Genomic DNA, 899,177 nt, shown 5'->3' on the forward strand with positions numbered 1-899,177 from the left:
AGGCCAAGGTGGCCCATCACGGGAATCTCGCAATCGACAAGGGCACGCACCATGTCGATTCTCTTGCCGCCGCCCTCGAGTTTCACCGCAGCCGCACCTCGCTGCAGAAATCCCCCGGCGTTGCGTATGGTTTCCCCGACACTGACGTGATAGCTAAGGAAAGGCATATCGGCGACGAGCAGAGCACGAGGCTTACTGCGTACTACGGCTTCCAGATGATGATTCATCATCGCAACGCTCACTGGAAGCGTGTTTTCGAAGCCAAGGCAAACGTTACCTACACTGTCACCGACGAGAATAATATCTACTGTAGGGTCCGCGATACGCGCCGCAACCGCGTCGTAGGCCGTTGTCATGACGATACGCCGGCCGTCTTGCTTCCACCGCTGCAGAAAGGGAATTGTAATTCGGTCGATCAGCTGCTCCGAAACGTGGCTCATTTGGACCTCAGTTTGATTTTGCTCTTCGGCCTCAACTCAGTTCGCCCAAAGGACGAACAGCAAACAATGATTTGGTCACGGGCTTGTCGGGTTGAGCCATTGAGAACACAACGACGCGGCCTGCGTGTGCCGAGACTGACCTTGGCCGAAATCGGCGCCCCGGAGTTCTTGTTCCGGATCTTCACGAATCTCATTGGTGGAATGGCCGCTGAAATCGGGCTGTGGATCGAGGGTGATCGCGCCGCGACATTGAAGGTTGGCTTCCCTCTCATGGTTGGCAGCGAATACTTTTCTCATTTGAAGAACGTTGAGGTTCCGCGCAGCTCGGTACCTTCCTACGGAGCGTGGAAGAAAATTGTCAAGATCGGCAAGAGGAAAAGAAATTGACGTCTCGAAAAAGGCTTGCTGATGGATAAAAATGCCATTTGGTTGCGCCATCAAGGCCAGAAGACTTTCTTGGCTTGCAGGTTTTCAGGCGGCCGTGTTCCGCTTCGACCGACTCGCTGGCCGGCCGTCCAAAGTCGGCGACCACTCGGGTCTGCATCGATAATTTGCGTGCTGACGTCGGTTGCGATTTATTTTCCAGTATGGCCCCTTGTGACACTCGTCAGCGCGTGTGGCAGGCAGGATTTGGCTTTGTGTTGATCAATCGCAATCCATCCACCCGTTCCTTGTGGGAACGCTCGGCTGCACGATGTTGGCCGGGATTTTAAATTGCAGCGCGGCTGCATCCTCTCAGGCCACTTACGATCGCGCTCGGCACAATAGCCTCTCCCTCGGGCTTCGGGATCAGAAGCCAATTTGTTTAGGTGTCCATTTGATCCTGCCTGCGTGAGGTAAAGCTTCGATTCTCTTTCATGATCTGCTGGCCGACCTGCGAAAGCCCACATCTGGTCTCAAAGACATCCTACCCGAACTGGCTTCCGCCGGTGCGGCCCCTCTACACCGCGCGTATGCGCGAAGCGATCTGTCGTGCTTCCTTCGGCCGCAGGTTGTGTTTCACGCAATCGAGTATGGCGAGCATCGCCTGAACTTCTTCGATGTTGAATGTGGTGACTTGGCGGTCTGATGACCCACAGACTGATCGACGGCACGAGCCTGATTAGCTGCAAGTACCGCAAGCGCTTGCGACCGCAGGGAGGCGATATGCCGCTGGAACATATGCATCTCTCGGCCTATAGCTGCCCTGTGGCTCATGTCGCAAGCGCTGGTGGCCAACCCAGTCACGAAGATCGGGGCTGGCCACCTTTGCTCCCATGAGGCTCAAATTCTCAGGGCCACAAAGTAGTAACTTGGAGAAGTATCGAAGGGCACCTACCAAAATTGGTTGATCCTATCCTCGTCGGCGGCCTCCTAGGTGGGTCTCTGTCTTTGAACAAATTGGCACCGCATGTCCAGACACGGGGGCGTTGCATTGAAGAGAATGACAGGCCAAGCGCATGAGCAAAAGTTGGCGGAGTAAATCCAGTCCGAGCGCGATGGAAGAAGTTCGTTGGTATGATTGTCCGAGAGTTCGGAAGCCCGAGAGGGACTACCGATTGAAGTATGGCGGCGCTGTCGGTCAAGTCTCCCAATGGTGGACATAATTGCACCAAGACAACAGCAACGCATTCAGCCAGGCCTGCTCCTTCTCTTCCAGAAGGTTATTGATGATTCATCGGAGGCAGTGCAGGCGCGGGCCGGCGCCCCCGTGGTTGCTTTGGAGAAGAGGCAGTCCCTGCCCGCCCGGACCGTCAGCTCAACTTGGCGGAACTTAATTCGGTGTTTATCCCCCAAGCATACACAGGGGCAGCGCTCTGTCCCTGCCACTCAGCTAAGCACAAAATTCAGCCTCACGCGGCGGCAACAACCAGATCGGGCGCGCATCGCTCGGAGAACGAGCGAAATAGCCAGAATTAGACCTAACCCGTGAGTTGGAAGCAGTGCGAACGCGGCTCGGCGCCTGGAGGCCTGGGGGCATCATGAGGCGCTATCCCTGCCGCGTCCGCACTGCAATGAGCTTAACGGAAGCGTAACTCGGCACATGGTGGTCCTTCAGCTCATGCGCTGTCCCTGCCACGCCCCCGCTAAACCCAGCCATTCTTTATCGAAGCTGGCTTACCGAAAGCTGACAGACTTGAACTGCAACTTTACAAACAAAAGCGGCCCATCGGCGCCACTTGCCGAGGAGAGTAATTCGACGTTTTCGCTTAGACGATAGCCCATTGGCGCACTTGCAATCACCGGCAGCCGCAGGGGCCTCCGCCCCGAATTGGCGCTCAGCCAGTCCACTGCACGTTCAAGACTGATCGCCGCTATGACTTCAAGCTTCGGCCGGTGCGGCTCTTCGGCGGAGCAGGATTGGCCAATCGGATCGCGCATGAGTTGCTTTCGACCCAAAAACCTCCCGCCGTTCACCGGGGGCGCGCTCCACGCTGGTTTTTCGTATCGAAGAAGGTGCGTTCGATCCTCAATATGAGGTTGTCAGGGTGTATCACGCCAATCAACCGGTAGGCGCTAAAACTAGTCAATCGGCGCGTTCGAGAAGGCAGCGCGGATGCGACTCAGCACGTTTTTCCACCGGGGGAGGATGGTTAAAGGCGCCATCTCTGCCGCATCCGCTTCGCCGGATACTTAGGGCGACATGACTTGGCGCCGCCATCCGAGGTGGAAAGGCGCTGTTCCTATCACGTGCCGCCGGCTCAGTAGGCAGCCTCGGGGGATCACAAGGCTAGCCTACCCCGCTTCCCGTGAGGCTCGTAGCCTCAGGGTACAGTGCGACTTTAGCGAGAAAGCGGCCTTGGGTGACCTACCAACATTGATGGTCATGCACACCAATCGAGAAATTGGTGGCCAAACTTGACGACCGAGCGAATTCACGCCGCTTAGTCCTCCAGAGCGATCAGATGACGCCTGAGCGCCACTATATTCCCTATCTCCGTTTCAGTTGCCGTAAGTAAAAGAGACCGAGCGCACCCTAAAGCAACGGCTAAACTCAGCATCTCGTCACAACGCGGATGGCGCTAACTGGGATGTCCTGCCATCGTGAAGCCGTCCAAGTGAGGAACGGCAACAAAGATCGTTTGTTAGCGATGCAAACCGCTCTTCGCTCGCAGCGCGTTTGTGTAAGCCGTTGAGGATCCGAGTGCTCGGCCAAATCTTAGCCGTGGATCATGTTTGACAATGGCTTTATTCTTCTTCGACTAGTTCAACGCGGTATGCGCGTTCATTTAAGCGGCCGTTGTCATACCAGAACCGCACTCGCGCCCCAACCAAAAGCGGGACATCGCAGTTTATTACGCTTCGGTCGGTGAAATAATAATCGCGCGTCTCGCCATCCGCATGAAGGAAGCCATAGTAGCCGCGATCGTTCGGCTTGACCTTGACGACTCGGCCGAGCGTTTCAGGCATTGGCAGAAGCCGGACATGACGCGCGCGCGGGTTTCGACCGACACCTCGTATGCCGTACTCAAAGCCAACCCTCGTATGCGGCGCGTCGATTTGGCTCGGGTCGCAGCCGACAAGATCGCGCTCGTCAAAGTACACGGTTAGCTCACGGTCGCACCCCTGCCCAAGCGCTGCGTCGACGATATAGCCGTAGTGCCGGCTCCGATTGTTGCGGTCTTCCCGGAAAACGATAATTCGACCCTCAGCCATGAGAGAAACTCGCGACCTTTCACGGAACCGGAGATCGCGCGATTAAGCGAAACTCGCTCCTCGCTTTTCGCACCTGCCGCTCGGCCGCGAACGAAATCATTTTCTTCGGGTTCGTCGGGATGTCGCCTGCCCTACCACTCGCTCGGTCGAGGCCGGGTGAGGGGCGACACAGTGCACGACACGCCGTTGCGTCGCGCCATCGGGTTTTCGTGGTCACCTCAGCAGGGTTCTCCTCAGCTCAGCTCATAAACCAATGTCTCAAGTTCGAGCGCCAGAAACCCCGTTCTCGCCGTCCAGCCGTGAGCTTCTGAGCTTGCATGGTGGCAGCACTGTTCATGCCGAGATCTGGTTCGGGCGCTGCAGAGCGCCGTTAATCAGAGCATCTTTACATACAAGCGTAGGACACTGCTCATTACATCGCGGCCTTTGTCGCGGATATACCTCCCGGCGCTTTGGCGATTCTGGCGGTTTATCGGTTCCCGAGACCAATGTGCAATCGAGTACGGACTGCGGCAGCGACCGTTGGATCGGAGCATTTATTACTCGGGCCGAAGTTTGTGGCAAGCTTGAGCGCAGTTGCGCGACGGAGTTCGCAGCGAGCAGTTCGATTTCATGCAGAGCCGTTGGGTTGCAGAGAGGCGCAAGCGTCCGCGTCCTCCTCTTGCCATTGAGCATCGGTCATCTCCTTCTCTCGCAGGCGACAAACGGCTTGCGCTCCCGAAACGAAGTTGCGAGAGCAACGCAATGACTGCTATGCGTGGCTCATTGCAAGGGGGCCTTTTGCTTTGGTCCGCGCGACGCTTTGAATTCCGCAGATCTTTCGCGATGGATTTCAAGATTTCGCGCAGGCGGAGGCTGCGAGGCGATCTGTCTTGGTGTTATCCGTCTTCGGTGTAGCGTTGAATTCGCGTCTGCGGGATCGTCAAAGCGTGCCACCATTTACCTTCGTAGGGAACCGGCATAACAATCAGTATAATCGCAAAGTGCGTACTTGCGCTGCGCACTGCTGCGATAGAGTATTTTGACGTACGAGTTTCCCCTTGGCTCTCGCCAAAGATCTCGTCTCATCTGTGATATTTGCTCTCGCTGCATCCTGAAGCATTTCGAGCCCGGAAGGTTTAGGGCGAGCGTGGCAGCGCGGGCCGGCTCTCCACGCTGTTCAAAGCGGCTCTGAAAACTACCGGCTCCGCGCTGTGAGCGAAGTTTACTGACGATGTGACTCGGCGCCCGTGGAGAGGCCCTTGGAAAGCGCTGTCCCTATCACTTACGCCGCTAAATTCGTTCGCCAGCGTCACGGTACCACAACGCTGCCACCTCGCACCCTTGGGCGGCTGCTCAAGGATGCTCTGCCTTTTAACGCCGAGAGGCCCGCAAGGCACCTGCCAGATTTGAGTGGTTGAGATGATTCAGCCAAAGACATCAACTTCCTTCACGCCAATTCAGCGAAGTGGCTTGCGGCGTGAAGCTCAAGGAAACTCCTTCCGCCATTCGGTTGGCGCTGGAGATGATGCAGGGTAAGCCGGGAGGGCAGTTCGCGCCTTATCTTCCGGCAAGAAAACGATAACACACACTCATCTGTGCCGCCGGAGATACCTGCGGCACCAGAAGGCAGATATATACGGGCTACGCGCCCCGCCGTCGACCAAACTGGACGGGACTATCCCCGGCCCGGTCCGTTCAATCTGTAGGCCCTTACTTGGTCTTGAAGTACCGCAAGAGAAAGCTTCGGTAATCGTCGCAGGCTTCGTCCAAGTTGATGCCGAAGGTCTCCAGTAGCTCTGCGACCTCAGCCCTGACGTGGCCTACGTCCGCCTTTGCGAAGGCGTCTTGGGCGAGGTCCAGTATCTCACCAACCTCAAACTCATCTGACGAATGACCGTCGAGATCGAAGCTGTTGAGTGACGCGCTGCCTTCATTGCTCAACGCCCGAGGCCCTCTTTGCCGGTCCAAGTCATCGCCTTGGAGAACGCTGGGCATTAGAACCCGGTCATTCTCCTGATTTCGATGGCGCTGAGGCTCTCGCGAACTGGCTTAGCGGTCAGCGCGCTCAAGTGTGCGATCAAAATCCATCTGGACGGGCTTGGCACGCACGTTTGCTTCGTTGCGAACCTTCGTCGCCAGCGATCTCTTCAGGAAACGAGGCACGGCTTGTGCAGTTTGAGGACGCGGGCCACAGCCTCTTGCAGCCGGTCGGGCACTCGCTGTTGAGCGTAGAACGTCCCATCTCTATCTTTGACTAGTCCCATCACGCGCATCAAATGCTACGGGCTCGTGCTGCCACCTGACAGCAGACAAAGCCATAGTTTGCGTGATGATTTTGATTTAGCAGGGCTTCTGGAGCCGCTGGCGGTCCCTACGGGAATCGGACCCCTGTTTCAGCCTTGAGAGGGCCAATTTGACGGCCAACGCCTGTCCGCTGGCGTCCACCAACATCCAATTAGATCAATAGGTTGAATAAAAGTAGTTCACTATTGTCCGCCGTCATGCACCGCTGCATATTTGACGAATATTCAACGTTCATCAGGGCGAAGCGACATGTCAAAGACGCTCACCGAGGCTCAGGTTACGACGGCAAAGGCCCGGGACAGGCTTGAGCTTGGCGTGCATTGGCGCCGTCTCGATGCCGAGGCGCATCTGGGCTATCGCAAGGGCAAACAAAGCGGCGTCCGGTTCGTCCGCTGGCGGAATCACTACGAAGGCGGCAACTACAAGCAGGCTCCCCTGGGCGTTGCTAACGACCTCAACGACAAGCCAAGGGATGGCACCCTAACCTTCGAACAGGCCATGAAGGCCGCGCGCGAAGCCGTCGACCAGGCCAGAACGGAAGGGGCGGCCCAGGCAGCCGGCCCTGCGCCGACGGTGCGGACGGCCGTCGAGGTCTACATCAAGGAACGCGACGAGCGAGAAAAGCGGCGCACAGGCCGCGAGATCCGATCCGATGCCAGCATTAAGCTGCGGCGATACGTTCTCGGCCAAGAAAAGCGCGGCAATCAGGAAGCGATCGAGCCCGCTCCTCTGGCAGCGGTGGCTCTGCATGCGCTCACAGAGGATCACTTGTGGACGTGGCGCGAGGGCCTGCCGACAGACCTGAAGGTCACGACCAAGCAGCGGTTTGCGAACGATTTGAAGGCCGCGCTCAATGCTGCATGGCCAAGGCTTTCGACCGATCGAAAAATGCTCAACCCGACGTTTCTGGCCATCGTGAAAGCGGGTTTCAAAGCCGAGCGGGTCGACGATGATGATGAGGTGTCGGTTGCTCGAGATAATCAGGTCCTTACGGACGAGCAAATTGGCGCCATCCTCAAAGCTGCGCGGGAGATCGATGAGGAACAAGGCTTCGATTTGGATCTGTACCTCGTCGTTGTCTGTCTAGCTGCCACGGGAGCCCGCTACGCCCAGGTCAGAAGAATGCGGGTTCGTGACGTGCAGGTCGCGGAACGGCGCCTGATGGTGCCCGGCTCCTACAAGGGCCGTGGCGGCAACGGCGGATCCGTCCCCGTTCCGGTCGGCGACGACGTGATCGCGGTGCTGCTGCCCGCGATCGTCGAACGAGCCGGCGATGCAATCCTGTTCGAGCGGTGGTTCCACGAACAGGAGCCGGGTAGCATCGCGTGGAAGAAGTCCGAGCGGAGCGCGTGGAAACGGGGCGAACTCGTCCGTCCTTGGAGCGCCATTCGCGATCGCGCCGACATGCCAGAAGTTATTCCGTACGCCTTCCGGCACTCCAGCATCGTGCGCGGCCTCCGCAAGGGCCTTCCCATCCAGCAGGTCGCGAAGCTGCACAACACTTCGGTCAAAATGATCGAGCGGCACTATGCCAAATACATTGCAACGGCTCTCGAAGACCTCGCCAGGGCAGCAGTTGTGCCGCTTGTGCCGCGGGACGGAGGGAATGTGGCACCAATGAAAAGGCGGGCGTGACGAGTGCTTAAAGGATCGCAGGTCAAGCGCGAGCGTCAGTACCTGGACAGCGAGTGCATCAAGGTCGTTTCGCCGGACCGGGGCAACATCAAAGATCACGGTTGACAAAAACGCCATTTTTTCGGATAAGGTTGCGCACGTCAGGGGGCAACCAGATTCGAGGAAAAACGTGGATTGCGCAGAAGCCTTTCTCCGAGACCAGATCCCGCTGGCGTTGCGGTCCTTCATTCCCGCCACACTTAAAACTGCCTATGAGGCCGCCGCTCTTCTCATCGCGGATGAGCCGATCCTGAACGTCACCAGCGCGCAGGACAACCGAGGCCGCATCATCCAATGGGCCGTCGATCTCGGCTTCGAGCGACTTTGCAGGAGCGGGCAGTGGCCATTTGATCTCCGCTGGCGCTGGTTCGAACGCCCGACCGGCCGGTATCTGGAAATCCTTCCTTCACATTCCGCGGTGACAATCAGCCAGGTTTCTGACCCTTCGAAACAGCCTCGCGACGTTGCATTCCGAGCGAACAAACGCTTGAACGGCCAGGGCTGGTTGGCAGGGCTGAAGCCGGATGGCGAAGAAGCGGGAGGCACCCCGCACATCTTGCTGTTTCACGGCTACCAGACTTTGAACTTCGCCCATCTTGGGCTCCCGCGGGAGGATCAGCAGAAGGGGTATCACTACAGGACCCCCAACCTGATGCTGATGCCTCACGTTGTAACTTCACCCGAACCGCCGCCCGAAGACACCGACATCGAAGCCGTGGTGACCCTCAAAGAAGAAATCGACAAGTGGCGTAGAGACAATGGGGACCGATAGAGTAGTCCAGTTTCCCGCTCCTGCCGCCCGCGCACACCAAGCCGGGCGGCTTTTGATTCCATCCAAGCTGCGCGATGCGCGGAAGGTCGCAAGGATGTCGCAAGGCGATCTCGGCGATCGCATCGGCGTGTCTCGGCAGGCGGTTTCCGCCTACGAGCGCGGCGACAAATCGCCGGAGCCATCCACCTTCCAAAAAATGTCAGATGTCCTGGGCCAGCCCGTCAACTTTTTCACTAGTCCAGACGGCCCCCCATTCGGATCCGCGGGAGCGCGGTTCTATCGCAAATTCGGACCTGAAACGCTCCGTCGCAACGAGGCAGCCGCGGTGCTAGGCGATTGGTTTGTTCAAACGGCAAAATACTTCGACGGATTTGTCAATTACCCGCCTCCCTCACTCCCGGAATGTGCGCCTGCGAACTCGTCCGGCCGCTATGAATTTGAAGAGATCGATGAGATCGCGCTCAATCTCCGGAAGCTATGGGGTCTTGGGCCTGGTCCGATCTCAAACGTGCTCGCTCTGCTGGAAGCAAAGGGCATCGTGATTTGCCGATACGAAATGCAGGGAGAGAACGTCGAAGCATTCTCGTTCTGGAATGGCGCTCGTCCATTTATTTTCATGGCCTCCGAGAAGGAGGCCGGCGTCCGGAGGCGCTATGACCTAGCCCACGAGCTTGGTCACCTCGTTTTACATCGATGGGTCGAGCAATCGGACCTGGAGGACAAAGCCACGCTGAAAGCAATAGAAGCCGAGGCTGATAAATTCGCTGGTGCTTTCTTGTTGCCGAGCAACTCGTTCCCCAATGAGGTTTACACCACTCGGCTTGACGCGTTCGTGCCGCTTAAGGAGCGCTGGAAGGTGTCGATACAGGCCATGGTGTATCGATGCCGCGATCTGGAAGTGATCGACGCCGACCAAGCCCTCAATCTCTACAAGCAGATATCCTTCCGACGCTGGCGCAAAAAAGAGCCGCTCGACGATCCTCGCAAGATCCCGGTCGAGCAACCGCGTCTGTTGAAGCGCGCGGTAGAACTTGTGCTTGAGAGCGGAAAAAAACATCCAGAAGACATCCTGAATGAGCTCGCGCTCAGCGCCGGGTGGATTGAAATCTTCTGCGCTCTTACGCCGGGAACTCTTGCAGGCCCCGGCCAATCTCCGGTCGAGCCGACACTCAAGTAGATCGCATGAGGAGCGCATCGGCGCGTTGCCTGCGTATGCCTCAATTAGCGGCCTCTTTCCAACCCACGACGGGCAGTACTTCACCGCCGATCCATGCCACCACGAATCGATAATTTGCGCGCCGCTGCCGGCGTCGCTTTCATGGCGGCATGCCCGCCCTCACCCGCCGCCGCAGCAAGGACGTTCCCCACCGCGAAACGTGGCTGATCTATTGTCTGGAGTTTTACGAACGGGTTCTCAGACGAGCCGCGCCTTCAATCCAGAAGCAGCATTAGTCACGCCCTCACGCTGCATCGTAGCGGAGCCTCGCGAAGGCCGCTCCGACGTGCCGTTTGGATCCCACGACCGCGCCCTCCTCGCAGTGCGCGGACATTTCTGCCCCGGCGTCAAATTTTCCTTGCACCGCATTCTCGAATAGCATGTAGCCGCTAAGAGAGAATGTTCTGTCTTGATCCGACAAGAAGCCAGAAGCGGTGGGATGAGGGCTATTATAGCAACTGCTAATTAGACAATCAAAAAGGCCCGCCGCCGTCAATGCAAACACCCGTCGGCCCCCGCGTCGCCATCGGATGCGGAGGCCGATCGAACGCTTTAGCGCGCCTATAAGGGAAAGAAGATCGCGTTTAGGTGCCGCGGATTCAGTTCAGCAGTTCGAGGTGCTTAAAAGCAGAAAATGGGATGAAATGAGTCTTGTTACTTACATCCTGGCTTAACACGATCCAACTAGGACCGACAGCAGTTACGACTCCTTGCTCGGCAAGCCAGTAACCGCCGCCAGAAGCGCCGGAATTCCATTGCCACTCGTACCTCACGATTACTCGGGTAACTCCCGCCTTCAAAAACTGATTTGCATCCGAGGTTGACGAAACGGCAGCCGGTTGAACTGTCTGTCCGAAAGCTATGTTCGTCATCCCAACGAGGATGAGCAATGCTGCATAGAGTGGGTGCGTACGCATAATTACCTCCGTCATCTAAGGACTGATCTGGTAAAATAGACGTGCGCTAAAGCGCACTGATACTACCTCTCCGCTTGCAACCTGTAAACGTTGAATTGAAGTCGCACTCGCTGGGTCCGTGCTGGGCGGACGATGGCGGTCGCCATACTGCCGGCATTGTTGTCGAGTGCTCGGTGCCGGGCCTGAACGCAAGTTCGCGACGATAACGCGCCGAGTAGGCCATACCGGCCGATTATCGCGGCTTCGTCGAGGAAGCCGATCAAGGTCTGATCGTTTTTTCTTCGGTCCGGTGCAGACGTTGCTCTTTCGGGCTACCACCACATGGCGTGCTTGCGCTCCGAGACCCTTACTCGACTCTTGGGTGTGCGCGCGACATCATAGCTACATGAAAAAGCGCACCATCCTTCTGCCAATGGTCGCCGTCATTGTGGGCATGATGTGCGCCGTGGTTGGCTTGCTCTGGATGGCCGATGCCTGGGGTCCCCTAAAGGCCGGCGAGAGTGAGCGTTGCGACACTCAACTCCCGCAGTGGCTTGGCTGCGTTTTGAGCAGACACGGCGAGCTTGCCGGTGGCCTCATCGGAGCCGCTGGGGCAATCATAGCGGGAATGATGGCGTGGCTCGCGGCGATGAAAACAATCGACGACAACCGCGCAAGGGAATTGCGCGCCTTGGAAGTTGCTCACCTGCGAATTGGTACTATCGCTGACTGCTTCAACGAAGTTTGGCGCGTTGAGGAAAAAATGCAGCAGGGTGGCGACCGTGAGCGAGGGACACGGTTGATCTTCAGTCTTCTTCCGCTCGACGATTCCCGTGTGTGGGATGAGTGGATCAAACAGCTTAAAGACCTGTCGATGTCAGATGAGTTCGACGCCAAGCGCAAAATCGACCTCAAAGAGTTGGCCGAAACAGTGGAGACGGTCAGAAGCTATATTCCTATCGGACGGAATCCATTAATCGTTGACCCCGCATGGCGCAGGCGCCTTTCGGCTACTCTCAACTACTTCAAACACACTTGTGACAAATTCGATCCCGCCGGCCCCGACTACTTCAAAGGCCGAAAATCGAGTCCCTTGGACGAGCGCGAGGATTGGCAGCACATCGCTGGCCTAGTGAACTCGTTTGTGAAGGAGTAGCGGCGTCGCTCCCGTGTAGCGTTTGCCAAGACCGGCCGCGTGACGGAGGTCTCCAACCGGCGCGATCATCGGACCGCCTCACGTTGAGCCGGAAGATTTCGCAAGTTGCTCCAATCGCTGGAGCAGCATCTTGCCATCGATCAACTCGAGCCTCGACGGCATATGACAAGCAATCAACGGATCCTGTCGTAGACGAGGCGCAAAGTCAGAGGTGGTCGTGAGAAAGCCTTTCGAAGCGGTATCCCCCTGAAGCACGCCATGAGCGCTCGCACATCCTCGGCTGTAACCAAATGATCCGGCTTATAGGCCTTAACCTGGTCAATGACCCGGATACTGCCCAACCCCTTCTTAACGGCAATGATGTCTCGACCATAATCACCCGAATGCGGGGTCAGAGTTACCTCGTCAAACCCAGCCTTCTTGTACGCGCCAGCGATGATTTCTTCCCATTTTCGAGGAGGAATCTGAAAAGCCGCATTCGGATCGGCCCCCAACAATTTGACGATATCGAGCCAGGGCACAGTAACCGCTTCGATCAAGAGCCCTTCTTTGGTCTTGTCGCCGGTGATGACAACCGCCTGCATCACCAGACTGGCGCTCGCTGTTACTGCCCGAACCTCTTCGAGCGTGACGGTCGCGATTGCGGTGGAGACCGCCATAGAGGAGGCTACCGCGTGTACCGTTCTCACCGTCGACCCGCAGCGCGGACAGGGATATCTTGACGGGCGATCGAGATCGTCGGGGACGCCCTCGCCACAACTCGAACAGGTGACTGGAGAACTCATGGGTTCGTGCTTGTCCGGTTTTTCGAAGTTAGGCGGCTTGCTTGATGCGCTTCGCGATCTTCGCCACTGTCGCGCGGCTGCAGCCGGTCATGTTCTGGATTGATCCCCACGATTGGCCAGCGGCAAGCATGTTGGCGATGCCGTCATTTCGGTCCGTATCTTCCGGGCGGCCCTTGTAGCGGCCCTCTGCCTTCGCCTTCGCTTGGCCCTGTTCCTGCCGTCGACGCCGATCAACATAGTCCTTCCGCGCCACGGCCGCGAGCATGTCGAGCAGCATGCCGTTGATCGCCTCAAACATGCGGCCAGTGAACTCGTCACCTGCGTTGGTCGCCATCATCCATGACGTCGGCAGGTCCAGCGCCACGACGCGCACGCGACGCGCGGTCATCTCCGCTTTGAGGCGCTCCCAGTTCTCAGCGGTCAAGCGCGATAGACGGTCGACCTGTTCGACAAGGAGAATGTCGCCCGGGTGTGCATCCGCGAGCAGGCGGAACAGCTCCGGCCGGGCGAGCTTGGCGCCGCTCTCGTTCTCGGCGTACCACGCGGCGATCGTGAGTCCGCGCTCGGTGGCGAAGGACTTAAGCTGGCTCCGCGCTCGGTTCGCATCTTGCTCCGAGGTCGACGCTCTGAGGTAAGCCCGAACGAACATCTCGACCCCTCCGGTTCACTTTGGATGGTTCATATAATATTGGTTCATTTTGAATTTTCAAACTGAATTAGTGAACCAGCGCGGAAATCGAACCACCGGTGCAGCGCTCGGTACTGTCGTAGGACACCGGGAAAATCGATTCAGAACACTGTGAAATTTGCGGGTGCATGAAGCAAAAACGCCGCCCGCTTAAATGTCGCGCGAGCGGCGGCTTTCCAGCCCCCGGGAGGGGGGAAATGGGCAATTCCCCGGTGACGATTAGTCTGCATGACCCATGCCAAGGTTTTGTGTGATGCGGCTCCGCGTCAAGTATTTCAGAGAGACCGGCCCCTAGGCGCGTTTCTGCCGACGAGAGCGGTCGTTCGCAGGCTGGGTTCGGCTCTGCGCTTTAGCCTGCGGGTTCAGCCGCTGCATCCGGACTTGCTCCGAAAACCGGCCTTTCTCATCTTGTCAGCCTCGGCGGAAGACATACAGCTCTTGCCGGAGGGCACGGCGGTCGCGTTTTCCTATTGGGTGAAGTTCTGCAAAGCCACCGCGCTGAAAAGCGCGGCTTCCTGGATACGGAAGCCCAAAACCGTCGACGGCAAGCCGCTCGTTGCTGCCACTGTAGTTCAGCCTGATGGTGAAGCCGAGTTCTTGATGCTAGAGCGTTTCACGTTTTGATGGAAGCGTATCCGGCGTTTTCGAAGTAGTTGCTGCATTCGTTGGGCTGGATGGTTGTGATGAGGCCGCCGATATGGCGGCAAATGTCGTCGATCGTGCGCTTCTGGGCGGAGCGCATCCAGTGCTTGATCTTGGCGAAGGTTTGTTCGATCGGATTGAGGTCGGGGGAGTATGGCGGTAGGTACCAGAGCCTGGCGCCGGCGGCTTTGATCAGGCTGCGCAGGGCAGCCGATTTATGGCTGCCGAGATTGTCCAAGATGACGATGTCACCCGGCTGAAGCTGCGGGACGAGAACCTGCTGGACATAGGCGCGGAAGCATTCGCCGTTGATCGGGCCATCGAACAGGCAGGGTGCGGTGAGACGGTCACAGCGCAATGCGCCAAGGAATGTCAGCGTCCGCCAGTGACCATGTGGCGTGAAGCTGCGCACCCGCTCGCCTTTTGGTCCCCATCCGCGCAGTGGGGCCATATTGGTTTTGATCCAGGTCTCGTCGATAAAGACCAGGCGCCGGGGATCGAGTTTGGCCTGCCATGAGCGCCAGCGCTGGCGTCTACGCGCGATGTCGGAGCGAGCTCGCTCGAGGGCGAGCAGCGTTTTTTTTGAACCGCAGTCCCTCGCGCCGTAGAAACAGCCAAACCGCATTGTGGGAGACCTTGACCCCGCGCGCGAAAAGCTCGTCCTTGAGGGCGTGAAGCGTCAATGCGGCGTCTGACTGATCCGCTCCTTGCTGAAGGCGCGATGTGGCTCAAGCACGGGCTTGCGATGGCCGCCCATCTTTCCGGGCGCTACCGAGCCGCTCGTCCGATAACGCTGCGACCACTTCACAACCGACGAAACCGCAACCCCAAACCGTGTTGCTACCGAGCGGCAGCTCTCGCCCTTTACAACCGCCGCAACCGCACGCTTACGCAGATCATTGGAAATTGGTCGGACCATCGGATGCTGGCCTCCATCCCAGCCAGCATCTTGAATCATATTCGTCTCTGATCCGGAATCCCTTCCGATTCAATAAATTCGTGAACCGCTCTAGCGACACTCGCAATAGCCGTTTGGATCACAATAAAAGTTATCGGGGTTTTGGCACCAGGTCTCGCAATACTGCGGGTTGTCGCATCGACAGTAAGGCGCGAGTGGTGCCTCGTGACACAAATAGTCATCGTCGGACTTATGGAATTTCGGCTTCTTATGTTTGTGAATTGCAACTTTTCCTACCGGCGAAGCATTCGAAATTGAGTAGTCCGCGGCGATTGTTGCTGAAGGGTAGAGAAATGAGAGAAAGGTTAGGGCAACAGCAATTTGCCTCTTCATAAAAGTAGATCTCCCTCTGAACATGATTCGACGTGCACAGGATCGGTCGATCGACATCTTTGCAATTCGTTCGCGCCGGGCGCTACGCCCGTTTACCGATTGGCACAACTTTCCCACCGTCCCGTATCACGAGAGGGACGACAGCGGCCCTGGCGAGGTCGTCCTGGGCCGTTGCTCGCAAGCTCCTGGACGAGCACGACAACAAGCGCAAGGAAGCGGAAGAGGCCTACGTCAAGGCGACCGTGAAGAGCGCGCGCGAACCGCTACATCCGCGTCGTGCCCCGCTGCCTCGCGCTCATCGAGCGCGTGCCCAGCGTTCTGTGCGTCGGACCTCACGCGATCTTTGCCGAGGCTGTCAAAGAGGACCGGAAAGCGCCCGCGACACGCGCTGGCTGATCAGTCCTCCTACGCCACCGCTGGTTTCGCCCGATGAGTAATTCAAACCCTCAGAAAATCGGGCTACTCACGCAACTGTGACTTTTTATTTCAAAGTCCTTCTTCGTCTCAGGGTTCGGCTCTGGCGCGTACTCGACGAAGGGGTGGCCGGCACCAAACAGCGGTTCTCAGGCTTGAGCCAGCGTGCCGGTGCGGCGAGCTGGTGTTGCGGGTGTTGGTGACCGGCGGCCCATCCGTGCGCGGTGGAGGCGGCATGCCAACGCATGAACGCCATATCGCACCCGGCGTTGGAATTGCGCATCACTAGACCGGGACAATCAGAAACACGCCGGGCATCGGCGCGAGATTACCGACCTAGCCGCTGATCACCCGCAACAGGCTGATGATCGCGGCTTGGTTGGTGGTGATGCTGTGAGATTGCACATCAGGACGCTGACTAGTCAGGTCTTGTATGGCGTCGGCCTATATGTCTTGTGGTCGGGATGGGGACTTCCGCTTAGATAAAGGACGGACCCACAGTCGTTGCAAACCATCACGTCACATCTACCGGGGTTCCAAGTCTGGCTCTGCAATATCCCGATGTGCCGGTCACCGAAGCAACTGACGCACACCTCAACGGATGATCCATTTTCCGCCTCTGCTTGCTTGGTGCGGTAAACCCGGATGCCTGGCTCCAGTTCAACAAGCTCGTAATTCGTTTTTTGTGCCTCCCAATCCTCGAAGGTCTTAAGCTTCGCTTCCAGCTCCTGAATTTTTTCTGCCGCTTCGGCGTATCTTGTCTGGGCAGTAAAGATGTGTTCCCAAAGCTCAGATACAGCTTTATTGCGAACGTTTTCATCGTTCATGTCCTTCATTGACTTCGCAATGTTGAACATCGAATTAAACGCGCTCAGACCTGCGAAAACCTCGGCCACCATCCTTTTTCCACCCCTGCTTGTTTGGACCGGTCCGGTATGGACCACTGCCGAAAAATACCACGTCTTCTGCCAAAAGGACTGATGGAAGGCAGCCGATCCACAAAGTTGCAGTGATCAGGGGCTCGTCCTATCGTTCACCCGGCCATCACGTCGACGGCGGATCGCTCGCCGAAAGCTTGTTCGGTCGCATGGCACCAGATGGCTGCGCTTGTACCGATGCCGCGCACCTCTGAGCAGTCCTTGCAGCACATGTGGTTCTCTAGCTCGTAAGCCGGCGTTGAGTTCGGTCGCCGCATCGATGTGCGAATTGCCCAAGGCTTCACGCTCGCACCTTGCACAGCGGTCGCGCAACTGGCATCAATTTGTTTTTGAGGATTTCCGATGCGATTTGCTTTTCTGGTTCCGCTCGCTTTGCTGTCGACCATGCCTTCCCTGGCGAGCGCCGATCCCAACGAAGACTGCTTCAAGACGAAAGCCGACGTGCGCGACCCGCTGATCGACACTTCGCAGGCGCTGTTGAACATGACGGCAGCCATCCGCAAGGTTCTCATTGTTAATGGCTTTCAGGATCTGGCTAGGCCTCATCGCAGGGATCAAGAATGCCGGCAGTGCCTTGTCGGCAGTGGCCTACTTGAACGTGGCGGTGAAGGCGAAACAAAATCCGGGTTACTGTTCCGGATTGACCGAGGATCAGTGCTACGAGCGTTCATTCAAAGAGCTCCAAAACGCTCCAGATGCCGCGAAGTTCTTAACTCAGTTGGACCGGCTGCCCCCAGATGGCCGACGAGTACATCGTCGTTACCGGGAGCACGGCTGTCCAGCACGACCCGAATTTGAGGCGCACGATCTGTCAGGCAGACTACACTTTAAACCTTGCCGCGTTTAGCATGCTTGGAGTTGAGATGAGCCAAAAAGACCTCAAGGTCTTAGAGGATATTCAAAGAGTGCAAGGGGGCGCGGGACTGGTTTCCGGCCAGAAGGTCTACTCGCGCAGATCCTATAGCGTGCAGCCTGACGGCAATGGCGGAATGACCATTTCGCTCATAAGCGATCAGCGCTGATCACTGTTCCTAATAAATGGGGGGACAGACGAATAGGCCGCAGGGCAGCTCGGCATCAGACGCGCACGGCTCTTCGGAATCTCGTTATCGCGCGTACTCGTACAATTCAGGCTCACCAGAGGGCTCCAGCCCCAAGTCAAGATGTGCGTTGAACTGAGGAGCCGCCCCCGATGCCTGACAGGAAGCGTCTTGGATTGAATAGCCCAACGGACTTGTTGGCGAAACTTCATTGGGAAATCGGTCAACTTGGTCTTCCTATAGACGAGGAGGCTATCGCGTCCTACCGGGCGTTCAATTGCGCAGTGACGGCCTGGAGCATTGCGACTGGGTCTGGAGTGTGGCTGCCCCTGACTTACGCGAGCGATTTCGAACGGAAAGTCCAAACTCGAGTGCCATGGTTCGGAGCCTCTTGCCTCCCTGCTGAGAAAGCAAAGCCGTGAACTCGCCATTTGTCAGCAGTGAGCAAACGGGTCGAAGCACTTTGTCCTCGACAAACACATCGACGAGGCTGTTTCCTCCTACAGGACCGCCAGCGTATCGCTCTATCTTTCAGACGACGGAAGGGGACGTTCGGTAACCTCCTTGAGAGGGTAAGGTCGATCCGCTGATGGTCATGCGATGGGATACCTTGCGGAGGTCGGCCCGGCTCGTCTGCATGAGCAGCCCTCACAGCACCAGTTTCGCAGCAGAAACGATCGGGGCGAGGCGGAACGAACGAGACCACAGTCGTTATCCGCCGCTCATAACGGTCTAGTTGCAGGTTAATTCGGGTCGAACTAGCAACGAGGTCGCACTCTGTTAGTGACGGCTGAAACAGGGGTTCGATTCCCCTAGGGAGCGCCAGTGATTTCAACAACTTACTGACGCGCCCGGTGGTGCCGGTTTGTCGGCCCACCATCTGCTACGTGCCAGAGAGCTGATGTAGTCCTGCTTAGCAGCACGCACTCGGCGGTGAGGGCCTTCTGAACTCTATCTCATTTTCGTCGCCGCGGTATCCAATTACACGACGAGCTCATAGCGGCCATTCGGTTTATGCACCGCACAAGTATGATGCTCTGGATGAACACGGACTGGCGCCAGCGCAGGTGCGTGCACCTCGTTGGGCTGGCAAATCACCTAGAATTCGACCGTGCGTGAAGCGCCTCGCGAATTGTCCTTGCAGACGAAACCAGACAAGGCGATCTTACGCCTTGCACGCGTACTTGCTCGTCTGGCGGCAAGGGAAGATCATGAAAGAGAGCTTGCCGATCGAAGAGACAAGGAAGAGAGCGACGATCTACGCTCGATTTTCAACCGATCTTCAGAACGAGCGTTCGATTGAAGATCAACTTTCACTTTGTCAAAGCTATGCAGAGCGCGAAGGCTTAACGGTTGTCAGCACCCATGAAGATCGGGCTCGCTCAGGTGGCTCTGTCATGGGCCGCGAAGGCCTTCTGCGGATGTTAGACCGAGCGCGGGAGAGATCATTTGACGTAGTAATCGTCGAAGCGCTCGATCGCCTCTCTCGCGACATGGAAGATCTCGCAGGTATTCACAAACGATTATCTTTTCTCGGCATCGAGATCCGGGCAGTCCACGAAGGCGTCGTGAACACCGTGCTAGTCGGTCTTCGCGGCCTGGTCGGACAACTCTATCGCGAGGACAACGCGCACAAGGTGCGGCGTGGCCAAGCAGGTCGGGTCAGGCAGGGTTTGGCGGGAGGTGGTCTAACATACGGATACGCTGCGGTCGCTGGAAAGAGTGGCGAACGAGTCATCGTCGAGGCCGAGGCACAAGTGATCCGGCGCATCTTCCAGGAATACGTGGACGGTCGGACACCTCGCGAAATCGCGCACGATCTCAACAAGGAGAGGGTATCACCTCCGCGAGGGCGGACATGGAATGCCTCAACTATCAATGGCAATCTCGAGAGGGGAGCCGGCATTCTGCAAAACGAGCTTTATGTAGGGCGCCTCGTTTGGAACAAAGTCAGGATGGTGAAAGATCCCGACTCGGGAAAGCGCCTTTCACGACCAAATCCAAAGACTGACTGGCAGGTGGCTGAAGTGCCGCATCTTGCAATTGTCAATCGAGAGCTATTCCGATCTGCTCAGCAGCGCAAAGCGGATCGCGGTCACACCCACCCCAGCCATCAACGCCGGCCTCGTCGGATGCTATCTGGCCTGCTCCGTTGCGGCTCGTGCGGCTCGGGCATGGCGACCAATGGTCGCGACAAATCAGGGCGCGTTCGCGTTCGCTGCTCGACGGCGACTGAGAGCGGCACGTGTCCAGACGCCAAGACTTTTTATTTGGACGCCGTCGAGAGCGCGGTCCTCAACGGTCTAAAGGCCGAATTGCGTGCGCCGAAGGTTATCTCGGAATACGTACGCACGTATCTTGAGGAGCGGAAGCGCCTCGCGGCCACCTCACATGCGAAACGGCAGCGCCTTGAGCAGCAGCTTGGGCAACTAAACCGGGAAATCGAACGACTGGTGGATGCGATCGCGAAAGGACATGGCGATCCATCCGTTCTCGGACCGCGATCGACTGCCTTAGATGCCGAACGAAAGCGGATATCTGAGGAGTTGCAGAGTGAACCACCCGCCGTGAAGGAAGTCGCGCTGCATCCGGCCATCCTCAAACGATATGAGGAGCAACTCGGTCGGCTTGAAGAAGCACTGGGTAAAGGTGTCAGTGCGGGCGACGCAGAGGCCGCAGAAGCCATTAGGGACTTGGTCGAGACGATCACTGTGTTCCGCGATCCAGGCCGCCCAGGTGGTGTAGCCGTGGAGATAGCAGGCCGGCTAAACGCCCTGCTCGGGGAAAAGGACTATCCAAACCAAGTCAAAGGAGTGTGGGGAAAGGTGGTAGCGGGGGAGGGACTCGAACCCCCGACCCCAGGATTATGATTCCCGTGCTCTAACCAGCTGAGCTACCCCGCCACAGGGTCGCGAACGGCTGAACAGCCGATCTCGCGAACGCGCGGCATATAAGGAAGGGGGCGGTGGGAAGTCAATCCGCCTTCGCTAAAGCTTTGGCGGGACAAGGCGGTTGAGGGTGGAAAAGGGCCGATTTCGGCGGCGGACTCGCCCGTTTTCGGACGCCGGACCCGCGGGGAGGCCCCTCACCCGACATTCGCGCTGCGCGCGGATTCCGGCCGCTCCCCGGCGGGGAGAGGCGAAGCAGGGCGACGAACTACGCTATTTCGGCTTGATCGTGGGGTCGCCGCCGGGGCTGCCGGGGGGCGGGATGACAGGCATGCTGCCGTCGGTGCTCGGCGCGGGGGCGTGCATTTCGGGGTCGACGCCGGATGGCGGGCAGAGCACGCCGTCGGATTTGGCCAGCTTGTCGCCGAGCGGTTCCCGGGCTTGACCCGTCGTGGTGCCGTCAGGCGCGGTGGCGCGGTTCGGGCGGTCCTGCGGAGCGCAGTCCGCCGTGTGCTGCGGGGATGGCGGCGCGGTCGCTTGCGGCGGCGTCGCCGGGGCGGGCGGGGCCTGCGCGATCGCCGCGCCGGAGGCTGCGATCACGAGGCTGGCCAGGATGATTGATGATGTCGTGCGCATGGGAAGGAAACGCGCGGAACCCGCGCCCCGTTCCCCCGGCCGAACATTACGATTTATGGTAGCGGATCAGCGAGAAATGGCCCATCGGCGGCATGGGGCGGCGCTCGGCGAGCGTAATGCCGCCGTGCTTGGCGGCCCAGTTGACGAGACGGGCCCACGGGAATTCCGGACGCCAGCCGAGACGGCGCGCCAAGGGCGCAAAGGCGAGCTCGGAGAGTTTGCGCAGCCCTTTTTCGGCGCCGATGTGGTTGACCAGGATCAGTTCTCCGCCCGGCTTGAGCACGCGCACGAACTCGTCGAGCGTGCCTTCGGGATCGGGCACCGCAGTGATGACATATTGCGCGACCACCGCGTCGAAGGAGGCGTCGGGGAAGGCGAGGTTCTTCGCGTCCATCACCGAGAGCACTTCGACATTGGAGAGGCGAAGCGCGCGCACGCGTTGTTGCGCCTTGCGCAGCATGGGCTCGGAAATATCGACGCCGCAGATTTTCGTGGTGCGCGAATAATCCGACAGCGACAAGCCGGTGCCGACGCCGACGTCGAGGACGCGGCCGCCGATGCGGTCGGCCTCGGCGATGGTCGACTGCCTGCCAGCATCGAACACCTTGCCGAACACGAGATCATAGACCGGCGCCCAGCGGCCATAGGCCTTCTCGACCCCGGCCCGCGAGATGTCTGCTGCCATGCCCCTGCCCCGGAAATTTCCTAGCCGCGGACCGCCTCGACGAGCGGCCTCGCCGTGCTCGTAGCCACCTTCGCGGCGGCGCTCTGAATGAACCCGCCGCCGAGCACGCGCGCCTGCCCTGACGGTGCGTCGTAGAACACGCAGGCCTGGCCGGGCGAGACGCCCTCTTCGCCGGCGACAAGCTCGACCTCGTAATGGCCGTCAGCGCCGCGCAGCCAGGCTGGCTGGGGCGCACGCGTGGAACGCACGCGCACGAACAGCTCGAGACCAGACCCGATGGCGCGGTCGATGTCGCCGCCGCCAATCCAGTTGACGTCGCGCAAAGCGATGCGGTGCATCTTCAGCGCATCGCGCGGGCCGACCATGACGCGGCGGTTGGCCGCGTCGAGCCGCACCACGAAAAGCGGCGCGGCGGCCGCGATGCCGAGACCGCGGCGCTGGCCGATGGTGAAATTGGCGATGCCGTGATGCTGGCCGAGCACGCGGCCGTCGAGATCGACGATGTCGCCGCTTTCCATCGCGTTCGGACGCAGACGGGTGATGATGTCGGTGTAGCGCCCCGTCGGCACGAAGCAGATGTCCTGGCTGTCGTGCTTGTCGGCGACGCTAAGGCCGAAGCGGCGCGCGAGCTCGCGCGTCTCCGGCTTGGTCATGTCGCCGAGCGGGAAGCGCAGGAAGTCGAGCTGCTCCTGCGTGGTCGCGAACAGGAAATAGCTCTGGTCGCGGTCGCTGTCGGCGGCGCAGACCAGCGCGCGCGACCCATCGTCGCAGCGCCGCGAGGCGACGTAATGACCGGTGGCGAGTGCCTGCGCGCCAAGCTCGCGCGCGGTCTTCAGGAGATCGCGGAACTTGACCGAGCGGTTGCACTCGATGCAGGGCACCGGCGTCTCGCCGAGCGCGTAAGAATCGGCAAAGTTGTCGATGACGGACTCGCGGAAGCGATCCTCGTAATCGAGCACGTAATGGGGAATGCCGAGCTTGGCCGCGACGTCGCGGGCGTCGTGAATGTCCTGGCCGGCGCAGCAGGCACCCTTGCGGTGAGTGGCCGCGCCGTGGTCATAGAGCTGCAGCGTGATGCCGACGACATCGTAGCCCTCGGCCTTCAACAGCGCAGCCGTCGTCGAGGAGTCGACGCCGCCCGACATGGCAACGACGACCCTGGTATCCTCAGGACGGCCTTCGAGATCCAGACTGTTGAGCATGGGCCTAAGCTGACGTGACGGCGGCGTTTGCCGCGATTGCTGATGCTCTGGACCGGGACGTCAGCGGTCCCCGGGAACCCTTGTTCCCTCGGGGGCACTGGCTTGCCCGGTCGAAAGCGGCTGAGAGCTATCCTTTAATATAGGCGGCATTCCGGTGAAGCAATCATGCCCGCCCGGACGTGAGGGCAATTCTTGCCGGGGGCGGCAGAAATGACGGGGCTGAAAGCCGGCCGGCGGGTCGGCGACTTCCAATCAAGACGTTGATTTTACATCATAAAATCGGAAGCTCCCGGACTGGCCCGCTCCTTGCTGACCTTCTGGTCCGAAGCTGTTTTCAAGGGGTCGCCTGTGGTTGGTGTCACGTCAGACGTAGCGGCAAGTGCGCAGGTGTCGAGCGCGCAGCAGAAGCCTGTCCGGCCGCAGAACACCCAGGACACCACGCCCGGCGATTCCTTCGGTTCGCTGATCGATAGCAACACCCAGGCCATCAGCAACAGCGCGCCGCCGTCCTCGAGCCAGGACAACGCGCCGCGGCGCAGTGATTCGTCGTCATCCTCCGCGCCGTCGTCATCCTCCTCCTCGCCGAACCGAAACAACACCGCCTCGAGCGATCAATCCTCGCAGAGCAAGCCGAGCGACGCCGCGGATTCCGCGCCGCCGGCTAGCAACGCACCGCCCGCGCCGGCCAAGGCTGACGAGATATCCAAGGGCAAGACCGACGCCACCATCCTCAAGGCCGACAAATCCGACGGCACGAAGGATGCCAAGACCGACGGCACCGACGGTCGCGCCGCCGCGGTGGACGCCACGGCCGCGGCACAGACTGCAACGCCGGCAGCGACGCCTGATCCGACCGCCGTTCCCGTTGCCGTACCCGTCGTTGCCGTTGATCCAAATGCCGCGGCGGCCCAGGCTAATGGCACGGCGTCCTCGCCGCTGACGATCGCGGCTGCCGGCATCGCCGCCAGCACCTCGACCGCAGCGCAGATATCCGGCCTCAAGCTGGATGCGACCGGCAAGGCCACGAAGACCGATGGCAAGACCACGACTGATGGCAAGGCCGCGCTCACCGATGCGGCCGCTACGACGACCCCCGCGAGCGCGACCGATGCGACTGTCAACGCCGTGCAGCTGACCGCGGTCGACCAGGGCACGCCAAAAACCTCGTTCAAGGCCGCCGCGACAGCGCAAGGTCAGACCGACGTCTCCAATATCGGCCAGGACACCGGCAAGACCGCGCAGGCGACAACGCCTGCACAAAATCCGGCGGCCGCGCCGACGACCATCGCCGCCCATCCGCAAACCGCCAAGCCGCAGCTTGATACGACGACTGCCGATGGCAAGCCCGCCGCCGCCGACAGCAAGGCGGATGCCACCCCGGCCGCATCGATCACGCACGTCCATGCCGATACGCAAGCGGTTGCTGCCACGACCGATGCCAGCACACAGGCCGCCAACGCCGTGCAGGCGCCGCTGACCACCACGACGTCGGCCGCCACCGCATCGACCGCGACACTCACCGCGACCGCGGCCAATGCGAATGCCGTGCCGATCAGCGGCATCCCGGTCGAGATCGCGGCCGCCGCGCGCTCCGGAAAAACCCGCTTCGACATCAGCCTCGATCCGGTCGATCTCGGCCGTATCGACGTCCGCATCAATGTCGACCGCAACGGCCAGGTCACCTCGCATCTCACGGTCGAGAAGCCGGAGACGCTTCAGATGCTGCGGCAGGACGCACCACAATTGCAGCGCGCGCTCGACGATGCAGGCCTCAAGACCGGCAGCAGCGGGCTCTCCTTCAGCCTGCGCGACCAGAATTCATCGGGCCAGAACACCGGCCAGAACAACGACAACTCTGGCAATTCCCGCCGGCTGATCATCAGCGAGGATGACCAGGCGCCAGCCGCGCCCGTCAGCCGCAGTTATGGCCGCATGCTCGGATCGAGCAGTGGCGTCGATATCAGAGTGTGAGGAGTATCAGGCCATGACCACCACGAATGCCGCCACCGCGCCATCAGTCGTCTCCGGCACGACGCAGACCTCGTCATCCTCCTCGTCCTCGTCGAGCGCGAGCCTGAGCTCGTCCACGGGCGCGACGCTCGCCGGCAACTTCCAGACCTTCCTGACGCTGCTGACCACGCAGCTGCAGAACCAGAACCCGCTCGATCCGCTCGACACCAACCAGTTCACCCAGCAACTGGTGCAGTTCGCCGGCGTCGAGCAACAGCTCAAGACCAATGATTCGCTGTCGCAGCTCGTGACCCTGCAGCAGACAACGCAGGCAACCCAGGCACTGGATTTTGTCGGCAAGAGCGCGGTGGTCGACGGCACCACCGCGACCTTGTCGCAGTCCTCGGCGACCTGGCATCTCAACGTGCCCTCCAGCGCCACGGTCAGTATCTCCATCGCCAATTCCACCGGCCAGACCGTCTTCAACGGCCAATATTCCGCCGGTGCCGGCGCAGACATTCCCTTCACCTGGAACGGCCAGGGCAACGACGGCACGCAATGGCCCGATGGCAAGTACACGATCACGGCGACCGGCAAGGACGCCTCCGGCAACACTGTCGGCGTCGCCGCCCAGGTGCAGGGCACGGTGTCATCAGTCGACCTGACCCAGTCGCCGCCTTTGCTCACCATCGACGGCAACAGCTATACGCTGAGCCAGGTGAAGAGCGTCGTCGCGAGCACGAGCACCAGCAACTAAGCCGGCGCCCGCGCATTGAAGTACGGTCCGTGGCGTTCGCCGGGACCACATTTGAAGGCCTCTGCGACGTCCACGCAGCTCTCGTCAGTTAGTAAAGTATTTACCCAGACCCCGCCCGGCCGGTTGAGATCTTGTTTTCAGCCCGCCGGGCCAGCGTCGTTCCAGCCAGTTTCAACGAGAATTGTATTGAAGCCTTAGGCTTAGCGGATTTTTAAGCCGGCCGGCGTAGGGTTCCTGAGTGAGTTCAGTGGTTGAGAGTTTGTGAGTACGCCATGACAGAACCCCATCGCCCGAGGGTAAAATACGTCATCGGGCCGGACGGCAGTCCGCTGACGATTGCAGATCTGCCCGCACCCGGCACCAAACGCTGGGTCATCCGCCGCAAGGCCGAAGTCGTAGCCGCAGTTCGCGGCGGACTTCTCTCGCTGGAGGAGGCCTGCAGCCGTTACACCCTGACGGTCGACGAATTCCTATCCTGGCAGTTTTCCATCGACCAGCATGGTCTGGCGGGGCTTCGCACCACCCGCATTCAGCAATATCGCCAGTAAGCAATACGGAAATCTGCTGCCTTTGACGAAAATCGGCCCCGCTTTGCGAGGCCGATTTTTTTCATGTTTGCTTCTGGCGCGACTTTTGTCCGAGCTCTTAATGTTCGTTAACCATATCGAAACCATCACCTAGGCAATAATTGCCCAGTCGGCCGCTCTTGGGTTGCGGGTCGAATCTGTCGGGGCGGTTGCTTGCAGGGTCTTGCGGACTTTTTAAAAGGTATCGGCGCCGCCCGCTTCGGGGCGATGATCGCGGTCACCGCCGCCCTCATCGGCTTCTTTGCATTCGTCATCATGCGGGTCACCACGCCGCAGATGACGACGCTGTTCACCGACCTCAGCATGGAGGATTCCTCCAGCATTATCAAAGACCTGGAACGCCAGGGCATTCACTACGAGCTGCGCAATGACGGCACCATCATCATGGTGCCCAAGGACAAGGTCACGCGTCTGCGCATGAAGCTCGCCGAGGGCGGCCTGCCCAAGGGCGGCGGCGTCGGCTACGAGGTCTTCGACAAGTCGGACGCGCTCGGCACGACCTCTTTCGTCCAAAACATCAATCATCTGCGCGCGCTGGAGGGCGAACTCGCCCGCACCATCAGGGCCATCGACCGGATCCAGGCCGCCCGCGTCCACCTCGTGCTGCCCGAGCGCCCGCTCTTCGCGCGCGACGCGCCGGAGCCGTCGGCCTCGATCGTGGTCCGGGTTCGCGGCGCGCTCGAAGCCCAGCAGATCCGCGCCATCCGCCACCTCGTCGCATCCGCTGTCAACGGTCTGAAGCCGCAGCGGGTCTCGATCGTCGATGAAGCCGGCCAGCTGCTCGCCGACGGCGCCGCGACCGATCCGGAGCAGGCCGCAGGCGACGACCGGCGCATCGCCTTCGAGAAGCGGCTGCGCAAGGAGGTCGAGGACATCGTCTCCTCCGTAGTCGGCTCCGGCCGCGCCCGGGTCCAGCTCTCCGCCGATTTCGACTTCAACAAGATTACCCAGACCTCGGACAAGTACGATCCTGAAGGCCGCGTGCTGCGCTCGACCCAGACCCGCGAAGAGCAGAGCATGACGGCCGACAATAACGGCCAGGTCACGGTCAACAACGAGCTTCCCGGTCAGCAGCAGAACAGCGGCCCGGCCGCCAAGGACCAGAGCAAGAAGACCGAAGAGACCAACAATTACGAGATCTCCCGCACCACCAAGACCGAAGTGACCGAGGCCGGCCGGGTCAACCGCATCTCGGTCGCGGTGCTGGTCGACGGCATCTACACCAAGAACGACAAGGGCGAACTCACCTACACCGACCGCACCAAGGAGCAGCTCGACCGCATCGCCACCCTGGTGCGCTCGGCGATCGGCTTCGACCAGAAGCGCGGCGACCAGGTCGAGGTCGTCAATCTGCGCTTTGCCGACGCCCCCTCCACCGCCCCGATCGTCGAGCCCTCCGGCTTTCTCGGCATGCTGCAATTCACCAAGGACGACGTCATGTACTTCGTCGAGCTCGGCGTGATGATGCTGCTCGGCCTGGTCGTGATGTTCATGGTGATCCGCCCGCTGGTGAAGCGCATCCTCGCCTCCGACGAAGTCGCCGCCGCCATCTCCGGCGTGCTCTCGGGCCCCGCAGCTTCCGAAGAGGCCGCCCCGCCCTCCGGCCAGCCGCTGCTGCCGGGCGGCGCCGCCAGCGCCATCGACGTCGCCACCATCCAGGGCCAGGTCCACGCCCAGTCCGTTCATCGCGTCGGCGAGCTCGCCGAACGCAATCCCAACGAAACCGTCGCCATCATCCGGCAATGGCTGACCGAACCCGCGAAATGATCGAGTGAACTGACATGGCCGCATCCCTGCAAAACGCCAACTCGAACGACATCACCAGCGTGATCTCAACGCTCGGCCAGCGAGCCGGCAACCGCGCCAACGGCAAGGGGGCCGAGCAACTGACCGGCCCGCGCCGCGCCGCGATCCTGATGCTGGCGCTGGGTGAGCAATATGGCGGCAAGATCTGGTCGCTGCTCGACGACGACGAGGTGCGGCAGCTCTCGCTGGAAATGTCGACGCTCGGCACCGTCGAGGTCGACACGGTCGAGGACATGCTGCTCGAATTCGTCTCGCGCATGTCGGCTTCCGGCGCGCTGATGGGCAATTTCGACGCCACCGAGCGGCTACTGCAGCAATACCTGCCGCCGGAGCGAGTCAACGGCATCATGGACGAGATCCGCGGCCCTGCGGGGCGCAACATGTGGGAGAAGCTCTCCAACGTGCAGGAAGAGGTTCTCGCCAACTACCTCAAGAACGAATATCCGCAGACCATCGCGGTGGTGCTGTCGAAGCTGAAGCCGGAACATGCCGCCCGCGTGCTCGGCATCTTCCCCGAGGACCTCGCGCTCGATGTCGTCAACCGCATGCTGAAGATGGAGGCGGTGCAGAAGGAGGTGATCGAGAGCGTGGAGAAGACGCTGCGCACCGAATTCATGTCGAACCTGTCGCAGACCCGCCGCCGCGACGCCCACGAGGTGATGGCGGAAATCTTCAACAATTTCGACCGTCAGACCGAAACCCGCTTCATCACCTCGCTCGAAGAGGACAACCGGGAATCGGCCGAGCGCATCAAGGCGCTGATGTTCACCTTCGACGATCTCGTGAAGCTCGATTCCGGATCGGCCCAGACGCTGATGCGCAACGTCGACAAGGACAAGCTCGGCGTGGCGCTGAAGAGCGCCAACGAGGATGTCCGCAGCTTCTTCTTCGGCAACATGTCCTCCCGCGCGGCCAAGATGCTGCAGGACGACATGGCGGCGATGGGCCCCGTGCGCCTGCGCGACGTCGATGAGGCCCAGGCGCTGCTCGTCAACCTCGCCAAGGATCTCGCCGCCAAGGGCGAGATCATGCTGACCAAGAACCGCGCTGACGACGAACTGGTGTATTGATGGGCGCTCCGGCCAAATTCCTGTTCGATACCGACTTCGCCGCGCCCGACCGGACGCGCGAGAAGGCCACGACGGCGGCCGAGATCGCGCAGAAGGTCGCGGAAGCCGAAGCCCGTGCCTATCAGGACGGCTTTGCCGCAGGCCAGCGCGAGGCCAAGGCCGAGAGCGACCGCCGCGTCGCCCTCGCGATGGAAGAGATCAGTATCGGCATCAGGGGCGTCGCGTCCGGCATCGGCAACATCGAAACCAAGATGGAGACCGAGGCGGTCGAGGTCGCCATCGCCGTCGCCCGCAAGCTGTGCGCCGACCTCATCGCCGCCGAGCCGCTCGGCGAGATCATGGCGCTGGTCAAGGACTGTTTTTCGCATCTGGTGGCGACGCCGCATCTCGTCGTCCGCATCAACGACGCGCTCTACGACAGCGCGCGCGAGAAGATCGAGCGGCTTGCCAAGCAGAGCGGTTTCGAAGGACGGCTGGTGATCCTGGCCGAACCCGAAATTGCCGCCGGCGACTGCCGGATCGAATGGGCCGACGGCGGCGTCGTGCTGGAGCGCAGCGCCATCGCGGCCAGGATCGACGAGATGGTCGGACGCTATATCGCGTCCCGCAGGGGGAGTTAAGCCATGAGCGACAATGACGGACAGGTCCCGCTGCCCGACCTCAACGGACCGCTGCCGCCTGCCGGCGCCGACGTCGGCTACAACGAGGACGAATATGCCTCGCGCGTCGCCGCCGACCTGGAAGCGGTCTTCGACGTGCCGGTGCAGGTTTCGGCCGTGCTCGGCCGCTCCAAGATGGATGTCGGCGAGCTGCTGAAGCTCGGACCCGGCACCGTGCTCGAGCTCGACCGCCGCGTCGGCGAGGCCATCGACATCTACGTCAACAACAAGCTCGTCGCTCGCGGCGAGGTCGTGCTGGTCGAGGACAAGCTCGGCGTCACCATGACGGAAATCATCAGGACCGAACGCGGCTAAGGCACGCATAAAGAATGACGCGCGGCAGCGCGAACAGACGGACAGGAGACTGACATGCGGCTTCTCATCGTTGGCACATTGAAGGGCCAGCTCACCACCGCCACCAAGATAGCGATGGAGAACGGCGCCACCGTGACCCACGCCGAGGATCACGAGCAGGCGATGCGCGTGTTGCGCGGCGGCAAGGGCGCCGACCTCCTGCTGGTCGACGTCGCCCTCGATATCCGGGACCTCGTCATGCGGCTCGAGGCCGAGCACATCCACGCGCCGATCGTCGCCTGCGGCATCACCAACGACGCCCGCGCGGCGGTCGCCGCGATCCACGCCGGCGCAAAGGAGTATATCCCGCTGCCGCCGGAGCCGGAGCTGATCGCAGCCGTGCTGGCGGCCGTCGCCAATGATTCTCGCGAGCTGGTCTATCGCGACGAAGCCATGGCGCGGGTCATCAAGCTCGCCCAGCAGATCGCAGGTTCCGACGCCTCGGTGATGATCACCGGCGAATCCGGAACGGGTAAGGAAGTGCTGGCCCGCTATGTCCACGCTCGTTCGGCGCGCGCCAAGCGGCCTTTCATCTCGATCAACTGCGCCGCCATCCCCGAGCACCTTCTGGAATCCGAGCTGTTCGGCCATGAGAAGGGTGCCTTCACCGGCGCGATCGCCCGCCGCATCGGCAAGTTCGAGGAGGCGACCGGCGGCACGCTGCTGCTGGACGAAATCTCCGAGATGGATGTGCGCCTGCAGTCGAAGCTCTTGCGTGCCATCCAGGAGCGGGTGATCGACCGCGTCGGCGGCACCAGGCCGGTGCCGGTCGACATTCGGATCATCGCGACCTCGAACCGCAATCTGGCGGATGCCGTGCGCGAAGGTACGTTCCGCGAGGACCTGCTGTTCCGGCTCAACGTCGTCAACCTGAAGATCCCGCCGCTGCGCGAGCGGCCCGCCGACGTCATGGAACTGGCCCAGCATTTCGTGAGGAAATATGCCGAGGCCAACGGCGTGCCGATGCGCCCCATCTCGAGTGAGGCCAAACGCGTGCTCTCCGCCAACCGCTGGCAGGGCAACGTCCGCGAGCTCGAAAACACCATGCACCGCTCCGTGCTGATGGCGCAGGGCGACGAGATCGGACCCGATGCGATCCTGACGCCTGACGGCGACCGCCTCGACCTCGCCAGGACGGCACCGGCGGTGGCGCATGCCACCATGGCCGCCGAACAGGTAACGCGCGCGCTCGTCGGGCGCACCGTCGCCGACGTCGAGCGCGACCTGATCCTGGAGACGCTCAAACACTGCCTCGGCAACCGGACCCATGCCGCCAACATCCTGGGCATCTCGATCCGCACGCTGCGCAACAAGCTCAACGAATATGCCGACGGCGGCATTCCGATCACCCCGGCGGGCGCGCCGGGCGAGTATCCGCGGATACCGATGGGGGCGTAATCGGCTGTCATATTGATCGAGAGAATGCGAATGCCCGGGCTCAGTCCCGGGCATTTTTGTTTCGGAGGCCACGCTGCCAACCTCTGCGAGCGCAGCGAAGCAATCCAGACTGCCACCGCAGCTACGCTCTGGATTGCTTCGCTGCGCTCGCAATGAAGGGTTGGGAGAGCTTGCCGCATAACGGGAGCGCGTTACGTGACTAGGCCATGACGACACCCGGCCCTATAACCGCTCGCGAGAACCCACGCGAGGAAACACATGTCTGAGGCTCAAATCACGGAATGGCTGGCATCGCAGCGGCAGGCCATGATCGATCTGCTACGCGACGTCGTGAACATCGATTCCGGCTCCTATGACAAGGAAGGCGTCGATGCGGTCGGTGCGCGGTTCGAGCAGCATTTCTCCGAGCACGGCATTCCGTTCCGACGCGAGAGCCACGATCGTTTCGGCGATGCCATCCATGCCGAGGTAGCAAAACCCGGCAGCAACGAGAAGCCGGTACTGTTGATGGGGCATCGCGACACCGTCTTCTCCAAGGGCGAGGCCGGACGCCGCCCGTTCACGATTCACGACAAGCGCGCCTACGGGCCCGGCGTCGCCGACATGAAGGCCGGCGTCGTGATGAACGTCTTCGTCGCCACCGCCTTCCACAAATTCGGCGGCAACCCGCATCCGATCAAGCTGCTGATCACCTCGGACGAGGAGATCGGATCGCCCTCGTCGCGGCCGGTGATCGAACGCGAGGGGCGCTCTGCACGCGCCGTGTTCAATTCCGAGCCGGGCCGCCCGACGGGTAACGTCGTCACCAGCCGCAAGGGCGGGATCTTCATGCATATGGCCGTCAGCGGCAAGGCGGCGCATTCCGGTGCCAATTTCGCCGCGGGCATCAGTGCGATCGGCGAGCTCGCACACAAGATCATCCAGATCCATGCGCTGACCGACCTCACCAAGGGTATCACGCTCAATGTCGGCCTGATCTCGGGCGGCCAGTCGGTCAACACGACCGCGCCTTACGCGGAGGGCCAGATCGACATGCGCTATGTCGATCCGAAGGATCGCGCCACCGTCATGGCCGAGATCGACAGGATCATCGCGACGCCTTACGTGCCGGGCACCAGCGCGACGCTGACGATCAGGGGCGAGTTCGTGCCGGTCGTGCAGAGCGAGAGCTCGAAGGCGCTGTTCGAGACTTATCAGGCCGCGGCCAGGCAGGCCGGCCTCACCACGCTGCAAGGCGAATTCTCCGGCGGCTGCGCCGATTCCGGCTTCACCGCCGCGGTGGGAACGCCGACCATCTGCGGAGTCGGACCGGTGGGCGGGCTTGCGCATTCGCCGGAGGAATATCTCGAGCTTGACAGCATCGTGCCGCGCGCCCAGGCGCTGGCGCTCGCGATTTTGAAGGGATAGTCAGCCCTGCACTCCGTCATGCCCGGGCTTGTCCCGGGCATCCATGTCTCTCTCCAATCGCGGTTGCGCGTGGACGGCCGGGTCAAGCCCGGCCATGACGAGGATAGACCCTACGAATAACTCGGCGCGTCCGGCTTCCGGAAAATGTGGATGGGATCGCCGGGCACGAACGGCTGGCCGCGGAACATCGCATAGGCATAGAGCGCGAGATAGACGATCGCCAGCGCGCCGACGGCATAGAAAGCCCAGGTCCCGACGCGCTTCATCTTTCCGCTCCATTGCTTCCCGCGGGAAAGCTCAGGGGCGGTTCTAGAGCGATGGGGAAGAAAAGACCAGCCTGAGCGCGGCGATCAAACGCCGCGGCGGCTGCGTGCGGGAACGCTGACCTCGGCGAGCCTCGCGACGTCCTCGTCCTGATCCACCGCCACATACTGGCCGTGCCAATAAGCGAGCGCGGCGCTGCGCACCGAGTTCTTGATAATCCTGACGCGACCGATGACGATGCCGTGCGAATGTCGCTCGATGATGTCCTCGACCTCGCAATCGACCGATGACAATGCGCCGACCAGCAGCGGCACGCCGGAAACGGCCGTGATCCATTGGCTGCCTGCAAATCGATCCGCACCCTTCAGGCCACCCTTCCCCGCGAAGCGCTCGGCGACATCGAGCTGATCGGCGGCGAGGATGTTCACGCCGAAGGCGCCGTAGCGGCGGATCAGCGGGAAGGACGAGGCATCGCGATTGATGCTGACCAGCAGCGTCGGCGGATCAATCGAGAGCGAGGTCACCGAGGTGACCGTCATGCCCGTGATGTCCTTGCCCCGCCCGGCCGTGATGACGCTGACGCCGCCGGTGAGGCGGCGCATGGCGCCGCGGAAATCGGCGGACGAGGGGATTTCGGTCATGAGCTCGCGAGGGACTACATTCATGGCATGCTGCCCAAGTGGGGCTTCCCCCTCTATCTAGGTACGATCATCCGCGGACAAAAGGTGGCTCAGGATCGAGCCTTCGAGACCTGCGAGCTCGGCCGAACCCCGCACCCTCGGCCTGCTGGCATTAACCATGACGTCGTGGGCGATCCGGCCCTCCTCGATCACCAGCACCCGGTCGGCCAGCGCGACGGCTTCGCAGACATCGTGGGTCACCAGGATCGCCGTAAAGCCCTGTTCGCGCCAGACGCGCTCCAGAAGCCGCTGCATCGAGATGCGGGTAAGTGCATCCAGCGCGCCGAGCGGCTCGTCGAAAGCAAGCACGCGCGGACGGGAGACCAGCGCGCGCGCGAGCGCGACGCGCTGCTTCTGGCCGCCCGACAGCACTGATGGCCACTGCTCGCGCTTGTCGACGAGCCCCACCTCGGTGAGCGCCTTCTCCGCGCGCGACTGCGCGTCATCGGAGGCGCGATCGCGGCCGAGACCGACCTCGACATTGGAGAGCACGCGTGCCCAGGGCAGCAGCCGCGGCTCCTGGAACATCACGCGGATGTCTGCGGCCCGCACGTCGGCGCCAAAACTGATGCTGCCGGCGTCGATCTTCTCCAGGCCGGCGATGAGGCGCAGCAGCGTGCTCTTGCCGCAGCCGCTCTTGCCGACGATCGCGACGAATTGGCCCGCCGGGATGTGCAGATCGATGCCGCGCAGCACCTCGTTGTTGCCGAAGGATTTGCGCAAGCCCCGGATGCTCAGCGGCAGGCCGCTTGCCTGAACTCGGCGTTCTTCTTGCCGCTCCTCGCGCGCCACGCGGGCGTGAGGCGCGAATTTGGCAGCAATGGCGAGCTCGGTCTCGGGAAGGATCGTACGAAACGCTGTCTGCATGTGAGTCCCAATATTTCTGCTCAATTTCTCTGGAAGCCGGGATGCCAGGCGAGCGTCGCCCGCTCCAGCACACGGGAGGCGCTGTCGGCGAGCTTGCCGAGCAGGGCGTAGATCAGGATCGAGAGCACGACGACGTCGATCAGCATGAACTCGCGCGCCTGCATCGCCATGTAGCCGAGGCCCGAGGACGCCGCGATGGTCTCGGCGACGATCAGCGTCAGCCACATGATGCCGAGCGCGAAACGGATGCCGACGAAGATCGACGGCAGCGCGCCCGGGAAGATCACGCGGCGGAAAAGCTCGCTGTCGGTCATGCCGTAGACGCGCCCCATCTCGATCAGTTGTGGATCGACGGTGCGGATGCCGTGCAGCGTGTTGAGATAGATCGGGAAGAACACGCCGAGTGCGACGAGAAACAGCTTGGCGCTCTCGTCGATGCCGAACCACAGGATGACCAGCGGGATCAGCGCCAGGTGCGGCACGTTGCGTACCATCTGCAGCGTGGTGTCGGTGAGCTTCGCCGAGAGCTGCGACAGGCCGTTGGCGAGCCCGAAAGCGAAGCCGATGCCGCCGCCGATCAGGAAGCCGATAGAGGCGCGCCAAAACGAGACCCAGATGTTGCGGCCTAGCTCACCCGACAGCAGCAGCTTCCAGCCGGCGAGCGCAACATCGCTTGGTGCCGGCAAGACGCGCACCGGCACCAAGCCGGTGACGCTCGCCATTTGCCAGAGCACGATGATCGCAAGCGGCACGATCCACTGGACCACGCCGTCGATCCCGGGCAGGCGGAAATTGCGCGGGCGAGAATCGCTGGCGATGAGGCTCATGATTGCGACACCCGATGCTGAGGGCGGTAATCGCTGCCGACCGTTTCGCCGAAGGGACCGCCGTTGAAGTGCAACCTAGTCACGTTGCTCGGTTGCTCCAGCGAGAGCAGCGGGAAGACCAGCTCGGCGAACCGATAGGCTTCCTCCAGGTGCGGGTAGCCCGACAGGATGAAGGTATCGATACCGATGTCCTGATACTCCCTGATGCGGGCGGCCACGGTCTCGGCATCCCCGACCAGCGCCGTGCCGGCGCCCCCGCGCACAAGGCCGACGCCGGCCCACAGGTTCGGCGCGATCTCGAGCTTGTCGCGTTTGCCGCCATGAAGCTGCGCCATGCGCTGCTGACCGACCGAGTCCATCCGCGCGAAATTCTTCTGCGCGGCCGCGATGGTGTCGTCGCTGACATGCTTGATCAGCTCGTCCGCCGCGCGCCAGGCCTCTTCGTTGGTCTCGCGCACGATCACGTGGAGCCTGATGCCGAAGGAGAGCCTGCGGCCACGCGCGGCCGCGATGTCCCGGACCTTCGCGACCTTCTCGGCGACCAGTGCCGGCGGCTCGCCCCAGGTGAGATATTTGTCGACGGCGTCGACGGCAACGTCGATGCCGGCATCCGACGAACCGCCGAAATAGAGTGGCGGCCGCGGTGACTGCAGGGGATGGAACAACAGCTTGCCGTCCTCGATGCGGATGTGCTTGCCCGCGACATTGACGGTATTGCCCGCGAGCAGTCCGCTGTAGACGTTGAGGAACTCGCGGGTGACCTCGTAGCGCTCGTCATGACCAAGGAAGATGCCGTCGCCCCTGTTCTCGACGGGATCGCCGCCGGTGACGACGTTGACGAGTAATCGACCATTGGTGACGCGATCGAGCGTCGCAGTCATGCGCGCGGCAACGGTCGGCGATTGCAGGCCGGGGCGGACGGCGACGAGATAGCGCAGCCGCTCGGTGAACGGCGCCACTGAAGAGGCGACGATCCAGGAATCTTCGCAGGAGCGCCCGGTCGGCAACAGCACGCCGTAATAGCCGAGCTGATCGGCCGCCTGCGCGACCTGGCGCAGATAGTTGAAGTTGACTTCGCGGCCGCCGATGCCGGTGCCGAGATAGCGGCCATCGCCGTGCGTCGGCAGGAACCAGAGGATATTGCTCTTGCTCATGGACAGGCTCCTAGCCGTAGGTCGTGCCGACGGCGGCAGCGACAATGCCGATCGACTGCGCGATGGCTGCGATAACGCGTTGAGCGATGCGTCTCATGTGGGGCCTCCATGAACGGGGAGATTGTGGCAGGATCAGATCACCTTGCGGGAATGATGGTGCGCCCTTTCGGAGCTGTCGAGACATCGGGAAAAATAGCGATGCCAGCACTGCGCGTGCGGCGACGCGCATGATTAATCTTTCAAAGGGCGAAGCGAATGAGGATGGAATTTTTCTGCACGCGGATGTGAAGACCGCGCGCTCTTGACCTCAGACGCGTGGCGCGGAGCGAAAATGCGAAAACAACCCCATGCACAGTAGCCGGCCGTCCGACGACGATCACTTACGAATTATCCGAAATGAATTTGACCCGTCGGGCAAAACAGGAGTAGGATGGCATTGTGGAGGCGTGCAGCTGGAAGGCGCTGCCCGACTATTGCAGCCATGTCACCGGCAGATTCTGCAGGCCGCGGAACGCCCAGCCGCCGATCCGCACCGGCTCGTCATCGGCGAGCTCGATCTGCCTGGCGCGCGCGAACAGCGTCGGCAGCGCGACGTCCGCGATCATCGCGCGCGACGCCCAGGCACCGGCGCAGAAATGCGGTCCGGCGCCGAAGGCGACGCTCTTCGAGGTATCACGCCGCACGTCGAATTCGTCGGCGCGCTCGAAATGCTTCTCGTCGCGGTTGGCGGAGCCGAACATCAGGAACACGCGCTCGTCGAGCTCGAACGAAATGTCGCGGATGATCCACGGCTTTGCGATGCGCCGCGGCGACATGCCGATCGGCGAAATCCAGCGGGCGTACTCTTCGAACGCCTGCAGCCATGTCACCTCGCCCTCGCGCACGAGATCGAGCTGCGCGGGATGCGTCAGCAACGCCCACACCGTGCCGGCGATCGCCTTGCGCGGTTCGTTCTGGCCGCCCGAGATCGCGAGCTTGACATTCGCGCGCACGCTCTCCATCGGCATGCCGGAGGCGAGGAGAACGCCAAGGATGCTCTGGTCGGGATGTTTGCGCGTCACCGGCAGGATATCGTCGATCGCGGCATCGATTGCCGATGTCGCGGCGCGGCAGCGCGCCTCGACCGCGGCATCGCCGCCGTAATTGGCGATGCCCTCGATCATGGCCTGCGACCAGGCATCCATGTCGGCAAAGCCGATATTGGTGAGGCCGGTGATCGACTTCAGGCATTCGCCTGAAAACGGCAGCGCGAAGTCGTGCATGAGGTCGATGCGCCCAGGCGCGATCGCATCGATGATGCGGTCGGCATGGGCCTGGAACAGCGCGGTCCAGTCCGCCTTCACCGTCTTGGGCGACACCGCCGGAAACATCGCGCGCCGCTCGACCTGATGCGCCTCGCCGTCCTTGCGCATCATGTTGTGGCCCATCAGCCGGTTCATCAGGCCGGCCGGCTGATGCGAGGAGAACACATCGACTTGCTTCTCTGAAATCGAGATATCGTCTCGGCCGGTCAAAAGCGTCGAGCCGAGCTGCGGCACGAACGCGATCGGCGCTTCCTTGCGCATTTTCGCAAGCATCGGATAGGGGTCGGCCCAGAACGCGACGGGGTCGATGTCGATGCGCGGCGCAGTGCTCAAGGCGGTCTCCCCTGGATGGCTTTGGGGCGAGATTAGCGAACTCAGCCGCCCGCGTCTGTCCCTGGCGATCGGGACTGACGACAGTCACGACGAAATTACTGGTTTGTCGCCGCAGCGGCGGTCGCCACGTATTTCGTGTAGAATTCGGCGACCCGGCTGCGCCACATGCCGACGAACGCCTCTGAAGTCACGTTGTCCACCGATTTCCAGGTGCGCTTGAATGCCGGAAGTGCGTTGCCCCAGATCGCACGCTTGCACCACCTCTCGCCCTTCTCCTTGCCTTCGCTGGTGGCGCACATCGATTTCCAGGCGGTGCGAGCGGGCCGGCTGATGTGCTCAGCGGCGCCTTCCCAGCCCTGCTGATGGATCAGGTAAAGATCGCTCATGTCCGGCTTCCGGTGCGTGATCCACTCGAACTGGATGCCTTCGGTAATGATCTTGTAGGCGGCAGCAACGGCGTTGTCCCGCGGGCTGCGAATCTGCCCGAAGCCGAACTTCCCGAACTCGTATTGGCTCAGCTGAAACAGGCCGATATACGAGCCGGTGCGTTGATTGGGGTTGAAGCCGGATTCGATCTTGGCAACCGCCATCATGAAATTGACGTCGAGACCAAACGCGTCGGAAGCGCGCTTGATCTCTTCGGCGGGCGTTCCGACCGGAATGTCCTTGAACGCACGCAACACGATCTCCGCCGGCTTCTCGGCGGGCGGTAGTTCGGACCAGACGTAGTAGATCAGATAACGGAAATCCTGCGTCGACGCCGGTTTCGGAGCAGCGTCGGATCCATCGCGTGCTGCCGGCAGCGGCTGGACGATATCCTGTCCCAGCGACGCCAATTTCGGCGCGACGGCATTATCGGCGCTTTCGGCTCCGGCGCTCGACGGCGTTGAACCAGCCGGGGTCACCGAGCCAAGCTCTGCTCTTTCTGCCCGAAGCGCTGCTGCAAGTCTTTGCGATGCCTCGGCGTACAACGCAGGCGTCACCATCTCCGCCGGGGCCGCCATGCTCGCGGGAGCCGTCACGTTCGCTGCCGCTTCCGGCATGACTTCAGGCACTGTCGCGGCCGGTCTGTTTCCGCCGGCCAGATAAAGTCCCACGGATGCGATAACAGCCATGATGCAGCCGGTCTGCCAAACCTTCATTGCCCGAAGTCCACGGATGGCTTCTGTATGAAGGCTATTCGCATGTCCTGCGGCCTGTGGTTGAGTCCTCTTCGTAGAACCTTATGGTTTAAATGTGGTGAACGTGAGAACGCTTTCGGGCTCCCCAATCATCGGACATGTCCCGCCTTGGGTCTCCCGGCCCCATCTCCCACCTCCTTAGGTTCAGGACGTACGGATGGGCCAACAGGCCGGCTCAGTTCTGCGGGGCGATGCCGAGCCGGGTTGGGGCTTTCGATGTTCGATCTTCCCGCGAGCGGCGAGGTGCGCCTCAGCGCGGATTCGGCGGCAACGTCTTGTGAATGTGAGTGGCTGCGATGGCCGCGTGACCGGTCCCGACCGCAATCTGGTGCAGGTCCGACACGACATCGCCTGCCGCATAGATGCCCGGCACAGTCGTCTGCTGATGCGCGTCGACGTCGAGACATCCCGCATCATTGCTCTGCGCCCCGAGCCGGGTTGCGAGGATCGAGCCCGCCTTGCAGCCGAGCGCCGGATAAAGAACGTCAACCGCAACGTCGCCGTCGTCGCAAGAGACGACGATGCCCCGCTGTTCGATGCGCAATCCGGAACCAGCGCAGACCAGCTTGATCCCTGATGCGCGCAGATCATGCTCATCGAGAGCGTCGTCAGCCGAAGGCACGAAAGCAACTTCGCGCGAGTAGCTACGCAGGAACTTGGCCTTGTTCACGGCGCCGCTGCCGGCACCATAAACGCCGATGCGCTTGTCGGCAGCCTCGAACCCGTCGCAAACGGGGCAATAGCGGATCAGTCCCAGATGCACCGCTTCGTCGTGCCCTTCGATCGCCGGCTCGAGATCGACGATGCCCGTGGCCAGCAGAACGGTCCGCGCCCTTGCCGTGCCACCCTCGAAGCTGGCCTCGAAGAACTCGCCGTTCCGGTCGAGACCGTCCACGCGGGCATTGATGAGGGAGATGCTGTAGGAGGAAGCCTGCTTCCTCAGCAAAACCAGGAGTTCATGGCCGGAGACGCCTGAGGGAAATCCGGGGTAGTTGCGGCTCCTCGGTATCCATTCCGCCCGGCTGCGGCCGGCATCGAAGACCGTGACGGACCTGTTGTAGCGCGCCAGATAAAGCGCGGCTGTCAGCCCGGCCGGCCCGCCTCCGATGACGAGGCAATCGAGAACGTCTGGTTTGCAAGAGGGCGTCATGGGCACCTTAGTTCCGGGCTAGGGCTCACGACGCCAAGGCCGCGCTCACCTCGCTATCAAACGTTCAGCGCTTTGCTCGTTCCTCGGACCAGGTGTGACCGAAGGGCCGTCTGCGAGGTCGCGGACGTCGAAGGAGCCTAGTTCAGGCAAGGGGATTTGGCTGGAAGTCAGCAATGACGGGGCGGCTCCCCGAGACCCTGGGTCGACGCAGCAGCGCAGCGTGACACGGTGCGCTTCCGAGCCTGTGGCCCCCATGTCGGCGCAGCGGAAGCGCCCTACCCCGCCGCGGCCTTCACCGGCGCAACGTTGATCGCGAGCTTGCCGTAGCGGTCGGTAAAGGCGTCGGTGTCGATCTCTTCCAGCTCGATCTCGCCGCTCATCACGCTTCTCTTCCAGGCCGCCTGGTCGGGATCGTTCTGGAACTCCGGCATCACCTCGCGGCCGAACAGCTCCAGCGATTCGCAGATGTGCTCGTGGCTGTTCTTGCCCGCTTGATTGAGCAGGATGACCTGGTCGATATGCGACGATTGAAAGCGCTTCAGCTTCCTGCGGATCGTTTCGGGCGAGCCGATCAGACCACCGCGCAAGGCCGCCTCCTGCGCCTCCGGATTGTCGCGCTTCCATTTGTTGTATTCGTCCCACATGTTGACGGTGTAGGGCGCGGGACGCTGGCGGTTCTGCGAGGCGCCGTAGAAACGCAGCGCGAACTGGAAGAAGGTGGCGCCGTCGGCACGCGCACGCGCCTCTTCATCCGTCCTGGCGCACATGAAGAACGACACCAGCGCCATGTTCGGATTGATCTCGTAATCGGCGAGCTTGGTGAGCCGCTTCGTCATTGCGTTGTAGTAGGCATGCACCCAGGCATGGGCGGCATCGGCGCTGACGAACTGGAAGCCGAGCGCGCCGAAACCGTGGCGACCCGCCCGCTCGATGGTCGGCAGCTGCGAGCAGGCCATCCACAGCGGCGGATGCGGCTTCTGCACCGGCTTCGGCACGACATTGCGCAAGGGGATGTCGAAATATTTGCCGTGATGCTCGCTTCCCGCGTCCTTGAACATCGGGAAGATCGCGGCGACGGCCTCCTCGAACACTTCCTTCTTGGTTTCCATGTCCCGGCCGAACGGCGTCAGCTCGGTGATCGAGGCGCTCTCGCCCATGCCGAATTCGCAGCGGCCGTTGGAGAGCAGATCGAGCACCGCGACACGCTCGGCGACGCGCGCGGGATGGTTGGTCGTGAGCTGGAGGATGCCGTGGCCGAGCCGGATGTTTTTGGTGCGCTGGCTCGCGGCGGCGAGGAAGGATTCCGGCGAGGGCGAATGCGAATATTCCTCGAGGAAGTGATGTTCGACGACCCAGGCGTGGTCGTAGCCGAGACGGTCTGCGAGTTCCATCTGCGAGAGCGCATTCTGGTAAAGGGCGAGTTCGTCGCCGGCGACCCAGGGCCGCGGCAACTGCAGCTCGTAGAAGATGCCGAACTTCATGGCGCCACTCCCCGCTTGTTCGTTTCTCGTCGCGGGCATCTTAATGCGCCGGACGCCACTGTCCACGCGGCCACAATTCCGCCATGCGGGAGAAAGGCGCCGTGTGCCGAGCGGCAGCCATCATGACAACCTGGACGATTGATCCAGATCAACGCGTCAGCCGGTCTGCTGCATTTAATGTGCGGCAAGGCAGCGGCCCGGATGCCGTCCCGATTCCCCAGACCATTTCGAAGAGACCGAATATGTCGGGCCCTGACGACACGACCCCGCGCGTACGCCGCAAGCGCATGGAGATTTTTGCGTTCCTGTTCCTGACCGCGGTCGTGATGCCCGTCCTCGCGGTCGGAACCGTCGGCTCTTACGGCTTGGGCGTCTGGATCTACCAGATGTTCGCCGGTCCTCCCGGTCCGCCGAGCGCCCCGCATTGATCCCGCGAAGCGAAAGACAGGCGTCATGACTCCAGCCACACTCAACCGCCGCGCATTGATCACAGGCCGGGTGCTCAGCGCCGACCGCGTCGTCGGCCCTCCGGGTTACGAGATCGCCAGCATCATCGTGCAGGCCCGCCCCGAGCGCCTCACCGAAGTCGAGGCCGAGATCAGCGCGCTGCCGACGACTTCGTCGACATCGACACGCTGCTGTCGCGCGCAAGCCCGGGTGGCCGGCGATGACGACGACCGCCGACGAGCCCAATGAAAAACTGAAGGAAAAGCTGGGGCCCAAGCGCGGCTTCATCGCGCGAGCCTGGGATTTCGCGCTCGAGCTGTGGAGCGTGCTGTCGCGGCCGAGCACCGTGTTCGCGCTCGGCACGCTCGTGCTGGCGGGCTTCGCCGCCGGCGTGATCTTCTGGGGTGGCTTCAACACCGCGCTGGAACTGACCAACACCGAAAAATTTGCACCAGCTGTCACGAGATGAAGGACAATGTCTTCGCCGAGCTGAAATCGACCATCCACTTCACCAACCGCTCCGGCGTGCGCGCGACCTGCCCGGATTGCCATGTGCCGCACAACTGGACCGACAAGATCGCGCGCAAGATGCAGGCCTCCAAGGAGGTCTGGGGCAAGATCTTCGGCACGATCGACACCCGCGAGAAATTCCTCGATCATCGGCTCGAGCTCGCCGCGCATGAATGGGCGCGCTTCAAGGCCAATGATTCCCTGGAATGCCGCAACTGCCACAGCGCCGATTCCATGGACATCACCAAGCAGTCGCCGCGGGCCTCGGTGGCGCATCAGCGCTTCCTGTTCACGGGCGAGAAGACCTGCATCGACTGCCACAAGGGCATCGCGCACCATTTGCCCGACATGCGTGGCGTTCCGGGCTGGCAGTAGGACCGATCCGGGCCGCTTGAACCGGCGGGGCGAATGGTTAGTTTTGGGGGATGCGAATCGCATCGTTTCGCCCCTCCTCAAGACAGACATGACAAACTTCTCTCCGCATCAGGATGCCGCGCTCAAGGCCGTTGGCGACTGGCTCAAGGCCAAGCCCGGCCGCAACGGCACGCCGCCGATTTTCCGCCTGTTCGGCTTTGCCGGCACCGGCAAGACCACGCTTGCGCGGCATATCGCCGAGGGCGTCGATGGCGAGGTGAAATTTGCCGCCTTCACCGGCAAGGCCGCGCTGGTCATGCGCAACAAGGGTTGCGACGAGGCTTCCACCATCCACTCGCTGATCTACCGCGCCCGCGAGTCCGGCGAGGAGCAGCCGAGCTTCGAATTGTGGGACGACGCGCCCGCCTCCAAGGCCAAGCTGATCGTGATCGACGAATGTTCGATGGTCGATGCCGAGCTGGGCCGCGACCTGATGTCGTTCGATTGCCCGCTGCTGGTGCTGGGCGATCCCGCGCAGCTGCCGCCGATCCAGGGCGGTGGATTCTTCACCAACACCGAGCCCGATGCGATGCTGACCGAGGTGCACCGCCAGGCGCAGGACGATCCGATCGTTCGGATGTCGATGGACGTGCGCGAGGGCCGCGAGCTCGACATCGGCCGCTACGGCGAGAGCGAGGTCGTATCGCGCAAAGAGCTCGATCCTGATCGCGTCATGGGCGCCGACCAGGTGCTGGTCGGCCGCAACAACACGCGACGCGCCTACAACATGCGGGTGCGGCAGCGCCAGAACATCGAGGATGTCTTCCCTGTCGCCGGCGACAAGCTGGTGTGCCTGCGCAACAACCGCAAGAAAGGCCTGTTCAACGGCGGACTGTGGCGCGTGAAGTCGCGCAACACCTCGCGCTCGAAGTCGCGCATCCTCTCCATGCGGCTGTCGCCCGATGAAGACTTTGGCCACAAGGTCACGAAAGTCTCGGTGCGCGCCGACTGCTTCGAGGGCGGCATCGAGCAGATCGCCTGGGAGCAGCGCAAGCCCTACGATGAATTCGATTACGGCTACGTGCTGACCGTGCACAAGTCGCAGGGCTCGCAATGGGACGACGTCGTGCTGTTCGACGAGAGCTTTGCGTTTCAGGACTCGCGAGCGCGGTGGCTGTACACGGGCATCACGCGCGCGGCGAGAAGGTTGAGTATCGTCGTCTAGAGCGGAAATCCCCTACTTCCCCGCCACGAAATCAAAATCCGGCGCGATCAAATGGCCAGGTCGTCGCCGGCTTGCGGTTCGGGCTCGGCCATCGCGACGCCGGCGACAAGGTGGCCGATATCAGGGAGACCATGCGCAGCATGCTGTCAGGTACCCCGGAGTTCCCAGTGTCGCCAAGCCGGACCGGCGGCAGCGGCTTTTTTCACGGACTCGTGTCGTAACATTCGCCGGGTCGGCCCGTATCTCCAGGTGTCTGAAAACGCCAGGCAGGCTGTTCGCCCGCCCCCAACCGCCCTAAACTGTCAGGCCTTCCGAAAGAGGATCCGCCATGCGCCGCTCCGTCCTGTCCCTGCTCGCCGCCACCACCGCCTTGACGCTGGCCTTCGCCGCACCGACCCGGGCCGCGGAAGACGCCGTGGTCATTCCCGCCCCTGCACTGGACGCAACCTCGGCAAGCGGCGTCCAGACCGCGGTGGTCGCCGGCGGCTGCTTCTGGGGCGTGCAGGGCGTGTTCCAGCACACCGCCGGTGTCGTCAACGCCGTGTCCGGCTATGCCGGCGGCAGCAAGGCGACGGCCGACTACGAGACGGTCTCGACCGGCCGGACCGGTCATGCCGAGTCGGTCGAGATCAAGTTTGATCCGAAGAAGATCTCTTACGGCAAGATCCTGCAGATCTACTTCTCGGTGGCGCACGACCCGACCCAGCTCAACCGCCAGGGGCCCGACACCGGCACGCAATATCGCTCGGCGATCTTCACCACCTCGGACGAGCAGAAGAAGGTCGCGGAGGCCTATATCGCCCAGCTCAACGGCGCCAAGGTCTTCAGCAAGCCGATCGTGACGAAGGTCGGCGCGCTGGAGGCGTTCTACCCGGCCGAGGCCTATCACCAGGACTATCTGACGCTGCACCCGACCCAGCCCTACATCGCCTACAACGACATCCCGAAGGTCGAGAACCTGAAAAAGCTGTTCGCGGATAACTACATTGAGAAGCCGACGCTGGTGAATGCCAGCAAGGCCACCAATTGATCCCAGAGATCACCAGACAAAACGGGAGACCCATGCCCGACACCAAGATGAAAACCACCGACGACAAGGTCATCAAGAGCGAAGAGCAGTGGCGGCGCGAATTGTCGCCGATGCAGTACGCGGTGCTGCGCGAGAAGGCGACCGAACGCCCCTTCTCCGGCGAGTATGAGCACGACCACCGTGCCGGCACCTATGTCTGCGCCGGCTGCGGCAACGTGCTGTTCGAATCCGACGCGAAGTTCGATTCCGGCTGCGGCTGGCCAAGCTTCACCGCGCCTGCCGTCGAGAGCCATATCGACGAGGAGCGGGATACGACGCACGGCATGATCCGCACCGAGGTGCTCTGCTCCAAATGCAGCGGTCATCTTGGCCATGTCTTCCCCGATGGACCGGGACCGACCGGCCTGCGCTACTGCATCAATTCAGCGGCGCTGAAGCTCGAGCCGAAATAAAGGTTGCGCGCCGCCGGGTTGCCCCGATGGAACCCGGCCGCGCGATATGCTTTTCTCGTCCGGCGGTGCAGCCGATGAGCGCTTTCGGGCGGCCGCCGGGAAGGATGCAAAGGAGGGCGCCAAGGAGGACACCGTGACACTCGGGACCATCCTGATCATCCTGGTGATCATCTATCTCTTGGGCGGCTGGTCCGGCCGGATCGGCGGATATGGCTACGGCATGGGCCATTCCGGCATGGGGATCGGCGGCGTCATTCTGGCGGTGCTGCTCGTCCTGGTGCTTCTTGGGAAGATATAAACCATATAAACTACTGAAATCGCTCGATTTTTTTGCTCTGCGGAGCTGCCATGCGTGGATTCATCATCTCGCATCGCAGGGGTCGCATTTTTGTCAAAACGGCCTATATTAGAGGACGAAAATGACATGCGGCGGGCCCGCTTGACTGCAGCCTCCGCCCTCCCAAACCCCACGCGCTTAAAGCCCCAGACAAGATCACGAGGTCTTTGACCATGCGTCCACTGCGTCCGTTCAACTTCAACACTTCCGCCGAGCTCTTCCCCGCTGCCATCCGCAAGAAGAAGCGCGCGGGCTTCACCTATCGCCGGTTCGGCACTGCTGCCGAGGCCGTGCAGTTCGCGATGGAGCAGCTGCCGACGGATTCGCTGAATGGCGCCTATCTCCAGGTCGAGGAAGCCCGTTTCGACCAGAACGGCATCCGCTCGCTGTATGAGAGCGAGGCATTCCCGCTGCCGCGCCACCGCAAGCCGGAGCCGGTGGCCGAGACCGACGCCGACGCGGCGTAAATTTTCCGAAAAACCCCGATGTGCGCGGACAGCGCGATGGCTGAAAGGTCATCGCGCTTTTTGCGTTTTGGTTCAGAAGCAAGACCAAGACTCTCGTGCCCCGGACACGAGAGAAGGAAGGCCGAGGAAGCAAGGAGCCCTACATCCGGGGCTGCTTGTCGAGCCAGCGGCGCAGCAGGCGGACGTTGCGCATATTGGCGCGGAACATGACGTCGAAGGCGTCGCCGGCGAAGGGCACGATCCCGACAACGCCGTCGACTGCGACATTGCCCAGCATGCGCGCGGTGATGTACCAGGGCGCGCCAAGCGCGCGGGCCTCACGCACGAGCCACAGCGAGATCGCGGTGCTGATGATGTCGCCGACGACAGGGATCAGACCGATCAGCCCGTCGATGCCGTAGCGGATATTGGTGCCGGGCAGGACGAACGCGACGTCGAGCAGCTTTGCGATCGCCTCGAACCGCGCGATCCGCTGCTCGCGCGTCAGATTGCCGAATGGATTGGCGTTGCCGAATCCTTGGCTAAATCCTCGGCCAGATCCTTCCCCGAACTCGAAACGAAATTCGCGAAACCCCTGCTCCAGGGTCTCGGGGCGGATCTCATGGCCCTCCTGGTCGATGATCGGCGCGCGCGTCTGGCGGCCCGAGAAGTCGGCGCGCGGATGCGTCCCGGAACGGGGCTTGCGCGGTGCGAGAATGTCGTCATCAGGCATGGTCATGGCCATTGGAGAACGCAGTGACGCAGCAGAGGTTGCTGCGTCGCGTCAGGAAGTCGCGCTCAGCTTGCCGCCGCTGCCGGTTGCGGCTCCTCGACATAGTGATGCACGATCCAGGATGACAGCACCGACGGCACGAAACCGACCAGGCCGTACAGGATGAACTGCACCGCGCCGGAATCCGGCCCGCGCGAGCCATAGGTGAACGCAGCCAGGATGAAAGCGAACAGGCCGACCAGCAGCATCCGCAGCCCCGGCCGGACCCGCCTGACGTGGATCAGGATGTCGTCGACCGCGCCGATCATCAGCGAGGGCAGCAAGCCGAACAGATAGCTGTATTGCAGGCTCTTGAAGAACACGGCGAACAGCTTGCCGACCTCGTCGAGACTCGTCTGCGTCCAGTAGCCGGACTGGTAGGTCGTCGTCAGCAGCAGCAGGAATCCGCCCACGAACGGACCAACGAGCGCAAACACCAGATAGCGTTTCATCGAGGACTCCTCATCCGCCGACGGATTTTATAGCAGCGCGCCGGGAACCTTGGATAGCGGGTTACCGCGGCTCGAAGGAGGAACAAGTGGCAAGGCGACGAGTTCAGACAGGACCTTGAAATTCACCGTCAGATCTGGAGCCGCCGATGCCTCGTAAATTGTTGTTGCTGGCGACGATCACGCTCTCGGCCCTCGGCGGCCTGTCGAACACGCCCGTGCTCGCCCAAGGCCATATGGGCTCACCGCAGGAACAGAATGCCTGCTCGCGTGATGCCTCGCGGCTGTGCCGCAAGGATCTCGGCAATGACGGTGCAGTGCAAGGCTGCCTGCAGGCCCATCGTGCGAAGCTGTCGCGATCCTGCAGCAAGGTGTTCGAGAGCCACGGCATGTGAGGGTCCGCCGACCCGGGCGAACGGAGAACGACGTGATGTTGCGGGAGGAACAGCTTTCGATCCTCAGGGACATCAGCCAGTCCGTCGCCTTCGCCGACGATCGGAACGGCAAGGTCGGCGAGCTGATCGCGGACGGCTACGTGACGAAGGATGGCGACCTGTTCGAACTGACCGCCAAGGGGATCACGGCTGTCGAGGAGCACGCCGCCCTCGCGGCGAGCGACGGACCGACGAGCGCATCGTCCGATCAATCGACCTGAGCGCGTAACCCCATATTGCGTGACGGACGCGCAACATCTGCGAATTCCTTCGCGCCTCCCATTGAAGCTTCGCGACTTTGGCGCATACTTCGCTCGGGCGGCGCAGCACTTTTCGATTCGAACATCAAGAAATCGAGCGACCACATGCGGGGGCTGGAGTCCCCGGCGTGAAGGCTGTGACATGCGACATTTCAAGCCGCGTGCGGCGCCCCAAAACCAAGTGGTTCAATCCACGGAACTCGGGGACGCATCCTTCATGACACGCAACCAGACCATCGCTTCGCCACTCAAGACCACAGCTTCGCTGTTGGCCGTCGCCGCCACCGCCCTCACCCTTCAGGCATCACCCAGCCTCGCCTTCTCGTCCGAAGCGCAGCAGATGTGCTCGGGCGATGCGATGCGGCTATGCTCCTATGAAATCCCTGACATCCGGCGCATCACCGCCTGCATGGTGCATAAAAAGGCCCAGCTCAGCCCCGGCTGCCGCGCCGTGATGGACCGCGAGCACGCAGCCGCCACCGCAGCCCGCAAGCGGGAGGCGGCCGCGGAGTAAGGCCGGCAAATTTCAGGTAGCAGCAGCTGCCCGCTGGAGGTCTCACCTCTCCCCTGGGGGAGGTGAGAAGCCTCAGTCACCCCACTGGGCGAAGGCGTCGTTGAAGGCGCGCTCGCCGGGGGCGCCCTTCTCGATCGCGATGATGGCGCGGCGCTGGTTGGCGTAGACCAGCGGCACATCGAACCACGAACGCTCCTTCAGGAGCTGGACGTTGCGGGCACGGTCGGCATCGACGTTGGAGAGGCCGACGAGGAAGAAACCGTCGGTGACCTTGACCGCGAGGCCCGCGAGCGGCGTGCCGCGCGCCTGCTCATTCGACTTCATCAGGATGCCCGGCACGTTGGAGACGCTGCCGCCAGGAAAGTCCGGCGGCAGGATGAAGGTCAGCTCGGCCGTGTGGCTCGCCGGCAGCGACGAGTCGGTGTTGCGACGGAACGACATCGTCATCTTGAACTTGCGCTCGGGGATCTCGATGTCGGCACGCACGGCGACGTCGGCCTTCTGGTTGCCCGACGCCTTGATCGGTTCGAGCCGCCACACCACCGAGCCGACATATTGCTTGCCCTTCGGGTCGGACGGATCCTCGTCATAGAGCACGACCTTCTGCGCCACCGGCGCGGCAGGCTGGTCGCTGGCCGAGGGCTGGCCGACGCGATCCGGAATCTTGGGCTTGCTCTGCGGCTGCGAACTATCCTTCGGCGCCTCCACCACCTGGGTAGGGGACGACTTGAACATATTGGTCGCGGTCTGGACCAGCTGTTTGCCCCAAAGGATACCGGCGCCGACCAGGATCAGCACGATGCCGATGGCGATCGCGCTCTTGAACGGGAACACGGAGCCTCTGCCGGCGCGCTTCTTGGCGTCCTGATTGGGCGCGATGCGCGGACGCGGCGACGGCGGCGTGTAGCGTTCGGCCTCCTCCATCGACTCGTCATAGGAATAGGGCGCATCGGGCTCGGCGGCGCGATTTTCCAGGCTCGGCTCCAGCCGGTCGAATTCCGGCGTGGGCGAGGGCACGTTGGCGTAGGTCCGGCGCGCCGCGCGATTGGCCTGCGCGGCGGCTCCGCCGAGATCGTTGACGTCGGCCGTGATGTCGCGGAACCCGCGCACGCCCGGTGCCGGCGGCAGCGGAGGCGGTCCGCCGTCCTGTGGACGGCGCGGAGGCGAGCGATCGCGCCCGGCCGGCGGTTCCGGCGGAGACGGCTGGCGTGGCGCATCGAAACGCGGAGCGCGCGGCGGACGCGGAGCCTCGCCCTGGTCGTCGCTGCCGAGCGGCGGACGGTCGTTGCGCGGCGCCGCAGTTCGGGCCCGCGGCGGCGCGGACGGCTGAGGGGGTGCGGACGGGTTGGTCTCGGCGGCACGGGCGCTGGCGCGGCGGAACGCATCGCCGCTCCCGCCCCCACTGCGGGCGCCGCCGCCCGGGCGCGAGGCCTCGCGGGCGCGCAGGGCGGCCTCGGATTCGACCTTGCGGACGGCCTCTTCCAGCGACAGCCGCTCGCGGGTGATCTCGGATTCGGACAGCGGCGGCTGCACGCTGCGCAACTGGGCGATCAGGGCCGTGCGCGCACGCTCATAGAGCGCGCGCCGGCTTTCGCCGGGAGCGTTAGGGTCCAGGGCGGCAATAGCGCGGGCGATCAGCGGATAGTAATCAGCCATTTCTACTCAACTATATCCGCGTCCTGGTAAGAGATCGTTAAGCCTCAAACGGGTTTTGCACCAGGATAGTATCCTCGCGTTCGGGGCTGGTGGAAAGCAGCGCGACCGGGCACCCCACCAATTCCTCGATCCGGCGGACATATTTGATGGCCTGGGCCGGCAGCTGGGCCCAGGAGCGGGCGTTGGCCGTCGGCTCCTTCCAGCCCTCGATGGTCTCCCAGATCGGCTCGACCCGGGCCTGGGCGCCCTCGCCGGCCGGCAGATGGTCGATCTCCTTGCCGTCGAGCTTGTAGCCGACGCAGACGTCGATCGAATCGAAGCCGTCGAGAATGTCGAGCTTGGTCAGCGCCAGCCCGTTGATGCCGCAGGTCCGCACCGTCTGGCGGACCAGGACGGCATCGAACCAGCCGCAGCGGCGGGGCCGGCCGGTGTTGGTGCCAAATTCGCGGCCGCGCTCGCCGATCTTGCGGCCGACCGCGTTGTCCTGCTCGGTCGGGAACGGGCCCTGGCCGACGCGGGTCGTGTAGGCCTTGCACAGGCCGAGCACATAACCGACTGCGGTCGGTCCCAGGCCGGCGCCGGTCGCGGCCTGCGCCGCCACCGTGTTGGACGAGGTGACATAAGGATAAGTGCCGTGGTCGACATCGAGCAGCGCGCCTTGCGCACCCTCGAACAACATGCGCTTGCCGGCACGCCGCTCGATGTCGAGCAGGCGCCACACGGTTTCCGCGTAGGGCAACAGTTGCGGCGCCAGCGCGCTCAGCTCCTTCAGGATCTCCTTGCCGTCGAACTCCGGCAGGTTGAGGCCGCGACGGAGCGCGTTGTGGTGCGCAAGCAGCCGGTCGATCTTGTGCGGGAGCGTATCGAGATCGGCGAGGTCCATCAGGCGGATGGCGCGGCGACCGACCTTGTCCTCATAGGCGGGTCCGATGCCGCGGCGGGTGGTGCCGATCGCGGTCGCGGCATTGGAGGATTCGCGTAAGGCGTCGAGCTCACGGTGCAGCGGCAGGATCAGGGTGACGTTCTCGGCGACGCGCAGGTTTTCCGGCGAAACCGCAACGCCCTGCGCCCTGAGCTTGGTCACCTCGTCGAGGAAGGCCGCGGGATCGAACACCACGCCGTTGCCGATCACGGAGAGCTTGCCCTCGCGCAGCACACCGGAGGGCAGCAGCGCGAGCTTATAGGTCGCGCCGTTGATGACCAACGTATGGCCGGCGTTATGCCCACCCTGGAAGCGAACGACGATGTCCGCCTGCTCCGACAACCAGTCGACGATCTTGCCCTTTCCTTCGTCGCCCCACTGGGCGCCGACGACGACAACATTGGCCATTCGCGGGTAATCCTTCGAAGAATGCTCTCTAAGTGGCATGATCCAATCGGAAAACCGGTACCCACTTTTCCGGGATCATGCCTGCGCCCAGCCCAATTCCCGGCCTGGTGCCGTTCGTACGCGGGGCAGCCCCACCGGATAAAGGAAGCGGCCTTCCTAAGCAAGCAAGAACGGGGCTTTTTGAGGATCCTATGCCCGATCCAAGCCTTTGATATCCCCCGAAAATCCGGAAATCTTCGCCGGCCATGCGCAGATCTCGACCAAAGCGCTAGGCGCAGCACCTGCCGCTGCATGGTCGCGTTGCACCTGCCGCCGTTGATGCAACCTCGATTTCCATGTCTTTGAACGGTGCCGGCTCTCAACCGGTCCGGACGAAGCCGGGCCGCAGGCCTTGGCGTTCTTCTTGGTGCATTCCACCGCGGGGCCATAACAATCACGATGTCCGCCACCGGCCAGACCACGAGCGCCGAAACATCCGGCCAGCACTGGATTGCCAACCAGCCTTATCTCCTGCTCGGCATCACCGCGCTGTGCTGGGCCGGCAACGCGATTGTGGGACGGATGGCCGCCGGACACATCCCGCCGGTGACGCTGTCCTTCCTGCGCTGGACCTTCGCCTTCCTGCTGGTGCTGCCGTTTGCCTGGAAGCACCTCGCCCAGGACTGGCCGGCGATCCGCAGCAAATTCGGCCTGATGATCGCGCTCTCGATCACCGGAATCGGCGCTTTCAACACACTGCAATATTGGGCGCTGGAACATACCCAGGCGCTCAACACCCTGCTGCTGCAGTCGGCCGCGCCTCTCGTCGTGGCGCTGTGGTCGCTCGCCATCCTCGGCATCCGTCTGACTGCGGCGCAGGCCTTCGGCGTGGCTCTCTCCATGTGCGGCGTGCTGATCATCCTGCTGCATGGCGATCTCACCACGCTGTCGAACATCGCCTTCAACAAGGGCGACCTGATCTTCATGGTCGCGCTGATCATCTTCGCGCTTTATTCCGTGCTAACCCTGAAGCGGCCGCCGATCCACGGCCTGTCGTTCCTTGCTTTCACCTTCGGCGCCGGCGCGGCGTGCCTCGTTCCGCTGGAGATCTGGGAGCTATCGGCGCGCCCCGTCATGAAGCTGGACGAGCCGAATCTGCTCACCCTGTTCTATGTCGCGGTGTTTCCATCGACGCTCGCTTATCTCTGCTTCAACCGTGGCGTCCGGCTGATCGGCGCTAACCGCGCCGCGCCGTTCTTCCACGTCGTGCCGGTGTTCGGCTCGATCATGGCGATGGCCTTCCTGGGCGAGCGGCCGCAGGCCTTCCACTTCATCGGATTCGCGCTGGTGCTGTCGGGCGTGTTCGTGGCGTCACGCAAGCAGGCGACCTAGTTTCGCTGTTCAATATATTGACCGCCAATGGCACCTCTCGGGTCGCAGCTGCATCGTAGCATTGCGGCGGTGTGACTTGTGTCGTGACGGCGAACCGGCGCAAGCTCGCGCTCGACGCCAATGACGATCGCCTCGCCCGCGCCCCCCGCATCAAATCCCGCCAGCTGGCTCAACGACCAGCCCTATTTGCTGTTGAGCCTGAGCTCGTTGTTCTGGGCCGGCAACATCGTGATCGCGCGCCATGTCGGCGCGCATGTGCCGCCGCTCACGGTGACCACGATCCGCTGGTTCGGCGTGTTCCTGATCCTGCTGCCGTTCTCGTGGCCGCACCTGAAGCGCGACTGGCCCGCATTGCGGAACAGCCTGCCGCTGATGCTGTTCCTGTCGCTCGTCGGCTTCGCCTTCAACAATGCGATTTCTTACTGGGCCCTGCAATATACCGAGGCGCTGAACGCGCTGCTGATCCAGTCGGCAGGTCCGCTGTTCGTGGCGCTGTGGTCGCTGGTGCTGTTCGGCGTGCGGCTCACCGGCGGGCAGCTTGCCGGGATCGCGATATCGTTGATCGGCGTGCTGATCATCATCCTGCGCGGTGATCTCGCTGCGCTGGCGAGCATCTCGTTCAACAGGGGCGACATCATGTTCGCCTCCTCGCTGGTCGCGTTCGGAATCTACTCCGCCTTCATCCCGCGGCGGCCGAAGGTTCATCAGCTGTCGTTTCTGTCCTTCACCACATGCTGTGGCGCCATGATGCTGCTGCCCACGGCGGTCTGGGAAGGATGGAGCGGCCGGGCGCTGCATTTCGACACCGAGACTCTGATGACGCTCGGCTACATCCTGATCTTTCCCTCGACCCTCGCCTATCTCTTCTTCAACCGCGGCGTCGCGCTGATCGGGCCGAACCGCGCCGCGCCGTTCTTCCATCTGGTGCCGGTGTTCGGCTCGGCGATGGCGATCCTGCTGCTCGGGGAGAAGCTCCAGCCGTTTCACCTGATCGGCTACGCGCTGGTGCTCGCCGGCGTCGTCATCGCGTCACGACAGGGGTCTGCGGTGAGATAAATCGCGACTGCTCAAAAAAAGGAAAAGGTGGGCGCGGCGCTTGCGCGTCATCGCCCACCGACCGAATTCAGCGCCAGGAATCAGGCCGCGCGAACCTTGGCGAGGAAGCCGTCCACCGCACTGCGCAGCGCGCCGGACTGGTGATCCAGCTCGCGCGCGTTGGTCAGCACGTCGCCGGCCGCAGCGCCGGTCGCTTGCGCGGCCGACGTGACGCTGCCGATATGGGCGTTGATCTCGCTCGAGCCGGCCGCAACCGACTGGATGTTGCGGGCGATCTCGCGGGTGGCCTCGCCCTGCTGCTCGATCGAGGCCGAAATGCCGGCGGTGATCTCGCTCATCTCGGCGATGGTCTGCGTGATGCCGCCGATCGCTGCGACGGCATCGCTGGTGGAAGTCTGCATCGCCGCGACCTGGGCGGAGATTTCCTCGGTCGCCTTGGCGGTCTGGTTGGCCAGCGCCTTGACCTCGGAGGCGACGACGGCGAAGCCGCGACCGGATTCACCGGCACGCGCGGCCTCGATGGTGGCGTTGAGCGCGAGCAGGTTGGTCTGCGCCGCGATCGAATGAATGAGCTTGACCACCTCGCCGATCTTCTCGGCGCCGGTGGAAAGCTCCTGCACCGTGGCGTTGGTACGTTCGGCGTCGCTGACGGCACGGCTCGCCACTTCGGTCGAGCGCGTCACCTGGCGGGAGATTTCCGCAACCGAGCTCGAGAGCTCTTCGGCGGCGGCGGCGACCGTGCCGACATTGCCGGAGGCTTTCTGCGAGGCCGCGCCGACCGTTGCTGCCCGCGAGGAGGCATCGCTGGCGGTCGCGGTCATCGACTGCGCCGTCGACTGCATGCCGGCCGCGGCCGAGGACACCGAGCGGACGATGCCGTTGACACTGCGTTCGAAGTCGCTCGCGATGTCTTGCATCGCGCTGCGACGTTCCGCCGCCGCACGCTCCATCGCCGCCGTTTCGGTCTTCTCGAGGTCGCGGATGCGAAGCGCATTGTCCTTGAAGATCTGGACGGTCGCAGCCATCGCGCCGACCTCGTCGCCGCGGCCGACGCCGGGGATGTCGCCCTCCAGCTTGCCGTCGGCGAGGTCCTTCATGCGGGCGCCGAGCAGGGCCAGCGGGCGGCTGATGCTGCGGCCGAGCATCCAGGCGACGCTGCCGGCGATAACGACGATGACGAGCATCGCGAGGCCAAGCAACCAGTAGATCGGAACCATCTTGGCATCGATATCTTCAAGATAGCCGCCGGTGCCGAGATACATGTCGAAGCCGGGAACGGCCGCCGAATAGCCGACCTTGCGGATCGGCTTTTCCTGGCCGGGCTTCATGTACTCGTAGAACAGCAGCATCGAGCCGTTGGCCTTGACGCCGTCCATCCAATCCCTGGAGAGATTGCGGCCATTGGTCAGAATGTCCATGCGGTTCTGGCCAACCTGCTTCGGATCAGGCGCGAGCTGGGTGATGCCGTCATAGGACGTGCCGAACAGATAGCCCGTGCCGTTGTCGTAGGTCATCGCGTTGCCGTAGCGACGAAGCTCGGCCATGGCCGCATCCTTGGTCAGCTCACCGGCATCGACGCGCTTCTTCAGATTGCCCGCGAAGCTGAGCGCCACTTCCACGATGGACTTGGTCTGGTCGATGCGCGCATTCACCATCTCGCGCTTCATCAGATATCCGGCGAGAACCCCGGAGATACACAAACCGAACAGGGTGACGCCGACGAGGATGCCAAGCTTGGGGGCGATCTTCAGATTGCTCAACTTCACGGGATGGACTCCGGAGAAACGGGATACGGGCACGCGAGTGAATCGATCGAAATTGACTCAGCATTTAGTATGAGACCCCTTAGCAAGTTACTTACAGGCCTCCGTAGAAGCCCCTAGGCCGCCGGGAACAACGGTGAACAATCGCGGCGGCGTCAACCGGGAATTGTACGCACTCGCGCCGATTTCGCGTAAAAGACGCAAAGGCCCCACGAGGCCGAGCCGCAACAAGAACCGACAAACCAAATCGGGAGCAGGACATGCCGAAATACAGGGTGGTGACGCCGAAGGGCGCGAGCTTCACGGTCGCGGGCAGCGATTATTCCTACGAGCGCGAGGCGCTCGATCCGATCGATGCCGAGATCGTCGAGGCGCCGGCCAACGAGGCGGAGTTCATCGCCGCCGCCAGACATGCCGACGCGATCTACGCCAAGGCCATCCCGATCACCAAGAACATCATCGACTCGCTGGAGAACTGCAAGGTGATCACGCTCGGCTCGGTCGGCGTCGACAGCGTCGACATCAAGGCCGCGACCGCGCGCGGCATTCCCGTCACCAACATCCCCGATACCTTCATCGAGGAAGTCGCCGACCACGCCATGATGCTGCTGCTGGCAGGCTTCCGCCGGCTGATCGAGCAGGACAAGATGGTGCGCACGGGCCGCTGGTCCGAGGGCCGGCCCGCGCTGCTGAAGATCCCGCGATTGATGGGTCAGACGCTCGGCTTCATCTCGTTCGGCCGCGTCGCGCGTGCGGTTGCGAAGCGCGCCGCTCCCTTCGGACTGCGCATGATGGCCTACGATCCCTTCATCCAGGAAACGCTGATGTACGACCACGGCGTGATGCCGGCAACGCTCAACGAGGTGCTGTCGCAGTCCGACTTCGTGTCAATGCACGCCCCCGCCCGGCCCGAAGTGCATCACATGCTGACCGAGAAGCATTTTCGGCAGATGAAGAAGGGCTCGGTCTTCATCAATACGGGGCGCGGCGCCACGGTCGACGAGGAGAGCCTGATCAAGGCGCTGCAGGAGGGCTGGATCGCGCACGCCGCGCTCGACGTGCTGGAAAAGGAACCGCCGTCGCACAACAACCCGATCCTGAGCATGGAGAACGTGACCCTGACCGCCCATGTCGCCTCGGCCTCGGCACGGTTCGACGAAGCGCGCAAGCGCCGGGTGGGCTACGAATTGTCACTGGTGCTTCAGGGCATGTGGCCGGTAAGCTGTGTCAATCCGTCGGTGCTGCAAGACACCGCGCTCCGCCGCTGGCAGCCCGTCAGCATGGATCGCGGGCCCAACAGCTGAGGCGGCCGGCGCAACGCGCGCCGCGGGACGGCAAAAGACCGAGACGGCCCTTCACCGGCGATCAACGCCGGGAAGGGAGACATCACAGGGAGGAACGGATGAGGAACGACATCACACGTCGTGATGCCTTGGCGTTGGGCCTGTCCGCTGCGGCTGTAGCGGCATCAGGCGCGCCGGCGAATGCTCAATCGACGATCAAGGCAGCGGACGTGCCCGCCCCGAAACTGCCGATCGAGAAGGGCGCGACGCTTCGCATGCTGCGGCCAGTGCGCTTCGTCCAGGCCGACGAAGACGTGTTCCGCGCCAATACGGCCAAGTTCACCAAGGACACCGGGGTCGAGGTCAAGGTCGATTTCGTCGGCTGGGAGGACATCAACCAGCAGACCGCGGTCACCGCCAATTCCGGCGCCGGCCCCGACATCATCATCGGCTTCTCCGATGCGCCGCACATCTATATCGACAAGCTGATCGAGCTGACCGATGTCGCCGACTATGTCGGCAAGCGTTACGGCGGCTGGCTGCCGCTGGCCCAGCGCTACGGCAAGAAGAACAAGAGCGACACCTGGATCGGGTTGCCGTTCGGCGCCACCGCGGGCCCTCTGGTCTACCGCAAATCGATCCTGCAGTCGGTCGGCTTCGATAAGGTGCCGGAAGATCACGCGGGCATTCTCGACCTCTGCCAGAAGCTGCAAAAGGCCGGCAAGCCGGCGGGCTTTGCGCTCGGCAACGCCAAGGGAGACGGCAACGGCTTTGCCAGCTGGGCGCTGTGGTCGCACAATGCTGCCTTGCTCGACGAAGACGGCAACGTCACCATCAACAGCAAGGAGACGATCGCCGCGCTGAACTGGGTGAAGGCACTCTACCCGACCTTCATCGCCGGCACGACCTCGTGGAACGACGTCAGCAACAACCGCGCCTATGCTGCGCAGGAGATCTCGCTGACCGCCAACGGCGTCTCGCTGTATTTCTCGCTGAAGAACGATCCGGCAACCAAGCCGATCGCCGACGATACCGAGCATCAATTGTTGCCGAAGGGCGTTGCCAAGATCTCGCCGATGGCCGGCCTGACGCTGAACGCCATGGTGTTCAAGCACAGCCAGTACCCCAACGCGGCAAAGGCCTTCCTGCAATTCATGCTCGAAAAGGACCAGTACGAGCCGTGGCTCAACGCCAACTCCGGCTACTGGGCCCAACCGCTCGCCGCCTACGCGGACGCCGCCGTGTGGTCGCAGGATCCCAAGGTGAAGATATTCAAGGACACCATGAACAGCACCTATTATGACGGCTATGCGGGTCCAATCTCGACGGCGACGGGCGCCGTCAGCGCCGATTACGTGCTGATCCAGATGTTCGCATCCGTGGCAACCGGCGCGGCCACGCCGGAAGCCGCGGCCGCCGAAGCCGAGCAGCGCTGCAAGCGGTACTTCCGGCGACAGAGGTAACTGCCGACGACGAGCAACCGTTATTGCGAGGAGCGAAGCGACGAAGCAATCCAGACTGTAACCGCGGAGACAGACTGGATTGCTTCGCTTCGCTCGCAATGACGATGCGGTGACACTTCAGACAAGACGACGCCCCGATGTCCGTTACCACCCTCTCCTCCCCTGCACTGGCCAAGCGGCAACCGAACTGGCTCGTGCGCCTGTTCGACTACAAGCCGTTCCTGATCGTGATGTGTCTCGCGCCTGCGATCGGACTGCTCGCGGTGTTTCTGACCTATCCGCTCGGGCTCGGCATCTGGCTCGCCTTTACCGACACCACGATCGGCCAGAAGGGCATCTTCGTCGGCCTCGACAATTTCCAGTATCTGCTCAGCGATCCGCTGTGGTGGAACGCGGTGTTCTACAGCGTCGTCTACACTGGTATCGCGACCTTCGGGAAGTTTGCGCTCGGCTTCTGGCTCGCGCTGCTGCTCAACAACCATTTTCCGTTCAAGAGCGTGCTGCGCGCGATCATCCTGCTGCCCTGGATCGTGCCGACGGTGCTGTCGGCCCTGGCGTTCTGGTGGATCTACGATCCGCAATTCTCGATCATCTCCTACCTGCTGGTCGACGTGCTGCATTGGCGCGGCAGCAATATCGACTTCCTCGGCTCGCCGTGGCCGGCGCGGTTCTCGCTGATCGCCGCCAACATCTGGCGCGGCATTCCGTTCGTGGCGATCTCGCTGCTGGCGGGGCTGCAGACCATCTCGCCCTCGCTCTACGAGGCTGCGATGCTCGACGGCGCCAGTTCCTGGCAGCGTTTCCGCTACATCACCTTCCCGATGATGATGCCGATCCTTGCGATCGTCATGACCTTCTCGATCATCTTCACCTTCACCGACTTCCAGCTGGTCTACGCAATCACCCGGGGCGGTCCCGGCAACTCGACGCATTTGCTGGCCACACTCGCGTTCCAGCGCGGCATCGCCGGCGGCGAGCTCGGCGAAGGCGCGGCCATCGCGGTGTCGATGATCCCCTTCCTGGTGTTCGCGACGCTGTTTTCCTATTTCGGCCTGGCGCGCCGCAAATGGCAGCAGGGAGAGGCCAATGACTGACACCGTCGCGCAACGCGCCGCCGTCGCTGACGCCAAAGCCGCACCCGACACCATGGCGTGGGATTCCGGGCTGCGCCGACTGATGATGATCTATCTGCCCCTCGGCTGCTTCGTCCTGATCCTGCTGTTTCCGTTCTACTGGATGGCGATCACTTCGTTCAAGCCGAACGCGGAGCTGCTGAACTACCGGGAGCATAATCCGTTCTGGATCTCCTCCCCGACGCTGGCGCATATCAAGCACCTGCTGTTCGACACGTCCTATCCGCGCTGGCTGTGGACGACGATGCTGGTGGCGATCGGGGCGACCACGCTGTCGCTGGTCGCGAGCACGCTTGCCGCCTACGCCATCGAGCGCCTGCGCTTCCGCGGCAGCGCTTATGTCGGGCTCGGCATCTATCTCGCTTACCTCGTGCCGCCGTCGATCCTGTTCATCCCTCTCGCCACGGTGGTGGTGCAGTTCGGCCTGTTCGACTCGCCGCTGGCCCTGATCCTGGTCTACCCGACTTTCCTGGTGCCGTTCTGCACCTGGCTGCTGATCGGCTATTTCAAGTCGATACCGTACGAGCTCGAGGAATGCGCGCTGGTCGACGGCGCGACGCGGCTGCAGATACTGCGGCGGATCACGCTGCCGCTCGCGGTGCCGGGCCTGATCTCGGCTGGCATCTTTTCTTTCACGCTATCCTGGAACGAGTTCATCTACGCGCTCGCCTTCATCCAGAGCGGCGCCAACAAGACGGTGCCGGTCGCGATCCTGACCGAGCTCGTCACCGGCGACGTCTACCAATGGGGCGCGCTGATGGCGGGCTCGCTGCTCGGCTCGCTGCCGGTCGCGATCTTCTACTCGCTGTTCGTGGACTACTACGTGTCTTCGCTCACCGGCGCGGTGAAGGAATAGCCTGCGCTCCCGTCCACCTCTCCCCGTTCCTCCGGGGCGAGGTGAACAAGCGCCGCTCAACGGTGACAACCTAGCCCGAGGGGACGAGCACCACGTTCTTGTCCTTCGGCCAGCGGACGCGCCAGGCGAAGTTGATGTCGCGGACCTCGCCGGGCTTGGCGTCGAACGACCATTCCAGCACGCCGCGCTTGTCGCGGATATCCTTTGCCGTGGGCGGCGTGGTCGCGGGCAGCATCTCGACGACGATGTCCTCGTTCTCGCTGACCGGCAGCTGGTCCTCGATCGCGACGTGGATCGGGAAGTCGTGGCCGTTGCGGACAGTGGTCTTGAACGCGCGCTCGTCGGTTTTCGAGGTCGTGACCAGGAGGCCGGCCGAGCCCTCGTTGCGCCTGAGCACCGCGCGTTCGATCTTGACCTTGTCGTCGGCGCCGAAGCCGAGCCGGACGACGTCGTCCCTGGCCGATGCCGAGAGCTTGCCGCGGCCGACGAAGATGCCGTCGCGGTAGATCGCGACCTTGCCAGGCAACAACGCGGTGTCTTCGGTCGGCCTGAAGCTGGCTTCGAGGAAGGCGGTGGGGTCCTGCACCGGTGCGGCGCGTACCGCGAGATCAGCAGGCACGCTCATCGAGGCGATGCGCAGGCTCTTCGCGCCCTCGGCAGCACCAAGACTGACGCGGCCGGGAATCCTGAAGGTGGCCTGGAAATCGCCGATCTCGGCAATGGCTTGCTGTTCATCGGCACGCTGGGCCGGCAGATCAAATTCCTCCCTGCTTCGTGCCGCCTCCATCTTTCGCGATGCCGGCGCAGATGCAGGCGCCGGCATGGCCGTATCCGCGGCCGAGCCCAGCGCGCGCGGCTTCGGCAGTTGCGGATATTGCGCGACCAGCGAGCCCAGCTCTGGCGCGCTGCCAGCACGGGCGATACGGACCGTGGAAACGCCGAGCGCAACATTCGACCAGTCCTCGCCGGTCGATTGCGTGACCTCGGCGCGGCGGACCAGCTCGAGCTGCGGCTTGCGGTCCTTGGCGCCGGTGTCGAGCCGGGCATCGTAAAGCGGAATCCAACGCGCATTGCGCACGGCGTAAGTCACCCGCAGCGTCGCCTTGGTCGCAGCTACGGAGGCGACATCGATGCGAACTTCGAGCTTGCTCGGCGGCTTGGCCGAACGATCGGCTTCGAGTTGCGCGATCTGGCGATCGATCTCGCGCTGCTTTCGCGCGGCATCACGGATCGTGGTGTCTGCGGCCGCGACTTCGTCAGCCACGGCGGTAAAGGCCGCACGCCATTCGGTGATCGGGCGCGCCTCGCCCTTGTCGCCGAGACCGGCGGGAGAGGCTTCGGCGAAGCGTTGCGCGAATTTGCGCCGGGCTGTGGCCGCATCGATCGCGCCTTGCAGATCCGCGCGCTCGTCCTTCAGCGCCTCGATGCGCTTGTCGAGCTCGGGGACGTTGACCGGCGGCGCCGCGCGCGGCGGCCGCGCATCGACGGTACCGATGGTGAGCTTCGCGCCGGCCTCACCTTCGACGCGGAGCGAGGACGGATCGAGCGAGAGAGGAAAATCCTTCGCGACCAGCGTCGAGTCGCCGGACGCGAGGTCGATCGCGATCACGCGGGTGACGGTGGCACCGTCGGGATAGACGGTGACGGTGTCGATGGCCGATGTGGCGTCCACATCGGCAGCCCATGAGGGCGAGGCGAGCGCGGTGGCCATCAGAACCAGGCTCGTCGTCGTCAGACATTTTGCGATCGTGCGCATCCAATTTCTCCCTGCCGATGTCGTCGCGCAGCCAACTGGGCGCGCGAAAACACGCCGCGCCATCGTGGTAAGACGCGGCAGCGAAGGAACCGGTTCGATTGGGGTTTCCGTTGGGCGCAGCTGCGGCAGCATGATGGCCGCGGAACGCGTCATCACGCCGCGCCACAACTCGCTTGGACATTAACTTTCAGACCTTGGTGGGCGAACCCTGGCCGAAGATGCGGCGAAGCAGATCGGTCACGTTCTTGGCGCCGGCCTTCTTCAAGATGCTGGCGCGATAGCCCTCGACCGTGCGTGCGCTCAGATGCATGCGCCGGGCGACCTCCTTGTTGGTCAGGCCGGCGGCCAGATGCGCCAGCACGTCGCCTTCGCGCGCGGTCAGGGGTTCGCAATCGGGCGGCCAGCGTCGCCGGTTTGAATCCGGCTGCACGGATTCGTCGATCGCGGCATCGATCCGATCGACCACCTCGTGGGTGCGAAACGGCTTCTCGATGAAATCGGCTGCACCGCTCTTGATGGCATCGACCGCCATCGCGATGCTGCCGTTCGCCGACGTCACCAGCACCGGCGCCATGCAATTTTCCTCGCGCAGGCGCTTGAGCACATCGAGCGCGGAGCGATCCGGCGGCATCTCGAGCACAACGCAGGCCGGCATCCGCGCCTTGGCTTCCGACAACAGCGATGCGCCGTCGGCAAAGCAGATCACGTTATAGGCGCTTCGCTGGAGCGCGTCGGACAATTGTTCGCGGGAGGCGGCGTCGGTTTCGATGACGAATACCTCACCCTTGGAAAACATATTCCCCGGCATAATCCCGATCCAGCAATGTCTTGGTCAAATGAAGCGAGACGGCCGAGGGCTTCATCGCGCCCCGCCGTCATCCGCACCGCATTCGCGCCGGTGCTTCGCTTTCCCCCTATGTATGTTCCAGCCCATTCCCGGATTTGACGGATCGGGACAGAAACTTTACATTTCGGGACATCTGCGGGAATGGCTGACAGGAACGTGTCGCATGACCGACCTCATTCGCAGCGCAGGGTTGAGCTATTACCCGGACGTCGCCCGGTCGGTCGGGCTCGACCCCAAATACATGATGCGCAAGGCCAGGCTGCCGCTGGCCGTTCTCGACAAGCCGGATACCCCGATCGCCGTCGCAAGTCTGCGTCGCCTGCTCGAAATGTCGGCAGAAGCCTCCGGTGCTGAAGATTTCGGCCTGCGGCTCGCTGAGCACGGCGGACTGACCAATTTCGGCGCAGTCGGCCTGATCGTACGCGAACAGGCCACCGTCGGCGAGGCCATCGAAGCTTTCTCCCGCTTCATCCATGTCCACCACGACGGCATGAAGCTCGACGTCGCCAGGGACAAGCAGACCGTGACGCTGACGCTGCATCTGCGCGGCCGGCAGCCGACCGCGCCGCGGCAGTCGATCGACATGGCGCTCGGCAGCATCCATCGCATCATCCGGTCGTCGTTCAGCAGCGACTGGCGGCCGCTGGAGGTGCGCCTGCATTATCCGCCGCCGCGCGATCGCAAGCGCTACCACGAGTTTTTCGGCGGCCGCGTGATCTTCAACGCGGAGGAGGATGCGATCCTGCTGTCGGCGCACGACATGGAGCGGCGGATTCCGAGCGCGCATCCCCTGATCGCGAGCTATCTGCGCAAGCGGATCGAGGCGATCGAAAGCCGGCCGGCAAGTTGGGAGGAGAAGGTCGACGAGGTCGTGCGCATCCTGCTCGCGAGCGGCGACTGCACCGTCGAGCGCGTGGCTGAGCATCTCGCCTGCACCCGCCGCACCATCCACCGTCACCTCGCAGAAGCCGGCACCAGCTTCTCCGCGATTCTCGAGGCGCAGCGCGCCGATCTCGTGACCCAGCTGATCGAGGATCCCGACCGGCCGCTGGCTGACATCGCCGCACAGCTCGGCTTCTCTGCCCAGAGCGCCATGGCCCGCTGGTTCCGCAGCCACTTCGCTTGCACGATCACGGAATGGCGCAAGGGCATGCGGCCGCGGGCCAGGCCGGCCGACGTGCCGTCAACCTCCGCGGCCTAGCTGTGGTCTCTCAGGAGGTTGTCCATCTGGTCTGAACCGAGGAAGCTGAGGTTGCGAAGCTTCAGTGTTCCAGGGAGAGACCAGATGAACGTCCACAAGAATGCGCCTTTGACGCCCAAAGGTCGAGAGGCGATGGTGCGAAGCGTGGTCGCGAAACCAACCTCTTCAATCGCGCGCCAGGCCAAAATCCCGGTGTTCGCCGCAGGCACGGCGCACAGCGCCGCGACCGGCTTTCCGTCAATCTCCGCGACCAGGAACTGCGAGACGTGCCACATCGATATCGCGCGCGCCGTGGCAAGGCGCGCGATGAAATCGAGGCAATTGGGTTCAGGCCAGCCGAGCGCAATGTCGAATCAGCCGCGCGACCGGTAGCCGCGCATCGATGACAGGATAATTCTTGCGATGAAATCGGCGTCTTGCGGACGCGCAGACCGTATCGTCATGCGCGCCCCCTTCGCGAAGACCTTACGTGTTCTTCAACGCGACGCGGAATTCGGCTTCGGTCTTGGCCTTGACCTCGTCGAGCGTGACGCCGTCGGCGAGCTCGATCAGGGCCATGCCACCGTCGCCGTGCTTGTCGATGGTGAAGACCGCGAGATCGGTGACGACCATGTCGACGACGCGCTCGCCGGTCAGCGGCAGACTGCACTTCTTCAGGAGTTTGGGGCCGTCCTTCGCGGAATGCTCCATCACCACGACGACGCGCTTGACGCCGGCGACGAGGTCCATCGCGCCGCCCATGCCCTTGACCATCTTGCCCGGGATCATCCAGTTGGCGAGATCGCCGTTCTGGGCCACCTGCATGGCGCCGAGGATCGACAGATCCATGTGGCCGCCGCGGATCATGCCGAAGGAATCCGCGCTCGAGAAATAGGAGGTCGAGGGCAGCTCGCTCACGGTCTGCTTGCCGGCATTGATCAGATCGGCATCCTCTTCGCCCTCATAGGGGAACGGGCCCATGCCGAGCATGCCGTTCTCGCTCTGCAGGCTGACGTCGACGCCTTCAGGGATGTAGTTCGAGACCAGCGTCGGGATGCCGATGCCGAGATTGACGTAGTAGCCGTCACGCAATTCCTTCGCGGCGCGCGCAGCCATCTGTTCACGGGTCCAGGCCATGTGACTCTCCTTAGGCGGCAGTACGCGGGCGGGTGTTGCGGAATTCGATGCGCTTCTTGGCCGTGCCGACCTCGACGATGCGCTTCACGAAAATGCCGGGCGTATGGATGTGATCGGGATTGAGTTCACCGGCCGGAACCAGATGCTCGACCTCGGCCACGGTGACCTTGGCCGCGGTCGCCATCATCGGGTTGAAGTTGCGCGCGGTCTTGCGATAGATCAGGTTGCCGGCGGTGTCGCCCTTCCAGGCGTGCACGATGGCGAGGTCGGCGAACAGGCCGCGCTCCATCAGATACTTCTCGCCGTCGAACTCCTTCACCTCCTTGCCTTCGGCGATCAGCGTGCCGACGCCCGTCTTGGTGTAGAAGGCCGGGATGCCGGCGCCGCCGGCGCGAATGCGCTCGGCCAGCGTGCCCTGCGGATTGAATTCGAGCTCCAGCTCGCCGGCCAGGAATTGCTGGGCGAACAGCTTGTTCTCGCCGACATAGGACGAGATCATCTTCTTGATCTGGCGGGTCTCCAGCAGGCGGCTGAGCCCGATGCCGTCGACGCCGGCATTGTTCGAGACCACAGTCAGACCCTTGACGCCGGAGTCGCGGATCGCATCCGACAGCGACTCGGCGATGCCGCAGAGGCCGAAGCCGCCCGACATGATCATCATGTTGTCCTTGAGAACACCCTCGAGCGCCGACTTGGCGTCGGGATAGACCTTATTCATGCAAAAACCCTCGACTGAAATCTGCGGCAGGCGTCGCGCCTTGTCGGCGGCGATTATTAGGCGAATTCCTCCAAAGCCGTCAATGATACGGGGTTCTCCATTCCGAGGGCCGGTGCTAGAAGCTGCCCACGCCGTGGGCAGGCCCGTCCCCGGCCTTGAAAGCGACAAGAAAACCCATCAAGTTGCGGCACTTAACATAACAGGCATTGGGCGTGGCGACGCGCAGGTTTCCCGACCCCGCCCTTCTGGCTCCAACGTCCAACCCGATCAGGACACGCCATTGACCATGGCCCAAGGAATGAAGCGCCTCGGGACGCCGATCGCGGCGCTGCTCGGCGTCGTGCTGATCGCGCTGATCGCGACCTCCTGGCTCATCAACCGCGATGCGCTGCGCAAGGCCGTGGAAGCACAGATCCGCGACGTCACCGGACTCGAGCTCAGCGTGGCGGGCAACATCGACATCTCGGTGCTGCCGGCGAGCTACATCTCATTCCATGACGTCGGCCTCAAGGGTGGCGGCACCAGCGACCCTGCGCTCCATGTCGACGTGCTCACGGCCAATCTCAGGCTTTTGCCGCTGCTGCTGCAACGGTTCGAGATCGCCGACCTGACGCTACTGCGGCCACACATCCATGTCAGCCTGAAGCCGGATGGCGAGAGCAATTGGACCCCCTTCATCCAGACCATCGCGCGGACGATGAAGCCCGGCGCCGACAACCCCGTGTCGTTTTCCGAGATCCGCATCCAGGACGGCGTGCTCGACTACGAGGACGTGGCGACGAACGCCACCGAGAAACTCGAGGACATCGACCTGTCGCTGGCGTGGCCTTCGATCTCGCGCTCCTTTGCCGCAACCGGGCAGTTCGACTGGCGCGGCGAGCGCGTCGACGGCTCGATCAGCTTCGCCGATTTCGTCGCGGCCCTCTCGGGCGATCGCTCGGGCCTGAAGGCGCGGATCGCCAGCGCGCCGCTCAAGCTCGCTTTCGACGGCAGCGTCGCCAACCGCACCAGCCCGATGATGGAAGGCACGCTCACCATCGACAGCCCGTCCTTGCGCAACGCGCTGCGCTGGACCGGCCAGCCGCAGCCAGGCAGCGGCGGCTTCGGCCGCTTCGCGCTGAAGGCGCGTGCCAATGTCGTCGGCGCCTCCATTGCGCTGACCAACGTCAATGTCGAGCTCGACGGCAACACCGCCGAGGGCGTGATCACCTATGCCAATAACGGCCGGCAGACGCTGCAAGCGACGCTTGCCGCCGACGCGCTCGACCTGACGCCCTATATCTCCACCTTCCGCCTGCTCGCGAGCGGCGCGCGCGACTGGAACAGGCAGCTGTTCGATCTCAACGGATTGTCGAGCACCGACCTCGACATGCGCCTGTCGGCAGCCAGGCTGACGGTCGGTCCTTCGAAGCTCGGCCGCACCGCGATCGGTGCCAATTTGCGCAACGGCACGCTGGCGCTCTCGGTCGGCGAGGCTCAGGTCTATGGCGGTATCGCCAAGGGCTCGTTCGGCATCTCGCGCGCCGATACGGTCGCCGACATCAAGGCGCAACTCCAGTTCACTGACGTCGACCTCCAGGCCTGCGCCTCCGAATTGTTCGGCGTCAACAAGCTGTCCGGCCGCGGCAACATCAACGTGTCGCTCGTCGCCTCCGGCTCGAGCCCGTTCGGCCTGGTGCAGTCGCTCGACGGCACCGCCACCGTGACAGGCCATGACGGCGCGATCGCGGGCTTCAATGCCGAGCAGCTGCTGAAGCGGCTCGAGCGCCGGCCGCTGTCGGGCGGCGGCAACTTTCGCAACGGCTCGACGCCCTACGACAATCTCACCATCGCGGTGAAATTCGCTGATGGGATAGCCACCGCCGAGGACATCCGCATCGAAGGGCCGGCCGCGAAGATCACGCTGACAGGCACCGCATCAGTGCCGACGCGCGAATACGACATGAAGGGTGTGGCGAGCCTCAATACAACCTCTGGCTTCCAATTGCCGTTCATGGTGCAGGGTCCCTGGGACGACCCGCTGATCTTCCCGGATCCGGAAGCCCTGATCCGCCAGTCGCCCGCGGCGTCTCCTTTCCTCGACCTGCTGAAACAGCGCATCACCGGCGGAAAGGGACAGGCTCCGGAGGGATCGCCGACGGCGGAAAACGCCAAAGAAGGCGCCAAATCAAACTGAGGTATCCAACTGGGGATCGAGTCCGCCGATCACGCGAATTGATCGGGGCGAATTGATGCGGTGATTGGATCGATGCGCGCGTTAAGCATCTCCGAGCGCCCGATACACCTCGACCTATGTCTGACAACATGCCGCTAGATCGGATAGCGGCCATGGGCTAGTGTTTTATCCGACCGGTTAAAACACCGGCGGCTTGAGGGAGAAAAACGTGAAATCCAAGGTTATTGGCGCAATCTCAATCGCGGTCGCTGCAGCTGGGCTGTTTGCAGCCGCTGCACCCGCATTTGCGCAGCAAAAGACGATTACGGTCTGGTGGAGCAAGGGCTTCTATCGCTCCGAAGACGACGCGCTGATCGAGACGATCAAGAAGTTCGAAGCCAAGACCGGCATCAAGGTCGAATTGTCGCAGTACGCGATCCAGGACATGATTCCGAAGACGGTCGCAGCACTCGATGCCGGCACCGTGCCTGATGTCGCCTATTCCGATTCCTACGACGTGCAGGCGCAGGGCAAGTGGGCCTACGAGGGCAAGCTCGAGGATCTCACCGACGTCATGGATCCGATCAAGGACCGGTTCGTCCAGAATACGCTGGAGGCCTCGATCCTCTATAACGACGTGGCCAAGAAGAAGGCTTATTACGGCTTCCCGCTGAAGCAGCAGAGCATGCACGTCCAGATCTGGAACGACATGCTGGAGAAGGCCGGCTTCAAGCAGAGCGACATCCCGAATGATTGGAACGGCTACTGGTCGTTCTGGTGCGACAAGGTGCAGCCTGCGATCCGCAAGGCCACCGGCCAGCGCATCTATGCCGTCGGCCAGCCGATGGGCGTCGAATCCACCGACGCATTCCAGTCGTTCTACACCTTCATGGACGCCTATCACGTCAAGCTGGTCGACGATGACGGCAAGCTCACGGTCGACGATCCCAACGTCCGCGACAACCTGATCAAGGCGATGAAGGACTACACCGATACCTACATCAAGGGCTGCACCCCGCCGTCCTCGACGACCTGGAAGGATCCGGACAACAACGTCGCCTTCCACAACAAGACGATCGTGATGACCCACAATTTCACGATCTCGATCGCGGCGAAGTGGTACGAGGACTCGCAGAACCAGGCCCTCACGCAGGAACAGCGCGACGCCGGCAAGAAGGCCTATGAGCAGGACATCATCACCGCGTCGTTCCCGAAGGCCCCCGACGGTTCGACCATCCGCTACCGCTCCGACGTCAAGACCGGGCTGATCTTCACGGCGGCCAAGAACAAGCCCGAGGCCAAGCAGTTCATCAGCTTCCTGCTCCAGGAAGAGAATGTCCGTCCCTACATCGAAGGCGCGCTCGGCCGCTGGTTCCCGGTGACGAAGGAAAGCCAGGAAAGCCCGTTCTGGCAGGCTGACAAGCACCGCCGGGCCGTGTACGCGCAGTTCAAGGGCGGCACCGCGCCGTTCGACTTCACCAAGAACTGGAAGTTCACCATCCTCAACAACGAGAACGTGTGGGCGAAGGCCATGAACCGGATCGTGAGCGAGAAGGTCCCGGTCGACAAGGCCGTCGACGAGCTGATCGCCCGCGTCAAGCAGGTTGCAGGCTAGTTGCTCTTTTCTTCCTCTCCCCGCTGGTGCGGGGAGAGGTGAAACGCTAATACCGGCCGCCTCGTGCGGCCGGAAGTCCTTTCAAAGAGTCCCGAAGAATGGCGATTACGCTCTCTGGCGATCAGGCGATCCCCGCTCCACCCCTGTCGGCGCGGCTGACCACGGCGCAGGTCTGGGGCATCGTCCTGCTCGTGCCCTATCTGCTCGTTTTCCTCGCCTTCGTGGTTTATCCCGTCTGCTACGGGCTGTGGCTGGCGCGATCTCCGTCGAACTACGTCGCGCTCTACAACGACCCGATCTTCGCGCGCGCCGCGGTCAACACGCTGATCTTCCTGGTCATCGGCATCAACATCAAGATGCTGATCGCGCTGTTCCTGTCCGGCTTCTTCGCGCAGCAGCGCACCTGGATCAAATGGCTCTCCGTGATCTTCATCCTGCCCTGGGCGGTGCCGTCGATCCCGACCATCCTGTCGGTGCGCTTCATGCTCAACCCCGAATGGGGCGTGATCAACCACCTCATCTTCTCTTTCACCGGCGATGACGGCCCGAACTGGCTGAACGACCCGACGGTGGCGCTGACCATGGCGATCGCCGTGCACATCTGGAAGTCGCTGCCGTTCTGGACGCTCATCCTGATCACCGGCCGCCTTGCGATCGCGCAGGACCTGTTCGAGGCCGCCGAAGTCGACGGCGCCAACTGGTGGCAGAAATTCCGCTTCATCACCTGGCCGTCGATGCAGACGCTCTACGTCACCTGCACGCTGCTCTCGATGATCTGGACGCTCGGCGATTTCAACAGCGTCTATCTGCTCACCGGCGGCGGCCCCGCCGACCTCACGCACGTGCTGTCGACGCTCGGCATTCGCTATCTGCGGCTCGACCAGCTCTCGCTCGCGATGGCCTCCATCGTCTGCGCGATGCCGTTCGTCCTGCCGCTCGTGTACTTCATGATGAAACGGTTGTCGCGATGAAGCTTCCTGGCGTAAGCGAGTTTTCCTGGCGCGACGTCGCGACCGAAGCGCGATTGCTGTTGATCGGAATTCCCGTCTTCCTGTGGACGATGATTCCGATCTATCACATGTTCCTGTTCGCGATTTCCCCGAAGGAAGACGCCTTCTCGGGCAAGCTGTGGCCGGATCATCCGACCCTCCACAATTTCGAGATCGTGTTCAAGCAGCAGCATTACTTCCTGCGCGACTTCTACGTACAGTTCTGGAATTCGCTGGTGATCGCCGCCGCGGTCGGCGTGATGACGCTGGTCGTCGCGACGGCCGCGGCGTTCTCGATCTCGCGGCTGAAGGTGCCGGGTGGACGCATGGTGTTGAATCTCGCGCTCTTCACCTACTTCATTCCGGCGGCGTTCCTCGCCGTGCCGATGTACCGCACCATGGGCAATTACGGCCTGCTCAACAATCGCTGGTCGCTGATCCTGGCGATGGTGACGATCGCCAGCCCTTACGCGATCTGGGTGCTGAAGCAGGCCTCCGACAAGCTGCCGGTCGAGCTCGACGAGGCCGCGGTGATGGACGGCGCCACGACGCTGCAGATCTTCCGTCTGGTTTATTTGCCGCTGATGATGCCCTCGCTGGTCGCGATCGGCACCTATGCGGTGCTGCTCGCCTGGAACGAATATCTCTATGCGTTCCTGCTGCTGTCGAACGACCAGGACATCACGCTTCCCGTCGCACTCGGCAACTTCCTCGCCGCCGACGACTCGCCGTGGGAGCTGCTGATGACCACAGGCTTCATCTATGCGCTGCCGCCGGCCGCGGTCTATTACGCCTTCCGCCGCTACATGGTGGGCGGGCTCACGGCGGGTGCGGTGAAGTCCTAAAAATCTTCAGCGCGCTTCCTGCGATACGCAATCAGCAGCGCGATCATCGAGCCGAAGAAATAGCCGGCGGTCGCGCCCGAAATGGCGCGGCCGACGATGATTGCGAGCGCTCGATCGCCTGCGTCGATGGCGGAGATCACGCTCACCGTATACTGCAGGGTGAACACGACGAGATTGCGAATCAGGGCGAATGCGCTGCCTGGGCGGATGATCTCTCCTGTCTTGTGATCGACATCGAAGGGCCGCGGCGTCAGCATGCCGAGCGGCAGCAGCATCAGCGCCGCGACGATCCAGGCGACAAGCGGCCATTGGCTGTCCTGATGTCCGAAGCCGATCCTCGAAACGCCTAAGGCGATGAAAACGACCGGTACGATCAGCGCACGCCAGATCGGCGCCTTGCGCGGCCGCATCGACTTGATGCCCTGCCAAACCAGGTAAGCGAGCAGTATCCAGACCCAGGGCGGTGTATGGACCAGTATCTGAGAGGCGAACATCTCGAACTATTCCCATCTAGAGAGGTGCCGCGCTTTCGCCCTGCGAGCTCGACAGTTTCGAAGCCAGCGAAGCCATGACGATCACGACTGCGATCAGGGCGATCACGAGCGTGCAGATCGCGTTGATCTCCGGCTTCACACCGAGGCGCACCTCGGAATAGATCCGGATCGGCAGGGTCGCCGTGCCCGGGCCCGTGGTGAAGCTCGCGATCACGAGATCGTCGAGCGAGAGCGTGAAGGCGAGCATCCATCCGGCGACGATCGCCGGGGTGATCAGCGGCAGCGTCACGGACAGAAAGGCATGGGCAGGGTCGCAACCGAGGTCCATTGCCGCCTCCTCCAGCGACCGATCGAGCGAGCCGAGGCGCGACTGTACGACGACGGCGACGAAGCACATCGTCAGCGTGGTATGGGCAATCGTCACCGTCCAGAAGCCGCGCTCCGCGTTCAGCGCCACGAACAGCAGCAGCAGCGACAAGCCCGTGATCACCTCCGGCATCACCAGCGGCGCATAGAGCATCCCGGAGAACAAGGTGCGGCCGCGAAAGCGCTCGCCACGCGAAAGCGCGATCGCGGCCAGCGTACCGATCAGCGTGGCGACGGTTGCGGACGCGACCGCCACGCGCAGGCTCATCCAGGCTGCCTCGATCATGGCGCGATCGGCAAAGAATTCGTGATACCAGCGCAGCGACCAGCCGCCCCACACCGTCACCAGCCGCGAGGCGTTGAAGGAATAGATCACGAGGATGAGGATCGGCAAATAGAGGAAGGCGAGGCCCAGCGCCAGCGACGCGATGTTGAAGCGGGACAGACGTGAGGACTTGCGCATCTCACCGCTCCTCCAACTGCCGGCGCTGCAGCCGCTCGTAGAGCAGCAGCGGCAAGAGCAGCACGAGGAGCAGCACGATCGCCGCAGCTGAGGCGACCGGCCAATCCTTGTTGGTGAAGAACTCCAGCCACAGCGTCTGGCCGATCATCAGCGAATTGGAGCCGGCGAGAAGATCCGGAATCACAAACTCGCCGACAACAGGGATGAAGCAAAGAAGAACGCCAGCGCCGACACCCGGCAGCGACAGCGGGAAAGTCACCAGCCAGAACACCTGCCAGGGCGGCGCGCCGAGATCGCCGGCCGCCTCCTCCAGCACCGGCTCCATCTTGGAAAGCGTGGCGTAGAGCGGCAGGATCATGAACGGCAAATAGGAATAGACGATGCCGATATACATCGCAGTGTCGGTGGACAGCCAGACGACCGGCTCGCCGACCAGGTGCAGCCCCAGCAGGATCCGATTGAGCAGGCCGTCATGCTGGAGGATGTTGATCCAGGCATAGATGCGGATCAGGAACGACGTCCAGAACGGCACGATCACCAGCACCATCGCCACGGCCTGCCAGCGCTTCGGCAGCCGCGCCATGCCATAGGCGATGGGGTAGCCAATCAACAGCAACAGTCCGGTCGCGGTGATGGCAACGGTCAAACTGCGCAGATAGGCGAACACATAGAGGTCGTCGGAAACGATCAGCTTGAAATTGTCGATCGACAACGCGGCAAAGGCTGCCCGGATCGCCGTCCAACCCGCCGTCAGGTCGAACACCGGCTCGTAAGGCGGCTGCGCGATCACCGTCTGCGACAGGCTGATCTTCAGCACGAAGCCGAACGGCACCAGGAAGAACAGCACCATCCAGACATAGGGCGCGATGGCGGCGAAGCGCGCCGGTCGCGCGAAAATCCGGCGCGCGCTCATGACGGCAGCACCACGCAATCGTCGGGCGTGAACCAGGCGACGACGCGCTGATGCAGGCTATAGGCATCGACATCGAGACGCGCAGTGTTGGCGACCGACGCCTGCAGCATTCCGCCGGTATCGAGCTTCACCTTGTAGATGGTGGTGCCGCCGAGATAACAGACATCGGCGATCACGCCGTCGAGAGCGTTGATCGCAGTTTCACGACCGGCCTCGCTCGCGGGGCCGCGGCGCGACAGCTTGACCTTCTCGGGGCGGATCGCGACCGAGAATTTCACCTCGCCGACCGGCTGGCGCGGCTCGGCCACCACCAGCGTGCCCGCATCGTGTGTGCCGACGACGAGACGGTGACCGTCGCGCAAATTGGTCTCGGCGTCGAACAGATTGATGTCACCGACGAACTGCGCGATCCAGCGCGAGCGCGGCGCCTCGTAAAGTTCGCGCGGGGGCGCGACCTGGGCGAGCTTGCCTGATTTCATCACGCCGATCCGGCTGGCCATCGTCATCGCCTCTTCCTGGTCGTGGGTGACGATGATGAAGGTCATGCCGAGCCGCCGCTGCAGCTCCATCAGCTCGCCTTGGGTGCTCTCGCGCAGCTTCTTGTCCAGCGCCGCGAGCGGCTCGTCGAGCAGCAGCAATTGTGGCCGGCGCGCCAGCGCTCGGGCCAGAGCGACGCGCTGTCGTTGCCCGCCGGAGAGCTGGTCGGGCTTGCGCTTCTCCAGCCCCTCGAGCTTCACCAGCGCGACCATCTCAGCGACGCGCGCCGCGATATCGCCACGCGCCATGCCGCCGCGCTTGAGACCAAAGGCGATGTTGTCGCGGACCGAAAGATGCGGGAACAGCGCGTAATTCTGAAACATCATGTTGATCGGGCGCTCATGCGGCAGTGCCCGCGCGATATCCTTGCCGCCGAGCAGAATCCGCCCCTCGTCCGGCGCCTCGAAGCCGGCAAGCATGCGCAGCAACGTGGTCTTGCCGCATCCGCTCGGACCCAAAAGCGCAAAGAACTCCCCGGCCTTGATATCGAGCGATACGCCGTCGACCGCACGGAACGTCCCGAACGTCTTGGCCACGCCGTCGATGCGCAGCAGCGGCTCGCCCGCCGCCGGATGTGCGTCTCCAGCCGCACGGGCCGCGGCATCCATTCTCGGCAATTCGTCAGTCATGGTCCCTGCCAACCCCAATGCCGCCGCACGCTAGCGGCGGATCGGCCTTTGCTCAACCGGTTCGAGGCTGGTTCGTCATGAACGCAGCCAGCGCGTCACGGCCCGCCGCGGGCATGGTCAGGCCGAGCTTGGAGCGGCGCCACAGGATGTCCTCGGGGAAGCGCGCCCATTCGCGCCTCATGAGATAGCCCACCTCGGCGCCGGTCAGGTCGGGACCGAAGGCGGGGCCAAGCTCGTCACGGGTCTTCGCCTCGCCGAGCACATCAGCCAGGCGTGAGCCATAGGCCGCAACCAGGCGGCGGGCTTGCGGCTCATCCAGAAAGCGCCAGCGGTGGCGCGCGAGGTCGATCTCGGTCTCGAAACGATCCCAGGCGAAATCTCCGCCAGGCAAGGCCGCGCCCGAAGTCCAGGGCCGCGACATCGGATAGAACGGCGTCAAACGCGTCACCGCCCGCTCCGCGCGCAAGCGCGAGGTCGTGACATCGCCGCCGAACATCGTCAGCAGGGGTGCCTTGCGCCGGCGCGCGTGGAACAGCGTCGTGCCGTCACGTCGCCGCGCGGCCGCGGGCATCAAATTGACGCCGGAGACCGTGCGCACGACGTCGGTGGGAGCGACGCGCGCGCGGAAATAGCGGCTCGCGGCATCGCAGAGATAGCTGACGTCCGCGCTCGGCATCGCGACGATTGCGGGATCGCCGGTGAAATCGCGCGTGACCGTGCCGAGCAGCGTGAAATCGCGCTCGAACGGGCTGGCAAAGATCAGGCGTCCGTCATTATTCTGGAACACATAGACATTGTCGGATTCAAAGAGTTTTGGCACGACGATCTGGCTCATCTGCATGGCGGCCATGGGCGGTTGCGGCTGCCGCAGCACGGTTTCGGCGACCATCGACGTCCACCCGCCGGTGGCATTGGCCAGCGCACGCGCCGTGACCGCCCGGCGATGGCCGCGGTCGACCAAAACGAGCCGCCAGATGTCGGTCCTGTCCGCACGCACGCAGCGCGCACCGGTCAGGATCGCAGCGCCGCGTTCGGCCGCATCCAGCGCCGTGAGCACCACCAGGCGGGAATCGTCAACGACGCAGTCGGCATACTCGAAGGCCATGCCGAACGGACGCCTGAGCGCGTTGCCGACCGGATGATGCGTGATGTCGAGGGTGGTCGATCGTGGCAGCCCACCACGGTTCGTCAGCGTGTCATAAACATAGAGTCCAGCCCGCAGCAGCCATGGCGGTCGCTCGTCGGAATGGGCGGGGATCACAAAATTCATCGGCCGCACCAGATGCGGCGCGATCCGCAGCCACGTCCGGCGCTCGACCAGTGCCCGGCGCACCCGCCAGAAGCCGCGCCGCTCCAGCACCGATAGATCGCCATGGATCAGTCGCGGTGTCGCCGACGAGGCCGCGCTGCCGAGATCGCCCTGCTCGATCAGGATCACCCGCAGGCCGCGGCCGGCGGCATCGCGCGCGAGGCTGACACCATTCAGGCCGCCGCCGATGATCGCAAGATCGTAATCCGCCATGAAACCGTGGAGAGGGAGCGAGTGTGCGCCCGCACACCACTAGCCGGTCTTGAGCGCAAGCTCCATAGCCTCGCCGCGGCCGACGAGATCGGCATATTTCCCGATCGGCAGCGGCTTCCCGAGCAGATAGCCCTGCACGCCGTCGCAACCTTCCCTGGCCAGGAAGGCGAGCTGGTCGATGGTCTCGACGCCTTCGGCGATGATCGACATTTCGAGGCCGTGGCCGAGATCGATCACGGCCCGGACGATCGCGGCCGACTGCGGATTGCGGCCGAGATTGATGATGAAGGCGCGATCGATCTTGATCTTGTCGAACGGGAACGCCTGGAGATAGCTCAGCGAGGAATAGCCGCTGCCGAAATCGTCCATCGAGATGCGCACCCCAAGCGCCTTCAGGCGGCGCAGAAGCGCGAGGCCGCGATCGAAATCCTCGATCAGCACGCCCTCGGTGATCTCGAGCTCGAGCCGGCCGGGCGCAAGGCCCGTCTCGATCAGGATCGAATGGACGAGCCCGACCACGTCGCCGTGCATGAACTGCGCCGGCGACAGGTTGACCGCAACCTGAAGCGGCTTCGGCCACGACGCCGCCTCGCGGCAGGCCTCGCGCAGGATCCATTCGCCCATCTCGACGATCAGGCCGCTTTCCTCCGCGATGGGGATGAATTCGGCGGGCGAGACCTGGCCGCGTACCGGATGCTGCCAGCGCGCCAACGCCTCGAAGCCGATGATCTCGCTTTCGACGATGCTGTTGCGCGCGATGCCTTGCGGCTGGAAGGCCAGCGACAGCTCGCCGTTCTTGATCGCCATCGACAGGTCCTGGTGCAGCACGCGGCGGTCGCGGATCTGCTGGTCCATCTCGGGCTGGTAGAGGCTGATCGTGCCGCGCGATTTCTGCTTGGCGCGGAAAAGTGCGGCGCCGGCATTGGCGAGCAGCGAGGCACCGTCGGGGCCATTGTGCGGAAACACCGACATGCCGGAGGTGATGCCGGCACGCACCGCGCGGCCGTCAATGTGGAACTCCGGCGCGAGCGCCTGGCCAAGCTGCTGCGCCAATGCGAGGCCCGCGTCAGGCTGCTTGCCGTCGATGATCAAACCAAATTCGTCGCCGGACAGACGCGCGACCAGGCCGCCGCGTGCCGCATCCTGGAGCCGCTGGGCCACCTCGACCAGCAGCTTGTCGCCAAGCGCATGGCCGAACACGTCGTTGACTTCCTTGAGGCCGTCGAGATCGACGCAAAGGACGGCGAATTCCTCGTCGGTCCCCTCGCAGGCCTCGATCATCTGGGTCAAGGCCTGAAGGAAGGCGGCGCGGTTCGGCAGGTCGGTGAGACCGTCATGGTAGGCCATGTGCGCCATGCGCGATTCGGTCTGCCTGCGGTTGGTGACGTCTTCGTGGGTTTTGATCAGGTATTGCGGCTCGCCGGAATCGTTGAGCACCGTGGCACGCCGGGTCAGGAACAGGCGCAGGCCGTCTTTGGTGGAGATCGGATGCTCCTCGGTAATCATCCCGCGCTTCTTGATCGCGGCCTCGTCGCGCGCGATGATCAGCTTGGCTTCCTTGGCATTGAAGATGTCGGAAGCAGTCAGGCCCGTGGCTTCCTCGCGCCTGCGATTGAGGATCGTCTCGGCGCTGCGGTTGGCGAGCAGGTAGCGGCCATCCCTGACCTGCTCGACGATCAGCGCGACCGGAATGTTGTCGACCACGAGCTCGAGGAACTTCTTGGTGCTCTCCAGCTCCATCGACAGCGATTGCCGATCGGTGATGTCCTCGAACACCAGCAGCAGGAATTCCGGCTTGTTGCTCTCGTTGCGGACCACGATCCGGATCGAGGCCACCTTGCGCGGGGCATGGTCGCGTTCGACCTCGACCTCGAACTCGTTGCGATATTGTCCCTCGGGGGCCAGCAGGGCAGCGCGGTCGGTCGCCTCGATGCTCTCGGCCGATTTTGGACCGAACAGCTCGCGCGCGTTCTTGCCGACGACGTGGTCGCGCGAAAAGCCCCAGAACCGCTCATAGGCCCTGTTGGCAAAGATGTAGCGACCGTCCTCGATGTTCTTCGCGGCCACGCAGGCCGGCACGTTGTCCAGCACCGTCTCGAGGAATTGCTTGGTCGAGGCGAGCTGCCGCGACAGCTTGCGTTGCTCGCTGACATCGAGATGGGTCGCCACCGATCCGCCATTGGGCAGGATGAAATATTTGACCAGGATGGCGCGGCCGTCAGGCAGTTCGGTGATGAGGCCGTTGGGGCTTGCCGCCTTCTCGTAGAAGTCCTCGTCGGAGATGCCAAGGACGCCGCGCTTGCGCCTGAGCTCGAGAATGTCGTAGCCGGTCATGCCGGTCCACAGGTCCGAGCGCGTAAGACCGTAGATGTCGAGATAGCGGTCATTGCAGAAGATGATGCGCCGCTGCGCATCCGTCATCACCACGCCCTGATTGAGATTGTTCATGGCGGAGGACACGAAGGCGTTGCGCCGCAACTGCGAACGCCTGCTTCGGCGCAGCGCCGAATGGATCCAGAGCGCGATCGCGACCAGGAACGCGCAGATGACAATGCCGCCGATGAGGGCTTCCCAGATCAGATTGGGGTCGAGATCGCCAAAATGGCTCGGCGCCGCGAAACTGTCCGCGAGGGCACGCGAAGGCGCCACCGCGCTGGTCAGGCACACGACGGCCTGCACAGCAATCGGAAGCATGCTGCCTTCCTGCCAGTTCTTCTCAGCCATCAGCCACCCGCGATTTCAACTGCGGATTGTCTGGCTTCAGCGGTTTGGATCGGGTAAACGCCTGTACGCCCAACAGAAAAATGTGACGCGAAATACGGCAATTGCCCTGACATGATAAATGCTTTCTTAACGGAAAATGCCCGCCCGGCGCGTTTCCCAGGCAATCCGACGTCGTCGGCACCCTCAGCAGGACTTCTGCATCACCATGGATAGGGTCGAGTGCGTCGTCATCGGAGCCGGCGTGATCGGGCTCGCGGTGGCCCGGAAGCTGGCCCAGGCCGGGCGCGAGGTGATCGTGCTCGAAGAAGCCGAGGCCATCGGCACCATCACCTCTTCACGCAACAGCGAGGTGATCCATGCCGGGATCTACTACCGTGCCGGAAGCTGGATGGCCCGCATGTGCGTCGCCGGCAAGCAAGCGCTCTATCGCTACTGCGGCGAGCGCGGTATCCCGCACAAGAATTGCGGCAAGCTGATCGTCGCGACCAATGCCAAGGAAACCGAGAAGCTGCAGTCGATCAAGGCCCATGCCGAGGCCAACGGCGTCCTCGACTTGCAGCTGCTATCGGGCGAGGCGGCGCGCGCGCTGGAGCCGGCGCTGGCCTGCGATGCCGCACTGCTCTCGCCATCGACCGGAATCATCGACAGCCATTCCTACATGCTCTCGCTGCGCGGCGAGGCCGAGGAAGCAGGCGCGGCCTTTGCGTTTCACACGCCGCTGATCCGCGCCAAGGCGGAGGCCGGAATGATCGAGATCGAAGCCGGCGGCGAAGCGCCGATGACGTTGCAATGCGGCCTGCTCGTCAACGCCGCCGGGCTCTCGGCGACATCAGTGGCGCGCCACATCGACGGCATGCCGGTCGATCGGATTCCGCCTGCTTATCTCGCCAAAGGAAATTACTTCAGCTGCAATGCGCGCGCACCGTTCTCGCATCTGATCTATCCGGTGCCCGAGCCCGGCGGGCTTGGCGTACATCTGACGCTGGACATGGCAGGACAGGCGCGCTTCGGCCCCGACGTCGAATGGATCGAGACGATCGACTATGAAGTCGATCCGTCGCGCGCCGAGCGCTTCTATCCGGCAATCCGCAAATATTGGCCGACGCTTCCCGATGGCGCGCTGATGCCGAGCTATTCGGGCATCCGCCCGAAGATCGTGCCGCCGGCGGTCGCTACGCAGGATTTCCTGATGCAGGGTCCGCGCGACCACGGGGTCGCAGGCCTGGTCAATCTGTTCGGCATCGAATCGCCGGGACTGACGTCGTCGCTCGCGATCGCGGACCACGTCGCCGAGCTGACGGACATCTAGGCTGACGGACATCTAGGGAGCATTTTCGAGCGAAGCGCGGACCGGGTCGCGTCACGAAAACGCGTCCAAACAAAAAAGCTGCGCGACGATCATCGCGCAGCGCGCGCATCCTGCCGCAGGGATGAGCACAAACGCGCTGATCCCTGCGTGAAAGGATGCGATTAAACTCTACACTGTTACAGGGGTTACTAGTGAAGCGTATCGCCAGTGTTCTTCAGACGTTCGATCTGGTCCTTGACCAGCAACTTCCGGCGCTTCAACTCAACAATTTGCAGGTCGTCTGTTGAAAGGTGCACGAGAGCCTCGTGCAATTCGTTCTCGAGAATTTTATGCTTCCGTTCCAATTCAACCAGATGTGCCTGAATTGTCATTCGAAACCTCCTCGGTAGGGGTGAACCTTGGATTCGATCCGGACGAGGGACTCTACATCACCGATTCGTTCTGTCGATGGGTATCCGTCGTCGCGCCGTCATTTTTGAAAATTCATATGTAACGAACCGTGAGTACGGAACCACGCGACGAAAAATCCATGATATCAATGTGCTCGCGCGACACTGCTTCCGAATCGTTGAAATATCTTGCGATGGAGCGGTGCGTGGAGGTGCAGATCGCTTGCGATCGCGCCGCGCAAGGACGATAATTTCCACAGGGCATCCACAGCCTTGATCTCAAGCCTATCGGTTTTCGGCCACCGCAGACATGACCCATGAAGACGAGCGTGAGCTCGAAACCGAGCTCACCCGGTTGCAGCAGGAACACCGAGATCTCGATGCGGCGATCGATGCACTGCATCAATCGCCCGCCCCCGACCTGTTGCGGTTACAGCGGTTGAAGAAGCGCAAACTGTTGTTGCGCGACCGTATCGCCTTCATCGAAGACCAGATCACGCCGGACATCATCGCCTGATCCACAGCGGCTGCGGAAGTGCGGAGTCGAATCCGCTTGACTCAAAAAGAACAAAATAAGAACATTTGTCCCGGCCCCAATATGCCGGAAACACCCAAGGACAACCCGCAAGGACACCGCAGATGCCAGTCCCCGCCCCTCTCGACAACGGCCACTATGAACAAGCCTGTGATCAGGCGATCGCGATGTGCGACGGCAATCTGCGCAGCACCATCAAGGCGCTGATCATGGCCAACGAATATCTGGAAGCCGAGCTGGAGGAATTGCAGGCAGCGATTTCGGCCGGCTGCATTCCGGAATCCTCACGTAGCAGAAGCAGCGCGGCCTGAACCTCGAGGCGCACCATTGGAGCAACGCCATGTCTGATGTGACCTACTACGTTGCAATGCCGTTCCTGATTGATGCCGACGGATCGCCTGTCGCGGGCGCCGCCGAGGAATGCCAGAGCCCGACGGCCGCCTTACGGCGCGCAGAGGCTCTGGCGCACGGTCCCGGCCATATCGGCGCGGTCGCGTTCAGTCGCAGCGGCGATCCGATGACCGGTGAATTCGGTGACGCCACGCTGCTGCGCAAATTCGGCAACGTGCCGGAAGATCTCGCGACCCTTTAATTTAGCTGTTGACGAGCCTGATCCGCGGCTCGTGACGCCGGTGCGCCTTGCGCACATACATGGCGGCATCGGCCTCCTCCAGCGCGCGGGTGGCATCGGACTGCGCACCGAGCAGCGCGACACCGGCAGAAGCGCCGGCCATCACCTGCTGACCACGAAAGGTGAATGACAAACCGTCGATCGCCTGTTCGAGGATAACAGCTTTCGCCTTCGCATCGGCCTCGCCGAGATTCCACAACAGCAGGGCAAACTCGTCGCCACCAAGGCGGCCGACCACGTCGGAGGCGCGGATCTGCCGGGTCAGCGTCGTGGCGATCGCCTTCAGCACCTCGTCGCCGGCGGCATGGCCGAAGGAATCGTTGATCGGCTTCAGCCGGTCGACGTCGAGCACGATCAGCGCGCCGCTGGCGCGGTAGCGCCTCATGTAGGCGACGGCGCGTTGGAGCTCGCGCTCAAAGCCGCGCCGGTTGGGAATATCGAGCAGGAAGTCGGTGTCGGCCGCAGCTTCGAGTTCGGCGACGCGGCGCAGCGCCTGCGTCAGCTTGATCCGCAGGCCGCGGATGGTCGCCTTGCTGATGTCCGCGCCGGCTGTGGCCGCGCGAGACGGCGCGGAGGGCCTGGCCCGCTTGGGAGCAGTTTTGGTTCGGCTCCCGCCGGTTTTCCGGCCCTTTTTGGCCTTCGCAGCGGTCGCCCTTTTTGGTTTCTTCATGGGCTTCCTGCTCAATGAAGGCTTGCGGGGATTCACCAAGTCAGGATAGTGCATTCCCTTCTCCTTGCCACCGCCTTGCGAGCCGCCGGCCGGAACCGTTAATCTGGCCTATCTTTCTGTTTTCCGAGCATAATTGACGTCATGACCGCGCCGATCGCCATCATCATGGGAAGCCAGTCGGACTGGGAGACGATGCGGCACGCCGCCGACACGCTCGCCGCGCTTGGCGTCGCCTCCGACAATCGCATCGTTTCGGCACACCGCACCCCCGACCGGCTGTTCGGCTTTGCCAAAGGCGCCAAGGCTGCAGGTTTCAAGGTCATCATCGCCGGCGCCGGGGGCGCCGCGCATCTGCCGGGCATGACCGCGGCGCTGACGGAACTGCCGGTGTTCGGCGTTCCCGTGGAGTCCAGGACGCTCAAGGGTGTCGATTCGCTCTATTCGATCGTCCAAATGCCCGCCGGCATTCCGGTCGGCACGCTCGCGATCGGCAAGGCCGGCGCGATCAACGCGGCGCTGCTCGCGGCATCCGTGCTGGCACTGTCCGATCCGGCCCTGTCCGATCGCCTCGCCGCCTGGCGCAAGGCGCAGACCGAGGCGATCGCCGAGCGCCCGGAGGACAAGGCGTGACTGACGCAAAGCAGGTGAAGCTGAACCCCGGCGACACCATCGGAATCCTTGGCGGGGGACAACTCGGTCGCATGCTGGCCATGGCCGCGGCACGCCTCGGCCTGCGCTGCCAGGTGTTCTCGCCCGATCCTGATTCGCCGGCCTTCGACGTCGTGCTGAACGCAACCTGCGCCGAATATGCCGACGTCGAGGCACTCGAGCTGTTCGCTCACGACGTCGACGTCATCACCTATGAATTCGAGAACGTACCGGCTGCGGCCGCCATGGTGCTGGACGCGCGCCGCCCCGTGCTGCCCAACCGCAAGATCCTCGAGACGACGCAGGACCGTCTGGCCGAAAAGGATTTCGTGACGCGGCTCGGCATCGGCACCGCTGCCTACGCGGACGTCACCTCGGTCGCGTCGTTGCGCGAGGCGATCGCGAAGATCGGCCTGCCCGCCGTGCTGAAGACCCGCCGCTTCGGCTATGACGGCAAAGGCCAGGCCATCATCCGCGAGGGCGATGACATCGCCAAGGTCTGGACCAGTCTCGCCACCAAATCGGCTATCCTGGAAGCCTTCATACCTTACGAGCGCGAGATTTCGGTGATTGCCGCGCGCTCGGCCACAGGCCAGGTCGAGTGCTTCGACGTCACCGAGAACGAGCACCGCGACCACATTCTGAAGATTTCCCGCGCGCCTGCGCTGATTCCGGATGCGCTCGCCGAAGAGGCGCGCAGCATCGCCGGCAAGATCGCGACCGCGCTCGACTATGTCGGCGTGCTCGCCGTGGAGATGTTCGTGCTCGGCAACGGTTCCGGGCCCAGAGTGCTGGTGAACGAGATCGCCCCGCGCGTGCACAATTCCGGCCACTGGACGCTCGACGGCGCATCGGTCTCTCAGTTCGAGCAGCACATCCGCGCCATCGCCGGCTGGCCGCTCGGCAAGCCGGTGCGGCACGGTGAGGTCGTCACCATGACCAACTTGATCGGCGACGAGATCAACGATTACGAGAAGTGGCTGGGCGTGCCTGGCGCGACCGTGCACATTTACGGCAAGGGCGCCCCGCGCCCCGGCCGCAAGATGGGCCACGTCACCGAGGTCAGGCCTTCAAACCGCAAGTGAGCGGACCGCAGCAGAGCTGCGATCCCATTTTTGGTGTTGTTTCGACGCGTTTTTTCTTTGCGCGTACCGGCATCCACTTCGCTCGAAAACGCGCTACGCCGTCTTCACGCCGGCGACGACACCGGCGGGCTCCTCACTGAGCCAGCGATAGATCACCCCGCCCAGCGCGCCGCCGATCAACGGTGCGACCCAGAACAGCCAAAGCTGCGACAGCGCCCAGCCGCCGACGAACAGCGCAGGACCCGTGCTACGTGCCGGGTTCACCGAAGTGTTGGTGACGGGGATGGAGACGAGATGGATCATGACCAGCGCGAGCCCGATCGCGAGCGGGGCAAAACCCGCCGGCGCACGGCCGTGGGTCGCCCCCATGATGACGAACAGGAACATCATGGTCATCACCACCTCGGTGACGAAGCAGGCCACCAAGCTGTACTGGCCGGGCGAATGCGCAGCATAGCCGTTGGAGGCAAAGCCCTTGGCGAGGTCGAAGCCGGGCGCACCGCTGGCGATCACGTAGAGCAGTTCTGCCGCGACGATCGCGCCGCAGACCTGCGCGATCACGTACGGCAGGATCTGGCCTGCCGGAAAGCGACCGCCCGCGGCGAGGCCAACCGTGACGGCCGGGTTGAGGTGGCAGCCCGAGATATGGCCGATAGCATAGGCCATGGTGACAACGCTCAAGCCGAAGGCCAGCGACACACCGACCAGGCCGATGCCGACCTGCGGAAAGCCGGCCGCGATCACGGCGCTGCCACAGCCTGCAAATGTGAGCCAGAACGTGCCGATGGCCTCGGCCGCGTATTTCTTCATGTCCATGAGATGTCTCCCCTGATTTCAAAGACGCTGGAACAATGTCCGCAGCGGCCGTTCTTACCGCCGATTCTCCCCAATCGGGGCCACACGGGAGCATTTTCGCCGCATTTAGTGGCTGAACTTGGCCCGAAATACCGCTTGGCAGGTGGACATCCCAGGTTTTGTCTGATACATCCGCGCCCTCAAGGTTAAGGGCTTGCGCTTTTTGCCATCCCCTTTGACTTACCAGAATTCAAATCCGATCCACTGAAGAGGATGCCGCGTGCAGGTTCTCGTTCGCGATAACAATGTCGACCAAGCCCTCAAGGCGCTGAAGAAGAAGATGCAGCGCGAGGGCATTTTCCGCGAGATGAAGCTCCGCGGTCACTACGAGAAGCCCTCCGAGAAGAAGGCCCGCGAAAAGGCCGAAGCCGTGCGCCGCGCGCGCAAGCTGGCCCGCAAGAAGCTGCAGCGCGAAGGCCTGCTGCCGATGAAGCCGAAGCCGGTGTTCGGCGCTGGCCCTGGTGGTGATCGTGGCGGCCGCGGCGGCCCCGGCGCAGGTGCAGGCCCGCGCGGACCCCGCTGATCTTGCCGATAGTGTGAAGGACTGAGTTTTCAATGACGCGGGCCCAGGCCCGCGTCATTAGTTTGTAAAGCAGTGCCTTTTCTGGGACGGGGCACTACAGATGCGGCACCAGCGCGAGCGAACCGTAGATGGCCTCCCCTTTCCCCGAGCCCGGCTTGGCGCGGCTACGCCAAATCTGGCGCCAACCGCTCGCGCTGACCTTGCTGGGGATCGCACTGTGCGGCTGCTCCTTCGATCTCGGATCGCTGATGCCGGAGAAGGACAAGCCGCAGGAAGCGCCCCATGCGGCGGCGACCCCGGATAGCAGCGCGGTCAGTCCGGGCAACGTCGCCGAGGCCCAGACCCACACGGCAAAAGCGCAAGGCTTGGCCAAGTCGGGCGAGACGCAGGCCGCGCTGGACGAGTTCAATCGCGCCGTCGCACTCGATCCCTACAACGCGCAGGCGCTCTACGGCCGCGCGCTGCTCTACCAGGCCAATAACGAGCACGACTTCGCGATCGCCGATTTCGGCGCAGCCAGCGGGCTCAATCCGCAGAAGGCCGAACCGCTGCTCGGCCGCGCCGTCAGCTATCTCGCCATCGGCAAGGTCAAGGAGGCGGCGGCCGACCTCGACGAGGCCTCCGAAGCCGATCCGCACAACGCCCAGATCTGGACGATTCGGGGCCAGGCCTATGAACGGCTGGGCGACAAGGCCAAGGCCGCGGCATCCTACAACAAGGCCGTCGCGTTGCGCCCACGCGATGACGCCGCCCGCAGCGGCCTGGCCCGCGTCGGCGGCTAACGGTCTCTCTCAGCCTTGGCTGACGGATTTTCTGAACGCGAACGGGGGCCGCGTCGCGCGAAAACGCTTTGGGAGGGCGGAGACGCCGATTTAGTCGGGAGCGGCGCTCTTCGGCAGAACTGCGTGGAACATCGACTTCATGCCTGACAGCATCTCGTCGGCGACATTGGTTTTGGGCCGTGGCGCAGGCATGGTTGCGCCCGCATCAGCGCGCAGGTCGAGCGGCGGTGCGATCACCGGCACCGGAATATCGGCCGGCGGTGTCAGCCGATTCGGATCATCATTGCCGACGGAGGCCGTGTAGGGGGGATACGCCTGCGACGCGCCGCCATTGCCATAGGCTTCCGGGGACGGCGTCGACACATTGATCGGCGGCGGCAATGGGCGCACCGTCGACGGCACCGTTGTTACGACACGGGGAGCCTCGGGCACGCGGGAGGCTTCCTGCACCGAAGGCTCGGGCGCCCTCTCAACCGGTTTGGCCTCGACAGGCTTGATTTCGGCAGATTTGGCCTCGGCAGCCTTCTCAGCTGCCTTGCCCTCAGGGGACTTGCGCAGGCGCTCGATGGCGGCCCGCGCCAGGTCGTTGGCGTCGGGGCCCACAGCCGGAGCAGCCGGCGACGAATTGGCCTCAACCACGGGCGCAGCGCCGGGCGCTGCCGGGGAGGCCGGGGACGATTTGGCAACTGCCTTCTCATGCGCTGGGGCGTGGCCGTGCGAATTGGCCTCGCCGGCGCCGGTCTCGGCAGCCTTGGTTTCGACAGGCGCGCCCTTCTCGGAAACGCTCTTCTCGGAAACGCTCTTCTCGGAGACGCCCTTGGCCTTGACGCCGGGGGCCGGCAGGTTGGCGACATCGGCCGGCTTGCCGTTCTTGGCGGCTTCGGCAGGCGCCAACACGGCGGCCGGTGCATCCGCTGCCGGCCTCGCGTTGATGTAGTGGTTAACGATGTAGGCCCCGATGATCGTCGCGAGCACCGAGGGGAAAATATCCATCGAAATTTTAGCGAGGTATTTCAGCATTTCTCGGCCACTCCCCGCGACCTGATGCGGGAACTTTGGGGCATTGTAAGGGATCAACTGCGACGGATCGATGGCAAAGGTGACGCGTGTCTTACGCCTTCAACTCAATCTCAAGGAACACGATCTCGGTTGAGGTTTCGTTAAGTACGTCATGTTGGACGCCGGCCTTGCGGAAATAGGATTTTCCCGCCGCGAGCCGCGCCTTGGAACGCTCCCCGCCCGGAGCAACGATGGTCATTTCGCCCGGTGTGACGGGAACGATCACGTAGTCCATCCCATGGGTGTGATGCCCGGTGGCACTGCCCGGGGCGAGCCGCCATTCCGTCACCCGGACCTCGTCATTGTCGACCTGAATCTCGGACCTGGCGGCAAGCATCCGGAGTGTCTTTCGCGGAATCGGTTCAGGGCACGAATACCATGAACGCGTAGACAGCAAATACCACCATGTGTACCAGTCCGAACAGGACATTGGTCCTGCCCGTGCCGAAGGTCAGCATGCTCAGCAAGAATGTCAGGAACAGCAGCGCCGTGTTCTGGGGATTAAGCCCCAGCACCAGCGGCTGGTCGATCACGTAGGTGGCGAGCCCGACTGCCGGGATGGTGAGGCCGATGGTGGCCAGCGAGGACCCGAGCGCGAGGTTGATGCTTTTCTGAAGATCGTTCTTGCGGGCCGCGGTGATCGCCGAGACGCCTTCCGGCATCAGGATCAGGAGCGCGACCAGGAGGCCTGCAAAGGCCGGCGGGGCGCCGATTCGGTCGGCGACGGCGTCCACCACGAGCGAGAACTTCTTGGCGAGCAGCACGACGGCCAGGAGCGAGATCAGGAGCAGCGCGATGCTGAGTGCCAGCATCGTGCCCGACAGGTGGGCCTTCCCGCTCTCGCCCTCCGCCCCCTCATGGACGAAATAGTCCTTGTGCAGGACGGTCTGGGTGTAGAGGAACACGCCGTAGAGCACGATGGTCACGAGGTCGACGAAGCCGAGTTGAAGTGTCGAGTAGATCGGCCCCGGCGTCGTCAGCGTGTAGTTGGGCATGATCAGCGTCAGCGTCGCGAGCGCAATCAGCACGCTGAGATAGACGTTGGCGCCGGAGAGCTGAAAACCCTGCTCGCGGTAGCGCAGCCCGCCGATGAAGACGCAAAGGCCGACGAGGCCGTTGCAGACGATCATCACCACCGCGAACACGGTGTCGCGCGCAAGCTCCGGCGCCGGCTTGTCGCCGAGCATGATCGTGGTGATCAGCGCGACCTCGATGATGGTCACCGCGAGCGTGAGCAGCAGCGTGCCGAAGGGCTCGCCGATCCGTTCCGCGATCACCTCGGAATGATGCACGGCCGCGAAGACGGTGCCGAACAGGATGACCAGCAGAACGATCGCGAACAGGCCGCCGCCGGCGGACAGGGTGAAGCCGTAGCCGGTCACGGTGACGATCAGGAACAGCAGCACCGCCAAAGCGGGGAAGATCCAGGACGACCGCGGCATCGGTCCGTGTGCACTCATGCAGGCGATTCCTTCGTTGGGCAGAGCGATTATGCGCGAGAAGATCGCGCACGTCAGCACTCAGGAACCGTCGATGAATTGCCGCGCGGTCTCCAACGCTCCGAAATCATCCAGATTTTCGTGTCCGCCGCCGGGAAACCTCACCAGCTTCTTCGGCTCGTGTGCGAGCTCAAATAGCCGCTCGCCGAACGTGATGGGAATCGCCTGATCGTTCGTGCCGTGCATGATCAACAGCGGCACAGTGACGCCCCCGATCCGTTCGTCGGAGTGGAACTGGTCGCGCATCAGCAGGCGAATCGGAACGAAACGAAAGAGCGAGGCCGCAACGTCGACCGTCGACGTGTAAGGCGCCTCCAGAATCAATTTCCCGACCGGATGCCCGGAGGCGATGGCGACCGCAACACCGGTCCCGAGCGAGAATCCCCAGGCTACGACACGCGCCGCATCGTAGCGTTGCGTTGCGAAGGCGTAGGCGGCTGCGGCGTCCTGCAACAGGCCCTGCTCGCTCGGCGCGCCGGTCGAGCCTGCATAGCCGCGGTAGGATAGCGCGACGAGGCCGGTGCCGTCGGCCGTGATACCCCTGAAGCGGCTCACGCGCCCCGCGAGAAAATCGCCATTGCCGTGGAAGAACAGCACCACGGCATGGCCGGGCTTTGGCGGCACGTGCCAGACGATGACCTTCGCGCCGTCGGACGTGGTGAGAACGTGCTCCTCCGCTTCCGGAAACCCCGCGGAAGCCGGCGCGGTGCGCTCGGCAGTCGGAATCGGAAACAGCATTGTGCGCTGCTTGACGAAAAGCAGCATGAGACCCGCGAGATAGCCGGCGACAACGATGATGGCGATCCATTTCAGGACTGTCATCGCTGCGCCGGCTTCCCGGCGTTACATCGCCTTGACGATGTTCTCGGTGACCTTCTTGGCGTCGCCGAGCAGCATCATGGTGTTGTCGCGGTAGAACAGCGGATTGTCGATACCGGCATAACCGGACGCCAATGACCGCTTGATGAACATCACCGTGCCTGCCTTCCAGACCTGCAGCACCGGCATGCCGTAGATCGGGGAGGTCTTGTCCTCTTCGGCCGCGGGGTTGGTGACGTCGTTGGCACCGATCACGAAGGCGATGTCGGCTTGCGCGAATTCGGAGTTGATGTCCTCGAGCTCGAACACCTCGTCGTAGGGCACATTGGCCTCGGCGAGCAGCACGTTCATGTGGCCGGGCATGCGGCCTGCGACCGGATGAATGGCGTATTTCACCTCGACGCCTTCCTTCTTCAGCATGTCGGCCATTTCGCGCAGCGCGTGCTGGGCCTGCGCCACCGCCATGCCGTAGCCGGGCACGATGATGACCTTGGAAGCGTTCTTCATGATGAAGGCTGCGTCGTCAGCCGAGCCGAGCTTGGCCGGCTTCTGTTCACCCGTCCCGCCGGCGGCCGCCGCGGTTTCGCCCCCGAAGCCGCCGAGGATGACCGAGATGAAGGACCGGTTCATCGCGTGGCACATGATGTAGGACAGGATCGCGCCGGAGGAGCCGACCAGCGCGCCGGTGATGATCAGCGCCGAATTGCCCAGCGTGAAACCGATGCCGGCCGCAGCCCAGCCGGAGTAGGAGTTCAGCATCGAGATCACGACCGGCATGTCGGCGCCGCCGATCGGGATGATCATCAGCACACCGAGCGCCAGCGCCAGGATGACGATCAGCCAGAAGTCGAGCGCGCCGCCAGTGATGACCAGGCGGACGATGAAGAACACCAGCGCCACGGCAATCGCGATGTTGACGACGTGACGGGCGGGCAGAATGATCGGCGCGCCGCTCATGCGCGCGGACAGCTTCAGGAACGCGATCACCGAGCCGGTGAAGGTCAGCGCGCCGATGGCGACGCCGAGCGACATTTCGACCAGGCTTTGCGAATGGATGTTGCCGGAAGTCCCGATGTCGAAGGCCTCAGGCGCGTAGAACGCACCGGCGGCAACCAGCACCGCGGCCATGCCGACCAGCGAGTGGAACGCGGCGACCAGTTCCGGCATCGACGTCATCGGCACGCGGCGGGCGATCACCGCACCGATGCCGCCACCGATCGCGATGGCGACGATCACGAGCAGCCAGGCCACACCATCCGCCGGCGGATGGTTTGCCAGCGTCGTGGCGACCGCGATCGCCATACCGATCATGCCGAACAGATTGCCCTGGCGCGACGAAGCCGGGCTCGAAAGTCCGCGCAGCGACAGGATGAACAGCACCCCCGCCACGAGATACAAAAATGCAGAGAGGTTAGCGCTCATCTCAGGTCCCCATTGATCCCATCAGCCCGAGGTGGCCGCTTACTTCGACTTCTTCTTGTACATCGCCAGCATGCGCTGGGTGACAAGGAAGCCGCCAAAGATGTTCACGCAGGCGAAGATCAGCGCGACGAAGCCGAAGCCGCGCGCCCAGCCCGAACCGCTCGAGGCGCTTGCGACGCCGACCGCGAGCAGCGCGCCGACCACGATCACCGACGAGATCGCGTTGGTCACGCTCATCAGCGGCGTATGCAGCGCCGGGGTCACCGACCACACCACGAAATAACCGACGAAGACGGCGAGGACGAAAATCGACAGCCGGAAGATGAAGGGGTCGACGACCTGCGCAGCATGTTCCATGACAGCTCTCCTTAAACCTTCGGCTGGAAGTTCGGGTGGATGACGGCGCCGTCCTTTGTCAGCGCGGTCGCCTTGACGAGCTCGTCGTCCCAGTTCACGGCGAGCCTCTTCTCCTTCTTGTCGAACATGGTCTCGATGAAGGAGAACAGATTGCGTGCATAGAGGCTGGAGGCCGAGGCTGCGACGCGGCCGGCGACGTTGGTATAGCCGACGATCTTGATACCATCCGTCTCGACGACCTCGCCGGCCCTGGCGCCCTCGACATTGCCGCCGCGCTCGACGGCGAGATCGACCAGCACCGAGCCCGGCTTCATCGACCTGACCATCTCGCCCGACACGAGCTTCGGCGCGGGCCGTCCCGGGATCAGCGCCGTGGTGATGACGATGTCCTGCTTCTTGATGTGCTCGGCGGTGAGCGCGGCCTGCTTGGCCTGATACTCTTTGGACATTTCCTTGGCGTAGCCGCCGGCGGTCTGTGCGTTCTTGAACTCCTCGTCCTCGACGGCGAGGAACTTCGCACCGAGCGATTCCACCTGTTCCTTGGTCGCCGGCCGCACGTCGGTTGCAGTGACGACGGCGCCGAGGCGGCGCGCGGTCGCGATCGCCTGGAGGCCGGCGACGCCGACGCCCATCACGAACACCTTCGCAGCGGGCACCGTGCCGGCTGCGGTCATCATCATCGGGAAGGCGCGGCCGAAGGCTTCGGCGCCCTCGATCACGGCGCGGTAGCCGGCGAGGTTCGCCTGCGAGGACAGCACGTCCATCACCTGCGCGCGCGTGATGCGCGGCATCAATTCCATCGCGAAGGCGGAGATTCCGGCATCGGCCATCGCCTTCAGCGCGGCCTCGTTGCCGTAGGGATCCATGATGGCGATGACCAGTGCACCGCGCTTGTACTGCGACAGCTCGGAAGCCTCGGGACGCTTCACCTTGATGATGATGTCGGCGTCCTTCAGCGCATCGGCGCTGACGGTGGCGCCCACCGCGGTGAATTCGGAATCGGGGAGGCCCGACTTGATGCCGGCGCCCGGCTCGATGGCGATCTCGGCGCCCAACGCCTTAAACTTCTTCACCGTATCAGGCGAAGCCGCGACCCGCGGCTCTGACGGATCGATTTCCTTGGCAACGGCGATCTTCATAGGTCCTCCGGCGGCGCGGGACAGCGCATGCGCAAAAAAGTAGCGTTACTCCCGCAGCGTTGCATACCGGCTTTGCCACCGGCTTGTTTGCAGATTTTGTGAGCAGCTGCCGCCGCAAGCGCGGGCAGCTGCCGAGGTCGATTTAGGTCAGGAAGATCGCCATCAGGATCACGATCAGCGCGACCGTCGCCGTGCCATACTTCACCAGCTTGATGAAGCCCTCGTAGGTCTGCTCGTGGGCAACGTAGTCGTTGCCGTCGGCGGTGCTGTATGCAACTTCGCTATGATCTGCCATGGATGTCCCCAGTCGAAAGTCGAATTCCTCGGCTGGGATACCTTAAAGCTTCGGGCAGGGCAACGGCACGGAGGCGCGGTTTTCCAGCAAATAGGCTCATTTGGAATTCCGATTATCGCGGATCCAAAGCGCCCAATTGCGTCTACTGAACCGCGGTTCATCGGATACCCGGCGCCGCCCTGCTGTAAATTCGGGCACAAGCGGTCTTCAGCCCATCGCCTCCAGCTCATCGATCATGCCGGCGATGACGCTGAGCCCGCCATCCCAGAACTTGGGGTCTTTGGCGTCGAGGCCGAACGGCCGCAGCAGCTCGGAATAATGCTTGGTGCCGCCGGCGGCGAGCATGTCGAGATAGCGCTCGGCGAAGCCCTCGGCCGCTTTCTCGTAGACGGCATAGAGCGAGTTCACGAGGCAGTCGCCGAAGGCATAGGCGTAGACGTAGAACGGCGAGTGGATGAAGTGCGGGATGTACATCCAGTAGTTCTCGTAGCCTGCCTTGATCTCGATCGCCGGTCCCAGGCTTTCGCCCTGCACCGACAGCCAGAGCTCCCCGAGTCGCGTCGCCGTGAGCTCGCCGTTCTTGCGCTCGGTGTGGACCGCACGCTCGAACGAATAGAACGCGATTTGTCGCACCACGGTATTGATCATGTCCTCGACCTTGCCGGCGAGCAGCGCCTGGCGCTGCTTGGCGCTCTTGGTCTGCGCCAGCAGCCGCCGGAAGGTCAGCATCTCGCCGAACACGCTTGCGGTCTCAGCCAGTGTCAGCGGCGTCGGCGCCATCAGCGCACCGTTCTTCGCGGCCAGCACCTGGTGCACGCCGTGACCGAGCTCATGCGCGAGCGTCATCACGTCGCGCGGCTTACCCTGGTAGTTCATGAGCACATAGGGGTGCGCTGACGGCGTGGTCGGATGCGAGAACGCCCCCGGGGCCTTGCCCGGGCGCACGGGCGCATCGATCCAGCGATCTGTGAAGAAACGCTCGGCGATGTCGGCCATTTCAGGCGAGAAGCCGCGATAGGCCGACAGCACCATGTTGCGCGCATCGGGCCAGCCGATGACGTCAGTCGCAGCGAAGGGCAGTGGCGCGTTGCGGTCCCAATAGGCGAGCCGTTTCTTGCCGAACCACCGCGCCTTCAGCGCGTAATAACGATGCGACAGTTTGGGATAGGCCGCGCGCACCGACGCGACCAGCGCATCCACCACCTCGCGCTCGACGCGGTTGTTCAGATGGCGGGAATCCGCGACATCCTTGAAGCCGCGCCAGCTGTCGGAGATATCCTTGTCCTTGGCGAGCGTGTTGGTGATCAGCGCAAAGGTGCGCTCATTGGCCTTGAAGGTTTTCGCCAGTGCTTCCGCCGCCGCCTTGCGCTTGGCGCCGTCACGGTCCTGCAGGAAATTGAGCGTCGGTTCGATCGCGAGTTCTTTTCCGCCGACCTTGAAGCGCAGGCCGGAGATTGTCTGGTCGAACAGCCGGTTGAAGGCGGAGTAGCCGGTCTGCGCCTTCTCCAGGAACAGCTGCTCGAGCTTGTCGTCGAGCTGGTAAGGCTTCTCCTTGCGCAGATCCTCGATCCACGGACGGTAATGCGCAAGCTCCGGCGCCTGCATGGCACGGTTCAAAATATCGTCATCGATGCGATTGAGCTCGAGCGCGAAAAACAACAAATGCGTCGACGCCGCGGTCAGCCGCTCGGAAACGTCGCCGTAAAACTTTGAAATCGCAGGGTCCACGCTGTCGCCGGCATGAACGAGACCGGCGTAGGAGCCGAGACGGCCGGCGAGATCGTCGATCGCCTCGAAGCGTCGCACGGCTTCCGCGAGCCATTTTCCGCCATCTTCGTTTGCTGTGCCTGTTGCGAGCTTGCCCTTGTAGTCCGTCTCGAACGCGACGCAATCGGCAGCCATCGTTTCGAGATCGCGCGCCACTTCCGGCGCATCGATCCCGGAATAGAGATCGGCGAGGTTCCACTCCGGAAGCTTGCCTGTCTTGCTTGCAGGCTTCGCGGAGGGCTTTGCCTTGGCGACGGATCTCGTGACGGGGGACTTCTTGGCGGCGGGCTTGCGAAGGGCGTTCTTTGCGAGAGCGTTCTTGGAGCGCGAAGTCATTGTGTGGGAAACCTGTGTTCAACAATCGCTGCGGCGGGCGGGGGCATCAAGGTTTAAGAGTGCGTTAAGCGGCTTCGGCCAGAGTGACCCGATTCGAGACAGATATTAGTAGCGTGCGGGGAGCACCATGGCTGCCAGTATTTTGATTGCCGATGACGACGCCGTGGCACGCCGCCTGGTCGAGAACATGGTGCAGAAATGCGGCTATGAGACGATCGTCGTCGAGTCCGGCGACGCTGCAATATCAGCCCTGACCGCCCCCGACGCACCTGCCATCGACGCCGTGATCCTGGACCTCGTGATGCCCGGCCTCGACGGCATGGGCGTGCTGACGAAAATCCGCGAAGCAGGCCTGAGCGTGCCTGTGATCGTGCAGACCGCTCATGGCGGCATCGACAATGTGATCTCGGCCATGCGCGCCGGCGCGGCCGATTTCGTGGTCAAGCCGGTCGGCGTGGAGCGGCTTCAGGTCTCCTTGCGCAACGCGCTCAACGCCTCCGCGCTCAAGGGCGAATTGCAGCGCATTCGTCACAGCCGCGAGGGCCGGCTGACTTTCGCCGACATCATCACGCGCTCCGAAGCGATGACGGGCGTGATGCGCGCGGCGCAGAAGGCCGCCAATTCATCAATTCCCGTGCTGATCGAAGGCGAGTCCGGCGTCGGCAAGGAGATGTTCGCGCGCGCCATCCATGGCAGCGGCGAGCGCAAGGCAAAGCCCTTCGTCGCGGTCAATTGCGGCGCGATTCCCGACAATCTCGTCGAGTCCATTCTGTTCGGCCACGAGAAAGGCGCCTTCACCGGCGCGACCGAGCGGCATGCGGGCAAGTTCGTCGAGGCCCATGGCGGCACGCTGTTTCTGGACGAAGTCAGCGAGCTGCCACTGACCGCGCAGGTGAAGCTGCTCCGCGCGCTCCAGGAGGGCGCAGTGGAGGCCGTGGGCGGTCGCAAGCCCGTGAAGGTCGACGTCCGCATCATCTCCGCGACCAATCGCAAGCTGCTGGAACGGGTCAAGCAGGGCCACTTCCGCGAAGATCTTTTCTATCGCCTGCACGTGCTGCCGTTGACCATCCCCTCACTGAAGGCCCGGCGCGAGGACATCCCGCATCTTCTCAGGCATTTCCTGGCGCGCTTCGCTGCGGAGGAAAACCGTCCGATCTCCGGCGTCACTGGCGAGGCCGTCGCGCATCTCGCCCAGCTCGACTGGCCAGGCAATATCCGCCAGCTCGAGAATGCTGTTTACCGCGCGGTGGTGATGAGCGAAGGCGACCAGCTCGGTCTGGACGATTTCCCGCTGCTGGCGTCGCATCCGCATTCCGAAACGGAGATTCCGACCGCGCCGCTGATGATCGACCCGATCGCTGCCCCCACCGTCGTGTCCGGTGGCGAAATACCGATCGTACCGCTTCCCATGGCGGGCTCGCTCTCGATGTTGACCTCCACTGGCGATGTCCGGCCGCTCGAGGACATGGAGAACGAGATCATCCGCTTTGCGATCTCGCATTATCGCGGACAGATGTCCGAGGTCGCCCGCCGCCTCAAAATTGGCAGGTCCACCCTGTACCGCAAACTCGACGAAGCCGGGGTTCCCGGCCATGGCGGCAAAAGCGGCGAGGAGACGCACTGAACCTCATCCGAACAGAGCCTCGCGCGGCCCGACGATGCACACGCAAGCCGTTGAATTACGGCAAAATTCGGCTCCGGCCGAAACCGTGACTTGGAAGTGACAGACACCGGGAAAAGCGCGCGGTAAAGCCGCACAATCCGTTGCAAAAGGGGCTGTGTTGAGGTCAGTTTGTCGTGAGTTTCCCGGGTAGCGCTAGCTGCGAAAACGGGGCCTGTATATCGTCTGCGTAGGAATCGGTTGCGTGCAGGCGTTCGACTTTCGAGAGGCCGGCGCGATCGAGCCGAATCTCAATTAGGCGATAACGAAAGCTGTTCCACGGGGGACAGTTCACCCGAGGGGTGCCACACAATGCGTGACTGTTTGAACCACCGTGCGGGCTTTGACCGTGTCTTGATGACGGTCGCAGCGACCTTCCTCACGGTATCGGCCGGCTCGGCGCTGGCGCAGGATCAGGCGCGCAGCAGCGCCGCCGAGCTTGCGATCGAAGCCGCGATCCCGCGCCCCGAGCCTGCAAACGTCCCGCCCCCCACCGCCTCCGACATCAAGCCCGACACCACCGCCACCATCCAGGACACGCCGAAGGAAGCCGCAACTGAGCCGGCGAAGGCCGGGGTAGCTCCGGCTGCGGAGAAGGTCGAGACCAAGCCGTCCGACGTCGCCACGACGCCCGCAGCCGACGCGCCGAAGAGCGAGACGGCCACCACCGAGCCTGCGAAGACCGAGCCCGCCAAATCCGAAGCCGCCAAATCCGAACCGGCCGAATCTGAAGCTGCGAAGGCCGACGCCGCCGCAGCCCCGGCGGCTGCTCCCGCCGCACCTGCAGCCGCAGCAGCAACGCCGGCCGCAGAGCCGGTGAAGGCCGCGAGCAACGTGCCCGCCGCCGACCAGCCGGTCGCCGAGAAGCTCAAGGACCTGATCAACGCCAAGACCTCGCGCCATTTCGAGCGCAAGAATGAGCGCGCCGCGATCGAGAAGTTTTACGGCGCCCGTGACTACGCGCCGGTCTGGACCCAAGCCGGCAGCCTGACGACTGCTGCCAAGGGCGTGATCGCTCGGCTGAAGGATGCCGCGTCCGACGGTCTCAATCCCGCCGATTATCCGGTGCCCGACTTCGCCGCCGCCACGACGCCCGATGCGCTCGCCGACGCCGAGCTGAAGCTCACTGCCAGCATGTTCGACTATGCACGGCAGGCGCAGAGCGGCCGCATGCACTGGTCCCAGGTCAGCGCCGACATCCAGTATCCCGAGCACCCGGTCGACCCTAACGAGGTGCTCGCCAAGGTCACGACCGCAGCCGACGCCTCAGCCGCGCTCGACAGCTACAACCCGCCGCAGAAGCTCTACAAGGAGCTGAAGGCAAAGCTCGCACAGCTCCGCGGCCAGGGCGACGGTCCGGCGATCGAGATTGCCGAGGGTCCCGCGCTGAAATACACGCCTGCCAGGGGCAAGAAGCAGGCTGAGATCGTCGTGCAGGATCCGCGCGTGCCGCAGCTCCGCGCCAAGCTCGGCATCTCCGAGAACGCCAGCGACGACCATTACGACGTAACGGTCGCCGAGGCCGTGCGCAAATTCCAGGACGGCGCCGAGATCAAGGCGACCGGCGTGCTCGACGCCCAGACTGTCAGGGCGATGAACAGCCCGAAGCGGGACAAGCAGATCGACACCGTGGTGGTGAACATGGAGCGCTGGCGCTGGCTGCCGCGCGACCTCGGCGCCCCCTCGTTGGGCGATGCCTATGTCATCCTCAACATTCCCGACTATACGCTGAAGGTGATGCAGCGCGGCCAGCAGGTCTGGACCACCCGCGTCGTCACCGGCAAGCCCGGTCAGCACGCCACACCGCTGCTGACCGAGACGATGAAGTACATCACGGTCAACCCGACCTGGAACGTGCCGCCATCGATCGTCTATGGCGAATATCTGCCGGCGCTCCAGCAGGACCCGACCGTGCTTCAGCGCATGGGCCTGAAGCTGGAGCAGAACCGCGACGGCTCGGTGCACATCTCGCAGCCGCCCGGCGAGGCCAACGCGCTCGGCCGCATCCGCTTCAACTTCCCGAACAAGTTCCTGGTCTATCAGCACGACACGCCGGACAAGTATTTGTTCGCCAAGGACGAGCGCGCCTTCAGCCATGGCTGCATGCGCGTGCAATATCCGGATCAGTACGCATCGGTGCTGCTCAACATCGCCATGCCGAACGAGCACTACACGCCGGAACGCGTGCGCGGCATGTACGGTTCGGGTGAGATCGATCTGAAATTCCCGACGCCGATCCCGGTCAACATCACCTACCAGACCGCGTTCGTGGACGACGGCGGCAAGCTGCAATTCCGCAAGGACGTCTACGGCCGCGACGCTACCATGATCAACATCCTGAAGAACAGCCGCGGCAAGGATCTCGAGAGCGTCGTTGCGCACTCGCAGCCGAGCTATTCGCGCCCGGCGACGACGCTGCCATCGGGCGTGGCGGTCGCCAACAATGGCGGCTCGTCCGGGCTGAACTTCTTCGAGCGCCTGTTCGGCGGTGGCGCCCCGGCCCAGCCGCCGGCTCCAATCGGCCGCCGGCGGGTGTTCACCCGCTGAGGCCAGGCCCGCTCCTCCTGAGATTCTTCAATGAAATCAGCGACCCCGTCCCATGGATGGGGTCGCTTAACTTTAACCATTCGTCATCCGTGTTCGGGCAGCGGGCGTTTTTTCGCCACACTCAGCCGCTTAGGATTGTGGTCTGGCTTGGTTTGGGGGCGGGAAGGTCAACCTCGGATTAACCTTCTCGCTTTAACAAAGCGTTCATCCTCTTTCGCGCGCTAACGGGGTTGGCGGGAGAGTTCATTTTGAACGCTCGTCGACTGGGTGGGCTCATACGTGCTGGCTGGTTTCGCACGCCAATTCGCTGCGTTGTCGTTGTCCCATGCGGGAGTGAAGGTCGGATCTCGGATCGGCCTCGCCTCGCTGCTGCTGCTCGCGGCTGCCGGTTCGGTTCACAACGCTGCCGCGTTGAACGAAACCAAGACGCTCTCCTTCCACCACACCCATTCCGGCGAAGACCTCACGGTCACCTTCAAGCGCGATGGCCGCTACGATGAAGCCGCGCTGAAGACGCTCAACCACTTCCTGCGCGACTGGCGCACCCAGGACGAGACGGTCATGGACCGTCACCTGTTCGACATTCTCTGGGAAGTCTATCGCGACGTCGACGGCAAGCAGCCGATCCAGATCATCTCCTCCTATCGCTCCCCCGCGACCAACGCGATGCTCCGCCGCCGTTCCGCCCATACCGGCGTGGCGCGCTTCAGCCAGCACATGCTGGGCCATGCGATGGACTTCTACATTCCCGGCGTGCCGCTGGAGCAGATCCGCTTCGCCGGCCTGCGCCTCCAGCGCGGCGGCGTCGGCTTCTACCCGACATCAGGCTCGCCCTTCGTGCATCTCGATACCGGCAACGTCAGGCACTGGCCGCGGATGACGCATGACCAGCTCGTCCGCGTCTTCCCGGACGGACGCACGGTCCATATCCCGAGCGACGGCACCCCGTTGAAGGGCTATGAGCTCGCCAAGGCGGACATCGAGCGCCGCGGCGGCGACGATGGCGCTGCGACCATCGGCAAGCCGAGCTTCTTCGCCGCCCTCTTCAGGGGAAAACAGGCCCCGGCGGCCAGCGCTGACGAGGACGACGAGGGCGCGCCCGCAATCACCGAGAAGCCGGCAGCACCGACCGGCGTCGCAGCCGCCACGAAGCCGGCCGATCCGGTGCCGACGCCCCGGGCCAAGCCGCACATCGCCGCCGCGATCCAGCTCGCCTCGGCGGACGCCCAACTCGCCGCTCCGCCCAAGCCGAAGCCCGAGCCGGTGGCTGACATGCCGGCAGGCAAGTTCGAGTCCCCTGCCGACATCATCAACGCCCGCGGCTTCTGGGATACCCCGCCCGCGCCGCAGCAGGCGACGCCAGCGCAGATCGCAGCCCTGAAGGCGCGCCAGGCGCTTGCCGCCGCCACTGATCCGCAGGCCACCGCAAGCGTCTCCAATGCCGCATACGAGGCGTTGGCGTTTGCACCGGCTTCCGCCTCGCCAGTCGACCGCGCTCGCGTCGTCGCCGCCTCGGCGCCGATCCCGCGCGGCGCACGACCCCTGTCCTTAGCCCGCAACGCCGCGCCGGCCACCGAGATCAATAGCGTCGTCGGCAAGAGCACCGACGGCATGATCGCCACCGCAACCCGGCTCTCCGCAGCCAAGGGCGAGAGCATCTGGCTCAAGATCGTGATGCTGTCGCCCAGCGCCAGCCGCGCGATGTCGGTGACGCTGATGGGTGAGCTCGATATGGCGGCGATGCGCGCCTATTTCGTCAAGCCGCAAGCTGTCATCGCGATGGGCTTTACCGACGATCCCATGCAGGGCCTGTCGTGCGACAGTTTCTCCGGTAGCGCCACCACCAAGCTCCCGACGACTTCGTTCATGATGCGCACCGCCTCGCTGCGCTGAGGCGTGAGGCGGATCACCTACCGCACCTTCCTGGCCCGCCGATCCAAATGATAGGTCAGCGCCAGCGACAGGCAGATCGATAGCTCCTGCTTCGGCAACTTGCCCGCAACGGGCAGCAACAGTGCCCTCGTCTGCCGAAATTCGAACTGACCGGGAAAGCGCTCGCGAAATGTGTCGACCAGCGTCGTCCTGCAATTGAAGAAAATGGCGGCGTGCTCGGAATCCTTCAGGCGGCCGAGCCGGATCGTCGAGCCGCTGCCGGACTCATCGGTCAGGTAAGCCGGCTCGCCCCATTTCAGCGTTTCGGTGAGTTGGCCGACTTCGTCATGCTTCGCCGCGGTCGCAAAGATCAAGTCGCGCACCTGAAGCAGCCGCTTGCTGATCGGCGCCGGAAAGGCGTCGAAGGCACGGTTGACCTCTCGCGGTAGCGGCGGCGCAGTCACTGGCGTCTCCGTTCACAAACGAAGTGCAACAAGCCCTGTTGCAACAGGGACAATGCTGTCGCTTCCCGGGGCTACGGCAGCAGTGAGTGAGGCGCAAAACGCCTCAGAGCATCCCCAGCGCCTGCATATAGGTCTCGAGAATGGTCTCGGCCTCGGCGCGTTCGTTAGGATCCTGCTTGCGCATACGCACGATCGTGCGCAATGCCTTGACGTCGTAGCCGTTGCCCTTGCTCTCGGCATAGACGTCGCGGATGTCGTCGGAGATGGCCTTCTTCTCTTCCTCCAGCCGCTCGATGCGCTCGATGATGGATTTGAGCTGGTCCTTGGCAAATTTCGTCGCGGGCTCATCGTCGCGGACGGCGGCGGAGGTGGCCATCTTGGTACTCCCAATGGAACTGGCAAAACGAGGTGACGCCGGCATCCTCACCGCGCGTGCTGGCTAGACCCTTAGGGTTCGGACCTGTCACGTTCAAGCAAGCATCGCGCTCGTCCACAGCGCGCCCACACCTTCCTGCGGGGGCGCAGAGAAAGCTGTTGTGTGGTGCGACTCAAGCCGCTTCTCGGACAGTCCCTCAATGATTGTGGGGATGGACCTTCTTCATCGCCTCAAGCTGCCCGGGCGTTGCCGTGCCCTGGTACTTCGACTTCCAGGTCTCGTAGGGCATGCCGTAGACGGCTTCCCGGCTCTCGTCCTTGCTCAGCACGACGCCTCGTGCGTCGGCGGCGTCCTTGAACCAGTTGGACAGGCAGTTGCGGCAGAAGCCGGCCAGATTCATCAGATCGATGTTCTGGACGTCGGTTCGCGTCTTGAGATGGTCCACAAGGCGACGGAAAGCGGCCGCCTCGAGCTCAGTTCTGGTTTTGTCGTCGATTGCCATGGCTGGACCTCGCGGCTTGCCCTCGATGATGGTTACCCTTACGGGATCAGGTAGGGTCCTGTCACAGATTTTGCCATATCGCGGCGCAAACGGCCGGCTGAGCCATCGTAGGGCAGTTGCCCTGCCCCTACGCCAAATCGTCAATCATCTGGTATACGTTCCGCGACAATGATCGCCGAATCTCCTCGCCCCCTCCTTCGCCTGCTCGCCCGGTTGGTCCCGGTGCTGGTCGTTGCCTTGCTGTGCTTCTGGACCAGCCCGGCTTCGGCCGACTTCCGGCTCTGCAACAACACCTCAAGCCGGGTCGGTATCGCGCTCGGCTACAAGGACGCCGAGGGCTGGACCACCGAGGGCTGGTGGAACATCTCGTCCCGCGCGTGCGAGACCCTGCTCAGGGGGACGCTCGTCGCCCGGTACTACTACATCTACGGGATCGACTATGACCGCGGCGGCGAATGGTCGGGGCAGGCCTTCATGTGCTCGCGCGACAAGGAATTCACCATCCGCGGCACCGAGGACTGCCTGGCGCGCGGCTACGACCGGACCGGCTTTTTCGAGGTCGATACGGGCGAGCAGCGGGCCTGGACGGTTCAACTCACCGACGCCAACGAGCAGCCTGCGCAACCCCGCGTACCCGGCATGCCCGGCCCTGTCGGCCCTGGTGGCGGCGTGCCCGGTTTGCCCAATAGTCCGCCCGGTGGTACGCCCCCCGCCGCACCTGGGCTCCCGCCAGCCCCCTCGCCACCGTCTGGGAATAAGCCATGAGGCGTCTTCGTCGTATCAAGATTCTCGCAACCCTCGGACCTGCCTCTTCGGATCTCGCAATGATCCGCCGCCTGTTCGAGGCCGGCGCCGACGTGTTCCGCATCAATATGAGCCACACCCCGCATGACAAGATGCGGGAGCTGGTGGCGACGATCCGCAATGTCGAGAGCAGCTACGGCCGCCCGATCGGCATCCTCGTCGACCTCCAGGGCCCGAAGCTCCGGCTCGGTGCATTTGCTGAAGGCGCGGTCCAGCTCCAGAACGGGCAGACCTTCACGCTCGATTCCGACAAGACACCGGGCGACGCCACGCGCGTCAATCTTCCCCACCCGGAGATCCTGGCTGCGCTGCGGCCCGGCCACGCGCTGCTGCTCGACGACGGCAAGGTGCGCCTGATCGCCGAGGAGACCACGAAGGAGCACGCGGTGACCCGCGTTGTGGTCGGCGGCAAGATGAGTGACCGCAAGGGCGTCAGCCTTCCGGATACCGACCTGCCGGTCTCGGCGATGACCCCGAAGGACCGTGCCGACCTCGAGGCCGCGTTGGCTACCGGCGTCGACTGGATCGCGCTGTCCTTCGTGCAGCGCGCCGACGACGTGCTGGAGGCCAAGAAGATGATCCGCGGCCGCGCCGCGGTGATGGCCAAGATCGAGAAGCCGCAGGCAATCGACCGCCTTGCCGACATCATCGAGGCCTCCGACGCGCTGATGGTGGCGCGCGGCGACCTCGGCGTCGAGCTGCCGCTGGAGCGCGTGCCGAGCCTGCAGAAGCAGATGACGCGCATGGCGCGCCGCGCCGGCAAGCCGGTGGTGGTCGCAACCCAGATGCTGGAATCGATGATCCAGGCGCCGGTGCCGACCCGCGCCGAAGTCTCCGACGTCGCCACCGCCGTCTATGAGGGCGCCGACGCCATCATGCTGTCGGCGGAATCGGCGGCCGGCAAATTCCCGGTCGAGGCGGTCTCGACCATGAACCGCATCGGCGAGGAGGTCGAGCGCGACCCGACTTACCGGTCCGTGATCACCGCCCAGCGCCCCGCGCCGGAATCAACGGCGGGCGACGCCATCGCCGACGCCGCGCGGCAGATCGCCGAGACACTCGACCTGCCGGCCCTGATCTGCTGGACCAGCTCCGGCTCGACCGCGACGCGCGTGGCGCGCGAGCGGCCGAAGCCGCCGGTCGTGGCGATCACGCCGAACATCACCGCCGGCCGCCGGCTCGCCGTCGTCTGGGGCGTGCATTGCGTGGTGGCCGAGGATGCGCGCGATCAGGACGACATGGTGAGCCGCGCCGGCCAGATCGCCTTCCGCGACGGCTTCGTCCGCGCCGGCCAGCGCGTGATCATCGTCGCCGGCGTGCCCCTCGGCATTCCCGGCACCACCAACATGGTGCGTATCGCTTCCGTCGGCCCCGAGGGCGACGCCAATATTTGAGGCGGCCGGCACCCTGCCGATCAAAATGCGAAAACAACCCCATGCACCGTAGCCCGCCGGTGCGACCTAGCGCTTCGGCTTGTGGATCACCATCCGGCCCTGTGAAGCAATGCCGCCCCATTCGGCGGACCAGCTGACTTCCAAGGGGGAGGATGATCCCTCGACGCCCCCGCGATCCCACCCGCCTTGCAGCGCGAACAGGGCGCCTTGGGGGTCGACGCATCGCACGATCCAGCCGCCATCGGGCAACGCGATGGGATGCTGAAGTACCCGGCCTCCGCCATCATGGACCCGCCGGGCCGCCGCGCCGATGTCCTCGACATTGAAATAATGAAGCCAACACGCCTGCGGTACGCTCGGCAGCTTGGTGAGCATGCCGCCGATCGTCTCCCCGGCCACCGAAAACAATTCGTACACGCTTGCCGGGTCCGCTTCAGCGGAGGCCTGCTGCCAGCCGAGAAGCTTGCGGTAAAACGGGAAGACCTTGCTTCGATCTTCGGCCAGCAACTCGTGCCAGCCTACGCGCCCGGGCTGTTCCAACGCGCTATGTTGCGATTGGCGATATGTCAGCCCGGTGACCAGCGCGAACGTCGCTCCTTGCGGATCGGCGACCACCGCGATACGGCCGATATTGCTGTCGGTCGCCGAGACCAGAATCGCGCCCCCGAGCCGGCGGATTTGTGCGACACGCGCATCCATGTCGTCGACCGCGACGTAGCCGAGCCATCTCGGCGTTGCTCCCATGCGCACCCCTTCTTCGGGGAGATCCATGAGGCCCACGGTCGGAGTGCCGCCTGCAGTCAGCAGCGTGTAGGCCAGTTCAGGGCTCGAGGCATCTTTCTCCGCCCAGCCGACCACGCCGGCGTAAAAAGCAGATGCCGACCGCATATCCGTCGTCAGGAGCTCATACCAAACGAAGCATCCGAGTTGATCGACCACGCTAGTGTTCCCGTTCGGAGGGACGGACGCTTGCGCACTGCATCATGCGTCACTGCCCACTGGCATCGACAGGAATTTGCAGCAATGCCATTCATGAAGATGAATGCAATCTGAACGAGCCCCATTCCGTTTCGTGTTCACGTCAATCTTGCCCGCTCTGATTGCTCGGCGTACGATCATTGCAGAAGATCGTTCTTCGGATCATGGAGGATGCGGCCATGCAACGAACGAAGCAAGCTTCGAAAAACAAGCGAATGACCAAAGCCGCAGTACCGGCGCTCGGATTCGCCGGACTGACTTTTTCGATGGCCGGAAGCGCGATGGCATCCGCGGTGCCGGCGGACGAGCCGCAACAACGATTGAATTTTACGCCCGGCCAGTTCAGTGCGCTCAGCGAGGAAGAACTCGCCGACGTCAATCTCGCGACCTTCCATCTTGCCTTTGACGAAAAAACCGTCAGCGGCGTGCTGCTTGCGCGCGGATGCGGTGGTTGTCGCGGCTGCGGAGGCTGCAGAGGGTGTGGCGGCTGCCGAGGCTGTGCAGGTTGCCGAGCCTGTCGCTGCGGCGTCGGTTGCGGCGGCTGTGGCGGCTGCGGTGTTGGCTGGATCGGCGTCCCGTTGCCAGTAGCCTGCACGGGGTGCTGCGCCTCGTGGGGCCGTTGCCGCTGGTGCTAGGCTTGAGCATCTGACTCGACATCGACATCGCGCAATTGCGTTGGCCGGGCTCGCACGCGACCCGGCCAATTTGCTGTCCCGGCCTCCGCGTTCGCTTCGCCTCCCTGCTCGGCTTGCCGACGGCGAACGAGTGTGTTCCAACTCATATCGAGCAATCCGGTAGTGCTCGACACAAGTCGGGCCGGCAAGGCGTTCGTCGTACACCAACGATCGCAGAAGACGCAAACAGGATCAGCGTGCGACCCCGATGACTGTCAAGCGAAAGAGCCGCACCGCCAAGCCGACCCGCAAGAACGTTCTGCGTTTCGCGCCAAACTTCACGGCCTACCTGCTGCCCCCCAATGTGGTCTGTCTCTATTCTGAGAACCGCAAGTTCTTCCTGCACGGTGATCTCTATTGCGCCGTGGCGAACGTAATCGGGAGGAACGGCACGACTGCGCCGGAGATCGTCCGCCAGCTCTCGAAGAGTTTTTCCGTCCCCGAGATCGAGGAAGCGATCCGGCGGCTGCTCGAGCGCCGCTACGTCATCAGCGGAGCACCGCACGCCTACGCAGGCGCCGTTGATGGTTATTGGGCGAGCCTCGGCCTGCCTCCGGAGGTCGCCGAAGAGCACCTGCGAAATTGGCCTGTGCGCGTCGAATCGATCGATGTCAAAGGCGCGCGTGAACTGAGCGCGGCATTGGGCAAGCTCGGGGTTCACATCGCCAAGCGGGCCCCCAGGCTCGTCGTCACGCTGGTGAACGACTACCTCGAACCGCGACTCGCCGAACTGAACGGGGAGCGCGTCACCGCCGGGACGCCCTGGGTGCTGGTCCAGCCCTCCGGCGTCTTTCCATTGGTGGGGCCGGTGTTCAAGCCGGGCGAGAGCGCCTGCTGGACCTGCCTGCACGATCGCATGATCCGCAATCGCGAGATCAAGGGATTTCTCGACCGCAGGGCGGCGCGAGCGCTTGCAATATCACCACTGGTCAGCGACGCCGTCGGCGAGACCGCGATCCACTTCGCTGCTGTTGAGATCGCGAAGGCAATTGCCTCCGGATTTCGTACTGATCTGAGCGATCACCTCGCAAGCTTCGACATGACCGGGGCTGCCATCGCCAAGCACTACGTCGCGAAGCGCCCGCAGTGCTCGACATGCGGCAGCAAGAAGCTCCGGAATCCGCGGCGTGCAGCGGTGCCGATCGAGCTTGCCGAGGGCAGAAAGCTCATCATGACCAGCGGCGGGTACCGCACCGTGACGTCTCGAGCGACCGTGGCGCGATTTCGCAAACACGTCAGCCCGCTGACCGGGGTGGTGTCGCGGCTCGAGCGGATCGAGGCGGATCTACCGATGAACACCAATTTTTTTGCGCACCACAATTTCTCTGCGCCGGCCTGGAACGTCGATCAGCTCAGGTCCGGCCTGAGCGGCGGCAGCTTCGGCAAGGGCTCCACGGCCGAGCAGGGCGAGGCCAGTGCGCTGATGGAGGCGATCGAGCGCTATTCGGGCATCTTCCAGGGCGACGAGATCAGGACGACGCGCCGCTTTGCCGATTTTGCTACCGGTGACGCTCTTCTTCCCAACGACATCCAGTTCTTCAGCAACACGCAGTTTCAAAACAGGCACGTCCCTCAGCCGGACGATTCACATCCGGTTCCCGAACCGTTCGATCCCGCGACCAAGACCGAGTGGTCGCCGGTCTGGTCGCTGCGCGACAAGCGTTTCAAATATCTTCCGACCGGCCTGCTGTATTTCTTCTATGGCGGCTTCCACACGGATTCCAACGGATGCGCGGCCGGCAATACCCGCGAGGAGGCCATCGTTCAAGGCTTCCTCGAACTGGTCGAACGCGACGCCTACGCGATCTGGTGGTACAACCGCGTTCGACGTGCGGAAGTCGATCTCACACAATTCGAAGATTCCTACGTTCGCGATCTGCAGCGCCAGTTTGCCGACGCGGGGCGCCGGCTGTGGGTGCTGGACATCACCAGTGATCTCGGCATTCCTTCCTATGTTGCGATCATGCACTGGATACAAAACGGGCACGAGAACATCGAGTTTGGCTCAGGCTCGCATTTCGATCGCCGCATAGCCCTGCTGCGTTCTCTCACCGAGCTGACCCAGTTCATGTCGATTGGCATGATGGGCGGCGGCAGCGGCGAGAAGCCGTCCCTGGATGGCGTCACGCCGCTGCGACTGGACGATTATCCTTTCCTGACTCCCAGCGAAAATCCGGTCGTCCCGCCGGCGCCTGACATCAAGCTTCACGACAATACGCGTGACCAGGTCAATGCCTGCGTCGACACCGCAGTCCGAGCCGGATACGATTTTCTCGTGCTCGACCAGACGCGGCCCGACGTCGAGGTCCCCGTCGTGAGAGTGCTCGTCCCGGGCTTGCGGCATTTCTATCGCCGCTTCGGACCCGGCCGGCTTTACGATGTGCCGGTGAAGCTTGGGCTGCTGGAGCGCCCGCGCCTGGAAAGCGAACTGACGCCGTTCCTGCCGCACACTTGAAGGCTGCTTGCGTGCGCATTCCCCGGAAAAAACCGCCCAGGAAAGTCATACCCATCATCGCCGCCCGGCTGAACGGCCGTTTCTCCCTTCACATGCAGGCCGACGGAAGCATTGCCGCGGTGTCCGGCAATTATTCGCTCAACCTCGGACAATTCAGCGTCGCCGCGATCGAGCGCGCAGGCCCCCTCGCCACTGGGTTTCCGCTCGCCTCCCTTGCCGGCAAGAGTGTCCTCACGAGGCAGGTTGATGCTCTTGTGCGGCGATTGGCGCGTCACGGGCTGCTAGACTATCGCCTGTTCTCGTCCAGTAATGCCCAGGACGTGGTTGTCATCGAGCCACAGGTCGCCGAATACTGGCCGGAGCCCACAAAGCTATCGAACGACGACACCCTCGCGTTGTCGCGCTTCGCCTATCTGAGACGGCGCGGCAACGAAATGGTACTGGAATCGCCGCGCGCTGGCGCGCTGTTCCGGATTTGCGATCCCGCCGTCGCCGCCACGCTGGCGACCCTGTCGCAGCCACAAAAGATCAGCAGGCTTCGCAGGCAATGGGCTTCCCTGAACGTCCACTTGCTCGGGTTGCTGCTCGACAGCGGGATGCTGATCAAGCTCGATGCGACAAACGGAGGCGGCCATCGAGCGAACGAAGGCGACCGCGATCTGGCTCTCTGGGATTTCCACGATCTTGTGTTCCATACGCGGAGCACGGAGGGCCGGCATACCAATCCGCTCGGTGGCACATACCCGCATGCGGGGGCTGTTCCGCCACTGCCCGCCGTGCGTCCGCCCTGGCCAGGCAAGAGGATCGCCCTCGGCAAATTCGCCTCGCCGGAACTGGCGTCGCCCTTCGCGAAACTGCTACGCGCGCGCCGTTCAGTACGGGATTTCGACGATCAGCATCCGGTCACGCGCGACGAGCTCTCGCGGTTTCTCGACACCACGGCCCACGTGCTGTCGGAATGGAAGAGCGGCGCAGATGTCGAGGGTATCCCGGAGGTCACGTACACCTCGAGGCCGTATCCGGCCGCAGGCAGTGCGTATGAGCTGGAGTTGTATCTGGCGGTCTCAAACTGCGAAGGTCTGGCACGCGGATTTTACCACTACGACGCGGGAGGCCACGCGCTCGTCGCGCTCGACGCTTCCGCCGAGCAACTCCGGGCGCTTGTGACGGCGGCCGAATTTTCCATGGACGCATCCGCGCCGCCGCAGATCCTGATCACGATCGCCGCACGGTTCGGCAGGGTTTCCTGGAAATACAGCTCGATCGCCTATTCGCTGATCCTGAAGGATGTCGGCTGCATGATCCAGACGTTCTACCTGGCGGCGGCCGACATGGGCCTTGGTGGCTGCGCCATCGGCACCAGCAATATTGAACTGTTTGCAAGAATGACGGGACTCGAATTCCACATCGAGAGCCCGGTTGGCCAGTTCGCGCTTGGACGGAGCGCGAAGCGGCCAATCCCGACCTAGAGCCTTTTGATCCATCGGCTCAGCCCACAGCCCTGATCGCAGCGGCGTTTTCAGGCCCCAACCAGCGCTTTGGTCGTCGGCAGCAGCGTCTGCTGCACCACCAGACCCCTGGCGCGGGCGTCCATGACGCCGACGGCGCGCAGCGCCAGCAGCGTCACGGTCTGGACCGCGTCGCGCATCTTGGCGGGATCCTCGAGATTGTCGGGCGCCAGCGGCCCGACCAGCGCTTCGTGCAGGGCGCCGAGCAGAGCGGTCGCGGCAAGCGACGTGTCCTGGGCGGGCAGATGGCCGGCCCGGACCGCCGCATCGATCCGGGCGGCGATCTCCCCGGCGATCTCGCGGCGGCTGGCCAGCCTGGAGGCACTCACGTCCACATCGACGGGTTCAGCCAGAATTCCCCAGGCCAACCGGCGCTGCGAGAGCGTGTGGACCGCCACGGTGGTCACGGCCGCCGCCAGCGCAGAGGACGGCCCTGGCGCGGCATCGGCCGCGCGCCGGATCGCCGCCAGCTCGTCGCGGGAGACCTCGGAAATCAGTTCCGAGATCAGCTCGGCTTTGGAGGGGAAGTAGCGATAGACGGTTCCGGCGGCCACATTGGCCCTGATAGCTACCGGCGCGATCTGCACCGCCGCCATGCCACCTTCGGCTGCGGCTTCCCTTGCCGCCGCCAGGATGGCGCTGCGCCGAGCCGCAAGGCGCTTAACCACTTGATGCGTCCGCCTATAAACCATGGCGCGCTTCCCATCCCACACGCCTGCCGCACGCCGCGGCCGAGCGCTTCGTCACTGCAATCGAGCAAATCGTCCCTGAAGGACTGAACAACTATTCAGGAGGGATGACAAGAAGCAAATGCATCGGCGTGCATTGCATCATCGAGGTCGCTGGCGGAGGCGCTACATCAGCGCAATCTGGACACTGAGCGCCGCACCTCTGAAGGGACGATCTTCAGGGCCACCTTGTCCGTGACCGATCCCCCAGCGCTCGGGCCACGACAGACCTTCCACCCCGCGCGCCGTCGCCGCGTTGAAGGACGACCACCTGGCATCCTCGTGGTGACGATACAAGAGACCGCCCGGCCCCATGTCCGGATAGATCCTGACGTGGATATCAAACGGCGCATCCACGGCAAGGTCGGGGCCGATCCAATACGCCGGACTGCGCCCTGGATCGCGACCGACAATCACGGTCAGGGTTTGCGCAGGCCCGCGAAGTCCAAGCCAGATGGGTGCAATCGCGCCGGGCCCGAAAGCCGTGAAGATCGTCTGCGCCGATGCGGCATCGATCGTCGCGCTCTGCCCGGTCAGTCTCAGCTCGATGCTGGCTCCGCTCCGGACAGGTCCGCTGAACAGCGCCTCGGCTTCGCCGGACGGCAGCGCCGCCCACCGGTTCGGATCAGGATCAGGTACCGGCCATTCCAGCCTTTCTCTGACCGCACCATTGGTATCGAGCACCTGATAGCGCAGGCCGTGCGTATCGAGCGCGGCCTGCACACAATGGAGATATTCGACATCCTCGGGCATTCGGTGTGCCGTTCCGGCACCCGCAGTGCAGATCTGCAGGACGCCACGATGCGCCTGCACATCGAAGGCCAGGATGTGGCTGCACAGATAGGCCAGCACGTTTTCGTTCACGAGGATATCCCAGAACGGCCGCGCGTATTCGTGGCCGATCTCGCGTTGATATGCGCCGGAAAAGCCGTTGACGGGAAACACCGGGTGATGACCGATGACGAGCTTGTGCCTGATATCGCCGTGCTGCTTCAGCGTCGCCTCGAGCCATTCGATTTCGACATGTCCCTCGCCGCCGAGGCCGCTCCACAGCGTGTTGACGAACACCATCAGAAGGTCGCCGCGCTGCACGAAGTAGGAGAGACCTGATTGCCCTGACGGTCCGTTGTCGGGCAGATCGAGAACGCTGCGAAACACGGTTTCGCTCATCACATCGTAGGTCGTGTGATTGCCGGACGTGTGCCACATGGGAATGGCGACACGGTCCAGCCATGCCATTTCCGTATCCAGCCAATATCGCCACTGCGCGCGAAGAGCGTCCGCATCCGGCGTCAGGCCGATGATTTCATCGCCCGGAAAGACGATGAACTCAGGCTGCGGTCGCAGGCGTTGGACGACGGCGTTGACCGCGGCGAAGGTCTTTTCGTGCAATGCGCCAGGCACGCCCGAGCAGGAGTCACCATACAGCAGAAACTGGTGGCCCTCGCCGCGCGGCAACAGCGCGGAGATGGAATCTTTCACCGATCAGCGACCTTCCATTGCAAACGTCCGATGGAAGAATGGCAATTTCCGAAAGCGGGAGCAACGCGCAAAAATCGATCGAAGCCGCAACTCCCGCAGATGCGTTCTCTGCCGAGATGCACGCCCCAAACAAGAAGAGCCCCATCCGAGGACGGGGCTCTTTGAACTCAGAGATCGTCTCAGCTTACTTGAGGCTGGACGAGATCGAACCGAACTTGGTGTTCAGCGAGGTGCCGAGCTGGTTGACGACGGTGATGATCGCGAGAGCGATACCAGCGGCGATCAGGCCGTATTCGATGGCGGTAGCGCCGGATTCGTCCTTCACGAAACGCGAAACGAGGTTCTTCATAGACTGCTCCAAAGGATTCACGTGGCTTCAACTGGTCCGGTCTTTTCGGCTTCCCAGCGCCGCCCGACCATGGAACCGAACGTAGAGGCAAAGACTTGCACCGCAGTTAATTCGACTGCGCAAACATGGAACGGATTGCATGTATTCGTCGATGGTAAACCGAAATCTAAAACAACCGGTTAAATTGCGCGGACACACGGAAGGGTCCCGTCCGGACGCGTTTGCTTGACGCGCACCGGTATCCGCTTCGCTCGCAAACGCTTTGGGTAGCCCCGCTGATTTACTGGAAGTTATGACCGCCGTGGTCCAATGCCGCCCGCGCGATCAACCCGATAAGAACACCACGAGGCGGCATGTCTCTTTCCTTCACCAACAGCATCGCAGTGCAGAGCCGCGCTCGCGCGCTGGTGCCGCTGTGTGTCGGCGCAGGCGCCTATCTGTTCTTCCTTTATATCGGCGACACGCTGCTTCAGGATTCCGACTCGTTCTGGCAGATCAAGATCGGTCAGTGGATTCTCGACCATCACGCCCTGCCCTATACCGACATCTATTCGTTCACACGGTTTGGCGAGCCCTGGATCTCGACGTCGTGGCTGTCGCAAATCCTGTTCTCGATCTCCTACACGCAATGGGATTGGGCGGGGCCGGTGATCCTCACCGCGCTCGGGATCGCCGCATCCGCAGCGATCCTGGTTCATCTGCTCGATGCGCATCTCGAGATCCCGCGCTCGGTGCTGTTTGCGATGCTCGCGGTGCTGCTGTCGCTGCATCACGTCCTGGCGCGGCCGCATATCCTGGCACTGCCGGTGATGATCGCCTGGGTCGGCGTGCTGATGAATGCGGCCGACCGCAAGGCCACGCCGTCCTGGGTCTGGCTGCCGCTGATGTCGCTGTGGGCGAATTTGCATGGCGGCTTCGTGCTCGGCCTCGCGCTGATCGGCCCGATCGCGCTGGAGGCGATCTGGACGCTGGATTCCGGCAAGCAGATCCGGCTGCTCGCGCGCTGGTTCCTGTTCGGTGTCGCCGCCACGGCGGCTGCCTGCGTCACTCCCTATGGCTGGCGCACGCTGCTGGGCGCGACCAACATCCTCAATCTCGGCGAGCTGCTGTCCGTCATCTCGGAATGGATGCCGGCGAATTTCGCCTCGTTCTCCGCATTCGAGGCCGCGATCCTCGGACTGATCGCACTCGGCCTGTTTCGCGGCCTCACGCTGTCGCCGCCACGCATTCTGCTGATCGTGCTCTTCACCTGGATGGGGCTCACGCATGTCAGGAGCATCGAGGCCTTTGCCTTCCTGGTGCCGCTGGCGCTGGCCAAGCCTCTCGGCGAAAGACCGCCGCTGCCGCAAACGGACGCACAAGGTCGTGAGAAGGCCGCCGAGAGCTGGGCGGCGCGCTACGTCACAATCACTGCCGCGCTGATGATCGCGGCTGCGGCCTGGACCTCGACCTCGATCTACATGTCGCATCACCGGTTCACCTTCACGATGGACCAGACGCCCGTCGCTGCCGTCGACCTGCTCCAGCAACGCAAGGCGCAGCGCATCTTCAACGCCTACCAGTTCGGCGGCTATCTGATCTCGCGCGACATGCCCGTGTTCATCGACGGCCGCGCCGAACTCTATGGCGAGACCTTCGTGATGGATTTCTTCAAGGGGGTCGAGGTCAAGAAGCTCGACAATCTGACGCGGCTGCTCGATGAGTACAAGATCGACGCCACGCTGATGGTGGCCGACAGCCCGGCCGCCCAGGTGCTCGATCACATCAAGGGCTGGAAGCGGCTCTATGGCGACAACATCGCCGTGATCCATGTGCGTGATGGCGCAACGGGCGCGGGCAACACGCCCGTGCCGACCCAATCGAACTGAGACGCCCGACAATGCCGCCGCTCGCCCCATCGACCGTGCAACGATCGACCGCGGAGCCGAAGCCTGCGATCGTGCTCGCGATAATCTGGGCGGCAATCGTGGCTGTGCTCGCACTTCCGGCGATCAAAACCGGCGTGTTCGACACGCTGTCGACCGACGACGCCATGCGTCTGGTCGAAGTGCGCGATCTTCTCTCCGGCCAGGGCTGGTTCGACCTGACTCAATACCGGCTCGACCCGCCCGGAATCGCCATGCACTGGTCCCGCATCGTCGATGCGCCCCTGGCCATTCTGATCCTCTTGTTCCGCCCGCTCCTCGGCCAGCATCATGCCGAAGCACTCACGCTGGTGCTGTGGCCGTCGCTATTGCTGGCCGCCGCGCTATGGCTCGCGGCGAGGATCGCAAGTCAGGCAAGCGCTCCGGCGGACAAGCCGCGGGCGCAGCTCGCGGCGATTCTGCTTGCGGCGCTGTCGATCCCTGCCCTCATCCACTTCCGCGCCGGCGCGATCGACCATCACAATCTGCAGATCGTGCTGCTGCTCGGCTTCGTGCTCCACATCCGCGACCTGGAATACCGTGCAGCCAAGGCGGCTTTGGCAGGATTCCTCGCAGCGCTTTCGCTATCGGTCGGATTGGAAATGCTCCCTGCCATCGCTGCGGCGAGCGCGGCCGTCGTGGCACTCCTGGTGTGGAAAGGCGCTGAAGCCCTGCGCCCAGCCTGCGCCTTCGGTGCAGGCCTTGCCGGGTCGTCGCTGCTGCTGGCGCTGCTTCTGCTCCCGATGAACAGTCTCCTCACGCCGGTCTGCGATGCCTTCGGCGGACCCATCCTGCTCCTGGCCGCAGGGGGCGGCATCGCGCTGCTTGTGATCGCCGGTGCTAGCCGGCTGCGCGAGGGCTTGTGGGTGCGGTTGACGGCGAGCGCTCTCGCCGGTGCTCTCCTGCTCGGCGCATTCTTCAGGTCATACCCGAGCTGCGTTGCATCGCCCTATGCGCAGGTTGACCCCCTGCTCGTCAGCTTCTGGCTTGGCCGCGTCATCGAGACCATGCCGGTGACGGAATTGGCCCAGCTGCAGCCGCAAAAGCTGCTTGGCTATTACGCTTTTCCATTGCTGACGCTCGGCCCGTGTGTGGCTGCCATGATTGGCTGCACGCCGCAAACGCGCTTTCGCTGGATCGTCTCGACCATCACGCTCGCAACGCTGTTCGGCGAGAGCCTGTGGGAATTGCGCGGCGCCGCTGCCGCGAACATCGTGGCGGCCCCGCTATGCGTCGCGGGAATCACCCGGCTTCGCACCAAGGTCGTGGCCGGTTGGCGGCTGGTACGTGCGGCGCTACTGGTGTCGCCCGCCACACTCGGCGGCATGGGTTTTGCGGTCTGGCCGGCACTCGCTGCCGGCACGGGCGGACAAAAGATCGCGATGCCAGATCCCGCCGAATCCTGCCAGACCATCTCAAGCGCCGCACCGCTCGCCTTCCTGCCGGCCGGGCGGGTGATGGCGCCGATCGATTCGGGTCCTGCGATCCTGGCCGCGACGGAACATTCCGTCTTCGCTGCTCCCTACCACCGCAACAATGACGGCAACCTCGTCATGGTCCACAGCATGACGGAAACACCGGAAGCCGCGCGCGACATGTTCCGCGCACGGCAGGTCGACTACATCCTGACGTGCAACGGCTCCATCGATCAGGAGGATCTTGTCCGCATCGCGCCGGAGGGCCTCGCCGCGCATCTCGGCCGCGGCGAAGCTCCGGACTATCTGGAGCCGGTGCGGGCCGTGTCGAAACCCGGCTGGACTGTTTGGCGCGTGCGCCGGTAAGAGCTCGTCCGGGCCTTCCGCACATGCTCGACGATGACCCCACCGGCCCAGCGACAAGGGAGGCCGCAGCCCGGATGGAGCGTAGCGCAATCCGGGGCCTTCTCTAAAGTAGCGATCCCGGATTACGCTGACGCTCCATCCGGGCTACGTCAGCTTCGTGCCTGACGCGGCTCAATGCAGTCAGATCGGGCTATGCAAATGGCCTGAAGCAAACCGTGTCATGAAAAATCCGGACGCCATTGCCGTCATCGTCTCAGCGCTCCGCCAGGTCCATGGCGACGACATCGCGCGCATGATGCTGGTCGAAGGCATGAGCCTCGCCAATCTGATCGATGCGATGTTTTCGGCGCCGCTGACGCACCGGGAGGCGGTTCGAGCGATCACCGATGGACTCGATGATTTCATCATCACGCCGGACCTCGGGCTGATCTGGCACCTGAAATATGTCTACGGAGACCACTCCCTGCACGTCGTAGACCTGGAGATCGCCACGCCCGACGGTACGCTGGCGAGCAACGACGTCTGGCTTCGGCTGGCGTCGTGAATGCGGAGCCGGCGCTGAATGGCTCCTGTTCGTGTCCGGGGGACGAGCGCTCAGTCTGAGCGCAACTTCATCCACGTCGTCATTGCTTCGCTGCGCTCGCAATGACGCAGTGTGGAGCGATGACGTGCCTTCCTGATACGCCGCGAGGCGTGCCCGCCACCTGCCGCGATGGGCGAGAGATCGTGGACACGGCGCAAGGGCGCCTGTGCCCACCCGACGGGACCGGAGCTATTTGGCGGCTTTCGCGCGATCCTTCAGGGGGATCACGAGCTTGAGGCCGGACCAGACATCGTTGACCGCGCAGATCTTGATATCGACGAGGCCGTTCGCGAGCGCGGTCTCGCGCACCAGGGCTTCGGTCACGTCAGTCGGGACGCCCGATGCCTGCTTCGGCCACGATGCCCAGATCATCCCGTCGGGCGCGATCGCCTTGCGGGAGCTGCGCAGTTTTGCGGCGAGGCCTTTGGCTTCGGCTGCGAAGAGATGCACCATGTCGAGCGGAGGCCTGATCGCCTTCGCGATGGTCACACCGTCAGGCAATTCACCGACGACGTCGCGATAGGGCGTGGCGAGGCCGTCCACGAAAATGCAAAAGCCCGGCTTGACACCGAGCTTTTGCACAATGGGTTTGCCGGAATATCCGGCCATGGCAGGCGAGATTTACGCCTGCGGCTGCGGCTCCAGGCCGGGATCCGGATCGGGCCGCGGGCGCGGCGACTTGCCGGCCGGGGGCACCGCGGAGGCGCGCGGCGTGGTCGGCTCGAGCACCGACTCGCGGTTCGGCTTCTTGCCCTTGAGGAGATCGACGATCTCATCTCCCGTCAGCGTCTCGAACTCGAGCAGGCCCTTGGCCAGGGTCTCGAGGTCGGCATGCTTCTCGGTGAGAATGCGGGTCGCCTCCTTGTAGCCTTCCTCGACCAGGCGCTTGATCTCGGAGTCGATCTTCTGGACCGTTGCCTCGGAGGCGTTCTGCGTCCGCGACACCGACATGCCCAGGAACACCTCGTCCTGGTTCTCGCCGTAGGACACGGTGCCGAGTTCTTCCGACAGGCCCCAGCGCGTCACCATCATGCGGGCCAGGCGCGTGGCCTGCTCGATGTCGGAGGCGGCACCCGAGGTGACCTTCTCGCGGCCGAAGATCAGCTCTTCGGCGACACGGCCGCCCATCATGATGGCGAGGCGCGAGGTCATCTGTTCCAGCGACATCGACAGCTTGTCGCGTTCGGGCAGCTGCATGACCATGCCGAGCGCGCGACCGCGCGGAATGATGGTCGCCTTGTGGATCGGATCGGTCGCGGGCACGTTGAGGCCGACGATGGCGTGGCCGCCCTCGTGATAGGCCGTCAGCAGCTTCTCTTCCTCGGTCATGACGAGCGACTTGCGCTCGGCCCCCATCATCACCTTGTCCTTGGCCTCTTCGAACTCGGCCTGGGTGACCATGCGCTTGTTGCGACGCGCAGCGGTCAGGGCAGCTTCGTTGACGAGGTTCATCAAATCGGCGCCGGAGAAGCCCGGCGTACCGCGCGCGATGGTCTTGAGGTTGATATCGGGCGCCAGCGGCACCTTGCGGACGTGGACCTTGAGGATCTGCTCGCGGCCGACGACGTCGGGGTTCGGCACCACGACCTGACGGTCGAAGCGGCCCGGACGCAGCAGCGCGGGATCGAGCACGTCGGGACGGTTGGTCGCGGCGATCAGGATCACGCCCTCGTTCGCCTCGAAGCCGTCCATCTCGACCAGCAGCTGGTTCAGCGTCTGCTCGCGCTCGTCATTGCCGCCGCCGAGACCGGCGCCGCGATGACGTCCGACCGCATCGATTTCGTCGATGAAGATGATGCAGGGCGCGTTCTTCTTGGCCTGCTCGAACATGTCACGCACGCGAGAGGCGCCGACGCCCACGAACATCTCGACGAAGTCCGAACCCGAGATGGTGAAGAACGGCACGTTGGCTTCGCCCGCCACCGCACGCGCGATCAGGGTCTTGCCGGTGCCGGGAGGGCCGACCAGCAGCACGCCGCGCGGAATGCGGCCGCCGAGGCGCTGGAATTTGCCGGGGTCACGCAGGAATTCGACGATCTCCTGCAGGTCCTGCTTGGCTTCGTCGACGCCGGCGACGTCCTCGAAGGTGACGCGGCCATGCGCTTCGGTCAGCATCTTCGCGCGCGACTTGCCGAAGCCCATCGCCTTGCCGGCGCCGCCCTGCATCTGCCGCGACAGGAAGATCCAGACGCCGATCAGCGCGATGAACGGGAGCCAGGAGACCAGCAGCGAGACGAACCACGGCACGTTGTCGCCGGGCGGCTTGGCGGTGATCTGGACCTTGCTGTCATAGAGGCGCTTCACCAGCGTCGGGTCGTTCGGCGCATAGGTCTGGAAGCTCTGGCCGGTGGTGAAGGTGCCGTGGATTTCAGGCCCCTGGATCACGACGTCGCGGACACGGCCCTGGTCAACTTCGCTGAGGAGCTGCGAGAAGGCGATGTCCTGCGAGGAGGCCCGCTGACCCGGATTCTGGAAGAGCGTGAACAACGCCAACAGCAGCAAAACAATGATGACCCAGAGGGCGAAATTGCGCAGATTGGCGTTCATCGATCTTCCTTCGTGGTCGCGCGGATCGCGGCCTCATCCTTGGGCAAGCTAGAGAAAATCCCCAAGGAATCCTCTCGGTTAGATGGATACAATCTAGGTGCCGCCCGGGTTGCTGCCAAGGGAACGAGATGGGACTATTTATCCCATCTTAGAGCGATTCCCGCTGAAATAATGGCGTCAAAGCCGGGCTTTTTCCTGCCTGGTTAAGGTGTCCTGACGGCATCCGGGGCAAACGGCCGGTGTCATGGTCCGCCCCTCGCCGCCTTGCCGTCCCCTTTCGACCGCCGGGCCGGCGCAGGCGCGATGTGGATACGCCCGCCCGCTAGGCTGATCAAGGCGCCCGCCAAGGTCTGCTTCAGAATCGGACGGCCATTTGCGGGGGCGCGGGCGGCCGTCGCGACCGCCTGGCCGTGGACGGCCTGGTCGAGCGCCGCCAGAAGGGTTTCGACCTTGCCGAGTTCCGCGGGCCCTTCATGCCCGAGCGCATCGATGGCCCGCAGCAACAGCCGCAGCCGGACTTCCTCCGGCAGGGCTGCAAAGGCCGCGGCCTCAAAGCTGCGAACGCCCCGATGCGGCGCACCGCCGCGATCCCGCAAGGCGAGGAAGCGCTCGGCGCCGTCGGTCAGCACCTCGACCGCCGCATTGGCGCGGGCAAGCCGCGCCGACAGCCGCACCAGCGTGCGGGCATCGCCGCCCTCGGCGGCAAGCTGCGGCAACAGCGCCCGCAATCGCGGTCGTGTGAAGGTGGCATCGCGGTTGGTGGGATCGTCGGCGAAACCGATCCCGGCCCGTTTCAGGGTCGCGATGAGCTGCGATTTCGAAACATCGAGCAGCGGACGCGCGAGCACGATGCCGTCGCGCGCGGTCAGGCGCGCCATCGCCGACAGCCCGGCGATGCCGCTGCCGCGGACGAGCCGCATCAGCAGGGTCTCGGCCTGGTCGTCGCGGGTATGGGCGGTCAGCACATGGCTCGCGCCGGCTGAGTGCGCGGCCTTCGCGAGCAGGCGGTAGCGGGCCTCACGCGCGGCGGCAGGCAATCCCGTCTTTGGCTTGGCGCCGCGCCAATGCAGAGTCCGGTGCGCAAGGCCAAGCTCAGCGGCCAGCCGTTTGACCTCACGCGCCTCACGCGCGGCCTCGCTCCGCAGGCCGTGATCGACGGTGACGGCCGTGAGCTCAGGTCCGCGGGTAAAACTGCGCCGCCAGCGCGCCGCGAGCCACATCAGCGCGACCGAATCGGGGCCGCCAGACACCGCCAGCACCAGCGCCGGCGCAGCTTCCAGCCCGGCGAAGAGCTGCTTCGCCGCGCGCGCCGAAATCGGTGAATCGTCGTCGTCTGACATGACGCTGCAATCGTCCGCGGATGGATCGACTGTTTAGCGCAACACCATCCGCTTTGTCAGCGGATCAGCACTTCACCCGCTTCTGCTCGCGGTCGACGGCGGCTTTGACGCCGGCGGAGGCGCGCGGATATTTGCGACCGACCTCGCCGAAGGCGGCACAGGCGGCTTCCTTTTCCTTCAGCGCGGCGAGCGACTGGCCGAGCCGCAGCAGCGCATCCGGCGCCTTCGCCGATTTGTCGTATTTGGTGGTGACGGCGAGGAACGCTTCGGCGGAATCGCGATATTGCTGGCGCTGGTAGTAGCTCTCGCCGAGCCAGTATTGCGCATCGCCGAGCAGCGGGTCGTTCGGGTATTTCGCCGCAAAATTCTTCATGGTCTGCTCGGCCAGCGCATAGTCCTTGCGTTGCATGTAGCCGATGCCGAGGTCGAACTCGTCCCGTGGCGTGGCCGAGGGCGGCAGGGTCGCGAGAGCCGGAGCACCGGCCTGCGGCGGGTAAGCCTGCTGGGCGGGCGGATAGCCGGGCTGGACCGCCTGGGGCGCGGTCGCCTGCGGATAGGCTTGCTGGGGCGGCGCTGCGGCCTGCGGATAGCGGCCGCCATTGGCGCTGAGATCGAGCGGCTGCTGACCGCCGCCGAGCGCGCGCGGCGCGCCGGGAGCGTTCGGAGCCTGGCTCGGGTCGAACGCATCGCCACGGCGACGACTGCCGGGCGCGCCGGGGCCAGGCTGCTCCTGAACGATCGGCGCGGGAGCGGCGACCTGCGGCTGCTCGTAATTCGGCTGCATGCCCTGCTGCTGCGGCGGTTGCTGGCGATAGCCAGGGGCGACCTGGGCCGGCGGCACGGCTGCGACGTTGGGCTGCAGCGGCGCCTGGCCGGGTGTCGCGCCCTCGAGCTGATGGATGCGATCCTCGAGCTGGCGGTTGCGATATTGCAGCTCTTCGTTCTGGCCGGTGAGTTGGCGCAGCTGGTTTTCCAGCCGCTCGATCCGCATCTCGGGGTCGCCATCGTCCGACTGGGCGAAGGCCGGCGAACACAAGGAGAGCAGCGCGGCGGCGGCCGCGGTGCCGGTTAAGACCTTAAATCTGGATGACATCTTGCCCTGACGACGAAAGCGAAATGGCCTGCGACGGAACATGCGACGCGCCACACATTGAAGGGGAGTACGCCAAAACTGTGACTACCACCAAGGGGTTTTCAGTCACAGGTCGCTGAAACGAAACCGGCGCCCGTGAGGGCGCCGGCATCATCGGTTCCTGAAGATGAACAGCGGCTGACCAGAGATCAGGAGCTCGCGTTCAGCACGGTCACGGCACGACGGTTCTGTGACCAGCAGGAGATGTCGTTACACACGGCCACCGGGCGCTCCTTGCCGTAGGAGATGGTGCGCATGCGGTTCGCATCGATGCCGCGCGAGACCAGGAACGAACGCACCGACTGGGCGCGGCGGGCGCCGAGGGCGATGTTGTATTCGCGGGTGCCGCGTTCGTCGGCGTGACCTTCGATGGTGAAGGAGTAGCGCGGATAGGTCTGCAGCCACTGGGCCTGCTTCTCCAGGGTCACGATCGCCTGCGGGGTCAGATCGGTCTGGTCGCTCTCGAAGAACACGCGGTCGCCCACGTTCACCACGAAATCCTGCTGGCTGCCCGGCGTCGCCGCGCTCGCATTCGCGTCCATACCCATGTTCTTGTTGGCGCAGGCGCCCATCGACAGGGCAATGGCAAGCACCGCGGCCAGCTTCAATCCCTGGAGGATACGCATAGGATATTTCATTCCGGAGCCTCCACGCTCACGTTCGTCCACTGCTGTCCGGTCTACAGGGGGTTGGTTAAGCGAACGTTCCGTCAACCTTGACGGAACCTTGCCTCAGCCGGTCAAATGCCCCCAACCAGCGAAAAGCACCCATCATGGTTAATGGGTTGTAAATGTGGCGCGAGGGTGAAGGCAAGCCGGGGGGCCGGGCAAAAACGCTGGATATCGCCGGAATTTTGGCCCCGATATGGCTGACGACGCGAACTCCCCCTGCCCGGAGGCCGCTCCGGCCGTCACAGGGCCGCCGCAGAATCAGGCGTGAGCGGCCTCGGCCACCAGCACCGGCCGCTGCGGAACCTGGCGCTGGCCGCCGCGCCCGAACAGCATGCGCCGCTCGAACGCCGTCGAGCGCATGATCGGATAGCGCTCGAACACCTTCTTGCGGAAGGTCGGGAAATCGGCCGCCATCAACCCGAACGCCTTGGTGAGGCCAGGCACCTGCCGCGGCTCGGCAATCGGCGCGTGCAGGAACACCCGGCGATAGAACGCGTGATGCTCGGGACGCACGATCGCAAGGCCGAGATCGGCATTGAAATGCTCGCACGCCATGTAGGCGAGACGCGTCGTCAGATAAGGCAGCTCGGGGACGCGCTTGGCCATATCAGGATCGGCGACGAACCGCGTCGGATCGATCATGACCTCGCCGCGATCGAGCCGCGGCAGCACGACGTCGGGAAAAACGTCGGCCGAGGTCGATGAGCGCCATTCCGAGGTCAGCACGCTGATGCGCACCGAGCTGCAGAGCTCGCCGCGCAGATAGACACCGAAGGTCCACGCGTTCGGCAGCTCGTCATACTTATCGGTGACGCGTGCCTCGGCAGATTCCTTGACGGCACCTTCGCGCAAATACGCGCGGTAGCGGAGGTTGTAGATCTCCTCCTTCTCCTCGACCGTCTCGGCAAGATGATAGTCGACGTCGGTCAGGAGCTCTGCACCCCGTCCAACAGCCGAAATGATCGCTCTGGCTGAGGACTGCATCCCTACTCCTGACCCACCACCGCATACGCGCAGGACAACCTCCACGCGTGACCAATTATTAACAGCTTCTTAACAACGAAGCAAAGCAATCGAACTGTTAGGGTTAACCGACCGTAGGACTACGGAGCTGCCGCAACAGCGTGAAACGGCGGGCAATTCGGGGAAGCAGCGGCTAGGCGAACGAGCGCGCGCCGACAACCTGGAGCAGGTTCTCGCCGCGCCGTCCATGCGAGGCGTTCAGGAGCTGGCGCATCCGCACCGCGGGCACCGGGCGGCTGAACAGATAGCCTTGCGCCTCGGACACGGTGCCGTCGGCACTGATCAACTCGAGCTGCTCGTTGGTCTCGATGCCTTCGACCACGACCGACATGCCGAGATCGGCCGACAGCCGTGCCACGCCGCGCAGCAGCGTCAGCGGGCGATCGGTGTCGATGCCCTCGAGGAAGGAGCGGTCGATCTTGACCTTCTGCATCGGGAAATTGTGCAGATAGCTGAGGCTCGAATAGCCGGTGCCGAAATCGTCGAGTGAAATGCGCACGCCGAGCGCATGCAGCTGCGACAGGATGTCGTGGGTGAGTTGGGTGTTGCGCAGCAACGAGGATTCGGTGATCTCGATCTCGAGGCGATGGGCCGGCAGGCCCGACACTTCGAGCGCGTAGCGGATCTCGCTCAGCACGTCGCGCTGATGGAATTGCTGCGGCGAGAAATTGACCGCGACACTGACGCCCTCGGGCCACTTCATGCATTCCATGCAGGCGCGGCGCAGGATCCAGCGGCCGAGATCGACGATCAGGCCCATGTCCTCGGCAACCGGGATGATGTCGATCGGCGAGACCGTGCCGCGCACCGGATGATTCCAGCGCAGCAGCGCCTCGCAGGTGGTGATCTTGCCGGACTTGAGGTTGACGAGCGGCTGGTAGAACAGCTCGAACTCCTCATTGGCGAGCGCCTTGCGCAGGTCCAGCTCGAGGATGCGGCGAGCCTCGACGGTCGCCGCCATCTCGTCGCGGAAGAAGCAGAAAGTGCCGCGGCCGTCGGCCTTGGCGCGGTAGAGCGCCATATCGGCGTTCTTGAGCAGCGTGTCGGCGCTGGTGCCCTTGGGCGAGGTCAGCGCGATGCCGACGCTGGCGCCGATCTCGACCAGATGATTGTCGATACGGTAGCGCTCGCTCAGGCGCTCGACGATGCGGCGGGCGAGGCTCGCGGCATCCTCGGGCGAATTGATGTTCTGCTGGTACACGACGAACTCGTCGCCGCCGAAGCGGGCGACGAAATCCTCCGGCCGCAGCATCTCGCGCAAGCGGTTGGCGACCGCGCAAAGGAGCTGGTCACCGCAGGGGTGGCCGAGCGTGTCGTTGACCTGCTTGAACTGGTCGAGGTCGATGAACAGCAACGCGGAGAGCCGTTCGGAATGGTGCGAATGGGCGAGGAGCCGCTCGATCTCATCGCGGAAAGAGACCCGGTTCGGCAGCGCCGTCAGTTCGTCATATCTGGCAAGATGGCTGATGCGGGCTTCCGCATTGGTGCGTTCGGTGATGTCTTCCAGCAGCACCACGGTGCCGCCACGGGCCATCGGCTGGAACGTCCAGGCCAGCGCGCGGCCGCGCGTCGTATCCGGGTCGGCGCTGACAATCTCGCGGATCCGCGCCTGCTCGATCTCGGCGATGACCTGATTGCCGCTCTCGACCGAGATGGTGCCCGCCGCGACGCAGGCCGATACGATGTCGACGGCGGTAGCCCCGCGCTTGACCAGGTCCTCGGGCAATTGCATCAGCTCGCCGAAGCGGTGGTTCATCACCGCCAGGCGCCCGTCGGCACGGAACATGCACAGGCCGTGCGGCATGTTGTTGAGGGCGGTATCGAACTGGCTCGCCAGCGCGGATTCGCGGAAGCTCGAGGTCAATGCCTTCACGAAGATCGCGTGCAGGCTGAGGTTGATGTTCTTCAGCCCGACGAAGAAGAACGCGAGCAGGATGGCGAGTCCGATGTGGTAGAGGCCGCCATGCATCAGCAGCGCGAGCGACATCGGTCCGCAGGCGAGCACGACGTGCCACTGGACCACCCGGGGCTGGCCGTAATTGCGGGCCGCGCCGCCCGCCGTATAGCCGATGCCGATCGCGACACAGAGCATGTCGGCAACGGGATCCTCGTTGAGATAGATCACGACGAAGGCCCACAGGCCGAGCACCGCGGCATAGCTGAGCGCGCCGGCCCAGTAACGCGGCGCCAGATGCGTGGCCTCCTCGAATGACAGCGCCTCTGTTCGGTTCTCGTAGCTGCGCATCTGGAACGCGCGCGCGGTACCGATGGCGATCAGCAGGAACGCGATCGGCCAAAGCCTGGCGTCGCCGGTCTTCAGCGCAGTCATGACCGCGGCCACGGCGGCGGAGGCCGAGCCGAGGAAGATCGCCCAGAAATTCTGAACCATGGAGTTGATGAGAGCGGCGTAGAGTATGGGCTCCAGCTCGTCTCGATCACTCTGCTTCTGGTCGGCCAGCTGCATCGGCTTGTTACGCGTCCTGTTTAGCGCGTACTTTTACCCGGACCAGATGAAGCCTTTCTGAGGGAACATCGTTAAAGTCGAGTTGTTTTTCGGCAATAGCGAATCTATTTCCGCTGCAAAATCAAGCAACTAGGCAAGCCTTGCCGGGTACAAGGTGAAGGAAGGATTGCCGCGCGCGCGCAAACCCGAAAAATCTGGCGCTTTCGTTTGAAAAGATCGCGCGTCGCAGCCGCGATCTCTTCTACTGACCCGCGGTCGCGGACAACAGCGGCGACCATGCCGGATCGGAGGCGAAGCCCGGCGTCGGCACCTTCAGCTCGTTGCGGCCGGAGATGTCGACCGAAAACAGCGATGGTCCGCTGTTGCCACCGGGGTCGCGGAAGAACATCAGCACACGGCCGTTCGGCGAGAAGGTCGGGCCTTCATTGTGGAAGCCTGAGGTGAGCAGCCGCTCGCCGCTGCCATCGGGTTTCATGACGCCGATCGAGAACTGCCCGCCGCCCTGCCGGGTGAAGGCGATGTAGTCGCCGCGCGGCGACCACACCGGCGTCGAATAGGTGGCGTTGTTGTCGTCCTTGGAGAACGAGATGCGCTGCGCCTGGCCGCCGCCGGCCGCCATCACATAGATCTGCGATCGGCCGCCGCGATCGGATTCGAAGCAGATGCGGGTGCCGTCAGGCGAGTAGGACGGCGACGTGTCGATTGCCGGCGTGTCGGTGAGACGCGTCGTCGAACGCGAGCGCAGATCCATCACGAACAGGTTGGAATTGCCGCCCTGCTGCAGGCTCATGATGACGCGCTGGCCATCCGGAGAGAAGCGCGGCGCGAAGGTCATGCCGGGGAAATTGCCGACGATCTCGCGCTGGCCGGTCTCGATGTTGAAGAGATAGACCTTCGGATCGCCCTGGCCGAACTCCATGTAGGTGATCTCTTGCGAGTTCGGCGAGAAACGCGGCGTCAGCACGAGGTCGGCGCCTCGGGTGAGATAGCGCACATTGGCGCCGTCCTGGTCCATCATCGCCAGGCGCTTGACGCGGCGCTCCTTCGGCCCTGATTCGTCGACGAACACGACGCGGCTGTCGAAATAACCCTTCTCGCCGGTCAACTTTTCGTAGATCTGATCGGAGATGATGTGGGCGATCCGTCGCCAATATTCCGGCGAGGTGAAATATTGCTGGCCGGCGAGCTGCTGGCCGGTGACCACGTCCCACAGGCGGAATTCGGCCTTGAGGCGACCGTCCGGCTGCCGCGTCATGCGGCCGGTGACGAGGGCCTGGGCGTTGAGGGTTTTCCAATTATCGAATTGCGGCGCGACGTCGATGTTGCTGATGCGCTCGATGAAGGCGGCCTGATCGATCGGGGAAAACAAGCCCGAGCGTTTCAGATTGTTGGTGATGACCTGGGTGACGCCGTTGCCGACGTCGCCGTCGGCGGGCGAGCCCGGCACGAAATTGGTGATCGCGATCGGGATCGGACGAAATTCGGTGGGATCGATGCGGAGCCGCGGCTGCCCCTGCGCCAAAGCCTGTCCGCCCCCGAGCAACGCGAGGGTCGATCCGGTCAGGGTCATGAAGCGGCGGCGGTTCATCGATCGAACGTCATTCATTGCAAAATTCTTTTGTTCGGATGTCACAACATGTCTTTCAGTCCGAAGCGCATCGGAATGGTCTTCCAGGTGTCATACTGCTGCTTCGGCAGGAATGAATAGACCTGACACTGCACGATGGCTCGCTTGCCACTCTCCGCCACCGCCTCAGCGATCGACCGCGATGGTCCTCTCGCCGCAACGACGACTGGTTCGGATGCCAGCGTTCCATCGATCTTCATGGAAATATCGATGTCGACTTCATATTGATCGGCATCCTGTCCGTTGTAGGTCGGCGTGAAACAGCGCCTGACCGCGGACATGAATGCCCCTTGCCAAGTCGCGACGTTGCTGGCGGACGTCCCCGATGTCGAACCCAACGACGCCGACGCGTTCAGCGCCGCTCCCGTGAGCTCGTGCCGGGTCGCAGCGCGCTTGTCGAGGTCGCGGGCAATCTGCGCGGGGTCGAAAGTGCGCTCCTTCGGTTTCGGCTGCTGCTGCGGCTGCACCGCCGCGACCTTCTGCTCCACCGGCTTGGGCGGCGGCTTCTTGCTCTCCAGCTTCTTCTGCAGCTCCGCGATCGGATCTTCCTTGGCCGGATCAGGCTTCTTCTCCTGCGGCTTCGGCTCTTCCTTCGGCTTGGTCTCGGCGACCGGCTTCGGCGGATCGAACTTCTTCTCGACCGGCTTTTCGACGGGCTTCGGCGGCGGCGTGTCGGGGGTCGAGTTGGTCTTGATCAGCTCTTTCTTCTCGGTGACCTTGCCGACGGAATCTTCCTCGGGCTTGGCCTCGGCGATCTTCTCGACCTTCGGCTTGGGCTCTTTCTTATCGCCGGTCTTCTGCCCCGACATCATCTGGGCCAGTTGATCGGTGGAGATGATGTCGACCGGAAGCGACTCTTCCGGCGCGATGAAGGCCTTGCTGCTGAAGGTGAGCAGCCCCCATCCAATCACGAGGACGTGGAGGGCGATCGACGCAACCAGTGTCTTGTCGACGTTCACCTTCACGATCTTAAGACCCCTGATCCGCTTCGGTGACGAGCGCCAGCTTCTTGAAGCCCGCGCCCGACAGCAGGCCCATCACCTTGGCCACCGTGCCGTAATCCGCCTTCTTGTCGGCGCGCAGATAGATGCGCTCCTCGAGGCCACCGCGCGCATCCGTGATCGCCTTCAGCTTCGGAATCAGCTCGTTGATCGCGATCTCGGCATCGGCGATGAACACCTTGCCGTTGATGTCGACCGACATCTGGATCGGCTTTTGGTCGCTCTGATCGAGGCTCTTGGCCTGGGTCTGCGGCAGGTCGAGCGGCACGCCCACGGTGAGCAGCGGCGCCGACACCATGAAGATGATGAGCAGCACCAGCATCACGTCGACCATCGGCGTGACGTTGATCTCGGCCATGACCGGCTTGCGCCGGCTGCGACGGCCGCCGCCTCCGGACGAACTGGCTACGTTCATGCCCATGGCTTGATGCCCAATCCCGCCTTCACGCTATCCATCCACTCCGTCAGCCCCGCTCATCGATCTGCCGGGACAGGATGGCTGAAAATTCGTCAGCGAAGCCCTCGAGCCGCTGGGCCTGCCGATTCACCTCGGAGGTGAACTTATTGTAGAAAATAGTGGCAGGTATGGCGGCGATAAGGCCGACGGCGGTCGCAAACAGCGCCTCCGCGATGCCGGGCGCCACCACCGCCAGGGAGGTATTTTTCGACGCCGCGATCGACTGGAAGCTCGACATGATGCCCCAAACCGTGCCGAACAGGCCGACAAAGGGGCCGGCCGAGCCGACGGTCGCGAGCACCAGGAGGCGGCGTTCCAGCCGCTCGACCTCACGGGCGATCGAGACATTCATGACCTTGTCGATCCGCATCTGGAGGCCGGCGACCGAGCGGGCGTGGCTCTCGAAAGAGCGCTTCCATTCGCGCATCGCCGCTACGAAACAGGCCGCCATGGAATGGGTCGGCTTGGCCGAGAGCGTGCGATAGAGCTCCTCGATGGACTCGCCGGACCAGAATGCCTGCTCGAACCGGTCCATCGAGCGGCGGGTGCGGGCGTAAAGGAAGATCTTGTCGATCGCGATGGCCCAGACCCAGACCGAGCAGGACAACAGGCCTAGCATGACGCATTTCACGATCCAGTGAGCCTGCCAGAACAGCGCGATCAGCGACACGTCGGCGGAAGCGGCAACCGGAAGGGCGGACTGAGCCACGTCGGCCGGATTCATCAGCAATATCCTCTCAAGACGACCGTTTTCTGGCGATCGTTACCTTTGTCCCGTCCCGCAAATGGCGGCCGGTTTCCTAACAGCCGCGGTAGAACCGCCGCAGCCGGCAAGCCTGTTCAAAGCCTTGTCTTTCTGGGGTACAGGGGCTGGTCCAAAGCCGCCGCCTGCATTCCCTGCCAAGATGTCAAAACTAAGGGCCTCGACGACAGCTCCGGGCGCGATTGTCCATAATTACCAGTGCCCGGCGATGGTTAATGCCGGGTTACCACCCGCGAATTTGGCTGCGGGAAAGGCAGGCGGCGCAGGGGGATGGGACATCAGGGTGCCAGGCCGGTATTTGCGGGGCGCGTGGATCGTCTGGCATCACCCGACGCGCCACGAATGTCCGGAGCAACCGGCCTGCCCCGGTCAATTGTCCCGAAAATCACTTTTGGCGAGGATTTGCCATGAGCATCAACCCAAGACGACCGCCGCCCCTCGGGGATCACCCGCTCCACCCATGATCATCCCGTTCCCGGTTGCGGGCATCGTGATGGCGCTCGTTGCTGCCGCGGCCGGCTTTACCGACTTCTTCAGTGAACCGCGCATTCGCCGCCTCAATGATGCCTGGTACCACATGGTCGGCAACCTCGCAGCGGTCGTGCTGGCGTTGATCAATTTCCATCTCGCTACGCGCAAGGCGCTGAGGTCGCGATCAAGCCCTGGGGCGTGGTGCTTTCCCTGGTCGTCGTCGCATGGCGAGAGCCACCGCCGCGCCGCCTAAGGCTCACGCTGCAGAAGCAGGCTCGGTGCAGTTGGTCAGCCGGCGCGGGATTACCGAGGGCCGTGCAGCCGGCGTAGACCCTGCGTGTTGGACGGCCGATGCTCACACGAACGCAGCGAAGCGTTCACGTCGGCGGCGCTGCCGCCAAGCCGGCCTCCGATCAGATCGGCGATCATCATGCGCAAGAATCACACCGGTGCTGGCCTTGCCAAATCGGATCGGCGGCGGCGGCGCGCTGCGCCTCGTCGCGAAGTTGCCCATCGTCGCCTCCGGTATTTGGATGCTTCCGCGTGTCGAATATTAGGCGACGCCGCGCCGGCGGCACCCGCGCACCATGCCGCAGCCCCCGTGAGGCTACGAGCTTGCATGCGCGGCATCCACGACCATATAGTCCGTCGAAATTTCAAGCCCGCGGTGGTCCGCCATCCGCGGGTTTTTCGTACCCGGCGGCGCTGTTGCCGTCACACGCCCCCTCGCGGTCACGCCAAGAAAGGTCACGCCAGGACATGTCGCCCAACGCGCCCGCCGACGACCAGCACGACGACATCATGTACCCCTCGGCCGTGCCGTTCCTGTTGGTCCATCTCGGCTGTGTTGCGGCGATCTGGTCGGGCATCACGTGGCAGGCCCTCACGATTTGCGCGTCGTTGTATGTCGTGCGCATGTTCGGAGTCACGGCGGGCTACCACCGTTATTTCTCGCACAAGGCTTATGCGACAAGCCGGGTGTTTCAGTTCATCCTGGCCTTCATTGCGCAAAGTAGTGCGCAGAAGAGCGTGCTGTGGTGGGCGGCCAAGCATCGGCACCATCATCTGCATTCCGACACTGAGCACGACACGCACTCGCCGCGGCATCGCGGCTTCCTGTACAGCCATCTCGGCTGGATCTTTTACCGGCAGCACGACACGACCGATCTCGTGAAGGTCGGCGATCTTGCAGCTTATCCGGAGCTGATCTGGCTGCATCGGCTGGAGCTGCTGCCGGCCGTGACGCTCGCGGTGCTCTGCTTCCTCGTCGCGGGATGGTCGGGTCTGGTCGTCGGCTTCCTGTGGAGCACGGTGCTGGTCTATCACGCCACCTTCTGCATCAACTCGCTCGCCCATGTACATGGGCGCAAGCGCTACGTGACGGGCGACGATTCCCGCAACAACTGGCTGCTGGCGTTGTTCACCATGGGTGAAGGCTGGCACAACAACCACCACGCCTACCAGAGCAGCGTGCGACAGGGCTTTTACTGGTGGGAGATCGACCCGACCTACTACGTTCTGAAGGCCCTGTCCTGGTTCGGTATCGTCTGGAACATGAAGGCGCCGCCCGAACTGGTGCTGCGCAACGAGCAGCCGCTCGGTGCACGCGTCATCAAGCGTGCGGCCCGCGAGCTTGCCGGTCGCTTCGACGCGCACGCGCTGGCGCACGCGATTTCGTCGGCGCTGCACCGGGCCGATCTCGCCCAGCTGCACCTGCCGACGCTGCATGACATCCTCGATCGGGCCCATGACGGCGTCGATGCGCTGACGCATCTGCACCTGCCGAAGATTCCGACCCGCGAGGAGTTTCTCGCCGAGGCTCGCGCGATGTTTGCGCGAACGCGATCACTCAACGAGATCGTCGATCACGCCTACGAATACTTCCTGACGTCGGTTCGCGCGCAGCTCGTGACGGTGCGCTGAATCTCGCCACCCGACCGGGTTCGCTTGCGCAGGGTCATTTCGCGAGGCCGAGCGCGAAGCCACCCCACAAACCAAACCGCCCGCCTGCGGCGTGCGCAGGCGGGCGGCTCGGGGCCATCAGGACTTTGGGGGCATGCGCCTGAAGGCTTTGAGGGGCATCAGGCCGTTTTTTGGATCAGCCCTGCTGCTGGTCGGTCGGCGGCGGGGTCGGGCGCGTCTTGTGCTGGGCCATGAACTGGTCGAACTCTTCCTTGTCCTTGGCGTGGCGCAGACGATCGAGGAAGTTCTTGAACTCGACCTGCTCTTCCTCGAGCCGGCGCAGCGTTTCGGAGCGGTACTCGTCGAATGCGCGGTTGCCAGAGGACGGCGGGCCGAAACCGAAGCCGAAGCCGCGGCGCTCCATGCGGTCACGCATGCGGTCCATCTTGTACTGCATCCGCTCCATCTTGTTCTGCCAGCGATCCTGGTTGCTCCAGCACGACATTCTTCTGCTCCCGAGTGTGAAAAAGAGAAGGGCTAAACCGATCGGCCACCAGATGATGAAGCCGAGAATGGTCACGGCAATCCAGCCAGGATGCCAGGGCGTATCGAGCATGTGGGGCCGCGCGTACTGTTGCTGTTGGTCCGAGGGGCCGCGCCAGCGATTGACATCAGCGGTGTAGGCCATTTCCCTTCTCCATCACGGCATCAGCGCCGTTGTGAATGTAAATAACATTTACATAGCTAGACCATCCCGCGATTTTGTCAAGCTGGCGGCCTGACACGCCCGCGTGATTATTTGCGCGATTTATTTCGGCCTGCCCCAGGGGCCGCCGGGCGGCACGCCGGAACCGGAGGATGCCTCCGGTGGCACCGGCGGAGGCTCGGCGCTTGTCGCGGGCGACCGCCGATCGGTGGGGAAGCCGAGGCCGCGCAGATAGATCAGCACCTCGGCCTCAAGCAGCTCGTCCGGCGACATCGGCAGTTTTCGTCGCGCGGCATCGCCACGCGAGAACAGCGAGGCGACGCCGTGCGCCATCGACCAGATGTGCAGGGCCATCATCATCGCCGGCGGCCGCGGCGCGCCGGGCGGCGCGAGCGCGGCAAGACGCTCGGCTGCAGCACGAATGACGTTGAAAGCGCGCTCGCTGGCGGCCTGGAGCGCCGCGTTGGCGTCGACCGGCAGGCCCGATTCGAACATCGCGTTGTAGAAGGCGGGCTCCTCGCCGGCGAAGGCGAGATAGGCCCGGCCGACGCGTTCGAACGCGGTGACGGTGTCGGGGCGTCCGTCGTCCCAGGCTGCGGTGAGCCGCTGCTCGAACTGTTCGAAGCCGCGCTGGGCGATCGAGGACAACAGCTCGTCGCGGTCGCGAAAATGCCGGTAAGGCGCCGCCGCGCTGACGCCGGCCATGCGCGCAGCATCGGCGAAGGTGAACCCGGCCGCACCTTTCTCGGCGATCAACCCGAGGGCGGCCTGCAACAGGGCTTCCTTCAGATTGCCGTGGTGATAGCCGCGCTCGGCGCGGCGCTGCTCCTTGCGCCAGCTCATGTGAACGAGCTTTACATGAGCCGGGCACGAAGGTCACTAGCGGCAACCGGGTTTGGTGAACCCGGACTTCCACGGATCCGACGTTCCGATCGGCCCTAGCCGCCCGGGATCGGCAGCACCGGCATGATCTCGACCCGCTCGCCGGGGAAGATCGCAAAATGCGGGTGGTTCTCGAACATTTTGGCGGCAGCCTCGTGCGAGGCGGCGCGGACGACGGTGAAGGCGCCCATCTCGTTGGCGATGTCTGCGATGCCGTTGGCATCGACCTTCTTGGTCTTGCCGAGCGGACCGCCCATGGCCTGGATCGCGCCTTGGTGCTTCTCGACCCAGCCCTTCCAGGCCGCCATGCCCTCCATCTCCTTGGCCTTGCGCTCTGCGTCGGGCATCGCAGTCCACGCCGCCCACTTCGGACTGCTCTTGCTGCCGAGGAAGACGGCAAGATAGGTGTCAGTGCTCATCGGTCGTTTCTCCCTTGTCTACTGCTTCAGATCGTCAAAACCGGCGGCTGCGGCCTGCACGTCAGGCGGAAAGTCGGACATTTCCTGCACCTGGCGAATCTCGATGATCTCGTTGACCGAGGCCGGACATTTCTTCGCCCAGGCGATCGCCTCCTCGCGCGAGCCGACCTCGATCATCCAGTAGCCGCCCAGCACTTCCCTGGATTCCGCGAAGGGGCCATCGGTCACGACCGGTGCGCCGGTGGCGAACGAGACGCGGGCGCCCGTCGACGGCGGATGCAGGCCGTCCAACGTGATCAGCACGCCCGCATCCTTCAGCGCCTCGTTATAGCGCATCATCGCGGCGACACGTTCGGGATCGAGTTGCTCGTCCGCCGGCGCAGTCTCGTAGCCGAGCGGGATCATCAGCATCATGAATCGCATGCGGTTCCTTGCGACGCGGTTGTAGCCCCCGCGCTCACTTCCAAGACGAACGAGCTCTTGCCAGGCCGACACGGCCCGAGAAATTTTTCGGCAGATCATTGTGGCTCCCCGGCGGCGCCCTCTGTCCGAAATGAGCGCCTTGCACGGGACCAACGAAACTGTCATGCCGCGCGGGCTCCAGCAAAGGACCGCGCCATGACCTCCTCCCCTGCCAAAGTAGCCCTCGTCACCGGTGCCGCACGCGGGATCGGCCTGGCCACGGCGAAGCGCTTCCTCGCCGACGGCTGGCGCGTGGCACTGCTCGATGTCGAGGGCGAGCTGCAGACCAGCGCGGCTGCTGCGCTGAAAAATCCCGACAACACGCTGGCTATCACCTGCGACGTGTCCGACGCGGTCGCCGTGGGCGCTGCAATGGCGGCGGTGATGAGCCGCTTCGGCCGGCTCGATGCGCTCGTCAACAATGCCGGCGTCGCCGTGTTCGCGCCCGTGCTGGAGACCAGCGACGCCGACTGGAACAGGATCATGGCGGTCAATCTCACTGGTCCGTTCCTCTGCACCAAGGCCGCGGTGCCCTTGATGCGCGACGGCAATGGCGGCGCGATCGTCAATGTCACCTCCATCTCGGCGGTGCGCGCCTCGACGTTGCGCTCGGCCTACGGCACCAGCAAAGCGGGGCTCGCGCACCTCACCAAGCAGCTCGCGGTCGAGCTCGCCTCGCTCAACATCCGCGTCAACGCGGTCGCACCGGGTCCGGTCGACACCGCGATGGCGAAGCAGGTGCACACCAAGGAGATTCGCGCCGACTATCACGATGCCATCCCGCTCAACCGCTACGGCCTGGAGGAGGAACTCGCCGCAGCGATCTATTTCCTGTGCTCCGACAACGCGAGCTACATCACCGGTCAAATTTTGGCCGTCGATGGCGGCTTCGATGCTGCGGGTATCGGTCTGCCGACGCTGCGCGGCGAGCGGCGCAACGGGTAGAGCCTTGTAACCGGGTTCGCGATTTCGTGGAGTGCTCGATGCGGCGCATCACCGTCCTCAAAGCCCTGATGCTCGCAGCCGCGCTGCTCGTCTCCGCAACCGCCGAAGCCGAGATCCGCATCATCCAAAGCCCCGGCGGACAGGTCGGACCATTCCTCGACCTTTTCGAGAAGGTGCGCGAAAGCGGGGAACGCGTGGTGATCGACGGCCCCTGCCTCTCCGCCTGCACGCTGGTGCTCAGCATCGTGCCGGGCGATCGCATTTGCACCACGAAGCGCGCCGTTCTGGGTTTCCATGCCGCGCGCTCGGTCGACCGGCGCGGACGCTTTTATGCCGAGCCGGAAGCATCCGAAGCCGTGCTTGCAGCCTATCCCGGCCCGGTCCGCGACTGGATCAGCCGCCACGGCGGTCTCACCTCACGACTGATCTTGCTGAAGGGGCGCGACCTCGCCGCGATCTACCCGCGCTGTCGATGACACCTCGACGACAGTCTGCCGGCTCTACATGCTCGTACAGGGAGCGGTCGTCGTCACAAACATTGCCGTCACGACCTGGCTGTTCCCTAGTGGAACATGATCTGCACCATCGGCGCGAGCTTCACGCTGGCGCAGATGAGCATTCCCCATAGAGCAAAATTGATTTGTAGCGCCGCCGCCATCGGTCGCTCCCTTCCCCGTCACGTCCACCCTGATTTGTAGGTATTATGACCCAAACTAGCGATTCCGGCACGTAGTTTACAGCCCAATCTTTCGCCAATTCTTGTGCGATGCAGTTCCGCCTCATGTCACGAAGCCGCTCGCACTGCCCTCGCAGAAATGGGAGGGGAAGGAATCTCCATTCGGCCATGCCGTCGACGCGGATTTCCCTCAAGTGCCGCGTAAGCGTTGCGACGCAACGTTTTCCATTTCGTACGGCAGGTCCGGCATGGCTCGGCACGTTATCGTCTTGCTCAGTTTTTGCGCAGCGCTCGCGGGGTGTGCTGCCGCGGCGGCAGCGGAGCGTCGTCCGATCGCATGGGACGGGCTCGGTCAGGATCCCAATCGACCCGTTGTCACAAAACGTCGGCTTGCCAATCATGCTCCGCCGGACAGCGATTCCAATCTGGATCGGCAAAGAGTGCTTTCCACATTGCGTCCCTATTCCGACGCATGGTGGGCCGTCCACGACGAGATCGAAGCCGAGAACGACAAGCAGCTTGGTTCGAAGCTCGTGATCTGTCCCAGCTGCGTGGCGAAGCCGCCGAGCGAGGACGTCACCGGATCGATCCGCTGACGAGGTGCCCCTCTCTCGCGATATCGGAGAGAGGGACATCCTGGCAAATCAGGCGATCGCGCCTGTCACATACCCTCGGCCGGACAGTTCACCATCCAGGGAATGCCGAATTTGTCGACGCACATGCCAAAGCCCTTGGCCCAGAACGTCTTGCTGAAGGGCATGGTGACGGTGCCGCCGTCGGCGAGTGCGTTGAACTTGCGTTCGCCCTCCGCGGGGTCCACGACCGTGAGCGAGATCGAAAAGCCCTGCGGCTTGTGATAATGCTCAGGCGGCGTGTCGGAGGCCATCAGCACGGCGCCGCCTGGCAACGTCATCCGCGCATGCATGATGGTCTTCTCGCGCCCGGGCGGCCCTGGGGGCATATCCGATGGCGGGGTATCCGAGAGACGCATCATGGCGTCGATCGTGCCGCCGAGGACCTTGGCGTAATAGTTGAACGCTGCTTCGCAGGTGTCCTGATAGAACAGATAGGCACTGAGCATCGTCTCTCTCCTTCTTCTCTTCGCTAACCGTTTCCCGGCAGTTCTTCGGGCGGCCGCCGGCGTTACTTCTCGGTGAGCTTCTTCAGGCTGGCGAGGCCAATCTCGAAATCCTTGCCGATCATGGTGTCCATGTTGACGAACACCTGCATCACCTTGGACAGGAAGGGAGCCGGACCGGACATCGCCCATGTGACCAGTGTGGCATCGCCTTGCGGCACAAAAGTGAACTCTGCGGTGTTGTGGCCTTCGAAGGGCCGTTCGAAGTCGAGCTTGATGCGCAGTTTCGACGACGGGTTCGCCTCGATAATCTCCATATGGCCGGCGCCGACATCGTTGTTGCCGTCCCATGCATAGGTCGCGCCCTTCCCGGCCGCCGTTCCGCCGTAGGTGCGCTTCATCGCGGGATCGCGATCCTCATAGGGCGACCAGCCCGTCCAGAAGTGGAAATCGGAGACAAGCGGATAGATCGCGCCGGCCGGCGCGTTCAGCACGAGCGAGCGCTCGACACGGAACGTGTCGGGTTTTGTCAATGCGACGGCGAGGACGCCCGCGATCCCGACCGCGATCGCGACAGCGATGATGGTAATGGCTTTCAGCATGAATGGCTCCCTTGATACGGGAATAAGACGAAGCGGATTGGCGCGCGCCGACATGTGATAGAACGAATTTTCGGCGGTCACTTCGCTTTCGTACCCTGCCGGGCACTGCCACTCTTCGGCTGGCTGTCCCGGATCAGGCGGTCAATGTGCATGCGGATATGGGCGGCTTCCGCGGAAGTGTTGGCGAGCGCGATGGCCCGGTCGAAGGCGATGCGGGCTTCGTCGTTGCGGCCGAGCTGCATCAGGAACGCGCCGCGCACGCCGAAAAAATGGAAATAATTGGCGAGCTTCGGCGCCAGCGGCTCGATCAGGTCGAGCGCGGCCTGTGGTCCGCGTACCTTGGCAACCGCGACTGCGCGGTTGAGCGTCACCACCGGCGAAGGCTGCACCACCTCGAGCGCGCCATAGAGGAGATCGATCTGGGTCCAGTCGGTCTCATCAGGCGTCGCCGCCCGCGCGTGAAGCGCAGCGATCGCGGCCTGGATCTGGTAGGGACCGCTGCGACGATGGCGCATAGCCTTGTCGATCAACGCCAACCCCTCCGCGATCATGGTGCGATTCCACAGCGCGCGGTCCTGGTCGTCCAGCAGGATCAGCGAACCATCGGCGGCAATGCGCGCTGCGCTGCGGGCGTGCTGCAGCAGGATCAGCGCCGTCAGCCCCATGATCTCCGGCTCGCTCTGGAACAAGCGCAACAACAACCGCGCCAGCCGGATCGCCTCCTCGCAGAGCGGCTTCCTGATCTCGACGGTATCGCCGCTCGCCGAATAGCCCTCGTTGAAGATCAGGTAGATCATCGCGGCCACCCCGGCCAGCCGCTCCGACCGTTCGATCGCGCCGGGCGCCTCGAACGGCGTCCCGGCTTGCGCGACCTTGGCCTTGGCGCGGGTGATGCGCTGCTCCATCGCGGCTTCCGAAACCAGGAAGGCGCGCGCGATCTGCTTCACCGTCAGACCCGAGACGATGCGCAGCGCCAGCGCGATCTGCTGGGTCGCCGGCAGCTGCGGGTGGCAGCAGATGAACATCAGCCGCAAGATGTCGTCGCGGTAGTGCGAGCCGTCGAGCCGCTCGGCAAGCGCGCCTTCGGCGTCGTCGATATCCGAGATCGCCTGATCGTCGTCCGGCAACGGCTGCTGCTTGCGACTGCGGCGAACCTCGTCGATCGCGACGTTGCGGCCGACCATGATCAGCCAGGCCGCGGGATCGCGCGGAGGCCCGTTCTGCGGCCAGGTTTTCAGCGCGCGCAGGCACGCGTTCTGGAAGGCTTCCTCAGCCGTGTCGAGATCGCGGAAATAGCGCAGCAGCGCGCCGACCGCCTGGGGCCGCGCCGAGGTCAGCGCAGTCTCGATCCAGGCGGTATCAGTGTCGCTCACGCCGAAATGCCTCCGGGCCTGAACACGCCGACCGGGCGCACCTCATAGGCGCCGCCGGGATTGGCGGCGCCAAGGTCGCGCGCCACGTCGAGCGCATCGTCCAAATTCTTGCAGTCGACGATGTAGAAACCGAGCAGCTGCTCCTTGGTCTCGGCATAGGGGCCGTCGAGCACCAGCGGCGGGTCTTCCTTGCGCAGCGTCGCCGCCGCAGTGGTCGGCAGCAGCCGTGCCACCGGGCCGAGGCGCCCCTGCCGGGTAAGTTTCTCCTGCACCACGGCGAGCTTCTTCATCACGGCCTCGTCCTGGTCCTTGCTCCAGGAGCCGACGAAGTCCTCGTCATGATAGCAAAGGATCGCATAGAGCATGGGCAGCACCTTCCTGGACGCTTGTTTCGAAGACGATCCACTATGCCCCGCCCCGACAGGGCTGCGGAAAAAATCTGCGAGAAAATTGCGTCGGATCGTGCCAAGGAGAGGCACCAAAAGCGGAACCTTGTGAGGCACTTCGAATGACCGCAGGTACACTGGCCGTCCTGATCAACAGCATGCAGCAGAACTGGTCGCCGGAGCGCTGGAAGGCCCGGTTCGATGCGGTCTGCGGCGGTCGCCCCGTGGCGCTGCTGCCGGATGACTCGCCCGATCCGGCTGACGTGCACTATGCCGCCGTGTGGAAGCCGGCACCCGGTGATCTCAAGACGTTCCCGAACCTGCGCGCGATCTTCAATCTGGGGGCCGGCGTCGACGCGCTGATGGCGGACAACAGTCTGCCTGACGTGCCGCTGGTGCGCGTCGCAGTGCCTGATCTCACCAACCGCATGACCGAATATGTCGTGCTGCATGTGCTGATGCACCACCGTCAGGAGCTGTATTTGCGGGACTCCCAGCGCGCGAAGCGCTGGGAGCCGCTCTATCAATGGCCGGCGAGCGCCGTTACGGTGGGCGTGATGGGTCTGGGTACGTTGGGTGCTGATGCCGCCGATGTGCTGCGGCGGCTCGGCTTCCGCGTTGCCGGCTGGAGCCGCAGCCCGCGGGCCCTCCCCGGCGTCGAGTGCTTCCATGGCAGCGCCGGAATAGATGCCTTCCTGCGCAAGACCGACATCCTGGTGTCGCTGCTGCCGTTGACGCCGGATACGCAAGGCATTCTCAACCGAGAGGTCTTCACCAAGCTCAACCGCAAGAGCCCGCTCGGCGCGCCCGTACTGATCAATGCCGGCCGCGGCGGCTTGCAGAACGAGGCCGACATCCTGGCCTGCCTCGACGACGGCACGCTGGGCGCCGCCTCGCTCGACGTCTTCGTGCAGGAACCGCAGCCGGCGAACAGCCGGTTCTGGACCCACCCCAAGGTGGTGCTGACGCCGCACAACGCCGCCGACACCGATGCAGACGCAATCTCGGCCTATGTCGCCGAGCAGATCGCAAGGTTCGAGGCGGGTGGAGCACTGGAGAATGTGGTGGATCGCGGCAGGGGCTATTAAGGCCAGCGCTTCCGTTCACCGTCTCTTAGCGAGAAGTTGATAGGCGTTGTTAATCAACGCTCAACGAACGAGTCGGACATGCGGACGAGCCTCGGCCTCAGGATGCGGATCACGGTGGCGCTGGCCGTGACGGCGGCAGCGACTGCGCTGATTGCCGTGCTCGGCGCGATGTGGATCATCGCAGGGATCATCGACCGCGCCGATCAGCGGGAATTGCGCAGCCATTATGACGCGCTGCTGTCACGAATCGCCGAGGAGTCCCACCGCGCCGCCGCCATGAGCACGGTCGTGGCGGCAATGCCCGCGACACAGGAGGCGATGGCCAAACAGGACCGCGACGCCCTGATCGCTCTGTTCGGTCCTGTCTTTAACGCGACCAAATCCGACTACGGCGTCGAGCAGTTCCAGTTCCACACGCCGCCGGCCACCTCCTTCCTGCGCGTGCACCAGCCGGCCAAGTTCGGCGACGACCTCTCGAGCTTCCGCAAGACCGTCGTCGACGCCAATCAGGAGCACAAGGTCGTGGTCGGCCTCGAGGGCGGCGTCGCCGGGCTCGGCATCCGCGGCGTGGTGCCGATCGCGCAAGGCGCCAAGCATCTCGGCTCCGTGGAATTCGGCCTGACCTTCGGTCAGTCCTTCCTCGACGATTTCAAGCTCAACCGCCATGTCGACATTGCCTTCCATCTCGCCGACGGCGTGGGCTTCAGGCTGTTCGGCGGCACACTGAAGGGCAAAAGCTTCTTCGAAGCGGCCGATTACAGCCGCGCCGCCGGTGGCGACTTCACCGTGCGCCAGGCAAAGCTCGACGGCGCGCCGATTGCCGCGCTGCTCGGACCGATCAAGGACTTCTCCGGAAAACCGCTCGGCGCCGTCGAGCTGGTGATGGACAACACCGATTACGTGGCCTCCGCCGATCGCGCCTGGTGGCTGTCGATCGGGATCGCCGCCCTCGGATTGATCCTCGCGGCGATCGTCGGTTATCTCATCGCTCGCGGAATCTCGCGTCCGATCCTGGCCATCACGAACGTGATGCGTGAGCTCGCGGACGGCCGTCTCGACGTCGCCATTCCGGCGAGCCGGGCCCATGACGAGGTCGGCGCGATGGTGAAGGCGGTCGCGGTGTTCCGGGACAATGCGGTGAATTTCAGCAAACTTCAGGCCGATCAGCTGGAGGCCAAGGCCCAATCGGAAGCGGAAAAGCGGCGCGCTTTCGCCGCGCTCGCCGACAATTTCGAAGCCTCCATCCGCGACGTCGTCACCACGGTGTCCTCGGCCGCGGTCGAGATGGAGCACACCGCGCGCTCGATGTCCGATATCGTCGACCAGTCGCGCCATCAGACCCGTGCGGTGTCGTCGGCTTCCGCGCTCGCCTCGGAGAACGTGCAGACGGTGGCCGCCGCGGCGGAAGAATTGTCCTCCTCGATGACCGAAATCAGCCGCCGCCTTGCGCATGCGACCGAGGTGGTTGGCAAGGCCGCGAGCGACGGACGCCGGTCCAACGAACGGGTGCAGAGTCTCGCCGACGCCGCGCAGAAAATCGGCGACGTCGTCTCCTTCATCAACGGCATTGCCGGACAGACCAATCTGCTGGCGCTGAATGCGACGATCGAGGCGGCCCGTGCGGGCGAGGCCGGCCGCGGCTTTGCGGTGGTCGCCTCCGAGGTCAAGGCGCTCGCGACCCAGACCGCGAAGGCGACGGAAGAAATCGGCGCACAGGTCACGGCGGTTCAAGGCGAGACGTCAGGCGCAGTTGAAGGCATCCAGTCGATCTGCGCGACGATCCGCGAAGTCGACGAAATTTCCGCCGCGATCGCCGCGGCGGTCGGCCAGCAGGGCACGGCTACGCAGGAAATCGCGCAGAACGTCCAGCAGGCCGCCGCGCGCACCGGCGAGGTCTCGCAGAACATCGCAGGCGTCACCGAGGGTATCGCAGCGACCGGCACGGCCGCAGAAGAGGTGCTGGTTTCCGCGATCGAACTGTCGAAGCAGTCGCAGCGGCTGCGCGACGAGGTCGATCGTTTCCTCGCGCAGATTCGCGCGGCGTAGTCAGACTAGGATTTAGCCCCCAGCATCACGTCGATCGCGCCTTTCACGATCGCCTCCAGCTCCTTGCGCGGCACGCGTGCCCGGGAGCGGATGGCGATGGTGTGGATGGTGGCGGAGGCGAGTTGCGCCAGCGCGGCCGGATCGGCACTCGCGGGCAGCTCGCCCTTCTCCTTGGCGCGGCGGAAGCAATTGGCGAAAGCCTTGTCGAGATCGGTGAGTCCCTCCAGCACCATGGCACGGATCTCGGGATCGCCGACCGCTTCCGACGCCGCCGTCACCACCGTGAAGCAGCCGCGCGGGCCAGTGTCGCCCGAGAGATAGATGTTCAGCGCCGCTGCATAGATGCGCTCCAGCCGCTGGCGCACCGGCATCTCCTGACGAAAGATCTCGACCATCGATCCGCGCGCGTCCTCACGGTAGCGCTGGTAGCTCTTGATGTAGAGCTCGCGCTTGTCGCCGAAGGCGCCGTAAAGGCTCGGCCGGTTCATCCCGGTGGCTTCGCTGAGATCGTCGAGCGAGGTCGCGGCAAAGCCCTGCCTGCGGAACAGATCGAGCGCCTTGCCGAGCGCGATGTCGGGTTCATAGGCACGCGGACGGCCGCGGCGCCTGGGGCGGTCGGGCTCACTGGCAGCAGCTGGCGGTTTCGATTTTTGTACCATTTCGCACATTAATCCTTGACCCGCTCCATATTATGCAACACAGTACAAAAATCAATCTGGCCGGGTTGAGCGACACTGATCACGAGAATTGCCCAAGGAGGCCCACGATGGATCTTTATTTCTCGCCGCTCGCCTGCTCCATGGCGACGCGCGTCGCGCTGTACGAAGCCGGTGCAGAGGCGAACTACCTCGAGGTCGATTCCCCGACCAAGACGGTGCTGAAGGACGGCTCCGACTTCCGCGCCATCAACCCGATCGGCCTGGTGCCGACGCTGCGCACCGACGAGGGCGTGGTGCTGACGGAGAACGCGGCGATCCTGCAATATGTCGCCGACCGTTTCCCGAAATCCGGACTCGGCGCGGCTGAGGGGATCGATCGCACGCGACTGCATCAATGGCTCTGCTTCATCGGCACCGAGTTGCACAAGGGCCTCTTCATTCCCGTGCTCGACCGCAAGGCGCCGCAGGAGGTCAAAGCCTACGCACTGGAGAAGAACCTGTCGCGGCTCGACTATCTCGATAATTACCTCGGGGGACGCGAGTTCCTGCTCGACCATTTCAGCGTGGCCGATGCCTATCTCGTCACGGTCATCAACTGGACGATGGCGACACCACCGATCGAGCTTTCGAAGTGGCCTGATGTGAAGGCCTATTACGAGCGCCTGCGTCAGCGCCCGTCGGTTGCGAAGGCGGTCGCGGAAGAGTTCGAGCTGTACAAGGCCGAGCAGGCGCGGAAGAAAGCGGCGGCGTAGGCCACGCTCGACAAGACATCGTCCCGGCCGGCAAGGCCGGGACGAGTTTTTTCGTCAGCGCGTATAGCCATAGAGCGCGGTCGCGTTGCCGGCGGAGACAAGCCCGCTCTCGACATCATCCTTGACCGCCATGCGATCGCGCTCACCCGGTGCGCCGATGCCGGCGCCGCCCGGGGTCATCACCACCAGCCGGTCGTCAGGCGGAATGGTCTGAAAGCCCTTGCCGCGCATCTTCTGTCCGGACTTGAGGCCGACATAGCCGGCTTCGCCGTTCTGGCCGCCATCGCGCCCGCGCGGCGGATGATCGATGCGGTCGAACGCCGCAAGAATGTCGAAGGGCGCATCGATGCCGGTACCGACCTCGATGATCTGGCCGAGACCGCCGCGGGTGCGCCCCGCGCCGCCGGAATCCGGACGCAGCTCCTTGCGCCAGAAGATCAATGGGGTCTGCGTCTCCGCGATCTCGACCGGCGTGCCGCGCACGCCGCTGGGATAGGCGGTCGCCGAAAGCCCGTCCTTCGCAAAGCGCGCGCCGGTGCCGCCATTGGACGTCACCGCCATCGAGAACCCGTAATTGCCGCCGACGCCGGAACGCGTCTGGCCGCGCACGTTGAGATTCCACAAACACGAGGTGCCTTCCGCCGGCACGCGCTCGGGAATGATCTGGCGCAGACAGCCGAACACCACGTCGGGCAGCATCTGGCCGATGATGTGGCGCGAGGCGACTGGCGCCGGCTTCGGCGCATTGAGGATCGCGCCCGCAGGCGCCGACACCGTCAACGGCGAGAGCGAGCCGGCATTGTTCGGGATCTGCGAGGCGACGACGCAGCCGAGGCCGAACACGGTATAGGCCGTGGTGTAGGAGAGCGGCACGTTGATGCCGAACTTGGACGCGGCCGAGGTGCCGTCGAAATCGACGTGGATGCCTTCGTTCGAGATTGTGAGCGTCGCCGCGAGCGTCACCGGTGCGTCGTAGCCGTCGACGACCATGCTGTTGCGCCAGGTCCCCTTCGGCAGTTTTGCGATCTCGGCGAGAACGGCCTCGCGCGAGCGGTCGCAGATGTAGTCGCCGAGTTCGTCGAGCGTATCGATGCCGAACTCGGTCATCATCTCGACCAGGCGCTCGCAGCCGACGTCGTTGCAGCCGGCGAGCGAATAGGTGTCGCCCTCGGTGTCGATGGGGAGGCGCGTGTTGGTGCGGATCATCGCCATCAGCGTCTCGTTGACGACGCCCCGGTCGATCAGCTTCAGCATGGGGATGTAGAGCCCCTCCATGAACACGTCGGTCGCATCAGGGCCGAAGCCGATGCCGCCGATGTCCATGAGATGGCTGGTGCAAGAGAACAGCGCGACGAGCCTGCCATCCTTGAAGCAGGGCGTGGTGACGACGAAGTCGTTGAGATGCCCGGTGCCCATCCAGGGATCGTTGGTGATGTAGGCATCGCCCTCCTTCATCGTCTCGAGCGGGAAGTGGTTGATGAAGTGCTTGACCGATTCCGCCATCGAGTTGACGTGACCGGGCGTACCAGTGACGGCCTGCGCCAGCATCCGCCCCTTGAGGTCGAACACGCCGGCCGAAAGGTCGCCGCATTCGCGCACGATCGGGCTGAACGCGGTGCGGAGCAGCACCTGCGCCTGCTCCTCGACCACCGCGATCAGCCGGTGCCACATGATCTGAAGGTCGATCAGGCTCGCGCCATTTGCCTTGCTCATGATCAGGCTGCCTTCCGTTCCATGACGATGCTGCCGGCACCGTCGATATGGGCATCAAAACTGGTGGAGACGAAGGTGGAGGTCTCGTCCTCTGCGATCACGGCAGGACCTGCGATGGTCGCACCGGGTGCCATGTCCTCGCGGCGATAGAGCGGGATCTCGATGACCTCGCCTGCCCTGCCGTCGAAGAATTTGCGACTGCCCGAGGCTTTTGCCGCAGGCTTGCGCGTCACGGCTGACACGGTCGACGGATTGCGCGCCTCGGTGGTCGCAAGCACAGACCAGCTCAACACCTCGATCGCAGCACCCGGGATCGGGCGTTCGAACATCGCCGAGTAATCCGCCTCGAACTTCTGGCGCAGGCCCGGAAGATCAGCCGAATTCAGCGGCCGGTTCGGCAGCTCGACGGTGATTTCGTGGCCCTGACCGACATAGCGCATGAAGGCGGCGCGGCGTTCGCGCACCGGCGCGCCGGCAGCACCTGGCTCGACCAGCGCGCGCGTTTCGGCCACCATCTCCTGCAAGAGGTCTGAGACCGCGCCCGTGTCGAAATCATCGAGCCGGACATGACGGCTGCGCACCAGTTCATAGGCGATGGGCGCCGCGAGGAAGCCCACCGCCGACCCGACTCCGGCATTCGACGGCACGATCACCCTGGAAACGCCGATCTTCTCGGCAACGCGGGCCGCATGTAAAGGTGCGGCGCCGCCAAAGGCAATCAGCGTGTGCTGGCCGACGATCTCGCCGCGCTCGACGGCGTGCACACGCGCCGCGCTTGCCATGTTCTCGCAGACGACTTCGTGGACGGCATAGGCCGCAGTCTCCGCCGACAGGCCCAGCGGCTCGCCGACGTTACTCAGCAGCGCTTTCTTCGAAAGCTCCGGGTCGAGCTTGATCGTACCGCCGGCAAAGGCATCGGGATCGATCATGCCGAGCGCCACATCGGCGTCCGTCACCGCGGGACGCTGCCCGCCCCGGCCGTAGCAGGCCGGTCCCGGTTCGGAGGAAGCGCTCTCGGGGCCGACGGTAACGCGCTTCATCGCATCGACATGGGCGATCGAGCCGCCGCCGGCGCCGATCTCGACCATCTCGATCACGGGAATGCGCACCGGCAGGCCGGAGCCTTTCAGGAAGCGCGCGGCGCGATCGACCTCGAACACGCGCGAGGTCTCGGGCTGGAATTTCTCGATCAGGCAGATCTTTGCCGTGGTGCCGCCCATGTCGAAGGACAGCACCTTGTTCTCACCGAGTCGCGCTGCGATCTGCGCCGCGAAGATCGCGCCGCCGGCGGGGCCGGACTCGACCAGGCGCACCGGAAAGCGCCGCGCCGTCTCGATCGAGGTGACGCCGCCGCCGGAGGTGACGAGATAGATGGCGCCGCGGAATTGCTCGACCTGCAAAGCGTCCGCCATGCGGGCGAGATAGCCGTCGATCAGCGGCTGCACATAGGCATTGGCGACCGCCGTCGAGGTGCGCTCATATTCGCGTATCTCAGGGCACACGGCGGAGGACAAGGTGATGGAGATGCCGGGCATCGCTTCGCCGAGGATCGCAGCGGCGCGCCGCTCGTGCTCGGGATTGGCATAGGAATGCAGGAAGGCGATTGCGACGCTCTCGATGTTCAGCTCACGCAATTTCGGCGCAAGCGCGCGCACCGCGGCTTCGTCCAGCGGGAGGCGAACCACGCCGTGAGCGTCGATCCGTTCGGGCACGGTGAAGCGCAGGGATCGCGGCGCCAGCGGCTTCGGCTTGTCGATCGAGAGATCATACTGGTCGTAGCGGCTCTCGGTGCCGATATCGAGCACATCGCGAAAACCCTCGGTCGCAATCAGCGCGGTTTTGGCGCCGCGCCGTTCGATGATGGCGTTGGTCGCGAGCGTCGTGCCGTGAATGAATACATCGATATCGCTGACATGCGCGTGCGCGTCGGTGAGGATGAGGCGCATGCCATCCAGCACTGCCTGCTCGGGCCGCTGCGGCGTGGTCAGCACCTTGCGCGTCTTGCGCACCTCACCCACGTCAAGCACGATGTCGGTGAACGTGCCGCCAATATCCACGGCAAGCCTCACCTCGGCTCCCTCAAGCATTCCTGAACACTCCGTGCTGATCGTCAACCCGCGGTCGAAACCACAGCAATTTTCATATCAGCGACCACGCAAATGGTGAAGTCTCGGGCGTCCTTTGCGTGGCACCTATGCGACGGGAGAGTGCACGCCGCACGGCACCTTCAGAGCAGGAAAGCCAGTGCTGCCTCGCAGCGCTCCTCGACCTTCAGCGTCAGGAGATCGTCAGCGCGGGTGCGGCCGAGATTGACCGCGGCAATCGGGATTTGCCTCGCGGCCGCAGCCTGCACGAAGCGGAAGCCGGAATAGACCATCAGCGACGAGCCGACGATCAGCATGGCGTCGGCCTGCGCCAGATGGTCCTGCGCGGCGGCAACGACGTCGCGCGGGACATTCTCGCCGAAGAACACGACATCGGGCTTGAGGATGCCGCCACAGGCTTTGCAAGCCGGCACCTCGAATGAGGAAAAATCCGTGCGCTCCAGATCGGCATCGCCGTCGGGTGCGTCGGCGGCGTCGAGCTGCATCCATTCCGCATTGAGACGACCAAGCCTATCCTGGAATTCATCGCGCGAGGTCTTGCGGCCGCAGCCCATGCAACGGACGAGGTCGAGCCGTCCGTGCAGATCGATCACTTGCCGGTGGCCGGCGGATTGATGCAGGCGGTCGACGTTCTGGGTCAGCAGCATCGCGCAGCGACCGCCCGCCTCGAGCCGGGCGAGCGCATGATGCGCATCGTTCGGCCTGGCCTGTCCGAACCGCCGCCAGCCGATCAGGCTGCGCGCCCAATAGCGCTGGCGCGTCCGCTCTTCGGACATGAAGGCCTGGAAATTGACCGGTTGGGTGCGCTTCCAGTTGCCGTTACTGTCGCGGTAGTCGGGAATGCCCGAATTGGTGCTGCAGCCGGCGCCGGTCAGAACGAACAGCTTTTCGTGCCGGCCGACGAAATCCTGGAGCCGAGAGTCTGCCAGCGGAGCGTTTGTCATGGCGCAGATGTAGTCTCCGCCGCGGCATTTTGCCAGATCACCCCGCTAGCTCGCCCAATTCTCGCGAAATTCCGGAAAGAGCGTCAGCCCTCCACAGGCATAGATGGTCTGTCCGGTGATGTAGGCGGCATCATCGGAGGCGAGGAAGGCGAACACGGCGGCGATCTCTTCCGGGGTGCCGACGCGGCCAAGCGGAATGTGGCTGGTGACGACGCCACGCGCTTTTGGATCACCGGTCCAGGCCGCATTGATCGGCGTGTCGATCGCGCCCGGGCCGACGGCATTGACGCGGATGCCGCGTCCGGCAAATTCCAGCGCCAGTGTGCGGGTCAGATTGGCCATGCCGCCCTTGCTGATCGAGTACGCGAGATAGCCGGGCTTGGGGATGATCTGGTGGACACTGGAGCAGTTGATGATGGAGCCAGCCCCGCCACGCGCGACGAAATGCGCCAGCGCCTTTTGCGCACAGAGCACGGCGCCGTTGAGATTGACGTCGATGATGCGGCGATAAGCATCGATATCGAGGGCCTCGCTCGGCGATTCCCGCTGGAAACCGGCGTTGTTGACGAGACAGTCCAGACGCTTCCAGCGCGCGAGCACCGTCTCGAACATCGCAGCGACCTCCTGCTCGCTGCTGACGTCGGCCTTGACGATGAGATGATCGAGCTTGCCGTGCCCCCGATCGTTCGATCCCGTTCGCACCAACGCGAGCGACTCTTCGGCCCTTTCGGGATGATCGACATAATTGATGGCGACGGTCGCGCCTTCCTGGGCGAGCCTGACGGCGACGGCGCGGCCGATGCCCTGGGAGGCACCGGTCACCAGCGCGTACTGGCCGACGAGGCGCGAGGGAAATGGGGTCGAACGATCGGTTTGCGGCATGGGTTCTCTCCGGGATGCCTCATCATCGATGGAACGGGGATTTTGTTCCATCCCCTGGCGCATCGCCGGGATTCATTCCGCGCGTCGCGCCAGTGGCGAGGTCAGGATCTGATACAGGATAATGGCACCGAAAGTCGCGGTGCCGATCCCCCCCATGGTGAATGCACCGAATTTGATCGTGAGATCACCAGCGCCGGCCGTCAGCGCCACGGCAACGGTGATCAGATTGGCAGGATTGGCGAAGTCGACCTTGTTCTCGACCCAGATCCGGCCCGCCATGGCGGCGATCAAGCCGAACAGCACGATCGAGAGACCGCCGATGACGGGACCGGGGATCGACAGGATGAGCGCACCGAATTTCGGTGAGAAGCCGAGCAGGATCGAGACCGTGGCCGCGAAGGCAAACAGCAGCGTCGAATAGACCTTCGTTGCTGCCATGACACCGATGTTCTCGGCATAGGTGGTGACGCCGGTCCCGCCGCCGCAGGCGGCCACGATCGTCGCCAGGCTGTCGGCGAACAGAGCGCGGCCGAGATAGGCATCGAGACTCCGGCCCGTCATGGCGCCGACCGCCTTGATGTGACCGAGGTTCTCGGCGACGAGAATGACCGCAACCGGCGCGATCAGGAAGATCGCATCGGCGTGGAAGGTCGGTGTGGTGAAGTTCGGCAGGCCGAACCACGGCGCAGCCGAGAGCTGCGTGAAGTCGATCGGCTTGCCGAAGCCGAGGCCGTTGGCGAGCAGCAGGTACAAAACATACCCGCCGATCGCGCCGAGGATGATGGGCAGGCGACGCCACAGGCCGGGGGCCGCGACGGCGACCACGCCGATGATGAGTACGGTCGCAAGTCCGATCCAGGTGTCGAACGCATTCGCGCTCACCGCCTTGACCGCCACCGGCGCGAGGTTGAGGCCGATCGCCGCGACCACGGCACCGGTCACAGCCGGCGGCATCAGCCGCTCGACCCAGCCGACACCAGACCACATCACGATCAGCGCGATCACGCCGTACAGCACGCCGGCGCCGACGATGCCGCCGAGCGCAACCGGCAGGTTCGGGTTCGGCCCATGCCCTGCATAGCCGGTGGCGGCCAGGACGACGGCGATAAACGCGAAACTCGAGCCGAGATAGCTCGGCACGCGACCCGCGACGATGACGAAAAAGATCAGCGTGCCGATGCCCGAGAACAGCACCGCGACATTGGGATCGAACCCCATCAGCAAGGGCGCGATGATCGTCGAACCCGACATTGCAACGCAATGCTGAAGACCGGAGACGATCGTCTGGCCCCATGGCAACCGTTCCTCCGGCATGACCACGCCGGAGGTCTTCAGCTTCCAACGCGGAAAATAGCCCTGCGTCTGCCCGTCCGAGCCCGTTGCCTTCGACATCTTCCCCCCCTTGCGGTGCAGCGATTGATCTTCGTGCGATCCGACAAAAATGTGATTGTTGCTTATACAGACATCATCACATGATGTGAATCAGGCGAGACCAATGCGTTCCCGGGCTCAGGATATGACACAAGTCGCGTTCCAGCCAGCCGTCCACCGCCGGCACCAGCCCTGGTACAAGATCCTCTATGTCCAGGTACTGATCGCGATCGCACTTGGGGTGCTGATCGGCTATTTCTATCCCGATCTCGGCAAGGCCCTGAAGCCGCTCGGCGACGGCTTCATCGCCCTGATCAAGATGATGATCGCGCCTGTGATCTTCTGCACCGTGGTGCACGGCATCTCCTCGATGGGCGATCTCAAGCGCGTCGGCCGGGTCGGGCTGAAGGCGCTGGTCTATTTCGAGACGGTGTCGACCGTGGCGCTCGCTGTCGGCCTTTTGGTCGGCGAGGTGCTTCAGCCCGGGCATGGCTTCAACATCGACCCTGCCTCGATCGACCCGAAGTCGGTCGCGACCTACGTCACCAAGGCGAAGGAAGAGGGCATCGTGGCCCATCTCATGGGCATCATCCCCCCGACAGCTATTTTGGCGCCATCGCGCGCGGCGACCTGCTCCAGGTGCTGCTGGTCTCGATCCTCTCGGGATTCGCCATCGCATTTCTCGGCAAGGCCGGAGAGCCGATCGCGGAGGCGGTCGACAAGGCCGCAAAGATGTTCTTCGGCATCATCCGCATCATCGTGCGCGTGGCGCCGATCGGCGCCTTCGGTGCGATGGCGTTCACCGTCGGCGCCTATGGTCTCGGCTCGCTGCTCAATCTCGCCGCCCTGATCGGCACGTTCTACCTCACCAGCATCCTGTTCGTGCTGATCGTGCTGGGCGCGATCGCCAGGGTTGCGGGCTTCTCGATCCTGCGCTTCATCGCCTACATCAAGGACGAGCTCTTGATCGTGCTCGGCACCTCGTCGTCGGAGACGGTGCTGCCGCAGATGATCCAGAAGATGGAGCATCTCGGCGCCTCGCGCTCGGTGGTCGGCCTCGTGATCCCGACCGGCTACAGCTTCAACCTCGACGGCACCAACATCTACATGACGCTGGCGACGCTGTTCCTGGCGCAGGCGACCAATACCCATCTGACGATCTGGCAGGAGCTCGGCATCCTCGGGATTGCCATGATCACCTCGAAGGGCGCCTCCGGCGTGACCGGCGCCGGCTTCATCACGCTTGCCGCAACGCTCTCGATTGTGCCCGACATCCCGATCCAGTCGATCGCGATCCTGGTCGGCATCGACAAGTTCATGAGCGAGTGCCGCGCGCTGACCAATCTGATCGGCAACGGCATCGCCTGCGTCGTCATCAGCATCTCCGAAGGCGAGCTCGACCGCGAGGCGCTGCGCCAGACCATGACGCATCCGCTGGAGATGGGCGAGGCCCTGGAGCCTGGCGGAACCGCGTAGAAGCGCCGCGCGAAAATCGAGGGCATGCGCCACCCGCGATTCTCCCTGCGGTATTTTCCCGGAGTAGAAAATTGGTACGACCGGAGTCACAACAACGGCGTTGGGATCACGGACTGATACTTATCCATTCCACCCGACGCGCTGGGGGCAGAGCGTCGGGTTTTTGATTAATTGTCACCAAGATCTGCCGGGCGGATCAGATGATCCCGCCATCGGCGCGCGCAGCACCGGCGAAATCAAAACGACGCGTGACTTCGATCGCTTCCAGGAACGCCTCGTCATGGCTGACGACGAGTAACGCTCCATCGTAGGCGCGCAAGCCCGCTTCGACTGCGGCGATGGACTCCAGATCCAGATGGTTGGTCGGCTCGTCCAGGATCAGCAGCGACGGCGGCGTCGATCCGCCCAGCACGCAGGCGAGGCCCGCTCGAAACAGCTGTCCGCCGCTCAGGCTGCCGACTTCTTGCATGGCGGCATCCGCGCGAAACATGAAGCGCGCCAAAGCGGCGTGGCATTCGTTGGCGCCCGCCTTCGGATTGAGCCGCGCGAAATTGTCGAGGATCGAGATCGCGGGATCGAGCAGGCTGACCATTTGGTCGAACAGCGCGAAGTCCGGCCTGACCCGCACAGTGCCCGAGACAGGATGTAGCTCACCGGCAATCAACTTCAGCAGCGTCGTCTTCCCGGAGCCATTGGGCCCGGCAATCGCGACACGCTCCGGCCCGACGATCGCAAGCGATAGATCGCGCAGGATGGGCCGGTCCGGCCGATAGCCCGCACTGACGCGATCGAGCCAGACCACTTCCCTCCCCGCGGGGAGCTGCGTCGACGGCAGCTTGACGGACAGCGGCTGAAGAATCTCCACGCGCCGACGCGCAGTTTCGACCGCATCGACGGCCTCCGCGCGCCGCCGCTCGGCAATCTGCGCGAACTTGCCGCCGCTGTCCTCGCTGCGATCCCTGCGCGCGCCGGCGAGGATCCGCGGCATGTCGCCTTTGGCACGCTTCGCCCTTCCGTCGCTGTCCTTGCGCGCTTTTCGTTCGGCTGCTTGCTGCGTCTTGCCATCGATCTCGGAGAGATGCCTTTCGGCATGGGCGAGGTCGTGCCTGACGGCGGCGAGCTCGAGGGCCTTCTGCGCGCGGTAGCTGCTCCAGTTGCCGCCATAGCGCGTAGCGCCGAGCGAGCTCAGCTCGACGATGGCGTCCATGGTCTCGAGCAGTGCGCGGTCATGGCTGACGACGATCGCGCCGCCACGCCAGCCGGCGAGGAGCTCGATCACGGCCTGGCGCCCGTTCCGGTCGAGATTGTTGGTGGGCTCGTCCAGCAGCAGGAAGTCGGGCTCCGTAAAGAGCAGTGCGGCAACTCGCACGCGCGTGACCTGCCCGCCCGACAAACGATCCAGTTCCGTGTCCGGCGAGAGATCGAAGCCAACGCGGGCAAGAGCGGACGCGAGCCGCGTCTCGAGAGTCCAGTCGGCCGCAGCGACATCCTCGGCCGAAGCATTACCGAGCTCCGCCCGGCGCAGCAGGTCAAGCGCGTCGCGCACGCCGAAGAGGTCGGCGACCGTCACGCCGGCGCGCAGTTGGGCGTCCTGGCGCAGGAGCCCGACGGTTCCGTTGACGATGGCGCGACCGGACTGCGGAACGAGTTGGCCCGTGATCGCAGCGAGCAGGGTCGTCTTGCCGACACCATTGCGGCCGACGAGACCGGCACGCTCCGCGCCGAAGGTCAGATCGATATTGGAGAGAAGCGAGCGGCCGTCAGGCGTGGACAGCGACAGCCGCGACAGGATGATGGAAGCAGGCATGGAATTCCCCGTGAGCAATGCGGATGGGCGTTGCGGTCGGGGTCAAATCCATGGTGCTGATATCCTTGATGTGAGAATTGCTAATTAGTCCTGCGGTGGCTGGAGATCAAGCTACACCTGGCGCAGATGGCGGTTAAGCGGCCAGCCTGTCGAACTGAACCTTGCCTGCCTTCATCACGAGCGGAATGTGCTCGCCCTGGCCGAGCAGGCAGGTCACGTCGTGCAACGGGTTGCCGTCGACCACCAGCAGATCCGCGAGCGCGTCGGGCGCGATCCGGCCGAGTTTTCCCTCCATGCCGAGCACCTCGGCACCAATCAACGTCGCGCTGGCGATGACCTCGCGCGCGCCCTGAATTTCGGCGCGGATGCGGAACTCGTCACTCTGCAGGCGCTGCGACGGCCCGAGCAGGTCGCTGCCGTAGCCGATCTTCACGCCGGCTTTGCGATAGATTTCGAGCGAGCGGAGGCCGGCATCGCGCACGTCGGCGATCTTGGCGACGCTCTCCGGCGGCAGGCCGTACTGCGCGCCTTCATTGGCGAGCGCCTCATAGGTAACCAGCGTCGGCACCACATAGGCACCCTTCTCGGCCATCAGGCGCGCCGCCTGATCATCGACGAGATTGCCGTGCTCGATGGTGCGGACGCCGCAGCGCACCGCGCGCGCGATCGCCTCGGCGGTATAGGCATGGGCGAGCACGTAGGTCTGGCGGCCCCGCGCCTCCTCGACGATGGCGCGGATCTCGTCCTCGGAGTAGCCGAAGGCTCCGACCGGATCGGTCGGAGAGGCGACGCCGCCGGATGCCATGATCTTGATCTGGTCGGCGCCCATCTGGAGTTCCTCGCGCACCGCCCTGCGCACGCCGTCAACGCCGTCGGCAACGCGCGCCAGCGCACCGACGCGCACGCAGCAAGGACAGACCGCGTCGCTGGCGAGATAATCCGAACGCGCCCGCATGTCGCCGTGCCCGCCGGTCTGGCTGAGCGCACGACCGGACACGAACAGCCGCGGACCGTCGGTCAGGCCGGTCTCGATCGCCTGCTTCATCGCATGGCCGGCGCCACCGGCATCGCGGACGGTCGTAAAGCCTCGCCGAAGCATGCCGCGCAACAGCAATGTCGAGCGCAGCGTCACCAGCACGTTCGGCATGTGGACCTGCTGCGCCAGGTTGAGCTCGATCGCGATGGTGTGCACGTGAAGATCAATCAGGCCGGGCATCAGCGTCTTGCCCGTCAGATCGATGGTTCGATCGGCGGTGACCTTGATCGGCCGGTCCGACACCTCCTTGATCAAGGTACCCTCGACCAGCACGTCATGGCCCGTCAGCAACTCCGGCTGGAGCGGGTCGAGCAGAGCGGCGTTCTTGAAGAGAATGCTGGGCATGATGATGTCCTGTCAGGGCGCCGGCGCAAGCAGCGCCGGCAAAGTGAGCTGGGCAAAGGGGAGACACGCGTCGACGTCGTCCTCGTCATACCAGCCGGCTTCATGCAGCAGATTGAGCGAGCCGAGCGTATGACCGCGCCAGCGCACCGGCATGTTGAGCACGCTGGCGCAGCCGAGCGAGGCGATCAACTCGTGGTCGGAGAAGACGTCGCGCAAATCATCCTGCGTGCGGCCGATATAGGCCTCGCCGCGGTCGAGCACGGCTTCGGTCCACAGCCCCGGCGCCAGCCGCTTGCGGCCGCCGGTGGGATAGGGTCCGGGAAGGTTGGAATAGATCCGCGCGGCTTCGCCGGTGACCTCGTCGTAGGTCAGGATCGTGAACAGCTTGTGCCCGATCGCCGAGTTCAGCGCGTCGTCCAGCGCCGCAAATAGCGTGCCCGGCTGATCCGCCCCGCCCTGTGCCGCCGCAACGGCCCTGAGCCAGGGATCGGCCTGCGGTCTGATCCGGCTCATGCAACCTCGCCCGCCGCGATCTCTTCCAGCGAACGGCCACGCGTCGGCACGCCCATCAGCACGACGGTGACCGCTCCCAGCAGCAGGACGGTCGTGGTGACGCCGAACACCCCGGCGAAGCCGAAATTGGGATAGAGGTAACCGACCAGGATCGGCGAGACGATCGCGCCGATGCGGCCGATGGCGGAGGCTAGCCCTGCGCCGGTGGTCCTGACCGGCGTCGGGAAGACTTCGGCGGTGTAGGCATAAACCCCCGCATAGGTGCCGTTCATGAAGAGGGACAGGAGAATTCCCGCCAATATGATGTGCTGGTCGGTCTGCGCGAAAGCGAGGCCGAGCGCACTGACGCCGCCAAGCACCATGTAGCTCGCGATCGTCGCCTGCCGGCCGATGCGCTCGTTGAAATACGCGGCGCTGAAATAACCGGGAATCTGTGCGCAATAGATCGCGATCGAATAGCCAAAGCTCTTGGTGATGCTCATGCCGTTCTGGACCAGAAGGCCGGGGATCCAGACGAAGAAGGAATAATAGCTGAAGGTGATCGCAAGCCACATGATCCAGGTCATGACGGTGATGCGCGCCTGGCGGGCGGCGACGAGTGCCGTGAAATTGGCGAGCAGCGTTCCACCGGTGGTCGGCGCCGCGGCTTCGACGACCGGCGGCGGCAGCACACGACCCTCGCGCGCAAATCCCGCCTCGATCCTGTCGAGCACGGCTGCGGCTTCCTTCTCCCGGCCGCGGGCTTCCAACCAGCGCGGCGATTCCGGCAGGGCCCGCCGCCACCACAGCAGCATGACAACGGGCAGCGCCGTCATCACCAGCACGATGCGCCAGCCATTGTCGTAGGCGGGCACGATGAAATAGCCGAGCAAGGCTGCGGCAACGAAGCCAAAGGAAAAGAAGCCGGCCAATGCGCCGGTGAAGCTGCCGCGGTAGCGCCGCGCCACGAACTCCGCAAGATATGGCGCGATGATCGCACTCTCCGCGCCGGTACCCATGCCGGCGACAATCCGCGCAACGAAGAAGGCCGTCCAGCTATCGACCATCGCACTGACGATGGACGCCACGCAGTAGAGCGCCAAGGCCGACATCATCACCGCACGGCGGCCGATCAGATCACCGAGCGTGCCGGCAAGCAGCGCGCCAAAGAGGAAGCCGATATAGGTGCTGCTGCCGAGCACGCCGATCTCGACGCTGGAGAAATTCCACGCCGTGCGCAGCACCGGCAGGATGAACGCCAGCACCGCCGCGTCCATCGCATCGAACATGTAGCCGAGGCCGCCCATCAGGAGCAGGAGTGCGTGGAAGCGTGCGAACGGAAGGCGCTCGATTCGCGCCGATATCATTGACATGGAAGTCCCCCTCGATTGCGGCCCGGCACACCGCGCGTCGTTCGGGAAGGAACCATAGACAAAGTGACATTATCGTCATAATTTATAATCTTGATCTAAGACATCACCACGGTGAATGTGTGTCGTTCCGTGCGCTCGACCTCAACCTGCTGAAAGTCTTCGAGGCGCTGATGACCGAGGGCAGCGTCACGCGCGCCGCGAGCGTGTTGACGATGACGCAGCCTGCCGTCAGCAATGCACTCGCGCGCCTGCGCGATGCGCTCGGTGATCCCCTGTTCGTACGGTCAGGCACCGGGATCCGTCCGACGCAACGCGCCGTGGTGTTGTGGGAGCCGATCGGCGAAGCGCTGGAGCGCGTGCGCGGGGCGCTCGACGAGCAGGTGTTCGATCCGGGCCGCGCCCAGACCCAGTTCACGCTTTCGATGTCGGACTATGTGGCTTCGCTGGTCATGCCGGACCTGCTGAACCATCTCGGCCAGGTCGCACCGAAGGCGCGCATCCACACCGTCCCCAACACCGTCGTGGAGATCGCCGACCAGCTCGAGGACAACAGGGTCGACTGCGTCTTGAGCGTCTATGTCAACGAGGCGCAGCAACCGGCTGCCATCCGCTCGCGCTCGCTGTGGACCGTGGAATATGCCTGCTTCATGCGGCGCGGCCATCCGCTGGCCGCAGGCAAGCGGCTCGGCTCGCGCGCCTTTCTCAACGCCCGTCACATCGATGTGAGCCTCGCAGGAAAGACGCAGCCGTCTTACGATCTCTTCCTTGCCTCACGCGGGCTGTCGCGCAATCTGGTGGCGACCGTCAACCATTACAGCGCGGCCTACGAGATCGTGCGGCAGTCCGATCTCATCGCCGTGCTGCCGCGCGATCTCCGCTCGGAGTCCCGCCATGCGCCGTTCCTGCACGCGATGCCGCTTCCGCTCCAGGCGCCGCCGCGCATCGTCAGCCTGTTCTGGCATCAGCGCAACGACACTGTCCCCGCGCAGCGCTGGCTGCGCGAGACCCTGGTCTTGATGTTCGCGAGGTCGGAGTGAGCGATCAGCGCTTCAGCGGAGCCGGGGCATGGAATCGGTCGATGCCGAGATCCGTGATTCGAGTCTGGGTGCCGCCATTGACGATCAGCTCCGCCATCACCGCCCCGGCGCCGGGGCCGAGCTGGAAGCCATGCAGCGAGAAGCCGAACTGGTGATAGAGGCCCTTGTGGCGGCAGCTCGGCCCGAACACGGGAATGTCGTCCTTCATCCTGGCCTCGATGCCGGCCCACGCACGCACGATGGTGGCGCTGCGCATCACCGGAAACAGCTCGAACACCGTGCGTGCACTGATCGCGAGCCCCTTCCAGTCCAGCACCGTCTCGTTGCGGTCCTGGTAAGGCGTTGCCAGATGGCCGCCGCCGATCAGCACCGTGCCGTTGGAGAACTGCTTGAACGAGAGCTTGCGCCCCCGCAGGATCACGACGGGATCGATGAAATGCGGCACGCGCGACGTGATCATCAGCATCGGCGCCACCGTCTCGACCGGCACCGCCTCGCCGAGCGCGGCCGCGATCTTTCCGGCCCAGGCTCCGGCGGCATTGACCAGTACCGGCGCGGCAAAGGCCTCGGTGCCGACGTCGACGTGCCAGAGCCCCCCGCTGTACCTGATGTTGCTGGCCGCAATGCCCTCGCGCACGGTCGCGCCGAGCCGCTCGGCCTTGCGCCGGAACGCCGTCGTTGTCTGCGCCGGATTGGCCGCGCCGTCGCGCCGCGAGACGACGCCGCCGGGACAGGTCTCGGCCACGGCCGGTACGAGGCGCCGCAGTTCGGCCGCGTCGATCAGCTCTTCATGGGTGAAGCCGAGCGCATTGAGTTCGGCGACGCGGGCGCGGCAGACCGCGAGCTCCTCCGCGTTCTCCGCGACCAGAACCTGGCCATGGCTCTCAAAACTGCAATCGTCGTCGAGGAGCTCGGTGATCTTTTCCCAGATCCCCATCGAGCGGATCGAGAGCGGGATTTCGGGGACATGGCGCGCAAGCTGGCGGACCCCGCCGGCATTGACGCCCGAAGCGTGGCGGCCGGCATAATCCTTCTCGATCAGCACCGGCTTCAGGCCGGCGAGACACAGGTGCAGCGCGGTCGAGCATCCGTGAATGCCGCCACCGACGACGATCGCATCCACGTTTGCAGTCATCCGCGCACCACGGCCTTGATGTCGTCCTCCGTTTTAGGAACGGCGGCGAGCTCGGCGAGCGTGATCGGCTTGACCGGCGCGCGCAGCCGGTAATAGCCGATCTCCTGCGGGGTTTTTCCGCGCGCCTGCGCCATCAGCTCGGTCACGGTGAGGCCGCACAGCCGGCCCTGGCACGGCCCCATGCCGGTGCGACGATAGGCCTTGAGCTGGTTCGGTCCGGTCGCGCCGATCGCAACGGAATCGAGAACCTCCTTTGCTGTGACCTCCTCGCAGCGGCAAACGATGGTATCGCCCGAAGGAATGCGAAACTGCGGCGCCGGGCGGAACAACGTGTCGAGGAACACGCGACCGCGCTCGGCCTTGGCGAGATCCGAACGGAGCGCCGCCATTGCGGGGAGCTTCGCAGCGGACGCAGGCACCAGGGCCTCCGCGGCGGCGCGTGCCGCGATGAGGCCGCGCACGACCGCGGCATTGGCGCCGCCGATGCCAGCGCCATCACCGGCGATCGCGATGCCGGCCACCGACGAATTGCCGTTCGTGTCCAACACGGGCGACCAGCACAATTGCAGATCGTCCCAGCGATGCTCGACGCCTGCGGACATCGCCAGGTTGACGTTGGGCACAACGCCCTGATGCAGCAGCAGCAGATCGGCCGGAACAGTCTCGCGCTTGCCGCCCGCGACGTAGCTCACGCTGGCGAGCTGGCCATCACCGGCCCCTGCAAGCTCCGTGATGCCGGAGATGACCTGCACCTTGGCTTTCACCTCGCGCATCATCGACAGGCCCTTGCTGAAATAGGGCGAGGTCAGGAAGGCCAAGGCGTGAGGCAGCGCGGCAAAGTAATTGCCGCGCTCGGTGGTCTCGAGAATGCGGTCGATGCGGCCGCCGAGGCGCAGGATCTGTGCGGCGAGTAGCCACAGCAGCGGCCCCTGCCCCGCGATCACGGTGCGCCCGTCAGGTACCAGGGCCGACGATTTCAACATCGTCTGCGCGGCACCCGCCGTCATCACACCCGGCAATGTCCAGCCGGGGATCGGAAACGGCCGCTCCAGCGCGCCGGTTGCAAGGATCACGCGCTTGGCCTTGACGAAGGCGGACGTGCCCCCAATCGAAACGGCGATATCGAGATTACGATCGAGGCTCCAGACGGTAGCCCGATGGATGACCTCGGCATTGGTCGCGCGCAATGACTGCACGAGATCCGTACCGGCCCAATAGTCGGCGCCGAGTTGATCGCGCGCGGTCACGGGCGTGGAGTCGATGGCACGAAACACCTGGCCGCCGGGGCCGGCGTTCTCGTCGAGCAGCAGCGTGGACAGTCCAGCCTGGGCCGATGTCGCAGCCGCGGCGAGGCCGGCAGGCCCGGCGCCGATCACCACGACGTCGTAGGTTTCGCGCTTGGGAGCGACGCTCATCTTCCGATCTCCCGCTTGCCCTTCTGGATCTCGATCTGCATGCCCTCGCCGACGGGCACGAGGCAGCCCTGGCGATTGCCGACACCGTCGATGGTGACGAGGCAGTCGAAGCACACGCCCATCATGCAATAGGGCAGACGCGGTGCGCCGCTCACCGCGGTCGAGCGGCGCACGTCGCGGTCGGATGCCAGCAGCGCGGCGGAGACGGTGTCGCCCTGGCGCGCCGTGACGGCAACACCGTCAACGAAGATCTGTACCGGCGGCCGCTCGTCCTGTTCGGATCGTCGAAACATCTTGGTTCCTTCAATAGTTCTAGTAGCCGCTGTTGTTCAGCGCGCCCGCGCCACCGAAGCGGCTTGCCGAAAATGCGCCGACCAGCTCCGGTTCGAGCGCGCCTTGCGCAACCATGCGCGCGACCTCGAAGGCGTGGTTGGAGGCCAGCGTCACGCCGGAATGGCAGCAGGCGACGAAGGCCCCGGGATGCGTCTCCGACTGGTCGTAGATCGGAAAACCATCCTGCGGCATGACGCGGATGCCGGCCCAGCTCCTGACCACGTTGAGCCGCGACAGATGCGGGAACATGCGCTGGGCGCGATCGGCCATCACGCCACTGATCGACGGCTTCAACGTGCGATCATCCAGCTCGTCCTCCTTGCTGTCGCCGATCATCACCGTGCCTTCATCGGTCTGGCGGATCGTGGTCAGCGGATGCGGCAGGAACGGCATGGTGCGTTCGGTCACCACGACCTGGCCGCGGGTCGGCCCCATCGGCGCCGAGAGGCCGACCATCGGCGCCAGCGTCTGGTTGGCATTGCCGGCGGCGAGCACGACCTTGGCAGCGCGCAGCTCGCCCTTCGGGGTGGTCAGGCGGAATTCGCCGCCGCTCTTGCTGATCGCCGAAACCGGCTGCTCCGGGAAATAGTCAAGGCCGAATTCCCTGAAGCCGGTATGGAAGGCGCGGAACGTGCGCAGCGAATTGACGTGGCCATCGAGCGGACAATAGCTGCCGCCGGAAACTTCGGGGCCGATCAGCGGCAGCGACTTCTTCACCTCGGAGGCCGACAGCATCTCCATCTTGTAGTCGGCCGCGCCCGTCTGGTTGTGCATGCGCTTGACGAGCTCGGTGCGCTGGCCGAATTCGTCATCGCCGAGCGTGAGATGAAAGCCGCCATTCTGCTGGAGCGAGACATCGAGTCCCGTCTGCTGCTTCAGCTCCGACGCAAGCCGACCCCAAGCTTGCGAAGCCTGAACGGTCCAGACCGTGTAGGCCGGCATGCCGAGGCCCTTGCTCTGCACCCAGACCAGCGCAAAATTCGCGCGTGAGGCGCGCTTGGCGACGTCGCCCTCGTCGAGCACGGCCACGCTCTTGCCGAGCCGGCCGAGGCCCCAGGCAATAGCGGAGCCGAGCAATCCGCCGCCGACCACGGCGACGTCGTATTCAGTTCGCATAGGTTCTCCTATCGTCCCGTGTCGCCCTTGCCGGCGAGCACGCGGTCGAGCCCGTAGAAGCGGTCGAGCAGAATCAGGGCGGTCATGGTCACAGCGATCACGCAAGCCGAGACCGACGTCACCAGCGGATCGATGTTGTCCTGAATATAAAGGAACATGCGCACGGGCAATGTCTCGGTGCCGGGCGCCGCAAGAAAGACGGTCATGGTGAGATCGTCGAACGACTGGATGAAGGCGAGCGCCCAGCCGCTGATCACGCCGGGCAGGATCAGCGGCAGCGTGACCCGCCGGAACAGCGTCCAGCCACCGGCGCCAAGCGAGACCGCGGCCATCTCGACGGTGCGGTCCATACCGGTCGCGGCCGCCAGCGTCAGCCGCAGCGCGAACGGAAACACGATGATGACATGCGCGATGATCAGCGCAGCGAAGCTGCCACCCAATCCAGCCGACGTGAAGAAGCGCAGGAACGCGATGCCGAGCACGACATGCGGAATCATCAGCGGTGATAGAAACAGCGCCGCAAGCGCGTCACGTCCGCGAAAACGATAGCGCGCGATTGCGAGCGCCGCAGGTACCGCGAACGACAGGGCCACGAAAGACGACAGCGCGCCGAGGCCGAGACTGATCCAGAAGGCATGGATGAATTCCGGATAGTCCGCAATCGCCCTGAACCAGCGCAGCGAAAAGCCGCTGGTCGGCAGCGACAGGAAGCCTTCGGGGGTGAAGGCGACGAGGCAGACCACCAGAATCGGCGCCACCATCACGATGACGAAGACGGTGTGGAAGATCAGCGCCAGCGGGCCGTTCCGCCTCATCGGAACACCTCCGCATAGCGGCGCTCGATCAGCGCATTGCTACCGACCACGATCAACACCAGCGCGACCAGCAGGAGTGTCGCGACCGCTGCGCCCAGAGGCCAGTTCAACGTATTGAGGAATTCGTCATAGGCGAGCGTCGCCGCGACCTTGAGGCGGCGGCCGCCGATGATCGCAGGTGTCGCGAAGGCGCTGGCCGAAAGCGAGAACACGATGATCGCGCCCGACAGCACGCCCGGCATGATCTGCGGCATGATGATGCGGCGGATGATCGTGACGGGGCCGGCGCCGAGCGACATCGCCGCATTCTCGATCTGCGGGTCGAGCCGCTGCAGCGCGGCCCACACCGAGAGCACCATGAACGGCATCATGACATGCGCGAGCGCGACGACCATACCGGTTTCGGTGAACATGAAGGGAATGGGGGAGCGGATTGCGCCGAGCGACATCAGGAGCTTGTTGACGAGGCCGTTGTTGCCGCCGAACAGCAGCGCCCAGCCGAGCGTGCGTGCCACCACGGAGATCAGCAGGGGTCCGAGAATCACGAGCAGGAAAAAGCTCTTCCAGCGGCCGCTCATGCGGTTGAGGATGTAGGCCTCGGGCGCGCCGAGCAATGCGGTCAGGAGCGTAGTCAGGACCGCGACCCGAAACGTCCGCCAGAACATCTCGGCGTAGTAGGGGTCGGTCGCTATCTCTTTCCAGTTCTTGAGGATGAAGACGGGTTCGATACCTTTGTACTGGCCCCAATCGTGGAATGACAAGATGACGGTCATGGCCAGCGGGATCAGCAACACGCCGACGAACAGCATCAGAGCAGGCGCAGTCAACGCCCAAGGCGCTCGCGCATGTCGCTCCTGGGCGGACGCGCTCATGCGAGGCTTCTCGCACGCACGCTCATGTCCTCCGGACGCCAGACGAGACGGACCGCCTCCCCCTCGTTCGGCTGCGGCTTGCCGTCATTCTGGCGGATCACGATCGCGGGACCGCATTCGCCGTCGCACTGGAACAGCCAATGATTGCCCTGGAAGATGCGCGTGATGATTTTTGCGCTGAGGCCGGCATCGCCAAAGCCAATCCTTTCAGGGCGAATGCTGACGGTGACAGGCCCGTTGAGCCCAACCGGCGCCGGTGCGCTCCAGGAGCCCGCGACCACCTTTGCTGGCGTCGCCGTCCGATCGATCGTCGCAGCAAAATCGTTGGTCTTGCCGAGGAATTGCGACACGAAGGCCGAAGCAGGCCTCTCATAGGTCTCCTGCGGCGTGCCGATCTGCGCTATCTTGCCCTGGCTCATCACCACGATGCGGTCGGACAGCGACATCGCCTCGTTCTGATCATGGGTGACGAGGATCGTCGTGGTGCCGATGGTGCGCTGGATCTGGCGCAGCTCGATCTGCATCTCCTCGCGCAGTTTTGCGTCGAGGTTCGACAGCGGCTCGTCGAGCAGCAGCACGCTCGGCTTGATCACCAGCGCACGCGCCAGCGCCACGCGCTGCTGCTGGCCGCCGGACATGCGGCGGGGATGACGATCCTCGTAGCCGCCAAGTCCGACCATGGCCAGCGCGGCGCGAACGCGCTCGGCCTTTTCGGCGCGCGGCACGTTGCGCATCTCGAGGCCGAAGGCGACGTTCTCCGCCGCCGTCATGTGCGGAAACAGCGCGTAGCTCTGGAACACGATGCCGAGCCCGCGCCTGGCCGGATGGATGGCGGCGAGATCCTTGTCTTCCAGGCGGATCGCGCCGCGCGTGGGATCGAGAAAGCCAGCGATCATCTGTAGCGTCGTGGTCTTGCCGCAGCCGGAGGGGCCAAGGAAGGAGATGAACTCCCCCTTGCCCACGGTCAGACTGAAGTCATCGACCACAGTCATCGCACCGAACTGTTTTGCGACCCGGTCGAGCTCGAGATAGACCTTGAGCTGTCTCCGCTTCGGACGATCAGATCAGCGCTCGACCTCGCGATTCCAGCGCTTGGTCCATTCCTCGCGCTTCTCGTTGATGACAGTCCAGTCCGGATTATAGAGCTTTGCCGCCCGCTCGCCGATCGGCGCCATCTTGCCGAGCTCCGGTGGCACCTTCAGCGATTTCAGCACCGGGCCGTAGCCGTAATCCTTGAGCATCACCAGCTGGATTTTGGGATCGAGCAGCATTTTCACGAAGCTCGACGCCAACGGCGAGGCGCTCGGCTTGGCGATCGGGCACGCCGTCGTCAGCAGCGTCGCAGCACCTTCCTTCGGGTAGACGAAGTCGACGGGGAAACCGGTATTGGCAAAACTCTGAACGCGGCCGGTGCCCCACACCGCGATGACCGCCTGGCCGGACTGGAACAGTTCGGTCATCTTGCCCGGCGACGGCTCATAGGCGAGCACATTGGGGTTGATTTGTTCCTTGAAGATCTTGAAGCCGGACTCGACGTTGCTCTCGCCGCCACCGTTCATCTTCGACAGCATCACCAGCGCTTCGAGACCATAGGTGTTGTTGATCGGCGGGATCACGAGCTGTTTGGCGTATTTCGTGTCCTTGAGGTCATTCCACGACGTCGGCGGCGCCCAGCCTTTCTCGGCGAACACCTTGGTGTTGTACATCAGCCCGGTCGCGACGATGCCGACCGCGACCGCACGATCATCCTTGAAGCGCGCGGTGTCGTAGAGATCGGCGGCCGGCAGGCCCTCGAGCTTGCCGCAGAAGCCGAGCTGGATTGCCTGATACATCGGACCATCGTCGACGATGGCCACGTCGATCTGCTGGTTACCCTTCTGCGCCTGAAGCTTGGCCAGCGTGTCGGTGGAGTTGCCGGCGACGTACTCGACCTTGACGTTGTTCTCCTTCTCGAAGGTCGGGATCACCTCATCGCGGATGGTCTTCTCGAATGAGCCGCCATAGCCGGCGACATAGAGCGTCTTTTGTTGGGCGGAGACGGCCGACGGGAAGACGATGAGCGCTGCGAGGCTGACCGCGGTCAGAAGGCTGGAAGTCTTCATGGGGACCGATCTCCAATACCGGAATGAGGTGACGTGCCGAAAAATCCCTGGCTGAAGCGGGTGGCCGTGTTTCCTTCTGCGCCCTCCCGCAGCAGGGCTCCTGCGTTGCGGGTTGGGGCGCGATCTGGAGGTTGGAACGCCTCCAAGCTGCCGAAAAAGCGGGCCGTCTCCAGTCCTGATGAAAAAGATCGCAAACCACGACTTCCATCGTCCAATGAATAATGGCAACCTTTGCATGCCTGAATGTTATGAATGGATTTTTGGGATGGCGCGGATCAATTCGCGGCAGGTGGAAGCGTTTCGGGCGACGATGCTGACCGGCAGCGTGACCGAGGCGGCGGCACTGATGACGGTGACACAACCAGCGGTGAGCCGGTTGCTGCGCGACCTCCAGGCGCTGTTGAAAATGGAGCTGTTCGAGCGGCGCGGCACGGGTCTGGTGCCCACCGCTGCGGCGATGGCCCTTTATACGGAGGTCGAGCGGTCCTTCGTCGGCCTCGAACGCATCAGCGCAGCAGCGGAGGAAATCCGCAGCCGTCGCACCGGCTCGCTGCGGATCGCGGCCCTGCCGGCGCTGTCGAACGGCTATCTGCCGCGGCTGACAGGTCATTTCCTAAAGGAACGGCCGAATCTCAACCTCGCCTTCTTCGGCGTGATCTCGCCGATCGTGGTCGACTGGGTGCTGAACAATCAGTGCGATGTCGGCTTTGCCGAGGTGCCGATCGCGCATTCCGGCTTGCCGAGCCAGAAGCTTCCGGCACCCGCACGTGTCGCGGTGCTGCCCACAGGACATCGCCTCGCCGAGAAGCAAGTGCTGGAGCCGCGGGACTTCGAGGGCGAGACCTTCATCTCGCTGTCATCAGGCTCGTCGAGCCGGCACCTCGTCGACCAGGTCTTCCATCGTCACGACGTCCGCCGCGTGCTGCGCGTGGAGACGGCGCTGTCCGAGATCATGTGCGGCCTGGTGTCGTCAGGTCTTGGCGTCGCGATCTGCGATCCCTTCACCGCGCAGGAGTTCTCCACGCGCGGCGTCGTCGTGCGCCGCTTCCTGCCGCGCATCGACTTCGAGTTTTCAGCCGTGTTTCCCGCGCAGCGCAGCCCCTCGCCGGTGGCGCTCGATCTGGTCGAGACGATGCGCAAGTCGCTCGCGGAGTTCGACGCCCGACCCGCGTCGGGATGATCGAACGCTTGCAGAGAGAAAGCCGATCTCCTACCTGAGGACACATGGCACGCATCACCATCATCGAGACCGGGCAGGTCCCGCCAAAATATCGTGAGCGACACGGCTCATTCCCGGACATGTTCGAGCGCATGGTTCGCGCCGAGGATCCATCAGCCGCGGTCGACATCGTCAGCATCCCGAACGGCGATGCGCTGCCCGATCCGGGCAAGCTCGAGGCCGTGCTGATCACCGGTGCCGCCGCCGGCGTCTATGACGGCCTCGACTGGATCGCACCGCTGGAAGATTTCGTACGCAGCGCCTACGCCAGCAGAACGCCGATGGTCGGCGTCTGCTTCGGTCACCAGCTGATCGCGCAGGCACTCGGCGGGACCGTACGCAAATCGGACAAGGGCTGGGGCATCGGCCGGCACGTCTATCGCGTGCTACCGGACAACGGCGTCGTCGATGGCGAAGCGGTTGCCATTGCCTGCTCGCATCAGGACCAGGTGATCGAATCGCCCGCCGGTGCGCTGACTATCCTCTCGTCGGAATTCACCCCGCATGCCGGCCTGCTCTACGCCAACGGCGCGACGCTGACGGTGCAGCCGCATCCGGAGTTCGATGTGGCGTTCGCGGAAGTATGCTGCGAACTGCGCGAGGGCAAGGCGCCGGATGATGTTGTTGCCAAGGCAAGGGCGTCGCTGGCAGAGCCGATGGACAGCGCGAAGCTCGGCGGCGCGATTACGAGGTTTTTGGCGAGGCGCTGATTTCACCTCGCCCCCGCTTGCGGGAGAGGGAGAGGCGCAATTCAGAACGGATCCGTCCCCAGCCCCGGCACATCAGCCGGCCGCGGCCCCGGCGCTGCCCAGTGAAAGCGGCGGTCCGTCTTGGAAATCGCGATGTCGTTGATCGAGGCCTCGCGCCGCCGCATCAGGCCGTGCTCGTCGAACTCCCACTGCTCGTTGCCGTAGGAGCGATACCACTGGCCACTGGCGTCGTGCCATTCATACTGGAAGCGCACCGCGATGCGGTTTTGGTCGAAGGCCCAGAGATCCTTGATCAGGCGATAGTCCTGCTCCTTCTCCCATTTTCGGGTAAGGAAGGCGACGATGGCCTCGCGGCCCTGAAACACTTCCGAGCGATTGCGCCAGCGGCTGTCCTCGGTATAGGCGAGCGAGACCCGCACCGGATCGCGTGAATTCCAGGCATCTTCGGCCATCCGCGCCTTTTGCGCAGCAGTTTCTCGGGTGAAGGGCGGAAGCGGCGGGCGCGACATTGTGGCCTCATCGGTTGATCGGGACCGCAATCTATTCCTGCTTGCGACGGAGTCGATAGGGCATCCCCTATCAGGCGATCACGAAATCAGATCGGCCTTCATCAGCCTGCGGATCGATTTCGGGATCGGCTGCGCCCGGCCGCCGCTGATGAAGGCGACGCGCACCTCAGCCTTGACCAGCAGCTCCTCACCGCGCCGCACCTCCTGCGCCAGCATGATCGACGCGCCCTTCACCGCAACCGGCCAGGTCACGACATCGAGCACATCGTCCATCCGCGCCGGCTTGAGGAAATCGAGATGCATCGAGCGCACGACGAAAGCGAAGCCTGCGCCTTCGGTTTCGACCTGCTCGAACAGCGCCTGCTGCTCGGCGCCCATCAACCTGAGATGATTGGTGCGCCCACGCTCCATGTAGCGCAGGTAATTGGCGTGATACACGATGCCTGAGAAATCCGTGTCCTCGTAATAGACGCGGACCTGCATGTGGTGGCGGCCGTCGCGGATCTCGCCGTCGAGATGGGCTGTCACGTCGCGAGCCTCTTCGCTTGTAGCTACCGGCCCGTTGTGCGCAAAAACGCCCGGCCGCGCAAGCGCGGCTAGGACACAATTGCGGCCGGCGCCCGTCCCAAGGTCACCTCGACGATCTCGGGCGGCACGCCGACGCGGACCGGCACGATGCTGCAACCGAGACCGCCGGAAACGACGACGTCGCATTTCAGCCGAAAGTGGCCGTAAACGAGTTGCGCGGCATATTCCGGCGGAAGCGCGGGCGACCAGCCGAACAGGCGGACCTGGCCGCCATGGGTGTGGCCGGACAGCTGCAGCGCGACGCGCGCGGGCACGCGCCAGGCGATGTTGGGCTCGTGCGCGAGCAGGATCACGGGCGCATCGTCGGTGATCCTCGCGAGCGTCGCCATGAGATCGTCGGCGCCAAAGCTCCGCGCGCGACCGTAGCGTTGGGCCGGCGCGTAGGCGAGCTGATCGCCGAGACCGGCGAGCCAGAACGAGCGGCCGTCCTTGGTGAGGCGCACGGCGTCGTTTTCATAGACGGGAATGCCGGCCGCCTGCAGCGCGCGTCGGGCAACCGGCACGCCCTGCCCGGCGCGCTGGACGACCTTGTCGTCCCAATAATCGTGATTGCCCAGGACGGCATGAATGCCGAGTGGCGCCTTGAGGCCGGTCAGCACCCTGGCCCATTCATCGGCCGCAATGAGCCGCGTGACATAATGGTGGCCGGCCACATAGTCGCCGAGCAGAACGACGAGATCGGGCTTGAGCGCGTTGGCCTGATCGACGATGGCCTCGATCCGCTCGAGCGACATCCAGGGCTCGCAGGCATGGATATCGGCGATCACGGCGATCCTGAGCGGAAAATCGGCGGGCCATTGCCGCGGAGCCGGGCGATAGCGGGTGATCCGTGGCCGCAGCTCCGGCTCAACGCCGACGCCATAGGCGGCCGTCGAGAAGCCGAGCGCTGACAGGCCGCCGACAGAACGGATGAGATGACGTCGAGAAATCATGGAAGCTTGCTCGTGATGCGCTTCCGTGATGCAGCTCGAATGGAGCGGAATTGGGGTGCGCTTGTGCAAATCATCTGCACAGAGATTACAGAAATTTCATGACGTCAGGAGCACCGCGCGAGCGCGCAGATCACTCGTCGGTTTCGTCCGAGCCGAACAGGCCGAACTGCGCCGCCGCATCCCGCGACGGTTCGGCGATGCCGAGATGGCGGAAGGCGTGCGAGGTGAGCAGGCGGCCGCGCGGGGTACGCTGCAGATAGCCGCACTGAATGAGATACGGCTCGATGATGTCCTCGATCGCATCGCGCGGCTCTGACAATGCCGCCGCCATCGTCTCGACGCCCACTGGGCCGCCGCCATAGTTCATCGCGATCGTCGTGAGATAGCGGCGGTCCATGGCATCGAGGCCGGCGGCGTCGACTTCGAGCGCACTCAGCGCGTGGTCGGCGATCTTGCGGTCGATCTTGTCGGCATCGGCCGCGGAGGCAAAATCGCGAACGCGGCGGAGCAGGCGGCCGGCGATGCGCGGCGTGCCGCGGGCGCGGCGCGCGATTTCGTTGGCGCCATCCGCGCTCATACCCACCTTGAGCACGCGCGCACCACGGCTGACGATGCTCTCCAGCTCCTCGATCGTATAGAAGTTGAGGCGGACGGGAATGCCGAAGCGGTCGCGCAGGGGATTGGTAAGCAGGCCGGCGCGCGTGGTGGCGCCGACGAGGGTGAATTTCGACAGCTCGATCTTGACCGAGCGAGCCGCCGGCCCCTCGCCGATGATGAGGTCGAGCTGAAAGTCCTCCATCGCCGGATAGAGCACCTCCTCCACCGCCGGACTGAGGCGATGGATCTCGTCGATGAAGAGCACGTCGCGCTCTTCGAGATTGGTCAAGAGCGCGGCGAGATCGCCGGCCTTGGCGATGACGGGACCCGACGTGGCGCGAAAGCCGACCCCCAGTTCCTTGGCGACGATCTGCGCCAGTGTGGTCTTGCCGAGACCGGGCGGGCCGACGAACAGCACATGATCCAGCGCCTCGCCGCGCTTGCGCGCCGCCTCGATGAAGATCGAGAGATTTTGGCGCGCCTGTTGTTGGCCGACGAAGTCGGACAAGGATTGCGGACGCAGTGCAGTGTCGCCGACATCGTCGCTGCGGCGCTCGGGCGAGACCATGCGGTTGGGCTTGGGATCGCTCACTTCGCGAGCTCCTTCAGGCCGAGGCGGATGAGCTGCGCCGTCTCGGCATTCTCACCCGCGCTGCGCGACGCGGATGCAATGGCCGCAGCGGCCTGCGGCTGGCCGTAGCCGAGATTGACCAGCGCGGAGATCGCGTCCGTCACCGGTCGTGGCGCGCGCTGCTCGTCGACTGCGCCGGCGAGATGCACGACCGCCGGATCGACATTGGCGAAGGCCGGCGCCTTGTCCTTCAACTCGGTGACGATACGCTCGGCCACCTTGGGCCCGACGCCGGGCGTGCGCGCGACAGCCGCCTTGTCACGGAGGGCAATCGCATTGGCGAGATCGGCCGGCGCCAGCGTGCCGAGCACGGCGAGCGCGACCTTGGCGCCGACGCCCTGCACGGTCTGGAGCAGGCGAAACCATTCGCGCTCGTGATCCGTGCGGAAGCCGAACAGTTTTATCTGATCCTCGCGGACATAGGTCTCGATCGACAATACGGCCGCTTCGCCCGGTGAGGGCAGATGCTGCAGCGTGCGTGCCGAGCAATGCACCTGATAGCCGACGCCGCCGACGTCGAGGAGAACGTAGTCCTCGCCGTAGGAATCGATCAGGGCCCTTGAGCTTGCCGATCATAGTCCCGCGACCTTCAGCCGAAGCGCCGTGCTCTGGCGGTGATGGGCGTGCGTGATGGCGATGGCGAGCGCATCCGCGGCGTCCGCCGACGGCGGCTCGGCCTTGGGCAGCAAGATCTTCAGCATCATTGCGATCTGTTGCTTGTCGGCATGGCCGGCGCCGACCACGGTCTTCTTCACCTGGTTCGGCGCGTATTCGGCGACAGCGATGCCGAACATCGCGGGCGCGAGCATGGCGACGCCGCGAGCCTGGCCAAGTTTCAGCGTCGCGACGCCGTCCTTATTGACGAAGGTCTGCTCGACCGCGGCTTCCGTCGGCTGGTGACTGGAGAGAACGGCCGCAAGCCCCTCATGGATCGACAGCAGCCGGCTCGACAGCGGCAAATCGTGCGGCGGTTCCACTGAACCGCAGGCGACGTAGATGAGGCGGTTGCCCTCAGCCTCGATCACGCCCCAGCCGGTGCGGCGCAGGCCGGGGTCGATGCCGATGATGCGAACGGGTTGGCGAATCGGGAGCGCGGTCATGGGCCAGTGATAGCGGTTGGCCCATGATAGCGAAACACAAACAGAACAGAAGTAAACAGGGGAAAGGAGTTTCGCGTTCCTAGCCGCCCATCTTCGCGACTAGCGTGTCCGACACCTCGAAATTGGCGTAGACGTTCTGGACGTCGTCATGCTCGTTGAGCAGGTCCATCAGCTTCAACAGCTTCTCGCCGGTCTCATCGTCGACGGCGACCGTGTTCTGCGGTTTCCAGATCAACGCGGCCTTGCGCGGCTCGCCGAACTTGGCTTCCAGTGCCTTGGCGACGTCGCGATAACCTTCGGTCGAGGCGTAGATTTCGTGACCGCTCTCGCTCGAGACCACGTCGTCGGCGCCGGCCTCGATCGCGGCATCCAGCACCGAATCGTCGTCAGCGACGCTGCGGTCATATTCGATGATGCCGGTGCGATCGAACATGAAGGAGACCGAGCCGGTTTCGCCGAGATTGCCGCCGGACTTCGTGAAGAACGAACGGATGTCGGATGCGGCCCGGTTGCGATTGTCGGTCAGCGCCTCGACGATGACCGCGACGCCGCCGGGGCCATAGCCCTCGTAGCGGATCTCGTCATAGTTCTCGCCTTCGTTGCCAAGCGCCTTCTTGACCGCACGCTCGATATTGTCCTTCGGCATGTTTTCCTGACGCGCCGCGATGATGGCCGCACGCAGGCGCGGGTTCATGTTGGGGTCGGGCGTGCCCAGCTTGGCCGCGACGGTGATTTCGCGCGCCAGCTTGCCGAACAGTTTTGACTTCTGCGCATCCTGCCGCCCCTTGCGGTGCATGATGTTCTTGAATTGGGAATGTCCGGCCATGCGTGATCTTCTCTAGGGAATCGTGCGCCAAAGGTGAGCGTGGGGAAGCGCGGGCCTTATAGGCCGCCAACCCACCGGAATGAAAGGGCCTCTCATGCCTTAAGGTATCGACGTAGTGCACGATGCCCAAGAAACAGGCACCGTTAACCCTGATTTCACTCTGGTCTGGGAAAATAGCGTCCGCCCGTTCCCCGACAAGAGTAGAGCCGATGGCGTTCGCATTATTTCGGAAGCGTCTGCCCGACATGGCCGCGCCCGCGGTCGCTTCGCCGGCCGCCCAGCCGGCAGCCGAGCCCGCCCCGGCCGCCGAGGTCGATACGGCCCGCGAAATCCTGGAACTGCTGGAACTCGAGCTCGGCGCCATGATCCGCCAACTCGAGCGCGCCGCCAATTCGGTCGCAGGTGGTGCCGAAGCGACCGCGGCGACGCTCGCCGATATCCGCCGGCGCACCGATGCTCTGACCGGCCGGACCAACGCCGCACAATCGAACGCCTCGGGCTTTGCTCGGGCCGCCGACAAGTTCACCCAATCCGCGCAAGGCATCGGCGCGCAGGTCCGCGAGGCCGGCAAGCTCGCCGACCAGGCCAGCGCCGCCGCCCAGGAAGCGCGCGAAAATGTCGATCGCCTGCGCGAATCCTCCGCCGCGATCGGCAACGTCGTCAATCTGATCGCCCAGATCGCGCGGCAGACCACGCTGCTCGCGCTCAACTCGACCATCGAAGCCGCGCGCGCCGGGGCCGCCGGCAAGGGCTTTGCGGTCGTCGCGACCGAGGTGAAGGCGCTTGCGGTGCAGACGCAAGGAGCGACGGAGGAGATTTCCAAGAAGATCGACGCGCTGCAGCGAGACGCCGCAGGCTCCGCCGACGCCGTGCACCGCATCTCGCAGGCCATCGAGGCGATCCGTCCCGTGTTCGACACCGTCAATGGCGCGGTGGCCGAGCAGAATGCCACCACCAGCGAGGTCTCCGGCAGCGCGAGCAGCGCATCGCAATTCATCATCTCGGTCGGCGAGAGCGCGGCCGAGATCGACGCCGCGACCAAGGCGGCCGAGACCCATGGCGAGAACGTCGCCAGCGCCGGCAAGGCGGTGACGACATTCGCGCAGAAGCTGAAATCGCGATGCGCCGTGCTGCTCAAGCAGAACGAGCACGACGACCGTCGCAAGACCGAGCGGCTGCCCTGCCAGCTCAAATTCGAGAGCGGGCGCGGCGTGCTGCCGGTCTACGAGATCGCGATGGACGGCGTGCTGATCGGCGGCGCGGACGCAAGCCGGCTCGCGCCGCAGGCGATCCTCGACGGCATCCTCGAAGACGTCGGCGCCTGCCGCCTCCGCGTGGTCGAGCAGTCCAAGGCCGGCGCGCGCACGCAATTCGTCAACGCCAATGCCGCGCTGCGCGAAAGGATCGAAGACAAGCTCTGGTCGATCCACGAGGAGAATACGGAGTTCGTCACCCGCGCGATGGAGGCCGGCAACGCGCTGACGCGGATATTCGAACAGGCAGTCGCGCGCGGCGAGGTCAGGATGGACGACCTCTTCGACACCGACTACGCCGCGATATCAGGCACCAATCCGCAGCAGTACCGTACGAGATATCTTGATTGGGCCGATCGCGCGCTGCCGCCATTCCAGGAAGCCTTTCTGGCCAAGGAGCCCCGCATGGCGTTCTGCGCCATGGTCGACCGCAACGGCTTCCTGCCGGTCCACAACAAGATCTATTCGCATCCGCAGCGACCGGGCGATGCCGCCTGGAACACGGCCAATTGCCGCAACCGCCGCATCTTCAACGATCCGGCGGGGCTGGCGGCGGCGCACAACCAGCGCTCGTACCTGATCCAGAGCTATGCGCGCGACATGGGCAACGGCAACATGGTGATGATGCGGGAAATCGACGTCCCGATCCGCGTGCAGGGCCGGCACTGGGGCGGATTTCGCACGGCCTACAAGCTGTAGTGCACGCTCAGGCCAACACGCCGGGCGCGAATCATCCTTAAAGATCGAACGCGGGATGGGAATGCCGCGCGGAGCCAATGGTCGGCCCCGAGTCGAGGCCCCGGGGTTATGGGTCCCGCCCCCGTGCGCAATTGCGCAACTGGGCCGGGACCACACGAACTGTGCAGTACTCGCCCTCAACTCAACCAGAACTTCGGCGTCGCCGGCTCCAGCCTTCCGCCTGCGCGCACCGGTGCAATCCGCAGCGCGAGGCCCGTTGCGTCATCCGTCTCGACCGCCACGCCACTCAGCGTCGCAACGCCCGCGGCCGGCTCGAAGCGCCCCGACGGAATCCCGGACGTGAATCGCCGCAGCGGCTCCTCCTTCTGCATGCCGATGATGGAGTCGTAATCGCCGGTCATGCCGGCGTCGGTCATGTAGGCAGTGCCGCCTGACAGGATCTGGTGATCGGCGGTCGGGACATGGGTGTGGGTGCCGACGACCAGGCTGGCGCGGCCATCGCAGAAGAAGCCGACGCCCTGCTTCTCGCTACTCGCCTCGCAATGGAAGTCGACGACGATAGCGTCGGCCGCGACGCCGAGCGGACAGGCACCCAACTCGCGCTCGAGCGCTGCGAAGGGATCGTCGAACGGGGTCATGAAGACGCGCCCCAACGCGTTGACGACGAGGGCATGCTTGCCGTTCTTGGTCTCGACCAGAGCGGCGCCGCGGCCGGGCGTGCCGCGCGGATAGTTCGCGGGACGCACCAGGCGCTCGGCGCGCTCGATGAAGACGAGCGCCTCGCGCTGGTCCCAGGAGTGATTGCCAAGCGTCACCGCATCGGCGCCGGCGTCGAGAAACTCCTGATAGATGGCTTCCGTGATGCCGAAGCCGCCGGCCGAATTCTCGCCGTTGACGACGACGAAATCGAGGGACCAGTCCTTGACCATGCCGGGCAGAAATTCGGCGATGGCGTTGCGCCCGCTACGGCCGACGACATCACCCACGAAGAGAATGCGCAACTTCAGAACTCCGGAAATCGAACACGTCGGATTCCGTTAGCACATAATCCAGCGCCACGTCGTGCGATAGTGCCGGAACCGCCTTGATCTCCTGCGCTGCAAAAGCGAGCCCGATGCCGAGGATGTTCTTGGCTTTGCGCAAGTGCGCAAAGGTGAAATCATAATGCCCCGCACCATAGCCGATGCGGTGGCCCAGACGGTCGAAGGCCGCAAGCGGCGTCAACATAACGTCGGGAATGACTTCGCTCGCCGCAGGCGACGGCTCCGGGATGCCGAGCGGGCCGAGCATGAGGCGATCATTTGGATGGAAGATGCGGAAGATCAGCGACTGGCCGCGCGCGGTCACGCAGGGCAGCGCCAGCCTGGCGCCCTCCTCCGCGAGCTTCTTCATCAACGGCATCGGATCGATCTCGCTGCGGATCGGCGAGTAACCGGAGACGACGCTGCCGGGCAGCAGCTTGAACGGCAGCCCACGCTTGGCGAGCTTTGCCGCGGCGGTGCTGCGCTTCTTCTCGCTGAGTGCGTCGCGCGCGGCGAGGGCTTTGGCGCGGAGTTCGGATTTGGAGTTGGACATGCGCAGGGTCCCCACGGTCATCACCCGCTTGTGCACCCTTGCGCACCGGGGCGGGTGATCCAGCATTCCAGAGGCGGTGGCGATTCACACAAGAGCCGCGGCGTACTGGATTCCCCGCTTTCGCGGGGAATGACACCTGCCGAATTGGCCGCACTCGTTTCGACAGGCACGAACCAAGCAAACAAAAGTGCGAAGCCGCGGACGCCGTTGAAGCACTCGATCCCGGAGTTCCCTACGAAAGTAGGTGGGCACCATATGTCCGGGCCCACGGGCCCGGCCAGGGACAGTTCCCTAAAGGATCGATAAGGCCCCGGGGATATATGGCTCCTGACGCACGTCGCAGCCTCGCTCGCGCAATGTAACAACGATACTGACGAATCGCCAGCCCAACCGGTGGTTACTCACTTCTCCCGCTTGCGGGAGAGGTCGCGCCGCAGGCGCGGGTGCGGTTCTCTCCTCTTGGGGGTCCTTTCCCAGCGGAGAGGGAGAGGAGACCATCACCCGATCGCAATTCCATTCCCGACGGTCCGGTTCAACACCTGCGTCGACTTCTCGATACGCTCCGCCGCTGCGTTCAGCGCGTTGACCACGGCGGTCTGCGTGATCCGGGCGCGCTCGACGGCGGCGTTGCGGAAATCGCGGAGCTCGACCAGCTCCTGCTCCATGGTGCGGATGCGATTGCCGGCGTCGACCAGCTCGTCGCAGACGGTCAGCGCCGCCATCACGGTAAGTCGCGCATCGCCGATCTCACCGAATTTCCCACGCAGCGACTGGATCCGCGTCTCCAGGCTTTCGGCGAGCTTCAACAGCCGCACCTCCTGGCCTTCCTCGCAGGCCATGCGGTATTGCCGGGCGTTGATGGTGACGTTGATGTGGCTCATCCGTCCTCTCCGGTATCGAGCACCGAGCGTATCGTCACGATCGCGGAGTCCAGCCGGTCGGAGATCTCGCGGTTGGTGCGCTCGAGCTTGCGCGCCTTCATCAGCGCACCATCGAGCTCGTCGGCTAAGCGCGAGCGGTCTGCGCCCAGCGCCTGGATTCGCGTCGCAAGCTCGTTCTCATCGCGGTCGGCGTCGCGCCGCCGCTCGACCGCGCTTTCGAGCGCGTCGAGTGCCGCCGTGAGTCTACGGGTCGCGATCTCGATCTCGACGGCGGAGGACTCCGTCATGGCAGAGCTTTTGGAAACGCGATCGTTCATGCAGTCAGCGGCGGAACCTGTGGGCTTGCGTAACCTTTACCTCGGGGGCCTGCCGCCCGGCAAAAGACTCGGTTCGGCAAGCGGTTAGAAGCAGAAATTTACGTGGCAAGCTAGCCAAGCGCAACGTCGCCGCGAAACTATGCACCGATAAGCAGCTTTTCGGGTCGTGGCGCGTTTGATTGCCTTGGCCTGCCGGAACCGAGATGCTATCCCAGCCCCGACCTTCCGAGGCCGAAAGGCTCCTTTCCGCGCGGGCGAACCGCCGCCAAGCGCTTCATTTCAGACGGATTTCAGACATGACGCAGGTCGACCACAACCGCATGGCCAACGCAATCCGCGGCCTCGCAATGGATGCCGTCGAGAAGGCGAAGTCGGGCCATCCCGGCCTGCCGATGGGCGCCGCCGACATGGCCACGGTGCTGTTCACGCAATTCCTGAAATACGATGCGGCTGCAACCGACTGGCCCGACCGCGACCGGTTCGTGCTGTCGGCCGGCCACGGCTCGATGCTGCTCTACGCGTTGCTGTACTTGACCGGCAACGAAGCGATGACGCTGGACCAGCTCAAGAACTTCCGCCAGCTCGGCTCGCTGACACCGGGGCATCCCGAGAATTTCCACACCAAGGGCATCGAGACCACCACCGGCCCGCTCGGCCAGGGCATCTCGACCGCGGTCGGCATGGCGCTCGCCGAGAAGATGCTCGCCGCCGAGTTCGGCAGGAAGATCGTCGATCACCACACCTATGTGATCGCCTCCGACGGCGACCTGATGGAAGGCGTGTCGCAGGAAGCGATCGCGATGGCCGGCCACTGGAAGCTCGGCAAGCTGATCGTGCTCTACGACGATAACGGCATCTCGATCGACGGCCCGACCTCGATCTCCGACTCGGTCGACCAGGTGAAGCGCTTCAAGTCGGCCGGCTGGGCCGCCGAGAAGATCGACGGTCATGATCAGGCCGCCATCGCGGCTGCGATCACCCGCGCGCAAAAGTCCAACAAGCCGACGCTGATCGCCTGCCGCACCACCATCGGTTTCGGCGCGCCGCACAAGGCCGGCACCGCGAAGGCGCATGGCGAAGCGCTCGGCGCCGACGAGCTCAAGGCCGCCAAGGAAAATCTCGGCATCTCGCTCGAGCCGTTCTCCGTGCCCGACGACGTGCTGAAGGCCTGGCGCGCAGCCGGCAGCCGCGGCGCAGCCGCTCGGCAGGAATGGGAAGGGCGGCTCGGCGAACTCGGCAGCCGCAAGCGCGCCGAGTTCGAGCGCCGCCTGCGTCATGAGCGACCGGCCTCGCTCGCCAAGGCATTCCGCACCTACAAGAAGGAGCTTTTGGAAAAACCGATGACTGCGGCCACCCGCAAATCGTCGGAAGCCGTCATCGAGGTGATCGCCGGCGCGATGCCGATGGAATTCCTCGCCGGCTCCGCCGACCTCACCGGCTCCAACAACAACAAGGCGAAGTCGGCGACCGCCTTCTCCGCCAAGACGCCGAAGGGCCGCTTCATCCATTACGGCATCCGCGAGCACGGCATGGCGGCTGCGATGAACGGCATCTTCCTGCACGGCGGCTTCGCGCCGAACGGCGCGACCTTCCTCGTCTTCACCGACTACGCGCGCCCTGCGATGCGGCTGGCCGCGCTGATGGGCGCCGGCGTCGTCTACGTCATGACGCACGATTCCATCGGCCTTGGTGAAGACGGTCCGACCCATCAGCCGGTCGAGCATCTCGCAGCGCTGCGTGCGATTCCGAACATGCGCGTGTTCCGCCCCTGCGACGCCATCGAGGTCGCCGAGTGCTGGGAGCTTGCCCTGAACCGGATCGATGGCCCGACCGTGCTGGCGCTGACGCGGCAGAACCTGCCGCAGCTCCGCACCACCGCCAACGAGAACGCCTGCCAATCAGGCGCCTACGAACTGGTTGCAGCCCAGGGTGAAGCCAAGGCGACGCTGTTCGCCTCCGGCTCCGAGGTCGAGATCGCGGTGGCCGCCCAGAAGCAGCTCGCCGAGCGCGGCATCGCGTCGCGGGTGGTCTCGGTGCCCTCGCTCGAGCTGTTGTTAGCGCAACCAGAGGCCAAGCGTGCCGCCATCATCGGCCATGCGCCGGTGAAGGTCGCGATCGAGGCGGCCGTGCGCTGGGGCTGGGACGCCGTGATCGGCCAGGATGGCGAATTCGTGGGCATGCATTCCTTTGGCGCCAGCGCGCCGGCAAAGGACCTTTTCAAACACTTTGGCATTACCGCCGAGGCTGCGGTTAACGCCGTCGTGAAGCGCGTTTCCTGAGAGTTGAGCTTGCCCGAAAAAAGGACTACGTAGTCTTCCATATGATCAAGCACCGCCCGGCCGAACCGGGCGTCCGCCCCTAAAAAACCCTCGCCGGCGCGTTAGAAGCGCGCTGTGCGGGATGACAACGGTCATTGAAGGAGACGAAACATGGCAGTCCGCGTGGCAATCAACGGTTTTGGCCGCATCGGCCGCAACGTCCTGCGGGCGATCGCGGAGTCGGGGCGCAAGGACATCGAGGTCGTCGGCATCAACGACCTCGGCCCGGTCGAGACCAACGCTCATCTCCTTCGTTACGACAGCGTCCATGGCCGCTTCCCCGGCACGGTGACGGTCGAGGGTGACTCGATCAGCCTCGGCAATGGCAAGATCAAGGTGAGCGCCGAGCGCGATCCCTCGAAGCTGCCGTGGAAGGATCTCGGCGTCGACATCGCGCTGGAGTGTACCGGCATCTTCACCTCGAAGGACAAGGCCTCCGCGCATCTGACCGCCGGCGCCAAGCGCGTGCTGGTCTCCGCGCCCGCTGACGGCGCCGACGCCACCATCGTCTACGGCGTCAACCACGAGACGCTGACCAAAGATCACATGGTCGTCTCCAACGGCTCCTGCACCACCAACTGCCTCGCGCCGATCGCCAAGGTGCTGAACGACCTCGTCGGCATCGAGACCGGCTTCATGACCACGATCCACGCCTACACGGGCGACCAGCCGACCCTGGACACGCTGCACAAGGATCTCTACCGCGGCCGTGCGGCTGCGATGTCGATGATCCCGACCTCGACCGGCGCCGCCAAGGCCATCGGCCTCGTGCTGCCCGAGTTGAAGGGCAAGCTCGACGGCGTTGCGATCCGCGTGCCGACCCCGAACGTCTCGGTCGTCGACCTCAAGATCGTCGCCAAGCGCGCCACCGACGCCAAGGAAATCAACGCGGCGATGAAGCGCGCCTCGGAGCAGCAGCTCAAGGGCGTGCTCGGCTACACCAACGCGCCGAACGTCTCGATCGACTTCAACCACGATCCGCACTCCTCGACCTTTCACGAGGACCAGACCAAGGTGCAGAACGGCACGCTGGTGCGCGTGATGTCCTGGTACGACAACGAGTGGGGTTTTTCGAACCGCATGGCGGACACCGCCGTTGCGATGTCGAAGGTGATCTAACTCCGCTCTCGTGTCCCGGACGCGACGCAGCGTGAAACGCTGCTTCGCAGATCCGGGACCCATGTTCCTCCAGCGTAGGTCCCGGTTCTGCACAGCGGCGCTTCGTGCCGCAATGCGCCCGGGACAAGAGAGTCAGAGATGACCAACAAATTCCGCACCCTCGACGACGTCGACGTGAAGGGCAAGCGCGTGCTGCTGCGCGTCGATCTCAACGTGCCGATGGACAACGGCCGCGTCACGGACGCGACCCGGCTCGAGCGCGTCGCGCCGACCATCACCGAAATCTCGGACAAGGGCGGCAAGGTCATCCTGCTCGCGCATTTCGGCCGGCCCAAGGGCCGCGACGCCAAGGATTCGCTTCTGCCGGTCGCGCAGGCGCTGGCGCAGGTCGTGAAGAAGCCTGTCGCGTTCGCCGACGACTGCATCGGCGAGCCCGCCGCCAAGGCGGTTGCAGCCCTGAAGGACGGCGAGATCCTCTGCCTGGAAAACACCCGCTTCCATAAAGAAGAAGAGAAGAACGATCCGGCCTTCGTCGCAGAATTGGCAAAGCTCGGCGACATCTGGGTCAGCGACGCGTTCTCGGCCGCGCACCGCGCCCATGCCTCGACCGAAGGCCTCGGCCACAAGCTGCCGGCCTATGCCGGCCGCACCATGCAGGCCGAGCTCGATGCGCTCGAGAAGGCGCTGGGCTCGCCGACCAAGCCCGTCATCGCCATCATCGGCGGCGCCAAGGTCTCGACCAAGATCGATCTCCTGGAAAACCTCGTCACCAAGGTCGACGCGCTCGTGATCGGCGGCGGCATGGCCAACACCTTCCTGCACGCCCAGGGCGTCGGCGTCGGCAAGTCGCTGGCCGAGAAGGACCTCGCGCCGACCGCACTGCGGATCATGGAGAAGGCGGACGCCGCCAACTGCGCCATCATCCTGCCGGTCGACGCCACTGTCGCCTATCACTTCGCGGCGAATGCGCCCTCGCACGCCTACGGCCTCGATGCGATCCCGGCCGACGGCATGATCCTGGACGTCGGCCCGCAGTCGATCGCGCGCATCCACGCGGCCATCGACGATGCTGCGACGCTGGTCTGGAACGGGCCGCTCGGCGCCTTCGAAATGCAGCCGTTCGACCGCGGCACGGTCGCTGCGGCCAAGCACGCCGCGGAGCGCACCAAGGCCAAGAAGCTGGTTTCGATCGCGGGCGGCGGCGACACTGTGGCTGCCCTCAACCAGGCCCAGGTTGCCGGCCGGTTCACCTATGTCTCGACCGCCGGCGGCGCATTCCTTGAATGGATGGAGGGCAAGCCTCTGCCCGGCGTCGAAGTTCTGCGCACCAAGTAATTCGCCGACGAGAAGCAAGCGGCCCTGAGGGCCCAAAGGGAGAAATGACAGATGGCTCGGATCACGTTGCGTCAATTGCTCGACCATGCGGCTGAGAACGATTACGGCGTACCGGCCTTCAACATCAACAACATGGAGCAGGCGCTGGCGATCATGGACGCGGCCAACCAGGTCGACGCGCCCGTCATCATCCAGGCCTCGCGCGGCGCCCGCTCATACGCCAACGACGTCATGCTCAAGCACATGATGGACGCGGTCACCGAAATCTATCCGCACATTCCGGTCTGCGTGCATCTCGATCACGGCAACGAGGCCGCGACCTGCATGACCGCGATCCAGGCCGGCTTCACCTCGGTGATGATGGACGGCTCGCTGAAGGCCGACGGCAAGACCCCGGGCGACTGGAATTACAATGTCGGCGTCACCAAGACCGTGACCGACATGGCCCATCTCGGCGGCATCTCGGTCGAGGGTGAACTCGGCGTCCTCGGCTCGCTCGAAACAGGCATGGGTGACAAGGAAGACGGCCACGGCGCCGAAGGCAAGCTCAGCCACGACCAGCTGCTGACCAATCCGGACGAGGCCGTGAAGTTCGTGCAGGAGACCAAGGTCGACGCGCTCGCGATCGCCATGGGGACTTCTCACGGCGCCTACAAATTCACCCGCAAGCCTGACGGCGACATCCTCGCCATGAACGTGATCGAGGAGATCCACCGCAAGCTGCCGAACACCCATCTCGTCATGCACGGCTCCTCCTCAGTGCCGCAGGACCTGCAGGACATCATCAACGCCTATGGCGGCAAGATGAAGCCGACCTGGGGCGTGCCTGTTGCCGAGATCCAGCGCGGCATCAAGAACGGCGTGCGCAAGATCAACATCGACACCGACAACCGGATGGCCATGACGGGCCAGATCCGGAAAGTGCTCAAGGACAATCCGGAAGAGTTCGATCCGCGCAAGTATCTGAAGCCGGCGATGGAGGCCATGACCAAGCTGTGCAAGCAGCGGCTCCAGGAGTTCAATACCGCGGGGCAAGCCGCCAAGTTCAAGAAGATCCTGACCCCCGCCGAGATGGCCAAGCGCTACGCCAAGGGCGAGCTGGATCCCAAGGTCGCGTAAGCGATCGCGAAGGTGGCGTAAGCTTGAACCGCTCTATCCTCCCCCTCTCCCCGCTTGCGGGGAGAGGTGGGTCTTCCCAGGGGCGCTGGCAGTGGACTCGCGAAGAGAGTCCCCCTCACCCGGAATCCGCGCTGATCGCGCGCATTCCGGCCTCTCCCCGCAAGCGGGGAGAGCCGAACAACCCCGGCCTCCCCCCGTTACCCTGCGACCAACGTTAACTCGGCAATAGCCCGAGAACGGTCTAACTTCACAGGCAAGGGCAGAATCGTTTTGGGAGGACCTCTCGATGAATCTGACTGAGCTCAACAGGGTTGCGACCGCCATGGTCGCGCCGGGCAAGGGCATCCTTGCCGCCGACGAATCCTCCGGCACCATCAAGAAGCGGTTCGACGCCATCGGCGTGGAATCGACCGAAGCCAACCGTCGCGACTATCGCGAGATGCTGTTCCGCGCGAGGGAGGCCATGAGCCAGTACATCTCCGGCGTGATCCTCTATGACGAGACGATCTGGCAGGATGCAAAGGACGGCACGCCGCTCGTCAAGCTGATCGAGAGTAGCGGCGCCATTCCCGGCATCAAGGTCGACGAGGGCACGCAAGCCCTGCCGATGTGCCCGGGCGAACTCGTCACCGTGGGGCTCGACAAGCTCGCCGAACGCTTGAAGAAATATTACGAGCGCGGCGCGCGTTTCGCCAAATGGCGCGCCGTGATCGATATTGCGAGCGGCATCCCCTCGATGACCGCGATCAGCGTCAATGCCCACGCACTGGCACGTTACGCCGCGCTGTGCCAGGCCGCGCAGATCGTGCCGATCGTCGAGCCTGAAGTGCTGATGGATGGCGATCACGACATCGATCGCTGCTATGATGTGACGACACGCGTGCTCAACAAGACCTTCCAGGAGCTGCGCCTGCAGCGCGTCGCGCTCGAGGGCATGGTGCTGAAGCCGAACATGGCGATCTCGGGCAAGAAATGCGCAAAGCAGGCCTCCGTCGAGGAGGTCGCCGAGAAGACGATCCGGCTGCTGAAGGCTTGCGTGCCCGCGGCGGTGCCCGGCATCGCCTTCCTCTCCGGCGGCCAGTCGGACGAAGAGGCGACCGCGCATCTCAACGCCATGCACAAGCTCGGTCCGCTGCCCTGGGGCCTGACCTTCTCCTACGGCCGGGCGCTGCAGGCCGCGCCGCAGAAGGCCTGGTCGGGTCGGCCTGAGAATGTTACGGCCGGGCAGAACGCATTCAGCCATCGCGCCCGCATGAACGGCCTCGCCTCCCGGGGCGAATGGCAAAGCAGCCTGGAACAGAAGGCAGCCTAGATCTTGTCGAACAAACCGCCTCCGCCGCGCCCGGCGCCGCGCCTCTATCTCTCGACGCCCGTGGTCGATGATCCCGCCGCGCTCCTCGCCGGCTTGCCTGACCTGCTCGCGGCAGCCGATGTCGCGGCCGTGCTGGTGCGGCTGAAGGAGACCGACCAGCGCACCATGATCTCGCGGATCAAGGCGCTGGCGCCGGTCGTGCAGAATGCGGGCGCGGCCCTGCTCGTCGACGGCCATCCTGAAATCGTCGCGCGCGGCGGCGCCGATGGCGCGCATCTGCCCGGTATCGCCGCGCTGAAAGAGGCGCTGCCATCGCTCAAACCCGATCGCATCGCCGGCGTCGGCGGGCTGACGACGCGACACCATTCCATGGATGCAGGCGAGATCGGCGCGGATTATTTGCTGTTCGGCGAGCCGGACGCGAAGGGACAGCGGCCGTCGTCACAGGCGATCGCGGAGCGGCTGGACTGGTGGGCCGAGCTGTTCGAGCCGCCCTGCGTCGGCTACGCCATTTCGTTGGAAGAGGCTCACGACTTCGCCGCCAGCGGCGCCGATTTCGTGCTGGTCGGCGATTTCATCTGGGCCGATCCGCGCGGGCCCAAGGCCGCCCTGATCGAGGCCGACGGCGCGATCAAGAAGGCCTTCACGGCTGTTGCGGCGGGTCAGAGCCAGCGCCCGGCATGACGCTCCCGCGCATCACCCTTCTGACCACGCTGCTGCTGGCGACACCCGCGCTCGCGCAGCTCCAGATCACGCCGCCGGCCACCATCCCGAGCGCTCCGGCTGAGAAGCCGAAGCCTAAAGAGCCGGCCAAGGACAAGCCCAAGGTCGCGCCGCACACGATCACCAAGAAGAAGGAAGCCGCGCCAGCGCCAAAGCCGTCGGCGTCGCCGACCCCGGCGCTGCCTGCGACGGTGATCCCCGCACCAGCCCCCGACAATCCCAACGTCGATCTGGTGTTCGGCGCCTATCAGCGCGGCCAGTACAAGACCGCCTTCGAACTCGCCAGCGCGCGCGCCAAGACCGGCGACGCCAAGGCGATGACCATGCTGGGCGAGCTCTATTCCAATGCGATGGGGATCAGGCGCGACTACGCCAAGGCGATCGAGTGGTACAAGCGCGCGTCCGATGCCGGCGACCGCGAGGCGATGTTCGCGCTCGCCATGCTGCGCATCGCCGGCCGCGGCGGCCCGGTCGACAAGGGGGAGGCGGTCAAGCTGATGGCTTCCGCCGCCAAGCTCGGCGAGCCCAAGGCGGCCTATAACCTCGCTTTGCTTTATCTCGACGGACAAACCCTGCCGCAGGACGTCAATCGCTCCGCCGAGCTGTTGCGCCAGGCGGCCGATGCCGGCTTGCCGGAGGCGCAATACGCGCTTGCGACCTTCTACAAGGAAGGCACCGGAGTGCCGAAGGACCTCGAACGGTCGGTGCGGCTGCTCCAGGCCGCCTCGCTGGCCGACAATGTGGATGCCGAGGTCGAATATGCCATAGCCCTGTTCAACGGCACCGGCACGCCCCAGAACCAGCCCGCAGCCGTCGCGTTGCTGCGCAAGGCGTCCCGCCAGGGCAGCGCGATTGCCCAGAACCGCCTCGCCTGGGTCCTGATCAACGGAATGGGCACATCGGTGGACAAGGTCGAGGGATTCAAATGGCATCTGGTCGCCAAAACCGCCGGCAAGGGCGACCCGGAGCTCGACAAGCAGTTTTCCGAGCTGCCGGCCGACGACCGCGCCAAGGCGGAGGCCGCGGCCAAAAAATGGCTTGGGGCACGATGACCTGAGGCAATGACTTGACGCAATGACTTGACGTTTGCCCCCTCGCGAGGCACCCCATCTCCTCAAATGGCGTGGTTCCGCGCCCCTCCCCCGTCAAAGACTGATCTCATGCTGTATTCCGCCACTATCAACGTCATGGTCAAAGCCGCGCGCCGGGCCGGCCGCAGCCTCAAGCGCGATCTCGGCGAGATCGAGCATCTCCAGGTCTCGCTCAAGGGCCCGGCCAATTTCGTCACCCTCGCGGACAAGCGCGCCGAGGAGATCCTCTACCAGGACCTCTCCAAGGCGCGGCCCGGCTACGGCTTCATCGGCGAGGAAGGCGGCACTCGCGAGGGCAGCGACAAGAGCCACACCTGGGTCGTCGATCCCCTTGATGGCACCACCAACTTTCTGCACGGGATCCCGCAATTCGCGATCTCGATCGGGCTCGTGCGCGAGGGCACCATCATCGCGGGCGTGATCTACAACCCCGCCAATGACGAGCTCTACATCGCCGAGCGGGGCAAGGGCGTCTTCCTCAACGACCAGCGCCTGCGCGTGGCCGGCCGGCGCCAGCTCCACGAATGCGTCGTGGCCTGCGGCCTGCCCCACATCGGCCGCGGCGACCACGAGGAATTCCGCCGCGAGATGGCCGCGATCCAGGACCGTGTCGCAGGCCTGCGCCGCTTCGGCGCCGCCTCACTCGACCTGGCCTTCGTCGCCGCCGGCCGCCTCGACGGCTATTGGGAGCGCAACCTGCAATCCTGGGACATCGCCGCCGGCGTGCTGATGGTGCGCGAAGCCGGTGGCACCGTGAGCGATATCGCGACCCCAGGCGATCCACTGGTGACCGGGCATGTGGTGTGCGGGAATGAATTCGTGCACGGGGAGCTGGTGAAGATTTTGCGGAAGTAGGAGGCCGCGCAATTGCGGCCTGCAGACTCACATCGCGCAGCCTCTTACCACGCCACCCATTTGCGGCCGTGCCAATAGCCGCGGCCCTCGTGCTCGCGGAAGGCAAACTTTTCGCGCGGACCCCAGTGCCAATTGTCCTCATGGACGACGACACCCGCTTCGTGCGGAAACTCGTAGGCCTCATGCGTATGCCAGCAGGTGTGGCCCCGGCAGACCATCGCCGCCGACGCGGTGAAGCTCGACATCACAAGCACGCCGGTGCCGACGGCGGCAGCGGCAAGCATCTTCTGCAACATTCGGACGATTTCTCCGTGGAACCCCGAACCCCGCGTGCAAGCAGATTGCTCGGCGTTCGGTTCCCTCGGAGAAAGATGAAGCTTTCGTAAGGATACGGGCGACGGCTCGATCTGCAGAACTCAAGAATCGTCGTCTTCCGATTCCTCCTCGCGATATTCACCGCCGAGGGTCAGGCCCTCGATCGTCGTGGCGCCTTTCGCCTTGATCACCCGGCGAAGCGGGACCGAGCTCTCGCTTCGCAACGCCTCCATCAGTTGCTCCGAATGGGTGACGATCCAGATGTCGGCGCGGCGTGAGGCCCTGACGATCAACCGGGCCAATGGCGCCAGCAGCGACGGATGCAGGCTGGTCTCGGGTTCGTTCAGTGCAATGAACGGCGGCAATCGATAGCCCATGAACACCGCGAGCAGGCAAATGTATTTCAGCGTCCCGTCGGACAATTCGTGAGCCCTGAACGGCCGCGGCATATCCGTCAGTTGCAGGTCAAAATCACACAGGCCGCCTTCCTCCCAGGCGCGGAGCTCAGCGCCCGGAAATGCATCCTCGACTGCGTCCTGCAGGTCGGTGGCATCTCCCCTGATTGTATAAAGTGTCGCCAGCGCCGCGGCCAAATCGGTGCCATCGGCGCTGAGCGAAGGCGTCGTGATCGCCAGACAGGGCTTACGTATCGGTGAGGCCGGATCAGTACGGAAGTCATGATAGAACCGCCAGCCCAGCATCGCGGCTCTGACCAATTGGATTTCAGGGCATTCCTGGCCATCGGAAAAGCCCGCAAGCGCCGTCTCTGACGGCAACACCGCATCCTTGTGGTTTATCCATGCGCCGCTGTCGCCGCGGACGCTGACGAGCGAATTCTTTCGTTCCATCATTTGAACGGTGCGCTTGCCCCGCGTCGCCTCGATGCTTTCGCTCTTGATCATCGGCTCGCCGGAAAACGCCGCCTCGAGCGGGGCGGGAAATCCGAGCTCAATGGAATATCTGATGCTGTCGAATCTGGCTGATAACCGCAGCCGTCCGTCTTCACCGCGTTTGCGGAGCCCGGACCAGCACACCGAATTCAATCCGCCTTCGTCGGCGATCGTGCGCGTGATCCGCCCGGTCGCCGCGTCGCGCAACAGCGACAGGGACTTGTAGAGGTTGGATTTGCCGACGCCATTCTCGCCGACAAAGACGGACAGCGGGTGGATTGGTATGGAGAGCCGCCTAATAGAGCGATAGTTCGAGATCGCAATGTCGGTCAGACGCATCACACGCTCTCAATGGGCAGGCTCTACGTGCATTCGCGGTGGTGCGCGAGTGCACATCCTTTCAATCCAGGGATGCAGTCTGGATCGACGCCTCAGGGAAAGCAAGCCGAAGGCCTGTTGGACCTTAGTGGCCGGCTCCCGCCGGCGCAGGCGGTCCATACGTCTCAGCCTTTTTCTCTTCCTTCTCCCTGTCCCCCGCCAGCACACGCTGCACGGAGACGAAGAACACCGGCACCATCAGCAGCGCCAGGATCACGACGGCGATCATGCCGCCCATCACGACGGAGCCGAGCGCTTGCTGGCTGGCGCCGCCGGCGCCGTGGGCGATGGCCATCGGCAGCACGCCGCAGATGAAGGCAAGACCCGTCATCAGGATCGGGCGGAAGCGCAGGCGGCAGGCTTCGATCGTCGCTTCCACCAGCGGCTTGCCTTCTTTGCGCAGATCCTTGGCGAACTCGATGATCAGGATCGCATCCTTGGCGGCGAGGCCGATGATGGTGATCAGGCCGACGGTGAAATAGACGTCGTTGGGCAGGCCGCGCAACATGGCCGCGACCACGGCGCCGACGATGCCAAGCGGCACGGTGAGCAGCACCGCGAGCGGGATGGTCCAGCTCTCGTACAGTGCCGCGAGACACAGAAACACTACGAAAACGGAGAGTGCCAGCAGGAACGGCGCCTGCGAGCCCGACAGCTTCTCCTGGAGGGACTGTCCGGTCCATTCATAGCCGAAGCCGCGCGGCAGCTTGCCGGCGAGCCTCTCCATCTCGGCGATGGCATCGCCCGAGGTGAAGCCGGGCTTCGCCTCGCCCGAGATGCGCACCGCCGGATAATAGTTGAAGCCGGCGATCTGGGTCGGGCCGCGCGACCATTCGACGGTGGCGAAGGAGGAGAACGGCACCAGCTGGCCGCGGCTGTTCTTGACGTTGTAGTTGAGGATGTCCTCGGTCTTCATGCGGTCGCGGCTGTCGGCCTGCACCACGACGCGCTGCATGCGGCCGCGGTTCGGGAAATCGTTGATGTAGTTCGAGCCGAGATTGGTCGAGATCGTATTGTTGATGTCCTCGAAGGTGACGCCGAAGGCGCCGGCTTTCTCGCGGTCGATCACGAGATTGACCACGCCGGCCTCGGGCAGGCCTTCGACATAGACCTTCTGAAGCACCGGGCTGGCATTGGCCTCCGCGACCAACCGGTCGGCGGCCTTCATCAGCGCCGGATAGCCCTTCTGGCCGCGATCCTGCAGGCGGAACGAGAAGCCGGAGGAGTTGCCGAGATTGTCGATCGGCGGCGGCTGCAGCGCCGAGATCTTGGCGTCGCGGATCGAGGCGGACAGATCGCGGTTGATGTCATTGACAACAGCCGCCGCTGAATCCTTCGGCCCGCGCTCCGACCAGTCCTTCAAGGTGATGAAGGCCTGCGCAGTGTTCATGCCCTGGCCGGAAAAGCTGAAGCCGGTAAGAAAGGTGACGTTATCGACACCCGGCCGTTGCGCCAAATATTTTTCCACCTTCTCGATCACGGCCTCGGTGCGGCCGTAGGAGGAGTCGGACGGCGCCTGCACGTCGGTGGTGACAAAGCCCTGGTCATCGACGGGCAGGAAGCCGCCGGGCAGGCTGACGAAGGCCCAGGACAGGCCAACCAGCAGCGCAGCATAGACCAGCATCAGGCGGCCGGTGCGCTTGAGCGAGAAACCGACCGTGCGGGAATAACCTTCCTTGCCGCCTTCGAGCATGCGATTGAACCAACCGAACACGCCGCGCCTCGCATGGCCGTGGCCGGCCGCGACAGGCTTGAGCAAGGTCGCACACAGCGCCGGCGTCAGCGAGAGCGCCAGGAAGGCGGAGAAGCCGATCGCTGCAATCATCGTCACCGAGAACTGGCGATAGATGATGCCGACCGAGCCAGGAAAAAACGCCATCGGCACGAACACCGCCATCAGCACCAGCGTAATGCCGATGATCGCGCCTGATATCTGCGACATGGCTTTCCGCGTCGCGTCCTTCGGCGACAGGCCTTCCTCCGCCATGATGCGCTCGACGTTCTCCACCACGACGATGGCGTCGTCGACGAGGATGCCGACCGCGAGCACCATGCCGAACATGCCGAGCATGTTGATGGAGTAGCCGGCGAGCAGCAGCGTGGTGCAGGCGCCGAGCAACGCCACCGGCACCACGATGGTCGGGATGATGGTGTAACGGATGTTCTGCAAGAAAAGGAACATCACCACGAATACCAGCACCACGGCCTCTAACAGCGTCGACAGCACCTTCTTGATCGAGGCCTCGACCACGGGCGTGATGTTGTAGGGGATCTCGTAGGAGATGTTGGCCGGGAAGAAGCGCGACAGCTCCTTCATCTTCGCCTCGACCGCGCTCGCGGTCGCCAGCGCGTTGCCGGTCGGCGACATCAGCACGGATAGACCCGCGGTCGGCTTGCCGTCAAGGCGAGTGTTGAACTGGTAGCTGAGACCGCCGACCTCGATCCGGGCGACGTCACGCAACCGCACGGTCGAACCGTCCGCGTTGGCGCGCAGGATGATGGCGCCGAATTCATCCGGCGAGGCCAACTGGCCCTTGACCAACACCAAAGCCGAGGTGCGCTGGGTCGCGGCCGACGGCTCGGCGCCGATGCTGCCAGAGGCAACTTGTGCATTCTGAGCGGATATCGCCTTGTTGACGTCGTCAGCGGTCAGCCCATAGCCGACGAGTTTTGCCGGATCGACCCAGACGCGAAGGCTGCGTTCGGTCGAATAGAGCGTGGCACGGCCGACGCCGGGGATACGGCGGATTTCACCGAGCACGTTGCGGATCATGAAGTCGCCGAGACCGACTTCGTCGAGACTGCCGTCCGTCGAATTCAATGTAATGATCTGAAGCACCGCACTCGAGGCTTCCTCGATCAGGATGCCTTGCTGGATCACCGCGCGTGGCAGGCGCGCCTCGACGCGCTTGATGCGGTTCTGCACCTCGACCGAGGCCGCGCTGGTATCGGTACCCGGCTGGAAATTGGCTGTAATCTCGACCTGGCCGAGCGAGTCGCTGGTGGATTCGAAGTTGAGGATGCCGGAGGCGCCGTTCAGTTCCTCCTCGATCAGCCGCGTGACGCTGTTGTAGAGGTTTTCCGGCGACGCGCCCGGGTAGCTCGTCGAGATCGAGATCGAGGGCGGCGCGATGATCGGATATTGCGCGATCGGCAGCAGCGGGATCGAGATCGCGCCCATCAGACAGATGAACAGCGCGACGACCCAGGCGAAAATCGGCCTGTCGATGAAGAAGCTCGGCATGCGGCGTTACCGCGTGGCCTGCTGCGTGTGCCTGACGTCCGCGCCCGCCTCGGCCTCGGACCAGGACTGCGGCTTGACCTTGTCGCCGGCTGCGAACTTCTGGAAGCCTTCGACCACGACCTTGTCGCCGGCCTTCAGGCCCTCGGTGACGAACCAGACGCCGTCCTGCACCGAACCGGTGCGAATCGGCTGCACCGCGACGCGATTGTCGCCCTTGACGACGAACACCTGGCTGCCGCCGCCGCCGTTGCGCTGGACGGCCTGCTGCGGCACTGCGATGGCGTCGCTATCGAGGCCCTGCTCGGTGCGGACGCGGACATACATGCCGGGCAGCAGTTCGCCCCTGGGATTGCGGAACTCGCCGCGCAAGGTCACCTGGCCGGTATGGGCATCGACCTTGGCATCGGAGAACAGCAATTTGCCGTCCAGCCCATAGGTGGTGTTGTCGTCGAGCACGAGGCGAACCTTGGCAGCATCGGCCGCGATGCGATCGAGATCGCCGCTCTCGAAAGCGCGGCGCAGCTGATTGAGCTCCGTCACCGACTGGGTGAAGTCGGCATAGACGGGATCGAGTTGCTGCACGGTGGCGAGATTGGTCTCGTTCTGCACGACCAGCGCGCCTTCGCTGACCAGCGCCGCGCCGACCACGCCGTCGATCGGCGCGCGCACGGTCGCATAATCGAGGTTGAGCTTTGCCCGCGCGAGCTCGGCTTTGCGCCCTTCCACTTCGGCCTTGGCCTGTAGCTCGGCGGCGATGGTCTTTTCGTTCTCGGCTTCGGGCGCGGCGCGCTGGCTGGTCAACGTCGCGATGCGGCGCGCCTGCTGCTGCGCCTGCTTCAACGCAGCATCGGCCTTGGCGAGCGCCGCCTCGTTGGCCATCACCTCGACCTCGAAGGGACGCGGATCGATGCGATAGAGCGGATCGCCCGCCTTCACCTCGCCGCCCTGGCGAAACAACCGCTCGACCACGATGCCTGACACACGCGGCCGCACCTCGGCAACGCGCGTCGGCGAGATCCGACCCGGCAGCTCACGAACCACGGCGCGCGGTTGCGGCTTGACCGTGACGATGCTGACATCGGGTTCGACAGGCTGCGCGGCAGAGACGGCGGACGAAGATTCGTCGCAAGCCGATAGCAGCGGCGCAAAGGCCGCGAGCATCATTGCAACGCATGCCGATCGCGCTCGAAGTCCTGACATGAAGTAGCGTGCCCCAAGATTGTTGAAACCGATCGAGCGTCGCGCGAGCCCGTTCTGGACTATCGCGACTGGTGCCGCCAAAATAGAATGGACGCGCCGCGACGCAACGGATCGCGCGGGCGGCTCAATGTCACACGCCGCTATGGCGCTGACTTCAGGCTGATTTTTTGGATTCACCGGATTGTGAGTCAGGTTCCGTCACGGCCCGCTGCGACAGAACATCGCGTTCAGTTGACCGCCGCCTTCATCCTGTAGTGGCTGACGCCCCACTCCGTTCCGTCGGCATAACCAAACAGGCCTGCGGTGGCGAGAAAGAACCAGCGCCAGCGCCGCATCCACGACGCGATGTCATCACCGTAGATCTTGCGCAAGGAGGATTCGATCGCGTCGCGATGAGCGTCGAAATTGGCGAGCCAGTCGTTCGCCGTTCGCTGATAATGAGCGCCGCTCCAGCGCCATTCCTTCTCGACCCGGAAGATATCATCATATTGCCTGACGAGCTGATGGCTCGGCATTACGCTGCCGGTGAAGAAATGCTGCGCGATCCAGTCTTCGCGATTGGTGCGGTCGAAGACATAGGAGCCGGCGCGATGGGTGAAGATGTGGATGAAGAAGCGCCCGTCGGGCGCCAGCCATGATCGCACGCGCGTCATCAGCTTGCGCCAGTTCATCATGTGCTCGAACATCTCGACCGAGACGATGCGGTCGTACTGGCCCTCCGGCGCGAACACGTTCATGTCTGATGTGACGACGCGCAGGTTCAGCAGGCCGCGCTGGCGCGCGATCTCCTCGACATAGGCGCGCTGCGATCGCGAGCTCGACACCGCCGTCACCTTGGCATGCGGAAACTGCCGCGCGATCCACAGCGACAGCGAGCCCCAGCCGCAGCCGAGTTCGAGGATGGTCTGCCCGTCGGCGAGGCCGGCATGCGCGACGGTCTGGCGCAATGCCTCCTCCTCAGCTTCCTGGAGCGGCGTTGCATCGGTCTTGTAGAAGCAGGAGGAGTATTTGCGGTTCGGGCCCAGCACCTGCGCAAAGAAGGACGCAGGCAATTCGACATTCCTCATCTCAATGCCAGCGCCGTCTCCGGTGATCGGCCGCAACATCATCCGGCCGGCGAACGCGGCATCGTCGACCGCATCAAGCGCCGCGAGGCGGGTTGCGGTGCGGGAGCACAGGCCCTGGATTGCGGCGCGGACCACCACGTCGGGCAAGGGCACGCGTTCGGCAGTCCCCATGATCGCGGAAACAACGCTCACGCAGCCCCTCCCCTGGCCAGGTCCCGGCGGCCGGAAGCAGCACGATCGCCGCGCAAAAGCCGAGGCCAGCCTACGGGATGCCGAAGTTTTGCAGCCTATGTGGCGTATCAAAGCCCGGTTTCAGCTTTGGGTTCCGCGGCTCCTTCCCGAAATCCGCACATCCGGCGCTTTTTTTGGACGGGCGCTGTGCCATAGTGTGGGATGCAAGCAAGCTTTCGTAACGGATGATACCGGCCATGCCGCCAGGCGCCTCGCCCCGCTCCTCCCTCAACATCGAGTACACGAAACTGTCCTCCCCCAGCGTCTTCCTGGTGCGGATGCTGGTTTTCCTGGTGCTGTGCGCGCTGGTGGGCGTGGTGCTCTACAAGCAGATCATCCAGGCCTTTTTCGCCAATCCCGGGCTGAACGCCCTGATCGGGGCGGTGCTGTTCATCGGCATCGTGCTGGCCTTCCGCCAGGTCATCCGGCTCTATCCTGAGGTCTCCTGGGTCAACAATTTCCGCATCGCCGATCCCGGCCTGGCACCGGCCCGGCATCCCAAGCTGCTGGCGCCGATGGCGATGATCCTGGGCGGTGAACGCACCGGGCGGATGTCGATCACGCAAACGACGATGCGTCATCTGCTCGATTCGATCGCGACCCGCCTGGACGAGGCCCGCGACATCTCCCGCTACATGACCGGCCTGTTGGTGTTCCTCGGCCTGCTCGGCACCTTCTGGGGCCTGATCGAGACGGTCGGCTCGGTCGGCAAGGTGATCGACGGGCTCAAGGTCGGCGGCGATGCCGGCGCGCTGTTCGACACGCTGAAGGAGGGCCTGGCCGCCCCGCTCGGCGGCATGGGCATTTCGTTCTCGAGCTCGCTGTTCGGTCTCGCGGGCTCCCTGATCCTCGGCTTCCTCGATCTGCAATCGAGCCAGGCGCAGAACCGCTTCTACACCGACCTCGAAGACTGGCTCGCCACCACCGTGCGCGAATACGGCAGCGGCGAAGTCGCCGCCGTCGCGAGCAGTGGCGGCGGCGTTGCCAGCGGCGAGCTTCAGGCGGCCGTCGAGCGCCTGCGCTCCGTGCTCGAGGAAGGCAGCGCCAGCCGCGGCACCACGGCGGCCATGGCGAGCCTCGCCGAAGCGATCCAGGCGCTGGTCTCGCATATGCGCACCGAGCAGCAGATGATCCGCGAATGGGCCGACGGCCAGGGCGAGCAGAACCGCGAGATCCGCCGCCTGCTGGAGCGCATCGCGCGCCAGCCCGAGAAGAGTTAAGCAATCAGCATTTGAGAGGCGAGCATGGCTCTAGCCCGCGGCCGCCGCAGCGAAGGCGCCTTCAACTACTGGCCCGGATTCGTCGACGCTCTGTCGACGCTGGTGCTCTCCATCGTGTTCCTGCTCTCGGTGTTTCTGGTCGTGCAGTTCTTCCTGTCGCAGGAGGTGACCGGCAAGGACAAGGCGCTGGAGCAGCTCAACGCCAAGATCGCCCAGCTCACCGAACTGCTGTCGCTGGAGAAGCTCGGCAAGCTCTCGCTCGACGACCAGGTGTCGCAGCTCAAGGCCGGCCTCGCCTCGGCCGAGAGCGAACGCGACCGCATGAAGGGCCTCTATGAGGGCCTGGCCAATGCCGGTAACGACGCGCAAGGAAAGACCGCCGAGCTCGGCAAGGCGCTGGACTCGGAGAAGGCGGTCTCGGCGCGGGCGCTGGCGCAGATCGAGGTTTTGAACCAGCAGATCAGCGCGCTGCGCCGGCAATTGGCTGCGCTCGAAGAGGCGTTGGATGCTAGCGAGAAGCGCGACAAGGAATCGCAGAACCGCATTGCCGATCTCGGCTCACGGCTGAACGTGGCGCTGGCACAGCGCGTGCAGGAATTGTCGCGCTACCGCTCGGAGTTCTTCGGGCGCTTACGCGCCATTCTCGGCAACCGTCCTGACATCCGCGTTGTCGGCGACCGCTTCGTGTTCCAGTCCGAAGTGTTCTTCGACACCGGACAGGCAACGCTGCTGCCGGAGGGCAAGGCCGAGCTCGACACGGTGGCGGCCGCGCTGATCGAGCTCGACAAGAAGATTCCGAGCGAGATCGCTTGGGTGCTGCGCGTCGACGGCCACACCGACGTGCGGCCGGTCAACGGCCCGAACTTCAAGTCGAATTGGGACCTGTCGTCGGCGCGCGCGATCTCGGTGGTGCAATATCTGATCTCGCTCGGCGTCCCTGCCCAGCGCCTGGTAGCCGCCGGCTTCGCCGAATTCCAGCCGCTCGACACAGGCAACACCGAAGAGGCCTACAAGCGCAACCGCCGCATCGAGCTGAAGCTGACGGAGCGGTAGTGAGCGCGCTTCGCCTTCGCCCCTATGTGGACTCCGACGAAGCGGCGACGATCGAGCTGTGGCTTCGCACCTGGCAGCAGGCCTATCCGCAGATCGACTTCACTGCGCGCCTGGGCTGGTGGCGCGCGCGCTGGCGCAACGAGCTGGTGCCGAAGGCCCAAATCGTGGTCTCGGAACAAGATGGCGCACTGACCGGTTTCGTGACCATCGATGGTGAAGGTTATCTCGACCAGCTTGTGGTTGACCCCAATCACTGGGGGTCGGATGCGGCGCATCTGCTGGTCGACGAAGCAAAACGCCTGTCATCCTCAGGCGTCACGCTGCTCGTCAACAAGGACAACGCCCGGGCCATCCGCTTCTACGAGCGCAACGGCTTTGCCCATGCCGGCGAGGATGTGAACCCGACATCGGGCCGGCCGGTGCTGAAGATGGTGTGGCGGCCGTGACGGCAAGCAGATGGAGGGGATCGATGCGGCTGAGCGATCTGGCCAAGGGGTCTTCGGTGTTTCTCGGCGTCATCGTCGCCGGCTATGTGTCGACGGTTTACGTTGATCAGCGGCTTGCGGCGCCGTCCGAGGCGACGAATGGGGCGGCAAGTGAGACGACTGGTCCGTCTGCACCAACGAGCACTCCTGCTCCGACCGACAGCCCGGCTCCGGCCAACGGCGGCTCGGCCTGCATCGGCGAGGGCGGCAGCTGGAAGAACTGGCCGTGGCCGAACGTGCCGATGGGCTCGCCGAAGTGCCCGTGAGGTGTGAAACCTCACACCCCCTCGAACTGTAACCTCGCCAGCCGCGCATAGAGCCCGTTCGCCGCCACGAGCTCGGCATGTGTGCCGTGCTCGACGATCTTGCCCTGGTCCATCACCAGGATGCGGTCGCAGGAGAGAACGGTGGCGAGGCGATGCGCGATCACCAGCGTGGTGCGATGGGCCATCAGCTCCTCGAGCGCGGTCTGCACCAGCGTCTCGCTTTCTGCGTCCAGCGCGGAAGTCGCTTCATCCAGCAGCAACAGCGGCGCATCGCGCAGGATGGCGCGCGCGATCGCGATGCGCTGGCGCTGGCCGCCAGACAGCGTCACACCGCGCTCGCCGAGTGGGGTGTCAAAGCCTTCGGGCAGGCGGCGGATGAACTCGCTGGCATGCGCGAGATCGGCGGCACGCTCGACCTCGGCGTCATCGGCATCGGGCCGGCCGAAGCGGATGTTCTCGCGGGCGCTGGCGGCGAACACGTTGGACTCCTGCGGCACCAAAGCGATGCGGGCCCGGAAATCGCGCGGATCGGCTGATTTCACCGGGACACCATCGAGCGAGATCGCGCCGCTGCGCGGATCGTAGAAGCGCAGCAGCAGATGAAAGATCGTGCTCTTGCCGGCACCGGACGGGCCGACGATCGCGACCTTCTCGCCGGGCCGCACCGTGAACGACACGGCATCCAGCACTTTCACGTCGGGCCGCGCCGGATAGGCGAAGCTGACGTGATCGAAACCGACCTCGCCGCGCCCCGGCACGGGCAATGCGCGCGGCGATGCGGGTGCCGCGATCTCCGGCTTCACGTGCAGGATCTCGAACAAGCGTTCGGCGGCGCCCGATGCCGCCGACACCTCGCCCCAGACCTCGCTGAGCTGGCCGAGGCCTGCGGCCGCGAAGGCCGCGTAGAGCACGAACTGGCCGAGCCGGCCGGGCGTGATCGCGCCTGTCAGCACGTCATGCGAGCCGATCCAGAGAATCGCGACCACGCTAGCGAACACGATGAAGATGACAATGGCGGTGAGAACCGCGCGAGCCTGGGTCGAAGTGCGGGCGGCCTCATAGGCCTGCTCGACCTCGCCGCCGAACCGCTTCGCGGCGAGCCCTTCGCTGGTATAGGCCTGCACGGTGCGGATCGCGCCGACCAGTTCGCCGGCATAGGCGGAGGCATCGGCGAGCGTGTCCTGCGCGTTGCGCGACAGCCGCCGCACCCAGCGCCCGAACGCGACCAGCGGCAGCACGATCACGGGAATCGCCAGCAGCACGAAGCCTGACAGCCGCGGGCTGGTAATGACCATCATGGCTGCCGCGCCCAAAAACATCATCAGGTTGCGCAGCGCTATCGACACGGAGGCCCCGACCGCGGATTTGATCTGCGTCGTGTCGGCGGTGAGCCGCGACACCAGTTCGCCGCTGCGCGCGGAATCGAAGAAGGATGGCGACAGCGACAGCAGGTGCCCGAACACGTCGCGCCGGAGATCGGCGACGATGCGCTCGCCGATCGTCATCACAAGGTAGTAGCGCGAGGCGCTCGCGAGCGCGAGCACGGCGACGACCGCGATCATCACCGAGAAATAGCTGTTGATCAGCGCGATGCCCTCAGGCGTCAGGCCGAAATCGATCATCCGGCGCACCGCGACCGGCACCAGCAGCGTGGTCAGCGCGGCGATCGTCAGCGCGACCAAAGCAAGCGCTGCGCGGCCGCGATAGCGGGCTACGTAAGGCGCGAGCGCCATCAGCGGTCGCAGCCTGGCGCGGCCTTTCGCAGGCTGCTCGATCAGTTCCACCTCGATCGACGGGGCTTCTGCGGGCCTGGTTTCAAGCCGTTCAACTGCGCTCATTGGAATCCGACCAAAAGAGAGACTTCGCTCCACATAGGCCCCGGGAGGAGGCGAGGCAAATCCGGGTTGTCCCTTAGGGGAGGACCCGGTTCTGCTGTTCCGACAATGGCTTGTTTTAGGGGCCTCCGTGCGGTATAGACCGCCGCAAATCCGTCATCGATAGTCACTCAAGCAAGGCGCCGGGCGCCCCAGGAATTGCCATGAAAGCCGAAATTCATCCGGATTATCATACGATTAAGGTCGTGATGACCGACGGAACCGAGTACCTGACCCGCTCCACCTGGGGCAAGGAAGGCGACACGCTGAACCTCGACATCGACCCGAAGTCGCACCCGGCCTGGACCGGCGGCAACGCCCAGATCATGGACCGCGGCGGTCGCGTTTCGCGCTTCCAGAAGAAGTTTTCGGGCTTCCTCAAAAAGGATTGATCCGGCCGCAGGGCTGGAGACGAAAACGCCCCCGGGAGACCGGGGGCGTTTTTGTTTGGCTTCATTCCGGGGCGACTGGCAGAGCCGAAACCGGAACCTCCAGATTCCGGGTTCGCGCTTCGCGCGCTCCGGAACGATTGCGAACAATCTTACCGCTCGAACGCGGCCTTCAGCGCGTTGAGCTGCGGCACCAGCGGATTGCCGATCGCGATGTGGTCGGCCGGAGGGGTGTGGATGGTGGTGTCGAGCCGGCGCACGCGGGTCTGCAGGCTCATCGAGCGATCGATCAGGTCCTGGAGCTGCGTCGGCAGCTTCTCGAGGGTGTCGGCGGGCCCGGGATCGGCGGCGCTGAGCTTGACCTTGGTCTTCTCGCGATTGGCCTGAACCAGCGTCATCTCGCCTTCCTTCACGGCGCGGTGCAGCAACAGCCACGAGGCGAGCTGCATCAGGCGCGTGGTCAGGCGCATGCTCTCAGTCGCATAGGTGAGGCTGACGGCGCGGTCGAGCGCCTTGGCCTCGGTCCGGCCGGCGCCGTCGAGATAGGCGGCGGTCTCTTCGACGAGATCCATGCCCTCGCGGAACAGGAGGCCGAATGCTGCGGAATTGGTGAACCGCTCGCTGAGTTGAACGAGAGCACCTTCGGCTTGCAAACGTTCCATGGTTAACGCCCCTTACGCAACTGTTTACCTGTCCGGCTTTGGCGCCGGCTTATGATGAACAAATCATTGCGCGAGCGAACCGCGGAGTCCAGCGGCAAGCGCGGATATGGTTTCCGGGGGTCATTCCGGGAAATTCAATCAGGAATAGACGCAAAAAAGAGCCGCCGGAGACCGGCGGCTTTGAAAGTTGATAACAGGGAGGCGTCAAACAGAGTGGACAGGAGCCACTCGGTGTCCAAACGAGGACAGTTCCAGTCATAAACTCGAAAGCTTAATGGCGTGTAAACGAACGAATTTTTTGAGGGTTCGTTAGCCATGTCGGTCACTGGCCGAGCGGGGTGCGCTCCGCCGGCAGAAAGGGAGTTTCTCGGCCTACGACTTGAAAAAACTGTTCGCCGCATCGCGCGAGGCGCGCTTCTTGGTGGCAGCTTCCTCCAGCCTGCCGATCTCGGTCTTCAGCAGAGCAACGCGCTCGGTCAGTTCCTCGACCGACAACAGTGAGAGATCCTGTCCGATCTCATGGGTGACTTTCTTCCGCGGGCGGTCATCGTCTTCCGTCGGCATCGTCGTTCCTCCTGCGTTCGCGGATCATCACACGGGTGAGGCGGTTGCCAGCCCGGACTGCGCTGGCTAATCAAAGGCCTCGTTCCTCCTCGCACCTTTGCTCAAGGACACATCATGGACAAGCTGCCCGCGCAAATGACCGTGGTCGCCATCTCCCAACCCGGTGGACCCGAAGTGCTGGTGCCGGAACAACGGGCCCTGCCGCAGCCCGGTCCTGACGAAATCCTGGTGAAGGTGCAGGCCGCGGGCGTGAACCGGCCCGACGTGGCGCAGCGTTCCGGTGCTTACCCGCCCCCGCCCGGCGCCAGCGATCTGCCCGGCCTCGAGATCGCAGGTGAAGTGGTCGCCGTCGGCAGCAACGCCAAGCGGCACAAGATCGGCGACATCGTGATGTCGCTCGTCGCAGGCGGCGGCTATGCGCAGTACTGCATCGCGCAGGACGCCCAGGCCATGAGCGTGCCGCCGGCACTCTCGATCAAGGAAGCCGGTGCGCTGCCGGAAACCCTGATGACGGTCTGGCACAACGTGTTCGAGCGCGGCGGCCTGAAGGCCGGCGAGACGCTCCTGATCCATGGCGGCTCCTCCGGCATCGGAACGATGGCGATCCAGCTCGCCAAGGCGTTCGGCGCAAAAGTGTTCGTCACCGTGGGATCGCAGGACAAGATCGATGCGTGCCTGAAGCTCGGTGCCGATCGCGCCATCAACTACAAAACCGAAGACTTCGTCGCCGTGGTGAAGGAAGAGACCGACAAGGTCGGCGTCAATTTGATCCTCGACATGGTCGCCGGCGACTATGTCGACCGCAACTATGATGCCGCCGCGGTCGATGGGCGAATCGTGCAGATCGCAACCCTCAACGGCCCCAAGGTCAGCGTCAACATCGCCAAGGTGATGGTGAAGCGATTGACCCATACCGGCTCGACCTTGCGCCCCCGTAGTAATGCGGACAAGGCGGCGATGGTGGCTGCCATTGAAGCGAAAGTGATGCCGCTGTTGCGGGAGGGCCGGATCAAGCCGCTGATGGACAGCGCTTTCCCGCTGGAAAAGGCCTCCGACGCACATCGGCGCATGGAGACCTCCGCACATATTGGCAAAATTGTGTTGGAGGTCTAGGCCGTTGACCCACCAAGCGGGGCGGAAACCCTTTGATTCTCCTCGCTTTCGTGGCATCTATCGCCAACTGCCGAACCACTTCCGTCCGGTCTGAAATCGCATTTACGTGCCAGCCTTCCTGCACGCAGAGTTTGCGTCGAACGCGGAGAACTGACCTTGCGTCTGATCAGGTGCCTCGCGCCCATCGCGCTGGGCCTCATGATTCTTGTCGCCGCGTCGCCTGCACGCGCGCTTGACGCTGTCAGCGTCCGCAGCGATGCGCCCGCGATCGACCTCACCGGCGTGCTCGAGCATCAGCGCAGCGATTCCGACCGCATCCAGGTCTCCACCGCGCCCGGCACCGACGGCATCGTCCGCCGCATCGAGGTGCGCGCCCGCGAAGGCGGCCAGAACTGGGTGGTGTTCGCGCTCGCCAACAACACCGACGACCAGCTCGACCGCCTGATCGTCGCCCCGCATTACCGCATCGTGTCGTCAGGCCTGTTGTGGCCCGACCTCGGCCTGTCGCGCATCGCGACCATCACGCCGTCCATCGGCGACCGGCCGGAACGCCAGGAGAGCGCGACCGCCGACGTGTTCCGCATCACGCTCGACCCCGGTGCCGTCGTCACCTTCGTCGCGGAGCTGCGCACCGACAAGCTGCCGCAGCTCTATCTGTGGGAGCCGGAAGCTTACAAGGACAAGGTCAACTCGTTCACGCTGTACCAGGGCATCGTGATCGGCATCTCGGGCCTGCTGGCACTGGTGCTGACCATTTTGTTCGTGGTGAAGGGCAGCATCATGTTCCCCGCTGCGGCGGCGCTGGCCTGGGCGGTGCTGGTCTATATCGGCGTCGACTTCGGCTTCTGGGGCAAGGTGCTCGACATGTCGAACAACGCCGAGCGCATCTGGCGCGCGGCGGGTGAAGCGATATTGGCGGCGACGCTGCTGGTGTTCCTGTTCGCCTATCTCAATCTCAGTCGATGGCATGTGCGCTACTCGCACATCACGGTGGGCTGGCTGGCCTTCCTGGGCTCGCTGGTCGCGCTCGCCTTGTTCGATCCGGCCGTCGCGTCCGGCATCGCGCGAATCTCACTGGTGCTGATCGCCTTCGCCGGCTTCGCGTTGATCGTCTATCTTTCCACCCACGGCTTCGACCGCGCGGTGCTGTTGATCCCGACCTGGTTCCTCCTGGTGGTCTGGGTGGTCGCGGCCGGCATGACGGTCGCGGGCTCCGTCACCAACGATATCGTCGGCCCGGCGCTGCTCGGCGGCCTCGTGCTGATCGTGATGCTGATCGGCTTCACGGTGATGCAGCACGCCTTCGCCGGCGGCGGCGCCACCACCGGCGTCGTCTCCGACATCGAGCGCCGTGCGCTGGCGCTGGCCGGTTCCGGCGATCTGATCTGGGATTGGGACGTGTCCGCCGACAAGGTTTTTACGAGCCCCGAGACGGAAGCATTGCTCGGATTGAAGCGCGGCACGCTGGAAGGGCCCGCAGCCTCGTGGCTGGAAGTGCTGCATCCGCTCGACCAGGATCGTTTCCGCGCCGCGCTCGACAGCGTGCTCGACCAGCGCCGTGGCCGCCTGGTGCAGGATTTCCGCCTGCGCACCCCGGACGGTCACTTCATGTGGTTCGCGCTGAAGGCGCGCCCGGTGGTCGGCTCCGACGGCGAGGTCTCGCGTGTGGTCGGCACACTCACCGACGTCACTGACCTGCGCAACGCCGAAGAACGCATGCTGCACGATTCCGTGCATGACAACCTCACCGGCCTGCCCAACCGCAAGCTGTTCATGGATCGGCTCGGCGCCGTCGCGCATTTCGCCAAGTCGATGCCGACGCTGCGGCCGACGCTGATGGTGATCGACCTCGACCGCTTCAAGCAGGTTAACGATTCAGTCGGCATCGCGGTCGGCGATTCCATCCTGCTGACGCTGGCCCGCCGCCTCACCCGCATCCTGAAGCCGCAGGACACGCTGGCGCGCCTCGCCGGCGACCAGTTCGGCCTGATCCTGCTGTCCGAGCAGGACCCGGCCCGCATCACCGCCTTTGCCGAAACCATCCGCAAGACCATTCGCGCGCCGATCGCCTTCAACGATCGCGAGATTTTCCTGACGGCGTCGATAGGCCTCGCCTTGTCTGATCCGCAGACGCAACTGACCGACGAGATTATCAAGGACGCCGAGCTTGCGATGTATCACTCCAAGCGCATCGGCGGCGACCGCATCGACGTCTACAAGCCCGCGATGCGCGCGCGAAAGACCGACCGCCTGACGCTGGAGAGCGAGTTGCGCCGCGCCATCGAGCGGCAGGAGCTCACCATCCTGTACCAGCCGATCGTCCGGCTGGAGGATCGTTCGGTTGCCGGCTTCGAAGCCCTGGCGCGCTGGGACCATCCGAAACTCGGGCGCATGGCGCCGTCGGAATTCATCACCATCGCGGAAGAGACCGGCCTGATCGTCGACCTCGGCATGTTCGTGCTCGACCAGACCGCCAAGCAGCTCTCGATCTGGCAGCGCGCGATGCGCTCGCGCGAGCCGATCTTCGCGAGCGTCAACGTGTCGTCCCGTCAGCTGCTGCGCCATGACCTCATCCACGATATCCGCACCGTGCTGTCACGCTCCTCGGTGGCGCGCGGCACGCTGAAGCTGGAGCTGACGGAATCGCTGGTGATGGAGAATCCGGAGCATGCCGCGCAAATGCTGGCGCGGATCCGCGAACTCGGCACCGGACTGTCGCTCGACGATTTCGGCACCGGCCATTCCTCGCTGGCTTACCTTCAGCGCTTCCCGTTCGACACCATCAAGATCGACCAGTCCTTCGTCCGCACCACCAATCGCGGCACCCGGCCGGTGATCCTGAAGTCGATCATCGCGCTCGCGCACGATCTCGGCATGGACGTGGTGGCCGAAGGCGCCGAGACCGATTCGGACGCGGTCGAGCTGTATCAACTGGGCTGCGAATACGCGCAGGGCTTTGCCTTCGGCGAGCCCATGGACGCGGACGCGGCGATGCGCCTGCTGACGGAAGTGCGCCTGGAAGCGGCGAGTTGATCTCGCCCCGCGTCGTGGTCTCGTAGGGCGGGCGATACTGCGCGCGCCCCCTACCCCGGCCTGCGCCCATCCTTCTTCATCTTCGTGAACCGCACGCTCTGGCCATCAGGCATCCGGACCGCCTTGAAGCCCGCGGCGAGGCAGGCTTCGCGCTGGGGCATCTGGATGTCCGGACTGCGCAGGCTATCCCACCATGAGGCACGGTTGGCCGCCCGCGGCAGCGCCGCGCCGATGATCTCCTCGATCTGCTCAAAGGTCAGCACGAATTCCATCTGCTTTTGCCGCATGAGGTAATCGCGTAGCGCGTCGTAGTCGTTCACTGTCGTCCTCTGCATTTGTCCGCGGCGGTTTGCGCAAAACCGATACCGGCGGAAACCAGTTCTTAACTCATCGGCGCAGCGCCGTCGCGTTTTAAACACTACGCAAGCTTTCAGGCCCATCCGTTAAGGTCGGGAGCAAAAGGATGCTGTCTGGATGGCGTGAAGCCACGGCCCGCCGGCCCTGGCGTATTTCGGCGAAGCTGCTGATCATCTCGTCCGTCGTGACGGTGATCGGCTTTTCCGCCATTTGCGTCAACGTCATGCTGGACATGCGCCGCGGCGAAGAGGCGCTGGCCCGCCAAACCCTGGAAAACCTGGCGACCTCGATCGACGCCGACATCAGCCGCAACATCGACATCTATGATCTGTCCCTGAAGGCGGTCGCCAGCAACATGCTGCTGCCGGAGATCAACGCGGTCTCGCGGTCGATCCGCCACCTCATCCTGTTCGACCACTCCACCACCGCGAAGCATTTCGGCGCCATTCAGGTGTTCGACGCGGATGGCCGCTTGACCATCGACGCCTCGACCCTCGATCCGCAGCCGGAGAACCGCGCCGACGAAGAGTACTTCAGGATTCACCGCGACAGCCCCGACGCTGGTCTCTACATCAGCCGGCCGATGCTGTTCCGCGGCGCCTATTCGATCGTTCTGAGCCGACGCGTCAGCGACACCGACGGCGGCTTCATGGGCGTGGTCGCCGGCTCCATCCGCTTCAGCTATTTCCACGAACTGTTCGAGCGTCTGAACCTCGATCCCGAGGACACCATCACCGTGCTCAAGCGCGACCGCACCATCATGATGCGGCGGCCATTCGATCTCGACGTCATCGGCAAGAATCTGGAAACGCAGCAGGCGTGGAAGCCCGACAATCTCAAGGCTGGCGGATCCTTCGCCGGAAAGGGGCCGGTGGACGCAACGCCGCGCCTCTACGTGCGCAGCAGCGGCTCTGGTCCGTTGTTCGTCGTGGCGGGCAAACCGCTCGGTGCCGTGTTCGAACTCTGGCAGAGGGAGGCCTTTCGCATCGGCGCGGTGGTGCTGGCGCTGATCCTCTTCGTGCTGGCGTCGACGCTGGTCCTCGCCCGCGAGATCAGCCGGCGCGCGGACGCCGAGAGCAGGCTCGAGGAGATGGCGACGACCGACGCGCTCACGGGCCTGCGCAACCGCCGCAAGTTCGACCAGGTCATCGACAGCGAATGGCGGCGCGCCGCGCGGCAGAAGACACAGCTCGCGCTTCTGATGATCGATGCCGATCATTTCAAGGCATACAACGACACGTTCGGCCACCAGGCCGGCGACCAGTTGCTGGTCGGCATCGCCATCTGCATCTCCGATTCGCTGCGCCGCGCCGGCGACTGCGCCGCGCGCTATGGTGGCGAGGAATTCGCGGTGCTGCTGCCGAACACGTCGGCCGCCGACGCCTTCAAGATCGCCGAGATCATCCGCGCCAAGGTGCTGGGCTGGTCTGATGGCGGGGCGGGATCGACCGTCTCCTGCGGCATCGCCAGCCTCGCGCCGACCAGCGGCATGGACTGGTCCGTGCTGGTCGCCGCGGCCGACAAGGCGCTCTATGCCGCGAAAGCCGGTGGGCGGAATCAGTCGGTGGTGGCGAGCCTGCCGAAGCTTTCGCTGGTGGCGTGAGCTACGCTATCGTCGTCAAGTGCCGAGCATCCGCCACATGCTCGGTGTCGTGCCAGCGAAGGCCGGGACCCAGCACAGGCCGTGGTTTGGCGAAGACTCGTCGTTCGGTACTTCGACCGTTCGCAAGCGGTAGATCACGCGCTCCGGGTCCCGGCCTTCGCCGGGACGTCGCAGGGAAACTACTGCCCCAGATACTTCTTCATCTCCGCGATCAGCCCCTCGCGCAATTCCGGCCGCTTGAGGCCGTAGGCGATGTTGGCGCGGAGGAAACCGGGCTTCGAGCCGCAATCATGGCGCTCGCCCTCGAACTCGACGCCGTAGAACTTTTGCGATCTGGCGAGGCCGATCATGGCGTCGGTGAGCTGAATCTCGCCGCCGGCGCCGCGCTCCTGGGTCTCCAGGATCTTGAAGATCTCCGGCTGCAGGATGTAGCGGCCGGTGATCGAGAGGTTGGAGGGCGCGGTGCCCTTGGCCGGCTTCTCGACCATGCCGTCGACCTCGAACATCTTGCCGGTGCGCTTTCCGACGCCGCAGATGCCGTATTGGTGCGTGAGATGATCGGGCACGGCCTCGACCGCGATCAGGTTGGATTTCTCGCCGAGGGTGGCAGCGGTCTCGATCATCTGCTTCAGGCAGCCGGGTGAATTGAGCACGAGCTCGTCGGGCAGCAGCACCGCGAACGGCTCGTCACCGACGATGTCGCGCGCGCACCAGACCGCATGACCGAGGCCGAGCGGCGCCTGCTGGCGCGTGAAGCTGACGGCGCCGGCGTCCGGCTGGTTCTGCGCCAAAATCTCCTGCTCGGCCTTCTTGCCACGTGCGGCGAGCGTCGTGTCGAGCTCGAACATCCTGTCGAAATGATCTTCGATGACATTCTTGTTGCGGCCGGTGACGAAGACGAAGTGCTCGATGCCGGCTTCCCTCGCCTCGTCATAGACGTACTGGATCAGCGGCTTGTCGACGATGGTGAGCATTTCCTTCGGCATTGCCTTGGTGGCGGGCAAGACGCGGGTGCCGAGGCCGGCGACGGGAAATACGGCTTTGCGGATTTTCATGTGATCGATCGAATACCCTTGAGCGTTCGTGAAAGAAGCAATGGCATCTTGCTAGCTGGGTTGCAGCCGGTAACAAAGGCGGATGTTGGGCCCGCCCCGTCGAATTGAGAAAAGGCCGGCAGCGAAATTTCACTTTTCTTAAGATATTGGCAACCGTAACGAGGCCTCCTGATGGCTGATTTTTGGCTGGACGGGTGGGACATGGTGCGATCGCAGGCAGGATTGGCAAAACGGGGGGGATCTCTTGCCGGCGCAACAATGATTGCGGCCGCGCTGCTGTTCCCCGTGTCCGCGCATGCTCAGGGACAAAACGGCCTGTCGGGCCTGTTCGGCGGTATTTTCTCAGGGTCGAACCCGTCGCAACCCGCACCCGGCCAAGGCGGCATCCAAGCCGGACCTCAGCCCTGGAGCGGCGAGGACGGTGCCTCCGGCCATCCGCTGATGACGGCGGCTGCGATCCGCGAGGCGGCCGGCAATTTCGACAATTGCGTCGCTGGCATGTGGCCCGATGCCGCACGCCGCGGCATCACGCAGGAGAATTTTCAGCGCTTCACCGCCGGGCTTGCGCCCGACCTGCGCATCATGGATCTCATGGATTCGCAGCCGGAATTCTCCAAGTCGATCTGGGACTATCTCGACATCCTCGTGAACGACAACCGCCTCGCCAAGGGCAAGGAAGTTCTCGCCACGTACAAGCCGCAGTTCGATGCCACCGAGAAGGCCTATGGCGTCGACCGCTATATCATCGCCGCGATCTGGGGCATCGAGTCCAATTATTCGACGCAGATGGGCGACCGCAGCGTGCTGCAATCGACCGCGACGCTCGCCTGCATCGGCCGCCGCCAGGCTTATTTCAAGGACGAGTTCCTCTCCGCGGTGGAGATCCTCAACCGCGGCGACTTGCGCCCTGAGCAGATGCGCGGCTCCTGGGCCGGCGCGTTCGGGCCGACCCAGTTCATGCCGACGGCGTTCAAGCGCTATGCCGTGGACGGGGATGGAGATGGACGGCGCGACGTCGTCGACGATCCAACCGACCTGATCGCCTCCACGGCCAACAATCTGAAGAAGGACGGCTGGCAGGCCGGCGAGACCTGGGGCTACGAGGTCGTGGTGCCCCAGGGCTTCAACTACATGCTGGCCGACCGCGCCAAGATGATGACGATTGCGCAATGGGAGAAGCTCGGGCTCAAGCGGGCGACCAACCAGCCCTTCCCGCATCCGGCCGAGAAAGCCTATCTGCTGGCGCCCGCCGGCGCGCAAGGACCAGGCTTCCTGATGCTGCAGAATTTCCGGGTCATCATGAAATACAACCCGGCCGAGGCCTATGCGATGGCGATCGGCCATTTCGCCGACCGCCTGCGCGGCGGTCAGCCCTTCGTACAGCCCTGGCCCCGCCAGGAGCGAGAGCTATCGCGGACCGAACGGCTGGAACTGCAGCAGCTTCTGGCCGAGCGCGGCTTCTACAAGGGCACTCCGGACGGCCAGTTCGGCGCCCAGACCCGGGACGCCCTGCGTAACTTCCAGGTCTCGATCGGGCTGCCTGCTGACGGATTTGCCACCTCCGACGTGCTGGACCGGCTGCGCGGGCGGTAAAAACGCGCCGAAACTAACCCTGATCAGGGATTTTGGCCGCTCGGCGGTATTTTCCCTGGGAATCCGCAAGAGAACTTGCCCGTTTGGCGCCCGATTCCGTTATTATATCGATCTATCTCCAGACCCTTGCGCGCGCCCGAGATCGCATGTCGAAGCCAAAATCCTTTTTCAAGGCGCTGACCGAGACCGGCCCGCTGATCGCGCTGGGGACCGCGCTTGCGATCATGATCGGGGTCGCGGGACCGGCTTCCGCACAGTTCTTCAGCTTCCCCGGCTTCGGCAGGCCGCCGCCGCAGCGGTCGGCACCGCCGCCACAACGTGGTGGCGGCTGGTTCGGCGGCGACTTTTTCGCGCCATTCCAGCAGCAGCAGCAGCCACAGGCCCCGCGCCAGGATTTTTCGCGCGCCCCGGCTCCGGCCAAGCGCGAGACGGTTGCCGACAAGAACGTGCTGGTGATCGGCGACGCCATGGCCGACTGGCTCGCCTATGGCTTAGAGGACGCCTACGCCGAGCAGCCCGACATGGGCGTGATCCGCAAGCACAGGACAACGTCAGGCCTGATCAAGTACCAGCCGAAGGGTGAACCCTCGGACTGGGCGGCGGCCGCGAAGGGCATCCTCGAAACCGAGAAGCCTGACGTCATCGTTGTCATGCTCGGCCTCAACGACCGCATCGCGATCCGCGAAACGGTCGACAAATCCGACAAGCCTGCCGACAAGAAGAACGACAAAGGCGCGCGTGGCAAGCCGCAAGGAAAGGGTGACGCAAAACCGGGCGACGCCAAGTCCGATGTCGCCAAGTCCGATACCGCCAAGTCCGATACCACAGCAGCCGATGACAAGGCGGCAGCAGACCCCGACCTGCCGCAGGACGACGCCGACAACGCCGACGCGCCGGTCGCCGCGCCCGAAAAGACCGCACGCAACCCGAACGGCGTCTACGAATTCCGCGACGACCACTGGGTCGAGCTCTACAGCAAGAAGATCGAGGAGCTTGCGAACGTCCTCAAGGCCAAGGGCGTACCGGTGCTCTGGGTCGGCCTGCCTGCGATTCGCGGGCCGAAGGGCACCGCCGACATGCTGTTCCTGGATTCGCTCTACCGCGAGGGCGCGGCCAAGGCCGGCATCACCTATGTCGACGTCTGGGACGGCTTCGTCGACGAAGCCGGCCGCTTCCTGCAGAAGGGCCCCGACTTCGAAGGCCAGATCCGCCAGCTGCGCAGCTATGATGGCGTCTACTTCACCAAGCCGGGCGCGCGAAAACTTGCCCATTACGTCGAGCGCGAAATCACGCGCCTCTTGGCCGGACGTTCCGGCCCGATCGCGCTGCCGAGCGAGCCCGCAACGCCCGATACCAACGCCGAGCCCGGCAAGCCCGCGCCGCGGCCGCTGGCCGGGCCGATCGTGCCCCTGGTCGCAGCCTCGATCTCGACCGATCAATTGCTGGGCGGACCGGGCACGCGCCCCGCCGCCGTCGATGCGCTCGCCGCAAGAACGCTGGTCAAGGGCGAGCCGCTGGCCGCGCCCGCCGGCCGTGCTGACGATTATGCCTGGCCGCGCCGCGAAGTCGGCCGCGAACAGGCCAAGGGCGACACACCAATGGCGGCAACGACGCCTGATGGCGGCGCTGCGGCCGGCGTCGCGCCCGGCACGCCCGCCGCGATCGCCCCGCCCAAGCCTCCCGCAGCGAAGAAGCCCGCGCCGCCGCAACAGCCGGCACAGGCCGCGCCATCCTTGCGCGATTTCTTCGGCTTCGGCTCGCCACAGCCCGCGCCGCGTCAACTGGCGCCTGCGCCGCGGAACCCGAATCCTGCGATCCCGCGTCCCCCGGGCAATGTCGGGCGGGCGGCGGAAGTGATTCGGTAATCGGCTCCGTGTCCCCGACGCGGCGCAGCACCTCTTGGTGATGCGACACAGCCGGGGCCCAGCCTCTCACAACATCACAAAAGAACGGGCCCCGGCTCAGCGCAGCAGCGCTTTGGCGCTGCAGCGCGTGCCGGGGCACGAGAGCAGTGTTTATCGTTCAGCGGTAATAGGGCCAGCGCGGTGGCGGTCGACGGGCGGGGCGCGACATCAGGAGCGCGAGCGCGAAGCCGATGCCGCCCGCAACGAGCAGCGCGCCGAGCGGGTTGTCCTGCACCTTCTGCGCGATGGCCTTGGAGCCATCCCGGAAGGTCTCGCCGCTGTTGTCATAGGCATCCTTGGCGTAACTGGTGGCCGTGTCCGCCGCATCACGCACGGCGTCCTTGGCCTGGCCGTAGAGATTCTGCACGGTGCCGGCCGCTTCGCGGGCCTTGCCCGACGCCTGGGTCTGCCCATCGCCAGCGAGATCACCGACCGCGCCTTCTGCGCGTCCAGCGAATTCCTTGGCCGATCCGACGATCCTGTCCTTGTCCATGATGCTCCTCCTCGGGGGTCTGCCCATGTAACCGATCAGGAGGAGCGCAGTTCCACGGCCACCGAGAGTTTGGCTCAGAGAATGAGCCCGCCGTCGACCACGAGCGTCTGTCCGATCATGTACGACGACAGCGGCGAGGCCAGGAACAGCGCGGCGCCCGCCATGTCGGCGGGCGTGCCCAATCGCCGCAGCGGAATGCGTGACAATGCGGCTTCGAGCCGCTTCGGATTGTCGGTCGTCACCTTCGTCATCTTGGTGTCGACAAGGCCGGGCGCGATGCCGTTGACGCGGATGCCGTCCTCGGCCCACGCCTCGCCCAAGGTCCGCGTCAATCCAACCGCGCCGGTCTTCGACGCATTGTAGGCGGGATTGCCCATGGTGGAATGGTACGCCGCAGTCGAGGACACCATGATCAGCGCGCCCCCGGAATGCCGCAGCATGGAATGAAAGCGCGTCGCACACGCCATCAGACTCATCAGATTGACCTCGACGACCCTGCGGAAGCCCGTCATCTCGAATTCGCCACGGCGATAGAGCACCGCGCCCTGCGCGAGCACCAGGATATCGAGCTTCTCGAATGACGGCTTGAATGCTTCGACCGCACCGGGGTCGCTGACGTCGAGCTGCGTATAGGCAAGACCCGTGAGATCGGAGCCCTCCTCCTCCTGGTAGTCGGCTGCGCGAGCGCGCGTGCCGCACACCGCGACATCGGCGCCCCTCGCGCGAAAGGCCTGCGCGATGCCGTTGCCGATACCGCTGGAACCACCGACGACCAGCAGTTGCTTGCCAGAGAAATCGAGCTCGTTCGCCATCGCCGCCTCTCCTTTTGTTGTGCTTGTTTGACTGTTTTGCGTGTTTGACCTGTCTGGGGATCGATGCCAGCCTCGTCAATCTCATAACAAGAAGCAAGAGATTGCGAGGAAACAGCATGTCCGGATTCAAAGAGCTCAGCCGCTCAGTGAAAGGCCTGACCGTACTCGTCACCGGCGCGGCAAGCGGCATGGGACGCGCGACCGCGCGCGTGTTTGCGGCTGAAGGCGCCAACGTTGCCGTCACCGACTATGACGAGCAAGGGGCACATGCGGTTGCGAAGGAGATCGCGGCGAGCGGTGGTTCGGCGCAACCGTGGAAGCTCGACGTCGCCGATGGTGGCGAGATCAAGCGCGTGGTCAAGGATGTCGCGGCGCATTTCGGCGGCCTCGATGTCCTCGTCAACAATGCCGGCATCTCCGTGCGCGTCGCGATCGATGATGAAGGTTACGAAGATGCCTGGGCCAAGGGCATCGCTGTGATGCTGACGGCGCATCCGCGCATCATCCGCGCCGCGCTGCCGCACTTGCGCAAGTCGAAGTCCCCGCGCATCGTCAACATCGCCTCGACCGAGGCGCTCGGCGCCACCGCGCTGCACAGCCCCTATTCGGCCGCGAAGGGCGGTGTCGCGAGCCTCACCCGGTCGCTCGCGGTCGAGCTTGGCCGCGAGGGCATCACCGTGAACTGCATCTGCCCGGGCCCGATCCGCACCGCGATTACCGACCGCATCTCCGAGGAGCACAAGACCATCTACGCCAAGCGCCGCACCGCACTCGGACGTTATGGCGATCCCGAGGAAGTCGCGCATATGACACTGAGCCTGTGTCTTCCGGCGGCGGCGTTTCTGACCGGTGCGGTCATTCCTGTCGATGGTGGCCTGATGGCCCGAAACGCGTGAGAGCCATGCGCAGGGAGCGTTGACATCATCAAGCGCAGGAGTAGCTTTTTTCGACAGCAGAGCGGGCCCAACCGCTCGCGGTTCGCGGGAGAGACACCATGACGATCGCCATCCGGCAGCTTCAGAAGCATTTTGTCGGCGAGGTTTCCGGCCTCGACCTGCGAAAGCCTCTCACACCGGATGAGGCGCGCGACGTCGAGGCCGCCATGGACAAATATGCGGTGCTCGTCTTCCACGACCAGGACATCACCGACGAACAGCAGATGGCTTTTGCGCTGAATTTCGGTCAGCGCGAGGACGCGCGCGGCGGCACCGTGACCAAGGAGAAGGACTACCGGCTCCAGTCCGGCCTCAACGACGTCTCCAATCTCGGCAAGGACGGCAAGCCACTGGCGAAGGACAGCCGCGCGCATCTGTTCAATCTCGGCAATTGCCTGTGGCATTCCGACAGCTCGTTCCGCCCAATCCCGGCAAAATTCTCGCTGCTGTCGGCGCGCGTGGTGAACCCGAAGGGCGGCAACACCGAGTTCGCCGATATGCGAGCGGCCTATGATGCGCTCGACGACGAGACCCGGGTCGAGATCGAAGACCTCGTCTGCGAGCACTCACTGATGTATTCGCGCGGATCGCTCGGCTTCACCGAATATACCGACGAGGAAAAGATCATGTTCAAGCCGGTGCTGCAGCGGCTGGTGCGGACCCATCCCGTGCATCGGCGCAAGTCGCTGTATCTGTCATCGCATGCCGGCAAGATTGTCGGCATGAGCGTGCCGGAGGGACGGCTGTTGCTGCGCGACCTCAACGAACACGCAACTCAGCCTGAATTCGTCTATGTCCACAAATGGAGGCTGCATGATCTCGTGATGTGGGACAACCGCCAGACCATGCACCGCGTCCGCCGCTACGACCAATCGCAACCGCGCGACATGCGAAGGGCGACGGTGGCGGGAACCGAGCCGACGGTGCAGCAACAGGCGGCAGAGTAGCAAGGCGCACCAGACCCCGCTGTCGTCCCTGACAAGCGCAGCGAAGCGGAGCGCCGATCCGGAGGACAGCGCTGTGTTTACCGCACCAACTACGCGTGCCCGGCCTCGTTCGACAACATTCCGGGATCGATGCCGATCTTGCGCAAGGCGCGACCGTATTTCTCGTCGACGTCGTCGCCGAAGATCAGATCCGCATCGGCGTCGCAATGCAGCCAGCCATTGCTCTGGATCTCGGTCTCGAGCTGGCCGGGCGCCCAGCCGGCATAGCCGAGCGCTAGGATGGCGTGCTTGGGGCCGGAGCCGTTGGCGATCGCGCGCAGGATGTCGACGGTCGCGGTGAGGCAGACGCCGTCGTCGATCCGCAGTGTCGCGTGCTCGATGTAGAAATCGCTGGAATGCAGCACGAAGCCTCGGCCGGTGTCGACCGGGCCGCCGGCCAGCACCTTCATGCTTTCGGCATTTTGCGGCAGCTTGATGTGCTCGCCCTTCTTGATGATACCGAGCTGCTCCAACAGCTCCGGGAAATCGATGCTGCCGGCCGGATGGTTGACGATGATGCCCATCGCGCCCTCAGCCGAATGGGCGCAGAGATAGATCACCGAGCGCTCGAAGCGGGAGTCGCCCATCACGGGCATCGCGATCAGGAGCCGGCCGTCGAGATAACCGGCCGAATTGGGGAGCGCGCGGCCTGCCCTGCGGGAGCTTTCGCCCGCCCGTTTACCTGTGGGAGCCATCGGTGAAGCACTCCGGTTTCAATTCCTATCCTGATGTCGGGCCGATCCCGTGTCAAATCAAGGCTTGCAGAGACTTGAATCGAGTGCATCCATCACAAGCAATTCAATGGTTTGGCCCGGGGCGACCTTGTAAAGACGTGCCATGTTGACAAGAGTTCCCTTGCATGCGGCGATCGGCGTCGCGACAACCTTGCTTGCGTCGTCATTGGCGATGGGTGCCCATGCCGACGACGCGTCGCCGTGGCTGCGCGACGGACATTCCGCGGTGCGGTTGCTGGCGGGATCGCGGACCGGCGCAGTGCTGATCGGCGGTATCGCTTTCCAGCTCCAGCCCGGCTGGAAAACCTACTGGCGCATGCCCGGCGACTCCGGTGTTCCGCCGCGGTTCGACTTCTCGAAGTCGGACAATGTCGAAGCAGTGACCGTGATGTGGCCGGCACCGCTGAAATTCGACGACGGCGCAGGCGGCCATTCGATCGGCTATCACGACCAGATCGTGCTGCCCTTGCGCATCGTCGCCAAGGCCGCGGACAAGACTGTGACGCTGCGTGCCGAGATCAATTACGCCGTCTGCGAAAAGCTCTGCATTCCCGTCGAGGCCAATATCGAGCTCGGCTTCAACAATGTTGCGTCGACCGAAGACGCCAATCTGCGCGCGGCGCTCGACACCGTGCCGAAGCCCGCCAATATCGGCGATCCCAATCCGCTGACCATCCGCGATGTCAAGCGCGACGGCCCGAAGAACGTGGTGGTCGATGTCGTCGCGCCCGAGAACAGCAAGGTCAATCTGTTCGTCGAAGGACCGAGTCCCGAATGGTCTTTGCCCATTCCTGACGCGGTCGAGCATAGCCCGCCCGGCGTGAAGCGATTTTCGTTCGAACTCGACGGCCTGCCGCCGGGCGTCAAGCCCGACGGCGCAGCACTGAAGTTCACGCTGGTCGGGCCGGAGAAATCGTACGAGTTCAATACGAATTTGGACTAGGTATCGTCCTGGCTTTCGCCACGACGGCGCTGGTAACACCCAACCGAATCTTAAGGAATGGTTGCTAATCCTTGGGGTACCGCAAGACGCGGGACGCCTGGGGATTTCGACTTGGCCGTGATGGATGCAGACCCCGCTACGACCGGACCATCAGGGCTGATCGCGCGGTTGCGTGCCAGGTTGAACGGCGGCTCGAGCGAAGCCTCGCTGACGCGGCGGCTGGCCGGCACCATCTTCATCATTCGCGTCATCAGCGCGGGGCTTGCCTATTTTTCGCAGGTGCTGCTCGCACGCTGGATGGGAACGTCGGACTACGGCATCTATGTCTATGTCTGGACCTGGGTGCTGCTGCTCGGCAGCATGATGGACTTCGGCATCTCCGCCTCCGCGCAAAAGATCATTCCGGAATATCGCACCAGTGGCGACCATGCGCTGCTGCGCGGCTTTCTCTCCGGCAGCCGCTGGCTCACCCTCGCCGTCTCGACGCTGGTGTCGCTCGGCCTTGCCGGCATCGTCAAGCTGCTGTCGTCCTGGATCGATCCGGGCGAGGAATTGCCGCTCTATATCGGCTGCATGACCCTGCCGGCCTTCGTCGTCGCCAACACCCAGGACGGCATCGCGCGCTCGCATGACTGGATGCAACTCGGCCTGATGCCGCAGTTCATCATCCGCCAGGCGCTGATCATCGGCATCACGGCCGGCGCCTTCCTGCTCGGCTATCATCTCGGCGCTGTTGCCGCGATGGCCGCGAGCGCGGGCGCCGTGTGGATCGCCATGACCGGGCAGATGGTCGTGCTGAACCGCAAGCTCGCCGACGGCATCGCGCCGGGCCCCAAGGCTTACGACATCAGGGGGTGGCTCGCAGTGTCGCTGCCGATCCTGCTGGTCGAGAGCTTTTACCTGCTCTTGTCTTACACCGACGTGCTGGTGCTCCAGCAATTCCGCCCCTCCGACGAGGTCGGCGTCTACTTCGCCGTGGTGAAGACGCTGGCGCTGGTTTCGTTCATCCACTACGCAATGTCGGCGACGACGGCGCATCGCTTCGCCGAATACAACGCACTCGGCGACAAGGCGCGCCTGTCGGCCTATGTCGCGCACGCCATTGCCTGGACGTTCTGGCCCTCGCTCGCCGCGACCGCCGCGCTGCTTGCGCTCGGCAAGCCGCTGCTCTGGCTGTTCGGACCGCAATTCGTTGTCGGCTACGACATCATGTTTGTCGCCGCTGTCGGATTGGTCGTCCGCTCTGCGATCGGGCCGGTCGAGCGGCTGCTCAACATGCTCGGGCAGCAGAAGATCTGCGCGCTGGCCTACGCGTTGGCGTTCGTGATGAACGTCGTGCTCTGCATCGCGCTGGTGCCGCGCTTCGGCGGCCACGGCGCCGCGGCCGCGACGTCGATCTCGCTCACCTTCGAGACGGCGCTGCTGTTCTGGATCGTGCGGCAGCGGCTCGGGCTGCACGTGCTGGCGTTTGGTAAATAGGTCCTGCGCCCCGTCCCCGGTCGCTGACGCGGGGAAGGACTATTTCGCGCCAAGCCGCAGAACAAAGCGAAACTTCTGCCAATCTCCGGATTGTAGCACGATTTTTCTTATTCCACCCAACAGGTTGCGCCCCGGGGAAAGTTTATTCTACGTCATATTGCCCAACTGACGAGATAAACCTAGATTTCCCCAGCCATGATTGATCCGCTTTACGTCGCCTCGGGTTTTGGCGTCGGCCTGCTCGTCGGGCTGACCGGCGTGGGAGGCGGCTCGTTGATGACGCCGCTCCTGATCCTGCTGTTCGGTATCCACCCGACCACGGCCGTCGGCACCGACCTGCTCTATGCCGCAGCCACCAAGTCCGGCGGCAGCGTGGTGCATGGCTGGTCGCGTAGCGTGCACTGGCCGGCGGTGCTGCGGCTGGCCTGCGGCAGCATTCCGGCCAGCGCTTTGACGCTGCTGGTGCTGTGGAAGCTCGATCTTCGAGGCGATACCGAACGCAATCTGGTCAACCTCGTGCTGTGCTTTGCGCTGTTGCTGACCGCGACGTCGCTGATCTTCCGCAATTCGATCATAGAGCGCTATCGCCGCCGCATGGAGCAGGTCGGCGAGCGCACCACGATGATTGCGACCATCATTACCGGCATCGTGCTCGGCGTGCTGGTCTCGATTTCGTCGGTGGGCGCCGGTGCGGTCGGCGTAACCGTGCTGCTGCTGCTCTACCCGCGGCTGCCGATGGCGACCATCGTCGGCTCCGACATCGCGCACGCCGTGCCGCTGACGCTGGTGGCCGGCATTGGCCACTGGGTGCTCGGCTCCGTCGACTGGGGTCTCATGGGCGTGCTGCTGCTGGGCTCGCTGCCCGGCATCGTCATCGGCAGCTACAGCGCGACGCGCGTGCCGGAGACGGTGCTGCGCGTGGCGCTCGCCAGCGTCCTCGTGGTGGTCGCGAGCAAGATCATGTTCACCGAGCTGAACGTGCAATCCGCCATCGTGACGGCGCTGGCCTGGAGCCATTGAGGCGTGGGGCTGCCGCCTCGTCCTCGGTATGGTAGGGTGGATTAGCCGAAGGCGTAATCCACCACTCCTGTCTCTGTGGAAATAGACGAGGTGGGTTACGGCTTCGCCTAACCCACCCCACGATAACGGCGCCCTTACTCCGCGGTCCAGCCGCCGTCGATCGACAAATTGGTACCCGTGATCTGCGCGGCATCGTCGCTGCACAGGAACAACGCGAGCGCTGCGACCTGCTCGGAGGTCACGAACTCCTTGGTCGGTTGCGCATCGAGCAGCACGTCGTTGATGACCTGCTCGCGCGTGAGGTTGCGGGCCTTCATCGTATCCGGGATCTGCTTCTCGACCAGCGGCGTCCAGACATAGCCAGGGCTGATGCAGTTGCAGGTGATCTTGCTGGTCGCAACCTCAAGCGCCACGGTCTTGGTCAGGCCGGCGATGCCATGCTTGGCCGACACATAGGCCGACTTGAAGGGCGAGGCGACCAGTGAATGCGCCGAGGCGGTGTTGATGATGCGGCCCCAGCCCTTCTTCTTCATGCCGGGGACGGCGGCGCGGATGGCATGGAAGGCCGAGGACAGGTTGATCGCGATGATCTGGTCCCACTTCTCCGGCGGGAATTCCTCGATCGGCGAGACGAACTGGATGCCGGCATTGTTGACGAGGATGTCGACCGAGCCGAACGATTTTTCGCCAAGCGCGATCATCCCGGCGATCTCGGCCGGCTTGGTCATGTCGGCGGGCGAGTAGACCGCCTTCACGCCGAAATCGGACTCGATCTTCGAGCGCTCCTTCTCGATATCCTCGGGCGAGCCGAAGCCATTGATGACGACATTGGCGCCGGCGGCGGCGAAAGCGCGCGCATACGCAAGCCCGATGCCGCTGGTGGATCCTGTCACGACGGCATTCTTGCCTGAGAGTGTACCCATGTTATTCGCTCCTTTGTGGCGGGGGCGCAGTGACGTCCCCCGTGAGATCGTAAGTGACCATGGTCTCGCCGGACTGCGGCCTCTCGAGCCAATCTTTGTGGCGCATCGACAGATGCACGTCGCGCACCCCGCTTTCCCAATGCTCGATCATCGCGACATGCGAGAAGTCGTAGTCCTTGGACGAGGATTCATAATTCTTGCTGCGATAGATCAGGTGCACCACCGTGATCGTGCTCTCGCGGGCCGCCTTGTTGAGGATCTCGACCGAGGGATCGTTCTTCAGAAAATCGGGCAGCTTGTCGATCAGCGCGCGCAGCGCCTTGCGGGTGTTGTGCACCTGCTTGTTCTTGTCGGTGTTCATCCGCGTGCGGCTGGAGAAGCGGATGTCCTTCTCGCGCTCGGTCGCCTCGAGCAGCGAGGTCGGGAGGTCGCCGCGGGCGCTGAACAGGTCGACCTGGAAGATCAGGAGGTCGCGGTCGATCTCGGCGTCGAGCACGAAGTCGAGCGGCGTGTTGGAGGCGATGCCGCCATCCCAATAATGCTCGCCGTCGATCACCACGGACGGAAAGCCCGGTGGCAGCGCACCGGACGCCATGATGTGCTCTGGGCCGATCTTCTTGCCGAGCTTCTTGAACTCGTAATTGTCGAAATATTTGAAATTGCCGGAGGTGACACCGACGGCGCCGACCGACAGGCGGGTCTTGAGATCATTGATACGGTCGAAGTCGACGAGCCGCTCCAGCGTCTTCTTCAGCGGCGCGGTATCGTAATAGCTCTCGGCCTGCTTGCTCCCCGGCGGCCAGAGCGGCGCGGGCGGCAAACGCGGGACGAAGAAGCCGGGCACGCCGAAGGTCGCGATCAGCGCTGCGCTGGTGGAATTGAACAGCTCGCGGCCGTGGTCGCTCTTCCCGATCGGCTTCCACGGCACCGGCGCGGACACCATCTCCCAGAATTCCTTGAGCCGCTTGACGCGGGTTTGGCCCTCATTGCCGGCGATGATGGCGGCATTGACCGCGCCGATCGAGATGCCGGCCACCCATTCCGGCTCGAAATCGAAATGGCAGAGCGCCTGATAGGCACCGGCCTGATAGGAGCCGAGCGCACCGCCGCCCTGGAGAACCAGGACGCGCTGCGCCTTCGCGGGGACTGTTGCGACTTCCGGGCTGTGATCTGTCATGTGGGACTAATAGCAAAAGGCGAGCCACCGTGGCGACAGTTTCGCCGCGGCGTCAATGCATCCCGGGATCAAGTCTGGCTTATCTGGGGTCGGTCGAGGCCAGGATCATGGTCCAGAACACCTTGTACTTGGTGCCTGGAGCATAGCTCGCCGCTATGCCCAATTTTGTGACACCGCTCTTGAGCATGTTGGCGCGATGGGGCGGCGAGTCGCGCCAGCCGGAAAAGGCTTCCGCCAGCGTATGATAGCCGGCCGAAATGTTCTCGACCGCCACGGTCGCGGGATAGCCGCCGGCGGCAAGGCGCTTGCCCAGGGGCGCACGGACGTCATGGTCCATCTTGTTGGCGGCGGCCATGGCGTTGGACTGGGATTCGGCGAGCCGCATCAATTCAGGGTCGACCTCGACGGTGCCGAGGCCGTTGTTCTGGCGGTATTGCGAGATCATGATCGCGGCGGCCGGCGCATCGAGCTTGGCGCCCGGCACCGACATGTCGGCATACATCGACGGCTGCTGGACCGGCGCTTCGTTGCCGGCACAGCCGGCGAGAAGCAAAATGATGAGAATTGCGGCCGCAGCGCGCATGTTCAGGGGCCCCCAAATGAGGGGCCGTTGTTGCATACCAACCGTGGCTGAAAGGTGAATTTTGAGGAAAATTCGAGCCTTTGAGACGGCTCAGGCGCCCGCAAATATCCGGTAGCGGCGAGGGTTTAGACCGATCGTGTCGCCAGCGCGCAGTTCCCGGTCGCGGGGTACATCGATCTCGATGGTCTCGCCACCCGACAGTGCGACCTCGGCCCGTTGCACCGGGCCGAAATTGCGGACATGTTGAACCGCGCCCTCGAAGTCGCCCGAGCCGGGCGGGCCGACCAGCATGTCATGTCGCCTCACGAACAGTTTTGACGCGCCAGGCGCAAGCCCGTCCGCCGCAAGATTGAGCGGGCGGTCGCCGAGCCGCACCGCGCCCTCGGCCACATGGACCGGCAGCTCGATGGATTCGCCGATGAAGCCATGCACGAAGGCGGTCGCCGGCCTCTCGTAGACGTCGTCGGGCGAGCCGATCTGCTCGATCCTGCCCTTGTCCATGACCACGACGCGGTTGGCGACTTCCAGCGCTTCTTCCTGGTCGTGAGTGACGAAGATCGAGGTGACGTTGATCTCGTGATGCAGCGAGCGCAGCCATTTGCGCAGCTCCTTGCGCACCTTGGCATCGAGCGCGCCGAACGGCTCGTCGAGCAGCAGGATTCGCGGCTCGATTGCGAGCGCGCGGGCAAGCGCAATGCGCTGGCGCTGACCGCCGGAGAGCTGGCTCGGATAGCGGTCGGCGAGCCAGTCGAGTTGTACGAGATCCAGCAGCTCCTTGACGCGCGTGCGGATCGTCGCTTCGTCCTTGCGGATCGCGCGCGGCTGCACGCGCAGGCCGAATGCGACGTTCTCGAACACGCTCATATGACGGAACAGCGCGTAATGCTGAAACACGAAGCCGACGTGGCGCTCGCGCGCGCCCTGCGCCAGCGCGTCCTCGCCATTGAAAGCGACCTCGCCGGAATCAGGCCAGTCGAGGCCGGCGATGATCCGCAGCAGCGTGGTCTTGCCGGAGCCGGACGGGCCGAGCAGGGCGAGCAGCTCGCCGTCGGCGACCTTGAGATCGACGCCGTCAAGCGCGGCAAAGCTGCCGAACTTCTTGACGAGATTTTTGACTTCAATGGTCATTGACGTCGTGCCCTTCGTCGAGGTGGCGTTCGAGAATGGATTTGGCGACCAGCGTGATCAGGGCCAGCATCGCGAGCAGCGAGGCGATCGCGAAGGCCGCGACGAACTGATACTCGTTGTAAAGGATCTCGACCAGCAGCGGCATGGTGTTGGTCTCGCCGCGGATATGACCTGAGACGACCGAGACCGCGCCGAACTCGCCCATCGCGCGGGCGTTGCAGAGCAACACGCCATAGAGCACGCCCCATTTGATGTTGGGCAGCGTGACGCGGAAGAAGGTTTGCAGGCCGGAGGCGCCGAGCGAGATCGCAGCCTCTTCCTCCTGCGTGCCCTGCTCCTGCATCAAGGGGAGCAGTGCGCGCGCCACGAACGGGAACGTCACGAAGGTGGTGGCGAGCGCGATGCCGGGCACCGCAAACAGGATCTGGATGTCGTGGTCGCGCAGCCAGCCGCCGAAATAGCCCTGCGCGCCGAACAGCAGCACGAAGACGAGGCCGGAGATGACGGGGCTCACCGAGAACGGCAGGTCGATCAGCGTGATCAGGAAGGTCTTGCCCGTGAATTCGAACTTGGCGATCGCCCAGGCGGCGACCAGACCGAAGACGAGATTGAGGCTGACCGAGATCGCCGCCACCACGAGCGTCAGCTTGATCGCCGCCAGCGCCTCGGGCTCGGCGAGCGCGGCGAAATAGGCGAGGATGCCCTTCGAGAAGGCCTGCGCGAACACCAGGACCAGCGGCAGTACGACGAAGACGGAGAGGAATAATACCGCCAGCGTGATGATGGCGATGCGCACCGCCTTCGGCTCGGTGCGGAGATTGTTGCGCGCGGCTGCCGCATGCGCACGGGTCCTGGCATTGGGGGCGGAGAGCGGGACAGAATCTGCGATCTGCATCGTCATCGCATCCACCTCAACGCACCGGGACCCGGTCCTGCGCCCAGCGCTGCAACCGGTTCACCGCGAAGATGATGACGAAGGAGACGACGAGCATGACCACGGCGATCGCAGTCGCGTCGGCATAGCGGAATTCGGAGAGACGGATCACGATCAAGAGCGGCGCGATCTCGGAGACGTTGGGCAGATTTCCGGCGATGAAGATCACCGAGCCGTATTCGCCGACCGCGCGCGCGAAGGCCAGCGCAAGTCCCGTAAGCAGCGCGGGCGCGAGCGACGGCAGGATCACGCGAATGATGGTCTGCCAGCGGCTGGCGCCAAGGCTGCCAGCGGCTTCCTCGATTTCGGCGTCGATATCCTGGAGCACCGGCTGCACGGTGCGGACAACGAAGGGAATGCCGATGAAGATCATGGCGACGAAGATGCCGAGCGGCGTGAACGCCACCTTGATGCCGAGCGCGGCGAGCGGCGCACCCAGCCAACCCTTCTCGGCGAACAGCGAGGTCAGCGCGACGCCGGCCACCGCCGTCGGCAATGCGAAGGGTACGTCAACGATGGCATCGAAGATTCGCCGACCGGGGAAACGATAACGCACCAGCGCCCAGACGATGATACTGCCCATCACGAGGTTGACGCAGGCGGCAGCAAAAGCCAGACCGAAGGAGACGCGCAACGCATTCAGGGTGCGACGGCTGGAGACGATCGCCCAGAACTGATCAAGGCTGAGTTCGGTGGATTTCAGGAACAGCCCGGCGAGCGGAATCAGGATAACGACAGAGAGCCAGGTCAGCGTCAGTCCCATCGTGAGACCGAAGCCCGGCAATGTCCGGCGTCGTGCTGCGATTGCGCTCACCAGGCCCCCTGCTAAAGCCGCTCCGACAGCGCCCGATCAGTTCTTGTAGATCTGATCGAAGATGCCGCCGTCGGCAAAATGGTCTTTCTGCGCCTTGGTCCAACCACCAAAAACGTCATCGATGGTGAATAGCTCGACCTTGGCGAAGGAATTTTCATACTTCTTGGCGGTTTCCGCACCGCGCGGACGGTAGAAATTGCGCGCGGCGATCTCCTGACCTTCCTTCGTGTACCAATACTGGAGATAGGCGTCGGCGACGTTCCGGGTGCCCTTCTTGTCCGCGACCTTGTCGACGATGGCGACCGGCGGCTCCGCCAAGATCGACAGCGGCGGCGCCACGATCTCGAATTTCTCCGGGCCGAATTCCTTCAGCGCAAGATAAGCTTCGTTCTCCCAGGCGAGCAGCACGTCGCCGACGCCGCGCTCGACGAAGGTCACCGTGGCGCCCCGCGCGCCGGTGTCGAGCACCGGTACCTGCTGATAGAGCTTGCCGATGAACTCCTTGGCCTTGTCGGCGGAGCCGTATTTCTTCTGCGCGAAGCCCCAGGCCGCGAGATAGTTCCAGCGCGCGCCGCCTGACGTCTTCGGGTTCGGCGTGATCACGGCAACACCTGATTTGAGCAGGTCGTCCCAGTCCTTGATGCCCTTCGGATTTCCCTTGCGCACCAGGAACACAATGGTCGACGTGTAGGGCGATGAATTCTGCGGCAGCCGCTTCTGCCAGTCGGCCGCGATGAGGCCCTTGCCGGCGATGGCGTCGATGTCGTAGGCGAGTGCGAGCGTCACCACGTCGGCCTGCAAGCCATCGATCACGGCGCGCGCCTGTGAGCCGCTGCCGCCATGCGACTGCTTGATCTCGACGCTCTTGCCGGTCTCCTTCTGGTAGGCGTTGGCGAACGCCTTGTTGAATTCGGCATAGAGCTCGCGCGTCGGATCGTACGACACGTTCAACAGGTTGATATCAGCAGCGAGAGCCGAGCTTGCCCAGAGAAGTCCTGCAGCGAGCGGAGCGATACGGCGCATCATGTCCATCTCCATTCACTTCGACGACATCGATGTCGACGAAGGCATGCAGGCGAAACTCGTGGCGAAACGCTCTCAAGTCAACGGAAGCGGATTTTCTTGTTCGCAGGCTCGCAGCGCGACTGTGCTACGAACCCTTCATCGTATGAATGCCGCATTCTGTCTTGGCACGGCCGCGCCAGCGCCCCGCGCGCTCGTCCTCGCCTTCGGCTGTTCTGCTCGTGCAAGGCATACACCCGACCGAGCGAAAACCGGATACGACAAGCGGGTGACGCGGCAATTTGGCGCGGACGAAAATCGCCTCGAGTTCCTCGCGCGAGACATTGGCGAACGGATTGAACTTCAACCGTGCGCCATCGTCCTCGACGACCGGAATGTCGGCGCGCGCATTGCCCTGGAAGCGCTTGCGGCCATTGAGCCAGGCATCGAACGGCTTCAGCGCACGCGCCAGTGGCTCCACCTTGCGGATGCGGCAGCAGGCATCGGGATCGGAAAACCAGAGCTCGCGGTCGGGATCCTCGCGCGACAGCGCCTCCTCGGCTGGCTTGATCGAGCGCACGTCCTTCAAGCCCAGCATCGCGATCAGCGTATCGCGATAGGCCAGCGTCTCCTCGAACAGCCAGCCGGTGTCGAGGAAGATCACCGGGATCGCCGGATCGACATCCGCCATCACCTTCAACAGCGTCGCCGATTCCGTGCCGAACGACGACACCAGCGCGAGCTTGTCACGACCAACCGCCTTCAGCGCGGCAGCGATGACTTCGGCAGGCGAAGCATCGCGCAAGGCACGATCGAGCTCCGCCGCCGAAGGCAGCGTTGAAACGGACGCGACCTGGGGCGCGATGGCGTTCATGTGCCGACTCCTTCGGAGTGGCGCAGCTGCATGCGCCGGTGCAGCGCCGTAATCCGGCCGTCTCCGGTCGGCTGGTAGAACACCGAATAGCGTTTCGCGGTCTGCATGAAGGCTTCCGCGTCGGCCTGCTTCTTCACCTCGAAGGAATCGAAGCCGGCGCGCAGCATGAAAACGAACTGGTCGCGCAGGATCTGGCCCGTGGCGCGCAAGTCGCCACGATAATTGTGCCGCTCGCGCAGCAGCCGCGCCTGGCTGTAGGCGCGCCCGTCGCGGAAGGTCGGAAACACCAGCGCGACGGTCGCGACCTTGCCGAGATAGGGCACGAGCTCGTCGATGTCGCGGTTGTTCGGCCAGATCACGCCGACCTTGCCCGGACGCTCGAGCAGCGCGTCGGCCTCGCCGATGAAACGTTCGGCCGGCACCAGGATGTCGCCGCTCACGGGCAGCGGCGTATCGACGGCGAGCTTGACGAAGCTGTCGTCGACGATTTTTCCGCCGTTAACGAGTGGCATAGACGCGCTCCTTGAAGGGCTCGACGCCGAGGCGCTTCACCGTGTCCATGAACAGTTCTTCGGGCCGCTCGCGCAGCGCCAGATAGGCCTCCACGACGTCCTCGATCACGTCCGCGACCTCGTCGAATTTCACGCCGGGACCGATCAGCGTTCCGAGCACAGCCCCTTCGTCAGCGCGGCCGCCGATGGTGATCTGGTAGACCTCCTCGCCGTTCTTCTCGACGCCGAGAATGCCGATATGGCCGACATGGTGATGGCCGCAGGCGTTGATGCAGCCGGAGATATTGATGTGCAGACGCCCGATCAGATTGGCAAGCTCGTGGTTCGCGAAACGCCGCGTCAGCTCCTGCGCGATCGGGATCGAGCGCGCGTTCGCCAGCGAGCAATAGTCGAGACCCGGGCACGCGATGATGTCGGTGATCAGATTGACGTTCGGCGTCGCCAGCCCAAGCTTGTCGAGCGCCTTCCACAGCGCCGGCAGGTCGCGCTTGGCGACGTGCGGCAGCGCCAAATTCTGCTCATGGCCGACGCGGATCTCGCCGAAGGAATATCTGTCGGCGAGATCGGCCAGCGCATCCATCTGCTCGGCCGTGGCATCGCCCGGAGGCTTGCCGATCGGCTTCAGCGAAATGGTGACGATGGAGTAACCCTGGGCCTTGTGCGGCGCCACCGAGTTCTTGCGCCAAGCCTCGAAGTCGGGATCGGCCGCGGCCTGACGCAGCTCGTCCGGCATGTGCGGCAGCTTCTCGTAAGCGGGATAAGTGAAGCGCGAGCGGATGTCCTCGATCACCTCGTCGTCGATCTGCAGCGAGGAATTGCGGATGTGCTGCCACTCCTCCTCGACCTCGCGCGAGAATTTCTCGATGCCGAGCTCGTGCACCAGGATCTTGATGCGTGCCTTGTAGATATTGTCGCGGCGGCCGTACTGATTGTAGACGCGCAGGATCGCCTCGATATAGCTGAGGATATCGCGGCCATGGACGAAGTGCTTGATGGTCTTGGCGATGAACGGCGTGCGGCCGAGACCGCCGCCAACCAGCACCTCGAAGCCGGTCTCGCCCTTCTCGTTCTTGATCAGCTTGAGCCCGATGTCGTGAATCTTGATCGCGGCGCGGTCATGCTCCGAGGCGGTGATCGCGATCTTGAACTTGCGCGGCAGGAACGAGAATTCCGGATGCAGGGTCGTGTGCTGGCGGATCAGCTCCGACCAGATCCGTGGATCCTCGATCTCGCCGGGTGCAACGCCAGCCCACTGGTCCGAGGTGACATTGCGCATGTTGTTGCCGGAGGTCTGCATCGCATGGATACCGACCTTGGCAAGATCGGCCAGCGCATCCGGCAGCTCGGCGAGCTTGATCCAGTTGAACTGGATGTTCTGCCGTGTGGTGAAATGGCCGTAGCCGCGGTCGTATTTGCGCGCGACATGGGCGAGTGCCCGCAACTGGTTCGTCGACAGCGTCCCGTAGGGAATCGCGACGCGGAACATGTAGGCGTGCAGTTGCAGATAGACGCCGTTCTGGAGGCGCAGGATCTTGAACTCGTCCTCGGTGAGCTCGCCGGAGAGGCGGCGCTTCACCTGGTCGCGGAACTCCGAGACGCGCTCGTTGACGAGCGTGCGATCGATTTCGTCGTAAGCGTACATAAGAAAATGCCTTAAGCCTGGGCCTGCTGTCCGATGGTCACACCGGTGCGGCGGATCTGTTCGCGCAGATTGCCCGGTTCGATCTTGCCGTCCGCGCCAACCTGCACCGGAGCGATATAGGGGCCAACGGCGCCGAGGTCATCAGCGACGGATTCGGCGAGCAAGGCTTTCGCTTCATCGGAGTTGCGCACGATCGCAGCTTCCGAGAGCTCCGCGGACCAGCCCTTGGCGGCGGTGCGGTACACCACGATGCCGTCCCAGGTGCGGTTGGCGGTCACCACCGAGGGGCCGGCGATCTTGATCTTCTTCTGTTCGAGCGGGGAGGTCATTCGGCTGCATCCAATAGGTCAGAGATGATTTGCTTTGGGGATTGACGGCGAAGCGAGCCGGCATGCCGGACCACGTCGCCGATGATGAGGATGGCAGGACCGCCACTGGTCTGCCGCACGAGTTCGGGCAAGTCGCGTAGCGTGCCGATCGCGCCTTGCGCATCGGGTCGGGTGACGCGGGCAAACACGCCGACCGGCGTCTCCGGCGAACGGCCGGCGGCGAACAGGCCGGCACGAATAGCGGGCGCGGCTGTCATGCCCATGTAGACAACGACGGTCATTTTCGTGTCGGTCAGCGTCGACCAGTCGACGGTCTCCGCGTCGCGCGCCTTGTGCGCGGTGAGGAAGGTGATGCGGGTGGCTTCATGACGGTAGGTCAGCGGCACCTCGAAATCGGCGGCGCCGCCGAGCCCGGCGGTGATGCCCGGAATGATCGAATAGGCGATGCCGGCGGCGCGCAGCGCCTCCACCTCTTCGCCACCGCGGCCGAACACGAAGGGATCACCGCCCTTCAGCCGCACCACGCGCTGCCCCGCTTGCGCGGCCTCGATCATGCGCTTGTTGATGGCATCCTGGCCGATGCCGGGCTTGCCGACGCGGCGGCCGACCGCAACGCGCGCGGTGTCGCGCCGGATGCGGTCGAGAATTTCCGCGGAGACCAGCTCGTCGTGGAAGACGATGTCGGCATCCTGCAACGCGCGCAGCGCCTTGATGGTGAGAAGATCGGGATCGCCGGGGCCGGCGCCAACCAGCGCGACCGAACCTTCAGGCTTGTCGGCGCGCGCGAAGGCCGAGGGATCGGAGATCGCCTTGAGTGCCGTATCGGCCTCACCGTTGCGGCCGGCCAGCACGGCGGCGCCGATCGGGCCGTCGATCACGCGCTCCCAGAAGCGACGGCGCAGCGGAAACTCGGCGATGCGCTCGTTGATGGATCTGCGGAAGCCACCGATGAACTCGGCCAGCTCGCCGATGCGCGAGGGCAGCAGCGCCTCGATCTTCTCGCGCACGCGCCGCGCCACCACCGGCGACGTTCCGCCGGTGCCGACCGCGACCACGACATCGCCGCGATCGACGATCGCCGGAAAGATGAAGCTGGAATGGTCGAGATCGTCCATGACGTTGACGGGCAGGCCGAGCGATTTTGCGCGGGCCGACATCGCAACGCCGACATCGCCTGCACCCGCGCAGACGATCGCGATGACACCGGCAAGATCAGATGTGAGCGGATCGCCGGTCGCGATCTCGATACGCGCACTGTCGCCTGAATTCAGACCCAGGTCCCGATTGCCATCGATCGCATGCACGCGGACGCGCGCACCGGCAGAAGCGAGCACGCGCAATTTTGCGCGCAAAAGCTCACCCGCGCCGATGAGGACCACTGGACCGCTACTGAGATCGAGGAACACCGGCAAGAACCGCATTCGATACTCGCTTGCCCCACATACGGGGTTGACTGGAATTATTTTCTATATATGTGTCGTTTCGAGCGCGCAAAGAGAAAATTTTTTCTTCTCTTCTGCGGTGCAACTATAGAATTTTCGCCTCCAAACGCAAAGTGGCAGAGATGCATCTTCTCAAGGACAATTCCGCTGCGGACAGGCTGGACAACCCGGCTCTCGTCGAGCGCGTGAACGCGCAAGATTTTTCTGCTGATGCCGCACCCAGCATGGACCATCTCGATCAGCTTGAGGCGCAGAGCATCTACATCTTCCGCGAGGCCTTCGGCCGTCTGAAGAAGATCGCCCTGCTGTGGTCGCTCGGCAAGGACTCCAACGTCATGATCTGGCTGGCGCGCAAGGCGTTCTTCGGGCGCCTGCCATTCCCGGCCCTTCATGTCGACACCGGCAAGAAATTTCCGGAGATGTATCGCTTTCGCGATCATTACGGCAAGGAGTGGGAGCTCGACCTGCGCGTCGAGCCCTGCCCGCCCATCGATGCCGTCGACCCCACGCTGCCCCCGGCCGCCCGTTCCGCCGCGCGCAAGACCGAAGGTCTCAAGATGGCGCTGGCGAAATACGGCTTCGACGGCCTGATTGCCGGCATTCGACGCGACGAGGAAGCCACCCGCGCCAAGGAGCGCGTGTTCTCGCCGCGCGGCCTCGAAGGCAATTGGGACGTCCGCGATCAGCCGCCGGAGTTCTGGGATCATTTCAACGCATCGCCGCCGCAGGGGGCGCATTTGCGCATTCACCCGATCCTGCATTGGACCGAGGCGGACATCTGGGCCTATACCAAGCGTGAGAACATCCCGATCATCCCGCTGTATCTCGCCAAGGACGGCAAGCGCTATCGCTCGCTGGGTGATCAGGACATCACCAATCCGGTTGCTTCAACAGCATCCAGCATCGACGAGATCCTGGCCGAACTCGAGCAGACCAAGGTGCCGGAGCGTGCCGGCCGTGCGCTCGACCACGAGACCGAGGATGCTTTCGAGCGCCTGCGCGTCGCCGGCTATCTCTGATTCAAGGACGCATCACGGCCATGAACATGATCGTCACCCCCTCTTCGTCCGCTACGCCCAACGGGACCACGCGTCCGCAGGTCCGCATCGTCATCGTCGGCCATGTCGACCACGGCAAGTCGACGCTGGTCGGCCGCCTCCTGCATGAGACCGGCAGCCTGCCGGACGGCAAGCTGGAAATGCTGAAGGCCGTCAGCGCGCGGCGCGGCATGCCGTTCGAATGGTCGTTCCTGCTCGATGCGCTCCAGACCGAGCGCGACCAGGGCATCACCATCGACACCACGCAGATCCGCTTTCGCACCAATTCGCGCGACATCGTGCTGATCGACGCGCCCGGCCACGCCGAATTCCTGCGCAACATGATCACCGGTGCGTCGCAGGCCGACGGCGCGGTGCTGATCATCGACGCACTCGAAGGCGTGCGCGACCAGACCCGGCGTCACGGCTATCTCCTGCATCTGCTCGGTGTGAAGCAGGTCGCTGTCGTGGTCAACAAGATGGACCGCGTCGATTTCAGCGCCGATCGCTTCAAGGAGATCAGCGACGAGATTTCGGCGCATCTCAACGGCCTCGGCGTGACGCCGGCCGCCGTGATCCCGATCTCCGCGCGCGACGGCGACGGCGTCGCCGAGCGCACCGACCGCATCGGCTGGTACAAGGGACCGACCGTGGTTGAAGCGCTCGATCGGCTCGAGCCGGCGCGACCGCTGGAAGCCTTGGCGCTGCGGCTGCCGGTGCAGGCGATCTACAAGTTCGACGATCGCCGCATCGTCGCCGGCCGCATCGAATCCGGCAGCCTGATTGCCGGCGACGAGATCGTGATCATGCCGGCCGGCAAGATCGCCAAGATCAAGACGGTCGAGAGCTGGCCGGTGACGCCGGTCGCAACGCGCCAGGGCGCCGGCCGGTCGGTCGGCATCACGCTCGACCGGGAATTGTTCATCGAGCGCGGCGACATCATCGCACACACCGACGCTGCCCCGCGCGAGACGCGGCGGCTCCGCGCGCGCATCTTCTGGCTGCACGACAAGCCGCTCGCCAAGGGCGACCAGATCCTGGTCCGCTCGGGGCCGAAGGAAAGCCGGGCCACCGTGGTGGCCATCGAAAAGGCCGTCGATCCCGGCGAGCTCGAGAGCCGCGAGAACAAGGCGATCGGCCGTAATCATGTCGGCGAGATCGATATCTCCCTGTCCAATCCGATTGCAGCCGATCCCTATACCGAGAATCCGCGCACCGGCCGCCTCGTGATCGAGGTGTCAGGGCGCATCGCCGGCGGCGGCCTGGTGCTGTCGGTCGATGCCGGGCAGCGCGCCGTGCCGGTCGACATCGTTCCGGTAGAATCCGCACTCCGTCCCGACGAACGCTCCGCGCGCTATCAACACAACGGCGCGGTCGTCTGGCTCACCGGCCTGCCGGCCTCCGGCAAGTCGACCCTGGCGAAGGCGCTGGAGCGGCGGCTGTTCACCAATGGCGGCTCGCCGATCCTGCTCGACGGCGACACGCTGCGGGCCGGGCTCAACGGCGATCTCGGCTTCTCTGCCGCCGATCGCAGTGAGAACATCCGCCGTCTCGCCGAGGTCGCGACGCATCTGGCGCGGAACGGCCATATCGCCATCGTCGCCGCGGTTTCCCCGGCGCGCGAGGATCGCGCCACCGCGCGCCGCATCGCCGACGCCGCGTTCCGCGAGATCCATGTCGCGACGCCGGCCGAGATCTGCGAGGAGCGCGACCCCAAGGGCCACTACAAGAAAGCCCGCGCGGGTGCACTGGCGTCGTTCACCGGTATCGGCAACGACTACGAGGCGCCGGAAGCGGCCGAGCTCGTGATCGATACGTCGACACGGACAGTCGCCGAAGCGGCGGATGAGATCGAACAGATGCTGAAGACATCGGGCGTACTGTTCGACGAAGTCGTGGACCTCGCCGCGAATATTTGAGGCGGTCCTACCCCAGCGGTCGTCGCCCGGCTTGACCGGGCGACCCAACGTTCCAGAGACAGCATTGGGATACGGGGATGCCGTGCCGTGCTGGATTCCCCGCTTTCGCGGGGAATGACAGGTTGCGCGGCACTCCACCTCTCCTTGACATTTTGACAATCCGCCGGGGGTCTTCTCACCGCCCCGATTTTGGGGCTAATAGGTCCCGAAAGCCGCCTCTCGCGGGCGCATTTTGCTGCTGGCGGTCAAAAGCAGCCAAAAACAGCCATTTCCAACAAGAAAGACCATCATGAAACGCGTTGACGCCCACGGATTGAAGATCGCCCCCGTCCTTTTCGATTTCATCGCCAAGGAAGCCGCCCCGAAAACCGGGATCGCGCCGGATGCGTTCTGGGCCGGGGTGGCGGGCCTCATCAGGGAGTTGGGGCCGAAGAACCGGTCGCTGCTCGCTGTCCGTGATCAGCTGCAGGCCAAGATCGACGACTGGCACCGGGCCTACAAGGGCAAGGCATTCGACCTCAACGCCTACACCGCCTTCCTGAAGGAGATCGGCTATCTCGTTCCGGAGCCGGCGACACAGAAGGTCGAGACCGCCAATGTCGATGAGGAGATCGGCAAGATCTGCGGCCCGCAGCTCGTCGTGCCGCTCACCAATGCACGTTATGCGCTGAACGCGGCAAATGCGCGCTGGGGCTCGCTCTATGACGCCTTCTACGGCACCGACGCGATCCCGCATGACCCATCCGAGGGTGGCAAGGGCTACAACAAGGCCCGCGGCGACAAGGTGATCGCGAAAGCAAAAGCGTTCCTCGACGCCGCCGTGCCGCTGGCGACCGGCAGCCACACCGACGTCACCGCCTATAGCGTCGTCGCGGGCCAGCTCGCCGTGAAGCTGAAGAGCGGCAACGCCACCGCGCTGAAGAGCGCCGCGCAATTCGCCGGTTTCCAGGGCGATGCGGCCGCGCCGAGCGCCGTGCTGCTCGTCAACAACGGCTTGCATGTCGAAGTGAAGATCGACCGCAGCAGCGCGATCGGCAAGGACGACCCGGCCGGCGTCGCCGACATGATCATGGAATCAGCCGTGTCGACCATCCTCGACATGGAAGACTCGGTCGCCGCCGTCGATGCCGAGGACAAGGTGCTGGTCTATCGCAATACACTCGGCCTGATGAACGGCACGCTGTCGGCCGACTTCGAAAAAGGCGGCAAGACGCTGACGCGATCGCTCAACGCCGACCGCAGCTACAAGACGCCTGACGGCAAGGGCGAAGTGAAGCTGCACGGCCGCAGCCTGCTGTTGATGCGCAATTGCGGTCACCACATGTTCACCGACGCGGTGCTCGACGAGAACGGCGAGGAAGTGCCGGAAGGGCTACTCGACGCCGCCGTCTCCGGCCTGCTCGCGATCCACGACCTCAAGGGCAACTCCAAGGTCAAGAACAGCCGCACCGGCTCGGCCTATATCGTCAAGCCGAAGATGCACGGCCCGGACGAGGTCTCGTTCACCTGCGAGATCTTCGATGGCGTCGAGAAGATGCTGGGCCTGCCTGAGAACACGCTCAAGGTCGGCATCATGGACGAGGAGCGGCGCACCACCGTCAACCTCAAGGCCTGCATCCAGCGCGCCTCGAAGCGCATCATGTTCATCAACACCGGCTTCCTCGACCGCACCGGCGACGAGATCCACACCTCGATGGAAGCGGGTCCGATGATCCGCAAGAACGAGATGAAGGCGCAGGCCTGGATCAAGGCCTATGAGGACTGGAACGTCGACATGGGCCTGATCGACGGCCTTCCCGGCCATGCCCAGATCGGCAAGGGCATGTGGGCTGCCCCCGACAAGATGGCCGACATGCTGCAGCAGAAGCTTAGCCATCCGCAGGCCGGCGCCACAACCGCCTGGGTCCCCTCGCCGACCGCGGCGACGCTGCACGCGCTGCACTACCACCAGGTCAACGTCATCGCACGCCAGCAGGAGCTGACCAAGGGCGGGCCGCGCGCAAAGCTCTCGGACATTCTCACCATTCCGGTGTCGAAGTCGAACTGGGCGCCCGATGACGTCAAGCAGGAGATCGACAACAACTGCCAGGGCATTCTGGGCTACGTCGTGCGCTGGATCGACCAGGGCGTCGGCTGCTCCAAGGTGCCTGACATTCACGATGTCGGCCTGATGGAAGACCGCGCGACATTGCGCATCTCCAGTCAGCACCTCGCCAACTGGCTGCATCAGGGCGTCATCACCGAGGCGCAGGTGATGGAATCGCTCAAGCGCATGGCTGTCGTCGTCGACAAGCAGAACGCCGGCGATCCGATCTACAAGCCGATGGCGCCGGCCTTCGACGGCGTCGCCTTCAAGGCCGCCTGCGACCTCGTCTTCAAAGGCCGCGAGCAGCCGAACGGCTATACCGAATACATCCTCACCGCGCGCCGCCGCGAGGCGAAAGCGGCGGGCTGAGGCCCCTGTTCGAACATCAGAAGCCCCGGCTCAGGCCGGGGCTTTTTTGTCGGCAATCGTAGCTAGAACACCGCGAGATATTTCAGCAGGGACACGATGCCGATGATGATGACGATGACGCGCGCGATCTGCTTGGCGCGGCCGTCCATCGGCAGCATGTTAATGAGATAAAGAACGAGAATGACGACCAGGAATGTGACGAGGACGCCGACCAGCATTTGTAACCCCCTTCAGGCCAGTTGGTAACGTGGCTTAACGTCGAGGCTTCGCGTCGGGTTCCATTTTTGAAACCGGACGCGAAGCCGTAATCCTCCGGTCGCGACCAAGTTTTTTACTCTTTTGTGGCCAAATGCCCCGGAGACTGCCGCCGAGCGACGCGCAAATGCCCGCTTTGCGCGTCCCGTTCGAACTCGGGGCGCTGGTGGAGTTCATGATTGCTGGGGATGGGCGCCATGTTGAACCGCTTGACGGTATCCGCACTGCTGAGAAGCGTGATCCTGACCACCTCCTGCTGCGTGGTCGTCGGAGCCTTGCTCATCGCCTGGGATTCCTGGCAACGTCTCCAGATCGCCAACCGCATTGCCGTCATCGCTGACGCATCCGCCGACATGTTCAAGGCGATGGATCGGATGCGCGCCGACCGCTCCACCTCGAACCGCGTGATTCACAACGACCAATCGCTGGATCCGGCGATCGAAAAATACCTGCGCGATCTGCACGACGTCGAGATGCCCGCAATGGTCAGGGCACGCGATCTGCTCGGCAGCATCGAATTTGCCGAGAAGCCGGCGCTGCTCTCCGAATTCGACCGACTGTTCCGCGCTCTCGTGAGCATGCAGAAGCAATTCTGGCAGGAGATTGCGAAACCCAAGGCCGCGCGCCGCGTCGCTCTCGGCAAGGAATACATGGATACCGAAACCGGACTGGTGGTATTGCTCGACAAGTTGTCTGGAATTCTCGCCGCCTCCATCAACCATCAGGACGCAGCGGTCGATCAGTTGCTGATCATCAAGCAGGCAGCATGGCTGCTTCGCAACACTGCGGGCGACGCTTCAATTCTCGTTTCCAACGGTCTCGGTACGGGAAAGGTCACCCCGGAAATACGACTATCCTACATCAGGCTGGTCGGAGGCGTAGAGGCCGCCTGGCATGCGCTGGAGGTCACCACCGGCGGCATGCAGTTGCCGGCGGCGCTATCGGACGCAATCACCAAGAACAAGAGCGCATATTTCGACCCGCAATATGTGGACCTGCGCGATCGCCTGATGAACGCACTGGCATCGGGCGAAAAGCCCGAGATGGTAGCCAACGAATGGAGCCCGTTCAGCGTCGCGCGGCTGGTCGCCGCGGTCGGTGTGGCCGAGGCAGCGCTTGATGCGGCCCGCGAACACATCTCCGCCCAGCGCGCTTCGGCTCTGCACGCCCTGATCCTGCAATTGGCGCTGGTTCTCCTCGCCATCTGCCTCGCCGTTGGTCCGATGCTGGCCGTGAGCCGGCGCGTCATCAAGCCGTTGCACGACATGCGCGACGCCATGTTGAAGGTTGCGGGTGGCGACCTTTCCGTCGAGACGGGATACGAAGACAGGATGGATGAGATCGGCGCGCTGGCAGGCGCGCTGGAGACGTTCAAGCAGCAGGCCGCCGACAAGCTGAAGATCGAAGCCAAGGAGCGCGAGCGCAATGCCGCGGCCGCGAGCCGTCAGCGTGCCATGGAGATCCACATCGGCGAATTCGAGGGGCTCGTGCGCAAGGCACTCGAGGAGCTGAGTGAAGCCTCCGGCGAAATGCGGAAAACCTCATCCGATCTCTCGGCAGTGTCGCGGCAGACCAATGATCGGGTTCGGTCCGCTGAAAAGGCGGCCGGAGACGCCTCCCTGAGCGTCGACAGCGTCGCTGCTGCGTCCGAGGAGCTGAGCTGCTCCATCAGCGACATCAGCCAACAGGCGGCACATGCCGCGGGCATCGCCCGCCGGGCCGTGGCTCAGGCGGAGCAGACCGATGGCACGGTGCAAGGACTTGCCCGATCCGCCGGTCGCATCGGCGAGGTCGTCGGCCTCATCAACACCATCGCGGCACAGACCAATCTGCTCGCGCTCAACGCGACGATCGAGGCCGCCCGCGCCGGCGAAGCGGGCCGCGGTTTTGCGGTCGTCGCCTCCGAGGTCAAAACGCTGGCCAGCCAGACCGCGAAGGCGACCGAGGATATCTCGGAGCAGATCGCCGACATCCAGAAGGTTGCCGGCGACGCCATCGACGCGATCCAGGCGATTGGGGGCATCATCGGCGAAGTCAACGAGGTCGCCACCGCGATTGCGGCCGCCGTGCAGGAGCAGGGCGCAGCCACGCAGGAGATCACCCGCAGCACGCAATACGCGGCGCAGGGCACGAAGAAAGTTTCCGACAACATCACCGGCGTGAAGACCGACGCCGACACCGCAGCCGGCGCCGCCGACAATGTCAAGCAGGCCGCCGAAATGCTGGAGACCCAGAGCCTTCAGCTCGGCAATCAGGTCAGCGATTTTCTCGGCAAGATCCGCGCGGCGTAAAATTCCTACTCCTTCGCCACCACCGGCACCTGGTGGAATTTGGCGCGCATCCTGTCCGGCAATGGCGAGAAATTCATTGCGACGCCGCGGCGATCATTGGCGTTGCGATTGGCTACGACGAGGCCGTTGGCACCTGCAACGATGTCGCCTTTGCGCAGGGTCGGATCGTCCTCGATCTTGACCTGGGCGAGCCCGACCGGGTCCCTGCCGTTGCACGTGCAGCCCGCGACGATCTCATTGCGATAGCGGAAGGCGTTGGGCAGGTCGGAATAGGATTTGCCCTTGTCCGTCGTGGCATCGTCGATATCGCTGCCGTAGACCAGCGAGGTCTCTGACGCGGGGCAGAAGCTCTTGCAGGATTGCGCCTTGCTCTCGGCGTCGTTGCCTTGCGCGGGGAAGTAACGGCCGTCGCAGCCGCGTACGCAATAAGCGGTGCCGCCGCCATAGGACGCGCGCTGGCGCGGCGCTTCGTAGCGTGGCATGTCGTCGTTCTGGAACGGCACGCGGATCTCAGGCGGCGGCCGCATGTGGAAGCCACCGAACAGCGCCGAGAAGAAATCCTCTGCATGCGCAGAAGGCGTCAGAGCAAGGCCCAGGGAAGCGACCGCGACGAACGCGGCCGTCGCGCAAGCCGACTTGCTGGTCGAACGTTTCATCATCTGACCTCACGCAACCCTTAGTCCACCGACGACGCCGGGATGTTCAGCGCCTGGCGCCCCGCGTGCAGCGTCGACACCGCCGGCCGCTTGCGGGCGGGATCGGCCCCGCGCGCCATCAGTGGTGCGTTCTTCGGCAACACGACAACCTTCGTGCCGACGCCGACGCGGTTGAAGAGATCGCTGACGTCCTCATTGGTGAGGCGGATGCAACCGGAGGAGACGAACTTGCCGATCGTCGTGGGATCGTTGGTGCCGTGGATGCGGTATTCGCTGGAGCCGAGATACATCGCGCGCGCGCCAAGCGGGTTGCCGGGGCCGCCGGCGACGAAGCGGGGCAGATAAGGCTGGCGCGCGATCATCTCGGCCGGCGGATGCCAATCCGGCCACTCCGCCTTGCGGCTGATGCTCTGCACGCCCGACCAGGTGAACCCCTCGCGCCCTACACCGACGCCGTAGCGCATCGCGCGGCCGTTGCCGAGGACGAAATAGAGATAGGTGTTGGCGGTATCGATGACGATGGTGCCGGCCGGCTCGTTACGGTCGAAGCTTACGATCTGCCGCCGGAGCCGATCCGGCAGCGCCGCATCCTCGTCCGCAGGCTGCGGCGCCTCGTTCGTGGAGCCCTGCGAATAGATCTGGTCCTGCGAATATGTCTGCGGCTGCATCGGCGCATAGCCGAGCGTTTGCGCCTGAGCCGCGAACGGCACCGTCAGCAAAGCTGTCGTAAAAGCGGTGATGATTCGCGGCGAAAAGCTGCGACGGACGACAGAGAACTTTGTCATGTGCTGCCCCGTTGGATGTATGCATCTGGGTGATGCTGCTGTCCCGTAAACGCAGCAGCGCTGATGCAAGTTCCGCCGCCGCGTGAGGCAGCCGCGTCACGGTCAAGCGAGCACGGCTTCACGAAGGCGCGATGGAACCGCGGCACTCCTCACGCGTTTTCTCGTCGTCAATGGGCGCCCGGAAGCCTTCCGTGCGGGGAGAGATATTGTGCGCGTCCTTCCCAGTGAACGACTGATTTCCGGCGACGGCGAAGGTGCCCCGCTTCCCGAGAGCCATAGCGAACTCCCACCGGTGATCCGGCGTACCGAGTTCGTCGCGTTTGCGCTTGCCGGTTTGCTTCTGATCGCCGTCGTCGCGGTGCTCTATGTCGCCAAGGCGTTCTTCCTGCCGGTCGTAATGGCCGTGGTCGCCGGTACCATGCTGTCGCCGGCCGCGACCTTCCTGGAAAAGCAAAGGGTACCGCGCGCCCTCGGGGCGGTACTCATCGTGGTCGCTGTGACCGCGATGGTCGCTTTCGTCGTCGCGCTGATTGCGGCACCGGTCATGGAATGGAGCTCGCGCTTGCCTGAACTCGCTGCGCAGCTCAAGGACAAGCTGCACGTGTTCGATCGCCCGCTCGCGCTCTGGCGTGAGCTCCAAAGCATGGTCGGCGGCTCCGAGGGCTTGCCGAGCCTGCAGATTCCCAAGTTCGATTGGGTGCAGCCGACGCTCGAATTCCTGTCCCCGACTTTCGCCGAATTCCTGCTGTTCTTCGCCACCCTGATCCTGTTCATCGCGAGTTGGCGCGACCTGCGGCGGGCCTTGATCATGACCTTCGGCGAACGCGACGCGCGGCTGCGCACGTTGCGGATCCTCAACGAGATCGAAGTCCATCTCGGCAATTATCTGCTGACGGTGACGATCATCAATATCGGCGTGGGCATTGCGGCAGGCCTGGTCTGCGCAGTGACCCGCATGCCAAATCCGGCCGGCCTCGGCGCGCTTGCGGCCACCCTCAACTTCATCCCTATCATCGGGCCGGTTGCAATGTTCGCCGTGCTGGTCGTGGTAGGGCTGGTCGCCTTCCCAACCATCGGCGGCGGCCTGGCCGCGGCGATCGCCTTCGCCGGCATCACTTTCCTGGAAGGGCACTTCGTTACGCCCACCATCATCGGCCGGAGGCTGGCCCTGAATGCGCTCGCGGTGTTCATCGCACTCGCCTTCTGGACCTGGCTATGGGGCCCGATGGGCTCGTTCCTGTCATCTCCGCTGCTGATCGTCGGGCTGATCCTGAAGGAGCATCTGTTGCCCGAGAATTCGCCGCAGCTTCCGGAGGCGTGATGGCTGGTGCGAAGGGAACTTCCCCGAAGACGGGGCGTTTTCCGGCTATCTTCGCCGATGCGAGTTTTGGAGCCCCTCTATGACCAATGGCGAAACCGGGATGCGAGACTGGACCGACAAAGCCACCGCAGAACGTCTCGAGAAGGATGTAGCAGCCGTGAAAAGCGATATCGCCGCCCTCACCGACCAGATCACCGACGCACTCAACACGTTCGCCAACGCTTCGGGCAAGCAAGCCCGCCGCGGGTACAAGCAGGCGCGCGAGAACATGGATTCGACGCTCGACGACTTCTCGGAGCGCGGCAGTGCGATGATGGACGCGGCGCAGGATGCCTACGGCTCGATCGAGGAGACGCTGGAAGAGGCCATCACGCAACGGCCACTCGCGACCGTCGGTGTTGCGCTCGGCATCGGCTTCCTGATCGGGTTCGCCTGGCGCCGGTAACGCGCGGCGATGGGTTTTACGGTCACGACGGCCTGTGCCGCCGTGACCTGCCGGTGATGAATTGGCTGTGGGGATCTGAGGAGTAAGGCCGTGTTTCAGCGCATCATCGACGGCATCAGCGCATCGACGGGCACGACCGTTCGGCTGGCCTCGCTGGCGGCGGGTGCAGCGCTCGCGCTCTTCGTCACCACTTGCTTCCTTTGCGCGGCAGCCTTCATCTCGGTTCTCGAAAAATACGGCCCCGTGCAGGCCTGCCTCGCGGGGGCGGGCGTCTTCTTCCTGCTGACGATCGCCGCAGCGGGAAGCTATTGGGGCTACAAGCGGGAGGTGCGGGCTCGCGCGCGCATCGCTGCCGAACGCGCCGCCAAGGCGGCTCCGAGCATGCTTGCCGATCCCATGCTGCTGGCCACCGGCTTGCAGATCGTGCGCGCCATCGGAGTCAAGCGGCTGTTGCCGATCCTGGCAGTCGGCGGGGTCGCGCTTGGAATCATGGCAAGCCGCGCCGGAGCGGCAGACGAGCCTTCGGCCGAGCCGGCCGAGTGAGGCCAGGTCCGCGTTAATAAAGTTGCGCCCCTGACCTCAACCAGCGGCCGGCTGGAATTCCATTGCGCTGTTCTGCGCAATTCTTCATCAAGCCTGGCCAATCCGCCTTGCTTCACGCAAACGCTACTCGGACAAGCAGGTGGTTGCCGCTAAAAGCATCGCCCCTGATTCTAGAAGCTATTTTCCGCAATGAAACCGTCCGTCAAGGCGAACCTTGCCGCATTTCAGCACGACGCCAGGCTCTATTTGACGCTCGGCATTGCCAACTGGTCGGTATTCGTCGACCACATCCCGAACAATGTCGTGAACCTGCTGACGCTGCGCAACTTCGGCTTTAGCGGCGCAGCCGACCTGTTCGTGTTCGTGGTAGGCTACGGGGTTGCCATCATCCACGGCAGGATGGCGCTGGAGCGCGGTTATGTCGTCGCGGCGACGCGCGTCTTCCGCCGCGTCTGGCGGCTCTATGCCGCCTATGTCGTGCTGTTCGTGATCTACATCGACACCATCGCCTATGTCGCTTCGCAATCGATGGCACCGGAGATCATCAGCGATTACAACATCTCCGGCATTCTCGAGCATCCGCTCCGGACCCTGGTCCAGGGACTGGTGCTTCAGGAAGAACCGCTCAATCTCGACCTGCTTCAGCTGATGATTCCGCTGATGGCGTTCTTCCCGTTCGTGCTGTGGGGACTGCTGCGCGGCCCTAACCTCACCCTCGCAGCATCGGTCGCGCTATATCTCGCCGCACGCTGGTTCGGCTGGAATTTTCACGCCTATCCCGACCTGGAATGGACCTTCAACCCGCTGTGCTGGCAAATGCTGATGGTGCTGGGTGGCTGGTTCGCCGTCACCGGCGTCTCAGGCCAGAGCCTCCACAAAATGTCCTGGCTCCGCATCGCGGCCGGCGCCTATCTCGTGCTGGCGATGGCCATCACCCTGATGCGCCATTCGCCGGCGCTATCAGCCTATTTGCCGGAAATCGTGCGCAATGGCATCTCTGCGACCGACAAGGAATACCTCGCACCCTATCGCGTGATCCATTTCCTTGCGCTGGCCTTCATCGCAACCCATCTCGTTCCGCCCGACCATCCGTGGCTGCAACGGAAGTCACTCCAGATGGTGACCAAATGCGGCGAGGAATGGCTCGCGGTGTTCTGCATCGGCGTTTTCCTGTCCTTCGCCGGCCACCTCATCCTGATCACCGGTGCCAATCTGGTCGTGATGCAGATCGGGGTGAGCCTTGCCGGATTCGCGGCGATGACGGCGGTGGCTTACTATATTTCCTGGTCGAAGCGGCAGGACGAACCGGCGGCCTTGCGCCAGCGGGCCTAGGCGCGGCGGCGACGCGATTTCGCTAGGCCGGGCGCCGCAGCTGCGCTATGCGGGACGGAGCGGCCGCGGGAACGGCGGTTCGTTGCAAGGAGACCGGCTTGGTCATGGCGAAAGGCACGTCTGAAGCAGCCGAGGGTGCGCCCCGGCGCGGCCGGCCACGCTCGATCGAGACCGCCAACGCCATCCTCGAAAGCGCATACGCCCTGATGGCCGCGACCGGCCTTGCCGCAACCACGATCGATGCGGTCGCACGCCACTCCAACGTCTCCAAGATGACGATCTACAAATGGTGGCCGTCGCGAGAGGCGCTCCTGATCGACGCCTTCCTGCATCACGCCGCCCAGATGCTTCCGCTGCCGCCGGTGAGCGCAGGCACGGCAGCGGCGCGCGCGCGTCGCCACGCCGCGGCCTATGCCGAAGCTTTGCAAGGTGAATTCGGCAAGGTCCAGCTCGCGGTCATATCCGAATGCATTTCCAAGACGGGCTCGGCCGAACTGTTCTATGCCCGGTATCTGCAATTCCGCCGCGGCGCACTGGTCGAGATGATCGGCGCCGGCCAGCGCGACGGCAGCATTCTGGCCGAGGCTCCGCCAGAAGATCTCTACGACGCGATCTATGGCAGCTTGTTCTACCGTTACATCTTCGGCATCGCGCCGATCACCCCGGCCTACGCGCGTCATCTGGTCGATCTTGTGTTGCGGCCCAAGGCCTAGGCCTGGTGCTCGACGCGACCCTATCTCATGCCACATTCGACAGGAGCATCGTTGTCATCATGATCAAGCGCATCTTGCCGTACGAAGGTTTACTCCACGAAGTGGTCGAGCATGGAGGCGTGCTCTATATCGGCGGCATCGTCCCCGAGGACACCAGCCTGGACATGTCGGGTCAGGCGAACGATGTGCTTGGCCAGCTATCGCGTTTGCTCCAGGCTCTCGGATCCGACCTGGCCAACGTGTTGCAAGTGACCATCTTCATGACCGATCTCAGCGAGAAGGCTGCGTTCAATGCGGCCTGGAAGGCGCACTTTGCGGAAGTTCATTTGCCGGCGCGTGCCGCCGTCGGCGTGGCCGATCTCGGTCCAAACGTCAAACTCGAGATTACCGCCATCGCCGCGCGATCGACCCCGAGCTGAGCGGCATGGTCTACCGCACCGGCTGCACCGGCTGCGAGAGCTTTTCCGTGCGGTCGCGTTCGGTCATGTCGACGACCGTCTCCATCGGCGCGGTCAGCTCGTAGACATAGGAGACGTCGGTGAAATAGCGCTTGGCGGTGCCGCCGAGCGCTTCGGGCGCGACGCGATCGAGCAGGATCAAGCCGAAATCCGAATCCGGCCGCCGCGTCGCCTCGCTGGTGTTGAACTCCTCCCAGCGGAAATGAAACACCGCCTCGGGCTCCTCACCCGTCACCGTCCAGTTCGCGGTGATGTGCGGATGCTTGCCGACCAACGACAGGCCTTCGTCCGAGTGCGAGGCAAGCTCGAAGAACAGCAGCGACAGGCTCTGCGCGGCGCGCGCGCTGACCGCGATGTCAGGGCCGCTGACGGCGATACGCTCGGCATGCGGGATGGCGCGAGCTTCGAACAGGCCTTTCAGTTTGACGCCTTGCCATTGGCTCTCGCTGAGCAGCGACACCACGTTGGACATGGCGTGGATACGGCCGATCAGGAGCTCACGCGCGACGTCGATGTCCGAGCCGTGGCGCAGCGTGCGCGTCACGATCGACTGGATCACCGCAAGGATGTTCTTGACGCGGTGATTCAGCTCGTCGATGACGGCCGTCAGCCGCCGCTCGAAGCCGATCCGCACCTGGATTTCGCGGCTGAGCCGCAGATTGTTGTAGGCGACGTAACCGAACAGGCCACACACCATCGCGGTGATGGCGAAGCCGATCGCCGCCACGATGATCGCGGTCTGCTCGGCCCGCCGCGCCGAATTGGTCTTGGCGTAATAGCCGAGCTGCCAGTCGCGGCCGCCGAAGCTGACGTTGCGTATCGCGGACGGCGCCGGCCCGTCAGGCGTCGTCATGCGGGTGGAGACGACACCCTGGTCGTTGGCAACCAGCTCGCTGCCCTCCTTGCGCGGATCCTTCAGTGCGACCGAGAATAGCGACAGGTCATCATTGGTCAGCATCAGCGAGGCGAGCTCGTAGGAAAACGTGATGAAGCCGACCGGCTCGGTGGCACCTTCAGGAATGACCGGGGCAGCTACGATCACGCCGATCGGTCCGTTGTCGCGCAAGAGCGGCACGGGGTCGGAGGCGACCGACCGCTTCTCGACCCTGGCGCGCGCGAGCATTGCATTGCGAACCGGGTCGTCATCATAACTGCGCCCAGGCAGCGCTTTGGTCTCGTCGCTGCGTGGCTCCAGGTCCATCAGCACGTCGATCGGCTGCGTCAGGCTTGCCGGATCGATCGGCTTGTCGCTGTAGTCGCGTATCTCGGGATTCGGGAAGCCGGCGGCCGCAATAGCAGCTCGTGCCGCGGCGAGCTCGCTGGGCCGCAGCCGGGCGACCCAGCCGGCCACCACGAAATCGGTCTTGAAGGCGTAGATCGCCGAGCGCAGCGGCTCCAGCATATTTGGCTTCAGCACCGATGGCGCGCGGAACAGGCCTGAGGCGACACGTGCCAGCAGCTCTCGTTCCGTTGACCGGTCCTGGACGAGGCTGGCATGAACGTCGATCGCACGCGCGAGCGCAATCCGATCCAGCGCCAGCTCCTGGTCGTGGACGCGATAGGCTGCAAGCCCGGAGAGCAGAGCTCCGAGCAGAGCGATAAAGCCGATGATGAAACCCAACCGGACCACGCGACTACTCAGGCGAAGGCAGGAGGTCGGCAATAAACACGGAGCATATCAACGCCGTTCGAACGGCCATGTGCCGAAACAGGGTGAGCCCAGTGGCGGAGATAATGACGGAGGAGGCATCTGTACGCAACTTGGGTCGCCCAAAAAGCTTAATCCGCCCGGCCGATGATCCGGCCAATAGCGGCTTTTCTCCGGGCACCGAAGGTAGACAATCGCCGTGTCGGAAATTGGTTCCGTCCGGCCCGCTTTGCCTCATAGGTTAACGGCGGAATAGACCTGCGCGACGTCGCCGCGGCCCGTCAGCCCGCCCGTTTCAACCCACCCTTGGTTTCGATGAAGCCGACGATCCGGTCGAGACCCTCGCTCTTCTTCAGATTGGTCATGACGAAGGGGCGCTCGCCGCGCATGCGCCTGGCGTCGGTGTCCATCTTCTCGAGGGAGGCACCGACATGGGGCGCGAGGTCGGTCTTGTTGATGACCAGGAGATCGGAACGGGTGATGCCTGGGCCGCCTTTGGACGGGATCTTGTCGCCGGCGGCAACGTCGATCACGTAGATCGTGAGGTCGGCAAGCTCTGGGGAAAAAGTGGCAGCGAGGTTATCGCCGCCGGATTCGATCAGTACGAGATCCAGCCCCGGAAACTTGGCGCGCATGTCCGCGACCGCTGCGAGATTCATCGATGCATCTTCGCGGATCGCGGTATGCGGGCAGCCGCCGGTCTCGACGCCGGCGATGCGGTCCGGCGTCAGCGAGCCTGAGCGCACCAGGAATTCCGCATCCCATTTGGTGTAGATGTCGTTGGTGATCGCGGCGATGTCGTAGCGCTCACGCATGGTCTTGCAAAGCAGGTCCATCAGCGCGGTCTTGCCCGATCCAACGGGGCCGCCGACGCCGACACGCAGGGGGCCGTGAGATTTCGACATATGGCTTGCTCTCTCTTGGTCAGTGAAGGCCGCACCGCTCACGAGCGAAACAGCCGTGTATATTGCGTCTCGTGCCGCAGGCTGGCGAGATCGGCGCGGAAGGTTGCGCTGCCGAGATCGTCCAGCGTCGCGTTCAGCGCCCGATTGGCGGTCGCTGCCACAGCGGCTTCCAACTTCACCAGCACACGCTGGCTGTCAGTCTGGCCGAGCGGAACGAGCCTGCTCGCCGCGGAAATCCAGTTCGAGACCAGCGCATGCAGGAAGGCGTGCAACGTCGGCGCCAGCGGCACGCCATGCAGCGCCGCGACGACCCCCACGGCGACGGGATAGACCGGTGGCGTGCGGCATGCCGCGACCATGGCGGCAAGGCCCTCGGCATCCCACGCGGACCGGGAGATGTCGATGAAGGCGCGCCCTTGCGAGGTCGTCTCGAGCTGGCGCTCGCGCGACGGCACGAAAGCGGCGGCGAGCTCGGCGACGTCGCTCAGAGCCGCGTCTTCGCCGGCCTCTGCGGCACGATAGGCTTGAACCAGGAACGTCGCATCGCAAAAGCCCGAGCCGTCCCCCAGCATGGCATCGAGCCAGTCGGCGAGTGTTGCGAGATCGGTGATATCACCTGCTTCGACCGCCCACTCGATACCGCTCGAATAGGAAAAACCGCCGACGGGAAACGCCGGCGACAACCATGTCATAAGCCGATATAGCGCCGCCGCCTCGCGCTCTGCGAGGTCGGCGGCACTGACGGGCTCATTTGTCGTCATGAGCATGCTTGTGGCCGTGGTGATGGTCGGGATGGTCGCAATGCCCGTCGTGGTGATGGTGGTGATCATGCCCATGGTCATGCGCGGCGCGATCATGATGATGATCATGGCGATGATGGCCGTGATCGTCGTGTGCATGGTGGTCGTGACCGTGCACATGGCTGGCCTCGGCGTAGGCGCCCCCTTCGGGATCGAACGGCGCCTCGATCTCGACGACGCGGGCACCAAGGCCCTTCACCATCGCCTCAATGACGTGGTCGCGGCGGATGCGCAGGCTCTTGGCCATGATCTGCGTCGGCAGATGACGGTTGCCGAGATGCCAGCCGACACGGATGAGATGGTGCGGGTCGTGGCCGCGGATCTCCAGCAGCGGCTCAGGCGCCGCGACCACTTCGACCAACCTTCCGTCCTCCAGCACCAGCGCATCGCCGCCGCGCAGCGCGACCGCATTCTCCAGGTCAAGCAGGAATTCGAGCCCCCGTGTGCCCGTCATGGCCATGCGACGGCGGTGCCGATCGTCGAAATCGAGCACGACCGTATCCGCCGGCGTTTCCGTGAAGCGGTGCTGTCCCCTAACCTGCGTCGCCCGGATCATGCGTTGTTACCTCGTCTCGACCTTCTCTGGCGTGATCACCTCGATCTTCGGCGGCGCCGTAAAGCACTTCACCGCGACACGGCCGAACGTCTTCATGTGCTCCTGGCCGCGATGCGGCACCAGCGCCTCCGCGCTTTCCCACTGCTCGACGAACACCATCTTGGCGGGATCGGTGACGCTCTCATGCAGATCGTAGGCGATATTGCCCGGCTCTTTCCGCGTCTCCCTGATGCAGGCGGTGGCGGCTGCAATGAATTCGGCGCGCGTTTCGGGCTTGATGGTCAGGGTGGCGACGACGTAGATCACGAGAAATCCTCCCGGCTTTTCTTCTGGGTTACGATAACCGGGCGGGACATTAGACCAGCCGGGATCGAACGCAAAACCGGAAAAGCCGCCCCCGGACACGCAGTGCGACATGCGCCGGGGACATGCGTTGAGCGCTATTTCAGTACATGAAATATCGCTGCGCCATCGGCAGCACCTCGGCGGGTGGACAGGTGAGCAGCTCGCCGTCGGCGCGCACCTCGTAGGTCTCCGGATCGACCTCGATGTCAGGCGTGGCGTCGTTGTGGATCATGCTCTTCTTGGAGATCTTGCGGGTGTTCTGGACCGCATAGAGCTTCTTCTCGATGCCGAGCTTTCGCGCGAGACCGCCGGTGATCGCGGCCTTCGAGGTGAACACCACGGAGGACGCCGTGCGCGCCTTGCCGAAGGCGCCGAACATCGGCTGGTAATGCACCGGCTGTGGCGTCGGGATCGAGGCGTTGGGATCGCCCATGGGTGCCGCGACGATCGTGCCGCCCTTGACGATGCAGTCAGGCTTGACGCCGAAGAAGGCGGGCGACCACAGCACGAGGTCGGCAAGCTTGCCCTTTTCCACCGAGCCGATCAGCTTTGATACGCCGTGCGCGATCGCCGGGTTGATCGTGTACTTGGCGATGTAGCGCTTGACGCGGAAATTGTCGTTGTCCTTGCCCTTGTCCTGCGGCAGCGATCCGCGCTGCTTCTTCATCTTGTCGGCAGTCTGCCAGGTCCGGATGATGACCTCGCCGAGCCGGCCCATCGCCTGGGAGTCCGACGACATCATCGAGAGCGCGCCGAGATCATGCAGGATGTCCTCGGCCGCGATGGTCTCCTTGCGGATGCGGCTTTCGGCGAACGCCAGATCTTCCGCGATCGAGGGATCGAGGTGGTGGCACACCATCAGCATGTCGAGATGCTCATCGATGGTGTTGCGTGTGAACGGCCGCGTCGGATTGGTCGAGGATGGCAGCACGTTCTTCAGACCGGCGACCTTGATGATGTCAGGGGCGTGCCCGCCGCCGGCGCCTTCGGTGTGGAACGCATGAATGGTGCGTCCCTTGAACGCCTTGATGGTGTCCTCGACGAAGCCGGATTCGTTCAGCGTGTCGGAATGCAGCATGACCTGAATGTCGTGGTCATCAGCCACCGACAGGCAGTTGTCGATCGCGGCCGGCGTGGTACCCCAATCCTCGTGCAGCTTCAACGCACAGGCGCCGGCCTTGATCATCTCGACCAGGGCTGCGGGCCGCGAGGCATTGCCCTTGCCGGAGATGCCGAGATTGACCGGGAAGGCGTCGAACGACTGGATCATCCGCGCGATATGCCATGGCCCGGGCGTGCAGGTGGTGGCGAAGGTGCCGTGCGAGGGGCCGGTGCCGCCTCCGAGCATCGAGGTGACGCCGGACATCAGCGCATGCTCGATCTGCTGCGGGCAGATGAAATGGATGTGGCTGTCGAAGCCGCCGGCGGTGAGTATCTTTCCCTCGCCCGCGATCACATCGGTACCAGGGCCGATGATGATCGTCACGCCCGGCTGGATGTCGGGATTGCCGGCCTTTCCGATCGCGGAGATCATGCCATCCTTGATGGCGACGTCGGCTTTGACGATGCCCCAGTGGTCGACGATCAGCGCATTGGTGATGACGGTGTCGGCAGCACCCTGCTTGTTGGTCACCTGCGACTGCCCCATGCCGTCGCGGATCACCTTGCCGCCGCCGAACTTCACCTCCTCGCCGTAGGTGGTGAAATCCTTCTCCACCTCGATGATGAGATCGGTGTCGGCGAGACGCACCCTGTCGCCGATGGTCGGGCCGAACATGTCGGCATAGACGGAACGCTTCATTTTGACGGACATCACAAGCCCCGTTTGCGATTGAACTGTTGGCTGGTCACAGCAAAGCCCTCGCTGCTTTCACAGCATCGTCGAATTTCGTATCGAGCCAGGCGTTACCGCCGCGGCAGCCGGCGACAACCTGCTCGGCCCAACCGGTGTAGTCGGCAAGGTCGTCGCGCTCATCGGCGCTCGGATCGGACCGAATGCGGGAGCCGATATTGCTGATCTTGTCGGCAATCTTGATGAGCTTTGCGCCGGAAGATTTGTGCGGAGCGTCCTCGATCTGCTTCCGCCGCCGTTCGGCCTTCGGCAGGCTCATGTCGTCGGTGCACTCGACGACAAGCGAAGCGACGCGCTCAGAGAACGTCTGCGCAAGCTCCGCGCGCGTGGTATCGGTATCCTCGATCGAGTCGTGCAGCCAACCCGCCGCGACGATCTCGGCGTCGACACCATCGGTCGCGGTGGCGAGTAGGTTGGCCACCTCGGCAAGATGGTTGATATAGGGCTCACTGCCGCGTCCCTTCCGCGCCATGCCATTGTGGCGATGCGCAGCAAGTTCGGCAGCTTCGGAGACAAGGCGGACCGGTGAGAGCATGGTTCAACTCTCCTCCATGCGATGCGCTTTGAGGTGACGCTCCAGCAACGTCTCGGCGCGCGTCATCTCCCGGCGCAATTGCTTGGCGCGGGTTCTTCGAAACCGAGGGATTTTGTCGTGCGGCATAGCCCTCTCGCCAACCCTCCCCCGCAAGGGGGGAGGGAGCCCGACCGACGTGCTCACCTCGCTGCAGATCACGGCACTCATCTCGGCTTACGTCACAGCTTCCCCATGACCTCACCACGGAAACCGTAGATCGTCTTCTTGCCGGCGAGCGCGACGAGCTGGACGTCGCGGGTCTGGCCGGGTTCGAAGCGGACGGCGGTGCCGGCGGCGATGTCGAGGCGCATGCCGCGGGACTTCTTGCGATCGAATTTCAGCGCGGGATTGGTCTCGAAGAAGTGGTAATGCGAGCCGACCTGGATCGGACGATCACCGGTGTTGGCCACCGTCAACGTCACGGTTTTGCGACCGGCATTGAGCTCGATCTCGCCGTCCTGGATGAAGAGTTCGCCGGGAATCATGCTTCGCTCCTATCGGATCGGTTCGTGCACGGTGACGAGCTTCGTCCCGTCAGGGAACGTCGCCTCGACCTGGATGTCGTGGATCATCTCGGGGACGCCGGGCATCACCTGGTCGCGGGTCAGCACCTGGGCGCCTGACTGCATCAGCTCGGCGACCGTGCGGCCGTCGCGCGCACCTTCGAGGATGAAGTCGGAGATAATCGCGATCGCCTCGGGATGGTTGAGCTTGACTCCGCGGTCCAGCCTGCGGCGTGCCACGATGGCCGCCATCGAGATCAGAAGCTTGTCCTTTTCGCGGGGAGACAGGTTCATGAAGAATCTCTTCCGTTCAACACTTCAATTCAGCCACAACCGCGGCAGCGCGGCACCGGTGCGCGCCAGCACGGCCATCATGTCGGCGCGCAAACGCGCCGCATCTTGGGCACAGAACCGCGCCAATGCAAAGCCATTCCAGGCCGATATCCCGACCTCCCCGGAGAAGGAGTCCGACGCTTCGCGGATGCGCCCGATCAGCGCCTCGTCGCCGGGAGCGATCAACGCGGTGCCTATTGCAGCACCACCCTTGGCGACCGCGGATCGAACCAGTTTTGCGCCGATATCGCCGTCGAGCCTGATGGTCTCGGCGAACACCAGCCTGCCGCCGCGGCGCAACCGCCAGCGATCGACGAACTCGCCGTGCTCCATGCGCTCGCCCATGGCGGTGCGGCCGAATACGACGATTTCACAAAGCAGCAGCGAGGCGGCCTCATCGAGCTCGATCTCGAAGCGGCGATGAACCCGGGCACGGTTGAACAGGATGGTCTCCTGGGGCAGCCAGCCGAGGTGCGCGCCTGCAGCGACCTTCAAGGAAATGTTGAGCTGCGCCGCCGCCCCCGGCGCGCGATAGACCTTTTCCGCGGCCGCCGTCGTCAGCGTCAAGCGCGCGGCGTCAGTGGCCGCGATCTCGATGTCGAAGCGGTCGCCGCCGGCAACGCCGCCGGCCGTGTTGACGAACACGCCAGACAGGCCATCGTCCTCGGGCGAGGGAAAGCGCACGCGGAGCGAGCCGGATTCATGCAACGCGCCGCGCCGCGTCACGCCGTCGCGGGCGTACACGTCGAAGTGGACCGCGCCGCGCGCACGGTTGGCTTCGAACACCGAAGATGTCGCCAAAGAACTCACCAAGGCGTCGCTGCGCATCCGTCTCCCCCAGCCGGCCGCGGCAGGGTTTTTCCAGCCTACAATGTCCCGGCTTACAGCGCCATCTGGCGGCTGATCTCGCTTCGGTCGAGATTGGAGCGGTCGCAGGTGAATTTCACCGCGCCGCGATCCATCACCGCGAAACTGTCACCGAGTTCGCAGGCAAAGTCGAGATATTGTTCGACCAGCACGATGGCGATGTTGCCGAGATTGCGCAAGTATGAGATGGCGCGGCCGATGTCCTTGATGATGGAGGGCTGGATGCCCTCGGTCGGCTCGTCGAGGAGCAACAATTTCGGCCGCATCACCAGCGCGCGCCCGATCGCCAGCTGCTGCTGCTGGCCGCCCGACAGATCGCCGCCGCGACGGCCGAGCATGGATTCCAGCACCGGGAACAGCGAGAACACGTCGTCCGGGATGTGCTTGTCCTGGCGCTTGAGCGGGCCGAAACCGGTCTTGAGGTTTTCCTCGACCGTCAGCAACGGAAAGATCTCGCGGCCCTGCGGCACGAATCCGATGCCCTTGCGCGCCCGCTCATAGGGCTTGAGGCCGGTGATATCGCCGCCGTCGAACACGATGGCGCCCGATGAGATCGGGTATTGCCCGACCATGGCGCGGAGCAGCGAGGTCTTGCCGACGCCGTTCCGCCCGAGCACGCAAGTCACCTTGCCGGGCTCAGCCGCAATCGAGACGCCGCGCAGCGCCTGCGCCGCGCCGTAGAACAGGTTGATGTCTTTAACTTCGAGCATCGGAAACACCTTTGCGGGCGAATGGCGAATGGCCCGTAGCAAATACGAGGAACAGCCCGTTCATTCGGCACTCCTATTCGCCATTCGCTATCTACCCAGATAGACTTCGATGACCCGCTCGTTGGACGAGACCTGGTCGATGGTTCCTTCGGCGAGCACCGTGCCTTCATGCAGGCACGTCACCTTGACCCCGAGTTCGCGCACGAAGGTCATGTCGTGCTCGACCACCATGACGGTGTGGGTCTTGTTGATTTCTTTCAGTAGCTCGGCGGTGAGATGCGTTTCGACGTCGGTCATCCCCGCGACGGGCTCGTCGACCAGCAGCAGCTTCGGATCCTGCGCCAACAGCATGCCGATCTCGAGCCATTGCTTCTGGCCATGGCTGAGGCTGCCGGCGAGGCGATTGCGGGAATCGGTGAGACGGATCGTCTCCAGCACCTTGTCGATGCGCTCCGACTCCGCCCTGCTGCCGCGCCAGAACAACGTGCTGCGGACCGAGTGATCAACATTGAGCGCGAGCAAGAGATTGTCCTGTACGGTCTGGCTCTCGAACACCGTCGGCTTCTGGAATTTGCGGCCGATGCCGAGCTCGGCGATGCGGGTCTCGTCGAGGCGCGTCAGGTCCGTGACGCCGTCGAACAGCACCGTGCCCTCGTCCGGCTTGGTCTTGCCGGTGATGATGTCCATCATCGTGGTCTTGCCGGCGCCGTTGGGGCCGATGATGGCGCGCATCTCGCCGGGCTCGAGCGTCAGCGACAGATTGTTGATGGCGTGGAAACCGTCGAACGAGACGTGCACGCCGTCGAGATAGAGCATCGCGGAGGTCGCGCGGGTATCCATGACGTTCATGACCGCTACTCCGCCATCTTTGGTTCGGTCATGCCGTCTTCGGCCGCCGCACTCGCCGCAGCAGGGCGCCTCTCTCTCAACGCCTCACGCCAGGCGCTGAAAGTGCCGACGATGCCCTTGGGCAGCAGCAGTGTCACCAGAATGAACAGCGCACCCAGCATGAACAGCCAGTACGGCGCCAGCACGCCCGAGGTGAAGAACGTCTTGGCGTAGTTGACGACGATCGCGCCAAGCGCCGCACCGATCAGCGTGCCGCGGCCGCCGACCGCGACCCAGATCACCGCCTCGATCGAATTGCCCGGTGCGAATTCGGACGGATTGATGATGCCGACCTGCGGCACATAGAGCGCGCCGGCGACGCCGGCCATGCAGGCCGACAGCGTGAACACGAACAACTTGTAGGATTCAACACGGTAGCCGAGGAAGCGGCTGCGCGATTCCGCGTCCCGAATCGCGATCAGCACCTTGCCGAGCTTGGAGGACACAACCGAGCGGCAGATCAGAAAGCTGAGGATCAGTGCCAGGCAGCTGAGCGCGAACAGCGCGGCGCGCGTGCCCTCGGCCTGGACGTTGAAGCCGAGAATGTCCTTGAAGTCGGTCAGGCCGTTGTTGCCGCCGAAACCGAAATCGTTGCGGAAGAAGGCGAGCAGCAGCGCATAGGTCATCGCCTGCGTGATGATCGACAGATACACGCCGGTGACGCGGGAGCGGAAGGCGAGCCAGCCGAAGCAGAAGGCCAGCAGGCCCGGCACGAACAGCACCATCAGCGCCGCGAACCAGAACATGTCGAAGCCGTGCCAGTACCACGGCAGCTTCTGCCAGTTCAGGAACACCATGAAGTCGGGCAGAACGGGATTGCCGTAGACGCCGCGGGTACCGATCTGCCGCATCAAATACATGCCCATCGCATAGCCGCCGAGCGCGAAGAAGGCGCCGTGGCCGAGCGAGAGGATACCGCAATAGCCCCAGATCAGGTCGATCGAGAGCGCCAGGATGGCGTAGCAGACATATTTGCCCCAGAGCGCGACAAGATAGGTCGGCACTTGCAGGACCGAGCCTGCCGGCAGCAGCAAATTGGAGAGCGGGATGAGGACGCCGCAGGCGGCGACGACCAACAGGAAGATCGTCGCGCCGCGGTCCAGTGATCGCGTCAGCATGTGAGGGGTCATGCTTCCACCGCACGGCCCTTGAGCGCGAACAGGCCGCGCGGCCGCTTTTGAATGAACAGGATGATCAGGACCAGGATCGCGATCTTGCCGAGCACGGCGCCGGCGACCGGCTCCAAGAACTTGTTGGCGATACCGAGCGTGAAGGCGCCGACGAGGGTGCCCCAGAGATTGCCGACCCCGCCGAACACCACGACCATGAAACTGTCGATGATGTAGCTCTGGCCGAGATTGGGGCTGACATTGTCGATTTGCGACAGCGCCACGCCGGCGATGCCGGCGATGCCCGAACCGAGGCCGAAGGTCAAGGCGTCGACGCGCGAGGTGGCGATGCCCATCGACGCCGCCATGCGGCGGTTCTGCGTCACGGCGCGCATCTCGAGGCCGAGCGCCGTGTAGCGCAACATGGCGAGCAGGATCACGAAGACCGCAAGGGTGAAGCAGAGGATCCAGAGCCGGTTGTAGGTGATGGTGATCTGACCGAGCTCGAACGCGCCGCTCATCCAGGAGGGATTGCCGACCTCGCGATTGGTTGGACCGAACATGGTGCGCACCGCCTGCTGCAGCACCAGCGACAGGCCCCAGGTGGCAAGCAGGGTCTCCAGCGGCCGGCCGTAGAGGAAGCGGATGATGCTGCGTTCGATCAGCACGCCGATCGCGCCTGCGACGAGAAAGGCGAGCGGCACGGCGATGAGCAGCGAATAGTCGAACAGGGCGGGATAGCGGGTGCGGATCACCTCCTGCACCACGAAGGTGGTGTAGGCGCCGATCATCACCATTTCGCCATGCGCCATGTTGATGACGCCCATCACGCCGAAGGTGATGGCAAGGCCGATCGCGGCGAGCAGAAGCACCGAGCCGAGCGAGAGGCCGTACCAGGCATTCTGCACCGCGGACCAGACCGCGAGCGAGTTCTGGATCGAGCTGATGGCGCTCGTCGCGGCTTTGGCCACCGAGGCGGGCTGGTCGGTCCCGATGTCGGAGAGCAGCGCCAGCGCCTCCTGATCGCCGCGCGCCTTGATGGTGGCGACGGCCTCGAGCTTCTGCACTTCGGTGGCGTCGGATTTGAACAGCAGGATCGCGGCGCGCGCCTCGCCGAGCGCGGCCTTGACCGATCGGTTGGGTTCCTTGGCGAGCGCGGTCTCGACCGGCTCGAGCGCAGTCTCTTCATGCGACTTGAAGACGGACTGCGCAGCCTGGAGCCGCGTGCCGAGATCGGGCGACTGCAGCGTCAGGCTACCGAGCGCAGCGTCGACACTGCGGCGCAGGCGGTTGTTGAGGCGGACGGCGCTGGCACTGTCAGGCACGCTGGCAACGGACTCACCGGTCGCGGCATCGATCGACTTGCCGTCGGTGCCGGTGACGTAAACCTTCTTGGTGTCAGGATCGGCCATGAGACGGCCGTCCTGGAGTGCATTGATGATCGGAAAAGCCAGCTTGTTGCCGCTGCTTGCGACGACGCCGATCGCTTCATCCGTGTCGGAAAAATCGTCGTTGGCGAATTTGGCGACCGCGTCCTCGAACGGACCGGCAAAGGCCGGCAGCGCGAACGCGATCAGGAACAGCGAGAGGACAAAGGTAGAGAGACGAGCGGTCAGATTGGTTGGCACTTTGGTTCACCCCGGCAGAAGTGGGGAGAAGACGGCGGAATAGCCGTCTTCTCCCGTCGTGCAGTCGAATGTCAGGTCCGGATCAGGAGCCGGAGCCGAGGCACTTGTTGGTCTTGGTGTTGAAGTTGCCGCACTTCTTGCCGACCCAGTCGCCGATCAGGTCCTTGGAGCCGTCGAGCTCCTTCGACCAGGCGTCGCCAGCCACGAGACCCGGGGTCTTCCAGACCACGTCGAACTGGCCGTTGCCCTTGATCTCGCCGATGAACACCGGCTTGGTGATGTGGTGGTTCGGCAGCATCTTCGAGGTGCCACCGGTCAGGTTCGCAGCCTCGATGCCGGGCAGCGCGTCGATCACCTTGTCCGGATCCGTCGACTTCACCTTCTCGACGGCCTTCACCCACATGTTAAAGCCGATCACGTGGGCTTCCATAGGGTCGTTGGTCGTACGCTTCGGGTTCTTGGTGTAGGCCTGCCAATCCTTGATGAACTTCTCGTTCGCCGGGGTCTTGATGGACTCGAAGTAGTTCCAAGCGGCGAGATGACCCACCAGCGGCTTGGTGTCGATGCCGGCGAGTTCTTCCTCACCCACCGAGAACGCGACCACCGGGATGTCCTTCGCCTTGATGCCCTGGTTGCCGAGCTCCTTGTAGAAGGGGACGTTGGCGTCGCCGTTGATGGTCGAGACCACCGCCGTCTTCTTGCCGGCCGAGCCGAACTTCTTGATGTCGGCCACGATCGTCTGCCAGTCGGAGTGACCGAACGGCGTGTAGTTGATCATGATGTCTTCCTGGGCGACACCCTTGGACTTCAGATAGGCTTCCAGGATTTTGTTGGTGGTGCGCGGATAGACGTAGTCGGTGCCCGCGAGCACCCAGCGCTTCACCTTCTCTTCCTTCATCAGATAGTCGACGGCGGGGATCGCCTGCTGGTTCGGCGCGGCACCCGTGTAGAACACGTTGCGCTCGGACTCCTCGCCCTCGTACTGGACAGGGTAGAACAGGATGTTGTTGAGCTCCTTGAACACCGGGAGCACCGATTTGCGCGACACCGAGGTCCAGCAGCCGAACACCACGGCGACCTTGTCCTTGGTGATCAGCTCGCGCGCCTTTTCAGCGAACAGCGGCCAGTTCGAGGCGGGGTCGACGACGACGGCCTCGAGCTTCTTGCCGAGCACGCCACCCTTCTTGTTCTGCTCGTCGATGAGGAAGAGGATGGTGTCCTTCAGCGTGGTTTCGCTGATGGCCATGGTGCCGGAGAGGGAGTGCAGGACGCCGACCTTGATGGTGTCGTCGGCGGCCTTCGCGCCGGAAATGGACGCCAGACCAAGCATCAGTCCGGTGGTCGCGGCGAGCACGCCGCGGCGGCTAAATGACGCCGCTATATCGTGAATGGATTTGGTAGGCATGGATGTATCATCTCCCTGACGCAGACGTGAAAACGCTGCGAAACGGCCCCACGGCCGCCTGCGATTAACGGAATCGCAAGAACCGTGCCATGGGCTGGGCGCCTGCCAAGTGGTTGGTCAGTCTTGATAATTTTGCCGCAAACAAACTTTCGCCGCAGTCCGGCCGCCCAAATATTGGGCGGGTAAATTGTATGCTTATGCGCCAATCAGATTATTTTATGAGCAAAATCCATCTGCTGGCTAAATTTCCGGCACCACTATTTTTGCACCGCAAATCGAAGGCTGATGAGGGCGTGCCTTGAAAGCGCCCCCTCAATGTTCCATATAGTGGTGGAGATCGTTCGCGAATCGAGCGGTCGTAGCGAGCCGCGTGTTCTTAAGCCCGTACGGGCCTCTGGCTTGCCCCATATCTCCCAAGCCATCCGACACCCCAAACACGCAGGTGTCTTCTCGACACCCTTTTGCGCGCGCCCCGCCGATTGCGTAGGGCCGATCGCATTTGACATGGAAAGAACCCATCTTTTGACTTCGTTTCAGGACTTCGGCCTCGCCGAACCGATCGCACGTGCTCTCGCCGAAGAGAATTACGTCACCCCTACCCCCATCCAGGCCCAAACGATCCCCACGGCGCTGACCGGCCGTGACGTCGTCGGCATCGCCCAGACCGGCACCGGCAAGACAGCGTCCTTTGCGCTGCCGATTCTGCACCGCCTGCTCGAGAACCGCATCAAGCCGCAGCCCAAGACGGCCCGCGTCCTGGTGCTGTCGCCGACCCGCGAGCTTTCGGGGCAGATCCTCGACAGCTTCAATGCCTATGGTCGCCACATCCGTCTGTCCTCGACGCTCGCCATCGGCGGCGTGCCGATGGGCCGCCAGGTCCGTGCCCTGATGCAGGGCGTCGATGTGCTGGTCGCCACCCCCGGCCGCCTGCTCGACCTCGTGCAGAGCAACGGACTGAAGCTCAGCAGCGTCGAATTCCTCGTGCTCGACGAGGCCGACCGCATGCTCGACATGGGTTTCATCAACGACATCCGCAAAATCGTCGCGAAACTCCCGATCAAGCGGCAGACGCTGTTCTTCTCGGCTACCATGCCGAAGGACATCGCCGAACTCGCCGACGCCATGCTGCGCGATCCGGCCCGGGTCGCGGTAACGCCGGTCTCCTCGACCGCCGAGCGTATCAACCAGCGCATCATCCAGGTCGATTTCTCGGCCAAGGCCACCTTCCTGACCAAGCTCCTGAAGGACGAGCCGATCAATCGCGCGCTGGTCTTCACCCGCACCAAGCACGGCGCCGACAAGGTCGTGAAGACGCTCGAGAGGACGGGCATCGCCGCTAGCGCCATTCACGGCAACAAGTCGCAGAACCATCGCGAGCGGACGCTCGCGCAGTTCCGCTCCGGCGAGATCCGCACCCTGGTCGCCACCGACATCGCCGCCCGCGGCATCGATGTCGACGGGATCACCCACGTCATCAACTACGACCTGCCCAATGTGCCCGAGACCTACGTGCATCGCATAGGCCGCACCGCGCGCGCGGGCGCCGACGGCACCGCGATCTCGCTGGTGGCCGGCGGCGAGGAGCTCGGCTATCTGCGCGACATCGAGAAGCTGATCCGCGTGGCGCTGCCGCGCGAGGACCTCCGCACCGATGCCGGCCGTCGCGATGCCGGTGCTCCCCCACCGCAGCAACGGCAGGGCCGGCCGGCCGCCCGCCCGGGCCAGCGTCCGCAAGGCGCACGCCACGGCGACGGACGGCGTAACGATGAACGGCACGGCGACGGACGCCACCACAGCGCCGGCAAGCCGAGCGACGGACGGGCCGGTGAGGGCCGCCACGGCGAGGCGCGACACGTCGACGGACGGCCCGGCAGCAATGCGAAGGGGTCGCGCCGTCGTCGCTCCGGTGGAAAGATGCATTCTTCGGCAAACGACCGCCCGGAACAGCGCTCGACGCATAGCGCCGGAGCGCCCGATGGGATACAAGGCGTGGCCTTTTTGCGCCGTGAGAGTCGGCCGAACGGCCACCCGAACCGCAAACCCCATTCGCACTAGCCGTCCACGACCTGGAGAAATTCATGGCTAAGGAAGAGCTGATCCAGTTCGAAGGACTGGTCACCGAAATCCTCCCCGACGCGCGCTACCGCGTGCAGCTCGACGCCGGGCACGAAATCGTCGCCTACACCGCCGGCAAGATGAAGAAGAACCGCATCAAGACGCTGGCGGGAGACCGCGTGACGGTGGAGATGTCGCCCTACGACCTCGAAAAGGGCCGGCTGATTTTCCGCCACAAGGACGAACGGCCGAGCGGGGTGGGCGGACCTCCCCGTCCCGGACAGCGCGGCGGCCAATTCCGTCGCCGTTAATGGTTCCCGCGCGCAAGCGTGGAATAAAGGTGCTGACTTGAAGCTGATCCGCCGTGGAGAACACGGTGGATCAAAAAATCGTGCGCGTCAGGATTGTTTTGGCGCCTTGATTCCAATAAAATGAACACATCGATTTTCGGCCGGACGATATTAGCATCCACCGGTACAGCCGGTTCAGACACGCTGACGACCCTTCCAAAATTCGATCTAACCGGCCTGCGCGAGCGGGCTCTTACATTGTGTATCTGAGAAGGGACTACCCCCGTGAGCATGGGAACCGTGAAGTGGTTTAACGCAACCAAGGGCTATGGCTTCATCCAGCCCGATGATGGCGGCAGCGACGTGTTCGTTCACATCAGCGCCGTCGAGCGCGCCGGCCTCGGCTCGCTGCGCGAAGGCCAGAAGATTTCCTACGAGATCGTCGCCGATCGCCGGTCCGGTAAGTCGGCCGCCGACAACCTCCGCGACGCCGGCTGATTCCAGCGCGCATCCTCGCGGGACACGCAAGGATCAGCGCCGGCCCTCGGAACAATGGAAAAGGCCGTGCGGGACGTACGGCCTTTTTCGTAGCTGCAGAACGGATAGGTTTCAGTCCGGAGTGTGAACCGGCGGCGGCGATCATCCGGGCCCGATCAGGACCGGAAACTGGTTATTTTGCTGATTGGACAATTCGAACTCGCCCTAGCGAACCGTTAAGGCCTGTTAACCACGCTGGCTGCTGCGCGGTCACCGACGCGCCAGCGCCCGCGAGGGACCAGAGGTCCCACGCGGCTGCATTGGCCGTTGATTTGCCTTGCTAGTTCGTCTTGGCGGCCGCCGCGCCGCCGGTGCCGCTGGCATTGCTGTTCAGCGCACCAGCCTGACTCATCGTGGTGTTGAAGTAGGTGTCGCTGTCGCCGAGCGTAACCCGGCGCTGGCAGAGCGGCATGCAGCTGTAGGACTCCCGATCGACCCCGCGGTAGACGGTGACGAGCCGGTCGCTGGGGCCCTCGACCTGGATCTGCCGGTCGACCAGGATCTCTCCGCCGCGATCGAGCGCGATGAAGTTGGTGGCGCCGTAGCCTTTGCCGGTGACGACGATCATCCCGCCAGGCTGGAGGGTGACATCGGCGATCAAGGGATTACCGACCACGATCGTCGCCACCTTGCCGGGCAGCCGAACGAGCTTGGCCTGGTCGACATTCACGGCGATGGTATCGATGGTGGGCTCGGCAAGGCCAATGGACGGCGAAGCCAGTACACTTGCCGTAACCAGCAGACAGATGCGCGCACGACGGCGCAGGAACACTTTACGCATACTCTTACCCCGGGACGTCACAAACCGGCAGAATCGATCAGGAAGCGGAGCCGGCGCCCGACCCGGTTAACCTGCCTGTAATTCGTGAACGTTCCCCAAATTCGCCGACTATTGTTCTAACGGACTGACGTTTTGTGGCCCGCCTATTGCCGGAACGGATAGGCAAGCTGGCCGGCGATCTCCTTCGGCATGGTCGCTTCGTCCTTGCCATAATCCTTCGGCAGCTCGCCGGTCGGCATGCGGAACGTCCCGAACAGCACGTCCCAGATCGGAAAGGTGCCGGCGAAATTGGTGTCGCCGCCCTCTTCGAGCGCAGTGTGGTGCCAGCGATGGAACACCGGCGTCGCCAGCACATATCTGAACGGCCCGAAGGTCCAGTTCAAGTTGGCGTGCACGAAGGCCGAATGGAAGGTCGTGAACGGGCCGACCCAGATCATCACGTTCGGCGAAATGCCGGCCATCAGCAGTACGACGTCGACGCCGATCGTGCCGAGCATCAGATTGACCGGATGGAAGCGGGCCGCCGAGATCCAGCTGATCTCCTCCGAGGAGTGATGGATCGCATGGTATTTCCAGAACTCGCCGCCATGAAACAGCCGGTGCAGCCAGTACAGCATGAAGTCGGCGAGTACCAGGAACAGAACACCCTGTAGCCAGAGCGGCAGCTGCGACAGCGGGCCGTGCCCGTTGTCGTAGAAGGCGATCAGTTCGTCGGCGTCGTGGATGTTGAAGAAGAAGCCGGCGGTAACGATCAGGAGTCCGATCCGCATCGTGCGGGCGAACACCGGAACGAAGAACCAGTAGCAGATATCGGTTACGATCTCGCGCTTGCGCCACCAGGACGGACCGGGATTGCAGGCCCAGAAATGCTCGAGCACCGTGAACAGGACTGCGAGCATGAAGGTGACGGGAACCACCTTCTCGATGGTCTCGCCGAGCATCAGGGCGACTTGCATGGGCAGGCTCGACATCATCGCTTCTCTTCCTGGCTGCTGATCTCTCTACGCCTACTCCGCTAAATTTAAGGGAGGATGAAGTTGACGCCCCGTTCCGAACCGAACGAATTGCGATGATCGCCTTAAGGTGAAATTCACTTTGGCCAAAAGCATCGCGCGAGACGCGGGTTTGACCGATCCAATTAACTCCACCGAAAGAGCTCGGCTCACATGGTCGTCGCGTCAATGCAGCGCCGAACGAGGCGACCACACCCAGATGGAGTTTAGTCCATGAAGAACCTGATTGCGCGTTTCGCCAAAGACGAATCCGGCGCCACGGCCATCGAATACGGTCTGATTGCCGCCGGCATCGCGCTGGCCATCATCACCGTCGTCAACCAGCTCGGCACCTCGCTGAACACGAAGTTCGGCTCGATCAGCTCCTCGCTGAAGTAGGCGAACCGCAAAAGCCCCGGGATCTCCGGGGCCTTTGTTTTTTGGACGGGGCGAGTTCCAGTGGCGTTGCGTAAACACAGGACCGCTGCCGCGGTTGCGGCGAGCGAGGCGGACACGGCGCGCATCGACGCGTCGGCGTGTTGGGTCTGCCTTGCACTGCTGCTCGCCGTAGCCACGCTCGCAATGCGCATCGCCAGCATGTGGTGAGGCCGCCGGCACCGTTGTCGGTTTGTTTAGCACTGCCTTCTAGCATGCGCCGACGCCCCGATCCGGCAATAGACCCAGGCCCAAGACGCAGCCAATGATCCTCGACCTCGCGCGCCTTCTGCTCTTCCCGGCCCTGATGGCGTTCGCAGCCGCGAGCGATCTCTTCACCATGACCATCTCGAACCGCGTCTCGCTGGCGCTGATCGCCGGCTTCTTCGTGCTGGCCTTTGCCGGTGGCATGGCACCATACGAGGTGCTCGGCCACCTCGGCGCCGGCGCGCTGATCCTCGTCGTGGCCTTCACCTGCTTTGCGATGGGCTGGATGGGCGGCGGCGACGCCAAGGTCGCGGCCGCGGTGGCGCTCTGGTTCGGCTTCGCGCAATTGACGGACTTCCTGCTCTACGCTTCACTGTTCGGCGGAGCGCTGACGCTGCTCCTGCTCCAGTTCCGGCAATGGCCGTTGCCTTACGGGCTTGCCGGCCAGGCCTGGCTCGCACGGCTGCACGACAAGCAGACCGGCATTCCCTATGGCATCGCGCTCGCGCTCGGCGCGCTGCTGATCTACCCGGAAACCGGATGGGTGAAGGCGATCGATCTCGCTCACCTCGCGCTGCGCTAAACGCCGCGATAACCAGGCGTTAAGGCGATTTAGATACGCCTCATTAACCATGCTTTGACGAATAGCTGGTCAACTGCCGAATACGGCGGCGGCAGCGTCGCGGCGTTCTGTGGAAAGTGAAGCGTATGAATAGGGCACGCATAGTCGTCCTGACGGTCGCCATCTGCGCCGGCGGCGTCGCCGCGTATCTGGCGAGCGGCTCGGACTCTGCGCCGCCTCCAGCAGCTCCCGCCGCGCAGCTTCCCACCACCGACGTTCTGGTCGCCAAGAACGACATCGGTCTCGGCCAGACCGTGAAGCCGGAAGACGTGCAGTGGCAGACCTGGCCGACCGCGACTGCCAGCTCCAGCTTCATTCGCCGCAACGAGCGCCCCGACGGCGCGACCCAGGTCACCGGGTCGATCGCGCGTGCCCCCTTCATCCAGGGTGAACCGATCCGCGACCAGAAGCTTGTCAGGGCCGATGGGTCCGGATTCATGGCCGCGATCCTGCCGTCAGGCATGCGCGCGATCTCGACCGAAATCTCGCCGGAAACGGGCGCCGGCGGCTTCATCCTGCCGAACGATCGGGTCGACGTGCTGCTGACGCGCCGCCTCAAGAACCCCGATCAGGCCGCCGGTGGCCAGGACATCATCAACACCGAAGTCATTTTGGTCAACGTCCGCGTGCTCGCCATCGATCAGGCTCCGAAGGAGAAGGACGGCCAGAACACGGTGCTCGGCAAGACCGTGACGCTGGAACTCAATCCCGCGCAGGCCCAGCAGCTTGCCTCGTCCCGCCAGGCGGGAACGCTGTCGCTGGCGCTGCGCAGCATTGCCGACGTCAAGTCGACCGAGATCACGCTCGATGAATCCGCGCAGAAGCGCGACGGCATTTCGATCATTCGCTACGGCGTCGCAACCCAGGCGGCGAAGGCACGATGAGGACAGTCGATATGACATGCAGGGCAAATCCGACGACGATGCGGACCACGATGGTTCGCGCCCTGTCGTTCTCGGCCGCTGTCGCGCTGACGCTCAACCCCGTGCTGACGCCCGTGATCGCCGCTGATTACCGTCCCGCAGCGCCGGTTGCGGCCGACGGCCAGATGAACGCGCGCTTCCTCTCGCTCGGCGTCGGCAAGTCGATCGTGATCGACCTGCCGCGCGACATCAAGGATGTGCTGGTCGCTGATCCCAAGATCGCCAATGCGGTGGTCCGCTCCGCCCAGCGCGCCTACATCATCGGCGCCTCGGTCGGCCAAACCAACATCGTGTTCTTCGATTCCGCCGGCCAGCAGATCGCGGCTTATGACATCGCGGTCAAGCGCGACCTCAACGGTGCACGCGCCGCGCTGAAGCAGATCCTGCCCAATTCCGACATCCAGATCGACGGCCTCGGCGACGGCATCATCCTGACCGGGACGGCGGCCAATCCTGTGGAAGCGCAGCAGGCCAACGATCTTGCCGCACGCCTTGCCGGTGGGCCCGACAAGGTGGTGAATTCGATCGTGGTCCGCGGCCGCGACCAGGTCATGCTGAAGGTGACGGTTGCCGAAGTCGCGCGCAACATCGTCAAGCAGCTCGGCATCGACCTTTCCGCAAACCTCAACTACGGCACGTCGGTGGTGAGCTTCAACAACTCCAATCCGTTCACCGCACTCGGCCACAATCTCGTGGACGGCAATAGTCTGACCACGAAGTTCGGCGCAACCCCGTCGGTGCAGGCGACGCTCCGCGCGATGGAAACCGCGGGCGTGATCCGCACGCTGGCCGAACCGAACCTGACCGCAATCTCGGGCGAATCGGCGACCTTCATCGCCGGCGGCGAGTTCCCGGTGCCGGCAGGCTATGCCTGCGATCCCACCACGCATGTCTGCACAACCCAGATCAGCTTCAAGAAGTTCGGCATCTCGCTCAACTTCACGCCTGTCGTGCTGACCGAGGGCAAGATCAGCCTGCGGGTGATGACCGAAGTGTCGGAACTCTCCAACGACAATGCGATCACACTGTCGCAGGCCGTGACCTCGTCGTCGGTCAACTCGTTGACGGTACCTTCGATCAGGACCCGCCGCGCGGAAACCTCGCTCGAAATTCCCTCCGGCGGCGCGATGGCGATGGCCGGGCTGATCCAGCAGCAGACCAAGCAGGCTGTCAGCGGATTGCCAGGCCTGATGCAGCTGCCGATTCTCGGCACGCTGTTCCGCAGCCGCGACTTCGTCAACAACACGACCGAGCTGGTCGTGATCGTCACGCCTTATATCGTTCGCGCAGCGTCGCCGAAGGACTTGTCGCGGCCGGATGACGGCTTCGCGGCACCCTCGGATCCGCAGGCCGAACTGATCGGCAACATCAACCGCATCTATGGCGTGCCGGGCCGGACTGAACCGGCAAAGAACTACCGCGGCACCTACGGCTTCATCACCGACTGACGCGGAACGGGGACCTAGTTATGATCACACCACGACCCCAGACCCGCCACCGCGCCGCCGGCCTCGGTGGCGTGCTCGTCGGTATCGCGCTCGCGCTCGGCGGCTGCCAGCACGACGAGGTGGCCACCGGCTCCATTCCCGACGACTACAAGCAACGTCATCCGATCGCGATTGAGGAGCAGAACCGCTCGACCGTCGTTTTCGTCGGCCACGCCCGCGGCGGTTTGACCGCCGCCCAGCGCGCCGACGTGATGGGCCTGGCGTCGACCTGGATGCACGAGGGCACCGGCGCAATCCACATCGATGTGCCCACGGGAACGCCCAATGCGCGTCCGGTGGCGGAATCCATGCGCGAGATTCAGGCCATGCTGGCGGCGGCTGGCGTTCCCCCGCGCGGCATCATCGCCCGCCCCTATCAGCCGGAAGACAAGCACTTCCTGCCGCCGATCCGCCTGACCTATTCGAAGATCGCGGCGGTCGCAGGCCCCTGCGGCCTCTGGCCGGAGGATGTCGGCCCCTCCATGAAGAACAAGAGCTGGTTCGAGAACAAGGACTATTACAATTTCGGCTGCTCTTATCAGCGGAACATGGCGGCCATGATCGACAATCCGTCGGACCTCGAGCAGCCGCGGCCTGAGACCCCCGCCTACACGGCGCGGCGCATCACCGCGTTCGAGAAGTACCGCAAGGGCACGACGACGACGACCACCTATCCCGAGGCCGAGAAGGCCAAACTCAGCGACTCCGGCAAATGATCAGCTACGCGCGCCAGACTCAGGAAGAGCAGCCGGAGGCCCCGTCGCCGGCCGAGGAGCATATTGCGCCCGCACCGCGTGTCTCGGTCCAGGCATTCTGCGAAACCGTGGAGACCGCCGCGGCCATACAATCGGCCGGCGAGGATCGCCGTCTCGGCAAGGCCCATCTGAAAATCCAGATGGGCGGCATGACAGCTGCAATCGAAGCTTATCGCTCGGCGCCGACGCCGAACGTGATCGTGCTCGAGAGCGATGCGCGCAACGATTTGTTGGCCGGGCTCGACCAACTCGCCACCGTGTGCGACGCCGGTACCCGCGTGGTCGTGATCGGCCGCATCAACGATGTCATGCTCTATCGAGAGCTGGTGCGCCGCGGCGTCAGCGATTACGTGCTTGCACCGGTCGGCGCCATCGACGTCGTGCGCTCGATCTGCAACCTGTTCTCGGCGCCGGAAGCCAAGGCGGTCGGCCGTATCATCGCCGTGGTCGGCGCCAAGGGTGGCGTCGGCGCCTCCACCGTCTCCCACAACGTCGCCTGGGCGATCGCACGGGATCTCGCCATGGACGCGGTGGTCGCCGATCTCGACCTCGCCTTCGGGACCGCCGGGCTCGATTACAACCAGGACCCGCCGCAGGGTATCGCGGATGCGGTGTTTTCGCCCGACCGGGTCGATACCGCCTTCATCGACCGCCTGCTGTCGAAATGCACGGACCATCTCAGCCTGCTGGCAGCACCTGCGACGCTTGACCGGGTCTATGATTTCGGCACGGACGCCTTCGATGCCGTGTTCGACACGCTGCGCTCGACCATGCCCTGCATCGTGCTCGACATCCCGCATCAATGGTCGGGCTGGACCAAGCGCGCCCTGATCGGCGCCGACGACATTCTGATCGTGGCGGCACCTGATCTTGCCAATTTGCGCAACACCAAGAACCTGTTCGATCTGCTGAAGGCCGCGCGTCCGAACGACCGCCCGCCGCTGTACTGCCTGAACCAGGTCGGCATTCCCAAGCGGCCCGAGATCGCCGCCACCGAATTCGCCAAGGCGATCGAGAGCCAACCGGTGGTCTCGATCCCGTTCGAGCCGCAGATCTTCGGCGCGGCTGCCAACAACGGCCAGATGATCGCGGAGATCTCCGCCAATCACAAGTCGATCGAAATGTTCCTCCAGATCGCCCAACGCCTGACCGGCCGGAGCGAGACGAAGAAACAAAAGTCGTCCCTGCTTTCACCGCTGATTGAGAAGTTGCGGGGAAAATAGGCCGCCGCATGGAGTTGTTAAGTGTTCGGTAAGCGTAGCGGAACAGACACCGACTTTCGGGCTCCCAAGCCCGGCGCCGTGTCGTCAGAGCCTGCCACGGCTCCGGCGCCGACGGTGTCGCGCGCGCCGCCCCCGCCGGCCGTCGCCTCCCCGCCGCTCGCCCCGTCCCGGCCCGCGCCGGCCATGGAAAGCCGCCGCTCGGACAATTATTACGAGGTCAAGGCGACCATCTTCGGTGCGCTGATCGAGGCCATCGACCTCGCCCAGCTCGCCAAGCTCGATTCCGAGTCCGCGCGCGAGGAAATCCGCGACATCGTCAACGAGATCATCGCGATCAAGAACATCGTGATGTCGATCGCCGAGCAGGAAGAGCTGCTCGACGATATCTGCAACGACGTGCTGGGCTATGGTCCGCTCGAGCCGCTGCTCGCCCGCGACGACATCGCCGACATCATGGTGAACGGGGCCGGCACCGTCTTCATCGAAGTCGGAGGCAAGATCCAGCGCACCGGAATCCGGTTCCGCGACAACCAGCAGCTCCTCAACATCTGCCAACGCATCGTCAGCCAGGTCGGCCGGCGCGTCGACGAATCCTCACCGATCTGCGACGCCCGCCTCGCCGACGGCTCCCGCGTCAACGCCATCGTGCCGCCGCTCGCGATCGACGGTCCTGCGCTCACCATCCGCAAATTCAAAAAGGACAAGCTGACGCTCGATCAGCTGGTCAAGTTCGGCGCGATCTCGCCGGAGGGCGCGGAAATCCTCCAGATCATCGGACGTGTCCGCTGCAACGTGCTGATCTCCGGCGGCACCGGCTCTGGCAAGACCACGCTGCTCAACTGCCTGACCAACTACATCGAACATGACGAGCGCGTCATCACCTGCGAGGACGCAGCCGAACTTCAGCTCCAGCAGCCCCACGTGGTCCGGCTCGAAACCCGTCCCCCCAACATCGAGGGCGAAGGCCAGGTCACCATGCGCGAGCTGGTGCGCAACTGCCTGCGTATGCGTCCCGAGCGCATCATCGTCGGCGAAGTCCGCGGCCCGGAAGCATTCGATCTGCTCCAGGCCATGAACACCGGCCACGACGGCTCGATGGGAACGCTGCACGCCAACAATCCCCGCGAAGCGCTGTCGCGCTGCGAATCGATGATCACGATGGGCGGCTTCTCCCTGCCCTCCCGCACCATTCGCGAGATGATCTGCGCCTCGATCGATGTCATCGTGCAGGCCGCGCGTCTGCGCGACGGCTCGCGCCGCATCACCCACATTACCGAGGTGATGGGCATGGAAGGCGATACCATCATCACCCAGGACGTCTTCCTCTACGACCTGATCGGCGAAGACGCCAACGGCAAGATCATTGGCAAGCATCGTTCGACCGGCATCGGGCGCCCCAAATTCTGGGAACGTGCGCGCTATTACGGTGAAGAGAAGCGGCTGGCCGCGGCGCTCGACGCCGCGGAAACGGGACCGAAGTCGTGAGCAGGTCGGCACAGCGATGAACATGCAGGTCCTTGCCCTCGCTTTCCTCGCCACCGCCGCCGTCGGCGGCATCGCCTGGGTTTTCCTCTACCCGATGCTGTCGGGCGAACGGAAGGCCGAAAGTCGCCGCGCTTCGATCGGGCGGGCCGATGCGCCCGCAGCCAAGCAGGCCGAAAAAAGCCAGCGATCGCGCCGTGAGCAAGTCGAAAGTTCGCTCAAGGATCTCGAGGCGAGGCGCGCACAGGAGAAGAGCGTTCCGCTCAACATCCGCCTGTCGCAGGCCGGCCTCGACTGGACGACGCAGAAATTCTGGATCGTGTCCGGCGTCGTGGCGGGTGTGTTTTTCTTCGGCGCGCTGTTCGGCGGCGGCGGCCTGCTCGGCGCTGCCGGTCTGGCCTTTGCCGGCGGCTTCGGCCTGCCGCGCTGGGCGCTGGGTTTCCTGAAGAAGCGTCGCGAAGACAAATTCCTGAAAGCACTGCCGGACGCCGTCGACGTCATCGTCCGCGGCATCAAGGCCGGCTTGCCACTGTTCGAGTCCATCAAGGTCGTCGCGGCCGACGCGCCGGAACCGCTGCGCAGCGAGTTCCTGGCCATCATCGAGACGCAGGCCATCGGCATGCCGCTCGGCGACGCCTGCTCGCGGCTCTACGACCGCATGCCGCTGCCGGAGGCCAATTTCTTCGGCATCGTGGTGTCGATCCAGCAGAAGTCGGGCGGCAATCTCTCCGAAGCGCTCGGCAATCTCTCCAAGGTGCTGCGCGACCGCAAGAAGATGAAGGAAAAGATCCAGGCGATGTCGATGGAGGCCAAGGCCTCGGCCGGCATCATCGGCTCGCTGCCGCCGATCGTGATGTTCCTCGTCTATCTCACCACGCCTGGCTACATCTCGCTGCTCTGGACCCATCCCACCGGCCAGCTGATGCTGGTCGGCTGCGTCGTCTGGATGTCGATCGGCATCATGGTGATGAAGAAGATGATCAACTTCGATTTTTGATGGTGCCGTATGGTCGATTTGCTCGTCACGAAGCTGCACGACGTCCACTTCATGACCATGTTGCTGGCGGCCATCGCGGCCAGCGCCACGGTGTATACCTTGGTCATGCCGATGTTCGCCGGCGAAGGGCTCGCCAAGCGGATGAAGGCAGTGGCGAGCGAGCGCGAGAGAATCCGGCAGCGCGAGCGCGAACGCCTCCACAAGAGCGAGAAGGTCTCGCTGCGCCAGACGCCCAAGCAGCTCGTCTCCAAGGTCGTCGAGGACTTCAACCTCACCAAATGGCTGGCGCAGGAGGCTGCGCGCGACAAGCTGATCATGGCGGGCTATCGCGGCCAGGCACCCTACATCACCTTCCTGTTCGCACGCATGGTGACGCCGCTCGTGCTGTTCATCGGTTCGGTCCTCTACGTGTTCCTGATCGCCCACATGGATCGCCCGATGCCGATCAAGATCGGCATCTGCGTCGGCGCGGCTTATCTCGGCCTGCAGGCGCCGATGCTGTTCCTGAAGAACGCGATCTCCAAGCGTCAGCTCTCGATCAAGCGCGCCTTTCCCGATGCACTCGATTTGCTGCTGATCTGTATCGAGTCCGGCATGTCGGTGGAAATGGCGTTCCGCAAGGTCGCCACCGAAATCGTGGGACAGTCGATCGCGCTGTCGGAAGAATTCACCCTGACTACCGCCGAGCTGTCCTATCTGCAGGACCGCAAGGTGGCGTACGAAAACCTGGCGAAGCGCACGGGGCTCGAAGGCGTCAAATCGGTGTGTCTTGCGCTTCAGCAAGCCGAACGCTACGGCACCCCGCTCGGGCAATCCCTGCGCGTCATGGCGCAGGAAAACCGCGACATGCGCATGAACGAAGCCGAGAAGAAAGCTGCCGCGCTGCCGCCGAAGCTGACAGTGCCGATGATCCTGTTCTTCCTGCCGGTGCTGTTCGTCGTCATTCTCGGACCGACGGGTATCAAGATCTCCGAGCTACACTGACTCCGGACCAAAAGCGCGAAAACAACCCCATGCACAGTAGCCGGCCACCGCCGGCGCCATGCCCATCTGGATCGCGGCAAACCCTCGAACCGTCGGGCGAAATTCACTTCATCGCGCCACAGGCGGCGGATCAGTCGGGCTGGCTGAGCGAGGCGACCGGCGTCCGCTTCGATGCGCCGCGCGGGCCGTCGTGGCGGTTCAGCATGTCCTTGAGATAGGCGACATTCGCCGCCGCCTCGTCCGGCGGCAGGTCCGCCTTCACGATGCTCTCGGCTTCAGCGAAGCGACCCTGGAGGCCGACCACCAGGCCGAGATTCTGCCGCACCCGCGAGCTCGCACGCGGCGAAGCGTAAGCCTGCCGCAGCGTCTCTTCCGCCTTGGGCAGATCGCGCGACAGCATGTAGGACAGGCCGAGATTGGACAGCACGCCGGGATCACCGGGCGCGATCTTCAGGGCGCTCGTATAATAGGCACGCGCCTCGTCGTGGCGCCCCATCTGGTCGAGGCAGGTGCCCTGCACCGAGAGCAGGCGCCAGTCCGGATTGTCGGGCGAATGCGCCTTCGACAGCACGTCGTAGGCCTGCTGGAAATTGCCGTTGTCGGCGAGCGCGCGGCCATATTGGGCCAGCAACGGCTTGTTGCCGGGGTTGGCGATGGTCGCCTGCTCGAGCACGGCGGCAGCCTGTGCGCGCTGCCCGTTGGCACGCAAGGCCTGCCCATAGGCCAACCCCGTTTCGGGATCCTTGGGGTTGGCGCGGTAGCGCTCGCCATAGACTTCGACGGCGCGCGCCGGATCGGCAGGCGCCGCTTCCGCCCTCGGCCCGATCGATCCGGTGACATCGGAGAGCTTCGACGTTGCCGTGCAGCCGCCGAGGCTCGCGGCCACCAGCGCGATCAGCGAAGCGGAGGCGAGAAGCCGGGCTGGGCGGAACCGTTGACGCATGACGCTTTTGACTCTCGAGCCTGATGATCGAGCCGAACGCGTCAGCAATAGACTGTTAACCCTAATGGCCGGTTAACGCAGGGAGCCGCCGCTCTCCGGCGGCCATATCTGGTGGGGTTGCGCCGCCCAGGCCGGGATCGAGACCGAGCACCTTCACCTCATCATTCAGGTTTCGCAGCAGATGCTGCCCGCAAGCTCGACGCCCAGCCGGGGCGTGACCATCCCATGATGGGCGCGTTCATCCGGGACGTCCTCAGCTGTTTCATGAGGCGCGATCAATATTCGATGGCAAGACGCTTCCGGATTTCGTCGATGCGCTTGTCGAGTGCATCGAACCGCGCGTGAATCGAACGGTCATGCAGATAGAAGACGTAACCGCCTGCGAGGAACGCGAACACCCAGTGGTGATGCTCGACATAGCCAAACACCACCTCGACAACCTGGCCAACGAATGTGATCCCGCTCCACACAAATTCCATGGCTATTCCTCCCGGCACGCTTCGTCTTCGGTTGCCGGCGTTCTCTGCGCAGCGAACAACCACCGCCGGAACCTAGCATGGCTGCTTCTCCGCGAGTAGCGGCTCACCCGGCGGTGACCGCAAAGCCGATTGCAGCCGCGGCCAAACTCTGCGAAGTCTGCTGCAACCGAATGACCTCCGAGCCCGCCAATGCCTTCCGTTTTCGCGACATCGACCACGGCCACCCCGATCACCTTCGTCACCAGGTCGAGCTGGGAGGCCGTGCGCGAGGCGCTGCCGCCAGCGCAGCGCCAATACGCCACGGCGAACGCCTTCGCCGCCAAGCCGGGCGGCTATCTCGCGCTGCCCGCGCCCGACGGCGCGATCGCGCAGGTGCTGTTCGGCCTCGAGGACGACGGCACCAGATCGCGCGATCCGTTCCGGCCGGGCGCGCTACCCGGCCTGCTGCCGCCGGGCACCTATCGTTTTGCCAATGCACCGCATGATACACGGCTGGCCGCGCTGGCCTTTGCATTGGGGTGCTACCGCTTCGCCCGCTACCGCAAGGCCGAGAGGCCCGACGTCCGGCTGGTCGCGCCTGACGGCGTCGACGTCGCCGAGATCGACCGTATGGCGGGCGCCGCGATGCTGGCGCGCGATCTCATCAACACGCCGTCCAACGACATGGGGCCGGAGGAGCTTGCCGCAGCCGCGCAAGCGCTCGCGGAGGAATTCGGCGCGAGCTATTCCTGCACTATCGGCGAGGAGCTGGAAAAGAACTTTCCGCTGATCCACGCCGTCGGCATGGCCTCGAGCCGCGCCCCGCGGCTGATCGACATCGGCTGGGGTGACCCCGCCCATCCCAAGGTGACGCTGGTCGGCAAGGGTGTCTGCTTCGACACCGGCGGGCTCGATCTGAAACCGTCGAGCGGCATGCTGATCATGAAGAAGGACATGGGCGGCGCCGCCAATGTGCTGGCGCTGGCGCGCATGGTGATGGATGCGAAGCTGAAGGTGCGGCTGCGCGTGCTGATCCCGGCGGTGGAGAATGCGGTCGCCGGGAACGCCTTCCGCCCGCTCGACATCTTTGCCTCCCGCAAGGGCATCACGGTCGAGATCGGCAACACCGACGCGGAAGGACGGCTGGTGCTCGCCGACGCGCTGGCGCTGGCCGACGAGGAAAAACCGGAGCTGCTGATCGATCTGGGCACGCTGACGGGTGCCGCGCGCGTCGCGCTGGGGCCGGATTTACCGCCCTTTTATACCGATGATGAGACGCTGGCGGCCGACGTCGCGCGTTGCGCGGCGAAGGAGAACGATCCGTTGTGGCGCATGCCGCTGTGGCCGCCTTACGATGCGTGGCTGGACTCCAAGACCGCCACCATCACCAACGCACCGTCGGGCGGCTTTGCCGGTTCGATCACCTGCGCGCTGTTCCTGCAACGCTTCGTCGAGCACGCCAAGAGCTGGCTGCACGTTGATATCTATGGCTGGACGCCGACGGCCAAGCCGGCGCGGCCTGAGGGCGGCGAATGCCAGGCCGCCCGCGCGATCTACAAGGTGCTGAGCGAGCGCTATGCGTGATGTCAGGCTGACACCGGCGCGCGGCGATCTCGCCGCCAAATACCTCGAAGGCCAAGTGCAGGCCGATCGCTTCGTGACCGGCGAGGAATTCGAGGTGATCGCACCGATCGCGCCGGTTCGCGAACAGGCGTCATCGAACGCCATGCTGATGACGGAAGCTCTGCGCGGCGAGCGCGTCACGGTCTATGATCACAACGGCGAGGGCTGGGCGTGGGGCCAGCTCGGCGGTGACGGCTATGTCGGCTGGCTGCCCGACGCCGCGCTGATGAAGCCGGCGGCCGCACCGACACACAAGGTGAGCGCGCTGCGCACGCTCGCCTTCCCCGGACCCTCGATCAAGCTGCCGCCGGCCGATGCGCTAGTGCTGGGATCGAAGCTCACGATCGCGCGCGAGGATGGCCCTTTCGCGGTCACGCGCGAGGGCACGTTCGTTCCAAAAAACCATCTCGCGCCGCTCGACCATCGCGAGGGCGACTTCGTCGCGGTCGCCGAGCGCTTCGTCGGAACGCCCTATCTCTGGGGCGGCAAGAGCAGCCTCGGCATCGATTGCTCGGGCCTGGTCCAGGTCTCGCTGAGCGCAGCCGGCATCGGCTGCCCGCGCGACAGCGACATGCAGCAGGCCGGTCTCGGCCGTGCACTGGAGCCGCATGAGCGGAATACGCTACAACGCGGCGATCTGATCTTCTGGAAGGGCCACGTCGCCATCGTGCGCGATGGCGGTACGATGGCGCACGCCAACGCGCACCACATGGCAACGGTGATCGAGCCGATCGCGCCGGCCATTGCGCGGATCAAGGCGGCGGGTAGTGAGGTCGTGGAGATCAAACGTCTGTAGCGCGCCTGGTCGTAAATCGGGCGCGTCCGCTTTGCTCTCGGAAGGCGACATGTTGGAGGATCTGGGTTTCTCCTTCACCTAGGCGAATGCGCCTCCTCTCTTGGTCTGCCACTATCGGCAAAGCTCCAGAACGGTGGCAATGATGGACCCAGCCAAACGAGTATTTGTCGGTATTGTCGTAGCAGGCTTTGCGAGTTTACTTGTGTTAAGTCCCTATGCCGATGATGCGGGGCAATTAGGAACGTTTGGTCCAAACGCGTCTTTCGCTGATTTTGGCGTCTATAACGCAGATCAAGCAATTGAGTTGGAGCGGCAGCTTCGTCAGCACCAGTAGGAACGCGGCGAGATGGGAGAGGTTGGCTCTACAATTGATGCGTCCCTCCCAGACTTGGCCCCCACCCGGGGGCCTTTTTCTTCGGGACAAACACGCCGCTGATCCCAGGGTCGGCTCACTCATTTGGTGGCCGATTTCTTTGATAGCCAGCTCCGCCGGCGCAAGTGCAATAGTCACGCCGCGCTTAGCCGCCTAGGGCGCCATGCAATTCTCGGACGATCCGATCACGGTGCGCAACGAATTGCAGTTGCGTGGATGGAAACGTTTCTAGCACCGTGCGGGCTAAGATCGTTTCCTGGCCGGCCCGTTCGAGCACTTCCATGCGCTCTTCCTGGTGTGAGGCGAGCCGGCATATTGGCCGCCTCGATCGCGAGCCCCTGCATTGCTGATCAAGACAACTGCTAGGATGCCGAAGGCAAACCGGCGGCCGCTCAATTTCATCTCACCTTAGCCAAACCACGCAAGTTCCAAGCAACCTACATCGCAGCGGCGAAAGTGCAATCCCGCGCGCTCGCTGCTCGTATCGTTTCCGATCTGCGAAAGGCGCCCTCTAGGGCAGCAGACCTGCCTTTGCTTCGGGCAAGTTGATCGACATTGTTCCGACCAATTTCTCACTGGCGAGCCAAGACACGTCGAACCGGCGCCCCGGCGCGCCGCACCAACAAGCTGAGCTCCATGGCACACCGGCTCACTTGGCAAGTTCGCCCGGGGCCGACGCTCGCAGTGTCTAAGTCCTAGCTGGCTCTCGCCCTGCTCCATTCACTCCGCTTTAGGGCTTTCCGCAACGTCAGGATGGTTGATGCGAGTTCGGTAGCTGGGACCGGACGGCTGAATAGGAACCCTTGCGCCTCGTTGCATCCTTCCGCCTTCATTTCGTTCAGCTGCTCAACCGTCTCGACGCCCTCTGCGGTTGTTGTCATGCCGAGGCTTCTTGCGAGGCTGGTGATGGCTCTCACGATCAATTTCGATCCCTTTGTTGCCGTTGCGTCACGGACAAAGGACTGATCAATCTTGATCTTGTCAAAGGGGAAACTGCGGAGATAACTCAGAGACGAATAGCCCGTCCCGAAATCGTCCAGGGCGATGCGCAGCCCACGCGCCTTCAGCTCGTGCAGCATCGCGATAGTTTCAGAGTTGTTGCCGAGCAGAACCGATTCGGTGATTTCAAGTTCGAGCCGGTGCGGCGCCAGCCCCGACGTGGCTAATGCGTCGGCGATGACGTTCGTCAAACCCGGGTCCCGAAATTGGGTCGGCGAGACGTTGACCGCAACTTTGAACTCGTTCGGCCAACTGGCCGCCTGCTCGCAGGCTCGATTCAGCACCCACTCCCCCAATGGAGCGATCAGACCAATTTCTTCCGCGAGCGGGATGAATTGGTCAGGAGGGACCAGTCCGCGCGTCGGATGCTGCCAGCGCAACAATGCCTCGAAGCCGCTGATCCGGTCCGTGCGCAGGTTATAAACCGGCTGGTAGAACAGAACGAACTCATCCTTCTCCATTGCCTCGCGAAGGTCGATTTCGAGCGCTCGGCGGTTTTGCGCAGTGACGTCCATCGCGGGCTCGAAGAAGCGCCATCTTCCCCTGCCGTCCATCTTGGACCGGTACAGCGCCAGATCTGCGTTCTTCAGTAGCGTCTCGCGTGTCGTGCCGTCACATGGCGCCAGGCAGATTCCGATGCTGCAGCCGACATTAACGCGATGGCCCTTCAAGTCATACGGAGCGCCGACGCGCTCCACGATCCGCTGGGCAAGGCGCTCGGTTTCTTCCGCTGTCCGAACTTCCGCCTGGATGATCGCGAACTCGTCGCCTCCCAAGCGCGCTACGGTATCAACCTCTCGGACGCAGGCCTCCAATCGTTCTGCGACCGCGCACAGCAGCCCATCGCCGACCGGGTGTCCCAACGTATCATTGATCTGTTTGAAGTTATCCAGATCGATGCAGAACACGGCGAAGTCGCCGCCCGGACCGGTGTCTGCGAGGGCCTGCTCGATCCGCTCGGCAAACAGAGACCGGTTTTGGCAGCCTGGTCAAAGCATCATGCCGCGCCATGAACGCGATTTGCGATTGAGCCCTGTGCTGTTCGGTCACGTCTTCACAGCTGATCAGCCAGCCGCCGTCGGGTGTAGAGCGGCGGGCGATCGAGACGACACGTCCATCGCTGAGGTTCTGGAGGTAATTGCCGCTCTTGCGCCGAGCCAGGAACTCCTCGCACTCAGCCAGAAGATCGGCCACCGTTTGGCTGCCATGATTGCCGGCGGCAACACTCAAACGGAGGACGTCTTCGAACGTCATTCCCGGTCGCACGAGCTCGGGCGAAATATCGAAGATCTCACAGAAGCGGCGGTTGACGACCTGCAGCCGTCCCTCCTTGCCATAGAGGCAGAGCCCTTGCGACATATGGGTGAGCGCCGCGTCCAGTCTCAGATTCGTGGCGTGCAGTTCGGCCTTCTGCTGCTTTAACCCGGTGATATCGCTGTAGACGAGCATGACGCCGCCTTCTTGCGTCAAGCTGCGGCTGACCCGGAGCCACCTCCCGTCCGGAAGCTGCGCTTCGGCTTCCATGCCCTCACTATCACCTGGGATCTCCCTGTGAACGAGGCTCAATGAGCTGCTGTCCCCAGTCGACATGCGGCTCCGCCAGGGATCCGGATGAACCAGTTGAGGCGAGCAGCGAATGAATTCACTGGCCCTGGAGTTGGCTAAGGCGATCTCGCCATCCCCGTCCAGGAGCACAACCCCCTCACGGGAGTTCTCGAGTGCATCGGACAGCCGCGCCTGGGCCGAACGTCGCTGGGCCACCTCTCGATCGACCATCGATCTGATATTGTCCCGCATCCTTCCCATTGCGCTCAGGAGAGTACCCAGCTCATCCCCGCCGCCTTTCGGAATGTCCGTGTTCAAATCGCCATCGGCAATGCTCGTTGCAGCTTTAGAGGCGATCGCCACTGGGCCGATGATCCGGCGTACCAAAATCCACGAAAACAGCGCGGACAGCAAAAGCGCAAGCGCCAGCCCCGCGATATTGACCTCGAGATCCCGTTTGATGGCGGCCAGGGCACGCTGACGAAATAGAAAGCCATCACCGGCGGTGTAGTTGACAAGCAGTTCGATCTGCTGATTCACAGTCTTCGAGTACTGGTCGAGTTCGACATCCTGCGCATTGCTCGACGCGCGCTCGTCTATTGTTGATTGGATTGGCCGATGAAGCGCGATCCAGGCGCTAGCCGCCTCCTGGACCTTGGCGGCTGCCTTTTCAGCTCGCGCCGATTGCGAGCGTTCCGCGGCGATCGTGACATCTTCCGAAAGCGACTTCGCAAGCTCGCCGATCTCCGCGTCAAGTCGAGCACGGATCGAGGGATCTTTTGTGAGCAGGCGTTGTGCCGATGCCACACGCATTGCCGCGAAGTCAGCGCCAGCCGCGCGCGCATAGTTGATCGACATCAGCGACTCGTCGAACGTTCTGGTAACAAGGTCGCCGGCATGCCGAATGCCAAGCGTGGCATAGCCTCCCAGGGCTGCGGCTACCGCGCTCATCGCGAGACAAAAGGACAGGATTCCAACTCGGATCGAACCTCGCAAGGCGAGGAGATTCGACAGGCAGCCGACCATGGACCGAAGCGTCCCGGGGACCGCTCGCGTTTGACGCGCAATTCTGTCGATGAAAAGACTCATCGCCATGTCTTTCGCTGCAAACAACTTATCGCAAACACGCCGCGCGGACGCAGCCTCGCTGCCTCCGCCTCAAATTTCCCTAGTAATGACCGGAAGGGATGCGGAAATCGTTAAGATCAAGCTGTAATAAGTACAGGAGTAGTTGCGCGGCCGGGAATCCGAGCCGGTTCGATTTTTTGGTAAACTTGAGGTTTTCAGCGGGGCTTAATTGATGGCAAGGCTGGTACCATTCCGCGCGGGGAAGTTCGGTCTCGGGGTCACAGCCGCCATCCTTGGCGGGCTCATCACCGGAGTTGCGCTAGGCGCAAATCCCTACACGATCTCGCAAAGGGACCGCGAGTTCAGGCCGCGAGAGATCATCGTCAAGCGTGGTGAGACCTTGCGGTTTGTTAACGACGACGGCGAGCTCTTGCATCACGCCTATTTGAGCTCGGAGACCTTTAACTTCGACAGCGGTGATCAGCAGCCGGGCAGCCAATTCGATGTCGTATTTTCCGTGCCCGGTGACTACACGGTGCTGTGCGGAATTCATCCCAAGATGAAACTCGGCGTGCACGTCACAAAGTAGGCCTAAAGGATCGTAGTGTTGAAGATCGCGGCGTGGCCGACGTAGTACGTGAACAGTGTAATCGTCAGTGCAGCACATAGGCCGGCAGGAGCGAGCCACGGAGCACGATAGTCGGCCGCGATCGGCCGATTGTCGGAAAGAATTGCGACGAGAACGACGATAATCGCCGAGTGACCAATCACATCCAGCTTGCCGAATTCGAAGCATGCGCTGATAAACATTCCAAGCAGCATGGCCGCCGCGACACGCCGGACCAACGGCGTCCAAGCCAGCGCAAAGGCGAGCGTGAATTCGACCATTCCCGCGGCCCGCATGTAGAACTCATTATTGAAGCCGAGTGTGATGCCGGGGTGCTCGATCAGGAGCGGAAAGCTCCACTCCGGATAAGCCCACTTCTCCACAGATGCCCACATCAAGGTGACAGCGGTCGCATAACGCACGACGTCCAGGGGCGGAATGCCCAACAGATTCTTTTGCAAGCCGGTGAGAGCCAAATAGCCGGCAAGGCCGAGAAAAATCGGATAATCGGCCAGATGGAACGTGCCGTAGTCGCGCACAGCCAGCCCGAACAACACCACGATTCCGGCGGCCGAGAGCGGCAGCGTGCGGCGCGATAGCATTCCGGCTGCGATGGCGAGTTGCAAAATCCCCACGTCGGGCGATGTGGTTTTCAACTCGGGAGTCAGGATGATACCGCCGATCGCCCAGAGCGAGATAAAGAAAAAGCCACAGACCGCACGAATCATCACTTCGGTGTGCAGCCGCAGGCCTTCCGTGAAACGGTTAAGGGGGCGGACCATCAGTTCCCCCAACGACGTGCGCTCCGCGACGCAGCCGGAAAAGAACCAGAGCAGGGCAACTCCGAGGAGCAGCTCGAAATCTTGACACAGCACGTTCTCGAGGCCCCGCGGCTGGCCGGCGGCATCATACGCGCAGAACCATTTGACGTGGGCGCTCGCAGCACCGGTCCCGAGAATCCAGATGGCAAATCCAACGACCGACTTCGACAGCAAGGAAACGGCTCGCGACGCCGCTAGGGCGTCTCGTCCCTGAGAACTGAACATTTCAAAAATCCGCCCACTTGGGAGGGGACAGCTTTAACGATTTATTCACCTTACCATAAATTTTAAGCTTTGGGATCTCCGTGGCAGCCCCTGGTGGTTTGGTGGTTAATGAGGCGCAGCCGGCCCGATCAGAGTCCTGAACTCCCGCCAGTCCTTTCAAATTTTACAGGTTTCGAGGACGAGCCCTCAATTCCGCTGCCGTATTAACGCACCAGACAAATGGCTGGATGGAGCAGTCCATGTTCAGAGAACCAGGACCGGCGCGTGCGACATTAGCCTCGCTGCTTGTCCGTGGCGCAAAGCGCTTTGCGGTGCGCAGCGAAACTCTGGAAGTCGTGACGGGCGCCGTTCTGGTCCTCGGCTTTGGCCTACTCGGATCGGCACTGCCGCACCTTTACTGAGCCCTCCGCGCAAACGCGATCAGAGGCCCCTCAGCGCGGAGGTCGGTCACAGGCCTCGACGGGGCGCCGCAGTAAGCGTCTGAAGAAAGGCGAGCAAGTCCGCCTTTTCGCTCGTCGTTAGAAACAAAGGCCTGATCGACGGCGATCTGCTTGGACGGTCGATGCCACCCCGGTCATACAACTCGATGACTTCTTCGAGCGTCGCGACAGATCCGTCATGCATGTACGGCGCGCGCTGCGCGACATTGCGCAAAGTCGGCGTCTTGAACGCATATCGCAGCTTTTGCGAGCTCGGAAATAGCCGGCCGCGGCCAATATCGCTGTCTCTCGCTGTGCCGATATCCTGAAACGATCCATCCGTAAAAGACGGCCCGCTGTGGCAGTTTGCGCAACGCGCTTTGCCGTTGAAGATCTCAAACCCACGCTTGGCCCCGGCGCTGATCGCGATTTCGTCGCCCATGATCCAGCGATCAAACGGGGACTCCCCGGCGACGATCGTACGTTGAAAGGTCGCCAAGGCAGCTTCGATCCTGGAACGCGTGATCGCACCATCGCCGTACGCACTCGCGAACGCCTCTGCATAGCCCGTCGTGGCAGAGAGCCGGTCGATCAGTTCCGATTCGGTCAGATTCATGTTGGCTCGCCCCGTGATCGGACCAAACGTGACGGATTCGAGATCCTTGAACTTTCCGTCCCAACCCAGCGGCTCGGTGAACGCCACATCGATCAGAGTGGGTGCGCGAAGCGGCAGGCCTTTCGGGTCCTCCCCAACTGCGCGCGCGAGGCCATCTCCCCAAGACAGCGAGGGATTGTGGCAAGTCGCGCATGACACGGTGCGAGACCTCGACAGCAGCGGATCGAAGAACAACATCTTCCCAAGAGCCGCTTTTTGCGCCGAGTAAGGATTGCCGTCAGGAAAGGGAATCGCCACCGGCCGACGGTAGCTGGCGCGGATCTCCGCCGCTTCGCTTGATGTCTCCGCCGCCGTCGAGCCAAAGCGCTGCCCCAGCGGTACGAACGCCGCAAGCAAAGCCAGGCTGGCCCAGACTTTCATCGGCTTCCTCAGGAAAATAGCCGCTCATGATATGAACAAGTTGGTCAAGGAAGCCTTAATGGCCGGTTGGCGTCGAAACGCGAGCCTATCGGGAGACCGCCTTCGGGTCATTTGCGTCGATTTAGCATGCCAGCAACTACGTCCGGTCCTCCTGCGACAGCCGAGAAGGCAAAAGTCACGGTTCGACGCTGTGGCCTACATCGCAACCGCCTGCACTTTCGTCCGGCAATATCGGACGCACATCGGCCGCTCTTTGGAACTGCTGCGAACCCCCGCACTTGTCGGCGTAGCACAAGGAAGGTCTCACCATGAGAGTTCGGGTTGGACTGGTCGCACTATGCGTCAGCGCATTTAGCACCCTCGCCTATGCACAGAGCAGCGGTGGCGCCGGCGCCGGCGGTGGTGCCGGTTCGGCAGCGGGGGCCGGCTCGGGCAGCACGGCTGCTGGGTCAATGTCTAATCCTGGATCGGTAAACGGGACCGGGGGGTCGCCGGGACCAAACACGAGCAACGCCCTCAGTCACGGAACGACAGGAAGTCGGCTCGGCAATACCGCTAACGAACGAAAAAATTCTGGCTCATCATCGGCGGCCAGTGGCTTTGTCAACGACAGTACAATGAACAACGCCGTTCAGGATCTGGGCAACGCAAAAACCGGCATCATACCCGGCCACTGATTTGAGCGCGCAGGACCTCTATTCCCATCATTCCGGGCAGCGCATCGCCCGCGAACACGGCTGTCGCATGCCTGATCGAAATTCCGGCGCGTCTGCTTTGCTCTCTCGGAAGCCGACATTGAAGCGGCAGTGGCCAATGTCTGTTGGGAGCCGGAAACGACCAATCAACAAGACCTAGAATTCCGACCTTGTACCCGCCGCTGCGGTGGCAGCCGCAGGTCAGGTTTGATCTACGTCAAGAAGCTCGTTTCACCAGATACTTAGCCTCCGAACATGCGGAGCAAGGAGCGAACGCCTGCTCCGGATCTTTCCCCTTCGCTAGGAAAGAACAAGAAGATGCTGAAGCGCCTTCTGATTCCCCTGATTTTGCTGGCATTTCTGCCGACCCTTCGGTCCCCGGCCCTGGCGGAAGACGTTGCTGGATCGCGAAGAATCCAAGAGGAAATTTGGGCATTGCCATTCCCACTACCGGTGCTTGCCTTCGTGGTGAAGCCGGTTGGCGAAGGCCCGTTTCCCCTCGTGATCATGAACCATGGAATTAGTTTGGGTGCTCAGGAACGAACGATGTTCCCGACCGTCGAATACCGGGAAGCCGCACGGTGGTTTGCAAACCAGGGATATTTCGTCATCTCGCCCGTACGATATGGCGCCAGCAGCCTCGATAACAAAGATCGAGGGATTTATGGCTCCGTATTTGCTCATGTCGGCAGCTGCGATAACCCGAACTTCCGTGGTCCAGGCCTTGCCATCGCCACTCTGAACCAGTGGATCATCGACAATATCAGCAGGAGAAAATACATTCAGCCCGGCAAGGTCGTCGTCGTGGGGCAGTCCGGCGGCGGATGGGGATCAATCGCCCTTGCCAGCCTCAATCCCTCACCTGTTCAGGCAATCATTACCTTCGCGGCGGGACGCGGAGGTAGAGTGGACGGTAAGCCAAACAACAATTGTGCCCCCGACAAACTCGTCGATGCCACAGCTGAATTCGGTCGAACGGCGCGAATTCCGATGCTGTGGATCTACACGGAAAACGACACTTATTTCGGGCCGGCGCTGACGAAGCGGATGTATGACGCATTCGTAGCGGCCGGTGGAAATGTGGAGTATCGCATGCTGCCGGCGTTCGGAAACGACGGTCATTTCATGATCGATTCGCCCGACGCGGTGCCGATTTGGTCTCCGCTCGTCGTCCAGTTTCTCGACAAGCATTCAGCCACCAGCGACGTCCAACCCCGGACGAGCAGCGATACTTCGGCTGAGGGGCCGGCCAAGCCTCCTAGCGTGCGCATCCCTCAGACAATTGAGTATTCGGAGTGGCAAAAGCTTTGCTTTGACTCGTCTGATGGCACTTCGATCTGTCGAACGACAAAGACCGGAACCGACGAGGACAATCAAGTCGTGGTGCGCGTCGACCTCATTCAGCGGGCTGACGGTCCGGCCCGCTTGCAGTTGTTCGTTCCACAAGGAGCGAACCTGCAGCGCGGAGTCGACGTGGCGGTAGATCAGGGACGAGCCAGCCAAATTCCGTTCACTTGGTGCCTCACCAACATCTGTATCGCAGCCGATGCGGTGAAACCGGATCTGATAGCGGAGCTGGAATCCGGCAAGAACCTGATGCTCGGACTTACCGACCTGAACTCTTCAACCGTTGCGTTGACGCTATCGCTCGATCAATTTGCAACCGCGCGCAAGGGAGCGCCGACGCAAACTTTCGACTTCGGCATGGATGAAGAGTGAGGGGCAACACGCCATCACGGCAGCATCGGGCACATGAGCCGACTCATGCGCCGCAACAAAGCAGCGCCTCCATCGAGATGCGGCAGTGTCGCTGTCGCTTGCGAAGCTTGAACCAAACTCAATCTGGCAAGACAAATCTTGATCGAGATTGCATTGAGGCTCGCTCCTCAAGGTCAGCTCGTACATGCCTCTTGGACATTTCACACAATGATGGAGGTAGCCAATGCCGATCGTTCAATTCACTCGCTTCAAGACCGAGAAGCCCGAGGACATGACCCGGGTCGTCAGGCAGGCGAAGAAAATCTTCGAGAAACACGGCGCGGAATTTCTTCGGCTGTCCCGCTTCCACACCGGCCCGTGGGCTGGAGAGTTGCTGGTGACGACGCGCTACGCCAATTGGGAAGTTTACGGTAAAGTGCAGGAGGCCGTGTCAAAGGACGCGGAGTTCGCGCAGGTGTATGCGGATGGACTGAAGATTGCGGAACTAACGGGCCGTAATATCGCTGTCAGCATCGATCTGTAGTCGGAGCGCCGCTCGGCGAACCACGTCAAGCGAGGAGGCCGCCGGACACATTGCCGGCGGCCTTCTTTCTGGTCCGATGAATTGCACTGCATTACGCCGCGCCTCGGCAACCAAGACTCAGGCTGATTCGCGTCCGTCGGGACGCATGCCAGCCCCTTCCGGTCGCCCTCGAAAACACGGGCCCGACTTCTTCCAGTTCGGCGATCCGGAGGATACGAAGGCCGCGCTTGCGCAAGCGGGCTTCTCCGATGTCGCTGCAACGACTGTGGCTCAAACGCTGCTGCTGAAAACTGCGACCGGATTGGTCAATTTGACGTTGCAGGGAGGAGTAGGGATAAGGGCCCTCTTGCTTGCACAAGGTTGGCTCCGCTAAGCGGACGCTTCTCGGCCTGCTGGAACGTCGGCATGGCTTTGGCCTGCCAACTCTGCCGGTTGCGGTCCTGCAGGTGCAGCGGCTGCGTCGCGCGCTGGGTGGCAAGGAGCTTCAGAGCATCAGAGGCATCGTGGCCATCGCGGTCCAGCTCCGCGATCAGAGCCTCTTGCCTCTTCACCGAGGACGGCGTGTTGCCGGGCCATCGCGAGGTTGCAGCATGGTGCGGTCCATGGCCGCTCGTACCGCGCGGCGGAGCGGCCGGTGATCTACGTCACAGCAAACGCAAATCAGGCCCGGCAGTCGCACCCCTACGACCGCCGGGCCTGAGCGCCAGCCAATATGATTACGGCATCAAACGTCGTCAGTGTCGCTGCAGTGCGTGCGCGGCTCTGTCCACTTCCCGACGTTAGACGACCCGGAAGACTACGGTGTTCCTGTAGCGGAACGCTCGCATGCGCAGGATATCCGCATACCGCGCTCCCATGGTTTTGCAGGCCGGAGCGCTGTCGGCGTCTCAGCCACCGGCGCCCGAGAGCCTGGCCGGTGATGGCCGGGGAATGGTTGCACCACCCATGGGCAACAGGGAAGATAGAGACCCCTGGGCTAAACCCTGAGACACGCGGTCCTATTGAGCCCGGCGGAGTTGACGCTCCAGATCGATTGCTTGATCTGCGTTATACGCGCGTTTCAACAGCGCGGATCGTTCCTCGCCCGGAGGCGTCCGCACGGCCTGCTCGTGCAACTCCAGCGCGAATTGATGCAGGCGAGTTTCCAGCGAGTCTGTTTGCTTGAACCGTCTTCGCTTCTTTCCCATCCCATGCTCCATGTCATTCAGAGGGAACGGAAAAGTGTATCTGCGTCATCATGCCCCGACGCCCACATAGGTTAATTGCGCGTTGAACTATCGTATTACGATATCATCTCGGCCTAAAGCCGGATGAAGCGGATCTCCGCCATGGCTCGCCAGCGGCGGTCGGGCAAGCCGTAGCCCCGGTCAAACTATGTTTTCCTGTCGAAGCCGTTGGACGACATGCGTCATGCCGGTAGCCCGCCGCGCATCGCCGGGAGCAAATCGACCTTTCCCTTCGGGAGAGGTGAAGGAAGAACTACGTCGCCACCTCGCCGCCGCCTGACGTCTCCAGCCGGAACGCCGCCGCGAACAGCGCGCGGGTGTAATCCGTCTTCGGATTCCTGAACAGCTCGGCGGCCTGGCCTTCCTCGACCACCTTGCCGCCGCGCATCACGATGAGATGGCTGGCAAGCGAGGCGACGACGCGCAGATCGTGCGAGATGAACATGTAGGTGAGATCGCGCCTGCGCTGCAGCTCGCGCAAGAGATCGACCATCTGCGCCTGGATCAGCATGTCGAGCGCGCTGGTCGGCTCGTCGAGCACGATGAAGTCAGGCTCCAGAACCACCGCGCGCGCGATCGAGATGCGCTGGCGCTGGCCGCCGGAAAATTCGTGCGGATAGCGATAGCGCGTGTCCGGCTGCAGGCCGACGTCCTCGAGCGCCTTGACGACGCGCGCCTCGCGCTCCTCGCGCGACAGCTTCGGCTGATGCACGGAGAGGCCTTCGGCGATGATGTCGGCGATCGACATGCGCGGGCTGAGCGAGCCGAACGGATCCTGGAACACGATCTGCATGTCGCGCCGGAAGGGGCGCATCTCCTTGAAGCGCAAGCCCTGGATGTCCTTGCCGAGGAAGACGATGCGTCCGTTCGAGGAGATCAGTCGCAGCAAGGCGAGACCCAGGGTGGTCTTGCCCGAGCCCGACTCGCCGACGACGCCGAGCGTCTCGCCCTTGCGCACGGCGACGCTGACGCCGTCGACCGCCTTGATGTGGCCGACCGTCTTGCGCATCAAGCCGCGCTTGATCGGAAACCACACCTTGAGATCATCCGCCGACATCACCACCGGCGCATTGGGCTGCGGCGGCGCCGGATCAGGCTTCGGCTCCGCCGCGAGCAGGTCGCGCGTATAGGGATGTTTCGGCGTCTTGAAAACCTGCTCCACCGGCCCCTGCTCGACGATCACGCCGCCCTTCATCACACAGACGGTATCGGCGATGCGGCGCACGATGCCGAGATCGTGGGTGATGAAGAGCAGGCTCATGCCGAGACGCGAACGGATCTCGGCGAGCAGCGACAGGATCTGCGCCTGCACGGTGACGTCGAGCGCGGTGGTCGGCTCGTCCGCAATCAAGAGATCCGGCTCGTTGGCGAGCGCCATCGCAATCATGACGCGCTGGCGCTGGCCGCCGGAGAGCTGGTGCGGATAGCTCTTGAGCCGCGTCTCGGGCTCGGGGATTCCGACCTGCGTCAGCAACTCCAGCGTCCGCTTGCGTGCCTCGGCATTGCTGACCGGATTGTGCAGCTGGATGATCTCGCCGATCTGCGCCTCGATCGTGTGCAGCGGATTGAGCGAGGTCATCGGCTCCTGGAAGATGATGGAGATGTCGCTGCCGCGGATCTCCCGCATCTGCCGCTCGGACCGGTCGATCAGCTCCTGTCCCTTGAAGCGGATGCTGCCCGAGGGATGCGAGGCGCTGGGATACGGCAGCAGCTTGAGGATCGACAGCGCGCTGACCGACTTGCCGGAGCCGGATTCGCCGACCAGCGCGACGCATTCGCCGCGCTTGATCTGGAACGAGATCCTGTCGACGGCGATCGTGGTGGCGCCGCCCTGGTGGAAAGCCACCGAGAGGTCGCGTACGGCAAGCAGGGGCTGGTTGATCGCGTCCATCACGCCCTCACTTGAACGTCTTGCGCGGATCGAAGGCGTCGCGCACGGCCTCGCCGGTGAAGAGCAGGAGCGACAGCATGCTCGCAACCGAGAAGAAGCCGGCGAAGCCGAGCCACGGCGCCTGCACGTTCGCCTTCGCCTGCGACAACAATTCGCCGAGCGATGGCGAGCCGGGCGGCAGGCCGAAACCCAGGAAATCGAGAGCCGTCAGCGTCATCACCGAGGATGAGACGATGAACGGCAGGAACGTCATGGTCGCGACCATGGCGTTCGGCAACAGGTGCCGGAACATGATGACCTTATCCGACACACCCAGTGCGCGCGCCGCCTGGATATATTCGAAATTGCGTCCGCGCAGAAATTCCGCGCGCACCAGGCCGACCAGCGACACCCAGTGAAACAACACCATGATGCCGAGCAGGATGAAGAAGCCCGGCGGAAGCACGGCCGCGACGATCAGCAGCAGATAGAGATAGGGTATGGCGTTCCATATCTCGATGAAGCGCTGGAACAACAGATCCGTCCAGCCGCCGAAATAGCCCTGCACGCCCCCGGCGATGATGCCGATGACCGACGAGCAGATCGTCAACGCCAGTCCGAACAGCACCGAGATGCGGAAACCGTAGATCATCCGCGCCACGACGTCGCGGCCCTGATCGTCGGTGCCGAGCCAGTTGTATTCGAGGTCGCGGCAGCTCTTCAGGCCCTTCTTCTCCACCACCGGCTTGCACTGGGCTTCCGTCAACAGCCAGGTCGGCGGCGATGGCGCCGGCGTCGGCAGATCGAGATTGTGGGTGTCGTAGGAGTAGCGGATCAGCGGCCAGACGATGGTGCCGCCCTTGTCCTTGATCAGCTTCTGCAGGTAGGGGTCGCGATAGTCGGCCGCGGTCTCGAAATCGCCGCCGAACGTCGTTTCCGAATAGGTGACGAAGGCGGGCCAGTAGAGATGGCCGTCATATTTGATCAGGAAGGGACGGTCGTTGGCGATCAGCTCGGCGAACAGCGAGACCACGAACATGACCATGAAGATCCAGAAGGACCAGTAGCCGCGGCGGTTAGCCTTGAAGTTCTGCCAGCGCCGCTTGTTGAGCGGCGACGGTGCGAACGACTTGCGCGTGATCGGCACGGCTTCGCCGAACGGCGACCTCGTGGTGGTCTCGACCGGGGTGGGCGCGGTGACTGCCATCAGACCTCCCGCGCCTCGAAATCGATCCGTGGATCGATCCACATATAGGTCAGGTCGGAGATCAGACCGACCACGAGACCAATGAGCGAAAAGATGTAGAGAGTGCCGAACACGACGGGATAGTCGCGGTTGAGAACGCTCTCAAAACCGAGCAGCCCGATCCCATCGAGCGAGAAGATGGTCTCGATCAGCAGCGAGCCCGAGAAGAAGGCGCTGATGAAGGCCCCGGGGAAGCCCGCGATCACGATCAGCATCGCATTGCGGAAGATGTGGCCGTAGAGCACCTGGCGCTCGCTGCAGCCCTTCGCCCGTGCCGTCATGACATATTGCTTGCGGATCTCGTCCAGGAACGAGTTCTTGGTGAGAAATGTCATGGTCGCAAAGGCGCCGAGTCCCATCGCGATGATCGGCAGCGTCAGATGCCAGAAATAGTCGATGATCTTCCAGTACCAGGGAAACTGCGACCAGCCGTCGGATGTCAACCCGCGCAGCGGGAACCAATTGAAGAATGAGCCGCCGGCGAACAGGATGATCAGAAGGATCGCAAACAGGAAGCCTGGAATCGCGTAACCGAGCACGATCACGCTCGATGTCCACGTGTCGAAGCGCGTGCCATCCTTCACCGCCTTGCGGATGCCGAGGGGAATCGAGATCAGGTAGGTCAGCAGCGTGAGCCACAGGCCCAGCGAGATCGAGACCGGCAGCTTCTCCTTGATGAGCTGGATGACGCTGACGTCGCGGAAATAGCTCTTGCCGAAATCGAAGCGCGCGTAGTTCCAGACCATCAACGCGAACCGCTCCGGCGCCGGCTTGTCGAAGCCGAACTGCTTTTCCAGCTTCTTGATGAAATCGGGGTCGAGGCCCTGCGCGCCGCGGTATTTCGAATTGATGGCATCACTGCCAGCTCCGCCCTGGCCCGGCGCACGCTGCGCGAAGTCGCCGCCGCCGGAGATCCGCGAGGTGCCGCCGGTATCGGCGCCCGACAACTGCGCGATCACGCGCTCCACCGGACCGCCCGGCGCGAATTGCACGACCACGAACGAAATGAAGAGGATCCCGAGCAGCGTCGGAATCATCAGGAGGAGGCGGCGTGCGATATAGGCGCTCATGAGCTACTTCGCCTGATCGAGCTTGGCGGCCTTGGCGGCATCGTACCACCACAGCGTCCGCTCCCCTACGCCGCTCGTATAGTCGGTGAGCGCGTAACGCGGCAGGTTCGCGGGATGGTCGAACTCGTCCCAATACGCCAGCCGGTGGCTGGTATTGTACCATTGCGGCACCCAGTAGCGGCCGGCGCGGAAGACGCGATCGATCGCGCGGCAGGCAACCGTCAGATCCTGGCGCGTCTCGGCGGCCATCGCCTTCTCGACCAGCGCGTCGAGCGCAGGGCTGGATACGCCGGCCAGATTGTAGGAGCCCTTGGTCATCGCCGCTTGCGAGGTGAAGTAGGTTCGCAAGCTGTCGCCGGGCGTGGCCGACATGGTGATGCGGTTGATGGCTACGTCGAAATCGAAGGATTCGACGCGGGCGCGGTACTGGACGGCATCGACCAGGCGCAGATTTGCGTCGATGCCAAGGATGTTCAGGTTCTTGAGGAATGAGGCGTGGTGCGGTTGGAACGAGGCCTCGTCGGTCAGGAACTCGATGGCGAAGACTTCGCCGCTCGGCAACAGCCGCTTGCCCTCCTTGACCGGAAGCTGCGCCTCCTGGAGCAATTGCTGCGCCTTGCGCAGCAGCGCGCGGTCCTGCCCCGAACCGTCCGACACCGGCGGCACGAAGGGCTCACCGAAGACTTCGTCGGGCACCTGGCCGCGGAACGGCTCGAGCAGCTTCAGCTCCTCCGGCGAGGGCATCCCTTCGGCGACGAGATCGGAATTCTGGAACGGCGAGCGGGCGCGCGCGTAGGCGCCGTACATGATGGTCTTGTTGGTCCACTCGAAGTCGAACGCGTAGTTCAATGCTTCGCGTACCTTGGGGTTCTTGAACTTGTCCCGCCGCGTGTTCAGGAACCAGCCTTGTCCGCCCGAAGGCGTCTGATCGGGCACCTCCTCTCGCTTGACCCGTCCCTCCCTGATCGCGGGAAAGTCGTAGCGCGTCGCCCAGATGCGCGAGGTGAACTCCTCGCGATAGAGATAGTTCTTGCCGGTGAAGCCTTCGAACGCGACGTCGCGGTCGCGGTAGAATTCGTAGCGGACCACGTCGAAATTATTGCTGCCGCGACAGACCGGCAAGTCCGCGCCCCACCAATCCCTGACGCGCTCGAACTCGATGAAGCGGTTGATCTCGAACCTGCCGACCTTGTAGGCCCCCGAGCCCAGCGGCGCGTCGGTCGTGGTCTCGTCGAACGTCCGGTTCGCGTAATAGGCCTTGGAGAAGATCGGAAGGCTCGCCACATAAAGCGGCACGTCGCGCGCGCGCTTCGCGGCGAAGGTCACGATCACGGCGGCGTCGTCGATGGCCTCAGCGCCCTTGACGTCGCGCATCTGGATCTGGATCAGCGGATGGCCCTTGTCCTTCAGGACGTTGATCGAGAACGCGACGTCGTGCGCGGTCAGCTTGGTGCCGTCGTGAAACGTCGCCTCGGGCCGCATCGTGAAGCGATAGGCGAGCTTGTCCGGAGAGATCTGCACCGACTTTGCGGCAAAGCCGTACATGGCGTCGGGCTCGTCGCCGGCATGCGCCATCAGCGTGGCGAAGGTCAGGTCCATGCCTTGTGCACCCTCGCCCTTGAGGATGAAGGCGTTGAGCGAGTTGAAGGTGAAGAAGGACTGGTTGTAGCCCCTCGTCGACGGAATCAGCGAGAACGTGCCGCCCTTCGGGGCGTCGACATTGACATAGTCGAAATGGTGGAAATCGGCGGGATATTTCAGATCGCCGAACGCCGACATGCCGTGGGCCTCGCTGGGCCCCTCCGATGCCGCCGCGCTGCGCAATGCGGCAGCGCTGACCATGCCGCCGGCACCGAGGACCAGCACATGCCGGCGTGAAAGCTGCGCCATGCGAGAAATGTCCTTCACGACTTCTTCGCGATCCGTGCCGCCTTGTCTGCGTCGTACCACCAGATGAAGGGGAAGGCCGACTGGCCGTATTTCGGCATTTCGGCCGGCCTGCCGAAGCGATCCCATCGCGCCGTGCGCAGTTTTGGATAATTCCATTGCGGCACCACATAATGGTTCCACAGAAGCACGCGGTCCAGCGCCTTGGTCGCGGCCACGAGCTCCGCTCGATCCTTCGCGAAGATGACCCGGTCGATCAGCTTGTCAATCGCCGGATTCTTGATACCGACGACGTTGCGCGAACCGCTCATGTCCGCAGCTTTCGAGCCCCAGGATTCGCGCTGCTCGTTGCCCGGGGACAAGGACTCTCCCCAGGAGGCAACGACGATGTCGAAATCCCATTCGCGCAGCCGGTTTTCATATTGCGTCGGATCGATCGTTCGGACGCTGACTGCAATGCCGAGCCTCTCCAGGGAGGGCTTGTAGAACAACATGACCCTTTCGAAGGCCGGGTCCTGAGCCAGCAATTCGAGAGAGAGCTGGGTACCTGTCTTGACTTCGATCAGCTTACGATCGCGCACCTCATAGCCGGCTTCCTTCAGCAGGCGCAGCGCCTCTCTCAGATTTTCGCGTACGGCTTCCGGACTACCGCCGACAGGGTTTGTGTAGGGCGTCGTAAACACCTCGGGCGGAATCTCAGCACGGAGGCCCTCCAGAATCTCGAGCTCTTTTCCTTCCGGCACGCCGGTCGCCATCAGATCTTCGATTCCGTCGAAATAGCTGCCGATGCGCTTGTACTGACCAAAGAAGATCTGCTTGTTCATCTCCTCGAAGTCGAACGCATAGTTGAGGGCCCGGCGCACCCTCGCATCCGCGAACTTGGCGCGACGCAAGTTCGGGGCAAAGGCCTGCATCACGCCCGAGCTGCGATTTGGAAACTCCTCCAGAACAACGCGTTTCTCGGCAACAGCCGGGAAATCGTAGGCCGTCGCCCAGTTCTTCGCGCTGTTTTCGGCGCGCCAGTCAACCTGATCGGCCTTGAAAGCCTCGATCGCGACGGTGGCATCCCTGAAATATTCGTACCGCAGCTCGTCGAAATTATTTCGCCCGATGTTAACGTTGACCTCGCTCCCCCAGTAATCCTTGACTCGTTCCAGCACGATGCTGCGGCCGGCGACATAATCCTTGATTCGATATGGCCCCCCGCCGAGCGGAATTTCGAGCGTGGTCACCGTTACGTCGCGTTTCTTGCCCTGGGCATCCGTCCCCTCCCACCAGTGCTTGGGCAGAACCACGAGTTGACCGACGATTTGCGGAAGCTCTCGGTTTCCCGGCGCATCGAACGTAAACTTGACATCGCGGTCGCCGACCTTCTCGGCGCCGACCACATGTCGATAGTACGCCGCATAAAACGGATGATTCTTCTTCAGCACGTCCAGTGAGTAGATCACATCCTCGGCGGTGACCGGCTTTCCGTCGTGCCATTTGGCCTGTGCGCGCAGACGATAGATCACAAAGGAGGAATCGTCGGGACGGCTGACCGCTTCGGCCAGCAAGCCGTATTCCGTCGAAACCTCATCCAGAGCGGCGGTCGTCAGGGTGTCGTAAATCAAGGGGACCGGCGCGGCGAGATTGCCCTTCACGCCGGAAACAACATAGTTGAAATTATCGAACGTCCCGATCGCGATCTGCCGTACCGCGCCGCCCTTGGGCGCATCAGGATTGACGTAGTCGAACCGTTTGAAGTCGGCCGGGTACTTGACGTCGCCGAACAGCGACAGCGCATGCCGCCAAGGCAGCTCACCGCCCGATTGCGCCGCCGCCGTGCGGACGATGGGAACACCGGCTGCAGAGCCGAGGGCGGGAAGCGCGGCTACGGCCGCGCCGGTGAGCAGGAGATCGCGTCGGGTAATGGCCAAATCAACATCCCTGTCTTGAAGGAGGCTACTCCTTTAAGTTCCCAATATAGGCGAGGTTTCGACGGAATATGTTGCTTTTTCCTCATCTTGGCGGGCCAGGCGGCCAGTCCGCTGCGGCCAAACGCCCCGGTAACGACAGTGCGAGGCTCCAGACAAGGAAACGGCCAGGCTTGGGGGCCTGGCCGCACAGTCCAAGGTCGGTCCGACAGGCTTATTTCGCCGCGGTGGGCAGCGGCTTCGGGCTGTCCGACAGGCTGTTGAGATAGGCGATGACGTCGGCGCGCTCCGAGTCCTTCGGGATGCCGGCGAAGCCCATCGCGGTGCCGGGAATGAAGCCCTTCGGATTCGCGATGAACTTGTTGAGATCGTCGATCGTCCAGGTGCCACCCTTGGCCTTCATGGCGGCTGAGAAATTGAAACCGCCGCGGTCCTCGCCGCGATTGTCGCCGACGATGCCGTAGAGGTTCGGACCGACACGGTTCGGGCCGCCCTTCTCGAAGGTGTGGCAGGCGCCGCACTTCTTCGCGGCAGCCGCGCCCTTCTCGACGGAGGCGGTCTGGAGCAGCTTCTCGATCGGCTCGGACGGGGCTGCGGCCGCGGGAGCGCCGCCCTTGTCACCAGCTTCTTCCTTCACGGCGATCTCGAAGCCCGGCTTCTCCGGCATCTTGGGCGAGAACAGCGCGTTCGCGGTGAAGCTCGTCACCAGCAGAACGAGACAGGTACCGAGCACGGCACCAAGAATCTTGTTGAGTTCGAAAGAGTCCATTTCCGGCCAGGCCCCACACCGCAAGAAGGAACAAGCGGCCGGGCGGCCGCCAGGACGAGCCTCGGGAGAATCACACGTTCCTTATTGTTTCCCCGAGTTTTGCCATTCAGATATCGGTTTGCCCGGGGTCTGGCAACCCGTATAAGCGATGCGGCTTTCAGCCGATCCCCACCCCATTTCCCGGTGCGGAAATCGCCCCGTTTCCAGGCTCTTGAACCGATGACCAATCCCCGCATTCTGGTGCTGATCCCGGCCCGCATGGCGTCGACCCGCCTGCCTGGCAAGCCGCTGAAGGACATCGTGGGCCTGCCGATGATCATCCATGTGCTGCGCCGGGCGCAGGAAGCGGCAGTCGGTCGGGTCGCGGTCGCGACCGATACGCAGGAGATCGCCGACGCCGTCACAGCGGATGGCGGCGTGGCGGTCATGACCAGCCCCAACCATCTCAACGGCTCGGCCCGCATCCACGAGGCCATGCAGAAGCTCGATCCGGGCGGACAGGCCGAGATCGTGATCAATCTCCAGGGCGACTTCCCGACGATCACGACCGACAATATCCGCGACGTGCTGCCGCCGCTGGAGGACCCGGCCGTCGACATCGCCACGCTGGCATCGCAGATCCACACCGAGGAGGAGGACCTCGCCCCCAGCGTCGTGAAGGCGATCGGAACTTCGCTCGGCGGCCGGCGCATGCGCGCACTTTATTTCACCCGCGCCACCGCGCCGGCCGGCAACGGACCGCGCTACCATCATATCGGCCTCTACGCCTATCGCCGCGCGGCGCTGGAGCGCTATGTCTCGTTGCCGCCCTCTCCACTGGAGTTGCAGGAAAGTCTGGAGCAACTGAGGGCCCTCGAGGCCGGCATGCGGATCGACTTCACCATCGTCGACACCGTGCCCCGCGGGGTCGACACGCTGGCGGACCTGGAGACCGCCCGCAGAATCCTTTCCAAATCCTGAGCCGCTGCTACAAGGCCCGCCATGAGCAAGATGAAGATCGCATTCCAGGGCGAACCTGGCGCCAATTCCCACATCGCCATCGTCGAAGCCTATCCCGACGCGGAGCCGATGCCCTGCGCCACCTTCGAGGACGCGCTGTCGGCGATCTCCTCGGGCGAGGCCGATCTCGGCATGATCCCGATCGAAAATTCGGTCGCGGGCCGCGTCGCGGACATCCACCATCTGCTGCCGGCCTCCGGCCTCTTCATCATCGGTGAATGGTTCTTGCCGGTCCGCCATCAGCTGATGGCGGTCAAGGGCACCAATATTTCCGACATCAAGAGTGTCGAGAGCCATGTGCATGCGCTCGGCCAGTGCCGGCGCGTCATTCGGAAGCTCGGCATCAAGCCCATCGTGCATGCGGATACGGCCGGTAGCGCCCGTGACATTTCCGAGCGCAAGGACAAGACTGTCGCTGCGATCGCCTCGCGCCTCGCCGCGAAGATTTACGGCCTCGACATTCTCGCCGAGGACATCGAGGACGAGGCCCACAACACCACCCGCTTCGTCGTGCTGGCGCGCGAGCCGAAATGGGCCACGCAGGGTTCGGGCCCGCTGGTCACCACATTCGTCTTCCGGGTGCGCAACTTGCCGGCCGCGCTCTACAAGGCGCTCGGCGGCTTTGCCACCAATGGCGTGAACATGACCAAGCTCGAAAGCTACATGGTCGACGGGAATTTCTTCGCCACGCAGTTTTACGCCGATGTCGACGGCCACCCTGAAGACAAGGGTCTCGCGTTTGCGATCGAGGAGCTGAAATTCTTCTCGCGCGAATTCCGCATCGTCGGCGTCTATCCGGGCCACCCGTTCCGCGCGACCTTCAGCGAGACGCTGCAGGATTGATCTGCCACCCTCCCTGGAGGGGGAGGGTAACAGCGGCTCATGCTGCCTGCTTCGTCAGCCCGAACGCCTGCGCCAACAGCGAATACGACCTCTTGCGCGCCTCGTGGTCGTACACGGCGGTGATCACCATCAATTCGTCCGGCTTGCTCGCATCCATCAGCGGCCGAAGCTTCTTCTGCACCGTCGCGGGGCTGCCGACGAACAGGCGCGAGCGGTTACGCGCAATCGAGACGCGCTCGGAATCCGTATAAGGATAGGCCAGCGCCTCCTCGACGCTCGGCAGTGGCAGATATTGTCCACGGTCGCGGCGCAGGCGATTGAGATCGAACGATGCCGCGAGCTTCTCCGCCTCCTCGTCGGTATCGGCGACAATGACGGCAACGGCGAGGATCGCATGCGGTGTCGCGCGCCAGGCCGAGGGCTGGAAGCGGTTACGATAATGCACCATCGCATCGATGGCATCGTGGGATGCAAAATGGTGCGCGAAGGCGAAGCCCATGCCGACCTGGGCTGCAAGCTCAGAGGAATAATCGCTGGAGCCGAGCAGCCAGATCGGCGGCAGCGGGGTGTCGTCAGGCATCGCGACGACGTTGTGATAGGGATGGCCTGCGGGGAATTCGCGCGTCTCCCACAGGATCAATTCGTGCAGCCGCTCCAGAAAATCATCGCCCTCGCGCCGGTCGAGCCGGCTGCGCAGTGCATAGGCCGTGGCCCCATCCGTGCCTGGCGCGCGGCCCAGGCCAAGATCAATACGGCCGGGAAACAAGGCCTCCAGCATCTTGAATCGCTCCGCCACCACCAGCGGCGCGTGGTTGGGCAGCATCACGCCGCCGGAGCCAACGCGGATGTGCTTCGTCACCGCCGCGATCTGCCCAATCATCACGTCGGGCGCGGGGCTCGCGACTGAAGCGAGGTTGTGGTGCTCGGCAAGCCAATAGCGAACATAGCCGAGCCCATCGACATGGCGCGCCAGGTCAATGCTGTTGCGCAGCGCCGCAGCGGGCTTCGTGGCCGTGGTGACGACCGAGAGGTCGAGGACTGAGAGCGGGATCATCGCGCGCTAACGTAGTGGAGGGCGGCGCGGCGACAACGGGTGCATAGCGCAGATCTGGCGTGTGCGGCCGGGAGGCGGACGCCCGGAATTGCCGTTCCGTTGGGCCAAGCACTAGGCTTGCAACACAGAATTCACCATGCCCACCGCCAAACCTGGCTGCAAAAATCACCCTGCTCATATATAAACGACTGATATTAATGCGATAAATAGAACTTCTCATTATCCCACTCACACCGTCAGAAACGCCAATTTCAGGGATACATTCGCAGGAAGTGGGCAATTTCCCATATGCGATGGGCTGTTGAGCCCAGCCGCATTGCTCTATGTTACCCCTCCCAAGCTTGACCCGGCCGCCAGATACCTGGCTGAGCCCTGGAGTGAGTGGTGCCATGACCGACTTGACGACGCCTGCGGCAGCCGACGGGCACCTCGCCGTGAAGCGGCCTGCGATCTCGTTCGAATTCTTTCCGCCCAAGACCGAAGATATGGAGCGGAATCTCTGGGAGACCATCAACCGGCTCGCGCCCCTCGATCCGAAATTCGTCTCGGTGACCTACGGCGCCGGCGGCTCGACTCGCGAACGCACCCACTCCACCATCTCCCGCATCCTCAAGGAGACCGCGCTGCTGCCGGCGGCGCACCTGACCTGCGTCGGGGCCTCGCGCGGCGAAATCGACGAGATCGTCGACCGCTATCACGAGGTCGGCGTCCGCCACATCGTCGGCCTGCGCGGCGATCCCCCAGGCGGGATCGGCACGCCCTATGCGAGCCATCCCGACGGCTATCAGACGTCGGATGCGCTTGTCGCCGGGATCAAGAAGCGGCATGCCGACATCGAAGTGAGTGTCTCTGCTTATCCCGAGAAGCACCCCGAAGCGCGGGACTTTGACGCCGACATCGATACGCTCAAGGCAAAAGTCGATGCCGGCGCGACGCGCGCGATCACCCAGGTGTTCTTCGACAACGACCTCTACTTCCGCTATCTCGACCGCGTCCATGCGCGAGGCATCAACATCCCGATCGTGCCGGGCATCATGCCCATGCACAATTTCAAGCAGGCCCGCAATTTCGTCACGCGCGCCGGCACCACCGTGCCGGACTGGTTCGCCGCGAAATTCGAAGGCCTCGACGACGACGCCGAGACCCGCAAGCTCGTCGCCGCCACGGTGGCAGCCGGCCAGGTGCAGAAACTGGCAAAACACGGCGTCGACACCTTCCATTTCTACACCATGAACCGCGCCGATCTCGTGTTCGCAATCAGCCATTTGCTCGGCATTCGCGCCAAGAGCACGCAGAAGGCGGCTTAAAGCACCATGTCTGTATCCACCTCGCCGAAACGAACCGCCCTCATCAACGCCGCGCGCGAGCGCATCCTCGTGCTCGACGGCGCCATGGGCACGATGATTCAGAACCTGCAGTTCGACGAGGCCGCCTTCCGCGGCACGCGCTTCAAGAACTTTCATCGCGACCTGCGCGGCAACAACGATCTCCTGATCCTGACCCAGCCGCAGGCGATCGAGGACATCCACGCCGCGTATTTGCGCGCCGGCGCCGACATCGTGGCGACCAATACCTTCTCGACCACTTCAATCGCGCAGGCCGATTACGACCTCACCGACATTGTGTATGAAATGGCGCGCGATGGTGCCCGCCTTGCCGGCAATGCCGCCCGGCGCGTCGCCGCCGAAGACGGCAAGCCGCGCTTCGTTGCGGGTGCCATCGGGCCGACCAACCGTACCGCCTCAATCTCGCCTGATGTGGCCAATCCCGGCTACCGCGCCGTCACCTTCGACGATTTGCGCAAGTCCTATGGCGAGCAGATCCGCGGCCTGATCGACGGCGGCGTCGACCTGCTACTGGTCGAGACGATCTTCGATACGCTCAACGCCAAGGCGGCGCTCTACGCCATCGCCGAGATCACCGAAGAACTCGGCATCGACATGCCCGTGATGGTGTCGGGCACCATCACCGACAAGTCCGGCCGCCTGCTCTCGGGCCAGATGCCGGAGGCGTTCTGGAATTCGGTGCGGCACGCCAAGCCCGTTACCATCGGCTTCAACTGCGCGCTCGGTGCGGAAGATTTGCGCGCGCATATCGCCGACATCGGCCGCGTCGCAGACACGCTGGTCTGCGCCTATCCGAACGCCGGTCTGCCCAACGAATTCGGCCAGTATGACGAAACGCCGGACTACATGGCCCGCCTGGTCGGCGAATTCGCGCGCGACGGCCTCGTCAACATCGTCGGAGGCTGCTGCGGCACCACGCCAGATCATATCGCGGCGATTGCTCACGCCGTCGCCCCGCACAAGCCGCGGATCGTTCCCGAGATCGCGCCACGCTTAAGGCTTTCCGGCCTCGAGCCCTTCGTGCTGACGGATGCGATTCCGTTCGTCAACGTCGGCGAGCGAACAAACGTCACCGGCTCCGCCCGCTTCCGTAAGCTGATCACCGCCGGCGACTACACCGCCGCGCTCCAGGTGGCGCGCGACCAGGTCGAGAACGGCGCGCAGATCATCGACGTCAACATGGACGAGGGTCTTCTGGATTCGGAGGCCGCGATGGTGACGTTCCTGAACCTCGTCGCCGCCGAACCAGACATCGCCCGCGTTCCTGTGATGGTCGACTCCTCGAAGTTCTCGGTGATCGAGGCCGGCTTGAAATGCGTGCAGGGCAAGCCGGTGGTCAATTCGATCTCGATGAAGGAAGGCGAAGCGAAGTTCATCCACGAAGCAAAAATCGCCCGCCGCCATGGCGCGGCTGTCGTGGTGATGGCGTTCGACGAAGTCGGCCAGGCCGACACGTTCGCGCGCAAGACCGATATCTGCAAGCGTGCCTACGACATCCTGGTGAACAAGGTCGGCTTCCCGCCCGAGGACATCATCTTCGATCCCAATATCTTCGCGATCGCGACCGGCATCGAGGAGCACAACAACTACGGCGTCGACTTCATCGAGGCGACGCGCTGGATCCGGCAGAACCTGCCGGGCGCGCACATCTCTGGCGGCGTCTCGAACCTGTCGTTCTCGTTCCGCGGCAACGAGCCGGTGCGCGAGGCGATGCACTCGGTGTTCCTGTATCACGCCATCAAGGCCGGGATGGACATGGGCATCGTCAATGCCGGGCAGATGATCGTCTATGACGACATCGACCCTGAATTGCGCCAGGTCTGCGAGGACGTCATCCTCAACCGCGACGCGGGCGCGTCCGAGCGCCTCCTGGCACTGGCCGAGAAATTCCGCGGAAAGAAGACCGAGGCCAAGGAAGCCGATCTCGCCTGGCGCGAATGGCCGGTGGAGAAGCGGCTGTCGCACTCGCTGGTGCATGGCATCACCGAGTTCATCGAGCAGGATACCGAGGAAGCCCGCAAGAACGCGTCACGCCCGCTCGACGTGATCGAGGGACCGCTGATGGCCGGCATGAACGTGGTCGGCGATCTCTTCGGCGACGGCAAGATGTTCCTGCCGCAGGTGGTGAAATCGGCGCGCGTGATGAAGCAGGCGGTGGCCTGGCTGATGCCGTTCATGGAAGAGGAGAAGGCGCGCAATCTCGCCAACGGCATCGGCGCCGAAGGCTCCTCCTCCGCCGGCAAGATCGTGCTCGCGACCGTCAAGGGCGACGTACACGACATCGGCAAGAACATCGTCGGCATCGTGCTCCAGTGCAACAATTACGAAGTCATCGACCTCGGCGTGATGGTGCCGGCATCCAAGATCGTCGAGACGGTGAAGGCTGAGAACGCCGACATCGTGGGTCTCTCGGGCCTGATCACGCCCTCGCTCGACGAGATGGCGTTTTTCGCCGGCGAGCTGCAGCGCGAGGGCCTGAAGCTGCCGCTGCTGATCGGCGGCGCCACCACGAGCCGCGTGCATACGGCCGTGAAGATCGATCCGAGCTATCGCGCCGGCCCCGTCGTCCACGTCAACGACGCCAGCCGCGCGGTCGGCGTGGCCTCCTCGCTGCTCTCGCCTGAGAAGCGCGAGGCCTATGCTGCCGAGGTGCGCGCCGAATACGCCAAGATCTCCGAGGCGCATCTGCGTGCGCAGGCCGACAAGAAGCGGCTGAAATTGGCCGACGCGCGCAAGAACCGCGTGCCGGTCGACTTCGCCGCCAGCAAGCCGGTGAAGCCGACCTTCCTCGGCACCAAGAGCTTCGACGACTACGACCTCGCCGAGCTGGTGCCCTATATCGACTGGACGCCATTCTTCCAGACCTGGGAGCTCGCCGGGCGCTTCCCCGCCATCCTCGACGATGCCAAGGTCGGCGAAGTCGCGCGCTCGCTCTACGACGATGCGCGCAGGATGCTCGACAGCATCGTGAAGGAGAAATGGTTCCGGGCGCGCGCCACCGTCGGCTTCTGGCCGGCGAACGCTGATGGCGACGACATCGTGCTCTATGCCGATGAGAGCCGCACCAAGAAGGTCGCGACGCTGCACACGCTGCGCCAACAGCTCGAAAAGCGCGAGGGGCGTTTCAACGCGGCGCTGGCCGACTTCGTCGCGCCTGCGGGCGTGCCCGACTATGTCGGCGGCTTCGTCGTCACCGCCGGGATCGGCGAGGACGCGGTCGCGGAGCGCTTCAAGATGGCCAATGACGATTACTCCTCGATCCTGTGCAAGGCGCTGGCCGACCGCCTCGCCGAAGCCTTTGCCGAGCGCATGCATGCCCGCGTCCGCCGCGAGTTCTGGGCCTACGCGCCTGACGAGACGCTATCGAACGAGGATCTGATCCTGGAAAAATATCAGGGCATCCGCCCGGCGCCCGGTTATCCCGCGCAGCCCGATCACACCGAAAAGGCGACGCTGTTCGCGCTGCTGGATGCGGAAGCGACCGCCGGCGTGAAGCTGACCGAGAGCTTTGCGATGTGGCCGGGCAGCAGCGTATCCGGGCTCTATTTCGCGAACCCCGAGAGCTATTATTTCGGCGTCGGCAAGATCGAACGCGACCAGGTCGAGGACTATGCCGCGCGCAAGGAGATGAGCGTCTCCGAGGTCGAACGCTGGCTGGCGCCGATCCTCAACTACATCCCGGCGCAACAGACTTCGGCCGCCAGGGACGTGAATGCCTCGTTCGCGGCTACACCGGCGAACGACGTCACGTCCAACGACCTCGCCGCGCACCCCCCCGGCTGCACCTGCGCCGTGCATCTGGCCTGGCAGAAAAAGCGCGTCGGGGCGGGTTAGGCTCTTGCCGCACATCCGGTGTCGTCCTGGCGAAAGCCATGACCCATACCGCGTGATCTATCGTGGGAATGATGCTGCAAGTAGCGCAACGCAACATCACAGCGGATGTGCATTCACCCCTGCGGCAGAGCGAGAGGCTGGACGATCTTCTTGAACGGTGCCAGTGCCTCGCAGCGCCCGATTGCGCCGCAGCATCGAAAGCAACGGGGCAGGCCGATTGAAACATCGTTCCTTGGGCGCTACCTTCCGGTGTTTTGAATGCTTCTGCGAAGGGAGTCTCCATGACAAGGTTTGCGTTCTCATGGCTGGCATCGTGCGCGTTCCTGCTTTCTGCAGGCGAAGCTGGTGCGCAGAGCCTCGCGTTGACCAGCCCGGACATCGCCGAAGGCGCAACGATCGCCAACGAGCAGGTATTCAAGGGATTCGGCTGTACGGGCAACAACGTTTCGCCGGCCTTGAGCTGGAGCGGTGCACCGGCAGGCACCAAGAGCTTCGCCGTGACGATGTATGATCCTGACGCGCCGACCGGCAGCGGCTGGTGGCATTGGGTCGTTTTCAATGTTCCAGCTTCCGTCGCTTCGCTTCCAAAGGGGGCAGGCGATCCGAAGAAGAACTTGCTGCCGAAGGGAGCGGTCCAGAGCCGCACCGACTTCGGCAGCGATGGCTATGGCGGACCGTGCCCACCGACCGGCGACAAGCCGCATCACTATCAGATCACCGTCTTCGCCGTAGATGTCGCAAAACTACCGGACGCCAAGGATCATTCGGCGTCGGCAGCGCTGGTTGGTTTCGATCTGCACTTTCACACGCTTGCGAAAGCGACACTGACCGGTCTCTACGGCCGATGAGGTGACCTGGCGACGCTCACGCTTTCGGCGGGGCGAGCGGTTGGACGATCTCCTTGAACGGCGCCAGCGCCTCGCAGCGCTCGGCATGGGCCGCAAGCGCCGGATAGCGTGCGGGATCGAAGAGCTGTGGGTGCGCCTCGCGGGTGAAGCGCACGACGCAGGCGACCGCGACATCGGCGTGGCCGATGCGGTCCCCCAGCCAGTACGGCGTCTTCACCTTGGCGCGCTCGGCTTCCAGTACCTTCAGCACGTCGCCGATCTGTGCCTGGCAGCGCTCGACCCACAGCGCGAGCTGCTCCTTCCGCAGCACCCGCTCGTAGAGCAGGCTGACCGCCTTGTCGCCGAGGCCGGTCGCGAGTGCGCAGATGCGCAGGTGCCGGCGACGCTCAGCGCCGCTTCGCGGCAGCATCGCCTTGTCGGCACCGACAAGCTCGTCGAGATAGTCCAGAATGATCGTGCTCTCGATCAGCGCCTCGCCATCATCACACACCAGCGTCGGCACGCGGCGCAGCGGATTGTACGGCGCGATCTTGTCGGCATCGCCGAAGGTCGACCACGGCTTGTGCTCGAAGGTGATCCCGTAAAGCCGCAGCGCAATCGCGACGCGGCGGACGAAGGGGGAATCATATTGGCCTACCAGGAACATGGTGCACCTCTTGTTATTCTCGGGGCCTGACCCGCCTGCCCACGCCAGAACCGCTCGATTGGTTTAAGACGTCGCTCGCAATATCGCCTGCCGGTTCTTCGCCGACAACCGTCGAACGGATGACGAGACCATGTTCTGCGACGCCCTCATGAACTGGCGGCACGGGGGATTCATCTGCCGCGACTGCGCCGACTCACTTCAACGCCGTCCGGCGCGGACCTTTGCCGCGAGCGGTTGGCAGAGGACGACAACGTCCATAAATGGCCGCGGGGCCCGCATGCTATTCGATGATCGGCACGTGCTTCGCCGCATCACGCGGTGCCGTTCCGTCGAGGCGCGGATCATCCGCGACCTCGACCTGCCGTCGGAACGGACGAAATCCCGAGCGCTGATAGAAGGCGACGGCCGAGGGATGATCGAACGTGCAGGTGTGGACCCAGACGCGATGCACGCCGTTTGACCATGCACGCTCCAGTGCGCGGTTCATCAGGAAGCGGCCGGCGCCGGTGCCGATCAAGCTGTCGGTGACGCCGAAATAGACCAGCTCGCATTGGCCCGGTTCGTGGAAATCCAGCTCGAGCATGCCTTCCTCGCGGCCGTCAACGACGAGGGCGTAGATCTCGATACCTGCAGCGTGGATGATCGCGGCAAGCTCGGTGTCGTTCATGCGGGCTCGTGAGAACCACAGCCAGTTCTCACCGACGCGCCGGAAGAGATCGCGGTACCAGGCAAGTGCGGGCGCTTCGACCCTGCGCAGCAACCATTTGCCGGGCGGATCGTCGCGGCGCGGGGGCGGTGCGGTCATCTCAAGATGCGTGACGACTGCGGCGATCTTGCCGGCGGGGATGTCGGAATAGCCGTCGCGGAGGATCATGGAATGGCTCGTTCAGTTTAGGTCAGCGCGACGTCACCTCGGCGTCAGCGTGATTGCCTCCGCGGTCGCAGCCTCCACTGCGCTGCGGCTGTAGAGCAGCGGCACGTATTGCCCCGTCGCCCACAGCGGCGCGAGGTCGCGGTAGTGGCCGCTGAAGGGATCGCCGGATTGCCCTGGCGTGTTGATGGTGCGGCTGGCGTCCCAATTGCCGACGTCGAGCACCATGCGGAACGAGGCGCCCGACAGGAGCCGGTAATCCGAGCGGCGATAGGTGGCGGCGCGCGGCACGTTGCCCGCGCCACCGAAGGCGAGCGGACCGACAGACATCTGCGTCGCGGTGGCCTTGTCGGCGAGCGGTATCAGCGCGTGGTCGAACTGTGCGACATGCAGGCGGCCCCAGCGCCAGGTGGAGGGATCAGGGCCGAGCTTGCTGATGACATCGGCCACCGCCGCACCGAGGCTGTCGCGCAGGATCTGGTCGCGCGTCACAGCGGGATCGGCGCCAAACGATGCATCCGGAGATTCCAGCGCGGCCACGAGCGCCGAAATGCTGGAGGCCTCAGGCGCGATCAGGCCGGCGGCCTTGGGCGCCGTGATCTTCAACAGCACCGGTCCGAGATGATTGGCGATCCAGACCTCGAACACGGCCGCCGCGGCGCTGTCGGCGGCGTCGCGCGCATCCCAGCGCTTCAACAGATCGAGACCCTGCCTCACCTTGGCATCGTCAGAGGTGAGGGGCTGCAACAGCTTGACCAGCCGCCGTCCCATCATGGCGGTGTCGTCGTTCTGCAGATCCATGGCGTCGGCGAGCGTCACCTTGTTGTTGGCCGCGAGCACCTCGGTGATGCGCTGCCAGCGCGCGCTGTCGGACCATTCGAAGCCGACCCTGCGCTCGTTGACCGGATAATCGGCCGGCAGGTTCATGTGGTTGGCGGTGGCGAAATAGCCCTGCTTCGGCTGATAGGATTTCGGCAGCTCGTCCAGCGAGAGAAATCCCTGCCATTCATAGCGGCCATCGCCGGGCACCGGCATCAGGCCGTCGAAATTGAGGCGGCGCGGCGTCTTGCCGGCAGCGACCCACCCGATATTGCCCCTGGTGTCGGCATAGACCTGGTTCTCCGACGGGGCGCCCCAGCGCCGCATGGCGGCGAGGAAACCGCTCCAGTCCTTTGCGGTCATGTAGTCCGACGAGCCGAAATAGGCCGAGGTGCCCGGCTCGAACCAGATCGAACGCACGGCAAAGGCGTGCTTCTTGTCCTCGTCGACGAAGATCACGGGCCCGTGGCGCGTGAATTTCAGCTCAATCTCGCGATTGCCCTCGCCCTTCACCTCCTCCGTCTCGTGAACGATGCGCATGTCCTCCCAGCCATTGCCATAGCGATACTGGTTGGGATCTTGCGGATTGAGTTCGTAGACGTAGAGATCTTCCTGGTCGACGTTGAAGATGGTGAGGCCGAAGGCGATGGTGCCGTTGTGGCCGATCGAGATGCCTGGGAGCGCGGGCTCGCCGGCGCCGATCACGGAGAGACCGGGTGCATTGAGTCCGACGATATAGCGCAGCGAGGGCACGCTGTGCTCGCGATGCGGATCATTGGCGAGGATCGGGCGGCCCGTCGCGGTGCGCGAGGCCGCGATCACCCAATTGTTGGAGCCGATGGTGTCGCGCTGCTGGTCGGCCTCGGTGAGATATTTGTCGGGATCGTGCGCGAGCGCCGCCTTCTGGTCCTTGGGCGCGGCAAAGGCGACGGGGCGCGTCGCGAGATCGTAGGCCGCGAGCACGGCCTTCGGCACGGCGCAGGGATCGAGGCCGTCAGGCACCTTCGTCGTCCAGGCCGGCTCCAGCTTCACGCGGAAACGATCGGCATCGAGGCCGGCGGCGCAAGCGACCAGCGAGCGCTTGACCTCGGAGGAGACGTTGCGCGTCAGGCCGTGGCTGCGAATGCGAACGACATCGTCTGCCGTCCAGGTGTCGGGCATGGTGCCGGCGATCCTGAACTCGATCGGCAGCGGGCGCTTGCCCGCGCGCACGTCGGCGACATAGGCGTTGATGCCGGCGACGAACGCGTCCGCATAGGTCTTCGCCTTGGGACCGTAGGAGGTCCATTCCGCCTTCATGTCGCCGCGATAGAGAAACAGCCGCAGCGCCTTGTCCTGCTCGACATAGGCCTGGCCGAAATCCTTCGCGAGCAGGCCGAGGCCGCGCTTGCGCCAGAGATCGATCTGCCAGAGCCGGTCCCGCGCGGCGTTGAAGCCCTGCAGGAAGAACAGGTCGTGCTCGTTTCCGGCATAGATGTGCGGGATGCCCCAGACATCGACCAGGATCTGGCCGGGCGCGTCGAGGCCCTCGACGTCGGTCTTGACCTGGCGCGCGCTGAGCAGCGGGTTCGGTTGTTCGCGCGCGATGACGGTGGACGTGAGCAGCGCGGCGGAGATCGCCGCGATGCCGAACTTTTGGATGACCCGGTTGAAATCCGTGTTCATTCTCTCTCCCGTTGTTGTTCTTTTTGCGTGCCGCTAATTTTGGCCCGGTAGCCCGTACAAGAACCCGCCTATTCCTCGCCCTCGTCGCTTGCCAGTACACCCCTCACCGCGCGGGCCCAGCCGGCGAGCTTTCGATCGCGCGTGGCCTGGCTCATGTTCGGCCTGAACCGGTGCTCGAGGCGCCAATTGTCGGCGAATTTCGTCGGCTCGGGATAGACGCCCGCATTGAGGCCGGCGAGATAGGCCGCCCCGAGCGCCGTGGTCTCCTGGATCACGGGACGGTCGACCGGGGCGTCCAGGAGATCGGCGAGGCGCTGCATGGTCCAGTCGGACGCCGTCATGCCGCCATCGACGCGAAGCACGACACTCGCCGTTTCCGAGCTCGGCCAGTCCGCGCGCATCGCGGCCCACAGATCGAAGGTCTGGTAGCAGACGCTCTCGAGCGCGGCGTGCGCAAGCTCGGCCGGGCCGGAGTTGCGGGTGAGGCCGAACAGCGCGCCGCGGACCCGCGGATTCCAGTAGGGCGCGCCCATGCCGACGAAGGCCGGGACGAGATAAACGCTCTGCATGGAGTCGGACTGATCAGCAAGAGGGCCGGTCTCGGCCGCGTGCTTGATGATGCCGAGACCATCGCGCAGCCATTGCACCGCCGAGCCTGCGACGAAGATCGAGCCTTCGAGCGCGTAGGTGCGCTTGCCGTCGAGCTGGTAGGCGATGGTGGTGAGCAGCTTGTTCTTGGAGACCACGGGCGTGGAGCCGGTGTTGAGCAGCGCAAAACAGCCGGTGCCGTAGGTCGACTTCATCATGCCGGGGCGGAAACAGGCTTGCCCGATCGTCGCGGCCTGCTGGTCGCCGGCAATGCCTGCGATCGCGATCGGGCCGCCGAACAAATCAGGCGTGCTCTCGCCGAAGCGGGCGGAGGAATCCTTCACCTCCGGCAGCATCGAGCGCGGCACGCCGATGATCTCGAGCAGTTCGTCGTCCCACTGGCCGGTGTGGATGTTGAACAGCAGCGTACGCGAGGCGTTGGTGGCGTCGGTGGCGTGTACCTTGCCGCCGGTGAGGCGCCAGAGCAGGTAGCAATCGACCGTGCCGAACATCAGCTCGCCACGGGCGGCACGCGCGCGCGCGCCGGGGACGTGGTCGAGGATCCAGGCGACCTTGGTGCCGGAGAAATAGGGGTCGATGATCAGGCCTGTTTTCCGCGAGATCAGCGGCTCGCGGCCATCTGCTTTCAATTTGGCGCAGATGCCGGCGGTGCGGCGGTCCTGCCAGACGATGGCGCGGTGCACGGCCTGGCCCGTGGTGCGGTCCCACACCACGGTGGTCTCGCGCTGATTGGTGATGCCGATCGCCGCGATGTCCTTGGCCGTGATGCCGGCCTGCTCGATCGCGTCGCGGCAGACCATCACGGTCGAGGTCCAGATGTCCTCAGGCTCGTGCTCGACCCAGCCCGAGGCCGGAAAATGCTGCTGAAACTCCTGCTGCGCGCGGGCCGCGATCGAAATGTCGCTCCGGAAGACGATTGCGCGCGAGGAGGTGGTGCCCTGGTCGATGGCGAGGACGAAAGACATGGAAGCTTACCTTGGCGTTTTCTTGCGCTCACCCCGGGAGGGGTCATTGTGTCGCGCCAAAGAAACGGGATTGCCGCGGAGAGGTCAAGCTGGCTCTCGCTTACCCTCCCCTGGAGGGGTCCGGGACCAGCGTAGCTCGACCCGCCCCCTCAAGAAGAGGGTAAGCGAAGCGGCGCTGAGATACAATCGCAAGTGGCGCGAAGCCTACACCGCCGCCGTGGTGACGCCGCCGTCGATCACGATCGTCTGGCCGGTCATGAAGCTCGAGGCATCCGAGGCGAGATAGGCGACGGCGCCGGCGATTTCGTCGGGCTCGCCGATGCGGCGCAGCGGCGTGGTCGCGGTGCGGCGCTTGAGGTTGGCTTCGTCTTCCCACAGCGCGCGGGCGAAATCGGTCTTGACGAGGCCCGGCGCGATGCAGTTGACGCGGACGCCCTTCGGGCCCCATTCGCCGGCAAGCGAGCGGCACAGCGCGAAATCGGCCGCCTTGGAGATGCCGTAGGCACCGATCACGGTCGAGCCGCGCAAGCCGCCGATCGAGGAGATGATGACGACCGAGCCGTTGCCGCGTGCCGCCATCTGCGGGATTGCGAGCGCGGAGAGCCAGATGTTGCTCTTGACGTTCGAGCCCATGATCTTGTCGAAGGCCTCGTCCGTGATGTCGAGCAGCGGGCCGTAATACGGGTTCACCGCGGCGTTGCAGACCAGGATGTCGATCTTGCCGTAGTGCTGGGTCGCACCCGAGATCAGCGCCTCGACCTCGGCCTTGCGCGCGATGTTGCAGGGGATGACGGTGGCGTCGCCGCCTGAGGCATTGATGCCGTCGGCGACTTCCTTGCACGCGTCCGCCTTGCGCGAGGACACCACGACCTTGGCCCCTAACTTGGCGAGCAGCTCGGCGGAGGAGCGGCCAATGCCGCGGCTGGAGCCGGTGACGACTGCGACTCTTCCGGTGAGATCGAACGGGGTGTTTTTCATTGTCGTTGCTCCGCTGATGCCGCTTGTTCCGTCATTGCAAGGACCGACGCGAGAAGCAATCCAGACTATCTCCGCGGATAGATTCTGGATTGCTTCGCTCCGCTCCAATGACGAAGCAGAGATCTAGATCAACCCACCCGAATCCGCGACGCGGCGCTGGTGGTGGTCGGTGTCGCCGAAGGTGTTCTCGATCATGGTCAGGCGCTTGAAGTAGTGGCCGATCTTCGCCTCCATGGTCATGCCGATGCCGCCGTGGAGCTGGATCGACTGCTGGCCGACGAATTTCAGCGACTTGCCGATCTGCGCCTTGGCCGCAGCGATCGCGTTGGAGCGCTCGTGTGCGTCCTCGAAATCGCTCGCCATGGTCGCGAACATCGACATCGAGCGCGCCTGCTCGGCGGCGACGAACATGTCGGAGGCGCGGTGCTGCAGCGACTGGAACGAGCCGATCGCGACGCCAAACTGCTTGCGGGTCTTGATGTACTCGACCGTGGTCTTGAGCGATTCGTCCATCAGGCCGACCGCTTCCGCGCAGAGCGCGACGCGGGCTTCGTCCACCACGCGCTCGATCAGGGCCAGCGAGTCATCGGGATTGCCGATCGCCGCATCCGCGCCGACCTCGACACCGGTGAAGGTGATGTCGGCGGCGTGGAGGCCGTCCTGGGTCGGGTAGGACTTTTTGGTGACGCCCTTGGCATCCGCGGGGACCAGGAACACGCCGATGCCTGACGTGTCGCGGCGGCTGCCCCTGGTGCGCGCAGTGACGACAAGCGTGTCGGCATTCTCGCCGTTGAGCACGACGAATTTTTCGCCGTCGATGACCCAGCCGTCGCCCTTCTTCTTCGCCGTGGTGGCGACGTCGAACAGATCGTAGCGCGAGTTCTTCTCGAGTTGGGCAAACGCCAGCGTCTTGCTGCCGTCGACGATGCCGGGGACATGCGCGGCCTTCTGCGCGTCGGTGCCGGCGTGGCGCAGGAAGCCGCCGCCGATCACGACGGTCGCGAGATAAGGCTCGAGCACCAGAGCCTTGCCGAGCGCTTCCATCACGATCATGGTCTCGACACCGCCGCCGCCGAAGCCGCCATCGGCCTCGCTGAAGGGCAGACCAAGCAGGCCCTGCTCGGCGAGCTTGCCCCAGACGGCTCTGCTCCAGCCGCCCTTCTCCTTCATGTACTTCTTGCGGCTCTCGAAATCGTAGCAATCGGTCAGCAGGCCGTCGATGCTGTCCTTCAGGAGCCGCTGCTCCTCGGTCAAATCAAAATCCATCTCTGTTTCCCTAGGTCATAAATCTCGCACGGAGAGAGGCCCCTCACCCCTACCCTCTCCGTAAGAACGGGGAGAGGGCGAGGAGAGAGCGTCACAATCCCAGCACCGCCTTGGCGATGATGTTGCGCTGGATCTCGTTGGAGCCGCCGTAGATCGAGACCTTGCGGTTGTTGAAGTAGCTCGGCGCGATCTGGGCGGTCCAGTCCATGGCTTCGTTCGAGCCGTCGTCTCCGTGCACATCGTAGGGCGCGGCGAACGGGCCGATCACTTCCATCAGCAGCTCGGTGGTGGTCTGCTGGATCTCGGAGCCCTTGATCTTCAGCACCGAGGACGCCGGATTGGGCTTGCCCTTGCCGTGCTTGCCTTCATCGGCGACGACGCGCAGCTGCGTCAGCTCGAGCGCCTTCAGCTCGATCTCGCAGGCCGCCAGCTTCTCGCGGAACGCCGCGTCCTGGATGATCGGCTTGCCTGACGATTCGACCTTGCCGGCGAGGTCGCGGATACGGCGCAGCCGCTCCTTGGAGACGCCGACGCGCGCAATGCCGGTGCGCTCGTTGCCGAGCAGGAATTTGGCGTAATCCCAGCCCTTGTTTCTCTTCGCCGATCAGGTTTTCGTAGGGAACCTCGACGTCGTCGAAGAACACTTCGTTGACCTCGTGGCCGCCGTCGATGGTCTGGATCGGGCGCACGGTGACGCCCTTCGACTTCATCGGGAATACGATGAAGGAGATGCCCATCTGCTTCTTGGCGGACGCATCGGTGCGGCAGAGGCAGAAGATCATGTCGGCGTGCTGGGCCAGCGTGGTCCAGGTCTTCTGGCCGTTGATGATCCACTTGTCGCCCTTGCGCTCCGCTTTCGTCTTGAGCGAGGCGAGGTCCGAACCGGAGCCGGGCTCGGAGAAGCCTTGGCACCACCAATCGTCGACATTGGCGATGCGCGGCAGATACTTCTGCTTCTGCTCTTCATTGCCGAAGGTGTAGATGACGGGGCCGACCATGCTGACGCCGAAGGCGAGCGGCTGCGGCGCCGGATAGGACTGCAGCTCTTCGTTGAAGATGTAGTGCTGCACCGAGGTCCAACCCGTGCCGCCATACTGCTTGGGCCAATGGCTGACGCCCCAGCCCTTCTTGTTGAGGATGCGCCACCACGTCACCATCTCGTCCTTCGAGAGGTGACGGCCTTCGACCAGCTTGCGCCGCGTATCCGGCGGCACGTTCTCGCGGAAGAATGAACGCACTTCCTCGCGAAACGCCTGCTCTTCTTTCGTGAATGCGAGATCCATCGGATCCTCCTATGAATTACTGCAAAATTTCGAACAGACCAGCCGCGCCCATGCCGCCGCCGACGCACATGGTGACGACCGCGTACTTGGCCTTGCGACGGCGGCCTTCGATCAGGGCGTGGCCGGTCAGGCGTGCGCCGGACATGCCGTAGGGATGGCCAACCGAGATCGCGCCGCCATCGACGTTGATCTTGTCAGGATCGATGCCGAGCTTGTCGCGGCAATAGAGCACCTGCACCGCGAAGGCTTCGTTCAGCTCCCAGAGGCCGATATCGTCGACCTTGAGGCCATGGCGCTTGAGCAGGCGCGGCACGGCAAACACCGGGCCGATGCCCATCTCATCGGGCTCGCAGCCGGCCGAGACGAAGCCGCGGAAGATGCCGAGCGGCTTGAGACCGCGTTTCGCCGCCTCCTTGTCGCTCATGATCACCGAGGCGCTGGCGCCGTCGGAGAGCTGGCTGGCATTGCCGGCGGTGATGGAGAAGCCGTCGCCGCGCACGGGCTTGAGGCCGGCAAGGCCTTCGAGCGTCGTCTCGGGGCGTGGACCTTCGTCCTGGGATAGCGTCACTTCCTTCATCGAGACCGTGCCGGTCGCCTTGTCGGTAACCGCCATCTGCGTGGTGATCGGCGCGAGCTCGTCCTTGAACTTGCCGCCCTGCTGCGCGGCTGCGGTGCGGCGCTGGCTCTCCAGCGAATATTCGTCCTGGCGTTCGCGCGAAATTCCGTAGCGCTTGGCGACGATTTCGGCGGTGTCGATCATGGGCATGTAGACCTCGCCCTTGATCTTGAGCAGCGCCGGATCCTGGGCGTGGAAGCCGTTCATCTTGTCGTTCTGCACCAGCGAGATCGACTCGCCGCCACCGCCGACCGCGATCTCGACGCCGTCGAAGATCACCGAACGCGCGGCCAGCGCGATCGCCTGCAGGCCCGAGGCGCACTGTCGGTCGATCGTGGTGCCGGCGACCGTCACGGGAAGGCCGGCACGGAGCAACGCCTTGCGCGCGATGTTGCCGCCGGTCGCGCCCTGCTGGAGGGCGGCGCCCATCACGACGTCCTCGATCTCCTTCGGATCGACTTTTGCGCGCGCGACGGCTTCGCTGATGGCGTGACCGAGCAGCGTCGCGCCCTCGGTGGCGTTGAGCATGCCGCGATAGGCCTTGCCGATCGGCGTGCGGGCGGTGGAAACGATGACGGCGTCGGTCAAGAGCGACCTCCTGGTTGCGTGGATTGTGATGTTTTCTGCTGCTGGCGCAGTTCGTGGCGCGACAATTTTCCGACCGGCGTGCGCGGCAGGTCGTCGACGAATTCGACCGCCGCCGGCATTTCGTGCTTGCCGACCTTGCCGGCAAGCTGCGCACGCAGCTCGTCGAGCGAGAACGGCTTGGCGCCCGGCTTCAGCTTGATGAAGGCCTTCGCGGCCTCGCCGCGATAGGGGTCGGGAATGCCGAGCACGATCACTTCATGCACGCCAGGAACGGTGTAGATCGCCTGCTCGATCATCTGCGGATAGACGTTGAAGCCGCCCGAGATGATCATGTCCTTCTTGCGGTCGACCAGGAAGAAATAGCCGTCGGTGTCGACATAGCCGATATCCCCCGTGAGGAAGCGGCCGTCGACGAAAGCCTCCGCGGATCCGGCGGGTCTATTCCAGTAGCCTCTGGTGACGTTCGGGCCCTTGATGCGGATCTCGCCGACTTCGCCCGGCGGCAACACCTTGGTGGGATCTTCGAGCGAGACGACGTCAAGCTCGATACCGGGCAGCATCAACCCGATCGAGCCGGGCTTGTCGGGTCCGACGGGCGGATGGCCGGTGCCGGGCGAGCAGGTCTCGGTCATGCCCCAGCCGCTCTTCAGCTTCTTGCCGACCTTGCGCTCGAAGAAGCTCGCGACCTCGACCGGCAGCGGTGCGCCGCCGGAGCCGATCGCGGTGAGCGAGGAGAAGTCGCGCTTGTCGAGATCGGGCAGTGCCGCGATCGCGATCCACATCGTCGGCACGCCGGGGAAATAGGTCGCACGCTTGACCTCGATGTCGCGCATCACGGCTTCGACGTCGAAGCGCTGGTGGAGCGAGATCAGATTGCCGCGGCGGAGCGACGACAGCAACACCACGGTGAGCGCATAGATGTGGAACAGCGGCAGCACGCAGATCACGCGCTCGACGACGTCGCCACGCGCCTCACGGGCCGGCTTGCCCCAGATGTCGTAGATGGACACCGCCGAGGTGAGATTTCCATGCGTAAGCATCGCGCCTTTCGGCAGGCCGGTGGTGCCGCCGGTATATTGCAGCAAGGCGACGTCATCGACCGAAACTGCGGGCCATTGTGCCGGCAGCGGCGCGCCCTCGACGAAGGCCTTGAAGGTGACGATGCGGGGATCATCGGGGATCGCCGCCTGCGGCGTGCCGGCCTTGCCCCAGCTGTCGTCCTCGCAGACGACCAGGCGATCGATCAGCCCCTTCTCCAGAAATTTCAGAGCGGTCGGCAACAAGGCCTGGAGGTTCGAGGTGACGAGCAGGCGCGAGCCGGAATCGGAGACCTTGTGCGTCAGCGCGATCTCGCCGTCGAGCGGCGACAGATGAGCGACGCGGGCGCCTGCCTTCAGCGCGCCGAAGAAATTGACGGGATGGTCCGGCGTATTGCCGAGGAACAGCGCGACGGAGCTGTTCTTGCCGCAGCCGGCGCGCAGGAACGCGGCCGCCGCGCGCTCGGCCTGAGCGGCCAGCTCGGCATAGGTGATCGGACGATCGCGAAATTCAACCGCGATGCGCGGGCCGTAAGTTGCGGCGGCCGTCGAGAGCAGGTCGGGCAGCGTGCCCTGGACGATGCTGTCGTCCCAATGCACGCCCTCAGGGTAAAACTGTTCGCCGGGATGGGTCATGGGCGATCGATACTCTGCAAAGCGGTAGTAGCCGGGCCGTGTGAGGTGGGCACCGGCGGATGGGCTCCCCTCCCCCTTGTGGGGAAGGGTTGAGCAAGGGGGTGGCCACAAGCGCCGACCTCGCCCGGGGCTTCCCCCCTCCCCGCCCCTCCCCCACGAGGGGGGACGGAACGGAGAGAGCGCTGCCCTGGAAAGGCATTCGTGATCACCGAGCCCAACCTGTTCACGCCGCCTTCGACTCGGCCGCCAGCGACGCGAACGTCTTGCCTTCGGCAGCCAACTTCTTCAGCAGCGGGGCGGGCTCGAGGCTGGGGTCGTTGGTTTCCTTGGCGTAGTAGGAAAGACGGTCGGCGATATGCTTGAGGCCGACGCTGTCGGCCCAGAACATCGGGCCACCGCGATAGATCGGCCAGCCATAGCCGTAGAGCCAGACCACGTCGATGTCGGAGGGGCGTGCCGCGATGCCCTCTTCGAGGATCTTCGCGCCTTCGTTGATCATCGGATACATCATGCGCTCGAGGATCTCGTCGTCGCTGACGACGCGCTTCTTGCGGCCGAGACGCAGCAGCGTCTCGTCGATCAGCTTCTCGACCTCGGGATCTGGCATCGGCGCGCGCGAGCCCTGCTCATACTTGTAGTAGCCCTTGCCGGTCTTCTGGCCGAAGCGGCCGGCTTCGCACAGCGCGTCGGCGATTTCCGACTTGATGCCGCGGTCCTTACGCGAGCGCCAGCCGATGTCGAGGCCGGCGAGGTCGCCCATCGCGAACGGGCCCATCGGCATGCCGAATTTTGTGACGACAGCGTCCACCTGCTGCGGCAGCGCGCCCTCGAACAACAGCTTCTCGGACTGCTTGCCACGCTGCGCCAGCATGCGGTTGCCGACGAAACCGTCGCAGACGCCGACCACGGCCGGCACCTTCGCGATCTTGCGGGCGATGCTCACGGCGGTAACCAGCGCATCCGGTGCGGTCTTGTCGGCGCGCACGATCTCGCACAGCTTCATGACGTTGGCCGGCGAGAAGAAGTGCATGCCGAGCACGTCCTGTGGACGCTTGGTCGCCTTCGCGATCTCGTCGATGTTCAGGTACGAGGTGTTGGACGCGAGCACGGCGCCTTGCTTGGCGTATTTGTCGAGCTTGCCGAACACTTCCTGCTTCACCGCCATGGTCTCGAACACCGCTTCGATGACGAGGTCGGCATCGCCGACATTCTCGATTCCGACGACGCCGTTGATCAGCGCCATGCGCTTGGCGGGCGCATCGGCCGGAATGCCGCCGCGGGCGGCGGTCGCTTCCCAGTTCTTCTGCATGATCCCCATGCCGCGCTTGAGCTGCTCCTCGCCTGTTTCGATCAGGGTGACGGGGATGCCGGCATTGGCAAAGGACATCGCGATGCCGCCGCCCATCGTGCCGGCGCCGAGAATGGCAACACGGTTGACCGGGCGCGACTTGGTGCCTTCGGGCACGCCTGCGATCTTGGCGGCTTCGCGCTCGGCGAAGAAGGCGTAACGCTGCGCCTTGGACTGGTCGCTGGCGACGAGCTTGAGGAAACCCTCGCGCTCCTTCTTCAGACCTTCGTCGAACGGGAGGTCGATGGCGTAGCCGACCGCGTCGGCAGCGGCGAACGGCGCTTCCAGGCCGCGCGCCTTCTTGGTCATGGCCGCGACCGCATTGGTGAAGATCGAGCGATCGGCCTTCGCTGCCGCGATCTTTGAATCATCGTCGCGCAGCCGGCGCAGCGGGCGCTTCTCGGCCAGCAGCTTGCGCACGAAGGCTTCTCCGCCGGAGGCCGGGCCTTCGACGATCTCCTCGATCAAGCCGGTCTTGAGCGCTTCAGCCGCACCGATGGGATCCCCACCGACGATCATCTTGACCGCGAGCTCGGGACCGACCGCGCGCGGCAGGCGCTGGGTGCCGCCGGCGCCCGGTAACAGGCCGAGCTTCACCTCGGGCAGGCCGAGCTTGGCTTCCTTCACGGCCACGCGGAAATGACAGGCAAGCGCCACTTCGAGGCCACCGCCGAGCGCGGTGCCGTGAATTGCGGCCACGACCGGCTTGGGCGAGTTCTCGATCTCCGCCAGCACGTCGTTGAGCGCGGGGGCCTTCGGCGGCTTGCCGAACTCGGTGATGTCGGCGCCCGCGATGAAGGTACGGCCGGCGCAGGTCAGCACGATGCCCTTGATGGCGGGATCTGCGATCGCGGCCTTCATGCACTCCAGGATACCGCCACGAACTGCGGCACTCAGCGCATTGACTGGAGGGCTATTGACCGTGACGATCCCGACTTCGTCATGACGCTCAAGCTTGACCACTTCGCTCACGGCTTCCCTCCTTGGTGGGGATTTACTTTTGTTCGATTTCGCGGTGCGGAATTTAATTCCGCATCTTGACGGCAGGGTTATTTTGAAGCACGTGGCTTGTCAACGACTCCGCGCAAGAAGCAGATCAGGGATGAAGCGTACAGGAAAGAAGACCGCGACCGATCGGAATTTCGTCGTCGCGCTTTCCCGCGGGCTTGATGTATTGCGAGCATTCCAACCGAGCGACGGACTTCTCGGCAATCAGGAGATTGCCTCCCGCACCAACCTGCCGAAGCCGACGGTGTCGCGGCTGACCTACACGCTGACAAAGCTCGGCTATCTGACACCGGTTCCCCGTTTCGAAAAGTATCAGCTGGCGCCCGCCGCAATGGCGCTCGGTTACGCCGCGCTGGCCAATCTCGGCGTTCGGCATTTGTCGGAACCGTTTCGCGAGGACGTGATGCGCGCGACGGGGGGCGCCGTCGCAATCGGCGGCCGCGATCGCCAAAGCATGATCTATTTCGGGCAGAGCCGCGGCACCGAGACGGTCGGAGTTCAACTTGACGTCGGATCGCGCGTGCCGATTGCAACCACCGCGATGGGGCGCGCCTATTTCTGGGCGCTGAACGATGACGAGCGCACCGAATTGCTGCGCGAACTGCGCGAGCATTACGGCAGCCGGTGGCCCAAGATGCGCGACGGCCTGGAGCGTTCCGGCGAGACGGTTGCCAAGCATGGCTTCGCGATCTCCGTCGGCGACTGGCACGACGACATCGGCGCAGCCGGCGTTGCGCTCAAGCTCAACGACGGAACCGGTCCCTACGCGTTCAATTGCGGCGCCCCCGCATTCCGCTTCACGGAAGAGCGATTGATCAACGACATTGGACCGCGCTTGCTGGCGATGGTAAGGAACATCGAAGCGGCGCTTGGGGGTCTGATGCCGCAATCCAAAAATGAAGTCAGCAAAAAGCTGAAATCAGGAGGAAAAGTTGCGCGTGTGGCCGAGGGGTTCAGATAGCCTTTGTCGTGTCAGGGAGCGACTCGCGTCGCCCGTTCGCCCACTGATGTCTGTGGGCGAGACGACATGACGCAGGCACAGCTCGCGCAGGGGACATCGCCCCTGCTTGCCGTTCGCGGCGTCAGCGTCGTGTTCGGCGGCATCGTCGCGCTCAACGGCGTGTCCTTTGACATGCATAAGGGCCAGATCCTCGGACTGATCGGCCCCAATGGCGCCGGCAAGACCACGCTCTTCAACTGCCTCTCACGCCTCTACCAGCCGTCATCCGGCGACATCCTGATGGAAGGTGTGAGCATCCTGAATCGACCGCCGCACCGGATCGCCGAGATCGGCATCGGCCGCACCTTCCAGAACGTGGCGCTGTTCCCGAACCTGTCGGTGATGGACAATGTCCGCGTCGGCACCCACGCCCGTACCTCCAGCGACATCATCAGCGACTCGCTGCGCCTGGCCTGGATTCGCCGCAGCGAAACCGGCGTGAACAACAAGGTGCGCGAGATCCTCGCCTATCTCGACCTCGAGGAGGTCGCCCACACCACCGTCTCCGGCCTGCCCTTCGGCACGCAGAAGCGCGTCGAGCTGGCGCGGGCACTCGCGGCCGATCCGAAGATCCTGCTGCTCGACGAGCCCGCCGGCGGTCTCAACCATGAAGAGGTCTACGTGCTCGGCGACCTCATCCGCAAAATCCGTGACGAGCGCCACATGACGGTGCTGCTGGTCGAGCATCACATGGGCCTCGTGATGTCGATCGCGGACCACGTCGTCGCGCTGAATTTCGGCAAGAAGCTCGCGGAAGGCACGCCCGCCCAGGTGCAGGCGGACCCCGACGTCATCAAGGCCTATCTCGGGAGCAAGGACCAATGACTGTTCTGCTCAACGTCAAGGACCTGCGCGCCTATTACGGCCAGGTCCAGGCGCTCCATGGCCTCACCTTCTCGCTCAACGAGGGCTCGCTGACGACGCTGCTGGGCGCCAATGGCGCCGGCAAGACCACCACGCTGCGCGCGATCTGCAACATGGTGCGCTCCACCGGCGGCATCGAGTTCGACGGCAAGCCGCTGAACAACAAATCCACCGAAAGCATCGTGCGCTTCGGCATCGCCCATGTGCCGCAGGGCCGCGGCACCTTCACCACCATGACGGTGGAGGAGAACCTCCAGCTCGGGGCCATCACCCGCAAGGACAATGCCGGCATCGTCTCCGACATCGAGCGCATGTACGCGCATTTCCCGGTTCTGAAGCAGCGGCATACCCAGCAGGCCGGCACGCTCTCGGGCGGCGAGCAGCAGATGCTCGCGGTTGCGCGTGCGCTGATGCTGCGGCCGCGGCTGATGCTGCTCGATGAGCCGTCGTTTGGGCTTGCGCCGCTCGTCGTGCGCGACCTGTTCGGCATCCTCGGCAAGATCAACCGCGAGGACAAGGTGTCGATCCTGGTGGTCGAGCAGAACGCCCAGCTTGCGCTCGAACTCGCCGACCAGGCCTATGTGATCGAGACCGGCCGTATCGTGATGTCGGGCAATGCCAAGGACATCGCGAACAACGAAGAAATCCGCAAATCCTATCTGGGTTACTGAGGAGCCGGCACGATGGAACTGTTTACCAACCAGGTCCTGGCCGGCATTGCCACGGGCGCGATCTACGCCTGCATGGCGCTCGCGGTCGTCATGATCTACCAGGCCATCGACCATCTCAACTTCGCGCAAGGCGAGATGGCGATGTTCTCCACCTTCATCTCCTGGCAGCTGATGCAGTGGGGCGTGCCCTATTGGGGCGCCTTCCTGATCACGCTGCTCTTCTCCTTCGTCGCCGGCATCGCCATCGAGCGCATCCTGTTCAAGCCGCTGGCGAAAGCGCCTGTCTTGACCAACGTCGCCGGCTTCATCGCGCTGTTCGCGATCATCAACTCGTCGGCCGGCCTGATCTGGGACTTCACCATCAAGCAATATCCGACCCCGTTCGGCTCCGCGCCGTTCCTGGGCAGCCAGCTGATCTCGACCCACCAGGCCGGCATGATCGGCGTCACCGTGCTGCTGCTGCTCGGTCTGTATTTCTTCTTCCAGTACACCAGGATCGGCCTTGCGATGCGCGCGGCCGCCTCCGTGCCTGAATCGGCCCGCCTCGTCGGCATCAACACGAGCTGGATGATCGCGCTCGGCTGGGGCATGGCCACCGCGATCGGCGCGATCGCCGGCATGCTGATTGCGCCTGTCGTGTTCCTCGAGCCCAACATGATGGGCGGCGTGCTGATCTACGGCTTCGCCGCAGCCGTGCTCGGCGGACTGACCAGCCCCTTCGGCGCCGTGGTCGGCGGCTTCCTGGTCGGCATCTTCGAGAACCTCGCCGGCACCTATATCCCCGGCGTCGGCAATGAGCTGAAGCTCCCGATCGCGCTCGCGCTGATCATCTCCGTCCTGGTCGTCAAACCCGCTGGCCTGTTCGGCCGGCACATCGTCAAGCGAGTTTGATCATGAGCGCCGCAGAAGAAGTCGCCGCCCAAGGCAACGAGGCAGTCGAGGCTGTTCCGAAACGGGCCATGACGCTGGGCACGGGCACCTCCGTGGTGGTGCTGCTGCTGCTCCTCGTCGTTCCCGTGTTTGCGAAGAACTTCGTGATCTTCCAGCTGACCCAGCTGCTCTATCTCGGCCTCGCCGTGCTGGCGTTGAACATCCTGACCGGCGGAAGCGGCCAGTTCTCGCTCGGCCAAAGCGCGTTCTACGGCATCGGCGCCTACATCACCGCGGTCATGATGGAGCAATTCAACATCCCGTACTTCCTGTGCCTGCCGGTCGCTGGCGTGCTGTGCTTTGGCGCGGGTTTCCTGTTCGGCCAGCCGGCGCTGCGGCTTTCCGGCGTGTATCTCGCGCTTGCCACCTTCGCGCTCGCCACTGCGATGCCGCAGCTCCTCAAGCTGAACTTCCTCGAGCCCTGGACCGGCGGCGTGCAAGGCCTCGTCGTCACCAAGCCCGACGCGCCGTTCGGCCTGAAGATGTCGCAGGACATGTGGCTGTACTATTTTACGCTCGTCGTCGTGCTCGCGATCTACATTTTCTCGGTCAACCTGCTGCGCTCCCGCTCGGGCCGCGCCTTCATGGCGATCCGCGACAACGAGATCGCGGCCTCGGCCATGGGCGTCAACGTCGCGCTGTACAAGACGCTCGCCTTCGGCGTCTCGGCCGGCATCACCGGCGTCGCCGGTGGCCTCAGCGCGATCGCGGTGCAGTTCGTCGCGCCCGACAGCTTCACCATCACGCTCGCGATCCAGCTGTTCCTGGGCATGGTCGTCGGCGGCGTCGGCTGGCTGCCCGGCTCGATCATCGGCGCCGCCTTCATCATCTTCGTGCCCAACATCGCGGAGGGCATTTCCAAGGGCCTCTCCGGCGCCGTGTTCGGCGTGCTCCTGTTCCTCGTCATCTACCTCGTGCCGCACGGGGCAAGGCAACTCGCGATCATGGGCCAGCAACTCGCCGGACGGCTCAGAAAAAGCTGAAAACGCTCGTCAACACTGTTTGTCTAACCAAGGAGACCCAATTGCCTTTCGGAAGAACACTGCGAACCGCCGCACTTGCAACGGCGCTCGCGACCCTCACCTCCGGCGCAGCATTCGCTCAGAAGACCTACGACACCGGCGCGAGCGATACCGAGATCAAGATCGGCAACATCATGCCGTACAGCGGTCCGGCGTCGGCCTACGGCATCATCGGCAAGACCGAAGAAGCCTATTTCAAGATGATCAACGACAAGGGCGGCATCAACGGCCGCAAGATCGTCTACGTCACCTATGATGACGGCTATTCACCGCCGAAGGCGGTCGAGCAGGTCCGCAAGCTGGTCGAAAGCGACGAGGTACTCGCCGTGTTCAACCCGCTGGGCACGCCCTCCAACACCGCGATCCAGAAATATCTGAACGCCAAGAAGGTGCCGCAGCTGTTCGTCGCCACCGGCGCGACCAAGTGGAACGACCCGAAGCACTTTCCCTGGACCATGGGCTGGCAGCCGTCCTACCAGAGCGAAGCGCAGATCTACGCGAAGTGGCTGATGAAGGAGAAGCCCGACGCCAAGGTCGCGATCCTCTATCAGAACGACGATTTCGGCAAAGACTACCTCAAGGGCACCAAGGACGGCTTTGGCGCCAAAGCCTCGTCCATGATCATCATGGAAGAGAGCTATGAGGTCTCCGAGCCGTCGATCGACGGCCACATTGTCAAGATCAAGGCCGCCAATCCCGACGTGCTCTTGATCTACACGACGCCGAAGTTCGGCGCCCAGACCATCAAGAAGACCGCCGAGCTCGGCTGGAAGCCGCTCCAGATCATCACCAACGTGTCGGCTTCGGTCGGCAGCGTGATGAAGCCTGCGGGCTTCGAAGCCTCGCAGGACGTGCTGTCGGCGGCTTACGCCAAGGACGGCGCCGATCCGCGCTGGGCCGACGATGCCGGCATGAAGAAGTGGGTCGAGTTCCTCGACAAGTACATGCCCGGCGCCGACAAGACCGACTCCAGCGTCGTCTATGGCTACGGCGCCGCTCAGACGCTGGTCAAGGCATTGGAACAGTGCGGGGACGATCTCACCCGCGCCAATCTGATGAAGCAGGCGGCGAGCCTGAAGGACTTCACGCCGGACACGCTCCTGCCCGGGGTCAAGATCAACACCGGTCCGAACGACTTCGCCCCGATCAGCCAGCTGCAGATGCAGCGTTTCAAGGGCGAGAAGTGGGAACAGTTCGGCGACATCATGAACGGCGACGTCGCTCCGGAATAACGCGTCGTCGCAATGGTCCAAACTGACGAGGCCCCCACGAGCGATCGTGGGGGCTTCTTGTTGACGTCACGGATCAATCTTGTTCAATGCGGCGCCGATCCAGGTGAGGTGGGAGAGCGATGACCGTCGTTCGATTTCAGGTTGCGGCGTTTTCGGCCGCATTCGCGTTGTGCACTGCGATGGGCAATCCCGCCCTGGCGCAGAAAGCCTACGACAACGGCGCCTCGGATACCGAGATCAAGATCGGCAACATCATGCCCTATAGCGGACCAGCCTCCGCTTACGGCGCGATCGGCAAGGCCGAGGAAGCCTATTTCAACAAGATCAATGCCGAGGGCGGCATCAACGGCCGCAAGGTCAAATTTATCTCGTACGATGATGGGTACTCGCCGCCGAAGACGGTGGAGCAGGCCCGCAAGCTGGTCGAGAGCGACAATGTGCTCTTGATCTTCGGCTCGCTCGGCACCTCGACCAACGGCGCCATCCGCAAATACATGAACGAGAAGAAGGTGCCGCAATTGTTCGTGGCGAGCGGCGCCTCGAAGTGGAACGACCCGAAGCAATATCCCTGGACGATGGGGTGGCAGCCGAGCTACGCGAGCGAGGCGAAGGTCTACGCCAAGTACATCATGACGGAGAAGCCGGACGCAAAGATCGGCGTGCTCTACCAGAACGATGATTTCGGCAAGGACTATCTGAGCGGGCTGAAGGACGGCCTCGGCGCCAAGGCCTCGATGATCGTGATCGAGGAGGCTTACGACACATCGGAGCCCGCGATCGACGAGCACATCGTGAAGCTGAAGGCCGCGGGCGCCGACGTGTTCATCAGCGTCACCACGCCGAAATTCGCCGCGCAGGCGATCAAGAAGGCGGCCGAGATCAACTGGCACCCGGTCCACATCATCTCGAACGTGTCTGCGTCGGTCGGGGGAGTGATCGAGCCCGCGGGCTTCGAGATCTCGCAGGGCATCTTGTCGGCGAGCTACATCAAGGACGGCTCCGACCCGCAATGGAATGCGGATGACGGCATGAGGAAGTTCTACGACTTCGTCGCGCAGTACGATCCGAAGGCCAACAAGCTCGACGCCGGCGTGGTGTTCGGTTACGCCGCCGCACAGACCATGGTGAAGGTGCTGCAGATGTGCGGCGACAATCTGACCCGCGACAACGTCATGAAGCAGGCTGCGAGCCTGCACGATTTCGCGCCAGACACGCTGCTTCCCGGCATCAAGATCAACACCGCGCCCGACGATTTCGCGCCGATCGAGCAGCTTCAGATGATGCGGTTCAAGGGCAAGGCCTGGGAATTGTTCGGCGACGTCATTTCGAGCGAGCCCGCTCGTTAACGGCAACTCAGAATGGCTCGATGGATGTGAAGCAACCAGGAAGGTCCCCACCCTTCTCGCAGTTGCACAGGCGCTCCTGACTACTAAAGACGCAACCCCTGCGACGACCTCGCGGGGGGCTTTCTGTTGAAGGCCCAAGCCAAATCGTATTGAATTGGCCTCGCGCGGCTCAAGAACAATGAAGCCAAGAAAAGGAGCGCACACACCAAGGAAAAAGGGAGATTGGAATGCCCGCTGTCACCGGCAAGCTTGCGGCCGCGTCACTGGCGCTCGCGCTCATTGCGGCCTCGACCTCCATCGCGTCCGCCCAGAAGAAATACGATACCGGCGCGACCGATAGCGAGATCAAGATCGGCAACATCATGCCCTACAGCGGACCGGCCTCCGCCTACGGCATCATCGGACGGACCGAAGCCGCCTATTTCAAGAAGATCAACGACGAGGGCGGCATCAACGGCCGCAAGATCAACTTCATCTCCTACGATGACGCCTACTCGCCGCCGAAGGCAGTCGAGCAAGCGCGCAAGCTGGTCGAAAGCGACGAAGTGCTGTTGATCTTCAATTCGCTCGGCACGCCGTCGAACTCGGCGATCCACAAATACATGAACACCAAGAAGGTACCGCAACTGTTCGTCGCCACCGGCGCCACCAAGTGGAACGATCCGCAGAACTTCCCTTGGACGATGGGCTGGCAACCCAATTACCAGAGCGAGACGCAGATCTACGCGAAATGGCTTTTGAAGAACAAGCCCGACGCCAAGATCGCCGTGCTCTACCAGAACGACGATTACGGCAAGGACTATCTCAAGGGCCTGAAAGACGGCCTCGGCTCCAAGGCGTCCTCGATGATCGTTGCGGAGGAAAGCTACGAGACCACCGAGCCGACCATCGACAGCCACATCGTCAAGCTGAAGTCGACCGGCGCCGACGTGTTCATGAACATCACGACGCCGAAATTCGCGGCGCAGGCGATCAAGAAGGTGGCGGAGGTCGGCTGGAAGCCGCTGCATTTCCTCAACAACGTCTCCGGCTCCGTCGGCAGCGTGCTCAAGCCCGCGGGCTTCGAGAATGCGCAGGACATCATCTCCGCCGACTATCTGAAAGACGTCTCGGATCCGCAGTGGAACAACGACCCCGGCATGAAGGAATTTCTCGCTTTCATGACCAAATACTTCCCCGAAGGCGACAAGCTCGACCACGGCACCATCGTCGGCTACGGCGTGGCGCAGACCCTGGTCCAGGTGTTGAAGCAGTGCGGCGACGATCTCACCCGCGCGAACGTCATGAAACAGGCCGCCAGCCTGAAGAACTTCCGCACCGAGGTGCTGCTGCCCGGTATCCAGATCAACACCTCGCCGACCGACTTTGCGCCGATCAGCCAGCTTCAGCTCGAGAAGTTCAAGGGCGAGAAGTGGGATCTGTTCGGCGACGTGATCAGCGCCGACGTCGGCGGCTAGCCGCTCCGACGCGGAGAGAAGCAGCCCCCCTGCGAGACGATCGCAGGGGGTTTTGCTGCATGCCGATTATCATCACGCGATTGCACAACCGAATGATGGTAAAGCAAGCTTACCCTTTCGCGTCCGATGCGCTAGGCAGGGGAATGGCGACGTTCTCGCCACAGCTCTAGTCTGCTCACGAGTTTGCCGAAGGCCATCGTCATGACCGACCGACGTCCCTTGCTCCGCGCGCTCTACGACGCCGCCGTTGCCGCGGCCCATCCGAATACGATCCTGGCGCCGCATCTGCGCCCCGCTCCGAAGGGCCGGGTGATCTGCCTTGCCGCCGGCAAGGGCGCCGCCGCGATGGCCGCCGCCGCGGAACGGCACTATCTCGATGCCCTCAAGCTGGCTCCGGAGCGCCTCGTCGGCATCGCCACCACGCGCCACGGCTACGGCGCGCCGACCCGCCGCATCCGAATCGTCGAAGCCGGCCATCCGGTGCCCGATGAGGCCGGCCTGAAGGGTGCGGCCGACACGCTCGCGCTCGCAGGCGAAGCCGGTCCTGACGATCTGCTGCTGGTGCTGCTCACCGGGGGCGGCTCGGCGAACTGGATCGCGCCGGTCGATGGGATCAGCTTTGCGCAGAAGCAGGCGGTCAACAAGGCGCTGCTGCGCTCGGGCGCGCCGATCGGCGAGATGAATGTCGTGCGAAAGCATCTCTCGCGCATCAAGGGCGGCCGACTGGCGCGCGCCGGCAAGAATGCCGCCGAGATCGTGACGCTGGCGATCTCCGATGTGCCGCACGACGATCCCTCCGCGATTGCCTCGGGTCCCACCGTGCCCGATCCGACCTCGCTGGCCGACGCACGCGCGATCGTTGCAAAGTACAAGCTCGCCATCGACGATGCCGTACGGCGCGCGCTCGACGATCCCGCCAATGAAAGCTGCAAGCCCGGCGACGCCGCCTTTGCCCGCGCGCATTTCGAATTGATCGCGCGGCCCAAGCAATCGCTCGACGCTGCGGTGAAGCTCGCCAAGGACGCGGGCTATGAGACCATCGATCTCGGCGCCGATCTCGAGGGCGAGGCCCGCGAGGTCGCCGCCGATCACGCCAGGCTCGCGCTTGCCGCCCGGGCGCAGGGCAAGCGCGTCGCGATCCTGTCCGGCGGCGAGCTCACGGTGACCGTGCGAGGCAATGGCCGCGGCGGCCCAAACCAGGAATACGCGCTGGCGCTGGCCTCACTGTTGAAGAATACGCCCGACATCTCGGCGCTTGCCGGCGACACCGACGGCGCGGACGGCGGCGCGGGCAACCCCACCGATCCCGCCGGTGCGCTGATCGACGCGGCGACCTTCGCCAGGATGGAGGCGGAGGGACTTCAGCCACAAGCCTATCTCGACAACAACGACGCGACGACGTTCTTCGAGGTGACCGGCGATCTGCTGATGCCCGGCCCGACGCTGACCAATGTGAACGACATCAGGGTGATCCTGGTCGACTGATACCTGCCGCCTGCCCCGGTTGAGTCCCAGGCGTCGCCATGGTGAGCGATCTCTGAATCCACGCCGCAGGCCGCGGATTTGGCGGCTGGCCGCGCCGCCTGTAAGCTCGCGCGGCAAGCCCGGTGTTTGGACAAATGATTGGGCTCATTTCACCGTCGCCTGCCCTAATGCGCGTTCGGGGACACCGCGCATGGCTGAGAGCGACCAGGACGTGGCAGACCTCGATCCGCTCGCGCTCGGCGAGCTGCTCGCGTGCGCCGCTTCCTCTCCGCGGAGACGCCTGCACTGGCCGACCGGTTCGCAGCGGCGTAACCCTCAAAATTCGTTGGCGATCTTCGACAGCATGTGCAGCAGCGCTTCGCGGTTGGCTTGCCCGAGCAGCTCGTTGAGCCGCGACTCGTGCTTGGTGGCGACGAGCTTCTTGGCGCGCGTCAGGACCGCCTTGCCCTTATCGGTCAGCACCAGGATGTGCGAACGCCGGTCGTTGGTGGAGCGGATCCGGGCGCAGAGGTCGCGGCTCTCGAGATTGTCGAGCATGGCGACGAAATTCGGCCTGAGGATACCGAGGGTGGAGGCGATCTCGGTCTGGTTCCGGCCCGGGTTCTTCTCGACCAGCAACAGCACCGAGAATTGCGCCGGCGTGAGCTGGAGCGAGGCCATGCAGCGCAGGAAATTCTCGAATACCTTGAGCTGCGCCCGTTTCAGCACGTAGCCGAGCTGTTCGGACAGCTCGCCGAGCTGGAGGGCTTCGGGCAGGCCCTCGGGCGCATCCTTGCGGCCTTTGGTGGCCTCGCCGGGTTTTTCGGAGGACTTCTCAGCGCTTTTCGAAACGGTCATCGCCTCATGCTCGCAATCCCGCTAAATTCGGGACGGGTCGTTTCCCACCCTTGATGTTATATTTGATAATTGTTATGGATCATATCAAATATCGTCAGCGTATTTCAATGGCTGTGAGGGACCATCCACCGCAAGCGCGGAGACGGGTCCCCAATCTTCGAGGGGGAGCGTCCGGTCTTGAACACCACCATCATGCTGTTCCTGCTACAGGACGGCATCACCAATGGCGCGATCTATGCGCTGCTCGGCCTGGCGCTGGTGCTCGTGTTCGCCGTCACCCGCGTCATCCTCATCCCCCAGGGCGAGTTCGTCACCTATGGCGCGCTGACCTATGCCTCGCTGGCGTCGGGCCAGATGCCGGGCACGGCCAAGCTGGCGCTGGCCATGGGCATAGGTGCCTGCGCCTTCGACCTGTTCGTCGCGCGCAAGGCGCTACATGGCCGGCTGATCCTGCGCAGCGTGCTCGCCAACATCGTGCTGCCGGCGATCGTGTTGGCGCTGACGATCTACTTCGCCGCCCAGAAGCCGCCGGTCGCGGTCTGCATCGCACTGTCGCTGGTGATCGTGGCGATGATCGGCCTCTATCTCTACCGCATCGCGTTCCAGCCGCTGGCGCACACTTCGGTGCTGGTGCTGCTGATCGCCTCGGTCGGCGTCCATCTGGCGATGCAAGGGCTGGGGCTCTTGTTCTTCGGCGCCGAGGGCCAGCGCGGACCGGCCGTGCTCTCCGGCGCCTTCACCGCGGGCTCGCTGCGCTTCACCGGCCAGAGCATCACGGTCTACGGCATCACCGTCGCCTTCATCGTCGGCCTCTGGCTGTTCTTCGGCCTGACGCTTTACGGCAAGGCGCTGCGCGCCACCGCCGTCAACCGGTTAGGGGCGCGGCTGGCCGGCATCCGCACCACGCTATCGGGCCAGATCGCCTTCCTTCTGGCGTCCGTCATCGGCGCGCTGTCCGGCATCATGATCGTGCCGATTACGACGCTCTACTATGACAGCGGCTTCCTGATCGGGTTGAAGGGCTTTGTGGCCGCGATCATCGGCGGTCTCGTCAGCTATCCGCTGACTGCCGTCGCGGCGCTGTTCGTCGGCATCGTCGAGGCATTCTCGTCCTTCTATGCTTCCAACTACAAGGAGGTGATCGTGTTCATGCTCCTGATCCCCGTGCTGCTGCTGCGCTCGCTCGCGGCGCCTGCGGTCGAGGAAGAGAAGGACTGACACCAACATGCAGAGCCGGCTTCCCATCCTCGTCTTCGCACTCGTTATGGCGGCGATTCCGTTCGTTCCGGGCATGCCACCGTTCTGGATCGTGCTGCTCGACAATATCGGTCTTTCCGCGCTGGTCGCGATGGGCCTCGTGCTGCTCACCGGCGTCGGTGGCCTCACCTCGTTCGGCCAGGCGGCTTTTGTCGGCTTCGGCGCCTACACCACGGCGCTGCTCACGACCGCTTACGGGCTGTCGCCCTGGCTGACGCTGCCGCTGTCGCTCGTGGTCAGCGGGCTGCTCGCGGTGCTGCTCGGTCTGATCACGGTGCGCCTCTCCGGGCATTATCTGCCGCTCGGCACGCTGGCCTGGGGGCTTGGCCTGTTCTACCTCTTCAGCAAACTCGGATTCCTGGGACGCAACGACGGAATCTCGGCGATCCCGCCGCTGTCGATCGGCTCGTTCAGGATGCTCGATCCCGCCTCGATCTACTTTGCGATCTGGGTCGCGGTGATCCTCTCGGCGCTGGTCACCATGAACCTGCTGGACTCCCGCACCGGCCGCGCCATTCGCGCGCTGCGGCGCGGGCATGTCGCGGCGGAAGCGTTCGGCGTGCAGACCCCGCGCGCAAAAATGCTGGTGTTCATCCACGCCGCCGTGCTCGCCGGCCTCTCCGGCTGGCTCTATGCGCACCTCCAGCGCGCGGTGAACCCGACGCCGTTCGGCGCGCAGGCCGGCATTGAATATCTGTTCATCGCGGTCGTCGGCGGCGCCGGCTATGTCTGGGGCGGCGTGCTGGGCGCAGCGATCGTGGTCATCCTGAAAGAGGTGCTGCAGAGCTATCTGCCCCTGATCCTGCCCGGCTCCGGCCAAGTCGAGACCATCGTGTTCGGCATCATGCTGGTGGCCCTGCTCCAGCTCGCGCCCGGCGGGGTGTGGCCGTGGCTGATGTCGCTGCTGCCCGAACGCAGGGGCGGCAAGAAGCCTGACACCTCGCTGAAACTCGAACAGCGCACCCGCTCGCGGGCCGAGGGCAGCGTGTTGCTCCAAGTCGAAAAAGCGCGGAAACAGTTCGGCGGCGTGGTCGCGGTCAACAATGTTTCGTTCGACGTCCAGGCCCGCGAGATCGTCGCCCTGATCGGACCGAACGGTGCCGGCAAGAGCACGACCTTCAACCTGATCACCGGCGTGCTGTCGGCGACCTCGGGCTCGATCTCGGTGCTCGGCAAAAGGGTGGACCGCGCGCCACCGCAGGAGATCGTCAAGCTCGGCATCAGCAGGACCTTCCAGCACGTCAAGCTCGTGCCCGACATGACCGTGCTGGAGAATGTCGCGATCGGTGCGCATCTTCGCGGTCATTCCGGGCCGCTCGCCGCGATGCTGCGGCTCGACCGCGCCGATGAAGCCAAACTGCTGGCGGAGGCCGCCCGCCAGATCGAGCGCGTGGGCCTCGCGGAGCAGATGCATCAGCTTGCAGGCAGCCTTTCGCTCGGCCAGCAGCGCATCGTCGAGATCGCGCGCGCGTTGTGCGTCGACCCGATGCTGCTGCTGCTCGACGAGCCGGCAGCCGGCCTGCGTCACATGGAGAAGCAACAGCTTGCGAAGCTGCTGCGCGATCTGCGCGACGGCGGCATGAGCGTCCTTTTGGTCGAGCACGACATGGGCTTCGTGATGAATCTCGCCGACCGCATCGTGGTGCTGGATTTCGGCACCAAGATAGCGGAAGGAACGCCCGCCACGATCAAGACCAATCCCGAAGTGATCAAGGCCTATCTCGGAGTGGCGGCATGAGCGCGCTGTTATCGGTCACCGACGCGCATGTCGCCTACGGCAAGGTCGAAGCGGTGCGCTCGGTTGCGCTCGAAGTCGGCGCGAGAGAGATCGTCACCATCGTCGGCGCCAACGGCGCGGGCAAGACCACGCTGCTATCGGCCATCATGGGCATCCTCCCGCTCAAGGGTCGCGTCAACTTTGCCGGCCAGGATTTGGCCCGGCTCGACATCGAGGATCGCGTCGCGATGGGCCTCGGCCTGGTCCCTGAGCACCGCGAATTGTTCGTGACCATGAATGTCGAGGACAATCTCGAGTTAGGTGCTTTCCGCATCGAGCGGAGCAGGGCGCGGGGCTCGATCGAGCGGATCTACACGCTGTTTCCGCGCCTCAAGGAGCGCCGCAAACAGCTCGCCGGCACCTTGTCCGGCGGCGAGCAGCAGATGCTTGCGATGGGCCGCGCGCTGATGGGCGAACCGAAGCTGCTGATGCTGGATGAGCCGAGCCTCGGCCTCGCGCCGATCATCGTCGCCGACATTTTCCGCATCGTCACCGAGCTAAAGGCCAGCGGCGTCTCCGTGCTGCTTGTCGAGCAGAATGCCCAGGCAGCGCTGAAGATCGCCGACCAGGCCTATGTGATGGAGCTCGGCGAGTTCGTGCTCAGCGGCAAGGCGAGCGATATCGCGGCGAACGAACGGGTGGCGGCAAGCTATCTCGGTTTCGAGCACGAAGGCGCGAGCGCCATCTAGCTAGGCGCGCCGCGCCGTTCGCACGAAGCCCCAGGCCGCGATCGCGGCCATCGCTAGCGAGATCAGCACATTGTAGCCGGCAAGCGAGAGGCCAAGGAAGCGCCACTGCACCTCGTCGCAGCGCACCACCTTGACGGTGTCGAGCCGCGACAGCAGGTCGCCGGCGCTGCCGAGATTGACGATCGGACCGGAGCAATCGGTTGGCCCTTTCCAGAACCCCCATTCGACGCCGGAATGGTAAGTGCCGAGCCCGGCATTGGCGAGCGTTGCCAGCGCGAGGATCGCGAGCCCGGCCAGCAGCAGCGGCCGCGGCGCCCCGCCCCGCGCCGCCAGCACCATGAGCGCCCCGAGCGGGATCGCGAGGTAATAGGCGTAGCGCTGCTCGAGGCAGAGCGGACAGGGCACGATCCCCAGAACGAGCTGAAAAAACCAGGCCCCCGCGATCGTCGCAGCCGCGATCACGGTCACGGCCAGCGCGGCGGTCAGCGCCGGGCCGCCGACAGCGGGGCGAAACGCGGGCATTGCGGCACTCTGGGTCGTCACGGCGGCCTCTTCAGGTGGGGCTGGCTTCAAGGCTCTAGCCCCGACCCAAGCCCCTGTCGAGAACATCGGGTATCACTTTGGCGCGGGTTGACCCCGTCTTCCCCATGGCTATAGTCCGCCGGCTTCGCGACGCCCTCCATCGGAGGGGCCGACCGAGGGCCCCTGTGGCGGAACTGGTAGACGCGCTCGACTCAAAATCGAGTTCCGCAAGGAGTGCTGGTTCGATTCCGGCCAGGGGCACCAAGAAAAAATTGCTAATGTTATCAGCAACCTAAACCATTGGTTGGATTTCCATCTTTTTCGGAAAATCTCCAAGACTCATTGAAGACACGAGCGAAACACTGGCCCCACGCCGTCCGATTTGTTGGTATTTTTGTGGCCTTGAGAATCAGAGATCGCAGCTGATTTCTCTTATTCCGAACGACGAAATCGAGCAGACGGCCCACCGGAACGATGAGAGGATCCGTTGGCAAGACCTGCGCTTGTTGTTCGGGCTGTGCTGGCCCCGTCTCCTTGCGCGGCATGAGCCCCGGTCGCTCTGGCAGAGAGTCGGACCAACGATAAACAGGTGAAAGGTCCAAATCCCCGACCCTCGCTCCGATCGGAAGCAGGGAGGGCTCGGTGTGCCCTGTCGAGATTCCAGGGCTTATGGCCCCCTGTGAGCGCAAGCAACGAAATCGCGACTGGGATTCGACGCATAAGCTTCTCCATCAGTGCTGACGTCGGTTGGTGATCGTGTGTTGACCCATGGCAGCTTGGATCAATAGTTTCCCAGCGGCGCGAAGATCATCAAGACAGGCCTTCGACTAGCGGGCGCTGCAAGTGCCGCGTCATCAGCTCAGCTGCTTCCGGAAAGTGGCGCCCTTCCAACAGGTCGAGCAAGCGCAGGTGCTCGCGCACGTGTCGGCGCATGCCTTCACGGTCGGCGAAGCTGCGATAGGCGAACAAGCGGCGGATCGAGTTCACGCGCTTGAGCGCTTCGAGGAAGAAGGGATTGCCGGCACCGCGGATGATCTCCTCGTGGAAATCGCAGCCCGACTGGTAAACCTCGCCGATGGTCATCTTCTCGAATTCGCCGTCGAGGACCCGCTGTTGCCGCTCCCGCAGCCGCGCGATCACCTCATACGATAGTGCGTAGCCCGGCTGCGCCATCGCCGCCGGCTCGATCACCACGCGAAAGGCCATCGCCTGCGCCTGCGCGGCCGGGCTCGACACTGACTCCGCAAAACGCCAGCCATAGCCCGGCAAGCGCGCGATCCACCCCTCGGCCGCGATGCGATCGAGCAAACGCTGCAGATCGGCCCGGCTCAGATCATACCGGCGCATCAACTCTGCCTCGGTGACGTCGGCCGAGAGCCGCCGCGTCAGAACGTCGCCGGCAATGCTCGCATAGATCTGTTCGCCGCGTCTGACCGCCGCGAGCGCCGGCTGGGCCGCGCCGCTGGTCGGATTCTTCGCCAGCACGAAGCCGCGATGCGGCTCGCCGCGCGCAAGGCCTGCGGCTTCCAGTGCCTTCAGCCCGAGCCGGATCGGCGCGCGGGACAGGTCGAGCGCATCCGCCAGCCTCTGCTCGATCAGGCGATCGCCGGCCTTCATGCCGTCGCGCCGGGCGAGCGCCATGATCAGGCCGGCGACGTGCTCGGCGCGCTCGGAACCGGCTTTGCCGTGGGAACGTCGGGAACTCTGGGTGGCCGTCATTGCACTGCACGCAGTTTTAGGGCTTGACAGACTGTCCCATGGATTGTTCTTTAATGCAACAATATACAATCGAGCAGGGAGAGCCCCGATGGCGCGCGCGCCCGACGTCCACATCTGCGAAGTCGCTCCGCGTGACGGCCTGCAGAACCTGGCCGTCTTCGTTCCGACGGAAGCCAAGTGTGCGCTGATCGATGCGATCTCCGCCGCCGGCGTGCGCGAGATCGATGCCGGCTCTTTCGTGCCGCCGAAGGTCGTGCCGCAATTCGCCGACGTTGATGCGGTGATGGCGCATGCGCTCACGCACGATGCCGCGACCATCGGCGCACTGGCGCCCAACGTGAAGGGCGCCGAACGCGCCATCTCGGCCGGCGTCAACGCCATCTATTTCGTGATTTCGGCCAGCGAGACGCACAACCGCGCCAATGTGCGCCGCACGATCGACGAGCAGATCGAGGGCTTTCGCGCGGTGCGTACCGTGATCGATGCTCGCCCGGTGGGTCAGCGGCCGCAACTGGTGGGCGCGATCTCCACCGCGTTCGGCTGCTCGCTGGAGGGCGAGGTGAGCGAAGCCGCCGTATGCCGGGTCGCGCGCGCCTTCGCGGAGGCCCGCGCCGACGAGATCGGGCTTGCCGACACCGTCGGTTATGCGACGCCCACATCGATCCGGCAGATCGTCGCCGCCGTGCAGCGTGAGGTCGGAAAGCAAATGTCGCTGCGGCTGCATCTGCACGACACGCTCGGCGCGGGCCTTGCCAATGCCGTCGCCGGCCTCGAAGCCGGCATACGCCGATTCGATGCCGCGGTGTCGGGCCTCGGCGGCTGCCCGTTCGCGCCGGGCGCGCGCGGCAACATCGTCACCGAGGATATGGTGTTCATGCTGGAGCGTATGGGGCTCTCCACCGGCATCGACCTCGACCGCCTGATGCAGACGCGCGAGATTCTCGCCCGTCACATTCCGGCGAACCATCTGACCGGCCATCTGCACGAGGCCGGAATTCCCAAGGTCCTGCGGAGGGCGGCATGACCATGGCTGCGCGTGAGACGGCATCTGAGCTTCGACCGTTGGCCGGCCTTCGCGTGATCGAGTTCAGCCAGATGGTTATGGGGCCGAGCTGCGGGCTGATCCTCGCCGACCTCGGTGCCGACGTGATCAAGGTCGAACCGCCCAAGGGCGACCGCACCCGCACCTTCAAGGGGCCTGCGGCCGGCTTCTTTGCGACCTACAGCCGCAACAAGCGCAGCATCGCGTTGGACACATCAAGCGCGCAGGGCCAGGACATCGCACGCAGGCTGATTGCCAGCAGCGACGTCCTGATCGAGAACTTCCGGCCAGGCCTGTTGAAGCGGATCGGCCTCGACTACGAGAGCGTCGCGACCTTTGCACCGCGCCTGATCTATTGCTCGCTCAAGGGCTATCTGCCCGGGCCTTACGAGAACCGTCTCGCGCTCGACGAAGTCGTGCAGATGATGGGCGGCCTCGCCTACATGACCGGTTTGCCCGACAGGCCGATGCGCGCGGGCGCTTCCGTCAACGACGTCATGGGCGGCATGTTCGGGGTGATCGCGATCCAGGCTGCGCTCGCCGAGCGGCAGCGCACCGGACGGGGCCGCTACATCCAGAGCGCCCTTTATGAGAACAACGTCTTCCTGATGGCGCAGGCGATGATGTGCGAGGTGGTCAGCGGCCAGCCGTCCGTTCCATATTCGATCAAGGACAGCCCGTGGCCGGTTTACGACCTCTTCGACACCAGGGATGGCTCGAATCTGTTCGTCACCATCGTCGGTGAAGAGCAGTGGGAGGCGTTCTGCCGCGCCTTCGGTCGCGAAGCCTGGCTCTCCGATCCCCGCTTTGCGACCAGCAACGGCCGCGTCGATCATCGCAACTGGCTGATCCCGGAGATCGCTGAGATATTCAAGCAATGGGACAAGGCCGATCTCGCCGCGCGGCTCGAGCAGCTCGATCTGCCTTACGCCCCGGTGAACAAGCCCGGCGATCTCTTCGACGATCCGCATCTCAACCGGTCGGGTGGTCTGACCGACATTCGGCTTCCTGACGGCCGCGATGCCAAGACGCCGCTGTTGCCGGTTTCCATGGACGGAATGCGTCTGCCCAATCGCTATGATCCTCCCGGGATCGGCGAGCACAGCAGCGAGATCCTCAGCGAGATCGGCATGTCGCCGGATGAGATCGAAGCGCTGCGCAAGCAGGGCACGATCAAGGTTGCGCCGTCCTGATCCGGCCGGCCCGGCTCAACAAGAACCAAGGCAAGAACGAAGGCAAGAACCAAGGGAGGAGCAGCACATGAGCATAAACAGGCGCCAGGCGCTGATCGCGGGCTCCGCATGGGCGGGCGCGTCGCTGCTGCCGGGACGGTTGCACGCCGAAACGAAGCAGGTCTCGCTCGCATTCGGACCGGTGTCGCCGGTCTATGCCATCGGCATGATCGCGGAGCTGAAGGGCTACTTCAAGGACGAAGGGCTCGATTCCAAGCTCGTCACAGGTAACGCCGGCACGTTCGGCCGGCAGACGCTCGCTGCGGGGCAAGCCCTGTTCGCCCATGGCGATGCCAGCCATCCGCTCCAGCTCAGCGCACGTGGCAAGCCCTGCAAGATCCTGCTCGCGACCGAGATGGTATGCTCCTATGCCAACATCATGGTTCGGCAGGACCTCTACGAGAGCGGCATCAATTCGGTCGAGAAGCTTGCCTCCTACAAGCGCGCCGATGGCGCCAAGCCGATCGTCGCCGCGACCGCCATCGGTTCGGGCACCTGGGTGTTCGGTACCTATGTGTTCGAGGCGCGCGGGCTAGGCGACAAGGTGAACTGGGTTGCCGGCGGCGGCCCCAACACGATGTTCCCTTCCCTGCAGACCAAGCAATTCGACGCCATCATGGCGCCGCCGAGCTGGATCGTCGAAGTCGAGAAGAAGGGATTCGGCAAGACGATTTACGACACCTCCAAGCCCGGCGTGTTCGAAAAGGACTTTGGCGGCACGCTGCCCGTCCTCGTGATCTACACGTTGCAGGATACGGTCGAGCAGGACAAGGCGATGGTGCAGGCCTATGTCAACGCGATCTCGCGTGCCATGGCCTACGTCAAGGCAGCTCCGCTCGCCGAGGTGCAGGCGCTGGTCACGCCGAAATATTTCTCCGGCATCGATCCGGATGCGGTCAGCGCCGAACTCGGCTTCGACACATCCACCTGGGCCTATGACGGGCAGATCGACAAGGCCGCGTTCGAGCGCGGCGCAAAGCCCTGGTATCGCAAGGGCACCGATATTCCCGAAACCAAATATGAGGACGTCGTCGACATGAGCTTCCTCGCGGCGGCGGGGGCGAAATCCAAATGATGGCCACGCCGGGCCCGAGCCTCGCCCTCGCGCGAGAGGACAAGGATGCGACCGCGGCCCGCTCGCGCGTTGCCGTGCAAGGTCTCGCCAAGCGCTTCATCTCGGCCGGCCGCGAGTTCGTCGCGGTCGATGACGTTTCCTTCGAGGTCAAGCAGGGCGAGTTCGTCGCGCTGCTCGGCCCCTCCGGCTGCGGCAAAAGCACCATCCTGAACATGGTCGCAGGCCTGTTGCCGCGCTCGGGCGGACGCATCCTGATCGACGAGGACGCAGTTGACACCGGAAAGGTCAACCGCAAGGTCGGTTACGTCTTCCAGCGTGACACGCTGTTTCCCTGGCGCACCGTGGAGCAGAATATCGGCTATGGTCTGGAGATCGCCGGGCTGCCCAAGCCGGAACGTGGGCGGCGCGTTGCATCGGCGATCGAGAAGGCCGGCCTCTCAGGTTTTGCGCAAAGCTTCCCGCGCATGCTGTCGGGCGGCATGCGCCAGCGCGCCGCCCTGATGCGCACGCTGATCCTGGAGCCGGAGATCCTGCTCATGGACGAGCCGTTCGGCGCGCTCGACACCCACACCAAGCTCGAGATGCACAAGACGCTGCTGGAGATCTGGGAGCGTGAACGGCAGACTGTGCTGTTCGTGACGCACGATCTCGGCGAAGCCATTACCCTGGCGAGCCGCATCATCCTGCTCTCGGCGCGGCCCGGGCGGTTGAAGGAGGATTTCGAGATCGCGCTGCCGCGGCCGCGCGATCCTGTCGCCTTGCGCGAGACCGCCGAATTCGGCCGCCTCTACTCCCACATCTGGCATTCGCTCGGCGAAGAATTCCGCCGCACCAGGGCCGACTGATATGAGCAGAAGCCGCGCCGTCATCCTGTTCTGGCAGATCGCGATCCTCGCAGCCGTGCTCATCATCTGGCAATGGGGCTTCGACTGGAGCAAGGCGCTGCTGCCGAAGGCCTATGTGCCGAAAATCCTCGATCCTTACTTCGTCGCAAAGCCGTCGCTGATCTGGCAGAGCTTCCTCCGTCTTGGCTGCTTATCCGATGCAAGCGGCTTTGCGGCTTGCTTCAAAGGCAACGACAACAATCTCTGGCTCGCCACCCTGGTGACCCTGAAGAACACCTGGTGGGGATTTCTGTTCGGCTCGGCGAGCGGAATTGCGGCCGGTCTGATCCTCGGCCGCTCCGATTTTCTGGCGCGCGTGTTCGGGCCCTACATCGTGGCGCTAAACTCGATCCCGCGCATTGCGCTGGTGCCGCTCGTCATCCTGATCTTCGGCCTCGGCGATCTCTCCAAGATCGCGACCGCGTGGCTCGTCGTGTTCTTCGTGGTGTTCTTCAACACCTTCGAGGGCACGCGCGCGGTCGACCGCGACCAGATCGCGGCTGCTCGCCTGCTCGGCGCCAGCGAATTCACCGTGCTGCGCACGGTCGTGATTCCCTCCGCGCTCGCCTGGGTGTTCGCTTCGTTGCTGCCGGCGGTTTCATTCGCGCTGATCGGCGTCATCGTCGGCGAGTTCATCGGTGCCGAGCGCGGGCTCGGCAAGCTCATCATCGAGGCGGAGGCACGCGCCAACGCCAGCGAGATGATGGTCGCCATCTTCGTCATGATGTTCGTAGGAATCCTGCTGGCGGTCGCCGTCCGCGCACTGCAGTCTTATCTGCTGCGCTGGCAGCCGCAGTTCGAGCATTAAGGGCCAGGCACCACCGCCGAAAGATCAACTTAAGCAAGGCGGCACCACATGGTCCTCGCGGGAGTGCATCGCCAGCACCGGGCAAGTTACCCTGGAAAGAATTGCCGAAGTCGCACTGATCAAGACAAACACCGAACCTATTCCGGGGACCCGCGCTGGAGCCGCTTGTTCAGGACTTCGCGGATCTTCTGCAGTTCATCTGGAGCGAAATCAAGAAAGCTCCAGGCGAGCAACTCGCGCTGCAGGAAATGACGCTCTATGTGCTTCGCCGTCCGCATGCGGAGCACATGGCGCGAGAGAAGGACCATGAATTCCTGTTGCTCTACGCAGATTGGTTGCGTGCGGCCATGTACGCCCCGAGGACGAATCCCGGAGATCATGGAGCTCGCCAACTTCATCTACACGAGCTTCGTTTTCATGCTCAACCGGTGGCTGGCGGTACAGGACGCCCTATTCGCACAGGCGATGGAGAATTTGATCCGCGCTGGTCAGGAACTAGCTGCGAGAAGCCTTCCGAAACCGTCTCCTGAACGACGTCAAGCCTGAGATCCGGCGCCGACAGCGCGCCAGTTAATTCCTGGAGAGCTTACAGGGGTTGCCTCGCCATAGTGGCCGCCCCGGTCCAACGGCCCGAATTTTCCGTCTAATTTTTGCTCCGAGACGGCGCGATCGATCGCGCGCCGCTTGTCGCGCGTCAGGCCTGACCTCCGGCTCGATCTTCAGATGGCGGAGATGTCCAGCTTGGAGCCATCGACCAGACGCGACAGCCGGAACGGTGTGGGATCGACGCACGGCGTGTCGTTGACGACAAGCTGTGCGGCAAGATAGCCGAGTCCCGGGCCCAGGCCGAAGCCGTGGCCCGAGCAGCCCGCCGCGAGGACGAGGCCCTTCACCCCGTCCACCTGCGATACCACAGGCACTGCATCCGGCGTGCAATCGACGAAGCCGCCCCAGGCGCTGTCGATCTTTATTTCGCCGAGTTGGGGGAAGGTCTTCCGGACGCTCTCCACCACTTGGCTCATCAGCCATTTCAAAGGCGGAGGATCCAGCACGCGATTCTGTTCGAAGATGCGATCGTCGTTGGTCAGCAGCGCGGGCAATGAATCCGGCCCCGAAACGAATGATCGCCCGACGCCGAGCCTGACGTTCTTCAGGCGACGCAAGAACTGCGGCATGAACTCCCGGCTGTACCGGAGCGCCTGGGGCGTGATTTCGAGATTCGCCTTGCCGCTGATCGCAAGCGTGTAGCTGCCGTCCAGTCGGCGCGTGATCGTGCAGTAGGGTGTCGAGACCGCCTCGCCGATGTTGATCGTGGGGGTGGAACGCAGCGCCGTCTGCCGGATGCTCGCCTGGGGGAAACTGATCCCGAGCGGGCGAAGGAAGCGCGAGGACCAGGCACCGGCGGCGCACAGCACCGCGCTGGTTCTGATATAGCCCTTCTCCGTGTGCACGCCCGCAATGTTGCCATTGGCCAAGTCGAGCGCCCGCGCGGCGCATCCCTGGTGGATCGTGGCGCCCAGGACTCTGGCCCCATCGGCGATACCAGGCGCGGCGAGCGCAGGTTCAGCCTTGCCGTCCCGCTCCGAATAGGTGCCGCCGACCCATTTGTCCCGCGCTTCGGGGACGCGCTCGGCGACCTCCGCCCGGCTCAGCACGCGTGTGTCGACGTCGTATTCCCTGGCGACCTCGCGCCATTTTTCCCAGCCCGCGAGCACAGCCTCGTCATGGGTCGCATAAACCAGACCGCAGCGTCGAAATCCGAGATCCCGATTGATATCGCGCGTGAGTTCGTCCCACAGCCGCATCGAGAGCACCGAGAGCGGCAGTTCGCGGCGGTCGCGGTTCTGCTGGCGGCACCAACCCCAGTTTCGGCTCGATTGCTCACAGGCGACGTGGCCCTTCTCCAGGAGCGCCACGGAGACACCGCGCTTCGCCAGGTAATAGGCGGCCGTAGCGCCGAGGATGCCGCCGCCGACGATGACGACGTCGGCCTCGGCCGGAACACGCTCGTCGCTGTGAATGCGCTCGACGCGGGGCGACATATTCCAACAAACCTCGGCTGCCAAATGCGGAAGCAAAGCTTCCGATCAGCCGTTCATCGCATCGTGCGCGCGATAGAATGTGCTGAAATCATCCGGGACTTCGCAAGATGTTCGGGTTTTTGACCGCTTGAGTGATACAAGCTGCTCGAGCCCGATCGAGTCCCGGTTCGGTTGAGGGTGACGCAGCCTGCCTGCAGACCCGTTGAACCGCGCTCGTGGCGAAGCCTTCGTGCGCCGCTTGGATCATTATGGGGATCGAGGGCCTGACGGTCACACCGTCGCAGTCCAACATGGTCTTTGTTGAGCTCGCGCCCGAGCTGGCGACCCGTCTGTCCGAGAGGCTGCGTGAGCTCGGAAAAATGCGAGGCTTCTTGCCTTCCTCGGTCAGCTCCACCACGCCGGAAACGATGTGGCAGGACTCGAAGGTCTCGCCCTCGATCGAGCGGTTCTCGCCAGGCGAGGCCTCCCAGACTCCTGCCTTCACCGAGTCGCCGCGGCAGGAATCCTGCTCCCAGGTCTTATAGGACGGATCGTCGGAAACCAGGCGGCCCGGCGTGAGCGGTGCCGGCATCCAAGGCTGTGCCGGGTTCGAGCAGCAAGACCTCGCAGATGTCGTCCAGCGCGACGGGACAATGCTCGACCCCATGGGGGACCACGATGAACTCGCCTTGCTCGATGATCTCGTCCCGATCACGGAACTTCATCAGCAGGCGGCCCTTGTGCACCAGGAAGAGCTCGTCGCTGCTCCTGTGAAAGCGCCAGGCGAACTCGCCCGCGAACTTGGCGAGCTTGATCTGCATGTCGTTGATCTGGCCGGCGATCTTCGGAGACCAGGTCTCCTCGAGCTGGCCGAACGAGTTGGCGAGGTTCTTCTTGTGGAGCGGCGAGAGATGCCGGTTCAGAGCGGCCACGTCACGAATGATGGCCCCGAGCTGGCGAGCGACGTCCTTGTCGACGGCCGGATACTTGCCATCCAATGCGGCCGTGCCGATGGTGAAGCCGGCGGCTCCTGCGTCCTTCAGCGCGGCGATCCGCTCAGGCGTATCAATCGAGCCGGCCACGTAGACGGGCTTGGGCACCGCCGCGCAAACCGCTTTGATGAGGGCCGGGACGTCTTCCTTGGAGCGATAGGCGAGCAGGTCGAGGCCATAAACGCCTTCCCGCGAGGCGAGCGCCTTGGCACTCCCAACGATCTCATCGATCGTCCCTTCGAGCACACTCGGGTGACCGGAGATGCGACCCGGGAAGGGGCAGTATTGAATCCCGGTGCCGGCAAGGATCGGTAGCACGTCGTCAACATTTGTGCCGCCGAGCAAGACGTCGACGCCGATTTCGACCGCCGCCTTCGCCGAAACGATCTCACTTTGCCGGTCGAGTGAAACGACTTCGAGATAGGAGGTCGCGCCATCTGCCTTGATGGCCTGATTGAGCACTTTGAGTCTGTCGATCGGCAGGCCGATGTCCTTGAAGCCAATGTGGCGAACACCGAGGCCCAGGGCGGTCTTGAGTTGTTCAGATGCGTCCTCGACGGTGCGATCGTTACGCGTGAGCATGAAGATGAAGCGAAGGCCCATTAGACTACCCCTTCTTTGGCTTTAATCTGCGCGGCGACGAGCCTTCGCGCGTAAGCCAGCGCGGTCTCGAGACTGGCGGGATCGGCGATGCCTCGGCCTGCAATGTCGAACGCAGTGCCGTGGTCAGGACTTGTACGGACGAACGGCAGGCCCAGCGTGATGTTCACACCCTTTTCGAGGCCGAGATATTTCACAGGAATCAGGCCCTGGTCGTGATATTGGGCCACAACCACATCGAAGCGGCCCTTGCGGGCCTGCATGTAGACGGTGTCGCCGGGCCACGGGCCGCTGACGTCGATGCCCTCTGCGCGTGCCGCCTCGATCGCGGGACCAATGATCCGGATTTCCTCGTCGCCGAATAGACCGCTTTCACCGGCATGGGGGTTGAGCCCTGCCACCGCAACGCGCGGTGCCGCGATTCCGAGAGCCTTCCCACCCTCATTTGCGAGCCGAATGGCCGACATCTGCGCATCAAAATCCGCCTCGTCGATGGCCTTGCGCAGAGACGTATGGATCGTGACGAGTACCGTGCGGATTTCGTCGTTGGCCAGCATCATCGCGACGCGCTTCGCGCCACCATACTCCGCGAGAATCTCAGTGTGCCCGGGATACCGAATGCCCGCGCTTGCCATTGCCTCCTTGTTGATTGGCGCGGTGACGATGCCGCTGACCTTGCCGGTTTTGGCTGCCGCGATGGCGGCGACGACGGCGTCGAAGGAAGCTTGGCCGGACATGGCGCTGACTCTCCCGAGCGGAGGCGGCGCGATGATTTGCGTCGCCTCCACGACCTCGACGGACCGCGGCTCAGACCGCGCCTCGTGAGGTCCGGCGATTCGCTTGACCTTGAGGCCGAGACCCAGACGATCGACGATGTTCTCCATCACGACCGAGCTGCCGAAGACGACCAGGTTTTCGGCGCTTTTCGCCAATGTCTTGGCCACGATCTCCGGGCCGATGCCGGAGGCATCGCCCATGGTGATGGCAAGGGGAGCTATTTGGGTCATCGCAGAACCTTTTCTGACAGCGAGGCGCAGGCGCGGAGCCGCGCGATCGCACGGCGCAGCGTGTCGTCGTCGCCAGAGCCGCCCGCCTTCATGGCGATGAGCAGCTCTCGCCCATTCCCGAGCGACGCGCGGCCGAGCGGAAACCCTGCCTCGAGCTCCTGCAGAATCTCGAACGCAGAGATGTCCAGGCCATCGAGGATCGCCTCCATTGTATCCCCGCCAGTGGCCATCACAACGTCGAAACGCTCGTCGACCACACTTCCAGCTGCAGCCTGCGCAATGTCGCGCAGGATGGAGCCGGGGTCGTCGATACGTTCCACCGGAGCTCGTAACAGGGCAACACCGCGCTCGACCCCGATCCGATCGGCCTGACGATGGCGGCGCGGGTTGGAACTGCCGACAACAACAAGAATCTCGCTGCCACCGGCCAGCGTCACGTCAGACGCAACCTGAACCGGCGCAAGCCGCTTGGCCAAGGCCAGAGCCAGGCCCGGAGAGCCGAGGTCGTCGGCGAGAATGGCAATTGTGCATGGACGATCGGTTCGCATGGATCAATCATGCCAAATCAACGTAGCATGAAAAGCGATAGTTTTCAGCTCGCACCGGCGCGAAGGCGCTGGCTCATCGCAAGCGCCTTTTGCGGAATTTGGTCACCCTACAGCTACGCATCCCGTTGCCAATTGGCTCCAGCGTAGATGAAGCACGCGCGGTCAAACGAAGCGAAATTCGGCACGAAGTTGCTTGAAGACGCGCAGGACCAGGCGATGTGCTGTCAGCGCCTGACGCGCACGGCGCGAACGAGCCTATTCCGATAGCGCCGAACCGGCATAAACCAAGGATTGTGAGAAAACCTCTGCAGACGATCCGCGACGCTTCTTCGACCTGCGTTGGCCGACGCGGCAGCTTACACTGGGCACATGCCCGCGTTTGTGGCAGACTCCACGCTTAGGACAGTACCTCCTCACCCGGGCGTTGGGCCACTTGGAGGCTTCCGGTTGAACCCATCGTTTTCGGTTCGACGCGTATGGACAACAGGTTCCAAGTGCTATGGGAGGACGATGCCCGCATCTTTTGCCGGGCATTGCGCCCGGATTCGAATAGCGGCTGCAGAGCTGTGTTGGCGGTACTTCCCAAGGTGAAGCACGCTTCGTCCGGCATCCTTGATCGTCTCGCTCACGAGTTTGCACTGAAGGACCAGCTGGACGGCGGATGGGCCCTGCGGCCGCTTGGGCTGGAGTACTCCGGCGGTCATCCAGTTCTGCTGCTCGAGTATCCTGGCGGCCAGCCGCTCGACCGGTTGCTTGGCGCTCCCATGGACATCGGACGCTTCTTGCGACTGGCGATCGGCATCGCGAGAGCCATGAACAAGGTGCATCGGTGCGGCCTTATTCACAAGGACATCAAACCCGCGCATATTCTGGTGAATTGCGAGGATGGACGGATCCGGTTCACCGGCTTCGGTACAGCCTCACGCCTGGTCCGGGAACGACGCACGCCAGGACCGCCCGAGTTTATCGTGGGCACGCTCCCCTACATGGCGCCCGAACAGACCGGGTGGATGAACCGCTCGATCGATTTCCGCAGCGATCTCTACTCGCTTGGTGTGACGCTCTATCAAATGCTGACCGGCTCGTTGCCGTTCACTGCGGCACATTCGATGGAGTGGGTGCATTGCCATATCGCGAGAAAGCCGGTGCCGCCCAGCGAGCGGGTGAGCACTGTACCGGCCCCAATCTCGGCCATAGTCCTCAAGCTGCTCGCCAAGTCCGCCGAGCAACGCTATCAGAGCGCGTCAGGCCTCGAGCATGATCTAAGCCGCTGCCTGAGTGAATGGGAAACCGGACGCCGCGTAGAAGAGTTTGCACTCGGGCAGTACGACACGCCCGACCGGTTGCTGATCCCCGAAAAGCTGTACGGAAGAGGCTGCGAGATTGAAACCTTGCTGGCTGCCTTTGAGCGCATGATTAAGAGCGGCGCGCCGGAATTGGTGCTGGTTTCCGGCTATGCCGGCGTCGGCAAGTCCTCGGTGGTCAATGAGCTCCATCATCGGCTAATTCCGTCGCAGGGACTGTTCGCTTCAGGCAAGTTCGATCAGTACAAACGCGATATTCCGTATTCCACGCTGGTCGAGGCTTTTCAGAGTCTCGTGCGGTCTCTTCTGAGCAAGAATGACGCCGAACTCACGAGGTGGCGCCAAGCCCTTCAAGATGCGCTGGGCGCAAATGGACGGCTCGTTGCCGACCTGATCCCTGAATTGCGGCTGATCATGGGAGAGCAGCCGCCCGTTGCCGAGTTGCCCCCGCGGCAGGCACAAAACCGCTTCCATCTCGTGCTCCGGCGTTTCATAGGGGTGTTCGCACGATCCGAGCATCCATTGGCGCTGTTCCTCGACGATCTGCAGTGGCTCGATGCTGCTACGTTGGACCTGCTTGAGGATCTGTTGACCCGGTCCGATCTGCAATACCTGATGCTGATCGGCGCCTATCGCGACAACGAAGTCACCGCCGCTCATCCATTGCGGCGGAGGCTTGAAGCCATAAGGAACGCTGGCGCAAACGTGCAGCAGATCATCCTTGCGCCGCTCGCCGGCGAACACATTTCGCAATTGATTTCAGATGCGCTTCACTGCGATTTGAAGCGTGCCGCGCCGCTCGCCCAGCTGATCCACGAGAAAACGGCCGGCAACCCATTCTTCGTCATTCAGTTCCTCCGCGCACTTGCCGAAGAGGGACTAGTCCGATTCGATCATGACGCAGGGTGCTGGTGCTGGGATCTGGATCGCATTCACCTCAAGGGTCATACCGACAATGTCGTGGACCTGATGATCGAGAAGCTGAGCCGCCTGCCGGCTGGCACACTGAATACGCTGCAGCAGCTGGCCTGTCTCGGCAACATCGCCGAAAGTACGACACTCTCGATCGTGCTCGAGCGCTCCGATCCGCAGGTTCATTCCGATCTATGGGAGGCCGTTCGCCAGGAATTGGTCGAGCACCAGACGGGAGCCTACAGGTTTGTGCACGACCGCGTGCAGGAAGCCGCCTATTCGCTGATCGCGGATGATCTACGCGCGGCGGTGCATCTGCGAATTGGCCGCCGACTTCTGGCGCAGACTCTGCAGGAGGAGCGTGAGAAGGCCATCTTCGAGATCGTCAACCAACTAAACCGTGGCGAGACCTTGATGACCTCGCGAGATGAACGCGAGCAGCTGGCCGAGCTCAATCTGCTCGCAGGCAAACGCGCCAAACGCTCGACCGCTTACGCGCCGGCGCTGAAATATCTGGTCGATGGAGCACGCCTGCTGCCGGAAGACTGCTGGAAGCAACAACACGAACTCGCCTTTGCGCTCAACCTGCTTCGCGCGGAATGCGAATTCCTCACTGGCGCGTTGGCGGCAGCGGAGCAGCGGCTTGCGATGCTAGCGCATCGCGCCGCAAACCTGGTCGATCTCGCAGCGATCACCTGTGTGCGCGTGCCGCTCTACATGACCTTGGCTCAGAGCGACCGTGCCGTCGATGTGGGCCTCGAATATCTGAAGCACGTTGGCATCTCGTGGTCGCCGCATCCGACGGACGAGGAGGTCCGGGGCGAATTCGAAGAGATGTGGCGGCGGCTCGGAAGCCGGCCGATCGAGGCGCTCATCGCTTTGCCGGCGATGAGTGACGGGATATGGTGTGCGACCATGGACGTGCTCGCGGAGCTGCTGCCACCGGCCCTGTTCACCGATACCAATCTGCACTGCCTTGTCATTGCTCGCATGGCCAACGTGAGTCTCGAACATGGCAATCGCGGTGCATCATGTTTCGCCTATGTCTGGCTCGGAATGCTGCTCGGGCCCCGGTTCGGTGATTACCAATCGGGATTTCGCTTCGGCCAACTCGGCGTGGATTTGGTGGAGAACGGCGGGCTCCTTGGCTTCAAAGCGCGTGTCTACCTGGGGTTCGGGCACGTTGTTGCCTGGACGCGGCACGTCCGCACGGCCATTCCCCTGGTGCGGACCGCGCTCGAGGCCGCGCAGGAGACAGGCGATGTGAGCTTTGCGAACATCGCGCGCGGCGCTTTGATCACACACCTTATCGCAAGCGGTGAACCGCTGGTGGAGATCCAGAATGAAGCGGAAGCCGCGCTCGAATTTGCGCAAAAAGCGCAGTTCTGGCTCGTCGCCGATGTGATCAGGGCGCAGCTCGGGCTGATCCGCACGCTGCGCGGACTGACACCGGAATTTGGCTGCTTCAGCGACGCCGAATTCGACGAGCGTCGATTTGAAGAGCATCTCACGGGCGACCGGCGGCTGGCATATGCGGCTTGGCGCTATTGGATCCGCAAGCTGCAAGCGCGTTACTACGCCGCCGACTATGCATCCGCCATCGAGGCAGCAGCTCAGGCGGAGCGGCTTGTATCTCCGTCTTTTCTCGCGTATTTCGAGATTGCGGAGTACAATTTCTATCGCGCGCTGACGCTTGCGGCTTTCTTGGACACGGTTCCAGCCGACGAGCGCTCGCATTATCTCCAGCTGCTGTCCGAGCACAAACAACAACTCGATAGCTGGGCGCATGGTTGTCCACAGAACTTCGAAAGCCGAGCGCTGCTCGTGCAAGCCGAAATAGTACGCATCGAATGCCGCGATCTTGACGCCATGCGTCTTTACGACCGCGCCATCCGTTCTGCCCGCGAGAACGGTTTCGTGCAGGATGAAGCGCTGGCCAGCGAACTTGCTGCGCGCTTCTACGCGGCGCGAGGATTCGAAACCATCGCGCATGCCTATTTGCGGGATGCCCGATACGGCTATCAGCGCTGGGGAGCCGACGGCAAGGTGAGGCAGCTCGAGCGTATGTACCCGTACCTGAGGGAGGAGAGATCGGAGAACGGCCCGATGAGCACAATCGGGGGACCGGTCGAGCACCTCGACCTAGCCACCGTCATCAAGGTGTCGGAAGCGGTGTCGGGCGAGATGGTGCTGGAGAAGCTCGTCGACACTCTCATGCGCACGGCCATTGAACAAGCTGGTGCTGACCGAGGTCTGTTGATTCTGTCGCACGACACCGAGCCGCGCATCGAGGCGGAAGCTACGACCCACGGCGACAGAGTCATCGTCGAACTGCGAGAAACACGCGTGACCGCGGACCTGCTTCCGGAATCCGTTCTTCACTACGTCCTGCGAGCCAGAGAATGTGCCGTTCTCGACGATGCCGCCGTCGAGCCTCCGTTTGCCACGGACCCCTACGTCAATCAGCTCAAGGCCCGTTCCATTCTCGGCCTGCCCTTGATCAACCATGGCAAGCTCATTGGCGTACTCTACCTTGAGAATACGTTGACGCCCCACGTTTTTGCACCGGCGCGAATTGCGGTGCTGAAGCTGCTCGCCTCCCAGGCTGCAATCGCGCTGGAAAATGCCACGCTGTACCGCGATGTGAGGGAGCGCGAAGCGAAAATCCGACGACTTGTCGACGCCAACATCGTCGGAATCGTCATCTGGGAGCTTGAAGGTCCCATTCTGGAGGCCAATGACGCGTTTCTGCGCATCGTGGGGTACAACCGTGAGGATCTCGCCTCTGGCCGCCTGCTCTGGACCGCCCTGACGCCGCCGGAATGGCTCGACCGCCACGAACGATGGTGGATCCCGGAACTCAAGAAGATGGGGAGCGTACAACCGTTCGAGAAAGAGTATTTCCGTAAGGACGGAAGCCGCGTGCCGGTCCTGATCGGAATGGCTGCGTTCGACGAGCAACGGGACCAAGGTGTCTCCTTTGTCGTCGACCTGACCGAGCGTAAACGGTCCGAGGAGGCTCTGCGGGAGAGCGAAGAACGTTTTCGTACTCTCGTACAGTTCTCTTTCGACGTGTACTGGGAGTCAGATGCGAACCATCGCTTCATCCGCCAGGAGTTCGCCGAAACCATTGCTGACGCTCCGGGAGCGGGTTCTGAACTTGGTAAGACGCGCTGGGAGGTACCCTACTTGGAGCCCGACGAGGAAGCTTGGCGCAAGCATCGGGAGACGCTCGATGCGCACCAGCCGTTCCGTGATTTCGAGCTCGCGCGCCCTACGAGCGACGGCCGCAAGCGCTACGTCTCCGTCTCCGGGATGCCGGTCTTCGACAAGTCCGGTCGGTTCATCGGTTACCGCGGCGTGGGACGGCACATCACCGAACAGAAGCGCGCCACGGAGGCTCTGCGCGAGATGCAGAGGGAGTTGGCGCATGCCAACCGGCTCGCCACCATGGGCGAACTCACGGCCTCGATTGCCCACGAAGTAAGCCAGCCGGTCGCGGCGGCATCCATGAATGCCGGTGCGGCCGCCCGGTTCCTTGACAGAGATCCACCCGATCTCGCGAGGGTGAGGCAATCACTGGATTGGGTCATGAACGATACTGCTCTGGCCGGCAACATCATCCAGCGAATTCGTGATCACATCAAAAAAGCACCGCCCCGGAAGGATAATCTGGACATCAACGAGGCCATCCGGGATGTGATTGAGCTTACCCGCGGCGAAGCGATGAAAAACGGCGTCTCGGTTCAGACGGAACTTGCAGAAAGCTTGCCGCGTATCGAGGGCGATCGCGTCCAACTGCAGCAAGTGGTCCTTAATCTGATCGTCAATGCTGTCCAGGCAATGGGCACGGTCGCGGACGACGCCAGAAAGGTGCTTATCACCACCGGTTCGGTCGCGCCTGATCGTGTTCTTGTCGAGGTGCAGGATTCGGGACCGGGGTTGGCGCTGGAGAATCTCGAGCACGTCTTTACCCCCTTCTACACGACGAAGGCGGGCGGACTCGGTGTGGGACTGTCCATCTGCCGTTCGATCATCGAAGCTCATGCCGGGCGCTTATGGGTGACCCCTAACCTGCCCCGCGGCGCGATTTTTCACTTCACCGTGCCGGTCCGTCCCGCAGACGAGACGGCGTCTGATCAGTAGAATCCAAGGACAGCCTTCGTCTCGATATATTCGTCTATGCCTTCGCGGCCGTATTCCCGGCCGTTGCCGGAGCGCTTGTATCCGCCAAACGGTGCGTTGGGGTCCCAGTCGGGATGGTTGAGATGAACTTGACCAGACCGGATCTGACGGGCGACGGCCCGCACTGTCTCCATATCAGTGCCCTGCACGTGAGCGCCGAGGCCATAGACGGTGTCGTTGGCGATCGCGATCGCCTCGTCCACGGTGTCGTAAGGAATGATCGACAGCACCGGGCCGAAGATCTCCTCCTGCGCGATCCGCATGTCGGGGCGGACGTTCGAGAAGATGGTCGGTCGCGCATAGAAGCCAATCTGAAGGTCGCCGGGCCGCCCCGGCCCGCCGATGACGAGCTTGGCGCCTTCCTCCAGGCCGACGCCGATCATGGTCTGCACGCGCTCGAACTGCGGCCGGTTGGCGATCGGGCCATGGGTCGTGCTTTCCGCAAGGGGATGGCCGACCACCAGTTCTGAACCGGCCGCTGCCGCCAAGGTCTCGACCTCTTCCATGTGTGAGCGAGACACGAGCATGCGCGTCGGTGCGCTGCAGGATTGGCCGAGATTGCGGAACGCGGCGCCGACGCCGAGCGAAACAGCCCGGCTGAGATCGGCGTCCGGCAAGATGATATTCGGCGACTTGCCGCCGAGTTCCTGGGCAACGCGTTTGACGGTGGGCGCGGCCGCTTGCGCGACGAGAACCCCGGCGCGCGTCGAGCCGGTGATCGAGATCATGTCCACCTGCGGATGCGACGCCAGACCGGCTCCTACGATTGGACCAGTGCCGTTGATGAGATTGAACACGCCGGGTGGACAACCGGCGTCGTTCATCACCTCAGCGAACAGCAAGGCGCTCAGAGGCGACAATTCACTCGGTTTCAACACCACCGTGCAGCCGGCTGCGATCGCCGGACCCACCTTGGCGGTGATCTGATAGAGCGGCCAGTTCCATGGCGTGATCAGGCCGCAGACGCCAATTGCCTCGCGCATGATCGCGGTGCTCCCGCGCGCGGCGATGAACGGATAAATCGCGAGATTGTCGCGGGCGACACGGATGTGTTCCGCGGCCAGCGGCACCTGCGCGCGGCGCGCGTAGGTGATAGCGGCTCCCATCTCGGCCGTGAGGGCCTGCGCGAACAGCTCCAGCCGCTCAAGGAGCAAGGCGTGAATCCGGTCGAGCAGTGCCGCTCTCACAGCCGGCTGCGTCATGGACCAGCCGCCAAAGGCTCGTCTGGCGGCCGCGACGGCGCAATCCACGTCATCATCATCGCCGAGGGCGACGTCGGCGACCGGCTGCTCCGTCGCCGGATTGACGACAGTTGCTGCTGCCGTGACTGATCCGATCGGCTTCCGCCATTTTCCGTCGATGTAGAATTTTCCGAGGAAGCCGGCTTCCGTCAGGCGTCGAAGGGGCGAGGTCATTGGAAGCAATCCTTGATCCTGTAACAGGCGCCGATCAGCGGCAGGAACCGGAAGGGTTGGGAATGGCCGGTCAGCCCTACCAGCCACGCATCCGGGGCCATCGGGCGTGAATCGCGTCGCTGCCGGCGCAGACGACGTTGTACAGTTCGTGTTGCGACGCCGTCGCACAGGCGTGATTGGGGACAATCCTGATCTTCGCGCCGATCGGAAGATTGGGCAAGGCGTGCGCCGACCCGGGCCTGATGGCGAGGATCCCGTGCTCCTGGTTTGCTTGCGAGACGATCAGGTCGGGATAGAGCTTGCCGGCCACGTCGGAGACCAGACCATATCCCTGGTCAACCCGCTGCGCCGCAGTGCCGCGGTCGCGCGAGAGCGCCATCCACCCCGCATCGACAAAAATCCAGCCCTTCTCGGGCTTCGTGCCGATCACGGTGGTGAGCACCGAGATGGCGATGTCGTCGGTCGTGCAGACACCGACGCCTTGCATGACCAGATCGAAGAACATGTAGACGCCGGCGCGCATTTCAGTGACGCCGGTCAGATCATCGGCGAAATGTGCGGTCGGCGTCGAGCCGACGCTGACGACAGGACATTCATGGCCGGCCGCCCGCAAGGTCTCCGCCGCCGCAACCGCCACCACCCTCTCATTCTCCGCGGCCGCGACGAGAGCCTCGCGCGTGAAGAGGCTGTAGGATTCGCCGGCATGGGTGAGGATCCCGGCGAGCCTGACTCCGGCCTCGCCCAGCGCGACCGCGACTGCAATGAGCTTTGGATCGTTGGCGGTCAGCCCGCCGCGGTGACCATCGCAGTCGATCTCGATGAACGCGGACGGTGTCACGCCTGCGGCACGCCCGGCGGCGCCAAGCAGTCTCGCCTGCTCCGTCGAATCGAGCAGTACCTTGAGGTCGAGGCCCGCTTTCCGCAGACGCATCGCTCTTTCAGCTGTGTGGGGCGCCAGACCCACGGCATAAGTCATGTCGCGAAAACCGTGCCGCGCGAAGTACTCGGCTTCCGCCAGGGTGGAGACGGTGATCGGCCCCGATCCGGACGGACAGGCCCGTCGGGCCACATCGATGGATTTCGCGGTTTTCATGTGGGGACGCAGCACGACGCCTCGCTCCGCCATGCGCGAGGACAGGCGGGCGAGATTGCGATCGAGCCGATGCTCATCGAGCAGGAGAGCCGGCGTGGCCAACGTGCCGAGCGTTGCGGCCGCCTCGCCGTCCCGGTGATCCGTCCCGCTCATCTCCCCGCGCCGCACGTCGATCTCTCCTAGCCGAAAGACTGATTGGGAATCGCAAACACGCGCGCCGGCCCGCTCGATGACGCCGGCGTGCCCAGCACCATGGTGGTGGCATCGCTGACCCGCTCGAGACCAATGCCTTGAAGCCATTCCCCGAGTTGCGACGTGGCAGAGGTGTCGATGCGGACAAAAACGCTGCCGAGCCGCGCGAGCGCAGCCTCGATCAGCGCGCGTGCGTCGGTCGCGGTTTCGGCGACGACAGGTCCTATGACATGACCGCGGCCGAAAAGCCGGGAGACGGCATAGCCGCGGGCCATGCCGGCACGCTGCAGGACATAGCCATCACCGCTTTGGAGCAGCTTTTCGAGCATCTGTCGTCTCTCCAAGCCCGTGGCCTCGCGATCGAGTCGCATGATCGCCCCGAAATCCGATGCAGTCATTGGCCTGACGAGCCCCGGCGGCAACTCATGGCGTCCTCTTGGGATTCCCTGATGCTGGTGGATGACCCCGATCGGCACAAAGCCGCGACGCCGGTAAAGCGTAATGCCTTCCGCCGTCGAATTCAGCGCGATAGACCGTGGATGCGCGGACGCAAGCAGCGCATCCATCAGCCGCGCACCGTAGCCACGGCCTTGAGCGGCTTTCGCAACGATGATCATCCCGGCGGAAGCATGTGTCTCCCCGTACGGCCACCAGGCTGCGGTGCCGACCACCGCTCCGGCACGCTGCAGAACAAAGCCATGGCCCAACTGCAGCGCGACATCCCAATCCGCGAGCCGATAGGGCCAGGACATCTCCTGCGAGAGCTTCAGGGCGCCTTGCAGATGTGACGTAGCGAAAGGGACGAGGACCACGCCTTCATTCGTCTGGTAATCTGCGGTTGTCATGATACGCCGGCTTTTCTGCTCGGATTGCCAGCCTGATCGCCAGCGCTTGCCAGGCAAGGACCATCCGATGATCCCCGCACGGTCTACTGTGTAGCTTGAGCCCGACAGCATTACGCATCAGGCTGGAATAAAGTCCGGCATAGTATTTCGTTGGTGATGCCGCAGAAGGTCCAATCTGCTGTCGGCGGGTGCGCGTCACGTGCTCTCGAAGGTGCCTCGCAAGCCCGCAATCACGCTTTCCAGTCCAGAACGATCTTGCCGCAATTGTTGGATGTTGTGGTCCTGGAGGCTGAACATCTGAGCTTGTTGAAAGTCGCTCATTCGTCCGCGGGGCGAGAGCATGAAGACCCGCACCCCTTTCTTGCCGCGCATGGCCGAAGACCTCCGGCGTATAGGTCTTGTCACAGATGGCCTTCAGATCGGCCGGCGGAATATCGTCGACGTAGAGCGACAGGATCTCGAAAGCCAGGTCGGCGTCGGACAGCGTACGCCACGCATCCAGCGTGGCGTGGTCCACGCGAGGGTGGCTCTCGGGAACGTAGAGCCCGCCATCCTGCGCGAGCCCTTCGCGCAATATCTCGCAGAACTGCCTGCGACCCGAATGACCGCGTGTGGAGACTTAGTGCATCGATTCTCTTCTTTTGAGAGGCGGCCGTGCCGCTAATCGGATCCGGTGCTGTCAGCGATCAGCGGCTGGCACGCCACAGCGCGATCCGATCACGCATGCGATAGGTCTGAATGAACGCACGCATGAACCAGGGATTGCCTCGATAGAACGGGATGAAGGCCGGCGGCCGGAAGTCAAAGGCCGTGCGCGCCTGCTCGGCATGTCCCAACAGCTTGTGGGCCGCATGCATGCCGATCCATGGTGCCCAGACAACGCCCGAACCGCAGAATCCGGTCGCATAGACGATGCCGTCCTTCTGGAAGATGCGCGGAATCATGTCGCGGTTCATCGCCACATTGCCGAACCAGCTGTGTGACAGGCGAGCGCTCTCCAGCTCAGGGAACAGATTCACCAGGCCGCTGCGCAGAAGCAGCTTCGGAGCAACGGGATCGCCGACCCGAGAGCTGTCGCGGCCGCCGAGCAGAATGCGTTTGCCATCGGGCGAGGGCCGATAATAGAACCCGACCTCCCGGTTCTCGGTGATCATCATCCGTTTCGGCATCAGCCGCGCCATGACGTCGGGCGCAAGCTCCTCCGTCGCAATGATCCGGCTGCGAACCGGGACCAGCCTGCGGCGCAGGAAGGGCACGGCGCCATCCGTGTAACCGTTGGTACAAACCAGCACCTGACGCGCCTGCACCTGACCGGCCGCGGTGACGACGCGAAATCCGCCGTCATCTCTTTCTATTGAGACGACCGATGTCCGCGTGTGGACCGTCAAGCCCGAGGCGAGCGCGACGCGCAGCAGCTCGGCATGGAATTTCGCCGGATGCAATCCGCCGATGTCCATTCGAACCGTGCCGCCGCGATAGACATCGGTGCCGATATACTTGCGCTGCTCGACATACGGAACGGCATAAGCCTCGATCTTCAGTTTTTTCGCGAGCCTTTCTGCGGTACGCGCCATGGCCTCGTATTGTTCAAATCCGAAGGCGCCTTTGAACTGTCCCACCGGCTGGAAGTCGCATGTGATCCCTTCCGTCTTGATGAACTCGTAGAGGAACTCGCGTGCAGCCTTGCCTTCTGCTTCGATCGCCAGCGCCTTCTCTTCACCGAAGCGGCGCGAGAGTGTCGCGTAATCCGGACGAATGCTTCCGCTGGTGATCCCACCATTGCGCGTGGAAGCCCCTTCTCCGGGATCCATTGCATCGAAAGCTGCAACTGAGCGTCCCTCGCGCGCCAATACCAGGCCGGCTGAAAGTCCGGCGTAGCCCGCGCCCACAATCACTACGTCGAGCTTTTTGGGCGATGGCTGCCGAGACAGCGGCTTCAGCGGGGCAGCTTCCCACCAGTAGGGCGTCGCCTTCTCGGCAATTCTGGGCGCGTGCATGGCGTGTGCTCTTCTTATGTCTTCTATGTCCGGCCGCGACTTGGCTCACACTGATCAGAAGTTGTCGTTTCGAACGTCGAGAGCATCTCGGAGCCCATCGCCGATGAAGTTGAAGCTCGTCACGGCGATCGTGATCGCGGCACCGGGAATGATGGCGAGCCACGGAGCACTGGCCAGATATTGCTGGGCGCCGTTGAGCATATTGCCCCAGCTCGGCAGCGGCGGCTGGATTCCGTAGCCGAGAAAGCTGATATAGGCCTCCAGAAGGATCGCGCGCGCGACGGCCAGACTTGCGGCGACGATGATGGGCCCCATGGCATTGGGGAGGATCTCGCGGAACATGATGTGCGCCCTGCCAAGCCCGACCATGCGCGCAGCCTGGACGAACTCGCGCTCGCGCAGCGAACGGACCTCGGCCTCGACGATTCGCGCAGTCTCCATCCAGCTCGTGACGGCAATGATCACGGTGATCATCACCGGACTCGGCCGCAGCGTTGCGGCCAACGCCAGCACGAGGAAGATCGAGGGATAGGACAGGAAGCCATCCACCGTCCGCATCAGTGCCGCCCCGACCCAGCCTCCGCGATAGCCGGCCGTCACGCCGACGAGCGTACCGATCAACGTCGACAGCAACATCGCGGAGAATCCCACCGCGAGCGAGACGCGACCGGCCATCAACAGCCGCACGGCGAGGTCACGCCCCAAGGGATCCGTGCCCAAGTAATGATTGCCTGCCAGGGGCGGAGCAAAGCGGGCGCGCAGGTCGATGTGGAGCGAATCGTAGGGCAAGGCATAGGGACCGATGGCGCACGCCAGCACAAGCAGCGTGATCATCGCGATTCCCAGGAGTGCCAGATGGTGACGCATGAAGCGGTTGACAGCACGGCTGTGCCACCAGCGGGTCGGAGCTGCGTGCGCGACGATGGCGGTCATATCTCCTGGCTCCTCTTATCTGGCGTGAGTCCGCAGGGCTCAGGCCAGGCGAATGCGCGGATCGACGGTCGCGATCACGATGTCTGCGATCAGGTTGCCCAACAGGACGAGCATGGCCGAGAAGATCAACAGCCCCATCACGACCGGATAGTCGCTGTAGCCGAGGCTGTCGAGAAACAGTCGCCCCATGCCCGGCCAGGTGAACACGGTCTCGGTGACCAGCGCCCCGGTGAGAATGCTGGGCAGCTGCATCCCTGCCAGGGTGATCATCGGCAGCAGCGCATTGCCGACGACATGCTTCAGCAGGATGCGACGCTCGCTCAAGCCCTTGGCTCGCGCCGTCTTGACGAAATCCTGACTGAGCGCATCGAGTGTCGCCGTACGCATATAGCGGCTCCAGATCGCGACATGAACGAGCGACAGCACCAAGCTCGGCAAGATCAGGTGATGCAGATAGTCCAGCACCGAGCCGTCGCCGATCGTGTACATGTTGCCTGCGGGTACCCAGCCCAGCTTCAGGGTGAAGATGTAGATGCCGATCAGGCCGAACCAGAAGGTCGGGACCGATAGCGCCACCATCGCGCCGACCGTCGCGCAGTAGTCGAACAGGGAATAGCGATGGGTGGCGCCACGGATTCCGATCCACGTGCCGGCCGCGATTGCCAATGCGGTGGATGTGCCCATCAGCAGCAGCGTCGCCAGGAGATGTCGGCCAATCACCGCCAGCACCGAAGAGCCGTCACGGAAAGAGTGCCCCCAGTCGCCCCGTACCAGTCGCCAGGCCCAGTCGAGATACTGAATCCACAGCGGCCGGTCCAGCCCCAGCTGAGCTGTCAGTCGCTGCACGTCCTGCCGGGACATGCCGGGATCCAGTCCGAATTGCGCAAGAGGTCCACCCGGCATGAGGTTCAGAACCGTGAACCCGATGATCGAGACGATCACCAGCAGCACGATGCTTTGCACGAGGCGATTGAGCAGGAACCCGGACATTCGAGGCACCATGTTAGCGTTGCAGCATCACTCCCGCGCCGGCCTCGGCCACCGAGCCCCGGCCGGCAGCACGTCAGCTCGCCCAATACCACGCCAGCGCATTCCAGGATTCGGTGCGCGTATTGCCGTTCGGCACGAACCCGTTGATCCCCTTCTTGAGACCTTCGACCGAGTTGTTCTGATACAGCGGCAGGAACGGCAAATCGCGACGCACGAGTTCCTGGATGCGGAAGTAGATCGGGCGCCGCGCTTCCGGATCGAAGGTGCGTGCGCCCTTGTCGAGCAAGGCATCGACCTCCGGATTTGCGTATTGTGCATTGTTCGAGCCGCGGCCGCCCTTCGCTGCGATCGAGCGGGAGTGCAGGCGATTGGTGACGTCCGGGTCCGCACCGATCAGAAACGAGGAGCCGACGATCACGGAATCGAACTGCGATTGCACCCAAAAATCGCCCCACATCACGGCGGCGGGCAGGTTCGATATCTTCATCTCGATGCCCAATTGAGCAAACGTCTGCTGCAGGTATTGTTGCACCTGTTCGCGAAGGGGATCGCCCGACGTGGTCGAATTGGCAAAGGATAGGCGAACGCCGTTCTTGGCACGAATGCCGTCCGCGCCCTTTGCCCAGCCGGCCTGATCGAGGATCTTGGCCGCGCGATTCACGTCGAATTGGTGCAAGGGCAGATTGGGGTTGAAGAAGAAGGATTGCCGCGGCATGAACGTCTCTGTCGGCGAAGGCACCCCGTAATAGAGACCCTGTATGATCGCCTCCTTGTCGATCGCCGCGTAAAGCGCCTCGCGAACGGCAAGCTCCTTGAACTGCGGGCGCTCGAGGTTCAGGTAGAAGGATTCGAACGAGGTCCTCGGGACGAGCGTCACCACACGGTTCGGCAGCGTCTTGGCCTCCCCATAATGATCAGGCGTGATGTAGGGCTGACCTACGAGATCAATGTCGCCGCTCTTGAACTGGGTGTACAGAACCGTGAGGTCCGGGATGTATTTGAAGACCAATGTCTCGATATGAGGACCTTCCCCGAAATAATCGCGGTTCGCCACGAGCTCGAGATGATCGCCGGCGATGCGCTGGCCCCACTTGAACGGACCGGTGCCGACAGGCGCCTGATTGAAAGCGGCGCTGTTCGGATTGGCCTCCTTCTCGAGGACGTGCTTCGGTACGATGAAAGTTTCGGTCAGGAACGACAGATAAGGCGCAAAGGCCTCTTCCATTCGCCACGAGATCTCCGTGGGCGAGATCACCTTGATGTCGCGCACGAGAGCATGGCCGGCCGTGCGCCAGCTGCGGAAGTTGGGATTCATGATCAGTTCGAGAGTGAACTTCACGTCCTCGGCGCTGAAAGGCTTGCCGTCGTGCCAGAGCACATCGTCACGCAAGCGAATACGCCAGTTGAGGCCGTCCGGCGTGATGCCGCCGTTCTGTTGGTCCGGCACCTCCACGGCCAGGTTGGGCTGAATGACGCCTTGCGGATCGATGCGGAATAGCGCATCGAAAACCGAGAAATGCACACCGTCATCGACTTCAATGTGTACCATCAGCGGATTGAAGACGGTCGGCTCTTGCCCAAGCCCCACGATCACGCGGCCGCTCGGTTTCGCCGGAGAGGTGCGCGCGTGGGCAGGTTTGCCGAACAGATTTGATCCGGTAAGGCCGGCTGCTCCGGCGATCATCAACTGGAGTGCGCTACGCCGCGAATAGATCGATGCAGTCTGAGCTTCAGTCATGACGCCTCCTCATTTGTGGCTATGTCCGGCAAGGGTCGATTGGCTTCCAGCGGCGCGGGCGCTGCTTTGCCGCTCGCCGGGGATGGCAGCGACGAGTTCGCGCGTGTAGGCGGATTTCGGGTTCAGGAAGATCTGCGACGGCGGTCCGTGCTCGACGATCTGGCCTCGATGCATGACTGCGATTTCGTCGCAGATCTGGCTGGCCACACGCAAATCGTGCGTGATGAACACCATCGATACGCCGGTCTCTCGCTGAACCTGGTCCAGCAGCTTCAAGATCTGCGCCTGGATCGATACGTCGAGTGCGGAAACCGCTTCGTCCGCTATCAGCAGCTTCGGCTTGAACATCAGCGCCCGGGCTATGCCGATGCGCTGACGTTGACCACCCGAGAACTCGTGGGGATAGCGATCGAACGTTCCCGCATCCAGGCCGACATGGGCGAGGAGCTCTCGCGCCTGCTCGCAAGCCAGCTTGTGAGGCGTCCCGTGCGCAATCGGACCAACGGTCAAAATTTGCCCCACCGTCGACCGCGGATTGAGCGAGGCAAAAGGATCCTGGAAAATCATCTGGATCTTCGGCCGAAGCGGCCGAAACTCGGCTTCGGACAACCGGGCAATATCGCGTCCCTCGAACAGGATGGAGCCGCTGTCGCTGTCGAGGAGTTTGATCAACAGTCGCCCGAGCGATGATTTGCCGGAGCCGCTTTCTCCGACGACGCCCAGGGTGCGTCCCGGCGAAAGGTCGAACGACGCGCCATTGACCGCGGGTACGATCCGCTGCCTACCGAACAGCGCACTGCCGCTGCGATAGGTCTTGACCAGGCATTCGACCTTCAGAATGGGGGACGGGGCCGCAGCTTCCGCCGGGAGGCGGTCCTTGCCCGTCAGATGCGGCACGGCCGCGATCAGGCGGCGCGTGTAGAGATGACTCGGGGATTTCAGCACCTGCTCGGCGCTCCCCTGCTCCACGCAATGTCCCTTCTCCATCACCACGACGGAATCGGCAATCTCCGCCACGACTCCGAAATCATGGGTAATGAACATCACGCTCATTCCCTTGCGGCGTTGGATATCGCGGATCAGATGCAGGATCTGGGCCTGGGTCGTCACGTCGAGGGCGGTGGTCGGCTCGTCCGCGATCAGGATCGTAGGCTCCAAAGCCAGAGCCATGGCGATCATCACCCGCTGTCGCTGCCCGCCCGAGAGCCGGAACGGATATTGATGATACATGAGCGGCGGATCCGGCAGGCCCACCTCGATCAGCAATTCCACGGCGCGACTACGACGGGATTTCGGCGTCCCCACGCCGTGCGCCGCCATCACTTCCTCGATCTGCGCGCCCACGGTCATCAACGGATTGAGCGCGGACAGCGGGTCCTGAAAGATCATCGAGACGATACGGCCACGGAGGTCTCGTAGCCTCTCCTGCGAGAGTCCGACCAGATCCATCCCTTCCAGACGGATTGCTCCCGAGGACACGCGGATCGACCTGGGCAACAGCCCCATGATCGCGTTGGCCGTGACCGATTTGCCAGATCCGGATTCTCCTATGATGCAGAGGATCTGACCGCGCCTCAATTCGAAGGAGACGTTCTCGACCGCGTGCGCCCGCTCCATGCCCGCCGGCAAGCTCACGGTCAGGTCGCGGACCGCGAGTACCACATCTTCCGAGGCTACAGGCTGGGGAGCAGAGGTCATTTGAGCATTCTCCCCTTTCAACAGCGTCCTGATATCCGGTTGTTGGTCGGCTCTTCGGCCCCGTTTGCCGCCACTACGCTCGGACAGGTCAACAACTCGTCGGTCATTCTGCCATTCTCCGCGCGATGAATCCGACATGATTCAGAGTGCTGCTCTACCGGCAAAGGCGTCGCCGAGCGCGGCCCATCAGTCGAGGGAACCGCTCGAACAATGAATCGAGGTCCGAGTGCCTGCCATTGGCGTCTCGCTGGATCGCTTCGGCAAAGGTCTCCTCCCAGACAAGGCTCATCAAGCGTCACCTTTTAAACTTTGCCCTTTGATCGACATTGATCCGGTATTCGCGAGTCTGACTGCTTCAATCACCCCGGAGTCGCCGAAACGCGCCGGATAGGCAGCACGAACTTCTAAAAACGAAGCCCGTTTTGGCATTTCGGTCTGCGGCTGCCAGGGCTGCCGATGCAGGCGCGGGGTTGGGGCAAGCCGCCGACGACGAAGGGCTGATCCGATTGCAGAGACTATCCATTGGATTCCTCGCCTACGACTTGCCGCGCCAGCGAAGCATCCCGCAACAATTGCCTATGCCAAAAGCAGCAAACCGCAGGATATTCCGCCCGAGCCTGAAAGTCCGCTGCGTGTCTGCCGAACCTCCTCGGATACGATAGAGCCATATGGAGATTCCTGCCCAATGAGCGCGCCGCTCCTGCATATCGAATCCAGTCCGTCCCTGCCTCGTGAGGCGGACGTCGTCGTCATCGGCAGCGGCGTCGTGGGCGTGTTCACGAGCTACTATCTGGCGCGTCGCGGCCTCAAGGTTGCCTTGCTCGAAAAGGGCCGCGTCGCCGCCGAGCAGTCCAGCCGCAACTGGGGATGGTGCCGCCAACAGAACCGCGATGCACGCGAGTTGTCGCTTGCGACCAAGAGCCTCGATCTCTGGGAACGAGTTGCCCAGGAAACGGGTGAAGACACCGGCTTTCGCCGCTGCGGCCTGTTGTATTTGTCGAACGACGAGAATGAGCTGGCAGGCTGGGCCAAGTGGCGAGACTTCGCCAGGACCGTCGGCGTCACGACGCATATGTTGAGCTCGGAAGAGGCGAGCGGTCGGGGCAAGGCGACGGGTCGCAAGTGGAAGGGCGGCGTCTTCTCGCCGACGGACGGGACGGCAGATACCTCAAAGGCAGTGCCCATTGCCGCGCGTGCGATCATGGCGGCCGGTGGGACGGTGCACCAGCAATGCGCGGCGCGCGGCTTGGAGCTCAGTGGTGGCCGGGTCAGCGGGGTCGTAACCGAAGCCGGCACGATCCGGACCAAGACAGTGGTCATGGCAGGAGGTGCGTGGGCATCGTCGTTCTGCAACCAGCTTGGAATTCGCTTCCCGCAGGCGTCCGTGCGCCAGTCCATTCTCGCCGTGGCTCCTGGTGCTGACGGCCTGCCTGATGCTCTTCACACCGGGCTCGTCTCGCTCACCCGGCGGGGCGATGGCGGATACACGCTCGCCATCAGCGGGCGTGCGCGAGTTGACCCAACGCCGCAGCAATTCAGATTCGGACGCGAATTCCTGCCTCTGTTCGCGCGTCGGTGGCGAAGTCTCAGCCCTGGGGCTTTCGAGGGGCTGCGGCAGGGCCACGAGACTCTGGCTAAATGGGGACTGGATGAGGTGACGCCGATGGAGCTGAACCGGACGCTCGATCCGCGCCCCGACATGAAGCAGATTCGCGCGACGCATCGACGAGCCTGCGAGCTCGTGCCGGAACTTGAGCGCGTCGAAATCTCGAATGTCTGGGCCGGCTACATCGACAGCACGCCGGACGGCATCCCCGCCATCGGCGAAGTTCAGTCGATTCCAGGTTTCATCCTGGCCGCAGGATTCAGCGGCCACGGCTTCGGGATCGGCCCAGGCGCCGGGCACATGATCGCAGACATCATTACGGGCAGTGCGCCCATCGTCGACCCACACCCCTACAGGCCGGAGCGGCTGAAAATGAGCGCCTGGGGCAAAGTCAGTGACTTCTAGAATCCAGTTTCCGCCCTTGGTTGGGAAAAAATGCCGATTGATGCTATGACAATGCATATGACGCTGAAGCAAAACCTCGACGCCGTGGTCGGCCTCCATCTCATGGCAATGCTATGAAGCTCGACAAGATCGACATCAGGATTTTGTGCGAACTGCAGAAGAACGGGCGGATCTCCAACGTCGAGCTCGCAGAGCTGATAAACCTTTCCCCGAGCCCCTGCCTGATGCGCGTCAAAAGGCTCCAGACGGAGGGCTTCATTACCGGCTATTCCGCCCAGATCGACGTTGCCAAGCTCGGTCAGACCTTGACGGTCTTCGCGGAAATCACGCTCAAGAATCATAGGCAAATCGATTTCGCCCGCTTTCTCACGACGATCGAGAAAATCGATTCCGTCGTCGAATGCCATCTGGTTTCGGGCGGGTATGACTATCTCGTCAAGTTCATCACCGCAGGGATCAGCGAATACCAGGCGGTCATGGAACGCCTGGTGGAGATGGATATCGGCATCGACAAGTACTTCAGCTTCGTCGTGCTGAAGTCGCCGATCGTGAAATCCCATCTGCCTCTCGAAAGCATATTCAACGGCTAGAGGACGGGCGCGGTGCTTAGCCTTTCATGGCCGCGCGGACGTCCTTGTCTTGGAGCGTCTGGTCGAGCGTGGCCTTTGTCCGCTCGATGATGGCCTCGATGTCCGCATCCGTGCAGCAGAGCGGCGGAGCATAACCCAACACGCCCTGCGCGAAGGCGCGGATGACGAGGCCGTTGTCCCAAGCGCGATCGAAAATGCGGCGCGCCGCGTCTGCTTCCGCCGGCAGGGGCGTCTTGCGTTCCTTGTCGGTAACGAGCTCGATTGCGGCCAGCATGCCGCGGCCCCTGACATCGCCGACAAGCGGATGATCCGCCAGCGCGCGAAGACCTTCCATGAGACGGTGCCCGGCCTTGCGGCCGTTCTCGAGCAAGCCGTTTTCGTAGAGGTCGAGGCACGCGAGCCCGACGGCCGCGCTGACGGGATGCGCGGAATAGGTGTAGCCGTGACCGACCGCCGCCTTGCCGGCGCCATCGGCAATGGTGTTGTAGACGCGGTCCGACATCAGAACGGCCCCCATCGGCACATAGCCCGACGTCAGTCCCTTTGCCGTTGTCATGAGATCCGGCACGACGTCATCCTCTTCACAGGCGAAGAGCGGACCGGTTCGGCCAAAGCCGGTGATGACCTCGTCGGCAATGAACAGAACGTCATGCTCCTTGCAAACCGCGTGCATGGCCTTCAGCCAGGACGGCGGCGGAACGAGGACGCCTCCCGAGCCCTGTATCGGCTCGGCATAGAAGGCAGCAACACGATCCGCGCCCAGTTCGGCGATCTTCGCCCGCAGGGCCGCGACGGACGCATCGATGATCGCCCGCGGCTGGGGACCGACCGGATTGCGATAGGCATAGTGCGACGGGATCTTGTGCTGCCAGCTATGGGGCACCCCGAAACCCGCATGAAAGGCGGGCAGCGCCGTCAGGCCAGACCCTGCCGTTGACGATCCATGGTAGCCATACTCGAGTGAGATGAACTGGTCCTTCTGTGGCGTGCCCTTGGCGTGATGGTAGTAGCGGATGAACCGGATCGTGCTGTCGACGGCATCGGAGCCACCCAGCGTGAAATAGATGTGGTTGAGATCGCCGGGCGCCAGTTCAGCCAGCCTTGCAGCCAACCGGATAGCCGGGTCGGAGCCCAACCCGAAATAGCCCGTCGCATAAGGCAGTTCGCGGAGCTGCCTCGTGGCCGCTTCAACGATGCTATCCTGTCCGTAGCCCGCATTGACACACCACAGGCCGGCGAAGCCGTCGAGCAATTGGCGGCCCGAGACATCGGTCAGTGTCGCGCCCTTCCCTGACTTCAGTACGCGGACGCCAGTCGCCTCGTGGCTGCGATACGATGAGACCGGATGAATCAGATGGGCGCGATCGAGTTCAATCAGCGAGTTGCTCAACATGTCGTCCTCCAGATCAACTGCAGCGCCTGTGCAGCCAGCGCGATGCTTTCGCAGTCAACATAGGATGACCAAGACAGCAGTTGCTCCCACGCTAGACATGGACGAAGAGCATTTTGACTGCCATTGACGATCGGCGCCGCATGTTATGCCGGCATCGGGCTGCGTCAGGCATTGGCGCTCACGTCGGCGGGCGTCTTTTCGTGCAACTCTCTGCCATGGCTCCGATCCGATACGACACAATCTGCTCCCGGTCGCCGCGACGGCGGTGCTTTATCCGGTCGTCTGCGCGCTATGATCCCTGTCGTACCGGAATGCGGTGCGTGAGGACCGAGAAGGATCGAGTCATGGCAACTTTCAGACCCAAGTACATCACTTTCGACTGTTACGGCACGCTGACCAATTTCGACATGGCCGGCGCGGCAAGGCGAGTCTACGGCTCTCAACTTTCTGCCACGACGATGGCAAGTTTCATCAAGGATTTCGCTGCCTATCGCCTGGACGAGGTTCTTGGCGCGTGGAAGCCGTACTTCGAGGTCGTGCATAATTCGGTAGAGCGCGCGTGCAAGCGCAACGGTATCGTATTTCGGCCCGAGGATGCCCAGCGCATCAATGAGGAGGTCCACACATGGGGTCCACATCCCGACGTCCCGGCGGGTCTGGCCAAAGTTGCCAGGGAGATTCCGTTGGTCATCCTATCGAACTCCATGAAGAATCTCATCATGTCGAACGTCGAAAAGCTCGGCGCTCCGTTCCACATGGTCATCACGGCGGAGGAAACCGGCGCCTACAAGCCGCAGATGAAGGGCTTCGAATACATGCTGGACAAGCTGGGCTGCGGGCCGGAAGACATTACCCACGTCTCCTCCTCCTTCCGCTACGACCTGATGACCGCCTACGATCTCGGCATCAAGAGCAAGGTCTGGGTGAACCGGGGTCATGAGCCAGCGAACCCGTTCTATGAATACACCGAGGTCGCTGGCATCGATGGGCTTGCCGGGGCCGTCGGCTTGGAGCCCCTTCGCAAAAGCGCGTGAGCGCAGTTCTCTTCGGGATCTCTCGCGGCAACTTCAGTTCTTGGAAACCTTCGATAGAGATCTGTGCTGCAAAGGAAAAAGGGGGCGGTTCAGCCGCCCCCTTTTCTTGTTTCAGATTACCCGATGGACCGCTCAGTCCAGACCGCCGACATGGAGCGCCTTGGTCTCGAGATATTCTTGTATCCCGAGCTGCGATCCCTCGCGTCCCAGTCCCGACTGCTTGACACCACCGAACGGCGCAACCTCTGTCGAAATCAGGCCGGTGTTCAGGCCAACCATGCCGAACTCCAGCGCTTCGGCGACACGCCAGGAACGCTTCAGGTTTTCAGTGTAGAAATACGCCGCAAGGCCGAATGGCGTACCGTTTGCGATCGCAATCGCCTCGTCCTCGGTCTCGAACCGGAAAAGCGGAGCGACCGGCCCGAAGGTCTCCTCCGACGCGAGTAGCATCTCGGTCGTCGCGCCACCAAGCACGAGAGGCCGGGCATATTGCCGCCCCTCCGGCACGGCTGCGCTCTGCGAGATGATCTTTGCCCCCTTATCCAGGGCGTCGACCACGTGCCGCTTGATCTTCTCGATCGCCGCGCTGTTGATCATCGGCCCGATTGCGACCCCCTCTTCCGTACCGGCACCGACCTTCAATTTCGCGACCCGGCCGCCGAGCTTCTCGGCGAAGGCATCGTAGATGCCGGATTGAACGAGAATGCGATTGCAGCAGACGCAGGTCTGCCCGCCATTGCGGAATTTTGACGCAATCGCCCCCTCGACCGCCCGGTCGATATCGGCGTCGTCAAAGACGATGAACGGCGCGTTGCCACCCAATTCGAGACTCAGCCTCTTGATGTTGTCGGCGGCGCCCTTCATCAGCAGCGCGCCGACACGCGTGGAGCCGGTGAACGAAATCTTGCGTACGGTTTCGTTGGCCATCAGCTCCGCGCCAATGTCCGCCGGCATGCCCGTCACGATGTTGATCACGCCCGCTGGAATGCCGGCCCGCTCAGCCAGAACGGCGATGGCGAGAGCTGAAAAGGGCGTAAATTCGGATGGCTTGATGACGACTGTGCAGCCCGCGGCAAGCGCGGGTGCCACCTTCCGCGTGATCATCGCGTTGGGGAAATTCCAGGGCGTGATGATCCCGCAGACGCCGACCGGTTCTTTCAGCACCAGAATGCGGCGATCAACGGTCGGCGCCGGGATTGTCGATCCGTTGATGCGGCGGGCCTCTTCCGCAAACCATTTGACGAAGGAGGCCCCGTACCGGATCTCTCCAAGCGATTCAGCAAGCGGCTTGCCCTGCTCCAGCGTCAGCAGCAGCGCCAAATCCTGCTCATGGCGTCGCATGAGCTCATACCAGCGCTCCAGCAGCGCAGCACGTTCCGCGTGAGCCTTCGTCTTCCAAGGCTTGAACGCAGCGGCCGCGGCGTCGATTGCTGCCCTGGTCTCGTCTCGACCCATGTCAGGGATGGTGCCAAGCACTTTCTGGCTTGCAGGATCGATGACGTCAACGGTGGCTTGCGTGCTCGCATCCCGCCAATTGCCGCCGATCAGCGCCTGCTGGCGAAACAGGTCTTTGTCCTTCAATGCAATCATGGGCTTGCTCCTTGCCTTCACCCGACCTCGCCGTCGGTGCCTGGAATTGCGTTTGGCGAGGCGAAGCCGTTTCATGCGAGCAGTACAGGACCGCACGCCGCATTTTTCATCGAGAATGAAGTGACTGGCCGCGTTGAATCTGGTCGGACGCGGCTTCGCAAGTCGAAAATTCTGAGGACCGCTTAACAGGACCGCTTAACAGCGGTCCTCGCCATCGTCTCAGTCATAATGGCAGACGTAGATCTTCCGCACGGTTTCGATCGTGCGCCAGACGCCGACAAAGCCGGGTTTCATCACGAAGCTGTCGCCGGCGCGGTACCTCCTGACCTCGCCGCCTTTTTCCTCGATTTCGATGAGGCCCGAGATGATGTGGCAGAACTCGAAGGTGGTGCCCTTGATGGAATGGGTCTCGCCCGGCGTGGCTTCCCATACGCCGGTCAGCACCTTTTCGCCTTTCGAGGCGTCCTGTGCCCAGGTCTTGAAGGAAGGATTGCCAGAAATGAGCCGTTCCGGGGCAGGCAGGGCGTTCTTCGGTGCGAAATCCGGATTGGTATCGATGGTAACCAGAAGCGACATGGCATTCTTCCCGTTAGTAGCCGAGTGTTCGATCGACGAGGCCGATCGGATCCAGTCCCGCGCGGTGGCGCCGGATGTTCTCTATGACGGATTGTGCCGCCGTATCCGCTTGAGTCACGGACGCGATATGTGGCGTGATGATCACCTTCGGATGCGACCAGAGTGGATCATTCTCTGGCAATGGCTCGGGATCGGTGACGTCGAGCATGGCGGCCGCGAGATGCCCGTTGTCGAGCGCTTCGATGAGTGCACCGTGGTCAAGCTGCGGGCCGCGGCCGACATGGAGCAGCCTCGCTCCAGCCGGCAAAAGCGAGAAGAGCCTTGCATTCAGGATGCCGCTCGTCTGCCCCGTCAGGGGCAGAAGACAGACCAGGATATCCGTTCCTTGCAGGAAACTGTCGAGCTGGTCCTCGCCATGGAAGCAGGTGACACCGTCGACCTCTTTCTTGCTGCGGCTCCACCCTGCGAGCGGAAATTGAAAGGGCCTCAAGCGGTCGATCGCGGCTTGCGCCAGCATCCCAAGGCCCAGGAAGCCCACGCGCCGACCGGTCGGCTGAACGCTTGCAAGGGCTTGCCATAGGCCCTTTCTCTGCTGCTCCCGGTAGGCCGGCATCTCGCGATGGAGCGTCAGCACGCCGAGCACGACATATTCCTGCATCATGCGTATGATGCCGTCTTCAACCATGCGCACGAGTTTGACGCGGTCGGATATGGTCTCCGACTTGAATTGGTCGACCCCAGCACCGATGGAAAAAAGCACTTCCAGATTTCGAAACCGCTCGACATGATCGGGTACGTTCCAGGTCAGCAGGTAGCGTACCTTTGCCGGATCAACGCATTCACCGGAATGATAGAATTCGAGATCAGGGAGCTCGCGCGCAAAGGCCTGCCGGAAGATTGCCCCTCGAGCAGCATCGGAATTGAAAAGGAACGCCATCGATCTCAGGTCCTCGCCCGGGATGCTGGGCGTTGAGACCGGCCCGGCCGACCACCGAAGGCTGGCAGGGCGGCGCCTCCAGCGAAGGCTTCAACATTCACTGGGGCTCACCCTGCCTGCTGTTGCCGGATATCGATAGGCCGCAACCAGGAGCTTTCCCTGCTGAATCGACTTGCGCTGGCGGCGGAACATTCCGAATACCGCCTGCCAAACAGGCGAAACCTGCTGGCCTTCCGCGTTATGCTGCTGCAAAACGGGCTTGTGCAGCACGCAGCAGAAGGCCGGCGAGGGCGATAGGCCGAAAGCGTGTTGCCGCAAGGAACGGATGAGCTGAATGGGACGAACGGTACGCGTGAAGTCCTTTGAACTGGCGGCCAAGGACATCGACGACGTTGATGTGAAGCTCCTCCACGCGCTTTCGATCGGTGTCGGCTGGCCGCATCGACCCAAGGATTGGGACTTTTTGCGCCGCATCGGTCATGGCATCGTCGCCGTTGATGGCATAGGGCGCGTGTTCGGCAGCGCGATGTGGTTCCCTTGTGGCCAGGAATTCGCGACCATCGGCCTGGTGATCACATCGCCCCGAACCCAGGCACAAGGAACCGGCCGCTGGCTCATGGAGCAAGGTTTTCGAGCGGTGTGGCGATCGGAATTTGACCCTCAATTCAACCCATGCCGCCTATCATCTGTATCTGTCGCTGGGGTTCACGAAGGAAGCCACCGTGTATCAGTGGCAAGGCGACGTCGTCTCACCCCCTCCGCCGGTGCCGGCTCTGGCCGGTGAATTGAGCTCGCTTTCCGCTGCGAACATCGCAGAGATCGCGGCACTGGATGAGCGCGCGTTCGGAACTAACCGGCAGAAGGTGCTCGCATTGCTTTCTGAAGGTGCCTCAATCTCGGTTTTGCGCCGCGGCGGGGAGGCCGTCGGGTTTTCCATGAAGCGCGAATTCGGGCGCGGTCATGTGATCGGCCCCATCATCGCCAGCAATGATTGTGATGCGATCCATCTCACGGCGGTGCATCTCAAAGATCTCGCGGGGCAATTCGTCCGCGTCGATACGCGGGAGCAGACAGGTCTGTTTGCCGACTTCCTTCAACAGAGCCGCCTCGGGATAGCCGAGACCGTCACAACGATGTCTAAGGGTCGGCGATTCCTGAACCGAAAGGAAAACGAGCCGTGGGTGTACGGGCTAGCCGGTCACGCGTTGAGCTGAGACTCTGAGGCGAAGCTCCGTGCGGGGCTGATCTCCATGGTGCCGATCGCGGCGCCGCCGCAGAGCTCAAGGTCTGGGACGGGATGTGCCATTGCTGTCAGCTCTTCGCACCGATGCCCGGCGAGGGCATGGCCTCGATCGAGGAGGCTGCGAACTTTGCGCGAATGCACCTGAAGGCGTAGGCGTCGCCGGCCGGAAGTCAGAAGTCACACATCAGGCTGCCGCTTCGGCCGGCGCGCGCGCGCCGGTCATGAAGGCGACGGCATCCGACATCGTATAGGACTTTGGATCGATCACAGTGAGCCGCCGGCCGAGCCGATGGATGTGGATACGATCGGCGATCTCGAACACGTGCGGCATGTTATGGCTGATCAGGACGACCGACAAACCTCGCCGCCGCACGTCGAGGATCAGTTCGAGCACACGACGGGATTCCTTGACCCCGAGCGCCGCAGTCGGTTCGTCCAGGATCACCACGCGCGAGCCGAAGGCCGCAGCCCTTGCCACCGCTACGCCCTGGCGCTGCCCGCCCGATAGCGTCTCGACGCGCTGATTGATGTTCTGCACCGTCATGAGGCCAAGCTCCGTGAGCTTCTCGCGGGCTATGCGCTGCATGGCTCTGCGATCGAGCATGCGGCAGACCGTGCCGAGTGGTCCCGTGCGACGCAATTCGCGCCCGAGAAACATGTTGTCGGCGATCGACAGACTCGGAGACAGCGCCAACGTCTGATAAACCGTCTCGATGCCTGCAGCCTGCGCATCGAGAGGCGAGCGGAACGCGACGGGCTTGCCTTCGAGCCTGATCTCGCCCGCATTGGGAACGAGCGCTCCGGACAGCGCGCGGATCAGCGAGGATTTTCCCGCGCCGTTATCTCCAATGACGGCGAGGATTTCACCGGGGTAGAGATCGAAATCGGCATCATCGAGCGCGGTCACACGACCATAGCGCTTGACGAGACCGCGCGCTTGCAGAACCGGCTGGGGAGTGCTGGTTTCAATGCTCATGCCGACACCTTGCGAATCCATTGATCGAGGGCCACGGCGACGATGATCAGCCAGCCGACTGCGAATTCCTGCCAGAGCACGTCGACATCCGACAGCGCGAGCCCGTTGCGGAATACGCCGACGATCAGGGCGCCGATCAGCGTGCCGATGATCGAACCGCGGCCGCCGAACAGGCTGGCGCCGCCGACCACCACGGCCGTGATGCTGTCGAGATTGGCGGTCTGGCCGGCTTGCGGGCTGATCGAGCCGATGCGCCCGATCAGCGCCCAGGCGCCGAGCGCGCAGATCATGCCGGCGATCACATAGACGGCGAAGAGGATACGGCCGGTCCGGATACCGGCCAGCCGCGCCGCATCGGGATCGTCACCCACCGCGTAGAGGTGACGTCCGAAGGCAGTGCGGTTGAGCACGAACCAAATGAACCCAACCAGCCCCAGCATGAAGAATGAGCCGTAGGTGAAGCGCGCGCCGAACACATCCACCGGCGTTCCGAGTGCCTGCAGCAGCGGGGCGGCTTTCGCCACGTCCTGCGAGCGGATGGTCTCGGACGCCGAGTACCAGAGATTGAGGGCGAAGAAGATCGACCAGGTCCCAAGCGTGACGATAAAGGGCGGCAGCTTGAGGCGCGTCACCAGCACGCCGTTCATCGCCCCGCAGCCCGCGCCCACGGCAAGACCGATCAGCAGCGCCAGCGGCGCCGCGAGCCCCATTGCGATCGCAAGCTTGCCCATGATCACGGAGCACAGCACCATGACGGCGCCGACCGACAGATCGATGCCTGCGGTGATGATGATCAGCGTCTGGGCAACCCCGATCACGCCGATGATCGTCACCTGCTGAATGATCAGCGACAGATTGAACAGCGACAGAAAGCGCGGCCCGACGATCAATCCGAACACCGCAACGCTGAGCAGGAGCACGATCGCCGGGACCGCCGTGGGATTGGCGTGGAGAAGGTGCTGCAGTTTCTGCAGCGGCGATCTCGCACGGACCTCGAATTCGGCCACGCGGTTTTCGCTCTTGTCGAGCACGAGCTCGAAAGCCTGACCACCAGGGTGGGCATTTCCGATTTCGGTCATCACCGGTTTCCTCATTGCGTACCGAGCCAGCTTCGGAGCGGACGTTTGCGGCATTCTCAGGCGCCCGCCCTCCGGGCGCCTGTCCGTGTCGGGGACGCTTTGGCGATCAGCCCCAGCACTTGTTCAGTGCTGCCGTGCTGTCGATCGACGGAAGTTCGCCGGCCGGCTTGTCGGTGACGAGTTCGACGCCGGTGTTGAAGAAGTCCAGACCAGGCGACGGCTTGGGTTTGCCGCCGCCCGTGGCGTAGACCTTCACCGCCTCGACGCCCTTCGCAGCCATCAGCAACGGAAACTGCATGGAGGTGGCGCCGATCACGCCGTCCTTCACATTGCGCACGCCGGGACAGCCGCCGTCCACGGACACGATCAGCACGTCCTTGTCGCGGCCGACCGAACGCAGCGCCTCGTAAGCACCCGCAGCCGCCGGCTCGTTGATGGTGTAGACCAGCGAGATGCCCGGCTCCTTCTGCAGCAGGTTCTCCATCGCCTTGCGGCCGCCCTCCTCGCTGCCGAGCGTCACATCATGTCCAACGATGCGCGCATCCTTCTCGTCACCGATCTTGGCGGGATTGCCGAGATCGATACCGAAGCCCTTGAGGAAGCCCTGATCGCGGGCGACGTCCACCGAGATCTGGTTCACGTTGAGGTCCAACAGCGCGATCTTGGCGGATGCCGCCTTGGCTCCCAGCATCTTGGCAGCCCACTGCCCGATCATCTGGCCGGCCAGGAAATTGTCGGTGGCGAAGGTTGCGTCCGCAGCATTCGCGGGATCGAGCGGGGTATCGAGAGCAATGACCACGATGCCCGCAGCGCGCGCCTTCTCCACGGCCGGCACGATGGCGCGGGAATCGTTCGGCGTGATCAGGATGCCCTTGGCGCCGGCCGCGATCAGGTTCTCGATCGCTGCGACCTGGCTCTCATTGTCGCCATCGACCTTTCCGGCGAAGGAGCGCAGCTCGACGTCGTTGGACTTCGCCGCCTCTTCGGCGCCGGCCTTCATCTTCACGAAGAATGGATTCGTATTCGTCTTGGTGATCAGGCCGACGATCGGCTTGTCGGCCGCATGAGCGCTACCGGCGCCGAGAGTAAGCGCGAGCGCAGCGACGAGACTGATTGACTGACGCATTGTTTCCCTTCCCTGGAACACTTTGTTGGGCGCGGCCGGGACCGCGTTCTGACGATCCTAGAAGCACGGGAACGCGCGTGTCAATAAATAAATCATCCCGACTTATTAATTGACAGGCGTCCATTCTGGGTTCATGTCAGGAGAAACCGCTTGGGATCGGCCATAAGACCACCGCACAGCGAGAACACGGAGTTTGGAGGCCGCGGATGGACAAAACGGGATCGGTTGCGGGGAATCCACAGGCAGTCTCGTCGGGCGAGAGCCGCGGCACGACCCAGTCGGGCGTGAGACTTTACAACGAGCGCCTGATCCTTTCGCTTATTCGGCGCCACCGCGGTCTCGCCAAGGTCGAGATCGCGCGCATGACCGGTCTGTCCACTCAGACCACAACGGTGATCATCAACCGGCTGGAGGCTGATGGCCTGCTGCTCGCGGGCGAGCCGCAGCGAGGGCGCATCGGACAACCTTCCGTGCCTTATTCGCTCAACCCGGACGGTGCCTTCGGAGTCGGTCTGATGATCGGCCGGCGCAGTTCTGATCTGGTCTTGATGGATTTCACTGCCGGAATTCGCGCCAGGCGCCGCATGATTTATTCCTTTCCTCTCCCTGAAGACATCGTTGCGTTTGTAGAACGCGAGATGCCGGGTCTGCTCAACGAACTGCCTGAATCCCAGCAACGCAGAATTAGCGGCATCGGCGTCGCGATGCCCTTTGAGTTGTGGAATTGGGAAGCGGATTTGCAAACGCCGCCGGGCCTGCTCGGCAAATGGCGGAACTTCAACGTTGCCGCCGAGCTTTCGCGCCGCTTCGCCCCCTGGCCGGTGCGCGTCTGCAACGACGCAACGTCGGCATGTGCGGCGGAACTCAACTTCGGTGCCGGGGCTGCTTATCGCGACTTCGCATATTTCTATATCGGCGCATTCGTCGGCGGCGGCATCGCTCTCAACGGCAGCCTCTTCCCCGGCCGCAGCGGCAATGCCGGCGCGCTTGGCTCGATGCCGATCATGCGGCGCGAGGACAATGGCGCGGCAAGCCTTCAACAGCTGATCCGCACCGCCTCCATCTACCGGCTGGAGCGACGTCTGATCGCTGCGGGCCGCCAGAGCACGGATATCTGGCTGTCGCCCGACGACTGGTCGAGCTTCGATGAACCGCTGGAAGGCTGGATTGCCGAAGCTGCCCAGGCGCTGGCACAAGCGACCGCCGCATTGCTGGCCGTTATCGACTTCGAAGCCGTCATCATCGACGGGGCCTTTCCGCTCGATGTGCGTCGACGGCTCGTTGCGCGCACAAACGCATATTGGGTCGACATGGATCGTCAGGGCCTCACCGATGCCGTGGTGGTCGAAGGCTCGATCGGGCGTGATGCGCGCGCGATTGGCGGCGCGGCCTTGCCGTTGCTCGCGGCATTCGCCCGCGACTACGACGTGCTCTTCAAGGAGTGAGCAGCATCGTGATTCTCGTTTGCGGCGAAGCACTCATCGACCTGTTCGTGAAGGCACCCGAGGCAACGGAAATGTCGGCCCGCGCCGTTGCCGGAGGCTCTCCGTTCAACGTCGCCGTTGGCCTGGCCCGGCTTGGCGTTCGAACGGCTTTTCTCGGTGGCATCTCGCGCGATCGATTCGGCGTGTTCCTCGCAGAGGCCCTCGTACGCGAAGGAGTCGACGATCGCTTTGTCGTCCGCACCGACCGGCTGTCCACGATTTCGGTCGTGGCGACTGCCGATGACGGTCAGCCAAACTACGCGTTCCATGGCGAGGGCGCGGCGGATCGTTCGCTTCAACCTGCTGATCTGCCCGCGGTGCTGCCGGACGACATTCGAGCCTTGACCTTCGGCTCCTATTGCATGGCGGTCGAACCGGTCGGCACCGCATATGCCGCGCTCGCCCAACGCGAGCAGGGGCGTCGCGTCATCAGCGTCGATCCGAACCTGCGTTTGAGCGTCGTTGGCAATCTGCAACGCTGGGCCGTCGCTGCGGAACGCTTCTACCGGACGGCCACGATGATCAAGGCGAGTGACGAGGACATCCGCGTTGCGTGGGGCGGTCGCGTGTCAATCGCCGACGCCGCCACTTACTGGCTCAGCTGCGGGGCGCGCCTTGTGGTCGTTACAGAGGGAGCGAAGGGCGCGACCGCGTTTTCCGCCGCGGGCAGCGTTTCCGTGCCGGGTCGTCATGTCGTCGTGCGTGACACCGTCGGCGCCGGCGATACTTTCCACGCCGCGCTGCTCGCGCAGCTCGCCAAGACCGGAAGGCTCCATCCTGAGGCGATCGCGACGCTCGAACTGCCGGACATCCGCGACCTGCTCGCTTATGCGACGATCGCCGCCGCAGTCACGGTTTCCCGCAGTGGCGCCGATCTGCCGACTGCGGACGACATCACAGCAAGCCTGAATCCACATCCGAGAGGCTGACGAATGCAAGATGGCGGCATGGGATCTGTTGGAATTGAGAAACGGGCGAGCGTGACCGGCCGCGTGATTCCGGTTGCTCCCTTTGTCCTGACCGTCTTCGGAGCGACCGGCGATCTTGCGCGCCGCAAGCTGTTACCGGCGCTGTTTCGCCGCGATTTCGCCGGCCAGCTGCCCGATGCGGCCACCATTTTCGGCGTTGCACGCGGCCCGATGCCCCGGGACGAATTTCTCGCAATGGTGCGCGCGGCCATCTTGGAGCATGTGCCGGAATCGAAAACCACCGGCCCCGTACTCGATCGCTTCCTTGCGCGCCTCAACTACATGGCCGCCGATGCAGAAGGTGAAAACGGGTGGGCCGAACTCGCAGCCGCCCTGTCGCACTACGCCGAACGCGTTCAGGTCCATTATCTAGCGACTGCACCGCAGCTGTTCGGACCGATCTGCGAGAGGTTGGGAAGTTACGGCCTCGCAACCGGCGACTCTCGCATCGTCATCGAGAAGCCGATCGGCAAGGACGTCGAGTCCGCGATCCGGCTCAATAAAACCATCGGCAGCACATTCCCGGAGGAGCGCGTCTACCGGATCGATCACTATCTCGGCAAGGAGACCGTGCAGAATCTGATGGCGCTGCGCTTTGCCAACGCGCTGTTCGAGCCGCTGTGGAACGCCGCCCACATCGATCATGTGCAGATCACGGTCGCCGAATCCATCGGCGTGGAAGAACGTGGCGCCTACTACGACACGTCGGGCGCTCTCCGCGACATGGTGCAGAACCATCTCCTGCAACTGTTGTGCCTTGTCGCGATGGAGCCGCCGTATTCGCTCGAAGCCGATGCCGTGCGCGATGAGAAGCTCAAGGTCCTTAAGTCGCTCGAGCGAATCGACGAGACGAACGCGGCGGCCTTGACTGTGCCGGGTCAATACCGCGCCGGTGCGTGTAACGGCGTCGCTGTCCCCGGCTACGCCGACGAGATCGCCAATCACCAAAGTACGACCGAGACTTTCGTGGCGCTCAAGGTTGCCGTTGCGAATTGGCGCTGGACCGGCGTTCCGTTTTACCTGCGCACCGGAAAGCGGCTGCAGCAGCGCAGCTCCGAAATCGTCGTGACTTTCCGCAAAGTCCCGCATTCGATCTTCGATTCGGAGTCGGGAAAGGTCTTGCAGACGCGACTCGTGATCCGCCTGCAGCCGGACGAGGGGATCAAGCTCTGTCTCATGGTCAAGGAGCCCGGGCCGGGAGGCATGCGGTTGCGATACACCCCGCTGGACATGAGCTTTGCGGAAGCCTTCGACGTCTCCGTGCCTGACGCCTATGAGCGGCTCCTGATGGATGTGGTCCGCGGCAACGCGACGCTGTTCATGCGCCGTGACGAGGTCGAAGCAGCATGGCGCTGGATTGATCCGATCCGCCGGGCGTGGGGCCAGATGAATGAGCTTCCCCGGCCCTATGTCGCGGGCAGCTGGGGCCCCTCTGCCGCCGTCGCGCTGATCGAACGCGACGGCCGAACATGGGCGGAGGACGGTCCATGACCTCGGCTCGATCCGCCGATGGCGCAGAGGCAGGCATTGCAGACGGAATATTCCTGAACAGGAGGCTTCTATGACGATCGATGCAAGGGTCAATGCGCGGGTCGCCGAGGTGACGGATCGCATCGCTCGCCGCAGTCACGACAGCCGTGCACGCTATCTCGACCGCATCACGGCAGCGGTCACCACGCCGGTGCGGCGGCGATTGGGATGCGCCAATCAAGCCCACGCCTTCGCGGCTTGCGGAACGCACGACAAGAAGGCGATGCAGGATGGCCACGTTCCCAGCGTCGGAATTGTCACCGCCTACAACGACATGCTCTCGGCCCATCAGCCCTACGAGCGCTTCCCTGAGTTGATCCGTCAAAGCGCGCGCGCAGCCGGTGGTGTTGCCCAGGTCGCGGGCGGCGTCCCTGCGATGTGCGACGGCATCACGCAAGGCGAAGCGGGAATGGAGCTCTCGCTGTTTTCGCGGGACGTCATCGCCTTGTCCACCGCGGTCGCGCTGTCGCATCAAACCTTCGATGCTGCGGTGTTTCTCGGCATTTGCGACAAGATCGTGCCTGGCCTCGTCATCGGCGCGCTCTCGTTCGGGCATTTGCCCGCGATATTCATTCCATCCGGTCCGATGACTTCAGGCCTTGGCAACGATGCCAAGTCGAAGATCCGGCAGGCCTACGCGGAAGGAAAGCTCGGTCGCGAAGCGCTCTTGGAAGCTGAAGCGCAGGCCTATCATGGCGCGGGCACCTGCACTTTCTACGGCACGGCCAACACCAACCAGATGTTGATGGAAATCATGGGCCTGCATTTGCCGGGGGCATCCTTCGTGACACCGAACACGCCCTTGCGCGATGCACTGACCCGCGCAGCCACCAAGCGGGCGTTGAACATCACCGCGCTCGGCAATCAATATACCCCGATTGGCCGGATGCTTGACGCGCGCGCTTTCGTCAACGGCATCGTCGGGCTGCATGCGACAGGTGGCTCGACCAACCTGACGCTGCATCTGGTTGCCATGGGTGCCGCGGCCGGCCTCAGCCTCACGTGGGACGATTTCGCCGACCTCGCGCAGGTGACCCCGCTGCTCGCGCGCATCTATCCCAATGGCTCGGCAGACGTGAATCATTTTCACGCGGCCGGCGGGATGAGCATGTTGATACGGGAACTGCTGGCGGAGGGGCTGCTTCACCGCGACGTCACAACCGTTTGCGGCGATGGACTGGACGCCTACCTGCAGGAGCCGGCGCTCGATGCCGAGGGAGCCTTGACGTGGCATGACGGCCCCGTCGCCAGCGGCGATCCTGCCGTGCTTCGAGGAGCCGCCGAGCCTTTCCAAACAACGGGCGGTCTACGGGTTCTGACGGGCAATCTCGGCCGCGCCGTCATCAAGACATCCGCGGTCTCGACCGAGCGCCAGGTCATCGAGGCGCCTGCACGCGTATTCCATTCCCAGGAGGATCTGCAAAAGGCTTTCGCTGCGGGCGAACTCGTGGGTGATTTTATCGCGGTGGTCCGATTCCAGGGTCCGAAGGCCAACGGCATGCCCGAGTTGCACAAGCTGATGCCGCCTCTTGGCTCACTTCAGGATCGCGGCCTGAAGGTCGCGCTTGTGACGGATGGGCGGCTTTCAGGTGCGTCCGGCAAGGTTCCTGCAGCCATCCACGTCACTCCGGAAGCAGCCGAGGGCGGCGCGATTGCACGGATTCGCGATGGCGACGTCGTTCGGCTCGACGCCGCCGCCGGCCGGCTCGAGGTGCTCGTCGATCCCGGCGACTGGGCCACACGAGTGCATGCGCAAGCAGATCTCTCGGGGGCGCATGTGGGGGTCGGCCGTGAACTCTTCGGCTTGTTCCGCGAACGGGTCAGTAGCGCCGATACCGGCGCAAGCGTTTTTGCCGGTTGAATGCGCGAGACGCGTCCGCGGCATCTCTGCTCGCGATAAGCCAGGCTCCCCGTGCCCAATCGGGTGAAAATCGCGAGGCCGTGCATGATTCCCTGGCCTTCGATCGCCCGGTTGAAAACCGGGAGCCAGCCAGCCGCGTCGCGACCTGCAACACGTCGCGCCAAGCATCGATCACAGCTTCGCTCATGTTCTCCAAACCCAGGCGCCCGGTCGATCGGCGGCTCGGCGACCTTCGACTTCGCCACGGCAATACCTATATCCTGCGGCGAACGCGTGTCGATGCAGTGAGCATGTGATGGCCGGAAGACGCACGACCGACACGGACGCCGACGACCTGCCCCGCTATTTCGTCTGGGTCCGCGGGCTCGACGGGCCCGAGCCGCAGAAATGGATCGACATGGATTTCGGCCTCGGTGACTGGAAGCGGCCGCTGGTGCTGGCCTGGCTGGAGCTGCCGGCGGACGAGCGGCGCCTGCCGCTGTCGCTGCTGGTGCGGCGATATCCGCCGCCACGGGTGGAGACGCTTTAGCCGCGACACATCACGCGACAGGGCGCGCGCAGCGTTCGAGGAACGGGCTGCCACGGAACGCGCGACGGCGACTCCAACTCAATCCCGTCTCCCTTTAGTCGTCGTCATCGAGACCAAAGAGCCGGATTTGCGGGAAGCCGCCGCGCGGCCGGCTGGCGTAGTCGCGCGCGTTGGAATCCTCGCGGACGTTGCGTGCCACATCATCCCAATTGGTCTGATCGCGCATGCCGCGGGCATCTCGTTGCTCGTAACGGTGGCGCGCCCAGCGCTCGTGCCGTTCCGCCCGCCGTCGTTCGGATGCGGCGCGCTTCACGTCGGAATTGCTGGCCTTCGCATAGGCATTGTCGGGAGGAGATGCCGGCTCTGTGGAGGCCTGCTGCTCGGCGGGTTTCGTTGCTTGCGGAGATGGTGAAGGCGTTGGCTTGGGCGGCTCAGCGCTGGCCTGACTAGTTCCGGCATCGGGTTTCGCTTCGCCTTGTGCCTGAGCCGGCGCGGCGATCATCGCGCCGAACGACTGTGATCCCGTGAGATATTGCACACGCTCCGATGGCGCATTCGTCGTCACCGGCGTGGCGGCTTCGGCGCGTTGCGCCGCCTTGGCTGTGTCGGGTCCCTGCTTGGGCGCGATCGGATGCATGATGTTGCCGGCAACGATGCCGCCGCCGAGACCAATGGCGATGGCGGCAATGATCGATCCGGCGCCGACGAAATACGCTGTCAAGGCGCGCATAGGTCCACTCCCTCTTCGGAGCGGGCAACGCCCGACGATTGTCGGATGTTCCTGATGGAACAGGTTCCCCGTGAGGGAATGTCCTGTCAGATCTGCTCGGCGACCTTCTCGAGTCCGATGACGCGGGCGAGCTTGCGCACTTCTTCCTTCTGGTCGTCACGCAACTGGAACAACAGCGGCATAGCGGCCGACTTCAATTGCTGGACCTCGTCGCAGTTCGGATCGATCTGCACGTTCGGCCCGTTCGGATTGGAGAGCTTGTTCGCGGAGATCTTGCGGACGACGTTGCGCAGCGCGCTCTCGACCGAGGGCCAGTAATATTCCTGCGACGACGACAATTTCAGGCGATCCCTGATGCCGGCGATCTGCACGTCAGAGAGCAGCGAATAGGTCTTTTGCGGCTGCGGCCTGGCGGCGACCTTCGGCTTGGCCGGGGCGTCGTGGAGCGCGACGGTGACCTCGGCGGCAACAGGCGCTTCCAACGAGGCCACCTTGGTGTTGCCGGCCTTAGGCTCAACAGCCGTTGACTCGACAGCTTTGGGCATCGGGAAATCGGCGGGCGTGGACGCGGCAAAGGCCTGGCGCAGCGGCTCGGTCAGAACGGGCGCCTGGGACAGCTTGTCGGCCGGCACCTGAACGGGCTCGATCGCGGCCGAGGCCAGCGCCAGTGTCGGAACCAGCCGGTCCGCCTTGGCGGCGCGGTTGGCGGTGATCTGCTTCGGCGGCTGTGCCTGCGTGATCATCTCGGCACCGGCGCTCGGCACGCTGTCACGGCCTAGAATGGCGGTGGTGGCTGCACCGAGGACCAGCAAGCAGGTCAGCACGGTGATGGTGATGGCTCTGGACAAACGTCTCTCCGGGAGGGCCGCTTCACGTTGTTGTTAGAGATGCCCAGCAAAAGGGAACGAATTAAGGCTTGAGTGTGCCTTTGCGGCGACAATCACCCTGCCTGCGGCGACGAATCCAGAATACCAAGTAAGATCAGGCAGCTAGCCCCAGATCATAGGCGTCCTGGATGTCGGCGACGATCTCGGAGGCCTCCCAGACGGCGCGCGGCTCGACGGACTGCAGCGTCACCGTCCAATTGCCGCCCCGGCGGGTCCGGGGGACGCTGACGATGTCGAAGCGGACATTGCGGCACAGCGGGTGGCGGGCCAGCGCATGGGCGACGCGAACGCGGATTTCGTCCAGCGTTGCCGAGGTCTTGCTGTTGAGAAAATCGAAATCCATCGCCTGTCCCTCTCGGTCCTGATTGGCGGCCCTGTTGGGGATTCTTGGCGAGGGTTGGTTAATCTCCCGTTAAGCGCCGGCTTGCGGAGCCATGCGAGATTAACCGAACCAGGGCGCAGAAAATTACCGCTCGCGAGCCTCGCGGTACTCCGTGACCGTCCGCGCCACGAGTTCGTCGACCGCCATCACGCCGGCGACGCCTGAAGTCGAATGCCCGCCGCTCCAGATGTCGCGCCAACGCTGCGGCGGGTTCTCACGCGCACCGACGTCGATGTCCTTGCCGATGTCGATGGCACCGCGTGCCGGCAGATCGTCAGGATCAAGCCCGGCCGCCACGATCGACGGGGTCAGCATGCTGGTCTGCAGGCCCGTAAACGCGGTGGTGAGCAGGATGTCGTCGGCGGTGCTGTCGACCAGCATCTGCTTGTGGCGCTCGTCCGCCATGCTCTCGTGCGTCGCGATGAATTTGGTGCCCATGTAGCCGAGATCGCAACCGAGCACTTCGGCCGCATGCAGCGCGCGGCCGTCGCTGATGCCGCCGGCGAGCACGATGATGCCGTCGTAGAACGCGCGCACCGCGCGGACGAAGGCAAACGGATTGAGCCAGCCGGTCTGCCCACCAGCGCCGGCGGTAAGCAGCACAAGCCCGTCGGCGCCTGCCGCCGCCGCGCGTTCGGCATGGCGGATGGAAGCAACATCCGCCAGCACCAGCGCGCCCGCATCATGCAGCGGCTGCAACACCGGCGCGGGCGAGCCGACCGACGTGATGACGATTTCGGGCCGGTGATTGAGCAGCACGGCAAGATCCTGCTCCAGCCGTGCATTGGAGCGATGCACGATCAAATTCGGGCAGAGCGGCGCGGCCCTGCGGCCGGTCTGATCCTCGTGCTGCCGCAACCGCGTTGCGATCTCGGTGAGCCACGCATCAAGCCGTTCCGTACTGCGGCAATTCACGGTGGGAAAACTGCCGATCACGCCGTTGCGGCAAGCCGCGACCATGAGCTCGACGCCTGACACCAGAAACATCGGCGCCGCGATCAGCGGCAAGCTCAGACGATCGCGAACATGTTGCAGTCGATCGGATGCCACCCAGACCTCCCTCTCTCTGCTAGAGTCCTCGACAACATTGGCACGCGAGAAGCCGATGACAAAGCAACGAGGAAACATATGTCCGATCCGCTCTACGCATCGTCCTCGGCTTGTGCGCAGACGCTACGGGCGCTGGCGAGCTCGCCGCGAAGGCGACGCTGCTCAAGGCTGTCTTCACGACGGGGCCGGCCGATTACGGCGTCGATCTGCTGGCCGCGACCGAGAGCGCGGGACATGCCGGCGCGCGGTGCCTCGCTGGTCTCGACGATCTCTCCACGCTGAACTACACCGGCGGCACCACGGGCAAGTCCAAGGGCGCGCTGCGCTACCACCGCGAGAATGCCGGCGCCGCCGGCGCGATCCTCGCCGACTTCGAAATCCCCGACGCCCCGCGCTATCTCACGGTCGCGCCGATCAGCCACGTCGCAGGCACAAAGGTGCTGCCGACACTGATGCGCGGCGGCACCGTGCACATGCTCAGGGGTTTCGATCCCGAAGCCGTGCTGGCAACGATCGCCCGCGAGCGGATCAATTTCACGCTGTTCGTGCCGACCATGATTTATGTGCTGCTCGACCATCCCGCGCTCGGCAGGACCGATCTCTCCTCGCTCGATCTCGTGCTTTACGGCGCCTCTGCGATGTCGCCGAGCCGGTTGGTGGAAGGCATAGAGCGCATCGGCCCGGTGTTCTCGCAGCTCTATGGCCAGACCGGGTGCTATCCGGTCTCGGTGCTGCGCAAACGGGATCACGACGCCAAGACGCCAGAGCTGTTCCTGTCCTGCGGTTTCCCGATCGCGGCCTGCGAGGTCAGGATTCTCGACGACGACGACCAGGAGGTGAAGGCGGGCGACCCCGGCGAGATCTGCGTGCGCGCGCCGCATGTCATGGCGAAATACTGGAGGCGGCCGGAGATAACCGCCGAAACGTTGAAGAACGGCTGGGTCCATACCGGTGACATCGCGCGCCAGGACGAACGCGGCTACATGTTCATCCTCGACCGCAAGAAGGACATGATCGTCACCGGCGGCTTCAACATCTTTCCACGCGAGGTCGAGGACGTGCTGTCGCAACATGCAGATGTCGCGATGGTCGCGGTGGTCGGAATCCCCGACGAGAAATGGGGCGAGGCCGTCACGGCCATCGTCGTGCCGCGCGAGGGTACGAAGCCCGATCCGGACGAGCTGATCAATATGGTGCGGACGCGAAAGGGCTCCGCGCATGCACCAAAGCAGATCCAGTTCGTCAAGCAGCTGCCGATGACCGGTGTGGGCAAGATCGACAAGAAGGTGCTGCGCGCCGGCTTTTGGAGCGGCCGGGGCCGGATGGTCGGGTAATCTCCCTGATTGCAGCACCGGGTTCGGACCACACGCATCGCGCGAACCCTCCGAAACAATCAGCGTTTTCACCCGGGATATTACGGTGTCGTTGTGGCGCCGGCACCACAATGCGCGACGGAGTGCGCGTCCGTGCGCCCGCCCGATTGCCGGCAAATCAGGGAATCAACTACATCGCTTCTGGGGCTGGGGAAGCGGAGTGGGACATGAGAGTCGCTTCCCTGGAAAGTGCAGTCGCCGCGGTCACGTTGATCACGGCTATCATCGTGGTGCTGTGGGAGATCAAGATCTTCTACGGATTATGAACTGGCAGGATGCTAGGCATCCCTTCCGCGGCGGCGGAAGCCTGCCGGTTAATTGCCGGGCGCTCCCATCACGGGCTTCGACATCCATAGCGGCCGACGAAACAGCGCAGCGCAGCCGACGCCGGCAAGCGCAACACCACCACCGATCACATCGGAGGCGCGGACGGGTTCGCCGAGCAGCAGAATGGCACCCAACGCGGTGAGCACCGGCAGCAGATTCATGAAAATCGCACAACGATTGGGACCCAGGATCTGCACGCCGCGGACCCACAGGAACGGCAGCACGATCGAGGCAAGCCCGCCGGCATAGGCGATCAGCGGCAACGTCTCGGCATTGAGCGCGCGCATCGGCGCCGGCGTGGCGAGAAAGGCCGGAAACATGATGGCCAGCGCGCACAGCGCCTGCATGTAGGTCGATTGCCAACCAACCACGGGCAGATCCCAGCGCTTCAGCAGAACGCCATAGAGCGCATAGACCAGCGCGGCGAGGAACATCAGGGGATCGCCCGGATGCACGCCGTTGCGCAGCAACGCGGCCGGATCGCCGCCGCTGACGAGATAAACGAGGCCGGCGAGCGACAGCACGCCGCCCCCGACGAGGCCCACAGTCGGCGTCTCGCGCAGCAATAGCGCGCTCAGCAGCACCGTGAGCAGCGGCGTCAGCGCGGTGAACACCGCCATGTTGGTCGCGGTGCTGGTCTCGGCTGCGAGATATGACAGGCTCTGGAACAGGCACATCGCCAGAAAGCCGAGGACGGCGAACTGGCCAAGATGCGGCCAGATGGCCGCGCGGTTGCACCAAGCAGGCCGCCCGACGAACAGGCTCATCAATCCGACCGCGAGCAGGAGGCGATAGAACGTGATCGCCTCGGGGCCGATGGCGTGGGCGGACAACCGTGAGACGATGACGTTTCCTGCCCACAGCACGATGGCGAAGAACGGATAGAGGAAAGCGGGCTTGGTGGCCATGGTTTCAACCGTTGAGCTCGAAATGGTGAAGCCGGGCGTAGCGCTTCCGCGAGCGTCCGTATCGCTCTAGACTGACCGTGACTGTCGAGATTGAGACATGCTGGACGAACTAACCTCGCGCCATCTTGCCTTCCACGCGACCCATCGCCCCCTGGTGGGGATGGAAGCGGATTATCCGGATGGCGCCTCCACCGGCGTGCACGCGCATCCGACCGCGCAGCTGCTCTACGCGATCGAAGGCGTCATGGTGGTGCGTTCGGCCGCGGGCACGTGGATCGTACCGCCGAACCGGGCGGTCTGGCTTGCGCCTGGTCTGGACCACGAGACGATCATGTCGGGGCAGGTGCGGATCCGGACGGTGTTCGTCGAATCGCAGGCATCACCGCATCTGCCGGAAAAGAACTGCGTACTCGCGGTATCGCCGCTGCTGCGGGAGCTGATCATCGCGGCCACGCGCATTCCGATCGACTACGACGAGACTGGCCGCGACGGCCGCCTGATGCGGCTGCTGCTCGACGAGTTGCGCGTCTCGGACGCACTGCCGCTGCATCTGCCCTTTCCCGATGACGCCAGGCTTCGTGCGATCTGCGTGGCAATCGCCGACGATCCGTCCGACGGTTCAACCGCCGAACAATGGGCGGATCGCGTCGGCGTCACCGCCAAGACAGTGCATCGCCTGTTCGCGAAACAGACCGGCATGAGCTTCGCGCGATGGCGACAGCAGGCGCGGCTGCTGCGCGCGCTGCGCCGACTGGCCTCCGGCGAGAAGATCATCGACGTCGCCTTCGATTGCGGCTACGCGAGCCAGAGTGCATTTTCGGCAATGTTCCGCCGGCACTTCGGGGTGCCGCCGTCGATGTTTTACCGGTGAGGCGCCGCCTGCCCCCCCGATCAGTGCCTTCACCGCTTCTCGATCACCAGGCTCTGAATCGCGCGGCCGAAATAGCCCTGCCGATCAGCCAAGCGTGACATCGCGAGCCCTGCACCGTCAGGGCCGATCCAGGATTCACCGTCGAGCAAAATCCAATCGCCGACCGGCTGGCGCGCAAGGCTCACGGTGAGGTCGGCGTTGATATAGGTCCAGGCGCCGAAGTCGAGCGTCGAGGCGGTGCCGTTGGAGAAATCGGCGGCGACCACGGCGCGCACGGCCTGCGAGACCGCCTCACCTTCAACCAGCGGATGGTCCAGCCGAAACCAGATCGCGCCGGCGCCGGCCTGGCCGAAGCGGCCGCGCGCCGCGCGCATGGAGACCATGCCCGCGAACGGACTGGTCGCGCCGTGCCCGTCCTCGACCAGCGAATCCTCGGGCGGCGGCAGCGCGACCGGCGGATCCCTGACGTCATCAGGCAGCGGCTGAGACTGTTGCTTGATCTTGAGCACGGTGGCGCCAACGACCTGCACGCCGCCGGCGAGCAGCTTGATCCCGCAGAGCTGGATCTTGCGGCCCTCGCGCAAGATGTCCGTCTCGATCGTGAGCGGCCCGACCGGCACCGGGCGCATCAGGTCGATGCTGACACGCGCGATGTTCATCGGCACGGGCGTCGGAATGCGCTCCGCCGCCCATGCCGCCAGCGCAGATGGCGCCGAGCCGTGCTGCATGCGCCGATCCCATGGCCCTGCGGCATTGGGGCTGGTGACGACGTTGTTGCCGTCGACGCTGTAGATGGCGCTCATTGCGAGACCGATCACAACGGCGGATCGATCGCTTCCTCATATTCCTTCTTGAAGCGCGCGATCAGATCGGCGGCGGGGACGATGCCGTCGACGCTGCCGATGCCCTGGCCCGAGCCCCAGATCTCTTTCCAGGCCTTCGGCTTGGGGCGTTCGCCTGATGCATCGGTACCGAAGTTCATCTTCGATGGATCCGATGTCGGCAGGTTCTCCGGATCCATGCCGGCTGCGAGGATCGAAGGTTTCAGATAATTGCCGTGCACGCCGGTGAAGAGGTTGGAATAGACAATGTCGTCGGCCGTCGAGCCCGCGATCATCTCCTTGTACTTCTCGACCGCGTTGGCTTCCTTGGTCGCGATGAAGGCCGAGCCGATATAGGCGAAGTCGGCACCGAGGATGCGCGCGGCGCGGATCGCCTTGCCGTTGCCGATGGCGCCCGACAGCGCGATCGGGCCGTCGAACCATTTGCGGGTTTCGGCGACGAAAGCGAGCGGCGAGATGGTGCCGGCGTGACCGCCGGCGCCGGCCGCGACCAGGATCAGGCCATCGGCGCCCTTCTCGATCGCCTTGCGGGCGAACTTCTGGTTGATCACGTCGTGGAAGACGATGCCGCCCCAGCGGTGAACGGCCTGGTTCAGCTCCTCGCGCGCGCCGAGCGAGGAGATGATCATCGGCACCTTGTACTTGGCGCAAAGCTGCATGTCGTGGTCGAGCCGGTTGTTCGACTTGTGCACGATCTGGTTGACCGCGAACGGCGCCGACGGCTTGTCGGGGTGGGCGCGGTCATAGGCCGCGAGCTCTTCGGTAATCCGCGCCAACCATTCGTCGAGCAGCTCCGGCGGGCGCGCGTTCAGCGACGGAAACGAGCCGACCACGCCCGCCTTGCACTGCGCGATCACGAGATCGGGCACCGAGATGATGAAGAGCGGCGAACCGATCACCGGGATCGACAGGCGCCCCTTGAACAGAGCAGGCATGGACATGGTGGAACGATCCTTTGCTGGCGGACGCATTGAAGGTTGGGGGCCATACCAACAAGGCAATCTTTCCACTGTCAAGCATTGCGTTGCGACGCCGCGGCGGACGCCCTTGCCACAATTCCAACGCGCGGAATTCCGACCGCGTGCAGTCTATCCGTCTTTCTCCGTCATTGTGAGCGAAGCGAAGCAATCCAGTGTCTTTCCAACCCAGCAAATGCGTCTTTGACCATCTGGTGGCGCCAGTTAGAGACAGTCTGGATTGCTTCGTCGCAAGGACTCCTCGCGGGGACGAGGAGAGACTTGCGGATGGCGCGAGCCTACCCGGTCAAATCCGGATTGATCAGGCGCTCGAACGAGAACATCTCGTCCCATTTCTCCTGCGTCAGCAGCTTGCGTTCGATCACCACGATCTGGTGCAGCGACTTGCCGCTCTTGTAGCCCTCGCGTGCGATCTCGGCGCATTGCTTGTAGCCGAGCAGCGGCTTCAGCACGGTGACGATGCCGAGCGAGTTCAGCACCATGTTGCGGGTGTGCTCCTCGTTGGCGGTGATGCCGACGACGCAATTCTCGCGCAGGCTGTTGACCGCGCGCTCCATGGTACGGATCGAGAAGAACAGCGCGAACGAGATCACCGGCTCCATCACGTTGAGCTGGAGCTGGCCGGCACTCGCCGCCAGCGTCACCGTGGTGTCGAGGCCGATGACGAGGAAGCTCGTCTGGTTGACGACCTCGGGGATGACGGGATTGACCTTGCCCGGCATGATCGAGGAGCCCGGCTGGAGCTGTGGCAAATTGATCTCGTTGAAGCCGGCACGCGGACCGGAGGCCAGCAGGCGGATATCGTTGCAGATTTTCGTCAGCTTGCTCGCGGTGCGCTTCAGCACGCCGGAGAGCTGCACATAGGCGCCGGTGTCCGACGTCGCTTCCACGAGATCGCCGGCGAGAATGAAGTCGACCCCGGTCAGCGCGCTCAGGTGCCGGACTGCGAGCTTGGGATAGCCGACCGCGGCAGTGACAGAGGTGCCGATCGCGGTGGCGCCGAGATTGATCTCGCGCAGCAGCGCGCGCGCTTCCGAGATGCGGTCGACCTCCTCGCCGATCGTGGTGCCCCATCCCCTGAACTCGGCGCCGAGCGACATCGGCACCGCATCCTGCAAATGCGTGCGCCCCATCTTCAGCACGCGATCGAATTCGCGGCCCTTGGCGAAGAACGCCTCCTGAAGCTGGCGCAGCGCCGTCATGTAGCTCTCGAGCCGCAGGATCAGCGCCAGCCGAAACGCGGTCGGATAGGTGTCGTTGGTCGACTGGCCGTAATTGACGTGGTCGTTCGGGCTGACGTGCTGGTAGTCGCCCTTGACGAAGCCGAGTGATTCCAGCGCGAGATTGGCGATCACCTCGTTGGCATTCATGTTGGTCGAGGTGCCGGCGCCGCCCTGGATAAAATCAGTGACGAACTGGTCCATCATGTCGCCGGCGATGACGCGGTCGCAGCCGAGGATGATGGCATCGGCGACCTTGGCGTCGATCGCGCCCAGGTCGCGGTTGGCCATCGCAGCGGCCTTCTTCACGTAACCGAGCGCCTTCACGAAGTAAGGCTCCTGGTTCATCGGAATGCCGGTGATGTGGAAGTTCTCCTTACCCCGGATGGTCTGGACGCCGTAGTAGATGTCGTCGGCGATCTCACGTTGTCCGAGGAAGTCCTGCTCCGTGCGGCTCATGGGCGCTCCTTGCTGCTCGCGCGACGTCCCTAGTTCTGGCACAGCGCGCTGGTGACGACGGTATCGGTGCGGCAATCATCCGGTTTGCGTTGCCTGCCCGGAATGAGAACTTTGGCCGAGCACTTCTCGGCAGCGTCGGTGTTCAGACTCTTGCCTTCCCTGTAGCCCTTGCTCTGGCAGAGCTGGTCGGCGGCGGGCTTGCAGTCGGGCGCGCCATTGGACGAAACCGGACAGGCCGCGCGGCCCGACACCATGGTGGCCGGCCGTGCCAGGCGCGACAGATCGTTGATGGTCTCGCCGGGGCTTTTGATGGGCGGCAGGATCGATGGCAGCTTGTCGAACAGCTTGCCCATTTCGTTGAACAGCCCGGGGTTTTCCTCCCGCGCGGGCGGGGCCGAGGGAGCCGGCGTCGAGGACGGCGGCGCGGCCAGCGGTCCCTGCTCCTGCAAGCCGAGCGACGGCGGCGCGGATTGCGCCCATCCGGCCCCACCGACAGCAAGCAACAGCAGCACTGCTGATTTCAGCGTCCCGAGCCGCACCACCGGATTGCCGGATCGAACCATCATGCAGGCAAGCGTAGCCGAAGCCGGCCCAGCGGCAAAGCCGCCGCCGATTCAAATCCTAGACCAGCTTGATCGCCACCACGAAGCCAAGCACCAGCACGGCAGCGCCGAGCGCGACCCACAGGCCGAGATGCTTCTCGATCCGCTCGCGGATCCAGTCGCCATAGCGGTTGAGCAGGATCGCCACGATGAAGAAGCGTCCGCCGCGCGCGACGACCGAGCACAGGATGAAAAGGACGAGATTGTAGCCGGCAAAGCCCGAGGTGATGGTGACGAGCTTATAGGGGATCGGCGTCAGTCCCTTGAGCAGGATGATGACCGCGCCCCACTGGGCGTAGGAGGCACGAAAAGCATCGACCTTGTCGCCGAGGCCGTAGACCTGGATCAGCCAGTGGCCGACCGAGTCGAACAGGAGCGCGCCGATGGCATAGCCCAGCAGGCCGCCCAACACCGACGTCGCCGTGCAGATCGCCGCATAGACCCAGGCACGCTGCGGGCGCGCCAGTGACATCGGGATCAGCATCACATCCGGGGGAACGGGAAAGAACGAGCTTTCGGCGAAAGCCACGGCACCCATGATCCAGAGCGCATAGGGCTTGTGGGCGGCGTCGATGCACCAATCGTAGATACGTTTCAGCATGGCGCCGCGATCAAGCACCATGTGACGGATTTGTCCATCGTGAGTTTGTGATGATTTAGTGCCGTTTCCGTGCCGAACGGCCCTCGATCGCGACGATTGGACGCCGGGCCGAGGTAGGGGATGACGCGACCTTGGGCAGCTTCATCGACGATTTCGGCAGCTTTTCGGCAATGCCGAGCATGTCTTCCCGTCGCGACATTTCACGCCAGACATCTTCGGGGCGGACGCCGGCGGAAGCCCAGAGCACGGTGAGATTGTAGAGCAGGTCGGCGCTTTCCCGGATCACCGCTTCGGTGTCGCCGTTGACCGCATCGATCACGACCTCGATGGCCTCTTCGGCCAGCTTCTTCGCCATTTTGGAGGGGCCGCGCTGAAACAGCCGCGCGGTACGCGAGATTGCGGGATCAAGGTCCCTGGCCGCGAGCACAGCCAGATATAGCCGCTCAAGCGAATCACTCATGGACGCAAAATTACTCTAAACAAATGGTCGACGCGTTAACGCTTGACAATAAAGGCAAAAAGGCCGGCGCGAGCGCGCCGGCCTGTTTGGTCGATGGCTTATGGCCGAACGGTTAATTGCAACCGTACCCGGAATAGCCGTGGGCGCAGACCTTGTCGTAGCCGCCATAGCGCTCCTGATAGCCCGAGCCGTAGTAATAGGAGCCATAGCCGGGGCCGCCATAGTAGGCCGGGCCGCTGTCGTAGTAGTAGCCCGGACCCGCATCATAGGCGTAGGCGTCACGGGTCGCTGCGATCGCAAGGCCGGTGCCGATGGCGCCGGCAATGGCCGCGCCGGCGAAGGCCGCACCGCCACCACCATGCCAATGGCGGCCGCCTGCGAACGATGCGGTGGGGGCGACGGCGGTCAGCGCGAGCACCGCCGCGGTGGCAAGAACGGCCTTGCGGCCAGCAAATTTCGCAAATCGGTCGAACATGATTTGGACCCTCCTTGGGACCTCTGGGGTGCCTCGAGACAGGCTCAAGTCCTTCAAACACCTGCATCCCATCTTGGGTTCCCGAAACCCAACACAAGCTGAACGGGGTTGCGTAAACATGACGCAACCGCCGCTCATCTCCTGTTCAGGTTGAAGGATGCGCGCCGACCCCGCACAGGCTCGGCCACTCGATAGATCGGCTAAAGACGCCAAAAGCTTCCGCTGTATCTCGCTGACGATCCCTGCTTAAAATGCAATCCCATCGTCAAATCGCCTGTCCCGGTCAGCGCCGCCTCATGTCCATCTTCAGCCTCTATACCCGCGTTCTCGAGCTGCTCGGCAAGGAGGCGCGGCTGGGCTGGTTGCTGGCCTTCGCAAATCTTCTGCTCGCCGCCTCGCAATTCGCCGAGCCGGTGCTGTTCGGGCGCATCGTCGACGTGCTCTCCGGCAAGACGGTGCAGGGCTCGAATTCCGCATGGCCATTCCTGATGGCCTGGGTGGCGTTCGGGCTGTTCACAATCGCCTGCAGCGCGCTCGTTGCACTGCAAGCGGACCGGCTTTCCCACCGGCAGCGTCAGGCGGTGCTGACGAGCTATTTCGAGCACATCCTGCAGCTGCCGCTGACGTTCCATTCCGGCACCCATTCGGGCCGGTTGATGAAGGTGATGCTCAACGGCACCGATGCGCTATGGCGGCTCTGGCTCGGCTTTTTCCGCGAGCATTTTGCCGCGATCCTGTCCGTCGTGGTGCTGCTGCCGTTGTCGCTGTATCTGAACTGGCGGCTCGCGATCCTTCTCTTCGTGCTGTGCATCGTCTTCACCGCGTTGACGACCTTCGTCGTGCGCAGGACCTTCGGCATGCAGATGGCGGTCGAGGAGCAGTACAGCGAACTCTCCGCGCGCGCATCCGACGCGCTCGGGAACGTCGCGCTCGTGCAGAGCTTCGTGCGCGTCGAATCCGAGGTGCAGGGACTGCGTTCGGTTGCCGACCAGCTGCTTGCGGCGCAGATGCCGGTGCTGTCCTGGTGGGCGCTCGTCACCGTGATCACGCGCGCCTCCACCACCATCACCGTGCTCGCGATCTTCACGCTCGGCATCGCACTGCATGGGCAGGGTCTCAGCTCGGTCGGCGAGATCGTGATGTTCGTGAGCTTCGCGACGCTGCTGATCCAGAAGCTCGAGCAGGTGGTGAGCTTCATCAACAACGTGTTCATGGAAGCCCCGCGCCTGCGCGAGTTCTTCGGCGTGCTCGATGCCGTGCCGGCAGTCCACGACCGGCATGACGCGATCGATGCGGGCAGGCTGTCGGGTCTCGTCGAGTTCAACGACGTCACCTTCTCCTATGACGGCAAGCGACCGGCGGTCGAGGACCTCTCCTTCACGGCGCTGCCCGGCCAGACCATCGCGCTGGTCGGCCCGACGGGCGCCGGCAAGTCGACCGCGATCGCGCTGCTGCATCGCGCCTTCGATCCGCAATCCGGCTTCATCAGGATCGACGGCATGGACGTGCGCGGCGTCACGCTGACATCGCTGCGCCGAAACATCGGCGTCGTGTTTCAGGAAGCGCTCCTGTTCAACCGTTCGATCGCGGAGAATCTGCGCGTGGGCAAGCCGGATGCGACCGAAGCCGAGATGCGCAAGGCTGCGGAGCGCGCGCAGGCGCTCGATTTCATCGAGCGCAGCGGCGGCTTCGAGACCAATGCCGGCGAGCGCGGCCGCATGCTGTCCGGCGGCGAACGGCAGCGGCTGTCGATCGCGCGCGCGCTGCTGAAGGACCCACCGATCCTGATCCTGGACGAGGCCACCAGCGCGCTCGACGCGGTCACCGAGGCCAAGGTGAACGCCGCTCTCGATGAAGTGATGAAGGGCCGCACCACCTTCGTGATCGCGCACCGCCTCTCGACCATTCGCAATGCCACGCGGATCCTGGTGTTCGAGAACGGACGCGTGATCGAAACCGGAACTTTCGATGAACTCGTGGCCAAGGGCGGCCATTTTGCCGAGCTCGCCAAGGCTCAGTTCATGGTGCAGGAACGGGAACAAACACAGGGACAGGCAAACGCACGGCACGGCGCGAGTGCCGCCGAGGCCGCGGCTTCCGCCGCCAAATCCTCCTGACCAAGTCCCCACAACAAGTCCCCGCAGCACCGTCGAAATTCGGCCTATTTCATTGCGGAATACCAGGCGGAAGCCCCTATTCTCGACGCACGAGCCGGTATAGGTTTGCGACCGCCGCAAGCGGCGGCGCTGGATTTCAGAGCGTACATCACACGAGAACCGTCCGTATCAGGCGGATCTCCCAGGACCGGAATCGGATAGTGCACGCCTTTCGCCCGCTGCTTCGCAAGTCCCTGTTCAACCTGTTCGCTGCAGCGCTCGCCATCGGTGCGCTTGTCCTGCCGCGCCTCGCCAATGCCGAAGCGCTGCTGCTGATCGAAGCCGACAGCGGCAAGGTGCTGCAAGCCGAGAACGCGACCATTCCCTGGTATCCGGCCTCCGTCACCAAGATCATGACCGCCTATGTGACCTTGAAAGCGGTGAAGGACGGCAAGATCACGCTCGACACGCTGCTGACGGTGTCGCCGATGGCCGCCTCGCAGTCGCCCTCGAAGATGGGCCTCCGTCCGGGAACACAGGTGACCGTCGACAACGCGCTGAAGATGATGATGGTCAAGTCGGCGAACGACATGGCGGTGGTGCTCGCGGAGGGCGTCGGCGGTTCGATCGACGGCTTCGCCGACATGATGAACGACAACGCGAAGCGATTGGGCATGACGCAGACCAACTACGTCAATCCCAACGGCCTGCCCGCGGACGGGCACGTCACCTCGGCGCGCGATCTCGGCATTCTCGCGCGCTCGTTCCTGCGCGACCTGCCGGAATACGAGTCCTACGTGCACATCCCGGCGATCCGCTTCGGCAAGCGCATCACGCCGAATTTCAACAAGCTGATCGGCCGCTATCCCGGCGCCGACGGTTTCAAGACCGGCTTCATCTGCGCCTCCGGCTATAATCTCGTGGCATCGGCCACCCGCAACGGCCGCCGCCTGATCGCGGTGGTGCTCGGCGCCAGCTCCGGCACCGCGCGCGCGGTGAAGGCCGCGCAGCTGCTCGAGCGCGGCTTCAGCCAGGACAATCTGTCGTGGCTGCGTCCTTCGCTCGGCACGGTCGAAAACCTCGTGCCGGTCGATGCCTCTCCGCCGAACCTGCGCGAGGAAATGTGCGGCGGTCATCGCAAGCATCCGGCCAGCGACGACGACGATGCGTTGATCGCGACCAATGGCGCGACGGGCGGTCCGGCTTCCGCAACCGGCGGCGCAGCCCAGGTGACGTTCTTCACCGCAGGCCTCCAGCCCCCTTTGATGAAGGCCTCCGAGCTGATGGCTTCAGCGCCTGCGGCCGCAGAGCCCGTCGTGGTGTACACCGGCCCGACTCGCACCGGCGCAGCCCTGGTCGCGGCGGTCGCCGCCGACACGGACCAGCAGAGTCCGCCGAAGGCGCGTGGCAAGAAGCCGCGCGTCGCCAAGAAGCCTGACGCCGGCAGCGATGCCAAGAGTGATGCCAAGACCGGCGCCAAGACCGATGCGAAGGCAGCGGCTGCAAAACCCGCGGCCACAAAGCCGGACGCGGCTGCCAAGAGCAATGCCAAGAGCGATGCCAAGAGCGATACCAAGGCCGCGGCAAAGCCGGCGGCAAGCAAGCATGCCGCGGCCAAGTCTGCGGACAAACCTGTAGCGAGCAGCGACCAGGCTGCCGCCAAGCCGGCCAAGCCGAAGGCGGCCACCAGGCCGAAGCCCGCGCCCAACAACAGCTAGGTTCACGCGGCCGGCCCGTTGGTTGCGAGCGCACTTCGCACCTGCGGCAGCGATTTGCGACGATTCCAGTAGCCACTCTCCAGCCTTTGCCCTAAGCCTCGGCCTCCAAGCCTGGACCGCTTGCCAGCCGTTCCGGCAGGCTCGATACTGCGGGCAATGAGGCAAGCCCGAGGCACAACGGGCTCTGATGCAAGAGAGGGGAGTTTCCATGGAGCGCATCTGGCTCAAGCAATATCCGCCCGGCGTGCCCGCCGATATCGAGCCGACGCAATACGCATCGCTGGTCGACCTGCTTGAGGAGAGCTTTACGAAGTTCGCCGGCCGCAAGGCGTTCATCTGCATGGACAAGGCGCCATCACCTATCGCGACCTCGACCAGATGTCGCTGGCGCTCGCGGCTTACCTGCAGGGTCGCGGCCTGCAGCGCGGCGCTCGCGTCGCAATCATGATGCCGAACGTGCTGCAATATCCCGTCGCCACCGCCGCGGTGCTGCGCGCCGGATTTGCCGTGGTCAACGTCAACCCGCTCTACACGCCGCGCGAGCTGGAGCATCAGCTCAAGGATTCCGGCGCCGAAGCCGTCATCGTGCTGGAGAACTTCGCGCATACCGTCGAGCAGGTGGTCGCGAGGACGACGGTCAAGCACGTCATCGTCGCCAGCATGGGCGATCTGCTCGGCTTCAAGGGCATGATCGTCAATCTCGTCGTCCGCCGCGTGAAGAAGATGGTGCCGGCCTGGTCACTACCGGGCTCGGTGTCGTTCAACGACGCGCTCTCGGCCGGACGTGGCCAGACCTTCAACAAGCCGAAATTGTCGCCCGGCGACGTCGCCTTCCTGCAATATACCGGCGGCACCACCGGGGTCTCAAAGGGCGCCACGCTGCTCCATCGCAACATCGTGGCCAACGTCTTGCAGAACGATGCCTGGCTGCAGCCGGCGCTCAATGCGCCGCCGCATGTCGAGCAGCTCATGATCGTCTGCGCGCTGCCGCTCTATCACATCTTCGCGCTGACGGCCTGCTATCTGCTCGCGGTGCGCGCCGGCGGCTGCAATCTCTTGATCCCGAACCCGCGCGACATCGCAGGCTTCGTCAAGGAGCTGGCGAAGTACCAGGTCAACAGCTTCCCGGCAGTGAACACGCTCTACAACGGGCTGATGCATCACCCCGACTTCAAGAAGCTCGACTTCTCCAAGCTGAAGATATCCAACGGCGGCGGCATGGCGGTGCAGCGCCCCGTGGCCGATCAATGGAAAGCGATCACCGGCTGCTTCATCGCCGAAGGCTACGGCCTGTCGGAGACCTCGCCGACGCTGACCTGCAACCCGGCGACGGCAACGGAGTTCACAGGTACGATCGGCATTCCCGTGCCTTCGACCTGGATTTCGATCCGCGACGACGATGGCAACGAGCTGCCGCTCGGCCAGGCCGGCGAGATCTGCGCCAAGGGCCCGCAGGTGATGTCGGGCTACTGGAACAGGCCCGAAGAGACCGCGAAGGTGATGACGGCGGACGGTTATTTCCGCACCGGCGACATCGGCATCATGGACGAGAAGGGCTACACCAAGATCGTGGATCGCAAGAAGGACATGATCCTGGTCTCCGGCTTCAACGTCTATCCGAACGAGATCGAGGAAGTAATCGCGAGCCATCCAGGCGTGCTGGAATGCGCCGTCATCGGCATTCCCGACGCCAAGTCGGGCGAAGCGGTGAAGGCCTTCGTGGTCAGGAAGGACCCGAACCTCACGGCTGAATCCGTCATCAAATTCTGCCACGAGCAGCTGACGGGCTACAAGGTACCCAAGCACATCGAATTCCGCAGCGATCTGCCCAAGACCAATGTCGGCAAGATCCTGCGCCGCGAGCTGCGCGACGAGAAGAAGGCCCAGGCGGCGTAAGGCCGCCTCTGTCCCGGAACGGCGCGCGTCTGCGCGCCCTTCCGTCATAAGCGAAGCAATCCGAGAATGTATCTGCGGAGGCAGTCTGCATCGGCTCGTCGCAAGAGCTCCTCGCAAGGACGAGAAAAAGGCACCGCGGCCTCGTCACGGCTGTTTGAAGCCGTTTCCCTCCGGCGGTAAAATGCTCTAGAACAGCCCCGGCCCTTTCCATGGAGAAACGACGATGGCGATCCAGACTGGCGACAAGCTGCCCGAGGCGAAATTCCGCGTGATGACGGCGGAAGGCCCGCAGGTGAAGACCACCGACGATATCTTCAAGGGCAAGAAAGTGGCGCTGTTCGCGGTGCCCGGCGCCTACACCGGCACCTGCCACAAGATGCATCTGCCGAGCATCTTCCTCAACGCCTATGCCATGAAGGACAAGGGCGTCGACACCATCGCGATCGTCTCCGTCAACGATGCCTTCGTCATGAATGCCTGGAAGCGCGACACCGACCAGCGCGACGAGGCGATCTTCCTCGCCGACGGCAATGCCGACTTCGCCAAGGCGATCGGCATGGAGCTCGACGCCTCCGGCAACGGCCTCGGCATCCGCTCCAAGCGCTATTCGATGCTGGTCGAGGACGGCGTGGTCAAGAAGCTGAATGTCGAGGCGATGCCCGGCAAGGTCGAGGTGTCGGGCGGCGATACGCTGCTGGGGCAGCTGTAAGCTTCAGGCCACTTCGTACCACCAATGACGCCATGCCCGGGCTTGTCCCGGGCATGCACGTTTTTGGCTGCGTGTGGAAGGCGTGGATGGCCGGGTCAAGCCCGGCCATGACGAACGGAGGCAGCGTATGCCCCTACTCCGCCACCCTCGCTTGCGTCCTTGCCTTCACGATCCCATCCCGCGCGAGCTGATCCGCGCGCTCGTTTTCGGGATGCCCGGCGTGGCCCTTCACCCAGTGCCAGCGAACCTCGTGCGCCTTCAGCGCGGCATCGAGGCGTTGCCACAGTTCGACGTTCTTGACCGGCTTCTTGTCGGCGGTGCGCCAACCGTTGCGCTTCCAGCCGTGGATCCAGCCGGTGATGCCCTGCCGGACATACTGGCTGTCGGTGTAGAGATCGACGGTGCACGGCTTCTTCAGCGCTTCGAGCGCGGAGATCGCCGCCATCAATTCCATCTGGTTGTTGGTGGTGTGCGGCTGGCCGCCGTTCAGCTCTTTTTCCTTGTCGCCGAACTTGAGAATTGCGCCCCAGCCGCCGGGCCCGGGATTTCCCGAACAGGCGCCGTCCGTGAAGATCGTGACGTTGGGGAGCTCGCTCACGCGACCAGTCCTGAGGCTATCAACCCGTAATCGCGCGCGCTGGAAACGCTCTGGTGGAAGCGCAGCTTGCGAAAATACTCCAGCGGATCCTTCGGCTTCACCAGCGCGCCGGGCGGCACATTGAGCCAGTCGACCAGCCGCGTCAGCAGGAACCGGATCGCAGCGCCGCGCGCCAGCAGCGGCAGCGCAGCCTCTTCCGCCTCGCTCAGCTTGCGCACCCGGCCATAGGCGTTGAGGAAGGCTCGGGCCTTGGTGACGTTGAAGGAATGGTCGGGCTCGAAGCACCACGCGTTCAGGCAGATCGCGACGTCATAGGCCAGCATGTCGTTGCAGGCGAAGGTGAAGTCGATGATGCCCGAGAGCTTGTCGCCGAGGAAGAAGACGTTGTCGTTGAAGAGATCGGCGTGGATCACGCCTTCGGGGAGATCCGCCGGCCAGACGCCGCCGCAGAGATAGTCGAGCTCGGCCGCGAGGAACGCGCGCAGGCCCGGCTGCACCTCGTCGGCGCGGTCCGCCGCCGCATTGAACAAGGGTCGCCAGCCGGCAACCGAGAGCGCGTTGGCACGCTTGCCGGCAAAGTTCGCGCCGGCCAGATGCATTCTCGCGAGCCCGTCGCCCACGCCGGCGCAATGCAGGGCATTCGGCTTGCGCGGCCAGATGCCTTCGAGAAAGGTGATGATCGCGGCGGGCCTTCCCTGCATCTCGTGCAGCGCCTCGCCGTCTTTCGCCTTCACCGGCAGCGGGCAGTTCACGCCGTGCTCGGCCAGATGCGTCATCAGCGCGAGGAAGAACGGCAGATCGTTCTTCGCCACGCGCTTCTCATAGAGCGTGAGGATGAACGAGCCCTGACTCGTGTGCAGCAGGAAGTTGGTGTTCTCGACGCCCTCGGCGATGCCCTTGTAGGAGAGCAGTTCGCCGACATCGTACTGCTTCAGAAAATCCGCAAGCTCGTCGGCGGCAACGTCGGTGTAGACCGCCATGAAAATCTACTCAGCGGCGGCTTCGGGGCGCACCTGGCGCGGCAGCGGGAAGAACTCGTTCTCTTCGGCGGCCGAGACCGTCTCCACATGCAGCGTGTAGCGCTCGGCGAACGCGTCCATGATCTCCTCGACGATCACTTCGGGGGCGGACGCACCTGCGGTGATGCCGAGGCTCTTGATGTTGCCGAACCTCGTCCAGTCGATGTCGGCGGCGCGCTGCGCCAGCACCGCGATTCCGCAGCCCTCGCGCTCGGCGACCTCACGCAGGCGCTGCGAGTTCGACGAATTGGGGGCACCGACAACGATGAGAGCGTCGACCACCGGGGCCACCTTCTTCACCGCGAGCTGGCGGTTGGTGGTGGCGTAGCAAATGTCTTCCTTGTGCGGCCCGTTGATGTTCGGAAAGCGCTCCTTGAGCAGCGCCACGATTTCGGCGGTGTCGTCGATCGACAGCGTGGTCTGGGTCACGAAGGCCAGATTATCCGGGTCCTTCGGATTGATGGTCTTGGCGTCCTCGGCGGTCTCGATCAGGGTCACGGCGCCGACCGGAAGCTGGCCGAGCGTGCCGACGACTTCAGGATGATGGGAATGGCCGATCAGGAAGATCTCGCGGCCGCGCTTGAAGTGGATCGCGGCCTCGCGGTGCACCTTGGTGACCAGCGGACAGGTCGCATCCAGCGAGAACAAATTGCGCGACGAGGCGTCGGCCGGAACCGATTTCGGCACGCCATGGGCCGAGAACACCACCGGCGCGGTGGTATTCTCGGGGATTTCGGCGAGCTCCTCGACGAAGATCGCGCCCTTCTTCTTCAACCCGTCGACGACGTATTTGTTGTGCACAATCTCATGGCGAACATAGACGGGGGCGCCATACTTATCGAGCGCCCGTTCCACGGTATCGATCGCCCGGACCACCCCGGCGCAGAAGCCGCGAGGAGAACAAAGCACGATCTTGAGGTCTGGTTTGGCTGACATTGAGCGATCTCGGGACCGAATCACCCCATTCGCCTGCTGGCGCGGGACGGGTCGATGGATGGAAAAGGGCGTAAAACCGTCTGCTTCGACGATATAGCGGCTTGAGAGGGAATTGGGCCCCCTTTCGGGCGCTGTCAAGGCACTATCTATAGCAGAACCATTGCGTGGCTACCCCCTCCGGGCTTATATAGCGCGAATTCCCTGTCATCGCTGATGACCACCGGTTTCGCCTCCAGAGGGGTGGGCGAAGCACAAAGGAGATTTGCCATGAGCAACGCACCTCTGATGCCCAAGGCGACCGCCGTCTGGCTGCTCGACAACACCGCGCTGACCTTCGACCAGGTCGCCGATTTCACCAAGATGCACCCGCTCGAGGTGCGCGCGATCGCCGACGGCGACGCCGCGCAGGGCATCAAGGGCATGGACCCGATTTCCAACGGCCAGCTCACCCGCGAGGAGATCGAGAAGGGCGAGAAGAACCAGGACTACCGGCTCCGTCTCCAGGAGAGCAAGGTCGTGCTGCCGCCGCAGCCCAAGCGCAAAGGCCCGCGCTACACCCCGGTGTCGCGCCGCCACGAGCGCCCCAGCGCCATCCTGTGGCTGCTGCGCAGCCATCCCGAGCTCAAGGACGCCCAGGTCATGCGTCTGGTCGGCACCACCAAGAGCACCATCGCCAGCGTCCGCGACCGCACCCACTGGAACACGTCCCAGCTGACCCCGATCGACCCCGTGACGCTCGGCCTCTGCTCGCAGATCGAACTCGATTTCGAAGTGGCGCGGGCGGCCAAGGAAAAGCCGATCGACGCAGCCTATGGCGGCGCCACGCTGCTGCCGGCCTCCGAGACCACCAAGAAGGACGAGTACGAGCAGTCGGAGAAGTCGAGCGACGACCTCAACGTCGACGCCGTGTTCGCCAAGCTCAAGACCCTCGGCGGCAAGAAGCACGAGGAAGAGGAGGAGTAGTCGCCCCTCCCTTTCGTCATCGAAACGCAAAACGCGGCGGGACAACCCGCCGCGTTTTTGTTTCGAAAACCTCACCTCGCAATCACGGAAGAAGCGTCGATCAGGGCCGCTACGGATGGTTCAGCATGTATTCGCCGAGATCGCGCTGACGGCGGTCGGCGCGTGAGGTGGCGGCGCTACGCTGCACGTCGCGGTCCTTGCGACATGCCACGTATTCTGGTGAGCCCTGCGCATAGCCGCGGCTCTGGCACACCGCATCATCGTCATCACCTCCCATCGCCACCGGCGTCTGGTAGCGCGCCGAGCAGGCGGAGAGAGCGATGGCGAGCAGAACGGCTGCGAGCAGGCGCGGCGCGGTGGCGAGTGGCATACGAGGTCCCCTGTTGGCGGGCCTTGTTTAGCGCGGAATGAGGAGATTGTAAGTCGCCGTCGCTCACGCCCTGCCCTTCAGCGCCTCTCCGATCTCGTCGAGCACCTTTGGATCCTCGATCGTGGCGGGCATGGTCCAAGCCTCGCCGTCGGCGATCTTCTTGATGGTGCCGCGCAGGATCTTGCCCGAGCGCGTCTTGGGCAGCCGGCCGACGGTGATGGCGAGCTTGAAGGCCGCGACCGGACCGAGCCTGTCGCGGACCAGCGCGACGATCTCCTTCTCGATCTCATCAGGCGGGCGCTTCACGCCGGCCTTCAGCACCAGGAAGCCGCAGGGCACCTCGCCCTTGATCGGATCCTTGACGCCGAGCACGGCGCATTCGGCGACGTCAGGATGCGAGGCCAGGATCTCCTCCATGCCGCCGGTGGAGAGACGGTGGCCGGCGACGTTAATGATGTCGTCGGTGCGGCCCATGACGAAGACGTAGCCGTCCTCGTCCTTGTAGCCGGCGTCCGAGGTTTTGTAGTAGCCGGGGAACTCGCTCAAGTACGCTTCCCTGAAGCGCGCGTCCTGATTCCACAGCGTCGGCAAACAGCCTGGCGGCATCGGCAGCTTGATCACGATCGAGCCCATGGTGTTGGGGCCGACGGGTTTTGCCGCCTCGTCCACGACGTCGACCTGGTAGCCGGGCATCGGCACCGTCGGCGAGCCGTGCTTGACCGGCAGCTGGCCGAGGCCGACCGGATTGCCGGCGATGCACCAGCCGGTTTCGGTCTGCCACCAATGATCGATGACAGGCACCTTCAGCTGCTGCTCCGCCCATTCCACCGTCGGCGGGTCGGCCCGTTCGCCGGCGAGGAACAGCGTGCGGAATTGGGAAAGATCGTATTGCCGGATGAACTTGCCTTCCGGATCCTCTTTCCTGATCGCGCGAAACGCGGTCGGCGCGGTGAACAAGGCGACCGCCTTGTGCTCGGAGATGACGCGCCAGAACGCGCCGGCATCGGGCGTGCCGATCGGCTTGCCCTCGTACATGATCGAGGTCGCGCCGTGGAGCAGCGGCCCGTAGACGATGTAGCTGTGTCCGACCACCCAGCCGATATCGGAGCCGCACCACCAGACCTCGCCCGGCTTGACGCCATAGAGGTTGAACATCGACCATTTCACCGCGACCAGATGGCCGCCATTGTCGCGGACGACCCCCTTGGGAATGCCTGTCGTGCCCGACGTGTAGAGGATGTAGAGCGGATCGGTGGCGGCAACCGGCACGCAAGGAGCGCGCTTGCCGTCGTTCATCGCCTTGCGGCGCAGGCTCGCCCAGTCATAATCGCGCTTTGGCGCGAGGTCGCAAGTCAGCTGCGGACGCTGCAGCACGATGCAGGCCTTCGGCTTCGAAGACGCCAGCTTGATCGCCTCGTCGAGCAGCGGCTTGTACTGCACGATGCGGCCAGGCTCGATGCCGCAGCTTGCGGAGAGAATGAGTTTTGGCTGCGCATCGTCGATGCGGGTCGCAAGCTCCTTCGCGGCAAAGCCGCCGAACACCACGGAGTGTACGGCTCCGATACGGGCGCAGGCCAGCATCGCGACCACGGCCTCCGGAACCATCGGCATATAGAGGATGACGCGGTCGCCCTTGGCGACGCCAAAGTCCTGCATGATCGCGGCGAGCGCCTGCACCTCGGCCAGCAGCTCCGCATAGGTGAACCTGGCGACGGAATTCGTCAGCGGCGAATCATGAATCAGCGCGACCTGGTCAGCGCGGCCACGTTCGACGTGACGGTCGAGCGCGTTGTAGCAGGTGTTGACGACTCCACCGGCGAACCAGCGGCCATAGACGCCCTGCGCGCCATCGAAGATTGCCTTCGGCGGCTCGATCCAGTCGATCTCCTTCGACGCCTCGGCCCAAAAACCTTGGGGATCAGCCAGCGAGCGCGCATGGACTTCGTGATATCGGCTCTTCCCGCCACCGGTTCCCTGGACGTCCATTGCCGCGCTCCCGTTCCCTTTGATGGCCTCGCCTTGACCTGATGGCAGGGTAGAAGTCGCGCCATGACAGGGATCAAATGCCGACCTTGTTTGAGACGTATTTTCCCGGGAACGGGCTGCGGTTCAAGCTGAAAAGGATCGGCCTTTTGGCGGAGGCAGGGGCGCTGCGCAGGTGGTCTGCTCGCTGGCGCCGCGTGCGGGAAGAGGCGAAGAACCTCACCCCTCCATCGCATTCAACCGCTGCAACCGGTCCTGCATGACCTTCTTCAGATCGTAGCCGGGGAGGCGGAAGCTGGCGTCGCGGGTGGCGAGGAATTCATGCTGGGATTTGCGCAGATCGGCGGCCGAGCGCCGGCTCATCGATCGCAGTACGCGCTGATAGGCCTCGGCGAGCTGGCGGTCGAGCATGCCGAGCTGTGGATCGGCGCAGATCACCTTCTCCACCTCGCGCCTGGCATGGGCGCAATCGAATGACGGTCCGTTTCCGGAATTCGCAGCGAGCGGCTGCGGCGGGACGGCGCCGAACTTTGCGATCTCCGTGATCATGGTGCGGCGACCGTCCGCGGCGTTGGTGTTGCCGGGATCGAGCCGCAGCGCCGTCTCGTAATCAGCCAGCGCCTTCTTGCGCTCGCCCATCCTGGTGTAGAGCACGGCGCGGTTGTTGTAGGCCTTCGCGAAGTCAGGATCGAGTTTCAGCGCGTCATTGTAGTCGCTGAGCGCCGCGCCGAACTCGCCCTTGAACTGGTAGGAATCGCCGCGGTTGGTGAAGAAGTTCGGCCGCGGCGCCAGCTGAAGCGCCTGGTTATAGTCGACGATCGCCTTGTCGTAGTCTTTCGTCGCGGCATAAGAGAGCCCGCGATTGTCGTAATATTCCGGCACTTTCGGATCGAGCCTGATCGCCTCGTCGTCATCGGCGATGGACTTTTCGAGCTGGCCGAGCTTCTTGTAGGCGGCGCCGCGATTGGTGTAGCTGCGCGGCCGGTTGGGATCGAGCCGCAGCGCCTCGCTGAGATCGCTCACCGCCTTGTCGTAGTCGCCCTTGAGATAAAAGGTAGCTCCGCGGTCGGACCAGGCCTGGGCATAATCCGGCTTGAGCTTGATCGCCTGGTCGTAATCGGCGAGCGCGCGATCGAATCGGTGCTGGTTGGTGTAGGCGACGCCGCGCTGTTCACAGGCTTCGGCATCTGTCGGATCGAGTTCGATCGCCTTGCTGAGATCGGACGCGGCGCGGTTGAGATCGCCGCCAGCCTCCCGCAACAAATTGCCTCGCAACCGCCAGGCGCTCGCGTTTTTGCCATCGAGCGCGATGGCACGATCGATATCCCGCAACGCCTGCGTGAGACCGCCTGATATCCGCGCATTGGCATCGGCCCGGACCAGCAGCGCCGCGACGCGATCGGACGCCGGGTTCGAGGCCTGGTCGATGACGGCGCTGCATACCGAGATCAGGTCCGCAGGCGCAGCCTTGCTGCCCATCACGCAATCGGCGGCGGCAGATGCCGGAGCGGCGATAGCGAGGCTGATTGCAGCGCCGATAAGGAAGCGGCTTACCCGGCCATTTGCAATCGGGAATGCTTGCGCGGAAGAACGCGAGCCGCACATGGCGATAACTCCGTGACTCAGATTTTCCGGTTGTCGCGGCGACGGGTAAGTGGGTTCAAATGGGGCTGGCTCCGCCGTCATGGCCGGCTCGTCCCGGCCATCCACGCCTTCATCGTGGACGTGGATGCCCGGGCGTGACGACCTCCCATGGGGTCAACTCAAGACCCGCCCAGCCCATTCAATCGTTGCAGACGCTCCTGCAACGCCTTCTTCAGATCATATCCCGGCCGGCCAAACCCGGCATTCCGGCGGGCGATGAAGTCTTCCTGCTCACGCTGGAGCTTCTTCGCCTCGCCCTCGTTGCGCGCCGCGCGCTGTACGCGCGCATTGGCGGCATAAACCTCCCTGTCGAGGTCCGCGAGTTCGCGATTTCCGCAGATCGCCTTCTCGACAGGGCGGTGCGCGCCTGCGCAGTTGAAGCTGGGCTTGCCGGCAACCGCCATCTGCGCGCCGATCCGCTCGATCTCGCGCGCCATCGCCTTGTGGTTGGCCTTGGCTTTTTCATGGTTCGGATCGATCCGGAGCGCCGCGCCGAAATCCAGCACCGCTCTGGGCTTGTCCCCCTTCTTCAGCCAGAGCTCGCCGCGCGCGTTGAAAACATCGGCGAGCGTGGGATCAAGCAGCAGCACGCGGCTGTCGTCGGCGATGGCGCGGTCGATCTGGTCATGACGCGCATAAAGCGCACCGCGCGCGATCAGCGCCTTGATCAAGTCGGGCTTGGCCGTCTTCTCGTCATCGATGACGGCGGCGCAGGCCGCGCCGGCCTTGTCCGCATCATCGGCCGCAGCTGCGGAAAGGCATGCCGCGATGTCGACCTGCACGATTCCGGCCGGCTCGCCCCCGGCCGCAGCATCAGCCGCTCCAGCCAAGATCGCTGAGAGCGCCGAGAGCAGCGCTGCAGCCGAGACCTGAATGAACTTTTGAAAACGCATGCTCGTTGCGGGTCGGAAAGGCTTGCCTTGAGGCCGTATTATTCATCATACGGCCCGATCGGTGCTAGCTTGTGGCGCCGCTCACACCGGTTTTGGGGACCAATTTGTCGACATTCGAATGGATCATCGCGCTTCTGCTCGGCGCCGTTGCATTATCGGCGCTGGCGCGGCGGATCAAGGTCCCCTACCCGACCTTTCTCGCGATCGGCGGCGCGCTGATCGCCTTCGTGCCTGATAGCCCGACCTGGACGCTCGAACCGGATCTGGCATTGGCGCTTTTTGTCGCACCGGTGCTGCTGGATGCCGCCTTCGACACCTCGCTGCGCGACCTGCGCAAGAACTGGGTTCCGGTCTCGACCCTGGTCGTGGCCGCGGTCGGCCTGACCACGGCCGGCGTCGCCTATGTCGCGCATCGGCTCTTCCCGGACATGCCCTGGGCCGCCGCGGTGGCCCTCGGTGCAATCGTCGCACCGCCGGATGCCGCGGCTGCGGTCGCGATCCTGAGCCAGGTGAAGCTGCCCTACCGCATGGTCAAGGTGCTGGAGGGTGAGAGCCTGCTCAACGATGCCAGCGCGCTCCTGATCTATCGCATCGCGGTCGGCGCCGTTGTCATGGAGCACCTCAAATGGAGCGAGGTCGCGCCGACGATCGCGCTGGGGCTGGTCGGCAGCGTCGTCGCCGGATTAGCCGCGGGACGCATCATCCCGTTGCTCATGGAACGGGTAAAGGAAGCGCCGAGCGCGATCATCGTCCAGTTCGCCACCACCTTCCTGGTCTGGATCACTGCAGAGCATCTCGGCCTCTCCGGCATCCTCACCATCGTGGTCTATGCCATGACGGTCGCGCGTTCGGCCGGGCTGCGCATGCCGGCGCGGCTGCGGGTGCCGTCCTATGCGGTCTGGGAAACCACGGTATTCGTGCTCAACGTGCTCGCCTTCATGCTGATCGGCATGCAGATGCGGCCGATCTGGACGCGGCTGGATGCGGACGTCCGATGGGAATATTGCGTGGCGGCCGCCTGGATCCTGCTCACCGTGGTTCTGGTCCGGCTGCTCTGGGTGACGTTCTACCGCACGACCTTGCGTGTGCTGGTTGTCCAAGGGATCTTTCATCCGAAAGATCCTAACGCCGTCGCTTCACCGAAGGGCGGCCTCATCATCTCCTGGTGCGGCATGCGTGGCCTCGTCACGCTGGCGACCGCCTTCGCGCTGCCGGCGAACTTCCCCTATCGTGATTTCATCGTCTTCATCGCATTCGCGGTGGTGTTGGGCTCGCTGGTGATCCAGGGCCTGACGCTGCGGCCGCTGATCCTTGCCTTCGCGCTCAAGGACGACGACCCGGTCGGCATCGAGGTCGCGCGCGCCCGCGCCATTGCCTATCGCGCCGCACTCGATGCCATCGAGGACGATCCCTCGGAGGAGGCTGAAATCCTCAGGCTCGAATACCGCGCCGTCCTGATGCAGGCCGACGATGATCCTCACGGCGGCATCGCCAACGGCGAACTCCCCGCCGATCCGCTGCGCCGCCGCGCCATCGACGCCGCACGGAAATCGATTTTTGACCTGCGCGCCACCGACGTGATCGGCGACGATGCGTTTCACCGGATCGAGGAGGAGCTGGATCGCGCGGAGCTGAGTGCGGGCGGATAGTCGTGGCGCGCGAGGCGAAACTCAAGCCCCCGCCTTGCAGGTGATCCCGCCGTCGACCACGAGTTCGATCCCCGTGACATATTTCGACTCGTCCGACGCCAGGAACAGCGCGGCATTGGCGACATCGAACGCGTCGCCCATATGGCCCATCGGCACCTGCGCATCGCGGGCGCGCCACATCGCCTCGACATCGCCCTTGGCGTAGCTCGCAGCCAAGCCCGCCGAATGCTCCACCATCGGCGTCTTCATCAGGCCGGGCAGGATCGCGTTCACCCGCACGTGATGCTTCGCGAACTCGATCGCTGTGGTGCGCGTCATCTGGTTCATCGCAGCCTTGGAGGTGCCGTAGGTGACGTAGGAAATTCCCATATGGCGGATCGAGGCGATCGAGGAGATGTTGATGATCGAGCCGCCGCCCTGCTTCACCATCACGGGGATGACGTGCTTCATGGCGAAATAGGCGCTCTTGAGATTGACGGAGAAGACGCGGTCCCAGCTTTCCTCGGTGACCTCGACCACGCTGCCCATCTCGGCGATCCCGACATTGTTGTCGAGCACGTCGATGCGGCCATAGGCCTTGAGACACGCCGCGACCATCGCCTCGATGTCGCTCGCGCGCGAGACGTCGGCCGTGAATGCGATCGCCTTGCCGCCTTCGCCGGTGATGATCTCCGCGGTCCCCTCGGCAGCAGTGCCGTTGCGGTCGACGCAAAACACCTGCGCGCCTTCGCGCGCAAAGGTCACCGCGGTGGCCTTGCCGTTGCCCCAGCCGGGTCCGATCGAGCCGGCGCCCACCACCATCGCAACCTTGCCCTTGAGCCGGTCCATCGCGTGTTCTCCCATGTTGTTCTTTGTTGGAGCCCGGATCTTTGCCGGCGCTCATCTTGCGGGGACACCATCTCGCCGCACGCTGAGAGGGTGAACCCGCAAACCCTTACTGGAACGTCATGTCCAGGCACTTGGAGATGTCGGAACCAAGGCCGGAGGAGATGGTGATGCAGCCGCGGATCTTCTGCGTGGTCATGTCGGCGGCCCAAACCGAATAGCCGCCGGGGCCGAAGAACGAGTTGGTGTTCGGCGGCTCGGTCTCCGTCGCGTCGAAATCATAGTGACCGTCGGTCTCGAAGATGCGCGGCTTCTTGGTGCAGCCGCCGTCGGTCTGGACGTTGATGACTTCCTTGTTGTCGCGGGTCAGCGCCAGCGAGACCTGGCAGCGGAAATATTCCGAGGTCTTGGTATTGAAGAGATAGGTGTAGGACTTGCAGGTCGCGGTATTGAGCTTGCCCGGGGCAAGTCCGCGGCTGCACGAAATCCGCTGGTTGTGGCTGAGCTGGAAGTCGTCGGCCCGGGCGGCCGGCGCCAGTGCTGTCAGCGACACCAAGGCAGCCCAGCAGAATTTAATGACATGACGCATTCGAATCACCCCCACCACTATCTTTGGTCGTGTTGCGTTCTAGACTGAAAGCGGAACATAGTCGCGAGGGGACGAAGGGAAAATCACAAACTGCTGGGCAAGGCGTGATGCGCTGCGGCGTCATTGCGGATTGACCCGGCATCATCGTTCGTGATTTGTTCAAAACGGGCACCACCGATGGTGGGGAGATGGATGATGGCATTTTCAATCAAGACATTTGCAATTGCAGCCGCACTGGGCGCGCTCTCCGCGCCCGCTTTCGCGCAAAACACCGCAACGCCGTGGGAGCTCAAGCCGGACACAGGCTATGCCTATGACAAGGAAGGCAAGACGTTTTCCTACAAAATGGGCACCAGCAATGCAGGTGAACTCCTGAAGGGCGCCAAGAAGGTGCCCAGGGGCACGCTGTTCTTCATCGGCCAGAACGGCCAGCTCTATATGCGCAGCGGGCAGTATCTCGAAGGCGACGGCCGGTTCAAGTTCGGGCCGGATCAGTAGAGGCCACGATCGCTGGCGCGCTCCCTCGCCCCGTTCCTACGGGGAGGCGGTTGGGGCGAGAGGCTTCTCTCCGCGCATGAGATCGTCGAGAGACCTGTACCCCCTCACCCGGAAGAGGCACCGTCCTAAAACGCCGCCGCCAGCTCCCTTGCGCCGGCATTGTTGCTGTTGCTGTCCATCCGCGCATCCGTCACCGCCAGCAGCTTGGCCACCGTGTTGTGGCGGATCGCGACCGGGTTGCGCTCGTAGCCGCTGCGCTGGAAGAAGTTCGAGGTCGGCACCTGCTCGCGCATCGCCTGCGGCATCGTCACCATGTCCAGGCCGGTGCCGTCGCCCGTGAGGTTCATCATCTCGAGCTCGGCCGCGGTGAGTGGACGGGTGTAGCCCTTGGCGCGGGCGAACAGCACCGAGGTCAAGAGTTTGTGGGTTTGCAGCATCGGCCCGATGTCGATGTCGAGCACCATCGCATGCATGGCCCAGCCCTGCGCGGTGTCGCCGATCTTCTCATGCTCCGACCAGGTGTCCGGCACCGACTTCGCATGCGCCACCATTTTCTTCAGAACGCCAAGCTTGTGCTCGAGCAACTGCCGCGCCGGCCCGGAGGAGCGCGCGATCTTGTCGGAGAGCGCGCGGATGAACTCATGCCCCTGCTCGGCGAGCAGCTCGACGCTGTTGGTGGTGAGCAGCTGGTTGTAGCCCATCGCGGTCGAGATCGCGCGCTTGCCACCATGCTCGATGCCGGCCTGCACGTCGAAATTGCCGGTACCTCCGGTCTCGAACGAATAGACCCGCACCGCCTGCTCGCGCGTCAGCCCGGATGCGAGCGCGTAGCGCGCATAGGCACGCTTGAACTCGACCTCGGAGGTCGGCCGCTGCGGCGTGAATTGATAGAGATCCTGCGCTGCGCGCAAAAGATCGGAGGCGACCGGAAGCGGCTTGCGGGGAGGACGGCTCGGCGTTTCCTCCGGCTCCGGATTCACCGGCCGCTTCGGGCCGGTATAGACAGGCGGCTGCTCCAGCACGTAGTCGTCGAGCGTGATCTGCTGCCCACTGCGCCGCTTGGCGTTGCGGCCTTTCCGCTTTTCCGTGACCTGGCTCCAATAGGCGCCGGCCTCTTCGTCGAAGGCGCCACGGATCTGCTGATACTCCGCCAGCTTGCGGCGATATTCCAGCACGGCCGGCGATGCGCCGCCGCCTTGCGCGAAGAACTGCGACAGCAGCTGGGCGTTGGAATTGCGAACGGCGGACGGCAGCGCGTCGGACCCGCCGCCACGCGCGGCGGGAACGAGCAGGACGAGCGCGAGTGGAACCAGCGCCAGATATGTTCGAATCGAATGATGCATGCTGCCGTCTTAGCAGGCATCAGGTAACCGTCACGTTAACACGCCGTTTACCATCTCATTTCCAGGCGAACACCGGCTGTTCCAGGTCCGTGACGCGGGTCTGCCGCCCGGCCAGCACCTCGCGGAACTGGTAGATGAGCGCCGCGGTCGGTGCGTGGATCAAGCTCATCTGGTGATGGAAGCGGATCACCCGGCGACTGCTTTCGGGTATCGCAGTGAAGTCGAAGGCATCGTCGCGCTCGATCGTGTCGAGCGCGATGCGATGGACCGAGGCGACCTCGTCCGGGTTCGGCACGATGGCGGCGCTCTCGTCGGCCCAGACCACGACCGGCGTGATCAGACAGCCGGAGCGCGTCGGATAGTCGTCGAGTAGGCCAAGCACGGCGTCAGGTGCAAGCCTGAGCGCGAGTTCTTCCTCCAGCTCGCGCAATGCTGCCTCCACCGGCGTTTCGCCGGCGTCGCAGCGACCACCGGGCAGCGCCCACTGGCCGCGATGCGAGCGCAAGCTCGATGCGCGCATGGTCAGCAGAAACGCCGTGTCGTGACCGTCATTGGACGCGGTCAGCGCCAGCACCACCGCGGCCCGCTTCAGCGCCGATGGCGCGGCTGCATCAGGCAGCCGCGCAAATGCGGCGCAGGCCTCTGCGATATTCCGTCTGGTGGCATCGCCGAAAGCTCTCATGATGCTTGACTACACCAGGACCGCGCTCGATGAAACGAGGAGAGATCAAGCGTTGCGAGGATGGACGGCGCCATGACCAGCAAAACGGCCGCAATGCTCAAATCGGACGGATGGAGCATCCTGGAGACCACGGGCTTCATGCACCTGGTCGGCCCCGTGTGGGAGCGCAAGGTCGACGGCCACTACGAATTCGCGCTCGCGACCGAAGACAAGCACCACAACCGCCGCGGCATGGTCCAGGGCGGCGTGATGATGACCTTTGCGGACCGCACCTGCGGCATGAGCGCCCGTTATGTCTCCGGCAAGGAGTATATGGCCACGGTGCAGCTCGACACCCATTTCGTCGAGGCCGGCCAGATCGGCGACATCCTGATCTCCCGCCCCCGCGTGGTGCGCTCGACCCGCAGCCTGATCTTCATGAGCACCGAGGTCACCGTCGACGGCCGCTGCGTGGTGATGGCGAACGGCGTGTTCAAGATCCTGAAGGGGCCGGCGTAGGCTGCGGTCGAGCTGCCCCCGCTCTCTCCGCGTCATTGCGAGCGCGGCGCAGCGATCCAGAGTCTTTCCGCAGATGCAGTTCTGGATTGCTTCGCTCCGCTCGCAATGACGGAACCGGGCAGCTATGCTGGCGCGACAAGAAGCAACAAGGATCCGCCCATGCAATACCGCCAACTCGGCCGCAGCGGCCTGAAGGTCTCGCCGATCTGCCTGGGCACCATGATGTTCGGCGGGCCGACGGATGAGGCGACCTCGCAGCGGATCATTGCCAAGGCGTACGAGGCCGGTATCAATTTCATCGACACGGCGGACGCCTATTCGAAGGGCGTCTCCGAGGAAGTCGTCGGCCGCGCGATCGGCAACATCAGGCATGCCTGGGTGCTCGCGACGAAACTCGCCAATCCCATGAACACTGGTACGGGGAACGATCCCAATCGCGTCGGACTCTCGCGACGGTGGGTGTTGCAGGCGGCCGACGAAAGCCTGAAGCGGCTCGGCACCGATCACATCGACATCTACTATCTGCACAAGGAAGACCATGCGACGCCGTTGGAGGAGACGGTGCGCGCGATGGGCGATCTCATCCGATCAGGCAAGATCCGCTACTTCGGCGTCTCCAACTACCGTGCCTGGCGCGTCGCCGAGATCTGCAACATCTGCGACCGGCTCGGCATTGACCGCCCGGTGGCGAGCCAACCCTATTACAATGCGATGAACCGCATGCCCGAGGTCGAGCACTTTCCGGCCTGCGCCCATTACGGCCTCGGCATCGTGCCCTATAGCCCGCTGGCGCGCGGCGTGCTCACCGGCAAGTACAAGCCCGATGCAGCGCCGGACAAGGAGACGCGCGCCGGCCGCAATGACGTCAGGATGATGCAGACGGAATGGCGGCCGGAATCGCTTGAGCTCGCGCAGGAGATCAAGACTCACGCCGAGAAGAACGGTATCACCGCCGGCCAGTTCGCGGTCGCCTGGGTGCTCAATTCCGCTTTCGTCTCCTCGATCGTCGCCGGCCCGCGCACCGAGGAGCAGTGGGACGGCTATATCCGCGCGCTCGACTACCGCTTCACCGCGGAGGACGAGGCATTGATCGACCGGCTGGTCGTGCCGGGTCATCCCTCGACGCCGGGCTACAACGATCCCGCCTATCCGATCGAAGGACGCCGCGCGCGAACGGCGTGAGAGCGGAAGACGACAATGGCGCAAGGACCGCTACGGCCTCCCGCTCTCCACCACATCCGAACAGGCGGCGTCCGCCTCCAGCGAGCGCGTCGACCAGATGCTCTCGGGCGAGACCGGCACGGCGGAAACGCTGGAGCGCGCGCACGGCGATGCGGGCCGCACGCCATCCTTGCGCGAGACGCGCTGGCAGGCGGCGATGGCTTGAGGCAGGATGGAGACAACACGGCCGGAGGACGCCCATGACCGAGATCGTTGCGCTGGAGGCACTGGCGGCGCGGGTTACACCGGGCCGGTCGCTGGCAATTCCCGTCGACGGCTCGGGCGTGGCAATGACGGCGACCGCGGCGCTGTTGGAGGCCGGAGTCCGCGACCTCAAGCTGATCTGCGTGCCGATCTCCGGCCTGCAGGCCGATCTCCTGATCGGTGCCGGGGCCGTCGCCTCGCTGGAAACCAGCGCGGTGTCGCTGGGCGAGGCCGGCGCCGCGCCGCGCTTCACCGCCGGCATCAAGAGCCGAGCCTTCACGATGCGCGACTCCACCTGCCCCGCGATCTATGCCGGGCTGCTCGCCGCGCAGAAAGGCGTGCCGTTCATGCCGATCGCCGGCATCATCGGCAGCGATCTCCTCAACGTGCGATCCGATTGGCAGGTGATCGATAGTCCCGTCGGCGAGGCGCGCAAGGTGGTCGTGGTGCCCGCGATCTCGCCTGACGTTGCGCTGTTTCACGCACCCGAAGCCGACCGCGCCGGCAATGTCCGCATCGGCCGGCATCGCGAGCTCGCCGACCTCGCTTATGCGTCGAAGCGCACGCTGATCACCGTGGAGCGCATCGTCGATCGCAATCTGTTGGATGGCAAGGATTCCGCTGCCGGTGTGCTGCCTTCGCTCTATGTCGACACCATCGCCGTCGCCGAACGCGGCGCCTGGCCGCTGGCGCTGTGGGACGAATATCCGGCCGACGAGGCCGAGATTGCGCGCTACGCCGCGATGGCGCGCAGCGACGACGGCTTTCGCACCTACCTCTCGACCTTCCTGACCCATCGCAAGCAGGTGGCGTGATGTCAGCCGAGCGCGAGCGGCGCGAAATCCTGATTGCGACCATTGCCGATCTGCTCGACGGCATCCGTCATGTCGCGGTCGGCGCGTCGTCGCCGATCCCTGCGGCCGGGGCCATGCTGCTGCGCGCCCGCAACGAGCTCTGTGGCAAGCCGCCGGTGCGTATCTCGATCCTGGGATCGCGGACGCATAATTTCTTCACCAATGGTGGCATCGAGCTGTTCGACTGTGCCGCGCAAGGCCGGGTCGACGCCTTCTTCCTCGGCGGGGGCCAGATCGACGGCGAGGGCAACATCAACCTGGTCGGCACCGGCGATTATCCCGCGAGCCGCGTGCGCTGGCCCGGCTCGTTCGGCTCGGCCTATCTCTATCATCTCGTGCCGCGCGTGATCCTGTTTCGCGAGGAGCATTCGCCGCGCGTGTTCGTACCCAAGGTCGATTTCGTCAGCGCGCGTGCCATAACGCCGGAGGTGCCGCGCCGCGGCGGGCCGCATGCGCTGCTGACCAGCATGGCGCTGTTCGACTTCGATCGCGAGGCAGGCGGCTTTGCCTTGCGCTCCGTGCACCCGCCCTTCACCCCGGCCGACATCAGGGAGAACACGGGCTTCGCCTACCGGGAGCCGGACGTCATGCGCGAGACCCCGCGGCCGGATGCCGCGACGCTGGCGCTGCTCCGCGGCCGGATTTTCGATGAGCTTGCCGAGACTTATCCGGCTTTTGCTCGGACCATGAAGCAGGCGGCATGACGCCCGCTTCGTTGCTGCCACGAAAAAAACATCGGCTTGGCGGCAAGTGCCTGCTGGCACGATTGGGGCGGGCGGTCAGGGCGAATCGCCGATGGGTGGCGCGGTGGTATTGCAGACGGGCTTGACCGGACACGTGACGGAGCAAACGGGATCGCAACCAATTTGCGATCTGATGGTTACTGGACGGAACTTCCGCCCCTCCGTGGCCCGCCGGCACATGAGCCTGACGATGCGCCTCCACCGACTGGTTCTGGCTGCATCTCTCATTGCTCTCGCAAGTCCTTGTTTGGCCGAATCTTCCACCACGGTCCCGGTGAACAATCCGCCGGCGCAACAGAATTCACTTGTCGACATGCTGGCTCTGATGTCGGGCCACTGCAAGACGCTGAAGGTCGCCGGGCGTCCCTTTGCCTGCAAGACCGTGGCCTTCGCGCACGACGACAAGGGCCGGGTCAATTTCGCCGTCGCCGTCGACGACCCCAGCGACGAGAACCACGTCGTGTCCTTCTCCGGCCAGAACGGCAAGCGGGCCGACGACAATTCCTATGAGCTGCCGATCGACCGCATGCTGCTCAACTCCAAGCACAGGCCAAAGGTTGACGGCCTGCCGGTCCCGGCTGCGCAGACCTCCACCGGCACCTGCCGGCAAACAGGCAATTTCGCCGCCAGGAAGGTGAACGACGTCACCTGCTCTGCGATCGACAGCGAAGGCCGGACATATGAATTGCTGTTCGTCTCCGACGGCACGCCAGTGAGTGTGCGCCGGATCAGGCAGTCGTCGCCGTCGGTCCAGGATCCGTTCAAGTAGGCGACAGACGCTTCGCGTCCAGGCGCAGCTTCGGCACGCCGACGCCGCGGGCGCGGATGGGTGCCGCCAACTCTTCTCCACAGACGTCGAGAACGAAACCAATCTCATCGCGACGCAGACGGAATTCGATTGCCCGGCCTGTCCTGCGCCAATCCGCCGTCTCGCCATCATCGACATAGACAAGGCCGGAGCCGCCATGATCGGGGGGCCCGAACACGATTGCCGTCAGCCCCTTCTCGTCCTCGATCGGAACGATCGAGCCCGCGCGCGCGAAGAGCGGTAGCCGGCCCAGCGGTGCTGCGACGGTGATGGTTCGCCCGCCCTCGAACGGCGTACCGTCATGCCAGTCGTACCAGCCGCCAGGATGGGCGGGCAGATAGACCTCGCGCGTCGTCGCGCCCTCTTCCAGCACCGGAGCGACGAGGAGATCGGGACCGAGCATGAATGCGTCCTCGACGGCTGCGGCGACTGCGTCGGACGCGAAATCCCACAGCAGCGGGCGCACCGCGGGCACGTCGTCCGCCGCGGCGCGCCACATCTGGGTATAGAGATAGGGGATGAGGCTGTGACGCAGGTTCATGGCCGATCGCACCTCGGGAAGCACGCTCTCATGCATCCAGGGCGTGTTGACGATGCCGCTCGTCTTCCAGGAATTCATCACCATGCGCGGCCACAGCGCGCAAAACTCGACAAAGCGGCACAGCAGTTCCGGCCCGGGTGACGGGCCATGGAAACCGCCGACGTCATGGCCGATGTTGTAGAGGCCCGACAGGCTCATGTTGAGGCCCTGGGTCAGGTTGTAGCGCAGCGTCTTCCAGGACGTTTCGTTGTCGCCGCTCCAGGTCTGGCCGTAGCGGGCGATGCCTGCGCTGCCGGCCCGCGTGATCGTGTAGGGACGCTTGTCCGGCGCCTGCGCGGCCTGGGTCTCGTAGGCAAGCTTGTGCATCAACAGCGCCTGCGCCGGACGGGCCAGCGCCTGGGGATACGGCCGGCCGTCGCCATCGCACACCGCGTCTTCGTCCCAGATTTCGAATTCATTGTTGTCGCTCCAGACGGCTGTCACGCCAAAGGCGAGCAGCGCGTCACGGATGCCGTCCGCCCACCACCGCCGTCCTTGCGGATTGGTGAAGTCGACATGGAAGCCGAGGCCGTCCCAGAACTGCGCCACCGCCGGCTCCCCGGTCTCGCCATCGACGACCAGGATGCCATTGGCCCTGGCTTCAGCGAGCCGCGGGTGATCGTCGAGCAGGCAAGGCTTGATGTTGGTGACCGGCTGCATGCCGGCGGCCTTGAGCCGCGCCATGGTCGCCGCCGGGTCGGGAAACTTGTCGCGATTCCAGTTGAAGACGTAGCGACGGTTGCCGATCGAGGTGTAGCCCGAGCCGAAGTGAAAACTGTCGCAGCGGATGCCGTGGCGCCTGCAATCCTCGATGAAGCCGGTGATCCGCGCGTCCGCGTCCGGTGCGTCCGCGATGGTCATGGTCGTCATCGCGAAGCCGAGCGTCCAACGCGGCGCGAAAGCCTGCCCGCCGGTCAGCCAGGAAAATCGGCGCGTGACCTCGGGTACCGTCGGGCCGGCGAGCACGTAATAATCGAGGTCACCGTCCTCGGCACGGTAGCTGCGGAACAGGCCGTGGTAATTGTCGAGCGTGCAGCCGAGATCGACCGAGCCGAGCGCAAGGTTGTCGTAGAAAATGCCGTGAGCACCGCGCGCGCCGTCGACGATGAAGAACGGCAGCATCTTGTAGAGCGGATCGGACACCTCTGCGTCGAAGCCGCAGGGGTCGACGGCATCGATGGCGAAGCGCCGCCCCGTGCGATCGAGCGGACCAGCCTTGTCGCCGAGGCCATAATGGCGTTCGTCTTCATGTCGTTCCATCGCGTGCAGCAACGCACCGGTCTTGCGCGACAGGAAATAAGCCTGGGTCGGACGGTCGCGCAGGAATGGCTGATCCTCGCCGTTGCGGTTCCAGGCGATGCCGAACGGATCGAGCCGGATCTGCGCGCTGAGACCTGCGGCGGCGAGCGTGACGATGCCGCCGGCCTCCGAGACCGTCGGCGCCGGATTGGCAAAGCCTGCGAAGTCGTCGCGCGGCCGTCCCTCGAACGGCGGCTCGGAGCGATCAGGCGCGATCGCCCAGCCGCGATCGAGGCGATAGCCCTCCGGCCGGCGCAAGGTGACGCGGCCGATGTCGCGCTCGAGAAGGGTGATGCGGAGCGTGGCGAGCGGGGCAGCCGCCGGTCCGGTCGAAACTTCGAACAGCGCGGCATTGCCGTCGAGGCCGCGGAAGCGGCCGTGGGTCAGGGCTTTCATGGGATAGGCTCCGGGTCTCTCAGGGCCGCGCGAGGGCCGCGCCCGTTGTTGCATCGAAGATGTGCAGATGGTCGGCGGCGAAGCGGATCGCGATCGCGTCGCCGCGGTGGAACTGCGACTGGCCGTCCTGGCGCAGTGTGATCTGCGGCAGGCCGGGCGCCGAGGCGTAGATGAACGTCTCGCCGCCGAGCTGTTCGACGAGATCGACGGTGGCGGCGAGCATGCCCGTGTTGGGTGCGACGTCGATATGCTCGGGACGGATGCCGAGCGTCACGCCCGCTCCGGGAACGAGGCCGGATGCCGTCCGGGGCAATTCGACTTCGCGCTCACCAACGCTCAGGCGCAGTGTGCCGTCGTCGGACGTCACCACAGCCGGCAGGAAGTTCATGCGGGGTGAACCGATGAAGCCGGCAACGAAGGCGTTCGAGGGTCGGTTGTAGAGTTCGAGCGGCGTGCCGACCTGTTCGATCCGGCCGGCGTTGAGCACCACGATGCGGTCGGCCAGCGTCATGGCTTCGACCTGATCGTGGGTGACGTAGATCATCGTGCCGCCGAGCTTGGCATGCAGCGCAGCAAGTTCCTTGCGCGTGGCGACGCGCAATTCGGCGTCGAGGTTCGACAGCGGCTCGTCGAACAGGAATATCTTCGGATCGCGCACGATGGCCCGTCCGATGGCGACGCGCTGTCGCTGGCCGCCGGAGAGCGCCTTCGGTTTGCGGTCGAGATAATCGGTGAGCCGCAGCATGGCCGCGGCACGCGCCACTCGCGCCTGGATCTCCGCAGGCTTGAGCCCCATGTTCTCGAGCGCGAAGGCCATGTTCTTGGCCACGCTCATGTGCGGATAAAGCGCATAGGACTGGAACACCATGGCGAGCCCGCGCTCGGACGCCGGCAGGTGGGTGACGCGCTCGCCGTCGATAAGGACCTCACCGCTGGTGACGTTTTCGAGGCCGGCTATGACCCGCAGCAACGTCGACTTTCCGCAGCCGGAGGGGCCGACGAAGACGACGAATTCGCCATCCTTCACCGCCAGATCAATGCCGTGCAGCACGTCGACATTGGCGAAGGATTTACGCGCGCCCGTGAGTTTCAATTCAGCCATTGGATGGTCCGATCGGTCATTTCATTCCCGTCGAGCCGATGCCCGTCGCGATGAAACGCTGGAGGAATACAAAGACGAGCGCGACGGGAATGAGCGTCACGACCGTCATCGCAAGCAAGTAGTGCCACTGGGTCTGGAGTTCGCCCTGGAAGGCATTGAGCGCGATCTGCAGGGTGTAGACCTCGGTCTTGGTGAGGACCGCCAGCGGCCACAGGAATTCGTTCCAGCGCCACATGATCGAGAAGATCGCCAGGACCGCCAGCGCCGGCAGGGTCAGCGGCATCACGATGCGCCAATAGATCTGCCACTCGGACGCCTTGTCCATACGCGCGGCCTCGATCAGATCCTTCGGCAGGGTCAGCATGTATTGCCGCAGCAGGAATACCCCCGTCGGCGTCGCCGCCCCCGGTAGGATCACCGCCCACAGCGAGTTGGTGAGGCCAAGTTCGGTCACCACCAGATAGACCGGCACCAGGATGATCGTCATCGGGATCATCAGCGTTCCGATCACCGCCAGCGTCGCCGCCTGCTTACCGGGAAATTGGTAGACGGCGAGCCCGTAGGCAGCCATGGAATTGATCAGCAGTGTGATCAGCGTCGCGACGACAGTCACGAACACCGAATTGAACAGGAAGCGCAGGAAGGCGAAGCGCTGGAGCGGCTCGCTGTAATTCTCGGTCGCAAGCGCGATGCGGCGCACCGGTTCGCGCTTATCGATCGCGACGCGGAATTGTCGCGAGGGATCGGCGGGATCGACCATCTGGGCGATGAGCCCGATGCGCCGGACCTGCGCCAGTTCACGAACCGTGCCATCGGGCAGCGCCACGCGGAACAGTGGCAGCTTCTGTGGCTGACCCGGCACCGTCACCTCGACCTGCGCGAATGGCAGCGCGGAGGGCGGAAATTCCAGCAGCGCGCTCTGGGTCTTGAACGACGACATCACCAACCAAAGCACCGGGCCGAACATCAGCACGATACCGAACGCCAGATAGACGTAGGCCGCGACGTCGGTCCAGTGCAGCGGCCGCCCTTGGCCGTTGCGACGCTGGCCAATCAGAGTTGAAAGGCGCATGGTTGCCATTTCAGACCTCTTTGCGCCGCGCGGCGGCGAATTGCAGGAGCGTCAGGACGAAAAGGACTACGCCGAGCACGACGGAGGCGGCCGCGGCGAGGCCGAAATTCTGCACCTGGCTGGAGAACGCGGTCTCATAGATGTACTGGACGACCATCAGCGTCGCGGTGCCGGGACCGCCGCCGGTCAGCACGAAGACCTCGTCGAAGGTCTGCGCGCCCTTTATCAACGCGAGCACGATCACGACGATCATGTTCGGCCACAGCAGCGGCAGCGTGATGCGCATCAGCACGCGCCAGCGCGGCGTCGCGTCCATCTCGGCCGCCTCGTAGAGGTCGGCCGGGATCGCTTGCAGGCCGGCGAGCAGGATCAGAGTGTAGAAGCCCATATGCGCCCACACCGACACGAACACCGCCCAAAACATCGCCCAGCCGGGATCGACGAAGAACAGGATCTTCTGCCCGCCAAATGTGGTGATGGCGGCGTTGAGGAGTCCGTCGCGCTGCAGAATCCATTTCCAGATCAGCGCGACGACCACGGGGGACAGCAGGACGGGGAAGAAATACACCGCCCGGAAAAAGCCACGTCCGCGGATCTTCATATTGAGGACGAGCGCCGTGACGAGCGAAAACAGCACCATCGCCGTCACCTGAAACAAGATGAACTTCACCGTATTGGCGACGCCGCGCCAGAAATGGTCCTCGCGGCAACTCGACGGATCGAGATAGGATCCGCAGTCGAACAGATAGGCGAACTGCTCAGCGCCGACATAGGGGCGCTGCGAGGGAAACAGGGCCGTGCCCCCGGTCACCGAGAAAACGACGTTGATGCCGATCGGCAGGAACACGAACAGGCCAAAGAAGACGAAGTTGGGCAGCAGGAACACATAGGCCATGCGCCGTGCGCCGATCATGCGCTGCATCGCGCGCATTGGCGGATCGAGCAGTTGCAACGCGACGCCGACAGGCAGAGCGGCAACGCCGCCAAGCCATGCGAGCGCTCCGTTTGCTAAGCCGCGCTGCGGCCGAGTGGCGGACAGAATCTCCGACATCGCAGTGATCCTCCCGTCCGATGAACCAGTTGTCTTCACTTCTTGTTGCGCTCGGCGATCTGCTGCGCGACGTCGGCGGTGATGCGCTTGTAGGCGTCCTCGAGCGTCGTCTCGCCGGAGACAGCTTGCCCGAGGCGGCTGATGGCGGCGTTCAGGATGATCCGGCTGTTGCCGTAGCCCTGGATGCGGTAGGCAAGCGGGGAAATCTGGGCCGCGCTTGCGGTGAAGACCTTCAGCGCGGCGGCAGCATCCGGGCTGGCCGTCGGATAGTCGATGCCCTTCTTCGCGAGCCCAAGGTGGCCGGGAACGAAGAGCGAGCGCGAATAGAACTCCGCAAGCACCGGTTCGCTCGCGAGATATTCCATCACCCGCGCGACTTCCTTGGGATGCTGGGTCGTCTTGAAAGCGACGAGACCGGCGCCGCCCGGCATGCTGCTACAGCCGCCGGGCCCGCAGGGATTGGGGACCGCCACCCAATCGAAGGCGTCGCCGATGGTCTTGGCGAACTGACCGATCTGCCACGATCCGGACAGATACATCACGACTTGCGCGTTCTTGAATTCGTCGTTGGCGCCGCGATAGGCGGTGCCCGAGACCGAGCCCCACAGCTCCTTCGACATCACGCCGGACTTATGCCAGTCGTAGACGAGCTGCGCCGCGCGTTTGAACCCCTCGTCGACGACTTCCGGCTCGCCGTTCGCGCCGAAGACCTGCGTGCCTTGCGACACCGCGAGCGCATAGAATCGGTGGCCCGAGCGGTCGAGCGCAAGCGGGAACGGCGCCTGGACCTTGTCCGCAACCTGCTTCACCGCCTTGGCCCAGTCCTCCCAGGTCGACTTCTCGCCCGGGATCGCGACGCCGGCTTGATCGAAAAGCGTCTTGTTGACGAACGGGCCGGTGACGGTGAGCTGGGTCATGAAGCCCGGAATTGACTTGGTATCGCCAGACGGGCGCATCCATTCGAGGAAGGGACCGAAGTTCGCTTCCCAGTAACCGGGGTCCTTGAGGAGGGGGCGCAAATCGAGTGCAAACCGCGACAGACCGCCCATATCGACGACGCGCGCCATGTCGGGGCCTTGGCCCGAGGCCAGCTGCACCGGCAAGGTTTCGTTGACCGCCTTGTAGGGCACCTGATCCAGGACGATTTCGATGTCCTTGTTCTGGTCGTGGAATCGCTTGAGCAGGTCAGCCATCACCTCCCCCTCGTTGCCATCCGAGTACCAGGTCATTCGCAGCGTGGTGGTCTCAGCGGCGGCCGGTCCGCCGAACACAACGGCGGCAAGACAGCACAGCGCAAAAGACGTGATCACGGTCGTGGCGGCGCGCATGCTCGTATCTCCCTCTCCGCTCGGCGGCCCCGCATCCGGGTCCGCGAGAAATTGCACGGGTCCGTTCTCGGCCGGATCCTCTGTGCCGACGTTTCCTTCCGCATCGGCACCCACCCAAGTCGGATGCCGTGTCCCACGAATTCACGCTTTTTCTGCTGGCGTAAAACCGCCAACAAAGATTAAGCTGACTTTGGCAAACGCTTGCCAAAGCGTCAATACCCCTATTTCTTCGTTTGCTAGTTGTGCAGGAAGGGCTCGACCACGGACGTCGGAAATGACAATGAAAAGGCGATCGGGCCAGACCCCACGGAGGCCTATGTCAGACGACGTCTCACTTGCCACAGTCGCAGTCCGGGCTGGCGTCTCGGTTTCGACCGTGTCGCGGATCGTCAATGGCGAGATGCGCCGCGCCTCGCCGGCCACCGTGGCGCGGGTGCTCGACGCGATCGACGCGGTTGGCTACCGGCCGAACCCGGTGGGACGCGCGCTCCAGCGCGGCCAAAGCCAGCTGGTGGCGATGATCGCGGCCAACCTCGACAATCCGGCGATGGCGACGATCGCAAGTTCGACCGAGGCGGCGCTGCGCGAGGCGGGCTACGTCATGGTCTTGTGCGATACGCACGACCGGCCCGAGCTTCAGGACGAGTATCTCCACGCGATGCGGGCCCAGATGGTGAGCGGCTACGTCCTCGTCGCCGCGGTGCCCAGCCCCGGCTTGAGCGAGTTGTCGGCATCGGGCGTCCCAATAGTGTTCGTGAACCGCCGTGATCCGAACGGCAACGGCCCGTTCGTCGGAATCGACGATCGCGCGGCGGGTGCTCGCGTCGCCGACTATTTCGCCGATCTCGGGCGGCGAGCCCCGGCCGTTGTTTTTCCGCGGCTGGGCTCGTCTGCATCGCGAGACCGGGTGTCAGGCTTCGTGGCCAGGCTGCGCGAGCGCGGATGGTCCGACGAGGCGATCATCCGGGCCGACGGGGAAGGGCGATCGCATCTGCAAATAGGCTACGATGCCGGCGCGCGAATTTTCCGCGGCAGCGAGACGCCGGACGCCATTCTCTGCGTGAGCGACCAAATCGCCTACGGTGTGAACCGGCGCGCCCTTGAGCACGGCCTGAAGATTCCCGGCGATTGCGATCTTGTCAGCATCGACGGCACGCCTCTCAACCAGTGGGTTGCACCCTGGCTGAAGTCGATCGAAATTCCCTACGCCGTTTACGGGGCGGAGATCGTCGCGGGCCTGCAATTGATTTGGCGAGGCGAAGCTTTTGGCGAGCGCCTGCTTCCCTGCAAGTTCGGCTGATACGCGACCGTTCGCGGCGTTCCGGGTGGGCGCATGCGTGGCGCCTGACCAACACAAGAGATCATATCGTTCTTTCAATGATATAGCGCTTCGTAATTTGGTTCTGAATGGCCCAGCAAGCCTCGCAGCTGGGCTTGGCGCGGCCGATCTCTTCTCCCTGATAGCGACGCAGTGAGGTTGCCCGGCGAAGCCTGCTGGGGAAGACGGGCTGCGCGTGGATCCCCGCCATCGCTGCCTTCATCAGGGCAATCGCGAAAAAGCCACAACAGGCGGATGAGGCTTTACGCAGTGAAAGCTACGCATGGGACGGCCACAATGGTCTGGAAATCATCGCTCGTTCTGGGAGCCGTCCTCTCGATCGCCGCATGTCCTGCAAGCGCGCAGCAGAGCGCGGAGTTCGACGCCTGCACGGCGCAGGCCGATGGCGTGTCCGCGAAGATGCTGGATTGCGGCAAAGTCGAAATCGGCAAATGGGATGCGCGACTGAATGCCGCCTATCAGAGGCTTCTGCATGGGGCCGCGGACGGGAAGCGGGCGCAATTGCAGCAGGAGCAGAGGGCCTGGCTCAAGCATCATTTGAGCGAGACCCACCGGCTGGCGAGTGATCCCGACAATGGGTCCGTCGCATTCCTCGAGTCGCAGTCGTATGAACTGGATGACCTGGTCCAGCGAACGCTACAGCTTGAAAACCGCCTCAACGGGACGCCTTGATGCGCAGCATTCCTCTCATCGACGGCGAATGGGTCGCGGTGCCCGACGAAGCCGTTGTCACATAGCCCAACTGTACTGGGCGGAGGTTGGCCTGGAATCACCGCAACTGTAGAACGGTGTATGTGGTGCCTGGATCGTGGAGACGCGTGACGGCCCACGAGTCTTGTGCATTGTCACCGTAATTTCGTCCACGGGGGCGAGAGCTTCCAGTCAATCAAAATTTCATCCGGAGGCCCGGGCCGCTGCCGCCCCGCGCGGCTGCGCACTTATAACTACTCCGGTGTGACGACAGGACCCCGCAAAATCCATGGCGACCCAGGGAGACCTTTCAGACGCGAAAGCCCGCAAACACAAGCAGGTTACCACTTAATAGCAGTCGCCTGGTCTGTCGTTGTTCGCGAATATCGGTGATCATGCACTCGCCGAGAGCTACGACAATGGCCAACAACCACCTTGTGCAGCCATCGCCCACACTTCAGCAACACAGCAGCAACCACAGACTCGGCGTCTGGACCACGATCCTCGTGCTAGGACCGATCGCTGCCCTCGTTCTCGGAGGTGGAACGCGCATCTCCGACGGCTTCGAACCATTCGAGAAATCAGCGAATGAGCGCGTCTCCCAGGCCTTCGAAGAGATCAAGGGGCTCGCGCCGATTTCTGATGACCTCAGGACCGCGCTGGCGTCGCTGAGCCAGAGCGTCCAAGGCACGCAGATGCCGCCGGTCAAGGCCGAGGGGCAATGAATACTTTGAAATATTTCTGGGCCACAATGAACGTTTCAGCAGGTGTTGGTCGGCTGCCCATTCGATCCTCGCTGGCGATACCGACATTTGCAGCCACCCTGTTTCTGAGCGCGGGCTTGATGTTTCTCGTCGAGCCGATGATAGCCAAGATGGTGCTGCCGAAGCTCGGCGGAGCAGCATCGGTCTGGAGCGCCTGCCTCGTGTTCTTCCAGACTATGCTGCTTCTTGGCTACGCGTACGCGCATCTTCTAACCCGACTATCATCGCGCTTAGCGCAAGTTGGCGTTCACGTCTGCATTCTTCTGCCGTTATCGGCCATTGCACTTCCCTTGACGCTTGGACCCGACGGACCGTCAGCGGACCAGTCCGCGGTCTTATGGCTGTTGTTGCGCCTCAGCTCGTCGTGTGGGATCCCGATATTCGCTATTTCGGCGACAGCACCCCTTTTGCAGCACTGGTTCGCGGATGGCGATCACAAGGGGGCGCGCGATCCCTACTTTCTCTATGCAGTGAGCAACGCCGGAAGCCTTCTAGCGCTGTTAGCATATCCATTGGTAGTCGAGCCGGAACTGCCGCTTGATCGACAGGCGACGTTTTGGTCCGCTGGATTTGCAGTATTGGCTCTGGGAGTGGCTTCGTGCGCCGCCATCATGTTGTCAGAGAGGCGTCGCCCGGGTGAGCCGACGCAGGTCATTGAATTAAGCAGAGCGAGCAGTACACGCGATCGTTTGATCTGGACGGGGCTTGCCTTCATCCCCTCGTCCCTGTTGCTTGGAGTCACCCAACATATCACCTCGGACATTGTATCCGCGCCGTTGCTGTGGGTGCTCCCGCTCACGCTGTACCTACTGACGTTCATTTTTGCCTTTGCGCGGCGGCCACCTTTGCCTCATCCAATCATGAAGCGCGCGTTTCCGGTCGCACTGATTTTGGTCGTGGCCATGGGCGCTGGCGGCATTTTTGTTTTCGTTCCTCTGCCAATCGCCCTGGCTTTCCACCTCAGCTGCTTTTTCGTCATCAGCATGACCTGTCATGGCGAACTGGCGAAGCGACGGCCATCCTCCGCGCAACTGACCGAATTCTACTTCTTCCTCTCCCTGGGGGGCGTTTTGGGCGGCGTTTTCAATGCATTGATCGCTCCGCTGATCTTCAAAGGCGTATGGGAATATCCACTAGCATTGATTGCAGCTTGTCTGGTGAGGCCGCCGATGCCCTCGGACAGGCAAAGCAAGCCCCTGATGGATATCGTTCTGCCGTTACTGCTCTTAGCCGTTCTGCTGGTACTCAGAAGCACCCTCGTCGAGTCCGCAAACCATGGGCCGTTTACGATGGCGATCTTCTGCGTCCCTTACCTGGTGCTGGCGTTGACGCTGGTAAATTTCTCCCAACGAAGGTGGCGCTTCGCTATTGCCGTCGCTCTCGTATTCCTTTTCCCCTTGAGGTCACAGACGGCATGGAAGCTGATTGCCGCCGAGCGAAGCTTTTTCGGCGTCTACCGAGTCGAGATGGCTTCCGATGCGCAGGCACCGACCCTCGTACTCATGAATGGCACGACCCTGCACGGAGCCAAGAGCCTGCGACCAGATGAGGCTACTCTGTTCATGACGTATTATACGAGGGAAGGTCCGTTCGGTCGCTTTTTCAATGCATTGTCTCAAAGCAAAGTGCGCCGTGTCGCGGTTATTGGGCTGGGCGCAGGCTCTCTCGCTTGTTACGCTAAAGAAGGCCAGGACTGGACATTTTATGAGATCGATCCCGTTGTCGAGCACCTCGCAAGGGATCGCTTCCATTTCCTGGAGGACTGCGCCCCCCATTCGCGTGTCGTCCTGGGCGACGCTCGAATGACCATCGGGAATGCACCAGACGGCGCTTATGACTTGCTGGTTGTCGATGCATTCAGTTCAGACAGCATCCCGATGCACCTGTTAACACGCGAGGCTTTAGCGCTTTACCTGCGAAAACTAGCCCCAGGTGGGCACATCCTGTTCCACGTCAGTAGTCGGAGACTAACTCTGGCTCCGGTGGTCGGGGCCTTGGCAACGAATGCCGGCCTCCCCGCGCGCATTCTTTTTGACATCCCTCCGCCTGGAACATCGATCCTCCAACGGTCGCCTGCGATAGCGGTCGTGGTCGCCGGACGGGATAGCACTCTTGACCCATTCTCCGACAAGGATGGTTGGAAAGCGCTTCCTGCGGCAGAAGCCCGGTACCTTTGGACCGATCAGCGCGCCGATATTTGGCGGGTGATCTCATTCTGATGATGCGAATGACCGAGCGACCGGGGGCCCATCGTCAACTTGGGGCACCATGAAGCATCCAGACACAGTTTGGGCCGCCTGGCGCACAGCGAGCAACTCCAGCCGGGCCAGTACAATCAATCTGCTGTCTTCGAGTACAGCGGCTCGCCGGTATCATTCTCGATAACGAGGGGCTTTTTGCTCGGTTGCAATGCGCGCAGCCGCAGCGCCATTGCCGTGGATCGTAGCGCTCATTGTTTCAGCGCGGCACGCGCGGTCTTGATGTAGTCCATGCATTCGGGCCAGTCTTCCTCTGTCACCTCGGTCTCGGCACCGCTAAGCGCCTTGCGCAAGGTTGCGATCACTGGAGCCGGATGTTTCTTCTTCAGTTCTGCCTTGATCATCTCAAGACCCTTCTGACAATCGGATTTGTTGTCCGCCAGCACCGCGGTCGGCGTTATCATCACGGCTGCCGTTGCGAATACCAGGACTGAACGCAGCATGTCTTCTCCTCCATTGCCTTTTGCTTGTTCGACCGGCCGGGCTCGAAAAAGTCGGCAGGATTTTCTTGCAATGCTGCCACACCTTGCAAACCTCCCCGCCGTATACGCCTACAGATGCTTGCCGTGTCGGAGGGTCGACACCCTCCCTATGCTGGTCTGAAAGATTAGCCCGATCATCTGCGTAGTCCCAAGGCGGATTTCAGCGCAGCGTCGATGGTCGTGAGCTGCCCTTCTTTTTTTCCGCGCTGTGGTGTGAAGGATCTGGATACTTTGGTGATCAACCACATGCTGCTACTACAGCCAGCACATTCATAGAGCTTTAGCTCGCATCCTTCAGCCACCGGAAAGAGCGCTATCAGCACTCTGGCTTGGCAGCAAACGATGCACCCGGCTTCGCCGTGCACGCTAGTCTCCATCGACGCAATTCCGGCGTGGTGAAGAAAGCTGAGTCTGGAATTGGAGGCAATCACCTGGCACAGAGTATTCCGCGGCGTGCTCAAACCGACACACCCGGGCGTTCCACGAACGGAACAACGGTTTGATGCGCGACGAAATCGTCCTGAAATAACCCCGTATGCCTTCGTCCGCTATTGGTTCTAAGTCCTAGTGCGGTGGTCGTGATCATGGGCTAATTCGGGTTGAAACCATTTATTGTGACTTTTCGATATTCAGGACAGCACATTGATAGACAGCTTTGATCACTATCTGTTGGGATTGATGTCCTATTGGGCACAGCAATCCGTGTTGCTCAACAAAATCATCATCCAGCTTCTCTCGCTCGATACTTTCAAGACGCTTCCCCTCTTTGCCCTATTGTGGCTCCTGTGGTTCAGCGTCAACGAGACTGAAAACCGCCGCGCGGTCCTCGAGGGCTTCGTCGCAATGTTCATTGCGGGAGCGCTCTCCCGGGCAATTCAGGATGCTCTTCCCGAAAGGGTCCGTCCGCTCCACGCCGGTGATCCCGCTTTCATACCGCCCTTGGGGATCACGCCCGAAGATACCGTCCTGGAGCATTGGAGCTCATTTCCGAGCGACCATGCGGCCGTGTATTTCGCCCTCTCGACTGCGCTGTGGCTTCTCTCGAAGCGGCTGGGGCTTGCGGCATACACCTGGTCACTCCTCGTCATTTGCATGCCACGCATATTTGCAGGATATCATTATGCGAGCGACGTGATCGGTGGTGCAGTCATCGGCGTGGTCGTCGCCTCCTTCATCGCGCCAATCATTGCCGGCAAGCTCGGACCCTTCGTATGGGCCGCCGAAAAAAGGAGTAGAGGTCCGTTTTATGCGGGCTTTTTTGTTCTCTCGTTCCAGTTTTTGACGATGTTCAACGACCTGCGGATCGCCGCAAGCGCCCTCAAAAAGTTCATATGAAGAATCCGCGCTTTGGCCGGACTCCTTGTTCGTGACTCCGATGGGCGAAGTAAGCGTGGTGCCCATCAACGCTTTCCCGAGGAGCGCGACGGATCCTTTGTCGGGATCACTGGCCAGAAGGTGAGTCATTTCAATAACGTATGAGCTTCGCAGCGATGTTCTGAATGACGCGCACCGCCCCCGTTTGGTTTGCCACCAGGCGCGTATCCGATTATCCTCCAGGTTGTGGCATCTGCATTTGGGCTGCCGAACGGGTCTTCGACAGCGCCGATCCGCCGGCACGTGCAACGTCTTGGTTTTCGGTGGTGGGGATGGTTCAAACCGCGGACAGCATGCAAACCATCGCACTTGACCTCGGCCTGCGCGGCGCAGTTGCGGGCCTTTTCCTGATGATGACGGCCGTGACCGTGGTGCGTGTCCGCCCGCTGGATACGATCAAATGGCTCGGCGCCGCCATGGCCGCCTCGGGTGCGCTCTACGCGATCGTGACAGCACCGTTCGTGCCGAAGGCAACGGTCTGGTGGATCATGCCCATCCTGGGCGCCAATCCGGTGCTCGTATGGTTGTGGGCGCGCGCGAGTTTCGACGACGATTTCGTGGTTCGGCGCTGGCATGGCGTGCTGTGGCTCGCGGTCGCCGGCGCATGGTTCTCGGTGATCACCACATGGACGACATGGCCGATGTTCGCCAAGGCCGGCGTTCGATCGATGTCGGGCCTGGCGATTGTCCTGGCCCTTTCCGCGGCCGTGCAGACGGTCAGGACGTGGAAGGCCGACCTCGTCGCCGGCCGGCGCCGGTTGCGGCTCGCGGTCCTGATTCTATCGCTGCTCATTGTGGTCTTGCTGTCTGTTCCGGAGTTGACGTCGATCTCGGCCAAGGGTTTCGGGATGTCCGGCAGCCTGATCACCGCCGCCGCTCTGCTGGCTATCGCGGTGCTGGCCGGATGGGGCCTGTTCTATCCGCCGCCGGCCACTCCCGCTGTGGTCGCGATGGCGTCGACAACTGCGTCCGGAAACGCGGATCGCGCGGCTCCGACCAAGGTAGCCGAGGGCGGTGGCGAGGCCGTGGCGTCGCTGCTGTTGCGCCGGCTCGACAATTTGATGACGGTCGAACGGATCTACCGGCAGGAAGGCCTCACCATCGGCGCGCTCGCAGCCAAGCTCGACGTGCCGGAATACCGGCTTCGCCAGGCGATCAACGAAGGCCTCGGCTATCGCAACTTCAATGCCTTTCTCAATCGTTATCGCATCGAGGACGCCAAGGCGGCGTTATCCGATCCGGGCCAAAGGGATGTCGCCGTGCTGACGATCGCCATGGACGCCGGTTTCCAGTCGATCGGCCCGTTCAATCGTGCATTCAAGGCCGAAAGCGGCCTGACGCCGACCGAATTCCGCCGCGACGCACTTGCCCGCTCGGCAGCCATTGCATTGGAAAATGAGGAAAAACTTCAGAATCGGCCAATCCCATTGAAAATCGGCTAGCCGAATTCTGCATCGGGCGAGAGAGACCTCGCCGGATCGGGCAAGCTATGGAGATGGATGACAGGACGCGATCGCTGCGCTCGCTCATGATCGAACGGTCGCCGCCGGCAGCGCCTTCGTCACGGCCGCGACGATGGCTGCTTCCGGTTATCGGGATATTGATCGTCCTGCTCATGCTGGGAAGCGGCGCGGCGTTCTGGCTCGGCGGCTCGTCGCCGTCCGCTCAGGTGCCGACTGCCGAAGCCCCATCCACCCAGGTCGCACAACCGGAGCATCCGGCCCAACCGGCCGCGCCCGGCGCGGGCAGCCTGATCGCGTCCGGCTACGTCGTGGCGCGCCGCAAGGCCACTGTTGCGGCCGAGGTCACCGGCAAGGTCGTCGAACTCCTGGTCGACGAGGGCATGGTGGTCGAGGCTGGCCAGGTTCTCGCCAGGCTCGACGATGTCCTGGCGGACAAGGACTATTCGTTGGCGCAGGCGCGCGCCGAGGCTTCCGAAGCGGCCATGGCCGCGATCGCCGCCGATCTGGCCGACGCGGAGCGGATACTCAATCGAACCCAGACGTTGTCGGGAAAAAATTATGCGACGGAGGCCGATCTGACCAAGGCGCAGGCGCGAGCCGGCGTGCTGCGGGCCCAATTCCGCCAGGCCGAGGCCCAGTTGGCCGCGGCCAGGCTCGAGGCCCAGCGCTTTGGCGAGGTGCTCGGCAAGCACCGGATTCGCGCGCCGTTCGGCGGTGTCGTGGTTGAGCGCAGCGCACAACCCGGCGAGATGATCTCGCCGCTGTCGGCCGGCGGAGGCTTCACCCGCACCGGAATCTGCACCATCGTCGACATGGACTCGATCGAGATCGAGGTCGACGTCAACGAAGCCTCGATTGGCCGCCTCCATGCCGGCACCCGCGTCGAGGCCGTGCTCGATGCCTATCCGGACTGGCGCATCCCGGGCGCCGTCATTGCCATCGTGCCAACAGCCAATCGCGAGAAGGCGACCGTCAAGGTCCGTGTCGGCATGAACGTGAAGGATGCGCGCATTCTGCCTGATATGGCGATCAAGGTGACATTCCTGGACGACGGCGCGCCCGCAGCGGCGCGGTCCGATTCCCCTTAAGCACGCGGGAGCAAGACCCATGACATCGCCGACCGACCCGATGATCGACATCGCCGATCTGTGCAAGCGCTTCACCAAGGGCAAGGAGACGATCACCATCTTCGATGGTCTCAACCTGGCTATACCACGCGGGGATTTCGTCGCGGTGATGGGGCCGTCGGGGTCCGGCAAGACCACTTTGCTCAATCTGCTCGGCGGCATCGATCGGTCCGACACGGGCCGGATCGAGGTCGCAGGTCAACGCCTCGACCGACTGTCGGAGAGCGAGCTTTCGCGCTGGCGAGCATCCCATATCGGCTTCATCTTCCAGTTCTACAATCTGATGCCGATGCTGACCGCGGCGCAGAATGTCGAACTGCCGCTGCTGCTGACGCGGCTCGGCCGCAGGGAGCGGCGCCAGCGGGTCGAGACCGCGCTGGGCGTGGTGGGGCTCGCCGACCGGGTCAAGCACTATCCCAAGGAAATGTCGGGCGGACAGCAGCAGCGCGTCGCCATCGCGCGCGCCATCGTCTCCGATCCGGCGTTGCTGCTGTGCGACGAGCCGACCGGAGATCTCGATCGCGCCACCGCCGACGAGGTCCTGTCGATCCTGCAAGTGCTCAACCGCGATCTCGGCAAGACCATTGTGATGGTGACTCACGATCCGGCGGCGGCGCAATACGCCAGGCGATCGCTGCATCTCGACAAGGGCCACTTCATCGAGAAGGAGCTCGCGGCGTGAACGACCTGATCCTGATCAGCAAGAATCTATTCCGCCGGAAATTGCGGGCGATCCTGATGATGGTGTCGATCCTGATCGCGTTTGCGATCTTCGCCGTGCTCGCGAGCTTCGAGCGCGCCTTCAACGCCGGCCAGGACCGCGCCACGCCCGACCGCCTGGTGGTCGTCAACAAGATCAACTTCACCCAGCCGCTGCCGATTTCCTATTTCAATCGCGTCGCCGCCATCGACGGCGTCGCCCAGATCACCCACTTCAGTTGGTTCGGGGGCTATTATCAGGAGCCGAGGAATTTTCTCGTCGCCTTTGCGGTCGATCCGGAGAACTGGATGAAGCTTCGCGACACCGACTTCGTGTTCTCGCCCGAGGCGCGCGCCGCCTTCATCCGCGAGCGTACCGGCGTTCTGGTCGGGGCGCGCATGATGGAGAAGTGGGGCTGGAAGATCGGCGATCATGTTCCGATCTCGAGCAACATCTGGTCGCAAAAGAACGGCTCGCACGCCTGGGACTTCATCATCGTCGGCAGCTTCACCCCCCGCATTCCGCAGGCCGACACCAACGTCATGCTGATGGGCTATGACTATTTCAACGAGACGCGCTCGTTCGGCAAGGATTTGATCAGCTGGATGTCGTTGCGGACGACCTCCGTCGCCGCGAACGAGCGCGTGACCAACGCGATCGACGGGATGTTTGCCAATTCTCCCTACGAAACGACGACCGACAGCGAAAAAGCCTTCAACAAGGCGTTCGCCGCCCAGCTCGGCAATGTCGCTTTGATCGTCGAGCTCGTGGTTGGGGCTGCCTTCGTGACGATCCTGATGATCGTAGGCAACACCATGGTGATGACCGTGCGTGAGCGCACACCCGAGATAGGCGTGTTGAAGACGCTGGGCTTTTCCGGTGGCCGCATCCTGCGCATGGTGCTCGGCGAGTCGATCCTGCTGGCGCTGCTCGGCGGCCTACCGGGCCTCGGCCTCGCCTTTTTTCTGATCACGAGAGTGAAGGACAGCCTGATGAGCTTCGTCCCGACGCTGTCGCTATATCCCGATATTGCAGCAGTGGCGGTCGGGCTGATGGTCGTATTCGGCATCATCACCGGCCTGGTGCCGGCGCTCAACGCGATGCGCCTCAACATCGTCACCGCACTGGGACGGAGCTGATCCGATGCGCTCGATTTTCCTGCAGATACTGGCCGTCACCACCATCAACCTCAAGAGCCTGCCGCAGCGGCTCTGGCTGTCGCTGGCCACTGTCGTCGCGGTCGGCCTTGTCGTCACGGTATTGCTCGCGTTCCTCGCCATGGCCAACGGATTCCGGCGCACGATCGAGGACTCCGGCGCAGAGGACATCGCCGTCGTGCTGCGCAGCGGGTCGCTGTCGGAGATCAACAGCGTGGTCCTGCGCGACCAGGTCCGGCTGATCGAGGATGGTCCTGGCATTGCCAGGGGGGCAGACGGCAAGCCGCAGACCTCCGGCGAGCTTTATCTCACGGTCAATGGCATCAAGCGCAGCACCGGAACCAAGGCGAGCCTGCCGCTGCGCGGTCTCGGCTCGCACGGGCCGGCGCTGCGTCGCGGCATCGTCATGACCGCCGGCCGGATGTTCAATCCGGGCAGCAACGAGATCATCGTCGGTCGGGCGCTGGGCAAGGAATTCGAGGGCTTCGAACTCGACCAGACGGTGACCTTCAACAATACGCGGTGGACGGTGGTCGGAATCTTCGCCGCAGACGGCAGCGTGTTCGAGTCGGAGATCTGGGCCGACCTGCCGGTGCTGCAGAGCCTGTTCAAGCGCACCGGCGCCGTCCAGACCGTCCGCGCGCGTCTGACCAGCCCGGCGGCGATCGAGGCGTTGCGCGCATACAGCGACAGCGATCCGCGCCTCAAGCTGGACGTGATGTCGGAGGCGGCCTATTTCGCCCAGCAGGCGTCGAATACGTCGGACCTGATCCAGAAGCTCGGCTGGCCGCTGGCGATCGCGATGGCGTTCGGCTCGCTCGCGGGCGCGCTCAACACGATGTACTCCTCGGTCGCGTCGCGCACGACGGAGATCGCGACCTTGCGCGCGATCGGGTTCGGCGGCTTTTCGACTTTCGTCGGCACGCTGGTCGAGTCGCTGATCCTGGCTGTGATCGGTGGCGTGATCGGGGCGGCAATCACCTATCTGGTCTTTGACGGCTTCACCGCCTCGACCATGGGCGCAAGCTTCAGCCAGGTGGTGTTCAACTTCCAGCTCAGTCCGCGTCTGATCGGCCAGGGCCTGTTGCTCGCGCTCGTGGTCGGCCTGCTCGGCGGAGTTTTTCCGGCCATCCGCGCCGCCCGCATGCCGATCGTCGCCGGGCTCTACGGCTGATCGATTTTGCGATTGGGCCCCGTGCGAGGAACGTGCGATCGTTCAGAGCGGGGTGCGGAGCGGGGTACTCCGGCGCCACATCGCGCGGGGCAGCCCTTCGGTTCCACCGTGCTGGCTTCGCGCTGCCCTTGTGCTAATGCTGCCCCGCCGGCGACCGGGCCGATCATGGAGACGCGGCCATCCTAACAGATCGTGCCCCCGAACGATCACGAGAAGGGCAGCAACCCGGCGTCATGCGGGTACGGAGAATTCACATGAAGCCCTACGTCATCTGTCTGATGCATGCGAGCCTCGACGGCCGTACCCATCCCAGCCGTTGGCGTCCGAAGGGCGCCGGCATCGACTGGTTCGAGAAGATCCATGACGAACTCGGTGGCGATGCCTGGGTGATCGGCCGCGTCACCGGCTCGGAGTTCGCCAGGGGAAAGCCCTATCCCGACACGAGTGAGAAGCTGCCGCGCGAAAACTGGTTCGTGCGGCGTGATGCCAAATCTTATGGGGTCGTGCTCGACGCGCACGGCAAGATCGGCTGGGGCCGCTCCGACATCGGCGGCGATCCCGTTGTGGTGGTGCTGACCGAGAGCGTGCCGGATTCGCATCTTGCGGGACTCCGCGGCGAGGGCGTGTCGTATATTTTTGCCGGAAAATCCGAGATCGACCTCGCCTTGACGGCCGAGATCCTCAATCGCGAGCTTGGCGTGAAACGTCTGCTGGTGGAAGGCGGCGGCGTCGCCAATGGCGCGTTCCTGCGCGCCGGCCTGATCGACGAATTCAATCTGATCCTCAGTCCCGCGATCGACGGCGCCAGGGGCGCGCCCTTCGTGTTCGATTCGAACGAAGCCGATAGCGACAAACGCGCGCCACTGACTGCGTTGACGCTGGAGAGCACGCGACAACTCGGCGGCGGCGTGTTGCTGCTGCGCTATCTGATCCAGAACGAACCGGCGCGCCGATAGCAGCATGTCTGATAGGCCAGAGCATATCGTCATCGTCGGCGCGGGCGCAGCCGGCCTGATGGCGGCGCGCGAGCTCGCCCGCGGCGGCAAACGGGTCACGATCCTGGAGGCGCGCGAGCGCTGCGGCGGGCGCATTTATCCGCTGCCGGCATCCGAGTTCGGCTATCCCGCCGATCTTGGTGCCGAATTCGTCCATGGCGAGGCGCCGCTCACGCGCGGGCTCGCGCGCGAGGCCGCACTGACGGTGCGGACAATCGGCGGCGCGCAATGGAGCTTTGACGGCACGGAATTCTCGCGGGAAAACCGGCGCGATCCTTATGACGAACAACTTCACGCCGCGGTGAAGGATCTGACTGAGGATATCACCGTCGCCGATTTCCTGCGCCGGCATTTCGCCGGACCGGAGTATGCGCGTTTGCGGCACGCGGTCGAGCGCATGGTCGAAGGCTATGACGCGGCCGACCCTGAGCGCGCCTCGACCCTGGCGCTGCGCGACGAATGGATGAATGACGGACACGCGACACAGGCGCGGATCGATGGCGGCTATGGCGGCCTGGTCGACTTTTTAGCGGCGGAGTGCCGCAGGTCCGGCGTTGCAATTCATTTCAGCGCCGCGGTCACCTCGATCGAGCAGAGCGGCGGCAAGCTCATTGTCCGTGCGGCCGGCGCGACGCACGGTTGCGATCGCGTGATCCTCACCGTGCCGCTGCCGCTGCTGCGCGAGATCGCGCTGCCACCAGCCGCGCGTGCAAAGGCTTCCGCCTCGGACGAGATCGGCTTCGGAAGTGTCATCAAGATCCTGCTGCGGTTCACGCGGCCATGGTGGCGCGAGCAGAGGCGGGAGTTATCCGACATGCTCTTCCTGCTGTCCGACGCCGCGATTCCGGTGTGGTGGACACGGCAGCCTGATCCGCATCCCGTGCTCACGGGATGGTTCGGCGGTCCGCGAACGGCGGAGCTGGCGCACCTCGATCCGCAAGGTCTGATCGATGCCGGGATCGACTCCCTCTCAGCCATCTTCGGCCTGTCGCGCGAGGCCATCGCGCGGGACGTCGTTGCGGCCGCGGCTGCCAATTGGGCGCACGATCCCTTTGCCGGCGGCGCCTATTCCTGGGCGACGCCCCGGAGCCGCGCAGCGCAAGAGCGTCTCGCGCAGGCGGAGGGCCCTGTGCTGTTTTCCGGCGAGGCGCTCTATCGCGGTCGCGACATGGGAACGGTGGAGGCTGCGCTCGCGAGCGGGATGGAGACGGCCGGAATGATCTTGCGGGAATGAGAAAGAAAGCCCGCATCTCTGCGGGCCTTTTGTCTCACCAGCGGCTTCCGCCGAAGCTGAATGTCACGCCGGGGCCGCCGCCGCCGTAATAACCGTAGGGGCCGCCACCGTAATAGCCGTGATGCCGCGGATAATAGCCATGGCCATAGTGCGGACGATAATAGCCGTGGTGATGCGGGCGCCAATGGTGTTGGCGATGACCGTGATGGCCATGCCTGTGCTGCGCGCTGATATCGGTCGATTGGCTCACTCGCGCGTTCGGCTTGGCCTTTTCGCCGCCGGCCTGGGCTGCGGACGCGCTGAGCGCAGCAGCGCCGATGGCCATCGCGACAAAGAGATACTTCATGTCATCACTCCAGTTGAGATGTCGAGTGACAACAGGTGGGTGTTGCTGGCGTTCCGGCGAGAGCGGGCGTCGAAACGACGCAGACGAGCGATGATCAATCGCGGGATTTATTGTCGCACCGCTGCGAGCGAGGCGACGATTTCGTTCGTGGTCACGATGCGGGCGAATTCACCGTTGAGATTCGACAGCGTCATCGCGTGAATGGATTCGGCCGAATGCGCCTCGCCATCGGGCCCGATGCGGTCGAATGTCCAGGTGGCGTCGCGCACGAGGGCCGTTTCGAAGCCGAGATTGCCGGCCATCCGCGTCGTCGTGTCCACGCAATGATTGGTGGTGGCGCCGCAGATCACGAGCGTGGCGATGTTGCTTGCGCGCAGGCGCGTCTCGAGGTCGGTGCCGATGAACGCGCTGTTGACGCGCTTGACGATCACGGGCTCGCCCGCCTGCTCGCGCGCCTCGTCCTTGACGGCGTATCCGGTGCGCGACGGCAAAAACGCCGAGTTCGGTTTGCTGCCTTCGTGTCGGATGTGGAAGATCGGCGCGCCGCTCGTCCTGAATGCCGCGAGCAGATCGGCGATGCGCGCCACCGCATCCGGATTGTTGCGCCGCTTGCCCGCCGCCTCCCATTCGTCAAATGCGCGCTGCACGTCCACGACGATGAGAGCGGGAAGGAGATTGCGCATGGCGAGGGATTCCGGGCTTGCCTGCCGAGTATGCGAGGCGCTCGCTGGCGCAGGCAATGCCGATTATCCCTCGTTTCGGGACGAGTTCTACGGATGCGGCTCGGGGAAGCCGTGGCGCTCGGACAGCGCGGCAAGGATGGCGTCCTTGTCGTTGATGAACGCGTGCCCCCGATGGCTGCCGGTCTGATGCGGCGATGTCGCTCCATCCGCCAGCACGAGCAGCGGCAGCCACTGGTTCTCCTCGCCGACCAGTGCGATCACCTCGCGCCGCGGCTTCGGCCAGGCGATGCGCTCGACGTCGAGTTTTTCGGTCAGCGCTGGAAATGAGGCGAGCAGGCCCTCGATCAGTGCGCAGTGCCAGCAGAAGAAGCGGCGGCCGGGAAGCGCAGGGTCTTCGAAACCTTGGCGCAGCAGAAACAGGCGATCGCGCGTCATGGGTTGCTCCGAAGAGAGGCCTGTCCCGCGTGTCCAGTCTCGATCTGTCTGAACTGTCGTCACGTGCCTGCTCCTTGTATGCCGAACGCGATCATGGCAGAGGTTTTATTTTACCTCTCTCCGAGGTGATATGCCGCGGATACGGCCGGTTATCGAGACCTTACCGGCGTTCACGTGCAATTCCGCTTTGTCCGCGGAACCAATGTTTAAGGCCACGAGCCTAGATTGCGGTCAAGCTTGAATGCGCTCACGCATGTCGTCGTGGCGAGAGGGTCACCCGGTGCGCCGGGAGGAAGAGTTGATGCCGCGTTTCTTGCCGCAGCTTGTCGGCGGAAGGTGGCGCGCCTGATCAGCACGCGCGCGGCCGGCAGGCTGTGACGCAGGTGCGGCATGTCATTCGCAGGATCGCGACGGAAGTCCGGCGGAGCGTGCCGCTGCAATTCGCACTGATCTTTCTGCCGCTCGTGTGGATCAGTTGTTTCACGATCTTGTCCTCGGAGCGGATCGAGGCGCTCCAGCAGGCCAAGTCGCACGGAGACAGCGTCGCGAAGCTCTTCCAGGACAACACCGAACGGATCTTCGAGCGGGTCGATCAGTCGTTGCTGATCGTTCGGGCCCTCTACGCGGAAGATCCGTCCGGGTTCGATCTGAAGTCGTGGGCCGAGAAGGCGCGTCTTGCGAGCGGCGACGTGGTCCAGTTTTCCATGATCGGGTTGGACGGCTATATGTTCGCGACCACGACGGGCTATTCCGGCCCGTTGCTTTATCTCGGCGACCGGGAGCACTTCCTCAACACGCTCCGGCAGACCGACGACGCCCTCTATGTGGCGAAGCCGGTATTCGGCCGGGTGTCCGGCAAGTGGACGATCCAGATCGCGAGGAAGATCTTCGACCTCAGCCGGGTCCCCGTGGGCGTCGTCGTGGGTTCGATCAGCGTCGACATGCTCGGGAATTTCTACGAGACGGCGAGGCTCGGTGCCGGCGGTACTCTCGTTCTACGCAATGCGAATTATGTCGCGCTGGCGGCGCGTGGAATCGACCTTGGGAATTTTCTCGGACAGGTGTCCGCCGAACACATCCGGAGCCGGCTACAGCAGACCAATAGCCAATATTGGAGCGAAGGCCGCACGGACCGCACCGACAGACTGATCACCGTGCGCAGTTCGGCACTCTTCCCGCTTATTTTCACGGTCGGCATTGCCGAACAGGAAATCTACGCGCGCTATCAATCAAGAAAGTGGATCTATCTCGGTTGCGCGCTTCTTCTCACCCTGGTGATCGCCATCGCCACGACACTGCATTGGCGACGACAACGGGCCCTCGATCGGGCGGAATTCGAGTTGCGCGACTCGCTCGGCAAGTTCGAGGACGCGTTGCGCAATCTGCCGCAGGGATTGAGCATGTTCGACGGCAGGGACCGCCTGATCGCATTCAATCGTCAGTGGCTGGACGCGTACGGCCTTGCTCCGGAGCAGGTCCGCATCGGCATGACGTTCCATGAGGTCTTCGCCGGCCAGAATGCTGTCTCCGATCTCGACGCATACCTGCGCGATCTGAAGGACAGGCTCGTCTTGTCGGAACGGACGTCGAATACCGTGACGTTTCCCATGGGCCGGATCATCTACATTTCCTACGGCCGGCGCCAGGACGGCGGCTGGGTCGCGACGCATCAGGACATCACGGAACGCAAGACGTCCGCGGATAGGATCGAGAGGCTTGCTCATTACGACAGCCTGACCGGTCTGGCGAACCGCAACCTGTTCAAGGAGCGCCTCGAGGAGGCGCTGGCGAGGTATCGGCGCATGAATACGCCGTTCGCCGTCCTCCTGCTGGACCTCGACAAGTTCAAGTCCGTCAACGACGTTCTTGGCCATCAAGCAGGCGACGCGCTTCTCAGCCGGGTCGCGGCCCGGATCAAGGCCGAGAGCCGCGAGGTCGATACGGCGGCCCGGATGGGCGGGGATGAATTCGCGCTGATTGTGGCCCCGGGGCAAGGGCCGCTTTCCGACGGTGCGGGAATTTTGGCCGGCCGATTGGTCGCGGCGATCGCAGCGCCCTATGACATCGATGGCCATCCTGTCGCGATCGGGTGCAGCATTGGCATCGCCGTGGTACCGGAGCACGGTACGCGCATCGACGAAATCCTGCGCAACGCCGATCTTGCGCTCTACAAGTCGAAGAATCTCGGGCGCAATTGTTTCAACCTCTATTCGCCGGATCTGAAGGCCGAGGCCGATCAGCGCAGTCTTCTGGAAATCGAGCTGCGCGAGGCGATCTGGCGCGAGGAGATCGAGGTCTTCTATCAGCCGGTGGTCGAGATCGGCGCGGGCCGGACCGTCGCGGTCGAAGCGCTCGCGCGCTGGCACCACAGGACCAGAGGCTTCATCGCGCCCGCCGAGTTCATCCCGGTTGCGGAGGAAGGCGGGCTGATCGTCGAGCTCGGCAACTTCGTCCTCGCCAAGGCCTGCCGCGACGCCATGAAGATGCCGGATGACATCAGGATTGCGGTCAACCTGTCGGCAGAGCAGTTTAGCAAGAGCAACCTGGTTGATGTCGTGACGTTCGCGCTTGCCGAAAGCGGGCTTCCGCGGCACCGGCTCGAGCTCGAAATCACCGAAAGCGTGTTTCTCGCCGATAGCGAGGAGAACCTGAAGACGCTGGAGCGACTGAAGGAGCTCGGTATCTCCATCGCACTCGATGACTTCGGCGTCGGCTATTCGTCATTGTCGTATCTGACCGCGTTTCCGTTCGATAAGGTCAAGATCGACAAGGCCTTCATTGACAGGATCGATCGCCCCGGGACTCTCGCCGTGCTGGGGTCGATCGTCCAGCTAGCGAAGACACTCAACCTGTCGATCATTGCCGAAGGCATTGAGACGCAGCGGCAGGTCGAAGAGGTACGATCGCTCGGCATCGTCCTGGGCCAAGGCTACTTCTTTCGCAGACCGGCGCCGTTGGCCGACATCGCCTGGACGTCTCGCATCGGGGCCGATCAGGCCGTCGCCTAAGCCATCTCCTGCAGCAGCACGGCCTTGGTCTTGTCGGCCAGCATCACCCGTCTGAGCTCGGCCCGCTGGAATTCGGCGATGGTGGCTGTACCGGCCGCGGTGATGGCGAAGAGCGAATTCGTGACCAGGAAATCGAGGCCGATGCCGCCCGCGAAGCTGACGCAGGCTCCGACCCCCACGGCAATCACGGCCGCCAGGATTCCCGAGCCTCGATCGAAGATTAGCCCGGACAGAAACACGCCCGGGAGCAGCAGGAAGTACCCCGGCGCGCCCGTCTGCATTTGAAGCTCCATCTGGAGGACGGCGCAAACGAACATGATGCAAGCCGAGATACCGTACCGGACGAGGATCGGAAGGGCGATGCTCCAGGACAAGCGGATATCGCCTGTTCATGAACGTAAAATCGCCGACGGAAAAATCGCCGGCGGAGAAGTAGAGTTCCTGAAGGCGGCCACCAACATCGACCGGCGACGCGAATACCACGGGCGCGCGACGTGCAAGGCGAAAGGCTGCTCAGACCGTCGGTACCTGCGTTCCGCAGGGAGGCGAATTGCCGTCCGTCGCCGCGCCGCAGCAGCCGTCATCGCCGCAAGCAAGCTCGCGCGGTGGCCGCGCCTACTTCGGTGGGGCCGAATAGTTTCGCCTCAAGGGCGCTTTCCGGCCGAACTCGCTACGGGCCGCGTGACGCCCTACGCGGTGATTCACCCAGGAGAGGGAACGCGCCGCCCGCCGCCTTGCGATGCAGGAACGCAATCTCCGACGAGCAATTGAGTTGCGCGGAGGAATTCAATGGCTCGAACAGAAACATCGGAAGGCAAATGGAGCATGGCTGCGGCGCTGGGGCTGATGGCGGTCGCGCTGGTGTGGGGGCCGCCTCGTTCCGCCCGAGCATGTCGCCCGTCCTGCAGAGGGCGGCAAGTTCCCGGAGCACAGAGAAGCCGACCGGGACGCCACGCTTGCGAAAATGGCGATCGAAGGCGGTGATCGCGGACGCCAGGCGACCTCGCCCGCGGAGATCCCGGCGCGCGGATGGAAGGACATCCTCTGGCGGGTATACGGCAACATCGGCGAGCATCGAATCCTCGCGTTGGCCGCCGGCATGACCTACTACAGCCTGCTTGCGATCTTTCCCGCGATCGCAGCGCTCGTCGCAATCTACGGGCTCTTCGCGGATCCCAACACGATCGCAAAGCACCTCGACGATGTCGCCGGCTTCATCCCAGGTGGCGCAGTCGACGTTGCGCGCGAACAACTCACGCGCGTCGCGACGAAGGACGATCGGACCCTCGGGTTCGCGTTCGCGACCGGTCTTTTGATCTCGCTGTGGAGCGCGAACGCCGCGATGAAGTCGCTGTTCGACACGTTGAACATCGTCTACGGCGAAGAGGAGAAGCGAGGCTTCTTCAAGCTGAACGCGATCTCGCTAGGATTCACCATTGGCGGCATCGTCTTCGTTCTCGCGGCGCTCGGCGGGGTCGCCGTCATTCCCGTAGTGCTGCAATACGTAGGCCTCTCGAAATCCACCGACTTGCTGATCCGGATCGGGCGCTGGCCCGCACTCTTCGTCGCGCTTGCGCTCGCGCTCTCGTGCATTTACCGATTCGGGCCCAGTCGCGAAGCGCCCCGTTGGTCATGGATCACCTGGGGCAGCGCAGCCGCGAGCCTGCTCTGGCTTGCGGCATCCGGGCTGTTCTCGTTCTACGCCGCCAACTTCGGCACCTTCGACCAAACCTACGGGTCCTTGGGCGCCGTCATCGGCTTCATGACTTGGCTCTGGATTTCGGCGATCGTGGTCCTGCTGGGAGCCGAACTCAACGCTGAGATGGAGCATCAGATCGCCCGCGACACCACTACCGGCAGACCCGAGCCGCTCGGCGTCAGAGGCGCCAGGATGGCCGACACAGTCGGGAAGCCGAAATCTTGAATCGGCTCGCGATCTCGATGAGCGCAATATGTCGCGATGGGCCACCTTTGGACTCATGCACCCAGCAAGGGGCGGACCTTTTCGACCTCGTCCGCGAGGACGAGCAGCGAGGCGTCGCGGTGACTTCGAGATCCGTGTCTGCAACGTTACAATGCCCGTATGCCTGTCATCGCTACAAATCGACGCCTCCATGATATTAAGGTCAGCCTCTGCGCCTTCAAGAAATTGAGCAAAGTGGCGACCAGAAAGTAACAAAACACCGGTTAGCCCAAGTTCGGGATTGGCGCGATCGTCGGCAGCAGCCTGCAGCACAAATTTGGCCAACGCTGGGACAGGCCCCGCACTGGAAGGCATGTCGTCGGGTACATCCACCTCGTGCGTCCACGCCGCGATCGCCAACGCCGTCTACGACGCCATCAAGCGCATTCGCGAATTGCCGGTTCGAATCAAGGATCGTGTCTGATTGCTGCTGAGGCGACAGGCTTCCCTCCTAACATATTACCTGCGGCTTCGTTCATAGGTCGCTTGAGACGCTAAGGACGGTGTGGCTTCGGCAGCAAAGCACGCAATGATGAACTTCGATACCACTAGACCGTTCACTGCGAAGCGTGCGGTGAGGCATCCTCTGGAGCTATCAGCGTGGCAAGGGAGACGGACTTCAACAAGACACCTGCATCCTTGCCGAGCTGCGGGCGGTGCCGGGGCAGCAGCGACGTGACCGTAAGCGAACTATTCAACGCTCGCATCGACGGGACTGTTACGATGTATCGGTGCCGATTGTGCGGGTATGTGACATGGGACGATCGCCCCGGCCCGCGCAATCACCAGAAGCGAGATAATGCTCCTTCTTCGTGAAGCCCGGCCTCAGGGAGGGAAGACAGGAATACTCCCGGCGGAGGCGCTCTAGGGCAATTCGAACGTGACGCCGATCTTGAAGGGACCACGCCAAACTACTCGGCACGGCAGCGTCAGATTGTCTTCAGGAACGATCAGCGTGAACGCCGACGGGACTATTGCGCTTCCATCGGAAAGCTGTAGAGCGGCGCCAGTGAGGGAAAGATCGCGAACAACGCAGGTAATCTTGTTTGCCCCATAATGAATTTGCGCCGGCTTCGAAACGCGATAGCGGGGCGCTCTTCTGGTTTCCACCACGAGCTTCACCCCCAGTTCATTCCATACTCATCGGGCGTTTGGTTGATCCAAAGCAGCGCTGCTCTGCTATCCAACCAGATCAACCGCTCTTCGTCGGCGGCCTGGTCGGACTGCATGTGTAAAACGAACTCGTTTTCGGCTACCCGGAATAGGCTGTCGCACGCCTGTCGTTCCGCGAGCGACTCGAACGCGATAAACGAATAGTTTCGCTCGGCTATGAGCTGCATGAAATAATATCGCAATTAAAGATTGCTCCCTACAATCACGGATAAGAATTAAAATACTCGTAATAATGTCGGGCGGGCGGTTGCAAAAATGGCCTCGTGCTACTGAGGGGGTATTCCTGCACAATGCGCTGATTGAGAATGAGTCGCTTGGGATTTGATAGCGTCGGGTCCGATTGGGGCGCGCTGGCCGAGGGCGTCGAGACGACGCGCCGTCTCGACTTTCTCCGCGGGGAGGGCTGCGACAGTGTGCAGGGCTATCTGTTCGGTCGGCCGATGCCAGTCGGCGTCGTGACCCGGATGATCGAGGAGGAGAAAGCATCGCGTCCGCAAGAGGCCGATGCGCGCGAGCAGCTCAAATCGGTTGCGGCCGCCTGAGACGGCAGCTCAAGCCTCACGGCCGTGCAGCTTATTAGGCCAAAGCCAGTGCCGCTCGTTGCATATTCGAGGCCATGTCGGCAGTCACCGCGCTTTGTTCATCGACCGCCGCAGCGGTGCTGGTGACATACTCGTCAACGTTCACGATAGCCGATTTAATCGCATTTAGCGCACCGAGCACATCGCCAGACGCGCCGGTTAGCGCGCCAATCTCAGCATTGATCTTGTCAGTGGCCTGCTTAGCTTGACTTGCCAAGCTTTTGACTTCCGATGCGACAACCGCAAAGCCGCGGCCCGCTTCGCCGGCGCGAGCAGATTCGATGGTTGCATTGAGAGCCAGAAGATTGATCTGCCCAGTGATGTTCGCGATCAACTCGACAATCCCACCCATCGCATCGGTTGCCGTCGTCAGACGCTGCGCTTGGCCATCTGCGCCTTCAACTCGGCTCACTGCCGTGTCTACTACACTGCGCGCCTTGACCATTGTTTCGGAAATCTCCCGGATCGAAGCTGACATTTCTTCGCTTCCGGCTGCGACGGAATGGATGAGCCCCTTAGCCTCTTCAGCCTTCATTCGTGCAACAGCTTTCTCGGTCACGTCAGTCGCGTATTTCACCACCTTAAAAGGTTTTCCGTTGGGATCGATAATTGGATTGTACGATGCTTCAATCCATATCTCGCGGCCGCCCTTCGCAAGCCGCTTGAATTCACCGGCCTGATATTCACCGGCTCTAAGGCGATCCCAAAACTCCTTGTAAGAGAAAGAGCCGCGCTCGGCAGGATCGACAAACATGCTGTGATGTTTGCCTTTCACCTCACCCAAGGCATAGCCCATCGCGCCAAGAAAATTTACGTTCGCCCATTGGATGGTGCCATCCATCGCGAATTCAATAACCGCCTGCGATTTTCGAATGGCCTCGATCTGCCCCTTCGTGTCGGCCGATTCCAAGCGTGCTCTCGTCACATCAGTCGCAAATTTGACGATTTTGATGGGCTTTCCGAGCTCATCGAGGATAGGATTGTACGACGCCAATATCCAAACCTCGCGGTTTCCCTTGGCCAGGCGCTTGAATTCGCCGCTGACAAGCTCGCCCCGGTTTAGTTTAGCCCAGCCCTCTTTGTAGGCGGCGCTTGCCGCGAAGTTTGGATCAACGAAGATGGAATGGTGCTTCCCGACTATTTCAGCCAGTCCATAGCCCATCACTCCCAGGAAATTTTCGTTTGCGGTGATGATGACGCCATTCAAGTCGAATTCGATGACGGCCTGCGCACGATCCAGAGCGGCAATCTTCCCATTCTGCTCAAGGTTTTTTACGTGCTCCGCAGTGATGTCTCTAGCGAGCTTTACGACCTTGTAAGGTTTCCCGTCTTTTCCGAGGATGGGGTTGTAAGTCGCTTGTATCCACAGCGGGGAGCCGTCTTTTCTGATCCTCTGGTACTGCGCGGCTTGGAATTCGCCGCGAGCTAACGTCTTCCAGAACTCGGCATAACCGGGCTTCTCGCGCTCGGCCGGAGGGACGAAGATGCTGTGGTGCTTGCCCTGTATCTCAGGTAACGAGTACCCCACGGCCGCGAGGAAGTTGGCGTTGGCGGTGACAATCCTCCCATTCGGCTCGAATTCGATTACAGCTTGCGAGCGATCGATCGCCTGCGCCGTAGCGATGGCGTCTTGAACGGCTTTGTTGATGCGGCGAAACATGGTCCATCCCCGGCACGGCTGAGCAATGCCTAAAGGATGGGCAATCAGCGTAAACGGATCGCTAACTATCCGAACGCCCCCGTATTTATACGCTGGCGTTTTTACCCGAAAAGTAATCGCTGCTGGTTCCGCAAATCGGAACCCACTGATTGACCTGCACCTTCCACTCCGCTTAGAGGCTATTGAGGGCCATACGGCCCAACCGACGCGACTATCCCTGGGTGGAACCTTAGCCCAGGCGAATAACCGGCGGACCTTGTCGGTGAAATTGGTGCCCCTGCCATCAGTTTTGGATGCGCTTGACGGTTGAAATCGGCCATTCACCATCATGCCCCAGCGATTGAAATGCGAAGTCCGTGCACTTCGTCGAGATAGATATGATCAATCGTCCTTTGCCGTCGGTCATGACGACAGTCTTGCCGATCAACTCGTCCTCGGCAGCGTGCAATTCCCGGAGGGTGCTAACGGCTCTCTCCTCAGCAGCGCTCGACGTGGTCATGCGCGTAACAAGGACATAAACATCACGAGGCTTATGTGCTCTGAAATGGACGTGGGAGCTTGTATCGTATGACGACGAGCCAAGCCCACAGCTTCGCGAACCAGTGAAGCTGCAGCAGTTTTGGCTTCACCACAGCGAACAGTCGTTCCACAACGAGTAGGCTGGCGGCGTACGCTGCGATGATCATGGCTGTGCCGGTGAGCCAGTGGCCCTCGCCCGCCACCGCCACAGCGATGAGCTTCAAAGGCTCAACCAGACAGACCGGCACGGCTAACAGCGTGAGCGATTGGTACGGACCGAGTTTGCCGATGGCTTGCCGCAAGCTAGTCACTGGCCTCGGCCTCCTTACACCAAGCGAGAACTCTCAGGTGCACAAATGAGTTCCAGTGGTGGCTCGAGTCGGTAAGAAGGCCGAAGCTGCGAGTCCGCGCTCAAGAACATTTCTCCTGTCGTCGCGTTAGTCGTCAGGAGCAGATCATGAGTTATCGGGACTGGCGCTTTTACGGGTTTGTGGGCGGATGTTCAGTGGCTGTGGCGATGCTGACGTACGACTGAAGTCAGCTTGAACTCAGGTCAGCTTCGGGAGGCCAGACGCAACCGGCCATCTCCTCCCAAGCGGCGCGCGTGCCGCCGAAGAGACAAGCCGCGACACCTCTGTTTTTAAAGCAGCACGCCCCTGTTAAGGCGCATCGCGTGGCGGTGCGGCGGCAGCGCCTTTGTAAACCCGACTGACTATCCGGTCCTCCTCTGCCGCTCGCATTTCCCGAGCAGTCTTCAATGCTCGCCGAATAAAAGGATCTTCTGTCTCTTTGGACAGCGTTATCAGCCTGTTGCAATTGTGGCAGTTGACCTGCAGTCCATCACGAACTCGATTGGCTTTCTCTTGAAACATACGTGTGCAGGCCGGGCACCTGATCTTCACCTTCGCGTTCATGACCTCAGCCTCTCCGTGAAAAGCGTAAGTGTCGCGGCCCCGGTGTTACTAGAGCGCTAAGTGGTAAGGAGAAACCGTATGAAGTCCTACTTTCAATGGTCGGCAATGCGCACGGTTAGCGGCTTCTTACTCGAATGAGCAGCTACTGACGCGCGCCCGCATGATCGATTTGTCGCGCCTAAGGCTGGTCACTGAACATTGCGAAGATTTCATCGCGCTGCAAGCGCCCCGTTCGGGGCTTCGTCTGTTGTTCGACTGGGCCGCAGTTTCAGACGAGATGACCATGCAAGAACGAACTGATGTCCTGAGCAAAGTTCCCGAAGTGACGCTGGGATTCTGGATCATTAAGATCTTGGCGACAACGCTTGGTGAGACCGGTGGAGACACGGTGACGATGAGCTGGCTGCACGCTGATGAAAATGCCAACAACGGTGGTTACTTGATTGGGACCGCCTTGTTCCTTGCGGTGTTTGTCGGGGCGGTGGTCGCCCAGATATCGACGAGACGGTTCAACAAATGGGTCTATTGGCTGGCAATCGTGGCCTCGACCACCGTTGGAACGGCCATGGCCGACTTCTTCGACCGCTCACTGGGCATCGGTTATGCGGGAGGCTCGTCGGTGCTCCTGGCCTGCGTGTTGGCCTCGTTGGCGATCTGGTATTTCGCTCTCGGTTCGGTAGATGTTCAAACGGTCGCATCGCCGAAAGCGGAGGTTTTCTACTGGGTGACGATTACCTTTTCGCAGACGCTTGGAACCGCGCTCGGCGATTGGACCGCCGACAGCACCGGACTGGGATATGATGGCGGGGCGATCTTGTTCGGCGCAGGCTTGCTCATCCTGGCAGCTTTGTATTTCTGGACCAACATTTCGCGGGTTTTCCTGTTCTGGGCGGCTTTTATCCTGACGCGTCCGCTTGGTGCGACTGTTGGCGATTTCCTGGACAAGCCGACGAGCCATGGCGGACTTGCCCTGAGCCGACCTTTGGCCTCGGCGGTCATGCTCGTAGCAATCGTCTTGCTCGTGCTGATCCTGCCCCAGCGAGCCGGTCGTCATCCATCTTCGCGCGTCTTGACGGAAGCAACCTGAAGTCGACAATGCTGGCGAGAAGTTCAACGTCGGCGGTCGCCCATTCTTCTTGGTCGTTTGTTCAAGGTGCTGGTACCAAACCTGACCCGGCTCGGAATGATTGCGTTTAGGGAACGCGACGTAAAGATGAGCCAAACGAGACTTGAACACAACGCATTAAAGAAAGCGGCCTCGCAGCTTGGTTTTGCGGTTCTAAGATGTGACCTTGAACGGCCCGGCCGCGAAGGTCTCGACGATGCCGTGGCGTCAGGAACGCGCGATGGCGTCGACGCATTCTATCTTTCGGGTTCCTTTGTCACCCTTGGCGACATCCCTCAGACTGTCTCATCAGTTGCAAAGCCGGGAGGGCCAATTTGCAGTGTGTACCGCGATTTCGTGCAGGCCGGGTCGTTGATGTCATATTCGATCAACCTAGAGTATGGCTTTCAACTCGCCGGCAGACAGGTGGCGAAAATCCTTCGGGGAGCAAAGCCGGGCGACCTTCCAGTCGAACGAGCCGATAAGTTCACGTTAGCGATCAACCTCAACACCGCAAAGACGTTGGGGCTGACGGTGCCCGACCGGTTTCTTTTGCCAGCTGACGAAGTGATTCAATAACCGTGCGCTTTGCCGCAGCTCATATCACTTGCTGGCCCATCTGCGAAGTTGCGCTGCGTCTGAGGCGGGTCCGCTCATAGCGGCAGAACGGACCAGATTTGCTCAACTTGAGTTCTTGGCGTTTTGACCCTTATCGGAAGTCGGTGGGCAAAATTTGGCCGTCAACCGTTGGCAGCTGTCGCAGGCATTCGGTGGATCGGATGCCTCCCGGGTCAATAGCTCGGTGCGAGGCGACGTAGTCGATCTCGCCGCGTGTGGTGCCGATATCCATCAGCTCCCTGTCGCTTAGAGCGGACAAGCTGGCGCGCAATTTTTGGCGTTCGCGGCGCTCCTGAAAGGCATCCCAATATTTCCTGAAGAAGCTAGCGACATGCCGGGTCGATCCGGACGTCCGTTCCAGCCATGCTGTGCCCTGCGTCGTGCTCATTGCAGTCTCTCCTGGGACGGTGTTTTTTCACCGGCAGGAAGGTGCCGCGAGATCGGTGGGCACGCTTGACCGGCTGCTTACATTTTCCTCACCGGCGACTTATTCTTGCGATTTCCAGCGAGGCCGTAGCGCCACCCGGTTACGGGGGGCCTCATCCCAGGGGGATCGCATTTGCGCTATCTCTTCGAGGACTACGCATTCGACACTGAGCGGCGCGAGCTGCGTCGCGGGGCGGACGTCGTCTCCATCGCACCACAGGTGTTCGATCTGATCGACTACCTGATCCGCAACAGGGAGCGCGTCGTCAGCAAAGACGACCTCATCAACGCCATTTGGAATGCGCGCAGCGTTTCGGATGCAGCGTTGACGACCCGGATGAATGTCGCCCGCAGCGCGATTGGCGATTCCGGGGAGGAACAGCGCCTGATCAAGACGTTACCGCGCAAGGGATTCCGTTTCGTCGGACAGGTACGGGAGGCACGAGAGGCTGCGCGCCCAAATCCCGGCGACGTGCCCGAGAGTTCCTCTCCGCTGCCTGACAAGCCCTCCATCGCCGTGTTGCCGTTCGAGAACATGAGCGGTGATCCGGAGCAGGAGTATTTCGTTGACGGCTTGGTGGAGGAAATCATCACTGCGCTATCGCGCTTCAAATTGCTGTTCGTGATCGCGCGCAATTCGAGCTTTACGTTCAAAGGCAAGGCCGTTGATATCAAGGAGGTCGGACGCAGGCTCGGCGTGCGCTATGTCCTTGAGGGGTCTGTGCGCAAGGCGTCAGGCAAGGTGCGCATCGCAGGCCAGTTGATTGATGCCGTGACGGGCGCGCACATCTGGGCAGACAGGTTCGAGCGAGACCTGACAGACGTTTTCGCTCTGCAAGACGAAATAACGGTCGCCGTTATCTCGGCCATTCACCCCAAGCTGTTTCAAACAGAAATTGAGATGGCGACCCGCCGCCCATCGGAAAACCCGACCGCCTACGATTTGTGGCTAAGGGCCATACAGAAATCTCATCTTAGGACCCGAGAAGGTTTTGCCGAAGCGATACGACTGGCCCATCGTGCCTTGGAGCTTGATCCTCGCTTTAGTCTTGCCGCCATGTTGGCGGCTTACGGCCACCTCAACAACCTTGTTCAAGGCTTTTCTACCGATAGTCAATTCGACCGCAGTGAAGCAATTCGGCTGGCTCGCTTGGCGTTGAGCCTCGACGAGAATCGCGCGCCAGTACTGGCCCTCTCCGGGGTGGTTACCGCTTTCCTTGTCGACGACTACGAGACTGCCATTGATTATGTTGAACGTGCGGTCACGTCCAATCCAAATGAACCCGGCGTGTGGAACGCTAGAGGATGGGTCTACCAAGTTGCAGGCCGCTACGAAGAAGCAATCCTGAGCTTTGAACGCGGCATTCGCGTGAGCCCGTTGGACCCCGTTCTTCACACTAATCTTGCTGGCATCGGTCATGCATTGATCGAACTTCGCCGCTTCGACGAGGCAGTCGCGGTTTCCAGGAAGGCTCTTCGTCAGAACTCCTCCGATCCAATGACTTTCCGTGGTTTGGCGTCCGCTTTGGCGCATCTTGGACGGGATGCCGAGGCGCGTGAGGCGGCGGCACGTCTGCTTGAGATCGATCCGGCCTTTACAATATCTGGGCGGTTCTCTCGGAGTGCGCAAACAACCCTAAAGCTGCTAATTGAGGGCATTCGGAAAGCCGGGTTGCCCGAATGAGGCCCGCGTGTGCTCGCGGCCAGAGTTGATGGGACACGACGCAATTTGCTGCGCTCCATGAGTCCGGAAATGGCCCATCGCTACCGCATCCCACGGCCCCAGATATGTCGGCTATCGGAGGTAGGCCGGACGTAACTTAACCGATGCGCATCCGACGAGCGGCCCAACTGGTCAAGCAGCCCGTTGCGGACACATGCCTCGACCGCAAAACCCAAGAGCCCGTTGCTCGGCGAGAACGACAGCGGGCATGGTGCTTGTCTCAAAGGACAATTGCAGACCCAAGCGTTGTCCTGCTCCAATGAGGATGCGTATCACACGTTATGCCCTCCTCAGCGGCGCCGCTGCTGCAGGCAGGTACTCTATGTGGCACCGTGCTGGCACAGGGGAGGACCGCATGACCTCAATGGAAGACTTCATCCGCTATGAGAACCTGATCATCTTCAAGAGACGGCTTGCCGACCCGGACATCACGGAAAAACAGCGACGGTTGCTCACAAAGCTGTTAGCGCGAGTACAGTCGCCAAGCGGCCATCAAGAGGAAGATCTGCCCCAGGATAGATAAACGCGCTGGCACTGGCGTTCCTTCATTCGCAAATGCGCGTGGTCTCAAGACGAATGGGGTGATCGGGGCCGTGAGCTTAGGGACGTCCATCACATGGCGCCGTTCTCTACCACACCGCTCAACCCTGTCCTTGGAATGGATCGGGGACATCATCCACCTTATGGACTGAAACGGTAACCGACATACCAAGGTAGTCCTTTCCATCACCAAACCACGAGCCTTCCAGTGGAATTGCCTGTCCCGGATGCCTGGCGACGGCGACCGGAATGAGATCAAATCCGGCATTAATTTGGTTGGTGGGATCGTAATCCATCCACCCTGCCCCCGGCAGAAACACCTGCAGCCAGGCATGGGTCGAACTGGACCCGGCCATGCCTATTGCACCGCCATCCAGCGCGCTGTCGTACAGATAGCCACTGACGAATCGGGAGGCGAACCCGAGCCGCCGCAACGTCTCGATCATGAGCCAAGCATAATCGCGGCAAGTGCCCGACTTGGTACGCAGCGTCTCGCCGGGTGACTGCGTGCCCTGCGATTCTCGCGCACGGTACGTGAAACGCTCCCGAAACGAGTGAAGGATCCGGCTCAGGACGTCGGTGGTTTGGTCCTTGTCACCGGCAACGAAGCTCTTGGTCCATGCAGCGAGGCTCGCGTCCGGGTCTTCGGCATGAGGACGCAGATAACCGGCCAAGTCGTTCCACTCGTCGGGTGTGTATTGGATGGGAACTTCCTCCGCACGACTTTCCGATGGGAAGGCTTCGATCCCCTTTATGCCGAAATAGATCCCGAGGACCTTGAAGTTGAAGGTCAATTCGCTCGCTGACTCGGTGAAGTCCATGACGGTCACGGTGTTGGAGCGCGGGTCGCTGATCCACTTCACCTTTGAAGACGGGCTGGTTCTCACGGACCAATTGAGAAGACGGGCCGACGAGCCGCGCCTTGGCAAGAACATCGCCCGATGAGTGCCGAACGTCACCGGCCTTGCGTATTTGTAGGTGGTGGTGTGCCTTATCTCGCCAAGAACCGCCATGTACTCGCTCCAACTGTGACGAAGTCCCGGTTTCTCTGCTGCTCCTGAGACCTGCTCTGAGGTGGCATGGTGGTCACTGTTTATTGGTCGTACAGATTCATTTTGAGGCGCTTGGCCACACTGGCGACGGCAATCTGCCCCCGCACGCTGTTGCCGTATTCGTCGAGCGACGGAGCGAACGCAGCGACGCCGAGCCGACCAGGAGCGACGGCGATGATGCCGCCACCGACCCCACTCTTGCCGGGCAGCCCAACCTCAAAGGCCCAATCGCCGGAGCTATCGTAGAGCCCTTCCATGGTCATCTCAGCAAGAATTCGCGGCACATTTTGTCGCTGAATAACCCGAATTCCTGTCAGCGGATTGATGCCATGGTTCGCAAGCGTCGCAGCCATTGTCGCGAGTGTAGAGCAGGTCACGAGCGTGGAGCACTGGCGTGTGTAGACGTCGAGAGCCTCGAGCGGATCGCAAAAACAATTTCCTCCGCTGGCAAGGAGCCAGGCAATCGCTCGATTGTGCAAGTTGCTCGCCTGCTCGGATTCGTTGATCTCCGCAGAAAACGCTATGTCGGTTGCCGCGAAGCGGCGTTGAACGTCGAGGATCTGTGCCCAACGGTCCTCGCGACCGGCGGCCTTTACAAGGCTCACGGTTGCGATGGCCCCTGCGTTCACCAGCGGCGAAAGGGGCTTGGCGCCGTGAAGCTCCAGTGCCAGTACTGAGTTAAATGGCAAGCCAGTAGGTCGCGCTCCAATCTTCTCGCGTACCACCTCAGCGCCGCGCTGCTCCATAACCAACGCGAGAGTAAATACCTTCGAGATTGATTCGAGAGCAAATTGAAAATCAGTGTCGCCTGCCTCGAAGACTCTTCCTTCGCGCGTGACCACAGCGACGGCGCAAAGCTGCGCCGGCACCTTGGCGAGAAATGGGATGTAGGCCGCGACGGCCCCGCCCGAAGCACGCAACGCGACCGCGTGGGCTTCCTGTACCGCATCAGCGATCGTGGCATGATCAGGGCCCACCAATCTCTCCTGTCAAAATTGCTGACCAATTCCGGGCAGCGCGTAGAAGCATTGTCAAACGCGACAAGTCCTCGTCCGCTGCTCAGTGGACTCCCGCAGGCCGGCGCACGTCTCGACACAGAACTCCGATCAACTTCGAGACGGAGCAACGATCACCTTTGATCTAGATCAAGTAATCCATAGTCAGATCGCCCTGATAGGCGATTGCAAGCATGTCGCACGTAAGCATGCGACGGCGGCAGGCATCGAAGGTTCTCGCTGGTCTGGCTCTCTGTCCTTTGTGTACACCATTTGTCTCCACTCGAGGCTGACGAGGCTGAAATCTTCCGGTTCGGTCGGCGCTATCCGATGAACGCTCGGCCAGTCCAAAAGCGCGACCAGCGATTCAAACCACGCACTTCGCGCGGCTTATCGTCACCACTCTCAGCTCGCGGCTTTCCTGTCTGCGAGAATGCTGACGCTGATCAACAGAACCCAAACGGGGAATACGAGCAAACTCCAGTCGAAGAAGTAGCTGCCGATCAGAAGCACGGCTGCGACAACATACCCCCCGAAGGCCAGCCAGCGCGGTGTGAAGCCGGTATAGACGCCAATCGTCGATGTGGTGATCATGAACACGGATGCCGTTTTCACCAAATAGATGTTGATCATGCCATAAGCCAGACCGCGTCCGAAGTGGAACGTTGCCGAGTTGGCCCGGACGTCCGGGGCTCCGTGGAATGCAAGAATTATTGCGCCCACAACAGCCGCAGCCGCGAACAGCATGGCCAGGAGCAACAACGCGCTGCCAAGAAATACGGTTGCGAAAAACTGATCTTCGCGGCGTCCAAGCTTGTCCCGCAGTGCACCGACAAACCAGAGAAAGGCAATTCCTGCGAAGGGCACAAGATTGAGCGCAATCACGACGTTGCTCGCTCCGGTATGTAGCCACGCCCCCGTCTCCAGCGGATCACGAGGCACCGAGTGTCGCATCAGCAGGAACACGGCAAAGAGCAGGACGGAGAAGACGACGCCCGCGATGGCAGCTGCCCTCGGCGTTCGCAGGTGGGCGTGCGTGAAGCTTGGCCCGTCATCGGAAGAAGCGCGCATGATTGCTCCCGCGTTTGGTTATTTCCGTAAGCAAGAGCGATCGCGCTCGCTTCCATCCACCGGTGATTGCGCAAGGCTTAACGCGAAGTTCCGGCAACCGCTCTGATCCGCCCGATCCGTTTGGAGCTGTTAAACCCGTCGTAGTCCTGCTCCGTCTGTTTGGCATATCGCATGGCGAACGCGCCGATCGCTTCGTCAAGCGCTTCGCTCTTGCCGCAATAACCAGCGATCACGGCGGCATCGCCTGACTTGGCATGCGCTAGCGCCAGCGCCCACCCACACATCGCGCAGTAGTCCGGCAAGAGCTCAAGGTGTTCGAGCGCGACACTGCCCTTCAACTCCGAAAGCTGGCGAACGTAAAAATCCCTTTTGTCGGCGCGCCCCCATCCGAGGAAGATGTCGGGCGACCCTTGTGTGAGACGCTGCCCCACGACCACCCGCCGCCCCTGGTGATCGAACGGGAGTTTGAAGGTGAGATAAGGCGCAAGCACCGATCGCTGAGCTTCCTTGATCTGGAGAAACAAGGGATCGTCTTCACCGACTCCCTGCAGCAAGAGTACCCAGCACCTGGTGCCGACGCTTCCGATTCCGACGACCTTGTGCGCGTAGTCGATGAGCTCATAACGAGACAACAGCAGCTTTCGATCATAGGTCATCGAAGCGATGTAGGCCTGCAGAAGGCGGTCCAGAAACAGGCGCACCGGCGTCCCCGATGCACTGCGCGCCACGTGCTCGATCAGCGGAATATCCTCGATGAAGCGGTGTTTCCCATCCACCAATTCGGTCAACTTCTCGAGGGGGCGGATATGGCGGACATTATCGATGATGTCGAGGGCGATGCGACGTGATCTGGGCGCCAGGCCATCGAGGATGGCGCGCTCGTCGATGCGATCATACCAGGTTTCAAGATAACCCATTTGGGCATAGCGATAGATGCGCTCCCGATAACTGCGCACGCATTCACGAGCGGCTTCTTCGCAGATCGCCTTGTCACCGCCCAAGCATCGCGCTGCGACTGCTGCGCTGACCGCCAGTCGCTTGAGGTCCCATTCCCAAGGCCCAACATACACCTCGTCATAGTCGTTGATGGCGAAGATCAGATTGCGCTCGGCCGAAGCATATACCCCGAAATTCTTGATATGCGCGTCGCCGCACGCCATGACGGGAGTTCCAGAGATGGGCAAGATCGACAGATCGCTCGCCATGATGGCCGCGGCTCCCCGAAAGAACGCGAAGGGATTTTCGCGCATGCGGTCATATCGGATCGGCAGCAGCTCCTGCACGCGCGAGGCGTCCTGCTGCTCGAGGATGTCCACCGCATCGGGTCGGTCGGCGCGGGTTTCATAGATTGCTTGCGCCGAACGCGGAACATGCTTTCGAAGCGCCTTGCCTACAGCCATACGCTCGTCGACCGAAGGTCGCTTCATCAAGAAGCTTTCGATCAGGGCTCGGTCGCCATGCGCCTCGATCATGCGGTAAAACGCCGAGGGTGGTCGCAGGCTACGGGCTTTCATGACTTGGTCCCGCCGTGCGATGGAGTCGGATCAGATTGTTGCTGCCAAGCGAGCACGCCGTCGGTAATTCGCTCGTAGAAATTGCCTGGCGGCACTTCAGCCTCGATCCCGGCGCGCCGCAGGTCCTCCCGGATAGAGTCGCGTACGCGCGCAAAGACAACCCCGATGCCCTTCTTGCGCAGCTCACGAACGAGCCGCAGCACTTCGTCGCCTCCGGTGACGTCGAGAAAGTCGACCGAACCGAAGTCCAGAAGCACCCGCTTCAACTTCGGGGATTCGGCGACCGCCGCCCTCAAGGCCATCGTCGTGTTGCCAGCACTCGCGAAGAAGACGTCACCTCCAATCCGCCAAATTAGCAGCCCAGGGAAAGTGGTCGCGTCGGGATGCATCCGGACGTCGCGATAAGCCTCCGTACCGGGAAGCTGCCCTAGACGCGCTCCCTTGGGACGACTCGCAACATAGATCAACCTCGCGATTGACAGCACGACACCAATGCCGATGCCTTGCAGCACCCCTAGCGTCAGTTCGCCTGCGATGACGATCACGATCATGAAGAACGACCAGCGGCTTCGCGCCAGCACGCTCTGCAAATAGCCGGGGTTCGTGAGATGCAGCATGGCTGCAATGACGATCGCGGCGAGGGCCGGCTCCGGCATGTTTCGGAACAGTGGCGTCAGCAGAACCAGAGTCAGGAAACACAGGACCGCTGCAACAAGGTTGGCGAGCTGGCTATGTGCGCCTGCCGCCATGGCCACCGAGGTCTTAGAAAGGCTACCAACCACCAGGAATCCGCCGAAAAGTCCGGTCAGGATGTTCGCCGGGCCATGCGCAACTAACTCTTGGTTCGGATCGATATCGCTTCCATCCCGCATGGCCGCTGCCTTCGCGGCGCCCAATGCTTCGGCATAGCCGACCAGGACGATCGCGAGCGCACCGGGTGCGAGTTCTCGCAACGTTGTGGTGTCGAGGCTTGGCGCCACGAGAGCTGGTAATCCGGACGGGATGTGGCCGGCGACATGCACGCCAATCGCGTCTCCGCCGAGCAGCCCCACCATAATTGTCGCCGCAGCCATGATAACGAGTGCCCCAGGTATGCCGGGAGACAGCTGACGCAACAACAGCATTCCCGCCAAGCACGCTATCCCGATCACGGCTGGTACGAGCGATACATCCGCAAGATGCTGCAACACGTGCCAGAGCTTCGCGAAGAAGTTGCCGGAGCCCGCGCTGATACCGAGGAGATGAGGGATCTGGCCGATGATGGTCACGTAAACCAGGCCCTCGATAAAGCCGCGCATCACCGGCGTGGGCACGAAGCTGGCCACCCAGCCCATGCGTGCGAGGCCGAAGAAGAGGAAGAGAACTCCGATCATCACCGCCAGCGTCGAGGTGAGCGAATTAAACTCCGCTGTTCCATGAGTCGCGACCGCACCCACCGTCAGGGCGGAGATCAGGCCGGTCGCGGTGTCAGGGCCGACTACGAGCTGGCGAGACGTGCCAAACAGCGCATAAGCGAGTAACGCCGGGACGATCGTGTAGAGGCCCATGATTGGCGGTACACCGACGATCCCCGCATAAGCCATTGCTTCTGGCACCATAACCGCCCACAGCGCGACGCCTGCAAGAGCATCGGCCATAAGCCATTCGCGCTGGTAGCCAGGAATCCACGCGAGAACCGGAAGAAGCCGCTGGGGCAACGAAATCGGGTCTGGAATCGGCATGACGCAGAACACCGCAAAGGAGCCGGGTCATTGCACTTCGTTCTCGATGCAAACCATTGATCAAGATCAATACCGAGTTCTGTCGGCCTTGCTGGCAGCCGACCTTGGCGGGCCCAATCTCCAGGTTGTTAAAGCCGGGCACGGCGTAGGCTTTGCACCCGGTCGTGGGTTGACGGTGCAGGCTCAACCTCGCTTAGTTGAGTGCCTTTCGAGCCGAAGCCGCTGCGCTCTCATGCGCTTGATCTCTTCATCGAGTGCTTCGATTTTCTCGTCGCATTTTTCGCCTTTGGACTTGGGCGCATCCTTCCGGAGTTCTTCCAGTGCTTTCTCGGCGGAGAGCTTTTTTATGCCAGACATCATCGCCTCCAAAAAGACTGCAAAAGCGGTACATCGGTTCGGCCCCGGCGTTAGCCGGGGCCCTAGGCAAGCTGGGTAAGTGCGCTACTGCGAAGACAATTTCAAGACTGATCGAAGCTCTATTGACAAAGATACGTCCGACCGTCGTCGAGCTTTGTCAGAGTCCCGGGCTCGCAGACCATTCCGTTTCGCCGGCGATAGTCTTCCGCTGAATAGCCATAAGCCTCGTAAGGGCCACCCTGGTAGTACGATGCGCCGGTGTAATAGGGGCTACTTCCCCATCCCCTGTATGACGACGTAGCCGCTATTGCTGCGGCGGTCCCTACTGCTGCAGCGCCTGCGCCCACAACGCCAGCACCGTATCCATACCCGTACGTAGCTCGCCGCGCCTGCCGACGCGCTACACCTGCAACGCTGACCGGTGTTAGCGGACGACCGACGCGCGCCTGCGCGCGTTCTACCGATAGCGAGGGGCCGTCGTGATCAGACCAGCCAAACGAGAAAAGTGTCGCGCACGCGAATGCAGAGATAGCAATGGCAGATTTCCTTATCGATCTCATGAGAACCCTCCATTGTTGCGAGGCAGCGAGCCTGCCGAAAAGCCGCTCGCCGTCATTGATCTGGCGCAAATCTCGGGAGTGCTTTGGCTTCCCTTAGGGACAATAGCGCAGTGAGCGCATTCGGCGCGAAGCTAGTTCGCTGACATCGCAAACGGGGAAATTAGGAACGCTCAAAAGAGCGCAAGGGGCAACTTGTGCGTATCCTGAAATGGCCTCGGCGACTAACCGCCCCCCGGAGCGTGGTAAGCGCGTCCGCGTTGAAGCGCCGGTTAGCCGCAGGGTGGCAGATAGCGCTTTCTCGTCAAATGAGTGCTCGTTTGATCCGCTTAGATCGCCAATCGTCATGGGGTGGATGAACGGTGAATTGCGTCCACCTAATACAGCCACTCCCCCTTTACCTAACTTAAACCGGCCCAAACCGTCGCGATTGACCCAGCCGACGTGCATTGCACGCACAGAGGCCACACCATACGCTGAGTTAGATGGAGTGCGATGGGAGGCCGGGGATGAAGTGCCTGCGCATATATGCAACACCTGATGGGGAGTCGCATTTTGGAGAAGCCGACATCCCGATGACGATGAAGCCGGCGTTTCCCAACGAAGCGCCGTTTGAAATTTCGGCTTTCTACCCGGCGTCACGCATCCGTTTTACTCACATCCCCGCCGGGGTACGCGAAGCGGGCTTTCACCGGCCACCGGATCGACTCCTAGCTATATGGCTGGACGGCCACGTGGAATTTGAAACGAGCGATGGAGAGGTGAGACGCCTTCCGGCGGGAAAAGCTGTTCTTGTCGAGGATACGCACGGGAAGGGACACATCTCGCGCCATCCCGAGGAAGGACAGAACGTCATCATAGTCATGCTGCCGAGCGGCCTTGACACGCCACTCCGTTAGTCTGCTTGTCCGTCGCGAATGACCACCCATAAGCGACATCAGTCAGCCAGAAGCCCAAAGCTGTGGTCGTTGGCTGCTTCTCCGGATGCTGCGGGGCAGTCCTTGGAGACCATCCCGGCGGGGGAAGCTGCCGGTCCATCCCAGCCGACGAACGTCTCGCCGGGCGTGATGTCTACTTCTGACTGCGCGGCTCACAGAAGTAGACCGGCTCAGAGTGGACATGGCTAAGGATGCAAGAACTGGCCGTAGCTGGCTTAGGTGGGACCTTTGATCTGGATCAAGCGTATCCAGCTTGACGGTGTCGCAGACTGCCTTTGCCAAATGTTCGATCAGGTTGGGAACAGCAAGATGCACATTCTTTGGACGATCATCATCGGGTTTGTCATTGGTGTAGTCGCTAAATTCATCATGCCTGGCGACAAGGCCGAACCAAAGGGCTTCATTCTGACGACCATTCTGGGAATTGTCGGGGCTTTCGCTGCAACCTACCTCGGTCAGGCCGTTGGCTGGTACCGCCCCGGAGAGTCAGCGGGCTTCATCGGCGGTGTGGTCGGCGCGATTATCCTTCTCTTTGTCTATGGCCTTGTGGCCGGACGCCGCGCGGCCTGACTTGAATCTCTCAGACTCTGAAGCTCCTAGAGGCGTCCGCAAGCACCGGGGAAGGTCATCAATCACTCGCGCAAGCTATTGGGAGAACAACATGGAGCAGATCCTGATTAACCTCATTGCGGGAGCACTTGGAGGCGTTGGCGCTGGCAAATCATCGCCCACATTCGATCTTGGGACGGCAGGAAACGTCATCTCTGGCTTAGTGGGTGGTGGATTGCTTGGGCAAGTCGCTACCCTGTTACTGCCGTCGGTCCTGGCGGCGGCTCAATCTGGAAATTTCAGTGTGAGCGGCATTGTCTCGCAAGTCGTCGCTGGAGGCGCGGGCGGCGCAATATTGACGGCGATCATTGGTGCTATCAAGAACAGAGCCGCGGCCTGACTAATTGTGAGCCGAGGCATGGGATGCCACTCGCCGGATGGCGGTCCGTCGCCGGTTTTCCGCCGGCCTTAGACGTGCGGCTTACCCTGGCACGCTTTCTGGCAATTGCGTTTCAAACACGCCCTGATGGTCATCGGGAAACCGCGGGTTCTTTCTTCCAGGGCCTACCTATCAGGGCTTCATGGATTGCGCAGCCGCCAGAAGATTCTGCGGGTGCACCCGGATCGCACCACCGCGTGGGCTGTCTAGGTCAGCAATCAGAAAGAACGCCACAGAAATCACGAAGGGCAGGATGAAGAGCAACGTTTGCCCTTTGCGGCGTTCGCTGTAGCCAATCAGCACGTTGCACGAGAGAGCCATGAGCGCCATCATGGCCCATGCCCCGATGGGAATTCGATTCCACCAGGCGGCCTGAGTGTAGCCCTGTGAGTTGATGACATCGTTCATGCCGGACACCACGAGGGCCATCACCGGCGACGGCTGCCTGACCGCGCCAGGCAGCACCGCGGACCAAAGCTCGCTCTGCACTCTTGCCGTTTGCTGCCCGATTTCGGCGACCCGCACTGCATCACTCTCCTCGTAGAATGCGACGCGCAGATCGAGATATTTGTTCAGCAATTCTCGCGCGCGTGAGGCGTCGTCACCCGGCAGCAGATCGACTCGCAGATATTCCGTGCCTATGGCATTGGCTTCCGCTTCCTCAAGCGTCTTGCGCTGATCGTAGCGGCTAACCGCCATTGAAAACGAAAACCCGATGATCAGCGCGAGCAGGGTCAGGGTCGCGGCCTGCACGATACTGAAATCGTGACGCTCGCCCTGTTTGAAGGATGCCGCGTGCCTGCGGATCAGGTCACCCGCAAACGCCCCGACTATCTGGGCCACCAGCGAAATCGCGAAAATGGAAAATGGATTATCGAAGGAGGCGGTCATTTGGAAACTGATGAGCATGTAAGCCGGGAACCGATGCTTGCGTCTGACCTCACGTCACCATTGACGCAGATCAAACAAAACCGCGGCTGCTATGCGTCGACGCCCGCTTAACACCGCGCGGCAGCCGCGAGTAGCGACGCCCTGCAGCAGTGCGCGAGCCAGGTTGTGGCCCGGAGCCGTCTGTGAGGGCAGCGCAGAGCGGGTCTGCTCTGCCCCCGAAATCAGACGTCAACTTGTTCTGCTATCGCAAGGGCGTCGTCGACCTCGATGCCGAGATATCGAACGGTACTCTCGATTTTGGTGTGCCCCAGAAGGAGCTGTACGGCGCGCAGGTTCCCAGTTCGGCGATAGATTAAAGTCGCCTTGGTCCGGCGAAGGGAATGCGTCCCGAACAAACGCGGGTCCAATCCGATATCGGCGATCCAGCGGGACAGAAGGCGTGCATATTGGCGGGTCGTTATATGTCCGCCCCTCCGCCGTCCGGTGAACAGGTATTCGCCTGATTTCTTGACGGTCACCCGCAAGTAGTCATCGATAGCCTGTCGGGTCGATTCCGTTAGTTCAAAATTTGACCGGCCGACCCGTCTTCTTCTGGCGAACGATCGCGCGATCGGCCGTATACCCGCCTGGGGCAACGTCATCGACTTTCGATGCGACTACATCGCAGCCGCGCAGCTTGCTGTCGATGGCGACGTTGAACAACGCCAGATCACGCATTCGGCCTTCGACCTGGAGCTTGGTGCGGATCGACCAAACGTGCTTCGGACGGAGCGGCGGCTTTGCGCCGACCATCTTCCCCTTGTTCCAAGGAACGTGTTTTGAGTTGGCAGGGATGGTCCTTGGGATATGGGTCATGGTTGACCTCCTCAGCTAGTGAAGCTGGTCATTTTCAGCCCGGAGCCCTTCCAATCCCACGTCTGCTTGCAGACGATTGGAGACTTGCCACCGACTAGAGGGACGACAGGACCGATTCTGACCACACTGCGGACATTCCACAGGCGACCGCGTGGATCGACCGTGTTGTTTTCACCGGTTTTGATGTGCATCAACGCGCCTTCTCGACGAGCGAGCAGTGTAAACCGCTTCGTTCAAAGGCTCGGCGCATGGATTCCCAATCCGGTTTGATGCACGGGAATGCGGAGAAGCGGTTAGTCTTCATCGACGCACTGCGTGTCGCGGCCATTATTTTCGTGATTGTTCATCACGCCGGCCAAGCCTACGGGCCCACTGGCGGTTTTTGGCCCGTACACGATCGGGCACAAAGCGATTGGTTCACGCCGTTCTATACAGCCAACGCCGCATTTGGCATGGGATTGATGTTTATGCTCGCCGGATATTTTGTGCCGCCGTCTTATGATCGGAAAGGCCCGCGCCTTTTTCTCATGGGGCGATGGCGGCGTATCGGTATTCCCCTCGCAATCCTCGTTCTGCTGGTCCATTTGCCGGTGGTTTATCTAGTTGAGGGAGGGCCCCAACCGGGGCTATTCTTCACCGGTCTTTATGAGCGAGGCTGGCAGCCGATCTATCTGCATTTGTGGTTTGTCGCACATCTGCTGCTGTATTGCTTCGCCTACGCGGCCTTGCGGCGGATTTCCATATCGCCCGGACGCGTCCTGAAATTGCCTTTGCCCGGACATGCTGCCATGGCGTCGTTCATTGCGGCGCTCGCGCTCGTCACATGGGTCGTCCGGATCTGGTATCCGGTCGATAAATGGGTGCCGTTCCTGTTGGTCATGCCCGCTGAACTTGCCCATGTGCCGCAGTACATTGCGTTCTTCGCTGTCGGCGCGGTCGCGTATCACGGCGACTGGTTCCGCAGAATGTCCACGACCGACGGCCTGATCTGGCTCGCCATAGGGGCGATTGCGGCCGGCGGCATTTACGTTGCATTCGGCTTGGGGTGGTGGAAGATGGCGCCCGGCGGGCTTGGCCTAGAGTCATTGATGAGAAGCAGCTGGGAGACGGTAATCGCGGTCGGGCTTTCAACTGGACTCATCATTGTCTTTCGCGAGCTATTTGATCGCCCCAATCGCCTACTCAAGCTGATGGCTGCGGCGAGCTTCGGCGCGTATATCCTGCACCCTGCGATCGTTGTCGCGCTACAAGCCGCAATTGCAGACGTGACGCCGGGCGCCTTCGCCAAATTTGCCTTCGTGTCTCTGCTGGGGACGGCCGCGTCCTTTGCCCTTGCGCATCTAGCCCGTCAGGTGCCCGGTATCAGAGCTGTACTAGGTGCGACTTCGGGCCGTGAGACCTCGCCAGTCTCCGGAGTCCGATGAATTAACGCCTTTTTTGGGATCGCAACGGAGGATGTCTGCTTGTGGCCCTGAGCGGACATGTCGCGCTCACTACGCTTCGCTGATCAGGTGCAACTTACGCGAATCGCATGGGCATAAAGAAACCCGTCGGCTCAGGTCTGTGGGTCTTTCGTCGCATTAGGCCCAGATCCCTTGCGTGCCAAAGAGCACGGCAATGAACGAAACTAGCAGGCCAATTCCCGAGAAGATGGCGACGGCAATCAAATGGTCGGAGTCATTGTTCGATGACGCGAATTTTCGAGCGTAAATAGATGGCTCTGAAATCGACGTTGGCATTATTGTTCCCAAGGATGGTCGGATATCATCGCTCTGTAAGCACCATGATGGTTGCCCTACATTCGGTTAGGGAGAGGCGGCAACGCTCCGATTTGATGTAACAGCGCAAAGCGGTCAGGCACGCCCCAGTGTTCGACAAGTTTGCCGTCTGCGAAGCGGCAGATGTCGATGACGTCGATCGCGACCGGCTTTCCCGAGCGCGGATCGAAACCTGTCGCCCTGCTGCGCGCCCACACCGTGTCGCCGGCCTCCACGATTGCCTCAATCGTAAGCTTCAAACCCTTAATGCTATGCCTTGCATCTTCGATTTGGGCTTTGAGGATTTGCGGGCCGGGAATGGCTGTTTTTGCTAAATATTCATGCTCCACGATCTGGTCTGCGCAGAACTCATCGGCAACGCTCAAGTCACCTTGAGAAAAGCCGCGGTCGATGATCGCCTTGAAGCTTTCGATATTCGGCGACATGTCCTTCGCTCCGCTTTTTCGGTCGACCGCTGAGGCCATGGTGGCCACTGTCATGATGGCGAACGTACGCCGCGTCAGTCCCATCGCCGCCACCCCCGGTCTGGTCGATCTAGCGGAGCAGGAGTAAGAGGCGCTTGTAAAATTCAGTCATCTGCTGGAAAGAATATATTATTCCAGTCGCCGACGAGGCGGCCGGGTGGCAAACCAGCAAATGAGCGGCACTCGCGGATGAAATGCGCCTGATCAAAATATCCGAGTTCGTGAACTATATCGGTCCAGGATCGGGTTGGCTCTTTGCGACGAGCGGCCAAGGCCCGATCGAAGCGAACGGTTCGCGCGAAGAGCTTTGGCGGCAGCCCCGTTTGGGTCGCAAAACGCCGCTGGAACTGCCGGGCGCTAAGACCAGACCCGGCGACAAGACCCTCGATCCGAAAACAGCCTCGCGTTGCGATCAGGCGACGTGAAGCGAGTGCAATTGCGCAGTCTGGCCCGCACTCTTGGAGGATGCTTTCGGCCCAGCGTTCGACCGCAGCGACGCGGTGCGGGAAGTCTGGCGCCATACGCACGGCGTCGCCAAGCTCAATGGCGGACTTTCCAAGAACGTCGGAGGCCGCGGGGTCCTGGTTAACCAAGGATGTCATGTCGATCCCGACCAGCCGGTTCAGCCCGGCCGGTTGAAACAAAATGTTGAAGACGTGGATCGTACCCGACAAGAAGATGTGCGCCCGGCGATAGGTTTGCGGTCCAACGACGCTCATATCCGGCGTCGGGTTCGCTTTGCCACCGTCGATGCGCACCCGATAAGGCTCAGCCAGGTGGATATTGAGGATCTGGTGCGGCCGGGCGGGAACAGGCCATGCCAACACTGAACTTCCCAGCTCGATCCGTCGCTCCTCGAACGCCCGCAAGACGCCTCTCAGCTGAGAGCGGGGTAATGTCCGCTTGATTTCCATCGAGCACCTTGGCGCACGCAGCTTAGAGCGCGTCGATACCGGCAGCAAGAGCCGAGATTGGCAAGCAGCGCCTTGTATGGTCCATCGCTCTTGTTGAAGCACGGCAAGATGAGTCAGGGCTCTGGTTCTGCGCTGTGCATCATCGCCACTCGCACTATCGAGAGGAACGATATCACACCCTTGTCGTTCCGGTGATCAGCGCCGACCCGAGGAGGAAGGGTGTGTCGGTGTCGTTCTTGAATGACCCGACCCATGCCGAAGCGTGTCACCGAGCCGCACAGCAGATGCCTGCCCAACTGAAGAAAGCTGCGGTGCGTTCCCGCAACACCTATGTCGCCACCGAAGTATAGTGAAGGCAAACGGACCCTGTTCGTGGTGAGGGGAACAGTCGTTGTCGAACGGCGGTAAGGCCGCCTCGGCGGCGGACGTTCTCGGCGTCACCGTGCCGCCCTCGCTGCGGTGCATGAGTCCGGAAATGGCCCATCTGCGAAGTTCCGCGGCGCATGACGGCGGTCCGCTCACCGCGTCAGAGCGGACCAGATTTACTCAACTTGAGTTCTTCGCGTTTTGACCCGTTGCAGGCATTTCGGCATCATAATGGTAGTCCCCGATTGATCGACGCATGCAGGCTTGTTGACACCAAAAGAGGCTCGCCGCGGCATCAATTACCGCCACGTGACGCCACAAACTGCTACGGTCGGTCGCAAGGTGCCGAAGAGGTTCGAATGAGACGTCGGGGGTTCGTTTCTGGTCTCTTTCTCGCGGCAATATTGCCCGAAGCCGCCCTTGGGCAATCGCCTGCAAGGCGGCGAGTTGCAATCGCTCACGCTTCAAGCCCTGTAAAGGATTTGCAGATTGACGGCGACAACCCGCTTGTAAATGCGTTCTTTGAAGAGCTGTCAAAACTAGGACGTTTTGAAGGGCGCAATCTCGAAATTGTTCGATTTTCGGCAGACGGTCGCACTGATCACTTCGCGGAGCTATCTGACGAGATCATAAAAAGCAGTCCTGAGGTGATCGTTGCAAACACATCTCCTTTTGTTCGCGCGCTGAAGAAGGCGACTTCAATTATCCCTATTGTCGGCATCACGGCTGATCCCATCGCGTATGGTCTGACGACCAGCTTGTCTAGACCGGATAGCAACGTCACTGGGGTCAGTGTTGATGCCGGTCTTGAACTGTGGGGAAAGCGTTTGGCGATCCTGCGGGAGTTGGTCCCGTCAGTGTCCCGTGTGGGCTTCCTTACGATAAGAGCTTCATGGGACGGACCACAGGGGCAAAGCCTCTCGCGTGCCGGACGCGACATCGGAATTAGTATCATTGGCCCTCCACTCGACGATCCTGTCCGTCCTCCCGAATATCGGCGTGTGCTGAACCAAATGCGTCTGGATAATGCTAACGGCATCATCGTGGGTGATGCGGCGCCCAATTATACGTTTCGTCGCGATGTCGTGGCGGTTACGAACGAGCTTCGTCTTCCCACGATGTTTCCATATCGTGATTTTGTCGAGGAAGGAGGGCTCATCGCCTACGCGATTGACATTCAAAATTTGTGGCGTCGCGCCGCCCATTGCGTCGATGAATTGCTGCGCGGAAGTAAGGTAAGCGACGTGCCAATCTATCAAGCCTCACAGCTTAGCCTAGTCATCAATACAAAAAGCGCCGAACGTCTGGGTTTAGCAGTCCCGGCGTCCTTAGCATTGCGTGCTGACGAGCTGATCGAATGATGTCGCCTCTTGGCCCATCTGCGAAGTTGGGCCGCGCCTGACGCAGGTCCGCTCATCGTGCCTAAGCGGACCCGATTTGCACAACCCAAGTTCTTCGTGTTTTTTGGCTCGGAGCCGACGTATCGGTGAGAAGGCCGGCGTGTGATTGCGCCAAGGCTCTAGCTTGCTGCCTTCGACAAACGAGCGCGGGCATATTGCCAATTAAGTGGTACCGGTACCTTGCTCGTCGCAATCCCGACGATGCGCCCCGGCTATCTCGTCGGGATGGGATCTTGCCGTTCCGTCCGAGCCAGTACGGGCCACTTGCAGGTGTCGCACGAGCTACGCTGAAGTTGGCCCCTTTCCGCCAAGAAGCCATTCGCCGTGTCCTGAACCAGGTCCCGTCTGCGCGCAGGAACCAGCTCGAGGCGGCCTATCAGAATTTGCTGGAGCATCATCGCCGGCGTTAACCCTGTCGGCAAATGATCCGCGCGCGGCACGTCCGCTGCCGACAGATCGCCTCATTGGAGCGGAGACTTTTTCAACAGCACTAACCTTGGTTAGAGGCGCATCATGCTGAGACCGAGCTTCCTGGGTCTCCTCATCGTATTGGGTGTAGGAGTCCTGTCAGTCATCGAACTGCGAGCTCCCCCGCGCGGCACGGTCGCGATCGTCCAGTCGCCTGTCGCACCAGAGGCTGGCTCATCTGCCTCGCCTGACACACTGGCCAAAGGCGATCGCCTCGACGTCGCCCCGGTGAGCAGCGTGACACCGATCCAGGTTGCTTTGGCCGAAGCGCCTATTGCTCCCCCGAACGATGCCCGTATCCCTTCGCCCGAGCCTTCAAGGCCGATCGCCCACCAACGTCACAGTTCGAAGACGGCCGCGGGCGCCGCACGTTCCAAACCAAAGAAAGTAACCGTCATCAAGCAAACTGCCATTGCCGACCGTTCAAAGCTCGCCAGCGAGACCGTGTCCTGTAGGCTCGCGGCGTTTGGCGGCTTGCGCAAGGCGCTGAATTTATCCGGCTGCGAAATCTGAGAGGTGCGGGCTCACGCTTTACCGTGTCCAGGACTGCGCTTCAGAACCCAACGTGGGCAGCCACGTCCCGAAAGCTGTTGCCGCCCGCCACGCGCGCGATCTTTTCGAGCCGGCGCGCCAGGCTCGGGTCTTGGCCCGCCGCGAGCTGTTTGCGGGCGGCCTCGCGCCGCTCGCGCGCCTCGGCCAGCGTCACGGCTGGGTAGGCCGCGAGCGCGATCTGCTTCTGCCTGCCCTCAAAGCGGTATGCGAAACGCCAGAGCCGGCTGCCATTCTTGCAGACCAGCACATAGAGCCCGTCGAAGTCGGTGAGCTTGTAGTCGCGCTCCGCGGTCTTGGCATCGCGAATGCGGGTGTCGTTCAACATGGTATCCTCGCTGGCAGCGCCGAACAAAAGCGGGCTCGGTGCCAGCGAATTTTCAGAAAAGACGCCGACGAACGTCAGCGAACAGGTGCGAACACCGGTATGGTGCCCAGGGGCGGAATCGAACCACCGACACTGCGATTTTCAGTCGCATGCTCTACCAACTGAGCTACCTGGGCGTGCTCCACGAGAGGGGCCAAAGCCCATCGAGCGGGCGGTTTATAGTGGGCTCGCGGCGGCCTGTCTACCCACGCTGCGCGGTCGGCTTCGAAGCAGCCGGCCCGGCTGTGCACAAGCTGGGGCGGCCTGCCGGACATTCGGACAAGACGTTGATATCACTTGTTATTCGACGTCATCGACCTCATCGTCCCGACCGGGGATGACGTAGGAGCCTTTCAGCCAGCGATTCAGATCGACGTCGCGGCAGCGCGACGAGCAGAACGGACGGGTGGCCTGCACCTGCGGCTTGCCGCAGATCGGGCAGGATTTGAGCGGGCCGGAGGGCTTTTTGGCTTGGTCGTTCATGATGGCGGCAGTCTACACGAGCTGACGAGGCTCAAGCGCCTCTCGGCAAACGGGTTCCTCCGGAACAGGCGCATGCGCCTCGCCGGCCGGCGCTACTGTGCATGGGGTTGTTTTCGTCAGATCGCGGTGGCGTTGAGCCAGCCGAAGCGAATCGGAAAGCCTTCGCCGCCGAGCAGCGTCGTGGTCTCGTACAGCGGCAGGCCGACGACGTTGCTGTAGGACCCCACCATCTTCACCACGAACGAGCCGGCGATACCCTGCACGGCATAGCCGCCGGCTTTGCCGCGCCATTCGCCGGAGCCGATATAGGCCTGGATGTCGTCCTCCGAGAGGCGCTTGAAGCGGACGCGGGTTTCGACCAGGCGCTGGCGGAACGCCTCGCGCGGCGTCACCAGGCAGATCGCGGTGTAGACGCGATGGTTGCGGCCCGACAGCAGCCGCAGGCACTGCGCGGCCTCGTCCACCAGATTGGCCTTGGGCAGGATGCGGCGGCCGACCGCGACCACCGTGTCGGCCGAGAGAATGAAGGCGCCGCGCAGTTCGTCGTCCAGCTGCACCGATTTGAGCGCCGCATCGGCCTTGGCCCGCGCCAGGCGGTTGGCGCAGGCGCGCGGCAGTTCGCCCCGCTTCGGCGTCTCGTCGACATCGGCCGGCCGGAGCGCGTCGGGCTCGATGCCGGCCTGGTTGAGCAGCGACAGGCGCCGCGGCGAACCGGAGGCAAGAACGAATTTGGGGCGGCCTAGCATCAGGTGATTTTTGGGGACGAGGCAGGGGGTGAATTGCGCGCGGAACCTATCGGAAGGGGGCTGATTTCACAACCCGGGAACTCGGACTTTGCTGATTCGAGCGGCCCGACATGCGTGTGCCCGTCATCTATGACGCGGGTGTTACGGGCACCACCCACTACCCGCTCGCCGCGCCCACCTTCGCGAACCGCCGGCGGATGCGCATCAAAAGCTGGTCGCAGACCTCGCGATAGGCGGCGAGCTTCTGGTCGCGGCTGCCCTCCATCGTGGTCGGATCGTGCGTCGGCCAATATTCGACATCGGCAGCCAGCGTCCGCGTCAGCTCCAGCGCCTTGTGGTGCGCCTCCGGCGAGAGCGTGATGATGAGGTCGAAGTTCAGGCCCTCCCAATCCTCGAGTTCCTCGAAGCTCTGCGGCTTGTGGCCGGAGATGTCTTGGCCGAGCTCGGCCATCACGGCGATCGCGAACGGATCGAGCTCGCCTTTTCTCGCACCGGCCGATTTCACGTAGAGGCCTTGCGGAAACATGTGCTGGAGCAGGCTCGCGGCCATCGGAGAGCGCACGCTGTTCATCGCGCAGGCGAACAGCACCGATTGTGGATCGCGTGCGCGTGGGGGCGCAGCCATCCGCGCCTAGCCCTTCCAATGAAGGACGGTGATGAGCGTGAATAGCCGGCGCGAGGTCTCGAAATCGACCCGCACCTTGCCCTTCAGCCGCTCCTGCAGCGTGCGCGATCCCTCGTCGTGGATGCCGCGGCGGCCCATGTCGATGGCCTCGATCTTATCAGGGCTCGCCGTGCGGATCGCCTGGTAATAGCTGTCGCAGATCATGAAATAGTCCTTCACGATCCGCCGGAACGGCGTCAGCGACAGCAGATGCGCGACAACGGGCGTGCCGTCCTCGCGGCGGATGTCGAACATCAGCCGGCTGCCGGTGATGCCGATATGCAGCGTGAACGGACCGTTGCCGTCGGCGCCTTCGGGCGCAAAGAAATTCTGCTCGATCAGATCGTAGATCGCGATCGCGCGCTCATGCTCGATGTCGGGCCCCGAACGGCCGATCGAGTCCTCGTCGAGGGTGACCGCGACGATGCGATTGGTCGAGTCGTCCTGTTCGGGCGGCTTTGTCATGACAGATTGAGGCGCAATCCAACCGAGCGCGAATGGGCATCCAGCCCCTCCGCTTGTCCGAGCGTCATCGCGGCAGGTCCCAGCGCACGCAGCTGGTCCGGGCCGCATTTCAGAATCGACGTGCGCTTCATGAAATCGGCGGCCCCCAGGCCTGAGGAAAATCGCGCCGAGCGCGCCGTCGGCAGCACATGGTTGGAGCCGCCAACATAATCGCCGATCGCCTCCGGCGTATGCGCCCCGAGGAAGACAGCGCCGGCGTTGCGGATTTTTGCGGCGAGCGCGTCGGGATCACTGGTCATGATCTCGAGATGTTCGGCGGCGATTGCATCGGCCAAGGGAACGGCATCGGCCAGGATCTTCACCATGATGATCGCGCCGAACTCGGCCCACGACTTGCCGGCGATCGCAGCGCGCGGCAGCGTCTTCAGCTGCGCTTCGACCGCCTTCTCGACATCGGCGGCGAGTCGCGCCGAGTCGGTAATCAGGATCGATTGCGCGCTGGCATCGTGCTCGGCCTGCGCCAGCAAATCAGCGGCGATCCAGTCGGCGTTACCGGTGTCGTCGGCGATCACCAGCACCTCGGAGGGGCCAGCGATCATGTCGATGCCGACCTTACCGAACACCAGCCGCTTGGCGGCGGCGACATAGGCATTGCCGGGACCAACGATCTTGACGACCGGCGCGATCGTCGCAGTGCCGTAAGCCAGCGCGGCCACGGCCTGCGCACCGCCGACGCGGTAGATCTCGGTGACGCCGCCGAGATGCGCGGCGGCGAGCACCAGCGGGTTGAGCTTGCCGTCGGGCGAAGGCACCACCATCACGAGGCGCGACACGCCTGCGACCTTGGCCGGCACCGCATTCATCAGCACAGAGGACGGATACGCCGCCGTGCCGCCGGGCACGTAGAGGCCGGCGGATTCGATTGCGGTGTAGCGCCAGCCGAGCTCGACACCGAGCGGGTCAGTGAAGCGCTCGTCCTTCGGCAGCTGTCGACGATGATAGGTCTCGATGCGGTCGCGCGCGAGCTCGAGCGCATCCAGTGTTGCGGTATCGCAGGCCTTTGTCGCGGCTTCGATCTCGACGGCCGAGACGCGAAGACCGGATGCATCGAGCGTCAGCCGGTCGAACTTTTCCGTGGCCTCGAGCAGGGCGACATCGCCCCGCCTGGCCACGTCGTCGACGATCGCGCGCGCGGCGGCCTCGACATCGGCCGAGACCTCGCGCTTGGCAGCGAGGAACGCCTGGAATCGCTGGTCAAAATCGGCACTGCTGCGGTCGAGACGAACGGGCATTCTTGGGTTGGCTTCCGGCTGATCACTGGGGCGGATTGGCTCACCGGCCCCCCTGCTCAATGGCGCGGCAGGGCAGCTGCGTCAACCCTTGGCAGCTATCGTTCCGACGACGGGCCGAGCCGGTTCGGCTGGTATACAGCCGGCTCACCCATCCTGCTCGATCCCCGGCCCCGTTCCCAGGTCGTCCGCCCCGAGGTCGGTCAGCTCGCATTCCAGGCACTCGACGTCGAGCCTGATGGCGCCGCCCTGGGCGAATAGCAGGAGCGCGCTGCCGCCGGGCTCCTCGTCGCGGCCATCCTGGGGATGAAATTCGATGCCGACGAGGTCGAGGACCGCCTCGGGCGCGGCGAGATCGATGTTGCGCGATTTGCAGGCGAGCACGCGGTCGAAGCGAAGCGCCGAAACCAGCCGGCGCGGCTCGGCCTCGCCATCCAGCGTCTGCTCCCAGTCCAGCCGGCTCATGCCGACCACGAGGCGCTTCTCACCCTGCCGCCAGATGATATCCGACGGCTGGATGCGGGCGTCCTGCACATGGGTGGAGATCACGGCGAGATCGTCGGCATCGAGCGCGATCAATTTGAGCTGGGGAGACATCACCGACACTTCTCCTGCGGAGGCGGACCGGACACAACGCGCGGGGCTGCCGAAATTTCCTCGCAAACTGGCGGCCCCGCGGACCACGAACTAGAGCCTATTGGTATCCCTCATCTACAACACCTTCCCGGGATAGCCGACCCCGGCGACATGGATCGTGGCGAACCCCATCTGCTCCGTCGAGCTTAGGAGCCCCGCCGAGACCCGGCGCAGAACCGACCAGCGGCGAGGTCACGACATCGAGCGCCCGCGCCCCGGTCCTCTTTGAGCGGATGCCATGCGGCAGCGCGCCTCACGCCTTGAAGAACGCGAGCAGATCCGCGTTGATGGTTTCGGCTTCCGTGGTCGGCATGCCGTGTGGAAAGCCCTTGTAGGTTTTCAGCGTGCCGTTCTTGAGCAGCTTGGCCGACAGCGGCGCGGAATCGGCGTAGGGCACGACCTGATCGTCGTCACCATGCATCACCAGCACCGGCACGTTGATCTTCTTCAGATCCTCGGTGAAATCCGTCTGCGAGAACGCCACGATGCCGTCGTAATGCGCTTTCGCGCCGCCCATCATGCCCTGGCGCCACCAGTTCTGGATCACCGCTTCCGACGGTTTTGCACCGGGACGGTTGTAGCCGTAGAACGGGCCGGCGGCGATATCGCGGTAGAAGGCCGAGCGGCCTGCGGCGAGCGCAGCCTGAAAGCCGTCGAACACGCTCTTCGGCAGACCGCCGGGATTGGCTTCGGACTGCACCATCAGCGGCGGCACCGCGGAGATGATCGCCGCTTTCGCTACGCGCGACTCGCCGTGGCGCGCGATGTAGTGCACGACCTCGCCGCCGCCGGTGGAATGGCCGACATGGAGCGCTTCCATGAGGTCGAGATGCGCGGTCAGCGCGGCGAGATCGTCGGCGTAATGATCCATGTCGTGCCCGTCGCCCACCTGCGCCGAGCGGCCATGGCCACGCCGGTCATGGGCGATGACACGATAGCCGCGGGTGACGAAGAACATCATCTGCGCGTCCCAATCGTCCGACGACAGCGGCCAGCCATGGCTGAACACGATCGGCTGGCCCGAGCCCCAATCCTTGTAGAAAATCTCGACGCCGTCTTTGGTTGTGATGGTGGGCATTCAAGGACTCCTTCAGCGAGATGCGATCAGGCGAACGCCATCGGCCTGTAGCGGCGCCAGGCGCCGATGGTCACGAGCACGAAGAACATCAGCACGAGACCCTGCACCACGGCGAAGACCGGGCCTGACGGCGGCGCCGGTGGCACAGCCGGCGCGAGCGCGGCCAGCGCCGGTATCTTCAGGAACGACTGGATGACCAGGACGAAGACGTTGAAGTAGAGCGAGATCATCGCAGTCACGATGTAGACCGGCCGCCAGACGCCCCTGAGCTTCATGCCGTAGAGCGCGATGCACGCGATCGCGAGCAGCACCAGGGAGATGCCGGCGATGATGTAGGAGGGCAGCAGTTCCTTGAACGGAAACAGGAAACCGGTCGCATTGGTCAGGATGGTGAAGAGCAGGAAGATCGCGGTGAGGCCCGGCATCGACTTCGAGCCGAGCAGGCCGAACATCACGACGAGGCCGGCGGCGATACCGATCAGGCTGATGATGACGTGGAGCAGTGTGAAGGCGGGAAGGCTCAGCCCGAGGACCATGGCGTCTCTCCTACTCTCTGCATCGAGATCTGGAGATTGATATTACGCCCCTCATAGGATTACCATCTGCAATAGCATCACACAAGCGCGTGCAGCCATGCGTGTTCGTGCGAGTTGAAAACGCATGGCTGAATTTTTTGCACCGCTGTCACAAACGACGGCAGCTTTTGGCGAAAGCTGATCTCGGCTTCACACTTCCTTGGTGTCGAAGATCAAGAGGTCGGCACCGCCGCTGGCGAATTTCGGCACGTCGGCGCCGGTGGCCTTGCCTTCCGGGCTGCCGAATGCGGCCTGGATGTCAGCCACGCTATCGAAGGTGAGGATGGCCACGAGGTGGATCCCGGAAGGGCCAGCGGGGGAGCTGACGGGTCCCTTGCTGACGGCGTATTTCCTCAGGCCCGGAAGTTTCTTTGCGAGCGGAATGTGCGTCTCGGCATAGTACTTGTCGAAGGCGTCGACATCCTTGGGCGTTTTGTAGAGCACGACGATTTCAGCCATTTGTCCTCCCATATCAATCTTTGTATTCGCGCGATTGGTCACGGCGCGTCCATAGTCCGTGCGACACGGCAAGATGGCAAGTCGCATTCAAGTTGCCGTGCGCTCGTATCATTCGTGGCTAAAGCGCCGGTTTTGCGGCGTCCCCGAGATAGCCGTGCAGGGAGGCCACCACCTGCGCGCCCTCGCCAATGGCGCCGCCGACGCGCTTGACCGAGCCGGAGCGGACATCGCCGACGGCGTAGACGCCGGGGACTGACGTCTCGAGCGGCGCCACCAGCCGCCCCTGATTCAGATCGGACTGCGCGCCTGTCACGACAAACCCGCCGCGATCGAGCGCGACCCCGCAGCCATCGAGCCAGCCGGTGGCGGGCTCGGCGCCGACGAACAGGAAGAGATTCTTGACGTCGACGGTTTCTTCGTCGTCAGACAAGCGGCTCTTCAAGCGGATGCGCCGCAGCAGCGAAGCCTCGTCGCCTTCGAGCGCCGAAATCTCGGTGTTGAACAGCAGCTCGATGTTCGGCGTCGCTTCGATGCGCTCGATGAGATAGCGCGACATGCTGGCCCCGAGGCCGCCGCCGCGGACGATCATCAGGACGCGTTTGGCGTGACCCGAGAGGAACACCGCCGCCTGCCCGGCCGAATTGCCGGCGCCGACCAGCGCCACCTCCTCGCCGGCGCACAGTTTGGCTTCGACCGGGGAAGCCCAATACCACACACCGCGCCCCTCGAACTTGCCGAGGTTCTCGATGTCGGGCCGCCGATAGCGGGCGCCGCTTGCGACCACCACTGCGCGCGACCGCAAGGGTTCGCTGCCGTCGAGCGCAACGGCAAACGCGCCGTCCTTGCGCGAGCAGTCGAGCGACTTCACCGTGACGGGAATCATGATGTCGGCGCCGAACTTTTGCGCCTGGTTGAACGCGCGCGCCGTGAGGGCCAGGCCGGAAATGCCGGTCGGAAAGCCCAGATAATTTTCGATGCGCGCGCTGGCGCCGGCCTGGCCGCCGAACGCTCTGATATCGAGCACGGCGACCGAGAGCCCTTCGGAGGCAGCATACACGGCGGTCGCAAGCCCGGCCGGTCCGCAGCCGACGATCGCGACGTCATAGATGCGATCATTGCGCGGCCCGCCGATCATGCCGATCGCGCGCGCAAGCTCGGTCTCCCCAGGATTGCGCAGCACCGCGCCGTCGGGCGTGACGACCAGCGGCCAATCTTCGGACTTGGGCGAATAGCGCGCGATCATCTCGGCGGCATCGCGGTCGCGCTCGGGATCGAGCAGATGATGCGGCTGGCCGTTGCGGGTGAGGAAACCCTGCAAGCGCACCACGCCGGCCGAATGCAACGGGCCGATCAACACGACTCCGCCGACGCCGGCCTGAAGCAGATTGACCCGGCGAAGGATCAGGGCGCGCATGATGCGCTCGCCGAGTTCGGCCTCGGCAACCAGTAGCGCGCGCAGGCGCTCCGGCGGCAATAGCAACGTCTCGACATCGCCTTCGGCGCGGCCGTCGACCAGCGCCGGACGACCCGAGAGTTGGCCGAGCTCGGCCAGGAATTGCCCCGGCCCCTGGTCGATCAAGGGCGTGACATGTCCGAGCCCGTCGCGCTGGGTGATGGCGACGTGACCCCTGAGCACGACGAACATGCCCGGCCCCGGCTTGCCGGTCTCGAACAACAGCTCACCGTCTTCATAAGTGCGGAGCTCGCCGAAATTCCTGATGCGCTCGATCTCGGCCGGCGTCAGCGCCGGGAAGGTCTGCTCGGGGCGTGTGAAACGCGACATCATCGCGCTTCTATCGGTTTGATCCTGCTCGTTCTGCCCCATGGCCTGTCCATCCATTCCAAGAAATTCTATGTCCCGGCCTTGCCGACGGTCCCCTCAGTCGAGGAGCCATCGTCGTCCTGCGAGGGGTCGGCGGTCGCGGCGCGTTCGCGCGCCTGGGCCTTGCGTCGCTTCAAATTTTCCCGCAACGCCGATTTCAGGCGGTCGTCCCGCGCCCCCCTCGCCTGTCTTGCGCTCTTGTCGATCTGGTCAGCCATCACGGATTCCTACAACGGTCCGCGATACCTTGCCCAGGGATTGCGGCAGCTCAAGAGGCCGGCGCGGTCCGGGGTGGTTGCGAAACCCAAAATGGCGCGAATCCGGCGCGACGGCCAACTGGCCAGTTGGTCGGGGGAAGCGGAACAAAAATCGCCGGAAAGTCGGGCGTTTCGAGCCCCAAACGGCCGTATAATCCCCGATATTGCCCCGATTTCTCGTTTTGACCGTCCTTGCAAGCTTGCACAGCGGGGAGGCCTGTGGCAGATATCGGCCCGCTTGGAAGGCCCCCGTGGCGGGCCGATTCTTATCCCAGCATTGCTGCCGTAGCTCAGTGGTAGAGCACTCCATTGGTAATGGAGAGGTCGACAGTTCAATCCTGTCTGGCAGCACCATTTCATCTTCTGGAAATACGCACGGATCGGCATTCTCGCGGCACTGAACGCCCGAGTTTTGCACGTCTCAATTGCCCTCCTGCGGACACAAGGGCGCAGGGAAGACCAGGTGCCGACGGGCACCCGCGGTCCGCTGCGCGACAATGTAGCGCAAGGAAACCGCACAGCAGCATACAGGTGACGCCGAACACTCGGCCTTCCCTGCGCGATGGTCGGACGGCTTATGCCGTGCTCTCCCCGGCGACGAATTCTTGTTGTCACCGTCGCCTCACGGAATTCACCGGCACCGCGCCGGTTGACGCCAGTGCCGCCTCCGCAAGTGCTTGACCGTAGCGACGACGGCCAGGACCACACGGTTTTACCGTACGCATCAGCGCCGTTCGTACGACACGGCTTGCGCTGGGCTCACGGGCTTCGGCTCAATCCTCTGCCCGCCCTGCCCTCACATCCGCGCCGGCGCTGCCGCGTCCACCGCTTCCCCAACCCACAATCGTGACGACGTACGATCGCCCCTCTCCATCGGGCCGGGATGCAGGAAGAATGTCGCAATTCCGAATTTCGGTAAAGTGGAATATTTTTGTGAGAGAGGGTTGACGGGGTTTGGCGGGAGCTGGGTGTTTTGCCCGACGGGTCGGCATTGGCGCGGCGCAGGTAAGGTTAATTCTTCCTTTCGATTGTCGGTAAAATTTTATCCATTATCGTGCCGGTCGTGCATTGACGAACCAGAGGCTCCGATAGTGATTGCGTTTTGCTTGATCGTGACTGGGATTGCGCTGCTTCTGTCCGGCCTGGTCGCCTTCGGCTTTCACAGAAATTCGCTGCACTCGCTGGCGCTGCTGTAGCGGGATCAGGCTTCTCTCGACGTCCTGCTCTCTCTGGCCAAGACCAGGGCACACGTCACTGCCTTACGAGAGATGGCGCCCGCTTCATCGAACGCGCAGACCTTGTGCGGAGGTGCGCCAAGGTCAGCCAAACGCCCCATCGCGAACCTTGGCCGGCCGGTGCGCCCTGCGTGTGCCTGCGCGCTGCGATCAGCGCGGCCGGCGCGGGGGCGGAGGCGGCTGCCTGAACCTCACACGCGGGTTGATGTCGCAATAGAGATTCCATCGCCCGTATGCCGAGGCCAGGCACTGTTCCCGGGTCTCATACATGCAATCGCCGGAAGCGCCGAGCTCACCGCCAAAGACGCACCAGGGATAGTCACGCTCGGCGTGTGCTGCGGGAGCCAGCCCGGCCATCATGACAACAACCAACAGGGCAACTCGCATTGCGATCCTCCATGATGTCAGCCGAGCGGCGCCGGAAAGCTGGAGCCTGAAGGGTCGCCGGTCGCCTGACATGACTTACGAATTGTCGCACCCGACGGCAAGCACCAATCCGTCGTGACGCGAGATCGTTCCTAACGGCTTGCGAAAGCTCCTCTCAGCAGTTCTTTAGGAACGTCAGCAGGCAGCTTCGGTTGACGGCCACAACCTCAATGGAGCTGAAAAATGCGGAAGACAATTTTTTCGATGGCCATGTGCGCGTTGCTTGCCGGTGCGTCGATCGGTTTCGCCCACGCGCAGTCGGGCGGCGCCGGCGGTGCGGGCAGTGCGGGCGCCGGCGCTGGAACAGGCGGTGCCGGCGTGGGAGCTGGCGCAGCCGGCTCTGCAGGCAGCAACGGAACGGGCGGCACGACCGGCATGGGGGCTGGCGGCAGCAATGCGGCATCCGGCACCGGCGCAGCCGGCCAGGGCGCAAGCAGCAGCGGCCTAGGCGGCCCCCAGACTATTCGTCCCGGCGGGAGCAATGATCCCACCCGTCGTCGACGCTGACATTCCCGCCACGTGAAGAAAGAGGCTGCCGAGTTCTGCCCGGCAGTCTCTTCGGCGTTTCCGCGCGGGCGATCGATCGTCGTCCCCTAGCTGGTGGCCCATGAAGCGGGCCTCGGCGCGGCGAAGCCGCCGGCATGGCTCGCGATTGATGTTTTGCAGGACGATCACATAGGTGTGGATGTCGGCCTTGTCGCAGCCGCAGAGCTTCTGGGCCGTCAGTTCGTTCAGCAGGGTCGGGACTCCGCGACGATCGTGGCGGAGCGATTCTGCATTTCGATCAGCGTCATCTCGCCGAAGAAACCGCCAGGCTTCAGAACGGAAATCGGGATTGCGCTCCCCGCATTCGACCGCTTGCTCGCCGCCAGCCGAGCCGACTTGACCCCGACTTGACGATGAACATCGAAGCGTTTCTCTGCGCTAACATTTCCTGACCCGGTTCCTATATGTGAGGCCCCGGCGCGCCTCCCGCGCCTTCATCCGGTAGCTCCTTCATGATTCCCTTCTCCGTGCTCGACCTCGCGCCGATCAGGCAGGGCTCCGACGCCGCGCAGGCCTTCCGCAATTCGCTCGATCTTGCGCAGCATGCCGAACGTTGGGGCTTCAAACGGTTCTGGCTGGCCGAGCATCACAACATGACCGGCATTGCGAGCGCCGCGACCTCGGTGGTGATCGGGCATGTCGCGGGAGGCACCAAGACGATCCGCGTCGGCTCCGGCGGCGTGATGCTGCCGAACCATTCGCCGCTCGTGATCGCCGAGCAGTTCGGCACGCTGGAATCGCTCTATCCCGGCCGGATCGACCTTGGCCTCGGACGTGCGCCGGGCACCGACCAGCTCACTGCGCGGGCGATGCGGCGCGACCTCGCGACGGCCGCCGAGAACTTTCCCCATGACGTGCTGGAGTTGCAGGCCCTGCTCGGCGACGTCAAGCCGAACCAGACCATCCGCGCCGTGCCCGGCATGGGAACGAAGGTGCCGCTCTGGATCCTGGGCTCCAGCATGTTCGGCGCCCAGCTAGCGGCCATGCTCGGGCTGCCCTTTGCCTTTGCTTCCCACTTCGCGCCGCAGATGATGATGCCGGCGCTGCGCGAATATCGTGCGCGGTTCGAGCCCTCGGCGCAGCTCGACAAGCCGTATGCGATGGTCGGCGTCAACGTGTTCGCCGCCGACAGCGATGCCGAGGCGCAGCGCTTATTCACCTCGCTGCAGCAGCAGTTCATCAATCTGCGCCGCGGCACGCCCGGCCAGCTGCCGCCGCCGGTCGACGACATGGACGCGCTGTGGTCGCCGGCGGAGAAGGCCGGCGTCGCGCAGTCGCTGGCCTGCACCGCCGTCGGCTCGCCTGCTGTTGTCGAAGACAAGCTGAAGGCGCTGATCGCCGACACTGCGGCGGACGAGCTGATGACCACGGGCCAGATCTACGATCACGCCGCGCGTCTGCGATCGTTCGAGATCGCAGCCGAGGTGCGGGATCGGCTGGCGGTGCAGCCCGTGGTGTGAGCGCGATCGCGCCTGTCGCGATTAGGCGACCCTGTCAATGGGCTGACTTCCAGCGCCATTCTGTGGCACAAGGGCGACCTCCGCCGACCGACCAACGAGGCCACGCATGCCCGCGCCAAAACCGCCCGCCTTCGAGACCCTGAGCCTGCATGCGGGCCAGCATCCGGATCCCGCGACCGGCGCCCGCGCGGTGCCGATCTACCAGACCACGTCCTACGTGTTCCAGGATTCCGATCACGCCGCGGCGCTGTTCAACCTGGAGCGCGCCGGCCACATCTACACGCGCATCTCCAATCCGACCACCGGTGTGCTGGAGGAGCGGCTCGCGGCGCTCGAGGGCGGCGTCGGCGCAATCTGCACCGCGAGCGGCATGGCCGCGCTGCATCTGGCCATCGCGACGCTGCTCAACGCCGGCGACCACATCGTGGCGTCGAGTTCGCTCTATGGCGGCACCATCAACCTGCTGGCGCACACACTCCCGCGCTTCGGCATCACCACGAGCTTCGTGAAGCCGCGCGATCATGACGCGTTCCGGAAGGCGATCAAGCCGACCACGAAGCTGGTGATCGGCGAGACCATCGGCAATCCCGGGTTGGAAGTGCTCGACATCCCTGAGGTCGCCGCGATCGCGCATGAGGCGAAAATTCCGCTCTTGATCGACAACACCTTTGCCACGCCCTATCTGAGCCGGCCGATCGAGCTTGGCGCCGACATCGTCATGCATTCGGCGACCAAATGGATCGGCGGCCACGGCATCGCGATCGGCGGCGCCATCGTCGATGGCGGCCGCTTCGACTGGCGCATGTCGGGCAAGTTCGGCGTGCTCACCGAGCCCTATGGCGGCTATCACGGCATCGTCTTCGACGAGCAGTTCGGCACCGCGGCCTTCATCATGCGCGCACGCACCGAAGGCTTGCGCGATTTCGGCGCCTGCCTGTCGCCGACCAACGCGTTCCAGCTCTTGCAGGGCGTGGAGACGCTCGGCGTGCGCATGGATCGCCACATGCAGAACACACATCTTGTGCTGGACGCGCTGAAGTCGAACAAGGCCGTCGACTGGGTGCTGCATCCGTCGCTGGAGAACCATCCCGACCATCAGCTCGCAAAAACATTGCTGCCGCGCGGCGCGGGCTCGATCGTCTCCTTCGGTATCAAGGGCGGCCGGCCTGCAGGCCGCAAGTTCATCGAGTCCCTGCGCATGATCAGCCATCTCGCCAATGTCGGCGATGCCAAGACGCTGGTGATCCACCCGGCTTCCACCACGCATCAGCAGATGGACGCCGAGCAGCTCAAGGCCGCCGGCATCGGCGAAGAGCTGGTGCGGCTATCGGTCGGCATCGAGACGGCCAGCGACATCATCGACGATCTCGCGCAGGCGCTGCGCATATCGCAGAAGGTTTGACACGATGAAGCTCTCCGTCAACGGCACCGAGATATTTGTCGCAACCGGCGGCCGCGAGTTCGACAAATCGTTGACTACGGTCGTCTTCATCCATGGTGCCGGCTTCGATCATGCGACCTGGGCCCTGCATACGCGCTGGTTCGCCCATCACGGTTTTGGCGTGCTCGCACCTGATCTGCCGGGTCACGGCCGCTCCGCCGGACCATCGCTCACAAGCATCGCCGAGATGGCCGACTGGACCGCGGCGCTGCTCGATGCGTCCGGAGCTACGAAAGCGCATTTGATCGGCCATTCCATGGGATCGCTGATCTCGCTCGAGACCGCCGCGCGTCACCCCGACAAAGTCTCCGCGCTGAGCCTGATCGGCACGGCTGCAACCATGACTGTCGGCGCGGATCTGTTGAAGGCTGCCGAAGCCAACTCGCAGGACGCCAACGACATGGTCTCGATCTGGGGCCTCGGCTTTAGCGCCGAGCTCGGCGGCAGCCTCGCGCCCGGCCTGTGGATGCATGGCGGCGCACAGGCGGTGCTTCAGGCTTGCGAACCGGGCGTGCTGTTCAGGGATTTGTCGGCCTGCAATGCCTACGCGAATGCACTGACCGCGGCCGCGAGCGTCAAGGTGCCGACGACTGTGATCCTCGGCGAGCGGGACATGATGACACCCGTGAAGGCCGGCAAGGCTCTCGCGGCGGCGATCCCGCACGCCAAGACCGTCGTGGTGCCGGGCGCCGGCCATATGATTATGGCCGAGCGCCCGGATGAACTACTGGCGGCGCTCAGGGGCTAGCTCCCGACTCAGGAGCCCGGCGTCCACTTCCAGGCGATGTCGGAGACGTTGACCGGCTTCGGAATCAGGCCGAGCTTGGCAAAGCGGTCGGCGATGGCCTGCTGCGTCTTGATCACCTCGGCATCGAGCGGCACCACGTTGTAGGTGGATCGATTCACGAAGCGCCTGATGGCCTCGATCTCCACACCCGTTGCCTCCGCCTGCGCCTTCGCCACCTCCTCATGATGGGAATTCGCCCAGCCGCCTTCAGCCGCGAAGGTCGTGTTGAGCTTCGCGACCAGCGAGGGATATCGTTCGACGAAATCGGTGTTGGCGATGTAGAAGGCGTTCGGCTTGTGAACGTCCTTGTCGAAGACCAGAACGCGCGCATTCTCCTTCAATTCGGCGAGCGCGAGATACGGGTCCCAGATCGACCAGGCGTCGACCGAGCCCTTGACGAAGGCTGCTGTCGCGTCCGCCGGCGCGAGCGGCGCCGGAGTGATGTCGGACCAGGACAGGCCGGCCTTCTCGAGCGATGCGACCAGGAGATTATGCGCGCTCGATCCCTTGCCGAAGGCGACGCGCTTGCCTTTGAGATCGGCAATCGTCTTGATCGGTGAGTCCTTCGGCACGACGATGGCCTGATTGTCGCCTTCGGACTTCACGGCCGCGACATAACGGATCCTGGCGCCGCCGGCCTGCGCGAAGATCGGCGGGGTGTCGCCGACAAAGCCGAAATCGACGCTGCCGACATTGATCGCTTCCAGCAGGGGCGGACCGAACTGGAAGTCGATCCACTTGACCTCGATGCCGAGCGGCTTGAATGCGGTTTCGAGCGTCTGCCGTTGGCGCACAGCCGGGAAGAAGCCACCCTTCTGAGTGCCGATGCGGATCTCCGCCGGCTTGTCCTCCGCCCGCACGGGCACAGTGATAGCGGTGGTGAGCAGCAGCGCTGCGGCCAGGAGTTGTCGTCGTGCGATCATGTTGCGGTCCTTTCAGTTGGTGAGGGGTGAAGACTTCACGCGCCGGTTCCGCTCGGAGAACACGGCACGTGCAGCGCGCTCGGCCTCGCGTGCAGAGCGGAATTGACGGCCCTCGAGACTGGCGAACAGACGCTCGGAGGAAAAGAAGCGGAAGCCGCGCTCAGTGCGAGTGACGACGCCGGCGGCGCGATCGTGGATTTCGATGATGTAGGCGTTGGACTTGGCTTGCTGTTGGGCTTGGGACATGACTGCTCATTCGCCGAAGTCTCGGCGTTCCTGTCGTGGACATAGCGATATGGAAGGTTGCTAGAAGACCGTCAGCAACAACAACAGGCGCCTGATGCCGCCGAGAAACAGCGCCGCGTCACGCATTCATGCGTGTCGTTCTGATTGCGCTGCTGATCGGTTCTCATGTGGCGGCTTCGGCTCGAGGAGCAGTTTCGACGCTCCGAATATCGAGCGATCAGCGCCTTTGGTCAATGAAATGGCTATCCAAATTTTGCGGCGGGCGCGCTGAGGCGCTTCTCTCACTGCACGCACTGACAGGCGGATTCATCTCACGCGGGCTGCCTCTTCACCTCGCCCCGCCAGCGGGGCGAGGGGGACGAGAGAGCAGCGCTCACCACATCGTCGCGGCAGCGCGTTCCGGCCAGATGCGGTCATACTCCGCGCCGCCGACTTTGTTCTGGCTCATCTCGGCGAGGATTTGGCCCGGCGTCGGCAGCGTCTTCGGATCGATGCGCTTGTCGGGATTCCAGAGGTCGGAGCGGACGATGGCGCGGGCACACTGGAAGTAGATCTCGTCCACGCTCATCACCATGACGCTGCGCGGCGCCTTGCCCTCGACCCTGAACGAAGCGAGCAGATTCGGATCGACCGAGAGATGCGCGCGGCCGTTGGCACGGACCGCGTTGCCGGAGCCGGGGATCAGGAACATCAACGACACGCGGGGGTCGCGCACGATGTTGCGCAGCGAATCGACCCGGTTGTTGCCGCGGCGATCCGGCAGCATCAATGTCTTGGGATCGTGAATGCGGACAAAGCCGGGGAGATCGCCGCGCGGCGAGCAGTCGATGCCCTCGGGTCCGATCGTTGCCAGCGCCGCGAAAGGCGCCTTCTCGATGAAGATGCGGTAGAGTGGGGTGACGTGGTCGGCGACCTTGACGGTCGAGGCGTCATTGGTGGCGCCATAGATGGCTTCGAGTTCCTCGACCGTCTTGATCACCGTCATTCCGCTCTCTCCTGTTCTGCCGGCGATTAATCGTGCCAGCACTCATTCCTGATCACGCGCACAAGCTGACGACTGTGATAGTCCGCGCTGCCCGCGTTGAGGATGGTCAGATCGGCATTGGCCGAGGCATCGTCGACGCTGCGTGTGAGCCGATCGGCGATGTTGCCGTCGCTGTGACGCGCGCGCGCGGCAAGACGCCGCGCCAGCACGTCGGGCGGCGCCGTGATCGCGACCACGGCAACGTTGGCATAGGTCCGGCGCAGCGCGCGGATCACCGTGCGCGAGACGTTGACCACCACGGTGCGGCCCGCGCGGATGTCGTCATTGATCTCCCGCGGCAGCGCATAGGAATGCCCGTGTGCGTCCCAATGCACGGCGAAAACGCCGTGATCGCGCGCACGGGCGAAGTCGTCGGGGCTCACGGCGATGTTGTCCTCGTCGGCGGAGGATGCGCGCGTCACGACGCGGCGCGGGAAGACGACGTCGGGATCGTCGACACAGGCCGCCTGCGCGAGCCGCAGCAACGTGTCCTTGCCGGCGCCGCTCGGGCCGACGACGAGCACGAGCCGGCCGGGACCGATCGCGTCCGCCGCGCCCTGCGCCGTCGCGACGGTCTCGCTCATGCGACGCGGCCCCCTTCACGCCAGACGCTGCGTACCACGGGAACGCTACCGGCGACATGCACGCGGATCAGGTCCGCACGCTTGCCGATCGCGATCTCGCCCCGATCGGTGAGGCCAACCGCATCGGCGGGTGCCTTCGTCACGGTTCGAACGGCGGTCGGCAGGCTGATCGACGGCGCATGCTCGGGCAATTGCAGCGCGCCCAGCAGCAGACTGGACGGGATGTAGTCCGACGACAGGATGTCGAGCAGGCCCTCGCGGGCGAGATCGGCCGCGGCGATGTTGCCGGAATGCGAACCGCCGCGCACGACATTGGGCGCGCCCATCAGGATGTCGATGCCGGCATGGTGCAGGCCGCGCGCGGCCTCGATCGTGGTGGGGAACTCCGCCACCGCGACACCGTCACGCACGGCATCCTCAACGTTCTCCTCCGTGGTGTCGTCATGGCTCGCCAGCGGAATCCTGTACTGGTGCGCCAGCGCCACGATCTTGCGCATATTGGTCGCGGCATATTGCTTCTGGTACTCGAAGCGCCTGGCAAAGAGCTCGTCGAGCTCGGCGTCGGTCTTTCCGCCGTTCTTGCCACGGTAATAGTCGCGGAGCTTGCCTTCGTCGCGAAACTGGCGCTGGCCGGGCGTGTGATCCATCAGCGATATCAGCTTGACGTCAGGCCGGTCGATCAGCTCCCTGGCCTCTTCCACCACGCTCGGCATCGGGATTTCGCAGCGCAAATGCAGGAAGTGGTCGGCGCGCAGCAGATTGCCATCCCGCGCAGCCGTGATCGCGGCGGCGAGCACGCCGGCGCGGCCATCGACCTCCTCGGCGCCATCCTCGCGCCAGACCCGGAGCGAATCGAACACAGTGGTGATGCCCGAGGTCGCGAGCTGGCCGTCATAGGAGACGACAGCGGCGACCGGATTCCAGAACACCTTTGGACGCGGCACGTAATGCGCCTCGAGATGATCGGTGTGGAGCTCGATCAGACCCGGCATGATCAGGTCGCCGCCGGCATCCTCGGCTCCTGCGGGCGCCCTGCCCTCGCCGATTTCGGCGATGCGTCCGTCCGCGAGAGCAAGCCAGCCCTGCTCGATCACCCGGTCAGCCAGCACGATCCTGGCGTTGGCGATCACAATGTCCTTCGGCTTCATATCCATGTCCTTCAGGCCGCGGCGGCAAAGCTGGTGACGTCGACGATGCGGTCGGCGATCAAATGGCGGATTTCGTCGTCATGGACAATGGCGACCATGGCGACGCCCTGGCGTTTCTTCTCGGCGACCAGCTCGACCACGACGGCGCGGTTGGCGGCGTCCAGCGATGCGGTCGGCTCGTCCAGCAGCAGGATCGGCAGGTCCGGGATGAAGCCGCGCGCGATGTTGACGCGCTGCTGCTCGCCGCCGGAGAACGTCGCGGGCGGCAGCTGCCAAAGCCTCTCGGGAATGTTGAGGCGATGCAACAGCTCACCGGCGCGCGCTTGTGCATCGGCCCGGCTGCGGCCGTTGACGATCAGCGGCTCGGCGACGACGTCGATGGTCGCAACGCGCGGCACCGCGCGCAGGAACTGGCTGACATAGCCGATGGTGGTCCGACGAACGTTGAGGACCCGCCGCGGCTCGGCGGTGGCGAGATCGATGAGCGAGCCGCGATGGCGGATGCCGATATGGCCGGAATCACAGCGGTAATTGCCGAAGATCATCTTCAGGATCGAGGATTTGCCGGCGCCCGATGGACCTGAGAGCACCACGCATTCACCCCGTTGGACCTGGAAGGTCACGCCGCGCACGACAGGCAGTTCGATGCCGCCTTGCAGGTGCATCGTAAAGGTCTTTCTGGCGTCGGCGATATCGATCATGACGGTCATAGGCAGGCTCTTGTTCGAAGGCTCATGGCGGCAAAATCGAGGAGACGAGGAGCTGGGTGTAGGGCTCGCGCGGATCGTCCAGCACCTGGTCGGTCAGACCTGTTTCGATGACGCTGCCGCCCTTCATCACCATCACGCGATGCGACAACAGCCGCGCAACCGCGAGATCGTGGGTGACAATGACGACGGCGAGATGCAGTTCGGCGACGAGATTGCGCAAGAGATCGAGCAGGCGGGCCTGGACCGACACATCAAGTCCGCCGGTCGGCTCGTCCATGAACACCAGCCGCGGCCCGGTGACGAGGTTGCGCGCAATCTGGAGACGCTGGCGCATGCCGCCGGAATAGGTGCGCGGCGCATCGTCGATGCGCGCGACGTCGATCTCGACACGGGTCAGCCAGTCGGAGGCGGATTGGCGGATCCGGCCGTAGTGGTTCCAGCCCACGGCCATCAGCCGCTCGCCGACATTGGCGCCGGCCGAGACTGCCATGCGCAGGCCCTGCGCCGGATCCTGGTGCACAAAACCCCAATCGGTACGGAACAGCAGACGCCGCTCGGCCTCGCCAAGCGCGGCGAGATCGCGCGTGACGCCATCGCGCATGCGATAGGACACCTGCCCGCCGCTGGCGGCGAGCTGACCTGACAGCAGCTGCAGCAGCGTCGACTTCCCCGAACCGGATTCGCCGACGATCGCCAGCACCTCGCCGGGATAGAGCGAGAACGACACGTCGCGGCACGCGGCGATGCGGCCGTAGGATTTGCTGAGGCTATCGGCGGTCAGCAGCGGCTGATCAGCTTCGAGCGTATCGAAATCAGCCATTTGCTTTCCCTTGTGCTTTCCCCTGCGCCTTGTCCTTGTAGGGTGCAGCACTCAGGGCACCGTGATGGCCGGCGGCCTGCCGGCCCTCGCAATAGTCGGTGTCCGAGCAGACGAACATGCGGCTGCCCTTGTCGTCGGTGACGATCTCGTCGAGATAGGAACTTTCCGCGCCACATAGCGCACAGGGCGCGTTGAAGCGATAGGGCTCGAACGGGTGGTCCTCGAAATCGAGCGACACCACCTTCGTATAGGGCGGGATCGCGTAGATGCGCTTCTCGCGGCCGGCGCCGAACAATTGCAGCGCCGGGCAATTGTCCATCTTGGGATTGTCGAACTTCGGCGTCGGCGACGGGTCCATCACGTAGCGCGCATTCACCTTCACGGGATAGGCGTAGGCGGTCGCGATGTGACCGAAGCGGGCGATGTCCTCGTAGAGCTTCACATGCATCAACCCGTATTCGGCGAGCGCATGCATGCGCCGTGTCTCGGTCTCGCGCGGCTCGAGGAAGCGTAAGGGCTCCGGGATCGGCACCTGGTAGACCAGAACCTGGTTCGCAAGCAGCGACGCCTCGGGGATGCGATGGCGCGTCTGGATCACCGTCGCCTCTTCGGTCGAAGTCGTCGTCGCGACGCCGGCCGTCTTGGCGAAGAATTTTCGGATCGAGATCGCATTGGTGGTGTCGTCCGAGCCCTGGTCGATCACCTTCAGCACGTCCTGCGGTCCCAGGATCGCGGCCGTCACCTGCACGCCGCCGGTGCCCCAGCCATACGGCATCGGCATTTCGCGGCTGGCGAACGGCACCTGATAGCCGGGAATCGCGATCGCCTTGAGGATCGCACGGCGGATCATCCGCTTGGTCTGCTCGTCGAGATAGGCGAAATTGTAGGCGGGCGCGTTCATTCCGCGGCCTCCTTCATGGCATCGGCCGCATTGGCTTCGGCAGAAGCTTCGGCGAATTCCTTGCGCAGCTTGCGCAACAGGCCGAGCTCGGATTGGAAGTCGACATAATGCGGCAGCTTCAGATGCTCGACGAAACCGGTCGCCTGGACGTTGTCCGAATGCGACATGATGAATTCTTCATCTTGCGCCGGAGCTCCGACCTCTTCGCCGAGCTCGCGGGCACGCAGCGCGCGGTCGACCAGTGCCATCGACATGGTCTTGCGCTCGCTCTGGCCGAAGGCCAGGCCATAGCCGCGGGTGAAGCACGGCGCTTCGTTCGCCGAGCCCTTGAACTGGTTGACCATCTGGCACTCGGTCAGCTCGATCGAACCGAGCGGCACGGCGAAGCCGACGTCCTCTGCTGCGAATTCGACCTCGACCTCGCCGAAGCGGATCTCACCGGCAAAGGGATGGTTGCGGCCATAGCCACGCTGGGTGGAGTAGCCCATCGCCAGCAGAAAGCCTTCGTCCCCACGCGCGAGATTTTGCAGGCGCAGATCGCGGTCCGCCGGAAAGTTCAGCGGCTCGCGGGTGAGATCACCGACGCTGGCGCCGTCTTCGGCCTGCGGCGAAGTCTCGATCAGCCCGTCACGACCGAGAATGTCGGTCACGCGCGGCGTCGGCGCCGTCGAGGCCTCGGCCAGGGCCGGCGCTTCCGGCACGAAGCCGCCGGCGAGCGAGGGATCGAGCAGGCGATGCGTATAGTCGAAGGTGGGGCCGAGGATCTGACCGCCGGGAATATCCTTGAAGGTCGACGACACCCGCCGCTGCACCCTCATCGCGCCGGTGTCGACCGGTTCGCTGGCGCCGAAGCGCGGCAAGGTGGCGCGGAAGGCGCGAACCAGGAAGATCGCCTCGATCAGGTCGCCACGGGCCTGCTTGATCGCGAGCGCTGCGAGCTCGCGGTCATAGAGCGAACCTTCGCTCATGACGCGATCGACGGCGAGCCCAAGCTGCTCAGAGATCTGGTCGAGCGTGACTTCCGCAACGCTTTGGTCGCCGCGCCTGGCATTGGCGAGCAGGCGATGAGCGTTCTCGATGGCGCGTTCGCCACCCTTGACTGCGACATACATGCCTCTAGCCTCCCTTGCCCAGGACTCGCGTGGTGCGCGGGATCGCAGCCACGGCATCATCGGCGACCAGAAGCACGTCGATGCCACGCGGAAACAGGGTTTCGTTGCAACGAAGACGTTCGAACAGGTCGGGGGGCTTGATCGTGGCCTGAAGCGTCGCGGCACCGTCAATGCCGGGGCCACGCAGCTCGAAGCCCGGTCCTCGGTCCAGGCTTTCGACCTGGATGATCACCGTGGTCGAACGGTCAGGATATTCGTTGGTGCCGAGCGCGAAGCGCTCGAACGGGGGCAACGCACCGCCGTCACTGATCAGAGCGAACGCCGCGATGGAGGCATCCTGCACCACCGGCGCACCGCTGTGGAACTTCAGCCATTTCAGGACGTCGGGGCTTTCCGCCATCCGAGCATCGAGCCAGAGCGGCGTGTCATGATCGAACAGCGTCAGCGCGATCGCGGCGGTGCCACGCATCATCGTCTCAGGTGTTCCGGCCATCGGCAGGATGCGCTGGACCGAGCCCGGCCGCGCCATCGCATCCATGACCGAGCGAAAGGTCGATTGCGCCGACAAAACCTTGTCGGCGAACCCCGGCGGCAGTTCCGCAATCGTGGTCATGGCCTCACCCTTCACCGCGCACCATGGTGTAGAAATCAACCTTCGTCGCAGCGGTCTCTTCCGCCGCGCGCCTGCGTCTCGTCATAAGCTGCTCGCGCAGCGGCGCGATAACGTCGCGCTCGACAGCCGCGCCAAAATCGCGCGACTGCACCAGCGCGTCGCACAGCGCGATCAGCCGCGCCTTCTCGCCATCGCGCCCGAGCGTGTAGCCGAAGCCGACCTCGCCGCTCGCAAGCCGCACGGCGGCGCGCGACACCGTCGCCTCGCCGAGATTGAACGGCGCGCCATCGCCACCGATCCGGCCGCGCAACATCACCAGGCCGTTCTCCGGCGCGCGTAACTCCTGATGGCCGGGCAAGGAGATCATGCGCAGGCGGGCGGCGATCTCGCCCGCCTCCGCATGCGCCAGCACAGCCATGGCGGCCTGGCGCTGGGCTTGCTGGGTGTTGTGCTGGGTCACCGAATCCACCGACTCTTGTCGAACTCAAGTTGTCTATGATACTAGACAACTTGATACGGAAACGCCATGACCGTTTCGTGACAAACGTGTGATTTTCGGGCTAGGCTGATCGCCGACATGAGCATGCAGGACACCGCCTCTTCAGGCGTCGCGCTGTGGCGCCTCGTTGCCGACGGCATCGAGCGCGGCATCGCCGACGGCCGTTTTGCCACAGGCGACAAGCTGCCGGGCGAGATGGAGATCGCCGAAACCTATCGCGTCAACCGCCACACCGTGCGGCGCGCGCTGGCGGCGCTCGCCGACCGCGGCATCGTGCGCGCCGAGCGCGGCAGCGGAACCTATGTCGAGGCGCAGAAGCTCGCTTATCCCCTGCGCTCGCGCACGCGCTTCTCGGAGATCGTCGGCGCCGACGGCCGCGAGCCGCATGGAAGGATGATCGAGGCGTCGGAGGACGTCGCAACGCGGGAGTTCGCGCGGGAGCTCGGATTGAAGACAGGCGCGCCGCTGGTCAGGATCGAAGCCATCCGCCTCGCCGATCGCAGGCCGATCTGCGTCTCCACCACCTGGCTGTCGGCAGAGTGGTTTCCCGACGCCGGCACGGTGTTTGCCGCCACGCGCTCGATGACGAAGATGCTCGAGCATTACGGTATCAGCGACTACCGCCGCGGCGCCACGAGGATCACGGCCGGCATCGTGGACGCGACCGACGCCGCGCGGCTCGATCTGCCGTTGGGGCGGCCGATCCTGGTGGTCGATGCGACGGATCTCGATCTCGGCGGCAAGCCGCTGCTGACCAAGCACTCGCGGTTTGCAGCCGAGCGGGTGGAGTTTCTGGTGGAGCCGTAGGGAAGGCTCAGGCTACGGCCCGCCGCCCAATGATCGCAAAGCGCAGCTTGCCCGAGATGAAATCGATCGCGGCGACTGCGACCAGGATCATCAGGATCAGGAAGGATACCTTCTGCCATTCCAGCACGCGGATCTGCTCGGCGAGCTGGAGGCCGATGCCGCCGGCGCCGACGATGCCGATGATGGTTGCCGAGCGCGTGTTGGACTCGATGAAGTAGAGCACCTGGCCGGCGATGACAGGCAGCACCTGCGGCATCAAACCGAAGCGGATCTCGTGCAGCACGCCGCCGCCGGAGGCACGGATGCCCTCGACCTGCTTCTGGTCGGCGCCTTCGATCGCCTCCGAAAACAGCTTCCCGAAGGCGCCGAAATCCGACACCGCGATCGCGAGCACGCCGGCGAACGGGCCGAGCCCGACGACGTTGATCCAGACCAGCGCCCAGATCAGGGTGTCGACGCCGCGGATCGAATCGAGGAACCGCCGCACCGGGAAGCGGACCATTTCAGGCACGATATTACGCGCCGCAATCAGGCTGACCGGCAGCGCCATCAGTGCGGCCAGCGTGGTGCCGAGCAGCGCGATCGACAGCGTCTCGCCCAGCGCTTTCAGATAAAGCGGCAGCGACGAGCCGGGATCGGGCGGCATCATCATCATGCCGATCCAGCCGAGCTGGCTCAGCCCCGAGATGAAACGCGAGGGCGAGAAATCGAGATCGACCAGGCCGAACACGAAGATCGCTAGCGCAGCGAGCAGCATCATCGGCGTCGCCAGGCGCGACGACGCCGGGCGGTCGAAGACGTCGGGATAGCGCGCGCGGAACTCCGCAGTGTTCACTTCAGGCGGCTTGCTCAATTTCGCGCCTCCCTGCCAAACAGGCGGCCGCGCACCCAGCCGGTGGTGATGTCGATCAGGAAGACCGTGACGATGATGGTGACGAGGATGGCGCTGACATCGGAGTAGTAGAACTTACGGATCGCGACGATCAGCTCCTGCCCGATGCCGCCGGCGCCAACAAAGCCCATGACAGAAGCTTCACGAACGTTGATCTCGAAGCGCAGCAGCGCGTAGCTGGCATAGCCCGCCGAGACCTGCGGCAGGATCGCAAATCGCATGCAGGAGATCCAGCTCGCGCCGGTGGAGCGGATACCTTCGGCAGGCTTCATGTCCGCATTCTCGACGATCTCCGAGAACAGTTTTCCGAGCGCGCCGGTCGAGTGGATCGCGATCGCCAGCACACCCGCGACCGGACCGAGGCCGAAGGCCATGACGAAGATCAACGCAAACACGATGCCGGGCACCGTGCGCGCGAATTCAAGCAAGCGCCGCACCGTGAAGCGCAGCCAGGCCGCGGGCGAGGTGTTCTCAGCGGACAAGAAATTCAGCGCGAAGGCGAAAACGCTGCCGATCAGCGTGCCGACATAGCTGATCAGCAGCGTCTCGCCGAGCAGTCTCAGCCATTTGTGCCAGCCCCAGAACCACTCGCCAGGATTGGTCCAGACCCGCTCGCCGCTATCGAGGGTCAGGATGCGGTCGAAATAGCTGACGAAGTTGCCGAAATAGCTGAAGAACGTCCGCAAATTCACCTCGGCGCCGATCGAGGCCACAATCAGCGCGACGACGAAGACGGCGAGGCCCGCCAGCAGCCGCAAGCGCTTGCGTGCGACCGCCTTGCGATAGGCGGCGTTGAGGGCGGCGAGCTGCTGCTCGGGAAGGATCGAAACCGCAATCGTCATCGAAGGCACAGATCCAGCACAGACAGATCCATCAAGAACAGAGCCAGGTCCCTCGACCCGGCTCCAGTACATGTCCCGACGAGGTCAGGACGCCTTCTTGCGCAGATTGTCGACGAACTTGATCAGCTCGATGGTCTTGTTGTAATCGTCGGTGGCGACCGGCTCCCAGGGCTTGTTCTTGCCGTCGGAGAGCTTCTTGAACGCCTCGGGGTCCTTCGTCGCCGCATCGAGGAAGGCCTTCTTGATCGCGGCCTTCATGTCGTCAGGCAGATCGCTGAGATAGGCATAGGGCGAGTTGATGATGAGGTCGGACTTCACGATGATGCGGAAATCCTCCTTCTTCATCGGCGTGCCGTCGGCCGACTTCACCATGCCCTTGTTGAGCATGCGGGTCAGGTTGGAATCGTCGTCGGCGTTCCACCAGTTGGCGGCGACATCGACGGTTCCTTGCGCGAGCGCGAGAACGGCGTTCTCGTGGCTGCCGGTGAAGACGACCTTGGAGAAATAGGCATCGGGATCGATCCCCATCGCGTTCAGCTTGAAGCGGGGCATGTTGTTGCCGGACGTGGAGTTCGGATCGACCAGCCCGAGGTTCTTGCCCTTGAGATCCTCGATCTTCCGGTACGGCGATTTCGCCAACACGTAGAACACCGAGTAGTAGCCCTTCGAGCCGTCGGAATTGACGTCGATGACGAAGGCGTCGGTCTTCACGCCGGTGAGGCGGGCACGCGCAAAGGAAGCCGGACCGTAATAGCCGATCTGGATGTTGCCGGCGCGCTGGCCCTCGATCAGAGCCGCGTAGTCGTTGGCGACACGCAGTGTGACCTTGATGCCAAGCTCCTTGGACAGATAGCTGATGAAGGGGGCATAGCGCTCGGTCACGCCCGAGCCGTTCTCGGCCGGAATCGCGGCGAAGGTGATCTCCGGATATTTCGTCCTCCAGTCTTCGGCGGAGGCGGATCCGGCAAAGGTCAGCGCGGCTGCGCCGGCGAGAATGAGTCTGCGAGTGATCATGATGTCCTCTTCATGTGATAGGATCGGTTGACGCAAGACTGGCAATAATGGATGCGGCGCGGCTCAGGCAGCCGCGGCCCTTCCGAGCGCCGGGACGCCCTCGGGCGCCGGCGCAGGCGCGCCGCCCATGATTTCGGCGGCTTCGAGATCATAGAGCTCACGCGCGACGAGGTCGGTCAGTGCGGACGGGGCGCCATCGAACACCACCCGCCCCTGCGCCATACCGATCAGACGGTCGCAATAGCTGCGCGCCAGATCGAGCGAATGCAAATTGCAGATCACGGTGATGCCGAAGTGCTTGTTGATGCGCAGCAGCGCGTCCATGACGATCTTGGTGTTGCGCGGATCGAGCGAGGCGATCGGCTCGTCGGCGAGGATGATGTCCGGCTGCTGCACCAGCGCCCGCGCGATGGCGACGCGCTGCTGCTGGCCGCCGGAGAGCTGGTCGGCGCGCTGGGCGGCGAGCGCGGCGATGTCGAACTGTTCGAGCGCCGACATCGCCAGCGCCTTGTCTTGCTCGGGCCAGACCTGCGATAGCGAGCGCCAGGCCGGCATGGTTGCCAAACGACCCATCAGCACATTGGTCAGCACGTCGAGCCGGCCGACCAGGTTGAACTGCTGGAAGATCATGGCCGAGCGCGCCCGCCACTGCCGCAGCTCCTTGCCACGCAGCGCGGTGACGTCGAGGCCGTCGAACAGGATGCGGCCCTGCGTCGGCGTCACCAGACGGTTGATGGTCCGCAGCAAGGTGGACTTGCCGGCGCCGGAGCGCCCGATCACACCGACGAAGCCGCCGGGCGAGATTTGAAACGAAGCGTCGTCCACCGCGGCTTTTGCGCCGAACCGGCACGTCAGACCTTCAACCACCAGCATGCAGCGCTCCAGAGTAGCTGGAGCCCACCGCTAGCGCCGGCGGTTGACACTCGTGTGACATGAGCACGACGGTGCGGCGATCCAACACAGCTCATCCCCTGTCATTGTATCGTCATGATGATGTCATCGGGCCGCTCGAAGACGAGCGCCCGCCCTCGAAATTTCGGATACAACATGACCAAGGTGCTTTCGGTCGAGCCGACCATCGATCCTTCGGCGAAACTGCACGAGGTCAGGCTCGGCGCCTACACCGAGGTCGGCGCGCGAACGATCCTGCACGAGGTGGCGATGGGCGATTACTCCTACGTCGTCAACGACGCGCAGATCACCTGCACCACGATCGGAAAGTTCTGCTCGATCGCGGCGATGACGCGGATCAATCCCGGCAATCATCCGATGCACCGCGCCACGCAGGCGCATTTCAGCTACCGCTCCAGCGCCTACTTTCCCGGCGAGAGCGACGACAGCGAGTTTTTCGAGTGGCGACGCCAGCATCATGTCCATATCGGCCACGACGTCTGGATCGGCCATGGCGCGATCGTGCTGCCGGGCCGCAACATCGGCACAGGCGCGGTCATCGCAGCCGGCGCCATCGTCACAAAGGACGTGCCGGCCTATGCCATCGTCGCCGGCAATCCCGCGCGCATCGTCCGCCGCCGGTTCTCGGAAGAGATTGCCGGGCGGCTTGCCAAGCTGGCATGGTGGGACTGGGATCACGACAAATTGCGTGAAGCGCTGCCCGATTTCCGCAAGCTCGCGATTGAAGATTTCCTCGGAGCATACGAAGCAGGGGCAAGTTTCCCTTCCAGCAAACGAAGCGCGGTCGCGTGACAGACATTTTCATCGAGGGTGGCCGGACGCTGATCGGCTCCGAGCTCGCCGAAACTTCCCTCGCAGTTTCAGGAACCGACATCGCGCAGATCGATGCATCCCGCGGCCGGGCACGGCTGGCGATCGATGCGCGCGATCTTCTGGTGCTGCCTGGAATCGTCGATCTGCACGGCGACGCCTTCGAGCGGCAGATGATGCCGCGCGCCGGCGTCGAGTTCCCGATCGACGTCGCGCTTGACGACACCGACCGCCAGGTCATCGGTAACGGCATCACCACGGTATTCCACGCCACCACCTGGTCGCGGGAGCCGGGCCTGCGCAGCGGCGACAATGCAAGGCGCCTGCTCGAGGCGATCGAGCGGCAGCGTCCGCGCTTCGCCGCCGATACCCGTTTTCATCTGCGCCACGAGACCTACAATCTCGATGCCGAAGATGAGATCAGCCAGTGGCTCGGAGAGGGCCGCGTCGACCTGTTCGCCTTCAACGACCACATGGACGGGGTCGTTGCCGACATCTCCAATTCACGCAAGCGCAACCGCATGGTGGAACGCACCGGCCTGTCGAGCGAAGACTTCGACAAGCTCGTCACGCATATCGTCTCGCGCGCCGCCGATGTTCCGGCGTCGATCAACCGGCTCGCAGCAGTGGCCCGCGCGGCCGACGTGCGGATGCTCTCGCACGACGATGCGACGCCGGCGATGCGCAAGTCATTTCGCGACATGGGCGTGAAGCTCGCCGAGTTTCCGATCAATGAGGAGACGGCGCGCGAGGCCGCGGCTGCCGGCGACGCCATCGTCTACGGCGCGCCGAATGTCGTGCGCGGCGGCAGCCACACCGGCTGGACCAAGGCGTCCGACATGATCGCGAAGGGCCTCTGCTCGGTGCTGGCCTCCGACTACTACTATCCGGCGCCGCTGCTCGCGGCCTTCCGCGTGGCCGCCGAGGGCGTGCTGCCGCTGACCGAAGCCTGGAAGCTGATCTCGTCGGCACCGGCAGAAGCCACCGGGCTGACCGATCGCGGCACGCTCGCGACAGGCCTTCGTGCCGACATCCTGCTCGTCGACGACAGTGCGCCGTTGCGGCCGCGGCTGGTCGCGGTGATCTCAGCCGGCAAGCTCGTGCATCTCGCCGATGCGACCCGGCTGATCGGCACAGCAGCGGCGCCGCGCGAGACTGTCGTTGCGGCCTAAATTGGCTATGCTCCTGAAATGACAGGTTTCCCCCGCTACGCGATCTATTTTGCCGCCGGCGCAGACAGCGCGCTGTCGCGCTTTGGCGCCGAGCTGCTCGGCTATGATGCCTATACGGGCGAGGAGCCACCCTTTGCCGGCGACGCCTTACGCGTTGCACCTGACTGGCGCGACATCACCGCCGATCCCCGCAGATACGGCTTTCACGGCACGCTCAAGGCGCCGATGGCGCTGGCGGCGGGCAGGACCGAAGCGGAGCTCTCGGCGGCGTGTGCCGCATTTGCCGGCAAGGCCCGGCCGATTCCGGTGATCCGTCCTGTGGTCGGTGCCATCAGTGGCTTCATTGCTGTGATCCCGGCTGAGCCGGTCGATGCGCTTGAAAAGCTTGCCGCCGATTGCGCCCGCGATTTCGATTGCTTCCGTCCACCACTGACGGCGGAAGACCGCGCGCGGCGCAGGCCCGACAGGCTCAGCGAGCGGCAGCGCGACTATCTCGATCGCTGGGGCTATCCCTACGTGATGGAGGAGTTCCGCTTCCACATGACCGTGACGGGGCGGCTGGATGCGGATCGGCGCGGGCCGATCCTGGAGATGTTGCGGGCGCGGTTTGCGGGGCTCGGTCTCGACACGCTCGAGATCGATCGCATCACGCTGTTCAAGCAGGATGACGCGAAGACGAGGTTTCGCGTCATTGGCGAGTGGACGCTGGCGAGTTAGCGCGGCTTGCGCGGCATTCTCAATGTCGTCCCGGCAAAGGCCGGGACGACGGCGGAGACTTTGGATTACTTTCCCCAGCGCAGCGCCAACGCGTCGCGCTCCTTGGCGAGCTCGAGCAGTCCTGCCCGCGTCGCGGGATGCAGCGGCTGCAGCGGATGGCGGACCGCGTCGGACTTGATCACGCCTCCGGCCTGCATCATCGCCTTGCAGGCGATCAGACCGCATTGACGGTTCTCGTAATTGATCAGCGGCAGCCAGCGTTCATAGGCGGTCTTGGCCTTCTCCCGATCGCCCGCGAAATAGGGATCGATGATCTGGCGGATACCGTCGGGATAGCCGCCGCCGGTCATCGCGCCGGTCGCGCCGGCATCGAGATCGGCCATCAGCGTGATCGCCTCCTCGCCGTCCCAGGGACCCTCTATATCCTTGCCGCCGGCCTCGATCAGGCTGCGGAGCTTTGACGCCGCGCCCGGCACCTCGATCTTGAAATAGCGGATATTGGAGAATTCGTGCGCCAACCGTGCCAGCAGCTCGACCGACAGCGGCGTGCCCGCGACCGGCGCGTCCTGGATCATGATCGGGATGTTGATCGCGCCCGAGAGCACCTTGAAGAATTCGACGATGCCCTTTTCAGGCACCCGGAACGTGGCGCCGTGATAGGGCGGCATGACCATGACCATGGCCGCACCGGCGGCCTCGGCCTGCCGGCCCCGCGCCGCGCACACGGCCGAGCTGAAATGGGTGGTGGTGACGATCACCGGCACGCGGCCGGCGACCTGCTCCAGCACCGCATGCATCACGCTCTCGCGTTCGGCATCGGTCAGCACGAATTGCTCGGAGAAATTGGCGAGGATGCAGATGCCGTTCGAACCGGCATCGATCATGAAATCGATGCAGCGACGCTGGCCCTCGAGATCGAGCTCGCCGCGCTCGTCGAAGATGGTGGGGGCGACCGGAAACACGCCGCGATAGGGGCGCTGGGCCTTGTGGGGGGTGACCGGCATCGAAATTATCTCCCTGTAGTCCCGTCGTTAGAGCTTGGTACCGCTACCATTTACAGGTCGCAGGCAGGCGCGGCAATGCCGATCCGCGTTCCGTCGAGCCGGGAATGGAAGCCTTAGGCGGACTTTACGGCGCCGAGGAAGCCCTCGACCGCGACACGGAGGCGGTCGGCGTCGGCCGACATCTTGGTCACGGATTGGAACAGCACCGTGCCGGCATTGCCGGTCTCCTGGTTGAGCTGGGCCACGCTGCCGATGGTATCGGTGACCTCGCGGGTGCCCTGGGCGGCATGCTGGAAGTTGCGCGAGATCTCGGTGGTGGCCGCGCGCTGCTGTTCGACGGCGGCGGCAATGGCGGTCATCTTTTCGTCGATGCCGCTGATGGCGCCGCCGATCGAACGGATGGCGGCGACCGCCTGACCGGTCGCGCCCTGGATCTCCTCCACCTGGCGCGAGATCTCTTCCGTCGCGGTCGCGGTCTGCGAGGCGAGGCTCTTGACCTCGCCGGCAACCACCGCAAAGCCGCGGCCGGCCTCGCCGGCACGGGCCGCCTCGATCGTGGCGTTCAAGGCGAGCAGATTGGTCTGGCCGGCGATGGCGTGGATCATCTTCACGACTTCGCTGATGCGGCCTGCGGTCTGGTCGAGGATTTCGACGGTGGCATTGGTCTGCTCGACCTGGAACACCGCTTCGCGCGCATCACGTGCGCTGGACTGCACTTGCGCGGAGATCTCGCCGACAGAGGCCGAAAGCTCCTCGGTCGCGGCCGCGATGCTTTCGAGATTGTTGGTGGCCTGCTCGGCGGCGGACGAGACCGCGGAAGTCTGGCTGCTCGATTCCGACACCAACGTGCGCACGTCGGTCGCGGTCGCATCGAGCTCCTTGGCCGATGTCGCGACGCTTTGAATCACCGCCTGCACGGTTTCGTCAAAGCTACGGCACGCCTCGTCGACGGTGCCCGAGCGGGCGAGCTGCATCGCCTGCTGCGATTCGCGTTCCCGGCCAAGACGTTCCGCGGTGGCCGCGCTTTCGCGCAGGCTTTCCAGCGCGGCGGCCATGGTGCCGAACTCGTCGGGATAGCGGGGTTGCGGAACCGACGTTGCGTAGTCGCGCGCGCTGATCCGGGCGATCGCGTCGAGAATGGCGCGCACCGGACGCATCAGGCGATTTCGCACGACATAGACACCGGCGAGCGTCACGGCGAGCGCCAGCAGGAACGCGAGCGACTGCACGATCAGATTGGTCAGCGCCTTGGCCTGGACGGTCTCGGCGCGCGCGATCGACTGGTCGAGCGCCTTGGTCGCGATCCCGACAATGAGCGGGAACGGCGACTGGCACAGCACATTCCAGTCCGCCGCCGCCATCGCCGGCTTGCCGCTGCCGTCGAAATTCTTGGTGAGATCGCCGATCTGCCTGAGCACGCCGTCCGTCTTGCCTCGCGCCTCCGTGGCGGCGCCGATCAACTCCGCGGCCACGTCGGGCGAGGCCAACAGCTCGTCCATGCCGGACCAGGCGGAAGCGATGGTGCCGTCCCATTGCGCCAGCGCGCGCTTCTGGGCGTCGTCGAGCGGCTTGCTGCTGTTGACGTTCGAGCGCAATGCCGAACAATGGATTCCATAGCGGTCGCGCACCTGCCAGGCGAGACGTCGGACCTGGATCATGCGGGCAATGAAGGGATCGTCCATCCAGGCGCGGTTCGACACCGCGGTGGAGGCGAGATTCGCGGTGTCGATGACCTTGGAGACGGCGTCGTACCAGGAGTCGGTGCGCTCGATCTTGCGTTCGGCACGGGGACGCCTGGCTTCGTCGTAGAACAGCTGGAATTGCGGCGCGGCCTCGCCCCAGCGCTGCTTCAGCGTGCTCGCAAGCTCGTCGCGCCGGACGAAGTTGACACTGGCCATCGCGGCGCTGACGCCATCATAGCCACCCTGCTCCGCCTTCTCGGCCTCGGCAAGCTTGGGACGCGCGTCGTCTTCGCCGAGCAGCGCGCTCTGGGCGTCGCCGCGATTGCTGCGCAGCGCCAGCACGCCATGAAAGATCGCCTTGTCCGCGGCGGCCAGCCTCGCGGTCTCGAGGCTGTCGCTGTAGCGGCCGAAGGCCCCGACCATCTGGATCGCCGTAGAGGCGAGCGCGCCGGCCGCCAGCAGAGCCATCAACACCAGGAGGAGCGAGCTTACCGATTTCTTAAACATGGACATGGGTCGCAAGGGGCCTACTTCACGAGAAGCCACCTTGCACCGCGACATGCGAACGTTCCGTTAAGGCTGAATCAAACGCGGGGAATTCCCGGTTTGCCAGACCCTAACACCGCCTCGACGTCACGAAACCTTGGTGAAGTCAGGCGGCCGACGCTCGGCAAAGGCCGTGAACGCCTCGCGTGCCTCGGCGGTGCGCAGGCGCCGTGCGAACTGCTCGCCCTCCGCCAGCATCTGAGCGACCAGGGCCTCGCCGTTTCGCATGAGTTTCTTGGTCGCAGTGAGCGCACCGGCCGGCTGGCGGGCGAGACGCTGCGCCAACGCAAGCGCCTCGGCGTCGAGCTTGTCCAGCGGCACCACGCGGCTGGCCAGGCCCCATTCCAGCGCCGCCTTGGCCGGCACGGTCTCGCCGAGCGCGAACATCTCGTAGGCGCGGGAATAGCCTATGCGCGCCGGCATCAGCAGGCTCGATGCGGCCTCTGGAACCAGCGCGAGACTGACGAAGGGCGTCGACAACAGTGTATTGTCGGCGAGCACGACGAGATCACAATGCAAGAGCATCGTGGTGCCGATGCCGACGGCGCGGCCCTGCACGGCCGCGACCAGCGGACGGGTGCAACGCGCCAGCGACTGGATGAAGCGGCCGACGTTGCGGCTGCCTTCGGACTTGCCGGTGGCGACGGCTGCAAACTCGCCGACGTCGTTGCCGGCAGTGAACATGTCACCCTCGCCGCGGATCAGCAGCACGCGCGCGGACGGATCGGACTCGGCGGATTCGACGGTGTCGGCAAGCTTGCCGTACATCGCATCCGTCAGCGCGTTCTTCTTGTCGGGGCGCGCCAGCGTGATCGTGAGAACTCCGCCGTTGTTTTCGACGCGCACATGCTCGGTCATCGGTTTCTCCTCTTAGTCCTCTGGATCCCTTGTGGTGTCTCTTGAAATCTCTCTTGGAAACTTGTCTTGAATGCTCCTCAGCCAGCGCGCGACAATTTCGATCTCCGCACCGGTAAATCCCTCCGTCAGCGCGGCGTTGATTGCAGCCGTGTCGGTCTTTGCCTGCGCCAGCACATCGCGGCCCCTTGGCGTCAACCACACCCGCCAGGCACGGCCGTCCTCGCGATCGGCCCTCCGCTCGACCAGTTTTGCCGCAGCACTGCGATCCACCAGGCCGGAGATGCCGGCCGGGCCCATATCCAGTGCCGCCCCGGCTTCGCCCATGAGGACGCCATCCTGCTTGCCGAGGATGAACAGCAACCCGGCCTGTGCCGGCGTCACTTCGCTCGAGGGCTGTGCCGCCATCCAACGCTGCAGGCGCCGTTGCGCGACGTTCAGCAGATAGATCAGCCGATGATGTCTCGCTGCGGTTGTTTTATTTCGCATGCGAAATACATAGCCGAAGCGAATGGGATTGTCAAAACGGAGCCGCTAGGCCGGTTTGGCGCGGCAGCCGTCCAGGAAAAGCGCCGCGCAGGTCTCCACGCGTCGTTCGATCTGCTTGCGTGACGGCAAAGCTGCACCGCCATAGATCGCGGCACGCTGCGGCGCCGACGCGACCATGCCGATCAGCATGCCGGCCGCTTCTTCGGCGTCTCCGATGGCGATGCGCTTGCGCTTGACCTGGAGGCGCAGCCAACCGGCGAGTGTCCTGACGGTGCGGGCGATGCCGTTGGTGTAGAAATTCGCGGCGAGCTCGGGAAATGTAGCGGATTGCTGCAGCACCATGCGCTGCAACGCCACGACCTCGGGGTCGAGCGCGAGATCGGCGCAGGCCATCAGAGCGGCGCGCAAGCCCATTTCGATATCGACGTCATCGCCGGCCTGGAGATCGACGGCAGAGAGCAGGCGCTCGAGCCTGTCTGCGCACATGGCCTCGAACAGCGCGGCCTTGCCTGGAAAAAGGCGATAGAGCGTCTTGGTCGAGATGCCGGCGCGGCGGGCGAGCTCTTCGGTGCTGGTCGCGGCATAGCCTTCGACCGCGAAGGTATGCCGCGCCACTTCGAGGACGATTCGCGTCGTCTCCTCGTCGCTGCGCACCGGGGGCCGCCCGCGCGGGCGGCATGCGTTGTCCTGTCTTGCCTCAGCCATGTCTTTACATGATGCCTGTCATTCCATTGACAATTCCAAAGCTAGCCTCATTTTGGAAATCGTCAAGTTTCCTAAATCAGGGGAGCCGGCCATGACCGTCCACACCACCCCATCTGCCGCCGTCCAGACCGCCCTGCCCGCTTCCGCGCTGGAGGGTGTCCTGCCCGGCACACCAGCCGTCGCCACCAGGAAAAAACTCAGTCTTCGCAAGCTATTGCTGATGGGAGCCGCGGTCATCGCAGTCGCCGGTGCGAGCTGGTACGGCTATGATTACTGGACTGTCGGCCAGTACCTCGTCTCGACCGATGACGCCTATGTGAAGGCTGACAACACCACCGTCGCTCCGAAGGTCGGCGGCTATCTCGATCGCGTTCTGGTCGCCGATAACGAGCAAGTGAAGGCCGGTCAGGTGCTGGCCCGGATCGACGACCGCGACTTCAGGGTCGCGCTCGACCAGGCCAAGGCCGATGTGCTGGCGGCGAATGCCACCATATCGAGCAAGGAAGCGCAGATCGAGGTTCAGCAGGCGGTGATCAAGGCCGCGCGAGCCACGCTCGACGTCGATCAGGCCAACCTCACCTTCGCCGCGCAGGACAACAAGCGCTACACCGATCTCGCCGCGACCGGCTCCGGCAGCGTGCAGAACGCGCAGCAGGCGCAATCACGCATTGCCTCCGCGCAGGCGACGCTCGAACGCGACACCGCCAATCTCGCTTCGGCCCTCAAGCAGGTCGACCTGCTCAAGGCCGAGATCGTCCAGGCCAAGGCGGCGGCGGCGCGTGCGGAAGCGGTGCAGCACCAGGCCGAGCTGAACCTCGGCTACACCAGCGTCGTCTCCCCGATCGACGGCGTGGTCGGAAACCGTTCGTTGCGCGTCGGCCAGTTCGTACAGGCAGGCACGCAACTGATGTCGATCGTGCCGGCCGAGGGTGCCTACGTCGTCGCCAATTTCAAGGAAACTCAGCTCACCCACGTGAAATCGGGCCAGGCCGTCGCTATCGAGGTCGACATGTTTCCGGGCCAGATCGTGCACGGCCATGTCGACTCCATCGCGCCCGCCAGCGGCCAGGAATTCGCGCTGCTGCCGCCCGACAACGCGACCGGCAATTTCACCAAGGTGGTGCAACGCATCCCGGTCAAGATCGCGCTCGATGATGAGCACGGGCGCGCCATCGCGCTCCGTCCCGGCATGTCCGTCATCCCGACCATTGCAACTCGTTCGAATACGCAGGCTGCGAAGGCGGCCGATGCGTCAAAGGCAACACTCGTTTCCGGAGGGTCGTGCCATGTCAGACAGCCTCTCACTTTCGACGCAAGCAACCCCGGTCGCGACGCCTAATCACGTCGCCGTCGCTTCCAACCGCGCGAGCGTCGCGGTCTGGGTCGCCGTGCTTGCCGCCATGATCGGATCGTTCATGGCGATCCTGAACATCCAGATCACCAACGCCTCGCTGGCCAACATCGAGGGCGGCATCGGCACCGGCGCCGACAACGGCTCCTGGATCTCCACGTCGTACCTGATCGGCGAGATCATCGTGATCCCGCTGACCGACTATCTCAGCCGCGTGCTCACGTTCCGCCGCTACATGCTGGCGAGCGCGAGCCTGTTCGCGGCCTTCTCGGTCGCCTGTGCCTTCACCCACGACCTGCCGTCGATGATCGCGATGCGCGGCCTGCAAGGCTTTGCCGGCGGCGTGCTGATCCCCATGGCGTTCACGCTGGTGTTGACCAGGCTGCCGAAACCGCAGCAGCCGGTTGGGCTCGCGATCTTCGCGCTATCTGTCACTTTTGCCCCCGCGATCGGCCCGACGATCGGCGGCTATCTCACGGAGACCTACGGCTGGCGCACGATCTTTTTCGTCAACGTGATCCCGACCGCGGTGATGGTGACCGCGCTCTATCTGACGCTCGAGCGGCAGAAGATGCAGCTCGGACTTTTGAAAGAAGGCGACTGGGCCGGCATCGTCACCATGGCGATCGGGCTGTCAGCGCTGCAGGCCGTGCTCGAGGAAGGCAACAAGGACGACTGGTTCTCCTCGCCCTTCATCGTCAAGCTCGCGGTGATCGCGGCCATCAGCCTGACGCTGTTCGTCACCATCGAGCTCACCATCGAAAAGCCGCTGATCCGGCTACGCCTGCTGACGCAACGCAATTTCGGCTTCGGGACGATCGCGATGACGATGGTCGGTTTCGCGCTGTTCGGCTCCGTCTACATCCTGCCGGCCTATCTCGGCCAGGCGCAGGGCTACAATGCGGAGCAGATCGGGAACGTGCTGGCCTGGACCGGCCTGCCGCAGCTGGTGCTGATCCCGCTGATCCCGAAACTGATGCAGCGTTTCGACACACGCCTCATCGCAATCACCGGGCTGCTCATCTTCGCCTATAGCTGCTTCATGAACACGGGCATGTCGGCCGACTATGCCGGCGATCAGCTCTGGATCCCCAACATCGTGCGCGCCGTGGGCCAGGCCATGGTGCTGACGCCGCTGACCTCGGTGCTGACGGGCGGAATCGCACCGCAGGACGCGGCCGCGGCCTCGGGCATCAGCAACATGTTCCGCAATCTCGGCGGCGCCATCGGCACGGCGACACTTGCCACCATCATCACCAAGCGCGAGCAGTTTCACTCCAACATCATCGGCCAGTCCGTCACGCTCGGCCGCGAGGAAGTCCGCGGCCGCGTCGCGCAGATGACGGACTATTTCCTGGCCCATGGCGTGCCCGACCCCAACGCCGCGCGCGAGCAGGCGATCATCGCGCTCGGCAAGACGGTGAAGCGCCAGGCGCTGGTGATGGGCTATTCCGACGCGTTCGCCGTGATCGGCACAGTGCTGGTGCTCGCCGCGATCGCGGTGCTGCTGACGCGGCGGGTGAAGGCGGCGGGCGCGGGCGGCGCGCACTAGGACCTCGCGGATGGATCGCGGCTTGAGGCGGCCGTCGCGATCGAGGGCCGCTTCCTCGTCCGGTGGCGGACAAGCGACGGCGGCGGGGTAAACCACCCTGCCCCGTCAATCGCTTCAGAACGATCCAAGCGCGCTGCCCAGCGCGATGACAGTCACCAGCGCCACGAGCGACGTCACGATGCCCACCATGACGATGTCAACATAGCTGTCGCGATGCGTCAGGCCGCAGATCGCGAGCAGGCTGACCACCGCACCGTTATGCGGCAGAATATCCAGCGTTCCCGAGCCGATCACCGCGACGCGATGCATCAGAGCAAGATCGATGCCGGTGCGTGCGGCGAGATCCAGATAGGTCTCTCCGAGTGCATCAAGCGCAATGGTCAGGCCGCCCGATGCCGAGCCGGTCAGCGCCGCCAGGATGTTGGTTGCGACCGCGAGCGACACCAGCGGCCCGCCTTCGATCGCGAGCACCCAGTCACGCACCGTTGTGAAGGCCGGCAGCGCGGCCACGACCGCACCAAATCCGACCAGGCTCGCCACACTGAACGCAGGCAGCACCGATGCATTGGCCCCGGCATCCATGGTCTGCCGCAACGCCGGCAGGGCGCGCCCGGTTCAGCACGATCGTCGCAACGATGGCGGCGGTCAGGGCGACCACGACCGACCACACGCCTGCGACCGCGGCAAGCGAGGTCCCGCCAAAGCGTTGCTCGGCGAGATAGGAGACATCGAGGCGCGGCAGCACGCCGAGCGACATCGCCAGATTGACGGCGACGACGACGATCAGTGGCAGGATGGCGCTCACGACGGGCGCAGGCTCGCTGCTGCGACGGCCGTGCTTGAGCTCCGCCGGATCGAACTCGCGTGCCGCGGTGGCGCGCTCGCGGACGAACTCGTCGGATGCGGCGCGCTCGGTCAGATCCTCGCCTTCGTCGCCATAGCCCTCGCCGGCGCGCAGCGCCTTGGCTTCCGCGCGATGCAGCCACCACAATCCCGTTCCGAGCATGATGAGAGAGGCGATGATGCCGAGGCCCGGCGCGGCAAACGGTGTCGTGCCGAAGAACGGCATCGGGATCGCATTCTGGATCGAGGGTGTGCCCGGAAGGGCCGACATGGTGAAGGTCGAGGTGCCCAGAACGATCGTGGCCGGAATCAGCCGGCGCGGAATGCCGGCAGCACGAAACAGCGAACGTGCCATCGGCACGATGACGAAGAACGCGACGAACAGGCTGACGCCGCCGTAGGTGACCAGCGCGCCCGCCAGCACCACGGCCAGGATCACGCGCCGCTCGCCGAGATTTTTCGCCATGAAGGCGGCGATCGACCTGACCGCGCCGCTGTCATCCATCAGCTTGCCGAAAACGGCGCCGAGCAGAAAGATCGGAAAGAACTGTGCCAAAAACCCCGCCGCATTCACCATGAAAACCTGCGTCAGGTTCGCCAGCAGCGGCTCACCACCGAACAGTGCCGCAACCAGCGCCGCGAAGGGCGCGAGCAGGAGAACGCTCCAGCCGCGAAACGCAAACAGCACGAGCAGACCGAGTCCGACGAGAAGGCCGAGAAGCCCCATGCCTCAGCACTCCGCCAGGAGGACATCGAGATCGGCCGTCGAACGCCGGCCGATGTCGGCGCCATGCTCGACGAGAAAGGCCTCCGCGGCCATGCGCCCCTCCGCGCGGAGCATCGAGACGAACTCCCATTCCGCGTTGAGCTTCGACGATGCGCCGAATTTCGCAAGCATGTCGCTCTTGATCCGGTGTGTCCGCATCTTGGCCCACCGCGCGCCCTCGCCGCTACCGGGATCGGCGGCCTGCCGCAACAGCGCGATCATGCGCAGCTCCTTCATCAGCGGTGAATTGAAGGAAATCTCGTTGAGACGGTTGAGGATCTCCGCGGCCGTCCGCGGCGGCTCCAGCCGCTCGGTCGGATTGATCTGAACGAGGATCGTGTCGTGGGCGTCGCTTTCGCGGACCAGCGGTGTGATGGTCGGGTTGCCGGCAAAGCCGCCATCCCAATACGGTTCACCGTCGATCTCGATGGCGCGGAACATGGTCGGCAGGCAGGCCGATGCCAGCAGCACATCGGCGGTGATCTCGGCGTTGCGGAAGACGCGGCCGCGACCAGTGCGCACCCGCGTCGCGGTGATGAAGAGCAGAATCGGCGAGTGCGCAAGCCGCCCGAAATCGATGCTCTCGGCCAACACGGCGCGCAGCGGGTTGTAGCCCATCGGGTTGAGATCGTAGGGCGACAGCACCCGCGACATCAGGTCGGTGAGGACGTAGAACGGCGACGTATCGAGTGTCCAGCGTCCCATCAACCGGTCGAGTGGCGAGCGCTGCAGCGGACTGAAGGCCGCAGCCCTCGAGACGCGGCGCCAATATTGCGCAAGCGCGTCACGCGCGCCTTCGGCACCGCCCGCCGTCCACCCATCCGCCAGCACCGCAGCATTCATCGCCCCGGCGGAGGTTCCGGAGATCGCTGCTATCGTAAGCCACTTCTCTTCGAGAAGACGATCAAGCACGCCCCAGGAGAAGGCGCCGTGCGAGCCACCGCCCTGAAGCGCAAGATCGATCAGTACGGAATCCCGTTCCATGGCGGGCCCTCACGCAACTGAAGCTCAAATTCCGCGCGATTTCTAACACGCGAGAACGACAGCAGTGTAGCGAGCACCGGCCAGGAGACGCAACCGGAACGTGACGCCTCTAGTGCTCGAATACCAGGCGTGCGCCGATCGTGCCTTCGAGGCTGCGGATCTGCGCCAGCAGCGCGCCCGAGTCCTGGCCGCCGAGATCGGCGTCGAGCACAACGTAACCGAGATCCCCGGCCGTCTCCAGATATTGCGCGGCGATATTGATGTCGCGCTGGAGGAAGACCTCGTTCAACCGGCGCAGCATCCCCGGCACGTTGCGATGGACGTGGCTGAAGCGTACGCCGGAGGGGCGCAGATGCAGCTGCACCTCAGGGAAGTTCACGGCGCCCATGGTCGATCCCGTGATGAAATAATCGACCAGCTTGCGCGCCACCTCGCCGCCGATGCGCTCCTGCGCCTCTTCGGTGGAACCACCGACATGGGGCGTGAGGATGACGTTGTTGATGCCCTGCATCGGGCTCTTGAAGCGCTCCGAGTTGGACGACGGCTCGACCGGAAACACGTCTATGGCGGCACCGGCGATATGACCATCACGCAACGCGCCGGCAAGCGCATCGAGATCCACGACCGTGCCGCGGCTGTTGTTGATCAGGAACGACCCTGATTTCATCGCCCGCAGCTCCTTCTCGCCGATCATACCCGCGGTCTCCGGCGTCTCCGGCACGTGCAGGCTGACCACGTCGCTCTGCGCCAGCAGCTCTTCCAGCTTCTCGACGGGCTCGGTATTGCCGTGGCGGAGCTTGTCGGTGCGATCATAATAGATCACCCGCATGCCCATGGCTTCGGCCAGCGTCGAGAGCTGCGAGCCGATATTGCCGTAGCCGATGATGCCGAGCGTACGGCCGCGCACCTCGCGGCTGCCTGCGGCGGACTTGTCCCAGCCGCCCTCGTGGGCCGACACCGAGCGCGGAAAGATCTGCCGCAGGAGCATCACGATCTCACCAATGACGAGCTCTGCGACGCTGCGCGTGTTGGAGAACGGCGCATTGAACACGGGAATGCCGCGCTTTCGCGCGGCCAGCAGATCGACCTGGTTGGTACCGACGCTGAAGCAGCCGACCGCGAGCAGCCCGTCAGCGCCCGCCAGCACATCGTCGGTGATCTGGGTGCGCGAGCGGATGCCGAGCAGCGAGACGCCCTTGAGCGCGTGGCGCAGCGCCTCGCCATCCAGCGCCTTGGTCAGGCGCTCGACATTGGTGAAACCCGCGCTCTTGAACAGGTCCACGGCGCTGTCGTTGACACCTTCAAGCAGCAGCGCCTTCGCGCTCCGCTCAGGGCTTTGGCCTGGGGCTGGCATGGAATCTCCTGAAATGGCGGCTTTGCCGCAGCTCATAGACCGCCGACGCCGTACAGCACAATAGGGTTCGGATACGGGGAGAAGATGGCGGCGCCGCTTGGTATCCCACTGGCTCCGTCATCGTTCGAGGGCCGCTGAAAAAGCGGCCACCTCCCAGCGACAACGGCTTCGCCGTTGCGCGGGGGTGACGGAATTCAGAGTCAGATCACATAGAACCCGTGCGTGCCGTCGCGGCGGAGCTGGTCGACGAGGCCATATTCCCACTCGAGGTAGGCCTGCATGGCGCGCTCGGCGATATCGGTTCCCTCATAGGGACGACGGTAGCGATGTGCCGGATCGGGCTTCGGCAGGATCAGCGGCGGGCCGACCTCGAGCGTGCCGCCATAGCCGCCTTCGAGCACGTAGACCTCCCAGCCCATCTGCGCGAGCCAGGATGCGGTCATGTCGGCGCGCACGCCCTTGTCGTCGGTCAGGATAATGCGCGCGCCGCGCACCGGCGCGGCCATGTCGGTCTCCTGGACAAGCTGGCCGCCGGGATAGTGGCGGAAGCCCGGCAGATGACCGGCGGCATATTCCTCCGCATCGCGCACGTCGAAACGATAGAGAGTGCGATCGGTATCCACCAGCAGCGCCGACATCTCGCTCGCGCCGATATGACGGACTCCGGCGCGATAGGCGACGTCGCGGGCGTTGGCGGGACCACCCTCGAACGAGCCGATGGCACCGCGCCTGTTGGCACCATGGGCGAGCGGATGCCGCGCCAGCGTCCAGCCGATCGTGCCGTTGCGCAGCGCCCGCACCTTGTTGGGCACGCCGGCATTGATCAGCGACTGGGCGCCGATGATCGACCGGGTACGGCCGGCGCAATTGACGATGATGGTGGTGTCGGGGTCGGGCGCGGCCTGGCCGGCACGCAGCACCAGTTCCGCGCCCGGCACGCTGACCGAGCCGGGAATGTTCATGGTGGCGTATTCGTCGAAGCGGCGGACGTCGAGGATGGCGATGTTGGCCTTGTCTGCGATCAGCTTTGCCACTTCGTCGGCGCTGAACGACGGCGTGTGGCGACGCGCCTCCACCAGTTCGCCAAAGGCTTTGGAGTAGGAATTGACGTCCTCGAACACCTCATAGCCCGCCGCGCGCCAGGCTTTCAGCCCGCCATCGAGCGCACAGACATTGCTGTAGCCGAGCGCCGCAAGGCGTTCGGCGCCCTCTGCACCCAGTCCCTCGCCGTCATCAAAGAGCACAACCGGCACATCCTTGCGCGGCAGCCGCACCGCCGCCTCGACCGGGATCCGGTCCACGGCCATGTTGGCCGCGAACAGCGGATGCCCGGTTGCGAAGGCCGCCTCGTGCCTGAGATCGAGCAGCGCGATCTCCTCGCGGAGCAGCAGCGCGCGGCGGATATCGGCGGGAGTGACGGTCGAAAGCTTCATGGCGTGAACCCTGACGAGGACAGGCCATGGGCTTTTGAACGATTGCGAGAGGCTTGGCTAGCCACTCCGTCGCATGGAGGCCGTTAGCCTGCCAGCCGCTTCTCGATGATGCCGGCGACCCGCACCGGGGTTTCCAGCATTGAATAATGGCCGGCGTCGTCGATGACCTCGAACGTCACGCGGGGATAGGCGAGCGCAAAGGCATTCCGCAGCGGCTCGCCGCGATAGAACGGGATGTCCAGCGCGCCGGTCACGACATGCAGGGGCGCCGCCAGCCCATGCGTATCGCCGGTGATGGCCGATGACGTGAACATCGTCAGATAGCCGCGCTTGGCCTCGACGGTCGAGGCCTCGCGCGCGATGGTAAGCTTGCGGCGCAACCAGCCGGCGCCGTAGCGGCTGGACGTGCGGGCCGTGATGGCACGCCCGGCCGCCTCGTCCTCGTCGATGACGGCGTTGAGCGCCTTCATCGCGGCCTCGTCGGCGCGAAAGCCGGTGGGCGGCACCGGCGAGAACAATGTCACGCTTTGAAGCCGGCTTCCGGCCTGAAGCGCGACCTTCTGCGCGACCAAGCCGGACATCGAATGTCCGACCAGATGAAAGCGGGTGATCGCAAGCTCGTCAGCGGTACGCAGCACGTCAGCGACGGCCTCATCCAGCGTGTAGCCGCCACTGATGCCGCGGGACCAGCCGTAACCTCTGAGATCCATGAACACGAGGGTGAATCGTACGGGGTCGAGATAGGGCAGCACCGGCTCCCAGTTGACGTGATCGCCGAGCCATTCGTGCAGCACCACACACACCGCGGGGCCGTTGCCGAAGCGGCAATGGCCGAGCCGGCTGGCAGTCGCCAGTTGCGGAGCCGGCCAGACCGATGGCGATGCACGCGCAGCACTGACCGAGCCTTGCGCCAAGGCCGGCGTGGTGGCCATGGCGGCAGCGGCCGTCAGGCCCAGGCTTCTCAGAACGTCGCGACGTTGCATGTGTTTCCTCCGCGCCTTCGATTGCGGCCGGCGCTGCCTGACTGATAGCGCGCAGGCCCCGCGCGCGAGAAATTGATTTCTGCAATGGGTTGATTGATAAATCTCATTCTGACTGCCCCCTCGCTGGAGCCTGTCCGGCGCATCGTCCGGAGTCCTCCATGCCGACGACCCTTGATATCGACACCCTGCGGGCGCTGCTTGCCATCGTCGAGCTGAAGAGCTTCTCGCGTGCGGCGGATCAACTGGGACGATCGCAATCCGCGATCAGCCTCCAGATCGCCCGGCTCGAAGCCCTGGTCGGCCATCCCCTGTTGCAACGGGCCCGTGGCCGGGTACTCGGGCCGACGGTGAAAGGCACGGAGCTGATCGCGCATGCGCGAGAGATCATCTTGCTCAACGAGCGCGCGGTCGCGGCGATGCGCCGGCCGGCATCGGGTGAGCGGATCAGGCTCGGCATGCCCGCAGATTTTCTCGAGCGCGACTTCACGTCGGCTGTCGACGAAATCCGCTCACGCTTCCCCAAGGCGAGGCTATCAGTGCACACCGACCTGTCGGCCCGGCTCGCCGAGGACGTCGGGCGCGATTGCCTCGATCTCGCCCTCTACAAGCGTCTGCCCTCGAACGCCGCCGACGCCGCGATCGCGTTCGAACCGATGGCCTGGTTCGGCACGGCCGCACGGTCAGACCGGTCCCGCGATGCTGTTCCGTTGGTCTCCTTCGCGGACGGTTGCGCCTATCGCGGCGAAGCCTTGCGCAGCCTGCACCTGGTCGGGCGCGAATGGACCATCGCCTGTGAGGCGCGCAGCCTCTCTGCGCTGGTCGGCGCCGTCAAGGCCGGCCTCGGCTTTGCCGCCCTGCCCGTCAGGCTCGGCGAGCGCAAGTCGCTGCGGCACGCTAGCGATCTGGTGGACCTGCCGCAGCTCAGCGCGGTCGAGCTTGCCCTTGGTGTCGCTCAAAGCTGCAACCTGCCGTTCGCCCGTGCGATCGGCGGCATTATCGCCGAGCGTTGCGCGCTGGCGTGACGGTCGCAGCTTGCGGCGCGACAGGTACAACAATACGCCCGTGATCGCGAACAGCGGCATCAGCGCGGCTGCGATCATGAAGATGAGCCTGCCGGGCCAGCCCAGAACAGCGCCGCGGTGGATATCGAGGACACCAGCAATGGCCCTCTCACCCAGCGTCTTGTCGGCATAGCGCTCCGCGGAGATGACCTCGCCGCTCACAGCATCGATGCGAAACTCATCGCGCATGGACTCGAGTGTGGAGTCCTTTCCCCACGCCCGGATCCGGATCACTGTGCCCGGCCCGGCAGGAAGGGCCAGCTGCGCTTTGGCGAAGCCGTTGGCCTCCTCGCGCCGAAGGGCCGACCACGCTCGGTCGAAGCCGATCGGCTGCGCCGGCTCGGCGCGGCCGGGCGGACGTGGCTGCTTCGGCTGCGTCTTTGCCGCGGCCACATGTGGGCGCGACAGCAGCCAGAGGACGCCGTCCTTGTACGAGTCGAACGAGTACCAAAGCCCGGTCAGGGTCATCGCCAGATAGATGGGCAGGACCCAGGTGCCGATGACGGCGTGCAGCGAGCGATGCAGCCCCCGGCCTCTGAGCCCAAGATCCGGCTTCAGCCACATCTTCAGGCTGCTGGCCCGACGCGGCCAGCGCAGCACAAAACCCGAGATCAGCATCACGATCAGGCCCAGCGCGGCCACGCCAGTGATCCGGCGGCCCCAGCCCTTGGCATCGCCCGGTATCAGCAGCCAGCGATGCAGCCGGCGCACCGTCGCAAAGAAATCCTCGCCACGCGGCACGCCAAGCACGTGTCCGTCATAGGAGTCGACATAGAACGAGGATGGCCGCGAACCCTGCTCGTCGCGGACGAAGCGGATGTGCACAGCGGTCGACGGATCGCTCGACAACGTGATGGCGGCGACCTTGCCGGCATCCGGCACTGCCTTGAGGCGCGCCACCAGCTCGTCCGGCGTCAGCGCCGGCGTCCTCCGTATCGCGACCTGCATGATGTCGGCGTTCAGATGCTCGACGATCTCGTCCTCAAAGCTCATGATCGCGCCGGTCAGCGCGATCAGGGAGAGCAACAGGGCGAGCAGGAGACCGGCTATGGAATGAAGCTGGAGCAGCGCGGCCTTGATTGCGGGCCAGACCTTATGCATCGGCGCAGGCCCTCGCGTGGTGGTGTCGCATGACTGTCTAGAACTTCACCGTTGCGGACAGCGAGATACGCCGCCCTTCACCCATCGCGACATTCAATGCGCTGGCGGTGGTGGAGGTGTAGTAGACCTTGTCGAACAGGTTCTTGACGTTGAACTGATAGGCCACTGGCACTTTGTCGACCTTGGTGTCGTAGGTCGCGAAGATGTCCGCGACGGTGTAGGCCGGCAGGAAGAACGTGTTGGCCGTGTCGCCGGGCCGGTCGCTGACATAGTGCGCGCCGCCGCCGAGCCGCAGGCGACCAGGCAACCGGTCGCCGAAATCGTAGACGAGATACAGCGACGCCGTATTCATCGCCGCGTTCAGCAGCTTTGCGTTACCAACGAGAGGATCGTTGATCAGGCGCGCGTCGGTATAGCCGTAGCTACCGATCATGCTCCATTCCTCGGTCAGCCGGCCGCTGACGTCCAGTTCGACACCGCGCGATTGCGCAGCGCCGGAGGCGCGCGCCGCCGACTTGCCGCCGCCGATGTCGTTCAGCACCAACACGTTCTTTTTCTGGATATCGTAGACCGCAAAGCTGCCCGAGAGCCGTTTATTGACGTCGAACTTCAGTCCGGTCTCCCATTGCGTTGCCTCTTCGGGCGCGATGGTTGAATCGACGACGAAGCCGTTGGTGAACGCCGCGATCGTCGACGTTGGCTTCAGCGACTGCGTATAGCTCACATAATAAGAAAGCTCCTCGCTCAGCTTGACGATCACGCCGCCGAGCGGCAGCACCTTGTCGCCCGAGAGGTTGGTGTTGGTGACGAACAGAGGCCGGCCTTTTCCGGCGAGCTGCTCATATTGCATCCAGCGCACGCCGCCGACTGCGGACAGCCAGTTGGTCAGATGGAACGTGTCCTGGGCGAAGAAGCCGCGGGTGCCGAGCTTGTCGGTCTGTTCGCTGTCAACAGGCGAAATAGTGCTGCCCGGTGTGACCAACCCATAAACCGGATTGTAGACATTGAAGCTCGCCGTCGCCTGGCGAATCAGGTCGCGGCGATCGATGGTGCGATACATCGCCTCGCCGCCGAACAGGACCTCGTTGCGGAAGCCACCGACCCACACGTCGCCCTGCACGTAGGCGGTGCCGTAGCTGGCGTTGCTCAGCGAGTTCCGGGTACCGTCATTGCTGCGGGTCTCGACGCCGCTGGCAGTATTGACGCCGGTGATGCGGAGCTGGTTCGCGCTGTAGGTCTCGGTGTTGTAGCTGTAGGCCGCCGAGACCTTCCAGCTATCGTCGAGCTTCTGCTCGATCGAGCCCTGCACGAGGTCCGACGTGCCCCACATGTTGTTGAAGGGCTCGTCGAGCCGCCGTGTCTTCGGGATTGCCAATGGCGCGCCGTTGACGAAGGCGGTGCCGCGGTCGAAGGGATAGATGAACTCGCGATGCTCATAGGTGAGCTGGACCGTTGTGGTCTCGCCGTACCAGGCGACCGACGGGTTCACCAGCATTTCCCGATGGCGGCCGACATTGCGCCAATAATCCTCGCTGACGCCGTAGCCGATGAAGCGATAGGCAAGCCCGCCGTCGCCGATCGGACCGGTGACATCAACGGTACCGTCGGCACCGTTGCGGTTGTTGGCGTAGGTCGAGCCAAGCAGCGTGACCGAGCCGTGCTGGTAGAGCTCCGGACGCTTGCTGATGGTGTTGACGACGCCGCCGGGATCCATGATGCCATAGAGCAGCGATGCCGGCCCCTTCAGCACCTCGACGCTGTCGACAGCCGCGTTCAGGCTCCGACCCTGCACCAGCGGCATGCCGTTGCGCATGATCGAGCCATCCCTATTGTCACCGAAGCCGCGACGGATCACCGCATCCTGGGTGCCTGCGAGTGTATTGGTCTGGGTGATGCCGCTGATGTTGACCAGCGCATCGTCGATATTGCGCGGCAGTTGGTCCTTCAGCACCTGTGCGGGCACGACGTTGACGGATTGCGAGGTGTCGAGCGGCGATGCGCCCGAGCGCAACGTGGACGCGCTCGGCAGCGCGCGATAGCCGAGCCTTGCGGCTTGTTGCGCGGCGGCCTCAGCCGCCGCCCGCTCGGATGGGATTGCGGCTGCGGGCAGCACGGCAACTGAGCTCCGGCGTACAGCCTGGGTGCGGCGTTGAGATTGCCCTGAAGCGCGCGCCGGCTTCGGCCGCTGCGCCGGCGCATCCACAGTCACCGGCGGCAGGGCCGTTTGCGCCTGTGCGATGCCGGTGTTGAAGGGACATTCGGCGAGCAGCAGGACGAGAAGGCCAGCGCGGCCCTTGCCGGCGCGATTTCGACGAGCACCGACCTGATGGTCATCCGCAGAGGCATGCACTTTCAATTCACTTCCAGATCACAGCGTTGAAGCCGGCGCATCTACCAGCCGCTGCGAATGAAGAGAACATGGCGGCGACTTGAATCGCTCTAGTGTCGAATCGTTCTAAGAACCTTGATCGCTCGATCGCTGCGACCCGAACTATGGTGGGCCCTGAGCGGGAACCAAGCATTGCAATTGAATGCAGTCGAGATGAGCACGGTTGCCGGATAGATCGGACGCTCATCGTGCGCCATCGGCGCGACGCCATGTCGCACGAGGACCGCGCGGTGCGTGAGCTTCACGACGCCCACACCGGCGGATCCGCTCACGTCTTTGTTCAGGTCAACTGCACAGTTCTTCTTTACAGATCAGCTTCATGGATGTCATTCACTCCACCATGATCAGTTCGTCCGACCAACGCTCGTCTCGTCCGCGCGCCGGCGCGCTCGCAGGAGACCTCCATTCGCCGATGGGCAAGCTGAAGCGCGTGAGCGGCCTGCGCGGGGAGCCAATCCGGACCACGTTCGCAAGGGATTGGTGAGCGTGCCGGTCGCGGGCACCTTTCGCTCACTGCGAAACTATAATTACCGCGTCTGGGCTACAGGCGCGCTGGTGTCCAACACGGGAACGTGGATGCAGCGCGCGGCGCAGGACTGGCTCGTTCTCACCGAGCTGACGCGGCACAATGCGTCGGCCGTCGGCGTGGTGATGGCGCTGCAGTTCGGACCGCAACTGCTGCTGATGCCATGGACGGGTTTTGCCGCTGATCATTTCAACCAGCGAAGGTTGCTGGTCGCCACCCAGGCAACGATGGGCGCACTGGCGTTCGTCCTCGGCCTTCTCACGGTCTCCGGCCTGGTGAAGCTCTGGCACGTCTATGTGTTCGCCTTCCTGTTTGGCTGCACTGCGGCCTTCGACGCCCCGGTGCGTCAGACATTCGTGGCCGAGCTCGTCGGCGACGGCGAGCTCTCCAATGCGATCGCCCTGAACTCGACGTCCTTTAACGCCGCGCGGATGGTCGGGCCCGCGGTCGCAGGGATGGTCATCGCTTCGATCGGCACCGGCTGGGCTTTCCTGCTCAACGCTGCATCCTTCATGGCGGTGCTCTGCTCGCTTGCCTTGCTGCGCACCGCGGAGTTGCGCCCGAATGCGCGGGCGCACCGCGCTCCGGGCGGAATGACGGAGGGTTTTCGCTACGTGTGGTCGCGCAACGATCTCCGCGCGATCATGATCATGCTGTTCCTGATCGGCACGTTCGGGCTGAACTTCCCGATCTTCATCTCGACCATGGCAGTCAGCGTCTTCCACACGGATGCGCGCGGATTCGGCCTGTTGTCGTCGACGATGGCGGTCGGCACGATCTCGGGCGCACTCCTGGCTGCCGGCCGTGCGCAGCCGAAATTCGTCTCGCTGCTGTCTGGAGCCGCAACGTTTGGGGCTGGGTGCACGTTGGCCGCGCTCGCGCCCAGCTATTGGCTGTTCGCAGGCACTCTCGTCCTGATCGGCGTGGCGGCGCTCACGGTGACCAACACCTCGAATGCCATGATGCAACTCTCCACCGAGCCGCGGATGAGGGGACGCGTCATGGCGTTGCGACTCGGCGTCGCCCTTGGCGGCACACCGATCGGCGCACCCATTGTCGGATGGGTGGCAGACAATCTCGGTCCGCGCTGGGCGCTCGGCGTCGGTGCTGCGGCCGGGTTTGCGGCCGCGCTCGTCGCGGCTCGGACCATGTCAGCGCGCGCTGCCGACGATCAAGGCAGATGAAACGCGTTCTTACGCTATCGCCGGGCTGGTCAGTTCGTCCAGCTTCGCCTTGAGCGCAGCGCCGTCCGACAGCGCACGCAGCGGCGGGCGTACCCGCAACCAGCCCGCATCACCGGTCTGCGCGGCGAGAATGGCCTTCAGCGTCGTCAGGAAGGATGCCGACTTCACCACGATATCGACGGCGGCCTGCATGCGCGCCTCGACGTCCTTGCCGTCGATCATCGCCTTGACCAGCTCCGGCGTGATGTTGGCCATGCCGCAGATGGTGCCGGCACCTCCGCCGGCGATCGCGCGGGCGATGTCGGTTTCATTGCCGACCGTGATGGCGAGCTCGGGCGCGGCCGCGCGGAACGCCTGAAACTGCTTGAAGTCGCCGCTGGAGTCCTTCAGACCCGCAAGCACCTTGCCGTAACGCTTGCGCAGGTTCGCGGCGACGGTGGTGGGGATCGCGACGCCCGAGATCTGCGGGATATGATAGAGATAGGCGCGCAGGCGGTCGTCGGTTGCACCGTCGATGATCGCAGCAAATGCATCCTCGATGCCCTCGGCCGTGACGCTGCGATCGAAATATGGCGGCAGGATCAGCACGTGGCGCAAGCCAAGGCCGAGCGCGGCGCGCGTCAGTGCGATGCTGTCACTGATGGCGGGGAAGCCGCCGCCAACGCCGATCCGCTCCGCCGGCACGCCGGCCTTGAGCACGGCTTCGATGGTCGCGACCCGTTCGGTGACATTGAACGAGGTGCCCTCGCCCGTGGTGCCGAACAGAACGACGCCGTCGACGCCCTTGCTGAAGAGTTGCTTGGCATGGCCGGCGAGCTTGGCGGAATCCACGCTGCCGTCCGCCGCCAGCGGCGTCGCCGACGCTACCCAGAACCCGCGAATTGCCTCGGTCATAGCACCATCCATCGCTGCGGCTCCCGAATGAGCCTCTGTTCTCCAATAATCCCAGAGAACTTGCCCGGCCTTGTTTTTACTTTACTTTCCATGTTGTACCTTACATACAAGAACGACGCAAATCCTTTCCGTCGTTACGGCGCAAATCCAGAGGAGGTCTCGCATGAACATGGTGACCCCGATCGGACATCCCGGGCCGCTGCTCGCGGCCTTGCGCGACAAGCTCGGCGCGGCCGCCGTGCTCACCGGCAGCGACGTGCCCGCGCGCAATTGTAACGACTGGAGCGCGAGCCTGCCGCAAACCCCACTCGCGGTGATCCGCCCGCTCGATGCGCAGGGCGTTGCTGATGCCATTGCGACCTGTCGGCAGGCACGCCTGCCCTTTGTGCCGCAAGGCGGATTGACCGGGCTCTGCCGCGGCGCTTCGCCCGAAACGGGCTGGGTCGCAATCTCGCTCGAACGCATGACCGGCATCGAGGAGATCGATCGCGCCTCCATGACGATGACGGTGAAATCGGGCACGCCGCTGGAGACGATCCAGAAGGCCGCGGACGAAGCCGGGTTCTTCTTTCCGCTCGATCTCGGCTCGCGCGGCTCCTGCGCCATCGGCGGCAATCTCTCCACCAATGCCGGCGGCAATCGCGTCATCCGCTACGGCATGACGCGCGAACTGGTGCTCGGGCTGGAGGTGGTGCTGCCCGACGGCACCATCATCACCAGCCTCAACAAGCTGATGAAGAACAATGCCGGCTACGATCTGAAGCATCTCTTCATCGGCTCGGAAGGCACGCTCGGCATCATCACCCGCGTGGTGCTGAAATTGTTCCCGAAGCCGCGCTCGACCATGGCTGCACTCTGTGCGCTGAAAGACTACGCCGCGGTGATCGACTTGCTCGGCGCTGCGCGCGGCGGGCTCGGTCCGCTGCTGTCGGCCTTCGAGGTGATGTGGCCGGACTATTGGGACGTGATCACCACGCGCGCGGGCGTCAAGCCGCCGGTCGCCGCCGCGAAGGCTCTCTACGTGCTGGTCGAAGCGCAGGGCACCGACGAGAGCGTCGATGCGCCGCGCTTCCAGGCCTGGCTCGAAGAACTGATGGAGCGCGGACTGCTGGCGGACGCAGCGGTGGCGCAATCGCTGGCGCAGACGCAGGCGTTCTGGCGCGTGCGCGACATCTGCGCCGAATTCGGCCAGGTGCTGGGTCCGCACATTTCCTACGATATCGGCCTCGCGGTGGCGCGGATGGACGAGTTCGCGACGCGCTGCAAGGCGGCGTTGGCTGCCGGCATCAAGGGCTGCGAGAGCGTCTATTACGGCCATATCGGTGACGGCAATCTGCACCTCGTCTCCTGGGTCACAGGTCTTCCGGTCGAGCAGCAGCCCAAGGAGGAGATGGACGCGATCATCTACGGACTCGTGCGCGATATGGGCGGCAGCGTCTCCGCCGAGCACGGCATCGGCACGCTGAAAAAGAAATGGCTCGGACACGCCCGCAGCGAGGGCGAGATCGCGCTGATGCGGACGCTCAAGACCGCGCTCGATCCCGATCATCTGCTCAACCCCGGCAAGGTGATCTGAGAGCATCCATGCGCTCGCTGAGGCTCGATGCGCCGAAATCGCTGTCGCAGCGGGTGATGCTGCGGCTGCGGCAGGCTATCATCGAGGGCGAGTTCGCGCTTGGTGCCGCGATCTCAGAGGAGATGGTGGCGAATTCCTTCGGCGTCAGCCGCACGCCGGTGCGCGAGGCCATGGGCCAACTGCAGGCGCAGGGCCTGGTGGTGATCCGGCCGCAGGTCGGCAGCTTCGTATTCACGCCGAGCGCCGAGGACATTACCGCGCTCTGCACCTTCCGTATTGCACTCGAACCCAAGGCGGCCGAGCTCGCCTTTCGCCATGACCGCGACGCCGCGATCGCGACGATGAGCGAGGCGATCGCAGCGATGGAGCCGGCGCTCGAGACGCGCGACAACATCGCCTATGGCCGCGCTGACGCCGGCTTTCACGAAGGCCTGTTCGCTCATTGCGGCAATCGCTACCTCGCCGAATCCTATCAGCTCGTCGCGGGCCGCGTCGCCGCGCTGCGCACCAATCTGACCTCGCCGATCGACGTGCGCACCCGATCGTCATTCGACGAACACCGCAAGCTGCTCGATCTGTTCACGCGCGGCGAGTTCGACGCGTTCGAATCGCTGATGACGACGCACATCACCAGATCGGGCGTGGTCTACGCCAAAGCGCTGAAAGTGGACTGAGCGGCTAACGCGCGTCTCTCGATCCCGGCCTGTCCAGAAAATCCAGCGCCGTGTTGATCTGTTCGAGCTGGTGCTCAATCTTGTCGCGGTCCTCCACCGCCTGCGCTTTCTCGAGCTGTTCCACGAGCTTCTGCTTTCGCAACAGCAAGTTCTCTATGACTGTACTCACAGCTCCCCCATCGCCCGAGGCGAACATCGAGGTCATCCAGATGCTGGACGCGGGCGCGCGCAAGCCGGGCTCGGTGCGATCCCTTGGGTCAAATGTTCACGAGGGCGGATGGTTCCTAGGGATGAACCGCGGCACATCGCGAGGGAACTGTTGCGCAGGCTAGGTCCGGCACCGTCGCGGAACGTTAATCTTTCACGCGTCCGTCGGTTGTATTCGCGCCCCCGGAGCCCTATGCGTAGGCGCCATGGACACCCAGATCATCACCGCCGAAAAGCCCCTGATGGCGCAGGCGCGCCCGCGCAAGCCCGCGCCGTTCCTGCCCATGAGCCGCACCGAAATGGATGCGCTCGGCTGGGATGAATGCGACATCGTGCTGGTAACGGGGGATGCCTATGTCGACCATCCGAGTTTCGGCATGGCGATCATCGGCCGGCTGCTCGAGGCCCAAGGTTTCCGCGTCGGCATCATCTCCCAGCCGGACTGGCAGTCGGCCGAGCCGTTCAAGGCGCTAGGCAGGCCAAGAGTGTTCTTCGGCGTCACCGGCGGCAACATGGATTCCATGGTGAACCGCTACACTGCCGATCGCCGCCTCCGCCATGACGACGCCTATACCGCCGGCGGCGAAGGCGGCAAGCGGCCGGATCGCTGCACCATCGTCTATGCCCAGCGCTGCCGCGAGGCCTTCAAGGACGTGCCGATCGTGCTCGGCGGCATCGAGGCCTCGCTGCGCCGGATCGCGCATTACGACTACTGGTCCGACAAGGTGCGCCGCTCGGTGCTGGCCGACGCCAAGGCGGACCTCTTGCTTTACGGCAATGCCGAACGCGCCGTCGTCGAAGTCGCGCACCGTCTCGCCGCCGGCGAAGCGCCGCGCGAGCTCGACGACATCAGGGGCGTCGCGCTGTTCCGCCGCGTGCCCGAAGGCTACGCCGAGCTGCACGCCGACGATCTCGATTCCGCCGATGAAGGCGCGACGCGCCAGAAGGGCTTGACCGTGATCCGGCTGCCGGCGCTGGAGCAGGTCGAGCAGGACAAGGACGCCTATGCGCGCGCCTCGCGCGTGCTGCACCGTGAAAGCAATCCCGGCAATGCGCGGCCGCTGGTGCAGCGCCACGGCGACCGCGACCTCTGGCTCAACCCGCCGCCGATCCCGCTCACGTCAGAGGAGATGGACGCGGTCTACGATCTCCCCTACGCGCGCGCGCCGCATCCCTCCTATGGCGAGGCAAAAATTCCCGCCTGGGACATGATCAAATTCTCGGTCACGATCATGCGCGGCTGTTTCGGCGGCTGCACCTTCTGCTCGATCACCGAGCACGAAGGCCGCATCATCCAGAACCGCTCGGAAGGCTCGATCCTGCGCGAGATCGAGAAGATCCGCGACAAGACGCCGGGCTTCACCGGCGTGATCTCCGACATCGGCGGCCCCACCGCCAACATGTACCGGATGGCGTGCAAGGACCCGAAGGTCGAGGCCGCGTGCCGCCGGCCGTCCTGCGTCTTCCCCGAGATCTGCCCGAACCTCAACACCTCGCATGACGATCTCATCAGGCTCTATCGCAAGGTGCGCGAGACCAAGGGCATCAAGAAGGTGATGGTGGCCTCGGGCGTGCGCTACGACCTTGCGGTCGAGAGCCCCGAATACATCAAGGAGCTCGTCACCCATCACGTCGGCGGCTACCTGAAGATCGCCCCAGAGCATACCGAGCGCGGCCCGCTCGACAAGATGATGAAGCCGGGCATCGGCGCCTACGACAAATTCAAGCGGATGTTCGACGAGGCCGCGGAACGGGCCGGCAAGAAATATTACCTGATCCCCTATTTCATCGCGGCGCATCCGGGCACGACCGACGAGGACATGATGAACCTCGCGCTCTGGCTGAAGAAGAACCGCTATCGCGCCGATCAGGTGCAGACCTTCCTGCCCTCACCGATGGCGACCGCGACCGCGATGTACCACACCGGCGTCAATCCGTTGCGCGGGGTGCGCCGCGGCGGCAGCGACAAGGTCGAGGCGATCAAGGGCTTGCGCCAGCGCCGCCTGCACAAGGCCTTCCTGCGCTACCACGACCCCGACAATTGGCCCGTTCTCCGCGAGGCCCTGATCGAGATGGGCCGCCGCGACCTGATCGGCTCGCAGCCCCACCAGTTGGTCCCAGCGCACCAGCCGCCCGGCACCGGCAAGGCCGCCGGCACCAAGCGTCCGCTTCGATCAGGCGGCAAGATGCAGAAGTTCACGACCAAGGGCATCAGGTTGATGAAGTAGCGGGCGAGAGCGATCGATTGGCTGGCGCGCCGCCAGGAATTCGAAAACAACCCCATGCACAGTAGCCGGGGCGGCCAAACCAAGGGCTCAAGGCACGATGCGGCCCGTCGTCGCGCCCAAGGCGCCTTGCCCCGGCGCCCCCACTTCCGAAAATCCGCAAGAGCTCTTGACCCGTCGGGCAAAACAGGCGCATGCTGACATCATCGGGGACGCAGGCTTTCCCCGTCGCGCATCGTCCGTCTCACCTGAATGTCAGAAGACGAACCCCTCCCCACCCTCGATAGAATGTCCCCATGAAGAAAATCGGATTTCTGTCCTTCGGACATTGGACACCCTCGCCGCAATCGCAGACGCGTTCGGCGGCAGATACGCTGCTGCAATCGATCGAGCTTGCGGTGGCGGCCGAGCAGTTAGGAGCGGACGGCGCTTATTTCCGCGTGCATCATTTCGCGCGGCAGCTGGCGTCGCCCTTCCCGCTGCTTGCGGCCGTCGGCGCCAGGACCAGCACGATCGAGATCGGCACGGCCGTGATCGACATGCGTTACGAGAACCCGCTCTACATGATCGAGGACGCGGGCTCCGCCGATCTCATCGCCGGCGGGCGACTGCAGCTCGGCATCAGCCGCGGCTCGCCCGAGCAGGTGATCGACGGCTGGCGCTATTTCGGTTATCGCCCGGCCGAAGGCCAGAGCGATGCCGACATGGGCCGGCGTCATGCCGAAGTCTTTCTCGACCTGTTGCGGGGCGAAGGTTTTGCCGAGCCCAATCCTCAGCCGATGTTTCCGAATCCGCCCGGGCGGCTGCGCCTGGAGCCGCATGCGCAGGGCTTGCGTGAGCGCATCTGGTGGGGCGCGGGCTCGAACGCGACCGCGGTGTGGGCAGCCAAGCTCGGCATGAATTTGCAAAGCTCGACGCTGAAGAACGACGAGACCGGCGAAGCTTTTCACGTGCAACAGGCGGCGCAGATCCGCGCCTATCGCGCCGCGTGGAAGGAGGCAGGCCACGCCAGAGAGCCGCGCGTCTCGGTCAGCCGCAGCATCTTCGCGCTGATGAACGATCGCGACCGCGCCTATTTCGGCGGCGAGCGCGGCGGGCAAGACCAGATCGGCTTCATCGACCCGCAGACCCGCGCGATCTTCGGCCGCTCCTATGCGGCGGAGCCGGATGTGCTGATCGATCAGCTCAAGCAGGACGAGGCGATCACCGAAGCCGACACGCTGCTGCTGACGATCCCCAACCAGCTTGGCGTTGATTACTGCGCACATGCGCTCGATGCGATTTTGAAGCACGTCGCGCCGGCGCTGGGGTGGCGCTGACTTGCCAGCGGCTCCGCGCAAAGCTCTTTGGCGTTGCGCTCAATCGATCAAGGGGAGCTGAGGCGCCCGGGGCGTTGGCTCGTACGCGCAATGCCCTTCTGGCCCATGGCCGGTCCCGAGCACGCATGTCCGCTTCCGGGAGATGAACCGATCTTGCTTAAAGGGGGCGACCGACGGCGGCCTTGACCCCCAGACCTTTCAAGTGAGCGGTCGGGGTAACCCTCTTTATCGCTCCGGAGCGGAGTGCGCTGGTATTAACCGTTCGCATAGGTTGGCGGCCGACGCTTCCAGAGGAGGACAGCCATGAAGACCGCGCTTGCCGTGTTAGTTGCATCGACTGCTTTGGCATCTCCAGCGATCGCCGACGAAACGCAAATCGAACGAGGAAAATATCTGGTCAATCTTGGCGGATGTCACGATTGCCATACTCCGGGATATTTCCTTGGAAAGCCGGACATGTCGCAATACCTCGGTGGGTCGGATGTCGGCCTGTCTCTTCCGACTGGGGTTTACGTTGGTCGAAATCTTACCCCGGACAAGGAAACCGGTCTGGGAAATTGGACCAAAGAGCAGATCATCGCCGCTTTCTCAACCGGGAAGCGTCCAGATGGCCGAGAGCTGGCACCGATCATGCCCTGGGAGGCTTTCTCGCGTCTGACGGATGCAGACAAGGATGCCATCGCCTCCTATCTCCAGAGCATTCCGGCGGTGAGGCGTGCGGTGCCAGGTCCCTTTAGTCCAAATGAAGCACCGAGCGTATTGACGTTCGTTCTCGTCCCTGGGGAAGTCTTTGCTTCCATGCCGAAGCCGCCAGCGGTCAAATGAACTACGCACGGGTATTGCGCCGCTGCGCAACGCTAGCCGTCACTTGCCTGCTGCGTGCCCACCCTGCGTTCCGCTCGTGAGGCGCTTAGCTCTTTGGCATCAGAATGGCCGCTGTCCGGCTGGGGGACCGAGCTCGGACAGCGCAATTGTGAATCGCTTCACCTGCTTTAATGCCGGCTCAGCCGGAAGCGCGCAGGGTAGCTGTCCGCGCTGAGGCGGAAAGCGGCTCCGGCCCTTTGCAAACTCCCTGCAGGCCCCAGGCAGCCGGAGCCGCTCTCGTTCACCCGCCGAATGCGCCGCCGGCAACCCCGGCCCGCCGGCGTCTCAGCATTGACGGCGTGGAACTTACGTATTTCCGGGCAGTTGTCGCGGCGTGCCCCGTTGTGATCGGGATGAGCGATATGATTCGGATGCTTGTGCTTTCCGCACTTTGCGCTTTTTGCATTGTTCCAAATGCAGCTTCCGCAGTTCAGACGAGCACGCAGCACGGTCGGTTGTCAGACTTCAGCTCCCGGCAGCGGTGCGTATGCAGCACATCATTTGGGGCGGTCCGAACGCTCCGGATCAGACACTACCAGCGGATAAGAGCAGCATATTTGATTGGCTATGATCCCCTGCCGTATCGCTATGGCTCGACTTTCGTATTCGAACCGCCCTACCGTTATTATCGACGGTGAGGGCGACAATTCAACGCGAAGCATCGCCGAGCCTCGATGTTGCGGCTAATCGAAGCTGGCGCCCTTGAAGGCGGTGGCGATCGTGACAATCGAGGGGGGAGCCGGGAAGAAATAGATGAGCGGCCACGAGACGGCGGCGAACGCCAACATCGTGAAAAGCAGAACGCACCTGAGCCTTAGACCTGGCAGGCTTCCAGCGTCCGCTGCGGTCGGGCCGACCTATCGGCTCCTCAGCGGAAGTCCAGCAGCTTTGCACAACTGGAGGACGGCGCCGTCTCAATGAGGGACGTGTCGCAGGGCCACTGGCGGCGTGGGAAGGCGGCCCTGCCAATTCGTGGGTGCGCCCGTCCTGAATCGAAGAGCAGGTGGGGACGTGCCGGTCCGCCTCTATCCCCAGCGTCGTAGGTTAGATTGGCTATCCGCGATATCGTAAGTTAAATGAGTCAACGTCCCAATCTGCTAAGTTTGGAACGGTCGCTTCCGGTTGTGGATTGGCGCTGATGGACAATTACCGGCAACTTCAACGTGACTGCGAGCGGCAGGCCGCACTCAGTTCCTCCGCCCAGACCAAGAAAACTCTCCGCGAGATGGCGGAGGAGTACCGGAAGATGGCCGACAATATGGAGCGGACAGGGTCCCCGACAGCGAAGCCCAAGGAGTAAGGCCGCCCCAGTCAACAAGCCTCTTTCATTTCAGACCGATGCGGACTCCGCAGCGGGCTCATTGCGGCCCCTGAGCCGGATTGTCGTCGCGTGTGGTCTTGGCGTAAGGCCAATTACAAACGGCAGGGCCCACGTCCACCCTTTTGACCCATAGCGGCTTCCGGCCATGGCGCGAAACTCCGGATTTGTGTAAGCTCAAGCATCGTTCTGACCCACCCGGGGGAGCGAATGCGGCGACGCAGCGGAAGTGAACATCCGATCAAGGAGCGGCGCGCGAGCGGGCGCAAAGTGCCCAACCCGTCGAGCGCAGCCCCATCCATTGCCGACCTGCAACAGCAACTAGCCGCGCGCACCCGCGAGCTGAAAGAAGCACATGAGCGGGAGGCCCTGATTGCCATCGAAAGCGCGCGTCTCCTGGGCGAACTGCGCCAGCGCACCGATGAACTTGCAGAAGCATTGGAGCAGCGCACGGCAACCTCCGAAGTGCTCCAGATCATCAGTCGTTCCCCGGGCGATCTTCAGCCCGTGTTTGCTGCGATCCTGGAAAACGCCTCACGCATTTGCGAGGCCAAGTTCGGCATCCTGATGCTGGCGGAAGGCGATGCTTTTCGACTGGGCGCGGCCCACAACGCGCCGCAAGCATTCGCCGATTTCATGCTGCGGGCGCCGGTGCGGCCCAGTCCGCACATAACTTTCGGCCGCGCGATATCAACCAAGCAGGTTGCGCAAACGACAGACATCACCATCGAGCAGCCTTACCTTCAAGGCGACCCTCTGGCGGTGGCAGCCGCCGAGCTCGGCGGCTATCGCACCGTCCTGGCCGTGCCGATGCTCAAGGAGAGCAACATCATCGGTGGGCTGATCTTTTTCCGGCAGGAAGTACGCCCGTTCGACGACAAGCAGATCGCGCTGGTGCGGAATTTTGCTGCTCAAGCCGTCATCGCCATTGAGAATGCGCGGCTGTTGGGCGAGCTGCGCGAGCGTACGGCCGACTTGACTGAATCCTTGCAGCACCAGACCGCCACCGCCGATGTGCTGAAGATCATCAGCCGCTCGACCTTCGACCTCAAGCCCGTGCTGGCAACGGTGGCCCGGACCGCGGCGCAGTTGTGCGAGGCCGAGATGGCGTTCCTCGCGCAGCGCGACGGCGACGTCTTCCGCTACGTCACGGCAGTCGGCTCGACGTCAGAAGCGGCGGCTGATGCCATCAGATTCCAGCAGTACCTCGCTGGTCATCCGGTTTCCGCAGCTCCGGACCGGCGCACGATGACCGGCCGGGTGATGGCGGAACGCGGCGCCGTGCAAATCGCCGACATCACCACCGATCCGGAATACCGATTTCCCGAAACCTTCAGGCTCGCGAAAGTCCGCGCGGTCCTCGGCGTTCCGCTGCTGCGTGACGGCGAGCCGATCGGCCTCATCATGCTGGCACGCCAGCGCCCCGAACGGTTTTCCGAGCGGCACGTCGAGTTGGTGCGAACCTTTGCCGACCAGGCGGTGATCGCGATCGAAAATGTGCGGCTCCTGACGGAGCAGCGCGAAGCGCTCGAGCGACAGACCGCGACCGCCGAAGTGCTGCAAGTCATCAATTCATCGCCGGGCAATCTCGCGCCGGTGTTCAATACCATCCTGCTGAAGGCACATCGCCTCTGCGAGGTCGCTTATGGAAGCCTGCAGGTCTTCGACGGCGATCGGTTCCGGGCCGTCGCGGTGCATGATCTGCCGGAACAATTCGCCGACATCCTGCGGCGGGGCTTTCAAGCATCGGATCATCCCGTAGGCCGGCGCCTGCTCGCCGGCGAGCGCCTGGTGCACCTGACCGACTGCGCGCAAATCGACCATCCGGTGATGCAAGGCGCAGTCGAATTTGCCGGGATTCGCACCGCGCTGTTCGTGCCGCTGCGCCGCCACGAGACGCTTCTGGGAATGATCGTGTGCGGCCGACGCGAAGTCAGGCCCTTCACCGACGACGCGATCGCCATCTTGGAGGGATTTGCCGCACAAGCCGCGATCGCGATCGAGAATGCGCGGCTGTTGGGCGAGTTGCGCGAGCGCCAGGCCGAACTGCGCACCACCTTCGACAACATGGGTGACGCCGTCGCAATGTTCGACGCCACGGGTCGCCTGGCGGCATGGAACTACAATTTGCAGGAGATGCTCGACCTGCCGGAATCGCTGCTTGCCGCACGGCCGCGCTTGGCCGAATTTTTCCACTATCTCGCTGCACGCGGGGAGTTCGGCTCGGCCGAACTCGAAACGCAACTGAGCCGCTACCTCGAAGATACGAGGCACGAAATGCGTTACGAGCGGACACGTCCGGACGGTCGCGTCGTCGAGGTGCGCCGCAATCCGGTGCCGGACGGCGGCTTCGTGATGATCTATGCCGACATCACGGAGCGAAAGCGGGCAGAGGAAGCTATTCGCGCGGCACGCGATGCCGCCGAGGCTGCATTGCGTGACTTGCAGGCGGCTCAGGATCGCCTGGTCCAAACCGAAAAGCTCGCCTCACTTGGTCAGCTCACGGCGGGCATCGCGCACGAGATCAAGAACCCGCTCAATTTCGTCAACAACTTCTCGAGCGTATCGATGGAATTGATCGACGAACTGCATGAGGCGCTCGGCCGAGTGACGCTCGACGACAATGCGCGCTCCGAGATTACGGAACTGGCCGACACCCTGCGCACCAATCTGGGCAAGATCGTCCAGCACGGCAAGCGTGCCGATTCCATCGTCAAGAACATGCTGCAGCATTCGCGCCAAGGTTCTGGCGAGCGTCGTCGCGCCGACATCAACGCGATCGTCGAGGAAAGTCTCAACCTCGCCTATCACGGTGCGCGTGCGGAGAAACCGGGCTTCAACATCACGCTCGAGCGATACCTCGACCCCAGCACGGAGAGGATCGATCTCTACCCGCAGGACGTCACGCGCGTGTTCCTCAACCTGATTGCAAACGGCTTCTACGCAGCCACCAAGCGCAAGGAAGGCGCAGGCGACGGTTTCGAGCCAAGGCTCAGCGCGACAACGAGAAATCTCGGCAGCGCCGTTGAAATCCGGTTTCGCGACAACGGCACCGGCATTCCCGCCGAGGTCAAGGAAAACATATTCAACCCATTCTTCACCACCAAGCCGGCCGGCGAAGGAACGGGGCTCGGCCTTTCGATCTGCCATGACATCATCGTAAAGCAGCATGGCGGACGGATCGACGTCGATACCGAGCCTGGCGCCTTTACCGAATTCATCATCACGCTGCCGCGCACCGCGACCGCACCGCTGCAGACCGGAGGCAAGAGTTGAGCGTTTATATCCTGGTCGTGGATGACGAGCCCGACGTGGAAATGCTGTTCCGCCAGCACTTCCGGGGCGATCTGCGGCGCGGCCGTTTTCTCATGGAGTTTGCGCCTTCGGCCTCGGTCGCGCTGCAACGCGCGCTCGAGATTCGCGATGCCACCCTCATCCTGATCCTGTCCGATATCAACATGCCCGGGATGAGCGGGCTGGAGATGCTGCCGATCGTGCGCTCGGCCCGACCCGATGTCCCCGTCATCATGATCACGGCCTATGGCGATGCCGAAACCAAACGCAAGGCGCTGGAGAAAGGCGCGACCGGCCTATTGACCAAACCGATCGATTTCGCGGCGCTCCGCCAGGAGATTGACGCGAGGCTCGAGCAGGCCGCATGACCGACACCATCGGTGCGGTCGATGACGATGTTGCGTTCCGGTTGATGCGGGCCGACGGCTTGCCCGTAATCCGCCAGCGCGGCGGTCCGGGCCGGCAGTCCCTTTGCCGGTGACGGTCAGCCCCCGCTCAAACTGTGGCTGATGCGCGTGACGGCCTCGTCCCATTGCCGCTTCTCGGCCGCTGGATAGTTGATCAGCACGCAATGCACATAGCGGCGCGAGAAGTTGCAGCGGTCGTACCAGATCTTGTCGCGCTTGATGCTGGAGACCACGAAGAAGTCCGGTGCGACCCGCTTGTAGACGATCGCCGACGGCGGGTCCTTCGCAGCGAGGAACGTGGCGGGCGACATGCCGCGGCCTCGGCGAACGGCTTGTATGGTGAGATCGGCGCTGCCATCCGGCGTACGAAATTTCTGACCATATCCGTCGGGCTTCCCGGCCGGTTCAGTGAAGATCGAGACGGGGATGTCGACCGAGGTTCCGGATTCGGGAATGCGATAGGTCGTCCAGGTGTCCGCCTGGGCAGGCACCGCCGACCCGACAGAGAGTGCAATGACAGCGGCGGCCAGCGTCCTCATGTCGGTCTCATCCGTTCCGCGGCGCCAGTTGCAGCTCCAGCAAGGCGACCCTTTGCAAGTTCGCCACATCACGCTCTCCCGCGCCTGCTGTGCGCAGGATGGATTCGGCGAGCGCGGTGACATGCGAGGAATGCACGGGTTCCGGCAGGGTCGCGACCGCGGCTTCCAGGGCGATTGTCATGAGCTCGATCATCTCCGGGGAAAATTCTGCGTTGGCAAAGTTCTTCATGTCGCGAAGCCGGCCGCTCGTACGTGCCGCCAGCCTAACGTCGGGAAAAAGTGGAAGTTCCCGCGGTTATCGGCTGCCTAACGCGGTGGTCACGGGATATGTCATCCCGCCTTCACGCTCGCATCGATCAACAGCTTCGCCGCCGCAAGCGCCGACTGCGCCGGGCCGTCTTCGGATTGCTGACCGGTGACGTAGATGCCTTCGATCAGGAGCAGCAGCGCATCGCCGAGCACGTTCGGCTGGCGCGCGCCCATCTGCGCCGCGAGCTCGCGCAGGCGCCTGCGGAAGACCTTCTTGTGGGCTTCGGCGACCTGGCGCGCGGGATTGTCGCGCGAGGGATATTCCACCGCGGCGTTGCTGAGGCCGCAGCCGCGATAGCCCTTGGCGACGGCGCGCGGCGCAAGCTGGCCGATATAGGCGAGCACGTGGTCGCGCGCATTGCTATAGGTCTTGCCCCCGGGGCGTTCGAAGTTCTCCCAGAAGCTCAGATCGTAATCGCGCAAATAGGCGGCGGCGAGATCGTCCTTGGAGGCGAAGCTGCGATAGAGGCTGGGCTTGGTCACGCCGGCGCGGTCCACCACCTCGTCGACGCCGACGGCGCGAATGCCCTCGCGATAGAACAATTCGCTGGCGGAGGCCCTGATCCGGTCGGCGGCCCGGAGCGGCGCGCGTGCGGGCTTTTCGGCGTTTTTCGGCATCTGGCTTTGTTCGGGCTTCGGCATGGCTTGATTTGGCTCGATCTTGGGCTTGACAATGTTACTGACCGGTACGTATTACTACGGCACCCCAATACGTACCGGTAAGTAACATGCCCAATCCTGCTTTTCAACGAGCCTCGGTTCAATCCTCCCCGGTCTCGCGGCGGCCGTTCGGCGCAAAATACGCCTTCGTCGTCGTTGCCGTGATCTTCCTGGCGCTGCTCGCCTCCGCCGGGCCTGCGCGCGACGCCGGGCGTGCTGATGCTGCCGCTGCAGAAAGCCTTCGGCTGGGACGTCAGCGTGATCTCGTCGTCGGCCGCCATCGGCATCTTCCTCTATGGCCTTGCCGGTCCCTTTGCCGCGGCCGTGATGCAGCGCTTCGGCATCCGCCGCACCGTGCTCGGGGCGCTCGCGCTGATGTCGGCCGCGACGGCCGCGAGCTATTTCATGACCGCGCCTTGGCAGTTGTTCCTGACCTGGGGACTGCTGTCCGGCATCGGCTCGGGCGCGGTCGCCAACGTGCTCGGCGCCACCATCGTCAATCGCTGGTTCACCACCAATCGCGGCCTCGTCATGGGATTGCTGACGGCGAGCACCGCGACCGGCACGCTGATCTTCATGCCGGGGCTTGCGAGCCTGGTCGAATGGGGCGGCTGGAGGCCTGTGGTGCTGACGGTGGCGGCATGCTGCGCGGCGCTGATCCCGCTGGTCTATTTTCTGGTGCCGGAGCGCCCCGCCGCGATCGGCCTGCGCTCCTACGGCAGCCCGCACGAGGACCAGCCCGCGGCGCCGGCGCAGGGCAATCCGTTCGTCGCAGCGATCAGCAACTTGTTGCGCGCCGCGAAGACGCCGACCTTCTGGTTCCTGTTCGCGACCTTCTTCATCTGCGGCTTCACCACCAACGGCCTCGTCGGCACCCATCTGATCGCGTTCTGCGGCGACCATGGTATCTTCGAGGTGCAGGCCGCGAGCCTGCTGGCGCTGATGGGGTTCTTCGACCTGTTCGGCACCACGCTGTCGGGCTGGCTCACCGACCGCTTCGATCCGCGCAAGCTCTTGTTCTTCTATTACGGCCTGCGCGGGCTCTCGCTGATCTACCTGCCCTACTCGGATTTCTCCTTCGTCAGCCTGTCGGTGTTCGCGGTGTTCTACGGCCTCGACTGGATCGCGACCGTGCCCCCGACCGTGCGCATCGCCAACGAGGCCTTCGGCGACAAGAATGCGCCGCTGATCTTCGGCTGGGTCGTCGCCGGGCATCAGCTGGGCGCGGCCTGCGCCGCGTTCTTCGCCGGCTTCATGCGCTCGTCGCAGGGCGATTATCTGCAGGCCTTCATGATCGCCGGCGCAACCGGCATCGTCGCGGCCGTGCTGTCGCTGATGATCGGCCGCAAGCCGGTGCAGCCGGCGCTCGCTGCTGCGTGAAAAATGCTGCGCCGGCAGGCCACTCAACACTGACCCTGCCGGCGAAGCTGTCCCCGCCTTTGATTTGAAGATTGATTCCGTTAAGGAATTTGAAATAATATACTGGCGACGCGGGCGGTTCGACGGCTCGTGCAGGAGCTGATTGTTGGCGTCGCGTCCAGCTCCATCTCAATCAACCCCAGCAATCTGTGGCGGCCCGGCGGATGAGCGATTCCCTTCTTGCAACGGTCGGTGACCATTTCTTCATCGGCCTGAAGCCGGCGAGCGTCCTCGATGACCGCGATCGCGCGCTGTTGAGAGATCTCAGGCCCGCGGGCGTCATCCTCTACAAGAGCAATTTCCGTCACGATCTGCCCTATCGGGACTGGCTGTCTGTTCACCGCGACCTGATCGCCGCCATTCGCGACGCCTCGCAGCGCGACAAGCAGTTCATCGCGATCGATCACGAGGGCGGGCGCGTGTGCCGCACGCCAGCGCCAATCACGCGCTTTTCCTATGCGGCCCGCTGGGCCGGCACCGCTGAGCAGGTCGGCGACGCCATGGGCGCCGAGCTTGCCTCGCTCGGCTGCAACCTGAACTTCGCGCCGGTGCTGGACATTCATTCCAATCCCGCCAACCCTGTGATCGGCGAGCGCGCCTTCGGCCGCACCGCCGACGAAGTCATCAAATCGATGCTGCCGTTCACCAGGGCCATGGAACGCCGCGGCGTCCGGGCCTGCGGCAAGCATTTCCCGGGACATGGCGACACCCAGGTGGATTCGCATCATGAATTGCCGGTGCTCGACCTCGACCTCGATCAGATCAAGGCGCGCGAGCTGAAGCCCTTCGCCGCGGCGATCGAGGGCGGCATCGAGATGATGATGACGTCGCACATCCTCTACCGGAAGCTCGACCCCAACGATCCCGTCACGCTGTCGCGCGCGATCACGCAGGGGCTGCTGCGGGAGGCGATGAATTTCCGCGGCGTGATCGTGTCCGACGACGTCGGCATGCGCGCGATGGCGGGCCGGTTAGATGCGCCTGATGCCGGCGCGCGCTTCATGGCTGCCGGCAACGACATGCTGATGATCTGCTCGCATCTGACCGACACCGAACGCGCCCGCTTCCTCGCGCAATCGATCATCAACGGCGTCGATTCCGGCAAGCTCGATCCTGATGTGCTGGAGGCGTCAAGCCGGCGCGTCCGCACCATGCTCGACGGCACCGCGCAGAACGAGGTCACGGAGCTGTCAGGCGAGGTTCTCGCCCGCCATCGTACGGCCGGCACCCAGTTCGAGGCGGCAACCGTCGAGGTCGTCTAGGGATAGCCCGGCTCGTAGCGTCGCCAGCAACGCGGTGAAGACTATCGTCAGAAGCAGGATCGCGACAGTGGCTTCGCGGATGTCGTGAACCTGCCAGCCATACCCCCTGGCATCGACGGCTTCGCCGGTCTGTCCCATGATCCAGGGCACGAGGTGCGTGAGGCCGGCGCCGACATAGAAAAGGATGCCGGTCGCTGGCAACCTGTGGCCAATGCTTGCATCCGGCCGGAGTCCGGTGCGCAGGTAGAGTGCGAAGGCCAGGAAGATCAGCCATGACGTGAAAAGCCAGCCAGCAAAGTTGGAGAGAGGAACACCGAATACTCCGCCGCCGTCGTGCCATATCCAGACCCTGGCGATCGTCGCGTTGGGGGCATCCATCACGAGATCCCATTGGGTCATCACGAACGCGGCGACGAGGGGCAGCGCGATCAGGTTGAAAGGGCGATCGAGCTGACGGTCGGCGCCATCAAGCAGAACTGACGCGACCACCCACGAAAAATAGCCCGCCCCGAACCATAGCGGACCGACGATGATCGGAATGAGTCCGACATGCGGCAAGTCCGCGCCGACCTCGAAATGATAGACGCCGAATGGAAAGCCCGTGGCGGCACCGAGGTTTTCCATCGCAAAGGCAATTGCATTGCAAGCAACGAACAGGATCAAGGCGCGCCGCGCGCCATAGGCAAAGGCGGCGTGGACCAGTGCGCAGGCAATGAAAACAGCCGCGAGCACCTGCGCAACCGGGGTTGGATTCCAGGAAAACCCGATAGCCGTTGCAAGAATGCCGCCGATCGCCAGCCAAAGCGCGATGTCCTGCCGGCTGCGGCCGACATTGTGTGGTGTCATTGCGTGCGATCCGTCAGTTATCGATGGCAGAGAACGGTGCATAGCATGGGTAGCGCCGGGTAAGCAGCGCAAGAAAGGGACCGACGCCGCGGCGTTGCTGCCCGATTGGACGGCTGGATAAGAGGGACGGCGTCGCGCCTTCCCGTCATTGCGAGCGGAGCGACTACAGAGGGCGCGCGACTGACGAAAGCTTCCCTCACCCGCAATCCTCGCCTCTCCGCGCAAGCGGAGAGGCGAGGATGGCTACGCTATGGCGTCTTGCAGACGAAGTTCGCGGCGTCCTCGCTATCGCCCTGACCCGAATAGGCGGCATAGCTCGGATAAGGGCACAGCGGACGCGTGCGGGTCGGGCTCCAGGAGGCCGGCACTTCCTTGTTCGCGGGATTGGCGGAGGCGATGATGCGGTCGGGCGCCTTGCCCTTTTCCACCCAATCGGTCAGCGCGGTGAGCGCATCGAACTTGTCGAGCGCGACGCCGCCGCCGCAATGGGTTTCACCGGGGATGGTGAACAGGCGCGCGATGCCGTCGGCATGACCTTGCAGGTTTTTGTCGAGACGGTCGTACCAGCGGATGGTGTCGTTCACCGAGAACACCGGATCGGCCTGGCCGTGATAGATCAGCATCTTGCCGCCGGCCTTTTGCAGGGCCGCGAGCTTGGGATCGTCGATGTCGGGCGGCGTCATGAAGTCCATGGCCGATTCCGTGAACGTATCGTTCCTGGCGAAGATCTTTGGCGCGTCCTTGTCGAAATCATAGGCCTTGAGCGCATCGATCAGCTTGTCGTTACTGCCTTCGACCGCCACCGGCGGCGTGGAGAAGATGTAGTTCAAGGATGCGGCGCCCATGGTGGCGATGATCGGATAATTGTTCCAGGGCGCGACCGGGCTCTCGATCTTCCAGGCTCGCCAGTTTCCGGTGCCGATGCCGCCATCGAGAGGCCAGTCGGAATAGAGCGCCTCGCCTTTGGAGTTCTTCGGCCCGGCGAGGCTCATCTTGAGCGCATCGACCTTGGCCTCGGGCAGGCACGCATTGGTCTGGCCCGGCGTGCAAGTCAGGCTCTTGAGATCGAAGGCCTTCTGGCACGCGGCGAGATTGGCAGTCAGGCCATCCTTGACGCCGTCGAGCGCGTCGCAGGCTTCCGTGATGCGGGACGCGATGAGCTGCGCGTCCTCCTTCGTAATCGATTTGCGCAGATCCGTATCGGCCTTCAGGAAGGCCTGCACGTCCCAGGCGTGCTGGATCGCAGCCCGCGGCAGATCGAAGCCGGGATTGCCGACAAGAAAGCCATCGTAGTTCTCCGGCATGCGCGAGGCCGCGACCATGGCGTGGCGCCCACCATTGGAGCAACCGGCCATGTAGGAGCGATCAGGCTTGCGGCCGTAATGCAGCGCGATGATCTGCTTTGCCACCGGCGCGAGCGTCATGTCGGCGGCATAGCCATAGTCGCGTCGCGCCTGTGGATCGAGGCCGAAGGCCGCGCCCGCGGCGAGGCCCAACGATTGGTTCGCGGGGTCCGCGCCGGAATGTCCGCTGTCGGAGGACAGCACCGCAAAGCCGCGCGCCAGCGGCACCATGCCGCCCGAGGCAAATCCATCAGGCTTGTCGCCGAGCGCCGGCACGACGATGCCGTCATTGCCGCCGTTCACCTGGTGCAGGAAGCGGCCGTTCCATTCGGCCGGCAGGCGAAGCTCGAACTGGATGGCATAGGATTTCCCGTCGGCGCCGGTGCGCCTGTTGGCGAGCCCCGTCACGATGCAATGCCGGGCCAGCCCATTCGCGGCCTCCTGCATCTTCGATCCCGTGATCTCGACGCCGGCGATGGCCAGCGACGCGGTGGTGACCTTTGAGCAGGCCTCTCCATCAGCGCGGGCCAGAGCCGTAGATCCCAACAGCGCAACCAGCGCGGCGGTCGATATCAAGCCAGTCTTCACGGCGGTCCTCCCATATAATTATCTTCTATAATTATTACTTCACTCCGCTATTTTGACAAGCGTTCAGAATCAGGAGACCCGACATGATTCCGCTTATGGAGGTGGGGGGCGCGATGCGCCGGATGAGGTGAATGACGGGAATAGTGCGCTCTACGCGTGCCCCGCCTGGCGAGCGCCCGCGCGACATCCGCGAAATCGAGCTGGCTATGAGCCGCACAACCAACCCGTCCGTCGAAATTCCCCAATCTCAAATGCGGACCCATGCGCACCGGATCGCTCAGATCGCCGCGGCCATATCGCGCGGCCGAGACGCGCTTATTCACCGCCTGCAGCCCGGCGGCGACAGCCCTGCCTCGTCGCAATACATCGCAAGACATCAAGAGTGTCGGAGGGCGCGACAGGCCGGATGGAAGGCGACGGCTTGGATCGGGGGAACGGCGAGTTTCGGCGCCAAAGGCGTATTCCGAAATGGTGCGCCCGGAACGAGGCGACCAAACCGACGAGAGCGCATTGAATTATCAACGTAAATTCGCTTGCCGCCTTGCGCGTTAGTACCACCGGACAGTACTACCTGCCAAGTGCCAATGGATTGCGCGACCGGATCAAGCCGGAGCGGTCCCTGGCCGCCCCATTCGGCCACTCGATTGCAAGCGACACTCCTCTCAGTCAGCTTTAGCGACTTTGAAATCCGGCGTGGAAGACTGGCCGGGGGGTTGGCTCCGGTTCAACCGCCAGTATACCTTGTGAAGGGCGGATTATCTTTGGGGAGGGGTGAAGTGTATAGTGGCGCAACGACGGTGGTTCTGCCTTGTCCACCTGATCATTTTAGCGATTTTATTGCGGGCCTTCTTGGACGCGCACAAACAATAGAAACGGTCGTTGATGGTCCTTTCGAGATCAATAGAGAGGGCGTTGAAAACCTGTTTCATCTCATCAAGCAACGCATCAGCTCGCAAAATGATGCGACGCTCGTGCAGTTCACAGCCCGCATCATCTACGACGATAAGAGTTCTGTCCTTCTAAACTCACTCCCCGAATTTTTGACCTACAACGAAGTGAGGCCCTTGGTTTCGCAAGGGCTCCATCTGTCATGGACGTATCTGATCAAATTTCAGAACAAGCCATATCCAGAGAAGCAAGTCATTGTGATTTCGTTCGACACCACCGGCCGAGATGCCTCGTTGCATGGTGTCGGTACGGTGCGCCTTATTTTCGATGAGCCCAGCGTAGTTAGGCTAAGGATCGAGCATACCGATCGGACGTGGGGGGCTGACATGGAAGCGCTGCTACGGGGGCAGTTGGAAATGCTTCGGCGACCCATTAGCGCCGCCCGCAGTTTCAGCAACGATCACTCCGGTTGGATAGGACTTGCGGCCGGTCTGGTTGCAGGATTGCTGACACTCGTTGCCTCTTATCGGATCAGTTCTGAGTTTGCGTTGTCTCAGCTCACCAAGCTGTCCGAAGCGCTCAAAGATATCGCGCCGAACGAGCAGTTGGCACGCAGGTTGGCGTTCCTGACTGATCTTGTGACATCGGGGATCTGGACACGGTTCACGTTGTTCGCCGCGGTGCTCCTGGTCGTGCTGATTGTGGGGTCCGTAGTGCTCGGCGCGCTAATCGCCGAGCAGGCCCATGTTCGCGTCCCGAGCTTCATTTTGCTCACCAGCCGCTCCAAGGAGAGCAAGGAAAAGGCGCTCCAGAAGCTGAAGAACAGTTGGTACTCGCTGGCGGGCTCGTTCCTTGGCGCTCTCGCATTAGGGTTGATCTCCAACGGCGTCTTCTATCTCGCTCTGAAATACTTGGGCCTCCCATCCTGACTGTCCCCAGGCCGCTTCGTGATATGATGGAGTTATGAGCATCCTAAGGCATTTCCTGATCGTGGCGTCGTTGGGGACAGCGGCGTTTCTTGCCGACGTCTGCCTAACCGAAAAGGTGAACGCCCCTTGGACCCTCGCTTGGTTCATTACTGCCTGCGTATTGAACGTGATCTATTTGGTACTGGCGGGAGCGCCGAATGGGGGCCGTAAGTGGAGAATATTCCGTCTGCTCAATCTCTGGCTCGATGCCAAGGAGAGCGAGCTCAAGGCGCGGTCGGCCAGCAGCATCAGAAACGATCCTTGAAGCTCCACCGGTAACCAGAAGCCAGCGTCCCCATGAGCACCTAACGGAAATTGATGCTCGGTGCACTGGAGCACTGAATAGCTTCTGCAGCTCGGCTGTCTTGAATGACGTGCGCTCGGAGCGCTCTTCAGGTAACCGCAGCTTGCTGAAGGGATCAATCCACTGCACGTTATCTGACACGAGGCCGTTGTCGCTGGCCCAGATGCAGATGGATTGCACACCATCGAGCTGCTTGTTGATTGTGGCTGCGGTGATCCTTAGTTCCTCCGGGTGCTCTCGGCCCCACGCGGCTTGCGCAGGAAGTGGGGCGCGCAGCAAATCACCTGTACGGTGTCGGGGCACGTCCTGAAGCGCTTTCCGATACTCCAGCGCATGCTTCTTCTTGATTGCCGCTACAGGCATGTTTCCGTGAAGCTGGATGAACATATCCACGCTGCGGCCGAACTCGTCCACGGTGCGCTTGGGTCGCGCTCGGTGTTTCTTCCAGCCATCCAGCGCGTCGAGCAAGGTGCCCCCGTCTGCTGTCGTCATCGCAGCATCTGGCAAGGCGAGCGGAGGGGTCTCGACCGTAATGCCCTCGTCGCGTTTTCTGATGTCCTCAAGGGCCCGCAAGTACGAATGCAGGCAAGCGGTGCTTAGCCTGATGTAAGCCGGACGTTGCCGGTCCAGCTCGACGTTGAAGGCCCACATGGCTTCCAATACGTGGTCCTGAACGGCAGAGGTGTTGCCATTGCAGCGGCTTCACGCATCACACGCAATGTGTCCAACAGCTCCGCCCGGTTCTCTTCGTATATCTTGCGCGGTACTCCGCCCTGCGGCCATTGCTCAAGCGGAATGAGTGGCCGCTCAGAGATGCCTTCCACGCGAGCCATTTCGGCTGCGATGCGCATTTGCTCATCACGGCCGCCGAACCGCACGCGCTCATCCCAAGCCAACGCCCTAGCGTAGACGTACTCCGCCATGCGCTTGATTTCGGTATCGTTCAGGCTGGTGCGCTTGACCACCGGAGCCGAGGTTGTCGCAAGGCGCGCCTTCGCCCTCGCAATGATCCTATCGAACTCTGCCAACCCCGGCTTGGCCCGGACGTTAGCCTCGGAGGTCCTTAGTGCCCAGTGACCGTTTCAGGTTTGCCTGCGCGGTCTTACCGTTCTTCAGCTCAAGCGCGACCGCTGCTCGCAGTCCCATCGGCTTCGCAGGCACCGTTTTCAAGGCGTAGTAAGTGTTGTGTCGGTCTTCGATGACGCCCATCAGCACACGCATTCCAACCACCGCTTCATACCACCGCGCGGCAGCTAAGCGCTTGTATCTGCGTTAGTTCTTGATTTCCAATGGGAACTTGTGCGACTGGCGCGCCCGGAACGATTCGAACGTCCGACCCTCAGATTCGTAGTCTGATGCTCTATCCAGCTGAGCTACGGGCGCGTTTTTCGCTGACAGTGCGGGCTGGGCCCGCAGGCAGCCTCCGGACAGCGCCGGAGGGGTGCGAAAGAGCGCTCTGACTAACCGCTCTTGCCGGCGTTGGCAAGGTCCGGGAGGGGGAGATTTTGCAGAGAGATGACGGTTTTTGGATCGGCCTCTGGCCGACTACGCCCGCGCCCGCTCGTTGCGGATGGAGAGGAGTTCCACGGGGCGGTCGGGGATGACGATCCGGAAGGTGGCGCCGATGGTGCCTTCGACCAGGTGGATGTCGCCACCATGGGCGCGCACCAGCTCGGCGGCGATGGCGAGGCCGAGCCCGCTGCCGCCGGGACGGCCGGAGGTCTGGAACGCCTCGAACAGGTGCTCGCGGGTCTTCTGGGGCACGCCCGGGCCGGTATCGGAGACTTCCAGGATGGCAACCGCGCCTTCGCGCTTTCCGGTGATCCGGATCTGCTGCGGACCACCGTCGCCGGAGGCATGGCTCTCCAGCGCCTGGGCGGCATTGCGCACGAGGTTGAGCAGCACGCGAAACAGCTGGTCGGGATCGGCGTCGACCGCGAGGCCGCGCTCGATCGCGGCGACCCAGGCGATCGTTGCGTCATTGGCAAGACCCGCGGTCTCGCGCACCTCGAGCACGACAGGCTCGACCAGCATCATGCGGCGATCGGGCGCGGCCTCCTGGGCGCGGCCGTAGGACAGCGTCGACTGGCAGAAGGCAATGGCCCGCTCGAGCGAACGCACCAGCTTCGGCGCAAAACGCTGCACCCTGGGATCAGGCACGCTGGCGAGCTGGTCCGACAGCAGCTGCGCCGAGGCCAGCAGATTGCGCAGATCGTGATTGATCTTGGAGACGGCGAGGCCGAGCGCGGCGAGCCGGCTCTTCTGATGCAGCATCGACATCAGGTCGCGCTGCATGTCCGACAGTTCGCGCTCGGCGACGCCGATCTCGTCGCTGCGCTGGCTCGGCACGATGATCCGCGCCGAGCTTTCGGGGTTTTCGTGGAAGCCCACCAGGCTCGCAGTCAGCCGCCGCATCGGCCGCACGAAGAGATAATGAAGTGCGAGATAGACGAGGCCGGCGGTCAGGACGCCGATGATCAGCGCGACCACCACGACGTTGCGGGAAAAGCGGTACATCGACTGCCGCAAAGGCTGCTCGTCGGTGACGATCTCGATGAACTGGGCGTCGCCGACGCCGGGGCCGACGATGCGGATCGGCTGGTTGCCGGTCTCCAGCATCATCTGGAACGAGCCGGTGATGGCCTGCCACACCGTCAGGTCACGCAAATCGACGTCGTGCTCGATCGTCGCCGGCAGATTGTCGCTGGCGAGCAGGCGGCGCTGCTGGCCCATCTTGATTGCGACCGCGCGCGCATTGATGCTCTTCAGGATCTGCCGCGACAGCGAATCCGGCACCATGCCGAGCGGCGCCGCATCGAGCACCAGCGCCGCCGTGTTGGCCGCGGCGACGCGGTCGTTGAGCCGGTTGACCCAGAAGTTCGCGATCGCAGGCACGTAGAGCAGGACGGCCGCGATCATCACCAGGGGGACGGTCAGCAGCAACAGCTTGCCTGACAGCCCAAGCCCGCCCGGGCCACGGGACCGCATCGCCGAATCCGGCTGGTCCGCTGGCCGATCCAGATCTTGGTCCAGAGCTTGCTCCAGATCCTGGGTCCGCTGCTGAAGGTCCGTCGCTGCCACGGAATTCGCCCCTGCTGGCATTGGCTGGTGGAGGATGCGACCCGCCCGGGGGCCGGTCAAATTACGGATCGCTAATCTGCCGAGGTGGGATGTAGGCGCTGATCCGGCTATCCGCCACCTCAAGAGTTAAAAACCCCAACGAAACAGTGATATTCACCGGAACCGGGCGATCTTGCGGCGTTGACGAAAACAAGACGCTCGCTTATAAGCCGCGCAAATTGTCCGCGATGACCCGGTGCGACACCGGGAGCGGCTCTTCTGGGGCCGGAAATGGCTCGTTTGGGGCCGCATCTTCCGGACTTTATCATCAATTCTACAGGCACATTGCCCGGTCAGCGGAGAAAAACCCGTGAAGCGGACTTATCAACCCAGCAAACTGGTGCGCAAGCGCCGTCACGGCTTCCGTGCTCGTCTCGCGACTGCCGGCGGCCGCAAGGTTCTCGCCGCCCGCCGCGCCCGCGGCCGCAAGCGTCTGAGCGCCTGAGCCGGACCCCCTTTCCCGGGATTTCATCATGGATCGGCTGAGGCAGCGAGCGGATTTCCTCGCCGTTGCCAATGGCGCGCGGGTGAATAGTCCCGCGTTCGTCCTGCAAAGCCTTGACCGACAAAGCCTTGACCGCGACGATCTTGGCCCCGTCAGGATCGGCTTCACCGTTACCAAAAAGAACGGCAACGCCCCCGAGCGCAATCGCATCCGGCGCCGGCTTCGCGAATTGGTGAAGCGGCTCGATCCGGTATCGATGCATCCCCATCATGATTACGTGCTAGTCGGCCGCAGGGACGCGCTTTCGCGCGACTTCACGACCATGCTCGACGATCTGCGCATGGCGTTCGCGAAACCCGCGCGGCATACGCAAAAACGACGCGGCCCAAGAACCGACGGTCCAGCTCCCGCGACCAGCCGCAAACCGGATTGATGACGAGACCATAGTGATGACCGACAATCGCAATACCATCCTCGCCGTCATTCTGTCCGGCCTGGTGCTGATCGCCTGGCAGTACTTCTACAACGTGCCGGCGATGGAGAAGCAGCGCGCCCAGCAACAGGCGCAGGCCGAGCTGCAGAAGGCCAATCCGCAACCGACGGCCTCCGCGACGCCGGGCGCCACGCCGCAGGCCGGCAGCACGACGACGCCGACCACCGCGCCGGGCGCAAACCAGCCGGCCCAGCCGGTCGTGGCCCGCGAGGCCGCAATTGCCGCCAGCCCCCGCGTCAAGATCGATACGCCGCGTCTCGCCGGCAGCATTTCGCTGAAGGGCGGCCGCATCGACGACCTCGCGCTGCTGCAATTCCGCGAGACCGTCGATCCGCAGTCGCCGCCGATCATTCTCTATTCGCCCTCCGGCACGGCAGAGCCCTATTACGCCGAGTTCGGCTGGGTGGCCGCGACGGGCGTGACGTCGAAGATGCCCGATGCCCAGACCGTCTGGCAGCAGGACGGCAGCGGCAGCCTGACGCCGACCACGCCTGTCGTGCTGAAGTGGGACAATGGCGAAGGTCTCAGCTTCCGCCGCACCATCTCGGTTGACGACCATTATCTCTTCAGCATCAAGGACGACGTGAGCAATGTCGGCAACGCGCCGGTGACGCTCTATCCGTTCGCCCTGATCTCCCGTCACGGCACGCCGCAGGTCTCCGGCTACTACATCCTGCATGAAGGCCTGATCGGCTATCTCGATGGCTTGCAGGAATACGCCTACAAGAAGATCGACGAGGCCAAGTCGGTCAGCTTCAAGGCGACCAATGGCTGGCTCGGCATGACCGACAAGTACTGGGCCTCGGCGCTGCTGCCCGACACCAGTGCGCAGCTCCAGGCGAAGTTCTCCTCGAACCTCACCGGCAACGTCCACACCTACCAGACCGACTATCTGCTCGACCCCGTCACGGTCGCGATCGGCGGCACCGCGACCGCAAATGCGCGGCTGTTCGCCGGTGCCAAGGAAGCCGGCGTCGTCGGCGTGTTCCCGTTCGCGGGGCTCGGCGGCTACAACAAGGCGCTCGGCCTCAATCATTTCGATCTTCTGATCGACTGGGGCTGGTTCTACTTCATCACCAAGCCGATGTTCCTCGGCCTCGACTTCTTCTACCGCTTCTTCGGCAATTTCGGCATCTCGATCCTGCTCGTGACTGTCATCGTGAAGCTGCTGTTCTTCCCGCTGGCAAACAAGTCCTACGCCTCGATGGCGAAGATGAAGTCGGTCCAGCCGCAGCTTCAGGCGCTGAAAGAGCGCTACCCCGACGACAAGGTGAAGCAGCAGCAGGAGATGATGGAGATCTACAAGAAGGAGAAGATCAATCCGGTCGCCGGCTGTCTTCCCGTGGTGATCCAGATCCCGGTGTTCTTCTCGCTCTACAAGGTGCTGTTCGTCACCATCGAAATGCGGCACGCGCCGTTCTTCGGCTGGATCAAGGACCTCTCCTCACCCGATCCGACCAATCTGTTCACGCTGTTCGGCCTGCTGCACTACGATCCGACCGCGCTGCCGCTGTTCGGGCACTATCTGCATCTCGGCATCTGGCCCCTCATCATGGGCGTCACGATGTGGTTCCAGATGAAGCTGAACCCGACGCCGCCGGATCCGACGCAGCAGGTCATCTTCAACTGGATGCCGGTGATCTTCACCTTCATGCTGGCGGGCTTCCCCGCTGGGCTGGTGATCTACTGGGCCTGGAACAACACGCTCTCCGTGCTCCAGCAGAGCTTCATCATGCGTCGCAATGGGGTGAAGGTGGAGTTGTTCGACAATCTGAAGGCGACGTTCGCGAGGAAGGCGACGTAGCCGTCATTGCGCGCGCCTCGCTTCCGCCTTGGCTGTTCGAGCTACGGCGGACAAGTCGCTCGCAATGACGCGGGGAAACAGCGAGCCTTCGCATGACCGACGACAAAGATGCGAAGCTGATCGAAACCGGGCGCAAGCTGTTCGCGCGCGACTGGCAGTTCATCTGGGCTTCGCCCTCGATCCAGACGCTGCCGCCGATGGCAGGGCTGGAGATCGCCTTCGCCGGACGCTCCAATGTCGGCAAATCGAGCCTGATCAACGCGCTGACGGGGCGTAACGCGCTGGCGCGCACCTCGCATACGCCCGGGCGCACGCAGGAGCTGATCTTCTTCGAGGTTCCAGGGAAGACCGACCTGCGGCTCGTCGACATGCCCGGCTATGGCTATGCCAAGGCACCGAAGAGCCAGGTCGCGTCCTGGACCGAGCTGATCCACACGTTCCTGCTCGGCCGCGCCTCGCTCGCGCGCGTCTATGTGCTGATCGATGCGCGGCATGGACTGAAGGACGTCGATCTCGAAGTCCTCAAGACGCTCGACCGCTCCGCCGTCAGCTACCAGGTCGTGCTGACCAAGGCCGACCAGGTGAAGGCCTCCGAACTCCAGTCCTGCATCACGGAGACGGAAGCCGCGCTCGCGAAACATCCGGCTGCGTTCCCGAACGTGATCGCGACGTCGTCGCGCTCATCGACCGGCATGGCGGAGCTGCGCGCCGCGATGGCGAAGCTGCTGGAAGAGCGGACCAAGTAATGGCGCGCCTGCTGATCGCGCTCGCCGGCTTGATGGGCGCCGCCGGCGTCGCGCTGGCCGCCGCCGCCGCCCACGGCGCGGACGCCGGCCGGCTTGCCTCGGCCAGCGCCATGCTGCTGTTTCATGCAACTGCCATATTGGCCGTGACAGCCTTGCTCGCGCGCGGCCTTCTGCACGGCGGAATTGGCCTGATCGCCGCATTCGGCTTCGTCATCGGCGCGGCGTTGTTCGCGGGCGACCTCACCTTGCGGCAATATGCCGGCCATCAGCTGTTTCCGATGGCTGCACCGTCAGGCGGAACGCTGATGATCTTGAGCTGGCTGGCGGTGACGCTGGCGGCGGTGGTGCCTGCGCGCTGATCCGTAACGGCGGCATGCCAACCCCACTTTGCGCCTCGCCCGCCAATCAGATAGAACGCGAACCCGCGTTTGTCCCGCCAGCGAGATCCGCCTCATGATCGAAATCTCCCCGCTCGACCAGGCCCGCATCCTGTCCGAAGCGCTGCCGCACATGCAGCAGTACGACGAAGAAACCATCGTCATCAAATATGGCGGCCATGCCATGGGCGACGAGGAGACCGCGAAGAACTTTGCGCGCGACATCGTGCTGCTGGAGCAGACTGCGATCAATCCGGTGGTCGTGCACGGCGGCGGGCCGCAGATCGCGACCATGCTCAAGCGCCTCGGCATCGTCTCGGAATTCGCAGCCGGCCTGCGCATCACCGACGCCGCGACCATCGAGATCGTCGAGATGGTGCTGGCAGGCTCCGTCAACAAGCAGATCGTCGGCTACATCAACGAAGCCGGCGGCAAGGCCGTGGGTCTCTCCGGCAAGGACGGCAACATGGTGAAGGCGACGAAGACGACGCGCACCATCATCGACCCGGACTCGCATATCGAGAAGGCCGTCGATCTCGGCTTCGTCGGCGACCCCGAGAAGGTCGATCTGACGCTGCTCAACCAGCTGATCGGCTACGAGCTGATCCCGGTACTGGCGCCGCTCGCGACCTCGAAAGAGGGCCAGACGCTGAACATCAACGCCGACACGTTTGCCGGCGCTGTCGCCGGCGCGCTCAAGGCGAAACGCCTGTTGCTGCTCACCGACGTGCCCGGCGTGCTCGACAAGTCGAAGAAGCTGATCCCGCAGCTCTCGGTGAAGGACGCGCGCAAGCTGATTGCCGACGGCACCATTTCCGGCGGCATGATCCCGAAGGTCGAGACCTGCATCTACGCGCTCGAGCAGGGCGTCGAGGGCGTCGTCATCATCGACGGCAAGATGCAGCACGCCGTGCTGCTCGAGCTCTTCACCAACACGGGCACGGGAACGCTGATCCACAAGTGAAGCGGGAGCGGACAGGAACGGAGCCGGGAGAGCGGCGCGCGCGCCGCTCTGCCCTCGCGCGCTTCCTCATGACGCTGCCGGCCGCGGCGGTGTCGTTCGTCTTCTCCTCCGCACCGGCCGTCGCCGATCTCAAGATCTGCAACCGCATGTCCTATGTGGTCGAGGCCGCGATCGGCATCGACGACAGGGCGGCCACCGCGACGCGGGGCTGGTTCAGGATCGATCCCGCGACCTGCCGCGTGGTGGTGCAGGGAACCCTCACCGCCGACCGCATCCTCCTCAATGCCCGCGCGCTCGGCATCTATGGCGCGTCTCCCATCCCGCAGAACGGCAGCGACATGCTGTGCGTGGCGCCGGACAATTTCGTCATCGCCGCGGCGCGCCAGTGCCGCAGCGGCCAGACGCAAGCACCTTTTACCCAGATCACCCCGACGACAGGCGACGACGGCAATCTCGTCGCCTATCTCGCCGAGGATTCCGAATATGACGACGAACAGGCGCGGCTTGCCGGCATCCAGCGGCTGCTGGTGATCGCGGGCTACGATATCGGCGCGATCGACGGCGTCGATGGACCGAAGACGCAGGCCGCCCTCGCAGCCTTCCTGAAGAGCCGCGGATTGTCCCCGGACGTGGTCTCCTCGCCGAATCTCTTCAAGACCATGGTCGAAGCCGCGCAGACGCCGTCCCCGAGTGGTCTCACCTGGTGCAACGACACGCCGCACAAGGTGATGGCAGCGGTCGCCACCGACGACGGCAAGGCGGTGACGAGCCGCGGCTGGTATCGCATCGACCCCAAAACGTGCCTGCATCCCGACGTGACCGGGCAGCCGAAGCAGATCTTCAGCTTCGCGGAAGCCGTCGACGGCGACAACCGCGTCATCAAGCTGAAGGACAGGCCGCTGAACTGGGGCGGCGACAAGCAGCTCTGCACCCGCGAGACCAAGTTCGAGACCGTCGAGCAGACCGATTGCGGCGCGCGCGGATTTGCAGCGACCGGATTCGGCGCCGTGGACATGTCGAGCGGCGGCAAGACGTTGCGCTTTGCGTTGCCGTGATCGAGAGAATTTTGATGAAATCGCCCCGCGCCTTTGCCCATGTCGACACCTGGGTGTTCGACCTCGACAACACGCTCTACCCGCATCACGTCAACCTGTGGCAGCAGGTCGATGCCAGAATCGGCGAGTTCGTCTGCAACTGGCTGAACGTCACGCCGGAACAAGCGCGCAAGATCCAGAAGGATTATTACCGCCGCTTCGGCACCACCATGCGCGGCATGATGACCCTGCATGGCGTGCGCGCCGACGACTATCTGGCTTACGTCCACAAGATCGATCATTCGCCGCTGGAGCCGAACCCGGCGCTCGGGGCGGCCATCGCAAAGCTGCCGGGCCGCAAGCTGATCCTGACCAACGGCTCGGTCGACCATGTTGATGCGGTGCTGGCGCGCCTCGGCCTCGGTTCGCATTTCGACGGCGTGTTCGACATCATCGCCGCCGAATTCGAGCCCAAGCCGGCGGCGCAGACCTATCAGAAATTCCTCAGCCACCATGCGGTCGACCCGACCAGATCAGCCATGTTCGAAGATCTCGCCCGCAACCTCACCGTCCCGCATGACCTCGGCATGACCACGGTGCTGGTGGTGCCTGACGGCACCAAGGAAGTGGTACGCGAGGACTGGGAGCTGGAAGGCCGCGATGCCGCCCATGTGGACTATGTCACGGATGATCTGGCGGGGTTTTTGGCCGGGCTGTCTCGGTAGAGTCGTAGCCCGGGACGGTGGTGGAGTATGCCTTGACTTCGCCCCTCCAAATCCCGAAAAAGCCCCCAATCCATCAAAATTCCCGATACCTAGAGGAAATCCCGATGTCCTTGTCCGCCCTGGAGTCCACGATCAACAGCGCCTTCGACGCGCGTGAGACCATCTCGACCTCGACCAAGGGCGAAGTCCGCGAGGCCGTGACCCAGGCGCTGGAGACACTGGACAAGGGCGAGGCCCGCGTTGCCGAGCGCGGCGCCGACGGCAAGTGGAAGGTCAACCAGTGGCTGAAGAAGGCCGTGCTGCTGTCCTTCCGTCTCAACGACATGGACGTCATTCCCGGCGGCCCGGGCCAGGCCAATTGGTGGGACAAGGTGCCCTCGAAGTTCGAAGGCTGGGGCCCGAACCGTTTTCGCGACGCCGGTTTTCGCGCGGTGCCGGGCGCGGTGGTGCGCCGCTCCGCCTTCATCGCCAAGAACGTCGTGCTGATGCCGTCCTTCGTCAATCTCGGCGCCTACGTCGATGAGAGCACCATGGTCGACACCTGGGCCACCGTCGGCTCCTGCGCGCAGATCGGCAAGCGCGTGCATATCTCCGGCGGCGCCGGCATCGGCGGCGTGCTCGAGCCGCTCCAGGCCGAGCCCGTGATCATCGAGGACGATTGCTTCATCGGCGCGCGCAGCGAGGTCGCCGAGGGCGTCATCGTGCGCAAGGGCGCCGTGCTGTCGATGGGCGTGTTCCTCGGCGCCTCGACCAAGATCGTCGATCGCGAGACCGGCGAGGTCTTCATGGGGGAGGTGCCCGAGTATTCAGTGGTGGTCCCCGGCGCGCTGCCCGGCAAGCCCATGAAGAACGGCCAGATCGGCCCGAGCACCGCCTGCGCCGTGATCGTCAAGCGCGTCGACGAGCGCACGCGGTCGAAGACCAGCATCAACGAGCTGCTGCGGGATTAAGGCGGCACATGACCGATGCCCTCTCCATTGCCCGCGACCTCATCCGCTGCCCCTCGGTAACCCCTCAAGACGCCGGCGCACTCGGCGTGCTTGAAAGGGTGCTGAACGCTGCAGGCTTCACCTGTCACCGCGTGACCTTCAGCGAGGACGGGACCGCCGATATCGACAATCTCTATGCGCGGATCGGTGCTGAAGGGCCGCACATCACCTTTGCGGGCCATACCGACGTGGTGCCGCCCGGCGACGAGAGCGCCTGGAGCGTCGGCGCATTCTCCGGCGAGGTGAAGGACGGTTTTCTGCACGGCCGCGGCGCGGTCGACATGAAGGGCGGCATCGCCTGCTCGGTCGCCGCCGTACTGGAGCATCTCGCCGCGAACGGCGGCAAGCCACGCCCGGACGGCAAGGGTTCGATCTCGTTCCTGATCACCGGCGACGAGGAAGACGTTTCCATCAACGGCACGATCAAGCTGCTGAAATGGGCTGCCGAGCGCGGCGAGACGTTCGACCATTGCGTGCTCGGCGAGCCCTCCAATGTCGAGACGCTGGGCGATACCATCAAGGTCGGCCGCCGCGGTTCGCAATCCGGCACGCTTTATGTCGACGGCGTGCAGGGCCACGTCGCCTATCCGCACCGCGCGGCCAATCCGGTCCCGGACATCTCGCGCCTGATCGTGGCAATCAGCGACGAGCCGCTCGACAATGGCAGCGCGCAATTCCAGGCCTCCAATCTCGAATTCGTCTCGGTCGACGTCGGCAACAAGGCCTTCAACGTCATCCCCGGCGAGGCCCGCGCCAGATTCAACATCCGTTACAACGACAACCATACGCAGGCATCCTTGCGCGAGCTGGTCGAGTCGCGTCTCGCCAAAGCCTGCGGCAACCGCATCAAGGCTCGCATCGTCTGGGAGCCATCGAACTCCAACGTGTTCGTGACCAAGCCGGGGCCGTTCACCGATCTCGCCGTGTCCGCGATCGAAGAGGTGACGGGCCGCAAACCGGAGCTGTCGACATCAGGCGGCACCTCCGATGCGCGCTTCATCTCGAGCTATTGCCCGGTGATCGAGTTCGGCCTGGTCGGCCAGACCATGCACCAGGTCAACGAGCGCGTGCCGGTGACGGACCTGGAGAACCTGACCAAGGTCTATCGCGGGATTTTGACGCGGTATTTTGGGTAAGAGACCACTATCGCCAAACCCTCCGCCGTCATGTCCGGGCTTGTCCCGCCTGCCCGGCCGCCATGACGCCGGGGCGTCATCACGCTCTAATAATCCACCTTCATCAGATACAGCCCCTCGGGCGGAGCGACGATGCCGCAGGCAGAGCGGTTGCGCGCCGCGAGCGCTGCGGAGAGATCGTCGGCGCTCCAGCGGCCCTCGCCGACCCAGACCAGCGATCCCACCATCGAGCGCACCTGGCTGTGCAGGAACGAGCGCGCCGAGGTGACGATGATGATCTCGCGGTCGTCGCGCAGCACGTCGAGCTGGTCGAGCGTCTTCTCCGGCGATTTGGCCTGGCACTCGGTGTCGCGAAACGTCGTGAAATCGTGCTTGCCGAGCAGGCGTTGGGCGGCCGCATGCATCGCTTCAGAGTCGAGCCGGCGCGGCACGCGCCAGGCGTGGCCGGCATCGAGCGCGAGATTGGCGCGGGTGTTGATGATGCGATAGCGATAGTGACGCTTCACGGCCGAGAAGCGCGCCTCGAACGTGTCAGGGACGATCTCGGCTTCGAGCACCGCCACCGGATGCGGGCGCAGATGCGCATTGAGGCCATCGCGAAAACGGCCCTGCGGAAACTGCTTGTCGATATCGACATGCGCAACCTGGCCACGCGCGTGCACGCCCGCATCGGTGCGGCCGGCGCCATGCACCCGCACATCCGCGCCGGTCATCGCCTTCACCGCGGCTTCCAGCGCGCCCTGCACCGACGGCAGCGTGTCCTGCACCTGCCAGCCGAAGAACGGCGCGCCGTCATATTCGAGGGTGAGCTTGTAGCGGGGCATCAGCAGAGCCGCATCGGCGGCTCGACCTTCACGCCGCGTAAAAAGTCCGCCGCTTGCATCCGGCCTTTGCCCTCGCGCTGCAGCTCGAGGATGCGGATCGCGCCCTCGCCGCAGGCGATCGTGAGTTTGGCGTCGAGCACCTCGCCCGGCGCGCCGGAGCCCTTGGCAAGCTCACAACGCAGGATTTTGATTCGCGCATTCTCGCTGACGCCGGCAAGCTCCGCCCAGGCACCGGGAAACGGCGACAGACCGTGGATGTGGCGCAGCACGGCGTGCGCAGGCTTTGTCCAGTCGATCCGGGCCTCGGCCTTGTCGATCTTGGCGGCGTAAGTGACGCCCTCTTCGCTCTGCTTTTTCAGCTGGAGGCCGCCGCGGTCGAGGGCGGCCATGGCGCGCACCATCAGATCGGCGCCCAGCCGGGAAAGGCGATCATGCAGATCCAGCGCAGTCATGTTGTCTGAAATCGCGAGACGCTCGGCCATGGCGACATCGCCGGTATCGAGGCCGACATCCATCTTCATCACCATCACGCCGCTCTCGGCATCGCCGGCCATGATCGCGCGGTTGATCGGCGCGGCGCCGCGCCAGCGCGGCAGCAGCGAGGCGTGAAGGTTGTAACAGCCGAGCTTCGGCGCATCGAGGATCGCCTGCGGCAGGATCATGCCATAGGCGACGACGACGGCGGCGTCGGCGTCAAAGGCGCTGAATTCGTCCAGCGCTTCCTGGGTCTTCAACGTCCTCGGTGTCAGCACCGGCACACCGAGTTTTCGCGCGGCCTCTTCAACGGGCGTCGGCTGCAATTGCAGCCCGCGCCGGCCGCCCGGCTTCGGCGCGCGCGTATAGACGGCCACGATCTCGTGGCCATGCGCGACCAGTTCGAGCAGCGTCGGCACGGAGAAATCGGGCGTGCCCATGAAAATCAGGCGAAGGGGCATGACAGGGACTCTGTACGTTCCCTCCCCAGTGGGGGAAGGCTAGGGAGGGGGGTGCCACACGACGCGCTCTCACGACGAGAGTGCGGACTGGTTCTTCTTCCCCGTTAGACCATTTCCTCGGCTACCCCTCTCCCCCGCCCTCCCCCACAAGGGGGGAGGGAGCCCAGGGGAGTGTGGCGCAGCACCAAAAACTCTACTCCGCGCGCTTGGCGGCTTTCTCGAACTTCTTCATCACGCGGTCGCGCTTGAGCTTCGAGAGATAGTCGACGAACAACACGCCATTGAGATGGTCGATTTCGTGCTGGATGCAGGTGGCGTAGAGGCCTTCGGCGTCCTCCTCGTGCAGCTTGCCGTCGAGGTCCGTGAAGCGCACACGCACTTTCGCGGGACGTTCGACCTCCTCGTAATATTCGGGAATCGACAGGCAACCTTCCTCGTAGACCGACAGGTCTTCAGACGAGGCGATGATCTCCGGATTGATGAAGACGCGCGGCTCCGGCTTGGTCTCCCCGTCCTGGTTGGGCTTGGCGAGATCCATCGTGATCAGCCGCAGCGGTTGCGCGATCTGGATCGCCGCCAAGCCAATGCCGGGCGCGTCATACATCGTCTCGAACATGTCGTCGGCAAGCTTGCGGATCTCCGCCGTGACCTTCTCGATCGGCTTGGAGACCAGACGCAGCTGCTTGTCGGGCAGGATGATGATTTCTCTGAGGGCCATGCCGGGCGATTTAAGCCGCGCGCGACATCGGGTCAATGCGGCCGGGAACGCGTTAACCCTCCGCTAACCATAAACTTCACCTTTGGTTAACCATAAAAAATGAGGGATCGATCAACGTAAATGTTCGCTATTCGTTCGTGGCCCGTCGCGAATCGGCTAGAAGGACAGGCATGAACGAGATCATTTTCATGCTGGGCGACTGGCCGGTGCGCGGGTTCGATGCGCTGATCGGCTTCGGCACCCTCGTCCTCATCCTGCTGGTGGTGATTGCCGTCGTGGTCGCCAGATCCGGGCGTCGCGGCGCGGAACTGGCGATGGCGGGGGCGATCCGGGCCGACGAGCTCGAGGAGCGGCTCGCCCAGGTGCTGCACGCCCAAGCTGAGGCCTCCGGCCGGGTCGACGCCATGACGGAGGCGCTGGCTGGACGCCAGGCCGAGATGGCGCGGGCCGTCAACGAGCGGCTGGATTCGGTGACCCATCGCGTCGGCCAGTCGATGGAACACTCGACCCGCAACACCATGGAGAGCCTGCGCGCGCTGCACGAGCGGCTCGGCATCATCGACAGCGCGCACAAGAACCTCACCGACCTGACCACGCAGGTGACGACCTTGCGCGACGTGCTCGCCAACAAGCAGTCGCGCGGCGCCTTCGGCCAGGCGCGGATGGAGGCGATCGTCCAGGACGGCCTGCCGAAGGGCGCTTACGAGTTCCAGTTCACGCTCTCGACGGGAAAACGGCCCGACTGCGTCGTCTTCCTGCCCGACCAGCGCCCGCTCTGCATCGACGCGAAATTCCCGCTGGAAGCGATGACCGCGCTGCACGACGCCCGCACCGACGAGGAGCGACGCACTGCCACGCAGCGGCTGCGCGGCGACGTGATGAAACATGTCAGCGACATCGCCGAAAAATACCTCGTCCCCGGCGAGACCCAGGAGATGGCGCTGATGTTCGTGCCGTCGGAATCGGTCTACGCCGAGATCCATGACGGCTTCGACGACGTGATCCAGAAGGCCTATCGCGCCAAGGTCGTGCTGGTCTCGCCCTCGCTGCTGATGCTTGCGATCCAGGTGATGCAGCAGATCATGAAGGACGCGCGGATGCGCGATGCCGCCGACCAGATCCAGACCGAGGTGATCAAGCTCGGCGACGATCTCGGTCGCCTGCGCGACCGCGTGCTGAAGCTGCAGAAGCATTTTGCCGACGCCAACGAGGACGTCCGCCAGATCCTGATCTCCGCCGACAAGATCGAAAAGCGGGCGGGACGGATCGAGGAACTCGATTTCAGCAAGAGCGATGCGCCGGCGGAGGGCCCGCGGCTGTTGGCGACGGGCGCTGGTGAGCTGTTTCCGCGGAAGCTCCAGGCGGGGGAGTGACCTCAGGGCACACTGTCATACCCCGCCAAGGCGGGGTATCCAGTACGCTGCGGCAGCCGTGATTGAACCGAAACGCTGGTGATTACTGGATCGTCCGCCTTCGCGGAAGATGACAGCGGAGAAGGCGACGACACCTCGTTTGTGGCCGGTGGCAACGACAGTCCCTCGCGCCCCCAGAATCTGCTAACACCTCCCCATGACCGCACCCGACGCGACGTCCCCCGCCGGCACCGATGCCCCTGCGACTTCATGGCGCGACAGCCTCGCCGTGTACCTGCAACCGCGGGTGCTGATCGTGCTGTTCCTCGGCTTTTCGTCGGGGCTGCCGCTGGCGCTGTCGGGCTCGACGCTGCTGGTGTGGATGCGCGAGGCTGGCGTCGATCTCAAGACCATCGGGCTGTTTGCGCTGGTCGGCACGCCCTACACGCTGAAGTTCCTGTGGGCGCCGCTGGTGGATGCGCTGCATGTGCCGCTGTTCACGCAAGCCTTCGGGCGGCGGCGCGGTTGGTTGCTGTTCTCGCAGATATTGTTGATCGTGGCGATTCTGCTGCTGGCGATGACCGATCCTGCAAGCTCGCCATTCTTCGTCGCGCTTGGCGCGCTGCTGGTGGCGACGACGTCGTCGACGCAGGACATCGTGGTCGACGCCTTCCGCGTCGAGAGCCTGCCTGAAAGCGAACAGGCGGCCGGCATGGCGGCCTATGTCGCCGCCTATCGCATCGGCATGCTGGTCTCGACCGCCGGCGCGCTGTTCATCGTGTCCGGCTTCGAAGGGACCGGCATTCCCCGCGCATCGGCGTGGATGTGGGGCTATGTGGTGATGGCGGCGATGGTGCTGATCGGGACCATCACGGCTCTCGCCGCGACCGAGCCCGAAAAATCAGTGCAGGCGGAAGCCGCAACGCACGAAGAGACCGCGTTCACGCGCGTGCTGCACGCGGCGATCGGTGCCTTCTCCGAATTCCTGTCGCGCAAGGACGCGCTCGCCGCGCTTGCCTTCGTCGTGCTGTTCAAGTTCACCGACGCGTTCTCCGGCACCATGACCGCGCCGTTCGTGATCGACCTCGGCTTCACCCGCAATGACTATGCGGCAATCGTGAAAGGCGTCGGCCTCGCTGCAACCCTGATCGGCGGCTTTGCCGGCGGCTTTGTCGCGCGGCGTTACTCGCTGGCGACCTCGCTCTGGATCGGCGGTGTGGTGCAGGCGCTGGCCAACCTGACCTTCTCCTGGCTTGCCGTGGTCGGCACCAATCAATGGGCGCTGGCGCTCGCGATCTGCGCGGAGAATTTCACCAGCGCCATCGGCACGGTGATCTTCGTCGCCTATCTTTCGGCGCTGTGCCAGAACCCGCTGCACACGGCGACGCAATATGCGCTGCTCACCGCGCTCGCGGCGGTGGGGCGGACCTATCTGTCGTCGGGCGCCGGCTTCGTGGCTGACACCACCGGCTGGCCGCTGTTCTTCCTGATCTGCGTGCTGGTGGCGATCCCGAGCCTGGTGCTGCTGACGTACTTGCAGAAGCGCGGGCATTTCGAGACGCTGGGGCCGGTAAGGGTGTAGGCCCGCCTTCTCGCCGTCGTCATTGCGCGCGCAGCGAAGCAATCCAGAAACTTTCCGCGGAAATACTCTGGATTGCTTCGTCGCAAGAGCTCCTCGCCATGACGACGGCGAGAGCTGTCGCGCTCCCTACTTCTTCACCAGGCTCCACTTCGTCACGACGGCCTCGCTCATCTGGCCGGGATCGCTGGCGCAGGCGATTTCATCGACCTTGACCGAGATCTCCTTGCCGACGAACGATTTCAGCTGCGAGGCCTGCGCGTCGCTGGAGGTGACGAGCTGGAACGTCTCCGGCCCCGTCTCGAGATCGCACAGCCCGCTCGGCGCCGGCAGGCGGCGCGGCTCGGAGGTGATCTGGTACATCGCAACCCGCTTGCCGGCGTTCTTGACGTCGCGAATCTTCATGGCGTTCAGCTCGCCCGAGAGCACCTCGCCGGTGCTGATCGGCCTGCCGGGCTTTGAAGCCGGCGTCGCCTCATCGTCCTGCTGCGCAGAGACGGCCGGTGTGACGACCAGCAGCATCGTCGCGAGCAAAGCCAGGCGTGTGGCGAAAAGTTTCGTCATGTCGTCCGTTCCGTAAGTCTGGATGGCTAGAACAGGGTCCGCTGCCGCATGGCGGCCGATAGCGTACCCTCATCGAGATAATCAAGCTCGCCCCCGACGGGCACACCATGGGCGAGCCGGGTCACTTTGACGTTGGCGTCCTGAAGCAGATCGGTGATGTAGTGCGCCGTGGTCTGGCCGTCGACTGTGGCATTCAGCGCCAGAATGACCTCGTGAACCTCGGCGGCATGGGCACGCGCGACCAGCGCATCGATGGTGAGGTCCTGCGGACCGACGCCGTCGAGCGGCGACAGCGTCGCGCCCAGCACGTGGTAGCGTCCTTGGGTCGCATTGGCCCGCTCCAGCGCCCAGAGATCGGCGACGTCGGCAACCACGACGATGATCGCCGGATCACGCTTGGGGTCAGTGCAGACGGTACAGGGATTCTGCGTGTCGATGTTGCCGCAGGTCTTGCAGACCTGGACCTTGTCGAGCGCGACCTGCAAGGCTGACGACAGCGGCATCATCAGCGCTTCGCGCTTCTTGATCAGATGCAGCGCCGCGCGCCGCGCGGAGCGCGGGCCCAAACCCGGCAGCCGTGCGAGAAGCTGGACCAGCCGCTCGATTTCAGGACCGGCAACCGCGCCCATCTTACTGGCCGAACAGCCCCGGCGGCAGGCCGAGCCCGCCGGTGAGCGACTGCATCTTCTCCTGCATCGCGGTCTCCGCCTTGCGGCGGGCATCACCGAGCGCGGTGACGAGCAGGTCCTCCAGCACCTCGCGCTCCTCGGGCTTCATCAGCGACGGATCGATCTTGATGCCCTTGACGTCCATCTTCGCAGTCATGCGCACGGCGACGAGGCCGCCGCCGGAGATGCCTTCGACCTCTACGTTGGCGAGAGATTCCTGCATCTCCTGCATCTTGGATTGCAGCTGCGCCGCCTGCTTCATCATGCCGAGAAAGTCAGCCATGGGTGTCCGTCCTTGGAAAGAGTGGCTAAAGCGCGGTTAAACGCGCTTTAGCATTTTGTTCGAGCATGATCCTATCGGAAAACCGCTGCACAGTTTTCCGGATCATGGCTCTAGAGATCGTCGTCGGCGTCGGAACCGTCGAGCGGATCGTCAGAGCCGTAGTCGGCATTAATATTGGAGTCCGGCGCCTCGGGGGCAAGCCTGCGGACCTCGACGACCTTTGCACCGGGGAAGCGCGATAGCACCTCCTGCACGCGCGGATCGGCCTCGGCGGTGCGCGCATGCTCCTGCTTGGCCGCCTGATTCATCGAGCGCAGCGTCGGCTGACCCTGCTCGTTGGACACGATGATGGTCCAGCGTCGGCCGGTCCACATTTCGAATTTTCGCGCCAATTCGGTGATCATGGTCTTTGAGGCGTTCGGCTCGAGCGCGATTTCGAGCCGGCCCTCCTCAAAACGAACGAGGCGCATGTCGCCTTCGAGCGCGGCCTTGGTCATGACGTCGCGCTTCTGGCTGGCGAGCGCGACGAGCTGGGTGAAGCTCGTGATGCGCAATTGAGGCGCAGCCGCTTGCGGATCCGGCGCAGGCGCCGCCATCTGTGGCCGCGCCGCACCGCCGAATGCGGAGGGCGACGATGTCGGCATGCGAACCGGCGGGGCTGAGACAACCGGCGCCGCGGAGGCCATCGGAGCCGCCGGCGCACCGCTACCCGCGGCACCCCCGGCGTTCACCACCGGCGCGCTGCCACCGTTCTGCTCCAGCATCCGGATCGCTTCATCAGGCGTCGGGAGATCAGCGACATAGGCGATGCGCACCAGCACCATCTCGGCGGCCGCCGCAGGCCGCGTGGCGGCCTGCACCTCGGTGATGCCCTTGAGCAGCATCTGCCACATCCGCGACAGCACGCGCATCGAGATCTTCGAGGCGAAATCCTTCGCGCGCACCCGCTCGGTCTCGCCATAGGCGACATTGTCCGCGGTCGCCGGCACGATCTTCACGCGGGTGACGAAATTGACGAATTCGGCGAGGTCCGACAGCACCACGATCGGATCGGCGCCGACATCATACTGGTCGCGGAATTCCCTGAAGGCGGCTGCGATGTCGCCGCGCGCCAGCGAATCGAAGAGATCGATCACGCGGGTGCGGTCGGCAAGCCCCAGCATCTGCCTGACCGCATCGGCTTTCACGGCGCCGGCCGCATGCGCAATGGCCTGGTCGAGCAGCGACAGCGAATCGCGCACCGAGCCTTCGGCGGCGCGCGCGATGATGCCGAGCGCTTCCGGCTCGATCTCGACGTTTTCCTTTGCGGCGATGTTGGCGAGGTGCTTCATCAGCATGTCGGCCTCGACACGACGCAGGTCGAAGCGCTGGCAGCGCGACAGCACGGTGACCGGAACCTTCCGGATCTCGGTCGTGGCGAACACGAACTTGGCGTGCTCCGGCGGTTCCTCCAGCGTCTTCAGGAATGCGTTGAACGCCGCCGTCGACAGCATGTGGACTTCGTCGATGATGTAGACCTTGTAGCGGGCGCTGGCCGGCGCGTAGCGCACGCTGTCATTGATCTGACGGACGTCGTCGACGCCGGTGTGCGATGCCGCGTCCATCTCCAGCACATCCATGTGCCGGCTTTCCATGATCGCCTGGCAATGCACGCCAAGCGTCGGCATGTGGATGGTCGGCCCCTTTACCGAACCGTCCGGCATCTCGTAGTTGAGCGCACGGGCAAGAATACGCGCGGTGGTGGTCTTGCCGACGCCGCGGACGCCGGTGAGGATCCAGGCCTGCGGAATCCGCCCGGTCTCGAACGCATTGGAGACGGTGCGGACCACGGCTTCCTGGCCGATCAGATCGTCGAAGCTTGAAGGGCGGTATTTGCGTGCCAGGACCCGGTAAGGCGCGTTGGCGGCCTGGCCGGCGCTGTCAGGGTTCGGAGGGGCGCCAGCGTCGGTCATCGGTCGATCCGCAATGAAATGTCTCTCACCGGCTTTTGCGGAAAGGAGCGCGCAGGCGGGGCACCCCCGCCGGCGCAATTGCTCGAAAAAACAGGTAGGAGACTGACGAGCGACCCGATCCGGACCTCGTTAGGGCTGCTTCCTTCCGGACCTGACCCGGTTGGCGAGTGGCTCGTCCACCGCCAATCTCCCGGTCCCTATTTGGAGCCAAAAGGACCGGAACGCAAGCGGGTATCACATTGTCCAGCTTGATCTTGCCCAGCATCCGGGCAATTCCGGGTCTGCCCAGCCGATAGGCTGTGCTTTCGCGGGCTCCGCCGCCTTGCTAAGAACCCTGCCGGAACTCCACCCAACCAGAAAAGCGATTGACCCCAATGGTTACACGTCGTGATGTTGCATCGATTGTCGGACTCGGCGCCATCGGCGCGGCAACCGCCGGCGCGCTGGCCTCGAAGGCCGTGGCCCAGGCGGCCGATCCCAACGAATCGACCTTTGCCCGCATCCGCCGCACCAAGAAGATGCGGATCGGCGCGGTCGGCGGCGGCGCGCCCTATTACATGAAGGATCTTTCCAGCGGCCAGTGGAAGGGTTTTTACGTCGACATCGCCAAGGCGCTCGCCGACGACATGGAGGCCGAGCTCGAAATCACTGAAACAACCTGGGGCAATTCGGTGCTCGATCTGCAGTCCAACAAGATCGACATCTTCTTCGGCCTGAATCCGACCCCGAAGCGCGCGCTGGTGGTCGACTTCTCGGTGCCTGTGTTCAACAACGCCTTCGGCATCCTCTGCAAGAAGGACTTCAAGCCCAAGACCTGGGCCGAGTTGAACTCGCCTGACGTCAAGATCGCGGTCGACCAGGGCTCGTCGCACGACCAGGTCGTCAGCCGCCTGACGCCGAAGGCGCAGATCTCACGCCTCAAGACCGCCGACGATGCCACCGCCGCGCTGCAGACCGGCCGCGTCGACGCGCAGTGCCTGATCACCATGCTGTCGCTGACGGTCCTGAAGAAGAACCCGTCGCTCGGCCAGTTCGTGCTGCCGACGCCGATCTTCGCGACGACCTCGAATGCCGGCTTCCGCCGCGAGAACGACAAGACCTTCCGCGACTACGTCAACACCTGGATCGACTTCAACAAGGGCCTCGGCTTCATCCGCAACGCCATCATCACCAACATGGAGCTGGTGGGTGTGACCGAAGCGGACATTCCGCCGGGCGTTTCGTTGTAAGGTGATTGAGCGTCGCGGCATCGGCATCCTCGCTGCGCTCCCTCTCCCGCTTGCGGGAGAGGGTCGGGGTGAGGGTGTCTCCGCTGGCAAGACTCCCCCGGAGGAAAGAGCCCTCACCCGCATCGCATCTTCGATGCGATGCGACAAGCGGGAGAGGTGAAGCAAGAGAACACGCATGTATCAGTGGGACTTCGGCATCCTCTGGAGCTATCGCTGGCTCTTTCTCGACGGCCTCGGCGTCACCGTCGGCTTCACCGTGGTGATCGTGCTGCTCGGGCTCGTCTTCGGCCTGCTCGGCGCGTTCGGCGCCCTGTCGCGCTTCAAGCCGCTGCGTCTCCTCGCCCTCAGCTTCATCGAAGCGTTCCGCTGCACGCCGATCCTGGTGCAGCTGATCTGGTTCTATTACGCGCTGCCGATCCTCGCCGGCGTCGAGATGACGCCGATCACGGCCTCCGCGCTGGCGCTCTCGCTCTATGGCGGCTCGTTCTATTCTGAGATCATCCGCGGCGGCATCATCTCGATCGACAAGGGCCAATCGGAAGCCGGCGCCGCGCTGGGCATGACGCCGGGCCAGAGCATGCGCCGCATCGTGCTGCCGCAGGCGATCAAGCGCATGATTCCCGCGCTGATGAACCAGTCGATCATCCAGTTCAAGAACACCTCGCTGGTCTCGGTGCTCGCGGTGCCTGACCTCGTCTACCAGAGCCAGGTCGCGGCCCATGACAGCTACCGGCCGCTGGAGACCTACACCGCGGTCGCGGTCGCCTACGCTGCGATCCTGATTCCGCTCACCATCATCGTCCGCCGCGGCGAGAAGCGACTGGCGGTCAGCGAATGAGCGAGACGCAAAACATCGAGATCCGTGGCCTGCGCAAGAGCTTCGGCAGCAACGAGGTCCTGAAGAACATCAACCTCGACGTGGCCAAGGGCGGCGTGGTCGCGCTGATCGGGCCCTCGGGCTCGGGCAAGTCGACGCTTCTCCGCTGCATCAATCTTCTGGTGGTGCCCGACGGCGGCAGCGTCCGGGTCGGCGATACCAGTTTTTCATTCGGCGCAGGCACAAAGCTGCCCGATGTGAAGACACTCGCAAAATTCCGCGCCACCACCGGCATGGTGTTCCAGCACTTCAATCTATTCCCGCACATGACGACGCTCGAGAACGTGATGGAGGGCCCCGTCACGGTGCGGCGCATGGCCAAGGCGGCCGCCGAGAAGCTTGCGCGCGCGCAACTCGCCAAGGTCGGCCTTGCCGAGAAGGCGGACCAGTATCCGGCGACGCTCTCCGGTGGCCAGAAGCAGCGCGTCGCGATCGCGCGCGCGCTGGCGATGGAGCCCGACGTGATGCTGTTCGACGAGGCGACCTCCGCGCTCGATCCCGAGCTCGTCGGCGAGGTGCTGAACGTGATCCAGCAGCTGGCCTCCGAAGGCATGACCATGGTGATCGTCACTCACGAGATCGCCTTTGCCCGCGAGGTCGCCGACCGCCTGATCTTCATGCGCGACGGTGTGGTCGTCGAGGAAGGGCCGGCGCGGCAAGTGATCGACAATCCGCAGCAGGCCGCGACGCGCGCCTTCCTCAGTCATTTCCACCGCACCGGCGCGCTGCCGCCGGCCAACGCGACACCGTGATGCCAGATATCGAACGCGCCTATCTCGTCACCGGTGCCGCCAGCGGCATTGGTCGCGCCACCGCAAAGCTGCTGGCGGCACCGGGCACGGCTCTGCTGCTCCACACGCGCTCGAATGCAGAAGGCCTCGGTGCCACCGCAGCGGAAGCCGAAGCGACGGGCGCTGTCGTCGAACAGTGCCTCGGCGATCTCGCTGAGCAAGCAGCCGTCACCGACGCCATCGCCGCCACCCAACGCCTCTTCGGCCGACTGGACGGATTGATCCTTGTCGGCGGCCACGCCCGCCGTGGCAGCGCCGTCGGCACGCCGGCGGATCAGTTTCGTCAGGCGATGGATGAATCGGCGCTGGCGTTCGCGCGAATGGTCGAGGCCGCGCTTCCGCTGCTGCGTGCGGGGCAAGACGCGCGCATCGTCGCGGTGTCATCCTTCGTCGCGCATGCGATCCGGCCCGAATTTGCGCCGTTCGCAGCGACCGCCGCGAGCCGCTCCGCGCTGGAAGCGCTGGTGCGGCTCACCGCCGTCGAGCTCGCGAAAGACGCGATCACCGTCAACGCGGTTGCACCGGGCCTGATCGTCAAGGACAAGCCGAGCGAGAGCCGGCTGTCGCCCGAGCAGATCGCGGCGACCGAGGCGCTGATCCCGATGCGCCGCCGCGGACGACCGCAGGAAGTCGCCGAGATCATCGCCTTCCTGGCGTCCCCGAAAGCATCCTACGTCACCGGCCAGGTCTGGCACGTCGATGGAGGCCTGACATGACCGAAGCGACCATCGAACGCATCAGGCTGTTCCTGATCGAGAGCCCGATCAGGATGGCGCGCCTGCAAGGTGTCGGCAACGTCAAGGGCACCGTGAAGCGCGTGCTGATCGAACTGACCTCGAGCGACGGCGTGACCGGCTGGGGCGAGGCGGCACCTTGGGAGGTGTTCACGGGAACTGCTGAAGCGGCGTTCTCCGCCCTCGACATCTACTTGAGGCCCATCCTGCGCGGAAAATCCGTGCGTCGTATCCGCGCGCTGATGGCGGAGCTCGACCGCGCATTGGTCGGCCATGCGGAGGCCAAGGTCGCGATCGAGATGGCAATGCTCGACATCGTCGGCAAGGCGTCGGGGCTGTCGGTTTCCGATCTCCTCGGCGGCCGCGTGCGCGACACGATACCGCTGTCGTTCTCGATCGCCGACCCCGATTTCGCTGCCGACCTCGAACGCATGCGGAAAATGGTTCCGGACGGCAACGTCATCTACAAAGTCAAGACCGGCGTGAAGCCGCATCGCGAGGATCTCGATCATCTCGAAGCGATCCGGAAAGAATTCGGCGACAAGGTCGATCTGCGCGTCGACTACAACCAGGCCCTGGCGCCGTTCGGCGCGATCAAGATCCTGCGCGACGTCGAGGAGTTCGCGCCGACCTTCATCGAGCAGCCGGTCCCGCGCAAATTTCTCGATGTGATGGCGCAGCTCACCGCGGCGTTGGAAACGCCCGTGCTTGCCGACGAAAGCTGCTTCGATCGCCGCGACATGATGGAGGTGGTGCGCCGCGAGGCGGCCGATGCCGTCTCGATCAAGCTGATGAAGGCTGGCAGCCTGTTCGAGGCGCAGGCGATCATGGCGGTCGCCGACATCGCCGGCCTGCCCGGCTATGGCGGCACGCTGTGGGAGGGCGGCATCGGCCTTGCCGCCGGTACGCAGCTGATCGCAGCGACGCCGGGCATCTCGCTCGGCTGCGAGTTCTATATGCCGCATCACGTGCTGACCGAGGACGTGCTCGAGGAACGCGTCGCCAACCGCGCGGGTCACGTCGTCGTGCCGGATGGACCCGGACTCGGGATTCGCGTGAGCGAAGCCTCCATTCGCGCCAATGCGCGGGTGTTGGGGGAGGCCTAGGTTCGCCGGAACGACAACTTGAGCATAAGGCCCCTGCGCAGCCCGATCCTTCCCCTACCGGAATCGGTATCGTATGGTTGGACCCAACACGCCCGCCTCCCGCCGGGCCATCCGGAAACCTCCATGTCCGATCCCGCCTGGTCGCTGCACTCCCGCCTGAAAGAGGACACCATCGACATCGGCGATTTGCCGCTGTCGAAAGTGCTTGTCATCAAGGACGCGCATTATCCCTGGCTGCTGCTGGTGCCGCGGCGCGCAGATGCGATCGAGATCATCGACCTCGACGAGGTACAACAGGCGCAATTGATGACGGAAATCTCCCGCGTCTCGCGCGCGCTGAAAGAGATCACCAAATGCGACAAGCTCAATGTCGCAGCGCTCGGCAACCTGGTGCCGCAGCTTCACGTCCACATCATCGCACGCCGCACCGGCGACGCCGCCTGGCCGCGGCCGGTGTGGGGCGTGATGCCCCCCTTGGCGCATGACGCCACCGAGGTGCAGAATTTCATCAGCGCGCTTCGCCGAAAAATCTGGTTGGGTTGAAAGAACAATAATGTCAGCATTCGACTCCTTCCCGCTTGGACAACCGGCCTTCGTCAGCAACATCCTGGATCGCGCCGCGCATCTGCGCCGCGACGACGAAAAACTGTTCGCGATGGAGCAGAAGCCGTCGTCGCGCGCCTATGTCGTCTACCGCGACTCGCTGCTGGTGAAGCGCGACGGCGACAAGGCCCGCGCACTGCTCTCGATCGACGAGGCGCTGAAGTGCGGCGCCAATCCCGGCACGATCTTTCTGGGCTTGCGCGACGGTGCCGCGATCTTCGGCATGGGCCTCGCGCAGGCTGCGGCCGAAAAGCTTGTCGGACGCGAGGATTACACCGTCACCGAGCTGCGCGGCATGGCGATGCAGGGCGCGATCCCGCCCGAGGAACTGTCGGCGATCGCGATGGCGAAGTCGATGGTCGGCTGGCACCAGCGCCACGGCTATTGCGCCAATTGCGGCACGCGCAGCGCGATGAAGGAAGGCGGCTGGAAGCGCGAGTGCCCGGCGTGCAAGGCCGAGCATTTTCCGCGCACCGACCCGGTCGTGATCATGCACGTCTCCTCCGGTGACAAATGCCTGCTCGGCCGCCAGAAGCAGTTTCCGCCGGGCATGTATTCCTGCCTCGCGGGCTTCGTTGAAGCCGCCGAGACCATCGAGGACGCGGTCCGCCGCGAGATCCTGGAAGAGTCAGGCATTCGCTGCAGCGACGTGCAGTATTACATGACGCAGCCTTGGCCTTATCCGTCGTCGCTGATGATCGGCTGCAGCGCGCGGGCGCTGAACGAAGACATCGTCGTCGACCATTCCGAGCTCGAGGACGCCCGCTGGTTCACGCGCGAGGAAGCCGCGCTGATGCTGACGCGAACCCATCCCGACGGCCTCGCCGGACCTCACCCGTTTGCAATCGCGCATCATCTGCTCGGCCGCTGGGTGCACGACAAGAGCTAGGAGCGCCGATGGCTGCATCAGGGATCGCGCCCCGCATCCTCTGCATCGGCATTCCCGTGCGCGACCTCAGCTTTCGGGTCGAGGCCGTGCCGGACCGCGGAAGCAAGGCCAACGCGACGCACCTCGCCGAGATCTGCGGCGGCAACGCGCTCAATGCCGCGATCGCGATGGCGCGGCTCGGCGGCCGCGTCGCGTTTGCAGGGCCGATGGGCGACGCGCGGGAGACATCGAGCAGCTTCATTCTCGAGCGAATGACCAGCGAGGGCATCGAGACCGCGCACATCGTGCGCATATCCGATACGGCCACACCCGTCTCCGCGATCATCATCGACGCATCAGGCGAACGGACGCTGACGATCTATCGCGATCCCGCGCTGTGGAGCGTGAAGCTGCCTGAGGCGGACGAACTCCTCGCCGATTCTGGGGCTGTCCTGGTCGAGAGCCGCTGCGGCACCTTCTGCATCGATGTCTGCACCGAGGCGCGCCGGCGCGGCATTCCCGTCATCGTCAGCGTCGATCGCGCGATGGCGCTCACCGACGGCCTGCTCACGGCTGCTTCGCATCTGCTGTTTGCCAGCGAGCAGGTGCAGGAGACCGCAGGAATCGCCGACGACGGCGAGGCGTTGAAGCGCCTGGCCAAGCTGACGCCCGCCTTCCTCGCCGCAACCCGCGGCCCGCGCGGCACGATCTGGCTGAGCGAGGCCGATACGCTGGAGGAGACGCCTGCGTTTCCGATCGCGGCCGTGGATACCCTTGGCGCAGGCGACGTCTTCCATGGCGCCTTCACGCTCCGGCTCGCCGAGGGCGGGGCCCTCAGGGACGCGCTGCGATTCGCCGCGGCTGCCGCAGCTCTGAAATGCACCCGCCATGGCGGCGGTCTGGCCGCTCCGCAACGCGTTGAAGTTGAAGAGCTTTTGCGCGACCACCGACAGCGCACGCATGGCCGGCCGACACGATTATAGACTTGCAATAGAAGGATTTTCTCTATATCAGGGAAATTGACCCCTGAAATGGAACAAAGTTCTTCAAATGACTGACCTCGCTGTCCAGGTCCCCGAGACCAGCCGCCGCCTCGACGCCATCGACCGCAAGATCCTGATGGTGCTCCAGGAGGATGCCTCCCTGTCCGTCGCCGAGATCGGCGACCGCGTCGGCCTGTCCTCGACCCCCTGCTGGAAGCGCATCCAGCGCCTGGAGGCTGATGGCGTGATCCTGAAGCGGGTGGCGCTGGTCGATCAGAACAAGATCGGGCTCGGCATCTCCGTGTTCGTCTCGGTGGAGAGCTCCGATCATTCCGACGCCTGGCTGAAGAAGTTCGCCGAAGCGGTCAGCGCCATGCCCGAAGTGATGGAATTCTACCGCATGGCGGGCGATGTCGACTACATGCTGCGCGTCGTGGTCGCCGACATGCAGGCCTATGACGTGTTCTACAAGAAGCTGATCGCCGCCGTGCCGCTGAAGAACGTCACCTCGCGCTTCGCGATGGAGAAGATCAAGTCGGTCACGGCGTTGCCGATCCCGGCCGTGGTGGCGGCGTAGCTTTCAGAGCTCACCACACGAAAACTGTCATCGCCCGGCCTGACCGGGCGATCCAGTCCGCCGTGACTCTCCGTATCCAACGACCGCCTCTGGAATACTGGATCAACCGCTTTCGCGGGTGATGACAGCAGCGAATGCGGCAAGCGCGAGCGCCGCGGCCAAACCTCAAATCTTCTGATTGTACTCGCCAACTTCCGGATGGGTGCGCAGCACGCTGTTCACCATCTCGAACATGTCGTGCATGCGCTGCTCGGAGACCGGGCTCTCGACCACGACCACGAGCTCGGGCTTGTTCGAGGACGCGCGCACCAGGCCCCAGCTGCCGTCCTCGACGGTGACCCGCACGCCGTTGACCGTGACGAGATCGCGGATCGCCTGATCGCCGATCTTGGCGCCCTTCGCCTGCAAGTCCTCGAAGTGCTTCACCACCTTGTCGATGACGCCGTATTTCACCTCGTCGGCGCAATGCGGCGACATGGTCGGGGACGACCAGGTTTTTGGCAGTGCGTTCTTGAGGTCGGCCATCGACTTGCCGGGCGCGCGATCGAGCATGTCGCAGACCGCGATTGCCGAAACGAGACCGTCGTCATAGCCGCGGCCATAGGGCTTGTTGAAGAAGAAATGGCCTGATTTCTCGAAGCCTGCGAGCGCGCCGGTCTCGTTGGTGCGGCGCTTCATGTAGGAATGGCCGGTCTTCCAATAGGCGGTCTTTGCGCCTTGCTTCTGCAGCACTGGATCGGTGACGAACAGTCCGGTCGACTTGACGTCGACGATGAACTGCGCGTCCTTGTGAATCGCCGACATGTCGCGCGCCAGCATCACGCCGACCTTGTCGGCAAAGATCTCCTCGCCGGTGTTGTCGACCACGCCGCAGCGATCGCCGTCACCGTCGAAGCCGAGCCCGACATCGGCCTTGTGACGCAGCACGGCGTCGCGGATCGCGTGCAGCATCTCCATGTCCTCGGGATTGGGATTGTATTTCGGGAAGGTGTGGTCGAGCTCGGTGTCGAGCGGGATCACCTCGCAGCCGATCGCCTCCAGCACCTGCGGCGCAAACGCGCCCGCCGTGCCGTTGCCGCAGGCCGCGACCACCTTCAGCCTGCGCTTGAGCTTCGGACGATGGGTGAGGTCGGCGATGTAGCGCGCCGGATAATTCTCGTGGAACTGGTAGGAGCCACCGTCCCGGTTCTTGAATTCGGCGTTCAGCACGATCTCCTTGAGCCGCGTCATCTCGTCGGGACCGAAGGTCAGCGGGCGATTGGCGCCCATCTTCACGCCGGTCCAGCCGTTGTCATTGTGCGAGGCGGTCACCATCGCGACAGCAGGCACGTCGAGATCGAATTGCGCGAAATAGGCCATCGGCGTCACCGCGAGCCCGATGTCATGGACCTTGCACCCCGCAGCCATCAGGCCCGAAATCAGCGCATATTTGATCGAGGCAGAATAGCCGCGGAAGTCGTGGCCGGTGACGATCTCTCTGGGGACACCGAGTTCGGCGATCAGCGCGCCCAGCCCCATGCCGAGCGCCTGGACCCCCATCAGGTTGATTTCCTTCTGGAACAGCCAGCGCGCGTCGTATTCGCGAAAGCCGGTGGGCTTCACCATCGGCTCGGATTCGAAGGCGTAGGTGTTGGGCATCAACACGGATTTCGGCTTGGGAAACATTGAGACGGTCTCGTTCACTGGCGGAAGGAATATACCGCAGGGCCAGCGAATGCGCAGGCCGAGCGGAAGGCGGGAGTGGCGGCTTATGGCTGGCAATTGCGGCGGTTTGGTAACGGAGAAACCTTCCGCGCCGCGGCTCGGAGCGCGCAAAAGGTTCGGCAAAGTTCTCGGCCACGATCGACCCGCCCCATCGCGGATGCGCAGTTCATGCCCGCAACTCGCGGTCTGGTTTTGACATCAACCGGCCGCAACGCGCTTATCCACTCCGGATTACTCCGTCTCGCCCGGTGAACATTCCACAATCGCCATGGCGCAAGATGCGGCCTGCCTGATCAAATCCGAGCGTTGATTCAATCCTGTCTCGCGCTCTCTCCACGACATGACGCGTAGGTGACAAAGCATGCGCACGGCCTCGATCCTGGCTGCGATTGCGGCCGGCATGATCGCGTCGATCTGCCAAATGACGGACGCTCAACCGGCAAACGAGAGGTTGTCGGACCTGCCGATCAGTCCTGCGCCGACGACTCTGCACCTCAGGTTTGGCGATCCGACGCTTCCGCCGATGACGCATACGATGTTCTGTCTGCAGTACCCGGACGAATGCCACCCCCGCCAGCTGTTTCGTAGCGGCCCGGTTCACTTGACCGAGGCACGATGGAAAGAATTGAATGAGGTCAACGAGACCGTGAACAATGCCATCATCCCGGAATCGAACGAGCTGGGTCTGGCAGCGGAAGTCTGGCTCATCGATCCCAAGCGCGGCGACTGCAACGACTACGCCGTCAGCAAGCGCCACAGGCTTTCGAGCCGAGGCTGGCCCCAGCAGGCGCTTCTGCTCGCCGAGGTCGTGACCTTCCGAGACAAGCATCACTTGGTTCTGGTCGTTCGCACGGAACGCGGAGACCTGGTGCTGGATAGTTTGAGTCCGCAGATCGTATCCTGGACGCGTGCACCCTACCGGTGGTTTCGAATTCAATCGCCGAGCAACCCGCGATATTGGAACATCGTCGCTCCGCGCACCGTGTAGGGCTCCGCGTCCGGCTCGACCGAGGCGCTCGCCTACTGTTCCAGCACCATCTGGCCGTTGGCGTATTCGAAGCGCCTCAGCTTGGACAGGAAGGAGAGCCCGAGCAAATTCTCCGACAGCGCCTCGTCCGGCAGCACCATGGCATCGACGTCGCGAACGATGAGGCCGCCGACGTCGAGCATGGCGATGCGGGTGCGCGCGGCCTTGATGGTGCCGTTCGCGGTGGTGACGTTCGCGTTGTAATCGCCGCGCGACGGCCGCAGGCCGAAGCGAGCAGCCGAGGTCTCGTTCAGCGCCACCACGGAAGCGCCGGTGTCGATCATGAAGCCGATGCGCTGACCGTCGATGCGGCCTTCGGTCTGGAAATGACCGCGGCCGTCACGGGGGATGTTGACGCTGCGGCCGCCGGCCGTCGCAGCCGTCGCGAGCGCGACTGTGGTGCGCGGCACCGAGGTGGCGGACGCGGAGCTCATCTTGTCCGCCATCTGCGCCATGAATGTACCGAGGCCGATCATCACGACCGCGAAGATCACTACGTTACGCATCACACCACTTCCGAGCCGGAAAGCCCGATTTCACCACGCGGCAGGCTCGTCCGCGAGCGAAGCCGCGGCAGGGCCGGTGCTATTTTGACGAAAAGGATGAGCGTACGGTTAATGCGCGGCGGTGCTGTCTCAGGTGCCGCGCGGCTTCGCCCGCCGGGTGGGCAGCGCGTTCGCGGGATCGTCCGGCCAGGGGTGGCGCGGATAGCGCCCGCGCAGGTCGGAGCGCACGGCGGCGTAGCTGCCGCGCCAGAAGCCGGGCAGATCGCGTGTCACCTGTACAGGACGCTGTGCCGGCGACAGCAGTTCCAGAACGAGCGGCACCTTGCCGCCCGCGATCGATGGATGGGTGCCGAGGCCGAACAGTTCCTGGAGCCGGACCGCGATGGTCGGCCCCTGCTCGGCCTCATAGTCGATTGCGAGCATCGTCCCGGTCGGTGCCTCGAAATGGGTAGGCGCCTCGCGTTCGAGCCGCGCGCGCAGCTCCCAGGGCAACAGCGCCATCACTGCCTCCGAAAGGTCGCCGGCGGAGACGTCCTTGAGCGCCGTCTTGTCATGGAGCGCAGGGACCAGCCAGTCGTCGCGCCTCGCAATCAGGGCGTCGTCGGACAGATCTGGCCAGCTCCCGCCTTCGGCCTTGCGCAGGAACATCACGCGGTCGCGCCATTGGAGGGCGGCTTTCGACCAGGGCAACCGGTCGAGGCCGGCGGCGATCAGGCCGTCGGCGAGGATGCGGGCCGTCGTCTCGGACGGCGTGAGCATGAGGGGCGCCTCAGACAACGTGATGGCATGCAGCGCGCGTTTGCGGCGCGCGCGCAGCGCCATCGCGCCGCGATCAAAGGAAACCTCGTCCGAGGTTTCGATGTGCTCGGCGAAATGACCTTCGATGTCGCCCTCGCTGATCGGCGCGGCAAGGAGGATGCGCCCGCTCGCCGCCCCGCCCGTCATCTCGGCCACCGCAACATAAGGCGCACGCGCCAGCGAAGACGTCTGCTCGACGACCGCGCCGCGGCCGTTGGCCAGCACGAAGCTGCCGTTGCCGCGATTGCGGGCAACACGGTCGGGGAAGGCGTAGGCGAGCATGATGCCCGTTCGCAAGTCGCCCTGCCCCGGCATCACCTTCTCGAATGACGCGACTTGCGAGGCCCAGCGCCGTGCGAGGTCGCGGGCGCTGGTGGCACGGGGTGAGCGGTCGCGGCGGAATTGATCGAGACGGTGATCGAGATCGACGCTGTCGCCGCCGAGCCCGCGCTCGGTGAGGATGGCGGCGATTTCGGCCGCAGCCTCCCCGCCACCGGCGCGATGCGAATCCACGATCATGCGCGCGAGCCGCGGCGGCAGCGCCAGCGCGCGCAGGCTCTTGCCTTCCGCCGTGATCCGGCCATCGGCATCGAGCGCGTTGAGCTCGGCAAGCAGGCTCTTTGCCTCTTTCAGCGCGGGCTGAGGCGGCGGATCGAGAAATGACAAGGCGGCCGGATCGCTCACGCCCCATTGCGCGAGATCGAGCACGAGCGATGACAGGTCAGCGCTGAGAATTTCAGGCTGGGTGTAGGGCGCTAGTGAGGCGGTCTGCGGCTCGTCCCAGAGTCGGTAGCACACGCCGGGCTCGGTGCGGCCGGCGCGGCCGCGGCGCTGATCCACCGCGGCACGCGAAGCGCGCACGGTCTCGAGCCGGGTCAGGCCGATGTCGGGCTCGTAGCGCGGCACGCGGGCGAGCCCGGAATCGACCACGATGCGGACGCCCTCAATTGTGAGCGAGGTCTCTGCAATCGAGGTCGCCAGCACGACCTTGCGCATGCCTTTCGGTGCGGGCGAGATGGCGCGATCCTGCACGGCGGCATCGAGCGCACCGAACAGCGGCACGATCTCGATGGAGGCATCCTGCACGCGCTCGCCGAGCAAATTCTGGGTCCGGCGGATCTCGGCGGCGCCCGGCAGGAAGGCCAGCACCGAGCCGCTGTCGGCACGCAGCGCCGAGGCAATCGCATCGGCCATCTGCCGCTCGATCGGCACATCAGCCTTACGGCCGAGATAACGGGTCTCGACTGGAAAGGCGCGCCCCTCACTCTCGACGATCGACGCCCCGCCAAGCAGCTTTGCGACGCGCGCGCCGTCCAGTGTTGCCGACATCACGAGGATGCGGAGATCTTCGCGCAAGCCGAGTTGCGCATCGCGCGCCAGCGCCAGGCCCATGTCGGCGTCGAGTGAACGCTCGTGGAATTCGTCGAACAGGATGGCGGCGACGCCTGAGAGCTCGGGATCGTCGAGAATCTGGCGGGTGAAAATGCCTTCGGTCACGACCTCGATGCGCGTGGCGCGTGAGATCTTCGAGCCGAAGCGGACGCGGTAGCCCACGGTTTCGCCGGCGCGCTCGCCCAGCGACTTGGCCATCCGGTCCGCGCTGGCGCGCGCGGCGATGCGCCGCGGCTCCAGCACGATGATCTTCTTGCCGATAGCCCAGGGCGCATCGAGCAGTGCCAACGGCACCCGCGTGGTCTTGCCCGCGCCGGGGGGAGCCACCAACACGGCCGCGTTGTGCGCCTCCAGCGCGCGCGCGAGGTCGCCGAGCACGGCATCGATCGGGAGCGGCGTGTCGAAATTGCGGGGCAAGATTCTATCCGTTCGTCATGCCCGGCCAAAAGCGCGAAGCGCGTCTTCGCACAATGTCGAGCATCCACGTCGTCTGACCCGCTAGAAAACAGACGTGGATGGCCGGGACAAGCCCGGCCACGACGGAATTGTGCACGATGGTGGAACGTCAGCCGTGTGCCGGCGGGCGCCCAACGCTCTCATAGACGAAGCCAGCCGCAGCCATTTCCTCGGGACGGTAGATGTTGCGCAGATCGACAATGACGGGCTGCACCATGGTTGCCTTCAGCCGGTCCAGATCGAGCGCGCGGAACTGGGTCCACTCGGTAACCACGACCAGCGCGTCGGCGCCCTCGGCGCAAGAATAGGCATCCTCGCAATAGGTGATGCTGGGCAGCTCGCTTTTGGCCTGCTCCATGCCGACGGGATCGAACGCCTTCACCTTCGCGCCCATGTCGAGCAGGCCGGTGACCAGCGGGATCGACGGCGCATCGCGCATGTCGTCGGTGTCGGGCTTGAAGGTGAGGCCGAGCACCGCGATGGTCTTTCCGCGCAAGGAGCCGCCGAGCGCCTGGCTCACTTTTCGCGCCATCGCGCGCTTGCGGTTCTCGTTCACGGCCAGTACGGATTCGACGATGCGCAAGGACACGTCGTAGTCCTGCGCGATCTTGATCAGCGCCTTGGTGTCCTTCGGGAAACATGAGCCGCCGAAGCCGGGACCGGCGTGCAGGAACTTGGTGCCGATCCGGTTGTCCAGCCCAATGCCGCGGGCGACCTCCTGCACGTTGGCGCCGACTCTTTCGGAGAGATCGGCGATCTCGTTGATGAAGGTGATCTTGGTCGCGAGGAACGCGTTGGCGGCGTATTTGATCATCTCGGCGGTGCGGCGCGCGGTGAACATCAGCGGCGCCTGGTTCAGCGACAGCGGGCGGTAGATGTCGCCCATCACCTTGCGGCCGCGCTCGTCGGAGGTGCCGACGACGACGCGGTCAGGGAATTTGAAATCACGGATCGCCGCGCCCTCGCGCAAAAATTCCGGGTTCGAGGCAACGACCACATCGGCCCCGGGGTTGGCTTCGCGGATAATGCGCTCAACCTCGTCGCCGGTCCCGACAGGCACGGTCGACTTCGTCACCACGACGGTGAAGCCGGACAGCGACTGCGCGATCTCCTTCGCGGCGGCGTAGACATAGGAGAGATCGGCGTGACCGTCCCCGCGGCGCGAGGGCGTGCCGACCGCGATGAACACGGCATCGGCATCAGCCACCGGCTTCGACAAATCCGTCGTGAAGTCGAGGCGCTTGGCCTTCACATTCGTGGCGACCAATTCGTCGAGGCCAGGCTCGTAGATCGGTATCTCGCCGCGATGGAGCGCCGCGATCTTCTTCTCGTCCTTGTCGACGCAGGTGACGTCGTGACCGAAATCCGCAAAGCAGGCGCCGGACACCAGTCCGACATAGCCCGTGCCGATCATCGCGATGCGCATGAAAATCCCTGTTCTAGCTTGGTTAACGAAACCCAATCCAGGAGCGGTTTAGCATTTTCCCGTCGGGAAGGAAGAGCCCGCGCTCAGAAACCGGCACGGGATTTGTATCGGTAAAGAAGTCGGAAACCACTGGGGCCCACACTGCCCCACAACCGTACATACCGGGCGGAACACGCCTCGAAAAGAGACATATGACAGCATCGGACACGTCAGCTGCCAGCGGGGGGCTTTTCAAAGCCTCCGCTGCCGCGCGTGTCGATTGGGTCGACTATGCCAAGGGCATCTGCATCGTCATGGTGGTGACGATGCATTCGGTGCTGGGGGTCGAGCTTGCCGCCGGCAAGACCGGTTTCATGCATGTTCTGGTGGCCTTCGCAAAGCCGTTCCGGATGCCGGACTTCTTCCTGATTTCCGGCCTGTTCCTGCCGCTGGTGATCGATCGGGACTGGCGAACCTATCTCGACCGCAAGGTGGTGCATTTCGCTTATTTTTATGTCGTCTGGGTGACAATCCAGTTCGGCTTCAAGGCGCCCGCCTTCGCCGCTGAAACCGGCTGGCGCGAGGTCGGCCTCTTGTATCTCGAATCCTTCATCGAGCCGTTCGGCACGCTCTGGTTCATCTACCTGTTGCCGGTCTTCTTCATCGTCACGAAAGTGACACGCCAATTCCCGCCGCTCGCGATCTGGCTGGCCGCTGCCGCGCTGGAGACGGCCCGCGTCACGACCGGCTGGACCGCGATCGACGAATTCTGCGCGCGCTTCGTCTATTTCTATTCCGGTTATCTGTTCGCGCCTCACGTGTTTGCACTGTCGGATCGCGCCAGGAAGCATCCCGCGCTTGCGCTTGCATCACTCGCGACGTGGGCGCTGGTCGATGCCGGCCTCGTCCTATCAGGCGCCAGCGAATGGAAGATCGTCTCGCTCCTGCTCGGCTTTGCCGGTGCCTGCGCAATCATCACGATCGGCACGCTGCTGGCACGCGCGCATTGGTGCAATTTCCTCCGCTTTTTCGGCGAGCATTCGATCGTGATCTATCTCGCCTTCTTCCTGCCGATGGCGGCGACGCGGACGCTGCTGCTGCACAGCGGCATCATCGCCGACATCGGCACGGTGTCGCTGGTCGTCACGGTTCTCGGCGTGCTGGGATCGCTCGCGATCTGGCAGGCCGCGCTGCGGCTGCACGCGGACTTCCTGTTCGAGCGCCCGGATGCATTCCGAATCGCCCCGCGCAAAGCCGGCGCGGTGTTGCAGGCCGCCGAATAGACCGCTCACGGTCGGAGATACAGGGCTCCGGTCGTCCGGCCGGCTTCCAGGTCGGCCTGCGCCAGCGCGGCGTCCCGCAGGCTGTAGGCCGTCCCGCTCACCTGCAGCACACCGTCGGTCATCGCGGCCAGCACACGCCCGGCGGAACGGCCGTATGCCTCGGCATCGTTCATGTGGGCCATGACGCTCGGCCGCGCCAGCATCAGACTGCGCCGCGGCCCGAGATCATGGACATTGAGTGATGGGATCGGCCCGGCGGACTGACCGATGCTCGCAACGACGCCGAATGGCCGCACGCAGCCAAGCGTCTTCTGCAACGTCGTCCCGCCGACCCCGTCATAGGCGACATCGACGCCACGTCCGGCCGTGAGATCGGCGACGGCTGCGGCGAAATCGGCGTCGCGCCCGACGATCAGGTGAGAGGCCCCGGCAGCGCGGGCAATTTCGACCTTCGCCGGCGAGCCGACCGTTCCGATCACGACCGCGCCGAGCGCACTGGCCCAGCGTGTCAGCACCTGACCGAGCCCGCCGGCTGCGCTATGCACGAGGATCGTCGTAGCCCGGCCGACGGGGAAAATGCGCGTGAGCAACATGTCGGCTGTAATGCCCTTGACGAACGCTGCGGCAACCGCCTCATCCGGCAAGCTCGCCGGAAGCTTCACGCAGCGCCAGGCCGGCAGGTTGCGTTCGGAGGCATAGGCGCCAACCGGTGCGCCCGCGTAGGCGACGCGGTCCCCGGGCTCGAAGCCGGTCACCTCGGTACCAACAGCCGCAACGACGCCGACCGCCTCGACGCCGGGAATCCGCTCGGGCGGGAGCGCATAGAGACCGATGCGCTGATAGATGTCGATGGAATTGACGCCGATCGCGGTCTGCCGCAGCCGGATTTCGCCGCGCCCCGGCGGCGGCAGATCGGCGCTCGCCAGTTCGAGCTGCTCGACGCCGCCGGGTGCCTTCAATCTCACGATCATGGCCATGTCCGAGTCCTCCTGTCGATGACGGAAGGACTATGAGACCCCGCGCGAATCTGCGAAACTGCTCAATACTGAGATCACGTTGTGAGAATTTGCACAGATGGACTGGACCGACCTGCAGCACTTCCTGGCGCTCGCACGCGAGGGCACCTTGTCTGCCGCGGCGAGGAGCCTCAACGTCGACCATGTGACCGTGGCGCGCCGCGTCGCTGCCCTGGAAGCCTCCACGTCGCTCAAGCTCGTGGACCGCAGGCCGCGCAGCTACGAGCTCACCGAAGACGGCAAGCGGCTTGCCGAGATCGGCGCACCGATGGCCGAGACGGCGTTTGCGGTGGAGCGCGCCGCATTGGCCTCGAAATCCGAGATCGGCGGCGAGATCACGATCAGCGCGCCGCCGTCGCTCGCCAACCTCCTGATCGCGCCGCGGCTGGTGCGGCTGCGACAGCAGCATCCGGGCATCAGGATCAAGCTGATCGGCGAGAAGCGCACGGCCTCACTCAATCGCCGCGAGGCTGATCTGGCGCTTCGGCTGTCGCGGCCGACGGAGCCGGGATTGGTTGCCCGCAAGGTCGGCTATTTCGAGTTCGCCCTCTACGGCTCGCCCGACTATCTGAAGGCCACGCCCGCGCATGCTTTCGCTTTCGTCGCCTACGATTCCAGCATGGACGAGGTTCCGCAACAGCGATGGCTGATGCGCTTCGCCGGCACGCGCGAGATCGTGCTTCGCACCAACGATCTGGAGAACCAGGCCGCTGCCGCCAGGACCGGAATTGGGCTCGCGGCGTTGCCAAAATTCCTTGGCGAGCCCGACCCACGGCTGGAACGTCATGACGTCGCTGGGCGCCCCGTCGGGCGCGAGATCTGGCTGGTCCTGCATCGCGACCTGCGCCGTACGCCCGCGATACGCGCGGTCGCAAGTTTCATCGAAAGCTGCCTGGCCTGATCTCACAGCCTTTGCCGGCCGCATGATTTGTCTGTGCGAGTCGGCAAAATTGCTAGATGCCGAGGCTGTCTTTTGCCGCAAAAATTCATACATTGCGGCCATGCCAAAAACCTCTTCGAAGATATCAGCCAAAGCCGAGACCAAGCCCGCTGCCGCGACAGCTGCTGCCAAACCGGTCGCAGCCAAGGCGGCTGGAAAAGGCGACCACGTCTTCCTGGTCGACGGTTCCTCCTACATTTTCCGCGCCTATCACGCGCTGCCGCCGCTGAACCGCAAGTCGGACGGGTTGCAGGTCAATGCCGTGCTCGGTTTCTGCAACATGCTGTGGAAGCTGCTCCGCGACATGCCCGAGGACAACCGTCCGACGCATCTGGCGATCGTCTTCGACAAGTCGGAGGTCACCTTCCGCAACAAGATCTATCCCGACTACAAGGCGCACCGGCCGCCGGCGCCCGATGACCTGATCCCGCAATTTTCGTTGATCCGCGAAGCCGTCCGCGCCTTCGACCTGCCCTGCCTGGAACAGGTCGGCTACGAAGCCGACGATCTGATCGCAACCTATGTGCGCCAGGCCTGCGAGCGCGGCGCGAGCGCAACCATCGTGTCCTCCGACAAGGACCTGATGCAGCTCGTCACCGATTGCGTCACCATGTACGACACCATGAAGGATCGCCGCATCGGCATTCCCGAGGTGATCGAGAAGTTCGGCGTGCCGCCGGAGAAGGTCGTCGAGGTGCAGGCGCTGGCCGGCGATTCCACCGACAACGTGCCCGGCGTTCCCGGCATCGGCATAAAGACCGCCGCGCAGCTGATCGTCGAATATGGCGATCTTGAACAGCTCCTGTTCCGTGCCTCCGAGATCAAGCAGCCGAAACGGCGCGAGGCGCTGATCGAGAATGCCGAGAAGGCGCGGATCTCACGCCAGCTCGTGCTGCTCGACGACAAGGTCGATCTGGAGGTGCCGCTGGACGATCTCGCCGTTCACGAGCCCGACGCGCGCAAGCTGGTCGCCTTCCTGAAGGCGATGGAATTCACCACGCTGACGCGCCGGGTCGCCGACTATTCGCAGATCGACCTCGCCAGCGTCGATGCCGATCCCGGCTATGCGAGCGGTGCCAGCGTGTTCTCGCCGCTGCCGCCCTCGGACGTCGTGCCCGCCCCGGGGGCCGGCACTCCGGCGCAGGCCCGGCCGAGCGAGCGCAACACGTCGGCGGGCAAGGAGGACAAGGCGGCGAGTCCGAAGGGCGCGCCGATTTCGCTCGCGGTTGCGCGCGAGGAGGCGCTGCGCAAACTGCCGGTCGACCGCAGCAAGTACCAGGCGATCAAATCGGTCACAGAGCTCAACGCCTTCATCAGCCGCATTCACGACGCCGGCCATGTCGCAATCGAGACGAGAGGAAACTCGATCGATCCGATGCAGGCTGATCTCTGCGGCATCGCGCTGGCCCTGGCGCCGAACGAGGCCTGCTACGTACCGCTCGCGCACAAGCAGTCCGGCGGCGGCGCCGGCCTGTTCGACGCCGGCCTTGCGCCGGACCAGGTCAAGCATGACGACGCCATCGAAGCGCTGAGGCCAGTGCTGGAATCGGCGGGCATTCTCAAGATCGGTTTCGACGTCAAGTTCACTGCCGTGATGCTGGCGCAGCACGGCATCACCTTGCGCAACACCGACGATGCACAGCTGATCTCCTACGTGCTCGACGCCGGCCGCGGCTCGCATGCGATCGAATCGCTCTCGGAGCGCTGGTTCGGCCACGCCATGCTGAAGGAGAGCGAGTTGCTCGGCAGCGGCAAGGGCAAGATCACCTTCGACCAGGTGCCGATCGACAAGGCAGCGCCGCTGTCCGCCGAGGGCGCCGACATGGCCTTGCGGGTCTGGCGCGTGCTGAAGCCGCGACTCGTCGCCGAGCACATGACCACCGTCTACGAGACACTCGAGCGTCCGCTGGTGTCGGTGCTCGCGCGCATGGAACGGCGCGGCATCTCGATCGACCGGCAGGTGTTGTCGCGGCTATCCGGCGACTTCGCCCAGACCGCGGCGCGCGTCGAAGCCGAAATCCAGCAGATCGCGGGCGAGCCGGTCAATGTCGGCAGCCCCAAGCAGATCGGCGACATCCTGTTCGGCAAGATGGGCCTGCCAGGCGGCACCAGGACCAAGACCGGCGCGTGGTCGACCACCGCGCAGGTGCTCGACGAGCTGGCCGAGCAGGGCCATGATTTTCCGCGCAAGATTCTGGAGTGGCGCCAGGTCTCCAAGCTGAAATCGACCTACACCGACGCACTGCCGACCTATGTCAACCCACAGACCCATCGCGTGCACACGACCTACGCACTGGCCGCGACCACGACGGGCCGGCTGTCCTCGAACGAGCCGAACTTGCAGAACATTCCGGTGCGCACCGAGGACGGCCGAAAGATCCGGCGCGCCTTCATCGCGACGCCGGGCCACAAGCTCGTCTCGGCCGACTATTCGCAGATCGAGCTGCGGCTGCTGGCCGAAATCGCCGACATCCCCGTGCTGAAACAAGCGTTCAAGGACGGCCTCGACATTCACGCGATGACCGCGTCGGAAATGTTCGGCGTTCCGATCAAGGGCATGCCGAGCGAAATCCGCCGCCGCGCCAAGGCGATCAATTTCGGCATCATCTACGGCATCTCGGCGTTCGGCCTCGCCAACCAGCTCGGCATCGCGCGCGAAGAGGCGTCGGCCTACATCAAGAAATACTTCGAGCGCTTCCCCGGGATTCGCGCCTATATGGACGAGACGCGAGATTTCTGCCGGAACCACGGCTATGTCACCACGCTGTTCGGCCGCAAGTGCCACTACCCCGACATCAAGGCCTCCAACGCCTCGGTGCGCGCCTTCAACGAGCGCGCCGCGATCAACGCGCGGCTGCAAGGCACCGCCGCCGACATCATCCGGCGCGCGATGACGCGGGTGGAGGATGCGTTGGCGCAGAAGAAGCTCTCGGCGCGGATGCTCCTGCAGGTGCATGACGAATTGATCTTCGAGGTGCCCGACGCCGAGGTCGAGGCGACGTTGCCCGTCGTGCAACACGTGATGCAGGACGCACCGTTCCCGGCCGTGCTGCTGTCGGTGCCGTTGCATGTCGATGCGCGCGCGGCGAACAATTGGGACGAGGCGCATTAGGGCCGTCCCGATGAAAATCGCCGCCATGTCCGGCAGCCTGCGCGCGGGTTCGAGCAACACAGCCGTGTTGCGCGCAGCGGCCCGGCTCGCGCCGGATGGTGTCGAGGTGATCCAGTTCGAAGGGATTGCAGGCCTGCCTTTCTTCAATCCGGATCTCGATGGCGACAACGTGCCTGCACCGGTCGGCGCAATGCGCGAGATGATCGGCGGCGTCGACGGGCTCCTGATCTCGAGCCCTGAATATGCCCGCGGCGTCGCTGGCGTGTTGAAGAATGCGCTCGATTGGCTTGTCGGCAGCCACCAATTTCCTGATAAGCCCGTCGCGCTGATCAACACGTCGCCGCGTGCGACACACGCGCTGGCCGCCCTGACGCTGACGCTCGAGACGATGTCGGCCCGGCTCGCCACGGACGCCTGCCTGACGTTGCCGCTGCTCGGCGGAGCCTGGGACGAGCACAGCATCGCCGCTGATCCCGCCCTCGCAGAACCGTTGCGCGTGGCGATGGAGCGTTTTGCGGCCTTCATCAACACCGCGAGGGCCTAGGCGTCGGACCAAACGAATTGTCCTCCGTGCAATTGCGCGATGGCCTCGCATCGCCGTGCATATTAAAACCAGCGCCGCTCCCGCACCGGTTGGATCATGCCCCACACCTCAGCCTTGCTCGGCTTCGCCTTCGTCTGCCTCGGTCTCGTGCTCACGCCGGGACCGAACATGATCTATCTGATCTCGCGCTCGATCACGCAGGGGCCGGCGGCCGGAATCGTTTCGCTCGGTGGCGTCGCGCTGGGCTTCGTGTTCTACATGCTGTGCGCGGCGTTCGGCATCACGGCGCTGCTGCTTGCGATTCCCTTCGCCTACGACGCGCTGCGCTTTGCCGGCGCCGGCTACATGCTCTGGCTCGCCTGGCAGGCGGTGAAGCCGGGCGGTCGCTCGCCGTTCCAGGTAAAGCAGCTCGCGATCGACAGCCCGCCCAAATTGTTCGCGATGGGGCTCGTCACCAATCTGCTCAACCCGAAGATCGCGATGCTGTATCTGGCGCTGTTGCCACAGTTCATCGATCCCGCCGCCGGCAGCGTGCTGGCGCAGTCGGTGGTGCTTGGCGCGATCCAGATCGCGATCAGCGTCAGCGTCAATGCGATCATCGCGCTGGCGGCCGGATCGATCGCGCTGTTCCTGGCCAGCCGGCCAAGCTGGATGCTGGTGCAGCGCTGGCTGATGGGCACCGTGCTGGCCGGGCTTGCGGTGCGGATGGCGGTCGAAGCGCGGAAGGCGTGAGCTTTCTCACCCTCCCCTTGAGGGGAGGGTAAGAGAAGATCAATCCAGCTTCGCGTCCATGCCCCGCTTCACGGCCGGGCGCGCCATCAGGGCGTCGTACCAGCGCCTGACGTTGGGGAAGTCGGCGAGTTCGACCTTGTGGCGGGGATGCCGCCAAGCCCAGCCCAGAATGGCGAAATCGGCGACCGAGAGATCGCCGGCGACGAAATCGCGCCCGTCCAGGCGACGGTCCAGAACGCCATAGAGCCGGCGCGTCTCGGCCATGTAGCGCTTCAAGCCGTAGGCGCGGTCCTGCTCGTTCTCCAGCGCGATGAAATGATGCACCTGGCCCGGGATCGGGCCGAAGCCGCCCATCTGCCACATCAGCCATTCATAGACGGGGATACGCGCACCGAGCGATTTGGGCAGGAATTTGCCGGTCTTTTCGCCGAGATAGAGCAGGATCGCGCCTGATTCAAAGATGCTGACCGGCTTGCCGTCCGGGCCCTCGGGGTCGACGATCGCAGGGATCTTGTTGTTGGGGGAGAGCTTGAGGAACCCCGGCGCCATCTGCTCGCCCTTGGTGATGTTCACCGGGACCACCTTGTAGGGCAGTCCCATTTCCTCCAGCGCGACCGAAATTTTGCGGCCGTTCGGCGTGTTCCAGGTGTGCAGCTCGATGATCATTGGCCTGTTTTCCTTCCCGGGATACCAGGCATCCACCTACCCCAGATAGTTGCACAGCCACAACCGGCGGACCGGGATGGCCGATCCCTGTTGACGGGGGCGCCCTCCTCTGGAATGTCACGGCCGTCGCGGATAAATTCCGCCACTTCTGAAAACCCCGTTCGAGGGACCCCCGTGTCGAAATCTGCCTCCCGCGCCCGCCTGTTCGAAATCATCCGCCGCCGTTCCTTCGGCCGGGGCGAGGTGACGCTCGCATCGGGCCGCAAGAGCGATTTCTACTTCAACCTCAAGCCGACCATGCTCGACCCCGAGGGCGCAACGCTGCTCGCCGAGCTGACCTATGAGACGCTGAAGGACGACAATCTCGATTTCATTGGCGGGCTCGAGATGGGCGCAGTGCCGCTCGCCGGCGCGCTAGCGCAGATCTCCTGGATCAAGGGCCATCCGATCGCGGCCTTCTTCGTGCGCAAGAAGCCGAAGGAGCACGGTGCCAGGCTCGCGATCGAAGGTCTGCCGAAAGGCGAGACGCTCGATGGCAAGCGCGTCGTGATCGTCGAGGATGTCACCACGACAGGCGGCTCGGCGATGAAGGCCGTGGAATCCGTGCGCGAGACCGGCGCGGAAGTCGTGCTGGTGCTGACGATGGTCGACCGCGAGGAAGGTGCTACCGACACATTTGGCGCGGCCGGCCTGCCGTTCCGCTCGCTGTACAAGGCCTCGGAATTCCTGAAGGCGTGATCTCTCCTCTCCCCGCAAGCGGAGCGAGCTGGAGCAACTCCTCGTTTACCATCCCGCTTTATGGTAAATCATGTGCCGAAACCCCAGAGGTTCCGGCCAGGTCAGTAGCGTCGGGTGGAGTAAGCGTTGCGTACGAATGTGTCCCATGCGCGCCGGCGGCGTTGCGCGATGCTGATGGCCGCCACCCTTGCAGCACCGCTGCTTGCGAGCCCGGCCCCGGTTGCGGCCGAAGGCCTGTTCGACTTCTTCTTCGGCGGCGCCCAACAGCGGCCGCAACGGGATATTCCGCAACCGTCGAGCTCCTTCGTCGATCCGTTCGGCAATCAGCAGAATCCGGCCACTCAGCCGCCGACACGCTCGGCGTCGGCTGGCGGTTCGGGCCCGGCCTTCTGCGTGCGCAGCTGCGACGGCAAATATTTTCCGCTGATGCGCGGCCTCGCCTCGCCGGCGCAGATGTGTCAGGCCTTCTGTCCCGCCAGCACCACGAAAGTGTTTTTCGGCTCCTCGATCGATGGCGCTTACAGCCAGACCGGCGAGCGCTACGCCGACAGCGAAAACGCCTTCGCCTACCGCAAGGCGCTGCGTGCGGACTGCACCTGCAACGGCCGCGAGCCGGCAGGCCTCGCTCCGGTCGATCTGACGCTGGATGGCTCGCTGAAGGCCGGCGACGTCATCGCCACCAGCGATGGCCTCGTCGCCTATACGGGCGTTCGCCTGGGCAATGACCAGACCGCCGAGTTCACCCCGGTGGCCTCCTATCCCGGCCTCACCGCGCAGGTCCGCGCCCGACTCGGGGAAATGAAGGTGGCGCCGGTGCGCGCGGAGACAGTGGCCGCCGATGCCCCGGCGGCCGAGATCGTGCGCGAGGCATTGCCTGATGTGACTGATGTGCCGAAGACGACGGCGAAGTCGGCGAAGCGAGCAGGATTGGATTAGGGTCCGGACCGTATCCAAGTCGTCATTGCTTCGCGCTTGGGCGCAAAATTGCTTCGCATTTTTGTCGCGAGCTCCTCGCAATGACAGTGGATGCGGCCCTATCTTCCGATAATCACTCCGATCACGTTCGGCGCCGCCAGATACTTCTCCTCGATCGCCGCACGCGCGGCGGCACGGTTGTCAGGCGTCAGCAGGCCGCGCTTCTCGGCCAGGATCATCCAGCAGAAACCCCACCAATCGGTCAGCAGGCCGGTCTCGCCGACGAGGTCATAGCCCTGCTCGGCCGCGAAGATGCGCGCATGCGCTTCGTCAAGCGTGTCGAGGAAGTGGTGATCCTCGGCCGCGAACAGATCGTCGCTGATGTCGTCGATGGTGTAGCCCCAGATCGACTGGCACACCGCGTTGAACTCGCGGTCGAACTGGTCGTCATCGACGGCATAGCGCCGCGCCGCCTGATGCAGCCGTGACAGCGACCGCGCGAAATCGGCGATCCGGGTGAGGGCAAATTGATCGAAGGCAATGGTGGACATGTAGTCCTCGCGACTGACGTCAGACCCTAGATGTTGTGTCGGCAAGGCGCCAAATCACAATGATATATCAAAGACTTGCTAAATTGTTCTTAATTTGTTCCGGATGCGCCGCTGATGATTGGGCTCGTCGTCCCGGCTTTCCCCGGCAATGGCTGAATCGGTGCCCGATCCGGCACCGAATCAGCGTTCCTCCGTGCTGGCCCGGGTTCCCAAAGCGGCCCGTTCTTTGCATAATTTTACGGCAGCGCAGTGCCCTTGCCGGACCAGCGATGGTTCCGGTTCGGGAGAAATACGCGTAGGTGTTAGTGGTGTTTCTGTCGACCAGGAAGTGACGGCTTTGCAAGATCAATCGTTCCAACCCAACGTCCCCGCCCCCGGTCAGCCTATCGACGAACTCGCGCTGTCGGAGATCAAGGGCGCGATCCTGGCGAAGCTGCGCCTTGCCATCGGCAAGGATGCGGGCATGGCGACCAAGCACGACTGGTACCAGGCCGCAGCGCTGGCGCTGCGCGATCGCATCGTGCATCGCTGGCTCTCGGCCGAAAAGCGCAGCTACGACGCCGGCCGCAAGCGCGTCTATTATCTCTCGCTCGAATTCCTGATCGGCCGCCTCTTCACCGATGCGCTCAACAATATGGGCCTTCTCAAGATCTTCGATGTGGCGCTCGGCGATCTCGGCGTGTCGCTGCCTGAGTTGCGTAAATGCGAACCCGATGCGGCGCTCGGCAATGGCGGCCTCGGGCGGCTCGCCGCCTGTTTCATGGAAAGCATGGCGACGCTGCAGATCCCCGCGATCGGCTACGGCATCCGTTACGATTACGGCCTGTTCCGACAGATCATCAATCAGGGCTGGCAGCAGGAATATCCGGACGAATGGCTCGGCTTCGGCAACCCCTGGGAACTGCAGCGCCCCGAGGTGATCTACGACGTCAATTTCGGCGGCAGCGTCGAGCATGTCGACGACAGGGGTCGCGACCGCGCGATCTGGCACGCGAGCGAGACGGTGCAGGCGATCGCCTATGATACGCCGATCGTCGGCTGGCGCGGCCAGCACGTCAACGCGTTGCGGCTGTGGTCGGCGCGCTCGCCCGATCCGTTGAAGCTCGATGCCTTCAACTCGGGCGATTATGTCAGCGCCAGCGCGGAGCAGTCGCGCGCGGAAGCGATCTGCAAATTCCTCTATCCGAACGACGAGAGCCCGGCGGGTCGCGAGCTGCGGCTGCGCCAGGAATACTTCTTCGTCTCCGCCTCGCTGCAGGATCTGATCAAGCGGCATCTCGCCTCCGACGGCCAGCTGCGCAGCCTGTCGTCCAAGGTCGCGGTGCAGCTCAACGACACACACCCGAGCCTCGCCGTCACCGAGCTGATGCGCGTCCTCGTCGATCTCCACAATTTCCGCTGGGACGAGGCCTGGAAGATCACCGTCGCCACGCTCTCCTACACCAACCACACGCTGCTGCCGGAAGCACTCGAGACCTGGCCGGTCGAGCTGTTCGAGCGGCTGTTGCCGCGCCATCTCGAGATCATCTATCGCATCAACGTCCAGCATCTGGCGCTGGCCGAAGCGCGCGCTCCCGGCGACATCGACTTCCGGGCCTCTGTCTCGCTGATCGACGAAAAGAGCGGGCGTCGCGTCCGCATGGGCCAGCTCGCCTTCGTCGGCTCGCACCGCATCAACGGCGTCTCGGCGATGCATTCGGATTTGATGCGCGAGACCGTGTTCCACGATCTCAACCATCTCTATCCCGGCCGCATCACCAACAAGACCAACGGCATTACCTTCCGCCGCTGGCTGATGCTGGCGAATCCGAAGCTCACCGATCTGCTGCGTGAGACTTGCGGCGAAGCCGTGCTCGACGATCCGACCCGGCTCTCGCTGATCGAGGCGCGGGCCAGCGACGTCGAATTCCAGAAAAAGTTCCGGAGCGTCAAGCTGCACAACAAGACGGCGCTGGCGCGCCTGATCGGCGAGCGGCTCGGCATCAAGGTCGACCCGACCGCGCTGTTCGACGTGCAGATCAAGCGCATCCACGAATACAAGCGCCAGTTGCTCAACATCATCGAGACCGTCGCGCTGTACCAGTCGATCAAGGATGACCCGAATGGCAATTGGGTGCCGCGGGTGAAGATTTTTGCCGGCAAGGCGGCTGCGAGCTATCGCTACGCCAAGCTCATCATCAAGCTGATCAACGACGTCGCCGAAATCGTCAACAACGATCCCGCGATCGGCGGCAAGCTCAAGGTCGTCTTCCTGCCCGACTACAATGTCAGCCTTGCCGAAGTGATCATCCCCGCAGCCGACGTGTCGGAGCAGATCTCGACGGCCGGCATGGAAGCATCCGGCACCGGCAACATGAAGCTGGCGCTCAACGGCGCCATCACCATCGGCACGCTCGATGGCGCCAACATCGAGATCCGCGACCAGGTCGGCGTGGAGAACATCGCGATCTTCGGCATGGAAGCCGGCGACGTGATGATCCGGCGCAAGCAGGGGCTGGACGCCTCCGACGTGATCCGCAATTCGCCGAAGCTGCAGCGCGCCATCAATGCGATCGGAACCGGCGAGTTCTCGCCCGGCGATCCGGGCCGCTTCGAATCGATCGCGCACGCGCTGCGCTATCTCGACCACTACATGGTCAGCGCCGATTTCGATTCCTATTACGAGACGCAGCGCGCGGTCGATGCGCGCTGGCTGGTCTCACCGGCCTGGACCCGCGCCTCGATCCTCAACGTCGCCCGCATGGCATGGTTCTCGTCCGACCGCACCATCCGCGAATATGCCGAGGAGATCTGGAACGTGCCGGTCAATCCGGCGGCGCCACCGTTTCAGATGGCAGAGACCATGCGGGACGCGGCGAGCTGATTTTTCCGCAGCGTGAAATCGGCTACCCCGCAGGTAATTGCACGGACCGGCGGCGGACGTGATATGACGTCCGTCATCGAACGCCGGACATGATCATGCACGCCAAGCTCCCGCACCCCTTCGACGACGCCACGCGCATCACCGCCGGTGACTCACGTTGGCAAGGGCAAACGAGCGACGACTACTGGGCTTTTGTCGGCCCGTTCGGTGGTGTCACGGCCGCGACCATCCTGCGCGCGCTGATCGAACACCCGCAACGCGCCGGCGATCCGCTGGCGCTGACGGTCAATTATTGCGCGCCGATCGCCAGGGGTCCGTTCGATCTCGACCTGCGACTGGTGAAGGGCAACCGCTCCAGCCAGCACTGGAGCGTCGAACTGTCGCAGGACGGCGGCGAGGTCGCGACACTCGCCACCGCCGTGTTCGCCGAGCGCCGCCCCTCGTGGGAGCACAGGGTGGCAAAGGCCCCGGATGCAAAGCCGTTCGAGCAGACGCTGCCGTTCCCGAACATCCAGGCGTCCTGGGGCAACCAGTATGAATTCCGCTTCGTCGAGGGCGAGATGCGCCTCGGGCCGCCGCAGGCCGAGCTCGCCAGCACCTATTCGAAAATCTGGATTGCGGATCGCGAGCCGCGCAAGCTCGACATGCTCTCGCTGATGTCGATGTCGGACGCCTTCTTCGGCCGCATCTTCCACGCACGACGCGAACTGGTGCCGTTCGGCACGGTGTCGCTGACGACCTATTTCCACACCGATGCCGAAGAGCTCGCGGCCGAGGACATCACGCGCGTGCTCACGACGGCTGATTCGAAGATCATGCACAAGAGCTACGCCGACCAGAACGCCGAGCTGTGGTCGCCGGACGGACGGCTGCTCGCGACGAGCACGCAGATGGCGTATTTCAAGGCCTGACTGTCTTACCCTCTCCCACAAGGGGGGAAGGAAGAGCGCACAAAACAAAAAGAGCGGCCTCTCGGCCGCCCCTTTTGCATTGAAGACAGGGCAATCACTCCGCCGCGAGCTTCACGTCCGGCGCCGCCGCACGCACCTCGGCGTCGACCTGGGCTTCGAACTTGGCAAAGTTCTTCTGGAACATGCCGACCAGGCGACGCGCGGTCTTGTCGAACTCGTCCTTGTCCTTCCAGGTGTTGACCGGGTTGAGGATCTCGCTCGGCACGCCCGGCAGCGCGTTCGGGACTGCGAAGCCGAAATATTTGTCGGTGCGGAATTCGACGTTGCGCAGCGAGCCGTCGAGCGCGGCGGTCAGCAGCGCGCGCGTCACCTTGATCGGCATGCGCGAACCCGTGCCGTACTTGCCGCCGGTCCAGCCGGTGTTGACCAGCCAGCAGTCGACATTGTGCTGGGCGATCAGGTCGCGCAGCATGTTGCCGTAGACGGATGGATCGAGCGGCAGGAAGGGCGAGCCGAAGCAGGTCGAGAATTCCGGTTGCGGCTCATTGCCGAGACCGCGCTCGGTGCCGGCGACCTTCGCGGTGTAGCCGGACAGGAAGTGATACATCGCCTGCGCCGGTGAGAGCTTGGCGATCGGCGGCAGCACGCCGAAGGCGTCGGCGGCAAGCATCACCACGTTCCTGGGCTGCGGCGCGCGGCCAGTGCGCGAAGCGTTCGGGATGAACTCGAGTGGATAGGCCGAGCGCGTGTTCTCGGTCTTGGAGCCGTTGTCGAAGTCGACCACACGGGTGTCTTCGTCGAGCACGCAGTTCTCGAGCACCGCACCGAATCGCGTCGACGCGGCGTAAATCTCGGGCTCGGCTTCCCGCGAGAGCTTGATGCACTTGGCGTAGCAGCCGCCTTCGAAGTTGAACACGCCATTCGGACCCCAGCCGTGCTCGTCGTCACCGATCAGCGTGCGGTTCGGATCGGCCGAGAGCGTGGTCTTGCCCGTGCCTGACAGTCCGAAGAAGATCGCGGTGTCGCCATTGGCCCCGACGTTCGCCGAGCAGTGCATCGGCATCACGCCGCGCTCGGGAAGGTAATAGTTCAGCGTGGTGAAGACCGACTTCTTCATCTCGCCGGCATAATAAGAACCGCCGATCAGCACGATCTTGCGGGCGAAATCGATGGCGACGACGTTCTCCGAGCGGCAGCCGTGACGCTTGGGATCGGCTCGGAAGCTCGGCATGTCGACGATGGTAAGCTCCGGCACGAAGGTCGAGAGCTCGATCGCCTCCGGGCGGATCAGCAGCGTGCGGATGAACAGCGAGTGCCAGGCGAGCTCGGTGAAGACGCGCGTCTTGATGCGATAGGACGGATCGGCGCCACCATAGAGATCCTGCGCGAACAGGCGCTTGCCTTCGGCATGCTTGAGGAAGTCCTGATAGAGCGTTTCGAACTGCTCTGCAGTGATCGACTGATTGCCGGCCCACCACATCTTCTTGTCGGTGGTGGCGTCACGCACCGTGAACTTGTCCTTCGGGCTGCGGCCGGTGAATTCACCGGTGTCGGCGCAGAGCGAACCATCTGCAGAGAGCACCGCCTCGCCTGCAGAGAGCGAATACTGATACAGTTGCGGCGCGCCGAGGTTCCAGTGAACTTGCTTGAGATTCTTTAAGCCGAATTTGTCGGCGCCGAAGGCACCGTTGCGCACGCCCGTCTCTTGCACGAAAAATCCTCCTAGAAACCCGCGACACATGGCGCCACCAAGCACCAGCGCCTCGCAGTCAACCGTGAATTACAGGCCGGCCGGCCTCGGCTGGACGACCTAATACTGATGAACGCTGGCGTTGCCAAGCTGATCCAGCAGGATTTGGTTTATTCAACGAGGGCGCCAAACGTCGCGCATGTCCGCACCGAGCAGGTCATGCTAAAATCATCGATGATCGCGCAACCAAATGGCTTTTTCGGTGTTGCTCGATGTTTTGCGACGCACAATCACAGCTCAGCGCTATCGGACCGCACCTTCGCCGATGAGTGCGAATGGCCCCCATATCGCAGGATACGCATGGCGCGGCGAGGAGGTGTCATCAACATACGCCAGCATCGCGCGCCGAAGAGCTTCGGCTCTCCCGATTTCTGGTTCGTTTTCGAGCAAATCGAAAGTCGAGGTGGTCAAGCGGGTGGCAGCTTCCGAATCCACTGCCCAATGCGAAACCAGCAGCGCACGTGCGCCGGCGTAGAAGAAGCCACGCGCCAATCCCGACAACGCCTCGGCGCCCGGCTTGTCGCCGGCGATCGTGTTGCAGGCCGACAGCACCACCCAATCTGCATTGAGTTTGAGCTGCGCGACCTCACTCGCCGTGAGCAGACCGTCGTCGAGCTCGGACGGTTGATCTGGAATCGAAAGCGCGCGTGACGGTTCGCCCACACCCTTGACACCACCGGCAACGAGTCCGTGGGTTGCAAAGTAGATGATGCTGTTTTGAGCAAGCGGTGCGCGCTTGAGCGTCGTTTCGCTGGCGTCACGACCGAGATGAATGTCGGCGGTGGGCACGCCGACGTCTTTCGCCACGGCGTTCAGCTCGTCCGCGGTGTCGGGCAGTTGCGGCAGCGCCTGCGCCAGCCGCGCGCGATCTACGCCCGCGCCGCGCCAAAACTCGGTACAGGCTGACGTCGCGACGCTTCGCGCGGCAATCTTGCCCCGTGGTGCGCGAGGATCAGCAGGCTCGTTGGCGACCGCCGCGAGCGCCCCGTCCAGCGCCTTGTCTTGTGTCAGCAGCGATTGCTGACCCGCCGCAAACAGGATCGGCAGCACGACGCACAGCCGGGCGCGACCACTCGCAAGCGGCCCCCGCGTCGCGACCGAAGTCACGATCAAGCTGGCCGAGATTGTTCAGGAGCGTCGCGACCGCAGGATGCTCGGGACCGCCGACCTGCTGAAATATCGCGATCGCGCGCTGAAACAGCGGCTCGGCCTCCGCGAACCGCTCCTGCTTCACATAGAGCGTGGCGAGATTATTCAGCGACTGGCCGACATCGGGATGCTCACGCGACAACACCTTCTCGCCGATCGCCAGCGCGCGCTTGAACAGCGGTTCGGCATCCGCAAAGCGGCCCTGCCGCTGATCAAGCGCGGCCCCTCTCGCTGCCAACCTCAGACGTTCTCGATCTTGGGTCGCTGCGATCGGGGGCGGCGTTCAATGTGACGGAGCTAGTCGGGCTTCTGGTCGATCTTGGTGCGCGCTTCGCCGGCCAGCCGGACAAGCATCTTGCGCAGCGCGGTGCCGGTGGTGACCCGCTCCGGAAAATCCAGCCGCAGCGCGGTCTGACCGTCCTGCATGTCGAGACCTTCGGGGTCGCAGCCGGTGCAGCGCCAGTCACCTTCAGCCGCGCCGAGAAGCTTCGTTGCGTAAAGGCTCAGGGCGTCACGGTGGTCGGCATTCATGTGCGCGACCGCCCCTTCCTCCGCGACCAGCAGGTCCTCGGCACCGGTGAGGTCGACGAGGAATTGTTCCGGCCTCAGATCGACGATCCGGCCAAAGCCTGCGACCAGATGGGTTCCCGTTAGGCGAATCCGAAAGAACGAGAAATCCTCAAACGAGACAAAGGCTTCCGCCGACGGATGGGCATTCAGATACCGCCGCTGGAGCAGATCTTTCTCAGTCTCGGCCTGCTCGGCCCGGCCGGACAGCATGATCCGGGCGCCTTGCAGTGGATCGCCGGTGGCGCGCTCATCAAGCATCAGGGAAACCCTGTTATCTGCGAGAATGTTTTGGGTATGAACGGCCAGCCGAGAGATCAGCAGGATCGGCGAGCCGTCGGGATGGCTCGCTAGATTGACCAGGGAACAATAGGGGTCGCCGCTGCCGGGCATCAGCGTCGCGAGCGCCCCCTGCCGCGACCGCCGCAGCAGCGATTTGGCGAGCTTTTGAGGAGCGAAATCGGGGGTCGGTTGCATTGGCTTTCTCAGCTCAGGTGGTTGCAAGGCGGGCCTTTTTTCGGGTAAACCCGAGCCCGGTTATGGGTCGACATGCGGCGAATCTGCCGCGTGTCGTGGAACTTGGTCACACTTCAGCCCAGCTTGCATTGCTCGGTGACCCGGTTCGAACGCCAGTTCGGCACCCATGTATGCGGCGCATCACTGGATTGCTCGCCGTTTTAAGCCACGACCCAAACGGAAAGCAGAAAGCAGAGGCTCATGCCCACAATCGCTTTGGTCGACGACGACCGCAACATTCTCACCTCCGTCTCGATCGCGCTGGAAGCCGAAGGCTACCGCATCATGACTTACACCGACGGCGCCTCTGCGCTCGACGGTTTCCGCACCACCCAGCCCGATCTCGCCATCCTGGACATCAAGATGCCGCGCATGGACGGCATGGAGACGCTTCGCCGCCTCAGGCAGAAGTCCGATCTGCCGGTGATCTTCCTCACCTCCAAGGACGAAGAGATCGACGAGCTGTTCGGCCTCAAGATGGGCGCTGACGATTTCATCCGCAAACCGTTCTCGCAGCGCCTGTTGGTCGAACGCGTCAAGGCGGTGTTGCGCCGCTCGGCGCCGAAGGATCCGACCGTCGCACCGAAGGAGAACGATGCCAAGGCGCTCGATCGCGGCCTGCTGCGCATGGATCCGGAACGGCACACCTGCACCTGGAAGAACGAGCCGGTGACGCTGACGGTCACCGAATTTCTGATCCTGCAGGCACTGGCGACCCGGCCCGGCGTGGTCAAGAGCCGCAACGCACTGATGGACGCCGCCTATGACGACCAGGTCTATGTCGACGACCGCACCATCGACAGCCACATCAAGCGGCTGCGCAAGAAGTTCAAGGTGGTCGACAACGATTTCGAGATGATCGAGACGCTCTACGGCGTCGGCTACCGCTTCAAGGAAGCCTGAGGCGGCTGCCGCCTTCCCAGCAGATGAGGGCTGCGCCGGTTCTGATTTCATCAGAACCGGGCATGCCCTGAAGCGCAATCGCGCTTCAGGCTATTGTTTGAGCATGATCTTTCGGAAAACCGCTGCACAGTTTTCCGGATCATGCTCTAGGATGCAAGGACCGTCGCACGAGCTGTCCTAACGCGGGCGTAAGCATTGCTGGACCGAACGCAGCCTGACCAGAGTTCGAACGCCGAGGACATCGCATCCCACGGCGCCCCGGATCATGACGACAAGCCCGTTGTGAACGGCTGGGGGCCGTTGAATTGGCTCAAGCGCGCCGGGCAGTTCTTCTTCGCGCTGTCCTTCTCGAGCCTGACCCGCCGCATCGTCTCTCTCAACCTCGCCGGCCTCGTGGCGCTGGTGGCGAGCATCCTTTACCTGTCGCAGTTCCGCGCCGGCCTGATCGATGCGCGCGCACAGAGCCTGCTGGTGCAGGCCGAGATCATCGCCGGCGCCATCGGCGCGTCGGCAACGGTGCAGACAAACGCAATCACCGTCGACCCTGAGCGGCTGCTCGACCTGAAATTGGGCGAAAGCTACGGCGGAATGGATGATTCGCTGGATTTTCCGATCAATCCCGAGCGCGTGGCGCCGGTCTTGAGCACGCTGATCTCGCCGACAAAGACCCGCGCGCGGATTTTCGATCCCAACGGCACTGTGCTGCTCGACAGCCGCGATCTCGATACTGTGCGGGGCATTCCACTGCCGCCGCTGTCGGACAAGCCGGGGCTGCTCGAACGCGCGATGGTCGCAGTGCGCACCTGGCTCAATCGCGGCGACCTGCCGCTCTATCGCGAGCTCGGCCGCGAAAACGGCAATGGCTATGTGGAAGTAGCCGATGCGCTCCAGGGCCAGAAACGCTCGATGGTGCGGGTCAATTCGCGCGGTGAGGTGATCGTCTCGGTCGCCGTCCCCGTGCAGCGCTCACGCGCCATCCATGGCGCGCTGATGCTGTCGACGCAGGGTGACGAAATCGATCAGATGGTCACAGCCGAGCGCCTGGCGATCCTTAAAGTGGGCGGCGTCGCGGCCGCCGTCATGATCATGCTGTCGCTGCTGCTCGCCAGCACGATCGCCGGTCCGGTGCGCCGGCTCGCCGACAGCGCCGAGCGCGTCCGCCGCCGCATCAAGTCCCGCGTCGAGATACCTGACTTCACCCGCCGCCGCGACGAGATCGGCCACCTCTCCGGCGCGCTGCGCGACATGACCAATGCGCTCTACAAGCGGATCGAGGCGATCGAGATGTTCGCCGCCGACGTCGCTCATGAACTGAAGAATCCGCTGACCTCGCTGCGCTCCGCGGTCGAAACGATGCCGCTGGCGCGCAACGAGAGCAGTCGCGCTCGACTGCTCGAGGTGATCGAGCACGACGTCAAGCGGCTCGATCGCCTGATCTCCGATATCTCCGACGCGAGCCGGCTCGATGCCGAGCTGCAACGGCAGGACGCGATCCCGGTCGATCTCAGGCGGCTGCTCGGCACGCTGGTCGCGGTTGCCAATGAAACGAAGCTCGGCCACGACGTCGCGGTCGAGGCCCGCTTCGAAGGCCGCAGCCCGACCGATACGTTCGCGGTCACGGGCCATGATTCGCGACTCGGGCAGGTGGTTTCCAACCTGCTCTCCAATGCGCAATCGTTCTCGGAAGCCGGCAGCAAGGTGCGCCTGACCTGCCGCCGTGTGCGAGGCGAGATCGAGATCGTGGTCGACGACGACGGCCCCGGCATCCGCGACGATGCACTGGAACGCATCTTCGAGCGCTTCTACACCGACCGGCCGCACCAGGGCTTCGGCCAGAACTCCGGCCTCGGACTATCGATTTCCAAACAGATCGTGGACGCCCACGGCGGCCGCATCTGGGCCGAGAATCGCGCCGGTCCCACCGACGAAGACGGGGCGCCGACCGTTGCCGGCGCGCGCTTCGTGGTGAGGCTGCCGGCGCTATGAGCCAAGGCACCTTGAACGAAGTCGGCCCGAGCGTGCACGCCTCCGCGGTCAAGGTCGGGCCCATGGCGGTGCTGATCCGCGGGCCCTCGGGCGCAGGTAAGTCGCGCCTTGCCTTCGATTTGATCATCGCGGGGCGCGCGGGCGTGGTCGAAAGCGCCGTTTTGGTCGGCGACGACCGTGTCCATCTGGCGACAGTCGGCAAGGAAATTGAGGTCCGTCCCGCCCCCGCGCTGGCCGGCTTGATCGAAATCCGGGGACTGGGAATCCGCCGCTGCGACTTTGCGGAGCATGCGACGGTCGGCCTCGTGGTCGATCTCGACGCATCCGACGTCGAGCGCCTGCCTGCGGCCGAAGCGCTGAAAACCACCATTTTCGGTGTCGAAATACCGCGAATCCCTGTTGGCCGCGGCTATTCGCCCGTGCCGCTGGTTGTCGCGGCCTTAACCACTACCAAGAGTTAACCTTCTGCTAAGCCCCCAGCCGATTGTTTGAAGGGAAATGGTAACCATATGAACCCCACACTCGCGACCGAGTAGACCGGCGCACCTCCCCTCATCGATCCGTCTAGATTCAGGGAGATACGCAACATCCCCTCTTGCGCGAGGGCTCTGGATGGTCAAAGTGGCGCGTTCGTGCGGCGCACCAAAAGCGCCCGCGGGAGTTTTCCGATGATTGGTCTAGTACTTGTGACCCACGGGCGCCTTGCCGACGAATTCAAGGCAGCGCTTGAACACGTCATGGGCCCACAAAAGCAAATCGAAGCGATTACGATCGGCGCCGAAGATGATTCCGATCTCTGCCGAAGCGACATTATCGAAGCGGTTAACCGCGTCGATTCCGGCGACGGCGTTGCGATCCTCACCGACATGTTCGGCGGCACGCCATCGAACCTCGCAATTTCCTGCATGAGCCGGCCCAAGGTCGAAGTGCTCGCGGGCATCAACCTGCCCATGCTGGTGAAGCTCGCCAAGGTCCGCGAGGAGCGTCCGCTGCCGGACGCGATCGCGATGGCCCAGGAAGCCGGCCGCAAATACGTCACCATCGCCAGCCGGGTGCTCGCCGGCAAATGAGTGACGACGTGCCACAAGCGGGGACGGGCGTGCCCGCGGGCGCGATTTCCAAAGAGCTCCTGATCATCAACAAACGAGGCCTGCACGCCCGCGCCTCCGCGAAGTTCGTCCAGGCGGTGGAGCGCTTCAGCGCGCAGGTGTGGGTGACGCGCGGCGGCGAAACCGTCGGAGGCACCTCGATCATGGGCCTGATGATGTTAGCTGCGGGACCGGGCACGACCATCACGGTCGCCGCTGCGGGCGCTGACGCCGAGGCCGCGCTTGCGGCGATCACCGAGCTCGTTGAAAGCAAGTTCAACGAGGAAGGCGTTTAGGCCGCTCGATCACTTCGCCGGTGGCGCGATGTAGATGTTCCACGTCATCGACGGACCGGCCTTGCCATGGGTGAAGCGGCGCGTCGTCATCACCATGCGCTCGGCCTTCGGCGCAATCTCCGACACCCATTTTTCGAATGCAGGCAGACGACCGTCGGTCGGATCGAACACGCCAATGAAGCCATGTTTCTTGACTTCATCAAGCGACGTCAGCCCGGAGGACCAGGCCTCGTTCGGGATGAACGCAACCGGATGGTCGGGGCTGTAGAACACCATCGGCTGGATTGATTCCATGGTGCCGGCGACGATCGCCCAGCGCGAGGCGAAGCGCGAATGCCAGGCTTGCGTCAGCTCGCGCGCGAGCTCGGAGCGCGCGCCATAGGTCGCCGTGTTGTCCGCATTCAGCGCCATCTCGCGCGCCGCGATCCACGGCGAAGCGAAAAGCGTCGCGACGCTGAGCACGAGCCAGATCGCTACGATGTTGAACAGCACGGCCCTCTGCACCCGCAATGCCGGTATCGCGACCAGCGCGAGCGGCACCAGGAAGAACAGCGAGATGCCCCAATCGGTCTTGATGTAGATGCCGAAGGCCAGTGCGCCGAGCGGCGGCCCGGCCGCGACGATGACCTGGATGAGCCAGACGTTCAGCGCCTGGGAGACATTGACGCCCGCATTGCCCCCCCGTGCCCAAGCCCGCGTGACGATACGCAGCGGTGCGCGCACAAGCAGCGTCGGCCACGGCCGCACCAGCGCCATAGCGAGCGCGGCAAGCGCCACCGGCAAACGCCAGCAGCGCGGCGTTGTGCAGGACATAGCCGAACACGAGCTGATGCACGAGGCCGACATCCTCGATGCTGTAGGTGTCGCCGGCATAGGTCAGCGGCACGAAATGCGCATCCGCAAGCCAGACGATGTGCGGGATCATCGCCGCCAGCATCGTCGCGATCGCGACCCAGGGCGCCGGCGACAGCAGGAAACGCATCCGTTGCGGATGGATCAGCGCGGCAAGGCCGATGGCGCCGATCATCGTCAGCACCCAATATTTGGTCATCAGCGCCAGCGCGCCGGCGAGGCCGAGCCAGATTCCGGACTGCCAGCTCCGCTTCTCGAAAGCATTCAGATAAGCGAGCACGACCAGCGGCAGGGTGACGAGCTGCAGCAGATCGGGATTGTACTTGAACCCCTTGAAATTGAAGATCGGGTAGAGCGCGACCATCACCACGACCAGGAACGCGCGGCGCGGATCCACCACGCGCAGCGCGATCAGCCAGCAGATCACCATGCCGACACTGGCCGTCGCCATCGCGAGCGCATAGGTCGCCCAGTCGGTGGCGGGGAAGACCATGAACCAGAGCCCGGCGATCCAGCCGGACAGCGGCGGATGCTTGCCGTAGCCCCACAGGAATTTCTGGCCCCAGCCCCAGGCTTCTGCGACGTCCATGTGAACGTCCTGCGCGGTCTTGAGATTGATCAGGATGAAGGTCCAGATCACCGCATGCAGGATCGCGAATTCGATCACCAGCCAGAGCCGGACCGAGGGGTGGGTCGCGGAGGCAACCAGCCAGGCCGGGAAACGGTCAAACCTGAAGCGGGTCTTCGCGCGCGCCCGGGCGGAGGGGATCGAGGTCGTTGACATGAGCCTGGACATGGGCGCTTGCGTAGCGCGTTTTGGCCTCGCTTGGAATCAGCTTGGCGTGAAGAAAGACCCTGAAAATACAGCAATATGGTTGCCGCACGGGGATGTGAGTGGTATCCCGCGCCCATGACGACCGTCCCCATTTCCAACATCCGCAATTTCTCCATCGTCGCCCATATCGACCATGGCAAATCGACGCTGGCCGACCGTCTGATCCAGATGACCGGCGGCCTCTCCGACCGCGAAATGGCGGGCAAGGAGCAGGTGCTCGATTCCATGGACATCGAGCGCGAGCGCGGCATCACCATCAAGGCGCAGACCGTGCGCCTCGCCTACCGCGCCAAGGACGGCAAGGATTACGTGTTCAACCTGATGGACACGCCCGGCCATGTCGACTTCGCTTACGAGGTCTCGCGGTCGCTGGCAGCGTGCGAAGGTTCCCTGCTGGTGGTCGACGCCAGTCAGGGCGTCGAGGCGCAGACGCTCGCCAATGTCTACCAAGCGCTCGACAACAATCACGAGATCGTGCCGGTCCTGAACAAGGTCGATCTTCCCGCCGCAGAGCCGGAGAAGGTCAAGCAGCAGATCGAGGACGTCATCGGCATCGACGCCTCCGACGCGGTGATGATCTCGGCCAAGACCGGCCTCGGCATTCCCGATGTGCTGGAAGCCATCGTGACCCGCCTGCCGCCGCCGAAGGGCGATCGCGATGCGACCTTGAAGGCGCTGCTGGTCGACAGCTGGTATGACGTCTATCTCGGCGTCGTCGTCCTGATCCGCGTCGTCGACGGCGTCATGAAGAAGGGCAGCCGCGTCCGCATGATGGGCACGGGGGCGGCCTATGACATCGAGCGCGTCGGCTTCTTCACGCCGAAGATGCAGCAGGTCGACGAGCTCGGCCCCGGCGAGATCGGCTTCATCACCGCGGCGATCAAGGAAGTCGCCGACACCCGGGTCGGTGACACCATTACCGATGACAGGAAGCCGGTCAGCGAGATGCTGCCGGGCTTCAAGCCGGCGATCCCCGTGGTGTTCTGCGGCCTGTTCCCGGTCGATGCGGACGACTTCGAGACGCTGCGCGCCGCGATGGGCAAGCTGCGCCTCAACGACGCCAGCTTCTCCTTCGAGATGGAGACGTCGGCCGCGCTCGGCTTCGGCTTCCGCTGCGGCTTCCTCGGGTTGCTCCACCTCGAGATCATCCAGGAGCGGCTGTCGCGCGAATTCGATCTCAATCTGATCGCGACCGCCCCGAGCGTCATCTACAAGATGAAGCTGACCGACGGCAGCGAGCTCGAGATCCACAATCCCGTCGACATGCCCGACGTCGTCAAGATCGAGGAGGTCCAGGAACCCTGGATCGAAGCCACGATCCTCACCCCCGACGAATATCTCGGCAGCGTGCTGAAGCTGTGCCAGGACCGCCGTGGCGCGCAGAAGGAGCTCACTTACGTCGGCGCCCGCGCCATGGTGAAATACGATCTGCCGCTCAACGAGGTGGTGTTCGATTTCTACGATCGCCTGAAGTCGGTGTCGAAGGGCTACGCCTCGTTCGACTATCATCTCACCGACTACAAGCCGGCCGATCTCGTCAAGATGCAGATCCTGGTCAACGCCGAGCCGGTCGATGCGCTCTCGATGCTGGTGCATCGCACCCGCGCCGAGGGGCGCGGCCGCGCCATGGTCGAGAAGATGAAGGAGCTGATCCCGCCGCACATGTTCCAGATCCCCATTCAGGCGGCGATCGGCGGCAAGGTGATCGCGCGCGAGACGGTCCGCGCGCTGCGCAAGGACGTGACCGCGAAGTGCTACGGCGGCGACATCACGCGTAAACGGAAACTTCTGGAAAAGCAGAAGGAAGGCAAGAAGAAGATGCGGCAGTTCGGCAAGGTCGACATCCCGCAGGAAGCCTTCATTGCCGCGCTGAAGGTCGATAGCTGAGGTGATCAGGTGCGGCCCGGGACGTCAGGCCGGATAACGCAAATCTCGAAAACAACCCCATGCACCGTAGCCGCCCTTTGCTGGCGGCATCCGGTTTCGTATTTTGCGAATGTCGTTTGACTCGTCGGGCAAAACAGGCGCATGATGGCATCATGCCAGCGCTGCAACCTCCAGGCGACGATGTCTGATCACCCGTAGATCTACGGCAGGCGTGTCGGTGCTGCCTTTGCAATCGCAGCAGTTGTGCGCGGAACGCGATTTGAAGGTGTAACGAAGCCGAGGCGCGCTTCGAGGCTGAAAATTAGTTCAGGATCATAACCGTGATGACTCCGACGCAAAAAAAGAAAATAGGCTCTCATCAACAAGAATAAATGGTGGGAGGAGTACATGGATACTGCGGGTCGCCTGCGCGCGATGGCAGTGTTGTGCCGTCAGACAGCCGCGCGCCATCCTGATCGCAGTTGGAAACTGCTGGCCGAAGCGGAGTATTGGGACCATTTGGCCAATGATGCGGCGCTCGATCATTTTGACCAATGCTCGGTTTGCTCACCGCTTCCTGGAGAGCACAGTATCACCCAACCCGCGGAGTGACTGCGAAACAAAACAGTTTGTTAGCTTCTGTGTGGCTAACTTGATGAGTGCCGTTCACCGCCGATTGCGGCACATTGGAATGGGAATGCCGGCCCCGGCTGTTTACCCCATCCTGCGGCTGGGGCCGTTTTGAACTCTCACAGCATCGTTCAAACCCGGTCCACGACCATGCTTAGAGGCATCGCCATAGCGCTGTTCGGAATGGGCATCTTCTCGCAGCTTGATCGAGCGCTCTTCTATGGCCGCAATACCGAAGCCGCGCTCCGGCTCATGCGGGACATCGGCCGAGGCTTCGGGCTGTAGGACACCGTCCGCACGCCTCGCCAAGGCCCAGCGCGAGAACTTCCTGGACAGCGCGACGTTTGCATAACGAAAGCCGCAGATAATCAAGTAACCGACCAGGGCAAGGGCGGCCTCGGCGGTTCGCGACGCTCCGAAGGAGCGATGTCCGGTTGCGGCCCTTCGCTGTCCTTCGTCTAGAAAGCGCTCGGACGTCGGCTTTCCGGCCGGGCGGCAAACTCGTAGTCCAAGATCAGACGACGCGATAGGAACCAAACCAGGGCGCGCCTCTTGGTCGCAAAAGGAATTGCGACATGAGAGCCTCCCGCTTTGCCCTTGTCATTGCCGTTTGCCTGCCCTGTGCGGCCTTCGCCCAAAGTGGTGGTGGTGGTGGCGGCAGCGGGGGCGGTAGCGGCGGATCGGGAGGCGGTGGCGCAGCTGGAGGCGCCACATCAACCGGCGGCAGTGCGCCATCTGGTGCCGCTGGCACCCCAGCGGCGTCGGCTCCTGCAGGCGCCGTCGGCGCGGCCACCGGTCCCGGTGTAAGTTCTAGTCCTACCGCCAACTCGCCCAGCGCCGCGAACGGCAGTTCGGGCAACCTGAATACTTCCGCCCCCCGCCAATCCGGCGGGACCCAGGGAACGGTCGAAAGCAGTGGTTCAACCACGCGTGGACAGGCGCCCGGTACCAACGCGGCGGGTACTGCGGCATCCGCGGGGTCTCCTGGCGTCAGCGCTCGAGGTACTGCGCCTGCCGGCGGCATTGGCCGGCCCGCAACCACAAACGAGCAGGACAGCGACGCGAAGATAGATCAGGAGAACAACAAGGCCGACCGAACGGTCGGTAAGATCTGCAAAGACTGCTGATTCCGGCACTCCTCACCGGAGCGCTGATTGTTTCGCCGGTCGACGCAAAGGATCCCTTTGCGGACGAGCGCAGTGTCCAGCTCGCTCCGAGACGGAAGTCTGGTGGGTTTCGCTTTCGCTCTGCCCATTCCAGGCGCTACGCGCTCTCAATAGGGGCTGAGCACACTTTCGAGAAATCGCTCCTTTTCGCCCGGCGCGTAGCCCTGCGAAGCGCCATAATATGGTTCGCTGTAGCTTCGGCCATATGGTGCGGACCGATAGTACGGGCGCGGCGCGTAGGCAAAACCCGCGCCCGGACCTGATGGGTACATGTGATGATGGGGACGAACCCCCGCGTGCCGGCGGTGCCCATCATGCATGGCTGCCGCGTTCGCGACACCGCACAGGCTGATCAAAACGCTCAAGGCCAGAATCGAACGCATCCGCTTACTCCTCCAAGGCTTCGCCCCGCCTGCTCAATTATTGCCATGATACGGCGTTCCAAAGACATCGCGGCTTCTTGCGCCCATACGTCGGTTTCCGCTGGTATGTCAGCTCTTAGGGGCGCTTCATGGCGCCTTGTCGGGCGGGCCGCGCATCTGTTAAATTCGGCACATATTCAGTTCATTTTCCGGCCGTTTCGAATTTTGGATTCCGATCATGTTCGTCACCGTCGTTGCCGTGCTGTGTCACCTCTCCGCGCAAGACTGTACTGAGGTGGTCGTCACGAATTCCGCGTTGGACCAGAGCGTCACCTTGCAGGGCTGCATGCTCGGCCAAGCGAGCCTGGCGCAATGGAAGACCGCTCACCCCATCTACGGGTCCGACGACTGGCACATCGATCGCTACAAGTGCGTGGCGGGGTCATACGTCGCCAAGGCCCGGATATGATTCACCCTGCGAGTTGCTATGTGATCGTTCAGGAGGGGAAAGCCGGGCGAGCTGCAACGCCTCGGACCTTTGCGGTAGCGAAACGGCGATGATCCACTGCTTGAAAGCGTTGAAGAACCGATCATTGCGCCGCACGGGGCGGCGGACGAGGTAAATCCCCTCGCCAAGCGTGATCGGCGGCCCGAGCAGCCGTAGCCTTCCGCTCGAAAGGTGCGCGCCGACATAGGCCATGTCGATCATCGCGGCACCGCCGCCAGCAAGCGCCATCTCAAGGGCTTGCGCACGAGACTCGACGATGATGCCGCCTTCGCTCGGCTTCCCCGCTCGCCGGCATGCCGTCCACCAAAGGGACCAGTCGCGGAAGCGAGAGCGGGCGCGGATGATGGAAGAGCCTTCAAGAGTGTGGTCGACGCCGGGCGCTGCGACCGGAGCCAAGGTCTCGTGAAACAGCAGGGTCGCGGTCAACCCGGGCCAATGTCCCAACCCATAACGGATTGCGCAATCGAAATCCTCGGCCTGCAGATCAACGACCCTTCGCGTCGTCGTCAGTGCGAGCTCGATATCGGGATGCAAGTTGCGGAACTCCGGAAGCCGCGGCAGAAGCCAATGTGACGCCAACGTCGCGACCGTGCTGATGCGCAACTGGCTGCGTCGTCGGCGGATCGGTTCGATGGCGGCCTCGATGCGCTCGAGTGCATCGCCCATCACCAAAAGGAGGGCCTCGGCATCATCGGTCGGACCGACAAGACGCCCCTGCTTCTGGACGAGGGAAATGCCCAGCTGGTGCTCGAGATCTGCGATGCGATGTGACAGCGCCGAACGGCTGACCCCAAGAGATTCTGCCGCTGCCGTGAGACTGCCGGTCTGGGAAAGCAGAGAAAGCGCCTGCAGGCCTTTGAGCGATGGGAGCATGCCTGAATCATCCCAAGCCGTGAGATTGCGTGAGATTATCTCACCCTTTTGCTGCCTCGCAAACTGCTATCGAAGGGCCGGGGAACCGTCGACGATGTGGAGCTATCTCCGATGAGAAATATGTTTCGGCAACTTGCCGCTTATAACGCCTGGGCCAATGCCCGCCTTTACGAAGAAGCACTGGCGCTGCCGGACGAGCTCTATCGAGCCAATGTCGGCGTGTTCTTCCAGAGCCTTCACGGGACGCTCAATCACATCCTTCTCACGGACAGGCTTTGGCTGACCCGACTGACAGGCGTCGGCGAACAGCCGAAGCGTCTCGACGGAATTCTTTATGACGACCGATTGGAGCTCGCGCGCGCCCGGCTCGCGGAAGACTCGCGTCTCGTCGCCGTGGTCAGCGGCTACGACGAAGCGACGCTTGCGCGCCCGCACGCCTACCAGACGACCTCCGGAAAGCCACAAGAGCAACCGCTCTCGGATATCTTGATGCATCTTTTCAATCATCAGACGCATCATCGCGGTCAGGCGCACGCATGCCTGTCAATCGTGACCAAGCAGGAGCCGCCACCGCTCGATCTGTTGCTGTTCCAGCGAGGACTGCCACCTCCCAATCTGGCCGAACAGCTGGGCGGGTCCGCGGCGGCACGCCCCTGACATGGGCGAGCATGAACGCGTCGTTAACCGGTGCGCCACCACGATATCCGCGATCTTCACCGGATCCGACCGATGCACACGCTCGCCATGGCCGTTGCATACGGCCTCTATCTCGTCATCCTGATCGGAGCGATCGGACTCGCGGTCGTCGCCGTGTTCTGGCTGCCCGATCGCCTGCTTGGATTCAGGCGAGTCGAAGGGCTCGTGGTGGTGCCGCTGGCGAGCATCGCGATCTGGCTGCTTCTGTCCCATGGGGCGGTGCCGATCCCCGGCATCCTGATCGTCAGCCCGCATAAGCTTCTGGCGGGACTGGCGCTCACCTGCGGATTGATCTGGTGCTTTGTCGAAGACAACTGGCTGTGACGTCTGCGTGCTGAGCTCAATGGACGAGCAAGTCCCTTGGCTCACTCATCCCAATGACCTTTGCGCAATTGCCGCACCGGTAGAGGCGCACCGCTCGCGCGCTGAACTGCGGCTGAGCAATCTCGGTCCTGAATATCGCGGGCATCCTGCAATCGTCGCAGGAGGGGTGCGGTCTGACCGTTACGGTCGGCCGATCGACATCAGCATGCACCGGAGCATGCAGGTGCTTCGGCTGAAAGCCTATGTCGTGGGTTAGTATCGGCGCGGAAACCCTCACGTCTGGCCGAAAATGCAGCGCCATCGCGAGCGGGCGGCTCGAAGGATGAGCCCACGCTCGAATACGAGCCTGCCTCAGGCCGCCACGTTCGCGAGGAAGCGGTCCACGGACGCGCGGAGCTGCGTTGCCTGACTGGAGAGGTCGTGCGCGGTCGCGAGCACCATCCCGGCCGAGCGGCTGGCATTATCGGTTGCCTCAGCCGTGCCCGCGATGCTGCGCGCAACCAACGCGGTGCCGTCAGCAGCCTGGCCGATGCTGCGGGAAATCTCGCCCGTCGCGGCGTTCTGTTGGCCGACCGCGGCGGCGATTCGGCCCGTGAAGCTGTCGATGTCGCCGATGACCAGGGCAATCGCACCGACATTGTCGACGGCCTGGCGCGTCGCTGATTGTACCTCGGCGATCTGCGAGGAAATCTCCTCGGTCGCTTTCGCGGTCTGGGTCGCGAGAGCCTTCACCTCCGAGGCGACGACGGCAAAGCCGCGACCCGCTTCTCCGGCCCGCGCCGCTTCGATCGTGGCGTTGAGAGCGAGGAGATTGGTCTGTCCCGCGATGGTCCTGATAAATCCGACCACCTCGTCGATCTGCTGCGCCGAGGCCGCGAGCCTGCCAATGGTCTGACTGGCGGCCTCCGCCATTTCGGAGGCACGGTTCACGATGGTGGTGGCTTCGGCAAGTTGCGAGGTGATCGCCTGCACGGACTCGCCGAGCTGGCTCGCGGCACTGGCGACCGTCTGCACGTTGGCCGAGGTCTCCTGCGCCGTCGACGCAGCCTCGGTCGATTGCGTTCCGGCCGTGCGCGCGGTGGAAGCGAGGTTCTGCGCGGTGTCCGTGAGCTCGCCGGTCATGCGGTCGGTATTGCTCAGCACCGCGCTGAAGGCGGAGCGGAACGCATCGATTTCGGATTCCAGGCGCTGGCGGCGGCTGGCCTGCGCCGCACCGCTCTCGTCCTTGGCTGCGATCAACGCGAGATCCTCCTCGGCGCGGGCCTTGAGGCTGGCCTGCATGACGGCAAGCGATTTCAGCAGCCGCCCGAGCTCGTCGCGGCGGCGCACCGAGATGTCGTCGCCGAAATTACCGGCGGCAACGCGTTCGGCGACGCGCACCGCCGCCGAGATCGGCCGGCTCATGGAATAGGAGAACGCCAGCGCGATGGCCAATCCGATCGCGACCGTCGCCAGTGCAACGAAAAGCATGGTGGTGCGGGCCTGCTGCACGGCTGCTTCCGCCGAAATGCGGTACTCGTAGCCGTAGGCGGCGACCAGTTCGACGAGATCGTCGATCGACGCGATCAGCTTGTTCTCCTGCTGGGCCAGCGTGAAGCTCGTCGGAATTTCGGTCACGCCGCCGGGCGACGGCTTGAGCAGCTTCAGCGCGGCCGTCGACCACGCCTTGAGCTCGCTCTCCACCTTCTCGCGTGCGGCTGCAACGGCGGGCGAAGGCACCCGCTCGCGTACCACGTCGAGATCCTCGAAGCTGCCGTGGACCAGGCTCTCGAATTTTCCGACCATGTCACTCGAAGCGCCCGCGACGAGGCTGCGCTGCAGCACCAGCCGCGCCTCGTGCAGCGCAGCGTGCGCCGAACGCGCATGGTTGATGCCCATCAGCGGCCCGTCGTACATTTTGACCACCGCGTCGCCGGAATTGCCGATGGTGCGAATGCCGTAGAATGCAATCGCGCAGGCGAGCAGGACGACGACGCTGAAGGCACCGAAGATCTTGTAACGTATCGACATCATCAAACTCCGGTGCCTGGCGGCCTGTTAGTCCGTCACCTTGACCATCATCTTCATGCGAGGATGAATGGCGCAGATCACCTGCACGTCGCCGGCTTCCTTGAAGGTGACGTCGGTCGAGGTGCCGGGCGCCTGCGAACCCAGGTTGAATTCGTTGCCCTTGCTGGCCGACATGATGTTGTGCGGCACGGTGTCGTCGTTGAGGAAGGTGACCGCATCGCCTTTCCTGACCGAGATGCTCTCGGACGAGAAGGCGCGGCCTTGCTGGCGAATCACTTCGGTGGCGGCGTAAGCGCCGACCGAAAACCCGCAGATGATGACGGCCGTGAGCGTAGCGAGTGTGCGCATGGGATTATCCTTTGATGTCGCTGGCTAGCGGGGAAGGACCGGCACCGCGGTCGGGCTGAGATCGCTGGAGAGCGTTTTTAGAAACGCGACGAGATCGGTCTTATCCTGGGCGGTCAGCTCGAGCGGCCGCATCAGATCCGAACGGCTCGGGCGATCGACGCCGCCATGATCGTAGTGATCGATCACCTGCTCGAGTGTGGCGAGCGAGCCGTCATGCATATAGGGGCTGCGGCGGCTGATCTCGCGCAGGCCTGGCGTCTTGAAGGCGTGCTGCATCTTGATGACGGCCGGCAGATATTCGCCGCGGCCGACGTCCTTGCTGGGCAGGCCGATGTCCTGAAAGCCCTCGTTGGTGAAGTTCCACCCTTCGTGGCAGGCGGCGCATTGCGCCTTGCCGTTGAACAGCTCGAAGCCGCGCTTGGCCTCGGCGGAGATCGCCTTCTCGTCGCCCTCGATCCAGGCATCGAACGGCGCGTGCTCGGAAACGACCGTGCGTTCATAGGTGGCGATCGCCCGGGCGAGCGTCCTGCTCGTCATGGCTTCGCCGGGGAATGCCGCGTCGAACATCGGCTTGTACTCTCGTATGGCTGCGAGGCGCTCCATCAACTGGTCGAGCTTCATGTTCATCTCGCCGGACGACTGAATCGGGCCGAGCGCCTGATCTTCGAGCGTCGGCAAGCGTCCGTCCCACATGAAGATGTCGCTCCATGCGGCGTTGACGATCGTCGGCGAGTGACGGCCGAGCTTCGCCATGCCGTGGCCGACGCCGACCGCGAGCCCGTCTCCCCAGCCGAAGCCCGGGCTATGGCAACTGGCGCAAGACTGCGCCGAGGTCACCGACAGGCGGGTATCGAAATAGAGCTTCTTGCCCAGCGCCGCCTTCTCAGGCGTGTAGGGATTGTCCTTGGGGAACGGGATCGTTGCCGGCCGACGATATTGCGCCTTCAACGCGTCGACACTGCTCGGGGCCTTCTGGGTGACCTCGACCTTGCGGCTCTCGCCGACGACGGCGGCGGCATGGCCCGTTGTGCCGAGACTGAAAACGCCAAGTCCAGCCGCCGCGATCGCGCAAACGAGGACGGCCGAACGACAGGAGCCTGATATCGACATGAAACATCCAAAGCGATGTCATTTGCGACACCGGCAAAAGTTCGAGACGATCAAACAATGGAACGCGTGATTAATTTGGAGGCAAACCGTTAAGTTATGTTTTCCCGATGGCGCGATGCGCCCGCGGATTTCGGTAATTCGGCAATCATGGGATGCGGGAAAAACAGGCAGCAGCGGAGGGTTGCGCGCAAGTTCGAATTCGGGAACAAACGCGACGACGCATGCCGGCCGAACGTCATCTGCAGCTCCGATTTTCTTCCGGTTCGAGCCGAAGCACCTAACAAAGGTTAGCTACGCGCGACAGGGTGCCGCCCTAGGCTGTCGTGATGAAGAACATGCAGCGATTCGGCTGGGGAACTCCTGGCAGCACCGGCCACCGCCTGATCACGGTGGCGGCCACGCACAGCGTCCGTCTCCCTGCGGTCTAGATGAGCGAGATGTCCGGTCCACGCGACGGCTCCTCGCAGAGCAGCTACCCATTGTTGAAGAAATGGACGGCGGAGGAGCACGAAAGGCTGAAGCAGCTGGCCGCCGCCGGCATCCGACCAGGTGAGATCGCGAAGCTGTTGAAGCGTACCGAGGCCGCCGTCCGAATACGGGCCTGGCAGCACGGCATCGCGCTGCGTATCACCACGAAGAAGCGCGGCAAGCCCCCGGGTTAGCACGCTACGCGGTGACGGTCCGCCGCCCCGTTGCGATCGAGGGCTTCAGAGAGATGCCCGCGGCGCGCGAACAGCGCATTAGGTTGGTTGTTCGCGCCGTTGCGGAGTCCGGACGCAAGCAGCGCGGTTGAGCCATCGCGCGCCGCTCCGATGCGTCATCCTCACCCGATCGCAAAGTCCGCCGCGGTCTCCGCATGAATCGCCGTGGTATCGAATGTCTCGACCGACGTATCGGCAGCGCCGACCAGCATCGTGATCTCGGTGCAGCCGAGGATGATGCAATCCGCGCCACGCCCGACCAGGGCGGCCATCACATCCTGATAGCGGCGGCGCGAAGCCTCGGCCACGACGCCAAGGCACAGCTCGTCGTAGATGATCCGGTTCACGTCGGCCCGCGCGTCCGCGTCGGGAGTCAGGACGTCGAGATCATGCGCGCGCAACCGGTCGATGTAGAACTCTTCCTCCATCGTGAAGATGGTACCGAGCAGCCCGACCCGCCGGTATCCCTTCGCCCGTATGCGCTGCGCGGTCGCATCGCCGATGTGGATGAGCGGGATCGTCAGCTTGGAGATGATCTCGGGCGCCAGCTTGTGCATCGTGTTCGTGCACAGCACGATCGCGCGCGCGCCTGCGTTTTCGAGGCGCTGCGCAACCTTCGCCAGATCAGCCGCCGCCTCCGCCCAGCGGCCGGCATATTGCATCTCCTTGATCTCCTGAAAGTCGTAGGAATACATCAGCACCGGCGCCGAATGCAGCTTGCCCATGCGGTTGCGGACGCGTTCGTTGATGAGCTTGTAGTAGAGCGCAGTGCTCTCCCAGCTCATGCCGCCGATCAGCCCGATGGTACGCATCGCCGCGCCTTTCGAAATCAGGATTTGTCCGGATCGTAGACGAAGACGCCGTCGCCCGCCATCGCGACAGGGCACCTCGATTGCGATCTGCTGGGTTGAACCCGTTCCGGTCCGGGCGACACTATCTCCTGCAGAGTGGACGGTCTCGCCCTCCATGGGCGATTACGGGGGAGCATCTCGCATGCGACGACGAAACTGGCGATTGATTGCGGTGGGCACGGTGATGCTGGTGCTGGCCCTGCTGTTCTTCCTGTCGATGCGTGACATGACGCTGTGGTCCAATGATCCGGTCGCACTGATGCGCACGGTCGGAGAGGTCTCGGGCGCCGTCGGCGGCATCAGTCTCGTCATGATCGTGTTAGGCCTGATCGGTCGCAAGGCATCGGTCTGAGTTCAGCGTTAACGATGTTTAACGGTTCCGGCCTCAACGGAGATCGCTTCGAGGTTTCTTAAAATTTGCTGGCTACCTCTTCCGGTCATCGTGATCCGGAGAAAGATATGGGCAAGCGGGCCAAACGTGGAAAGGCGGAGACACTCGCATTGCCGATGGCCGGGAGAGTTGCGATTGGCGCCGTGGCCGTCGCCGCCTTGGGGTATGGCTTGTGGTCTCGCCCGGCGACCGTTCAGCCGGTCCGGAAGCCGTCCGTGCACGAGGCCCAGGCATCATCATCTCCGGTTTACGTGGCAACTCCGGTTCACGCATCGGCTCCGGCTCCGGCTCCGGTTCAGACCCCGGCACCGCTGGTCGAACCACCCAAAGCCGCTGACGGTCCCGGCGCATTCGTTCGGCAGGTGGTTGACTACGCCAGTCACCAGACGCCGGGCACCGTGATCATCGACACCAAGAACACATTCCTTTATTTCGTTCTGAACGACACCCAAGCGATGCGCTACGGCATCGGCGTCGGCCGCGAAGGCTTCGCATGGTCCGGCGAACAGACGGTGGCCCGTAAAACGGAATGGCCGGACTGGCGGCCGCCTGCAGAGATGCTCGTGCGTCAGCCTTATCTGCCGCGCTTCATGGCAGGCGGTCCCACCAACCCGCTCGGCGCCCGGGCGATGTATCTCGGCGACACCGAATATAGAATTCACGGCACCAACAAGCCCGATACGATCGGGAAGCGGGTTTCGTCGGGCTGCATCCGCCTGACCAACGACGACGTCGCGGATCTCTATGAGCGGGTGAAGGTCGGGGCCAAAGTGATCGTGCTTCCGGCAAATGCGGCCCATCGCCCATCCCAGGGAGCGCCCGACGCCGCCTCCCGATCGCCGGACCCCGCCGCGCCGTCGAGCCGTCCCGCGGCAACCAACGCGCAGATACTGTCATCCGGACCGAGGATCGCCGAGGTCCAGTAGCCCGGTCCTCTGCCCCCGGAAGCCGACCGCCCCTTGGCCCGACCGACGCAGAAGACCCACAGCCGACGTCGACCGCTCCAAAATCCCGCGGTGCAGCGTGAGTTTGGGGCAAATGCTAGTAATAAGGAACTCTCTTGCTCGGGCGGTGTCACGCACTGCCGGGCCCGTGCCACCAAGTGGGAGATCCGTCATGAGAACTCTACTCGCGAGTGCCGGTCTTGCGCTGTTGTTGGCCTTGGCAACGGAGCCAAGCGTCAGCGCGCAGGAGACCCCTGAATGGATGAAACAGACACTTCCTGAGCAGGCACTGAAGCCGCATTGGGACGAACAGCTGGCCGTGATGAATCCCAACGGAGCTTTGGACGGAAAAACGAAGCACCTCATTGGCCTCGCCGTGGCAGCACAGATTCCTTGTGCATATTGCGTTTACGGTCACACCAAATTGGCAAAAGCCGCTGGTGCGACCGATGCTCAGATAAAGGAGGCCATTGCAACCGCCGCGCTCGTCCGTTTCAACAGCACAATGCTGCAGGGCTCGGACGGCGGCCGCGATGCCGACTCGGTCTTCACTGTGAAATGAGTGAGGCCGCCGAGGTGAAGGCGGCCTCCTTGTCACGTTCGTCCAAAAGCGTCCCGTGTCGCATTGAATACAGCCTCTTCGCCGCCGGGATCGGCGTGGCCATGATCGCCGCTGTGAATGGCCTCGGATCGCAAGTTTAGGCGACATTCGGCAGTGTAGACCGCGATGGAGCAAGACGGCCGCTCATTGGCTCGCGACTACGAAAGACCGGGCATGTGCCCGGCCTGTCGTGAGTCCGCCGGCTCTTGCCCCATCCCCTCCCCTGCGCCCTTACGACTTCTTCTGCTTCGCTTCCACGTAGCGCGCAAAACTGTCGAGGATCGCCTGCCAGCCGCCTTGCTGCTGCTCGACCGAGTACGTCTGCTCGCCATCGAACACGACGCGGACCACGACGCCGCTCGCGCCCGGGACGAAGGCGACTTCGGCCTTGCGATCGCCGAAGGCATATTCGATCCGCTTGTGCTCGATGACCTTCGTGTAGGTGCCGGCGAAATCAAAGCCCATGCTGCCGTCCTTGGCCTCCATGCGCGACGAGAAGGCGCCGCCTTCGCGCAGATCGACCGCTGCCTTGGTCGTGTGCCAGTCGTCCGACGCGGCGTTCCACTTCACGATGTCGGCGGGCGTCGTATAGGCTCGCCAGACTTGATCGATGGGAGCGGCGACGCTGGTTTCGACGGTGATCCTCATGGGTATTGCTCCAGTTCGATTTCGACGGATCGAGATGACATCACTTCACCTCTGCGGGGACCATCCACCGCACATCAGAGGAGATGTCCACCCAAGGACGATCGAGACCAGTCCATGCCGACATGAGGACGCGCCGTCAATGTGGATCGCAGGCGCAGCTGGATTGATCATCGCCTATCTGCTCGGCTCGATCCCCACGGGCTATCTCGCAGGCAAACTGCTCGAAGGCATCGACATCCGTGAGCACGGCTCCAGATCCACCGGCGCCACCAATGTGCATGCAGCGGAGCCTGCCTCGTCGCCTCCTGGCCGCGCTTGATCGCTTCCGCGAAATGGCCCACCATCGCCGCGCTTACCGCTCACGGCAGAATGGGCGAGGAAAGGCTGACATGGACGCAACTCCGGGGTTTGGCCTGGTCGAACGTGCGCGGGCGATTGCGCCACTGATTGCCGATGAGGCCGACGAGATCGAGCGGACGCGACGGCTGACGCCCGGTGTCGTGGCCGCGCTGATCGGGAACGGGCTCTATCGCGCGCTGCTGCCGCGGAGCCTGGGCGGATCAGAGGCGCCGCCGGAGATTTTCATGCAGATTCTGGAGGAGATCGCGAAGGCCGATGCGTCCACGGCCTGGTGTCTCGGCCAATGCAGCGTCTGCGCGATGATCGCGGCCGCGCTCGACCACGACACCGCGCGCGAGATCTTCAACACCGCGCCCGGCATCCTCGCCTGGGGCGCGGTGGCGCATGAGGCGCGCGCGGTCGAGGGCGGCTACCGCGTCACCGGGCGATGGGATTTTGCCTCGGGCTCGCGGCAGGCGAGCTGGCTCGGGGCGCATGTCCGCATCGTCAATGCCGACGGCACGGGGCGCAAGGCGGCCGATGGTTCGCCGGAGCTGCGCACCATCCTGTTCCCGCTTGCGCGTGCGGTGCTGCACGACGTTTGGCAGGCGATCGGGCTGGCCGGCACCGGCACCGATTCCTACGAGGTGAAAGACCTCTTCATCCCCGATCGCTTCGCCGTGTTCCGCGACGTGCCGAGCGCCTTGCGCGAGCCGGGCCCGCTCTACCGGCTTCCCACCGGCTCGGCCTTCAGCCTCGGCTTTGCCGCGGTCTCGCTCGGCGTCGCGCGCGCGACGCTGGATGCGGCGATCGCATTGGCGCGCGCCAAGCATCAGTCGCTGGCGACCAGCGCGATGCGCGACAACGGGGCGGTCCAGGGCCTGATCGGCCGCACCGAAGGCGATTTGCGCGCCGCCCGCGCCTATCTCTATGCGACGGCGAACGCGATGTGGAGCGACCTCTCAATAACGGGCACGTTCGGCACCGCCCATCGCAGCGCCATCAGGCTCGCCGCGACCTGGACCATCCAGCGATCGGCTGACGTGGTCGACACCGCCTATCGCATGGCCGGAGCCACCGCCGTCTTCCGCAGCAATCCGTTCGAGCGACGGTTTCGCGACATGCACGCCATCACCCAGCAGATCCAGGCGCGCGACACCCATTTTGAGGATGTCGGGAAGATGATTTTGGCGGAAAGCCGATGATGCCGGAGTTCACGAACGGTCGGGATCGCAACCTGTTCTGGCGACGGATTATGTCGCGACGGTTTCGGGTCGATCAGGTCAGGATCTCCGGTCGGGAACGCGGCCGGGTGAAGCGCCGCATCGTTCAGTGACCCTGAGATGGCATTGGGGTATAATCGCGCTCGCATGAGTCCCCGCCGCATCGCCCCTCTCCTGTTTGTCATGACGCTCCTGACCGCCAGCGGCGCGCTGGCCCAGGACAAGGGCAGCGTGAACCCAAAGCCGTTGCCGCCGCTGGCCAACCCCAATGATCCCAGAATCGGCGCCAAGGAGCTGTTCGCACGAAAACTGCTGCCGTCGAAGGGGCCGGCCCATGTCATCGGCTCCTATGTGAAGGGCTGCATCGGCGGCGCCCAGCAGATGCCGCTCAATGGCGAGAACTGGCAGGTGATGCGGCTGTCGCGCAACCGCAATTGGGGCCACCCTGACATGATCGCGCTGATCAAGCGCCTGGCCGCCAAGGCGCACAAGGACGCGGGTTGGCCGGGCATCCTGGTCGGCGATATCGGCCAGCCGCGCGGCGGCCCTGCGCTGTCAGGCCATGCCAGCCACCAGATCGGGCTGGATGCCGATATCTGGCTGACGCCGATGCCGGACCATCGCCTCTCGCGCGAGGAGCGCGAGGAGATGTCGGCGGTGATGATGGTGCGCGAAGACCGGCTCGACGTCGATCCCCGGGTCTTCACGCCTGCCCACGTGCTGGTGCTGCGCGACGCCGCGCAGGAGCCGGCGGTGCAGCGCATCTTCGTCAATCCCGCGATCAAGAAGGCGCTGTGCCGCGAGGCCAAGGGCGACCGCTCCTGGCTATCGAAGATCCGGCCCTGGTGGGGCCATGACTATCATTTCCACATCCGCATGCGCTGCCCGGCAGGCGCCAGCGATTGCCAGGGCCAGCCGTCGCAATCCGAGGACGAAGGCTGCAAGCCCTCTGATTTCGCCTACTGGTTCAGCGAGGGCGTGCTGCACCCGAAGCCGCCGCCGGAGCCGCCCAAACCGAAGCCGCCGATGACGCTGGCTCAGATGCCGGCGGCCTGCAAAGCCGTGCTGCACGCGCCCGATGCGAAGCCTTGACGCACGTGGATGGGTGGGCTGTCGCCACGCAGCCGTCGTCCCGGACAAGCGTAAGCGCAGATCCGGGATGACGAACTGGAGAGTTGGTCCGTTGCCTCGACTGCGCTAGGATCACCCCGTCGCGTGGCCGTAAGCCCGCCTCATTCCGGGATGCGCATCCCGTTCGCCAACGAAACCTGAGCGGGCGCCGAAGGACGGCACCTTTGCCGGCTTCACCAGCGTCAAGACCGCGAAGCCCGGGCTCTACACGATCAGCCTGTCCTCGGGCGCCTGGGTCGATCTGGTCCAGGACGGACAATTCCTCAAGCCTGTCGCCTTCAGCGGCGCCACCGACTGTGACGGCATCCGCAAGACCATGAAATACCAGCTCTCGGACAAGCCGTTCGTGCTTCAGGTCAGCGGCGCCAAAGACAGTTCGATGTCGATTTCGATCCTGCCCGCGCAATAAATTAGACAAACGGTCGCCTTTGACCCGAGGGCTCAGCCTGCTATCTTCGCAGCTGCGATATCTTCGCCGGCCGTAAGCCGTTGCGGGGAGACCCGGAACGGCGCTTCCGTCATCGCGACCTGAACTCACCCAACGCCAGATTTGCGCGTACATTTGCGCGCGCGGCCCTCGCACGGAGCGCCATCCATGTATCGACTCGCCGGACTGTTCACTGCCTTCGTGATGCTCGCAGGCACGACCCTCTCGCCGGCCGGCGCCGAGGACAGGACCATCACGGTTTTCGCCGCGGCGTCCATGAAGAACGCACTCGACGAGGTCGATGCCGCCTACACCGCCAAAACAGGCGTCAAGATCACGGCGAGCTATGCCGCGAGCTCGGTTCTGGCAAAACAGATCGAGCAGGGCGCACCGGCCGACGTGTTCGTCTCCGCCGACACCGACTGGATGGACTACGCGGTTTCCAGGAAGACCATCGACGCACCTTCCAGAGTCAACCTGCTCGGCAACAGCATCGTGCTGATCGCGCCGAAGGATTGCGGGATCGACAACGTCACGATCGCGCAAGGCTTCGACCTCGCCAAGCTTGCCGGCGACGGCAAGATCGCCACCGGCGACGTGAAGTCGGTCCCGGTTGGGAAATATGCCAAGGCGGCACTCGACAAGCTCGGCGCCTGGCAGGCCGCCGAGCCGAAATTCGCCATGGCCGAGAGCGTGCGTGCCGCTCTGACCCTGGTCGCGCGCGGCGAAGCCAATCTCGGCATCGTCTATTCCACCGATGCCAAGGTCGAGCCCGGCGTGAAGATCGTCGGCACCTTCCCGGCGGATTCGCATCCCGCGATCATCTATCCCGTCGCGGCGACCACGACGGCGAAGCGCGAGACCAGCGATTATCTCGCCTTCCTGCGCACCTCGACAGCGAAGGCCATTCTGGAAAAGTACGGCTTCAAATTTTTGATCAGCCCGACCACCTGATTTTCGTGCTCGACATCTCTCCCGCCGAATGGACGGCGATCCTGCTCTCGCTCAGGGTCGCAATCATCGCGACGCTGGTGGCAACGCCGTTCGGCATTGCGCTGGCGTGGCTGCTTGCCCGAAGGGATTTTTGGGGCAAGTCGGTGTTGGATGCGGTCGTGCATCTGCCTCTGGTGCTGCCGCCCGTCGTCACGGGCTATCTGCTGCTTCTCACCTTCGGCCGCCGCGGTCTCGTCGGTGGCTTTCTCGCCGATCATCTCGGCATCGTCTTCGCCTTCCGCTGGACCGGCGCGGCGCTCGCCTGCGGCGTGATGTCGTTTCCGCTGCTGGTGCGGCCGATGCGGCTGTCGATCGAGGCGATCGACCGCAGGCTGGAGCAGGCCGCCGAGACGCTTGGCGCCGCGCCTTCCAAGGTGTTCTTCACGGTGACGTTGCCGCTGGCACTGCCGGGCGTGCTCGCCGGCATGGTGCTGGGCTTTGCCAAGGCGATCGGCGAGTTCGGCGCCACCATCACCTTCGTCTCCAACATCCCCGGCGAGACCCAGACGATCTCGTCCGCGATCTATTCGTTGATCCAGACACCTGATGGCGACGCCGCCGCGGGGCGGCTCGTGATCGTCTCCGTTGTGCTCGCACTCGGTGCGCTCATCGCCGCCGAATGGTTCGCTCGCCGCGCCACGGCGCGCCTGCACGGAAATTGACCATGCTGCGCGTCGATGTCGAAAAACAGCTTGGCGAGTTTTCGCTCTCGGCGTCTTTCTCGAGCGAAGGCCGCGTCACCGGCCTGTTCGGTGCCTCCGGCGCCGGCAAGAGCTCGCTGATCAACATGATCGCAGGGCTGCTGCGGCCCGACCGCGGCACCATCGTCATCGACGGCGAGACGCTCGACGACTCCATGTCGGGCATTCATGTGCCGACCTGGCGCCGCCGCATCGGTTACGTGTTCCAGGATGCGCGGCTGTTTCCGCATCTCAACGTCGCGCAGAATCTCGATTACGGCCGGCGGATGAACCGGCTCGCGCCCGATCGGGCGCAGCACGCGCGCGTGATCGAGCTGCTCGATATCGGCACGCTGCTCGACCGTCGCCCCGGAAAGCTGTCGGGGGGCGAACGCCAGCGCGTCGCGCTCGGCCGCGCGCTGTTGTCGAAGCCGCGCTTGCTGCTGCTCGACGAGCCGCTCGGCGCGCTCGATGAAGCCCGCAAGCTCGAGATATTGCCATACCTGGTGCGCTTGCGCGACGAGGCCAATGTCCCCATGGTCTATGTCAGCCACGATGTCGCCGAACTGCGCCAGCTCGCGACGCAGATCGTGATGCTGAGGCAGGGACGCGTGACATCGTTCGGCGGGGTGAAGGTGCTGACGTGAGGCCTTTCCCGTCATTGCGAGGGGTCCGGCGCAAAGATTCCGGATTTCTTGCATCGGCGCAAAATTGCTACGCAATTTTGTGCGAGCATCCTCGCAATGACGAGCTATGGCTACCAGCCGCGATCGACGTTGCGCACGTCGCCGGTTCGAGCATCGACATCGACCTCCATCCAGCGGCCGGTGCGGTCGCGGCCCTCGATCTGCCATTCATCGCCCGCGAACTCGGTGTGCGAAATGGTCATCACGCCGATATCGGTTGCGACATCGAGCGCGGCCTGCATCGAGATCTGATCGCCCGTGTCATAGGCCATCGCCGGTGCGGCCGCTCCCAAGCCGATTGCCACGATGGCGGGCAAGATGAATTTACGCATGGGTTGCTCCTGTAGATGCGTTGACCGTTACGCGGCTAAGAACTGACAACGCCGCGGAGCGTTCCGGAACCGGGATCACGAAGCCGCGCAAATCTTCGGCTGATGCGGCGATTTGGTGGCGGTTGTCTGGCGGGCGACATACCGTTCCCGCGAGTCACGACGACGTTGTTGGGACATGGCGCGTCAGCAAACAGCGTCATTGCGAGCGCGGCGGAGCAATCCAGAGTCCCTTCCCGGAAACATTCTGGATTGCTTCGTCGCATCCGCGCAAAATTGCTACGCAATTTTGTCGCTGGGCTCCCCGCAATGACCAGTTCTGGGCTAGCTACGCCTGCCAAACTGCGGACGGTGGTCCTGGATTTGGTCAGGACAACGGCACCGTCAGACCCCCGCCACCGAGGTCCACAGCTCCGCGAGCTTGCGTCGCAGCGCCTGGCTGCGGGTCAGCGGCGCGGGCGTTTCGTCCTCTTCCGGCAGACGCAGGCCGACGACGTTGACGCGGCCGCCGGAGATGCTGCGCGCGACCAGCACGATCTCATCCAGCGCAAGCTCGGCGCCTTCCTTCGGCGCGCGGTCGAGATGGACGTCGAAATAATCGGCCAGCGTGAGCGTGCCTTCATCGTCGCTGACCTTCACGCCGTAGATCCCGGCGAGCTCGGCGAGCGTGTGCTCGCCCGATACCATGAAGTCGCCGAGCAGGTGCGGATCGGGCGCGGTGCTCGGCTGCATGTCGACGAAGAAACGATCGAGCGCCTCGGCCTTTTCCGGCGGCGCCAGCAAATAGATGTAGTCGCCGGGCGCGATCGGCTCGGCTTCGACAGGCGTCAAGATGCTTTCCTTGCGGATCACCAGCGTCGGCTTGGACCAGGACGGGATCAGCCCGCGGCGGAAATAGAGGCTCTTCGGCCGCACCGGATAGCCGACCAGCTGCTGCTCGAGCTGCCCGGGCAGATCCAGTTCGACGCGACGCGGCCCACGCTCGGCGCGCGGCAGCGCCACGTGCAGTTTTCGCGCGGCCGGTGCCAAGGTCCAGCCTTGCAGCAGCAGCGAGATGATCACGACGACGAAGGCGACGTCGAAATAGAGATAGGCTTTCGACAGGCCGACCAGCATCGGGATCGACGCCAGGAAGATCGCGACCGCGCCGCGCAGGCCGGTCCAGGCGATGAAGATCTTTTCGCGCCAGTTGAAGCGGAACGGCGCCAGACAGACGAACACCGCGATCGGCCGCGCCACCAGCATCAGCACCAGCGAGACGGCAACCGCCGGCAGCACGCTGGAGCCGAGCCGGCTCGGTGACACCAGCAGGCCCAGCAGCACGAACATCACGATCTGCGCAAGCCAGGTCGCGGCGTCGAGAAACGCCACCACCGAATTATGCGCGCGCGTCGGCCGGTTGCCGATGATGATGCCGGCGAGATACACCGCAAGAAATCCGGAGGCATGCATGATCTGCGAGCCGCCGAAGATCACGAGCGCAGCCGTGGTGACGAAAGGCGCGTGCAGGCCCTGTGGCAGCGCGACCTTGTTGAGGCCGATGACGACGAGACGTCCACCGATCACGCCGACGACGGCGCCGAGCACCGCTTCCTGGAGGAACTCCATCACCACATGGCCTGGTGTGCTCGAGCCCAGCGAGATGTACTCGACCAGCATGAGCGTGAGGAAGATCGCGAACGGATCGTTGGTGCCGGATTCCGCTTCCAGGGTCGCGCCGACGCGCGGGCGCAGGCGCAGGCCCTGGGTGTGCACCAGCAGGAACACCGCGGCCGCGTCGGTCGAGGCGACGACAGCGCCGACCAGCAGCGACTCCGCCCAGTTGAGATCGAGCGCGAATTTCGCGAACGGTGCCGTGATCAACGCGGTCAGCAACACGCCGACGGTCGCGAGCACCATCGAAGGCGCGAGTACGGTGCGAATGCTGGCAAAGCGCGTCTTCAGCCCGCCGTCGAACAGGATCAGGGCCAGCGCCACCGAGCCGACCAGATAGGTGGTGCCGACATCGTTGAACTGGAGCCGGCCGGGGCCGGCATCGCCGGCGAGCATGCCGATGGCAAGGAAGACGAGCAGCAACGGCGCACCGAAGCGCAGCGCGAGCAGGCTCGACAGGATACCGGCCATGACGAGGACGGCGCCGAGCAAAATGGCGATGCTGAAGGAGTCGAGGGAGGCCATCCACCTTCCGGGTACAAATCGCTGGACTTGCATCCTTATCGTCGCCACACGGGCGCGCCAACCCATTTTCTCCGGCGCGCGGCAATCTGCCCGTATTTTACGGCCTTAACGCGCTTCACTTCACGGTGTATCGGTGGCCCGGTCGCGGCCTTTGTGGGATTCTGCGGCGCTTCCGAATCAAACCCGCCCGACCGCTTCCCAGAGACCATCAGATGGACATGGACCTCAAAGACCTCATGGAGTTCGTGCAGACGACTGCGCGCAGCGTCGGGGCGGAAATCTCCTCGCCCTGGTTCTACCTGCAGTTCGGGCTCATTCTGGCGGCGGCGGGGATCGCCTATGCGGCGGAAGCCACGGCGCACAGCCGCGTCGACCTGACCTCGCTCGCCATGCGCTGGCCGCTGCCGCTTCGCCGCTTCGTCCACGTGATGGCCGCCAGTGCCTCGACAGCCGTGTTCACCCTGCTCGTGATCGTCTCCCGCATCGTGATGTATCACGCGACCTGGCCGAGCCGTAGCTATCTCCTGATGGTCGCCGCCAAGCTGGGGCTGGCATGGCTCGCGATCCGGCTCGTGACCTCGGTGCTGCGCAATGCCTTCATCGTCAAGCTGGTGTCGGTTGCCGCTTGGTTCTTCGCCGCGCTGTCCATCCTCGGCCAGCTCGACGCCACGGTCGAGCTGCTCGACTCCTATGCCATCGTGCTCGGCGGTCTGCGGCTGACGCCGCTGCTGGTGATCAAGGCCGGCGCGCTGCTGATCATCGCGCTCTGGCTCACCAACATCGCCAGCAATTTCGCCGAGAGCAAGATCAACTCGGCGGCCGATCTGACGCCGTCGGTGCAGGTGCTGCTGATCAAGATCATCCGCATCGGGCTTCTTGCCGTCGCGATCGTGATCGCGCTCGGCGCGGTCGGAATCGACCTCTCGGCGCTTGCGGTATTCTCCGGTGCAGTCGGCGTCGGTATCGGTATCGGCCTGCAGAAGATCGTCGCCAACTTCATCTCCGGCATCATCCTGCTCGCCGACAAATCGGTGAAGCCGGGCGATCTCGTCACCATCGGCGACAACACCGGCCGCATCAGCGCGATGAAGACGCGCTACATTTCCGTCGCCGCCGGCGACGGCCGCGAATTCCTGATCCCGAACGAGGACCTCGTGACGCAGAAGGTCGTCAACTGGACCTATACCGACAAGAACACGCTGGTGAAGATCACCTTCGGCACCAACTATGACGCCGATCCCCGGCTGGTCTGCAGGCTAGCCATCGATACTGCGGCGGCCCATCCACGCGCGCAGAAGGCCAAGCCGCCGAACTGCATCCTGACCGAGTTCGCCGAAGCCGGCATGAAGTTCTCGCTGACGCTCTGGCTCGCAGACCCCGACGGCATGGACAACGTCAAGAGCGACGTGATGCTGGCGCTGTGGGACGCCTTCAAGCGTGAGGGCATCCGGGTTCCCTATCCTGTCCGCGAAATCCGGGTCCGCGGCGGCGCGCTGCCGGTCGAAACCACCGTAGAAGTCCCGAATTGAGACCGCTTTCGGACGCATGACGGGCAGGATTCTTGTTTTGACGCGTTTTCTTCACGCGAACCGGCAGCCACTTCGCTCGAAAACGCCATGGCTGCTTGCACGAGAGCCCGCAATCATTAAATTGGGGCCTGAATTCAAGCCCTTCCGCCGCCCCCAGAAGACAAGACACGCATGAGCTACGTCGAAGCCACCGATACCTCCCTGCGCAAGACCGGACAGATCAAGCTGCATGGGCCGAACGCCTTTGCCGGCATGCGCAAGGCGGGTGCTTTGGTGGCAAAGTGTCTCGACGAGCTCACTGACATCGTCGGCCCGGGCGTGCCGACCGATCGCATCGACCAGTTCGTCCGCGAGTTCGCCTTCAGCCATGGCGCCTATCCGGCGACGCTGATGTATCGCGGCTACCGCTACTCGACCTGCACGTCGCTCAATCACGTGGTCTGCCACGGCATGCCCGGCGACCGTCCGTTGAAGGAGGGCGATATCGTCAACATCGACGTCACCTTCATCGTCGATGGCTGGTACGGCGATTCCAGCCGGATGTATGCGGTCGGCCCGATCGCGCGCAAGGCCGAGCGGCTGATCGAGGTGACCTATGAGGCGATGATGCGCGGCATCGCCGCGGTGAAGCCCGGCGCCACCACCGGCGACATCGGCCACGCCATCCAGAGCTTCGTCGAGCCGCAGGGCATGAGCGTGGTGCGCGATTTCTGCGGCCATGGCCTGGGGCGCATGTTCCACGACGAGCCCAACATCATCCATATCGGCCGGCCCGGCGAAGGCGTGCAGCTCAAGCCCGGCATGTTCTTCACCATCGAGCCGATGATCAACCTCGGCAAGCCGCATGTGAAGATCCTGTCCGACGGCTGGACCGCGGTGACCCGCGACCGCTCCCTGTCGGCGCAGTTCGAGCACTCCGTCGGCGTGACCTCGACGGGCGTCGAGATCTTCACGCTGTCGGAGCGGCACGGCGAGAGGCAGATCGGGTGATGGCCCGCCGCCCCGGCGTCATTCCAGCGTGAACAGCTCCGCGCCTTCGATCGCGTAATGCGCGAACAGAAAATCCCTGATGTTGACGATGCTGCCGTTGTCCCAGTCGAGCAGGACGAAGTAGCGCGGCGGACCTGACGGATCCTGCGGGTCGAACGCGATGATGGCGGGGCGGCGATCGACAAAGCCGGGCACGAAGCGCCAGGGGCTGGTCTGCTCATAGCGATGGAAATATTCGCTGACGTCGCGGCGGCCGGTTCGACGGGTCCGGTTGACCATCTCCAGGCATACGTCGTCGGCCAGCATGTCGCGCAAGGCATCGAAATCGCGCGCGTTGAAGCGCTCGACATAATGCATCAGGCGGACGCGTTCAGCGGCTTCCAGCTCGGGAGGCCTCATGTCGTCGGTTTCAGCCGCGAGTTCGCGAAGCCGGGTACGGCCGCGTTGCAGCGCGCCCTTGGTGGCCGGGACGCTGCTGCCCATGATTGCGCAGACCTCGTCGACGGAATATCCCAGCACGTCGCGCAGGATCACGGCGCCCCGCTGCGCCACGGGCAGGCGCATGAACGTCCCGAGGCTTGCGGCCACGATCTCACGTTCGGTCACGACGCTGGTCGGAGCGGGGATCATGTCCAGATCTTCATCGGTGTGGACCGCGTTGTAGCGGGCGCGCCGGCGCAGGAAATCCAGCGCCGCGTTGTGGGCGATGCGAAAAAGCCAGCCTTCCGGATTATCGAGCGTTCCGATTCGCGGCGCCGCCTCGAAGGCTTTGAGCAGCGCCTCCTGGAGCACATCCTCGCCGTCGATGACCGAGCCCGTCATGCGCGCGCAATAGCGATGCAGTTGCGGCCGCATCTCCACCGCAAGACGCTCGAGAGCCTGCTGGGCGGTCTGGCGGACCGCCCCCGTTCCATTGCTCGTCGCATCGTCTGCCAAGCAAATCCCCCGTCATCTGTCAGCGTGATACGTCAATCCGGATCGGGGTGCCACACGCCGAAGGTCAGGCATGATTGACCTCGACGACCTCGCACAGGATCGTCTCGGCTTTGGCGATCGCGGCAAGACGTTGGACGTAGGGCGCGAATTTCGGATCCTTGCGGAAATTCTCGATATCCGCAGCGCTGCGCCATTGCGAGTAGTTGATGGCGCGGCCACCCTCCTTGCCGGCGTGGACGCTGGACGAGATGAAGCCGGGCTGCCTGCTGAAGAAGGCCTCGGTGCCCTCCTTCAGGAGCAGGACCAGCTTCTGCTGGTTATCGGGCTCGACCGTGAAGACGTTGACGAGGGTCGTGACGTCGCTTCCGGTGCGAATGGTGGCTTCCATGTTCGAACTCCTGTTGTGGCCAAAGGACGGGTCGATTTGAGCGGCGAACAGTGCGCCGGCACCGAGCCCGGTGGCAACGACCGCACGACGCGATGGCGTGGCTTTGATCTCTGACATCAATATTCTCCTTTGCGAAAACCCTGCCGGCCGCTCGTCGAGGCCCACAGCGCAGAGACGAACGAGGCGGTGAAAAGGAAACGGTCGGCGCGGATTTTTTTCGTTCGGCCGCTTTGCCCATGGACGCACCGCGAATTTCGTTCGGGATGGTGTCGAAACCGCCCTCCAGCCCGGTATGGGTGAAGGCGACGACGGTGAGCTTCGCTGGCCTCGCCGGTTCCGGGGTAAAACGGGGTTGCCGGCCCCGTCGCAATTGGCGGTTGCAAAAGCCGGAATCCACAGCGATGCTGGCGGACGATGCCTGCCAAGCCCGACGCCGACGACAGCACGCCCGAAAATACGCCGCATTATCTCGGCCATCGCGAACGGCTGCGCGAGCGCTTCTACAGCGCGGGCGCGGATGCGCTCAGCGACTACGAGCTGCTGGAGATGGCACTGTTTCCGGCGCTGCCGCGGCGCGACACCAAGCCGTTGGCGAAGCTGCTGATCAAGGTGTTCGGCTCGTTCGCCGAGGTCGTGCATGCGCCGGTGGCTCGCTTGCGCGAGGTCGATGGCGTCGGCGAAGCCGCGATCAACCAGCTCAAGCTGATCGCTGCCGCCGCGCACCGCGTCGCCAAGGGCGAGGTCAACGGCCGCAACGCGCTGTCGTCCTGGAACGAGGTGATCGCCTATTGCCGCAGCAGCATGGCCTTCGCCGACAAGGAGCAGTTTCGCCTGCTCTTCCTCGACAAGCGCAACCAGCTGATCGCCGATGAGGTGCAGCAGACCGGCACCGTCGACCACACCCCGGTCTATCCGCGCGAGGTGATCAAGCGCGCGCTGGAGCTCTCGGCGACCGCACTGATCCTGGTGCACAACCATCCCAGCGGCGATCCCTCGCCCTCGCAAGCCGACATCCAGATGACCAAGGCGATCATCGACATCGCCAGGCCGCTGGGGATTGCCGTGCACGACCACATCATCGTGGGCAGGAGCGGGCATGCGAGTTTGAAGGGGATGCGGCTGATCTGAAACCTCAAATCAGATGGCGCGACCCAGATGGCGCGTCATGGTCGCTTCATCGACCTCGCCGGAGCCGCTGCGCCAGATCATGCCGGAGGTCCCGGCTGGACGAAGCTGACTGCGCGGGCCGTGCCCGCGCCGGTTGGCTGCTCAGTAGCAGTATCGCGGATCGACCGGCACGTAACGGCCGTCCCGGCGCTGCATGTAGCAGCCGCGCTGATAGGCATAATAGCCGGAGCGGCGCCGCTCGCCTTCGGAGGCGATCGCAGCCCCGGTGCCGGCGCCGACGACCGCACCAATGGCCGCGCCACGGCCACCGCCAAGCGCGCCACCCAAAATCGCTCCGCCCACGCCGCCGATGATGGCGCCGCCGACGGCGTCCTGCGCCACGGCATCATGGACCGGGACGGCCATCGCGACCGCGAAACACGCTGCAATTCCAAGGCGTCGAAGCATTCCGAATCCTCCCGACCGATGGCGCAGTCATAGCGTTTCGAGCGCCCCCGGGCCAGAACAATCGTCTTGGCCCGGCGCGCCCCAAGGCGGGCCTGTCGCGACAAGCATCCGATGATTGCGTCTCAAACCGACGGCACTCGGCTGCACTCCGGGAATGATCGCAATCGGGGCTCTTTACTTGAGCGTGACCTTTTCGGAAAACCGCTTCCCACTTTTCCGGATCATGCTCTAGATATTCTGGGCGTCGAGCGCCGCGGCACGGCGCTGCATCAGCGCGCGTTCGCGCCCATTGGTCGCCAGATGCGCGGCGGCTTCGAAGGCCTGCCGCGCCTCTGCGATGCGTCCGAGCTTCTGCAGAAGGTCGCCGCGAACCGCCGGCAGATGGTGATAGGCCGCCAGCGCCGGCGCACCGGCGACCGCGTCCAGCACGTCGAGTCCGGCCTGCGGCCCCTCGGCCATGCCGACCGCCACCGCCCGATTGAGCTCGATGACCGGTGAGCGCAGCAATTTCGCCAATTCGTCGTAAAGCTGCGCGATGCGCTGCCAGTTGGTCGCTGCAGCGGTCTCCGCCCTGGCGTGACATGCCGCGATTGCGGCCTGGAGCGCGTAGAATCCCCTGGAGCCGCCGAGCTCGCCGGCACGTTCGAGTGAACGCAGGCCGCGGCGGATCTGCAACCAGTCCCAGAGCGTGCGATCCTGGTCCATCAGCAGAATGGGATCACCATTCGCATCGGTGCGCGCGCGGGCCCGCGCCGCATTCAGATCCATCAATGCGAGGAGGCCGTGAACCTCGGGCTCATCAGGCGCCAGGCCCGCGAGCACACGGCCCATGCGCAACGCCTCCTCGCAAAGCCGCGGCCGCAGCCATTCCTCGCCGCGCGCCGCGAGATAGCCCTCGTTGAAAATCAGATAGACGACCTCCAGCACCGAGGCGAGACGCCCTGACAGAGCCTCGCCGCCCGGCGTCTCATAGGCGAGGCCGGAATTCGACAGCGTGCGCTTGGCGCGGACGATGCGCTGGGAGATGGTGGCCTCAGGCACGAGATAGGCGCGCGCGATCTCGGACGTGGTCAAGCCGCAGATCATGCGCAGCGCCAGCGCCGAACGCGCCTCTCGCGACAGGATCGGATGACATGCGGTGAAGACCAGCCGCAGCAATTCATCGCCGATGTCGTCGTCGAGCGCGGCATCGAAATCCGGCACCGTCTCCTGCTCCTGCAACATGTCCCGCGCCAGCATGTCGTGCTTCTCGCCGAGCATCCTGCCGCGGCGCAAATGATCCAGCGCACGGCGCCTCGCGGTCGTCATCAGCCATGCCCCGGGATTGTCGGGCACGCCGCTGCCGGGCCACGCTTCCAGCGCCGCCACCAGCGCATCCTGGGTCAGCTCTTCCGCCAGCGGCACGTCGCGCAGCATCCGCGACAGCGTCGCGATCAGCCGCGGCTGCACGACGCGCCAGGTTGCGTGAATCGTGTCACGGACGGTTTGATCGATGTCGGCGGCCGTCATCGCCGCCGACCGTGACGCGCGTTGCTGGGCATCAGGCGTGCGCGGCTACCCCTGCGCGCGAATCGACCTCGCAGGCGCCATCGACGCCCGGCGTGGCGAAGGCCCGTAGCTCGCAGGTACCGTCCCAGCCCGGCATGTGATCGAGGTGCAACTGCATGAATTCCTTGGCCATGGCGAGCGCCTCCGCCTTGTCGCGCAGCTCGAAAATGGCATAGCCGCCGACGACTTCCTTGGCCTCGATGAAGGGACCATCGATGACGCTGAGCTCGCCGTCGACGATCCGCACGCGGGCACCGGTCGCCAGCGGCATCAATCCGCCATTGTCGATCATCCGGCCGGCCTTGATTTCCCGCTCGGATATTTTCTGCATGGCCTCCATCAGCGCCGGAGACGGGCCTTTCATGGGCTGGCTGGAGGTGACGATGTACATGAAGCGCATGCAAAACTCCTGGATCAGGCGAGACGCGGCCGGTTCGGCCGCGATCAGCTCGCTACAAGAGATGACGATCCGGCAGGGACCGGATCGACATGGCGGCGAAGAAAAATTGGCGGCAAGAAAAATCGGGCAGCAAGACAAATTGCAGGAACGGAGAGGTGCCTATTGGCGCAGCATGATCAGGGGATCGGCGGTATCGGGAACCCGGCGCCATTGCGCATTGTCGTCAGCCTCGAACTGCCAGACCTCGCCTGATTTCGACATCAGGATGATCTGGCCGCGCTCGAGACGCCATTGCGTCGGGTTGAACTGGGCGATCGCCGCATCGCATTTCGGCTTGAGGAAGACCTGGAAATTGTCCTGATCGGCTTCCGTGTTGGTCAGGGTCAGCCCGCAGATCGGCTGGCCGTTGCCGCGCACCATCGCCCAGTCGCCGATCATCTGGTCCATCGACTTGGCCATCGAGCGCGCGGCAGCGAGGTCCTGCAGGATGTAGACGCCCTCGCCCTGCCGCAGGCCCTCGAAAATGCCCGCCTCGACCTCGGTGAAGTCGATCACGGATTCGCCCGATGCATCCTGCAAGCGGACGATGTCGAGGCCCTTGATGCTCCAGGCGACGATGTCCTTGGTGAAGGGCAGCGCGGTCTTGCAGGCCGGCTCCAGCTCCAACTTGAAGCCCTGCGCCACGGGATCGCCCTTGATCGTGACGACACAGGTCTTGCTGCGCTCCGTGGTCGAAAGCTCCCACTGCCCGATCATTTCCTTCTTCAGGGCCTTGGCATCCTGCGCATGTGCGATGCAGAGCGAGGCCAAAGGGGCCACGACGGCGAATGCAATGACCCGAAGAACCGACATCAGCGCCCCTTGAACGGCGTTTCGACGACCGGCGTCAACGGCGCCTTGCCGGAGAACCACGACTTGAGGTTGTCGATCACGAGCTGGTCCATCGCATTGCGCGTCACCACAGAGGCCGAGCCGATATGCGGCAGCAGCACGACGTTCTGCATGGTCTTGAGCTCATCAGGCACGTTGGGCTCGGCCGCGAACACGTCGAGGCCGGCGGCGAGGATGGCACCCGATTTCAGCGCCTGGACCAGCGCCTGTTCGTCCACCACCGAGCCGCGCGCGACGTTGACCAGCACGCCGCGCGGGCCGAGCGCCTTCAGCACTTCCGCATTGATCATCTTTTCCGTAGCAGCGCCGCCAGGCACGATCACCATCAACGTGTCGACCGCCTTCGCCATCTCGATCAGATCAGGATAATGCTCGTAGGAGACCTCCTTGGACGGATTGCGGGAATGATAGACCACCGGCACCAGCGAGGCATCGAGCCGGCGCGCGATGGCCTGGCCGATCCGCCCCATGCCGACGATGCCGACCTTGCGGTCGCGCAACGAGCCGACGCTGAGCGGATAGTTCTGGCTCTGCCAGAGGCCCGAGCGCACGTAGCGGTCGGCCTTGATGAATTCGCGCACGGTGGCGATCAGCAGGCCCATCGCGACGTCGGCGACCTCCTCGGTCAGCACGTCAGGCGTGTTGGTGACGATGATGTTGTGCTCGGCAGCGTATTTGGCGTCGATATGGTCGTAGCCGACGCCGAAGCTTGCCACCATCTCGATCTTGGGCAGCTGCGACAGCGAATCCTTGTCGGCGCGGACGGTGTGATAGGTCACCGCGACACCGCGGATCCTGTCGCGGATCGCCGGCGTCAGCCGCTCCAGGTCGCCGCGTGTCTCGGCCTTGTGAACGACGAACTGATCGGAAAACCCGTTCTCGAGGATCGGCCGCACCGGCCCATAGATCAGAAGGTCGATCTTGTCGGACGAAATCGAACCGGTAGACATCAGGCTTCCTTTCCAAGCGCGCTCTCGTGCCAGCGCCGTAAAACGAGGTGGGAAACTAGCGCCAGCACCCCATAGATGACAATCCCGGCCAACGACAACAAAAGCAGCGCTGCGAACATGCGGGGTATGTTCAATCGATAGCCCGACTCGGCGATCCTGTAGGCAAGGCCGGAGCCCGCACCTGCAGTTCCCGCGGCGATCTCGGCCACCACCGCGCCGATCAGCGAGAGCCCGCCGGCAATGCGCAGCCCGCCCAGGATATAGGGCAGCGCCGCCGGCAATTTCAGAAAGCGCAGCGTTTGCGGCGGCGAGGCGCCGTAAAGCCGGAACAGGCCGGCGAGATTGCGGTCGACCGAATTCAACCCGAGCGTGGTGTTCGACAGCACCGGGAAGAAGGCGACGATGAAGGCGCAAACGACAACCGCCGTCTGCTGCTCCAGATAAATCAGGAGTAACGGCGCGATCGCGATGACGGGTGTCACCTGGAGCACGACGGCATAGGGGAACAACGAATATTCGACCCATTTCGACTGGTTGAACAGCAACGCCAGCGCAACGCCGCCGATGCCCGCAGCGATGAAGCCTTCGAGCGTCGTCAACAGCGTGACGGCGAGCGATTGCGACAGCACCGCCCAGTCCTTGATCAAGGTCAGGAAAACGAGCGAGGGCGCCGGCAGGACGTAAGGCGGGATATCCCTGATGCGAACCACGAGCTCCCAGGCCGCGACGCCGGCGGCGAATACGGCGATCGGAAGTACGAAGCGCATCGCGGCTTGCCCGCCTGATGGCTTTGCGGGAATGGCGGCTTGCGCGTTCATAGCATCGACTGTCCCTGATACGACGGCGCCAGCGCGGCCGAGACTTTCCGGCAATAATCGGAATAGGCCGCCGAGGTGCGAAACTCCTCGCTGCGCGGTTCGACGGTCTCGATGCGGATGTCCGCCTGGATGCGGCCCGGCCGCGCCGTCATGACCACGACGCGCTGCGAGAGATAGACGGATTCGAACACCGAATGGGTGACGAAGATGATGGTCTTGCCAAGGCTGCGCCACAACGCGAGCAGATCATTGTTGAGGCGGAAGCGCGTGATCTCGTCGAGCGCCGCGAACGGCTCATCCATGAGAAGAATGTCTGGATCGGTGACGAGCGCGCGCGCGAGCGACACCCGCATCTTCATGCCGCCGGACAATTCGCGCGGGACGGCGTCGGCGAAATCGGCAAGCCCGACGCTCGCCAGCGCAGCGTCGGCCCGCGCCCGCCCCTCGGGATTCGAGACGCCGCCAAGCCTAAGCGGCAGCCGGACGTTCTCGCGCACGCTGGTCCAGGGCATCAGGGTCGGCTCCTGAAACACGAAGCCGATGCCATGGCCGGGCTGCGGCGGGCCTTCATGGCGCGACATTCGTACCGTGCCCGATGACTGCGCAGTGAGACCCGCAATCAGCCTCAACACCGTCGACTTGCCGCAGCCGGAGGGTCCGAGCAGCGAGATGAACTCGCCCTTGCGCACGGCGAGATCGAGCGGACCGAGCGCCATGACGCCGTTGTCATAGACCTTCGTCACGCCGCGCAGGCTGACGGCGAGCGCCGTCAGGCTCGCCTCGACGCCTGACGAAGGTTTGGGTGACGACATCAACGCTCGCGTTACGGCTTGGCGGGGCGCAGCTCGACCCCGACGCCCTTGTTGACGAAACGCAGGGTGTAGGACTTGCGGAAGTCGAGATCGCCTTTGACGACGCCCGCCTTCACCATCTTGTTGAAGAAGGAGGTGTAGCGGTCGTCGCTCATCGCGCCGATGCCGGCGTTCAGGCTGTCGCCGGAATCGACGATGCCGTATTCCTTCATCTTGGCGACGGAATAAGCGAGCAGATCGTCGGTCATCTCCGGGTTGAGCTTCTTGATCATGGCGTTGCCGGCGGAATTATCGCCGTAGATGTAATTGTACCAGCCGACGATCGAGGCATCGACGAAGCGCTGCACCATATCAGGCTTCTTCTCGACCACGTCGCGGCGGGTCTCGATCAAGGTCGAATAGGTGTTGAAGCCGGCATCGGCGAGCAGGATCACGTTCGGTTTGAAGCCGGCGGCCTTCTCGACCGCAAACGGCTCTGACGTCACATAGCCCTGCATCGCGCTCCTGGGATTGGCGATGAAGGGCTGCGGGTTGAAATTGTAGGGACGGACGTTCTTCTCGCTGAAGCCGTATTCGGACTTCAGCCATTGGAAGTAGCTGCTCATGCCCTCCTTGGAGACGAACAGCGTCAGCGGCTTGAGGTCCTGGATCCTGGTGACCTTCGCGTCCGGCTGCGACAGCAGCACTTGCGGATCCTTCTGGAACATCGCAGCGATCGTCACCACGGGGACGTTGTTGGCGACCGCGTCGAACGACATCAGCGTGTTCGCGGCCATGAAGAAATCGATCTTCCCGGCGATCAGCAGCATCCGGTTGTTCTCGTTCGGTCCGCCCGGAACGATGGAGACGTCGAGCCCGTACTTCTTGTAGGTGCCATCGGCGACCGCCTGGAAGAAACCACCATGCTCGGCCTCGGCGACCCAATTGGTGCCGAAGCTGACCTTGTCCAGGGTCTCGCTGCGCGCCGGCAGGACCGATACGACAGTGGCCAGCAAGCCCGCCGTTAACGCTCGCCGCAGGTGGGAGGGGCTCATGAATGCACTCCGTCGATCGTGTCTGGCCGATGTGAAAGCAACGCGATAGAACCGCAAGGGGACGCTGGCCGGCCGGGCCCGCGTCCCCTGATACCCCAAACTACGTGACAAATTCGGGCAAAGAAACCTCGATGACGCCTTCCCGCGACTGGACGGAGATCCGCTGGGCCGATGCCAGCCGCACGGATATTTCGCGTTGGATCGCGGTGCTGCCGCTGGCGGCAACCGAGCAGCATGGCCCGCATCTGCCTGTTGAGACCGACGTGCTGATTGCCGAGGCCTATCTTGCGCGCGTGCGGGAGGTGCTGCCTGCGACCGCCCCCGTGACATTCCTGCCCGTTGAACCCGTCGGCATCTCCACCGAGCATATCGATTATCCGGGCACGCAAACGCTGCCGACAGAGGTGGCACTGAAGCGATGGACAGGGATCGGGGAGGAGGTTGCTCGACGCGGCGTGAAAAAGCTCGTCATCATCACCAGCCATGGCGGCAACAGCGCGGCGATGATGCTGGTGGCGCAGGATCTTCGCGCGCATCGAAAACTATTCGTGGTGACGACGTCGTGGTCGCGGCTGTCGGGTGCGGACAAACTGTTCCCGGCAGATGAAGTGCGCCACGGCATTCACGGCGGCGCGGTCGAGACCTCGATCATGCTGTCGCGCTATCCAGACCAGGTGCGCGCCCATGCGATCGCGGATTTTCCCGCGAGCAGCATCGCGATGGAAAAACAATATCGCTGGCTGTCGACGCAGCGGCCTGCGCCGTTTGCCTGGCAGGCGCAGGATCTCAACGCCAGCGGCGCCGTCGGCAATGCGACTCTGGCCGTGGCCGAGAAAGGCGAACAGCTCCTCGACCAGGGCGCGCGCGCGTTTTGCGAGCTGCTTGACGAGGTCGATAACTTCGACGTGACCAGGCTCGCCAAGGGTCCTCTCGGCTAACTCATATCCATCTGTAATCATTCGACAAATGGCAAAGTCCGGAACCGCCTGAGGCGGCTTCGAACCTGATACGGCAAGGCTCCGTCCAACTGGGCACGCGGACCACAACGGACCGCCTTCAACCCGGATGGAGTTTCAGATGTCGATCAAGACCAGAATTGCCGCACTCGCGCTCGCTGCCCTCGCCGTGACCGGCAGCATCGCCGCCACCACGTCGCAGGCCGAAGCCAAGCCGCTCGGCTGGGGCTGGGGTGTCGGCGCCGGCATCGCCACCGCCGCCATTGTCGGCACCGCGATCGCCGCCAGCAACGTACCCTATTACTACGGCTATCACCGCTGCGGCTGGGTCGCCCAGTACAACGCCTTCGGCCAGTACGTCGGCCGCGTTCGTACTTGCTACTGACTCTGAGTATTTGAGGCCGATCTGACGTGGATCCTGCGTCCGACACGGGCGCCTCATCCACCCCGTGTCGCGCCCCGACCCCGCCCGGCTGTCCCCCCGGGCGGGGTCATCCTTTTTCGATGTCCGGGAATTTGTTGCAGTCCCGTCACACAATGATGCGAACCATCCTTCGCGACATCGCGCATTAGTTGCTATTGCGAATTATTAGCAATAAGGTTCGCAACAAGCGCAGGGACTTGGCACGATCCTGGGGTGAAATCGCACCGGTGCGAGCTCATCTCGTCAGGTCGCGTAAACGGCCAAGACCCTGATGACAGCATCGCCGCGAATTGGCAGGGATGTCGGGCGGGGCGGTTGGGGCACGGTCGCGACTGGGGGCGCAGGTTTTGACGTTGAGAGGTCACCGTTACAGGTCTTTGCGGACGGCGGCGGCGATGGCTTCGGGCGTGCTGGCTTTGCCGACTGCCAGCCACGCCGCCGACCTGCCGCTGAAGGCGCGCGCCGCGAAAACCGTCTACGACTGGACCGGCTTCTATGTCGGCGGTCATGTCGCCTACGGCGACGCGAGCTTCGGGCCCGGCTCCAATCCCCTGCCCGAGCAGGGTGCGCTGCTGCCTCATAGCGCGACCGGATTCAGCGGCGGCTACCAGCTGGGCTACAACCGGCAACTTTCCAATCGCGTGGTGCTCGGCATCGAGGCGGATGCGACGTTCACAAGCCCGACGGATGGTCCGGCACTGGCGCGTTCACCGGTGCCGTTCAACACCACGCTGGACTATGTCGGCACCGTGCGTGGCCGCGTCGGCTATGCCTTCGACCGCTTCATGCCCTACGTCACCGGCGGCGTTGCCTGGGGCCACACGCACATCAACGTCAACGACACCAACGGTGTCACGCCGCTCTTCCCGGTCGGTCACTACCAGGCCGGATGGACTGCGGGCCTCGGTCTCGAATACGCCGTCAGCGGCAACTGGACCGCCAAGGCGGAATACGAATATGTGGACCTCTCGCGCAAAACTTACGACCTCAGCGGCTTCGGTCTCGGCACCGTCAACGTCGATCCGCGCATTCACCTGTTCAAGCTCGGCCTGAACTATCAGTTCGGCGATACGCCGTGGATGCCGGCGGCCGGCAAGCCCAAGCTTCCGGAATCCGACGACTGGAACGTCCACGCGCAGACGACCGTGCTGCCGCAAGGCTATGGGCCGATTCATTCGCCCTATGCGAGCCCGCAGAGCCTGCCGGGCGGGGGCCAATTCCAGGAGACCTGGACGACCACGGCCTTCCTTGGCGCGCGGCTCTGGGACGGCGGCGAATTCTATTTCAACCCCGAGCTCGCGCAGGGCTTTGGTCTCAACGGCACGCTCGGCCTCGCCGGCTTCTCCAATGGCGAAGCGCAGAAGGCCGGCGCGGCATTCCCCAAGATCCGCGCGCAGCGCTACTACCTCAAGCAGACCTTCGGGCTCGGCGGCGAGCAGGAAACGGTCGAGGACGGGCCGAACCAGCTTGCCGGCAAGCACGATGTCGACCGCGTCACCTTGATCGTCGGCCGCTTCGCCGTCGGCGATTTCTTCGACGGCAATTCTTATGCGAAAGACCCGCGCGCCGACTTCATGAACTGGGCGATGTGGTCGTCAGGAGCCTACGACTTCCCGGCCGACCTGCCCGGCTATACCCGCGGCGCGGTGGTCGAGCTCAACCGCAAGGATTGGGCCATCCGCGCCGGCCTGTTCCAGGTGCCGTCCGCGCCCAACAGCGACGTGCTGACGTTCAAGACCGGCGGCTCGGTCGTCGAGTTCGAGGAGCGTCATACGATGCTCGAGCAGCCCGGCAAATTGCGCGTCGGCGTCTTCGCCAACAGCGGCAATACCGCCAACTACCGCGAGGTCCTCGATCTGGCGGCAGCGAACCCGGGACTCGATATCAACGCGATTGCCAACGCAGATCAGCGCGACCGGCTCAAATACGGATTCTACGTCAATCTCGAGCAGCAGATCGTCAAGGACGTCGGACTGTTCGCGCGGGCGAGCTGGAACGACGGACAGAACAAGATCCTGTCCTTCACCGACATCGACCGCAGCCTGTCGGGCGGTTTGTCGATCAAGGGCAGAAGCTGGGGACGTCCCGACGACACGATCGGCATCGGCGGTGCCATCAACGGCCTGTCATCCGCACATCGCGACTACCTCGCGGCGGGCGGCACCGGTCTGTTGATCGGCGATGGCCGGCTCAACTACAGCCCCGAACGCATCCTCGAGGCCTACTACAATTATCAGGTGATCAAGGGCGTGACGATGACCGCCGACTATCAATTGATCACAAACCCGGCCTATAACGCCGATCGCGGGCCGGTCTCGATCTTCTCGGGCCGGCTCCACGCCGAGTTTTAGCCCCAGGATTGTTGCCCAGAGGCGGGCCCATGAAGCCGAGAGATATCCGCACGGCCGCGCTCGGCCGGGCGCTGCGCCCCAATATCTGGGATGTGGTCGCACTCATCCTCGTGATCGGCGCGATGGTACTGATCGTCTATGGCGGCGAACAGACCACCGCGCCGCTGTCCGAGCTTGAGCGCACGCCTGTTTCGCTCGATCCGGCGAACCTGCCGCTCTACGCGCTGCGCACGGTGCTGCGCATGCTGCTTGCGATCGTCTGCTCGACGGTCTTCACCTTCATCTACGCGGCGATCGCGGCCAAGAGCCGGCGCGCGGAGATGGTCATGATCCCGGTGCTGGACATCCTCCAGTCCGTGCCGATCCTGGGCTTCCTGACCTTCACCGTCGTCTTCTTCATGAATCTATTTCCGAGCCAGGTGCTCGGCGCTGAACTGGCCTCGGTGTTCGCGATCTTCACGAGCCAGGCCTGGAACATGACGTTCAGCATGTACCAGTCGATGCGCAACGTACCGAAGGATCTGGAAGAGGCCACGCAGAGCTTTCATCTGTCCGGGTGGCAGCGCTTCTGGCGCCTTGACGTGCCCTTCGCGATGCCGGGACTGATCTGGAATGCGATGATGTCGATGTCGGGCGGCTGGTTCTTCGTCGTCGCATCGGAGGCGATCACCGTCGGCAATACCACCGTGACCCTGCCGGGCGTCGGATCCTATGTCGCGCTCGCGATCCAGCAGCGCGATTTGCCGGCGATCTTCTACGCGATCCTGGCGATGCTGCTCGTCATCATCGCCTATGATCAATTGCTGTTCCGCCCCATCATCGCCTGGGCCGACAAATTCCGCTTTGAGCAGACCGCGTCTGGCGAGCCACCCACCTCCTGGATGCTGGACCTGTTTCGCCGGACCCGCGCTCTGCGTGCGGTGACGCTGCCCTTCTCCGCCATCAATCGCTTCGTTTCGAATTTGCGCATCTCGCTGCCCAGACCGGCGGGATCGACGAAGAGCAAAAGCCAGCCGTCTCGACTGATCGACGGGCTCTGGCTTGCCGTCATCCTCGCCGGCACGGCCTACGCGGCGTGGCTGACCTACCGCTATCTTTCGGCCAGTCTTGGCCTCGGCGACGTGCTCGTCGTGATCCGCGACGGGCTGATAACCCTGCTGCGCGTCGTTGTCCTGATCAGCCTTGCGACCTTGATCTGGGTGCCGATCGGCGTCTGGATCGGCTTGCGTCCGAAACTGGCCGAGCGCATCCAACCATTGGCACAATTTCTCGCCGCGTTTCCCGCCAACCTTGCCTTTCCGGTCTTCGTCGTTGCCATCGTCAGCTTCAAGCTCAACCCGAACGTCTGGCTGAGCCCACTGATGATCCTGGGCACGCAATGGTACATCCTGTTCAACGTCATCGCCGGCGCCAGCGCTTTTCCGAGCGATCTGCGCGAGGCCGCGAGCAGCCTTCATCTCGGCGGCTGGCGCTGGTGGCTGAAGGTGATCCTGCCAGGCATCTTCCCTTATTACGTCACCGGCGCGATCACCGCTTCCGGCGGGTCCTGGAACGCATCGATCGTCGCCGAAGTCGCCAGCTGGGGCGACACGCATCTGAACGCCAGCGGGCTCGGCGCTTATATTGCATCTGCGACTGAAGCGGGCGATTTCCCGCGTGTCGTTCTCGGGATAGCCGCGATGTGCATCCTGGTGACGTTGTTCAATCGTCTGGTCTGGCGACCGCTCTACGCCTTCGGCGAGCGCCGCCTGCGGCTCGGCTGACGAGGAGTTCATCATGCTCGATCACCCCCCTGCGCTCATCGACATCCGCGGTGTCTGCCGGTCTTTTCCGAAGGGCAGCGGCGAGCAGCTGCTGGTTCTGGAGAAGGTCGACCTGACGATCCGCTCCGGCGAGATCGTCGGCCTGCTCGGCCGCTCGGGCTCCGGCAAATCCACGCTGCTGCGGATCATCGCCGGCCTGATCGCTCCGTCCACGGGACAGGCGACCTGCCGGGGCGAGATCATCGCCGGACCGCCGAACGGCGTCGCCATGGTGTTCCAGTCGTTCGCGCTGTTTCCCTGGCTGACGGTGCTGCAAAACGTCGAGCTTGGGCTGGAGGCGCTTGGCGTCGATGCTGCCGAACGGCGCAAGCGCGCGCTGGCGGCGATCGACCTGATCGGCCTCGACGGATTCGAGTCGGCCTTTCCCAAGGAATTGTCGGGCGGCATGCGTCAGCGCGTCGGCTTTGCCCGTGCGCTGGTCGTGCATCCCGATCTGCTCCTGATGGACGAACCATTCTCGGCGCTCGACGTGCTCACCGCCGAAACGCTGCGTACCGACCTGATCGATCTCTGGGTGGAAGGGCGCCTGCCGATCAAATCGATCCTCATGGTGACACACAACATCGAGGAGGCGGTCCTGATGTGCGACCGCATCCTGGTGTTTTCGTCGAACCCGGGACGTGTCGCCGTGGAGATCAAGGTCGAGCTCGCGCATCCGCGTAAGCGGCTTGATCCGCATTTCCGCCAGCTCGTCGACAGCATTTATGCCCGCATGACCCAGCGCGCCGAACCCAAGGCGCCGACAATCGAAGGCATCCCCGGCACCGGCGTCGGCATGGCCCTGCACCATGTATCGTCCAACGTCCTGTCCGGCCTGATCGAGACGTTGGCGGGCGCGCCCTACAACGGACATGCCGACCTGCCGGTGCTGGCGAGCCAGCTTCGGCTCGAGGCCGACGAAATCCTTCATCTCGGCGAGTCGCTGCAATTGCTGCGCTTCGCCCAGCTCAGCGAAGGCGATTTGGTGCTCACCGACGCGGGCAAGCGCTTCGCCCATCTCGAGACCGACGCGCGCAAGACGCTGTTCGCCGAGCATCTCGTCACCTATGTGCCGGTGATGGGATTGATCCGTCGCGTGCTCGACGAACGGCCCTCGCATACCGCGCCCGCGGCCCGGTTCCGCAACGAGCTCGAAGACTACATGTCGGAGGATTATGCCGACGAGACGCTGAAGACGGTGGTGTCGTGGGGGCGCTATGCCGAGCTGTTCGCCTATGACGAGCAGTCGGAGACATTCAGCCTCGAAAACCCCGGCGAAAGCTCCTGAGCCCACCTGCGACAATTTCGCCGGAACCGGGCAGGCGCGCTTCGGATTCATATATAACGGGCTTGGTCCGGTCGACCTGATGTCCCCTCTCCCCTGCGCGCAATGTTGTCTGTCGAACTCATCATCGTCGTCGTCCTGATCGTCATCAACGGCCTGCTCTCCATGTCGGAGCTGGCCGTGGTCTCATCGCGCCCGGCGCGGTTGTCGCTGCTCGCGGCCAAGGGCGTGCGCGGTGCCGAGCGCGCACTGACATTGGCTGCGGACCCCGGAAAGTTCCTTTCGACCGTGCAGATCGGGATCACGCTGGTCGGCGTGCTCTCCGGCGCCTTCTCCGGCGCGACGCTCGGACAGCGGCTGACACAATGGCTGCTCGAGCTCGGCCTGTCCCCGGGCATTGCCGATATCGTCGGCGTCGGCATCGTCGTCACCATCATCACCTATGCGACCCTGATCGTCGGCGAACTGGTGCCGAAGCAGGTCGCGCTCCGCGACCCCGAAAGCGTCGCGGTCAAGGTCGCGCCGGCGATGCACGTACTGGCGCGGGTCTCGCTGCCGCTGGTGTTCCTGCTCGACGTCTCCGGCAAGCTGATCCTGAAGCTGCTCGGCCGCGGCGGCAAGGCCGAGGAGAAGGTGTCGGAGGACGAGATCCATCATCTCGTCAGCGAGGCCGAGAGCGCGGGCGTGCTCGAGCCCGGCGAGAAGGAGATGATCGCCGGCGTGATGCGGCTTGGCGACCGTCCGGTGGGCGCGGTGATGACGCCGCGCACGGAGGTCGACGAGATCGACCTGAACGACGATCGGGCAGCGATCCAGACGATGATCGCCAAGAGTCCGCATTCGCGCTTCCCCGTTTGCGACGGCGATCGCGACAAGCCGATCGGCGTGCTCCAGGCCAAAGATCTGCTGATTGCCTACATGCGCGAGCGTGCGCCCGATCTGCGAGCGCTCGTGCGCGAGACTCCGATCATCCCGGCGTCGGCGGATGCGCGCGACGTGCTCGCGATCCTGAAGGCGGCGCCCGTGCATATCGGCCTCGTCCATGACGAGTACGGCGCGTTCGAAGGCGTGGTGACGGCAGCGGATATTCTGGAGTCGATCGTCGGCGCCTTCCACTCCGAGGAAGGGCCGCCGGAGCCCGCCTATGTCAGGCGCGCGGACGGCTCGCTGCTCGTCTCCGGCTGGATGCCGGTCGACGAGTTCGGCGACCTGCTCGGCGTCGAGCTGCCGCCCCATCACCGTTACAACACGGTGGCTGGCCTCGTGCTGCAGCAGTTCACCGTGCTGCCCGACGTCGGCGACGCATTCGAGTTCGCCGGCTGGCAAATCGAGGTGGTCGATCTCGACGGCAGGAGGATCGACAAGATTTTGGCGAGCCGGGTGAATGAGCTGGAGACGGGGTAAGCGAGCTCGCGCCGCCTCACCCGAACTTCACGCCGATCCGCTTTTAAGGTGCAGCCGGCTCGCGTCTGGTTGACGTCGGGATTGGGCGGTTTCATGCGGTGGACTATCCTCCCTCAGAGCGCCGGCTGAAACGACGACGCCTGCGCCATCCGCCAGGCGTCGCGGAACCGCGGGTCTTCGGTACCTTCGAGCAGTTCGCCCGGGCGGAGCGCCGGATAAAGCTGGGCGAAGGACCGCACGTCTGTCGTCGAGGTGCGCTGGGTGAAATGGATCGGGCGCAATTGCTGCGGATGCTCCAGGCCGGCCGCGGCGATCAGCTCGGTCAGCGAATGCAGCGTGGCGTGGTGATAATTGTGCACGCGGTCGATCTTCAGCGGTACGTAGAGCGCGCGCGCCCGCGTCGGATCCTGGGTCGCGACCCCGGTCGGACAACGGTCGGTGTGGCAGCTCAGCGACTGGATACAGCCGAGCGAGAACATGAAGCCGCGCGCCGAATTGCAATAGTCGGCGCCGATCGCCATGGCGCGCGCCATGTCGAAGGCGGTCGCGATCTTGCCTGACGCGCCGATCTTGATGCGGTCGCGCGCATTGATGCCGACAAGCGCGTTGTGGACGAAATTGACGCCCTCGCGCATCGGCATGCCCAGATGATCCATGAATTCCAGCGGCGCCGCTCCGGTGCCGCCTTCATTGCCGTCGACGACGATGAAGTCGGGATAGATCCCGGTCTGAAGCATCGCCTTGCAGATCGCCAGAAACTCCCAGGGATGGCCGATGCAGAGCTTGAAGCCCGCCGGCTTGCCCCCGGAGAGCCTCCGCATCTCGGCGATGAACTCCATCATGCCCGATGGCGTGGAGAAGGCACGATGCGAGGCCGGCGAGATGCAATCCTCGCCCATCGCTACGCCGCGGATCTTGGAGATTTCTTCCGAGACCTTCGCCGCCGGCAGCACGCCGCCATGGCCGGGCTTGGCGCCCTGGCTGATCTTGAGCTCCACCATCTTGATCTGGTCCTGGCTCGCGACGCGCGCGAATGCATCCGGATCGAAGGTGCCGTCGCGATGACGGCAGCCGAAATAGCCGGAGCCGATCTCCCAGATGATGTCGCCCCCCATCTCGGCGTGATAGGGGCTGAAGCCGCCCTCGCCGGTGTCGTGGGCGAAGCCGCCCTTCTTCGCGCCGGCATTCAGCGCTCGTACCGCATTCGGGCTGAGCGCGCCGAAGCTCATCGCCGAGATGTTGAAGACCGATGCCGAATAGGGCTTTGCGCAATCCGGCCCGCCGATCGTGACGCGAAACTTCTCCTCGGCATGCGCCTTCGGCGACACCGAGTGATGCATCCACTCGTACCCCTGGCGATAGACGTCCTCCTGCGTCCCGAACGGACGCTTGTCGAGCTGCATCTTGGCGCGCTGATAGACCACCGCGCGAATGTCGCGCGAGAACGGCATGCCGTCTTTTTCGCTCTCGAAGAAATACTGCCGCATCTCCGGCCGGATTTCTTCCAGCAGGAAGCGGATGTGCGCCGAGATCGGATAGTTGCGCAGAACCGCATGGCCCTTCTGCATGAGGTCGCGGACGCCGAGCAGCGTCAGGGCGCCGAAGATCGCGATCGGGACCAGCAGGATGTCGAAGATCCGGCGGTCCGCGATGGCGATCCCGATCAACAGCGCGGTGACCACCGCGCAGATCGTCAGGATGATGAAGCGAGGCGAGAATGGAAGCAGCAGGGTTTCCATGATCCCCTCTTGCGCCAGCGGCAGGCGCTTGGGTGAGGGGGAGTTGGACGCTTCCTGCGTGTTGTTGTCGGCCACGATTGCCATCCTCTCGCCAGCATGAGGCGATACGATACGCCTCCCCCTGTCATACGGATATGACGCAGCGCTTGTTTCAGGCTAGCGAATTCGGCCGGGACAAATCAATCAGCCCGATGGGCGGGCCTTTTGCAGTGCAGCAGGACCGGGATGGGGAGGGCTACGCGGTCGTCCCGGCGAGAGCCAGGACGACGCGGAGAGGACCAGGCGTGGCTTAGCGCTCGACGAACGCCTTCTCGATCACGAAATGGCCAGGCTTGTTGCCGCTTCCTTCGACGAAGTCGCGACCTTCGAACATCACCTTCAGCTCTTCCAGCATCGCCGGGCTGCCGCACATCATGATGCGGTCGGTCTCGATGTCGAGCGGGCCCTGCCCAATGTCGTTGAAGATCTGCTCGGAGCTGATGAGGTCGGTGATGCGGCCGCGGTTGCGGAACGGCTCGCGGGTCACGGTCGGATAGTAGATCAGCTTGTCCGCGAGCAGCTCGCCGAACAGCTCGTCCTCGCGCAAACTCGCCACGAGCTTCTCGCCATAAGCGAGCTCGGAGACCTGGCGGCAGCCGTGCACCAGCACGATGCTCTCGAACTGATCATAGACCTCGGGGTCCTTGATCAGGCTGGCGAACGGCGCAAGGCCCGTGCCCGTCGAGAGCAGCATCAGACGCTTGCCGGGGATGAGATTGTCGGTGATCAGCGTGCCGGTCGCCTTGCGGCCGACCAGGATGGTGTCGCCTTCCTTGATCTTCTGCAGGCGCGAGGTCAGCGGACCGTCCTGCACCTTGATCGAGAAGAACTCGAGCTCTTCCTCGTGATTGGCACTGGCCATGCTGTAGGCGCGCAACAGCGGACGGCCGTCGACCTCGAGACCGATCATCGCGAACTGGCCGTTCTGGAAGCGGAAGCCGGTGTCACGCGTCGCGCGGAAGCTGAACAACGTGTCGGTCCAGTGCTGGACGGAAACAACTTTCTCTCGGTAAAACGCGCTCATGATTTTCGATATTCCGAATGACTGCGGTTTTAGGGCAAAAGCGTTGCCCGGCCCCGAGAACGGGGCGGACACCATTGCCATGGCGGAGGTTTTCGCGTGTTTGATCTACGCCATCGAGACCAATAATCAACCTCGTTCCGGGTGCAATTGATGCCGCGCCATCATGCATTTGCGGCGGAATTGGTCACAGCATTAACGGATCTGCTGTCGGGGGCCCGCAGAGGGCAATTTCTTTTCCCTTGCGGGTGCAATTGCAGCACTTAATTTCCCCCGCGCTCGCGAGAATTTCATTAAGAATAGCTCTGATTTTCACCCGGCTTGGCGCCATTTCCCGCATTTCCGCGGCTTTTGGCGCCTGGGACGACGACGACATGGCAACCAGCGAGCGGATCTTCGTCCAGGCCATCAAGGCCTATGGTGCGCGCCACGGCATCGACGTCGATGTCCGCGCCGGCGGCTGGCTGATCGCGATGCGTCGCGGCGAGATCCGCCGCTTCGCCTTCGGCTATGACATCGGCCTCAACAGCGCGATTGCACACCGCCTCGCCAACGACAAATCGGCGACGGCAGAGGCGCTGTGGCTTGAGGGCGTGTCCTCGATTCCGCATCACCTCTTCCTCAACCCGAAGCTGGGCAAGGATGTTGTCGGGCCTGACTGGCGAAATGCAATGCTTGAGCTGCTCCGCGCGCACCCACAGGGCGTGGTCGTGAAGCCGAATGAAGGAACATCGGGGCGCTCAGTGTTCAAGGTCACGACGGAGGCCGAACTCGACCACGCTGCGAGCGAGGTTTTTTCGATGAGCGTCGGCCTCGTGATCTCGCCTTACGTCGCGATTGCGGAAGAGATCCGTGTGATCCTGCTCGGTGATGTGCCCCTCGTGGTGTACAGCAAGCAGCGTGGTGCGGATTGGCGGCACAACCTCGATGCCGGCGCAAAGCCGGTGTTGCTGGAGGATGGCGAGGTTCGAACCGCGTGCGTGAAGCTCGCGATCGATGCCGCGCGCTCCATCGGCATCACCTTTGCGTCAATCGACGTCGTGCGTGTGGACGGCTCCTGGCGCGTGCTGGAAATCAATTCCGGCGTGATGATGGAGGCGCTGGGCAAGCTGCATCCGGAGCTTGTGCAGGCGACGTATGATGCGGCGCTGGATCGGGTGTTTGGGGGAAGCTAGCGACCGCGGGGCCCTTCCCCTCCCCTGGAGGGCAAGGAAGACTGTGGCTAATTATTCGCGCTCGCGGAATCGTCCATCGCCTTGAACGCTTCCTCGAGCTGCAGCGAGATCGGCACGTTCATTTTCTCGCCGGTGGGCATGCGCGCGATGAACCATTTGTTGTAGAGCGGCACGAGATCGTGGTTGGATCCGAGCTTGCGGAATGTGCGCTCGACCACGGCGGCGAGCTGCGGCTCGCCCTTGCGGAACATGATGCCGTAGGGGTCGTAGGACAAATAGTCGCCGGTGACGCGGAACTTGTCCTGCGACTTGTGGCGCACGATCAGGCCCGAGAGCAGGATGTCGTCGGTCGCGAACGCATCGGCCTTGCCGTCGACGAGCATCTGATATGACTGCTCGTGATCGGCGCCGAGGACGATGTTCAGCCCCAGCGCGGACTTCTTCTCGGCCGCCCGGATCGCCTGCTCGTTGGTGGTGCCCTTGGTCACCACGATGGTCTTGCCCTTCAGATCGGTCAGCTGTTGGACGCTGGAGGCCTTCGGCACCATCAGCTTGGTGCCGGCCACGAACATCAGCGGCGAGAAGGCGACGCGCCTGCCGCGCTCGGAATTGGCGGTGGTCGACCCGCATTCCAGATCGATCTTGTTCTGGAGCACCGCATCGATGCGATCATCCGAGGTGACCTTGACGTACTCGATCTTCAGATCGGGGTCGTCGACCTCGACCCCGATCTCCTCGACGATGGCCTCGCACAATTCGAGGCTATAGCCGATCGGCCGGCCCGCCTGGTCGAGGAAGGAGAACGGCGGCGAGCTTTCGCGATAGCCGAGCCGCACGGTATGCGCATTCTTGATGGCAAGCAGCGTCGGGCTAAGCCCTTCGCTGCCGCCGGTCTGGGCGGAGGCTGCCGTCAGCAGGCAGGCCGCCAGCAACAGGCCGCTCGAAATCGCCGTCAAAGGGCGCATGACGCACTCCCGTCAGTGGCCGGCCATCGCAGGCACTTCGCCCGGCACCATGTCGCCGGGTACGGCATCGCCTGGTCCCATCGCGTGCTCGGGCCCGAGCTCGCCTTCCCACTTCGCAACCACCGAGGTTGCCAGCGTGTTGCCGATCACATTGGTGGCGCTGCGACCCATGTCGAGGAAGGTGTCGATGCCCATGATCATCAACAGGCCCGCTTCGGGAATGTTGAACTGCGAGAGCGTCGAGGCGATCACGACGAGGGAGGCACGCGGCACGCCGGCAACGCCCTTCGACGTGATCATCAGGGTCGCCAGCATCGCGAGCTGCGTGCCGAGCGGCATGTCGATGTGGTAGCTCTGCGCAATGAAGATACTGGCGAAAGTGCAGTACATCATCGTGCCGTCGAGGTTGAAGGAATAGCCGAGCGGCAGCACGAAGCTCGAGATCCGCGACGAGGCGCCGAAGCGGTTGAGGCCTTCGAGCGTCTTCGGGTAGGCCGCTTCCGAGCTCGCCGTGGAGAACGCGATCATCAGCGGCTCACGGATCAGTCTCAAGAGATGGCTGTAGCGCGGCCCGATCACGATGAAGCCGACGATCACCAGGATACCCCAGAGCAGGAAGAGCGAAAGATAGAAACCGCCCATGAATACGATGAGCTTCCAGAGCACCAGCAGACCGTTCTTGGCGACGGTCGCCGTGATCGCAGCCCACACCGCGAACGGCGCGAACATCATCACATAGCTCGTCACCTTCAGCATGATGTGGCCGAGATCGTCGATCAGGGACAGGATCTGCTTGGAGCGCTCCGGCAGCGCGCCCATCGCCACCGAGAAGAACACGGCGAAGATCACGATCTGGAGGATCTCGTTCTGCGCCATCGCGTCCGCGATCGAGGTCGGGATCAGGTGGGTCAGGAATTTTTCGATCGAGAAGGCGGACACCGGCAGGCCGGTCGATTGCGCCTTGTCCGGCAGCGTACCGGGAAAATTCGCGCCGGGCTGAAGCAGGTTGACCATGATGAGGCCGAGCATCAGCGAGACAAAGGACGCGCTGACGAACCAGCCCATGGTCTTGGCGAAAATACGCCCGAGCTTCGCGCCCGAACCCATATGGGCGATGCCGCCGACCAGGGTCGCAAACACCAGCGGCGCGATGATCATCTTGATCAGGCGCAGGAAGATCACGGCGATCAGGTTGATGGAGGCGGCCCAGTCGCCGCGCGTCTCCGGCATGAAATTGTAGATCGCCGAGCCCATGATGATGCCGAGCACCATCGCCGCCAAAATGTATTGCGTAAACCTGTTCGACATTGACAATCCCCACTGCTCCGGCCGCTTCATGATGTCGCAGATATGACAGCGACGCAACACGCTTTGCGTGCGGCCGATCGAGGTCGATGTTCCGGTTGCGAAACCGAGCGCGCCGATCTAGCTTTCATGCAGCGCACAACGGATGCGGCCTGCATGTTTTGTTTGCGGCAAGTGCATCAATAATCGTCAAACAATCAAAAGGGGGAACGCCATGACCGGAAGCGTCAATCGCCAAATTCTTCTGGTGGAGAAGCCCAGCGGCAAGCTCGGTCTCGAGCACTTCAAGATGGTCGAGGGCGCGAGGCCCGAGCCGAAGGATGGCGAGGCCTTGCTGCGCGTGCGCTACATCTCGCTCGATGCCGCCAACCGCGCCTGGATGCACGGCGCAACCTATCGCTCGGCCGTCGAAGCCAACAGCGTGATGGCCGGCGGTGCCATTGCCGAGGTCGTGAGCTCGAAGGCCGAGGGGCTTGCGGCCGGCGACATCGTGTTCGGCGACACCGGCTGGCAGGAATTTGCCGCAGTCGCGGCAAAGCATTTGACGAAAATGCCGAAGCTCGAGCCGATGACGCATCTGCTCAGCGTGTTCGGCATCGCCGGCCTCACCGCCTATTTCGGCCTGCTCGAGATCGGCAAGCCCAGGGAAGGCGAGACCGTCGTGGTCTCGGCCGCCGCGGGCTCGGTCGGCTCGATCGTCGGACAGATTGCCAGGATCAAGGGATGCCGCGTCATCGGCATCGCCGGCGGAGCGGACAAGTGCCATTGGCTGACATCCGAGCTCGGATTCGATGCGGCGGTCGACTACAAGGACGGCGCGGTGTTCAAGGCACTGCGCGCGGCCGCGCCAAAGGGCATCGACGTCTATTTCGACAATGTCGGCGGCGACATTCTCGAAGCCTGCATTCCACAGATGAACAATTACGGCCGCATCGCCTGCTGCGGTGCGATCTCGCAGTATGACGGCGCGCCTTCCGCGCACGGCCCGCGCGGCGTGCCCGGCCTGATCGTGGTGAAGCGGCTCGTGATGCAGGGCTTCATCGTGATGGACTACATGACGGAGAGCGGGCGTGCGCTCGCCGACCTCCAGGCCTGGGTCAAATCAGGCAGGCTGAAGGTACAGGAAGACGTCATCGACGGCTTGCAGAACACGCCGCAGGCGCTGATCGGATTGCTCGCCGGCGAAAACCGCGGCAAGCGGATGGTGAAGCTGTGACGACGTAGTTACGTCGCAATTAAACTGATAATATTTGCTCGCGGTGGCGGCCAATGCGGCCAAGATATACGCGCGGCATCGCCCGCGATGATTGTTTGCATCAGTTTTAATGAGCGTCGGCGTTGCCGGCAGGGCAGGAATTGATCCAAATGTTCAACGTCTTGAAACATGCATCAACGCGTCGCGCGTTGTTCGCCGCAGCACTCTTCGCATCTGCAACAAGCGCATTCGCGCAAGCGCCGACCGAGGCACAGAAGAGTGCCATCCGCTCCGCATGCCGCTCGGATTTCATCGCGCATTGCTCGAGCGTAACGCCTGGCGGCGTGGAAGCGTATCAATGCCTCCAAAGCCACATGTCGAGCCTGTCAGCGGGCTGCCAGACCGCGGTTCGTGCGGTTGAGCCGGCGGCTGCGCCGAAGACCGAAGCTGCGCCGGCGAAGTCCGAACCGACCAAATCTGAACCGGCCAAATCCGAACCGGCAGAAACTGAGGCGGCCCCCGCCGCCGAACCCGCGGCGAGGCCGGCGGCAGAAGCCGCTCCGAAGGCTGCCGCAGCCAAGAAGCCAGGCAGCGCGCAAATTGCCGCGGTCAAGAGCGCGTGCCGCGCGGATTACCCCAAGGTTTGCGCCAGCGTCCCGCCGGGCGGCGCCCCCGCGCTGGAATGTCTCGAGAGGAACAAGGCCAAGGTATCGCCGGCTTGCGAGAGGGCCGTGGCCGCTGTGGCCGGCGGCAGTGCCGCAGCGACAACAGCAGCACCGGCGACTGGTGCTGCAGCACCGGCGGCCGCGCCAGCTGCGATCGTTCTGCGCCCGTTGCGGCCGCGCGAGGAGTTGTTCGTCATCCGCTCTGCCTGCGGCGCAGACATCCGCTCGCTCTGCGCGGGTGTCCAGCCCGGTGGTGGACGCGTGGTGCAGTGTATCGCCGGCAATGCGGCATCGCTGTCGCCCGCCTGCAAGGACGTGCTTGCACCATTCGCGGCGCGATAGGCGCCGCGTGCTGTTGAATTTTCCTGCGCCCGCGATGATCAATCTTCTGCCGATCAGCGATTTCAGTGACGACAAGACCGGGAGGAAGACATGCGTTCAGTCCGGCTTATCGGTTCCGCGCTGCTCGCCTTGGTGGCAACCATGACGTTCGAACCATCCGACGCCAACGCGGTGGTGTGCGCCCGCGGCGTCTACCGCGCCGGTTGCGCCGGAGCGCGAGGTGCGGTCGTGGTCCGCCATCCTGCGGTCCGTTGTACCAGAGTGCTGGTGAACGGCGTCTACGTGAAGCGCTGCGTCTGAGGCACGGGTGGTCAAGCCGACATGGTTTGGCTATGATTCGTAACTGACGATTTCGGGCATGCGCATGACGGGTGCCCGCAGTGGTGTTGCGGTGCGCTACGCCTGCGGATGGTTCCGCCGGCGTAGGCGACCGCAGCTGATGAGATGAGTCTGCCCTGAGATAGTAAGTATACTGTCAATTCAGGAGGATGACTTTGCGGATCGGCGTGATTGGCGGGGGCCCCGGCGGGCTCTACTTTGCCTATCTCTGGAAGAAGCGTCACCCCGAGGATCAAGTCGACCTGTTCGAACAGAACCCGGCCGACGCGACCTGGGGCTTTGGCGTGGTGTTTTCCGATCAGGCTTTGGAGTTCCTGCGCGCCGACGACCCCGAGACCGTTGATGCGATCGCGCCGCATATGGAGAGCTGGGAAAACATCACGCTGAACCACGGCGGCGACAGCGTCGTCATTGACGGTGTCGGTTTCTCCTCGATCGGACGGCTCGAGCTCCTGCAGTTCCTGCAGCAGCGTGCGCTCGATGCCGGCGTGACCCCCCGCTTCGACACCCAGATCCAGGCGATCGACCAGCTCAACGGCCACGACCTGATCGTCGCCGCCGACGGGTTGAACTCGCTGGTGCGCCGCGCCTATGAAGGCGATTTCGGCACCTCGCTGTCCTATTCGTCCAACAAGTTCGTGTGGTACGGCACCTCGAAGCGCTTCGACACGCTGTCCCAGACCTTCGTGAAGACCGATCGCGGCGCCTTCAACGCCCATCACTACCGCTATTCGCCGACGATGAGCACGTTCCTGGTCGAGTGCGACCATGCTACGTGGCAGGCCTATGGCTTCGCCTACAAGGACGTCGAGCAGTCCAAGGGCGTCTGCGAGGAGGTGTTTGCCGACACGCTCGGCGGCCATTGTCTGGTCTCGAATAAATCGGTGTGGCGTAATTTCCCCTGGGTCTGGAACGAGCACTGGTCGTTCAAGAACATCGTGCTGATCGGGGACGCGCTGCACTCGGCGCATTTCTCGATCGGTTCGGGGACGCGGCTCGCGATCGAGGACGCGATCGCGCTGGTCAAGGCGCTGGAATCGGATGCCCATCTGTCGACTGCGCTGCATCGCTATCAAGCGGCCCGCAAGCCGGTGGTGCAGAAGCTCGTCAATGCCGCGCGCACCAGCGCGTTCTGGTACGAGCACTTCGCCCAGCATATGCAGCTCGACCTGCTCGACTTCGCCTATAGCTACATCACCCGCTCCGGCCGCATCGATGATTCCCGGCTGCGTGCGATGTCGCCGGCCTTCATGGCCCGCTACGAGGCCGGCAAGAACGGCGGCGGAGAAGCGCTCGGTGAGGCCTCGGCATGAGCCAGAGCCGGTCATCCGGCGACCTCACCCCGCCTTGCCCAAATGCTCCAGCGCATCCTCGGCCCGCAGCGGCACGCGCGAGGCCTCGTTGTTGAGATCGACGAGCCGCGACATCAACCGCATCAGCGCCTTGCGCTCGGCGGGCTTGAGCGGGTCCAGCATCCTCGCCTGGGCGCGGTCGACGGCGGGGATGATCTCGCGCAGGGTCGCGGTTCCTTGCCTGGTCAGATAGAGCAGCTTGATCCGCTTGTCCTCCGCGGCCGGCTTACGCTCGACAAAATCCTTGGCCTGGAGCCGCTCGATCACGCTGCCGAGGGTGGAGCGGTCGAAGGCGATCACGGCAGACAGTCGTGTCGCATCGATGCCGGGATGGGTGTGGATCGCAACCAACGCCGCATATTGCACCGGCGTGAGGTCGAACGCCTTGCACTCCTCCATGAAGATCGAGACCGCGATCTGCTGCATGCGCCGGAACAGATAACCGGGCGCGGCATAGATCGCGTCTATTGTGATCGAAGGAAGCGCCTTACTCGGCATCGGGCTGCTTCTCCGGCGCGGCATTGGCGAAGGCCGGCAGCGCCTTGGCCGCGGCTTCCGCCTTGAGCAGGCGCGGATAGGCCGAGACGTCGACGCCGAAGCGGCGCGCATTGGCTAGCTGCGGCACCAGACAGAGATCGGCGAGCGTCGGCGCGTCGCCGAAGCAGAACGGGCCCGGCCCGTCCTTGATCAATGTCTCGCAGGCCGACAGGCCCTCGCGATTGACCCAGGCGGCCCAGTCCTGAACCTTCTCCTCGGCGAGGCCGAGCTCGCGCAGCCGCGCCAGCACTTTCAGATTTTGCACGGGATGGGTGTCACAGGCGATCGCCAATGCGAAGGCCCGCACCTTGGCGCGTTGCAGCGAATCCTTCGGCAACAGCGGCGGATTGGGGTGGGTCTCATCGAGCCATTCGATGATCGCGACCGATTGGGTCAGCACCGCGCCGGCATCGTTCTCCAGCGCCGGCACCAGGCCTTGCGGGTTGATGGCGAGATAAGCAGGCGCGCATTGCTCGCCCTTTCGTAGATGATGCGGCAGGTGCTCGGCGCCGAGACCCTTGAGATTGAGCGCGATCCGGACGCGATAGGCGGCACTGGAGCGGAAATAGCCGTGCAGCTTCATCGGAACCCTCCCTGTTGCTTTGTCGTTCCGGCGCGATGCGTCAGCATCGAACCCGGACTGTCGAGATTCGGGGTTCGCCCTTCGGGCGCCCCGGAATGACGTTCCCATGCATTGACGCTACCCAGATCGTCAGTATACTGTCAATCAACAAAACGAACGGGAGGCTCATATGGAAGCCGTGACCAGGACGCCGGAACGCGAGGCGTTCTACAAGAAGATCGACGGCGAGAATCTCACCGCGCTCTGGACAGTGATGAGCGACCTGATCACACCGGAGCCGAAGAGCGCCTGCCGGCCGCATCTGTGGAAATTCGACATCATCCGCGACTACATGACCGAGGCCGGCAAGCTGATCACGGCGAAAGAAGCCGAGCGGCGCGTGCTGGTGCTCGAGAATCCCGGCTTGCGCGGTCAGTCCAAGATCACGACTTCGCTCTATGCGGGCGTGCAGATGGTGGTGCCGGGCGACGTCGCCCCCGCCCATCGCCACAGCCAGTCGGCACTGCGCTTCGTGCTCGAAGGCAGGGGGGCCCACACCGCCGTAGACGGCGAGCGCACTGCGATGGAGCAAGGCGACTTCATCATCACGCCGTCGATGACCTGGCACGATCACTCCAACGAAACCGATGAGCCGATGTTCTGGCTCGACGGACTCGACATTCCCCTGGTGCAGTTCTTCGACTGCTCCTTCGCGGAGGGCTCGAAAGAGGACCAGCAGAAAATCACAAAGCCCGCCGGCGCCAGCTTTGCCCGCTATGGCCATAATCTGCTCCCGGTCGACGTGAAGCGGTCATCGAAGACCTCGCCGATCTTCAGCTACCCCTACGCCTACACCCGCGAGGCGCTGGAGAAAGCCAGGACGAGCCAGGAGTGGGACGCCTGCCACGGGCTGAAGCTCAAATTCAGCAACCCCGAGACCGGCGATTTCGCGATGCCCACCATCGGCACGTTCATCCAGCTGCTGCCGAAGGCATTCAAGACCGCGCGCTATCGCGCGACCGATGCGACCGTATTCTGCCCGATCGAGGGCCGTGGCCGCAGCCGCATTGGTGACGCCGTTTTCGAATGGGGGCCTCGCGATCTGTTCGTGGTGCCGAGCTGGCACTGGGTGACGCACGAGGCGGATGACGACGCCGTGCTGTTCAGCTTCTCGGATCGGCCGGTGCAGCAGAAGCTGGATCTGTTTCGCGAGGATCGCGGCAACGCGTGAGGGGCCCGTGGCGTGGGCTCGTTGGGTGGATGAGCCGAAGGCGTAATCCACCACGGTCCCTCCGCGTCGAAGGACGTGGTGGGTTACGCTTCGCTACCCCACCCTACGGCAGCGGTGAGTTTGGCTACCGCCAGTGCAACAACCGCGTCTCGAGCCAGCCGATCACCTTCCCCACCACCAGTCCGAACACCGACAGGATCACAACGCCTGCGAGCAGCTGATCGGTCTGCATCAGATTGCCGGCCTGGAGCACGAAGGCGCCGATGCCGTATTGCGCGCCGATCATCTCGGCACTGACGACAAGCAGCAGCGCAACAGAAGCCGTGATGCGGAAGCCGGCGAGGATCGCCGGCAGCGCGCCGGGCCAGACCACCTTGCGGACGATAGTCGCGAAGGGGACGTTGAAACTCTGCGCCATGCGGATCAGGTTGCGCGGCACGGCGTCGACGCCGCTATAGACCGAGATCGCGGTCGAGAAGAACACCCCGAGCGCTATGGTCGCGATCTTCGGCTCTTCGCCGATGCCGAGCCAGAGGATCAGAAGCGGCAGCAGTGCGATCTTCGGGATCGGGAACAGCGCCGAGATGAAGGTGATGCCGACGCTACGCGCGAGCCTGGACAGGCCGATGGCAAAGCCGACGACGACGCCGGCCGCGGTGCCGAGCAGCCAGCCGACGCCGATGCGCAGCAGCGAGGCCGAGAGATGCTGCCAGAGCGCACCGGACATCGCGAGCTCGTAAATCGCGCGCACGATCGCCGAGGGAGCCGGCAGGAACAAGGGATTGACGATACCGGCGCTGCCGGCGGCCTGCCAGATCGCGATGACCAGTGCGAGCGCGATCCAACCACCAAAACGGCTGGACGCCGGCACGAAGCCCGCGCCGCGAAAGCGGACGCGCCGCGTCGTGTCGTCCTTGGCCGATGTATCAGTCGCGCGATCAAGCATGCTGGACCTCGCGCTCGGCATCGATCGCCTCGTTGCGGATCAGCGACCAGATCTGGTTCTGCAGCGCCAGCAGCTTCTCCCGCGCGGCAGTCTCGCCGCGCTCAGCGCGCGTCATCGGTACCGTCACGACCTCGCGAATGCGACCCGGCCGCCGGGACAGCACCACGATGCGATCGGCCAGCCGCGCGGCCTCTTCGAGATTGTGCGTGACATAGGCCGCGCCCATGCCGCCGTCGGCGAGCAGCCGGACGAAATCTTCCATCAAGAGCTCGCGCGTCTGCGAATCCAACGCCGAGAGCGGCTCGTCCATCAACAGAATCGCCGGCTTCACCGCCAGCGCACGCGAAATGCCGACGCGCTGACGCATGCCGCCGGAAAGCTGCTTTGGATAGGTCTTGCGGAAATCGGTCAGACCGGTGCGGCGCAGGGCGTCTTCGACCAGCGCGCGGCGCTGCATGGCCGAAAGCTGGGTGTGCAGCAACGGGAATTCGACGTTCTCCTCCACCGTCGCCCAGGGCAGCAGCGCAAAATCCTGGAACACGAAGGTCAACGGATTGAGACTGTCCGCCGGCGGCGCCCCACGCAACTCGGGCGCGCCCGAGGTCGGCTGCAGCAACCCGCCGAGGATCGACAGCAGCGTGCTCTTGCCGCAGCCGGATGGACCCACGATCGCCACCACCTCGCCGGCGCCCACCGTGAAGGAGATGTCGTCGAGCACGGCGAGATCGCCGAAATGATGGGAGATCCGGTTGGCGATCAGGTCCACGAGCTGCTCTTTCAATCCGCCTTCACGTAATCCTTGGCGATGATCGCATCGGCGTCAAAGCCCTTGTCGACGAAACCCTGCTCCTGGAGCCATTTGATCTGGTTGTCGACGTTCTTGACGTCGAGCTTGCCGTCGGGATCGATATAGGCGCAGTTCCCGACCACCTGCTCGACCGGCAGGTTGGTGTATTTCGCGATGATCTCCAGCAGTGGTTTTGTCCGGTCGTTGATCGGCGCAACGCCGTCCTTCATCGAAGCGAGGATCACATCGTGATATTCGCGGTCGGCTTTCGCGAGGACGCCAAGGAATTTCGTCACCAGCGCCTTGTTGGTCAGCGTCTTCGGCGAAGCGAAGACTGCGCCGAGCTGCCAGGGAGTCTCGTCGCCGACCCAGCCCAAAAACTTCGCACCGCCCTCGTCCATCAGCTTTCGCGCGGTGGAGATCGGGAGCAGCGCCGCATCGACGGTCTCTCCCTTCAGCGCCGCGGCTGCGTTGGACAACGACTGCAAGGGCACGATCTTCACGTCGGAAAGCTTGAAACCGTATTTGTCCGCGAGCAGGCCGAGCGAATAATGGAAGGATGACCCGACCTGCGTGACCGCGATGCGCTTGCCGGCGAGGTCCCTCGGCGTTTTCAGTCCGGCGGCATAGGCGTTGTTGCTGGCGAAATAGCCGATCAGGGGATAGCCTGATGTCTCGCGGCTCATGCCGCCGATCACCTTCAGCACGCCCTTGCCGGCGAGATTGTAGAGCCCGGCCGTGAAGGCGGTGACGCCGAAATCGACATCGCCCGAGGTGGTGGCGACCGCGATCGGCTGCGCCGCGTCGAAGAATTTCAGGTCGACATCGAGGCCGGCCTCGCGGAAATAGCCCTTGTCCTGCGCAATGAAGACGGGCGCGGAGGATGACAGGCGGAGCACGCCGATCTTGGCCTTCAGTGCGTCCTCGGCCTGGGCCGTGCCTATCGCCATCATAGCCAAAAGGCTAAGTGCCGCGACCCGCGCAATCCCGATCATCCCGCTTCCTCCAATGGTTCTTCTTGCAGTTCATTACAGGCCTTTCGGCACGGGCTGATCCCGCCCGATGAAGGCGCCCTGTTGTTTCAACCTTTCCTGCAATTTTTCAATGGGGATTTCGCGTGGAATCCGGTTTCCGGAGAGCGCGAGCGCGGCTGCGGAACCCGCGGCTTCCCCCATCGCGAAACAGGCACCGGAGACGCGCGCCGCAGATTGACCCTCATGGGTCATCGAGGCACAGCGGCCCGCGACCAGGAGGTTGTCGACGCCCTCGGGCACCAGCATCCGGTACGGCAGCTCGTTATAGCCGCGCGATTCCGGGATCGGCGGGAAGGTGAAGATGACATCACCGGCGACATGGGCTTCGATCGGCCAGCCATTGACGCCGATCGAGTCTTCGAAGGAGGCACAGCCGAGCACATCCCTGCCGCTGAGCTGGTAGCCGCCCTTGATGCGCCGGGTCTCGCGGATGCCGAGCTGCGGCGGCAAATCGACGATATAGGACTTTTCGAAGCCCGGCACCGTGCGCAGGAACTCGAAGGCGGCGAGCGCCTGCTTGCGGCCTTCGATCTCGCCGCGGGTGAGATCGTCAGGCTCGACGCCGTTGATGGCATGGCCGTCCTCTCGCGCGACTTGCGTGAAATTCACCCGCCACTCGATGCCGGATTTTTGCGGCCGCACGATCGCGCTCTTGCGCGGGAATTTGTGGGTGCCGGCGGCCGTGGCTTGTTCCATCAATTGCGGGATCGTCCGCCAGGCATCGCCCGCCCTTGCAGGGTCGATGCCGTTGAGGCGCAACATCATCGACGGGTACATTGGATGACCGTGCTCGTCGCCGATCTCGAACGGCGCACCGGCCCAGACGGCGAGATCGCCGTCGCCGGAGCAATCGATGAATATCTCCGACCGCACCGCCTGGCGGCCGGCCTTGGTCTCGACCATCAGCGCGTCGATGCGGCTGTTATCGCCCATCACGACGCCGGCGCCGAGGGCGTGGAAGAGGATGTGCACCTTGTGGCTGGCGAGCAGCTCGTCGGCTGCGATCTTGTACGCCGCAGTGTCATAGGCCTGGGCGAACACCTTGCCGAGGATCAGATGCGGCGCGTTGAGGCCGTCGAGATGATCGATCCGCGCCAGCAGATCGGACGCCATGCCCTGCACCAGCCTGACGGCTTCGCCATGGACATTGCCGTGCAGGCCGCAGAAATTGGTGACGCCGGCCGCGGTGCCCATGCCGCCGAGGAAGCCGTAGCGCTCGATCAGCAGCGTCTTGCGCCCGGCGCGCGCGGCCGAGGCGGCAGCGACGATACCGGCCGGGCCGCCGCCGAGCACGACGACCTCGTATTCGCCGTAGAGCGGCACTTGCCGTGCCGGTTCGTTGATCGTCGTGGCCCGCATGGCGCGTCCTTCCCAAAATCCTTTGCTGGAGGCGACTATGAATTAACGCGCGGCAGGCTACAATCCACCAAAATATGCGATCAGCTTTCGCGAATCGAGAAAGGTCGACATGGACATCCTCGTGAACCTCCAGGCCTTCCTCGCCACCGCCGACGCAGCCGGATTCTCCGCCGCCGCGCGAAAACTCGATGTCTCGACCTCGGTCGTGGCCAAGCGCGTCACGCAGCTGGAGGCGCGGATCGGTACGCCGCTGTTCCATCGCTCGACCCGGCAATTGCGGCTGACCGAGGCCGGACAGCGCTACGTGCATCGCGCCCGCGGCGTCGTCACTGACGCCACCGACCTGCTCTCACGCATGGGCGAGAAGGGCCACGATCTCGTCGATCACCTCCGCATCAAGGCGCCGACCTCGCTGACGGTGGCGCGGCTTGCGGACGCCTTCAGCGCATTCCAGACGCAAAATCCACGGCTGAAGCTCGAGATCGTGCTGATCGACCGTCCGGTCGATCCCGTCACCGAGGGTTTCGACATCGCGATCGGCGCCTTCCCGCATTCCTTCGGCGGCGTGGTCGACGAGCCGCTGGTTCCGTTGAAGCGCCTGCTCTGCGCCTCGCCGGCTTATCTGAGGCAGCACGGCACGCCAAAGCATCCGCGCGATCTCGTCCAGCATCGCTGCCTCAGCTTCATGCCGACGGGCCCCGAATGGGTCTTTGACGGGCCGCGCGGCCGCATCAGCATCCAGGTCAGCCCCCTGCTCTCCTCCAACGAGGGACATGTGCTGGTGCGCAGCGCGATCGCCGGCAACGGCATCACGCTGATTTCGCACTATCTCGTTGCGGACTCGTTGCGCGACGGCACGCTGAAACCGGTGCTCCGCGACTTTCCGATCCCGGAATTGTGGGTGAAGGCGGCTATCCCCGAACGCCGGCGCAATGCGGCCGCGGTGCAGGCGCTGCTGACCTTGCTGAAGGCGTCACTCGCGCCGTCGCTGTGAATTGCGGCGCTGTTAGCCGAGCTGCTGAGACTCAGCCCTTCCCGCCGCCCCACTTCGCCGCGCGCTTCTCGGCAAAGGACGCCAGCCCCTCCGCCGCTTCCGCGCTCTGGCGCTTGAGCGAATGCAGCTGGACGAGCCGGGTGTAGGTCGCATCATCCACCGCCATTCCACCGAACGAGCTCTCCAGTGCGAGCCGCTTGGTCTCGGCCATCGCCTCGGGGCCGTTGGCGAGCAGCTGCTCGACCACCTTGCTGCCTGCGGCGTCGAGATCGGCGAGCGGCACCACCTCATGGACCAGGCCGATGCGGCGGGCGTCGTCGGCGCCGAAGCGTTCACCTGTCAGCGCGTAACGGCGGACTTGCCGTACACTGATGGCATCGCAGAGCTGGGGGATGATGATCGCGGCGGTGAGGCCCCAGCGCACCTCAGTGATGGAGAACAGCGCGTTGTCGGCCGCGATCACCACATCGCAGGCCGCAATCACGCCGGTGCCGCCACCGAAGCAGCCGCCCTGCACCAGCGCCAGCGTCGGGATCGGCAAGGTGTTGAGCCGCTGCACGGCTTCGAACGTCGCCAGCGACGCCGACTGGTTGGCCTCAGGCGATTGCGGCCGCACGCCGTTGATCCATTTCAAGTCGACGCCGGCCTGGAAGTGCTTGCCGTTGCCCCTGAGCACGACGACGCGCAAGTTCGGCTTCTTGGCCAGCTCGTCCATGGCCGCGAGCACGCCCGCGATCAGCGCGCCGTCATAGGCGTTGTTGACCTCCGGGCGATTCAACGTGACGGTCGCGACCCCACGCTCATCAAGGCTCCACAGGACGGGGCTGGCAGTCATCGGCGATCTCCGGTCATTCTGACGGCGCATAATGGACGAGGCAATGCGTCTTGATCCATATCTTTCCAGCGTGGGCGGCCGCGCCCATCGCATGGCGGCTTGTGTCATGCTGCCGCCAGGCGACACCTAGGGATCAGGGACCAGACACCACATGCGCATCTGCATTTTCGGCGCGGGCGCCGTCGGCAGCCATCTCGCGGTCCGGCTGGCGCGCGCCGGCCATGAAGTCAGTTGCGTGATGCGGGGCGCGCATCTGGAGGCAGTCCGCGCCAATGGTATCAAGCTGCGCGTCGGCGATTCCGAGGTCGGCGTCAAGGTGAACGCCTCTGGCGATCCGGCCCAGCTCGGCCAGCAGGACGTCGTGGTCTCGACGCTGAAAGCGACCGCGCTGACCGGGCTGGTCTCCAGCATCAAGCCGCTGCTGCACGACGAGACCGCGATCGTGTTCGCGCAAAATGGCATTCCCTGGTGGTATGGGATCGGCCTGCCGCCGCGACATCCGACGCCGCCGGATATTTCGTTCCTCGATCCAGGAGGGCGCCTGCGTGCTTGCATCCCGAAAGAGCGAATCATCGGCGGCGTGATCTTCTCCTCCAACGAGATCGTCGCGCCCGGCGTGGTGCAGAACCTGACGCCGGATCGCAATCGCCTCCTGATCGGCGAATGCGACGACCGCAATTGCGAGCGCATCACGAAACTGCGCGGCGTCTTCAACGACGCACGTCTGGAATCGCCGCCGGTGGCCGAGATCCGCGAGGCAATCTGGTCAAAGCTGCTGACCAACATGTCGCTGTCGGTGCTGTGCCTGCTGACTGGCCAGACCGCGCGCGGCGTGCGCGACGATCCCGCCTTCTCCGAGCTCATCCCGCGGATGTTGAATGAGGCCAACGACATCGCGCAGCACTTCATCCCCGAAGTCAAGCGCGTGACACGCAGTGGTCCCGCGCCCAACCACAAGCCATCGCTGCTGCAGGATTACGAGCTCGGCCGCGCCATGGAGATCGACGTGCTGGTCAAGGCGCCGGCCGCTTTCGCGCGAACCGCCGGCCTGTCTACTCCCACGCTCGACCTGATTGCCGCGCTCGCGATTCAGAAGGCGCGGGACAAGGGGCTTTACTCCGCCTGAACCTCAGCCGAGTTCATCGATCCATGCCGCGAGCCTATCGAGCGCTTCTGCGAGCGCCTCGTCGTTGGTGCGGCCGGACTTCTTCAGCACCGCGAAGGAATGATCGCCGCCTTCGATCTCATGCAGCGTCGCCGTCGCTCCGAGTGCCGCGACGACGGGCCTCAGCAGGCCGAGGTCGGCCAGCCCGTCGCGCGTTCCCTGGAGAAACAACATGGGAACGGCGACGCCTTGAAGGTGCTCGGCGCGCTCGGTCGATGGCTTCTTGTCGGCATGCAGGGGAAAGCCGAGGAAGGCGAGGCCCTTTACGCCGGGCAGCGCGGCCTTGGACTGCGCCTGCGACGTCATCCGTCCACCGAACGACTTGCCGCCCGCGACGAGCTTCACACCCGGGCAAAGTCGCGTCGCCTCCTCCACTGCCGCGCGGATGGTGGCGTGCGCGACAACAGGCTGGTCGGGACGGCCCTGCTTGTTTTCCATGTAGGGAAAGTTGAAGCGGAACGTCGCGATCCCGCGCTTCGCAAGCCCCTCAGCAATCTTGTCCATGGATGGATGCCGCATCCCCGCGCCGGCGCCATGCGCCAGGATGCAGCAGGCGCGCGCATCGGCCGGCACCATCAGAATCGCGGAGACTGCACCGATGCGTTCAATGTCGAGCCTGAGCTCGCGCGTGCTGACGGTCATTTCCCGGCGTTCCGATTGCTGCTGGCCCGCCTAGATTCATCGAGCCGCGCGGAAACGCAAGTGTTCAGGCGGTATTCCGCGCATCCCGTGGCCACAGATAGTTCAGCACCTGAACCAGCATGCGCATGATTTCGCGTCGGCCGGCCTCGTCATTGCCAGCGCCGAACTTTCCTTCGAGCGCGAGCTTGGCGAAACCATGAACGGTCGACCAGGCGGCCGCCGCGGCGGTCCCGGTCTGCTTCGGCGTACCGCCGGCGAGCTCCGCGACGACGCGCTCGAATTCGCGGCCTGCAGCCTTGATTGCGGCTCTGAGCCGCTCGTCGTCCGCAACGAGACGCTTGTTGGCGAACATCATCTGGAAGCGTCCCGGATGGGTCAGCGCGAATTCGACATAGGCAAGTCCCTGCGCATGCAGCCTGTCGCGCGCGTTCCGCTTGCCGGACGCGGCCTGAAGCAGCGCGGCGGCCAGCGCCTCATAGCCGCGGATCGCGACCTCGGTGAGCAGCCCTTGCGCATTGCCGAAATGGTGCGACGGGGCGGCCGGTGACACGCCCGCCCGCCGCGCCGCTTCGCGCAGCGTGAATCCGTCGGCGCCGTGCTCGGCCAGGATCGCTTCGCTCGCGGCGATCAGCGCCTCCTGGAGTTCGCCGTGATGGTAGCCGGTATCCGACTTGCCTGGGGCCTTGCCCTTCAGATTGCCGCGCGCGATGGCTTTCTTCATGTAACTTGACACTGTTTAGATTGAGGCCTAATGATCTTAACACCGTTAAGATCGAGAACCGGAGGATTCGCAATGACCGAAACGGAGCATAGCACCGCAACCTCTCCGGTGAAACGGCGCCATCTGGTCGCCGGCGCCGCACTCGGCATGCTGGCGAGCGCGATCGGCGGTCTCGCCGGCGGTGTGGCGCTCGGCCAGGGCGCCGCGCTGCCGCGGCAGAAGCCGAGCGGCCGGCAACGCTTCGCGGATAAGGTCATCGTCGTGACCGGCGGCACTTCCGGCATCGGCCGCGCCGCCACGCTGATGTTCGCCGCCGAGGGCGGGCGCGTCGTTTTCTGCGGACGCAATCTCGAACGCGGCCAGCAGGTGGAAGCAGAGGCGAGAGCCGCAGGCGGCCAGGCGACGTTCATGCGCGCCGACGTCCGCGACGAGGCCGACGTCAGGGCGCTGGTCGACGAGACCATCGGCCTGTACGGCGGCCTCGACGTCGCCTTCAACAATGCCGGCATCTCCATCGAAAAGCCCCTGCATCAATTGAGCGCAACGGAGTTCGACGACGTCATCGGCACCGACTTGCGCGGCGTGTTCCTGTCGATGAAGTACCAGATCCCGCATATGTTGCAGAAAGGCGGATCGATCGTCGTCACCTCGTCGTCCAACGCCATCGCCACCTCGCCCAACCGCTCCGCCTATTCTGCGGCCAAGCGCGGCCTCGTCGGCTTGGTCCAGGCTGCAGCGCTGGAATATGCCCAACACGGCATCCGCATCAACACGCTGATCCCGGGCACGACCGATACGCCCTTCATCCGCCGTCTCGCCGGCATGGAGAGCCTGCCGGACGCAGCCTGGCACGTGGCCATCGCGCAATGGGCCAAGTCGCATGTTCCGGGTCTGCAACGCGTTGCAACGGCGGAGGAGATCGCGGCCTTCGCGCTCGTGCTCGCCTCGGACGATCATCCCTACACGACTGGCGGCCAATTCGTCATCGACGGCGGCAAGACCGCGCAGGCCGGATAACGGCGGGGCCAGCAGCCGGAAAACGCAATTATCGGCACCCGGGCTTGGCGTACCACGACGGGCGGGCTTGCGCCCGCCTTGGCCGTTGTGGCACGCGTGATATGCGCGCCGTTGACGAGAAGATCGACCGAGGTGACCATGTCCTATCGCTCCTCCTGGATGACCGAAGAGCTCGACGTCTTCCGCGACCAGTTCCGGAAATATCTCGCCAAGGATCTGGCGCCGCATGCCGAAAAATGGCGCGAGCAGAAGATGGTCGACCGCTTCGCCTGGCGCGGGCTCGGTGAGATGGGTGCGCTGCTGGCGAGCGTGCCGGAGGAATATGGCGGACTGGGCGCGACCTTCGCCTACGACGCCGCCGTGCTTGATGACCTCGAAAGCACGGTGCCGGAACTGACGACCGGCGTCTCCGTGCACAGCGCCATCGTCGCGCATTACATCCTCAATTACGGCTCGGAGGAGCAGAAGAAGCGCTGGCTGCCGAAGATGGCCTCCGGCGAGATGGTCGGCGCAGTCGCCATGACCGAGCCCGGCACCGGTTCGGACCTGCAGGCGGTGAAGACCACCGCCAAGAAGCAGGGCAATTCCTACGTCATCAACGGCCAGAAGACGTTCATCACCAACGGCCAGGCTGCCGATCTCGTCATTGTGGTCGCGCGCACCGGTGATGCCGGCGCCAAGGGCATTTCGCTGATCGTGGTCGAGACCAACGGCGCCGAGGGTTACAAGCGCGGGCGCAACCTCGACAAGATCGGCCTGCACGCCTCCGACACGTCAGAGCTGTTCTTCGACGACGTGACCGTGCCGCCGGAAAACCTGCTCGGCAAGGAGGAGGGCCAGGGCTTTGTCCAGCTGATGCAGCAGCTGCCGCAGGAGCGCCTCGCGCTCGCGGTCGGGGCCGTGGCCTCGATGGAGCGCGCGGTCAGGCTCACCACCGAGTACACCAAGGAGCGGAAGGCGTTCGGCAAACCGCTGATGGATTTCCAGAACACTGCCTTCACGCTCGCCGAACGCAAGACCGAAGCGATGATCGCCCGCGTGTTCGTCGACTGGTGCATCGAGCGCCTGGTCGCCGGCGACCTCGACACCGTCACCGCGTCCATGGCGAAATACTGGTGCTCGGAGAAGCAGGTGCAGACCGCCGACGAATGCCTGCAGCTGTTCGGCGGCTACGGCTACATGCAGGAATATCCGATCTCGCGCATCTTCATCGATTCCCGGATCCAGAAGATCTATGGCGGCACCAACGAGATCATGAAGCTGTTGATCGCGAGATCGCTCTAATCGACGCTACCGCGCCCGCCAATCACGCGGCCGGCAGCCGAAGCGCTGCTTGAAGCGCCGCGTGAAATGGGACAGGTCCGAAAAGCCCCAGTCGAACGCAATGGCGCCGATCGCGCTGTCCACCATCGCGGGATCCGCGAGATCCCTGGCGATGCCGTCGAGGCGGCGGTCGATCACATAGTCGGTGAAGCCGGAGCCCGATCGCGCCAGCAGCTTGTGCACATAGCGTTCGCTGATGCCGACGGCTTCGGCGACATCGGCCACGCTGAGGCCGGGCTCGCGCAGCCTGCGGTGAATCGCGCGCTTCAGCGCCAGCATGGTCGCATCGGTCAGGCTCTCGGCCTCCGCGGTGTGCGCCCGGCTCTGCCGCGACAGGCTGATGGCGACCAGCTCGATCAGCGCCCGGAACAGATGCACGCCCTCGTGCTCGGTCATGCGCAGCGCACCATCGCTGAGCGTGCGCGCCGTTTCGACGATGAGGTGACCGACAAAGGGATCGTCGGAGAGGCGGGCTGCTGTGACGTCCAACGAGGCCGGCAAGCGCTCGCGCAAGGCCTCCGCCGGCACCCAGAACGAGGCCACCTTCAATTGCGGACCACGGTCGTGCAGGAGCGCGAATTGCCGATCGCTGTCGAAGATGCCGACCTGTCCTGATGACAGGCTGATCTCGCGGTCGTCCTGCCTGATGCGGCACCGGCCGGCCAGCTTCAGGTTGAGATAGAAGCAGCTGCGATCAGACGCCGCAATGTCGGCCGCGGAGCGGCGCACCACATGCTCGGGAAAGCTGACGCGGTTGATCGCGGCATCGCCGAGACGGATGTGCTCGACGGCGGCCGGAAAGCCCGAGACGACCGCCGGCTCCGGCGTGAGCTTCATGAAGGCCTGGCAGATCGCCTCACGATAATAGGCGAATTGCTCACCCGGTCTGATCTCCGCGGTATCCCAGGCCGATCGGCGGGACGGAGCGGCGCGCGCGACTTTCTGCATCGGTTCACTCCGAGACCAATCCGGTTCACTTCCAGCCAAGCGCGAAATCCGTTGCCGTTCCAGATTGGGCCGCACGGCCACACGCCTTAACAACGATCTAACCACACCCCCGGGAGGAGCCACAACATGTCGACCTACGTTCTCGTCCATGGTGCCTGGCACACCGGTGCCGAGTTCGAGCCGGTCGCGGCCCCGATCCGCGCCCATGGCCATCAGGTCCACACGCCGACGATCAAAGGCAACCGCCCAGGGGACGCCAAGACGACCGGGCTGAAGGAAGCGATCCAGTCGATCGTGGACTATCTCGCCGAGAACAACCTCAGGGACGTCATCCTGCTTGGCCATTCCTATGGCGGCATGGTCATCACCGGTGTCGCCGACCTCGCGCCCGAACGCATCCGCCGCCTGGTCTATTGGAACGCCTTCGTGCCCGACAACGGCGAGAGCCTCAATGACATGGTGCCGCCGCACTATGTCGGGCTGTTCGATGCGATCGCGGCCGAGCGCGGCGATGGCTCGGTGGTGCTGCCTTTCCCGATCTGGCGCGAGGCTTTCATCAACGATGCCGACCTCGAGCTTGCGCAGAAGGCCTATGACGTTCTCAATCCGCACCCGCTCGCAACCTTCAGCGACAAGATCGCGCTGAAGAGCAATCCGGCCGAGATGCCGCTGGCAAAGTCCTACATCAACTGCACCGAGGACACCGCGCTGCCGCACAGCCATGGCTGGCATCCGCGGCTATCGGAAAAGCTCGGCCTGTTCCGCCTGGTGCAGGTGCGGGGCAGCCACGAGCTGTGCTTCTCCGATCCGGCGCGCCTCGCCAAGGCGATCATGGAGGCGGGACGCGACTAAAGCGCGATGAGATTGGGATGAATCCCCATCGCGCTTTAGATTGGTGTTTGAGCATGACCCTTGCGGAAAACCGCTGCACATTCGTCCGGATCATGCTCTCGCGCGCGCTATTTCATCCGCTTGTCAGCGGCGATGAAGTCGATGAAGGCCCGCACCTTCGCGGAGAGATATTTGCGGCTGGGATAGACCGCAAACAGCTTTACGGACCCGATGTGCTCGGGCAAAACGTGCTCGAGCCGTCCGGCGGCGATGTCCTCGGCCACCAGCCATTTCGGCAGGATCGCAAGGCCCATGCCTTCCAGAGCCGCCGCATGCAGCAGCGTTTCGTTGGCGCTGCGCAGCACCGGATTGAGCTTGACGGTCTCGGGACCCTGCTCGCCGGTGTAGGAGAAGCTTTCGCCGGGATAGAGCGCGTAGTGCAACAGGGCCTGGCCGGCGAGATCGGCGAAGGTCGCCGGGCGGCCCGCGCGTTTGAGGAAGGCGGGAGCGGCCACCATGTAGAACGGGACGCTGGTGATAGAGCGCGCGATCAGCGCCTCGTCGGGCTCGCCGGTCGCGCGCAAGGCGAGATCGAATCCCTCCTCGACCAGGTTGACCAGCCGTCCGCTGAGATCGATGTCGAGGCGCACCTCCGGATAACGCGCCTGGTAGTCCGCCAGCACGCCTACGAAGATCGTGTTGGCCATCCACACCGGCGCAGTCAGCCGCAGGGTGCCGCGCGGAACGACGGTCGCCTTGCTGACGGCGGCTTCGACCTCGTCGAGCGAATCCAGCATCTGGCGCGTCTGCTCGAAGTAGAGCGTGCCGCTCTCGCTCAGGCTGACGCGGCGGCTGGTCCTGTTGAGCAGCCGCGTGCCCAGCCGCTTCTCGAGCTGCATCACGTGCTTGCTCGCCATGGCGGGCGAGATGCGCAGGCGCTCGGCCGCGGCCGCAAAGCTCTTCAGCTCCGCGACGAGGCAAAACACCCGCATGCTGATCAGCGTATCCATCAGATCATCAACAACCAGGAAACAAACTAATCCCGGAACCGATAATGATCAAAAATGGAGAAACTATCAAATGGTGGCAACCCTCACATTTTGGAGCACCACCATGTCCGCCACCACCTTCGCGACCGCTACCCCCGGGCGCGCCCTTCGCATCGGCCTCTGGGCTGCACAGGCTCTCGTTGCCTTCGTCTTCATCTCGGCAGGGCTATACAAGCTGCTGACCCCCATTCCGCAGCTTGCCGCGGCGATGCCCTTTGCCGGCCAGTATTCCGAAACCTTCGTTCGTTCGATCGCGCTGGTCGATCTCGCCGGCGGGATCGGCATCCTGCTGCCGGCCCTGACGCGGATCCTGCCGCGGCTGACCGTGCTGGCCGCGCTGGGCTGTTCGGTCCTGCAAGTGTTTGCACTGGTCTTTCACCTCTCGCGCGGCGAGGCCGAGGTGACGCCGCTCAACGCTGTCCTGCTCGCGCTCAGCCTGTTCGTGCTGTGGGGGCGCAACAGCAAGGCGCCGATCACGCCCCGGTTCTAACCGGCAGGCTGCTGCCATGATCTCTGGCAACGGATGGTCCCGCAGGGGCCTGCTCGCAGGCGCGTCGATCCTCACGGCCTGCGGCGCCGCCGCGGCCAAGGAGGATCGTCTCGCCGATGGCGTCGTGATCCTGGTCGACAGCAACGAGCCTTATGTCATGGGACACGCGATCAGCTACTCGGCCAATCTCGCAAAACACTTTGCCGACAAGGGCGCGCGGCTGCTGGTCGAGGTCGTCGCCAATGGCAAGGGCATCGACGTCTTCAGGGCGGACAAGACCCCGCTGGTCGAGCCGCTGGCAACGTTGCGCCAGTCGCTGCCTGATCTCACTTATAGCATGTGCGCTTCATCGAAAGCGATTGCGGAAGCCAAGGAGCAGGTCTCGATCGCGCTGATTCCGGGCGCGAATCTCGTGCCTGTCTCGCTGTGCTGCGCACGGCTCGTGCGCAGCACGACTGGCCGCCGGTGTTCGAAGCCGGCCGCAGCCAGTTCACGGTGGTGCGGCCGCGCGCCGCGATGCCGCCGCTGCGGCTTCAGGACCTGCATGGAAAAGACGTGGTGGTGACGGCGAAGCCGGGTCGCATCACCCTCGTCAATTTCTGGGCGACGTGGTGCGCGGCCTGCCGGCTCGATCTCCCTGTGCTGGCAAGCCTCGCGGGATCGCAACGCGACCAATTGGATGTCATTGCCGTCTGCACCGACACGAAGGACTTGCGAAAGATCACCGCGTTCCTCGACGGTCTCGCCGCGAAAAACCTCGGCTGCTACATCGATGCCTATGGAGCAGCGGCGCAAGCGTCGAGGGATGCTTCCCCTCCTCGGCATGCCCATCACCTATCTCGTCGGGACGAGCGGCCATCTCGAGGGCTACATCGCTGGCGCCCCCGACTGGCTTTCACCGGCAGGCGCGCGTCTCCTGCGATTCTATCGCGAGCAGGGATAACCTCGATCAGTTCGGATGCCACCAGCGGCCGCCGATGACGACACCCTCCGAGACGATCTTCCTGTCGCCGATCAGATGCTCGCCGACGACGTCCTCATAATCGAACTGGCCTTGTTTTACCGAGATCAGCGTCGCATCGCCGACGCTGCCCGGCTTGAGGCTACCGAGCTCCGGCCGCCGCAGCGCCATCGCGGCGTTCTCCGTCGAGGCTGCGATCACATCCGACAGCGACATGCCCATGCAGAGGAATTTCGACATCGTTGTCACCTGGTCGAAGGCCGGGCCGTCGATGCAGAGCTGGTGGATGTCGGAGGAGATGGTATCCGGATGGAAGCCGTTGGCCAGCATGGCGCGCGCGGTCTTGAACGCGAACGAGCCTTTGCCGTGACCGATGTCGAACAGCACGCCGCGCTCGCGCGCGTCCAGCACAGCCTGCTTCACCGTACCCTGCGCGGTGGCCGGCGAATTCGGAAAGGGACGGAACGCATGGGTCAGCACGTCGCCCGGCCGCAGGCGCGCCAGCACCTCTTCATAGGTCGGCGGCGGATGGTCGATATGTGCCATCAGGGGCATGCCGACCTCATCGGCAACCTGAAGCGCGATATCGAGCGGCACGGCGCCCGAGGTGCCCGAGGAGTGCAGCCCGACCCGCACCTTGATGCCGACGATGATGTCGCGGTTGGCGTCCGCCACCCTGGCCGCTTCGATCGGATTCATCAGCCGCAATTCCTCGCTCTCGCCGACCATGATCCGGTGCGAGAAGCCGAAAATGCCGGCATGGGAAACGTGCAGATAAGCGAGGATGCGGACCTGGCTCCGCTCGATCACGTGCTTGCGAAAGCCGGCGAAATTGCCGGGGCCGGCGCTGCCGGTGTCGACAGAAGTGGTGACGCCGGAGGCGCGGCAGAATTCCTCGGCATCGATGCCCAGCGAGGTGCCGCCCCAATAAACATGGGTGTGGAGATCGATCAGCCCAGGCGTCACGATGAACTGCGAGACGTCACGGACCTCGGTGCCGGCATCCACCTTGAGTCCGGCGCCGATCGCAGCCACCTTGCCTCCGGAAAATGCCACATCGGTCACGGCGTCGAGCTTCTGCGAGGGGTCGACGACCCGTCCGCCGCGCAGGATCAAATCGAAGGGCATCATCGTCTCCGGGCATCAGCAACGCTTGGACCGGGCCGGAAGCTGCGCTTCCAGCCCGGCCGCATGTGTTAGCAATTTTCACGCTGACGAAGCAAATCAACCGAGCTCAATGCCGATTCGCCTGCGGGCCGCCTTCGGCGCCTCTTTCAGCCGCTCCGGCGCATCCCATCGAATCCATCATCATCGACTTCACAGGGGCCGCTGCTCAATTGCTCCGGGGCGCTGCAGTTACAACAATTGCGACCGCACCGACTCCGCCCCCTCGCGCAACAGCGGCAGGAATCGATCGATCAACTCCTGCACCGGCACGCGGTCGACATGGGCGCCCATGTTGATGGCGGCGACGATCACGTCGTCGTAGCGGCGCACCGGCACCGAAATCGAGCGGAAATGCGGTTCGGCCTCGCGATCGACCAGCGAATAGTTTTGCGCGCGGTCGGCCGCGACAAGCGCCAGCAGCCTCTTCGGATCAGTCACCGTCTGCGGCGTCAGCGCCTCGCGCTTCATCGCCTCGAGGCGCGCGAGACACGCGACATCATCGAACTCGCCCAGCATGGCGCGGCCGACGGAGGTGCAGAACGCCGGCAGACGATAGCCGATCTCCAGACCGCCGGAGAACATCCGCGCCGGACTGCTGCGGGCGATGAACACCACTTCGTCGCCGTCGAGCACCGCAAGCGAGGAGATTTCGTTCGCCGCCGTCGCGACGCGATCGAGCACCGGCTGCAGCACCGTGACGAGCTGGTTGGAGCGCAGATAGGACGCCGCCAGCGTCAGCACATGCGGCGTCAGCGTGAAGAGCTTGCCGTCGCCGGCAGCAAAGCCGCCGCGCTGGAGCGTGAACAGCATGCGCCGCGCGGTGGCCCGCGGCAGGTCGGCAGCGCGAGCAAGATCGCTCAGCGTCATCGGGCCGGCGTTGGTGCCGAAGCATTGCAGCAGGCGCAGGCCGCGATCGAGCGCCTCGACGAAATCCGTCGCGCGCTCGTCAGTCTCGCTACGCTTCAGCTTGGGCATGGCTTCCGGATAGTCCTGCAAAATAGTGCTTGCTGCCGATCCAAGGCATGTCATAATTCGCCCATTCGTTCAATAGGCGAACAATCGCCACTCCACAAGGGATGCACTCGCCATGATGAGCCAGGAGCAGAACGACCTGATCACGCGCACCGGTCCGAAGGATCCGTGCGGAAAGCTGATGCGGAGCTATTGGCAGCCGGCGGCGCTGGTCGATGAGCTCGAGGGCCAGCGGCCGATCCGCCCCGTCAAGCTGCTCGGCGAAAACCTGGTGCTGTTCCGCGACGAGACCGGGCGCTACGGCCTGATTGACCGCCACTGCGCCCATCGCGGCGCCGACCTCGCCTTCGGTCGGCTCGAGCATGGCGGCCTGCGCTGCGCCTTTCATGGCTGGCTGTTCGACGCGACTGGCCAGTGCATCGAGACGCCGGCCGAGCCCAGGGATTCAAGGCTCTGCCAGAACATCCGCCAGCGCTCCTATCCGGTGGTGGAGAAGAGCGGCATCCTGTGGGCCTGGCTGGGCGAAGGCGAGCCGCCGGCATTTCCGGAGCTCGACTGCTTCGTCGCACCCGGCACCCATACGTTCGCATTCAAGGGCCACATGGCCTGCAACTGGCTGCAGGCGCTCGAGGTCGGCATCGATCCCGCGCACGCCTCCTATCTGCACCGCTTCTTCCAGGACGAGGACACCTCGACCGCCTATGGCAAGCAATTCCGCGGCGCCTCCGCGGGAAGCGATTTGCCGATGACGAAGATCCTGCGCGAATATGACCGCCCCATCATCAACGTCGAGCACACCGAGTATGGGCTCCGGCTGATCGCGCTGCGCGAGATCGACGAGGAGCGCACGCATGTGCGCGTCACCAACCAGCTGTTTCCGCACGGCTTCGTCATTCCCATGAGCACGGAGATGACGATCACGCAGTGGCATGTGCCTGTCGATGACGAGAACTGCTACTGGTACGCGATCTTCACCAGCTATGCGAACCCTGTCGACAAGAAGAAAATGCGCGACCAGCGGCTCGAACTCTATGAGCTGCCGGATTACGTCTCGCGGAAGAATCGCAGCAACGAATACGGTTTCGATCCGCACGAGCAGCAGACCGCGACCTATACCGGGATGGGCAGCGACATCAACGTCCACGACCAGTGGGCGGTGGAATCGATGGGCGCGATCCAGGACCGCACCAAGGAGCATCTCGGCACCAGCGACAAGGCGATCGTGCAGTATCGCCGCCTGCTGCGGCAGGAGATCGAGAAGGTCGGAGGCGGCGAGAAGCCGATGCTGTTCCTGGATGAGGCCAACGCACGCAGCATTCAGGGACCGGCGACGATGGACGGCATCGGGCCGACGCGTGGCTGGGAGACCTACTGGATGGAAATCGACGTCAAGCGCCGCCGCGGCGCGCCATGGACTGCGCCGGTGCCGAAGGAGAGCGAAGGCCAGGTGCATCGGCTGACGGCGGCGGAGTGAGGTCTATCCGCGTCATTGCGAGCGCAGGAGAATGTGGCGCATGCTCGCGCCTCACGACTGGAGGAATTGCAACGTGACTTTCGTCGCGCGTCACGCGCTGTGGTCGGATGAGCAGAAGGACGCTGCAGCGCGCATGCGCCGCATCGTCGAGGAGCAGAACCTCGAAGTCATCCGCCTCGCCTTCCCCGATCAGCACGGCATTTTGCGGGGCAAGACCATTATTGCCTCGGAAGCCCTCGCCTCGCTGGAGAGCGGCTGCTCCATCACCACGACGATGCTCGCCAAGGACACCTCGCACCGCACGGTTTTTCCGGTGTTCACGTCAGGCGGCGGCTTCGGCATGAAGGAAATGGAAGGCGCGGCCGATGTGCTGATGGTCGCCGACCCCACCACGTTTCGCGTGCTGCCATGGGCGCCGGCGACGGGCTGGGTGTTGTGCGACCTCCATTTCAATGACGGCCGTCCCGTTCCGTTCGCGACGCGCGGGCTTTATCGCAAGGTCCTCGACGAGCTCGGCCGCCGCGGGCATGATTTCGTCGCGGGGCTCGAGGTCGAATTCCACATTTTCAGGCTCGACGACCCGCATATGCGCGCGGAGGACGCCGGACAGCCCGGCACGCCGCCCTCGGTGAGCCTGCTCTCCCACGGCTATCAATACCTCACCGAACAGCGCTTCGATCAGATGGAGCCGGTGCTGGAGATCCTGCGCCGTGACATCGTCGCGCTCGGTCTGCCGTTGCGCTCCGTCGAAGTCGAGTTCGGGCCGAGCCAATGTGAGTTCACCTTCGCGCCGAAGAAGGGCCTGGAGCCCGCCGACAACATGGTGCTGTTCCGCAGCGCCGTGAAGCAGATTGCGCGCCGGCACGGCTGTCACGCCACCTTCATGTGCCGGCCGAAACTGCCGAATTTGTTTGCGAGCGGCTGGCACCTGCACCAGTCGGTGGTTTCGCGCGCGAGCGGCGAAAACCTGTTCATGGCGAAGGACGGCGGAGAGGCGCTCAGCGCGTTCGGCAAGGCGTTTCTCGCCGGCCTGCTCGATCACGCCCGTGCCGCCACCGTATTCACGACGCCGACCATCAACGGCTACAAGCGTTACCGCTCCTATTCGCTGGCGCCGGACCGGGCGATCTGGGGCCGCGACAACAGGGGCGTGATGATCCGCGTGCTGGGCGGCGCGAACGATGCCGCCACACGCCTGGAAAACCGCGTCGGCGAGCCCGCGGCCAATCCCTATCTCTACATGGCCTCGCAAATTCTCGCCGGCCTCGACGGCGTGGACCGCAAGCTCGATCCGGGCCCCTCGGCCGACACGCCCTACGAGACCAAGGCGCCGTCGTTGCCGAAGTCCCTGCGGGATGCGGTCAGCGCGCTGAAGGACGATCCGTTCTTCCGCGAAAAATTCGGCACGGAGTTCGTCGACTATTACACCCACATCAAGAACGCCGAGATCGACCGCTTCCTGGCGGAGGTGACCGACTGGGAGCATCGCGAATATTTCGAGGTGTTTTGAGCTGCGCTCTCGCTTCCGTCATTGCGAGGAGCTGAGCGACGAAGCAATCCAGGATCCCTCCCCAGAGAAATTCTGGATTGCTTCGCTGCGCTCGCAATGACGTGGAGAATGCGTCGGCTCAAATACCCAGATATTTATGCTGCAGATCCGGCTCAGCCATCAGCTGGTCCGATGTCCCGCTCCACACCGTCTTGCCGCGCTCGATGATGTAATGGCGGTCGCAGATGCGGGCGAGGTGATCGACGTTCTTGTCGACGACCAGGATCGACTGGCCCCGGCGCTTCAGCATCGACAGGCAGTTCCAGATCTCCTCGCGGATCAGCGGCGCAAGTCCTTCGGTCGCTTCATCCAGGATCAGGAGTTTTGGGTTCGTCATCAGCGCACGGCCGATGGCGAGCATCTGCTGTTCACCGCCGGAGAGTTGGTTGCCCATGTTGGCGGCGCGTTCGGCGAGCCGTGGAAACAGCACGTAGATCGCAGCGAGCGTCCAGGGATTGGCGCTGCCAAAGCGATCGGCGGCGGCGGCAACGAGATTCTCGCGCACCGTGAGGTTTGGAAAGATCTGGCGACCCTCGGGCACGAGGCCGATGCCAAGCTTGGCGATGCGGTACGAAGGCAGCTGCCGCACCTCCGCACCCGCAAAGCGGATGCTGCCCGATCGCGCCGGCGTCAGGCCCATGATCGAGCGGATCGTCGTGGTCTTGCCCATGCCGTTGCGGCCCATCAGCGAAACCATCTCGCCCGGCTTGATCGACAGCGACAGGCCGAACAGCACCTGGCTGAGGCCATAGCAGGGTCTCGATGCCGTCGACCTCGAGCAGCGTATCAGCCATGGCGCGTCACCACGTGCTGGTCGCCGAGATAGGCGCGCTTGACGTCCTCGTTGGCGCGGATGGCCGCGGGATCGCCGGAGGCGATGACACGGCCATAGACCAGCACCGAGATGCGGTCGGCCAGCGCGAACACCGCCGGCATGTCGTGTTCCACCAGCACGATCGAGACCTCTTTGCGCAGCTCCTGGAGCAGCTTCACCATGCCCTGGGATTCGGTGACGCCGAGACCTGCCATAGGCTCGTCCAGCAGCAGCAGTTTTGGCTTGCTCGCCAGCGCGACCGCGAGCTCGATCTGACGGCGCTCGCCATGGCTGAGCCTGCTCACCACGACGTCGGCGCGATCGAGCAGGCCGACACGATCGAGCGCCGCACGGGCGGCATCGCGCAAACCCCTTTCCTTGCGTGCATCGGCGAAGAAGCGGAACGAGTGGCCGGCATGCGCTTGCGCGGCCAGCGCGACGTTGTCTGCGGCAGTGAAGTCGAGCAGCAGCGAGGTGATCTGGAACGAACGCGCGAGACCCAACGCGCAGCGGCGATAGGCCGGCAGATAGGTGATGTCGCGGCCCCCGAGCGAGACGCTGCCTGAATGCGGCTCGAGGTGTCCGGTGAGCTGACTGATCAGTGTGGTCTTGCCGGCGCCGTTCGGCCCGATGATGGCGTGCAGTTCGCCTGCCGCGACGTCGAGCGAGACGTTGTCGGTTGCGGTAATGCCGCCGAAGCGGCGCACCAGCTTCTCGACGCGGAGCAGCGGTTCAGCCACGATTGAGCCTCCCCAGCAGACCCATGATACCGCCGCGGCCGAACAGCACGATCAACAGCAGCAGCGGGCCCATGATCAGCGCCCAATATTCGGTAATCTGCGACAGGAACTCTTCCAGCAGGAGATAGATCACCGCCCCCACCACAGGGCCGAACAGCGTGCCCATGCCGCCCAGGATCACCATCACCATGAGATCGCCGGAGCGCGTCCAGTACATCACGGCCGGACTGACGAAATCGGTGTTGTTGGCGAGCAGCGCGCCGGCGAGGCCGCACATCGTGCCCGAGATGACGAAGCAGACGAGTTGATAGCGTTTTGCCGGGAAGCCGATCGCCTGCATGCGCTGCTCGTTGGAGCGCAGCCCCTGCACGACGAGGCCGAAGCGCGAATTGACGATGCGCCAGATCAGGAAGATCACGCCGAACAGGCAGGCGAGGCAGAGATAATAGAACTGCGTGCGGTTCGACAGGTTGACCAGGCCGGAGAAATCGCTGCGCTTGTAGACGGTGAGGCCATCATCGCCGCCGTAGCGCGCGAGCCCCGAGGCGACGTAATAGGCCATCTGGGCGAAGGCCAGCGTGATCATGATGAAATAGACGCCGCGCGTTCGCAGCGACAGCGCGCCGATCACCAGCGCATAGACGGCGGATGCCGCCAGCGCGACCGGAAACTGGATGAAGCCGCTTCCAACACCTTCCTGCGCGAGCATGCCGACCGCGTAGCCGCCGATGCCGAGATAGGCGGCGTGGCCGAAGCTCATCATGCCGCCGAAGCCCATGATGAGGTTGAGGCTGGCGGCCGCCAGCGCCAGGATGACGATGCGCGTGAACAGCGTCAGGATGAAGATGTTGCCGGACAGATACGAATAGAGCGGCAGCAGCAGGAGGCCCGCCAGCATCAGGGCCGTGACGGCCTTGCTCACCGAGAAACCCTTCATCGACGGTTGGCCGGAAACAGCCCCTCCGGCCGCACCACCAGCACCATCGCCATCAGCAGATAGATCAGCATGGAGGACAGCGCAGGCGCGGCGGTGGAGGCAGCCGCGCCGCTCAGCACCTGCCGCAACAGATTGGGCAGGAACGCGCGGCCGAGCGTATCGATCATGCCGACGAAGATCGCGGCGAGGAATGCGCCGCGGATCGAGCCGATGCCGCCGATCACGATGATGACGAAGGCAAGGATCAGGATGTTCTCGCCCATGCCGATCTGCACGGTGAGGATCGGCGCCTGCATCAGCCCGGCGAGGCCGGCGAGCGCGGCGCCCAGGCCGAACACCAGCGTGTAGAGCAGCTTGATGTTGATGCCGAGCGCGCCGATCATCTCGCGGTTGGAGGCACCGGCGCGGATCAGCATGCCGATGCGCGTGCGCATCACGCCGAGATAGAGCAGCAGCGCAACCAGCAGCGCGACCACGATGATGGCGAGGCGGTAGGCGGGATAGTGAATGCCTGGCAGGATCGGCACCGGCACGGTGAGCCAGGCCGGCAGTGGCAGCGCGAGGCCCGCCGGCCCCCAGATCAGCCGTACGGCTTCATTGAAGAACAGGATCAGTCCGAAGGTTGCGAGCACATGGTCGAGATGATCGCGCCCGTAGAGATGCCGCAGCGCACTCACCTCGAGAACGATGCCGAGCGCCAGCGTCGCCCCTAACGCCAGCAGCGCCCCCAGCAGGAAGCTCCCGGTCCAGGCCGCGAAGGTCGCGGCGAAATAGGCGCCCATCATGTAGAGCGAGCCGTGCGCCAGGTTGACGAGATCCATGATCCCGAACACCAGCGTCAGGCCGGCGGCGAGCAGGAACAGCAGCAGGCCGAACTGCAATCCGTTCAAGAACTGTTCGACGACGAGCAGCATCAACGCTCTTTCAGGCGCACGCAGACGTGCGCCGATGTTCGAACACAGTCGCCATCAGTGAAAGAGCTCCCCCTGCCTCTTCAAGGCTGAAAAATGGGTAATGGCAGTATCGTTCCGAAGCAAGAGCGATTCCACACCAGACATGCACTTTGTTGCATGCCGGTGCATGCGACCAGAGCCGTCATGCAAGGAGGCCGCCGCGCTGGATGGGGCAGCCTGCCGCACCCAAGCGAAAACCCTCCCCGTTGCCGGGAAGAGGGAGCTGTTGAGGCCGGGATGAGGAAGCGACGTCTAATGTGACGTGATGTGACGGGGAAGATCGTTCGGCTCGTTGAGCTCGCTGTTGGCGGTCGAGGCCTCCAGCGCGGCCATCCGGAACAAATAGGCGAGCGTCACCAATCCGGCATCGTCCGCCATCTGCGCGAGTTCGAGCGCCATGTCCGACATGTAGCCGAGATTTTCGTCCTTGGTCTGCGCCATGATCTGGCCGTCTCGCATCATGTTCGACATGTCAGGCGGTCTTTCGTTGCGCGGCAGCGAGGCCGCAGGTGTTGGCACGGGCGATGCAATCGAGACGCGGTCCGTCCTGATGGACGACATTCTTCGTCCCGATACGGTCGCGTACGATGTCGAGCGATTCCTGGCGGACCTCGATGGTCGCGGCCATAGTCCAGGAATCCGCAATCAGCGCAGGCAATCCCAGCGGCTTGACGACGAAGCCGATGTCGTGGAAACGCGGCAGCCACCACGTCTCCATCACCAGGCAGAGGCGTTCGATGCCCTGATCGAGGCAGAACTCCTGCGCCGCCGCCATCAGTTGCAGATTGAATGCGCCATCGCGGCGCTCGCGCGTCACGAAGAAGCGGGACCACTCCCAGATTTGCGGGTCGACAGGACAACCCCGCACCGCGGCGAGATAAGGAAACACCTCGCTGATCATGGTCGGCTTGGTGGTGGGATACAGGCGAGAGCCGCCCAGCACGCGGCGGTTCTCGAGAGCGAGTAGGTAGATCGCGTCCTCATTGTCGTAGGCGTCGATCTCGCGGCTGTCGGGCTTGCGCAGTTCCTCCCATTTCCGTTCTTCGACGAAAATCTCGTGGCGTATCCGAAAATGCTGGTCGAGCACGTCTTCGTAGAGGTGCCGGTTAACAGCAGAAATAACGTGAATCATGAAACTCCCCCATCGTGTGCAAATGCGGGGGAACGTCAGCGAAAAAGGCCAAATCGACTATTGGGAAATTTCCCAGTAGGCGAAGTTTTCAGGGGGTGATGATTTTTTGGCGGATCGCGATCGCGACCGCATGCGTCCGGTTGACGGCGCCGAGCTTGCGCGCAGCGGTAGCCAGATGCTCTTCCGCCGTTCGCTGCGTGATGTTCAGTATCTCGCCGATCTCCCAGGCAGACTTGCCCTGCGACGCCCAGGCGATCACCTCGCGCTCGCGCGGGGTCAGGCGCGCCGACGGATGCGGCGAGGGCGCAAGCAAGCGGCGAATGTGATCGAAGCCGTACATCGCGACCAGATGCAGTGCGGGCTTGCTGCGGACGTTGAGATCGAGATGAACGCCGGCGAGCGAGACGCCGGCTTCATAGCCGGTCAGGCCATGGATTGGCACGACAAAACCGCGCGACATGCGGAAATCGGCGGCGCGGCGCATCACCTCCACCGCGCCTGGCTCGAGTTTCACGTCATAAGGCGCTTCCGACCATTCGAACGGATTGACCGTGTGCCGGCACTTCCGGATCACGGGATCGACGCGGTCATAGCTCTTTTCGGTATAGAGGCTGAACCATTCAGCCGGCCATTTCTTGGCCAGCACCATCTGGGAAAAGCGCTGATCGTGATTCGGCAAACCGGTGACGATGATGTGCTCGAAGCCGTAGCGGCCGAACGCGATTGCGAGCGCATCCATTGTGTCCGGGACCCTGTCATAGGCTCCCAGCCCTTCGATGAAGTCCAGCGCTTCGCGGCCATAATCCACGACGGACATTTGTGCATTCCCTGCCACTCGCGGCTCGATATAGCACGTCTTAGGGGGGTGCCTCAATTCACTGCCCTCTGTAATTCCCCGGTGTGGCGCTGGCATCGAAGATTTAATCTACTTGTGGAGGAACTAACGTCCAGTTACGCCTGAGGCGTCAAGAGCGAGAAGCTACGATGGAAGACGAGAACATCGCCCTCAACAGCGTGCTCGGCCTGGAATTGAACCGCGTGTTTTTCGCCGTCCGCGATATCGCGAACAAGCAGAAAATCATCGAGTACGCGCGCGACGTGCTGCAAAGCGAGCGTGCGGAGCGGCCCGGCAGCGTTTCGCCGGAAGGACCTTCGAGCTGAGACCCAGGCTGCGGCAGACGGCCCGATGCAATGGACCGCCCGACGATGCCCTTCCCTGTGAACGCGCCGATTTTGGTCGAAACACCCCCGCCGCGAAACTTCTCGCCCTGCTCCGCCCCAGCCTCACTTTGCCGCTGGATGACATCCCGGCTCTCGTGAGATGATCGTCGCCACGAGCTCTCTCGGATGCCAAGACCATGATGACGCTGCGCCAGGTTGAAGTGATCCGTGCCGTGATGGTGACGGGCACCATTGGCGGCGCGGCGAAACTGTTGAACGTGTCGGCGCCGGGGATCAGCCGGCTGGTCAAATACACCGAGCGCTCACTCGGCATCCGCTTCTTCCAGCGCCGGAACGGCCGCTACTTCCCGACGCCGGAAGCCGAGAACATCTTTGAGCAGATCAACGGCGTCTACAAGAAGGTCGACGACCTCTCCGAGCTCATCTCCAAGATCGGCCGCGGCGGATTGTCGGAATTGCGCATCGGCTCGGTGCCGAGCATCTCGCAGGTGATGGTGCCCCGCGCGATCGAACGCGTGCGCCGCCGCTATCCTGATTTGGGCATCGACATCAACATCCTGAAGCTTGAGGAAGCAATCGACTATCTCATGCTCGGCCGCGGCGAGTGCGTCGCCATGAGCTACCGGCTGGACCATTCCGGGCTCGACTTCATGCCGCTCGCTTCGGGCGAGCTCTATTGCGTCGTGCCGCCGGGCCACGAGCTGGCGGGGCGCAAGCAGGTCTCGGCTGCCGAGATCACCCGCTACCCTCTGATCGGCATCGATCCCAACGACCCTTACGGCCGGATCATGGCCGAGATGTTTGCCCGCCACCGGCTCGACTACAACATCACCATCCGGGCGCGGTTCGGCACCACGGTCTGCGCGCTGGTGAAAGCGGGGCTAGGCATCGCCATCATCGACCAGTTCACGGTGGCGCATGGCGGCTATCCCGGGGTCGAGCTGTTGAAGATCACCGAGCCGACCCGTTTCGAGACCTATATCGCGGTCAAGCGAGGCGCGCCGCTGTCGCTCCATGTCGAACATTTCATCGAGTCCCTGCGCGCCGAGATGCGCGCCGTCGAGCCGTCCCGCGGCAACGGCAAGGCCGCGGCCGCGCGGACCCGGAAGAAATAACATTATGTTAGGCTTGCGGGACGAAAGGGTAATTGAGTCAGGCAGGAGATTGACTATCGTTCCTGTTGGAATTGCGCGGATTTTCCCGCTAATGGCCTGACATCAACGCGCCCCGAAGAGACGACCAAGAGACCATAACGGATCATGTCTAACCGCGGACCTGCCGCCTCCCAAAAGCTCCTGACCGGCCTGATCGGCGCGCCGATCGCCCATTCCGCCTCCCCCGCGATGCATGAGCGCGCAGCCGAGGCACTGGGCCTGCGCGGCCACTACCAGCTCATTGAGGTCGCGGGCGCCGACACGGCCGGGCTCAGCATGATGCTGGAGGGCGTGCGGCGGCTCGGCTTTGCCGGCGTCAACGTCACCTTCCCCTACAAGGAGGCCGTCGTGCCGCTGCTCGACGAGCTGGCACCGGGCGCGGCCGCCATGGGCGCGGTCAATACCGTGGTCGTCAAGGACGGGCGGCTGATCGGCCACAACACCGACACCACGGGCTTTGCACATGCCGTTCAGCCGCTGCTGGCCCCTTCCGGAAATGCGGTGGCCGTCATCGGCACCGGTGGCGTCGGCAAAGCGATTGCGTTTGCGCTGGCGAGCCTGAAGGTCGCCGACCTCCGCATCTTCGACAGCGAATCGGCGCGAGCCGAGAAGCTCGCCACCCTGCTGGCCGAGCACGGTGGCGCACGGGTGGCCCGAAGCGTCGAGGACGCGCTCGATGGTGCGACCGGGCTTATCAACGGAACGCCGGTCGGCATGCTGCCGAACCGCAACACACCGGTGCCTGCGGTGCTGCTCCGAGCCGATCTGTGGGTCGCCGATGCCGTCTATTCGCCGCTGATCACGCCGCTTCTTGCCGCAGCGCGAGAGAAGGGTGCCCGGATCATGACCGGGCGGGAGCTTGCGATCTACCAGGCTGCCGACGCCTTCGAACTGTTCACGGGCCTCACCCCCTCGACCGAAGTCATGGGAGAGGCTTTTGATGCCGTGATGGCGGCACGTAGCGCCGCCTATCAGGCAGCTTGAGGCGGATGGTCGACGAGGCCGCCTCCATCCTGAACGATCCGAGGATCGGCCAGCTCTTCGTCGGTGGCGTCATGGAGGAGAACGCAGCATGAGCCCGCGAAAGCGCATTGCGGTCGCCGGCGCCGGCTTGATCGGCCGCCGCCACACAGAACTGATCGAGGCCTCGCAAGACTGCGTGCTGGCCGGCATCGCCGATCCCTCACCCGCTGCGACCGATCATGCGCGGGCGCGCAACGTGCCATGCTACACAGATCACCGCGCATTGCTGGCGCAGGAACAACCCGACGGTCTGATCATTGCTTCCCCGAACGCCCTGCATCTCCGGATGGCCCTCGACTGCGCCGAGGCCGGCGTGCCGGCGTTGATCGAGAAGCCGGTGACCGACACCGTCGCTGCCGCGCAACGTCTGTGCGCAGCCGTCAAACGGACCGGCGTGCCGATGCTGGTCGGCCATCACCGCCGGCACAATCCCATCATCAAGGCCGCTCGCGAAACGGTGGCAGACGGCAAGCTCGGCCAACTCACGGCCGTGGTCGGGTTGTGGCTGCTGAAAAAGCCCGACGATTATTTTGATGTGGCGTGGCGGCGCGAGCACGGTGGCGGCCCGCTGCTCATCAACCTCATCCACGACATCGACAATCTCCGCTTCATCTGCGGCGAAATCAGCGAAGTGCAGGCATTGACGTCGAACAAGGTTCGCGGCTTTGCCGTCGAGGACACCGCTGCATTGCTGCTGCGCTTTGCCAATGGCGCACTGGGAACGGTGACCGTGTCGGATGCGACGCCGGCGCCGTGGAGCTGGGAGCTCGCGTCCGGCGAGAACGCTGCATACCCGAAGCAAGACCAGCCCTGCTACATCTTCTCCGGAACCGCGGGTTCGCTGTCGGTGCCCAATATGGAGCTGTGGACCTATGCGCAGCAGCCCGGCTGGTACGCGCCGCTGTCGCGCGCGACGATCGCGCCCGCCGCATTCGATCCCCTGGCCGAGCAACTCCGGCATTTCTGCGCGGTGATCGCGGGTCGCGAACAGCCCTTGATCTCGGTGCAAGACGCGATGGCCACGCTCGCCGTCGTCGAATCCGTCGGCGAAGCCGCGCGCACGGGTCAAAAAATATCGCCGGGCCACATCATGGAGCAGGCCGCATGAACAAGCGCTCGATCGCAACCGTTTCCCTTTCAGGCGCCCTCGACGAAAAGCTGCGTGCCATCGCATCCGCCGGGTTCGAGGCGGTCGAGATCTTCGAGAACGATTTGCTGTCGTTCGGTGCGAGCCCGCGCGAGATCGCAAAACTCTGCAAGGACCTCAATCTCGAGATCTGCGCGTTCCAGCCGTTCCGCGACTTCGAAGGCATGCCGGAGCCGCAGCGCTCGCGCAATTTCGCCCGTGCCGAACGCAAGTTCGACCTGATGCAGGAGCTCGGCACCGATTTGCTGCTGATCTGTTCGAACGTCTCGCCTGCCTCGCTCGGCGGCATCGACCGCGCCGCGGATGATTTTCGCGAGCTCGGCGACCACGCCGCCAGGCGGGGCTTGCGCATCGGCTACGAGGCGCTGGCCTGGGGCCGGCACGTCAACGATTATCGGGACGCTTGGGAGATCGTGCGGCGCGCCGATCATCCCGCGATCGGCGTCATCCTCGACTCTTTTCACGCGCTGGCGCCCGGCTTCCCGGTACGGCCGATGGCCTCGATCCCCGGTGACAAGATCTTTCTGGTCCAGCTCGCCGACGCGCCGAAGCTCGAACTCGACGTTTTGTCTTGGAGCCGACACTTTCGCTCCTTCCCGGGCCAGGGTGATCTGCCGGTCAGCGAGTTCATGCAGGCGATTGCCGCGACCGGTTATTCCGGTCCGTGGTCGCTGGAGATTTTCAACGACCAATTCCGCGCCGGCTCGGCCGGGCAGACCGCGGTCGACGGCCTGCGCTCGCTGATCCTGTTACAGGATCAGCTCGCCCCGCATTGGCCCAGGCTCGTCGGCGAGCCCTTGGCGCCGAAGGCGAAAAGCAGCGGTACGGGCTTCATCGAGTTCGCCGTCAACGAGAACAAGGCCGGCGAGCTCGCGCATTTGTTGTCACAGCTCGGCTTCCGCAAAAGCGGCAAGCACCGCAGCAAGGCTGTGGAGCGCTGGTCCCAGGGCAAGGTCGAGCTCGTGATCAACTCCGAGACCGACGGCTTTGCGCATTCGCATTATGTCACGCACGGCCCCGGCGTCTGCGCCATCGCGCTCGACGTCGACAATGCCGGCCTTGCCATGCAGCGCGCCGAGACCCTGAAAGCGCGCACCTTCTATCAGCCGGTCGGGCCGGGCGAGCTGGAGATCCCCGCGATCCACGGCGTCGGCGGCAGTCTGCTCTATTTCCTCGACCAAGCCGGCAAGAACTGGGACACGGATTTCGAACCCGTCGCGGGCGACGCAGGTGCGGATGCGCTGCTCGCGGTCGATCACATCGCGCAGTCGATGCCCTATGACGAGATGCTGTCCTGGCTGTTGTTCTATACCGGCATCCTGGACCTCGCGCGGCTGCCGCAGATGGAGATCGCGGACCCCCGCGGCCTCGTGCAGAGTCAGGCCCTCGTCAATGGCGACCAGAGCCTGCGCTTCGTCGTCAACGGGTCCTCCGCCAACCGCACGCTGCCGGCGCGCTTCATCTCGGAGTTTTTCGGCTCAGGCGTGCAACACGTCGCCTTTGCGTGCGAGGACATCTTCGCCGCCGTCGCAGCCATGCGCGCCCGCGGCGCGGGCTTCCTGGATATTCCTGATAACTACTACGACGACATCGAAGCCAAATACGACCTTGCCCCGGATGTCATGGCCAAGCTCCGCGCCAACCACATCCTCTATGACCGCGAGGGCGACGGCGAATTCTTCCAGGTCTACACCCACATCTTCGACGAGCGCTTCTTCTTCGAGATCGTCGAGCGGCGGAACTATCAGGGCTTTGGTGCGGCCAATGCCGGCATCAGGCTCGCCGCGCAGGCGCGCGAGGTGCGGCCCGCGAGCATACCGCGGCTGTAGGTTCCATCCAACCGCCATTGCGAGGAGCGTCGCGACGAAGCACTGACGGAAAAGACCGCGCGGTGAACTCCTCTCCCCGCATCCGCCTTCCGATCCGGCGGGACAAGTGCGGGGAGAGGTGGGGACCTCATTTCATCGGGCACTTGTCGTGGAAGCGGTCCTGATCAGCAGTGACGATGGTGGCGACGGTCTTCAGCGAAAGCTCGCCGCCTGCACCCTTCACCACGTCCTGGAGATAGAAGTTCTGGATCGGGATGTGGTTGTTGCCGTATTTGAACGCGCCGCGCAGTGACTTGAAGTTGGCCTTCTCCATCTCGGCCTTCATCGCTTCCTTCTTGGAGGTGTCGCCGCCGACGGCGATCACCGCGCTGTTGATGAGCTGCGCCGCGTCATAGGCCTGCGCGCCGTAATAGCTCGGCCGGGCGCCGGGATATTTCGCGCGGTAGTCGGCGACGAACTTCTTGTTCTGCTCGTTCGGGAGATCGTTCACCCATTCCTGCGCACCGGGCACACCGAACGCATTCTCCTTTTGTAACGGCAACGTCGTCTCGTCGACGGTGAAGGCGGTGTAGAGCGGCATCGTGCTCTTCATGCCGGCCTGGACGTATTGATTGAGGAACTGCGCGCCGGCCGCACCGGGATAGAACACGAAGATCGATTCGGCGCCGGAGGCGCGGGCTTTCGCCAGCTCCGCCGAGAAATCGAGCTGGCTCGGCCAGACCGTGTATTCCTCACCCTTGATCTCGCCCTTGAACGTGCTCTTCAGGCCGGCCAGCATATCCTTGCCGGCGGCGTAGTTCGGACCAATCAGGAACACGCTCTTGACGCCGTTCGCATTCATGTAGAGGCCCATGGCGGCCGGCGTCTGGTCGTTCTGCCAGGAGGTCGAGAACACGTATTTCGAACACAGCTCGCCCGCGAGCTGCGACGGGCCGGCATTGGCCGAGATCATGAAGGTCTCCGAATCCACCGCGGTCTTGAGCGAGGCGAGCAGCACGTTCGACCAGATGTAGCCGACCAGGAAATCGACCTTGTCGGACTGCACCAGCTTCTCGGTCTTCTGCTTGCCGACATCGGGCTTCTGGCCGTCGTCCTCGTAGATCACCTCGACCGGCTTGCCGCCCATCTTGCGACCCATGTGGTCCAGCGCGAGCTCGAACGAATTGCGCATGTCGTTGCCGATCACGGCGGTCGGGCCGCTGAAAGTCGAGACGAAGCCGATCTTGATGGTGTCGCCGGCGAATGCCTGATTCGCCAGCACAAGCGCCGCCGCGCCCGCCAGCCAGAATGCCGTCCTCATAGCCACTCCCCTCCTTATTATCGATCCCGGAAACGGGGTGATCGCCGCCTTCGGGTCTGTCTCGATTGAACGCAAAATCTGTCGCGCGGCCAAATGGGTCGGCGCCGGCTCCTGCACCATATTTCGCCCTAAACGGAGATGGCAAGAAATATAATTCTACTCACTTCGGCCAACGCCACTCCGAGGCTGCGGCGCTTTTCCGCGCCTGATCGATGCCTCGCCCCTATTCCCTGATTGATGACGACTATTGGACCGCGGCACCCAATCCGCACTTAAATGAAGGACAGTGAGCAGCGAGATTCGAGGGTGCATCATGGCCACAACTCCCCATCGCGTCGTCATCGTCGGTGCCGGCTTCGGCGGGCTGGAGACGACCTACCGGCTTGCGGGCGCGCCGGTCGAAATTACGCTCATCGACCGCCGCAACCATCATCTGTTTCAGCCGCTGCTTTACCAGGTCGCGACCGCATCGCTTTCGCCCAGCGAGATCGCCTGGCCCGTGCGCCATCTCATGCGCCACAGGCGCGAGGTGACGACGCTGTTTGCCACCGTCAACGGCGTCGATGCCGACAGGCGCTGCGTGCTGATCGACGACGGCAGCGAGGTGCCCTACGACACCCTGGTGCTCGCCACCGGCGCGCGTCACGCCTATTTCGGCCATGATGAGTGGGAGACATGGGCACCGGGACTGAAGACGCTGGAAGACGCGACCACGCTGCGCCGTCACATCCTGGTGGCGTTCGAGCGCGCCGAGCGCGAGACCGATCCGGCGAAGCGCGCCGCGAGACTGACTTTTGTCATCGTCGGCGCCGGTCCTACAGGCGTTGAGCTCGCGGGCACCATCGCCGAGATGGCGCATCACACGCTGCCCGATGATTTTCGCAATATCGATACGACCAAGGCCCGCGTCGTGCTGATCGAGGCTGGCCCCCGCGTGCTCGCGGGCTTTCCCGACGACCTCTCCGCCTATGCCCAGGCCTCGCTCGAAAAGATCGGTGTCGAGGTCGTACTCGGGCAGGCCGTCACCGAAATCAACCGTGAAGGCGTCGTCTTCGGCGGCAGGCTGCTTGAGGCGAAGACGCGGATCTGGGCCGCCGGCGTGCGCGCTTCACCCGCCGCCGAATGGCTGGGCGCACCGGCCGATCGTGCCGGGCGCGCGCAGGTCGAGAACGATCTCACCATCCCCGGCCACCCCGAGATCTTTGCAATCGGCGACACCATCAACATCAATGCCTGGGAGGGCAAGCCGGTGCCCGGGATCGCGCCGGCCGCCAAGCAGCAGGGCAAGCATGTCGCCGAAACGATCAAGGCCCGCCTGCGCGGCGAGAGCAAGGGTGCGTTCCGCTACAAGCACGCCGGCAGCCTCGCCCAGATCGGCAAGCGGCTCGCCGTGATCGATTTCGGCAAGGTCAAATTGCGCGGCGCCATCGCATGGTGGATCTGGGGCATCGCCCACATCTACTTCCTGATCGGCCTGCGTCATCGGCTCAGCGTCGCGCTGAGCTGGCTGTGGATTTACGCCCGCGACCAACGCGCGGCGCGGCTGATCACGCAAGGGAGCAGCAAGGTGGTGGGCTAGACGTCAAGGCCCCGATCAAAAACATTGCGCCGGAGGCTATCACTTGCAGATCAAGAGCGTGGAGAGTCCGAGGGATCCCGGTGATGATGCCAGCGAGTTTGTGTCGACGGCGCGGGGAATTGCGGATGCTGCGGAGGTAATGGCCGCGAGGGCATGATCAGCGCCCGCAATTGCAATTGCGTCGCCCGCCGTGTCAGGCGGGCGTGATCGTCACCGGCAGGCTGTCGAGCCCGCGCAGCGTGTTGTTGAAGCGGCGCTTCGGTTCGCCCGTGATCTCGATCCTGGCGATACGGCGGGCCAGCGCCGAGAGCATCGTCTCGCCTTCGAGCCGCGCCACGAGCTGGCCCACGCACATATGAATGCCGGAGCCGTAGCCGAGGTGGCCGGAGGTGCGCCGCGTGATGTCATAACTGTCAGGCTTGTCCCAACGCCTGGGATCGCGGTTGGCGGCGGCGAGGAACATCAGAACCTTCTCGCCTTCGCCGATGCTCGCACCTGACAGTTCGACCTCACGCGTCGTGATACGGAAGAAGGTCTGCACCGGGCTTTCGAACCGCACGGCCTCCTCGAATGCATTGCGCGCAAGCGTGAGATCGCCGCGAAGGCGCTGCCACTGATCGGGGAAGCGCGCGAGGCAATAGACCGCGGCGCCGATGCCGTTGACGGTCGTGTCGAGGCCGGCCGATAAGAGCGAGCGCACCAGCAGCGGCGCTTCACTGGCCGTGATCGCGCCCTCGTCGACATGGGCATGAATGCAGGCGCCGATGCCGCCCGGCGTCAGGTTGTCGCGCTGGCACTGGTCGGTGACGTAAGCCTGGTGCGGCGCCGAGCGCGCGATCGCGCCCTGGCGCAGCTGGTTCGGCGGACCGAAGGCGTTGAACACCAGGCTCGCATAGGGAATGAGATGCTCGCGCCCCTCAGGCTTCAGACCGAGCGCATCGGGGAAGATCGCGAGTGGATAGGCCTCGGCGAGATCTGCGATCGCATCGAAGCTGCGTTTTTCAAGGAGCACGTCCACGCGCTTCTCGGCCGCCGCGGCAAAGCGGTCGCGCAGTCCCTTCATCACCGTCGGCGACAGCACCTTTGACAACACGGCCCGGGTGCGGGTGTGCTCGGGTGGATCGGCCTCGAGGATCAGGCTCGGCGGTCGCCACGGCGCCTCCTTCTTGAAGTCGCTCAGGCCGACGCCGCGGCTCGAGCAGAACGTCGCGGGATCGTTCAGCACGGCATGGACCTCGGCATAGCGCGCCACGCCATGGAGCTTCCATTTGTCGAGATAGACGACGGGCGCGGTCTCGCGCAGCAGCTCATGTGTGGGATAGGGGTCGGCAAAAAAGTTCATGTCGAAGGGATCGACGTCGAGATGCGGGACGCCTGATGCGGTCGAGGCGGGTGGGCTCATAAGTGTTCTCTCTCATTTTGATCTTGTGAAAGGGCGGCGCTTGCACTTAGGTCATGAGCAGCGCCGCGAGACAGAACCCGACATGCCGCCTTCCCGATTCCGCCAAAAGCCTGCGCCCGCCGACGTCGGGCCGACGCTCGATCTCGATCGGTACGTTCCGGCCTTCATCACCTTCATTGCCAACAAGCTTTCGAACAGCGCGACCGCGCTCTACCAGCGGCAGTTCGGCGTCAACGTCACGGAATGGCGGATCATGTCGCTGCTGGCGATCGAGCCCGGTATTCCCGCTTCGCGCATCTGCCACGTCATCGGCTTCGACAAGGGCCCGGTGAGCCGGACCCTGGCCGGCCTCGAGAAGCGCGGCCATGTGTCGATCCGGCCCGATCCGAACGACGGCCGCACCCATTCGATCTCGTTGACGGCGAAGGGCCGGACCACCCATGACAAGGTGATCGCCGCCGCCTTCGAGCGCGAACGCCGGTTGTTGTCTTGCCTGAACAAGGACGAGCGCGAGGTATTGATCGACCTGCTGCGCCGGCTGCACGAAAATCTCGGCGCGGTGACGGGCAGCAGCGACGCCTGACGGAATCCGCGACAGGCGCGATCCGGCATCACTTCCAGACATCCGGCGGCATTTGCCCGCAGCACGCTTTCTGCCGAGCATCGTCTCCTCCGATCCGTCGCGGCGGTTTGTCCGCCGTCATTCCTGACCGAAACGGTTCGCACAAATTAGTTGCTTCGGCAACAAAAGGATCCTGCGAGATATTGCGGCAGAATGGCTGGCATATTTGGGGCCGCGTGTCCCGCGGACGCGCTGCAGCGTGCAACGCTGCTGCGCAGAGCCGGGGCACGAGAGAGCAATACCATGCGATGAACTCAGGCGGTGCAGCCGATCCACACTCAGGCAGCGCAGCCAATCCACTCCACCGATGCATCATCATTCAGCCGCGCCACCACTTCCGCCCGCCGCGTCAGCACGGCGCGCTGGTTGACGTAGCCCTTGTCGGTGATCTCGCCACCATCCACCGACGGCGGCTCGGCGAGCAGCAGCGCGCGCGTGGCGTGGCCGGAGGAATTGGTGCCCTGCTGCTTCAGTCTTGCCAGACCCTGTGCAATCGCGGACCGCACCTTGTCATGCGCCAGCACATCGCTCACGCTTGCCGAGACAGGCAGGCCGGCACGCGCACGGCAGGCGACGACGTTCGGGAACACCAGAAACCGCACCTCATCGCCGCCATGGCCGGTCACAACGATGTCTTGTGCGAGCGGCGCAAGCGCTGCGATGCCGGCGACGCGCAGCGTGCCGACGCTGACCCAGGTGCCGGAATTGAGCTTGAAGTCTTCCGCGACGCGCCCGTCGAAGAACAGGCCGCGCTCCGGCCGCTCGGCGTCGGCGAACTTCACGGCGTCGCCGATGATATAAAAACCCTCTTCGTCAAAGGCCTGCCTGGTCAACTCCGGCGCCTTCCAATAGCCGGGTGTGACATTGGGACCGCGCACCCGCACCTCCAGCTTGCCACCCGAGGCGGTGAGCTTCAATTCCGTGCCGGGTATGGGCACGCCGATGTTGCCGGAGCGCTCCGCGAGAAAATGGCAGTCGGTCGCCAGCGGCGAGGTCTCGGTCGAACCCCAGGCCGAAACCATCGGCATGGCATGACCGATGGTTTTGATCGACAGCTCTTCCAGCGCATCCCAGAGATTCTGCGGCAGTGCGGCGCCGGCGTAGAAGGCGAATTTCACCTCGCTGAAGAAACGACGGCGCAGTTCTTCGTCGTCGCGCAGCGCCGCGATCAGCATATCGAAACCGCGCGGCACGTTGAAATAGACCGTCGGCATCACGCTTTTCAGATTGGCGAGCGATGTCGCAAAGAGGCCGGGGGCGGGCTTGCCGCCATCGATGTAGAGCGAGCCGCCATTGCGCAGCACGAGATTGAAATTGTGGTTGGCCCCGAAGGTGTGGCTCCAGGGCAGCCAGTCGAGGATGACGAGATCGTCGCCGCTCTGTCCAAGAAATGTCCAGGTCTGTGCCTTTGCCTGCTGGCTCGAGGTCAGCATGCGCTGCGTGTTGATGACCGCCTTCGGCGTGCCTGTTGAGCCCGAGGTGAACAGGAATTTTGCGATTGTATCAGGCGTCACCGCGGCAAAGGCCTCTGCGACCTCGGGCGTCTCGGCCGTTGCCGCGATGACGCGGAACGCAAGCGCATCGGCATCGCCGGCGACGCCGCTGATAATCTGTGCCTTGTGCAGCGGTTTTATCGCAGCGAGTGCCGCCGCAAACGGCTTGGTGCCGGAAACATAGATCGCGCCGGGCTCAAGCAGCGAGATCATGCTTTTCAGCTTGTCGAAATCTTTCGACATCAGCGAATAGGCCGGCGAGATCGCGGCCGAGGGCACGCCGACATGCTGGGCGGCGAGCGCCAGCAGCGCGTGATCGATGCTATTGTCGGAGAGAATGACGACGGGGCGCTCGGCGCTGAGCCCTTGCGCCAGGATCCACGACGCCACCGCACGCACCCGCCGCAGGGCCCCCGCGTAAGTCACGGTGGCCCAGGGCGTCTCGCCGCTGTCGCGCTCGGCGAGAAAAATCTTGTCCGGCGTCTGCCGCGCAAAATGCTCCAGCCAGTCGCCGATGCAGCGCGCGCTCTCGCGCAGGGGCTCCGGCGAGCGCAGCACGATGCTGCCGTCGGCGCGATGCGCGGCGACCGTTTTTGGCGCTGCGAACAGGCTCGAGGGATCACCGGGTGGGGCTGACGTCATGGTTTCCTCCTCGCCCCTGTCAGGGATCGGTCACAGCCTCGTTTCGGGCTGCCTTGGCCACAAGGTTGGGCATGACAATTGTTGTCGTCAACAACAATCTTCCACTGAAGCCGCCGGAGCGCTAAGGTGGCGTGGCAGGAGACGCGATGTGACAGCCAGCGCAACCCGGACTTCCCTCCGCAAACGCGGCGGCTACGGCGCGGCGCGGCCGATCGACGCGGACGGGATCGGCCTCGATGCATTGGTCGGCCATGCCGGTTATGCGGTGCGGCGCTTCCAGATCTGGATCTTTCAGGATTTCATCAAGACGCTCGGCGACGCCGGCATCCGGCCGACGCAGTACTCGGTGCTCACCGTTGTCGGCGCCAATCCCGGCCTGTCGCAGATGGCGGTGGCCAACCGGCTTGGTATCGAGCGCGCTCGGCTGGTCCGTCTGCTCGACGGCCTCGAGGAACGCAAGCTGTTGAAGCGAATCAAGTCGAAATCAGATCGGCGCTCCCACGCGCTCCACCTCACAGCGCAGGGCAACGCGGCGCTGGCCACATTGAAGCGGCTCGCCGCCGAGCACGAGCGGCACGTCGAGGAGAAGATCGGCAAGGCGAACCGGGAGCGGCTGCTTCAGATGCTTGCTGGCTTCACCTGATCGGGACTGCCCAATATTTGCGCAAGTGCCCTGCATAGGGCGTTTGCGGGACGGCTTCCCGCGCATCAGCCCATCCATCAAGCCTATGATCTCAGGACGATATCCGGAACGACTGCACCGCCCGGATAATGTACACAATGGCACATCGCTTGCTTCAATCCGGGTGAGACCTGTTGCCGGAGTTTTGTCGCCATGGGGGCTGAACAGCCTGAAACGATCGCCGCGATCGTGGCCGCGCATCGCGCGGGCACCATCACGCCGGCGCAGACGATCGCGCGAACCTTTCAGCGCATCCGCGACCACAACGATCCCGCTGTTTTCATCAGCCTGCGCGACGAGAAGGACGCGATCGCGGAAGCCGAAAAGCTTGCCGCCAAGGACCCCGCCAGCTTGCCGCTCTACGGCGTGCCGGTCGCGGTGAAGGACAACATCGACGCGCTGGGATTTCCGACCACGGCGGCCTGCCCGGCGTTCTCTTACACGCCGGCGCAGGACTCGACCGCCGTAGAGCGGCTGCGGGCAGCGGGCGCGATCATCATCGGCAAGACCAATCTGGACCAGTTCGCAACCGGCCTCGTCGGCGTGCGATCGCCCTACGGCATTCCCAGGAATTCGATCCGCGAGGATCTGATTCCCGGCGGATCGAGCTCAGGCTCGGCGGTCGCGGTCGGCGCAGGGCTCGTGCCGCTGGCGCTTGGCACCGACACGGCCGGCAGCGGGCGCGTGCCGGCGATGCTCAACAACATCGTCGGACTGAAGCCGAGCCTCGGCATGATCTCGACTGCTGGCCTGGTGCCGGCCTGCCGAACGCTGGACTGCATCTCGGTATTCGCGCTGACGGTGGATGACGCGGCGCTTGCGCTGTCGGTCATGGCCGGACCTGACCAGGCCGATCCGTTCTCGCGCGACCGGCCGCTTCAGGCGCTCACACGCTTTCCAGCGAATTTGCGGCTGGGCGTGCCGCGGAATGGGCAGTTGATCTTCTTCGGCGACACGAAATCGGAAGCTGCTTACGGCGAAGCCCTCAAACGCTGGACGGCTCTCGGTGCCGCGCTGGTCGAATTCGATCTCGAGCCGTTCTACGAGACGGCACGGCTGCTCTATGAGGGGCCCTGGGTTGCCGAGCGGTATCTCGTGATCAAGAATCTGCTGGCTTCGGCACCCGATGCTATTCATCCAGTGACACGAGAGATCACTGCCGCCGGCGCGCGGCTCACGGCAGCGGACACTTTCTCCGCGCTCTACCGCCTGCAGGGCCTACGCAAGATCGCCGAGCGCACGTTTGCAAACATCGACGCGCTGGTGCTGCCGACGGCGCCGACGCCCTACACGACCGCGCAGGTGCTGGCCAATCCGATCGAGCTCAACAGCCGGCTCGGCACCTACACCAATTTTGTCAATCTGCTCGACCTCTGCGGTCTCGCCGTGCCGGCCGCAATGCGTGCGGACGGCATTCCGTTCGGGATCACGCTGCTCGCGCCGGCCGGATGCGATGCGCTGCTTGCGAGCATCGGCCGCGTGTTCCATGCGGATACGAAGCTGACGGTTGGCGCGAAGGGCGCGGCGCAAGCGCCGCTCGCCCCTTTGCCGGGTGGTAGCGACGACGGGATTCCGATTGCGGTGGTCGGCGCGCATCTCTCCGGCATGGCGCTCAACGGCGAACTGAAGGCGCTGAATGCAAAGCTTGTCGAGGCGTCGGAGACTGCGCCGGACTACAAGCTCTACGCACTCGAGACCACGCCGCCGAAGCCCGGCATGCTGCGCGTCGGGGCTGGAAAAGGCGCATCGATCGAGCTGGAGATCTGGTCGCTGTCACCGTCCGCGTTCGGCAAGTTCGTCAACGCGATTCCCGCGCCGATGGCGATCGGTACGATCAGGCTGGCGGATGGCCGCACCGTCAAGGGGTTTCTCGTCGAGCCGGAAGTATTGGGCGAGGCGCGGGATATCACCGCCTTTGGGGGATGGCGGAAGTTCATGGCGGAGGCCGCGACGGCGTAGAGCCTACACCGACACTGCGTAAATCTCGTACTCCCCGCGCACGAGTTCGATATGGGCGCGCATCGCGGCGGCGGCGCCCTGCTTGTCGCCGCGCATGATGGCGACGACGACACGGTCGTGCTCGGCTTGAGATTTTGCCAATCGGCCGAGATTGCGGAACTGGGCGCGGCGGAACGGCTGCACCCGAACTCGCGTCGCCAGCGTGATCTCGGCGATATAGCCGTTCTGCGATCCGGCATAGATCGCGTTGTGGAAACGCTCGTTGACCTCGTGAAAGCGATCGGGATTGCCGGCGTAGCTGAGAACGCGCAGCTCTTCGTGGATGGCCTCCAGGCCGTGACGCTCGGCGGCCGACATGCGCTCGGCGGCGAGGCCGGCACACAGTGCCTCCAGCTCGGCCATCGCGTCGAACATGCTCGTCAGCCGTTCGATCGAGGGTTGCGCGACGACCGCGCCGCGATGCGGCCGCGCCTCGACCAGGCCGCTTGCGACCAGCTGACGCAAGGCTTCGCGCACCGGCGTGCGCGAGACGCTGAAGCGTCGCGCGATGTCGGTTTCGTCCAGCGGCGCGCCCGGCGCCAAGGTTCCGCGCACGATCTCGTCGGCAAGCTGGAGGCGGATTTCTTCGGCGCGCGTGACCTTCAGCAATGGCGAGGCCCGGTCGACCCGCGGCACCACCGGTTCGGCCGGCAGTATCCCGGGCGGAAAATCGTCAAGCGTCATACGGTCAGGTCTCTTTCGACTCGTCGATGATGCTGACATGGGCAGCGACGACGCGCCAGCCCTCAGGGAAACGAATCCAGGTCTGCATCTGCCGCCCGACCTTGCCGGGAGCCGTGTCGCGATAGAACAGGGTGGAGGCGACCGCCGTGTCGCGGCCATAGCTCGAGATCACCGTCTTGGCGGTGCGACGGTTGAGACCAACCGGCGAGCGGCCGGCGCGGAAGCCGGAGATCGCCTCATAGCCGTAGAGGTTCTCGCCGATGCCGTAGCGCAGCGTACGAGGATCATTGCGGAAGAGTTCGCCGAGCACGACAACGTCGTTGCTGACGAGGGCCTGCTCATAGCGCTCGAATGCGGCTTTGACTTCCGCGATCACGTCGGGGAGATCGATCTCCATCTCAAATTCCTCTTGGGTCGGGCGCTGCGACGACACCCATCTTCTCCAATGCGTACGCGACGCGGAGCGCAATGTCCTCGCGCCAGGGCGCACAGATGATCTGCACGCCGATCGGCAATGGCTCGAGCGGCACCGGCACCGCAACCACGGGCAGGCCGATGAACGAGATCGGCTGGGTATGGATGCCGATATTGGCGCGCACTGGCAGTTCGACGCCGTCCAGATTGAAATTGACCTGACCAAGCTTCGGCGCGGTGCAGGGTGTGGCCGGTGCGATCAGCACGTCGACGGATCTGAAAATCTCCGCGAATTGCGCGCGATACCAGCGACGGAATTTTTGCGCGCGATCGACCAGCGGCGCGGGCACCATCGCGCCGGCGATCAGGCGGTCACGCACGGCCGGATCGAAATCGTTGGGACGCTTGCGCAGGCGATCGAGATGCAGCGAGGCGCCCTCGGTGGTGGTGATGACATAGGCCGCGGCCCGGGCACGCGCGGCTTCGGGCACGTCCACGACCTCTGTCGCGCCAAGCGCTTTGGCAACGCGGCTGACCGCTTCGACGGCTTCCGGAAATACATTCTTCTGGAAGTATCCGCCGGCGATTGCGATGCGTAAATCCGAGATCGGATTGGCAAGCAGCGGCAATGTCGGCTCCAAACCACGCGTGGTGCAGGCGTCATCGTCCGCATCCGGGCCCTGCATCGCATCATAGGCAAGCGCGAGATCGGTGACATCGCGTGCGAACGGGCCGAGATGATCGAGGCTCGCCACGAACGGGAACGAGCGCGCCCGCGACAGGCGGCCATAAGTCGGCTTCAGGCCAAAGATGCCGCAGAAAGACGACGGCACGCGGATCGAGCCATTGGTGTCCGAACCGAGCGCGATCGGCACCAGCGCGCCGCCGACCGCGCTACCCGAACCGCCGGAGGAGCCGCCGCTCATCCGCGTGGTGTCATGCGGATTGCGCGAGGGACCGTCGTGGATGTTCTCGCCGGTGAAGTCATAGGCATATTCGCCCATGTTGAGCGCGCCGACGAGAACGGCCGCCGGCGGCTTCCATGCGCTCGATCAGCGCGGCATCGCGTGTCGCCGGCGCGAGGTCGCGGTTGATCTTCGAGCCGGCTCGCGTGGGCAGGCCCGCGACGTCGAACAGATTCTTCACGGCGAAGGGAACGCCGGCGAGCGGGCCGACTGTCTTGCCGGCCGCAATGTCGGCGTCGATGGCGCGTGCTTTCGCACGGGCGCGATCGGCGGTGACGTCGGTGAAGGAGTTGAGGGTAGTGTCGTGCTGCTTGATGCGCGCAAGAGCGGCTTCAGTGGCGTCGAGCGCGGTCATCTTGCCGCCGGCGACCGAACTTGCGATTCCCGCGGCCGTCATCTGTGGATTGGTGGTCATGGCAGCATCAGGCCGTGAAGATAGGCGCGGGCTCGGTCTCGTCCGGCAGCGCGAATTCGTCGACCAGGCGACCAAGCCGCAGCGACACTTCGAGATTGGCACGCACAGCGGGCCGCCAGGCCTCTTCCACCGGCAGCGCCAGCGCTTTCGATACGGCGTCGATATAGTCGTCCAGCGGCTCGGCCATCACGCTCCCAAACAATCAGTGCACCGGCAACGGCGGATGCGGGATCGCCGTCAGCAGCTCCTTGGTGTAGTCATCCTGCGGATCGCTCAAGACCTTCTCGGAAGCGCCTTGCTCGACGATCCGCCCCGCCCGCATCACAATGACACGATCGCACAACAAGCGCACTACATTCAAATCATGAGAGACGAACAGATAGCTCATACCTAGCCGCGCCTTGAGATCCTGAAGCAGGTTCAGGACAACCGCCTGCACCGAGACGTCCAGGGCCGCGGTCGGCTCGTCCAGGATGACCAGCTTGGGATGCAGCGCGATCGCGCGGGCGATGCCGACGCGGGCCTTCTGGCCGCCGGAGAGCTGGTGTGGGAAGCGATCCAGCAGATCGTGCGGCAGGCCGACCATGGTCGCAAGCTCCTCGCAGCGAGCACGAAGCGCATCGCGGCCCCTGCTGTCGCCGAGTTGCATGATGGGGTCCGCGATGGCGCGCGCCGCGGTGAAGCGCGGGTTGAGGCTGTCGGTCGGATCCTGGAACACCATCTGGATGCGGCTGCGCTGCGGCAGCCGGGCAAAGGCTGATGGCGCGATGCCGGAGATGTCCTCACCGTCGAACTGGATCAGGCCCGAGGTCTGGTCGAGCAGCCGCATCACCATCATCGACGTGGTCGATTTGCCGCAGCCGGATTCGCCGACCAGGCCGACGCTCTCGCCGGCGCGCATCGAGAAGCTGATCCCGTCGACCGCGCGGAACATGTCGGGCTCGAGGCGCGGCTTGCGGCCGAACAGCTTTCCGAGCGTCGCGGTGGCGCCCTGGCGGGGATATTCCTTGACGAGCTTTTCGATGAGCAGGAGGGGCTTGAGAGTCTCGTCACCCCCGGGCTTGACCCGGGGGTCCATCGATCGAGATGAGTCTTGCGAAGCGTGATGGATGGCCGGGTCGAGCCCGGGCATGACAGTCGCGCCCTCTTCCTCGGGCAGCAGATCCCGCAAGCTCACGCCGAGCCGCGGCGTCGCGCGCATCAGCTTCCTGGTGTAGGGGTGCTGCGGGCTCGCGAAGATGTCGGCGGCCTTGGCAGTCTCGACGACTCGGCCCTTCTCCATGACGACCACGCGGTCGCAATAGGCGGCGGCGAGGCCGAGATCGTGGGTGATCAGGATGGTCGACATCGCGCGGCGCTTTGTGAGCTCGACGATCAAATCCATCACCGCCTTCTGCGTCGTCACGTCGAGACCCGTCGTCGGCTCGTCCGCGATCAAGAGCTGCGGATTGCAGGCGAGTGCGAGCGCGATGACGACGCGCTGGCACATGCCGCCTGACAGCTCGAACGGATAAGCGTGATAGCGCTCGCGCGGCCGGGCGATCTTGACCTGCTCCAGCGCCTCGATCGCCTTTTCGCCGTGGTCCGAAACCATCGCCTGCTGCACATGGGTGCGCAGCACATCCTCGATCTGATCGCCGACCTTGCGGATCGGGTTCAACGCGGCACGCGGGTTCTGGAAGATCATCGAGACTTCGCGGCCGCGCAAATCGCGCATCTGGCCTTCGCTCGCCGCCTTGACGTCGATGCCCGAGAACATCACCGAGCCCTCGGCGATCCGCCCCGCGCGGTCGAGGATGCGCATCACCGCATAGGACGTCACCGACTTGCCGGAGCCTGATTCGCCGACGATCGCGAGCGTCTCGCCCTTGGCGACGGAGATGTTGACGTGCTGCACGGCCTTGACGATGCCGCGGCGGGTGGTGAATTCGACGGTGAGATCCTGGACGTCGAGCAGCGGTTGGGCGGTCATGGACGGGTCACGTTGCTCAAGATATCGAAAACAACCCCATGCACCGTAGAACGAAGGTTGGAATCATTGGAGAATTTCTGCCAGACCATCATGTCCTCCGCTGGGGGTCGACGATGTCGCGCAGGCCGTCGCCGAGGAGGTTGAAGCAGAACACGGCGGTCATCAGCGCAAGGCCGGGGAACAGCGCGATCCACCACTCGCCTGACACCATGAAGCCCGCGCCTTCCGCGACCATGATGCCCCATTCGGCGGTCGGCGGGCGAACACCGAGGCCGATGAAGGAGAGACCCGCGGCGTTGAGGATGGCATAGCCCATGGTCAGCGACATCTGCACGATCATGATCGGCATGATGTTCGGCAGGATGTGCACCAGAAGAACTCGGAACTCGCCGTTGCCGGAGAGGCGCGCCGCCTGCACGAAACCGGCATTGCGACGGACGTTCGCCTCCGCGCGGGCGACGCGGGCATAGAGCGGGAAGTTCACGATGGCGGTCGCGAGGATGATGTTCTGAACCGTGTTGCCGAGCGCCGCAACGATGCCCATGGCCAGCACGAACAGCGGGAAGGCCATGATGGTATCGGCGATGCGGCCGACGATGCGGTCGGTCCAGCCGCCGAAATAGCCGGCCGCGATGCCGGCGAGCCCGCCCATCAAAAACACCAGCACGACCGAAGCGACTGCAATGAACGTATCGAGCCGCGTCGCCACCACGACACGGCTGAAAATGTCCCGGCCAAGCTGGTCGGTGCCGAACCAGTGCGCGGCCGATGGCGGTTTCAGCGCCGCGGCGGTGTCGGAGGCCAGCGGATCGTAGGGCACCACCGAGGGGCCGAAGATCGCGGCGATCAGGATCAGGATCAGCAGAGCGAAAGCGAAGCCCGTGACCTTGTTCTCGCTCAGCACGTAGCGGGTCTGTTCGAGGACGGCACCAAGCCCCGAGGTCCGCGCAGGGCCGACGGGTTCGACAGCAGGCGCAACGGAGCTCATTGTTTCACTCCTGGAGCATCATGACTTTGGGTAGCGAGCCGGGAGTTGGCTTCACCTCTCCCGTCTCGCCAACCCTCCCCCGCAAGCGGGGGAGGGAGCGCACCGCTCGCGTGACTCGCATCGACCGCGATCATGATGCGCTAACCCTCCAGCCGCACGCGCGGATCGATCACGCCGTACAAGATGTCGATCACGAGATTGAGCAGCACGTACATGACCGCCATGGTGAGGACGAAACCCTGGACCGGCGCGAAGTCCGACGAGATCAGCGCTTCCACCGCGTAGGAGCCGATGCCGGGCCAGGCGAACACCTTTTCCACCAGCACGTTGGCGCCAAGCAGGAACGAGAACACCATGCTGAGCGTGGTGACGACGGGAAGCATCGCATTGCGGAAGGCATAGGTGACGATGACTGTCGACGGTGCCAGGCCGCTGGCGCGCGCGGTGCGAACGAATTCGGATGCGAGCACCGCGAGCATGGAGGCGCGCGTCATGCGCGCGATCGGCGCCAGCGAGAAGATCGCGAGCGTCGTCGCAGGGAGGATGAGCTGGCCCAGCGCCGAGCGAAACGCCTCGAAGTCGCGGGCGATCAGGGTGTCGACCAGATAGAAGCCGGTGACAGCCGGCGGTGCGCTGTAGAACACGTCCAAGCGGCCGAGGGGTGCCGGCGACCAGCCGAGCCGGAAGTAGAAGACATAGACCAGCACGAGACCGGTGAAGAACACCGGCAGCGAGACGCCCGCTGTCGTCGTCACCCGGCAGAGATGGTCGATCCACGATCCCGGCCGTGTTGCGGCCAATACGCCGAGCGGAATGGCGATCGCGACGGAGACGATCAGGCCCAGCAGCGTCAGCTCGGCGGAGGCCGGCAGGCGGTTGCGAATTTCGGCTGCGACCGGCTGCCCCGTCGTCAGCGAGTTGCCGAAATCGCCATGGGCGAGATCGTTGGTGTAGCGGAAGAACTGCTCGATCAACGGCTTGTCGAGGCCGAGCTTTTTGCGAATCTGCTCGACGGCTTCCTTGGTCGCTGCGGGACCGGCAAAATAAGCGGCGGGATCACCCGGCAACGCGCGCGTCAGCAGGAAGGTGACGATGACGACGCCGATCAGCGAGGGAATCGCAAACATCAGGCGCTTGCCGATCATGGTGAGCATGGGGCTCGCTCCGCTCGTGCGAATGGTGAATAGCGAGTGGCGAATGGCTTACTCATGGCCGACAATCCGCATTCGCTACCCCCTATTCGCTAGTCGCCACTCACCCCTTCGCCATCGCGCGATAGTCCAGTCTGCGGTGAAACCAGTACTGGTAGCCGCTGATGTTCTTCTGCATCGCGACGTTGACGAAGGGCTGGTACAGCGGGATGCGCGGGATGTCGGTGTAGGCGAGGTCAACGAAACCCTTGACGTCGGCACCGTAGGCGGCTGTGTCGCCGCTGGCGGCAGCGGTGCGCGCGCCGTCGATCAGCCTGTCCATCTCCGCCGACTTGTAGCTCATGGTGTTGAAGACGGAATTGTTGCCGTGATAGCACCAGTAGAAGAAGTATTCGGGGTAATCGAGCCAGCCCGAGAACACGTTGGTGAAGAGCGGCATCTCCTTCTTGTTGAGCTCAGTACGCCAGTTGGCGCCCGGCACCTTGTTGATGATGGTCTTGATGCCGATCTGGGCGAGGCTCTCCTGCACCAGCACGCAGAGCGGCTCGTTGACACCGGCGAAATTCAGGTCGAACGAGATCGTGGTCTCGAAGCCGCCGGCGAGGCCTGCTTCCGCCATCAGCGCCTTCGCCTTCTCGATGTCGGTGTTGTATTTGTGCGGCTGCGGCCAGGCGACTTCGGTCGGCTTGTCCTTCGCGGCACCGAACATCGGATTCGCCAGCCCGAACATCACGGCGTCCATGATCTTCTGGTAGGGCAGCGCATAGGCGACGGCCTGACGGACCTTGGGATTGTCGAACGGCGGCCTGGTGACGTTCATGCCGATATATTGGATGCCGTTGGAGAACGGCAGCGACACCACGTTGAGCTTGCCGTTGGCCTTCATCTCCTGAAAATCCTTGTTCGGAAGTTCGTAGGAAATGTCGGCGTCGCCGCGCTCCAGGAGCGCGCGGCGGTTGCCGGCCTGGGGCACCATGCGCCAGATCACGCGCTTGATCTTCGGCAGCGGACCGCACACCCAGTCGTCGTTGCGCTCCATGATCACTTCGGTGCCGGCGGTCCACTTCGTCACCTTGTAGGCGCCGGAGCCCGCGGTCTGCTGCTTGGTGAACTCCAGACCCCAGGGGTCCTTCTCGCTTGAATTCTTCTTCACCAGCTCGGAGTTGACGATGCAGGGCACGATCACGGCGAGATCGGGGACCGTCAGCCTGTCCTTCTTCAGGAAGTCGACCCGCACGGTATAGTCGTCGATCACGACGAACTGCTCGGGCTTGGTCAGCGATCCCGCGCTCATCTGGAAGGTCGGGAAGCCGCCGACGCTGACCGCGCGGTCGAGCGACCATTTCACGTCCTTGGCCGTCACCGGCGCGCCATCGTGGAATTTCGCATTCTTGCGCAGCTTGAACGTGACCGACATGTCGTCGATCCTGAAGTCTTCGGCCAATTCGCCCTTGAACTTGTCGCGGTCGTAATAGGGCACGCCGCCGGGACCGGTCTTCATCTCATGGCTGATCAGCCGGTCGTAGCAATTCCAGGACACCTCGTAGCCCGGAACGTTGGTGCCGACGCCGTGGATGTCGAGATTGTTGGGGCCGCCCTCCGACACGATCAGCAGCGTCTCCGAGCGCGCATCGGCATGGGCCGGGGAGATGATGTGGGGGGCGGCCGGTAGCGCCGCGCCGACGGCCAATCCGGACACGGATTTCAGGAAATCGCGGCGCTGCATGAGCCTGCTCCAACGCGGATGCTTCTGGTTGGAACAGGACTCGCAAGGTTCGTGCCAAGGGTTAGCGAGGGATTAATACCTTGATATCACGCGTTTATATCCGAGACCGGCGGATGCATCGTCAGCGCTCGAGCTGCGCACATTGCATACAAAGATACGTATTTGCTCAAATAGTAGGCCAATCTCGATTTGGCCTATTTGGGAGGCGCAGCACGCCATCACGCCCAGATCAGCTCCTGAAGCTCGATCAGATCGTTCGCCTGCGCCTGCCAGCCCTCGATGCAGATGTGGCTGTTGAGGTCGCTGGCCTGGTGCAGCAGCATCAGAGCCATCAGGCGCCGCTTCAGCGCGAAATCTGGATTGGGATAGCCGAAGCCTTCGAGCAGGCTGCGCACCCTGCCCGGCCGGCCCGCCGCCATGAAGGCGCTGGGGCCGAGCAGATCGTAATCGCGCCAGCCGGCCCGGACGTCGCCGAAGTCGAACAGGCCGGCAAGCGACCAGTTGCCGCCATCGCAGGCGAGCAGAAAATTCTCGGGAATGTATTCGCCGATCAGGATCACCGGCGGGTCGTCCATCGGGATCAACGTCGCGGCGTCGCGCAGGAGATCGTCGAGGCCTTCAAGGAATTTCGGCGCGAGGCCAAGACGCCTGTGCCGCGCCCTGCAGCCCTGCATCTGCGCGCGCATGAACGCATCCCAGCGCGGCTCGATCTCGGCGATCGGGCCGAGCGGCACGCGCTGCACGGCGGCGATGGTCTCGCCGATCTGGCGCAGCACGCGCTCCTTCTGCGCCTCCGGCAATGAGGGCCAGGCCTCCGAGCCGAGCGTGCCTGCCAACCGCGTGATGATCAGATAGGGCCAGCCGTCGCGCTCACCGTCTGCGACGATCTCGGGGATCGGCAAATGAAGCCGGCCCGCGAGCTGCGTCAGCGAGCCGCGCTCGGCGACGAATTGCGCGCGCAATAGCGGCGGGAAGATCTTCAGGATCAGTTTGTCGTTGAGTCCGACCACGAGATTGGTGCCGGTCGAGAATAAGTGCGGCGCGCTGGTATCGAGGCCGTGGCTACGAGCGATGTCGAGGGCGATCGGCAACCATTGCTGGGGGCTGGAGCGCCAGGTGCGAAAGGCCAGCGTGTCGGCGAAGGCCGGCAACTTTTGCGATGGCGCGATGGTCATCGGTGCAAACCAAGCAGACGGTGCACTTCTCCCGCTTGCGGGAGAGGTCGCGCCGAAGGCGCGGGTGAGGGCTCTTTCCACTGGGGGGTTCTCGCAACCGGAGAGACGCCCACCCCAGCCCTCCCCCGCAAGCGGGAGAGGGGGCGCACCTTATCTGCGGCGACGGAGGGGCCCAATCTGAAATTCCTACTGCTCCGGGCTGGCGCGCTCGAACTGGCGCAGCAGCTTGTTGCCGCGTTCGACCGCGGCATCGAGGGCGGCCTGCGCGCTCTTCTGGCCGGAGAAGGCCTGCTCCAGCTCCTCTTCGATCGTGCCGCGGATCAGGTTGAAGGAGCCGAGCCGGATGCCCTTCGAATTCTCCGTCGGCGGATGCAGCGTGATCTCCTCGAACGAGATCGCCGAGCCCGGATTACGCTCGTAGAAGCCCTGTGCGCGGGTCACCTCGAAGGCGGCGCGGGTGATCGGCAAATAGCCGGTGTTCTGATGCCAGGCGGCCTGCACGCCGGGCTGCGACAGATACGCGAAGAATCGCGCCACGCCCTTGTATTCGTCGCGCGGCCGGTCGCGCAGCACCCACAGCGTGGCGCCGCCGATGATGGAGTTCTGCGGCGCGCCCTTCACGTCGGGCCAATACGGCATCATGCCGTAGCCGATCTCGAATTTCGAATTCGCCTTGATATCGGCGCGCGTCGCCGAGGATCCGATGAAGATGCCGCATTCGCCGTTCTGGAAGCGCGGCTCGGCGGCCTGGCCGCGGCCGCCATAGTCGAACAGCTTTGTCTTCTGCCATTCGGCGAGCTGGGCAATGTGCTTGACCACGGCCGGATTGTTGATGGTCAGCTCGGCATCAAGGCCCGCAAAGCCGTTGGCCCGGGTCGCAAGCGGCAGATTGTGAAACGCCGAAAAATTCTCGACGTGAATCCACGACGGCCACGACGTGGTGAACCCGCAGACAGCGCCGTGCTCGCGCAGGCGCCTTGCAACGGCGCCGAGTTCGGGCCAGGTTTTCGGCGGCGTCTCCGCATCGAGCCCGGCATCGCGAAACATGGTCTTGTTGTAATAGAGGATCGGCGTCGACGAGTTGAACGGCAAGGACAACAGATTGCCCGAAGCATCGCTGTAGTAGCCGGAGACCGCCGGAAGGTAATCCTCGATCGAGAACGGCTCGCCCATGTCCCGCATCATGCTGTACACCGGGTAGATCGCCCCCTTGGCGGCGGTCATCGTCGCGGTGGCGACCTCGTTGACCTGGACGATCGCGGGCTGGCTGCGCGAGCGGAAGGCGAAGATCGCGGCCGTCACCGTCTCGGTGTAATTGCCCTTGTAAGCAGGCACGACGCGATAATCCGACTGCGAGGCATTGAAGTCGGAGGCGAGCTTCTCGACCTGCTTGCCGAGCTCGCCCGACATCGCATGCCACCAGGCGATATCGGTTTTGGCGCGCGCCTCGCAGCTCCATGCGAGGGCCATGATGGCGGCGGCGACCTGCGATAGACGCAATGCTGAAGTCACGATGGCTTTTCCCGGATCAAGCAGCAAAAGGCGACCAAACCCTGCTTAAGGCGCGGCACAGGCCGTTTCAACCGGGAAGAAGAGCCCGTCGCGCTGCACAATAGCCCGGCGGGATGGCCTTCTCTTTACCATCTGCTAGATTGCATTGAACCATTCGGTCTCGCCATAGACTCCATCTCCGAGGGGTTGAGTGTGCCAGTGTTAAACCGTGCCGAACCCACACGGACCGGGGTGATCTTCGTCGCATTTCTGCTCGCCACGTTCGCGATGGGCGTGTGCGCGACGGATGCTGCTGCGCGCGAATTCCGCGCCGCCGACACCCAGACCGAGGATTACCCGACCGTCCAGGCTCTACGCTACATGAGCGTCCTGATCTCCGAGCGCACCGGCGGCCGGCACGAGATCAAGGTGTTTCACTCCCGCCAGCTCGGCGAGGAGAAGGAGACCATCGAGCAGACCCGCGCCGGTGCGATCGATCTCAACCGTACCAACGTGGCGCTGATCGGCAATTTCGTCCCGGCGATGAACGTGCTCGCCATGCCGTTCCTGTTCCGGTCCATCGAGCACATGCAGAAGGTGCTGGACGGTCCGATCGGCAGGGAGATCCTCGACAGCTTCGAACCTTATGGCTTCGTCGGGCTCGCCTTTTACGATTCCGGGGCACGCTCGATCTACAACAGCGTCCGTCCGGTCAAGAGCATCGCCGATCTCAAGGGATTGCGGATCCGGGTGCAGCAATCGGAGTTGATGAGCCAGATGATCCGCTCGCTCGGCGCCGAGCCGGTCGAATTGCCCTACGGCCAGGTGCTGACGGGGCTCGCGACCCATCTGATCGACGGCGCCGAAAACAACTGGCCGTCCTTCGTGACCACGGACCATTACAAATATGCCGGCTACTACACCCTCACCGAGCATACGATGAGCCCGGAGGTGCTGGTGATCTCGCTCAAGGCCTGGCGCAGCCTGTCGGCCGAAGACCAGACGATTTTCAGGGAGGCCGCGGCGCGCTCGAGCCTGTTCATGCGCGAGAAATGGCGCGACCTCGAGGAGCGATCGCAGCGCAGGGCCGAGGCCGCCGGCATCACCGTGATCAAGACGATCGACCGCAAGCCGTTCGAGGACGCGATGGCGCCCGTATACGCCAAGGCCGCGCAGGACCCCGCCACGGCCGCGCTGCTCGAACGCATTCGCAAGGTGGAGTGAGGCCGCTTGATCGCGCCCGGCACCAGCGAGAGCGCAGAGCGGCCGCCCGGCCCGATCGGACGGCTGCGAGCCCGGCTCGTCGGCGTGCTGCGCGCGGTGCCGATCCGCTGGCGCATCCTCTCCATCGCGGCGCTGAACTCGGCCGTCGTGATCGTGCTGGTGGCGATGATCTGGAACGGCGCGCAGGTGCTGGGCGCGGCCTGGGATGACGTGCGCCAGGTGCGCCAATCGGACCGGGTCCTGGCGCTGCTCGAAAGCGAGACCGGACGGCTGCAGAACCTGATCCACCGCTACATCAACCAGCCGAGCCCGGAGCTGTTCGCCGAGATCCTGCTGCTGCGCGAGGCCGTGCTCGGCACGCTGACGGACCGCGCCGCCAAGGACCCGATGCTGTCAGGCTCGGTCGAGGAGCTGGAGCGCACCACCGACCGCTTTCTCAACGGCTTCGGCGAGCTGCGCACCGTGCAGGCCACCATCGCCAAGACCTATGAAGAGCAGGTGCAGGGGCCGGCCAGGGACATGGCGGGTCTTTACTCCATCATCGAGGGCGCCACCGGCCATCGCGATGCGCTGATCTGGCCGTCGCTGGGCAAGTCGCGCGAGGCCTTCACGGCGATGCTGGTCGCAGCCAATTCCTATTATTTGTCGCTGTCGCCGGGTGCGGCCGAGGAAGCGCGGCGCAACACCGAGACGATCGAGAAGACCATTCCCGTCATGATCGATCTGGCCGACAACGATCTCCAGAGGATGGCGCTGCAGAAGCTTTCGACCCGCACGACGGCGCTGCGCCAGGGCTTCGCAAGGCTCAGCGAGCAATTGACCAACCGCACCGACTTGCTGCGCAACACCATCGATGCCAGCCAGGCCGAGGCGATCGGCGCCATCGACGATCTCTCGACCAAGATGCGCCAGCGCGAGCAGAAGGCGCAGGAGACGTTTGATCGTACGCTCGCCGACATTTCACGGCGCGTGCTGTCGATCGCGGTGATCTTTCTCGGCATCATCCTCAGCGCCGGCGTGCTGATCGCGCTGTCGATCCGGCTGCCGCTGCAGCAGATCATGGCGGCGATGCGCGCGATCGCGCTCGGCGATCTCGGCCGGGAGGTGCAGGGCACCAAGGCACGCGACGAGGTCGGCGCGATGGCGCGCGCGGTGGAGGTGTTCCGCGAGAACGCGATCGCGAAACGGCAGACCGAGGACGAGCTGCGGGCCTCGAAGGAAAAGGCCGAGAGCGCGCTGCTCGAGCTCAATGCCGCACAGCAGAACCTGATCGATGCCGAACGGCTCGCGGCACTCGGCGGCCTCGTCGCCGGCGTCGCGCACGAGGTCAACAACCCAATCGGCATCAGCCTGACGGTCGCCTCGAGTTTTGCGAGGCGCAGCGAGATCTTCGAGGCCCAGCTCAGGGGCGACGGCGGGCTTCGCCGCTCGCAGCTCGAGGAGTTCGTGCAATCCTCGCGCGATGCCTCGCAGCAGCTCGTCGCCAACCTCACCCGCGCCGGCGAGCTGATCCAGTCGTTCAAGCAGGTCGCGGTCGACCGCTCCCACGCCGAGCGGCGGCAATTCTCGCTGAGCGAAGCCACCGACCAGATCATCGCGAGCCTGCGCCCGGTGCTCAAGCGCTCGCCGATCACGCTCGATGTCGACGTGCCCGAGGGGCTGTTGCTCGACGGCTACCCCGGCTCCTATGGCCAGATCCTGACCAATCTGTTCCTCAACGCCGCCAACCATGCCTTTGCCGACGGCCGCGCCGGCACCATCACGGTCTGCGCCCGCCCCCGCGGCACCGACGATATCGAGATCAGCTTCGCCGACGACGGGGCCGGCATGACCCCTGACGTGCAGCGCCAGGCCTTTGACCCATTCTTTACCACGAGGCGCAATGAAGGTGGCACGGGACTGGGCCTGCATATCGTCTATAACCTCGTCACCCAGCAGCTCGGCGGACGGATGATGCTGGAATCCAAGCTGGGACAAGGCACTACTTTTCGCATTATCATGCCGCGGATCGCCAAGGGCGGCGCGCAAAACACAGAAACTGACGGGACTTCTCAATGGCCGAACAGGACGATGTCCTCCACCTGATCGACGACACCGGTACCGCGCCGGAGGATATGGACGCCCGGAAATGGAAGATCGCGGTCATCGACGACGATCCGGCCGTGCATGACGGCACCCGCTTTGCGCTGTCCGACTACAGCCTGAACGGCCAGAGCCTGGAGATCCTCTCCGCCCATTCCGCGGCGGAAGGCCGCAAGCTGATGGCCGAGCACAGCGACATCGCCGCGGTGCTGCTCGACGTCATCATGGAGACCGACGTCGCAGGCCTCGAGCTGGTCGAATACATCCGCAACGTGCTCAAGAACGAGACCGTGCGCATCATCCTGCGCACCGGCCAGCCCGGCCAGGCGCCGGAGCGGCGCGTGATCGTGCAGTACGACATCAACGACTACAAGGCCAAGACCGAGCTCACCGCCGACAAGCTGTTCACCTCGCTGACCGCGGCGCTGCGTTCCTACCAGCAGCTCGAGCGCATGGTGCAGACGCGGCGCGGGCTCGAGATCATCATCGACGCGGCCTCGACGCTGTACGACTTCAAGTCGATGCAGCGGCTCGCTGAGGGCGTGCTGACCCAGCTCGCCTCGCTGCTCAACGTCGATTGCGCGGGCATCCTGGTTTTGCGCGACAATGGCGGCATCGACCCTGAACTCTCTGTGCTCGCGGGCAGCGGCTGTTACAGCCGCTTCATCGGCACCACCTCCTCGAAGGCGCTCGACCCCGATTTGCGCCAGCTGGTGGAGGACGCCTTCCAGCGCCGCAAGAACGAATTCGCCGACCACCGCAGCGTGATCTATTTGCGCACCGGATCCGGCCGCGAGGTCGTGGTGCTGCTGCAGTCGGAGCGCGATCTGTCCGAGACCGACCGCTCGCTGGTCGAGATATTCTCCTCCAGGCTCTCGATCGCGTTCGACAACGTCATCCTCTACCAGCAGCTCCAGGCCGCCAACGCGCAGCTGGAAGACCGCGTCGCCCAACGCACCCGCGCGCTGATGCAGGCCAACCGCCGTCTCTCGGCGCAATGGTTGCGGCTGCAGCGCGCCAACGGCTTCAAGAACGAGATCCTGGGCACCGTCGCGCACGATTTGAAGAACCCGCTCGGCGTCATTCTCGGTCGCACCGAGATGCTGAAGGAGCTGATCTCGACCGGCGCCTCGTCTTCGGGGGTGGTCGCCCAGGTCGACCACATCCGCGACGCCACCAAGCGCCTGACCACGATGGTCGACCATCTGATCTCGGATGCGATGGCCGATGCCTTCGACATCACCATCCGCCGCGAGCCGGTCGACGTCGCGGCCCTGGTGAAGGAGGTCGCCGAGGCCAACCAGCCGCTCGCGGTCAACAAGCAGCAGACGATCAGCGTCACCGCACCGGCCAATATCGTCACCATGTGCGACACCGACCGCATCCGCGAGGCGATCGACAACCTCATCAGCAACGCCATCAAATACTCGCCGATTTCAGGCAAGATCGGCGTCGTGGTCAGCCATGAGGGCAGCGACACCATCATCCGCGTCAACGACGAGGGCGCCGGCCTCTCGCCCGAAGACCTCGGCCGGCTGTTCGGCCGGTTTCAGCGGCTATCCGCAAAACCGACGGCAGGTGAGAGCTCGACGGGGCTTGGGTTGTCCATCGTCAAGCGTATTATCGACATGCACGGCGGCGAGGTAACCGCCGAGAGCGACGGTCCGGGCAAGGGCTCGACCTTCACCATCACCCTGCCCGCGACCGAGATGCCGTGATTTGCGTCCTGAGATCTGCAAGAATCTGAAGTGACATGACACAAAGCCAGCACATCATGATCGTCGACGATGAGGCCCCCGCCCGCGAGATGGTCGGTGATTACCTCAAGATGCACGGCTTCACCGTGACGCTGTGCGACGGAGGCAAGAGCTTGCGCGCCGCGATCGACGGCAGCATGCCCGATCTCGTCGTGCTCGATCTCAACATGCCCGAGGAAGACGGTCTCTCGATCATCCGCGACCTCAAGAGCCGCATCAACGTCCCCGTCATCATGCTCACGGCGACCGCGAGCCCGATCGACCGCGTGGTCGGCCTCGAGCTCGGCGCCGACGATTACGTCGCAAAGCCCTGCGAGCTGCGCGAGTTGATGGCGCGAATCCGCTCGGTGCTGCGCCGGAGCACGCCGGCGAAATCAGCAGCCAGCGACGCCGGGCCAGCGAAATCCGACAAGGATCAATTGGTACGCTTCGGCACCAAATGGCTCGACCTCGAAGCCCAGGCGCTGCGCGACGACGAGGGCAACGAGCATCCGCTGACCGCGTCCGAATTCGGGCTGCTGAAAGTGTTCGCCGCCAATCCGAAGCGCGTGCTGTCGCGCGAGCGCCTCCTGGAATTGGCCAATGCGCGCGACGCCGAAGCCTTCGACCGCGCCGTGGACCTGCGCATCATGCGCATCCGCCGCAAGATCGAGCCCGACCCCACCAAGCCCGCCGTGATCCGCACCATCCGCGGCGGCGGCTATCTGTTCTCACCCGCGGGCGAGAAGACGTAAAGCGCGTCGCCCACGCGCGGTGGTGTTCGGCGCGACCAAACGCAAGCCCCGGAAATCGGTTCCGCCCAGTCCAAATCAGCGACGCCGTAATATCCACACATTGAAATCACACGCCTTTTTGGTCCGAATGTTTCGTCGCGGCGTGAGTGACGAAACAATTTGGCCGCGCACGAAACCATTTTCCTCTTGTCGTGCAGACGTCCCGAAACCTTGGCTCATTAACACTTTGATCCAAGGAAACGCCGCTCGGTTGCGGCGCACCGGGGAGCCAAGTCATGCCGAACGTCATCGCCATCAACGCCCAGGCCAATCAGAGCATCATTGCCGCTCAGGCGACTTCGGACGACATGCTTCTGGAGAGCATTGCCGACGGCAACCGGACGTCGATGCACATCCTTTATTGCCGGCACAATGTGCGGGTCTATCGGTTCATCCTGCGCATCGTGCGTGACGCCACCACCGCGGAAGACCTGGTCAGCCAGGTCTTCCTGGACGTGTGGAGGACCGCCGGCCAGTTCCAGGGCCGCTCGCAGGTCTCGACCTGGCTGCTCTCGATCGCCCGCTTCAAGGCCCTGACCGCGATGCGCCAGCGCCGCTTCGAGGACATCGACCAGGAAGACGTACGCGAGATTCCGGATGGATCGGATACGCCCGAGGCGTCGCTCGACCGCAGCGATACCAGCGCGATCCTGCGCGCCTGCGTGCAGAAATTGTCACCCGCACATCGCGAGATCATAACTCTGATCTACTACCACGAGAAGTCGGTGGAGGAGGTCGGGCAGATCATCGGCATCCCCCAGAGCACGGTGAAGACCCGGATGTTCTACGCCCGCAAGCAACTCGCCGATTTGCTTAAGGGTTGCGGGGTCGACCGTTTCGCGGCTTAAGTCTAATGAAATCAATGGGATGTGGCGTGACTGGCGGCCTGTCCCGAGGCACCAAAACGTTACCGCCGACGAAACAAATGAAACAAAGCACAACATCAGGCGGAAAAACATCCTCCCTATAAAGCTCGCATACGGTTTCGTTAAACCTCCCAAGACCTCCAGCGACCCGGACGGGATGCCCCCCTTCCGGGTCGTTTCATGTTTGAGGTGGCCCTCCCCGTCACGACCGCGTGACGGCGCGTAACGACCGGGACGTCCATCCCGAACTGCCCTCGTGACCTCATTCGCGAGTGCCCCATGATCGAGCTTCTCTTCGCTATCCTTGCCGGCATCCTCACCATTGCCGCGCCGTGCACGCTGCCGGTGCTGCCGATCCTGCTCGGCGCCTCGATCGGGCGAAGCTCGCAGTTGCGGCCGGCGATGATCGCGCTCGGCTTCGTCGTTTCCTTCTCCGCGGTCGCGCTGCTGCTTGGCGCGCTGACGCGAACCTTCGATTTCGATCCGAATGTGCTGCGCGAGGCGGCTGCCGTCCTGCTGCTCGGCTTCGGCCTGTTGATGCTGTGGCCGGCGCCGTTCGAATGGCTGTCGATCCGGCTCAATGGCTGGCTCAATCTCGGCACGACGAGCGGCGTGCAGCGCGAGGGCGCGCTCGGCGGCCTCATGCTCGGCACCACGCTCGGCCTGGTCTGGACGCCCTGCGCCGGCCCCGTGCTCGGCTCGATCCTGACGCTGGTCGCGACGTCGAAGAATCTGGCCTGGGCCGGCACGCTGCTGGTCGCCTATGCGATCGGCGCGGCAGTTCCGATGCTGGTGATCGCCTATGGCGGGCAGGCCGCGATCACGCGCGTGCGCAGCCTCGCCCGCGTCTCGCCGCGGCTGCAGCAGGGCTTTGGGGTGGTCGTGATCGCCTTCGCGCTCGCCGCCTACTTCCAGTACGACACGCTGATCGTGGCGTGGCTCACCGGCTTCTACCCCACCGGCCAGATCGGCCTGTGATCCCTCCCCTCTCAACGGAGAACAAGTCCATGACCTTCAAGCTGCTCACTGTGGGCGCCGCGTTGATCGGCATCGCCGTCACCGGTGCGGTGATTCCCGGCATCTGCGACGAGGCCACGCAAGCGGCGCCGGTCAAGGTCGCGGCGGCAAACCAGACTGCGACCGCGCCTGATTTCACCGGCATCAGCAACTGGTTCAACTCGAAGCCGCTCAACATCGCCGATCTCCGCGGCAAGGTCGTGCTGGTCGATTTCTGGACCTATGGCTGCGTCAACTGCGTCAATACGCTGCCGCACGTCACCGATCTCTACGCCAAGTACAAGGACAAGGGCCTCGTCGTGGTCGGCGTGCACACGCCGGAATTCCCGTTCGAACGCTCCGCCTCCAATGTGCAGGCCGCGCTGAAGCGCCACGGCATCACCTATCCGGTGGCGCAGGACAATGATTCCAAAACCTGGAACGCCTACAACAACCAATATTGGCCGGCGCAATACGTCATCGACCAGACCGGCAGGATCGTGTTCCAGCACGCGGGCGAAGGCCGCTACGACGAGATCGACCGCACGGTCGCCAAGCTGCTGAACGCCGAGAGTTGATGCCGCCCCCGGCGGCGTTGTGCTTGACTCCACGGACCCGTCCGTGGAGTTTCGCGAACCTCGAAAACAGCCGCCGCAATGGACGACGCGACCATCAGCAACGACATCCGCCTTCGCGAAGGCTCCTCGATCGCGCAGCGGCTGGTCGTGGCCGGCTCTGCGGCGGCGGTCGCGCTCTGCTTCACGCCCGGCCTGTTCACGCACGACATCCTCGAAGTGACGATCTCCCTGGTCGCCCTGCTGGCAGGCGCCGCCTTCGTTGGCGTGGTCATGCTGATGCCGGCGGTGGTGTGGATCATCACGCCGGATGAGATCCTGATCGGACGGCAGCGTCCGTTCGGGACGCTCCAGACCAGAATCGTCGGGAAGGACGACATCCTCGGACTACGGGTTGCCGGCAGCAAAGCCGCAAAAGCCCGCTTCCAGCTGGCCTTCACCCTGGCCTCGGGCGAACGCCTGATCTCCCCACCCCTCTCCGACGTCACCCATGTTCGTGACACGGTCACGCGGATTGCGGCTCAGTTCGACGTTCATGATGTCGAGGCGCCGGTCAATCCGCTCGACGCCAGCAATCCCGAAATGCGTCTCGGCGATCCCGTCGAGCCGTTTTCGCAGCGAGACATCGGGATCGCTGCCTTGATCGTCGTCGCGCTGAGCGTCGCACCCTATGCTTACAAGCTCTGGCGCGGCTTGCAGCCCCAATGGATCGACTACATGCTGCTGCCGCTCGGCGTGGTCGCGGCGTTCGGCGTCTACCGATTTGCCAATCTCTTGACCGGGGCGCTCTGGATCATCCGCGAGGGCGACATTCAGGTCGAACGCCTCTGGGGCAACGGCCAGCCGCGCGTGGACCGGATCGAAGGCCCCCAGGTAAAGGCGATCACGGTCGAGCGCCGCGGCCGGTCCGAGGACGAGCACTGCATCGTGGTGATCCGGTCGCTGTCCGGAAAGCGCTTTCGCAGTCCCCGTATCGGCTCGCGCAACGAGGCCCGCGCCGTGGGTGCCGAGATCGTCCGGCGGCTCGGGGTCGGGGCGGAGGCAAGTCAGATCTAGCCTTTGGCGACGTCGACCTCACCGCTGGCTCGGTCTGAGTCTCTGCCGCTTGCGGGAGAGGTCGCGGAGCGAAGCGACGCCGGTGAGGGTTCTATCCTCTTGGGGAGTCTCCCTGGAGGAGACACCCTCTCCCGCAAGCGGGAGAGGGGCGCGCACCGAGCCCAGGCTTGGCTTTTCGCGCCAGCCCAGCCTGTTCATGGCGTTGATTCACGTCAAAAAACCAAAGCATTCTCATGACATACCAACCGGGCGCGCCTTGAACTTGCCACGAAGCTGCCCCTGAGTTCAGATGGTTCCTATCGATTTGCGCCGTGGCAGCGGGGAGAGCTATGACATGACGGATTTTCGTCGCCTGACGGGGACCTGGTTGGTTGCGATGGGGCTGATCCTGTCCGCATCGCACGCGTTCGCCCAGCAGCCTGACCGGGGCGACGAGCCCGGCCTGATCGCCGATGACAGCTACCAGCTCGATCCGGAATGGCAGAAGCAGGTCGTCTACTACCGCACCACCGAACCGCCGGGCACCATCATCATCTCGACCTCCGAGCGTCACCTCTATCTGGTGCAGCCCGGCGGGCGCGCGATCCGCTACGGCATCGGCGTCGGCCGCGACGGCTTCCAGTGGCAGGGCCTGGTGCAGATCACCAACAAGAAGGAATGGCCGGACTGGACGCCGCCGCCGGAGATGATCCAACGCCAGCCCTATCTGCCGCGCTTCATGGCCGGCGGCCCCGGCAATCCGCTCGGCGCCCGCGCCATGTATCTGGGCACCACGGTCTACCGCATCCATGGCACCAACCGTCCTGACACGATCGGCACCAAGGTATCCTCGGGCTGCTTCCGTCTGGTCAACAATGACGTCGCCGATCTCTACGATCGGGTCCCTGTTGGCACCAAGGTGGTCATCCGGCAGAAGCCTGAGCTCTGAGCCTGTCATCCCAGCATGATATGCTCCGGATCATGCTTCCCGCCTTCGCGACACCTTCCTTTTTTCTTCCCGTCCTTTTCGAGAGAGCAACATGATGCGCACATTTCGAGGCGGCCTGCTGATCGGGCTCGCGGTCGCCGTGCTGGTCGCCGCCTTGGCCATCACTTACGAATTCTATGACACCCGCACGCTGAAGCGCACGGTGCGTCGCGGCGAAGTGCTGTGCGGCGTCAACAAGGGCCTGCCGGGCTTCTCGATTCCCGACGACAAGGGCAACTGGACCGGCTTCGACGTCGATTTCTGCCGCGCCGTGGCCTCCGCCATCTTCGACGATCCGAGCAAGGCCAAGTTCGTTCCGCTCGACGCCAGCGAGCGCTTCAAGGAATTGCAGAGCCGCAAGGTCGACATCCTGTCGCGCAACTCGACGTGGAGCATGTCGCGCGAGCTCGACTACGATCTCTACTTCCCTGCTGTCGCCTATTACGATGGCGAAGGCTTCATGGTGCCGCGGTCGCGCAACAAGGAGACGTCGCTCGATCTCGCCGACAGCAAGGTCTGCGTGCAATCAGGCACCACGACGTTGCTCAACCTCGCCGACTACTTCAAGGCCAACAACATGAAGTATGAGCTGATGAAGTTCGACAGGCTGGACGACGTGGTGAAGGCCTACGACACCGGCAAGTGCGACACGCTCACCGCCGACGTGTCCCAGCTCTATGCGCTCAGGCTGAACATGTCCAAGCCCGGCGACCACATGATCCTGCCCGACATGATCTCCAAGGAGCCGCTCGCCCCCGTGGTGCGCCAGCGCGACGACGACTGGATGATGATCGTGAAGTGGACGCTTTACGCGATGATCAACGCCGAAGAGCTCGGCGTCACCTCGCAGAATATCGACGAAGCGCTGAAGTCGAAGAAGCCGGAAGTGATGCGACTGGTCGGCACCGAGGGCAATTACGGCGAAGAGCTCGGCCTCACCAAGGACTGGGCCGTGCGCATCATCCGCCACGTCGGCAATTACGGCGAGATGTACGAGCGCAATATCGGCGAGAAGTCGCAGCTGAAGATCCCGCGCGGCATGAACCAGCTCTGGAACGCGGGTGGCGTGCAGTACGCGCCGCCGATGCGGTAGGGCAGTCTATCGGCCGCCAGTGCGAGGAGCGAAGCGACGAATCACCGGACTGCCCACGCGGAAGATTCTGGATTGCTTCGCTCCGCTCGCAATGACGACGCGGGGCAAGCGCCTTCCACACATTCCATTGCATCGCCCGGCTTGACCGGGCGATGCAGTATTCCGAGACGTCAATCGTATGTCGAGGCGCCGCGGCGTACTGGATCGCCCGCCTGCGCGGGCACGACACGCCGCGTGACGTGACGATGCGCCTCAATACCCCCGCGCCCGCGCCAGCTGCTCGGTGTGGTAGTTCGCGTCGCCGAACAGCTCCTCGCAGACCCGCGCGCGCTTCATGAAGAAGCCGATGTCGAACTGGTCGGTCATGCCCATGCCGCCGTGCATCTGCACGCCTTCCTGCACCGCGCGGGTGGCGGTGGTGCCGGCGCGGGCTTTTGCCACCGCGACGGCTGAAGCGGCCTTGGCGACATCGGCGTCCAACGCCTGCAGCGCCTTCATGGTCGCGGCGCGGGTGATCTCGATGTCGATGTAGAGCTGCGCAGCGCGGTGCTGCAGCGCCTGGAATTCGCCGATCAGCTTGCCGAACTGCTTTCTGTTCTTGAGGTACTCGACGGTGCGGTTGAACACCTCATCGCTCAACCCCACCATCTCAGCGGCGAGCGCACCGCGGCCGATGTCGAGCATGCCGTCAAGCAGGGCGGCGCCCTGATCGACTTCGCCGAGAACGCTGTCGGCGTTGACCTCGACATTGGCGAGCTCGATCCGCGCCGCATTGTGCGCGTCGACCATGATGGTGCGCTCGACCGACACACCCTTGGCTTTCGGATTGACCAGGAACAGGGTCAACCCGTCGCGCTCGCCGGCCGATCCGGCCGTGCGCGCGGCAACGATGAAGAGATCGGCGACGTGGCCGTCAACCACCAGCGCCTTGGCACCGGACAGCTTGAAACCGTTGCCCGCCCGCACGGCCTGCAAGTTCGTCTGCAGCGGACGATGCTTGGCGCCTTCGTCGATCGCAAGCGTCGCGAGCAGCGAGCCGTTGGAAACCTTCGGCAGATATTCCGACTTCTGCGCGGCATTGCCGCCGCGGTTCAGGGCCGAGGCCGCGACCACCGAGGTGGCGAGGAAGGGTGACGGCATCAGGGTGCGGCCGATCTCCTCCATGATGATTCCGGCCTCCATGAAGCCGAGACCGCTGCCACCGAATTCTTCCGGCACGAGCAAGCCGGCAAAGCCCATCTCGGCGAAGGAATGCCACAGCTCCTTCGAGAAGCCGGTGGGATCTTTGGAATCGCGCAAGCTGCGCAGGTGCGACACCGGCGCCTTGTCGCTGATCAGCCCGCGCGCGCTGTCGCGGAGCATCGATTGTTCTTCGGTGAGGACGAGGGCCATGGGTGTGTTTCCGATTCGAAATCTAGACATTCTCCGTCATTCCGGGATGGCCCGAAGGGCCAGGCCCGGAATCCATAACCACGATCGGGAGTATGGATTCCGGGCTCGCGCATTGCGCGCCCCGGAACGAGGTGTGGTGAGAGCGTGGCTTACGCCCCCGGCAAATCCAGGATGCGCTTGGCGACGATGCCGAGCATGACCTCGGACGTGCCGCCCTCGATCGAGTTGGCCTTGGTGCGCAGCCAGGCGCGCGGGCGGGCGCCCTGCCGCGAGCGCTCGCTCTCCCATTCCAGCGCATCGACGCCGCCGGCCGACATCAGGATCTCGTAGCGGCGCTTGTTGAGCTCCGTGCCGTAATATTTCATCGCCGAGGAGAACGCCGGATGCGCCTGCCCCGCCTTGGCGAGATCGACTGCACGCTCGGCGCAAGCCGCGAGCGCGGCTTCATCGACGTCAAACGTCGCGATCTGGCCGCGCAGCATGGAATCGTCGAGCCGCCCCAGCGCATCGGAGCCGACGGAATCCGCGGCGATCTGACCGAGCGGACGGCCGACGCCACGTTCGCCCATGCCTGAAATCATCGCGCGCTCGTGCTGCAGCAGATATTTGGCGACGTCCCAACCGCGGTTGACGGTGCCGACCACATGCGATTTCGGCACGCGGACGCCGTCGAAGAAGGTTTCGCAGAACGGCGAATAGCCTGAGATCAGCAGGATCGGCTTGGTGGTGACGCCCTTCGAGGTCATGTCGAACAGGATGAAGCTGATGCCGTCGTGCTTCTTCGCCGTGGGATCGGTGCGGACGAGGCAGAAGATCCAGTCGGCGTAGTTGGCGTAGGAGGTCCAGATCTTCGAGCCCGTGATGACGAAATCGTCGCCGTCGCTTTCGGCGCGGGTCTGCAGCGAGGCCAGATCGGAGCCGGCGTTCGGCTCGGAATATCCCTGGCACCAGCGGATCAGGCCCGCCGCGATTTTTGGCAGATGCTCTTTCTTCTGCGCCTCGTTGCCGTATTTCAACAGCGCCGGCCCGAGCATCCAGATGCCGAAACTCGACAGCGGCGGACGCGCGCCGATCCTGGCCATCTCGGAACGCAGCACCTTGTGCTCGGCGGGGCTGAGACCACCACCGCCATATTCCCTGGGCCAATCAGGCACAGTCCAGCCCTTGTCGCGCATCCGCTCGAACCAGATGCGCTGCGGCTCGGAGGAGAATTTTGCGTTGCGCCCGCCCCAGAACACATCGGTGTCAGCAGTGGCGGGCTTGCGCATTTCCGGCGGGCAATTGGCTTCCAGCCAAGCCCGCGTCTCCTTGCGGAATTGTTCGAGATCGGCGGCTTCAGTCTCGCTCATGGTCGTTTCCATCAGTCAGATCAGATTTGTTGGGCGCGACTCTGGGCCATCGCACCGTGGAATTCAACCTCTTCCGCAGCCCGCATTCAGCTATAGTGGCGCTTGAAAACAAAGAGGAAACGACAATGCGCCTGAAACTTCTTTCGCCTGGCGAAATGAGTGAGAGCCAGCGGCAGACCTATGAGGAGTCGATTGCCGGCAAACGCGGCAAGCCACCGGCGCCGATGATGGCCTGGCTCAACAGCCCCGACATGGCCCGTCACGCCACGAGACTCGGCGAGGTGCTGCGCTATGACACGATGTTTCCGGCAAAGCTGTCGGAGATCGCGATCCTGGCCACGGCGCGGCACTGGACCGCGCATTACGAATGGTATGCGCATAAGCGCCTCGCGCTCGCGGCCGGCATGGAGCCTGAAATCATCGATGCGATCCGCGATCGCCGCACGCCCGAGTTTGACGATCCCAAGGGGAAGATGATCTACGATCTCGCGAAGTCGCTGCACGAGGGGCACGGCGTCGAGAAGGGCCTCTATGATGCAGCCGTTGCATTGCTGAGCGAGCGCGGCGTGGTCGAGGTGATCGGCCTGTGCGGCTATTACACCATGGTGTCGATGACGCTGAATGCTTTTGAGTTCGAGCTGCCCGAAGGCGAGGTGCCGGAGCTTTCGTAGCTCCGGCCCCGATGCGCAATTGCGCATCAGGAAACGCTGGGTTTCGGGATCAGCCAGTGGCGCTGCCCCGGAGCCCGCCTTATGTGGAGTTCATCAGGGAGCACCACCATGTCGGACAACAAAGCCGTCGCCGCCGGCACAAGGATCGGCCACGTCCACCTCAAGGTCGCCGATCTCGATCGCGCGCTCGGCTTCTATTGCGGCGTACTCGGCTTCGAGCTGATGCAGCGGATGAGCTCCGGCGCGGCCTTCATCTCGGCCGGGGGCTATCATCACCACATCGGGCTCAACACCTGGGAGAGCAAGGGCGGCTCGCCGCCGCCGCCAGGCACGACCGGGCTGTTTCACACCGCGATCCTCTATCCGACCCGGCCGGCGCTCGGGGATGCGCTGCATCGCGTGCTCTCGGCCGGCATTGCGCTGGATGGCGCCAGCGACCACGGCGTCAGCGAAGCGCTTTATCTGCGCGATCCGGACCAGAACGGCGTGGAGCTGTATTGGGACAAGCCGCGGGAGCAATGGCCGCTCGGGCCGGATGGGAAGCTCGCGATGTTCACGAAGCGGCTGGATGTGGAGGCGTTGCTGAGACAGCGGGAGAGGTAAACTCCACTCTCTCCCCGTCATTGCGAGCGAAGCGAAGCAATCCAGGCCGTCTCCGCGGAAACAGTCTGGATTGCTTCGTCGCTTCAGCGCAAAATTGCTTCGCAATTTTGTCGCGAGCTCCTCGCAATGACGGAGTGCGTGGAGACATCGCTGCGTCCCTACGCAGCCCTTGACCGCGACTTCCCCCGCACCATGATCAGCGCCGCCGCGGCCACCTCCAGCGCGATGCAGAGATAGAACGGCAACGCGTAGCTCCCGGACCAATCCCGCAAGGCCCCGACGACACCGGGGCCGAACGCATAGGTCACCTGGTTGATCGCCGTGTTGAGGCTGATCAGCACGCCGAACGAGGCAGAATCGAACTCCTGCTGCACGATCAGCGACGGCAAGGTGATGAGATTGCCGACCGAGAAGCCGAACACCGCGCAGGCCGCGATCAGCACATAGTCATTGTGCAGGTTGATGACCACGCACAGCGCGGCGGCCTGGCTCAGGAATGACAGGGCGGAAGCAAGCCGCTGGTTGAGGCGGTCGATCACCATCGAGAACAGCACCCGGCCGATCACCGCCATCGCGGTGAGCACCGCAACCGCTGCGGCGGCGCGCTCACGGCCGATCACGGGATCGAGGAACGCGATCAAGTGCACGATGAAGCCGACCTGCGCGAACAGCACCAGCGCGAAGGCAATCGTCACCGTGAGGAAGCCGACGTCACGCAGTGCATTGCCGCGGATCTGCGCCGATGATTGCGGCTTTGCTTTCGTCGCCCCATGCCAGCCATGAAGATCGGGCGGGCGGCCCACGACCATCAGGATCACCGGCACCAGCAGCACCAGCATGGCGCCCGCGGCCGCGTACATCGCGTTGGCAAACCCGACATGGCCGATCATGTTCACCAGCAGCGGCACGCCGACGATGCCGCCGAAACTGGCGCCGTTCAACGCCAGGCTGATCGCCATGCCGCGCTTCTGATCGAACCACAGGCTGATCGTGTTGGTGATCATGGCGAGACTGGTGCCCGCCCAGCCGAAGGCGAGCACGGCATCCGCGAGATAGAGCTGCCAGGGCTCGCGCACCGCGCCGATCGCGACGCCAGCTGCCGCCATCGCCACCGTGCCTGATATCAGGCACAGTTTTGGACCATATTTCCGGACGGCTTCGCCGACGAAGACCACCAGCAGCGCGCCGAACAGATAGAAGAACGTCGTGCCGGACGAGACCAGCGAGGCCGGCCAGCCCCGTGCGCGCTGGAGCTCGGCGACATAGACGCTCTGGCCGTAGAAGCCGAGGCCCCAGCCGAAGGTCGCGAGCAGGAAGCAAACGGCGACGATGCGCCAGCCTTCGTAACGGAGCGAGGATTCGTCGGTCGACGTGGTGGAGCGGGGATTGTCGAGCATTTGCGCTTTGTCCTTCTTTTCCCCCGCGAGCGCCTTCACGCTCGCCTGTTCATGACGAGCATCATGTAACAACCCGACTTCCGAAAATCACTTCGACCGCGATCGAACCATCAACGCTGCTGACAGCCTGCCGCCAATTCAAATCGCGTCCGGGAACTCGCCCATCGCTGCTGCGAGCCGCGCCCTGCGGCGGCGGGCCCAGGACGCCAGCGAGAGCGCGACGAGGCCGACGGCAACAGGCGGGAACACCACCATGTTCACCGCGGACCAGCCGTAATTCGCAAGCAGCTGCCCCGATGAGAACGAGCCGATCGCCATCATGCCGAAAACGAGGAAATCGTTGAAAGCCTGCACCTTGTTGCGCTCCTGCGGCCGGTGCGTCTCCAGCACCAGCGCGGAGGCGCCGATGAAAGAGAAATTCCACCCCATCCCGAGCACGATCAGCGTCGCCCAGAAATGCATCGCGGTGATGCCGGAGAGACCGATGGCGGCGGCGCCTGCTTCCAGCAGCAATCCGGCGGCAACGATTCTGGGTGCGCCGAAGCGGGCGATCAGCGTGCCGGTGAAGAAACTCGGCCCGTACATCGCGACGATGTGCCATTGAATGCCGAAATTGGAATCGAAGAGGCTTAAGCCGCACATCTTCATGGCGAGCGGCGCCGAGGTCATCACCAGGTTCATCATGGGATAGGCGATGACACCGCAGAGCGCGGCCGCGATGAAGCGCGGCTGGGTCACGATGGTCAGCAGCGGCCGGCCACCATGCAGATCCGCCGGCGCGGGCTTCGGCATATCGACGCCGGCGACGATGCCCATCGCTACAAGCGCAACCACGGCCTGGACCAGGAAGCTGAAGGCGAACAGATAGGGCGACCAGATGTTCATGGTCCACTGCACGAGCTGCGGACCGAGCACCCCGGCGAACACGCCGCCCGCCATCACCCACGACACGGCTTTCGGCCGGTAGGCCGAGCTGGCGCCGTCGGCGGCCGCGAAGCGATAGGATTGCGCTACGGAGCCGTAGAGGCCGCCGAGGAACGTCGCCAGACAAAACAGTGCGAAGGATGCGTGCAGGATCGCAAACGAGCCGATCATGCCGGTGAGCGCACCGAGGCCGGTGCCGATGACGAAGGCCCAGCGGCGGCCGAAGCGGCGCGAGATCGCGCCTGTCGGCAGCGTGCCGGCCGCGAGCCCGACGACGTACATCGACAACGGCACGGTCGCGAGCGACATGTCGGGCGCCAGCGTAGCGCCGACGATCGAACCGGTGGCGAAGATCACGGCCGAATTGGCACCCGTCAGCGCCTGCGCGGCGGCAAGACGCACCACATTGGCACGCACGCGAGCGTCCTCGGCGATCTCATCGGCTGCAGTCACGTCGATCATCGGCATTTCCGCCCGGAAGGGCCTTGTTGATTCCCGGCACTATGGAGGGGCCGAAAGGGCCGGGCAACCGGCGCAAACGGGCGCAGGCCATGCCTCCGACGCAATCGGGCCGATGATAGCGGCCCCCGCTCTTGACGGCTTGCGCTCGATCAAATCCTATCCCGCCGCCTTTCAGGGAGTTACGTTCATGTCCATCGACGACCGGCCTGCGCTCGATGCTCCCGACGACGACCCCTGGCTCTGGCTGGAGGAGATCGAAGGCGCCCGCGCGCTCGATTTCGTCGAACGGCAGAACCTGATGACGCTGGACACATTCGGCGGCGCGGCGTTCGCGCGTGACCGTGATATCCTCGCGGCGATCTTCGACCGTCCCGACAATATTCCCGACGTGCGGCGGCGCGGCGGCCGGCTCTACAATCTCTGGAAGGACGCTGACCATCCGCGTGGTCTGTGGCGGCGGACCACGCTGGATGATTTTCGCAAGGCCAGGCCTTCCTGGGAGATCCTGCTCGACGTCGACCAGCTCGCCGCGACGGAAGGCGAGGACTGGCTGATCAGCTGGGTATCGTCACGGCCCGGAGCTGCGCGGGTCATCCTGAGCCTGTCGCGCGGCGGCAGCGATGCCGTGACATTGCGTGAGTTCGACACCGAGACGAAGAGTTTTGTGGCGGACGGATTCTTTCTGCCGGAAGCCAAGGGCAGCGCTGAATGGGTCGACGCCGACACGCTGCTGCTGTCGAGCGCGCTTGGCGACGGCATGGCCACGACCTCGGGCTATGCAAGGACCGTGCGGCTGTGGCGCCGGGGAACCAGCGTCGAGCAGGCGCCGGTGGTGTTCGAGACGACGCCCGACCACATGCGGGTGTACAGCTATGTCGACGACACCGTGCAGCCCCAACGCATCTGGTTCATCGACCAGTCCGACTTCTTCAATTTCCGCAGCTCGATCGGCACCACATCAGGCGCGACCACCAGGCTCGATCTGCCCAGCAACGTCTGGATGCAGGTTCATGGGGACTGGCTCTCGATCAAGCCGCGGGAAACCTGGTCGGTCGCGGGGCATCGCTATGAAGCCGATGCCATGCTCGGCATTTCGCTCCCTGCATTCCTGGCTGGCAGCCGCGACTTCGCGGTGCTGTTCGAGCCGGGGCCGCGACGCGCGTTGCAGGGTTTCTCCTGGAGCGACGGCAAGCTCCTGCTTTCCATTCTCGACGAGCTGCGGCCGATCCACGAGATCTGCACGCCATCACCGAACGGCTGGTCTCGGCAGACACTGCCTGGGCTCCCCGACATCGGCGTGGTCGAGGTCTGGAGCCTCGATGCGCACCAGTCCGAGAGCAATGGCGACCTGCTCGCCAATGTGCAGGACCCGCTCACGCCGCCATCGCTGCTGTTGATCGAGCGCGGCGTCGAGAGTCCTGTTGTATTGAAGCGGGCGCCCAAGATTTTCAATGCCGACGGCCTCGTGGTCACGCAACACGAGGCGATCTCCGTGGACGGCGAGCGCATTCCCTATGTGCAGACCGGACCCGCCGGCGTGTCGGGGGATGCGCCTGTTTACATGAGCGCCTATGGCGGCTTCGGGCTCGCCGTGAAGCCGCAATACAATTCCGCGCTCGGCAAGCTCTGGCTGGAGCGCGGCGGCACGACCGTACAGGCGAATCTGCGCGGCGGCGGCGAGTTCGGCACGCGCTGGCACGATGCCGGCCGTTACGCCGGCAAGAAGCTCTCGCACGACGACTTCGCGGCGGTCGCAGCCGACCTCGTCCGTCGCGGCGTGACCAGGCCGAAGCGCATCGCAGCCCAGGGCGGATCGAACGGCGGCATCCTCATCACCAACATGCTGGTGCGATACCCCGAGCGTTTCGGCGCGCTGTTCTGCACCATTCCGCTGATCGACATGCGCCGCTACACCAAGCTGCTTGCGGGCGCGAGCTGGATTGCAGAATATGGCGACCCCGACAAGCCGGAAGAGTGGGAATGGCTCAAGACCTATTCGGCCTATCACAACGCAAGGCCCGGCCAGCCCTATCCGCCGATCCTGATCGCCACCACGCGGCGCGACGACCGCGTCCATCCCGGCCACGCGCGCAAGATGGCGGCCAAGCTGCGGGCGATGGGCTATGAGGCCTGGTTCTACGAGCCTGAAGCCGGCGGCCACGGCTACGGCAAGGACAACAAGGAGCGCGCCGGTTTCCAGGTGCTCGGGTTTCAGTTTCTGAAGGAGAAGATCGGATGGAAGGAGGGTGAGGCCTGATGGCCTCACCCGCGCGCGAACACCAGCGTCAGATTGTTCGCGGGCATCTCGATCGCATCGACGAGACGAAGACCCACGCCGCGCGCGAGTGTCTCGACATCGCCGACGTCGCGCACGCCCCAATCGGAATTGCCTTCGCGCAGCGAGGTGTCGAACACGGCGTTGCTCAGGGCCGTGTGCTTGCCGTCGCGCTTGAACGGGCCGTAGAGGAACAGCTGGCCATCGGCGCGCAGATAGCGGCCGGCGCCGGCGAACAGGCCTTCGGCCACGCTCCAGGGCGCAATATGAATGACATTGGCGCAGAACACCGCGGCAAGGTTGTTCGGCCCCTGCCCGTTCTTCATCTCCGGGCACCAGTCCGGATCGGAGAGATCGATCCGCAGCGGCGAACGGATGTTGGGCAGGCCCGAATGCAGGCGCCAGGCCTCGATGCTCTTCACGTGGCGCTGGTTGAGGTCGCTCGGCCACCAGACGAGACCCGGCGTATGGCGGGCGAAATGGACCACGTGCTGGCCGGTTCCACTGCCGACCTCGACCACGTCGCCCGTCCGCCCGGCGAGATGCTTGTCGAGCGCTGCCCAGAGCGGCCCGTGATTGCGATGGAAAGCCGGCGCATCGAGCCGGCCGTCGGATTCGACCCTGCCGCCGTCCCTGCCAAATTCAACGACATATTCAGCCAAATGGTGTCCCCGGAAATGAGAAAGCAGACCAAAACGCAACAAGGGCCAAACGCCCCGGACCTTGCCTGACAAGGCCGGCTTGATGAACGATCCTTCACTTCAGTTGCAATGCGGAAGATATTAACGCCATTTTGCGGCCTGCATAGTCTTGATTGTCAGGGCATGTCCTTTGTGCTTTTGAACATTATCTTTTCCGGACGTCATAAGCCTCGGAACGACGCCTTGACCGCCTTTCCTCACAAGCCCGCCCTGCTCCTCGCGCTGGTCGTGCTCACGGGCCTCGCCGCGCGCCCGGCGTGCGCGCAATCCACCGTCGCCGAGGGTGAGAAGCTCGCCTTCGACCGCGGCAAGGGCAATTGCCTGACCTGCCATGTCATCAAGGGCGGCGATTTGCCGGGCACGATCGGGCCCGAGCTGAAAGACCTCAAGGCCAAGTATCCCGACCGCAACGATCTGGTCGCGATCCTGATCGACGAGACCAAGCGCAACCCGCAGACCATGATGCCGCCGTTCGGTCGCAACCGGATTCTGACCGAACGGGAGATCAACGCGATCGTTGATTTCCTGCAAACGCTGTAGCGGTGGGCAAGGAGACCTTTGATGACCACGACCACCGGCCCTCACGCGACGCGGCGCCTGATCCTTCAGGGCACAGCCTCGGTCGTGCTGTTCGGCCTCGGCAATCTCGCATTCGCGCCGGCGCGCGCCGCGGCCAATGACAAATACCCGGACGCCGCGTTCAAGCAAAAGAGCGAGGCCGACGCGATCAAGGCGCTCTACGGCAAGACCGCGGAACCCTCCGACAAGGTCAAGCTCGATGCGCCCGAGATCGCCGAGAACGGCGCGGTGGTGCCGATCTCGGTGACGACGACGCTGGACAAGGTCACCTCGATCTCGTTCTTCGTCGCCGAAAACCCGAACGCGCTCGCGGCGAGCTACAGGATTCCCGACGGTACGATGCCCAGCATCGCCAATCGCCTGAAGATGGCCAAGACCACCAACGTGGTCGCGATCGTCGAGGCCGACGGCAAGCTCTTCAGCGCGACCAGGGAAGTCAAAGTCACCGTCGGTGGCTGCGGCGGCTAGGAGAATCGAGATGGCATCCAGCATTCGCGTCCGCGCCACCGCCAACGGCGACATCACCGAGGTGCAGGCGCTGATCCAGCACCCCATGGATTCCGGCTTCGTCAAGGACGCCAGGGGCGAGCTGATCCCGCCGCATTTCATCCAGGAGCTGAAGTTCGCCTGTAACGGCAAGGAGGTCTTCGTCGCCGATTGGGGCCCGGCCGTCTCCAAGGACCCTTACGTCAAGTTCAGCTTCAAGGGCGGCAAGAAGGGCGACGACCTCAAGATCTCCTGGACCGACAACAAGGGCGGCTCCGACGAGATCACCGCGAAGATCACGTGATGAAAGCCGGTATCTCCCTCCTGCGTGGTTCGTTGGGTGCCGCGTTCGTCGCGTTTGCGCTCGCCGTTCCCCGCGTGCGCGCCGCCGACAAGGTCGATCCCGCGGCCGACGCCAAGGCGTTCCAGAACTTCTTCTTCAAGAAGTTTCCCGATGTGAAGCACGACGATTTCGTCAACGGTCCTTATTCCATGAACGAGGACATGAAGCGGCAGTGGCAGGAGAAGGAAGAATTCCCGCCTTACGAGTTCTCGCTCGACGCCGGCAAGGAGATGTTTGCGACGCCGTTCAAGAACGGCAAGACCTACGCCGACTGCTTCCCGAACGGCGGCATCGGCATTCGCCAGAACTATCCTTATTTCGACACGAAGGAAGGCAAGGTCGTCACGCTGGAGCTCGCGCTCAACCGCTGCCGCGAGGCCAATGGCGAAGCGCCCTACTCCTACGTCAAGGACGAGATGGCCTCGCTCACCGCGTACATGGCCTTCACCTCGCGCGGCAAGCCGATGGACATCAGGATCCCCGACGATCCCCGCGCGCTCGAAGCGTTCGAGAACGGCAAGCGCTATTTCTACACCCGCCGCGGCCAGCTGAATTTCTCCTGTGCGAGCTGCCATGTCCAAAGCCCGGGCGAGCGCATCCGCGCCGAGATCCTGGCGCCGGCACTCGGAATCCTCAACGCGATGCCGATCTATCGCTCCGAATGGAGCGGCATGGGCACCATCAGCCGCCGCTTCATCACCTGCAACAGCCAGACCCGCGCGGTTCCGCTGGAGCCGCAGGCGGACGAATATCGCGACGTCGAATATTTCCTGTCCTACGTCGCCAACGGCCTGCCGATCTCAGGCCCGGGAGCGCGGCCATGAAGCGGTCACTTGTCTTGGCGATGTTGGTTCTCTCGAGCCTCGCGCCTTCAGCGCGCGCGGCAAATGAAGCAGACTACAAGGCTGCCTATGCCGCCGCGGAGGCAGCCTCCAAGGAGGCGTCAGGGATGCGCAACCAGTGGACCACGACCGTCTCGACGCTGGCGGCTGCCAAGAAGGCGGCCGATGGCGGCGATTTCGACGGCGCCGTGGCTGCGGCAAAAGAAGCCGAAGCGCTGGCGAAGGCGTCGATTGTCCAGGCGAGCTCCGAAAAAGAAGCCTGGAAGGCAATGGAAATCCGCTAGACTAGCGCCCAGTGGAACTGCCGAGAACCGGCGCGGAGAATGTGTGATGGCGATCCGCCGCCGCGATTTCCTGAAGAGTACAGCCGCTGTCGCCACCTCGCTCGGCCTGCCGTGGCGTGCGCACGGTGCTGAAGCCGCCAGCATCTACGACATCGAGCGCTTCGGCAACGCGCGGATCCTGCACATCACCGACACCCATGCGCAGCTCAACCCGGTCTATTTCCGCGAGCCCAGCGTCAATATCGGCGTCGGCGAGATGTCGGGACGGCCGCCGCATCTGGTCGCGCGCGCGTTCCTGGAGCGCTTCGGCATCCGGCCCGACAGTGCCGATGCCTATGCTTTCACCTCCATCGAGTTCGAGAAGTCTGCCGGCCGGTTCGGCAAGCTCGGTGGCTTCGCCCATCTGAAGACACTGATCGACCGTCTGCGCGCCGATGTCGGCGACAAGCGTGCCATGCTGGTCGACGGTGGCGACCTCTGGCAGGGCACGGGGCTTGCCAACATCATGCAGGGCCGCGACATGGTGGAGGTCGCCAATCTGCTCGGCATCGAGGCCATGACCGGGCATTGGGAATTCACCTATGGCGAGCAGGCGCTGCGCGACAATCTCGAGCACTTCAAGGGCGAGTTCCTCGCGCAGAACGTCTTCCTGACCGAGGAAGCCGCGTTCAACGACGCCCCCGCCTTCGACAAGGCTAGCGGGCGCGTGTTCAAGCCGTCGATCATCAAAGAGCTCGGTGGCCATCGCGTCGCGGTCATCGGCCAGGCTTTCCCTTACGTGCCGATCGCGCATCCCAAGCGGTTCACGCCGGACTGGACCTTCGGCATCCGCGAGGAGGAGCTGCAGAAGCATGTCGACGCGTTGCGCGGCACCGACAAGGTCGACGCGGTGATCCTGCTGTCGCACAACGGCATGGACGTCGACCTCAAGCTTGCAACCCGCGTCACCGGCATCGACGTCATTCTCGGCGGCCACACCCATGACGCCGTGCCGCAGCCCGTCCCGATGAAGAACGCCGGCGGCACGACGCTCGTCACCAATGCCGGCTCGAACGGAAAATTCCTGGGTGTGCTCGATCTCGCACTCGACAAGGGCAAGGTCAGCGACGTCAGATATCATCTGCTGCCTGTCTATTCCGAGCTGCTGAAGCCCGATCCCGCCATGGCCGAGTTGATCGGAAAGCTGCGCGCGCCAGTTGTGACCGACTGGTCCGAGAAGATCGCAACGCCCGACCGCCTGCTCTATCGCCGCGACAATTTCGCCGGCCCTGTCGACGAGTTGATCTGCACTGCGTTGCGCACTGAGCTCAACGCCGAGATCGCCCTGTCGCCGGGCTTCCGCTGGGGCCTCACCGCCTTGTCCGGCCAGCCCATCACCATGGAAGATGTGCTCGCGGAAACCGCGATCACCTATCCCGACACTTACGTGCAGGAGATGACCGGCGCGCAAATCAAGGATGTGCTGGAAGACATCTGCGACAATCTCTTTAATACCGATCCCTATCATCAGCAGGGCGGCGACATGGTCCGCGCGGGCGGACTGAGCTACACCTGCGCGCCTGCGAACACCATGGGCAGCCGCATCTCCGAACTCAAGCTCGACAACGGCAGGGCGATCTCGGCAAGCCGTCACTACAAGGTCGCGGGCTGGGCCTCGGTGAACGGCCAGCAGGGCGCGCCGGTGTGGGACGTCGTCGGCAGATATCTGCGATCGGGCCGGATGTTTCAGGAGCGCCTCGGCGCCGGCGTCACGCTGAAGGGTGTGGACGGCAACCCGGGCATTGCAGGATAGGATATGCGCTCGCAAGTCTTTCGCACGATGCTGCTGGCGCTGCTCGCCTGGGCGGCGGCGCCGCTCGCGTTCGCGCAGCAGGCGGCGCTCCAGGACAAACCGTTCGCCGAGCACAAGATCGTGCTGCAGCTCTCCGACGGCGATGCCAGGAAGCAGGCGCTGGTGCTCAGCGTCGCCAACAATCTCCTGAAGGCCTATGACCCCGACAAGATCGCGGTGGAGGTCGTCGCCTTCGGTCCCGGCATCGATCTGCTGCTGTCGGGCAACGAGCGTCGCAAGCAGGTCGAAAGCCTGATCGCACAGGGCGTGCGCTTCGACATCTGCCTCAACACAGTGGATACGGTCGAGCGCGAGACAGGAAAAAGGCCTGAGTTCATTCCGGGGGCGACACCGGTGCAGGTCGGCGTGGGGCAGATCCTGTTTCTGGCGGAGAACGGGTACACATTGGTCAGGCCGTAGCCCCTTCTGCCGCATCACACGCCGCTGTCGTCCCTGCGCCGCAATAAAAATTTTCTAAAATCTCTTCTCTCCGCAGTGAATTACTTCTCCTGTAGCCCTCCGACGTAGTAGAATCCTCGAAACCACTGCACGCCGGGGTTCTGCCATGATCTTCCGCCAGCTCTTCGACAGCGTTTCGGGCACCTACAGCTACATCCTTGCCAGCCGCCCCGGCGGCGAGGCGCTGATCCTCGATCCCGTGCTGGAGAAGGTCGACCGCTACTGCCAGCTGCTGCGCGAACTCGACCTCAAGCTGGTCAAGGCCGTCGACACGCATCTGCATGCCGACCACGTCACCGGGCTAGGCGAGCTGCGCGACCGCACCCATTGCATGACGGTGATGGGCGACCAGACCAAGGCCGACGTGGTGGCGATGCGGGTCGCCGACGGCGACAAGGTGACCATCGAGGGCCTCTCGCTCGACGTGATGTATACGCCGGGCCACACCGACGATTCCTATTCCTACCTGATGGGCGACCGCGTCTTCACCGGCGACACGCTCTTGATCCGCGGCACCGGACGCACCGATTTCCAGAACGGTTCTTCGCGCGCACAATACGAGTCAATTTTCAACCGGCTGCTCAAGCTGCCTGATGAGACGATGGTGTTCCCGGCGCATGACTACAAGGGCGACACGGTCTCCACCATCGGCGAGGAGAAGCGCTACAATCCGCGGCTCCAGGTCCGCTCGGTCGACGAATATATCGAGCTGATGGCGAATTTGAAGCTGCCCAATCCGAAGATGATGGATGTGGCGGTGCCGGCCAACATGCATGTCGGCCTGCATCAGGAAGAGCTGGAGAAGGAGGGCCGTGCGCTCAGCGCGGTCGACGCGATCCGCATTCTCGGCCGGCCCGACATGCTGCTGGTGGATCTGCGCGAGACCAATGAGCGAATGAAACACGGCATGCTCGAAGGCGCCCTGCACACGCCCTATCCGAGCGTCGAGGAAAGCCTCAAGCCGGGCGGCATGCTGCGCGAGGTCGCAGCCGCCACCGGTCGCCGCGTTGTGTTCTTCTGCGCCTTTGGCGAGCGCTCGGCGATGGCTGTTGCCGCCGCCAAGGAGGCCGGGCTCAGCAATACAGCGCATATCGCCGGCGGCATCGATGCCTGGAAAAAGGCGGGCGGGCCGGTGGTGCACTGAAGGCTTGAGATAAGTCAGGAAGCGCACCTGTTTTCAGACTAGAAGCGGATGATGCATCACCGTCCGAGACCAGCCATGGCCAAGATCGGAAGCAAGATCGGAAGCAAGATCGGAAGCAAGACCGTCGAGCCGAGCGAACCGCCGAAGACGAAGAGCGCGGCCGAGAAGGCGAAGAAGGCCCAGCCGCCACCCGACACCGACGACGATTATGAAGATGGCGACATCGCCACGCCGAAGCGTGATCGCTATGGGCCTGATGACGAGCCGTTGTGAGGGGATGAGGTGTTGAGAGGGTGATCTTGCCACACGAACCGTACGTTCCCTCCCCCCTTGTGGGGGAGGGAGCGCAGTTGTGCTACGCGGCTCTATCGAGCCCTTATTGATGGCCTCGCGCCCGCCCGCGCTACCTGCCATGCGCCTGCGTTCATGGACAAATAAGCTGCCTGGTCGATATTTTGCCTTTCCCTCGGAGGCAAAACGGAACTGCAATGGTCGACGTTCTCGCCGCACCGCAACAAGGCAAGGCGGACAGCGCGCTGCGCACGCTGACCGGGATCTCGATCGCGCATTGGGTCAGCCATTTCCATCTGCTGGTCCTGCCGATGCTGTTCCCGTTCCTGAAAGATCAGCTCGGCGTCGGCTATGTCGAGCTCGGCTTCGCGCTGACCGTGTCGGCGGTCGTCTCCGGGCTGACGCAGGCGCCGACCGGCTATCTCGTCGACCATTTCGGCGCGCGCAAGATCCTGCTCGGCGGACTGACGCTCGGCGGTCTCGCGCTGATCATGCTCGGCCTGCATCTCAGCTACGCATCGCTGATCGCCTGCGGCGTGCTGCTCGGTCTCGCCAACAGCGTCTATCATCCCGCCGATTACGCCATCCTCGCCGAGCATATGGACGAGGCGCGGATGGGTCGCGCCTTCTCGGTCCACACCTTTGCCGGCTATTTTGGTGGCGCCGTCGCGCCGGCGATCGTCGCGGCCCTCGTCACACTGTCCGGCGGGACAGGTGCCCTCCTTGCGTCGGGTGCGATCGGCGTGCTGGTCGCGCTGCTGCTGGTGGCGATGAGCATTCCGGATGCCGGCGCGCACAAGGCCAAGCCTGAACACGCAAACGCACCGAAACAGCCCGTCATCACGCCGGCACTGATGACGCTGACCGCACTGTTCATGCTGCTGAGCCTGTCGGTGGCCGGCATCAATAATTTCGGCGTGGTCGCGCTGATGAGCGGCTACGGCGCAACCTACTCCGCCGCCAACGTCGCGCTGACGGCGTTCCTCGGCTCAAGCGCTGTGGGCGTCCTCGCGGGCGGGTTCCTCGCCGACCATACCGAGCGCCACGGTTATGTCGCCGCTGCCTGCTTTGCTGCGAATGCCGCGATCGTGCTGCTGATCGCGGTGGTCGCGCTGCCGGGCTGGGTCTTGACCGGCACGATGGCGACCGCAGGCTTCCTCTCCGGCGTGATCGCGCCGTCGCGGGACATGCTGGTGCGCAATGCGGCGCCTCCCGGTGCCGCCGGGCGTGCCTTCGGCATCGTCTCCACCGGCTTCAATCTCGGCGGCATCGTCTCGCCGCTGCTGTTCGGCTGGATCATGGACCAGAGCGCACCGCATTGGGTGTTCGGCGCCTCCGTGATCTTCATGGTCGCGACCGTGGTGCTGTCGCCGCTCACGGAACGGAAGCCGCAGGCCAAGGCTGCGTAACCAGGAATTCAACTGTCGTCCCGGCCAAGGCGGGGACGACAGCCGCGTTTGGTCAGTTGCAGCCAAACCTTACGTCGGCGACACCACGCCCTTCAGCCCGGCTTGCCGCGGAGCCGCGCTGCGCGTGAGGCGGGCCTTTTCGGTGTTCGGCCAGAGCAGCAGCAGGCCGACGACGCCGGAGCCGATCATCACCAGTGCATTGATGGTGTAGCCGGTCATGTAGCCGTCCAGAATGCTGCCGGCGCGTTGGATCACGCTTCCCATCACCATCGGCGCGATGATGCCCGAGAGCGTGTAGAGCGCACCGTAGATCGCGATGACCGCGCCGCGCTGCGAGGCTGGCGTGAACTCGCCGAGCATCGGCGGGCAGACGACGTAGATCGCGCCGCACAGGCCCGCGCCCACCACGAGCAGCGCAATCTGAAGACCAGCGCCCGAGGCATGCGGCATCGTCGCCAGGATCAGGCCGCCGAGGACCAGCGGTGCCGAGCCGAGCACGCCGCGCGAAATGCGCGTGCTGTAGCCCCGCGCTGTCATCACCTGCGAGATCCAGCCCGTCAAGATCACGACGGTGGCGCCGAATATCCAGGGCAGGATCGAGATGAAGCCGGCCTGCTGCTGCGAGAAGCCGAGCCCCGTGACGATGAACGCGGTGAACCAGGTGAGTCCGAGCGAGAGCGCCCAATAGGCGCCGAAAGTCGCGATCACGCAGCCGAGAAAGGTGCGCGAGGTCAGCAACTGGACGTAGGGAATCTTCGGCTCGGTGGCAGCGAGCGCCTGCGTGTCCTCGAGCGGGCCTTCCTTGCCGAAGGCCAGCCAGGCGCAGACCCAGATCAGGCCCGTCACGCCGAGCGCGCCGAAGGCGTAGTGCCAGGAGTGATTGACGATGACCCAGTTCAGCGCCGGCACGGCGAGGATGACGCCGAAGGCCGAGCCCTGCGACAGGATCGCGGTGGGCAGCGTGCGCTTTTCGTCCGGGAACCATTTGTAGATCGCGTGCGCGGCCACCGAGAATGCCGGGCCTTCGCCTGCGCCCAGCACGACGCGGCAGACCAGCAGCGTGGTGAAGGAGACGGTGCCGACCATTGGAAACTGCGCCAGTGCCCAAATCACCGCGAGGGTCAGCAGCACATATCGCGTCGGCACCTTGTTGACGACGAAGCCGACCACGATGGCCGAGATCGAGAACAGGAAGAAGAACGAGGAGCCGAGCAAGCCGAATTGCTCGGGCTCGAGCTTCAGATCGGTCATGATCGGCACGCCGGCGAGGCCGACGACGATCTTGTCGGCGAAATTCACGACCATGAAGAGAAAGAGGAGAAAAGTGACGGTCCAGGCGCCCTTCGGCGTTGCCATGGATGCCTCTGCCGTCTTAGCCGCCGCCGACGGCGTTGCCTGAGCGCTCATAGTTCTCCCCACATGTCATTTTTCGGCACTTTTTGCATGGCCGTCCTGAGAGCTAACAACGGCTTGAACGGCAACGCAACCCCGGTATTTCCGCAGCAAGTGTGCTACGCAGCATTGAGTTCATTCCGTCCGGCGCATTAATCTTGCTCAGCATCCGAAACCTCTCCAAAAGCTTCACCTCGGCCGGCGAGCTGGTCCATGTGCTGCGCGGCGTCGACCTCGATCTCAGGCCCGGCGAACGCGTCGCGCTCACGGGCGAATCCGGCAGCGGCAAGAGCACGCTGCTGCACCTGATCGCCGGGCTCGATGCCGCCGACGGTGGCGCGATCCGGCTCGGGGATTCCGAGGTCACGGGCCTCTCCGACGCCGGGCGCGCCGAGCTGCGCCGCGACAGGATCGGGCTGGTGTTCCAGCAGTTCAACCTGATCCCGAGCCTGTCGGTGGCGGACAACCTCGCCTTCCAGGCGCGCATCGCCGGCCGGCATGATGCAGCCTGGACCAGGGAGCTGGTCGAACGCCTCGGGCTGGGCGGCCTGCTCAAGCGTTATCCCGAGCAATTGTCCGGCGGCCAGCAGCAGCGCGTCGCAATCGGGCGGGCGCTGGCGACAAAACCATCGCTGCTGCTTGCGGACGAGCCGACCGGCAATCTGGATGAAGCCACCGCCGAGGACGTGCTGGCGCTGACACGCGATCTCGTCGCGCGCACCGGCTGCGGCTTCCTGATGGTGACGCACAGCCTGCATCTGGCCGGCACGCTCGACCGGCACGTCGTCCTCCATGCGGGACGAATCGCATGAGGCGCGCGCTGTGGGTGCTCGCGGTGCTGCTCAGCCATTGGCGGCGGCACAGGATGCAGTTCGCGACGCTGCTGATCGGCTTGATCGCCGCAACGGCACTGTGGAGCGGGGTGCAGGCGATCAACCAGCAGGCCCGCACCGCCTATGATCGCGCGGCCGCGACGTTTGGCGGCGTCCGCACCGCCACGTTGGTCGCGCCCAATGCGGCGACGTTCCCACAGGACTTGTTCATCAAACTCCGTCGCGCGGGCTGGCCGGTTTCGCCGGTGCTGGAAGGCCGGGTTCAGATCAATGGACGTTCGATGCGGCTGCTCGGCATCGAGCCGGTGACGCTGCCCGCCGATGTCGGCAACGCACCGCGCCTCGGTGCGGGGGATTTGAGTCGTTTCGTGGCCGCACCCGGCCAGACGCTGGTGGCGCGGGAGACGCTGGGCGATCTGCACGAGGACGAAGGCGCGATGCCATCGACCAGCGGCGGGGCAAAGTTGCCGCCGCTGCATGTGCTGCCTCAGCTCGTGCCTGATGTGCTGGTGGTTGATATCGGGGTCGCGCAGCGGCTTTTGAACAAGCCGGACCAGGTCTCACGCCTGCTGATCGGGAAGCCGAAGGGCAAGCCCGCACCGCTGCAAAGCGTCGTCGGCGATCGACTGCAGCGCGTCGAGCCGAGCGCCGAGACCGAGCTGGAGCGCCTCACCGACAGTTTCCATCTCAATCTCACCGCCTTCGGCCTGCTGTCGTTCTTCGTCGGCCTCTTCATCGTCAACTCGGCCGTCGGCCTCGCCTTCGAGCAACGGCTGCCGATGCTGCGAACCCTGCGCGCCTGCGGCGCCTCGGCGCGGCTCGTCAACAGCGTGCTGGTGCTGGAGCTCGTGGCGCTGGCGCTGGTCGCGGGGCTGATCGGACTCGTCTGCGGTTACTTCATCGCGGCTGCGCTCCTGCCTGATGTCGCGGCCTCCCTGCGCGGACTCTATGGCGCGCAGATTCCAGGGCAGCTGTCGCTTCAGCCCGAATGGTGGCTCGCCGGGATCGGCATCAGCGTGGCGGGTGCGATCGTGGCGGCCGCGACCAGCCTGATCAAGGCGGTCAGGATGCCGGTGCTCGCGACCGCGCAGCCGCGGGCCTGGCAGCAACGACAGCGCCGCTGGTTGGCGCTGCAGAGCCTCGCCGCTTGTGCCGTGTTCGCCGCCGCGCTGTTGCTGCTCCAGTATGGCCAATCGCTGATCGCTGGTTTCGGCCTGCTGGCCGCGCTGATGCTCGGTGCGGCGCTGATCCTGCCGGCCCTCCTCGAGATGCTGCTGCTCGCTGGCCAGCGTCTTGCGCGCGGACCTTTGGCGTTGTGGTTCTGGGCCGACAGCCGGCAGCAGCTCTCCGGCTTGTCGCTGGCGCTGATGGCGCTGCTGCTCGCGCTTTCAGTCAATGTCGGGGTGTCCACCATGGTGGAAACGTTCAGCCGCACCTTTGTCGGCTGGCTCGACGGCCGGCTCGCCGCCGACGTCTACATCAGCGCCGCCGACAATGCGCAAGCGATCGCGGTCCGCAACTGGCTCAAGGACCGCAGCGAGGTCCAGGCGATCCTGTCGGGCGGACGCGCGGAGACGCTGATCGAGGGGCAGCCGGTGGAGCTGCTCGGCCTGCCCGATCACCCGCTCTATCGCGAGCGCTGGCCGCTGCTGGAGAGCGCGCCGCGCGCCTGGGAGCAACTCGTGCCCGGCAATGCCGCCTTCATCAGCGAGCAGCTGAGCCGTCGCCTCAATGTCCGCGTCGGCGACGTCATCGAGGTGCCGGCGCCTGAGGGGACCTGGGAGCTCGACATTGTCGGCATCTATGCCGATTACGGCAATCCCAAGGGGCAGCTGGCGGTGAATGTCGCGGCGCTGATCCGGCAATTTCCACAGACACCGCAAACGCGGATCGGGCTGATAGTCCCGCGCGACAAGATCCCCGGATTGATCGCGGCCTTGCAAAAGCAGTTCGCGCTCGACGACCGCGCCGTGGCCGACCAGGCCACGGTGAAGGCGGAATCGATCCGCATCTTCAACCGCACCTTTGCCGTGACGTCGGCGCTGAATGCGTTCACGCTCGGCGTCGCCGGCATCGCACTGCTGACCAGCCTCTTGACGCTCGCGAACTCACGGCTGCCGCAGCTTGCGCCGCTCTGGGCGATCGGCATGACCCGGCCACGCCTTGCGGCGATCGAGCTGACCAAGACGCTCTCGGTCGCGCTGTTCACCTCGCTGCTGGCGGTGCCGCTCGGGCTGCTGGTGGCGTGGTGCCTGATCGCGATCGTCAACGTGAAGGCGTTCGGCTGGCGGCTGCCGTTCCATGTGTTTCCGCTGCAATTGGCCGAGCTGATCGCGGTCGCGCTGGTCGCATCGTCGTTCGCCGCGCTGCTGCCCGTCTTGCGATTGGCAAGGATGCAGCCGGCGAGCCTCGTCAAGGTGTTTGCCAATGAGCGCTGACAAACTCTCGCGCCGCGCGTTTGCCGGCGGCATCGCCGCGCTGGCTTTCGCGCGCCGCGCCAGCGCGCAAGGTTATGCCGGGCTCGGCGAGACCGCCGACGGCTTTGCGATAGTCACACCCGGAAAGACGTTCACCTTCCCTGGCGATCACGGGGCCGCATCCGGATTATCGCATCGAGTGGTGGTATCTGACGGCGAACCTGGTTGACAGCAATGGCACTGCCTGCGGGCTGCAATGGACATTGTTCCGCCAGGCAGAAAAGCCGGGACCACAAGCCGAAGGCTGGGCCAATCAGCAGATATGGATGGCGCATGCCGCGGTGACTCGCGCCGACACCCATCGTTTCAACGAGCTGTTTTCGCGCGGCGGCATCGGGCAGGCCGGCGTCGAGGCCAAGCCGTTCGCGGCATGGATCGACGATTGGGAGATGAAGGGGACCGAGCGTACCGACGATCGGACCTTGGCGCCGGTGACGCTGAAAGCCTCCGGCACCGACTTCGGCTATGCGCTGACGCTGGACGCCGATCGTCCCGTCGTCTTGCAGGGTGACGGCGGATACAGCCGCAAGTCGGAGCGCGGGCAGGCGTCCTATTATTACAGCCAGCCTTTCTACCGCGCGCGGGGCACGCTCACCATCGACGACGTCCAGGTCGAGGTCTCAGGCCAGGCCTGGATGGACCGCGAATGGAGCAGCCAGCCGCTCGACGCCGACCAGACCGGCTGGGACTGGCTGTCGCTGCATCTGGCGTCGGGCGACAAGCTGATGCTGTACCGGCTGCGCCAGAAAGACGGGCAGGATTATCCGTTCGGCAACTGGATCAGCGCCTCAGGCAGCACGCAGATGATTGCGGGCAGCGACATCCGGATGACCCCGAAAGCGACGGCCGAGGTCGCCGGCCGCAAGCTGCCGCTGGAGTGGCAGATCGCGATCCCCTCGCGATCCCTCTCGATCACCTGCAAGCCGCTCAATCCCGGGGCGTGGATGGGGACCGGCTTTTCCTATTGGGAGGGACCGATCAGCTTCGCCGGCACGCATGATGGCGTTGGCTATCTCGAGCTGACCGGGTATTGAAGCGCGGTCTTTCTGGGGAACGCGCGATGTACCATTTCACCGCCCTCGTCACGCTGCTGGCGCTTGCATTTTATTTCTTCACCTGCATCAACGTCTCGCGGTCGCGGGCCCGGACCGGCATCAAGGTGCCGGCGATGTCGGGCCATCCCGACTTCGAGCGCGCCTTCCGCATTCAGATGAACACGCTGGAATGGATGCCGATCTTCCTGCCGTCGCTGTGGCTGTTCGCGATCTATATCGGCGATGCGATCGCGGCCGGCATCGGCGCGGTCTGGATCATCGGCCGCATCGTCTATTTCGTCGGCTACTCGCGGGCCGCCGCCAAGCGCGGTCCGGGCTTTGCGATCCAGGCCATCGCTGCCATTGCGCTGTGGGCGGGAGCGTTGGGTGCGGTGGTGCACCGGCTGGTGTGAGGATTGTTTCTTAAACAAAATGCCGCGCGTGAGCGCGGCATTCGCATTGAGGAATGACGAGACCGTCACTTCTTCAGCGGGCACCCGCTGTCCTTGGCGCTCGAGAAGGCCTGGTCGCCGGGAACGACGGCGAGCTGCTTGTAGTAGTCCCACGGCTTCTTCGATTCCGAGGGCTTCTTGACCTCGAACAGATACATGTCATGGACCATGCGGCCGTTCTCGAGCACCTTGCCCTTGGCGAAGGCGTCGTCGACCGGCAGCTCCTTGAGCTTCCTGGCCACCGCCTCGGAGTCCTTGGTGCCCGCGGCCTTCACGGCCTTCAGATAGCTCAGCGTCGCCGAATAGGTGCCGGCGTGGATCATGCTCGGCATCCGCCCTGTGCGCTTGAAGAAGCGCTCGGAGAAGGCCCGCGTCGTGTCGTTTTGATCCCAATAGAAGCCTTCGGTCAGGACCAGGCCCTGCGCCGCCTGGAGCCCCAGACCGTTTACCTCGGCAAGCGTCATCAAGAGGCCGGCGAGTTTCTGGCCACCCTGCACGATGCCGAATTCGGCCGCCTGCTTGATCGAGTTGGTGGTGTCCTGGCCGGCATTGGCGAGGCCGACGATCTTCGCCTTGGAGCTCTGCGCCTGCAGCAGGAAGGAGGAGAAGTCCGACGAGTTGAGCGGCACGCGGACCGAGCCCAGCACCTTGCCGCCGCTGGCCGTGACGATCTCGCTGGTGTCCTTTTCCAGCGCGTAGCCGAACGCGTAATCGGCGGTGAGGAAGAACCAGGTATCACCCCCGGTCTTGGTCAACGCACCGCCGGTGCCGACTGCGAGTGCATGGGTGTCGAAAGCCCAGTGGAAGCCGTAGGGCACGCAGGCACTGCCGGTGATGGCCGACGTCGCCGCGCCGACGACGATGTCGATCTTCTTCTTTTCCTTCGACAGCTCCTGCACGGCGAGCGCGACCGACGAGGTGGTCAGCTCCGTGATCATGTCGACATTCTCGGCGTCATACCAGCGCCGCGCAATGGAGGTGGCCAAATCCGGCTTGTTCTGGTGATCGGCGGTCACCATCTCGATCTTGTGGCCGAGCACCTCGCCGCCAAAATCCTCGATCGCCATCTTCGCGGCTTCGACGGAGTATTTGCCGCCATAGTCGGCGTAGACGCCGGACTGATCGTTGAGGATGCCGATCTTGACGGCTTGTCCCGTTCCTTGCGCGGAGGCGGGCGCGGCCAGCAGCAAAGCCGACGTAGCGACAGCGGCCAAAAGGACTGATTTCATCTGTTATCTCCCAGCATTGTTCTGTTTTGAAATCGCGCGGAGTGTAGTGAAGACGACGGCCCGTGCCCATGGGTATCGCGAATACCTCAAGATGACGAGATCGCCCCCTTCTCGTTGCGCCCTTCCGCCAGGTTCCGCACCACCACATAGAAGATCGGGGTGAACAGGAGGCCGAACAGCGTGACGCCGATCATGCCGAAGAAGACGGCGACGCCGACGGCCTGACGCATCTCGGAGCCGGAGCCGGACGAGATCACCAGCGGCAGCACGCCGAGGATGAAGGCGAAGGACGTCATCAGGATCGGCCGCAACCGCAGCCGGCAGGCTTCGATCACGGCCTCCAGCCGCGGTTTGCCTTCCTTCTCGATATCGCGTGCGAACTCGACGATCAGGATGGCGTTTTTTGCCGCCAGGCCCACCAGCACGACGAAGCCGATCTGGGTGAGGATGTTGACGTCCTGGCCCATGATGCGGACGCCGATGGTGGCGGCGAGCAGGCACATCGGCACGATCAGGATCACCGCGAATGGCAGGGTCCAGCTGCCATATTGCGCGGCGAGCACGAGATAGACGAACAGCACGCAGATCGGGAACACGTAGAGGCCGGCATTGCCGCCGGTGATCTGCTGATAGGACAGGTCCGTCCACTCGAAGGAGAAGCCGCTCGGCAAGGTCTCGTCGGCGAGCTTCTTGATGGTGTTGAGCGCGGTGGTCGAGCTCACGCCCGGCGCCGGCTCGCCCTGCAATTCGGACGCCGCATAGAGATTGTAGCGCGCGACGCGGTCGGGGCCCGAGACATCCCTGAAGTCGACCACGCTGCCGAGCATCACCATGTCGCCCGAGGCATTGCGCGTGCGCAGCCGCGCGAGATCGGCAGGCTCTTTGCGGAACGGGAAATCCGCCTGAGCGGTGACGTGATAGGTTCGGCCGAACAGGTTGAAGTCGTTGACATAGGTCGATCCGAAATAGGTCTGGATCGTGTCGTTGATGTTCGCAATCGGCACTCCGAGCTTTTGCGCCTTGGTACGATCGATGTCGACGAACAGCTGCGGCGTACTGGCCGAGAACGGCGAGAACACCGTGGGCCCGAGGAGCGCCGGGGATTTGCGCGCGGCGGCGACGAGCTCGTCGGTTGCAGACGCCAGCAGCTCGGGCCCGCGGCCCTGCCGATCCTGGATGCGGATGGCGAAGCCGCCGCCGGTGCCGATGCCGGGCACGGCCGGCGGCGGAATCACGATGATGAAGGCGCCCTGGATCGCGGCGAGGCGCTTGCGCAGCTCCGCCGTGATGGCATTCGCCGTCAGTCCCTTCTTGATACGCGCCTCGGGTTCATCGAACACCGGAAACAGCGCGGCGGCATTGCCCGCCTGCGTGCGCGTGGCGCCGGAGAAGCCGGCGAATGCGGCGACACGGATGATACCCGGCGTATCCAGCGAGATCCGCTCGATCTCACGCACGATCTCGGTGGTCCGCGCCAGCGACGCCGCCCCCGGCAATTGCACCGAGATGATGACGTAGCCGCGGTCCTGCGCGGGGATGAAGCCCTGCGACGTCGTCCCGATCAGCCAGCCTGCGCTGCCGATCAACACGACATAGATCAGCAGCATCACCACCGCGTGCCGGATCACTAAATTGGCGACGCCGGCATAGCCATGCGCCAATCGGTCGAACACGCGGTTGAAGGCGCCGGTGAAGGTACCCCAGGCGCGTGCGATCAGATTCCAGGCGGCTGGCGGCCGTTTCTCCTCGTGCGGGACGAGTATCTGCGAGGCCAGCGCCGGCGACAGCGTCAGGGAACAGAAACAGGAGATCGCAGTCGCAACCGCAATGGTGACGGCAAATTGCTGGAAGAACTGCCCGGAGATGCCGCCGAGGAACGCCGTCGGCACGAACACCGCGCACAGCACGAGCGCGATCGAGACCAGCGCGCCGCCGACCTCTTCCATGGTCTTCAACGCCGCGTCGCGCCGGCTGAGGCCGTGCTCGAGATGCCGCTCGACATTCTCGACCACGACGATGGCGTCGTCGACGACGATGCCGACCGCGAGCACGAGGCCGAACAGCGTGAGGTTGTTGATGGAAAAGCCCAGTGCAGCCATCACCGCGAAGGTGCCGACCAGCGAGACCGGGATCGCGATGATGGGGATGATCGCAGGCCGCCAGCCCTGCAAGAACACCAGCACGACGACGACCACGAGCAGCATCGCCTCGTAGATGGTCTTGATCAGCTCGTGGACCGACTGTGCGATGAACTCGGTCGGGTTGTAGCCGATGTTGTAGTCGAGGCCCTTCGGGAAGTTCGTCTTGAGCTTCTCCATCGTGTCCGAGATGCTCTTTGCCGTCGCGAGCGCGTTCGACCCCGGCCGCTGCGTCACCAGCATGGCGACTGCGGATTTGCGCAGCAGGAAGCTGTTGGTGGAATAAGCGAGCGCGCCGAGCTCGATGCGGGCGACGTCGCGCAAACGCACGGTGCGGCCGTCGGAGCCGGCCTTGATCAGGATGTCCTCGAACTGTTTCTTGTCTTTCAACCTCCCCGTAAAGACGAGGTTGGGCTGGAAGGCGCGGTCGGCGATCGGCGGCTCGGCGATCTGGCCGCCCGCGATTTGCACGTTCTGGGCACGGATCGCGGCCAGCACCTCGGTCGAGGTCAGGCCGAGATTGGCGATGCGGTCAGGATCGAGCCACAGCCGCATCGAATAGTCGCGCGCGCCGAAGATCTGGATGTCGCCGACGCCGTCGATGCGCAGCAGCTGGTCGCGGACCTGCAGCAGCGCGTAGTTGGATATATAGAGTTGGTCGAACGTGTCGTCCGGCGACAACATGAACACGACCATCAGGATGTCGGGCGAGTTCTTGCGGGTGACGACGCCGTTGCGCTGGACCTCGTCCGGCAGCTGCGGCTGTGCGATCGCAACGCGGTTCTGCACCAGCACCTGGGCCTTATCCAGGTCGGTGCCGAGCTTGAAGGTGACGGTGATGGTGAGCTGGCCGTTCGAGGTCGCCTGGCTGTAGAGATACAGCATGTCCTCGACGCCGTTGATCTGCTGCTCGATCGGAGCGGCCACGGTGTCGGACACGGTTTGCGCCGAGGCGCCCGGATATTGCGTGGTGACGACGACGGTTGGAGGCACCACTTGCGGATATTCGGAGATCGGCAGCGTCGAGTAAGCGAGCGTACCGACGATCAGCAGCACGATCGACAGCACCATCGCGAGGATGGGCTGGTTGATGGACAGACGACCAAGATTCATGACTTGTCACCAGCCTTGCCACCGGCCGGCGCTGGCGCGGGAGACGGGGCGACCTTGGCGCCGACGCGGGCCCGCTGGATGCCGTTGACGATGACGCGGTCCTCGGCCTTCAGCCCTTCGCGGATCACGCGGAGGCCCTCGTCGAGCGGCCCCAGCACCACGGGCCGCGCCTCGACGGTGTCATCAGGCTTCACCACGAACACGATCTTGCGCGACTGGTCGGTCGCGACCGCGGCATCCGGGATCAAGAGCGCCTCGTAAGGTGCGCTGCCGATCAGGCGGACGCGGCCAAACTGGCCGGGCAGGATCGACAGATCGGTGTTCTTGACGACGGCGCGGCTCCGCAGCGTTCCCGTGGAGACATCGAGGCGGTTGTCGAGGAAGTTGATGGAGCCGTCATGCGACGGCTTCGTTTCGCCGGCGAGCGTGACCTGCACCGGGTTCGCTGTGTCGCGCGAGCTTGGGCGCTTACCCTCGAACCACAGCTTGCTGTATTTGATGAAGGTCGTCTCATCCATGTCGAAATAGATGTAGATCGGATCCATCGTCACGATCGAGGTCAGCAAGGTGGAGGAGCCGGCGTCGCTGCCCTGCACGAGATTGCCCGGACTGACGAGATGGCGGCTGACACGGCCGGTGATCGGCGCGGTCACATGGGTGAACTCGATGTTGAGCTTGGCGGCCTTCAGTGCACCCTCGGCCTGGGTCTCGGCGGCGTGCGCGGCCTGCAAAGCCTGGCGGCGTTGGTCGACGGCCTGCTCGGAGACCGCGCTGGTCTGCACCAGGTTCAAGCCGCGATCGAGCTCCCGCTTGGCGAGCTCCACCTTGGCGCGGGCGTCGGAGAGCTGGCCGTCCGCCTGCTCGGCCACGGCCTCGAACGGGCGGGGATCGATCACATAGAGCAGATCGCCCTGATGCACGATCGCGCCGTCCTGGAATTCGACGGAGTTGACGAAGCCACCGACGCGGGGGCGCACCTGCACCTCCTCGACCGCCTCGAAGCGGCCGGTGTACTCGTCCCAATCGGTGACGGTGCGCTTGACCGGCTGGGCGACGGTAACAGGCGGAGGCGGCGGCGCGGCCTCTTGCGAGGCCGGCTGGCCGCAGCCGCTGAGCGCGAAGGCGGCGGCGAGGAGGCAAGCTACCGCAGGGTGCCTCGGTTGAACGAAATCGTGCTGTTTGACAAGTCGCTCGCTTCCGTCCGGTCCGGTCATCCGAAGTCCTCGCCTCAAAAGCCGCGGAAAAGGCAGGGTACGCGTTTACCCGCGGGCGTTCCAAGATGGTTGGAGTTGATGAACTCTTCAAGACCAAAGGATGCGCAGGGACTGGAACGGTGCCCTGGCCGGATGGCGGGTTGACACGAAGAGATGGGCGACGGCGGCGATCGGTCAACGTTAGGTTGGCAATGGCGCAGCGGCATTCACGACCGTCCCCTGGAGGGGGTAAGAAGGAGCCAGCGTCTTCGCACATGACGGGCGGCGGATGCTCAGCTAGATTAGTCCTTACAAAACAAGACGAATTGTCCGGGGAGGACAGGCGTGCATCAGGGACGTGTCGTCTACGGTGCGATCGAGGAGGTCGTGTTCGGCCATCCGGCGGCTGACGCGATCGTCGCGCAAATGGACCGGCTGGGAACACGGCGTGCCTTCCTGATGGTCTCGGGCACCCTGAACCGCGAGACCGACGAAATCGCAAAGATCGTCCAGGCACTCGGGCCGCGCTGCGCCGGGCTGTTCGATGCGATGCCGCCCCACACCCCGCGCGAAGCGGTGATCGCCGCCACCAATGCCGCGCGCGGGGCGGGCGCCGATCTGATCGTGACCGTGGGCGGCGGCTCGATCACCGACGGCGCCAAGGCGGTGCAGCTCTGCCTTGCCAATGGCATCGACACGATCGAAGGCATCGACCGCATCCGCGTGCACAGGGGCGTCACACCAGAGATGACAGCGCCGAAGGTGCGTCAGATCAGCGTGCCGACCACGATCGCCGGCGGCGAGTTCTCATCGATCGCTGGCGTGACCGACGGCAGAACGCATGTGAAGCAGATGCTGCGGCATCCGCTCACGGTGCCGCGCGCCACCATCCTCGATCCTGCCATCACAATGCACACGCCGGAATGGCTGTTTCTGTCCACCGGCATCCGCGCCGTCGATCATTGCGTCGAGGCGATCTGCTCGCACGAGACCCACCCTTATGCCGACGCGCAATCGGTGAAAGGGCTCGCGATGCTCGCGGACGCGCTGCCGCGGGTGAAGGCCGACCCCACCGATCTCGACGCGCGCATGGATGCCCAGATCGGCACCTGGCTGTCCATGGGCGCGCTCGCGGCCGGCGTGCCGATGGGGGCGAGCCACGGCATCGGCTATGTGCTCGGTGCCGCCTTCGGCGTGCCGCACGGCTACACCTCCTGCATCATGCTGCCGGCGGTGATGCGCTGGAATGCCAGCGCCAACGCCGAGCGCCAGATGATCGCCGCCGCCGCGATGGGCTTCCCCGGGCACAATGCCGCCGACGTGCTCGATGCCTTCATCCGCTCGCTCGGCATGCCGCGCAGGCTCGCCGAAATGCGCGTCTCTCCGGAGCATTTCGACGTCATCGCGGAACAGGCGATGCGCACGAACTGGATCCCGCACAATCCGCGCAAGATCGAGAGCCCGGCCGAGGTGCGTGAAATCCTCGATCTCGCCGCATGATGTCAAACCCGGAGCTCTGATGTACCCAGGCCTGCATGCCCGCCTGCGCCCGCTCCAGCCCGCCTTCATCATGGCGGCAACCGGCGAGGCCGTCACCTATCGCGAGCTCGATGCACGCAGCAACCGGCTGGCCCACCTGTTCCGGAAGCACGGATTGAAGCGGCTCGACCACTACTCGATCTTCATGGAGAACAATTCGCGCTATCTCGAAGCCTGCAGCGCGGGCGAGCGCTCGGGGCTCTACTACACCTGCATCAACTCCTTCCTGACGGCGGGCGAGCTCACTTATCTCCTGGTCAACAGCCAGTCGAAAATCTTGATCACGTCCGCTGCAAAGCTCGACATTGCGCGCGAGGCGATCCAGGCCTGCCCTGATATCAAGCTCTGCATCGTCGCCGACGGACCGGGCGAGAGTGACCGGATCGTGGGACTTGCCGATGTCACCGCCGGTCTGCCGAGGACGCCGATTGCGGACGAATGGCTCGGCACCGCCATGCTCTATTCGTCGGGCACGACGGGACGGCCGAAAGGCATTTTGCGGCCGCTGCCGGAGGAGGCACCGAAGCACAATCTGCCGCTGTTCGATTTCCTGACAAAACTTTGGCACTACCGCGAAGGCATGGTCTATCTGTCGCCCGCCCCGCTGTATCACTCGGCGCCGCAAGCTGCGGTCAATCTCACCATCCGCATGGGAGGTACCGCGATTATCATGGAGACGTTCGATCCCGAGCGTTACCTTCAACTCGTCCAGCAATGGGGCATCACGCACACGCAGCTGGTGCCGACGATGTTCTCGCGCTTGCTGAAGCTGCCGGAGGAGGCGCGCCGCCGCTACGACCTGTCATCGCTCGAGATCGCGATCCATGCCGCAGCGCCCTGCCCGGCGCTGGTCAAGGACGAGATGATCAGATGGTGGGGGGCCGATCATCCACGAATATTACGGCGCTACGGAAGGCCTCGGCTTCACGGCCTGCAACAGCGAGGAATGGCTCAGCCATCGCGGCACCGTCGGCAAGGTGCTGCTGGGCGATCTCCACATTCTCGACGAGAACATGCAGCCCTGTCCGACCGGCACGCCGGGCCAGGTCTGGTTCAAGACCGGATCGCCGTTCGAATATTTCAACGACCCCGACAAAACCAGGGAGGCCCGCTCGGCCGACGGCAGTATGAGCACGGTCGGCGATGTCGGCTATGTCGACCACGACAATTTCCTGTATCTCACCGACCGCGCCACCTTCATGATCATCTCCGGCGGCGTGAACATCTATCCGCAGGAGTGCGAGAACCTGCTGATCACCCATCCCAAGGTCGCTGACGCCGCCGTGTTCGGCGTGCCGAACGCCGATCTCGGCGAGGAGGTGAAGGCGGTGGTGCAGCCAATGCCGGGCGTGATGCCCGATGACGCGCTCGCCACGGAGCTGATCGCCTTCTGCGGAGCGTCGCTGTCGCGGCAGAAGGTGCCGCGCTCGGTCGATTTCGAGAAGGAATTGCCGCGGCTGCCGACGGGAAAGCTCTACAAGAGGCTGCTGCGGGACCGGTATTGGGGCAACAAGACGTCGCGGATTGTGTGAGCCTTCTTCGCCTCTCCCCGCGTGCAGGGAGAGGCCGGAATGCGTGCCTTGAGCGCGATCGGGTGAGGGGGAACCTCCGCGTGTCCGACTGTTGTTGTCATCGCCCCACCCCGACCCTCTCCTCGCAAGCGGGGCGAGGGAGCGAACCGTCATCCCAATTGCCAAGGCTCTAAAACGCCTTGGCCGGTTGCTTCCCTCCACGCGCCTCGGCTATCGTGAGGTCAAACAGGCCACTAATGGCCGGTGTCCAGGGAGGACGAGGATGCGGAGCGTGTGGGCGCTTGCCGCGACGGCGGCGCTATCTTTGCTGGCGTTTTCGACCATGACATTCGCAGGCGAGCCCAAGCAGGGCGGCATCCTGCGGATATATCACCGTGACAGCCCGGCGAACGCGTCCATCCTCGAGGGTGCGACCTATTCGGTCAACGTGCCCTTCATGGGGGTCTTCAACAATCTCGTCATCTATGATCAGCACATCGCGCAGAACAGCCCTGATACCCTCAGACCGGAGCTGGCCGAAAGCTGGTCATGGAGCAGCGACAACAAGAAATTGACGTTCAAGCTCCGACAGGGAGTCAAATGGCATGACGGCAAGCCGTTCACGTCGGCTGACGTCAAGTGCACGTTCGATCTCCTGATGGGCAAATCGCAGCAGAAGCTGCGGCAGAATCCGCGCAAGGCCTGGTACAGCGAGGTCAACGACGTCACGCCCAACGGCGATTTCGAGGTCTCCTTCGACCTGAAGCGGCCGCAGCCCTCGCTGCTGGCGATGCTCGCTTCCGGTTATACGCCGATCTATCCCTGTCACGTCTCGCCGGCGGACATGCGCACCCATCCGATCGGAACCGGGCCGTACAAATTCCTCGAGTTCAAGGCCAATGAATCCATCAAGCTGACGCGAAATCCGGACTACTGGAAGAAGGGTCTGCCCTATGTCGACGGCATCGAGTACACGATCATCCCGAACCGCTCGACCGCGATCCTCGCCTTCGTCGCCGGAAAGTTCGATATGACTTTTCCGACCCATATCACCATCCCGCTCCTGAAGGACATCAAGTCGCAGGCGCCGAACGCGGTCTGCGTCGTCGAGCCGACCAACGTCTCGACCAACATCATCGTCAATTCGAGCTCCCCACCATTCGACAACATCGATATCCGCCGCGCGATGTCGTTGGCGCTCGATCGCAAGGCGTTCATCGACATCCTGTTCGAAGGCCAGGCTGACATCGGCGGCACCATGCTGCCGCCGCCGCAAGGCATCTGGGGCATGCCCAAGGACAAGCTCGAGACGATTCCGGGCTACGGTCCGGACGTGAATGCGAATCGCGAGGAAGCGAAGAAGCTGATGCAGAAGGCGGGCTATGGCCCCGACAAGCATCTCGCCGTGAAGGTTTCGACGCGCAATCTCGCGGAATATCGCGATCCCGCGGTGATCCTGATCGACCAGCTCAAGAGCATCTATATTGACGGCGAGCTCGACGTCGTGGAGACCGCAAACTGGTTCCCGAAAGTGGCGCGCAAGGACTACATGCTCGGTCTCAATTTGACCGGCAATTCCGTCGACGATCCCGACCAGTCCTTCTACGAGAACTATTCCTGCGGCTCGGAGCGGAACTACACCAACTATTGCAACAAGCAGATCGAGAAGCTCTTCGACGTGCAGTCGCAGGAGATCGACATCAACAAGCGCAAGCAATTGGTCTGGGACATCGACAGGAAGCTGCAGGAGGATGTCGCCCGTCCGATCATCTTCCATGCGCGGGCCGGCACCTGCTGGCAGCCCTATGTCAAGGGGATCACGATCATGTCGAACAGCTCCTATAACGGCTTTCGCTTCGAGGATGTGTGGCTCGACAAGTAGCATGTCAGGCTGAAGGCGGTTTTGGTTTGAGCATGATCTTGTCGGAAAACCGCGACGCACTTTACGCTAACCTGTAGCAGCGGCTCGCGGAGGGCGAAGGATGTTTGCCTATCTGGTGCGGCGTCTGTTCCTGATGCTCGTGACCCTGTTCGGGATCTCGGTCGTCATCTTCTTCCTGTTGCGCATCGTTCCCGGCAACATCGTCGACATCCTGTTTGCCGCGGCCGGCTACGTCGATCCGGCCGACAAGGTTGATCTCGAGAAGCAGCTCGGCATCGACCAGCCGCTGGTGATGCAATATCTGCACTGGATCAGCGGCCTGTTGCACGGCGATCTCGGTTACTCCTATGTCTCCGAGAAGCCGGCGCTCCAGGAGATCCTGCCGCGGATCCCGATCACGGCGCGGCTCGCTGGTCTTGCGCTGCTGTTCTCGGCTTCGATCGGCATTCCCCTGGGCGTCATCAGCGCGGTCAAGCAAGGCACGCGGCTCGATTATGCGCTGCGCGTGGTGAGTCTGAGCGGATTGTCGCTGCCCTCGTTCTGGCTCGGTCTGCTCATTCTCACCGCCGCGGTGGCGATGTTCGGCGAGATCCCGATCTTCAATCCGAATCCGCGGACCTGGCTCGAGGCGTTCGCGACATACGCGGTGCCCGCGGCCGCCGTGGGCTTCCGCAGCGCGGCGCTGACCATGCGCATCACCCGCTCGTCGATGCTGGAGGTGCTGCGGCAGGACTATATCCGCACCGCGCGTGCCAAAGGTGCGTCCGATGCCGCCGTGAACTATCATCACGCGCTGAAGAACGCGATCCTGCCCGTCATCACCGTGATTGGCATCGAGGCGGCGTTCCTGATCGGCGGCCTGATCGTCACGGAGACCGTGTTCAACATTCCCGGCGTCGCGCGCTTCCTGGTCGAGGCGATTCGCTGGCGCGATTATCCGATCGTGCAGAACCTCGTGATGCTGATTGCCGTCGTGGTGGTGAGCGCCAATTTCATCGTCGACATGCTGTACGCGGTATTCGATCCCCGCATAAGATATACGGATTGATTCATGATTGTTGTTCACGAGGCGTGCGCAGTCCCATTCACCTCGCCCCGGTTGCGGGGAGAGGTCGGATTGCGCCGCAATCCGGGTGAGGGGGAGTCTCCGCGAGTCCGACTCCCACCTCCCCCTCGGAGCGCCCCCCTCACCCCAACCCTCTCCCCGCAAGCGGGGAGAGGGAGAAGATAGAGCTTGCATGGCCGCAATCGACTACGATGTTGAACTCCGGCGTGCCGGCGCGCATGCGACCGGCGGCTGGCGGCGGGTGCTGTTCCTGGCACAGCGGCACGTGCTGGGCGCGGCGGGACTCTTCATCATGACGCTGTTCGTGCTGACGGCCATCTTCGCCGATTTCATCGCGCGCTACGATCCCCTGAGCGTCGATTCCGCCCACGCGCTGATGCGTCCGAGTCTCGCGCACTGGATGGGCACGGACTCGTTCGGCCGCGACGTGTTCAGCCGCATCATCCATGGCGCGCGAATTTCGCTCGCGGTCGGGATCGGCTCGACCGCGCTTGGCGGCACGATCGGGGTCATGGTCGGCCTCACCTCCGGCTACCTCTCGGGCTGGGTCGACCTCGTGTTCCAGCGCGTGTCCGATATCCTGCAGGCACTGCCGCTGCTGGTGCTGGCCCTGATCATGACGGCGGCACTCGGTCCGTCGCTGCCGAACGTCATCCTCGCCATTGCCATTCCGCTGATCCCGACCGTTTCGCGCGTCACCCGCGCCAACACCCTGGCGCTACGGGAGCTGCCGTTCGTGGAAGCCGCGAAATCGATCGGCATGAGCGAGGTACGTATCGCGCTTCGTCACGTGCTGCCGAACACGCTGGCGCCGCTGATCGTGCTCGCGACCGCCCAGCTCGGCTCGACCATTCTGACCGAGGCCTCGCTCTCTTTTCTGGGTCTCGGCATTCCCGAGCCCTATCCATCCTGGGGCCGCATGCTGTCGGAATCCGCCGCCGAATATGTCCGCACCGCGCCGTGGCTCGTGATCTTCCCGGGCATCGCGATCAGCCTCGCGGTGTTCGGAGCAAACCTGTTCGGTGACGCGCTGCGTGACATCCTCGATCCCCGGCAGCGCGGCTGATGGCTGATACCTCCAAAATCGTGCTCGATGTGAAGAACCTCAAGACGGTGTTCTTCACCAACTCCGGTCTTTTCAAAGCGGTCGACGACGTCTCCTTCACCGTAAGCCGTGGCGAGACGCTCGCCATCGTCGGCGAATCCGGCTGCGGCAAGAGCGTCACTGCGCTGTCAATGATGCGGCTGGTGCCCGATCCTCCCGGGCGCATCGTCGGCGGCTCCGTCACGCTCGAAGGCACCGATCTGCTGGCGCTTGACGAGGCGGAGATGCGCAAGGTCCGGGGCAATCGCATGTCCATGATCTTCCAGGAGCCGATGACCTCGCTCAATCCCGTCATGCGGATCGGCGACCAGATCGTGGAGGCGGTGCGGCTGCACCGGAACATCTCGTCGAAAGAAGCCCGTCACATTGCCGTCGAGATGCTGCGGCTGGTGCGCATTCCCGAGCCGGCGCGGCGTGCGCAGGAGTATCCCCACCAGCTCTCCGGCGGCATGCGCCAGCGCGCCATGATCGCGATGGCGCTGGCGTGCCGGCCGGCGCTCTTGATCGCGGACGAGCCGACCACCGCGCTCGACGTCACCATCCAGGCGCAGATCCTGGCGCTGATCCTCGATCTCCAGAAGGAGCTCGGCACCGGCCTCGTCCTGATCACCCATGATCTCGGCGTCGTCGCGCAGACCGCGCAGCGTGTGATCGTGATGTATGCGGGACGAAAAGTCGAGGAAGCCAGCGTCGAGGCGCTGTTCGCCGCGCCGAAGCATCCCTATACGCGCGGTCTGATGGCCTCGATCCCCGCGGTGCCGGCATCAGGCGTCGCCGCACAGGAGCGGCTGAACGAAATTCCGGGCACGGTGCCATCGCTGGTGCGGCTGCCGAAGGGCTGTGCCTTCGCGCCCCGCTGCAAGCTCGCCATCAAGCGCTGCGAGGAATATCCACCGCTGATGGATTGGGGCGGCGGCCACCTCGCCGCCTGCTGGCGCGCGGCCGATGTGGCGGAGGTGGCATGACTGAAGTGCTGCTCGAAGTTACCGATCTCAAGAAGCATTATCCCGTGCGCGCCGGCGTGCTGCGCCGGCAGGTGGGCACCGTGCATTCCGTCGACGGCGTCTCGTTCTCGCTTGGCGCGGGCGAGACGCTCGGTCTCGTCGGCGAATCCGGCTGCGGCAAGTCGACGGTGGCGCGCAGCGTGCTACGGCTGGTCGAGCCGACGTCCGGCAAGATCCGCCTCGGCGGCGAGGACATCACGCATCTGTCCAAGAGCGCGCTGCGCCCGCATCGCCGCTCGATGCAGATCGTCTTCCAGGATCCGTTTGCCTCGCTCAATCCGCGCATGACCGCGGGCGACATTGTCGGCGAGCCGCTGGCCGTGCATGGTCTTGCCACCGGCAGGGCGCTGGAGGTGCGCGTCGCAAAGCTGTTCGAGCAGGTGGGCTTGCGGCCCGACCAGATGCGCAACTTTCCGCATCAATTTTCCGGCGGCCAGCGCCAGCGCATCTGCATCGCGCGGGCACTGGCACTGGAGCCGCGGCTGATCGTCTGCGACGAGCCGGTGTCAGCGCTCGACGTCTCGATCCAGGCGCAGGTGATCAACCTGCTGGTCGATTTGCAGCGTGAACACGGCTTCTCCTATCTCTTCATCGCGCACGACCTCGCGGTGGTGGCCCATATCAGCCACCGCGTCGCGGTGATGTATCTCGGCCGCATCGTCGAGATCGCCGGCAAGGACGAGCTGTTCGGCAATCCGCGCCATCCCTACACACAGGCGCTTCTCGCCTCGGTGCCGATCGCCAATCCGCTCGCGAAAAAGCTCGCGCCGCTGGTCGACGGCGACGTGCCGAGCCCGGTCAATCCACCGCCCGGCTGCGCCTTTCACACGCGCTGCCGGTTTGCGATGGAGCGATGCAGGACCGAGCGGCCGGCGCTGAAGGATACCGGCGACCAGCATCAGGTGGCGTGCCTGCTCAACGAGGGGATGGGACGGAGCGGGTAGCTCTTGCTCTCGCTCGCGGCGATGACGACGACAGCCGCTACCCCGCCCCAATCTCCGCCACGATCCTGCCCGTCGTGACCTGCTCGCCCTCGGCGACCTCGATCGCGGCGACCACGCCGTCGATGCCGGCCTTGTGGACGTGCTCCATCTTCATCGCTTCCAGCGTCAACACCGGCTGGCCTGATGTGACGCGATCACCCGGCTTGACCAGCACCGCAACGACGCGACCATTCATGGCCGCGCGGACTTTGCCGTCGCCGCCGTTGCCTGCCGCGGCCTTCGGTGGGGCGAGGGTGAGGTCGGTGGCCGCGAGCGCGATGCCGCGGTGCTGGAGATAGAGCCTGTCGCCATCGCGCAGGAATTTTACGCTGTCCGTGACGCGGTCGCGGCGGAAGCGGACGGCATCGGGATCGACGTGCTCGATCTCGAACTTGTCCTCTCGGCTGTCGGTGGCGACGGTGTAGCTGCCATCGCGCTCGCGGGTGATTTCGAGCTCGACCGCATGGCCGGCGATTTCGATTTTCGCGGGCAGAGGAAACGTTGCCGACAGGCTCCGGCCACGCCGCCATGACGGTGCGCGCGGATTGGTAACGTAGAGCAGCAGGCCCGCGAGCGCGGTATCGAATGCAGCATTCTCCGGCCGCAGCAGCTGGTCGCGATGCGCGCCGATGAAGGCCGTCGTCGCCTCGCCCCTGGCAAAGCCGGGATGGCGCAGACACGTCAGCAGAAATGCCTGATTGGTCGTGACGCCAAGCGCGGTGAGTTGCTCCAGGCCGACGATCAGCCGCCCCCTCGCCTCCTCGCGCGTGGCGCCCTGGCTGATGATCTTGGCGATCATGGAATCGTAGAATAGCGGAATCTCCGAGCCCGATTGCAGCGCGTGCTCGACGCGGATGCCATCGGGTACCTGCCAGCGCGCCATGCGGCCGGACTGCGGCATGAAATCCTGCGCGGCATCTTCCGAGCAGAGCCGCACCTCGATGGCGTGACCGGACAATTTGATGTCCTGCTGCTTCACCGGCAGGGGCTCGCCGCGCGCAACGCGCAATTGCAGCTCGACGAGGTCGAGCCCGGTAATCGCCTCGGTGACGGGATGCTCGACCTGAAGACGCGTGTTCATCTCCATGAAGTAGAATTCGCCGCTCTCATCGAGCAGGAATTCCAGCGTGCCCGCGCCCTCATAACGCAGCGCCTTGACCGCAGCGACGGCGACTTCGCCCATCTTCGCGCGCAGCTCCGGCGTCACGGCCGGCGACGGCGCCTCCTCGATCAGCTTCTGGTGCCGCCGCTGCACCGAGCAATCGCGCTCACCGAGATGGATGGCGTTGCCATGGACGTCGCCGAACACCTGAATCTCGATATGGCGCGGATTCTCGACGGCGCGTTCGAGGATCACGGTCGGATCGCCGAATGCGGCTTTGGCTTCTGACCGCGCGCTGCGCAACGCATCAGGGAACGATGCGGCATCAGTCACGAGCCGCATGCCGCGACCGCCGCCGCCCGCGACCGCCTTGATCATCACGGGAAAGCCGATCTTCCCGGCTTCCGCGAGCATGACCTCGTCGCTCTGGTCGGCGCCCTGATAGCCGGGCACGACAGGCACGCCGGCCTTCTTCATGATCTCCTTGGCGCCGGCCTTGTTGCCCATCGCCGCGATCGCCTGCGGCGATGGGCCGATGAAGACGAGCCCGGCGTCCTTGCAGGCTTGTGCGAAGTCCTCATTCTCGGCGAGGAAACCATAGCCGGGATGAACGGCATCCGCGCCGCTGGCCCTGGCAGCTGCGATGATCGCGGAGATGTTGAGATAGGATTGCGCCGGCAAGGCTTCACCGATCCGCACGGCCTGATCAGCCCGCTGGACGTGGAGCGCATCACGATCGGCGTCCGAATAGACGGCGACAACGCCGAGCCCCAGCCGCCGCGCGCTACGCATCACGCGCAGCGCGATCTCGCCGCGATTGGCGACCAGGACCCTGTGGAACGGCCGGTGCGGCACTGATCCGTTCCTCATGGCCGCGCCACCGAAAACTGCATGCGTTGGGGCGCGCGACGATCGCCCTCGCGGCAGATGGCCAGCACCTCGGACAAGACCGCGCGGGTGTCGCGCGGATCGATCACACCATCGTCGAGCACGCGCGCGCTGGTCGAGAACACGTCCATCTGGCCGTCGAACACGCCGACGATCTCGGCCTTCATGGCATCCAGCTTGTCCTTCCCGATCGGCTTGCCGCGGCGCGCCGCCGCCGCCTCGGTCACGATCGCCATGGTTTCCGCGGCCTGCTCGCCGCCCATCACGGCGGTCTTGGCGTTGGGCCAGGAGAAGCAGAAACGTGGATGGAAGCCACGGCCGCACATGCCGTAATTGCCGGCGCCGAACGACGCCCCGCAATAGATCGTGATCTGCGGCACCGTCGCCGAGGTCACCGCCTGGATCATCTTCGAGCCGTGCTTGATCATGCCGGCTTCTTCATAGGCCTTGCCGACCATGTAGCCGGTGGTGTTGTTGAGATAGAGGATCGGCGTGCGGGTTTGGCAGCAAGCCTGGATGAAATGCGTCGCCTTGTTGGCGCCGGCAGGATCGAGCGGACCGTTGTTGGTGATGATGCCGATGGCATGGCCCTCGATGCGGGCATGGCCGCAGACGGTGGCCGGACCGTAATTCGAGGCCATCTCGGTGAAATCGGAATCGTCGATGATGCGGGCGATCACCTGCTTCATGTCGACGGTGCGCTTGTGATCCATCGGCATGATGCCGAGCAGCTCGTCCTGATCGTAGCGCGGCGGCTCGAACTCTCGAGCCGCCCGGCCCGGCCGCTCCCATTCCAGCGCCGCCATGATCTCGCGCGCGATGCGCAGGGCGTCGCGGTCGTCCTCGGCGAGATAGTCGCCGAGGCCGGAGATTTGCGTATGCATCTCGGCGCCGCCGAGCTCCTCCTCGGTGGCGATCTCGCCGGTTGCAGCCTTCAACAGCGGCGGCCCGGCCAAAAAGGCGCGCGTACGCCCGCGGACCATGACGATGTAGTCGGACAGGCCCGTCTGGTAGGCGCCGCCGGCGGTGGACGAACCGTGCGTGACGGTGACGACAGGCAGTCCTGCGGCCGAGAGCCGCGCAAGGTTGCGAAAAATATTGCCGCCGCGGACAAAGTCCTCGACGCGGTAGCGCAGGAGATTGGCGCCGGCGCTTTCGACGAGCTGGACGTAAGGCAGCTTGTTCTCCAGCGCCAGTTCCTGCACCCGTAGTGTCTTGTCGAGGCCGTAGGGCTGCAGTGCACCGGCATCGATGCCGGAATCGCTGGCGCTGACTATACAGCGGATGCCTGAGATGAAGCCGATACCGGCGATGACACCGCCGCCCGGCACGCTCTTGCTCGTATCAGGCACATCGAACATATAGCCGGCGAGTGTCGAGAGCTCGATGAAGGGCGCGCCGGGGTCGAGCACCAGCGCGACCCGCTCGCGCGGCAAGAGCTGGCCGCGTTTGTGGAAGCGATCCTTTGCCGCGGCCGACGCGGCACGCGTGCGAGCTTCCAGCGAGCGCATGCGATCGATCAGCGCGAGCATGCCGTCGCGGTTTGCGCGGTAGGCGGCGCTGCCGGTGGAAATGGTGTTTTCGAGAATGGACATGATTCTTTCCTACCCGTCACTGCGAGGAGCCCGCGACAGAATTGCGAAGCAATTTTGCGCTGGCGACGAAGCAATCCAGTCTGTTGCCGCGGATGCACTCTGAATTGCTTCGCTTCGCTCGATATGACGGCTGGGGCTATCTGTTCGTCCCAAAGATCTTCCGCGCCTCGGCGGGGCTCGCGACCTCGCGGCCGGCGCGGCGGGCGCAAGCCGCAATGGCCTCGATCAGTTGGCCGTTTGATGTCACCTTCTTGCCGTCGGCGAGATAGAAGGCGTCCTCGAGACCGGTGCGCAAGTGACCGCCGAGCTCGGCGCAGCGCTGGTGCAGCGGCCAGATCTCCTCGCGGCCGATCGCCGTGACCTGGAATTGCGCCTCGGGGCGCTTCAGCTTGATCAGGATCGGCAGCAGCTCCGGATCCGAAGGCATTCCCGACGCGACACCCATCACGAAGTTATATTCGAGCGGGCCCTTGTACATGCCGACCTGGGTGTACATGCCGACGCAGCGCACGACGCCGAGGTCGAAGCACTCGAACTCGGGAATGGTGCCGACTTCGTTCATGACGTCGAGATAGTCCTTCACCTTCTCGACCGCGTTGTCGAACATCATCGGAGTCCAGGCCCAACTGTTGTCGGCCTTGACCTTCAGATAGTTGAGCGAGCCCGCGTTGCAGGCGGCGATCTCCGGCCTGGTTTCGCGGATGCAATCCAGGGCGCCGCTGTAGTTCGGGCCAGAAACACCCGAGGTGTGGTTGATGATGACGCCGGGACAGGCTTCACGGATCGCCTGCTGGATTTCCTTGCTGACGCTCACCTCCCAGGACGGCAGATGGCCCTTGCCCGGCGCCTGCTGGCGCAGATGGATGTGCATGATGGAGGCGCCGGCATCGAACGCAGCCTTTGCCTCGCGCGCCATCTGCTCGGGCGTAACAGGGACGTTGTGCTGTTTGGGGTCGGTGAGCACGCCGTTCAGCGCGCAGGTGATGACGGCCTTGTCGCTCATGCCACAGCTATCTCGCACGTTGAGAATTCAACGATGCAATCATGTGATGCAGGGCATGCAGCTTCTTGCGCGGAGAAGCTGAGAAACGAGATGCCGTAGGGTGGGTTAGCCGAAGGCGTAACCCACCCTACGAAGCGATATCGAGCCGCACGGTCTCGGTGCTGCGATAGATCGCAAGATCGCGCGAGCCGACGAAGATCGCGCGCGGCTTCAATCCGTAGAAGCGGCGGATCGAGTGGCTGAAATGGGTGCTATCGGGGTAGCCGATGTCCTGCGCGAGATGAGCGAGGTTGAGGTCCTGGTTGGCGAAGTGCAGCAGATGCCGCGCGCGCTTCCAGGCGCGGAAGGAGCGGAACGAAATGCCGGTCTCCTCCTTGAAGAGATGCAGGAAGCGCGAGGTCGAGAGGCCCGCCTCGGCCGCGCAGGTATCCGCGGTGACAGGCTCACCGGAGAAGCGTTCGATGCGGGCAACGGCGCGCGTGACGCGCGGGTCGAGCACGCGGCGCGGCAGTGCTTCGCCAAAGCACATCTCGTCGAATTCAGCGGTGGTGATGTCGCCATAGCGGCGCTGCCGCAGCAGCGCATAGGCGGCGAGGATTTTTCTGGCGTGCGCAGCGCGATCCGGCCCCATCAGCCGCCGGGCCAAGGCCTCCAGCACGCCATCTGGCATGCTTTCCGGCTCCAGCGTCACGCTGATTGCGGTGCGGTAGTCGCCGGCGATGGAATGCCGCTGGTTCGGCAGGGTGACGAACAGCTCCGCGGTGGCGAGGGCGTCGTCGATGGTGAGATGCAGGCTACCCTTCACCGCCACATAGACGTGGCAGCAGCCCGGGGTCCGCTTGCGAGGCCTGCCGAGCAAACCGGCATAGAACACCCGCTCCGGCGTGATCAGCATCAGATGGTCGGATTCGCGACCCGTGTCTTCCATTGGGTATCCTCCTCGCGCGGCTCTTTGGCCGCTGCGGACGGAGGTCAGCTTAGCGGAAATTTGGGCGCTGTCACGGCGGGTAGCGCTGTCATGGCGCGCAAAAGATTACCATTCCGGTACGACGATCGGTCTTCCCGGAACCGCGACGAGATCGTAGTCCCGCCGTGCGGAATGTTTACGGTCTCACGCGCGGCGCAACATTCTGTTCGGCGCCGGCCTTCTGCTCGGCAGTCACAGCACGATTGAACCCATCGCGCTGCTGCAGGCGCGCCCAATAGGCTGCGACATTCGGTCCAAAATCCTTGGCGAGTCCAATGGTGTGGGCGAGGCGGAGCGCGTAACCGATGACAATGTCAGCGGCGGTGAAGCGGCCCGCGCACAAGGTTTCGGCATTGGCGGTCGCTGCCTCGACGGCGCGCAGCCGCCCCAGGAACCACTTTGCATAGTCGGTGGCGACCTGCGGATTGCGGCGCTCCTCCGGCTCGAGCTGGCTGTAGCGAAGCACCAGCGTTTGCGGGAAGGTCAACGTCGCGTCGCTGAAATACATCCAGTTCAGGAAAGCGCCGTAGGCGGGATCTTCGGGGTTGACCATCAGCGGTGTCGGCCCGTGCTTGACGCCGAGATAATGGCAGATGCCTGATGACTCCGTCATCCTGGTTTCGCCGTCGACCATGAACGGAATCGTGCCCAATGGATTGAGCGCGAGATAGTCCTTGGCGAAGACGCGCGGCGGGAACGGCAGCATCTTCAGCTCATAGGGCAGCCCCATCTCCTCCAGCATCCAGAGCGGACGGAACGAGCGCGCGGCGTCGCAATGATAGAGCGTGATCATCATGCCTTCCCTTTACTACCTGGCAACGTGCCCATCATCTTGCACAGGACCATCAGCATGACCTCGTCGGCGCCGCCGCCGATCGAGGCCAGGCGGCTGTCGCGATAGGCGCGGCTGACCGGCGTCTCGTTGGTAAAGCCCATTCCGCCCCAATATTGCAAGCAGGCGTCGGTGAGCTCGCGGCCGAGCCGGCCGGCCTTGAGCTTGGCCATGGTCGCAAGCCGCGTCACGTCCTCACCGGCGACCAGCTGCTCGGCGGCGCGATAGATCAGCGCGCGCAAGAGCTCGACCTCGGTCTGCATCTCCGCGAGCTTGAAGTGGACGATTTGGTTGTCGAGGATGCTCTGGCCAAAGGCTTTGCGGTTGCGGGTGTATTCGATGGTCTGATCGATGATGTATTCGTGCGCCTTGAGGCAGGCGGCCGCACCCCAGAGCCGTTCCTCCTGGAACTGGATCATCTGGTAGGTAAAGCCCTTGCCCTCTTCGCCGATCCGGTTGCGCTTGGGCACGCGGACATTGTCGAAGAAGATCTGCGCGGTGTCGGAGGAGCGCATGCCCAGCTTGTCGAGCTTTCGGGCCACGGTGACGCCCTTGCTCTTCATGGGCACGCAAATCAGGGATTTGTTGCGGTGAACCGGGCCATCGCCGGTATTGGCGAGCAGGCAGATCCAGTCGGCCTGGATGCCATTGGTGATCCACATCTTGCCGCCGGTGATGAGGTAATCGTCGCCGTCGGAGCGCGCCTGGGTCTTGATGGAGGCGACGTCCGAGCCCGCGCCCGGCTCGGAGACGCCGATGCAGGCGACGTAATCGCCTGCTATCGACGGGCTGAGGAATTCGCGCCGCACCTCGTCGGAGCCGAATCGGGCCAGCGCCGGCGTTGCCATGTCGGTCTGCACCCCGATCGCCATCGGCACGCCGCCGCAAGTGATGGCCCCTAGTTCCTCCGCCATCATCAGCGCGTAGGAATAGTCGAGGCCGGAGCCGCCGAACTCCACCGGCTTGTTCAGGCCGAGGAAGCCGAGACTGCCCATCTTCTTGAACAGCGCATGCGCCGGAAAGATGTCGGCCTTCTCCCATTCATCGACATGCGGATTGATCTCGTTGGCTATGAATTTTTGCAGGGAGCGACGGATCTCGTCGTGGTCGGCGGTGAATAGCATTCTTTCAGCCTCGTCCTTCACAGCCCCATCTGCCTCGAGGCCAGATCCTTCATGATCTCCTCGGTGCCGCCGCCGATGGCGTTGACCTTGACCTCGCGGTAGATGCGCTCGGCCTTGACGCCGCGCATGAAGCCAGCGCCGCCAAAGATCTGCACGGCTTCCGAGGCGCAGAACGCCATGGTCTGGGTTGCCTGGTTCTTCATCATGCAGATTTCCGCGACCGGGCTCTCGCCCTGCTCCAGCCGCCAGGCCAGCATCTCCAGCATCGCCTGCGACGCCGCGACCTTCTGCGCCATGTCGACGATCTTGTGCCTGATGACCTGATGCTGGGCCAGCGGCTTGCCGAACGTCTTGCGCTCCTTGGAATAGGCGATCGCCTCATCGAGACAGACGCGCGCGAAGGCCGTGCAGCCTGCGGCCATGCCCATCCGCTCGCTGTTGAAATTTTGCATGATGATCTTGAAGCCCTGGCCCTCCTCGCCGATCAAGTTCTCGGCCGGTACGCGGCACTCATCGAAATGCAATGTCGCGGTATCGGACGCCCACCAGCCCATCTTCTTCAGTTTCGTGCGTGACAGGCCGGGCGTATCGCCCTCGATCAGGAGCAGGCTGACGCCACCGGCGCCCTCGCCGCCGGTCCGCACGGCAACGGTCAGATAGTCGGCACGGACGCCTGATGTGATGAAGGTTTTTTCGCCACTCACGACGTAGTGATTGCCGTCGCGCCGCGCCTTGGTGCGCAAGCTCGCGACGTCAGAGCCGCCGCCGGGCTCGGTGATCGCGAGCGCGGAGATCTTCTCGCCCGAGAGCACCTGCGGCAGCACGCGCGCCTTCACCTCCGGCCGCGCTGCGCGTGCGATCGGCGGCGAACCGATGGTGTGGCTCATCAGGCTGGCGCTGACGCCCCCGGCCCCGGCCCGCGCCAACTCCTGGGTCGCGACGATCCTCATGAACTGGTCGGCAAGGATCCCGCCATACTGCTCGGGGAATCCGAGCCCCAACAGACCGATCTCTGCCGCCTTGCGGTAGAGCGCGCGGGGGAATTCGCCGGCTTCGTCCCATTCATGGGCGAACGGGGTGATCTCCTTGTCGACGAAGCGGCGCATGACGTCGCGGAAGGCATCGTGCTCGGCGGTATAGAACGGGCTCTTCATGGCTTGCGCCTTCGGCGATTCCGGTCGTTGCACCATGGCCGGAACATTCGCGGTCCACTTGCGCGGAGTGGCTGACCCGAAAGGCCTGCCGGTGCAGGTCCTCGCCTAGCAACTCAACGCAAGAGGTTTTCGTCCCTCGCAGGCCAACTCCAAACAAAAAAGACTGCTGCACAAAAACTCCCGGCTGGCCTCCCAGGCCACGCCGGGCATGGTGCACAGCACTCAAATTCAGGCGGCAAACACCGCCGAGGGAGGGATTGTTGGCCGTTCGTTACTACGACTGGATCGCCCATCATGCCCGTCGCGCGCCCTCCAAGATCGCGGCCGTCGATCTCGCGAGCGAGCGCCGCTTCACCTATGCGCAGTTCGACGCCCGCGTCTCACGCCTCGCCTCGTTCTTCCGTCATACGCTGAAGGTTTCGCGCGGCGACCGCGTCGCCGTGCTGGCGCTGAACACGACCGATACGCTGGAGGTACAATTCGCCTGCGGACGCGTGGGCGCCGTGTTCGTGCCGCTGAACACCCGCCTCACCATTCCGGAGCTTCAGTTCATCACCGGCGATTGTGCGCCGAAGGTGATGATTCACGATGCCGATCTCGCCGAGACGGCGATCACCGTAGCAAAGCTCTGCAACGTCGCGACCAGCCTGCTGCTCGGTGCCGACGGCACCTATGAGGCCGGCATCGCCGGGGCCAAGCTGCTCGACCGCACCGAGCAGGTCACGCTCGATGATATCTCGACCATCATGTACACGTCGGGCACGACGGGACATCCGAAGGGCGCGACCATCACCCACGGCATGACCTTCTGGAATTGCGTCAATCTCGGCGGCCCCGCCTGCATCGGGCCGGCATCGGTGTTGCTCACCGTGCTGCCGCTGTTTCATACCGGCGGGCTGAACTGCTATACCAACCCGGTGCTGCATGCCGGCGGCACGGTGATGATCATGCGCGCCTTCGATCCCGGCACCGCGCTCGGCCTGATCAACGATCCCGCGCAGGGCATCAATGTGTTCTTCGGCGTGCCTGCGATCTACCAATTCATGGCGCAGCATCCGGCCTTCGCGACCACCGATCTCAGCCGATTGATCGTCTGCGGCGTCGGCGGCGCGCCGATGCCGGTGCCGCTGTTGAAAACATGGGAGGAGCGCGGCGTCGCGCTCCAGCAGGGCTATGGCATGACCGAGACCTCGCCGGCCGTGCTGGTGCTCGACCGCGAGGACGCAGCGCGGAAAGCGGGCTCTGCCGGCAAGCCGGTCCTGCACACCGAGGTGCGCATCGTCCGCCCCGACGGCAGCGATGCCGAGGTCGGCGAGCTCGGAGAGCTCTGGGTCAAAGGGCCGAACATCACGCCGGGCTACTGGAACAGGCCGGAGGCGAACGAGACATCCTTCACCGATGGCTGGCTGCACACGGGCGATGCGACGCGCGTGGATGAGGAGGGCTTCTACTATATCGTCGACCGCTGGAAGGACATGTACATCTCCGGCGGCGAGAACGTCTATCCAGCCGAGGTCGAGAACGTCCTGCACCAGCTCAGCGCTATTGCGGAAGCGGCGGTGATCGGCATCCCTGATACGCAATGGGGCGAGGTCGGCCTCGCCATCGTCGCGACCAAAAAAGGCCAGCGGCTGACGGAAGCTGACGTCTTCGCGCACTGCGCCGCCAATCTCGCACGCTTCAAATGCCCGCGGCAGGTTCGTTTCGTCGATGCGCTGCCCCGCAACGCCACCGGCAAGATCCACAAGCCGACCTTGCGCAAGCAATTCTCCGTTGCTTCCGAAGTGGACAAGAAAGTCGCCAATGCCTGATCGAAGCGCTCCTCTCGGGCGCATTTGTTTTTTCGACGTGCCTGCTCCAATCCAGACGAACCGCAAGGAATTTTCATGAACAGGAAACTCTCCCTGCTTGCCGCAGCAACCGCGTTGACGCTGCTCACGACCCAGGGTGCCTTCGCGCAGAAGGCGTACGACACCGGGGTCACCGACACCGAGATCAAGATCGGCAATGTCGAAGCCTATTCCGGCCCGGCCTCCGCCTACGGCATCATCGGCAAGACCGAAGACGCCTATTTCAAGATGATCAACGACCAGGGCGGCATCAACGGCCGCAAGATCAACTTCATCTCCTACGATGACGGCTACTCGCCGCCGAAGACGGTGGAACAGATCCGCAAGCTGATCGAGAGCGATGAGGTATTTCTTGTCTTCAACGCGCTGGGCACGCCGACCCAGACCGCCGTGCAGAAATACCAAAATGCCAAGAAGGTGCCGCAGCTCTTCCTCGCCACCGGCGCCAGCAAGTGGAATGATCCGAAGAATTTCCCCTGGACGATGGGCTTCCAGCCGAGCTACCGGGTCGAGGCGCGGATCTTCGCCAAATACATCCTGAAGGAGAAGCCGGACGCAAAGGTTGCGATCTTTTACGCCAACGACGATTTCGGCAAGGATTACCTCGCCGGCATCAAGGACGTGTTCGGCGACAAGGCCTCGAAGCTGATCGTGGCCGAAGAGAGCTATGAGACGTCGGAGCCCTCGATCGACGCCCATATCGTCAAGCTCAAGGACACCGGCGCCGATGTCTTCGTGAACATTGCGACCCCGAAATTTGCCGCTCAAGCCATCAAGAAGATCGCCGAGCTCGGCTGGAAACCGATGCATTTGATGACCGACGTCTCGGTTTCGATCGGCGCGGTGATGAAGCCCGCCGGGCTCGAGGCCTCGGAGGGCGTGCTGTCGGCCGGTTACCTCAAGGATGCGTCCGATCCGCAGTGGAAGGACGATGCCGGCATGAAGAAGTTCATGGCTTTCATCGAGAAGTACATGCCGGGCGCGAACATCTCGGACGCCAATCTGGTCTACGGCTATGCGGCAGCCCAGACCATGGTGCAGGTGCTGAAGCAGGCAGGGGACAATCTGACCCGCGAGAACGTGATGAAGCAGGCCGCCAGCCTGAAGGACTTCACCCCCGACACGCTGATCCCGGGGATTACGATCAACACCTCGGCCACCGACTTCGCGCCGATCGAGCAGCTCAAAATGTGGCGGTTCAAGAGCGGCCAGTGGGAGCTGTTCGGCCCCATCATCAGCGCCGAGCCGAGCGGCTAGTTTTGGCCGGAGGCAACTGACACAGGATAGCGGTCGACAGGCCGCTATCTTTTCATGCGTCAGCGGGCGAGATCAAGCCGGCAGGAAAAGCGCAAAGGAGTCGTCGACGGTACGCCGAAGATGATCTCGATACAGCTTGTAGTTCGCGTGGTCCTGTGAGATCCGGCCCACAGCCGGATCGGCGATAATTCGTGCCGGTACATAGGCGATCGGCGCCGCGACCGGCGTCAGTTGCGAGCCGGCGCCGGCGCGTAGCGTCGAAATGATGCCATACATCGCGCCTGATACGGTCGGCCGCGACACCGTGATCACGCGGTGCTGGCCATGCTTGTTGATGACAAGATAGATGAAGCCGGACTGGTGCGGCACGGCAACTTCACCCGTGTGCTCATAGGCCGTATCCGTCCGCTCGCCTTCGCGGAAAACCAGCGACGAGACCTTCGGCTCCCAGACGATCTCGGTGCGGTAGGCAAAAATCGCATCCTTGTCGCCAAACGACGGACGCAGCGTGATGTAGACGCCCTCGATCCAGGTCACCGCACGATGCGAATAAGAGCCGAGACTGTCGGGCGCGACATCGCTACCAACAGCGGGCGCCGGCGCAACGATGCTCTTGCGCAAGGACACGCCCAGCGCCTGCTCCAGCCGGACGGTGGTGGCCAGCGTGAACGGGCGGCGGCCGCCGAGCGCCTTCTCGAGCGTCGACAGGCTGAGCTTGGCCTGCTCGGCCAGCGCCTGCCGCGAAATCCGGCGTCTGGCGATTTCCTCGCGGATCGTCTCCGCGACCTCCCGGCTCTGCTCGTCCGAAAGCTGCCTGTCGGAGAGCTTGTCTTGCGTCTGCATCGTTAACCCCGCTCCACGCCCGCTACTGTAGCAGGGCGGACCAATCAGCACAAAACCGGACATGACCGCCAAAGCGGCGGCCCGGGGAGGCCAACCGCGGCGGAACATTGCCGATCATTCTGCTCGCGAAATCGCCCCCGCCCGACCGATGCTCAGCGACGTCCAACACCGTTCGGGAGCAAGCCAAATGGACACTTACGACACAGTCGACAGCGACGACCACCCAGACGAGCGCCCTTGGCTCAACAGGTTGATCAAGATCGGACTTTTCCTTCTGGCGCAAAGCATTGCCGTGCTCCTGGTCAGTTTCGTCGCCCTGCTGGTGAGCTTCGAGACCTCCTGGTCGGCGACGACAGAGCAAGCGAGCCTGCTCCAGCCCGGCGACTCCAATTCCGGCACCCTCCTGCTACGGAAGGCCGGCATCACGACCGAAGCCATCCGCCTCGGGACCGATTTCGACATCACGGTCTCAGGCCCGACGCTGCGCACGCGCGTCACGCAGGTCTTTCGTAATCCGAGCAAGGCTTGGGTCGAGGCGACCTATGTCTATCCGCTCGCCAGTGACGGTGCCGTCGATACGCTGAAGATGATCGTTGGCGGCCGCATCATCGTCGGCGACATCAAGGAGCGTCAGCAGGCCCGCGTGAGCTACCAGCAGGCGCGCCGCAGCGGACAGAAGGCGGCGCTGACCGAGCAGGAACGGCCCAACATCTTCACCAATTCGGTCGCCAATATCGGTCCGGGCGAAACCGTCCTGGTGCAGATCGAATATCAGGAGCCTGTCCATCAATCCGGCAGCGAATATTCGCTGCGTGTGCCGCTCGTCGTCGGGCCGCGCTACAATCCGGCGCCGATCGTTCAGAGCGTCGACTTCGGCAAGGACGGCTCCGGCTGGGGCTCGACCAGTTCGGACCCGGTGCCCGACCGTGACCGCATCTCGCCGCCGGTTGTCGATCCCGCGAATAACGCGCCGGTCAATCCGACCAGCATCACGGTGCACCTGAAAGCCGGCTTCGCGCTCGGCGAGGTGAAGAGCCACCATCACGATGTCAAGATCGAGAGCCCTGATAACACCTCGGGCGTGGTGACGCTTGCCGACGGCGCCGCGCCCGCCGACCGCGATTTTGAGCTGACCTGGAAGCCCGCTGCCGAGAAGGCGCCGTCGGTCGGGCTGTTCCGCGAACATGTCGGCGATGCCGATTACCTGCTTGCCTTCGTCACGCCGCCGGCCGCGGAGCAAGCGACGCAAAAGCCGCTGCCGCGCGAAGTGGTGTTCGTGACCGACAATTCCGGCTCGATGGGCGGCACCTCGATCGAGCAGGCCAAGGCGAGCCTGCTCTATGCGCTGGGCCGCCTCCAGCCGGACGACCGCTTCAACGTGATCCGTTTCGACGACACCATGGACGTGTTGTTTCCGGCCTCGGTTGCGGCCGACGCCGCGCATGTCGGTGCAGCGACCTCGTTCGTCAGCGCACTGCAGGCGCGCGGCGGCACCGAGATGGTGCCTGCGATGCGCGCGGCGCTGACCGACAGGCTCGGCGACATCAACATGGTTCGCCAGATCGTTTTCCTGACCGACGGCGCGATCGGCAACGAGCAGCAATTGTTCGAGACGATCACGGCCATGCGCGGCCGCTCGCGAATCTTCATGGTCGGCATCGGCTCCGCGCCGAACACCTATCTGATGACGCGCGCTTCCGAACTCGGCCGCGGCGCCTTCACCCATATCGGGTCCGTCGAGCAGGTCGAGGAGCGCATGCGCGGCCTGTTCGCCAGGCTGGAAAATCCCGCCGTCACCGGCCTCACCGCAAAGTTCTCTCAGGCCCAAGCCGACATCACGCCCGCGATCATTCCGGACGTCTATCGCGACGAGCCGCTCGTGCTGGCGGCGAAGCTCGACAAGCTCGCGGGCTCGCTGGAGATCAAGGGGCGCGTCGGCGACCGCCCGTGGTCCGTGACGCTCCCGCTGCAAAATGCCGCCGAAGGCAAGGGCCTGTCGAAGCTCTGGGCGAGGCGCAAGGTCAGCGATGCCGAAGTGGCGCGGACGCTCCGCGAGATGACGCCTGAGGATACCGACAAGACGATCCTTGCCCTGGCGCTCGAGCATCAGATCGTCACGCGGCTGACCAGTCTCGTCGCTGTCGACAAAACGCCGAGCCGCCCCGAAGGCGCGCCGCTCGAGCTCAGCGAGCTGCCGGTCAACCTGCCTGCCGGCTGGGATTTCGCGAAAGTGCTTGGCGAACGGCCGCAGCCGACGCAATTGCGCGAACGCCACGCCGATGCGGGCCAACCTGCCGCAAGGCGACCGGCACCGGTCACATCGGATGCGATCCGCCTGCCCAAGACCGCGACCTCGGCCGGGCTGAAGATGATCGCAGGCCTGATCATGATCGTGCTCGCCTTGCTCCTGTTCCTGTTCAACCGGCGTCAGAGCTTGCTCGCTGGCGCCGCTTGAGAGAGGAGTCCCCCGAACTCCTCTTCCTTTGCGCGCGCGGCTGCCCGTCCCGAACTCAACGGCCGCGCGCGTATTTTTTCTTCTGTCACTGCGAGCGCAGCGAAGCAATGACCGTGGTGGAAGTAATGCCCCGCTCATCTCGCCCCTCATCCTCGCGCTGATCGGCGCCATCCTGTTCGGCAACGGCGCCTACATTCACGCCAAGGCCTGGCTTGCACAGGTGCTGCTGCAACGTGCGTTCGACAGCAGCATTGCGATCGGCCGACCGGTCAAACCGTGGTCGTGGGCCGACACATGGCCGGTGGCAAGGATCGAGGTGCAGCGGATCGGCGCCAGTGCCATCGTTCTGGAAGGCACAAGCGGCCAGGCGCTCGCCTTCGGGCCCGGGCACATCAGCGAGACGGTTGACGCCGGCGAGCGTGGCGTCGCCGTGTATGCGGCTCATCGCGATACCCACTTCCGCTTCTTGCGCAGGGTTGCCATTGGCGACGTGATCGACGTCACGCGCAGTGACGGCAAACGCTTTCGTTATCGCGCGGATTCCACGGCGGTCGTCCATTTCGACGCATCGGGCATCGATCCCGCGACTCAAGGCTTCGAGCTGGTGCTTGCGACTTGCTGGCCGTTTGACGCGGTCACGCCAGGCCTCGAACGCTACCTGCTGCATGCCACCTTGATCGGAGAACGTGAATAGCTGCCCGCAATCGGTCGCTCCGGTATCGATTCAGCGCTCACAACATTGCAGCCCACCGCTCATTCCGCCGTGCGGCATGCAGCGCTGCTGGTTGCCACTCCACGCAACTCCCCATACGATCAAGTGACACGCCGCCAAAAAGAACAACCGATCAAAAAGAACAACAGAAGAGGTCATGCCATGGAAGCTCGGGTCTCTGCCGCGTCGGGTCCTGCCCACCCATGGTCTCCCTCGCCCGATGCCAGCGACGTCGTCAAAGGCATCCACGCCATGCTGCATCCCCGCAACATCGTCCTGGTGGGCGCGACCGACAAGCCGGGCAATTACGCCGAGCGCATCTGGAACAATCTTGTCAAATACGGCTTCGAGGGCGGTCTCTATCCGCTCAATGCCAAGCGCGAGACCATCTGGAACGTGCCCTGCTACAAGGATTTTGCGAGCCTCCCCGAAAAGCCTGATCACGTTTTGGTGCTGGTGCCCGCACGCTTTGCCGTGCAGGTGATCCGCGACGCCGCCGCAGCCGGTGCGCGGTCCGCCACCATCGTCACCTCGGGCTTCAGCGAGCTGCAGGACGAGGAGAGCCAGAAGCTCGCCGTCGAGCTGCGACGGGCGGTGCGCGAGACCGGGCTCGCCGTCACCGGCCCGAACTGCCTGGGCAATTTGAGCGCCGGTGAAAAGCTCTTCACCAATATCGACGACCGAATCGTCACCATGGAACAAGGCCCCGTGGCGATTGCCGGGCAATCCGGTGCCATCGTGATGGCGATCCGTCAGGCGCTGGAAGATCGCGGCGTCGGCGTCGGCTACATGGTGACAACCGGCAACGAGGCCGGGCTGGAGACGCCGGACCTGATGCGCTATTTCGCCGAGGATCCGAGCATCAAGGTGATCGTGGTCTATCTCGAAGGCGTGCGCAACACCAAGGCGTTTCGCGACGCCTGCAAGGCTGCGCGCGCCGCAAGCAAACCGGTGATAGCGCTCAAGCTCGGATCGTCAGAAGGTGGCCGCGCCGCCGCGATGGCGCATACCGGCGCGCTTGCGGGCTCGATCGAGACATTCGATGCGATAGCAACCCGCGAAGGCGTGATCCGCGTGAGCGGGCTCGACGAGCTGATCGAGACTACGGAATGCTTCGTCCACGCCTCTGTCCCCAGGGGCGACCGGCTTGCGGCAGTCACGCTATCAGGCGGCAAGCGCGGCATGCTGCTGGACGCCTTCTATGCCGAAGGCCTGAATTTTGCGCCGCTGAGCCCTCATGTCAGCAGCGAGCTGGCAAAGATGCTGGGTCCCGGCTCGATCATCGGCAATCCGCTCGATGCCGGCTTTGCCGCGGTGGTCGATCCCTCCGTCTACATGAAGTCGATCAAGCTGATGATCGACGACCCTGATATCGACATCGTCATTGTCGACGCCGAGTTTCCCAAGACGCCGCACGAGCAGCGCGAGCGCAATTTGCGCACCGTCAACGACATGGCGAGCCGTGCTTCAAAACCCGTGATCTATATCAGCGCGATGTCGATCGGCTTCACCGAGTTCACCAAAGGCTTGCGCAAATCGCTGCCGCATCTCGTCGTGATGCAGGGCATGGACCGCGCGGTGACCGCGATCAAATCGCTGCTCGCCTATGCGAAGCTGCGCAAGGAAATCCCCGACATCGTCTCGAGCTCGAAGCCCGCCGCGCGCGCCGTGCTGGAGAAGGCACTGAAATCCGCGAGTGGCGCCGCGCTCGACGAGGTCGCCTCGAAGAAGCTGCTGAAAGCCTACGGTATCCCGGTCTCCAAGGAGGGAATCGCGCAGACGGCGGCGGAGGCCGTGAAGATCGCCAGGCAGATCGGCTTCCCGGTCGTCGCCAAGGTCGTCAGCGCCGAGATCCTGCACAAATCCGACATCGGCGGCGTGGTGCTGAACCTCACCAGCGCGGCCGAGGTGAAGAAGGCGTTTGCCGACATCATCGCGCGGGTGAAGAAGCTGAAGGGCAAGCCTGATGTCGACGGCATCCTGATCGCGCAGCAGGTCAAGGCCGACCTCGAGCTCGTGGTCGGCGCCTCGCTCGATGCCGAGATGGGACCCGTCGTGCTGTTCGGCACCGGCGGCATCGATATCGAGCTGATGAAGGACGTGGCATTGGCGGGCGCACCGCTGGACGAGGCCGAGGCGCGGCTCCTGATCGGCCGCACCAAGGCCGGCATCAAGATGCGCGGCTATCGCGGCAAGCCGGCATTGCACGAGGCGTCCGCCGTGAAGGCGCTGGTCGGGCTCTCCAATTTGATTGCGGACGCCGGCGACCGGATCGCGTCAATCGACGTCAATCCGTTCCTGATCAATGCCAGGACGGGTGTCGCTGTCGATGCGCTGATCGTGTTGAACAATGCCGCCGCCAAACGCGCCGCCAAGCATTGATGTGGCACGGGGGCGGATTAGCGCAGCGTAATCCGCCAACTGAAACTGATTGAGACGACGGCGGGTCACGCTCCGCTAAGCCGCCCTGCGTACCATGCGGCCTGCTTCCAACTTCCCGGCTTTGGTCGTAGAGTCACCCGCATGGCACGCGCAAGCAATCTGGTGATCGGCACGGCGACGCTGACGGTGATCGCCGTCGCGTTCGGCGGCCTACTCGGCGTGCAGAAATGGCGCGCCAGCCAGAGCCGCAGCCAGTTGCGCGTCGTTTTCGAAGGTGGTTCCGCGAGCGGCCTGCGCAGCGGCGGCCCGGTTGATTTCGACGGCGTGCCGGCTGGCCAGATCCTCTCGATCAAGCTGGAGAGTCCGCGCAAGGTCGTGGCGCTGGTGTCGCTCGACAACGCCGCGCCGCTGCGCAAGGACACAGTGGCCGGCATCGAGTTCCAGGGCCTCACCGGCGTCGCCGCGGTCTCGCTGATCGGCGGTGCCCCCTCCGCGCCGCCGGTGCCGCTCGATGCCGACGGCATCCCCGTACTGATCGCCGATCTCAGCGACGCCGAATCCATCGTCGATACGCTGCACAGCGTCGATCGCACGATCGTCAGCAATGCGCCCGCGATCAAGGATGGCCTGCGCACGTTCGAGGATCATACCGCCGATCTCAGGGGCAGGGGTGACGAGATCGACACGGTGATGCTCAAGGTCGACGATGCATTTGCCGGTTTCGACAAGGCCGTCGCCAAGATCGAGGGCGCGGTGCCCGGCTTCATCGATGGCAAGACCGACGAGTTGTTCGAAAAACTGAAGGGGCTGCACGACCTCGCCGACACCATGAAGAAGAAATCGGCGAGCTTCCTCGAAGACACAAGGCGTTCGCTGCTCGACCTCAGCGAAGCCGGCAACAAGATGAGCGGCATGCCTACAGCCGCCGTCGCTCCGCGCCCACCGCGCAAGCCGGCCCAGCAGAAGCGTTAGAGCCCACCAATTGTAGCGCACGACGCCCCTTGCCGGCATTGGAGCGCGTGACGTTCGAAAACCTCACCCGTACACAAAAGCCTTGTCATCCAGATCCGTCTTCGGGATTTCGTCCTTCTCGGTCCAGTAATCCTGACTGTGTTGCCATTCCGGCTTGTCGCCGCGCCTGGGCAGCAAGTTCATGTTGCGCATGATGTAGCCGGGGTTGAAGTTTTCCGGATCGATCCAGGGCAGGATCGGCATGTTGTGGTCTTCGGCACGCAAGGACACCTCGACCTTCTTCTTGCCCTTCGCCTTCATGTGGCCGAGCAGGCGGCAAACGAAATCCGCGACGAGATCGACGCGCAAGGTCCAGCTGGCGCGGAAATAGCCGAACACCCAGGCCATGTTCGGCACGCCCGTGAACATCATGCCGCGATAGGTGACCGTTTCGCCGAAAGCGAGCGGCTTGCCGTCAATCTCGAAGGCAATATCGCCGAGCGCCGAGAGATTGAAGCCGGTTGCAGTGATGATGACGTCGGCCTCCAGCAGCCGGCCCGATTTCAGCTGGATGCCGTTCTCGACGAAACATTCGATCTCGTCCGTGACGACGGAGGCCTTGCCACTGGCAATGCCTTTGAACAGATCGGCATCCGGCACGAAGGCGATGCGCTGACGCCACGGCCGGTAGCTCGGCGTGAAGTGCGTCTCGACGTCGTAGTCAGGACCGAGCACGGCGCTGATCTGGCCGATCAGTTCCTTCTTCACCTCCTCCGGCTTGGACAGGCAGAGCTTGGTGAACGCATCCTGCTCGAACAGAATCTTGCGGCGGACGATTTCGTGGATCCAGGCTTCGTCGACCTGGAGCCGGCGCAGTTCCTCCGCGATCTCGATGGCGTTGCGCCCCAGGCGGAAATAGGTCGGCGAGCGCTGCAGCATGGTGACATGCGCGCATTTGTCCGCGATATTCGGCACCAGCGTCGCCGCGGTGGCGCCTGAGCCGATAACGACGATCTTCTTGTCCTCGAGATCGATGTCGTCAGGCCAGGTCTGCGGATGGACGATGGGGCCCTTGAACCGGTCCGTGCCTTTCCATTCCGGCGTGTAGCCTTCCGAATGGCGATAATAGCCCTGGCACATCCAGAGAAAGTTCGCGGTAAAGGTCTTTGCCTCGCCTGTGTCGGTCGTCACCGCCTCGATGGTCCAGAGATTCTGCTCGCTGGACCAGTTCGCCGAGACGATCTTGTGCTTGTAGCGGATGTGGCGGGCGATATCGTTGTCGTCGATCACCTCGTTCATATAAGCGAGGATCTCCTCGGCCGTCGCGATCGGCGGCCCGACCCAAGGCTTGAAGCTGTAGCCGAAGGTATGGAGATCGCTGTCCGATCGAATGCCGGGATAGCGATGCGTGCTCCAGGTGCCGCCGAAGGTCGCCTGCGTCTCCAGGATGACGTAGCTCGTGCCCGGAAGCTGCTTGCTGACGTGATAGGCGCTGCCGATGCCGGAAATGCCGGCACCGACGATCAGCACGTCGAAATGTTCTGAAGCCTGTTTAGCCGAGGCGTGATTGCGAACAGCGACATTCATTGTTGATTCTATGCCTTGTCTTGGTCAGGCCGCCTTGATGGCGGCGCGTTTCCTCTGCGACGGGCAGGGTCACCCATCGCGCTTCCCTTGCAAAATGACATAGATCAAGTCGCGATCAAACTACAACGCCGCGCCCCAGCTCCGCGCCGTCTGCAAGATCCAGTCGCGATAGAGCGTCAACGGCGTGACGCCGGTCAGCCCGCCACAGCCGGCGGCGCCATTCGGCCCCGTCGACCAGCTGATGACCCCAACAAGCACGGCACGATCAGGCTTGTCCTCGAACACGGGGCCACCGGAATCGCCGGTGCAGGCGCCAATTCCGTCGCGAACGCCGTTGGTTACGGGATCGACCAGGCGAATCTGGAACGTGCCGGGCTGGCCGGTGGCAACAAGGCCGGCAACGCGAATTGCGCCACCGCTCTTGCCATCGCCGCGCATGGTGACGCCGATCCCGGCGATGGTGAAACGGCTGCCGACCTGGATTGGAATATTCGGCATTCCGACCGGCACCGTCGATTTTCCCTTGAGTGGAATTTCAAGTTGCAGCAATGCCACGTCTGCCGTGGCACGATGCGCCAGCATCGCCTGCATGTTGAAGTTCGGATGGATCGCGACCGTGCGAACGTTCAGCAATTGGGGCTGACCGTCGGCGCCGCGATCCACGATCTTGTAGTCCGCGCCGGGCTGCACACAGTGGGCGACCGTCAGCACAAGCTTCGGCGCAATCAGGGTGCCCGTGCAGAAATTGCCGCGCGAGCCGACGATGGTGACGACGGCGCGCGCAACACCTTCGGTTTGCGGCGTCCCGCCGCCGACGATGGCATGAGCGGGCATCGTGAGCAGCAGCGCGGCTGCGAGGAGAGTGACGACCTTCTTCATGGGAACATGCTCTGGCATCGGCAGGACTGGCCCTTGCCGATAGCGCATGCTAGCCCTCCTGGAAAGCAATTGACGAGGGCGGAATTGGTGGCGATCGAGGCTGTGATCTTTGATTTTGGCGGCGTGCTGACGAGTTCGCCGTTCGAGGCATTCTCGCGATTCGAAACAGAGCGCGGTCTGCCGGCCGACATCATCCGACGCACCAACGCGGCCAATCATCTGGAAAATGCCTGGGCCAAATTTGAGCGCGCCGAGGTCGATATCGAGACATTCGACCAACTGTTCGCGGCGGAATCACTCGCCCTCGGGGCGGAAGTTCGCGGCCGCGAGGTGCTGCCGCTGCTGCAGGGCGATCTGCGCCCCGAGATGGTCGAAGCGCTGAAGCGCATCAAGGCGCAATTCAAGACCGGCTGTATCACCAACAATCTGCCGGCCAATGCCATCGGCAGCATGACCGGACGCTCGCTCTACGTTGCCGAGGTTATGGTGCTGTTCGATCACGTCATCGAATCCGCCAAGATCGGCCTGCGCAAACCGGATCCGCGGATTTACCAGCTGATGGTCGAGACGTTGAAGGTCGATCCGAAGAACTGCGTTTATCTGGACGATCTTGGCGTGAACCTGAAGCCGGCGCGCGAGATGGGCATGACCACGATCAAGGTCACCAGCGGCACGCAGGCGATCGCCGAGCTGGAGGCCGCAACGGGGCTTATGCTGGGGTAGTCTATCATTCTCGTCATTTGCGAGGAGCGAAGCGACGAAGCAATGACGGCGCGTGGCGACCTCGCCTCGCGCGAACCCCTATTCCGCCGCGGCGGCGATGCGCTCTGGGAACGCAGCTGCGAGCGAGGCGCGATCCGGCTTGAGCACCCCCCGTTCGGTTATGAGGCCGGTGACGAGCCGCGCCGGTGTCACGTCAAACGCATAGTTCGCGACCGGTGAGCCCTCGGGCACGATCCGCACAGTCTCAAGCCTTCCATCCACGGTGCGGCCAGTCATGTCGGTCACTTCGGTGCCGCTGCGCTGCTCGATCGGGATGTCGCGGATGCCGTCGTCAACCGCGAAATCGATCGTCGGCGACGGCAATGCGACATAGAACGGCACGCCATTGTCGTGCGCGGCGAGCGCCTTCAGATAGGTGCCGATCTTGTTGCAGACGTCGCCATTGGCGGCGACGCGGTCGGTGCCGACGATGGCGAGATCGACCATGCCGTGCTGCATCAGGTGCCCTCCGGTATTGTCTGGGATTACCGTGTGCGGCACGCCGTGATGGCCGAGCTCCCACGCCGTGAGCGAGGCTCCCTGGTTGCGCGGCCGGGTTTCGTCGACCCAGACATGGATCTTGATGCCGCGCTCATGTGCGAGATAGATCGGCGCGGTCGCGGTGCCCCAGTCGACGGTGGCGAGCCAGCCGGCGTTGCAATGGGTCAGCACGTTGACCGTCTCGCCCGGCTTCTTCTTGGCCACCATCGCATCGATCAGCGCAAGGCCGTTGGCAGCGATGCCGCGGTTGATCTCGACGTCCTGTTCCACGATCTCGTCGGCGCAGGCATACGCCGCTTCCGCCCGTTCGACCGGATCGACCGGCGCGAGCGCCGTGCGCATCTCGTCCAGCGCCCATTTCAGGTTGATCGCAGTCGGCCGCGCCACGACCAGCGTGTCATAGGCGCGTTTCAAGCCGGCATCGGAGGCGTCCTCGCGCATAGCGAGCGCCATGCCATAGGCCGCGGTCGCGCCGATCAGCGGTGCACCGCGAACCAGCATATCCCGTATCGCGACCGCCGCGTCCTCACACGAAGTCAGGCGCGCGACGACGAAGTCGTGCGGCAGCCGGCGTTGGTCGATGGCGCCCACCGACCAGCCGTCACGCTCGCGCCAGATGCTGCGGAAATGCTTGCCGTCGACCTTCATGGCCTTCTGCCTCTCACTTCAACCGCGCAGGATGCGCCCGGCTACCGCGTCGAGTTTCTTCAGGAGTTCGGGATCGCGCGCCTCCGGCGCCGTGATCAGCGCGGTGTCGAGCGCGCGGTCCGAGCCGATCGGGCACAGCTCATGCTCGCGCGGGAAATCCCTGGCGAGTCGCGCCACGAGTGATTTCGCCTTGTCGGCGTTCGACGTCAGCACGCGGATGATGTCCTGCACGGTGACGGCGTCGTGATCGGGATGCCAGCAGTCGAAATCCGTCACCATCGCGACGGTCGCATAGCAGATCTCCGCCTCGCGGGCGAGCTTCGCCTCGGGCATGTTGGTCATGCCGATCACGGAATAGCCTGATGTCTTGTAGGTCATGCTCTCCGCATAGGTGGAGAATTGTGGCCCCTCCATGCAGACATAGGTGCCGCCGCGCGCGATCGCTATGCCCTCGGCCTCGGCGGCCGCAGCAAGGTGAATCCGCAGCCGCGGCGAAACCGGATGCGCCATCGAGACATGCGCAACGCAGCCCTTGCCGAAGAACGAGCTTTCGCGCTTGTAGGTGCGGTCGACGAACTGGTCGACGAGCACGAAGGTGCCGGGCGGCAGCTCCTCCTTGAAGGAGCCGCAGGCCGAGAGCGAGATCAGGTCGGTGACGCCGGCCCGCTTCAGCACGTCGATATTGGCGCGATAGTTGATGTCGGAGGGCGACAGCCGGTGGCCCTTGTCGTGTCGCGGCAGGAACACGATCGGCAGGCCTGCAATGGTGCCGCGCCGCACGGGTGCCGACGGGTCGCCCCAGGGGCTCTTGATCACCTCTTCGTGCGCGCCCTCGAGACCCGGCAAATCGTAGATGCCGGAGCCGCCGATGATGCCCAATACCGCCTGCGTCATGCCTGCTCCACCCTGTCCGCCTCGCGCGACATGGTTAAGCTATGCCAGTTTTGGGACGGATTTGGAACCGGGTGATGGCAAGGCGGCGATGTCGACACTGTGAGATGTGACCGGCCTCGACCGCGCATCGGTGCCGTCCGGCGAAGGCCGGGATCAAGACCGCGAATCGTTGGCCGATGCCCTTAGTCCCGAACGACCAGCCTTGGCAAACTCCCCCTGGGGGTTATGGGTCCCGGCGTTCGCCGGAACGACAGCGGACGTTAAGCCGCCTTTGCCAGCTTCAGCTGGGTTGCGACCATGCGCTCCAGCGTCGCGACGGACTGGAAATTCTCCGGCGTGATCTCGGTTTGCGGAATCGTGAAGTCGAACTCGGCTTCGACACCCAGCATCAGATTGACCATGTCCATCGAGGTCAGGCCGGCGTCGACGAGCTTCGTCGACGGTGCGACGTCCGCGGTGAGCGAGTTCTGCTCGAGGATATCTTTCACCAGCTTGATGATGCGGTTACGCACGTCAGTGTCGAAGGCCTGCATGGTTAAGTTCCCGTCTGTCCATCATAGGTCGAACCGGTCGCCCGGTACGATGGGCGCGACGGGCCGATCTCACAATGGGCGCCACCATTACTTCGCGTTTCTTAGTAAACGATGCCTCAGATCGTCTGGAATCCCGGCCTCTTCCGGATCCCTAACGCGACCGCTGAAAATCCCATCCTGCAAACAACCGGACCTTAACTGTTCATTCCGAATTGCAGTTCGTTTACCCTCTATTTGATCGACGAATTTGAATTAAATCCGTAGCCTCATCTCACAAGCAAAGAAGGTCGGAGCATCGCTGATACGCCGTCGCGAATGATGGCGGCGATCCATCACGACGCAACGGAGGCGGACGAGCATGAACGTGCGTGAAGCAGTCCTCACTGTCGACGAAGCGCAGCCGAGCCCTCTCGGGCAGGGCCCGTCATTGATCGAGCGGGCAGCGCGCACCGCAAGCGTGGCTGCGGCCGACGCCGACGGAGTGGATCGCGACGCCCGTTTCCCCCACAAGGCATTCGACGCGGCGCGTGAACAAGAGCTGCTCGGCGTCATGATCCCGGTCGAATTCGGTGGCTTCGGCGCATCGATCTATGACGTCACCGACATCTGCTACACGCTCGGGCGCGCCTGCGCGTCGACCGCGATGATCTACGCGATGCACCAGACCAAGGTCGCCTGCGTCGTCAGGCACGGCCATGGCATTCCCTGGATGGAAACCATGATGCGGCGGGTCGCCCGCGACCAGTGGCTGCTCGCCTCCTCCACCACTGAAGGCCAGAACGGCGGCAACATCCGCGCCAGCGCCGCCGCCGTCGACGTCGCCGGCGACACCGTTTCGCTGCTGCGCGACGCCACCGTGATTTCCTACGGGGCCCAAGCCGACGGCCTCGTCACCATCGCCCGCCGCGCCACCGAGGCGGCCGCCTCCGACCAGGTGCTGCTGGCGCTCGCCAAGGACGATTATTCGCTGAAGCAGACGCTGGGATGGGAAACGCTCGGCATGCGCGGGACCTGCTCGACCGGATTCGAGCTGAAGGTCGATTGCCCCGCCGACCGCGTCTTCCCGGAAGCCTATGACAAGATCCACGCGCAGACCATGACACCGTTCGCGCATCTGTGCTGGTCGTCGGCCTGGGCCGGCATTGCCGCCGCCTCGGTCACGCGTGCGCAGGCGTTCGTCCGCAAGGCCGCCCGTAGCTCCGGCGGTCAGATGCCGCCGGCGGCCGCGCATTTCACCGCCGCAAAAATGTCGCTGGCGAAGCTGCGTGCACTGATTGCCGCAAACGTCGATGCCTTCGCCCGGGTCGAACATGATGAGCGCGCGCTCGGGTCGCTCGACTTCCAGTCCTCCATCACGCTGCTGAAGGTGCAGGCCTCCGAGCTCGCCGTCGAGACAGTGATGCATGCGATGCGCACGGCGGGTCTTTCCGGCTACCGCAATGACGGCGAGTTCACCATGGGCCGCCATCTGCGCGACGTGCTGTCCTCGCCGATCATGATCAACAATGACCGCATTCTGGCCAACGCCGGCACCGCCACCCTGATGAGCGGCGTGCCGGCAAGCCTTCGTGACTAAATCAACAAGAACAATCTTCAGGTAGCAGGACATCCGACCCATGAACATCGCAGTCCTCCACGATTCACCCGAAACGGCCCCTCAGGTCGTCGATCCGCTCGATCATCTCGCCGACAAGCTGTTCCACCGCATGGGTGCGGACGGCGTTTACGCGCGCACTGCGCTCTATGAGGGTGTCGTCGAGAAGCTCGCCGCGCTGATCACGAGCAATCGCGAGGCCGGCACGGAGGTGATGCGCTTCCCGCCGGTGATGAGCCGCGCGCAGCTGGAAAAGTCGGGCTACCTCAAGAGCTTTCCGAACCTGCTCGGCTGCGTCTGCGGCTTGCACGGCACCGAACGCGAGATCAACGCCGCGGTGAGCCGCTTCGACGCCGGCGGCGATTGGACCAGTTCGCTCTCGCCGGCCGATCTCGTGCTATCGCCCGCCGCCTGCTATCCCGTCTATCCGATCGCGGCGAGCCGCGGCCAGTTGCCGAAAGGCGGCCTGCGCTTCGACGTCGCTGCCGACTGCTTCCGCCGCGAGCCGTCAAAGCATCTCGACCGCCTGCAATCGTTTCGGATGCGCGAATATGTCTGCATCGGGACCCCCGACGACGTCGCCGATTTCCGCGAGCGCTGGATGGTGCGCGCCCAGGCGATCGCGACCGACCTCGGCCTGACCTTCCGCGTCGACTATGCGAGCGATCCCTTCTTCGGCCGCGTCGGTCAGATGAAGGCGGTGAGCCAGAAGCAGCAGCAGCTCAAGTTCGAGCTGCTGATCCCGCTGCGCTCGGAAGAGCAGCCGACCGCCTGCATGAGCTTCAACTATCACCGCGAGCACTTCGGCACGACCTGGGGCATCCGGGACGCCAATGGCGAGCCGGCGCACACCGGCTGCGTCGCGTTCGGCATGGATCGCCTGGCCGTCGCGATGTTCCATACCCACGGCGCCGATCTCTCCGCGTGGCCCGGCAAAGTGCGGGACATCATGGGCATGCAGCCGCTCGCTCCGGCCGACGCCCACGGCGAAGGCTGGCGCTGAGCTGAGAGGCCGACCATTTCCACGGGCAAAACGAGCGTGATCCACACCAAGGTCCGATGTCGCGAGATCACCGAGTCCGATGTTGAAGCCATCGCGGACTTGCTGACGCGCGGCTTCGTCGGCCGCTCGCGGGATTACTGGATCCAGGGCCTGCGACGGCAAGCGTTCCGGCCGGTGCCGGACGGCTATCCGCGCTTCGGCTACATGCTGGACAACGACGGCGAGCCGGTGGGCGTGCTGTTGCTGATCTACACCACGCGCGGGCATGGCGAGGAGACCGCCATCCAGTGCAACCTTTCGAGCTGGTATGTCGAGCCGGCCTATCGCAACTACGCGCCGCTGCTGACCAAGATCGCGCAGCGGCACAAGCACGTCACCTACCTCAACATCAGCCCGGCGCCGTGGACCTGGCCGATCGTGGAGACACAGGGCTTTCGCGCTTATTGCCGCGGCATCTTCATCTCGGTGCCGGCGCTGTCGCGGGCGCCGCGCTGGAGCAAGATCGAGGTCATCTCCCAGCACGCCAAGACGATCGAGGGACTTTCCGAGGCTGAGACGGAACTGCTGACACGGCATGCGCGCTACAACTGCCTCAGCCTGATCTGCCGCACGCCGAAGGGCGTATTCCCCTTCATCTTGCAACCGGTGCGTATCCGGCGCGGTTTCATCGCACCCCCGGTGATGCAGCTGATCTATTGCCGCAGCGCGGCCGAATACGCCGCCTGCGCCGGCCGCATCGGCCGGCTGCTGCTGAGGCTCGGCAAGATCCTGGTGCTCGCCGATTCCAACGAGCCGATCCGCGGCCTTGTCGGCATTTATACCGAGCGACGCGGCCGCAAATATTTCAAGGGCCCGCACCGCCCGCGATTGGCCGATCTCACCGATACGGAACTCGTGCTTTACGGGCCATAGGCGCGGTTCTCGTTGATGTCCTCGAAAACAACCCCATGCACAGTAGAACGGGCGTTGATTTCAAAGGAGAAATTCGTCGCATCCGCCGCGAGATGGTGGACCCGGCGCAAGGGCGCCTTTGCCCACCCGACGGCACCTCACCCCGCCGCGGGTAGCGCGCTGTCCGATGTCGCGCTCCACGGCCGTTCGGCTGACGCCAATCCGATCAGCCGGCCCTGGATGTAGTCGCAACCCCAGTCGCGCAGCATGTTCGCGGCCTCCTCGTCCTGCACCCATTCGGCGACCGTCTTGATGTCGAGCCGGCGGGCGAGATCGATCAGGGTTTGCACGAAGGCACGGTCGTCGGCGGAATGGGTGATGTTCTGCACGAAGGCGCCGTCGATCTTGACGATGTCCACGCCGAGCTTGCGCAAATTGCGGAACGAGGTGTAGCCGGCGCCGAAATCGTCGATGGCGATGCGGCTGCCGAAATTCTTCAGGCGGCCGACGAAGGCGCGGACATCGTCGATGTCCTGGATCGCGACCGTCTCGGTGATCTCCACGATCAACCGCTCGGCCACGCCGGGATGGGCGCGCATCAGCGATTCGATCCCGGCCCACCAATCGGGATCCATCGTGGTATCGGGCGAAATATTCAGGCTGAGCCTGACATCCGGCGCAGCCGCGAGCTCGGCGACCACGAGCTCGAGCACGCGGTGATCGACGAGCCGGATCAGGCCGAGCCGCTCGGCCACCGGCACGATGTCGGGCGCGAGCAGCACCTGCCCGTCGCCCTGGTCCATGCGCACCAGGCATTCGTGGAACGCGCCCTCGCGCGAGGCGGCCGACACCACCGGTTCATAGGCGAGCTTGATGCGGCGTTCGTTCAGCGCGGTGACGATCTCGTCGGTGACACGGATGTTGACGCGGCGCTGTGCATCGCGCGCGGCGTCCGGGCGCCATGCCGCGAACGAACCGGCGCGGCGGCGCTTGGCGGCATCCAGCGTCTCATGGGCGCGGTTGACCGCCTCGCCGGCATTGCGGGCATAGCGCGGCAGGCTGACCGCGCCGATCGACGCGGTGACCGAAACCGGTCCCGATTTGGTCGGCACCACCTCGTCACGGATGCCGGCGAGAAATCGCTCGGCGGCAACGTTCATGTCGTCGACGGTGCAGTTCTTCAGGATCAGGCCGAACTTGTTGCCGGAGAAACGGCCGAGCACGTCACCGCCACGCAGGCGCGCGCGAATGCGCCTGGCGACATCGAGGATCACGGCATCGGCAACGTCGAAGCCGAAAGCATCGTTGACGCGGGCAAGGTGATCGATGCCGACCAGCATGAAGGCCGCGGTCGAGCGGAAGCGGGTCGTCTCCTCGATCGCTTCGGCCAGCGCCGCGAGCAGATGGGAGCGGTTGAGCTCGCCGGTCAGCGGATCGAGCCGCGCAAGCTTGGTCAGTTCCTCGTCGCGCGCGTGCCGCTCATTGTTGATGCGGACGGAGCCGATCGCACGCATTGGGCGGCCGTCGGCACTGGCGAACCAGCGGCCGGTCTCCTCGATCCAGACCACGGGATCGGACGCGCTCAGGCGCACGCCATATTCGATCCGGTAGGGCGTGCCCTCGGCGCCATGCACGGCGGAGGTTTGCGTCAGCGCGGCGCTCCGCAGCGTCTGCGCGGGCTCGATCAGCTTGGCGAACTCGGCGCCGGTCGCGAGCCGCTCGGCCGGGATGCCGGGGAAGATGGCGCCGGCCTGCTCGCCCCAGACGATGGCATCGCTGGCGATATCCCAGACGAAGACCGCCTGGCCGAGGGCGGCCAGGATCTCGGAGGCTTGCGGCAATGCTGGGGTCAAAAGCGCCTCGTTTCGGGACAGCGGGGAGTCCTGAGCCGGCACAGGATACGGCCAGATTCGTCGTCCAACCTAGGCAAAGTTCATAAACAATTTGGAAACCACGTTCCCGAAGCCCTGGGAACGGAATAGGCTCGGCCGGCATAGGCCTTGCGAGACCATCACATGCACCGGCGCCAGCGTCCCGAAATGCGCCAGTTCAACCGGATCAGCGGTGTGGCGATGGTGAATGCGGACCAGATCGAAGAAACAACGCGGGAAGCAAGTACCGCGCTGGTCCCGCTGACGCCGGTTTTGCAGTGGGTCCGCAAAATGCCGCTGACGCGACCCGATCCTAGCTTCGTCACCCAGCTGATCGCCAACGCCGAGCACCTGCCGCAGGCGAGCCGGCTGCGGCGCGGCTCCTCCGAGGACGCGCGCATGGCCTATGGCAGCAAGCGCCCGCTGCCCAGCGTCAGCGCACGTACGCGCCAGGTGGCTTGAGCAAGCGAGGCCTTCTCCCCTTCACCTCTGCCCGTTAGAGCGGGGCCGGGGAGCACACTGGCCCTGCCGCAAGATCAGCGCGGCTCTTCGGGCGAGGGCGGCGTGCCGTTGCCCGGCTGCAAATGCGGCGAGGGAATTTCCGGCGACGGGACGATGCCCGGCTTGGGCGCGGGGTGATCCATCAAAACGGATTCCGCAACCGATTGGGCCGAGGGCGCTGGCGGCCGTTCGGGCTGCGGCGCGGACACCGGATCGAGCTTCGGCTCGAACGCCGTCGCCGGCGGCGGCGCCTCGACCTGGCGCTTCGTCTTGCGCGGCACCGCGACGGTCTCGGCGGCGACATAGGCGATGCGCCGGCGCGCGCGCTGGGCGATGCCGCCGAGGAAATCGGCCATCGCCAGCAGCACCAGCAGGAAGTAGGTGGAGTTGCCGAATTTGGGCCACATCACGAATTCGGCCGCGGCCGCGCCGAAGATGATCAGCGACAGCAGATGATCCATCAGGAATTTGGCGCCGGGCCGCGCGCCCTTGACCACTTCGAGCAGCAGCAGCAACACGCCGAGCGCCAGCAGCAGATCAGCCAGGGTAACCGGCCAGGTCTCGCCCGTGATCATCGGCACCTTGAACAGCACGTCCGAAAAGGACACGCTGGGCATCAGGAAGGCGATGATATTGTACACCGCGAGCGGAATCAGGAGCAGCGGGAAACCGACCATCGGCAAATCGCCTTCTCGATCAAGATGTCCAGGCAGGACAATGCGGCGGCGAAGCATTGGCTCCGCCGCCGTCACTGTCATATCTCATGGGTTGGCCGAAATCAGGCAGGTGAAATCATTCTGCCCGGAGAAAGGTCCTAAACTTCAGGACTCTTTCTTCTTCAGGACCTGACGGCCCTTGTACATGCCGGTCTTGAGGTCGAGATGGTGCGGACGACGGAGCTCGCCGGAGTCCTTGTCTTCCACATAGGTCGGCTTCTTGATGGCGTCTGCCGAGCGGCGCATGCCACGGCGCGACGGCGAGGTTTTTCTTCTCGGAACGGCCATTTCAGTATCCTCTAGGGATTGGTGTTCATCCGGGCATCGTCCGCGGAGGGACGGCTCAGCACCCGCAAATACGAGGCGAGCTGAATGCCGATCAAGGCCGGGCTTATAGAGGAAGGCTGGCCGTAAAGCTAGGGTTCTGGGACGGAAAATGCGCCCGGAAATGGCCCGAAATCAGCGATTTTCCCGCCAGCAGGTCAAAAGCGAGGAGGCTTGCGCCCTCGCCACATAGGTCCCGGCCAGCCGACGAACGCCAGGCCCCGGGGTCCGGGCGCTGCGCTTGACCGGATTCGGCAGGATCGAGGCCAAAAGCGCCGCTTCCCGCGGGGAGAGGCTCGCGGCCGACTTGCCGAAGGCATACGCGCTCCCCGTCTCCGCTCCGAACTGGCCCTGGGGGCCGAGCTCCGCGATGTTGAGGTAAATTTCCAGGATCCGGTGCTTGGGCAGGACGAGGTCGATCCAGAGCGCCAGCGGAAATTCCAGCGCCTTGCGAACGAAATCCCGGCCCTGCCAGAGGAACAGGTTCTTTGCTACCTGCTGGGTGATGGTGGAGGCCCCACGGAACGGCGTACCGTCCTCCTGAGCGTCGTCGATCGCCTCGCGCAGCGCCCCCCAATCGATGCCGTGATGCTTGCAGAAATGGGCGTCCTCGGCTGCCACCACCGAGCGCGGCAAATAGGGCGACATCGCCGCCAGATCCATCCATTCCCGATGCATCGGCGCGCCCGTCAGCGAGCGCCAGGCCATCAGCGTCGAAACCGGACGACCGCTGCGGTAGAACGGCGCGACCACGTAGGGTGCGAGAGCCACGACCGCCAGCGCTACCAGCAGGATTTTGACGATGCGCAAATCGACCTTTCCGGCGGGAAATCAAACGCGGCCACGGATCCCGGCATTAAGTCTGTGATAATTCGGGCGTTTTCCAGCACTTTTTAGGCCTTCCAAACGATTGACTGGGGCGGGCGCATAAAGGATTGTCCGGCCGAATTTTAGTCCTGGAGCCTTTCTTGATGACCGGCACGTCCCCGTCCGATTTCGCCAAGCGTCTGGACAAGACCGCTGACGACACCGAGGCCTTGCTCGCTCGCCTGCTGTCGGACGACATCCTGCACGATGAGATCGCCCGCCCCAAGCGACTGATGGACGCAATGCGTTATTCGAGCCTCGGCGGCGGCAAGCGCCTGCGGCCGTTCCTGGTGGTCGAGAGCGCGGCCGTGTTCGGCGTTCCCCGCGAGGCCGCGCTGCTGGTCGGCGCCGCGCTTGAATGCATCCACTGCTATTCGCTGATCCATGACGATCTGCCGGCGATGGACAATTCGGACCTGCGCCGCGGCCGCCCCACCCTGCACAAGCAGACCGACGACGCCACCGCGATCCTCGCCGGCGATGGCCTGCTGACGATCGCCTTCGACATCATCACCCGCGACGAGGTCCATCGCGACGCCAATGTGCGGCTGCTCTTGACCCGCGCGCTGGCCCGCTGCGCCGGCATCGGCGGCATGGTCGGCGGTCAGATCCTCGATCTCGCCGGCGAAGGCCGCTTCGGCGGCAACGAGCCGATCGACGTCGCCCGCATTCAGCAGATGAAGACCGGCGCGCTGCTGCGCTACGGCTGCATCGCCGGCGCGCTCCTCGGCCAGGCCTCGAAGGCGGAATATCAGGCGCTCGACGATTACGGCCGCGCGCTCGGCGAAGCCTTCCAGATCGCCGACGACCTGCTCGATGTGGAAGGCGATGCGGCCGCGCTCGGAAAGCCGGCCGGCGCCGATGCTGCACTCGGCAAGACCACTTTCGTCACCCAGCTCGGCATCGAAGGCGCCAAGCAGCGGGTGCGCGATCTGCTCGCGCGCGCCGACAGCGCAGTCTCGATCTTCGGCGACCGCGCCGCCGTGTTGCAAGCCGCTGCGCGGTTTGTGGCTGAACGCAAGAACTGACGCGTTCATGGCGACCGAGGGCAAAGAAGATCCCGTCCTCGCCCGCTTCCGCCAGATGTCGCGGCCGATGCGGCTGATTTACTCGCGGCCGCGGACCTTCATCTCGCTCGGCGTCGGAATCCTCGTCTGCCTGCTCATGCCCGGCTCGTACCGGTTGGTGACTCGGCTGCTGTTCGGCTGGGATGCGCTGATCGCGGCCTATCTCGTGCTGGTTTACACGATGATGCTGTGCAACGACCACCAGCACATTCGCCGTGCGGCCGCGATGCAGGACGACGGCCGCTTCGTGATCCTGCTGGTGACGGCGACCGGTGCCTTCGCGAGCATTGCCGCGATCGTCTATGAGCTCGGCACGCCCCACCGCGGCGCGATGGAACTGACCGTTGCCATCACCACGATCGCGCTGTCCTGGGCCGCCGTGCACACGACCTTTGCGTTGCATTACGCCCATGACTATTACCGTCCGCCGTCCGGCGGATTGCAGTTCCCGAGCGGCGACAAGGAAGACCACGCCGACTATTGGGACTTCGTCTATTTCTCGTTCGTGATCGGCATGACCGCTCAGGTCTCGGATGTCGGCATCACCGACAAGACCATCCGCCGCACGGCCACGGCGCACGGCATCGTGTCTTTCATCTACAACACCGCGCTGCTGGCGCTGACGGTGAACATCGCGGCGAGCGCGATCTCGACTTGACCGCCGTCCGTACCGTCGCGCAGGACGGCGCTGACGCAGTGCCCCCTAATTGCACACCTCGACATTTGCGTCATTGTGGGGGCCGCCACCGCCGCGATATTCGAGATGACAGCCACGCGAGACCGGACGGCAGCCGAGGGTGTTGCAGAAAATCTGACCGCTGCCCGTGCCGCGGCCAGCGCCGGCGGCAGCGGCAATGCCCGCAGCGGCACCGTGGCCGCCCTCCGCTCCGGCAGCCGCACCGCCGGGCTGGCGACGCTGTCTTGCCGGACGCTCGTCCCGATCGTCGCGCTTGGCGGTTGCGGGCTTTGCGTCGCGCTTCCTGGCACACTCATTGTCGTCGTTCAGCACATAGCCGTCGCCACAAACGATCCTGGTGCATTTGTCGCCGTCGGACTTGAAACCGTGATCGCAGACCAGCGGGCAGACGCGCGACTGCCTTGACTTGATCGTGTCGAGCGCATCGGTGCTCGCCACCTTCACGTCGAGCTTGGTGCCGGCATAGCGATTGAACTGCGACAGCGACCGCTGCGAGGACGTGTTCCAGTTGCCATCGGCCTGGCCTGAGAAGCAACCGACGCGACCGAGCTCGGTCTGAACTGCGCGGCTGAGATCGGCCGGCGCGCTTGCTGGCGTCAACGCGGCGACATCGGTGCCGGAGAGGCTCGCCGAGCTGGCAGGCGCAGCGCCCGGCGCCGAGGCGGCGAGATTGACGCGCTGCTGCTCGGCAGCCGCAGCCTGCTGCTGCGCCTGCTCCTTGGCTTTCTGCGCGGCAAGCTGGGCCTGCTCGGCCGCCTTCGCATCGGCCGCAGCCTTGGTCTGCGCATCCTTCTGCGCGCCGAGCGCGGCGAGACGGTCGCGCTCGGCCTCCGCCTGTTTCGCCTTCTCGATCGCGACAGCGTGAACCTGCTCGGCCTCGATCTTGTCGAGCTGGAGCTTGGCGAGGCTCGCGTAGAACCCATCAGGGTGCTGGGCCAGGAAGGCTTCCCACGCCGGCTTGTTGCCGATTTGAAGCGCCAGTTCGTAGTCGCGGCGCATATCGGCTTGCGGATTGATCGCAGGTGCGGGCGCCGCCGCGGCCTTGACCGCCACCAACGGCACGTCTTCGCCGCCGAGCGAGCCGTAGACGAACGGCTCCTGCTTGTTGTTGGTGATCTTCAAGACGTCGTCGCGCACGAAGCCGAAGGCGCGGCGGACATCGAGGCCCGGCGTCGTCAGATGCTTCGACAGCGCAACCGTGAATGGGCTATTGCTGCCGTCACCGTCCTGCGCGGTGGAGCCGGCCTTGGCCGAATAGGCGATCAGGGTGTTGGGGCTGCCCGGCTCGACCTGCGCCAGGCCCCGCCCGATGCCGCGCGAGGCGATCGTGCGTTTCATGGTCTTGCCGAAGGGATTGTCACGGCAGGCGTCGAGGATCACCAGACGAAGCTGCTTGGCCGGCTCGATCGCGACAAGGATGCGGTCGAGCGACAACGCTTCGTCATACACGTCGGTGTCGCGTTCGAGCTTGGCGTCGACCGGAATCAGATAGTTGGCGCCGTCGACCTCGATGCCGTGGCCCGCGTAATAGACGACGGCGATATCGGCATCACGTGCAGAGTCGGCGAATTCGCGCAGCACGCGCCGCGTATCGAGCGCCGTCAGGTCGTGGCGGGAATCGACGACATCGAAGCCGGCATCCTTCAGCGTCGTCGCCATCACCGCACCGTCATTGACGGGGTTGGCGAGCGAGGGAGCGTGCTGATAGTCCGAGTTGGCGAGCACCAGCGCGACGCGCTTTCCGGCGAAGGCTGGCCCGGCGGCAAACATCAGCGCGACAGCGAGGAGCAATGGTCTGAACAAATTGCGCATGACGAGACTTCCAAATCCGGAGCAGTTCACACCCTCCGGGACGACCTTAGCAAGCTCCGCCATCCGCGCTTGTGATGGGGGTCACGAAGACGGCACCCTGGCAGGTTGAGGAGCCCCTTTTGTTAGTCGCGCCAGCGCGTTGGCGGTTCGCCGCCGAATCGGCGCGGGCCGGCTTCCCTAACCGTCCCCGATATGGCCCCGATACTGCGGCAGATCGTCCGTGATCTCGTGCCATGGCGCCTTGGAGCCGACGAAAATATGGGCGCTCGGGCGGATCGAGGGGGCGTCGACCAGGGTTCCCAAGGTGACATGGATCCATTGTCCTTCGCGAACCCTGGAATAAAGCAGCGAGCCGCAACGGGCGCAGTGCGCGTCATGGGTGGTGTCGTCCCCGTAGATCATCCGCTGGTCTTCACCCCCGATGAGGCGGAGCTGGCCGTACGCGATGCCGGCGAACGGCTTGAAGGCGGAACCGGTGGTGCGGCGGCAATTCGAGCAGTGGCAGTTCAATGCATAGGAAAACGCGTCCGCCACCTCGTAGCGGACGGCGCGGCAAAAGCATTCGCCGGCAAGGATACGAGCGTTCCGATGTTGTGAACCGGTCATGATGCCCTCGCGAAAATGGCAGAAGACAGCCATAGCGCGATTTGACGTGTACGACTAAGTTTCCGCGCAGCCATCATGCGAAAGGATGACCCATGAGCGAGAACCGGTCCAGCGTCGAAGCCGTCGTGCAATCCTATTTCGACGGGCTCTACGAGGGTGACGCCGACAAGCTCGGAGCCGTCTTTCATCCGTCCGCCGATCTGCGCTGGGTGGAAAACGGCGAGCTGAAGATCCTGACCGTGCCGGACTGGCTTGCCTGGGTCCGCAAACGTCCCTCGGCCAAGGCCGAAGGCAAGCCGCGCGAGGATTTCATCGTCACGATCGACCGCTCGGACGACAAGACCGCCTTCATCAAGGTCAAATGCCAGCTGCCGCCGCGGTTCTTCACGGATTATCTGGTGGCGATGAAACTCGCCGGCGGCTGGCAGATCGTGTCGAAATCGTATCGGTATGATCTGAAGGAATGAGGGGCCGCTGCCCGAATCGAGCCCACTCGTCCCTCACTCTCCGTCATTGCGGGTCGAAGCAATCCAGTATCCCGCCGCGGAGACAGCCTGGATTGCTTCGCTGCGCTCGCAATGACGGTGCGGATGACGCATCCGCACCTCACCTCCTTCCCCCCGAAAGTCACCCATGAATCTCGATCGTCGTTCCCTGCTCGCCTCGCTGTGCTGGATGGCCGCCTCTCCCGCATTTGCAGCTGACGCGCCGCAAGATCTCGAATCCTATGAGCGCGAGAGCGGCGGCCGGATCGGGGTCTATGCGGAGAATCTCGTCACCGGCGCGAAGCTCGCCTGGCGCGCGGACGAGCGCTTCGTGATGTGCTCGACGTTCAAGGCATCGCTCGCGGCGTGCGTGCTGGCGCGGGTGGATCGCCGCGAGGAGAAGCTCGCCGCAACGATCTCCTACGGCAAGGCCGATCTCCTGGAGTACGCACCGGTCGCGAAACAGAACCTCTCGGCCGGCGCGATGTCGGTGGCCGACATGTGCAAGGCGAGCGTCGAGCTCAGCGACAACACCTGCGCCAATTTGTTGCTGGCGCGGATCGGCGGCCCCGCCGCGCTCACCGCGTTCTGGCGCTCGATCGGCGATACCACATCGCGGCTCGACCATAATGAACCCGAGCTCAACCGCTCGCCGCCCGGCGATGTCAGGGACACCACGACGCCGGCGGCGATGGCTGGGAATCTCAAGCGGCTGGTGACAGGCGAGGCGCTGTCGGCGGCCTCAAGAGCCCAACTCACCGAATGGATGGTGGGTTGCAAGACCGGCGCGAACCGGCTGCGCGGCGGTCTGCCGGCAGGCTGGACGATCGGCGACAAGACGGGCAACAACGGCAAGGACGCATCGGGCGATATCGCGGTCGCCTGGCCTAAACCCGGTGCACCGATCCTGATCACCGCCTACACCCAGGGCGGCACACCTGATGCGGCGCAGCTCGAGGCCGTGTTCGCGCGGATCGGGCGCATGGTGGCCGAGCGGCTGGTGTAAGCCGTCTGCATTGACCTCTTGGCCGCTTCCGGGCCAAGACAGGTCATGATCGCAGCGAAATTCCAGACCTTCCTCATCCTGCTTGCGGTGCTGGCAGGCACGGCGCTGGTCGCACGCCGCTTCAACATGGCACCTGCCATTCTGCTGATGCTTTCCGGCGTCGGCCTGGCTTTCGTGCCGGGCATGCCGCCGGTGGAGCTGCCGCCGGAGCTGGTGCTGCTGATGGTGCTGCCGCCGCTGATCTACTCGGCGAGCGTCGCGATGAGCTGGCGCGAGTTCAGGAACAATCTGCGCCCCATCGTGCTGCTCGCGGTCGGCGCGGTCATCTTCACTGCGGCCATGGTCGCAACCGCGACCCATTATCTGATCGGCCTGCCCTGGGACGTCGGCTTCCTGTTGGGCGCAATCGTCGCGCCGCCCGACGTGGTGGCGCCGCTCGCGATCGCGCGCCGGCTGAACATGCCGCGCCGCCTCCTGGTCATCCTCGAGGGCGAAGGGCTCGCCAACGACGCCACGGCACTGATCCTCTACCGCTTCGCGCTCGCAGCGATCATGGTCGGACATTTCTCGTTGCCGCTGGCGGCCGGTGAATTTTCCCTCATCGTCGCGGGCGAAATCGCCTTCGGCATCGGCGTCGGCTGGCTGTCCCTGCGCTTCCGCAAATGGTCTGGGGATCCGCAGGTCGAGCTGACGCTGTCGCTGATCACGCCTTACGTCTCCTATTGGCTGCCGGAGCATGTCGGCGGCTCCGGCGTGATCGCGACCGTTGCCTGCGGCCTTTATGTCAGCTGGAACGGGCCGCTGCTGATATCGGCATCGACGCGGCTGCAAGGCATCTTCTTCTGGGATCTCATCATCTATCTGATCGAGGGCTTGCTGTTCCTGCTCACCGGCTTCCAGATGCGGGCGCTGTACGAGAAATCGAAGGCGTTCCCGCTCGACGACATCATGATCGCGACCGCCTTGGTCATGGCCATCATCGTCCTGGCGCGCTTCGCCTGGCTGTATCCCGCGACCTATCTGCCGCGAATGCTCTCGAAGTCGCTGCGAATGCGGGATCCATCGCCGCCCTGGCAATGGCCGTTCGCGCTCGCGTTCACCGGCGTGCGCGGCGCGGTGTCGCTGGCTGCCGCGCTGGCATTGCCGTTCACGCTGCCTGGGGGCGACGCCTTCCCCTATCGCGACCTGATCCTGTTCGTCGCCTTCGGCGTCATCTTCATCACGCTGATCGGCGTCGGCCTGACGCTGCCGCCGGTGGTGCGCTGGCTCGGCATCGCGCAAGCCGGCCGCGTTGAGCACGTCGCCGAACACGAGGCCGAGATCGCGGCACGGCGCCAGGCGCTGGACGCCGCGCTGAAATCGCTCGATGCCTTGACCGAGGAGAAGGAGGTCTCCGACGAGGTGATGCGGCTCCTGCGCGCCCGCCACGAAATCCGCCTCAACCAGCTTCCCGATTCACTGGATCCCGCCCACCACGACGTCTCCGCCGCCGGCACCGCGTTGACCCGCGAGTTGATCGAAGCCGAGCGCAAATTCATCCATGATCTCCTGCGCGACGGCCGGATCACCGACGAAACGCGGCGGAGGATCGAGCGCGATCTCGATCTGGAAGAGGCGAGCCTGGCGAACCGGGAGTATCGGGGCGGGCCGCTATAGCGGCTTTCTCGCCATTGCGGGGAGCCCGCGACAAGATCGGGAAGCAATCTTGCGCTGGCGATGAAGCAATCCAGACTGTCTCCGTGGAAAGATTCTGGATTGCTTCGCTGCGTTCGCAATGACCGGTGTTGAACGGTCTATCGACGCTCGCAATACGTCCGCATCGCCGCCACCACGGCCGTCGCGATCAACTCCTGCCGCTCCGGCGAGTTCATCGCCATCTCCTCGTCGCGGTTGATGATGGAGCCGGCTTCCAGCAGGACCGCGGCGCTCCGGGTCTGCGACAGCACGACAAGGCCGTCGTAGCGGTAGACGCCGACATCCTTGTCGAGCAATGGGTGGCGGTAATGGCCCATCAACGGCAGGGCGTACTGGGTGGCGTAGTGCAGGCCCTTAATCTTCAGCTCCCGGCCCAGCAGCCTGGCGAAGAGGAGGCTGGCGGCGAAGTGCGGATTGCGCTCGGACACGAACAGCGAGTGACCGCTGAAGCGGTCGCTGAAATAGCTCTTCGCGCCCTCGAACTCCCAAGGCTCGAGCATCTTGTCCGGCACGGAATCGTGGTGAATCGAGAGAAAGAAATCAGCATGCGCGGCGTTGGCCGTGCCGACGCGCTCGAGCAGGCTTGCGCGCGCGTTGCCCTCGGTCACCAGCACCCGGGTCGCGGCGAAGCCTGCCGAGGTCAAGCGCTCCCCGATCAGCCGCGCCAAATGCAGGTTGAAGCCGAATTCCACATCGTTGCGCGCGCTGGTCGCGCCTTGCGAGTCCGAGGTGTGTCCGACATCGAGAATGATCTTGAATTTGCGCGGATCGCATGTCTTCGGCGCAGGCGGCTTGATCGACGAGGGTCTGGGCTTTGCTCTCGCGGCCTTGCGCGCCGCGACCGCTTCGCCATGGTGAGCTGGCAAGACCAATAGCGGGATCAGCGACACAGCAAGAGCGGCGGTGATGCGCCACGCATTTTTCACACCGGCCCTTCCCCCTTCACCGTCACGCGCGCCCCCGAGCGGGTCCGCGTTCTGATCGGGAATTATCGTAGCAATGTAGGGCGGGTTAGCGAAGCGTAACCCGCCACTTCGCTCGGGCAGAAAATAGGGCGGATTAGCTGCGCCAATCCGCCCTACAATTTCGATGTCGAACGACGCTTACTCCGCCGCAGTGACCGGCGCCTTGGCGCCCTGGCCGTAGCGCTGGTCGATGTAGTCGATCACCAGTGCCTTGAAGTCGGCCGAGATGGTCGGGCCGCGCAGCGTGCGGAACTTCTTGCCGTCGACGAAAACAGGCGCGGCCGGCGCTTCGCCGGTGCCGGGCAAGGAGATGCCGATATTGGCGTGCTTGGATTCGCCGGGGCCGTTGACGATGCAGCCCATCACCGCGACGTTGAGCTCTTCGACACCAGGATATTTGCTCTTCCAGTTCGGCATCTCGTCGCGGATGAAATCCTGGATCGAGCGCGCCAGCTCCTGGAACGTGGTCGATGTGGTGCGGCCGCAACCGGGACACGCTGCAACCAGCGGCACGAAGGTGCGGAAGCCCATGGTCTGCAACAGCTCCTGGCCGACCTGCACCTCGCGGGTGCGATCGCCGCCGGGCTCCGGCGTCAGCGAGATGCGGATGGTGTCGCCGATGCCCTGCTGCAGCAGGATTCCGAGTGCGGCCGAGGACGCCACGATGCCCTTCGAGCCCATGCCGGCTTCGGTGAGGCCGAGATGGATGGCGTAATCGGAACGGCTGGCGAGATCCTGATAGACCGCGATCAGATCCTGCACCGCCGAGACCTTGGCGGAGAGGATGATGCGATCCTTGGGCATGCCGAGCTCTTCGGCGCGCGCGGCCGACAGCAGGGCCGACTGCACCATCGCCTCGCGCGTCACCGCGCGCACGTCGCGCGGATTGGCGGACGCGGCGTTCTCATCCATCAGCCTGGTCAGCAGTTCCTGGTCGAGCGAGCCCCAATTGGCGCCGATGCGCACCGGCTTGCCGTTCTTGTTCGCGATCTCGATGATGTCGGCGAACTGGGTGTCGCGCTTGTCCTTGAAGCCGACATTGCCGGGATTGATGCGGTACTTCGCCAGCGCTTCGGCGCAGGCCGGATAGGCCGCGAGCAGCTTGTGGCCGATATAGTGGAAGTCGCCGATCAGCGGCGTGGTGATGCCACGCTTGGCGAGGCCGTCGCGGATATGCGGGACGGCGGCCGCCGCCTCTTCGCGATCCACGGTGATGCGGACCATTTCGGAGCCGGCGCGCGCGAGCGCTGCGACCTGGGCGATGGTGCCGTCGATGTCGGCGGTGTCGGTATTGGTCATCGACTGGACGACGATCGGCGCGCCGCCGCCCACGCTGACGTTGCCGACCTTGACCTGGGTGGTCTTGTGCCGGGGCGCGGGGCCTGCGAGGTCGGAATCGATGGTGTTCTCGAGCTTGTTCATGGGGTCCAAATATCAGGTTTTGGTGACGTTCAGCAATGCATCAGCCGGCGCCGCGGCCGTTTGGCTCGGACGGTTAACCAGAAAAAGTCCAGCAATTACAAGGACGGCTGCCGCCCCAAAGGCCAGACTCAGGCTGTCGTGCATGATGAAATAGCTACCCACCACGCCAAACAAAGGGGTGATGAAGGTAAAAGCCGACAATTTGCTGGCCGAATAGGCCTTCACCAGCGCGAACCAAAGCGTGAACGTGGTTCCGACCACCCAGACAGCCTGAAAGGCCATCAAGGCGAACGACAGCGGCGACGGGGTGTGGCTGATGGTTTCCCCTGATAACAGGGCGGCGGTGCCGAGGATCGGGATCGAGGTTGCGACCTGATAGCCGAGCGCCTTCTCCGGCGCGGCGAAACGCAACCGCGTGCCCTTGGCGACGAGCGTGGTCGCGGCCCACAGCGATGCACCGCCGACGATCATGAGATCGCCGAGCAGCACATGTGAATCCACATTGGCCTGCGGGACGCCGATCGCGAGCGCGACGCCGGCAAAGCTCACGGCCAGTCCCAACCACTGCGTGCTGCCAAGGCGCTCGCCGAGCATCTGGTAGGAGCCGAGCGCGACGAAGAAGGGCGCGGTGTAGAGGAACACGACCGCGCGCGAGGCCGTGGTGAGGCGCAGGCCCTGGAAGATCAGCACGAACTCGAGGCCGAACATCAACCCGGCGATCAGGCCCGGCTTCCACGTGCCGTCATTCTCGAAAAATTTGACGCCCCGAAATGTACCGATGAGGAACAGCACCGGCAACGCGACCGTCGAGCGAATCATCGCCTGCAGCATCGGCGGGATATCGGGCAACACCAGCTTCACCGCAATCTGGTTGAAGCCCCAGGTCAGACATAGCATGAGCATCAGGGCGATGGCGCCGGCACTCAGCGGGCGCGCGGCGGACGGAATGGCTTGGAGTGGGGGCATGTCTTCCTGAGTCCCGGCTTGCGCCGTTGTTGCTTTAAGATGCTTTCTGACAATGAGTGCAGACGCCCGTGATCTCCACCACGGACAGCTTTGGTGCAAAGCCCGAGGCGCGCGCCGCGGCATTGAGATCCCCGGCAAAGGATCCTGACGGGATTTCGCCGACGAGGCCGCAGCGCTCGCAGATCAGAAACGCCACCGCCGAGGTCGCGTCGTGGTCGTGGGCAGCGCAGGCGAGATAGGCGTTGCGGCTCTCGATGCGGTGCACGAGGCCGTTCGCCATCAAGAAATCGAGCGCGCGATAGACGGTGATGGGCGCCGGCCGCGGCATCGACTTGGCCAGTTCGTCGATCACCTCATAGGCGCCGAGCGGGCGATGGCTGGAGAGCAGCGCGCCCAGCACCTGGCGGCGGATCGGCGTGAATTTCTGCGCGCGGGCGTCGCAAACCGCCTCCGCATGCGCCAGCGCGTCCGCGGTGCAGCGGCCGTGATCGTGGTCGGGCGTCGGAAATGCCGGCTTTGCGAGGGTCATTCGACCGGCGTTCTAGCATTTCGGCCAGGGAACCCAAAGCACGACCGCCACGATGGCGGTCAGCCATGCTTTTGCCGCGGGACAGCATCGCATCTACCTGCCATGAAATAATCATAAGCTAGCTTATTATATCCAAGCTTATTGGAGACCAAGCTTATGACCCGCGGGTCTGTCGACCAGAACTTCCTGTTCACGCTCGGCGAGCTCTACCGCCTCTTGCGCGTCTATGCCGACAAGGAGGCCTCGCGTTTCGGCATCACCCGCGCGCAATGGGCTGTGCTGGCCAAAGTCGAGCGCAGCGAGGGCATGAAGCAGTCGGAACTCGCCGAGTTGCTGGAGATGCAGCCCATCACGCTGACGCGGCTGATCGACAAGCTCTGTGACAGCGACTGGATCGAGCGTCGCAACGACGCCACCGACCGTCGGGTCAAGCGCCTCTACCTGAAGAAGGCCGGCCGGGCGCTGCTTGGCAAGATGAGCGGCCTCAAATCCGAGCTGACCGCCAACGCGCTCGACGGCATCAGCCCCGCGGACGCCCATCGTCTCCTCACCCAACTCGAAACCATCAAAGAAAACGTGCGAACCGCGATCCAGACATCAGGCGCGGAACAAGCGCGTAAGGAGCAGCGCTATGGCTGAACAAGTCCTCAAATTCCAGCCCGAGCAGAAAATCGACGGCGGCAAACCCAGCAAGAAGGCCGGAACCGATCCGCGCCGTCGCTTCGTCGCCGGGCTGCGCCGTCATCGTCGCTTTTTGCTGATGGTGGTGCTGCCGATCGTGGCCCTGATCGCAGGCCTGACCTTCTATCTCAATGGCGGCCGCTATGTCGGCACCGACGACGCCTATGTCGGCGCGCAGAAGGTGCTGGTGACGCCCGACATTTCGGGCAAGATCGTAAAGGTCGTCGTGAAGGAGGGCGAGCTCGTCAGGCAGGGCGACGAGCTGTTCGACATCGACCCGGTCCCGTTCCAGCTCGCCGTGGACGAGGCGAAGGCCCAGCTGATGCAGGCCAAGTCGACCTATGACAATCTCGTCGCCAACATCAAGATCTATGGCGACATGCTCGATCTCGCCCAGAAGGGCGTCGACCTGAAGCAGCGCGACGTCGAGCGCAAGCAGGCGCTGGTGAAGAACAATTACGGCTCCCAGCTCGATCTCGACAACGCCTCGAACGCGCTGGTCACGTCGGGCTCGATCGCACAATACGTCAAGCAGCAGATTTCGACCGCCAAGACCCAGCTGCTCGGCGACCCTGACCTGCCCCTGGAAAAATTCCCGGCCTACGCCCAGGCCAAGTCCAAGCTCGAGAATGCCCAGCGCAATCTCGACCATGCCGTGGTGCGGGCGTCGATGGATGGCGTTGCGACCCAGGTGGACCAGATCCAGCTCGGCCGCTACGTCGCCGCCGGCACGCCGGTGTTTTCCATCATCGACGTCGCCCATCCCTGGGTCGATGCCAATCCGAAGGAGAGCGATCTCACCTACGTCACCGCGGGACAGCCTGTCACCCTCGAGGTCGACGCGTTCCCGAACCACGTCTTCAAGGGCAAGATCGGTTCGCTCTCGCCCGGCACCGGCGCGCAATTCGCGATCCTGCCGCCGCAGAATGCCACCGGCAATTTCGTCAAGGTGGTGCAGCGCGTCCCGATCCGCATCTATTTCGACGAGAGCGACGACTACGTGAAGAAGCTGAAGGCCGGCATGAGCGTCTATGCCACCATCGACACCGGCCATCGGCGCTCGCTCGCCGGCCTGCTCGGCCTGTCGGCGAACGCAAGCCAAGACAAAGAGCAGGACTGATCCGATGTCCGGTCCCAATGCCAGCCTGATGGTCCCCGGCCTGCGCCGGAACATGGTGACGATCTGCGCCATGACGGCGACCATCATGCAGGCGCTGGACACGACCATCGCCAACGTCGCGCTGCCCTACATGCAAGGCACGCTGTCGGCCTCGCAGGACCAGATCAACTGGGTGCTGACCTCCTACATCGTCGCCGCCGCCATCATGACGGCGCCGGTGGGCTGGATCTCCAATCGCTTCGGCCGCAAGCGCATCTTCATCATTTGCGCGGCCGGCTTTACACTCGCATCCGTGCTGTGCGGGTTGGCGCAGGACATCAATCAGATGGTGCTGTTCCGCCTGCTCCAAGGCGTGTTCGGCGCGGCGCTGGTACCACTGTCGCAGTCCGTCATGCTCGACTATTACACGCTCCAGGAACGCGCCACGGCGATGTCGATCTGGGGCATGGGCGTGATGATGGGGCCGATCATGGGGCCTTCACTCGGCGCCTGGCTGACCGAGACCTATTCCTGGCACTGGGTGTTCTTCGTCAATTTGCCGTTCGGCGTCGTCACCGTGCTCGGGCTCGGCATCTTCATGGACGAGACCGACAAGAATCTCAGCCTGAAGTTCGACTGGTTCGGCTTTGGCGCGCTGGCGATTGCGATTGGCGCGCTTCAACTCGCGCTCGACCGCGGCGAGCAACTCGACTGGTTCGAGTCGGCCGAGATCGTGACCGAGTTCATCGTCTCGGGTATCGCCTTCTATTACTTCTTCGCGCACTCCTTGACGACCTCGCGGCCCTTCATCCAGTTCGCGCTGTTTCGGGATCGCAACTTCCTGACCGGCTGCATCTTCATGACCGTGATGGGCCTGGTGCTGTACTCGACCATGGCACTGGCCTCGCCTTACCTCCAAAACGTCATAGGCTATCCCATCATGACCGCCGGCGGCCTGCTTGCGAGCCGCGGCTTCGGCACTTTCTTCGCCATGATGATGGTCGGCCGCATCATGCGCTACATCGAGGCCCGTACGCTGATCATCTGCGGCCTGACGCTGACCGCCGCCTCGCTGTTCCAGATGACCGGCTGGACCGACCAAACCCAGGTGCCGGAGATCGTCGTCGTCAGCGTGATCCAAGGCTTTGGCTTCGGACTCGTCTTCGTTCCGCTCTCGACCGTGGCGTTCCTGACGCTGCCGAACCATCTGCGCACCGACGGCACCTCGATGCTGACGTTGATGCGTAACGTCGCCAGCTCTGTCGGCATCTCCGTCGTCATCGCCCAGCTGACGCAGGGCACGCGCAGGACCTATGCGATCCTCTCGGAGTCCATCAACCCGTTCAACCATGCGCTGCAGATGCCGAACGTGCGGAGCATGATCGACCTCTCCACCGATGCCGGCCGCGCCATGGCCGACCGCATGGTCAGCATCCAGTCGCAGATCATCGCGTTTGCGCGCGACTACCAGCTCGTGATGTTCTTCATCCTCTGCACCATCCCGCTGGCGCTGATGATCGGTTCGACCAAGGCGTCCTTGCGCAAGCAGGCGGCGGGGCCGGAACATGCGGTGATGGAGTAAAGGGCGCGGCTCGAGCCTTGTCGTCGTTGCGAGCGCAGCGAAGCAATCCAGACCTTCTCCGCAGCAGCAGTCTGGATTGCTGCACGCGCGCCGCCCTACAGCAACTCCTCGCACCCCAAATCCTCGACCGCCATCATCACCCGCTCCAGATTGTTCCACCAGATCCCCGGCGGGATGTTGATGGCCCATTGCCAGACCGGCTTGGTGATGTGCCAGAGCACCGACCAGCGGTAATCCTGATCGAGCGCGCCGCGCGTGTAGCCGGCCACGCCATGTGCGAGCAGCGTCTCGTGGTAGCGATTGAGCAGCGGCCGCTCGAGCGCCTGCCGGCGCTCCGGATACCATTGGATCGCCATCATGTAAGCGAGGTCGTGGGTGGGCACATTGATGCCCCACAGGTCGAAATCGAAGATACGCACGGTGTCGGCAACGTCCGCGCGCGGCAACAGGAAATTCCAGGTATGCGCGTCGCCATGGACAATGCTGACGTGGCGGTGCGAATGATAGCGCTGCGACAGCCGTGCTGACTGTTCGATGAGACGGCGATAAAGGATGCGCCGTTCCTCACTCAAGCGATCGCCGAGCTCGTCGGCGAAGCGATCGTAATGCCCGGCGAAGGTCTCCAAATGCGCTGCGCTGTCCTCGGCGCTCGCCCAGGTGCCGACGGTCTCGCCGAGGCGAGGATGATTCCACCATGCCGCATGCATGCGCGCCAACGTCGTGACGATGGCCATCGACTGATCTCGCGAAGGTGGCACCGTCGGGACAGTCGCGAGTTCATGACTATCGGTGAGATCTTCGAGCAGGAGATGCCATTTCCCGCTCTCCGCATTGAAATGCCCGTCGAAGCAGCGCGGCACGAATCCCGGCGGCATGTTCGGGGCGAGCTGCGTGTAAAAGGCGACTTCGTGCTCGCCGCGATCCGCAAGCGTCCGAGCGAAGCCAGCTTGCGCCATCTTCAGAACCAGGGTCTGCGGCGAACCGGCGGACTCCCCGACATAGCGCAGACCAAGCCTGGTGATATGCGAGACCACGGTGTCGCGCTCATGCAGCACCTTCACCTCGCGCACCGCGCCCGCGTCCAGCGCGCCGGCCTTGCGCAGCGCAGCCGTCAGGTAACCGGGCTCAGCGACCGCCGGCAATTGTGAGGATGTCATGAGTCGCGCCCCCCGGTGCCGCGCACATTCTGCACGATCACCCAGGGAAGCGCTACACCCTCTGTTTGTCGTCCCGGACAGGCGAAGCGCAGATCCGGGACCCCATCACGGCAGCATAGTTTGGCGAAGGCAGGCCATGACCATCTCGCGCAACAAAGACTGCTGCGGCCCGGCTTTCGCCGGGACAGCGCGTCAGATGTCGAAGAACACCGTCTCGTTGTCGCCCTGCAAGCGCAGGTCGAGCTTGTAGACGGCCTTGCCGGTCTCGCGCACCGCAGTCAGCGTGGCGCGGCGATCGGCTGGAACCAGCGCCAGCACGGGATCGGCGGCGTTGCCGGCCTCGTCGCTGAAATAGATGCGGGTATAGAGGTGCCGCAGCATGCCGCGCGCGAACACGGCCAGAACGATGTGCGGCGCCTGCGGCTTACCGTCAGGATCGGGCACGACGCCCGGCTTGATGGTGTCGAAGGAATAATTGCCGTCCCTGTCGGTGCCGCAGCGGGCGAAGCCGCGGAAGCTGGCGTTCGGCAGCGCGCGCTTGTCCTGCGGATCGGCGTAGCGGCCCTGCGCGTCCGCCTGCCAGATCTCCAGCATGGCGTCGGGCACCGTGGCGCCGTCGCCATCGAGCACCCGGCCCTCGATACGAACGCGGTCACCGGAGACGTCTGCAGTCAGCGTCGAGTTGGTGAAGGCGTCGTTCCAGGAATATTCGCCGGTCGGCGTCAGGCCGTATTTGAAGAACGGGCCGACGGTTTGCGACGGCGTGATCCCGTCGGGCTTCACAGAATCCTGCACGTTAGTGGTTCTCCATGGGGGTGGCGTTCTTGCCGCGCAGCACGATGTCGAAGCGATAGCACAGCGCCCATTCGGGCTTGGTATTCTCCAGGTCGAACGACGAGACCATGCGCATCCGCGCCTTCTCGTCCGGCACCGAATTGAAGATCGGATCGAACGGGAACAGCGGATCTCCAGGGAAATACATCTGCGTCACCAGGCGGCTGACAAAGGAATGGCCGAACACCGAGAGGTGGATATGGGCAGGGCGCCAGGCATTGTGGTGATTGCCCCAGGGATAGGCGCCCGGCTTGATGCTGACGAAGCGGTAATAGCCTGACGCATCGCTCACGGTGCGGCCCGCGCCGGTGAAGTTGGGATCGAGCGGCGCCGGATGCTGGTCGCGGACATGGACGTAGCGGCCACAGGCGTTGGCCTGCCAGATCTCCACCAGAGAATCGGGTACACCGCGGCCGTCCTCGTCGCGGACATGGCCATGCACGATGATGCGCTCGCCGAGCGGTTCGCCCTTGTGCTGGGTGGTGAGGTCGCTGTCGCCTTCGCGCACGGTCTCGTGGCCATAGACCGGGCCGGTGAGTTCCGACAGCGTGTGGCGCATCGGGATCAAGGGCTTGCTCGGTGCGCGCTTGATCGAGCTCTTGTACTCGGGCGACAGCGGCAGCGGATGGGCCTTGTTGCTGCCTGTGGGATAGATGAATGTCATTGGCGAACTCCTCCCCGGCCATTCTGGGCCAGCCGAACCAGATTTGCGCCAATCATTATAGGATATAACTAATTTGGGGAAGCGGGTTCAGCGCCTTCCCGAACCCGGCATTCGGCCGGCATCCTATTTGATCGGCGCACGCGGCAACACGGCTTCCCCGGCCTCGAGCCGGTAGGTGTGGTCGAGCGAATACCAGGGCGTTGCGACATCAGGCGCGGTCGGATGCGGCGTCTCGTGACGCACGAATTTGCCGATCAGCGCTTGTGTCACGCCGAACTGCACGTCGCTGTCGATATGGGGGTCGTTGGGATCGTAGACCTGCGAGATCAGCACTTTGAAGCCCGGCTTGAAGATCAGGGCATGCAGGTGCGCGGGACGATAAGGGTGCCGGCTCTGCGCCTCGAGCAGGCGGCCGACCACGCCATCGGTCGGAATGGGGTAGCCGATCATCATCACAGAGCGGAAGGCGAAGCGGCCATCCTGGTCGGTCGTGAACTTGCCGCGCAGGTTCATGTCGGCCTGCTCGGGATCCTGGTTCTCGTAGAGGCCAACCGGCGAGGCGTGCCAGACGTCGACCTCCGCACCGGCGACCGCACGGCCGTCCCTGTCAACGACGCGGCCGCTGACGAACAGCGGCGCGCCCGGGGTTTCGGAGCGGACGATCGATCCGCCGTTCTCAACCCGCGGCGAGTTCAACCGCCAGAACGGGCCGAGCAGCGACTGGTCGGTTTCGGTGTTGCCCTGATCGCCGTTGTTGAGCAGGCACACCAGCGGCGAGACACCGAGCGAGCCCGCCATCAGCACGACTTCGTTATGCGTGTCGGTGGTCAGCTTGCCGAGCTCGGCGATGATGGCGGTGGCGTCGCGGAATTCCTTCTCGGTCAGCCTGACGTCACGCACGAAGCCGTGCAGGTGCTTGACCAGCGAGACCATGATTTGACGCATCCGCGGATCGGACGTCCGCTCCATCACCGCAAGAGCGGCGGTCGTGACGTCCTGCTCGCGTTCGATGATCATGCTCGCCTCTCACCGGGACTCCTCACCTCTCCCCGCGTGCGGGGGAGAGGCGAGGAAAGAGTTCAATTCACCTTCTCGATTGCGACGGCGACGCCCTGGCCAACGCCGACGCACATGGTGGCGAGCGCGAGCTTGCCGCCGCGCTTTTCCATGCCGTGCACGGCGGTGAGCGCGAGGCGCGCGCCGCTCATGCCGAGCGGATGGCCGAGCGCGATGGCACCGCCATGCGGATTGACGAAATCGGCATCATCGGCGACGCCAAGCTGGCGCATGCAGGCGATGCCCTGCGAAGCGAACGCTTCGTTGAGCTCGATCAGATCGAAATCGGTGATCTTCTTGCCCAGCCGTTCCATCAGCTTGCGGGTCGCGGGCACGGGGCCGATGCCCATGATGCGCGGCGGCACGCCGGCCGAGGCGAGGCCGAGGATACGCGCGCGGGGCGTCAGACCATGCTTCTTCACGGCAGCTTCGGAGGCGAGGATCATCGCGGCGGCGCCGTCATTGACGCCGGAGGCGTTGCCGGCCGTGACCGTGCCGGGATTGCGCACGATCGGCTTCAGTTTCGCCAGACCTTCCAGCGTAGTCTCGGGACGCGGATGCTCGTCCTTGTCAACAGTGGTCGGGCCGGCCTTGCCACCGGGAATGGTGATCGGGGTGATCTCTTCCGCGAAATAGCCAGCAGCAATCGCCTTCCCCGCTCGCTGCTGCGAGCGGATTGCGAAGGCGTCCTGGTCGGCGCGCGAGACCTGGAATTCCTCGGCGACGTTCTCGCCGGTCTCCGGCATCGCATCGACGCCATACTGCGCCTTCAGCAGCGGATTGATGAAGCGCCATCCGATGGTGGTGTCGAAGATCTCGGCGGAGCGCGAGAACGCTTCCTGCGCCTTGCCCATCACGAAAGGCGCGCGGGTCATGGATTCAACGCCGCCGGCAATCGCAAGCTCGACCTCGCCCGACCGAATGGCGCGGCCCGCGGCACCGACCGCATCGAGGCCGGAGGCGCAGAGCCGGTTCAGCGTCTGGCCTGGAACCGAGTCCGGAAGCCCGGCAAGCAGCAGCGCCATGCGCGCGACGTTGCGGTTGTCCTCGCCGGCCTGGTTGGCGCAGCCGAAGAAGACTTCGTCGACCTGTGCCCAATCGAGATTGGGGTGCTTGGCCATCAGCGTCCTGATCGGGGCCGCGGCGAGGTCATCGGCGCGCACCTTGGCGAGCGAGCCGCCGAAACGGCCGATCGGGGTCCGCACGGCATCGCAGATAAAGACGTCACGCATCGCTGTTCTCCCTGAATGCCGCGGTTCGGCCAGAATTCCTTGATGTCGGCGGAGTTTTAGGAGGGCGCCCGCGGCAGGTCAATTGACGGTTTTCTGCGTCTTCCCCGGGGTGCGCACGCCGGCAACGCATGCCGCGGTGCGGACAACGTGGAAAACCTCCCCTCGCAGGCCAAAGCCATAGGAGCAGGAGGCGAAATTTTGTAGGTTGCGCCGCTCATGACAGTCCAACAGCCGATACCCCTACCGCCGCCCGACGACGTTCCCGCGCAGCCAGCGGAAGCCGCCCCGCGCGTCACGCCGATGATGGAACAGTACCTCGAGATCAAGGCGGCACATCAGGGTCTGCTGCTGTTCTACCGGATGGGCGATTTCTACGAGCTGTTCTTCGAGGATGCCGAGATCGCCTCGAAAACACTCGGCATCGTCTTGACCAAGCGCGGCAAGCATCAGGGCAACGACATCCCGATGTGCGGCGTACCGGTCGAGCGCTCCGAGGATTATCTGCACCGCCTGATCAGCGCCGGCCACCGGGTCGCGGTGTGCGAGCAGACCGAGGATCCCGCCGCCGCCAAAGCGCGCGGCAACAAGAGCGTCGTGCGCCGCGGCGTGGTGCGGCTGGTGACCCCGGGCACGCTCACCGAGGACACGCTGCTCGACGCGCGCGCCAACAATTACCTGCTGGCGATCGCGCGGGCGCGCTCGTCCACCGGCGGCGATCGCTTCGGCCTTGCCTGGATCGACATCTCCACCGCCGAATTCGCGGTCACCGAAGTTTCGGGCGGCGAGCTCGCCGCGACACTGGCGCGCATCAATCCGAACGAAGCCATCGTTAGCGACGCTCTTTATAGCGATAGCGAACTCGGACAGACCTTGCGTGAGCTGCCGGCGGTGACCCCGGTGACCCGCGACGTCTTCGATGGGGCCACAGCCGAAAAGCGCCTCTGCGATTACTTTGCCGTCGCGACCATGGACGGGCTGGCGCAGCTGTCGCGGCTGGAAGCCACGGCTGCCGCCGCCGCGGTCACCTATGTCGACCGCACCCAGGTCGGCAAGCATCCGCCGCTGTCGCCGCCCGCGCGCGAAGCCTCGGGCGCGACCATGGCGATCGATCCGGCCACCCGCGCCAATCTCGAGCTGACACGGACGCTCGCGGGCGAACGCCGCGGCTCGCTGCTCGATGCGATCGACTGTACCGTGACCTCGGCCGGCTCGCGCCTGCTGGCGCAGCGGCTGGCGGCGCCTTTGACCGACGCGCCGGCGATCGCGCGGCGGCTCGATGCCGTCAGCGCTTTCGTCGCTGACGCAGCCACGCGCGAAGACATCCGCAGCATCCTGCGCGGCGCGCCTGACATGTCGCGGGCACTGGCCCGTCTCTCGGTCGGCCGCGGCGGACCGCGTGATCTTGCCGGCCTGCGCGATGGCATCCTCGCCGCCGACCAGGTGCTGGCGCGGTTGTCCGAGCTCGACCAGCCGCCGCAGGAGATCGCCGTGGTGATGGCCGCTTTGCAGCGGCCTTCGCGCGAACTCGCCGCCGAGTTCGCCCGCGCGCTCGACGAACAATTGCCGCTGATCAAGCGGGACGGCGGTTTCGTTCGTGCCGGCTACGAGCCGGCGCTCGATGAAGCGCGCAACCTGCGCGATGCCTCGCGCCTGGTCGTGGCCTCGATGCAGGCGCGCTACGCCGACGACACCGGCGTCAAGGGCCTCAAGATCCGCCACAACAACGTGCTCGGTTATTTCGTCGAGGTCACCGCGCAGCATGGCGACAAGCTGATGTCGGCGCCGCTGAACGCGACCTTCATCCATCGCCAGACGCTGGCGGGCCAGGTGCGATTCACGACCTCCGAGCTTGGCGAGATCGAGGCCAAGATCGCCAATGCCGGTGATCGCGCGCTCAACCTCGAGCTCGAGATCTTCGAGCGGCTCTGCGCCAGGGCGCTCGAGATCAGCGACGATTTGCGCGCGGCGGCGCAAGGCTTTGCGCTGCTCGATGTGGCGACCTCGCTGGCCAAGCTCGCCGTCGACGAGCACTATGTGCGGCCCGAGGTCGATGGCTCGCTCGGCTTTGCCATCGAGGCCGGCCGCCATCCCGTGGTCGAGCAGGCCTTGAAGCGTAACGGCGAGCCGTTCATCGCCAATGCCTGCGATCTCTCGCCCACGCCAGCGCAAAAGTCCGGCCAGCTCTGGCTGCTCACCGGTCCGAACATGGCGGGTAAATCGACCTTCCTGCGCCAGAACGCGCTGATTGCGCTGCTCGCGCAGATCGGCAGTTTCGTACCGGCGACGCGCGCGCGGATCGGCATCATCGACCGCCTGTTCTCGCGCGTCGGCGCCGCCGATGATCTCGCGCGCGGCCGCTCCACCTTCATGGTGGAGATGGTCGAAACCGCCGCGATCCTCAACCAGGCCGGTGAACGCGCGCTTGTCATCCTCGATGAGATCGGCCGCGGCACCGCGACTTTCGACGGCCTTTCCATCGCCTGGGCCGCGATCGAGCATCTGCACGAGAGCAACCGCTGCCGCACGCTGTTCGCAACGCATTATCACGAGCTGACCGCGCTCTCGACCAAGCTGCCGCGCATGTTCAACGCGACGGTCCGGGTGAAGGAGTGGCAAGGCAATGTCGTATTCCTGCACGAGGTGCTGCCGGGCTCGGCCGACCGCTCCTACGGCATCCAAGTCGCCAAGCTCGCCGGCCTGCCGCCGGCCGTGATCACGCGCGCCAAATCCGTACTGGCAAAGCTGGAGGCACAGGACCGCGGCCAGACCGCCCGGGCGCTTGCCGACGATCTGCCGCTGTTCGCCGTCCCCTCGCGCGCGGCCGCCGAAGCCGCGCCGCCGACCGAGGCCGAGTTGCTGATGGACGCGGTGAAGGCGCTGCACCCCGACGAGATGTCGCCGCGCGAGGCGCTTGATGCGCTGTATGCGTTGAAGGCCAAGCTGCCGAAGCAGTGACTGGGCCGGTTACGCTCTTGCCGTGATCGCCGCGGCCTCTGCGGCGGCACGCTGCATGCTGGTCGACATCTCGTTGGTGACCGTGCTCTGCTCCTCGATGGCAGCCGCGGTGGAGGTGACGTATTCGCTGACGTTGTTGATCGCCTGCTTGATCGAGCCGAGCGCGCCGACGACATCGCCCGAGATGCCGTTGAGACTGCCGATCTCCTGGGCGATCTTGTCGGTCGCCTGCTTGGCCTGGTTGGCGAGGCTCTTCACTTCGGATGCCACAACGGCAAAGCCGCGACCGGCTTCACCGGCACGGGCCGACTCGATCGTGGCATTGAGTGCGAGCAGGTTGATTTGACCGGTGATGCTGTTGATCATCTCGACGATGCCGCTCATCGCCTGCGCCGCTTCGGTGAGGCGCTGAGCCTGAGCATCGGCGGCGGCGACCTGGTCCACGGCGCTCATCGCGGTTTCGCGCGACTTGGTCATCGCCTCGGAAATCTCGCGCACCGAGGCATTGAGCTCTTCCGAGCCGGCGGCGACCGATTCCATCATGCCGCGGACGCGCTCGTTGCCCATGCGAACCAGCACCTGCTTGGTGGTGTCGGTGGCATATTTCACCACCTTGAACGGCTTGCCGTTGAGATCGATGATCGGATTGTAGGAGGCCTGGATGTAGATCTCCTTGCCGCCCTTGCCGATCCGCTTGTATTCGGCCGCCTGGTACTGCCCGCGGTTGAGTGCGGTCCAGAACTCGCGATAGGCGGGGCCGTCGCGCTCGCCGGGCTCGACGAACATGCTGTGATGCTTGCCTTTGATCTCCGCCAGCGAATAGCCGACCGTGTGCAGGAAGTTCTCGTTGGCGGTGATGATCGTGCCGTCCATGTTGAACTCGATCACGGCCTGCGCCTTGTCGATCGCCGAGATCTGACCCGCCAGATCGGCATTCTTCAGCTTCTCCGCGGTGACGTCGGTTGCAAACTTGACGACGCCATAGGGCTTGCCGTTCTCGTCGAGCAGCGGATTGTAGGAAGCGAGAATCCACACTTCCCTGCCGCCCTTGGCGATTCGCTTGAATTCGCCGGTCTGGTAGTCGCCGCGGTTGAGCGCGGCCCAGAATTCGCGATAGGCCGTGCCGTTGCGGTCGGCCTCGGCCACGAAAAGGCCGTGATGCCTGCCCTGGATCTCGGCAGGCGAATAGCCGAGCGCCTTGCAGAAATTTTCGTTGGCGGAGACGATGGTGCCGTCGAGCTTGAACTCGATGACGGCCTGGGCACGGCTGATGGCGGCGATCTTCGATGCGTCCGTCATGCTCCGGATCTTCTTCGCGGTGATGTCGGTCGCAATCTTGGCGACCATCACAGTCTTGCCATCGCCGTCGAGCACCGGATTGTAGGATGCTTCGATCCAGACCTCGCGACCGTCCTTCGCGATCCGCTTGAATTCGCGTGCCTGATACTCGCCGCGGTTCAATGCAGCCCAGAACGCCTTGTACTCGGCGCTGTCGCGCTGCCCGACGGGCACGAACATCGAGTGATGCCTGCCCTGGATTTCGTCGAGCCGATAACCTAGTGCGTCGAGAAAGTTCTTGTTGGCGGTGATGATGGTGCCGTCAAGCTTGAATTCGATCATCGCCTGCGAACGGCCGATGGCGTCGAGCCGCGCCTGTGCATCAGCATGGGACTTGCGCCCGAACATCCAAATATCTCCTCGTTGAGAAATCGTCTCGCACCACGGGGCGGCATCGCCCTCGCGCTCGAGAGTTTTCGACTCGTCCTAAACTCACGGTGCACCGGTCGAACTGGCCCACGTTCAAGGTTGGGTGCCTCGACAGCTGAAGCGTACATTTACGGGCAAGTCACAAAGATTAAATTAACGATGGCAGCGGGATCGCGCAGCCGAACACCGCAGAACTACGCGGCTGATCACCGCAAAATATCGGGACCGGATGCTTGCGCTTGAAGGCGCCGAGTTCTGCGTCCATTCCACCACAGTGTCAGGTTCCACGTCACGCAAGTTGCAAGCGCAAGCAGGAGGCCTACCGCCGATCCAAAGTTCACCACTGCGACGTGCATCACCGCAATCGCCATGCCGAATCCGAGCAGGCCCCAGGCGGAATTGGCGAGCACGGCAGCGGTCGGAGGGCCGCCGATGCGGGGATGCAGGATCACCATCATGCTGGTGAAGACGATCGGGTAGAGCGCGATGACTCCGGAGACGCGAGGGCCGACCCAGCCCGAAGTCGAGACGACGATCGCAACCAGCGTTGCGACCAGCGCGGCGCGGAACGGGATGTCGTACCAGCGGCGGGTCACCAGCGGCATCTTCACATGCCGGTACCGTGCGAGCAGCGGAATGCAGACGCCGAAGGCCACCAGGTTGACGGCGAGCCCAGCCGTCAACGTCCAGTCGAACAGACGGATGATCGACGCCAGCACGATCCATACCGCTACCGCGCTCCCGACGCTCACGGCAAAGCTATGCCGCTGCGCCAGCACGACGTAGGTCAGCCCCAGGAAAATCGTCGCGGCGTTGATCGGCAGGCTCGACAGCGCCCCCTGCGCAATGAAAGCGGCGTCATGGTCGATCGCGAGGAAGACATAAGACGGCCCCGCCGAGATCGGCAGCGTCGCCACAAGTGCCCCGATCACCGGGCCGGAGCGCTCGGTGATGATGGACGCCGACACCACGAAGGCGGCCGCAACCGCCATGCGCAGCACGAGGAAGAGGATGTAGGAGAGTTCGGCCGGCATTTTTTCTTCTTGCCCGCCCCGTCGAGGGGGAAGGCGGCACTACATCCGCTGCATCGAGACCGAAACCTTCGGGCCGTTCTTGATGGTCTGATAGACCACACAATAGCGCTCGGTGAGTTTCAGCAGGAGGTCGAGCTTGTCCTGCGGCGCCGGCGTATCGACCTCGAAGCGCAGGCGGATCTCGGCGAAGCCGACCGGAGTCTCCTTGTCGACGCCGAGCGTGCCGCGGAAATCGAGATCGCCCTCGGCATAGACGTTCCCGGTGGTCAGCGGCACCTCGATCGCAGTCGCGACCGATTTCAGCGTGACGCCGGCGCAGGCGACCAACGCCTCGAGCAGCATGTCGCCGGAGCAGAGTTCGAGGCCGGAGCCGCCGGTGGCGGGATGCAGACCAGCCATCGCGATGGCGCGGCCGGTCTCGACCTTGCAGGCGATGCCTTCGCTGTCGGTCGAGCCCTTGGCCTTCAGCGTGATCATCGCGGTCTTGGGATCGGTCTTGTAACGCTCCTTGATCGGGGCCTGCATCTGGCGCAGTTCTGCGGCGTCCATCTTGTTCTCTCCCGGAAAAATCGCTCTCGATGTACCGGCTCAGAGCGAAAATGTCACCACCACATGGCCTGACCGGGACCCTGGGTTGCGTCACGGTCGGGCACGTTGCGGTCGAGCGAACGGTCGAGTGACGTCAGCACACTGCGCTTGAAATTCTCGAACAGCGGCGAATTGCGGTCGCGCGGCCGGCCCAGATTGATCTCGATCTGGTCGAACAGGCGCCCCGGCCTGGGCCGCATCACCAGCACGCGGTCGGCCAGCACCACGGCCTCGTCGACGTCGTGTGTGACGAGGATCAAGGTCGGGCGCGTGTCGGCCCAGAGGTCGAGCAGATGATCCTGAAGGTCGCGCCGCGTGAAGGCATCGAGCGCCGAGAACGGCTCGTCGAGCAGGAGCACCTCCGGCTGCGGCACCAGCGCGCGGGCGATTGCGACGCGCTGCGCCTGTCCGCCGGAGAGCTCACGCGGCCAGGCCTGCGCCTTGTCAGCAAGGCCAACGCGTTCGAGAGCGCGCGCCACCTTCTCGCGCCGCTCGGCCGCCGGGACATCGGCGAGTCCAAAAGCGATATTGTCGGCGACGCTGAGCCAGGGGAGGAGCCGTGGCTCCTGAAAGATGATGCCGATCTTGGCATGTGGCGAACTGATCGCCTCGTCGTCGAGCGTCACCGTGCCCGAACTCGCGCGATCGAGGCCGGCGATGGCGCGGAGCAATGTCGACTTGCCGCAGCCGGACCCGCCGATGATGGCGAGGATCTCGCCCTGCTTGACGTCGGCGGAGAAGCGCGCCAGCGCCTGCACGCCATTGGGATAAGTCTTGCTGACCCGATCGAGCGCCAGCATTGCCTCAAGCTCCCTTCGTGCGGCCGAACGCGTCCTGCCAGCGCAGGAACGGCGCGGCCGCGACCTCGATCAGCCAGTCAGTGAGCTTGCCGAGGATGGCGAAGATCACGATCGCGGCCATGATCTGCGCGGGCTTGCCGAGCTGCTGGCCGTCGAGCAGCAGATAGCCGAGGCCTTCGGAAGCGCCGATCAGTTCGGCCGCGACGACGAACATCCAGCCCAGACCGAGACCGACGCGCAAGGACACGACATAGGCCGGTAGCACGGCGGGTAGCAGGATGCGGCGGATCATGGCCGGGCCGGAGAGCCGGAACACGCGTCCGACCTCGAATATCTTGCGATCGACCGAGAGGATCGCGCCCATCACACCGAGATAGACAGGGAAGAACACGCCGACCGCGATCAGCGCGATCTTGGACGTCTCGAAAATGCCGAGCCAGAGGATGAACAGCGGCACCCAGGCGAGCGAAGGAATCGCGCGCAGCGCCTGCACGGTGGGGTCGAGCAGCCGCCGCGCCAGCGACCAATAGCCGGAGATGGCACCAAGCAGCGTACCCGCGACCACGCCGAAGGCGAAGCCGAGGCCGACGCGCCACAGCGTCGCGGCGATGTGGTGGATCAACTCGCCGGAACGAGCGAGATCGGCGATGGTGGCAAGGACGCGCGAGGGCGGCGGCACCAGGCGGCCGTTGGACCAACCGAACCAGACCACGAGCTCCCAGCCAACTGCCAGCAGAAATGGCAGCAACAGCCCCAGCATCGGCCGCGCATATCGCGACAGCCGCGAGGACGCGGCGACGTTTTCGGCTGGTTCCGAAGACTGTTGCAGGACGGGCGCGTCGGAGATCATGGCAGGTAGGAAGCGCGTCCGGGGCGGGAATGCAAGGAGCCTCTTCCCTCCCCTGGAAAAGAAGAGAGATCAATTCGCCGGCAGCGGAACCTGGTCGTCGATCAGGGCATCCAGCGTCGCCTTCACGTCGACCTTGGCATCGACGACGCCGGCCTGCTGGAGCGCGAGGCCGGCCGCGAGAATCGACTCGCGCTGGGACGCGCCGATGCGGCTGTGGGTGAGCTCGGTGCGTTCCTTGAGCTGCTTGTCAACGACCGCATCGGGCAGCTTGGTCACCGCGATGAAGGTCTTCTTCAGCTCGTCGTAATTCGCCAGCGAATACTTTCGCGCGTCCTCATACGCCGCGAGCACGCGGCGGGCGGCGTCGGGATAGTCCTTCAGGAACTGCTCGCGCACATTGAGGATGCCCCAGGTGTTGGCATCGGCCTTGCGATAGAACAGCTTCGCGCCCTCCTCGACCTCGGCCTGCGCCATCATCGGATCAAGACCGGCCCACGCATCGACGTCGCCGCGGATGAGCGCGGTCTTGCCGTCGGCGTGCTGCAACAGCACCGGCGTGATGTCCTTTTCAGTGAGACCGGCACTGAGCAGGGCGCGCACCAGGAAGATGTGCGGATCGGTGCCGCGCGTCACTGCGACCCGCTTGCCCTTCAGGTCAGCGACGCTGGCAATCTTGGAGTCCTTGCCCGTGACCAGCGCCGTCCATTCCGGACGCGAATAGACATAGATCGACCTGATCGGGTTGCCGTTGATGCGCGCGACCAGCGCGGCTGAACCGGCGGTCGAGCCGAAATCGATGGAGCCGGCATTGAGGAATTCGAGCGCCTTGTTGGAGCCCGCGGACTGCACCCAGGTGATGGCGATGCCGTCTTTGGCGAACTCCTTCTCCAGCAGCCCCTTCTGCTTCAGGACCATCGACACTGGATTGTAAGTCGCCCAATCGATGCGGATCTCCTTGAGCGGATCAGCAGCCCGAGCCGCGGCGGTCATGGCGAGGGCCGCGGCTCCCGCCAGAAGAATGCGTCGTGTCACGTTGCTCATGCCCAAACTCCTTCAGAATTTCTTTGCTTTTCAATGAGTTATATCTGGAGGTCAACGGGAAAATCAGCCCCTTGAAAGCGCGCGACCCGAGAACAATTTTGCCCGAGGACCGACCTTTCCAGCATGGAACGACTATTGCCTGAGAATGGCTGATGACAGCGCCTGTCACCTCTTATATCGGGTGAGACATGGATAGCGTTGCGACCGAGCCCAAGCCACAGGTGGATGATCGTTTCGATACCGCGCGGATCACCGCCGCGATCGATGCGCTTGCCGAAAGGTACCAGGGGCGCGAGGACGCGTTCCGCACCGCCACCGCGCAACTGCTCAAGAGCGAGCTGCTCGCGGCACGCGCCGCAGCGCAGGCGATCCTCCTGAAGGACCGCCACGGCCGCCGCTGCGCCGAGCGACTCTGCCACGTGCAGGACGAGATCATCCGCATCCTCTATTCGGCCGCGACCCGACATCTCTATCTGTCGCCGATCCCGACCGGGGCGGAGCGCATGGCGGTGGTCGCGACCGGCGGCTATGGCCGCGGCCTGATGGCTCCCGAGTCCGATATCGATCTGTTGTTCATCCTGCCCTACAAGCAGACCGCCTGGGGCGAGCAGGTCGCCGAAGCCATTCTCTATTGCCTCTGGGACATGGGATTGAAGGTCGGCCACGCCACGCGCTCGGTCGATGAATCGATCCGGCAGGCGCGCGGCGACATGACCATCCGCACCGCCATCCTGGAGACGCGCTTTCTCACCGGCGACCAGCCGCTTTATGACGAGCTGGTCGCGCGCTTCGACAAGGAGGTGGTGCAAGGTACCGCGTCCGAATTCGTCACCGCAAAGCTTGCCGAGCGCGAAGAACGTCACCGCCGCGGCGGCCAGTCGCGCTATCTGGTCGAGCCCAACGTCAAGGACGGCAAGGGCGCGCTTCGCGACCTGCACACCTTGTTCTGGATCGCGAAATACGTCTATCGCGTCCACGATACCGACGAGCTGGTCGAGCGCGGCGTATTCGACGCGCAGGAGTATCGCAGCTTCCGCCGCTGCGCCGATTTCCTCTGGTCGGTGCGCTGCAATCTGCATTTCTACTCCGGCCGGGCCGAAGAGCGCCTTTCCTTCGACCTCCAGCGCGAGATCGCCGTCAGGCTCGGCTACACCTCGCATCCCGGCATGCAGGACGTCGAGCGCTTCATGAAGCACTACTTCCTCGTCGCCAAGGAAGTCGGCAACCTCACCGCCATCCTCTGCGCCAAGCTCGAGGACCAGCAGGCCAAGCCCGCACCGGTGCTGAGCCGGATGATGGCGCGCCTGCGCCCGACGCCGGCAAAGCGGCGCGTCCCCGACAGCGACGACTTCATCGTCGACAACAACCGCATCAACGTCGCCGCGCCCGACGTCTTCAAGCACGATCCCGTCAACCTGATCCGCATCTTCCGTCTCGCGCAGAAGAACAACCTCGCCTTCCATCCCGATGCAATGCGCGACGTGACGCGCTCGCTCGGGCTGATCAACGCGCAGATGCGCGAGAATCCCGAGGCCAACCGGCTGTTCATGGAGATCCTGACCTCCGACAACGCCGAGATCGTGCTGCGCCGGATGAACGAGACCGGCGTGCTCGGTCATTTCATCCGCGCCTTCGGCAAGATCGTCTCGATGATGCAATTCAACATGTATCATCACTACACCGTCGACGAGCATCTGATCCGCTGCGTCGGCTTCCTCCAGGACATCGAGCGCGGCGGCTTCGAGGAGTTCACGCTCGCCAGCGATCTGATGCGCAAAATTCGCCCCGAGCATCGCGCGGTGATCTACATCACGACGCTGCTGCACGACATCGCCAAGGGCCGGCCCGAAGATCACTCGATCGCGGGCGCCAAGGTCGCGCGCCGGCTGTGCCCGCGGCTCGGCTTCAGCGCGGCGGACACGGAGCTCGTGGCCTGGCTGATCGAGGAGCACCTGACGATGTCGACGGTCGCGCAATCGCGCGACCTCTCCGACCGCAAGACCATCGAGAACTTTGCTGCCGTGGTGCAGTCGGTCGAGCAGATGAAGCTGCTCACCATCCTGACCACCGCAGATATCCGCGGCGTCGGTCCGGGCGTCTGGAACGGCTGGAAGGCGCAGCTGCTGCGTTCGCTGTATTACGAGACGGAACCGGTGCTGACCGGCGGCTTCTCGGAGGTCGACCGCGGCAAGCGCCTCACGGCTGCCTACGCCGAATTCCGGAACGCCTTCGCCGAATGGCCGGCGGACGAGCTCGACGCCTATATCGGCCGGCACTATCCGGCCTATTGGCTCAAGGTCGAGCTGCCGCGCAAGATCCGCCACGCGCGCTTCGTACGTTCGAGCGAACAGGCCGGCCACAAGCTCGCGATCAATGTCGGCTTCGACGAAGTGCGTGGCGTCACCGAGCTCACGATCTTCGCCGCCGACCATCCCTGGCTGCTGTCGATCATTGCGGGCGCCTGCGCCTCGGCCGGCGCCAACATCGTCGACGCCCAGATCTACACCACGACCGACGGCCGCGCGCTGGACACGATCTCGATCTCCAGGGAATACGACCGGGACGAGGACGAGGGAAGGCGCGCCACGCGCATCGGCGAGATGATCGAGGATGTGCTCGAAGGCAAGCTGCGCCTGCCGGAAGTGGTGGCGCGGCGTACCGTGCGCAGCAAGGCAAAGCCCTTCGTGATCGAGCCTGAGGTGACCATCAACAACCAATGGTCCGATCGCTACACCGTGATCGAAGTCTCCGGCCTCGATCGACCCGGCCTGCTCTACGAGCTGACCACGGCGATCTCCAAGCTGAACCTCAACATCGCCTCAGCCCATGTCGCGACCTTCGGCGAGCGTGCCCGCGACGTGTTCTACGTCACGGACCTCTTGGGCGCGCAGATCAACGCGCCGACCCGCCAGGCCGCGATCAAGAGCGCGCTGACCCGCGTGATGGCGGGTGACAAGGCGGTTCAGCCGGCGGCGTAGGCTGCGTATCTTTCTCCACTCGTCGCCGGATGGCGCCCCGGCCGGTGGATATGGATTCCGGGCTCGCGCTTCGCGCACCCCGGAACGACCAAGAGATGTTGGTGCGCTATCGGCTCAGACTTCCACCCCTTCATGCCGCAACAGCCAGCGTTTGCGCTCGAGACCGCCGCCATATTTCACCAACGAGCCATCAGCGCCGATCAGCCGATGGCAGGGCAGCACCACGCTGATCGGATTGGAGCCGTTGGCGTGGCCGACCGCCCTGATAGCCTTGGGCATTTCGATCTTCGCCGCAAGCGCCCCGTAGCTCATCGTCGTGCCTACAGGGATCTTCGCGAGTGCGGTCCAGACCTTTTGCTGGAATGGCGTGCCGGAGATGCGCCATTCGACGCGCAGGAGCTGACCGAGATCACCCTCGAAGTAAGCTGACAGCGCGGTCTTCATGTCGGTCGGCGCAGGTCGATCAAGCAGGTTCACGGCGCCATGATGCAGGCGCAACAGCTCGCGCATGCGGTGCTCGTGGTCATCCCAGTCGAGCGCACGCAACGCGCCTGCGCTATCGGTGACGAGCAGCGCGATCCCGATCGGCGTCACCAGCCGGTCGAGGCCGAAGCTTTCAGGGGTTTTGGTCGACCGAGCGGCCATCGCGACACCATTGCAGCGAAACACGTTTCGCACTTGCCACGCCTGATATGCTAAGGTCCACCCGAAAGCTGACGCTTTTGGGGGAGCTCAACTTGGTTCTGGTCGCGAATTGTCTGGTGGCGCTTGTCGCCGCGCTGCACGCCTATTTCTTGCTCCTGGAGATGTTCCTTTGGGACAAGCCGCTTGGCCTGAAGACATTCCGCAATACGCCCGACAAGGCCGCGATCACCAAAGTGCTGGCCGCCAATCAGGGGCTCTATAACGGCTTCCTCGCCGCCGGCCTGATCTGGGGCGTTGTCCACGGCAACCCGGCCTTCGCATTCCAGATCAAGCTGTTCTTCCTCGCCTGTGTGATCGTGGCCGGCGCTTATGGTGCGGCGACCGTCAGTCCGCGCATCTTGATCGTGCAGGCGCTGCCGGCGGCGATCGCACTGGCCGCCTTGTTCTTGGCCTGAACCTGAACTCTCGGCCCAAGCCCTGAGACGGCGCAACGCCGCGATCCCCGGGCGCGGCCTGCCCGTCCTCCACACGCTTCGGCAGCGATGGCGACCGTTGTATCCAGCGGGAAAAGACCGTCGGCCGGAAATTCCGCCAGGAGGAACAAGTTAATTGAGCCATCGAATGACCGTCCGATTGATGTGTCCCACCCTACGAACGGTCAGCGCTTCCCCACCTTGCCTTGCAGCAGGCACTCTTCCACACTCTCCCCCAGCGATGGCGTCGGAGGCACAGTGCGCCCGGCAGACCGTCTGCAATAACAAGCTGAGGGAATCGCGAATGAGGAACGGAATCCTGCATCTGGCCACGGCAGCGTCGCTGACCTTGGCGCTATCGGTCTCCGCTGCCAATGCCCAGAAGAAATACGATCCTGGCGCCAGCGACACCGAGATCAAGATCGGACAGACCATGCCGTTCTCGGGACCGGCGTCGGCCTATTCGTCGATCGGCAAGACCCAGGCCGCCTATTTCAAGATGATCAACGACCAGGGCGGCATCAACGGCCGAAAGATCAATCTGATCCAGTATGACGATGCCTATTCGCCGCCGAAGGCGGTGGAGCAGATCCGCAAGCTGGTCGAGAGCGACGAGGTGCTCCTGACCTTCCAGATCATCGGCACGCCCGTGAACGCGGCCGTGCAGAAATATCTCAATTCCAAGAAGGTGCCCCAGCTGTTTGCGGCGACCGGTGCCTCCAGGTTCACCGATCCGAAGAACTTCCCCTGGACCATGGGATTCAACCCGAACTACTTCGTCGAAGGCCGTATCTACGGTCAGTACATTCTGAAGGAGCATCCGGACGCCAAGATCGGCGTGCTCTATCAGAACGACGACCTCGGCAAGGACTATCTGAATGGCCTCAAGGCCGGCCTCGGCGACAAGGCCGCCAAGATGATCGTGACCGAGGCGTCCTACGAGGTCTCTGACCCCACGGTCGATTCGCAGATCCTCAAGATCAAGGATGCCGGCGCCGATCTGTTCTTCAGCGCGACAACGCCGAAGCAGGCTGCGCAGGCGATCAAGAAGATCGCTGAAATGGGCTGGCATCCGACCCAGATCGTCGACATTAACGCCACCTCGGTCGGCGCCGTGCTGAAGCCGGCGGGCCTTGATGCCGCCAAGGGCCTGATCAGCGTCAACTACGGCAAGGAACCACTCGATCCGACCTGGAAGGACGATCCGGGCCTGAAGAAGTATTTCGACTTCATGGCGAAGTACTATCCCGATGGCGACAAGGACTCGAACTTCAACACCTACGGCTACAGCACCGCGCAGTTGCTGGTGCATGTGCTGCAGCAGTGCGGCGACGACCTGACCCGCGAGAACGTGATGAAGCAGGCCACTTCACTGAAGGACTTTGCGACCGACACCGCGTTGCCCGGCATCAAGGCCAACACCTCGCCGACCGACTATCGCGTCAACAAGCAGCTTCAGATGATGAAGTTCAATGGCGAGCGGTGGGAGCTGTTCGGCCCGATTCTGGAGGATTCGAGTCCGGCGGGTTAGTTCTCGAAAACATTGCCACAACGACGTCATGCCCGGGCTTGCCCCGGGCATCCACGTTTTGGAGGCGGGAGAAGGCTGCATGCCCCGGGTCAAGCCCGGCCATGACGAGACTCAGGTCGGTATCTCTCCAAAATTCTTTCCAACCGGCAGCACGGAGTGGCGGATCAGCCGGGAGTCTTCCACCGCAGCCTGGCGGTGCTTTACTGCCTCGCGGTAGACAGGGTCGCGGATCATCTCGACGAAGGCGGCGACGCCGGGATATTCGGCGATGAAGCAGTGGTCCCAGCGCTCGTCTTGCGGTCCGATCAGCATCAGCTCGAACCGGCCTTGCCAGACGATGCGGCCGCCGAGGCGCGTGAACACCGGGCCGCTTTCGCGGCCATAGGCCGCATAGGCTTCGGCGCCGCTCGCCTTTCTGCCATCGGGATAGGCCGCCTCCTTGCGCAGCCGCACCAGGTTCAGCATGTGGATGGGGCCGGGGCGGTCGTTGTCCCGAAATTGCGCAAAGATTTCCTTGGTCGGATCGACGTGGCCCATGCGTGTTCCCTCTTCTTTGTGGCTGCGATCCTAGCTGCGCGGCTGAACCAGCGGAACTGCGGCCGGGGAATGCCTCATCTCCTAACCAGACATTAAGTACGGGGTAACCGGGCCTTAAACAGCGGTCGCTAGCGTGGGAGCGGGGCGGGGTGACCGGGCGTTTTGCGTATGGGGTCGGCAAAGAAAAAGGGGGGGCGGAAGGAGCCGTTGTTCGGCCTGCCCGCGGCGCTCGCCGATCTGCGCCTCACGGCGGCCGACCGCATTCCCGACGCCGGCGACGACAAGCCGAAAAAGCCCAACAAGCGCAAAAGCGAACCTGCCGACGACGAGCCGCCGCGCGAGCGCAAGGCACCGGCCAAAAACAGCGGCGGGAAGCGCCGGTCGAAATCATCCATCAGCGCGGGCCTCGGGCGCCTGGTTTATTGGGGCGTCGTGCTGAGCCTGTGGGGCGTGATCGCCGTGATCGGCGTCGTGATCTGGGTCGGCGCGCACCTGCCGCCGATCCAGTCGCTTGAAATTCCCAAACGCCCGCCGACCATCCAGATCGTTGGCATGGACGGCAGCCTGCTCGCGCAGCGCGGCGAGATGGCCGGCGCCAACGTGTCGCTGAAGGACCTGCCGCCCTATCTGCCGAAGGCGTTCATCGCGATCGAGGACCGCCGCTTCTACTCGCATTTCGGCGTCGACCCCGTCGGCATCCTGCGCGCGCTCGTCACCAACGTGCTCCATCGCGGCGTCTCGCAGGGCGGCTCGACGCTGACGCAGCAGCTCGCCAAGAACCTGTTCCTGACCCAGGAGCGCACCGTGCAGCGCAAGCTGCAGGAGGCGGAGCTCGCGATCTGGCTCGAGCGCAAGCACTCCAAGAACGAGATCCTGGAGCTCTATCTCAATCGCGTCTATTTCGGCTCCGGCGCCTACGGCGTCGAGGCCGCCGCGCAGAAATATTTCGGCAAGCCGGCGAAGAACGTCACGATCGCGGAAGCCGCGATGCTGGCGGGCCTGGTCAAATCGCCGTCCCGCCTGGCGCCGAACCGCAATCCGGAAGGCGCGGAAGCGCGCGCAAAAGTCGTGCTCGCGGCGATGGCGGACGCCAACTTCATCACCGAAGCGCAGGCCCAGGCCTCGATCGGCCATCCCTCCTACAATGTGAAACCTGTCGGCGCCGGCACCGTCAATTACATCGCCGACTGGATCGGCGAGGTGCTGGACGATCTGGTCGGCCAGATCGACGACAGCATCAAGGTCGAGACCACGATCGATCCGAAGCTCCAGGCCGTGGCGGAGAGCGCCATCATCGACGAGCTTGCGGCCAAGAGCGTGAAGTTCAATGTCAGCCAGGGCGCGCTGGTGGCCATGACGCCCGACGGGGCGGTGCGCGCAATGGTCGGCGGGCGGAACTATTCCGAGAGCCAGTACAATCGCGCGGTCAACGCCAAGCGCCAGCCGGGCTCCTCGTTCAAGCCGTTCGTCTATCTGACGGCGATGGAGCAGGGCCTGACGCCCGACACCATCCGCCAGGACGCGCCGATCGAGGTCAAGGGCTGGAAGCCCGAGAACTACACGCATGAATATTTCGGCCCGGTGACGCTGACGCAGGCTCTGGCGATGTCGCTCAACACCGTCGCCATCCGCCTCGGCCTCGAGGTCGGGCCGAAGAACGTGGTGCGCACCGCGCACCGGCTCGGCATATCCTCGAAGCTCGAGCCCAACGCCTCGATCGCGCTCGGCACCTCCGAAGTCTCCGTGCTCGAGCTGGTCGGCGCCTATGCGCCGTTCGCCAATGGCGGCTTTGCGGCGGTGCCGCATGTCGTGACGCGGATCAAGACGCTCGACGGCAAGCTGCTCTACATGCGGCCTGCCGACGAGCATAGCCAGGTGATCGAGCCTCGTTACGTCGGCATGATGAACACGATGATGCGGGAGACGCTGATCTCGGGCACGGCGAAGAAGGCCGAGATCCCGGGCTGGCAGGCGGCGGGCAAGACCGGCACCAGCCAGGATTACCGCGACGCCTGGTTCATCGGCTACACCGCGAACCTCGTCACCGGCGTCTGGCTCGGCAACGACGACAACTCGCCGACCAAGAAGACCACCGGCGGCGGCCTTCCGGTCGAAGTCTGGACCCGCTTCATGCGCGCCGCGCACGAGGGCGTGCAGGCGGTGGCCCTGCCGAACCCGCAAAGCAATTGGGGGCCGTCGAACCTCGTGCAGGTCTCCTCGCAGGTCTCGCCGCCGATACAGGCAGCGGCCGCGCCCGGATATTCACCTGGACCTGCACCGGCGCCGGTCGGCACGAGCGGCTATCGCGCGCCGCCGCTGCCGACGCGCACCAATGTCAATGCACGGCCGGAAGCGGCTGCCGGGCTTGATGGCTGGCTGATGGACCGGCTGTTTGGTGGAAATCGATAGGCCCTAAAACAAAACGCGAAAACAACCCCATGCACAGTAGGCGGGGTTATCGAATCGCTCACCTCGACGGCAGCTCTCCGTTGCGATAGATTGCCGCAGGGTGAACCGATGCGCCGACGGCTGAAGAACTTTCTACCTATAGTCCTGATTGCCCTGTTGGTGCAGATCTTTGCGCCGATCGGCGCGTGCTGGGCGGCGAGCTTTACGGCCTCCGATCCAGTTGCAGACGCGATCATCTGCCACGGTGGTCCGACAGACGGGGCCGGGCAGGACGATCAGACTGGCCACCGCGCGCACGATGGCTGCTGCGCTGCTTGCAGCGTGCTCCAGACCGGCGCGCCGATCGACACCCCACAGATATCAAGCGCGATCGTGATCGATCGCCCGACGAGCCAGGTCGCCTGGCAGGATTTCGCGCTGGGCGCTTCCGGTTCGAGAACAGCTTCCGAGGCCCAGGCGCGTGCACCGCCGTTTCTGTCGTAAAGCCGCGCGGCCACTGGCCGCTGAGACCTTTACGCATCAACGCTTGCGGAGATTCCCATGCTTATCCGTCATGCGCGTGCAGCCTTGCCAGGGCTCGCCATCGCGCTCGTTCCCCTTTCTGGAAGCACCGCCCACGAGATCGTCGGCAATCGCTTCTTTCCGGCCACGCTGACCATCGACGATCCCGGCGTCAATGACGAGCTGGCGCTACCCACCGTCGACAGCTTCCACACCGGCGACGTTCCGCCGGTCAGGCAGCGCGACGTGTCCAGCGAGTTCGCCAAACGGATCACCGAGGATTTCGCGATATCGTTTGGTACGACCTACACCTTCCTTGGTCCGATCGATCCGACGGTGCCCGGAGCCAACGGCTTCCAGAATCTCGACACCACGTTCAAGTATCGGGTGTTCAAGAACGCCGAGCATGAGTTCGTGCTGTCGGCTGGGCTCAGCGTGGAATGGGGCGGGACCGGGTCTTCGACCGTCGGCGCGGAGCCGTTCAATCACTACGTACCGAACATCTATTTCGGCAAAGGGCTCGGCGATCTGCCGGACACGCTGTCCTGGATCAGACCGGTCGCGATCACCGGTCAGGTGGGCTATTCGATTCCGGCCAGAAACTTCACGACGACCTTTGGCATCGATCCCGACACCGGTTTTCAGACCGTGGATACCGAGTTCCACCCGCGAGTGCTGAACTGGGGCGGGAGCATTCAATACAGCATGCCCTATCTGAAATCCGCCGTGGTTGATCTCGGCCTGCCGGATTTCCTTAATCACCTGATCCCGCTGGTCGAGGCCAACTTGCAGACGCCGGTCGCGAACACCTTGACTTCGGGAAGGTTGACGACGGGCACCATCAATCCCGGGGTGATCTGGGCCGGCACCTATTTCCAGTTCGGCATCGAGGCGCTGATCCCGATCAACCGGCAGAGCGGCAGCAATGTCGGCGTCATCGCGCAACTGCACTACTACCTCGACGACATCGACCCGCATGGGATCGGTAAGCCGCTGTTCGGCAGCGCGGTCCAGCCCGCCAGCCCGTTTCCGAGGTAATTGACCATGCAACGCTCATCTTTGATTGGAATCACTCCGCTCTTGCTTGTGCTGGCAACCAGCGCCGCGCAGGCGCATGCCTTTCTGGACCACGCCGAACCGCGCGTCGGAAACAAGGTCGCAAGCCCCCCGCGAGAGGTGACCCTCTGGTTCACCCAGAAGCTGGAGCCCGCCTTCTCGAGCGTCACTGTAACGAATGCGGCCGGTGAGCGCGTCGACAGCGGGAAACCCCGCGTTAGCGGCGAGCAGATGTCAATCTCGCTGCGTGCCGGGGGTGCAGGAACCTATCGTGTGAACTGGCATGTGCTTTCCGTGGATACGCACACCACAGAGGGCAACTTCACCTTCCAGGTCGGCCAGTAACGCCAGCGGGAAATTCGATGAGCTGGTTCGAGGCGGGGATTGACGGTCCGATGGTGGTCACCCGTGCAATCCATTTCGCCGCGTCGGCGATAACGGCCGGCGTGGTGATGTTTCGTGCCTTCGTCGTCGAACCTGCACTACGGTCGTCACCGGCTGGCCATACCATGGTCCGAGCCCGCATCGCGGCGCTCACTTGGACAGGGCTCGCTGTCACAGTCGTGACCGGTCTCGTTTGGTTTGTCCTTCAGGCCATGTCGATGACGGGCCTTGCCGGCGCAGACGCGTTGAGATCGGGCGCGATGCTCACCGTCGCCACGGAGACCCAATTCGGATTGGTCTCGGAAGTCCGTGCCATGCTGGCGCTCCTGCTGGCGGCCTCGCTGGTGGTCAACCAGTTTGTCCTGTCGCGTTTGCTTGCGATCCTGGCTGCGTTGGGGCTGGTCGGGGCCATCGCCTGGACCGGGCACGCCGGCTCGACGCCGGGAGAATTAGGGAGTCTGCACCTCACCGCCGACGTGCTGCATCTGGTCGCCGCCTCGGCCTGGATCGGAGGCCTGTCTGGCCTTTCAATTCTGTTCGCAGTCGGGCGGCGCCGTTCGGCTTCCGAGTGGGGACCCGTGCAACTTGACGCCGTTGGCAGGTTTTCAATCCTCGGCATGATCAGCGTCGCTGCCTTGATCTCATCGGGAATCGTGAATGCGTGGATTCTCGTCGGATCGTTCCACGCTTTGCTCGTGACCGACTATGGACAATTGCTGCTCCTCAAGATCGCGGTCTTCGTGCTCATGGTCGGCCTGGCCGTAGTCAACCGGTTCTGGCTGATGCCTCAGCTCGCATCGGTCACGAAGACCGAGGCGCATACCAACGCGCTTGCGGCGCTCACACGCAACACGCTCATCGAGAGCGCGTTAGGATTTGCGATCTTTGCCGTGATCGGAGTGCTGGGCACGCTGCATCCGGCCATCCACTTGGTGAAGTGATCATCGCCGGCTGCGCCAAATAGTCGGTTCTCCGCGAAGGTCCTGTATTGGCCCATCGCTGGATATTGCGATGCCGCACGAGCTTCGTCGTGACGGGCAAAGCGGACGTAGCCTTCGTCGCATCAGGCCGCTGGGTTTATGGGTAGAGGGCCTAATCCTCGACCCCGTACCGGTGCAGGTCATTGCCGTACGTGTCGAGCCACTTCTTGGCGCGCTCCATCGACGGACAGATCTTGCCGCAGACACGCCAGAAGCGGGCGGAGTGGTTCATCTCGACGAGATGGGCGACCTCATGCGCGGCGAGATAGTCGAGCACGTAGGGTGGCGCGAGGATCAGGCGCCAGGAGAACGACAGTGAGCCGGCCGAGGTGCAGGAGCCCCAGCGGCTCGACTGATCGCGGATCGAGAGCCGTTTCACCTTGACGCCGAGCTCGGCGGCATGGGTCTCCGCCGAACGCTGCAGATCCTTGCGCGCCTCGCGCTTGAGGAAGTCGCTGATGCGGCGATCGACATGCTCGAGACCGCCGGCGACGCAGACAATGCGTTCGCCGCTGTCGCGAATTTCGGTCCACACGGTGCCGCGGCTGCCTGCGCGATGCACGATGCGATGGGAAACGCCGCGGAGCGGTATCACTGTGCCAGGCTGGAACGGCGCCGCCTTCGGCAAACGACCGAGACGTGCCGCGATCCACGCACCGTGACGCTGCGCGAAGTCCTTGGCTTCAGCGAGCGTGCCTCGGGGTGGGATGGTGAGGATGGCTTCGCGATCACTCGGATGAATTCTGAGCGTGTAACGCCGCGCACGGCGATGCCTGCGCAGCCTTATCGCAAAGAATTGCGATCCATGGGTGATGACGAGGGTCTTCGGTTCGTGAGGCCGACGGTAGAGGAGCGCGCGAGTTGCCATGTCTGTCAGTCCAGGGAGCAGGAGATCGCCCGGATTCTGCCATAACCGCCGCCAGGGAAAGCGCTCGGCGCAAAAACAAATCATTTGCCCAATATACAGGGGTTCTACAGTCCGGAGACCCTACAGACTGGGGTTGGAACCGGCTTTTTTCTCCCCCGCCGGATGCATGCGGCGCCCCCAAGGGGTGAGGATTGACTCACTCCTACATCGCTACCTAAATACCGCGAATCTGGCGGAAGCCTGACCCTCCCGGAGCCGCCGAGAGGACCCCTGATTTCGACGGGAAAGCCGAAATCAGAGCTTATTCCGCCGCAAGCGCCTGCAATGAAGTCGGATTCGCAGCCGAGACCATGAAGTCGTGAATCCGCGGCACGATCTCCGACTTGAAGCGCGAGCCGTTGAACACGCCATAATGTCCAACACCCTTCTGGACGTAATGAACGCGGCGATGATCGGGTATGGAGCTGCACAATCCGTGCGTTGCTTCAGTCTGACCGAGGCCGGAGATGTCGTCGTTCTCGCCCTCCACCGTCATCAACGCGACGCGCGTGATCTTGGAAGGATCGACGCGAGTTCCACGATGCATCATCTCGCCCTTCGGCAACGAGTGCTTCACGAAAACGGTGTCGACCGTCTGCAGATAATATTCGGCCGAGAGATCCATGACCGCGAGGTATTCGTCATAGAACTCGCGATGCTTGTCGACGAGGTCGCCGTCGCCCTTCACCAGATTGGCAAAGAGCTGCTTGTGGGCGTCCATGTGCCGGTCGAGATTCATGCTGATGAACCCGTTCAGCTGCAGGAAACCCGGATAGACGTCGCGCATCATGCCCGGGTGCGGAAACGGCACCTTGGTGATGACGTGATTGCGGAACCAATCGATGCCGCGCTGCTGGGCAAGATTGTTCACTGCGGTCGGATTGCGTCGGGTGTCGATCGGACCACCCATCAGCGTCATCGAGGTCGGCACGAAGGGATCGCGCCGCGCTTCCATGATCGAGACGGCGGCGACGACGGGGACGGAGGGCTGGCACACCGCCATGACATGGGTGTTGCCGCCCAGCACATGCAGCATCTCGATCACGTAGTCGATGTAGTCGTCGAGATCGAAGCGGCCTTCGCTCAAGGGCACCATGCGGGCATCGGCCCAGTCGGTGATGTAGACCTCATGCGCCGGCAGGAAGGCCTCGACCGTGCCACGCAGCAGCGTCGCGTAGTGACCGGACATCGGCGCCACGATCAGCACCCGCGGCTGCGGACTGCGCAAGGGGCGGGCGAATTTGCGATCGAAGTAGAGCAATCGGCAGAACGGCTTTTCCCAGACCGAGCGAACCTCGACGGGGACGCGGGTGCCGTTGACGTCGGTGTCGTCGAGGCCCCATTCCGGCTTGCCGTAGCGGCGCGTGGTGCGCTCGAACAATTCGCAGGCCGCGGCCACCGACTTGCCAACCTCGGTGCGCGCCCAGGGATTCAGCGGATTCTGAAACAGAAGCTTGGTCGCATCGGTTACCGCACGTGCCGGATTGAGAGAGGCCTGCGCCATCTCGTACATCCAGTACATCGGCGTGGTCAGGACCGGGCTGCCTTCTGCTGCCAGGGGCGGCGCGCCGCCAAACTCACCAATCGGCATGATAAAATCCTCTTCGCATCGCAGCATACTGCCGAATGCGCAATATTGCGTCAATGCATGGTTCCGTACATCTACGGGGGCGAAGCGACCAAATCGAACTAAATCCACGGGAAAGTGAGGTTATTCGCCACCCGACAACAGCGAGCCGTGTTTCCTGGCGCTGCGCAACAGGGCAAGGAATGCCCCGAAAGAAGCCACCAGAAGACCTGCGTTGATGGCCAACGCTTCAAGCATCAAATCGGTCCGAAAAGTGTTCTCGATCAGGAGCGCGCGCATCCCCTCGAACACGTAAGTCGGCGGCAGCGACCAGGCGACGTATTGCAACCAGCCGGGCAGCACGCTGACCGGATAATAGATGCAGGCGAGCGGCATGATTCCGAACATCAATGTCCAGACGATGCTTTCGGCGCCCAGGCCATTCCGCAGCACCAGCCCCGAGACGAAGATGCCGACCGACCAGCTGGTGAAGATCAGATTGCAGAAGAAGGCGATCAGCGGCAGGCCGAGGCTGTAGACATTGAAGTGAAAGAAGATCAGCGCGAGCAGCGTCATCGGGATGACGCCGATCGCGAGCCGGATCAGGCTCATCGCCATCAGCGAGAGCAGAAACTCGATCGGCTTCAGCGGGCTCATCATGAGGTTGCCGAGGTTGCGCGCCCACATCTCCTCCAGGAACGAGATGGAAAAGCCGAGCTGGCCGCGGAACAGAATGTCCCAGAGAATGACGGCCCCGATCAGCGTGCCACCGGCGCGCGCGAAGAAATTGGCGTTCTGCGCGATGTAGAGCTGCAGGAAGCCCCAGGTGATGATCTGGAGCGCCGGCCAGTACAGCAGCTCGAGCAGCCGCGGCCAGGACGACATCAGCAGATACCAGTAGCGCAGGATCATCGCGCCGATGCGCTGCACGGAAATACCGCCGTGGAGGGACAGTTCGCTCATCTCGCCCCCTCTTTTGCGCCGTTCACCCGCCCGCGCGCGACGTCCAGGAACACCTCTTCCAGCGTGGTGCGGTTGTAACGGGCCATGATGGCATCAGGCGTATCATCGTCCTCGATGCGACCGCGCTTCATGATGATGACGCGGTCACAGAGCCGCTCGACCTCGAGCATGTTGTGCGAGGCCAAGAGGATGGTGGCGTTGTTGTCCTTGCGGTAGCGCTCCAGATGGCCACGGACCCAGTCGGCCGTATCAGGGTCGAGCGAGGCGGTCGGCTCGTCCAGCAGCAACAGTTCGGGCTGGTTGATCAGCGCCTTCGCCAGCGCGACGCGGGTCTTCTGTCCGGCCGAGAGCTTGCCGTTGGCGCGGTCGATGAAGTCGTTGAGATCGAGGTCGTCGGCCAGCTTCGTGATGCGATCGGCGAGGTGCCTGACCGCATAAAGCTTGCCGAAAATCGTGAGGTTCTGGCGCACCGTCAGCCGCATCGGCATGTCGACATAGGGGCTTTCGAAATTCATCCGCCCCAGCACGGCCGCGCTGTCCTCCGGCATCCGATGCCCGAGCACGCGGACGCGGCCGGAGGTCGGCAGCACCAGCCCCATGATCATCGCGATGGTGGTGGTCTTGCCGGCGCCGTTGCCGCCGAGCAACCCGGTGATGCTGCCGCGGGGCAGCGAAAAGGAGATACCGTCCACCGCGCGGGTCTGCTTGTAGACCTTGACGAGGCGATCGACCGCGATGGCCGCGGACGAAATGTCATCCGCGACAGTCGGCGGGCTTGAAGCGTTGTCATTCCCGGTCATGCTGGAGGCGTTCTTCCGCCATTGCGCGGTGGAGCGCAAGACTTGACGTCCGAGACTTCCGTTCCGTGGACTGCACCGTGATCGCCTATGGATTTCACGACTCTTCGGGCTTGCTCCGCCTCTCCCGCTTGCGGGAGAGGCCGACGTGCTCGCAGAGCACGGCGGGTGAGCCACGCGGGGACATCCTCCGCAATCCCGATGCGGAGACACCCCCATTCCAACCCCCGCAAGCGGGAGAGGGAGCCGGCCGCCGATGCCGCCATATGATGCACACCATATGCGATCGCACTGGCATGGACATGGGACAAGCGTGTTTGTGATCGGACACGTACATCGCTAGATTGACCGTGATGACCGAGACCGCTGCTTCCGACTTCCGTCCTTCGCAACGTCACATCCGCCTGGACACCATCCTGCGACTGCGCTGGCTCGCGGTGCTGGGCCAGCTCGCCGCAATCTTCATCGTGGCGCAGGGGCTGGAGTTCGAGGTCGAGATCGTCCCCTGTGTCAGCATCATCGGCCTGTCGGCCATGCTCAATTTGGTGCTCCAGACCGCGATCAATCCGATGCGGCGGCTGGAGCCGATCCATGCGGCCGCGCTGCTGGCGCTGAACATCCTGGAACTGGCGGGCCTGCTGTTCTTCACCGGCGGATTGCAGAACCCGTTCTCGTTCCTGTTCCTTGCGCCGGTCTTGATCTCGGCTACCGCGCTGCCGGCCCGGCTCACTTTCGCCCTCGGCCTTTTGGCCGTGGCCTGCGCCTCGATCCTGTTCTTCGTTCATTTCCCGCTGCCCTGGGACTCCGAAGATCCCGTGGTGCTGCCGCCGATCTATCTCCTTGGCGTCTGGCTTTCGATCGTGCTCGCGATCGGCGTCACCAGCCTCTACTCGTTCCAGGTGACCGAGGAGGCGCGCAAGCTCGCCGACGCGCTCGCCGCGACCGAGCTGGTGCTGACGCGCGAGCAGCATCTGACCCAGCTCGACGGTCTCGCCGCCGCCGCCGCGCATGAGCTCGGCACGCCGCTCGCCACCATCTTCCTGATCTCGCGCGAGCTCGAGAAGACGGTGAAGGACCCGAGCTTTGCCGCTGATCTCAAGACCCTGCGCGAACAGACGCAACGTTGCCGCGACATATTGAGCAAGATCACGCAGCTCTCCTCGGCCGGCGCGCCGTTCGACCGCATGAAATTGTCCGAGCTGATCGAGGAGGTGGTGGCGCCGCACCGCGATTTCGGCGTCGACATCAAGGTCCGGATCGCGGTGGCCGCCGCGACCGAGCCGGTCGGATCGCGCAATCCCGCGGTGCTCTACGGTGTCGGCAACATCGTCGAGAATGCCGTCGATTTCGCGCATACCACGGTCGAAGTGAATGCGTGGTGGAACAACGACACCATCGAGATCATGATTTCCGATGACGGCCCGGGCATTCCGCCCGATCTCATGAACCGCATCGGCGAGCCTTACCTGTCGCGGCGCCGCACCCAGGATGCCGGCGGCGGCCTCGGGCTCGGCGTGTTCATTGCCCGCACACTGCTCGAACGCACCGGCGCCAAGGTCTCGTTTACCAACAGGACCTTTCCGGACCACGGTGCAGTGGTCCAGATCGCGTGGCCGCGCCGGCGTTTTGAGGCTATCGAGAGCCTCGAGGAAACAATAGGATAGGCCGCGACCTTGCGTCGCATGCGAGGCCCGGTCGACTATTGGCGGCCTTGGCACCGCCTGATTGCGACGCCATATGGAGATGCGCAGGAGAGAGGACAAAACCTTGAACGCCATCACTGAGCTGAACGAACAGACCGACCGCTCGCTTCTCATCGTGGAAGACGACAAGCCGTTTCTGGAGCGCCTGTCGCGCGCCATGGAGACACGCGGCTTTGCGGTGACGTCATGTGACACGGTCTCGGATGGTCTGGCGCAGATCGGCAAGTCCGCACCCGCCTACGCCGTGGTCGATCTCAGGCTCGGCGACGGCAACGGCCTCGATGTCGTCTCCGCGCTGAAGAAGAAGCGCCCCGAGGCCCGCGCCATCGTGCTGACAGGTTATGGCAACATTGCCACAGCCGTCACTGCGGTGAAGATGGGGGCGATCGATTATCTCTCGAAGCCCGCGGATGCCGACGACGTCGTCGCCGCGCTGCTCTCGACCAGCGATGAAAAATCGGAGCCGCCGGCAAATCCGATGTCCGCCGACCGCGTGCGCTGGGAACACATCCAGCGCATCTACGAGATGTGCAACCGCAACGTCTCGGAAACCGCGCGCCGCCTCAACATGCACCGGCGGACGTTGCAGCGAATTCTGGCCAAGCGTGCGCCGAGGTAACGGGTTTCGGAGGGTGGGTTAGCGAAGCGTAACCCACCTCTTTCATATCCTCGGTCGCGAAAGTGGTGGGTTACGCCTTCGGCCAACCCACCCTACGGCAGCTGCGTTTGCGGCGCCGCTATTCCCAGAAATCCGCGTGGCCCTGCGGATCGACCAGTCGATTGATCCGCAAGGCCGCTGCCATCGCAAACCGCACCGTCATCTGCTTGCGCGTTGCAGCTGCGATCTTGTGCTCGGGCGCCTCGCAATGCAGATGCGCGCCATAGGCATCCGCGATGATCAGGCCGGTGTCCTGAGGAAAAATCTCGCAGGGCAGATCCTGCGTGAAGGCGAAGAACAGGCGGTCGCAATGGGCACGGTATGCGTGCCATTTCTGGTCGGCGCGCAAATCCTCGACCGATGATTTGATCTCGACGATCCAGATCTCGCCGCGCTCGTTCAAGGCCACCAGATCGGCGCGCCGGCCAGACGGCAACGGCAATTCGCTGATGCAGGAAAACCCGAGCGAACGCAACAGCCGCGCCGTGCCGCGCGCGATCGCGAGCGCCTTTTCTGATTGACGACGATCCGGCGGCGGCACGAGGGCGATGTTGCGGGCGGGGTTGTCCATCGGGGGAAAGTAGCCGATTCCCCCCTCAATGTCGTCCCGGCGCAAGCCAGGACGAGGGAATGCGGAACCGCGTTGGTGCCCAAAACTTATCACGCAGCCGCCGCACCTCGGCGGAACCACCGAGGCTGCGACCCATGATCGACGATCTCTGGTACAAGAACGCCATCATCTATTGCCTCTCCGTCGGCACCTATATGGATGCCAATGGCGACGGCATCGGTGACTTCAAGGGCCTGCAGCGCCGGCTCGATTACCTGCACGGGCTCGGCATCACCACGATCTGGCTGATGCCGTTCCAGACCTCGCCCGGCCGTGATGACGGCTACGACATCGCCGATTATTACAGCGTCGATTCCCGCTATGGCACGCTCGGCGATTTCGTCGAGTTCGCGCAAGGCTGCAAGCAACGCGGCATCCGCGTCATCATCGACCTCGTCGTCAACCACACCTCCGATCAGCATCACTGGTTCAAGGAAGCGCGGCGCGACCGGAATTCGCCCTACCGCGACTGGTACGTCTGGTCGGACAAGAAGCCTGCGAACGCCAACAAGGGCATGGTGTTTCCCGGCGTGCAGAAATCCACCTGGACACGCGACAAGGAAGCAGGCGCCTACTACTTCCATCGCTTCTACGATTTCCAGCCTGATCTCAACACTGCCAACCCGCAAGTGCAGGCGGAGCTTCTGAAGATCATGGGCTTCTGGATCCAGCTCGGCGTCTCAGGCTTCCGCATGGACGCCGTGCCCTTCGTGATCGCGACCAAGGGCGCGAAGGTGAAGACGCCGGTCGAGCAATACGACATGCTGCGCACCTTCCGCGAATTCCTGCAATGGCGCGAGGGCGACGCCATCATCCTGGCCGAAGCCAATGTGCTGCCCGGTACCGACATGGAGTATTTCGGCAGGGACGCCGACCGCATGCACATGATGTTCAACTTCCACGTCAACCAGCACTTGTTCTATGCGCTGGCCTCCGCCGATTCGCGGCCGCTGGCGAAGGCGCTGAAAGCGACCAAGCCGCGGCCCGCCTCCGCGCAATGGGGCCTGTTCCTGCGCAATCACGATGAGCTCGATCTCGGACGGCTCACCAGGGCGCAGCGCGACTGCGTGTTCAAGGCGTTCGGCCCCGACAAGGACATGCAGCTTTACGATCGCGGCATCCGCCGCCGGCTCGCGCCGATGCTCGGCGGCGATCGCCGGCGGCTCGAGCTTGCCTACAGCCTGATGTGCACGCTGCCGGGAACACCCGTGATCCGCTATGGCGACGAGATCGCGATGGGCGACGATCTCTCGCTGCCGGAGCGCAATTGCGCGCGCACGCCGATGCAATGGTCGACCGAGCCGCATGGCGGCTTCACCAAGAGCGACAAGCCGGCGACCCACGTCATCGACAAGGGGCCGTACGGCTACCCGCACGTCAATGTCGCCAAGCAGCGGCGCGATCCCAACTCCATGCTGAACTGGACCGAGCGCATCATCCGCATGCGCAAGGAGGTGCCGGAAATCGGTTGGGGCGATTTCACGGTGATCCCGGCACGCGACCCCGCCGTGTTCATCATCCGCTATGACTGGCGCAACAATTCCGTGCTGTTCGTGCACAATCTCGACGAGAAGCCGCGCGAGATCGCGTTCTCGGTGGGTCTGCCCGGCGGCGCCGGCAAGGACCTGATCAATTTGCTCGCCGAAGACCACAGCCATGCCGACAAACGCGGCCGGCACCGCGTCGTGCTGGAGCCCTATGGCTATCGCTGGTACCGCGTCGGCGGGCTGGATTATCTGCTGAAGCGGAGCGATGTGGACGGAAAGAGAGTGAACGGGCGCGGGAGGTAGCACTACAAGCCGCTGTCATCCCCGCGAAACGCGGGGATAGGGAGGAATTTGGGGCGGCCGGCAACTCCGACTCCTCGCCAGGCTTCTCCCTGTGGGTATGGATCCCCGATCTGCGCTTCGCTCGTCGGGGACGACAGTGGCGAATGACGCTGGCGCCGTACTCCCTCGTTCAGCTTGGCGGCACCACCACCACGCCCTCATTGCCCCGCAAATCCAGCACGCCTTCCAGCCGCTCGCCCTCACGATCGAGGAACGTCGAGAGCAAAATCTCGCTGCCGAGGCTGATGGCGCTGGTAGTGACTGCGATCGGCTCGGGGCCGAGATTGAGCACGACAATGAGCGCCCTGCCCTCGGCCTCGCGGCGATAGATCAACAGATCGCCTTGCGCGGCGATCGGATAATAGCTGCCGGCGACCAGCGGCGCCGAGCTCTTGCGCAGCGCGATCAGCCGCTTGTAGAGACTGAGGATCGAGCGCGTATCGGCCTCGAGATTGACGACGTTCTCGTGAACATGATCCTCCGGCAGCGGTAGCCACGGCTTCACGTCCGAGAAGCCGGCGAACTGCGACGCATCCCACTGCATCGGCGTGCGGCAGCCATCGCGGCCGACGCCGATGCCGGGCACGTTCTTCTCGAAGGGGTCGCGAACATCCTCCGGAGCGATCGCGAGCTGATGCATGCCGATCTCGTCGCCGTAATAAAGCGTCGGCGTGCCGCGCAGGGTCAGCAGCAGCATGGCGGCGATGCGGGCCTGCTCGGGCCCGACACGGCTGGCGACGCGCGGGCGATCGTGGTTGCCGAGTACCCAGTTCGGCCAGGCGCCTTTGGGCAGCGCCTTCTCATACTCCTCGATGATCTTCTCGATCGAACGCGCGCTCCAGAAGGTCGAGAGCAGTGCGAAATTGAACGGCATCTGCGCGCCGGTGAGATCATTGCCGTAATAGGCCATCAGGCGGTGCAGCGGCAGATAGATCTCGCCGATCAGCACGCGCGCGGCATAGGCATCCGTGACGCGCCGCATCTCGGCGATGACATCGTGCACCTCCGGCTGGTCGGTGGAATATTGCGTGAGAATCTTTTCGTTCGGCGGCCGGCCCTCGACATATCGCGGGTTCGGCGGATTATCGCGGAATTCCGCGTCCTTGATCAGATGCCAGATCACATCGACGCGAAAGCCGTCGACGCCCTTCTCCAGCCAGAACCGCATCACGTCGTAAATCGCGGCGCGAACTTGCGGGTTGCGCCAGTTCAGGTCGGGCTGCTGGGCGAGGAAGGCGTGGTAATAATATTGGCCCGTCGCCTCATCGAACTGCCACGCGCTGCCGCCGAACTCGGACAGCCAGTTGTTCGGCACGCCGCCACCGGGCGCCGGATCGCGCCAGATGTACCAGTCGCGTTTGGGATTATCGCGCGAGCCGCGGCTCTCGACGAACCAGGGGTGCCGGTCGGAGGTGTGGTTCGGCACGAGGTCGAGGATCAGCTTCAGACCATTGTCATGCGCGGCTGCGAGCAGCGCATCGAAATCCGCCATGGTGCCGAACAGCGGCTCGATGCCGGTATAGTCGGAAATGTCGTAGCCGAAATCGGCCATCGGCGACGGAAAGATCGGCGACAGCCAGATCGCGTCGACGCCGAGCGATTTCACGTAAGGCAATCGACGCAAGATGCCGGCGAGATCGCCGACGCCGTCGCCATCACTGTCCTGAAACGAGCGCGGATAGATCTGATAAAAGATGCCATCGCGCCACCAGATATCGCTGCCCTGTGCCATGCCGGAAAGACCATCCAAATCTGCGTCTCGCGCGGGAGAACGCGGCAGCAACGCCCCGGTTCAAACTGGCAAGCGAATTGGGACGGCCGTGTGACCTTCCCGGCTTCTGTTCCGTATGGTCCCCCACCACTATTTTGCTTGGCGGCGCAGCAAAAATCGGCATTGTGCGGCCATGACCGAGCAAAATGACACCCGACAGGCCAAGGCCGGCGCGATCATCGTCCCCGTGACGCTGTTCGAGCAGAACTGCACCATCATCTGGGACGAACCCGGCAAGAAGGCCGTGGTCATCGATCCCGGCGGCGACGTGCCGAAGATCCTCGAGGCGATCAAGCAGACCGGCGTCAGAGTGGAGAAGATCTGGCTGACCCACGGCCATATCGACCATGTCGGCGGCGCGGCGGAATTGCGCGATGCGCTGAAGGTGCCGATCGAAGGCCCGCATGCCGCGGACAAGTTTCTGCTGGATAACGTGGTCGAGAGCGGCGCGCGCTTCGGCATGACCGGCGTGCGCAATTTCGCGCCGGACCGCTGGCTCAGCGAAGGCGACAGCGTGTCGATCGGCGGCCTGACATTCGATGTTTTGCATTGCCCGGGCCATTCGCCGGGCAGCGTGGTGTTCTTCAACAAGGCTTTGCGCTTTGCCCATGTCGGCGACGTGCTGTTCGCCGGCTCGGTCGGACGTACCGATCTGCCCGGCGGCAATCACGCCACGTTGATCAACTCGATCAAGACCAAGCTGCTGCCGCTCGGCGACGATGTCGGCTTCATCTGCGGCCACGGCGCCGGCTCGAACATCGGCCAGGAGCGGATGACCAATCCGTTCATCACCGGCGAGATGTGAGCAACCGGCGCGCTACTTCATCAAGCCCGCGGCCGTGAGCGCGCGGGTGATGATCTGGCCGAGATCGAAGCCGCGCCCCTGGTCGCGCGTCGCCTCGGCCTTCTCTTCGGCGACTTTCACACGGATGGTGCGGGCGAGATGAGGGGCGGCCGAGCGTGCGGGCGCAGGCATTGCGTCCGCCTTCTTCGCGTCCTGAATCCAACCGGTGAGGCCGAAGAACTTTGCGATGTGATAGGATGAGGAGATGCCGGCCTCGATCAGGAACGCACCTTCGACGCCGTAGCGCTGGTCGTTGTCGGCAAGCCCAAGCGGCGTGCCGTGGGCCATGCCGGTGATGGCGTAGGACTCGACCAGCGTCTCGCCATCCTTGTTCCACCAGGACTGGCGCGGATAACCGTCGACATTGGTCTCGGCCATCGGCGTCATCGGCAGGTCGTGCAAGTCGAGCCATTGCTTGACGATCTCGTTGGCATTGCCGGGATTGACGGTGCGATCGGCGCTGCCATGCCACACCGAGATCTTCGGCCAGGGCCCGCGATGGTTGGAGGCCCGCCGCACCAAGTCGCCGAGCTCCCGCCCGGGTCGCTCAGGCGAATGGAACATGCCGTCGAGCGCCTCGCGCAGATTCGAGGCGATACCATACGGCAATCCAGCGATGACCGCGCCGGCGGCGAATAGTTCCGGGTAGGTCGCAAGCATCACCGAGGTCATGCCGCCGCCGGCGGAGAGGCCGGTGATGAAGATGCGCCGGGGATCGATGCGCTGCGTCGCGACCATATGCGCGATCATCTCGCGGATCGAACGCGCCTCGCCGCTGTCGCGTGCGGTGTCCTCGGGATTGAACCAGTTGAAGCAGGTGTTGCCGTTGTTGATACGCTGCTGCTCGGGCATCACAAGCGCAAAGCCATAGTGACGCGCGAGCGTCGACCAGCCCGCACCGAGATCGTAAGACGCCGCCGTCTGGCCGCACCCATGCAGCACGACGACGAGCGCGTGCGGCTTCTGCAATTGCGCCGGCACGAACGCGAACATGCGCAGGTCGCCTGGATTGTCGCCGAAGCCGGTCACTTCTTCCAGCGGGCTGGAGCTGCCGGCGCCTGCGCCGAAATCAGGCAGGCGCAGACCGTCCAACCTCGGCAGACGTCTCAAGAAGTCGACATTGCGGGCAAGCGACACGGCAAATTCCTGGTGGGCAGCTTTCAACGTTTACCCAGACCAGATAGTTGCTGCGGTGCAAAATGAAAAGCCCGTGTGCTGTCGCTCAATCCTGGAACGCGCCGAATCCCGCAGGAATCCGCAGGTATTAACCTTAGCGCCTCAACTTCGTGCACATGCGCGGCGCATCCACGTCAGGAATGCGGCTGACGTCATGATTAACGCGGCAAATAGAATGAGCGAGACGAGGAAAGCTGCACGCGCTGATTGCAGCGCTTCGATCGCGAAGAACACCGCGCCGATTGCGGCCACTCCGGCCGCATTTCCGATCTGCGCAATGGTGCCGTACAGACCGGACGCCGAGCCTGCCGCGACAGGCTTGACGGTCGAGAGCACCGCGCCTGACAGCGGCGCCATCACGAGGCCCTGACCGTAGCCGAAGATGATCATGATGAGCGCGAGCAGGACCGGGGCCGGAGCATTGATGGAGCCCGTAACAAGCGCAAGCGCGGCGAGGCCTGCGATCTGCAACGCGCAGCCTTCGATCAGGACCTTGGTGCCGCGATGCTTCGACCGCGCGCCGCTGTGGCGCGAGGCCACGACGAAAGCGAGCGCGAGCGGAATGAATGCGAGGCCCGCGGCAAGCGGCGCAATCTTCAGGCCACGCTGCATGAAGAGCGTCATCACCAGATAGAACGACAGATTGGCGACGAAGAAGAAGAACGCGGCGCCCAGGCCGCGCAGGAAAGGGGCATCCGCCAGCAGCGTCAGATCGATCAGCGGCATACCGCCGGCGCGGGCAACCGCGTGCTCAAGCTTGATGAAGACAAACAGGATCCCGCCGCCGATCGCCATGACCGCCCACAGCCACCACGCCCAGCCGACATCGTGGCCGAACAGCAGCGGCCCGATCAGGCACAGCAATCCTGCGAACAGCACCACGCTGCCCCGGATGTCGAGCCTTGTACCAGCGCGGCGCGGCACCGACGGCATGATCCACCAGGAGGCCGCGGCGATGACGACGCCACAGGGCACGTTGACGAAAAACACCGAGCGCCAGCCGGTATGCGCAAGATCGATCGTGACCAGCAGGCCGCCGAGCAGGAAGCCGGCGGCGCCGGCGAGCCCGAGCGCGATGCCGTAGATGCCGAAGGCGCGGCTGCGCGATTCGTCGGTGAACAAGAGATGCAGCGTCGCCAGCACCTGCGGCACCATCAGCGCCGCGGTCGCGCCCTGCGCCAGCCGGGCGATGATCAGCTCCGTGCCTGAAAGCGCCAGCCCGCACCACAACGAGGTCGCGGCGAAACCGAGCACACCAGCGAGAAACACGCTCTTCGTGCCATGGATATCGCCGAGGCGACCGCCGGTGACGACCAGCGTCGCATAGGCGATCAGATAGATCGCGATGACCGATTCGATCTGCGCCGGCGTGGCACGAAGATCCACGGCGATGGTCGGGATCGCGACGTTGACGACGAAGGCGTCGACGCCGAACATGAATTGCGCGGCGACGACGATCGCCAGCACCCACCAACGGCGGGTCGTATCGACGGGCTTTGTGACGGTCTGATGCATTTCGCGCGGCCCCGGTATGATGGCCGCCCGATCATTCCAGACCGCGCACGGTGCCGCGATTACCTCTGAGGTAGGACATGCCCGCATTCCGCTGCGCGGGACATCGCGCGATTGCGTTCGCGTGCGCCACCAACTAGCCTTTGCCTCAACGAACAGAAAAGACAGCCGGAGAGAACGCCATGGCGCGCCTGAAATTTGGAGCTTTCCTCGCCCCGCATCACCCGATCGGGGAACATCCGATGCTCCAGTTCCGGCGCGATCTCGACCTGGTCGAGCAATTGGATGCGCTCGGCTATGACGAGTTCTGGTGCGGCGAGCATCATTCCTCCGGCTGGGAGATGATCGCCTCGCCGGAGATGTTTCTGGCTGCGGCGGGCGAGCGCACCAAGCGGATCAAGCTCGGCACCGGCGTGGTGTCGCTGCCCTATCATCATCCCTTCAACGTGGCGCAGCGCATGGTGCAACTCGACCACATGACCGGCGGCCGCGCCATTTTCGGCTCCGGCCCGGGGGCGCTCGCGTCGGACGCGCACACGCTCGGCATCGACCCGATGACGCAGCGCGACCGCCAGGACGAGGCGATCGGCGTGATCCGCCGCCTGTTCAACGGCGAACGCGTCACCGCCAGGAGCGACTGGTTCACGATGAACGACGCGGCGCTCCAGATCCTGCCGTTGCAGGAAGACATGCCGTTCGTGGTGGCCTCGCAGATCTCGCCGTCAGGCATGACCCTGGCGGGCAAATACGGCATCGGCATCATCTCGCTGGGCTCGACGACGACGCAGGGGCTGATGTCGTTGCAACAGCAATGGCAATTCGCCGAGGACTCCGCCAGGAAGCACGGTACCACGGTCAGCCGAGCCGACTGGCGCGTGCTGCTCGCTTTCCATATCGCCGAGAGCCGCGAACAGGCGCGCAAGGAGGCCGGCGCCGGCCTCATGCGCTGGCACAATGAATATAACGTCGGCACGCTGCAACGGCCGGGCCTCACCGCATTCTCCTCGCCCGACGAGGCCGTGGACAAGACCGCCTTCGTCGAGGACGCCGCGTCCACCATCGGCACGCCCGACGATCTCGTCAAAACCATCAAGCATGTGATGGAGGTGTCGGGCGGTGTCGGTGCCATCATCGGCTTCGTGCACGACTGGGCCAATCCCGAAGCCACCCGCCGGAGCTGGGATATGGTCGCCCGGTACGTCGTGCCGGAGATCAACGGCTATATCGACGGCTTGCGCAGATCGCAAAAATTCGTGATCGAGAATCGTGCCATCTTCGAGCGTGCGGGGCAGGCCGTGATGGCCAAGATCATGCAGAACGAAAAGGCCGCCGAGGCACTCAAAGTGACCGGCCCCGGCCGCGTCGCCATTCCCGCCGTCAATGCGCCGGATCTGCAGTCGGAAGCGGCGAAGCGATAGGCCGGTTTCCGCCGTGTGTACTCCGCGCAAGGCGACCCGAATTGTGCTATGTAGGCACGGCCAACGGGAGCAATCGTCATGTCCATGCAGAATGTGGCCGCACCTGCGCTCGCCTACACGGCGCCCAAACGCAACGAGCTGACACACATTCCCGGCGACGAGGGCTGGCCCATCATCGGCAAGACCTTCCAGGTGCTCGCCGATCCCAAGGGACACGTCGAGGCGAACGGCGCCAAATACGGGCCTGTCTACCGCACTCATATCTTCGGCGAGACCAATGTCGTGCTGCTTGGCCCGGAGGCCAACGAGCTCGTGCTGTTCGACCAGCAGAAGTTGTTCTCGTCGACCCATGGCTGGAACAAGGTGCTCGGCCTGCTGTTTCCGCGCGGGTTGATGCTGCTCGACTTCGACGAGCACCGGCTGCACCGCAAGGCGCTCTCGGTCGCGTTCAAGTCAGGACCGATGAAGTCCTATCTGAGCGACCTTGATCGCGGCATCTCCGCGCGCGTCGCGCAGTGGAAGGCCAAGCCTGGCGAGATGCAGCTCTATCCCGCGATGAAGCAGCTCACGCTCGATCTCGCGGCTGCGTCTTTCCTCGGCGCCGACATCGGACCCGAGGTCGATGAGATCAACCGCGCCTTCGTCGACATGGTGGCCGCCGCCGTCGCGCCGGTCCGCAGGCCCCTGCCGGGCACGCAGATGGCAGCCGGCGTGCGGGGGCGCAAGCGCATCGTCGCCTATTTCCGCGAGCAGATTCCGCTGCGCCGTGGCAACCATGGTGGCGACGATCTGTTCTCGCATCTGTGCCGCGCCACCCACGAGGATGGCGCATTATTGTCCGAGCAGGACATCATCGACCATATGAGCTTCCTGATGATGGCGGCGCACGACACCCTGACCTCGTCGCTGACGTCCTTCATCGGCGAGCTCGCCGCCAATCCGCAGTGGCAGACCAGGCTGCGCGACGAGGTTGTTGCGCTTGGGCTTGCCCCGGACGCGCCGACCAGCTTCGACGATCTCGACAAAATGCCGCTGTCGGAGATGGCCTTCAAGGAGGCGCTGCGGATCAAGCCGCCGGTGCCCTCGATGCCGCGCCGCGCGATGCGCGATTTCACCTTCAAGGGATTTACGATTCCCGGCGGCACCGCGGTCGGCATCAACCCGCTCTACACGCATCATATGAGGGACATCTGGCCGGAGCCTGACAGGTTCGATCCCTTGCGCTTCACCGAGGAGGCCCAGCGCAACCGTCACCGCTTCGCCTGGGTGCCGTTCGGCGGCGGCGCGCATATGTGCCTCGGCCTGCACTTCGCCTATATGCAGGCGAAATGTTTTGCCCGGCACGTCCTGCAGAACATCGAGGTGTCGCTCGAGCCTGGCTACAAGCCGGACTGGCAGATGTGGCCTATCCCGAAGCCGCGGGACGGGCTCAAAGTGCGGGTGAAGGCGGTTTAACGCTCGGCTCTCGTGTCCCGGGCGCGCCGCAGCTCGTAGCGCTGCTGCTGGCTCCAGTTGCGCCGGCCAGCGATCACAATTTTGGCACCTTCGGCAACGAAGACTTCCGCCATGGGGAAGCTGATCGAGGAATTCCGCAGGGGCTGGCAGGGCGCAGCGCCGCCATCGCTCGGCCTGAGCATCGCCTTTGCGGTGGCGTGCCTGCTGCTCGCGACCCTGGCGCGCTGGGGCCTCGCGCATGTGCGCCCCGACGTCTTCTTCTCACCGTACTTTCCGGCCGTGTTCTTTGCTGCCGCCTTCGGCGGCCTGCGGATCGGTGTCGTGACGGCGCTGGTCGGCGGCGTGCTCGGCGTCGTCGTGAATTTCGGCGATGCCTATGCCGATCGCGCGCGCTTCGCGCTGCTGACACTCTATTGGGGCGTGTCCGCGCTGACGATCTGGGGCGTCGAGCACTATCGCACCATCCTGGCCGAGCAGCGCCGGATCTCCAGACGCCTGATCGAGGAGGAAGATTATCGCAAGGTGCTGGTCGAGGAGTTGCAGCACCGGTTGAAAAACAAGCTGTCGACCGTGCATGCCGTGCTGCACCAGGTGCTGCACGATGAGCCTCAGGTCTGGGCCCGGATCGACCCGCGGCTCCGCTCGCTGGCGGCAACCGACGACCTGATCTCGCAGGTCGACAAGGCCGGCTGCGACATCCGCGACCTCCTGATCTCGGAGCTCGGCCCTTACGGCCATGTCCGCTTCACCCTCAATGGCGAGCGGCTGTTCCTGCCGCCGAAGCTTGCGGTGACGCTGTCATTGATGTTTCACGAACTCGCCACCAATGCCGGCAAATACGGCGCGTTCTCCTCGCCGCGCGGATTGTTGCAGGTATCGTGGACGGTCAGCGACGATCGCCTCACCATCACCTGGGATGAAACCGAAGGACCGACCATCGGTGAGATCTCGGCGCCCGGCTTCGGCACCAAGCTCCTGAAATCGGCGCTCTCGGCCTTCGACGGCAAGACCGAGGTTTCCTATTTGAAGACCGGACTGCATTGCATCATGCAGTGTCGCATTCCCCGGAATGGGTGACGGTGGTTCACCTCTCCCCGGTGGGGGAAAGGTTGTCGACAAGCCATCTCGCGACTGGTTGCCAGAAACGAAACAGGTCCGCGCAGTCCGCGCACGCTTGCGCATGCGCTGTTGACCTTCTGTTAATGACGATCGGCGGCGCGCCTGGGATCATCGCAGGTTTCTCGCAAAACACCCCCGTATTTCTGCGGACCCCTTAACCAAAGCTAAGAGGGAACTGCGCATGATCGCGCCCATTGCGGACGCGCGCTGAACAACAAGATTCATGGCTTCTATGAACGACAATGCATATAGCGGCGCGAATGAAGCCGAACTCGGATTTCTCAAGGAAATCGTTAGAATGCTGCCTGCCGGCCTGACCGTGCAGGACGCGCAGGGCAAGCTTCTCCTGATCAACGATGTCGCCGCCGCCCAGCTCGGCATGGACGGCAGCCGCCCGTCGCCGGATCTCACACGACGCCGCGAAGCCTGCGAGCGCGCGTTCAAGGCGGGACAGCCTGTCGTCTCCGAGGAAGCGCTCCAGGACGGCGCCGCGCGTCAGGTGCTGCTGACCACCCATCGGCCGGTCCAGCTCGCCGGCCGCGAGCTCCTGATCTCGGCCTCTGCCGATATCACCGAACAGAAGAATTTCGAGGACCAGCTGTTCCGCTCGGCCTATTTCGACGAGCTGACCGGCCTGCCCTCGCGACGCGTCATCGAGCATCGCGCCTCGAGCCTGCTCTCCCGCGGTCGCGGCGATGACCGTTTTGCCCTCGCCTTTCTCGATGTCGACAATTTCAAGCACATCAACGACTATTACGGCCATGCCGTCGGCGACGCGCTGCTGGTCGAGCTGTCGAAGCGTCTCGGGCGCGACCTGCGCGAGTCCGACATGCTGTCGCGCATCTCCGGCGACGAATTCCTGTTGCTGCTCTCCCCGATCCAGAGCCAGGAGGAAGTCGCCGAATTCATGCAATCGACGCTGGAGCGGCTGACCGCACCGTTCTTCATAGGCAATTCGGAAGTGTTCGCCTCGACTTCCGTCGGCGTCAGCCTCTTTCCCAACCATGGAAGCAGCTTCGAGACGCTGCGCCAGAACGCCGACATCGCGATGTACCGCATCAAGAACAATGGCAAGGGATCCGCGGCCTTCTTCGATTCCAGCATGGAGCGCGAGGCGCTCGCGCGGATGAAGATCGAGCAGTCGCTGCGGCAGGCCATCCTCGAGAAGCGTTTCTGCTGCGCCTTTCAGTCCAAGGTCGACATCCGTACCCAGAAAGTAAAGGGTATCGAGGCGCTGGTACGCCTGCGCGACGACGAGGGCGTGATCCAGGCACCGGGTTCGTTCATCAACCTGGCGGTCGAGCTCGGGCTGATCGACGAGCTGACCCATCTCGTGCTGGCTGAGATCGTCAAGTCGATCGACCTGATCAACGACACCTTTGGCGCGGACGCGACCATCAGCATCAATGTCGCCGCCAAGCAGGCCGGCAATCCCGAATTCATGCACGATTTTGCGCGGGCGCTGGAGAACACCGGCTTTCCACAGAGATTCATGATCGAGGTGACGGAAGACGCCTTCGTCGCCAAGAATCATTTCCAGGACGAGATCCTGCCGATATTCCGCAAGCTCGGCGTCGGCATCTCCATCGACGATTTCGGCACCGGCTATTCGTCGTTGTCGGCGCTCGCCGACATCACTGCCGACGAGATCAAGATCGATCGCTCCTTCATCACCGACATCCATAAGCGGCCGCGCAGCCAGGGCATTTTGCGCGCGATCGAATCCCTCAGCGAGGCGCTTGGCATGACCGTGATCGCCGAAGGCCTGGAATCCTACGAGGAGCTCGCCTATCTCCAGGCAGCGACCAAGATCCGCTACGCGCAGGGCTATTATTTCGCTCGCCCGATCTTCCTCGAAGAGCTGAAGCTCGCCACCCCCGCCTCCAGCGAATCCCGCGCCAGCGTGTCCGCCCGCCCGATGCAGCAGAACCGACAGGGCTATTCGCGGGCGAGCGGGTATCGGCGGTAGGGGCGCGGCGGCGCGGCACCCACCGCTGTCATCCCGGGGCGCGCAAAGCGCGAACCCGGGATCCATCACCACAGGCAGCAGTTGCGGTGCGAGATGCCCAATCCGAGTCGTCGTCAAACGACTCCCGTGGGTATGGGTCCCGGCTTCGCTTCGCGCCCCGGAACGACAGCATTCTCTGATCTCGCTCACCTGCCATTTCCCCTTTGAAATCACAGCCCTTTTGGTAATACACAGGCGGACCTCCCGAGGCACGTCATGGCCCACATCTCCCCCGACGTCAGCGATCCCGCCTATGTCCGCGCGCGGGCGATGGTGACGCTGTTCGAGCGGCTGGAGCATCTGTGCGAGGGCGCGATCGCCATCGATCGCGGCGGACGCGTGATCTATGTCAACGAGAAGTACCTCGCTTCGCTCGGGATCAAGCACACCTCCGAGGCGATGGGGCGGCCGGTCGAGGAGGTCATTCCGAACAGCATGATGCGGAAGGTCGTCGAAACCGGCGAGCCGATCCTGCTCGACATCATGGAGCTCGGCGGCGAGCAGCTGGTCGTGACGCGCATGCCGATCGAGGACGAGAGACGCAACGTCATCGGAGCGATCGGCTTCGTGCTGTATGACCGTCTCGAAAGCCTCAAGCCATTGCTTGCGCGCGTCGCCCAGCTCAAGAGCGATTTGCGGCTGGCGCGGCGGCAATTGTCCAACGCCCGCGCCGCGCGCTTCACCTTCGCCGACTTCGTCGGCAGGACCCCTGGAATCGCGCAGGCCAAGGAGCTCGCAGGCCGTGCCGCCCGGCAAAACGTCACCGTCCTGCTCACCGGCGAGACCGGGACGGGCAAGGAGATGCTGGCGCAGGCCATTCACAATGCCTCCTCCCGCGCCGAGAAGCCGTTCGTCAGTGTCAACGTCGCCGCGATCCCCGACACGCTCATCGAATCGGAATTTTTCGGCACCGCGCCGGGCGCCTATACCGGCGCCGATCGCAAGGGGCGCGAAGGGAAATTCCGGATTGCCGACGGCGGAACCCTGTTTCTCGACGAGATCGGCGAGATGCCGTTGCAATTGCAGGCCAAGCTGCTGCGTGTTCTGCAGGAGCGCGAGATCGAGCCGCTCGGATCGGACAAGATCTCGAAGGTTGATCTACGCGTGGTCGCCGCCACCAATGTCGATCTACGCAAGCGCGTCAGCGACGGCACCTTTCGGCCCGACCTTTATTACCGCCTCAACGTGCTCTCGATCGACCTGCCGCCCCTGCGCGACTGTCTTGACGATCTCCCCGACATCAGCGCCCGGCTGCTCGAGGATATCAGCGCCTCCGGTGATCATGTCAGCGCCAAGATCACTCCGAGCGCGCTGTCCGTGCTTGCCCGCTACGATTGGCCCGGCAATGTCCGCGAGCTTCGCAACGTTCTGGAACGCGCTCTGATCCTGAGCGATTCCGGGCGGCTGAGCGGTGACGATTTCGCCCGTATCCTCCCCGTCGGCACGGATGCGAGGCCGGCTGCGACCGCGCGGGCCGCCGGCCCCGTGCTGCCCTATGCCGAGGCGGAGGCGGAGTTCGAGAAGCAAACGCTCGAGCAGGCGCTTGCCGCCAGTAACGGTCAGATCTCCGAAGCCGCCAAGCTGCTCCAGATCTCGCGCGCGACCTTCTACAAGAAGCTCGCCAAGTTGGGCCTCGCCTCGGGGCCCGCGTCCGTCTGAGTTTCAACGGGAAGTCGTCATGCCCGGGCTTGTCCCGGGCATCCACGTTCTTTGTGCGGCGTGGCAAGAGGAGGATGGCCGGGACATAGGCGAGCGGAAGCGACCCCGTCCTTCAGACCGCCAAGCCCGGCCATGACGATGTTGCGGATTCAATGCCCCAAGCTCCCGCCCATATGCGATCCCCCTGGTCTGAGTTTCGAGACGGAGACTGTCCGGAGTCTCAGACTCCGGACATGCTGTTCAGCGCTCGTTCCTGGCGCGAGTGCAGGAATTGCCGGGATTTCAGCCAGTTTGCTCTACGGTGTCGCATCTGGCGCGGCCCTTGCTTTTCGCTTTGCACAATGACGCATGACGCACATGCGCATTCGCAAACAGGGAGGACGCCAGATGAGTGGAGCGATCACCGTCAATGAACTCGGGGCCAAGCAGCCGTCGCATGTCACGGTCGCAACTGCGAGCCTGATCGGCACGGCCATCGAGTGGTACGACTTCTTTCTCTACGGCACCGCGGCGGCGCTGATCTTCAACAAGCTGTTCTTTCCGACCTTCGATCCCATGATCGGCACGCTGCTGGCGTTCGCGACCTACGCGCTCGGCTTCATCGCACGCCCGCTCGGCGGGGTCGTGTTCGGCCACTACGGCGACAAGATCGGCCGCAAGACCATGCTGTATCTCACGCTGCTGATCATGGGCGCGGCGACGGCGGCGATCGGATTCCTGCCGACCTACGATACCGCCGGCATCTGGGCCGCGGTCCTGCTCGTCACCTGCCGCCTGGTCCAGGGTTTTGGCCTCGGCGGCGAATGGGGCGGCGCCGTGCTGATGGCGGTCGAGCACGCCCCCGAGGACAAGAAGGGCTTCTACGGCAGCTGGCCGCAGCTGGGGGCTCCACTCGGCCTCGTGCTCGGCACGCTGGTGTTCACGGTGGTGTCCTCGACACTGAGCGACGCGCAGCTCTTCGCCTGGGGTTGGCGCATCCCGTTCCTGGTCTCGATCGCGCTGGTGCTGGTCGGCCTCTGGATCCGCTTCACCATCGCGGAATCGCCGGAGTTCCAGAAGGTCAAGGACACCAAGCAGGAGGTGAAGATGCCGATCCTCGAGGCTCTCAGGATGTATCCCAAGAACATCCTGCTCGCGATGGGCGCCCGCTTTGCCGAGAACGGCTTCTTCTACATTTACGCGACGTTCGTGCTCGCCTTTGCGACGCAATCGCTCGGCATGAACAAGCAGGACATGCTGAACGGCGTCCTGATCGCGGCTGCGATCGAGACCTTCACGATCCCGGCTTTCGGCGCGCTGTCCGACAAGGTCGGGCGGCGGCCGATCTATATTTTCGGCGCGGTGTTCTCCGCACTGATGTCGTTCCCGCTGTTCATGCTGCTGTCGACCAGGAACCCGCAACTCGCCTGGATCGCAATCGTGCTCGGCCTCGCCATCGGGCATGCCGCGATGTATGGCCCCCAGGCGAGCTTCCTGTCGGAGCTGTTCGGCACCAAGGTGCGCTATAGCGGCGTCTCGCTCGGCTACAACCTCGCCTCGATCTTCGCCGGCGCGCTGTCGCCGCTGATCGCGACGGGCCTGATGACGGCCTACGCGCCGGCGACCTGGCCGATCTCGCTCTATATGATCGCGCTCGCGATCATCACTGTAGTCTCGGTCTATTTCGCCACCGAAACCCGCAAGGTCGGCTAGTTTCGAACGAGCCGATCGCAAATGATGGAGCGGTCGCCGCAAGGCCGCTCCTGATGAGACCAACATGGGAGGACACGCCGTGAGCCAGCACCCAGCCTTGGCTTACCTGCCCAATTCCGAAAAGGGCAAGATCGTCACGGCCGCCGAGGCCGTGATGCTGATCCGCGACGGCGACACGGTCGCCACCGGCGGCTTCGTCGGCATCGGCTTTGCCGAGGAGATCGCGGTGGCGCTGGAGGAGCTCTATCTCTCCAACGAGGGCGATGCGCCCTACACGCAGGGCAAGCCGCGCAATCTGACGCTGGTCTACGCCGCGGGCCAAGGCGACGGCAAGCATCGCGGCCTCAACCATTTCGCCCATGAAGGCCTGGTCCGCCGGGTGATCGGCGGGCATTGGGGCCTTGCCCCGAAGCTGCAGCAGCTCGCGATCGCCAACCAGATCGAGGCCTACAATCTGCCGCAGGGCGTGATCACGCACCTGTTCCGCGACATCGCGGCCCACCGGCCCGGTCATATCACCCGCGTCGGCATCGGCACCTTCGTCGACCCCAGGCATGGCGGCGGCAAGCTGAATGCGCGCACCACCGAGGACATGGTGGAACTGATCACGCTGCGCGGGGAGGAATGTCTGCTCTATCGGACCTTCCCGATCAATGTCGGGATCATCCGCGCCACCACAGGCGATCCCGATGGTAACCTCACCATGGAGAAGGAAGCGCTGACGCTGGAAGCGCTGGCAATCGCCATGGCCGCGCACAATTCCGGCGGCATCGTCATCGCCCAGGTCGAGCGTGTCGCGGAGAGCGGCAGCCTCAATCCGCGTCAGGTCAAGATTCCCGGCGTGCTGGTCGACTGCGTCGTCGTGGCCCAGCCCGAGCATCACTGGCAGACCTTTGGCACGCAGTATAATCCGGCTTATTCCAGCGAGATCCGAGTGCGCGCGGCATCGCTGCCTGACATGCCGCTGAGCGAGCGCAAGATCATCGCGCGCCGCGCGGCCTTCGAGCTTAAGGCCAATAGCGTCGTCAATCTCGGCATCGGCATGCCCGAAGGGATCGCCTCCGTCGCCAACGAAGAGCGCATCATCGACCTGATCACGCTGACCGCGGAGCCCGGCGTGATCGGCGGCATTCCCGCGAGCGGCATCGATTTCGGCGCGGCGATCAATACCCAGGCCGTGATCGACCAGCCCTATCAGTTCGATTTCTATGACGGCGGCGGGCTGGATGCGGCCTTCCTCGGGCTCGCGCAGGTCGATCGCACCGGCAATCTCAATGTCAGCAAGTTCGGGCCGAAGCTGGCGGGCGCCGGCGGTTTCATCAACATCAGCCAGAATGCCAAGGAGGTCGTGTTCGTCGGCACCTTTGCCGCCGGCAGGCAGCGCATCGCCGTCAACGACCGGCAGCTCACCATTATCGAAGAGGCGAAGTCGCGCAAATTCGTCGATCACGTCGAGCACGTGACCTTCAGCGGCCCGTTTGCTGCCGCGCGCGGGCAGCGCGTGCTCTACGTCACCGAGCGCTGCGTCTTCACGCTGCGGCCCGACGGGCTCGAGCTCACCGAAGTCGCGCCCGGCATCGACATCGGGCGCGACATCCTGCGCCTGATGGATTTCACGCCGCTGATCCCGCGCGAACCGGGCCTGATGGATGCGCGCATCTTCCGCGACGGCCCCATGGACCTGCGCGAACGGTTGCTGACCATCCCGCTCGACCAGCGCTTCACGCTCGATGCGGACCAGAACCTGTTCTTCATCAACCTCGAGCGCTATCCCTTGCGCAGCAACGCCGAGATCGACGAGATCGGGCGGATTGTCGCGGCGAGGCTCGGCCCGCTCGGCCGCAAGGTTTACGCCATCGTCAATTATGACAACTTTTCCATTCTGCCGGAGCTGCTGGACGACTATTCAGCCATGGTGCGCAGCCTGGTCGACCGGTTCTATTCCGGCGTGTCGCGCTACACGACCTCGGGCTTCCTCCGCATCAAGCTTGGCGAGGCGCTCGAACGGCGTGGCGTCGCGCCGCATATTTTCGAAAGCGCTGAAGAGGCGCAGTCGGATTGGCGCCAGATCCAAGGCGCCGCCTCCGCTACCGACGCGCAACACGCGCCGTGGCTGGCTCAAAAATGATGCGGCCGCCGCATGCACAACATCAGCCGGAAGGTCGAATTGCAATGTTCGTCAGGCTGTGCAAATCGCTATTGCCCAAAAAATCCGAGACAGGAGGGACCATCGTGCGCCGATCACTCATCATAACAACAACCATTATCGCCGCCGCCGCGGTTACCTCGGCGCGCGCCGACGACCTCAAGATCGGGCTGATCTACGGCAAGACCGGTCCGCTCGAGGCCTACGCCAAGCAGACCGAAACCGGCCTACAGATGGGCTTCGAATACGCCACCAAGGGCACCATGACGATCGACGGTCGCAAGATCGTCATCATCACCAAGGACGACCAGGGCAAGCCGGACCTTGCGAAGACGGCGCTCGCCGAAGCCTATCAGGATGACAAGGTCGATATCGCGGTTGGCACGACCTCATCGGCCGCGGCGCTGGCGATGCTTCCGGTCGCGGAAGAGAACAAGAAGATCCTGGTCGTAGAGCCTGCGGTCGCGGACCAGATTACCGGCGATAAGTGGAATCGCTACATCTTCCGCACAGCGCGCAATTCCTCGCAGGACGCGATCTCGAACGCCGTCGCGATCGGCAAGCAGGGCGTCACCGTAGCGACGCTGGCGCAGGACTACGCCTTCGGCCGCGACGGCGTCGCCGCCTTCAAGGAGGCGCTGGCCAAGACCGGCGCGACACTCGCCGCCGAGGAATATGCCCCGGCCAACACCACAGACTTCACCGCGGTCGGCCAGCGTCTGTTTGATGAGTTGAAGGACAAGCCGGGCCGCAAGGTGATCTGGGTGATCTGGGCCGGCGCCGGCAATCCGCTGGCGAAGCTCCAGGACATGGACCCGAAGCGCTACGGCATCGAGCTCTCCACCGGCGGCAACATCCTGCCGGCGCTCGCGGCCTATAAGAGCCTGCCGGGTATGGAGGGCGCGACGTATTACTACTACGACATCCCGAAGAACCCGGTGAACGACTGGCTCGTCGCCGAGCACCAGAAGCGCTTCAACGCCCCGCCTGATTTCTTCACCGCGGGCGGCTTTGCGGCTGCGATGTCCATCGTCACTGCGGTCAGCAAGGCCAAATCGACCGACACCGAGAAACTGATATCGACGATGGAAGGCATGGAGTTCGACACGCCGAAGGGCAAGATGCTGTTCCGCAAAGAGGACCATCAGGCGCTGCAGAGCATGTATCACTTCAAGGTCAAGGTCGATCCGAACGTTGCCTGGGCCATCCTCGAGCCGGTCCGCGAGCTGAAGATCGAGGACATGGACGTTCCGATCCGCAACAAGCGGTGAGCTGTCCACCTCTCCCATAGGCAGAGGTCGGCGCGAAGCGCCGGGTGAGGGATACCGCCCTCTCGTGGGACCTGAGCCCCCTCACCCGATTTTGCTGCGCAAACCGACCTCTCCCCGTTGGGAGAGGTGTCACAACCAGCGACGAATTTGGCTTCAATGACGCTCTCCCTCGAAACCCGCGACCTCACCATCCGCTTCGGCGGGCATGTCGCGGTCAACAACGTCAGCTGTACGTTCCGTCCGGGCGAGCTCACGGCTATCGTCGGGCCGAACGGCGCGGGCAAGACAACCTATTTCAACTTGATCTCGGGCCAACTGCGCGCCTCCGCTGGCCACATCCTGTTCGATGGCACCGACATCACGCAGCACTCCGCGCCGCTGCGGACCCGTGCGGGTCTCGGGCGTGCGTTCCAGCTGACAAATCTGTTTCCGAACCTGACCGTCGAGGAGAACGTGCGTCTCGCGGTGCAGGCTGCAAGCGGCACCCACTACGACATGCTGCGGCCCTGGATGGTCCGCCGCGATCTGATCGCGCGCGCCGATGCCATCCTCGACCAGGTCGCGCTCGGCAATCGCCGCGGTGTGGCCGCGACGGCCTTGTCGCATGGCGACCAGCGCAAGCTCGAGGTCGCGCTGATGATCGCGCTGGAGCCCAAAGCCTTCATGTTCGACGAGCCGACCGCGGGCATGAGCATCGACGAGGTGCCCGTCGTCCTGAACCTGATCGCGCAGCTCAAGCAGGACAAGAGCAAGATCATCCTGCTGGTCGAGCACAAGATGGACGTGGTGCGCTCGCTCGCCGACCGCATCATCGTGCTGCATAACGGGCAGCTTGTGGCCGACGGGCCGCCGGCGGACGTCATCGCTTCGTCGATCGTGCAGGAAGCGTATCTCGGCGTTGCTCCCAAGAGTTCTGCAGAGGGTGCGGCATGAGGGACCTCCTGAAACTCGCCGGCGTGCACACCCATATCGGCCGCTACCACATTCTCCAGGGCATCGACTTCGCGGTGCCCGAGGGGCAGGTCACGATGCTGCTTGGCCGCAACGGCGCCGGCAAAACCACGACGCTCCGCACCATCATGGGCCTGTGGCAGGCCTCCTCGGGCGAGATCACGATGAGCGGTGAGCGCATCGAGAGCCGCGCCACGCCCGACATCGCACGGCTCGGCGTCGGCTACGTGCCCGAGAGCATGGCGGTGTTCTCCGATCTGACCGTCAAGGAAAACCTCGTCCTCGCCGCCCGCGACGCAGAGATGGATGACAAGCAGCTGGAGTGGATCTTCGGCTTCTTCCCGGCGCTGCGCCGGTTCTGGCTGTCGCGGGCCGGAAGCCTCTCGGGCGGACAGAAGCAGATGCTGTCGATCGCACGCGCGATCATAGAGCCGCGCAAGCTGCTGCTGATCGACGAACCGACCAAGGGGCTGGCGCCCGCCATCGTCATGGCGCTGATCGAGTGCCTGAAGGAGATCAAGCGCAACGGCGCGACCATTCTCCTCGTCGAACAGAATTTCTTTGCCGCCCGCGAGCTCGGCCACGGCGTGCTGGTCATGGACAACGGCACCATCGTCCATCGCGGCGAGATGGCGGCGCTCGCCGCTGACGTGCAGCTGCAGGAGCGGCTGCTCGGCCTGAGCCTGGAGGCACATCAGTGACTGAACTCACGGCATCAGATCCGCTGCCGAAACCGAAGCGCGACATCGCGCCGATCCTGCTGCCGGTCGCGCTCGCGCTCCTCACCATCCCGCTGGTCGGCTCGCCCTCGACCTGGCTGACGCTGACGGCCGCAAGCCTCGCGATGGGCATGATGATCTTCATCATGGCCTCAGGGCTGACGCTGGTGTTCGGCCTGATGGACGTGCTGAACTTCGGTCACGGCGCCTTCATCGCGGTCGGCGCCTATGTTGCGACGCTGGTGTTCGCGCCGTTCGTGGCCTCGGTGCAGGCGGATTCGCTGTGGGTGAACCTGGCGGTGCTGGCGCCGGCGGCGCTGCTGTCGATGGCGGTGTCAGGCGCGCTCGGCCTGGTCGTCGAGCGCGTGCTGATCCTGCCGGTCTACGGCCAGCATCTGAAGCAGATCCTGATGACCACGGGCGGGCTGATTGTCGCCGAGCAGACGCTCTATGCGCTGTGGGGGCCGCAGATCATCCCGATGCCGCTGCCGGCGTCGCTGCGCGGCTCTTTCATCCTCGGCGACGTCGCGATCGCAAAGTACCGCGTGCTGGCGATGCTGATCGGGCTCGCGGTCTTCCTCACGATCCAGCTGGTGCTCAATCGCACCAAGCTCGGGCTTCTGATCCGCGCCGGCGTCGAGAACCGCGAGATGGTCGAGGCGCTCGGCTATCGCATCCGGCGGCTGTTCCTCGGCGTGTTCATGACCGGCTCGGCGCTCGCCGGCCTCGGCGGCGTGATGTGGGCGCTCTATCGCGAGCAGGTCCATGCCTCCATGAGCGACGAGCTGACGGTCCTGATCTTCGTCGTCGTCATCATCGGCGGCCTCGGCTCGATCGGCGGCTGCTTCATGGGCGCGATCCTGGTGGCGATGGTCGCCAACTATGGCGGCTTCCTGGTGCCGAAACTCGCCCTCGTCTCGAACATTCTGCTGATGGTCGCCATCCTGATGTGGCGCCCGCGCGGCCTCTATGCGGTGACCAGCCGATGATGATCCTGTCGGGCGATCCGCCGCGCAGCCGCGTTCTTACACTCGTTCTCGTCGTCATCATCCTGGCGCTGGCTGCGACGCCGTTCCTGTTTCCGGGGGCCAAGGCACTGAACGTCGCGGCCAAGATCTGCGTGTTCGCAGCGCTTGTGGCCTCTTACGACCTGCTGCTCGGTTACACCGGCACGGTCTCGTTCGCCCATACCATGTTCTACGGCATCGGCAGTTACGCGATCGCGATCGCGCTGTACGGCATGGGCCCGAGCTGGGCCGCCGTCGCAACCGGGATCGTCGTCGGCCTGCCGCTGGCCGCGCTGCTTGCGCTGGCGATCGGCCTGTTCTCGCTGCGGGTGGCCGCGATCTTTTTTGCCATGATCACGCTCGCGGTCGCCTCCGCCTTTCAGGTGCTGGCCTCGCAGCTGTCCTGGCTCACCGGCGGCGAGGACGGGCGCAGCTTCCAGCTGCCCGAGCTGCTGCGCCCCGGCACGGTGCTGATCCCCAAAAGCGCCTTCGGCTTCGAGATCAACGGCCGCATCCTGACCTTCTATCTGGTGTTCGCCGTCTCGGCCTTGATGATCCTTGCGCTGTTGCGTGTGGTGAACTCGCCGTTCGGTCGGGTGCTGCAGGCGATCCGCGAGAACCGCTTTCGAGCCGAGGCCCTCGGCTTCCGCACGGTGTTCCACCTGACCTACGCAAACTGTCTGGCGGCCCTGGTCGCCGCCAGCGCCGGCATCCTGAATGCGCTGTGGCTGCGCTATGCCGGTCCGGACACCTCACTCAGCTTCTCCATCATGCTGGACATCCTGCTGATGGTGGTGATCGGCGGCATGGGCACGATCTACGGCGCGATCATCGGCGCCACCATCTTCATCCTCGCCCAGAACTACCTGCAGTCGCTGATGGGTGCCGCCTCGAAAGCGGCGTCCGAAGCCGGCCTGCCGCTGCTGCCGGGGCTGCTGCACCCGGACCGCTGGCTGCTCTGGCTCGGGCTGCTGTTCATCGCCAGCGTCTATTTCTTCCCCACCGGCGTGGTCGGACGGCTGCGCCGCGGCGGCAGCGCCAAGCAGCCGGCCGCTTCCCATTAAGCGTCGCTTCACGATGCAATGCAGCGATGGTCAGGATAATCGCGCAATCACCAGGCGATTGCCGCCTGGCTTGGTTCCGAGGCGACAACCGGATTAATCCTTAGCTAACTGGTTTTCCTAATCCTTACGCCATTTGTGCGGTGTATTTCTGTCCCTCAGGGGGGAGGAGATGCGCAACGTATTTTCCGAGACGGCAGCCCGACTGGCGCAAGCCGCGAAGGCTAGCTGGGACGCTGCCTTGCGGCGTGGCCCGGTGCTATGGCTGACTCTGTCGGGCATGCTCCTCGTCGCCGGGATCTTCGCGGCGACCGCGATGGCAGTCGGCGACTTCCGTGAACGCGCGCTCGTCAACAACGAGCGCGAGCTGGAAAACACGATCCTCCTGCTGACCCGTCACTTCGACCAGCAGTTCGAGGATTCGGAGTCCGTCGCCGCCGACCTGATCGCGCAGATGAACCTGGCGGGCATCACCTCGCCCGAGATGTTCCGCGAACGCATGACGAGCGACGACGCACACCGCATGCTCGCGAACAAGGTCAGTGCCGTGAACTATCTCGGCGACATCGCGATCTATGACATCAACGGCGACATCATCAACTGGTCGCGAAACGAGCCGCTGCCCAAGATCAACATCTCGTCGCGAGCCTACTTCCAAACCTTCAAATCCAATCCCGAGTCCGAGCCGGTGCTGCTGGAAACCGTGAAGAGCTTTCTCCTCGGCAAATGGACCACTGTGGTTGCGCGCCGCCTGACCAATCCGGCGGGCGAACTCGTCGGCGTCATGGTGCGGCGAATCGATCCGGGCAGCTATCAGAAATATTTCTCATCGCTGGCGCTCGGAGACGGCGCTGCCATCTCGCTGTACGACCGTGGCGGCATGATGCTGGCCCGCCATCCCTACGCCGAGGAGCTCGTCGGCAAGAGCTACGCCAGCGGACCGCTGCTGCAAAAGATCGTTGCAGAGGGTGGTCGGCAGACCCTGCGGATCGAGAAGAGTCCGACGGATGGTCAGGGGCGCCTCGGTGCAGGGGCGCGGCTCCAGCATTTCCCGATCATCATCATCGCAACCAATACGATGGAATCGGCGCTTGCGGATTGGCGCGAGCAAACGCGGTTCATGGTCACAACCGCGACGCTTTCAGCGGCCGTGATCGCGCTGATCCTGTTCCTGATCATCCGCCAGATCAACCGGCAGAACCGCGAGGCCCAGCAGAGGCTGGAGGCCGAACGCCTGCGGCTCGACACCGCGCTCAACAATATGTCGCAAGGGCTGATCCTGCACGACGCCGACGGATATATCGTCACCTGCAATCGCCGCTATGTGGAGATGTTCGGGCTTTCCCATGATGTCATCAAGCCCGGCTGTCACATCCAACGGGCGATGTACCATCGCCAGGAGCGCAACGCGTTCAGCGGCAACGTCGAAGAGTTTTGCGCCGACGTCCTGAGGGAAGTCGCCGAAGGCAAGGTCGCCGTAAAAACACATGAACTCCCGAACGGCCGCGCCTTCCAGGTCATCAACACCCCGCTCGCGCAGGGCGGATGGGTCGCCACGATCGAGGAGATCACCGAGCGGCGCAATCTGGAGCAGGAGCGCGACCGCAACTACACGTTCCTCCGCGAGATCGTCGATCATATCCCCTCGCAGATTACGGTGAAGGACGCCCGAACACGCCAATATTTGCTGATCAACCGCACGGCGGAAGAGCAGTTCGGCCAATCGCGCGAAACCGTGGTCGGCAAAACTCCCTTCGACATCTATCCGGGTGACACCGCAAGGGAAGTCACTGAAGACGACAGCAGGGCGTTGCAGATGACCGAGGGCTTGTTCAGGGACGAACATGCCTGGACGAGCCTGACCATGGGACCGCGCTACATCACCTCGACCCGGATCGGTATCCGCGACACGTCCGGCGAGCCGCGCTACCTCATCAACGTCGTCGAGGATGTCACCGAGCGCCGGCGCGCCCATGACAAGATCGCGCATTTGGCGCATTACGACGCGCTGACCGACCTGCCGAACCGCACGCTGTTCCGCGAGCAGATCGAGCGGGAGCTGACAAAGGTCGCGGACGGCGAGCGGTTCGCACTGCTCTATATCGACGTCGACGAATTCAAGGGCATCAACGATTCGCTTGGCCACCATGTCGGCGACGAGCTCCTGAAGGCCATCGCCGGCCGCATCCGAGCTTGTCTCAAGTCCGGCGATCTGATCGCTCGGCTCGGCGGCGACGAGTTTGCGGTGATCCAGACGGGAATCGAAACGGCCGCTGACGCGCTGTCTTTCGTGACAATTATCCATGAGGCGATCCGCCGCCCCTATCATTGCCTCGGCCACCAGCTCTCCACCGATGCCAGCATCGGCATCGCGCTGGCGCCGCAGGACGGCGCCGACCTTGACCAGCTCATCAAGAACGCCGATCTCGCGATGTACGGCGCCAAGGCCGGAGGGCGGCGCACCCACCGGTTCTTCGTGCCGGAGATGGATGCGAGCGCCAAGGCCCGCCTCACGCTGGAGCAGGATTTGCGCCAGGCGCTGGTCGAGGGCGGCTTCGAGATTCACTACCAGCCGCTGGTCAACCTGCACTCGGGCGCGGTCACCGGCTGCGAGGCGTTGCTGCGCTGGCGCCATCCCGAGCGCGGCATGATCTCGCCGGCCGAGTTCATTCCGATCGCGGAGGATACCGGCCTGATCAACGAACTCGGCGACTGGGTGCTGCGCACTGCCTGCAACGAGGCCGCGACCTGGCCGGCGCATGTGCGCGTCGCGGTCAACGTCTCGCCGGTGCAGCTCAAATGCGACACGCTGGCGCTGCGGATCGCGGGCGCACTCGCCGCCTCCGGCCTCGCGCCGCACCGGCTCGAGATCGAGATCACCGAGGCCGTTCTGATCCGCGACGACGAGGCGGCGCTCTCGATCCTGCATCAGCTCCGCTCGATCGGCGTGCGCATCGCGCTTGACGATTTCGGCACCGGCTATTCCTCGCTGAGCTATCTGAAGCGCTTCCCGTTCGACAAGATCAAGATCGACCGCTGCTTCGTCGCCGACATTGCCGATCCCGGCGGATCGCCCGTGATCGTGCAGGCGGTGGTGAACATCGCCTCCGCGAGCAACATGACGACGGTTGCCGAAGGCGTCGAGACCGAAGCCCAGCGCGAAATGCTGCGCGGGCTCGGCTGCACGGAGATGCAGGGCTATCTCTTCAGCAGACCCAGGCCTGCGATCGAGGTGCGCGGCTTGTTCGGCCCTGATGACTGCATGCTTGTCGCGGCGGTGGCCTGAGATGACAAAATCTTCCAAAATCGTCGGCGTCGCCGATTCCTACGCCGTGCGCCTGATGCAGCATCTGGTGGTGCCGACCTTCGTGATCGACCCCAAGCGTCGCGTCGTGATCTGGAACAGGGCTTGCGAGCGGCTGACGGGCGTTGCCGCTTCCGAGGTGATCGGCACCACCAAGCACTGGCAGGCCTTCTACGAGACCAAGCGCCCTTGCCTTGCCGACCTCGTGGCGCAAGACCGCCCCGAACAACTGCCGGAGTTCTATTCGGAATACACCGCACGCGGCCACAACGGGCTCGGCTTTTCCGCGGAGAACTGGTGTGTGATGCCGAAGCTCGGCAGCCAGCTCTATCTCGCGATCGACGCGGGTCCCATCCATGACGAGGCCGGCAATCTCATCGCCGTGGTAGAGACGCTGCGCGACCTCACCGACCAGAAGCGCGCCGAGATGGCGTTGAAGGAGCTCGCGACCAAGGACGGGCTCACTGGGCTATCGAACCGCCGCTCGTTCGACCAGATGCTGTTGACCGCATGGGGGCGCGCGCAGCGAACGCAGAGGCCGCTGGCGCTGCTGTTCGTCGACGTCGACCATTTCAAGCTGTTCAACGACGAGCACGGCCACCAGAGCGGCGACGAATGCCTGCGCGAGGTCGCGCGCGTCGTGAGCCGCCATGCCGTGCGCCCGCTCGATCTCGCCAGCCGCTATGGCGGTGAGGAATTTGCGCTGATCCTGCCCGAGACGGGCTGCGACGATGCCTGCGTCATCGCCGAGGAGATCCGCCGGGCGGTCATGGCCTTGCGGATCAGCCATGGCGCCCACGGGGCCGGCGAGCATGTCACCCTGAGTGTCGGCGTCGCCAGTCACGTCCCCGGCGAGGTCGACGGCGCCCCTGACCAGCTGCTCGGTGCGGCCGACCAGGCGCTCTATGCGGCCAAGCGGCTCGGCCGCAACCGAGTCGTCTGCTCCGAGCGGGTGCTGGCCGAATTTTCCGGCCTGGGGCGGGACAATATGCCTGACAGCAGTCAAGTTCCTGGCCTGGTCCCGCGCAAATCGGCCTGAAGCGCAGCGATTGTCGCGGCAAGACCGGTTGCCCACCTCCCGCCATTAGGCTAAATGAGGCCTCGTTGCACCCGTAGCTCAGCTGGATAGAGCGTTGCCCTCCGAAGGCAAAGGTCACACGTTCGAATCGTGTCGGGTGCGCCATTTCATCCCACTGCAACCTCGATCTTTTGACCGGCATCGTGCACCGCCGGCGTGACGGACGCAGGCTCAGCACCATCCCCGGGCGGGCCGATCAGGCAGGCAAGCCGATCGCGCCACGTGGGTGAGCGCCAGAGATCGCGAGCCAGTGCCGCCCATTCGTGAAACGCGATGACGACTGGATTGTTGGAGCGCAGCGGCTTCACCAGGCCGTAGTGACACGGCAGGTCGTCGCGCTCGGCGACGAAGGTCCCGAACATCCGGTCGAACACGATGAAGATGCCGCCGTAATTGCGATCGAGATACTCGGCGTTGCAGGCGTGGTGCACGCGATGATGCGACGGCGTGTTGAGCACATATTCCAGCCAGCCGAGTTTCGGAATCCACTCCGCGTGCAGCCAGAACTGGTACAGCAGGTTGATGCCGGCGGCGATGAACACCGGGCCTGGCGCGAAGCCGAGCCAGATCATCGGCACGTAGAAGATCGCCGCACCGGTCAGTTTTCCGGTCCAGCCAAAGCGGTAGGCGGCCGCCAGGTTGAACTCGTTCGAGGAATGGTGGATCGCATGCGTCGCCCAGAACCAGCGAACACGGTGGCTGGCGCGGTGGAACCAGTAATAGGAGAAGTCCTGCGCGATCACGAGCACGATCACCGACAGCGCCCCGTCGAGCGGGACGGTGAACAGCCGGTGGCGCCAGGCCAGATCGACCAGCGGCTGAGCGATACTGAGCGGCAGCAGCGTGTAAACCAGATATTGCCGGCCAAGAGCGTCGGCCAGCGAGGCCCCATAGGCGCGCCAATTGTAGTCCCGCCGCATCACCAGCGCCAGGACGAGCCCCTCCAGCGTCGCGATCGCGATCACGGCGGGAAGGGAGAACTGCAACACTTGGATCAATAGCTTCATGGCAATCTCACATCGGCGGGCTGCCCGCCTGCAGGACAGTGGATTGCACGAGGACAGCGCGCCGGCGCGCCGAAACCTGAAAGACGACTGGCCGATTCCTGCAATAGGCCAGTCAAAATCGCGAAACGGCTAGGTTTCGGCACCGGTCGCGCCGGCAGCACGGGCCCGCCGATACTCGGACGGCGTCACGCCGGTATGCGCCTTGAAGGCGCGATTGAACGGTCCGATCGAGCCGAAGCCGGCATCGAGCGCAATGGTCAGGATCGGCACGGCGGCTTGCGCAGGATCGCCCAGCGCGGCTTCGGCCTCCGCCAAGCGATAGCCGTTGACGAAGGCGCTGAAGTTGCGATGGCCGAGCTGACGGTTGATCAGATGACGCAGCCGGTATTCCGGAATGTCGAGCTTTTGTGACAGTGTTGCGATGCTCAAATCCGGCTCACGAAAGACCTTGTCGCGGTCGAGCAGGCGGCGGAGCGCGGCGAGCTCGGCCGCATCGGGCTCGATGGCGACTGCCGCCGACGGCGGATCTCGCGGGATCGCGACCGGCTCGCTTGCCAGCGTCCTAGCCAGCACCGGCGCAGGAACCAGCGATGTCTCGGCCGAAGCCAGCGTACCCAGCACGGCGAACAGAAAAATCAGCGCCGTCAGGCCGGCCGCGTTGGCGAGGCTGACCGATGCCGCCGAAAGACCCCCGGGCCAAAGCCAATCCGAGCCGATAGTGAACAGCGAGTAGAGCGCGGTGACCATTGCGTACCAGACGCGGAGCCGTCGCCTGTTCTCCACGAGATCAGTCGCGCGCCCCGACAGCACGCTCCAGATACCGAGCAGCAAAAGGGACACCGACAGACAGCTGCGCGCCACATCGACAGACATCGGATGGCTGGACATGTCGATCAGCGCGAACCCCATCAACGCGAGCCCGGCGAGCCAATGGTACCATCGCAGGCGAAAACCATCGACGAAGATGGCGCTCATCGCAATCCAGAACGCCGCCGGCATGCCGGCATTGACGAGATGAACCGACATGCGCAGCGGCAGAGCCAGCACACCGAAGCCCGGCGCCGAATCGACGATATAGGCCGCGATGGTCAAGGCCAGAAATGCGGAATAGCGGCTGATGGGATTACGCCGCGCATCGCGCGCGGCCACCACTACGCGGAAAAGCAGAATGACGACTGCTCCTCCTCGCAGCGCGGCTTCCAGGGTCGACATGCGTTTCAGCGGTCCTGATGAGAGCGTCTTGGAGGAGAAGAAGGCGGTCAGCCGGCATGGGCTTGGTGGTGATCCCCAGGGATTCTGACACGAATCTCAGTCTTTGCGCGCAGCTCCTACTTTCCTTTGAGCGCGAGCGCGCTGGTCAGGTCTCCGAGCGGCTTCTGATCGTGAGCGGCAATCGCCGCATCGCGCACGGTGATGCCGTGCAGGGTCGGCAGCTCGAAGCGGCGCGTGATGAAGCGCAGGATCGAGGTCGTGTCCATCGCCGTGTGGTCGACATAGCCGTGGCGCGCATAGGGGGAGATGATGATGGCGGGGACGCGGGAGCCAGGGCCCCAGCGGTCGCCCTTCGGCGGCGCGACGTGATCCCACAGGCCGCCGTTCTCGTCATAGGTCACGACGACAAGCATATGCTGCCACTGCGGGCTCTTCTCGAGATGTGCGATCACGTCGGCGATATGCGTGTCGCCGGCCTGGATATCGGCATAGCCCGAATGCTCATTGAGGTCGCCCTGCGGCTTGTAGAAGCTGACCTGCGGCAGCTTGCCGTCGTCGATCGCCTTGATGAACTCGGTACCCCCAAGGCCACCGTCGAGCAGATGCTCGGCACGTGCCGCGGTGCCGGGCGCGAAGCTGGCGTAATAGTTCAGGGCCTGGTGGTGATACTGGAAGTTCGGGACCGGTGAATTGTTGCCATGCTCCAGCACGTCCTGCCAGGCGCCGCCGTACCAGGCCCAGCTGACGCGCTTGAGACTGAGCAAATCCCCGATCGTCGGCTCGGTCTGCGGCGGCAACGTCGTCGGCTTCATCGGATCCGCATAAGCCTTGTCGCCATCCTTCGCGGGTTCGTTGCCGCTCGGCTGAAACGGCGGCTGCATGGTATTCACGGCATAGAAATCGGGGGTGAGATTGCCGTCGCTGACGTATTTAGGGATGCCATCCATGGCCGATTTCGGCGAGTTGGCGGCCTCCTTCAACGTCACGCCGTCAGCTTCCACAACGGAGATCGACGGCTTGGCCGGGCTCATGTCGGCCTTGGGATAGGTGGGGACGCAGGCGCAGACCAGCCATTGGTGGTTCAGGAAAGAGCCGCCGAACGCTCCCATGAAGAAATTGTCGGCCAGCGTATATTTCTCGGCAACCTTCCACATCGCCTGCTTCGATCCGTCCCACAGGCTCATCACCAGCGCACCGGAGTCGGCGTGGGCGACGAACTTGTCGTTGCGCCCTCCATCGATCTGCATCTGATTCTGGTAGAAGCGGTGCCAGAGGTCGTGCGTGATGGTGCCGTAGCCGAGCTTGAAGCCCTTCGGATCGTCCAGATAGAAGGGGCGATTGGGCAGATGCTCGGTCTGCGCCTCGGTCACCGGCGGCGTCACACCCTTGGCAGTCAGGCCGCCCCAGACCGGCGGCAATTCGCGGAACGGCTTGCCGTCGCGATCGCGCTGCGTCGTCGTCCGGGCGGACGCGTTCGCAACACCGTTCGCGCCCGGGAAATTGCCATAGAGATTGTCGAAGCTGCGGTTCTCGGCAAAAATCACCACCACCGTATCGATCAGCGTCAGATCGTCGGGAGCATCCTTCCTGGCGGCGGGAGCGTTCCCCGCCGCGAGCGCCGGATCGAACGCACCGATGACCAAACTCGATGCACAAAGGACAATCGCCGATTTCGCCCGCATTCAAAGCCCCCCTGTCTCACCTGATTGATGCTCTCGTTCCATTCGTCATAGCGTGGACGCCCCTCGAAAGCACGGTTTAATCGTCATGACGATGCCTCGCCATAGGCACGGTTGCAACATGCGGATGACGCACTGGGTTTTGGTATCGGTGATTGTCCTCACCGCTTTCGCCCTCGGTCCCGGCAAGGCCCGTGCGGAGATGTCGCGCGCCGAGGCGCGCCGGCAGGCCGAGCGACTCGGCGCGCTCGGTCGGGCCCTGTTTTTCGATCCCTCGCTCTCGCCGTCGGGGAAGCTTGCATGCTCGTCCTGCCACGATCCCGCCCACGGCTTCGGACCGGCCAATTCACGCGCGGTGCAGATGGGTGGTGGCGACCTGCAGCAACCGGGGATGCGAGCCGTCCCCTCCCTGAAATACCTGCAAGCGGTGCCGCCTTTCACCGAACATTTCCACGATTCCGAGGACGAGGCCGACGAAAGCATCGACAACGGCCCGACCGGAGGCCTGACCTGGGATGGACGGGTCGACCGTGGCGCCGATCAGGCGGCAATTCCGCTGCTCTCGAGCTTTGAGATGGGCAATCGGGACGCGTTCGAGGTGGCACGCCGGGTGCTCGCTGCCGGCCACGGCAAGGAGATCGCGGCCATCGCCGGATCCAAGGCAGCTGCCGATCCTGCCACCGTGTACAGGATCGCGCTCAAGGCGCTCGAAGTCTACCAGCAGGATTACCGGACCTTTTATCCCTATTCGAGCAAATATGACGCGGTGCTGGCCGGCGAGGCCGAGCTTGCGCCTGCGGAAGCGCGGGGGCTCGAGCTGTTCAACGCGCCGAACAAGGGCAATTGCGCCTCCTGCCATATCAGCAAACGGGGCAATGACGGCACCCCGCCCCAGTTCACCGATTACGGACTGATCGCGCTCGGCGTGCCGCGCAATCGCGACATTCCCGCCAACAAGGACCCGGCCTATTTCGACCTCGGCCTGTGCGGGCCGCTGCGCAACGATTTCCTGAAGCGCGAGGATTATTGCGGCCTGTTCCGGACGCCGACACTGCGAAATGTCGCGCTTCGCCAAAGCTTCTTTCACAACGGCTCCGTGCACTCCCTGCGCGACGCCGTGCGGTTCTATGTCGAACGCGAGACGCGGCCGGAGCTTTGGTATCCGCGCAAGGCGAACGGCAGCGTCGATAAATATGATGATCTGCCCGAACGGCCCAAGGCCAATGTCAACATGGATGCGCCGTTTGACCGCAGGGCCGGTGATGCACCCGCCTTGACGGCGGTCGAGATCGACGACGTCGTCGCCTTTCTCGGCACGCTGTCCGACGGATATCAACCGGCGAAGTGAAGGGTTCAGGGCCTGCGGCCTCAAGCCGATTTGCCGGGCAACCCGAGCAGGCTTGCGACCACCTCGGCACCCTTGCCCGAAGCGGAGATGTCTCCCTTGTCCCCGACTTCCACGACGGCGCCATTGGAGAAGCTGAGCGACCAGCCATCATCGGCGCCGTTCCGGCGCCGGTCGGTCAGTTCGATCCCGGCTGCGGAAATCACGGCAGTAGCCTTGTCGACGTCCATGATCGTCACCTCCTGCAAGTCGCTTCGATCATTTTGGGTGATGCACCCACATCGAAGAGCCTAAACTGCTTAGGCCGTTCTGCACAGGGGCGGATCGGACATCAGCGGCTCACCGCACGTCTGATCGAGCCACCCTTCGTCGCCCGAAGGGTGGTCTTGCTTGGCGCGGCCCAGTCAGTGCCTGACGTGCTCGAACACGACGATCACGCCGGTCGGCTCCGGTTCGTGCGCCATCAAGCGGGTCAGATCGGCATCACTCCAGTCGGCGAGGCTGACGACTTCGCCGGTCTCGCGCTCCGCGCCGAGCGACGGGGTCGGCTCGAGAACTTTCAGGCCCATCTCGTCGACGAAGAAGGTGTGGTCGCCGAACATGCTGTTGAGCTGGGGAATGGCGGGATGCTCATCGGGCAGCACCTGGGCCCCGAGCTGGTTGACGGTCTGCTTCACCTGTTCGGATGTGAGCTTCATGAGCTGCTCCGTTCTGTCTGTTCATGGAACTGAGCGGGCGCCTGTACCGCCTGGCTCAAACTCCCGAACGGGTGCTGCGCACAAATGTTCCTGCGAAAGTCAATTCGTGATCGCGCGTTTCATCTGCCGCGCGGACGGCGCAGGATCGCCACACGATGCCCACGATCCGCCCGATCATGCGTGACTTCGCCGTGAACTAGTGCTCGATCCTGTTCTCGCCAACCGAGAGGGCGCAGATGCGTGACAGATAGGTGTAGGGCAGACCGGTCTCCTCGGCCCAGGCATTGAACTGCGCCTGCACCTTTGCGAGATCGCCCTTCGACTTGACCTCTTCGGCGATGTCGAGACCGGCATCGCGCAAGCAAGCGACGACATCCCGCGATGTCACAAAACCGTCCCAGCCGACGAAACGCAGCAGCATCTGGCCGGTGTTGCCGCCGAGTCGGGAGCCGCGCTTGCCGAGCAGATCGAGCAGGCCGATCTGGTTGGAGGGCGGCCATTTCGCCAGGAACTTGCCGAAGCTGCCGTGCTCTGTCGCGATCTCCTGCACGAAGGCTGCATTGTCGCGCACCGACATGATCTTGGCGCCATTGCGCACGATCCGCGCGTCGCGCAGCAGGGCTTCCCAATAATCCTCTGGCTGGAAGCTGAGCTTGCCCGGCTGGAAACGCAGGAACGCGTCTTCGAAACCGTCCCATTTCGCCTCGATCACGTTCCAGGTAAAGCCTGCGCAAAACACCCGCCGCGTCATCTCGGCGAGAATGCGGTCGTCGCCGAGTCTTGCCAGACCCTTCAGGCCGGGCTTGTCAGGCATCAGCTTCTCGAGCGCCTTGGGCCCGCCCTTGCGCTTCTCTGCGCGGGCACGAATGGTTTTGAAGGACGTCATGCGATCACTCACGAATGGTGGTGCTCCACGACATCAGAATTCAGCGATGCGGTCCAGCCTCACGCCCGCGAGAGCGACGGCACCTCCTTTGGCATGATGGCCTTGAGGCCGCCGAAGCGGCGCTCGCGGCCGTGGAAGGAGGCCAGCGCAGCGGCGAGATCACTTGCATCGAATTCCGGCCACATCCGCTCGGTGAAATGCAGCTCGGCATAGGCGCCTTCCCAGAGCAGGAAGTCCGACAGGCGCTTCTCGCCCGAGGTACGGATGATGAGATCGACGTCGCGCAAGCCTGCCTCGCCGGTGACGAGCTGTGAGAAGGCTTCGCGGGTCAGGCTGGTCAGCGCAGCCGCCTTCGCCGCCGCATTCAGGATGGCGTCGCGCGCGGAATAGTCGACGGCGATGCGCAGATTCAGCGTGGTGCCGTGGGCGGTGGCCCCCTCCGCGCGCGCGATGGCATTGGCGATACCATCCGGCAGCCGGTCGCGGCGGCCGATGACGTTGAGGCGGACACCGTTCTTCGCGAGGCTCTGCACCTCATTGGCGAGATAGAAGCGAAGCAGCGTCATCAGCGCGGCGACCTCGGCCTTGGGCCGGCGCCAATTGTCCGTCGAGAACGCATAGAGCGTCAGCGTGCCGATGCCCTGCTTGGGCGCGGCCTCGACGATTCGCCGAATCGTCTCCACCCCGGCCTCGTGGCCGCGCACGCGCGACAGACCGCGCCGCGTCGCCCATCGCCCGTTGCCGTCCATGATGATGCCGACATGAAGTTTTTCGTTGTGGCACGTGATCTCACTTTGCATCGCAAAGTCTCCAGTCAAAAATGGGGGACAGGTCAGGTCGGGAGAATGCCGAGACGGCCGAGCGGCGAGGCTTCGCGGCCCGCGGCCTTGGCGGCGTCGCGGACCAGCCGCTCGAGCACCGCGAGATAGTCGAGGAAGCGGCGCCGGCCGGTCTTGGTCAGACGGCAGGTGGTGTGCGGGCGATTTCCTTCATAGCCCTTCGTGACCTCGACGAGGCCAGCCTCCTGGAGCACCGCGAGGTGCCGGCTGAGATTGCCGTCGGTAAGGCCGCAGAGCTGTTTCAGGTCGGCGAACGCAAGCCCCTTCGGGTGAGCCATCAACGAGGTCAGAAGCCCAAGCCTCGCCTTCTCGTGGATCACACGGTCGAGCCCCTCATAAGAGAACGGCGCACTGTCACTCTTCGACATCATTGTCTCCGGACGCGAAATACAGAATCGCCGCCATGACCGATTGGCCGATGACGAAGGGTAGGCCCATGGTCCAAGGCGACAGCATGTGGGTCCGGCTCGCAAGCGCCACGACCACGAAACCCGAGATGAAGTACCAGGCCCCGGCGAATGCCACGCTGCGCGGCAGCCAACGGACAGAGGCGAAGATGCCGAGCGACACCAGGATCTGCCATAGCCCCGGGAGCAGCCACAGCGTCTCCGCGGCGAACTTCCACATCACCACCGCAAGCAGGACACCCGCGACGCCCGCGGGCAGGAACTGCTCGACGGCCTGATGGATCATGGCGTCGGCAAGACCCGAATGATGGCGGCGCGAGCGCGCGCGCATCTCGATCCAGATGATCAGGCCGGACAACGCAGCCGCGATGAACCAGCCGAAGAAGAAGCCGAGCGGCTCGCCGGTGGGATCGCGGAGCAGCCAGAATTGCAGGATGGCGGTGACAAGCGCCACAGCTCCGGTCGCCGCCATCGTGGCCGGACCATAGCCGCGGAACGCCGTGCCGGCCGCAATCTGGCTGCGGATCGCCACGATGTCGGCCAGTGCCTTGTCGAGATCGCGCATTGGCAACGCCAAAACTCTGCTCCACCCACGCCCCGCGGCGGCTTTTCCGATCACTTTGTAACGCAAAGTATACCGCTTCACAAAGTTAAAGGCAAGTCCGAAAGTCCCCGGCAGGTCCCGGGCGCTTCCCGCAACTGTTGGTTGCACAACACGCGAGCACGCAGGTAAGATGAGGTCAAAGCAGTTCGGGGGAAGTTATGCGGTTGACGTCGTTTGTTGCTGCGGCGCTGTTGCAGCTTGGTTTTGCGGGGTTGGCACACGCGGCGGGGCCGTTCGGCTCAGTCAATGTCGGCAACTGGATCGGAGGCGCCTTCAGCAACGATCAGACCGGCGCCTTCTCCCATTGCGCCGCAACGACGCCGTATGCGAGCGGTGTCAGCCTGGTCGTGAGCCAAAATGCCGCCGGCACATGGTCGCTCGCCTTTGCGAGCCCCAACTATCACTTCAACAAGGGCGAGAGTGCCGCGATCGACGTGACCTTTGACGGGCAGGAGCAAGCCAGGTTGTACGCCACGGCCTACCAGCCCAACATGCTCACTGCCATTTTGCCGCCGAATGTCGTGCGTGCGTTCCAGAAAGCGAGCCTGATGGTGGCGACGGCCGGCAGCGCCGTTCTGAATTTTAACCTCACCTCGACCGGACCGGTGATCGCTGCATTGGCCAATTGCGTGACCAAGGTGAAGGCCGACGGCCTCGACAAGGCCGGCGACTTCACCAAGGGTGCCGCCAAGCCGGCCGTCACGGCGGACAAGCAGGCGTCACCGGCGGCGGGCAAGCCCGCCAAAGGCACCAAGAGCAGTTCCGGATTTGGCACCGGCTTCGTGGTCAGCGCGAGCGGCCACATCGTCACCAACAACCACGTGATCGAAGGTTGCAGCGAGCTCAAAGGAAATCTCACTGGCCAGGCAGCGATGTTATTGCGCGTGGTGTCTGCCGACGTGAACAACGATCTCGCTCTTTTGCAGGCGCCGTCGACGGCGACATTCAACGAGTATGCCCGGATCCGTGACCGCTCCTTCCGCTCCGGCGACTCTGTCGTTGCAATCGGCTTTCCCTATCACGGCTTGCTCACGTCCGACTTCACCGTGACGACCGGGATCGTGAGCTCGCTCAGCGGCATGCGCAACGACACGCGATTCCTGCAAATCAGCGCACCGGTGCAGCCCGGCAACAGCGGCGGCCCGCTGTTCGACACCAGCGGTCAGATCGTTGGCGTGGTCACCGGCAAGCTCCCCGGATTGCGCATTGCCGCGCTGACAGGCGACATCCCCGAGAACATCAACTTCGCGATCAAGACCGGCGCGCTGCGCGATTTCCTCGACAATTCGGTGGTGCCATACCAGACGGCCGAGCCGAAGGGCGAGCTCAAAACCACCGAGATCGCCGGCAACGCCCGCGCCTATACGATGCTGATCTCGTGCAAAGGCACGGAAGAGGCCGACGCGAAGAAGTAGCCGCCGTCACAGGTGGCAGCACGCGCTGTTTGCCTGCGACTCGTATTGGTCGCGCAGGCGGACCCAGTCCATCGGATAGGGCAGGCCTTCCTCGTGTCGGCCGAGCGGAGTGAGGTCGAGATATTGATAGGCCGCGTTCATCATGTCGAGGCCGCGGGCGAAGCAGGAATAGGTGTGAAAGATCTCGCCTGCCTCGTCGCGAAAGAACACGCTGATGCCGGGCAGCTCCGGGCCGTAGAACGGCGTGGTGCCGAAATTGTATTTCGGCACGCCCCGATCAATCTGCTCGCGCGTGAACGAGACTTCGTAATCGTAGTTGAAGTCGTTGCGGCCTGACGACACCCAATCGAAACTCCAGCCCATCCGTTTTTTGAACGCCTCGAGCTTCGAGACCGGGGCCAGCGAGATCGCGACCATGGTGGTGTCGCGCGCCGCCAGATGCGGCACCATGCGCTCGAAGCCATCGGCCCAGAACGAGCAGCTCTTGCAGGCAGCTTCCCAGTCCGGCGCGAACATCACATGCTGAACCACGAGCTGCGGGCGGCCCTTGAAGAGGTCAGCCAACGTCGCCTGGCCGTCCGGGGCGTCGAAGATGTAGCTCTTGTCAACCTTCACCCAGGGTAATGCGCGGCGCTCCTCGGCGAGGCGCTCGCGTGCCTGTGAAAACTCCTTCTCGCGCGCCAAATGGACCTTGCGAGCCGCGACCCATTGCTCGCGCGAGACGATCTGATGTTGCTGCATGATATCCTCCTCTGTCCGGATCAGCCGATGAAGGCGTCGAGCTTGTCGAAGAACGAGTCCCAGCCACGCCGATGGTTGTCGCGTGCAGTTTCGTCGAAGAACTGAGCGTGATGAAAAATCATCAGCGTGCCGGCACTGTCGGGCTTCAGCGTGATCGTCACCAACGATTCGCGCTCCGGTGTCGAATGCCAGGCCCAGGTGAAGACCAGCCGCTCATTCGGTACGACCTCACGGTAGAGGCCGCCCGCCTCGAAATATTCGCCGTCGTCGCGCGTGAACGAGATGCGGTAGCGGCCGCCGGCGCGGACGTCGAGTTCGGCGTTCAGCGTCGCCGGCTTCATGCTCGGCGGCCCGAACCATTGCACTAGCTGCGCGGCTTGCGTCCAGGCGGCGAAGACCTTTTCCGGCCGCGCGCGGAGCCGGCGTGTGAGCGTGAGGCTTGGGCCTTCGTTTGCGCGTCCGGCGACGTTGGCGACGGCGTTGACCATGGTTTGTCCTCCACAAAGGCGGCAAGGCGGTCGAAACTCTCGGACCAGAATTGGGCATAGCGATTGAGCCAGTCCATCGCCTGCTCCATCGGCTGCGCGGTGAGCCGGCAGGAAACCGTGCGCCCGGTCTTCTCCCGCACGATCAGGCCTGCATCCGTCAACACGTCGAGGTGCTTCATGATCGCCGGCAGCGAGATCGAGAAGGGCGCGGCCAGCTCGCTCACGGACAGGCTATCCTTTTCGCCGAGGCGGGCCAGCAATGCGCGCCGCGTCGGATCCGACAATGCCGCAAAGGTGCGATCAAGCGTCTCGTCTTGATACTTAACCATAAGGTTTAGTATAGGCGCTGACGTCAGCCCGTCAAGCAGGAACTCGCGCAACAGGAAAGCCCCGCCTTGCGGCGGGGCTCAATTCCCGGTCGATCTAGGAAACGCTACTCGACCTTGAGGCCGGCGAACTCGACGACTTTCTTCCACTTGGCGGTCTCCGCCTCGATCTGCTGGCCGAACCCCTCCGGCGTCAAGACGAGCGGATCGCCGCCAAGATCGACCAGGCGCTTGGTCATGTCGGGCTCCTTCAAGATCGTGTTGATCTCGTCGTTGAGCTTGGCGATCACGTCCTTGGGCATGTTCTTCGGCGCGCCCATGCCGAACAGCGCGCTTGCCTCATAATCCTTCACGGTCTCGCCGATCGCCGGCACGTCGGGAAGCTGTGGCGAGCGCTGCGCGGTGGTGACGCCGAGCGCGCGCAGCGAACCGGAGCGGATGTGCTGGATGATCGATGGCATGTTGTCGAAGATCACCTGCACCTGTCCGCCGAGCATGTCGGTGATCGCGGGCGCCGCGCCGCGATAGGGCACGTGCTGCATCTTGCAGCCGGTCATCGCCATGAACATTTCGCCGGACAGATGCACCGAGGTGCCGTTGCCGGAAGAGGCCATGTTCACTTTGCCGGGATTGGCTTTCACGTAATCGATGAACTCGGCAACGGTCTTAGCAGGCACGTCCTTGTTGACGGTCATCACGTTCGGCACGCGCTGGAAGGCGGCGATCGGCGCGATGTCGCGAACGAAGTTGAATTTGAGATTGGTGTAGAGCGTCGAGTTGATGTAGTTCGCCGGATTGACCAGCAGCACGGTGTAGCCGTCTGGCTCGGCATTCACGACGGATTCGGTGCCGATGTTGTTGCCGGCGCCCGGCTTGTTCTCGATCACGAATTGCTGGCCGAGCCGCTCCGACAGCCGCTGGCCGATCAGGCGGGCGAGAATGTCGGTTGCACCGCCGGGCGGATAGCCGACCACGAACTTCACCGGCCGGGACGGATAATCCGCCGCGAAGGCTTTCGACAGCGGGCTGGCTGCAAGCGGCGTGGCGGCGAGCAGGCCGAGCGCGGAACGGCGGGTGATCATCTCGAGGGTTCTCCCAAGTGTTGTTCTTGATAGCGGCGTCGGCGGCGTTGTAACAAAGCCCGCTATGCACCGGAAGTCCGCAAGCGCTGGCGAGCGGCAAAGCGCCGCGGATGTCGCTCCAGTTCATCAACAGAAGATCGATGTCCGGCCGCGCGACGGCGGCGTCGGAGGATTAGCGTCGCTGGAGACGGCGGCGAAGGCGGAACTCAGGAAGCCGGTCGAGTGACGGCAGCCGGATCAGAACGATCCCAGCGCCACCGGCCGGAACGCCTGCAGCAGCTGCTGGTCCAGCTTGCCGCCCATGCCTTCCATCATCGTGAAAGCACGCGAGTGCGTGAACGGCATGCGGTAGGCGCGCTTCTCGACCAGAGCCGCATAGATGTCGACGATCGTCGTCAGGCGCACGATGTCGCTGATCTGGTTCGACGACAGCGCGTTGGGGTAGCCGGAGCCGTCGAGGAATTCATGGTGATGCAAGACGACGTCGAGCATCTCCGGCGGGAAGCCGCCTTGGGCTGCGAGCGCGTCATAGCCGCGGCGCGGATGCTGTCGAACCTCGGCCATCTCCTCGTCGGTGAGCTTGCCGGCCTTGTCGAGCAAATGAGAGGGAACGAAGGCCTTGCCGACATCGTGCAGCAGCGCGGCGCGGGTCAGCCGGCGCTGGTCGTCCTCGCGCATGCCGAGGTGCTGCGCGAAGGCGACCGCAAAGCCGGTGACGAACAGGCAGTGCCGGTAACTGCCGACATGATGGCAGCCGACGGTGGTGAGCCATTCGCGCAGCGAGGAGTGCTTGATCGCCTTCAGGATCTTGTTCTCGGCGGCGATGACGTCGTCGAACGTCAAGGGGATGCCGAGCGGCAGCTTCTCGAACATCTTCTTCAGCACCGTATGCGCCGCCTCGACGCCGCGGTTGAGCGTCTTGCCGCGATCGGTCGCGTCATAGGTCGCGGTATCGGGGAATGCAGCGCGGATGCGCTGGAGGATGTCTTCCGGCTGCAGCGGTCGCGAGATGGTGTCGGTGGCGCCCAGCGCCCAGGCCTGCATGGTGCCGTGGTGCAGGGCGTCCGCCAGCACGAACAGCCGCGGCATGGAACGATAGGCGTCGCCCCGCAGCTTGTTGCGCACCCGCTGCACGCTCTCGGGCGAGCGCAGGTTGATGTCGACCACGAGGCCGGAGAGCGCGCGTGACGGCTGCTCGGGGATCTCCTGCGTCGAGACCGTCGCGACGTCGCCGACCGCCTTCAAGATGCTGGCGAGCTCGCTGCTCTGGTCGCTGCGATCCGAAGCCAGCAGAAGCTGGCGTTTGGTGGCGGATTTGGCTGGCGCGTTCATGGCTTCCCCAAAAGCACGGGAGGGTATTTGGCATCAGCCTAAGCCGGATCAGGTTCTCCGGCCCTTAAGAGGCATGCTCAACGGAGGCTGCCGGAATTCCACGCAATTTTACGGATCGCCTCCCCACGAACGCGAAAACAACCCCATGCGCAGTAGAGCGGCCCTTGAAAACACTGGCTTTTTCGCAACAAAAATCCGCCGGAGGTCGCCCTCCGGCGGATCGTTCTTGGTGCGGCAGGACGCCCCGCCTTACGCCTTCATCGCCCCCTTCACGGCCTCCGCCGTGATCGGCAGCGCGCGGACGCGGGCGCCGGAGGCATTGAAGATGGCGTTGCCGATGGCGGGCGCGACGACCGTCACCGCCGGCTCGCCGACGCCGGTGGCCTTCTCGCCATTGGCGATCACGGCGACCGCGACCTCCGGCATCTGGCTCATGCGCAAGGGCGTGTAGCTATCGAAATTGGTCTGCTCGATGCCGCCGTCCTTCAGCGTCGCCTTCTCGTACAAGGCCAGCGACAGGCCCCACAGCGCCGCACCCTCGACCTGGGCGCGGATGTTGTCGGGATGCACCTGCGTGCCGACATCGGTTGCGACCGTGAGCTTCTTCACGGTCACCTCGCCTGAGGGCGCGACAGCAACATGCGCGACGCATGCGGTCCAGCTTGCGGTCGCACGTTCCTGTGACGACACGCAGGCAACGCCCATGCCCTCACCCTTCGGCAGCTTCTTGGTGCCGTAGCCTGCAAGGCCCATCGCGGCGAGCAGCGTGTTGCGCAACCGCTGCGCGCCGCCGTCGTTCTTGCCCGCGCCGTCGAGCAGCGAGATGCGATACTGCGCCGGATCCTTGCCGGCCGCGACCGCGATCTCGTCGATCATGCTCTCGACCGCCCAGAAGGTCCAACCCGGCGCCACCGAGCGGAGCTGGCCCGACGGAGTGGCGTTGTGCGCCATCTCGTTCTTGATCGCGCGCACATTGTGGTTCGGCACGGTGTAGAAGAAGTCCGAACCGTTCACGGTGAACGCGTCGAGCGGGCCCTTCTTGTCGACCGAAGGCGACAGGAAGTCGGGGATGCCCCAGCGCTGGGTCGGCCACGCCGAGACGACGTCGTGGCTGAGCGCGACGAGCTTGCCGTCGCCGTCAATGCCGGCCTTCACTTTCTGGTAGGTGAGCGGACGCGAGAAATCCATCGTCATGTCGTTCTCGCGCGTGTAGATCACCTTCACCGGCTTGCCGACGGCCTTGGCCGCCTGCACTGCCGGCACCATCATGTCGGCATCTAGCCTGCGGCCGAAACCGCCGCCGAGCCACATCTGGTGCATCACCACGAACTTCGGATCGATCCCGGCAGCACCCGCCGCAATCGCGCCGGAGCGCGTCGCGAACTGATTGCCGGAATAGATGTGCAGGATGTCGCCCTTGAACTCCGCAGTGGCGTTCATCGGCTCCATCGGCGCATGGATGTTGATGCTGGTGGTGTATTCCGCCTCAAGCACCTTCGCCGCCGTGCCGAGCGCGGCGCCGACATCGCCATCCTTGACGAAGAACTGGCCGGAATCGTCGAGGCCCTGAAGCCGCTTGGCCTCATCGAGCAGCGACTCGCTCGACAGCTTTGCATTCGGCCCGCCGTCATAGCTGACCTTCAGCGCTGCCGCGGCCTTCTTCGCGTTGGCATAGGTATTGGCGACCGCAACGACCCAGCCCGTCGTGGTCTGGGTCTTGTCGTCGAGGGTGACGGCCTTGATGAAGCCCGGCACCTTCTTCGCATTGCTGTCATCGACCGATTTCACCGTGGCGCCATAGCGCACCGGCGGCGTCACCACCGCGCCATAGACCATGCCCGGGATCATCACGTCGATGCCGTATTTGGCCGTGCCGTTGCTCTTGGAGGGGATGTCGAGCTGCGGCACCGACACACCGATCATGGTGTATTGATCCGGCGTCTTCAGCTTGATCGCCTTCAGCTCGTCGGGCGTGAAGGTTTTCGTTGCCTTGCCGCTCCTGACGACATCGGCGAACGACATCTGCTTCTTCGACTTGGCATGCGAGATCACGGAATCCCGCACCACGAGCTCGGAAGCCGGCACGCCCATCGCAGTGGCCGCGCCTTCCGTCAACGCCATGCGTCCGGCCGCACCCGCCCGGCTCATCGCGTCGAAGTTCATCATGGTCGACCAGCTGCCGCCGGTGATCTGCGCCCCGAGGACCGGATCGTTGAACTTCGGATCGTTGGAGGCGAGATTGACCCGCATGTCACTCCACTTCGCACCCAGCTCCTCGCAGACGATCTGCGCCATGGTGGAGGCGATGTGCTGGCCCATGTCGGCCTTGCCGCAGGTCACGGTGACCAGGCCATCGGGCGAGATCGCATACCAGACGCTCGGCTCGAAATTGGCCGGCGCCGCGGCGAGCGCTTCACCAATGCCGGGCACGCCGGCATAGCCGAGCACGAGGCCGGCGGCGGCGGTGCCGACCAGGAAGGAGCGGCGGCTGAGCTCCGTCGTCTCGGCTGTGATGGTCTTCACGTGCTCGTTCATGTGGGCCTCCGCTCGTTGCCGGCGGCGGATGCGGTGCGCATCTCGGTGGCGGCGCGCATGATTGCCTTCTGGATCCGCGAATAGGTCATGCAACGGCAGAGATTGCCGTCCATATGCGCCACGACCTCTTCCTTGGTCGGATTGGCGTTCTTCGCCAGCAGCGAAGCCGCCTGCATGATCTGCCCGGACTGGCAATAGCCGCATTGCGGCACCTGCTCGGCGATCCATGCCTTCTGCAGGGGATGGTCACCCTTGGCGGAGAGGCCTTCGATGGTGGTGATCTTCTTGCCGGCGACGTCGCCGACCATGGTCTGGCACGACCGTACGGCCTCGCCGTTGACGTGCACGGTGCAGGCACCGCACAGGCCGGCACCGCAGCCGAATTTCGTGCCGGTCATCTGCAATTGTTCGCGGATGGCCCAAAGGAGCGGCGTGTCGTTTGCCGCGTCCACGGACATACTCCGCCCGTTGATCGTGAGCGTTGGCATAGGCGTCTTCCCCTGCCGGTGCAATGAAGCCGCTTACGGCGGCGACTTGAATGGCGGACGCCCACCGGGCTGGCCTCCGCCTTGCGCGGACAATGATCGGGTTCGTGCGCGGAGGCAAATGCAATTTGGAATCGATCGAAACAATGTCGGCAGTCGCTTGTTGTGCGTTGCCACAACGGCGCTGACGTTAGCGACTGGACACAAACAGGCAGCGTGGCGAGACATGCATCCATCGCAACCGTGACGGTTTCCTCCAAGTAACCTTGCGGCCAACCGGTTGAACAGGTGGCGCATAGACCGAACACGTCCGGTAGATCACGCCAAGCTGGTCCCTGATCGCAATATCCAGAGGATACCGTTGAGGACACGACGGTCGTTTACCAGAGGAGCGCCACGCGGCTTGTTCGGCAGCCTCGGCCTGATCGCGGTCAATCACGGCCCGCGAGTTCTTCGCACTGCTCGAATGTCCAGTTTTGGAATTTTGCGGAACGAACATCCGGCCAGGGCAAATCAAGAAAGCACTCAAACTTGATGCACCGGATTACGCCGGACAATACTTCGCGGCTGGCGCGCCCTTCATTTCCTGATAACTTTGGCCGCACAAGTGCATTTGCGAGATCTTGCTACTCTTGAACCGGAGCTGGCATGTGGATGCGCTACACACGGTCTTTGCCGGTTTCAGCCGCAGCCCTGCTGCTCTTGCCTGCCTGCCATTCACCAGCATCCGCTTTCGGCGCTCTGGCAAGTCGGGACCCTCCCTGGAGCTCGGAACGTATCGATCGTTTGCCGCCCGAGATTCGAACCGCCGTCACGCGCATGTGCGGGAATGAGACGCGCGCCGCCCACTATTTTGCGACGTTCTTGGACAATTCACGGATCATAAAGCTGCACTTCGAATATCTGCAGTGCGATGAAGCGCGGGTTTGCAGGACCAGCAATTGCCTGCGGCAAGTATACATCTCAAGGGGCGGTCGTTACCGGCTCCAGCGAAGCTACTACGGCGGTGACTGAATGCCATTGGTTCTGACATCGCGTCGGAGCGCGAGCATATTGGCCAGCCAGCCCCGCAGAACAGCTCAGTGATGGAAGCTGATCGGGACGTTGTAAGTCTCGAGGTCGCCCGGCTTTTCGGACGGAAAGGCTGGGAAAGGACTGGCTCGACGGAGGATCGCGAGGGCCTCCTGGTCGAGCACTTTGTGGCCCGACGATTTCGTCACCTCGCTTCGCGTCACGTCACCCTTGCGGTTCAGCACGAAGCGAACAACGACCGTGCCCACCTCACCGCGTGCCGCAGCGGGATAGCGTTTGAAGCGTTCCAGATGACCGGCAACGAGAGCATCAAAGCGGTTCGAAGCGGCTTGCGTAAACTGACCGACCCGCTCGCTGTTCGGCGGCGCGCGGGTTTCCGGGGCGGGCGGCGGCGCTTCCGGCTTGGGCTCCTCGACCCGCTTGGGCTCGGATTTCGGCAGCGTCACGTCAGCTTGTTGTTGCGGCGGCGGTGGCACCTCCTGCTCGATCTTCTGCTCCTCGGGCTTGGGCGGCTGCCTTGGCGCTTCCTCGGCCTGCTGCATGGCCGGTCCGACCGCCAGATCCTGCGTCTGAACCTGGGGCGAAGAGGCCTCCATCGGCGCAAGCGAGACGGCGATGGCCGGAATGATCGTAGGCGGGGCCGGCCGACGCGCGTACCACAGCGCGATCGAGGCAAGGATCGCCACATGCGCAGCCACAACGATGCACGCCGCCAGGGTCCAGCGCGAAATTCCCCGCTTGTCCGGCAAGTGTAGTGCGAATGCGTTCATGGTTTCTGCGCCGGCGTCTCCAGTCCGACCAGCGCCAGCTTGAGATAGCCGGCGTCGCGCAGAACGTTCATGATCCCCATCAGTTCGCCGTAACTGAGCGCCTTGTCGCCGCGGATGAAGATCGTCTCATCCTTGTGCGCGCCGGTCGCCGTGTCGAGCGTGGTCGCGAGCTCATCGCGCGATGCGGTGACGTCGCCGACGGCGATCGTCCCATCCGACTTGATGGTTACGAACACCGGCTTGTCCGGGCGCGGCTGCTCGGGAGCGGTGCTGGCCGGCAGATTGACGCCGATGTCGACGGTTGCGAGCGGCGCAGCCACCATGAAGATGATGAGCAGAACCAGGATGACGTCGATGAACGGCGTGACGTTGATCTCGTGCTGGATCTCGAGATCTTCGCTGGCCTTGGAACCGAGTCGAATGGCCATGGCCTACTCCGCCGCCCGGAACCGCATCGACGCCGGGGCATTCGCACCGCGGCTGATCATGAGAAGAAGCTGCGCCGAGGCATCGCCGAGCAATACCTTGTAGCCGCTGATCACCCGCGCAAGATGGTTGTAGATGACGACCGCGGGGATCGCCGCGACCAGGCCGACCGCCGTGGTCAGCAGCGCCTCGGCAATGCCGGGCGCGACCACGGCGAGATTGGTGGTATGGGCCTCGGAAATGCCGATGAAGGAGTTCATGATTCCCCATACAGTGCCGAACAGGCCGACGAAGGGCGCCGTGGCGCCAATGGTCCCCAGGATGCCGACGCCATGCGACACTTGCCGGGTCATTGCCGCCTCGACGCGCTCCAATCGCAAGGCGACACGCTCCTTGAGCCCGTCATCGACGATGAAGCCGGAAAGTTCGGCCTCGCGCGCTGTGGAAAGCACGAGCTGCGCCACGGCATCCCGTGCGCCCTCGCAGTCCCGAAGCGCCTCCGACAATTGCGGGCCGCTTTCCAGCATCTTCAGCCGTCGCCGCACGCGCCTGGCTGCCAAGCGCAGCTCGATGGTCTTGGCGAGCCAAATCGTCCAGGTCACGAGCGAGGCAAAGGCGAGCCCGATCATCACCGCCTTCACGACAATGTCGGCATTCACAAACATGCCCCATGGCGACAAATTTCGCGGCAACAGCGGATTTGGGGCGTCACTCTGGGCCAGCGCAGCGGTGGACGTCGCCAGCAACGCGACGAGGGCACTTGCAGGCGCGAGCAGCCGTGCCAGGCCGTGGGCTGCGGTCCGTGATTTGCGATCGGTGTGACGCATCTGGTTCTCGTCTCTATCGTAGTTTCGCATCGCTTCGCTCAAAGCTTCTGGGACATGCCGAAGAAGAAGCCTCGGCGCGGCCCGAATTGCGGGGCGAACACGCCGATGCCGGATCCGTCCCGGATTTCGTAAACCGTGTCGAACAGGTTGACGACGTCGAAGCGCAACGTCGTCGGCTTCTTGTCGTCGAACCATTTGAATTCGTGCGAGACGCCGAGATTCACCTGCGAATACCATGGAAGCGACGAGGTGTTGGCGAAACCGCTGCGCAGGCCGCTGCCGTAGAGCACGTCCATCGAAAGACGAGTGCCATTGTCCCACTTGTACGATGCGCCCGCCGACCCCGAGACCCACTGGGAGTGATCGGTGTAGACGTAGTGACTGGCGATGTAGGCAAGCTCGTCGGCACCGAACAAGAACTGGTTCGACACGACGTTGGTCGCAATTTGTCGCGCATAAGCGATGTTGGCATAGGCGCGGAAATGCGTGTCGCTGTATTTCGCCGAAAGCTCGACACCGTAATTGTCGCCCTTTTCGTAGTTGAACGCGGTCAGCACGTAGGCGGCGCCGAACTGCCCATCATCCAGCAGGTCCCTCGCCATCTTGTAGTAGCCGTCCACGCCGACTTCGAGACCCGGCAGGAGCTTCTGCGTGACGCCGACGTCGAAATAATGCGAACGCTCGGGGCGAACCGGATCGGCGAGGTTCACCTCCGGCTGCTGCGTGGTGTTTTGCACCAGGCCGAGGTTGGTCGGTGCCGCCAGCACGAGCTGTGGCGGCGTGAAATACCTGGCATAGCCGGCGTGGAACACCGTGCCGTCCCACGGGGTATAGCTCATGCTGATGCGCGGGCTGAGCTGGTTCGCATCCGTGTACTGCATCATCTGATCGAACCGCAGCCCGTAGTTCAGAGTGATCCGGTTCGTCACCTTCCATTCGTCGCCAATGTAGGTTCCGAAGAGAAAACCGGTCTTGCTGCTTTGATCGAGCACGTTGAAGGGAGCATCGAACGGCGCCCCGGTCACGTCGAGGGGGAGCAGAACCGACCCGTTGCCCACGAACGCATTCTCGGCACTGACCGTGAAGCCTGCGTGCAATGTATGAGCGTCCGAGACGCGGTAAGCCGCATCGGTCTGAACGCCGTGGGTGAGGCTGCTACGGTAGACATCCGACGCCACGCCATTGAAGACGAGATCGCCGATGACATCCGGCACGAAATGAACGCTGCTGTAGCGGTTGAAATAGGATGTCTGCAGATCCAGCCCGTTGCTGGAGTATTGCAGCGCCAGCACGTTGAATGAATTGAACTCGCGCTGGTTCTCGTTGAGATTGGCGGAATTGAAGTCGGACACGCCAAAGGCCGTGTACTGAGGCGTCTGGCTGGGATTATTGGGAATCTGGAAGCGACTGTTGGAGACACCGCCCATGTAGACGATCCGCGTGGTGGGATCGACGACAGTGGAGAGGTAGGCAAACCCCTTGCCCTGGTCGGTATGATCGTGGATCGCGTTGTTGGAGGGGGTCGGATTTTCCAGGCCGAGATTGCTGCCGAAGTAGCGCCCGGAGACGAAATATCGGGTGTTGCCGACCGTACCACCCCATTCGGCATAGGGCGTGATGGTCTCGTGGCTGCCGCCATAAATGCCGACCTTGCCGGTGTTGTCGAAGGCGCTCGACTTGGTCTGGATGTCGACCACGCCTGCGGTGCGCAGGCCGTATTGTGCCGGCAGCGCGCCGGTGATCAGTGCGAGATTGCCGACAATCCCGGTGTCGAGAATCTGGCCGAATGCACCGACGCCGTCGGGCAGCATGATGCCATTGATTCGATATTGAACATTGGCGTGCTCGTTGCGGACATGCAGATCGCCGCCGGCCGCGGAGTCCTGACTGACGCCGGGTGCCTGCAGCAACACGCGATCGAGCGAGGTATTCTCGCCTTGCGGCAGGGCCTCAATGGCCTGCTGCGTCATCTGATAGGAGCTCGTACCGGTCGGCGCCACAATGGTCTGGCGAGCTGCATCGAAATGCTGGTTCTGCTCGGTGACGACCTGAGCCTGCGTCGGCGCCGGCGGCTGGCTCCTGACGACAACCTGCGGAGTCGGCGGCTTGGGCGCCCGGCGCCGTTCGACCGGGGCGGCGACGCGCACCTCCGGCAAAGGCTTGCCGGTTTCCGCCTGCTCAGGTGCAGCCGGCGCAGGGGTGGCACTCTGCTGCGGCGTCTCCTGCGGCGCAGGGGTAGCGGCGGGCGCAGGGATTGCGTTCGACGGTTGCGGCTCCGCTGTGGCGGCTGGTTGAGGCGCCCTGTCTTGTGCCGGCGCTGCCGTGCCAGCAAGGGCGAGCAAGCTCAATGATGATACAGAGACCAGCGCTTTTCGGCGCTTCGACGTAAACTGAAGACCCATGACGGCCTGACCAGATCTGCACTTGAATTGCTACAAATGCCGTGCGGCCATCCCGAAAGGGAAAGGAGCTTGACCACTCGTGGTGGCGGGGCTCCGCACGCAGCGGCATAGCGGGCAAGAGGGTCAGGAAACGGGAGGACCGCGCGACTGGAATGGCGAGCGATGGAGCGCAATGACGAGGCGAATGGGCGTCGCTCTGCGGTCAACAGCGGTCTCGTCAAACTTCAGCAGGATTGCGGGCGGCGTCGGGGCCAAAGCGTTGGCCAGCGCAGCGGTCGCCACGCAAATCGGGCATAGATGGTCGGGGTGGGAGTCGCTGGAATGCCCCTGGGCCTTACCGTTGTCGGAGAGAGTAAGAGCGCCCACGATGGAACTGCGCTCCGACGCATTGCCCACGTGAACATGCCCAAAGGACAGCGCAAAGTTCACGGCAAGCGCGAAAAGCGCAAGCCATGAACCCAGTCTGGCACTATCCCGAAACCAGCGCATTTTGAGCGAGTTCTCATCCGCGCGGCGCCATCGCCGCGAGGACTTATCGTAGCCCATCGAAACCCGTCTTGAAAGGGCAAGGGATTTTCGAGAATCGGGCCTGGATGGCCGGCTCGGGGCGCCCGTTGACATGCAAATGTCCGAATGTGGCTCTGCGCGGCATATTGAACGGCCGCGCGGAGTTCGATCGCTAATTCGGACGCATTCGTAGCCTCACGCCGCAGGATTGTGGCTACACTGTCCAGAACAGGAAGGGTGGAGACATGCCAAGGATCAACCGCGACGGCGTCGGCATTTATTACGAGGTTCACGGCGAGGGGCCGCCGCTGCTGCTCACGCACGGCTATTCCTCCACCTCCGCGATGTGGCACGGCCAGATCGAGGCGCTCGCGCGCGACCACAGCCTTATCCTGTGGGACATGCGCGGCCACGGTCAGTCCGACTACCCCGATGATCCCAAAGCCTATAGCGAAGCACTCACCGTCGGCGACATCGCGGCGATCCTCGATGCTGTCGGCGCCACCAGCGCCATCATCGGCGGGCTGTCGCTCGGCGGCTACATGTCGCTTGCGTTCTACCGCGCCCATCCGACACGCACGCGTGCGCTGCTGATCATCGACACTGGGCCCGGCTTCAAGAAGGACGAGCCGCGCGAGGCCTGGAATGCGCGGGCGCTCGCCACGGCCGACAAGCTCGACCAGGAAGGACTCGCCGTGCTGAAAGCGGCAACGCGCGAGCGCGCCACCGCCAGCCATCGCGACGCCAAGGGACTGGCGCTCGCCGCGCGCGGCATGCTGACCCAGCGCGATGCCAAGGTCATGGAGTTGCTGCCCGAGATCAAGGTGCCGTCGTTGATCGTGGTCGGCGCCGACGACACGCCGTTCCTGGCGGCGTCGGATTACATGGCAGCCAAGATCCCCGGCGCACAAAAGGTCGTGATCCCCGCGGCCGGACACGCCGTCAATATCGATCAGCCCAAGGCTTTTGTTGACGCCGTGGTGGCTTTCCTGAAGAACTTGCCGGCGTAGGCGGCGAACGGGGATCAAGACGATGAGGCGGACAATCTTGGCTGCGGGCGCAGCGCTTCTCTCGGTGGCAGCGTCGGTGCAGGCCGAACCGTTCGGCACGGCGCCGCTGCGCCGTCCCTTCGTCGAGACCCTGTCGAACAACACGCCGCTTGCGTTCGGGATGGACGCGGACCAGACCGCGCACGCCCTCGGACAGCCCCTGCAATATGTCCGCGGACGCCGCGGCAACGAGATCTATCTGGCGCTTCGCGAACTCGGCGGCAGCGGCCTGTTGCCGTCCCGCAACCGCCTGTTCCTGCAATTCCGTCACGGCCGGCTGGCAGGATGGAAAGAGGATTACGGCGACAACTGGATGTGGGAGTGAGCGCGCAAACGCGAGCCCCTGCATGGACGATCAACAAAGAAGGACAACCCGCGTGGGACAAGACATCAAACTGACGGCGTCGGACAACTTCCAGCTTGGCGCCTATCGCGCCGATCCCGCAGGCCACCCGAAGGGTGCCGTGGTGGTGATCCAGGAGATTTTCGGCGTCAATCACCACATCCGCTCGGTCTGCGACCGCCTCGCCGGCGAAGGCTATGTCGCGATCGCGCCGTCGATCTTCGACCGGACGTCGCCGGGCTTCCAGTCCGGCTATACGCCCGATGAGATCGCGGAAGCGCGCAAATTCGTCGCCAATCCCGACTGGGCGGCGATGCTGCGCGACACCCAGGCCGCGATCGACGCAGTGAAAAGCACAGGCCCGGTC

At 63.9% G+C, this 899,177-nt stretch carries 814 protein-coding genes, 7 tRNA genes, 2 other RNA genes and 27 pseudogenes (2 of these 850 running past the window's edge); 393 read left to right on the forward strand and 457 right to left on the reverse strand.

The window, feature by feature from the left end; genetic code table 11:
• Positions 1–440, reverse strand: the 5' portion of a protein-coding gene (gene panB, locus ACVWZ4_RS06575) for a 3-methyl-2-oxobutanoate hydroxymethyltransferase (RefSeq protein WP_456701417.1). The gene continues 433 nt to the left of window position 1, outside the view; the window shows 440 of its 873 coding nt (coding positions 1–440); it begins with the start codon at positions 438–440; its stop codon lies beyond the left edge, outside the window.
• Positions 441–581: 141 nt separating this feature from the next.
• Between panB and ACVWZ4_RS06580 the strand changes: the two genes are divergently transcribed.
• Positions 582–827, forward strand: coding sequence for a hypothetical protein (locus ACVWZ4_RS06580; protein WP_456701416.1), 246 nt, complete (start codon positions 582–584; stop codon positions 825–827).
• 1,710 nt (positions 828–2,537) lie between these two features.
• On the opposite strand, the gene ACVWZ4_RS06585 is transcribed toward ACVWZ4_RS06580, so the two are convergent.
• From ACVWZ4_RS06585 to ACVWZ4_RS06595, 3 genes are all read right to left on the reverse strand, one after another.
• Entirely contained in the window at positions 2,538–2,801 is a 264-nt protein-coding gene (locus ACVWZ4_RS06585) for a hypothetical protein (RefSeq protein ID WP_456701415.1), read from the reverse strand.
• Positions 2,802–3,608: 807 nt separating this feature from the next.
• Positions 3,609–4,076, reverse strand: a complete 468-nt coding sequence (locus tag ACVWZ4_RS06590) for a hypothetical protein (RefSeq protein WP_456701414.1) — start codon at positions 4,074–4,076, stop codon at positions 3,609–3,611.
• 1,692 nt (positions 4,077–5,768) lie between these two features.
• Positions 5,769–6,053, reverse strand: a complete 285-nt coding sequence (locus ACVWZ4_RS06595) for a hypothetical protein (RefSeq protein ID WP_456701413.1) — start codon at positions 6,051–6,053, stop codon at positions 5,769–5,771.
• Positions 6,054–6,611: 558 nt separating this feature from the next.
• On the opposite strand from ACVWZ4_RS06595, the gene ACVWZ4_RS06600 reads away from it, so the two are divergent.
• From ACVWZ4_RS06600 to ACVWZ4_RS06610, 3 genes are all read left to right on the forward strand, one after another.
• The gene (locus ACVWZ4_RS06600) at positions 6,612–7,997 is read left to right on the forward strand and encodes a tyrosine-type recombinase/integrase (RefSeq protein ID WP_456701412.1); all 1,386 of its coding nucleotides are present in this window, start codon (positions 6,612–6,614) and stop codon (positions 7,995–7,997) included.
• Positions 7,998–8,166: 169 nt separating this feature from the next.
• Complete coding sequence (locus tag ACVWZ4_RS06605) at positions 8,167–8,808, forward strand: hypothetical protein (protein WP_456701411.1); 642 nt, start codon at positions 8,167–8,169, stop codon at positions 8,806–8,808.
• Positions 8,795–9,985, forward strand: coding sequence for an ImmA/IrrE family metallo-endopeptidase (locus ACVWZ4_RS06610; protein WP_456701410.1), 1,191 nt, complete (start codon positions 8,795–8,797; stop codon positions 9,983–9,985). Before ACVWZ4_RS06605 ends, ACVWZ4_RS06610 begins: the two co-directional genes overlap by 14 nt.
• A gap of 638 nt (positions 9,986–10,623) precedes the next feature.
• On the opposite strand, the gene ACVWZ4_RS06615 is transcribed toward ACVWZ4_RS06610, so the two are convergent.
• On the reverse strand, positions 10,624–10,941 hold the full coding sequence (locus ACVWZ4_RS06615; RefSeq protein WP_456701409.1) for a hypothetical protein: 318 nt from the start codon (positions 10,939–10,941) through the stop codon (positions 10,624–10,626).
• Between the two features lie 385 nt (positions 10,942–11,326).
• Between ACVWZ4_RS06615 and ACVWZ4_RS06620 the strand changes: the two genes are divergently transcribed.
• Positions 11,327–12,076, forward strand: coding sequence for a hypothetical protein (locus tag ACVWZ4_RS06620; protein WP_456790065.1), 750 nt, complete (start codon positions 11,327–11,329; stop codon positions 12,074–12,076).
• A gap of 173 nt (positions 12,077–12,249) precedes the next feature.
• Here the strand turns inward: ACVWZ4_RS06620 and ACVWZ4_RS06625 are convergent, their stop codons facing one another.
• Together ACVWZ4_RS06625 and ACVWZ4_RS06630 are read right to left on the reverse strand one after the other, a co-directional pair.
• Positions 12,250–12,735, reverse strand: a complete 486-nt coding sequence (locus tag ACVWZ4_RS06625) for a restriction endonuclease (protein WP_456701407.1) — start codon at positions 12,733–12,735, stop codon at positions 12,250–12,252.
• Between the two features lie 154 nt (positions 12,736–12,889).
• Positions 12,890–13,510, reverse strand: coding sequence for a recombinase family protein (locus tag ACVWZ4_RS06630; RefSeq protein WP_456701406.1), 621 nt, complete (start codon positions 13,508–13,510; stop codon positions 12,890–12,892).
• 267 nt (positions 13,511–13,777) lie between these two features.
• On the opposite strand from ACVWZ4_RS06630, the gene ACVWZ4_RS06635 reads away from it, so the two are divergent.
• Complete coding sequence (locus ACVWZ4_RS06635) at positions 13,778–14,173, forward strand: hypothetical protein (protein WP_456701405.1); 396 nt, start codon at positions 13,778–13,780, stop codon at positions 14,171–14,173.
• Here the strand turns inward: ACVWZ4_RS06635 and ACVWZ4_RS06640 are convergent.
• The 3 genes and pseudogenes from ACVWZ4_RS06640 to ACVWZ4_RS06650 form a co-directional block, all read right to left on the reverse strand.
• Positions 14,163–15,110, reverse strand: a pseudogene (locus ACVWZ4_RS06640) (IS630 family transposase). The gene ACVWZ4_RS06635 and the pseudogene ACVWZ4_RS06640 overlap by 11 nt on opposite strands.
• 1,208 nt (positions 15,111–16,318) lie before the next feature.
• Positions 16,319–16,795 (reverse strand): hypothetical protein, encoded by a 477-nt coding sequence (locus ACVWZ4_RS06645; protein ID WP_456701404.1) that lies wholly within the window; start codon positions 16,793–16,795, stop codon positions 16,319–16,321.
• Positions 16,796–16,929: 134 nt separating this feature from the next.
• Positions 16,930–17,331, reverse strand: coding sequence for a hypothetical protein (locus tag ACVWZ4_RS06650; protein WP_456701403.1), 402 nt, complete (start codon positions 17,329–17,331; stop codon positions 16,930–16,932).
• Between the two features lie 240 nt (positions 17,332–17,571).
• Here ACVWZ4_RS06650 and ACVWZ4_RS06655 point away from each other — a divergent pair, with 240 nt between their 5' ends.
• From ACVWZ4_RS06655 to ACVWZ4_RS06665, 3 genes are all read left to right on the forward strand, one after another.
• Positions 17,572–17,856 (forward strand): hypothetical protein, encoded by a 285-nt coding sequence (locus ACVWZ4_RS06655; RefSeq protein WP_456701402.1) that lies wholly within the window; start codon positions 17,572–17,574, stop codon positions 17,854–17,856.
• A 758-nt stretch (positions 17,857–18,614) separates the two neighbouring features.
• A tRNA-Thr gene (locus ACVWZ4_RS06660) sits at positions 18,615–18,699 on the forward strand.
• Between the two features lie 386 nt (positions 18,700–19,085).
• Complete coding sequence (locus ACVWZ4_RS06665; protein ID WP_456705156.1) at positions 19,086–20,744, forward strand: recombinase family protein; 1,659 nt, start codon at positions 19,086–19,088, stop codon at positions 20,742–20,744.
• On the opposite strand, the gene ACVWZ4_RS06670 is transcribed toward ACVWZ4_RS06665, so the two are convergent.
• The 4 genes from ACVWZ4_RS06670 to mnmA all read right to left on the reverse strand — a co-directional run bounded on the left by ACVWZ4_RS06670 (position 20,701) and on the right by mnmA (position 23,285).
• Positions 20,701–20,777, reverse strand: a tRNA-Met gene (locus ACVWZ4_RS06670). The two genes, ACVWZ4_RS06665 and ACVWZ4_RS06670, sit on opposite strands and share 44 nt — an antisense overlap.
• 258 nt (positions 20,778–21,035) lie before the next feature.
• Positions 21,036–21,398, reverse strand: coding sequence for a hypothetical protein (locus ACVWZ4_RS06675; RefSeq protein WP_456701401.1), 363 nt, complete (start codon positions 21,396–21,398; stop codon positions 21,036–21,038).
• A gap of 46 nt (positions 21,399–21,444) precedes the next feature.
• Positions 21,445–22,083: a class I SAM-dependent methyltransferase gene (locus tag ACVWZ4_RS06680; RefSeq protein ID WP_456701400.1), complete on the reverse strand. Its 639-nt coding sequence runs from the start codon at positions 22,081–22,083 to the stop codon at positions 21,445–21,447.
• Between the two features lie 20 nt (positions 22,084–22,103).
• Entirely contained in the window at positions 22,104–23,285 is a 1,182-nt protein-coding gene (mnmA, locus tag ACVWZ4_RS06685) for a tRNA 2-thiouridine(34) synthase MnmA (protein WP_456701399.1), read from the reverse strand.
• Between the two features lie 348 nt (positions 23,286–23,633).
• On the opposite strand from mnmA, the gene ACVWZ4_RS06690 reads away from it, so the two are divergent.
• The 9 genes from ACVWZ4_RS06690 to ACVWZ4_RS06730 all read left to right on the forward strand — a co-directional run bounded on the left by ACVWZ4_RS06690 (position 23,634) and on the right by ACVWZ4_RS06730 (position 33,273).
• Entirely contained in the window at positions 23,634–25,256 is a 1,623-nt protein-coding gene (locus tag ACVWZ4_RS06690) for a flagellar hook-length control protein FliK (RefSeq protein ID WP_456739951.1), read from the forward strand.
• 13 nt (positions 25,257–25,269) lie between these two features.
• Entirely contained in the window at positions 25,270–25,992 is a 723-nt protein-coding gene (locus ACVWZ4_RS06695) for a flagellar hook assembly protein FlgD (protein WP_456739952.1), read from the forward strand.
• Positions 25,993–26,264: 272 nt separating this feature from the next.
• Complete coding sequence (gene sciP / locus ACVWZ4_RS06700; protein ID WP_002714638.1) at positions 26,265–26,540, forward strand: CtrA inhibitor SciP; 276 nt, start codon at positions 26,265–26,267, stop codon at positions 26,538–26,540.
• Positions 26,541–26,732: 192 nt separating this feature from the next.
• Positions 26,733–28,346 carry a flagellar basal-body MS-ring/collar protein FliF gene (gene fliF / locus ACVWZ4_RS06705; protein ID WP_456739953.1) on the forward strand — a complete coding sequence of 538 codons (1,614 nt, stop codon included), beginning with the start codon at positions 26,733–26,735 and terminating at the stop codon, positions 28,344–28,346.
• Between the two features lie 14 nt (positions 28,347–28,360).
• Complete coding sequence (gene fliG, locus ACVWZ4_RS06710; protein ID WP_456701395.1) at positions 28,361–29,455, forward strand: flagellar motor switch protein FliG; 1,095 nt, start codon at positions 28,361–28,363, stop codon at positions 29,453–29,455.
• The gene (locus ACVWZ4_RS06715) at positions 29,455–30,075 is read left to right on the forward strand and encodes a FliH/SctL family protein (RefSeq protein WP_456739954.1); all 621 of its coding nucleotides are present in this window, start codon (positions 29,455–29,457) and stop codon (positions 30,073–30,075) included. The genes fliG and ACVWZ4_RS06715 overlap by 1 nt, the downstream gene beginning before the upstream one ends.
• Positions 30,076–30,078: 3 nt before the next feature.
• Positions 30,079–30,429: a flagellar motor switch protein FliN gene (fliN, locus tag ACVWZ4_RS06720; protein ID WP_092239456.1), complete on the forward strand. Its 351-nt coding sequence runs from the start codon at positions 30,079–30,081 to the stop codon at positions 30,427–30,429.
• 54 nt (positions 30,430–30,483) lie between these two features.
• A complete protein-coding gene (gene flbD / locus ACVWZ4_RS06725; protein ID WP_456736188.1) occupies positions 30,484–31,866 on the forward strand; it encodes a sigma-54-dependent transcriptional regulator FlbD in 1,383 nt (460 codons plus the stop codon).
• 258 nt (positions 31,867–32,124) lie between these two features.
• Positions 32,125–33,273 carry a M20 family metallopeptidase gene (locus tag ACVWZ4_RS06730; RefSeq protein ID WP_456739955.1) on the forward strand — a complete coding sequence of 383 codons (1,149 nt, stop codon included), beginning with the start codon at positions 32,125–32,127 and terminating at the stop codon, positions 33,271–33,273.
• Positions 33,274–33,383: 110 nt separating this feature from the next.
• Here the strand turns inward: ACVWZ4_RS06730 and ACVWZ4_RS06735 are convergent, their stop codons facing one another.
• The 9 genes from ACVWZ4_RS06735 to ACVWZ4_RS06775 form a co-directional block, all read right to left on the reverse strand.
• Positions 33,384–33,539 (reverse strand): hypothetical protein, encoded by a 156-nt coding sequence (locus ACVWZ4_RS06735; protein ID WP_177243026.1) that lies wholly within the window; start codon positions 33,537–33,539, stop codon positions 33,384–33,386.
• A gap of 84 nt (positions 33,540–33,623) precedes the next feature.
• The gene (locus tag ACVWZ4_RS06740; protein WP_456739956.1) at positions 33,624–34,202 is read right to left on the reverse strand and encodes a flavin reductase family protein; all 579 of its coding nucleotides are present in this window, start codon (positions 34,200–34,202) and stop codon (positions 33,624–33,626) included.
• A 33-nt stretch (positions 34,203–34,235) separates the two neighbouring features.
• Positions 34,236–35,084: an ATP-binding cassette domain-containing protein gene (locus tag ACVWZ4_RS06745; RefSeq protein WP_456739957.1), complete on the reverse strand. Its 849-nt coding sequence runs from the start codon at positions 35,082–35,084 to the stop codon at positions 34,236–34,238.
• 20 nt (positions 35,085–35,104) lie between these two features.
• Positions 35,105–35,911 carry an ABC transporter permease subunit gene (locus ACVWZ4_RS06750; protein WP_456739958.1) on the reverse strand — a complete coding sequence of 269 codons (807 nt, stop codon included), beginning with the start codon at positions 35,909–35,911 and terminating at the stop codon, positions 35,105–35,107.
• Complete coding sequence (ssuD, locus tag ACVWZ4_RS06755) at positions 35,908–37,065, reverse strand: FMNH2-dependent alkanesulfonate monooxygenase (RefSeq protein ID WP_456739959.1); 1,158 nt, start codon at positions 37,063–37,065, stop codon at positions 35,908–35,910. Before ssuD ends, ACVWZ4_RS06750 begins: the two co-directional genes overlap by 4 nt.
• A 470-nt stretch (positions 37,066–37,535) precedes the next feature.
• Positions 37,536–38,702, reverse strand: coding sequence for a cytochrome P450 (locus tag ACVWZ4_RS06760; protein WP_456739960.1), 1,167 nt, complete (start codon positions 38,700–38,702; stop codon positions 37,536–37,538).
• A 95-nt stretch (positions 38,703–38,797) separates the two neighbouring features.
• Positions 38,798–39,844, reverse strand: a complete 1,047-nt coding sequence (locus tag ACVWZ4_RS06765; protein ID WP_456736193.1) for a transglycosylase SLT domain-containing protein — start codon at positions 39,842–39,844, stop codon at positions 38,798–38,800.
• A gap of 289 nt (positions 39,845–40,133) precedes the next feature.
• Complete coding sequence (locus tag ACVWZ4_RS06770) at positions 40,134–41,033, reverse strand: NAD(P)/FAD-dependent oxidoreductase (protein ID WP_456701385.1); 900 nt, start codon at positions 41,031–41,033, stop codon at positions 40,134–40,136.
• Positions 41,034–41,308: 275 nt separating this feature from the next.
• The gene (locus ACVWZ4_RS06775; RefSeq protein ID WP_456701384.1) at positions 41,309–42,514 is read right to left on the reverse strand and encodes an LLM class flavin-dependent oxidoreductase; all 1,206 of its coding nucleotides are present in this window, start codon (positions 42,512–42,514) and stop codon (positions 41,309–41,311) included.
• 242 nt (positions 42,515–42,756) lie between these two features.
• On the opposite strand from ACVWZ4_RS06775, the gene napE reads away from it, so the two are divergent.
• From napE to ACVWZ4_RS06815, 8 genes and pseudogenes are all read left to right on the forward strand, one after another.
• Positions 42,757–42,942 carry a periplasmic nitrate reductase, NapE protein gene (napE, locus tag ACVWZ4_RS06780; RefSeq protein WP_456701383.1) on the forward strand — a complete coding sequence of 62 codons (186 nt, stop codon included), beginning with the start codon at positions 42,757–42,759 and terminating at the stop codon, positions 42,940–42,942.
• Between the two features lie 25 nt (positions 42,943–42,967).
• A pseudogene (locus ACVWZ4_RS06785) lies at positions 42,968–43,126 on the forward strand (chaperone NapD); the annotation flags it as partial.
• A gap of 55 nt (positions 43,127–43,181) precedes the next feature.
• Positions 43,182–43,846, forward strand: a pseudogene (locus ACVWZ4_RS06790) (NapC/NirT family cytochrome c).
• 88 nt (positions 43,847–43,934) lie between these two features.
• On the forward strand, positions 43,935–45,050 hold the full coding sequence (locus ACVWZ4_RS06795) for an ATP-dependent DNA helicase (RefSeq protein ID WP_456701378.1): 1,116 nt from the start codon (positions 43,935–43,937) through the stop codon (positions 45,048–45,050).
• 328 nt (positions 45,051–45,378) lie between these two features.
• Positions 45,379–46,080 (forward strand): peptide-methionine (S)-S-oxide reductase MsrA, encoded by a 702-nt coding sequence (gene msrA / locus ACVWZ4_RS06800; RefSeq protein ID WP_456736197.1) that lies wholly within the window; start codon positions 45,379–45,381, stop codon positions 46,078–46,080.
• Between the two features lie 32 nt (positions 46,081–46,112).
• Positions 46,113–46,532 (forward strand): peptide-methionine (R)-S-oxide reductase MsrB, encoded by a 420-nt coding sequence (gene msrB, locus ACVWZ4_RS06805; RefSeq protein WP_456701376.1) that lies wholly within the window; start codon positions 46,113–46,115, stop codon positions 46,530–46,532.
• A 133-nt stretch (positions 46,533–46,665) separates the two neighbouring features.
• Complete coding sequence (locus ACVWZ4_RS06810; protein ID WP_177243031.1) at positions 46,666–46,830, forward strand: DUF3309 family protein; 165 nt, start codon at positions 46,666–46,668, stop codon at positions 46,828–46,830.
• A 212-nt stretch (positions 46,831–47,042) separates the two neighbouring features.
• Entirely contained in the window at positions 47,043–47,336 is a 294-nt protein-coding gene (locus ACVWZ4_RS06815; RefSeq protein WP_027532521.1) for a hypothetical protein, read from the forward strand.
• Between the two features lie 139 nt (positions 47,337–47,475).
• Here the strand turns inward: ACVWZ4_RS06815 and ACVWZ4_RS06820 are convergent, their stop codons facing one another.
• Together ACVWZ4_RS06820 and ACVWZ4_RS06825 are read right to left on the reverse strand one after the other, a co-directional pair.
• A complete protein-coding gene (locus tag ACVWZ4_RS06820; RefSeq protein WP_456742187.1) occupies positions 47,476–48,054 on the reverse strand; it encodes a DUF4112 domain-containing protein in 579 nt (192 codons plus the stop codon).
• A gap of 59 nt (positions 48,055–48,113) precedes the next feature.
• A complete protein-coding gene (locus ACVWZ4_RS06825; RefSeq protein WP_456701375.1) occupies positions 48,114–48,539 on the reverse strand; it encodes a DUF5413 family protein in 426 nt (141 codons plus the stop codon).
• Positions 48,540–48,685: 146 nt separating this feature from the next.
• On the opposite strand from ACVWZ4_RS06825, the gene ACVWZ4_RS06830 reads away from it, so the two are divergent.
• From ACVWZ4_RS06830 to ACVWZ4_RS06840, 3 genes are all read left to right on the forward strand, one after another.
• Positions 48,686–48,931, forward strand: coding sequence for a hypothetical protein (locus ACVWZ4_RS06830; protein WP_456701374.1), 246 nt, complete (start codon positions 48,686–48,688; stop codon positions 48,929–48,931).
• A 35-nt stretch (positions 48,932–48,966) separates the two neighbouring features.
• Positions 48,967–49,191, forward strand: a complete 225-nt coding sequence (locus tag ACVWZ4_RS06835) for a hypothetical protein (protein ID WP_456701373.1) — start codon at positions 48,967–48,969, stop codon at positions 49,189–49,191.
• Between the two features lie 256 nt (positions 49,192–49,447).
• Positions 49,448–49,744, forward strand: coding sequence for a hypothetical protein (locus tag ACVWZ4_RS06840; RefSeq protein ID WP_456763478.1), 297 nt, complete (start codon positions 49,448–49,450; stop codon positions 49,742–49,744).
• 72 nt (positions 49,745–49,816) lie between these two features.
• On the opposite strand, the gene ACVWZ4_RS06845 is transcribed toward ACVWZ4_RS06840, so the two are convergent.
• Together ACVWZ4_RS06845 and ACVWZ4_RS06850 are read right to left on the reverse strand one after the other, a co-directional pair.
• The gene (locus tag ACVWZ4_RS06845) at positions 49,817–51,400 is read right to left on the reverse strand and encodes a hypothetical protein (RefSeq protein WP_456701371.1); all 1,584 of its coding nucleotides are present in this window, start codon (positions 51,398–51,400) and stop codon (positions 49,817–49,819) included.
• A 37-nt stretch (positions 51,401–51,437) separates the two neighbouring features.
• The gene (locus ACVWZ4_RS06850; RefSeq protein WP_456739961.1) at positions 51,438–52,730 is read right to left on the reverse strand and encodes an adenylosuccinate synthase; all 1,293 of its coding nucleotides are present in this window, start codon (positions 52,728–52,730) and stop codon (positions 51,438–51,440) included.
• Positions 52,731–53,168: 438 nt separating this feature from the next.
• Between ACVWZ4_RS06850 and ACVWZ4_RS06855 the strand changes: the two genes are divergently transcribed.
• Both ACVWZ4_RS06855 and ACVWZ4_RS06860 read left to right on the forward strand, forming a co-directional pair.
• Positions 53,169–54,101 (forward strand): DMT family transporter, encoded by a 933-nt coding sequence (locus ACVWZ4_RS06855; protein ID WP_456701369.1) that lies wholly within the window; start codon positions 53,169–53,171, stop codon positions 54,099–54,101.
• A 120-nt stretch (positions 54,102–54,221) separates the two neighbouring features.
• A complete protein-coding gene (locus tag ACVWZ4_RS06860) occupies positions 54,222–55,157 on the forward strand; it encodes a DMT family transporter (RefSeq protein ID WP_456701368.1) in 936 nt (311 codons plus the stop codon).
• An 80-nt stretch (positions 55,158–55,237) separates the two neighbouring features.
• Here ACVWZ4_RS06860 and ACVWZ4_RS06865 read toward each other — a convergent pair whose 3' ends face one another.
• On the reverse strand, positions 55,238–56,923 hold the full coding sequence (locus ACVWZ4_RS06865; RefSeq protein WP_456701367.1) for a methyl-accepting chemotaxis protein: 1,686 nt from the start codon (positions 56,921–56,923) through the stop codon (positions 55,238–55,240).
• A 257-nt stretch (positions 56,924–57,180) separates the two neighbouring features.
• On the opposite strand from ACVWZ4_RS06865, the gene ACVWZ4_RS06870 reads away from it, so the two are divergent.
• From ACVWZ4_RS06870 to ACVWZ4_RS06885, 4 genes are all read left to right on the forward strand, one after another.
• On the forward strand, positions 57,181–58,224 hold the full coding sequence (locus ACVWZ4_RS06870; RefSeq protein WP_456701366.1) for a C-terminal binding protein: 1,044 nt from the start codon (positions 57,181–57,183) through the stop codon (positions 58,222–58,224).
• Between the two features lie 98 nt (positions 58,225–58,322).
• On the forward strand, positions 58,323–59,666 hold the full coding sequence (locus tag ACVWZ4_RS06875; RefSeq protein WP_456736205.1) for an ABC transporter substrate-binding protein: 1,344 nt from the start codon (positions 58,323–58,325) through the stop codon (positions 59,664–59,666).
• 137 nt (positions 59,667–59,803) lie between these two features.
• On the forward strand, positions 59,804–60,760 hold the full coding sequence (locus ACVWZ4_RS06880) for a carbohydrate ABC transporter permease (RefSeq protein ID WP_456736206.1): 957 nt from the start codon (positions 59,804–59,806) through the stop codon (positions 60,758–60,760).
• On the forward strand, positions 60,753–61,655 hold the full coding sequence (locus ACVWZ4_RS06885) for a carbohydrate ABC transporter permease (protein WP_092227225.1): 903 nt from the start codon (positions 60,753–60,755) through the stop codon (positions 61,653–61,655). Before ACVWZ4_RS06880 ends, ACVWZ4_RS06885 begins: the two co-directional genes overlap by 8 nt.
• A 70-nt stretch (positions 61,656–61,725) precedes the next feature.
• Here ACVWZ4_RS06885 and ACVWZ4_RS06890 read toward each other — a convergent pair whose 3' ends face one another.
• Together ACVWZ4_RS06890 and ACVWZ4_RS06895 are read right to left on the reverse strand one after the other, a co-directional pair.
• Entirely contained in the window at positions 61,726–63,411 is a 1,686-nt protein-coding gene (locus ACVWZ4_RS06890; protein ID WP_456739962.1) for a mucoidy inhibitor MuiA family protein, read from the reverse strand.
• Between the two features lie 187 nt (positions 63,412–63,598).
• Positions 63,599–64,219, reverse strand: a complete 621-nt coding sequence (locus ACVWZ4_RS06895; protein WP_456701362.1) for a response regulator transcription factor — start codon at positions 64,217–64,219, stop codon at positions 63,599–63,601.
• A gap of 202 nt (positions 64,220–64,421) precedes the next feature.
• Between ACVWZ4_RS06895 and ACVWZ4_RS06900 the strand changes: the two genes are divergently transcribed.
• Complete coding sequence (locus tag ACVWZ4_RS06900; RefSeq protein ID WP_456739963.1) at positions 64,422–65,459, forward strand: AraC family transcriptional regulator; 1,038 nt, start codon at positions 64,422–64,424, stop codon at positions 65,457–65,459.
• Here ACVWZ4_RS06900 and ACVWZ4_RS06905 read toward each other — a convergent pair.
• From ACVWZ4_RS06905 to ACVWZ4_RS06915, 3 genes are all read right to left on the reverse strand, one after another.
• A complete protein-coding gene (locus ACVWZ4_RS06905) occupies positions 65,456–65,734 on the reverse strand; it encodes a hypothetical protein (RefSeq protein WP_456701360.1) in 279 nt (92 codons plus the stop codon). The two genes, ACVWZ4_RS06900 and ACVWZ4_RS06905, sit on opposite strands and share 4 nt — an antisense overlap.
• A 190-nt stretch (positions 65,735–65,924) precedes the next feature.
• Positions 65,925–66,575, reverse strand: coding sequence for a CoA transferase subunit B (locus ACVWZ4_RS06910; RefSeq protein WP_456701359.1), 651 nt, complete (start codon positions 66,573–66,575; stop codon positions 65,925–65,927).
• Between the two features lie 10 nt (positions 66,576–66,585).
• Positions 66,586–67,293 (reverse strand): CoA transferase subunit A, encoded by a 708-nt coding sequence (locus ACVWZ4_RS06915; RefSeq protein ID WP_456701358.1) that lies wholly within the window; start codon positions 67,291–67,293, stop codon positions 66,586–66,588.
• Between the two features lie 286 nt (positions 67,294–67,579).
• Here ACVWZ4_RS06915 and ACVWZ4_RS06920 point away from each other — a divergent pair, with 286 nt between their 5' ends.
• From ACVWZ4_RS06920 to ACVWZ4_RS06935, 4 genes are all read left to right on the forward strand, one after another.
• A complete protein-coding gene (locus ACVWZ4_RS06920) occupies positions 67,580–69,469 on the forward strand; it encodes an AsmA family protein (protein ID WP_456705154.1) in 1,890 nt (629 codons plus the stop codon).
• Between the two features lie 208 nt (positions 69,470–69,677).
• A complete protein-coding gene (locus ACVWZ4_RS06925) occupies positions 69,678–71,063 on the forward strand; it encodes an ABC transporter substrate-binding protein (protein ID WP_456736210.1) in 1,386 nt (461 codons plus the stop codon).
• 98 nt (positions 71,064–71,161) lie between these two features.
• The gene (locus ACVWZ4_RS06930) at positions 71,162–72,034 is read left to right on the forward strand and encodes a carbohydrate ABC transporter permease (protein WP_456701356.1); all 873 of its coding nucleotides are present in this window, start codon (positions 71,162–71,164) and stop codon (positions 72,032–72,034) included.
• On the forward strand, positions 72,031–72,897 hold the full coding sequence (locus tag ACVWZ4_RS06935; protein WP_456701355.1) for a carbohydrate ABC transporter permease: 867 nt from the start codon (positions 72,031–72,033) through the stop codon (positions 72,895–72,897). The genes ACVWZ4_RS06930 and ACVWZ4_RS06935 overlap by 4 nt, the downstream gene beginning before the upstream one ends.
• Here the strand turns inward: ACVWZ4_RS06935 and ACVWZ4_RS06940 are convergent.
• Genes ACVWZ4_RS06940 through ACVWZ4_RS06965 form a run of 6 tightly spaced genes read right to left on the reverse strand, consistent with a single transcriptional unit; the run spans position 72,894 to position 80,545 of the window.
• Positions 72,894–73,391 (reverse strand): DUF6622 family protein, encoded by a 498-nt coding sequence (locus ACVWZ4_RS06940; protein ID WP_456739964.1) that lies wholly within the window; start codon positions 73,389–73,391, stop codon positions 72,894–72,896. The two genes, ACVWZ4_RS06935 and ACVWZ4_RS06940, sit on opposite strands and share 4 nt — an antisense overlap.
• 16 nt (positions 73,392–73,407) lie before the next feature.
• The gene (locus ACVWZ4_RS06945) at positions 73,408–74,220 is read right to left on the reverse strand and encodes an ABC transporter permease (protein WP_456701353.1); all 813 of its coding nucleotides are present in this window, start codon (positions 74,218–74,220) and stop codon (positions 73,408–73,410) included.
• Position 74,221: 1 nt separating this feature from the next.
• Positions 74,222–75,133: an ABC transporter permease gene (locus ACVWZ4_RS06950; protein WP_456701352.1), complete on the reverse strand. Its 912-nt coding sequence runs from the start codon at positions 75,131–75,133 to the stop codon at positions 74,222–74,224.
• Positions 75,130–76,299: an ABC transporter ATP-binding protein gene (locus ACVWZ4_RS06955; protein WP_456739965.1), complete on the reverse strand. Its 1,170-nt coding sequence runs from the start codon at positions 76,297–76,299 to the stop codon at positions 75,130–75,132. Before ACVWZ4_RS06955 ends, ACVWZ4_RS06950 begins: the two co-directional genes overlap by 4 nt.
• A gap of 52 nt (positions 76,300–76,351) precedes the next feature.
• Positions 76,352–77,821, reverse strand: a complete 1,470-nt coding sequence (locus tag ACVWZ4_RS06960) for a glycerol-3-phosphate dehydrogenase (RefSeq protein WP_456739966.1) — start codon at positions 77,819–77,821, stop codon at positions 76,352–76,354.
• Between the two features lie 39 nt (positions 77,822–77,860).
• Positions 77,861–80,545, reverse strand: a complete 2,685-nt coding sequence (locus ACVWZ4_RS06965; protein ID WP_456736214.1) for a sensor domain-containing protein — start codon at positions 80,543–80,545, stop codon at positions 77,861–77,863.
• Positions 80,546–80,750: 205 nt separating this feature from the next.
• Here ACVWZ4_RS06965 and ACVWZ4_RS06970 point away from each other — a divergent pair, with 205 nt between their 5' ends.
• A complete protein-coding gene (locus ACVWZ4_RS06970; RefSeq protein ID WP_456701348.1) occupies positions 80,751–81,854 on the forward strand; it encodes an NAD(P)/FAD-dependent oxidoreductase in 1,104 nt (367 codons plus the stop codon).
• Between the two features lie 188 nt (positions 81,855–82,042).
• On the opposite strand, the gene ACVWZ4_RS06975 is transcribed toward ACVWZ4_RS06970, so the two are convergent.
• Positions 82,043–82,225 carry a YdcH family protein gene (locus tag ACVWZ4_RS06975; RefSeq protein WP_092227209.1) on the reverse strand — a complete coding sequence of 61 codons (183 nt, stop codon included), beginning with the start codon at positions 82,223–82,225 and terminating at the stop codon, positions 82,043–82,045.
• Between the two features lie 328 nt (positions 82,226–82,553).
• Between ACVWZ4_RS06975 and ACVWZ4_RS06980 the strand changes: the two genes are divergently transcribed.
• From ACVWZ4_RS06980 to ACVWZ4_RS06990, 3 genes are all read left to right on the forward strand, one after another.
• Positions 82,554–82,760, forward strand: coding sequence for a YdcH family protein (locus ACVWZ4_RS06980; RefSeq protein WP_092227208.1), 207 nt, complete (start codon positions 82,554–82,556; stop codon positions 82,758–82,760).
• 122 nt (positions 82,761–82,882) lie between these two features.
• Positions 82,883–83,089 carry a hypothetical protein gene (locus ACVWZ4_RS06985; RefSeq protein WP_456701347.1) on the forward strand — a complete coding sequence of 69 codons (207 nt, stop codon included), beginning with the start codon at positions 82,883–82,885 and terminating at the stop codon, positions 83,087–83,089.
• A gap of 29 nt (positions 83,090–83,118) precedes the next feature.
• On the forward strand, positions 83,119–83,370 hold the full coding sequence (locus ACVWZ4_RS06990) for a hypothetical protein (protein WP_092227206.1): 252 nt from the start codon (positions 83,119–83,121) through the stop codon (positions 83,368–83,370).
• Position 83,371: 1 nt separating this feature from the next.
• Here ACVWZ4_RS06990 and ACVWZ4_RS06995 read toward each other — a convergent pair whose 3' ends face one another.
• Positions 83,372–84,079, reverse strand: coding sequence for a GGDEF domain-containing protein (locus tag ACVWZ4_RS06995; protein WP_456739967.1), 708 nt, complete (start codon positions 84,077–84,079; stop codon positions 83,372–83,374).
• A gap of 141 nt (positions 84,080–84,220) precedes the next feature.
• Between ACVWZ4_RS06995 and purE the strand changes: the two genes are divergently transcribed.
• Both purE and ACVWZ4_RS07005 read left to right on the forward strand, forming a co-directional pair.
• Entirely contained in the window at positions 84,221–84,709 is a 489-nt protein-coding gene (gene purE, locus ACVWZ4_RS07000) for a 5-(carboxyamino)imidazole ribonucleotide mutase (RefSeq protein ID WP_456701345.1), read from the forward strand.
• On the forward strand, positions 84,706–85,812 hold the full coding sequence (locus ACVWZ4_RS07005) for a 5-(carboxyamino)imidazole ribonucleotide synthase (RefSeq protein WP_456701344.1): 1,107 nt from the start codon (positions 84,706–84,708) through the stop codon (positions 85,810–85,812). The genes purE and ACVWZ4_RS07005 overlap by 4 nt, the downstream gene beginning before the upstream one ends.
• Positions 85,813–85,905: 93 nt before the next feature.
• Here ACVWZ4_RS07005 and aqpZ read toward each other — a convergent pair whose 3' ends face one another.
• Positions 85,906–86,628, reverse strand: coding sequence for an aquaporin Z (gene aqpZ, locus ACVWZ4_RS07010; protein ID WP_456701343.1), 723 nt, complete (start codon positions 86,626–86,628; stop codon positions 85,906–85,908).
• A 259-nt stretch (positions 86,629–86,887) separates the two neighbouring features.
• Here aqpZ and rpsU point away from each other — a divergent pair, with 259 nt between their 5' ends.
• Positions 86,888–87,190, forward strand: a complete 303-nt coding sequence (rpsU, locus tag ACVWZ4_RS07015) for a 30S ribosomal protein S21 (protein WP_092227201.1) — start codon at positions 86,888–86,890, stop codon at positions 87,188–87,190.
• 128 nt (positions 87,191–87,318) lie between these two features.
• The gene (locus tag ACVWZ4_RS07020; RefSeq protein ID WP_456701342.1) at positions 87,319–87,972 is read left to right on the forward strand and encodes a tetratricopeptide repeat protein; all 654 of its coding nucleotides are present in this window, start codon (positions 87,319–87,321) and stop codon (positions 87,970–87,972) included.
• Between the two features lie 90 nt (positions 87,973–88,062).
• On the opposite strand, the gene ACVWZ4_RS07025 is transcribed toward ACVWZ4_RS07020, so the two are convergent.
• The 9 genes from ACVWZ4_RS07025 to ACVWZ4_RS07065 form a co-directional block, all read right to left on the reverse strand.
• On the reverse strand, positions 88,063–88,992 hold the full coding sequence (locus ACVWZ4_RS07025; RefSeq protein ID WP_456701341.1) for a hypothetical protein: 930 nt from the start codon (positions 88,990–88,992) through the stop codon (positions 88,063–88,065).
• A 91-nt stretch (positions 88,993–89,083) separates the two neighbouring features.
• Positions 89,084–89,368, reverse strand: coding sequence for a cupin domain-containing protein (locus ACVWZ4_RS07030; protein ID WP_456701340.1), 285 nt, complete (start codon positions 89,366–89,368; stop codon positions 89,084–89,086).
• 25 nt (positions 89,369–89,393) lie between these two features.
• A complete protein-coding gene (locus ACVWZ4_RS07035) occupies positions 89,394–90,491 on the reverse strand; it encodes a calcium:proton antiporter (protein ID WP_456701339.1) in 1,098 nt (365 codons plus the stop codon).
• Positions 90,492–90,551: 60 nt separating this feature from the next.
• The gene (locus tag ACVWZ4_RS07040; RefSeq protein ID WP_456739968.1) at positions 90,552–91,352 is read right to left on the reverse strand and encodes an alpha/beta hydrolase; all 801 of its coding nucleotides are present in this window, start codon (positions 91,350–91,352) and stop codon (positions 90,552–90,554) included.
• Between the two features lie 21 nt (positions 91,353–91,373).
• Positions 91,374–92,771, reverse strand: a complete 1,398-nt coding sequence (locus ACVWZ4_RS07045) for an NAD(P)(+) transhydrogenase (Re/Si-specific) subunit beta (RefSeq protein ID WP_456701337.1) — start codon at positions 92,769–92,771, stop codon at positions 91,374–91,376.
• A gap of 39 nt (positions 92,772–92,810) precedes the next feature.
• A complete protein-coding gene (locus ACVWZ4_RS07050) occupies positions 92,811–93,128 on the reverse strand; it encodes a proton-translocating transhydrogenase family protein (RefSeq protein ID WP_456739969.1) in 318 nt (105 codons plus the stop codon).
• Positions 93,129–93,139: 11 nt separating this feature from the next.
• Positions 93,140–94,267, reverse strand: a complete 1,128-nt coding sequence (locus ACVWZ4_RS07055; RefSeq protein WP_456739970.1) for a Re/Si-specific NAD(P)(+) transhydrogenase subunit alpha — start codon at positions 94,265–94,267, stop codon at positions 93,140–93,142.
• 142 nt (positions 94,268–94,409) lie between these two features.
• Positions 94,410–94,562 (reverse strand): aa3-type cytochrome c oxidase subunit IV, encoded by a 153-nt coding sequence (locus ACVWZ4_RS07060; protein WP_449376860.1) that lies wholly within the window; start codon positions 94,560–94,562, stop codon positions 94,410–94,412.
• Between the two features lie 207 nt (positions 94,563–94,769).
• Complete coding sequence (locus ACVWZ4_RS07065; RefSeq protein ID WP_456736221.1) at positions 94,770–96,665, reverse strand: M3 family oligoendopeptidase; 1,896 nt, start codon at positions 96,663–96,665, stop codon at positions 94,770–94,772.
• A gap of 127 nt (positions 96,666–96,792) precedes the next feature.
• Here ACVWZ4_RS07065 and ACVWZ4_RS07070 point away from each other — a divergent pair, with 127 nt between their 5' ends.
• From ACVWZ4_RS07070 to ACVWZ4_RS07080, 3 genes are all read left to right on the forward strand, one after another.
• A complete protein-coding gene (locus ACVWZ4_RS07070; protein ID WP_456701333.1) occupies positions 96,793–98,289 on the forward strand; it encodes a sigma-54-dependent transcriptional regulator in 1,497 nt (498 codons plus the stop codon).
• 348 nt (positions 98,290–98,637) lie between these two features.
• On the forward strand, positions 98,638–100,872 hold the full coding sequence (locus ACVWZ4_RS07075) for a L,D-transpeptidase scaffold domain-containing protein (RefSeq protein ID WP_456736222.1): 2,235 nt from the start codon (positions 98,638–98,640) through the stop codon (positions 100,870–100,872).
• Between the two features lie 267 nt (positions 100,873–101,139).
• Positions 101,140–102,765 carry a DUF882 domain-containing protein gene (locus ACVWZ4_RS07080; RefSeq protein WP_456790066.1) on the forward strand — a complete coding sequence of 542 codons (1,626 nt, stop codon included), beginning with the start codon at positions 101,140–101,142 and terminating at the stop codon, positions 102,763–102,765.
• A gap of 17 nt (positions 102,766–102,782) precedes the next feature.
• Here the strand turns inward: ACVWZ4_RS07080 and ACVWZ4_RS07085 are convergent, their stop codons facing one another.
• From ACVWZ4_RS07085 to ACVWZ4_RS07095, 3 genes are all read right to left on the reverse strand, one after another.
• The gene (locus tag ACVWZ4_RS07085) at positions 102,783–103,208 is read right to left on the reverse strand and encodes a DUF1801 domain-containing protein (RefSeq protein ID WP_456739972.1); all 426 of its coding nucleotides are present in this window, start codon (positions 103,206–103,208) and stop codon (positions 102,783–102,785) included.
• A gap of 103 nt (positions 103,209–103,311) precedes the next feature.
• A complete protein-coding gene (locus ACVWZ4_RS07090; RefSeq protein WP_014492426.1) occupies positions 103,312–103,584 on the reverse strand; it encodes a DUF2312 domain-containing protein in 273 nt (90 codons plus the stop codon).
• Between the two features lie 196 nt (positions 103,585–103,780).
• Positions 103,781–104,086, reverse strand: a complete 306-nt coding sequence (locus ACVWZ4_RS07095) for a DUF1244 domain-containing protein (protein WP_456739973.1) — start codon at positions 104,084–104,086, stop codon at positions 103,781–103,783.
• A gap of 168 nt (positions 104,087–104,254) precedes the next feature.
• On the opposite strand from ACVWZ4_RS07095, the gene ACVWZ4_RS07100 reads away from it, so the two are divergent.
• Together ACVWZ4_RS07100 and pyk are read left to right on the forward strand one after the other, a co-directional pair.
• Positions 104,255–104,851: a DUF1036 domain-containing protein gene (locus ACVWZ4_RS07100; protein ID WP_456701328.1), complete on the forward strand. Its 597-nt coding sequence runs from the start codon at positions 104,255–104,257 to the stop codon at positions 104,849–104,851.
• The gene (gene pyk / locus ACVWZ4_RS07105) at positions 104,848–106,284 is read left to right on the forward strand and encodes a pyruvate kinase (protein ID WP_456701327.1); all 1,437 of its coding nucleotides are present in this window, start codon (positions 104,848–104,850) and stop codon (positions 106,282–106,284) included. The genes ACVWZ4_RS07100 and pyk overlap by 4 nt, the downstream gene beginning before the upstream one ends.
• Before the next feature lie 66 nt (positions 106,285–106,350).
• Here the strand turns inward: pyk and ACVWZ4_RS07110 are convergent, their stop codons facing one another.
• On the reverse strand, positions 106,351–107,223 hold the full coding sequence (locus tag ACVWZ4_RS07110) for a VOC family protein (RefSeq protein ID WP_456739974.1): 873 nt from the start codon (positions 107,221–107,223) through the stop codon (positions 106,351–106,353).
• A 179-nt stretch (positions 107,224–107,402) separates the two neighbouring features.
• Between ACVWZ4_RS07110 and ACVWZ4_RS07115 the strand changes: the two genes are divergently transcribed.
• The 3 genes from ACVWZ4_RS07115 (at position 107,403) to ACVWZ4_RS07125 (ending at position 111,860) form a co-directional block, all read left to right on the forward strand.
• Positions 107,403–107,897 (forward strand): hypothetical protein, encoded by a 495-nt coding sequence (locus ACVWZ4_RS07115; protein WP_456739975.1) that lies wholly within the window; start codon positions 107,403–107,405, stop codon positions 107,895–107,897.
• Positions 107,898–108,144: 247 nt separating this feature from the next.
• Complete coding sequence (locus ACVWZ4_RS07120; RefSeq protein WP_456763477.1) at positions 108,145–110,391, forward strand: TOMM precursor leader peptide-binding protein; 2,247 nt, start codon at positions 108,145–108,147, stop codon at positions 110,389–110,391.
• A gap of 92 nt (positions 110,392–110,483) precedes the next feature.
• A complete protein-coding gene (locus ACVWZ4_RS07125; RefSeq protein ID WP_456742188.1) occupies positions 110,484–111,860 on the forward strand; it encodes a SagB family peptide dehydrogenase in 1,377 nt (458 codons plus the stop codon).
• A gap of 50 nt (positions 111,861–111,910) precedes the next feature.
• On the opposite strand, the gene ACVWZ4_RS07130 is transcribed toward ACVWZ4_RS07125, so the two are convergent.
• From ACVWZ4_RS07130 to ACVWZ4_RS07140, 3 genes are all read right to left on the reverse strand, one after another.
• A complete protein-coding gene (locus tag ACVWZ4_RS07130; RefSeq protein WP_194479640.1) occupies positions 111,911–112,591 on the reverse strand; it encodes a helix-turn-helix domain-containing protein in 681 nt (226 codons plus the stop codon).
• A 162-nt stretch (positions 112,592–112,753) separates the two neighbouring features.
• Complete coding sequence (locus ACVWZ4_RS07135; RefSeq protein WP_456739976.1) at positions 112,754–114,109, reverse strand: metallophosphoesterase family protein; 1,356 nt, start codon at positions 114,107–114,109, stop codon at positions 112,754–112,756.
• Positions 114,110–114,293: 184 nt separating this feature from the next.
• Complete coding sequence (locus ACVWZ4_RS07140) at positions 114,294–114,458, reverse strand: Flp family type IVb pilin (protein WP_092227186.1); 165 nt, start codon at positions 114,456–114,458, stop codon at positions 114,294–114,296.
• A 353-nt stretch (positions 114,459–114,811) separates the two neighbouring features.
• Between ACVWZ4_RS07140 and ACVWZ4_RS07145 the strand changes: the two genes are divergently transcribed.
• The 3 genes from ACVWZ4_RS07145 (at position 114,812) to ACVWZ4_RS07155 (ending at position 118,687) form a co-directional block, all read left to right on the forward strand.
• Complete coding sequence (locus tag ACVWZ4_RS07145) at positions 114,812–116,326, forward strand: hypothetical protein (protein WP_456736229.1); 1,515 nt, start codon at positions 114,812–114,814, stop codon at positions 116,324–116,326.
• An 11-nt stretch (positions 116,327–116,337) separates the two neighbouring features.
• Positions 116,338–118,143 carry a hypothetical protein gene (locus ACVWZ4_RS07150; protein ID WP_456739977.1) on the forward strand — a complete coding sequence of 602 codons (1,806 nt, stop codon included), beginning with the start codon at positions 116,338–116,340 and terminating at the stop codon, positions 118,141–118,143.
• Positions 118,144–118,363: 220 nt separating this feature from the next.
• Positions 118,364–118,687, forward strand: a complete 324-nt coding sequence (locus ACVWZ4_RS07155; RefSeq protein WP_456701322.1) for a hypothetical protein — start codon at positions 118,364–118,366, stop codon at positions 118,685–118,687.
• Positions 118,688–118,915: 228 nt separating this feature from the next.
• On the opposite strand, the gene ACVWZ4_RS07160 is transcribed toward ACVWZ4_RS07155, so the two are convergent.
• The 11 genes from ACVWZ4_RS07160 to tolQ all read right to left on the reverse strand — a co-directional run bounded on the left by ACVWZ4_RS07160 (position 118,916) and on the right by tolQ (position 131,712).
• Positions 118,916–119,335 carry a DUF3052 family protein gene (locus ACVWZ4_RS07160; protein ID WP_456701321.1) on the reverse strand — a complete coding sequence of 140 codons (420 nt, stop codon included), beginning with the start codon at positions 119,333–119,335 and terminating at the stop codon, positions 118,916–118,918.
• A gap of 12 nt (positions 119,336–119,347) precedes the next feature.
• Positions 119,348–121,273, reverse strand: coding sequence for an ATP-dependent zinc metalloprotease FtsH (ftsH, locus tag ACVWZ4_RS07165; RefSeq protein ID WP_092227182.1), 1,926 nt, complete (start codon positions 121,271–121,273; stop codon positions 119,348–119,350).
• Between the two features lie 242 nt (positions 121,274–121,515).
• Positions 121,516–122,613, reverse strand: a complete 1,098-nt coding sequence (gene tilS, locus ACVWZ4_RS07170) for a tRNA lysidine(34) synthetase TilS (protein ID WP_456739978.1) — start codon at positions 122,611–122,613, stop codon at positions 121,516–121,518.
• A 64-nt stretch (positions 122,614–122,677) separates the two neighbouring features.
• Positions 122,678–123,706 carry a tol-pal system protein YbgF gene (ybgF, locus tag ACVWZ4_RS07175; protein WP_456736232.1) on the reverse strand — a complete coding sequence of 343 codons (1,029 nt, stop codon included), beginning with the start codon at positions 123,704–123,706 and terminating at the stop codon, positions 122,678–122,680.
• A gap of 188 nt (positions 123,707–123,894) precedes the next feature.
• On the reverse strand, positions 123,895–124,383 hold the full coding sequence (gene pal, locus ACVWZ4_RS07180; RefSeq protein WP_092227179.1) for a peptidoglycan-associated lipoprotein Pal: 489 nt from the start codon (positions 124,381–124,383) through the stop codon (positions 123,895–123,897).
• A gap of 291 nt (positions 124,384–124,674) precedes the next feature.
• Complete coding sequence (locus ACVWZ4_RS07185; protein WP_456701318.1) at positions 124,675–125,400, reverse strand: N-acyl amino acid synthase FeeM domain-containing protein; 726 nt, start codon at positions 125,398–125,400, stop codon at positions 124,675–124,677.
• Positions 125,401–125,572: 172 nt separating this feature from the next.
• Positions 125,573–127,903 (reverse strand): putative bifunctional diguanylate cyclase/phosphodiesterase, encoded by a 2,331-nt coding sequence (locus ACVWZ4_RS07190; protein ID WP_456739979.1) that lies wholly within the window; start codon positions 127,901–127,903, stop codon positions 125,573–125,575.
• A gap of 241 nt (positions 127,904–128,144) precedes the next feature.
• Entirely contained in the window at positions 128,145–129,491 is a 1,347-nt protein-coding gene (gene tolB / locus ACVWZ4_RS07195) for a Tol-Pal system beta propeller repeat protein TolB (protein WP_456738232.1), read from the reverse strand.
• Between the two features lie 41 nt (positions 129,492–129,532).
• On the reverse strand, positions 129,533–130,495 hold the full coding sequence (locus tag ACVWZ4_RS07200; RefSeq protein WP_456790067.1) for a protein TolA: 963 nt from the start codon (positions 130,493–130,495) through the stop codon (positions 129,533–129,535).
• Between the two features lie 4 nt (positions 130,496–130,499).
• Positions 130,500–130,952: a protein TolR gene (tolR, locus tag ACVWZ4_RS07205; protein WP_092227175.1), complete on the reverse strand. Its 453-nt coding sequence runs from the start codon at positions 130,950–130,952 to the stop codon at positions 130,500–130,502.
• A gap of 43 nt (positions 130,953–130,995) precedes the next feature.
• Entirely contained in the window at positions 130,996–131,712 is a 717-nt protein-coding gene (gene tolQ / locus ACVWZ4_RS07210; protein WP_027532430.1) for a protein TolQ, read from the reverse strand.
• Positions 131,713–132,211: 499 nt separating this feature from the next.
• Here tolQ and ACVWZ4_RS07215 point away from each other — a divergent pair, with 499 nt between their 5' ends.
• A complete protein-coding gene (locus tag ACVWZ4_RS07215) occupies positions 132,212–132,475 on the forward strand; it encodes a DUF2231 domain-containing protein (protein WP_456739981.1) in 264 nt (87 codons plus the stop codon).
• A 506-nt stretch (positions 132,476–132,981) separates the two neighbouring features.
• Complete coding sequence (locus ACVWZ4_RS07220; RefSeq protein WP_456701314.1) at positions 132,982–134,145, forward strand: acyl-CoA desaturase; 1,164 nt, start codon at positions 132,982–132,984, stop codon at positions 134,143–134,145.
• 175 nt (positions 134,146–134,320) lie between these two features.
• On the opposite strand, the gene ACVWZ4_RS07225 is transcribed toward ACVWZ4_RS07220, so the two are convergent.
• The 4 genes from ACVWZ4_RS07225 to ACVWZ4_RS07240 all read right to left on the reverse strand — a co-directional run bounded on the left by ACVWZ4_RS07225 (position 134,321) and on the right by ACVWZ4_RS07240 (position 136,554).
• Positions 134,321–134,812 carry a DUF2852 domain-containing protein gene (locus ACVWZ4_RS07225; protein ID WP_456736237.1) on the reverse strand — a complete coding sequence of 164 codons (492 nt, stop codon included), beginning with the start codon at positions 134,810–134,812 and terminating at the stop codon, positions 134,321–134,323.
• Positions 134,813–134,932: 120 nt separating this feature from the next.
• Positions 134,933–135,673: a TetR/AcrR family transcriptional regulator gene (locus ACVWZ4_RS07230; protein WP_456739982.1), complete on the reverse strand. Its 741-nt coding sequence runs from the start codon at positions 135,671–135,673 to the stop codon at positions 134,933–134,935.
• Between the two features lie 95 nt (positions 135,674–135,768).
• Positions 135,769–136,131: a hypothetical protein gene (locus ACVWZ4_RS07235; RefSeq protein WP_456736239.1), complete on the reverse strand. Its 363-nt coding sequence runs from the start codon at positions 136,129–136,131 to the stop codon at positions 135,769–135,771.
• A gap of 18 nt (positions 136,132–136,149) precedes the next feature.
• Positions 136,150–136,554, reverse strand: coding sequence for a YciI family protein (locus tag ACVWZ4_RS07240; protein ID WP_456736240.1), 405 nt, complete (start codon positions 136,552–136,554; stop codon positions 136,150–136,152).
• Positions 136,555–136,749: 195 nt separating this feature from the next.
• On the opposite strand from ACVWZ4_RS07240, the gene ACVWZ4_RS07245 reads away from it, so the two are divergent.
• From ACVWZ4_RS07245 to ACVWZ4_RS07255, 3 genes are all read left to right on the forward strand, one after another.
• Complete coding sequence (locus tag ACVWZ4_RS07245) at positions 136,750–137,538, forward strand: SDR family NAD(P)-dependent oxidoreductase (protein WP_456739983.1); 789 nt, start codon at positions 136,750–136,752, stop codon at positions 137,536–137,538.
• Positions 137,539–137,576: 38 nt separating this feature from the next.
• Positions 137,577–138,014 carry a hypothetical protein gene (locus ACVWZ4_RS07250; RefSeq protein ID WP_456736242.1) on the forward strand — a complete coding sequence of 146 codons (438 nt, stop codon included), beginning with the start codon at positions 137,577–137,579 and terminating at the stop codon, positions 138,012–138,014.
• A 640-nt stretch (positions 138,015–138,654) separates the two neighbouring features.
• Entirely contained in the window at positions 138,655–138,810 is a 156-nt protein-coding gene (locus ACVWZ4_RS07255) for a hypothetical protein (protein WP_456701307.1), read from the forward strand.
• A gap of 65 nt (positions 138,811–138,875) precedes the next feature.
• Here the strand turns inward: ACVWZ4_RS07255 and ACVWZ4_RS07260 are convergent, their stop codons facing one another.
• The 4 genes from ACVWZ4_RS07260 to ACVWZ4_RS07275 form a co-directional block, all read right to left on the reverse strand.
• The gene (locus tag ACVWZ4_RS07260) at positions 138,876–139,295 is read right to left on the reverse strand and encodes a VOC family protein (RefSeq protein WP_456701306.1); all 420 of its coding nucleotides are present in this window, start codon (positions 139,293–139,295) and stop codon (positions 138,876–138,878) included.
• Between the two features lie 62 nt (positions 139,296–139,357).
• A complete protein-coding gene (locus ACVWZ4_RS07265) occupies positions 139,358–139,894 on the reverse strand; it encodes an SRPBCC family protein (RefSeq protein WP_456736243.1) in 537 nt (178 codons plus the stop codon).
• A gap of 77 nt (positions 139,895–139,971) precedes the next feature.
• Positions 139,972–141,267: an RNA polymerase sigma factor gene (locus tag ACVWZ4_RS07270; RefSeq protein ID WP_456736244.1), complete on the reverse strand. Its 1,296-nt coding sequence runs from the start codon at positions 141,265–141,267 to the stop codon at positions 139,972–139,974.
• Positions 141,264–141,632 carry a YciI family protein gene (locus ACVWZ4_RS07275; RefSeq protein ID WP_456701303.1) on the reverse strand — a complete coding sequence of 123 codons (369 nt, stop codon included), beginning with the start codon at positions 141,630–141,632 and terminating at the stop codon, positions 141,264–141,266. Before ACVWZ4_RS07275 ends, ACVWZ4_RS07270 begins: the two co-directional genes overlap by 4 nt.
• Before the next feature lie 143 nt (positions 141,633–141,775).
• Between ACVWZ4_RS07275 and ACVWZ4_RS07280 the strand changes: the two genes are divergently transcribed.
• Positions 141,776–142,741, forward strand: a complete 966-nt coding sequence (locus ACVWZ4_RS07280; protein ID WP_456790069.1) for a 2-hydroxyacid dehydrogenase — start codon at positions 141,776–141,778, stop codon at positions 142,739–142,741.
• 78 nt (positions 142,742–142,819) lie between these two features.
• Complete coding sequence (locus tag ACVWZ4_RS07285) at positions 142,820–144,787, forward strand: cache domain-containing protein (RefSeq protein ID WP_456736246.1); 1,968 nt, start codon at positions 142,820–142,822, stop codon at positions 144,785–144,787.
• 5 nt (positions 144,788–144,792) lie between these two features.
• On the opposite strand, the gene ACVWZ4_RS07290 is transcribed toward ACVWZ4_RS07285, so the two are convergent.
• Positions 144,793–145,446 (reverse strand): TetR/AcrR family transcriptional regulator, encoded by a 654-nt coding sequence (locus tag ACVWZ4_RS07290; RefSeq protein WP_456736247.1) that lies wholly within the window; start codon positions 145,444–145,446, stop codon positions 144,793–144,795.
• 107 nt (positions 145,447–145,553) lie between these two features.
• Between ACVWZ4_RS07290 and ACVWZ4_RS07295 the strand changes: the two genes are divergently transcribed.
• A complete protein-coding gene (locus ACVWZ4_RS07295) occupies positions 145,554–146,198 on the forward strand; it encodes a glutathione binding-like protein (RefSeq protein WP_456739985.1) in 645 nt (214 codons plus the stop codon).
• A gap of 54 nt (positions 146,199–146,252) precedes the next feature.
• Here the strand turns inward: ACVWZ4_RS07295 and ACVWZ4_RS07300 are convergent, their stop codons facing one another.
• The 5 genes from ACVWZ4_RS07300 to ACVWZ4_RS07320 form a co-directional block, all read right to left on the reverse strand.
• Entirely contained in the window at positions 146,253–147,911 is a 1,659-nt protein-coding gene (locus ACVWZ4_RS07300) for a hydantoinase B/oxoprolinase family protein (protein WP_456739986.1), read from the reverse strand.
• Positions 147,912–147,913: 2 nt separating this feature from the next.
• Positions 147,914–149,998 (reverse strand): hydantoinase/oxoprolinase family protein, encoded by a 2,085-nt coding sequence (locus tag ACVWZ4_RS07305; protein WP_456739987.1) that lies wholly within the window; start codon positions 149,996–149,998, stop codon positions 147,914–147,916.
• Between the two features lie 140 nt (positions 149,999–150,138).
• Positions 150,139–150,960, reverse strand: a complete 822-nt coding sequence (locus ACVWZ4_RS07310; protein WP_456736250.1) for an NAD-dependent protein deacetylase — start codon at positions 150,958–150,960, stop codon at positions 150,139–150,141.
• A gap of 45 nt (positions 150,961–151,005) precedes the next feature.
• Positions 151,006–151,842 carry an SDR family oxidoreductase gene (locus tag ACVWZ4_RS07315; RefSeq protein WP_456701295.1) on the reverse strand — a complete coding sequence of 279 codons (837 nt, stop codon included), beginning with the start codon at positions 151,840–151,842 and terminating at the stop codon, positions 151,006–151,008.
• Positions 151,843–151,914: 72 nt separating this feature from the next.
• Positions 151,915–153,234 carry a solute carrier family 23 protein gene (locus tag ACVWZ4_RS07320; protein ID WP_456739988.1) on the reverse strand — a complete coding sequence of 440 codons (1,320 nt, stop codon included), beginning with the start codon at positions 153,232–153,234 and terminating at the stop codon, positions 151,915–151,917.
• A gap of 124 nt (positions 153,235–153,358) precedes the next feature.
• Here ACVWZ4_RS07320 and ACVWZ4_RS07325 point away from each other — a divergent pair.
• Positions 153,359–154,689, forward strand: a pseudogene (locus ACVWZ4_RS07325) (dicarboxylate/amino acid:cation symporter).
• Positions 154,690–154,885: 196 nt separating this feature from the next.
• On the opposite strand, the gene ACVWZ4_RS07330 reads toward ACVWZ4_RS07325, so the two are convergent.
• The 4 genes from ACVWZ4_RS07330 to ACVWZ4_RS07345 all read right to left on the reverse strand — a co-directional run bounded on the left by ACVWZ4_RS07330 (position 154,886) and on the right by ACVWZ4_RS07345 (position 159,742).
• On the reverse strand, positions 154,886–156,496 hold the full coding sequence (locus tag ACVWZ4_RS07330; RefSeq protein WP_456739990.1) for an ABC-F family ATP-binding cassette domain-containing protein: 1,611 nt from the start codon (positions 156,494–156,496) through the stop codon (positions 154,886–154,888).
• 133 nt (positions 156,497–156,629) lie between these two features.
• Positions 156,630–157,877, reverse strand: coding sequence for an amidohydrolase family protein (locus ACVWZ4_RS07335; protein WP_456739991.1), 1,248 nt, complete (start codon positions 157,875–157,877; stop codon positions 156,630–156,632).
• Positions 157,878–157,889: 12 nt separating this feature from the next.
• Positions 157,890–158,390, reverse strand: a complete 501-nt coding sequence (locus tag ACVWZ4_RS07340) for a GAF domain-containing protein (RefSeq protein ID WP_456739992.1) — start codon at positions 158,388–158,390, stop codon at positions 157,890–157,892.
• On the reverse strand, positions 158,387–159,742 hold the full coding sequence (locus tag ACVWZ4_RS07345) for an MFS transporter (RefSeq protein ID WP_456790070.1): 1,356 nt from the start codon (positions 159,740–159,742) through the stop codon (positions 158,387–158,389). Before ACVWZ4_RS07345 ends, ACVWZ4_RS07340 begins: the two co-directional genes overlap by 4 nt.
• A 170-nt stretch (positions 159,743–159,912) precedes the next feature.
• Here ACVWZ4_RS07345 and ACVWZ4_RS07350 point away from each other — a divergent pair, with 170 nt between their 5' ends.
• A complete protein-coding gene (locus ACVWZ4_RS07350; RefSeq protein ID WP_456742189.1) occupies positions 159,913–160,779 on the forward strand; it encodes a LysR family transcriptional regulator in 867 nt (288 codons plus the stop codon).
• A gap of 4 nt (positions 160,780–160,783) precedes the next feature.
• Here the strand turns inward: ACVWZ4_RS07350 and ACVWZ4_RS07355 are convergent, their stop codons facing one another.
• The 8 genes from ACVWZ4_RS07355 to ACVWZ4_RS07390 all read right to left on the reverse strand — a co-directional run bounded on the left by ACVWZ4_RS07355 (position 160,784) and on the right by ACVWZ4_RS07390 (position 168,567).
• Positions 160,784–161,914, reverse strand: a complete 1,131-nt coding sequence (locus tag ACVWZ4_RS07355) for an NAD(P)/FAD-dependent oxidoreductase (protein ID WP_456739993.1) — start codon at positions 161,912–161,914, stop codon at positions 160,784–160,786.
• On the reverse strand, positions 161,911–163,329 hold the full coding sequence (locus ACVWZ4_RS07360; protein ID WP_456739994.1) for an FAD/NAD(P)-dependent oxidoreductase: 1,419 nt from the start codon (positions 163,327–163,329) through the stop codon (positions 161,911–161,913). Before ACVWZ4_RS07360 ends, ACVWZ4_RS07355 begins: the two co-directional genes overlap by 4 nt.
• Entirely contained in the window at positions 163,326–163,622 is a 297-nt protein-coding gene (locus tag ACVWZ4_RS07365) for a (2Fe-2S)-binding protein (protein WP_456701287.1), read from the reverse strand. Before ACVWZ4_RS07365 ends, ACVWZ4_RS07360 begins: the two co-directional genes overlap by 4 nt.
• Positions 163,623–163,641: 19 nt before the next feature.
• On the reverse strand, positions 163,642–164,778 hold the full coding sequence (locus ACVWZ4_RS07370) for an NAD(P)/FAD-dependent oxidoreductase (protein ID WP_456701286.1): 1,137 nt from the start codon (positions 164,776–164,778) through the stop codon (positions 163,642–163,644).
• Positions 164,779–164,786: 8 nt separating this feature from the next.
• Complete coding sequence (locus ACVWZ4_RS07375) at positions 164,787–165,593, reverse strand: ABC transporter permease (RefSeq protein ID WP_456736258.1); 807 nt, start codon at positions 165,591–165,593, stop codon at positions 164,787–164,789.
• Positions 165,590–166,465 carry an ABC transporter permease gene (locus tag ACVWZ4_RS07380; RefSeq protein WP_456739995.1) on the reverse strand — a complete coding sequence of 292 codons (876 nt, stop codon included), beginning with the start codon at positions 166,463–166,465 and terminating at the stop codon, positions 165,590–165,592. The genes ACVWZ4_RS07375 and ACVWZ4_RS07380 overlap by 4 nt, the downstream gene beginning before the upstream one ends.
• Positions 166,462–167,457: an ABC transporter ATP-binding protein gene (locus tag ACVWZ4_RS07385; protein WP_456739996.1), complete on the reverse strand. Its 996-nt coding sequence runs from the start codon at positions 167,455–167,457 to the stop codon at positions 166,462–166,464. Before ACVWZ4_RS07385 ends, ACVWZ4_RS07380 begins: the two co-directional genes overlap by 4 nt.
• 72 nt (positions 167,458–167,529) lie before the next feature.
• Positions 167,530–168,567, reverse strand: coding sequence for an ABC transporter substrate-binding protein (locus tag ACVWZ4_RS07390; protein ID WP_456736260.1), 1,038 nt, complete (start codon positions 168,565–168,567; stop codon positions 167,530–167,532).
• 265 nt (positions 168,568–168,832) lie between these two features.
• Here ACVWZ4_RS07390 and ACVWZ4_RS07395 point away from each other — a divergent pair, with 265 nt between their 5' ends.
• Both ACVWZ4_RS07395 and ACVWZ4_RS07400 read left to right on the forward strand, forming a co-directional pair.
• Positions 168,833–169,747 (forward strand): LysR substrate-binding domain-containing protein, encoded by a 915-nt coding sequence (locus tag ACVWZ4_RS07395; RefSeq protein WP_456701281.1) that lies wholly within the window; start codon positions 168,833–168,835, stop codon positions 169,745–169,747.
• A 44-nt stretch (positions 169,748–169,791) separates the two neighbouring features.
• Entirely contained in the window at positions 169,792–170,496 is a 705-nt protein-coding gene (locus tag ACVWZ4_RS07400) for a type 1 glutamine amidotransferase (RefSeq protein WP_456739997.1), read from the forward strand.
• Positions 170,497–170,537: 41 nt separating this feature from the next.
• On the opposite strand, the gene ACVWZ4_RS07405 is transcribed toward ACVWZ4_RS07400, so the two are convergent.
• The 7 genes and pseudogenes from ACVWZ4_RS07405 to ACVWZ4_RS07435 all read right to left on the reverse strand — a co-directional run bounded on the left by ACVWZ4_RS07405 (position 170,538) and on the right by ACVWZ4_RS07435 (position 175,679).
• The gene (locus tag ACVWZ4_RS07405; RefSeq protein WP_456739998.1) at positions 170,538–171,005 is read right to left on the reverse strand and encodes a nuclear transport factor 2 family protein; all 468 of its coding nucleotides are present in this window, start codon (positions 171,003–171,005) and stop codon (positions 170,538–170,540) included.
• Positions 171,006–171,083: 78 nt separating this feature from the next.
• A complete protein-coding gene (gene ybgC / locus ACVWZ4_RS07410) occupies positions 171,084–171,533 on the reverse strand; it encodes a tol-pal system-associated acyl-CoA thioesterase (protein WP_456701278.1) in 450 nt (149 codons plus the stop codon).
• A 68-nt stretch (positions 171,534–171,601) separates the two neighbouring features.
• Entirely contained in the window at positions 171,602–172,525 is a 924-nt protein-coding gene (locus ACVWZ4_RS07415) for a metallophosphoesterase (RefSeq protein ID WP_456739999.1), read from the reverse strand.
• 130 nt (positions 172,526–172,655) lie between these two features.
• The gene (gene ruvB / locus ACVWZ4_RS07420; protein ID WP_456738234.1) at positions 172,656–173,690 is read right to left on the reverse strand and encodes a Holliday junction branch migration DNA helicase RuvB; all 1,035 of its coding nucleotides are present in this window, start codon (positions 173,688–173,690) and stop codon (positions 172,656–172,658) included.
• A gap of 20 nt (positions 173,691–173,710) precedes the next feature.
• A pseudogene (ruvA, locus tag ACVWZ4_RS07425) lies at positions 173,711–174,329 on the reverse strand (Holliday junction branch migration protein RuvA).
• Complete coding sequence (ruvC, locus tag ACVWZ4_RS07430) at positions 174,326–174,853, reverse strand: crossover junction endodeoxyribonuclease RuvC (RefSeq protein WP_456701275.1); 528 nt, start codon at positions 174,851–174,853, stop codon at positions 174,326–174,328. Before ruvC ends, ruvA begins: the two are co-directional and overlap by 4 nt.
• Before the next feature lie 79 nt (positions 174,854–174,932).
• Positions 174,933–175,679: a YebC/PmpR family DNA-binding transcriptional regulator gene (locus ACVWZ4_RS07435; protein ID WP_456740000.1), complete on the reverse strand. Its 747-nt coding sequence runs from the start codon at positions 175,677–175,679 to the stop codon at positions 174,933–174,935.
• Between the two features lie 209 nt (positions 175,680–175,888).
• On the opposite strand from ACVWZ4_RS07435, the gene ACVWZ4_RS07440 reads away from it, so the two are divergent.
• Complete coding sequence (locus ACVWZ4_RS07440) at positions 175,889–177,631, forward strand: methyl-accepting chemotaxis protein (protein WP_456736265.1); 1,743 nt, start codon at positions 175,889–175,891, stop codon at positions 177,629–177,631.
• 176 nt (positions 177,632–177,807) lie between these two features.
• On the opposite strand, the gene ACVWZ4_RS07445 is transcribed toward ACVWZ4_RS07440, so the two are convergent.
• From ACVWZ4_RS07445 to ACVWZ4_RS07465, 5 genes are all read right to left on the reverse strand, one after another.
• A complete protein-coding gene (locus tag ACVWZ4_RS07445; protein WP_456701272.1) occupies positions 177,808–178,632 on the reverse strand; it encodes a TIGR00282 family metallophosphoesterase in 825 nt (274 codons plus the stop codon).
• On the reverse strand, positions 178,610–179,206 hold the full coding sequence (locus ACVWZ4_RS07450; protein WP_456701271.1) for a 5-formyltetrahydrofolate cyclo-ligase: 597 nt from the start codon (positions 179,204–179,206) through the stop codon (positions 178,610–178,612). The genes ACVWZ4_RS07445 and ACVWZ4_RS07450 overlap by 23 nt, the downstream gene beginning before the upstream one ends.
• A 188-nt stretch (positions 179,207–179,394) precedes the next feature.
• Positions 179,395–179,555, reverse strand: a non-coding RNA gene (gene ssrS / locus ACVWZ4_RS07455) — 6S RNA.
• A gap of 148 nt (positions 179,556–179,703) precedes the next feature.
• Entirely contained in the window at positions 179,704–180,087 is a 384-nt protein-coding gene (locus ACVWZ4_RS07460; RefSeq protein WP_456701270.1) for a cell division protein ZapA, read from the reverse strand.
• Entirely contained in the window at positions 180,084–180,374 is a 291-nt protein-coding gene (locus ACVWZ4_RS07465) for a DUF4164 domain-containing protein (RefSeq protein WP_092227135.1), read from the reverse strand. The genes ACVWZ4_RS07460 and ACVWZ4_RS07465 overlap by 4 nt, the downstream gene beginning before the upstream one ends.
• 326 nt (positions 180,375–180,700) lie before the next feature.
• Here ACVWZ4_RS07465 and tkt point away from each other — a divergent pair, with 326 nt between their 5' ends.
• From tkt to ACVWZ4_RS07505, 8 genes are all read left to right on the forward strand, one after another.
• Complete coding sequence (tkt, locus tag ACVWZ4_RS07470) at positions 180,701–182,683, forward strand: transketolase (protein WP_456701269.1); 1,983 nt, start codon at positions 180,701–180,703, stop codon at positions 182,681–182,683.
• A 150-nt stretch (positions 182,684–182,833) separates the two neighbouring features.
• Complete coding sequence (gap, locus tag ACVWZ4_RS07475; RefSeq protein ID WP_456701268.1) at positions 182,834–183,841, forward strand: type I glyceraldehyde-3-phosphate dehydrogenase; 1,008 nt, start codon at positions 182,834–182,836, stop codon at positions 183,839–183,841.
• A 138-nt stretch (positions 183,842–183,979) separates the two neighbouring features.
• Entirely contained in the window at positions 183,980–185,176 is a 1,197-nt protein-coding gene (locus ACVWZ4_RS07480; protein WP_456701267.1) for a phosphoglycerate kinase, read from the forward strand.
• 51 nt (positions 185,177–185,227) lie between these two features.
• Complete coding sequence (gene fba, locus ACVWZ4_RS07485; RefSeq protein ID WP_092227131.1) at positions 185,228–186,295, forward strand: class II fructose-bisphosphate aldolase; 1,068 nt, start codon at positions 185,228–185,230, stop codon at positions 186,293–186,295.
• A 286-nt stretch (positions 186,296–186,581) separates the two neighbouring features.
• Positions 186,582–187,607, forward strand: a complete 1,026-nt coding sequence (locus ACVWZ4_RS07490; RefSeq protein WP_456740001.1) for a class I fructose-bisphosphate aldolase — start codon at positions 186,582–186,584, stop codon at positions 187,605–187,607.
• A 3-nt stretch (positions 187,608–187,610) separates the two neighbouring features.
• Positions 187,611–188,291: a thiamine phosphate synthase gene (locus ACVWZ4_RS07495; protein WP_456701265.1), complete on the forward strand. Its 681-nt coding sequence runs from the start codon at positions 187,611–187,613 to the stop codon at positions 188,289–188,291.
• Positions 188,288–189,382, forward strand: coding sequence for an HcpA family protein (locus ACVWZ4_RS07500; RefSeq protein WP_456736269.1), 1,095 nt, complete (start codon positions 188,288–188,290; stop codon positions 189,380–189,382). The genes ACVWZ4_RS07495 and ACVWZ4_RS07500 overlap by 4 nt, the downstream gene beginning before the upstream one ends.
• A 108-nt stretch (positions 189,383–189,490) precedes the next feature.
• A complete protein-coding gene (locus tag ACVWZ4_RS07505; protein ID WP_456740002.1) occupies positions 189,491–190,276 on the forward strand; it encodes an inositol monophosphatase family protein in 786 nt (261 codons plus the stop codon).
• Between the two features lie 44 nt (positions 190,277–190,320).
• Here ACVWZ4_RS07505 and ACVWZ4_RS07510 read toward each other — a convergent pair whose 3' ends face one another.
• From ACVWZ4_RS07510 to ACVWZ4_RS07530, 5 genes are all read right to left on the reverse strand, one after another.
• The gene (locus ACVWZ4_RS07510) at positions 190,321–190,572 is read right to left on the reverse strand and encodes a hypothetical protein (RefSeq protein ID WP_456740003.1); all 252 of its coding nucleotides are present in this window, start codon (positions 190,570–190,572) and stop codon (positions 190,321–190,323) included.
• Positions 190,573–190,692: 120 nt separating this feature from the next.
• On the reverse strand, positions 190,693–191,820 hold the full coding sequence (locus ACVWZ4_RS07515) for an AAA family ATPase (RefSeq protein ID WP_456740004.1): 1,128 nt from the start codon (positions 191,818–191,820) through the stop codon (positions 190,693–190,695).
• A gap of 124 nt (positions 191,821–191,944) precedes the next feature.
• Positions 191,945–195,103, reverse strand: coding sequence for a multidrug efflux RND transporter permease subunit (locus tag ACVWZ4_RS07520; protein ID WP_456740005.1), 3,159 nt, complete (start codon positions 195,101–195,103; stop codon positions 191,945–191,947).
• Between the two features lie 6 nt (positions 195,104–195,109).
• Positions 195,110–196,303 (reverse strand): efflux RND transporter periplasmic adaptor subunit, encoded by a 1,194-nt coding sequence (locus ACVWZ4_RS07525; protein ID WP_456740006.1) that lies wholly within the window; start codon positions 196,301–196,303, stop codon positions 195,110–195,112.
• A 227-nt stretch (positions 196,304–196,530) separates the two neighbouring features.
• On the reverse strand, positions 196,531–197,562 hold the full coding sequence (locus tag ACVWZ4_RS07530) for an SAM-dependent methyltransferase (protein WP_456740007.1): 1,032 nt from the start codon (positions 197,560–197,562) through the stop codon (positions 196,531–196,533).
• A 236-nt stretch (positions 197,563–197,798) separates the two neighbouring features.
• On the opposite strand from ACVWZ4_RS07530, the gene ACVWZ4_RS07535 reads away from it, so the two are divergent.
• From ACVWZ4_RS07535 to ACVWZ4_RS07550, 4 genes are read left to right on the forward strand one after another with little or no spacing between them, the layout of a single operon-like run.
• Positions 197,799–198,821: a flagellar motor protein MotA gene (locus ACVWZ4_RS07535; RefSeq protein WP_456701257.1), complete on the forward strand. Its 1,023-nt coding sequence runs from the start codon at positions 197,799–197,801 to the stop codon at positions 198,819–198,821.
• 24 nt (positions 198,822–198,845) lie between these two features.
• Positions 198,846–199,874, forward strand: a complete 1,029-nt coding sequence (locus ACVWZ4_RS07540; RefSeq protein ID WP_456701256.1) for a peptidoglycan -binding protein — start codon at positions 198,846–198,848, stop codon at positions 199,872–199,874.
• On the forward strand, positions 199,874–200,320 hold the full coding sequence (locus ACVWZ4_RS07545) for a GNAT family N-acetyltransferase (RefSeq protein ID WP_456740008.1): 447 nt from the start codon (positions 199,874–199,876) through the stop codon (positions 200,318–200,320). Before ACVWZ4_RS07540 ends, ACVWZ4_RS07545 begins: the two co-directional genes overlap by 1 nt.
• Before the next feature lie 23 nt (positions 200,321–200,343).
• The gene (locus ACVWZ4_RS07550) at positions 200,344–200,625 is read left to right on the forward strand and encodes a hypothetical protein (protein WP_456701254.1); all 282 of its coding nucleotides are present in this window, start codon (positions 200,344–200,346) and stop codon (positions 200,623–200,625) included.
• An 11-nt stretch (positions 200,626–200,636) separates the two neighbouring features.
• On the opposite strand, the gene ACVWZ4_RS07555 is transcribed toward ACVWZ4_RS07550, so the two are convergent.
• Positions 200,637–202,463, reverse strand: coding sequence for an ABC transporter ATP-binding protein/permease (locus ACVWZ4_RS07555; RefSeq protein ID WP_456701253.1), 1,827 nt, complete (start codon positions 202,461–202,463; stop codon positions 200,637–200,639).
• 200 nt (positions 202,464–202,663) lie between these two features.
• Between ACVWZ4_RS07555 and rpmE the strand changes: the two genes are divergently transcribed.
• Positions 202,664–202,891, forward strand: coding sequence for a 50S ribosomal protein L31 (gene rpmE / locus ACVWZ4_RS07560; protein ID WP_011084323.1), 228 nt, complete (start codon positions 202,664–202,666; stop codon positions 202,889–202,891).
• Between the two features lie 149 nt (positions 202,892–203,040).
• Here rpmE and rcdA read toward each other — a convergent pair whose 3' ends face one another.
• Positions 203,041–203,550, reverse strand: a complete 510-nt coding sequence (gene rcdA / locus ACVWZ4_RS07565) for a protease adaptor protein RcdA (protein ID WP_456701252.1) — start codon at positions 203,548–203,550, stop codon at positions 203,041–203,043.
• Positions 203,551–203,922: 372 nt separating this feature from the next.
• Positions 203,923–204,114 carry a DUF1192 domain-containing protein gene (locus ACVWZ4_RS07570; protein WP_456701251.1) on the reverse strand — a complete coding sequence of 64 codons (192 nt, stop codon included), beginning with the start codon at positions 204,112–204,114 and terminating at the stop codon, positions 203,923–203,925.
• 114 nt (positions 204,115–204,228) lie between these two features.
• Between ACVWZ4_RS07570 and ACVWZ4_RS07575 the strand changes: the two genes are divergently transcribed.
• Together ACVWZ4_RS07575 and ACVWZ4_RS07580 are read left to right on the forward strand one after the other, a co-directional pair.
• Positions 204,229–205,227 carry an NAD(P)H-quinone oxidoreductase gene (locus tag ACVWZ4_RS07575; RefSeq protein WP_456701250.1) on the forward strand — a complete coding sequence of 333 codons (999 nt, stop codon included), beginning with the start codon at positions 204,229–204,231 and terminating at the stop codon, positions 205,225–205,227.
• A 156-nt stretch (positions 205,228–205,383) separates the two neighbouring features.
• Entirely contained in the window at positions 205,384–208,260 is a 2,877-nt protein-coding gene (locus tag ACVWZ4_RS07580) for an EAL domain-containing protein (protein ID WP_456701249.1), read from the forward strand.
• Between the two features lie 50 nt (positions 208,261–208,310).
• On the opposite strand, the gene ACVWZ4_RS07585 is transcribed toward ACVWZ4_RS07580, so the two are convergent.
• Complete coding sequence (locus ACVWZ4_RS07585) at positions 208,311–208,580, reverse strand: DUF7662 domain-containing protein (protein WP_456701248.1); 270 nt, start codon at positions 208,578–208,580, stop codon at positions 208,311–208,313.
• A 143-nt stretch (positions 208,581–208,723) separates the two neighbouring features.
• On the opposite strand from ACVWZ4_RS07585, the gene ACVWZ4_RS07590 reads away from it, so the two are divergent.
• Positions 208,724–210,220: a sensor domain-containing diguanylate cyclase gene (locus ACVWZ4_RS07590; protein ID WP_456701247.1), complete on the forward strand. Its 1,497-nt coding sequence runs from the start codon at positions 208,724–208,726 to the stop codon at positions 210,218–210,220.
• Between the two features lie 179 nt (positions 210,221–210,399).
• On the opposite strand, the gene ACVWZ4_RS07595 is transcribed toward ACVWZ4_RS07590, so the two are convergent.
• Positions 210,400–211,275, reverse strand: a complete 876-nt coding sequence (locus tag ACVWZ4_RS07595) for a UTP--glucose-1-phosphate uridylyltransferase (protein WP_456701246.1) — start codon at positions 211,273–211,275, stop codon at positions 210,400–210,402.
• A gap of 201 nt (positions 211,276–211,476) precedes the next feature.
• On the opposite strand from ACVWZ4_RS07595, the gene ACVWZ4_RS07600 reads away from it, so the two are divergent.
• Together ACVWZ4_RS07600 and ACVWZ4_RS07605 are read left to right on the forward strand one after the other, a co-directional pair.
• Positions 211,477–212,868 (forward strand): lytic murein transglycosylase, encoded by a 1,392-nt coding sequence (locus tag ACVWZ4_RS07600; RefSeq protein WP_456738235.1) that lies wholly within the window; start codon positions 211,477–211,479, stop codon positions 212,866–212,868.
• A gap of 146 nt (positions 212,869–213,014) precedes the next feature.
• Complete coding sequence (locus tag ACVWZ4_RS07605; protein WP_456740009.1) at positions 213,015–214,733, forward strand: SGNH/GDSL hydrolase family protein; 1,719 nt, start codon at positions 213,015–213,017, stop codon at positions 214,731–214,733.
• Between the two features lie 157 nt (positions 214,734–214,890).
• On the opposite strand, the gene ACVWZ4_RS07610 is transcribed toward ACVWZ4_RS07605, so the two are convergent.
• Positions 214,891–215,265, reverse strand: a complete 375-nt coding sequence (locus ACVWZ4_RS07610; RefSeq protein ID WP_456701244.1) for a CsbD family protein — start codon at positions 215,263–215,265, stop codon at positions 214,891–214,893.
• Between the two features lie 74 nt (positions 215,266–215,339).
• Positions 215,340–216,077, reverse strand: a complete 738-nt coding sequence (locus ACVWZ4_RS07615) for an SDR family NAD(P)-dependent oxidoreductase (RefSeq protein ID WP_456701243.1) — start codon at positions 216,075–216,077, stop codon at positions 215,340–215,342.
• A 116-nt stretch (positions 216,078–216,193) separates the two neighbouring features.
• On the opposite strand from ACVWZ4_RS07615, the gene ACVWZ4_RS07620 reads away from it, so the two are divergent.
• Together ACVWZ4_RS07620 and ACVWZ4_RS07625 are read left to right on the forward strand one after the other, a co-directional pair.
• Positions 216,194–216,973, forward strand: a complete 780-nt coding sequence (locus tag ACVWZ4_RS07620) for an SDR family NAD(P)-dependent oxidoreductase (RefSeq protein WP_456740010.1) — start codon at positions 216,194–216,196, stop codon at positions 216,971–216,973.
• A 98-nt stretch (positions 216,974–217,071) separates the two neighbouring features.
• Positions 217,072–217,959, forward strand: coding sequence for a TauD/TfdA dioxygenase family protein (locus tag ACVWZ4_RS07625; protein WP_456736281.1), 888 nt, complete (start codon positions 217,072–217,074; stop codon positions 217,957–217,959).
• Between the two features lie 89 nt (positions 217,960–218,048).
• Here ACVWZ4_RS07625 and ACVWZ4_RS07630 read toward each other — a convergent pair whose 3' ends face one another.
• Positions 218,049–218,693 (reverse strand): YqgE/AlgH family protein, encoded by a 645-nt coding sequence (locus tag ACVWZ4_RS07630; RefSeq protein WP_456740011.1) that lies wholly within the window; start codon positions 218,691–218,693, stop codon positions 218,049–218,051.
• A gap of 142 nt (positions 218,694–218,835) precedes the next feature.
• Here ACVWZ4_RS07630 and ACVWZ4_RS07635 point away from each other — a divergent pair, with 142 nt between their 5' ends.
• The 3 genes from ACVWZ4_RS07635 to ACVWZ4_RS07645 all read left to right on the forward strand — a co-directional run bounded on the left by ACVWZ4_RS07635 (position 218,836) and on the right by ACVWZ4_RS07645 (position 222,174).
• Positions 218,836–219,675 carry a protein-disulfide reductase DsbD domain-containing protein gene (locus tag ACVWZ4_RS07635; RefSeq protein WP_456740012.1) on the forward strand — a complete coding sequence of 280 codons (840 nt, stop codon included), beginning with the start codon at positions 218,836–218,838 and terminating at the stop codon, positions 219,673–219,675.
• A gap of 111 nt (positions 219,676–219,786) precedes the next feature.
• On the forward strand, positions 219,787–221,154 hold the full coding sequence (locus ACVWZ4_RS07640; protein WP_456701238.1) for a lipopolysaccharide biosynthesis protein: 1,368 nt from the start codon (positions 219,787–219,789) through the stop codon (positions 221,152–221,154).
• Positions 221,155–221,349: 195 nt separating this feature from the next.
• A complete protein-coding gene (locus ACVWZ4_RS07645) occupies positions 221,350–222,174 on the forward strand; it encodes a sulfite exporter TauE/SafE family protein (protein WP_456740013.1) in 825 nt (274 codons plus the stop codon).
• Between the two features lie 134 nt (positions 222,175–222,308).
• Here the strand turns inward: ACVWZ4_RS07645 and ACVWZ4_RS07650 are convergent, their stop codons facing one another.
• From ACVWZ4_RS07650 to cysG, 12 genes are all read right to left on the reverse strand, one after another.
• On the reverse strand, positions 222,309–223,097 hold the full coding sequence (locus tag ACVWZ4_RS07650) for a 3-hydroxybutyrate dehydrogenase (protein ID WP_456701236.1): 789 nt from the start codon (positions 223,095–223,097) through the stop codon (positions 222,309–222,311).
• Between the two features lies 1 nt (position 223,098).
• Entirely contained in the window at positions 223,099–224,274 is a 1,176-nt protein-coding gene (locus ACVWZ4_RS07655; protein ID WP_456740014.1) for a DUF3734 domain-containing protein, read from the reverse strand.
• Between the two features lie 79 nt (positions 224,275–224,353).
• Positions 224,354–224,857, reverse strand: a complete 504-nt coding sequence (locus ACVWZ4_RS07660) for a CAP domain-containing protein (protein WP_456701234.1) — start codon at positions 224,855–224,857, stop codon at positions 224,354–224,356.
• A gap of 90 nt (positions 224,858–224,947) precedes the next feature.
• On the reverse strand, positions 224,948–225,985 hold the full coding sequence (locus ACVWZ4_RS07665; protein WP_456740015.1) for a sulfate/molybdate ABC transporter ATP-binding protein: 1,038 nt from the start codon (positions 225,983–225,985) through the stop codon (positions 224,948–224,950).
• Positions 225,975–226,886, reverse strand: a complete 912-nt coding sequence (cysW, locus tag ACVWZ4_RS07670; RefSeq protein ID WP_456701232.1) for a sulfate ABC transporter permease subunit CysW — start codon at positions 226,884–226,886, stop codon at positions 225,975–225,977. The genes ACVWZ4_RS07665 and cysW overlap by 11 nt, the downstream gene beginning before the upstream one ends.
• 10 nt (positions 226,887–226,896) lie before the next feature.
• On the reverse strand, positions 226,897–227,733 hold the full coding sequence (gene cysT, locus ACVWZ4_RS07675; protein ID WP_456736285.1) for a sulfate ABC transporter permease subunit CysT: 837 nt from the start codon (positions 227,731–227,733) through the stop codon (positions 226,897–226,899).
• Positions 227,734–227,769: 36 nt separating this feature from the next.
• On the reverse strand, positions 227,770–228,771 hold the full coding sequence (locus ACVWZ4_RS07680; protein WP_456740016.1) for a sulfate ABC transporter substrate-binding protein: 1,002 nt from the start codon (positions 228,769–228,771) through the stop codon (positions 227,770–227,772).
• A 112-nt stretch (positions 228,772–228,883) separates the two neighbouring features.
• Positions 228,884–229,609 carry a phosphoadenylyl-sulfate reductase gene (locus ACVWZ4_RS07685; RefSeq protein WP_456740017.1) on the reverse strand — a complete coding sequence of 242 codons (726 nt, stop codon included), beginning with the start codon at positions 229,607–229,609 and terminating at the stop codon, positions 228,884–228,886.
• Positions 229,606–230,121, reverse strand: a complete 516-nt coding sequence (locus ACVWZ4_RS07690) for a DUF934 domain-containing protein (protein ID WP_456736288.1) — start codon at positions 230,119–230,121, stop codon at positions 229,606–229,608. Before ACVWZ4_RS07690 ends, ACVWZ4_RS07685 begins: the two co-directional genes overlap by 4 nt.
• The gene (locus tag ACVWZ4_RS07695) at positions 230,108–231,763 is read right to left on the reverse strand and encodes a nitrite/sulfite reductase (protein ID WP_456701227.1); all 1,656 of its coding nucleotides are present in this window, start codon (positions 231,761–231,763) and stop codon (positions 230,108–230,110) included. Before ACVWZ4_RS07695 ends, ACVWZ4_RS07690 begins: the two co-directional genes overlap by 14 nt.
• A gap of 11 nt (positions 231,764–231,774) precedes the next feature.
• Entirely contained in the window at positions 231,775–232,092 is a 318-nt protein-coding gene (locus ACVWZ4_RS07700) for a DUF2849 domain-containing protein (protein ID WP_456701226.1), read from the reverse strand.
• Positions 232,089–233,513, reverse strand: coding sequence for a siroheme synthase CysG (cysG, locus tag ACVWZ4_RS07705; RefSeq protein ID WP_456736289.1), 1,425 nt, complete (start codon positions 233,511–233,513; stop codon positions 232,089–232,091). Before cysG ends, ACVWZ4_RS07700 begins: the two co-directional genes overlap by 4 nt.
• A 245-nt stretch (positions 233,514–233,758) precedes the next feature.
• Here cysG and cysD point away from each other — a divergent pair, with 245 nt between their 5' ends.
• The 3 genes from cysD to ACVWZ4_RS07720 all read left to right on the forward strand — a co-directional run bounded on the left by cysD (position 233,759) and on the right by ACVWZ4_RS07720 (position 238,945).
• On the forward strand, positions 233,759–234,553 hold the full coding sequence (gene cysD / locus ACVWZ4_RS07710) for a sulfate adenylyltransferase subunit CysD (RefSeq protein WP_456705148.1): 795 nt from the start codon (positions 233,759–233,761) through the stop codon (positions 234,551–234,553).
• A 20-nt stretch (positions 234,554–234,573) separates the two neighbouring features.
• On the forward strand, positions 234,574–236,490 hold the full coding sequence (cysC, locus tag ACVWZ4_RS07715) for an adenylyl-sulfate kinase (RefSeq protein WP_456701224.1): 1,917 nt from the start codon (positions 234,574–234,576) through the stop codon (positions 236,488–236,490).
• A 289-nt stretch (positions 236,491–236,779) separates the two neighbouring features.
• A complete protein-coding gene (locus ACVWZ4_RS07720) occupies positions 236,780–238,945 on the forward strand; it encodes a malate synthase G (RefSeq protein WP_456740018.1) in 2,166 nt (721 codons plus the stop codon).
• A 62-nt stretch (positions 238,946–239,007) separates the two neighbouring features.
• Here the strand turns inward: ACVWZ4_RS07720 and ACVWZ4_RS07725 are convergent, their stop codons facing one another.
• Entirely contained in the window at positions 239,008–239,163 is a 156-nt protein-coding gene (locus ACVWZ4_RS07725) for a Thivi_2564 family membrane protein (RefSeq protein ID WP_008546817.1), read from the reverse strand.
• Positions 239,164–239,397: 234 nt separating this feature from the next.
• On the opposite strand from ACVWZ4_RS07725, the gene ACVWZ4_RS07730 reads away from it, so the two are divergent.
• Positions 239,398–241,491: a methyl-accepting chemotaxis protein gene (locus tag ACVWZ4_RS07730; RefSeq protein ID WP_456740019.1), complete on the forward strand. Its 2,094-nt coding sequence runs from the start codon at positions 239,398–239,400 to the stop codon at positions 241,489–241,491.
• A gap of 5 nt (positions 241,492–241,496) precedes the next feature.
• Here ACVWZ4_RS07730 and ACVWZ4_RS07735 read toward each other — a convergent pair whose 3' ends face one another.
• Entirely contained in the window at positions 241,497–242,150 is a 654-nt protein-coding gene (locus ACVWZ4_RS07735; RefSeq protein WP_456701221.1) for a DUF2865 domain-containing protein, read from the reverse strand.
• Between the two features lie 17 nt (positions 242,151–242,167).
• Positions 242,168–242,932, reverse strand: a complete 765-nt coding sequence (locus ACVWZ4_RS07740) for a L,D-transpeptidase (protein ID WP_456790071.1) — start codon at positions 242,930–242,932, stop codon at positions 242,168–242,170.
• Between the two features lie 208 nt (positions 242,933–243,140).
• Here ACVWZ4_RS07740 and ACVWZ4_RS07745 point away from each other — a divergent pair, with 208 nt between their 5' ends.
• The 6 genes from ACVWZ4_RS07745 to ACVWZ4_RS07770 all read left to right on the forward strand — a co-directional run bounded on the left by ACVWZ4_RS07745 (position 243,141) and on the right by ACVWZ4_RS07770 (position 247,705).
• Positions 243,141–244,253, forward strand: a complete 1,113-nt coding sequence (locus ACVWZ4_RS07745; protein WP_456736293.1) for an AI-2E family transporter — start codon at positions 243,141–243,143, stop codon at positions 244,251–244,253.
• A 79-nt stretch (positions 244,254–244,332) separates the two neighbouring features.
• Entirely contained in the window at positions 244,333–244,698 is a 366-nt protein-coding gene (locus ACVWZ4_RS07750; protein ID WP_456701218.1) for a DUF883 family protein, read from the forward strand.
• A gap of 90 nt (positions 244,699–244,788) precedes the next feature.
• Complete coding sequence (locus tag ACVWZ4_RS07755) at positions 244,789–245,241, forward strand: hypothetical protein (RefSeq protein WP_456701217.1); 453 nt, start codon at positions 244,789–244,791, stop codon at positions 245,239–245,241.
• A 189-nt stretch (positions 245,242–245,430) separates the two neighbouring features.
• Positions 245,431–246,573 (forward strand): OpgC domain-containing protein, encoded by a 1,143-nt coding sequence (locus ACVWZ4_RS07760; RefSeq protein WP_456740020.1) that lies wholly within the window; start codon positions 245,431–245,433, stop codon positions 246,571–246,573.
• Between the two features lie 104 nt (positions 246,574–246,677).
• The gene (locus ACVWZ4_RS07765) at positions 246,678–247,286 is read left to right on the forward strand and encodes a TetR/AcrR family transcriptional regulator (protein ID WP_456705147.1); all 609 of its coding nucleotides are present in this window, start codon (positions 246,678–246,680) and stop codon (positions 247,284–247,286) included.
• 59 nt (positions 247,287–247,345) lie between these two features.
• Positions 247,346–247,705 carry a RidA family protein gene (locus tag ACVWZ4_RS07770; protein ID WP_456701215.1) on the forward strand — a complete coding sequence of 120 codons (360 nt, stop codon included), beginning with the start codon at positions 247,346–247,348 and terminating at the stop codon, positions 247,703–247,705.
• A 10-nt stretch (positions 247,706–247,715) separates the two neighbouring features.
• Here the strand turns inward: ACVWZ4_RS07770 and ACVWZ4_RS07775 are convergent, their stop codons facing one another.
• From ACVWZ4_RS07775 to urtA, 15 genes are all read right to left on the reverse strand, one after another.
• A complete protein-coding gene (locus ACVWZ4_RS07775; RefSeq protein WP_456701214.1) occupies positions 247,716–249,374 on the reverse strand; it encodes a CHASE domain-containing protein in 1,659 nt (552 codons plus the stop codon).
• A gap of 299 nt (positions 249,375–249,673) precedes the next feature.
• Entirely contained in the window at positions 249,674–250,297 is a 624-nt protein-coding gene (ureG, locus tag ACVWZ4_RS07780) for an urease accessory protein UreG (protein WP_456701213.1), read from the reverse strand.
• Positions 250,298–250,335: 38 nt separating this feature from the next.
• On the reverse strand, positions 250,336–251,064 hold the full coding sequence (locus tag ACVWZ4_RS07785) for an urease accessory protein UreF (protein ID WP_456705146.1): 729 nt from the start codon (positions 251,062–251,064) through the stop codon (positions 250,336–250,338).
• Positions 251,045–251,653, reverse strand: a complete 609-nt coding sequence (gene ureE / locus ACVWZ4_RS07790) for an urease accessory protein UreE (RefSeq protein WP_456740021.1) — start codon at positions 251,651–251,653, stop codon at positions 251,045–251,047. Before ureE ends, ACVWZ4_RS07785 begins: the two co-directional genes overlap by 20 nt.
• A gap of 6 nt (positions 251,654–251,659) precedes the next feature.
• Positions 251,660–251,959 carry a putative quinol monooxygenase gene (locus tag ACVWZ4_RS07795; RefSeq protein WP_456701211.1) on the reverse strand — a complete coding sequence of 100 codons (300 nt, stop codon included), beginning with the start codon at positions 251,957–251,959 and terminating at the stop codon, positions 251,660–251,662.
• Positions 251,960–252,098: 139 nt separating this feature from the next.
• On the reverse strand, positions 252,099–253,811 hold the full coding sequence (gene ureC / locus ACVWZ4_RS07800; protein ID WP_456701210.1) for an urease subunit alpha: 1,713 nt from the start codon (positions 253,809–253,811) through the stop codon (positions 252,099–252,101).
• Positions 253,812–253,845: 34 nt separating this feature from the next.
• On the reverse strand, positions 253,846–254,385 hold the full coding sequence (locus ACVWZ4_RS07805; RefSeq protein WP_456701209.1) for an HD domain-containing protein: 540 nt from the start codon (positions 254,383–254,385) through the stop codon (positions 253,846–253,848).
• Between the two features lie 218 nt (positions 254,386–254,603).
• Positions 254,604–254,909: an urease subunit beta gene (locus ACVWZ4_RS07810; protein ID WP_456736297.1), complete on the reverse strand. Its 306-nt coding sequence runs from the start codon at positions 254,907–254,909 to the stop codon at positions 254,604–254,606.
• A gap of 9 nt (positions 254,910–254,918) precedes the next feature.
• On the reverse strand, positions 254,919–255,221 hold the full coding sequence (locus tag ACVWZ4_RS07815; RefSeq protein WP_456740022.1) for an urease subunit gamma: 303 nt from the start codon (positions 255,219–255,221) through the stop codon (positions 254,919–254,921).
• A gap of 24 nt (positions 255,222–255,245) precedes the next feature.
• Positions 255,246–256,088 carry an urease accessory protein UreD gene (locus ACVWZ4_RS07820; RefSeq protein ID WP_456701207.1) on the reverse strand — a complete coding sequence of 281 codons (843 nt, stop codon included), beginning with the start codon at positions 256,086–256,088 and terminating at the stop codon, positions 255,246–255,248.
• Positions 256,089–256,141: 53 nt separating this feature from the next.
• Positions 256,142–256,837 (reverse strand): urea ABC transporter ATP-binding subunit UrtE, encoded by a 696-nt coding sequence (urtE, locus tag ACVWZ4_RS07825; RefSeq protein WP_456701206.1) that lies wholly within the window; start codon positions 256,835–256,837, stop codon positions 256,142–256,144.
• 87 nt (positions 256,838–256,924) lie between these two features.
• Positions 256,925–257,686, reverse strand: coding sequence for an urea ABC transporter ATP-binding protein UrtD (gene urtD / locus ACVWZ4_RS07830; RefSeq protein WP_456740023.1), 762 nt, complete (start codon positions 257,684–257,686; stop codon positions 256,925–256,927).
• Between the two features lie 5 nt (positions 257,687–257,691).
• On the reverse strand, positions 257,692–258,855 hold the full coding sequence (gene urtC, locus ACVWZ4_RS07835; RefSeq protein WP_456740024.1) for an urea ABC transporter permease subunit UrtC: 1,164 nt from the start codon (positions 258,853–258,855) through the stop codon (positions 257,692–257,694).
• Positions 258,852–260,462, reverse strand: a complete 1,611-nt coding sequence (gene urtB / locus ACVWZ4_RS07840) for an urea ABC transporter permease subunit UrtB (RefSeq protein WP_456740025.1) — start codon at positions 260,460–260,462, stop codon at positions 258,852–258,854. Before urtB ends, urtC begins: the two co-directional genes overlap by 4 nt.
• An 82-nt stretch (positions 260,463–260,544) precedes the next feature.
• Positions 260,545–261,867 (reverse strand): urea ABC transporter substrate-binding protein, encoded by a 1,323-nt coding sequence (gene urtA / locus ACVWZ4_RS07845; RefSeq protein ID WP_456701202.1) that lies wholly within the window; start codon positions 261,865–261,867, stop codon positions 260,545–260,547.
• A gap of 89 nt (positions 261,868–261,956) precedes the next feature.
• On the opposite strand from urtA, the gene ACVWZ4_RS07850 reads away from it, so the two are divergent.
• The 4 genes from ACVWZ4_RS07850 (at position 261,957) to ACVWZ4_RS07865 (ending at position 264,710) form a co-directional block, all read left to right on the forward strand.
• Positions 261,957–262,169 carry a hypothetical protein gene (locus ACVWZ4_RS07850; protein WP_456740026.1) on the forward strand — a complete coding sequence of 71 codons (213 nt, stop codon included), beginning with the start codon at positions 261,957–261,959 and terminating at the stop codon, positions 262,167–262,169.
• Positions 262,170–262,371: 202 nt separating this feature from the next.
• Complete coding sequence (locus ACVWZ4_RS07855; RefSeq protein ID WP_456701200.1) at positions 262,372–263,922, forward strand: DEAD/DEAH box helicase; 1,551 nt, start codon at positions 262,372–262,374, stop codon at positions 263,920–263,922.
• A gap of 23 nt (positions 263,923–263,945) precedes the next feature.
• Positions 263,946–264,233, forward strand: coding sequence for a translation initiation factor IF-1 (infA, locus tag ACVWZ4_RS07860; RefSeq protein WP_008131890.1), 288 nt, complete (start codon positions 263,946–263,948; stop codon positions 264,231–264,233).
• A 264-nt stretch (positions 264,234–264,497) separates the two neighbouring features.
• Positions 264,498–264,710 carry a cold-shock protein gene (locus tag ACVWZ4_RS07865; RefSeq protein WP_456701199.1) on the forward strand — a complete coding sequence of 71 codons (213 nt, stop codon included), beginning with the start codon at positions 264,498–264,500 and terminating at the stop codon, positions 264,708–264,710.
• A 319-nt stretch (positions 264,711–265,029) separates the two neighbouring features.
• Here the strand turns inward: ACVWZ4_RS07865 and ACVWZ4_RS07870 are convergent, their stop codons facing one another.
• Complete coding sequence (locus tag ACVWZ4_RS07870; protein WP_456740027.1) at positions 265,030–265,530, reverse strand: pilus assembly protein N-terminal domain-containing protein; 501 nt, start codon at positions 265,528–265,530, stop codon at positions 265,030–265,032.
• Positions 265,531–265,673: 143 nt separating this feature from the next.
• Positions 265,674–266,501 carry a sterol desaturase family protein gene (locus tag ACVWZ4_RS07875; RefSeq protein WP_456742190.1) on the reverse strand — a complete coding sequence of 276 codons (828 nt, stop codon included), beginning with the start codon at positions 266,499–266,501 and terminating at the stop codon, positions 265,674–265,676.
• Positions 266,502–266,756: 255 nt separating this feature from the next.
• Between ACVWZ4_RS07875 and ACVWZ4_RS07880 the strand changes: the two genes are divergently transcribed.
• From ACVWZ4_RS07880 to ACVWZ4_RS07920, 9 genes are all read left to right on the forward strand, one after another.
• Complete coding sequence (locus ACVWZ4_RS07880) at positions 266,757–266,921, forward strand: Flp family type IVb pilin (protein WP_092227069.1); 165 nt, start codon at positions 266,757–266,759, stop codon at positions 266,919–266,921.
• 301 nt (positions 266,922–267,222) lie between these two features.
• Positions 267,223–267,747 carry an A24 family peptidase gene (locus tag ACVWZ4_RS07885; protein WP_456740028.1) on the forward strand — a complete coding sequence of 175 codons (525 nt, stop codon included), beginning with the start codon at positions 267,223–267,225 and terminating at the stop codon, positions 267,745–267,747.
• A gap of 125 nt (positions 267,748–267,872) precedes the next feature.
• On the forward strand, positions 267,873–268,670 hold the full coding sequence (gene cpaB / locus ACVWZ4_RS07890) for a Flp pilus assembly protein CpaB (protein ID WP_456740029.1): 798 nt from the start codon (positions 267,873–267,875) through the stop codon (positions 268,668–268,670).
• Positions 268,671–268,681: 11 nt separating this feature from the next.
• The gene (locus ACVWZ4_RS07895; protein WP_456701194.1) at positions 268,682–270,157 is read left to right on the forward strand and encodes a type II and III secretion system protein family protein; all 1,476 of its coding nucleotides are present in this window, start codon (positions 268,682–268,684) and stop codon (positions 270,155–270,157) included.
• 20 nt (positions 270,158–270,177) lie between these two features.
• Positions 270,178–270,912 carry a CpaD family pilus assembly protein gene (locus ACVWZ4_RS07900; protein ID WP_456736302.1) on the forward strand — a complete coding sequence of 245 codons (735 nt, stop codon included), beginning with the start codon at positions 270,178–270,180 and terminating at the stop codon, positions 270,910–270,912.
• Positions 270,909–272,174 (forward strand): AAA family ATPase, encoded by a 1,266-nt coding sequence (locus ACVWZ4_RS07905; RefSeq protein WP_456701192.1) that lies wholly within the window; start codon positions 270,909–270,911, stop codon positions 272,172–272,174. The genes ACVWZ4_RS07900 and ACVWZ4_RS07905 overlap by 4 nt, the downstream gene beginning before the upstream one ends.
• Before the next feature lie 21 nt (positions 272,175–272,195).
• Positions 272,196–273,659 (forward strand): CpaF family protein, encoded by a 1,464-nt coding sequence (locus ACVWZ4_RS07910; protein ID WP_456701191.1) that lies wholly within the window; start codon positions 272,196–272,198, stop codon positions 273,657–273,659.
• 16 nt (positions 273,660–273,675) lie between these two features.
• Positions 273,676–274,653 carry a type II secretion system F family protein gene (locus ACVWZ4_RS07915; RefSeq protein WP_092227291.1) on the forward strand — a complete coding sequence of 326 codons (978 nt, stop codon included), beginning with the start codon at positions 273,676–273,678 and terminating at the stop codon, positions 274,651–274,653.
• A 9-nt stretch (positions 274,654–274,662) separates the two neighbouring features.
• Positions 274,663–275,637 (forward strand): type II secretion system F family protein, encoded by a 975-nt coding sequence (locus ACVWZ4_RS07920; RefSeq protein WP_456701189.1) that lies wholly within the window; start codon positions 274,663–274,665, stop codon positions 275,635–275,637.
• Positions 275,638–275,767: 130 nt separating this feature from the next.
• Here the strand turns inward: ACVWZ4_RS07920 and ACVWZ4_RS07925 are convergent, their stop codons facing one another.
• Both ACVWZ4_RS07925 and ACVWZ4_RS07930 read right to left on the reverse strand, forming a co-directional pair.
• The gene (locus ACVWZ4_RS07925; RefSeq protein WP_456736305.1) at positions 275,768–276,580 is read right to left on the reverse strand and encodes a tetratricopeptide repeat protein; all 813 of its coding nucleotides are present in this window, start codon (positions 276,578–276,580) and stop codon (positions 275,768–275,770) included.
• Between the two features lie 275 nt (positions 276,581–276,855).
• Positions 276,856–277,059 (reverse strand): hypothetical protein, encoded by a 204-nt coding sequence (locus ACVWZ4_RS07930; RefSeq protein ID WP_456701187.1) that lies wholly within the window; start codon positions 277,057–277,059, stop codon positions 276,856–276,858.
• 189 nt (positions 277,060–277,248) lie between these two features.
• Between ACVWZ4_RS07930 and ACVWZ4_RS07935 the strand changes: the two genes are divergently transcribed.
• From ACVWZ4_RS07935 to ACVWZ4_RS07945, 3 genes are all read left to right on the forward strand, one after another.
• The gene (locus ACVWZ4_RS07935; RefSeq protein ID WP_456740030.1) at positions 277,249–278,622 is read left to right on the forward strand and encodes a leucyl aminopeptidase family protein; all 1,374 of its coding nucleotides are present in this window, start codon (positions 277,249–277,251) and stop codon (positions 278,620–278,622) included.
• Positions 278,615–279,457, forward strand: coding sequence for a C40 family peptidase (locus tag ACVWZ4_RS07940; RefSeq protein ID WP_456740031.1), 843 nt, complete (start codon positions 278,615–278,617; stop codon positions 279,455–279,457). Before ACVWZ4_RS07935 ends, ACVWZ4_RS07940 begins: the two co-directional genes overlap by 8 nt.
• 139 nt (positions 279,458–279,596) lie before the next feature.
• On the forward strand, positions 279,597–279,791 hold the full coding sequence (locus ACVWZ4_RS07945) for a hypothetical protein (RefSeq protein WP_456740032.1): 195 nt from the start codon (positions 279,597–279,599) through the stop codon (positions 279,789–279,791).
• 734 nt (positions 279,792–280,525) lie between these two features.
• On the opposite strand, the gene ACVWZ4_RS07950 is transcribed toward ACVWZ4_RS07945, so the two are convergent.
• Positions 280,526–281,797 carry a putative bifunctional diguanylate cyclase/phosphodiesterase gene (locus ACVWZ4_RS07950; protein ID WP_456790501.1) on the reverse strand — a complete coding sequence of 424 codons (1,272 nt, stop codon included), beginning with the start codon at positions 281,795–281,797 and terminating at the stop codon, positions 280,526–280,528.
• Complete coding sequence (locus ACVWZ4_RS07955) at positions 281,715–283,400, reverse strand: PAS-domain containing protein (protein WP_456790072.1); 1,686 nt, start codon at positions 283,398–283,400, stop codon at positions 281,715–281,717. Before ACVWZ4_RS07955 ends, ACVWZ4_RS07950 begins: the two co-directional genes overlap by 83 nt.
• A gap of 274 nt (positions 283,401–283,674) precedes the next feature.
• Here ACVWZ4_RS07955 and ACVWZ4_RS07960 point away from each other — a divergent pair, with 274 nt between their 5' ends.
• On the forward strand, positions 283,675–284,031 hold the full coding sequence (locus tag ACVWZ4_RS07960; protein WP_456740034.1) for a methylamine utilization protein: 357 nt from the start codon (positions 283,675–283,677) through the stop codon (positions 284,029–284,031).
• Between the two features lie 2 nt (positions 284,032–284,033).
• Here ACVWZ4_RS07960 and ACVWZ4_RS07965 read toward each other — a convergent pair whose 3' ends face one another.
• Positions 284,034–285,041, reverse strand: coding sequence for a hypothetical protein (locus tag ACVWZ4_RS07965; RefSeq protein WP_456742191.1), 1,008 nt, complete (start codon positions 285,039–285,041; stop codon positions 284,034–284,036).
• A 293-nt stretch (positions 285,042–285,334) separates the two neighbouring features.
• Between ACVWZ4_RS07965 and ACVWZ4_RS07970 the strand changes: the two genes are divergently transcribed.
• The gene (locus tag ACVWZ4_RS07970) at positions 285,335–285,496 is read left to right on the forward strand and encodes a hypothetical protein (protein ID WP_456740035.1); all 162 of its coding nucleotides are present in this window, start codon (positions 285,335–285,337) and stop codon (positions 285,494–285,496) included.
• A 46-nt stretch (positions 285,497–285,542) separates the two neighbouring features.
• Here ACVWZ4_RS07970 and ACVWZ4_RS07975 read toward each other — a convergent pair whose 3' ends face one another.
• On the reverse strand, positions 285,543–286,550 hold the full coding sequence (locus ACVWZ4_RS07975) for a cytochrome-c peroxidase (RefSeq protein WP_456740036.1): 1,008 nt from the start codon (positions 286,548–286,550) through the stop codon (positions 285,543–285,545).
• Between the two features lie 1,013 nt (positions 286,551–287,563).
• Here ACVWZ4_RS07975 and ACVWZ4_RS07980 point away from each other — a divergent pair.
• Both ACVWZ4_RS07980 and ACVWZ4_RS07985 read left to right on the forward strand, forming a co-directional pair.
• A complete protein-coding gene (locus ACVWZ4_RS07980) occupies positions 287,564–288,964 on the forward strand; it encodes an invasion associated locus B family protein (RefSeq protein ID WP_456740037.1) in 1,401 nt (466 codons plus the stop codon).
• Positions 288,965–289,187: 223 nt separating this feature from the next.
• Positions 289,188–289,487, forward strand: coding sequence for a hypothetical protein (locus ACVWZ4_RS07985; protein WP_456701172.1), 300 nt, complete (start codon positions 289,188–289,190; stop codon positions 289,485–289,487).
• 998 nt (positions 289,488–290,485) lie between these two features.
• Here the strand turns inward: ACVWZ4_RS07985 and ACVWZ4_RS07990 are convergent.
• From ACVWZ4_RS07990 to ACVWZ4_RS08020, 7 genes are all read right to left on the reverse strand, one after another.
• Positions 290,486–290,674, reverse strand: a complete 189-nt coding sequence (locus ACVWZ4_RS07990) for a hypothetical protein (RefSeq protein ID WP_456701171.1) — start codon at positions 290,672–290,674, stop codon at positions 290,486–290,488.
• A 292-nt stretch (positions 290,675–290,966) separates the two neighbouring features.
• Positions 290,967–292,604: an ABC transporter ATP-binding protein gene (locus tag ACVWZ4_RS07995; protein ID WP_456736313.1), complete on the reverse strand. Its 1,638-nt coding sequence runs from the start codon at positions 292,602–292,604 to the stop codon at positions 290,967–290,969.
• Between the two features lie 7 nt (positions 292,605–292,611).
• On the reverse strand, positions 292,612–293,790 hold the full coding sequence (locus tag ACVWZ4_RS08000) for an ABC transporter permease (protein ID WP_456736314.1): 1,179 nt from the start codon (positions 293,788–293,790) through the stop codon (positions 292,612–292,614).
• Complete coding sequence (locus tag ACVWZ4_RS08005; RefSeq protein ID WP_456701168.1) at positions 293,790–294,899, reverse strand: microcin C ABC transporter permease YejB; 1,110 nt, start codon at positions 294,897–294,899, stop codon at positions 293,790–293,792. Before ACVWZ4_RS08005 ends, ACVWZ4_RS08000 begins: the two co-directional genes overlap by 1 nt.
• Positions 294,900–294,902: 3 nt before the next feature.
• Entirely contained in the window at positions 294,903–296,789 is a 1,887-nt protein-coding gene (locus ACVWZ4_RS08010; RefSeq protein ID WP_456740039.1) for an extracellular solute-binding protein, read from the reverse strand.
• 14 nt (positions 296,790–296,803) lie between these two features.
• Positions 296,804–298,705 (reverse strand): ABC transporter substrate-binding protein, encoded by a 1,902-nt coding sequence (locus ACVWZ4_RS08015; RefSeq protein WP_456740040.1) that lies wholly within the window; start codon positions 298,703–298,705, stop codon positions 296,804–296,806.
• Between the two features lie 211 nt (positions 298,706–298,916).
• A complete protein-coding gene (locus tag ACVWZ4_RS08020) occupies positions 298,917–299,471 on the reverse strand; it encodes a c-type cytochrome (protein ID WP_456701165.1) in 555 nt (184 codons plus the stop codon).
• A 219-nt stretch (positions 299,472–299,690) separates the two neighbouring features.
• On the opposite strand from ACVWZ4_RS08020, the gene ACVWZ4_RS08025 reads away from it, so the two are divergent.
• Positions 299,691–300,431, forward strand: a complete 741-nt coding sequence (locus ACVWZ4_RS08025) for a 3-deoxy-manno-octulosonate cytidylyltransferase (RefSeq protein WP_456740041.1) — start codon at positions 299,691–299,693, stop codon at positions 300,429–300,431.
• A gap of 21 nt (positions 300,432–300,452) precedes the next feature.
• Entirely contained in the window at positions 300,453–301,313 is an 861-nt protein-coding gene (locus ACVWZ4_RS08030; protein WP_456701163.1) for a prephenate dehydratase, read from the forward strand.
• Between the two features lie 37 nt (positions 301,314–301,350).
• On the opposite strand, the gene ACVWZ4_RS08035 is transcribed toward ACVWZ4_RS08030, so the two are convergent.
• Positions 301,351–302,367 (reverse strand): LLM class flavin-dependent oxidoreductase, encoded by a 1,017-nt coding sequence (locus ACVWZ4_RS08035; RefSeq protein WP_456701162.1) that lies wholly within the window; start codon positions 302,365–302,367, stop codon positions 301,351–301,353.
• A 389-nt stretch (positions 302,368–302,756) separates the two neighbouring features.
• Between ACVWZ4_RS08035 and metF the strand changes: the two genes are divergently transcribed.
• The 3 genes from metF to ACVWZ4_RS08050 all read left to right on the forward strand — a co-directional run bounded on the left by metF (position 302,757) and on the right by ACVWZ4_RS08050 (position 308,395).
• Positions 302,757–303,674 carry a methylenetetrahydrofolate reductase [NAD(P)H] gene (gene metF, locus ACVWZ4_RS08040; protein ID WP_456701161.1) on the forward strand — a complete coding sequence of 306 codons (918 nt, stop codon included), beginning with the start codon at positions 302,757–302,759 and terminating at the stop codon, positions 303,672–303,674.
• A gap of 6 nt (positions 303,675–303,680) precedes the next feature.
• A complete protein-coding gene (metH, locus tag ACVWZ4_RS08045; RefSeq protein ID WP_456701160.1) occupies positions 303,681–307,547 on the forward strand; it encodes a methionine synthase in 3,867 nt (1,288 codons plus the stop codon).
• A gap of 281 nt (positions 307,548–307,828) precedes the next feature.
• Complete coding sequence (locus ACVWZ4_RS08050) at positions 307,829–308,395, forward strand: YbhB/YbcL family Raf kinase inhibitor-like protein (RefSeq protein WP_456701159.1); 567 nt, start codon at positions 307,829–307,831, stop codon at positions 308,393–308,395.
• Positions 308,396–308,411: 16 nt separating this feature from the next.
• Here ACVWZ4_RS08050 and ACVWZ4_RS08055 read toward each other — a convergent pair whose 3' ends face one another.
• The 10 genes and pseudogenes from ACVWZ4_RS08055 to ACVWZ4_RS08100 form a co-directional block, all read right to left on the reverse strand.
• The gene (locus ACVWZ4_RS08055) at positions 308,412–309,041 is read right to left on the reverse strand and encodes a glutathione S-transferase family protein (RefSeq protein WP_456740042.1); all 630 of its coding nucleotides are present in this window, start codon (positions 309,039–309,041) and stop codon (positions 308,412–308,414) included.
• 280 nt (positions 309,042–309,321) lie between these two features.
• Complete coding sequence (locus tag ACVWZ4_RS08060; protein WP_456701157.1) at positions 309,322–309,915, reverse strand: GNAT family N-acetyltransferase; 594 nt, start codon at positions 309,913–309,915, stop codon at positions 309,322–309,324.
• A gap of 33 nt (positions 309,916–309,948) precedes the next feature.
• Positions 309,949–312,396 carry a penicillin acylase family protein gene (locus tag ACVWZ4_RS08065; RefSeq protein ID WP_456740043.1) on the reverse strand — a complete coding sequence of 816 codons (2,448 nt, stop codon included), beginning with the start codon at positions 312,394–312,396 and terminating at the stop codon, positions 309,949–309,951.
• Positions 312,397–312,464: 68 nt separating this feature from the next.
• Positions 312,465–313,970, reverse strand: coding sequence for a glycerol kinase GlpK (glpK, locus tag ACVWZ4_RS08070; protein ID WP_456701155.1), 1,506 nt, complete (start codon positions 313,968–313,970; stop codon positions 312,465–312,467).
• A gap of 204 nt (positions 313,971–314,174) precedes the next feature.
• Positions 314,175–314,948: an SDR family NAD(P)-dependent oxidoreductase gene (locus ACVWZ4_RS08075; RefSeq protein WP_456736323.1), complete on the reverse strand. Its 774-nt coding sequence runs from the start codon at positions 314,946–314,948 to the stop codon at positions 314,175–314,177.
• Positions 314,949–315,071: 123 nt separating this feature from the next.
• The gene (pimD, locus tag ACVWZ4_RS08080) at positions 315,072–316,214 is read right to left on the reverse strand and encodes a pimeloyl-CoA dehydrogenase small subunit (protein ID WP_456740044.1); all 1,143 of its coding nucleotides are present in this window, start codon (positions 316,212–316,214) and stop codon (positions 315,072–315,074) included.
• A 91-nt stretch (positions 316,215–316,305) separates the two neighbouring features.
• A pseudogene (gene pimC / locus ACVWZ4_RS08085) lies at positions 316,306–317,497 on the reverse strand (pimeloyl-CoA dehydrogenase large subunit).
• Between the two features lie 16 nt (positions 317,498–317,513).
• Positions 317,514–318,701: an acetyl-CoA C-acyltransferase gene (locus ACVWZ4_RS08090; protein WP_456701151.1), complete on the reverse strand. Its 1,188-nt coding sequence runs from the start codon at positions 318,699–318,701 to the stop codon at positions 317,514–317,516.
• Positions 318,698–320,374 (reverse strand): dicarboxylate--CoA ligase PimA, encoded by a 1,677-nt coding sequence (pimA, locus tag ACVWZ4_RS08095; RefSeq protein ID WP_456740045.1) that lies wholly within the window; start codon positions 320,372–320,374, stop codon positions 318,698–318,700. The genes ACVWZ4_RS08090 and pimA overlap by 4 nt, the downstream gene beginning before the upstream one ends.
• A gap of 223 nt (positions 320,375–320,597) precedes the next feature.
• Positions 320,598–322,694: a 3-hydroxyacyl-CoA dehydrogenase NAD-binding domain-containing protein gene (locus tag ACVWZ4_RS08100; RefSeq protein ID WP_456701149.1), complete on the reverse strand. Its 2,097-nt coding sequence runs from the start codon at positions 322,692–322,694 to the stop codon at positions 320,598–320,600.
• Positions 322,695–322,824: 130 nt separating this feature from the next.
• Between ACVWZ4_RS08100 and ACVWZ4_RS08105 the strand changes: the two genes are divergently transcribed.
• The 9 genes from ACVWZ4_RS08105 (at position 322,825) to ACVWZ4_RS08145 (ending at position 332,737) form a co-directional block, all read left to right on the forward strand.
• Positions 322,825–323,691, forward strand: coding sequence for an IclR family transcriptional regulator (locus tag ACVWZ4_RS08105; protein WP_456701148.1), 867 nt, complete (start codon positions 322,825–322,827; stop codon positions 323,689–323,691).
• Positions 323,692–323,757: 66 nt separating this feature from the next.
• Positions 323,758–324,555: an ABC transporter ATP-binding protein gene (locus ACVWZ4_RS08110; protein ID WP_456701147.1), complete on the forward strand. Its 798-nt coding sequence runs from the start codon at positions 323,758–323,760 to the stop codon at positions 324,553–324,555.
• The gene (locus tag ACVWZ4_RS08115) at positions 324,552–325,265 is read left to right on the forward strand and encodes an ABC transporter ATP-binding protein (RefSeq protein ID WP_456736326.1); all 714 of its coding nucleotides are present in this window, start codon (positions 324,552–324,554) and stop codon (positions 325,263–325,265) included. The genes ACVWZ4_RS08110 and ACVWZ4_RS08115 overlap by 4 nt, the downstream gene beginning before the upstream one ends.
• 12 nt (positions 325,266–325,277) lie before the next feature.
• Positions 325,278–326,156, forward strand: a complete 879-nt coding sequence (locus ACVWZ4_RS08120) for a branched-chain amino acid ABC transporter permease (RefSeq protein WP_456736327.1) — start codon at positions 325,278–325,280, stop codon at positions 326,154–326,156.
• Between the two features lie 2 nt (positions 326,157–326,158).
• Positions 326,159–327,178: a branched-chain amino acid ABC transporter permease gene (locus tag ACVWZ4_RS08125; protein WP_456740046.1), complete on the forward strand. Its 1,020-nt coding sequence runs from the start codon at positions 326,159–326,161 to the stop codon at positions 327,176–327,178.
• Between the two features lie 41 nt (positions 327,179–327,219).
• Positions 327,220–328,449 carry an ABC transporter substrate-binding protein gene (locus ACVWZ4_RS08130; RefSeq protein WP_456740047.1) on the forward strand — a complete coding sequence of 410 codons (1,230 nt, stop codon included), beginning with the start codon at positions 327,220–327,222 and terminating at the stop codon, positions 328,447–328,449.
• Between the two features lie 119 nt (positions 328,450–328,568).
• The gene (locus ACVWZ4_RS08135) at positions 328,569–329,795 is read left to right on the forward strand and encodes an ABC transporter substrate-binding protein (RefSeq protein WP_456740048.1); all 1,227 of its coding nucleotides are present in this window, start codon (positions 328,569–328,571) and stop codon (positions 329,793–329,795) included.
• A gap of 227 nt (positions 329,796–330,022) precedes the next feature.
• Positions 330,023–331,252 carry an ABC transporter substrate-binding protein gene (locus ACVWZ4_RS08140; protein ID WP_456701142.1) on the forward strand — a complete coding sequence of 410 codons (1,230 nt, stop codon included), beginning with the start codon at positions 330,023–330,025 and terminating at the stop codon, positions 331,250–331,252.
• 201 nt (positions 331,253–331,453) lie between these two features.
• The gene (locus tag ACVWZ4_RS08145) at positions 331,454–332,737 is read left to right on the forward strand and encodes a glycerate kinase type-2 family protein (protein ID WP_456701141.1); all 1,284 of its coding nucleotides are present in this window, start codon (positions 331,454–331,456) and stop codon (positions 332,735–332,737) included.
• A 315-nt stretch (positions 332,738–333,052) separates the two neighbouring features.
• Here ACVWZ4_RS08145 and ACVWZ4_RS08150 read toward each other — a convergent pair whose 3' ends face one another.
• Positions 333,053–333,574 (reverse strand): MarR family winged helix-turn-helix transcriptional regulator, encoded by a 522-nt coding sequence (locus tag ACVWZ4_RS08150; RefSeq protein WP_456701140.1) that lies wholly within the window; start codon positions 333,572–333,574, stop codon positions 333,053–333,055.
• A gap of 177 nt (positions 333,575–333,751) precedes the next feature.
• Here ACVWZ4_RS08150 and ACVWZ4_RS08155 point away from each other — a divergent pair, with 177 nt between their 5' ends.
• From ACVWZ4_RS08155 to ACVWZ4_RS08165, 3 genes are read left to right on the forward strand one after another with little or no spacing between them, the layout of a single operon-like run.
• The gene (locus ACVWZ4_RS08155) at positions 333,752–334,792 is read left to right on the forward strand and encodes a branched-chain amino acid ABC transporter permease (protein WP_456701139.1); all 1,041 of its coding nucleotides are present in this window, start codon (positions 333,752–333,754) and stop codon (positions 334,790–334,792) included.
• A 7-nt stretch (positions 334,793–334,799) separates the two neighbouring features.
• Positions 334,800–336,569, forward strand: coding sequence for a branched-chain amino acid ABC transporter ATP-binding protein/permease (locus ACVWZ4_RS08160; protein WP_456701138.1), 1,770 nt, complete (start codon positions 334,800–334,802; stop codon positions 336,567–336,569).
• Positions 336,566–337,297 (forward strand): ABC transporter ATP-binding protein, encoded by a 732-nt coding sequence (locus tag ACVWZ4_RS08165; RefSeq protein WP_456701137.1) that lies wholly within the window; start codon positions 336,566–336,568, stop codon positions 337,295–337,297. Before ACVWZ4_RS08160 ends, ACVWZ4_RS08165 begins: the two co-directional genes overlap by 4 nt.
• On the opposite strand, the gene ACVWZ4_RS08170 is transcribed toward ACVWZ4_RS08165, so the two are convergent.
• Positions 337,298–337,840 (reverse strand): disulfide bond formation protein B, encoded by a 543-nt coding sequence (locus ACVWZ4_RS08170; protein ID WP_456736332.1) that lies wholly within the window; start codon positions 337,838–337,840, stop codon positions 337,298–337,300. It abuts the gene before it with no gap.
• 158 nt (positions 337,841–337,998) lie between these two features.
• Here ACVWZ4_RS08170 and ACVWZ4_RS08175 point away from each other — a divergent pair.
• A tRNA-Leu gene (locus tag ACVWZ4_RS08175) sits at positions 337,999–338,083 on the forward strand.
• 546 nt (positions 338,084–338,629) lie between these two features.
• Here ACVWZ4_RS08175 and ACVWZ4_RS08180 read toward each other — a convergent pair.
• Positions 338,630–339,538 carry a GntR family transcriptional regulator gene (locus ACVWZ4_RS08180; RefSeq protein WP_456701135.1) on the reverse strand — a complete coding sequence of 303 codons (909 nt, stop codon included), beginning with the start codon at positions 339,536–339,538 and terminating at the stop codon, positions 338,630–338,632.
• 88 nt (positions 339,539–339,626) lie between these two features.
• On the opposite strand from ACVWZ4_RS08180, the gene ACVWZ4_RS08185 reads away from it, so the two are divergent.
• From ACVWZ4_RS08185 to ACVWZ4_RS08205, 5 genes are all read left to right on the forward strand, one after another.
• Positions 339,627–340,562: a hydroxymethylglutaryl-CoA lyase gene (locus tag ACVWZ4_RS08185; protein WP_456740049.1), complete on the forward strand. Its 936-nt coding sequence runs from the start codon at positions 339,627–339,629 to the stop codon at positions 340,560–340,562.
• The gene (locus ACVWZ4_RS08190) at positions 340,559–341,773 is read left to right on the forward strand and encodes a CaiB/BaiF CoA transferase family protein (RefSeq protein ID WP_456740050.1); all 1,215 of its coding nucleotides are present in this window, start codon (positions 340,559–340,561) and stop codon (positions 341,771–341,773) included. Before ACVWZ4_RS08185 ends, ACVWZ4_RS08190 begins: the two co-directional genes overlap by 4 nt.
• A 67-nt stretch (positions 341,774–341,840) precedes the next feature.
• The gene (locus ACVWZ4_RS08195; protein ID WP_456740051.1) at positions 341,841–342,887 is read left to right on the forward strand and encodes an ABC transporter substrate-binding protein; all 1,047 of its coding nucleotides are present in this window, start codon (positions 341,841–341,843) and stop codon (positions 342,885–342,887) included.
• Positions 342,884–343,732, forward strand: coding sequence for an ABC transporter ATP-binding protein (locus ACVWZ4_RS08200; RefSeq protein WP_456736335.1), 849 nt, complete (start codon positions 342,884–342,886; stop codon positions 343,730–343,732). The genes ACVWZ4_RS08195 and ACVWZ4_RS08200 overlap by 4 nt, the downstream gene beginning before the upstream one ends.
• Position 343,733: 1 nt before the next feature.
• On the forward strand, positions 343,734–344,579 hold the full coding sequence (locus tag ACVWZ4_RS08205; RefSeq protein WP_456701130.1) for an ABC transporter permease: 846 nt from the start codon (positions 343,734–343,736) through the stop codon (positions 344,577–344,579).
• A 137-nt stretch (positions 344,580–344,716) separates the two neighbouring features.
• Here ACVWZ4_RS08205 and ACVWZ4_RS08210 read toward each other — a convergent pair whose 3' ends face one another.
• The 6 genes from ACVWZ4_RS08210 to ACVWZ4_RS08235 form a co-directional block, all read right to left on the reverse strand.
• Entirely contained in the window at positions 344,717–344,977 is a 261-nt protein-coding gene (locus ACVWZ4_RS08210; RefSeq protein ID WP_456763475.1) for a hypothetical protein, read from the reverse strand.
• A gap of 321 nt (positions 344,978–345,298) precedes the next feature.
• Positions 345,299–346,621, reverse strand: coding sequence for an NAD(P)/FAD-dependent oxidoreductase (locus tag ACVWZ4_RS08215; RefSeq protein ID WP_456740053.1), 1,323 nt, complete (start codon positions 346,619–346,621; stop codon positions 345,299–345,301).
• Between the two features lie 88 nt (positions 346,622–346,709).
• Entirely contained in the window at positions 346,710–347,192 is a 483-nt protein-coding gene (locus ACVWZ4_RS08220; RefSeq protein WP_456740054.1) for a cupin domain-containing protein, read from the reverse strand.
• Entirely contained in the window at positions 347,140–348,195 is a 1,056-nt protein-coding gene (locus ACVWZ4_RS08225) for a cupin domain-containing protein (protein WP_456701126.1), read from the reverse strand. The genes ACVWZ4_RS08220 and ACVWZ4_RS08225 overlap by 53 nt, the downstream gene beginning before the upstream one ends.
• Positions 348,195–349,199: a 4-hydroxythreonine-4-phosphate dehydrogenase PdxA gene (pdxA, locus tag ACVWZ4_RS08230; RefSeq protein ID WP_456740055.1), complete on the reverse strand. Its 1,005-nt coding sequence runs from the start codon at positions 349,197–349,199 to the stop codon at positions 348,195–348,197. The genes ACVWZ4_RS08225 and pdxA overlap by 1 nt, the downstream gene beginning before the upstream one ends.
• Complete coding sequence (locus ACVWZ4_RS08235) at positions 349,196–349,747, reverse strand: nucleotide-binding domain containing protein (RefSeq protein ID WP_456740056.1); 552 nt, start codon at positions 349,745–349,747, stop codon at positions 349,196–349,198. The genes pdxA and ACVWZ4_RS08235 overlap by 4 nt, the downstream gene beginning before the upstream one ends.
• Positions 349,748–350,223: 476 nt before the next feature.
• Here ACVWZ4_RS08235 and ACVWZ4_RS08240 point away from each other — a divergent pair, with 476 nt between their 5' ends.
• Positions 350,224–356,109 carry an AAA family ATPase gene (locus tag ACVWZ4_RS08240; protein ID WP_456701123.1) on the forward strand — a complete coding sequence of 1,962 codons (5,886 nt, stop codon included), beginning with the start codon at positions 350,224–350,226 and terminating at the stop codon, positions 356,107–356,109.
• Here the strand turns inward: ACVWZ4_RS08240 and ACVWZ4_RS08245 are convergent.
• The 9 genes from ACVWZ4_RS08245 to ACVWZ4_RS08285 all read right to left on the reverse strand — a co-directional run bounded on the left by ACVWZ4_RS08245 (position 356,103) and on the right by ACVWZ4_RS08285 (position 367,049).
• Positions 356,103–357,563 carry an aldehyde dehydrogenase family protein gene (locus ACVWZ4_RS08245; RefSeq protein WP_456736341.1) on the reverse strand — a complete coding sequence of 487 codons (1,461 nt, stop codon included), beginning with the start codon at positions 357,561–357,563 and terminating at the stop codon, positions 356,103–356,105. The two genes, ACVWZ4_RS08240 and ACVWZ4_RS08245, sit on opposite strands and share 7 nt — an antisense overlap.
• 76 nt (positions 357,564–357,639) lie before the next feature.
• Positions 357,640–358,809, reverse strand: coding sequence for an alanine racemase (locus tag ACVWZ4_RS08250; protein ID WP_456736342.1), 1,170 nt, complete (start codon positions 358,807–358,809; stop codon positions 357,640–357,642).
• A gap of 26 nt (positions 358,810–358,835) precedes the next feature.
• Positions 358,836–359,693 carry a GNAT family N-acetyltransferase gene (locus tag ACVWZ4_RS08255; RefSeq protein WP_456736343.1) on the reverse strand — a complete coding sequence of 286 codons (858 nt, stop codon included), beginning with the start codon at positions 359,691–359,693 and terminating at the stop codon, positions 358,836–358,838.
• Positions 359,665–360,267: a hypothetical protein gene (locus tag ACVWZ4_RS08260; protein ID WP_456740058.1), complete on the reverse strand. Its 603-nt coding sequence runs from the start codon at positions 360,265–360,267 to the stop codon at positions 359,665–359,667. Before ACVWZ4_RS08260 ends, ACVWZ4_RS08255 begins: the two co-directional genes overlap by 29 nt.
• Before the next feature lie 112 nt (positions 360,268–360,379).
• Entirely contained in the window at positions 360,380–361,690 is a 1,311-nt protein-coding gene (locus ACVWZ4_RS08265) for an NAD(P)/FAD-dependent oxidoreductase (RefSeq protein WP_456740059.1), read from the reverse strand.
• A 54-nt stretch (positions 361,691–361,744) separates the two neighbouring features.
• On the reverse strand, positions 361,745–362,623 hold the full coding sequence (locus ACVWZ4_RS08270; RefSeq protein ID WP_456701117.1) for an ABC transporter permease: 879 nt from the start codon (positions 362,621–362,623) through the stop codon (positions 361,745–361,747).
• A gap of 39 nt (positions 362,624–362,662) precedes the next feature.
• Positions 362,663–363,613: an ABC transporter permease gene (locus ACVWZ4_RS08275; RefSeq protein WP_456701116.1), complete on the reverse strand. Its 951-nt coding sequence runs from the start codon at positions 363,611–363,613 to the stop codon at positions 362,663–362,665.
• A 73-nt stretch (positions 363,614–363,686) separates the two neighbouring features.
• Positions 363,687–365,351, reverse strand: coding sequence for a peptide ABC transporter substrate-binding protein (locus tag ACVWZ4_RS08280; RefSeq protein WP_456736347.1), 1,665 nt, complete (start codon positions 365,349–365,351; stop codon positions 363,687–363,689).
• Positions 365,352–365,360: 9 nt separating this feature from the next.
• Positions 365,361–367,049, reverse strand: coding sequence for an ABC transporter ATP-binding protein (locus tag ACVWZ4_RS08285; protein ID WP_456740060.1), 1,689 nt, complete (start codon positions 367,047–367,049; stop codon positions 365,361–365,363).
• 685 nt (positions 367,050–367,734) lie between these two features.
• Between ACVWZ4_RS08285 and ACVWZ4_RS08290 the strand changes: the two genes are divergently transcribed.
• A complete protein-coding gene (locus ACVWZ4_RS08290) occupies positions 367,735–369,060 on the forward strand; it encodes an NAD(P)/FAD-dependent oxidoreductase (protein WP_456763474.1) in 1,326 nt (441 codons plus the stop codon).
• 113 nt (positions 369,061–369,173) lie between these two features.
• Positions 369,174–369,650, forward strand: coding sequence for an Lrp/AsnC family transcriptional regulator (locus ACVWZ4_RS08295; protein ID WP_027544593.1), 477 nt, complete (start codon positions 369,174–369,176; stop codon positions 369,648–369,650).
• Between the two features lie 16 nt (positions 369,651–369,666).
• Here the strand turns inward: ACVWZ4_RS08295 and ACVWZ4_RS08300 are convergent, their stop codons facing one another.
• Complete coding sequence (locus tag ACVWZ4_RS08300) at positions 369,667–371,043, reverse strand: aminotransferase class III-fold pyridoxal phosphate-dependent enzyme (protein WP_456740062.1); 1,377 nt, start codon at positions 371,041–371,043, stop codon at positions 369,667–369,669.
• 344 nt (positions 371,044–371,387) lie between these two features.
• Between ACVWZ4_RS08300 and ACVWZ4_RS08305 the strand changes: the two genes are divergently transcribed.
• Positions 371,388–372,077, forward strand: coding sequence for a haloacid dehalogenase type II (locus ACVWZ4_RS08305; protein ID WP_456705144.1), 690 nt, complete (start codon positions 371,388–371,390; stop codon positions 372,075–372,077).
• A gap of 132 nt (positions 372,078–372,209) precedes the next feature.
• Here ACVWZ4_RS08305 and ACVWZ4_RS08310 read toward each other — a convergent pair whose 3' ends face one another.
• The 4 genes from ACVWZ4_RS08310 to ACVWZ4_RS08325 form a co-directional block, all read right to left on the reverse strand.
• Positions 372,210–373,667 (reverse strand): NAD-dependent succinate-semialdehyde dehydrogenase, encoded by a 1,458-nt coding sequence (locus ACVWZ4_RS08310; RefSeq protein WP_456740063.1) that lies wholly within the window; start codon positions 373,665–373,667, stop codon positions 372,210–372,212.
• 219 nt (positions 373,668–373,886) lie between these two features.
• Positions 373,887–374,243, reverse strand: a complete 357-nt coding sequence (locus tag ACVWZ4_RS08315; protein WP_092226994.1) for a cupin domain-containing protein — start codon at positions 374,241–374,243, stop codon at positions 373,887–373,889.
• A 13-nt stretch (positions 374,244–374,256) separates the two neighbouring features.
• Entirely contained in the window at positions 374,257–375,180 is a 924-nt protein-coding gene (locus ACVWZ4_RS08320) for a 2-hydroxyacid dehydrogenase (protein ID WP_456740064.1), read from the reverse strand.
• A 238-nt stretch (positions 375,181–375,418) separates the two neighbouring features.
• Complete coding sequence (locus ACVWZ4_RS08325; RefSeq protein ID WP_456790517.1) at positions 375,419–375,661, reverse strand: hypothetical protein; 243 nt, start codon at positions 375,659–375,661, stop codon at positions 375,419–375,421.
• Here ACVWZ4_RS08325 and ACVWZ4_RS08330 point away from each other — a divergent pair.
• Positions 375,578–376,394, forward strand: a pseudogene (locus tag ACVWZ4_RS08330) (GNAT family N-acetyltransferase). The gene ACVWZ4_RS08325 and the pseudogene ACVWZ4_RS08330 sit on opposite strands and share 84 nt — an antisense overlap.
• 213 nt (positions 376,395–376,607) lie before the next feature.
• Here the strand turns inward: ACVWZ4_RS08330 and ACVWZ4_RS08335 are convergent.
• The 3 genes from ACVWZ4_RS08335 to ACVWZ4_RS08345 all read right to left on the reverse strand — a co-directional run bounded on the left by ACVWZ4_RS08335 (position 376,608) and on the right by ACVWZ4_RS08345 (position 379,604).
• Positions 376,608–377,420 carry an ATP-binding cassette domain-containing protein gene (locus ACVWZ4_RS08335; protein WP_456701108.1) on the reverse strand — a complete coding sequence of 271 codons (813 nt, stop codon included), beginning with the start codon at positions 377,418–377,420 and terminating at the stop codon, positions 376,608–376,610.
• Entirely contained in the window at positions 377,396–378,478 is a 1,083-nt protein-coding gene (locus tag ACVWZ4_RS08340) for an ABC transporter permease (RefSeq protein WP_456740066.1), read from the reverse strand. The genes ACVWZ4_RS08335 and ACVWZ4_RS08340 overlap by 25 nt, the downstream gene beginning before the upstream one ends.
• Before the next feature lie 106 nt (positions 378,479–378,584).
• On the reverse strand, positions 378,585–379,604 hold the full coding sequence (locus ACVWZ4_RS08345; protein WP_456701106.1) for a substrate-binding domain-containing protein: 1,020 nt from the start codon (positions 379,602–379,604) through the stop codon (positions 378,585–378,587).
• A gap of 206 nt (positions 379,605–379,810) precedes the next feature.
• On the opposite strand from ACVWZ4_RS08345, the gene ACVWZ4_RS08350 reads away from it, so the two are divergent.
• The 5 genes from ACVWZ4_RS08350 (at position 379,811) to ACVWZ4_RS08370 (ending at position 385,976) form a co-directional block, all read left to right on the forward strand.
• Positions 379,811–381,049, forward strand: a complete 1,239-nt coding sequence (locus ACVWZ4_RS08350) for an ROK family transcriptional regulator (protein WP_456701105.1) — start codon at positions 379,811–379,813, stop codon at positions 381,047–381,049.
• 8 nt (positions 381,050–381,057) lie between these two features.
• A complete protein-coding gene (locus ACVWZ4_RS08355) occupies positions 381,058–382,017 on the forward strand; it encodes a carbohydrate kinase family protein (RefSeq protein WP_456740067.1) in 960 nt (319 codons plus the stop codon).
• A gap of 51 nt (positions 382,018–382,068) precedes the next feature.
• Positions 382,069–383,547, forward strand: a complete 1,479-nt coding sequence (gene zwf, locus ACVWZ4_RS08360; protein ID WP_456705143.1) for a glucose-6-phosphate dehydrogenase — start codon at positions 382,069–382,071, stop codon at positions 383,545–383,547.
• 70 nt (positions 383,548–383,617) lie between these two features.
• The gene (gene edd, locus ACVWZ4_RS08365; RefSeq protein WP_456740068.1) at positions 383,618–385,447 is read left to right on the forward strand and encodes a phosphogluconate dehydratase; all 1,830 of its coding nucleotides are present in this window, start codon (positions 383,618–383,620) and stop codon (positions 385,445–385,447) included.
• Positions 385,448–385,742: 295 nt separating this feature from the next.
• Positions 385,743–385,976, forward strand: coding sequence for a hypothetical protein (locus tag ACVWZ4_RS08370; protein WP_456736356.1), 234 nt, complete (start codon positions 385,743–385,745; stop codon positions 385,974–385,976).
• Between the two features lie 94 nt (positions 385,977–386,070).
• Here the strand turns inward: ACVWZ4_RS08370 and ACVWZ4_RS08375 are convergent, their stop codons facing one another.
• The 4 genes from ACVWZ4_RS08375 to ACVWZ4_RS08390 form a co-directional block, all read right to left on the reverse strand.
• Complete coding sequence (locus tag ACVWZ4_RS08375; RefSeq protein ID WP_456701101.1) at positions 386,071–386,706, reverse strand: hypothetical protein; 636 nt, start codon at positions 386,704–386,706, stop codon at positions 386,071–386,073.
• An 86-nt stretch (positions 386,707–386,792) separates the two neighbouring features.
• A complete protein-coding gene (locus ACVWZ4_RS08380; protein WP_456701100.1) occupies positions 386,793–387,554 on the reverse strand; it encodes a hypothetical protein in 762 nt (253 codons plus the stop codon).
• Positions 387,555–387,687: 133 nt separating this feature from the next.
• A complete protein-coding gene (locus ACVWZ4_RS08385) occupies positions 387,688–387,936 on the reverse strand; it encodes a hypothetical protein (RefSeq protein WP_456740069.1) in 249 nt (82 codons plus the stop codon).
• A gap of 123 nt (positions 387,937–388,059) precedes the next feature.
• Positions 388,060–389,025, reverse strand: a complete 966-nt coding sequence (locus ACVWZ4_RS08390) for an NAD(P)H-dependent flavin oxidoreductase (RefSeq protein WP_456740070.1) — start codon at positions 389,023–389,025, stop codon at positions 388,060–388,062.
• 110 nt (positions 389,026–389,135) lie between these two features.
• Between ACVWZ4_RS08390 and ACVWZ4_RS08395 the strand changes: the two are divergent.
• Positions 389,136–390,359 (forward strand): annotated as a pseudogene (locus ACVWZ4_RS08395) (AMP-binding protein); the annotation flags it as partial.
• A gap of 353 nt (positions 390,360–390,712) precedes the next feature.
• On the opposite strand, the gene ACVWZ4_RS08400 reads toward ACVWZ4_RS08395, so the two are convergent.
• Entirely contained in the window at positions 390,713–391,633 is a 921-nt protein-coding gene (locus ACVWZ4_RS08400) for a DMT family transporter (RefSeq protein ID WP_456701098.1), read from the reverse strand.
• A 97-nt stretch (positions 391,634–391,730) separates the two neighbouring features.
• Here ACVWZ4_RS08400 and ACVWZ4_RS08405 point away from each other — a divergent pair, with 97 nt between their 5' ends.
• A complete protein-coding gene (locus ACVWZ4_RS08405) occupies positions 391,731–392,504 on the forward strand; it encodes an AraC family transcriptional regulator (RefSeq protein WP_456740071.1) in 774 nt (257 codons plus the stop codon).
• A gap of 29 nt (positions 392,505–392,533) precedes the next feature.
• Here the strand turns inward: ACVWZ4_RS08405 and ACVWZ4_RS08410 are convergent, their stop codons facing one another.
• From ACVWZ4_RS08410 to ACVWZ4_RS08440, 7 genes are all read right to left on the reverse strand, one after another.
• Positions 392,534–393,307, reverse strand: coding sequence for a thioesterase family protein (locus ACVWZ4_RS08410; protein WP_456701096.1), 774 nt, complete (start codon positions 393,305–393,307; stop codon positions 392,534–392,536).
• An 11-nt stretch (positions 393,308–393,318) separates the two neighbouring features.
• Complete coding sequence (locus ACVWZ4_RS08415) at positions 393,319–394,287, reverse strand: NAD(P)H-dependent flavin oxidoreductase (RefSeq protein WP_456701095.1); 969 nt, start codon at positions 394,285–394,287, stop codon at positions 393,319–393,321.
• 314 nt (positions 394,288–394,601) lie between these two features.
• Positions 394,602–396,002 (reverse strand): aspartate ammonia-lyase, encoded by a 1,401-nt coding sequence (locus tag ACVWZ4_RS08420; protein WP_456701094.1) that lies wholly within the window; start codon positions 396,000–396,002, stop codon positions 394,602–394,604.
• A gap of 29 nt (positions 396,003–396,031) precedes the next feature.
• Positions 396,032–396,568: a hypothetical protein gene (locus ACVWZ4_RS08425; protein WP_456740072.1), complete on the reverse strand. Its 537-nt coding sequence runs from the start codon at positions 396,566–396,568 to the stop codon at positions 396,032–396,034.
• Between the two features lie 55 nt (positions 396,569–396,623).
• Positions 396,624–397,226, reverse strand: coding sequence for a YqaA family protein (locus ACVWZ4_RS08430; protein ID WP_456740073.1), 603 nt, complete (start codon positions 397,224–397,226; stop codon positions 396,624–396,626).
• Positions 397,227–397,260: 34 nt separating this feature from the next.
• Positions 397,261–397,665, reverse strand: a complete 405-nt coding sequence (gene hisE, locus ACVWZ4_RS08435; protein ID WP_456736360.1) for a phosphoribosyl-ATP diphosphatase — start codon at positions 397,663–397,665, stop codon at positions 397,261–397,263.
• A gap of 112 nt (positions 397,666–397,777) precedes the next feature.
• On the reverse strand, positions 397,778–398,140 hold the full coding sequence (locus ACVWZ4_RS08440; protein ID WP_456701090.1) for a hypothetical protein: 363 nt from the start codon (positions 398,138–398,140) through the stop codon (positions 397,778–397,780).
• Between the two features lie 296 nt (positions 398,141–398,436).
• On the opposite strand from ACVWZ4_RS08440, the gene ACVWZ4_RS08445 reads away from it, so the two are divergent.
• The 4 genes and pseudogenes from ACVWZ4_RS08445 to ACVWZ4_RS08460 all read left to right on the forward strand — a co-directional run bounded on the left by ACVWZ4_RS08445 (position 398,437) and on the right by ACVWZ4_RS08460 (position 404,559).
• A complete protein-coding gene (locus ACVWZ4_RS08445) occupies positions 398,437–400,257 on the forward strand; it encodes a glucan ABC transporter ATP-binding protein/ permease (protein ID WP_456740074.1) in 1,821 nt (606 codons plus the stop codon).
• Positions 400,258–400,457: 200 nt separating this feature from the next.
• Positions 400,458–401,954, forward strand: coding sequence for a D-alanyl-D-alanine carboxypeptidase family protein (locus ACVWZ4_RS08450; protein ID WP_456740075.1), 1,497 nt, complete (start codon positions 400,458–400,460; stop codon positions 401,952–401,954).
• 208 nt (positions 401,955–402,162) lie between these two features.
• Positions 402,163–403,850, forward strand: a pseudogene (locus tag ACVWZ4_RS08455) (long-chain-fatty-acid--CoA ligase).
• A gap of 223 nt (positions 403,851–404,073) precedes the next feature.
• Entirely contained in the window at positions 404,074–404,559 is a 486-nt protein-coding gene (locus tag ACVWZ4_RS08460; RefSeq protein ID WP_092226973.1) for a peroxiredoxin, read from the forward strand.
• A 133-nt stretch (positions 404,560–404,692) separates the two neighbouring features.
• On the opposite strand, the gene rnhA is transcribed toward ACVWZ4_RS08460, so the two are convergent.
• From rnhA to ispH, 3 genes are read right to left on the reverse strand one after another with little or no spacing between them, the layout of a single operon-like run.
• Positions 404,693–405,157 carry a ribonuclease HI gene (gene rnhA, locus ACVWZ4_RS08465; protein ID WP_456701086.1) on the reverse strand — a complete coding sequence of 155 codons (465 nt, stop codon included), beginning with the start codon at positions 405,155–405,157 and terminating at the stop codon, positions 404,693–404,695.
• Complete coding sequence (locus tag ACVWZ4_RS08470) at positions 405,154–406,137, reverse strand: homoserine kinase (RefSeq protein WP_456740077.1); 984 nt, start codon at positions 406,135–406,137, stop codon at positions 405,154–405,156. The genes rnhA and ACVWZ4_RS08470 overlap by 4 nt, the downstream gene beginning before the upstream one ends.
• A 6-nt stretch (positions 406,138–406,143) precedes the next feature.
• Positions 406,144–407,112 (reverse strand): 4-hydroxy-3-methylbut-2-enyl diphosphate reductase, encoded by a 969-nt coding sequence (ispH, locus tag ACVWZ4_RS08475; RefSeq protein WP_456701084.1) that lies wholly within the window; start codon positions 407,110–407,112, stop codon positions 406,144–406,146.
• Positions 407,113–407,379: 267 nt separating this feature from the next.
• Between ispH and ACVWZ4_RS08480 the strand changes: the two genes are divergently transcribed.
• Complete coding sequence (locus tag ACVWZ4_RS08480) at positions 407,380–408,075, forward strand: DUF1013 domain-containing protein (protein ID WP_456701083.1); 696 nt, start codon at positions 407,380–407,382, stop codon at positions 408,073–408,075.
• Positions 408,076–408,184: 109 nt separating this feature from the next.
• Here ACVWZ4_RS08480 and ACVWZ4_RS08485 read toward each other — a convergent pair whose 3' ends face one another.
• From ACVWZ4_RS08485 to ACVWZ4_RS08500, 4 genes are all read right to left on the reverse strand, one after another.
• Positions 408,185–408,445 (reverse strand): hypothetical protein, encoded by a 261-nt coding sequence (locus ACVWZ4_RS08485; RefSeq protein WP_092226968.1) that lies wholly within the window; start codon positions 408,443–408,445, stop codon positions 408,185–408,187.
• Positions 408,446–408,508: 63 nt separating this feature from the next.
• Positions 408,509–410,431 (reverse strand): propionyl-CoA synthetase, encoded by a 1,923-nt coding sequence (locus ACVWZ4_RS08490; RefSeq protein WP_456701082.1) that lies wholly within the window; start codon positions 410,429–410,431, stop codon positions 408,509–408,511.
• Between the two features lie 216 nt (positions 410,432–410,647).
• Positions 410,648–412,033, reverse strand: coding sequence for a tetratricopeptide repeat protein (locus ACVWZ4_RS08495; protein ID WP_456790073.1), 1,386 nt, complete (start codon positions 412,031–412,033; stop codon positions 410,648–410,650).
• A gap of 158 nt (positions 412,034–412,191) precedes the next feature.
• The gene (locus ACVWZ4_RS08500; protein WP_456740080.1) at positions 412,192–412,965 is read right to left on the reverse strand and encodes a hypothetical protein; all 774 of its coding nucleotides are present in this window, start codon (positions 412,963–412,965) and stop codon (positions 412,192–412,194) included.
• Positions 412,966–413,036: 71 nt separating this feature from the next.
• On the opposite strand from ACVWZ4_RS08500, the gene ACVWZ4_RS08505 reads away from it, so the two are divergent.
• The gene (locus ACVWZ4_RS08505; protein WP_456701079.1) at positions 413,037–414,614 is read left to right on the forward strand and encodes a cation:proton antiporter; all 1,578 of its coding nucleotides are present in this window, start codon (positions 413,037–413,039) and stop codon (positions 414,612–414,614) included.
• 21 nt (positions 414,615–414,635) lie between these two features.
• On the opposite strand, the gene ACVWZ4_RS08510 is transcribed toward ACVWZ4_RS08505, so the two are convergent.
• Positions 414,636–415,442, reverse strand: a complete 807-nt coding sequence (locus tag ACVWZ4_RS08510; RefSeq protein ID WP_456736367.1) for an SDR family NAD(P)-dependent oxidoreductase — start codon at positions 415,440–415,442, stop codon at positions 414,636–414,638.
• Between the two features lie 106 nt (positions 415,443–415,548).
• Positions 415,549–416,028, reverse strand: a complete 480-nt coding sequence (locus ACVWZ4_RS08515; RefSeq protein WP_456736368.1) for a hypothetical protein — start codon at positions 416,026–416,028, stop codon at positions 415,549–415,551.
• A gap of 195 nt (positions 416,029–416,223) precedes the next feature.
• Here ACVWZ4_RS08515 and ACVWZ4_RS08520 point away from each other — a divergent pair, with 195 nt between their 5' ends.
• Positions 416,224–416,526, forward strand: a complete 303-nt coding sequence (locus tag ACVWZ4_RS08520; protein WP_456701076.1) for a hypothetical protein — start codon at positions 416,224–416,226, stop codon at positions 416,524–416,526.
• Between the two features lie 125 nt (positions 416,527–416,651).
• Here ACVWZ4_RS08520 and ACVWZ4_RS08525 read toward each other — a convergent pair whose 3' ends face one another.
• Together ACVWZ4_RS08525 and ACVWZ4_RS08530 are read right to left on the reverse strand one after the other, a co-directional pair.
• Entirely contained in the window at positions 416,652–417,869 is a 1,218-nt protein-coding gene (locus ACVWZ4_RS08525) for a hypothetical protein (RefSeq protein ID WP_456740082.1), read from the reverse strand.
• 55 nt (positions 417,870–417,924) lie between these two features.
• Positions 417,925–418,551, reverse strand: a complete 627-nt coding sequence (locus tag ACVWZ4_RS08530) for an NUDIX hydrolase (RefSeq protein WP_456740083.1) — start codon at positions 418,549–418,551, stop codon at positions 417,925–417,927.
• Positions 418,552–418,623: 72 nt separating this feature from the next.
• Here ACVWZ4_RS08530 and ACVWZ4_RS08535 point away from each other — a divergent pair, with 72 nt between their 5' ends.
• The 5 genes from ACVWZ4_RS08535 to ACVWZ4_RS08555 all read left to right on the forward strand — a co-directional run bounded on the left by ACVWZ4_RS08535 (position 418,624) and on the right by ACVWZ4_RS08555 (position 422,840).
• Complete coding sequence (locus tag ACVWZ4_RS08535) at positions 418,624–419,049, forward strand: PaaI family thioesterase (RefSeq protein WP_456736370.1); 426 nt, start codon at positions 418,624–418,626, stop codon at positions 419,047–419,049.
• 159 nt (positions 419,050–419,208) lie between these two features.
• The gene (locus ACVWZ4_RS08540) at positions 419,209–420,231 is read left to right on the forward strand and encodes an aldo/keto reductase (RefSeq protein WP_456740084.1); all 1,023 of its coding nucleotides are present in this window, start codon (positions 419,209–419,211) and stop codon (positions 420,229–420,231) included.
• Positions 420,232–420,470: 239 nt separating this feature from the next.
• The gene (locus tag ACVWZ4_RS08545; protein ID WP_456740085.1) at positions 420,471–421,289 is read left to right on the forward strand and encodes a CoA transferase subunit A; all 819 of its coding nucleotides are present in this window, start codon (positions 420,471–420,473) and stop codon (positions 421,287–421,289) included.
• The gene (locus ACVWZ4_RS08550; protein ID WP_456740086.1) at positions 421,289–422,032 is read left to right on the forward strand and encodes a CoA-transferase; all 744 of its coding nucleotides are present in this window, start codon (positions 421,289–421,291) and stop codon (positions 422,030–422,032) included. Before ACVWZ4_RS08545 ends, ACVWZ4_RS08550 begins: the two co-directional genes overlap by 1 nt.
• Positions 422,033–422,261: 229 nt before the next feature.
• Positions 422,262–422,840: a hypothetical protein gene (locus tag ACVWZ4_RS08555; RefSeq protein WP_456740087.1), complete on the forward strand. Its 579-nt coding sequence runs from the start codon at positions 422,262–422,264 to the stop codon at positions 422,838–422,840.
• Here ACVWZ4_RS08555 and ACVWZ4_RS08560 read toward each other — a convergent pair.
• The 5 genes from ACVWZ4_RS08560 to ACVWZ4_RS08580 are packed head-to-tail and all read right to left on the reverse strand — an operon-like array spanning position 422,833 to position 429,707.
• Entirely contained in the window at positions 422,833–425,154 is a 2,322-nt protein-coding gene (locus tag ACVWZ4_RS08560; protein WP_456740088.1) for a TIM-barrel domain-containing protein, read from the reverse strand. The genes ACVWZ4_RS08555 and ACVWZ4_RS08560 overlap by 8 nt on opposite strands.
• A gap of 19 nt (positions 425,155–425,173) precedes the next feature.
• Complete coding sequence (locus ACVWZ4_RS08565; RefSeq protein WP_456701068.1) at positions 425,174–426,256, reverse strand: ABC transporter ATP-binding protein; 1,083 nt, start codon at positions 426,254–426,256, stop codon at positions 425,174–425,176.
• A gap of 16 nt (positions 426,257–426,272) precedes the next feature.
• Positions 426,273–427,328 (reverse strand): carbohydrate ABC transporter permease, encoded by a 1,056-nt coding sequence (locus tag ACVWZ4_RS08570; RefSeq protein WP_456705142.1) that lies wholly within the window; start codon positions 427,326–427,328, stop codon positions 426,273–426,275.
• Between the two features lie 10 nt (positions 427,329–427,338).
• Positions 427,339–428,379, reverse strand: coding sequence for a carbohydrate ABC transporter permease (locus ACVWZ4_RS08575; RefSeq protein WP_456701067.1), 1,041 nt, complete (start codon positions 428,377–428,379; stop codon positions 427,339–427,341).
• A 35-nt stretch (positions 428,380–428,414) separates the two neighbouring features.
• Positions 428,415–429,707, reverse strand: a complete 1,293-nt coding sequence (locus ACVWZ4_RS08580) for an ABC transporter substrate-binding protein (protein WP_456740089.1) — start codon at positions 429,705–429,707, stop codon at positions 428,415–428,417.
• A 376-nt stretch (positions 429,708–430,083) separates the two neighbouring features.
• Here ACVWZ4_RS08580 and ACVWZ4_RS08585 point away from each other — a divergent pair, with 376 nt between their 5' ends.
• From ACVWZ4_RS08585 to ACVWZ4_RS08600, 4 genes are all read left to right on the forward strand, one after another.
• Positions 430,084–431,007, forward strand: coding sequence for a LacI family DNA-binding transcriptional regulator (locus tag ACVWZ4_RS08585; protein WP_456740090.1), 924 nt, complete (start codon positions 430,084–430,086; stop codon positions 431,005–431,007).
• A gap of 315 nt (positions 431,008–431,322) precedes the next feature.
• Entirely contained in the window at positions 431,323–431,718 is a 396-nt protein-coding gene (locus tag ACVWZ4_RS08590) for a lysozyme inhibitor LprI family protein (RefSeq protein WP_456740091.1), read from the forward strand.
• Positions 431,719–432,155: 437 nt separating this feature from the next.
• On the forward strand, positions 432,156–432,461 hold the full coding sequence (locus ACVWZ4_RS08595) for a hypothetical protein (protein ID WP_456701063.1): 306 nt from the start codon (positions 432,156–432,158) through the stop codon (positions 432,459–432,461).
• A complete protein-coding gene (locus ACVWZ4_RS08600) occupies positions 432,458–434,719 on the forward strand; it encodes a spermidine synthase (protein ID WP_456740092.1) in 2,262 nt (753 codons plus the stop codon). The genes ACVWZ4_RS08595 and ACVWZ4_RS08600 overlap by 4 nt, the downstream gene beginning before the upstream one ends.
• A gap of 230 nt (positions 434,720–434,949) precedes the next feature.
• On the opposite strand, the gene ACVWZ4_RS08605 is transcribed toward ACVWZ4_RS08600, so the two are convergent.
• On the reverse strand, positions 434,950–435,201 hold the full coding sequence (locus ACVWZ4_RS08605; protein WP_456701061.1) for a histidine kinase: 252 nt from the start codon (positions 435,199–435,201) through the stop codon (positions 434,950–434,952).
• Positions 435,202–435,882: 681 nt separating this feature from the next.
• On the opposite strand from ACVWZ4_RS08605, the gene ACVWZ4_RS08610 reads away from it, so the two are divergent.
• The 8 genes from ACVWZ4_RS08610 (at position 435,883) to ACVWZ4_RS08645 (ending at position 444,464) form a co-directional block, all read left to right on the forward strand.
• Entirely contained in the window at positions 435,883–436,575 is a 693-nt protein-coding gene (locus tag ACVWZ4_RS08610; protein ID WP_456740093.1) for a phosphatase PAP2 family protein, read from the forward strand.
• Positions 436,576–436,886: 311 nt separating this feature from the next.
• Complete coding sequence (locus ACVWZ4_RS08615) at positions 436,887–438,056, forward strand: helix-turn-helix domain-containing protein (protein ID WP_456740094.1); 1,170 nt, start codon at positions 436,887–436,889, stop codon at positions 438,054–438,056.
• A gap of 158 nt (positions 438,057–438,214) precedes the next feature.
• Entirely contained in the window at positions 438,215–439,165 is a 951-nt protein-coding gene (locus tag ACVWZ4_RS08620) for an efflux RND transporter periplasmic adaptor subunit (protein WP_456790074.1), read from the forward strand.
• A 19-nt stretch (positions 439,166–439,184) separates the two neighbouring features.
• A complete protein-coding gene (locus ACVWZ4_RS08625; RefSeq protein ID WP_456736382.1) occupies positions 439,185–439,886 on the forward strand; it encodes an ABC transporter ATP-binding protein in 702 nt (233 codons plus the stop codon).
• The gene (locus ACVWZ4_RS08630; protein WP_456740096.1) at positions 439,883–441,043 is read left to right on the forward strand and encodes an ABC transporter permease; all 1,161 of its coding nucleotides are present in this window, start codon (positions 439,883–439,885) and stop codon (positions 441,041–441,043) included. The genes ACVWZ4_RS08625 and ACVWZ4_RS08630 overlap by 4 nt, the downstream gene beginning before the upstream one ends.
• A 4-nt stretch (positions 441,044–441,047) precedes the next feature.
• Positions 441,048–442,235, forward strand: coding sequence for an ABC transporter permease (locus tag ACVWZ4_RS08635; RefSeq protein ID WP_456740097.1), 1,188 nt, complete (start codon positions 441,048–441,050; stop codon positions 442,233–442,235).
• Positions 442,236–442,489: 254 nt separating this feature from the next.
• Positions 442,490–443,191, forward strand: a complete 702-nt coding sequence (locus ACVWZ4_RS08640; RefSeq protein WP_456763471.1) for a RibD family protein — start codon at positions 442,490–442,492, stop codon at positions 443,189–443,191.
• Between the two features lie 4 nt (positions 443,192–443,195).
• Complete coding sequence (locus ACVWZ4_RS08645; RefSeq protein ID WP_456740098.1) at positions 443,196–444,464, forward strand: flavin monoamine oxidase family protein; 1,269 nt, start codon at positions 443,196–443,198, stop codon at positions 444,462–444,464.
• A 34-nt stretch (positions 444,465–444,498) separates the two neighbouring features.
• On the opposite strand, the gene ACVWZ4_RS08650 is transcribed toward ACVWZ4_RS08645, so the two are convergent.
• From ACVWZ4_RS08650 to ACVWZ4_RS08660, 3 genes are all read right to left on the reverse strand, one after another.
• Positions 444,499–444,810 carry a hypothetical protein gene (locus tag ACVWZ4_RS08650; protein ID WP_456701052.1) on the reverse strand — a complete coding sequence of 104 codons (312 nt, stop codon included), beginning with the start codon at positions 444,808–444,810 and terminating at the stop codon, positions 444,499–444,501.
• 107 nt (positions 444,811–444,917) lie between these two features.
• Positions 444,918–445,493: a cysteine hydrolase family protein gene (locus ACVWZ4_RS08655; RefSeq protein WP_456740099.1), complete on the reverse strand. Its 576-nt coding sequence runs from the start codon at positions 445,491–445,493 to the stop codon at positions 444,918–444,920.
• An 87-nt stretch (positions 445,494–445,580) separates the two neighbouring features.
• Positions 445,581–445,928: a DUF3088 domain-containing protein gene (locus ACVWZ4_RS08660; protein ID WP_456701050.1), complete on the reverse strand. Its 348-nt coding sequence runs from the start codon at positions 445,926–445,928 to the stop codon at positions 445,581–445,583.
• A 383-nt stretch (positions 445,929–446,311) separates the two neighbouring features.
• Here ACVWZ4_RS08660 and ACVWZ4_RS08665 point away from each other — a divergent pair, with 383 nt between their 5' ends.
• Positions 446,312–448,936 carry a bifunctional diguanylate cyclase/phosphodiesterase gene (locus ACVWZ4_RS08665; RefSeq protein WP_456790075.1) on the forward strand — a complete coding sequence of 875 codons (2,625 nt, stop codon included), beginning with the start codon at positions 446,312–446,314 and terminating at the stop codon, positions 448,934–448,936.
• Here the strand turns inward: ACVWZ4_RS08665 and ACVWZ4_RS08670 are convergent.
• Complete coding sequence (locus ACVWZ4_RS08670) at positions 448,933–449,217, reverse strand: hypothetical protein (RefSeq protein ID WP_456740101.1); 285 nt, start codon at positions 449,215–449,217, stop codon at positions 448,933–448,935. The genes ACVWZ4_RS08665 and ACVWZ4_RS08670 overlap by 4 nt on opposite strands.
• 683 nt (positions 449,218–449,900) lie before the next feature.
• Between ACVWZ4_RS08670 and ACVWZ4_RS08675 the strand changes: the two genes are divergently transcribed.
• A complete protein-coding gene (locus tag ACVWZ4_RS08675) occupies positions 449,901–450,860 on the forward strand; it encodes a YihY/virulence factor BrkB family protein (protein WP_456790076.1) in 960 nt (319 codons plus the stop codon).
• A 144-nt stretch (positions 450,861–451,004) separates the two neighbouring features.
• Here the strand turns inward: ACVWZ4_RS08675 and ACVWZ4_RS08680 are convergent.
• The 3 genes and pseudogenes from ACVWZ4_RS08680 to ACVWZ4_RS08690 form a co-directional block, all read right to left on the reverse strand.
• A pseudogene (locus tag ACVWZ4_RS08680) lies at positions 451,005–451,214 on the reverse strand (BLUF domain-containing protein); the annotation flags it as partial.
• A 549-nt stretch (positions 451,215–451,763) separates the two neighbouring features.
• Complete coding sequence (locus ACVWZ4_RS08685) at positions 451,764–452,021, reverse strand: PilZ domain-containing protein (protein ID WP_456701044.1); 258 nt, start codon at positions 452,019–452,021, stop codon at positions 451,764–451,766.
• Positions 452,018–452,239 (reverse strand): hypothetical protein, encoded by a 222-nt coding sequence (locus ACVWZ4_RS08690; protein WP_456740103.1) that lies wholly within the window; start codon positions 452,237–452,239, stop codon positions 452,018–452,020. Before ACVWZ4_RS08690 ends, ACVWZ4_RS08685 begins: the two co-directional genes overlap by 4 nt.
• Before the next feature lie 183 nt (positions 452,240–452,422).
• Here ACVWZ4_RS08690 and ACVWZ4_RS08695 point away from each other — a divergent pair.
• A pseudogene (locus ACVWZ4_RS08695) lies at positions 452,423–452,614 on the forward strand (hypothetical protein); the annotation flags it as partial.
• 34 nt (positions 452,615–452,648) lie between these two features.
• On the opposite strand, the gene ACVWZ4_RS08700 reads toward ACVWZ4_RS08695, so the two are convergent.
• The 3 genes from ACVWZ4_RS08700 to ACVWZ4_RS08710 form a co-directional block, all read right to left on the reverse strand.
• A complete protein-coding gene (locus ACVWZ4_RS08700; RefSeq protein ID WP_456701042.1) occupies positions 452,649–454,313 on the reverse strand; it encodes a methyl-accepting chemotaxis protein in 1,665 nt (554 codons plus the stop codon).
• Between the two features lie 283 nt (positions 454,314–454,596).
• Positions 454,597–454,812 carry a PRC-barrel domain containing protein gene (locus ACVWZ4_RS08705; RefSeq protein WP_456736393.1) on the reverse strand — a complete coding sequence of 72 codons (216 nt, stop codon included), beginning with the start codon at positions 454,810–454,812 and terminating at the stop codon, positions 454,597–454,599.
• 31 nt (positions 454,813–454,843) lie between these two features.
• Complete coding sequence (locus ACVWZ4_RS08710) at positions 454,844–455,143, reverse strand: hypothetical protein (protein WP_456740104.1); 300 nt, start codon at positions 455,141–455,143, stop codon at positions 454,844–454,846.
• An 886-nt stretch (positions 455,144–456,029) separates the two neighbouring features.
• Between ACVWZ4_RS08710 and ACVWZ4_RS08715 the strand changes: the two genes are divergently transcribed.
• A complete protein-coding gene (locus ACVWZ4_RS08715) occupies positions 456,030–456,833 on the forward strand; it encodes a COG4705 family protein (RefSeq protein WP_456763739.1) in 804 nt (267 codons plus the stop codon).
• 66 nt (positions 456,834–456,899) lie between these two features.
• The gene (locus ACVWZ4_RS08720) at positions 456,900–457,430 is read left to right on the forward strand and encodes an ABC transporter substrate binding protein (RefSeq protein WP_456742193.1); all 531 of its coding nucleotides are present in this window, start codon (positions 456,900–456,902) and stop codon (positions 457,428–457,430) included.
• A 130-nt stretch (positions 457,431–457,560) separates the two neighbouring features.
• Here ACVWZ4_RS08720 and ACVWZ4_RS08725 read toward each other — a convergent pair whose 3' ends face one another.
• Positions 457,561–457,857, reverse strand: a complete 297-nt coding sequence (locus ACVWZ4_RS08725; RefSeq protein ID WP_456740105.1) for a DUF1127 domain-containing protein — start codon at positions 457,855–457,857, stop codon at positions 457,561–457,563.
• Between the two features lie 171 nt (positions 457,858–458,028).
• Here ACVWZ4_RS08725 and ACVWZ4_RS08730 point away from each other — a divergent pair, with 171 nt between their 5' ends.
• Both ACVWZ4_RS08730 and ACVWZ4_RS08735 read left to right on the forward strand, forming a co-directional pair.
• Positions 458,029–459,579, forward strand: coding sequence for a winged helix-turn-helix domain-containing tetratricopeptide repeat protein (locus tag ACVWZ4_RS08730; RefSeq protein WP_456740106.1), 1,551 nt, complete (start codon positions 458,029–458,031; stop codon positions 459,577–459,579).
• 394 nt (positions 459,580–459,973) lie between these two features.
• Positions 459,974–460,141 carry a hypothetical protein gene (locus ACVWZ4_RS08735; protein WP_456701037.1) on the forward strand — a complete coding sequence of 56 codons (168 nt, stop codon included), beginning with the start codon at positions 459,974–459,976 and terminating at the stop codon, positions 460,139–460,141.
• 118 nt (positions 460,142–460,259) lie between these two features.
• Here the strand turns inward: ACVWZ4_RS08735 and ACVWZ4_RS08740 are convergent, their stop codons facing one another.
• From ACVWZ4_RS08740 to ACVWZ4_RS08765, 6 genes are all read right to left on the reverse strand, one after another.
• Positions 460,260–461,171: a transglutaminase family protein gene (locus ACVWZ4_RS08740; protein ID WP_456790077.1), complete on the reverse strand. Its 912-nt coding sequence runs from the start codon at positions 461,169–461,171 to the stop codon at positions 460,260–460,262.
• Between the two features lie 80 nt (positions 461,172–461,251).
• Positions 461,252–462,187: a glutaminase A gene (gene glsA / locus ACVWZ4_RS08745; RefSeq protein ID WP_456740107.1), complete on the reverse strand. Its 936-nt coding sequence runs from the start codon at positions 462,185–462,187 to the stop codon at positions 461,252–461,254.
• A 423-nt stretch (positions 462,188–462,610) separates the two neighbouring features.
• Positions 462,611–463,276: a hypothetical protein gene (locus ACVWZ4_RS08750; RefSeq protein WP_456740108.1), complete on the reverse strand. Its 666-nt coding sequence runs from the start codon at positions 463,274–463,276 to the stop codon at positions 462,611–462,613.
• Between the two features lie 77 nt (positions 463,277–463,353).
• Complete coding sequence (locus ACVWZ4_RS08755) at positions 463,354–464,790, reverse strand: DUF2252 domain-containing protein (RefSeq protein WP_456740109.1); 1,437 nt, start codon at positions 464,788–464,790, stop codon at positions 463,354–463,356.
• Positions 464,787–466,511 (reverse strand): SulP family inorganic anion transporter, encoded by a 1,725-nt coding sequence (locus tag ACVWZ4_RS08760; RefSeq protein ID WP_456740110.1) that lies wholly within the window; start codon positions 466,509–466,511, stop codon positions 464,787–464,789. Before ACVWZ4_RS08760 ends, ACVWZ4_RS08755 begins: the two co-directional genes overlap by 4 nt.
• Before the next feature lie 183 nt (positions 466,512–466,694).
• A complete protein-coding gene (locus ACVWZ4_RS08765) occupies positions 466,695–466,871 on the reverse strand; it encodes a hypothetical protein (RefSeq protein ID WP_456790078.1) in 177 nt (58 codons plus the stop codon).
• 1,063 nt (positions 466,872–467,934) lie between these two features.
• Here ACVWZ4_RS08765 and ACVWZ4_RS08770 point away from each other — a divergent pair.
• The 3 genes from ACVWZ4_RS08770 to ACVWZ4_RS08780 all read left to right on the forward strand — a co-directional run bounded on the left by ACVWZ4_RS08770 (position 467,935) and on the right by ACVWZ4_RS08780 (position 469,312).
• A complete protein-coding gene (locus ACVWZ4_RS08770; protein WP_456701030.1) occupies positions 467,935–468,324 on the forward strand; it encodes a hypothetical protein in 390 nt (129 codons plus the stop codon).
• A gap of 348 nt (positions 468,325–468,672) precedes the next feature.
• Positions 468,673–468,933: a GlsB/YeaQ/YmgE family stress response membrane protein gene (locus ACVWZ4_RS08775; protein ID WP_456738242.1), complete on the forward strand. Its 261-nt coding sequence runs from the start codon at positions 468,673–468,675 to the stop codon at positions 468,931–468,933.
• Positions 468,934–469,024: 91 nt separating this feature from the next.
• Positions 469,025–469,312 carry a hypothetical protein gene (locus tag ACVWZ4_RS08780; protein ID WP_456701029.1) on the forward strand — a complete coding sequence of 96 codons (288 nt, stop codon included), beginning with the start codon at positions 469,025–469,027 and terminating at the stop codon, positions 469,310–469,312.
• Positions 469,313–469,483: 171 nt separating this feature from the next.
• Here the strand turns inward: ACVWZ4_RS08780 and ACVWZ4_RS08785 are convergent, their stop codons facing one another.
• Both ACVWZ4_RS08785 and ACVWZ4_RS08790 read right to left on the reverse strand, forming a co-directional pair.
• Entirely contained in the window at positions 469,484–470,242 is a 759-nt protein-coding gene (locus tag ACVWZ4_RS08785) for a bestrophin-like domain (RefSeq protein WP_456701028.1), read from the reverse strand.
• 221 nt (positions 470,243–470,463) lie between these two features.
• Positions 470,464–471,097: pseudogene (locus ACVWZ4_RS08790) on the reverse strand (tyrosine-type recombinase/integrase).
• Between the two features lie 248 nt (positions 471,098–471,345).
• On the opposite strand from ACVWZ4_RS08790, the gene ACVWZ4_RS08795 reads away from it, so the two are divergent.
• Positions 471,346–472,521, forward strand: a complete 1,176-nt coding sequence (locus ACVWZ4_RS08795; protein WP_456740111.1) for an acyltransferase family protein — start codon at positions 471,346–471,348, stop codon at positions 472,519–472,521.
• Positions 472,522–472,892: 371 nt separating this feature from the next.
• Here ACVWZ4_RS08795 and ACVWZ4_RS08800 read toward each other — a convergent pair whose 3' ends face one another.
• A complete protein-coding gene (locus ACVWZ4_RS08800) occupies positions 472,893–473,384 on the reverse strand; it encodes an ester cyclase (protein WP_456701026.1) in 492 nt (163 codons plus the stop codon).
• Positions 473,385–473,443: 59 nt separating this feature from the next.
• The gene (locus tag ACVWZ4_RS08805) at positions 473,444–474,253 is read right to left on the reverse strand and encodes a helix-turn-helix domain-containing protein (protein ID WP_456701025.1); all 810 of its coding nucleotides are present in this window, start codon (positions 474,251–474,253) and stop codon (positions 473,444–473,446) included.
• A 725-nt stretch (positions 474,254–474,978) separates the two neighbouring features.
• Between ACVWZ4_RS08805 and ACVWZ4_RS08810 the strand changes: the two genes are divergently transcribed.
• On the forward strand, positions 474,979–475,980 hold the full coding sequence (locus ACVWZ4_RS08810; RefSeq protein WP_456736405.1) for an ABC transporter substrate-binding protein: 1,002 nt from the start codon (positions 474,979–474,981) through the stop codon (positions 475,978–475,980).
• Between the two features lie 552 nt (positions 475,981–476,532).
• Positions 476,533–477,000, forward strand: a complete 468-nt coding sequence (locus ACVWZ4_RS08815) for a hypothetical protein (RefSeq protein WP_456701011.1) — start codon at positions 476,533–476,535, stop codon at positions 476,998–477,000.
• A 40-nt stretch (positions 477,001–477,040) separates the two neighbouring features.
• Here the strand turns inward: ACVWZ4_RS08815 and ACVWZ4_RS08820 are convergent, their stop codons facing one another.
• The 13 genes from ACVWZ4_RS08820 to ACVWZ4_RS08880 form a co-directional block, all read right to left on the reverse strand.
• On the reverse strand, positions 477,041–477,364 hold the full coding sequence (locus ACVWZ4_RS08820; RefSeq protein ID WP_456740112.1) for an Arm DNA-binding domain-containing protein: 324 nt from the start codon (positions 477,362–477,364) through the stop codon (positions 477,041–477,043).
• A 100-nt stretch (positions 477,365–477,464) separates the two neighbouring features.
• Positions 477,465–477,540, reverse strand: a tRNA-Phe gene (locus tag ACVWZ4_RS08825).
• A 163-nt stretch (positions 477,541–477,703) separates the two neighbouring features.
• Positions 477,704–477,886 carry a DNA gyrase inhibitor YacG gene (gene yacG, locus ACVWZ4_RS08830; RefSeq protein ID WP_456701000.1) on the reverse strand — a complete coding sequence of 61 codons (183 nt, stop codon included), beginning with the start codon at positions 477,884–477,886 and terminating at the stop codon, positions 477,704–477,706.
• Positions 477,887–478,002: 116 nt separating this feature from the next.
• Positions 478,003–478,632 (reverse strand): Maf-like protein, encoded by a 630-nt coding sequence (locus ACVWZ4_RS08835; RefSeq protein WP_028151428.1) that lies wholly within the window; start codon positions 478,630–478,632, stop codon positions 478,003–478,005.
• A gap of 157 nt (positions 478,633–478,789) precedes the next feature.
• The gene (locus tag ACVWZ4_RS08840; RefSeq protein ID WP_456700999.1) at positions 478,790–479,257 is read right to left on the reverse strand and encodes an arsenate-mycothiol transferase ArsC; all 468 of its coding nucleotides are present in this window, start codon (positions 479,255–479,257) and stop codon (positions 478,790–478,792) included.
• A 6-nt stretch (positions 479,258–479,263) separates the two neighbouring features.
• A complete protein-coding gene (locus tag ACVWZ4_RS08845) occupies positions 479,264–479,761 on the reverse strand; it encodes a UPF0262 family protein (RefSeq protein ID WP_456700998.1) in 498 nt (165 codons plus the stop codon).
• Entirely contained in the window at positions 479,758–481,053 is a 1,296-nt protein-coding gene (gene hisD, locus ACVWZ4_RS08850) for a histidinol dehydrogenase (protein ID WP_456740113.1), read from the reverse strand. Before hisD ends, ACVWZ4_RS08845 begins: the two co-directional genes overlap by 4 nt.
• 144 nt (positions 481,054–481,197) lie before the next feature.
• Positions 481,198–481,647 (reverse strand): DUF2948 family protein, encoded by a 450-nt coding sequence (locus ACVWZ4_RS08855; RefSeq protein WP_456700996.1) that lies wholly within the window; start codon positions 481,645–481,647, stop codon positions 481,198–481,200.
• A 292-nt stretch (positions 481,648–481,939) separates the two neighbouring features.
• Complete coding sequence (locus ACVWZ4_RS08860; protein ID WP_456736411.1) at positions 481,940–482,764, reverse strand: alpha/beta fold hydrolase; 825 nt, start codon at positions 482,762–482,764, stop codon at positions 481,940–481,942.
• Between the two features lie 26 nt (positions 482,765–482,790).
• Positions 482,791–483,300, reverse strand: a complete 510-nt coding sequence (locus tag ACVWZ4_RS08865) for a hypothetical protein (RefSeq protein WP_456740114.1) — start codon at positions 483,298–483,300, stop codon at positions 482,791–482,793.
• 189 nt (positions 483,301–483,489) lie between these two features.
• Positions 483,490–483,798: an EthD family reductase gene (locus ACVWZ4_RS08870; RefSeq protein WP_456700993.1), complete on the reverse strand. Its 309-nt coding sequence runs from the start codon at positions 483,796–483,798 to the stop codon at positions 483,490–483,492.
• Between the two features lie 118 nt (positions 483,799–483,916).
• Positions 483,917–485,623, reverse strand: coding sequence for an FAD-dependent oxidoreductase (locus tag ACVWZ4_RS08875; RefSeq protein WP_456742194.1), 1,707 nt, complete (start codon positions 485,621–485,623; stop codon positions 483,917–483,919).
• A gap of 26 nt (positions 485,624–485,649) precedes the next feature.
• On the reverse strand, positions 485,650–485,838 hold the full coding sequence (locus ACVWZ4_RS08880) for a hypothetical protein (RefSeq protein ID WP_456740115.1): 189 nt from the start codon (positions 485,836–485,838) through the stop codon (positions 485,650–485,652).
• Between the two features lie 318 nt (positions 485,839–486,156).
• Between ACVWZ4_RS08880 and ACVWZ4_RS08885 the strand changes: the two genes are divergently transcribed.
• Positions 486,157–486,231 (forward strand) — tRNA-Thr (locus tag ACVWZ4_RS08885).
• Between the two features lie 1,031 nt (positions 486,232–487,262).
• On the opposite strand, the gene ACVWZ4_RS08890 is transcribed toward ACVWZ4_RS08885, so the two are convergent.
• Positions 487,263–487,571: a DUF3551 domain-containing protein gene (locus ACVWZ4_RS08890; protein ID WP_456740116.1), complete on the reverse strand. Its 309-nt coding sequence runs from the start codon at positions 487,569–487,571 to the stop codon at positions 487,263–487,265.
• A 150-nt stretch (positions 487,572–487,721) separates the two neighbouring features.
• Here ACVWZ4_RS08890 and ACVWZ4_RS08895 point away from each other — a divergent pair, with 150 nt between their 5' ends.
• Complete coding sequence (locus tag ACVWZ4_RS08895; RefSeq protein WP_456742318.1) at positions 487,722–488,045, forward strand: hypothetical protein; 324 nt, start codon at positions 487,722–487,724, stop codon at positions 488,043–488,045.
• A 78-nt stretch (positions 488,046–488,123) separates the two neighbouring features.
• Here the strand turns inward: ACVWZ4_RS08895 and ACVWZ4_RS08900 are convergent.
• Positions 488,124–488,425: pseudogene (locus ACVWZ4_RS08900) on the reverse strand (cyclic nucleotide-binding domain-containing protein); the annotation flags it as partial.
• A gap of 111 nt (positions 488,426–488,536) precedes the next feature.
• Between ACVWZ4_RS08900 and ACVWZ4_RS08905 the strand changes: the two are divergent.
• The 3 genes from ACVWZ4_RS08905 (at position 488,537) to ACVWZ4_RS08915 (ending at position 491,733) form a co-directional block, all read left to right on the forward strand.
• Complete coding sequence (locus ACVWZ4_RS08905; protein ID WP_456736482.1) at positions 488,537–489,544, forward strand: LLM class flavin-dependent oxidoreductase; 1,008 nt, start codon at positions 488,537–488,539, stop codon at positions 489,542–489,544.
• A gap of 106 nt (positions 489,545–489,650) precedes the next feature.
• Positions 489,651–490,946: an O-acetylhomoserine aminocarboxypropyltransferase gene (locus tag ACVWZ4_RS08910; RefSeq protein WP_456736483.1), complete on the forward strand. Its 1,296-nt coding sequence runs from the start codon at positions 489,651–489,653 to the stop codon at positions 490,944–490,946.
• A gap of 4 nt (positions 490,947–490,950) precedes the next feature.
• On the forward strand, positions 490,951–491,733 hold the full coding sequence (locus ACVWZ4_RS08915) for an alpha/beta fold hydrolase (RefSeq protein ID WP_456740117.1): 783 nt from the start codon (positions 490,951–490,953) through the stop codon (positions 491,731–491,733).
• 8 nt (positions 491,734–491,741) lie between these two features.
• On the opposite strand, the gene ACVWZ4_RS08920 is transcribed toward ACVWZ4_RS08915, so the two are convergent.
• The 11 genes from ACVWZ4_RS08920 to phnG all read right to left on the reverse strand — a co-directional run bounded on the left by ACVWZ4_RS08920 (position 491,742) and on the right by phnG (position 500,322).
• Positions 491,742–492,695 carry an aliphatic sulfonate ABC transporter substrate-binding protein gene (locus ACVWZ4_RS08920; protein WP_456736484.1) on the reverse strand — a complete coding sequence of 318 codons (954 nt, stop codon included), beginning with the start codon at positions 492,693–492,695 and terminating at the stop codon, positions 491,742–491,744.
• 12 nt (positions 492,696–492,707) lie between these two features.
• Complete coding sequence (locus ACVWZ4_RS08925; RefSeq protein WP_456740118.1) at positions 492,708–492,941, reverse strand: hypothetical protein; 234 nt, start codon at positions 492,939–492,941, stop codon at positions 492,708–492,710.
• Positions 492,942–493,314: 373 nt separating this feature from the next.
• Positions 493,315–493,926, reverse strand: coding sequence for a pyridoxamine 5'-phosphate oxidase family protein (locus ACVWZ4_RS08930; protein ID WP_456740119.1), 612 nt, complete (start codon positions 493,924–493,926; stop codon positions 493,315–493,317).
• Between the two features lie 26 nt (positions 493,927–493,952).
• Positions 493,953–494,549, reverse strand: a complete 597-nt coding sequence (phnN, locus tag ACVWZ4_RS08935; RefSeq protein WP_456740120.1) for a phosphonate metabolism protein/1,5-bisphosphokinase (PRPP-forming) PhnN — start codon at positions 494,547–494,549, stop codon at positions 493,953–493,955.
• Complete coding sequence (locus ACVWZ4_RS08940; protein ID WP_456740121.1) at positions 494,546–495,703, reverse strand: alpha-D-ribose 1-methylphosphonate 5-triphosphate diphosphatase; 1,158 nt, start codon at positions 495,701–495,703, stop codon at positions 494,546–494,548. Before ACVWZ4_RS08940 ends, phnN begins: the two co-directional genes overlap by 4 nt.
• Positions 495,704–495,708: 5 nt before the next feature.
• Entirely contained in the window at positions 495,709–496,407 is a 699-nt protein-coding gene (phnL, locus tag ACVWZ4_RS08945) for a phosphonate C-P lyase system protein PhnL (protein WP_456740122.1), read from the reverse strand.
• A 22-nt stretch (positions 496,408–496,429) separates the two neighbouring features.
• Complete coding sequence (gene phnK / locus ACVWZ4_RS08950; protein WP_456740123.1) at positions 496,430–497,227, reverse strand: phosphonate C-P lyase system protein PhnK; 798 nt, start codon at positions 497,225–497,227, stop codon at positions 496,430–496,432.
• Positions 497,220–498,128 carry an alpha-D-ribose 1-methylphosphonate 5-phosphate C-P-lyase PhnJ gene (locus tag ACVWZ4_RS08955; RefSeq protein ID WP_456740124.1) on the reverse strand — a complete coding sequence of 303 codons (909 nt, stop codon included), beginning with the start codon at positions 498,126–498,128 and terminating at the stop codon, positions 497,220–497,222. Before ACVWZ4_RS08955 ends, phnK begins: the two co-directional genes overlap by 8 nt.
• Positions 498,125–499,240: a carbon-phosphorus lyase complex subunit PhnI gene (locus tag ACVWZ4_RS08960; RefSeq protein ID WP_456740125.1), complete on the reverse strand. Its 1,116-nt coding sequence runs from the start codon at positions 499,238–499,240 to the stop codon at positions 498,125–498,127. The genes ACVWZ4_RS08955 and ACVWZ4_RS08960 overlap by 4 nt, the downstream gene beginning before the upstream one ends.
• 4 nt (positions 499,241–499,244) lie before the next feature.
• Positions 499,245–499,853: a phosphonate C-P lyase system protein PhnH gene (gene phnH / locus ACVWZ4_RS08965; RefSeq protein ID WP_456700978.1), complete on the reverse strand. Its 609-nt coding sequence runs from the start codon at positions 499,851–499,853 to the stop codon at positions 499,245–499,247.
• Between the two features lie 4 nt (positions 499,854–499,857).
• Positions 499,858–500,322, reverse strand: a complete 465-nt coding sequence (phnG, locus tag ACVWZ4_RS08970; RefSeq protein WP_456736490.1) for a phosphonate C-P lyase system protein PhnG — start codon at positions 500,320–500,322, stop codon at positions 499,858–499,860.
• Between the two features lie 108 nt (positions 500,323–500,430).
• On the opposite strand from phnG, the gene phnF reads away from it, so the two are divergent.
• Positions 500,431–501,159, forward strand: a complete 729-nt coding sequence (gene phnF / locus ACVWZ4_RS08975; RefSeq protein ID WP_456740126.1) for a phosphonate metabolism transcriptional regulator PhnF — start codon at positions 500,431–500,433, stop codon at positions 501,157–501,159.
• 7 nt (positions 501,160–501,166) lie between these two features.
• Here the strand turns inward: phnF and phnE (ACVWZ4_RS08980) are convergent, their stop codons facing one another.
• From phnE (ACVWZ4_RS08980) to phnC, 4 genes are all read right to left on the reverse strand, one after another.
• On the reverse strand, positions 501,167–502,012 hold the full coding sequence (gene phnE / locus ACVWZ4_RS08980; RefSeq protein ID WP_456740127.1) for a phosphonate ABC transporter, permease protein PhnE: 846 nt from the start codon (positions 502,010–502,012) through the stop codon (positions 501,167–501,169).
• A complete protein-coding gene (gene phnE / locus ACVWZ4_RS08985; RefSeq protein WP_456740128.1) occupies positions 502,009–502,893 on the reverse strand; it encodes a phosphonate ABC transporter, permease protein PhnE in 885 nt (294 codons plus the stop codon). Before phnE (ACVWZ4_RS08985) ends, phnE (ACVWZ4_RS08980) begins: the two co-directional genes overlap by 4 nt.
• 84 nt (positions 502,894–502,977) lie before the next feature.
• Positions 502,978–503,907 (reverse strand): phosphonate ABC transporter substrate-binding protein, encoded by a 930-nt coding sequence (gene phnD / locus ACVWZ4_RS08990; RefSeq protein WP_456700973.1) that lies wholly within the window; start codon positions 503,905–503,907, stop codon positions 502,978–502,980.
• Positions 503,908–503,970: 63 nt separating this feature from the next.
• Positions 503,971–504,780 (reverse strand): phosphonate ABC transporter ATP-binding protein, encoded by an 810-nt coding sequence (gene phnC, locus ACVWZ4_RS08995; RefSeq protein ID WP_456700972.1) that lies wholly within the window; start codon positions 504,778–504,780, stop codon positions 503,971–503,973.
• A gap of 174 nt (positions 504,781–504,954) precedes the next feature.
• Here phnC and ACVWZ4_RS09000 point away from each other — a divergent pair, with 174 nt between their 5' ends.
• Genes ACVWZ4_RS09000 through ACVWZ4_RS09010 form a run of 3 tightly spaced genes read left to right on the forward strand, consistent with a single transcriptional unit; the run spans position 504,955 to position 507,518 of the window.
• Complete coding sequence (locus ACVWZ4_RS09000; protein ID WP_456740129.1) at positions 504,955–505,611, forward strand: transferase hexapeptide repeat family protein; 657 nt, start codon at positions 504,955–504,957, stop codon at positions 505,609–505,611.
• Positions 505,608–506,801, forward strand: a complete 1,194-nt coding sequence (locus tag ACVWZ4_RS09005) for an alpha-D-ribose 1-methylphosphonate 5-triphosphate diphosphatase (protein ID WP_456740130.1) — start codon at positions 505,608–505,610, stop codon at positions 506,799–506,801. The genes ACVWZ4_RS09000 and ACVWZ4_RS09005 overlap by 4 nt, the downstream gene beginning before the upstream one ends.
• 18 nt (positions 506,802–506,819) lie before the next feature.
• Positions 506,820–507,518 carry a DUF1045 domain-containing protein gene (locus ACVWZ4_RS09010; protein ID WP_456740131.1) on the forward strand — a complete coding sequence of 233 codons (699 nt, stop codon included), beginning with the start codon at positions 506,820–506,822 and terminating at the stop codon, positions 507,516–507,518.
• A 65-nt stretch (positions 507,519–507,583) separates the two neighbouring features.
• Here ACVWZ4_RS09010 and ACVWZ4_RS09015 read toward each other — a convergent pair whose 3' ends face one another.
• The 5 genes from ACVWZ4_RS09015 to ACVWZ4_RS09035 form a co-directional block, all read right to left on the reverse strand.
• Complete coding sequence (locus ACVWZ4_RS09015; RefSeq protein ID WP_456740132.1) at positions 507,584–508,522, reverse strand: dihydrodipicolinate synthase family protein; 939 nt, start codon at positions 508,520–508,522, stop codon at positions 507,584–507,586.
• A 113-nt stretch (positions 508,523–508,635) separates the two neighbouring features.
• Positions 508,636–510,717, reverse strand: coding sequence for a methyl-accepting chemotaxis protein (locus ACVWZ4_RS09020; protein ID WP_456740133.1), 2,082 nt, complete (start codon positions 510,715–510,717; stop codon positions 508,636–508,638).
• A gap of 120 nt (positions 510,718–510,837) precedes the next feature.
• Positions 510,838–511,608 carry an enoyl-CoA hydratase gene (locus ACVWZ4_RS09025; RefSeq protein ID WP_456700966.1) on the reverse strand — a complete coding sequence of 257 codons (771 nt, stop codon included), beginning with the start codon at positions 511,606–511,608 and terminating at the stop codon, positions 510,838–510,840.
• 12 nt (positions 511,609–511,620) lie between these two features.
• A complete protein-coding gene (locus ACVWZ4_RS09030) occupies positions 511,621–512,094 on the reverse strand; it encodes a MarR family winged helix-turn-helix transcriptional regulator (RefSeq protein WP_456740134.1) in 474 nt (157 codons plus the stop codon).
• Positions 512,095–512,139: 45 nt separating this feature from the next.
• Positions 512,140–512,799 (reverse strand): TetR/AcrR family transcriptional regulator, encoded by a 660-nt coding sequence (locus ACVWZ4_RS09035; protein WP_456740135.1) that lies wholly within the window; start codon positions 512,797–512,799, stop codon positions 512,140–512,142.
• Between the two features lie 91 nt (positions 512,800–512,890).
• Here ACVWZ4_RS09035 and ACVWZ4_RS09040 point away from each other — a divergent pair, with 91 nt between their 5' ends.
• Positions 512,891–514,138 (forward strand): HlyD family secretion protein, encoded by a 1,248-nt coding sequence (locus tag ACVWZ4_RS09040; protein WP_456700963.1) that lies wholly within the window; start codon positions 512,891–512,893, stop codon positions 514,136–514,138.
• A complete protein-coding gene (locus ACVWZ4_RS09045) occupies positions 514,086–515,702 on the forward strand; it encodes an MDR family MFS transporter (RefSeq protein ID WP_456700962.1) in 1,617 nt (538 codons plus the stop codon). Before ACVWZ4_RS09040 ends, ACVWZ4_RS09045 begins: the two co-directional genes overlap by 53 nt.
• Positions 515,703–515,816: 114 nt before the next feature.
• Here the strand turns inward: ACVWZ4_RS09045 and ACVWZ4_RS09050 are convergent.
• The 5 genes and pseudogenes from ACVWZ4_RS09050 to ACVWZ4_RS09070 form a co-directional block, all read right to left on the reverse strand.
• Positions 515,817–517,272: pseudogene (locus tag ACVWZ4_RS09050) on the reverse strand (GntP family permease).
• Positions 517,273–517,275: 3 nt separating this feature from the next.
• Entirely contained in the window at positions 517,276–518,295 is a 1,020-nt protein-coding gene (locus ACVWZ4_RS09055) for a patatin-like phospholipase family protein (protein ID WP_456740137.1), read from the reverse strand.
• A 109-nt stretch (positions 518,296–518,404) separates the two neighbouring features.
• Positions 518,405–519,649 (reverse strand): phosphoglycerate dehydrogenase, encoded by a 1,245-nt coding sequence (gene serA, locus ACVWZ4_RS09060; protein WP_456700959.1) that lies wholly within the window; start codon positions 519,647–519,649, stop codon positions 518,405–518,407.
• Between the two features lie 200 nt (positions 519,650–519,849).
• Positions 519,850–521,082, reverse strand: a complete 1,233-nt coding sequence (locus ACVWZ4_RS09065; RefSeq protein WP_456740138.1) for a rhodanese-like domain-containing protein — start codon at positions 521,080–521,082, stop codon at positions 519,850–519,852.
• An 83-nt stretch (positions 521,083–521,165) separates the two neighbouring features.
• Positions 521,166–522,065, reverse strand: coding sequence for an alpha/beta fold hydrolase (locus ACVWZ4_RS09070; protein ID WP_456740139.1), 900 nt, complete (start codon positions 522,063–522,065; stop codon positions 521,166–521,168).
• A 158-nt stretch (positions 522,066–522,223) separates the two neighbouring features.
• On the opposite strand from ACVWZ4_RS09070, the gene ACVWZ4_RS09075 reads away from it, so the two are divergent.
• On the forward strand, positions 522,224–523,087 hold the full coding sequence (locus ACVWZ4_RS09075; RefSeq protein WP_456740140.1) for a LysR family transcriptional regulator: 864 nt from the start codon (positions 522,224–522,226) through the stop codon (positions 523,085–523,087).
• Here ACVWZ4_RS09075 and ACVWZ4_RS09080 read toward each other — a convergent pair.
• Positions 523,079–524,227, reverse strand: a pseudogene (locus tag ACVWZ4_RS09080) (PepSY-associated TM helix domain-containing protein); the annotation flags it as partial. The gene ACVWZ4_RS09075 and the pseudogene ACVWZ4_RS09080 sit on opposite strands and share 9 nt — an antisense overlap.
• Before the next feature lie 37 nt (positions 524,228–524,264).
• Positions 524,265–526,583 carry a TonB-dependent siderophore receptor gene (locus ACVWZ4_RS09085; protein ID WP_456790079.1) on the reverse strand — a complete coding sequence of 773 codons (2,319 nt, stop codon included), beginning with the start codon at positions 526,581–526,583 and terminating at the stop codon, positions 524,265–524,267.
• Between the two features lie 513 nt (positions 526,584–527,096).
• Between ACVWZ4_RS09085 and ACVWZ4_RS09090 the strand changes: the two genes are divergently transcribed.
• Entirely contained in the window at positions 527,097–528,326 is a 1,230-nt protein-coding gene (locus ACVWZ4_RS09090; protein WP_456736508.1) for an MFS transporter, read from the forward strand.
• Positions 528,327–528,335: 9 nt separating this feature from the next.
• On the opposite strand, the gene ACVWZ4_RS09095 is transcribed toward ACVWZ4_RS09090, so the two are convergent.
• Entirely contained in the window at positions 528,336–529,220 is an 885-nt protein-coding gene (locus tag ACVWZ4_RS09095) for a dihydrodipicolinate synthase family protein (protein ID WP_456740141.1), read from the reverse strand.
• A gap of 163 nt (positions 529,221–529,383) precedes the next feature.
• Here ACVWZ4_RS09095 and ACVWZ4_RS09100 point away from each other — a divergent pair, with 163 nt between their 5' ends.
• Together ACVWZ4_RS09100 and ACVWZ4_RS09105 are read left to right on the forward strand one after the other, a co-directional pair.
• Positions 529,384–530,796 (forward strand): FAD-binding oxidoreductase, encoded by a 1,413-nt coding sequence (locus ACVWZ4_RS09100; RefSeq protein WP_456740142.1) that lies wholly within the window; start codon positions 529,384–529,386, stop codon positions 530,794–530,796.
• Between the two features lie 8 nt (positions 530,797–530,804).
• The gene (locus tag ACVWZ4_RS09105) at positions 530,805–531,470 is read left to right on the forward strand and encodes a GntR family transcriptional regulator (protein ID WP_456740143.1); all 666 of its coding nucleotides are present in this window, start codon (positions 530,805–530,807) and stop codon (positions 531,468–531,470) included.
• 4 nt (positions 531,471–531,474) lie between these two features.
• Here ACVWZ4_RS09105 and ACVWZ4_RS09110 read toward each other — a convergent pair whose 3' ends face one another.
• On the reverse strand, positions 531,475–531,702 hold the full coding sequence (locus tag ACVWZ4_RS09110) for a hypothetical protein (protein ID WP_456700950.1): 228 nt from the start codon (positions 531,700–531,702) through the stop codon (positions 531,475–531,477).
• Between the two features lie 181 nt (positions 531,703–531,883).
• Here ACVWZ4_RS09110 and ACVWZ4_RS09115 point away from each other — a divergent pair, with 181 nt between their 5' ends.
• The 5 genes from ACVWZ4_RS09115 (at position 531,884) to ACVWZ4_RS09135 (ending at position 541,065) form a co-directional block, all read left to right on the forward strand.
• Positions 531,884–533,905, forward strand: a complete 2,022-nt coding sequence (locus tag ACVWZ4_RS09115; protein ID WP_456740144.1) for a YgiQ family radical SAM protein — start codon at positions 531,884–531,886, stop codon at positions 533,903–533,905.
• Between the two features lie 293 nt (positions 533,906–534,198).
• On the forward strand, positions 534,199–535,221 hold the full coding sequence (locus tag ACVWZ4_RS09120; RefSeq protein WP_456700948.1) for an LLM class flavin-dependent oxidoreductase: 1,023 nt from the start codon (positions 534,199–534,201) through the stop codon (positions 535,219–535,221).
• 303 nt (positions 535,222–535,524) lie between these two features.
• Positions 535,525–536,046, forward strand: coding sequence for a c-type cytochrome (locus tag ACVWZ4_RS09125; RefSeq protein WP_456700947.1), 522 nt, complete (start codon positions 535,525–535,527; stop codon positions 536,044–536,046).
• 1,567 nt (positions 536,047–537,613) lie between these two features.
• Positions 537,614–540,679, forward strand: coding sequence for a GAF domain-containing protein (locus ACVWZ4_RS09130; RefSeq protein WP_456740145.1), 3,066 nt, complete (start codon positions 537,614–537,616; stop codon positions 540,677–540,679).
• Positions 540,676–541,065 carry a response regulator gene (locus ACVWZ4_RS09135; protein WP_456700946.1) on the forward strand — a complete coding sequence of 130 codons (390 nt, stop codon included), beginning with the start codon at positions 540,676–540,678 and terminating at the stop codon, positions 541,063–541,065. Before ACVWZ4_RS09130 ends, ACVWZ4_RS09135 begins: the two co-directional genes overlap by 4 nt.
• A gap of 116 nt (positions 541,066–541,181) precedes the next feature.
• Here the strand turns inward: ACVWZ4_RS09135 and ACVWZ4_RS09140 are convergent, their stop codons facing one another.
• The 3 genes from ACVWZ4_RS09140 to ACVWZ4_RS09150 form a co-directional block, all read right to left on the reverse strand.
• Positions 541,182–541,643, reverse strand: coding sequence for a hypothetical protein (locus tag ACVWZ4_RS09140; protein WP_456739011.1), 462 nt, complete (start codon positions 541,641–541,643; stop codon positions 541,182–541,184).
• A gap of 7 nt (positions 541,644–541,650) precedes the next feature.
• A complete protein-coding gene (locus ACVWZ4_RS09145) occupies positions 541,651–541,872 on the reverse strand; it encodes a hypothetical protein (RefSeq protein ID WP_456740146.1) in 222 nt (73 codons plus the stop codon).
• A gap of 101 nt (positions 541,873–541,973) precedes the next feature.
• Positions 541,974–542,594 (reverse strand): TetR/AcrR family transcriptional regulator, encoded by a 621-nt coding sequence (locus ACVWZ4_RS09150; protein WP_456740147.1) that lies wholly within the window; start codon positions 542,592–542,594, stop codon positions 541,974–541,976.
• 86 nt (positions 542,595–542,680) lie between these two features.
• Between ACVWZ4_RS09150 and ACVWZ4_RS09155 the strand changes: the two are divergent.
• Together ACVWZ4_RS09155 and ACVWZ4_RS09160 are read left to right on the forward strand one after the other, a co-directional pair.
• Positions 542,681–543,992 (forward strand): annotated as a pseudogene (locus ACVWZ4_RS09155) (MFS transporter).
• A 203-nt stretch (positions 543,993–544,195) separates the two neighbouring features.
• Positions 544,196–545,293, forward strand: a complete 1,098-nt coding sequence (locus ACVWZ4_RS09160; RefSeq protein ID WP_456736516.1) for a glycoside hydrolase family 3 N-terminal domain-containing protein — start codon at positions 544,196–544,198, stop codon at positions 545,291–545,293.
• Here the strand turns inward: ACVWZ4_RS09160 and ACVWZ4_RS09165 are convergent.
• Entirely contained in the window at positions 545,222–546,139 is a 918-nt protein-coding gene (locus ACVWZ4_RS09165) for a carotenoid biosynthesis protein (protein WP_456740149.1), read from the reverse strand. The genes ACVWZ4_RS09160 and ACVWZ4_RS09165 overlap by 72 nt on opposite strands.
• 248 nt (positions 546,140–546,387) lie before the next feature.
• The gene (locus tag ACVWZ4_RS09170; RefSeq protein ID WP_456736518.1) at positions 546,388–548,070 is read right to left on the reverse strand and encodes a tannase/feruloyl esterase family alpha/beta hydrolase; all 1,683 of its coding nucleotides are present in this window, start codon (positions 548,068–548,070) and stop codon (positions 546,388–546,390) included.
• A 776-nt stretch (positions 548,071–548,846) separates the two neighbouring features.
• Here ACVWZ4_RS09170 and ACVWZ4_RS09175 point away from each other — a divergent pair.
• Entirely contained in the window at positions 548,847–549,887 is a 1,041-nt protein-coding gene (locus tag ACVWZ4_RS09175) for a hypothetical protein (RefSeq protein WP_456763463.1), read from the forward strand.
• A gap of 103 nt (positions 549,888–549,990) precedes the next feature.
• Here the strand turns inward: ACVWZ4_RS09175 and ACVWZ4_RS09180 are convergent, their stop codons facing one another.
• The 5 genes from ACVWZ4_RS09180 to ACVWZ4_RS09200 all read right to left on the reverse strand — a co-directional run bounded on the left by ACVWZ4_RS09180 (position 549,991) and on the right by ACVWZ4_RS09200 (position 553,218).
• On the reverse strand, positions 549,991–550,881 hold the full coding sequence (locus ACVWZ4_RS09180; RefSeq protein WP_456790081.1) for a hypothetical protein: 891 nt from the start codon (positions 550,879–550,881) through the stop codon (positions 549,991–549,993).
• Positions 550,827–551,258, reverse strand: a complete 432-nt coding sequence (locus tag ACVWZ4_RS09185; protein ID WP_456740152.1) for a hypothetical protein — start codon at positions 551,256–551,258, stop codon at positions 550,827–550,829. Before ACVWZ4_RS09185 ends, ACVWZ4_RS09180 begins: the two co-directional genes overlap by 55 nt.
• 19 nt (positions 551,259–551,277) lie before the next feature.
• Positions 551,278–551,451, reverse strand: coding sequence for a hypothetical protein (locus tag ACVWZ4_RS09190; protein ID WP_456740153.1), 174 nt, complete (start codon positions 551,449–551,451; stop codon positions 551,278–551,280).
• Between the two features lie 85 nt (positions 551,452–551,536).
• Positions 551,537–551,613, reverse strand: a tRNA-Arg gene (locus ACVWZ4_RS09195).
• Between the two features lie 162 nt (positions 551,614–551,775).
• Complete coding sequence (locus ACVWZ4_RS09200; protein WP_456736519.1) at positions 551,776–553,218, reverse strand: sensor histidine kinase; 1,443 nt, start codon at positions 553,216–553,218, stop codon at positions 551,776–551,778.
• A 442-nt stretch (positions 553,219–553,660) separates the two neighbouring features.
• Between ACVWZ4_RS09200 and rpmH the strand changes: the two genes are divergently transcribed.
• From rpmH to dapE, 10 genes are all read left to right on the forward strand, one after another.
• Positions 553,661–553,795 (forward strand): 50S ribosomal protein L34, encoded by a 135-nt coding sequence (gene rpmH, locus ACVWZ4_RS09205; RefSeq protein WP_008542748.1) that lies wholly within the window; start codon positions 553,661–553,663, stop codon positions 553,793–553,795.
• A gap of 28 nt (positions 553,796–553,823) precedes the next feature.
• The gene (gene rnpA / locus ACVWZ4_RS09210; RefSeq protein ID WP_456700937.1) at positions 553,824–554,228 is read left to right on the forward strand and encodes a ribonuclease P protein component; all 405 of its coding nucleotides are present in this window, start codon (positions 553,824–553,826) and stop codon (positions 554,226–554,228) included.
• A 16-nt stretch (positions 554,229–554,244) separates the two neighbouring features.
• On the forward strand, positions 554,245–556,092 hold the full coding sequence (gene yidC, locus ACVWZ4_RS09215) for a membrane protein insertase YidC (protein ID WP_456700936.1): 1,848 nt from the start codon (positions 554,245–554,247) through the stop codon (positions 556,090–556,092).
• 92 nt (positions 556,093–556,184) lie between these two features.
• Positions 556,185–556,838 (forward strand): ribosome biogenesis GTP-binding protein YihA/YsxC, encoded by a 654-nt coding sequence (gene yihA / locus ACVWZ4_RS09220; RefSeq protein WP_456700935.1) that lies wholly within the window; start codon positions 556,185–556,187, stop codon positions 556,836–556,838.
• A complete protein-coding gene (locus tag ACVWZ4_RS09225) occupies positions 556,838–557,197 on the forward strand; it encodes a DUF423 domain-containing protein (RefSeq protein WP_456740154.1) in 360 nt (119 codons plus the stop codon). The genes yihA and ACVWZ4_RS09225 overlap by 1 nt, the downstream gene beginning before the upstream one ends.
• Positions 557,198–557,291: 94 nt before the next feature.
• Positions 557,292–558,179: an acetylglutamate kinase gene (argB, locus tag ACVWZ4_RS09230; protein ID WP_456790083.1), complete on the forward strand. Its 888-nt coding sequence runs from the start codon at positions 557,292–557,294 to the stop codon at positions 558,177–558,179.
• Positions 558,180–558,247: 68 nt separating this feature from the next.
• Complete coding sequence (locus tag ACVWZ4_RS09235) at positions 558,248–559,234, forward strand: DUF1036 domain-containing protein (RefSeq protein WP_456763462.1); 987 nt, start codon at positions 558,248–558,250, stop codon at positions 559,232–559,234.
• Between the two features lie 14 nt (positions 559,235–559,248).
• Complete coding sequence (locus tag ACVWZ4_RS09240; protein ID WP_456742195.1) at positions 559,249–559,938, forward strand: pyrimidine 5'-nucleotidase; 690 nt, start codon at positions 559,249–559,251, stop codon at positions 559,936–559,938.
• 104 nt (positions 559,939–560,042) lie between these two features.
• The gene (gene dapD, locus ACVWZ4_RS09245) at positions 560,043–560,888 is read left to right on the forward strand and encodes a 2,3,4,5-tetrahydropyridine-2,6-dicarboxylate N-succinyltransferase (protein WP_092226857.1); all 846 of its coding nucleotides are present in this window, start codon (positions 560,043–560,045) and stop codon (positions 560,886–560,888) included.
• 8 nt (positions 560,889–560,896) lie between these two features.
• A complete protein-coding gene (gene dapE, locus ACVWZ4_RS09250) occupies positions 560,897–562,063 on the forward strand; it encodes a succinyl-diaminopimelate desuccinylase (protein ID WP_456700930.1) in 1,167 nt (388 codons plus the stop codon).
• A gap of 86 nt (positions 562,064–562,149) precedes the next feature.
• Here dapE and truA read toward each other — a convergent pair whose 3' ends face one another.
• The 3 genes from truA to def form a co-directional block, all read right to left on the reverse strand.
• Positions 562,150–562,887 (reverse strand): tRNA pseudouridine(38-40) synthase TruA, encoded by a 738-nt coding sequence (truA, locus tag ACVWZ4_RS09255; protein ID WP_456700929.1) that lies wholly within the window; start codon positions 562,885–562,887, stop codon positions 562,150–562,152.
• Complete coding sequence (fmt, locus tag ACVWZ4_RS09260; protein WP_456700928.1) at positions 562,887–563,822, reverse strand: methionyl-tRNA formyltransferase; 936 nt, start codon at positions 563,820–563,822, stop codon at positions 562,887–562,889. The genes truA and fmt overlap by 1 nt, the downstream gene beginning before the upstream one ends.
• A 193-nt stretch (positions 563,823–564,015) precedes the next feature.
• Positions 564,016–564,540: a peptide deformylase gene (def, locus tag ACVWZ4_RS09265; RefSeq protein ID WP_456700927.1), complete on the reverse strand. Its 525-nt coding sequence runs from the start codon at positions 564,538–564,540 to the stop codon at positions 564,016–564,018.
• 170 nt (positions 564,541–564,710) lie between these two features.
• Between def and ACVWZ4_RS09270 the strand changes: the two genes are divergently transcribed.
• Positions 564,711–565,913 carry a DNA recombination protein RmuC gene (locus ACVWZ4_RS09270; RefSeq protein WP_456700926.1) on the forward strand — a complete coding sequence of 401 codons (1,203 nt, stop codon included), beginning with the start codon at positions 564,711–564,713 and terminating at the stop codon, positions 565,911–565,913.
• Positions 565,914–566,109: 196 nt separating this feature from the next.
• Positions 566,110–567,474: an AmpG family muropeptide MFS transporter gene (locus tag ACVWZ4_RS09275; RefSeq protein ID WP_456700925.1), complete on the forward strand. Its 1,365-nt coding sequence runs from the start codon at positions 566,110–566,112 to the stop codon at positions 567,472–567,474.
• Positions 567,475–567,600: 126 nt separating this feature from the next.
• Here ACVWZ4_RS09275 and ACVWZ4_RS09280 read toward each other — a convergent pair whose 3' ends face one another.
• From ACVWZ4_RS09280 to ffs, 5 genes are all read right to left on the reverse strand, one after another.
• Positions 567,601–568,035 carry a hypothetical protein gene (locus ACVWZ4_RS09280; protein ID WP_456739010.1) on the reverse strand — a complete coding sequence of 145 codons (435 nt, stop codon included), beginning with the start codon at positions 568,033–568,035 and terminating at the stop codon, positions 567,601–567,603.
• Positions 568,036–568,061: 26 nt separating this feature from the next.
• Complete coding sequence (gene recR, locus ACVWZ4_RS09285; RefSeq protein WP_011090836.1) at positions 568,062–568,664, reverse strand: recombination mediator RecR; 603 nt, start codon at positions 568,662–568,664, stop codon at positions 568,062–568,064.
• 1 nt (position 568,665) lies between these two features.
• Positions 568,666–568,986 carry a YbaB/EbfC family nucleoid-associated protein gene (locus ACVWZ4_RS09290; protein WP_456736526.1) on the reverse strand — a complete coding sequence of 107 codons (321 nt, stop codon included), beginning with the start codon at positions 568,984–568,986 and terminating at the stop codon, positions 568,666–568,668.
• A gap of 110 nt (positions 568,987–569,096) precedes the next feature.
• The gene (locus ACVWZ4_RS09295) at positions 569,097–570,938 is read right to left on the reverse strand and encodes a DNA polymerase III subunit gamma/tau (RefSeq protein WP_456740155.1); all 1,842 of its coding nucleotides are present in this window, start codon (positions 570,936–570,938) and stop codon (positions 569,097–569,099) included.
• A gap of 94 nt (positions 570,939–571,032) precedes the next feature.
• Positions 571,033–571,129, reverse strand: an RNA gene (gene ffs, locus ACVWZ4_RS09300) — signal recognition particle sRNA small type.
• 183 nt (positions 571,130–571,312) lie between these two features.
• On the opposite strand from ffs, the gene ACVWZ4_RS09305 reads away from it, so the two are divergent.
• The 9 genes from ACVWZ4_RS09305 (at position 571,313) to ACVWZ4_RS09345 (ending at position 578,706) form a co-directional block, all read left to right on the forward strand.
• A complete protein-coding gene (locus ACVWZ4_RS09305; protein ID WP_456700920.1) occupies positions 571,313–572,167 on the forward strand; it encodes a transporter substrate-binding domain-containing protein in 855 nt (284 codons plus the stop codon).
• Positions 572,168–572,342: 175 nt separating this feature from the next.
• Positions 572,343–573,005 carry an amino acid ABC transporter permease gene (locus ACVWZ4_RS09310; protein ID WP_456740156.1) on the forward strand — a complete coding sequence of 221 codons (663 nt, stop codon included), beginning with the start codon at positions 572,343–572,345 and terminating at the stop codon, positions 573,003–573,005.
• Positions 573,002–573,796 carry an amino acid ABC transporter ATP-binding protein gene (locus ACVWZ4_RS09315; RefSeq protein ID WP_456700918.1) on the forward strand — a complete coding sequence of 265 codons (795 nt, stop codon included), beginning with the start codon at positions 573,002–573,004 and terminating at the stop codon, positions 573,794–573,796. The genes ACVWZ4_RS09310 and ACVWZ4_RS09315 overlap by 4 nt, the downstream gene beginning before the upstream one ends.
• Complete coding sequence (locus ACVWZ4_RS09320; protein WP_456790084.1) at positions 573,796–574,551, forward strand: SDR family NAD(P)-dependent oxidoreductase; 756 nt, start codon at positions 573,796–573,798, stop codon at positions 574,549–574,551. The genes ACVWZ4_RS09315 and ACVWZ4_RS09320 overlap by 1 nt, the downstream gene beginning before the upstream one ends.
• Positions 574,548–575,675 carry a muconate cycloisomerase family protein gene (locus ACVWZ4_RS09325; protein WP_456790085.1) on the forward strand — a complete coding sequence of 376 codons (1,128 nt, stop codon included), beginning with the start codon at positions 574,548–574,550 and terminating at the stop codon, positions 575,673–575,675. Before ACVWZ4_RS09320 ends, ACVWZ4_RS09325 begins: the two co-directional genes overlap by 4 nt.
• Positions 575,676–575,798: 123 nt before the next feature.
• Positions 575,799–576,218: an HIT domain-containing protein gene (locus ACVWZ4_RS09330; RefSeq protein WP_456700915.1), complete on the forward strand. Its 420-nt coding sequence runs from the start codon at positions 575,799–575,801 to the stop codon at positions 576,216–576,218.
• A 10-nt stretch (positions 576,219–576,228) separates the two neighbouring features.
• The gene (nudC, locus tag ACVWZ4_RS09335; RefSeq protein ID WP_456700914.1) at positions 576,229–577,167 is read left to right on the forward strand and encodes an NAD(+) diphosphatase; all 939 of its coding nucleotides are present in this window, start codon (positions 576,229–576,231) and stop codon (positions 577,165–577,167) included.
• A gap of 8 nt (positions 577,168–577,175) precedes the next feature.
• Entirely contained in the window at positions 577,176–578,129 is a 954-nt protein-coding gene (locus ACVWZ4_RS09340; RefSeq protein WP_456740157.1) for a sugar kinase, read from the forward strand.
• Positions 578,130–578,196: 67 nt separating this feature from the next.
• Positions 578,197–578,706, forward strand: a complete 510-nt coding sequence (locus tag ACVWZ4_RS09345; protein WP_456736532.1) for an Lrp/AsnC family transcriptional regulator — start codon at positions 578,197–578,199, stop codon at positions 578,704–578,706.
• Positions 578,707–578,871: 165 nt separating this feature from the next.
• Here ACVWZ4_RS09345 and ACVWZ4_RS09350 read toward each other — a convergent pair whose 3' ends face one another.
• On the reverse strand, positions 578,872–580,371 hold the full coding sequence (locus ACVWZ4_RS09350) for a phosphomannomutase/phosphoglucomutase (protein ID WP_456740158.1): 1,500 nt from the start codon (positions 580,369–580,371) through the stop codon (positions 578,872–578,874).
• Positions 580,372–580,771: 400 nt separating this feature from the next.
• Here ACVWZ4_RS09350 and ACVWZ4_RS09355 point away from each other — a divergent pair, with 400 nt between their 5' ends.
• Complete coding sequence (locus tag ACVWZ4_RS09355) at positions 580,772–581,398, forward strand: transglutaminase-like cysteine peptidase (RefSeq protein WP_456740159.1); 627 nt, start codon at positions 580,772–580,774, stop codon at positions 581,396–581,398.
• Between the two features lie 32 nt (positions 581,399–581,430).
• On the opposite strand, the gene ACVWZ4_RS09360 is transcribed toward ACVWZ4_RS09355, so the two are convergent.
• The 3 genes from ACVWZ4_RS09360 to ACVWZ4_RS09370 all read right to left on the reverse strand — a co-directional run bounded on the left by ACVWZ4_RS09360 (position 581,431) and on the right by ACVWZ4_RS09370 (position 586,015).
• Positions 581,431–581,943 carry a TIGR02281 family clan AA aspartic protease gene (locus ACVWZ4_RS09360; RefSeq protein WP_456740160.1) on the reverse strand — a complete coding sequence of 171 codons (513 nt, stop codon included), beginning with the start codon at positions 581,941–581,943 and terminating at the stop codon, positions 581,431–581,433.
• Between the two features lie 129 nt (positions 581,944–582,072).
• Positions 582,073–584,550, reverse strand: coding sequence for an ATP-dependent helicase HrpB (hrpB, locus tag ACVWZ4_RS09365; RefSeq protein WP_456740161.1), 2,478 nt, complete (start codon positions 584,548–584,550; stop codon positions 582,073–582,075).
• Between the two features lie 148 nt (positions 584,551–584,698).
• Positions 584,699–586,015 (reverse strand): UDP-glucose dehydrogenase family protein, encoded by a 1,317-nt coding sequence (locus tag ACVWZ4_RS09370; RefSeq protein ID WP_456700908.1) that lies wholly within the window; start codon positions 586,013–586,015, stop codon positions 584,699–584,701.
• Between the two features lie 191 nt (positions 586,016–586,206).
• Between ACVWZ4_RS09370 and ACVWZ4_RS09375 the strand changes: the two genes are divergently transcribed.
• Entirely contained in the window at positions 586,207–587,277 is a 1,071-nt protein-coding gene (locus ACVWZ4_RS09375; RefSeq protein ID WP_456740162.1) for an acyltransferase family protein, read from the forward strand.
• Positions 587,278–587,282: 5 nt separating this feature from the next.
• On the opposite strand, the gene ACVWZ4_RS09380 is transcribed toward ACVWZ4_RS09375, so the two are convergent.
• Complete coding sequence (locus tag ACVWZ4_RS09380; RefSeq protein ID WP_456740163.1) at positions 587,283–588,254, reverse strand: quinone oxidoreductase family protein; 972 nt, start codon at positions 588,252–588,254, stop codon at positions 587,283–587,285.
• Positions 588,255–588,351: 97 nt separating this feature from the next.
• On the opposite strand from ACVWZ4_RS09380, the gene ACVWZ4_RS09385 reads away from it, so the two are divergent.
• From ACVWZ4_RS09385 to ACVWZ4_RS09400, 4 genes are all read left to right on the forward strand, one after another.
• A complete protein-coding gene (locus ACVWZ4_RS09385; protein ID WP_456740164.1) occupies positions 588,352–589,194 on the forward strand; it encodes a LysR family transcriptional regulator in 843 nt (280 codons plus the stop codon).
• Positions 589,195–589,294: 100 nt separating this feature from the next.
• The gene (gene polA / locus ACVWZ4_RS09390) at positions 589,295–592,345 is read left to right on the forward strand and encodes a DNA polymerase I (protein WP_456740165.1); all 3,051 of its coding nucleotides are present in this window, start codon (positions 589,295–589,297) and stop codon (positions 592,343–592,345) included.
• Positions 592,346–592,355: 10 nt separating this feature from the next.
• Positions 592,356–592,889, forward strand: coding sequence for an NADPH-dependent FMN reductase (locus ACVWZ4_RS09395; RefSeq protein WP_456736539.1), 534 nt, complete (start codon positions 592,356–592,358; stop codon positions 592,887–592,889).
• 96 nt (positions 592,890–592,985) lie between these two features.
• Positions 592,986–593,621: a LysE family translocator gene (locus tag ACVWZ4_RS09400; RefSeq protein ID WP_456700903.1), complete on the forward strand. Its 636-nt coding sequence runs from the start codon at positions 592,986–592,988 to the stop codon at positions 593,619–593,621.
• Positions 593,622–593,660: 39 nt separating this feature from the next.
• On the opposite strand, the gene ACVWZ4_RS09405 is transcribed toward ACVWZ4_RS09400, so the two are convergent.
• On the reverse strand, positions 593,661–594,287 hold the full coding sequence (locus tag ACVWZ4_RS09405) for a glutathione S-transferase family protein (RefSeq protein ID WP_456736540.1): 627 nt from the start codon (positions 594,285–594,287) through the stop codon (positions 593,661–593,663).
• A gap of 174 nt (positions 594,288–594,461) precedes the next feature.
• Here ACVWZ4_RS09405 and pyrE point away from each other — a divergent pair, with 174 nt between their 5' ends.
• Both pyrE and ACVWZ4_RS09415 read left to right on the forward strand, forming a co-directional pair.
• On the forward strand, positions 594,462–595,025 hold the full coding sequence (gene pyrE, locus ACVWZ4_RS09410) for an orotate phosphoribosyltransferase (protein WP_456700901.1): 564 nt from the start codon (positions 594,462–594,464) through the stop codon (positions 595,023–595,025).
• A gap of 168 nt (positions 595,026–595,193) precedes the next feature.
• On the forward strand, positions 595,194–595,961 hold the full coding sequence (locus tag ACVWZ4_RS09415; protein ID WP_456742196.1) for a DUF2865 domain-containing protein: 768 nt from the start codon (positions 595,194–595,196) through the stop codon (positions 595,959–595,961).
• A 98-nt stretch (positions 595,962–596,059) separates the two neighbouring features.
• Here the strand turns inward: ACVWZ4_RS09415 and ACVWZ4_RS09420 are convergent, their stop codons facing one another.
• Positions 596,060–596,491: a hypothetical protein gene (locus tag ACVWZ4_RS09420; protein ID WP_456700900.1), complete on the reverse strand. Its 432-nt coding sequence runs from the start codon at positions 596,489–596,491 to the stop codon at positions 596,060–596,062.
• A 337-nt stretch (positions 596,492–596,828) separates the two neighbouring features.
• Here ACVWZ4_RS09420 and ACVWZ4_RS09425 point away from each other — a divergent pair, with 337 nt between their 5' ends.
• Positions 596,829–599,354 carry a glycogen/starch/alpha-glucan phosphorylase gene (locus tag ACVWZ4_RS09425; RefSeq protein ID WP_456740166.1) on the forward strand — a complete coding sequence of 842 codons (2,526 nt, stop codon included), beginning with the start codon at positions 596,829–596,831 and terminating at the stop codon, positions 599,352–599,354.
• A 95-nt stretch (positions 599,355–599,449) separates the two neighbouring features.
• Positions 599,450–600,265, forward strand: coding sequence for an acyl-CoA thioesterase (locus tag ACVWZ4_RS09430; protein ID WP_456740167.1), 816 nt, complete (start codon positions 599,450–599,452; stop codon positions 600,263–600,265).
• Between the two features lie 94 nt (positions 600,266–600,359).
• Here ACVWZ4_RS09430 and ACVWZ4_RS09435 read toward each other — a convergent pair whose 3' ends face one another.
• From ACVWZ4_RS09435 to ACVWZ4_RS09450, 4 genes and pseudogenes are all read right to left on the reverse strand, one after another.
• Entirely contained in the window at positions 600,360–601,976 is a 1,617-nt protein-coding gene (locus ACVWZ4_RS09435) for a phosphoenolpyruvate carboxykinase (RefSeq protein ID WP_456700897.1), read from the reverse strand.
• Between the two features lie 282 nt (positions 601,977–602,258).
• A pseudogene (locus ACVWZ4_RS09440) lies at positions 602,259–602,975 on the reverse strand (CHAT domain-containing protein); the annotation flags it as partial.
• Positions 602,968–603,402 (reverse strand): tetratricopeptide repeat protein, encoded by a 435-nt coding sequence (locus ACVWZ4_RS09445; RefSeq protein ID WP_456740168.1) that lies wholly within the window; start codon positions 603,400–603,402, stop codon positions 602,968–602,970. The pseudogene ACVWZ4_RS09440 and the gene ACVWZ4_RS09445, both read right to left, overlap by 8 nt.
• Positions 603,403–603,461: 59 nt before the next feature.
• A complete protein-coding gene (locus ACVWZ4_RS09450) occupies positions 603,462–604,208 on the reverse strand; it encodes a HugZ family pyridoxamine 5'-phosphate oxidase (RefSeq protein ID WP_456740169.1) in 747 nt (248 codons plus the stop codon).
• Between the two features lie 240 nt (positions 604,209–604,448).
• Here ACVWZ4_RS09450 and ACVWZ4_RS09455 point away from each other — a divergent pair, with 240 nt between their 5' ends.
• The 5 genes from ACVWZ4_RS09455 to ACVWZ4_RS09475 all read left to right on the forward strand — a co-directional run bounded on the left by ACVWZ4_RS09455 (position 604,449) and on the right by ACVWZ4_RS09475 (position 608,520).
• Complete coding sequence (locus tag ACVWZ4_RS09455; protein ID WP_027535781.1) at positions 604,449–605,150, forward strand: response regulator transcription factor; 702 nt, start codon at positions 604,449–604,451, stop codon at positions 605,148–605,150.
• A 195-nt stretch (positions 605,151–605,345) separates the two neighbouring features.
• Positions 605,346–607,136, forward strand: a complete 1,791-nt coding sequence (locus tag ACVWZ4_RS09460) for a stimulus-sensing domain-containing protein (protein WP_456700894.1) — start codon at positions 605,346–605,348, stop codon at positions 607,134–607,136.
• A complete protein-coding gene (locus ACVWZ4_RS09465; RefSeq protein ID WP_456700893.1) occupies positions 607,133–607,597 on the forward strand; it encodes an HPr kinase/phosphorylase in 465 nt (154 codons plus the stop codon). The genes ACVWZ4_RS09460 and ACVWZ4_RS09465 overlap by 4 nt, the downstream gene beginning before the upstream one ends.
• A gap of 207 nt (positions 607,598–607,804) precedes the next feature.
• A complete protein-coding gene (locus ACVWZ4_RS09470) occupies positions 607,805–608,206 on the forward strand; it encodes a PTS sugar transporter subunit IIA (RefSeq protein WP_007597752.1) in 402 nt (133 codons plus the stop codon).
• On the forward strand, positions 608,203–608,520 hold the full coding sequence (locus ACVWZ4_RS09475) for an HPr family phosphocarrier protein (protein WP_456700892.1): 318 nt from the start codon (positions 608,203–608,205) through the stop codon (positions 608,518–608,520). The genes ACVWZ4_RS09470 and ACVWZ4_RS09475 overlap by 4 nt, the downstream gene beginning before the upstream one ends.
• Positions 608,521–608,529: 9 nt before the next feature.
• On the opposite strand, the pseudogene ACVWZ4_RS09480 reads toward ACVWZ4_RS09475, so the two are convergent.
• Positions 608,530–610,156: pseudogene (locus ACVWZ4_RS09480) on the reverse strand (glycosyltransferase family 39 protein).
• A 126-nt stretch (positions 610,157–610,282) separates the two neighbouring features.
• Between ACVWZ4_RS09480 and lepA the strand changes: the two are divergent.
• Together lepA and ACVWZ4_RS09490 are read left to right on the forward strand one after the other, a co-directional pair.
• Positions 610,283–612,094: a translation elongation factor 4 gene (gene lepA / locus ACVWZ4_RS09485; protein WP_456790086.1), complete on the forward strand. Its 1,812-nt coding sequence runs from the start codon at positions 610,283–610,285 to the stop codon at positions 612,092–612,094.
• 387 nt (positions 612,095–612,481) lie between these two features.
• On the forward strand, positions 612,482–612,685 hold the full coding sequence (locus tag ACVWZ4_RS09490; RefSeq protein WP_456700891.1) for a hypothetical protein: 204 nt from the start codon (positions 612,482–612,484) through the stop codon (positions 612,683–612,685).
• Positions 612,686–613,976: 1,291 nt separating this feature from the next.
• On the opposite strand, the gene ACVWZ4_RS09495 is transcribed toward ACVWZ4_RS09490, so the two are convergent.
• On the reverse strand, positions 613,977–614,252 hold the full coding sequence (locus ACVWZ4_RS09495) for a hypothetical protein (protein ID WP_456700890.1): 276 nt from the start codon (positions 614,250–614,252) through the stop codon (positions 613,977–613,979).
• Positions 614,253–614,469: 217 nt separating this feature from the next.
• Between ACVWZ4_RS09495 and ACVWZ4_RS09500 the strand changes: the two genes are divergently transcribed.
• Positions 614,470–614,700, forward strand: coding sequence for a hypothetical protein (locus tag ACVWZ4_RS09500; protein ID WP_456700889.1), 231 nt, complete (start codon positions 614,470–614,472; stop codon positions 614,698–614,700).
• On the opposite strand, the gene ACVWZ4_RS09505 is transcribed toward ACVWZ4_RS09500, so the two are convergent.
• Entirely contained in the window at positions 614,674–615,612 is a 939-nt protein-coding gene (locus tag ACVWZ4_RS09505; protein ID WP_456700888.1) for a LysR substrate-binding domain-containing protein, read from the reverse strand. The two genes, ACVWZ4_RS09500 and ACVWZ4_RS09505, sit on opposite strands and share 27 nt — an antisense overlap.
• A gap of 48 nt (positions 615,613–615,660) precedes the next feature.
• Between ACVWZ4_RS09505 and ACVWZ4_RS09510 the strand changes: the two genes are divergently transcribed.
• Together ACVWZ4_RS09510 and ACVWZ4_RS09515 are read left to right on the forward strand one after the other, a co-directional pair.
• Positions 615,661–616,269: a DinB family protein gene (locus tag ACVWZ4_RS09510; protein WP_456700887.1), complete on the forward strand. Its 609-nt coding sequence runs from the start codon at positions 615,661–615,663 to the stop codon at positions 616,267–616,269.
• 72 nt (positions 616,270–616,341) lie between these two features.
• A complete protein-coding gene (locus tag ACVWZ4_RS09515) occupies positions 616,342–616,632 on the forward strand; it encodes a hypothetical protein (protein ID WP_456700886.1) in 291 nt (96 codons plus the stop codon).
• 351 nt (positions 616,633–616,983) lie between these two features.
• Here the strand turns inward: ACVWZ4_RS09515 and ACVWZ4_RS09520 are convergent, their stop codons facing one another.
• The 3 genes from ACVWZ4_RS09520 to ACVWZ4_RS09530 are packed head-to-tail and all read right to left on the reverse strand — an operon-like array spanning position 616,984 to position 620,100.
• Complete coding sequence (locus tag ACVWZ4_RS09520; RefSeq protein ID WP_456736549.1) at positions 616,984–618,645, reverse strand: methyl-accepting chemotaxis protein; 1,662 nt, start codon at positions 618,643–618,645, stop codon at positions 616,984–616,986.
• A gap of 24 nt (positions 618,646–618,669) precedes the next feature.
• A complete protein-coding gene (locus ACVWZ4_RS09525; protein ID WP_456700884.1) occupies positions 618,670–618,990 on the reverse strand; it encodes a plastocyanin/azurin family copper-binding protein in 321 nt (106 codons plus the stop codon).
• A 24-nt stretch (positions 618,991–619,014) separates the two neighbouring features.
• Positions 619,015–620,100: a cytochrome-c peroxidase gene (locus ACVWZ4_RS09530; RefSeq protein WP_456700883.1), complete on the reverse strand. Its 1,086-nt coding sequence runs from the start codon at positions 620,098–620,100 to the stop codon at positions 619,015–619,017.
• A 437-nt stretch (positions 620,101–620,537) separates the two neighbouring features.
• Between ACVWZ4_RS09530 and ACVWZ4_RS09535 the strand changes: the two genes are divergently transcribed.
• A complete protein-coding gene (locus tag ACVWZ4_RS09535) occupies positions 620,538–620,762 on the forward strand; it encodes a hypothetical protein (RefSeq protein ID WP_456736552.1) in 225 nt (74 codons plus the stop codon).
• 161 nt (positions 620,763–620,923) lie between these two features.
• Here ACVWZ4_RS09535 and ACVWZ4_RS09540 read toward each other — a convergent pair whose 3' ends face one another.
• Entirely contained in the window at positions 620,924–621,613 is a 690-nt protein-coding gene (locus tag ACVWZ4_RS09540; RefSeq protein WP_456740170.1) for an aspartate/glutamate racemase family protein, read from the reverse strand.
• Between the two features lie 181 nt (positions 621,614–621,794).
• Between ACVWZ4_RS09540 and ACVWZ4_RS09545 the strand changes: the two genes are divergently transcribed.
• The 3 genes from ACVWZ4_RS09545 to ACVWZ4_RS09555 all read left to right on the forward strand — a co-directional run bounded on the left by ACVWZ4_RS09545 (position 621,795) and on the right by ACVWZ4_RS09555 (position 623,549).
• Positions 621,795–622,004, forward strand: coding sequence for a hypothetical protein (locus tag ACVWZ4_RS09545; protein WP_456700880.1), 210 nt, complete (start codon positions 621,795–621,797; stop codon positions 622,002–622,004).
• A gap of 107 nt (positions 622,005–622,111) precedes the next feature.
• Positions 622,112–622,969, forward strand: coding sequence for a L,D-transpeptidase (locus ACVWZ4_RS09550; RefSeq protein ID WP_456700879.1), 858 nt, complete (start codon positions 622,112–622,114; stop codon positions 622,967–622,969).
• A gap of 190 nt (positions 622,970–623,159) precedes the next feature.
• Positions 623,160–623,549, forward strand: coding sequence for a carboxymuconolactone decarboxylase family protein (locus tag ACVWZ4_RS09555; protein ID WP_456740171.1), 390 nt, complete (start codon positions 623,160–623,162; stop codon positions 623,547–623,549).
• A 270-nt stretch (positions 623,550–623,819) separates the two neighbouring features.
• On the opposite strand, the gene ACVWZ4_RS09560 is transcribed toward ACVWZ4_RS09555, so the two are convergent.
• Complete coding sequence (locus ACVWZ4_RS09560; RefSeq protein WP_456740172.1) at positions 623,820–624,236, reverse strand: SRPBCC family protein; 417 nt, start codon at positions 624,234–624,236, stop codon at positions 623,820–623,822.
• Between the two features lie 139 nt (positions 624,237–624,375).
• Here ACVWZ4_RS09560 and ACVWZ4_RS09565 point away from each other — a divergent pair.
• The 7 genes and pseudogenes from ACVWZ4_RS09565 to modC all read left to right on the forward strand — a co-directional run.
• A pseudogene (locus tag ACVWZ4_RS09565) lies at positions 624,376–624,513 on the forward strand (glycerol-3-phosphate acyltransferase); the annotation flags it as partial.
• 112 nt (positions 624,514–624,625) lie between these two features.
• On the forward strand, positions 624,626–625,780 hold the full coding sequence (locus tag ACVWZ4_RS09570) for an acyl-CoA dehydrogenase family protein (protein WP_456736555.1): 1,155 nt from the start codon (positions 624,626–624,628) through the stop codon (positions 625,778–625,780).
• A gap of 165 nt (positions 625,781–625,945) precedes the next feature.
• Entirely contained in the window at positions 625,946–626,890 is a 945-nt protein-coding gene (gene mepA / locus ACVWZ4_RS09575; protein ID WP_456700875.1) for a penicillin-insensitive murein endopeptidase, read from the forward strand.
• A gap of 166 nt (positions 626,891–627,056) precedes the next feature.
• Positions 627,057–627,338 (forward strand): annotated as a pseudogene (locus ACVWZ4_RS09580) (hypothetical protein); the annotation flags it as partial.
• 186 nt (positions 627,339–627,524) lie between these two features.
• Positions 627,525–628,310: a molybdate ABC transporter substrate-binding protein gene (gene modA, locus ACVWZ4_RS09585; protein WP_456740173.1), complete on the forward strand. Its 786-nt coding sequence runs from the start codon at positions 627,525–627,527 to the stop codon at positions 628,308–628,310.
• Positions 628,311–628,315: 5 nt separating this feature from the next.
• On the forward strand, positions 628,316–629,011 hold the full coding sequence (gene modB, locus ACVWZ4_RS09590; RefSeq protein ID WP_456700872.1) for a molybdate ABC transporter permease subunit: 696 nt from the start codon (positions 628,316–628,318) through the stop codon (positions 629,009–629,011).
• Between the two features lie 2 nt (positions 629,012–629,013).
• Positions 629,014–629,676 (forward strand): molybdenum ABC transporter ATP-binding protein, encoded by a 663-nt coding sequence (gene modC / locus ACVWZ4_RS09595; protein WP_456736557.1) that lies wholly within the window; start codon positions 629,014–629,016, stop codon positions 629,674–629,676.
• A gap of 110 nt (positions 629,677–629,786) precedes the next feature.
• Here the strand turns inward: modC and ACVWZ4_RS09600 are convergent, their stop codons facing one another.
• A complete protein-coding gene (locus ACVWZ4_RS09600; RefSeq protein WP_456740174.1) occupies positions 629,787–630,047 on the reverse strand; it encodes a PepSY domain-containing protein in 261 nt (86 codons plus the stop codon).
• A gap of 381 nt (positions 630,048–630,428) precedes the next feature.
• On the reverse strand, positions 630,429–632,222 hold the full coding sequence (locus tag ACVWZ4_RS09605; RefSeq protein WP_456740175.1) for a potassium/proton antiporter: 1,794 nt from the start codon (positions 632,220–632,222) through the stop codon (positions 630,429–630,431).
• 212 nt (positions 632,223–632,434) lie between these two features.
• Here ACVWZ4_RS09605 and ACVWZ4_RS09610 point away from each other — a divergent pair, with 212 nt between their 5' ends.
• Together ACVWZ4_RS09610 and map are read left to right on the forward strand one after the other, a co-directional pair.
• Positions 632,435–633,751, forward strand: a complete 1,317-nt coding sequence (locus ACVWZ4_RS09610; RefSeq protein ID WP_456700869.1) for a mechanosensitive ion channel family protein — start codon at positions 632,435–632,437, stop codon at positions 633,749–633,751.
• A 171-nt stretch (positions 633,752–633,922) separates the two neighbouring features.
• Positions 633,923–634,741, forward strand: a complete 819-nt coding sequence (gene map, locus ACVWZ4_RS09615) for a type I methionyl aminopeptidase (RefSeq protein ID WP_456700868.1) — start codon at positions 633,923–633,925, stop codon at positions 634,739–634,741.
• A gap of 18 nt (positions 634,742–634,759) precedes the next feature.
• Here map and ACVWZ4_RS09620 read toward each other — a convergent pair whose 3' ends face one another.
• Both ACVWZ4_RS09620 and ACVWZ4_RS09625 read right to left on the reverse strand, forming a co-directional pair.
• A complete protein-coding gene (locus ACVWZ4_RS09620) occupies positions 634,760–635,677 on the reverse strand; it encodes a sigma-70 family RNA polymerase sigma factor (RefSeq protein ID WP_456740176.1) in 918 nt (305 codons plus the stop codon).
• Between the two features lie 64 nt (positions 635,678–635,741).
• Positions 635,742–636,182 (reverse strand): antibiotic biosynthesis monooxygenase family protein, encoded by a 441-nt coding sequence (locus ACVWZ4_RS09625; protein ID WP_456700866.1) that lies wholly within the window; start codon positions 636,180–636,182, stop codon positions 635,742–635,744.
• A 297-nt stretch (positions 636,183–636,479) separates the two neighbouring features.
• Here ACVWZ4_RS09625 and radC point away from each other — a divergent pair, with 297 nt between their 5' ends.
• Positions 636,480–637,193 (forward strand): RadC family protein, encoded by a 714-nt coding sequence (gene radC, locus ACVWZ4_RS09630; RefSeq protein WP_456700865.1) that lies wholly within the window; start codon positions 636,480–636,482, stop codon positions 637,191–637,193.
• Positions 637,194–637,334: 141 nt separating this feature from the next.
• Here the strand turns inward: radC and ACVWZ4_RS09635 are convergent, their stop codons facing one another.
• From ACVWZ4_RS09635 to ACVWZ4_RS09670, 8 genes are all read right to left on the reverse strand, one after another.
• On the reverse strand, positions 637,335–637,640 hold the full coding sequence (locus ACVWZ4_RS09635; RefSeq protein ID WP_092233215.1) for a YMGG-like glycine zipper-containing protein: 306 nt from the start codon (positions 637,638–637,640) through the stop codon (positions 637,335–637,337).
• A gap of 228 nt (positions 637,641–637,868) precedes the next feature.
• On the reverse strand, positions 637,869–639,149 hold the full coding sequence (locus ACVWZ4_RS09640) for an RNA polymerase sigma factor (protein WP_456740178.1): 1,281 nt from the start codon (positions 639,147–639,149) through the stop codon (positions 637,869–637,871).
• Positions 639,150–639,180: 31 nt separating this feature from the next.
• Positions 639,181–639,588, reverse strand: a complete 408-nt coding sequence (locus ACVWZ4_RS09645; RefSeq protein ID WP_092233222.1) for a YciI family protein — start codon at positions 639,586–639,588, stop codon at positions 639,181–639,183.
• A gap of 159 nt (positions 639,589–639,747) precedes the next feature.
• The gene (locus ACVWZ4_RS09650) at positions 639,748–640,440 is read right to left on the reverse strand and encodes an AprI/Inh family metalloprotease inhibitor (protein WP_456700863.1); all 693 of its coding nucleotides are present in this window, start codon (positions 640,438–640,440) and stop codon (positions 639,748–639,750) included.
• The gene (locus ACVWZ4_RS09655; protein WP_456700862.1) at positions 640,440–641,429 is read right to left on the reverse strand and encodes a 2-hydroxyacid dehydrogenase; all 990 of its coding nucleotides are present in this window, start codon (positions 641,427–641,429) and stop codon (positions 640,440–640,442) included. The genes ACVWZ4_RS09650 and ACVWZ4_RS09655 overlap by 1 nt, the downstream gene beginning before the upstream one ends.
• A complete protein-coding gene (locus tag ACVWZ4_RS09660; protein WP_456700861.1) occupies positions 641,429–642,247 on the reverse strand; it encodes an ABC transporter permease in 819 nt (272 codons plus the stop codon). The genes ACVWZ4_RS09655 and ACVWZ4_RS09660 overlap by 1 nt, the downstream gene beginning before the upstream one ends.
• A complete protein-coding gene (locus tag ACVWZ4_RS09665; protein WP_456700860.1) occupies positions 642,244–643,059 on the reverse strand; it encodes an ABC transporter ATP-binding protein in 816 nt (271 codons plus the stop codon). Before ACVWZ4_RS09665 ends, ACVWZ4_RS09660 begins: the two co-directional genes overlap by 4 nt.
• An 11-nt stretch (positions 643,060–643,070) precedes the next feature.
• Positions 643,071–644,093, reverse strand: a complete 1,023-nt coding sequence (locus ACVWZ4_RS09670; protein WP_456700859.1) for an ABC transporter substrate-binding protein — start codon at positions 644,091–644,093, stop codon at positions 643,071–643,073.
• 131 nt (positions 644,094–644,224) lie between these two features.
• Between ACVWZ4_RS09670 and ACVWZ4_RS09675 the strand changes: the two genes are divergently transcribed.
• From ACVWZ4_RS09675 to ACVWZ4_RS09700, 6 genes are all read left to right on the forward strand, one after another.
• Complete coding sequence (locus tag ACVWZ4_RS09675; RefSeq protein WP_456736563.1) at positions 644,225–645,031, forward strand: creatininase family protein; 807 nt, start codon at positions 644,225–644,227, stop codon at positions 645,029–645,031.
• 139 nt (positions 645,032–645,170) lie between these two features.
• A complete protein-coding gene (locus tag ACVWZ4_RS09680) occupies positions 645,171–645,434 on the forward strand; it encodes a hypothetical protein (protein ID WP_456740180.1) in 264 nt (87 codons plus the stop codon).
• Between the two features lie 434 nt (positions 645,435–645,868).
• On the forward strand, positions 645,869–647,824 hold the full coding sequence (locus ACVWZ4_RS09685) for a carbohydrate porin (protein ID WP_456740181.1): 1,956 nt from the start codon (positions 645,869–645,871) through the stop codon (positions 647,822–647,824).
• A gap of 29 nt (positions 647,825–647,853) precedes the next feature.
• A complete protein-coding gene (locus tag ACVWZ4_RS09690; RefSeq protein ID WP_456736566.1) occupies positions 647,854–649,587 on the forward strand; it encodes an ABC transporter permease in 1,734 nt (577 codons plus the stop codon).
• Between the two features lie 13 nt (positions 649,588–649,600).
• Positions 649,601–650,914, forward strand: a complete 1,314-nt coding sequence (locus ACVWZ4_RS09695) for an ABC transporter ATP-binding protein (protein ID WP_456740182.1) — start codon at positions 649,601–649,603, stop codon at positions 650,912–650,914.
• Positions 650,915–651,016: 102 nt separating this feature from the next.
• The gene (locus ACVWZ4_RS09700; RefSeq protein ID WP_456740183.1) at positions 651,017–652,315 is read left to right on the forward strand and encodes a hemolysin family protein; all 1,299 of its coding nucleotides are present in this window, start codon (positions 651,017–651,019) and stop codon (positions 652,313–652,315) included.
• A gap of 113 nt (positions 652,316–652,428) precedes the next feature.
• Here ACVWZ4_RS09700 and ACVWZ4_RS09705 read toward each other — a convergent pair whose 3' ends face one another.
• Positions 652,429–654,138, reverse strand: a complete 1,710-nt coding sequence (locus tag ACVWZ4_RS09705) for an FMN-binding glutamate synthase family protein (protein WP_456700852.1) — start codon at positions 654,136–654,138, stop codon at positions 652,429–652,431.
• A 205-nt stretch (positions 654,139–654,343) separates the two neighbouring features.
• Positions 654,344–655,117: a ferredoxin--NADP reductase gene (locus ACVWZ4_RS09710; protein WP_456700851.1), complete on the reverse strand. Its 774-nt coding sequence runs from the start codon at positions 655,115–655,117 to the stop codon at positions 654,344–654,346.
• Between the two features lie 371 nt (positions 655,118–655,488).
• Between ACVWZ4_RS09710 and ACVWZ4_RS09715 the strand changes: the two genes are divergently transcribed.
• The gene (locus ACVWZ4_RS09715; RefSeq protein WP_456740184.1) at positions 655,489–656,289 is read left to right on the forward strand and encodes an ATP-grasp domain-containing protein; all 801 of its coding nucleotides are present in this window, start codon (positions 655,489–655,491) and stop codon (positions 656,287–656,289) included.
• A gap of 47 nt (positions 656,290–656,336) precedes the next feature.
• On the opposite strand, the gene ACVWZ4_RS09720 is transcribed toward ACVWZ4_RS09715, so the two are convergent.
• The gene (locus tag ACVWZ4_RS09720) at positions 656,337–657,254 is read right to left on the reverse strand and encodes an amino acid ABC transporter substrate-binding protein (RefSeq protein WP_456740185.1); all 918 of its coding nucleotides are present in this window, start codon (positions 657,252–657,254) and stop codon (positions 656,337–656,339) included.
• Positions 657,255–657,266: 12 nt separating this feature from the next.
• Positions 657,267–658,562 (reverse strand): dicarboxylate/amino acid:cation symporter, encoded by a 1,296-nt coding sequence (locus ACVWZ4_RS09725; protein WP_456700848.1) that lies wholly within the window; start codon positions 658,560–658,562, stop codon positions 657,267–657,269.
• 211 nt (positions 658,563–658,773) lie between these two features.
• Between ACVWZ4_RS09725 and ACVWZ4_RS09730 the strand changes: the two genes are divergently transcribed.
• The 4 genes from ACVWZ4_RS09730 to ACVWZ4_RS09745 all read left to right on the forward strand — a co-directional run bounded on the left by ACVWZ4_RS09730 (position 658,774) and on the right by ACVWZ4_RS09745 (position 662,413).
• Positions 658,774–659,775, forward strand: a complete 1,002-nt coding sequence (locus ACVWZ4_RS09730) for an NADP-dependent oxidoreductase (protein ID WP_456700847.1) — start codon at positions 658,774–658,776, stop codon at positions 659,773–659,775.
• 149 nt (positions 659,776–659,924) lie between these two features.
• Complete coding sequence (locus tag ACVWZ4_RS09735; protein ID WP_456790094.1) at positions 659,925–660,761, forward strand: cysteine rich repeat-containing protein; 837 nt, start codon at positions 659,925–659,927, stop codon at positions 660,759–660,761.
• Positions 660,762–660,851: 90 nt separating this feature from the next.
• Entirely contained in the window at positions 660,852–661,061 is a 210-nt protein-coding gene (locus ACVWZ4_RS09740) for a hypothetical protein (RefSeq protein WP_456740186.1), read from the forward strand.
• A 194-nt stretch (positions 661,062–661,255) separates the two neighbouring features.
• The gene (locus ACVWZ4_RS09745) at positions 661,256–662,413 is read left to right on the forward strand and encodes an FAD-dependent monooxygenase (protein WP_456700845.1); all 1,158 of its coding nucleotides are present in this window, start codon (positions 661,256–661,258) and stop codon (positions 662,411–662,413) included.
• A gap of 24 nt (positions 662,414–662,437) precedes the next feature.
• Here the strand turns inward: ACVWZ4_RS09745 and ACVWZ4_RS09750 are convergent, their stop codons facing one another.
• Both ACVWZ4_RS09750 and maiA read right to left on the reverse strand, forming a co-directional pair.
• On the reverse strand, positions 662,438–662,950 hold the full coding sequence (locus ACVWZ4_RS09750) for a MarR family winged helix-turn-helix transcriptional regulator (protein ID WP_456700844.1): 513 nt from the start codon (positions 662,948–662,950) through the stop codon (positions 662,438–662,440).
• On the reverse strand, positions 662,940–663,572 hold the full coding sequence (gene maiA / locus ACVWZ4_RS09755) for a maleylacetoacetate isomerase (protein WP_456740187.1): 633 nt from the start codon (positions 663,570–663,572) through the stop codon (positions 662,940–662,942). The genes ACVWZ4_RS09750 and maiA overlap by 11 nt, the downstream gene beginning before the upstream one ends.
• A 169-nt stretch (positions 663,573–663,741) precedes the next feature.
• Between maiA and gtdA the strand changes: the two genes are divergently transcribed.
• The gene (gene gtdA, locus ACVWZ4_RS09760; RefSeq protein WP_456763459.1) at positions 663,742–664,782 is read left to right on the forward strand and encodes a gentisate 1,2-dioxygenase; all 1,041 of its coding nucleotides are present in this window, start codon (positions 663,742–663,744) and stop codon (positions 664,780–664,782) included.
• Between the two features lie 124 nt (positions 664,783–664,906).
• Here the strand turns inward: gtdA and ACVWZ4_RS09765 are convergent, their stop codons facing one another.
• From ACVWZ4_RS09765 to ACVWZ4_RS09780, 4 genes are read right to left on the reverse strand one after another with little or no spacing between them, the layout of a single operon-like run.
• Positions 664,907–665,728, reverse strand: coding sequence for an ABC transporter permease (locus tag ACVWZ4_RS09765; protein WP_456700841.1), 822 nt, complete (start codon positions 665,726–665,728; stop codon positions 664,907–664,909).
• A complete protein-coding gene (locus ACVWZ4_RS09770) occupies positions 665,721–666,494 on the reverse strand; it encodes an ABC transporter ATP-binding protein (RefSeq protein WP_456705134.1) in 774 nt (257 codons plus the stop codon). The genes ACVWZ4_RS09765 and ACVWZ4_RS09770 overlap by 8 nt, the downstream gene beginning before the upstream one ends.
• A gap of 11 nt (positions 666,495–666,505) precedes the next feature.
• Complete coding sequence (locus ACVWZ4_RS09775; RefSeq protein ID WP_456740190.1) at positions 666,506–667,510, reverse strand: ABC transporter substrate-binding protein; 1,005 nt, start codon at positions 667,508–667,510, stop codon at positions 666,506–666,508.
• Positions 667,511–667,543: 33 nt separating this feature from the next.
• Positions 667,544–668,908: an FAD-dependent oxidoreductase gene (locus tag ACVWZ4_RS09780; RefSeq protein WP_456700839.1), complete on the reverse strand. Its 1,365-nt coding sequence runs from the start codon at positions 668,906–668,908 to the stop codon at positions 667,544–667,546.
• 109 nt (positions 668,909–669,017) lie between these two features.
• Between ACVWZ4_RS09780 and ACVWZ4_RS09785 the strand changes: the two genes are divergently transcribed.
• Entirely contained in the window at positions 669,018–669,902 is an 885-nt protein-coding gene (locus ACVWZ4_RS09785) for a LysR family transcriptional regulator (protein ID WP_456700838.1), read from the forward strand.
• Positions 669,903–669,933: 31 nt separating this feature from the next.
• On the opposite strand, the gene ACVWZ4_RS09790 is transcribed toward ACVWZ4_RS09785, so the two are convergent.
• Positions 669,934–670,737, reverse strand: a complete 804-nt coding sequence (locus tag ACVWZ4_RS09790; RefSeq protein WP_456740191.1) for an enoyl-CoA hydratase-related protein — start codon at positions 670,735–670,737, stop codon at positions 669,934–669,936.
• Between the two features lie 151 nt (positions 670,738–670,888).
• Here ACVWZ4_RS09790 and ACVWZ4_RS09795 point away from each other — a divergent pair, with 151 nt between their 5' ends.
• On the forward strand, positions 670,889–671,863 hold the full coding sequence (locus tag ACVWZ4_RS09795) for a ketopantoate reductase family protein (RefSeq protein ID WP_456740192.1): 975 nt from the start codon (positions 670,889–670,891) through the stop codon (positions 671,861–671,863).
• A gap of 3 nt (positions 671,864–671,866) precedes the next feature.
• Here the strand turns inward: ACVWZ4_RS09795 and ACVWZ4_RS09800 are convergent, their stop codons facing one another.
• Both ACVWZ4_RS09800 and ACVWZ4_RS09805 read right to left on the reverse strand, forming a co-directional pair.
• Entirely contained in the window at positions 671,867–672,544 is a 678-nt protein-coding gene (locus tag ACVWZ4_RS09800) for an alpha/beta hydrolase family protein (protein ID WP_456740193.1), read from the reverse strand.
• A gap of 64 nt (positions 672,545–672,608) precedes the next feature.
• Positions 672,609–673,265: a TetR/AcrR family transcriptional regulator gene (locus ACVWZ4_RS09805; RefSeq protein WP_456700834.1), complete on the reverse strand. Its 657-nt coding sequence runs from the start codon at positions 673,263–673,265 to the stop codon at positions 672,609–672,611.
• A 72-nt stretch (positions 673,266–673,337) separates the two neighbouring features.
• On the opposite strand from ACVWZ4_RS09805, the gene ACVWZ4_RS09810 reads away from it, so the two are divergent.
• Together ACVWZ4_RS09810 and ACVWZ4_RS09815 are read left to right on the forward strand one after the other, a co-directional pair.
• Positions 673,338–674,282, forward strand: coding sequence for an SDR family NAD(P)-dependent oxidoreductase (locus tag ACVWZ4_RS09810; protein ID WP_456740194.1), 945 nt, complete (start codon positions 673,338–673,340; stop codon positions 674,280–674,282).
• Between the two features lie 138 nt (positions 674,283–674,420).
• Positions 674,421–675,566, forward strand: a complete 1,146-nt coding sequence (locus ACVWZ4_RS09815) for an acyl-CoA dehydrogenase family protein (protein ID WP_456700832.1) — start codon at positions 674,421–674,423, stop codon at positions 675,564–675,566.
• Positions 675,567–675,572: 6 nt separating this feature from the next.
• On the opposite strand, the gene ACVWZ4_RS09820 is transcribed toward ACVWZ4_RS09815, so the two are convergent.
• A complete protein-coding gene (locus ACVWZ4_RS09820; RefSeq protein WP_456740195.1) occupies positions 675,573–676,553 on the reverse strand; it encodes a helix-turn-helix domain-containing protein in 981 nt (326 codons plus the stop codon).
• A 126-nt stretch (positions 676,554–676,679) separates the two neighbouring features.
• Here ACVWZ4_RS09820 and ACVWZ4_RS09825 point away from each other — a divergent pair, with 126 nt between their 5' ends.
• Entirely contained in the window at positions 676,680–677,405 is a 726-nt protein-coding gene (locus ACVWZ4_RS09825) for an alpha/beta fold hydrolase (protein ID WP_456700830.1), read from the forward strand.
• A gap of 107 nt (positions 677,406–677,512) precedes the next feature.
• On the opposite strand, the gene ACVWZ4_RS09830 is transcribed toward ACVWZ4_RS09825, so the two are convergent.
• The gene (locus ACVWZ4_RS09830; RefSeq protein WP_456740196.1) at positions 677,513–678,394 is read right to left on the reverse strand and encodes a LysR family transcriptional regulator; all 882 of its coding nucleotides are present in this window, start codon (positions 678,392–678,394) and stop codon (positions 677,513–677,515) included.
• A 103-nt stretch (positions 678,395–678,497) separates the two neighbouring features.
• On the opposite strand from ACVWZ4_RS09830, the gene ACVWZ4_RS09835 reads away from it, so the two are divergent.
• From ACVWZ4_RS09835 to ACVWZ4_RS09850, 4 genes and pseudogenes are all read left to right on the forward strand, one after another.
• Positions 678,498–678,923 carry a DoxX family protein gene (locus tag ACVWZ4_RS09835; RefSeq protein ID WP_456700828.1) on the forward strand — a complete coding sequence of 142 codons (426 nt, stop codon included), beginning with the start codon at positions 678,498–678,500 and terminating at the stop codon, positions 678,921–678,923.
• Between the two features lie 16 nt (positions 678,924–678,939).
• Positions 678,940–679,350, forward strand: a pseudogene (locus tag ACVWZ4_RS09840) (DsrE family protein); the annotation flags it as partial.
• A gap of 89 nt (positions 679,351–679,439) precedes the next feature.
• Positions 679,440–679,622: pseudogene (locus ACVWZ4_RS09845) on the forward strand (TlpA family protein disulfide reductase); the annotation flags it as partial.
• Positions 679,623–679,728: 106 nt separating this feature from the next.
• A complete protein-coding gene (locus ACVWZ4_RS09850; protein WP_456790518.1) occupies positions 679,729–679,866 on the forward strand; it encodes a hypothetical protein in 138 nt (45 codons plus the stop codon).
• A 6-nt stretch (positions 679,867–679,872) separates the two neighbouring features.
• Here the strand turns inward: ACVWZ4_RS09850 and ACVWZ4_RS09855 are convergent, their stop codons facing one another.
• Both ACVWZ4_RS09855 and ACVWZ4_RS09860 read right to left on the reverse strand, forming a co-directional pair.
• Complete coding sequence (locus ACVWZ4_RS09855) at positions 679,873–681,012, reverse strand: amidohydrolase/deacetylase family metallohydrolase (protein WP_456738249.1); 1,140 nt, start codon at positions 681,010–681,012, stop codon at positions 679,873–679,875.
• A gap of 228 nt (positions 681,013–681,240) precedes the next feature.
• On the reverse strand, positions 681,241–682,026 hold the full coding sequence (locus ACVWZ4_RS09860; protein ID WP_456740197.1) for an IclR family transcriptional regulator domain-containing protein: 786 nt from the start codon (positions 682,024–682,026) through the stop codon (positions 681,241–681,243).
• A gap of 112 nt (positions 682,027–682,138) precedes the next feature.
• On the opposite strand from ACVWZ4_RS09860, the gene ACVWZ4_RS09865 reads away from it, so the two are divergent.
• Both ACVWZ4_RS09865 and ACVWZ4_RS09870 read left to right on the forward strand, forming a co-directional pair.
• Complete coding sequence (locus tag ACVWZ4_RS09865) at positions 682,139–683,497, forward strand: aromatic ring-hydroxylating dioxygenase subunit alpha (protein ID WP_456700823.1); 1,359 nt, start codon at positions 682,139–682,141, stop codon at positions 683,495–683,497.
• A gap of 73 nt (positions 683,498–683,570) precedes the next feature.
• Positions 683,571–685,007: a glutamine synthetase family protein gene (locus ACVWZ4_RS09870; protein ID WP_456700822.1), complete on the forward strand. Its 1,437-nt coding sequence runs from the start codon at positions 683,571–683,573 to the stop codon at positions 685,005–685,007.
• A gap of 118 nt (positions 685,008–685,125) precedes the next feature.
• Here the strand turns inward: ACVWZ4_RS09870 and ACVWZ4_RS09875 are convergent.
• From ACVWZ4_RS09875 to ACVWZ4_RS09905, 7 genes and pseudogenes are all read right to left on the reverse strand, one after another.
• A pseudogene (locus ACVWZ4_RS09875) lies at positions 685,126–685,840 on the reverse strand (ABC transporter ATP-binding protein).
• Positions 685,833–686,600 (reverse strand): ABC transporter ATP-binding protein, encoded by a 768-nt coding sequence (locus ACVWZ4_RS09880; protein WP_456700820.1) that lies wholly within the window; start codon positions 686,598–686,600, stop codon positions 685,833–685,835. Before ACVWZ4_RS09880 ends, ACVWZ4_RS09875 begins: the two are co-directional and overlap by 8 nt.
• The gene (locus ACVWZ4_RS09885; RefSeq protein WP_456736590.1) at positions 686,593–687,537 is read right to left on the reverse strand and encodes a branched-chain amino acid ABC transporter permease; all 945 of its coding nucleotides are present in this window, start codon (positions 687,535–687,537) and stop codon (positions 686,593–686,595) included. The genes ACVWZ4_RS09880 and ACVWZ4_RS09885 overlap by 8 nt, the downstream gene beginning before the upstream one ends.
• A complete protein-coding gene (locus tag ACVWZ4_RS09890; RefSeq protein ID WP_456700818.1) occupies positions 687,534–688,451 on the reverse strand; it encodes a branched-chain amino acid ABC transporter permease in 918 nt (305 codons plus the stop codon). The genes ACVWZ4_RS09885 and ACVWZ4_RS09890 overlap by 4 nt, the downstream gene beginning before the upstream one ends.
• A gap of 291 nt (positions 688,452–688,742) precedes the next feature.
• Positions 688,743–688,961 (reverse strand): hypothetical protein, encoded by a 219-nt coding sequence (locus tag ACVWZ4_RS09895; protein WP_456700817.1) that lies wholly within the window; start codon positions 688,959–688,961, stop codon positions 688,743–688,745.
• A gap of 1 nt (position 688,962) precedes the next feature.
• Positions 688,963–689,622, reverse strand: coding sequence for an acyl-homoserine-lactone synthase (locus ACVWZ4_RS09900; protein WP_456700816.1), 660 nt, complete (start codon positions 689,620–689,622; stop codon positions 688,963–688,965).
• 88 nt (positions 689,623–689,710) lie between these two features.
• Positions 689,711–690,439, reverse strand: a complete 729-nt coding sequence (locus ACVWZ4_RS09905) for a LuxR family transcriptional regulator (protein WP_456740198.1) — start codon at positions 690,437–690,439, stop codon at positions 689,711–689,713.
• A 167-nt stretch (positions 690,440–690,606) separates the two neighbouring features.
• On the opposite strand from ACVWZ4_RS09905, the gene ACVWZ4_RS09910 reads away from it, so the two are divergent.
• The 5 genes from ACVWZ4_RS09910 to ACVWZ4_RS09930 all read left to right on the forward strand — a co-directional run bounded on the left by ACVWZ4_RS09910 (position 690,607) and on the right by ACVWZ4_RS09930 (position 695,957).
• Complete coding sequence (locus ACVWZ4_RS09910) at positions 690,607–690,783, forward strand: hypothetical protein (RefSeq protein WP_456740199.1); 177 nt, start codon at positions 690,607–690,609, stop codon at positions 690,781–690,783.
• Between the two features lie 197 nt (positions 690,784–690,980).
• Positions 690,981–691,919: a LysR family transcriptional regulator gene (locus tag ACVWZ4_RS09915; protein ID WP_456700813.1), complete on the forward strand. Its 939-nt coding sequence runs from the start codon at positions 690,981–690,983 to the stop codon at positions 691,917–691,919.
• 144 nt (positions 691,920–692,063) lie between these two features.
• On the forward strand, positions 692,064–692,942 hold the full coding sequence (locus tag ACVWZ4_RS09920) for a shikimate dehydrogenase (protein ID WP_456700812.1): 879 nt from the start codon (positions 692,064–692,066) through the stop codon (positions 692,940–692,942).
• Positions 692,943–693,030: 88 nt separating this feature from the next.
• Complete coding sequence (locus ACVWZ4_RS09925) at positions 693,031–694,089, forward strand: Gfo/Idh/MocA family protein (protein ID WP_456700811.1); 1,059 nt, start codon at positions 693,031–693,033, stop codon at positions 694,087–694,089.
• Positions 694,086–695,957, forward strand: coding sequence for a bifunctional sugar phosphate isomerase/epimerase/4-hydroxyphenylpyruvate dioxygenase family protein (locus ACVWZ4_RS09930; protein WP_456700810.1), 1,872 nt, complete (start codon positions 694,086–694,088; stop codon positions 695,955–695,957). Before ACVWZ4_RS09925 ends, ACVWZ4_RS09930 begins: the two co-directional genes overlap by 4 nt.
• A 127-nt stretch (positions 695,958–696,084) precedes the next feature.
• On the opposite strand, the gene ACVWZ4_RS09935 is transcribed toward ACVWZ4_RS09930, so the two are convergent.
• Entirely contained in the window at positions 696,085–697,257 is a 1,173-nt protein-coding gene (locus tag ACVWZ4_RS09935) for an ABC transporter substrate-binding protein (RefSeq protein WP_456700809.1), read from the reverse strand.
• Between the two features lie 313 nt (positions 697,258–697,570).
• Between ACVWZ4_RS09935 and ACVWZ4_RS09940 the strand changes: the two genes are divergently transcribed.
• Positions 697,571–698,836, forward strand: coding sequence for an NAD(P)/FAD-dependent oxidoreductase (locus ACVWZ4_RS09940; protein WP_456736598.1), 1,266 nt, complete (start codon positions 697,571–697,573; stop codon positions 698,834–698,836).
• A gap of 193 nt (positions 698,837–699,029) precedes the next feature.
• Here ACVWZ4_RS09940 and ACVWZ4_RS09945 read toward each other — a convergent pair whose 3' ends face one another.
• A complete protein-coding gene (locus tag ACVWZ4_RS09945; RefSeq protein WP_456763457.1) occupies positions 699,030–700,238 on the reverse strand; it encodes a cytochrome P450 in 1,209 nt (402 codons plus the stop codon).
• Between the two features lie 82 nt (positions 700,239–700,320).
• On the opposite strand from ACVWZ4_RS09945, the gene ACVWZ4_RS09950 reads away from it, so the two are divergent.
• Complete coding sequence (locus ACVWZ4_RS09950) at positions 700,321–700,821, forward strand: MarR family winged helix-turn-helix transcriptional regulator (protein WP_456740201.1); 501 nt, start codon at positions 700,321–700,323, stop codon at positions 700,819–700,821.
• 317 nt (positions 700,822–701,138) lie between these two features.
• Here ACVWZ4_RS09950 and ACVWZ4_RS09955 read toward each other — a convergent pair whose 3' ends face one another.
• On the reverse strand, positions 701,139–702,995 hold the full coding sequence (locus ACVWZ4_RS09955) for a feruloyl-CoA synthase (protein WP_456740202.1): 1,857 nt from the start codon (positions 702,993–702,995) through the stop codon (positions 701,139–701,141).
• Positions 702,996–703,143: 148 nt separating this feature from the next.
• Between ACVWZ4_RS09955 and ACVWZ4_RS09960 the strand changes: the two genes are divergently transcribed.
• A complete protein-coding gene (locus tag ACVWZ4_RS09960) occupies positions 703,144–703,638 on the forward strand; it encodes a MarR family winged helix-turn-helix transcriptional regulator (RefSeq protein WP_456738250.1) in 495 nt (164 codons plus the stop codon).
• A gap of 192 nt (positions 703,639–703,830) precedes the next feature.
• Entirely contained in the window at positions 703,831–705,636 is a 1,806-nt protein-coding gene (gene atzF / locus ACVWZ4_RS09965; protein WP_456740203.1) for an allophanate hydrolase, read from the forward strand.
• A 3-nt stretch (positions 705,637–705,639) separates the two neighbouring features.
• Here the strand turns inward: atzF and ACVWZ4_RS09970 are convergent, their stop codons facing one another.
• The 10 genes and pseudogenes from ACVWZ4_RS09970 to ugpB all read right to left on the reverse strand — a co-directional run bounded on the left by ACVWZ4_RS09970 (position 705,640) and on the right by ugpB (position 716,665).
• Positions 705,640–706,359: a GntR family transcriptional regulator gene (locus tag ACVWZ4_RS09970; RefSeq protein WP_456740204.1), complete on the reverse strand. Its 720-nt coding sequence runs from the start codon at positions 706,357–706,359 to the stop codon at positions 705,640–705,642.
• A gap of 4 nt (positions 706,360–706,363) precedes the next feature.
• A complete protein-coding gene (gene hpxZ / locus ACVWZ4_RS09975) occupies positions 706,364–706,756 on the reverse strand; it encodes an oxalurate catabolism protein HpxZ (RefSeq protein ID WP_456700800.1) in 393 nt (130 codons plus the stop codon).
• Position 706,757: 1 nt separating this feature from the next.
• Positions 706,758–708,153: pseudogene (locus tag ACVWZ4_RS09980) on the reverse strand (AtzE family amidohydrolase).
• Positions 708,154–708,160: 7 nt separating this feature from the next.
• A complete protein-coding gene (locus ACVWZ4_RS09985) occupies positions 708,161–708,340 on the reverse strand; it encodes a DUF4089 domain-containing protein (protein WP_128930863.1) in 180 nt (59 codons plus the stop codon).
• A 15-nt stretch (positions 708,341–708,355) separates the two neighbouring features.
• The gene (locus ACVWZ4_RS09990) at positions 708,356–710,125 is read right to left on the reverse strand and encodes a dipeptide ABC transporter ATP-binding protein (RefSeq protein ID WP_456740205.1); all 1,770 of its coding nucleotides are present in this window, start codon (positions 710,123–710,125) and stop codon (positions 708,356–708,358) included.
• A gap of 88 nt (positions 710,126–710,213) precedes the next feature.
• Positions 710,214–711,113, reverse strand: a complete 900-nt coding sequence (locus ACVWZ4_RS09995; RefSeq protein WP_456700797.1) for an ABC transporter permease — start codon at positions 711,111–711,113, stop codon at positions 710,214–710,216.
• Between the two features lie 140 nt (positions 711,114–711,253).
• Entirely contained in the window at positions 711,254–712,267 is a 1,014-nt protein-coding gene (locus ACVWZ4_RS10000; protein WP_456700796.1) for an ABC transporter permease, read from the reverse strand.
• A gap of 100 nt (positions 712,268–712,367) precedes the next feature.
• Positions 712,368–713,990: an ABC transporter substrate-binding protein gene (locus ACVWZ4_RS10005; protein WP_456700795.1), complete on the reverse strand. Its 1,623-nt coding sequence runs from the start codon at positions 713,988–713,990 to the stop codon at positions 712,368–712,370.
• A 218-nt stretch (positions 713,991–714,208) separates the two neighbouring features.
• On the reverse strand, positions 714,209–715,165 hold the full coding sequence (locus ACVWZ4_RS10010) for an aminoglycoside phosphotransferase family protein (protein WP_456700794.1): 957 nt from the start codon (positions 715,163–715,165) through the stop codon (positions 714,209–714,211).
• A gap of 186 nt (positions 715,166–715,351) precedes the next feature.
• On the reverse strand, positions 715,352–716,665 hold the full coding sequence (gene ugpB, locus ACVWZ4_RS10015) for a sn-glycerol-3-phosphate ABC transporter substrate-binding protein UgpB (protein ID WP_456742197.1): 1,314 nt from the start codon (positions 716,663–716,665) through the stop codon (positions 715,352–715,354).
• Between the two features lie 204 nt (positions 716,666–716,869).
• Between ugpB and ACVWZ4_RS10020 the strand changes: the two genes are divergently transcribed.
• The 10 genes from ACVWZ4_RS10020 to ACVWZ4_RS10065 all read left to right on the forward strand — a co-directional run bounded on the left by ACVWZ4_RS10020 (position 716,870) and on the right by ACVWZ4_RS10065 (position 728,045).
• The gene (locus ACVWZ4_RS10020; protein WP_456739003.1) at positions 716,870–717,880 is read left to right on the forward strand and encodes a TRAP transporter substrate-binding protein; all 1,011 of its coding nucleotides are present in this window, start codon (positions 716,870–716,872) and stop codon (positions 717,878–717,880) included.
• Positions 717,881–717,934: 54 nt separating this feature from the next.
• The gene (locus tag ACVWZ4_RS10025; RefSeq protein WP_456742198.1) at positions 717,935–719,965 is read left to right on the forward strand and encodes an ATP-binding protein; all 2,031 of its coding nucleotides are present in this window, start codon (positions 717,935–717,937) and stop codon (positions 719,963–719,965) included.
• Positions 719,935–721,680 (forward strand): ATP-binding response regulator, encoded by a 1,746-nt coding sequence (locus tag ACVWZ4_RS10030; RefSeq protein WP_456700791.1) that lies wholly within the window; start codon positions 719,935–719,937, stop codon positions 721,678–721,680. Before ACVWZ4_RS10025 ends, ACVWZ4_RS10030 begins: the two co-directional genes overlap by 31 nt.
• A 35-nt stretch (positions 721,681–721,715) precedes the next feature.
• Entirely contained in the window at positions 721,716–722,453 is a 738-nt protein-coding gene (locus tag ACVWZ4_RS10035) for a response regulator (protein ID WP_456700790.1), read from the forward strand.
• Between the two features lie 275 nt (positions 722,454–722,728).
• Positions 722,729–723,340: a sigma-70 family RNA polymerase sigma factor gene (locus ACVWZ4_RS10040; protein ID WP_456700789.1), complete on the forward strand. Its 612-nt coding sequence runs from the start codon at positions 722,729–722,731 to the stop codon at positions 723,338–723,340.
• Positions 723,341–723,637: 297 nt separating this feature from the next.
• The gene (locus ACVWZ4_RS10045) at positions 723,638–724,336 is read left to right on the forward strand and encodes a cytochrome c biogenesis CcdA family protein (protein ID WP_456740206.1); all 699 of its coding nucleotides are present in this window, start codon (positions 723,638–723,640) and stop codon (positions 724,334–724,336) included.
• Between the two features lie 29 nt (positions 724,337–724,365).
• Complete coding sequence (locus ACVWZ4_RS10050; protein ID WP_456700787.1) at positions 724,366–724,932, forward strand: redoxin family protein; 567 nt, start codon at positions 724,366–724,368, stop codon at positions 724,930–724,932.
• 78 nt (positions 724,933–725,010) lie between these two features.
• Complete coding sequence (locus ACVWZ4_RS10055) at positions 725,011–725,985, forward strand: hypothetical protein (RefSeq protein ID WP_456736611.1); 975 nt, start codon at positions 725,011–725,013, stop codon at positions 725,983–725,985.
• A 334-nt stretch (positions 725,986–726,319) separates the two neighbouring features.
• Positions 726,320–726,913: a L,D-transpeptidase gene (locus ACVWZ4_RS10060; RefSeq protein ID WP_456740207.1), complete on the forward strand. Its 594-nt coding sequence runs from the start codon at positions 726,320–726,322 to the stop codon at positions 726,911–726,913.
• A 94-nt stretch (positions 726,914–727,007) separates the two neighbouring features.
• Positions 727,008–728,045: an amino acid ABC transporter substrate-binding protein gene (locus tag ACVWZ4_RS10065; protein ID WP_456742199.1), complete on the forward strand. Its 1,038-nt coding sequence runs from the start codon at positions 727,008–727,010 to the stop codon at positions 728,043–728,045.
• 252 nt (positions 728,046–728,297) lie between these two features.
• On the opposite strand, the gene ACVWZ4_RS10070 is transcribed toward ACVWZ4_RS10065, so the two are convergent.
• Positions 728,298–729,437, reverse strand: a complete 1,140-nt coding sequence (locus tag ACVWZ4_RS10070) for an acyl-CoA dehydrogenase family protein (RefSeq protein ID WP_456700784.1) — start codon at positions 729,435–729,437, stop codon at positions 728,298–728,300.
• Between the two features lie 149 nt (positions 729,438–729,586).
• Entirely contained in the window at positions 729,587–730,786 is a 1,200-nt protein-coding gene (locus ACVWZ4_RS10075) for an acyl-CoA dehydrogenase family protein (RefSeq protein WP_456700783.1), read from the reverse strand.
• Between the two features lie 125 nt (positions 730,787–730,911).
• On the opposite strand from ACVWZ4_RS10075, the gene ACVWZ4_RS10080 reads away from it, so the two are divergent.
• Entirely contained in the window at positions 730,912–731,457 is a 546-nt protein-coding gene (locus tag ACVWZ4_RS10080) for a carboxymuconolactone decarboxylase family protein (protein ID WP_456740208.1), read from the forward strand.
• A gap of 108 nt (positions 731,458–731,565) precedes the next feature.
• Positions 731,566–732,060 (forward strand): VOC family protein, encoded by a 495-nt coding sequence (locus tag ACVWZ4_RS10085; RefSeq protein ID WP_456740209.1) that lies wholly within the window; start codon positions 731,566–731,568, stop codon positions 732,058–732,060.
• 158 nt (positions 732,061–732,218) lie between these two features.
• On the opposite strand, the gene ACVWZ4_RS10090 is transcribed toward ACVWZ4_RS10085, so the two are convergent.
• Both ACVWZ4_RS10090 and ACVWZ4_RS10095 read right to left on the reverse strand, forming a co-directional pair.
• Positions 732,219–733,457: an MFS transporter gene (locus tag ACVWZ4_RS10090; protein ID WP_456740210.1), complete on the reverse strand. Its 1,239-nt coding sequence runs from the start codon at positions 733,455–733,457 to the stop codon at positions 732,219–732,221.
• Between the two features lie 138 nt (positions 733,458–733,595).
• Positions 733,596–734,843 (reverse strand): MFS transporter, encoded by a 1,248-nt coding sequence (locus ACVWZ4_RS10095; RefSeq protein ID WP_456740211.1) that lies wholly within the window; start codon positions 734,841–734,843, stop codon positions 733,596–733,598.
• Between the two features lie 187 nt (positions 734,844–735,030).
• On the opposite strand from ACVWZ4_RS10095, the gene ACVWZ4_RS10100 reads away from it, so the two are divergent.
• Positions 735,031–737,100, forward strand: a complete 2,070-nt coding sequence (locus ACVWZ4_RS10100) for a prolyl oligopeptidase family serine peptidase (RefSeq protein WP_456790097.1) — start codon at positions 735,031–735,033, stop codon at positions 737,098–737,100.
• A gap of 5 nt (positions 737,101–737,105) precedes the next feature.
• Here the strand turns inward: ACVWZ4_RS10100 and ACVWZ4_RS10105 are convergent, their stop codons facing one another.
• Positions 737,106–737,780 (reverse strand): DUF938 domain-containing protein, encoded by a 675-nt coding sequence (locus ACVWZ4_RS10105; protein WP_456700777.1) that lies wholly within the window; start codon positions 737,778–737,780, stop codon positions 737,106–737,108.
• A gap of 222 nt (positions 737,781–738,002) precedes the next feature.
• Between ACVWZ4_RS10105 and soxX the strand changes: the two genes are divergently transcribed.
• The 10 genes from soxX (at position 738,003) to ACVWZ4_RS10155 (ending at position 745,487) form a co-directional block, all read left to right on the forward strand.
• Entirely contained in the window at positions 738,003–738,359 is a 357-nt protein-coding gene (gene soxX / locus ACVWZ4_RS10110; protein ID WP_456700776.1) for a sulfur oxidation c-type cytochrome SoxX, read from the forward strand.
• 21 nt (positions 738,360–738,380) lie between these two features.
• Positions 738,381–738,866, forward strand: a complete 486-nt coding sequence (gene soxY / locus ACVWZ4_RS10115) for a thiosulfate oxidation carrier protein SoxY (protein WP_456700775.1) — start codon at positions 738,381–738,383, stop codon at positions 738,864–738,866.
• 10 nt (positions 738,867–738,876) lie between these two features.
• Positions 738,877–739,188: a thiosulfate oxidation carrier complex protein SoxZ gene (gene soxZ / locus ACVWZ4_RS10120; protein WP_456700774.1), complete on the forward strand. Its 312-nt coding sequence runs from the start codon at positions 738,877–738,879 to the stop codon at positions 739,186–739,188.
• A complete protein-coding gene (gene soxA, locus ACVWZ4_RS10125; RefSeq protein ID WP_456790098.1) occupies positions 739,188–740,051 on the forward strand; it encodes a sulfur oxidation c-type cytochrome SoxA in 864 nt (287 codons plus the stop codon). The genes soxZ and soxA overlap by 1 nt, the downstream gene beginning before the upstream one ends.
• On the forward strand, positions 740,048–740,353 hold the full coding sequence (locus ACVWZ4_RS10130) for a hypothetical protein (RefSeq protein WP_456740213.1): 306 nt from the start codon (positions 740,048–740,050) through the stop codon (positions 740,351–740,353). The genes soxA and ACVWZ4_RS10130 overlap by 4 nt, the downstream gene beginning before the upstream one ends.
• 46 nt (positions 740,354–740,399) lie before the next feature.
• Entirely contained in the window at positions 740,400–742,145 is a 1,746-nt protein-coding gene (soxB, locus tag ACVWZ4_RS10135) for a thiosulfohydrolase SoxB (protein ID WP_456740214.1), read from the forward strand.
• 3 nt (positions 742,146–742,148) lie between these two features.
• On the forward strand, positions 742,149–742,604 hold the full coding sequence (locus ACVWZ4_RS10140; protein ID WP_456700770.1) for a DsrE family protein: 456 nt from the start codon (positions 742,149–742,151) through the stop codon (positions 742,602–742,604).
• A 145-nt stretch (positions 742,605–742,749) separates the two neighbouring features.
• Complete coding sequence (locus ACVWZ4_RS10145; protein WP_456740215.1) at positions 742,750–743,787, forward strand: MBL fold metallo-hydrolase; 1,038 nt, start codon at positions 742,750–742,752, stop codon at positions 743,785–743,787.
• A 75-nt stretch (positions 743,788–743,862) separates the two neighbouring features.
• A complete protein-coding gene (locus tag ACVWZ4_RS10150; RefSeq protein ID WP_456740216.1) occupies positions 743,863–744,060 on the forward strand; it encodes a hypothetical protein in 198 nt (65 codons plus the stop codon).
• Positions 744,061–744,275: 215 nt separating this feature from the next.
• Positions 744,276–745,487 carry an MFS transporter gene (locus tag ACVWZ4_RS10155; protein WP_456740217.1) on the forward strand — a complete coding sequence of 404 codons (1,212 nt, stop codon included), beginning with the start codon at positions 744,276–744,278 and terminating at the stop codon, positions 745,485–745,487.
• A 69-nt stretch (positions 745,488–745,556) separates the two neighbouring features.
• Here the strand turns inward: ACVWZ4_RS10155 and ACVWZ4_RS10160 are convergent, their stop codons facing one another.
• The gene (locus ACVWZ4_RS10160; RefSeq protein WP_456700766.1) at positions 745,557–746,894 is read right to left on the reverse strand and encodes an MFS transporter; all 1,338 of its coding nucleotides are present in this window, start codon (positions 746,892–746,894) and stop codon (positions 745,557–745,559) included.
• Positions 746,895–747,037: 143 nt separating this feature from the next.
• Here ACVWZ4_RS10160 and ACVWZ4_RS10165 point away from each other — a divergent pair, with 143 nt between their 5' ends.
• The 4 genes and pseudogenes from ACVWZ4_RS10165 to ACVWZ4_RS10180 all read left to right on the forward strand — a co-directional run bounded on the left by ACVWZ4_RS10165 (position 747,038) and on the right by ACVWZ4_RS10180 (position 751,636).
• Positions 747,038–747,691, forward strand: coding sequence for an ABC transporter ATP-binding protein (locus ACVWZ4_RS10165; RefSeq protein ID WP_456700765.1), 654 nt, complete (start codon positions 747,038–747,040; stop codon positions 747,689–747,691).
• Complete coding sequence (locus tag ACVWZ4_RS10170) at positions 747,688–750,150, forward strand: FtsX-like permease family protein (protein ID WP_456740218.1); 2,463 nt, start codon at positions 747,688–747,690, stop codon at positions 750,148–750,150. The genes ACVWZ4_RS10165 and ACVWZ4_RS10170 overlap by 4 nt, the downstream gene beginning before the upstream one ends.
• Positions 750,140–751,223, forward strand: a pseudogene (locus ACVWZ4_RS10175) (lipocalin-like domain-containing protein). The gene ACVWZ4_RS10170 and the pseudogene ACVWZ4_RS10175 overlap by 11 nt, the downstream one beginning before the upstream one ends.
• 26 nt (positions 751,224–751,249) lie before the next feature.
• The gene (locus ACVWZ4_RS10180; protein WP_456700762.1) at positions 751,250–751,636 is read left to right on the forward strand and encodes an MAPEG family protein; all 387 of its coding nucleotides are present in this window, start codon (positions 751,250–751,252) and stop codon (positions 751,634–751,636) included.
• A gap of 65 nt (positions 751,637–751,701) precedes the next feature.
• Here the strand turns inward: ACVWZ4_RS10180 and ACVWZ4_RS10185 are convergent, their stop codons facing one another.
• From ACVWZ4_RS10185 to ACVWZ4_RS10195, 3 genes are all read right to left on the reverse strand, one after another.
• Complete coding sequence (locus ACVWZ4_RS10185) at positions 751,702–752,904, reverse strand: ABC transporter substrate-binding protein (RefSeq protein WP_456740220.1); 1,203 nt, start codon at positions 752,902–752,904, stop codon at positions 751,702–751,704.
• Positions 752,905–752,990: 86 nt separating this feature from the next.
• Complete coding sequence (locus ACVWZ4_RS10190; protein WP_456740221.1) at positions 752,991–756,155, reverse strand: efflux RND transporter permease subunit; 3,165 nt, start codon at positions 756,153–756,155, stop codon at positions 752,991–752,993.
• Positions 756,152–757,369, reverse strand: coding sequence for an efflux RND transporter periplasmic adaptor subunit (locus ACVWZ4_RS10195; RefSeq protein ID WP_456740222.1), 1,218 nt, complete (start codon positions 757,367–757,369; stop codon positions 756,152–756,154). The genes ACVWZ4_RS10190 and ACVWZ4_RS10195 overlap by 4 nt, the downstream gene beginning before the upstream one ends.
• Before the next feature lie 324 nt (positions 757,370–757,693).
• On the opposite strand from ACVWZ4_RS10195, the gene ACVWZ4_RS10200 reads away from it, so the two are divergent.
• From ACVWZ4_RS10200 to ACVWZ4_RS10230, 7 genes and pseudogenes are all read left to right on the forward strand, one after another.
• Entirely contained in the window at positions 757,694–758,848 is a 1,155-nt protein-coding gene (locus ACVWZ4_RS10200) for an iron-containing alcohol dehydrogenase (protein WP_456700758.1), read from the forward strand.
• 19 nt (positions 758,849–758,867) lie between these two features.
• Positions 758,868–760,419, forward strand: a pseudogene (locus ACVWZ4_RS10205) (AMP-binding protein).
• 262 nt (positions 760,420–760,681) lie between these two features.
• Entirely contained in the window at positions 760,682–762,280 is a 1,599-nt protein-coding gene (locus tag ACVWZ4_RS10210; protein ID WP_456700756.1) for an ABC transporter substrate-binding protein, read from the forward strand.
• A gap of 100 nt (positions 762,281–762,380) precedes the next feature.
• Positions 762,381–763,328, forward strand: a complete 948-nt coding sequence (locus ACVWZ4_RS10215) for an ABC transporter permease (RefSeq protein WP_456700755.1) — start codon at positions 762,381–762,383, stop codon at positions 763,326–763,328.
• Positions 763,329–763,518: 190 nt separating this feature from the next.
• The gene (locus ACVWZ4_RS10220; protein ID WP_456740223.1) at positions 763,519–764,412 is read left to right on the forward strand and encodes an ABC transporter permease; all 894 of its coding nucleotides are present in this window, start codon (positions 763,519–763,521) and stop codon (positions 764,410–764,412) included.
• The gene (locus ACVWZ4_RS10225; protein WP_456700753.1) at positions 764,412–765,416 is read left to right on the forward strand and encodes an ABC transporter ATP-binding protein; all 1,005 of its coding nucleotides are present in this window, start codon (positions 764,412–764,414) and stop codon (positions 765,414–765,416) included. The genes ACVWZ4_RS10220 and ACVWZ4_RS10225 overlap by 1 nt, the downstream gene beginning before the upstream one ends.
• Entirely contained in the window at positions 765,413–766,399 is a 987-nt protein-coding gene (locus ACVWZ4_RS10230) for an ABC transporter ATP-binding protein (protein WP_456740224.1), read from the forward strand. The genes ACVWZ4_RS10225 and ACVWZ4_RS10230 overlap by 4 nt, the downstream gene beginning before the upstream one ends.
• Before the next feature lie 37 nt (positions 766,400–766,436).
• On the opposite strand, the gene ACVWZ4_RS10235 is transcribed toward ACVWZ4_RS10230, so the two are convergent.
• The 7 genes from ACVWZ4_RS10235 to ACVWZ4_RS10265 all read right to left on the reverse strand — a co-directional run bounded on the left by ACVWZ4_RS10235 (position 766,437) and on the right by ACVWZ4_RS10265 (position 775,103).
• Entirely contained in the window at positions 766,437–768,410 is a 1,974-nt protein-coding gene (locus ACVWZ4_RS10235) for an acetyl/propionyl/methylcrotonyl-CoA carboxylase subunit alpha (protein ID WP_456740225.1), read from the reverse strand.
• Positions 768,407–770,023, reverse strand: a complete 1,617-nt coding sequence (locus ACVWZ4_RS10240; RefSeq protein ID WP_456740226.1) for an acyl-CoA carboxylase subunit beta — start codon at positions 770,021–770,023, stop codon at positions 768,407–768,409. The genes ACVWZ4_RS10235 and ACVWZ4_RS10240 overlap by 4 nt, the downstream gene beginning before the upstream one ends.
• A gap of 136 nt (positions 770,024–770,159) precedes the next feature.
• The gene (locus ACVWZ4_RS10245) at positions 770,160–771,026 is read right to left on the reverse strand and encodes a 3-keto-5-aminohexanoate cleavage protein (RefSeq protein WP_456740227.1); all 867 of its coding nucleotides are present in this window, start codon (positions 771,024–771,026) and stop codon (positions 770,160–770,162) included.
• A gap of 127 nt (positions 771,027–771,153) precedes the next feature.
• Positions 771,154–771,954, reverse strand: coding sequence for a helix-turn-helix domain-containing protein (locus ACVWZ4_RS10250; protein WP_456740228.1), 801 nt, complete (start codon positions 771,952–771,954; stop codon positions 771,154–771,156).
• Between the two features lie 175 nt (positions 771,955–772,129).
• On the reverse strand, positions 772,130–772,786 hold the full coding sequence (locus ACVWZ4_RS10255; RefSeq protein WP_456742200.1) for a glutathione S-transferase family protein: 657 nt from the start codon (positions 772,784–772,786) through the stop codon (positions 772,130–772,132).
• On the reverse strand, positions 772,786–773,949 hold the full coding sequence (locus ACVWZ4_RS10260; RefSeq protein WP_456740229.1) for an acyl-CoA dehydrogenase family protein: 1,164 nt from the start codon (positions 773,947–773,949) through the stop codon (positions 772,786–772,788). Before ACVWZ4_RS10260 ends, ACVWZ4_RS10255 begins: the two co-directional genes overlap by 1 nt.
• Positions 773,950–773,966: 17 nt before the next feature.
• A complete protein-coding gene (locus ACVWZ4_RS10265) occupies positions 773,967–775,103 on the reverse strand; it encodes an acyl-CoA dehydrogenase family protein (RefSeq protein ID WP_456740230.1) in 1,137 nt (378 codons plus the stop codon).
• A gap of 260 nt (positions 775,104–775,363) precedes the next feature.
• On the opposite strand from ACVWZ4_RS10265, the gene ACVWZ4_RS10270 reads away from it, so the two are divergent.
• A complete protein-coding gene (locus ACVWZ4_RS10270; protein ID WP_456700744.1) occupies positions 775,364–776,914 on the forward strand; it encodes an acyl-CoA synthetase in 1,551 nt (516 codons plus the stop codon).
• A gap of 75 nt (positions 776,915–776,989) precedes the next feature.
• Positions 776,990–778,210 carry an ABC transporter substrate-binding protein gene (locus tag ACVWZ4_RS10275; protein ID WP_456700743.1) on the forward strand — a complete coding sequence of 407 codons (1,221 nt, stop codon included), beginning with the start codon at positions 776,990–776,992 and terminating at the stop codon, positions 778,208–778,210.
• A gap of 72 nt (positions 778,211–778,282) precedes the next feature.
• Here the strand turns inward: ACVWZ4_RS10275 and ACVWZ4_RS10280 are convergent, their stop codons facing one another.
• Positions 778,283–779,053 (reverse strand): helix-turn-helix domain-containing protein, encoded by a 771-nt coding sequence (locus tag ACVWZ4_RS10280; protein WP_456700742.1) that lies wholly within the window; start codon positions 779,051–779,053, stop codon positions 778,283–778,285.
• Between the two features lie 187 nt (positions 779,054–779,240).
• On the opposite strand from ACVWZ4_RS10280, the gene ACVWZ4_RS10285 reads away from it, so the two are divergent.
• The 4 genes from ACVWZ4_RS10285 to ACVWZ4_RS10300 all read left to right on the forward strand — a co-directional run bounded on the left by ACVWZ4_RS10285 (position 779,241) and on the right by ACVWZ4_RS10300 (position 785,574).
• Complete coding sequence (locus ACVWZ4_RS10285) at positions 779,241–781,508, forward strand: marine proteobacterial sortase target protein (protein WP_456740231.1); 2,268 nt, start codon at positions 779,241–779,243, stop codon at positions 781,506–781,508.
• Positions 781,509–781,590: 82 nt separating this feature from the next.
• Entirely contained in the window at positions 781,591–782,202 is a 612-nt protein-coding gene (locus tag ACVWZ4_RS10290; protein ID WP_456742201.1) for a class GN sortase, read from the forward strand.
• A gap of 180 nt (positions 782,203–782,382) precedes the next feature.
• On the forward strand, positions 782,383–784,602 hold the full coding sequence (locus tag ACVWZ4_RS10295) for an acetate--CoA ligase family protein (RefSeq protein ID WP_456740232.1): 2,220 nt from the start codon (positions 782,383–782,385) through the stop codon (positions 784,600–784,602).
• A 141-nt stretch (positions 784,603–784,743) separates the two neighbouring features.
• Complete coding sequence (locus ACVWZ4_RS10300) at positions 784,744–785,574, forward strand: MlaD family protein (protein WP_456700739.1); 831 nt, start codon at positions 784,744–784,746, stop codon at positions 785,572–785,574.
• Positions 785,575–785,637: 63 nt separating this feature from the next.
• Here ACVWZ4_RS10300 and ACVWZ4_RS10305 read toward each other — a convergent pair whose 3' ends face one another.
• Both ACVWZ4_RS10305 and ACVWZ4_RS10310 read right to left on the reverse strand, forming a co-directional pair.
• Positions 785,638–787,140 carry a flavin-containing monooxygenase gene (locus ACVWZ4_RS10305; protein ID WP_456700738.1) on the reverse strand — a complete coding sequence of 501 codons (1,503 nt, stop codon included), beginning with the start codon at positions 787,138–787,140 and terminating at the stop codon, positions 785,638–785,640.
• Between the two features lie 120 nt (positions 787,141–787,260).
• Positions 787,261–788,019 (reverse strand): S1 family peptidase, encoded by a 759-nt coding sequence (locus ACVWZ4_RS10310; protein ID WP_456700737.1) that lies wholly within the window; start codon positions 788,017–788,019, stop codon positions 787,261–787,263.
• 87 nt (positions 788,020–788,106) lie between these two features.
• On the opposite strand from ACVWZ4_RS10310, the gene ACVWZ4_RS10315 reads away from it, so the two are divergent.
• A complete protein-coding gene (locus tag ACVWZ4_RS10315; protein ID WP_456742202.1) occupies positions 788,107–788,742 on the forward strand; it encodes an HAD-IA family hydrolase in 636 nt (211 codons plus the stop codon).
• Between the two features lie 78 nt (positions 788,743–788,820).
• On the opposite strand, the gene mtnA is transcribed toward ACVWZ4_RS10315, so the two are convergent.
• The 3 genes from mtnA to ACVWZ4_RS10330 all read right to left on the reverse strand — a co-directional run bounded on the left by mtnA (position 788,821) and on the right by ACVWZ4_RS10330 (position 791,357).
• Positions 788,821–789,930, reverse strand: coding sequence for an S-methyl-5-thioribose-1-phosphate isomerase (mtnA, locus tag ACVWZ4_RS10320; RefSeq protein ID WP_456763455.1), 1,110 nt, complete (start codon positions 789,928–789,930; stop codon positions 788,821–788,823).
• 18 nt (positions 789,931–789,948) lie between these two features.
• Positions 789,949–790,824 carry an S-methyl-5'-thioadenosine phosphorylase gene (locus ACVWZ4_RS10325; RefSeq protein ID WP_456736634.1) on the reverse strand — a complete coding sequence of 292 codons (876 nt, stop codon included), beginning with the start codon at positions 790,822–790,824 and terminating at the stop codon, positions 789,949–789,951.
• A 260-nt stretch (positions 790,825–791,084) separates the two neighbouring features.
• A complete protein-coding gene (locus ACVWZ4_RS10330; RefSeq protein ID WP_456700733.1) occupies positions 791,085–791,357 on the reverse strand; it encodes a phosphopantetheine-binding protein in 273 nt (90 codons plus the stop codon).
• A 358-nt stretch (positions 791,358–791,715) separates the two neighbouring features.
• Between ACVWZ4_RS10330 and ACVWZ4_RS10335 the strand changes: the two genes are divergently transcribed.
• From ACVWZ4_RS10335 to ACVWZ4_RS10345, 3 genes are read left to right on the forward strand one after another with little or no spacing between them, the layout of a single operon-like run.
• Complete coding sequence (locus ACVWZ4_RS10335) at positions 791,716–792,933, forward strand: acyl-CoA dehydrogenase family protein (protein ID WP_456700732.1); 1,218 nt, start codon at positions 791,716–791,718, stop codon at positions 792,931–792,933.
• Positions 792,934–792,973: 40 nt separating this feature from the next.
• Positions 792,974–793,954: an amino acid--[acyl-carrier-protein] ligase gene (locus tag ACVWZ4_RS10340; RefSeq protein ID WP_456740235.1), complete on the forward strand. Its 981-nt coding sequence runs from the start codon at positions 792,974–792,976 to the stop codon at positions 793,952–793,954.
• 36 nt (positions 793,955–793,990) lie between these two features.
• Complete coding sequence (locus tag ACVWZ4_RS10345; protein WP_456700730.1) at positions 793,991–794,866, forward strand: acyl-CoA acyltransferase; 876 nt, start codon at positions 793,991–793,993, stop codon at positions 794,864–794,866.
• Between the two features lie 137 nt (positions 794,867–795,003).
• Here ACVWZ4_RS10345 and ACVWZ4_RS10350 read toward each other — a convergent pair whose 3' ends face one another.
• A complete protein-coding gene (locus ACVWZ4_RS10350) occupies positions 795,004–796,698 on the reverse strand; it encodes an EAL domain-containing protein (RefSeq protein ID WP_456740236.1) in 1,695 nt (564 codons plus the stop codon).
• A gap of 219 nt (positions 796,699–796,917) precedes the next feature.
• On the opposite strand from ACVWZ4_RS10350, the gene ACVWZ4_RS10355 reads away from it, so the two are divergent.
• Positions 796,918–797,178, forward strand: coding sequence for a hypothetical protein (locus tag ACVWZ4_RS10355; RefSeq protein WP_456738256.1), 261 nt, complete (start codon positions 796,918–796,920; stop codon positions 797,176–797,178).
• A gap of 74 nt (positions 797,179–797,252) precedes the next feature.
• Here the strand turns inward: ACVWZ4_RS10355 and ACVWZ4_RS10360 are convergent, their stop codons facing one another.
• The 3 genes from ACVWZ4_RS10360 to mtgA form a co-directional block, all read right to left on the reverse strand.
• A complete protein-coding gene (locus ACVWZ4_RS10360; protein WP_456700728.1) occupies positions 797,253–797,894 on the reverse strand; it encodes a hypothetical protein in 642 nt (213 codons plus the stop codon).
• A 144-nt stretch (positions 797,895–798,038) separates the two neighbouring features.
• Complete coding sequence (rpmF, locus tag ACVWZ4_RS10365) at positions 798,039–798,221, reverse strand: 50S ribosomal protein L32 (protein ID WP_007598106.1); 183 nt, start codon at positions 798,219–798,221, stop codon at positions 798,039–798,041.
• A 171-nt stretch (positions 798,222–798,392) separates the two neighbouring features.
• On the reverse strand, positions 798,393–799,067 hold the full coding sequence (gene mtgA, locus ACVWZ4_RS10370) for a monofunctional biosynthetic peptidoglycan transglycosylase (RefSeq protein ID WP_456700727.1): 675 nt from the start codon (positions 799,065–799,067) through the stop codon (positions 798,393–798,395).
• Between the two features lie 161 nt (positions 799,068–799,228).
• Here mtgA and ACVWZ4_RS10375 point away from each other — a divergent pair, with 161 nt between their 5' ends.
• Both ACVWZ4_RS10375 and ACVWZ4_RS10380 read left to right on the forward strand, forming a co-directional pair.
• Positions 799,229–800,152, forward strand: coding sequence for a polyprenyl synthetase family protein (locus tag ACVWZ4_RS10375; RefSeq protein ID WP_456738999.1), 924 nt, complete (start codon positions 799,229–799,231; stop codon positions 800,150–800,152).
• Between the two features lie 7 nt (positions 800,153–800,159).
• Entirely contained in the window at positions 800,160–800,849 is a 690-nt protein-coding gene (locus ACVWZ4_RS10380; protein ID WP_456740237.1) for a DUF1345 domain-containing protein, read from the forward strand.
• 45 nt (positions 800,850–800,894) lie between these two features.
• Here the strand turns inward: ACVWZ4_RS10380 and ACVWZ4_RS10385 are convergent, their stop codons facing one another.
• Both ACVWZ4_RS10385 and ACVWZ4_RS10390 read right to left on the reverse strand, forming a co-directional pair.
• The gene (locus ACVWZ4_RS10385; protein ID WP_456740238.1) at positions 800,895–802,700 is read right to left on the reverse strand and encodes a caspase family protein; all 1,806 of its coding nucleotides are present in this window, start codon (positions 802,698–802,700) and stop codon (positions 800,895–800,897) included.
• A gap of 177 nt (positions 802,701–802,877) precedes the next feature.
• The gene (locus ACVWZ4_RS10390) at positions 802,878–803,306 is read right to left on the reverse strand and encodes a GFA family protein (RefSeq protein ID WP_456740239.1); all 429 of its coding nucleotides are present in this window, start codon (positions 803,304–803,306) and stop codon (positions 802,878–802,880) included.
• A 92-nt stretch (positions 803,307–803,398) separates the two neighbouring features.
• Here ACVWZ4_RS10390 and ACVWZ4_RS10395 point away from each other — a divergent pair, with 92 nt between their 5' ends.
• From ACVWZ4_RS10395 to ACVWZ4_RS10405, 3 genes are all read left to right on the forward strand, one after another.
• Positions 803,399–803,773 (forward strand): nuclear transport factor 2 family protein, encoded by a 375-nt coding sequence (locus ACVWZ4_RS10395; protein WP_456700724.1) that lies wholly within the window; start codon positions 803,399–803,401, stop codon positions 803,771–803,773.
• Between the two features lie 166 nt (positions 803,774–803,939).
• Positions 803,940–804,797, forward strand: a complete 858-nt coding sequence (gene bla, locus ACVWZ4_RS10400) for a class A beta-lactamase (protein ID WP_456700723.1) — start codon at positions 803,940–803,942, stop codon at positions 804,795–804,797.
• Positions 804,798–804,842: 45 nt separating this feature from the next.
• A complete protein-coding gene (locus tag ACVWZ4_RS10405) occupies positions 804,843–806,453 on the forward strand; it encodes a Na+/H+ antiporter (protein ID WP_456736639.1) in 1,611 nt (536 codons plus the stop codon).
• 137 nt (positions 806,454–806,590) lie between these two features.
• Here the strand turns inward: ACVWZ4_RS10405 and ACVWZ4_RS10410 are convergent, their stop codons facing one another.
• The 4 genes from ACVWZ4_RS10410 to ACVWZ4_RS10425 form a co-directional block, all read right to left on the reverse strand.
• Positions 806,591–807,418 carry an N-acetylmuramoyl-L-alanine amidase gene (locus tag ACVWZ4_RS10410; protein ID WP_456740240.1) on the reverse strand — a complete coding sequence of 276 codons (828 nt, stop codon included), beginning with the start codon at positions 807,416–807,418 and terminating at the stop codon, positions 806,591–806,593.
• Positions 807,419–807,595: 177 nt separating this feature from the next.
• A complete protein-coding gene (ispG, locus tag ACVWZ4_RS10415; RefSeq protein WP_456700721.1) occupies positions 807,596–808,879 on the reverse strand; it encodes a flavodoxin-dependent (E)-4-hydroxy-3-methylbut-2-enyl-diphosphate synthase in 1,284 nt (427 codons plus the stop codon).
• A 12-nt stretch (positions 808,880–808,891) separates the two neighbouring features.
• On the reverse strand, positions 808,892–809,845 hold the full coding sequence (locus tag ACVWZ4_RS10420) for a DMT family transporter (RefSeq protein WP_456738257.1): 954 nt from the start codon (positions 809,843–809,845) through the stop codon (positions 808,892–808,894).
• A 34-nt stretch (positions 809,846–809,879) separates the two neighbouring features.
• Entirely contained in the window at positions 809,880–810,374 is a 495-nt protein-coding gene (locus ACVWZ4_RS10425) for a Fur family transcriptional regulator (RefSeq protein ID WP_456700720.1), read from the reverse strand.
• A 156-nt stretch (positions 810,375–810,530) separates the two neighbouring features.
• Here ACVWZ4_RS10425 and ACVWZ4_RS10430 point away from each other — a divergent pair, with 156 nt between their 5' ends.
• Genes ACVWZ4_RS10430 through ACVWZ4_RS10440 form a run of 3 tightly spaced genes read left to right on the forward strand, consistent with a single transcriptional unit; the run spans position 810,531 to position 813,736 of the window.
• Complete coding sequence (locus ACVWZ4_RS10430; protein ID WP_092232161.1) at positions 810,531–811,013, forward strand: MarR family winged helix-turn-helix transcriptional regulator; 483 nt, start codon at positions 810,531–810,533, stop codon at positions 811,011–811,013.
• A complete protein-coding gene (locus tag ACVWZ4_RS10435; RefSeq protein ID WP_456740241.1) occupies positions 811,006–812,175 on the forward strand; it encodes an HlyD family secretion protein in 1,170 nt (389 codons plus the stop codon). Before ACVWZ4_RS10430 ends, ACVWZ4_RS10435 begins: the two co-directional genes overlap by 8 nt.
• A gap of 4 nt (positions 812,176–812,179) precedes the next feature.
• Positions 812,180–813,736 (forward strand): DHA2 family efflux MFS transporter permease subunit, encoded by a 1,557-nt coding sequence (locus ACVWZ4_RS10440; RefSeq protein ID WP_456700717.1) that lies wholly within the window; start codon positions 812,180–812,182, stop codon positions 813,734–813,736.
• A 95-nt stretch (positions 813,737–813,831) separates the two neighbouring features.
• On the opposite strand, the gene ACVWZ4_RS10445 is transcribed toward ACVWZ4_RS10440, so the two are convergent.
• The 5 genes from ACVWZ4_RS10445 to pcaF form a co-directional block, all read right to left on the reverse strand.
• The gene (locus ACVWZ4_RS10445; RefSeq protein WP_456700716.1) at positions 813,832–814,893 is read right to left on the reverse strand and encodes a phosphotransferase family protein; all 1,062 of its coding nucleotides are present in this window, start codon (positions 814,891–814,893) and stop codon (positions 813,832–813,834) included.
• A gap of 192 nt (positions 814,894–815,085) precedes the next feature.
• Complete coding sequence (gene pcaG, locus ACVWZ4_RS10450) at positions 815,086–815,688, reverse strand: protocatechuate 3,4-dioxygenase subunit alpha (protein WP_456740242.1); 603 nt, start codon at positions 815,686–815,688, stop codon at positions 815,086–815,088.
• A gap of 1 nt (position 815,689) precedes the next feature.
• Positions 815,690–816,391 (reverse strand): protocatechuate 3,4-dioxygenase subunit beta, encoded by a 702-nt coding sequence (gene pcaH / locus ACVWZ4_RS10455; RefSeq protein WP_456740243.1) that lies wholly within the window; start codon positions 816,389–816,391, stop codon positions 815,690–815,692.
• 123 nt (positions 816,392–816,514) lie between these two features.
• On the reverse strand, positions 816,515–817,408 hold the full coding sequence (locus ACVWZ4_RS10460; RefSeq protein WP_456700713.1) for a dioxygenase family protein: 894 nt from the start codon (positions 817,406–817,408) through the stop codon (positions 816,515–816,517).
• A 62-nt stretch (positions 817,409–817,470) separates the two neighbouring features.
• Positions 817,471–818,679 (reverse strand): 3-oxoadipyl-CoA thiolase, encoded by a 1,209-nt coding sequence (gene pcaF / locus ACVWZ4_RS10465; protein ID WP_456700712.1) that lies wholly within the window; start codon positions 818,677–818,679, stop codon positions 817,471–817,473.
• A gap of 216 nt (positions 818,680–818,895) precedes the next feature.
• On the opposite strand from pcaF, the gene mutS reads away from it, so the two are divergent.
• Entirely contained in the window at positions 818,896–821,634 is a 2,739-nt protein-coding gene (gene mutS / locus ACVWZ4_RS10470) for a DNA mismatch repair protein MutS (protein WP_456700711.1), read from the forward strand.
• A 9-nt stretch (positions 821,635–821,643) separates the two neighbouring features.
• Here the strand turns inward: mutS and ACVWZ4_RS10475 are convergent, their stop codons facing one another.
• The 6 genes from ACVWZ4_RS10475 to ACVWZ4_RS10500 form a co-directional block, all read right to left on the reverse strand.
• Positions 821,644–823,320, reverse strand: a complete 1,677-nt coding sequence (locus tag ACVWZ4_RS10475; RefSeq protein ID WP_456700710.1) for a methyl-accepting chemotaxis protein — start codon at positions 823,318–823,320, stop codon at positions 821,644–821,646.
• A 227-nt stretch (positions 823,321–823,547) separates the two neighbouring features.
• Complete coding sequence (locus ACVWZ4_RS10480; protein WP_456700709.1) at positions 823,548–824,375, reverse strand: hypothetical protein; 828 nt, start codon at positions 824,373–824,375, stop codon at positions 823,548–823,550.
• 39 nt (positions 824,376–824,414) lie between these two features.
• Positions 824,415–824,924: an OsmC family protein gene (locus ACVWZ4_RS10485; protein WP_456740245.1), complete on the reverse strand. Its 510-nt coding sequence runs from the start codon at positions 824,922–824,924 to the stop codon at positions 824,415–824,417.
• A 53-nt stretch (positions 824,925–824,977) separates the two neighbouring features.
• Positions 824,978–825,763, reverse strand: a complete 786-nt coding sequence (locus ACVWZ4_RS10490) for an ABC transporter ATP-binding protein (RefSeq protein ID WP_456700707.1) — start codon at positions 825,761–825,763, stop codon at positions 824,978–824,980.
• Between the two features lie 4 nt (positions 825,764–825,767).
• Positions 825,768–826,613: an ABC transporter permease gene (locus ACVWZ4_RS10495; RefSeq protein ID WP_456736644.1), complete on the reverse strand. Its 846-nt coding sequence runs from the start codon at positions 826,611–826,613 to the stop codon at positions 825,768–825,770.
• A gap of 69 nt (positions 826,614–826,682) precedes the next feature.
• Positions 826,683–827,654 (reverse strand): aliphatic sulfonate ABC transporter substrate-binding protein, encoded by a 972-nt coding sequence (locus ACVWZ4_RS10500; protein ID WP_456740246.1) that lies wholly within the window; start codon positions 827,652–827,654, stop codon positions 826,683–826,685.
• Between the two features lie 188 nt (positions 827,655–827,842).
• On the opposite strand from ACVWZ4_RS10500, the gene ACVWZ4_RS10505 reads away from it, so the two are divergent.
• Positions 827,843–830,632: a [protein-PII] uridylyltransferase gene (locus ACVWZ4_RS10505; protein ID WP_456740247.1), complete on the forward strand. Its 2,790-nt coding sequence runs from the start codon at positions 827,843–827,845 to the stop codon at positions 830,630–830,632.
• Between the two features lie 114 nt (positions 830,633–830,746).
• On the opposite strand, the gene ACVWZ4_RS10510 is transcribed toward ACVWZ4_RS10505, so the two are convergent.
• Positions 830,747–831,277: a methylated-DNA--[protein]-cysteine S-methyltransferase gene (locus tag ACVWZ4_RS10510; protein ID WP_456738258.1), complete on the reverse strand. Its 531-nt coding sequence runs from the start codon at positions 831,275–831,277 to the stop codon at positions 830,747–830,749.
• 47 nt (positions 831,278–831,324) lie between these two features.
• Here ACVWZ4_RS10510 and ACVWZ4_RS10515 point away from each other — a divergent pair, with 47 nt between their 5' ends.
• Both ACVWZ4_RS10515 and ACVWZ4_RS10520 read left to right on the forward strand, forming a co-directional pair.
• Positions 831,325–831,732, forward strand: coding sequence for a DUF1304 domain-containing protein (locus ACVWZ4_RS10515; RefSeq protein ID WP_456700702.1), 408 nt, complete (start codon positions 831,325–831,327; stop codon positions 831,730–831,732).
• Between the two features lie 322 nt (positions 831,733–832,054).
• Positions 832,055–833,281: an ABC transporter substrate-binding protein gene (locus ACVWZ4_RS10520; RefSeq protein WP_456700701.1), complete on the forward strand. Its 1,227-nt coding sequence runs from the start codon at positions 832,055–832,057 to the stop codon at positions 833,279–833,281.
• Positions 833,282–833,392: 111 nt separating this feature from the next.
• Here the strand turns inward: ACVWZ4_RS10520 and ACVWZ4_RS10525 are convergent, their stop codons facing one another.
• Positions 833,393–833,818, reverse strand: coding sequence for a DUF1330 domain-containing protein (locus ACVWZ4_RS10525; RefSeq protein WP_456700700.1), 426 nt, complete (start codon positions 833,816–833,818; stop codon positions 833,393–833,395).
• A gap of 168 nt (positions 833,819–833,986) precedes the next feature.
• Here ACVWZ4_RS10525 and ACVWZ4_RS10530 point away from each other — a divergent pair, with 168 nt between their 5' ends.
• From ACVWZ4_RS10530 to copD, 5 genes are all read left to right on the forward strand, one after another.
• Positions 833,987–836,227 carry a transglycosylase domain-containing protein gene (locus ACVWZ4_RS10530; protein ID WP_456763454.1) on the forward strand — a complete coding sequence of 747 codons (2,241 nt, stop codon included), beginning with the start codon at positions 833,987–833,989 and terminating at the stop codon, positions 836,225–836,227.
• 108 nt (positions 836,228–836,335) lie between these two features.
• On the forward strand, positions 836,336–836,710 hold the full coding sequence (locus tag ACVWZ4_RS10535; protein ID WP_456740249.1) for a DUF2946 domain-containing protein: 375 nt from the start codon (positions 836,336–836,338) through the stop codon (positions 836,708–836,710).
• A gap of 57 nt (positions 836,711–836,767) precedes the next feature.
• Positions 836,768–837,766 carry a hypothetical protein gene (locus ACVWZ4_RS10540; protein ID WP_456740250.1) on the forward strand — a complete coding sequence of 333 codons (999 nt, stop codon included), beginning with the start codon at positions 836,768–836,770 and terminating at the stop codon, positions 837,764–837,766.
• Between the two features lie 6 nt (positions 837,767–837,772).
• On the forward strand, positions 837,773–838,129 hold the full coding sequence (locus tag ACVWZ4_RS10545; protein WP_456700696.1) for a copper resistance CopC family protein: 357 nt from the start codon (positions 837,773–837,775) through the stop codon (positions 838,127–838,129).
• Positions 838,130–838,236: 107 nt separating this feature from the next.
• Positions 838,237–839,109, forward strand: coding sequence for a copper homeostasis membrane protein CopD (gene copD, locus ACVWZ4_RS10550; protein WP_456742203.1), 873 nt, complete (start codon positions 838,237–838,239; stop codon positions 839,107–839,109).
• A gap of 151 nt (positions 839,110–839,260) precedes the next feature.
• On the opposite strand, the gene ACVWZ4_RS10555 is transcribed toward copD, so the two are convergent.
• The 4 genes from ACVWZ4_RS10555 to ACVWZ4_RS10570 all read right to left on the reverse strand — a co-directional run bounded on the left by ACVWZ4_RS10555 (position 839,261) and on the right by ACVWZ4_RS10570 (position 843,385).
• Positions 839,261–840,100, reverse strand: a complete 840-nt coding sequence (locus tag ACVWZ4_RS10555) for a M48 family metallopeptidase (RefSeq protein WP_456700694.1) — start codon at positions 840,098–840,100, stop codon at positions 839,261–839,263.
• A gap of 217 nt (positions 840,101–840,317) precedes the next feature.
• A complete protein-coding gene (locus tag ACVWZ4_RS10560) occupies positions 840,318–841,646 on the reverse strand; it encodes a polyhydroxyalkanoate depolymerase (protein ID WP_456700693.1) in 1,329 nt (442 codons plus the stop codon).
• A 120-nt stretch (positions 841,647–841,766) separates the two neighbouring features.
• Complete coding sequence (locus ACVWZ4_RS10565; RefSeq protein WP_456700692.1) at positions 841,767–842,585, reverse strand: ABC transporter permease; 819 nt, start codon at positions 842,583–842,585, stop codon at positions 841,767–841,769.
• On the reverse strand, positions 842,582–843,385 hold the full coding sequence (locus tag ACVWZ4_RS10570; protein WP_456736650.1) for an ABC transporter ATP-binding protein: 804 nt from the start codon (positions 843,383–843,385) through the stop codon (positions 842,582–842,584). Before ACVWZ4_RS10570 ends, ACVWZ4_RS10565 begins: the two co-directional genes overlap by 4 nt.
• Before the next feature lie 350 nt (positions 843,386–843,735).
• On the opposite strand from ACVWZ4_RS10570, the gene ACVWZ4_RS10575 reads away from it, so the two are divergent.
• Both ACVWZ4_RS10575 and ACVWZ4_RS10580 read left to right on the forward strand, forming a co-directional pair.
• Positions 843,736–845,046, forward strand: coding sequence for an ActS/PrrB/RegB family redox-sensitive histidine kinase (locus ACVWZ4_RS10575; RefSeq protein WP_456740252.1), 1,311 nt, complete (start codon positions 843,736–843,738; stop codon positions 845,044–845,046).
• Positions 845,047–845,149: 103 nt separating this feature from the next.
• Positions 845,150–845,704, forward strand: coding sequence for an ActR/PrrA/RegA family redox response regulator transcription factor (locus ACVWZ4_RS10580; protein WP_456700690.1), 555 nt, complete (start codon positions 845,150–845,152; stop codon positions 845,702–845,704).
• 118 nt (positions 845,705–845,822) lie between these two features.
• Here ACVWZ4_RS10580 and ACVWZ4_RS10585 read toward each other — a convergent pair whose 3' ends face one another.
• Positions 845,823–846,314, reverse strand: a complete 492-nt coding sequence (locus ACVWZ4_RS10585; RefSeq protein WP_456740253.1) for an MmcB family DNA repair protein — start codon at positions 846,312–846,314, stop codon at positions 845,823–845,825.
• A gap of 134 nt (positions 846,315–846,448) precedes the next feature.
• On the opposite strand from ACVWZ4_RS10585, the gene ACVWZ4_RS10590 reads away from it, so the two are divergent.
• Complete coding sequence (locus ACVWZ4_RS10590; RefSeq protein WP_456700688.1) at positions 846,449–848,143, forward strand: alpha-amylase family protein; 1,695 nt, start codon at positions 846,449–846,451, stop codon at positions 848,141–848,143.
• A 169-nt stretch (positions 848,144–848,312) separates the two neighbouring features.
• Here ACVWZ4_RS10590 and ACVWZ4_RS10595 read toward each other — a convergent pair whose 3' ends face one another.
• On the reverse strand, positions 848,313–849,914 hold the full coding sequence (locus ACVWZ4_RS10595; RefSeq protein ID WP_456700687.1) for an alpha-amylase family glycosyl hydrolase: 1,602 nt from the start codon (positions 849,912–849,914) through the stop codon (positions 848,313–848,315).
• A 172-nt stretch (positions 849,915–850,086) separates the two neighbouring features.
• On the opposite strand from ACVWZ4_RS10595, the gene ACVWZ4_RS10600 reads away from it, so the two are divergent.
• Positions 850,087–850,758, forward strand: a complete 672-nt coding sequence (locus ACVWZ4_RS10600; protein WP_456740254.1) for an MBL fold metallo-hydrolase — start codon at positions 850,087–850,089, stop codon at positions 850,756–850,758.
• 12 nt (positions 850,759–850,770) lie between these two features.
• Here the strand turns inward: ACVWZ4_RS10600 and ACVWZ4_RS10605 are convergent, their stop codons facing one another.
• Together ACVWZ4_RS10605 and ACVWZ4_RS10610 are read right to left on the reverse strand one after the other, a co-directional pair.
• Complete coding sequence (locus ACVWZ4_RS10605) at positions 850,771–851,934, reverse strand: extracellular catalytic domain type 1 short-chain-length polyhydroxyalkanoate depolymerase (protein WP_456740255.1); 1,164 nt, start codon at positions 851,932–851,934, stop codon at positions 850,771–850,773.
• Positions 851,935–852,075: 141 nt separating this feature from the next.
• Complete coding sequence (locus tag ACVWZ4_RS10610; protein WP_456740256.1) at positions 852,076–853,488, reverse strand: MFS transporter; 1,413 nt, start codon at positions 853,486–853,488, stop codon at positions 852,076–852,078.
• Between the two features lie 179 nt (positions 853,489–853,667).
• Between ACVWZ4_RS10610 and ACVWZ4_RS10615 the strand changes: the two genes are divergently transcribed.
• The 15 genes from ACVWZ4_RS10615 to ACVWZ4_RS10685 all read left to right on the forward strand — a co-directional run bounded on the left by ACVWZ4_RS10615 (position 853,668) and on the right by ACVWZ4_RS10685 (position 874,478).
• Complete coding sequence (locus ACVWZ4_RS10615; protein WP_456740257.1) at positions 853,668–854,903, forward strand: LLM class flavin-dependent oxidoreductase; 1,236 nt, start codon at positions 853,668–853,670, stop codon at positions 854,901–854,903.
• A 78-nt stretch (positions 854,904–854,981) separates the two neighbouring features.
• Positions 854,982–856,358 carry a cytochrome P450 gene (locus tag ACVWZ4_RS10620; protein ID WP_456700682.1) on the forward strand — a complete coding sequence of 459 codons (1,377 nt, stop codon included), beginning with the start codon at positions 854,982–854,984 and terminating at the stop codon, positions 856,356–856,358.
• A 111-nt stretch (positions 856,359–856,469) separates the two neighbouring features.
• Positions 856,470–857,435 (forward strand): sensor histidine kinase, encoded by a 966-nt coding sequence (locus ACVWZ4_RS10625; protein ID WP_456700681.1) that lies wholly within the window; start codon positions 856,470–856,472, stop codon positions 857,433–857,435.
• A 274-nt stretch (positions 857,436–857,709) separates the two neighbouring features.
• Positions 857,710–859,446, forward strand: coding sequence for a putative bifunctional diguanylate cyclase/phosphodiesterase (locus tag ACVWZ4_RS10630; RefSeq protein ID WP_456740258.1), 1,737 nt, complete (start codon positions 857,710–857,712; stop codon positions 859,444–859,446).
• Between the two features lie 255 nt (positions 859,447–859,701).
• Positions 859,702–861,144 carry a sigma-54 interaction domain-containing protein gene (locus tag ACVWZ4_RS10635; RefSeq protein WP_456790099.1) on the forward strand — a complete coding sequence of 481 codons (1,443 nt, stop codon included), beginning with the start codon at positions 859,702–859,704 and terminating at the stop codon, positions 861,142–861,144.
• Positions 861,145–861,531: 387 nt separating this feature from the next.
• The gene (locus ACVWZ4_RS10640) at positions 861,532–862,836 is read left to right on the forward strand and encodes an MFS transporter (RefSeq protein ID WP_456736662.1); all 1,305 of its coding nucleotides are present in this window, start codon (positions 861,532–861,534) and stop codon (positions 862,834–862,836) included.
• 79 nt (positions 862,837–862,915) lie between these two features.
• Positions 862,916–864,964, forward strand: coding sequence for an acyl CoA:acetate/3-ketoacid CoA transferase (locus ACVWZ4_RS10645; RefSeq protein ID WP_456740260.1), 2,049 nt, complete (start codon positions 862,916–862,918; stop codon positions 864,962–864,964).
• Positions 864,965–865,068: 104 nt separating this feature from the next.
• Positions 865,069–866,253, forward strand: a complete 1,185-nt coding sequence (locus tag ACVWZ4_RS10650) for a substrate-binding domain-containing protein (protein ID WP_456740261.1) — start codon at positions 865,069–865,071, stop codon at positions 866,251–866,253.
• A 156-nt stretch (positions 866,254–866,409) separates the two neighbouring features.
• Entirely contained in the window at positions 866,410–867,186 is a 777-nt protein-coding gene (locus tag ACVWZ4_RS10655; RefSeq protein ID WP_456700676.1) for an ABC transporter ATP-binding protein, read from the forward strand.
• The gene (locus ACVWZ4_RS10660; protein WP_456700675.1) at positions 867,183–867,905 is read left to right on the forward strand and encodes an ABC transporter ATP-binding protein; all 723 of its coding nucleotides are present in this window, start codon (positions 867,183–867,185) and stop codon (positions 867,903–867,905) included. The genes ACVWZ4_RS10655 and ACVWZ4_RS10660 overlap by 4 nt, the downstream gene beginning before the upstream one ends.
• Positions 867,902–868,912 (forward strand): branched-chain amino acid ABC transporter permease, encoded by a 1,011-nt coding sequence (locus ACVWZ4_RS10665; protein ID WP_456790100.1) that lies wholly within the window; start codon positions 867,902–867,904, stop codon positions 868,910–868,912. The genes ACVWZ4_RS10660 and ACVWZ4_RS10665 overlap by 4 nt, the downstream gene beginning before the upstream one ends.
• Positions 868,909–869,994, forward strand: coding sequence for a branched-chain amino acid ABC transporter permease (locus tag ACVWZ4_RS10670; RefSeq protein ID WP_456700673.1), 1,086 nt, complete (start codon positions 868,909–868,911; stop codon positions 869,992–869,994). The genes ACVWZ4_RS10665 and ACVWZ4_RS10670 overlap by 4 nt, the downstream gene beginning before the upstream one ends.
• Positions 869,995–870,163: 169 nt before the next feature.
• On the forward strand, positions 870,164–873,277 hold the full coding sequence (locus tag ACVWZ4_RS10675) for an EAL domain-containing protein (RefSeq protein WP_456740262.1): 3,114 nt from the start codon (positions 870,164–870,166) through the stop codon (positions 873,275–873,277).
• A 1-nt stretch (position 873,278) separates the two neighbouring features.
• Entirely contained in the window at positions 873,279–874,334 is a 1,056-nt protein-coding gene (locus ACVWZ4_RS10680; RefSeq protein ID WP_456700671.1) for a sensor domain-containing diguanylate cyclase, read from the forward strand.
• Positions 874,335–874,401: 67 nt separating this feature from the next.
• Positions 874,402–874,478 (forward strand) — tRNA-Arg (locus ACVWZ4_RS10685).
• A gap of 2 nt (positions 874,479–874,480) precedes the next feature.
• Here ACVWZ4_RS10685 and ACVWZ4_RS10690 read toward each other — a convergent pair.
• From ACVWZ4_RS10690 to ACVWZ4_RS10700, 3 genes are all read right to left on the reverse strand, one after another.
• Positions 874,481–875,380 (reverse strand): sterol desaturase family protein, encoded by a 900-nt coding sequence (locus ACVWZ4_RS10690; RefSeq protein WP_456700670.1) that lies wholly within the window; start codon positions 875,378–875,380, stop codon positions 874,481–874,483.
• 129 nt (positions 875,381–875,509) lie between these two features.
• The gene (locus tag ACVWZ4_RS10695; RefSeq protein ID WP_456740263.1) at positions 875,510–876,592 is read right to left on the reverse strand and encodes a helix-turn-helix domain-containing protein; all 1,083 of its coding nucleotides are present in this window, start codon (positions 876,590–876,592) and stop codon (positions 875,510–875,512) included.
• Between the two features lie 116 nt (positions 876,593–876,708).
• Positions 876,709–878,274, reverse strand: coding sequence for an acid phosphatase (locus ACVWZ4_RS10700; protein WP_456740264.1), 1,566 nt, complete (start codon positions 878,272–878,274; stop codon positions 876,709–876,711).
• A gap of 118 nt (positions 878,275–878,392) precedes the next feature.
• On the opposite strand from ACVWZ4_RS10700, the gene ACVWZ4_RS10705 reads away from it, so the two are divergent.
• Positions 878,393–879,619, forward strand: coding sequence for a cytochrome-c peroxidase (locus ACVWZ4_RS10705; RefSeq protein WP_456736672.1), 1,227 nt, complete (start codon positions 878,393–878,395; stop codon positions 879,617–879,619).
• Positions 879,620–879,639: 20 nt separating this feature from the next.
• On the opposite strand, the gene ACVWZ4_RS10710 is transcribed toward ACVWZ4_RS10705, so the two are convergent.
• The 6 genes from ACVWZ4_RS10710 to ACVWZ4_RS10735 all read right to left on the reverse strand — a co-directional run bounded on the left by ACVWZ4_RS10710 (position 879,640) and on the right by ACVWZ4_RS10735 (position 883,011).
• Positions 879,640–879,846, reverse strand: coding sequence for a hypothetical protein (locus ACVWZ4_RS10710; protein ID WP_456740266.1), 207 nt, complete (start codon positions 879,844–879,846; stop codon positions 879,640–879,642).
• A gap of 174 nt (positions 879,847–880,020) precedes the next feature.
• Complete coding sequence (locus ACVWZ4_RS10715) at positions 880,021–880,314, reverse strand: hypothetical protein (RefSeq protein WP_456700665.1); 294 nt, start codon at positions 880,312–880,314, stop codon at positions 880,021–880,023.
• Between the two features lie 196 nt (positions 880,315–880,510).
• Positions 880,511–881,200: a DNA-3-methyladenine glycosylase I gene (locus tag ACVWZ4_RS10720; RefSeq protein ID WP_456740267.1), complete on the reverse strand. Its 690-nt coding sequence runs from the start codon at positions 881,198–881,200 to the stop codon at positions 880,511–880,513.
• Between the two features lie 59 nt (positions 881,201–881,259).
• On the reverse strand, positions 881,260–882,000 hold the full coding sequence (locus ACVWZ4_RS10725; protein WP_456700663.1) for a di-trans,poly-cis-decaprenylcistransferase: 741 nt from the start codon (positions 881,998–882,000) through the stop codon (positions 881,260–881,262).
• A 32-nt stretch (positions 882,001–882,032) separates the two neighbouring features.
• Positions 882,033–882,407, reverse strand: a complete 375-nt coding sequence (locus tag ACVWZ4_RS10730; RefSeq protein WP_456700662.1) for a transcriptional regulator — start codon at positions 882,405–882,407, stop codon at positions 882,033–882,035.
• On the reverse strand, positions 882,394–883,011 hold the full coding sequence (locus tag ACVWZ4_RS10735) for a hypothetical protein (protein ID WP_456700661.1): 618 nt from the start codon (positions 883,009–883,011) through the stop codon (positions 882,394–882,396). Before ACVWZ4_RS10735 ends, ACVWZ4_RS10730 begins: the two co-directional genes overlap by 14 nt.
• Positions 883,012–883,208: 197 nt before the next feature.
• On the opposite strand from ACVWZ4_RS10735, the gene ACVWZ4_RS10740 reads away from it, so the two are divergent.
• The gene (locus tag ACVWZ4_RS10740; RefSeq protein ID WP_456736675.1) at positions 883,209–884,465 is read left to right on the forward strand and encodes a S1C family serine protease; all 1,257 of its coding nucleotides are present in this window, start codon (positions 883,209–883,211) and stop codon (positions 884,463–884,465) included.
• Positions 884,466–884,471: 6 nt separating this feature from the next.
• On the opposite strand, the gene ACVWZ4_RS10745 is transcribed toward ACVWZ4_RS10740, so the two are convergent.
• From ACVWZ4_RS10745 to ACVWZ4_RS10805, 13 genes and pseudogenes are all read right to left on the reverse strand, one after another.
• The gene (locus ACVWZ4_RS10745; protein WP_456740268.1) at positions 884,472–885,206 is read right to left on the reverse strand and encodes a DUF899 domain-containing protein; all 735 of its coding nucleotides are present in this window, start codon (positions 885,204–885,206) and stop codon (positions 884,472–884,474) included.
• Positions 885,207–885,226: 20 nt separating this feature from the next.
• A complete protein-coding gene (locus ACVWZ4_RS10750; protein ID WP_456700658.1) occupies positions 885,227–885,571 on the reverse strand; it encodes an SRPBCC family protein in 345 nt (114 codons plus the stop codon).
• The gene (locus ACVWZ4_RS10755; RefSeq protein WP_456740269.1) at positions 885,571–886,074 is read right to left on the reverse strand and encodes an ArsR/SmtB family transcription factor; all 504 of its coding nucleotides are present in this window, start codon (positions 886,072–886,074) and stop codon (positions 885,571–885,573) included. The genes ACVWZ4_RS10750 and ACVWZ4_RS10755 overlap by 1 nt, the downstream gene beginning before the upstream one ends.
• 53 nt (positions 886,075–886,127) lie before the next feature.
• A complete protein-coding gene (locus tag ACVWZ4_RS10760) occupies positions 886,128–887,102 on the reverse strand; it encodes a Bug family tripartite tricarboxylate transporter substrate binding protein (RefSeq protein ID WP_456740270.1) in 975 nt (324 codons plus the stop codon).
• A gap of 237 nt (positions 887,103–887,339) precedes the next feature.
• Complete coding sequence (locus ACVWZ4_RS10765; RefSeq protein WP_456700655.1) at positions 887,340–888,434, reverse strand: HD-GYP domain-containing protein; 1,095 nt, start codon at positions 888,432–888,434, stop codon at positions 887,340–887,342.
• A gap of 249 nt (positions 888,435–888,683) precedes the next feature.
• On the reverse strand, positions 888,684–890,969 hold the full coding sequence (locus ACVWZ4_RS10770) for a molybdopterin cofactor-binding domain-containing protein (RefSeq protein WP_456700654.1): 2,286 nt from the start codon (positions 890,967–890,969) through the stop codon (positions 888,684–888,686).
• Positions 890,966–891,457, reverse strand: coding sequence for a (2Fe-2S)-binding protein (locus ACVWZ4_RS10775; RefSeq protein WP_092231998.1), 492 nt, complete (start codon positions 891,455–891,457; stop codon positions 890,966–890,968). The genes ACVWZ4_RS10770 and ACVWZ4_RS10775 overlap by 4 nt, the downstream gene beginning before the upstream one ends.
• A 281-nt stretch (positions 891,458–891,738) precedes the next feature.
• Positions 891,739–891,889: pseudogene (locus tag ACVWZ4_RS10780) on the reverse strand (transposase); the annotation flags it as partial.
• 644 nt (positions 891,890–892,533) lie between these two features.
• A complete protein-coding gene (locus tag ACVWZ4_RS10785; RefSeq protein WP_456700653.1) occupies positions 892,534–893,256 on the reverse strand; it encodes an energy transducer TonB family protein in 723 nt (240 codons plus the stop codon).
• A complete protein-coding gene (gene exbD, locus ACVWZ4_RS10790; protein ID WP_456740271.1) occupies positions 893,253–893,684 on the reverse strand; it encodes a TonB system transport protein ExbD in 432 nt (143 codons plus the stop codon). Before exbD ends, ACVWZ4_RS10785 begins: the two co-directional genes overlap by 4 nt.
• A 3-nt stretch (positions 893,685–893,687) precedes the next feature.
• The gene (gene exbB, locus ACVWZ4_RS10795; protein WP_456740272.1) at positions 893,688–894,509 is read right to left on the reverse strand and encodes a tonB-system energizer ExbB; all 822 of its coding nucleotides are present in this window, start codon (positions 894,507–894,509) and stop codon (positions 893,688–893,690) included.
• Between the two features lie 38 nt (positions 894,510–894,547).
• Positions 894,548–896,656 (reverse strand): TonB-dependent receptor, encoded by a 2,109-nt coding sequence (locus ACVWZ4_RS10800; protein ID WP_456742204.1) that lies wholly within the window; start codon positions 896,654–896,656, stop codon positions 894,548–894,550.
• A 378-nt stretch (positions 896,657–897,034) separates the two neighbouring features.
• Positions 897,035–897,457 carry a DUF2946 domain-containing protein gene (locus ACVWZ4_RS10805; RefSeq protein ID WP_456700650.1) on the reverse strand — a complete coding sequence of 141 codons (423 nt, stop codon included), beginning with the start codon at positions 897,455–897,457 and terminating at the stop codon, positions 897,035–897,037.
• A gap of 206 nt (positions 897,458–897,663) precedes the next feature.
• On the opposite strand from ACVWZ4_RS10805, the gene ACVWZ4_RS10810 reads away from it, so the two are divergent.
• The 3 genes in view from ACVWZ4_RS10810 to ACVWZ4_RS10820 are tightly spaced (at most 52 nt apart) and all read left to right on the forward strand, a layout consistent with a single transcriptional unit that may run on beyond the window.
• Entirely contained in the window at positions 897,664–898,428 is a 765-nt protein-coding gene (locus ACVWZ4_RS10810; protein WP_456740273.1) for an alpha/beta fold hydrolase, read from the forward strand.
• A 22-nt stretch (positions 898,429–898,450) separates the two neighbouring features.
• Positions 898,451–898,792 carry a hypothetical protein gene (locus ACVWZ4_RS10815; RefSeq protein ID WP_456736686.1) on the forward strand — a complete coding sequence of 114 codons (342 nt, stop codon included), beginning with the start codon at positions 898,451–898,453 and terminating at the stop codon, positions 898,790–898,792.
• A 52-nt stretch (positions 898,793–898,844) separates the two neighbouring features.
• Positions 898,845–899,177 carry the beginning of a dienelactone hydrolase family protein gene (locus ACVWZ4_RS10820; RefSeq protein ID WP_456700647.1) on the forward strand. It continues 339 nt past the right edge of the window, so only the first 333 of its 672 coding nucleotides appear in the window; it begins with the start codon at positions 898,845–898,847; its stop codon lies beyond the right edge, outside the window.

The sequence above is a fragment of the Bradyrhizobium sp. USDA 4472 genome (assembly GCF_054058595.1).

Excerpts from the sequence above, each read along its gene's own strand:
- ACVWZ4_RS10460 (WP_456700713.1), bottom strand. The coding sequence starts at position 817,408 with ATGATCATCGAACGCGAGCAGGACGTCACGACCGCCGCTCTTGCGGTG.
- infA (WP_008131890.1), top strand. The coding sequence starts at position 263,946 with ATGGCTAAGGAAGAGCTGATCCAGTTCGAAGGACTGGTCACCGAAATC.
- ACVWZ4_RS09670 (WP_456700859.1), bottom strand. The coding sequence starts at position 644,093 with ATGAGCCCCTCCCACCTGCGGCGAGCGTTAACGGCGGGCTTGCTGGCC.
- ACVWZ4_RS08240 (WP_456701123.1), top strand. The coding sequence starts at position 350,224 with ATGGACAACAGGTTCCAAGTGCTATGGGAGGACGATGCCCGCATCTTT.
- cysG (WP_456736289.1), bottom strand. The coding sequence starts at position 233,513 with ATGCGGTTCTTGCCGGTGTTCCTCGATCTCAGTAGCGGTCCAGTGGTC.
- ACVWZ4_RS09330 (WP_456700915.1), top strand. The coding sequence starts at position 575,799 with ATGTCCGATCCCGCCTGGTCGCTGCACTCCCGCCTGAAAGAGGACACC.
- ACVWZ4_RS07810 (WP_456736297.1), bottom strand. The coding sequence starts at position 254,909 with ATGATTCCCGGCGAACTCTTCATCCAGGACGGCGAGATCGAGCTCAAT.
- ACVWZ4_RS09530 (WP_456700883.1), bottom strand. The coding sequence starts at position 620,100 with ATGTCGATATCAGGCTCCTGTCGTTCGGCCGTCCTCGTTTGCGCGATC.
- soxA (WP_456790098.1), top strand. The coding sequence starts at position 739,188 with ATGAAAGCCGGTATCTCCCTCCTGCGTGGTTCGTTGGGTGCCGCGTTC.
- ACVWZ4_RS09200 (WP_456736519.1), bottom strand. The coding sequence starts at position 553,218 with ATGCGGTCCCGTGGCCCGGGCGGGCTTGGGCTGTCAGGCAAGCTGTTG.
- ACVWZ4_RS10815 (WP_456736686.1), top strand. The coding sequence starts at position 898,451 with ATGAGGCGGACAATCTTGGCTGCGGGCGCAGCGCTTCTCTCGGTGGCA.
- ACVWZ4_RS10330 (WP_456700733.1), bottom strand. The coding sequence starts at position 791,357 with ATGCAGGCCTTCGACACTGACGTGCGTAACCGCATCATCAAGCTGGTG.
- ACVWZ4_RS06740 (WP_456739956.1), bottom strand. The coding sequence starts at position 34,202 with ATGAATGTAGTCCCTCGCGAGCTCATGACCGAAATCCCCTCGTCCGCC.
- ACVWZ4_RS08915 (WP_456740117.1), top strand. The coding sequence starts at position 490,951 with ATGAAGCTCTCCGTCAACGGCACCGAGATATTTGTCGCAACCGGCGGC.
- ACVWZ4_RS08370 (WP_456736356.1), top strand. The coding sequence starts at position 385,743 with ATGGCCGGAAGACGCACGACCGACACGGACGCCGACGACCTGCCCCGC.
- ACVWZ4_RS07740 (WP_456790071.1), bottom strand. The coding sequence starts at position 242,932 with ATGACAAAGTTCTCTGTCGTCCGTCGCAGCTTTTCGCCGCGAATCATC.
- ACVWZ4_RS07090 (WP_014492426.1), bottom strand. The coding sequence starts at position 103,584 with ATGGCCACCTCCGCCGCCGTCCGCGACGATGAGCCCGCGACGAAATTT.
- ACVWZ4_RS09100 (WP_456740142.1), top strand. The coding sequence starts at position 529,384 with ATGAACATGGTGACCCCGATCGGACATCCCGGGCCGCTGCTCGCGGCC.
- ACVWZ4_RS07225 (WP_456736237.1), bottom strand. The coding sequence starts at position 134,812 with ATGGCCTACACCGCTGATGTCAATCGCTGGCGCGGCCCCTCGGACCAA.
- ACVWZ4_RS07040 (WP_456739968.1), bottom strand. The coding sequence starts at position 91,352 with ATGACAGTCCTGAAATGGATCGCCATCATCGTTGTCGCCGGCTATCTC.
- ACVWZ4_RS09040 (WP_456700963.1), top strand. The coding sequence starts at position 512,891 with ATGACCGTCCACACCACCCCATCTGCCGCCGTCCAGACCGCCCTGCCC.
- ACVWZ4_RS08580 (WP_456740089.1), bottom strand. The coding sequence starts at position 429,707 with ATGCGCGCCGCCACGACCGTGATCACGTCTTTTGCGCTGTGCTGTCTT.
- ACVWZ4_RS10635 (WP_456790099.1), top strand. The coding sequence starts at position 859,702 with ATGGCCCACATCTCCCCCGACGTCAGCGATCCCGCCTATGTCCGCGCG.
- ACVWZ4_RS07350 (WP_456742189.1), top strand. The coding sequence starts at position 159,913 with ATGACCGAGGGCAGCGTCACGCGCGCCGCGAGCGTGTTGACGATGACG.
- ACVWZ4_RS08635 (WP_456740097.1), top strand. The coding sequence starts at position 441,048 with ATGCGCTCGATTTTCCTGCAGATACTGGCCGTCACCACCATCAACCTC.
- ACVWZ4_RS08565 (WP_456701068.1), bottom strand. The coding sequence starts at position 426,256 with ATGGCTGAATTGAAACTCACGGGCGCGCGTAAATCCTTCGCCAATGTC.
- ACVWZ4_RS09925 (WP_456700811.1), top strand. The coding sequence starts at position 693,031 with ATGAGCCCGCGAAAGCGCATTGCGGTCGCCGGCGCCGGCTTGATCGGC.
- ACVWZ4_RS10610 (WP_456740256.1), bottom strand. The coding sequence starts at position 853,488 with ATGCATCAGACCGTCACAAAGCCCGTCGATACGACCCGCCGTTGGTGG.
- ACVWZ4_RS07820 (WP_456701207.1), bottom strand. The coding sequence starts at position 256,088 with ATGCGCAGCGACGCCTTGGTGAGTTCTTTGGCGACATCTTCGGTGTTC.
- ACVWZ4_RS07900 (WP_456736302.1), top strand. The coding sequence starts at position 270,178 with ATGATCACACCACGACCCCAGACCCGCCACCGCGCCGCCGGCCTCGGT.
- ACVWZ4_RS07925 (WP_456736305.1), bottom strand. The coding sequence starts at position 276,580 with ATGCGTCAACGGTTCCGCCCAGCCCGGCTTCTCGCCTCCGCTTCGCTG.
- ACVWZ4_RS09350 (WP_456740158.1), bottom strand. The coding sequence starts at position 580,371 with ATGTTTCCCAAGCCGAAATCCGTGTTGATGCCCAACACCTACGCCTTC.
- ACVWZ4_RS08250 (WP_456736342.1), bottom strand. The coding sequence starts at position 358,809 with ATGAGCGGGACGGATCACCGGGACGGCGAGGCGGCCGCAACGCTCGGC.
- ACVWZ4_RS08145 (WP_456701141.1), top strand. The coding sequence starts at position 331,454 with ATGACCGACCGACGTCCCTTGCTCCGCGCGCTCTACGACGCCGCCGTT.
- ACVWZ4_RS06920 (WP_456705154.1), top strand. The coding sequence starts at position 67,580 with ATGGCCCAAGGAATGAAGCGCCTCGGGACGCCGATCGCGGCGCTGCTC.
- ACVWZ4_RS09660 (WP_456700861.1), bottom strand. The coding sequence starts at position 642,247 with ATGAACGCGCAAGCCGCCATTCCCGCAAAGCCATCAGGCGGGCAAGCC.
- ACVWZ4_RS08140 (WP_456701142.1), top strand. The coding sequence starts at position 330,023 with ATGCCCGCTGTCACCGGCAAGCTTGCGGCCGCGTCACTGGCGCTCGCG.
- ACVWZ4_RS08205 (WP_456701130.1), top strand. The coding sequence starts at position 343,734 with ATGAGCAGAAGCCGCGCCGTCATCCTGTTCTGGCAGATCGCGATCCTC.
- ACVWZ4_RS08060 (WP_456701157.1), bottom strand. The coding sequence starts at position 309,915 with ATGATCCTCCGCGACGGCTATTCCGACATCCCCGCCGGCAAGATCGCC.
- ACVWZ4_RS07460 (WP_456701270.1), bottom strand. The coding sequence starts at position 180,087 with ATGAGCCACATCAACGTCACCATCAACGCCCGGCAATACCGCATGGCC.
- pcaH (WP_456740243.1), bottom strand. The coding sequence starts at position 816,391 with ATGACATTCATCTATCCCACAGGCAGCAACAAGGCCCATCCGCTGCCG.
- ACVWZ4_RS08855 (WP_456700996.1), bottom strand. The coding sequence starts at position 481,647 with ATGTCTCCCCAGCTCAAATTGATCGCGCTCGATGCCGACGATCTCGCC.
- ACVWZ4_RS10090 (WP_456740210.1), bottom strand. The coding sequence starts at position 733,457 with ATGCTCGACAATCCCCGCTCCACCACGTCGACCGACGAATCCTCGCTC.
- ACVWZ4_RS08660 (WP_456701050.1), bottom strand. The coding sequence starts at position 445,928 with ATGACGCGCGATCGCCTGTTTCTGCTGCGCCAAGGTTTCGAAGACCCT.
- ACVWZ4_RS10810 (WP_456740273.1), top strand. The coding sequence starts at position 897,664 with ATGCCAAGGATCAACCGCGACGGCGTCGGCATTTATTACGAGGTTCAC.
- ACVWZ4_RS06765 (WP_456736193.1), bottom strand. The coding sequence starts at position 39,844 with ATGAAGGTTTGGCAGACCGGCTGCATCATGGCTGTTATCGCATCCGTG.
- ACVWZ4_RS07985 (WP_456701172.1), top strand. The coding sequence starts at position 289,188 with ATGCCGATCGTTCAATTCACTCGCTTCAAGACCGAGAAGCCCGAGGAC.
- ACVWZ4_RS08705 (WP_456736393.1), bottom strand. The coding sequence starts at position 454,812 with ATGACCACGTCGAGCGCTGCTGAGGAGAGAGCCGTTAGCACCCTCCGG.
- ACVWZ4_RS09775 (WP_456740190.1), bottom strand. The coding sequence starts at position 667,510 with ATGATCGGGATTGCGCGGGTCGCGGCACTTAGCCTTTTGGCTATGATG.
- ACVWZ4_RS10130 (WP_456740213.1), top strand. The coding sequence starts at position 740,048 with ATGAAGCGGTCACTTGTCTTGGCGATGTTGGTTCTCTCGAGCCTCGCG.
- ACVWZ4_RS10170 (WP_456740218.1), top strand. The coding sequence starts at position 747,688 with ATGAGGCGCGCGCTGTGGGTGCTCGCGGTGCTGCTCAGCCATTGGCGG.
- ACVWZ4_RS06930 (WP_456701356.1), top strand. The coding sequence starts at position 71,162 with ATGGCGATTACGCTCTCTGGCGATCAGGCGATCCCCGCTCCACCCCTG.
- ACVWZ4_RS07625 (WP_456736281.1), top strand. The coding sequence starts at position 217,072 with ATGACGATCGCCATCCGGCAGCTTCAGAAGCATTTTGTCGGCGAGGTT.
- ACVWZ4_RS09885 (WP_456736590.1), bottom strand. The coding sequence starts at position 687,537 with ATGAAGGGTTTCTCGGTGAGCAAGGCCGTCACGGCCCTGATGCTGGCG.
- ACVWZ4_RS07765 (WP_456705147.1), top strand. The coding sequence starts at position 246,678 with ATGGCGAAAGGCACGTCTGAAGCAGCCGAGGGTGCGCCCCGGCGCGGC.
- ACVWZ4_RS09720 (WP_456740185.1), bottom strand. The coding sequence starts at position 657,254 with ATGCGCCCTTTGACGGCGATTTCGAGCGGCCTGTTGCTGGCGGCCTGC.
- ACVWZ4_RS08110 (WP_456701147.1), top strand. The coding sequence starts at position 323,758 with ATGACGCAGGCACAGCTCGCGCAGGGGACATCGCCCCTGCTTGCCGTT.
- ACVWZ4_RS07310 (WP_456736250.1), bottom strand. The coding sequence starts at position 150,960 with ATGACAAACGCTCCGCTGGCAGACTCTCGGCTCCAGGATTTCGTCGGC.
- ACVWZ4_RS10045 (WP_456740206.1), top strand. The coding sequence starts at position 723,638 with ATGATCGAGCTTCTCTTCGCTATCCTTGCCGGCATCCTCACCATTGCC.
- exbB (WP_456740272.1), bottom strand. The coding sequence starts at position 894,509 with ATGCGTCACACCGATCGCAAATCACGGACCGCAGCCCACGGCCTGGCA.
- ACVWZ4_RS08615 (WP_456740094.1), top strand. The coding sequence starts at position 436,887 with ATGGTTCAAACCGCGGACAGCATGCAAACCATCGCACTTGACCTCGGC.
- ACVWZ4_RS08510 (WP_456736367.1), bottom strand. The coding sequence starts at position 415,442 with ATGGACCGGCTCAAGGGCAAGGTTGCGATGGTGGTGGGCGCCGGCTCG.
- cysD (WP_456705148.1), top strand. The coding sequence starts at position 233,759 with ATGGACCATCTCGATCAGCTTGAGGCGCAGAGCATCTACATCTTCCGC.
- ACVWZ4_RS07075 (WP_456736222.1), top strand. The coding sequence starts at position 98,638 with ATGCGTGACTGTTTGAACCACCGTGCGGGCTTTGACCGTGTCTTGATG.
- ACVWZ4_RS06830 (WP_456701374.1), top strand. The coding sequence starts at position 48,686 with ATGCCTCGTAAATTGTTGTTGCTGGCGACGATCACGCTCTCGGCCCTC.
- ACVWZ4_RS08385 (WP_456740069.1), bottom strand. The coding sequence starts at position 387,936 with ATGGATTTCGATTTTCTCAACAGCAAGACCTCGGCAACGCTGGACGAA.
- recR (WP_011090836.1), bottom strand. The coding sequence starts at position 568,664 with ATGGGCGCGGTTGCCGGTCCTGAAATCGAGCGGCTGGTCCAGCTTCTC.
- ACVWZ4_RS10305 (WP_456700738.1), bottom strand. The coding sequence starts at position 787,140 with ATGAATGTCGCTGTTCGCAATCACGCCTCGGCTAAACAGGCTTCAGAA.
- ACVWZ4_RS06650 (WP_456701403.1), bottom strand. The coding sequence starts at position 17,331 with ATGGCTGCCGTCATGTTCAACAGCGCCTGCGAAGTGTCGATCAGCGGG.
- ACVWZ4_RS08725 (WP_456740105.1), bottom strand. The coding sequence starts at position 457,857 with ATGAGCACGACGCAGGGCACAGCATGGCTGGAACGGACGTCCGGATCG.
- ACVWZ4_RS07335 (WP_456739991.1), bottom strand. The coding sequence starts at position 157,877 with ATGCCCAGCATTCTCTTCAAGAACGCCGCTCTGCTCGACCCGCTCCAG.
- ACVWZ4_RS07490 (WP_456740001.1), top strand. The coding sequence starts at position 186,582 with ATGAATCTGACTGAGCTCAACAGGGTTGCGACCGCCATGGTCGCGCCG.
- ACVWZ4_RS07635 (WP_456740012.1), top strand. The coding sequence starts at position 218,836 with ATGTTGACAAGAGTTCCCTTGCATGCGGCGATCGGCGTCGCGACAACC.
- ACVWZ4_RS08690 (WP_456740103.1), bottom strand. The coding sequence starts at position 452,239 with ATGCAGCTCATAGCCGAGCGAAACTATTCGTTTATCGCGTTCGAGTCG.
- ACVWZ4_RS07140 (WP_092227186.1), bottom strand. The coding sequence starts at position 114,458 with ATGAAGAACCTCGTTTCGCGTTTCGTGAAGGACGAATCCGGCGCTACC.
- ACVWZ4_RS08105 (WP_456701148.1), top strand. The coding sequence starts at position 322,825 with ATGAAGCGTACAGGAAAGAAGACCGCGACCGATCGGAATTTCGTCGTC.
- ACVWZ4_RS09855 (WP_456738249.1), bottom strand. The coding sequence starts at position 681,012 with ATGCCCTTCGATTTGATCCTGCGCGGCGGACGGGTCGTCGACCCCTCG.
- ACVWZ4_RS09125 (WP_456700947.1), top strand. The coding sequence starts at position 535,525 with ATGAAGACCGCGCTTGCCGTGTTAGTTGCATCGACTGCTTTGGCATCT.
- ACVWZ4_RS07375 (WP_456736258.1), bottom strand. The coding sequence starts at position 165,593 with ATGAGGCGGAACGGCCCGCTGGCGCTGATCTTCCACACCGTCTTCGTC.
- ACVWZ4_RS07930 (WP_456701187.1), bottom strand. The coding sequence starts at position 277,059 with ATGGAATTTGTGTGGAGCGGGATCACATTCGTTGGCCAGGTTGTCGAG.
- ACVWZ4_RS09865 (WP_456700823.1), top strand. The coding sequence starts at position 682,139 with ATGATGAGCCAGGAGCAGAACGACCTGATCACGCGCACCGGTCCGAAG.
- ACVWZ4_RS10340 (WP_456740235.1), top strand. The coding sequence starts at position 792,974 with ATGAACATCGCAGTCCTCCACGATTCACCCGAAACGGCCCCTCAGGTC.
- ACVWZ4_RS10680 (WP_456700671.1), top strand. The coding sequence starts at position 873,279 with ATGACAAAATCTTCCAAAATCGTCGGCGTCGCCGATTCCTACGCCGTG.
- ACVWZ4_RS09395 (WP_456736539.1), top strand. The coding sequence starts at position 592,356 with ATGAAAATCGCCGCCATGTCCGGCAGCCTGCGCGCGGGTTCGAGCAAC.
- ACVWZ4_RS09970 (WP_456740204.1), bottom strand. The coding sequence starts at position 706,359 with ATGACGCTTGACGATTTTCCGCCCGGGATACTGCCGGCCGAACCGGTG.
- tkt (WP_456701269.1), top strand. The coding sequence starts at position 180,701 with ATGACGCAGGTCGACCACAACCGCATGGCCAACGCAATCCGCGGCCTC.
- ACVWZ4_RS10500 (WP_456740246.1), bottom strand. The coding sequence starts at position 827,654 with ATGAGCAACGTGACACGACGCATTCTTCTGGCGGGAGCCGCGGCCCTC.
- ACVWZ4_RS08375 (WP_456701101.1), bottom strand. The coding sequence starts at position 386,706 with ATGCGCGCCTTGACAGCGTATTTCGTCGGCGCCGGATCGATCATTGCC.
- ACVWZ4_RS10485 (WP_456740245.1), bottom strand. The coding sequence starts at position 824,924 with ATGGACGCCGCAGAACTGCGCCAGATGCAGGCCCCGATCAAGGAGCGT.
- ACVWZ4_RS08050 (WP_456701159.1), top strand. The coding sequence starts at position 307,829 with ATGACAAGGTTTGCGTTCTCATGGCTGGCATCGTGCGCGTTCCTGCTT.
- ACVWZ4_RS09725 (WP_456700848.1), bottom strand. The coding sequence starts at position 658,562 with ATGTCGAACAGGTTTACGCAATACATTTTGGCGGCGATGGTGCTCGGC.
- ACVWZ4_RS10720 (WP_456740267.1), bottom strand. The coding sequence starts at position 881,200 with ATGACGTCCTTCAAAACCATTCGTGCCCGCGCAGAGAAGCGCAAGGGC.
- ACVWZ4_RS08185 (WP_456740049.1), top strand. The coding sequence starts at position 339,627 with ATGGCGCGCGCGCCCGACGTCCACATCTGCGAAGTCGCTCCGCGTGAC.
- ACVWZ4_RS10710 (WP_456740266.1), bottom strand. The coding sequence starts at position 879,846 with ATGGACGTCGACAAGGCTACTGCCGTGATTTCCGCAGCCGGGATCGAA.
- ACVWZ4_RS07230 (WP_456739982.1), bottom strand. The coding sequence starts at position 135,673 with ATGAGCTGGCGCAAGGAGCAGCGCCGCGCCGAGCGCGGCTATCACCAC.
- ACVWZ4_RS10405 (WP_456736639.1), top strand. The coding sequence starts at position 804,843 with ATGATCGCAGCGAAATTCCAGACCTTCCTCATCCTGCTTGCGGTGCTG.
- ACVWZ4_RS09810 (WP_456740194.1), top strand. The coding sequence starts at position 673,338 with ATGACCGAAACGGAGCATAGCACCGCAACCTCTCCGGTGAAACGGCGC.
- ACVWZ4_RS09750 (WP_456700844.1), bottom strand. The coding sequence starts at position 662,950 with ATGCCGAGTAAGGCGCTTCCTTCGATCACAATAGACGCGATCTATGCC.
- ACVWZ4_RS10660 (WP_456700675.1), top strand. The coding sequence starts at position 867,183 with ATGAGGGACCTCCTGAAACTCGCCGGCGTGCACACCCATATCGGCCGC.
- ACVWZ4_RS09805 (WP_456700834.1), bottom strand. The coding sequence starts at position 673,265 with ATGAAGAAAGCCATCGCGCGCGGCAATCTGAAGGGCAAGGCCCCAGGC.
- aqpZ (WP_456701343.1), bottom strand. The coding sequence starts at position 86,628 with ATGGACATGAAGAAATACGCGGCCGAGGCCATCGGCACGTTCTGGCTC.
- ispH (WP_456701084.1), bottom strand. The coding sequence starts at position 407,112 with ATGTCAGCCAAACCAGACCTCAAGATCGTGCTTTGTTCTCCTCGCGGC.
- ACVWZ4_RS09815 (WP_456700832.1), top strand. The coding sequence starts at position 674,421 with ATGTCCTATCGCTCCTCCTGGATGACCGAAGAGCTCGACGTCTTCCGC.
- ACVWZ4_RS08780 (WP_456701029.1), top strand. The coding sequence starts at position 469,025 with ATGGAGCAGATCCTGATTAACCTCATTGCGGGAGCACTTGGAGGCGTT.
- ACVWZ4_RS08115 (WP_456736326.1), top strand. The coding sequence starts at position 324,552 with ATGACTGTTCTGCTCAACGTCAAGGACCTGCGCGCCTATTACGGCCAG.
- ACVWZ4_RS10700 (WP_456740264.1), bottom strand. The coding sequence starts at position 878,274 with ATGCGGGCGAAATCGGCGATTGTCCTTTGTGCATCGAGTTTGGTCATC.
- ACVWZ4_RS06915 (WP_456701358.1), bottom strand. The coding sequence starts at position 67,293 with ATGAATAAGGTCTATCCCGACGCCAAGTCGGCGCTCGAGGGTGTTCTC.
- ACVWZ4_RS09145 (WP_456740146.1), bottom strand. The coding sequence starts at position 541,872 with ATGAAGAACTTTGCCAACGCAGAATTTTCCCCGGAGATGATCGAGCTC.
- ACVWZ4_RS06975 (WP_092227209.1), bottom strand. The coding sequence starts at position 82,225 with ATGACAATTCAGGCACATCTGGTTGAATTGGAACGGAAGCATAAAATT.
- ACVWZ4_RS08645 (WP_456740098.1), top strand. The coding sequence starts at position 443,196 with ATGTCTGATAGGCCAGAGCATATCGTCATCGTCGGCGCGGGCGCAGCC.
- ACVWZ4_RS06775 (WP_456701384.1), bottom strand. The coding sequence starts at position 42,514 with ATGAAGTTCGGCATCTTCTACGAGCTGCAGTTGCCGCGGCCCTGGGTC.
- ACVWZ4_RS09295 (WP_456740155.1), bottom strand. The coding sequence starts at position 570,938 with ATGACCGACGCTGGCGCCCCTCCGAACCCTGACAGCGCCGGCCAGGCC.
- ACVWZ4_RS07955 (WP_456790072.1), bottom strand. The coding sequence starts at position 283,400 with ATGGTCGGCTGCCTGTCGAATCTCCTCGCCTTGCGAGGTTCGATCCGA.
- ACVWZ4_RS10595 (WP_456700687.1), bottom strand. The coding sequence starts at position 849,914 with ATGGCACAGGGCAGCGATATCTGGTGGCGCGATGGCATCTTTTATCAG.
- ACVWZ4_RS09780 (WP_456700839.1), bottom strand. The coding sequence starts at position 668,908 with ATGCGGGCCACGACGATCAACGAACCGGCACGGCAAGTGCCGCTCTAC.
- tolB (WP_456738232.1), bottom strand. The coding sequence starts at position 129,491 with ATGAACCGCCGCCGCTTCATGACCCTGACCGGATCGACCCTCGCGTTG.
- ACVWZ4_RS09600 (WP_456740174.1), bottom strand. The coding sequence starts at position 630,047 with ATGCGTAAATTCATCTTGCCCGCCATCGTGGCAATCGGCTTGGGAGCG.
- atzF (WP_456740203.1), top strand. The coding sequence starts at position 703,831 with ATGGGGGCTGAACAGCCTGAAACGATCGCCGCGATCGTGGCCGCGCAT.
- ACVWZ4_RS08655 (WP_456740099.1), bottom strand. The coding sequence starts at position 445,493 with ATGCGCAATCTCCTTCCCGCTCTCATCGTCGTGGACGTGCAGCGCGCA.
- purE (WP_456701345.1), top strand. The coding sequence starts at position 84,221 with ATGACCGCGCCGATCGCCATCATCATGGGAAGCCAGTCGGACTGGGAG.
- ACVWZ4_RS08350 (WP_456701105.1), top strand. The coding sequence starts at position 379,811 with ATGGACAAAACGGGATCGGTTGCGGGGAATCCACAGGCAGTCTCGTCG.
- ACVWZ4_RS07385 (WP_456739996.1), bottom strand. The coding sequence starts at position 167,457 with ATGACTGTGGTCGATGACTTCAGTCTGACCGTGGGCAAGGGGGAGTTC.
- ACVWZ4_RS06695 (WP_456739952.1), top strand. The coding sequence starts at position 25,270 with ATGACCACCACGAATGCCGCCACCGCGCCATCAGTCGTCTCCGGCACG.
- ACVWZ4_RS06630 (WP_456701406.1), bottom strand. The coding sequence starts at position 13,510 with ATGTTCGTTCGGGCTTACCTCAGAGCGTCGACCTCGGAGCAAGATGCG.
- ACVWZ4_RS10560 (WP_456700693.1), bottom strand. The coding sequence starts at position 841,646 with ATGCCGATTGGTGAGTTTGGCGGCGCGCCGCCCCTGGCAGCAGAAGGC.
- ACVWZ4_RS08595 (WP_456701063.1), top strand. The coding sequence starts at position 432,156 with ATGGCCAACAACCACCTTGTGCAGCCATCGCCCACACTTCAGCAACAC.
- ACVWZ4_RS07285 (WP_456736246.1), top strand. The coding sequence starts at position 142,820 with ATGCGGACGAGCCTCGGCCTCAGGATGCGGATCACGGTGGCGCTGGCC.
- ACVWZ4_RS09355 (WP_456740159.1), top strand. The coding sequence starts at position 580,772 with ATGCGCACGGCCTCGATCCTGGCTGCGATTGCGGCCGGCATGATCGCG.
- msrA (WP_456736197.1), top strand. The coding sequence starts at position 45,379 with ATGCGCCGCTCCGTCCTGTCCCTGCTCGCCGCCACCACCGCCTTGACG.
- ACVWZ4_RS08770 (WP_456701030.1), top strand. The coding sequence starts at position 467,935 with ATGAAGTGCCTGCGCATATATGCAACACCTGATGGGGAGTCGCATTTT.
- ssuD (WP_456739959.1), bottom strand. The coding sequence starts at position 37,065 with ATGAGCAAGAGCAATATCCTCTGGTTCCTGCCGACGCACGGCGATGGC.
- ACVWZ4_RS10055 (WP_456736611.1), top strand. The coding sequence starts at position 725,011 with ATGGACGACGCGACCATCAGCAACGACATCCGCCTTCGCGAAGGCTCC.
- ACVWZ4_RS07770 (WP_456701215.1), top strand. The coding sequence starts at position 247,346 with ATGATCAAGCGCATCTTGCCGTACGAAGGTTTACTCCACGAAGTGGTC.
- ACVWZ4_RS06815 (WP_027532521.1), top strand. The coding sequence starts at position 47,043 with ATGCGTCCACTGCGTCCGTTCAACTTCAACACTTCCGCCGAGCTCTTC.
- ACVWZ4_RS07945 (WP_456740032.1), top strand. The coding sequence starts at position 279,597 with ATGATGGACCCAGCCAAACGAGTATTTGTCGGTATTGTCGTAGCAGGC.
- ACVWZ4_RS07645 (WP_456740013.1), top strand. The coding sequence starts at position 221,350 with ATGATTGATCCGCTTTACGTCGCCTCGGGTTTTGGCGTCGGCCTGCTC.
- ACVWZ4_RS09900 (WP_456700816.1), bottom strand. The coding sequence starts at position 689,622 with ATGATTCACGTTATTTCTGCTGTTAACCGGCACCTCTACGAAGACGTG.
- ACVWZ4_RS10745 (WP_456740268.1), bottom strand. The coding sequence starts at position 885,206 with ATGCAGCAACATCAGATCGTCTCGCGCGAGCAATGGGTCGCGGCTCGC.
- ACVWZ4_RS10060 (WP_456740207.1), top strand. The coding sequence starts at position 726,320 with ATGACGGATTTTCGTCGCCTGACGGGGACCTGGTTGGTTGCGATGGGG.
- ACVWZ4_RS09140 (WP_456739011.1), bottom strand. The coding sequence starts at position 541,643 with ATGAGGACGCTGGCCGCCGCTGTCATTGCACTCTCTGTCGGGTCGGCG.
- ACVWZ4_RS07330 (WP_456739990.1), bottom strand. The coding sequence starts at position 156,496 with ATGCCTGCTTCCATCATCCTGTCGCGGCTGTCGCTGTCCACGCCTGAC.
- ACVWZ4_RS08800 (WP_456701026.1), bottom strand. The coding sequence starts at position 473,384 with ATGGGACTGACGCGGCGTACGTTCGCCATCATGACAGTGGCCACCATG.
- ACVWZ4_RS10085 (WP_456740209.1), top strand. The coding sequence starts at position 731,566 with ATGTCGGACAACAAAGCCGTCGCCGCCGGCACAAGGATCGGCCACGTC.
- ACVWZ4_RS07320 (WP_456739988.1), bottom strand. The coding sequence starts at position 153,234 with ATGTCGAAGGCAACGGGCTCGGACGGGCAGACGCAGGGCTATTTTCCG.
- ACVWZ4_RS08405 (WP_456740071.1), top strand. The coding sequence starts at position 391,731 with ATGCTGGACGAACTAACCTCGCGCCATCTTGCCTTCCACGCGACCCAT.
- ACVWZ4_RS10575 (WP_456740252.1), top strand. The coding sequence starts at position 843,736 with ATGACCGAGACCGCTGCTTCCGACTTCCGTCCTTCGCAACGTCACATC.
- ACVWZ4_RS09830 (WP_456740196.1), bottom strand. The coding sequence starts at position 678,394 with ATGGATACGCTGATCAGCATGCGGGTGTTTTGCCTCGTCGCGGAGCTG.
- ACVWZ4_RS10505 (WP_456740247.1), top strand. The coding sequence starts at position 827,843 with ATGGATAGCGTTGCGACCGAGCCCAAGCCACAGGTGGATGATCGTTTC.
- ACVWZ4_RS07300 (WP_456739986.1), bottom strand. The coding sequence starts at position 147,911 with ATGAGCAAGGCAAATGGCGCGAGCCTGATCGACCTTCAGATCATGTGG.
- ruvB (WP_456738234.1), bottom strand. The coding sequence starts at position 173,690 with ATGGTCTCGCCCGAGCGCCGCAGCGACGATGTCGGCGACACTGCACTG.
- ACVWZ4_RS08820 (WP_456740112.1), bottom strand. The coding sequence starts at position 477,364 with ATGTTGAACGACACCCGCATTCGCGATGCCAAGACCGCGGAGCGCGAC.
- ACVWZ4_RS07760 (WP_456740020.1), top strand. The coding sequence starts at position 245,431 with ATGAAACCGTCCGTCAAGGCGAACCTTGCCGCATTTCAGCACGACGCC.
- ACVWZ4_RS07160 (WP_456701321.1), bottom strand. The coding sequence starts at position 119,335 with ATGGCCGGATATTCCGGCAAACCCATTGTGCAAAAGCTCGGTGTCAAG.
- ACVWZ4_RS10210 (WP_456700756.1), top strand. The coding sequence starts at position 760,682 with ATGCGGAGCGTGTGGGCGCTTGCCGCGACGGCGGCGCTATCTTTGCTG.
- ACVWZ4_RS09500 (WP_456700889.1), top strand. The coding sequence starts at position 614,470 with ATGTTCGTCACCGTCGTTGCCGTGCTGTGTCACCTCTCCGCGCAAGAC.
- ACVWZ4_RS07600 (WP_456738235.1), top strand. The coding sequence starts at position 211,477 with ATGGTGCGATCGCAGGCAGGATTGGCAAAACGGGGGGGATCTCTTGCC.
- ACVWZ4_RS07805 (WP_456701209.1), bottom strand. The coding sequence starts at position 254,385 with ATGCTCTCACCGGTCCGCCTTGTCTCCGAAGCTGCCGAACTTGCTGCG.
- ACVWZ4_RS08000 (WP_456736314.1), bottom strand. The coding sequence starts at position 293,790 with ATGGCAGTCACCGCGCCCACCCCGGTCGAGACCACCACGAGGTCGCCG.
- ACVWZ4_RS08495 (WP_456790073.1), bottom strand. The coding sequence starts at position 412,033 with ATGTGCGGCTCGCGTTCTTCCGCGCAAGCATTCCCGATTGCAAATGGC.
- yacG (WP_456701000.1), bottom strand. The coding sequence starts at position 477,886 with ATGAACGACCAAGCCAAAAAGCCCTCCGGCCCGCTCAAATCCTGCCCG.
- ACVWZ4_RS09950 (WP_456740201.1), top strand. The coding sequence starts at position 700,321 with ATGCCGCCTTCCCGATTCCGCCAAAAGCCTGCGCCCGCCGACGTCGGG.
- ACVWZ4_RS06965 (WP_456736214.1), bottom strand. The coding sequence starts at position 80,545 with ATGGCTGAGAAGAACTGGCAGGAAGGCAGCATGCTTCCGATTGCTGTG.
- ACVWZ4_RS09035 (WP_456740135.1), bottom strand. The coding sequence starts at position 512,799 with ATGGCTGAGGCAAGACAGGACAACGCATGCCGCCCGCGCGGGCGGCCC.
- ACVWZ4_RS10390 (WP_456740239.1), bottom strand. The coding sequence starts at position 803,306 with ATGACCGGTTCACAACATCGGAACGCTCGTATCCTTGCCGGCGAATGC.
- ACVWZ4_RS08860 (WP_456736411.1), bottom strand. The coding sequence starts at position 482,764 with ATGCCCACCATCACAACCAAAGACGGCGTCGAGATTTTCTACAAGGAT.
- ACVWZ4_RS09025 (WP_456700966.1), bottom strand. The coding sequence starts at position 511,608 with ATGACCGAGCATGTGCGCGTCGAAAACAACGGCGGAGTTCTCACGATC.
- soxB (WP_456740214.1), top strand. The coding sequence starts at position 740,400 with ATGGCGATCCGCCGCCGCGATTTCCTGAAGAGTACAGCCGCTGTCGCC.
- ACVWZ4_RS09645 (WP_092233222.1), bottom strand. The coding sequence starts at position 639,588 with ATGCGCTTCATGTACATCGTCACCTCCAGCCAGCCCATGAAAGGCCCG.
- phnC (WP_456700972.1), bottom strand. The coding sequence starts at position 504,780 with ATGCTGGTGGTTGAAGGTCTGACGTGCCGGTTCGGCGCAAAAGCCGCG.
- ACVWZ4_RS07155 (WP_456701322.1), top strand. The coding sequence starts at position 118,364 with ATGAAAAATCCGGACGCCATTGCCGTCATCGTCTCAGCGCTCCGCCAG.
- ACVWZ4_RS10050 (WP_456700787.1), top strand. The coding sequence starts at position 724,366 with ATGACCTTCAAGCTGCTCACTGTGGGCGCCGCGTTGATCGGCATCGCC.
- ACVWZ4_RS06795 (WP_456701378.1), top strand. The coding sequence starts at position 43,935 with ATGACAAACTTCTCTCCGCATCAGGATGCCGCGCTCAAGGCCGTTGGC.
- ACVWZ4_RS10395 (WP_456700724.1), top strand. The coding sequence starts at position 803,399 with ATGAGCGAGAACCGGTCCAGCGTCGAAGCCGTCGTGCAATCCTATTTC.
- ACVWZ4_RS08815 (WP_456701011.1), top strand. The coding sequence starts at position 476,533 with ATGCTGAGACCGAGCTTCCTGGGTCTCCTCATCGTATTGGGTGTAGGA.
- ACVWZ4_RS08640 (WP_456763471.1), top strand. The coding sequence starts at position 442,490 with ATGAAGCCCTACGTCATCTGTCTGATGCATGCGAGCCTCGACGGCCGT.
- ACVWZ4_RS10225 (WP_456700753.1), top strand. The coding sequence starts at position 764,412 with ATGGCTGATACCTCCAAAATCGTGCTCGATGTGAAGAACCTCAAGACG.
- ACVWZ4_RS08180 (WP_456701135.1), bottom strand. The coding sequence starts at position 339,538 with ATGACGGCCACCCAGAGTTCCCGACGTTCCCACGGCAAAGCCGGTTCC.
- gtdA (WP_456763459.1), top strand. The coding sequence starts at position 663,742 with ATGGAAGCCGTGACCAGGACGCCGGAACGCGAGGCGTTCTACAAGAAG.
- ACVWZ4_RS09610 (WP_456700869.1), top strand. The coding sequence starts at position 632,435 with ATGGACATGGACCTCAAAGACCTCATGGAGTTCGTGCAGACGACTGCG.
- ACVWZ4_RS09465 (WP_456700893.1), top strand. The coding sequence starts at position 607,133 with ATGAGCCAAGGCACCTTGAACGAAGTCGGCCCGAGCGTGCACGCCTCC.
- ACVWZ4_RS08890 (WP_456740116.1), bottom strand. The coding sequence starts at position 487,571 with ATGTCAGGCGACCGGCGACCCTTCAGGCTCCAGCTTTCCGGCGCCGCT.
- ACVWZ4_RS06825 (WP_456701375.1), bottom strand. The coding sequence starts at position 48,539 with ATGAAACGCTATCTGGTGTTTGCGCTCGTTGGTCCGTTCGTGGGCGGA.
- ACVWZ4_RS08235 (WP_456740056.1), bottom strand. The coding sequence starts at position 349,747 with ATGCGAACCGATCGTCCATGCACAATTGCCATTCTCGCCGACGACCTC.
- ACVWZ4_RS10325 (WP_456736634.1), bottom strand. The coding sequence starts at position 790,824 with ATGACGCAGGCGGTATTGGGCATCATCGGCGGCTCCGGCATCTACGAT.
- ACVWZ4_RS07295 (WP_456739985.1), top strand. The coding sequence starts at position 145,554 with ATGGATCTTTATTTCTCGCCGCTCGCCTGCTCCATGGCGACGCGCGTC.
- ACVWZ4_RS07045 (WP_456701337.1), bottom strand. The coding sequence starts at position 92,771 with ATGAGCGCTAACCTCTCTGCATTTTTGTATCTCGTGGCGGGGGTGCTG.
- ACVWZ4_RS07065 (WP_456736221.1), bottom strand. The coding sequence starts at position 96,665 with ATGACTTCGCGCTCCAAGAACGCTCTCGCAAAGAACGCCCTTCGCAAG.
- ACVWZ4_RS07615 (WP_456701243.1), bottom strand. The coding sequence starts at position 216,077 with ATGGCGAACGAGCTCGATTTCTCTGGCAAGCAACTGCTGGTCGTCGGT.
- ACVWZ4_RS06820 (WP_456742187.1), bottom strand. The coding sequence starts at position 48,054 with ATGACCATGCCTGATGACGACATTCTCGCACCGCGCAAGCCCCGTTCC.
- ACVWZ4_RS06940 (WP_456739964.1), bottom strand. The coding sequence starts at position 73,391 with ATGTTCGCCTCTCAGATACTGGTCCATACACCGCCCTGGGTCTGGATA.
- ACVWZ4_RS09785 (WP_456700838.1), top strand. The coding sequence starts at position 669,018 with ATGGACATCCTCGTGAACCTCCAGGCCTTCCTCGCCACCGCCGACGCA.
- tolQ (WP_027532430.1), bottom strand. The coding sequence starts at position 131,712 with ATGAATCCGGCCGACGTGGCTCAGTCCGCCCTTCCGGTTGCCGCTTCC.
- ACVWZ4_RS09010 (WP_456740131.1), top strand. The coding sequence starts at position 506,820 with ATGACAGGTTTCCCCCGCTACGCGATCTATTTTGCCGCCGGCGCAGAC.
- ACVWZ4_RS07315 (WP_456701295.1), bottom strand. The coding sequence starts at position 151,842 with ATGCCGCAAACCGATCGTTCGACCCCATTTCCCTCGCGCCTCGTCGGC.
- ACVWZ4_RS08575 (WP_456701067.1), bottom strand. The coding sequence starts at position 428,379 with ATGTCGGAGATTCTGTCCGCCACTCGGCCGCAGCGCGGCTTAGCAAAC.
- ACVWZ4_RS10675 (WP_456740262.1), top strand. The coding sequence starts at position 870,164 with ATGCGCAACGTATTTTCCGAGACGGCAGCCCGACTGGCGCAAGCCGCG.
- ACVWZ4_RS08490 (WP_456701082.1), bottom strand. The coding sequence starts at position 410,431 with ATGGACGTCCAGGGAACCGGTGGCGGGAAGAGCCGATATCACGAAGTC.
- ACVWZ4_RS08030 (WP_456701163.1), top strand. The coding sequence starts at position 300,453 with ATGAGCAAGATGAAGATCGCATTCCAGGGCGAACCTGGCGCCAATTCC.
- ACVWZ4_RS10545 (WP_456700696.1), top strand. The coding sequence starts at position 837,773 with ATGCAACGCTCATCTTTGATTGGAATCACTCCGCTCTTGCTTGTGCTG.
- ACVWZ4_RS07750 (WP_456701218.1), top strand. The coding sequence starts at position 244,333 with ATGACCAATGGCGAAACCGGGATGCGAGACTGGACCGACAAAGCCACC.
- ACVWZ4_RS07730 (WP_456740019.1), top strand. The coding sequence starts at position 239,398 with ATGTTGAACCGCTTGACGGTATCCGCACTGCTGAGAAGCGTGATCCTG.
- ACVWZ4_RS06875 (WP_456736205.1), top strand. The coding sequence starts at position 58,323 with ATGAGGAACGACATCACACGTCGTGATGCCTTGGCGTTGGGCCTGTCC.
- ACVWZ4_RS10230 (WP_456740224.1), top strand. The coding sequence starts at position 765,413 with ATGACTGAAGTGCTGCTCGAAGTTACCGATCTCAAGAAGCATTATCCC.
- ACVWZ4_RS07665 (WP_456740015.1), bottom strand. The coding sequence starts at position 225,985 with ATGACCATTGAAGTCAAAAATCTCGTCAAGAAGTTCGGCAGCTTTGCC.
- ACVWZ4_RS08025 (WP_456740041.1), top strand. The coding sequence starts at position 299,691 with ATGACCAATCCCCGCATTCTGGTGCTGATCCCGGCCCGCATGGCGTCG.
- ACVWZ4_RS07590 (WP_456701247.1), top strand. The coding sequence starts at position 208,724 with ATGCTGTCTGGATGGCGTGAAGCCACGGCCCGCCGGCCCTGGCGTATT.
- ACVWZ4_RS09715 (WP_456740184.1), top strand. The coding sequence starts at position 655,489 with ATGGCAACCAGCGAGCGGATCTTCGTCCAGGCCATCAAGGCCTATGGT.
- ACVWZ4_RS07215 (WP_456739981.1), top strand. The coding sequence starts at position 132,212 with ATGATCATCCCGTTCCCGGTTGCGGGCATCGTGATGGCGCTCGTTGCT.
- ACVWZ4_RS08775 (WP_456738242.1), top strand. The coding sequence starts at position 468,673 with ATGCACATTCTTTGGACGATCATCATCGGGTTTGTCATTGGTGTAGTC.
- ACVWZ4_RS09180 (WP_456790081.1), bottom strand. The coding sequence starts at position 550,881 with ATGTGGGCCTTCAACGTCGAGCTGGACCGGCAACGTCCGGCTTACATC.
- ACVWZ4_RS07130 (WP_194479640.1), bottom strand. The coding sequence starts at position 112,591 with ATGGTTTATAGGCGGACGCATCAAGTGGTTAAGCGCCTTGCGGCTCGG.
- ACVWZ4_RS06675 (WP_456701401.1), bottom strand. The coding sequence starts at position 21,398 with ATGCGCACGACATCATCAATCATCCTGGCCAGCCTCGTGATCGCAGCC.
- phnK (WP_456740123.1), bottom strand. The coding sequence starts at position 497,227 with ATGGCTGATTTCGATACGCTCGAAGCTGATCAGCCGCTGCTGACCGCC.
- ACVWZ4_RS08840 (WP_456700999.1), bottom strand. The coding sequence starts at position 479,257 with ATGGCTGCGCCCCCACGCGCACGCGATCCACAATCGGTGCTGTTCGCC.
- ACVWZ4_RS10725 (WP_456700663.1), bottom strand. The coding sequence starts at position 882,000 with ATGCAAAGTGAGATCACGTGCCACAACGAAAAACTTCATGTCGGCATC.
- ACVWZ4_RS06980 (WP_092227208.1), top strand. The coding sequence starts at position 82,554 with ATGACCCATGAAGACGAGCGTGAGCTCGAAACCGAGCTCACCCGGTTG.
- ACVWZ4_RS06665 (WP_456705156.1), top strand. The coding sequence starts at position 19,086 with ATGAAAGAGAGCTTGCCGATCGAAGAGACAAGGAAGAGAGCGACGATC.
- pimD (WP_456740044.1), bottom strand. The coding sequence starts at position 316,214 with ATGGATTTTGATTTGACCGAGGAGCAGCGGCTCCTGAAGGACAGCATC.
- ACVWZ4_RS06960 (WP_456739966.1), bottom strand. The coding sequence starts at position 77,821 with ATGGCGGATTACGATCTTGCGATCATCGGCGGCGGCCTGAATGGTGTC.
- ACVWZ4_RS06835 (WP_456701373.1), top strand. The coding sequence starts at position 48,967 with ATGTTGCGGGAGGAACAGCTTTCGATCCTCAGGGACATCAGCCAGTCC.
- ACVWZ4_RS07465 (WP_092227135.1), bottom strand. The coding sequence starts at position 180,374 with ATGACGGAGTCCTCCGCCGTCGAGATCGAGATCGCGACCCGTAGACTC.
- ACVWZ4_RS09070 (WP_456740139.1), bottom strand. The coding sequence starts at position 522,065 with ATGCAACGTCGCGACGTTCTGAGAAGCCTGGGCCTGACGGCCGCTGCC.
- ACVWZ4_RS10240 (WP_456740226.1), bottom strand. The coding sequence starts at position 770,023 with ATGTCCATTCTCGAAAACACCATTTCCACCGGCAGCGCCGCCTACCGC.
- ACVWZ4_RS06900 (WP_456739963.1), top strand. The coding sequence starts at position 64,422 with ATGACCGACCTCATTCGCAGCGCAGGGTTGAGCTATTACCCGGACGTC.
- ACVWZ4_RS08590 (WP_456740091.1), top strand. The coding sequence starts at position 431,323 with ATGGTCTGGAAATCATCGCTCGTTCTGGGAGCCGTCCTCTCGATCGCC.
- ACVWZ4_RS07695 (WP_456701227.1), bottom strand. The coding sequence starts at position 231,763 with ATGTACGCTTACGACGAAATCGATCGCACGCTCGTCAACGAGCGCGTC.
- ACVWZ4_RS08415 (WP_456701095.1), bottom strand. The coding sequence starts at position 394,287 with ATGTCCATGCCTGCTCTGTTCAAGGGGCGCCTGTCGATCCCGGTGATC.
- ACVWZ4_RS06715 (WP_456739954.1), top strand. The coding sequence starts at position 29,455 with ATGGGCGCTCCGGCCAAATTCCTGTTCGATACCGACTTCGCCGCGCCC.
- ACVWZ4_RS09520 (WP_456736549.1), bottom strand. The coding sequence starts at position 618,645 with ATGATGTCGATACGTTACAAGATCTTCGGTGCCTTCAGCGTCGTCGTC.
- ACVWZ4_RS09275 (WP_456700925.1), top strand. The coding sequence starts at position 566,110 with ATGACCGCACCCGACGCGACGTCCCCCGCCGGCACCGATGCCCCTGCG.
- urtC (WP_456740024.1), bottom strand. The coding sequence starts at position 258,855 with ATGACCCCTCACATGCTGACGCGATCACTGGACCGCGGCGCGACGATC.
- ACVWZ4_RS10160 (WP_456700766.1), bottom strand. The coding sequence starts at position 746,894 with ATGAGCGCTCAGGCAACGCCGTCGGCGGCGGCTAAGACGGCAGAGGCA.
- modA (WP_456740173.1), top strand. The coding sequence starts at position 627,525 with ATGTATCGACTCGCCGGACTGTTCACTGCCTTCGTGATGCTCGCAGGC.
- ACVWZ4_RS07515 (WP_456740004.1), bottom strand. The coding sequence starts at position 191,820 with ATGCGTCTGACCGACATTGCGATCTCGAACTATCGCTCTATTAGGCGG.
- ACVWZ4_RS07435 (WP_456740000.1), bottom strand. The coding sequence starts at position 175,679 with ATGGCCGGACATTCCCAATTCAAGAACATCATGCACCGCAAGGGGCGG.
- ACVWZ4_RS09790 (WP_456740191.1), bottom strand. The coding sequence starts at position 670,737 with ATGACTGCCAGCCCCGTCCTGTGGAGCCTTGATGAGCGTGGGGTCGCG.
- ACVWZ4_RS08530 (WP_456740083.1), bottom strand. The coding sequence starts at position 418,551 with ATGAGAGCTTTCGGCGATGCCACCAGACGGAATATCGCAGAGGCCTGC.
- ACVWZ4_RS06635 (WP_456701405.1), top strand. The coding sequence starts at position 13,778 with ATGACCCATGCCAAGGTTTTGTGTGATGCGGCTCCGCGTCAAGTATTT.
- ACVWZ4_RS09405 (WP_456736540.1), bottom strand. The coding sequence starts at position 594,287 with ATGATCATCGAGCTGCACACCTGGAACACGCCGAACGGCCGCAAAATT.
- ACVWZ4_RS10420 (WP_456738257.1), bottom strand. The coding sequence starts at position 809,845 with ATGCCCCCACTCCAAGCCATTCCGTCCGCCGCGCGCCCGCTGAGTGCC.
- ACVWZ4_RS10445 (WP_456700716.1), bottom strand. The coding sequence starts at position 814,893 with ATGACATCCTCACAATTGCCGGCGGTCGCTGAGCCCGGTTACCTGACG.
- ACVWZ4_RS09415 (WP_456742196.1), top strand. The coding sequence starts at position 595,194 with ATGCTGATGGCCGCCACCCTTGCAGCACCGCTGCTTGCGAGCCCGGCC.
- ACVWZ4_RS07190 (WP_456739979.1), bottom strand. The coding sequence starts at position 127,903 with ATGCAGCTGGCCGACCAGAAGCAGAGTGATCGAGACGAGCTGGAGCCC.
- ACVWZ4_RS10295 (WP_456740232.1), top strand. The coding sequence starts at position 782,383 with ATGGAAGCTCGGGTCTCTGCCGCGTCGGGTCCTGCCCACCCATGGTCT.
- ACVWZ4_RS07305 (WP_456739987.1), bottom strand. The coding sequence starts at position 149,998 with ATGCTTGAGGGAGCCGAGGTGAGGCTTGCCGTGGATATTGGCGGCACG.
- ACVWZ4_RS08485 (WP_092226968.1), bottom strand. The coding sequence starts at position 408,445 with ATGCCACTCGCCACCGCGCCGCGCCTGCTCGCAGCCGTTCTGCTCGCC.
- ACVWZ4_RS10440 (WP_456700717.1), top strand. The coding sequence starts at position 812,180 with ATGTCCGGTCCCAATGCCAGCCTGATGGTCCCCGGCCTGCGCCGGAAC.
- ACVWZ4_RS07610 (WP_456701244.1), bottom strand. The coding sequence starts at position 215,265 with ATGGACAAGGACAGGATCGTCGGATCGGCCAAGGAATTCGCTGGACGC.
- ACVWZ4_RS10705 (WP_456736672.1), top strand. The coding sequence starts at position 878,393 with ATGCGGATGACGCACTGGGTTTTGGTATCGGTGATTGTCCTCACCGCT.
- ACVWZ4_RS09910 (WP_456740199.1), top strand. The coding sequence starts at position 690,607 with ATGGAAGACGAGAACATCGCCCTCAACAGCGTGCTCGGCCTGGAATTG.
- ACVWZ4_RS10475 (WP_456700710.1), bottom strand. The coding sequence starts at position 823,320 with ATGTTCGGGCGCAAGTCCCATGCTGATGCACAGGCGCGGCTCGACGCC.
- ACVWZ4_RS06985 (WP_456701347.1), top strand. The coding sequence starts at position 82,883 with ATGCCAGTCCCCGCCCCTCTCGACAACGGCCACTATGAACAAGCCTGT.
- exbD (WP_456740271.1), bottom strand. The coding sequence starts at position 893,684 with ATGGCCATTCGACTCGGTTCCAAGGCCAGCGAAGATCTCGAGATCCAG.
- ACVWZ4_RS08925 (WP_456740118.1), bottom strand. The coding sequence starts at position 492,941 with ATGTCCCAAGCCCAACAGCAAGCCAAGTCCAACGCCTACATCATCGAA.
- ACVWZ4_RS06995 (WP_456739967.1), bottom strand. The coding sequence starts at position 84,079 with ATGAAGAAACCAAAAAGGGCGACCGCTGCGAAGGCCAAAAAGGGCCGG.
- ACVWZ4_RS08810 (WP_456736405.1), top strand. The coding sequence starts at position 474,979 with ATGAGACGTCGGGGGTTCGTTTCTGGTCTCTTTCTCGCGGCAATATTG.
- ACVWZ4_RS08955 (WP_456740124.1), bottom strand. The coding sequence starts at position 498,128 with ATGAACGCGCCCGCCTACAATTTCGCCTATCTCGACGAGCAGACCAAG.
- ACVWZ4_RS09370 (WP_456700908.1), bottom strand. The coding sequence starts at position 586,015 with ATGCGCATCGCGATGATCGGCACGGGCTATGTCGGACTGGTGTCCGGC.
- ACVWZ4_RS09055 (WP_456740137.1), bottom strand. The coding sequence starts at position 518,295 with ATGGAACGGGATTCCGTACTGATCGATCTTGCGCTTCAGGGCGGTGGC.
- ACVWZ4_RS08865 (WP_456740114.1), bottom strand. The coding sequence starts at position 483,300 with ATGGTCCTCGGGCTGAGCCTTCCCGCCTTCACACTGCTCCACGTCATC.
- ACVWZ4_RS08605 (WP_456701061.1), bottom strand. The coding sequence starts at position 435,201 with ATGCTGCGTTCAGTCCTGGTATTCGCAACGGCAGCCGTGATGATAACG.
- ACVWZ4_RS06860 (WP_456701368.1), top strand. The coding sequence starts at position 54,222 with ATGACGATCGCCTCGCCCGCGCCCCCCGCATCAAATCCCGCCAGCTGG.
- ACVWZ4_RS09505 (WP_456700888.1), bottom strand. The coding sequence starts at position 615,612 with ATGCTCCCATCGCTCAAAGGCCTGCAGGCGCTTTCTCTGCTTTCCCAG.
- ruvC (WP_456701275.1), bottom strand. The coding sequence starts at position 174,853 with ATGACCGCGCTCCCGATTCGCCAACCCGTTCGCATCATCGGCATCGAC.
- ACVWZ4_RS09795 (WP_456740192.1), top strand. The coding sequence starts at position 670,889 with ATGCGCATCTGCATTTTCGGCGCGGGCGCCGTCGGCAGCCATCTCGCG.
- ACVWZ4_RS10775 (WP_092231998.1), bottom strand. The coding sequence starts at position 891,457 with ATGCCAACGCTCACGATCAACGGGCGGAGTATGTCCGTGGACGCGGCA.
- ACVWZ4_RS10785 (WP_456700653.1), bottom strand. The coding sequence starts at position 893,256 with ATGAACGCATTCGCACTACACTTGCCGGACAAGCGGGGAATTTCGCGC.
- ACVWZ4_RS07265 (WP_456736243.1), bottom strand. The coding sequence starts at position 139,894 with ATGCTGAAAGCCATTACCATCATCGCTGTCGCGATCGCGGTCGGGATC.
- ACVWZ4_RS07540 (WP_456701256.1), top strand. The coding sequence starts at position 198,846 with ATGGCTCTAGCCCGCGGCCGCCGCAGCGAAGGCGCCTTCAACTACTGG.
- ACVWZ4_RS08200 (WP_456736335.1), top strand. The coding sequence starts at position 342,884 with ATGATGGCCACGCCGGGCCCGAGCCTCGCCCTCGCGCGAGAGGACAAG.
- ACVWZ4_RS08675 (WP_456790076.1), top strand. The coding sequence starts at position 449,901 with ATGGCGATCGAAGGCGGTGATCGCGGACGCCAGGCGACCTCGCCCGCG.
- ACVWZ4_RS07050 (WP_456739969.1), bottom strand. The coding sequence starts at position 93,128 with ATGGAACATGCTGCGCAGGTCGTCGACCCCTTCATCTTCCGGCTGTCG.
- fmt (WP_456700928.1), bottom strand. The coding sequence starts at position 563,822 with ATGCCCCTTCGCCTGATTTTCATGGGCACGCCCGATTTCTCCGTGCCG.
- cpaB (WP_456740029.1), top strand. The coding sequence starts at position 267,873 with ATGAATAGGGCACGCATAGTCGTCCTGACGGTCGCCATCTGCGCCGGC.
- ACVWZ4_RS08760 (WP_456740110.1), bottom strand. The coding sequence starts at position 466,511 with ATGCCGATTCCAGACCCGATTTCGTTGCCCCAGCGGCTTCTTCCGGTT.
- ACVWZ4_RS08305 (WP_456705144.1), top strand. The coding sequence starts at position 371,388 with ATGGCAACTTTCAGACCCAAGTACATCACTTTCGACTGTTACGGCACG.
- ACVWZ4_RS09360 (WP_456740160.1), bottom strand. The coding sequence starts at position 581,943 with ATGCGTAACGTAGTGATCTTCGCGGTCGTGATGATCGGCCTCGGTACA.
- ACVWZ4_RS09280 (WP_456739010.1), bottom strand. The coding sequence starts at position 568,035 with ATGACGAAACTTTTCGCCACACGCCTGGCTTTGCTCGCGACGATGCTG.
- tilS (WP_456739978.1), bottom strand. The coding sequence starts at position 122,613 with ATGTCAGACGACGACGATTCACCGATTTCGGCGCGCGCGGCGAAGCAG.
- ACVWZ4_RS09535 (WP_456736552.1), top strand. The coding sequence starts at position 620,538 with ATGTCCGGTCCACGCGACGGCTCCTCGCAGAGCAGCTACCCATTGTTG.
- ACVWZ4_RS08870 (WP_456700993.1), bottom strand. The coding sequence starts at position 483,798 with ATGGCTGAAATCGTCGTGCTCTACAAAACGCCCAAGGATGTCGACGCC.
- ACVWZ4_RS10585 (WP_456740253.1), bottom strand. The coding sequence starts at position 846,314 with ATGGACAACCCCGCCCGCAACATCGCCCTCGTGCCGCCGCCGGATCGT.
- ACVWZ4_RS07660 (WP_456701234.1), bottom strand. The coding sequence starts at position 224,857 with ATGCGCGCTGCGGCCGCAATTCTCATCATTTTGCTTCTCGCCGGCTGT.
- ACVWZ4_RS08545 (WP_456740085.1), top strand. The coding sequence starts at position 420,471 with ATGACCGAGATCGTTGCGCTGGAGGCACTGGCGGCGCGGGTTACACCG.
- ACVWZ4_RS08410 (WP_456701096.1), bottom strand. The coding sequence starts at position 393,307 with ATGAGCGCCATCTACAGCGTCGACGGCAACAACGTCGTCACCAGCCCC.
- ACVWZ4_RS07440 (WP_456736265.1), top strand. The coding sequence starts at position 175,889 with ATGGCGTTCGCATTATTTCGGAAGCGTCTGCCCGACATGGCCGCGCCC.
- ACVWZ4_RS07735 (WP_456701221.1), bottom strand. The coding sequence starts at position 242,150 with ATGATGAAACGTTCGACCAGCAAGTCGGCTTGCGCGACGGCCGCGTTC.
- ACVWZ4_RS08190 (WP_456740050.1), top strand. The coding sequence starts at position 340,559 with ATGACCATGGCTGCGCGTGAGACGGCATCTGAGCTTCGACCGTTGGCC.
- ACVWZ4_RS06585 (WP_456701415.1), bottom strand. The coding sequence starts at position 2,801 with ATGCGCGATCCGATTGGCCAATCCTGCTCCGCCGAAGAGCCGCACCGG.
- ACVWZ4_RS10520 (WP_456700701.1), top strand. The coding sequence starts at position 832,055 with ATGAGGAACGGAATCCTGCATCTGGCCACGGCAGCGTCGCTGACCTTG.
- ACVWZ4_RS09690 (WP_456736566.1), top strand. The coding sequence starts at position 647,854 with ATGAAGCCGAGAGATATCCGCACGGCCGCGCTCGGCCGGGCGCTGCGC.
- ACVWZ4_RS10275 (WP_456700743.1), top strand. The coding sequence starts at position 776,990 with ATGAACAGGAAACTCTCCCTGCTTGCCGCAGCAACCGCGTTGACGCTG.
- ACVWZ4_RS10430 (WP_092232161.1), top strand. The coding sequence starts at position 810,531 with ATGACCCGCGGGTCTGTCGACCAGAACTTCCTGTTCACGCTCGGCGAG.
- ACVWZ4_RS09825 (WP_456700830.1), top strand. The coding sequence starts at position 676,680 with ATGTCGACCTACGTTCTCGTCCATGGTGCCTGGCACACCGGTGCCGAG.
- ureC (WP_456701210.1), bottom strand. The coding sequence starts at position 253,811 with ATGTCCGTCAAAATGAAGCGTTCCGTCTATGCCGACATGTTCGGCCCG.
- ACVWZ4_RS10525 (WP_456700700.1), bottom strand. The coding sequence starts at position 833,818 with ATGGGCCACGTCGATCCGACCAAGGAAATCTTTGCGCAATTTCGGGAC.
- ACVWZ4_RS07260 (WP_456701306.1), bottom strand. The coding sequence starts at position 139,295 with ATGCTCAGTGCCTATCTGTTCTATCAGGACACCTGCGAAGCAGCGTTC.
- ACVWZ4_RS07405 (WP_456739998.1), bottom strand. The coding sequence starts at position 171,005 with ATGTCGCGCCCGCCGCTTCCGCCCTTCACCCGAGAAACTGCTGCGCAA.
- urtA (WP_456701202.1), bottom strand. The coding sequence starts at position 261,867 with ATGCCTACCAAATCCATTCACGATATAGCGGCGTCATTTAGCCGCCGC.
- ACVWZ4_RS10655 (WP_456700676.1), top strand. The coding sequence starts at position 866,410 with ATGACGCTCTCCCTCGAAACCCGCGACCTCACCATCCGCTTCGGCGGG.
- ACVWZ4_RS10035 (WP_456700790.1), top strand. The coding sequence starts at position 721,716 with ATGACACAAAGCCAGCACATCATGATCGTCGACGATGAGGCCCCCGCC.
- ACVWZ4_RS08480 (WP_456701083.1), top strand. The coding sequence starts at position 407,380 with ATGAGCAACGCACCTCTGATGCCCAAGGCGACCGCCGTCTGGCTGCTC.
- ACVWZ4_RS09735 (WP_456790094.1), top strand. The coding sequence starts at position 659,925 with ATGTTCAACGTCTTGAAACATGCATCAACGCGTCGCGCGTTGTTCGCC.
- ACVWZ4_RS10735 (WP_456700661.1), bottom strand. The coding sequence starts at position 883,011 with ATGCGCGATCTCGACAAGGCACTGGCCGACATCGTGGCGATCCGCAGC.
- ACVWZ4_RS08160 (WP_456701138.1), top strand. The coding sequence starts at position 334,800 with ATGCAGAGCCGGCTTCCCATCCTCGTCTTCGCACTCGTTATGGCGGCG.
- ACVWZ4_RS10615 (WP_456740257.1), top strand. The coding sequence starts at position 853,668 with ATGGCGCGCCTGAAATTTGGAGCTTTCCTCGCCCCGCATCACCCGATC.
- ACVWZ4_RS09895 (WP_456700817.1), bottom strand. The coding sequence starts at position 688,961 with ATGTCGAACATGATGCGAGACGGCCAGATCATGGCGCAGACCAAGGAC.
- map (WP_456700868.1), top strand. The coding sequence starts at position 633,923 with ATGAGCTACGTCGAAGCCACCGATACCTCCCTGCGCAAGACCGGACAG.
- ACVWZ4_RS10335 (WP_456700732.1), top strand. The coding sequence starts at position 791,716 with ATGAACGTGCGTGAAGCAGTCCTCACTGTCGACGAAGCGCAGCCGAGC.
- ACVWZ4_RS09325 (WP_456790085.1), top strand. The coding sequence starts at position 574,548 with ATGACCGAAGCGACCATCGAACGCATCAGGCTGTTCCTGATCGAGAGC.
- ACVWZ4_RS09430 (WP_456740167.1), top strand. The coding sequence starts at position 599,450 with ATGCACGCCAAGCTCCCGCACCCCTTCGACGACGCCACGCGCATCACC.
- ACVWZ4_RS07340 (WP_456739992.1), bottom strand. The coding sequence starts at position 158,390 with ATGAGCCGGATCAGACCGCAGGCCGATCCCTGGCTCAGGGCCGTTGCG.
- ACVWZ4_RS07060 (WP_449376860.1), bottom strand. The coding sequence starts at position 94,562 with ATGGCAGATCATAGCGAAGTTGCATACAGCACCGCCGACGGCAACGAC.
- ACVWZ4_RS06680 (WP_456701400.1), bottom strand. The coding sequence starts at position 22,083 with ATGGCAGCAGACATCTCGCGGGCCGGGGTCGAGAAGGCCTATGGCCGC.
- fliG (WP_456701395.1), top strand. The coding sequence starts at position 28,361 with ATGGCCGCATCCCTGCAAAACGCCAACTCGAACGACATCACCAGCGTG.
- ACVWZ4_RS09545 (WP_456700880.1), top strand. The coding sequence starts at position 621,795 with ATGCGACGACGAAACTGGCGATTGATTGCGGTGGGCACGGTGATGCTG.
- ACVWZ4_RS10385 (WP_456740238.1), bottom strand. The coding sequence starts at position 802,700 with ATGCGCAATTTGTTCAGACCATTGCTCCTCGCTGTCGCGCTGATGTTT.
- ACVWZ4_RS10310 (WP_456700737.1), bottom strand. The coding sequence starts at position 788,019 with ATGAAGAAGGTCGTCACTCTCCTCGCAGCCGCGCTGCTGCTCACGATG.
- ACVWZ4_RS10260 (WP_456740229.1), bottom strand. The coding sequence starts at position 773,949 with ATGCTATTCACCGCCGACCACGACGAGATCCGTCGCTCCCTGCAAAAA.
- ACVWZ4_RS10300 (WP_456700739.1), top strand. The coding sequence starts at position 784,744 with ATGGCACGCGCAAGCAATCTGGTGATCGGCACGGCGACGCTGACGGTG.
- ACVWZ4_RS08835 (WP_028151428.1), bottom strand. The coding sequence starts at position 478,632 with ATGCTAGGCCGCCCCAAATTCGTTCTTGCCTCCGGTTCGCCGCGGCGC.
- ACVWZ4_RS08225 (WP_456701126.1), bottom strand. The coding sequence starts at position 348,195 with ATGGGCCTTCGCTTCATCTTCATGCTCACGCGTAACGATCGCACCGTC.
- ACVWZ4_RS08035 (WP_456701162.1), bottom strand. The coding sequence starts at position 302,367 with ATGATCCCGCTCTCAGTCCTCGACCTCTCGGTCGTCACCACGGCCACG.
- ACVWZ4_RS09240 (WP_456742195.1), top strand. The coding sequence starts at position 559,249 with ATGAAATCGCCCCGCGCCTTTGCCCATGTCGACACCTGGGTGTTCGAC.
- ACVWZ4_RS06770 (WP_456701385.1), bottom strand. The coding sequence starts at position 41,033 with ATGACGCCCTCTTGCAAACCAGACGTTCTCGATTGCCTCGTCATCGGA.
- ACVWZ4_RS10245 (WP_456740227.1), bottom strand. The coding sequence starts at position 771,026 with ATGAGCGACAAGGCCGTCATCACCTGCGCGCTGAACGGCGTGCTCACC.
- ACVWZ4_RS09635 (WP_092233215.1), bottom strand. The coding sequence starts at position 637,640 with ATGCTTCGACGCCTTGGAATTGCAGCGTGTTTCGCGGTCGCGATGGCC.
- rnpA (WP_456700937.1), top strand. The coding sequence starts at position 553,824 with ATGGATCGGCTGAGGCAGCGAGCGGATTTCCTCGCCGTTGCCAATGGC.
- ACVWZ4_RS07505 (WP_456740002.1), top strand. The coding sequence starts at position 189,491 with ATGCTGTATTCCGCCACTATCAACGTCATGGTCAAAGCCGCGCGCCGG.
- ACVWZ4_RS09225 (WP_456740154.1), top strand. The coding sequence starts at position 556,838 with ATGGCGCGCCTGCTGATCGCGCTCGCCGGCTTGATGGGCGCCGCCGGC.
- ACVWZ4_RS10215 (WP_456700755.1), top strand. The coding sequence starts at position 762,381 with ATGTTTGCCTATCTGGTGCGGCGTCTGTTCCTGATGCTCGTGACCCTG.
- ACVWZ4_RS07570 (WP_456701251.1), bottom strand. The coding sequence starts at position 204,114 with ATGCCGACGGAAGACGATGACCGCCCGCGGAAGAAAGTCACCCATGAG.
- ACVWZ4_RS06620 (WP_456790065.1), top strand. The coding sequence starts at position 11,327 with ATGAAAAAGCGCACCATCCTTCTGCCAATGGTCGCCGTCATTGTGGGC.
- ACVWZ4_RS07785 (WP_456705146.1), bottom strand. The coding sequence starts at position 251,064 with ATGCTCATGACGACAAATGAGCCCGTCAGTGCCGCCGACCTCGCAGAG.
- ACVWZ4_RS10510 (WP_456738258.1), bottom strand. The coding sequence starts at position 831,277 with ATGGCCGCTCGGTCGACCAAAACCCCTGAAAGCTTCGGCCTCGACCGG.
- ACVWZ4_RS10250 (WP_456740228.1), bottom strand. The coding sequence starts at position 771,954 with ATGGAAGACACGGGTCGCGAATCCGACCATCTGATGCTGATCACGCCG.
- hisD (WP_456740113.1), bottom strand. The coding sequence starts at position 481,053 with ATGCCCGTTCGTCTCGACCGCAGCAGTGCCGATTTTGACCAGCGATTC.
- ACVWZ4_RS10360 (WP_456700728.1), bottom strand. The coding sequence starts at position 797,894 with ATGGTCGGTTTCCCGCTGCTCCTGATTCCGCTCGCGGTGTACAATATC.
- ACVWZ4_RS09625 (WP_456700866.1), bottom strand. The coding sequence starts at position 636,182 with ATGTCAGAGATCAAAGCCACGCCATCGCGTCGTGCGGTCGTTGCCACC.
- ACVWZ4_RS07920 (WP_456701189.1), top strand. The coding sequence starts at position 274,663 with ATGGTCGATTTGCTCGTCACGAAGCTGCACGACGTCCACTTCATGACC.
- ACVWZ4_RS10005 (WP_456700795.1), bottom strand. The coding sequence starts at position 713,990 with ATGCAGCGCCGCGATTTCCTGAAATCCGTGTCCGGATTGGCCGTCGGC.
- ACVWZ4_RS07510 (WP_456740003.1), bottom strand. The coding sequence starts at position 190,572 with ATGTTGCAGAAGATGCTTGCCGCTGCCGCCGTCGGCACCGGCGTGCTT.
- phnE (WP_456740128.1), bottom strand. The coding sequence starts at position 502,893 with ATGACGATTGCGGTTTCGATCCTTCCCGAGCAGCAGCTCGCCGCCCTC.
- ACVWZ4_RS09380 (WP_456740163.1), bottom strand. The coding sequence starts at position 588,254 with ATGGCCATGATCGTGAGATTGAAGGCACCCGGCGGCGTCGAGCAGCTC.
- ACVWZ4_RS09015 (WP_456740132.1), bottom strand. The coding sequence starts at position 508,522 with ATGCCGGTCACCCCCCACAAGGCCCAGCGCCCCTATCGCGGCGTGTTT.
- ACVWZ4_RS09165 (WP_456740149.1), bottom strand. The coding sequence starts at position 546,139 with ATGACACCACACAATGTCGGCCGCAGCCGGCAGGACATCGCGCTTTGG.
- truA (WP_456700929.1), bottom strand. The coding sequence starts at position 562,887 with ATGCCCCGCTACAAGCTCACCCTCGAATATGACGGCGCGCCGTTCTTC.
- ACVWZ4_RS09270 (WP_456700926.1), top strand. The coding sequence starts at position 564,711 with ATGAACGAGATCATTTTCATGCTGGGCGACTGGCCGGTGCGCGGGTTC.
- ACVWZ4_RS07655 (WP_456740014.1), bottom strand. The coding sequence starts at position 224,274 with ATGACAGATCACAGCCCGGAAGTCGCAACAGTCCCCGCGAAGGCGCAG.
- ACVWZ4_RS06590 (WP_456701414.1), bottom strand. The coding sequence starts at position 4,076 with ATGGCTGAGGGTCGAATTATCGTTTTCCGGGAAGACCGCAACAATCGG.
- ACVWZ4_RS09450 (WP_456740169.1), bottom strand. The coding sequence starts at position 604,208 with ATGCAACCGACCCCCGATTTCGCTCCTCAAAAGCTCGCCAAATCGCTG.
- ACVWZ4_RS07725 (WP_008546817.1), bottom strand. The coding sequence starts at position 239,163 with ATGCTGGTCGGCGTCCTCGTCACATTCCTGGTCGTCATTCTCGTTCTT.
- ACVWZ4_RS09765 (WP_456700841.1), bottom strand. The coding sequence starts at position 665,728 with ATGCTTGATCGCGCGACTGATACATCGGCCAAGGACGACACGACGCGG.
- ACVWZ4_RS10280 (WP_456700742.1), bottom strand. The coding sequence starts at position 779,053 with ATGCAGACGCAAGACAAGCTCTCCGACAGGCAGCTTTCGGACGAGCAG.
- ACVWZ4_RS08555 (WP_456740087.1), top strand. The coding sequence starts at position 422,262 with ATGCGCCTCCACCGACTGGTTCTGGCTGCATCTCTCATTGCTCTCGCA.
- ACVWZ4_RS06600 (WP_456701412.1), top strand. The coding sequence starts at position 6,612 with ATGTCAAAGACGCTCACCGAGGCTCAGGTTACGACGGCAAAGGCCCGG.
- ACVWZ4_RS08065 (WP_456740043.1), bottom strand. The coding sequence starts at position 312,396 with ATGAACACGGATTTCAACCGGGTCATCCAAAAGTTCGGCATCGCGGCG.
- ACVWZ4_RS08875 (WP_456742194.1), bottom strand. The coding sequence starts at position 485,623 with ATGGGGCAGAACGAGCAGGATCAAACCGATAGAAGCGCGATGATGTCG.
- ACVWZ4_RS09920 (WP_456700812.1), top strand. The coding sequence starts at position 692,064 with ATGTCTAACCGCGGACCTGCCGCCTCCCAAAAGCTCCTGACCGGCCTG.
- ACVWZ4_RS07095 (WP_456739973.1), bottom strand. The coding sequence starts at position 104,086 with ATGGCAATCGACGACAAAACCAGAACTGAGCTCGAGGCGGCCGCTTTC.
- ACVWZ4_RS09150 (WP_456740147.1), bottom strand. The coding sequence starts at position 542,594 with ATGCCGAAGCCCGAACAAAGCCAGATGCCGAAAAACGCCGAAAAGCCC.
- ACVWZ4_RS09695 (WP_456740182.1), top strand. The coding sequence starts at position 649,601 with ATGCTCGATCACCCCCCTGCGCTCATCGACATCCGCGGTGTCTGCCGG.
- ACVWZ4_RS08895 (WP_456742318.1), top strand. The coding sequence starts at position 487,722 with ATGCGGAAGACAATTTTTTCGATGGCCATGTGCGCGTTGCTTGCCGGT.
- ACVWZ4_RS07500 (WP_456736269.1), top strand. The coding sequence starts at position 188,288 with ATGACGCTCCCGCGCATCACCCTTCTGACCACGCTGCTGCTGGCGACA.
- soxZ (WP_456700774.1), top strand. The coding sequence starts at position 738,877 with ATGGCATCCAGCATTCGCGTCCGCGCCACCGCCAACGGCGACATCACC.
- ACVWZ4_RS07275 (WP_456701303.1), bottom strand. The coding sequence starts at position 141,632 with ATGCTCTATGCGATCCTTTGCTATCATGACGAGGACTTCGTCGGCTCC.
- ACVWZ4_RS08525 (WP_456740082.1), bottom strand. The coding sequence starts at position 417,869 with ATGCATCATTCGATTCGAACATATCTGGCGCTGGTTCCACTCGCGCTC.
- ACVWZ4_RS07850 (WP_456740026.1), top strand. The coding sequence starts at position 261,957 with ATGGGCTGGGCGCCTGCCAAGTGGTTGGTCAGTCTTGATAATTTTGCC.
- ACVWZ4_RS09235 (WP_456763462.1), top strand. The coding sequence starts at position 558,248 with ATGACGCTGCCGGCCGCGGCGGTGTCGTTCGTCTTCTCCTCCGCACCG.
- ACVWZ4_RS09820 (WP_456740195.1), bottom strand. The coding sequence starts at position 676,553 with ATGCAGAAAGTCGCGCGCGCCGCTCCGTCCCGCCGATCGGCCTGGGAT.
- ACVWZ4_RS10235 (WP_456740225.1), bottom strand. The coding sequence starts at position 768,410 with ATGAGGAACGGATCAGTGCCGCACCGGCCGTTCCACAGGGTCCTGGTC.
- ACVWZ4_RS09115 (WP_456740144.1), top strand. The coding sequence starts at position 531,884 with ATGGACACCCAGATCATCACCGCCGAAAAGCCCCTGATGGCGCAGGCG.
- ACVWZ4_RS07055 (WP_456739970.1), bottom strand. The coding sequence starts at position 94,267 with ATGAAGATCGCCGTTGCCAAGGAAATCGATCCGTCAGAGCCGCGGGTC.
- ACVWZ4_RS08430 (WP_456740073.1), bottom strand. The coding sequence starts at position 397,226 with ATGGTGCTTGATCGCGGCGCCATGCTGAAACGTATCTACGATTGGTGC.
- ACVWZ4_RS07550 (WP_456701254.1), top strand. The coding sequence starts at position 200,344 with ATGCGGCTGAGCGATCTGGCCAAGGGGTCTTCGGTGTTTCTCGGCGTC.
- ACVWZ4_RS09075 (WP_456740140.1), top strand. The coding sequence starts at position 522,224 with ATGCCGACGACCCTTGATATCGACACCCTGCGGGCGCTGCTTGCCATC.
- ACVWZ4_RS09475 (WP_456700892.1), top strand. The coding sequence starts at position 608,203 with ATGAGTGACGACGTGCCACAAGCGGGGACGGGCGTGCCCGCGGGCGCG.
- ACVWZ4_RS07520 (WP_456740005.1), bottom strand. The coding sequence starts at position 195,103 with ATGCCGAGCTTCTTCATCGACAGGCCGATTTTCGCCTGGGTCGTCGCG.
- ACVWZ4_RS07880 (WP_092227069.1), top strand. The coding sequence starts at position 266,757 with ATGAAGAACCTGATTGCGCGTTTCGCCAAAGACGAATCCGGCGCCACG.
- ACVWZ4_RS10150 (WP_456740216.1), top strand. The coding sequence starts at position 743,863 with ATGGCCAAGATCGGAAGCAAGATCGGAAGCAAGATCGGAAGCAAGACC.
- ACVWZ4_RS08440 (WP_456701090.1), bottom strand. The coding sequence starts at position 398,140 with ATGTTCGACCGATTTGCGAAATTTGCTGGCCGCAAGGCCGTTCTTGCC.
- fliN (WP_092239456.1), top strand. The coding sequence starts at position 30,079 with ATGAGCGACAATGACGGACAGGTCCCGCTGCCCGACCTCAACGGACCG.
- mepA (WP_456700875.1), top strand. The coding sequence starts at position 625,946 with ATGAGTCCCCGCCGCATCGCCCCTCTCCTGTTTGTCATGACGCTCCTG.
- ACVWZ4_RS09915 (WP_456700813.1), top strand. The coding sequence starts at position 690,981 with ATGATGACGCTGCGCCAGGTTGAAGTGATCCGTGCCGTGATGGTGACG.
- ACVWZ4_RS09540 (WP_456740170.1), bottom strand. The coding sequence starts at position 621,613 with ATGCGTACCATCGGGCTGATCGGCGGCATGAGCTGGGAGAGCACTGCG.
- ftsH (WP_092227182.1), bottom strand. The coding sequence starts at position 121,273 with ATGAACGCCAATCTGCGCAATTTCGCCCTCTGGGTCATCATTGTTTTG.
- ACVWZ4_RS08670 (WP_456740101.1), bottom strand. The coding sequence starts at position 449,217 with ATGCAGACGGGCGCGCCGGGGTACTTCCTGCTGCTCCCGGGCGTGTTT.
- ACVWZ4_RS07125 (WP_456742188.1), top strand. The coding sequence starts at position 110,484 with ATGCAGGCCGACGGAAGCATTGCCGCGGTGTCCGGCAATTATTCGCTC.
- ACVWZ4_RS07415 (WP_456739999.1), bottom strand. The coding sequence starts at position 172,525 with ATGATTTCTCGACGTCATCTCATCCGTTCTGTCGGCGGCCTGTCAGCG.
- ACVWZ4_RS07980 (WP_456740037.1), top strand. The coding sequence starts at position 287,564 with ATGCTGAAGCGCCTTCTGATTCCCCTGATTTTGCTGGCATTTCTGCCG.
- ACVWZ4_RS09665 (WP_456700860.1), bottom strand. The coding sequence starts at position 643,059 with ATGTCGTCACCCAAACCTTCGTCAGGCGTCGAGGCGAGCCTGACGGCG.
- modC (WP_456736557.1), top strand. The coding sequence starts at position 629,014 with ATGCTGCGCGTCGATGTCGAAAAACAGCTTGGCGAGTTTTCGCTCTCG.
- ACVWZ4_RS08940 (WP_456740121.1), bottom strand. The coding sequence starts at position 495,703 with ATGGATATGAAGCCGAAGGACATTGTGATCGCCAACGCCAGGATCGTG.
- ACVWZ4_RS09860 (WP_456740197.1), bottom strand. The coding sequence starts at position 682,026 with ATGCCCAAGCTGAAGCGTAGCGAGACTGACGAGCGCGCGACGGATTTC.
- ACVWZ4_RS07360 (WP_456739994.1), bottom strand. The coding sequence starts at position 163,329 with ATGAGCGTCGCTCCCAAGCGCGAAACCTACGACGTCGTGGTGATCGGC.
- ACVWZ4_RS10375 (WP_456738999.1), top strand. The coding sequence starts at position 799,229 with ATGACCGGCACGTCCCCGTCCGATTTCGCCAAGCGTCTGGACAAGACC.
- mtnA (WP_456763455.1), bottom strand. The coding sequence starts at position 789,930 with ATGAAGGTCGACGGCAAGCATTTCCGCAGCATCTGGCGCGAGCGTGAC.
- ACVWZ4_RS07630 (WP_456740011.1), bottom strand. The coding sequence starts at position 218,693 with ATGGCTCCCACAGGTAAACGGGCGGGCGAAAGCTCCCGCAGGGCAGGC.
- ACVWZ4_RS09305 (WP_456700920.1), top strand. The coding sequence starts at position 571,313 with ATGGTTACACGTCGTGATGTTGCATCGATTGTCGGACTCGGCGCCATC.
- ACVWZ4_RS07700 (WP_456701226.1), bottom strand. The coding sequence starts at position 232,092 with ATGACCTCCCCGCTCGAACAGAAGAAGATCAAGATCGCCGGCCCCTCG.
- ACVWZ4_RS06750 (WP_456739958.1), bottom strand. The coding sequence starts at position 35,911 with ATGAGCCTCATCGCCAGCGATTCTCGCCCGCGCAATTTCCGCCTGCCC.
- ACVWZ4_RS08650 (WP_456701052.1), bottom strand. The coding sequence starts at position 444,810 with ATGAAGTATCTCTTTGTCGCGATGGCCATCGGCGCTGCTGCGCTCAGC.
- hpxZ (WP_456700800.1), bottom strand. The coding sequence starts at position 706,756 with ATGGAGATCGATCTCCCCGACGTGATCGCGGAAGTCAAAGCCGCATTC.
- ACVWZ4_RS08125 (WP_456740046.1), top strand. The coding sequence starts at position 326,159 with ATGAGCGCCGCAGAAGAAGTCGCCGCCCAAGGCAACGAGGCAGTCGAG.
- ACVWZ4_RS06610 (WP_456701410.1), top strand. The coding sequence starts at position 8,795 with ATGGGGACCGATAGAGTAGTCCAGTTTCCCGCTCCTGCCGCCCGCGCA.
- ACVWZ4_RS09800 (WP_456740193.1), bottom strand. The coding sequence starts at position 672,544 with ATGACCGTCAGCACGCGCGAGCTCAGGCTCGACATTGAACGCATCGGT.
- ACVWZ4_RS10000 (WP_456700796.1), bottom strand. The coding sequence starts at position 712,267 with ATGCTCACCATGATCGGCAAGCGCCTGATGTTTGCGATTCCCTCGCTG.
- ACVWZ4_RS07480 (WP_456701267.1), top strand. The coding sequence starts at position 183,980 with ATGACCAACAAATTCCGCACCCTCGACGACGTCGACGTGAAGGGCAAG.
- ACVWZ4_RS06890 (WP_456739962.1), bottom strand. The coding sequence starts at position 63,411 with ATGCGCACGATCGCAAAATGTCTGACGACGACGAGCCTGGTTCTGATG.
- ACVWZ4_RS08500 (WP_456740080.1), bottom strand. The coding sequence starts at position 412,965 with ATGCGTTTTCAAAAGTTCATTCAGGTCTCGGCTGCAGCGCTGCTCTCG.
- ACVWZ4_RS09850 (WP_456790518.1), top strand. The coding sequence starts at position 679,729 with ATGCTTCCCCTCCTCGGCATGCCCATCACCTATCTCGTCGGGACGAGC.
- mutS (WP_456700711.1), top strand. The coding sequence starts at position 818,896 with ATGACAGTCCAACAGCCGATACCCCTACCGCCGCCCGACGACGTTCCC.
- ACVWZ4_RS09525 (WP_456700884.1), bottom strand. The coding sequence starts at position 618,990 with ATGCGCACACTCGCTACGCTCACGGCCGTCATCATCTGCGGGTTTTCG.
- ACVWZ4_RS07720 (WP_456740018.1), top strand. The coding sequence starts at position 236,780 with ATGAAACGCGTTGACGCCCACGGATTGAAGATCGCCCCCGTCCTTTTC.
- phnF (WP_456740126.1), top strand. The coding sequence starts at position 500,431 with ATGAGCATGCAGGACACCGCCTCTTCAGGCGTCGCGCTGTGGCGCCTC.
- ACVWZ4_RS09955 (WP_456740202.1), bottom strand. The coding sequence starts at position 702,995 with ATGACGTCAGCCCCACCCGGTGATCCCTCGAGCCTGTTCGCAGCGCCA.
- ACVWZ4_RS10490 (WP_456700707.1), bottom strand. The coding sequence starts at position 825,763 with ATGCTGGCGCTCGATCGGGTCAGCAAGACTTATCCCAATGGCGTGCAG.
- ACVWZ4_RS08325 (WP_456790517.1), bottom strand. The coding sequence starts at position 375,661 with ATGACCGATGCGGCGCAAAAAGTCCCAATCCTTGGGTCGATGCGGCCA.
- ACVWZ4_RS09065 (WP_456740138.1), bottom strand. The coding sequence starts at position 521,082 with ATGAAGCTTTCGACCGTCACTCCCGCCGATATCCGCCGCGCGCTGCTG.
- ACVWZ4_RS07575 (WP_456701250.1), top strand. The coding sequence starts at position 204,229 with ATGGACAAGCTGCCCGCGCAAATGACCGTGGTCGCCATCTCCCAACCC.
- radC (WP_456700865.1), top strand. The coding sequence starts at position 636,480 with ATGCCTGCCAAGCCCGACGCCGACGACAGCACGCCCGAAAATACGCCG.
- ACVWZ4_RS09990 (WP_456740205.1), bottom strand. The coding sequence starts at position 710,125 with ATGACCGCCCAACCGCTGCTCGACGTCCAGGATCTCACCGTCGAATTC.
- ACVWZ4_RS06910 (WP_456701359.1), bottom strand. The coding sequence starts at position 66,575 with ATGGCCTGGACCCGTGAACAGATGGCTGCGCGCGCCGCGAAGGAATTG.
- ACVWZ4_RS08515 (WP_456736368.1), bottom strand. The coding sequence starts at position 416,028 with ATGCGTCATGTCATTAAATTCTGCTGGGCTGCCTTGGTGTCGCTGACA.
- ACVWZ4_RS06625 (WP_456701407.1), bottom strand. The coding sequence starts at position 12,735 with ATGGCGGTCTCCACCGCAATCGCGACCGTCACGCTCGAAGAGGTTCGG.
- ACVWZ4_RS10540 (WP_456740250.1), top strand. The coding sequence starts at position 836,768 with ATGCTTATCCGTCATGCGCGTGCAGCCTTGCCAGGGCTCGCCATCGCG.
- ACVWZ4_RS10030 (WP_456700791.1), top strand. The coding sequence starts at position 719,935 with ATGGCCGAACAGGACGATGTCCTCCACCTGATCGACGACACCGGTACC.
- ACVWZ4_RS10285 (WP_456740231.1), top strand. The coding sequence starts at position 779,241 with ATGGACACTTACGACACAGTCGACAGCGACGACCACCCAGACGAGCGC.
- ACVWZ4_RS09400 (WP_456700903.1), top strand. The coding sequence starts at position 592,986 with ATGCCCCACACCTCAGCCTTGCTCGGCTTCGCCTTCGTCTGCCTCGGT.
- ACVWZ4_RS08335 (WP_456701108.1), bottom strand. The coding sequence starts at position 377,420 with ATGGATTCGCAAGGTGTCGGCATGAGCATTGAAACCAGCACTCCCCAG.
- ACVWZ4_RS10625 (WP_456700681.1), top strand. The coding sequence starts at position 856,470 with ATGGGGAAGCTGATCGAGGAATTCCGCAGGGGCTGGCAGGGCGCAGCG.
- ACVWZ4_RS07975 (WP_456740036.1), bottom strand. The coding sequence starts at position 286,550 with ATGAAAGTCTGGGCCAGCCTGGCTTTGCTTGCGGCGTTCGTACCGCTG.
- ACVWZ4_RS08255 (WP_456736343.1), bottom strand. The coding sequence starts at position 359,693 with ATGACAACCGCAGATTACCAGACGAATGAAGGCGTGGTCCTCGTCCCT.
- cysW (WP_456701232.1), bottom strand. The coding sequence starts at position 226,886 with ATGACGATGCAGATCGCAGATTCTGTCCCGCTCTCCGCCCCCAATGCC.
- flbD (WP_456736188.1), top strand. The coding sequence starts at position 30,484 with ATGCGGCTTCTCATCGTTGGCACATTGAAGGGCCAGCTCACCACCGCC.
- ACVWZ4_RS06745 (WP_456739957.1), bottom strand. The coding sequence starts at position 35,084 with ATGCAGACAGCGTTTCGTACGATCCTTCCCGAGACCGAGCTCGCCATT.
- ACVWZ4_RS09160 (WP_456736516.1), top strand. The coding sequence starts at position 544,196 with ATGAGCGATTCCCTTCTTGCAACGGTCGGTGACCATTTCTTCATCGGC.
- ACVWZ4_RS10220 (WP_456740223.1), top strand. The coding sequence starts at position 763,519 with ATGGCCGCAATCGACTACGATGTTGAACTCCGGCGTGCCGGCGCGCAT.
- urtD (WP_456740023.1), bottom strand. The coding sequence starts at position 257,686 with ATGAACGTCATGGATACCCGCGCGACCTCCGCGATGCTCTATCTCGAC.
- ACVWZ4_RS08930 (WP_456740119.1), bottom strand. The coding sequence starts at position 493,926 with ATGACGGTGATCAAGACGGTCGAGGAACTCGAAGCCATCTATGGCGCC.
- ACVWZ4_RS06950 (WP_456701352.1), bottom strand. The coding sequence starts at position 75,133 with ATGAGCGCGCGCCGGATTTTCGCGCGACCGGCGCGCTTCGCCGCCATC.
- ACVWZ4_RS09680 (WP_456740180.1), top strand. The coding sequence starts at position 645,171 with ATGTCGATCAAGACCAGAATTGCCGCACTCGCGCTCGCTGCCCTCGCC.
- ACVWZ4_RS07370 (WP_456701286.1), bottom strand. The coding sequence starts at position 164,778 with ATGCGAACTGAATACGACGTCGCCGTGGTCGGCGGCGGATTGCTCGGC.
- ACVWZ4_RS07990 (WP_456701171.1), bottom strand. The coding sequence starts at position 290,674 with ATGGGAAAGAAGCGAAGACGGTTCAAGCAAACAGACTCGCTGGAAACT.
- ACVWZ4_RS07690 (WP_456736288.1), bottom strand. The coding sequence starts at position 230,121 with ATGCCACTCGTTAACGGCGGAAAAATCGTCGACGACAGCTTCGTCAAG.
- ACVWZ4_RS09905 (WP_456740198.1), bottom strand. The coding sequence starts at position 690,439 with ATGTCCGTCGTGGATTATGGCCGCGAAGCGCTGGACTTCATCGAAGGG.
- ACVWZ4_RS10805 (WP_456700650.1), bottom strand. The coding sequence starts at position 897,457 with ATGGGCTACGATAAGTCCTCGCGGCGATGGCGCCGCGCGGATGAGAAC.
- ACVWZ4_RS06955 (WP_456739965.1), bottom strand. The coding sequence starts at position 76,299 with ATGACTGACGAATTGCCGAGAATGGATGCCGCGGCCCGTGCGGCTGGA.
- ACVWZ4_RS10195 (WP_456740222.1), bottom strand. The coding sequence starts at position 757,369 with ATGACCGGACCGGACGGAAGCGAGCGACTTGTCAAACAGCACGATTTC.
- ACVWZ4_RS08700 (WP_456701042.1), bottom strand. The coding sequence starts at position 454,313 with ATGTTTCGCCGCATCAACAAAGCCGTTCAAGACGCCATCGCTACGGCG.
- ACVWZ4_RS09420 (WP_456700900.1), bottom strand. The coding sequence starts at position 596,491 with ATGTCCACCATTGCCTTCGATCAATTTGCCCTCACCCGGATCGCCGAT.
- ACVWZ4_RS07595 (WP_456701246.1), bottom strand. The coding sequence starts at position 211,275 with ATGAAAATCCGCAAAGCCGTATTTCCCGTCGCCGGCCTCGGCACCCGC.
- ACVWZ4_RS07020 (WP_456701342.1), top strand. The coding sequence starts at position 87,319 with ATGGCCTCCCCTTTCCCCGAGCCCGGCTTGGCGCGGCTACGCCAAATC.
- ACVWZ4_RS08425 (WP_456740072.1), bottom strand. The coding sequence starts at position 396,568 with ATGATGGTTCGATCCGGCAATCCGGTGGTGCGGCTCGGGACGCTGAAA.
- ACVWZ4_RS07250 (WP_456736242.1), top strand. The coding sequence starts at position 137,577 with ATGCGGCGCATCACCGTCCTCAAAGCCCTGATGCTCGCAGCCGCGCTG.
- ACVWZ4_RS08320 (WP_456740064.1), bottom strand. The coding sequence starts at position 375,180 with ATGGCGTTCCTTTTCAATTCCGATGCTGCTCGAGGGGCAATCTTCCGG.
- lepA (WP_456790086.1), top strand. The coding sequence starts at position 610,283 with ATGACGACCGTCCCCATTTCCAACATCCGCAATTTCTCCATCGTCGCC.
- ACVWZ4_RS10770 (WP_456700654.1), bottom strand. The coding sequence starts at position 890,969 with ATGAACGAGCACGTGAAGACCATCACAGCCGAGACGACGGAGCTCAGC.
- ACVWZ4_RS06845 (WP_456701371.1), bottom strand. The coding sequence starts at position 51,400 with ATGGCTGATTACTATCCGCTGATCGCCCGCGCTATTGCCGCCCTGGAC.
- sciP (WP_002714638.1), top strand. The coding sequence starts at position 26,265 with ATGACAGAACCCCATCGCCCGAGGGTAAAATACGTCATCGGGCCGGAC.
- ureG (WP_456701213.1), bottom strand. The coding sequence starts at position 250,297 with ATGTCGAAATCTCACGGCCCCCTGCGTGTCGGCGTCGGCGGCCCCGTT.
- ACVWZ4_RS08910 (WP_456736483.1), top strand. The coding sequence starts at position 489,651 with ATGCCCGCGCCAAAACCGCCCGCCTTCGAGACCCTGAGCCTGCATGCG.
- ACVWZ4_RS08295 (WP_027544593.1), top strand. The coding sequence starts at position 369,174 with ATGAAGCTCGACAAGATCGACATCAGGATTTTGTGCGAACTGCAGAAG.
- ACVWZ4_RS09555 (WP_456740171.1), top strand. The coding sequence starts at position 623,160 with ATGAGAACTCTACTCGCGAGTGCCGGTCTTGCGCTGTTGTTGGCCTTG.
- ACVWZ4_RS07525 (WP_456740006.1), bottom strand. The coding sequence starts at position 196,303 with ATGTCAGGACTTCGAGCGCGATCGGCATGCGTTGCAATGATGCTCGCG.
- rcdA (WP_456701252.1), bottom strand. The coding sequence starts at position 203,550 with ATGGAACGTTTGCAAGCCGAAGGTGCTCTCGTTCAACTCAGCGAGCGG.
- ACVWZ4_RS08625 (WP_456736382.1), top strand. The coding sequence starts at position 439,185 with ATGACATCGCCGACCGACCCGATGATCGACATCGCCGATCTGTGCAAG.
- ACVWZ4_RS09190 (WP_456740153.1), bottom strand. The coding sequence starts at position 551,451 with ATGCGTGTGCTGATGGGCGTCATCGAAGACCGACACAACACTTACTAC.
- pyk (WP_456701327.1), top strand. The coding sequence starts at position 104,848 with ATGAGGCGTCTTCGTCGTATCAAGATTCTCGCAACCCTCGGACCTGCC.
- ACVWZ4_RS09105 (WP_456740143.1), top strand. The coding sequence starts at position 530,805 with ATGCGCTCGCTGAGGCTCGATGCGCCGAAATCGCTGTCGCAGCGGGTG.
- ACVWZ4_RS10640 (WP_456736662.1), top strand. The coding sequence starts at position 861,532 with ATGAGTGGAGCGATCACCGTCAATGAACTCGGGGCCAAGCAGCCGTCG.
- ACVWZ4_RS08020 (WP_456701165.1), bottom strand. The coding sequence starts at position 299,471 with ATGGACTCTTTCGAACTCAACAAGATTCTTGGTGCCGTGCTCGGTACC.
- ACVWZ4_RS10765 (WP_456700655.1), bottom strand. The coding sequence starts at position 888,434 with ATGAACGCGCCAGCCAAATCCGCCACCAAACGCCAGCTTCTGCTGGCT.
- ACVWZ4_RS08150 (WP_456701140.1), bottom strand. The coding sequence starts at position 333,574 with ATGACCGTTTCGAAAAGCGCTGAGAAGTCCTCCGAAAAACCCGGCGAG.
- ACVWZ4_RS07145 (WP_456736229.1), top strand. The coding sequence starts at position 114,812 with ATGTCTCTTTCCTTCACCAACAGCATCGCAGTGCAGAGCCGCGCTCGC.
- ACVWZ4_RS07365 (WP_456701287.1), bottom strand. The coding sequence starts at position 163,622 with ATGTTTCGACGATCCGAACAGGACGAGCGGCCGCCGGTACAGATCTTC.
- ACVWZ4_RS07815 (WP_456740022.1), bottom strand. The coding sequence starts at position 255,221 with ATGAACCTGTCTCCCCGCGAAAAGGACAAGCTTCTGATCTCGATGGCG.
- ACVWZ4_RS08755 (WP_456740109.1), bottom strand. The coding sequence starts at position 464,790 with ATGAAAGCCCGTAGCCTGCGACCACCCTCGGCGTTTTACCGCATGATC.
- ACVWZ4_RS07970 (WP_456740035.1), top strand. The coding sequence starts at position 285,335 with ATGTTCAGAGAACCAGGACCGGCGCGTGCGACATTAGCCTCGCTGCTT.
- ACVWZ4_RS09730 (WP_456700847.1), top strand. The coding sequence starts at position 658,774 with ATGACCGGAAGCGTCAATCGCCAAATTCTTCTGGTGGAGAAGCCCAGC.
- ACVWZ4_RS07905 (WP_456701192.1), top strand. The coding sequence starts at position 270,909 with ATGATCAGCTACGCGCGCCAGACTCAGGAAGAGCAGCCGGAGGCCCCG.
- mnmA (WP_456701399.1), bottom strand. The coding sequence starts at position 23,285 with ATGCTCAACAGTCTGGATCTCGAAGGCCGTCCTGAGGATACCAGGGTC.
- ACVWZ4_RS10630 (WP_456740258.1), top strand. The coding sequence starts at position 857,710 with ATGAACGACAATGCATATAGCGGCGCGAATGAAGCCGAACTCGGATTT.
- ACVWZ4_RS09490 (WP_456700891.1), top strand. The coding sequence starts at position 612,482 with ATGGATACTGCGGGTCGCCTGCGCGCGATGGCAGTGTTGTGCCGTCAG.
- ACVWZ4_RS07245 (WP_456739983.1), top strand. The coding sequence starts at position 136,750 with ATGACCTCCTCCCCTGCCAAAGTAGCCCTCGTCACCGGTGCCGCACGC.
- ACVWZ4_RS08210 (WP_456763475.1), bottom strand. The coding sequence starts at position 344,977 with ATGAAGTTGGCGAGCTCCATGATCTCCGGGATTCGTCCTCGGGGCGTA.
- ACVWZ4_RS07290 (WP_456736247.1), bottom strand. The coding sequence starts at position 145,446 with ATGGTACAAAAATCGAAACCGCCAGCTGCTGCCAGTGAGCCCGACCGC.
- ACVWZ4_RS06905 (WP_456701360.1), bottom strand. The coding sequence starts at position 65,734 with ATGTGGCACGTCTCGCAGTTCCTGGTCGCGGAGATTGACGGAAAGCCG.
- ACVWZ4_RS08470 (WP_456740077.1), bottom strand. The coding sequence starts at position 406,137 with ATGGCGGTCTACACCGACGTTGCCGCCGACGAGCTTGCGGATTTTCTG.
- ACVWZ4_RS08340 (WP_456740066.1), bottom strand. The coding sequence starts at position 378,478 with ATGACCGAAATCGGAAATGCCCACCCTGGTGGTCAGGCTTTCGAGCTC.
- ACVWZ4_RS09655 (WP_456700862.1), bottom strand. The coding sequence starts at position 641,429 with ATGTCTACCGGTTCGATTTCGTCCGACAAGATCGACCTTCTGATCTAT.
- ACVWZ4_RS07875 (WP_456742190.1), bottom strand. The coding sequence starts at position 266,501 with ATGTCGAGCCTGCCCATGCAAGTCGCCCTGATGCTCGGCGAGACCATC.
- ACVWZ4_RS06595 (WP_456701413.1), bottom strand. The coding sequence starts at position 6,053 with ATGCCCAGCGTTCTCCAAGGCGATGACTTGGACCGGCAAAGAGGGCCT.
- ACVWZ4_RS08010 (WP_456740039.1), bottom strand. The coding sequence starts at position 296,789 with ATGGCGCAGCTTTCACGCCGGCATGTGCTGGTCCTCGGTGCCGGCGGC.
- ACVWZ4_RS10190 (WP_456740221.1), bottom strand. The coding sequence starts at position 756,155 with ATGAATCTTGGTCGTCTGTCCATCAACCAGCCCATCCTCGCGATGGTG.
- ACVWZ4_RS09890 (WP_456700818.1), bottom strand. The coding sequence starts at position 688,451 with ATGCTGCTCGTCGTCGAACAGTTCTTGAACGGATTGCAGTTCGGCCTG.
- ACVWZ4_RS09130 (WP_456740145.1), top strand. The coding sequence starts at position 537,614 with ATGCGGCGACGCAGCGGAAGTGAACATCCGATCAAGGAGCGGCGCGCG.
- phnL (WP_456740122.1), bottom strand. The coding sequence starts at position 496,407 with ATGACCGTCATGATCGATATCGCCGACGCCAGAAAGACCTTTACGATG.
- ACVWZ4_RS10435 (WP_456740241.1), top strand. The coding sequence starts at position 811,006 with ATGGCTGAACAAGTCCTCAAATTCCAGCCCGAGCAGAAAATCGACGGC.
- ispG (WP_456700721.1), bottom strand. The coding sequence starts at position 808,879 with ATGAACAAGCTCGAGAACACCATCGATTCCGACCTCGCAGGCCCCGCG.
- ACVWZ4_RS10690 (WP_456700670.1), bottom strand. The coding sequence starts at position 875,380 with ATGAAGCTATTGATCCAAGTGTTGCAGTTCTCCCTTCCCGCCGTGATC.
- ACVWZ4_RS07185 (WP_456701318.1), bottom strand. The coding sequence starts at position 125,400 with ATGCAGTCCTCAGCCAGAGCGATCATTTCGGCTGTTGGACGGGGTGCA.
- ACVWZ4_RS06655 (WP_456701402.1), top strand. The coding sequence starts at position 17,572 with ATGGCCGACGAGTACATCGTCGTTACCGGGAGCACGGCTGTCCAGCAC.
- ACVWZ4_RS10180 (WP_456700762.1), top strand. The coding sequence starts at position 751,250 with ATGTACCATTTCACCGCCCTCGTCACGCTGCTGGCGCTTGCATTTTAT.
- ACVWZ4_RS06885 (WP_092227225.1), top strand. The coding sequence starts at position 60,753 with ATGACTGACACCGTCGCGCAACGCGCCGCCGTCGCTGACGCCAAAGCC.
- ACVWZ4_RS10040 (WP_456700789.1), top strand. The coding sequence starts at position 722,729 with ATGCCGAACGTCATCGCCATCAACGCCCAGGCCAATCAGAGCATCATT.
- ACVWZ4_RS06945 (WP_456701353.1), bottom strand. The coding sequence starts at position 74,220 with ATGCGCAAGTCCTCACGTCTGTCCCGCTTCAACATCGCGTCGCTGGCG.
- ACVWZ4_RS09570 (WP_456736555.1), top strand. The coding sequence starts at position 624,626 with ATGGACGCAACTCCGGGGTTTGGCCTGGTCGAACGTGCGCGGGCGATT.
- ACVWZ4_RS10255 (WP_456742200.1), bottom strand. The coding sequence starts at position 772,786 with ATGATCACGCTCTATCATTGCGACGCCGCGCGCTCGTTCCGTCCGCTC.
- ureE (WP_456740021.1), bottom strand. The coding sequence starts at position 251,653 with ATGATCCGGGCGACGCAGGTTAGGGGACAGCACCGCTTCACGGAAACG.
- ACVWZ4_RS08120 (WP_456736327.1), top strand. The coding sequence starts at position 325,278 with ATGGAACTGTTTACCAACCAGGTCCTGGCCGGCATTGCCACGGGCGCG.
- ACVWZ4_RS08765 (WP_456790078.1), bottom strand. The coding sequence starts at position 466,871 with ATGATGTCTGGCATAAAAAAGCTCTCCGCCGAGAAAGCACTGGAAGAA.
- ACVWZ4_RS09470 (WP_007597752.1), top strand. The coding sequence starts at position 607,805 with ATGATTGGTCTAGTACTTGTGACCCACGGGCGCCTTGCCGACGAATTC.
- ACVWZ4_RS08165 (WP_456701137.1), top strand. The coding sequence starts at position 336,566 with ATGAGCGCGCTGTTATCGGTCACCGACGCGCATGTCGCCTACGGCAAG.
- ACVWZ4_RS08905 (WP_456736482.1), top strand. The coding sequence starts at position 488,537 with ATGATTCCCTTCTCCGTGCTCGACCTCGCGCCGATCAGGCAGGGCTCC.
- ACVWZ4_RS06840 (WP_456763478.1), top strand. The coding sequence starts at position 49,448 with ATGACACGCAACCAGACCATCGCTTCGCCACTCAAGACCACAGCTTCG.
- ACVWZ4_RS07450 (WP_456701271.1), bottom strand. The coding sequence starts at position 179,206 with ATGTCCAACTCCAAATCCGAACTCCGCGCCAAAGCCCTCGCCGCGCGC.
- ACVWZ4_RS10145 (WP_456740215.1), top strand. The coding sequence starts at position 742,750 with ATGATCTTCCGCCAGCTCTTCGACAGCGTTTCGGGCACCTACAGCTAC.
- gap (WP_456701268.1), top strand. The coding sequence starts at position 182,834 with ATGGCAGTCCGCGTGGCAATCAACGGTTTTGGCCGCATCGGCCGCAAC.
- ACVWZ4_RS08750 (WP_456740108.1), bottom strand. The coding sequence starts at position 463,276 with ATGCGCGCTTCTTCCGATGACGGGCCAAGCTTCACGCACGCCCACCTG.
- ACVWZ4_RS08135 (WP_456740048.1), top strand. The coding sequence starts at position 328,569 with ATGACCGTCGTTCGATTTCAGGTTGCGGCGTTTTCGGCCGCATTCGCG.
- ACVWZ4_RS07855 (WP_456701200.1), top strand. The coding sequence starts at position 262,372 with ATGGAAAGAACCCATCTTTTGACTTCGTTTCAGGACTTCGGCCTCGCC.
- glpK (WP_456701155.1), bottom strand. The coding sequence starts at position 313,970 with ATGTCTTTCGTCCTCGCCATCGACCAGGGCACCACCTCCTCGCGCGCA.
- ACVWZ4_RS09375 (WP_456740162.1), top strand. The coding sequence starts at position 586,207 with ATGACAGCATCGGACACGTCAGCTGCCAGCGGGGGGCTTTTCAAAGCC.
- ACVWZ4_RS06645 (WP_456701404.1), bottom strand. The coding sequence starts at position 16,795 with ATGGTGGCCGAGGTTTTCGCAGGTCTGAGCGCGTTTAATTCGATGTTC.
- ACVWZ4_RS10730 (WP_456700662.1), bottom strand. The coding sequence starts at position 882,407 with ATGTCGAAGAGTGACAGTGCGCCGTTCTCTTATGAGGGGCTCGACCGT.
- rpmE (WP_011084323.1), top strand. The coding sequence starts at position 202,664 with ATGAAAGCCGAAATTCATCCGGATTATCATACGATTAAGGTCGTGATG.
- ACVWZ4_RS08795 (WP_456740111.1), top strand. The coding sequence starts at position 471,346 with ATGGATTCCCAATCCGGTTTGATGCACGGGAATGCGGAGAAGCGGTTA.
- ACVWZ4_RS06855 (WP_456701369.1), top strand. The coding sequence starts at position 53,169 with ATGTCCGCCACCGGCCAGACCACGAGCGCCGAAACATCCGGCCAGCAC.
- ACVWZ4_RS07680 (WP_456740016.1), bottom strand. The coding sequence starts at position 228,771 with ATGGAGATGGACATGATGCGCCGTATCGCTCCGCTCGCTGCAGGACTT.
- ACVWZ4_RS10565 (WP_456700692.1), bottom strand. The coding sequence starts at position 842,585 with ATGAGCGAACTGTCCCTCCACGGCGGTATTTCCGTGCAGCGCATCGGC.
- ACVWZ4_RS09640 (WP_456740178.1), bottom strand. The coding sequence starts at position 639,149 with ATGACGGCCGCCGACATCGATCAAACCGTCCGTGACACGATTCACGCA.
- ybgF (WP_456736232.1), bottom strand. The coding sequence starts at position 123,706 with ATGTCATCCAGATTTAAGGTCTTAACCGGCACCGCGGCCGCCGCCGCG.
- ACVWZ4_RS09320 (WP_456790084.1), top strand. The coding sequence starts at position 573,796 with ATGCCAGATATCGAACGCGCCTATCTCGTCACCGGTGCCGCCAGCGGC.
- ACVWZ4_RS07555 (WP_456701253.1), bottom strand. The coding sequence starts at position 202,463 with ATGAGCGCAGTTGAACGGCTTGAAACCAGGCCCGCAGAAGCCCCGTCG.
- pcaF (WP_456700712.1), bottom strand. The coding sequence starts at position 818,679 with ATGCGTGACGTCTTTATCTGCGATGCCGTGCGGACCCCGATCGGCCGT.
- ACVWZ4_RS08805 (WP_456701025.1), bottom strand. The coding sequence starts at position 474,253 with ATGGAAATCAAGCGGACATTACCCCGCTCTCAGCTGAGAGGCGTCTTG.
- ACVWZ4_RS07685 (WP_456740017.1), bottom strand. The coding sequence starts at position 229,609 with ATGAACGCCATCGCGCCCCAGGTCGCGTCCGTTTCAACGCTGCCTTCG.
- serA (WP_456700959.1), bottom strand. The coding sequence starts at position 519,649 with ATGCCAGCCCCAGGCCAAAGCCCTGAGCGGAGCGCGAAGGCGCTGCTG.
- cysC (WP_456701224.1), top strand. The coding sequence starts at position 234,574 with ATGAACATGATCGTCACCCCCTCTTCGTCCGCTACGCCCAACGGGACC.
- ACVWZ4_RS07025 (WP_456701341.1), bottom strand. The coding sequence starts at position 88,992 with ATGCTGAAATACCTCGCTAAAATTTCGATGGATATTTTCCCCTCGGTG.
- ACVWZ4_RS07345 (WP_456790070.1), bottom strand. The coding sequence starts at position 159,742 with ATGTCAATGATATCGGCGCGAATCGAGCGCCTTCCGTTCGCACGCTTC.
- ACVWZ4_RS08195 (WP_456740051.1), top strand. The coding sequence starts at position 341,841 with ATGAGCATAAACAGGCGCCAGGCGCTGATCGCGGGCTCCGCATGGGCG.
- ACVWZ4_RS08345 (WP_456701106.1), bottom strand. The coding sequence starts at position 379,604 with ATGCGTCAGTCAATCAGTCTCGTCGCTGCGCTCGCGCTTACTCTCGGC.
- ACVWZ4_RS09315 (WP_456700918.1), top strand. The coding sequence starts at position 573,002 with ATGAGCGAGACGCAAAACATCGAGATCCGTGGCCTGCGCAAGAGCTTC.
- ACVWZ4_RS08785 (WP_456701028.1), bottom strand. The coding sequence starts at position 470,242 with ATGACCGCCTCCTTCGATAATCCATTTTCCATTTTCGCGATTTCGCTG.
- ACVWZ4_RS09020 (WP_456740133.1), bottom strand. The coding sequence starts at position 510,717 with ATGTCCATGTTTAAGAAATCGGTAAGCTCGCTCCTCCTGGTGTTGATG.
- ACVWZ4_RS08520 (WP_456701076.1), top strand. The coding sequence starts at position 416,224 with ATGGCATTTTCAATCAAGACATTTGCAATTGCAGCCGCACTGGGCGCG.
- rpmF (WP_007598106.1), bottom strand. The coding sequence starts at position 798,221 with ATGGCCGTTCCGAGAAGAAAAACCTCGCCGTCGCGCCGTGGCATGCGC.
- ACVWZ4_RS08245 (WP_456736341.1), bottom strand. The coding sequence starts at position 357,563 with ATGACCTCGCCCCTTCGACGCCTGACGGAAGCCGGCTTCCTCGGAAAA.
- copD (WP_456742203.1), top strand. The coding sequence starts at position 838,237 with ATGTTTCGTGCCTTCGTCGTCGAACCTGCACTACGGTCGTCACCGGCT.
- ACVWZ4_RS08845 (WP_456700998.1), bottom strand. The coding sequence starts at position 479,761 with ATGACAAAGCCGCCCGAACAGGACGACTCGACCAATCGCATCGTCGCG.
- ACVWZ4_RS06735 (WP_177243026.1), bottom strand. The coding sequence starts at position 33,539 with ATGAAGCGCGTCGGGACCTGGGCTTTCTATGCCGTCGGCGCGCTGGCG.
- urtE (WP_456701206.1), bottom strand. The coding sequence starts at position 256,837 with ATGCTCGAAGTTAAAGACATCAACCTGTTCTACGGCGCGGCGCAGGCG.
- ACVWZ4_RS09740 (WP_456740186.1), top strand. The coding sequence starts at position 660,852 with ATGCGTTCAGTCCGGCTTATCGGTTCCGCGCTGCTCGCCTTGGTGGCA.
- ACVWZ4_RS09515 (WP_456700886.1), top strand. The coding sequence starts at position 616,342 with ATGCACACGCTCGCCATGGCCGTTGCATACGGCCTCTATCTCGTCATC.
- ACVWZ4_RS10095 (WP_456740211.1), bottom strand. The coding sequence starts at position 734,843 with ATGATCGACGTGACTGCAGCCGATGAGATCGCCGAGGACGCTCGCGTG.
- ACVWZ4_RS08460 (WP_092226973.1), top strand. The coding sequence starts at position 404,074 with ATGGCGATCCAGACTGGCGACAAGCTGCCCGAGGCGAAATTCCGCGTG.
- ACVWZ4_RS10155 (WP_456740217.1), top strand. The coding sequence starts at position 744,276 with ATGGTCGACGTTCTCGCCGCACCGCAACAAGGCAAGGCGGACAGCGCG.
- napE (WP_456701383.1), top strand. The coding sequence starts at position 42,757 with ATGTCGGGCCCTGACGACACGACCCCGCGCGTACGCCGCAAGCGCATG.
- ACVWZ4_RS09550 (WP_456700879.1), top strand. The coding sequence starts at position 622,112 with ATGGGCAAGCGGGCCAAACGTGGAAAGGCGGAGACACTCGCATTGCCG.
- ACVWZ4_RS10555 (WP_456700694.1), bottom strand. The coding sequence starts at position 840,100 with ATGATTTGTTTTTGCGCCGAGCGCTTTCCCTGGCGGCGGTTATGGCAG.
- pal (WP_092227179.1), bottom strand. The coding sequence starts at position 124,383 with ATGAAATATCCTATGCGTATCCTCCAGGGATTGAAGCTGGCCGCGGTG.
- ACVWZ4_RS08275 (WP_456701116.1), bottom strand. The coding sequence starts at position 363,613 with ATGTCCGGGTTCCTGCTCAATCGCCTCGTGCAAAGCATCGTGCTGCTG.
- ACVWZ4_RS07995 (WP_456736313.1), bottom strand. The coding sequence starts at position 292,604 with ATGGACGCGATCAACCAGCCCCTGCTTGCCGTACGCGACCTCTCGGTG.
- ACVWZ4_RS09495 (WP_456700890.1), bottom strand. The coding sequence starts at position 614,252 with ATGCGTTCGATTCTGGCCTTGAGCGTTTTGATCAGCCTGTGCGGTGTC.
- ACVWZ4_RS09120 (WP_456700948.1), top strand. The coding sequence starts at position 534,199 with ATGAAGAAAATCGGATTTCTGTCCTTCGGACATTGGACACCCTCGCCG.
- ACVWZ4_RS09705 (WP_456700852.1), bottom strand. The coding sequence starts at position 654,138 with ATGGCAATCGTGGCCGACAACAACACGCAGGAAGCGTCCAACTCCCCC.
- ACVWZ4_RS09985 (WP_128930863.1), bottom strand. The coding sequence starts at position 708,340 with ATGGCCGAGCCGCTGGACGACTATATCGACGCCGTATCGAAAGCGCTG.
- ACVWZ4_RS08420 (WP_456701094.1), bottom strand. The coding sequence starts at position 396,002 with ATGAGCCGCACGGAGCAGGACTTCCTCGGACAACGTGAGATCGCCGAC.
- ACVWZ4_RS10140 (WP_456700770.1), top strand. The coding sequence starts at position 742,149 with ATGCGCTCGCAAGTCTTTCGCACGATGCTGCTGGCGCTGCTCGCCTGG.
- ACVWZ4_RS07535 (WP_456701257.1), top strand. The coding sequence starts at position 197,799 with ATGCCGCCAGGCGCCTCGCCCCGCTCCTCCCTCAACATCGAGTACACG.
- ACVWZ4_RS08560 (WP_456740088.1), bottom strand. The coding sequence starts at position 425,154 with ATGAAAGCCCTGACCCACGGCCGCTTCCGCGGCCTCGACGGCAATGCC.
- edd (WP_456740068.1), top strand. The coding sequence starts at position 383,618 with ATGACGATCGATGCAAGGGTCAATGCGCGGGTCGCCGAGGTGACGGAT.
- ACVWZ4_RS08535 (WP_456736370.1), top strand. The coding sequence starts at position 418,624 with ATGACCAGCAAAACGGCCGCAATGCTCAAATCGGACGGATGGAGCATC.
- ACVWZ4_RS08310 (WP_456740063.1), bottom strand. The coding sequence starts at position 373,667 with ATGATTGCATTGAAGGACAAAGACCTGTTTCGCCAGCAGGCGCTGATC.
- ACVWZ4_RS06615 (WP_456701409.1), bottom strand. The coding sequence starts at position 10,941 with ATGCGTACGCACCCACTCTATGCAGCATTGCTCATCCTCGTTGGGATG.
- ACVWZ4_RS08280 (WP_456736347.1), bottom strand. The coding sequence starts at position 365,351 with ATGACTGAAGCTCAGACTGCATCGATCTATTCGCGGCGTAGCGCACTC.
- ACVWZ4_RS08715 (WP_456763739.1), top strand. The coding sequence starts at position 456,030 with ATGCAAGAACGAACTGATGTCCTGAGCAAAGTTCCCGAAGTGACGCTG.
- ACVWZ4_RS10760 (WP_456740270.1), bottom strand. The coding sequence starts at position 887,102 with ATGATCACCCGCCGTTCCGCGCTCGGCCTGCTCGCCGCCACGCCGCTT.
- argB (WP_456790083.1), top strand. The coding sequence starts at position 557,292 with ATGATCGAAATCTCCCCGCTCGACCAGGCCCGCATCCTGTCCGAAGCG.
- ACVWZ4_RS07150 (WP_456739977.1), top strand. The coding sequence starts at position 116,338 with ATGCCGCCGCTCGCCCCATCGACCGTGCAACGATCGACCGCGGAGCCG.
- ACVWZ4_RS07935 (WP_456740030.1), top strand. The coding sequence starts at position 277,249 with ATGCCTTCCGTTTTCGCGACATCGACCACGGCCACCCCGATCACCTTC.
- pdxA (WP_456740055.1), bottom strand. The coding sequence starts at position 349,199 with ATGACCCAAATAGCTCCCCTTGCCATCACCATGGGCGATGCCTCCGGC.
- ACVWZ4_RS08740 (WP_456790077.1), bottom strand. The coding sequence starts at position 461,171 with ATGGCGGTTCTTGGCGAGATAAGGCACACCACCACCTACAAATACGCA.
- ACVWZ4_RS07235 (WP_456736239.1), bottom strand. The coding sequence starts at position 136,131 with ATGAGCACTGACACCTATCTTGCCGTCTTCCTCGGCAGCAAGAGCAGT.
- ACVWZ4_RS10080 (WP_456740208.1), top strand. The coding sequence starts at position 730,912 with ATGCGCCTGAAACTTCTTTCGCCTGGCGAAATGAGTGAGAGCCAGCGG.
- ACVWZ4_RS07280 (WP_456790069.1), top strand. The coding sequence starts at position 141,776 with ATGACCGCAGGTACACTGGCCGTCCTGATCAACAGCATGCAGCAGAAC.
- ACVWZ4_RS10670 (WP_456700673.1), top strand. The coding sequence starts at position 868,909 with ATGATGATCCTGTCGGGCGATCCGCCGCGCAGCCGCGTTCTTACACTC.
- ACVWZ4_RS07380 (WP_456739995.1), bottom strand. The coding sequence starts at position 166,465 with ATGAGCGCGTCCGCCCAGGAGCGACATGCGCGAGCGCCTTGGGCGTTG.
- ACVWZ4_RS10570 (WP_456736650.1), bottom strand. The coding sequence starts at position 843,385 with ATGACCGGGAATGACAACGCTTCAAGCCCGCCGACTGTCGCGGATGAC.
- ACVWZ4_RS07100 (WP_456701328.1), top strand. The coding sequence starts at position 104,255 with ATGATCGCCGAATCTCCTCGCCCCCTCCTTCGCCTGCTCGCCCGGTTG.
- ACVWZ4_RS07400 (WP_456739997.1), top strand. The coding sequence starts at position 169,792 with ATGGCACGCATCACCATCATCGAGACCGGGCAGGTCCCGCCAAAATAT.
- ACVWZ4_RS08285 (WP_456740060.1), bottom strand. The coding sequence starts at position 367,049 with ATGACCTCTGCTCCCCAGCCTGTAGCCTCGGAAGATGTGGTACTCGCG.
- ACVWZ4_RS06970 (WP_456701348.1), top strand. The coding sequence starts at position 80,751 with ATGGATAGGGTCGAGTGCGTCGTCATCGGAGCCGGCGTGATCGGGCTC.
- ACVWZ4_RS09000 (WP_456740129.1), top strand. The coding sequence starts at position 504,955 with ATGACCAAGGTGCTTTCGGTCGAGCCGACCATCGATCCTTCGGCGAAA.
- ACVWZ4_RS07620 (WP_456740010.1), top strand. The coding sequence starts at position 216,194 with ATGTCCGGATTCAAAGAGCTCAGCCGCTCAGTGAAAGGCCTGACCGTA.
- ACVWZ4_RS10590 (WP_456700688.1), top strand. The coding sequence starts at position 846,449 with ATGATCGACGATCTCTGGTACAAGAACGCCATCATCTATTGCCTCTCC.
- ACVWZ4_RS07915 (WP_092227291.1), top strand. The coding sequence starts at position 273,676 with ATGAACATGCAGGTCCTTGCCCTCGCTTTCCTCGCCACCGCCGCCGTC.
- ACVWZ4_RS10480 (WP_456700709.1), bottom strand. The coding sequence starts at position 824,375 with ATGCCGGCCGAACTCTCCTACATCCTCTTCCTCGTGCTGCGCATGGCG.
- ACVWZ4_RS08920 (WP_456736484.1), bottom strand. The coding sequence starts at position 492,695 with ATGATCGCACGACGACAACTCCTGGCCGCAGCGCTGCTGCTCACCACC.
- ACVWZ4_RS07870 (WP_456740027.1), bottom strand. The coding sequence starts at position 265,530 with ATGCGTAAAGTGTTCCTGCGCCGTCGTGCGCGCATCTGTCTGCTGGTT.
- ACVWZ4_RS09650 (WP_456700863.1), bottom strand. The coding sequence starts at position 640,440 with ATGTCGGTTCTTCGGGTCATTGCATTCGCCGTCGTGGCCCCTTTGGCC.
- ACVWZ4_RS09385 (WP_456740164.1), top strand. The coding sequence starts at position 588,352 with ATGGACTGGACCGACCTGCAGCACTTCCTGGCGCTCGCACGCGAGGGC.
- ACVWZ4_RS06935 (WP_456701355.1), top strand. The coding sequence starts at position 72,031 with ATGAAGCTTCCTGGCGTAAGCGAGTTTTCCTGGCGCGACGTCGCGACC.
- ACVWZ4_RS07220 (WP_456701314.1), top strand. The coding sequence starts at position 132,982 with ATGTCGCCCAACGCGCCCGCCGACGACCAGCACGACGACATCATGTAC.
- ACVWZ4_RS10695 (WP_456740263.1), bottom strand. The coding sequence starts at position 876,592 with ATGTCGACCCTGGAAGCCGCGCTGCGAGGAGGAGCAGTCGTCATTCTG.
- ACVWZ4_RS09710 (WP_456700851.1), bottom strand. The coding sequence starts at position 655,117 with ATGAGCGCGTTTTACCGAGAGAAAGTTGTTTCCGTCCAGCACTGGACC.
- ACVWZ4_RS06895 (WP_456701362.1), bottom strand. The coding sequence starts at position 64,219 with ATGCCGGGGAATATGTTTTCCAAGGGTGAGGTATTCGTCATCGAAACC.
- ACVWZ4_RS08005 (WP_456701168.1), bottom strand. The coding sequence starts at position 294,899 with ATGAGCGCCTATATCGCACGCCGCCTCCTCCTGATGATTCCGACGCTG.
- ACVWZ4_RS10075 (WP_456700783.1), bottom strand. The coding sequence starts at position 730,786 with ATGAGCGAGACTGAAGCCGCCGATCTCGAACAATTCCGCAAGGAGACG.
- ACVWZ4_RS09675 (WP_456736563.1), top strand. The coding sequence starts at position 644,225 with ATGACGCCTTCCCGCGACTGGACGGAGATCCGCTGGGCCGATGCCAGC.
- yihA (WP_456700935.1), top strand. The coding sequence starts at position 556,185 with ATGACCGACGACAAAGATGCGAAGCTGATCGAAACCGGGCGCAAGCTG.
- ACVWZ4_RS07650 (WP_456701236.1), bottom strand. The coding sequence starts at position 223,097 with ATGGGTACACTCTCAGGCAAGAATGCCGTCGTGACAGGATCCACCAGC.
- ACVWZ4_RS07960 (WP_456740034.1), top strand. The coding sequence starts at position 283,675 with ATGGCAAGGCTGGTACCATTCCGCGCGGGGAAGTTCGGTCTCGGGGTC.
- ACVWZ4_RS07355 (WP_456739993.1), bottom strand. The coding sequence starts at position 161,914 with ATGACTGCAAACGTGGATGCGATCGTCGTCGGTGGCGGCATTCACGGA.
- ACVWZ4_RS07940 (WP_456740031.1), top strand. The coding sequence starts at position 278,615 with ATGCGTGATGTCAGGCTGACACCGGCGCGCGGCGATCTCGCCGCCAAA.
- ACVWZ4_RS09945 (WP_456763457.1), bottom strand. The coding sequence starts at position 700,238 with ATGAGCCCACCCGCCTCGACCGCATCAGGCGTCCCGCATCTCGACGTC.
- ACVWZ4_RS09310 (WP_456740156.1), top strand. The coding sequence starts at position 572,343 with ATGTATCAGTGGGACTTCGGCATCCTCTGGAGCTATCGCTGGCTCTTT.
- nudC (WP_456700914.1), top strand. The coding sequence starts at position 576,229 with ATGTCAGCATTCGACTCCTTCCCGCTTGGACAACCGGCCTTCGTCAGC.
- ACVWZ4_RS09685 (WP_456740181.1), top strand. The coding sequence starts at position 645,869 with ATGGCTTCGGGCGTGCTGGCTTTGCCGACTGCCAGCCACGCCGCCGAC.
- hisE (WP_456736360.1), bottom strand. The coding sequence starts at position 397,665 with ATGAGTGATTCGCTTGAGCGGCTATATCTGGCTGTGCTCGCGGCCAGG.
- ACVWZ4_RS09095 (WP_456740141.1), bottom strand. The coding sequence starts at position 529,220 with ATGACCGAGGCAATTCGCGGGTTCTGGGTAGCGTCGGCGACGCCGCTG.
- ACVWZ4_RS07240 (WP_456736240.1), bottom strand. The coding sequence starts at position 136,554 with ATGCGATTCATGATGCTGATGATCCCGCTCGGCTACGAGACTGCGCCG.
- ACVWZ4_RS10070 (WP_456700784.1), bottom strand. The coding sequence starts at position 729,437 with ATGGCCCTCGTCCTCACCGAAGAACAATCGATGCTCCGCGACAGCGCG.
- ACVWZ4_RS07120 (WP_456763477.1), top strand. The coding sequence starts at position 108,145 with ATGACTGTCAAGCGAAAGAGCCGCACCGCCAAGCCGACCCGCAAGAAC.
- ACVWZ4_RS07395 (WP_456701281.1), top strand. The coding sequence starts at position 168,833 with ATGGCGCGGATCAATTCGCGGCAGGTGGAAGCGTTTCGGGCGACGATG.
- pimA (WP_456740045.1), bottom strand. The coding sequence starts at position 320,374 with ATGACCCATCCCGGCGAACAGTTTTACCCTGAGGGCGTGCATTGGGAC.
- ACVWZ4_RS10715 (WP_456700665.1), bottom strand. The coding sequence starts at position 880,314 with ATGAAGCTCACATCCGAACAGGTGAAGCAGACCGTCAACCAGCTCGGG.
- ACVWZ4_RS07035 (WP_456701339.1), bottom strand. The coding sequence starts at position 90,491 with ATGAGTGCACACGGACCGATGCCGCGGTCGTCCTGGATCTTCCCCGCT.
- ACVWZ4_RS10530 (WP_456763454.1), top strand. The coding sequence starts at position 833,987 with ATGGGGTCGGCAAAGAAAAAGGGGGGGCGGAAGGAGCCGTTGTTCGGC.
- ACVWZ4_RS10515 (WP_456700702.1), top strand. The coding sequence starts at position 831,325 with ATGCTAAGGTCCACCCGAAAGCTGACGCTTTTGGGGGAGCTCAACTTG.
- ACVWZ4_RS10600 (WP_456740254.1), top strand. The coding sequence starts at position 850,087 with ATGACCGAGCAAAATGACACCCGACAGGCCAAGGCCGGCGCGATCATC.
- ACVWZ4_RS09560 (WP_456740172.1), bottom strand. The coding sequence starts at position 624,236 with ATGAGGATCACCGTCGAAACCAGCGTCGCCGCTCCCATCGATCAAGTC.
- ACVWZ4_RS08600 (WP_456740092.1), top strand. The coding sequence starts at position 432,458 with ATGAATACTTTGAAATATTTCTGGGCCACAATGAACGTTTCAGCAGGT.
- ACVWZ4_RS08445 (WP_456740074.1), top strand. The coding sequence starts at position 398,437 with ATGTCCATCTTCAGCCTCTATACCCGCGTTCTCGAGCTGCTCGGCAAG.
- ACVWZ4_RS09700 (WP_456740183.1), top strand. The coding sequence starts at position 651,017 with ATGTTGTCTGTCGAACTCATCATCGTCGTCGTCCTGATCGTCATCAAC.
- ACVWZ4_RS09290 (WP_456736526.1), bottom strand. The coding sequence starts at position 568,986 with ATGGCTGACTTTCTCGGCATGATGAAGCAGGCGGCGCAGCTGCAATCC.
- ACVWZ4_RS08570 (WP_456705142.1), bottom strand. The coding sequence starts at position 427,328 with ATGCGCCTTTCAACTCTGATTGGCCAGCGTCGCAACGGCCAAGGGCGG.
- dapD (WP_092226857.1), top strand. The coding sequence starts at position 560,043 with ATGTCCTTGTCCGCCCTGGAGTCCACGATCAACAGCGCCTTCGACGCG.
- maiA (WP_456740187.1), bottom strand. The coding sequence starts at position 663,572 with ATGAAGCTGCACGGCTATTTCCGCTCCAGTGCCGCCTATCGCGTCCGG.
- ACVWZ4_RS07390 (WP_456736260.1), bottom strand. The coding sequence starts at position 168,567 with ATGAAGACTTCCAGCCTTCTGACCGCGGTCAGCCTCGCAGCGCTCATC.
- ACVWZ4_RS10265 (WP_456740230.1), bottom strand. The coding sequence starts at position 775,103 with ATGAAGAGCCCGTTCTATACCGCCGAGCACGATGCCTTCCGCGACGTC.
- ACVWZ4_RS09455 (WP_027535781.1), top strand. The coding sequence starts at position 604,449 with ATGCCCACAATCGCTTTGGTCGACGACGACCGCAACATTCTCACCTCC.
- ACVWZ4_RS08315 (WP_092226994.1), bottom strand. The coding sequence starts at position 374,243 with ATGTCGCTTCTGGTTACCATCGATACCAATCCGGATTTCGCACCGAAG.
- ACVWZ4_RS10185 (WP_456740220.1), bottom strand. The coding sequence starts at position 752,904 with ATGAAATCAGTCCTTTTGGCCGCTGTCGCTACGTCGGCTTTGCTGCTG.
- ACVWZ4_RS10620 (WP_456700682.1), top strand. The coding sequence starts at position 854,982 with ATGTCCATGCAGAATGTGGCCGCACCTGCGCTCGCCTACACGGCGCCC.
- ACVWZ4_RS09605 (WP_456740175.1), bottom strand. The coding sequence starts at position 632,222 with ATGGCCTCCCTCGACTCCTTCAGCATCGCCATTTTGCTCGGCGCCGTC.
- ACVWZ4_RS09340 (WP_456740157.1), top strand. The coding sequence starts at position 577,176 with ATGGCTGCATCAGGGATCGCGCCCCGCATCCTCTGCATCGGCATTCCC.
- ACVWZ4_RS09045 (WP_456700962.1), top strand. The coding sequence starts at position 514,086 with ATGTCAGACAGCCTCTCACTTTCGACGCAAGCAACCCCGGTCGCGACG.
- ACVWZ4_RS08735 (WP_456701037.1), top strand. The coding sequence starts at position 459,974 with ATGACCTCAATGGAAGACTTCATCCGCTATGAGAACCTGATCATCTTC.
- ACVWZ4_RS09940 (WP_456736598.1), top strand. The coding sequence starts at position 697,571 with ATGGCCACAACTCCCCATCGCGTCGTCATCGTCGGTGCCGGCTTCGGC.
- ACVWZ4_RS10100 (WP_456790097.1), top strand. The coding sequence starts at position 735,031 with ATGTCCATCGACGACCGGCCTGCGCTCGATGCTCCCGACGACGACCCC.
- ACVWZ4_RS10495 (WP_456736644.1), bottom strand. The coding sequence starts at position 826,613 with ATGATCTCCGACGCGCCCGTCCTGCAACAGTCTTCGGAACCAGCCGAA.
- ACVWZ4_RS08540 (WP_456740084.1), top strand. The coding sequence starts at position 419,209 with ATGCAATACCGCCAACTCGGCCGCAGCGGCCTGAAGGTCTCGCCGATC.
- ACVWZ4_RS08290 (WP_456763474.1), top strand. The coding sequence starts at position 367,735 with ATGAGCGCGCCGCTCCTGCATATCGAATCCAGTCCGTCCCTGCCTCGT.
- ACVWZ4_RS10010 (WP_456700794.1), bottom strand. The coding sequence starts at position 715,165 with ATGACCATCGCGCCATCGCAAAAGTTGCCGGCCTTCGCCGACACGCTG.
- ACVWZ4_RS10425 (WP_456700720.1), bottom strand. The coding sequence starts at position 810,374 with ATGACCCTCGCAAAGCCGGCATTTCCGACGCCCGACCACGATCACGGC.
- ACVWZ4_RS09835 (WP_456700828.1), top strand. The coding sequence starts at position 678,498 with ATGTCCGCCACCACCTTCGCGACCGCTACCCCCGGGCGCGCCCTTCGC.
- tolR (WP_092227175.1), bottom strand. The coding sequence starts at position 130,952 with ATGGGCATGAACGTAGCCAGTTCGTCCGGAGGCGGCGGCCGTCGCAGC.
- ACVWZ4_RS08075 (WP_456736323.1), bottom strand. The coding sequence starts at position 314,948 with ATGAAAAACACCCCGTTCGATCTCACCGGAAGAGTCGCAGTCGTCACC.
- ACVWZ4_RS07030 (WP_456701340.1), bottom strand. The coding sequence starts at position 89,368 with ATGCTTGCCGCCAGGTCCGAGATTCAGGTCGACAATGACGAGGTCCGG.
- metH (WP_456701160.1), top strand. The coding sequence starts at position 303,681 with ATGTCTGTATCCACCTCGCCGAAACGAACCGCCCTCATCAACGCCGCG.
- ACVWZ4_RS10355 (WP_456738256.1), top strand. The coding sequence starts at position 796,918 with ATGGTGAATGCGGACCAGATCGAAGAAACAACGCGGGAAGCAAGTACC.
- ACVWZ4_RS06730 (WP_456739955.1), top strand. The coding sequence starts at position 32,125 with ATGTCTGAGGCTCAAATCACGGAATGGCTGGCATCGCAGCGGCAGGCC.
- ACVWZ4_RS09995 (WP_456700797.1), bottom strand. The coding sequence starts at position 711,113 with ATGAGCTCCGTTGCGCCTGCTGTCGAACCCGTCGGCCCTGCGCGGACC.
- ACVWZ4_RS08960 (WP_456740125.1), bottom strand. The coding sequence starts at position 499,240 with ATGTATGTCGCAGTCAAGGGTGGCGAACGCGCCATCGAGAACGCTCAT.
- ACVWZ4_RS08265 (WP_456740059.1), bottom strand. The coding sequence starts at position 361,690 with ATGCACGCGCCCAGAATTGCCGAGAAGGCGACGCCCTACTGGTGGGAA.
- phnN (WP_456740120.1), bottom strand. The coding sequence starts at position 494,549 with ATGAGCGAGACCGTCGCGACGGCGCAGGGCGCGGCGGACGCGATCGGT.
- bla (WP_456700723.1), top strand. The coding sequence starts at position 803,940 with ATGAATCTCGATCGTCGTTCCCTGCTCGCCTCGCTGTGCTGGATGGCC.
- def (WP_456700927.1), bottom strand. The coding sequence starts at position 564,540 with ATGGCCCTCAGAGAAATCATCATCCTGCCCGACAAGCAGCTGCGTCTG.
- fba (WP_092227131.1), top strand. The coding sequence starts at position 185,228 with ATGGCTCGGATCACGTTGCGTCAATTGCTCGACCATGCGGCTGAGAAC.
- ACVWZ4_RS07070 (WP_456701333.1), top strand. The coding sequence starts at position 96,793 with ATGGCTGCCAGTATTTTGATTGCCGATGACGACGCCGTGGCACGCCGC.
- ACVWZ4_RS08220 (WP_456740054.1), bottom strand. The coding sequence starts at position 347,192 with ATGCCGGCACCGCTCACGCCGGGCCGCCTGGTTTCCGACGATCCGTCC.
- ACVWZ4_RS10380 (WP_456740237.1), top strand. The coding sequence starts at position 800,160 with ATGGCGACCGAGGGCAAAGAAGATCCCGTCCTCGCCCGCTTCCGCCAG.
- polA (WP_456740165.1), top strand. The coding sequence starts at position 589,295 with ATGCCAAAAACCTCTTCGAAGATATCAGCCAAAGCCGAGACCAAGCCC.
- phnH (WP_456700978.1), bottom strand. The coding sequence starts at position 499,853 with ATGACCACGATTGCGGAACTGCCGCCGGGGTTCGCCGACAAGGTTTTG.
- ACVWZ4_RS09030 (WP_456740134.1), bottom strand. The coding sequence starts at position 512,094 with ATGCGAAATAAAACAACCGCAGCGAGACATCATCGGCTGATCTATCTG.
- dapE (WP_456700930.1), top strand. The coding sequence starts at position 560,897 with ATGACCGATGCCCTCTCCATTGCCCGCGACCTCATCCGCTGCCCCTCG.
- ACVWZ4_RS09930 (WP_456700810.1), top strand. The coding sequence starts at position 694,086 with ATGAACAAGCGCTCGATCGCAACCGTTTCCCTTTCAGGCGCCCTCGAC.
- yidC (WP_456700936.1), top strand. The coding sequence starts at position 554,245 with ATGACCGACAATCGCAATACCATCCTCGCCGTCATTCTGTCCGGCCTG.
- ACVWZ4_RS07605 (WP_456740009.1), top strand. The coding sequence starts at position 213,015 with ATGTCGAAGCCAAAATCCTTTTTCAAGGCGCTGACCGAGACCGGCCCG.
- ACVWZ4_RS08300 (WP_456740062.1), bottom strand. The coding sequence starts at position 371,043 with ATGTTGAGCAACTCGCTGATTGAACTCGATCGCGCCCATCTGATTCAT.
- ACVWZ4_RS07895 (WP_456701194.1), top strand. The coding sequence starts at position 268,682 with ATGACATGCAGGGCAAATCCGACGACGATGCGGACCACGATGGTTCGC.
- ACVWZ4_RS07885 (WP_456740028.1), top strand. The coding sequence starts at position 267,223 with ATGATCCTCGACCTCGCGCGCCTTCTGCTCTTCCCGGCCCTGATGGCG.
- ACVWZ4_RS08880 (WP_456740115.1), bottom strand. The coding sequence starts at position 485,838 with ATGGCTGACCAGATCGACAAGAGCGCAAGACAGGCGAGGGGGGCGCGG.
- ACVWZ4_RS09345 (WP_456736532.1), top strand. The coding sequence starts at position 578,197 with ATGACTGACCTCGCTGTCCAGGTCCCCGAGACCAGCCGCCGCCTCGAC.
- msrB (WP_456701376.1), top strand. The coding sequence starts at position 46,113 with ATGCCCGACACCAAGATGAAAACCACCGACGACAAGGTCATCAAGAGC.
- ACVWZ4_RS08055 (WP_456740042.1), bottom strand. The coding sequence starts at position 309,041 with ATGTTCCTGGTAGGCCAATATGATTCCCCCTTCGTCCGCCGCGTCGCG.
- ACVWZ4_RS08215 (WP_456740053.1), bottom strand. The coding sequence starts at position 346,621 with ATGTCGCCCCGCGTCGAGCGCATTCACAGCGACGAGCGTGTTCCGGCC.
- ACVWZ4_RS08550 (WP_456740086.1), top strand. The coding sequence starts at position 421,289 with ATGTCAGCCGAGCGCGAGCGGCGCGAAATCCTGATTGCGACCATTGCC.
- ACVWZ4_RS09935 (WP_456700809.1), bottom strand. The coding sequence starts at position 697,257 with ATGAGGACGGCATTCTGGCTGGCGGGCGCGGCGGCGCTTGTGCTGGCG.
- ACVWZ4_RS06870 (WP_456701366.1), top strand. The coding sequence starts at position 57,181 with ATGCCGAAATACAGGGTGGTGACGCCGAAGGGCGCGAGCTTCACGGTC.
- ACVWZ4_RS06850 (WP_456739961.1), bottom strand. The coding sequence starts at position 52,730 with ATGGCCAATGTTGTCGTCGTCGGCGCCCAGTGGGGCGACGAAGGAAAG.
- soxY (WP_456700775.1), top strand. The coding sequence starts at position 738,381 with ATGACCACGACCACCGGCCCTCACGCGACGCGGCGCCTGATCCTTCAG.
- phnD (WP_456700973.1), bottom strand. The coding sequence starts at position 503,907 with ATGATCACTCGCAGACTCATTCTCGCCGGCGCAGCCGCGCTGACCTTT.
- ACVWZ4_RS10065 (WP_456742199.1), top strand. The coding sequence starts at position 727,008 with ATGCGCACATTTCGAGGCGGCCTGCTGATCGGGCTCGCGGTCGCCGTG.
- ACVWZ4_RS06990 (WP_092227206.1), top strand. The coding sequence starts at position 83,119 with ATGTCTGATGTGACCTACTACGTTGCAATGCCGTTCCTGATTGATGCC.
- metF (WP_456701161.1), top strand. The coding sequence starts at position 302,757 with ATGACCGACTTGACGACGCCTGCGGCAGCCGACGGGCACCTCGCCGTG.
- ACVWZ4_RS08270 (WP_456701117.1), bottom strand. The coding sequence starts at position 362,623 with ATGACCGCCATCGTCGCGCACGCAGCTCCGACCCGCTGGTGGCACAGC.
- ACVWZ4_RS08400 (WP_456701098.1), bottom strand. The coding sequence starts at position 391,633 with ATGGCCACCAAGCCCGCTTTCCTCTATCCGTTCTTCGCCATCGTGCTG.
- ACVWZ4_RS10535 (WP_456740249.1), top strand. The coding sequence starts at position 836,336 with ATGCGCCGACGGCTGAAGAACTTTCTACCTATAGTCCTGATTGCCCTG.
- ACVWZ4_RS06880 (WP_456736206.1), top strand. The coding sequence starts at position 59,804 with ATGTCCGTTACCACCCTCTCCTCCCCTGCACTGGCCAAGCGGCAACCG.
- ACVWZ4_RS10740 (WP_456736675.1), top strand. The coding sequence starts at position 883,209 with ATGCGGTTGACGTCGTTTGTTGCTGCGGCGCTGTTGCAGCTTGGTTTT.